Source organism: Afipia sp. GAS231, from assembly GCF_900103365.1.
In the GTDB taxonomy this organism is placed as follows: domain Bacteria; phylum Pseudomonadota; class Alphaproteobacteria; order Rhizobiales; family Xanthobacteraceae; genus Bradyrhizobium.
In genome coordinates this window covers 1,020,180-1,933,632 of sequence record NZ_LT629703.1, presented here as the reverse complement: position 1 = coordinate 1,933,632, position 913,453 = coordinate 1,020,180, and the positions used below count along the sequence as shown (strand labels likewise).

At 61.6% G+C, this 913,453-nt stretch carries 869 protein-coding genes, 1 tRNA gene, 12 pseudogenes and 1 riboswitch (1 of these 883 running past the window's edge); of the genes and pseudogenes, 523 read left to right on the top strand and 359 right to left on the bottom strand.

Annotated elements, in window-relative coordinates; translation table 11 throughout:
• Positions 1-21: the final stretch of a TetR/AcrR family transcriptional regulator gene (locus BLS26_RS09240; RefSeq protein ID WP_092510356.1), read on the top strand. It extends 666 nt beyond the left edge of the window; the window shows 21 of its 687 coding nt (coding positions 667-687); the start codon falls outside the window, past its left edge; its stop codon occupies positions 19-21.
• Between the two features lie 470 nt (positions 22-491).
• Complete coding sequence (locus BLS26_RS09235) at positions 492-2,201, top strand: sulfatase-like hydrolase/transferase (RefSeq protein ID WP_092510354.1); 1,710 nt, start codon at positions 492-494, stop codon at positions 2,199-2,201.
• Positions 2,202-2,361: 160 nt separating this feature from the next.
• Here the strand turns inward: BLS26_RS09235 and BLS26_RS09230 are convergent, their stop codons facing one another.
• A complete protein-coding gene (locus BLS26_RS09230) occupies positions 2,362-3,921 on the bottom strand; it encodes an ABC transporter permease/substrate-binding protein (RefSeq protein ID WP_092510352.1) in 1,560 nt (519 codons plus the stop codon).
• Complete coding sequence (locus BLS26_RS09225) at positions 3,918-4,703, bottom strand: ATP-binding cassette domain-containing protein (RefSeq protein ID WP_092510350.1); 786 nt, start codon at positions 4,701-4,703, stop codon at positions 3,918-3,920. Before BLS26_RS09225 ends, BLS26_RS09230 begins: the two co-directional genes overlap by 4 nt.
• A gap of 121 nt (positions 4,704-4,824) precedes the next feature.
• Between BLS26_RS09225 and BLS26_RS09220 the strand changes: the two genes are divergently transcribed.
• The 4 genes from BLS26_RS09220 (at position 4,825) to BLS26_RS09205 (ending at position 8,459) form a co-directional block, all read left to right on the top strand.
• Positions 4,825-5,637, top strand: coding sequence for an ABC transporter ATP-binding protein (locus tag BLS26_RS09220; RefSeq protein ID WP_244541893.1), 813 nt, complete (start codon positions 4,825-4,827; stop codon positions 5,635-5,637).
• Positions 5,638-5,668: 31 nt separating this feature from the next.
• Complete coding sequence (locus tag BLS26_RS09215) at positions 5,669-6,232, top strand: YbhB/YbcL family Raf kinase inhibitor-like protein (protein WP_092510348.1); 564 nt, start codon at positions 5,669-5,671, stop codon at positions 6,230-6,232.
• 33 nt (positions 6,233-6,265) lie between these two features.
• On the top strand, positions 6,266-7,054 hold the full coding sequence (locus tag BLS26_RS09210; RefSeq protein WP_092510346.1) for an ABC transporter permease: 789 nt from the start codon (positions 6,266-6,268) through the stop codon (positions 7,052-7,054).
• A gap of 85 nt (positions 7,055-7,139) precedes the next feature.
• A complete protein-coding gene (locus BLS26_RS09205; RefSeq protein ID WP_371360794.1) occupies positions 7,140-8,459 on the top strand; it encodes an MFS transporter in 1,320 nt (439 codons plus the stop codon).
• A 198-nt stretch (positions 8,460-8,657) separates the two neighbouring features.
• Here the strand turns inward: BLS26_RS09205 and BLS26_RS09200 are convergent, their stop codons facing one another.
• Positions 8,658-9,107 carry a cupin domain-containing protein gene (locus BLS26_RS09200; RefSeq protein ID WP_092510344.1) on the bottom strand — a complete coding sequence of 150 codons (450 nt, stop codon included), beginning with the start codon at positions 9,105-9,107 and terminating at the stop codon, positions 8,658-8,660.
• A gap of 230 nt (positions 9,108-9,337) precedes the next feature.
• Here BLS26_RS09200 and BLS26_RS09195 point away from each other — a divergent pair, with 230 nt between their 5' ends.
• The 7 genes from BLS26_RS09195 to BLS26_RS09165 all read left to right on the top strand — a co-directional run bounded on the left by BLS26_RS09195 (position 9,338) and on the right by BLS26_RS09165 (position 16,149).
• Positions 9,338-10,366, top strand: coding sequence for an ABC transporter substrate-binding protein (locus BLS26_RS09195; RefSeq protein ID WP_092517857.1), 1,029 nt, complete (start codon positions 9,338-9,340; stop codon positions 10,364-10,366).
• Positions 10,367-10,412: 46 nt separating this feature from the next.
• The gene (locus BLS26_RS09190) at positions 10,413-11,120 is read left to right on the top strand and encodes a hypothetical protein (RefSeq protein WP_092510342.1); all 708 of its coding nucleotides are present in this window, start codon (positions 10,413-10,415) and stop codon (positions 11,118-11,120) included.
• Between the two features lie 139 nt (positions 11,121-11,259).
• Complete coding sequence (locus tag BLS26_RS09185) at positions 11,260-12,573, top strand: ABC transporter substrate-binding protein (RefSeq protein WP_092510340.1); 1,314 nt, start codon at positions 11,260-11,262, stop codon at positions 12,571-12,573.
• Positions 12,574-12,621: 48 nt separating this feature from the next.
• Positions 12,622-13,389 carry an ABC transporter ATP-binding protein gene (locus BLS26_RS09180; protein ID WP_092510338.1) on the top strand — a complete coding sequence of 256 codons (768 nt, stop codon included), beginning with the start codon at positions 12,622-12,624 and terminating at the stop codon, positions 13,387-13,389.
• A gap of 2 nt (positions 13,390-13,391) precedes the next feature.
• Positions 13,392-14,096 (top strand): ABC transporter ATP-binding protein, encoded by a 705-nt coding sequence (locus tag BLS26_RS09175; protein ID WP_092510336.1) that lies wholly within the window; start codon positions 13,392-13,394, stop codon positions 14,094-14,096.
• Between the two features lie 215 nt (positions 14,097-14,311).
• Entirely contained in the window at positions 14,312-15,193 is an 882-nt protein-coding gene (locus BLS26_RS09170; RefSeq protein WP_092510334.1) for a branched-chain amino acid ABC transporter permease, read from the top strand.
• Positions 15,190-16,149 (top strand): branched-chain amino acid ABC transporter permease, encoded by a 960-nt coding sequence (locus BLS26_RS09165; protein ID WP_244541892.1) that lies wholly within the window; start codon positions 15,190-15,192, stop codon positions 16,147-16,149. Before BLS26_RS09170 ends, BLS26_RS09165 begins: the two co-directional genes overlap by 4 nt.
• A gap of 11 nt (positions 16,150-16,160) precedes the next feature.
• Here the strand turns inward: BLS26_RS09165 and BLS26_RS09160 are convergent, their stop codons facing one another.
• Both BLS26_RS09160 and BLS26_RS09155 read right to left on the bottom strand, forming a co-directional pair.
• The gene (locus tag BLS26_RS09160) at positions 16,161-16,556 is read right to left on the bottom strand and encodes a hypothetical protein (RefSeq protein WP_092510330.1); all 396 of its coding nucleotides are present in this window, start codon (positions 16,554-16,556) and stop codon (positions 16,161-16,163) included.
• Positions 16,553-17,590 carry a Tat pathway signal protein gene (locus BLS26_RS09155; RefSeq protein ID WP_092517856.1) on the bottom strand — a complete coding sequence of 346 codons (1,038 nt, stop codon included), beginning with the start codon at positions 17,588-17,590 and terminating at the stop codon, positions 16,553-16,555. The genes BLS26_RS09160 and BLS26_RS09155 overlap by 4 nt, the downstream gene beginning before the upstream one ends.
• 242 nt (positions 17,591-17,832) lie before the next feature.
• Here BLS26_RS09155 and BLS26_RS09150 point away from each other — a divergent pair, with 242 nt between their 5' ends.
• The 5 genes from BLS26_RS09150 to BLS26_RS09130 all read left to right on the top strand — a co-directional run bounded on the left by BLS26_RS09150 (position 17,833) and on the right by BLS26_RS09130 (position 25,596).
• Entirely contained in the window at positions 17,833-18,768 is a 936-nt protein-coding gene (locus BLS26_RS09150; protein WP_092510328.1) for a polyphosphate kinase 2 family protein, read from the top strand.
• A 273-nt stretch (positions 18,769-19,041) separates the two neighbouring features.
• Positions 19,042-19,965, top strand: coding sequence for a tripartite tricarboxylate transporter substrate binding protein (locus BLS26_RS09145; protein ID WP_172804574.1), 924 nt, complete (start codon positions 19,042-19,044; stop codon positions 19,963-19,965).
• Between the two features lie 11 nt (positions 19,966-19,976).
• Positions 19,977-22,214 (top strand): DUF3604 domain-containing protein, encoded by a 2,238-nt coding sequence (locus BLS26_RS09140; protein ID WP_092510324.1) that lies wholly within the window; start codon positions 19,977-19,979, stop codon positions 22,212-22,214.
• A 222-nt stretch (positions 22,215-22,436) separates the two neighbouring features.
• Positions 22,437-23,618, top strand: a complete 1,182-nt coding sequence (locus BLS26_RS09135) for an OpgC domain-containing protein (RefSeq protein ID WP_371360931.1) — start codon at positions 22,437-22,439, stop codon at positions 23,616-23,618.
• A 418-nt stretch (positions 23,619-24,036) separates the two neighbouring features.
• The gene (locus BLS26_RS09130) at positions 24,037-25,596 is read left to right on the top strand and encodes a 2-isopropylmalate synthase (protein WP_092510320.1); all 1,560 of its coding nucleotides are present in this window, start codon (positions 24,037-24,039) and stop codon (positions 25,594-25,596) included.
• Between the two features lie 74 nt (positions 25,597-25,670).
• Here the strand turns inward: BLS26_RS09130 and BLS26_RS09125 are convergent, their stop codons facing one another.
• Entirely contained in the window at positions 25,671-26,927 is a 1,257-nt protein-coding gene (locus tag BLS26_RS09125) for an FAD-binding oxidoreductase (RefSeq protein ID WP_092510318.1), read from the bottom strand.
• A 192-nt stretch (positions 26,928-27,119) separates the two neighbouring features.
• Here BLS26_RS09125 and BLS26_RS09120 point away from each other — a divergent pair, with 192 nt between their 5' ends.
• Positions 27,120-28,178, top strand: coding sequence for an acyltransferase (locus BLS26_RS09120; protein WP_092510316.1), 1,059 nt, complete (start codon positions 27,120-27,122; stop codon positions 28,176-28,178).
• Between the two features lie 165 nt (positions 28,179-28,343).
• On the top strand, positions 28,344-29,537 hold the full coding sequence (locus tag BLS26_RS09115; protein WP_092517855.1) for an NADH:flavin oxidoreductase/NADH oxidase: 1,194 nt from the start codon (positions 28,344-28,346) through the stop codon (positions 29,535-29,537).
• A 12-nt stretch (positions 29,538-29,549) separates the two neighbouring features.
• Here BLS26_RS09115 and BLS26_RS37185 read toward each other — a convergent pair whose 3' ends face one another.
• Positions 29,550-29,627: a hypothetical protein gene (locus BLS26_RS37185; RefSeq protein WP_371360929.1), complete on the bottom strand. Its 78-nt coding sequence runs from the start codon at positions 29,625-29,627 to the stop codon at positions 29,550-29,552.
• A 149-nt stretch (positions 29,628-29,776) separates the two neighbouring features.
• On the opposite strand from BLS26_RS37185, the gene BLS26_RS09110 reads away from it, so the two are divergent.
• The 5 genes and pseudogenes from BLS26_RS09110 (at position 29,777) to BLS26_RS09090 (ending at position 34,831) form a co-directional block, all read left to right on the top strand.
• Positions 29,777-30,775 (top strand): LysR family transcriptional regulator, encoded by a 999-nt coding sequence (locus BLS26_RS09110; protein ID WP_092510314.1) that lies wholly within the window; start codon positions 29,777-29,779, stop codon positions 30,773-30,775.
• Positions 30,776-30,859: 84 nt separating this feature from the next.
• Complete coding sequence (locus tag BLS26_RS09105) at positions 30,860-31,285, top strand: hypothetical protein (RefSeq protein ID WP_092510312.1); 426 nt, start codon at positions 30,860-30,862, stop codon at positions 31,283-31,285.
• Positions 31,286-31,384: 99 nt separating this feature from the next.
• Positions 31,385-32,482: an AraC family transcriptional regulator gene (locus tag BLS26_RS09100; protein ID WP_092510310.1), complete on the top strand. Its 1,098-nt coding sequence runs from the start codon at positions 31,385-31,387 to the stop codon at positions 32,480-32,482.
• Positions 32,483-32,594: 112 nt separating this feature from the next.
• A pseudogene (locus tag BLS26_RS36675) lies at positions 32,595-33,499 on the top strand (sterol desaturase family protein).
• A 150-nt stretch (positions 33,500-33,649) separates the two neighbouring features.
• Positions 33,650-34,831 (top strand): 2-methylaconitate cis-trans isomerase PrpF family protein, encoded by a 1,182-nt coding sequence (locus BLS26_RS09090; RefSeq protein WP_092510308.1) that lies wholly within the window; start codon positions 33,650-33,652, stop codon positions 34,829-34,831.
• On the opposite strand, the gene BLS26_RS09085 is transcribed toward BLS26_RS09090, so the two are convergent.
• A complete protein-coding gene (locus BLS26_RS09085; RefSeq protein WP_092510306.1) occupies positions 34,828-35,754 on the bottom strand; it encodes a LysR family transcriptional regulator in 927 nt (308 codons plus the stop codon). The two genes, BLS26_RS09090 and BLS26_RS09085, sit on opposite strands and share 4 nt — an antisense overlap.
• 106 nt (positions 35,755-35,860) lie before the next feature.
• Between BLS26_RS09085 and BLS26_RS09080 the strand changes: the two genes are divergently transcribed.
• From BLS26_RS09080 to BLS26_RS09065, 4 genes are read left to right on the top strand one after another with little or no spacing between them, the layout of a single operon-like run.
• Positions 35,861-37,480 (top strand): FAD-dependent monooxygenase, encoded by a 1,620-nt coding sequence (locus BLS26_RS09080; RefSeq protein ID WP_092510304.1) that lies wholly within the window; start codon positions 35,861-35,863, stop codon positions 37,478-37,480.
• Between the two features lie 11 nt (positions 37,481-37,491).
• A complete protein-coding gene (locus BLS26_RS09075; protein WP_092510302.1) occupies positions 37,492-38,268 on the top strand; it encodes an alpha/beta fold hydrolase in 777 nt (258 codons plus the stop codon).
• Positions 38,269-38,300: 32 nt separating this feature from the next.
• Entirely contained in the window at positions 38,301-39,710 is a 1,410-nt protein-coding gene (locus BLS26_RS09070; RefSeq protein ID WP_092510300.1) for an MFS transporter, read from the top strand.
• Positions 39,711-39,731: 21 nt separating this feature from the next.
• Positions 39,732-40,934 carry a Xaa-Pro peptidase family protein gene (locus BLS26_RS09065; protein WP_092517853.1) on the top strand — a complete coding sequence of 401 codons (1,203 nt, stop codon included), beginning with the start codon at positions 39,732-39,734 and terminating at the stop codon, positions 40,932-40,934.
• 71 nt (positions 40,935-41,005) lie between these two features.
• Here BLS26_RS09065 and BLS26_RS09060 read toward each other — a convergent pair whose 3' ends face one another.
• On the bottom strand, positions 41,006-41,212 hold the full coding sequence (locus tag BLS26_RS09060; protein ID WP_092517851.1) for a hypothetical protein: 207 nt from the start codon (positions 41,210-41,212) through the stop codon (positions 41,006-41,008).
• 318 nt (positions 41,213-41,530) lie between these two features.
• Between BLS26_RS09060 and BLS26_RS09055 the strand changes: the two genes are divergently transcribed.
• The 3 genes from BLS26_RS09055 (at position 41,531) to BLS26_RS09045 (ending at position 43,671) form a co-directional block, all read left to right on the top strand.
• On the top strand, positions 41,531-42,793 hold the full coding sequence (locus tag BLS26_RS09055; protein WP_092517849.1) for an MFS transporter: 1,263 nt from the start codon (positions 41,531-41,533) through the stop codon (positions 42,791-42,793).
• A 76-nt stretch (positions 42,794-42,869) separates the two neighbouring features.
• Complete coding sequence (locus BLS26_RS09050; RefSeq protein ID WP_092510298.1) at positions 42,870-43,232, top strand: hypothetical protein; 363 nt, start codon at positions 42,870-42,872, stop codon at positions 43,230-43,232.
• Between the two features lie 133 nt (positions 43,233-43,365).
• Positions 43,366-43,671 carry a hypothetical protein gene (locus tag BLS26_RS09045; protein ID WP_092510296.1) on the top strand — a complete coding sequence of 102 codons (306 nt, stop codon included), beginning with the start codon at positions 43,366-43,368 and terminating at the stop codon, positions 43,669-43,671.
• A gap of 74 nt (positions 43,672-43,745) precedes the next feature.
• On the opposite strand, the gene BLS26_RS09040 is transcribed toward BLS26_RS09045, so the two are convergent.
• From BLS26_RS09040 to BLS26_RS09015, 6 genes are all read right to left on the bottom strand, one after another.
• On the bottom strand, positions 43,746-44,429 hold the full coding sequence (locus tag BLS26_RS09040) for an orotate phosphoribosyltransferase (RefSeq protein ID WP_092510294.1): 684 nt from the start codon (positions 44,427-44,429) through the stop codon (positions 43,746-43,748).
• Between the two features lie 28 nt (positions 44,430-44,457).
• Positions 44,458-45,753, bottom strand: coding sequence for a Zn-dependent hydrolase (locus BLS26_RS09035; RefSeq protein WP_092510292.1), 1,296 nt, complete (start codon positions 45,751-45,753; stop codon positions 44,458-44,460).
• On the bottom strand, positions 45,750-46,697 hold the full coding sequence (locus BLS26_RS09030) for a dihydroorotate dehydrogenase (protein ID WP_092510290.1): 948 nt from the start codon (positions 46,695-46,697) through the stop codon (positions 45,750-45,752). Before BLS26_RS09030 ends, BLS26_RS09035 begins: the two co-directional genes overlap by 4 nt.
• Positions 46,694-47,563, bottom strand: coding sequence for a dihydroorotate dehydrogenase electron transfer subunit (locus tag BLS26_RS09025; RefSeq protein ID WP_092510288.1), 870 nt, complete (start codon positions 47,561-47,563; stop codon positions 46,694-46,696). Before BLS26_RS09025 ends, BLS26_RS09030 begins: the two co-directional genes overlap by 4 nt.
• A 35-nt stretch (positions 47,564-47,598) precedes the next feature.
• Positions 47,599-48,849, bottom strand: coding sequence for an MFS transporter (locus tag BLS26_RS09020; protein ID WP_244541889.1), 1,251 nt, complete (start codon positions 48,847-48,849; stop codon positions 47,599-47,601).
• 439 nt (positions 48,850-49,288) lie between these two features.
• Positions 49,289-50,386, bottom strand: a complete 1,098-nt coding sequence (locus BLS26_RS09015; protein WP_157676388.1) for a helix-turn-helix domain-containing protein — start codon at positions 50,384-50,386, stop codon at positions 49,289-49,291.
• Between the two features lie 961 nt (positions 50,387-51,347).
• Between BLS26_RS09015 and BLS26_RS09010 the strand changes: the two genes are divergently transcribed.
• The 6 genes from BLS26_RS09010 (at position 51,348) to BLS26_RS08985 (ending at position 56,122) form a co-directional block, all read left to right on the top strand.
• Positions 51,348-52,349 carry a TRAP transporter substrate-binding protein gene (locus BLS26_RS09010; protein ID WP_092510284.1) on the top strand — a complete coding sequence of 334 codons (1,002 nt, stop codon included), beginning with the start codon at positions 51,348-51,350 and terminating at the stop codon, positions 52,347-52,349.
• Between the two features lie 263 nt (positions 52,350-52,612).
• Positions 52,613-53,182, top strand: coding sequence for a TRAP transporter small permease (locus BLS26_RS09005; RefSeq protein WP_092510282.1), 570 nt, complete (start codon positions 52,613-52,615; stop codon positions 53,180-53,182).
• On the top strand, positions 53,182-54,465 hold the full coding sequence (locus BLS26_RS09000; protein ID WP_092510281.1) for a TRAP transporter large permease: 1,284 nt from the start codon (positions 53,182-53,184) through the stop codon (positions 54,463-54,465). The genes BLS26_RS09005 and BLS26_RS09000 overlap by 1 nt, the downstream gene beginning before the upstream one ends.
• A 145-nt stretch (positions 54,466-54,610) precedes the next feature.
• The gene (locus BLS26_RS08995; RefSeq protein ID WP_092510279.1) at positions 54,611-55,216 is read left to right on the top strand and encodes a Spy/CpxP family protein refolding chaperone; all 606 of its coding nucleotides are present in this window, start codon (positions 54,611-54,613) and stop codon (positions 55,214-55,216) included.
• Positions 55,217-55,390: 174 nt separating this feature from the next.
• Positions 55,391-55,466 (top strand) — tRNA-Lys (locus tag BLS26_RS08990).
• A 257-nt stretch (positions 55,467-55,723) separates the two neighbouring features.
• A complete protein-coding gene (locus BLS26_RS08985; protein ID WP_092510278.1) occupies positions 55,724-56,122 on the top strand; it encodes a hypothetical protein in 399 nt (132 codons plus the stop codon).
• Positions 56,123-56,485: 363 nt separating this feature from the next.
• Here BLS26_RS08985 and BLS26_RS08975 read toward each other — a convergent pair whose 3' ends face one another.
• Genes BLS26_RS08975 through BLS26_RS08965 form a run of 3 tightly spaced genes read right to left on the bottom strand, consistent with a single transcriptional unit; the run spans position 56,486 to position 58,505 of the window.
• Complete coding sequence (locus BLS26_RS08975; protein ID WP_092510274.1) at positions 56,486-57,100, bottom strand: hypothetical protein; 615 nt, start codon at positions 57,098-57,100, stop codon at positions 56,486-56,488.
• A gap of 5 nt (positions 57,101-57,105) precedes the next feature.
• Positions 57,106-57,738, bottom strand: coding sequence for a hypothetical protein (locus tag BLS26_RS08970; RefSeq protein ID WP_092510272.1), 633 nt, complete (start codon positions 57,736-57,738; stop codon positions 57,106-57,108).
• Complete coding sequence (locus tag BLS26_RS08965; protein WP_092510270.1) at positions 57,735-58,505, bottom strand: MotA/TolQ/ExbB proton channel family protein; 771 nt, start codon at positions 58,503-58,505, stop codon at positions 57,735-57,737. Before BLS26_RS08965 ends, BLS26_RS08970 begins: the two co-directional genes overlap by 4 nt.
• 285 nt (positions 58,506-58,790) lie before the next feature.
• Here BLS26_RS08965 and pqqA point away from each other — a divergent pair, with 285 nt between their 5' ends.
• The 3 genes from pqqA (at position 58,791) to BLS26_RS08950 (ending at position 60,415) form a co-directional block, all read left to right on the top strand.
• Complete coding sequence (gene pqqA / locus BLS26_RS08960; protein WP_092517845.1) at positions 58,791-58,871, top strand: pyrroloquinoline quinone precursor peptide PqqA; 81 nt, start codon at positions 58,791-58,793, stop codon at positions 58,869-58,871.
• A gap of 289 nt (positions 58,872-59,160) precedes the next feature.
• Complete coding sequence (locus BLS26_RS08955) at positions 59,161-60,030, top strand: hypothetical protein (RefSeq protein ID WP_092510268.1); 870 nt, start codon at positions 59,161-59,163, stop codon at positions 60,028-60,030.
• Between the two features lie 148 nt (positions 60,031-60,178).
• Positions 60,179-60,415 carry a hypothetical protein gene (locus BLS26_RS08950; RefSeq protein ID WP_092510266.1) on the top strand — a complete coding sequence of 79 codons (237 nt, stop codon included), beginning with the start codon at positions 60,179-60,181 and terminating at the stop codon, positions 60,413-60,415.
• 33 nt (positions 60,416-60,448) lie between these two features.
• On the opposite strand, the gene BLS26_RS08945 is transcribed toward BLS26_RS08950, so the two are convergent.
• A complete protein-coding gene (locus BLS26_RS08945) occupies positions 60,449-60,814 on the bottom strand; it encodes a hypothetical protein (protein ID WP_172804573.1) in 366 nt (121 codons plus the stop codon).
• A gap of 199 nt (positions 60,815-61,013) precedes the next feature.
• Between BLS26_RS08945 and BLS26_RS08940 the strand changes: the two genes are divergently transcribed.
• Positions 61,014-61,370, top strand: coding sequence for a hypothetical protein (locus tag BLS26_RS08940; RefSeq protein WP_244541888.1), 357 nt, complete (start codon positions 61,014-61,016; stop codon positions 61,368-61,370).
• 44 nt (positions 61,371-61,414) lie between these two features.
• Here BLS26_RS08940 and BLS26_RS08935 read toward each other — a convergent pair whose 3' ends face one another.
• Together BLS26_RS08935 and BLS26_RS08930 are read right to left on the bottom strand one after the other, a co-directional pair.
• Complete coding sequence (locus BLS26_RS08935; protein ID WP_092517825.1) at positions 61,415-62,239, bottom strand: quinoprotein dehydrogenase-associated SoxYZ-like carrier; 825 nt, start codon at positions 62,237-62,239, stop codon at positions 61,415-61,417.
• A 56-nt stretch (positions 62,240-62,295) separates the two neighbouring features.
• Positions 62,296-63,225 (bottom strand): quinoprotein relay system zinc metallohydrolase 2, encoded by a 930-nt coding sequence (locus BLS26_RS08930; protein ID WP_092510264.1) that lies wholly within the window; start codon positions 63,223-63,225, stop codon positions 62,296-62,298.
• A gap of 235 nt (positions 63,226-63,460) precedes the next feature.
• Here BLS26_RS08930 and BLS26_RS08925 point away from each other — a divergent pair, with 235 nt between their 5' ends.
• Both BLS26_RS08925 and BLS26_RS08920 read left to right on the top strand, forming a co-directional pair.
• Positions 63,461-64,360 carry a substrate-binding domain-containing protein gene (locus BLS26_RS08925; RefSeq protein ID WP_092517824.1) on the top strand — a complete coding sequence of 300 codons (900 nt, stop codon included), beginning with the start codon at positions 63,461-63,463 and terminating at the stop codon, positions 64,358-64,360.
• On the top strand, positions 64,357-64,932 hold the full coding sequence (locus BLS26_RS08920; protein WP_092510262.1) for a PQQ-dependent catabolism-associated CXXCW motif protein: 576 nt from the start codon (positions 64,357-64,359) through the stop codon (positions 64,930-64,932). Before BLS26_RS08925 ends, BLS26_RS08920 begins: the two co-directional genes overlap by 4 nt.
• 19 nt (positions 64,933-64,951) lie before the next feature.
• On the opposite strand, the gene BLS26_RS08915 is transcribed toward BLS26_RS08920, so the two are convergent.
• The 7 genes from BLS26_RS08915 to BLS26_RS08885 form a co-directional block, all read right to left on the bottom strand.
• The gene (locus tag BLS26_RS08915; protein ID WP_092517823.1) at positions 64,952-65,524 is read right to left on the bottom strand and encodes a hypothetical protein; all 573 of its coding nucleotides are present in this window, start codon (positions 65,522-65,524) and stop codon (positions 64,952-64,954) included.
• Between the two features lie 50 nt (positions 65,525-65,574).
• The gene (locus BLS26_RS08910) at positions 65,575-66,423 is read right to left on the bottom strand and encodes an ABC transporter permease (protein WP_092510260.1); all 849 of its coding nucleotides are present in this window, start codon (positions 66,421-66,423) and stop codon (positions 65,575-65,577) included.
• Positions 66,420-67,238, bottom strand: coding sequence for an ABC transporter ATP-binding protein (locus BLS26_RS08905; RefSeq protein ID WP_092517822.1), 819 nt, complete (start codon positions 67,236-67,238; stop codon positions 66,420-66,422). Before BLS26_RS08905 ends, BLS26_RS08910 begins: the two co-directional genes overlap by 4 nt.
• Positions 67,238-68,209 (bottom strand): YVTN family beta-propeller repeat protein, encoded by a 972-nt coding sequence (locus tag BLS26_RS08900; protein ID WP_244541886.1) that lies wholly within the window; start codon positions 68,207-68,209, stop codon positions 67,238-67,240. The genes BLS26_RS08905 and BLS26_RS08900 overlap by 1 nt, the downstream gene beginning before the upstream one ends.
• Before the next feature lie 32 nt (positions 68,210-68,241).
• Positions 68,242-69,423, bottom strand: coding sequence for an ABC transporter substrate-binding protein (locus BLS26_RS08895; RefSeq protein ID WP_092510256.1), 1,182 nt, complete (start codon positions 69,421-69,423; stop codon positions 68,242-68,244).
• Between the two features lie 166 nt (positions 69,424-69,589).
• On the bottom strand, positions 69,590-70,435 hold the full coding sequence (fghA, locus tag BLS26_RS08890) for an S-formylglutathione hydrolase (protein WP_092517821.1): 846 nt from the start codon (positions 70,433-70,435) through the stop codon (positions 69,590-69,592).
• A gap of 33 nt (positions 70,436-70,468) precedes the next feature.
• On the bottom strand, positions 70,469-71,089 hold the full coding sequence (locus tag BLS26_RS08885) for a response regulator transcription factor (RefSeq protein ID WP_092517820.1): 621 nt from the start codon (positions 71,087-71,089) through the stop codon (positions 70,469-70,471).
• Between the two features lie 223 nt (positions 71,090-71,312).
• On the opposite strand from BLS26_RS08885, the gene BLS26_RS08880 reads away from it, so the two are divergent.
• A complete protein-coding gene (locus tag BLS26_RS08880) occupies positions 71,313-72,683 on the top strand; it encodes a histidine kinase (protein WP_092510254.1) in 1,371 nt (456 codons plus the stop codon).
• Positions 72,684-72,856: 173 nt separating this feature from the next.
• Positions 72,857-75,319 (top strand): TonB-dependent receptor, encoded by a 2,463-nt coding sequence (locus BLS26_RS08875; protein ID WP_092510252.1) that lies wholly within the window; start codon positions 72,857-72,859, stop codon positions 75,317-75,319.
• Positions 75,320-75,360: 41 nt separating this feature from the next.
• Here BLS26_RS08875 and BLS26_RS08870 read toward each other — a convergent pair whose 3' ends face one another.
• Positions 75,361-76,329: a helix-turn-helix domain-containing protein gene (locus tag BLS26_RS08870; RefSeq protein WP_092510250.1), complete on the bottom strand. Its 969-nt coding sequence runs from the start codon at positions 76,327-76,329 to the stop codon at positions 75,361-75,363.
• Between the two features lie 436 nt (positions 76,330-76,765).
• On the opposite strand from BLS26_RS08870, the gene xoxF5 reads away from it, so the two are divergent.
• The 4 genes from xoxF5 to gfa all read left to right on the top strand — a co-directional run bounded on the left by xoxF5 (position 76,766) and on the right by gfa (position 80,937).
• Positions 76,766-78,571 (top strand): lanthanide-dependent methanol dehydrogenase XoxF5, encoded by a 1,806-nt coding sequence (xoxF5, locus tag BLS26_RS08860; protein WP_092510246.1) that lies wholly within the window; start codon positions 76,766-76,768, stop codon positions 78,569-78,571.
• 97 nt (positions 78,572-78,668) lie between these two features.
• Positions 78,669-79,166 (top strand): c-type cytochrome, methanol metabolism-related, encoded by a 498-nt coding sequence (locus tag BLS26_RS08855; protein ID WP_092510244.1) that lies wholly within the window; start codon positions 78,669-78,671, stop codon positions 79,164-79,166.
• Between the two features lie 65 nt (positions 79,167-79,231).
• Positions 79,232-80,341, top strand: coding sequence for an S-(hydroxymethyl)glutathione dehydrogenase/class III alcohol dehydrogenase (locus BLS26_RS08850; protein WP_092510242.1), 1,110 nt, complete (start codon positions 79,232-79,234; stop codon positions 80,339-80,341).
• A 32-nt stretch (positions 80,342-80,373) separates the two neighbouring features.
• Positions 80,374-80,937, top strand: coding sequence for an S-(hydroxymethyl)glutathione synthase (gene gfa / locus BLS26_RS08845; RefSeq protein WP_092510240.1), 564 nt, complete (start codon positions 80,374-80,376; stop codon positions 80,935-80,937).
• A gap of 104 nt (positions 80,938-81,041) precedes the next feature.
• Here the strand turns inward: gfa and BLS26_RS08840 are convergent, their stop codons facing one another.
• A complete protein-coding gene (locus tag BLS26_RS08840) occupies positions 81,042-81,560 on the bottom strand; it encodes a winged helix-turn-helix transcriptional regulator (RefSeq protein ID WP_092510238.1) in 519 nt (172 codons plus the stop codon).
• A gap of 79 nt (positions 81,561-81,639) precedes the next feature.
• Here BLS26_RS08840 and BLS26_RS08835 point away from each other — a divergent pair, with 79 nt between their 5' ends.
• The 9 genes from BLS26_RS08835 to BLS26_RS08795 all read left to right on the top strand — a co-directional run bounded on the left by BLS26_RS08835 (position 81,640) and on the right by BLS26_RS08795 (position 89,479).
• Positions 81,640-82,095, top strand: a complete 456-nt coding sequence (locus tag BLS26_RS08835; RefSeq protein WP_157676387.1) for a tautomerase — start codon at positions 81,640-81,642, stop codon at positions 82,093-82,095.
• A gap of 76 nt (positions 82,096-82,171) precedes the next feature.
• Positions 82,172-82,990 carry a dienelactone hydrolase family protein gene (locus BLS26_RS08830; RefSeq protein ID WP_092510234.1) on the top strand — a complete coding sequence of 273 codons (819 nt, stop codon included), beginning with the start codon at positions 82,172-82,174 and terminating at the stop codon, positions 82,988-82,990.
• Positions 82,991-83,184: 194 nt separating this feature from the next.
• The gene (locus BLS26_RS08825; protein ID WP_092510232.1) at positions 83,185-83,751 is read left to right on the top strand and encodes an isochorismatase family protein; all 567 of its coding nucleotides are present in this window, start codon (positions 83,185-83,187) and stop codon (positions 83,749-83,751) included.
• Positions 83,748-84,737, top strand: a complete 990-nt coding sequence (locus BLS26_RS08820) for a GlxA family transcriptional regulator (protein WP_092510230.1) — start codon at positions 83,748-83,750, stop codon at positions 84,735-84,737. The genes BLS26_RS08825 and BLS26_RS08820 overlap by 4 nt, the downstream gene beginning before the upstream one ends.
• 170 nt (positions 84,738-84,907) lie before the next feature.
• Entirely contained in the window at positions 84,908-85,159 is a 252-nt protein-coding gene (locus BLS26_RS08815; protein ID WP_092510228.1) for a hypothetical protein, read from the top strand.
• A 114-nt stretch (positions 85,160-85,273) separates the two neighbouring features.
• Positions 85,274-86,434, top strand: coding sequence for an epoxide hydrolase family protein (locus BLS26_RS08810; protein ID WP_172804571.1), 1,161 nt, complete (start codon positions 85,274-85,276; stop codon positions 86,432-86,434).
• Positions 86,435-86,902: 468 nt separating this feature from the next.
• Positions 86,903-87,853: an ABC transporter substrate-binding protein gene (locus BLS26_RS08805; RefSeq protein WP_092517816.1), complete on the top strand. Its 951-nt coding sequence runs from the start codon at positions 86,903-86,905 to the stop codon at positions 87,851-87,853.
• A gap of 11 nt (positions 87,854-87,864) precedes the next feature.
• Positions 87,865-88,707, top strand: a complete 843-nt coding sequence (locus BLS26_RS08800) for an ABC transporter permease (protein WP_371360926.1) — start codon at positions 87,865-87,867, stop codon at positions 88,705-88,707.
• The gene (locus BLS26_RS08795) at positions 88,700-89,479 is read left to right on the top strand and encodes an ABC transporter ATP-binding protein (RefSeq protein ID WP_092510226.1); all 780 of its coding nucleotides are present in this window, start codon (positions 88,700-88,702) and stop codon (positions 89,477-89,479) included. The genes BLS26_RS08800 and BLS26_RS08795 overlap by 8 nt, the downstream gene beginning before the upstream one ends.
• Positions 89,480-89,561: 82 nt before the next feature.
• Here BLS26_RS08795 and BLS26_RS08790 read toward each other — a convergent pair whose 3' ends face one another.
• The gene (locus BLS26_RS08790; protein WP_092510224.1) at positions 89,562-89,867 is read right to left on the bottom strand and encodes a hypothetical protein; all 306 of its coding nucleotides are present in this window, start codon (positions 89,865-89,867) and stop codon (positions 89,562-89,564) included.
• Between the two features lie 326 nt (positions 89,868-90,193).
• Between BLS26_RS08790 and BLS26_RS08785 the strand changes: the two genes are divergently transcribed.
• Genes BLS26_RS08785 through BLS26_RS08775 form a run of 3 tightly spaced genes read left to right on the top strand, consistent with a single transcriptional unit; the run spans position 90,194 to position 93,968 of the window.
• On the top strand, positions 90,194-90,988 hold the full coding sequence (locus BLS26_RS08785; protein WP_092510222.1) for a gluconate 2-dehydrogenase subunit 3 family protein: 795 nt from the start codon (positions 90,194-90,196) through the stop codon (positions 90,986-90,988).
• Positions 90,988-92,751: a GMC family oxidoreductase gene (locus tag BLS26_RS08780; RefSeq protein ID WP_092510220.1), complete on the top strand. Its 1,764-nt coding sequence runs from the start codon at positions 90,988-90,990 to the stop codon at positions 92,749-92,751. The genes BLS26_RS08785 and BLS26_RS08780 overlap by 1 nt, the downstream gene beginning before the upstream one ends.
• Before the next feature lie 8 nt (positions 92,752-92,759).
• Positions 92,760-93,968 (top strand): cytochrome c, encoded by a 1,209-nt coding sequence (locus BLS26_RS08775; protein ID WP_092517812.1) that lies wholly within the window; start codon positions 92,760-92,762, stop codon positions 93,966-93,968.
• Positions 93,969-94,016: 48 nt separating this feature from the next.
• On the opposite strand, the gene BLS26_RS08770 is transcribed toward BLS26_RS08775, so the two are convergent.
• The 3 genes from BLS26_RS08770 to BLS26_RS08760 form a co-directional block, all read right to left on the bottom strand.
• The gene (locus BLS26_RS08770) at positions 94,017-94,955 is read right to left on the bottom strand and encodes a GAF domain-containing protein (RefSeq protein ID WP_092510218.1); all 939 of its coding nucleotides are present in this window, start codon (positions 94,953-94,955) and stop codon (positions 94,017-94,019) included.
• Between the two features lie 131 nt (positions 94,956-95,086).
• Positions 95,087-95,881 carry a class II aldolase/adducin family protein gene (locus BLS26_RS08765; protein WP_092510217.1) on the bottom strand — a complete coding sequence of 265 codons (795 nt, stop codon included), beginning with the start codon at positions 95,879-95,881 and terminating at the stop codon, positions 95,087-95,089.
• 157 nt (positions 95,882-96,038) lie between these two features.
• On the bottom strand, positions 96,039-96,902 hold the full coding sequence (locus BLS26_RS08760) for an NmrA family NAD(P)-binding protein (RefSeq protein ID WP_092517810.1): 864 nt from the start codon (positions 96,900-96,902) through the stop codon (positions 96,039-96,041).
• 110 nt (positions 96,903-97,012) lie between these two features.
• Here BLS26_RS08760 and BLS26_RS08755 point away from each other — a divergent pair, with 110 nt between their 5' ends.
• From BLS26_RS08755 to BLS26_RS08740, 4 genes are all read left to right on the top strand, one after another.
• Entirely contained in the window at positions 97,013-97,912 is a 900-nt protein-coding gene (locus BLS26_RS08755) for a LysR family transcriptional regulator (protein WP_092510215.1), read from the top strand.
• Entirely contained in the window at positions 97,909-98,937 is a 1,029-nt protein-coding gene (locus BLS26_RS08750) for a glutathione S-transferase N-terminal domain-containing protein (protein WP_092510213.1), read from the top strand. The genes BLS26_RS08755 and BLS26_RS08750 overlap by 4 nt, the downstream gene beginning before the upstream one ends.
• Before the next feature lie 126 nt (positions 98,938-99,063).
• The gene (locus BLS26_RS08745) at positions 99,064-100,554 is read left to right on the top strand and encodes an amidohydrolase family protein (RefSeq protein WP_092510211.1); all 1,491 of its coding nucleotides are present in this window, start codon (positions 99,064-99,066) and stop codon (positions 100,552-100,554) included.
• A gap of 2 nt (positions 100,555-100,556) precedes the next feature.
• Entirely contained in the window at positions 100,557-101,486 is a 930-nt protein-coding gene (locus BLS26_RS08740; protein ID WP_092510209.1) for a GTP-binding protein, read from the top strand.
• Positions 101,487-101,648: 162 nt separating this feature from the next.
• On the opposite strand, the gene BLS26_RS08735 is transcribed toward BLS26_RS08740, so the two are convergent.
• Entirely contained in the window at positions 101,649-102,554 is a 906-nt protein-coding gene (locus BLS26_RS08735; RefSeq protein WP_092510207.1) for a LysR family transcriptional regulator, read from the bottom strand.
• Between the two features lie 143 nt (positions 102,555-102,697).
• Between BLS26_RS08735 and BLS26_RS08730 the strand changes: the two genes are divergently transcribed.
• The 4 genes from BLS26_RS08730 to pyk (BLS26_RS08715) all read left to right on the top strand — a co-directional run bounded on the left by BLS26_RS08730 (position 102,698) and on the right by pyk (BLS26_RS08715) (position 107,925).
• Positions 102,698-103,996, top strand: coding sequence for an MFS transporter (locus BLS26_RS08730; protein ID WP_092510205.1), 1,299 nt, complete (start codon positions 102,698-102,700; stop codon positions 103,994-103,996).
• A 42-nt stretch (positions 103,997-104,038) separates the two neighbouring features.
• The gene (locus tag BLS26_RS08725; protein ID WP_092510203.1) at positions 104,039-105,115 is read left to right on the top strand and encodes a tartrate dehydrogenase; all 1,077 of its coding nucleotides are present in this window, start codon (positions 104,039-104,041) and stop codon (positions 105,113-105,115) included.
• Positions 105,116-105,208: 93 nt separating this feature from the next.
• Entirely contained in the window at positions 105,209-106,471 is a 1,263-nt protein-coding gene (locus BLS26_RS08720) for a glycerate kinase (protein WP_092510201.1), read from the top strand.
• 38 nt (positions 106,472-106,509) lie between these two features.
• Positions 106,510-107,925 (top strand): pyruvate kinase, encoded by a 1,416-nt coding sequence (pyk, locus tag BLS26_RS08715; RefSeq protein WP_092510199.1) that lies wholly within the window; start codon positions 106,510-106,512, stop codon positions 107,923-107,925.
• A 49-nt stretch (positions 107,926-107,974) separates the two neighbouring features.
• Here pyk (BLS26_RS08715) and BLS26_RS08710 read toward each other — a convergent pair whose 3' ends face one another.
• From BLS26_RS08710 to BLS26_RS08685, 6 genes are all read right to left on the bottom strand, one after another.
• A complete protein-coding gene (locus BLS26_RS08710; RefSeq protein ID WP_092510197.1) occupies positions 107,975-108,271 on the bottom strand; it encodes a hypothetical protein in 297 nt (98 codons plus the stop codon).
• Between the two features lie 52 nt (positions 108,272-108,323).
• The gene (locus BLS26_RS08705) at positions 108,324-108,953 is read right to left on the bottom strand and encodes a 2-hydroxychromene-2-carboxylate isomerase (protein WP_092510195.1); all 630 of its coding nucleotides are present in this window, start codon (positions 108,951-108,953) and stop codon (positions 108,324-108,326) included.
• Between the two features lie 635 nt (positions 108,954-109,588).
• Positions 109,589-111,502 (bottom strand): NAD(P)/FAD-dependent oxidoreductase, encoded by a 1,914-nt coding sequence (locus BLS26_RS08700; RefSeq protein ID WP_092510193.1) that lies wholly within the window; start codon positions 111,500-111,502, stop codon positions 109,589-109,591.
• Positions 111,499-112,278, bottom strand: a complete 780-nt coding sequence (locus BLS26_RS08695; RefSeq protein ID WP_092510191.1) for an SDR family NAD(P)-dependent oxidoreductase — start codon at positions 112,276-112,278, stop codon at positions 111,499-111,501. The genes BLS26_RS08700 and BLS26_RS08695 overlap by 4 nt, the downstream gene beginning before the upstream one ends.
• Positions 112,268-112,927 (bottom strand): TetR/AcrR family transcriptional regulator, encoded by a 660-nt coding sequence (locus tag BLS26_RS08690; protein WP_092510189.1) that lies wholly within the window; start codon positions 112,925-112,927, stop codon positions 112,268-112,270. Before BLS26_RS08690 ends, BLS26_RS08695 begins: the two co-directional genes overlap by 11 nt.
• Positions 112,924-114,417, bottom strand: coding sequence for an AMP-binding protein (locus tag BLS26_RS08685; protein ID WP_092510187.1), 1,494 nt, complete (start codon positions 114,415-114,417; stop codon positions 112,924-112,926). Before BLS26_RS08685 ends, BLS26_RS08690 begins: the two co-directional genes overlap by 4 nt.
• 254 nt (positions 114,418-114,671) lie before the next feature.
• Between BLS26_RS08685 and BLS26_RS08680 the strand changes: the two genes are divergently transcribed.
• The 10 genes from BLS26_RS08680 (at position 114,672) to BLS26_RS08635 (ending at position 123,459) form a co-directional block, all read left to right on the top strand.
• Entirely contained in the window at positions 114,672-115,931 is a 1,260-nt protein-coding gene (locus tag BLS26_RS08680) for an ABC transporter substrate-binding protein (RefSeq protein ID WP_092510185.1), read from the top strand.
• Between the two features lie 101 nt (positions 115,932-116,032).
• Entirely contained in the window at positions 116,033-116,935 is a 903-nt protein-coding gene (locus tag BLS26_RS08675; RefSeq protein ID WP_092510183.1) for a branched-chain amino acid ABC transporter permease, read from the top strand.
• A complete protein-coding gene (locus tag BLS26_RS08670; RefSeq protein WP_092510181.1) occupies positions 116,932-117,951 on the top strand; it encodes a branched-chain amino acid ABC transporter permease in 1,020 nt (339 codons plus the stop codon). The genes BLS26_RS08675 and BLS26_RS08670 overlap by 4 nt, the downstream gene beginning before the upstream one ends.
• A gap of 2 nt (positions 117,952-117,953) precedes the next feature.
• Positions 117,954-118,712, top strand: coding sequence for an ABC transporter ATP-binding protein (locus tag BLS26_RS08665; RefSeq protein ID WP_092510179.1), 759 nt, complete (start codon positions 117,954-117,956; stop codon positions 118,710-118,712).
• A complete protein-coding gene (locus BLS26_RS08660) occupies positions 118,709-119,425 on the top strand; it encodes an ABC transporter ATP-binding protein (RefSeq protein ID WP_092510177.1) in 717 nt (238 codons plus the stop codon). The genes BLS26_RS08665 and BLS26_RS08660 overlap by 4 nt, the downstream gene beginning before the upstream one ends.
• 24 nt (positions 119,426-119,449) lie before the next feature.
• Positions 119,450-120,688, top strand: a complete 1,239-nt coding sequence (locus BLS26_RS08655; protein WP_092510175.1) for a CaiB/BaiF CoA-transferase family protein — start codon at positions 119,450-119,452, stop codon at positions 120,686-120,688.
• Positions 120,685-121,458, top strand: coding sequence for an enoyl-CoA hydratase/isomerase family protein (locus tag BLS26_RS08650; RefSeq protein ID WP_092510173.1), 774 nt, complete (start codon positions 120,685-120,687; stop codon positions 121,456-121,458). The genes BLS26_RS08655 and BLS26_RS08650 overlap by 4 nt, the downstream gene beginning before the upstream one ends.
• Positions 121,458-121,919, top strand: coding sequence for a MaoC family dehydratase (locus BLS26_RS08645; protein WP_092510171.1), 462 nt, complete (start codon positions 121,458-121,460; stop codon positions 121,917-121,919). Before BLS26_RS08650 ends, BLS26_RS08645 begins: the two co-directional genes overlap by 1 nt.
• Positions 121,919-122,776: a CoA ester lyase gene (locus tag BLS26_RS08640; protein WP_092510169.1), complete on the top strand. Its 858-nt coding sequence runs from the start codon at positions 121,919-121,921 to the stop codon at positions 122,774-122,776. The genes BLS26_RS08645 and BLS26_RS08640 overlap by 1 nt, the downstream gene beginning before the upstream one ends.
• A gap of 113 nt (positions 122,777-122,889) precedes the next feature.
• Positions 122,890-123,459, top strand: a complete 570-nt coding sequence (locus tag BLS26_RS08635; protein ID WP_092510167.1) for a carboxymuconolactone decarboxylase family protein — start codon at positions 122,890-122,892, stop codon at positions 123,457-123,459.
• A 772-nt stretch (positions 123,460-124,231) separates the two neighbouring features.
• On the opposite strand, the gene BLS26_RS08630 is transcribed toward BLS26_RS08635, so the two are convergent.
• The 6 genes from BLS26_RS08630 to BLS26_RS08605 all read right to left on the bottom strand — a co-directional run bounded on the left by BLS26_RS08630 (position 124,232) and on the right by BLS26_RS08605 (position 130,560).
• The gene (locus BLS26_RS08630; protein ID WP_092517808.1) at positions 124,232-125,386 is read right to left on the bottom strand and encodes a CaiB/BaiF CoA-transferase family protein; all 1,155 of its coding nucleotides are present in this window, start codon (positions 125,384-125,386) and stop codon (positions 124,232-124,234) included.
• Positions 125,387-125,467: 81 nt separating this feature from the next.
• Positions 125,468-126,511: a TRAP transporter substrate-binding protein DctP gene (gene dctP / locus BLS26_RS08625; protein WP_092510164.1), complete on the bottom strand. Its 1,044-nt coding sequence runs from the start codon at positions 126,509-126,511 to the stop codon at positions 125,468-125,470.
• A 42-nt stretch (positions 126,512-126,553) separates the two neighbouring features.
• Positions 126,554-127,843 carry a TRAP transporter large permease gene (locus tag BLS26_RS08620; RefSeq protein ID WP_092510162.1) on the bottom strand — a complete coding sequence of 430 codons (1,290 nt, stop codon included), beginning with the start codon at positions 127,841-127,843 and terminating at the stop codon, positions 126,554-126,556.
• On the bottom strand, positions 127,840-128,397 hold the full coding sequence (locus BLS26_RS08615) for a TRAP transporter small permease (protein ID WP_092510160.1): 558 nt from the start codon (positions 128,395-128,397) through the stop codon (positions 127,840-127,842). The genes BLS26_RS08620 and BLS26_RS08615 overlap by 4 nt, the downstream gene beginning before the upstream one ends.
• A 57-nt stretch (positions 128,398-128,454) precedes the next feature.
• Entirely contained in the window at positions 128,455-129,486 is a 1,032-nt protein-coding gene (gene dctP / locus BLS26_RS08610) for a TRAP transporter substrate-binding protein DctP (RefSeq protein WP_092510158.1), read from the bottom strand.
• A 144-nt stretch (positions 129,487-129,630) separates the two neighbouring features.
• Positions 129,631-130,560, bottom strand: a complete 930-nt coding sequence (locus BLS26_RS08605; protein WP_092510156.1) for a LysR family transcriptional regulator — start codon at positions 130,558-130,560, stop codon at positions 129,631-129,633.
• Positions 130,561-130,640: 80 nt separating this feature from the next.
• Here BLS26_RS08605 and BLS26_RS08600 point away from each other — a divergent pair, with 80 nt between their 5' ends.
• From BLS26_RS08600 to BLS26_RS08590, 3 genes are all read left to right on the top strand, one after another.
• Positions 130,641-131,870: a CaiB/BaiF CoA-transferase family protein gene (locus BLS26_RS08600; RefSeq protein ID WP_092510154.1), complete on the top strand. Its 1,230-nt coding sequence runs from the start codon at positions 130,641-130,643 to the stop codon at positions 131,868-131,870.
• A 9-nt stretch (positions 131,871-131,879) separates the two neighbouring features.
• Positions 131,880-132,827, top strand: coding sequence for a tripartite tricarboxylate transporter substrate binding protein (locus tag BLS26_RS08595; RefSeq protein WP_092510152.1), 948 nt, complete (start codon positions 131,880-131,882; stop codon positions 132,825-132,827).
• Between the two features lie 110 nt (positions 132,828-132,937).
• Positions 132,938-134,170, top strand: coding sequence for an acetyl-CoA C-acetyltransferase (locus BLS26_RS08590; protein WP_092510150.1), 1,233 nt, complete (start codon positions 132,938-132,940; stop codon positions 134,168-134,170).
• A 92-nt stretch (positions 134,171-134,262) separates the two neighbouring features.
• Here BLS26_RS08590 and BLS26_RS08585 read toward each other — a convergent pair whose 3' ends face one another.
• Genes BLS26_RS08585 through BLS26_RS08575 form a run of 3 tightly spaced genes read right to left on the bottom strand, consistent with a single transcriptional unit; the run spans position 134,263 to position 138,066 of the window.
• Complete coding sequence (locus tag BLS26_RS08585; RefSeq protein ID WP_092510148.1) at positions 134,263-135,855, bottom strand: ATP-binding protein; 1,593 nt, start codon at positions 135,853-135,855, stop codon at positions 134,263-134,265.
• Positions 135,852-136,550 carry a response regulator transcription factor gene (locus BLS26_RS08580; protein WP_092510146.1) on the bottom strand — a complete coding sequence of 233 codons (699 nt, stop codon included), beginning with the start codon at positions 136,548-136,550 and terminating at the stop codon, positions 135,852-135,854. The genes BLS26_RS08585 and BLS26_RS08580 overlap by 4 nt, the downstream gene beginning before the upstream one ends.
• A 25-nt stretch (positions 136,551-136,575) precedes the next feature.
• Positions 136,576-138,066, bottom strand: a complete 1,491-nt coding sequence (locus BLS26_RS08575; protein WP_244541883.1) for a DUF4173 domain-containing protein — start codon at positions 138,064-138,066, stop codon at positions 136,576-136,578.
• Positions 138,067-138,357: 291 nt separating this feature from the next.
• Between BLS26_RS08575 and BLS26_RS08570 the strand changes: the two genes are divergently transcribed.
• The 3 genes from BLS26_RS08570 to BLS26_RS35610 all read left to right on the top strand — a co-directional run bounded on the left by BLS26_RS08570 (position 138,358) and on the right by BLS26_RS35610 (position 141,137).
• Entirely contained in the window at positions 138,358-139,659 is a 1,302-nt protein-coding gene (locus tag BLS26_RS08570; RefSeq protein ID WP_092510144.1) for a glycoside hydrolase family 3 N-terminal domain-containing protein, read from the top strand.
• A 125-nt stretch (positions 139,660-139,784) separates the two neighbouring features.
• Complete coding sequence (locus BLS26_RS08565) at positions 139,785-140,813, top strand: LLM class flavin-dependent oxidoreductase (RefSeq protein ID WP_092510142.1); 1,029 nt, start codon at positions 139,785-139,787, stop codon at positions 140,811-140,813.
• Between the two features lie 12 nt (positions 140,814-140,825).
• Entirely contained in the window at positions 140,826-141,137 is a 312-nt protein-coding gene (locus BLS26_RS35610) for a hypothetical protein (protein ID WP_157676386.1), read from the top strand.
• Here the strand turns inward: BLS26_RS35610 and BLS26_RS08560 are convergent.
• The 3 genes from BLS26_RS08560 to BLS26_RS08550 all read right to left on the bottom strand — a co-directional run bounded on the left by BLS26_RS08560 (position 141,019) and on the right by BLS26_RS08550 (position 143,543).
• Complete coding sequence (locus tag BLS26_RS08560) at positions 141,019-142,311, bottom strand: OpgC domain-containing protein (RefSeq protein WP_092510140.1); 1,293 nt, start codon at positions 142,309-142,311, stop codon at positions 141,019-141,021. The genes BLS26_RS35610 and BLS26_RS08560 overlap by 119 nt on opposite strands.
• Positions 142,312-142,471: 160 nt before the next feature.
• On the bottom strand, positions 142,472-142,747 hold the full coding sequence (locus BLS26_RS08555) for a hypothetical protein (protein WP_092510138.1): 276 nt from the start codon (positions 142,745-142,747) through the stop codon (positions 142,472-142,474).
• A 157-nt stretch (positions 142,748-142,904) separates the two neighbouring features.
• Complete coding sequence (locus BLS26_RS08550; protein WP_092510136.1) at positions 142,905-143,543, bottom strand: S24 family peptidase; 639 nt, start codon at positions 143,541-143,543, stop codon at positions 142,905-142,907.
• 126 nt (positions 143,544-143,669) lie between these two features.
• Here BLS26_RS08550 and BLS26_RS08545 point away from each other — a divergent pair, with 126 nt between their 5' ends.
• The 3 genes from BLS26_RS08545 (at position 143,670) to BLS26_RS08535 (ending at position 145,364) form a co-directional block, all read left to right on the top strand.
• Entirely contained in the window at positions 143,670-144,209 is a 540-nt protein-coding gene (locus BLS26_RS08545) for a GcrA family cell cycle regulator (RefSeq protein WP_092510134.1), read from the top strand.
• Positions 144,210-144,263: 54 nt separating this feature from the next.
• The gene (locus tag BLS26_RS08540) at positions 144,264-144,815 is read left to right on the top strand and encodes a DUF6456 domain-containing protein (RefSeq protein ID WP_092510132.1); all 552 of its coding nucleotides are present in this window, start codon (positions 144,264-144,266) and stop codon (positions 144,813-144,815) included.
• Between the two features lie 78 nt (positions 144,816-144,893).
• The gene (locus BLS26_RS08535; RefSeq protein WP_244541882.1) at positions 144,894-145,364 is read left to right on the top strand and encodes a hypothetical protein; all 471 of its coding nucleotides are present in this window, start codon (positions 144,894-144,896) and stop codon (positions 145,362-145,364) included.
• Between the two features lie 24 nt (positions 145,365-145,388).
• On the opposite strand, the gene bamA is transcribed toward BLS26_RS08535, so the two are convergent.
• Positions 145,389-147,728 carry an outer membrane protein assembly factor BamA gene (gene bamA / locus BLS26_RS08530; RefSeq protein ID WP_244541881.1) on the bottom strand — a complete coding sequence of 780 codons (2,340 nt, stop codon included), beginning with the start codon at positions 147,726-147,728 and terminating at the stop codon, positions 145,389-145,391.
• 211 nt (positions 147,729-147,939) lie between these two features.
• Here bamA and BLS26_RS08525 point away from each other — a divergent pair, with 211 nt between their 5' ends.
• Positions 147,940-148,992 (top strand): hypothetical protein, encoded by a 1,053-nt coding sequence (locus BLS26_RS08525; protein WP_092510128.1) that lies wholly within the window; start codon positions 147,940-147,942, stop codon positions 148,990-148,992.
• Between the two features lie 87 nt (positions 148,993-149,079).
• Here the strand turns inward: BLS26_RS08525 and BLS26_RS08520 are convergent, their stop codons facing one another.
• Positions 149,080-149,370 carry a DUF3551 domain-containing protein gene (locus BLS26_RS08520; protein ID WP_092510126.1) on the bottom strand — a complete coding sequence of 97 codons (291 nt, stop codon included), beginning with the start codon at positions 149,368-149,370 and terminating at the stop codon, positions 149,080-149,082.
• Between the two features lie 210 nt (positions 149,371-149,580).
• Positions 149,581-151,152, bottom strand: coding sequence for a winged helix-turn-helix domain-containing tetratricopeptide repeat protein (locus BLS26_RS08515; protein ID WP_092510124.1), 1,572 nt, complete (start codon positions 151,150-151,152; stop codon positions 149,581-149,583).
• Between the two features lie 115 nt (positions 151,153-151,267).
• Here BLS26_RS08515 and mddA (BLS26_RS08510) point away from each other — a divergent pair, with 115 nt between their 5' ends.
• The 3 genes from mddA (BLS26_RS08510) to BLS26_RS08500 all read left to right on the top strand — a co-directional run bounded on the left by mddA (BLS26_RS08510) (position 151,268) and on the right by BLS26_RS08500 (position 154,158).
• Positions 151,268-152,044 (top strand): methanethiol S-methyltransferase, encoded by a 777-nt coding sequence (mddA, locus tag BLS26_RS08510; RefSeq protein ID WP_092510122.1) that lies wholly within the window; start codon positions 151,268-151,270, stop codon positions 152,042-152,044.
• Positions 152,045-152,080: 36 nt separating this feature from the next.
• Positions 152,081-152,503, top strand: coding sequence for a GFA family protein (locus BLS26_RS08505; protein ID WP_092517804.1), 423 nt, complete (start codon positions 152,081-152,083; stop codon positions 152,501-152,503).
• A 365-nt stretch (positions 152,504-152,868) separates the two neighbouring features.
• The gene (locus tag BLS26_RS08500; protein ID WP_092510120.1) at positions 152,869-154,158 is read left to right on the top strand and encodes a CaiB/BaiF CoA-transferase family protein; all 1,290 of its coding nucleotides are present in this window, start codon (positions 152,869-152,871) and stop codon (positions 154,156-154,158) included.
• A gap of 77 nt (positions 154,159-154,235) precedes the next feature.
• On the opposite strand, the gene BLS26_RS36260 is transcribed toward BLS26_RS08500, so the two are convergent.
• Positions 154,236-154,685, bottom strand: a complete 450-nt coding sequence (locus tag BLS26_RS36260) for a hypothetical protein (protein WP_172804570.1) — start codon at positions 154,683-154,685, stop codon at positions 154,236-154,238.
• On the opposite strand from BLS26_RS36260, the gene BLS26_RS08490 reads away from it, so the two are divergent.
• The 3 genes from BLS26_RS08490 (at position 154,684) to BLS26_RS08480 (ending at position 157,114) form a co-directional block, all read left to right on the top strand.
• Positions 154,684-155,817 carry an alpha-hydroxy acid oxidase gene (locus BLS26_RS08490; protein ID WP_092510118.1) on the top strand — a complete coding sequence of 378 codons (1,134 nt, stop codon included), beginning with the start codon at positions 154,684-154,686 and terminating at the stop codon, positions 155,815-155,817. The genes BLS26_RS36260 and BLS26_RS08490 overlap by 2 nt on opposite strands.
• Positions 155,818-155,995: 178 nt before the next feature.
• Positions 155,996-156,199, top strand: a complete 204-nt coding sequence (locus BLS26_RS08485) for a hypothetical protein (protein WP_092510115.1) — start codon at positions 155,996-155,998, stop codon at positions 156,197-156,199.
• Between the two features lie 561 nt (positions 156,200-156,760).
• Positions 156,761-157,114 carry a phasin gene (locus tag BLS26_RS08480; protein WP_092517802.1) on the top strand — a complete coding sequence of 118 codons (354 nt, stop codon included), beginning with the start codon at positions 156,761-156,763 and terminating at the stop codon, positions 157,112-157,114.
• Between the two features lie 3 nt (positions 157,115-157,117).
• Here BLS26_RS08480 and BLS26_RS08475 read toward each other — a convergent pair whose 3' ends face one another.
• Positions 157,118-157,339, bottom strand: a complete 222-nt coding sequence (locus BLS26_RS08475; RefSeq protein ID WP_092510113.1) for a hypothetical protein — start codon at positions 157,337-157,339, stop codon at positions 157,118-157,120.
• 218 nt (positions 157,340-157,557) lie between these two features.
• Between BLS26_RS08475 and BLS26_RS08470 the strand changes: the two genes are divergently transcribed.
• Positions 157,558-157,827: a hypothetical protein gene (locus tag BLS26_RS08470; RefSeq protein WP_092510111.1), complete on the top strand. Its 270-nt coding sequence runs from the start codon at positions 157,558-157,560 to the stop codon at positions 157,825-157,827.
• Between the two features lie 231 nt (positions 157,828-158,058).
• Here BLS26_RS08470 and BLS26_RS08465 read toward each other — a convergent pair whose 3' ends face one another.
• Both BLS26_RS08465 and BLS26_RS08460 read right to left on the bottom strand, forming a co-directional pair.
• Entirely contained in the window at positions 158,059-158,244 is a 186-nt protein-coding gene (locus tag BLS26_RS08465; protein WP_092510109.1) for a hypothetical protein, read from the bottom strand.
• 458 nt (positions 158,245-158,702) lie between these two features.
• Positions 158,703-160,295, bottom strand: a complete 1,593-nt coding sequence (locus tag BLS26_RS08460) for an NAD-dependent malic enzyme (protein WP_092517801.1) — start codon at positions 160,293-160,295, stop codon at positions 158,703-158,705.
• Positions 160,296-160,593: 298 nt separating this feature from the next.
• Between BLS26_RS08460 and BLS26_RS08455 the strand changes: the two genes are divergently transcribed.
• Positions 160,594-160,965, top strand: coding sequence for a hypothetical protein (locus tag BLS26_RS08455; RefSeq protein WP_371360793.1), 372 nt, complete (start codon positions 160,594-160,596; stop codon positions 160,963-160,965).
• Between the two features lie 7 nt (positions 160,966-160,972).
• On the opposite strand, the gene BLS26_RS08450 is transcribed toward BLS26_RS08455, so the two are convergent.
• On the bottom strand, positions 160,973-161,437 hold the full coding sequence (locus BLS26_RS08450) for a GNAT family N-acetyltransferase (protein WP_092510107.1): 465 nt from the start codon (positions 161,435-161,437) through the stop codon (positions 160,973-160,975).
• A gap of 76 nt (positions 161,438-161,513) precedes the next feature.
• On the opposite strand from BLS26_RS08450, the pseudogene BLS26_RS36665 reads away from it, so the two are divergent.
• The 9 genes and pseudogenes from BLS26_RS36665 to BLS26_RS08405 form a co-directional block, all read left to right on the top strand.
• A pseudogene (locus tag BLS26_RS36665) lies at positions 161,514-161,663 on the top strand (GNAT family N-acetyltransferase); the annotation flags it as partial.
• A 281-nt stretch (positions 161,664-161,944) separates the two neighbouring features.
• On the top strand, positions 161,945-163,333 hold the full coding sequence (gene leuC, locus BLS26_RS08440; protein ID WP_197681351.1) for a 3-isopropylmalate dehydratase large subunit: 1,389 nt from the start codon (positions 161,945-161,947) through the stop codon (positions 163,331-163,333).
• Position 163,334: 1 nt separating this feature from the next.
• On the top strand, positions 163,335-163,970 hold the full coding sequence (leuD, locus tag BLS26_RS08435; protein WP_092510103.1) for a 3-isopropylmalate dehydratase small subunit: 636 nt from the start codon (positions 163,335-163,337) through the stop codon (positions 163,968-163,970).
• On the top strand, positions 163,967-165,106 hold the full coding sequence (leuB, locus tag BLS26_RS08430; protein WP_172804569.1) for a 3-isopropylmalate dehydrogenase: 1,140 nt from the start codon (positions 163,967-163,969) through the stop codon (positions 165,104-165,106). Before leuD ends, leuB begins: the two co-directional genes overlap by 4 nt.
• Positions 165,106-166,152 carry an ABC transporter substrate-binding protein gene (locus tag BLS26_RS08425; protein ID WP_092510099.1) on the top strand — a complete coding sequence of 349 codons (1,047 nt, stop codon included), beginning with the start codon at positions 165,106-165,108 and terminating at the stop codon, positions 166,150-166,152. Before leuB ends, BLS26_RS08425 begins: the two co-directional genes overlap by 1 nt.
• Entirely contained in the window at positions 166,149-166,982 is an 834-nt protein-coding gene (locus BLS26_RS08420; RefSeq protein ID WP_092510097.1) for an ABC transporter ATP-binding protein, read from the top strand. Before BLS26_RS08425 ends, BLS26_RS08420 begins: the two co-directional genes overlap by 4 nt.
• Positions 166,979-167,854 (top strand): ABC transporter permease, encoded by an 876-nt coding sequence (locus BLS26_RS08415; RefSeq protein ID WP_092510095.1) that lies wholly within the window; start codon positions 166,979-166,981, stop codon positions 167,852-167,854. Before BLS26_RS08420 ends, BLS26_RS08415 begins: the two co-directional genes overlap by 4 nt.
• Before the next feature lie 101 nt (positions 167,855-167,955).
• Entirely contained in the window at positions 167,956-169,182 is a 1,227-nt protein-coding gene (locus BLS26_RS08410; RefSeq protein ID WP_092510093.1) for an acyl-CoA dehydrogenase family protein, read from the top strand.
• 10 nt (positions 169,183-169,192) lie between these two features.
• Positions 169,193-169,738: a flavin reductase family protein gene (locus BLS26_RS08405; protein ID WP_092510091.1), complete on the top strand. Its 546-nt coding sequence runs from the start codon at positions 169,193-169,195 to the stop codon at positions 169,736-169,738.
• Positions 169,739-169,773: 35 nt separating this feature from the next.
• Here BLS26_RS08405 and BLS26_RS08400 read toward each other — a convergent pair whose 3' ends face one another.
• Both BLS26_RS08400 and BLS26_RS08395 read right to left on the bottom strand, forming a co-directional pair.
• Positions 169,774-170,649: a polysaccharide deacetylase family protein gene (locus BLS26_RS08400; RefSeq protein WP_092510089.1), complete on the bottom strand. Its 876-nt coding sequence runs from the start codon at positions 170,647-170,649 to the stop codon at positions 169,774-169,776.
• Between the two features lie 24 nt (positions 170,650-170,673).
• Complete coding sequence (locus BLS26_RS08395; RefSeq protein WP_092510087.1) at positions 170,674-171,780, bottom strand: LLM class flavin-dependent oxidoreductase; 1,107 nt, start codon at positions 171,778-171,780, stop codon at positions 170,674-170,676.
• A gap of 172 nt (positions 171,781-171,952) precedes the next feature.
• Between BLS26_RS08395 and BLS26_RS08390 the strand changes: the two genes are divergently transcribed.
• The 3 genes from BLS26_RS08390 to BLS26_RS08380 are packed head-to-tail and all read left to right on the top strand — an operon-like array spanning position 171,953 to position 175,706.
• Entirely contained in the window at positions 171,953-172,834 is an 882-nt protein-coding gene (locus BLS26_RS08390) for a xanthine dehydrogenase family protein subunit M (RefSeq protein ID WP_092510085.1), read from the top strand.
• Positions 172,831-173,316 (top strand): (2Fe-2S)-binding protein, encoded by a 486-nt coding sequence (locus tag BLS26_RS08385; protein ID WP_092510083.1) that lies wholly within the window; start codon positions 172,831-172,833, stop codon positions 173,314-173,316. The genes BLS26_RS08390 and BLS26_RS08385 overlap by 4 nt, the downstream gene beginning before the upstream one ends.
• Positions 173,313-175,706 carry a xanthine dehydrogenase family protein molybdopterin-binding subunit gene (locus tag BLS26_RS08380; protein ID WP_092510081.1) on the top strand — a complete coding sequence of 798 codons (2,394 nt, stop codon included), beginning with the start codon at positions 173,313-173,315 and terminating at the stop codon, positions 175,704-175,706. The genes BLS26_RS08385 and BLS26_RS08380 overlap by 4 nt, the downstream gene beginning before the upstream one ends.
• Positions 175,707-175,721: 15 nt before the next feature.
• Here BLS26_RS08380 and BLS26_RS08375 read toward each other — a convergent pair whose 3' ends face one another.
• A complete protein-coding gene (locus BLS26_RS08375) occupies positions 175,722-176,876 on the bottom strand; it encodes a zinc-binding dehydrogenase (RefSeq protein WP_092510079.1) in 1,155 nt (384 codons plus the stop codon).
• Between the two features lie 189 nt (positions 176,877-177,065).
• On the opposite strand from BLS26_RS08375, the gene BLS26_RS08370 reads away from it, so the two are divergent.
• The 5 genes from BLS26_RS08370 (at position 177,066) to BLS26_RS08350 (ending at position 181,717) form a co-directional block, all read left to right on the top strand.
• The gene (locus BLS26_RS08370) at positions 177,066-178,073 is read left to right on the top strand and encodes an ABC transporter substrate-binding protein (RefSeq protein WP_092510077.1); all 1,008 of its coding nucleotides are present in this window, start codon (positions 177,066-177,068) and stop codon (positions 178,071-178,073) included.
• A 132-nt stretch (positions 178,074-178,205) separates the two neighbouring features.
• A complete protein-coding gene (locus BLS26_RS08365; RefSeq protein ID WP_092510075.1) occupies positions 178,206-179,021 on the top strand; it encodes an ABC transporter permease in 816 nt (271 codons plus the stop codon).
• A 4-nt stretch (positions 179,022-179,025) separates the two neighbouring features.
• Positions 179,026-179,811 carry an ABC transporter permease gene (locus tag BLS26_RS08360; RefSeq protein WP_092510073.1) on the top strand — a complete coding sequence of 262 codons (786 nt, stop codon included), beginning with the start codon at positions 179,026-179,028 and terminating at the stop codon, positions 179,809-179,811.
• Positions 179,808-180,869, top strand: a complete 1,062-nt coding sequence (locus tag BLS26_RS08355) for an ABC transporter ATP-binding protein (protein WP_092510071.1) — start codon at positions 179,808-179,810, stop codon at positions 180,867-180,869. The genes BLS26_RS08360 and BLS26_RS08355 overlap by 4 nt, the downstream gene beginning before the upstream one ends.
• A gap of 8 nt (positions 180,870-180,877) precedes the next feature.
• Entirely contained in the window at positions 180,878-181,717 is an 840-nt protein-coding gene (locus tag BLS26_RS08350; protein WP_092510069.1) for a phosphodiesterase, read from the top strand.
• A gap of 9 nt (positions 181,718-181,726) precedes the next feature.
• Here the strand turns inward: BLS26_RS08350 and BLS26_RS08345 are convergent, their stop codons facing one another.
• On the bottom strand, positions 181,727-182,815 hold the full coding sequence (locus BLS26_RS08345) for an amidohydrolase family protein (protein WP_092510067.1): 1,089 nt from the start codon (positions 182,813-182,815) through the stop codon (positions 181,727-181,729).
• A 168-nt stretch (positions 182,816-182,983) separates the two neighbouring features.
• On the opposite strand from BLS26_RS08345, the gene BLS26_RS08340 reads away from it, so the two are divergent.
• Positions 182,984-183,952, top strand: a complete 969-nt coding sequence (locus BLS26_RS08340) for a tripartite tricarboxylate transporter substrate binding protein (protein WP_197681325.1) — start codon at positions 182,984-182,986, stop codon at positions 183,950-183,952.
• Between the two features lie 58 nt (positions 183,953-184,010).
• Here BLS26_RS08340 and BLS26_RS08335 read toward each other — a convergent pair whose 3' ends face one another.
• Positions 184,011-184,298: a hypothetical protein gene (locus BLS26_RS08335; protein WP_157676385.1), complete on the bottom strand. Its 288-nt coding sequence runs from the start codon at positions 184,296-184,298 to the stop codon at positions 184,011-184,013.
• A 353-nt stretch (positions 184,299-184,651) separates the two neighbouring features.
• On the opposite strand from BLS26_RS08335, the gene BLS26_RS08330 reads away from it, so the two are divergent.
• From BLS26_RS08330 to BLS26_RS08320, 3 genes are all read left to right on the top strand, one after another.
• The gene (locus tag BLS26_RS08330) at positions 184,652-187,852 is read left to right on the top strand and encodes an AAA family ATPase (protein ID WP_092510063.1); all 3,201 of its coding nucleotides are present in this window, start codon (positions 184,652-184,654) and stop codon (positions 187,850-187,852) included.
• A 47-nt stretch (positions 187,853-187,899) separates the two neighbouring features.
• Positions 187,900-188,319 carry a hypothetical protein gene (locus tag BLS26_RS08325; protein WP_157676384.1) on the top strand — a complete coding sequence of 140 codons (420 nt, stop codon included), beginning with the start codon at positions 187,900-187,902 and terminating at the stop codon, positions 188,317-188,319.
• Between the two features lie 414 nt (positions 188,320-188,733).
• Entirely contained in the window at positions 188,734-189,468 is a 735-nt protein-coding gene (locus BLS26_RS08320; protein WP_092510059.1) for a Crp/Fnr family transcriptional regulator, read from the top strand.
• On the opposite strand, the gene BLS26_RS08315 is transcribed toward BLS26_RS08320, so the two are convergent.
• Positions 189,469-189,834, bottom strand: coding sequence for a RidA family protein (locus BLS26_RS08315; RefSeq protein ID WP_157676383.1), 366 nt, complete (start codon positions 189,832-189,834; stop codon positions 189,469-189,471). It lies immediately after the preceding gene.
• Between the two features lie 384 nt (positions 189,835-190,218).
• Between BLS26_RS08315 and BLS26_RS08310 the strand changes: the two are divergent.
• Positions 190,219-190,515: pseudogene (locus BLS26_RS08310) on the top strand (transposase); the annotation flags it as partial.
• Positions 190,516-190,550: 35 nt separating this feature from the next.
• On the opposite strand, the pseudogene BLS26_RS37180 reads toward BLS26_RS08310, so the two are convergent.
• The 7 genes and pseudogenes from BLS26_RS37180 to BLS26_RS08280 form a co-directional block, all read right to left on the bottom strand.
• Positions 190,551-190,697: pseudogene (locus BLS26_RS37180) on the bottom strand (IS5/IS1182 family transposase); the annotation flags it as partial.
• Position 190,698: 1 nt separating this feature from the next.
• Positions 190,699-190,890: pseudogene (locus BLS26_RS37175) on the bottom strand (transposase); the annotation flags it as partial.
• A 210-nt stretch (positions 190,891-191,100) separates the two neighbouring features.
• Positions 191,101-192,024: a complex I NDUFA9 subunit family protein gene (locus BLS26_RS08300; protein WP_092510055.1), complete on the bottom strand. Its 924-nt coding sequence runs from the start codon at positions 192,022-192,024 to the stop codon at positions 191,101-191,103.
• A gap of 64 nt (positions 192,025-192,088) precedes the next feature.
• Complete coding sequence (locus tag BLS26_RS08295) at positions 192,089-192,841, bottom strand: cupin domain-containing protein (protein WP_092510053.1); 753 nt, start codon at positions 192,839-192,841, stop codon at positions 192,089-192,091.
• An 82-nt stretch (positions 192,842-192,923) separates the two neighbouring features.
• Complete coding sequence (locus tag BLS26_RS08290) at positions 192,924-193,292, bottom strand: VOC family protein (protein WP_074829057.1); 369 nt, start codon at positions 193,290-193,292, stop codon at positions 192,924-192,926.
• Between the two features lie 828 nt (positions 193,293-194,120).
• Positions 194,121-194,366 (bottom strand): hypothetical protein, encoded by a 246-nt coding sequence (locus tag BLS26_RS08285; RefSeq protein ID WP_172804504.1) that lies wholly within the window; start codon positions 194,364-194,366, stop codon positions 194,121-194,123.
• 515 nt (positions 194,367-194,881) lie between these two features.
• Positions 194,882-195,238 (bottom strand): hypothetical protein, encoded by a 357-nt coding sequence (locus tag BLS26_RS08280; RefSeq protein ID WP_092510049.1) that lies wholly within the window; start codon positions 195,236-195,238, stop codon positions 194,882-194,884.
• A gap of 132 nt (positions 195,239-195,370) precedes the next feature.
• Here BLS26_RS08280 and BLS26_RS08275 point away from each other — a divergent pair, with 132 nt between their 5' ends.
• The 3 genes from BLS26_RS08275 (at position 195,371) to BLS26_RS08265 (ending at position 196,712) form a co-directional block, all read left to right on the top strand.
• A complete protein-coding gene (locus BLS26_RS08275) occupies positions 195,371-195,532 on the top strand; it encodes a hypothetical protein (RefSeq protein ID WP_157676382.1) in 162 nt (53 codons plus the stop codon).
• Positions 195,533-195,782: 250 nt separating this feature from the next.
• The gene (locus tag BLS26_RS08270; RefSeq protein WP_074829064.1) at positions 195,783-196,019 is read left to right on the top strand and encodes a hypothetical protein; all 237 of its coding nucleotides are present in this window, start codon (positions 195,783-195,785) and stop codon (positions 196,017-196,019) included.
• A 438-nt stretch (positions 196,020-196,457) separates the two neighbouring features.
• A complete protein-coding gene (locus BLS26_RS08265) occupies positions 196,458-196,712 on the top strand; it encodes a hypothetical protein (RefSeq protein ID WP_157676381.1) in 255 nt (84 codons plus the stop codon).
• 52 nt (positions 196,713-196,764) lie between these two features.
• Here the strand turns inward: BLS26_RS08265 and BLS26_RS08260 are convergent, their stop codons facing one another.
• The 9 genes from BLS26_RS08260 to BLS26_RS08220 form a co-directional block, all read right to left on the bottom strand.
• Positions 196,765-197,451 carry a cyclase family protein gene (locus BLS26_RS08260; protein ID WP_157676380.1) on the bottom strand — a complete coding sequence of 229 codons (687 nt, stop codon included), beginning with the start codon at positions 197,449-197,451 and terminating at the stop codon, positions 196,765-196,767.
• Positions 197,452-197,661: 210 nt separating this feature from the next.
• The gene (locus tag BLS26_RS08255) at positions 197,662-198,951 is read right to left on the bottom strand and encodes a TRAP transporter large permease (protein ID WP_092510041.1); all 1,290 of its coding nucleotides are present in this window, start codon (positions 198,949-198,951) and stop codon (positions 197,662-197,664) included.
• A 16-nt stretch (positions 198,952-198,967) separates the two neighbouring features.
• Positions 198,968-199,480 carry a TRAP transporter small permease gene (locus tag BLS26_RS08250; protein ID WP_092510039.1) on the bottom strand — a complete coding sequence of 171 codons (513 nt, stop codon included), beginning with the start codon at positions 199,478-199,480 and terminating at the stop codon, positions 198,968-198,970.
• A gap of 30 nt (positions 199,481-199,510) precedes the next feature.
• Positions 199,511-200,509, bottom strand: coding sequence for a TRAP transporter substrate-binding protein (locus BLS26_RS08245; protein WP_092510037.1), 999 nt, complete (start codon positions 200,507-200,509; stop codon positions 199,511-199,513).
• Positions 200,510-200,555: 46 nt separating this feature from the next.
• The gene (locus BLS26_RS08240) at positions 200,556-201,299 is read right to left on the bottom strand and encodes a GntR family transcriptional regulator (protein WP_092510035.1); all 744 of its coding nucleotides are present in this window, start codon (positions 201,297-201,299) and stop codon (positions 200,556-200,558) included.
• Positions 201,300-201,425: 126 nt separating this feature from the next.
• The gene (locus BLS26_RS08235; protein ID WP_092510033.1) at positions 201,426-202,133 is read right to left on the bottom strand and encodes a substrate-binding domain-containing protein; all 708 of its coding nucleotides are present in this window, start codon (positions 202,131-202,133) and stop codon (positions 201,426-201,428) included.
• Positions 202,130-204,268: a molybdopterin cofactor-binding domain-containing protein gene (locus tag BLS26_RS08230; protein WP_092510031.1), complete on the bottom strand. Its 2,139-nt coding sequence runs from the start codon at positions 204,266-204,268 to the stop codon at positions 202,130-202,132. The genes BLS26_RS08235 and BLS26_RS08230 overlap by 4 nt, the downstream gene beginning before the upstream one ends.
• On the bottom strand, positions 204,265-204,735 hold the full coding sequence (locus BLS26_RS08225) for a (2Fe-2S)-binding protein (protein ID WP_092510029.1): 471 nt from the start codon (positions 204,733-204,735) through the stop codon (positions 204,265-204,267). Before BLS26_RS08225 ends, BLS26_RS08230 begins: the two co-directional genes overlap by 4 nt.
• A gap of 27 nt (positions 204,736-204,762) precedes the next feature.
• Positions 204,763-205,740, bottom strand: a complete 978-nt coding sequence (locus tag BLS26_RS08220; RefSeq protein ID WP_092510027.1) for a tripartite tricarboxylate transporter substrate binding protein — start codon at positions 205,738-205,740, stop codon at positions 204,763-204,765.
• 330 nt (positions 205,741-206,070) lie between these two features.
• On the opposite strand from BLS26_RS08220, the gene BLS26_RS08215 reads away from it, so the two are divergent.
• From BLS26_RS08215 to BLS26_RS08185, 7 genes are all read left to right on the top strand, one after another.
• Complete coding sequence (locus BLS26_RS08215) at positions 206,071-207,159, top strand: hypothetical protein (RefSeq protein ID WP_092510025.1); 1,089 nt, start codon at positions 206,071-206,073, stop codon at positions 207,157-207,159.
• Between the two features lie 184 nt (positions 207,160-207,343).
• Positions 207,344-210,118 carry a xanthine dehydrogenase family protein molybdopterin-binding subunit gene (locus tag BLS26_RS08210; RefSeq protein WP_092510023.1) on the top strand — a complete coding sequence of 925 codons (2,775 nt, stop codon included), beginning with the start codon at positions 207,344-207,346 and terminating at the stop codon, positions 210,116-210,118.
• Positions 210,115-210,639: a (2Fe-2S)-binding protein gene (locus BLS26_RS08205; RefSeq protein ID WP_092510021.1), complete on the top strand. Its 525-nt coding sequence runs from the start codon at positions 210,115-210,117 to the stop codon at positions 210,637-210,639. Before BLS26_RS08210 ends, BLS26_RS08205 begins: the two co-directional genes overlap by 4 nt.
• A 22-nt stretch (positions 210,640-210,661) precedes the next feature.
• Entirely contained in the window at positions 210,662-211,279 is a 618-nt protein-coding gene (locus tag BLS26_RS08200) for an Isoquinoline 1-oxidoreductase subunit (protein WP_092510019.1), read from the top strand.
• A 145-nt stretch (positions 211,280-211,424) separates the two neighbouring features.
• On the top strand, positions 211,425-212,489 hold the full coding sequence (locus BLS26_RS08195; RefSeq protein WP_172804568.1) for an ABC transporter substrate-binding protein: 1,065 nt from the start codon (positions 211,425-211,427) through the stop codon (positions 212,487-212,489).
• Positions 212,490-212,494: 5 nt separating this feature from the next.
• Positions 212,495-213,868, top strand: a complete 1,374-nt coding sequence (locus BLS26_RS08190; RefSeq protein WP_092510017.1) for an MmgE/PrpD family protein — start codon at positions 212,495-212,497, stop codon at positions 213,866-213,868.
• 143 nt (positions 213,869-214,011) lie between these two features.
• Positions 214,012-214,764, top strand: a complete 753-nt coding sequence (locus BLS26_RS08185) for a 3-oxoacyl-ACP reductase family protein (RefSeq protein WP_092510015.1) — start codon at positions 214,012-214,014, stop codon at positions 214,762-214,764.
• A gap of 241 nt (positions 214,765-215,005) precedes the next feature.
• On the opposite strand, the gene BLS26_RS08180 is transcribed toward BLS26_RS08185, so the two are convergent.
• From BLS26_RS08180 to BLS26_RS08135, 10 genes are all read right to left on the bottom strand, one after another.
• Positions 215,006-215,842 carry a shikimate dehydrogenase gene (locus BLS26_RS08180; RefSeq protein WP_092510013.1) on the bottom strand — a complete coding sequence of 279 codons (837 nt, stop codon included), beginning with the start codon at positions 215,840-215,842 and terminating at the stop codon, positions 215,006-215,008.
• A gap of 59 nt (positions 215,843-215,901) precedes the next feature.
• Positions 215,902-216,354: a type II 3-dehydroquinate dehydratase gene (gene aroQ, locus BLS26_RS08175; RefSeq protein WP_092510011.1), complete on the bottom strand. Its 453-nt coding sequence runs from the start codon at positions 216,352-216,354 to the stop codon at positions 215,902-215,904.
• A gap of 84 nt (positions 216,355-216,438) precedes the next feature.
• Positions 216,439-217,521: an alpha/beta fold hydrolase gene (locus BLS26_RS08170; RefSeq protein ID WP_092510009.1), complete on the bottom strand. Its 1,083-nt coding sequence runs from the start codon at positions 217,519-217,521 to the stop codon at positions 216,439-216,441.
• Positions 217,518-218,960 (bottom strand): alpha/beta fold hydrolase, encoded by a 1,443-nt coding sequence (locus BLS26_RS08165; protein WP_157676379.1) that lies wholly within the window; start codon positions 218,958-218,960, stop codon positions 217,518-217,520. Before BLS26_RS08165 ends, BLS26_RS08170 begins: the two co-directional genes overlap by 4 nt.
• Before the next feature lie 50 nt (positions 218,961-219,010).
• Positions 219,011-220,645, bottom strand: a complete 1,635-nt coding sequence (locus BLS26_RS08160; RefSeq protein ID WP_092510006.1) for an AMP-binding protein — start codon at positions 220,643-220,645, stop codon at positions 219,011-219,013.
• A gap of 35 nt (positions 220,646-220,680) precedes the next feature.
• Positions 220,681-221,448: an SDR family NAD(P)-dependent oxidoreductase gene (locus BLS26_RS08155; RefSeq protein ID WP_092510004.1), complete on the bottom strand. Its 768-nt coding sequence runs from the start codon at positions 221,446-221,448 to the stop codon at positions 220,681-220,683.
• A gap of 31 nt (positions 221,449-221,479) precedes the next feature.
• Positions 221,480-221,956, bottom strand: coding sequence for a lipocalin-like domain-containing protein (locus BLS26_RS08150; protein ID WP_157676378.1), 477 nt, complete (start codon positions 221,954-221,956; stop codon positions 221,480-221,482).
• 47 nt (positions 221,957-222,003) lie between these two features.
• A complete protein-coding gene (gene pcaG / locus BLS26_RS08145) occupies positions 222,004-222,642 on the bottom strand; it encodes a protocatechuate 3,4-dioxygenase subunit alpha (protein ID WP_092510001.1) in 639 nt (212 codons plus the stop codon).
• A 1-nt stretch (position 222,643) separates the two neighbouring features.
• On the bottom strand, positions 222,644-223,369 hold the full coding sequence (pcaH, locus tag BLS26_RS08140) for a protocatechuate 3,4-dioxygenase subunit beta (RefSeq protein ID WP_092509999.1): 726 nt from the start codon (positions 223,367-223,369) through the stop codon (positions 222,644-222,646).
• Positions 223,370-223,510: 141 nt separating this feature from the next.
• Positions 223,511-224,914: an MFS transporter gene (locus tag BLS26_RS08135; RefSeq protein ID WP_092509997.1), complete on the bottom strand. Its 1,404-nt coding sequence runs from the start codon at positions 224,912-224,914 to the stop codon at positions 223,511-223,513.
• Between the two features lie 632 nt (positions 224,915-225,546).
• Between BLS26_RS08135 and BLS26_RS08130 the strand changes: the two genes are divergently transcribed.
• Both BLS26_RS08130 and BLS26_RS08125 read left to right on the top strand, forming a co-directional pair.
• Positions 225,547-226,485, top strand: coding sequence for a LysR family transcriptional regulator (locus BLS26_RS08130; RefSeq protein ID WP_092509995.1), 939 nt, complete (start codon positions 225,547-225,549; stop codon positions 226,483-226,485).
• A gap of 149 nt (positions 226,486-226,634) precedes the next feature.
• On the top strand, positions 226,635-228,506 hold the full coding sequence (locus tag BLS26_RS08125) for a bifunctional sugar phosphate isomerase/epimerase/4-hydroxyphenylpyruvate dioxygenase family protein (protein WP_092509993.1): 1,872 nt from the start codon (positions 226,635-226,637) through the stop codon (positions 228,504-228,506).
• Between the two features lie 696 nt (positions 228,507-229,202).
• Here the strand turns inward: BLS26_RS08125 and BLS26_RS08120 are convergent.
• From BLS26_RS08120 to BLS26_RS08110, 3 genes are all read right to left on the bottom strand, one after another.
• Positions 229,203-229,628 (bottom strand): Lrp/AsnC family transcriptional regulator, encoded by a 426-nt coding sequence (locus BLS26_RS08120; RefSeq protein WP_244541973.1) that lies wholly within the window; start codon positions 229,626-229,628, stop codon positions 229,203-229,205.
• Between the two features lie 285 nt (positions 229,629-229,913).
• The gene (gabT, locus tag BLS26_RS08115; protein WP_092509989.1) at positions 229,914-231,218 is read right to left on the bottom strand and encodes a 4-aminobutyrate--2-oxoglutarate transaminase; all 1,305 of its coding nucleotides are present in this window, start codon (positions 231,216-231,218) and stop codon (positions 229,914-229,916) included.
• A 189-nt stretch (positions 231,219-231,407) separates the two neighbouring features.
• Complete coding sequence (locus tag BLS26_RS08110; protein WP_092509987.1) at positions 231,408-231,752, bottom strand: tRNA-binding protein; 345 nt, start codon at positions 231,750-231,752, stop codon at positions 231,408-231,410.
• Between the two features lie 177 nt (positions 231,753-231,929).
• Between BLS26_RS08110 and BLS26_RS08105 the strand changes: the two genes are divergently transcribed.
• Positions 231,930-233,399 (top strand): NAD-dependent succinate-semialdehyde dehydrogenase, encoded by a 1,470-nt coding sequence (locus BLS26_RS08105; RefSeq protein ID WP_092517797.1) that lies wholly within the window; start codon positions 231,930-231,932, stop codon positions 233,397-233,399.
• Between the two features lie 23 nt (positions 233,400-233,422).
• Here BLS26_RS08105 and BLS26_RS08100 read toward each other — a convergent pair whose 3' ends face one another.
• The gene (locus tag BLS26_RS08100; protein ID WP_172804567.1) at positions 233,423-233,995 is read right to left on the bottom strand and encodes a PAS and helix-turn-helix domain-containing protein; all 573 of its coding nucleotides are present in this window, start codon (positions 233,993-233,995) and stop codon (positions 233,423-233,425) included.
• A gap of 202 nt (positions 233,996-234,197) precedes the next feature.
• Between BLS26_RS08100 and BLS26_RS08095 the strand changes: the two genes are divergently transcribed.
• From BLS26_RS08095 to BLS26_RS08065, 7 genes are all read left to right on the top strand, one after another.
• Positions 234,198-234,974, top strand: a complete 777-nt coding sequence (locus BLS26_RS08095) for an ABC transporter ATP-binding protein (protein WP_092509983.1) — start codon at positions 234,198-234,200, stop codon at positions 234,972-234,974.
• Entirely contained in the window at positions 234,971-235,705 is a 735-nt protein-coding gene (locus BLS26_RS08090) for an ABC transporter ATP-binding protein (RefSeq protein ID WP_092509981.1), read from the top strand. The genes BLS26_RS08095 and BLS26_RS08090 overlap by 4 nt, the downstream gene beginning before the upstream one ends.
• A 196-nt stretch (positions 235,706-235,901) precedes the next feature.
• Complete coding sequence (locus BLS26_RS08085) at positions 235,902-236,954, top strand: ABC transporter substrate-binding protein (protein WP_244541880.1); 1,053 nt, start codon at positions 235,902-235,904, stop codon at positions 236,952-236,954.
• A gap of 23 nt (positions 236,955-236,977) precedes the next feature.
• The gene (locus BLS26_RS08080; protein ID WP_092509976.1) at positions 236,978-237,865 is read left to right on the top strand and encodes a branched-chain amino acid ABC transporter permease; all 888 of its coding nucleotides are present in this window, start codon (positions 236,978-236,980) and stop codon (positions 237,863-237,865) included.
• Positions 237,862-238,818 (top strand): branched-chain amino acid ABC transporter permease, encoded by a 957-nt coding sequence (locus BLS26_RS08075; RefSeq protein ID WP_092509974.1) that lies wholly within the window; start codon positions 237,862-237,864, stop codon positions 238,816-238,818. Before BLS26_RS08080 ends, BLS26_RS08075 begins: the two co-directional genes overlap by 4 nt.
• Positions 238,808-240,385, top strand: a complete 1,578-nt coding sequence (locus BLS26_RS08070) for an amidohydrolase family protein (RefSeq protein WP_092509972.1) — start codon at positions 238,808-238,810, stop codon at positions 240,383-240,385. The genes BLS26_RS08075 and BLS26_RS08070 overlap by 11 nt, the downstream gene beginning before the upstream one ends.
• On the top strand, positions 240,382-241,398 hold the full coding sequence (locus BLS26_RS08065; protein ID WP_092509970.1) for a GTP-binding protein: 1,017 nt from the start codon (positions 240,382-240,384) through the stop codon (positions 241,396-241,398). The genes BLS26_RS08070 and BLS26_RS08065 overlap by 4 nt, the downstream gene beginning before the upstream one ends.
• Before the next feature lie 78 nt (positions 241,399-241,476).
• Here BLS26_RS08065 and BLS26_RS08060 read toward each other — a convergent pair whose 3' ends face one another.
• Positions 241,477-242,916 carry an FAD-binding oxidoreductase gene (locus BLS26_RS08060; RefSeq protein WP_092517795.1) on the bottom strand — a complete coding sequence of 480 codons (1,440 nt, stop codon included), beginning with the start codon at positions 242,914-242,916 and terminating at the stop codon, positions 241,477-241,479.
• A gap of 280 nt (positions 242,917-243,196) precedes the next feature.
• Between BLS26_RS08060 and BLS26_RS08055 the strand changes: the two genes are divergently transcribed.
• From BLS26_RS08055 to BLS26_RS08040, 4 genes are all read left to right on the top strand, one after another.
• The gene (locus BLS26_RS08055) at positions 243,197-243,922 is read left to right on the top strand and encodes a haloacid dehalogenase type II (RefSeq protein ID WP_092509968.1); all 726 of its coding nucleotides are present in this window, start codon (positions 243,197-243,199) and stop codon (positions 243,920-243,922) included.
• Between the two features lie 148 nt (positions 243,923-244,070).
• Positions 244,071-245,456: a transposase gene (locus BLS26_RS08050; RefSeq protein ID WP_092509966.1), complete on the top strand. Its 1,386-nt coding sequence runs from the start codon at positions 244,071-244,073 to the stop codon at positions 245,454-245,456.
• Positions 245,457-246,487: 1,031 nt separating this feature from the next.
• The gene (locus BLS26_RS08045) at positions 246,488-247,177 is read left to right on the top strand and encodes a hypothetical protein (protein ID WP_092509964.1); all 690 of its coding nucleotides are present in this window, start codon (positions 246,488-246,490) and stop codon (positions 247,175-247,177) included.
• 130 nt (positions 247,178-247,307) lie between these two features.
• Positions 247,308-247,559 (top strand): hypothetical protein, encoded by a 252-nt coding sequence (locus BLS26_RS08040; RefSeq protein WP_092509962.1) that lies wholly within the window; start codon positions 247,308-247,310, stop codon positions 247,557-247,559.
• Positions 247,560-247,564: 5 nt separating this feature from the next.
• Here the strand turns inward: BLS26_RS08040 and BLS26_RS08035 are convergent, their stop codons facing one another.
• Together BLS26_RS08035 and BLS26_RS08030 are read right to left on the bottom strand one after the other, a co-directional pair.
• Positions 247,565-247,909, bottom strand: a complete 345-nt coding sequence (locus BLS26_RS08035) for a hypothetical protein (protein WP_157676377.1) — start codon at positions 247,907-247,909, stop codon at positions 247,565-247,567.
• Between the two features lie 157 nt (positions 247,910-248,066).
• On the bottom strand, positions 248,067-248,540 hold the full coding sequence (locus BLS26_RS08030; protein ID WP_092509958.1) for a hypothetical protein: 474 nt from the start codon (positions 248,538-248,540) through the stop codon (positions 248,067-248,069).
• A 1,104-nt stretch (positions 248,541-249,644) separates the two neighbouring features.
• On the opposite strand from BLS26_RS08030, the gene BLS26_RS08025 reads away from it, so the two are divergent.
• Positions 249,645-250,838, top strand: a complete 1,194-nt coding sequence (locus BLS26_RS08025) for an aspartate kinase (protein ID WP_092509956.1) — start codon at positions 249,645-249,647, stop codon at positions 250,836-250,838.
• Positions 250,839-250,940: 102 nt separating this feature from the next.
• On the opposite strand, the gene BLS26_RS08020 is transcribed toward BLS26_RS08025, so the two are convergent.
• Positions 250,941-251,774, bottom strand: coding sequence for a glycosyltransferase family 2 protein (locus BLS26_RS08020; RefSeq protein WP_244541879.1), 834 nt, complete (start codon positions 251,772-251,774; stop codon positions 250,941-250,943).
• Positions 251,775-252,144: 370 nt separating this feature from the next.
• On the opposite strand from BLS26_RS08020, the gene BLS26_RS08015 reads away from it, so the two are divergent.
• Both BLS26_RS08015 and BLS26_RS08010 read left to right on the top strand, forming a co-directional pair.
• Positions 252,145-252,483, top strand: a complete 339-nt coding sequence (locus BLS26_RS08015) for a GcrA family cell cycle regulator (RefSeq protein WP_092509954.1) — start codon at positions 252,145-252,147, stop codon at positions 252,481-252,483.
• A gap of 358 nt (positions 252,484-252,841) precedes the next feature.
• Positions 252,842-253,966, top strand: coding sequence for a DUF2336 domain-containing protein (locus BLS26_RS08010; RefSeq protein WP_092517791.1), 1,125 nt, complete (start codon positions 252,842-252,844; stop codon positions 253,964-253,966).
• A 188-nt stretch (positions 253,967-254,154) separates the two neighbouring features.
• Here the strand turns inward: BLS26_RS08010 and BLS26_RS08005 are convergent, their stop codons facing one another.
• Positions 254,155-254,409: a hypothetical protein gene (locus tag BLS26_RS08005; RefSeq protein WP_092509952.1), complete on the bottom strand. Its 255-nt coding sequence runs from the start codon at positions 254,407-254,409 to the stop codon at positions 254,155-254,157.
• Between the two features lie 1,114 nt (positions 254,410-255,523).
• Between BLS26_RS08005 and BLS26_RS08000 the strand changes: the two genes are divergently transcribed.
• Positions 255,524-255,787 (top strand): PilZ domain-containing protein, encoded by a 264-nt coding sequence (locus BLS26_RS08000; RefSeq protein ID WP_092509950.1) that lies wholly within the window; start codon positions 255,524-255,526, stop codon positions 255,785-255,787.
• 395 nt (positions 255,788-256,182) lie between these two features.
• Here the strand turns inward: BLS26_RS08000 and BLS26_RS07995 are convergent.
• Positions 256,183-257,130, bottom strand: a pseudogene (locus BLS26_RS07995) (transposase); the annotation flags it as partial.
• Positions 257,131-257,672: 542 nt separating this feature from the next.
• Between BLS26_RS07995 and BLS26_RS07985 the strand changes: the two are divergent.
• From BLS26_RS07985 to BLS26_RS35605, 3 genes are all read left to right on the top strand, one after another.
• Complete coding sequence (locus BLS26_RS07985) at positions 257,673-257,894, top strand: hypothetical protein (RefSeq protein WP_092509948.1); 222 nt, start codon at positions 257,673-257,675, stop codon at positions 257,892-257,894.
• A 108-nt stretch (positions 257,895-258,002) separates the two neighbouring features.
• Positions 258,003-258,242, top strand: coding sequence for a PilZ domain-containing protein (locus BLS26_RS07980; RefSeq protein ID WP_092509946.1), 240 nt, complete (start codon positions 258,003-258,005; stop codon positions 258,240-258,242).
• A 14-nt stretch (positions 258,243-258,256) separates the two neighbouring features.
• Positions 258,257-258,565: a hypothetical protein gene (locus BLS26_RS35605; protein ID WP_157676376.1), complete on the top strand. Its 309-nt coding sequence runs from the start codon at positions 258,257-258,259 to the stop codon at positions 258,563-258,565.
• Positions 258,566-258,993: 428 nt separating this feature from the next.
• On the opposite strand, the gene BLS26_RS07975 is transcribed toward BLS26_RS35605, so the two are convergent.
• Positions 258,994-260,277: a cystathionine gamma-synthase family protein gene (locus tag BLS26_RS07975; RefSeq protein WP_092509944.1), complete on the bottom strand. Its 1,284-nt coding sequence runs from the start codon at positions 260,275-260,277 to the stop codon at positions 258,994-258,996.
• Between the two features lie 80 nt (positions 260,278-260,357).
• On the opposite strand from BLS26_RS07975, the gene BLS26_RS35600 reads away from it, so the two are divergent.
• A complete protein-coding gene (locus BLS26_RS35600; protein ID WP_157676375.1) occupies positions 260,358-260,660 on the top strand; it encodes a hypothetical protein in 303 nt (100 codons plus the stop codon).
• Between the two features lie 785 nt (positions 260,661-261,445).
• Here the strand turns inward: BLS26_RS35600 and BLS26_RS07970 are convergent.
• The gene (locus tag BLS26_RS07970) at positions 261,446-261,757 is read right to left on the bottom strand and encodes an integrase (protein WP_371360792.1); all 312 of its coding nucleotides are present in this window, start codon (positions 261,755-261,757) and stop codon (positions 261,446-261,448) included.
• A 218-nt stretch (positions 261,758-261,975) separates the two neighbouring features.
• Between BLS26_RS07970 and BLS26_RS07965 the strand changes: the two genes are divergently transcribed.
• Together BLS26_RS07965 and BLS26_RS07960 are read left to right on the top strand one after the other, a co-directional pair.
• Positions 261,976-265,350, top strand: coding sequence for an AAA family ATPase (locus BLS26_RS07965; protein WP_172804566.1), 3,375 nt, complete (start codon positions 261,976-261,978; stop codon positions 265,348-265,350).
• 195 nt (positions 265,351-265,545) lie between these two features.
• Positions 265,546-266,109 (top strand): adenylate/guanylate cyclase domain-containing protein, encoded by a 564-nt coding sequence (locus BLS26_RS07960; protein ID WP_244541878.1) that lies wholly within the window; start codon positions 265,546-265,548, stop codon positions 266,107-266,109.
• Positions 266,110-266,260: 151 nt separating this feature from the next.
• Here BLS26_RS07960 and BLS26_RS07955 read toward each other — a convergent pair whose 3' ends face one another.
• Genes BLS26_RS07955 through BLS26_RS07945 form a run of 3 tightly spaced genes read right to left on the bottom strand, consistent with a single transcriptional unit; the run spans position 266,261 to position 269,098 of the window.
• The gene (locus tag BLS26_RS07955) at positions 266,261-267,289 is read right to left on the bottom strand and encodes an SIS domain-containing protein (RefSeq protein ID WP_244541877.1); all 1,029 of its coding nucleotides are present in this window, start codon (positions 267,287-267,289) and stop codon (positions 266,261-266,263) included.
• Positions 267,276-268,169 (bottom strand): N-acetylmuramic acid 6-phosphate etherase, encoded by an 894-nt coding sequence (locus BLS26_RS07950; protein ID WP_092509938.1) that lies wholly within the window; start codon positions 268,167-268,169, stop codon positions 267,276-267,278. The genes BLS26_RS07955 and BLS26_RS07950 overlap by 14 nt, the downstream gene beginning before the upstream one ends.
• A complete protein-coding gene (locus BLS26_RS07945) occupies positions 268,163-269,098 on the bottom strand; it encodes a BadF/BadG/BcrA/BcrD ATPase family protein (protein ID WP_092509936.1) in 936 nt (311 codons plus the stop codon). The genes BLS26_RS07950 and BLS26_RS07945 overlap by 7 nt, the downstream gene beginning before the upstream one ends.
• A gap of 155 nt (positions 269,099-269,253) precedes the next feature.
• On the opposite strand from BLS26_RS07945, the gene nagA reads away from it, so the two are divergent.
• Complete coding sequence (gene nagA / locus BLS26_RS07940; RefSeq protein WP_092509934.1) at positions 269,254-270,441, top strand: N-acetylglucosamine-6-phosphate deacetylase; 1,188 nt, start codon at positions 269,254-269,256, stop codon at positions 270,439-270,441.
• A 1,083-nt stretch (positions 270,442-271,524) separates the two neighbouring features.
• Here nagA and BLS26_RS07935 read toward each other — a convergent pair.
• The 11 genes from BLS26_RS07935 to BLS26_RS07885 all read right to left on the bottom strand — a co-directional run bounded on the left by BLS26_RS07935 (position 271,525) and on the right by BLS26_RS07885 (position 283,659).
• The gene (locus BLS26_RS07935) at positions 271,525-273,006 is read right to left on the bottom strand and encodes an MFS transporter (RefSeq protein WP_157676374.1); all 1,482 of its coding nucleotides are present in this window, start codon (positions 273,004-273,006) and stop codon (positions 271,525-271,527) included.
• Between the two features lie 614 nt (positions 273,007-273,620).
• Positions 273,621-274,010, bottom strand: a complete 390-nt coding sequence (locus BLS26_RS07930) for a type II toxin-antitoxin system VapC family toxin (protein ID WP_092509930.1) — start codon at positions 274,008-274,010, stop codon at positions 273,621-273,623.
• A complete protein-coding gene (locus BLS26_RS07925) occupies positions 273,991-274,272 on the bottom strand; it encodes an AbrB/MazE/SpoVT family DNA-binding domain-containing protein (protein ID WP_092509928.1) in 282 nt (93 codons plus the stop codon). The genes BLS26_RS07930 and BLS26_RS07925 overlap by 20 nt, the downstream gene beginning before the upstream one ends.
• A gap of 221 nt (positions 274,273-274,493) precedes the next feature.
• Positions 274,494-275,165, bottom strand: a complete 672-nt coding sequence (locus BLS26_RS07920; protein WP_092509926.1) for an RES family NAD+ phosphorylase — start codon at positions 275,163-275,165, stop codon at positions 274,494-274,496.
• Entirely contained in the window at positions 275,162-275,689 is a 528-nt protein-coding gene (locus BLS26_RS07915; protein WP_092509924.1) for an MbcA/ParS/Xre antitoxin family protein, read from the bottom strand. The genes BLS26_RS07920 and BLS26_RS07915 overlap by 4 nt, the downstream gene beginning before the upstream one ends.
• Before the next feature lie 597 nt (positions 275,690-276,286).
• Positions 276,287-277,732 carry a pyruvate kinase gene (gene pyk / locus BLS26_RS07910; protein ID WP_092509922.1) on the bottom strand — a complete coding sequence of 482 codons (1,446 nt, stop codon included), beginning with the start codon at positions 277,730-277,732 and terminating at the stop codon, positions 276,287-276,289.
• Positions 277,733-277,734: 2 nt separating this feature from the next.
• Positions 277,735-279,006: a glycerate kinase gene (locus BLS26_RS07905; RefSeq protein WP_092509920.1), complete on the bottom strand. Its 1,272-nt coding sequence runs from the start codon at positions 279,004-279,006 to the stop codon at positions 277,735-277,737.
• 20 nt (positions 279,007-279,026) lie between these two features.
• Positions 279,027-279,914 (bottom strand): 2-hydroxy-3-oxopropionate reductase, encoded by an 888-nt coding sequence (gene glxR, locus BLS26_RS07900; RefSeq protein WP_092509918.1) that lies wholly within the window; start codon positions 279,912-279,914, stop codon positions 279,027-279,029.
• A 25-nt stretch (positions 279,915-279,939) separates the two neighbouring features.
• Positions 279,940-280,725, bottom strand: coding sequence for a hydroxypyruvate isomerase (hyi, locus tag BLS26_RS07895; protein WP_092509916.1), 786 nt, complete (start codon positions 280,723-280,725; stop codon positions 279,940-279,942).
• A gap of 56 nt (positions 280,726-280,781) precedes the next feature.
• On the bottom strand, positions 280,782-282,581 hold the full coding sequence (gcl, locus tag BLS26_RS07890) for a glyoxylate carboligase (RefSeq protein WP_092509914.1): 1,800 nt from the start codon (positions 282,579-282,581) through the stop codon (positions 280,782-280,784).
• Between the two features lie 229 nt (positions 282,582-282,810).
• Positions 282,811-283,659, bottom strand: a complete 849-nt coding sequence (locus BLS26_RS07885) for an IclR family transcriptional regulator (protein ID WP_092517787.1) — start codon at positions 283,657-283,659, stop codon at positions 282,811-282,813.
• A 279-nt stretch (positions 283,660-283,938) separates the two neighbouring features.
• Between BLS26_RS07885 and oxc the strand changes: the two genes are divergently transcribed.
• From oxc to BLS26_RS07840, 8 genes are all read left to right on the top strand, one after another.
• On the top strand, positions 283,939-285,681 hold the full coding sequence (gene oxc / locus BLS26_RS07880; RefSeq protein WP_092509912.1) for an oxalyl-CoA decarboxylase: 1,743 nt from the start codon (positions 283,939-283,941) through the stop codon (positions 285,679-285,681).
• A 72-nt stretch (positions 285,682-285,753) separates the two neighbouring features.
• Positions 285,754-287,049, top strand: coding sequence for a formyl-CoA transferase (gene frc / locus BLS26_RS07875; protein WP_092509910.1), 1,296 nt, complete (start codon positions 285,754-285,756; stop codon positions 287,047-287,049).
• A gap of 318 nt (positions 287,050-287,367) precedes the next feature.
• Positions 287,368-288,684 (top strand): oxalate/formate MFS antiporter, encoded by a 1,317-nt coding sequence (gene oxlT, locus BLS26_RS07870; RefSeq protein ID WP_092509908.1) that lies wholly within the window; start codon positions 287,368-287,370, stop codon positions 288,682-288,684.
• A gap of 97 nt (positions 288,685-288,781) precedes the next feature.
• Complete coding sequence (gene sucC, locus BLS26_RS07865) at positions 288,782-289,984, top strand: ADP-forming succinate--CoA ligase subunit beta (protein WP_092509906.1); 1,203 nt, start codon at positions 288,782-288,784, stop codon at positions 289,982-289,984.
• The gene (gene sucD, locus BLS26_RS07860) at positions 289,984-290,868 is read left to right on the top strand and encodes a succinate--CoA ligase subunit alpha (RefSeq protein ID WP_092509904.1); all 885 of its coding nucleotides are present in this window, start codon (positions 289,984-289,986) and stop codon (positions 290,866-290,868) included. The genes sucC and sucD overlap by 1 nt, the downstream gene beginning before the upstream one ends.
• 41 nt (positions 290,869-290,909) lie before the next feature.
• Complete coding sequence (locus tag BLS26_RS07855; protein WP_092509902.1) at positions 290,910-291,884, top strand: 2-dehydropantoate 2-reductase; 975 nt, start codon at positions 290,910-290,912, stop codon at positions 291,882-291,884.
• A gap of 73 nt (positions 291,885-291,957) precedes the next feature.
• Complete coding sequence (locus BLS26_RS07850; RefSeq protein WP_092517785.1) at positions 291,958-292,731, top strand: fumarylacetoacetate hydrolase family protein; 774 nt, start codon at positions 291,958-291,960, stop codon at positions 292,729-292,731.
• 900 nt (positions 292,732-293,631) lie between these two features.
• Positions 293,632-295,197: a porin gene (locus tag BLS26_RS07840; protein WP_092509898.1), complete on the top strand. Its 1,566-nt coding sequence runs from the start codon at positions 293,632-293,634 to the stop codon at positions 295,195-295,197.
• Between the two features lie 265 nt (positions 295,198-295,462).
• Here the strand turns inward: BLS26_RS07840 and BLS26_RS07835 are convergent, their stop codons facing one another.
• On the bottom strand, positions 295,463-296,572 hold the full coding sequence (locus BLS26_RS07835) for a substrate-binding domain-containing protein (protein ID WP_092509896.1): 1,110 nt from the start codon (positions 296,570-296,572) through the stop codon (positions 295,463-295,465).
• 118 nt (positions 296,573-296,690) lie between these two features.
• Between BLS26_RS07835 and BLS26_RS07830 the strand changes: the two genes are divergently transcribed.
• Entirely contained in the window at positions 296,691-298,178 is a 1,488-nt protein-coding gene (locus BLS26_RS07830) for an aldehyde dehydrogenase family protein (protein ID WP_172804782.1), read from the top strand.
• A gap of 278 nt (positions 298,179-298,456) precedes the next feature.
• Here the strand turns inward: BLS26_RS07830 and BLS26_RS07825 are convergent, their stop codons facing one another.
• The 5 genes from BLS26_RS07825 to BLS26_RS07805 form a co-directional block, all read right to left on the bottom strand.
• Positions 298,457-299,842: a tyrosine-type recombinase/integrase gene (locus tag BLS26_RS07825; RefSeq protein ID WP_092509892.1), complete on the bottom strand. Its 1,386-nt coding sequence runs from the start codon at positions 299,840-299,842 to the stop codon at positions 298,457-298,459.
• Between the two features lie 526 nt (positions 299,843-300,368).
• Positions 300,369-300,656 carry a cupin domain-containing protein gene (locus tag BLS26_RS37170; RefSeq protein ID WP_092509890.1) on the bottom strand — a complete coding sequence of 96 codons (288 nt, stop codon included), beginning with the start codon at positions 300,654-300,656 and terminating at the stop codon, positions 300,369-300,371.
• A 64-nt stretch (positions 300,657-300,720) separates the two neighbouring features.
• Positions 300,721-301,302: a DUF2939 domain-containing protein gene (locus tag BLS26_RS07815; RefSeq protein ID WP_092509888.1), complete on the bottom strand. Its 582-nt coding sequence runs from the start codon at positions 301,300-301,302 to the stop codon at positions 300,721-300,723.
• Positions 301,303-301,385: 83 nt separating this feature from the next.
• Positions 301,386-302,360, bottom strand: a complete 975-nt coding sequence (locus tag BLS26_RS07810; RefSeq protein ID WP_092509886.1) for an MBL fold metallo-hydrolase — start codon at positions 302,358-302,360, stop codon at positions 301,386-301,388.
• 83 nt (positions 302,361-302,443) lie between these two features.
• Positions 302,444-303,448 carry a pyridoxamine 5'-phosphate oxidase family protein gene (locus BLS26_RS07805; protein ID WP_092509884.1) on the bottom strand — a complete coding sequence of 335 codons (1,005 nt, stop codon included), beginning with the start codon at positions 303,446-303,448 and terminating at the stop codon, positions 302,444-302,446.
• 91 nt (positions 303,449-303,539) lie between these two features.
• Between BLS26_RS07805 and BLS26_RS07800 the strand changes: the two genes are divergently transcribed.
• The 4 genes from BLS26_RS07800 (at position 303,540) to BLS26_RS07785 (ending at position 308,232) form a co-directional block, all read left to right on the top strand.
• Positions 303,540-304,103, top strand: coding sequence for a TetR/AcrR family transcriptional regulator (locus BLS26_RS07800; protein ID WP_092509882.1), 564 nt, complete (start codon positions 303,540-303,542; stop codon positions 304,101-304,103).
• Positions 304,104-304,939: 836 nt separating this feature from the next.
• Positions 304,940-305,113, top strand: coding sequence for a hypothetical protein (locus BLS26_RS07795; protein WP_157676373.1), 174 nt, complete (start codon positions 304,940-304,942; stop codon positions 305,111-305,113).
• A gap of 24 nt (positions 305,114-305,137) precedes the next feature.
• On the top strand, positions 305,138-306,745 hold the full coding sequence (locus BLS26_RS07790) for a cation/acetate symporter ActP (protein WP_157676372.1): 1,608 nt from the start codon (positions 305,138-305,140) through the stop codon (positions 306,743-306,745).
• A 176-nt stretch (positions 306,746-306,921) separates the two neighbouring features.
• Positions 306,922-308,232 carry an NAD(P)/FAD-dependent oxidoreductase gene (locus BLS26_RS07785; protein ID WP_157676371.1) on the top strand — a complete coding sequence of 437 codons (1,311 nt, stop codon included), beginning with the start codon at positions 306,922-306,924 and terminating at the stop codon, positions 308,230-308,232.
• A gap of 62 nt (positions 308,233-308,294) precedes the next feature.
• Here the strand turns inward: BLS26_RS07785 and BLS26_RS07780 are convergent, their stop codons facing one another.
• Positions 308,295-308,936 (bottom strand): substrate-binding domain-containing protein, encoded by a 642-nt coding sequence (locus BLS26_RS07780; RefSeq protein ID WP_244541970.1) that lies wholly within the window; start codon positions 308,934-308,936, stop codon positions 308,295-308,297.
• A gap of 1,192 nt (positions 308,937-310,128) precedes the next feature.
• On the opposite strand from BLS26_RS07780, the gene BLS26_RS07775 reads away from it, so the two are divergent.
• The 10 genes from BLS26_RS07775 to BLS26_RS07730 all read left to right on the top strand — a co-directional run bounded on the left by BLS26_RS07775 (position 310,129) and on the right by BLS26_RS07730 (position 320,168).
• Positions 310,129-310,956 carry a helix-turn-helix domain-containing protein gene (locus BLS26_RS07775; protein WP_092509872.1) on the top strand — a complete coding sequence of 276 codons (828 nt, stop codon included), beginning with the start codon at positions 310,129-310,131 and terminating at the stop codon, positions 310,954-310,956.
• A 99-nt stretch (positions 310,957-311,055) separates the two neighbouring features.
• Entirely contained in the window at positions 311,056-311,670 is a 615-nt protein-coding gene (locus BLS26_RS07770; RefSeq protein ID WP_092517783.1) for a hypothetical protein, read from the top strand.
• 295 nt (positions 311,671-311,965) lie between these two features.
• A complete protein-coding gene (locus BLS26_RS07765; RefSeq protein WP_092509870.1) occupies positions 311,966-312,934 on the top strand; it encodes a LysR family transcriptional regulator in 969 nt (322 codons plus the stop codon).
• 214 nt (positions 312,935-313,148) lie between these two features.
• Positions 313,149-314,198, top strand: coding sequence for an NAD(P)H-dependent flavin oxidoreductase (locus BLS26_RS07760; protein WP_371360791.1), 1,050 nt, complete (start codon positions 313,149-313,151; stop codon positions 314,196-314,198).
• A gap of 374 nt (positions 314,199-314,572) precedes the next feature.
• Positions 314,573-315,460, top strand: coding sequence for a LysR family transcriptional regulator (locus BLS26_RS07755; RefSeq protein ID WP_092509868.1), 888 nt, complete (start codon positions 314,573-314,575; stop codon positions 315,458-315,460).
• Positions 315,461-315,738: 278 nt separating this feature from the next.
• The gene (locus BLS26_RS07750; protein WP_197681324.1) at positions 315,739-317,163 is read left to right on the top strand and encodes an MmgE/PrpD family protein; all 1,425 of its coding nucleotides are present in this window, start codon (positions 315,739-315,741) and stop codon (positions 317,161-317,163) included.
• 27 nt (positions 317,164-317,190) lie between these two features.
• Complete coding sequence (locus BLS26_RS07745; protein WP_092509866.1) at positions 317,191-317,421, top strand: tautomerase family protein; 231 nt, start codon at positions 317,191-317,193, stop codon at positions 317,419-317,421.
• 14 nt (positions 317,422-317,435) lie between these two features.
• Complete coding sequence (locus tag BLS26_RS07740) at positions 317,436-317,648, top strand: tautomerase family protein (protein ID WP_092509864.1); 213 nt, start codon at positions 317,436-317,438, stop codon at positions 317,646-317,648.
• A 223-nt stretch (positions 317,649-317,871) separates the two neighbouring features.
• Positions 317,872-318,924 carry an enolase C-terminal domain-like protein gene (locus BLS26_RS07735; protein WP_244541876.1) on the top strand — a complete coding sequence of 351 codons (1,053 nt, stop codon included), beginning with the start codon at positions 317,872-317,874 and terminating at the stop codon, positions 318,922-318,924.
• A gap of 737 nt (positions 318,925-319,661) precedes the next feature.
• Complete coding sequence (locus BLS26_RS07730; protein WP_092509862.1) at positions 319,662-320,168, top strand: ester cyclase; 507 nt, start codon at positions 319,662-319,664, stop codon at positions 320,166-320,168.
• A gap of 443 nt (positions 320,169-320,611) precedes the next feature.
• On the opposite strand, the gene BLS26_RS07725 is transcribed toward BLS26_RS07730, so the two are convergent.
• Together BLS26_RS07725 and BLS26_RS07720 are read right to left on the bottom strand one after the other, a co-directional pair.
• The gene (locus BLS26_RS07725) at positions 320,612-321,001 is read right to left on the bottom strand and encodes a tautomerase family protein (RefSeq protein WP_092509860.1); all 390 of its coding nucleotides are present in this window, start codon (positions 320,999-321,001) and stop codon (positions 320,612-320,614) included.
• Between the two features lie 150 nt (positions 321,002-321,151).
• Positions 321,152-322,693: a CoA-acylating methylmalonate-semialdehyde dehydrogenase gene (locus tag BLS26_RS07720; protein ID WP_157676369.1), complete on the bottom strand. Its 1,542-nt coding sequence runs from the start codon at positions 322,691-322,693 to the stop codon at positions 321,152-321,154.
• 98 nt (positions 322,694-322,791) lie between these two features.
• On the opposite strand from BLS26_RS07720, the gene BLS26_RS35590 reads away from it, so the two are divergent.
• Both BLS26_RS35590 and BLS26_RS07715 read left to right on the top strand, forming a co-directional pair.
• Entirely contained in the window at positions 322,792-323,031 is a 240-nt protein-coding gene (locus BLS26_RS35590; RefSeq protein ID WP_157676368.1) for a hypothetical protein, read from the top strand.
• Positions 323,032-323,042: 11 nt separating this feature from the next.
• Positions 323,043-324,119, top strand: a complete 1,077-nt coding sequence (locus tag BLS26_RS07715) for a mandelate racemase/muconate lactonizing enzyme family protein (RefSeq protein ID WP_092509858.1) — start codon at positions 323,043-323,045, stop codon at positions 324,117-324,119.
• A gap of 22 nt (positions 324,120-324,141) precedes the next feature.
• On the opposite strand, the gene BLS26_RS07710 is transcribed toward BLS26_RS07715, so the two are convergent.
• Positions 324,142-325,467 (bottom strand): adenylate/guanylate cyclase domain-containing protein, encoded by a 1,326-nt coding sequence (locus tag BLS26_RS07710; RefSeq protein ID WP_092509856.1) that lies wholly within the window; start codon positions 325,465-325,467, stop codon positions 324,142-324,144.
• A 351-nt stretch (positions 325,468-325,818) separates the two neighbouring features.
• On the opposite strand from BLS26_RS07710, the gene BLS26_RS07705 reads away from it, so the two are divergent.
• Positions 325,819-326,451 (top strand): glutathione S-transferase family protein, encoded by a 633-nt coding sequence (locus BLS26_RS07705; protein ID WP_197681323.1) that lies wholly within the window; start codon positions 325,819-325,821, stop codon positions 326,449-326,451.
• 50 nt (positions 326,452-326,501) lie between these two features.
• On the opposite strand, the gene BLS26_RS07700 is transcribed toward BLS26_RS07705, so the two are convergent.
• On the bottom strand, positions 326,502-327,464 hold the full coding sequence (locus tag BLS26_RS07700) for a GlxA family transcriptional regulator (protein ID WP_092509854.1): 963 nt from the start codon (positions 327,462-327,464) through the stop codon (positions 326,502-326,504).
• A 220-nt stretch (positions 327,465-327,684) separates the two neighbouring features.
• Here BLS26_RS07700 and BLS26_RS07695 point away from each other — a divergent pair, with 220 nt between their 5' ends.
• The 7 genes from BLS26_RS07695 to BLS26_RS07665 all read left to right on the top strand — a co-directional run bounded on the left by BLS26_RS07695 (position 327,685) and on the right by BLS26_RS07665 (position 335,041).
• Entirely contained in the window at positions 327,685-327,993 is a 309-nt protein-coding gene (locus tag BLS26_RS07695; RefSeq protein WP_092509852.1) for a putative quinol monooxygenase, read from the top strand.
• 131 nt (positions 327,994-328,124) lie between these two features.
• The gene (locus BLS26_RS07690; protein WP_092509850.1) at positions 328,125-328,892 is read left to right on the top strand and encodes an alpha/beta fold hydrolase; all 768 of its coding nucleotides are present in this window, start codon (positions 328,125-328,127) and stop codon (positions 328,890-328,892) included.
• A 247-nt stretch (positions 328,893-329,139) separates the two neighbouring features.
• Positions 329,140-330,024 (top strand): LysR family transcriptional regulator, encoded by an 885-nt coding sequence (locus BLS26_RS07685; protein WP_092509848.1) that lies wholly within the window; start codon positions 329,140-329,142, stop codon positions 330,022-330,024.
• 170 nt (positions 330,025-330,194) lie between these two features.
• The gene (locus BLS26_RS07680; RefSeq protein ID WP_092509846.1) at positions 330,195-330,905 is read left to right on the top strand and encodes an SDR family NAD(P)-dependent oxidoreductase; all 711 of its coding nucleotides are present in this window, start codon (positions 330,195-330,197) and stop codon (positions 330,903-330,905) included.
• Positions 330,906-331,170: 265 nt separating this feature from the next.
• Positions 331,171-332,430 (top strand): CaiB/BaiF CoA-transferase family protein, encoded by a 1,260-nt coding sequence (locus BLS26_RS07675; RefSeq protein WP_092509844.1) that lies wholly within the window; start codon positions 331,171-331,173, stop codon positions 332,428-332,430.
• A gap of 32 nt (positions 332,431-332,462) precedes the next feature.
• Positions 332,463-333,311: an enoyl-CoA hydratase gene (locus tag BLS26_RS07670; RefSeq protein ID WP_092509842.1), complete on the top strand. Its 849-nt coding sequence runs from the start codon at positions 332,463-332,465 to the stop codon at positions 333,309-333,311.
• Between the two features lie 92 nt (positions 333,312-333,403).
• Positions 333,404-335,041 (top strand): GMC family oxidoreductase, encoded by a 1,638-nt coding sequence (locus tag BLS26_RS07665; RefSeq protein ID WP_092517772.1) that lies wholly within the window; start codon positions 333,404-333,406, stop codon positions 335,039-335,041.
• 63 nt (positions 335,042-335,104) lie between these two features.
• On the opposite strand, the gene BLS26_RS07660 is transcribed toward BLS26_RS07665, so the two are convergent.
• A complete protein-coding gene (locus BLS26_RS07660) occupies positions 335,105-335,656 on the bottom strand; it encodes a TetR/AcrR family transcriptional regulator (RefSeq protein WP_244541875.1) in 552 nt (183 codons plus the stop codon).
• A 369-nt stretch (positions 335,657-336,025) separates the two neighbouring features.
• Between BLS26_RS07660 and BLS26_RS07655 the strand changes: the two genes are divergently transcribed.
• Entirely contained in the window at positions 336,026-336,907 is an 882-nt protein-coding gene (locus BLS26_RS07655) for an alpha/beta fold hydrolase (protein ID WP_092517770.1), read from the top strand.
• Between the two features lie 157 nt (positions 336,908-337,064).
• Here BLS26_RS07655 and BLS26_RS07650 read toward each other — a convergent pair whose 3' ends face one another.
• The 5 genes from BLS26_RS07650 to moaA all read right to left on the bottom strand — a co-directional run bounded on the left by BLS26_RS07650 (position 337,065) and on the right by moaA (position 342,159).
• The gene (locus BLS26_RS07650; RefSeq protein ID WP_092509838.1) at positions 337,065-337,439 is read right to left on the bottom strand and encodes a nuclear transport factor 2 family protein; all 375 of its coding nucleotides are present in this window, start codon (positions 337,437-337,439) and stop codon (positions 337,065-337,067) included.
• A gap of 286 nt (positions 337,440-337,725) precedes the next feature.
• Positions 337,726-339,192 (bottom strand): PLP-dependent aminotransferase family protein, encoded by a 1,467-nt coding sequence (locus BLS26_RS07645; RefSeq protein ID WP_157676367.1) that lies wholly within the window; start codon positions 339,190-339,192, stop codon positions 337,726-337,728.
• Between the two features lie 168 nt (positions 339,193-339,360).
• A complete protein-coding gene (locus BLS26_RS07640; protein ID WP_244541874.1) occupies positions 339,361-340,704 on the bottom strand; it encodes an FAD-dependent oxidoreductase in 1,344 nt (447 codons plus the stop codon).
• Positions 340,705-340,761: 57 nt separating this feature from the next.
• The gene (locus tag BLS26_RS07635; protein ID WP_244541873.1) at positions 340,762-340,974 is read right to left on the bottom strand and encodes a 4Fe-4S binding protein; all 213 of its coding nucleotides are present in this window, start codon (positions 340,972-340,974) and stop codon (positions 340,762-340,764) included.
• A 132-nt stretch (positions 340,975-341,106) separates the two neighbouring features.
• Positions 341,107-342,159, bottom strand: a complete 1,053-nt coding sequence (gene moaA / locus BLS26_RS07630) for a GTP 3',8-cyclase MoaA (RefSeq protein ID WP_197681322.1) — start codon at positions 342,157-342,159, stop codon at positions 341,107-341,109.
• 208 nt (positions 342,160-342,367) lie between these two features.
• Between moaA and BLS26_RS07625 the strand changes: the two genes are divergently transcribed.
• Both BLS26_RS07625 and BLS26_RS07620 read left to right on the top strand, forming a co-directional pair.
• Entirely contained in the window at positions 342,368-344,569 is a 2,202-nt protein-coding gene (locus BLS26_RS07625; protein WP_244541872.1) for a molybdopterin-dependent oxidoreductase, read from the top strand.
• A gap of 240 nt (positions 344,570-344,809) precedes the next feature.
• Entirely contained in the window at positions 344,810-345,283 is a 474-nt protein-coding gene (locus BLS26_RS07620) for a CoxG family protein (RefSeq protein WP_092509830.1), read from the top strand.
• A gap of 51 nt (positions 345,284-345,334) precedes the next feature.
• Here BLS26_RS07620 and yghU read toward each other — a convergent pair whose 3' ends face one another.
• The gene (gene yghU, locus BLS26_RS07615; protein ID WP_092509828.1) at positions 345,335-346,210 is read right to left on the bottom strand and encodes a glutathione-dependent disulfide-bond oxidoreductase; all 876 of its coding nucleotides are present in this window, start codon (positions 346,208-346,210) and stop codon (positions 345,335-345,337) included.
• A 552-nt stretch (positions 346,211-346,762) separates the two neighbouring features.
• On the opposite strand from yghU, the gene BLS26_RS07610 reads away from it, so the two are divergent.
• From BLS26_RS07610 to BLS26_RS07570, 9 genes are all read left to right on the top strand, one after another.
• On the top strand, positions 346,763-347,725 hold the full coding sequence (locus tag BLS26_RS07610; protein WP_092509826.1) for a ketopantoate reductase family protein: 963 nt from the start codon (positions 346,763-346,765) through the stop codon (positions 347,723-347,725).
• A 22-nt stretch (positions 347,726-347,747) separates the two neighbouring features.
• On the top strand, positions 347,748-348,848 hold the full coding sequence (locus tag BLS26_RS07605) for a mandelate racemase/muconate lactonizing enzyme family protein (protein ID WP_092509824.1): 1,101 nt from the start codon (positions 347,748-347,750) through the stop codon (positions 348,846-348,848).
• Positions 348,849-348,887: 39 nt separating this feature from the next.
• The gene (locus BLS26_RS07600) at positions 348,888-349,781 is read left to right on the top strand and encodes an N-acyl homoserine lactonase family protein (RefSeq protein ID WP_092509822.1); all 894 of its coding nucleotides are present in this window, start codon (positions 348,888-348,890) and stop codon (positions 349,779-349,781) included.
• 71 nt (positions 349,782-349,852) lie between these two features.
• Positions 349,853-350,275 carry a VOC family protein gene (locus BLS26_RS07595; protein WP_092509820.1) on the top strand — a complete coding sequence of 141 codons (423 nt, stop codon included), beginning with the start codon at positions 349,853-349,855 and terminating at the stop codon, positions 350,273-350,275.
• A gap of 339 nt (positions 350,276-350,614) precedes the next feature.
• The gene (locus BLS26_RS07590; RefSeq protein WP_092509818.1) at positions 350,615-351,100 is read left to right on the top strand and encodes a (2Fe-2S)-binding protein; all 486 of its coding nucleotides are present in this window, start codon (positions 350,615-350,617) and stop codon (positions 351,098-351,100) included.
• Between the two features lie 87 nt (positions 351,101-351,187).
• On the top strand, positions 351,188-353,527 hold the full coding sequence (locus tag BLS26_RS07585) for a xanthine dehydrogenase family protein molybdopterin-binding subunit (protein WP_092509816.1): 2,340 nt from the start codon (positions 351,188-351,190) through the stop codon (positions 353,525-353,527).
• A 14-nt stretch (positions 353,528-353,541) separates the two neighbouring features.
• Entirely contained in the window at positions 353,542-354,336 is a 795-nt protein-coding gene (locus BLS26_RS07580) for a xanthine dehydrogenase family protein subunit M (protein ID WP_092509814.1), read from the top strand.
• A 216-nt stretch (positions 354,337-354,552) separates the two neighbouring features.
• Complete coding sequence (locus BLS26_RS07575; RefSeq protein ID WP_092509812.1) at positions 354,553-355,671, top strand: acyl-CoA dehydrogenase family protein; 1,119 nt, start codon at positions 354,553-354,555, stop codon at positions 355,669-355,671.
• Positions 355,672-355,751: 80 nt separating this feature from the next.
• Positions 355,752-357,302, top strand: coding sequence for a class I adenylate-forming enzyme family protein (locus BLS26_RS07570; protein WP_092509810.1), 1,551 nt, complete (start codon positions 355,752-355,754; stop codon positions 357,300-357,302).
• A 108-nt stretch (positions 357,303-357,410) separates the two neighbouring features.
• Here BLS26_RS07570 and BLS26_RS07565 read toward each other — a convergent pair whose 3' ends face one another.
• Positions 357,411-358,307, bottom strand: a complete 897-nt coding sequence (locus BLS26_RS07565; RefSeq protein ID WP_244541871.1) for a LysR family transcriptional regulator — start codon at positions 358,305-358,307, stop codon at positions 357,411-357,413.
• A 261-nt stretch (positions 358,308-358,568) separates the two neighbouring features.
• Here BLS26_RS07565 and BLS26_RS07560 point away from each other — a divergent pair, with 261 nt between their 5' ends.
• From BLS26_RS07560 to BLS26_RS07465, 20 genes are all read left to right on the top strand, one after another.
• Positions 358,569-360,089: a M81 family metallopeptidase gene (locus tag BLS26_RS07560; protein WP_092509807.1), complete on the top strand. Its 1,521-nt coding sequence runs from the start codon at positions 358,569-358,571 to the stop codon at positions 360,087-360,089.
• Between the two features lie 131 nt (positions 360,090-360,220).
• Entirely contained in the window at positions 360,221-361,777 is a 1,557-nt protein-coding gene (locus BLS26_RS07555; protein ID WP_210186253.1) for an ABC transporter substrate-binding protein, read from the top strand.
• A gap of 7 nt (positions 361,778-361,784) precedes the next feature.
• Positions 361,785-362,726: an ABC transporter permease gene (locus tag BLS26_RS07550; protein WP_092509803.1), complete on the top strand. Its 942-nt coding sequence runs from the start codon at positions 361,785-361,787 to the stop codon at positions 362,724-362,726.
• Between the two features lie 10 nt (positions 362,727-362,736).
• Entirely contained in the window at positions 362,737-363,675 is a 939-nt protein-coding gene (locus tag BLS26_RS07545) for an ABC transporter permease (RefSeq protein ID WP_244541870.1), read from the top strand.
• 1 nt (position 363,676) lies between these two features.
• On the top strand, positions 363,677-365,344 hold the full coding sequence (locus BLS26_RS07540; RefSeq protein WP_092509799.1) for an ABC transporter ATP-binding protein: 1,668 nt from the start codon (positions 363,677-363,679) through the stop codon (positions 365,342-365,344).
• A gap of 111 nt (positions 365,345-365,455) precedes the next feature.
• Positions 365,456-366,490 (top strand): alpha/beta fold hydrolase, encoded by a 1,035-nt coding sequence (locus BLS26_RS07535; RefSeq protein WP_092509797.1) that lies wholly within the window; start codon positions 365,456-365,458, stop codon positions 366,488-366,490.
• 454 nt (positions 366,491-366,944) lie between these two features.
• The gene (locus tag BLS26_RS07530) at positions 366,945-369,119 is read left to right on the top strand and encodes a PQQ-dependent dehydrogenase, methanol/ethanol family (RefSeq protein ID WP_092509795.1); all 2,175 of its coding nucleotides are present in this window, start codon (positions 366,945-366,947) and stop codon (positions 369,117-369,119) included.
• A 108-nt stretch (positions 369,120-369,227) separates the two neighbouring features.
• The gene (locus BLS26_RS07525) at positions 369,228-370,064 is read left to right on the top strand and encodes an oxidoreductase (protein ID WP_092509793.1); all 837 of its coding nucleotides are present in this window, start codon (positions 369,228-369,230) and stop codon (positions 370,062-370,064) included.
• 70 nt (positions 370,065-370,134) lie between these two features.
• Positions 370,135-370,551 (top strand): organic hydroperoxide resistance protein, encoded by a 417-nt coding sequence (locus BLS26_RS07520; protein WP_092509791.1) that lies wholly within the window; start codon positions 370,135-370,137, stop codon positions 370,549-370,551.
• 216 nt (positions 370,552-370,767) lie between these two features.
• The gene (locus BLS26_RS07515; RefSeq protein ID WP_172804565.1) at positions 370,768-371,967 is read left to right on the top strand and encodes an adenylate/guanylate cyclase domain-containing protein; all 1,200 of its coding nucleotides are present in this window, start codon (positions 370,768-370,770) and stop codon (positions 371,965-371,967) included.
• Between the two features lie 201 nt (positions 371,968-372,168).
• A complete protein-coding gene (locus tag BLS26_RS07510; protein ID WP_244541869.1) occupies positions 372,169-372,771 on the top strand; it encodes a helix-turn-helix domain-containing protein in 603 nt (200 codons plus the stop codon).
• Between the two features lie 246 nt (positions 372,772-373,017).
• Positions 373,018-373,521: a TIM barrel protein gene (locus BLS26_RS37165; protein WP_371360790.1), complete on the top strand. Its 504-nt coding sequence runs from the start codon at positions 373,018-373,020 to the stop codon at positions 373,519-373,521.
• A complete protein-coding gene (locus tag BLS26_RS37160) occupies positions 373,503-373,877 on the top strand; it encodes a TIM barrel protein (protein ID WP_371360789.1) in 375 nt (124 codons plus the stop codon). The genes BLS26_RS37165 and BLS26_RS37160 overlap by 19 nt, the downstream gene beginning before the upstream one ends.
• A gap of 167 nt (positions 373,878-374,044) precedes the next feature.
• Positions 374,045-374,722: a GntR family transcriptional regulator gene (locus tag BLS26_RS07500; protein WP_172804564.1), complete on the top strand. Its 678-nt coding sequence runs from the start codon at positions 374,045-374,047 to the stop codon at positions 374,720-374,722.
• 87 nt (positions 374,723-374,809) lie between these two features.
• Entirely contained in the window at positions 374,810-375,802 is a 993-nt protein-coding gene (trxB, locus tag BLS26_RS07495) for a thioredoxin-disulfide reductase (protein ID WP_092509785.1), read from the top strand.
• Positions 375,803-375,899: 97 nt separating this feature from the next.
• Positions 375,900-377,258: a C4-dicarboxylate transporter DctA gene (gene dctA / locus BLS26_RS07490; protein WP_092509783.1), complete on the top strand. Its 1,359-nt coding sequence runs from the start codon at positions 375,900-375,902 to the stop codon at positions 377,256-377,258.
• Positions 377,259-377,349: 91 nt separating this feature from the next.
• Entirely contained in the window at positions 377,350-378,795 is a 1,446-nt protein-coding gene (locus tag BLS26_RS07485) for a thioredoxin family protein (RefSeq protein ID WP_244541868.1), read from the top strand.
• Positions 378,792-379,361 carry a hypothetical protein gene (locus BLS26_RS07480; protein WP_092509781.1) on the top strand — a complete coding sequence of 190 codons (570 nt, stop codon included), beginning with the start codon at positions 378,792-378,794 and terminating at the stop codon, positions 379,359-379,361. The genes BLS26_RS07485 and BLS26_RS07480 overlap by 4 nt, the downstream gene beginning before the upstream one ends.
• Positions 379,362-379,641: 280 nt before the next feature.
• Complete coding sequence (locus BLS26_RS07475) at positions 379,642-380,514, top strand: class I SAM-dependent methyltransferase (RefSeq protein WP_157676366.1); 873 nt, start codon at positions 379,642-379,644, stop codon at positions 380,512-380,514.
• A gap of 260 nt (positions 380,515-380,774) precedes the next feature.
• Positions 380,775-381,248 (top strand): nuclear transport factor 2 family protein, encoded by a 474-nt coding sequence (locus BLS26_RS07465; protein ID WP_092509775.1) that lies wholly within the window; start codon positions 380,775-380,777, stop codon positions 381,246-381,248.
• Positions 381,249-381,307: 59 nt separating this feature from the next.
• Here the strand turns inward: BLS26_RS07465 and BLS26_RS07460 are convergent, their stop codons facing one another.
• Complete coding sequence (locus BLS26_RS07460) at positions 381,308-381,958, bottom strand: DsbA family oxidoreductase (protein WP_092509773.1); 651 nt, start codon at positions 381,956-381,958, stop codon at positions 381,308-381,310.
• Positions 381,959-382,228: 270 nt separating this feature from the next.
• Positions 382,229-383,122 (bottom strand): LysR family transcriptional regulator, encoded by an 894-nt coding sequence (locus BLS26_RS07455; RefSeq protein WP_092509771.1) that lies wholly within the window; start codon positions 383,120-383,122, stop codon positions 382,229-382,231.
• Positions 383,123-383,261: 139 nt separating this feature from the next.
• On the opposite strand from BLS26_RS07455, the gene BLS26_RS07450 reads away from it, so the two are divergent.
• From BLS26_RS07450 to BLS26_RS36650, 4 genes and pseudogenes are all read left to right on the top strand, one after another.
• Positions 383,262-383,699 (top strand): organic hydroperoxide resistance protein, encoded by a 438-nt coding sequence (locus BLS26_RS07450; protein WP_092517760.1) that lies wholly within the window; start codon positions 383,262-383,264, stop codon positions 383,697-383,699.
• Between the two features lie 107 nt (positions 383,700-383,806).
• The gene (locus tag BLS26_RS07445; RefSeq protein ID WP_092509769.1) at positions 383,807-384,307 is read left to right on the top strand and encodes a carboxymuconolactone decarboxylase family protein; all 501 of its coding nucleotides are present in this window, start codon (positions 383,807-383,809) and stop codon (positions 384,305-384,307) included.
• Positions 384,308-384,327: 20 nt separating this feature from the next.
• Positions 384,328-385,047 carry an SDR family NAD(P)-dependent oxidoreductase gene (locus BLS26_RS07440; protein ID WP_092509767.1) on the top strand — a complete coding sequence of 240 codons (720 nt, stop codon included), beginning with the start codon at positions 384,328-384,330 and terminating at the stop codon, positions 385,045-385,047.
• A 136-nt stretch (positions 385,048-385,183) separates the two neighbouring features.
• A pseudogene (locus tag BLS26_RS36650) lies at positions 385,184-385,497 on the top strand (VIT1/CCC1 transporter family protein); the annotation flags it as partial.
• A 410-nt stretch (positions 385,498-385,907) separates the two neighbouring features.
• Here BLS26_RS36650 and BLS26_RS07430 read toward each other — a convergent pair.
• Complete coding sequence (locus BLS26_RS07430) at positions 385,908-387,095, bottom strand: enoyl-CoA hydratase-related protein (RefSeq protein WP_092509765.1); 1,188 nt, start codon at positions 387,093-387,095, stop codon at positions 385,908-385,910.
• Between the two features lie 210 nt (positions 387,096-387,305).
• Between BLS26_RS07430 and BLS26_RS07425 the strand changes: the two genes are divergently transcribed.
• Genes BLS26_RS07425 through BLS26_RS07400 form a run of 6 tightly spaced genes read left to right on the top strand, consistent with a single transcriptional unit; the run spans position 387,306 to position 392,767 of the window.
• Positions 387,306-388,565, top strand: coding sequence for a Rieske 2Fe-2S domain-containing protein (locus BLS26_RS07425; protein ID WP_092509763.1), 1,260 nt, complete (start codon positions 387,306-387,308; stop codon positions 388,563-388,565).
• Positions 388,565-389,059 carry an aromatic-ring-hydroxylating dioxygenase subunit beta gene (locus BLS26_RS07420; protein WP_092509761.1) on the top strand — a complete coding sequence of 165 codons (495 nt, stop codon included), beginning with the start codon at positions 388,565-388,567 and terminating at the stop codon, positions 389,057-389,059. The genes BLS26_RS07425 and BLS26_RS07420 overlap by 1 nt, the downstream gene beginning before the upstream one ends.
• Positions 389,060-389,077: 18 nt before the next feature.
• The gene (locus BLS26_RS07415) at positions 389,078-389,872 is read left to right on the top strand and encodes an enoyl-CoA hydratase/isomerase family protein (RefSeq protein ID WP_092509759.1); all 795 of its coding nucleotides are present in this window, start codon (positions 389,078-389,080) and stop codon (positions 389,870-389,872) included.
• Positions 389,873-389,875: 3 nt separating this feature from the next.
• A complete protein-coding gene (locus BLS26_RS07410) occupies positions 389,876-390,637 on the top strand; it encodes an SDR family NAD(P)-dependent oxidoreductase (RefSeq protein ID WP_244541867.1) in 762 nt (253 codons plus the stop codon).
• A gap of 1 nt (position 390,638) precedes the next feature.
• Positions 390,639-391,577 carry an alpha/beta hydrolase gene (locus BLS26_RS07405; RefSeq protein WP_092509755.1) on the top strand — a complete coding sequence of 313 codons (939 nt, stop codon included), beginning with the start codon at positions 390,639-390,641 and terminating at the stop codon, positions 391,575-391,577.
• Positions 391,574-392,767, top strand: a complete 1,194-nt coding sequence (locus BLS26_RS07400) for an acyl-CoA dehydrogenase family protein (protein WP_092509753.1) — start codon at positions 391,574-391,576, stop codon at positions 392,765-392,767. Before BLS26_RS07405 ends, BLS26_RS07400 begins: the two co-directional genes overlap by 4 nt.
• 41 nt (positions 392,768-392,808) lie before the next feature.
• On the opposite strand, the gene BLS26_RS07395 is transcribed toward BLS26_RS07400, so the two are convergent.
• The 10 genes from BLS26_RS07395 to BLS26_RS07350 form a co-directional block, all read right to left on the bottom strand.
• Entirely contained in the window at positions 392,809-393,969 is a 1,161-nt protein-coding gene (locus BLS26_RS07395; protein ID WP_092509751.1) for an ABC transporter substrate-binding protein, read from the bottom strand.
• Positions 393,970-394,000: 31 nt separating this feature from the next.
• Positions 394,001-395,047 (bottom strand): branched-chain amino acid ABC transporter permease, encoded by a 1,047-nt coding sequence (locus BLS26_RS07390; protein ID WP_092509749.1) that lies wholly within the window; start codon positions 395,045-395,047, stop codon positions 394,001-394,003.
• Entirely contained in the window at positions 395,047-395,919 is an 873-nt protein-coding gene (locus BLS26_RS07385; protein WP_092509747.1) for a branched-chain amino acid ABC transporter permease, read from the bottom strand. Before BLS26_RS07385 ends, BLS26_RS07390 begins: the two co-directional genes overlap by 1 nt.
• Complete coding sequence (locus BLS26_RS07380) at positions 395,919-397,853, bottom strand: long-chain fatty acid--CoA ligase (RefSeq protein ID WP_092509745.1); 1,935 nt, start codon at positions 397,851-397,853, stop codon at positions 395,919-395,921. The genes BLS26_RS07385 and BLS26_RS07380 overlap by 1 nt, the downstream gene beginning before the upstream one ends.
• Positions 397,853-398,647, bottom strand: coding sequence for an ABC transporter ATP-binding protein (locus tag BLS26_RS07375; protein ID WP_092517758.1), 795 nt, complete (start codon positions 398,645-398,647; stop codon positions 397,853-397,855). Before BLS26_RS07375 ends, BLS26_RS07380 begins: the two co-directional genes overlap by 1 nt.
• On the bottom strand, positions 398,644-399,498 hold the full coding sequence (locus BLS26_RS07370) for an ABC transporter ATP-binding protein (protein WP_172804563.1): 855 nt from the start codon (positions 399,496-399,498) through the stop codon (positions 398,644-398,646). The genes BLS26_RS07375 and BLS26_RS07370 overlap by 4 nt, the downstream gene beginning before the upstream one ends.
• A 5-nt stretch (positions 399,499-399,503) precedes the next feature.
• A complete protein-coding gene (locus BLS26_RS07365; protein WP_244541866.1) occupies positions 399,504-400,817 on the bottom strand; it encodes an NAD(P)/FAD-dependent oxidoreductase in 1,314 nt (437 codons plus the stop codon).
• Between the two features lie 146 nt (positions 400,818-400,963).
• Positions 400,964-401,743: an acyl-CoA thioesterase II gene (locus BLS26_RS07360; protein WP_092509741.1), complete on the bottom strand. Its 780-nt coding sequence runs from the start codon at positions 401,741-401,743 to the stop codon at positions 400,964-400,966.
• A 172-nt stretch (positions 401,744-401,915) separates the two neighbouring features.
• A complete protein-coding gene (locus BLS26_RS07355; protein WP_092509739.1) occupies positions 401,916-403,031 on the bottom strand; it encodes a hypothetical protein in 1,116 nt (371 codons plus the stop codon).
• A gap of 59 nt (positions 403,032-403,090) precedes the next feature.
• Positions 403,091-404,317, bottom strand: a complete 1,227-nt coding sequence (locus tag BLS26_RS07350; RefSeq protein WP_092509737.1) for an ABC transporter substrate-binding protein — start codon at positions 404,315-404,317, stop codon at positions 403,091-403,093.
• A 227-nt stretch (positions 404,318-404,544) separates the two neighbouring features.
• Here BLS26_RS07350 and BLS26_RS07345 point away from each other — a divergent pair, with 227 nt between their 5' ends.
• The 4 genes from BLS26_RS07345 to BLS26_RS07330 all read left to right on the top strand — a co-directional run bounded on the left by BLS26_RS07345 (position 404,545) and on the right by BLS26_RS07330 (position 408,534).
• Entirely contained in the window at positions 404,545-406,098 is a 1,554-nt protein-coding gene (locus tag BLS26_RS07345; protein ID WP_092509735.1) for a long-chain fatty acid--CoA ligase, read from the top strand.
• Entirely contained in the window at positions 406,068-407,177 is a 1,110-nt protein-coding gene (locus BLS26_RS07340; protein ID WP_157676365.1) for a phosphotransferase family protein, read from the top strand. Before BLS26_RS07345 ends, BLS26_RS07340 begins: the two co-directional genes overlap by 31 nt.
• Positions 407,174-407,665 carry a hypothetical protein gene (locus BLS26_RS07335; RefSeq protein WP_092509733.1) on the top strand — a complete coding sequence of 164 codons (492 nt, stop codon included), beginning with the start codon at positions 407,174-407,176 and terminating at the stop codon, positions 407,663-407,665. The genes BLS26_RS07340 and BLS26_RS07335 overlap by 4 nt, the downstream gene beginning before the upstream one ends.
• 230 nt (positions 407,666-407,895) lie before the next feature.
• A complete protein-coding gene (locus BLS26_RS07330) occupies positions 407,896-408,534 on the top strand; it encodes a TetR/AcrR family transcriptional regulator (RefSeq protein ID WP_092509731.1) in 639 nt (212 codons plus the stop codon).
• A gap of 760 nt (positions 408,535-409,294) precedes the next feature.
• On the opposite strand, the gene BLS26_RS07325 is transcribed toward BLS26_RS07330, so the two are convergent.
• A complete protein-coding gene (locus BLS26_RS07325; RefSeq protein WP_092509729.1) occupies positions 409,295-410,059 on the bottom strand; it encodes an outer membrane protein in 765 nt (254 codons plus the stop codon).
• Between the two features lie 1,291 nt (positions 410,060-411,350).
• On the opposite strand from BLS26_RS07325, the gene BLS26_RS35585 reads away from it, so the two are divergent.
• From BLS26_RS35585 to BLS26_RS07300, 4 genes are all read left to right on the top strand, one after another.
• A complete protein-coding gene (locus BLS26_RS35585; RefSeq protein WP_157676363.1) occupies positions 411,351-411,563 on the top strand; it encodes a hypothetical protein in 213 nt (70 codons plus the stop codon).
• Positions 411,564-412,586: 1,023 nt separating this feature from the next.
• Positions 412,587-414,677, top strand: coding sequence for a molybdopterin oxidoreductase family protein (locus BLS26_RS07310; RefSeq protein ID WP_092509725.1), 2,091 nt, complete (start codon positions 412,587-412,589; stop codon positions 414,675-414,677).
• Positions 414,678-414,788: 111 nt separating this feature from the next.
• On the top strand, positions 414,789-414,986 hold the full coding sequence (locus tag BLS26_RS07305) for a hypothetical protein (RefSeq protein WP_092509723.1): 198 nt from the start codon (positions 414,789-414,791) through the stop codon (positions 414,984-414,986).
• A 157-nt stretch (positions 414,987-415,143) separates the two neighbouring features.
• A complete protein-coding gene (locus BLS26_RS07300; protein WP_092509721.1) occupies positions 415,144-415,926 on the top strand; it encodes an enoyl-CoA hydratase/isomerase family protein in 783 nt (260 codons plus the stop codon).
• 55 nt (positions 415,927-415,981) lie between these two features.
• On the opposite strand, the gene BLS26_RS07295 is transcribed toward BLS26_RS07300, so the two are convergent.
• Together BLS26_RS07295 and BLS26_RS37045 are read right to left on the bottom strand one after the other, a co-directional pair.
• Positions 415,982-417,031 (bottom strand): hypothetical protein, encoded by a 1,050-nt coding sequence (locus tag BLS26_RS07295; protein WP_157676361.1) that lies wholly within the window; start codon positions 417,029-417,031, stop codon positions 415,982-415,984.
• 1,315 nt (positions 417,032-418,346) lie between these two features.
• Positions 418,347-418,481, bottom strand: coding sequence for a hypothetical protein (locus tag BLS26_RS37045; protein WP_256385915.1), 135 nt, complete (start codon positions 418,479-418,481; stop codon positions 418,347-418,349).
• Between the two features lie 253 nt (positions 418,482-418,734).
• Between BLS26_RS37045 and BLS26_RS07285 the strand changes: the two genes are divergently transcribed.
• From BLS26_RS07285 to BLS26_RS07250, 8 genes are all read left to right on the top strand, one after another.
• On the top strand, positions 418,735-419,679 hold the full coding sequence (locus tag BLS26_RS07285; protein WP_092509715.1) for an ArdC family protein: 945 nt from the start codon (positions 418,735-418,737) through the stop codon (positions 419,677-419,679).
• A gap of 116 nt (positions 419,680-419,795) precedes the next feature.
• Complete coding sequence (locus BLS26_RS07280) at positions 419,796-420,029, top strand: hypothetical protein (protein WP_092509714.1); 234 nt, start codon at positions 419,796-419,798, stop codon at positions 420,027-420,029.
• Positions 420,029-421,063: a toprim domain-containing protein gene (locus BLS26_RS07275; protein WP_092509712.1), complete on the top strand. Its 1,035-nt coding sequence runs from the start codon at positions 420,029-420,031 to the stop codon at positions 421,061-421,063. The genes BLS26_RS07280 and BLS26_RS07275 overlap by 1 nt, the downstream gene beginning before the upstream one ends.
• A gap of 338 nt (positions 421,064-421,401) precedes the next feature.
• Entirely contained in the window at positions 421,402-422,340 is a 939-nt protein-coding gene (locus BLS26_RS07270) for a DUF2493 domain-containing protein (protein WP_092509710.1), read from the top strand.
• A 777-nt stretch (positions 422,341-423,117) separates the two neighbouring features.
• Complete coding sequence (locus BLS26_RS07265; protein ID WP_197681320.1) at positions 423,118-423,300, top strand: hypothetical protein; 183 nt, start codon at positions 423,118-423,120, stop codon at positions 423,298-423,300.
• Position 423,301: 1 nt separating this feature from the next.
• Positions 423,302-423,625, top strand: a complete 324-nt coding sequence (locus tag BLS26_RS07260) for a DUF736 domain-containing protein (protein ID WP_092509708.1) — start codon at positions 423,302-423,304, stop codon at positions 423,623-423,625.
• A 778-nt stretch (positions 423,626-424,403) separates the two neighbouring features.
• Positions 424,404-424,739 carry a helix-turn-helix transcriptional regulator gene (locus tag BLS26_RS07255; protein WP_092509706.1) on the top strand — a complete coding sequence of 112 codons (336 nt, stop codon included), beginning with the start codon at positions 424,404-424,406 and terminating at the stop codon, positions 424,737-424,739.
• Entirely contained in the window at positions 424,729-426,009 is a 1,281-nt protein-coding gene (locus tag BLS26_RS07250) for a type II toxin-antitoxin system HipA family toxin (RefSeq protein ID WP_092509704.1), read from the top strand. Before BLS26_RS07255 ends, BLS26_RS07250 begins: the two co-directional genes overlap by 11 nt.
• A gap of 279 nt (positions 426,010-426,288) precedes the next feature.
• Here the strand turns inward: BLS26_RS07250 and BLS26_RS07245 are convergent, their stop codons facing one another.
• Positions 426,289-426,516, bottom strand: coding sequence for a helix-turn-helix domain-containing protein (locus BLS26_RS07245; protein ID WP_092509702.1), 228 nt, complete (start codon positions 426,514-426,516; stop codon positions 426,289-426,291).
• Positions 426,517-426,737: 221 nt separating this feature from the next.
• On the opposite strand from BLS26_RS07245, the gene BLS26_RS07240 reads away from it, so the two are divergent.
• The 7 genes from BLS26_RS07240 to BLS26_RS07210 all read left to right on the top strand — a co-directional run bounded on the left by BLS26_RS07240 (position 426,738) and on the right by BLS26_RS07210 (position 430,434).
• A complete protein-coding gene (locus BLS26_RS07240; RefSeq protein WP_092509700.1) occupies positions 426,738-427,010 on the top strand; it encodes a DUF2285 domain-containing protein in 273 nt (90 codons plus the stop codon).
• Positions 427,011-427,174: 164 nt separating this feature from the next.
• Positions 427,175-427,369, top strand: coding sequence for a transcriptional regulator domain-containing protein (locus BLS26_RS07235; protein ID WP_092509698.1), 195 nt, complete (start codon positions 427,175-427,177; stop codon positions 427,367-427,369).
• A 304-nt stretch (positions 427,370-427,673) separates the two neighbouring features.
• Positions 427,674-427,946 (top strand): DUF2285 domain-containing protein, encoded by a 273-nt coding sequence (locus tag BLS26_RS36640; protein ID WP_244541969.1) that lies wholly within the window; start codon positions 427,674-427,676, stop codon positions 427,944-427,946.
• Positions 427,947-428,079: 133 nt separating this feature from the next.
• A complete protein-coding gene (locus BLS26_RS07225; protein ID WP_092509696.1) occupies positions 428,080-428,361 on the top strand; it encodes an AlpA family transcriptional regulator in 282 nt (93 codons plus the stop codon).
• A 203-nt stretch (positions 428,362-428,564) separates the two neighbouring features.
• On the top strand, positions 428,565-429,029 hold the full coding sequence (locus BLS26_RS07220; RefSeq protein ID WP_092509694.1) for a DUF2840 domain-containing protein: 465 nt from the start codon (positions 428,565-428,567) through the stop codon (positions 429,027-429,029).
• Positions 429,026-429,538 (top strand): S26 family signal peptidase, encoded by a 513-nt coding sequence (locus tag BLS26_RS07215; RefSeq protein ID WP_092509692.1) that lies wholly within the window; start codon positions 429,026-429,028, stop codon positions 429,536-429,538. The genes BLS26_RS07220 and BLS26_RS07215 overlap by 4 nt, the downstream gene beginning before the upstream one ends.
• 257 nt (positions 429,539-429,795) lie before the next feature.
• Positions 429,796-430,434: a lytic transglycosylase domain-containing protein gene (locus tag BLS26_RS07210; protein WP_172804778.1), complete on the top strand. Its 639-nt coding sequence runs from the start codon at positions 429,796-429,798 to the stop codon at positions 430,432-430,434.
• A gap of 169 nt (positions 430,435-430,603) precedes the next feature.
• On the opposite strand, the gene BLS26_RS07205 is transcribed toward BLS26_RS07210, so the two are convergent.
• The 3 genes and pseudogenes from BLS26_RS07205 to BLS26_RS36635 all read right to left on the bottom strand — a co-directional run.
• Complete coding sequence (locus tag BLS26_RS07205) at positions 430,604-430,828, bottom strand: hypothetical protein (protein WP_092509690.1); 225 nt, start codon at positions 430,826-430,828, stop codon at positions 430,604-430,606.
• Between the two features lie 484 nt (positions 430,829-431,312).
• A pseudogene (locus tag BLS26_RS07200) lies at positions 431,313-431,516 on the bottom strand (transposase domain-containing protein); the annotation flags it as partial.
• A 125-nt stretch (positions 431,517-431,641) separates the two neighbouring features.
• A pseudogene (locus tag BLS26_RS36635) lies at positions 431,642-431,719 on the bottom strand (IS66 family insertion sequence element accessory protein TnpB); the annotation flags it as partial.
• Between the two features lie 822 nt (positions 431,720-432,541).
• On the opposite strand from BLS26_RS36635, the gene BLS26_RS07190 reads away from it, so the two are divergent.
• The 8 genes from BLS26_RS07190 to BLS26_RS07155 all read left to right on the top strand — a co-directional run bounded on the left by BLS26_RS07190 (position 432,542) and on the right by BLS26_RS07155 (position 443,230).
• Positions 432,542-434,305, top strand: a complete 1,764-nt coding sequence (locus BLS26_RS07190; protein WP_092509688.1) for a DUF3363 domain-containing protein — start codon at positions 432,542-432,544, stop codon at positions 434,303-434,305.
• Between the two features lie 36 nt (positions 434,306-434,341).
• Positions 434,342-436,330 (top strand): conjugal transfer protein TraG, encoded by a 1,989-nt coding sequence (locus BLS26_RS07185; protein WP_092509686.1) that lies wholly within the window; start codon positions 434,342-434,344, stop codon positions 436,328-436,330.
• 6 nt (positions 436,331-436,336) lie between these two features.
• Positions 436,337-436,765: a CopG family transcriptional regulator gene (locus BLS26_RS07180; RefSeq protein WP_092509684.1), complete on the top strand. Its 429-nt coding sequence runs from the start codon at positions 436,337-436,339 to the stop codon at positions 436,763-436,765.
• A gap of 241 nt (positions 436,766-437,006) precedes the next feature.
• A complete protein-coding gene (locus BLS26_RS35580) occupies positions 437,007-437,660 on the top strand; it encodes a hypothetical protein (protein WP_157676359.1) in 654 nt (217 codons plus the stop codon).
• Positions 437,661-437,673: 13 nt separating this feature from the next.
• Positions 437,674-438,990: a nitrate/nitrite transporter gene (locus BLS26_RS07170; RefSeq protein ID WP_092517738.1), complete on the top strand. Its 1,317-nt coding sequence runs from the start codon at positions 437,674-437,676 to the stop codon at positions 438,988-438,990.
• Between the two features lie 781 nt (positions 438,991-439,771).
• Complete coding sequence (locus BLS26_RS07165; RefSeq protein WP_092509680.1) at positions 439,772-440,887, top strand: Fic family protein; 1,116 nt, start codon at positions 439,772-439,774, stop codon at positions 440,885-440,887.
• Positions 440,888-440,933: 46 nt separating this feature from the next.
• Positions 440,934-441,944 carry a DUF3363 domain-containing protein gene (locus BLS26_RS07160; protein WP_092509678.1) on the top strand — a complete coding sequence of 337 codons (1,011 nt, stop codon included), beginning with the start codon at positions 440,934-440,936 and terminating at the stop codon, positions 441,942-441,944.
• A gap of 143 nt (positions 441,945-442,087) precedes the next feature.
• The gene (locus BLS26_RS07155; protein WP_092509676.1) at positions 442,088-443,230 is read left to right on the top strand and encodes a GSU2403 family nucleotidyltransferase fold protein; all 1,143 of its coding nucleotides are present in this window, start codon (positions 442,088-442,090) and stop codon (positions 443,228-443,230) included.
• 828 nt (positions 443,231-444,058) lie between these two features.
• On the opposite strand, the gene BLS26_RS07145 is transcribed toward BLS26_RS07155, so the two are convergent.
• Together BLS26_RS07145 and gspD are read right to left on the bottom strand one after the other, a co-directional pair.
• On the bottom strand, positions 444,059-444,475 hold the full coding sequence (locus BLS26_RS07145; RefSeq protein ID WP_371360788.1) for a tetratricopeptide repeat protein: 417 nt from the start codon (positions 444,473-444,475) through the stop codon (positions 444,059-444,061).
• A 130-nt stretch (positions 444,476-444,605) separates the two neighbouring features.
• Positions 444,606-446,930, bottom strand: coding sequence for a type II secretion system secretin GspD (gene gspD / locus BLS26_RS07140; protein ID WP_092509670.1), 2,325 nt, complete (start codon positions 446,928-446,930; stop codon positions 444,606-444,608).
• A gap of 269 nt (positions 446,931-447,199) precedes the next feature.
• Here gspD and BLS26_RS07135 point away from each other — a divergent pair, with 269 nt between their 5' ends.
• From BLS26_RS07135 to BLS26_RS07090, 10 genes are all read left to right on the top strand, one after another.
• Positions 447,200-448,918 carry a GspE/PulE family protein gene (locus tag BLS26_RS07135; RefSeq protein ID WP_092509668.1) on the top strand — a complete coding sequence of 573 codons (1,719 nt, stop codon included), beginning with the start codon at positions 447,200-447,202 and terminating at the stop codon, positions 448,916-448,918.
• Positions 448,919-448,921: 3 nt separating this feature from the next.
• Positions 448,922-450,133, top strand: a complete 1,212-nt coding sequence (locus BLS26_RS07130) for a type II secretion system F family protein (protein ID WP_092509666.1) — start codon at positions 448,922-448,924, stop codon at positions 450,131-450,133.
• 16 nt (positions 450,134-450,149) lie between these two features.
• The gene (gspG, locus tag BLS26_RS07125; RefSeq protein ID WP_092509664.1) at positions 450,150-450,641 is read left to right on the top strand and encodes a type II secretion system major pseudopilin GspG; all 492 of its coding nucleotides are present in this window, start codon (positions 450,150-450,152) and stop codon (positions 450,639-450,641) included.
• Positions 450,634-451,098, top strand: a complete 465-nt coding sequence (locus BLS26_RS07120) for a prepilin-type N-terminal cleavage/methylation domain-containing protein (protein ID WP_092509662.1) — start codon at positions 450,634-450,636, stop codon at positions 451,096-451,098. Before gspG ends, BLS26_RS07120 begins: the two co-directional genes overlap by 8 nt.
• Positions 451,073-451,483, top strand: coding sequence for a prepilin-type N-terminal cleavage/methylation domain-containing protein (locus BLS26_RS07115; protein WP_092509660.1), 411 nt, complete (start codon positions 451,073-451,075; stop codon positions 451,481-451,483). The genes BLS26_RS07120 and BLS26_RS07115 overlap by 26 nt, the downstream gene beginning before the upstream one ends.
• Complete coding sequence (locus BLS26_RS07110; protein ID WP_092509658.1) at positions 451,480-452,214, top strand: type II secretion system protein J; 735 nt, start codon at positions 451,480-451,482, stop codon at positions 452,212-452,214. The genes BLS26_RS07115 and BLS26_RS07110 overlap by 4 nt, the downstream gene beginning before the upstream one ends.
• Before the next feature lie 62 nt (positions 452,215-452,276).
• Positions 452,277-453,104 (top strand): general secretion pathway protein GspK, encoded by an 828-nt coding sequence (locus BLS26_RS07105; RefSeq protein WP_371360787.1) that lies wholly within the window; start codon positions 452,277-452,279, stop codon positions 453,102-453,104.
• Between the two features lie 142 nt (positions 453,105-453,246).
• Positions 453,247-454,212 carry a PilN domain-containing protein gene (locus BLS26_RS07100; RefSeq protein ID WP_244541864.1) on the top strand — a complete coding sequence of 322 codons (966 nt, stop codon included), beginning with the start codon at positions 453,247-453,249 and terminating at the stop codon, positions 454,210-454,212.
• Positions 454,209-454,769, top strand: coding sequence for a type II secretion system protein GspM (gene gspM / locus BLS26_RS07095; RefSeq protein WP_092509652.1), 561 nt, complete (start codon positions 454,209-454,211; stop codon positions 454,767-454,769). Before BLS26_RS07100 ends, gspM begins: the two co-directional genes overlap by 4 nt.
• Positions 454,770-454,810: 41 nt before the next feature.
• A complete protein-coding gene (locus BLS26_RS07090; protein ID WP_244541863.1) occupies positions 454,811-455,431 on the top strand; it encodes a hypothetical protein in 621 nt (206 codons plus the stop codon).
• On the opposite strand, the gene BLS26_RS07085 is transcribed toward BLS26_RS07090, so the two are convergent.
• Positions 455,428-455,898 carry an A24 family peptidase gene (locus tag BLS26_RS07085; RefSeq protein WP_092509650.1) on the bottom strand — a complete coding sequence of 157 codons (471 nt, stop codon included), beginning with the start codon at positions 455,896-455,898 and terminating at the stop codon, positions 455,428-455,430. The genes BLS26_RS07090 and BLS26_RS07085 overlap by 4 nt on opposite strands.
• Positions 455,899-456,525: 627 nt before the next feature.
• Between BLS26_RS07085 and BLS26_RS07080 the strand changes: the two genes are divergently transcribed.
• From BLS26_RS07080 to BLS26_RS07025, 12 genes are all read left to right on the top strand, one after another.
• A complete protein-coding gene (locus BLS26_RS07080) occupies positions 456,526-456,990 on the top strand; it encodes an HlyD family efflux transporter periplasmic adaptor subunit (protein WP_172804562.1) in 465 nt (154 codons plus the stop codon).
• Positions 456,991-457,128: 138 nt separating this feature from the next.
• Entirely contained in the window at positions 457,129-458,043 is a 915-nt protein-coding gene (gene trbB / locus BLS26_RS07075) for a P-type conjugative transfer ATPase TrbB (protein ID WP_172804777.1), read from the top strand.
• A 1-nt stretch (position 458,044) separates the two neighbouring features.
• Positions 458,045-458,371: a TrbC/VirB2 family protein gene (locus tag BLS26_RS07070; protein WP_092509648.1), complete on the top strand. Its 327-nt coding sequence runs from the start codon at positions 458,045-458,047 to the stop codon at positions 458,369-458,371.
• A complete protein-coding gene (locus BLS26_RS07065) occupies positions 458,371-458,634 on the top strand; it encodes a VirB3 family type IV secretion system protein (protein WP_092509647.1) in 264 nt (87 codons plus the stop codon). Before BLS26_RS07070 ends, BLS26_RS07065 begins: the two co-directional genes overlap by 1 nt.
• Before the next feature lie 11 nt (positions 458,635-458,645).
• Positions 458,646-461,087, top strand: coding sequence for a conjugal transfer protein TrbE (gene trbE / locus BLS26_RS07060; RefSeq protein WP_092509645.1), 2,442 nt, complete (start codon positions 458,646-458,648; stop codon positions 461,085-461,087).
• Complete coding sequence (trbJ, locus tag BLS26_RS07055; protein ID WP_092509643.1) at positions 461,084-461,815, top strand: P-type conjugative transfer protein TrbJ; 732 nt, start codon at positions 461,084-461,086, stop codon at positions 461,813-461,815. The genes trbE and trbJ overlap by 4 nt, the downstream gene beginning before the upstream one ends.
• A complete protein-coding gene (trbK-alt, locus tag BLS26_RS07050; RefSeq protein ID WP_092509641.1) occupies positions 461,815-462,186 on the top strand; it encodes a putative entry exclusion protein TrbK-alt in 372 nt (123 codons plus the stop codon). The genes trbJ and trbK-alt overlap by 1 nt, the downstream gene beginning before the upstream one ends.
• Positions 462,183-463,412 carry a P-type conjugative transfer protein TrbL gene (gene trbL, locus BLS26_RS07045; protein ID WP_092509639.1) on the top strand — a complete coding sequence of 410 codons (1,230 nt, stop codon included), beginning with the start codon at positions 462,183-462,185 and terminating at the stop codon, positions 463,410-463,412. Before trbK-alt ends, trbL begins: the two co-directional genes overlap by 4 nt.
• 106 nt (positions 463,413-463,518) lie before the next feature.
• Positions 463,519-464,202 (top strand): conjugal transfer protein TrbF, encoded by a 684-nt coding sequence (trbF, locus tag BLS26_RS07040; RefSeq protein WP_092509637.1) that lies wholly within the window; start codon positions 463,519-463,521, stop codon positions 464,200-464,202.
• Positions 464,199-465,224: a P-type conjugative transfer protein TrbG gene (trbG, locus tag BLS26_RS07035; protein ID WP_172804561.1), complete on the top strand. Its 1,026-nt coding sequence runs from the start codon at positions 464,199-464,201 to the stop codon at positions 465,222-465,224. Before trbF ends, trbG begins: the two co-directional genes overlap by 4 nt.
• Positions 465,221-466,435 (top strand): TrbI/VirB10 family protein, encoded by a 1,215-nt coding sequence (locus BLS26_RS07030; protein ID WP_092509635.1) that lies wholly within the window; start codon positions 465,221-465,223, stop codon positions 466,433-466,435. The genes trbG and BLS26_RS07030 overlap by 4 nt, the downstream gene beginning before the upstream one ends.
• A gap of 1 nt (position 466,436) precedes the next feature.
• On the top strand, positions 466,437-466,679 hold the full coding sequence (locus BLS26_RS07025; RefSeq protein ID WP_092509633.1) for a DUF2274 domain-containing protein: 243 nt from the start codon (positions 466,437-466,439) through the stop codon (positions 466,677-466,679).
• Here BLS26_RS07025 and BLS26_RS07020 read toward each other — a convergent pair.
• The 6 genes and pseudogenes from BLS26_RS07020 to BLS26_RS06995 all read right to left on the bottom strand — a co-directional run.
• Positions 466,652-467,590, bottom strand: a complete 939-nt coding sequence (locus BLS26_RS07020; RefSeq protein ID WP_092509631.1) for a LysR family transcriptional regulator — start codon at positions 467,588-467,590, stop codon at positions 466,652-466,654. The two genes, BLS26_RS07025 and BLS26_RS07020, sit on opposite strands and share 28 nt — an antisense overlap.
• Positions 467,591-467,679: 89 nt before the next feature.
• Positions 467,680-468,312 carry an acyl-homoserine-lactone synthase gene (locus BLS26_RS07015; protein ID WP_092517732.1) on the bottom strand — a complete coding sequence of 211 codons (633 nt, stop codon included), beginning with the start codon at positions 468,310-468,312 and terminating at the stop codon, positions 467,680-467,682.
• 85 nt (positions 468,313-468,397) lie between these two features.
• Entirely contained in the window at positions 468,398-469,126 is a 729-nt protein-coding gene (locus BLS26_RS07010) for a LuxR family transcriptional regulator (protein ID WP_092509629.1), read from the bottom strand.
• Between the two features lie 339 nt (positions 469,127-469,465).
• Complete coding sequence (locus BLS26_RS07005) at positions 469,466-470,689, bottom strand: LVIVD repeat-containing protein (RefSeq protein WP_244541862.1); 1,224 nt, start codon at positions 470,687-470,689, stop codon at positions 469,466-469,468.
• A 155-nt stretch (positions 470,690-470,844) separates the two neighbouring features.
• On the bottom strand, positions 470,845-471,621 hold the full coding sequence (locus BLS26_RS07000; protein WP_092509625.1) for a cyclase family protein: 777 nt from the start codon (positions 471,619-471,621) through the stop codon (positions 470,845-470,847).
• Between the two features lie 363 nt (positions 471,622-471,984).
• A pseudogene (locus tag BLS26_RS06995) lies at positions 471,985-472,311 on the bottom strand (LysR substrate-binding domain-containing protein); the annotation flags it as partial.
• Between BLS26_RS06995 and BLS26_RS06990 the strand changes: the two are divergent.
• Positions 472,306-472,725, top strand: a pseudogene (locus tag BLS26_RS06990) (long-chain fatty acid--CoA ligase); the annotation flags it as partial. The pseudogenes BLS26_RS06995 and BLS26_RS06990 sit on opposite strands and share 6 nt — an antisense overlap.
• A gap of 103 nt (positions 472,726-472,828) precedes the next feature.
• Here BLS26_RS06990 and BLS26_RS06985 read toward each other — a convergent pair.
• The gene (locus tag BLS26_RS06985) at positions 472,829-473,698 is read right to left on the bottom strand and encodes a LysR family transcriptional regulator (protein ID WP_244541966.1); all 870 of its coding nucleotides are present in this window, start codon (positions 473,696-473,698) and stop codon (positions 472,829-472,831) included.
• Positions 473,699-474,095: 397 nt separating this feature from the next.
• Here BLS26_RS06985 and BLS26_RS06980 point away from each other — a divergent pair, with 397 nt between their 5' ends.
• A complete protein-coding gene (locus tag BLS26_RS06980; RefSeq protein WP_092509622.1) occupies positions 474,096-475,901 on the top strand; it encodes an adenine deaminase C-terminal domain-containing protein in 1,806 nt (601 codons plus the stop codon).
• 702 nt (positions 475,902-476,603) lie between these two features.
• On the opposite strand, the gene BLS26_RS36250 is transcribed toward BLS26_RS06980, so the two are convergent.
• Positions 476,604-476,879, bottom strand: a complete 276-nt coding sequence (locus BLS26_RS36250; RefSeq protein ID WP_172804503.1) for a hypothetical protein — start codon at positions 476,877-476,879, stop codon at positions 476,604-476,606.
• Here BLS26_RS36250 and BLS26_RS06975 point away from each other — a divergent pair.
• The 4 genes from BLS26_RS06975 (at position 476,776) to BLS26_RS06960 (ending at position 480,232) form a co-directional block, all read left to right on the top strand.
• The gene (locus tag BLS26_RS06975; RefSeq protein ID WP_371360786.1) at positions 476,776-477,843 is read left to right on the top strand and encodes a hypothetical protein; all 1,068 of its coding nucleotides are present in this window, start codon (positions 476,776-476,778) and stop codon (positions 477,841-477,843) included. The two genes, BLS26_RS36250 and BLS26_RS06975, sit on opposite strands and share 104 nt — an antisense overlap.
• Before the next feature lie 81 nt (positions 477,844-477,924).
• Positions 477,925-479,019 (top strand): hypothetical protein, encoded by a 1,095-nt coding sequence (locus BLS26_RS06970; protein WP_092509621.1) that lies wholly within the window; start codon positions 477,925-477,927, stop codon positions 479,017-479,019.
• Positions 479,020-479,096: 77 nt separating this feature from the next.
• Positions 479,097-479,573: a diheme cytochrome c-553 gene (locus BLS26_RS06965; protein ID WP_197681319.1), complete on the top strand. Its 477-nt coding sequence runs from the start codon at positions 479,097-479,099 to the stop codon at positions 479,571-479,573.
• Positions 479,574-479,650: 77 nt separating this feature from the next.
• The gene (locus tag BLS26_RS06960) at positions 479,651-480,232 is read left to right on the top strand and encodes a diheme cytochrome c-553 (protein ID WP_197681318.1); all 582 of its coding nucleotides are present in this window, start codon (positions 479,651-479,653) and stop codon (positions 480,230-480,232) included.
• A 549-nt stretch (positions 480,233-480,781) separates the two neighbouring features.
• On the opposite strand, the gene BLS26_RS06950 is transcribed toward BLS26_RS06960, so the two are convergent.
• From BLS26_RS06950 to BLS26_RS06940, 3 genes are all read right to left on the bottom strand, one after another.
• Positions 480,782-481,210 (bottom strand): heme-binding protein, encoded by a 429-nt coding sequence (locus BLS26_RS06950; RefSeq protein ID WP_092509616.1) that lies wholly within the window; start codon positions 481,208-481,210, stop codon positions 480,782-480,784.
• Positions 481,203-484,187 carry an FAD-binding and (Fe-S)-binding domain-containing protein gene (locus tag BLS26_RS06945; protein ID WP_092509615.1) on the bottom strand — a complete coding sequence of 995 codons (2,985 nt, stop codon included), beginning with the start codon at positions 484,185-484,187 and terminating at the stop codon, positions 481,203-481,205. The genes BLS26_RS06950 and BLS26_RS06945 overlap by 8 nt, the downstream gene beginning before the upstream one ends.
• Positions 484,188-484,316: 129 nt before the next feature.
• The gene (locus BLS26_RS06940; protein ID WP_092509614.1) at positions 484,317-485,039 is read right to left on the bottom strand and encodes a GntR family transcriptional regulator; all 723 of its coding nucleotides are present in this window, start codon (positions 485,037-485,039) and stop codon (positions 484,317-484,319) included.
• A 119-nt stretch (positions 485,040-485,158) separates the two neighbouring features.
• Between BLS26_RS06940 and BLS26_RS06935 the strand changes: the two genes are divergently transcribed.
• From BLS26_RS06935 to BLS26_RS06915, 5 genes are all read left to right on the top strand, one after another.
• Positions 485,159-486,361 (top strand): alanine--glyoxylate aminotransferase family protein, encoded by a 1,203-nt coding sequence (locus tag BLS26_RS06935; protein WP_092509613.1) that lies wholly within the window; start codon positions 485,159-485,161, stop codon positions 486,359-486,361.
• 87 nt (positions 486,362-486,448) lie between these two features.
• Entirely contained in the window at positions 486,449-487,741 is a 1,293-nt protein-coding gene (locus BLS26_RS06930; protein ID WP_092509612.1) for an MFS transporter, read from the top strand.
• 108 nt (positions 487,742-487,849) lie between these two features.
• Complete coding sequence (locus BLS26_RS06925; RefSeq protein WP_092509610.1) at positions 487,850-488,923, top strand: hypothetical protein; 1,074 nt, start codon at positions 487,850-487,852, stop codon at positions 488,921-488,923.
• A gap of 258 nt (positions 488,924-489,181) precedes the next feature.
• Positions 489,182-490,381, top strand: coding sequence for an alanine--glyoxylate aminotransferase family protein (locus tag BLS26_RS06920; protein WP_092509608.1), 1,200 nt, complete (start codon positions 489,182-489,184; stop codon positions 490,379-490,381).
• A gap of 41 nt (positions 490,382-490,422) precedes the next feature.
• A complete protein-coding gene (locus BLS26_RS06915) occupies positions 490,423-491,220 on the top strand; it encodes an enoyl-CoA hydratase/isomerase family protein (protein WP_092509606.1) in 798 nt (265 codons plus the stop codon).
• A gap of 107 nt (positions 491,221-491,327) precedes the next feature.
• Here the strand turns inward: BLS26_RS06915 and rfbB are convergent, their stop codons facing one another.
• Together rfbB and rfbA are read right to left on the bottom strand one after the other, a co-directional pair.
• Positions 491,328-492,407 carry a dTDP-glucose 4,6-dehydratase gene (rfbB, locus tag BLS26_RS06910; RefSeq protein WP_092509604.1) on the bottom strand — a complete coding sequence of 360 codons (1,080 nt, stop codon included), beginning with the start codon at positions 492,405-492,407 and terminating at the stop codon, positions 491,328-491,330.
• Between the two features lie 21 nt (positions 492,408-492,428).
• Positions 492,429-493,304 (bottom strand): glucose-1-phosphate thymidylyltransferase RfbA, encoded by an 876-nt coding sequence (gene rfbA, locus BLS26_RS06905; protein WP_092517724.1) that lies wholly within the window; start codon positions 493,302-493,304, stop codon positions 492,429-492,431.
• Positions 493,305-493,855: 551 nt separating this feature from the next.
• Between rfbA and BLS26_RS35575 the strand changes: the two genes are divergently transcribed.
• The gene (locus BLS26_RS35575; RefSeq protein WP_157676357.1) at positions 493,856-494,026 is read left to right on the top strand and encodes a hypothetical protein; all 171 of its coding nucleotides are present in this window, start codon (positions 493,856-493,858) and stop codon (positions 494,024-494,026) included.
• Positions 494,027-494,033: 7 nt separating this feature from the next.
• Here BLS26_RS35575 and BLS26_RS35570 read toward each other — a convergent pair whose 3' ends face one another.
• Positions 494,034-494,195 (bottom strand): hypothetical protein, encoded by a 162-nt coding sequence (locus tag BLS26_RS35570; protein WP_157676355.1) that lies wholly within the window; start codon positions 494,193-494,195, stop codon positions 494,034-494,036.
• Between the two features lie 521 nt (positions 494,196-494,716).
• Between BLS26_RS35570 and BLS26_RS06900 the strand changes: the two genes are divergently transcribed.
• The gene (locus BLS26_RS06900; protein WP_371360916.1) at positions 494,717-495,664 is read left to right on the top strand and encodes a Bug family tripartite tricarboxylate transporter substrate binding protein; all 948 of its coding nucleotides are present in this window, start codon (positions 494,717-494,719) and stop codon (positions 495,662-495,664) included.
• Between the two features lie 34 nt (positions 495,665-495,698).
• Here the strand turns inward: BLS26_RS06900 and BLS26_RS06895 are convergent, their stop codons facing one another.
• On the bottom strand, positions 495,699-496,349 hold the full coding sequence (locus BLS26_RS06895; RefSeq protein WP_092509600.1) for a class II aldolase/adducin family protein: 651 nt from the start codon (positions 496,347-496,349) through the stop codon (positions 495,699-495,701).
• Between the two features lie 91 nt (positions 496,350-496,440).
• On the opposite strand from BLS26_RS06895, the gene BLS26_RS06890 reads away from it, so the two are divergent.
• The 5 genes from BLS26_RS06890 (at position 496,441) to BLS26_RS06870 (ending at position 502,402) form a co-directional block, all read left to right on the top strand.
• On the top strand, positions 496,441-497,328 hold the full coding sequence (locus tag BLS26_RS06890; RefSeq protein WP_092509598.1) for an S-methyl-5'-thioadenosine phosphorylase: 888 nt from the start codon (positions 496,441-496,443) through the stop codon (positions 497,326-497,328).
• Positions 497,325-498,419: an S-methyl-5-thioribose-1-phosphate isomerase gene (mtnA, locus tag BLS26_RS06885; protein ID WP_092509596.1), complete on the top strand. Its 1,095-nt coding sequence runs from the start codon at positions 497,325-497,327 to the stop codon at positions 498,417-498,419. Before BLS26_RS06890 ends, mtnA begins: the two co-directional genes overlap by 4 nt.
• Before the next feature lie 72 nt (positions 498,420-498,491).
• The gene (locus BLS26_RS06880; RefSeq protein WP_092509594.1) at positions 498,492-499,034 is read left to right on the top strand and encodes a tripartite tricarboxylate transporter TctB family protein; all 543 of its coding nucleotides are present in this window, start codon (positions 498,492-498,494) and stop codon (positions 499,032-499,034) included.
• 21 nt (positions 499,035-499,055) lie between these two features.
• Positions 499,056-500,567, top strand: a complete 1,512-nt coding sequence (locus BLS26_RS06875) for a tripartite tricarboxylate transporter permease (protein WP_092509592.1) — start codon at positions 499,056-499,058, stop codon at positions 500,565-500,567.
• 236 nt (positions 500,568-500,803) lie between these two features.
• Positions 500,804-502,402, top strand: a complete 1,599-nt coding sequence (locus tag BLS26_RS06870; RefSeq protein WP_092509590.1) for a glycosyltransferase family 39 protein — start codon at positions 500,804-500,806, stop codon at positions 502,400-502,402.
• 48 nt (positions 502,403-502,450) lie between these two features.
• Here BLS26_RS06870 and BLS26_RS35565 read toward each other — a convergent pair whose 3' ends face one another.
• Both BLS26_RS35565 and BLS26_RS06865 read right to left on the bottom strand, forming a co-directional pair.
• Positions 502,451-502,630, bottom strand: a complete 180-nt coding sequence (locus BLS26_RS35565) for a hypothetical protein (RefSeq protein WP_157676353.1) — start codon at positions 502,628-502,630, stop codon at positions 502,451-502,453.
• A gap of 44 nt (positions 502,631-502,674) precedes the next feature.
• Positions 502,675-503,868 carry a CaiB/BaiF CoA-transferase family protein gene (locus BLS26_RS06865; protein ID WP_092509588.1) on the bottom strand — a complete coding sequence of 398 codons (1,194 nt, stop codon included), beginning with the start codon at positions 503,866-503,868 and terminating at the stop codon, positions 502,675-502,677.
• A 392-nt stretch (positions 503,869-504,260) separates the two neighbouring features.
• Between BLS26_RS06865 and BLS26_RS35560 the strand changes: the two genes are divergently transcribed.
• From BLS26_RS35560 to BLS26_RS06855, 3 genes are all read left to right on the top strand, one after another.
• The gene (locus BLS26_RS35560) at positions 504,261-504,659 is read left to right on the top strand and encodes a hypothetical protein (protein WP_157676351.1); all 399 of its coding nucleotides are present in this window, start codon (positions 504,261-504,263) and stop codon (positions 504,657-504,659) included.
• A gap of 702 nt (positions 504,660-505,361) precedes the next feature.
• Positions 505,362-506,660 carry an O-antigen polymerase gene (locus BLS26_RS06860; protein ID WP_157676349.1) on the top strand — a complete coding sequence of 433 codons (1,299 nt, stop codon included), beginning with the start codon at positions 505,362-505,364 and terminating at the stop codon, positions 506,658-506,660.
• Between the two features lie 60 nt (positions 506,661-506,720).
• Positions 506,721-507,653, top strand: coding sequence for a hypothetical protein (locus BLS26_RS06855; RefSeq protein ID WP_092509584.1), 933 nt, complete (start codon positions 506,721-506,723; stop codon positions 507,651-507,653).
• Positions 507,654-507,722: 69 nt separating this feature from the next.
• Here the strand turns inward: BLS26_RS06855 and BLS26_RS06850 are convergent, their stop codons facing one another.
• From BLS26_RS06850 to pseB, 3 genes are read right to left on the bottom strand one after another with little or no spacing between them, the layout of a single operon-like run.
• Positions 507,723-509,144, bottom strand: coding sequence for a hypothetical protein (locus BLS26_RS06850; RefSeq protein WP_092509582.1), 1,422 nt, complete (start codon positions 509,142-509,144; stop codon positions 507,723-507,725).
• Between the two features lie 16 nt (positions 509,145-509,160).
• Complete coding sequence (gene pseC, locus BLS26_RS06845; RefSeq protein WP_092509580.1) at positions 509,161-510,312, bottom strand: UDP-4-amino-4,6-dideoxy-N-acetyl-beta-L-altrosamine transaminase; 1,152 nt, start codon at positions 510,310-510,312, stop codon at positions 509,161-509,163.
• Positions 510,305-511,297, bottom strand: coding sequence for a UDP-N-acetylglucosamine 4,6-dehydratase (inverting) (pseB, locus tag BLS26_RS06840; RefSeq protein WP_197681317.1), 993 nt, complete (start codon positions 511,295-511,297; stop codon positions 510,305-510,307). The genes pseC and pseB overlap by 8 nt, the downstream gene beginning before the upstream one ends.
• 232 nt (positions 511,298-511,529) lie before the next feature.
• Between pseB and gmd (BLS26_RS06835) the strand changes: the two genes are divergently transcribed.
• The gene (gene gmd / locus BLS26_RS06835; RefSeq protein WP_092509576.1) at positions 511,530-512,549 is read left to right on the top strand and encodes a GDP-mannose 4,6-dehydratase; all 1,020 of its coding nucleotides are present in this window, start codon (positions 511,530-511,532) and stop codon (positions 512,547-512,549) included.
• Between the two features lie 119 nt (positions 512,550-512,668).
• Positions 512,669-513,802, top strand: a complete 1,134-nt coding sequence (locus tag BLS26_RS06830; protein ID WP_172804560.1) for a glycosyltransferase — start codon at positions 512,669-512,671, stop codon at positions 513,800-513,802.
• Positions 513,803-513,850: 48 nt separating this feature from the next.
• Here BLS26_RS06830 and BLS26_RS06825 read toward each other — a convergent pair whose 3' ends face one another.
• The 7 genes from BLS26_RS06825 to BLS26_RS06795 form a co-directional block, all read right to left on the bottom strand.
• Positions 513,851-514,561, bottom strand: coding sequence for a cytidylyltransferase domain-containing protein (locus tag BLS26_RS06825; RefSeq protein ID WP_092509571.1), 711 nt, complete (start codon positions 514,559-514,561; stop codon positions 513,851-513,853).
• A 19-nt stretch (positions 514,562-514,580) separates the two neighbouring features.
• Positions 514,581-515,414 (bottom strand): aldo/keto reductase, encoded by an 834-nt coding sequence (locus tag BLS26_RS06820; protein ID WP_157676347.1) that lies wholly within the window; start codon positions 515,412-515,414, stop codon positions 514,581-514,583.
• Positions 515,415-515,487: 73 nt separating this feature from the next.
• Positions 515,488-516,777: an aminotransferase class III-fold pyridoxal phosphate-dependent enzyme gene (locus BLS26_RS06815; protein WP_092509567.1), complete on the bottom strand. Its 1,290-nt coding sequence runs from the start codon at positions 516,775-516,777 to the stop codon at positions 515,488-515,490.
• Positions 516,778-516,833: 56 nt separating this feature from the next.
• The gene (pseI, locus tag BLS26_RS06810; RefSeq protein ID WP_092509565.1) at positions 516,834-517,892 is read right to left on the bottom strand and encodes a pseudaminic acid synthase; all 1,059 of its coding nucleotides are present in this window, start codon (positions 517,890-517,892) and stop codon (positions 516,834-516,836) included.
• A 155-nt stretch (positions 517,893-518,047) separates the two neighbouring features.
• Positions 518,048-518,692 carry a formyltransferase family protein gene (locus BLS26_RS06805; RefSeq protein WP_092509563.1) on the bottom strand — a complete coding sequence of 215 codons (645 nt, stop codon included), beginning with the start codon at positions 518,690-518,692 and terminating at the stop codon, positions 518,048-518,050.
• 3 nt (positions 518,693-518,695) lie between these two features.
• A complete protein-coding gene (gene pseG / locus BLS26_RS06800; RefSeq protein ID WP_157676345.1) occupies positions 518,696-519,787 on the bottom strand; it encodes a UDP-2,4-diacetamido-2,4,6-trideoxy-beta-L-altropyranose hydrolase in 1,092 nt (363 codons plus the stop codon).
• A gap of 98 nt (positions 519,788-519,885) precedes the next feature.
• Entirely contained in the window at positions 519,886-520,905 is a 1,020-nt protein-coding gene (locus BLS26_RS06795) for an oligosaccharide flippase family protein (RefSeq protein ID WP_157676343.1), read from the bottom strand.
• 581 nt (positions 520,906-521,486) lie between these two features.
• On the opposite strand from BLS26_RS06795, the gene BLS26_RS06790 reads away from it, so the two are divergent.
• Together BLS26_RS06790 and BLS26_RS06785 are read left to right on the top strand one after the other, a co-directional pair.
• Positions 521,487-522,152 (top strand): class I SAM-dependent methyltransferase, encoded by a 666-nt coding sequence (locus BLS26_RS06790; RefSeq protein ID WP_157676341.1) that lies wholly within the window; start codon positions 521,487-521,489, stop codon positions 522,150-522,152.
• Positions 522,153-522,299: 147 nt separating this feature from the next.
• On the top strand, positions 522,300-523,214 hold the full coding sequence (locus tag BLS26_RS06785; RefSeq protein ID WP_092509555.1) for a phytanoyl-CoA dioxygenase family protein: 915 nt from the start codon (positions 522,300-522,302) through the stop codon (positions 523,212-523,214).
• On the opposite strand, the gene BLS26_RS06780 is transcribed toward BLS26_RS06785, so the two are convergent.
• The 4 genes from BLS26_RS06780 to BLS26_RS06765 all read right to left on the bottom strand — a co-directional run bounded on the left by BLS26_RS06780 (position 523,196) and on the right by BLS26_RS06765 (position 526,868).
• Positions 523,196-523,732, bottom strand: coding sequence for a DapH/DapD/GlmU-related protein (locus tag BLS26_RS06780; protein ID WP_172804558.1), 537 nt, complete (start codon positions 523,730-523,732; stop codon positions 523,196-523,198). The two genes, BLS26_RS06785 and BLS26_RS06780, sit on opposite strands and share 19 nt — an antisense overlap.
• 34 nt (positions 523,733-523,766) lie before the next feature.
• A complete protein-coding gene (locus BLS26_RS06775; protein WP_092509551.1) occupies positions 523,767-524,504 on the bottom strand; it encodes a class I SAM-dependent methyltransferase in 738 nt (245 codons plus the stop codon).
• 182 nt (positions 524,505-524,686) lie between these two features.
• Entirely contained in the window at positions 524,687-525,643 is a 957-nt protein-coding gene (locus tag BLS26_RS06770) for an NAD-dependent epimerase/dehydratase family protein (RefSeq protein ID WP_092509549.1), read from the bottom strand.
• Positions 525,644-525,659: 16 nt separating this feature from the next.
• On the bottom strand, positions 525,660-526,868 hold the full coding sequence (locus BLS26_RS06765) for a glycosyltransferase family 4 protein (RefSeq protein ID WP_092509547.1): 1,209 nt from the start codon (positions 526,866-526,868) through the stop codon (positions 525,660-525,662).
• Positions 526,869-527,235: 367 nt separating this feature from the next.
• Here BLS26_RS06765 and BLS26_RS06760 point away from each other — a divergent pair, with 367 nt between their 5' ends.
• Both BLS26_RS06760 and asnB read left to right on the top strand, forming a co-directional pair.
• Positions 527,236-528,789: a lipopolysaccharide biosynthesis protein gene (locus BLS26_RS06760; RefSeq protein WP_092509545.1), complete on the top strand. Its 1,554-nt coding sequence runs from the start codon at positions 527,236-527,238 to the stop codon at positions 528,787-528,789.
• A 2-nt stretch (positions 528,790-528,791) separates the two neighbouring features.
• Positions 528,792-530,630: an asparagine synthase (glutamine-hydrolyzing) gene (gene asnB / locus BLS26_RS06755; RefSeq protein ID WP_092509544.1), complete on the top strand. Its 1,839-nt coding sequence runs from the start codon at positions 528,792-528,794 to the stop codon at positions 530,628-530,630.
• Between the two features lie 37 nt (positions 530,631-530,667).
• On the opposite strand, the gene BLS26_RS06750 is transcribed toward asnB, so the two are convergent.
• Entirely contained in the window at positions 530,668-531,393 is a 726-nt protein-coding gene (locus tag BLS26_RS06750; RefSeq protein ID WP_092517722.1) for a bifunctional 2-polyprenyl-6-hydroxyphenol methylase/3-demethylubiquinol 3-O-methyltransferase UbiG, read from the bottom strand.
• A gap of 261 nt (positions 531,394-531,654) precedes the next feature.
• Here BLS26_RS06750 and BLS26_RS06745 point away from each other — a divergent pair, with 261 nt between their 5' ends.
• The 4 genes from BLS26_RS06745 (at position 531,655) to BLS26_RS06730 (ending at position 535,071) form a co-directional block, all read left to right on the top strand.
• Positions 531,655-532,743 (top strand): glycosyltransferase, encoded by a 1,089-nt coding sequence (locus BLS26_RS06745; RefSeq protein WP_092509543.1) that lies wholly within the window; start codon positions 531,655-531,657, stop codon positions 532,741-532,743.
• A gap of 81 nt (positions 532,744-532,824) precedes the next feature.
• Complete coding sequence (locus BLS26_RS06740; protein ID WP_092509541.1) at positions 532,825-533,664, top strand: methyltransferase domain-containing protein; 840 nt, start codon at positions 532,825-532,827, stop codon at positions 533,662-533,664.
• Entirely contained in the window at positions 533,661-534,230 is a 570-nt protein-coding gene (locus BLS26_RS06735) for a DapH/DapD/GlmU-related protein (RefSeq protein WP_092509539.1), read from the top strand. Before BLS26_RS06740 ends, BLS26_RS06735 begins: the two co-directional genes overlap by 4 nt.
• Positions 534,220-535,071 carry a class I SAM-dependent methyltransferase gene (locus BLS26_RS06730; RefSeq protein ID WP_092509537.1) on the top strand — a complete coding sequence of 284 codons (852 nt, stop codon included), beginning with the start codon at positions 534,220-534,222 and terminating at the stop codon, positions 535,069-535,071. Before BLS26_RS06735 ends, BLS26_RS06730 begins: the two co-directional genes overlap by 11 nt.
• A 21-nt stretch (positions 535,072-535,092) precedes the next feature.
• On the opposite strand, the gene BLS26_RS06725 is transcribed toward BLS26_RS06730, so the two are convergent.
• The 3 genes from BLS26_RS06725 to BLS26_RS06715 form a co-directional block, all read right to left on the bottom strand.
• The gene (locus BLS26_RS06725) at positions 535,093-536,298 is read right to left on the bottom strand and encodes a glycosyltransferase family 4 protein (protein ID WP_092509535.1); all 1,206 of its coding nucleotides are present in this window, start codon (positions 536,296-536,298) and stop codon (positions 535,093-535,095) included.
• Positions 536,295-537,245 carry an NAD(P)-dependent oxidoreductase gene (locus BLS26_RS06720; RefSeq protein WP_092509533.1) on the bottom strand — a complete coding sequence of 317 codons (951 nt, stop codon included), beginning with the start codon at positions 537,243-537,245 and terminating at the stop codon, positions 536,295-536,297. The genes BLS26_RS06725 and BLS26_RS06720 overlap by 4 nt, the downstream gene beginning before the upstream one ends.
• 939 nt (positions 537,246-538,184) lie before the next feature.
• The gene (locus tag BLS26_RS06715; RefSeq protein WP_092509531.1) at positions 538,185-539,525 is read right to left on the bottom strand and encodes a hypothetical protein; all 1,341 of its coding nucleotides are present in this window, start codon (positions 539,523-539,525) and stop codon (positions 538,185-538,187) included.
• 390 nt (positions 539,526-539,915) lie between these two features.
• On the opposite strand from BLS26_RS06715, the gene BLS26_RS06710 reads away from it, so the two are divergent.
• From BLS26_RS06710 to BLS26_RS06690, 5 genes are all read left to right on the top strand, one after another.
• On the top strand, positions 539,916-540,977 hold the full coding sequence (locus BLS26_RS06710) for a Gfo/Idh/MocA family protein (RefSeq protein WP_092509529.1): 1,062 nt from the start codon (positions 539,916-539,918) through the stop codon (positions 540,975-540,977).
• Positions 540,974-541,441, top strand: a complete 468-nt coding sequence (locus BLS26_RS06705; protein WP_092509527.1) for an acyltransferase — start codon at positions 540,974-540,976, stop codon at positions 541,439-541,441. Before BLS26_RS06710 ends, BLS26_RS06705 begins: the two co-directional genes overlap by 4 nt.
• A gap of 12 nt (positions 541,442-541,453) precedes the next feature.
• Complete coding sequence (locus tag BLS26_RS06700) at positions 541,454-542,551, top strand: DegT/DnrJ/EryC1/StrS aminotransferase family protein (RefSeq protein ID WP_092509525.1); 1,098 nt, start codon at positions 541,454-541,456, stop codon at positions 542,549-542,551.
• A 427-nt stretch (positions 542,552-542,978) separates the two neighbouring features.
• On the top strand, positions 542,979-544,064 hold the full coding sequence (gene gmd / locus BLS26_RS06695) for a GDP-mannose 4,6-dehydratase (RefSeq protein WP_092517720.1): 1,086 nt from the start codon (positions 542,979-542,981) through the stop codon (positions 544,062-544,064).
• Positions 544,045-544,989 carry a GDP-L-fucose synthase gene (locus tag BLS26_RS06690; RefSeq protein ID WP_092509523.1) on the top strand — a complete coding sequence of 315 codons (945 nt, stop codon included), beginning with the start codon at positions 544,045-544,047 and terminating at the stop codon, positions 544,987-544,989. The genes gmd (BLS26_RS06695) and BLS26_RS06690 overlap by 20 nt, the downstream gene beginning before the upstream one ends.
• A 24-nt stretch (positions 544,990-545,013) precedes the next feature.
• On the opposite strand, the gene BLS26_RS36485 is transcribed toward BLS26_RS06690, so the two are convergent.
• On the bottom strand, positions 545,014-547,677 hold the full coding sequence (locus BLS26_RS36485) for an NF038122 family metalloprotease (RefSeq protein ID WP_197681315.1): 2,664 nt from the start codon (positions 547,675-547,677) through the stop codon (positions 545,014-545,016).
• A 1,003-nt stretch (positions 547,678-548,680) separates the two neighbouring features.
• Positions 548,681-549,898, bottom strand: a complete 1,218-nt coding sequence (locus BLS26_RS06680) for a phenylacetate--CoA ligase family protein (RefSeq protein ID WP_092509521.1) — start codon at positions 549,896-549,898, stop codon at positions 548,681-548,683.
• A gap of 95 nt (positions 549,899-549,993) precedes the next feature.
• On the opposite strand from BLS26_RS06680, the gene BLS26_RS06675 reads away from it, so the two are divergent.
• The gene (locus BLS26_RS06675; RefSeq protein WP_092509519.1) at positions 549,994-551,145 is read left to right on the top strand and encodes an AGE family epimerase/isomerase; all 1,152 of its coding nucleotides are present in this window, start codon (positions 549,994-549,996) and stop codon (positions 551,143-551,145) included.
• 71 nt (positions 551,146-551,216) lie between these two features.
• Here the strand turns inward: BLS26_RS06675 and BLS26_RS06670 are convergent, their stop codons facing one another.
• The 6 genes from BLS26_RS06670 to BLS26_RS06645 all read right to left on the bottom strand — a co-directional run bounded on the left by BLS26_RS06670 (position 551,217) and on the right by BLS26_RS06645 (position 558,283).
• On the bottom strand, positions 551,217-552,059 hold the full coding sequence (locus BLS26_RS06670) for an ABC transporter ATP-binding protein (RefSeq protein WP_092509518.1): 843 nt from the start codon (positions 552,057-552,059) through the stop codon (positions 551,217-551,219).
• 165 nt (positions 552,060-552,224) lie between these two features.
• Positions 552,225-553,508 (bottom strand): ABC transporter substrate-binding protein, encoded by a 1,284-nt coding sequence (locus BLS26_RS06665; RefSeq protein ID WP_092509516.1) that lies wholly within the window; start codon positions 553,506-553,508, stop codon positions 552,225-552,227.
• Between the two features lie 55 nt (positions 553,509-553,563).
• On the bottom strand, positions 553,564-554,637 hold the full coding sequence (locus tag BLS26_RS06660; protein WP_092509514.1) for a branched-chain amino acid ABC transporter permease: 1,074 nt from the start codon (positions 554,635-554,637) through the stop codon (positions 553,564-553,566).
• A 3-nt stretch (positions 554,638-554,640) separates the two neighbouring features.
• Entirely contained in the window at positions 554,641-555,534 is an 894-nt protein-coding gene (locus tag BLS26_RS06655) for a branched-chain amino acid ABC transporter permease (protein WP_092509511.1), read from the bottom strand.
• Complete coding sequence (locus BLS26_RS06650) at positions 555,531-557,462, bottom strand: long-chain fatty acid--CoA ligase (RefSeq protein WP_092517718.1); 1,932 nt, start codon at positions 557,460-557,462, stop codon at positions 555,531-555,533. Before BLS26_RS06650 ends, BLS26_RS06655 begins: the two co-directional genes overlap by 4 nt.
• Complete coding sequence (locus BLS26_RS06645) at positions 557,459-558,283, bottom strand: ABC transporter ATP-binding protein (protein ID WP_092509509.1); 825 nt, start codon at positions 558,281-558,283, stop codon at positions 557,459-557,461. Before BLS26_RS06645 ends, BLS26_RS06650 begins: the two co-directional genes overlap by 4 nt.
• 339 nt (positions 558,284-558,622) lie before the next feature.
• Between BLS26_RS06645 and BLS26_RS06640 the strand changes: the two genes are divergently transcribed.
• A complete protein-coding gene (locus tag BLS26_RS06640; RefSeq protein WP_092509507.1) occupies positions 558,623-559,297 on the top strand; it encodes a Crp/Fnr family transcriptional regulator in 675 nt (224 codons plus the stop codon).
• 12 nt (positions 559,298-559,309) lie between these two features.
• On the opposite strand, the gene BLS26_RS06635 is transcribed toward BLS26_RS06640, so the two are convergent.
• Positions 559,310-560,158 carry a uroporphyrinogen-III synthase gene (locus BLS26_RS06635; protein WP_092509505.1) on the bottom strand — a complete coding sequence of 283 codons (849 nt, stop codon included), beginning with the start codon at positions 560,156-560,158 and terminating at the stop codon, positions 559,310-559,312.
• A gap of 137 nt (positions 560,159-560,295) precedes the next feature.
• On the opposite strand from BLS26_RS06635, the gene purU reads away from it, so the two are divergent.
• The gene (gene purU / locus BLS26_RS06630) at positions 560,296-561,159 is read left to right on the top strand and encodes a formyltetrahydrofolate deformylase (protein WP_092509503.1); all 864 of its coding nucleotides are present in this window, start codon (positions 560,296-560,298) and stop codon (positions 561,157-561,159) included.
• A 19-nt stretch (positions 561,160-561,178) separates the two neighbouring features.
• Here purU and BLS26_RS06625 read toward each other — a convergent pair whose 3' ends face one another.
• Both BLS26_RS06625 and BLS26_RS06620 read right to left on the bottom strand, forming a co-directional pair.
• Entirely contained in the window at positions 561,179-561,766 is a 588-nt protein-coding gene (locus BLS26_RS06625) for a DUF2939 domain-containing protein (RefSeq protein ID WP_092509501.1), read from the bottom strand.
• Between the two features lie 207 nt (positions 561,767-561,973).
• Positions 561,974-562,252 (bottom strand): hypothetical protein, encoded by a 279-nt coding sequence (locus BLS26_RS06620; RefSeq protein ID WP_092509499.1) that lies wholly within the window; start codon positions 562,250-562,252, stop codon positions 561,974-561,976.
• A gap of 370 nt (positions 562,253-562,622) precedes the next feature.
• Between BLS26_RS06620 and BLS26_RS06615 the strand changes: the two genes are divergently transcribed.
• The 7 genes from BLS26_RS06615 to BLS26_RS06585 all read left to right on the top strand — a co-directional run bounded on the left by BLS26_RS06615 (position 562,623) and on the right by BLS26_RS06585 (position 569,673).
• On the top strand, positions 562,623-563,795 hold the full coding sequence (locus tag BLS26_RS06615) for an ABC transporter substrate-binding protein (RefSeq protein ID WP_092509497.1): 1,173 nt from the start codon (positions 562,623-562,625) through the stop codon (positions 563,793-563,795).
• A gap of 178 nt (positions 563,796-563,973) precedes the next feature.
• Positions 563,974-564,843 (top strand): branched-chain amino acid ABC transporter permease, encoded by an 870-nt coding sequence (locus BLS26_RS06610; RefSeq protein WP_092509495.1) that lies wholly within the window; start codon positions 563,974-563,976, stop codon positions 564,841-564,843.
• An 8-nt stretch (positions 564,844-564,851) separates the two neighbouring features.
• Positions 564,852-565,883, top strand: a complete 1,032-nt coding sequence (locus BLS26_RS06605; RefSeq protein WP_092509493.1) for a branched-chain amino acid ABC transporter permease — start codon at positions 564,852-564,854, stop codon at positions 565,881-565,883.
• Entirely contained in the window at positions 565,880-566,632 is a 753-nt protein-coding gene (locus tag BLS26_RS06600) for an ABC transporter ATP-binding protein (protein ID WP_092509491.1), read from the top strand. Before BLS26_RS06605 ends, BLS26_RS06600 begins: the two co-directional genes overlap by 4 nt.
• Complete coding sequence (locus BLS26_RS06595) at positions 566,625-567,341, top strand: ABC transporter ATP-binding protein (RefSeq protein WP_092517716.1); 717 nt, start codon at positions 566,625-566,627, stop codon at positions 567,339-567,341. Before BLS26_RS06600 ends, BLS26_RS06595 begins: the two co-directional genes overlap by 8 nt.
• A gap of 24 nt (positions 567,342-567,365) precedes the next feature.
• Positions 567,366-568,484 (top strand): cobalamin-independent methionine synthase II family protein, encoded by a 1,119-nt coding sequence (locus BLS26_RS06590; protein WP_092509489.1) that lies wholly within the window; start codon positions 567,366-567,368, stop codon positions 568,482-568,484.
• Between the two features lie 52 nt (positions 568,485-568,536).
• Positions 568,537-569,673 (top strand): NAD(P)/FAD-dependent oxidoreductase, encoded by a 1,137-nt coding sequence (locus tag BLS26_RS06585; RefSeq protein ID WP_092509487.1) that lies wholly within the window; start codon positions 568,537-568,539, stop codon positions 569,671-569,673.
• Between the two features lie 12 nt (positions 569,674-569,685).
• On the opposite strand, the gene BLS26_RS06580 is transcribed toward BLS26_RS06585, so the two are convergent.
• Positions 569,686-571,392 (bottom strand): caspase family protein, encoded by a 1,707-nt coding sequence (locus BLS26_RS06580; RefSeq protein WP_092509485.1) that lies wholly within the window; start codon positions 571,390-571,392, stop codon positions 569,686-569,688.
• Between the two features lie 176 nt (positions 571,393-571,568).
• Between BLS26_RS06580 and BLS26_RS06575 the strand changes: the two genes are divergently transcribed.
• From BLS26_RS06575 to BLS26_RS06555, 6 genes are all read left to right on the top strand, one after another.
• Positions 571,569-572,924, top strand: coding sequence for a hypothetical protein (locus BLS26_RS06575; RefSeq protein WP_092509483.1), 1,356 nt, complete (start codon positions 571,569-571,571; stop codon positions 572,922-572,924).
• A 60-nt stretch (positions 572,925-572,984) separates the two neighbouring features.
• A complete protein-coding gene (gene metK, locus BLS26_RS06570; RefSeq protein ID WP_092509481.1) occupies positions 572,985-574,247 on the top strand; it encodes a methionine adenosyltransferase in 1,263 nt (420 codons plus the stop codon).
• A gap of 77 nt (positions 574,248-574,324) precedes the next feature.
• Complete coding sequence (ahcY, locus tag BLS26_RS06565; protein WP_092509479.1) at positions 574,325-575,755, top strand: adenosylhomocysteinase; 1,431 nt, start codon at positions 574,325-574,327, stop codon at positions 575,753-575,755.
• Positions 575,756-575,900: 145 nt separating this feature from the next.
• On the top strand, positions 575,901-577,358 hold the full coding sequence (locus BLS26_RS06560) for an NAD(P)/FAD-dependent oxidoreductase (RefSeq protein ID WP_092509477.1): 1,458 nt from the start codon (positions 575,901-575,903) through the stop codon (positions 577,356-577,358).
• 157 nt (positions 577,359-577,515) lie between these two features.
• Positions 577,516-577,668, top strand: coding sequence for a hypothetical protein (locus BLS26_RS36245; protein ID WP_172804557.1), 153 nt, complete (start codon positions 577,516-577,518; stop codon positions 577,666-577,668).
• A 359-nt stretch (positions 577,669-578,027) separates the two neighbouring features.
• Entirely contained in the window at positions 578,028-578,990 is a 963-nt protein-coding gene (locus tag BLS26_RS06555; RefSeq protein ID WP_092509475.1) for an IS110 family transposase, read from the top strand.
• A gap of 375 nt (positions 578,991-579,365) precedes the next feature.
• Here the strand turns inward: BLS26_RS06555 and BLS26_RS06550 are convergent, their stop codons facing one another.
• Positions 579,366-580,073, bottom strand: coding sequence for an adenylate/guanylate cyclase domain-containing protein (locus BLS26_RS06550; RefSeq protein ID WP_092509473.1), 708 nt, complete (start codon positions 580,071-580,073; stop codon positions 579,366-579,368).
• 216 nt (positions 580,074-580,289) lie between these two features.
• Positions 580,290-581,762 (bottom strand): hypothetical protein, encoded by a 1,473-nt coding sequence (locus BLS26_RS06545; RefSeq protein WP_157676339.1) that lies wholly within the window; start codon positions 581,760-581,762, stop codon positions 580,290-580,292.
• Positions 581,763-582,208: 446 nt separating this feature from the next.
• Here BLS26_RS06545 and BLS26_RS06535 point away from each other — a divergent pair, with 446 nt between their 5' ends.
• Entirely contained in the window at positions 582,209-584,164 is a 1,956-nt protein-coding gene (locus BLS26_RS06535) for a BTAD domain-containing putative transcriptional regulator (protein WP_157676337.1), read from the top strand.
• Here BLS26_RS06535 and BLS26_RS06530 read toward each other — a convergent pair.
• Positions 584,161-584,562, bottom strand: a complete 402-nt coding sequence (locus BLS26_RS06530; protein WP_092509465.1) for a hypothetical protein — start codon at positions 584,560-584,562, stop codon at positions 584,161-584,163. The genes BLS26_RS06535 and BLS26_RS06530 overlap by 4 nt on opposite strands.
• Before the next feature lie 314 nt (positions 584,563-584,876).
• Between BLS26_RS06530 and BLS26_RS06525 the strand changes: the two genes are divergently transcribed.
• A complete protein-coding gene (locus BLS26_RS06525; protein ID WP_210186252.1) occupies positions 584,877-585,989 on the top strand; it encodes a YcaO-like family protein in 1,113 nt (370 codons plus the stop codon).
• Between the two features lie 32 nt (positions 585,990-586,021).
• Here the strand turns inward: BLS26_RS06525 and BLS26_RS06520 are convergent, their stop codons facing one another.
• From BLS26_RS06520 to BLS26_RS06500, 5 genes are all read right to left on the bottom strand, one after another.
• Positions 586,022-586,927, bottom strand: coding sequence for a hypothetical protein (locus BLS26_RS06520; RefSeq protein ID WP_092509461.1), 906 nt, complete (start codon positions 586,925-586,927; stop codon positions 586,022-586,024).
• 194 nt (positions 586,928-587,121) lie between these two features.
• Positions 587,122-587,373, bottom strand: coding sequence for a hypothetical protein (locus BLS26_RS06515; protein ID WP_092509459.1), 252 nt, complete (start codon positions 587,371-587,373; stop codon positions 587,122-587,124).
• The gene (locus BLS26_RS06510) at positions 587,370-587,588 is read right to left on the bottom strand and encodes a DUF2158 domain-containing protein (protein ID WP_157676333.1); all 219 of its coding nucleotides are present in this window, start codon (positions 587,586-587,588) and stop codon (positions 587,370-587,372) included. Before BLS26_RS06510 ends, BLS26_RS06515 begins: the two co-directional genes overlap by 4 nt.
• Before the next feature lie 169 nt (positions 587,589-587,757).
• The gene (locus BLS26_RS06505) at positions 587,758-589,008 is read right to left on the bottom strand and encodes a YbfB/YjiJ family MFS transporter (protein ID WP_092509455.1); all 1,251 of its coding nucleotides are present in this window, start codon (positions 589,006-589,008) and stop codon (positions 587,758-587,760) included.
• A gap of 78 nt (positions 589,009-589,086) precedes the next feature.
• Positions 589,087-589,797 carry an SDR family NAD(P)-dependent oxidoreductase gene (locus tag BLS26_RS06500; protein ID WP_092509453.1) on the bottom strand — a complete coding sequence of 237 codons (711 nt, stop codon included), beginning with the start codon at positions 589,795-589,797 and terminating at the stop codon, positions 589,087-589,089.
• Positions 589,798-590,000: 203 nt separating this feature from the next.
• Here BLS26_RS06500 and BLS26_RS06495 point away from each other — a divergent pair, with 203 nt between their 5' ends.
• The 4 genes from BLS26_RS06495 (at position 590,001) to BLS26_RS06480 (ending at position 593,435) form a co-directional block, all read left to right on the top strand.
• Positions 590,001-590,930: a LysR family transcriptional regulator gene (locus BLS26_RS06495; RefSeq protein WP_092509451.1), complete on the top strand. Its 930-nt coding sequence runs from the start codon at positions 590,001-590,003 to the stop codon at positions 590,928-590,930.
• Between the two features lie 161 nt (positions 590,931-591,091).
• Complete coding sequence (locus BLS26_RS06490; protein WP_172804556.1) at positions 591,092-591,391, top strand: hypothetical protein; 300 nt, start codon at positions 591,092-591,094, stop codon at positions 591,389-591,391.
• Positions 591,392-591,581: 190 nt separating this feature from the next.
• The gene (locus BLS26_RS06485; protein WP_092509449.1) at positions 591,582-592,625 is read left to right on the top strand and encodes an alpha/beta fold hydrolase; all 1,044 of its coding nucleotides are present in this window, start codon (positions 591,582-591,584) and stop codon (positions 592,623-592,625) included.
• A gap of 156 nt (positions 592,626-592,781) precedes the next feature.
• Positions 592,782-593,435, top strand: a complete 654-nt coding sequence (locus BLS26_RS06480) for an RICIN domain-containing protein (RefSeq protein ID WP_092509447.1) — start codon at positions 592,782-592,784, stop codon at positions 593,433-593,435.
• A gap of 136 nt (positions 593,436-593,571) precedes the next feature.
• Here the strand turns inward: BLS26_RS06480 and BLS26_RS06475 are convergent, their stop codons facing one another.
• From BLS26_RS06475 to galE, 3 genes are all read right to left on the bottom strand, one after another.
• Complete coding sequence (locus BLS26_RS06475) at positions 593,572-594,273, bottom strand: fumarylacetoacetate hydrolase family protein (RefSeq protein WP_092509445.1); 702 nt, start codon at positions 594,271-594,273, stop codon at positions 593,572-593,574.
• A gap of 33 nt (positions 594,274-594,306) precedes the next feature.
• Positions 594,307-596,127 (bottom strand): ABC transporter ATP-binding protein, encoded by a 1,821-nt coding sequence (locus BLS26_RS06470; protein WP_092509443.1) that lies wholly within the window; start codon positions 596,125-596,127, stop codon positions 594,307-594,309.
• A gap of 107 nt (positions 596,128-596,234) precedes the next feature.
• A complete protein-coding gene (gene galE, locus BLS26_RS06465; RefSeq protein WP_092509441.1) occupies positions 596,235-597,248 on the bottom strand; it encodes a UDP-glucose 4-epimerase GalE in 1,014 nt (337 codons plus the stop codon).
• 181 nt (positions 597,249-597,429) lie between these two features.
• Between galE and BLS26_RS06460 the strand changes: the two genes are divergently transcribed.
• Both BLS26_RS06460 and BLS26_RS06455 read left to right on the top strand, forming a co-directional pair.
• Positions 597,430-598,473 (top strand): glycosyltransferase family 4 protein, encoded by a 1,044-nt coding sequence (locus tag BLS26_RS06460; RefSeq protein ID WP_172804555.1) that lies wholly within the window; start codon positions 597,430-597,432, stop codon positions 598,471-598,473.
• A gap of 58 nt (positions 598,474-598,531) precedes the next feature.
• A complete protein-coding gene (locus tag BLS26_RS06455) occupies positions 598,532-598,822 on the top strand; it encodes a hypothetical protein (RefSeq protein WP_092509439.1) in 291 nt (96 codons plus the stop codon).
• A gap of 78 nt (positions 598,823-598,900) precedes the next feature.
• Here the strand turns inward: BLS26_RS06455 and BLS26_RS06450 are convergent, their stop codons facing one another.
• Together BLS26_RS06450 and waaF are read right to left on the bottom strand one after the other, a co-directional pair.
• Positions 598,901-599,422, bottom strand: coding sequence for an HAD family hydrolase (locus BLS26_RS06450; protein WP_092509437.1), 522 nt, complete (start codon positions 599,420-599,422; stop codon positions 598,901-598,903).
• The gene (gene waaF, locus BLS26_RS06445; RefSeq protein WP_092509435.1) at positions 599,419-600,486 is read right to left on the bottom strand and encodes a lipopolysaccharide heptosyltransferase II; all 1,068 of its coding nucleotides are present in this window, start codon (positions 600,484-600,486) and stop codon (positions 599,419-599,421) included. Before waaF ends, BLS26_RS06450 begins: the two co-directional genes overlap by 4 nt.
• A gap of 162 nt (positions 600,487-600,648) precedes the next feature.
• On the opposite strand from waaF, the gene rfaD reads away from it, so the two are divergent.
• The 4 genes from rfaD (at position 600,649) to BLS26_RS06425 (ending at position 606,428) form a co-directional block, all read left to right on the top strand.
• Positions 600,649-601,626: an ADP-glyceromanno-heptose 6-epimerase gene (gene rfaD, locus BLS26_RS06440; protein ID WP_092509433.1), complete on the top strand. Its 978-nt coding sequence runs from the start codon at positions 600,649-600,651 to the stop codon at positions 601,624-601,626.
• 18 nt (positions 601,627-601,644) lie between these two features.
• A complete protein-coding gene (rfaE1, locus tag BLS26_RS06435) occupies positions 601,645-603,117 on the top strand; it encodes a D-glycero-beta-D-manno-heptose-7-phosphate kinase (protein ID WP_092509431.1) in 1,473 nt (490 codons plus the stop codon).
• A complete protein-coding gene (locus BLS26_RS06430) occupies positions 603,114-604,397 on the top strand; it encodes an O-antigen ligase (RefSeq protein WP_092509429.1) in 1,284 nt (427 codons plus the stop codon). The genes rfaE1 and BLS26_RS06430 overlap by 4 nt, the downstream gene beginning before the upstream one ends.
• Before the next feature lie 81 nt (positions 604,398-604,478).
• Entirely contained in the window at positions 604,479-606,428 is a 1,950-nt protein-coding gene (locus BLS26_RS06425; RefSeq protein WP_092509427.1) for an SDR family NAD(P)-dependent oxidoreductase, read from the top strand.
• 142 nt (positions 606,429-606,570) lie between these two features.
• Here the strand turns inward: BLS26_RS06425 and BLS26_RS06420 are convergent, their stop codons facing one another.
• Both BLS26_RS06420 and BLS26_RS06415 read right to left on the bottom strand, forming a co-directional pair.
• Complete coding sequence (locus BLS26_RS06420) at positions 606,571-607,581, bottom strand: glycosyl transferase (RefSeq protein WP_092509425.1); 1,011 nt, start codon at positions 607,579-607,581, stop codon at positions 606,571-606,573.
• Positions 607,582-607,599: 18 nt separating this feature from the next.
• Positions 607,600-608,559, bottom strand: coding sequence for a lysylphosphatidylglycerol synthase transmembrane domain-containing protein (locus BLS26_RS06415; RefSeq protein ID WP_092509423.1), 960 nt, complete (start codon positions 608,557-608,559; stop codon positions 607,600-607,602).
• Positions 608,560-608,763: 204 nt separating this feature from the next.
• Between BLS26_RS06415 and BLS26_RS06410 the strand changes: the two genes are divergently transcribed.
• From BLS26_RS06410 to BLS26_RS06380, 7 genes are all read left to right on the top strand, one after another.
• The gene (locus tag BLS26_RS06410; protein WP_092517711.1) at positions 608,764-609,753 is read left to right on the top strand and encodes an NAD-dependent epimerase; all 990 of its coding nucleotides are present in this window, start codon (positions 608,764-608,766) and stop codon (positions 609,751-609,753) included.
• 7 nt (positions 609,754-609,760) lie between these two features.
• Complete coding sequence (locus BLS26_RS06405; protein ID WP_172804554.1) at positions 609,761-611,173, top strand: mannose-1-phosphate guanylyltransferase/mannose-6-phosphate isomerase; 1,413 nt, start codon at positions 609,761-609,763, stop codon at positions 611,171-611,173.
• Positions 611,174-611,361: 188 nt separating this feature from the next.
• Positions 611,362-612,378 carry a Gfo/Idh/MocA family protein gene (locus BLS26_RS06400; protein ID WP_092509419.1) on the top strand — a complete coding sequence of 339 codons (1,017 nt, stop codon included), beginning with the start codon at positions 611,362-611,364 and terminating at the stop codon, positions 612,376-612,378.
• Positions 612,379-612,425: 47 nt separating this feature from the next.
• A complete protein-coding gene (locus BLS26_RS06395) occupies positions 612,426-613,577 on the top strand; it encodes a DegT/DnrJ/EryC1/StrS aminotransferase family protein (RefSeq protein ID WP_092509417.1) in 1,152 nt (383 codons plus the stop codon).
• A gap of 90 nt (positions 613,578-613,667) precedes the next feature.
• A complete protein-coding gene (murJ, locus tag BLS26_RS06390; RefSeq protein ID WP_092509415.1) occupies positions 613,668-615,218 on the top strand; it encodes a murein biosynthesis integral membrane protein MurJ in 1,551 nt (516 codons plus the stop codon).
• Positions 615,219-615,411: 193 nt separating this feature from the next.
• Complete coding sequence (locus tag BLS26_RS06385) at positions 615,412-617,721, top strand: xanthine dehydrogenase family protein molybdopterin-binding subunit (protein WP_092509413.1); 2,310 nt, start codon at positions 615,412-615,414, stop codon at positions 617,719-617,721.
• Positions 617,722-617,842: 121 nt separating this feature from the next.
• Entirely contained in the window at positions 617,843-618,292 is a 450-nt protein-coding gene (locus tag BLS26_RS06380; RefSeq protein ID WP_092517709.1) for a cytochrome c, read from the top strand.
• A gap of 97 nt (positions 618,293-618,389) precedes the next feature.
• On the opposite strand, the gene BLS26_RS06375 is transcribed toward BLS26_RS06380, so the two are convergent.
• Positions 618,390-618,809, bottom strand: a complete 420-nt coding sequence (locus tag BLS26_RS06375; RefSeq protein ID WP_092509411.1) for a CHRD domain-containing protein — start codon at positions 618,807-618,809, stop codon at positions 618,390-618,392.
• Positions 618,810-618,973: 164 nt separating this feature from the next.
• On the opposite strand from BLS26_RS06375, the gene BLS26_RS06370 reads away from it, so the two are divergent.
• On the top strand, positions 618,974-619,939 hold the full coding sequence (locus BLS26_RS06370) for a cytochrome c (protein WP_092509409.1): 966 nt from the start codon (positions 618,974-618,976) through the stop codon (positions 619,937-619,939).
• Between the two features lie 19 nt (positions 619,940-619,958).
• Here BLS26_RS06370 and BLS26_RS06365 read toward each other — a convergent pair whose 3' ends face one another.
• Complete coding sequence (locus tag BLS26_RS06365; protein ID WP_092509407.1) at positions 619,959-620,783, bottom strand: DnaJ domain-containing protein; 825 nt, start codon at positions 620,781-620,783, stop codon at positions 619,959-619,961.
• A 185-nt stretch (positions 620,784-620,968) separates the two neighbouring features.
• Positions 620,969-622,093: an ABC transporter substrate-binding protein gene (locus BLS26_RS06360; RefSeq protein WP_244541965.1), complete on the bottom strand. Its 1,125-nt coding sequence runs from the start codon at positions 622,091-622,093 to the stop codon at positions 620,969-620,971.
• Between the two features lie 318 nt (positions 622,094-622,411).
• Here BLS26_RS06360 and BLS26_RS06355 point away from each other — a divergent pair, with 318 nt between their 5' ends.
• Entirely contained in the window at positions 622,412-624,829 is a 2,418-nt protein-coding gene (locus tag BLS26_RS06355; RefSeq protein ID WP_092509405.1) for an EAL domain-containing protein, read from the top strand.
• A gap of 96 nt (positions 624,830-624,925) precedes the next feature.
• Here BLS26_RS06355 and BLS26_RS06350 read toward each other — a convergent pair whose 3' ends face one another.
• Both BLS26_RS06350 and BLS26_RS06345 read right to left on the bottom strand, forming a co-directional pair.
• Positions 624,926-625,999 (bottom strand): Ldh family oxidoreductase, encoded by a 1,074-nt coding sequence (locus BLS26_RS06350; RefSeq protein ID WP_092509403.1) that lies wholly within the window; start codon positions 625,997-625,999, stop codon positions 624,926-624,928.
• Positions 626,000-626,075: 76 nt separating this feature from the next.
• Positions 626,076-626,321, bottom strand: coding sequence for an Lrp/AsnC ligand binding domain-containing protein (locus tag BLS26_RS06345; RefSeq protein WP_027541873.1), 246 nt, complete (start codon positions 626,319-626,321; stop codon positions 626,076-626,078).
• A gap of 226 nt (positions 626,322-626,547) precedes the next feature.
• Between BLS26_RS06345 and thiD the strand changes: the two genes are divergently transcribed.
• The 4 genes from thiD (at position 626,548) to BLS26_RS06325 (ending at position 630,528) form a co-directional block, all read left to right on the top strand.
• Positions 626,548-627,348: a bifunctional hydroxymethylpyrimidine kinase/phosphomethylpyrimidine kinase gene (thiD, locus tag BLS26_RS06340; RefSeq protein ID WP_092509401.1), complete on the top strand. Its 801-nt coding sequence runs from the start codon at positions 626,548-626,550 to the stop codon at positions 627,346-627,348.
• 183 nt (positions 627,349-627,531) lie between these two features.
• Positions 627,532-628,344: a UDP-2,3-diacylglucosamine diphosphatase gene (locus BLS26_RS06335; RefSeq protein ID WP_092509399.1), complete on the top strand. Its 813-nt coding sequence runs from the start codon at positions 627,532-627,534 to the stop codon at positions 628,342-628,344.
• The gene (locus tag BLS26_RS06330) at positions 628,341-629,399 is read left to right on the top strand and encodes a glycosyltransferase family 1 protein (RefSeq protein ID WP_092509397.1); all 1,059 of its coding nucleotides are present in this window, start codon (positions 628,341-628,343) and stop codon (positions 629,397-629,399) included. Before BLS26_RS06335 ends, BLS26_RS06330 begins: the two co-directional genes overlap by 4 nt.
• 139 nt (positions 629,400-629,538) lie before the next feature.
• A complete protein-coding gene (locus BLS26_RS06325) occupies positions 629,539-630,528 on the top strand; it encodes a threonine/serine dehydratase (RefSeq protein WP_092517703.1) in 990 nt (329 codons plus the stop codon).
• A gap of 61 nt (positions 630,529-630,589) precedes the next feature.
• Here the strand turns inward: BLS26_RS06325 and BLS26_RS06320 are convergent, their stop codons facing one another.
• The 3 genes from BLS26_RS06320 to BLS26_RS06310 all read right to left on the bottom strand — a co-directional run bounded on the left by BLS26_RS06320 (position 630,590) and on the right by BLS26_RS06310 (position 634,527).
• Positions 630,590-632,113: a caspase domain-containing protein gene (locus BLS26_RS06320; protein WP_371360785.1), complete on the bottom strand. Its 1,524-nt coding sequence runs from the start codon at positions 632,111-632,113 to the stop codon at positions 630,590-630,592.
• A gap of 80 nt (positions 632,114-632,193) precedes the next feature.
• Positions 632,194-633,150, bottom strand: coding sequence for a diacylglycerol kinase family protein (locus BLS26_RS06315; protein WP_092509393.1), 957 nt, complete (start codon positions 633,148-633,150; stop codon positions 632,194-632,196).
• Positions 633,151-633,285: 135 nt separating this feature from the next.
• Positions 633,286-634,527, bottom strand: coding sequence for a hypothetical protein (locus tag BLS26_RS06310; RefSeq protein ID WP_092509391.1), 1,242 nt, complete (start codon positions 634,525-634,527; stop codon positions 633,286-633,288).
• A 75-nt stretch (positions 634,528-634,602) separates the two neighbouring features.
• On the opposite strand from BLS26_RS06310, the gene BLS26_RS06305 reads away from it, so the two are divergent.
• Positions 634,603-635,802 (top strand): MFS transporter, encoded by a 1,200-nt coding sequence (locus BLS26_RS06305; RefSeq protein ID WP_092509389.1) that lies wholly within the window; start codon positions 634,603-634,605, stop codon positions 635,800-635,802.
• Here BLS26_RS06305 and dgcA read toward each other — a convergent pair.
• Complete coding sequence (gene dgcA, locus BLS26_RS06300) at positions 635,772-636,779, bottom strand: N-acetyl-D-Glu racemase DgcA (protein WP_092509387.1); 1,008 nt, start codon at positions 636,777-636,779, stop codon at positions 635,772-635,774. The genes BLS26_RS06305 and dgcA overlap by 31 nt on opposite strands.
• A gap of 232 nt (positions 636,780-637,011) precedes the next feature.
• Here dgcA and BLS26_RS06295 point away from each other — a divergent pair, with 232 nt between their 5' ends.
• Genes BLS26_RS06295 through BLS26_RS06285 form a run of 3 tightly spaced genes read left to right on the top strand, consistent with a single transcriptional unit; the run spans position 637,012 to position 639,839 of the window.
• A complete protein-coding gene (locus BLS26_RS06295) occupies positions 637,012-638,145 on the top strand; it encodes an ABC transporter permease (RefSeq protein WP_092509385.1) in 1,134 nt (377 codons plus the stop codon).
• Between the two features lie 2 nt (positions 638,146-638,147).
• Positions 638,148-638,918, top strand: a complete 771-nt coding sequence (locus BLS26_RS06290; RefSeq protein ID WP_092509383.1) for an ABC transporter ATP-binding protein — start codon at positions 638,148-638,150, stop codon at positions 638,916-638,918.
• A gap of 9 nt (positions 638,919-638,927) precedes the next feature.
• A complete protein-coding gene (locus BLS26_RS06285) occupies positions 638,928-639,839 on the top strand; it encodes an MlaD family protein (RefSeq protein ID WP_092509381.1) in 912 nt (303 codons plus the stop codon).
• A 99-nt stretch (positions 639,840-639,938) separates the two neighbouring features.
• Here the strand turns inward: BLS26_RS06285 and BLS26_RS06280 are convergent, their stop codons facing one another.
• The 5 genes from BLS26_RS06280 to BLS26_RS06260 all read right to left on the bottom strand — a co-directional run bounded on the left by BLS26_RS06280 (position 639,939) and on the right by BLS26_RS06260 (position 649,467).
• The gene (locus tag BLS26_RS06280; RefSeq protein ID WP_092509379.1) at positions 639,939-641,345 is read right to left on the bottom strand and encodes a M20/M25/M40 family metallo-hydrolase; all 1,407 of its coding nucleotides are present in this window, start codon (positions 641,343-641,345) and stop codon (positions 639,939-639,941) included.
• A 3-nt stretch (positions 641,346-641,348) separates the two neighbouring features.
• On the bottom strand, positions 641,349-641,834 hold the full coding sequence (locus BLS26_RS06275; RefSeq protein WP_092509377.1) for a RidA family protein: 486 nt from the start codon (positions 641,832-641,834) through the stop codon (positions 641,349-641,351).
• A gap of 27 nt (positions 641,835-641,861) precedes the next feature.
• The gene (locus BLS26_RS06270; RefSeq protein ID WP_092509375.1) at positions 641,862-642,293 is read right to left on the bottom strand and encodes a cytochrome c; all 432 of its coding nucleotides are present in this window, start codon (positions 642,291-642,293) and stop codon (positions 641,862-641,864) included.
• Positions 642,294-642,297: 4 nt separating this feature from the next.
• Positions 642,298-643,893, bottom strand: a complete 1,596-nt coding sequence (locus BLS26_RS06265; RefSeq protein WP_092509373.1) for a flavin monoamine oxidase family protein — start codon at positions 643,891-643,893, stop codon at positions 642,298-642,300.
• A gap of 177 nt (positions 643,894-644,070) precedes the next feature.
• On the bottom strand, positions 644,071-649,467 hold the full coding sequence (locus BLS26_RS06260) for a negative regulator of septation ring formation (protein ID WP_092509371.1): 5,397 nt from the start codon (positions 649,465-649,467) through the stop codon (positions 644,071-644,073).
• A 399-nt stretch (positions 649,468-649,866) separates the two neighbouring features.
• On the opposite strand from BLS26_RS06260, the gene BLS26_RS06255 reads away from it, so the two are divergent.
• Positions 649,867-650,244, top strand: a complete 378-nt coding sequence (locus tag BLS26_RS06255) for an Hpt domain-containing protein (protein WP_092517701.1) — start codon at positions 649,867-649,869, stop codon at positions 650,242-650,244.
• Between the two features lie 139 nt (positions 650,245-650,383).
• Positions 650,384-650,704, top strand: coding sequence for a 2Fe-2S iron-sulfur cluster-binding protein (locus BLS26_RS06250; RefSeq protein ID WP_074274642.1), 321 nt, complete (start codon positions 650,384-650,386; stop codon positions 650,702-650,704).
• Positions 650,705-650,724: 20 nt separating this feature from the next.
• On the opposite strand, the gene BLS26_RS06245 is transcribed toward BLS26_RS06250, so the two are convergent.
• Together BLS26_RS06245 and BLS26_RS06240 are read right to left on the bottom strand one after the other, a co-directional pair.
• Positions 650,725-651,834 carry a S9 family peptidase gene (locus BLS26_RS06245; protein WP_092509369.1) on the bottom strand — a complete coding sequence of 370 codons (1,110 nt, stop codon included), beginning with the start codon at positions 651,832-651,834 and terminating at the stop codon, positions 650,725-650,727.
• Positions 651,831-652,286 carry a thioesterase family protein gene (locus BLS26_RS06240; RefSeq protein WP_092509367.1) on the bottom strand — a complete coding sequence of 152 codons (456 nt, stop codon included), beginning with the start codon at positions 652,284-652,286 and terminating at the stop codon, positions 651,831-651,833. The genes BLS26_RS06245 and BLS26_RS06240 overlap by 4 nt, the downstream gene beginning before the upstream one ends.
• 171 nt (positions 652,287-652,457) lie before the next feature.
• Between BLS26_RS06240 and BLS26_RS06235 the strand changes: the two genes are divergently transcribed.
• Positions 652,458-653,486 carry an NAD(P)/FAD-dependent oxidoreductase gene (locus BLS26_RS06235; protein ID WP_092509365.1) on the top strand — a complete coding sequence of 343 codons (1,029 nt, stop codon included), beginning with the start codon at positions 652,458-652,460 and terminating at the stop codon, positions 653,484-653,486.
• 146 nt (positions 653,487-653,632) lie between these two features.
• The gene (locus BLS26_RS06230) at positions 653,633-654,241 is read left to right on the top strand and encodes a DUF2147 domain-containing protein (RefSeq protein WP_092509362.1); all 609 of its coding nucleotides are present in this window, start codon (positions 653,633-653,635) and stop codon (positions 654,239-654,241) included.
• Between the two features lie 16 nt (positions 654,242-654,257).
• Here BLS26_RS06230 and BLS26_RS06225 read toward each other — a convergent pair whose 3' ends face one another.
• Both BLS26_RS06225 and BLS26_RS06220 read right to left on the bottom strand, forming a co-directional pair.
• Complete coding sequence (locus BLS26_RS06225) at positions 654,258-656,210, bottom strand: hypothetical protein (protein ID WP_092509360.1); 1,953 nt, start codon at positions 656,208-656,210, stop codon at positions 654,258-654,260.
• A 109-nt stretch (positions 656,211-656,319) separates the two neighbouring features.
• Positions 656,320-657,375: a YbhN family protein gene (locus BLS26_RS06220; RefSeq protein ID WP_092509358.1), complete on the bottom strand. Its 1,056-nt coding sequence runs from the start codon at positions 657,373-657,375 to the stop codon at positions 656,320-656,322.
• Positions 657,376-657,881: 506 nt separating this feature from the next.
• On the opposite strand from BLS26_RS06220, the gene BLS26_RS06215 reads away from it, so the two are divergent.
• A complete protein-coding gene (locus tag BLS26_RS06215; protein WP_092509356.1) occupies positions 657,882-659,345 on the top strand; it encodes an MFS transporter in 1,464 nt (487 codons plus the stop codon).
• 153 nt (positions 659,346-659,498) lie between these two features.
• Positions 659,499-661,901 carry an EAL domain-containing protein gene (locus BLS26_RS06210; protein ID WP_092509354.1) on the top strand — a complete coding sequence of 801 codons (2,403 nt, stop codon included), beginning with the start codon at positions 659,499-659,501 and terminating at the stop codon, positions 661,899-661,901.
• A 214-nt stretch (positions 661,902-662,115) separates the two neighbouring features.
• Here BLS26_RS06210 and BLS26_RS06205 read toward each other — a convergent pair whose 3' ends face one another.
• From BLS26_RS06205 to BLS26_RS06195, 3 genes are all read right to left on the bottom strand, one after another.
• Entirely contained in the window at positions 662,116-662,688 is a 573-nt protein-coding gene (locus tag BLS26_RS06205; RefSeq protein WP_157676331.1) for an invasion associated locus B family protein, read from the bottom strand.
• Between the two features lie 106 nt (positions 662,689-662,794).
• Entirely contained in the window at positions 662,795-663,682 is an 888-nt protein-coding gene (locus BLS26_RS06200; protein ID WP_074817029.1) for a dienelactone hydrolase family protein, read from the bottom strand.
• Between the two features lie 297 nt (positions 663,683-663,979).
• Positions 663,980-664,207 (bottom strand): hypothetical protein, encoded by a 228-nt coding sequence (locus BLS26_RS06195; RefSeq protein WP_074816401.1) that lies wholly within the window; start codon positions 664,205-664,207, stop codon positions 663,980-663,982.
• Between the two features lie 384 nt (positions 664,208-664,591).
• On the opposite strand from BLS26_RS06195, the gene BLS26_RS06190 reads away from it, so the two are divergent.
• Both BLS26_RS06190 and BLS26_RS06180 read left to right on the top strand, forming a co-directional pair.
• Entirely contained in the window at positions 664,592-664,879 is a 288-nt protein-coding gene (locus BLS26_RS06190; protein WP_244541859.1) for a hypothetical protein, read from the top strand.
• A 438-nt stretch (positions 664,880-665,317) separates the two neighbouring features.
• Positions 665,318-665,959: a trans-aconitate 2-methyltransferase gene (locus tag BLS26_RS06180; RefSeq protein WP_092509350.1), complete on the top strand. Its 642-nt coding sequence runs from the start codon at positions 665,318-665,320 to the stop codon at positions 665,957-665,959.
• Between the two features lie 299 nt (positions 665,960-666,258).
• Here BLS26_RS06180 and BLS26_RS06175 read toward each other — a convergent pair whose 3' ends face one another.
• Positions 666,259-666,465, bottom strand: a complete 207-nt coding sequence (locus tag BLS26_RS06175) for an ABC transporter substrate binding protein (RefSeq protein WP_092509348.1) — start codon at positions 666,463-666,465, stop codon at positions 666,259-666,261.
• 56 nt (positions 666,466-666,521) lie between these two features.
• Here BLS26_RS06175 and BLS26_RS06170 point away from each other — a divergent pair.
• A pseudogene (locus tag BLS26_RS06170) lies at positions 666,522-666,749 on the top strand (EAL domain-containing protein); the annotation flags it as partial.
• Between the two features lie 425 nt (positions 666,750-667,174).
• Here BLS26_RS06170 and BLS26_RS06165 read toward each other — a convergent pair.
• From BLS26_RS06165 to BLS26_RS06135, 7 genes are all read right to left on the bottom strand, one after another.
• The gene (locus BLS26_RS06165; RefSeq protein WP_157676329.1) at positions 667,175-667,453 is read right to left on the bottom strand and encodes a hypothetical protein; all 279 of its coding nucleotides are present in this window, start codon (positions 667,451-667,453) and stop codon (positions 667,175-667,177) included.
• A 194-nt stretch (positions 667,454-667,647) separates the two neighbouring features.
• Entirely contained in the window at positions 667,648-668,139 is a 492-nt protein-coding gene (locus tag BLS26_RS06160; RefSeq protein ID WP_157676327.1) for a hypothetical protein, read from the bottom strand.
• Positions 668,140-668,173: 34 nt separating this feature from the next.
• The gene (locus BLS26_RS06155; protein ID WP_092509340.1) at positions 668,174-668,734 is read right to left on the bottom strand and encodes a methylated-DNA--[protein]-cysteine S-methyltransferase; all 561 of its coding nucleotides are present in this window, start codon (positions 668,732-668,734) and stop codon (positions 668,174-668,176) included.
• Between the two features lie 150 nt (positions 668,735-668,884).
• Complete coding sequence (locus BLS26_RS06150; protein ID WP_092509338.1) at positions 668,885-669,127, bottom strand: hypothetical protein; 243 nt, start codon at positions 669,125-669,127, stop codon at positions 668,885-668,887.
• A gap of 10 nt (positions 669,128-669,137) precedes the next feature.
• Positions 669,138-670,250 carry a bifunctional DNA-binding transcriptional regulator/O6-methylguanine-DNA methyltransferase Ada gene (gene ada, locus BLS26_RS06145; protein WP_092517695.1) on the bottom strand — a complete coding sequence of 371 codons (1,113 nt, stop codon included), beginning with the start codon at positions 670,248-670,250 and terminating at the stop codon, positions 669,138-669,140.
• 199 nt (positions 670,251-670,449) lie between these two features.
• Positions 670,450-670,899 carry an ester cyclase gene (locus tag BLS26_RS06140; RefSeq protein ID WP_092509336.1) on the bottom strand — a complete coding sequence of 150 codons (450 nt, stop codon included), beginning with the start codon at positions 670,897-670,899 and terminating at the stop codon, positions 670,450-670,452.
• 256 nt (positions 670,900-671,155) lie between these two features.
• Complete coding sequence (locus BLS26_RS06135; RefSeq protein WP_092509334.1) at positions 671,156-671,590, bottom strand: hypothetical protein; 435 nt, start codon at positions 671,588-671,590, stop codon at positions 671,156-671,158.
• 69 nt (positions 671,591-671,659) lie between these two features.
• Between BLS26_RS06135 and BLS26_RS06130 the strand changes: the two genes are divergently transcribed.
• Positions 671,660-672,265 carry a hypothetical protein gene (locus BLS26_RS06130; protein WP_092509332.1) on the top strand — a complete coding sequence of 202 codons (606 nt, stop codon included), beginning with the start codon at positions 671,660-671,662 and terminating at the stop codon, positions 672,263-672,265.
• Between the two features lie 111 nt (positions 672,266-672,376).
• Positions 672,377-672,973, top strand: coding sequence for a YdcF family protein (locus BLS26_RS06125; protein ID WP_172804775.1), 597 nt, complete (start codon positions 672,377-672,379; stop codon positions 672,971-672,973).
• Between the two features lie 130 nt (positions 672,974-673,103).
• Here BLS26_RS06125 and BLS26_RS06120 read toward each other — a convergent pair whose 3' ends face one another.
• The gene (locus tag BLS26_RS06120; RefSeq protein WP_092509330.1) at positions 673,104-674,444 is read right to left on the bottom strand and encodes a PLP-dependent aminotransferase family protein; all 1,341 of its coding nucleotides are present in this window, start codon (positions 674,442-674,444) and stop codon (positions 673,104-673,106) included.
• A 205-nt stretch (positions 674,445-674,649) separates the two neighbouring features.
• Here BLS26_RS06120 and BLS26_RS06115 point away from each other — a divergent pair, with 205 nt between their 5' ends.
• Together BLS26_RS06115 and mddA (BLS26_RS06110) are read left to right on the top strand one after the other, a co-directional pair.
• Positions 674,650-674,886 carry a DUF1127 domain-containing protein gene (locus BLS26_RS06115; RefSeq protein ID WP_092509328.1) on the top strand — a complete coding sequence of 79 codons (237 nt, stop codon included), beginning with the start codon at positions 674,650-674,652 and terminating at the stop codon, positions 674,884-674,886.
• 88 nt (positions 674,887-674,974) lie between these two features.
• Positions 674,975-675,754 carry a methanethiol S-methyltransferase gene (mddA, locus tag BLS26_RS06110; protein ID WP_244541858.1) on the top strand — a complete coding sequence of 260 codons (780 nt, stop codon included), beginning with the start codon at positions 674,975-674,977 and terminating at the stop codon, positions 675,752-675,754.
• Between the two features lie 11 nt (positions 675,755-675,765).
• Here mddA (BLS26_RS06110) and BLS26_RS06105 read toward each other — a convergent pair whose 3' ends face one another.
• The 3 genes from BLS26_RS06105 to BLS26_RS06095 form a co-directional block, all read right to left on the bottom strand.
• On the bottom strand, positions 675,766-676,227 hold the full coding sequence (locus BLS26_RS06105) for a hypothetical protein (RefSeq protein ID WP_092509326.1): 462 nt from the start codon (positions 676,225-676,227) through the stop codon (positions 675,766-675,768).
• 80 nt (positions 676,228-676,307) lie between these two features.
• Positions 676,308-676,733 (bottom strand): universal stress protein, encoded by a 426-nt coding sequence (locus BLS26_RS06100; protein ID WP_092509324.1) that lies wholly within the window; start codon positions 676,731-676,733, stop codon positions 676,308-676,310.
• A 56-nt stretch (positions 676,734-676,789) separates the two neighbouring features.
• Positions 676,790-677,347, bottom strand: coding sequence for a histidine phosphatase family protein (locus BLS26_RS06095; protein ID WP_092509322.1), 558 nt, complete (start codon positions 677,345-677,347; stop codon positions 676,790-676,792).
• A gap of 94 nt (positions 677,348-677,441) precedes the next feature.
• On the opposite strand from BLS26_RS06095, the gene BLS26_RS06090 reads away from it, so the two are divergent.
• From BLS26_RS06090 to BLS26_RS06055, 8 genes are all read left to right on the top strand, one after another.
• Positions 677,442-678,944, top strand: a complete 1,503-nt coding sequence (locus BLS26_RS06090; protein WP_092509320.1) for an FAD-binding oxidoreductase — start codon at positions 677,442-677,444, stop codon at positions 678,942-678,944.
• A 64-nt stretch (positions 678,945-679,008) separates the two neighbouring features.
• Positions 679,009-679,509 carry a peptide-methionine (R)-S-oxide reductase MsrB gene (gene msrB, locus BLS26_RS06085; protein ID WP_172804553.1) on the top strand — a complete coding sequence of 167 codons (501 nt, stop codon included), beginning with the start codon at positions 679,009-679,011 and terminating at the stop codon, positions 679,507-679,509.
• A 290-nt stretch (positions 679,510-679,799) separates the two neighbouring features.
• Positions 679,800-681,662: a flagellar hook-basal body complex protein gene (locus BLS26_RS06080; RefSeq protein ID WP_092517687.1), complete on the top strand. Its 1,863-nt coding sequence runs from the start codon at positions 679,800-679,802 to the stop codon at positions 681,660-681,662.
• Positions 681,663-681,714: 52 nt separating this feature from the next.
• Entirely contained in the window at positions 681,715-683,589 is a 1,875-nt protein-coding gene (gene flgK / locus BLS26_RS06075) for a flagellar hook-associated protein FlgK (protein WP_092509318.1), read from the top strand.
• Between the two features lie 10 nt (positions 683,590-683,599).
• Positions 683,600-685,486 carry a flagellar protein gene (locus tag BLS26_RS06070; protein ID WP_092509316.1) on the top strand — a complete coding sequence of 629 codons (1,887 nt, stop codon included), beginning with the start codon at positions 683,600-683,602 and terminating at the stop codon, positions 685,484-685,486.
• Between the two features lie 194 nt (positions 685,487-685,680).
• On the top strand, positions 685,681-687,357 hold the full coding sequence (locus BLS26_RS06065) for a hypothetical protein (RefSeq protein WP_244541857.1): 1,677 nt from the start codon (positions 685,681-685,683) through the stop codon (positions 687,355-687,357).
• A 52-nt stretch (positions 687,358-687,409) separates the two neighbouring features.
• The gene (locus BLS26_RS06060; protein WP_092517683.1) at positions 687,410-688,600 is read left to right on the top strand and encodes a RimK family alpha-L-glutamate ligase; all 1,191 of its coding nucleotides are present in this window, start codon (positions 687,410-687,412) and stop codon (positions 688,598-688,600) included.
• A complete protein-coding gene (locus tag BLS26_RS06055; protein ID WP_092509314.1) occupies positions 688,597-690,108 on the top strand; it encodes an aspartate aminotransferase family protein in 1,512 nt (503 codons plus the stop codon). The genes BLS26_RS06060 and BLS26_RS06055 overlap by 4 nt, the downstream gene beginning before the upstream one ends.
• 45 nt (positions 690,109-690,153) lie before the next feature.
• Here the strand turns inward: BLS26_RS06055 and flbT are convergent, their stop codons facing one another.
• On the bottom strand, positions 690,154-690,585 hold the full coding sequence (gene flbT, locus BLS26_RS06050; RefSeq protein ID WP_092509312.1) for a flagellar biosynthesis repressor FlbT: 432 nt from the start codon (positions 690,583-690,585) through the stop codon (positions 690,154-690,156).
• A gap of 366 nt (positions 690,586-690,951) precedes the next feature.
• Here flbT and BLS26_RS06045 point away from each other — a divergent pair, with 366 nt between their 5' ends.
• The 4 genes from BLS26_RS06045 to BLS26_RS06030 all read left to right on the top strand — a co-directional run bounded on the left by BLS26_RS06045 (position 690,952) and on the right by BLS26_RS06030 (position 694,460).
• The gene (locus tag BLS26_RS06045) at positions 690,952-692,109 is read left to right on the top strand and encodes a flagellin (protein ID WP_371360784.1); all 1,158 of its coding nucleotides are present in this window, start codon (positions 690,952-690,954) and stop codon (positions 692,107-692,109) included.
• A 205-nt stretch (positions 692,110-692,314) separates the two neighbouring features.
• Positions 692,315-693,481: a flagellin gene (locus BLS26_RS06040; protein WP_092509308.1), complete on the top strand. Its 1,167-nt coding sequence runs from the start codon at positions 692,315-692,317 to the stop codon at positions 693,479-693,481.
• 213 nt (positions 693,482-693,694) lie between these two features.
• Positions 693,695-694,060, top strand: coding sequence for a flagellar biosynthesis regulator FlaF (gene flaF, locus BLS26_RS06035; protein ID WP_092509306.1), 366 nt, complete (start codon positions 693,695-693,697; stop codon positions 694,058-694,060).
• A gap of 28 nt (positions 694,061-694,088) precedes the next feature.
• The gene (locus BLS26_RS06030; protein ID WP_092509304.1) at positions 694,089-694,460 is read left to right on the top strand and encodes a hypothetical protein; all 372 of its coding nucleotides are present in this window, start codon (positions 694,089-694,091) and stop codon (positions 694,458-694,460) included.
• Positions 694,461-694,474: 14 nt separating this feature from the next.
• Here the strand turns inward: BLS26_RS06030 and BLS26_RS06025 are convergent, their stop codons facing one another.
• From BLS26_RS06025 to BLS26_RS06010, 4 genes are all read right to left on the bottom strand, one after another.
• Positions 694,475-694,840 (bottom strand): hypothetical protein, encoded by a 366-nt coding sequence (locus BLS26_RS06025; protein WP_092509302.1) that lies wholly within the window; start codon positions 694,838-694,840, stop codon positions 694,475-694,477.
• 177 nt (positions 694,841-695,017) lie between these two features.
• Positions 695,018-695,503: a hypothetical protein gene (locus BLS26_RS06020; protein WP_092509300.1), complete on the bottom strand. Its 486-nt coding sequence runs from the start codon at positions 695,501-695,503 to the stop codon at positions 695,018-695,020.
• 18 nt (positions 695,504-695,521) lie between these two features.
• On the bottom strand, positions 695,522-695,848 hold the full coding sequence (gene flgJ, locus BLS26_RS06015; protein ID WP_244541964.1) for a flagellar assembly peptidoglycan hydrolase FlgJ: 327 nt from the start codon (positions 695,846-695,848) through the stop codon (positions 695,522-695,524).
• 35 nt (positions 695,849-695,883) lie between these two features.
• Complete coding sequence (locus tag BLS26_RS06010) at positions 695,884-697,008, bottom strand: flagellar basal body P-ring protein FlgI (protein WP_092509296.1); 1,125 nt, start codon at positions 697,006-697,008, stop codon at positions 695,884-695,886.
• Between the two features lie 265 nt (positions 697,009-697,273).
• Between BLS26_RS06010 and BLS26_RS06005 the strand changes: the two genes are divergently transcribed.
• The gene (locus BLS26_RS06005; protein WP_092517681.1) at positions 697,274-697,687 is read left to right on the top strand and encodes a flagellar assembly protein FliX; all 414 of its coding nucleotides are present in this window, start codon (positions 697,274-697,276) and stop codon (positions 697,685-697,687) included.
• A 213-nt stretch (positions 697,688-697,900) separates the two neighbouring features.
• Here BLS26_RS06005 and BLS26_RS06000 read toward each other — a convergent pair whose 3' ends face one another.
• Complete coding sequence (locus BLS26_RS06000; protein ID WP_092509294.1) at positions 697,901-698,290, bottom strand: helix-turn-helix domain-containing protein; 390 nt, start codon at positions 698,288-698,290, stop codon at positions 697,901-697,903.
• 114 nt (positions 698,291-698,404) lie between these two features.
• Between BLS26_RS06000 and BLS26_RS05995 the strand changes: the two genes are divergently transcribed.
• From BLS26_RS05995 to BLS26_RS05980, 4 genes are all read left to right on the top strand, one after another.
• The gene (locus BLS26_RS05995; RefSeq protein WP_092509292.1) at positions 698,405-699,016 is read left to right on the top strand and encodes an NAD(P)-dependent oxidoreductase; all 612 of its coding nucleotides are present in this window, start codon (positions 698,405-698,407) and stop codon (positions 699,014-699,016) included.
• Between the two features lie 201 nt (positions 699,017-699,217).
• Positions 699,218-699,583, top strand: a complete 366-nt coding sequence (dksA, locus tag BLS26_RS05990; RefSeq protein ID WP_092509290.1) for an RNA polymerase-binding protein DksA — start codon at positions 699,218-699,220, stop codon at positions 699,581-699,583.
• 69 nt (positions 699,584-699,652) lie between these two features.
• Positions 699,653-700,438 (top strand): 2-keto-4-pentenoate hydratase, encoded by a 786-nt coding sequence (locus BLS26_RS05985; RefSeq protein WP_092509288.1) that lies wholly within the window; start codon positions 699,653-699,655, stop codon positions 700,436-700,438.
• A gap of 128 nt (positions 700,439-700,566) precedes the next feature.
• The gene (locus tag BLS26_RS05980; RefSeq protein ID WP_092509286.1) at positions 700,567-701,379 is read left to right on the top strand and encodes a hypothetical protein; all 813 of its coding nucleotides are present in this window, start codon (positions 700,567-700,569) and stop codon (positions 701,377-701,379) included.
• Positions 701,380-701,403: 24 nt separating this feature from the next.
• Here the strand turns inward: BLS26_RS05980 and BLS26_RS05975 are convergent, their stop codons facing one another.
• Positions 701,404-702,138: a carbonic anhydrase gene (locus BLS26_RS05975; protein ID WP_092509284.1), complete on the bottom strand. Its 735-nt coding sequence runs from the start codon at positions 702,136-702,138 to the stop codon at positions 701,404-701,406.
• Between the two features lie 259 nt (positions 702,139-702,397).
• Here BLS26_RS05975 and BLS26_RS05970 point away from each other — a divergent pair, with 259 nt between their 5' ends.
• Positions 702,398-702,655: a DUF3551 domain-containing protein gene (locus BLS26_RS05970; RefSeq protein ID WP_092509282.1), complete on the top strand. Its 258-nt coding sequence runs from the start codon at positions 702,398-702,400 to the stop codon at positions 702,653-702,655.
• 184 nt (positions 702,656-702,839) lie between these two features.
• Here the strand turns inward: BLS26_RS05970 and flgH are convergent, their stop codons facing one another.
• Genes flgH through flgF form a run of 4 tightly spaced genes read right to left on the bottom strand, consistent with a single transcriptional unit; the run spans position 702,840 to position 706,275 of the window.
• A complete protein-coding gene (flgH, locus tag BLS26_RS05965) occupies positions 702,840-703,592 on the bottom strand; it encodes a flagellar basal body L-ring protein FlgH (RefSeq protein ID WP_092509280.1) in 753 nt (250 codons plus the stop codon).
• A 5-nt stretch (positions 703,593-703,597) separates the two neighbouring features.
• Positions 703,598-704,695, bottom strand: coding sequence for a flagellar basal body P-ring formation chaperone FlgA (gene flgA / locus BLS26_RS05960; RefSeq protein WP_092509278.1), 1,098 nt, complete (start codon positions 704,693-704,695; stop codon positions 703,598-703,600).
• A gap of 9 nt (positions 704,696-704,704) precedes the next feature.
• Entirely contained in the window at positions 704,705-705,493 is a 789-nt protein-coding gene (gene flgG, locus BLS26_RS05955) for a flagellar basal-body rod protein FlgG (protein ID WP_092509276.1), read from the bottom strand.
• Positions 705,494-705,510: 17 nt separating this feature from the next.
• Positions 705,511-706,275, bottom strand: coding sequence for a flagellar basal-body rod protein FlgF (gene flgF, locus BLS26_RS05950; protein WP_092509274.1), 765 nt, complete (start codon positions 706,273-706,275; stop codon positions 705,511-705,513).
• A gap of 385 nt (positions 706,276-706,660) precedes the next feature.
• Between flgF and fliL the strand changes: the two genes are divergently transcribed.
• The 6 genes from fliL to lpxD all read left to right on the top strand — a co-directional run bounded on the left by fliL (position 706,661) and on the right by lpxD (position 714,855).
• Positions 706,661-707,152 (top strand): flagellar basal body-associated protein FliL, encoded by a 492-nt coding sequence (gene fliL, locus BLS26_RS05945; RefSeq protein ID WP_092509272.1) that lies wholly within the window; start codon positions 706,661-706,663, stop codon positions 707,150-707,152.
• Between the two features lie 18 nt (positions 707,153-707,170).
• Positions 707,171-708,373: a flagellar motor switch protein FliM gene (fliM, locus tag BLS26_RS05940; protein WP_092509270.1), complete on the top strand. Its 1,203-nt coding sequence runs from the start codon at positions 707,171-707,173 to the stop codon at positions 708,371-708,373.
• Positions 708,370-708,816, top strand: a complete 447-nt coding sequence (locus BLS26_RS05935; RefSeq protein WP_092509268.1) for a DUF6468 domain-containing protein — start codon at positions 708,370-708,372, stop codon at positions 708,814-708,816. Before fliM ends, BLS26_RS05935 begins: the two co-directional genes overlap by 4 nt.
• Positions 708,813-709,604, top strand: coding sequence for a MotE family protein (locus BLS26_RS05930; protein WP_092509266.1), 792 nt, complete (start codon positions 708,813-708,815; stop codon positions 709,602-709,604). Before BLS26_RS05935 ends, BLS26_RS05930 begins: the two co-directional genes overlap by 4 nt.
• 103 nt (positions 709,605-709,707) lie before the next feature.
• Entirely contained in the window at positions 709,708-713,565 is a 3,858-nt protein-coding gene (locus BLS26_RS05925) for a hypothetical protein (RefSeq protein ID WP_092509264.1), read from the top strand.
• Positions 713,566-713,796: 231 nt separating this feature from the next.
• Positions 713,797-714,855, top strand: a complete 1,059-nt coding sequence (gene lpxD / locus BLS26_RS05920) for a UDP-3-O-(3-hydroxymyristoyl)glucosamine N-acyltransferase (RefSeq protein ID WP_092509262.1) — start codon at positions 713,797-713,799, stop codon at positions 714,853-714,855.
• 81 nt (positions 714,856-714,936) lie between these two features.
• Here lpxD and BLS26_RS05915 read toward each other — a convergent pair whose 3' ends face one another.
• The 3 genes from BLS26_RS05915 to BLS26_RS05895 all read right to left on the bottom strand — a co-directional run bounded on the left by BLS26_RS05915 (position 714,937) and on the right by BLS26_RS05895 (position 717,048).
• The gene (locus tag BLS26_RS05915; RefSeq protein WP_244541856.1) at positions 714,937-715,143 is read right to left on the bottom strand and encodes a hypothetical protein; all 207 of its coding nucleotides are present in this window, start codon (positions 715,141-715,143) and stop codon (positions 714,937-714,939) included.
• Between the two features lie 54 nt (positions 715,144-715,197).
• Positions 715,198-715,395, bottom strand: coding sequence for a hypothetical protein (locus BLS26_RS05910; RefSeq protein WP_244541855.1), 198 nt, complete (start codon positions 715,393-715,395; stop codon positions 715,198-715,200).
• Positions 715,396-716,187: 792 nt separating this feature from the next.
• Positions 716,188-717,048, bottom strand: coding sequence for an IclR family transcriptional regulator (locus tag BLS26_RS05895; RefSeq protein ID WP_092517675.1), 861 nt, complete (start codon positions 717,046-717,048; stop codon positions 716,188-716,190).
• Between the two features lie 152 nt (positions 717,049-717,200).
• Between BLS26_RS05895 and BLS26_RS05890 the strand changes: the two genes are divergently transcribed.
• Genes BLS26_RS05890 through BLS26_RS05865 form a run of 6 tightly spaced genes read left to right on the top strand, consistent with a single transcriptional unit; the run spans position 717,201 to position 721,838 of the window.
• Entirely contained in the window at positions 717,201-718,403 is a 1,203-nt protein-coding gene (locus BLS26_RS05890; protein ID WP_092509256.1) for an ABC transporter substrate-binding protein, read from the top strand.
• Between the two features lie 50 nt (positions 718,404-718,453).
• The gene (locus BLS26_RS05885) at positions 718,454-719,803 is read left to right on the top strand and encodes an aromatic ring-hydroxylating dioxygenase subunit alpha (RefSeq protein ID WP_092517673.1); all 1,350 of its coding nucleotides are present in this window, start codon (positions 718,454-718,456) and stop codon (positions 719,801-719,803) included.
• A complete protein-coding gene (locus tag BLS26_RS05880) occupies positions 719,800-720,606 on the top strand; it encodes an SDR family NAD(P)-dependent oxidoreductase (protein WP_092509254.1) in 807 nt (268 codons plus the stop codon). Before BLS26_RS05885 ends, BLS26_RS05880 begins: the two co-directional genes overlap by 4 nt.
• Before the next feature lie 15 nt (positions 720,607-720,621).
• Positions 720,622-721,212, top strand: coding sequence for a 3-phenylpropionate/cinnamic acid dioxygenase subunit beta (locus tag BLS26_RS05875; protein WP_092509252.1), 591 nt, complete (start codon positions 720,622-720,624; stop codon positions 721,210-721,212).
• A gap of 19 nt (positions 721,213-721,231) precedes the next feature.
• On the top strand, positions 721,232-721,423 hold the full coding sequence (locus tag BLS26_RS05870; RefSeq protein ID WP_092509250.1) for a hypothetical protein: 192 nt from the start codon (positions 721,232-721,234) through the stop codon (positions 721,421-721,423).
• 19 nt (positions 721,424-721,442) lie between these two features.
• Complete coding sequence (locus tag BLS26_RS05865; protein WP_092509248.1) at positions 721,443-721,838, top strand: hypothetical protein; 396 nt, start codon at positions 721,443-721,445, stop codon at positions 721,836-721,838.
• 37 nt (positions 721,839-721,875) lie between these two features.
• Here the strand turns inward: BLS26_RS05865 and BLS26_RS05860 are convergent, their stop codons facing one another.
• Entirely contained in the window at positions 721,876-722,709 is an 834-nt protein-coding gene (locus tag BLS26_RS05860; protein ID WP_092509246.1) for an SDR family NAD(P)-dependent oxidoreductase, read from the bottom strand.
• Between the two features lie 366 nt (positions 722,710-723,075).
• Here BLS26_RS05860 and BLS26_RS05855 point away from each other — a divergent pair, with 366 nt between their 5' ends.
• Both BLS26_RS05855 and BLS26_RS05850 read left to right on the top strand, forming a co-directional pair.
• Positions 723,076-723,333: a DUF1488 family protein gene (locus tag BLS26_RS05855; protein WP_244541854.1), complete on the top strand. Its 258-nt coding sequence runs from the start codon at positions 723,076-723,078 to the stop codon at positions 723,331-723,333.
• Between the two features lie 127 nt (positions 723,334-723,460).
• Positions 723,461-723,694 (top strand): hypothetical protein, encoded by a 234-nt coding sequence (locus BLS26_RS05850; RefSeq protein WP_092509242.1) that lies wholly within the window; start codon positions 723,461-723,463, stop codon positions 723,692-723,694.
• A 126-nt stretch (positions 723,695-723,820) separates the two neighbouring features.
• Here the strand turns inward: BLS26_RS05850 and BLS26_RS05845 are convergent, their stop codons facing one another.
• Positions 723,821-724,894 carry a sensor histidine kinase gene (locus BLS26_RS05845; protein WP_244541853.1) on the bottom strand — a complete coding sequence of 358 codons (1,074 nt, stop codon included), beginning with the start codon at positions 724,892-724,894 and terminating at the stop codon, positions 723,821-723,823.
• A 620-nt stretch (positions 724,895-725,514) separates the two neighbouring features.
• Here BLS26_RS05845 and BLS26_RS05835 point away from each other — a divergent pair.
• Positions 725,515-725,781 carry a hypothetical protein gene (locus BLS26_RS05835; protein WP_157676325.1) on the top strand — a complete coding sequence of 89 codons (267 nt, stop codon included), beginning with the start codon at positions 725,515-725,517 and terminating at the stop codon, positions 725,779-725,781.
• A 276-nt stretch (positions 725,782-726,057) separates the two neighbouring features.
• Here the strand turns inward: BLS26_RS05835 and BLS26_RS05830 are convergent, their stop codons facing one another.
• Both BLS26_RS05830 and BLS26_RS05825 read right to left on the bottom strand, forming a co-directional pair.
• Positions 726,058-726,354 (bottom strand): copper-binding protein, encoded by a 297-nt coding sequence (locus BLS26_RS05830; protein ID WP_092509234.1) that lies wholly within the window; start codon positions 726,352-726,354, stop codon positions 726,058-726,060.
• Positions 726,355-726,429: 75 nt separating this feature from the next.
• On the bottom strand, positions 726,430-727,098 hold the full coding sequence (locus BLS26_RS05825; RefSeq protein WP_157676323.1) for a TetR/AcrR family transcriptional regulator: 669 nt from the start codon (positions 727,096-727,098) through the stop codon (positions 726,430-726,432).
• Positions 727,099-727,189: 91 nt separating this feature from the next.
• Between BLS26_RS05825 and BLS26_RS05820 the strand changes: the two genes are divergently transcribed.
• Positions 727,190-727,864 carry a hypothetical protein gene (locus BLS26_RS05820; protein ID WP_157676321.1) on the top strand — a complete coding sequence of 225 codons (675 nt, stop codon included), beginning with the start codon at positions 727,190-727,192 and terminating at the stop codon, positions 727,862-727,864.
• Positions 727,865-727,889: 25 nt separating this feature from the next.
• Complete coding sequence (locus tag BLS26_RS05815) at positions 727,890-728,288, top strand: DoxX family protein (RefSeq protein ID WP_092509228.1); 399 nt, start codon at positions 727,890-727,892, stop codon at positions 728,286-728,288.
• 18 nt (positions 728,289-728,306) lie between these two features.
• Here BLS26_RS05815 and BLS26_RS37040 read toward each other — a convergent pair whose 3' ends face one another.
• Positions 728,307-728,435 (bottom strand): hypothetical protein, encoded by a 129-nt coding sequence (locus BLS26_RS37040; protein ID WP_256385913.1) that lies wholly within the window; start codon positions 728,433-728,435, stop codon positions 728,307-728,309.
• A 360-nt stretch (positions 728,436-728,795) separates the two neighbouring features.
• Between BLS26_RS37040 and BLS26_RS05805 the strand changes: the two genes are divergently transcribed.
• Positions 728,796-729,824 carry a sensor domain-containing diguanylate cyclase gene (locus BLS26_RS05805; RefSeq protein WP_244541852.1) on the top strand — a complete coding sequence of 343 codons (1,029 nt, stop codon included), beginning with the start codon at positions 728,796-728,798 and terminating at the stop codon, positions 729,822-729,824.
• Here BLS26_RS05805 and BLS26_RS05800 read toward each other — a convergent pair.
• The 3 genes from BLS26_RS05800 to BLS26_RS05790 are packed head-to-tail and all read right to left on the bottom strand — an operon-like array spanning position 729,821 to position 732,690.
• Entirely contained in the window at positions 729,821-730,969 is a 1,149-nt protein-coding gene (locus BLS26_RS05800) for an aminotransferase class V-fold PLP-dependent enzyme (RefSeq protein ID WP_092509221.1), read from the bottom strand. The genes BLS26_RS05805 and BLS26_RS05800 overlap by 4 nt on opposite strands.
• Before the next feature lie 18 nt (positions 730,970-730,987).
• Complete coding sequence (gene fliP, locus BLS26_RS05795) at positions 730,988-731,746, bottom strand: flagellar type III secretion system pore protein FliP (RefSeq protein ID WP_092509219.1); 759 nt, start codon at positions 731,744-731,746, stop codon at positions 730,988-730,990.
• Positions 731,743-732,690 carry a flagellar biosynthetic protein FliO gene (locus BLS26_RS05790; RefSeq protein ID WP_092509217.1) on the bottom strand — a complete coding sequence of 316 codons (948 nt, stop codon included), beginning with the start codon at positions 732,688-732,690 and terminating at the stop codon, positions 731,743-731,745. The genes fliP and BLS26_RS05790 overlap by 4 nt, the downstream gene beginning before the upstream one ends.
• 392 nt (positions 732,691-733,082) lie before the next feature.
• Between BLS26_RS05790 and flgB the strand changes: the two genes are divergently transcribed.
• The 11 genes from flgB (at position 733,083) to BLS26_RS05735 (ending at position 743,429) form a co-directional block, all read left to right on the top strand.
• Complete coding sequence (gene flgB / locus BLS26_RS05785; protein WP_092509215.1) at positions 733,083-733,493, top strand: flagellar basal body rod protein FlgB; 411 nt, start codon at positions 733,083-733,085, stop codon at positions 733,491-733,493.
• A gap of 26 nt (positions 733,494-733,519) precedes the next feature.
• Positions 733,520-733,945: a flagellar basal body rod protein FlgC gene (flgC, locus tag BLS26_RS05780; protein ID WP_079587542.1), complete on the top strand. Its 426-nt coding sequence runs from the start codon at positions 733,520-733,522 to the stop codon at positions 733,943-733,945.
• Positions 733,946-733,961: 16 nt separating this feature from the next.
• Positions 733,962-734,279 carry a flagellar hook-basal body complex protein FliE gene (fliE, locus tag BLS26_RS05775; protein WP_092509213.1) on the top strand — a complete coding sequence of 106 codons (318 nt, stop codon included), beginning with the start codon at positions 733,962-733,964 and terminating at the stop codon, positions 734,277-734,279.
• A gap of 144 nt (positions 734,280-734,423) precedes the next feature.
• Positions 734,424-734,687, top strand: a complete 264-nt coding sequence (gene fliQ / locus BLS26_RS05770) for a flagellar biosynthesis protein FliQ (protein ID WP_027540419.1) — start codon at positions 734,424-734,426, stop codon at positions 734,685-734,687.
• A gap of 15 nt (positions 734,688-734,702) precedes the next feature.
• Entirely contained in the window at positions 734,703-735,473 is a 771-nt protein-coding gene (fliR, locus tag BLS26_RS05765; RefSeq protein WP_092509212.1) for a flagellar biosynthetic protein FliR, read from the top strand.
• 27 nt (positions 735,474-735,500) lie between these two features.
• The gene (flhB, locus tag BLS26_RS05760; protein ID WP_092509210.1) at positions 735,501-736,574 is read left to right on the top strand and encodes a flagellar biosynthesis protein FlhB; all 1,074 of its coding nucleotides are present in this window, start codon (positions 735,501-735,503) and stop codon (positions 736,572-736,574) included.
• A 180-nt stretch (positions 736,575-736,754) separates the two neighbouring features.
• Positions 736,755-739,304 carry a cell cycle histidine kinase CckA gene (gene cckA, locus BLS26_RS05755; protein WP_092509208.1) on the top strand — a complete coding sequence of 850 codons (2,550 nt, stop codon included), beginning with the start codon at positions 736,755-736,757 and terminating at the stop codon, positions 739,302-739,304.
• Between the two features lie 176 nt (positions 739,305-739,480).
• Positions 739,481-740,650, top strand: coding sequence for a hypothetical protein (locus BLS26_RS05750; RefSeq protein ID WP_092509206.1), 1,170 nt, complete (start codon positions 739,481-739,483; stop codon positions 740,648-740,650).
• A 158-nt stretch (positions 740,651-740,808) separates the two neighbouring features.
• Positions 740,809-741,792, top strand: a complete 984-nt coding sequence (locus BLS26_RS05745; protein ID WP_092509204.1) for a Tim44 domain-containing protein — start codon at positions 740,809-740,811, stop codon at positions 741,790-741,792.
• Positions 741,793-741,981: 189 nt separating this feature from the next.
• A complete protein-coding gene (locus BLS26_RS05740) occupies positions 741,982-742,677 on the top strand; it encodes a lectin (RefSeq protein ID WP_172804552.1) in 696 nt (231 codons plus the stop codon).
• Between the two features lie 368 nt (positions 742,678-743,045).
• Positions 743,046-743,429, top strand: a complete 384-nt coding sequence (locus BLS26_RS05735) for a hypothetical protein (RefSeq protein WP_092509202.1) — start codon at positions 743,046-743,048, stop codon at positions 743,427-743,429.
• Positions 743,430-743,528: 99 nt separating this feature from the next.
• Here the strand turns inward: BLS26_RS05735 and BLS26_RS05730 are convergent, their stop codons facing one another.
• A complete protein-coding gene (locus BLS26_RS05730; protein WP_092509200.1) occupies positions 743,529-743,963 on the bottom strand; it encodes a DUF3606 domain-containing protein in 435 nt (144 codons plus the stop codon).
• 202 nt (positions 743,964-744,165) lie between these two features.
• Between BLS26_RS05730 and BLS26_RS05725 the strand changes: the two genes are divergently transcribed.
• Positions 744,166-744,873 (top strand): glutathione S-transferase, encoded by a 708-nt coding sequence (locus tag BLS26_RS05725; RefSeq protein ID WP_092517669.1) that lies wholly within the window; start codon positions 744,166-744,168, stop codon positions 744,871-744,873.
• A gap of 132 nt (positions 744,874-745,005) precedes the next feature.
• On the opposite strand, the gene BLS26_RS05720 is transcribed toward BLS26_RS05725, so the two are convergent.
• The 5 genes from BLS26_RS05720 to BLS26_RS05705 form a co-directional block, all read right to left on the bottom strand.
• Entirely contained in the window at positions 745,006-745,365 is a 360-nt protein-coding gene (locus tag BLS26_RS05720; protein WP_092509198.1) for a GFA family protein, read from the bottom strand.
• 22 nt (positions 745,366-745,387) lie between these two features.
• On the bottom strand, positions 745,388-745,651 hold the full coding sequence (locus tag BLS26_RS37155; protein WP_371360783.1) for an isoprenylcysteine carboxylmethyltransferase family protein: 264 nt from the start codon (positions 745,649-745,651) through the stop codon (positions 745,388-745,390).
• Positions 745,652-745,690: 39 nt separating this feature from the next.
• Complete coding sequence (locus BLS26_RS37150) at positions 745,691-746,062, bottom strand: hypothetical protein (RefSeq protein WP_371360782.1); 372 nt, start codon at positions 746,060-746,062, stop codon at positions 745,691-745,693.
• A 103-nt stretch (positions 746,063-746,165) separates the two neighbouring features.
• Positions 746,166-746,354: a hypothetical protein gene (locus BLS26_RS05710; protein WP_157676320.1), complete on the bottom strand. Its 189-nt coding sequence runs from the start codon at positions 746,352-746,354 to the stop codon at positions 746,166-746,168.
• Positions 746,355-746,520: 166 nt separating this feature from the next.
• Positions 746,521-747,012 (bottom strand): hypothetical protein, encoded by a 492-nt coding sequence (locus BLS26_RS05705; RefSeq protein ID WP_371360781.1) that lies wholly within the window; start codon positions 747,010-747,012, stop codon positions 746,521-746,523.
• Positions 747,013-747,306: 294 nt separating this feature from the next.
• Here BLS26_RS05705 and BLS26_RS05700 point away from each other — a divergent pair, with 294 nt between their 5' ends.
• Positions 747,307-748,959, top strand: a complete 1,653-nt coding sequence (locus BLS26_RS05700) for a fumarate hydratase (protein ID WP_092509194.1) — start codon at positions 747,307-747,309, stop codon at positions 748,957-748,959.
• A gap of 198 nt (positions 748,960-749,157) precedes the next feature.
• On the opposite strand, the gene BLS26_RS05695 is transcribed toward BLS26_RS05700, so the two are convergent.
• On the bottom strand, positions 749,158-750,081 hold the full coding sequence (locus BLS26_RS05695) for a helix-turn-helix domain-containing protein (protein ID WP_092509192.1): 924 nt from the start codon (positions 750,079-750,081) through the stop codon (positions 749,158-749,160).
• A gap of 56 nt (positions 750,082-750,137) precedes the next feature.
• Here BLS26_RS05695 and BLS26_RS05690 point away from each other — a divergent pair, with 56 nt between their 5' ends.
• Positions 750,138-750,527, top strand: a complete 390-nt coding sequence (locus BLS26_RS05690) for a tautomerase family protein (RefSeq protein WP_172804551.1) — start codon at positions 750,138-750,140, stop codon at positions 750,525-750,527.
• A 3-nt stretch (positions 750,528-750,530) separates the two neighbouring features.
• Positions 750,531-751,760, top strand: a complete 1,230-nt coding sequence (locus BLS26_RS05685; RefSeq protein WP_244541851.1) for an ABC transporter substrate-binding protein — start codon at positions 750,531-750,533, stop codon at positions 751,758-751,760.
• A gap of 71 nt (positions 751,761-751,831) precedes the next feature.
• On the opposite strand, the gene BLS26_RS05680 is transcribed toward BLS26_RS05685, so the two are convergent.
• From BLS26_RS05680 to BLS26_RS05670, 3 genes are all read right to left on the bottom strand, one after another.
• Entirely contained in the window at positions 751,832-752,128 is a 297-nt protein-coding gene (locus tag BLS26_RS05680) for a hypothetical protein (RefSeq protein WP_092509188.1), read from the bottom strand.
• 112 nt (positions 752,129-752,240) lie between these two features.
• Positions 752,241-752,792 (bottom strand): inner membrane-spanning protein YciB, encoded by a 552-nt coding sequence (locus BLS26_RS05675; RefSeq protein WP_092509186.1) that lies wholly within the window; start codon positions 752,790-752,792, stop codon positions 752,241-752,243.
• 41 nt (positions 752,793-752,833) lie between these two features.
• Positions 752,834-753,412 (bottom strand): hypothetical protein, encoded by a 579-nt coding sequence (locus BLS26_RS05670; protein ID WP_092509184.1) that lies wholly within the window; start codon positions 753,410-753,412, stop codon positions 752,834-752,836.
• 276 nt (positions 753,413-753,688) lie between these two features.
• Here BLS26_RS05670 and BLS26_RS05665 point away from each other — a divergent pair, with 276 nt between their 5' ends.
• The 4 genes from BLS26_RS05665 (at position 753,689) to BLS26_RS05650 (ending at position 757,066) form a co-directional block, all read left to right on the top strand.
• Positions 753,689-754,363 (top strand): response regulator transcription factor, encoded by a 675-nt coding sequence (locus BLS26_RS05665; RefSeq protein ID WP_092509182.1) that lies wholly within the window; start codon positions 753,689-753,691, stop codon positions 754,361-754,363.
• Positions 754,360-755,724, top strand: a complete 1,365-nt coding sequence (locus BLS26_RS05660; RefSeq protein ID WP_092509180.1) for a HAMP domain-containing sensor histidine kinase — start codon at positions 754,360-754,362, stop codon at positions 755,722-755,724. The genes BLS26_RS05665 and BLS26_RS05660 overlap by 4 nt, the downstream gene beginning before the upstream one ends.
• Positions 755,725-755,867: 143 nt before the next feature.
• The gene (locus BLS26_RS05655) at positions 755,868-756,455 is read left to right on the top strand and encodes a class I SAM-dependent methyltransferase (protein WP_092509178.1); all 588 of its coding nucleotides are present in this window, start codon (positions 755,868-755,870) and stop codon (positions 756,453-756,455) included.
• A complete protein-coding gene (locus BLS26_RS05650) occupies positions 756,455-757,066 on the top strand; it encodes a DedA family protein (protein ID WP_092509176.1) in 612 nt (203 codons plus the stop codon). Before BLS26_RS05655 ends, BLS26_RS05650 begins: the two co-directional genes overlap by 1 nt.
• Here BLS26_RS05650 and BLS26_RS05645 read toward each other — a convergent pair.
• Positions 757,061-757,459, bottom strand: a complete 399-nt coding sequence (locus BLS26_RS05645) for an MAPEG family protein (RefSeq protein WP_157676316.1) — start codon at positions 757,457-757,459, stop codon at positions 757,061-757,063. The genes BLS26_RS05650 and BLS26_RS05645 overlap by 6 nt on opposite strands.
• Before the next feature lie 140 nt (positions 757,460-757,599).
• Positions 757,600-759,006 carry a carotenoid oxygenase family protein gene (locus BLS26_RS05640; protein WP_092509172.1) on the bottom strand — a complete coding sequence of 469 codons (1,407 nt, stop codon included), beginning with the start codon at positions 759,004-759,006 and terminating at the stop codon, positions 757,600-757,602.
• A gap of 112 nt (positions 759,007-759,118) precedes the next feature.
• Between BLS26_RS05640 and BLS26_RS05635 the strand changes: the two genes are divergently transcribed.
• A complete protein-coding gene (locus BLS26_RS05635; RefSeq protein ID WP_092509170.1) occupies positions 759,119-759,871 on the top strand; it encodes a TetR/AcrR family transcriptional regulator in 753 nt (250 codons plus the stop codon).
• A gap of 35 nt (positions 759,872-759,906) precedes the next feature.
• Positions 759,907-760,131 (top strand): hypothetical protein, encoded by a 225-nt coding sequence (locus tag BLS26_RS36480; protein WP_197681314.1) that lies wholly within the window; start codon positions 759,907-759,909, stop codon positions 760,129-760,131.
• A 7-nt stretch (positions 760,132-760,138) separates the two neighbouring features.
• Here BLS26_RS36480 and BLS26_RS05625 read toward each other — a convergent pair whose 3' ends face one another.
• Positions 760,139-760,726, bottom strand: coding sequence for a hypothetical protein (locus BLS26_RS05625; RefSeq protein WP_092509168.1), 588 nt, complete (start codon positions 760,724-760,726; stop codon positions 760,139-760,141).
• Between the two features lie 189 nt (positions 760,727-760,915).
• On the opposite strand from BLS26_RS05625, the gene BLS26_RS05620 reads away from it, so the two are divergent.
• Positions 760,916-761,587, top strand: coding sequence for an SET domain-containing protein (locus BLS26_RS05620; protein ID WP_092509166.1), 672 nt, complete (start codon positions 760,916-760,918; stop codon positions 761,585-761,587).
• Position 761,588: 1 nt separating this feature from the next.
• On the opposite strand, the gene BLS26_RS05615 is transcribed toward BLS26_RS05620, so the two are convergent.
• The 3 genes from BLS26_RS05615 to BLS26_RS05605 form a co-directional block, all read right to left on the bottom strand.
• Entirely contained in the window at positions 761,589-762,596 is a 1,008-nt protein-coding gene (locus BLS26_RS05615) for a phosphatase PAP2 family protein (RefSeq protein ID WP_092509164.1), read from the bottom strand.
• A gap of 305 nt (positions 762,597-762,901) precedes the next feature.
• A complete protein-coding gene (locus BLS26_RS05610) occupies positions 762,902-763,192 on the bottom strand; it encodes a DUF6522 family protein (RefSeq protein ID WP_092509162.1) in 291 nt (96 codons plus the stop codon).
• On the bottom strand, positions 763,189-763,623 hold the full coding sequence (locus tag BLS26_RS05605; RefSeq protein WP_092509160.1) for an Rrf2 family transcriptional regulator: 435 nt from the start codon (positions 763,621-763,623) through the stop codon (positions 763,189-763,191). Before BLS26_RS05605 ends, BLS26_RS05610 begins: the two co-directional genes overlap by 4 nt.
• A gap of 88 nt (positions 763,624-763,711) precedes the next feature.
• On the opposite strand from BLS26_RS05605, the gene BLS26_RS05600 reads away from it, so the two are divergent.
• Together BLS26_RS05600 and BLS26_RS37035 are read left to right on the top strand one after the other, a co-directional pair.
• Complete coding sequence (locus BLS26_RS05600; RefSeq protein ID WP_157676697.1) at positions 763,712-764,179, top strand: group III truncated hemoglobin; 468 nt, start codon at positions 763,712-763,714, stop codon at positions 764,177-764,179.
• On the top strand, positions 764,176-764,310 hold the full coding sequence (locus BLS26_RS37035) for a hypothetical protein (RefSeq protein WP_256385912.1): 135 nt from the start codon (positions 764,176-764,178) through the stop codon (positions 764,308-764,310). The genes BLS26_RS05600 and BLS26_RS37035 overlap by 4 nt, the downstream gene beginning before the upstream one ends.
• A 124-nt stretch (positions 764,311-764,434) precedes the next feature.
• Here the strand turns inward: BLS26_RS37035 and BLS26_RS05595 are convergent, their stop codons facing one another.
• Positions 764,435-764,833, bottom strand: a complete 399-nt coding sequence (locus tag BLS26_RS05595; protein ID WP_092509158.1) for a hypothetical protein — start codon at positions 764,831-764,833, stop codon at positions 764,435-764,437.
• Between the two features lie 58 nt (positions 764,834-764,891).
• Positions 764,892-765,113, bottom strand: coding sequence for a hypothetical protein (locus BLS26_RS05590; RefSeq protein WP_371360780.1), 222 nt, complete (start codon positions 765,111-765,113; stop codon positions 764,892-764,894).
• A gap of 99 nt (positions 765,114-765,212) precedes the next feature.
• On the opposite strand from BLS26_RS05590, the gene BLS26_RS05585 reads away from it, so the two are divergent.
• The 3 genes from BLS26_RS05585 (at position 765,213) to BLS26_RS05575 (ending at position 767,541) form a co-directional block, all read left to right on the top strand.
• Complete coding sequence (locus BLS26_RS05585) at positions 765,213-766,034, top strand: helix-turn-helix domain-containing protein (protein WP_092509154.1); 822 nt, start codon at positions 765,213-765,215, stop codon at positions 766,032-766,034.
• Positions 766,035-766,127: 93 nt separating this feature from the next.
• Complete coding sequence (locus BLS26_RS05580; protein ID WP_092509152.1) at positions 766,128-766,793, top strand: DsbA family protein; 666 nt, start codon at positions 766,128-766,130, stop codon at positions 766,791-766,793.
• Positions 766,794-766,902: 109 nt separating this feature from the next.
• On the top strand, positions 766,903-767,541 hold the full coding sequence (locus BLS26_RS05575) for an NIPSNAP family protein (RefSeq protein WP_092517661.1): 639 nt from the start codon (positions 766,903-766,905) through the stop codon (positions 767,539-767,541).
• A 13-nt stretch (positions 767,542-767,554) separates the two neighbouring features.
• Here the strand turns inward: BLS26_RS05575 and BLS26_RS05570 are convergent, their stop codons facing one another.
• The 3 genes from BLS26_RS05570 to BLS26_RS05560 all read right to left on the bottom strand — a co-directional run bounded on the left by BLS26_RS05570 (position 767,555) and on the right by BLS26_RS05560 (position 770,336).
• Positions 767,555-768,499, bottom strand: a complete 945-nt coding sequence (locus BLS26_RS05570; protein WP_092509150.1) for a cupin-like domain-containing protein — start codon at positions 768,497-768,499, stop codon at positions 767,555-767,557.
• Positions 768,496-769,704: a GNAT family N-acetyltransferase gene (locus BLS26_RS05565; RefSeq protein ID WP_092509148.1), complete on the bottom strand. Its 1,209-nt coding sequence runs from the start codon at positions 769,702-769,704 to the stop codon at positions 768,496-768,498. The genes BLS26_RS05570 and BLS26_RS05565 overlap by 4 nt, the downstream gene beginning before the upstream one ends.
• A 224-nt stretch (positions 769,705-769,928) precedes the next feature.
• On the bottom strand, positions 769,929-770,336 hold the full coding sequence (locus BLS26_RS05560; protein WP_092509146.1) for a hypothetical protein: 408 nt from the start codon (positions 770,334-770,336) through the stop codon (positions 769,929-769,931).
• 140 nt (positions 770,337-770,476) lie between these two features.
• Between BLS26_RS05560 and BLS26_RS05555 the strand changes: the two genes are divergently transcribed.
• From BLS26_RS05555 to BLS26_RS05540, 4 genes are all read left to right on the top strand, one after another.
• On the top strand, positions 770,477-770,704 hold the full coding sequence (locus BLS26_RS05555) for a hypothetical protein (RefSeq protein WP_092509144.1): 228 nt from the start codon (positions 770,477-770,479) through the stop codon (positions 770,702-770,704).
• Positions 770,705-770,849: 145 nt separating this feature from the next.
• Positions 770,850-772,295 carry a caspase family protein gene (locus BLS26_RS05550; RefSeq protein WP_092509142.1) on the top strand — a complete coding sequence of 482 codons (1,446 nt, stop codon included), beginning with the start codon at positions 770,850-770,852 and terminating at the stop codon, positions 772,293-772,295.
• Between the two features lie 50 nt (positions 772,296-772,345).
• Positions 772,346-774,373: a pyrroloquinoline quinone-dependent dehydrogenase gene (locus tag BLS26_RS05545; protein WP_092517659.1), complete on the top strand. Its 2,028-nt coding sequence runs from the start codon at positions 772,346-772,348 to the stop codon at positions 774,371-774,373.
• A 216-nt stretch (positions 774,374-774,589) separates the two neighbouring features.
• A complete protein-coding gene (locus tag BLS26_RS05540; protein ID WP_172804550.1) occupies positions 774,590-774,883 on the top strand; it encodes an HdeA/HdeB family chaperone in 294 nt (97 codons plus the stop codon).
• A gap of 15 nt (positions 774,884-774,898) precedes the next feature.
• Here the strand turns inward: BLS26_RS05540 and BLS26_RS05535 are convergent, their stop codons facing one another.
• Positions 774,899-775,360 carry a PaaI family thioesterase gene (locus tag BLS26_RS05535; protein WP_092517657.1) on the bottom strand — a complete coding sequence of 154 codons (462 nt, stop codon included), beginning with the start codon at positions 775,358-775,360 and terminating at the stop codon, positions 774,899-774,901.
• 360 nt (positions 775,361-775,720) lie between these two features.
• On the opposite strand from BLS26_RS05535, the gene BLS26_RS05525 reads away from it, so the two are divergent.
• Both BLS26_RS05525 and BLS26_RS05520 read left to right on the top strand, forming a co-directional pair.
• Positions 775,721-776,005, top strand: a complete 285-nt coding sequence (locus BLS26_RS05525; protein WP_172804549.1) for a hypothetical protein — start codon at positions 775,721-775,723, stop codon at positions 776,003-776,005.
• Positions 776,006-776,125: 120 nt separating this feature from the next.
• Positions 776,126-776,368, top strand: coding sequence for a hypothetical protein (locus tag BLS26_RS05520; RefSeq protein WP_092509136.1), 243 nt, complete (start codon positions 776,126-776,128; stop codon positions 776,366-776,368).
• A gap of 132 nt (positions 776,369-776,500) precedes the next feature.
• On the opposite strand, the gene BLS26_RS05515 is transcribed toward BLS26_RS05520, so the two are convergent.
• The 4 genes from BLS26_RS05515 to BLS26_RS36475 all read right to left on the bottom strand — a co-directional run bounded on the left by BLS26_RS05515 (position 776,501) and on the right by BLS26_RS36475 (position 778,509).
• On the bottom strand, positions 776,501-776,749 hold the full coding sequence (locus tag BLS26_RS05515) for a hypothetical protein (protein WP_092509134.1): 249 nt from the start codon (positions 776,747-776,749) through the stop codon (positions 776,501-776,503).
• A 226-nt stretch (positions 776,750-776,975) separates the two neighbouring features.
• A complete protein-coding gene (locus BLS26_RS05510) occupies positions 776,976-777,155 on the bottom strand; it encodes a hypothetical protein (protein WP_092509132.1) in 180 nt (59 codons plus the stop codon).
• A 728-nt stretch (positions 777,156-777,883) separates the two neighbouring features.
• Positions 777,884-778,207, bottom strand: coding sequence for a hypothetical protein (locus BLS26_RS05505; RefSeq protein ID WP_092509130.1), 324 nt, complete (start codon positions 778,205-778,207; stop codon positions 777,884-777,886).
• 104 nt (positions 778,208-778,311) lie between these two features.
• The gene (locus tag BLS26_RS36475) at positions 778,312-778,509 is read right to left on the bottom strand and encodes a hypothetical protein (RefSeq protein WP_197681313.1); all 198 of its coding nucleotides are present in this window, start codon (positions 778,507-778,509) and stop codon (positions 778,312-778,314) included.
• 54 nt (positions 778,510-778,563) lie between these two features.
• Between BLS26_RS36475 and BLS26_RS05495 the strand changes: the two genes are divergently transcribed.
• A complete protein-coding gene (locus BLS26_RS05495) occupies positions 778,564-778,767 on the top strand; it encodes a hypothetical protein (protein ID WP_157676314.1) in 204 nt (67 codons plus the stop codon).
• A gap of 88 nt (positions 778,768-778,855) precedes the next feature.
• Here the strand turns inward: BLS26_RS05495 and BLS26_RS05490 are convergent, their stop codons facing one another.
• The gene (locus BLS26_RS05490; RefSeq protein WP_092509126.1) at positions 778,856-779,056 is read right to left on the bottom strand and encodes a hypothetical protein; all 201 of its coding nucleotides are present in this window, start codon (positions 779,054-779,056) and stop codon (positions 778,856-778,858) included.
• 1,307 nt (positions 779,057-780,363) lie between these two features.
• Between BLS26_RS05490 and recA the strand changes: the two genes are divergently transcribed.
• The gene (gene recA, locus BLS26_RS05480) at positions 780,364-781,455 is read left to right on the top strand and encodes a recombinase RecA (RefSeq protein WP_092509123.1); all 1,092 of its coding nucleotides are present in this window, start codon (positions 780,364-780,366) and stop codon (positions 781,453-781,455) included.
• Positions 781,456-781,728: 273 nt separating this feature from the next.
• Here recA and gcvP read toward each other — a convergent pair whose 3' ends face one another.
• From gcvP to gcvT, 3 genes are read right to left on the bottom strand one after another with little or no spacing between them, the layout of a single operon-like run.
• Positions 781,729-784,599, bottom strand: a complete 2,871-nt coding sequence (gene gcvP, locus BLS26_RS05475; RefSeq protein WP_092509121.1) for an aminomethyl-transferring glycine dehydrogenase — start codon at positions 784,597-784,599, stop codon at positions 781,729-781,731.
• Positions 784,600-784,609: 10 nt separating this feature from the next.
• The gene (gene gcvH, locus BLS26_RS05470; protein WP_074815527.1) at positions 784,610-784,975 is read right to left on the bottom strand and encodes a glycine cleavage system protein GcvH; all 366 of its coding nucleotides are present in this window, start codon (positions 784,973-784,975) and stop codon (positions 784,610-784,612) included.
• Between the two features lie 11 nt (positions 784,976-784,986).
• Positions 784,987-786,132: a glycine cleavage system aminomethyltransferase GcvT gene (gene gcvT, locus BLS26_RS05465; RefSeq protein WP_092509119.1), complete on the bottom strand. Its 1,146-nt coding sequence runs from the start codon at positions 786,130-786,132 to the stop codon at positions 784,987-784,989.
• A gap of 138 nt (positions 786,133-786,270) precedes the next feature.
• A riboswitch (glycine riboswitch) is annotated at positions 786,271-786,361 on the bottom strand.
• A gap of 203 nt (positions 786,362-786,564) precedes the next feature.
• Here gcvT and alaS point away from each other — a divergent pair.
• The 3 genes from alaS (at position 786,565) to BLS26_RS05450 (ending at position 790,887) form a co-directional block, all read left to right on the top strand.
• On the top strand, positions 786,565-789,243 hold the full coding sequence (gene alaS / locus BLS26_RS05460) for an alanine--tRNA ligase (RefSeq protein WP_172804548.1): 2,679 nt from the start codon (positions 786,565-786,567) through the stop codon (positions 789,241-789,243).
• 15 nt (positions 789,244-789,258) lie between these two features.
• Positions 789,259-790,488, top strand: a complete 1,230-nt coding sequence (locus tag BLS26_RS05455; protein ID WP_092509115.1) for a cyclic nucleotide-gated ion channel — start codon at positions 789,259-789,261, stop codon at positions 790,486-790,488.
• Positions 790,489-790,671: 183 nt separating this feature from the next.
• Positions 790,672-790,887 carry a hypothetical protein gene (locus BLS26_RS05450; protein WP_092509113.1) on the top strand — a complete coding sequence of 72 codons (216 nt, stop codon included), beginning with the start codon at positions 790,672-790,674 and terminating at the stop codon, positions 790,885-790,887.
• An 11-nt stretch (positions 790,888-790,898) separates the two neighbouring features.
• On the opposite strand, the gene BLS26_RS05445 is transcribed toward BLS26_RS05450, so the two are convergent.
• The 3 genes from BLS26_RS05445 to BLS26_RS05435 all read right to left on the bottom strand — a co-directional run bounded on the left by BLS26_RS05445 (position 790,899) and on the right by BLS26_RS05435 (position 793,072).
• A complete protein-coding gene (locus tag BLS26_RS05445; protein WP_244541850.1) occupies positions 790,899-791,654 on the bottom strand; it encodes a haloacid dehalogenase type II in 756 nt (251 codons plus the stop codon).
• Positions 791,655-791,716: 62 nt separating this feature from the next.
• Complete coding sequence (locus BLS26_RS05440) at positions 791,717-792,004, bottom strand: DUF3303 domain-containing protein (protein ID WP_092509111.1); 288 nt, start codon at positions 792,002-792,004, stop codon at positions 791,717-791,719.
• 30 nt (positions 792,005-792,034) lie between these two features.
• Positions 792,035-793,072: a hypothetical protein gene (locus tag BLS26_RS05435; protein WP_092509109.1), complete on the bottom strand. Its 1,038-nt coding sequence runs from the start codon at positions 793,070-793,072 to the stop codon at positions 792,035-792,037.
• 357 nt (positions 793,073-793,429) lie between these two features.
• On the opposite strand from BLS26_RS05435, the gene BLS26_RS05430 reads away from it, so the two are divergent.
• Positions 793,430-795,751: a molybdopterin guanine dinucleotide-containing S/N-oxide reductase gene (locus BLS26_RS05430; RefSeq protein WP_092509107.1), complete on the top strand. Its 2,322-nt coding sequence runs from the start codon at positions 793,430-793,432 to the stop codon at positions 795,749-795,751.
• Positions 795,752-795,785: 34 nt separating this feature from the next.
• On the opposite strand, the gene BLS26_RS05425 is transcribed toward BLS26_RS05430, so the two are convergent.
• From BLS26_RS05425 to BLS26_RS05415, 3 genes are all read right to left on the bottom strand, one after another.
• Positions 795,786-796,292, bottom strand: a complete 507-nt coding sequence (locus tag BLS26_RS05425; protein ID WP_092509105.1) for a DUF3455 domain-containing protein — start codon at positions 796,290-796,292, stop codon at positions 795,786-795,788.
• A 66-nt stretch (positions 796,293-796,358) separates the two neighbouring features.
• A complete protein-coding gene (locus BLS26_RS05420) occupies positions 796,359-797,570 on the bottom strand; it encodes an NADP-dependent isocitrate dehydrogenase (RefSeq protein WP_092509103.1) in 1,212 nt (403 codons plus the stop codon).
• Between the two features lie 128 nt (positions 797,571-797,698).
• Complete coding sequence (locus tag BLS26_RS05415) at positions 797,699-799,429, bottom strand: S9 family peptidase (protein WP_244541849.1); 1,731 nt, start codon at positions 799,427-799,429, stop codon at positions 797,699-797,701.
• A gap of 289 nt (positions 799,430-799,718) precedes the next feature.
• Here BLS26_RS05415 and BLS26_RS05410 point away from each other — a divergent pair, with 289 nt between their 5' ends.
• Complete coding sequence (locus tag BLS26_RS05410; RefSeq protein WP_092509099.1) at positions 799,719-800,924, top strand: TrmJ/YjtD family RNA methyltransferase; 1,206 nt, start codon at positions 799,719-799,721, stop codon at positions 800,922-800,924.
• Here BLS26_RS05410 and BLS26_RS05405 read toward each other — a convergent pair.
• Together BLS26_RS05405 and BLS26_RS05400 are read right to left on the bottom strand one after the other, a co-directional pair.
• On the bottom strand, positions 800,921-802,825 hold the full coding sequence (locus BLS26_RS05405; RefSeq protein ID WP_092509097.1) for a bifunctional diguanylate cyclase/phosphodiesterase: 1,905 nt from the start codon (positions 802,823-802,825) through the stop codon (positions 800,921-800,923). The genes BLS26_RS05410 and BLS26_RS05405 overlap by 4 nt on opposite strands.
• Before the next feature lie 220 nt (positions 802,826-803,045).
• Positions 803,046-803,708 carry a TetR/AcrR family transcriptional regulator gene (locus BLS26_RS05400; RefSeq protein WP_092509095.1) on the bottom strand — a complete coding sequence of 221 codons (663 nt, stop codon included), beginning with the start codon at positions 803,706-803,708 and terminating at the stop codon, positions 803,046-803,048.
• Positions 803,709-803,936: 228 nt separating this feature from the next.
• Here BLS26_RS05400 and BLS26_RS05395 point away from each other — a divergent pair, with 228 nt between their 5' ends.
• From BLS26_RS05395 to cynS, 7 genes are all read left to right on the top strand, one after another.
• Positions 803,937-804,479 (top strand): OsmC family protein, encoded by a 543-nt coding sequence (locus BLS26_RS05395; protein WP_092517655.1) that lies wholly within the window; start codon positions 803,937-803,939, stop codon positions 804,477-804,479.
• A 48-nt stretch (positions 804,480-804,527) separates the two neighbouring features.
• Complete coding sequence (locus BLS26_RS05390; protein WP_092509093.1) at positions 804,528-805,652, top strand: acyl-CoA dehydrogenase family protein; 1,125 nt, start codon at positions 804,528-804,530, stop codon at positions 805,650-805,652.
• A gap of 51 nt (positions 805,653-805,703) precedes the next feature.
• Positions 805,704-806,582 (top strand): sulfurtransferase, encoded by an 879-nt coding sequence (locus BLS26_RS05385; protein WP_092509091.1) that lies wholly within the window; start codon positions 805,704-805,706, stop codon positions 806,580-806,582.
• A gap of 109 nt (positions 806,583-806,691) precedes the next feature.
• Positions 806,692-808,077, top strand: coding sequence for a CmpA/NrtA family ABC transporter substrate-binding protein (locus BLS26_RS05380; protein WP_092509089.1), 1,386 nt, complete (start codon positions 806,692-806,694; stop codon positions 808,075-808,077).
• A 166-nt stretch (positions 808,078-808,243) separates the two neighbouring features.
• Positions 808,244-809,083 carry a nitrate ABC transporter permease gene (gene ntrB, locus BLS26_RS05375; RefSeq protein ID WP_092509087.1) on the top strand — a complete coding sequence of 280 codons (840 nt, stop codon included), beginning with the start codon at positions 808,244-808,246 and terminating at the stop codon, positions 809,081-809,083.
• Between the two features lie 5 nt (positions 809,084-809,088).
• Positions 809,089-810,015: an ABC transporter ATP-binding protein gene (locus BLS26_RS05370; protein WP_092517654.1), complete on the top strand. Its 927-nt coding sequence runs from the start codon at positions 809,089-809,091 to the stop codon at positions 810,013-810,015.
• Positions 810,016-810,082: 67 nt separating this feature from the next.
• Positions 810,083-810,571 carry a cyanase gene (gene cynS / locus BLS26_RS05365; RefSeq protein WP_092509085.1) on the top strand — a complete coding sequence of 163 codons (489 nt, stop codon included), beginning with the start codon at positions 810,083-810,085 and terminating at the stop codon, positions 810,569-810,571.
• A 100-nt stretch (positions 810,572-810,671) separates the two neighbouring features.
• On the opposite strand, the gene BLS26_RS05360 is transcribed toward cynS, so the two are convergent.
• Entirely contained in the window at positions 810,672-811,484 is an 813-nt protein-coding gene (locus tag BLS26_RS05360; RefSeq protein ID WP_092509083.1) for an oxaloacetate decarboxylase, read from the bottom strand.
• 119 nt (positions 811,485-811,603) lie between these two features.
• Between BLS26_RS05360 and BLS26_RS05355 the strand changes: the two genes are divergently transcribed.
• Positions 811,604-812,557 (top strand): LysR family transcriptional regulator, encoded by a 954-nt coding sequence (locus tag BLS26_RS05355; RefSeq protein ID WP_092509081.1) that lies wholly within the window; start codon positions 811,604-811,606, stop codon positions 812,555-812,557.
• Between the two features lie 80 nt (positions 812,558-812,637).
• Here BLS26_RS05355 and BLS26_RS05350 read toward each other — a convergent pair whose 3' ends face one another.
• A complete protein-coding gene (locus tag BLS26_RS05350; RefSeq protein ID WP_092509079.1) occupies positions 812,638-812,961 on the bottom strand; it encodes a DUF1476 domain-containing protein in 324 nt (107 codons plus the stop codon).
• A 320-nt stretch (positions 812,962-813,281) separates the two neighbouring features.
• Between BLS26_RS05350 and purC the strand changes: the two genes are divergently transcribed.
• The 4 genes from purC (at position 813,282) to BLS26_RS05330 (ending at position 816,134) form a co-directional block, all read left to right on the top strand.
• Positions 813,282-814,049 (top strand): phosphoribosylaminoimidazolesuccinocarboxamide synthase, encoded by a 768-nt coding sequence (gene purC / locus BLS26_RS05345; RefSeq protein WP_172804547.1) that lies wholly within the window; start codon positions 813,282-813,284, stop codon positions 814,047-814,049.
• Between the two features lie 109 nt (positions 814,050-814,158).
• Positions 814,159-814,398 (top strand): phosphoribosylformylglycinamidine synthase subunit PurS, encoded by a 240-nt coding sequence (gene purS / locus BLS26_RS05340; protein ID WP_079587511.1) that lies wholly within the window; start codon positions 814,159-814,161, stop codon positions 814,396-814,398.
• Between the two features lie 10 nt (positions 814,399-814,408).
• Positions 814,409-815,110, top strand: a complete 702-nt coding sequence (gene purQ / locus BLS26_RS05335) for a phosphoribosylformylglycinamidine synthase subunit PurQ (RefSeq protein WP_092509077.1) — start codon at positions 814,409-814,411, stop codon at positions 815,108-815,110.
• Between the two features lie 40 nt (positions 815,111-815,150).
• Positions 815,151-816,134: a tripartite tricarboxylate transporter substrate-binding protein gene (locus BLS26_RS05330; RefSeq protein WP_092509075.1), complete on the top strand. Its 984-nt coding sequence runs from the start codon at positions 815,151-815,153 to the stop codon at positions 816,132-816,134.
• Positions 816,135-816,208: 74 nt separating this feature from the next.
• Here BLS26_RS05330 and BLS26_RS37030 read toward each other — a convergent pair whose 3' ends face one another.
• The 4 genes from BLS26_RS37030 to BLS26_RS05310 all read right to left on the bottom strand — a co-directional run bounded on the left by BLS26_RS37030 (position 816,209) and on the right by BLS26_RS05310 (position 818,599).
• Positions 816,209-816,340 carry a hypothetical protein gene (locus tag BLS26_RS37030; RefSeq protein ID WP_256385911.1) on the bottom strand — a complete coding sequence of 44 codons (132 nt, stop codon included), beginning with the start codon at positions 816,338-816,340 and terminating at the stop codon, positions 816,209-816,211.
• A gap of 263 nt (positions 816,341-816,603) precedes the next feature.
• Positions 816,604-817,149: a nitroreductase family protein gene (locus BLS26_RS05320; protein WP_157676312.1), complete on the bottom strand. Its 546-nt coding sequence runs from the start codon at positions 817,147-817,149 to the stop codon at positions 816,604-816,606.
• 39 nt (positions 817,150-817,188) lie between these two features.
• Positions 817,189-818,121 carry a DMT family transporter gene (locus BLS26_RS05315; protein WP_092509069.1) on the bottom strand — a complete coding sequence of 311 codons (933 nt, stop codon included), beginning with the start codon at positions 818,119-818,121 and terminating at the stop codon, positions 817,189-817,191.
• A complete protein-coding gene (locus tag BLS26_RS05310; RefSeq protein ID WP_092509067.1) occupies positions 818,111-818,599 on the bottom strand; it encodes a PaaI family thioesterase in 489 nt (162 codons plus the stop codon). The genes BLS26_RS05315 and BLS26_RS05310 overlap by 11 nt, the downstream gene beginning before the upstream one ends.
• A gap of 161 nt (positions 818,600-818,760) precedes the next feature.
• On the opposite strand from BLS26_RS05310, the gene purL reads away from it, so the two are divergent.
• Positions 818,761-820,965: a phosphoribosylformylglycinamidine synthase subunit PurL gene (gene purL / locus BLS26_RS05305; RefSeq protein ID WP_092509065.1), complete on the top strand. Its 2,205-nt coding sequence runs from the start codon at positions 818,761-818,763 to the stop codon at positions 820,963-820,965.
• Between the two features lie 40 nt (positions 820,966-821,005).
• Here the strand turns inward: purL and BLS26_RS05300 are convergent, their stop codons facing one another.
• From BLS26_RS05300 to BLS26_RS05290, 3 genes are all read right to left on the bottom strand, one after another.
• Positions 821,006-821,842: a shikimate dehydrogenase gene (locus tag BLS26_RS05300; protein WP_092509063.1), complete on the bottom strand. Its 837-nt coding sequence runs from the start codon at positions 821,840-821,842 to the stop codon at positions 821,006-821,008.
• A gap of 249 nt (positions 821,843-822,091) precedes the next feature.
• On the bottom strand, positions 822,092-823,276 hold the full coding sequence (locus BLS26_RS05295; RefSeq protein ID WP_092509061.1) for an acyltransferase: 1,185 nt from the start codon (positions 823,274-823,276) through the stop codon (positions 822,092-822,094).
• Between the two features lie 138 nt (positions 823,277-823,414).
• The gene (locus tag BLS26_RS05290) at positions 823,415-823,774 is read right to left on the bottom strand and encodes a DUF427 domain-containing protein (protein WP_092509060.1); all 360 of its coding nucleotides are present in this window, start codon (positions 823,772-823,774) and stop codon (positions 823,415-823,417) included.
• A gap of 204 nt (positions 823,775-823,978) precedes the next feature.
• On the opposite strand from BLS26_RS05290, the gene BLS26_RS05285 reads away from it, so the two are divergent.
• Positions 823,979-824,215, top strand: a complete 237-nt coding sequence (locus BLS26_RS05285) for a BolA family protein (RefSeq protein WP_074815459.1) — start codon at positions 823,979-823,981, stop codon at positions 824,213-824,215.
• A gap of 27 nt (positions 824,216-824,242) precedes the next feature.
• Positions 824,243-825,421: a low temperature requirement protein A gene (locus BLS26_RS05280; RefSeq protein WP_244541848.1), complete on the top strand. Its 1,179-nt coding sequence runs from the start codon at positions 824,243-824,245 to the stop codon at positions 825,419-825,421.
• Positions 825,422-825,429: 8 nt separating this feature from the next.
• Here the strand turns inward: BLS26_RS05280 and BLS26_RS05275 are convergent, their stop codons facing one another.
• Positions 825,430-825,627, bottom strand: coding sequence for a hypothetical protein (locus BLS26_RS05275; RefSeq protein WP_092509059.1), 198 nt, complete (start codon positions 825,625-825,627; stop codon positions 825,430-825,432).
• 275 nt (positions 825,628-825,902) lie between these two features.
• On the opposite strand from BLS26_RS05275, the gene BLS26_RS05270 reads away from it, so the two are divergent.
• On the top strand, positions 825,903-826,214 hold the full coding sequence (locus BLS26_RS05270) for a hypothetical protein (RefSeq protein ID WP_092509057.1): 312 nt from the start codon (positions 825,903-825,905) through the stop codon (positions 826,212-826,214).
• 27 nt (positions 826,215-826,241) lie between these two features.
• Here the strand turns inward: BLS26_RS05270 and egtD are convergent, their stop codons facing one another.
• Positions 826,242-827,225: an L-histidine N(alpha)-methyltransferase gene (egtD, locus tag BLS26_RS05265; RefSeq protein ID WP_092509055.1), complete on the bottom strand. Its 984-nt coding sequence runs from the start codon at positions 827,223-827,225 to the stop codon at positions 826,242-826,244.
• A gap of 47 nt (positions 827,226-827,272) precedes the next feature.
• Positions 827,273-828,526, bottom strand: a complete 1,254-nt coding sequence (gene egtB, locus BLS26_RS05260; RefSeq protein ID WP_092509053.1) for an ergothioneine biosynthesis protein EgtB — start codon at positions 828,524-828,526, stop codon at positions 827,273-827,275.
• Positions 828,527-828,819: 293 nt separating this feature from the next.
• Here egtB and grxD point away from each other — a divergent pair, with 293 nt between their 5' ends.
• From grxD to BLS26_RS05245, 3 genes are read left to right on the top strand one after another with little or no spacing between them, the layout of a single operon-like run.
• Positions 828,820-829,152 carry a Grx4 family monothiol glutaredoxin gene (gene grxD / locus BLS26_RS05255; RefSeq protein WP_092509051.1) on the top strand — a complete coding sequence of 111 codons (333 nt, stop codon included), beginning with the start codon at positions 828,820-828,822 and terminating at the stop codon, positions 829,150-829,152.
• Between the two features lie 2 nt (positions 829,153-829,154).
• Positions 829,155-829,709, top strand: coding sequence for an O-acetyl-ADP-ribose deacetylase (locus BLS26_RS05250; protein ID WP_092509049.1), 555 nt, complete (start codon positions 829,155-829,157; stop codon positions 829,707-829,709).
• 42 nt (positions 829,710-829,751) lie between these two features.
• Positions 829,752-831,032, top strand: coding sequence for a serine hydrolase (locus tag BLS26_RS05245; protein WP_092509047.1), 1,281 nt, complete (start codon positions 829,752-829,754; stop codon positions 831,030-831,032).
• Here BLS26_RS05245 and BLS26_RS05240 read toward each other — a convergent pair.
• Both BLS26_RS05240 and BLS26_RS05235 read right to left on the bottom strand, forming a co-directional pair.
• Positions 831,029-832,687 carry an acetolactate synthase large subunit gene (locus BLS26_RS05240; protein ID WP_092517652.1) on the bottom strand — a complete coding sequence of 553 codons (1,659 nt, stop codon included), beginning with the start codon at positions 832,685-832,687 and terminating at the stop codon, positions 831,029-831,031. The genes BLS26_RS05245 and BLS26_RS05240 overlap by 4 nt on opposite strands.
• A gap of 90 nt (positions 832,688-832,777) precedes the next feature.
• A complete protein-coding gene (locus BLS26_RS05235) occupies positions 832,778-833,845 on the bottom strand; it encodes a low specificity L-threonine aldolase (RefSeq protein ID WP_092509045.1) in 1,068 nt (355 codons plus the stop codon).
• 60 nt (positions 833,846-833,905) lie between these two features.
• On the opposite strand from BLS26_RS05235, the gene BLS26_RS05230 reads away from it, so the two are divergent.
• Positions 833,906-834,196: a type II toxin-antitoxin system RelE/ParE family toxin gene (locus BLS26_RS05230; protein WP_092509043.1), complete on the top strand. Its 291-nt coding sequence runs from the start codon at positions 833,906-833,908 to the stop codon at positions 834,194-834,196.
• An 11-nt stretch (positions 834,197-834,207) separates the two neighbouring features.
• Positions 834,208-834,510, top strand: coding sequence for an addiction module antidote protein (locus BLS26_RS05225; RefSeq protein ID WP_092517651.1), 303 nt, complete (start codon positions 834,208-834,210; stop codon positions 834,508-834,510).
• 77 nt (positions 834,511-834,587) lie between these two features.
• On the opposite strand, the gene rpsD is transcribed toward BLS26_RS05225, so the two are convergent.
• A complete protein-coding gene (gene rpsD, locus BLS26_RS05220; RefSeq protein ID WP_092509041.1) occupies positions 834,588-835,205 on the bottom strand; it encodes a 30S ribosomal protein S4 in 618 nt (205 codons plus the stop codon).
• Positions 835,206-835,463: 258 nt separating this feature from the next.
• Here rpsD and BLS26_RS05215 point away from each other — a divergent pair, with 258 nt between their 5' ends.
• A complete protein-coding gene (locus tag BLS26_RS05215; protein WP_157676310.1) occupies positions 835,464-836,240 on the top strand; it encodes an SDR family oxidoreductase in 777 nt (258 codons plus the stop codon).
• 94 nt (positions 836,241-836,334) lie between these two features.
• Here BLS26_RS05215 and BLS26_RS05210 read toward each other — a convergent pair whose 3' ends face one another.
• The 3 genes from BLS26_RS05210 to BLS26_RS05200 all read right to left on the bottom strand — a co-directional run bounded on the left by BLS26_RS05210 (position 836,335) and on the right by BLS26_RS05200 (position 838,479).
• Positions 836,335-837,111 carry an acyltransferase gene (locus BLS26_RS05210; RefSeq protein ID WP_092509037.1) on the bottom strand — a complete coding sequence of 259 codons (777 nt, stop codon included), beginning with the start codon at positions 837,109-837,111 and terminating at the stop codon, positions 836,335-836,337.
• 116 nt (positions 837,112-837,227) lie between these two features.
• On the bottom strand, positions 837,228-837,608 hold the full coding sequence (locus BLS26_RS05205) for a cupin domain-containing protein (RefSeq protein ID WP_092509035.1): 381 nt from the start codon (positions 837,606-837,608) through the stop codon (positions 837,228-837,230).
• Positions 837,609-837,699: 91 nt separating this feature from the next.
• Positions 837,700-838,479 carry an HpcH/HpaI aldolase/citrate lyase family protein gene (locus tag BLS26_RS05200; protein WP_244541847.1) on the bottom strand — a complete coding sequence of 260 codons (780 nt, stop codon included), beginning with the start codon at positions 838,477-838,479 and terminating at the stop codon, positions 837,700-837,702.
• A 159-nt stretch (positions 838,480-838,638) separates the two neighbouring features.
• Here BLS26_RS05200 and bla point away from each other — a divergent pair, with 159 nt between their 5' ends.
• Positions 838,639-839,508 (top strand): class A beta-lactamase, encoded by an 870-nt coding sequence (gene bla, locus BLS26_RS05195; protein WP_092517648.1) that lies wholly within the window; start codon positions 838,639-838,641, stop codon positions 839,506-839,508.
• 10 nt (positions 839,509-839,518) lie between these two features.
• On the opposite strand, the gene murI is transcribed toward bla, so the two are convergent.
• The gene (gene murI / locus BLS26_RS05190; RefSeq protein WP_092509033.1) at positions 839,519-840,316 is read right to left on the bottom strand and encodes a glutamate racemase; all 798 of its coding nucleotides are present in this window, start codon (positions 840,314-840,316) and stop codon (positions 839,519-839,521) included.
• A gap of 210 nt (positions 840,317-840,526) precedes the next feature.
• Here murI and BLS26_RS05185 point away from each other — a divergent pair, with 210 nt between their 5' ends.
• The 3 genes from BLS26_RS05185 (at position 840,527) to BLS26_RS05175 (ending at position 842,412) form a co-directional block, all read left to right on the top strand.
• Positions 840,527-841,078, top strand: coding sequence for a cytochrome b (locus tag BLS26_RS05185; protein ID WP_092509031.1), 552 nt, complete (start codon positions 840,527-840,529; stop codon positions 841,076-841,078).
• A gap of 137 nt (positions 841,079-841,215) precedes the next feature.
• Positions 841,216-841,575, top strand: a complete 360-nt coding sequence (locus BLS26_RS05180; protein WP_092509029.1) for a cupredoxin domain-containing protein — start codon at positions 841,216-841,218, stop codon at positions 841,573-841,575.
• A 9-nt stretch (positions 841,576-841,584) separates the two neighbouring features.
• Entirely contained in the window at positions 841,585-842,412 is an 828-nt protein-coding gene (locus tag BLS26_RS05175) for an FTR1 family protein (RefSeq protein WP_092509027.1), read from the top strand.
• 98 nt (positions 842,413-842,510) lie between these two features.
• Here BLS26_RS05175 and purB read toward each other — a convergent pair whose 3' ends face one another.
• Complete coding sequence (purB, locus tag BLS26_RS05170; protein ID WP_092509025.1) at positions 842,511-843,818, bottom strand: adenylosuccinate lyase; 1,308 nt, start codon at positions 843,816-843,818, stop codon at positions 842,511-842,513.
• A gap of 550 nt (positions 843,819-844,368) precedes the next feature.
• Between purB and BLS26_RS05165 the strand changes: the two genes are divergently transcribed.
• The 3 genes from BLS26_RS05165 to BLS26_RS05155 all read left to right on the top strand — a co-directional run bounded on the left by BLS26_RS05165 (position 844,369) and on the right by BLS26_RS05155 (position 847,368).
• Positions 844,369-844,965, top strand: a complete 597-nt coding sequence (locus BLS26_RS05165) for a TetR family transcriptional regulator (RefSeq protein WP_092509023.1) — start codon at positions 844,369-844,371, stop codon at positions 844,963-844,965.
• A 225-nt stretch (positions 844,966-845,190) separates the two neighbouring features.
• Positions 845,191-845,931 carry a metallophosphoesterase gene (locus BLS26_RS05160; RefSeq protein ID WP_092509021.1) on the top strand — a complete coding sequence of 247 codons (741 nt, stop codon included), beginning with the start codon at positions 845,191-845,193 and terminating at the stop codon, positions 845,929-845,931.
• Positions 845,932-845,934: 3 nt separating this feature from the next.
• A complete protein-coding gene (locus tag BLS26_RS05155; RefSeq protein WP_092509019.1) occupies positions 845,935-847,368 on the top strand; it encodes a bifunctional serine/threonine-protein kinase/universal stress protein in 1,434 nt (477 codons plus the stop codon).
• A 131-nt stretch (positions 847,369-847,499) separates the two neighbouring features.
• Here BLS26_RS05155 and BLS26_RS05150 read toward each other — a convergent pair whose 3' ends face one another.
• Entirely contained in the window at positions 847,500-847,883 is a 384-nt protein-coding gene (locus BLS26_RS05150) for a hypothetical protein (protein ID WP_092509017.1), read from the bottom strand.
• Positions 847,884-848,053: 170 nt separating this feature from the next.
• On the opposite strand from BLS26_RS05150, the gene BLS26_RS05145 reads away from it, so the two are divergent.
• The 5 genes from BLS26_RS05145 to BLS26_RS35550 all read left to right on the top strand — a co-directional run bounded on the left by BLS26_RS05145 (position 848,054) and on the right by BLS26_RS35550 (position 850,956).
• Entirely contained in the window at positions 848,054-848,710 is a 657-nt protein-coding gene (locus tag BLS26_RS05145) for a glutathione S-transferase family protein (protein WP_092509015.1), read from the top strand.
• Between the two features lie 525 nt (positions 848,711-849,235).
• Positions 849,236-849,625, top strand: a complete 390-nt coding sequence (locus tag BLS26_RS37145; RefSeq protein WP_092509013.1) for a DUF1330 domain-containing protein — start codon at positions 849,236-849,238, stop codon at positions 849,623-849,625.
• A gap of 101 nt (positions 849,626-849,726) precedes the next feature.
• Positions 849,727-850,137, top strand: a complete 411-nt coding sequence (locus BLS26_RS05135; protein WP_092509011.1) for a DUF1330 domain-containing protein — start codon at positions 849,727-849,729, stop codon at positions 850,135-850,137.
• Between the two features lie 71 nt (positions 850,138-850,208).
• The gene (locus BLS26_RS05130) at positions 850,209-850,529 is read left to right on the top strand and encodes a DUF3303 domain-containing protein (RefSeq protein ID WP_092509009.1); all 321 of its coding nucleotides are present in this window, start codon (positions 850,209-850,211) and stop codon (positions 850,527-850,529) included.
• Between the two features lie 283 nt (positions 850,530-850,812).
• The gene (locus tag BLS26_RS35550; protein ID WP_157676308.1) at positions 850,813-850,956 is read left to right on the top strand and encodes a hypothetical protein; all 144 of its coding nucleotides are present in this window, start codon (positions 850,813-850,815) and stop codon (positions 850,954-850,956) included.
• A 457-nt stretch (positions 850,957-851,413) separates the two neighbouring features.
• Here the strand turns inward: BLS26_RS35550 and rpe are convergent, their stop codons facing one another.
• On the bottom strand, positions 851,414-852,115 hold the full coding sequence (gene rpe, locus BLS26_RS05125; protein ID WP_092509007.1) for a ribulose-phosphate 3-epimerase: 702 nt from the start codon (positions 852,113-852,115) through the stop codon (positions 851,414-851,416).
• A gap of 261 nt (positions 852,116-852,376) precedes the next feature.
• On the opposite strand from rpe, the gene BLS26_RS05120 reads away from it, so the two are divergent.
• On the top strand, positions 852,377-853,156 hold the full coding sequence (locus tag BLS26_RS05120) for an EF-hand domain-containing protein (RefSeq protein ID WP_092509005.1): 780 nt from the start codon (positions 852,377-852,379) through the stop codon (positions 853,154-853,156).
• 37 nt (positions 853,157-853,193) lie between these two features.
• On the opposite strand, the gene BLS26_RS05115 is transcribed toward BLS26_RS05120, so the two are convergent.
• Together BLS26_RS05115 and BLS26_RS05110 are read right to left on the bottom strand one after the other, a co-directional pair.
• Positions 853,194-854,189 (bottom strand): P1 family peptidase, encoded by a 996-nt coding sequence (locus BLS26_RS05115; protein ID WP_092509003.1) that lies wholly within the window; start codon positions 854,187-854,189, stop codon positions 853,194-853,196.
• Between the two features lie 67 nt (positions 854,190-854,256).
• Positions 854,257-857,034 (bottom strand): PAS domain S-box protein, encoded by a 2,778-nt coding sequence (locus BLS26_RS05110; RefSeq protein ID WP_092509001.1) that lies wholly within the window; start codon positions 857,032-857,034, stop codon positions 854,257-854,259.
• 348 nt (positions 857,035-857,382) lie between these two features.
• On the opposite strand from BLS26_RS05110, the gene BLS26_RS05105 reads away from it, so the two are divergent.
• On the top strand, positions 857,383-857,769 hold the full coding sequence (locus BLS26_RS05105) for a response regulator (protein ID WP_092508999.1): 387 nt from the start codon (positions 857,383-857,385) through the stop codon (positions 857,767-857,769).
• A 71-nt stretch (positions 857,770-857,840) separates the two neighbouring features.
• Here BLS26_RS05105 and BLS26_RS05100 read toward each other — a convergent pair whose 3' ends face one another.
• From BLS26_RS05100 to BLS26_RS05070, 7 genes are all read right to left on the bottom strand, one after another.
• Positions 857,841-859,307, bottom strand: a complete 1,467-nt coding sequence (locus BLS26_RS05100) for an HWE histidine kinase domain-containing protein (protein WP_092517646.1) — start codon at positions 859,305-859,307, stop codon at positions 857,841-857,843.
• A gap of 16 nt (positions 859,308-859,323) precedes the next feature.
• Positions 859,324-865,608, bottom strand: a complete 6,285-nt coding sequence (locus BLS26_RS05095) for a HAMP domain-containing protein (RefSeq protein WP_092508997.1) — start codon at positions 865,606-865,608, stop codon at positions 859,324-859,326.
• A gap of 268 nt (positions 865,609-865,876) precedes the next feature.
• Positions 865,877-866,995 (bottom strand): branched-chain amino acid ABC transporter substrate-binding protein, encoded by a 1,119-nt coding sequence (locus BLS26_RS05090; protein WP_092508995.1) that lies wholly within the window; start codon positions 866,993-866,995, stop codon positions 865,877-865,879.
• A 165-nt stretch (positions 866,996-867,160) separates the two neighbouring features.
• Positions 867,161-867,907, bottom strand: coding sequence for an ABC transporter ATP-binding protein (locus tag BLS26_RS05085; protein WP_092508993.1), 747 nt, complete (start codon positions 867,905-867,907; stop codon positions 867,161-867,163).
• On the bottom strand, positions 867,904-868,746 hold the full coding sequence (locus BLS26_RS05080; protein WP_092508991.1) for an ABC transporter ATP-binding protein: 843 nt from the start codon (positions 868,744-868,746) through the stop codon (positions 867,904-867,906). The genes BLS26_RS05085 and BLS26_RS05080 overlap by 4 nt, the downstream gene beginning before the upstream one ends.
• On the bottom strand, positions 868,743-870,050 hold the full coding sequence (gene livM / locus BLS26_RS05075) for a high-affinity branched-chain amino acid ABC transporter permease LivM (RefSeq protein WP_092508989.1): 1,308 nt from the start codon (positions 870,048-870,050) through the stop codon (positions 868,743-868,745). Before livM ends, BLS26_RS05080 begins: the two co-directional genes overlap by 4 nt.
• Positions 870,051-870,094: 44 nt before the next feature.
• On the bottom strand, positions 870,095-871,012 hold the full coding sequence (locus tag BLS26_RS05070; RefSeq protein ID WP_092508987.1) for a branched-chain amino acid ABC transporter permease LivH: 918 nt from the start codon (positions 871,010-871,012) through the stop codon (positions 870,095-870,097).
• A 298-nt stretch (positions 871,013-871,310) separates the two neighbouring features.
• On the opposite strand from BLS26_RS05070, the gene BLS26_RS36235 reads away from it, so the two are divergent.
• Complete coding sequence (locus tag BLS26_RS36235; protein WP_172804545.1) at positions 871,311-871,475, top strand: hypothetical protein; 165 nt, start codon at positions 871,311-871,313, stop codon at positions 871,473-871,475.
• 349 nt (positions 871,476-871,824) lie between these two features.
• Here the strand turns inward: BLS26_RS36235 and BLS26_RS36555 are convergent, their stop codons facing one another.
• The 6 genes from BLS26_RS36555 to BLS26_RS05045 all read right to left on the bottom strand — a co-directional run bounded on the left by BLS26_RS36555 (position 871,825) and on the right by BLS26_RS05045 (position 876,616).
• Positions 871,825-872,058 (bottom strand): response regulator, encoded by a 234-nt coding sequence (locus BLS26_RS36555; protein ID WP_157676306.1) that lies wholly within the window; start codon positions 872,056-872,058, stop codon positions 871,825-871,827.
• Positions 872,059-872,362: 304 nt separating this feature from the next.
• On the bottom strand, positions 872,363-872,818 hold the full coding sequence (locus BLS26_RS05065) for a hypothetical protein (protein ID WP_092508985.1): 456 nt from the start codon (positions 872,816-872,818) through the stop codon (positions 872,363-872,365).
• A gap of 152 nt (positions 872,819-872,970) precedes the next feature.
• The gene (locus BLS26_RS05060; RefSeq protein ID WP_092508983.1) at positions 872,971-873,651 is read right to left on the bottom strand and encodes a Crp/Fnr family transcriptional regulator; all 681 of its coding nucleotides are present in this window, start codon (positions 873,649-873,651) and stop codon (positions 872,971-872,973) included.
• Positions 873,652-873,960: 309 nt separating this feature from the next.
• Complete coding sequence (locus tag BLS26_RS05055; protein WP_092508981.1) at positions 873,961-874,353, bottom strand: carboxymuconolactone decarboxylase family protein; 393 nt, start codon at positions 874,351-874,353, stop codon at positions 873,961-873,963.
• 106 nt (positions 874,354-874,459) lie between these two features.
• The gene (gene pcaD, locus BLS26_RS05050; protein WP_092508979.1) at positions 874,460-875,242 is read right to left on the bottom strand and encodes a 3-oxoadipate enol-lactonase; all 783 of its coding nucleotides are present in this window, start codon (positions 875,240-875,242) and stop codon (positions 874,460-874,462) included.
• Positions 875,243-875,260: 18 nt separating this feature from the next.
• Complete coding sequence (locus tag BLS26_RS05045) at positions 875,261-876,616, bottom strand: 3-carboxy-cis,cis-muconate cycloisomerase (RefSeq protein WP_092508977.1); 1,356 nt, start codon at positions 876,614-876,616, stop codon at positions 875,261-875,263.
• Positions 876,617-876,792: 176 nt separating this feature from the next.
• On the opposite strand from BLS26_RS05045, the gene BLS26_RS05040 reads away from it, so the two are divergent.
• From BLS26_RS05040 to BLS26_RS04990, 11 genes are all read left to right on the top strand, one after another.
• Positions 876,793-877,239: a carbon monoxide dehydrogenase subunit G gene (locus tag BLS26_RS05040; protein WP_027539662.1), complete on the top strand. Its 447-nt coding sequence runs from the start codon at positions 876,793-876,795 to the stop codon at positions 877,237-877,239.
• A gap of 177 nt (positions 877,240-877,416) precedes the next feature.
• A complete protein-coding gene (locus BLS26_RS05035; protein ID WP_074830873.1) occupies positions 877,417-877,902 on the top strand; it encodes a (2Fe-2S)-binding protein in 486 nt (161 codons plus the stop codon).
• Between the two features lie 35 nt (positions 877,903-877,937).
• Positions 877,938-878,741: a xanthine dehydrogenase family protein subunit M gene (locus tag BLS26_RS05030; RefSeq protein WP_092508975.1), complete on the top strand. Its 804-nt coding sequence runs from the start codon at positions 877,938-877,940 to the stop codon at positions 878,739-878,741.
• Between the two features lie 34 nt (positions 878,742-878,775).
• Positions 878,776-879,684 carry a MoxR family ATPase gene (locus BLS26_RS05025; RefSeq protein WP_092508973.1) on the top strand — a complete coding sequence of 303 codons (909 nt, stop codon included), beginning with the start codon at positions 878,776-878,778 and terminating at the stop codon, positions 879,682-879,684.
• 123 nt (positions 879,685-879,807) lie between these two features.
• Positions 879,808-881,013 carry a VWA domain-containing protein gene (locus BLS26_RS05020; RefSeq protein ID WP_172804544.1) on the top strand — a complete coding sequence of 402 codons (1,206 nt, stop codon included), beginning with the start codon at positions 879,808-879,810 and terminating at the stop codon, positions 881,011-881,013.
• Positions 881,014-881,025: 12 nt separating this feature from the next.
• Complete coding sequence (locus BLS26_RS05015; protein WP_092508969.1) at positions 881,026-881,355, top strand: XdhC family protein; 330 nt, start codon at positions 881,026-881,028, stop codon at positions 881,353-881,355.
• A complete protein-coding gene (locus BLS26_RS05010) occupies positions 881,352-882,056 on the top strand; it encodes an XdhC family protein (RefSeq protein ID WP_092508967.1) in 705 nt (234 codons plus the stop codon). The genes BLS26_RS05015 and BLS26_RS05010 overlap by 4 nt, the downstream gene beginning before the upstream one ends.
• On the top strand, positions 882,053-883,657 hold the full coding sequence (locus BLS26_RS05005) for an NTP transferase domain-containing protein (RefSeq protein WP_092508965.1): 1,605 nt from the start codon (positions 882,053-882,055) through the stop codon (positions 883,655-883,657). The genes BLS26_RS05010 and BLS26_RS05005 overlap by 4 nt, the downstream gene beginning before the upstream one ends.
• A 106-nt stretch (positions 883,658-883,763) precedes the next feature.
• Entirely contained in the window at positions 883,764-883,976 is a 213-nt protein-coding gene (locus BLS26_RS05000) for a photosystem reaction center subunit H (protein WP_092517644.1), read from the top strand.
• Between the two features lie 86 nt (positions 883,977-884,062).
• Entirely contained in the window at positions 884,063-884,380 is a 318-nt protein-coding gene (locus BLS26_RS04995; protein WP_092508963.1) for an HPF/RaiA family ribosome-associated protein, read from the top strand.
• Between the two features lie 206 nt (positions 884,381-884,586).
• A complete protein-coding gene (locus tag BLS26_RS04990) occupies positions 884,587-884,976 on the top strand; it encodes a DUF4189 domain-containing protein (RefSeq protein ID WP_172804774.1) in 390 nt (129 codons plus the stop codon).
• Position 884,977: 1 nt separating this feature from the next.
• Here the strand turns inward: BLS26_RS04990 and BLS26_RS04985 are convergent, their stop codons facing one another.
• Positions 884,978-885,946 carry a Dyp-type peroxidase gene (locus tag BLS26_RS04985; protein ID WP_092508959.1) on the bottom strand — a complete coding sequence of 323 codons (969 nt, stop codon included), beginning with the start codon at positions 885,944-885,946 and terminating at the stop codon, positions 884,978-884,980.
• Between the two features lie 240 nt (positions 885,947-886,186).
• On the opposite strand from BLS26_RS04985, the gene BLS26_RS04980 reads away from it, so the two are divergent.
• The 4 genes from BLS26_RS04980 to BLS26_RS35540 all read left to right on the top strand — a co-directional run bounded on the left by BLS26_RS04980 (position 886,187) and on the right by BLS26_RS35540 (position 888,287).
• Entirely contained in the window at positions 886,187-886,597 is a 411-nt protein-coding gene (locus BLS26_RS04980) for a DUF2000 family protein (protein WP_092508957.1), read from the top strand.
• Positions 886,598-886,862: 265 nt separating this feature from the next.
• Entirely contained in the window at positions 886,863-887,165 is a 303-nt protein-coding gene (locus BLS26_RS04975) for a hypothetical protein (RefSeq protein ID WP_092508955.1), read from the top strand.
• A 183-nt stretch (positions 887,166-887,348) separates the two neighbouring features.
• Positions 887,349-887,822: a Crp/Fnr family transcriptional regulator gene (locus BLS26_RS04970; protein ID WP_092508953.1), complete on the top strand. Its 474-nt coding sequence runs from the start codon at positions 887,349-887,351 to the stop codon at positions 887,820-887,822.
• Between the two features lie 213 nt (positions 887,823-888,035).
• Positions 888,036-888,287, top strand: coding sequence for a hypothetical protein (locus BLS26_RS35540; protein WP_157676304.1), 252 nt, complete (start codon positions 888,036-888,038; stop codon positions 888,285-888,287).
• A 124-nt stretch (positions 888,288-888,411) separates the two neighbouring features.
• On the opposite strand, the gene BLS26_RS04960 is transcribed toward BLS26_RS35540, so the two are convergent.
• Positions 888,412-889,251 carry an amidohydrolase gene (locus tag BLS26_RS04960; RefSeq protein ID WP_157676302.1) on the bottom strand — a complete coding sequence of 280 codons (840 nt, stop codon included), beginning with the start codon at positions 889,249-889,251 and terminating at the stop codon, positions 888,412-888,414.
• 172 nt (positions 889,252-889,423) lie between these two features.
• Positions 889,424-890,833 carry an IS110 family transposase gene (locus BLS26_RS04955; protein ID WP_244541846.1) on the bottom strand — a complete coding sequence of 470 codons (1,410 nt, stop codon included), beginning with the start codon at positions 890,831-890,833 and terminating at the stop codon, positions 889,424-889,426.
• A 49-nt stretch (positions 890,834-890,882) separates the two neighbouring features.
• Here BLS26_RS04955 and BLS26_RS04950 point away from each other — a divergent pair, with 49 nt between their 5' ends.
• The 6 genes from BLS26_RS04950 (at position 890,883) to BLS26_RS04925 (ending at position 896,896) form a co-directional block, all read left to right on the top strand.
• Positions 890,883-891,545: a TetR/AcrR family transcriptional regulator gene (locus BLS26_RS04950; RefSeq protein ID WP_092508947.1), complete on the top strand. Its 663-nt coding sequence runs from the start codon at positions 890,883-890,885 to the stop codon at positions 891,543-891,545.
• Positions 891,542-892,327, top strand: a complete 786-nt coding sequence (locus BLS26_RS04945; RefSeq protein WP_092508945.1) for an HlyD family secretion protein — start codon at positions 891,542-891,544, stop codon at positions 892,325-892,327. Before BLS26_RS04950 ends, BLS26_RS04945 begins: the two co-directional genes overlap by 4 nt.
• Complete coding sequence (locus BLS26_RS04940; RefSeq protein WP_092508943.1) at positions 892,324-893,274, top strand: ABC transporter ATP-binding protein; 951 nt, start codon at positions 892,324-892,326, stop codon at positions 893,272-893,274. The genes BLS26_RS04945 and BLS26_RS04940 overlap by 4 nt, the downstream gene beginning before the upstream one ends.
• Entirely contained in the window at positions 893,271-894,437 is a 1,167-nt protein-coding gene (locus BLS26_RS04935) for an ABC transporter permease (protein ID WP_092508941.1), read from the top strand. Before BLS26_RS04940 ends, BLS26_RS04935 begins: the two co-directional genes overlap by 4 nt.
• Before the next feature lie 106 nt (positions 894,438-894,543).
• Positions 894,544-895,851 carry an adenylate/guanylate cyclase domain-containing protein gene (locus BLS26_RS04930; RefSeq protein ID WP_092517640.1) on the top strand — a complete coding sequence of 436 codons (1,308 nt, stop codon included), beginning with the start codon at positions 894,544-894,546 and terminating at the stop codon, positions 895,849-895,851.
• A gap of 130 nt (positions 895,852-895,981) precedes the next feature.
• Positions 895,982-896,896 (top strand): PhzF family phenazine biosynthesis protein, encoded by a 915-nt coding sequence (locus BLS26_RS04925; RefSeq protein WP_092508940.1) that lies wholly within the window; start codon positions 895,982-895,984, stop codon positions 896,894-896,896.
• Between the two features lie 93 nt (positions 896,897-896,989).
• On the opposite strand, the gene BLS26_RS04920 is transcribed toward BLS26_RS04925, so the two are convergent.
• Positions 896,990-897,451, bottom strand: coding sequence for a DUF488 family protein (locus BLS26_RS04920; protein ID WP_092508938.1), 462 nt, complete (start codon positions 897,449-897,451; stop codon positions 896,990-896,992).
• A gap of 12 nt (positions 897,452-897,463) precedes the next feature.
• The gene (locus tag BLS26_RS04915; RefSeq protein WP_092508936.1) at positions 897,464-898,291 is read right to left on the bottom strand and encodes a DUF72 domain-containing protein; all 828 of its coding nucleotides are present in this window, start codon (positions 898,289-898,291) and stop codon (positions 897,464-897,466) included.
• Between the two features lie 210 nt (positions 898,292-898,501).
• Between BLS26_RS04915 and BLS26_RS04910 the strand changes: the two genes are divergently transcribed.
• The 7 genes from BLS26_RS04910 (at position 898,502) to BLS26_RS04880 (ending at position 907,184) form a co-directional block, all read left to right on the top strand.
• Positions 898,502-899,302, top strand: a complete 801-nt coding sequence (locus tag BLS26_RS04910; RefSeq protein WP_092508934.1) for a Crp/Fnr family transcriptional regulator — start codon at positions 898,502-898,504, stop codon at positions 899,300-899,302.
• A gap of 520 nt (positions 899,303-899,822) precedes the next feature.
• Positions 899,823-901,259: an ABC transporter substrate-binding protein gene (locus tag BLS26_RS04905; protein ID WP_092508932.1), complete on the top strand. Its 1,437-nt coding sequence runs from the start codon at positions 899,823-899,825 to the stop codon at positions 901,257-901,259.
• A gap of 9 nt (positions 901,260-901,268) precedes the next feature.
• Positions 901,269-902,258, top strand: a complete 990-nt coding sequence (locus BLS26_RS04900; protein ID WP_244541845.1) for an ABC transporter permease — start codon at positions 901,269-901,271, stop codon at positions 902,256-902,258.
• A gap of 2 nt (positions 902,259-902,260) precedes the next feature.
• Positions 902,261-903,133 (top strand): ABC transporter ATP-binding protein, encoded by an 873-nt coding sequence (locus tag BLS26_RS04895; protein ID WP_197681346.1) that lies wholly within the window; start codon positions 902,261-902,263, stop codon positions 903,131-903,133.
• Positions 903,134-903,258: 125 nt separating this feature from the next.
• Positions 903,259-904,626: an arylsulfatase gene (locus BLS26_RS04890; RefSeq protein WP_092508926.1), complete on the top strand. Its 1,368-nt coding sequence runs from the start codon at positions 903,259-903,261 to the stop codon at positions 904,624-904,626.
• Positions 904,627-904,760: 134 nt separating this feature from the next.
• Entirely contained in the window at positions 904,761-905,639 is an 879-nt protein-coding gene (locus BLS26_RS04885; RefSeq protein ID WP_092517638.1) for a formylglycine-generating enzyme family protein, read from the top strand.
• Positions 905,640-905,675: 36 nt separating this feature from the next.
• Entirely contained in the window at positions 905,676-907,184 is a 1,509-nt protein-coding gene (locus BLS26_RS04880; protein ID WP_092508924.1) for a SulP family inorganic anion transporter, read from the top strand.
• A 237-nt stretch (positions 907,185-907,421) separates the two neighbouring features.
• Here BLS26_RS04880 and BLS26_RS04875 read toward each other — a convergent pair whose 3' ends face one another.
• A complete protein-coding gene (locus tag BLS26_RS04875) occupies positions 907,422-908,066 on the bottom strand; it encodes a phasin family protein (RefSeq protein ID WP_244541844.1) in 645 nt (214 codons plus the stop codon).
• A 249-nt stretch (positions 908,067-908,315) separates the two neighbouring features.
• Here BLS26_RS04875 and BLS26_RS04870 point away from each other — a divergent pair, with 249 nt between their 5' ends.
• The 5 genes from BLS26_RS04870 (at position 908,316) to BLS26_RS04850 (ending at position 913,385) form a co-directional block, all read left to right on the top strand.
• Positions 908,316-908,675, top strand: coding sequence for a hypothetical protein (locus BLS26_RS04870; RefSeq protein ID WP_092508922.1), 360 nt, complete (start codon positions 908,316-908,318; stop codon positions 908,673-908,675).
• A gap of 81 nt (positions 908,676-908,756) precedes the next feature.
• Positions 908,757-908,960, top strand: coding sequence for a hypothetical protein (locus BLS26_RS04865; protein WP_092508920.1), 204 nt, complete (start codon positions 908,757-908,759; stop codon positions 908,958-908,960).
• 318 nt (positions 908,961-909,278) lie between these two features.
• Positions 909,279-910,412 (top strand): glycosyltransferase family 2 protein, encoded by a 1,134-nt coding sequence (locus BLS26_RS04860; RefSeq protein ID WP_092508918.1) that lies wholly within the window; start codon positions 909,279-909,281, stop codon positions 910,410-910,412.
• Between the two features lie 23 nt (positions 910,413-910,435).
• On the top strand, positions 910,436-911,929 hold the full coding sequence (locus BLS26_RS04855; protein ID WP_092508916.1) for a glycosyltransferase family 39 protein: 1,494 nt from the start codon (positions 910,436-910,438) through the stop codon (positions 911,927-911,929).
• 592 nt (positions 911,930-912,521) lie between these two features.
• Positions 912,522-913,385 carry a tlde1 domain-containing protein gene (locus BLS26_RS04850; protein WP_371360779.1) on the top strand — a complete coding sequence of 288 codons (864 nt, stop codon included), beginning with the start codon at positions 912,522-912,524 and terminating at the stop codon, positions 913,383-913,385.
• Positions 913,386-913,453: the final 68 nt, after the last annotated feature.

Here is a 913,453-nt window from a genome sequence, read left to right as displayed (position 1 = left end):
GGAATTGCGAAACGGGTGTAGCTCTCTCTCACCGTCATTCCGGGTTCGCTTCGCACCCCGGAGTGACAGCCGTTTGGGTTCACACCCTTAAATTGATAGAAGGTGGAACTTTCCCGCTCCGGGGGTGTTGTCCCGTTCCCTGAGGCAGCCATCATGACCATTCCCCGCAAGGTGAATAGCTACGCGCCATCAGCTCCGGAGCCGGTCACCCCGCCGTACTGTCGCTATTGCCGGGTGCGCATGGACCTGACCCGCATAAGTCCCGATATCGGTGGGCACGTTGTCAGATACTTCCTCTGTCCGAACTGTCACCTGACGGATTGCGTGAGGGTGTGAGCCGGCGCGCACGGTGCCCCGGCAAATTCATTGCGCGTTCATGACGATTCCACTACGTTTTTATGACACGACACAGGTTCCGGCTGGGTCGTGCGTCTCCTGGTCGTCGCCAGCCAAGACCCCAGTATTGCGCCGGGTCATGTTGTTTTCCGCCGATGGCGCCCGCGCCAAATCCAGGACCCTCCGTCACAACCGCCGCTGCCGGCATTGCCGGGATCGGCATCTGGCGGCTATCGGCCGTCGCCGCGCCGCATCTGGCGGCGCTGGCGATCATGTATCAGACCGAAACCGATTTCGGCGGGCGTATCGGCTTCGTGCTGTCCTGGGGCATCCTGAACTTCTTCTTCATTGCGCTGCTGCGTCGGCCGGCCCTGTCGGGCGCGCTGTCGCTGACGCTGGTCGTGGTGCTGGTGCTGCTGTCGCAGTTGAAGCACTCCGTGGTGCAGATGACCGCGAACTTCGTCGACCTGATGGTGATCGATCGCGACACCGCGGCCTTCCTGTTTACGATCTTTCCGAACCTGCGCTGGTCGGTGATATCAGCCGGCCTCGTCACTATTCCTTTGATGTATGCGCTGTGGTGGCTCGATCCATTCCGGATTCGCCGGTTGCCGGCGCTGGCCGGCATGCTGGCGTGTCTCGCGGCATTGGTCGGTTATGCCTTCGCCTGGCCGGATGAGGCCTGGCGCGGCTATTACGATGACGGCTATCTGTCGAAATTCTCCCGCTCCGGCGTCACCGCGGTTTCCGATTTCGTCCATTACGGTTTCATGGAATCGGCCGCTTCGGTCCCTGAGCGCCTCAAGGTGCCGCTGGTGGACTCCTGCCATCCGGCGGGCCGGCGGCCGAACATCATCATGATCCATGATGAGTCGAGTTTCGATATCCGCGCCGCCGACGGCATCAAGGTGCCGCCGGGCTATGGCAACCATTTCCAGTCCTTTGACGGCAAGGAGCGCAAGTTTCTCGCCGAGAGCAATGGCGGGCCGAGCTGGTTCACCGAATACAACGTGCTCGCCGGGCTTTCCTCGCGTTCGTTCGGCCGCTTTGCCTATTTCGTGACGCGCATCGCCTCGGGCCGGGTCGAGCGCGGCCTGCCGCTGGCGCTGCGCCGTTGCGGCTATTCCACGCTGTCGCTCTATCCGGCCTATGGCGCCTTCATGAGCGCGCGCAGTTTCCAGACCACGACCGGCATCCAGCGTTTCCTCGACGCCCGCGATCTCGGCGCCAGGGATGTCGAGCCCGACGGCTTCTTCTACGACAAGGCGCTGAAGTTGATGGCCGAACAGCCGGCCAATTCGCCGCTGTTCACCTTCGTCTATCTCGCCGCCAATCACTTCCCGTGGGAAACCAAATTCCGCCCCGACCTGATGCCGTCCTGGCGCAGCCCCGGCAACACCGCCTCGGTCGACGAATATCTGCGGCGGCAGGCGATGAGCGCGGGCGACTACGCTTCCTTCGTCGCGGCGCTGAAGAAGAAGTTTCCGGCACAGCCGTTCCTGATCGTGCGCTATGGCGACCACCAACCCGAATTCTCGCCGCAACTGCTCGATCCCGCGCTCGACGAAGCCGGCATCGGCAAGAAACTCGAGAGTTACGACCCGCGCTATTATGCGACCTATTACGCGATCGATGCTGTCAACTTCGAGCCGGTGAAGAGCCCTGTCGTGATGGACACGATCGACGCGGCCTATCTGCCGCTGGTGATCCAGGAAGCCGCCGGCATTCCGCTCGACCCGTCGTTCGAGGAGCAGAAGGCCATCATGCTCCGCTGCAACGGCGTGTTCTACGACTGCAAGGACGGAGCCGAGTCCCGCCGTCTCAACCGGCTCTTGATCGACGCGGGGATGATCAAGGGGCTGTGACCCTTGACGTCGTGGCCGGCTTCATCCCCGTCATTGCGAGCCAACGGGTCGGCGCGAAGCGCCGCCCGATGACAGGCTCCGCGAAGCAATCCATATTGCGGCATAACTGATGTATGGATTGCTTCGTCGCTTTGCTCTTCGCAATGACGGTGGGTCCGAGTTACTTCGTACCGATCTTTTCCCACAGCCACCTTGCCACCGCGTCCGGCGAACTCGTCGCATCGTTGCCGGCGGCGCGCAGATTGGCTTCGCGCATGGTGGCGATGTTGATCTTGCCGAGCAGCGGCTGCAGCGCATCGCGCAGCTTCTCGTCGCCGGCGCGCTTTGGCGCCAGCAGCACCATCGCGTCGTAAGGCGGGATCGCGTGCCTGATGTCGTCGAGCACCACCAGATCGTATTTGGCGATCAGCCCGTCGCTGGTGTAGCCCGCGATCACGTCAACCTCGCCGGATGCGACCGCCGCATACATGAAGTCCGGCTGCATCTGCCGCTGGGCGCGGAACGAGAGGCCGTAGGATTTTCGTAAACCCGCCCATTCCGGGCGCGAGAAAAATTCGTAGTCGGCGGCGATCGACATCCCGGGCGCGCGGGAGGCGAGGTCGGCGATGGTGCGGATGCCGAGCTGTTCGGCGCGCTTGCGCGGCATCACCAGCGCATAGGCGTTTTCGAAACCGAGCTGGCCGAGCAAGGTGATATTCTGAGCGGCGAGCGTGGTCTTCAACTCGGCGAGCAGCGCCTCGCGCGGCCTGATGTCGGTGTGATGGAATTGATTGGCCCACAGCGTGCCGGAATAGTCGATGTAGACGTCGATATCGTTGCCCGCCAGCGCGTCGAAGATCACGTTGGAGCCGAGGCCCTCGCGCGAGGTGGCGGCGAGCCCGGCCGCCTGCAGCCGCTGCTTGATCAACGCCGACAAGACATATTGCTCGGTAAAGGTCTTGGCGCCGACGACGTAGCTCGATTGCGAGCGGGTCATCGAAGGCACCAGCGTCGCCGCGACGAGGCCGGCGATGGCGACGCCGCCGAATGCGATCCGCAGCCGGCTGCGCAGGCGCACGCCGTCTTCGATCAGCGCCAGCAGCTGGTCCACCACCAGCGCCAGCACGGCGGCGGCGAGGCAGCCGAACAGCACGAACACCCAGTTCTGGGTCTGCAGGCCTGCGAAGATGTAGTTGCCGAGGCTGGTCTGGCCGATCGGTGTCGACAGCGTTGCGGTGCCGATCACCCAGACCGCCGCGGTGCGGATCCCCGCCATCATCACCGGCAGCGCCAGCGGCAACTCCACCGTGAACAGCGATTGCCGCGGCGTCATGCCGACGCCCTGCGCCGCCTCCAGGATCGCGGCATCGACGCCCTGCAGACCGGTGATGGTGTTGCGCAGCACCGGCAGCATCGAATAGAGCGCCAGCGCCAGCACCGCCGGGAGGAATCCGAAGGCGGAAAAGCCTGTCCCGAACCACGACAGCGACAATGCCGCCAGCGCCAGCAGCAGCGGATAGAACAGCGCCAGCAAAGCGAGCCCGGGCACCGTCTGTACGATGCTGGCGAGGCCCAGCAGTGCCGTGCGCAGCACCGGGCGGTGACGCGACAGGATAGCCAGCGGCAGGCTGACGAGAAGGCCGAGGGCGAGTGCGGTGACGCTGACGCGGACATGGTTGCCGAGATAGTCAGGCAGATGGCCCAGCGCCTCGCCCCAGCGCGGATCGGAGAAAAGATTCATGCCGCGCCATCCCGCGGCAGCAAGGCGCCCAGCCGCTCGGCCTGCCGCCGCGGCGTGCGCAGGAGTTCGCCGACATAGGCGTCGCCGCTGTTGGAAAGTTCAGCCGGCGTGCCCTCTGCTAGCAGGCGTCCCCCGCGCATGACCGCGACGCGGTCGGCCAGCAATATGGCTTCGGTCATGTCGTGGGTGATCATGACGGTGGTCAGGCCGAGTTTGCGGTGCAGCGCGCGATAGTCGTCGCCGAGCGCATCGCGGGTAAGGGGATCGAGCGCGCCGAACGGCTCGTCCATCAGTACGATACGCGGCCTGGCGGCGAGCGCCCGCGCCACGCCGACGCGCTGGCGCTGGCCGCCGGAGAGTTCATGCGGCAGCCGGTCGCGATATGGCGCGCGGTCGAGCCGCACCAGATCGAGCAGTTCGTCGACCCGGGCGGCGATTTCGTCGGCCGGCGTGCCCAGGAGCTTCGGCGTGATGCCGATATTGCCGGCGACGCTGATATGCGGAAACAGTCCGCCGCTTTGAAAGACATAGCCGATCCGCCGCCGCAGCCCGATCGGGTCGACGCTGCCGATATCTTCGCCCTCGACCGTGATGGTCCCGCGGTCGGCTTCGATCAGCCGGTTCGCCAGCCGCAGCAGCGTGGTCTTTCCCGAGCCCGAGCCGCCGACGATGGCCAGAAACTCACCCTCGGCGACGTCAAGCGAGACGCCGTCAACGGCGGCCACGCGGCCGCCGTCGAAGGTCTTCGCGACATCCTTGTAGGAGATCAGGGGCGGCGGCATTCGATCTCTACTCTTACCCTTCCCTGGAGGGGGAGGGTAAGGACCAACTACCACGTCATGACGCCGCGTTGAACTTATCCTTGTGAACCGCTAAGGCATCTGTCCAAACGGGGAGAACAGGGTGGATACGGCACAGCCAACGGCAATCGCGCTTGACGACGCGACGGTGGCATTCCGGCTGGCCGGAGACCGGGTCTACACCGCCGTGGAACAGGCCAATCTTTCGGTAGCCCATGGCGAGTTCGTCGCCATCGTCGGCCCCACCGGCTGCGGGAAATCGACGCTGCTCAACGTCGCGGCCGGGCTGCTGAAGCCGGCGGCGGGTTCGGTGAAAATCTTCGACCAGCCGCTGAACGGCCTGAACCGGGATGCCGGCTATCTGTTTCAGGCCGACGCGCTGTTCCCCTGGAAGACCGCGATCGACAATGTCGCCATCGGGCTTGAAGTCGCTGGCGCGCCGCGCGAGCAGGCGCTGCAGCGTGCACAGGGCTGGCTGACGTCGGTGGGGCTCGGTGCTTTCGGCAACCGCTATCCGCACATGCTGTCGGGCGGCCAGCGCAAGCGCGTCGGCCTCGCCCAGGTCCTGATCCGCGATCCCAAGATATTGCTGATGGATGAGCCGTTCGGGCCGCTCGATGCCCAGACCCGGCAGATCATGGGTAACCTGCTGCTGGAACTGTGGAACGCCGACCGCAAGGCCGTGTTGTTCGTCACCCACGATCTGGAAGAAGCGATCGCGCTGGCCGACCGTGTCGTCATCATGTCGGCGGGGCCGGGTGCGCGCATCATCGGCGACTGGCGGGTGTCGCTGCCGCGGCCGCGCGACATTTCCGAAATCCGCATGGAAAAGGAATTTCACTCACTGCACCGTGAAATATGGAGCCTTTTGAAGGACGAGGTGTTGAAGGGCTACGCGCAATCGGCCGTCGGGTGATTGCGCTAAAAACAAACAAGCAGGAGATGTCATGTTGGGACGTGGTTCGATTTTCGCTGCCGCCGTGGTGTTGGCAGCCTTCTGCGGCGCGCAGCAGGCGAGTGCACAGGGCGTGTTCACGCTGAGCTCGCCGAGCTTCAAGGACGGCGAGCGGCTGGCTGTCAAGAACGCCGGCAATAACAAGGCCAATCCAAATTGCGTCGGCGACAACATTTCGCCCGCGCTGAACTGGGCCAACCCGCCCGAGGGCACCAAGAGCTACGCGCTTTTGATGTTCGATCCGGAAGGGCGTCCGCCCGGCGGCGTCAGCCATTGGGTGGCCTATGGCATTCCGGCTTCCGTGACCGGCTTTGCCGAGGGCGAAGTCTCCAAGGCCAGCGACAAGTATATCGGCGGCCTGAGCACGCAGAAGGTCGGGTTCTACTCCGGCCCCTGCACGCCGGCCGGCCCGCCGCATCACTACACCTTCACGCTGATCGCGACCGACCTGGAGCCGGCGGCGCTCAAGGAAGGCATGACGCGCGAGGAACTGATCAAGGCGCTCGACGGCCACGCCAAGCAGGCGACCGGCCTGATCGGCATCTTCTCGAAGTAAGGGGCGGGTTGTCGCGATGAGAGGAGTTTGAGCGTGTCGAGGATCAGGCTCCTCTCATTGCAATTGCTGGTCGCCGTCGTCGCCCTGGGGCTGTGGCAGTTCTTCGCCACCGTGCCGGTGTTAGGCCGCATGATTTTGCCGCCGTTTTTCTTCTCCAATCCGGTCGACGTCTTTAGCCAGATCGTCCATTGGTTCGCGACCGGCACGATCTGGAAGCACCTGGTCATTACGCTGTGGGAATCGACCCTGGCGTTCGTGATCGGCTCGCTGGGCGGCGTCCTGGTCGGGTTCTGGTTTGCGCGGCAGCCGCGTGTCGCCGCGGTGTTCGATCCCTATGTGAAGATGTTTAACGCACTGCCGCGCGTGGTGCTGGCGCCGATCTTCACGCTGTGGCTGGGGCTCGGCATCTGGTCCAAGGTGGCGCTCGGCGTCACGCTGGTATTCTTCATCGTGTTCTTCAACGTCTATCAGGGCGTCAAGGAAGTCTCCAACACCGTGCTCGACAACGGCCGCATGCTCGGCATGAACGAGCGGCAGTTGACGCGGCATGTCTACTGGCCGTCGGCGTTGTCGTGGATGTTTTCCTCGCTGCACACCTCGGTCGGCTTTGCCGTGGTTGGCGCCGTGGTCGGCGAATATCTGGGATCGGCGGCAGGGCTCGGCTACCTCATCCAGCAGGCCGAAGGCGTGTTCGACGTGGCCGCCGTGTTCGCCGGCATGTTCGTGCTGTCCGCCTTCGTCATTTTGATCGATGTGGGTGTGACGATGGTGGAGCGTCGGCTGCTGGTCTGGCGGCCGACGGGTGCGGGTGGGCGCGATTGAGCTGCGCCGTCGGACGCCATCGTTTTGTTACAATATGGCTTTGTTACAATCTCCCGCTTAATCGTTATTCGCCTCGTGCTAGCCAATGGCGCATGATCGATCGGGCCGCACCACCGGCGGCTTCGATCCCAGCGCACCGGCCCGAAATCCGATGATCCCTGCACAGCGGACAGTCCCGTCTGACGAGGCGTCGCTTCGCTATGCCGGCTGGCGCGTTGTCTTCAGCTGTTTCCTGATGGCGCTGTTTCTGTTTGGCTTTGCGCTTTACGGTCATGGCATCTATCTCGCCGAGCTTCAGCGCCTCAACGGCTGGCCGGCCGCGCTTATTTCGGGTGCGAGCACGCTGTCGCTGCTGCTTGCCAACATTTTTGCGACCTTTACCAGCGAACTCGTGGCCCGGCTGGGTCCGAGGCGGCTCGTTTTGCTCGGACTGGCGGCGCTTGCTGCGTCGATGGTGTTGCTCGCCTTCGCGACCGCGCCATGGCAGCTCTACGTCGCGTTCGCCCTGATGTCGCTCGGATGGATCGGGATGGGGACGATCGTGAGCGCGACCATCGTGAGCCTTTGGTTCGTCCGCCGCCGCGGTCTCGCCATCAGCCTTGCGTTTACCGGCGCCAGTTGCAGCGGAATCGTCGTGACGCCTTCGCTGGTATATCTTGTCGAGCGCTTCGGCTTTACGACTGCGATGCTCGCCGGGACCGCGATCATGCTTGCCGTTCTCGTGCCCGTCACCATCGCCTGGATCGGCCCGCCGTCAGCCGAAGGCCATGCCGCCGCGCGGATCGATGATCCGCCGCAGGCCGAAACGCCTTCCGCTGCGAGCGATATTTCACGCGCGATGCTCGTGCGCCGCGCGGCGTTCTGGACCATCTCGATCCCGTTTGCGCTGGCTCTGGTGGCCCAAATTGGTTTCATCGTGCATCAGATCGCCTTGCTCGAGCCGAAGATCGGCCGCGTCAATGCGGGCTTTGCGGTGTCGGTCATGACGTTCATGGCGATCGCCGGCCGCATCGGTCTCGGCATGGTGGTCGACCGCTTCGATCCGCGGCGCGTCGCCGCTGTGTCGATTGTCAGTCAGGCCGCGGCGCTTCTGACCATCATGCAGTCCGATGCGGTTCCGGTCGTACTGGCTGCCTGCGGGGTGTTCGGTTTTTCGGTCGGAAATCTCATCACCTTGCCGCCGCTCATCATGCATCGCGAATTCAGCGCCGCGAGCTTTGTCGTCGTCATGGGGTTGTCGAACGCGGTCAGCGGAACCATTGGCGCGCTGGGGCCGGTGCTGGTCGGGCTCGTGCGAGGCTGGAGCGGCGATTACGACACGGCGCTTGCGCTCTGCATCGCGCTCGAGGTGATCGCGGCAGTGATCGTGGTTCAGCGCGGGTTGCCAGTCGGGGGGCGGGGGTAGCCGTCGTCATTGCCTGCAACAAACGCGAAGCGTTTGTGCAAGGGAGCGCCGCAACGACTTGTCCGCCGTAGCTCAACGAGCGAAGGCGGAAGCAATCCATTCTTCGTTGCACGGAGAGATGGATTGCGTCGCGGAGCCTGTCATCGGGCGCGCATCCGCGCGACCCGTTGGCTCGCAATGACGGTGGAATTGCCGCCGTCAGTTCAGCAGCTTGGTGTCGTCAGGCTTCTGCGGCGGCGTCTTGATCGCGATCGCCTTGATGGTGCGGCCATCGGGCTTGGTGCCGCCATGCGGCGTGCCCTTCGGGATGATGACGAGATCGCCCGGCTTGACCGCCACTTCCTTGTCGCCGAGCCAGATCGTGCCCTTGCCTTCGAGGATGTACTGAATCTCGTTGGCGTCGGCATGCAGGTGCTTGGGCGGGCTGCCGTCCTGGATCGAGATGGTGGCGCCGTCCACCGAGACGAAGGTCTTGTTGCGCATGCCGCCGGCGTTGGCGGGCGAGATCGCGTCGCCTTCCAGTTCGCCGGTATGGATGATCTGCGCCGAGATGACGTCGGCGGCGTAAGCCGGGCGCAACAGATGCGTAACGCCGCAGCCGGCGGCAAAGGCGGCAGCGATCGACAACGAGATGGCGATGCGATTCATGGGTAGTTCTCCCTGGAGCGTTTTTTGTGAGGCGGATGCTAGTTCGCGATTGCAATGTTGACCAGCGGATCGCGGCCTCCGTTCCGCTGAAAAGATTGTGCCGATACGGTGGAATAAAGCGCGGCGGACATGGCACCGCAGGGCGTTTTTGGCGACCTGCTTGGCACCAAAGTCGCCTTCTCAAGGTAGGTGCGCTGCACTATGTTGCCGGCAACCGAATGGAGGAAACCATGAAGAAACTGTTTGGCCGGCTGGCCGGGACTCTATTGGCGCTGGCGTTGACGTCGGGTTTTGCCGCAGCGCAAACCAAGATCACGGTCGCGGTCGGGGGCGGCGCCTGCTTGTGCTATCTGCCGACAGTGCTGGCCAAGCAGCTCGGCGAATTCGACAAGGCCGGCCTCAACGTCGAACTGGTCGACCTCAAGGGCGGTTCGGACGCGCTGAAGGCCGTGCTCGGCGGCAGCGCCGACGTGGTTTCCGGCTATTTCGACCATTGCGTCAACCTGGCCGCCAAGAAGCAGGAACTGGTGTCCTTCGTGGTCTATGACCGCTATCCCGGGCTGGTGCTGGTGGTGTCGCCCTCGCACAACGCCGAGATCAAATCGATCAAGGATCTCGCCGGCAAGAAGGTCGGCGTCAGCGCGCCGGGCTCCTCGACTGATTTCTTCCTGAAATTCCTGCTGAAGAAAAACGGCCTCGACCCGACCAGCGCCGCGGTCATCGGTGTCGGTCTTGGCGCCACCGCGGTGGCGGCGATGGAGCAGGGCCAGATCGATGCCGCCGTGATGCTCGACCCGTCGGTCACGGTGCTGCAGGGCAGTCACAAGGACCTCACGATTCTCGCCGATACCCGCACGCAGAAGGATACGCTGGCATTGTTCGGCGGCGAATATCCGGGCGGCGCGCTGTACTCGACGGCGGCCTGGATCGGCTCGCACGAAAAGGACGTGCAGGCCCTGACCACGGCCATCGTCAACACGCTGAGCTGGATTCATTCGCATTCGCCGGAAGAGATCATGGCGAAAATGCCGGAAGAGATCGTCGGCAAGAACAAGGAGCTCTATCTCGCCGCGCTGAAGAACACGATCCCGATGTATTCGGAGACCGGCAAGATGGATCCCAAGGGCGCCGACGCGGTGCTCGCGGTGTTCAGCGAGGGGTCGCCTGAAGTCGCCAAGGCCAATATCGACGTCACCAAGACCTGGACCAACAAGTTCGTCGATCAGGTCAAGAAGACCACGGGCATGAACGCCAAGTGATTTTCGAGTGATGCGCAAGTGAAATTGAAATGACGCGGTGAATGGCATGAGTAGGTTGGTTATTCATCGCGTCACCGCGCTCGACCTGCCGGTCGAAAACTGGCCATGGCCGTTCGCGCGGGAGTGCCGCGCGGAAATCGACGCGCACTTTGCGCGTCAAGTGCACGAAAATCCTGCGCTGTGGAACGGTCGCGTCCTGCTCGGACGCAATCCGGTATTTGCGGGCGAACGGCTCAGCGCCAGCTATTTCGAAACCGATTTCGCCAGTTTCCTGGCGTGGCGCGACTGGGGCTTTCCCGACAAAGGCGTGTTCAATGGCTTTGGCATGGGCGCGCTGCTCTCTAGCGACGGCGCGTTCGTGCTCGGCGAAATGGGCCAGCACACCGCCAATGCCGGGCGGATCTATTTTGCCTCGGGCACGCCCGATCTCGACGACGTCAGGGATGGCGCGGTCGATATATCGGGCAGCGTCGCGCGCGAATTGGAAGAGGAGACCGGTCTGGCGCCGGCCGATTACCAGGACGAAGCCCATTGGCACTGCGTCTTCACCGGACCAGCGGTAGCGATGATCAAGGTCCTGCGCGTCGACATGCCGGGCGAAGGGTTGCGTGCCCGCATTGTGGGCAATCTCGCTCTACAGCGATCACCGGAATTGTCGGATATTCATCTGGTGCGCGGCACCGCCGATCTCACTTCCGCAATGCCGGATTTCGTGGCCGCGTTTATCGAAGCCCAGCTGTCAACCCAACCCTGACGTGCAGGTGCACGCGCCGTGTGGGTTGCCTCGCGTCGTTGTGGCGCTGCAATGCGCTTGACATCGGTCCGCGCTATCAATGTGATGGGCGCTGCTAAAACAAAAAAGACGCAGTGCACAATCGTCCAGGGAGGATTTCATGCCGGTGCGCAATTTCGCACGCCTGCTTGTTGGGGTGTCGGCCGCTGTCGCGGTGCTGGGGATGGCGGTTTCCGCCGAGGCTCAGGAAAAGAAGCTCAAGATCGGCGTCATCTTCGACCTCACCGGCCCGCTCGCCGGCGGCGGCTCTGAGCTGCAATATACCGGCGTCAAGATCATGCTCGACCACTACGCCAAGACCGGCGTCGAGGGTTACAAGATCGAGACCGTTTACGCCGACGCCCAGAGCAAGCCCGACATCGCCATCAACGAGGCGGTGCGGCTGCTGGAGCAGGAAAAGGTCGACATGCTGATGGGCTTCTTCTCGTCGGCGCAGTGCGTGCCGGTGTCGGCCCGCGTCGACCAGATGAAGAAATTCATGTGGATCACCACCTGCATTTCCTCCGGGGTGTTCGACAGCAAGGGCTACAAATACGTGTTCCGCCCGCAGGCGGCCGGCGACCAGTACGGCATGATGACGACGGATTTCATCGCGCAGTATTCGAAGTCGAAGTTCGGCAAGGAGCCGAAGGATCTGCGGGTCGCCATCATTCACGAGGACGGCGCCTACGGCGTCGACGTGTCGAAGGGCAACGAGGCCGGCGTCAAGAAGGCCGGCTTCAACCTGGTGCTGAAGGAAGGCTATTCGGCCACTGCGCCCGATCTCTCCGCGCTGGTCACCAAGCTGAAGCGCGCCAAGCCCGACGTGATTTTCCACACCGGCTACAATCCTGACATCACGCTGCTGTTCCGGCAGGCGCGCGAGCAGGGTCTGAAGTTCGGCGCCATCGTCGGCCATGGCGCGGGCTATGGCGTGTACGAAAAGCTGAAGGAAGGTCTCGGCGCCGACGCCAACTACCTCTTCAACACCGACCCGATCTCGATCTGGCTCGCCAACCAGAAGACCATGGATCCGAAGCTGCCGGCCGTCATCAAGATGGTCGGCGAGGAGTTCGACAAACTGAAGCCGGGGGTCGCGATCCGCTCCGCGCATGTCGGCATCGGCGCCTCGAATGCCTATGTCTTCCTCGACGACGTGCTGCCGCGGGCGATCAAGAAGTATGGCGGCGTCGATCCGGAAGCGCTGCGCAAGGCTGCGCTCGACACGGATATTCCCGAAGGCGGCACCATGCTCGGCTTTGGCGTCAAATTCTTTGGCGAGGGTACCCAGATGGCCGGCCAGAACGAACGCTCGTTCCCGGTGGTGCTACAGTACATCGACGACAAATCCTATGTCGTGTGGCCGAAGAGCCAGATGCAGCGCGAGACCGTGCTGCCTTTGCCGAAGGGGACCACGTTCAGCGACCAGCAGTAGGCCAAAAAGCAGGTCTGACAAGGCAAGCGGGTTAGCGGAGGTTATGGGGTGCTTGTTGTAGACGGGTTGGTGAAGCGTTTCGGCGGCTTCACCGCTGTTAACAGCGTGTCGTTTCGGGTCGAGCAGGGCGAGATTCTCGGCCTGATCGGCCCCAACGGCTCCGGCAAGAGCACGATCTTCAACATGCTGTCGGGCACGCTGCTCCCGACGGCCGGTTCGATCATGTTCAACGGCACAGAGCTCGCAGGCCAGGCGCCGCACCGTATTATCAACGGCGGTATCGGCCGCACCTTCCAGATCCCGCGGCCGTTTCACCGGCTCACGATCTTTGAGAACGTGGCGCTGGCCGGCTTCTACGGCCAGGGCCGCCACAGCCGCGCCAAGGCCGACGAAGCTGCGGAAAAGGCGTTGCACATGGTCGGCCTGCCGACCGATCGCCATGCCAGCGTCGACGGGCTCGGCGCCGCCGGCCTGAAAAAGCTCGAACTGGCAAAAGCACTGGCGACCGGCCCGAAACTCCTGCTCGCCGATGAAAGCCTCGGCGGGCTGGACGAGACCGAGATGGATCAGGCCGCCGACATGCTGCGCAAGATCCGCGACGAACTCGGCATCACCATCATCTGGGTCGAGCACATCATGGGCGTTTTGATGCGGGTGGTCGATCGCGTGATGGTGCTCGATCACGGCGAGAAGATTTCCGAGGGCTTGCCAAGCCATGTGGCCGGCGATCCCAGGGTGATCGAGGTCTACCTCGGCACCGATGCCGATGAGAGCCAGGTCGCGGCCGCCGAAGCGCGCCGCCGGGCAGGGGTCTGATCATGCTCGATCTGAAATCGGTCGATGCAGGCTACGGCAGCTTCCAGGCGCTGTTCGACGTGTCGCTCGAGGTCAAAGCGGGCGAAGCGGTCGGCGTGATCGGCCCCAACGGGGCCGGCAAGACCACCCTGATGCGGGTGATCTCCGGGCTGATCCGGCCGACCAAAGGCGCGATTGCGATGGAGGGGACGGATGTGCTGGCGACGCCGGCGCACAAGATCGTCGATCTCGGCATCGCCCATGTGCCGGAAAACCGCCGGCTGTTTCCGCGGCTCTCGGTCGACGATAATCTGAAGATGGGCGCCTACATGCCGGGCGCGCGCGCCAGATATGCCGAGCGGCTGGAATTCGTGTTCGACCTGTTTCCGCGCATGAAGGAGCGGCGCAGCCAGATGGCCGGCACCATGTCGGGCGGCGAGCAGCAGATGTGCGCGATCGGCCGCGCGCTGATGTCGGATCCGAAACTGCTGCTGCTCGACGAGCCGTCGGCGGGTCTGGCGCCGGTCGTGGTGCAGCAGGTGTTCGAACTGGTCAAACGCATCCGCGCCGGCGGGCTGACGGTGCTGATCGTCGAGCAGAACGTGCAGCAGGTGCTGAAAGTGGTCGATCGCGCCTATCTGCTCGAAGCAGGTTCTATTCGCGCGTCGGGCACATCACAGGAAATGCTGTCGACCGACACGATCAAGCAGGCATATCTCGGGGTCTAGGGAATGAGTGGAATAGATCGAATAGCTTCCACGAAGAAGGTGCGTTCCCTCTCCCGCTTGCGGGGGAGGGTTGGGGTGGGGGTGTCGCCACACGTTGGAACGTTCGAGTGGAGAGAGCCCCCACCCGCATCGCATCTGTCGATGCGATGCGACCTAAGAGCGAGCTTCGCTCGTCTCGACCCCCGCAAGCGGGAGAGGTAAGCAAGAGGCACACCATGCAGGCGTTTCTGGACATCTTCGATATCTATCTGCTGGAGGCTGTGGTCAACGGCATCCTGCTCGGCGGCGTGCTGGCGCTGTTGGCGCTCGGGCTCAATCTGATCTTCGGCGTCATCGACGTGACCTGGATCTGCTACGCCGAACTCGTCATGATCGGGATGTACGGGATGTATTATCTCGTGCAGGTGTTCCACTTTCCCTACTGGGCGGCGGCGCCGCTGACCATCATGCTGGTCGCAGCACTCGGCGCCGCGCTGCATTACATCGTCATCGCGCCGCTGTTGACCGCGCCGCCGATCAACCAGTTGCTTGCCACCGGCGGCGTGCTGTTCATCCTGCAGAGCTTTGCCACCGTCGCCTTCGGTATCGACTTCCGCAATCTCGGCATCCGCCTGCCGGTACTGGCGTTCGGCGAGATGCATTTCAGCTACGCGCGGCTGTTGTCGTTCGGCGCCGCGCTGGTCGGCATGGTCGCGGTCTACCTGTTCATGAAGCGCACCTATACCGGCACGGCCATCCGCGCCATTGCGCAGGACCGCCAGATCATGGCGCTGATGGGCGTCGATACCAAGCGCATCTATCTCATCACCTCGGCGATCGGCGGCGGGCTCGCGGGCCTCGCCGCCTGCCTCCTGGTGCTGCAATACGACGTGCATCCGTTTGTCGGACTGTCGTTCGGGCCGATCACCTTCCTGATCTGCGTGCTCGGGGGGCTCGGCAATTTCATCGGCGGCTTCATCGCGGCCTTTGTCTTCGCCGAGATCATTTCGCTGGGCGGGCTGTTTTCGGACCTCGAATGGGGCTATGTGCTCGCCTTCGCCTTCTTCATCGTCATGATGTTCATCCGGCCCGCGGGCCTGTTTGCGAGGCGCTCGTGACTCTTCGCAACGCGGCTTGGGCTCTCGGATTGGCGGCGCTGATCGCGCTGCCCTTTGTCCATCGCGAGCCCTACCATCTGCACATCCTGGTGCTGATCCTGATCTGGTCGTTTGCCTATACGTCGTGGTCGATCATGGGCCGCTTCGGCCTGGTGTCGCTCGGCCATGGCGGCTTCATGGGCGTCGGCGCCTATGTGACGGCGCTGTTGTGGAACCATCTTGGCGTGTCGCCGTGGATCGGCATTCCCGTCGGCATGGCGGCGGCGGGCGTGCTGGCGCTGATCGTCGCCTATCCCTGCTTCCGCTTCCGCATCACCGGGCATTATTTCGTGCTGGTGACGCTGGCTTTGTCCGGCATCGTGCTGCAGGTCATCACCGCGACGCGCGACTACACCGGCGGCTCGCTCGGGCTGACGCCGAACCGCGCCAAAGGCAGCCACCTGCTGGCGCTGCAGTTCGACGACAAGATCACATGGTACTTTGTCGCGCTGTTCGTCTGGGTGGTCGGCCTCTTGATCTGGCGCTTGATCGACCGCAGCATGAGCCGCTACGCCATGGAGGCAATCTCGGAGGACGAGGACGCTGCCGCCGCGGCCGGCGTCAACGTCACCGCCGAAAAACTCAAGATCACGCTGATCTCGGCGCTGATGACCGCGCTCGCCGGCGCGCTCTATTGCCAGTACCAGATGTTCATCACCCCGGACACCGTCAGCGGCATTTCGGTGTCGCTGCAGATGGTGTTCGCCGTCATCGTCGGCGGGCTCTATGTCTCGCTCGGGCCGACCATCGGCGCGGTCATCACCATCATGCTCGCGGAAATCCTGCGCATCGGGTTTGGAACCAAGGCGGTCGGCTGGGACAATCTCGTCTACGGCGTGCTGCTGGTGGTGTTCATCATATTTCTTCCCAAGGGTATTCTTGGTAGCATCCTGGCGCGGTTCAAGTCGTCGCGCTGACGGCGCTCGCATCATCGGCTGGTTCGGTTGATCATCGCGGGCATCAGCGCAAACAGAGCCAGCAGCGCCGCGTAGATGGCGCCTTCCGGCGTCGCCAGCCGGGCGAATTGCTGCTGCGCGCTCAATCCGCGCAGCAGCATGCCTACCAGGAGGTCAGCAGCTTGTTGCAGGGCGAGCGCGCCGAGGCCGACGGCCAGCATCCCGGCAAGGGACGTCGTCAACCCTACCAGTCGCGGCGTCCAACGGGCGGCAACCACCATCGCAATCAGCAGCAGCGGCGCTTCGCAGAGAGTGGCCGCGACAGCGCCGATGCGCGGCTCCAGCAGCAGCACACGGATCGGTCCGAGCAGAAAGCCGGCCGAAAAAACCGCCAGGAAATAGATCGCGGCAACCGAGGCCAGCTTCACGCGTGCTGTCGCATGACTTGCTCCGGGGGACGACGGAGGGATCTCGGCAATTGCGGCCCGGTGCCAAACCGCAGCACGAGGTCGGGCCGCCGATCGCCGATCCCGAGATAGGAAGCGAACTGGCGGCGTAGCGCGGGTACTTCCACCGGCTGGTTGATGAAGGCATATTTCAGCCCGAGGGCCGTCGCCTGCAGGCCAAAGCGCTGACAGGCGCGTCCCGCCGCGATCCAATGCGACTTGTCGTTTGCCCCCGAGACGAAGACTGCAATCCCCGCCGAGCTTTCGATATGTTCGCGGTACTTCCGGTTTTCACCTCTCTCGTTGAAAAACAGCCCCATCAACGGTCTGGCGAGCCAGGCCGGCATGGCGGGAGTGCCGGACGCGGGCGCGAACAGCCCGTCCATCGTGGACACGGCGTCCGCCTCGCTAAAGCGGATCCAGCTCTTGAGCTCCGTCATGAAGGCGTCGTCGTGCATCTGCGACGCGTTACCCTGCTCGACATAATCGGCAATGTTCGACATCGCGCTGCGATCGGTGAAGATGATGACCGAAACACCCGGCTCGCGGCCGGCGGCCTCGAGGGAGCGGATCGTTTCGGAGGCGACCGGCCTGCCGTCATAGGCTGCGCGGGTGCATTGTCGAAGCGCGATCGCCTCGAACAGCGGCGAGCGCAGCGGCGGCGCCGGTTCGAGGCTGACGGCCAGCATACCGTCTGCAAGGCTTGGCGTCGCCTTGTATCCGATCGCCGCCGCGGCATGTGTGAGGTTCTCTGCTGCGCAACCCAGGCTGACATACAGGTGATGGTCGTCCGGGTCGACCGCGGGGCATCTTCGGCTGAAATCCGGGGCGATGGTGATTTCGTCGGCGTCGGCCGCGAAAATCCAGGGTTGGGTATTGTGGCTGTTGGCAGCGAGCGTCGCTGCGCGTACCAGTTCGCGGTCTCTCGGCGTCGGTTGCAGCGGCGCCCAGGTTTGACGCACTGCCTGTTCGTAGCTCATCGTCGCGGCTTGAGCCGGCGAGGAAAGTTGTACCATGCCAGCCCCGATTGCGAAGCCGAGCAAGCTGCGTCTGTTCAGCATTGCCGTTCCCTGACTACTGCGACCATCCTGGTTTGCGCCCGATCGGCGGGCTCGGCTTGAGGCATATCAAGTGTCCGGCAAGTCCGGCCTTGTGCAGCAATGCAGGGGTAAGGCGACAAACGATTCCCATTCGGGCGGTTTGTGGATAGCCTGCGCCAACCGCCCGCAGCGCGGAAGGAAAACCAACAGGTTACGCCATGAGCAAGAAGCCCGCGAAGGTCCTCGCCGACGAATTGAAGCCATTCGTCGCGCCGTTCCGCTTCGACGGAACCGGCCAGTTCCACCTGAAATCGCACAAGACCGACGAAAAGGGCGGCCTCGACAAGGACAAGGCGGCAAAAATTCTCGAGGCCAACCGCGAACGGTTGAACGATTTCCAGGAACGGCTCTATGCGCAGGACCGCTGGTCGCTGCTGGTGATTTTCCAGGGCATGGATGCGGCGGGCAAGGACTCGGCCATCAAGAGCATCTTCGATGGCGTCAATCCGCAGGGCTGTGCGGTCACCTCGTTCAAGCAGCCGACCTCGCACGAGCTCGATCATGATTTCCTCTGGCGCAGCACGATCGCGCTGCCGGAGCGCGGCCACATCGGCATCTTCAACCGCTCCTATTACGAGGAATGCCTGGTGACGCGGGTGCACCCGGACATCCTTGCCAAGGAGAAAATTCCACCGAAGCTGATCACCAAGAACATCTGGCGCGAGCGATTCGAGGATATTTCCGCGTTGGAGCGCTACCTCGCGCGCAACGGCACCGTGATCCTGAAATTCTTCCTCAACGTCTCCAAGGCGGAACAGCGTGAGCGCTTTCTGGAGCGGCTGGAGCAGCCTGCCAAGAACTGGAAGTTCTCGATGGGCGATATTACCGAGCGCGCGCTGTGGCGGCGCTACCAGGCGGTGTATCAGGACATCGTCCGCCACACCTCGACATCCCTGGCGCCGTGGTACGTGGTGCCGGCTGACCACAAATGGTTTGCCCGCGTCGTGATCGGTTCGACCATTGTCGCTGCGCTCGACAAGCTCGACCTGCATTTCCCGAAAGTCGACAAGGCCGAACGCAGCGAGTTCAAGCAGATCCGCGAGGCGCTGCTGAAAGAAGGCAAGGGCGGCGAAAAGAAGTCGACGCAGAAGTAGGCCAACCCGCCTCGCTGGCCCCTTCGGCATTCATATCCTCCAAGGCGACTCCAGCCAATCGGACCGGGATTAATCCGCGTGACATCGACCTGATCGACCGTCGGGCGATCCCAGCCCCCGTGAGCCAATTTGCGGGCTCGATCCGACAGCAAAGACTGGTCGGTCGAGCGCTGGTCCGCTACTGTCGACAATCGGAATGCACCTCGTCGTTTTCGCAGGGAGCGGACCATGATCACCAGACGCACGCTGACGCTGGCGGCACTTTCCCTCGGATTGGCCAAGATCGCTACCGCAAACGCCGCAGCATATCCCGCCAAACCCATCCGGTTCGTCGTGCCATTTCCGGCGGGCGGGTCGACGGATGTGGGCGCGCGCCTTATCGCCGAAAGCTTGTCGCGGACGTTCGGTCAGCAGGTCTATGTTGAGAACAAATCCGGGGCAAACGGTACCGTCGGGGTCGAGGAAGCTGCCAGGAGCCCGCCGGACGGCTACACCATTCTTTTTACCATTGACGCGGTGGCGAGCAATCCGCACGTGTTTCATACCAGGGTCGACCCCTCAAAGGACCTGTTGCCGATCATCCAGGTTTCACGTCAGCCGATTGTGCTGGCGGCCCATCCTTCGCTCGGCGTCAACTCGCTTGCCGAATTGATTGCGCTGGCAAAGAAGCAGCCGGGCCTTCCATATGCGACCGGGAGCGGGCTCGGTTCACCGCAGCATATGGCGGTGCAATGGTTCGCGCAGATTGCCGGCATCAAGCTGGAGCAGGTGCCGTATCGCGGCGGCGGGCCGGCGATCAATGATCTTCTCGGTGGTCACGTGAAACTCGGGGCGCTCGGATCGACGCCCCTGATATCGCACTACAGGGCAGGTACCTTGCGTCTGCTGGCGCAAACTTCGCAGGCGCGCTCGTCGAGTCTACCGGATGTGCCGACATTTGAAGAGCAGGGAATCAAGGGTCTCGTTCTCGATCAATGGCTTGGTGTATTCGCCCCGGTTGGTGTTGCGCCAGCCATCGTCGAGCTTCTCAACCGCGAGATCGGAAAGGCCCTTGCCGATCCGGCGGTGCGCAAGAGTTTCCTCGACTCGGCACAGGAGCCTGTCGGCGGAACGCCGGAAGCGTTCGCCGAGCTCGTTCGCGAGGATTACGCCAAGTTTGGACGACTGGTGAAGGACTTGAACATAAAGGCCGAGTAGCGGGAAAGATAATGCCATTTTCGACCTACCTTCCCGAACAGATGGGTTCAGCCAAGTTGACTCCCGCTGGTCCATTTGTCGCGGGCTCCTATGCGGAGCTGACCCTCACCTATGTCGCCGGCACCTTCGGCATCGATGACACCGGCATGGTGAAGATATCGTGGCGGACCACGTCCGACATGAGCAAGCCGCAGTTCGACAAGCCACAGGCGGCCAATTTTACAACCGTCGAGGCCAGCAACGGCGCCAGGCTTGAAGTGTGGTTCGACAGGCTTAACGTCCGGCCCTTTGCCAACACTCTCCTGATCCGGGTCGGCCGCGGCTATTTGCGCGCAGGGGACACGTTGACGGTACGTTTGGGCGATCGCCGAAAGGGATCGCCCGGTTTCCGGTTGCAGACCAACGCCGAGGCGAATGTCGAACTGAGGACCTCGGTTGACGCGTTTGCAGCGTACGAGTTCTGCGAACTGCCGGTACAGCCGGCTTTCGACCTCATACCGGGGCTGGCAGTGAGTTGGAAGGCGATCCTGCCGTCGCTTGCGGTTGTCGGTGAGCCGTTTCGCCTGGGTATCGTCGCCGAAGACAAATGGGGCAACCCCACGCCTGACGCCGATCAGAGTTTCGATCTCGTATCGTCGCATGGTCTGCAAGGAATGCCGGCCGGAATCGTGATCAAAAAAGGTGACGTTCCCTGTGCAATCGAAAACCTGGTTGCCGGCACGGAAGGCGATGTCGACCTGCGGCTGATGGCGGGAGGTGAAGAGCTGGCGCGCGCCAATCCGCTGCGCGTCGTGCAGCACACAACGCTGCGCCGCTATTGGGGTGACCTGCACGGACAGAGCGGTGAAACCATCGGGATGGGCACGGCCGACGCCTATTTCCGTTACGCGCGCGACGCCGCCTTCGTCGATATCGTCGGACATCAGGGCAACGATTTCCAGATTACCGACGCCTTCTGGAATGAACTCAACCGGCTGACGGCCGGGTTTGATGTTCCCGGCCGGTTTGTTTGCCTCCCGGGATACGAATGGTCGGGCAATACCGGCATGGGCGGTGATCGCAATGTCTTTTACCGCCGCGAAGGCAGCCCGATCCGGCGGTCGTCGCACATTCTGGTCCAGGGGCAGACCTCGACGGATGCCGTGTACACCGCCGACGCGCTGTTCCGTGAACTGGAAGGCACTGACACCGTTGTCATCGCGCATGTCGGTGGGCGTTACGCGGATCTGAAATATGCCCATGATGGCCGACTGGAGCGGGCCGTCGAGGTCCACTCGACATGGGGTACCTTCGAATGGCTTCTGCACGATGCGTTCGAGAAAGGCTATCGCGTAGGCGTTGTCTGTCACAGCGACGATCACAAGGGACGGCCCGGTGCGACCCGCCCGGGAGCGTCCAGCTTTGGCGCGATCGGCGGCCTTACCTGCTATTTCATGCCGGAACTGACGCGCGATGCTCTGTTCGAGGCGTTGCGGCGACGGCGGCATTATGGGACCACCGGGGTACGGATCTTCATGGATCTGCACGCCTCGTTCGATCTGCCGGTCACCGGCTTTTCTGAAGATCCACAGCTCGGGCCGGCCGGCGAATTCGCGGTTCAACAGGCCGTGATGGGAGACATCATTCGTCCGGGCCGCGTGCCGATGCATCTCGCCGCGGAAGTAATCGGAACCGCGCCGATCGAGCGGGTCGACGTCCTGCATGGAAGCTTCCTCGCAGAGACGTTTCGTCCGTTTGGCGCATCCGATCTCGGACGGCGCGTGCGCTTGCTGTGGCAAGGCGCCGAGTATCGGGGACGTGGCCGCGAGACCCTGTGGGAGGGCAGGCTGACCGTCACGGGCAATCGTATTGCACGGTTTGCGCCCGTCAATTTCCTCAACCCCGAGCGGGTGGTGCGAGAGACGGCACCGGGGAGCGCGTTGGCCTGGAGTTCGGTTACGACCGGCAATCTGGCAGGCATCGACCTTTGGCTTGACGAGGCGGACTCAGGCTCGCTCGACATCGAGACCAATGTGGTGTCGGGGATGGTGGATATGGATGCACTCGCCGATCGCACCGTCGCGTTCGAAGGCGGCGGTCTTGGCAGGCAACTGAGCATTTATCGTCTGCCTGAGGCTGACTTCAGCCGCCGTGTTACCCTTGACCACAAGGTAAGCTTTGCGGGCGGCCGCGACATGCCAATCTACCTGCGCGTGACACAGGCTGACGGTCATCAAGCCTGGTCGAGCCCGATTTATCTCATCGAGTGAGTTGGCGATGTGAGCCTAAGCGTGCCCCCCAGATCTGATGCGATCTGTCGATGCATGGTGGGCATGGCGCAAAAGCGCCTTTGCCCACCCTACGGTACTATCGCTTTGCCCACCGGCTACGCCTTCGTTGCGGTATACCATGCACGGTGCCGGATTCGCAGCAGGCTGCGCCAACGAATTGCCACCGGCTTCTACTAAACGGGGTCACTCGCCATGGACCAGATCATTTCCGCCAACCAGCAGGATCTATCCGCCCTGCGGCCGCCCGAACGCGACCTGCGGCTCGATCTGTTTCGTGGCATCGGGCAGTGGATGGTTTTTCTCGACCATATTCCGCACGACATCGTCAGCTGGCTGACACTGCGCAATTACGGCTTCAGCGATGCGGCCGAGTTCTTCGTGTTCATCTCCGGCTACCTCGCCGGCTTCATCTACGGTCCGGCGGTGCGTGGCGGCCATTTTCTGGCCGCCACCAAGCGGCTGATGAAGCGGGTCTGGCAATTGTACATCGCCCACATCTTCCTGTTCCTGCTCTTTACGGCGCAGGTCGCACGCACCGCCAGGCGTTCCGACAACCCGATGTACGAGAATGAATTCAACGTCTTCAACTTTCTGCAGCATCCCGACGTGATGATCGGGCAGGCGCTGTCGCTGAAGTACAAGCCGGTCAATTTCGACGTGTTGCCGCTCTATATGGCGCTATTGTTCGCATCGCCCTTGATCCTGTGGTGCCTGATAAGGCGTCCGGCGCTCGCGCTATCAGGTTCGGTCGTGCTGTACATCGCGGCGCGCTGGTTCGACTGGAACCTGCCGTCCTATCCGGCCGGGTCGAGCTGGTATTTCAATCCGTTTGCCTGGCAGATGCTGTTCGTGTTTGCCGCCTGGTGCGGTCTTGGCGGCATCGCCCATCTGCAATTTCTGATCCGCTCCCGCGCCGCGTTCGTGGTGGCCGTGGCCTGGCTTGTGTTTGCGTTTCTGATCGTGATGACCTGGCACAGTGATTTTTTGGGGTCGCTGGTGCCGAAGTGGCTGATCAAGGTGATCTATCCGATCGACAAGTCCGATCTCGACATGCTGCGCTTCACGCATTTCCTGGCGCTGGCTCTGGTGGTGGTCCGGTTCGTGCCGAAGAACTGGCCGCCGTTGACGTCGAAGTGGCTATGGCCGCTGATGGCCTGCGGCCGGCATTCGCTGCCGATATTCTGCCTCGGAATATTCCTGTCGTTTTCGGCGCACTGGCTCCTCACCCAGTATTCCAAGGGCATTGCCGAGCAGCTTTTCGTCAGCCTGGTCGGCATCGCGATCATGGTGGCGGCGGCCCGGCTGTTGGACTGGTACAAGAAAGTGCCTGACTTGTTCGAGGCGCCGCAGGCCGAGCCGAAAACCGAGCCTGCGCAGGCGTGATTGGGATACCGCGGCCCGTACCCGGATGGAGCCGGAGGCGATTAGGTCATCCCTGCTGACCATCTTTTGGCGTTGCGGACGGTCATATTTCTCGTCTAGAACGGCGGGGAAGTGAGGTCCCGGCAACGAACCGTCAACGGTTTTGGCCGAGGATTCCGGCTTCTCAAGGGTCTGGCAATGCTGATTCGCAGCGAAATGTTGGGAGTTCGGGGTGGAGCGGCCAAGGCTGCCCCCATGACTGCCCCCGCGATTCCGCCTGCGTCCTTGCCCACCCTCCTTCTCGGCGGGCTTCTGCTTCTTATCGGCCCCTGAGGGCCGTCTGGGCGGTTGCGCCTGGGCACTCAGGGGTTTTGAGCGAGATCACCAGACCCTTCAGCGCTCAAAAAATGCAGCGCACGACCCATAAGGAATGCTTCCAATGACCACCGCACCGAAGTCCGAGAAGGACCGCGTCATCGTATTCGACACCACCCTGCGTGACGGCGAGCAATGCCCCGGCGCCACCATGACGTTCGAGGAAAAGATCGAGATCGCCGAGATGCTCGACGACATGGGTGTCGACGTCATCGAGGCCGGCTTCCCGATCACCTCGGAAGGCGATTTCCAGGCCGTCAGCGAGATCGCCCGCCGCTCCAAGAACTCCGTGATCGCCGGCCTGTCGCGGGCCAACCCGAAGGATATCGACCGCTGCGCCGAAGCCGTGAAATTCGCCCGGCGCGGCCGCGTCCACACCGTGATCGCGACCTCGCCGTTGCACATGCGCGTCAAGCTCAACATGACGCCGGAGCAGGTGCTGGAGCTGTCGGTCGCCAACGTCACCCGCGCCCGCAATCAGATCGACGACGTCGAATGGTCGGCCGAAGACGCCACCCGCAGCGAGATGGACTATCTCTGCCGCATCGTCGAGGCCGTGATCAAGGCCGGCGCCACCACGGTCAACATTCCCGACACCGTCGGCTACACCACGCCGGAGGAATACACCCGCTTCATGCGCACGCTGATCGAGCGGGTGCCGAACTCTGACAAGGCGGTGTTCTCGGTGCACTGCCATAACGATCTCGGCATGGCGGTGGCGAACTCGCTGGCCGGCATCGCCGGCGGCGCGCGCCAGATCGAATGCACCGTCAACGGTATCGGCGAGCGCGCCGGCAATGCCGCGCTGGAAGAAGTCGTGATGGCGATGAACGTCCGCAACGACGTGTTTCCGTGGTGGAACAAGATCGACACCACCATGCTGACGCGGGCCTCGAAGCTGGTGTCGGCCGCGACCTCGTTCCCGGTACAGTACAACAAGGCGATCGTCGGCCGTAACGCCTTCGCGCATGAGAGCGGCATCCATCAGGACGGCGTGCTGAAGGACGCCTCGACCTACGAGATCATGCGCCCCGACATGATCGGCTTGAAGAAGTCGTCGCTGGTGCTCGGCAAGCATTCCGGCCGTCATGCCTTCGTGCACAAGCTGGAAGAGATGGGCTACAAGCTCGGCGCCAATCAGCTGGAAGACGCCTTCGTGCGGATGAAGGCGCTGGCCGACCGCAAGAAGGACATCTACGACGAGGACATCGAGGCGCTGGTCGACCAGGAGATCGCGGCCGCCCACGACCGCATCAAGCTGACCTCGCTGACCGTGATCGCGGGCACCCATGGCCCGCAGCGCGCCACCATGAAGCTCGACGTCGACGGCAAGATCAAGATCGAGGAAGCCGAAGGCAACGGCCCGGTCGATGCGGTCTTCAACTGCATCAAGGCGCTGGTGCCGCACGAGGCCAAGCTGGAACTGTACCAGGTTCACGCCGTCACCGAAGGCACCGACGCGCAGGCCGAAGTGTCGGTGCGGCTCGCCCATGAAGGCCGCTCGATGACCTCGAAGGCGTCCGATCCGGATACGCTGGTGGCTTCCGCCAAGGCCTATCTCGGTGCGCTCAACAAGATCGTCATGAAGCACCAGCGCGACGAGCCGGCGCAGGCGGCGAGTTGACGCCGCTAAGATAATCCCACCACAAAACGCGGCGCCCAAAGCGCCGCGTTTTTGCTATGGGATTCTGCTGCCGATCAAAGATACCGCCCCGGCGAAAACGGCGCGGCATCGAACGGCGGTTGCGTGCCGCTGATCATGGCCGCGATCGCGGCCCCGGTCGCGGGGCCGGTCGTGAAACCAATATGCTGATGGCCGAAGGCAAGCCACAGGCCGACGTGCCGTGGCGCGGGCCCGATCATCGGCAAACTGTCCGGCAGTGTCGGCCGCGCACCGCGCCAGGGTTCGCCGACGGCCTCGCCGAATTCGACCACGCTGCGGGCAAGCGGCACCACCATGTCGAGTTGGGCATAGGAGGAGGGTGCATCGCGTGCCGTCAGTTCGACGCCTGAGGTGACGCGAATGCCGTTCTCCATCGGCGACATCAGGAAGGCGCCGTCGGCGTCGTGGATCGGGCGCAGCAGCGAGCGCGCGGGGTTCGGCTTGAATTCGCGATGGTAGCCGCGTTCAAACGCCAGGGGAACGCGATAGCCGAGCGGCCGCAACAGGTCGGCGGACCACGGGCCAAGCGCCACGACGACGTGACGCGCGGGGATTTCGCCATCCGAAAGCACCGTGCGCCAACCGTCGCCGTCGGGCATGATCGACCTGATCTCCGCCTGACGGATCTCGCCGCCCAAACCCGCATACATGCGCGCATAGGCTTTCACCACATTGCCCGGTGAATCCACTGACGCCGTCTCGGAGTGCAGCAGCCCGACCGTGTAGACCGGCAGGATGTTGGGTTCGAGCGCCGATATTCCCTGGCGATCGAGTACTTCGCTGCGAACGCCGTATTCCGCCAGCAGCGCCTGTTCCGCCTTGGCCGCCGCGAGGCCGTCGCCGCGCCAGGCCTTGAGCCAGCCGGTCTCACGGATGCGCTCGGGCGCACCCGCCTTGACGATCCATTCCCGGTGCAGTTTTAGCGAGGCACCGGTCAGCGCACGCAACGCGGTCGCCCGCGGCTTGGTATGCGCCGGGGTCGCGTTGGCGAGAAACCGGACAACCCAATCGAGATTGCGCGCGGACCAGACCGGATTCCAGCGCAGTGCATGGTGCCGGTTGGTCAGATATTTCGGCAGGCTCTTCCAGAGTGACGGCTGGTTGAGCGGCAAGATCGAACCGCTGGATAGAATGCCGGCATTGCCGTAGGAGGTCTCGCTAGCCGGCTCACGCCGGTCTACCAGAATGACCGACAGGCCCCGCTGCCGCGCGACATAGGCCGCGGACACGCCGACCACGCCGGCGCCAAGCACGATGACGTCCGCCAGCTTGCCCGTTACCCCATCCGACATCGATCACTTCCCACAAAATTCCGCAGCACGGTCCAGCAGCCGCCCGTCAGGCACTATAGGTTCCGTGACTTTAAATGCCAACGACGGCAGGCGACGCCGCAGGGATGCGCCGCGTTTTTGCGTTGAGTTCAATCGGCTCACACCACGCGATTTCCCTTGGAGCCGCTGCTCGCCGCGCGTTAATGACAACGGATGCTCGTCCATATCCAGATTCTCCGGTTTATCGCGGCGGTTGCCGTCATCGCCTTTCATGCGCTGGGCGTCGCTCCTGACGGCCACAAGGTTCCCGAGAGCGCCATCTCCTTTGTGCTGTCCTACGGCGGCCGCGGCGTCGATCTGTTCTTCGTCATTTCCGGCTTCATCATTTTTTATGCGACCGATGGCAGAGGACTGACGCCGGCGGAGTTCCTGCGCCGCCGTGTCGAGCGGATCGTGCCGCCGTATTTTTTCGTGATCTTCGCCGTCACCGTGCTGGCGGTGACGCTGCCGGCCACCTTCGGCGCGACCGACTGGTATACGCCCCGCCACATCCTCAAATCGCTGGCCTTCGCCGCCTTCACCGATGGCGAAATGCCGGTCGTCTATGTCGGCTGGTCGCTCGAATATGAGATGTACTTCTACCTCGCGGTCGCGCTGCTGATGGCGGCAACGCGCGATCCCTGGCGTAACATCGTGTTGCTGTTTTCCGCGCTCGCCATCGTCGGGCGCATCCCGGGCGTCGAAGCCGCGCTCGGAAATTACGCGTTCTTCGTCGATCCCTTGATCCTCGAATTCGTGCTCGGCGTCATCGTCGGGCGCGTGTTCGTGACTGGCCGGGTCGATTGGCCGATGCCGGTTGCCGTAGCCTGTGCGATCGCGGCGGTGCTGGCGGCGGATCCCACCCAGCGCGTCATCATATCCGGCATTCCGTCAGCCTTGCTGGTAGCGGCGGCCGCCTTTGTCAGCCGTAAGCGCACGCATCCATCTTGGCCAGAGCGTGCGCTGGCGCGGCTGGGCGATGCCTCCTATTCGATTTATCTCGCGCAGGTGGAGACGGTCACGCTGGCAGGCACGACCGTCGCTGGCCTGATCCCACAGGTTCCGCCGCTGCTGCTCTTGGTCGTCACCAGTGCCATCGTCGTCGCGTTCGGCCTGCTGCTCAACGTCGCGGTGGAGCGGCCGTTGCTCAGGTTGAGCCGGCGCCTTGGCGCTCTGCGTCCGGCGCAGGCGGCTAAAGCGTTTTCGAGCGAAGTGGGCACCGGTTCGCGTTAAGAAAACACGTCAAAATAAGAAACCAGGGCCCGTTCCGATTCGATCGGAACGGGCCCTGGCTGAAACGGCGCATTGACGCGATCGCGCGGGGCATTTTTAATCGGCGGCCTCGGCCACCCGATCGGGCGGCGCAACCAATAACAACAATCCGCAAGGGAGCGAATGATGGACGGTTCGACCAACGGCAGCCAGGGACAATCGCCGATGCTGTTCCAGCCGCTCGCGATCCGCGGCCTGACGCTGAAAAATCGCCTCGTGGTGCCGCCGATGGTTCATTATCGAGCCGAGCCCGGCAACACCTGCGGTACCTTTCACGTCGTGCATCTCGGCCGCTATGCGCTCGGCGGTTTTGGTCTCGTCTTCGTCGAGGCAACCGGTGTCGAGGAGATCGGGCTGATCAACGAGCATGACCTCGGCATCTGGAACGATGCGCAGGTCGAGAGTTTCAAACCGCTGATCGCTTTCATGAAGCGGCAGGGCACCGCGATCGGCATTCAGCTGGCCCATGGCGGCCGCAAGTCCTCCTCGCAAACCGCGATGCAGGGCATGGGACCGCTGACGGAAGAAAACCTCAAAGCCGGCGACAAGATCTGGCAGCCGGTCGGGCCGACCGCCGAGCCGGTTGCCAAGGGCTGGCTGACGCCGCGGCAACTGACGACGGAAGAGTGCAGGGCGATGGTCGGCACCTGGGCCAAGGCGGCGCGGAATGCGGTGGCTGCGGGTTTCGACACCATCGAAATCCACACCGCGCACGGCTATCTCTTAGCCTCGTTCCTGTCGCCGGTCTCCAACACCCGCAACGACGAATATGGCGGCGACCGCGCCGGGCGCATGCGCTTGCCGCTGGAGATCGCCGAAGCGGTGCGCCGCGAAATGCCGGATACGATGCCGCTGTTCGTCCGCGTCTCGTCGGTCGACGGCACGCAGGAAGGCTGGAACATGGATGACACCGTCGTGTTCGCGCGCGAACTGAAAGCGCGCGGCGTCGACGTGATCGATTGCTCTTCCGGCGGCATCGCCGGTGCTGCGACCGCGGCGCAGGTGCCGCGCAGCCTCGGGTTCCAGGTTCCGTTTGCGGAACGCGTCCGCAACGAAGCCGATGTCACCACCATGGCGGTCGGCATCATTCTCGAGGCGCAGCAGGCCGAGGCGATCCTGCAGAACGGGCAGGCCGACCTGATCGCGATCGGCCGCCAGTCGCAGTTCAATCCCAACATCGCGCAGCATTGGGCGCACGATCTCGGGATCAACACGCGCTTCGAGGACTGGTCGCCCGAATATGGCTGGTGGCTCGAAAAGCGCATCCGGACGCTGGAGGGTTTTGCAACGCCGACCGGCGTGGTGACACGTCGCGGGTGAGTGCTCCAATCGTCATTGCGAGCGCAGCGAAGCAATCCATCCCACCGCGCAAAGAAAGAATGGATTGCTTCGTCGCTTCGCTCCTCGCAATGACGATGATGGAGTTGGAATGAAATTCGGCCATTCGGGCGCCGATTAGAATCATTTCCCACTCTCGCGACCCAGCGCTCACCTAATTGATATTTTCCGCTCCGTAGATGCTTGTAACGTCCCGACGTCCGCGAACCCCAGGACGTCCCATGTCGCTCGAAACCCTCGATCTTGCTGCTCCCCGTGACCGCACCATCGGGCTTTCCGAAGCCGCGCTGACGCGCCGGATCGATCTGACCACGCTGCGCCTGTTCATGGCCGTGTGCGAAGAGCAGAACCTGACGCGGGCGGCGCAGCGCGAGGGCATCGCAGCCTCGGCCGTCTCCAAGCGGATGAACGATTTTGAACTAGCCTTCGGCGTCACGCTGTTCCGGCGGTTGTCCAAGGGCATGGCGTTGACGCCGGCCGGCGAGGCGCTGCTGCACCATGCCCGCGTCACGCTGCTCAATGTCGAAAAGATCGCGGTCGAACTGTCGGAATATTCGCAAGGCGTCCGCGGCCATGTCCGCATGCTGGCGAACCTGTCGGCGATCGTGCAGTTCCTGCCCGAGGATCTCCAGGCGTTCTTCAGCGCGCATGAACTGCTGCGGGTCGACCTGCAGGAGCGGCCGAGCGGGCACGTGGTGCGCGGCATCGAGGAGGGCGCTGCCGAGATCGGCATCTGCTCGGGCGAGGCCGAGACGCGCGCGCTGGAGGCGTTTCACTATCGCTACGATCATCTCGCCGTGGTGGTGCGGTCGGATCATCCACTGAGCGCGCGCGCCGATATCCTGTTCGCGGACACGCTCGACTACGACCATATCGGGCTGCATGCCGCGAGTTCGATCTACCTGCGCTCGCAATATGCGGCGAGTCAGGCCGGCAAGTCGATGCGGCTGCGCATCAACGTGCCCGGCTTCGACGCGGTGTGCCGGATGGTGCAGGCCGACATGGGCATCGGGCTTATTCCGGATCGCGCCTTCGAGGTGATCGGCGCTGGCATGGGCCTGCGCGCGATCCCGCTGCGCGACGACTGGGCGAAGCGGGAACTGAAGATCGTGGTGCGCGAAGCAACACAACTTTCCGGCACCGGCCGGATGGTGCTGGATCATCTGCGCACCGCGGAGCAGTCGCAGGAACCGCGCCGGCGTGGACGCATTAACCAATAGTTAGGGTTATGTTTGCGGGTGCCGGAGGCCGGGCCTAGCGTTCCCGCAGGATTTTGCTCGGCCACCCAAAAACAGGTGCGTGCCATGACGTATGGAAGGTACGGAGCGCTGGTCGGGTCGCTTGCCGCTATTGCGCTGATGTTTGCTGGTAACGAGACGTCTGCGAGGTCGGGCGGCGCGCATGGTGGAGGCTTCACTTCGGCGCGCGCGATCCCCCATTCGCCATTCGGCCCGCGGCATCACCGACGAAACACCGATGTCACGTACTGGCCGGCGGGCTACTACGATGGGCCATCAAACGGCGAAGCCATCGCCGACGTTCCGCCGCCGCTCTCGAACGATATTCATTACCCTTCCACCTATGACGTTCCCTGGGATTGGGCGCATCGGTATCCGCCGAATGTCGTGCCGTCCGAGCGGGCCTATGTGACGCAGTGCCCCGCAGAGACCGTGACGGTCCCAGGCGCTGGCGGCAAGGATCACACCGTCAACATCGTGCGGTGTTACTAGCGGAATTCGCTGGACGGATCGTATCTCCGCTGCGGCTTGTTGACACCTGCGACAGAGTCAGTTTCTCTGTCTCGGCACGACAATCAACCGGCGCAACTCATGTCGACCCTTGAAGCCGCATTGCGAGGAGGGACGATTGCCATTCTCTTCCTTATCGTGTTTCTCGTCGCCCGCGACCTGCGAACCAGCCGGTTAAGCCGCTACTCCGCGCTGCTTTTCCTCGGCACAGCGGCGTTCGTGATCGATTCGGCGCCCGGCTTCTTGACGCTCGACATGCGTCTGAAAATCCCGATCCACATTCTTTGCATCGCAACGCCGGCGGTGTTCTGGATCATGGCGGCGGCGCTGTTCGATGATGACTTCAAGGCACGCTGGTATCACGCTCTCGCCTGGCTCTGGCTCGCCGGCCTCGCCTGGCGGGAAATGTATGGTTGGCCGCCAGCCGTCGTGGCCGTGCAGGAGGCTTCGTCGCTGCTGTTCGTCGCGCTCGGCGTCTGGCATGCGTTGGCCGGCCGGGCCGGGGATCTGGTGGAATGGCGGCGTCAGCTCCGCGTCGAGTTCGCGGTGATCACGGCGTTCTATATCGCCTCCATCATCGTGTCGCAGCGGATATGGCCGGGCACGCTGGGCAAGCCCCCTTACAGTCTCTTTAACGCGATCGGCCTGATGGCGTTCATCTTTGTGTATGCGTGGCTGCGACTATCTCTGTTGATCAGGCAACAACTCGCACCAGCGTCGCCACAAGACGGTTCGGCCCCGTCCGTCGGGGCCGAACCGCAGCAGGTGCGATCAGCTACCGGGCAGGACGCCGTCCTGCTTGCGCAGCTCGGCAGGCTGATGGTGGAGGGCAGGGCCTATCGCGACGACAGCCTGAGCATCACCTCGCTGTCACAAACCCTCGGCGTTCAGGAGTACCGGTTGCGTCGCCTGATTAATGGACAACTTGGCCACCGGAATTTTAGCGCCTTCGTCAACGGCTACCGGCTGGCCGAAGCGGAAGCCGCATTGGCCGACCCCAGCCAGGCCGAAGTGCCGATCCTGACGATCGCGCTCGACGCTGGCTTCGGTTCGATCGGGCCGTTCAATCGCGCGTTCAAGGTCCATACCGGGCTGACGCCGACCGAATATCGGCGCACCCGTTTCGGGGCTGAAGGCGCAGGCTCGTTGCCGATTCCGGAATCGGCCAGCCGTTCGTAGGATTCGGCCAGAAGCGGCTGGAAACCGGCGAGCCGAAAAGACCTCCCCATGTCACGTTGATCCCGAAGGCAGCGCGATCCCCTGATGGGCTGGCGCATTTGCCGGACAGGAGATGGCCGTGAAAGAGCTCATTACGATCCTCCAATTCTCCCTCCCGGTCTTTATCGCGATCGCGACACTCGAGGCGCTGTTTCTCGCCGTCGTGATGCGGCGGGATTACAACTGGCGGGCCTATTTTGCCTCGCTCGCCGATGGGCTCGGCCGGGAATACATCGTGTACATTTTCCTGTCGGCGAGCATCGCGTCGCCATTGATCCGTCTGGCCTGGGACCATCGCCTGTTCACCGTGCCGCTCAATACCGCGACCGCGGTGGTGGTGCTCGTGATTGGGCAGGATTTCTGCTATTACTGGCTCCATCGCGCCAGCCACCGTATCAGGTGGTTCTGGGCGACGCATGCGGTTCACCATTCATCCAACGAGCTCAATCTCGGCGCTTCGTACCGCTTTGGCTGGACCGGGCGGTTGACCGGCGCCGGGGCCTTCTTTGTGCCGATGATCTGGCTCGGCTTCGCACCGGGGCCGGTGTTCATCGCCGCCGGTTTTGGCCTGCTCTATCAGTTCTGGATTCATACCGAATGGATTCCGAAGCTTGGCTGGCTCGAATATATGCTGAACAGCCCTCGCATCATCGTGTGCACCACGCCGCCAATCCGGAATATCTCGATCGTAATTACGGCGGCATCTTCATCGTGTTCGATCGCCTGTTCGGAACTTTCGTCAGCGAGCGCGACGACGTGCCCTGCCGCTACGGCCTGGTGACGCCTTTGCTGTCCAACAACCCGCTGGTGATCGGTTTCCATGAATGGGCGGCGATGGCCCGCGATCTCTGGCAGGCCCGCACCTGGCGCGCACGGCTGATGCATGTCATCGGTCCGCCCGGCTGGCGCGCGGAAGAAGGCGAAGAGGTGAGCGAAGCGGTGATGCGGGAAGGTGAGGCGGCAGCGCGCAGTGCGTAGGGTGGGTTAGGCGAAGCCGTAACCCACCGCGAAACTACCCGCGCATGAAGACCTTGGTGGATTACGCTTCGCTAATCCACCCTACGAACCCTCATTGTTGACAGTTGACGACCCGGTTGCGATACACGTCGCAGCCGGGAGATCAGTTCAATGGTCCGTCAAATCAGATGTGTGCTGATGCGCGGAGGCACCAGCAAGGCCGTTTTCTTGAAGGAAAGCGATCTTCCGATCGACGAAGCCGAACGCAGCAGGACCATCCTTTCGATCTTCGGCTCGCCCGATCGCCGGCAGATCGATGGACTGGGCGGCGCCGATCCCCTTACCAGCAAGCTCGCGGTCATCGGCCCGGTCCGCACGGCGGAACCACGCGCGGCCGGGACGCATCTCACCTATACCTTCGGTCAGGTCGAGATTGCGCATCCCGAAATCGACTGGTTGAGCCTGTGCGGCAATATCAGTTCGGCGGTCGGGGCCTTCGCGGTGTACGAGGGATACGTGACGCCGCACGAGCCGATGACGCAGGTGCGCGTATTCAATACCAACCTGTCGCGCGTGCTGACGATCGAAGTTCCCGTCCGCGACGGGCGTCCCCTCGAACAGGGCGATTACTCGGTCCCCGGTGTGCCCGGAACGGGCGCGAAGATCCTCATCGATTTTTCCGACACCGCCGGCGCCGCCACCGGCGCATTGCTTCCCACGGGCCGGCCGGTCGATCGTCTCACAATTCCTGATGTCGGCGAAATCGATGTCTCGCTGGTCGATATCGGCAACGCCCACGTATTCGTGCGCGCCGGCGACCTGGGTCTGCGTGGCACGGAAAGCGCCGCGCAGCTCGATGCCGATCATGAACTACGCGCGCGGCTGGAGCGCATCCGCGGCGCCGCGGCCGAGCGCATGGGCATGATCGCCGCCGCCGCGCGGTCGCGCGAAGCGTCGCCCGCCACGCCCATTCTCGGCATCGTCAGCCCGCCGGCATCCTATCGCGACGAGAACGGTGGCGCTGTTGTGAACGATAACGAGGTCGATCTGGTTTCCCGGCTGATGTTCATGCAGCAGACCCACAAGACCTATGCCGGGACCAGTACCGTGTGCACCGGCGTCGCCAGCCGCCTGACGGGAACCCTCGTTCACGAGGTGACGCGGCTGCAAATGCGCCAGGCGGATACGGTGCGTATCGGACATCCCGCGGGCGTGATCGAGACCGAAACCCGGGTCGAGAAGAACGGCGCCGGTCAATACGTCGTTCGCCGCGCGACGCTGGGGCGTACCGCGCGTCGCATCATGGAAGGCTATGTCTTCGTACCTGATACGCCGCATCCGGCGGTAAGCTAGCGTGTCTCACGCATCGACAAATCGGTGACCGTTCTGCGTTGTGACACCGTCAGGATCTTGCCTTCGCGAACAAGATCCTTGCAGGCCTCCTTCAGGACGATGACCGCTTCCCGCGTTGCCCGGCTCACAGGACGCCCGCGCGGCAACGCCAACACGCGGTCGGCGCCCATCCAGGGCAGCAGGGCCGCCGACAGCGTACCCGCCGCCACCTCCTCATGAATGCCGGAAAATGGCAGCAGCCCGTAGCCAAGTCCGGACGCCACGATCCGCTTCAACGGGATGCTCGAGTCGACGCGCAATGAAAACGGCACCGTCGGCGGGAACGGGTTGCGGCTGAGTGGCAGGATGGCGGAGGGCAGGCTGTCGAACTCCTTTCGCGTCAACTTGCCGCGCTTGAGCAGGGGATCGCGCGGCGGCCCGATCAGAAACACCTGCTCGACCACCAGGACCTCGTAGTCGAGATGATCGTTGGGCTGCGGCGCAGTCACGATCGCGAGGTCGAGTTCGCCGCGCAGCACACGGTCGCTCATCCCTTCGGTCAGGCCCTCGCTCAATTCGAGCCGCACCCGCGGAAACCGTTTCACGAATAATTGGGCGAACGGCGCATACAGGATTTCGGCAAGGCTCGATGGCGCACCGAGCCGAACCGTGCCGCTGGGCTCGCGATTTTCCGTCCGGACCTCGGCCTTGATATCGTCGATGGTGCCGAGCAGCCAGCGGCCGCGCGCCAGCAGCACCTTGCCCGACTCGGTGACCGATACGCCGCGCGCCCCGCGTTCAAACAGCTTGCCGCCGAGTTCGTGCTCGAGCTCCTTGACGTGACGGCTGAGCGCCGACTGGGCAACGTTGAGCGTGCTCGCCGCGGCCGCGAAGCCGCCGCGTTCGGCGACCGCAATGAAGTAGCGAAGCTGTCGCAGGTCCATGTTTTTGCCTCCATCTCAAACCGAGATAGCAACCATATTAAACATATTCTTGTGAGATACAAAAATCGGCGCACTCTCCGGTCAAGGAAAACAGGGAGAGACGCGCATGGGCATCGCTGCGGAAGCAACGCGCCAGACATCAGTGTTCATTGCCGGCGGTGGCCCGGTCGGCCTCGCCATGTCGCTGTTGCTCGACCGCTTCGGCATCGACTGCGTCGTGGTCGAGAAGAGCTCGACCACGACAGATCATCCGAAGTCGCGCGGCTGCTGGGTCCGCACCATGGAGATCTTTCGGCAGTGGGGGATCGAGACCGCGGTCCGCGACCGCGGGCTGCAGGAAAATTCCGATATGTTCGTGTTCCTCGACAGCATCGCGGGACATGAATACGGCCGCACCCGCCCGGAGCCGAATGTCGGACATACCCCGGCCTGGAAGAGCCTGGTCGCGCAGGATGCGGTCGAGGAGGAGATCCTCCGCGTCGTCGAGAAGTCGAAGCACGCCACCGTTTTATTCAGCACCGAGTGTGAATCCTTCGAGGAAACCAACAGCGGCGTTCGCGTCAAGACGCGCTGCGAAAAGACCGGCGAAGTCACCGAGTGGAGCGCGACCTATCTCATCGCCGCCGACGGCGCCGGCAGCCGGACCCGCCGCAGCGCCGGCATCGAGATGGTCGGACCGTCGACGCTGGCGGTGATGTCGAACGAGTATTGGCGGGCCGATCTGTCTTCTCTACCGATCGCGCGCGAGGCCGCCGGCTTCATGGTCATTCCTGACAAGCCTGGCCTGCCGCGCGCGGGAATCCTCAACACCAACGGCCGGGATCGCTGGTTGACGGTGACGCAGATCGGGCAGACCAAGGACGATCGCGAGCGGCCGTGGACTGATCAGGAGTTCATCGAGATCGCGCGCGGGCATGTCGGCATTCCGGACCTCGATGTGACGCTGCTCAACCGCTCGATCTGGCGCGTCAGCATGCAGGTCGCGGAGACGTTCCGGAAGGGCCGGGTGTTCCTGGTTGGCGACTGCGCCCATCGTTTCCCGCCGACCGGTGGTTTTGGTCTGAACTCCGGCGTTCAGGATGCGCACAATCTCGCCTGGAAGCTCGCCTTCGTGCTGAAGGGTTTAGCCGACGACAAGCTGCTCGACAGCTATTCGAGCGAACGGCGTCCGGTGGCGCAGTCCAACGCCAATTTCAGCTTCGGCAACCGTCTGCGCATCGGCCTCACCGACGACGCGGTGCGATCGCGCAATCCGGACCGGATCAAGTTCTGGATCAACGATATGGACAACCACTTGCACAGCATCGGGCAAAATCTCGGACACAACTATGAAGAGGGCGCCGTCATTCCCGACGGCACCGTCGCGAAGGCGCTGAACTCCCGCTATTACACTCCGTCCGACCGCCCCGGCGCGCGCTTTCCGCATATGTGGCTGGATTCGCCGCGCAAGCATTCGACGCTGGACTGGTTCGACAAGGAATTCGCGATTGTCACCGGTCCGCTCGGCAACGAGTGGCTCGAAGCGGGCCGGCAGGTTTCCGAAAAAACCGGCGTGTCGCTCTCGCTGAAGCAGTTGCCGGCGGCCGACCCCGCCGAAGGGTTTCAACTCGGCATGCGCGGCGCGGTGCTGGTGCGGCCCGATGGCCATGTGGCGTGGCGGATGCCGTGGCTGCCGTCGGATCCGGCGAAGGAGCTCGCCGGCGCGCTCTCGACGCTGCTGCACTAGCGGAGGCTCCGATGCAATTCTTCGAAGCCAACGGCGTTGCGACCGCCTATCAGACTTCGGGCCGCGGCGCGCCGGTCGTTCTGCTGCATGGCGGCGAGGCCGATCACGCGATGTTCGACGGCCTGTCGCACGCACTGAACGGCCACTTCACGGTCATCGCTTATGACCAGCGCGACTCCGGTGCGACGAAAAATCCGCCGGCGTCCTATTCGCTCGCCGATCTTGCCGACGATGCCGCCGCTTTGATCCGTGGCCTCGGTCACGAGCGAGCGCACGTGTTCGGAACCTCGCTCGGCGGCCAGATCGCGCAGGCGCTGGCGGCGCGGCATCCCGACTGCATCGACCGGCTGATCCTCGGCAGCACCTGGAAGATCAACAAGAGCCCGCTGGAGGTCAATCCGGACGCGTTCCGCACGCTCGCTTCCTACCGCGCCGACACCGCCGGCAACGCGCCAAAAATCGCGGAATACTTCTTTCCGCCGGAGTGCCTGCGTGCGCGGCCCGGGTTGATCGACATCTTCCGCGGCAACAGCCGCGACGACGGACAAAAGGCGCGGCGCGGCGCGCTCCTCGCGCAACCGGTCGCGGCCGATCTTGCGACGTTCGATCGACCGACGCTGCTGCTGGCAGGCAGCGATGATCGCCTGATTCCGAACGTCGAGACATTTGCGATCGCGCAGGGTCTCAAGCGCGTCGAGACGCGCGTGATCGAACAGGTCGGCCATGTGTCGTCGATCCAGGCGCCGGAACGTGTGGCGGAGGCGGTGATCGCATTTCTGACTTCGTAAAAAGACGGACCGATAACACAGAGGGGGAAACCATGGCTGACCAGGCGAGCGCAGTGGCTTTCGACGAAGCGCCGGTAACGACGCGCTATTGGCTATCGATCATTCTGTTTGCCGTCACCGGCGTGGTCGATTTCTTCGATTTCTTCGTGGTTGGCTTTCTGGTGTCGGTGCTGGCGCCGAAATGGCATCTGACCTTCGGGCAGACCTCGATCATGCTGATGAGCGCCGGCATCGGCGCCATGCTGGGCGCGTTGGCCGCGGGCTTCCTCGCCGATCGTTTCGGGCGGAAGCCTTTAGCGGTTATTGGTGTGCTGATCTGCGGCTTCAGTTCCGGCGCGATTGCGCTGATCCCGGAAGACGGCTGGATCTTTTTCGCATGCCTGCGCTTCTTCGTCGGTTTTGGCCTCGCGGCGGGCGCCGCGGCCGCGGTACCCGCCATCGTCGAATTCGCGCCGACGCGGCATCGGACGCTGGTCACGAGTCTCGTGGTCGTTCCCGTCGCCTTTGGTGTGTTGTCGGCCTCGATCACGGCGAGTTTTCTGCTGCCGCTGGTCGGCTGGCGCGGGCTTGCCGCGGTCGGATTCCTGCCGATCATCCTTGCGGTCCTGACCATGATCATCATGCCGGAATCGCCGCGCTGGTTGATCAGCAAGGGCCGCATCCGGGAAGCGCAGACCAGCATCCGCAAACTCTACCGGGTCGGCGATCAGTCCTTTGCGCTGCCGACGCTTCCGGCGGCGAGCCCGGCGCGATTCGCCGATCTGTATGCCGAGCAGCGGCGCTTCTGGCTGACGGTGCTGATCTGGTTCGGCGCCAGCACGGCCAACTATGGCGTCTTCCTGTGGGGGCCGACCATCGTCGCGCTGTTGCTCGGCGTAGCACCCCAGGATGCGGCGAAGATGTTCATCTATGTCAGCCTTGCCGGCGTGCTCGGCCGCACCGGCTTTGCCTTTCTGGCCAATCGAGTTGGCCGCAAGCCGTGCGGCCAGTTGATGGGATATGGCACGGCGATTTCACTGGCGCTCGCGGCCTACTTCCACAACGATTTTGCCGGCTCGGTGCCGCTGTTCCTGGTTTTCCTGGTGATCGGCGCGCTGTTCTTCGACGGCGGGTTCGCAAACATCGGCCCATATCCGGCGGAGATTTTCCCGGTTCAGCTTAGTGGCCGTGCCGTTGGTCTGGCCCAATTCGCCAACGGCGTTGGCAAGATCGTAGGCCCCTTGTGCCTGGCGCTGATCGCGGGCGCGGACAATCTGGTGCAGCCGCACGCGACCGCATCGGCGGTGTTGCCGGCGTTTGTCTTTCTGGCCGGCACCGGCCTTCTGGTCGGTCTCGCCTTTACCTTCCTTGGTGTCGAGCCGCACGGGCGCGCGGTCTCGCTGTTCGGTAACCGGGCCGGCAGCGCGGCAGCGGAGCCAATGACGGCAAAAACGGCGGCGTGATGTAGGATGGGAGACGATGTCATGAATTATATGCCCGGCAAGACCGCAACCAAGGCGCCGTTCGACACCGACAAGCTCGATCGGCTGATGGAGGAGGCCGGTCTCGATGTCCTGATCGCGACCTCGCGTCACAACGTGCAATATCTGCTCGGCGGCTATCGCTTCTTTTTCTTCGACGTGATGGAAGCGATCGGCACCAGCCGCTATCTGCCGGCCTTCATCTATCAAAAAGGCCATCCCGAAAATGCCGCCTATATCGGCAACCGCATGGAAGGATTCGAGCGCGAACTCGGCAGCATCTGGACCCCCGTCGTCAAGACGGCGTCATGGGGAACGATCGATGCGATCGGGCTTGCCGTCGACCATGTGAGAAAGCTCGGTGGCAACGCCAAACGCGTCGGCATCGAGGCCGGCTTCATGCCGTCGGACGCCAAGGACGTGCTGGCCGGTCTCAACAGTTTCGAGCTGCGCGAGGCGCATTTTGTCTTGGAACGCCTGCGCGCCGTGAAATCGCCGAATGAAATCGAACTGATCCGGCAGGCCTCCGAACGCGTCGTCGATGCGATGGCAGCCACCTTCAAGGCTTGTGCGCCGGGCATGACCAAACACGATGTTGTGGCGCAGCTGAAGCACGAAGAGCACGAACGCGATCTGGTGTTCGAATATTGCCTGATCGCTGCCGGCACCAGCCACAACCGCGCGCCGTCGAACCAGCGGCTGGAGGAGGGCGATGTGATCTCGATCGACTCCGGCGGCAACTACAGGGGATATATCGGCGATCTCAGCCGGATGGGAATACTCGGCGAGCCGGACAACGAGCTCCGCGAATTACTGGCGGAAGTCGAAACCATCCAGCAGGCCGCCCGCCGCGTCATCAGGCCGGGCGCACTCGGCGGCGACATCATCGCGGCGGGAGAGGCCGCCGCAAAATCTTCAGTCCATCGCAAGGTGCTCGACTTCACCGCGCACGGCATCGGTCTCGTGAGCCACGAAGCCCCGCGCCTCACTGCGACCGGGCCGGTGCCGTATGCGCCCTACGATGCCGACCGCGCGCTCGAAACCGGCATGGTGATTTCGGTCGAAACCGCGCTGCTGCATCCCGCACGCGGCTACATCAAGCTCGAGGATACGTTGATCGTCCGCGACGGTGGTTGGGAAGCACCGGGCGACGGCTGCCGGGAATGGAACTCATCCCATTCAGCGATCCCAGCATCGGATACGTAATTTCATCGAATCCTTGTACCACGATGCCGGCCGGGCTGGCCGAAAGTCCGCCAGCCCGGCCGCTTGCGCTGTCAGTTCGCCGTGTTCGGCATGCAGGGCGGTACAGTATAGGGCGCTGTGGCGTACGCGCCGACATTGGGAGCCCGCACACAATCGCCGGCGGCGTTGGTCGTGGCCTCGTTGTGCCGCGGCGCGACGTTGCTGCGGGCAGCCGAAGCTTCGGTGGCGTAAGCGGCGGCGGCAACCAGTGCAGCGGCGACGAAAGTAAATTTGGTCATGGTCTTCTCCGCATCGTGTTCGAAGCCGAACAATCTCGGCTTCTGAGAACAAGTGCGGGAAACGCCCCAAAAAATTTCATCACGTGTGATCACCGACGCGCGAGCGCCCGAATCGATCGGGAGCGGACCGGCGCCGCGCCTCATGTTGCAATGCGCTGGAGCGACATTTCCGGGCATGCCGGCATGCAGCCGCTCGGGTTGACACAAGTGTCGCCTGCGCTACTTTGCTGCCCAACCGGGAAGCTTTCCCAAAAAGAACAATGAAAAGGGCAGGGCCGCCGTGAAACGCGTCATTGAGTCTTGAATGGACCTGGCGTCGTGAAGGGACCTGCGCGGACTTCCGCGCTCGCGCCATTCCGTATCCGCAACTACCGTTTTCAATGGCCTTCCGATCTGCTCACCTCCTGGGCGTTTGAGATCGAGACGCTTGTGCTCGGCTGGTACATCATGGTCGAGACCGGCTCGGTGCTGCTGCTGACCGTGCTCGCATCGTTGCAATATGTCGGAACGCTGATCGCGCCGGTACTCGGAATGGTCGGGGACCGGATGGGTCACCGCGATCTTCTGGCCGTGATGCGCTTTGTGTATACCGCGCTCTCCGCGACCACGATGACGCTGGCACTGACCGGATATCTGTCGCCATTCAACGTCATGATCATCGTTGCGATCATGGGCTTGATCCGTCCCTCGGACCTCGGCGTGCGCGGTGCGTTGCTGGCCGACATCATGCCACCAGGGCAACTGGTCGGAGCGATCAGCGTGGCACGCACGACGCAGGACAGCGCGCGCATTGCCGGCGCCTTGACCGGTGCCGGACTGTTCGCCGCTCTCGGCATCGGATTTTCCTATGTCGTCATCGCCTGTCTCTATTTCGTGGCAGCCGTCCTGATGATGTGTCTGACCCGGCCGCAACAATCCGTTGCCCCGATCGGTCATCCGTCGCATGGCTTGATCGGATCCTCGCTGCTGCGAGACCTGAAAGAAGGCATTGTCTATTCCTGGAGCGGTCCCGGCATGCGCGCGGCGCTCTGTGTCGCCTTCCTCGCCAATCTGACCGCGTTTCCGCTGACCAACGGACTGCTGCCTTACGTGGCGCGCGATATCTTCCACACCGACCAGACCGGTCTCGGCTATCTGTCGGCGAGTTTTGCCGTGGGTTCGCTGATCGGCTCGATCACGCTCAGTCTGGCAGGCGGCTTGCGCATCGCCCGGCTTTTGATCGGCGCCACGCTCGCCTGGTACGCGATGCTGCTGGTGTTCGTCGAGCTCAGAACCATGCCGGTGGCGATGGCTTGTCTGGTGCTCGCCGGCATCGCCCAGAGCATGTCGATGATCGCCGCCGCCGTGATCCTGATGCGCACCGCGAGCGCGCACCTCCGCGGCCGGGTGATGGGCGTGCGCATGATGGTGATCTACGGCCTGCCGATCGGCCTGTTGGCTGCCGGCAGCCTGATCGATCTGATCGGCTATTCGGCGACCGGCACGCTCTATGCGGTCTCGGGGTTGATCGCGATGATGGCGATCGCGCTGCATTGGCGCGCCGATCTCTGGCCGGTGCACGCACCGGCGAATGCGCGGTGAGGGCGTTCAGCCGCCAGTGTTGTCGTGCACTTATTTTTGAATCGCTTCCGAATATGCGGCCGTCTATGCTGAGCCGATGTCACGCCTCGTGTTTCTATTGATTGCTGTCGTTCTCTCGCTGCTGCCGGTCGTCGCGCCAGCTGCGCCGGCCCATAAACGACCAGCCCCGCGCTGGCATGGCTACGGCTTCCTGCCGGGCTATCAGCAACCCCTGAATAACGCGCTGCCGCTTTACGCCCAGAAAGCCGGGGTTGCGCGCTATGCGCGCCAGAACCGGCGGCCCTGGTATATCGACCGGACCCCGGAATATATCGGCTGGGATGACGAGTGGCACTATTTCGGCCGGCCCGGCTTCTACGGCGGCCGCTACAATGGCGGCAGCTTCGGCCCGTGCTGGACCCAGACGCCGATCGGGCCGGTCTGGAACTGCGGCCGATAAAGCCATGGCCTGACGTCCGCGCGCCCCCGGTTCCGGCCAAAAACTTGGAATTATCCAATTTTTTGTATTGCGTCGAGGATGCCGTTGGGCTAAAAACGGTTGCTTCTTCATGGTGTAGAAGGAGCATCCTGCTTTGACCGAACTAGTTGATTGGCTTGCAACCCAGCATCCCGGCCTTCGAACGTACAAGACGTTCCAGGAAAAGGCCCTCGAGCTTTTTGCCGCCGATGCCTCCCATAGAGCTCTTTACAGATTGTTAGCTGGCCTGGCTGGCCACTATGTCACGGTGTTCGACGAAGAACCCTTGCCAGTGGACGTCGCGCAAAAAGCCTATGACGTTTTCTTTCGTCTGGTGGAAGAAGGTGAAGGCTCCCTTCACGGTTCCACAGAGCAACAGCTGACAGTTCTGAACAGAATTGCCGCGGCGGAGCTGTTCTGATCCGGAAGCCTGCTTCCAGGATCAGCGAGGCAACAATCTCGGAGCGTCCGACATTGCACAACACCCGGTGCAGATCAGCGCTTGCGGGGAGGCAGGGCCGAACGTCCTCCGTGCCTGGTCGACCAGGCGACCGGATCGTCGAGAAAATCCAGGATATGCGCCCGGTCGCCGGCATTGAGCCGGCCGCTGAGGTCGATCCGCATGATATCGTCCCACGTCGCGAGCGGATGCAATGTTAGCCCCGTCTGTGCGAGACGTTCGCTCGCGCCGGGAAACGCCGAGTGGTAGAAAATGGTCAGCACGTCAGTCACATCAGCGCCGGCCTGACGCAATCCGGTTGCGAAAGAAACCTTGCTGGTTGCGTCGGTGGTGAGATCGTCGACGAGGAGCACGCGCAGCCCGTCGACCGGCCCGCCTTCCACCTGCGCGTTATGGCCGATTCCCAATGGTCGTTTGCGAACGTAGCGGAGCGGAACGTCCAGCGCATCCGCCAGCCAGGACGCAAACGGAATTCCCGCCGTTTCGGCGCCGGCCACCGCATCGAAGCCAACGGTTTCCCGCAATCGGCGGCCGGCCAGTGCCGCCAGCCGCACGGCCTCTCTGCGAAGCCGCGGTTCGCCGATCAACAGCCGGCAATCGACATAGACCGGACTGGCCCATCCCGCGGCCAGCACGTAAGGCCGATCCTGACTGATCTGGATGGCGCCAGCCTCGATCAGAAGCCGCGCGGTTGCCGCGCCGAGGTCTTCCACCGTCATGGCCTGACCTCTCCGATGGACCGGGGCGTCATGTGATTGCCTCCGCCAAAACCTTTCGCATCACCGCGACGCCCTTCATGAAGTCGTCGATTTTCATGGCCTCAAATGGATTATGGGAGCCGTTTTCGTTGCGGACAAATATCATGGCGCTCGGAATCCCGGCATTGGCGAAGACGGCTGCATCGTGCCCGGCGCCGCTGGGGATCGTTTCATCGGGCAACCCGAGCTCCCGGGCCGCGGTGCGCAACCGATCGACCCAACCGGGATCCATGGTGGCGGGCGACGATTGCAAGCGACGGTCGAGTTTGAACTCGACCCCGCGGTCGTCGCCGATGCTGGCACATTCCGATATGAAAAGGTCGTAAAACGCCTCCAGCGTCTCCTGACTCTGGCTGCGCGCCTCGAAACTGAACTTGACGCTGCCGGGAATGCGCGCGATCGCGTGTTCCGTACTGTCGGTTCCCATGACCCCGGATGTGATGACGAGGTCGCGGCCGCGTTCCAGCAGCGTGCGCCAGTGCCGGTCGAGATGCGTGATCAGTTCGGCCACTGCGAACACAGCGTCGCGTCTCAGCCAGCGCGGCACCGCGCCGGAGTGGCCGGCCTCGCCAACGCATTCGACGGTTCGATGCCTCACATTGCCGCGAATGCCGGTGACAATGCCGATCGGCAGGTCGCGTGCCACGAGGACCGGGCCTTGTTCGATGTGCAGTTCGATCCAGGCGGCGATGCGACGGCTGTCCAGCAGCGGCTCTCCCCGCGCAATGCGGTCGATATCAGCTCCGACGTCACCCATGCAGTCGCTGAGCGGGCGGCCGGAAACGGCATGTGGCGAAGCGAGATCGTCAGGCGTCAGGCGGCCGAACAAGGCGCTCGATCCCATATAGGCCTTGCCGAACCAGGCGCTTTCCTCGCCGCGAAGGCCGAACAGCTTGAGCGTTCGTCGGGGGACGAAGTTATCCCGCTTCAGGCCGGCCAGGATTGCGAGCCCTGCGATCACGCCGGCGCCGCCATCGAAGTTGCCACCTTGCGGAACCGAATCGAGATGCGATCCGCAGGCCACGAACGGCAACTCCGCATCAGTCCCCCGAAGCGTCACCACGAGATTGGCACCGGCGTCGCGCTCGGTTTCAAGGCCAGCCTCCCTCGCGGCACTTTCGACAATGTCGAGCGCCAGCGATTCGCCGGCCCCGAAACTTTCGCGGGTGATGCCGATGCCGTCGCTGGTGGCGTCGCGCAGCGCCGTAAAGAGGCTCTCGCATAACGCCTGGTCACGCTCGATGTTCGTCTCGGGAACGAGGCTCCGCTGGTTTGCCGCTGTCATGGGGTCGGCGCTAGCCACGCCAGTTCGGGTTCATCGGTTTCTTCGTTCAGAACGGCGCCGATCAGGTCGGCCACGCGCGAAGTATCCCGCCGCTCGCAGAACCTGGCCAGCCCGTCGATGATCGTCGTCATTGCTGCCGGCTGGACGAAGGTTGCCGTCCCGACCTGGACCGCGGTGGCGCCGGCCAGCATATATTCGATCGCGTCCTCGGTCGTCGAAATGCCGCCGCATCCGATCACCGGGATATTCACGGTGCGGGCGCACTGGTAGACCTGTCGCAGCACGATCGGCTTGATGGCCGGACCGGACAGGCCACCCATGACATTGCCGAGGCATGGCTTGAACGTCGTGAGGTCGATGGCCATTGCCAGGATCGTGTTGGCGACCACGACGGCATCTGCGCCGGCGGCTTCCGCGGCGCGTGCAACGTCGGGCAGATCACCGGTGTTCGGTGTCAGCTTGACCCACAGCGGCAGTGGCGTCGCCGCGCGCAAATGGCGCACGACGGTCTCGGTGGAACTCGCCCGCATCGCGAAGGCTTTGCCGTCTTCCTCGATGTTGGGGCAGGAGATATTGGCCTCGATCGCGGCCACGCCGGCACGCGTCAGCTCGGTGGCGAGCTGCGCGAAGTCCTCGGCGGTCGGCGCCGAGATGCTGACGACCAGCGGCGGCTTGTAGGGCGCATAGTGCGGCAACGTTTCGTTGATGAAGTAGGGCACGCCCTTCGAGGGAATCCCGATGGAGTTGATTAGTCCGCCGGCGCGCTCGACGACGCGGGGCAGCGGGTTGCCGGTCCGGAGCTCGCGCGTGATCGTCTTGGTGACGAATGCGCCGAGCCGATTGAAGTCGATCGCCTGGATCAGGCTTTCGGCAAACGTACCGGAGGCAGGCATGACGGGATTGGCCAGCGTCAGGCTGCCAATACGCACCGAAAGATCGATCATGGAAGCGCCTCCATCATATCGAACACGGGTCCATCCCAGCAGACCCTGCGATGCACGATCTCGCCGCCGACATTGAAATCGCGCACACAGCAGAAACAAAGACCGATGCCGCAAGCCATCTGCTGCTCCATCGCCACCTGGCCCGGGATATTGAATTCGCGCGCCAGCCGCTGCTGCACGCGCAACAGGCGACTGGAGCCACAGGTGTAGAATGCATCGGAGCGTTTTTCAGCGATCAGGCCACGCAGGATGCGTTCGATGTTCGACGGGCCGCTGGTGCTGTCGCTGTCGGTGACAGCGATCACCTCGGCGCCGTGGCGCTTGAACAGGTCGACCGAGACCAGCAGTTCGGGACGGCGGGCGCTGAAGATCGCCGTCACCTTGGTGCCATTGGCCTTCGCGGCTTTGGCAAGCGGAGCGAGCGTCGCCAGCCCGGCACCCCGCCCGATCGCCACGATGTGTCGCAGCGACGGGTCGATGGTGAAGCCGATGCCCAGCGGCCCCATGATGTCGATGGGGTCGCCGGGGTGCAGCGTCGCCAGCCCGCGGGTTCCGGCGCCGGCGATCTTGTAGAGAAACTCGACCTCGCGACGGATCGGGTCGGCGCCGTACAGGCTCATCGGCCGCCGCAGGAAGGGCTGAGCGCCATCGGTGTGCGGGCACAGCAACTGGAAGAACTGTCCCGGGACGGCGCTTGCCGCGACCGGACTGCATCGCACGACGAGATGGCGATATTCGAGGTTGACGGCATCATTCGCGACCACCTCGGCAACTTCGCCGACCACGGTAGGGCTCCAGGGTGCGGCGCCGTGCACGGCGCCGCCAGATTCCACGGTCGTGGCTTCAACAGGGGGCTGGACTGTCATCAGGGCCTCGCGATGAAATCGGGCGGGGAACGCGCTCAGGTCAGTTCGGCGCCGCGCCGGTCGGGAATGAGCAGCCAGAACGCCAGCATGTCGGCGATGTAGAGCAGCGCCAGCAGGGCGATGGCGGTTTCGAATCCCCACGATGCCGCGACGGCGCTGACGACCACAGGTCCAAGGCCGCCAACAGCCCGGCCGATGTTGAACAGCACGTTCTGCGCCGTGGCGCGCGCCGTTGTCGGATACAATTCGCTCATCAGCGCGCCGTATCCGCCGAGCATGCCGTTGACGAACAATCCCATGACGGCGCCACCGAACAGCAGCGCGGTCGGGTCGGTGAGCTTGGAATAGACCACCACCATGATCGCTGCGCCAAGCATGTAGGTGATGAAGGCGGGCCGGCGGCCGATCCGATCGGCGGCGTGACCGAACAGGAAGATACCGACCGCCATGCCTGCGATGGTGACCGCTGTCCATGTGGCCGACTGCGCAAGACCGAAGCCAAAGCGCGAAGAGAGATAGTTCGGCAGCCAGATCATGACGCCGTAATAGCCAAAATTCTGCACCGAACAGAGAATGACCATGCCGATGCTGATCTTGGTGGTCTCGGCATCCTTGACGAGCAGATTGATCGGAAGGCTTGCGGTCGGCGCTTTGGCGGTCCGCTCGACGAAGACGTCCGGCTCATGCAGCGAATGCCGGATGAAGTAGGCGGCGATCGCCGGCAGGATTCCGATCGCAAACATGCCGCGCCAGCCGATGACCGGAAGCAGCAACGGCGTGACGATCGCTGCCGTAAGCACGCCAAGTTGCCAACCGAGTCCGACATAGGACGAGACCCGCGCACGTTTCGAGGCAGGCCACGCTTCGGCGACCAGCGCCATGCCTATACCGAACTCGCCACCGAGCCCGATGCCGGCAATCGTGCGATAGATCAGCAGGTCCCAATAACTCTGCGCAAGCGCGCACATGCCTGTGAACACGGCGAACAGCACGATCGTCCAGGTCAGCACCCGGACCCTGCCAATGCGGTCCGACAGCATTCCGAAGACGACGCCACCGATCACCGCACCGATCAGCGTCGCTGTGACGAGCGAGGCTCCCTGCGCGGGGCCAAATCCGAGGTCGGCGGATATGATCCGCAGCATGAAGCCGAGGATGAGAAGGTCGAAACCATCCATCGCATAACCGAGTGCCGATCCCAACAGCGCCTTGCGCGCCTCGGTCTCCTTGGCCGGCGAGAATTCATCTGAGGTGATGCTGCCTGCGACGTCTTGAAAGTGGCTCACGCGAATCTCCCGTCGAAAATGCGTTGCGGCTGCGACCGCTTGCTGCGGTCTCAGCCATGAATCTTCAAATTCGCACGGCGCACGTTGACGAGGCGATCTTCCGCCCGCCATGGAGCGCGCAGCGAAGCGCGGAACATGGGTTGGCACTATCGAGGCTCGATCGTCCCGATCCCGATATGACAGTTCACATCGCCGTCGTATAAAAATCAAGATTATTCTATAAACATGGACAGCTTAGAAATTAGGCCGGCGATCGGATCGCCGGACAAAGGGCCGTCCCGTCATTGGTTGAGACATGCGGGCTGCGCCCACAAGCGGCTAACGCCCTGTTGAATCGATGATTTCTTCGGCAAGCCCTGTCAAGTGTCTGACGCAGGTAGCGGCGAGATTCCGATCTCGAGGGCCGGGCAGGAGCTCCTCTGACGGACGAAGGCCCGGCTCAGATCTGAGGCTCTTTCAGGCATTTGCGCAGCAGCGCCGCTCCGCTGACGCCCTTCGCGGCCCGCTCCCACATTTGACCGGCGAGCCGCTGGTAGAGATCGACGGCCTCGGGCGCTGCGGTCACGGTAGCGACACCCAACCGCACATTCGGCAGTTCGCCCAACCGAAACGGACTGACCGCGACCAAAACGGTGCCGTCCCGCGACCGGCAGATCTCGAAAGTCTGATTGGGAAGGGTGTCGTCGACAATCCCGATCTGGATGCCGACCGGCTCGTTCTCCATAATGTTGGCGATCCGCTCGACCTCTCGCCGCGCAGCCAGCCGTCGTTTGTCCCGCTCCGCCTTTGGCAGGTCGTAGGTCCCGATCAGGCCGGTTCGCAGCAGGCGCCGCACCTGGGTGGCGCCGACAATGCCGGCGAAACTCGGTCCGCCCTTGGATATGGTCGCCCGGCGCTCGCTCAAAATTCCGATCAGGCTCTCTATTTCAGCCTGGGCGCGGCGTCGGTTGGGCAGCTTTTCCGGAAGCCCTTCAAGCAGCATGTTTCGCAGGATCTGCGGATATTCGTCGGAGGTCAGCAGGAAGGTGACGGGCTCGTAATAGACGAGAACGCGCTCGGAGCTCGCTTCGATTTGCCGGAGCCGTTCGAAATAGGCCGTGGCGCTTGAAAAATACTCGGTGCCGACGCCGAGAAGGGAAGGTAGCGACGTCTTCAAAAAATCAGCTATCCGCTCCAGGATCTCGAGCTTTACCGGTCCCTCGCCCTTCTCATAATTGTAGAGCGCTGCGCGCGAGATATCGAGTTGCTCGGCCAATTGCTCGGGAGTTAGCCCGAGGCCCATGCGGTGCGCGCGCAGGCGTTGTCCGACCTGGAGATAATCAATTGCCATAATGATCCATATATCGTTCCCGCATAAAAATGAATATCGATTGCCGGCGATCCGTGACCGGCCGTTTTCTGACTGCCAACCTAACGGCCCGCGGAGGTCATGCGCAAGGTTAGCCTCCGCGCGCCAGGCACGGCTTCTGCCTCGTTGAGCAACGGCGGACGAGTCGCTTCGCGCGCAACCAGAAAATCTATCTTCATGGTGCGACAAAGTAGCCCGACGGGCAAATCACCAAAAACCTGTCCAGCCCTTCGGATAAAAATATTTCCGTTGAGCCGTCGGGCAAATCAGGAGTTTAACTCCGCCTGTCTCCCGCGATGAGAGGGGCGCTCGCGATCGTCACGAACGTGCGGTGAGATGCGGTGGACGCGAGGCTGCGACTGACGAGCGCGGCACTCGCGTACGGCGAAATCGTTTGGGTCCGACGCCCCGGTGCTGGCGTCAAGTTGGCAGAGGCGAAAGCTGACGTTGATGGTGGTGGCAAGAAAGCCGGTCACCAGGACGAAATCGTATAAGCCGTAAAGCCATTGCGTGGGGGAGGCCGGATGTTCTCCGCTGAACCTGTATGCTCATGTGCAACATTACTACTACGCATCGTACATGAGACCGCGGGTGCAGCGCGCATCCGGTCTTCCCCACGCCCTCTTCACTTCAAGAGGGCCAACGAAATGCAAAACTCCGGGCGCACCACGCCGCGAGAATGCGAAGGTGTATCTATCGTCCGTCATTGCGAGCGAAGCGAAGCAATCCATCGCGCCGCGGAAAGAAAGAATGGATTGCTTCGTCGCGGAGCCTGTCATCGGGCGCGCATTCGCGCGACCCGTTGGCTCCTCGCAATGACGTGGAGAGAGGTAGTAGGCGCCCCAAATTCCTCCCCTGACCACGAGATAAACATCCACCGTTCTGCTATCGCGAATCCAGCGTAAGCCAACCTCTACTGGACGCCGCGGCGGAACCCGGGCACAGCGCCCTGCATATGCGGTGGCCGATCGCAGCAGACGTTTGCTGTATGGACAGAATGTCGCATTTTGCGATGCAGCAAAAACGAAACATCAGCCCCTGCTAAAGGGGCAATGGCAATCCGGTCCGCTTCTCTGTATTGGTGCGGCCGGCATACAAAGTTCGGGGCCGGGTACTACCCCTGTCCCGCAAAAATAGCGCGGGAGGTTACATGCGTGGATTGATTTTGGTCGCGGCATCGGTCGCGGCTTTGGCTCTGGCCGGTCCGGCCGCCGCGCAGGCGCCGATCGTCATCAAGTTCAGCCACGTGGTGGCTTCCGACACACCGAAGGGCAAGGCGGCCGACAAGTTCAAGGAACTGGCCGAGAAATACACTGCCGGCAAGGTCAAGGTCGAAGTCTACCCGAACTCGACACTCTACAAGGACAAGGAAGAGCTGGAAGCGCTGCAGCTCGGCGCGGTGCAGATGCTGGCGCCGTCGAACTCGAAATTCGGCCCGATCGGGGTCAAGGAATTCGAGGTGTTCGATCTGCCCTACATCCTTCCCGACCTGACCACGCTGCGCAAGGTCACCGACGGCCCGCTCGGCGCCCGGCTGCTCAAGCTGCTCGATTCCAAGGGCATGACCGGCCTCGCTTACTGGGACAACGGCTTCAAGGAAATGAGCGCCAACAAGAAGCTCGTCGCCCCCGCCGACTACAAGGGTGTCAAGTTCCGCATCCAGTCGTCGAAGGTGCTGGAGGCGCAGTTCCGCGCGCTCGGTTCAATCCCGCAGGTGATGGCGTTCGGCGAAGTCTATCAGGCGCTGCAGACCGGCGTGGTCGACGGCCAGGAGAACACCTGGTCCAACATCTACACCCAGAAAATGCACGAGGTGCAGAAGTTCGCCACCGTCACCAACCACGGCTACATCGGCTACGTCGTGGTCGTGAACAAGAAGTTCTGGGACGGCCTGCCGGCCGACATCCGCGCCGAGCTCGACAAGGCGATGAAGGAAGCCACCGCTTTCGGCAACAGCCAGTCGGCGAAGGAAAACGAGGACGCGCTCGAGCTGATCAAAAAGAGCGGCAAGACCGAGATCGTCACGCTGACGCCGGAGCAGGACGCCGCGATGCGCAAGGCGGTGGAGCCGGTCTACAAGGATGTCGCGACCCGCGTCGGCCAGCCGCTGATCGACGAGTTCCTGAAAGAGACCGGGCAGGCGAGCCACTAAACGCGACGACTGGTGATACTCCCTCTCCCGCTTGCGGGGGAGGCACAGGCGGCCTATGGCCGCCGTTCTTGATGTGATAACGCCGATGCGGAGCATCGGCTATGGGTGGGGGTGCCGCAGCGAGTCATGCGGCCGAGAATGAATGATTTTCCGTCATGGCCGGGCTTGTCCCGGCCATCCACGTCCTCCTTGCAGCAACGCAAGGCGTGGATGCCCGGGACAAGCCCGGGCATGACGGTTGGATGGCTGGGGAAACATAGAAGATGCTTCGTATCCTTGATCGGCTCGAGGAAATCCTGATCAGCACGCTGATGGGCGCCGCGACCGTGCTGATCTTCGTTGCCGTCGTGCACCGCTTTGGTACCGGCATTCCGTTTCTCTATCCGTACCTGATCCAGATCCACATCGCCTGGACCCAGGAGCTGTGCATCTACATGTTCATCTGGATGGCCAAGTTCGGCGCCGCCTACGGCGTGCGCACCGGCATCCATGTCGGCGTCGACGTGCTGATCAACCGGCTCAATGATCGCTGGCGCAAGGTCACCATCCTGTTCGGCCTGATGGGCGGCGCGCTGTTCACGGCGATCGTCGGCACCATGGGCGCCAAATTCGTCATCGAATTGATGTCGACCGACCAGACATCGCCCGACCTCGAGATACCGAGCTGGATCGTGTACGCCTGCATTCCGCTGGGTTCGTATCTGATGTGCTTCCGCTTCCTTCAGGTGGTGTGGACCTACTGGCGGACCGATCAACTGCCGCATCATGACGCCACCCATGTTGATGGCGTCGAAACCAGCAAGACCGCGCCGATCGCGCTTGGAGAAGCGTGATGAGCGCCGCCATTATCTTCGGACTGCTGTTTGCGCTGATGCTGACGGGCATGCCGATCTCGATTTCGCTCGGCCTCACCGTGCTGACCTTCCTGTTCACGATGACGCAGGTGCCGATCGAAAGCGTCGGCCTGAAATTGTTCTCAGGGCTGGACAACTTCGGCATCATGGCGATCCCGTTCTTCATCCTGGCCGGTACCTTCCTGACCCGCGGCGGGGTGGCGCGACGGATGATCGCGTTCACGACCTCGCTGGTCGGGCATCTGCCGGGCGGGCTCGGTCTTGCCGGCGTCGCGGCCTGCGCGATGTTCGCTGCGATCTCGGGGTCGAGCGTGGCGACGGTGGTCGCGATCGGCTCGATCATGATGCCGGCCATGGTGCAGTACGGCTACCCGCGCCGGTTCGGCGTCGGCGTGATCGCGACCTCGGGCGCGCTTGGCATCCTGGTGCCGCCCTCGATCATCCTGGTGCTGTACGGAGTCTCCACCAACACCTCGATCGGCGCGCTGTTCATGGCCGGCATCGTGCCCGGCATCATTCTCGCGCTGATGCTCGCCGCCGTGACCTTCGTTGTCGCGCTGCGCAACGGCTATCCGAAGATGCCGAAGGCCACGCTCGGCCAGCAATGGACTGCGTTCCGCGAAAGCCTCTGGGGCCTGCTGCTGATCGGCATCGTGCTCGGCGGCATCTATGGCGGCATCTTCACGCCGACGGAAGCCGCGGCTGTAGCGGCGGTGTATGCCTTCTTCATCACGGTGTTCGTCTACAAGGAGCTGAAGCTCACGGAAGTGCCGAGGGTGCTGCTGCAGGCCGCGAGCATGAGCTCGATGCTGCTCTACATCATCACCAACGCGGTGCTGTTCTCGTTCCTGATGACATCGGAGCAGATCCCGCAGGAGATGGCGGCCTGGATCATCGACAAGAATTTCTCGATCTGGATGTTCCTGCTGGTCGTCAACATCATCCTGCTGCTGGCGGGCAACGTGATGGATCCGTCGTCGATCCTGCTGATCATGGCGCCGATCCTGTTTCCGCTGGCGACCAAGCTCGGCATCCACCCGGTTCATCTCGGCGTCCTGATGATCGTCAACACCGAGGTCGGTCTGTGCCATCCCCCGGTCGGACTCAATCTCTACATCGCCAGCAGTATCGCCAAAATGGGGATCAGCGAGATCACCATCGCGGTGCTGCCGTGGCTGTGCGCGATGCTGGTCTTCCTCGGGTTGATCACCTATGTGCCGGAAATATCGCTGTGGCTGCCGCGGTTGCTCGGGATGATTTAGATTTTGCCGCAGTTGGCGCAGCGTGCTGCGGTGCATCAGGCGGCGTCACATTACATCTTGGTAAGAGGGGGCACTCTTTCCAATCGGTAAGTTGAACCGCGTTCGATGTGGGCCCATCTTCAGGCAACCTTTACAGGAGGTTCGCATGAGAAAGTTCACCATCGCCGCCGTCGCCGTGCTCGCTATTGCCGGCTCGACCGCCGTCTACGCCCAGCACCGTCATTGGTCCTACGGACACATGCGGATGAACCCGGAGGATCGTGCGGCGTTTGCGGACGCGCGGATTGCCGCGGTTCACGCCGGCCTCCGGCTGACGCCGGATCAGGAAAAGCTGTGGCCGCCGGTGGAAGCTGCGGTGAAGGATTTCGTCAAACTGCGGATCGATCGCGCCAATGCGCGGATGAACGCGGAGAAGGATGACTCGAGCCCGCAGAAGCCGGACGATCCGGTCGCCCGCTTGCGCGAGCGCGCCGACAACATGGCAACCTCGGCAGCCGCCATGAAGAAAATCGCCGACGCCGCCGACCCGCTCTACAAGACGCTCGATGACGGCCAGAAGCGCCGCCTGGCCCTGCTGACCCATATGGACCACCGTTTCGGCGGTGGGGAAGGCTGGCGCCATCATGACGGGATGGGACCGGGCCGCGGCTTCGACCGTGACCGCGACGACGGCGGCCGGGGTCGCGATTTTGACCGGAATCGCTACGACCGCGACGGCGGCCCGGATCGGGGCGGCTCCGAACGGCTTTAAGGACCCCTTTCGGCGGGTCGATCCCGGTAACGGCGGAAGCCGCTGAAATCCAGCGGCTTTTTGCCGTTCCGGGGGCCCGCCAAAGGCCGGGAAAACTCGTTCCGGCTTGCTGGACATCGCGGAGTCGCTTTGCTAAACGACGCCCTCTTGCAGGGCTTCTCCGGACCAAGATCCGGGCGCATAGCTCAGTTGGTAGAGCAGATGACTCTTAATCATCGGGTCCCAGGTTCGAGCCCTGGTGCGCCCACCAAGCCTTTCAAGAACTTTTCTCTCTGAGAAACACCAGCCGCAGCTTTGCGCCGGGCCGCCGTCCGATGCTTCAAATCCGGCTGCAGCCGCAAACGACTGCGCCCCCGCGAGAGCGAACGCCGGCCGATGCTTTCGCCGGATGCGGGTGAGTCAGTATTTCTACGGTAAGCCATTCTTCTACCTCGATCTTTCAAGTTGTTCTTCGCGGCACGAAGCTTGCTTCGTTGATTCGGCCGGAACAACTTGAGGAGCCAGGGGATGAGATGGATCGTCCTTTGCCTGGGTATTTTCGGTTACCTGGGCGCAGGTGCGAGTACGAGTGCGCGCGATTTGGGACAGTGGGATGCCGTCGATCCCTCGCTCAAGCAATGGTATCAGGCCCTGATGCAGCCCGACGTTCCCAACGCGTCATGCTGCGGCGAAGCCGATGCCTATTGGGCGGATGAAATCCATGTCAGGGACGGCAAGACCTACGCGATCGTGACCGACGACCGGCCGGATGAGCCGCGTGGCCGGCCCCACATCGAGATCGGAACGGAAATTGAAATTCCCGACAACAAGCTCAAATGGGACAAATCGAATCCCACCGGGCACGGCATCGTATTCCTGAGCCGCACCCGGTACGTGTTCTGCTACGTTCAGCCCGGCGGCGTCTGACGTCACGTCGCGACCGCCGTTGCTGATCATCCGGTAGGGATATGCGCGCAGCTGGTTGGCCGCGGCCGCGTGCCTCGCTTGTCGACCGGGACGTTGCAGTTGTCGATCCGTTGCTCGTCCATCCATTTTCTGCCGAGCCGCTCCTTGCCGGTCAGCGATGGCGACGTGCTGGTCGGCGCGACCTGATCCGGACGCGCGTTTTGCGCCGGTGTGGCTGACGTCAACCCGACGACAAGGAACGCGCCAAGTATTGCTCCGTACAAAGCTCGCATGACGGCCTCGCAAACCAGCATTTGGAACACGGCTCCAGCAGCGGTGCGATTAAACGACATCGGCATTTGCGCGGCCACCCGAAACCCGAAATCAGGGTGGCGTGTCCTTGGGCGGAAGCACCGGCGGCGGCAGCGCCGAAAATTCGATGTTGCCGGATTCACCGGTCAGGAACGACAGATCGAGCAGTCCGCCGCCGGTCGGATCGCCGCCCGGCGCCGCGGCGGGGCGAAGCTTGGTGACGTCGGATGGGCCTTCGGGCGCGGCCTGTCCGGTGCCGGTACCGTAATCGGCCGCGCGACCGCCTTGCGGACGGCCTTTCATGATTTCATCGCGCGCGGCTTCCACTTTTGCGGCAAGCGTCGGCGACCAGGGCAGCCGATAGGCGCGTGGCTGACCGCTCGGAATATTGGCAGCGTCGAGTTCCTCGACCCAGACATGCACCGCGCCGGGATCGCGATCGAGCGGGTTCGGATCTACCACCCGTGCCCACAGCAGTTGGAACTGCGGCGGCAACGGTGCGGCCGCGGACCATCCGGGCAGGCCTTCGACGCGGAAGAACGCGATGCAGTAGAACATGCTGGTGATGACAACGGCGGCAGCCTTGAGCGGCCAGGGTGCGCGAACGCGCAAGGCGACCACAAGCAGCAGCGCCGCCAGCAGGACATAGGCGACCGACAGACCGACGATTTGCGACTGCAGTCCCATCCTCGTCAGCCTGCGTTGCGGCGTGGATTGCGCAGCGTCTGCAGCAGCGATTTTTCACGGCTGTTGACATCGGTAACCGTGCCGCTGGCATCGATCGCGAAGCGAACGGCGGTCCGCTCGGTCCCGGCGCTCTGCAGCATGATGGTGTCGTAATAGACCACTTGAACGGTCGGGTTGAGCTTCTCGACCTTCACCGAGACCGGAACGGCTTCATGGCCCATGGCAATGAAGTGGTAGACGTTGACGGTGTATTCGCCGGCGACGATGCCGCGAATGCTCACCGTTTCCTGCCGGATCGGCGACAGTACCTTGCGGCCGTTGACCAGAATGAAATCGTTGGCGCCGCCGCGATCGTCGCGGTCGAGCAGCATGAAACCGGCTTCGCGCCGGCGGTACCAGACCATATTGCCGATCGGATCCTGCACGAACATGTCGAAATCGTCCGGGTGCTGGTCGGGCCAGCTCATCGTCACCAGGAATTCGGCCTTGCTGTCGATCTTGCCGTCCTTGGCCTCGGGCGCAATCGCCAGCAGCGCGATGAAAAACAGGAACGCCAGCACCTGAAGCGCCTTGAACAGCATGACCGCGAACGGGTCGAACGGCTCCTCCTGCGGCATCAGTTCGAATTCGTCGATCATTCCGCTGCCTCAGGCCGGTCTTCGAGCACCGAGACGACGCGAACCTCGGTCAGACCGACGGCGTAGGCGAACAGTTTTGCGGTCGCGTCATCGAGCATGTAATACTGGATCCTGACCAGGATCGAGCCGACGAGGCCGGCGAGCGTGGTGTACATGGCGACCGCCATGCCGTCGCTCATCAGGTTCATCGACGACCTGATGGTGCTGCGATCGCCAGGGTCCATGCCTGCGATCGGCGCCAGCATCATGATGAATCCGATGATGGTGCCGAGCAGGCCGAGCTTCATCAGCGTATCGCTGGCGAAGGCGCCGAACTGGTTGGAGCCGCGCAGCCGTCCCGCAAGCCCGCGCAGCAACAGGGTCTGGTCGATACGCCGCGGTCCCTGCAGCCGTGCCTTGACCGCCAGATCATGGATATGTCCCGCGACGAGGCCGCGCGGGAGCTCGCCGGCGCCTTCGACGATAACGGCGTCGCCGTCGAGATGAAGCGGGCCCAATCCTGCCTCGATCAACGCTCCGCCGCGCCGTGCCGCATCGGCCTCGCGCGAGATCGCGATCGTGCGCCACAGGCAGTGCAGTGACGCAGCCACATAGAGCAAGCCGATGATGGAAGAGATGTAGGTGCGATCGCTTGCGACCATCTGCCGGATCAATCCGAAACGCCACAGCAGGATGAACGCAAACAGGCAGAGCCCGGTAAACACCAGCCATCGCAGCAGCGGGCCACGGTCACCGAAGGAATCAATATCCGCGTTCGTCGTTGGCATTCTTGCACCTCGACATCGGACAGGAGGCCGAGCGTTCCACATGCCGTCGAGGCAGGCAAACCGAATCCGCTGCAACATCCATTCAAAATGTTGTTGGGTGAAAGCACTTCAACGCGCCCCGCGTGCCTTTGTCGCGCGCAATTTTGCCCAAGAGAGAACTAAGTTTGTCCAAGAGAGAAATTTCGGTTGTTTGGGTGTCACTTGGCGTACTTGCGCGGCATCTGGGGTGGCCCTACGTTCGACGCCGGTGCGGACCTCGCGCCAAAACTACTTGGGAGACTCGCTATGACTTGGAAGACTCCGAAGGTTGTCGAAGTGTCGGTGGGCATGGAAATCAACATGTACGCCTGCGCAGCGCGCAAGTAGACAGCATCAAGGCGATCTGCCCGGCTCCGGCAGCAAGTTCGCTGTTTCGAGTCGGGCAGGCGTGCGCTTTCCTCACGCCGCTTCCCGCACCCAATGGTGCTGAGGCCCGTCGGACGTGCTTTAGAGAGCGTTGTTCGGCGCCGCCGTCTGATCCCAGAACCCGCCACGGAATGTCTTTCGCCAGATCGGCTCCGATCGGCGGCTGCGATGGCTCACGACCTTTCTCCGGATTATGCTAGGCTGCCTTACGGTCAGCGCTGCTGTCGCTTTCGTCCGCTCCAAGGTGTGAATGTCTAGTTGCGCAAAATCGATCCGGGCGATCATCGTGTGCTTTGCGGCGGTGGTTCCGGCTGCCGTTCAGGCCGCAGAGGGCATCGATACCGAGCATATCTTCGGCTTCATGATCGGCACCGATGTCGGCAATGTCGGCGAGCGCGAGTTTCAAACCGAGACGACCGGCCGGTTCGGCAAGAGCGGCGGAACGTACCGGGCGGGCGGCCAGCAAGTCGAACTGGAGTTCGTGCCCGTTAAAAATTTCCGAATCGAACTGGGAAGCACGTTTTCGGCGCAGGATATCAACGGCGTTCCGGGGTTCGATGATCGCCGCCAACTGGGATGGCAGGGCGTCTCGGTGGATTTCCGCTACCGGTTTCTCGACCGGGAAACAGCTCCGTTCGGCCTGACCGTCGCGGTCGAGCCGCATGCCGACCGCATCGATGAATCCACGGCCGCGGCGGTCCGCAAATACGGCACGGACCTCACCGTGGCATTCGATCGCGACATTGTTCCCAACGTCGCGGTTGCGGCGCTCAATCTGATCTATCAGCCGGAGTGGACACGCTTCGTCGGGACGGGAGCCGCGGAGCAGGAGTCGACGGTCGGCGCCGCATTCGCCGTGATGGCGCAGTTACGTCCGGGGTTTCTGCTCGGCGGTGAAGCGCGGTACTTACGGAAATATGAGGGCATAGGTCTGGAGGAGTTCTCCGGCCAGGCGCTGTTCATCGGCCCGACGGCGTATTTCCAGCTATCCGAACGTTCCCGGCTGACCGCAAGCTGGAGCGTCCAGGCCTGGGGACGTCCGGCCGGATCGGGAGCCACCCTCGATCTCGTCAATTTCGAGCGGCATCAGGCCCGGCTGGTGTTCGGCGTCAACTTCTAAGGCCTTGCAGGCTCTACCTGATTCAGGGTCGGGCTCTTCCCCCGCATTTTCACGGTGGTGTGAAACCTCGCTTCCTCGGGTACGTATTTGTGCGTGCTATGTTTTTGACGAATCAATCTGGGGCAAATCAATCCGAGGGATCTCAGGCATGAATCCGATCGACCTGATTGTGACCGTATGTGCGGTGCTGTCTCCAACCACCTGCGAGGACACCCATCTGGTGTTTTCCTACAGTGGTTCGCTGACGCAATGCGTCATGGCCGCGCCGCCGTACATCGCGCAATGGGTCGGCGACCATCCGAAGTGGACCGCGGTCAAATGGCGCTGCGAATATCCGCACACCAACGACAAAGCGGACGCCGGCAAGCCAACTCACGCAGGCTGAAGCGGATCGCCTCAGCCGGCGGTGTCGCACGGGCTATTTGTTGCAGTCCTTGAGATCCTTGTCCGCAATCGAAAACACCGCATCCGCCTTGATTTCAATGTCGCGCACCATGCATTGCCGTGAGTCCCGGTAGCTCACCTTGGCGTCGTAGCGGCCCGGTTCAACGCCCGTGATGCGCAGCCGTTCGTCGTGGTCGACTTCCCCGTCCTTGTCATTCAGGGTCTGGTTCGGCCCCCAGTCGGTCTTTCCGGCAGGCGAGAGCTGAAAACCTGAAATCGTCGCCGTGGTCAGGTTCCACAACCGGATGCCTTTTCCCTTGCTTTGCGCGGCGAGCTGGCTCGGCAACGAACTCGCCAAGGCGATCAGCGAGACAGTGACGATGGTCCACGCACGCAACATGGCAGCCTCCCCGGAGATTTGAACCGCTTCCGCGATCGCCTTCTTTTCAGAACGACGATCATAGCATAGCTTCCGGCCAACAGCGTTTTCAAGCGAAGCGGATTCCGGTTCGCGTAAAGAAAACGCGTCGAAGCAAGAGAGTGGAGCCCGGTTCTGATGCCATCAGAACCGATAAGGCTCCGGCAGTCGGAGAATGGACATGACGTTTGCTGGATCGATCGGACGTAGTGTCGGCGCACTGGCTGTGCTGCTGTCAGCGGTCGTTACGACGCACGCCGACGACAACGATTATCCGACCTCGGCCCGCTCCGAATATGTGTTCGGCTGCCTGAAGGCGAATGGCGAAACGCGACAGGCGATCGAGCAATGCTCCTGTTCGATCGATGTTGTCGCGTCGCTCGTGCCCTATGACCGCTATGTCACCGCGGAGACGGTGTTGAGCATGTCCCAGGTCAGGGGTAATTTGGGAGGCCAGTTCCGCACCTCCGAGCAGGCGACAAGCGCGCTCAATGATCTCCGGCGTGCTCAGGCCGAAGCCGAAGTCAGGTGTTTCTGAGGCGCAGCATCGCTAAAATCCGTCCGGCACCCGGTCGCTCGACGTCAAATGCCAGACGCGTCGACACTCCATTCGTGCTGGAACACGTGGCCTTCGCTATCCCGGGCCTCGGCGCGAAAGCGCTTGGCGCCGTTCGAGACATAGGTGAAGCGGATATTGGGATCTTCCGAAATCGAAATCCCGCCTTCCATCGTCAGTATCGGGCTGCCGTCCTGCCAGAGATGCAGTTCGTTGACGAAGAACGCCGGGATGTAGAGCTGCGTGACCTGGTCCATCTGCAGGCCGGAATTGTTGGGGTGGCCGATCATGATCTGGGCCTCGCGGGCGCCGCTGGTCGGACCTTCGCCGGATTTCGCGAATTGTCGGTAGCGCATCTGGCCCAGCCGGCTATTGGCTTCTTCGGCATTCTTGGCGGCAGGCGCGGAGCAGCCGCCGGACGCCTTGACGTAGGTCTTCGTCACGTAGAGCTTGCCGTCGCTGAGCTCGGCCACGGCATGAACGTCGGTATAATTATTGACGCGCACGCGCGTCGAAATTTCCGACACCCTTGCGTCCGGACCGAGCGCGAACTTCGCTGCCATCGGTGCGGGGTTCTGGTCGATGACCAGCGTAATGCTGACGACGCGACGGCTGTCGCCTGGCGAAAGCTTGGTTTTCAAGGTGACGGGAACGATCGCCGCGTCCTCGGCGCGGTAGGGCATTTCGATCGCAATCACGTCATTGCCATCGTTCATGGTGCGATTGCTGAAGATGTCCTGAACCAGGCCAGGCCACGGGTCATAAGCCTCCGGCGTTGCCGCAGGCGTCTGCTGCGCGCCGAGCACAAGCAGGCCGGCGATGCAGAGCAGGCGGAAATGAGCTTTGGGCATGGTCGCACCCTTCGCGAAGGTGGAAGCAACGACGCTAATATACCGCATTGCGTTGGCTATTCCCATTCAATTTCGGAGAATGCTGCGGTTGCGTTACGGGCATTGTAGTCGTCGAACAACTCCCACCGCGATCGCTCGGAAGCCGCGGCCGTATTGGCGGCAGCCGTGATCGGCTTGCCGCCGGCGACCAGCGCACGAACGTCCGACGCCAGCGTCCCGAGATAACGGCGCTCGTCGGCCAACGCTGCGGGCCATGCGCTCACAGCGCCGTGACCGGGAACCACGCGCTGCGCGGGCAGGGTGGCAAGTTCATCGATGACGGCGAGATACCCGCGAATGCTGCCGTCCATCACCGGGATATGGGTGAGGAACACCAGGTCGCCCGCGAACAGCGTTCCGGTCTGCTCGTCGAGCACGGTGAGGTCGCTGTCGCTGTGCGCCGTCGGCCACGCCTGCAGCAGCAGGGTTCGCGAACCCAGGTCGAGCCTGAGCGTGCCGTCGACCAGAAGCGTCGGGGAAACGATCCGCACCGGGTCGATCAATTCGTCGCCCATGATGCGGCGAAAAGCATCGATGTAAAACTGGCCACGCGTGGCCAGTGCCCGCGGCAGATTCTTGTGGCCTACAAATACGGTTCCATCGGCCACGAAGGCGGCATTGCCAAAAACGTGATCGGGATGGCCGTGGGTGTTGATGACGTATCGGATCGGCTTGTCGGTGCGCGCGCGGATGGCTGCGAGCAGCCGGTCGCCTTCGCGAACGCTGCCGCCGGTATCGATCACCGCGACCGCGTCCTGGCCGATGACAAATCCGATGTTGGCGATGTCGCCGCTGTTCTCGCGCGTCATCAGCGCGACCTGGCCGTCGTGCACGAATGCACCGGGAGCGATCTCGCTGACCGGCAACGGGGCGTGTTGCTGAGCCTGCGCCAGCGTCGATGTCCCGAGGATCGCGAACGCGACGACGATCAACACGCAGCGAGCCATGGTTTTGCCTCCGTGCCACCACGAAGCGATATTGATGATCCGTGTTCCGTCGCCATGGTTGGTTTGCGTCGCAACAGACGGAGTAGAATTTCGCGAGGATTATTCCTGTTGCACGCTCCGGTTCGGAAGCATAGCATTTTGATTGTCTGCGGCTCACGTGAACTTCGGTTCGTTGCGATCGCTGACGCCGATGGATGGTTCGCAACATGGTGGGCGCGACGTGCAACAGCTCTCGATGACACATGTCTTAACAAACGTTGCTGGACGACGTCGCTGGCTGTTGGTTTCCCTGGTTGTCGTTGCCGCACTCTTGCTCGGCCGCGGTGCGGCGGTCGCACAGATCAACGAAACCGGCGATCTGTCGATCGAGCTTGTCGATCCCAAGGTGTTGCGCGTCTGTGCCGATCCGCGCAACCTGCCGTTCTCGAACGAGAAGGGCGAGGGTTTCGAGAACAAGCTCGCCGAACTGTTTGCAGAAAAGCTGCAGAAGAAGCTCGACTATATGTACTTTCCGCAGGCGACCGGCTTCGTCCGGATGACGCTTGGCGCCCATCGTTGCGATGTCATCATGGGCTTTCCGCAGGGCGACGAACTGGTGCAAGGCACCAATCCCTACTACCGCACGGCCTATGCGCTGGTCGCCAAGCCGGGCAGCGGCCTCGACGAAGTCAACACGCTGGATGACGAGCGCCTGAAGGGCAAGCATATCGGCATCGTCGCCGGCACGCCGCCCGCCACCAACATGGCGGCCAACGGCCTGATGATCAATGCAAAGCCCTATCCGCTGATGATCGATACCCGGTTCGACTCGTCGGCTGAGGCGATGATCGGCGATCTGATGTCAGGTACGATCGATGCCGGGATTTTGTGGGGCCCGATGGCGGGCTTCTATGCCAAGCGCGCCAGCCCGCCGCTCCACGTCACACCGCTCGTCAAGGAAACGACGGGACCTCGATTGACCTTTCGCATTGGCATGGGGGTGCGAGGCGCGGACCAGAACTGGAAGCGCCTGCTCAATCGGCTGATCCAGGAAAATCAGCCGGCGATCAACAAGATACTGCTCGACTTCGGCGTTCCCTTGCTCGACGAGAACGACCGGCCGCTCGGTTCGGAGACCGCAACAAAACTGCCATGATCTGGAAGATCACGGGTCTGATCCTTACGATGATCGCATCGACGATCCCGGCTCCCGCGCAGCAGAGTCCGCCGGAGCCCGACCAATACCGCATGGAAAATTACCGCACGCCGGTGCCCGCGACGCTCACCGGCGGGCGCGTTCTCACTACGGCGGAGGCCGAGACGATCTGGCGCGCAAAGAGCGGCGTTTTCATCGATGTGCTGCCGCGCGCGCCCAAGCCGCAAAATCTTCCCGCCGGCACGATTTGGCGCGACAAGCCTCGGCTCAACATCCCCGGCAGTGTATGGCTGCCGGACACCGGTTACGGCAAGCTGTCGACCGCGACCGAGGACTATCTGAAGCAGGGGATCAAGCGCGTTTCCGGCGGCAACGACGCCATGCTGCTGGTGGTCTACTGCCAGGCCGATTGCTGGATGTCCTGGAATGCGGCGAAACGAATCCTGTCGTACGGCTACCGCGATGTGGCGTGGTACCCGGAAGGCACTGACGGCTGGGAATTCGCCGGCCTGCCGCTGGAGGAATCGCAGCCGGAGCCGCGCGCGGCGGAAGAGACGCTGGCGCCGCGATAATCTCCGCGGTGCGGCAGTGCTACTCCATCTCCTGCTGAATCGTGCGGCCCAGCGCAAACAACCGCTGGTCGATCGCGGTCGGTACCTCGCAGACGAATTTGACCACGCGCCGCCGGTCCTCGAAGATTCGGGTCTCCCAGACCAGTTGATTGCCGAACTCCTCGACCTTGGCCTGATCGGGCTTCGGCGCGTCCTGCAGCGCCTGCAACGCCAGCGTATCGGCGCGAATTTTATCCGCGGCCTCGCGCTGCTTGCGCATCACCCGCTCGAGACCGTTCATGACCGATGAACGCTGCGCGTTAAGGGTATCGAACAGGCCGGCGAACAGCAGTCTGCCCCGGGTCGCTTTGTCGGCCGCTGCGGCGGTCAAAAATTCTGCGACCGCCTTCTGGGCTTCTTCGAGCGGGAGCTTTCGTGCGGACAGCTTCGACACCAGTGCACTCACCTTGGCATCGTCCTTCCATTTGTCCCTGAGATCGTCGAGCGGCGGACCGGCCCACACCGCCGCCAGCGATATCTCCGGTACCTTGGCCTGGGCGCACGGCCAATCCGGGTAACGCGGATCGGCAGCCATGCAGAGGCCAGCCGACATCACCGTGGCAAGCAGCGTGGCGATCGCGACACCGACTGGAATTCGCCGTCTCATGTCTCGCCTCCGGCAGGTCCGCGGCGGATCAAGCCGCGCGATGGATCGTAGGCGTAGATCGCGCCCAACATGAAGACGGCGCTGCAGCCGCCCACCACCGCCAGCGAAATCCAGTTGGTCTGTCCGTACAACGCAAAGCGTATCAGTTCGACCGCATGGGTAAACGGATTGAACAGGCAGACATAGTAGAGCAGGGGGCTGCCTTCCTGAACCCGCCACAGCGGATAAAGCGCGGAGGAAGCAAAGAACATCGGAAAGATCACGAAGTTCATCACGCCGGCAAAGTTCTCCAACTGCTTGATGCCGGAAGAGATCAGCATGCCGAGTGCGCCCAGCATCAGGCCGGACAGGATCAACGCCGGCAGCACCGTGAGATAGCCCGTCGGCGGCGGGGCGATGTCCCAGAACCAGGCGATCAACAGGAAGGCGTAGACCTGCAGCAGCGAGACCGCGGTGCCGGCGAGCAGCTTGCAGAACAGAAGGTACCCGCGCGGCAGCGGGCTCACCAGCAAGGTGCGCATGTTGCCCATCTCGCGGTCGTAGACCATCGAGAGCGAGGACTGCATGCCGTTGAAGAGCTGGATCATCGCCATCAACCCGGGCGCGATATAGACCTCGTAGAGAATGTAGGTCTCGTATGGCGGGATGATGGAAATGCCGAGCACCTGGCGGAAGCCGGCCGCAAAGATGAACAGCCACACCAGCGGCCGCACCAGCGCGGAGATGAAACGCTCGCGCTGATGCAGGAAACGTAATGCCTCGCGCCACACGATGCCGTTCAGGCAAATGAGATATTCCGCGAATGAGAAGCCGCTCCGGGCAGGCCTGACGATCGTGGAGCTCATGGCGTGTCGCTCCCGATCCGTTCCGCGGCGCCGGTCAGGCGCATGAACGCGGAATTGACGTTATCGGCGCCGGCCTCGGCGACGACGCGCGCGACCGGTCCCTGCGCCAGGATTTTCCCCTGATGCAGCACGACGAGGTCGTCGCTGGCGGCGACCTCGTCGAACAGATGCGTGGCCCAGAGAACGCCGATGCCCTGCTCGGTGACGAGCTGCCGGACGTGGCTGAGGATATCGGCCCGGGCCTTGACGTCGAGCCCGACGGTGGCTTCATCGAGCAGCAACAGCCGCGGCCGGTGCAGCAGAGCGCGCGCGATTTCCAGCCGCCGCATCTGGCCACCGGAGAGATCGCGCACCTTGCTGCCGGCGCGATCGGCAAGCCCGATGCGGGTCAGCACCTCGCCGCTGCGCAAGCGCGCGTCACGCCGGCCGATGCCGTGCAGGGCTGCGTGATACAGCAGGTTTTGCGTCACCGAGAGATCGAGATCGAGCGTGCGCGGCTGGAACACGACGCCGAGCAGCCGTAGTGCCTCGCCCGGCGTAAGCCCGATGTCATGGCCGAAAATGCCGATGTGGCCGGCCTGGATTCCGAACAGCCGCGTCACCAAAGCGAACAGCGTGCTCTTGCCGGCGCCGTTGAGCCCGAGCAGCGCCGTGAAACTCGCCGGGGCGACGGTAAAGCTGATGTCGATGAGCGCGCGTCGCGGACCATAGCTATGGTTGACGCCGCTAATCGACAGCGCTTGCGTTCCGGCCGCGCAAGCGGGGGCAGGGACGTCCTGTGTATCCTGGCCGGCAGTGGGTGCGGCTGAAGTCATCATGGCTGCGCAATCGTGATGCCCCAGGGCAGCTCGCCGACCTGGATGGTCTTGATGACCTTTTGCGCGGCGACGTCGATCACCGAGACGTCGTTCGACACGCCATTGGTCACCAGCAGAAACTTTTCCTCCGGCGTGAACGCCATGTGCCAGACCCGCTGGCCGACCAGAAGATACTTTTTGACCGCGTGGCTCGTGCCGTCGACGACGGCGATGCGGTTGGCCGGGCCGAGCGCGATGAACGCGGTCTTGCCGTCTTTGGTCATGCCGATGCCGACAGGCTGGATCGCTTCGCGCCGCAGGCCTGGAATCTCGAAGGTGATCTTTCCGGTCACCGCGTGTTTGGCAGGGTCGATCACCGACACGGTGCCGCCGATCTCGGACGATACCCATAGTTCGGAGCCGTCACGCTTGAATTCGGCAAAGCGCGGCCGCGAGTCGACCAGCACATTGGCGACGACCTGGCGCGTCGCGGTGTCGATGAAATGCGCCATGTTGGTCGTTTCTGACGTGTTGATCAGCGTCTTGCCATCGGGACTGATCGCCATGCCTTCAGGCTCGACGCCGACCTGGATGTCGCCGAGGCGCACGCGCTTCTCGAGATCGATGATCGTTACCGTGTTGTCGTTCTCGTTGGCGACATAAAGCGTCTTGCCGGCGGCGTCCTGGGTGAACAGTTCCGGATCGGGGCCGGAGGGCAGGGAATCCACCACCTGTTGGGTCTTGGTGTCGATGACCTCGATCTTGTCGTCGTCGCCGACCGCGACCAGCACGAACTTGCCATCTCGCGTGAATTCGATGCCGCGCGGTCGCTGGCCGACCTTGATGGTTCTGGTGACCGTCCAGCTGTCGGTGTCGATGACCGAGACGGTATTGCTCTTCTCGTTTGACACGTAGGCCATGAAGGCGTGCGCGGGCGAGGCGGCCGCGAGCGATACCGCCATCACCGGGAGCAGACAACCACGCCACATGCGAAACCTCTCCGTCTTCAGTGCAGCTTGTTTTAGTGCAGCTTGCATTTGGTCTCCGGGCGATCGACGCCGAGCGTATCGAGTTCCGAGACCTGATGCAGAAAACCTTCCTGCGGCGAAACCGAGACGACCATGCGACCGTCGACCAGAAGGATCGGCTGGCGAAGCTGCAGATTCCAGTCGCGCAGTGTCAGCCGCTGTCCCTTGAAGGCCGCAACCGAAAAGTCGGGTCCTTTGACGAAATCGAACACCGTTTTGGGGTCGCCGGAGTTGGTGCGCGATGTCGCCTCGCCGAGCATGCGCACCGCGGTCCACGCCTGCATGTCCAGCGCGGTCATATGCCGTGAGTTCAGTTTCATGAACCGGTTCTGCATCTGCACCGCGCCCCATTGGTCCTGCGCTGCATCCCAACTGGCCGGCACCAACCCCGCCGAGCCCGCGACCGGGCGCGGATCCCAGGTGCGATAGGGCAGATAGGACGCGAACACCTCGCTTTCATCGGCGGCGACCAGAACGTCATAGGCCGGCGCAGCTTGCGTGAACACCGGCATTTGACGCTGGATCAGCGTCACGCCGCTGTCGGTGCGGCGGGCGCCGCCGGTGTCCTCGAACGTCCGCTCCTGGACGATCTTGGCGCCAAAGCGCGATGCGGCGCGTCGCAGCGCATCGGCATAGAGCTTGTCCTGGTCGTGTGAGCCCGCGACCAGCAGCCAGCGCTTCCACTGCTTCCACACCAGATACTGCGCGAGTGCGTCCGCGAGCATCGAGCGCGTCGGTGCGACATGGACGATGTTGGCGCGACAATCGGTTTCGCGCAACCGGTCGTCGATCGATCCGGCGTTCAGCAACACGGTTCCGCGCTCGCGCACCGCATCGGCGGCTTTCAGCAACTCATCCGCCGGCAGGTCGGCGATGATGAAGCCGTTGCGGCCGGCCAGTGTCGTCGCTGCCTTCGCGGCGTCGTCGCCGTCCTTGAGTCGAACCTCTTCCAGCGTAAAATGCTGATTGAGGAATTTTCCGGTGGTGTTGTTGTCCTCGATGGCGAGCCGCGCGCCCGCCACGCCGTCGTTCTCGGCCGGCTGTTCGACCAGCGACAGTTTTGCCTTGACGCCGGCGTGACCGAGATAGCCGATGCCGATCTCGAGCGGATCAGCCGCGAGCACAGGGGTAGCCACGACGCAAAAGCCGATCGCAGCAACCAACCATCGGATCATGGTTCCTCCCGATGCGCCTCATCGATTGACGGAGGACGCTTGACAGGAAACATGACCGAATTCTCGCAGCTTGCAACCCCACCTTGGTCGCCGTGCCACCGTCAGCGCGAGAGATCACTGTTTCGAGAGCGCCGGTCATCGCCATGGAATTAAGGCGCGACCGAATTCAGGCTTTCAGGCGCGTGGCGTGCCAGCGCAGGTGATCGGTCATGAAGGTGGAGATGAAGTAGTAGCTGTGATCGTAACCGGCCTGACGGCGCAAGGTGAGGGGAATGCCGGCCGTGTCGCAGGCGGCCTTCAGCAATTCGGGACGAAGCTGTTCGGTGAGAAACGGATCGGCGTCGCCGTAATCCACCAGCAGGTCTGCAAATTTGGCGCCGTCCTCGATCAGCGCCACCGCATCGTGCTGGCGCCATGGCTGCTTGTTGTCGCCGAGATAGCCGCCGAGCGCCTTGATACCCCAGGGCACGCGCGATGGTGCGACGATCGGCGCAAACGCGGTTGCGGCGCGGTAACGGTCGGGATGGCGCAGGGCTGCGGTGAGCGCGCCGTGGCCGCCCATGGAGTGGCCGAGGATGGACTGCCGTCTGGAATCGACCGGGAATTGCGCGGCGATCAGTTCCGGCAATTCGGCCGTGACATAGCTCCACATGCGGTAATGACGATCAAACGGCGCCTGCGTTGCATCGACATAGAAGCCGGCGCCGAGCCCGAAATCGTAGGCTTTGGCGGGATCGCCGGGCACGCCTTCGCCGCGCGGGCTGGTATCGGGCGCCACGAAGATCAAACCCAGTTCGGCGCAGGCGTTGCGGAATTCACCTTTTTCGGTGACGTTGGCGTGGGTGCAGGTCAGTCCCGACAGATACCAGATCACCGGAAGCTTCGCGCCCTCGGGGTGCGGCGGCACGTAAACCGAAAACACCATGTCGGTTCCGGTCTCGCGACTGGCGTGTTTGTAGACGCCTTGCGTGCCGCCATACGATCGGTTGAGCGAAACGGTCTGCATGGTCACGCCCATAAGTTCAAGCCTTCGACGTCATGCGCTTCAGGCGACGCCGCTCTCGATCGCAAACCGGACCAGTTCGACAGAGGTCCGCACGCCAAGCTTCTGGCGCATGATCGAGGAGGTGTTGGCGACCGTCTTGTAGGAGGAGTGAACGAGCCAGGCGACCTCGGAGAGACTCTTGCCGGCGCTCAGCAGGCGCAAGATCTCCATCTCGCGCGTCGTCAGTTTGGAAAGCGGGCTCTGGGCAAAGGCCGGGCCGGCGAACGCAATGCTTCGCGCCATCGCGGGCGGCAAATATTCTCCGCCCTTTCCGACCTCATGGATGGCCTCGACGAGGTCATGGGGATCGCCGGTCTTCGAGACGTAACCCTTGGCGCCGATCTCGATCGCGCGGGCGGCGAATACCGGATCGTCATTCATGCTGAACATGATGATGCGGGCGGAGGCGTCGCGGACGAGAATGCGTCGCGCCAGTTCGAATCCCGACACCGTCGGCAGGTTGATGTCGATCACGCAGATGTCGGGCCGCTCGGTGTTGAAGACCCGTTCGCCGCTCTCGGCGTCGCAGGCTTCCAGCAACACGACAGCGGGTTCGTCGGCGAGAACGGCGCGGCAGCCCGATGCCACGATCGGATGGTCATCTACGATCAGAATGCGCATGGCATTATCTCCGATGCGTCCCGTGATGTGTCCGCAACGCGTCGCGTTGCTGCACCGCATCAGTTGCATGCGCATCGGTATCAGACTCGCCTTCAACCGATTATGCAACGGAAGCGATGTTGCTGTACGCTTCCATTAGATGGCCGCCTCATCGTCTGTCAACGTTCCTCTTGGTGAGGAACCGGAAGCAACGCGGCCTCCGATGAACTTTTGGACAAACGTCATGTGGCAAAAATTATCCCTGCGGGCCCGGATCAATTTGCTTCTGGCCTTCGTCCTTGCGCTCGGTTTGGCCATCAACATTGCGCGGCTGGTGGTCGAGGCGACGCCCCGTGTCCAGGCCGAAGATCAGAGCGTCATCCGGCTGGCGCGCGAGTTTGTCGAAACGATCGTCGCCGGCCTGAATGAAGCGCCGGACCCCGAGGCGCGGCTGAACCAGATCGTGCGCGATCTGAGCCGGCTGCGTCACGTCAGTATTGCACGGCAGGACGATGCGGCCGAAATTTCCCGGCCATCCGCCCGCTCCGATGACGATGACAGCGCCCGTTCGCCGCCGGCGTGGTTCGTCGCCCTGGTTCACCCGGAGAAAACCTCGGTGAGCGTGCCGATCACGATCCGCGGCAGGCCGCAAGCGCTTGTAATCACGTCGCATCCCGATGACGAGATGGCGGAAATCTGGGATGGCATCGTGACCCAGCTCGAGGTCGGCTCGGCCATTGCCGCGGCGCTGCTTTTGATCACGATGACGGTCGTTGGCCGTGCGCTGGCGCCGCTCAAGGCGCTTTCGCAAGCGATGACCGACATCGAGTCCGGGCGTTACGGGACGCGCGTGACGCCGGGTGGCGCGCCCGAACTGGCGGCGATCTGTACCAGGTTGAACCACCTTGCGGCGACGCTGGGCGGCGCCGTCGAGGAAAATCGGCATCTCGCCGAGCGGACTGTCTCGGCCCAGGACGTTGAACGCAAGGAGATTGCGCGCGAGCTGCATGACGAGTTCGGACCTTATCTTTTTGCACTGCGCGCGCATGCCGGCGCGTTGATGCGGCTTTCGGACGTCGGCGCGCCGGACGCGAACGCGTTGCGAAGGCACGGCGGCGCGATCCTGGAGCAGGTCAATGCGCTGCAGCAGTTCAACCGCAGGATTCTGGAGCGGCTTCGGCCCGTGGGACTGGCGGAGCTCGGGCTTCGCGAGGCGCTCGGCGCCTTGCTGCGTCTTTGGGGTGAATCTCATCCCGACATGGCGATCGAAACGACGATCTCGTCCGCGCTTGGCGAGACCGGAGAAACCGCGGAGCTCACGATCTATCGCGTCATCCAGGAAGCGTTGACCAACGTCTTCCGCCATGCCGGCGCGACCTCCGTCAATGTCAGCGTCGAACCGGCGGAACAGCCGACAGGATTGCATGCCGACCGCAGCTTCGCGCGCGTGCGCGTCCGCGACAATGGCAGCGGCATGAAACCGGATCACAAGCTCGGCTTCGGTCTTACCGGGATGCGCGAGCGGATTTTGGCGTTGGGCGGCACGCTCACGATCGCGTCCGACGAGGGCGGCGTGACGGTGGAAGCGCTGGTTCCCAGCGGCGCGCGCGCCTGAATCGGTCCGGTAGATCCGGGTTGCGTCGCGTCGCTTCGGGAATTCTTCCCGCGACACGTCGGGAAAGATGGTGCATTCGAACCCGGACCTTTTGCAGGTAGCGCAATCCCGGCATCGCATTAGGATCGTTCACAACCCGACCGGCGGTTCATAACGTGACGGCGGGGAGTGGGATGACGTGGATGGGCGCCCGGCGGCTTGTAATAGTTTCGATGTCGGTGTGCCTGCTTCCCGGCACGGAACAGGCATATGCCCAAAGCGCCCCCGGCGAGGCCCAGACGTTGCCGCCGATCGTGGTGTCGGCACCGGCTTCGCGCGCCAAACGCGGCCCCACCCAGCAAGCTGCACGCACGGCACGGAAACCCTCCCGCGTCGTCTATGTGTACTCGACCACGCCCGCTGCGGGCTCCGGCTCCAGCATTGACGTCGACAAGATTCCGGCCAGCGTCAATTTCGTCGACGCCGCGCGCATCGCGCGCACGGGGTCAATGAATATTACCGACGCGCTGCTGCAACAGGTGCCGGGTGTCAGCATCAACGAGGTGGCCGGCAATCCGTTTCAGCCGAACGTCGAGTTCCGCGGCTTCGTAGCATCACCGGTAGCCGGGACGCCGCAGGGCCTTGCGGTCTACCAGAACGGAGTGCGCATTAACGAAGCCTTCGGCGACACCGTCAACTGGGACCTGATTCCGACCGCCGCGATCAAATCGGTCAGCGTCGTGACCAACAATCCCGCCTTCGGGCTCAATGCCCTCGGCGGGGCGGTCAACGTGCAGATGAAGGACGGTTTCAACTATCACGGCGCCGAGATCGACACGATGGGCGGCTCGTTCGGCCGGATCCAGAGTTCGGCGCAATGGGGCAAGCAGGTCGACGGCAATTTTGCCGTCTACGGCGCCCTCGAAGGACTGCACGACAACGGCTTTCGAAATTTTTCGGTCTCCGACGTGCGCCGCTTCTACGGCGATGTCGGCTACAAGAACGAAAACAGCGAGTTTCATCTCAATATGGGCGTTGCCGACAACAAGTTCGGCGCGACCGCCACCGTGCCGGTCGAATTGCTGCAGCAATATTGGGGCGCCACCTACACCTCGCCGCAGATCACCAATAACCGCGTTGGCTATGTTAATTTGACCGGAAAGGTCGAGGCGACGCCGACCTGGACGATCGAAGGCTCGGCCCATGTGCGGGTCTTCGACCAGAAGGCGGTCGACGCCAATCCGACCGGCACCCGGCCATGCGCGGCCGATGCGACCCTGCTTTGCTTCGGCAACGATACGACGCCGGCGAATGGCCTGAACGGCGCCCAGCTCGCCAATCCCTTCGACCCCGCCGCCGTCCTCGGCGAAACCGACCGAACGACGACCCGGTCGACGACTGGCGGCTTTTCGCTGCAGGCGACCAACAGCGATCAGCTGTTCGGGCACAACAACCATTTCGTGGTCGGAACCAGCTTCGATTACAGCGTGACCCGCTTCGGGGCCAGCGCCGAACTCGGCACCATCGGCACCAACTACGTGGTCAGCGGCAGCGGAATCTTTCTGGGGCAATCCGGCGACCCGGTGTCGATCGGCCCGGTTTCGCTGCGCACCACCAACCAGTACAACGGGCTTTACGCGCTCGATACGTTCGACGTCACCAATGCGTTCTCGCTGACCGGGGGCGGGCGGTTCAATTACGCGCGAATCGAATTGCAGGATCAGATCGGAACCGCGCTCAACGGCAACGAGACCTTCACCCGGTTCAATCCGATCATCGGCGGCACCTACAAGATCACGTCCAATGTAACTGCCTATGCCGGCTATTCCGAAGCCAACCGGGTACCGACGCCGCTGGAACTGGGGTGCGCCGATCCGGCCCGTCCCTGCATCATCGCGGCGTTTCTGGTCTCCGATCCGCCGTTGAAGCAGGTGGTGTCGCGCACGGTCGAAGCGGGCTTCCGCGGATCGCATGAGCTTAGTATCGGAACGCTGGGATGGAAGCTCGGTGCGTTCCGCGCCACCAATACCGACGACATCCTGGCGATCCCGAGCCCGGCCTTGCAGGGTTTCGGCTATTTCCAGAACGTCGGTTCAACCCGCCGGCAAGGCATCGAGGCCCAGGTCAGTCTGCAATCGAAGGCGTTGCAGCTCTACGCCAGCTACGCGCTCGTGGACGCGCGTTTCCTCGACTCGCTGCAGGTCGGTTCCAACAGCCCGTTCGCGGACACCAACGGCAACGTCCAGATTTCGCCCGGCAACCGGATTCCCGCGATCCCGCGCAACCGGATCAAGGCCGGCTTCGACTATTCGATCACCGACGCGCTCAAGGTCGGCGGCGATGCGTTGTTCGTCAGCGATCAGTATTTCGTCGGCGACGAGTCCAATCAGGCGCAGAGGGTGCCGTCCTACACGGTTTTCAATGCCCATGCCTCGTATCAGATCGACAAACGGTTCCAGATTTACGGGCGCGTCGACAACATTTTCGACAACCGCTATGCGACCTACGGCACCTTTTTCGATACCGGGGCGGTTCCCAATTTCACCGCTGGACCAACGACGAATTTCGCGAATGGAGGCGTATCGTTTACCGATGCGCGTTCGCTTAGCCCGGCGCGGCCGCGTGGGTTCTACGTCGGGTTAAAGGCGACCTTCTAGAGCCGGCCCGAACCGAAAATCCAGTTCTCAGGCCAAAAGGCTCAAGCAATGTCCGGGGAGGGGGCGCCGTGCTGCACCTTGTGGATGGCGGACGGCACGAACCCGAAATGCTTCCGGAACACGCGGCTGAAATGCGACGAACTCGAAAAGCCCCACGAGAACGCCACGTCGGTGATGGTCTTGCCGGCCTGGGTTTCGAGTTCCTGGCGGCAGTGCAGCAGCCTGGCCCGCCAGATGTGGTCGCTGACCGTCATGCCCTTGTCGCTGAACAGCATGTGCAGATAGCGCTTGGTGCAGCCGAGCTCGGCGGAGATCTGGTCGATGCTTAGATCCGGATCGCGCAAATGTTCGCGGATGAAGGCCTGGGCCCGGATGTACATCGCCTCGGGACCGACACGATCGAACATCGTATCGGCCTCGCGCAGCGGCAGCAGCAGCAGGTCGATCAGCGAATCGGCGACGCCGGTGGCGTTGTGGGGGGACAGGCTGTTGGCTTCATCGAAAGCGGCGAGCACAAAGTCGTGCGCGATGCGGCCGGTGCCGTTGCGGGCGGAAAGCTTGCACGGCGACATTTTCGTCGAGTAGAAGCCGCGTTCGCGAAGTAGCTCCTTCGGTACGATGACGACCTCGTGCCGCGTCAACGACGGGCTGACGATGGTGTGCGGACAGGAGACGTCGTAGGCGAAGCAATCGCCCGGCATGATGTCGATGCGGCGGCCGGCCTGTTCGAAATGCGAAATCCCGTAGGTCTGGAACAGGATCTTGACGAACGGATGCTCGCTCAATTTCGTGCGTGAAACCGTGTGGGCAATTCGGTGCTGGCTCGCCTCGATCTGGCAGAGCTTCAACTGCGAAACCGTGGTGTAGTTGATCCGGGCTTCGAACGACGAAGCCGCCATCGGGTCGATGTCGAATTGCCCGCAGAGATCAGTCAGGGCATCTGACCAAATCTGAACCTGCTTCTTCGGCGACAATCCGGCAGTGCTGAGTGAGCGGATTGTATCGGACATGATCCAGCCACCGTTTCGAGATCGAGACGCGACTTTCACCCCAAGTTCCGGTCGCGCGAATGCACTATCGGTCTAATTTAAGGCAGTCGTAGGGAAGCGCGCGCGGATTCTTCCCGATATCCCGTTGACAATCCTCCGACTTAGTTGCGACCGCGTCAAGGGGAACGTCAACCCAAGGTCGCCGCGGATGCAGCCGTCGGAAATCGGTTGTAGCGCGCGTCCGCCGATTGATGCTCCGCAACATAGGCCATCGATGGATGGGTCGGGCCCACCGCATGGTCGGAAAAAAAGTTTGCCGTGTTTCGCTTTTGAGCAAGGAACGGTTCGCTCTTGGGCAAGTTTCCCATTCCCGAACGGGATAGGGATAGGGATCAAGAAGGCAAAGAATGGGCCGTTCCAACGGAAACCCAAAACTCGTAATCTGGGAGGATCCACTATGCGCAAGGTGCTATTCGCGACCTGGGTTGGCGCCGTGGCGGCATTCGCCGCTGGGCCAGCCGCTGCCAACGACGAACTCAACAAGATGGCGCAAAACCCGAAGGACTGGGTGATGCCCGCTGGCGATTACGCCAATACGCGCTATTCGAAGCTCAATCAGATCACCGCGGCCAATGTCGGCAAGTTGCAGGTCGCGTGGACATTCTCGACCGGCGTGTTGCGCGGCCATGAAGGCGGACCGCTGATCATCGGCAACATGATGTACGTCCACACCCCGTTCCCGAACAAGGTCTATGCACTTGACCTGTCCAAGGACAACGAGATCGTCTGGAAGTACGAGCCCAAGCAAGACCCGAACGTCATTCCGGTGATGTGCTGCGATACGGTCAACCGCGGCGTCGCCTATGGCGACGGCAAGATCTTCCTGCATCAGGCCGACACCACGCTGGTCGCGCTGGATGCCAAGACCGGACAGGTCGCCTGGACGGTGAAGAACGGCGATCCGAGCAAGGGATCAACCGGCACTTCCGCCCCGCTCGTGGTCAAGGACAAGGTGCTGGTCGGCATCTCCGGCGGCGAATTCGGCGTGCAATGCCACGTCACCGCCTACGACACGAAGACCGGCAAGCAGGCCTGGCGCGCGTTCTCCGAAGGGCCGGACGACCAGATCATGTTCGACCCGGACAAGACCATGGCGCTCGGCAAGCCGGTCGGCAAGGATTCGAGCCTGGTGACCTGGCAGGGCGACCAATGGAAAATCGGCGGCGGCTGCACATGGGGCTGGATGTCCTATGATCCCGCGCTCAACACGGTCTATTACGGCTCGGGCAATCCCTCGACCTGGAATCCCAAGCAGCGTCCCGGGGACAACAAATGGTCGATGACCATCTTCGCACGCGACGCCGACACCGGAATGGCCAAGTGGGTCTACCAGATGACGCCCCATGACGAATGGGACTACGACGGCGTCAACGAAATGATCCTCAGCGACCAGACGATGAATGGTGCGCCCCGCAAGCTGCTGACGCATTTCGATCGTAACGGCCTCGGCTATACGCTCGATCGGGTCACCGGCGAATTGCTGGTCGCCGACAAGTTCGACCCCAAAGTCAACTGGACCTCTGGCGTCGACATGAACAAGAGCTCGCCGACCTACGGACGGCCGAAGGTTCTCGATCAGTATTCGACCGACAAGCAGGGCGAAGACCACAACAACAAGGGTATCTGCCCGGCCGCCCTCGGCTCCAAGGACGAGCAGCCCGGCGCCTACTCGCCGGATACGCAACTGTTCTACGTGCCGACCAACCACGTCTGCATGGACTACGAGCCGTTCAAGGTAAGCTACACCGCGGGCCAGCCCTATGTCGGCGCGACGCTCTCGATGTATCCGCCTCCCGGCGAGACCAACATGGGTAACTTCATTGCTTGGGACGGCAAGACGGGCAAGATCGTCTGGTCGAACAAGGAACAGTTCTCGGTCTGGTCAGGAGCGCTCGCTACCGCCGGCGGCGTGGTGTTCTACGGAACGCTCGAAGGCTACCTCAAGGCGGTCGACGCCAAGACGGGCAAGGAACTCTACAAGTTCAAGACCCCGTCCGGCATCATCGGCAACGTCACTACCTATGAGAACGGCGGCAGGCAGTACATCGCCGTGCTATCCGGCGTCGGCGGCTGGGCGGGTATCGGCCTTGCTGCCGGTCTGACGGATCCGACGGCCGGCCTCGGCGCCGTCGGTGGCTACGCTGCGCTGAGCAACTACACCGCGCTCGGCGGATCCCTGACGGTGTTCGCGCTGCCGCAGTGAGCTGACGTCAACCTCGTTCCGGTGCATGGCCTGGTCCATGCGCCGGTTCGACTGCCACCGAATGTTAGGGAAAACGCTCTTGCGTAAAATATGGGTTATGGTTGCCGCGATCGCCTTCGTGGCACCCGAGGGAATTGTCTGCGCCGAGGATGCGGCCGATCCAACCGCGGTGAAATCCGAGGACGGCAAGTATCTCGACAAGGACGGCAGCCCGACCTTCAAGGTCGCGGCCGACGGAACGGTCGACTGGTACACCTACTCCGGATACCGCCGTTATCATTCCGAATGCCATGTCTGCCACGGGCCGGACGGAATGGGCTCGACCTACGCGCCGGCGTTGAAGGATTCGCTGAAGACGATGAGCTATCCCGACTTCCTCGGCGTGGTCGCGAGCGGTCGCAAGAACGTCTCTACGGCACAGGAGAATGTCATGCCGGCATTCGGCGACAACCCGAACGTCGCCTGCTACATGGACGATCTCTACGTCTATCTCCGCGCCCGCGCCAACGATGCGGTCGGGCGCGTGCGGCCGGCGAAGCACGAAGACAAGACCGACGATTACACCAAGGCCGAAACCGGTTGCATGGGAAAGTGACGAACGCATGAATCCGCCGATGACAGCATGCCTGACGGTCGTGCGAAGCGAAACAGGAGTATGATATGAAGACGCGCGCCGCTGTCGCTTTCGCGGCCAAGAAGCCGCTTGAAATCGTCGAGCTCGATCTCGAGGGGCCAAAGGCCGGCGAGGTCCTTGTCGAGATCAAGGCGACCGGAATCTGTCACACCGATGCCTATACGCTCGACGGCTTCGACAGCGAGGGAATCTTTCCGTCGATTCTCGGCCACGAGGGCGCCGGCGTGGTGCGCGAGGTCGGCCCGGGTGTGACGTCGGTCAAGCCGGGCGATCATGTGATCCCGCTTTACACGCCGGAATGCCGCCAGTGCAAAAGCTGCCTGAGCCAGAAGACCAACCTGTGCACCGCGATTCGCGCCACGCAAGGCAAGGGCGTCATGCCCGACGGCACTTCGCGGTTCAGCTATCAGGGCAAGCCGATCTTCCACTACATGGGCTGCTCGACCTTTTCCAACTTCACCGTGCTGCCGGAAATCGCGGTAGCCAAGATCCGCGAAGACGCGCCCTTCGACAAGAGCTGCTACATCGGATGCGGCGTCACCACCGGCGTCGGAGCCGTGGTCAACACCGCCAAGGTAACGCCGGGTTCCAACGTGGTGGTGTTCGGGCTTGGCGGGATCGGGCTCAACGTCATCCAGGGCGCCAAGATGGTCGGCGCCGACAAGATCATTGGCGTCGATCTCAACGACTCCAAGGAAGACTGGGGCCGCCGCTTTGGCATGACCCACTTCGTCAACCCGACCAAGGTCGGCGGCGACATCGTCCAGCACCTGGTCGGACTGACCGACGGCGGCGCCGACTACACCTTCGACTGCACGGGCAATACCAATGTGATGCGCCAGGCGCTCGAAGCCTGCCATCGCGGCTGGGGCGTCTCCGTGATCATCGGGGTCGCGGAATCCGGCAAGGAAATCGCCACCCGGCCGTTCCAGCTGGTAACCGGCCGCGTCTGGAAAGGCACGGCGTTCGGCGGCGCGCGGGGCCGCACCGACGTTCCCAAAATCGTCGACTGGTACATGAACGGAAAGATCGAGATCGATCCGATGATCACCCATGTCCTCAAGCTCGAGGAGATCAACAAGGGATTCGATCTGATGCATGAAGGCAAATCGATTCGTTCGGTCGTCGTGTTCTAAATTGCAACCGCAAACATCAGGAGGAGAGGTCCATGACTGTTCATATCCACCCATCGATTGATGACGGCGTCAAAAAGGGTTCAGGCAATTTTGCCGGCGGCACCCTGGTCTGCAAATGCAAGGACAAGCCGGTCAAGGTTGTCATCAGGGGCGATGTCGCCCACAACCACGCCTGCGGCTGCACCAAATGCTGGAAGCCGGAGGGGGCGACCTTCTCCGTAGTCGCCGTGGTCCCGCGCGACAATGTCAAGGTGACCGAGAACGGCGACAAGCTTCATATCGTCGATGCATCGGCGGCGATCCAGCGCCATGCCTGCAAGGTTTGCGGCACGCATATGTACGGCCGCATCGAGAACAAGGGGCATCCGTTCTACGGTCTCGATTTCATCCACCCCGAACTGTTCCAGGAAGGTGGCTGGGCGGCGCCGGGGTTTGCGGCCTTCGTGTCGTCCGTGCTGGAGTCCGGCGTCAAGCCGGAAGAAATGGGCGCCATCAGGTCCAGGCTCAAGGAGCTTGGGCTTGAGCCCTATGATTGCCTGAACCCGCCGTTGATGGATGCGATCGCCTCCCACGTGGCGAAATCCAAGGCGGCTTGATTTTACCCCCTCGACCCCCGTGCTGACCTGGATCCGCTGGTAGCTCATCGCTACCGGCGGATTTTTTTTGCGCGCCGAAGGCGGCTTGTCGAGGCGCGTCAGGTTCAGGTGTCCGTTGCGCCGCCGGCTTTCTTGTTGGCCGTTTTGGCCTGCTGTCGCGGACCGAGCGTGATCACCGTTTCGACGTCGTCCTTGCGGGCCGGCTTGCCGCCTTCGTCGATCAGGGCAACCCTGAACCTTTGACCTGACGTCTTCGATCGCAGCGTCAGCGGCGACGTGCCGTTGCCGATCCAGTGGTCGCTCCATTCGGTCATGGCCATGAACGGCAGGCCGAGCGCGCGGCCCATTTCGGTCAGCGGGTATTCGATTCGCGCCCGCTGCCCGTCTTCGCGGTATTCGCGGCGCTCCATGATTCCGAGTTCGACCAGGGCGGCGAGGCGATGGCTCAGCACGCTGCGGGGGATCTCGAGTTCGACCTGGAAATCATCGAACCGCCGGACGCCATATAGCGCCGATCGCAGAATCACCAGGGTCCAGCGGTCGCCGATCAGGCCGAAGGCCCTCCACAGATTGCACTGGTCCGGGGGGACGGGGGAGCGGCGGACGAGGGGGGCGTCGGTCATGAGGTCATTTTATCTGAGTTGCAAATTTGGATCTAGGTGATTATGCTGAGTCCAACAAATGGACTCAATGGAGATTTTCGTGCCCTATATCACTGTCAAGGTTCCGGCCGGCGTCCTCGGCGACGAAGCAAAGGCTGCGCTTACCAACGGCATTTGCGCGTCCGCGGCGGAATGCGAGCAGGTTCCGGACGATCCGAAAATGCGCGCGCTGTGCGTGGTCACGATCGAGGAAATCGCCGCCGGCAGCCGGTCGTTCGGCGGTCGCGACCTGTCGCAAATGCTGGTGTCGTTTGATGCCGTCGTAAACATTCCCAAGGGAATCCTCGATGATCGAAGCCGCGCCCGCTTTGTCGAGCTGCTGCACCAAGCGGTGATCGATGCGCTTCCGGGCGAGAAGCGCCGGATCACCAGTTCGTTCATCGTCAACGAAATCGAGGACGGTACGTGGGGCGTGAGCGGCAGTCTGTGGAAACTGCCGGATTTTGCCGCCGCGTCCGGCTACCGGCACTTGCAACATCTTGTCGTAAATCGCTGACCCGAACAAGCCAGCCTCCGGCGCGGAAGCGCCGGTCCCGGCGCGCTCGTCTTTCACCACAGAGGAAACGTTTCGCATGCCCAATCGATCCATGAAGCAGGACGACGTGCTGGAGGATTTCGCGGTTCGCGAGATCGCGCTGAACGATGTCACCAAGCGGGTCTACATCGCCGGCCGCGGTCCCGCGGTCATCGTCATGACGGAAATGCCCGGGATCAGCCCTCACGTCGCCCGCTTCAGCCGTTGGGTGCGCGATGCCGGATTTACCGTCTACATGCCGTCGCTGTTCGGCCGCGACGGCGCCGTGCCCGGGGTCGAGGAAGGGGCGGCAATTTTCCAGCGCGCCTGCGTCAGCGCCGAGTTCCGGGCCTTCGCGGCCAACGAGACCAGTCCAGTGACGCAATGGCTGCGGGCGCTGGCGAAACTGGCGCATGGGGAATGTGGCGGTCCCGGTGTCGGCGCCATCGGCATGTGCTTCACCGGCAATTTCGCGCTATCGATGATGCTGGAGCCGTCGATGCTGGCACCGGTGCTGTCGCAGCCGTCGCTGCCGCTCAACGATCCCGCCGGCACCGGCATGGCGCCCGAGGAGCTTGCTGCCGTCAAGGCGCGCCTCGATCGCGACGATCTCACGGTGCTGGCCTATCGGTTCAGGGGCGACAAGTTCTGCCAGGCACAGCGCTTTGCGGCTTTCGCCGATGCGCTCGGCGATCGCTTCGTGCCCCGGGTGCTGGAAGACAGCGCGGCCAACGCCGACCTTCCACCGTTCTTCGCGCAGCATGTGACGACGCCGCACAGCGTGGTGACGGCCCACCTGATCGATGAGGCAGGCCAGCCGACCATCGCCGCGCGCGACGAGATATTGGCGTTCTTTGCCCGCCGTCTGGCCTCGTGAACATCGAGCTCCGGCCGTTGACGCTGGAATCGCACAGCGCCGCCGTCCTACATGCGGTGAGGGACTGGTAGCAGAACCTGCCGGTCCTGCGGCATCTCGATGTCTTTTTTTGTCCCTATCTTGTCCTCTGCGTGCCTTTCGCGCATATTTTGGCTGGAATATTATCGAGGCTTCCCGTTTCATGGAGGCATAAAATGTCCATCTCCGATACAGCTCTCATCGTCATCGACGTTCAGGAATCGTTTCGGCAACGCCCGTTCTGGAGCGATGCGGATGTGCCTGTTTTCATGGAGCGGCTGCAGAAGCTGGTCGACGGGGCCAAGGCCCAGAACATTCAGGTCGTCCAGGTGTTCCACGTCGCCGATTCCGGACCCTTTTCGGTCGGCTCGGGTTTCGTGCGGCCGCTTTCCCCGCTGTCAATTGCGCCGGATGCCGTGTTCCACAAGCGCAAACACAGCGCCCTGGTCGGGACCGGGCTCGATGTATGGCTCTTTCAGAACGGAATTCGTCGTATCGTTATCAGCGGCATCCGCACCGAGCAGTGCTGCGAGACAACGACGCGCCACGCGTCCGACATCGGCCATACCGTCGATTTCGTTTCCGAAGCGACGCTCACCTTCGCCATGACGGATGCGCGCGGGAAAACCTGGAGTGCCGATGAAATCAAATCCCGCTCCGAACTGGTTCTCGATCAGCGCTTTGCGCGTATCGCCACGGTCGAGCAGGCGCTGGCCGGGCCGGCAACGAAATTAGCGGCATGAGCGCGGCCGGGCGGCGCACGATTCCGGTCTATGTGGTGCTGGCGCCGCTAACTCTGCTGCTCGATGTGGCGGGACCGCTGGAAGTGCTCCGCAAGGCCAACGACGAACAGCGTGGCATCAGGTTCGAAACCAGGTTTGTCGGGCCGAAGCCTGTGGCGGTGAGTTCGGTCGGGCTCACGCTGTCAAATATCGAGCCGATGCCCGATGAATTGCCGGACAACGCGTTCATCATCTTGCCCGGCACCATCAATGCTTCCGATCCGGAGGGCGGGGCGGGGCCGTTCGGCGCCGCCGAACAGAAGATCGTCGCGTGGCTCGGAAAGCGGATCAGGCCTGGTCACACGCTGATCTCGATCTGCGCCGGTGCATTGCTTGCGGGACGCGCCGGCCTGCTTGATGATCATTTCTGTACGACCCATCACTCCTATTGCCGCGAGCTTTCGGAGCTGGCGCCGAAGGCGAAAGTCATCGAGAACCGTCTCTATGTCGAGGACGGCCGGTGCCTGACCAGCGCCGGGGTGACGGCGGGCATCGATCTGATGCTGCATCTGGTGAGCCGTTTGACCGATACGGCGTGTTCGGTGCGGATCGCGCGGACGCTTGTGATCTACCTCCGCCGCGCCGGTGCCGATCCGCAGTTGTCGCCCTGGCTGGAGGGCCGCAATCATCTTCATCCCGCCGTGCACCGCGTTCAGGACGCCATCGCCGCCAACCCTGCGCGCGACTGGAAGCTTGAGGACGCCGCAGACATCGCGCACATGAGTTCCCGCCATCTCTCGCGGCTGTTCAACGAACAGGCCGGCATGAGTCTGGCTGACTACACCAATCGTGTCCGGATTGCTCTTGCCGGCGAGTTGCTCCGGCAAACGCAGCTCGACATCGAGGGCGTCGCGGAACGGACGGGCTTCGCGTCGCCGCGCCAGTTCCGCCGTGCCTGGAGTCGCTATCATCCGCAGCCACCCAGTCAGGCCCGGATGACGGCATGATCCGAGCGGCGCCCGACGGAAAATTCCGATGCTTGTCTGGCGTCGATTGAGCTAACCGGCATCGACAGCAGTCTTCGGTGCAGCCGAAGGCTGCTTCGTTGATCCCAGATTGTGCAGGCGGAGCGGATGCGGGAGAATCGATCAAGTCGATTTTTGCAGGGCATCCCATTATGGCTGATCTCAAAACGGCTCCGCTTTGGCTCATTCGGTTCAACACGATTTTGCTCTGGCTCAATCCGGGCCTGAGCCTCGTCGCCGCGATTTTGGCATTGCTGGTGATCGCGGCGGCCGGCGAACGCTCTCCTGTTAATCGAATAAATAGCGGGCCGCAGGTCGTCCGCCTCGCGAAAGCGCCGCCGCCTGAGCTGTGCCCTCCGTCGACCCTTCCGCCGGAACTGCGGGACTTGTACCTCTACGACTGATGGCTTGTTGGCCGCCACGGCAATATTGATCGCCGATGGCTTGCCGAACCCCGTGGCTCCCGTGGTATCTATGCCTCGCGCCCTGATGATGCGCGCGCGAAGGCATCGAAAGAAATGGCCGTGAGTGCAGAGATAAAACCCTACCGCATTTCGGTCGGCGAAGAGGTGCTCGACGATCTGAAGTCGCGGTTGCGCAACACCCGCTGGCCGGAGGCCGAACTGGTCGGCGACTGGAGCCAGGGCGCCCCGCTGAAATGGATCAGGGATATCTGCCGCTACTGGGCCGAGGATTACGACTGGCGCGCGCGCGAGGCGCGGCTCAACCGCTTTGCGCAATTCACCACCGACATCGACGGGCTCGGTATTCACTTCCTGCATGTTCGCTCAAAGCATCCGGACGCGATGCCGCTGATCATTACCCATGGCTGGCCCGGTTCGGTGGTCGAATTCCACAAGGTGATCGAGCCGCTGACCGATCCGACTGCGCACGGCGGCAACGCGGCCGATGCGTTTCACGTCGTGTGCCCGTCGCTGCCCGGCTTCGGCTTTTCGGAGAAACCGGCGGGCACCGGCTGGGGCGTCGACCGGATCGCGTCAGCGTGGGCGGCGCTGATGGATCGGCTTGGATATGCGCGCTACGGCGCGCAAGGCGGCGACTGGGGATCGGCGGTGACGACGGCGCTCGGCGCGCAGGACCCCGATCATTGTGCCGGCATTCACATCACGCTGGCGATGGGCGCGCGTCCCAATGTCGAGGGCCAGCCGACGCCGGAGGAAGCGCGGGCGCTGCAGGGACTCACCTATTATGCCGACTGGGATTCCGGCTATTCCAAGCAGCAATCGACCCGACCGCAGACGCTTGCGTACGCGCTGACGGACTCGCCGAGCGGGCAGGCCGCCTGGATCCTGGAAAAGTTCTGGGCCTGGACGGATTGCGATGGGCACCCCGAAAACATTCTCGGCCGCGACGAGCTGCTCGACAATGTCATGCTGTACTGGGTGACCGCGACCGCCGCCTCGTCGGCGCGGCTTTATTGGGAAAGTTTCGGCCCGAAGCGCCGCACGCCCCACAAGGTCACGGTGCCGACCGGCGTCGCCGTCTTCCCCAAGGAGATCGTGACGCCGGTGCGCAAGTGGATGGAGCCCAGCTTCACCAACATCCAGCATTGGCATGAAATGCCGAAAGGCGGTCACTTCGCGGCTTTCGAACAGCCCGGCCTGTTCGTGCCGGAGGTCCGGGACTTCTTCCGGACCTTACGTAAACCCTCAGTATAAAGTCGGCTACCGCAGCATTCGACGAGCGGCTAGATTCGCCGCCATCAAGGCTCGCCCGGAGGGGGAAAAAGAAGCCACACCAGCCAGAGGGTGGTTTCAATGCTCGCCTTGATCGAAGGACATCCGAACGTCGATGTCATTATCTTCTATATTCTCGCGACCGCGATACTGACCGTCATCCTCTATCGCCATCACCGGAAGACAAGCTAGCCAGAGGACCAATCGATTTCGCGCCGGGCGGTTGGCGGAGCTTGGCTCGCCTCCCGGGTGAAGACGCTTCGGCTCGCCCATTTCGGCTCGTGATGGACCGAAAGCGGGATTTTGTGCGCCCGTTTCCTAAGGGCATGATTTCAGGCGCTATTGGCCCTGAAAACGTGATGGTGCCGGCAACAAAATCGTCTCCAAAACCGGCTCAGCGGCATGTTTGTTGCATTTCAAACAGGCAACAAGGGAGCCGCGTCCATGTCCATCATCCGCCGTCGTGAATTCATTGCCGGTCTCGGGGCCGGGCTTATCGCCGCCCCGGCCATCGTGCGGGCGGAGGGGCCGCCGATCGTCATTCGCGCCGGCGCGCTGAAGTTGATTCATTCGATCGCGCCTTACTTCTACGATCAATTCGTGCCGGCCGGCTACAAGGTCGAGGTGCTGCCGTTCGAGACCCCGACCGAATGCAAGAATGCGGTTGTCACCAAGTCGGTCGATTTCGGCGCGTTCGGCATTGCCGCCGCTCTGCTCGGCGCCGCTGCCGGCGAACCCGTCGTGGTGATCGCCTCGACCTGCAACCGCGGCATGGCCATCATTGCCAAAAAGGATGCAGGCATTGCCACCATCAAGGATCTCAAAGGCAAGCGCGTCGCGGTGTTCCCGGGCACCACGCAGGAAGTCTTTTTCCTCGAGCGACTGCGGATGGAAGGCATGACCATCAAGGACGTCGAACCGGTTCGGGTGTCCTTCAGCGAAATGCATATCGCGCTGTCGCGCGGTGACATCGACGCCTATGTCGGGGCAGAGCCTGGACCCGGCGTGTCGTTGTCCAGCGGCGTCGGCACGCTGGTGGAATATCCCTATTCGACCGCGATGGGATCGCTCAACATGGTGTTCGGCACCCACCGCGACGTCATCACCGAAAAGCCGGATCTGGTCAGAGTCATGCTCGGCATCCACCAGCGCGCGACCGATTTCGCCGCGACCAACAAGGACGCCCTGGTCGCGATGGCGTCGTCAAAGCTCGGCCAGAAAAAGGAGGCGATCGAGGCTTCGGTGCCGAACGTCGAACTGACCTGGCGGCTCGACGCCAAGCAGATCGAACAGTCGAAGATCTATGCCGACCACATGCTGGCGCTGAAGCAGATCAAGCGGTTGCCCGACTTCGCGACCTTCATCGACGCCAGCTTCGTCGATGCGATGAAGCCGACCTGACCGTGACCACGCTGGCGTCCGATACCGAGGAGGGGGCCGCACCGGCGCGAGCGGTGTCGCGTGCGGCGATCTGGTGGCCGCGTCTGCGGCCGGTGTTACTGGCGGTGACGTTTCCGCTGGCGATGTTGGCGTTCTGGCATTTCGCCACCGTCGGTCGACCGGGCAGTCTGATTCCGCCGCCTTACGAAGTCTGGCAGGAATTAAGGGATCTCGCTTTCGGCGGCATCAATGACGACGCCTACAGCAAAACCCTGCACATTCATCTCTTGGCCTCCGTCAGCCGCGTCTATGGCGGCTTTGCGCTGGCGCTGATCGTCGGATTGCCATTGGGCATGCTGATCGGTCGCATACCGATTATCAGGCAGATGCTCGATCCGACCATCCAGATCCTGCGGCCGGTGCCGGTCACGGCATGGCTGCCACTGGCGATGATCATCTTCGGGCTCGGGCCGCGCTCGGCGTTCTTTCTGGTGTTTCTCGGCGCGTTCTATCCGATCCTGGTCAACACCATTTTCGGCGTGCGCTCGGTCGAGCCGCGGTTGTTCGAGGCGGCTTCGATGCTCGGCTGCACCGGCCCGGCGCAGTTTTTCCGCGTCGTGTTGCCGGCGGCGTTGCCGTCGATCTTCACCGGTATGCGGCTCGGCTTGGGCTTCGCCTGGGTCGTGATCGTGGTCGGCGAGATGACCGGCGTGCAGACCGGGCTGGGGGCCATCATCATGGAAGCGCGGCAACTGTCGCGCACCGAAATCGTGATTTCCGGCATGATCGTCATCGGCGCGTTCGGCTTTCTGTCCGATCAGCTCGTGATGCTGATCGGGCGGCGACTGTTGGCCTGGAGTCCGTCGCATGGCTGAAGCCACCGTTCCAATTCTGGAAATGAAGAATGTCGGCAAGATCTATTCGCAGAATGGCCGCGCCATCGAGGCGCTGCGCGGCGCCAATCTGAAAGTGAAGAAGGGCGAATTCATCTGCCTGATCGGCGCCTCCGGTTGCGGCAAGTCGACCTTGCTGCGCATGGCCGCCGGCTTCGAGGCGGCGACCCACGGCGAGAACCTGATGTGGGGCATGCCGATCACGGGGCCGGGACCGAGCCGCGGCATGGTGTTTCAGGACTACGGGTTGTTTCCCTGGCTCAGCGTTCGCGACAATATCGGCTTCGGTCCGAAATCGCGCGGCCGTACCAAGGCCGAAATCCGCGAGACCTCGGATCATTTCATCGAACTCGTCGGCTTGCAGAATTTCGCCGACGTCTATCCGCACCAGCTTTCCGGCGGCATGAAGCAGCGCGTCGCCATCGCCCGCGTACTCGCCAACGATGCCGAGGTGGTGCTGATGGACGAGCCGTTCGGCGCATTGGACGCCATGACCCGCGAACGCTTGCAGGACGAACTGGTAGAGATCTGGTCCCGCACCGGGCTGACGGTGTTGTTCGTCACGCATGCGATCGAGGAAGCGATCTTTCTGGCCGACCGCGTGGTGGTGATGTCGCCCGGTCCCGGCCGGATCGACAACGAATACATCATCGACCTGCCGCGACCGCGCGATACCACCAGCAACGAGTTCAACGAATGGCGCCGCTTGCTGTCGTCGCAACTGCACAGCCATCACGGCCGCAAGGCCGGCTGATCCGCAGTCGCCGTGCGGTTGTCCGCGGCAAGAAAAAGCCCCGGCTGTCAAGATCAGCCGGGGCTTCATCGTCAGGCACGTCTCAGGAACAGACGTTCACGAGCTGGACACGCGGTCCGCGGAAGGTGTCGACGATCTGCTTCTGATAGCAACCGTCGTTTCCGCCGACATAGAACGACGAACCACCGAAGAAACGGCTGTGGCGATAGCCACCATGCCAGTATCCACCGTGATTGCCCCAGTTGCCTTTCTGATAGATCCCGCCATACGGGCCACCCATTTTTCCGCCGCCGTGCCCACCCATGCCGTGCGCAGAGGCGACGGTGGGAGCGAGCGCTGCGCTTAGCGAAGCAGCCGCAACAAGTGCGAGAGTCATTTTGCGAAACATCGTTTTTCTTCTTCCATGTGTTGTGGTGCTGTGCACCGTCCAAGTGTTGTTGTGACGCGGCCTGTATCGAGATGGTTCACTGCATTTTTCTGAATGGATGTTCAGGCAATCGTTTGAAAGTACGAAGATTTATCGAGCGCGCATTGACGGCGCACGTCGCGACAAAAAAGCATTCCGGCGTCAAGCCCGGTCTCGCGCCAACCACAGCGTTTTCGCGATGCGAGGCCTGCGTAAACTCCTCCTGACAAGATCAAAACAAAAGTGCAGACTGCCGATCAAAGCGAACATCGGGCATTGCAATAGTCCGAGGCTGGGGAGGCGCTGCGATGCGGACTGACCGTGATTTGCCGGAAACCGGACGCACAGCTCCGCAGTCTGCGAAATCGAAACATTCAGGCCGCCTCACGCGGCGGAGCCTGCTTGCCAGCGCCGCGCTTCTGATCATGACCTCGGGCGTCAGCGCGCGGGTGGTGACGAAAGTGCTGCCCTGGCAGCCGAATGAAGCCTATCCGGTGCCGCCGGTGATCCCCGGCGGCTACCTGTTCTTTACCCCCGCAGAAGCCGCCGCCGTCGACGCCATCGTCGATCGCCTGATTCCGACCGACGATCTCGGCCCCGGCGCCAAGGATTCCGGCGTTACCACCTTCATCGACCGGCAACTGACCGGCCCGTTTGGCGGGCACGACTGGCTCTATATGCAGGGGCCGTTTTCCTCGACACCGTTGCCGACACAGGGGCTGCAATCGCCGCTGGTGCCGCGCCAGCAATATCGCCTCGGGCTGGCGGCGTTGGAAGCCTACTGCAAGGCGAATTTCAACGGCAAAGCCTTCGCCCAGCTCAGTGGCGACGAGAAAGACAAGTTGCTCGGCGGCATGGAAAAGGGCGACGTCAAGTTCGACAATTTCTCGAGCCGGATGCTGTTCAACGCGATCTATGCCAACACCATGGAAGGCTTCTTCGCCGATCCGATCTATGGCGGCAACCGCGACATGGCGGGCTGGAAGCTGATCGGCTTCCCCGGCGTTCGCTATGATTTCCGTGACGTGATGGCGAAGCCAAACCAGGCCTACACGCTGCCGCCGGTGGCGATGCAGGGCCGTCCGGCGTGGGGAGAAAACTGATGGCCCGCCGTCTTCCCCCCAAGGATGTCGTCATCGTCGGTCTTGGCTGGACCGGATCGATCATGGCTCTCGAACTCGCCCGCACCGGCCTCGATGTGGTTGCGATCGAGCGGGGCCCGTGGCGCGATACCGCGTCCGATTTCAACATCGGCACCGCGCCCGATGAGCTGCGCTATGCCGTCCGCCACGACATCTTCCTGCGTCCGAAGCAGGAAACGCTGACGATGCGGAATAATCCGTCGCAGACCGCGCTGCCGATCCGAAAGTGGGGCAGCTTTCTGCCCGGCAACGGCGTCGGCGGTGCCGGCGTGCACTGGAATGGCCAGACCTGGCGGTTTCTCCCCGACGACTTTCGCATCCGCTCGCACATGATCGAGCGCTACGGCGAAGGCATCATGCCGGAGGGCCATCAGATCCAGGATTGGGGGGTCAGCTACGAAGACCTCGAGCCTTATTACGACAAGTTCGAATACGTCGCGGGCATCTCCGGCAAGGCCGGCAACATCAAGGGCGCCAAGCAGGCGGGCGGCAATCCCTTTGAAGGCGCACGCGAGCGGGAATACCCGACGCCGCCGATGACACAGGGCTATGCGCAGTCGCTGTTCACCAAGGCGGCCGGCGAGCTCGGCCTGCATCCGTTTCCGCGGCCTTCCGCCAACATTTCCGTGGCCTATACCAACCCCTACGGCTGCAGCATGGCGCCGTGCACCTATTGCGGTTTCTGCGAACGGTTCGGCTGCTCCAACTATTCCAAGGCCAGTCCGCAGACCTGCGTGCTGCCCGCGCTGGTACGCGAGCCGACCTTTGAGGCGCGCACCGAATGCGAGGTGACCAAGGTCAATCTCGCCAAGGACGGCAAGACCGCGACCGGTGTCACCTATGTTGATCTCAACGGCGAGGAATGGGAGCAGCCGGCCGACGTCGTGCTGGTTTGCGCCTACAGCCTCTTCAACGTTCGTCTGCTGCTGCTGTCCGGCATCGGCAAGCCCTACGATCCCGCCACCGGAGAGGGCGTGGTCGGGCGCAACTATGCCTATCAGACCGGTTCGGGCTCGACGGCGTTTTTCGAGGATGCCAAGTTCAATCCGTTTGCGGCGGCAGGTTCGCTGGGCGCGGCGCTCGACGACTACAACAGCGACAATTTCGATCACGGGCCGCATGGCTTTGTCGGCGGCGCCTCGATCACCAGTGCCCACACCAACGGGCGGCCGATCCAGTATCACCCGGTTCCGCGCGGCACGCCGGCCTGGGGCAGCCAGTGGAAGAAGGCGGTCAAGGAAACCTACCAGCGCGTCACCAATGTCGGCGCGCAGGGCAGCGTGATGAGCTATCGCAACAACTATCTCGACCTCGATCCGACCTACAAGGATCCGCTCGGCCGTCCCCTGATGCGGATGACGTTCGACTATCAGGACAACGAGAAGAAGATGGCGAACTGGATGGCCGATCGCTGCGATGAGATCGCGAAAGCGATGGGCGCCAAGACGACGCAGATCAACCGTCTCAATGTGCCCTGGAACGTGGTGCCGTATCAGTCGACCCACAACACCGGCGGCGCGATTATGGGCGCCGATCCCAGGACCAGCGTGCTCAACCGCTATTTGCAGTCGTGGGACGTCTCGAACGTGTTCGTGATGGGCGCGTCGGCGTTTCCGCAAAATGCCGGCTATAACCCGACTGGCACGGTGGGCGCGCTGACCTACTGGTCGCTCGACGCGATCAAGAAATATCTGAAGTCGCCCGGACCTTTGGTGCAGATATGAGGCGCGTGATGAGAAGTCTTATCGCGCTCGCCGTCTTGATCGCGGCCGGTCCGGCGCTGGCGGAGCAGGACAATTATATCGACTTCAATCGTGGCAAGGCGTTGGCCACGGCCGGCGATTGCATCGCCTGTCACACCGCGCCCGGCGGCCAGCCATTTGCCGGCGGCTTGGCGCTGCAAACGCCGTTCGGCGCGATCATGACGCCGAACCTGACGCCCGACGATGCGACCGGCATAGGCCGCTGGTCAAAGGACAATTTCGCGCGTGCGATGCATGAGGGCAGGCGGCCGGACGGGGTCTATCTCTATCCTGCATTTCCGTATCCGTATTACACCAAGGTGACGCGGCAGGACGTCGATGCGATCTATGATTATCTGCGGACCCTGGCGCCGGTGTCGAACGCCGTCAATCGCCGGACGCTGCCGTTTCCCTTTAATATCAGAACCTCGATGTGGGGCTGGAACGCGCTGTATTTCACGCCGGGTTATCTCGCTCCCGACTCCGAGCGCTCCGAGGAGTTCAACCGCGGCGGCTATCTGGTCGAAGGTCTCGGCCATTGCGGCGCCTGCCATACCCCGCTCAATGTGTTCGGCGCCAACAAGGCCGATCAGTACCTGAAGGGCAATCCGATCGACAACTGGATCGCGCCCAACATCACCAACGATCCGCAGGCCGGCCTCGGCCACTGGTCGGTTGACGACATCGTGCAATATCTCAAGAACGGCCAGAGCCGCACCAGTTTGGCCAGCGGACCGATGAAGGACGTCATCGAGAATTCGACGTCGAAGATGCCGGATGCCGATTTGAAGGCGATCGCGGTTTATCTGAAGGAACGTGGCGCTGCCGGCTCGCTGACACCGGCGCCGCTGCCGGCCAGCGATCCGCAAATGGTGGTCGGCCAGGCCATCTTCACCGATACCTGTTCGGCCTGCCACGCGCCCAACGGCGCCGGCGTCGAGCGATTGTTTCCGCGTCTGGCTGGCAATGCCGCCGTCAAGCAGGACGATGCCTCCTCGCTGGTCCACATCATCCTGACCGGTGCGCGGGCGACCGGCACCGAGGCGCGGCCGACGGCGCCGGCGATGCCGTCGCTCGGTTTCCGGCTCAACGACAGCCAGATCGCGGCCGTCGTCACTTACATTCGCAATAGCTGGGGCAATGCGGCGGCGCGGGTCGACGCGGATATGGTGAAGACGCTGCGCGGGCGTCTGAACTGAGTTATAGCGTTTTCGAGCGAACCGGGATCCACTTCGCTCGAAAACGCGTTAAAGGTACCACGCCAGCACGGCCTTGAGCAGGGCGTTCTCGATCACAGGCAGCACCACGATCTGGTTCATGCCGGCCGCGCGCGCGAGTTGCGAAGCGATGCATTCATCGGCCCTCAGGTGCTCGTTGATGGCTGGCATCCCGGTGGCCCAGGCGCCGCCGATGCTGCCTTCGCCTTTGCGGATGGTCTTTGACGCATAGAGCGTCGCCAGATCGGCGTCCTTGCTGCAATCGCCGGACTGAAACGTCAGCACGGTTCGCGACGCATCCGGCACCCAGATTTCAAAGCGCTTTGCAATCGGAGTCGCCTGCGCCGACAGGAACGTCATCACCCAGGTCTGATCGCCGATCCCATAGGGAATGCCGACGCCGCAATTGATGCCGATTTCGCTAGCTTCCTCCCAGCGCAGAAATCCCTTGGCGTTGTGCAGGTCCTTGATGATCAAGGGCATGCCGGCCTTCCAGGTGCGGCCGGGCAGGCCGAAGCCGCGCGGGAATTTGGTGTGGCGGGAGTTGAACTCGAACATGTCGGCCGTGCCGTAATAACCGTCGACCAGCCCCATCTCGTGCGATTTCTCGAGATCGTTGTGCCAAAGCTCGATGGCGCCGACGTGCTTTTCGTCGTCGCCGCAAAACAGCACCATCACCGCCATCAGGAATTCGCCGGCAAATACCGGCAGCGCGACGCCGCAGGTCAGTCCGGCCTCGACCGCTTCGTCGGTGCGCTTGAAATAGGAGTTGGCGAATTTCGTCAGGATCACCGGATGGCCGCTGGCCCATGCCTTGCCTGGCAGCCCCTCGTCATAGGCGAACAGCGCGTTTTCGCTGAGCGCCTTGAATTCCGAGTATTCCTCGCTAGCGAGGCAGCCGCCGAATTCCAGCCGGGTGCGGGTGCGATCGGGCACCCACAGTTCAACCACGCGAATAAACGTCTTCATCGGGGGACGCACCTGTCGCTACGCCGGCGCTTAAGCATCGGCGATTTGGCGACGGTGTGTGCGATCAAATTACAGGCAGAGCCCGCCCAAACTTCGTGCGGAGCCCAGGCAAGCCAAGCACGGGCGGAACTTCAATTCCGGTACGACGGATCGGTGCGGTCGAGCTTGCGCAGCAGCGCCGGCCAGGCGAGGTCGCCGTTGCGGGCCGGGCGGTCGACCCGCGGTCGCATCTTGTCGTAGGTTTCTTCCAGGATTTCCTTTGACGGATAGGTCAGCTTGGTGTTGCAGGACAACGCCATGATCTGTACCTGGCAGGCGCGCTCGAGACGGAACAGTACGTTGAAGGCCGCCGGCACCGTGCGGCCGACGACGAGCAGTCCGTGATTGCGCAGGATCATCGCCTCGTGGTCGCCGAGGTCGCGCACCAGCCGCGCCCGCTCGTCGACATCGTCGGCGATGCCTTCAAAGTCGTGATAGCCGATGTGGAGAAACCGCATCGAGGTCTGCGCCAGCGGCAACAGCCCGCATTCCATCGCCGAGACCGCCATGCCGGCCGGCGTATGCGTATGCGCCACGCAATCCATATCGTGCTTGGCCATGTGGATGGCGCTGTGAATCACGAAGCCGGCGACGTTGACGTTGTAGTCGGATTCATTGAGCAGGGTGTTGCCCTCGACATCGACCTTGATCAGGCAGGAGGCGTCGATTTCCTCATACAGCATGCCATAGGGGTTGATCAGGAACTGATCGGTCGTTCCCGGCACCCGGCAGGAGATGTGGTTGGCAACCATCTCGGTCATGCCGTAGATCGAGGTGAGGCGGTAGCAGGCCGCCAGATCGACCCGCGCCTGCCACTCCTCGGCGCTGACCTGTTCGCGCACCGATTTGACGACCTTGATGGCAGGTGAGCTGACGGGAGGATTCATGGCGCTTCTCCGGTGACAACGGCTATCGGGCCGGCGAGGGCCCTCATTTTCGGGAAGAATACAGGCAAAAATCACTGCGCCGCAAGGCGAGCCAAGCAGGCGTTATTGCAGGTCTGGCGGGTGAAATCCGAATGCGCCGGTTTCACCCAGAGCGCCGTCACCCCGCGCGCCGGACCAATTCCGCCGCCACGGTCTCGAACAGCGTCTCGCCAAGAACGTATTCCGTGCCGTCTCGCTCGAACGCGATCCAGCCTTCATTGAACCCGTCGAGCATTTGAATTCGCGGCGTCGGGTTCTTCATGCCTTGAGCGGCGAACAGGTCGTGCCAGGTTTCACGCGCGACGACTTCGGTGCGGACGTCGCGGCCGAGAATTCTGGTGAACGCCGCCGCCATCTCGATCGGCGTGACGCGGTGGCGGCTTTCCAGTTCCACGATGCGGCGGCCGGTCCAGTCCTCCTGCAGCAGTTTTGCGGCCAGCCTTCCGATATCGGCCGTGGCGATCATCGGCACGGCCTTCTCGACGGGCCGCAGAAAGCTCGGCATCGTACCGGCGCGGGCTGACGCGACATCCCACCGTGAATTCTCCATGAACCAGGCCGCGCGAAGGAACGCGATTGGGAAAGGCAGCGTCGAGAGGCCTTGTTCGACGAGGCCCAATTGGTTCAGCAAGTTCGGCTCGGTCGCCTGCGCACCGATCGTCGACAGACACACGATCTTCGGCGGCCGCGCTGTTTCAAGTGCCGTCCGTAATGTGCCGATAATCGCGCGCACTTCGGGAAAGCCCGGCGACGGATCGAACATCGGCGGGATCAGGATGAAGACGCCGTCGACACCGGTAAAGGCGCGCACCAGCGCCGCGCTGTCCGCGAAATCCGCCTGCGCGAGTTCGCAGCCCTTGGCCGCCCAGTCGCCGGCACGGTCTGGATTGCGGACCATCGCACGAACCTTTTGGTCCAGTTCGAGCAGGCTATTCGCGACCGCGCTTCCGACCTGACCGGTTATTCCTGTGACGGCATACATCGCGCTCTCCAGCCTGGCGTTGGGATCGCCCGCGGTATAGCCCCGCGCCATATTTGACTGAAGCGCGCTTCTGTCACATCATTGATGACTAAAAATCACGAGTAGGTCCGATGGCATTCGACGGGCGATTACTGGCGGGCGTGGGCGTGCTGGCGGCAGCGGTGGAGGGTGGCAGTTTCGTCCGCGCGGCCGAGGCCTTGGGCCTGTCCGCGTCGGGGGTCAGCCGCGCCATCGCCCGGCTGGAAGCGCGGCTTGGCATCCGCCTGTTCGACCGCACCACGCGATCCCTGAAGCTGACCGACGCCGGCGCGCGCTTCTATCGTGAGGTCGGGCCGTTGCTCGAAGGCATCGATGATGCGGCGGGCGCCGCTTCCGGATCTGCTGCCGTGGTGCGTGGCCGGCTCAGGATCAATGTCGATCCATTCTTTGCGCGGCTGATGCTGGCGCCGCGGCTGGCCGAATTGTCAAAGCGTTATCCGGAACTCGAGCTCGAATTGCTGACACGCGACGGGATCGGCGATCTCGTCGCCGAAGGTGTCGATCTCGCGCTCCGCTTCGGGCCGCCGCCCGGTGTGTCGCCGGTGGCGCGCCTGTTGTTGAAAACCCGCATCCTGACGGTCGCTTCGCCCGGCTATCTCAAGCGCCATGGCACGCCGAAAGAGCCGGCCGATCTCGTCGACCACGCCTGCATCCAGTTCCGCGATCCCCTGACCGGGCGACCATTTCCCTGGGAGTTTCACCGCAAGCGGAAAATCATCAAGGTCGACGTCAACGGCCCCTTCGTCATGACCGATGTCGGCACCATGCTGGAAGCCTGTGTTTCCGGCGCGGGCATTGCACAAGTGATGGAGTTCGGCGCGATGGATTATCTTTACCGCGGCCGGCTGGTCGAGCTATTTCCGGACTGGCCGGATGAGACCTTTCCGCTCTATGTATTTCACCCGTCCCGCCATCACGTGCCGGCCAAGGTGCGCGCCTTCATCGATTTCTGCAGTGAGATGATCAAGTGAGTGCCGAGAATACCAGGTCCGAAGCTCGCTACCGGCTGATCGGCTCGACCGCATCGCCTTATGCGCTGAAGCTGCGGGCGCTGTTGCGCTACCGCAGAATTCCGTTCGACTGGGTCATCATGACCAAGGCGCTGCGGAAGGCGACCGAGCATCTGCGCCCGAATCTGATTCCGGTGCTGCAATATCCCGATGGCACGTTTCGCGGCGAGACCACCGCGCTGGCGTATGACCTGGAAAGTCGTCACCGCGAACGGTCTGTCATCCCCCAAGACAAGGCGGTCGCCTTTGTCTGCGATCTCTTGGAAGATCTCGCCGACGAATGGGCGGTCAAGCCGCTGTTCCTGTATCGCTGGTGGGATCCGGAGGATCAGGCCTATGTCTCGCGCTGGGCCGGCGAGGAGTGGTCGGTGTCGGAGGCTGCGACCGGCAGCGCCGAGGAGATCGAGCAGTTCCGCCAGCGCCAGATTTCGCGCATGGTCATCCTGGGGGCAACAGCCGAGAACAGGCCGCTGCTGGAAGCGAGCTATCTCAGGACGCTTGCCGCATTCGAGCCGCATATCGGCATGAACAATTACCTGTTCGGCAGCCGGCCGTCGCTCGCCGACTTCGCCTGGTTCGGGCAGCTCAGCGAGATGGCGACCGATCCGACGCCGATGCGTATCATGCGCGCCAACGCGCCGTTCACCGATCACTGGGTGCGGCGGCTCGACGATGCCTCCGGCGTCGAAGGCGAATGGTATCCGCGCGAGCAGGCGCTCGGTGGCATGGCCGAAGCGTTGTTGAAAATTGCCGGCGAACTTTATCTGCCGTTTCTCGCCGCCAACGCCGAGGCTTTTCGAGAGGGCGTTGAACGGCTGGAGATCAATGTCTGGGGCCTGACTTATGCGCTGGCGCCGTTCAAGTATCAGGTAAAATGCCTGCAGCAGCTTCGCGACAAGTTCGCCGGCCTCGATGCGGAGGCCAAATCGGCGCTGCATCCGGTGCTGGAGCGTACCGGATGCTGGCGGCGTTTGATCGCCAGCTGACATGCGCCCAGAGGCAGTAGTTGCCGGTCCGAAAATCTGTATCTATGAGTGTCGCGACGGCCCGTGCACGGCCAGAGCCGGTCCCGGCTTTGGAAGCGCCGGCTTTCAGCATGCGGGAGTGACGAGATGGCTGGCTTGGTAATCACGGGTGGCCGGGTGGTAGATCCGGCCAGCGGGATGGACGCCGTCGGCGATGTGGCGGTGCTGGACGGCCGGATCGCCGCCGTCGGGACCGGGCTTGGCAGCGCCGAGCGGTCGATCGACGCGACCGGACTGGTCGTCGCTCCCGGCTTCATCGACTTGCACGCGCACGGCCAGTCGATACCGGCCGACCGCATGCAGGCGTTCGATGGGGTAACGACGACGCTCGACCTCGAGGCCGGAGTCTTGCCGGTCGCGTCCTGGTATCGGCGCCAGGCCACGCGGGGACGCGTGTTGAACTATGGTGCCGCCACCAACTGGGCGTTCGCGCGCATCGGCGCGATGACCGGCTCCAACACCGAAAGCTCGCTCGAGGCGTTCGGCAATGCCATGCGCGATCGCCGCTGGATCGATAACGTGGCCAGCGAAACCGAAGTGGCGGGCATCCTCGACCGCCTTGCAGGCGGGTTGAACGAGGGTGGCATCGGCATCGGCATCCTCAACGCCTATGCCCCAGGTGCCGGCGTGCAGGAGCTGACCGCGGTGTGTCAACTGGCGACGACGCATGCTGTGCCGACCTTCACCCACGTCGCCTACATGTCCCGCATCGACCCGGAGAGCGCCGCCGAGGCCTATATCCGCCTGATCGGCTATGCCGGCGCCACCGGCGCGCACATGCACATCTGCCATTTCAACTCTTCCAGCAAGACCGACGTGGAGCGCTGTGTTGCGCTGGTGGCCAAGGCGCAGGCGCAGGGGCTTCCGATCACACTCGAAGCCTATCCCTACGGCACCGGTTCGACGGTGCTGGCGGCGGCGTTCTTCAGCGATCCCGAATTCGAGGCGCGCAATGGCCTGGGCTACGATTCGGTGCAGCGGGTGACCGACGGGCGGCGTTTCCGCGACCGGGCGGAATTGCTTGCGGCCCAGGCCGCCGAACCCTCCACGTTGGTGTTGTGGCATATCCTGGATACCGAGAACAATTCGCACCATCGTAACCTGCTGGATATGTCGGTGCTGTATCCGGGCGGCGCGATCGCCTCCGATGCCATGCCCTGGACGCTGTCGGACGGCAGCGTTTACAAAGGCGACGCCTGGCCGCTGCCCGACGACGCGACGTCGCATCCGCGTTCGGCGGGTTGCTTCACGCGCTTCATTCGCGAATGGGTGCGTGAGCGCCGGGCGGTATCGCTCATGGAAGGCATCCGCAAGTGCGCGCTGATCCCGGCGGAGATTCTTAGCCCCAGTACGCCCGCGATGCGTGCCAAGGGCAGGCTGCAGCCGGGCGCGGATGCAGACATCGTGGTGTTCGATTTCGACACACTCACCGACCGGGCGACGTTCTCGGCGATGAATCGTCCGTCCGAGGGCGTGCGTCACCTCGTGGTCAGCGGCCAGCCGCTGATCACGGATGGCGTACTGGATCTGGCGGCAAGGCCCGGTCGGCCGGTGCGCCGGCCCGTTGCCGAGAGCTGAAGATGTCGGTCCCGGTTGTGCTCGTGGCCGGATTCCTCGGAGCGGGCAAGACCACGGTCGTGAACCACCTGCTGGCGCATGCCGGAGGAAGGCGGATTGCCGCCGTCGTCAACGATTTCGGCGCGATCAATATCGATGCGGAGCTGATCACGGGTGCCGATGGCGTGGTGAGCCTGAGCAATGGCTGTATCTGCTGCTCGCTCGAGGGCGATCTGCTGCGCACGCTGGCGCTCCTGCTGCGGCGTGATCCGAAGCCGGAGGTCATCGTGATCGAAACCAGCGGGGTAGCCGACCCGACCGATATCGTGCGCAACCTCATGGACCCGATGATCTGGCGGGAGGCGCCGTTGGAAACGGTGCTGTGCGTGGTGGACGCGACGGCTCCGGTGGCCAAGCTGGACGATGCGCTGTTGCGTTCTCAGATCCGGGCTGCCGATGTGATCGCGCTCAGTAAGGTCGACCTGGCGGACGCGGCCAACCACGCGCGGGTGCGCGACGCGGTCCGGGCGATGCGTCCGGCGTCGGTGCTGGTCGATGCGCCGCATGGCAAGATCCCGACAGCGCTTCTTTTCCCGGACGTGGATCGTGTGCCGGTCCCGCGCGAAGCAGGGCGACGAGGGCCGGCGGCAGATCGGTTTGAGACGCTGAGCTGGACGTCGGAACAGCCGGTGTCGTTGTCCCGGTTGCAGGAGGCTATCGGTCGGCTTGCTCCGAAGCTGGCGCGGGCGAAGGGTCTGTTCGACACCGTGGAGCAGCCCGGCCGCTTGATGGTATTTCAGTTTGCCGGCGGGCGGGCGACGTTGGCGCCAGGCGGGCCGCCGGCAGCAGGAAAACCGCGGACACGGATCGTGTTCGTAGCCGAGATCGGCGTCCTCTCACGCGCCGAGATCGACAGCATCATGCAAGGATGCATCGAAGCCGAGGCGACTTGAAAGCGCGCATTTCGTCCCTTTACCGGGCGCGCCACGCGCCTGACTTCCTTCGGCTGCGGTACCGGACTTATCGGTAGACGTACTCAACCCTTCGGAAAGTCTTTGCGCATCGCAATTTCGGCGGCGATGCAGGGTGACAGCACGTTGCCGTCGAAGGCCATTTCACGCATCTCGCTCGTAGCGCGATAGGTGAGCCCTGAGCATCTTCAGCATGTCGTCCCTGACGGGATCGCGTGTGCCGCGGGTCCAGGCCGCCGCCAGCGGCAACTTGTTCAAGTTGGACGTCGCAAGCCGGACGTAGCGAACACCACGGGCCGCCATGCGCGACGTCCATTTCGGGACGATCGCGACCCCCAGTTTAGCCGACACAAGATTGACGATGGTCTGCTTTTCATCCGCAATCTGGACGATGCGGGCCTCCAGCCCGGCTTCCGCAAACAGTTTCATGGTGAGATCGTGGCTGTGCGGTCGGGAACGACGTTCTGGCACGATCAGCGGCTGGTTTGCGAGGTCGGCAATCGTCACTCGCTTCTTTGCTGCAAGCGGATGATGGTCGGGAACGGCAACCACGGCGGTTTCATGAAAGAGAAACATGAATTCGAGCCGCTTGTCCGGCGTTTCGGAAGGACGGACGAAAGCAAGATCGATTCGGCCGGACAGAAGCCGGGGAATCAAGCGGATGGTTTTATCCTCGGCCAGTTGCACCGTGACGTCGGGCCGCTGCTCCCGGAAGTCGTGCAGCAGCATCGGCACCAGCCCGGCGGCGGCGCTATCGATCGCCCCGACGCGGATCGTGGCGGCCTGATTTCGGCCACGGGTCCGGAATTTGGCGGCGAGCGCCTCGGCTTGCGACAGCAGCGCGCGCGCCTCCTTGAGGAGAGCCGCACCGTCGTCGGTTAGCGCGACGCTGCGGGTGGTGCGGATCATCAGCCGGGTGCCGAGGTCTTCCTCGAGCAGCCTGATAAAGCGGCCAAGCGCCGAAGGCAGCATTTCCAGCCGCTGCGCGGCCCGGCCGAAATGCAGATCTTCGGCCGCAGCCACGAAGCATCGCAATTGGTGAAGATCCATCGGTTCTCTCCTGGATCTCGATTATATCATTTTTTTGTATAAACCGCAGCCAATTGAGTCCTGCCGGCCCTGGCCTCAGGGTGGACTTCAACGCGTCGGACGGCGCGGAAAATCAAAAGCAACAGACCAGGCGAGGAGCCCCCATGAGTGCCGAGCTGGAAAAGCGCGTGCTGCGAAAGATCAGCTTCCGCATCGTTCCCTTTATCATGCTGCTGTATTTCATCGCTTTCATCGACCGGGTGAACATCGGCTTCGCCGCGTTGACGATGAACAAGGACCTGGGGTTCTCGTCGTCGGTGTTCGGCGTCGGCGCCGGCATTTTCTTCCTTGGATATTTTCTGTTCGAGGTGCCCTCGAACCTGATCCTCGAAAAGGTCGGCGCGCGGCTCTGGATCGCCCGGGTGATGATCACCTGGGGGCTGGTTTCTGGTGCTTTTGCGTTTATTCAGGGGGAGAGGAGCTTCCTCACCTTGCGCTTTTTGCTCGGCGCGGCAGAGGCCGGCTTCTTCCCCGGCATCATTCTCTATCTCAGCTTCTGGTTCCCGGCGCGTTACCGCGCCGGCGTGGTTTCGTTGTTCATGGCGGCGGCGCCGATCTCGGTGGTTCTTGGTTCGCCGGTTTCAAGCGCGTTGCTGGAGATGGACGGTCTGCTCGGGCTCAAGGGCTGGCAGTGGATGTTCATCATGGAGGCGATCCCGGCGGTTCTCCTTGGCTTCGTCGTTCTCGGCTACCTGACCGACAAGCCGGCAAAGGCGAAGTGGCTGAAAGATGATGAGCGCGCCTGGCTTGTCAATGAAATGGACGCGGAACATGCCGCCAAGGCCGCGACCGCCAGCCACAGCATCTGGCGCGGTTTGGCCGACATTCGTGTGCTGGCGCTGTCGCTGATCTACTTCGGCACCTCGGCCGGACTTTATACCCTTGGCATCTGGGCGCCGCAGATCATCAAGGAGTTTGGCTTGTCGACCATGCAGGTTGGCCTGCTGAACGCCGTTCCGCCGACGGTTGCCGTGATTGCGATGGTGCTCTGGGCCCGCCATTCGGACAAGACCAACGAGCGTACCTGGCATGTCGTCGGCGCCTGCGTCGCCGCCGCGGCGGGTCTCATGCTCGCGGGATCCGCCGGATCGGTCGTCTCCGTCGTTGCGGCGCTCACGCTCGTCAATATCGGCATCAGTTCGGCAAAGCCGCCGCTGTGGGCGATGCCGACCATGTTCCTGTCCGGATCCGCGGCCGCTGCGGGCATCGCGACGATCAATTCGATCGGTAACCTCGGCGGTTTTGCCGGGCCCGCGATGATCGGCTGGATCAAGGATTCGACCGGCAGCTTTCTCGGCGGCCTGTACTTTGTCGCCGGCCTGCTTGTCCTGTCGGCCGTTCTCACACTCGTTCTATCACGCTCGAACCAGTCGACGGCGGCTCAACCGCACTTCGATCACTAACCGCCCAAAGCATCACGATCAGAAAACATACGGAGCAGAAAAATGCGTACTCACCGGATTGCCGCCATGGGCGGAGATGGAATCGGTCCCGAGGTTGTTGCGGCGGGCGTGCAGGCGCTCAAGGTTTGCGCCGAGCGCGACGGTCAATTCAAGCTGGATTTTCAGGATTTCGACTGGGGCTCGGATTACTACAGGAAGCACGGCGTCATGATGCCGGCCGATGGCGTGGATCAGCTCAGAAAGTTCGATGCCATTCTGTTTGGTTCCGTCGGTGCACCCGACATTCCCGACCACATCACCTTGTGGGGATTGCGCCTTGCGATCTGCCAGCCGCTCGACCAATACGCCAACGTGCGCCCGACCCGGGTGCTGCCGGGAATCACCAGCCCGCTCCGCGATGTTTCCGGTCCGGAACTGGATTGGGTGATCGTGCGCGAAAATTCGGAAGGCGAATATTCCGGCGTTGGTGGCCGGGTGCATCGCGGGCTGCCTGAAGAAGTCGCCACCGATGTCTCCATCATGACGCGAACCGGGGTCGCCCGTATCATTCGCTACGCGTTCAAGCTGGCGCAGTCCCGCCCGCGCAAGCTGCTGACCGTCGTCACCAAGAGCAACGCGCAGCGTCATGCGATGGTGATGTGGGACGAGATCGCCGCCGAAGTCGCGAAGGAATTTCCTGATGTCACCTGGGATAAAATGCTGGTCGACGCCATGACGATGCGGATGACCATGAAGCCGCAGACTTTGGATACGATCGTGGCAACCAACCTGCATGCCGACATTCTTTCGGATCTCGCGGCGGCTCTCGCAGGCTCCCTCGGCATTGCACCCACCGCCAATTTGAACCCCGAGCGGAATGCGCCGTCGATGTTCGAGCCGATCCACGGATCGGCCTTCGACATCACCGGCAAGGGTATCGCCAATCCGGTTGGGACCTTCTGGACGGCGGTCATGATGCTAGAGCATCTGGGCGAGAAGCCGGCGGCCGACCGGCTGATGAAAGCCATCGAGCGGGTGACCGCCGATCCGTCGCTGCACACCCCCGACCTTGGTGGCAAGGCCACCACCAAGCAAGTGACCGATGCGGTATGCGAAGAGTTGCGAAAGGCCAACGACTAATCGGTCCATTCTGCCGGCCCATCTCGCGGGCCGGCAGCCACTGAGTTCAATGCGACAGCGCCTCGCTCCGTGCGGTGCTGCAGGAAACGTCCAATGCTTGGCGAGCCGCGACAACTGCTCAAGGCGATGTTCGATGCGGCGATTGGCGCGGCTTCACCCAGGCTTCGCATTCCGGCGTTTCTTCCTCCGCCGCCCAAGGGGCGCACCGTGGTGATCGGCGCCGGAAAGGCGTCGGCCGCGATGGCAAAGGCCGTCGAAGATCTCTGGCCCGGCCCGCTGGAAGGACTTGTGGTGACGCGGTACGGCCACGCCGTACCCTGCGAACGCATTGAAATCGTCGAAGCTTCGCATCCGGTTCCCGATGAAAACGGTCATCGCGCGGCCCGGCGTATCATGGAAATGGTCCAGGGGTTGAGCCCCGACGACCTCGTTTTAGCGCTGATCTCGGGTGGCGGATCGTCTCTCCTGAGCCTGCCCGCGTTGGGCCTGACCCTGAAAGACAAGCAGGCCGTCAACGCAGCACTACTCCGGTCCGGTGCCTCGATCGGCGAGATGAATATCGTGCGCAAGCATCTCTCGGCGATCAAGGGAGGCCGGCTCGCGGCAGCGGCCCATCCGGCCAAACTCCTGACTCTCGTGATCTCGGACGTGCCGGGCGACGATCCGGCCGTGATCGCCTCAGGTCCGACCGTTCCCGACAGTTCGACTTTTGCCGAAGCCCGCGCCGTGATGGAAAAATACGGGATTACCGAACCGCGTTCCGCAATTGATCATCTGATCCGCGCTGCGGACGAAACCCCAAAGTCGGGTGCGCCCCGGCTCGCCAATTCCAGCACGGCCATCATCGCCACGCCTCAGCTTTCGCTGGAGGCGGCCGCGGACCTCGCCCGAAACAACGGAGTGACGCCTCTCATTCTCGGTGACGCTCTTGAGGGCGAAGCGCGCGAGGTCGGCCGGGTGATGGCAGGGATCGCGCGGCAGGCGGCGCTACGAGGCCAGCCGGCCGTACCACCCGTCGTGCTGTTGTCGGGAGGCGAAACGACCGTCACCGTCAAAGGGAAAGGGCGCGGAGGCCGCAACGTCGAATTTCTGCTTTCGCTGGCCGTCGAGCTCGACGGCCAACCCCGCGTGTTCGCGCTGGCTGGTGATACCGACGGCGTAGATGGCGCCGAAGAGATCGCCGGCGCCATCATAACTCCCGACACCCTCGCTCGGGCCGTCGACCGTGGAATCAATGCCAAGCAGCGCCTGGCCGATAATGACGGTCACTCCTTCTTCGAAGCTCTCGGCGATCAAATCATCACCGGGCCCACACTGACCAACGTCAACGATTTCCGCGCCATCCTCATCATCTAATCCCAGGAAAGGCCGGCCGGTTAGGGCCGCGACACAACATGCGCCGTTACCGCAACGCCAAGATCATAGCGACCCTGGGTCCCGCAAGCTCAAGTCCGGAAATTGTTCGTAGCCTCTTTGACGCCGGGGCGGACGTGTTCCGTTTGAACTTCAGCCACGGCACCCACGAGGATCACAAGAAGCGCTACGACATTATCCGCTCAATTGAGAAGGACGTGGGCAGGCCCATCGGGGTTCTCGTAGACTTGCAAGGGCCCAAGCTGAGGGTTGGCACATTCGCGGCAGGGCGGGTGATGCTGATCACCGGAGCCAGGTTTGATTTCGACCTTGGTGGCGGGCCGGGAGACGGCGCGCGGGTAGGCCTGCCGCATCCGGAGATCTTCCAGGCACTGTCTCCCGGTGTTCAGCTTCTGCTTGACGACGGCAAAGTCCGCCTGGAAGTCGAGTCGTGTGACGCGGGTAGGGCGACGACACGGGTTCTAGTGGGCGGCCCGTTGTCCGACCGCAAGGGAGTAAGTGTCGTCGGAGCCGTGCTACCGCTTTCAGCGCTGACGCCCAAAGATCGGATTGACCTGACGTACGGCCTTGAACTTGGCGCGGACTGGGTGGCGCTATCGTTCGTTCAACGGCCGGAGGATGTCGAAGAAGTCCGCAGCATCGTCGCCGGACGCGCAGGGGTGATGTCAAAGCTGGAAAAGCCTTCGGCGGTCGAACATCTCGATGCCATCGTCGCGCTTTCGGATGCGGTGATGGTCGCGCGTGGCGACCTCGGCGTCGAAATGGCTCCCGAACAGGTACCACCGATCCAGCGGCAAATCGTTCGTGCCTGCCGGCTCGCAGGAAAGCCCAGCGTGGTCGCGACGCAAATGCTGGAGTCGATGATCGAGGTTCCGACGCCCACCCGCGCCGAAGCTTCCGACGTGGCTTCGGCCATCTATCACGGCGCCGATGCGGTGATGCTTTCGGCGGAATCGGCATCCGGAAAGTTTCCGATCGAGGCGGTGACGATGATGGACCGCATCATCAAGGCCGCGGAGAACGATCGGGGGTATTACCGCCGGATGAGCGATGCGGCGCGTCCGGCGCCCGCCGCCACTATTCCGGACGCGATCAGTGCCAGCATGCGGCTGGCAACCGATCTGCTGCCCATCGCCGCGGTCGTCACCTACACCAGTTCCGGCTCGAGCAGTCTGCGCGCATCGCGTGAACGGCCGGCGACTTCCATTCTCAGCATGGCCGCGAGCGTGGAGACGGCGCGACGCCTGACGTTGGCCTGGGGGATTCATTCGGTGGAAGTGCCTGCGATTGGCTCGCTGGACGAGATGAGCTCGTTTGCTGGCGAGACCGCGCTCAGGGAGGGCTTCGCAAACAAGGGTGACACCATTGTCGTTGCGGCGGGAAGTCCGGTCGGGATATCCGGAACAACGAACATGTTGAAGATTGTGCAGGTCTGAACGGTCGCGGTGATCCGACTGCTGGCGTGCGGCTGGGCGCGTCCGCGTCCTAGCCCTTGGGGAAATCCTTGCGCATCGCGATTTCGGCGGCGATGCCGGGCGACAGCACGTTGCCATCGAAGGCCGGTTGGCGTTCGGTGACGATGTCGTAGAGCGAAATCTGCTTGATCGGCTTGGCCAGCAATTCCCGGATGCAGCCCGCCAGGGTGCCGTTGTAGACCATATACGGCGTCTTGCTGGTGACCCGCTGGTTGTTCAGCGAGGGCCACTTCTTCAGGTCGGCGGGTGCATCGTAGGCAATCGGGATGTTTTCCGCGAACGTGCCTGGTTCCGGTATCTCGAACATCCCTCAAGGCTACGTGAGGATGGTAAACAGATTTTAAACCGGAGGCCGGGGCTTATTTCCGGTGCCGGCTGCCCAGCGCCGTTGCGATCGACTCCGGGTTCTTGATGCGCTCGACTAGAAGGTCGATGCGGTCGCCGCCCCAGAACAGTTCGCCGTTGAAGACCATGGTCGGCACGCCGAACACGCCGAGCGCTTCGGCCTCGTCGATGATGCGGTCATGCTCCGCGCGGGCCGGGCCGTGAACATAGGCCTCGAAGTCTTTCGCCGAGCCACCGACCGAGGCGATCACGCCTGAAATGTCCGACAACTCGTCGATTTCGAGGTCGTGGTTCCAGAACCTTCGGAACACCGTGTCATGGTAGGGTCGGAACAGGCCGTGGCGTTGCGCGAACAGCATGCCGGCGCTGGAATAGAAGGCGTCATAGATGCGCCGCGGGCCTTTCATGGTGAGGCCTTGCGCGTTGGCGTAGCGCCGCGCGTCCATGTAGGCGTAACGTACCTTGCGCCAGAAATGCGGCGTGCGCGCTTCCACCGTTCCCATGAATTCGGCAACGCGCAGCGTGTAGGGCAGCCATTCCAGCTCGATGTTGTATTGCTGCTCGAGTTCGAACAGCCGCTTGTTGGCGACGAAGGCGTAGGGGCTCTTGTAGTCGGTGTAGACGCGTACGCGCGGCTTTTCCATCGCTGGTCCTTGGCGGGTCCTTGGCTGGTCCTTGTTCGGGCCATTATCCCCAGCCGAATAAAACACGGAACCATGCATTGGGTCACGTGCCCGAGCCGGCAACGCCGATCGCACGATGGAAATCCACACGATGGAAATCCAGACGGCTGAATTGGGTGATTCAAACGAGTGGGCCCCGGTGCATCTAAGGCATCGCGGGGCCCTGCATCTTCGTTTTAGCGAAGGATGGCTGGTATAAACCAGTATGATCTAAGGATCCGGAGAGCGCGTGGCCTTTGCGTTCCAGTCCCGTGGGGTATTCTCGATTTTAGACGGTGCAATGAGGCAAACAGCTGCTTTCACCTCAAGCGCGCCGGAACCTTGCGCTGAGCAAGGTCACCAGTCTGATCCGGTGGCGTCATGCTCCTCCTCAAGAGTTGGCCTACGAACTTGCGTCCGTCCCCGCTGCGAGCCGTCTCGATCACATGACCAGGCGTCAATTCCTGCGAAGCGGGGAGCCGCGCGCTCCGATACCCCGGCAGGTGCAGCGTCGGAAATGCTGCGGCAGATATCGGCATGTGTCAAGCGAAGTCGGTGCCGGTTCCACTGCGGCGTTCGGCCAAATGCTGCAGGAGTCCTGACCCACTGCAGCGCGATCAGATTTTGGTTTGCCGGTATTGCGTGAAATCCGGATCGTGCGTCATCGACCAGTAGTCGACAAAGCGCCACGGCATCGCCGAGAACACCCGGCCCTGGCCGTTGCGGTAGTAGGTGGTCATGCCGGGATGAGTCCAGATCAACTGCTCATGTTCGGCATCGACTTTTCGGATGTATTGATCGTGTGCGTTGGGATCGACATCGATCGCGGCGACGCCTTGCTCGATCATCGCGACGAGACACGACGAGATGTAGCGGCTCTGGCACTCGGACTGGAAGATCACACTGCCGCCATGCGCCGGGCCGGTATTCGGCCCGAGCATGACGAAGAAGTTTGGAAAGTCCGGTACGGTCAGGCCGAGATAAGCGGTCGGATTGTCGTTGGCCCAGGCCACCTTCAGATTCTTGCCGCCACGTCCGCTGATGTTGAGGCGCGCCGCCATCTCCGTGACCTTGAAGCCGGTCGAGATGACGATGATGTCGGCGGGCCGCAATTTTCCGTCTGACGTGACGATGCCGTCGGGCGCAAAGCGATCGATGCCGTCGGTCACCAGTTCGACATTCGGCCTGGTCAGCGTGCTGAACCAGCCATTGTCGAGCAGGATGCGCTTGCCGTAGGGCGGATAGGTCGGCACGCATTTCTCGATCAGGTCGGGACGGTCTTTCAGTTCGGAATGAATGAAGTTCGTCAGTTCCTCGCGATGGCGGTCATTGCCCTTGTTGACGGCGCGATCGGGATGCGGCCAGTCCGGATCCTTGCGCAGGAACGGCAGCAGGCCGTCGCCATACCGCCAGAACATGTTGAAGCGGTACCACTGCACATAGAACGGCAGATGCGCGAGCAGCCATTGCGCGCCGTCGGAGATAGGGTCGTTCAGTCCCTCGACCGGCCTGGCCCATTGCGCGGTACGCTGATAGACGGTGACCGATGCAACGCGGTCGGCGATCGCCGGCACCAGTTGCATCGCGGTCGCCCCGGTGCCGATCACGGCGACATGCTTGCCGTCAAACGCGATGTCGTCGGACCACAATGCCGAGTGCAGCGTCTCTCCCTCAAAGGTTTCTTCGCCCTTGAAATGCGCAGGCAAGGGATCGTTGAGCTGACCGATCGCGCTGACCAGCGTGGTCGATTCAAAGACCTCCTCGCCGTCAGCCGTCTTCAGCGTCGAAATCCAGCGGCGCTTGCTTTCGTCCCAACGTGACGACGTCAGTTCGGTATTGAGGCGCAGATGCTTCCGGATGTCGTATTCGAGCGCGACCTTCCTGAGGTAGTCGAGCAGCTCCTGGCGCTTGGCGAAATAGCGCGTCCAGGGATTGCGGGCGCCGAACGAGAACGAATAGGAATGGTTTGGCGTGTCGACGCCGCAGCCGGGGTAGCGGTTGACATACCAGGTGCCGCCGAGCTCGGCGTTCTTCTCGACGATGGTGTAGGGGATGCCGAGCCGGCCGAGCGTGACGGCGAGCGCGATGGCGCAGACGCCGGCGCCGACGATCAGCACGTGCTGCTGCGCCAGCTCTTCGTTTCCCGGCGGCTTGCTCCAGCGTACCTCGCGCGGCACAAATCCCATTTCTTCGCGCATCAGCGGCGCATATTCCGGCGCGACGTTCTCGCCACCGAGCGTCGCGCGCATCATGCGCAGCATCAGATCATTGTCGGGGTCGGCAATGGCGGGCTTGGGCTCACCGTTCTCGAACAGCTTCAGCACCGCGGCGCGGATTTCCGCCTGGATCTCCGGCGGCACGCCCGCTTGCGGATCGGGGATCAGGCGCACGTCGCGCTTCGGTTTGTACGGCGGCTCCAGCCAGCGCTCGTCGCCGGTCATGTGCACCAGCACCATCAGCAGCACGCGGATGTCGCCTTCGGCGATCGCCGAGGCGAGGTCGAGTTTCCTGCGCGGCAGTTCGACGTTCATGCTGACGCTCCCGGCGGTTTCGGCAGGCCGCCATAGGCGGCCCAGGTGGTGCCCGCGATGTAGCCGGCATCGACCGGCAGGTTGATCCCAGTGACGCCAGAGCTCAGCGGCGACAGCAGCCACGCGATCGCCTGCGCCACTTCAATCGGTTCGACCAGCCGGTTCATCGCGGTCGGGCTTTCAAGCAGTTCCCTGTTCAGCGCACCGGAGGCGATGCCGGCTTCGAGCGCGGCGGTGCGGGTGAAACCGGGCGACACCGCATTGACGCGAACGCCGGTGCGGCCCCATTCGGCGGCGAGCGTCTGCGTGATCTGGATGACGCCGGCCTTCGCCGCGGTATAGGCGTGGATCGGGCCGGAACTCATGCCGGCCACCGAGGCGACATTGACGATGGCGCCGTGGCGGCGTTCCGCCATTTTGACGCCGACGCTGCGGGCGACCAGAAACGTGCCGCGCAGGTCGATGTTGACCTCACGGTCCCATTGATCCATCCGCACCCGTTCGATCGGGTGCATCTTGCCGAACACGCCGGCGGCATTGACGAGACCGGTAATCGGGCCGTGCGCGGTCTCGATATCTGATATCCCCTGCACGACGGCGCTTTCGCTGCCGACATCGAACGACGCGGGCCACAGGATCGTCCTGGTTCCAGCCAGCGGTTCCGGCGCGATATCCGTGATCACGACTCGGCGGCCTTGCTCGGCGAGCAGCGCAGCTGTCGCAGCGCCAATGCCGCGGCTGCCGCCGGTGACGAGAACGATACCCTCAGCGGTCATGGCCGGTGCCTTTGTCGGATGTAGCGAACAGCCCGCGCGTCATCAGCTTTTGATAGGCCGAGATGACGTGGTCGGGGACGGCGGTGACTTTGCCGCCGGAATAGGAATAATGCTGGCTGAGATAGCCGCGCGCGCCCATCAGTATGTAGACGATGGCCTCGAATTCCTGGTCGCTGAAATCCTCGATCGCGCCGGCATCGCGCGCCCGCTGCAGAATCCGGACGTAGGCGATGACGATGTTATCGAGGTGTTTCTGGTAACCGGTCGGTGCGAAGAACTCGGCTTCGTTGAGGATGCGCAAAAATTCCGGCACCTCGCGGATGAAATCGAAGAACGCGCCGAAGCGCTCGATCTCCTGCCGCGCCGCCTGCGCCGTGCCGGTGCGGTCGCGGATGAAGCGCACCATGTCGATGCCGATCTTCGGCAGCAACTGATCGAGCAGTTCCTGGCGGTTTTCGAAATGATTGTAGAATGTGCCCTGGGCGACGCCGGCTTCTTCGGTGATGCGGGCGACCGAGGCTTCGGCATAGCCGTATTTGCCGACGATCTTGGTGGCGGCGTCGAAGATCTTGCGCTTGGTCCAGGCGTTGCGCTCGACGCGATTGAGCTTTGTGACTTTGCCCGATGCGGCTTGCGAGGTCGGCGTCATGTGTGGGCCTCCAGTTCGGCGCGCAGCACGCGCTTGAGCACCTTGCCGGACGGATTGCGCGGCAGGCTGTCGCGGATGATCAGTTGTTTCGGCACCTTGAAGCCGGCGAGGCGTGCGCGGCAGTGGTCGGCAAGGGCAGGCAGTTCCAGCGCCGCGCCGTCGCCGAGCACCACGATCGCGACCGGCTTTTCGCCCCAGCGCGGATCCGGCAGGCCGATGACGGCAACTTCGCGCACCTGCGGCATTTCGTAGATCACGCGTTCGACTTCGGAGGAGGCAATGTTCTCGCCGCCGGAGATGATCATGTCCTTCTTGCGGTCGGTCAGATAGAGAAAGCCGTCATCGTCGAGATAGCCGATGTCGCCGGTGCGAAACCAGTCGCCGAAAAACGCCGCCGCGGTTTTCTCCGGATCCTTCCAGTAGCCTTGCGTGACCTTCGGCCCGCGCAGGCAGATCTCGCCGTTCTCGCCGGCGGCCAAACGATGACCCGTGTCGTCGCGGATTTCGATCTCGACATGGGCGATGGCGCGTCCGGTCGAGCCGATCTTTTCGATCTCGCGGCCGGCGTCCATAAACGTGTCGCCGCCGCAGCTTTCGGTCAGGCCGTAGGCATCGATGTAGCGCGCGTTGGTGAAATATTCGGAGAAGGCGCGAATCCGCAGTTCCGGCGTTTTCTCGCCACCGCCGATCGCCCAGCGCAGGCTCGAGACGTCGTACGTGTCGCGGGCCGGGCAGGTGAGGAGCGCGGTGGTCATCACAGGCGCGAACCATGCCGCGTTCAGTTTCTCGGTTTCGATTGCCGCCAGCGCCGCTTCCGGCTCGAAATTGCGGTGAATCGAAAGCAAGCCGCCGTGCCAGAGCACGGCGATCCCCGGCAGATCGAGCGCGCCGACATGATAGAGCGGCCCGACCACCAAGAGCCGCGTGTCGGCGTTCAGTCCCAGCGCTAGCGTCTGATCGGCCGATTTCCAGTAAATGTTCTCGTAGGAAAGCATCACGCCTTTGGGCCGGTCCGTGGTGCCTGAGGTGTACATCAGCCGCATTAGGTCGCGCAGTTGGCGGACGTGAGCAGGCGCGGGCGCGATATCCGGGGCCAGCCGCGTAGCGGTTGCTTGCGCGGCTTCATCGAGCAGCACCACCGGGGCGCCCGCTGCGATATCCGCAAGCTCTTCATCCGCGATCAGAAGTTTCGCGCCGGAATTGCCGACGATGTAACCGACCTCGTCGGCCGACAGGCGGTAGTTGATTGGCAGAAACACCGCGCCGATATGGCTCGTCGCAAACACCAGTTCGAGAAACGCCGCGCTGTTCTTCATCAGCACCGCAACGACGTCGCCGGGGCCGATGCCGCGCGAGACCAGCCAGCCGCCGACGCTCCGGATGCGGGCATCGAGCGTGGCATAGGAAATCTCCTCGCCGCGGTATTTCAGCGCGGCGCGATCCGGCGTCCGCCGGGCGTGAAAGGCAATGAAGCTGGAGAGATTGATCATTATCCCACGCAACAGGCCGGTTTCCGGCTCATTCCTCCCTGAAGTCCGGTCCTGGCCGGACTTCCATTTTTGGTTTGACGCGTTTTCCTGGCGCGAACCGGTACCCACTTCGCTTGAAAACGCTGTCGATGAATTATGAGTCGTAATTCATCTTTGGCTTGACGTCACCCCCCTTGCTCTGAAATCTTGTGGTCACGGAGGCAACACGATCTCCGGCAGGGATTTGGGAACGCAAACCCGACAGGGAGGGAACAATGACGAGAACCCGCAAACCGGGCGTCAGCCGTCGCGCGACGCTCGCGATAATGGGCGCCGGTGCCGTGACCTTTGCTGCGCCATGGGTGGCGCGCGCACAGGCCAAGACCATCAAGATCGGCATGCCGACCATTCTGTCCGGGCGCGTAGCCCAGCTCGGCACCTCCTCGCGCAACGCCGTGATGCTGGAAGTCGAGAAGGTCAACGCCGCGGGCGGCCTGGCCGGCCGGCAGATCGAAATGGTGATCCGCGATTCCAAGGGGGCGCCGCAGGAAGCCGCCCGCGTCGCGCGCGAGCTGGTCAACACCGACGGCTGCGAACTGCTGATCGATGCCGAAGCGTCGTCCGGCGCATTCGCGGTGCATGAAGTCGCGCGCGATCTCGGCGTGTTCTGCATCCATACCAATTCGGAAACCTCGGCGCTGACCGCCGATCCCAAGCAGCACATTCCCAATGCGTTCCGCACCGCGCGCCAGGGCGTGCATGATTCAATCGTCGGCGGCCGTTATGCGGCGACGATTGCCAAAGCCAAGGGCCTGAAGAAGTGGGCGACCTGCGCGCCGGATTACGCCTATGGCCGCGACACCACCGGCGAGTTCACGACGTACCTGAAGCGCTTTGCGCCCGACGTCGAGATCATCAGCGAGTCCTGGCCAAAACTGTTCCAGCCCGACTACACCGAAGTCGTCACCAAGATCCTGCAGGCGAAACCGCAGGCGCTGTATTCCTGCCTGTGGGGCGGCGATCTCACCTCCTACATCGATCAGGCCAACATCTACGCGATGTTCAGCGCGATGGAGGTGTTCGCGGTCAATATGGCCGACTACACCGCGCTGACGGTGGTGAAGAACCTGCCGAAGGGCATCCACTCCGGCAACCGCTACATCAAGACCTATCCGGCGACCGCGGAGAACGCCGCCTGGGGCGATGCCTACAAGGCGAAATACAACGAGTATCCCACCAACTGGTCGTGGGAGAACGCCACCGCGATCATGCTGCTGGCCGAGGCGTCCAAAAAAGCCAATTCCGCCGACGGCAAGAAGATCGCCGAGGCGCTGCGCGGCCTCACCATCAAATGCCCGTTCGGCGCCGACGGCACCGTGACGATGCGGGCCGAAGACCAGACCCTGATCGGTTACGCCATCGGCTGGGGCACCACGATCCCGCAGGAGCCCTATGTGCCGCAGGTCGAAGCCGGTGACTGGAAGACCATTCTCGAACTCGAAGCCGAGTGGAAGAAGAGCAAGGGCTACACCTGATCGATCGTCGAAGAGCGGAGGCGGCATCGGCTGCCTCCGCGTTTCACACTTTGGTTTTTCGCGTAGCCGTCGATGGCAGCGCGCCGTAACGGATATTTGTCTTGGATCTCGACGCGCTCACCGGCTGTCTCGCCAGTTCCGCCTGCCTGGTGACGCAAACCACCAGCGGCTTCATCATCGGCATGTTGCTGTTCCTCGTCGCCGTCGGGCTGACGCTGATCTTCGGCGTGCTCAAGGTGGTGAACTTCAGCCACGGCGCCTTCTATATGTTCGGCGCCTATTTCGCGATGACCGCCTATCAGTTCACCGGCAGCTTTGCGCTGGCGATGCTGTGCGGCGCGGCCGGCACAGCCATCCTCGGCCTCGTGTTCGAACGCGTGTTCATGAGCAGGGTCTACGGCGCCGACGTGCTGATGCAGTTGCTGGTCTGTTACGCCTTCGTGCTGATCTTCGACGACGTCGTGCGGATGATCTGGGGTCCCGAGTTCAGGTCGATGGGCATGCCGGCGGCGTTCCAGGTGATGCCGCTGTTCATCGCCGGCGGCGTGGTGCCGCCATATTATCTGCTGCTGATCGGCGTCGCACTGGCGATGGCCCTGATCCTCGGCCTCGGCCTTGCCCGCACGAGGCTCGGCAAGGTGATTCGCGCCGCGGCGCATAATCCGGGCATGGTGTCGGCGCTCGGCATCAACACCGGGCTGATCTATGGCGGCGTGTTCGCGCTCGGCGGCATGCTGGCGGGCCTTGCCGGCGCGCTGGCAGCTCCCGTACGCTCGCTGACTCCCGGTATGGGATTTTCGGTGCTGATCGAATCCTTCATCGTTACGGTCATCGGCGGCATGGGCTCGATCCTGGGCGCGCTGATCGGCGCGCTCCTGATCGGCATGATCCGCTCGTTCGGCTCGCTCGGCTTTCCCTTGTTCACGGAAGGCCTGATGTACCTGTTCATGGTGATCGTGCTGGTTATCAGGCCCACCGGCCTGTTCGGCAAGGAGGTCGCATGACCGAATTGCAGGCCGAACAGGCCGCCGCCGTTCCGCGCATCGAGGTCAAGGCGCGACGCCTGCGCTATCTCGACGTGCTGATCGCGCTGATCGCCTTTGCCGTGCTGGCCAGCCTTCCGCTGTTCTTCGGCAGCAAGGCGTTGCTCGATTTCGTGATCCGCTGCTCCGCGTTCGGGTTGTTTGCGACCTCGCTCAACCTCTTGGTCGGCTATACCGGCATGATCTCGTTCGGCCACGGCATGTTCTTCGGCCTCGGCGCCTATGGTTTCGGCCTGATCATGCAGCGCACCGGCGTGCCGGTTCCGGTCGCCTTTGTCGGTACGCTCGTCATCACAACGATCATCGCCACCGTGATCGGCGCGATCTGCGTGCGGCTGAAGGAAATTTATTTTGCTTTCGTGACGCTGGCGTTTCAGATGCTGATCCACTCTACCATCCTGTCCTGGGCCTCGCTGACCGGCGGCGACCAGGGCTTGCGTGGCGGCATCAAGCGGCCGGTGTTTCTTGGCATCGATCTGTCGAACCACGTCCATCTCTATGTCACGAGTTGCGCGCTGCTGGTGATCGGCTTGCTCTTGATGCGGCAGATCGCGCAATCGCCGTTCGGCTATACCTTGCGCATGATCCGCGACAACGCCAACCGCGCGAGTTTCATCGGCATCGACGTCTGGCGCGCCAAGCTGACGATCTTCGTGCTGGCGGCGCTGTTTGCTTCCACCGGCGGCATCATCATGGCGCTGTTCGTCTCCGGCGCCTATCCTGAATTCGCCTACTGGACGATCTCGGGCGAAGGCATCTTCATCAACATGCTGGGCGGCGTCACCACGTTCCTGGGACCGATGGTCGGCACCGTGCTGCTCCTGATCCTCAACGACACCGTGACCCGGCTGACCGAATATTACGGCATCGTGCTCGGGATCGTGATCCTGTTCTTCGCCATCGGCCTTCGAAAAGGCCTGATGGATTTCGTGGTCGAGTGGGTCGCGCAGCGCCGCGAGCGGGCAGGGGATATCTAGCCATGCTGGAGATCCGCGGGCTTTCCAAATCGTTCGGCGGCGTCAAGGCGACGGATGACGTCTCGCTCGACTTCGCCGATGGGTCATTGACCGCGGTGATTGGCCCCAATGGCGCCGGCAAGAGCACGTTCTTCAACCTGATCACCGGCGCGCTGAAGCCCGACTCCGGACAGATCTTGTTGAATGGCGTCGAGTTGGCCGGCCGCACGCCGCCCGATATCGTGCGCCACGGCATCGGCCGGGCGTTCCAGGTCGCCAGCATCTTTCCGTCGCTGACGGTGCACGAGACCATGCTGGCGGCGGTCTGCGCCGACCAGCGCCGCGCCGCGGTGCTGCATCGTCGATTCCCGCTGGCCGAAACCCGTGACCGTGCCGAGCAGGCGATGGAATTGCTGGGGCTGTCCAACAAGCGGAACCGAACCGCGGCGACGCTGTCGCATGGCGACCAGAAACTGCTCGATATCGCGCTGGCGCTGGTGCTCGAACCCAAAGTGCTGCTGCTCGACGAGCCCACCGCCGGGATGGGCACCGAAGAGCGCTGGCGCATGATCGACAAGGTTCATGAGCTCTGGCAGAAGCAGAAAATCACAGTCGTCTTCATCGAGCACGACATGGATATCGTGTTCAAGATCGCGCCCGAGATCGTCGTGCTCTGTTACGGCCGGATTCTTGCCACCGGCACGCCGGATGCGATCCGGCGCAACGAAGCCGTGATCGAGGCCTATCTCGGCACCGAAGATCACGCCGAGGCCGCACTATGAGCGCGCAGGCGATCGTCCAGGTCGAGGATCTCGACGTCTACTATGGCACCAGCCAGATCCTGTTCGGCGTCGGCCTGTCGGTGCGGCAGGGCGAGACCATGGCGCTGCTCGGCCGCAACGGCGCCGGCAAGTCCACCACCATGAAGGCCATCATGGGGCTGGCGCCGGCCCGCCGCGGCAAGGTCACCCTGAGCGGCCGGGTGGTGTCCGGGCTGAAGCCGCACCACATCGCCCGCGCCGGCCTCGGTTTCGTGCCGGAGGATCGCCAGATTTTCCCCGAGCATACCGTCGAGGATAATCTCGTGATCGGCGCCAAGAAGGGCCCCAATGGCGAGGACGAATGGTCGATCCGGCGGGTTTATGAGGTGTTTCCGCTGCTGGAGCCGCTGCGATACCGCATTGCGGGGCGGCTGTCGGGCGGCGAACAGCAGATGCTGGCGATTGCACGTACACTGATGGGCAATCCGGCGTTGCTGTTGCTGGACGAACCGAGCGAGGGGCTGGCGCCGATCATCGTCCAGCGAATCGGCGAATTGCTGCGCCAGCTCCGCGGCACCGGTGCCACGGTGTTGATCGCCGAGCAGAACATGCATTTTTGCCTTGGCCTTGCGAGCCACGCGACGGTTATCGACAAGGGCCAGATCGTCTACACATCCGGGATCGAAGAGCTGAAAGCCAACGATAACATTCGTCAGCGCTACCTCGCGCTGTAGCTTTCAGCCCGCCCGGGAGAAGAAATGGCCAAGGAAAATAGGCGCGAAAGCAAGCTGTTGCCGACGCACGAGGCGCCGTATCGCGGCCTGCGTGTGCTGGATTTCGGCCAGGGTATCGCCTCGCCCTATTGCGCGATGCTGCTCGCCGTCTACGGCGCCGACGTCGTCAAGGTCGAGCCGCCGGAGGGCGACTGGTCGCGTTTCCTCGGCACCACCTATGGTAGCCAGACCACGCTGTCCGCGGTCTATAATCGCGGCAAGCGCAGCCTTTGCCTCGACATGAAGCAGAAGGAGGCCGTCGCCATCGCGCAACGGCTGGCGAAAGATTGCGACGTCCTGATCGAGGGCTTTCGGCCCGGCGTCGCCGCACGCCTCGGGATCGGCTACGAGGAACTGGCGCGCGACAATCCCGGCCTGATCTATCTCTCGGTCAGCGCCTTCGGCCAGAGTGGACCTTACTCCAAACGTCCCGGCTCGGATTCGGTGGCGCAGGCGTTTTCCGGCCTGGTGTCGGTCAATGTCGGCAATGACGGCACGCCCCACCGGGTCGGCGCCACGATCTCCGACGTCGTCACCGGCGTCTATGCCTTCCAGGCCATTGCGACCACGTTGTTCGCGCGCTCAACCGTCGGCACCGGGCGCTGGATCGATGTCAATCTCTGCGCCTCGACCTCGGCGTTGCTCGGCCACAAGGTCGCCGAGCATATTCTGGAGGGCGGCGCGCCGCGCGCGCTCAACGTCCCCGCGGGCTCCTATCAGACCAGCGACGGCTGGATGATGGTCACGCTGGTGAACGAGCCGCAATACAAGCGGCTGTGCGCGGCAATCGAACGCGACGATCTCGCCAGCGATCCGCGCTTTGCCGATTTCGCCGCTCGCGCGGATTCTGCCGACACATTGATCTCGCAACTCCGCGAGGTGTTCCTGACCCAGCCGACGGATGCCTGGCTTGCGCGGCTGCATGCCGCCGACCTGATCGCCGAGCGCATCCTCAATCCCGGCGAATGGCTGCGCAATGCTCATGTCGAGGCGACGAATGCCGCGGTCTGCCAGGATACGCCGGGTGTCGGCCCGGTCTATACGCCGCGCACGCCGGGCATCGCCAGCCTGTCCGAGGACCACTTGCGGCCGTCGCCGGATATCGGGCAGGACAGTTACGAGGTGTTGCTGCAGGCCGGTTTTGACCGGAATGCGATCGATGAGCTGGTCAAGGCCGGTGCGGTACGTCAAGCCAAGGATCAGGCCAAGGGAGCTGCAGCATGAGCGATCTCGTTCGTTATTCCGTCTCGGGCAACATTGCGGCGATCATGCTGGACCGGCCGCCGGTCAATGCGCTGAGCATGGAATTGATCGATGCGCTGCTGGCGGCGCTGGCCAAGGCGAGGGACGACGAAACCGTGCGCGCCATCGTCATTGGCAGCATGCACAAGGTGTTTTGCGCCGGGCTCGATCTCGACATCGTCAGGGGGCGGCCCGGGATCGAGACCAAGAAATTCCTCGAGCGGCTGTATTTCGCGCTCAACGACACCCAGTATCGGATGGGCAAGCCGACCATTGCCGCCATCGACGGCGCGGTGCGGGCCGGCGGCATGACGATCGCGATCTCCTGCGACATGATCGTCGCTGGCGACGGTTCGACCTTCGGCTATCCCGAAATCGACGTCGGCCTGATCCCGGCGATCCATTTCGTGCAGCTGCCGCGGCTGGTCGGCAAGCATCAGGCGTTTGGACCATTATTCCTCGGCGAGCCCTTCGACGCAGCGACCGCATTTCGGATGGGGCTGTTGAGCGAGGTCGTGCCCAAGGGCACCGCGCTGGAGCGCGCCCGCGAGATCGCGCGGAAACTGGCCGCCAAGTCGCCGATCGTGATGAAGATCGGCCGCGACGCGTTTATGCGCGCGGTGGATGCGGATTTCAGGAGATCGGTCGAGAACGCCGCCGAGAGCTTTGCGCTGGTGGCGACGACGGAAGATTGCCAGGAAGGCCTCAACGCGTTCGTCGAAAAGCGGACGCCCAACTACAAGGGACGATGATGGCGGGACTATATTTCGAGGAATTCGAGATCGGCCGGGAATTCCACCATGAATTCTCCCGGACAGTCACGGAAATGGACAACACGCTGTTCAGCCTGCTGACGATGAATCCGCAGCCGCTGCATATCGACGCGCATTTTTCCGAAAAAACCGAATTCGGCCAGCGGCTGTTCAATAGCCTCTATACGCTCGGCATCATGATCGGCATGAGCGTCTACGATACCACGCTCGGCACCACGATCGGCAATCTGGGCATGACCGACGTCAAGTTTCCAAAACCGGTGTTTCACGGCGATACGCTGAAGGCGCATACCAAAATCATCTCCAAGCGCGCCAGCAAGTCGCGGCCGACCCAGGGCATCGTCGAGTTCGAGCACACCATGACCAACCAACGCGGCGAGGTGGTGGCAAGCTGCCGCCGCACCGGGCTGATGCATTGCAAACCGAAGGCAGAAAGCTGATGCGTTCATTTCTGTTCGTTCCCGGCGACAGCCTGCGCAAGTTCGAGAACGCCAAGAAGACCGCGGCCGACGCGCTGATCCTCGACCTCGAGGATTCAATTGCGCCCGACGAGAAGATCGGCGCGCGCAGCACGGTGCGCGAGATGCTGGCTGCGCGCAATCCAGTCCAGAAGATCTATATCCGCATCAACGCGCTCGACACCGGCATGACGCTCGGCGACCTCGCTGCCGTGATCCCGGGCCGCCCCGACGGCGTGGTGCTGCCGAAATGCGCTGGCGCTGCCGACGTCAACAAGCTGTCGCTGTATCTCGATGCGTTTGAGGCGGCGGCCGGGATCGAGAACGGCGCCACGCGCATCGTCACCGTTGCGACCGAGTCCGCGCGGGCGGTGCTCAAGCTGATGGATTTCGAGAACATGAGTCCGCGGCTGTGGGGCATGATGTGGGGCGCGGAAGATCTGGCGGCGTCGCTCGGCGCGTCCAAGAACCGCACCGGCCGCCGCTACCACGGCCCGTTCCTGCTGGCCCGCGATCTCTGCCTGATCGCCGCCGCTGCTGCCGGCGTCGTCGCCATCGACACCATCGCCACCGACATCAACGACCTCGAGACGTTGCGTGAGGAAGCGATTGCCGCACGTCAGGACGGTTTCCTGGCCAAGGCCGTGATCCATCCCAAGCACGTCGACGTCGTCAACGCCGCCTTCCTGCCGACGGATGAGGAAATCGCCTGGTCGGAGAAAGTGGTGAAGGCCTTCAACGACAATCCGACGTCGGGGGTCGTCAAGATCGACGGCAAGATGATCGACAAACCGCATCTGCGCGCGGCGGAGAAGATTTTGGCGTTGCGAAGAACGTAGGGTGGGTTAGCGAAGCGTAACCCACCGAAAAGCCGACCGCGGCGCAAGACATTGGTGGGTTACGCCTTCGGCTAACCCACCCTACGAAACAAGAATAACTAGGAAACAACCTCATGCGATTGACGAAGCCCCGCATTCCACCCGTTCCATCAGAGAAATGGACCGAAGAACAGCGCGAACTCGTGGCGCCGATGCAGGCCCGCGGCCGCATCATCAATATCTTCCGCACCATGCTGACGCATCCGGCGGCGGCGAAAGCCTTTCTGACCTGGGGCGGCTATATCCTCAGCCGCAAATCGACCTTGCCGCCGCGTGAGCGCGAGATCGTCATCCTGCGCACCGGCTTTCTGTGCAAGTCCGGTTATGAATGGACCCAGCATGTGCCGATCGGACAGAAGGCCGGACTGACCGATGCGGAGATCGCGCGGATCAAATTGGGGGCCGATGCGCCCGGCTGGAGTGCCGCAGACGCAGCGCTGCTGAAGGCCGCCGACGATCTGCATCGCGATTATTTTATCAGCGAACCGGTCTGGGCCGAGCTGACAAAGCACTTCAACGAACAGCAGCGCATGGACGTCGTGTTCGCGGTCGGCCAGTACACCCAGGTCTCGATGCTGCTGAACACGTTTGGCGTTCAGCTTGACGAAGGCCAGACGCTGGACCCGGATCTGAAGGGATTTTGAACGCTGCCTTCCGTCATTGCGAGCGCAGCGAAGCAATCCAGTCTTTCTTTGTGCGGCAATGCTGGATTGCTTCGTCGCTTCGCTCCTCGCAATGACGCGGAGAGCTTGTAGGGTGGGTTAGCGAAGCGTAACCCACCAACTTCGTGCAGCGTGGTTGATACCGCGGTGGGTTACGGCTTCCGCCTTCGCTCTACGAAGCTGCGACAAATTGGCGCGACGGGCGAAATATCGCTTAACCCGTCGGGCAAAGCAGTCGTTGGACTGCCGCCATCCTGTCCCACCAGAGCGTAGGCCATCGTCGCAAACGAGGGACAGGGAGCGGTGGACGCGGCAGCACGCGAGACGAACGGGCTGCAGCGTACGGCGAAATCGTTTGGGTCCGACGCCCCGGTGCTGGCGTCAAGTTCGCGGAAGTGAAAACTGAAGCGGATGATGGTGGCAAGAAAGCCGGTCACCAGGACGAAATCGTATAAGCCGTAAAGCCATTGCGCAGGGAAGGCCGGAGGCTTCCGCCAAACCTGTATGCTCGTAGGCGCAATTTTTTATGCACATTGCCTGCGAGACCGCGGGTGCGGCGCGCACCCGGTCTTCCCTGCGCCCTCTGATTTCGAGGGCAAGGTTTTCTTGCAAAACTCCGGGCGCATCGCGCCGCGAGAATGCGAAGCTATATCCAGCCGTCATTGCGAGGGGCGAAGCGACGAAGCAATCCAGTACTTCGCGAGACAAAGAAAGTCTGGATTGCTTCGCTTCGCTCGCAATGACGATGAGAGATCTACGAAGCTGCCTCGATCATCCCACCCTCGGCAATCAACGCGCCGATCTCATCCTCCGAAAACCCGGCCTCGCGCAAGATCTCGCCGCCATGCTCGCCAAGTCCCGGCGGATGATGCCGGATCGAAGGCGGGGTCTTGCTCCAGGTCGCGGCGGGGCCGGCGATGCGGAGCGAGCCTTCGGTCGGGTGCTCCATCGTCTGGAACAATCCGACCGCGGCAAGATGCGGGTCGTCAATCAGGCTGTCGAGGTCGTGCAGCGGCGCATGTGGGATGTCGGCCTCGTTGAAGAACGTCATCCACTCGGCCGTGGTGCGGGTCTTCATCATCTGCGAGAACCAGTCGTAGACGAAGTCGTAATTGCGGGTGCGGGCGTCGATGCTGTTCAGGCGCGGGTCGCGGTCGGCTTCGTTGGCGAGGCCGATCAGGCGAAAGAATGCGGTCCACTGCTTGTCGGAATAGACCAGCGCGCAGACATAGCCGTCACTGGTCTGGTAGGGGCGCCGATCCGGCGACAGCAATCGCGAATAGCCTGCCGGGCCGATCGGCGGATCGAAGCTGCGGCCGGACATGTGATCGCCGAGTACGAATCCCGCCATGGTCTCGAACATCGGGATCTCGATGGCCTGGCCGTCTCCGGTCCGTTCGCGGTGAAACAGCGCGGCGAGGATGGCGTGCAGCGCATTCAGCCCGACGATTCGGTCGGCCATCGTCGCCGGCGAATAGCGCGGCTCGCCGGTGATCTTGCCGGTCAGCGCCGGCAGCGCCGTGAGGCCCTGGATCAGGTCGTCATAAGCGGGTCGTCCGGCATAGGGGCCGGTCTCGCCAAAGCCGTGCAGGCTGGCATAGACCAGCCGGGGGTTGATCGCGAGCAAATCATCCGCGCCGAGCTTGAGGCGAGCCATCGCCGCCGGCCGCACGTTGTGCACGAAGACGTCGGCGTTCGCCGCCAGCCGCAGCAGCGCTTCGCGGCCGCCTCTCTTCTTGAGGTCGAGCACGATCGAGCGCTTGTTGCGATTACCCTGCAGGTACATCGCGCCCATCTTGGGATGACGCATCGGCGCGGCGAAGCGCATGACGTCGCCGTCGGGGCTTTCGACCTTGATGACGTCGGCGCCGTAGTCGCCGAGGATCATGGTCGCGTAGGGACCCATCATCACGCTGGTGAGGTCGATGATCCTGACGCCGGCGAGCGGTCCCGCCGGTGCGGAAGTGTTGGATTTAGTCACGGCGCGCGATCAATGGCCGGCTGCCAGGGCGTCGGTGAAGGCCTTGAATGTCTCGGTGCCCGGCTTGCCGCGCTTGTCGAGATCCTTCACCCAGTCCTCGGCGACCGTCTTGAACGCTGCGTCGAACACCTTCTTGTCGTCGGGACCGAACTCGATGACCTTCATGCCCTGCGACTTGATCTTGTCGGTCGCGATCTTCTCGCCGTCCTCGAACCGCTTGCAGGATTCGCGGGTGGTCTGCTCGCCGGCTTCGACGAGGGCTTTGCGGACGTTCTCGGGCAGGCTCTTGAATTTGGTCTCGCCCATCGAATAGGTCAGGATGGCGGTGCCGAAGTTCTGGCCTTCGGTGCCGGATTTCAGCATCTTGCCGAACTCGTAGGACACCGAGCTCTGATACGAGAAGATCATGCCGTCGAGCGTGCCGCGGGTCAGCGACTCGTAGATTTCGGGCGCGGCCATGCGAACCGGGATGCCACCGATCGAGCGCATCATCAGGTCCATGGCGCCGCCGGTGGTGCGGACCTTGAGGCCTTCGAGATCCTTGGCCGACTTGATGACGCGGCCGGTGGCGAGCTGGATCTGGTAAGCCGGCAGCGCGATGGTGACCAGCGGCCGCAACTGGTTGGGCCCGAATTCCTTGGTCTCCAGAACCCCGCCATTGTGCGAGATCTTGTAGAAGGCGAGCGAACCCTGACATTCGGTCTCAAAAATGCCCGGCAGTTCGGCGACCGCGGTCAGCGGGAATTTGTCCGACGAATAGGACGGCACGATATAAGCGAGGTCCATCACGCCAAGCGCAGTGAGCTGCGCCATGTCCTTGGCCTTGCCGAGTTGCTCCGAGGGAAAGTGCTGGAAGGTCACTTGCCCGTTGGTGGCCTTGGTGACGAGCTCCATGAACGGCTTGGCGACCATTTCATGGATGACATGACCGGCCGGCAGACTGTCGGCGAGGCGCAGCACGATCTTCTCTTGCGCGAAGGAAGCCGACGCCGAGCCGGCGAGAAGAAGCGCCGCGAGGCCTACGCTCCAGGGCAAACGAGGTTCGATATTCATGTTGGATCTCCCAGGGATCGGCCGTTTATCTCGACGGCTTCTTCAGTGTTGCATGTGGTTCGGCAGCCAGAGGATGATGTCCGGGAATGCCACGAAAATAGCGATCGCGATCAGATGCGCGATGAAGTGCGGGAAAGTACCGTGGAATACTTCGCCGACGGGACGTCCGGCGTAGCGGGCCACGATAAAGCAGTTCAGCCCGATTGGCGGCGTGATCATGCCGACTTCGGCGGTGACGATCTTGATGACGCCGAACCAGATCGGGTCGAAGCCGAGCGATTTGATCAGCGGCAGCACGATCGGAACCGTGAGCACCAGGATCGCGATCTGGTCCATGAACGAGCCCAGCACGATATAGCCGCACAGGATCAGCGTGATGATCACCCAGCGCGACACGTCGAGCGCGCCGACCCATCCGACGATGTTCTGCGTGACCTGCGTAAGCGTAAAGAAGTAGCCGAAGATGTGCGCGCACATGATGATCAGCACGATCATGCAGGTGCCTTGCGCGGCATGCCGCAACGTCACGTACAGCGACGTCATGTTGATCTTGCGCTTCCAGCAGGCCAGGCAGAACGCCCCGAAGGCGCCGAATGCCGAGGCTTCGGTCGGCGTCGCGACGCCGAGATAGATGGTCCCGGTCACGATCGAAAACAGCACCACCATCGGGCTGACCTGCCAGAGCAGGCCGAATTTCTCCGACCACGGCACCGCCTTCACGGTCGGTGCGCGCGACGGATCGAGCCACACCAGCAGATAGATCGTCCCCATGATGATCATGGTCACGATAATCGCGGGGATGATGCCGCTGATCAGCAGCTTGCCGATGTTGACCTCGGCCAGCAGCCCGAAGATGACCAGCGCCACGCTGGTCGGCAGCAGCATCGCCAGCGTGCCGGAGATCGCGACGACGCCGGCCGCCATGCGCGGCTCGTAGCCCTGGCGGATCATCGCGGGCAGGCTGGTCGAGGACAGCGTCGCGGCGGAAGCGGTGCTGGTGCCGCAGATCGAACCGAAGCCGGCGCCGGCGAGCGCGGTTGCCATGCCGAGGCCGCCGGGGATGCGGCCGACCCAGGCCGCGGCGGTCTTGAACAGGTCGTCGGCGACACCCGACAGCAGCACCAGATCGGCCATCAACAGGAACATCGGGATCGTGATCAGCTCGTAGGACGTTACGGCCGAAAGCGGCGTCGTCTGCAACACCCCGAGCAGGATCGGCCAGCCGCCGACCAGGTAAAGGCCGAGCCCGCCGGAAAACGCCATCGCGAATGCGACCGGCACGCCGATCGCCAGCAGGAAGAACAGCAGTCCGAGGATGAAAGCGGAAATCATTCGAAGCCTGCCTTTTCAGCGCCATGTCCCGCGATCGCCGGCAGCGGCAACAGGTCTTCGCCGGTCAACAGGCTTGTAGTGTTGGCAATCAGATGGACGGCGAGCCGCAGCGCGAGAATGCCGGCCCCGATTGGGACCAACCCCGCAGACGCCCATGTCGGCCAGGGAATGGCGCCCGCCATCACGTCGCCGGAGGTGAAATTTTCGAGTGCGCGCTGATAGCCGAGCCAGGTGATCGGAATGAAGATCGCGAGCCCAACCAGGTTCGAGATGATGATGCACAGGCGCTGGATCGCGGCCGAAAAGCGCGGCAGCAGGATGTCGACGCTGATATGGCCGTTGACGGCATAGGTGCCGGACAGCGACAGGAAGAACACGCCGGCCATGATGTAGAGCGAAATCAGGTCGTAAGCCCAGGAGAACGGCCGGTTGAAGACGTAGCGCATCACGACGTCGCTGAAGACGATGATCATGATCGCAAACATGAAGCATGCGGCGATCGCCGATGTTACCTTTTCGATGGCGGTCAAAGCCCTCAGGCTTGCCTTGATCACGTTGGTCTCTGTTCTCTGCGCTCGGGAAGCGGTTTGAGGCTTCGGTATGGTCCGGGGTTATTTGGCGGGAATGGCGGCGATGGCTGCGTCGAATTCCTTCAGCGCATCGCTGCCGCGCTTGCTGCGCGCATCGAGCCCCTCGGACCAGGTCTTCGCCACGCCCTTCATCAGGTCCTTGAATTTGACGGTGACCTCGGGCGACAGAGTCTCGAAACGAGTGCCGGCGGCTTCGAGCGACTTCTTGGTCTCGTCGTCCGACTTCTGCACCGACTTGCAGGCCGACGGAATGATCTCGTCGGCGACGTCGGTCATCGCCTTCTGGATCTCCGGCGTCAACTTCTTCCAGGCGCTGTCGCTGATCGAATAGGAAACGATGAAGCTGCCGAAACCGACGCCGTCGGTGGCATATTTGACGAGCTTGTCGGCGCCATAGGCGACCACGCTCTCGAGCGGAAACAGCAGCCCGTCCATGGTGCCGCGCGACAGCGATTCATAGGCGTCGGGGGCGGCCATGCGCACGGGGACCGAGCCGATCGCGCGCAAGGTGAGGTCCTGCGCGCCGCCGGTGGAGCGCAATTTGAGGCCGGTGACGTCGCCGACGTCCTTCACCGGATGCTTGACGGTGAAGATGCGATATTGCGGCAGGCTCACCGCCAGCAGCAGGCGGATATTGTTGGCGGTATAATCCTGCTCCGCGATCACGCCGTTCCGCGCCAGCTTCCAGTAGGCGAGGGTGCCCTGGCAGGAATGCTCGAACGCCCCCGGCAGCATTGCGACTTCGGAGACCGGCATCTTGTCCGACGTATAGGCCGGCGCAACATAGCCGATGTCGGCGACGCCGGTCTGCGTCAGCTTCAGCATGTCGGTCGCCTTGCCGAGCTGCTGGGCCGGATAGTGCTCGAAGGTCACCGCGCCATTGGTGCGCTTGGTGACCTCTTCCATCCAGGGTTCGAGGATCAGCTTGACCAGATAGTGGCCCTTCGGAAACGAGTCGGCCACGCGCAGTTTCACCGGGTCCGCGGCCTGTGCCAGAACGGTTGTTGCAATCAGAAGGCCGGAACCGGCAAGGGCTCGCAGAAGCGCGACCATATCTCCTCCCAAGAATTCCTCCCAAGGGACATGTTGTTGTTTGAAATAGCTGCGCATAAAGGAAATTCGTCGTCAAGGATGGCGTCGCGGCTGAGAACGGTGGGCTTCACAACCGGTGGACGCAGGGCCGAAGGACTGTCCGCTTCAGCCGCTTGTGGACCGCTTGGAGCGCGCTGCCGGTTCGCGCCGCTGCAGCGCCAGTTTCCTGATCAGGCGCGTCACGATCTCGGCCGCCGCCGACAGCGGCCGGTGCGAACCGAACGACATCCAGGTGGTCTGCTCGATGGTCGGACGCACGATGCGCACGGCGCTGAATTCGCCGGAAGCGATTTCGCGGGCGAATACATGCGCGGGCGAGATGGTGGCGAGGTCGGAGGCGCGGATGGTCTCGCCGATCAGCGAGGTCGAACTGGCTTCCAGCCTGATATCGAGCTCGAAATGCTGGGTCGCGGCGAGCCCGGTCAGGAGATTGGTCAGGCTGTTCGGCCGCACCGGCAGAGCCAGCGGCACTTCGGCCAGCGCCCGCAACGCTACCTCGGCGCCCTTCGCGATCGGGTGGCTGCTGCGGATGATCAGGTGGGTGTCCGCGCGCATGATCGCCTCGGCATTGGCGACGCGGCCGCGGCGGTAGCGATTATAGACCGCGATATCGACCCGCTGCGCTGCGAGCCATTCCTCGACCTGGCCGCTATAGCCTTCGAGCACGCGCAGCCGGATCCCCGGATAGTCGTCGCGCAGCAGGGCAGTGAGGCCGGCGACGAATGTACGCGACGCGACCGGCACAAGTCCGAGCGTCACTTCGCCGGAAGGCCGGCCGCGCGGACTCTTGGCGGCCTGCTCGAAAGCCGCAGCGTCGGCGATCAGCGCGCGTCCCTGCGGCAGCACCCGTTCGCCGATCTCGGTCAACGCGACACCGCGCCCGGTGCGGTGAAACAGCCTCCCGCCGACCTCGCGCTCCAGCGCCGAGACCTGCCGGCTCATCGCGGACTGCGCGATGCCGAGCGCAGTCGCGGCGCGGGCGTAGCTGCCGTGCGTCGCGACTTCGACGAATGCCCTGAGGTGTCGCAGCTCCACTCTCGATATGCCGTTTCAGCAATTCTGAATTATCAGGCATGACCTTACAGCATGGATTGGGGCTCGGCTAGGATGCCGGCATGAAACCTTCACCCGCATCCTCCGCTTCTCCCGCTGCCACTGGCCCGCTGGTCGGCTTGCGCATCCTCGATATGTCGACCGTGGTGGCCGGCCCGTTCGCGGCGACCTTGCTGGCCGATCTCGGCGCCGACGTCATCAAGGTCGAATTGCCGGGCAAGGGCGATCCGCTTCGCGAACTGGCGCCGCACAAGAACGGCGTGCCGCTGTGGTGGAAAGTCACCAACCGCAACAAGAAGGGCATCTCGCTCGATCTGCGCAAACCCGACGGCATGGCGTTATTGGCGCGGTTGCTCGCCGATCGCGACGTGCTGATCGAGAACTTCCGTTCCGGCACACTCGATCAGTGGGGCATCACGCGGGAGTGGCTGCAGGCGATCAATCCGCGACTGACGATCCTCCGCGTCACCGGCTTCGGGCAGACCGGGCCCTATCGCGATCGTCCCGGCTTTGCGCGAATCTTCGAGGCGATGAGCGGCTTCACCCGCATGTGCGGCGAAGAAGGCGGCTCGCCGCTGCATTTGGGCTATCCGATTTCGGATGCCATTGGCGGCCTGTTCGGCGCGGTTGGCGTACTGTCGGCGCTCTACAGGCTGAAAGAAGAGCCGGCGGCGCGCGGCCAGGAAATCGACTGCTCGATGACGGAAGCGATGCTGCGCACGCTCGACTTCCTCGCCATCGAATATGACCAGCTCGGTGTTATCAGGACTGCCAGCGGCAATCGCAGCCAATATGCCGCGCCGGGGAATATCTATGCGACCGGCGACGGGAAATGGGCTTCGATCGCGGCCTCAACGCAAAGCATATTCGTCCGGCTATGCGCCGCGCTTGAATTGGAAGGGCTGCTGGCTGATCTGAGATTTCGCGACAATCCGTCGCGGGTGAAGAACCGCGACGTGCTGGACGCGATTGTCGGCGGCGCGATTGCAAAGCTGACGCTGGCAGAGCTGCGCGTGAAATTCGAGGCCCACGAAGTCGGCTTCTCGCCGATCTATGATGCCGCCGACATCTTTGCCGATCCGCACTTCATCGCGCGCGGGACCATCGTCAGCGTGGCTGATCCGGAGCTCGGCAATGTCCGCATGCAATGCGTGGTGCCGCGCTTCTCGGAAACGCCGGGCGCGGTGCGCAGCGCCGGGCCTTCGATCGGCCAGCACAATGACGAAATCTACACTGCGCTGGGTCTGACGCCGGAAGAGATCATCCGGCTGCGCGGCATCGGCATTATCTAGGGGGGATCCATGAAGCGCATCATGATTGCCGCGCTGGCGATCTTCCTTGCGGCAGGGGCGCAGGCAGCGGAAGTATCGCGCATCGTCGTCGGCTTTCCGCCGGGACAGGCGACGGATATCATCGCCCGTCTGATTGCCGAACGCATCGCTCCGATCCTGGGCGAGACATTTATTGTCGAGAACCGGCCAGGGCAGGGCGGCAGCATCGCGCTGGCGGCGCTTGCCAATACGCAAGGCGACGGCCGCACGATGGTGCTGGCGCCGCTGGCCTCGATGGTCGCCAATCCGCATCTCTATAAATCCGTCGGCTACGACACGTTGAAGGATTTCGCGCCGGTGGCGCTGATCTGCGACTTGCCGATGCTTCTGGTGGTCAATCCGTCCTTGCCGGTGAAGACCGTGCCGGAACTGATCGCTTATGCCAAGGCGCACCCGGACAAGTTCGTCTACGCGTCTTCCGGCAACGGCACGCTGTCGCATCTCGGCATGGAAGACTTCAAGCGGCGCGCAGGGATTACCATGCTGCATGTTCCCTATCGCGGCAGCGCGCCTGCCATGACGGACCTGATGGCGGGCGTGGTGAACAGCGCTATCGATACCGTGGCCGTGACCCAGCCTTTCATCCAGTCCGGGGGCCTGCGGCTGATCGCGAGCGGCTATTCGCAGCGCGTGCCGGCGTTTCCCGATACGCCGACCTTGGCCGAACAGGGCTTTCCGGGGTTCGGTCTGGCGGCCTGGCTCGGCTTCGTGGTTCCGGCGGCGACGCCGAGGGATCGGGTCGAGGCGCTCAGCGCCGCGATCATCAAGGTCGTCCAATCTGATGGCATCGGCGAGAAGTTCGCAACACTCGGCGTCATCCCGCGCACGGCCGGGCCGGAAGGGTTTGGCGCGTTCATCAAAAGCGAATATTCGCGTTGGGGTGAAATCGTCAAGGCGACCGGTGCCAGGGTTGATTGAACGGCATATCGGAGGTGTCCGGGTGCGGGGCAGGGTGAATTGACTTTGACGCTTGATCGGCTGCAAATGCGGCCAATCAACAGGGTCCAAGAAACCGCGAAGGAAACACCATGGTTGACGCGCTGATCATCGACGCATGCAGGACGCCGCGCGGCATTGGCAAGGCCGGCAAAGGCGCACTGGCCGGTATTCATCCGCAGCAACTCGGCGCAACGGTCTTGCGCGCGCTCGCCGATCGCACCGGTATCAACACCGCCGATGTCGATGACATCATCTGGGGCACCAGTTCCCAGCGCGGCCCGCAGAGCGGCGATCTCGGCCGGATGTCAGCGCTTGATGCCGGTTACGATGTCCGCGCCAGCGGCGTCACGCTGGATCGCTTCTGCGGTTCCGGCATCACCAGCGTCAACATGGCAGCCAACGCGATCATGTCCGGCTCCGAGGATCTCGTGATCGCCGGTGGCACCGAGATGATGTCGATGGAAGGCCGCCGCGGCGAGGGGCCGTTCATGATGGATAACGGCAATCTCCGACTGCGCGCCCGGCATCCGCAGTCGCATCAAGGCGTTTGCGCCGATGCGGTGGCGTCGCTCGAGGGCATCACGCGGCAGGACGTCGATGAGTTGGGCCTCGAAAGCCAGAAGCGGGCGGCAGCGGCGATCAAGGGTGGCTATTTCGACAAGAGCCTTGTGCCGGTTTCCCGCGAGGACGGCAGTCTCGCGCTCGACCGCGAGGAATATCCGCGTCCGCAGACCACCCTCGAAGGGTTGGCCGGACTGAAGCCGGCCTTTACCGCAATCGCCGACTATCCGCTGGATGATAAAGGCACCACCTACCGCAATCTCATCCTCGAAAAACATCCCGGCCTCGACATCACCTTCATGCATCACGCCGGCAATTCCTCTGGCGTCGTCGACGGCTCGGCCGCGATCCTGTTGGCCTCGCCAAGCTACGCCAAGGCGCACGGCCTGAAGCCGCGTGCCCGCGTCGTCGCGATGGCGAATATGGGGGACTCGCCGACCCTGATGCTGAATGCGCCGGTCCCGGCCGCCCGCAAAGTGCTGGCCAAGGCCGGCCTCACGATCGATGACATCGATCTGTTCGAAATCAACGAGGCCTTTGCGGTCGTCGCCGAGAAATTCATTCGCGACCTCAAGCTCGATCGCGACAAGGTCAACGTCAATGGCGGCTCGATTGCACTCGGCCACCCCATCGGCGCGACCGGTTCGATCCTGATCGGGACCGTGCTCGACGAACTGGAACGGCGCGATCTCAGGCGCGGATTGGTGACGATGTGCGCCGCCGGCGGCATGGCGCCGGCTATCATCATCGAGCGGATCTAGGACGCGGGTTGGATTTGATTTGACGCGTTTTCTTCACGCGAACCGGTAGCCACCCTCGGATCAAGTCCGAGGACATGCTTTGCTCGAAAACGCTAGGCGGCCGGAAACTGAAGCTCGAACGCGACGCCGGTGTCTGATGGCACCAGCCGGATCGACCCGCCGTGGCTGGTCATGACGGCCTGGACGATCGCGAGCCCCATTCCGGTGCCGCCGGTATCGCGGCGGGTGGTGAAGAAGGCGTCGAAGATCTTCTCCCGGTTCGGCTCGGAAATCGGATCGCCGTCATTGCTCACCGTCATCCTGACGGTGGCGTCGCCGTCGACGGCTTCCAGCCGCACATGTTTCGCATTGTGACGGATCGCATTGTCGGTCAGGTGCGACAGCACGATCAGCGCTTTCTCGCTGGACATGCCGATCGAGCGTTCGAGGCAACCGGTGGCCTCGATCGCGCGGGTCGGAAACCGGCTCTTCAGGCCTCCGATCACCTGTGCCAGTTCGGTATGCTCGCAGTGCGGCGCGGTTTCGGCACGCGCCAGTTCACGCAACCGCTGGGTCATGGCTTCGAGGCGCTCGGTATCGCCCAGAATATTCGAGACGAAATTCTTCTGCTCCATCCGGGTGAGATTGTCGGTCTTGCTCTGCAGCGAATCCAGCAGCAGCTCGGCCGCGCCCTTGATGGACGTCAGCGGCGATTTCAGTTCATGGGTGAGGTGCGACGAGAAAGTCGCGATGTAGTCTGACCGCCGCGACAATTGCTGCGCCATTTCGAGGAAGCTGTGCGAGAGCTGGGCAAACTCGCGCGTGCCGTAGTGGGCGAGCGGCCGGAATGCGTCGCGATCGCCGCGGCTGATGCGCGCGGCGCGATCGACCAGTTCGCGCATCGGCCGCGTGATAGTTCGGGAGAAGACCAGTCCGATGATGATGGTTCCCAGCATGACGGCGAGCCCGGCAAGAATGAACTTGCCGCGCTCCTGATAAAGGTGGTCGAAAATATTGCTCGGCGTCCTCGACGTATAGACGACGCCCGCGACCCGGTTGTTGACGATCACCGGCATCGCCGAAAACACGTGAACGCCGACGCCGCGGCTGATCGAATAGATCGGGGGCGGGATCTTGTCGGGCACACGAATCCGCAATGCCGCACGGTATTGTCCCTGCAAGGCGGTGGCCACTTCCTCGATATGGGCAAGCGATTGGCCGACCTCGTCGCGGCCGGCGATCACGACGCCGCGGGGGTCGAGGATCCGAAATCCCGCCAGCGTGACCTTCTGGGTATCCAGGATGATCGGCATCATCCGCTTGCCGATCTCGATATAGGCTTGCGATGCGGGAACGTTGGCGGCAAGCGCATCCGGCCGTCGTCGGAGCAGGTCGCCACGGGCGGCGAGATCCAGCGCCGGCCGGATCGGCGTCATCTGGTCCTGGCGATCGGTGCGCGCTTCGGGCGGGATTTCGGCACCGAGAATGATCCCGTCGTTGAGGCGGGCCTCGACTTCGCGCGCATAGACTGCAGCCAAAACTCGGCTTTGCGCGATCAATTCGGCCTGGGTCTGGTGAATGAGCTGATTGTCGTAGAGGCGGAAAAAGAACAGCCCGACCAGCGGCAGCGTGGCCACCGAGGCCAGCACGGTAAAAATGATCAGCCCCAGCGATGGCCGCCATTTCTCGCGCGCGCGTTCGGTCATGTCTGCGGCTCGCATCGTCCGAGCTTGAAACCGACACCGTGAATGGTTTCGATGACATTGTCGCAATTGGCCGCGGAAAGCTTGGCGCGGATGTTGCGAATATGGCTGTCGATGGTGCGGTCGGAGACCTGGATGTTGAGCTGATAGGCGGCGTTCATGATCTGCTCGCGGCTGAAAACCACCGTCGGCCTCGTCAGGAAGGTACGCAGGATTCCGAATTCGATGGCGGTCAGGCGCAGCGGCGTGCCGGCGAACTCAGCGACATGCTGTTCGGGGTCGACTGACAACCTGCCTTGGAAAAGCGCCGCCGCTTCCTTTGCGTCGGGGCCGCGGGCCATGCGGCGCAGAATGACATTGACGCGAGCGACGAGCTCGCGCGGACTGAAGGGCTTTGTGACGTAGTCGTCGCCGCCAATCTCGAGGCCCAGTACGCGGTCGATTTCATCGTCCCGCGCCGAAAGAAACAGGATCGGAACGTCGGAGGTCTTGCGAACTTCCCGGCAGACGTCCAGCCCGTCGAGTTCCGGCATGCCGATGTCCAGAATGATGAGATCGGGCCTGTCAGCCTCAAAACGCGTCAGCGCTTCGCGGCCGTCCTTCGCCTCGTTCACGGTCATGCCGGCCTTGCGGAGGGCGACACGAATGACCTCGCGGATGTGCAGGTCGTCGTCGACGATGAGGATGCGGTGCGTCAAACGTCTCTCTCCAGGAAGGCCGTTGTCAGCCGGTCGTCGAATTTTGTCTGGCGTCGAGTGTACGCTGGAGCCGCCAGCTCCGGAAACCCCAGGCACGCCAGGAAGCCATGTCTTTCTGCTGCTGTTCTACAAGGCGATCACGCACGGCAGCAAGATATGGGTCGCGTCCTCGAAGCACAAATGCCCTGTCGATGGCCGGCAGGGCCTGCGGCCCAAGCTGCCTGAGGTAGATCGTATCGAGCCAAACGCCCTTGCCTGAAACTTCGCGACTGTGGCTGATATTGTAGTCGGCGATTGCCGGCGTCAGATCGACCAGCGCACAAAGATAGAGCGTTGTGGTCAATACCATCAGATTCGCGCGGATCAGCCAACCGTTCGACCGGTTCAATACGATGCGCGCGACGATGAGCAGAAGCCCGATCACGACGAGGCCCATCCAGATGAAAGCCGCAATGCGCCACCAGGTGAGCAGATAGATCTGGACATAGAGATCGAGGCGCAGGATTGACGAAACCACCAGCAAGACATTCTGGGCCACCCAGAGATAGACCAGCGGCCGCATGATCTTTGATTGCCCAGCCGGGTCACCGGGTTTCATGGCTGCGAGAACGAATCCAGCGGCCAGCAGCGCCGTGACAATGAGAGGGTAAGCGCCTCTGTGCGCATAGGAAGCGTAACTGATGTCGGCAGGGAGTGTTGTATTTCCCCAGAGATAAATTGCATCGAGAACGGTTTGGACTGCAAACAGCAGATTGAACAGGATCAGCGAGCGCAGGATCGTCGCAGCGCTGAAAAAGTCAGTGCCATGAGGTCGCGTGTCTTGTTCCTGCGTGACGGCTTCGGCGAAGTCTACCACCACCCTGGATTTGTTGCGCCATCGCACATGAACGAAAGGCCAGACGATGGATAGCACCGCGAACCAAAACAGCGTCCGGCCGATGTTGATGTGAGAGGCGGCGTTGGCCGGAGTGATGATGAGGTTGATCCATTTCTCGATCACGGGATTGGCCGATGCGAACAGGAATATGAAGACACCGCCGAGAACGATGGGAATGAACCATACAGCAATGCCCGAGATTACGGTCGGTAGACTGATCGTGCCGGGGACGTCCCGGAGCATCCGGAACGGCGCGATCAGGTATAGTTCGCCGAGAGCCCTTGCGCGCTGGCCAAGGCGGCCGCGTTGACGATTGGTTGTGAGCTGGAGACAGATCCCCAACGACAGGATGATGAAGGCCAGCGAGATTGCGTTGAATTCCTCGAAGGCCGGCACGAGGCCTGCCGCGGCAAGGAGGCTCGCTAGCGATAGTTGCGTTCGGTCCATTGTCGCGAAATTGGCCAGCAGCGAACCGAGGATCAGGGCGATCGTGAAGATGACGGCGGATATTCCGACTGGTTGATCGCAGAACAACCAGTCTGCCAATGCCGCGAGCGCAATCGCAATCGCTGGTTTGACCGGGAACACGCCCTTTCGAGCAATAGTAGAATCGGATGCCGGCGTGGGGAAGTCAGTCATGTCTGCGCTACCCGGCTGGTGAGGGGGGCTGCAAGCCAGCGCCATCGTTGGGTGGTCGCATAGCCACCAACCGTCATTGGCTAATCGTGTGGGAATTGGCATTCGGTGATCGCCCCTGGTTGCAGCACCGACTATCGATCGCCGTTGTGCAATTGCAGGGAAGGCCATCTGCAAGACTTCAGGATTTTTATGCAGTTTCTGTGCAGGCCTGCTTATGCGCTCGCAACGACGCGTTCGGTTTGATACCGGCAGTGGTCGCCTTCGGCTGCACACAGGTTCTGGTCGTCGTTCATGCCCATCATCAAGCGTTTCGGCTGGCTCTTGATCTGGCCCGCCGGACTGGTTCTGGGTTTCATCGCCGCCAACAAGAACGATCCTTATCTGATCGCGCTGCGCGGTCCCGGAAATATTGCGCTCGCCGTCGGCAGCGTTGTTGTTGTCATAGTCTTGGTTCGCCGAGGCCGGTGGAGGCAGGGCGTCACCGGAAGATTTCTCGTGCTGTTGTGGTGTCTGCCCCTGCTCGCGGTGCTGTCCGCGCAGGCTTCATTCGAATGGCGCAAGCACGCCGTTCTGCAAACCGATGCCGCGCCAGCGCGCGTTCTGGGGCAACACTTCATCGTCGGCTATTCGTCATTCCCGGAAGTTGCGGCGCTGGCCGAAAAGGGTCTGATCGCGGGCATCTACATCACCAAGCACAATGTCACCGGAACGACCGCGGACACGCTGAAGGCGGAAATTGCCGATCTTCAGGACAGGCGGCGGGCCGCCGGCTTGCCGCCATTGGTCGTTGCCGCCGATCAGGAAGGCGGCATTGTCTCGCATCTCGCGCCGCCCTTGACCAAATTGCCGTCGCTATCGACGCTCGTCGATCTTGCTCTGGATAATCGATCCGCGACAGCAGAGACGTACGGGCGCGTTCATGGCCGGGAACTGGCGGCGCTGGGTGTCAATCTCAATCTGGCGCCGGTGCTGGACCTGCGGCCGGAGACGAAGCGCAACCGGTTCGATTTCAACACCCTGATCGGCTACCGCGCGATTTCCGATGACCCCGCCATCGTGGCCGGCATTGCCCAATCCTACGTTGACGGGCTTGCGGCGTCAGGCGTCGGTGCCGCCGTAAAACACTTTCCCGGGCTGGGCCGGGTTGGTGCCGACACCCATCATTTCAGCGCCAACCTGGATACTTCAGTGGAGCAACTGGAGGCCTCCGACTGGCGCCCGTTCCGGGATGTGCTGGCGGGTTCGAAGGCGCATCTGATGATCGGGCATGTAACGCTGACCGCGGTCGATCCGGATCGCCCCGCGTCGCATTCCCGGCTGGTCGTCGACGGAATCATTCGCAAGAAATGGAATTACCAGGGCGTCGTCATGACCGACGATCTGGTGATGGGCGCGATCTATCAGCACAATGTCTGCACCGCGGTGGTCGAGGCGCTGAACGCCGGGGTCGATCTATTGCTGGTCGCCTTCGACGGCGCGCAGTTCTATCGTATCTTCACCTGTGCCGCGGAAGCGTTTGCGCAAGGCAAGCTCGATGCGGCAACCTTGCGTAACAGCGAAACCCGGCTCACCGGTGCCGTTCTCGTGGATTAGCAGCTACAGTACCAGTATTGACGTGGTCGCGGATGGTCGTTTCACTTGGCTCTGAGGCGCTGGCGCCGGCGGGACGGAGATCCTGCTCCCACCGCCGCCGGGAAACGCTTTGGACGGGTGATGCGATGCAGTTCGGGATCTTCGATCAAAACGACCACGGGCCATATCCGCTCAGCGAGCAGTACGAAAACCGGCTGCAACTGATCGAATTCTACGACTCCGCCGGGTTCCGCACCTACCACATGAGCGAACACCATTCGACGCCGCTCAACCTGACGCCGTCGCCGAGCGTCTTTCTCGCAGCAGTCGCGCAACGCACCAAGCGCCTGCGCCTCGGTGCGCTGGTCTACGTGTTGCCGGCGCATCACCCACTGCGGCTGGCCGAAGAAATCTGCATGCTGGATCACTTGAGCCAGGGTCGGATCGAGGTCGGGATCGGCCGCGGTGCCTCGCCGCATGAGCTGCATTATTTCGGCGTCGATCCCGATCAGGCGCAGGCGATGTATGTCGAGGCCTATGGCGTCATCATGCAGGTGCTGACGAAAAACGAGGTGGATTTTCGCGGCAAGCACTATCGCTTCGAAAATGTGCCGATCGAGATTAAACCGGCGCAACTGCCGCATCCGCCGCTGTGGTACGCGGTCCCGGTGCCGGAAGGGGCGGCGTGGCCGGCGCAACATGCGATCAACATCGTCTGCGGTGGACCGCTGCCGCGGGTGCGCGAAATTACCGACCGCTATCGTGCCGAATGGGCGGCGGCGGGGAATTCGCTCGCGCAGTTGCCCTTGCTCGGGATCAACCGCTTTGTGATTGCGGCCGATACCGACCGCGAGGCGATGGAACTCGGGCGCCGGGCCTGGCCGCCGTTTTATGCGAGTTTCATGAAGCTCTGGAAGCAGCATGGTACGCAGCCGCGCTTTGCCCGCCTGCCTGAAGATTTCGAAACCATGGTGCAAAACGGCGGCGCAATCGCGGGATCGCCGGGCACGATCCGCGAGCAGGTACGCAGGATGGTCGAGGAGGCCGGCGCGAATTACTTCATCAGCCAGTTCTCGTTCGGGGATCTCAGACAGGACGAAGTGCTGCACTCCGCCGGCATCTTCGCGCGCGAGGTGCTGCCGGCCGCGCGCGAACGCGTTGCGCAGGTGGTTTAGGGGCACGAGCGCATGATCATCCGCATCATCGGGACAAGCCGCGCGATCGAGATTGACGATCCCAAAAACTTTAGGGCGTTCTCGGTTCGGATCGAAGGGACGATCGGTGCTGAAGTTCAGGCCGAATTGCTGCGTTGCGTGGCGGTGAGCAGCGACCACGCGCATGCCTGGATTTCCGAGCAGGCGCTGCGCGAATGGCCTTCGCTCAAATCCGAGGCATGGTGGCAGGAAGGTCTGTCGAACATGATGGCGGCCGTGCAGAAGTTTGGCTGGATCGATCAGGCCAGCCAATCGATCCGTGCTCATATTGAGTATGCGCCGTAGGAACCAGTGTAGCGGCTTCGTCAGGATTGCGCGCAGGCGCGGGCTTTTGGTCCTGCCGTCTGGACCACGACACGTAATAGGCAACGGCTGTCATGGCGGCCACTCCGGCGACGCTGACCAGGACCTGCATGGCAAGTGAATCCGGACCCGTGATCAGGATGAAATGTCCGGCAAACGACAGGAATACGCCGGCGCAGAACACGGGCAGCCATTCTTCGCCACACTTCAAGAGTGGTTGCAGGGCCGGCCATTGAAAACCGCGCCAGTCCCGCGGCACCAGGTAGCTGAAGAGGAAGGCCAGCGCCAGGAAGTGCAGCACCCGGTAGGGGGCGATGTTTTCCTTGTCGTTGGGAAGGAAAGTGTCGAGCAGAGGCTCAGGGATCATCGCGGCAAGCCGCGGGGATTTCCCGGCCATCGTCACGGTCAATGCGAACAGCAGATACAACACCGCTGCTACGCGCAGGATCGACAGGTTCTGCAGCGCGTGAACGGCGCGCATTGTCCTGGCGCCGCTTAAAGCAAGCCAGGCACCAAGCACGAAGAGCAGTTGCCAGCAGAACGGATTGAAATACCAGTGCCCGTCCGGATACGCCGACAGGTTCCAGTCGAGGTAGCGGGCCGCCCCGTAGACGCCGACCGAAGCGGCCAACGTCAGATTGGGGCGGCGCATCATTCCGAACAGCACGAACGGGAAGAATGCCATCAGCACGATGAAAAGCTGCAGCACATCGAGGTTGAGCGGCTTGGCCTGCAGCAACAGACCGTAAATCAGCGTCCGTATGGTGTGGTCGACGATCCCGGTAACGTTGAACTCGCCGATGATTTCGGGCGCCGCGGTTTTCCGCGCGACGTATCCGATCAGGTCGATGTAGATCACGAACAGGACGACATAGGCGGCATAGAGCTGCCACAGCCGCTTGAAGATGCGGGTCGCCGTCACGATGAAGCCGCGCTCCAGCATCATCTTTCCGTAGAGGATTGCGGCGGTGTAGCCGCCGACGAAAACGAACAGGTCGGTGGCACCGCTGAATCCAAAATTCCGCAGGGTCAGCAAACTGACCGCGTTGTGCGGAACGTGATCCACAAAGAGAAACCAGGCCGCGATTCCGAACAGGAGACAGAGCCGGAGATCGCCGTCGCGCGCGGCGATCTCGGCCTTCATGGAAGGATACATTGAGGTTTAAGAACTTTGCATGACGGAGGAATTGAGTCGCGAATCTAGCGCGACTGTCCGCCACGTTCGAATAGACTTTGCGTGAAGAACAATTAAGCCGGTTGTCGGCAATCAGCAATGGTGATGATCACAAATTTTTGAGAAAGAACGCAAGGCGCGCTCAAATCGTCTCATGCTTGCGCAGGTCGCGGACATGATCGAATTGGCCGGCCTGCAGATCGGAGCCCGTCGCGTCGATGTCGGGCAGGGCCGCTTCGCTCAGTATGTCGGCGGTGATGTCCTCGACCGAGCAATCCGCGACTTCATGAACAAAGCTGATATTCCTGTATTCGCCGGACGCGATCCGCGAAACGACCTCGCGCCGGGTGATTTCCGGGTCGACGACGGCCTCGCGGCCGCGCCGGCCGTAATCGATCATGACGACGAAATACTGCATGCCGGCGATCTGGCCCTCATCGGGAGATGGAATCGAACGGCTGCAGTATTTCGGAAAAACAGAAAAAAGTCCAGCGCAAAATTCGGAAGATCGGAAATGGGCGGCTCGAGCGGTTCTTTCCAGGCTCGCCGGGCAGAATCACCCTGCTGCCGGGCGGCTACTTCTCCGGCGTCCGTCCACCCGGCGCCTTGGTCGCCTTGCGCGTCCGCGCCAGCGCCTTGTTGCGCAGGCGTTCGATCTGGCCTCTCGGCAGAGTGACGCAGATCTCGCCGATCCATTCGAGCTTGACCCCGCTGATCGGCTTGGCATTGAAGCTCGTGAGATTGACCAGTGTGGCGGATTTTCCCCGCTCGATCGTCTTCAGATAGCGCTCGCCCGTCTTCAGGCGCACGGCGGCTTCCTCGCCGTAGAAGCTCGACAGCGGATGATGCTGGTCGCGAAAAACCACGATAATATCGCCGTTTTCGTACTTAGGCAGCATGGAATCGCCGGCGACCTCGAAGGCGATGGTCTCTTCGGCGATCGGGAAGGGTAGCTCGACATCGCCAAGGCCTTCGGGCGGCACCTGCTCGTGCTCGGGTTCGATCGAGGCGCCGGCGCCGACGCGGCCCATGATCGGCACCGAGTTCAGTTCGAGATATTCCATGATCGGCGCAATTTCCGACGCCTTGATCAAGCGAATCCCGGACAGGATCTCGGAAACCGCGCCCGGGCGAACGCCCATCGCGGTCGCGAGACCGCCCTTGGTCTTGCCCGGTTTTTCCAGTCCGCGTTCGATCAGCCTGATGTCCAGCATGGCTCATCCTTTCCGAATTTCAGAAATGATAGCAATTCCGATTATCAGAAATCAAGCTTGACTTTCATTTCGGAATATCAGAAATTAGGTAGACGGCGGCGGGCATGACGGGAAGAGGGGGGAATAATGGAGCAGACAAGCTGGCCGCCTGAGCATTCGGACGCGTTGCGCAAGTATCTCGCTGCGCGGCTGCCGTTTTCGGAGATCGTCAAGGCGATCAATCTGAAGTTCAAGACGGCCTATACGCGGAACGCCGCGATCGGCCGCGCCAGGCGAATGGGAGTTGCCGGCTCCGATCGTCCGCAACCCCTGCTGCAGGCCGTGCCACCGCGGCTGGAGCGAATTGTCAAAACCGCTCCGGTCGAACCCGGAGCGGCTGCGCTGCGCCGGCCGACGCCTCCCCTGAAGACGCAGGAACCGCCAAAGCTGCGCTGTGCCGAGGTCGAGCCGCGCCATCTTTCGCTGATCGAGCTCGAGCGCGGCGATTGCCACTATCCCTACGGCGGCGATGAAGAGGGCGAAGCCATCACCTTCTGCGGCCATCCGCGCCAGCCCGGTTCGAGCTATTTCGCGCCGCATTTTCAGTTGAGCCGTAATCCCGTCGCGTCGCCCGAGCGCGAAGCTATCGACAATGCCATCTGGTTGCGGATCGTCGAGACGGCGTAACCAAGATTTTCAGACCGTATTCGAATTGTCATTTTCGAAAGGAGACCGCCAGATATGCCCAGAGCCAAACGCAAAAAGCCCCACGATCCCGCCAAGGCGCATGACCGGCGGTCACGGGATCTGTTGCGCAACGCCGAAGTCGCGACGGTGGAGGTCGACAATCCGCTGGCGCTCGACCCCGGCGACAAGATCGTGGTGCTGCGTTCGACCCGCAACGATCCGCTGGGGCGGCTGCATTCGCATCACCAGATCGATGAAGCGCAATATCAGGCCGGACGCGCCTTCCAGAGCGATTGGGAAAAGGCCGAGCGGGGACCGCGCGCGGTGGACCCGACTCGCGAATATGTCGACGGCGGCCAGGCGCGCGAGCCGATCACCGAAGGACAGCGCAAGGCGGTGCTGCGGCTGAACCATGCCGAGCGCGAACTCGGTGCCGACGGTTCGGCGATCGTGCATGACGTTCTGGTTCACGGCATGACCATGAACCAGATCGGGCAACGACGGGGATTAACCACCCAGCGCTGGCGCGACTATTTCTCCCGCCGCTTCTGCGAATGCCTCGACTGTCTGGCACTGCTCTATGGGTTCGCGACGCAGAAGCGGTGATGGATAGAAATTCCGCCCTCGGAGAATGAACCAAAGCGTGTGTGGCGCCGTCAAAACGCGGTAAACCCGGGAGCCATCATGAAGGACGTCGTTGTCACCTGTTTTCTCGCCTGTATTGGCCTAGCGATGGCTGTCGCAGCGATCGCGGCCGATGCAAGCTATCTCGGGACCTGGAAGGTTACCGGCGCAACGGCGGCGCCGTGGGCCGATCCGAAGCAGAAGGCCGACGTTACCGAGCAGACGCGTCTGATCGGCAAGGCCGTCGTGTTCAAGACAAGGGAGATTGCCGGCCCCGAGCCCCTGGCGTGCAAGGCGGCGCACTACAAGGAAAAGAACTATAGCGCCGATATGATCTTCCAGGGCGCTTTCGAAGAGATGAAGTCAAAGGACAGGTCGGTCGACCCGAGCAAGATAGCCGCCTCGCTCGGCTTTACCGGCCATGGCATCAAGACGTTGGAAACCGGATGCGAGATCGACTTTCATTTCGTCGATGCAACGACGGCGGAGATCGGCCTGAACAACACGGTCTATACGCTGAAGAAGCAGTAGGGAGCGTGACCGGCCGCCTGCGGGCTAGAACCCGCCCGCGCTGAATCGCAGCGGCTGCACCACGTCGTAGGCGGCTTTCGTCAGCGGCACGGCGTAGTCGACGGTCAGGGCGCCGAACGGCGACGCCCAGGTCAGGCCGGCGCCGACCGAGGAGCGCACCACGCTCTTGTTGGCGACCTGCAGCGAGGAAGTCGATCCGCTGTAACGAAACACGCTGCCGGCGTCGACGAAGGCGCTTGCCTTGAGGCCGTACTCATCGGGCACGCCGGGGATTCCGCTTTGCAGTTCGGCGGTGGTCGCCCAGTACATGCTGCCGCCGACATTATCCATGGTGGTGCCGGGCGTCAGATCGCGCGGTCCAAAGCCGTTGGTTGCAAACCCGCGCACCATGGTCGGGCCGCCGAAGAAGTTGTTCATCAGCGGCACCTGCTGGCCGCCCCAGCCGGTGATATAGCCGCCTTGCGCGCGAACCATGCCGGTCAGGTCGCTGTTGATCGATTTGTAATAGCGCACGTCCTCCACGGTCCGCAGGAATTTGACGTCACCACCGAGGCCGGCCAGATCCTGGCTGAGCTGCGATTTGATCCCGTTGGTCGGGCTCTTGGTATTGTCGAGCGTAGAGTAAGTCGCGGTGCTGCCGACGGACGAAACCCAGGCGGGGCCTGCAGCGGCCGCCTGCTGGATCGGCAATGACGGCGTCAGGCCGGAGCTGTTCGGCACCAGCGTGATATTCTGGTTATAGATCGAGTAGCGCCACTGTACGCCGAGCTGCTCGTTGATCGGCGTCCCCAGTTGCAGCGTCGCGCCGTAGATGGTGCTGGCATAGGACTGGTAGCTGGTGGCATCGTTCTGTCGGCCGAACAGTTCGATCCCGGCCGCGACCTTGGTGCCGAGAAAATATGGCTCGGACACTGCCAGATCGACCCCGCGCGCATATTGCCCGTAAGTGAAGGTCGCCTGCACGTTCTTTCCGGAGCCATAGAGATTGCGCTCGCCGACCTTTAGCTCGACAAGGGCGCCGTCGGTGGTCGAGTAACCGCCGGCGATGTTGAAATCGCCGGTCGATTGATCGATGGCCTCGACGTCGAGCACGACACGATCGGGCGTCGAGCCGGGCTTGTTCGAGATCTTGACGGTCTTGAAATAGTTCAAATTCTTCAGATGCCGCTCGGCCCGATCGATCAGCGTCTTGTTGTAGGGATCGCCCTCGGCGATATCGAATTCTCGCCGGATCACGTAGTCGCGGGTGCGCGTATTGCCGTGGATATCGATGCGCTCGACATAGGTTCGCGGCCCCTGGTCGATCACGAAGGTGATGCCGACGCGTTGGGCGGCGGGTTCGCGGTCGAGGCGGGGTGTGGCTCGCGCAAAGGGATAGCCGAGCTTGGCCATCTCGATGGCGAGAACTTCGGAGGTCTTGTCCAGCGCGTTGCCGTCGAATACCGCGCCCGAGCGGGCGAGCGGCAGCCGGCGAAGCTTGTCGCAATCCAGTCCCGGAATGTCGCAGGTGACGCTGACGTCGCCGAAATGATAGAGCAGGCCTTCGTCGATCGCGAAAGTCAGCGCGAATCCCTTGATCGCCGGATCGTATTCGGCCCGGGCGGAAGTCACGGCGACGTCGGCGTAGCCCTTGCTGCGGTAGTAGAGCCGCAGTTGTTCCTGGTCCTGGGAGATACGATCGGGATCGTAAACGTCGCCGCCGGTCAGGAAACTCAGCATGTTTGTGGCCGACGTCTTGATGACGGCGTTGAGCTGCCGCTTGCCGAAAACATGGTTGCCGGTGAAGTTGATCTGCCGAACCGTGGTCTTTGCGCCCTCGGTGATGGCATAGACGAGATCGACGCGGCCGTTGCCGCGGTCGATGATATCAGGTTCCACCCGGACGTCGTCGCGTCCGACATGCCGGTAAGCCTCGATGATGCTGTTGACGTCGGCCTGCACGGTGGCGCGCTGCAGCGCGCCGCGCGGCTTGGACGCAATAGCAGCCTGAAGGTCAGCGTCCTTGACCTTCTTGTTGCCCTCGAACGCGACACGGTCGAGCACGGGTGCCTCGGACAGATGCACGACCAGCCGTTCGCCGGAACGATCGATCGAAACCTTGTCGAACAGGCCGGTTGCGATCAGGGCCTTTAATGCCGCGTCGCGCGCGGCATCGTCGAACTGGCCGTCCGGCGCGGCGTGAAAATATGACCGCACCGTTTCGGCATCGACGCGCCGGTTGCCCTCGACGACGATCAGGTCGCGGGACGGCTGCGCAGCGACAGCCGATGTCATGGGCAGCAACGCGACCGTACCAGCAACCCAGCACGCGGCGATGCGCAATCGCTGCGGCCGCTTCCATGGCGTGATGCGCGAGCTCTTCACGTCGTCTCCCATCTGCCCAATGCCGATCGAATTGCCTGCGCGGGGCGAAAAAATGTCTGACGCAAGGTGAGTTGCGGGCCAAGGTGCCACAATTTGAACGTCTTGATTAACCGGCCTGCTCTCAGAATTGTCGCAATGGCTGCATCATTCTTTGCGCTCGAAAGAGAAGGGGACGTTGGCGCGTGCGCCAGCCTTTCGTCAGGAGCATCACATGCGTTATGCAGCCCTCGTTGCAGCTTCGCTCATGCTGGTCCAACCCGCGCATGCAGAGAAGACGCCGGATGTTGATCCGCGCGCGTCACTCGCCGTGGTCCAGCAGTGGATCTATAATTATCGCGCCAAGCCGGACTATGCGCACGTCCCCGCCGCCGTGCGCGTGCTGTTTCATTCGCAGACCTTCAAGGAACCGGAAAACGCCGGCATCTATCTCGGCTTTATCGCGGGCGCGATCGGATCCAATCCGGTCAAGGCCGAGCAGCTCATCGCCGGCCTGTTTCCGGTTCCGCCGGAAGACGAATGGGTGATCGTCCGAGCCATCGCCTATTCGGGATTGCCGGACTGGAGAAACATATTGCGCCGGGTTGCACCGCGAATGCCGGCGCGGCGGGTGATGATCGACAGCTATCTTGCAGGCAAGCTGCCGATCTTGACCGAAATTCCGCTGGAAGAGGTGAAGCCTGGCATGCTCGACCGACTGAAGGGAACGTTCACGAAGAACCCCTTTGCCAAGGACGACAAGAAGCTGAACACGACGCTGACATTCGCCAGCAACCAGGATCTGCTGGATACCCTCTGGGGATATTACTTTGCGACCGGCTCGCACGCTCCGATCCAGCGGATCCTGCAGATGCTGCCGTGGAGCAAGAGCCGGGATACGGTCGACAAGCTGACGGTCGGAAGCATGGCGCGCTATACGCTGGCGAGTTACGCGATCCGCGATGCCGGCTTGCGCGAATATCTCCGCAGCGAATTGGTGAAGCAGCCGGCGGCGGTCAAGGCGCCGCTCGGCGAGGTGATCGAGGCCGCCGACACCGTACAGATCGCAGCGTTGCGCAAGGACGCGCTTGCGGCCGTGGATGAACTCAAGACCAAGGGCTCGGACAGCCGACGCAATCTCGACTTTTGGGGTCAGGTCGGCGTCGGCGCGGTCGCGCTCGGTTGCGTCTCGGCGGCGGCGCTGGGGCAGGTGGCGGTCGGCATTCCCTGCGTGATCGGAGGCTCGGCCTCGCAGGGGCTGCTGTCGTTCTGGGAAAAACAGCAGTGATATTGGCCTGACCATGAAGTCAGTTCAACGGTGGCCCGGAATTTCGGGCCACGGCTGATGCTTCGCGCCAGACGTCGACGGCCGCGCTTACTGAACGGGACGCCTGGTGTGATTCGACCCACCCCGCGGCTGCTGGGCGAAGGCGTTGTTGACGCTGGCTTCCGGCAGGAAAGGATCGCGCGCGCAAGTCCCGCCACGGCCCGCCGACATTTCCTGGCACTGCTCCAACGATGTGAAGCTACAGCTCCGCATCGCGGAGGTGACGTCGGTGCGGCAATACTCGTATTTGGCCGCAGCCGCTGGTGTGCTGAAGCCGGCCAAGGTCAGCGCCAGGAAGGCGGCAGCGGGCGCCGCGGTCAGTGTGAAAAGCTGTTTCATCTCGTTCTCTCTGTGTTGGCTGGACTCCTCACAGATCGACGTGGGGTGATAGGAAGCCGGCGGCCATGGGCCGTGAAAAAAAGCAAAAGAATTCCGCCATTTGCCTGGATGGCGCTGGAAATCCGGCGCAGAGCAATGCCTTTATGGAATGATATGCGTCATACTAAAGGCGAAGGCCTACGCCTGAGCATGCCAGCCGCCATGCAGCAGCTATTGCAGTCCCGCGCGGCGGAAACCTTCCAGATAATGCTCGCGATCGGCGTCGAGCTTCCACGGCAGTTGGGTCGCGATCCAGGCGAGCGAAATATTCGGTTGGCTCCGGCGCAATTCCGCTAACGCCGCCTTGGCGACGTCGATCTGGCCGGCCATGCCGGCGGCGACCGTCAGCACCCGGTAGGCTCCGGTGAGATCGCCACGTTGACGGGTCGCCTCGCGGGCCAGCGTTATCGCTTCACCATAGTTCTTGCCGACGAACTGGGCGTAGGCCGCAACGCCGTAGTAGATCGCCAGGGACGGATCGCGCGGGCTCTGACGAATGGCGCGTTGCGCAGCCGCGCAGGCATCCTGCCAGCGGCCGCTATAGCATAGCGCCAGAGCGTAGTAGCCCTGCGCCAGCGAAAAATTGGGGTTGAGCTGCAACGCCAGTTCAAACTCGGCCAGCGAAGCGTCGAGCCGTCGGGTCGAGAAATAGACGCTGGCGAGCGCGGTATGCGCCCAGGCGTCCTCGCTGTCGACCGAAACGGCCATCAACGCCGCGCGCTCGGCCATGGGGGCGGCGGATGCAATATCGGTCCAGCCCAGATGCACACCGAACATCTGGTTGGTCGCAATCAGGGACAGCGCCTGACCATAGTCCGGATCGATCGCGATTGCTTTTTCCAGCAGGGCCTGAGCGGCGGCGCTGTCCGTTCGCGTTACCCGCCAGTGATGCGACAGCGCCCGCATCACCAGGTCCCAGGCATCCACGTTGTTCGGGGGCTTGCGCCGGCTGCGAAAATTTTCCGCGGCATAGATCTGCGGCTCGATCGCCGTCACGATGGCGTCGGTGATCTCGTCCTGCACGGCGAACACGTCGGTCAGGTCGCGGTCGTAATGCTCCGCCCAGATGTGGCTGCCGGTCGCAGTATCGTTGAGCTGCGCGGTGATGCGCACCCGATCGCCGCTCTTTCGTACGCTGCCTTCGACGACGTAGCGTACGCCGAGTTCGGCGGCGACCTGCTTCAGGTGCACAGGCTTGCCCTTGTAAGTGAACGAGGAGTTGCGCGCGATTACGAAGAACCAGCGCAATTTGGACAGCGCGGTAATGATGTCTTCGCTGATGCCGTCGGAGAAATATTCCTGTTCTCGATCGCCGCTCATGTTGTCGAACGGCAGCACGGCGATCGCCGGCCGGTCCGGCAGCGCCAACGCCGGCTGCGGCCGTGCAGCGTCTCCCTGCAGTACGGCGGCCGGCGGACCGCCGTCCGAATGCTTGTTTACGGCGCCGACGAAGCGCAGGCCCTTGCGCGGAAAGGTCCGGATCAGCCTCTGGTCCTTGCCGTTGTCGCCGACGGCATTTCGAGCGGCATTGATGCGGCTGTCGAGCGTCGAATCCGACACGATCCGGCCGCCCCACACCAATGCAATGAGATCGTCCCTGCTGACGACCTGATCGCGGTGCTTCAAGAGATGGACCAGCAGATCGAACACCTGTGGCTGCGTCGCGACCAGCTCGGTGCCGCGCCGCAACTCGCGGCGGCTGGTATCGAGGGTGTGATTATCGAAGCTAAACACGTGCGTCATCGTATCTTTCTCAGGAAATAATCAAGTGCACCTCAAGCAACAGGCAAAGTCTTCCGGCCGTCTATCCCGCATATACCGGGAGTGCGATCCAATTGCCTGTAGCGGAGACATTTTTATGACCCAAATCCATGCCCTTGGTCCGGAGGCGCCGGGAAATCGAATGCTCAAATTGACCGCATTTCTGTTCGGCGCTGTGGCCTATCTCACATTTCTCTTCACGATTCTGTACGCCATCGGCTTCGTCGAGGGCCTTGTTGTTCCGAAAGATATCGATACCGGGGCGAAATCGCCCGTATTCGGGGCGCTCGCGATCAACCTCGCACTGATGTCGTTGTTTGCCATCCAGCACAGCGTGATGGCGCGCAACTCGTTTAAACAATGGTGGACGCGGTTTATTCCCAAGTCGGTCGAGCGCAGCACCTATGTGTTGCTCGCAAGCCTGGTGCTGCTCCTGCTGTTCTGGCAGTGGCGCCCGATGCCTGCGGTGATTTGGCACATCGAGGAGCCGGAAATAGCGGCGGTGATCACCGGAGTGTCGTTCGTCGGCTGGGTGATGGTCTTCACCAGCACCTTCCTGATCAATCATTTCGAACTGTTCGGATTGCATCAGGTTGCCAACCATCTCGTCGGACGGGAGATGTCGCCGCCGATTTTCCGGACGCCGCTCCTGTACAAATTCGTGCGGCATCCGATTTACCTCGGCTTCATCATCGCCTTTTGGGCGGCGCCGACGATGACCGCCGGACACCTGCTGTTTGCGGCGGTGACCACGGCCTACATCTTCGTCGGCATTCTGCTGGAAGAGCGCGATCTCACCGCGATGTTCGGTGACGACTATCGACGTTACCGGGAGCGGGTCTCGATGCTGCTGCCGTGGCGGAAACAGATGTGAAGGACTCTCAAATTGATCCTAAGGAGATATGAAATGATGAAACATACTGGAAGCTGCTTTTGTGGTGCGGTCGAAGTGCAGGCCTCCGGTTCACCGGAAGGCATGGGCTACTGCCACTGCCAGTCGTGCCGGTCGTGGTCCGGCGGCCCCGTGAACGCGTTCAGCCTGTGGAAGCCGGAAGCGGTGAAGGTTACATCCGGCGCGCAACACGTTGCGACGTTCGCGAAGACGCCGATGAGCGAGCGGAAGTACTGCGCGAAGTGCGGCGGTCATCTGATGACCAATCATCCGACGCTCGGGCTCGTCGACGTATTCGTGGCCACGCTTCCGACGCTTGCCTTCACGCCTGGCGTCCACGTCAATTATTCCGAGACGGTGCTGCCGATGCGCGACGGTCTGCCCAAACTGAAGGATTTTCCCGCGGAGCTCGGCGGCTCCGGGGAAATGGTCAGCGAGTAGATAGGCCGGTTCTCATGGCAACGGCGCGGCGAGCATAGCTCGCTGCATCGTTATCGACGATCCCCGCCGCCCGACGCCTGGACATAACCAGGGTCGGGCGGCGGTGTTTTGGGACGAACCTTCGAAGGTTTGGCTTCCCGGCATGCGAGGTCGGCGCTTACCTCGGGGAGACGCTCGGGCCGGCCGAGGGGCGGTGGGCCGCGCGGGCGCACTGCCCCGTTTCGAGAGCTATGTCAGCCGCAACTCCCGCCCTGCAAAATCGGGGTTTGGCGTTATCTGCAGGCTTCCGCTAAAAGGCCGGGAAGCCGTGCTTGCGGCGCTGGCCGCCAGTTTCGCCATACAAAACAATAAGAGGAAATGTCCGAATGACTGCAGGACCGCAATTGCCCGAGCGAACGCCGCGCGCAAAGGGCGAACCGACTGCCCTTGATGGTCTGCTGGTCGTTGACTTTACCCGCGTCGTTGCCGGTCCCGCCTGCACCCAAACTCTGGCGGATTTTGGCGCGGAGGTGATCAAGATCGAAAACCCGGATGGGGGCGACGATACCCGCCACTACGAGCACGCGGAAACCGGCGGCGAGAGCGCGGCCTTTATCAGTCTCAATCGCAACAAGCGCGGCATTGCGCTCGATTTCACCAACCCGGCAGCGCTGGAGCTTGCGCGCCAGCTGATCGCGAAAGCGGATGTGGTGGTGGAGAATTTCTCCGGCGGCGTGATGAAAAAATACGGGCTCGACTACGCCTCGGTCGTGGCGACCAACCCGCGCCTGATCTATTGCTCGATCTCGGCCTATGGCCGCAAAGGCGAGTTCGCGTTGCGTCCGGGCTTCGACCCGATCACGCAGGCCGAAAGCGGCTTCATGTCGCTCAATGGCTTTCCGGATGGTGAGCCGGTCCGTACCGGATCGCCGATCGTCGACATGGCGACCGGCATGTCGGCATGCAACGCGATCCTGCTGGCGTTGATTGCCCGCGATCGGCTCGGCCGCGGCCAGCAGGTCGAGGTGGCGCTGATCGATACCGCTGTGGCGTTGACCGGCTTTTACGGCATGGCGTATCTGATCAGCGGTCAGAATCCGGGCCGTTTCGGTAATTCGCCGAACGGTTCGCCCACCGTTGGCGTCTATCAGGCGTCCGACGGGCCGCTCTACATGGCCTGCGCCAATGATCGGCTTTACCGCCGTCTCGTGACGGATGTGCTCGACCGGCCCGACCTCGTCACCGATCCGGAATTCGCCCACCGGAAAAACCGAACCGCCAACAGGGAAAAGCTGCGGGGCATTATCGCCGCCGTGTTTGCCCGCGACACGCTCGAGAACTGGATGGCGAAGATGAAGAAGGCCAATATTCCGGTCGGCTATCTCCGCAACGTGGAACAAGGCTTCAACTCGCCGGAAGTGCGCGGCCGCGATCGCCTCAGCAAGATCCCGCATCCGACCGCGGGTTCGGTGCCGAACATCGAAACGCCACTGCATATGAGCCTGACGCCATCGATCGATCCCGTGGCAGCGCCGCTGCTTGGCGAGCATACCAAGGAAGTGCTGCGCAAGACGCTCGGCTACGACGACCGCAGCATCGCCGCGTTGGCCGAGGCTGGGGCTTTCGGCAAGGCAGGAAATACCGCACTGAGCGGAAGCGATTTGGAGGCGGATTAGGCGCAGGTTGGACTCCGTCCCACCTGCGCAACCCGATTTTCTCCTGTTGAACGGTGGCCGCGGTGCAGGACGCGCAGTCACGAAGTACCCTTGTGTTGGTCCTGAAAAAGCGCCGAACTCTGACGTTTTCGGCCACAATCGAGACTGACGCTGGCGTCATGAAAACGCTGGCTTTCATCTCGCTTCTTGCGCTGCTCACGATTTCCGGGGCGGCCTATACCGACCAGCTTTTCACGACCGATCAGCGCACGACACAAGGGGCGAATTGAATTCGCGCCTGAAGCACCTTGGGGACGACATTCATGCTTTCGATTGACCAATTTCTGCGGTTCATCAGCGTACCGGCCGTAATGGCGGCCTTCCTGATCGCTTCCCAGGTTTCGGGAGCGGGAATCTTCCACTCCTCGCCGATGCACTTCGCCAGCGAATAGCAGCCCTCCGTTCTCAGACCGGATTAACCCGTTCAAAGCAGTAGCTTTTCCCGTTTCTGCGGCTAATGTGCCGCCAAAACGGGAGAGAAACAGCATGAACGACGGGACCCCTATCCGGGCGGCGAGAAATGTCGAGCTCGGCGCCAGCGGCGAAGAATTCCAGAATCTCCACGAATTCGTCAACAAGGCCCGCGCCCGGCTGAACCAGAACGCCTGGGACTATATCGTCGGCGCCTCGGAGACCGAGACGACCATGCGGCGCAACCGTATGGCGCTGGACGAGATCGCGTTCCGGCCACGGGTTCTGCGCAACGTTGCCAAGGTCGAGGCCTCCACCGAGGTCTTTGGCCGCAAATTGCGCATCCCGGTCATGATTGCGCCGGTCGGCGCCCTCGAAATCTTCGATCCCGCCTCCGGCGCGGCGGTGGCGCGCGGTGCCGGTCATTTCGGCGCCGCCCATATGCTGAGTTCGGTGTCCGAGCCGGGGCTCGAAGCGACCGCCAAGGCTGCGCCCGACGCGCTGCGCATTTACCAGCTCTATGTCCGCGGCGATGATGCCTTTGTCGAGGACGTGGTCAGCCGCACGATCGAAAACGGCTATGCCGCGTTCTGCCTGACCGTTGATACCGCGCATTACAGCCGGCGCGAACGCGACATCGCCAAGCGCTATGTGCGCGCAAGCCGGATCCGCGCCACCGGCGGCGATTTCCAGAAGGGACTGGAATGGCGCACCGTCAAGCTGATCAAGGACAAGTACAAGATCCCGCTGGTGCTCAAGGGCATTGCCACCGCAGAGGACGCCAAGATCGCGCTCGATCACGGCGTGGACTGGATCTATGTGTCGAACCATGGCGGCCGCCAGCTCGACCACGGCCGTGGCTCGATGCATGTCCTGCCGGAAATCGTCGACGCCGTCGCCGGCCGCGCCAAGATCATGGTCGATGGCTCGATCTGCCGCGGCACCGACATTGTAAAGGCGATCGCCTCCGGCGCCGATCTGGTCGGCATCGGCCGCCTGCAATGCTGGGCGCTCGCTGCCGCCGGGGAGGCCGGCATCGTGCGAATGCTGGAACTGCTGGAAGATGAAATGATCCGCTGTCTCGGGTTGCTCGGTCTCACCAGCCTCGGCGAGCTGAACAAATCCTGCCTGCATGCGGCGGCGCCGACCAATCCGCCGAGCGTGTTCAGCGCCTTCCCGCTGCTGGATATCGAACCCTATCGGTATTGAAGGGGGCGAGTGCCGGGTAGATGACCGGATGGCGGCTTCGCGCGAAGCCGCCGCGTGGTCATAGCCTTATCGCGACGGCGAAAGCGGCCCGGTCACTCCCGCTGCATTATTATGTGCGTACCAGAAGACGCCGCAGCAAAGACAAAATCTGATCGAAATCTCCCAATAGCTGAAGCGAATGGTGGACAATCCCTTTGCTGAACTCAGCCTCGAGAGAGCTATCGGTCTTCGGTGGACGCTACGGGATATTCAGGCCCGCCGGCTGAGAATGTCGCCCGTCAGCGACGAGGACCTGCGCTTCCTGGCCGAACTCGGCATGATCGAGGTCCGTGATGAGGGGCCGGTGCTGACACAAGCCGGGACCGCGGTGCTGAACGGGTAACGGTCCCGTTCTAGAGCCTTATCGGTTCTGATTGAATCAGAACCGGGCTCTACTCTCTTGTTTTGACGCGTTTTCTTTACGCGAACCGGCATCCACTTCGCTCGAAAACGCTCTAGCGTGCTTTCAGAAAGCTTTCCCCGGAGTCGCAGGGCGCGCATCGATAGGTCAGCACGTCATAGGTTTGATCGCGCGGCTCGATCGTGGCCAGTCGCATCTGCGCCCCGCATTTGATGCACGGCATTTCTATGCTGGTCTGGAATCGCGTGCAGGTCGGTGTCGGCCGGAAAGTTTGCAGCATCCTATCCCCATGTCCCCAGGAGAGACGTATTTAGAGACGCAACGCCACCGACAGTTGAGCCCTAGCCCCGAATCACTATGCCACACTGTTGACTCGATTGGAATCGGTGGGGGCGCCCGTATCGTTACGGGTTATACAGGAAATTATTCCTTGCCTCCAAGGCCGGTCGGCGGCCTCATGGCAGGCCGCTTTGGCTCAATACGGCGGGAGACGCGGCCCGGAATTATGCTAGCCTCCTGGAGGCGACATTGGAGAAGGCGATCATGATCGAACCGAAAATCGAAGTTCCGGCCGAACTGCGCGATCTGGCCGAAAAAACCATTGATCAGGCAGAAAAGGCGTTCGGCATGTTCTTCGATGCCGCCGGCAAGTCGATGACCTCGATGCCGGGCGCGGGCTCGGAGATTTCCAAGCAGGCGCTGTCCTTCACCGAGCAGAACATGAAGGCCGCGTTCGAGCACGCCCGGAAGCTGGTCCATGCGACCGACCTCCAGGAAGCGATGCGGATCCAGTCGGAGTTCCTGCGGAGCCAGTTCACCAATGCCGGTGAGCATATGCGCCAGATCACGGGCGGCGTGATGTCGGCCGCAAAGGATGCGACGAAAATCAAGCTCTGAGTGCTAGCGCCTTCGCGCCACTGCCACACCGAGCAGGAAGGCGACGAACAAGCTCGCGAGCGGAGCTTCGCGGGTAATGGCGCTGACGGTGGAGAGCGGCTTTCCAGGTTGACGCGCCGTCGCGATCGCCTCGCCGAGACGATCGACTGCGGCCTGAAGCGCGGCGGAGAGTTCCGTGATCGTACGTGACACATCGGTCGCGGTGTCGATGGCGCGTTCCGCCATGCCGGGTTGCGATTGCCCTGATGATTCGATGGTCACGGTTTTCTGCTCGCTGAAATGGTTCGCATCTGCGGACGGCCGTCAAAATGGCGGCGTCATGCAGCAATGCGCGAGAGCGAATTTTGTTCCGCGATAGCGGCACCGCCCGACGCGGCCGGAAGCGGAACCTTCATCGTCGACGGGATTTGACTTCAGCAGAGGAAACAACCCTGGACGTCCAAATGACGAACGACCAATTGAGAGAAAATCATTCGATGCGAAGCGGCGGCAAGCCGCTGCTGGTCGCGATTGCGATTGCTGTTCTGGGTGTGCTCGGCATGCTGATCGTCGATCACAAGGTACAAACCGCCGCGATGGCTCACTACAGCACCACCGGTGAGGCCGCCCGCGCCGTCGGCGCGAACGTCATGCCGACCGAACCGAAGTCGCAACTGGAGCCCGATGCCCCCGGGCCAAAGCCCGTTCATCCGGCCAATCCGGAGACGCACTAAGCTTCCAGAATGCGCCGCCGGATCCGATGCCCGGAGGGCGGCATCCATTCTCATGTGAACGCGGCGCGCCGCCATATGGACCAGTTTGGTCCTGGTTCGGCCGGTCGTCGTCGGGTCACCGATCTGAAACCGCAAAAGGCGGGTCCGGGACTGGGCTCACCCTGCGCTTGACACGTCGGGCAAATCAGGGGCATAGCGGCATCATCACGAAAATTCGCGAGTGACGGTGCGTCAGCGAACGCTGACGAACGCGCCCCAGCATGCCGCCAGACCGGCACCTGTCAGCACGAGCAGCGGGTTGTCGCAGAACGGGCCGCCATACTGGCACATCGTGACACCCAGCGAGCCGATCTCATGATGGCTTGCCGCATAGAACAGGCCCGACAGGATTGCGAGCACGGTAGCAACGAAAAACATCGATAGCCTCCTTGCGCTCTGGTGGGCGTCCGATTTTCCAATCGGCATCCAATGATTTACGTAGATATCGGTGCGCCAAACCAAATCGCCATACCCAATCACTTATCGGTTGACGCGTCGGGCAAATCAGGGGCACACTGACATCATTGCAGAAATCGTAAAGCCCGCACCGGGAAACCGGCAGCGGGTTTTTCGTTCTGTGCAGAACAGTCGATCAAGGAAGTTTCAATTCGTCGAATTGATTTCGTTGCATTTTCTGCAATTTGTTGACGGCCCGAAAATAGTTGACACGTCGGGCAAATCAGGGGCAAAACGGCATCATCGCAGAAATCATCAGGCCCGCGCGGAGAAATCCGCCGCGGGCTTTTTCATGATATCGCCTTTCGCACCGCCGTGCCGGATATGGCTGGGGATCCGCGTGTCCGGTCGGACGACGTCGCGCGGAAGCCCCCGCACGCTCAATAATGCGGGTCGTACATCTTCGAATGGATGAACGCCGCCATGTCGTTCGGGGCATGTCCGGTCGCAAGACCATTATTGTAGGCAACGACGGCGACCGCTTCGGCGATGCGGGCGGAGACCTCACGGATCCGCGGCAGCGCCGGATAAAGGCTGCCTTGCGCGAGGTCTTCCTGACTGACGAGCTGGGCCAGCGCGTGAGCGGCAACCATGAACATTTCGTCGGTGACCAGCCTTGCCCCGCATGCTGTGGCACCGAGGCCGACGCCGGGGAAGATGTAGGAATTGTTGCCCTGGCGCGGCACGTAAGTCTTGCCGTCGAGGTTGACGGGATCGAACGGGCTGCCGCATGCGAACAGCGCGCGGCCGCCGGTGTGGCGATAGGCTTCCTCGGCGGAGCATTCCGCCTTCGAGGTCGGGTTGGAGAGCGCGAACACGATCGGCCGCTCGTTGAGCCCGGCCATGGTCTGCAGCACTTCAGGCGTGAACGCGCCGCCGACTGCGGCGACGCCGATGATCGCGGTGGGTTTCAGCGTATTGATGGCGGCGAGGAATTGTTCGATCGGTGCCTGGTCGTGCGCATAGCGAAGCTTGTGCTCGGTAAGGCCGGCGCGGTCCTTGACGACGAGGCCGCGCGAATCCACCAGCCAGTTGCGCCTGACGGCCTCGGCTTCGGTCAAGCCTTCGGCCATCATGGCCGAGACGATCAGGTCGGCGATCCCCGTTGCGGCTTCTCCGGCGCCGAGGAAGAGCACGGTCTGGTCCTTGAGCTTGCCGCCGGTGACACGTAACGCCGAGAATAGCCCGGCGAGCGCGACCGCCGCCGTTCCCTGAATGTCGTCGTTGAAGACGGGAATGATGTCGCGGTATTTGTGCAGCAGGCGGAAGGCCGAGTGATTGGCGAAATCCTCGAACTGGATCATGACGCCGGGGAAGGTCTCGCGCGCTGCGGTGACGAATTCGTCGACGAACTCGTCATAGGCCGCGCCGCTCAGGCGCCGCTGGCGCATGCCGATATAATAGGGATCGTTCAGCAACGCCTCGTTGTTGGTGCCGACATCCAGCACCACCGGCAGGCAGAGCTCCGGATGAATGCCGGCGCAGGCGCAATAGAGCGAAAGCTTGCCGACCGGAATGCCCATGCCATTGGCGCCGAGGTCGCCGAGGCCCAAAATGCGTTCGCCATCGGTGACGACGATGAGTTTGGTCGCATAGGGCCAGTTGGCCAGCAGCTCGGCAATGCGGCCGCGGTCGCAGGCTGCGATGAACAGGCCGCGCGGCCGCTGGAAGATATAGCCGAAGCGCTGGCAGGCGAGGCCGACCGTCGGGGTGTAGATCAGCGGCTGGATTTCATCGATGTTGTCGCACACGACGCGGAAGAACAGCGCCTCGTTGCGGTCGTGCAGCTCGTTCAGCGCCACGTATTTGGCGAGGTCGCTGGGCAATTCGCGCAAATTGGCCATCACGCGCTCGACCTGGGTCTGCATCGAAAATACATGCGCCGGCAGGAAGCCGCGCAATCCGAGCGCGTCGCGTTCCTGCTCGGTGAATGCCGTGCCCTTGTTCAGCAGCGGATCGCGCAGCAGTGCCAGGCCGTGCGGCATTTCAGAAGGTTGAAGACGCGGATTCGCGCGGGCAGGGACGTTCATCGTATTCCTCCAAAGCCGCGCTTGGGCCGGCTCGTATCGTTGGTCGTTCTAAAGCAGAGAACGCGTATCGGGATCAAGGCCGAAGAAAGAGCATATCTTCGCGCGAAGGCTTCGAACGACGTTTCGATCCTAGCACCTTTCGGACTCGCTGCGATGCCCGACATAACATTCATAGTGCACTGCAAAATCGAAATGCCGATGGATCGGTGCGCCTCTTTCTGATGGATGAAAATGGGTTGCCATGGCCAAATCCCTCTCCGAAATCCGCTCGCTGGCTTCGAGAAGTACAGCTTCGACAACGTCGCGAGGATCGCCCAGCGTTGACGCCGGCGAGATCAAAAGCATCCTTAGTGAGATCTTGGCGGAACAACGTGAAGGCCCCCTCGCAATCCTTGACGAAACGACAGTCAAGACCGTCGCGACCATTCTCACGTCGTTCGGTATCTATGACGAGGACCGCAAGGAAATCCGGGCTGATCTCCAACACCTGAGGTGTTGGCGCAAGGGCATGGAGCAGGCGCAGAATTACGCTTTCAAGGCGGCAATCGCTTTGATCGTCACGGGTTTCGTCGGGACTGTTTGGCTTGGCGCCAAGGCGATGCTTTGCAAATAGCCCTGCCTTAAACGAGAGTCTTTGACATCGGATAACCGGAGCGGGTGCCAAACTTGTGGCCTGCCGGTCCAGTCTCGGAATATCCTCTGGCGCGATAAAAGCGGTATGCCGTTTCGGTGCTTTCGAGTCGACATTTTGCGTTGCCAAATTCGATCGCGCGCATTTCAAGTTCTGCCAGAAGCGTCGTGCTCACGCCACGGAACCGCGCATCGGGTGAGACATAGTTGAGTGTTATCTCCCCATCGTCGGTAATGCAGCCGACGGCCAGGACGCGGTTGTGGTCGACGGCCACCAGAACTGAATTGCCGGGCCGGATCCATGACCGGAATATTTCCGGCGTCTTGTTGCTCAGCCATCGCCCGAGAATGACGGGGTCGTTGCCATGATCGGGAGCGCAGAGCTCTATGATGGAGCGCCGCATCACATCGCACGCGGCAAATGCGTCTTCCGGGACGGCATCACGAACTCTCATCTATGGCTCGTCATCTTATAGACTCAAGCAATAAGTGTCAGGTTCGTAGGAACTCATCCAATGTGCCGGATTCGTGAGATCCGTTGGCTGGTGTTTAGTCGTCTCGGATACAACCGACAATCTGCCATCAGCCAACAACTTTATCCGAGCGGGCTGCAGGTTGTACCAGCCGCAGCACCCGTGGGCGTGGCCTCATACATTGTACTGGCGTAAATTGATCGATTAACGGCCCATTTGAGCCGCACCTTAGCTTCTATCGTCCCGTTCGCCCGGTGCCGTGATGGCCGCCGGGCCTTTTTTGTTTTTGGGGTCTTGCTGTCGGCCGGGGCCTCGGTGCCGCTGCCCGGCCGCCTCTTTTGGTCGTGACCCTAGCCGAGGTGCGGGGGATTATGCTTTGATGTATGCGGGCTGATGCCTGAACAACAAGCCGTGCAAAACGGCGACCGGCGTTCAATTCCGCCGGCGGAAATCAAAGGGAGGCGTGCCTTGGCAAGCTCCGGCCGTACCATGCTGGCCAAGATCTGGGACCAGCATGTCATCGCACGACTAAGCGATGATACTGACCTGCTCCATATCGACCGTCATTTGTTGCACGATCTGGGTGGCTCGCGAGGGCTTCTGGATCTCAAGAGCCGGGATCTTTCCGTTCACAACCCGGAACTGACCTTTGCGACGCCCGATCACGCCATCTCGACGGCGCGTGGGCGTGCCGGCACCAGCAAGATCGGGCAGGAATTACTGGCCGCCCTGCGCGTCGAGACTTCGGCCAGCGGCATCCAGATGTTCGACATCGATGAGCCAGGGCAGGGTATCGTTCACGTCATCGGGCCCGAACTGGGGCTGAGCCTGCCGGGTTGCATCATTGTGTGTGGCGACAGTCATACCTGCACCCATGGCGGGCTGGGAGCGCTGGCATTTGGCATTGGCTCGAGCGAGCTCACGCATGTGTTGGCGACGCAGGCGCTGATTCAGCGCCGGCCGAAAACCATGCGCGTGAAGTTTGAGGGTAAGCTGCCGCTTGGCGTTACCGCCAAGGATTTGATCCTCGCCCTGATTGGTCACGTCGGCGCCGCGGGCGGTACCGGGTACGCCGTCGAATATGCCGGCAGCGCCATCCGTGAGATGCCGGTTGAGGGGCGGCTCACGATCTGCAATTTGTCGATCGAGCTTGGCGCCAAGATCGGCATGGTGGCGCCGGACGAGGAGACCTTTGAATATTTGCGTGGGCGTCGCTATGCGCCCGTGGGCGAGATGTGGGATCGGGCGGTCAAGGCCTGGGGCGAACTTCCGAGCGATGCCGACGCCAGTTTCGACCAGGAGGTCCTGATCGACGTCACTAAAATCATCCCGCAGGTGACCTGGGGCATCAGCCCGGAGCACGTTATCGGCGTCGATGGCCGCATTCCCGATCCGCAGGCGATTGACGATCCGGCGCGCCGCGCCGCGTATGAGGCCGCACTTGAGTATATGGGGTTACAAGCCGGTGCGGCGATTGCCGGCACGCCGGTCGACTGGGTCTTCATCGGCTCCTGCACCAATAGTCGCCTGAGCGACCTGCGGGCGGCCGCCGAGATCGCGCGGGGCCGAAAGGTCGCGCCGGGTGTGCGGGCGTGGATTGTGCCGGGCTCCGAGACGGTCAAGCGCGACGCAGTGGCTGAGGGCCTCGACAAGGTTTTCATTGATGCCGGCTTCGAATGGCGCGAGCCCGGGTGCTCGATGTGCCTTGCTGCCAATGGCGAGACGGTGGCACCGGGGCTGCGCTCGGTCTCCACGTCCAATCGCAATTTTGTCGGCCGTCAGGGGCCGCGCGCCAGAACCCATCTGGCGAGTCCGGCGACGGCCGCAGCTGCCGCGATTGCGGGGGCCATTGCCGACGTGCGGACGATGGAGCGCTGACATGCCAAAATCCTTCAACAAGCTGACGGCAATTGCAGCGCCGATCATGCGCAGCAACATCGATACCGATGTCATCATCCGGATCGAGCGGCTGGTCGGAAATGCCATCCGCGGAACGCTTGGTAAATGGGCGTTCGGCGCGCTGCGTTATCTGCCTGACGGTTCGGAAAACCCTGAATTCATTCTGAACCGGGAGCCCTACCGGCAGGCGGAAATTCTCGTCACCGGACCGAATTTCGGGTGCGGGTCCTCCCGCGAAGGGGCAGTGTGGTCCCTGCAGGAGATGGGGATCCGCGCCGTCATCGGCTCCAGCTTCGGCGATATCTTCTTCGCCAACTGCTTTCAGAACGGCATTCTGCCGATCATCGTCGACAAGGCAACCGTCGATAGCCTCGCGGCCGAGATTGAGCTTACGCAAGGCGCAGGGCGCGTCGGCATCGATCTCGAGGCGCAGACGATTATCTCGCCGACCGGCAAGCAACTCCGTTTCGAGATCGACCCTCGCCGGCGCGAAGGCCTGCTGCAGGGGCTCGATGAAGTTGCGTTGACGCTGCAGCGTGACGACGAAATCCGGGCCTTCCAGGCTTCCGACCGCGCCGCGCGGCCATGGATCCATTTTGCAAGGAAATCGGCATGAATACGCGTTCCAATATGGTGAAGGTCGCCGTGGTTGGCGGCGAGGGCATCGGCCCCGAGGTGACGGCACAGTCGCAGCGTATTCTCAACTGGTTTGCGGCCAAGCGTGGCGTTCCCATGACGCTGCGCGAGGCGCAGTATGGCATCATTCCCTATCTTGCGACCGGCAAGGTGCTACCCGACGATACGGTCGAGGCGATGGAAGAGGCCGACGCGATCGTTTGGGGCGCGACCGGCGGTCCTGAAACCAAAGAGGTGCCTGCGGCTGCGCGCAAGGCAGGCAGCTTATTGGGGCTACGAAGCAAATACGATCTCTACGCTAACTTGAGGCCGATCGTTGCCAACCCGGCGCTGGCCGATTCCGCGCCGCTGAAGGCGCATGTGCTGAAAGGGGTCGATTTCGTCATTATCCGCGAACTGACGAGCGGCATCTATTTCGGCGAACCGCGCGGCATCGAAACGCTGGCCGACGGCCAGCGCCGCGGCTTCAACACCGAGCAATATACCACCAACCAGGTCCGCCGCGTGGCGCGGTCGGCTTTCGAACTGGCACGGACGCGCAGGAACAAGGTCTGCTCGGTCGACAAGGCCAACGTGCTCGAGACCAGTGTGTTGTGGCGTGAGGAGGTAATCGCCCTGCACAAGGAGGAGTTCTCCGACGTCGAACTGACCCATCTCTACGTCGATAACGCCGCGATGCAGATCGTTCGCGAACCGGCGCAGTTCGACGTGATGGTGACCGGCAACATTTTCGGCGACATCCTGTCCGATTGCGCGGCCATGGCGTCGGGCTCGCTCGGCATGTTGCCGTCGGCGTCATTGGGGCCGGTCGACAAGTTCGGCCGCCGCAAGGCACTGTACGAGCCGGTCCACGGTAGCGCGCCCGACATTGCGGGCAAAGGCATCGCCAATCCGCTGGGCTCGATCCTCAGTGTCGCGATGATGCTGCGCATGACGTTGAATCGGCCCGAGGATGCCGATTTGCTCGAGCAAGCCGTGGATGCTGCTTTGGCGACAGGCGCCCGGACCGCAGATATCGCCGAGCCGGGCGCGAAAAAACTGTCCACGGCGGAGATGGGCGATGCCGTCCTCAGCGCCCTGGAGAAGGTCGCGGCGAAGGAGAAGGAGCGAGCGTAATGGCCTACCTCTCAAGACGTTCTGCGCTGACGATCATCGCGGGCGGCACCGCTGCCCTGGCTGCCGGGAGGGCGCAGGCCGAAGACAAGCCGGGACGCGTGATCTATCCCGTCGCGGTGCCGGTCTATCAGACACAGTTCATTGCCGATCGGATCGGGTACTTCAAGGAAGCAGGCCTCGACTGCAAGCTGGTTCAGGGCGGCAGCGGCGTCAAGACGCGGGAGATCATCGCGTCGTCGCAGGGCGACATCGGTATCGGCGACATCACCCACCCGATGCAGCTCAGCAACCACGGCCGCGCCGGACGCGTGCTGATGCCGGTCGATACCCGGTCCAGCTCGGTGATGTTCATCATTCGGAAGGATCTGTTCGATCAGGGAATCACTACGCTGGAAGCGCTGACCGCCTGGAAGCGGCCGGACGGCCGCAAGCCGATCGTTTCGGTCTCGTCTCTCGGAGGCACCAACCACGTCTGGGCTTCCTATTACATGGAGACGATGGGGCTCGACCAGAAGGTGACCTGGATCGGGACCGGCAATGTCGACACCATGCTGGGCTCGCTGAAGACCAAACAAGTCGACGTACTCGTGAGTTCGCTGTCGCTGTTGAACGATTCGAAGGAGCAGGGTTGGGGCGCTCTGTTGTTCGACGGAACGGACGAGACGATCTGGAACAAATATATCGGCGGCAAGGTGCCGGTGACGTCGCATTTTACGTTGCAATCGACGATCGACAAGGACCCGGCCAAAATGCAGGCCTTCGTTACCGCGATCTGGCGGGCGACGCAGTGGCTCAAGACGCACACGCCCGAGCAGGTCTACGATGCGATCGAACCCTATGTCGGCAGCACTTCGCGCGCGGCCAATATCCTTGAGATCACGGCGTTGCAAAAGGTTGCCGACTACGACGCCACGATCGACGCTCCCGGTTTCGCGCGGGGCGAAAAAGTCTGGTTCCGGGAAATGACCGGCATCAAGCCGCTCACGATTGCCGAAGTCGTCAGTCCAACCTTCGTTGAAGTGGCAAGAAAGGCCTATCCCGCTTGAACGCACCGACGCGATCGCCGACGCCGCCCGCCCGGACCAGCGACGCCGATCGCATCGACGTCAGGGGGCTGAGTAAATCGTTCCAGCTCGCAGGCACTGCGATCGAGGCGGTGCGCGACGTTTCCTTCAGTGTACGCCGCGGCGAGTTCGTGGCGCTGCTGGGGCCGTCGGGATCCGGCAAGAGCACGGTTCTCAACATGATCGCGACCCTGGCGAAGCCGAGTGGCGGCCAGATCCTGATCGACGGCAAGCCGGTGATCGCCGGCAAGGCGACGCCCGGTGTCGGCTACGTCTTCCAGCGCGATACGCTGTTTCCCTGGCGCACCGTCGCCGACAATATCGGCTATGGCTTGCAGCTTGCCGGCATCGGGGATGCGGAGCGCAAAGAGCGAGTCGCCACCTGCCTCGCGCAAGCCGGATTGCAGGGGTTCGGTGACGCCTACCCGTCGGCCTTGTCCGGCGGCATGCGGCAACGTGCAGCGTTGATGCGCACGCTGGTGGTCGAGCCGCAGATCCTGTTAATGGACGAGCCATTCGGCGCGCTCGATACCCACACCAAGATCGATATGCATGAAGTGCTGCTGCGGATCTGGGATCGCGAGCAGCAAACCGTCCTGTTCGTGACGCATGATCTCGGTGAAGCCTTGACCCTGGCCGACCGCATCATCCTGTTCTCGGCGCGTCCAGGCCAGATCAAGGACATGTTCGACGTGGATTTCGCGCGGCCGCGGGATGCGGTCAAGGTGCGTGAGACGCCGCGCTATGCCGAATTGTTCCAGCACATCTGGCATTCGCTCGGGGAAGAATTCATCAAAGGTCGCAGCCGATGAGAACGCCGAGGCACCGGGCAAGCACGCTTTCGTGGCAGATCGCGATCTGCGTTGCCGTGCTTTCTATCTGGCAGTGGGGATATGACCTGCATGCCCGGTTTCCATCGCTGGTTCCGGATTTGCTCGATCCTTATTTCGTTTCGAAACCGTCTGAAATCTTCGAGCACTTCCTGATCCTGAGCTGCCTGAAGTCCAAGATGGGCGTGTTCAACGGCTGGTTCAATGGTGACTTTGCCAAATGCATGGTCCGCAACGAGAACAATCTCTGGGTCGCCACCGCGATCACGCTGAAGAACACATTCTTTGGATTTGTCATCGGCGTATCATCTGGTTTCGCGGTCGGGTTGCTGCTGGGGCGGTCGGATCGGCTCAGCGACATTTTTCAACCCTTCATCACCGCCGTGAATTCCATACCCCGTATCGCGCTGGCGCCGATCATCGTACTAGCGTTCGGGATCGGCGACACGTCGAAGATCGTGACGTCCTGGATCGTGGTCGTATTCCTGGTGTTCTTCAATACGTTCGAAGGTGCACGTTCGATCGATGAAGGCTTCGTCAGCGCCGCGCGGCTATTGGGCGCCAGCGAGTGGCAGATCACGCGGACGGTGGTGATCCCCTCGACCATGGCATGGGTGTTTGCCTCGCTGTCGCCGGCGATTTCCTTTGCGCTGATAGGCGTCATCGTCGGTGAATTCATCGGTGCCGAGCGCGGCATCGGCCGGCTGATCATCGAGTCGGAAGCGCGAGCGGAAGCTTCCGGCATGATGGTTGCCGTTATCGTGCTGATGCTGGTTGGCGTTGCACTGTCGGCCATCATCTGGCGGTTGCAGGCATATCTGTTGCGCTGGCAGCAGCATAATATGGCGGAGTAGCCATGTTCGACGCATGCCTTGATCATTGGTGATCAGGCGATAGACTGGTCAGGCTCGACCGCATCAAAAGCGTACAACACGGAGCGAGCGAGGGAACCTCGATGGCGGGAGACAGCCGCACACCGGATGCTAGTTCGCCCGCGGCGCCGGGTTTGGATAGCCATGCCGCCATGGTCGCCCGCGCCAGGGCGTTGATTCCGGAGTTGCGCAATCGCGCCGCCAGGACCGAGGAGCTGCGGCGCCTTCCGCCGCAGACCGAACGCGATCTGCATGATGCCGGCCTGTTTCGGGTCGTGCAGCCCAAACGCGTTGGCGGGTCAGAACTCGACTATGTCGCGCTGATCGATTGCGCCGATGCATTGGGACAGGCCGACGCTTCCGTGGCGTGGAATTTCGCCAACCTCGCCAGCCACCACTGGATGCTGGGTATGTTTGACCCGCGCGCGCAGGCCGCCGTGTGGGACAAGGACGCCGACACGCTGATCGCATCGTCGTTCATTTTTCCGGCCGGTCGCGCCAGGAAAGTCGACGGCGGGTATGTGCTGAACGGCCACTGGCCATTCTCTTCAGGCGTCGAATCCTGCGACTGGAATATGCTTGCCAGCGTGGTCTCGTCAGACGACGAAGCCGACGGCATCGAATACCGGATATTTCTGCTCAACAGGCGGGACTACAAGATCAACGACACCTGGAACGCGACCGGCCTGTGCGGTACCGGGTCGAACGACGTCAGGGTCGTGGACGCTTTTGTTGCAGAGCAAATGACGGTTTCCGTGAGCGACCTGACCGGTGGACCGACGCCGGGGAGCGCGGTCAACCCAAACCCGCTCTATGCGCTGCCGGTGTTTTCGCTGTTTCCCTACGTCCTGTCCGGTGTCGGCCTCGGCAACGCGCAGGCCTGCCTGAACGACTATGTCGAATTCGCGCGGCACCGGGCTTCGACCTATAATCGCGCCAAGGTCAGCGATATGCAGACCACGCAAATCAAGATCGCGGAGGCCTCCGCCAAGATCGACGCCGCGCGCCTGGTCATGCGCACGAATTGCATTGACGCCATGGCGGATGCACGGCGCGGTCACGTGCCTGATATCGCGGCCAAGACACGGCTGCGGCGCGACGGCGCCTTTTCAGTGAACCTCTGCACCGACGCGGTGTCGCTGCTGTTTGCGGCAAGCGGCGCACGCAGCCTGTTCACGTCAGGTGCGTTGCAGCGGCAATTCCGCGATGCCCATGCGGTGAATTCGCACCTCGCCTTCAATTTCGATGCGGCGGGAACCAATTATGGACGCGTGGCGCTTGGCTTGCCGTCCGAAAACCTGACGCTTTGAGGCCAGGCGGATGTCCGACGCACCCAAACATCCGGCCGATCCGGCCAACGAATTCGCCACCGACAACTCGGCGATAGATCCCCGGGACTTTCGCAATGCGCTGGGTACATTCGCGACCGGCGTCACCATTGTTACGGCGATGGCGGCCGACGGAAAGCCTTACGGCGTGACCTGCAACTCGTTTGCCTCGGTGTCCCTGAATCCGCCGCTGGTGTTGTGGAGTCTCGGCATGTTCTCGCAAGGTCTGACCATCTTCCAGAATGCCAGTCATTTCACCGTCAATATTCTCGGCGCCTCCCAGCAGGCGCTGGCGTCGCGATTCGCAAAATCCTCCGGCGACAAATTCGCCGGCGTGAGCTGGGCGCCGGGGCTCGGCAACGCGCCGGTGCTGGCGGACAGTGTTGCCAATTTCCAATGCCGTGCCGCGAACCGTTACTATGGCGGCGACCACATCATCTTCCTCGGCGCGGTCGAGGCCTATGCCTACAACCGGCAGGAGCCGCTGCTGTTCGCGCGGGGCGGTTTCGGCCGGTTTACTGCTGACGAGAGCAAGTAGAGCCCGGTTCTGATTCAATCAGAACCGAAAAGGCTCTATACCTTCGCCATTTCGGCCCGGTACCAATCCCCGATCTCGCTGGCGGTCATCAGGGCGACGCCATCGTGGCCGATGACGTAGTCGAGCAGCGCTTCCAGATATTTGATCCGGTGCGGCACGCCCGTGATGTACGGATGTATGGAGATCGCCATGATCCGCGCGTTCGATGCGCCTTCGAGATAGAGCCGGTCGAACTGGTCGGTGCAGCGCTTCAGGAACTGCTCGGACGGCAGATGCTGCAAGGCGTGGATCACGATGTCGTTGGTTTCGACCGAATACGGGATCGTTGTGATGGTGCCGTGAGGCGTGGCGATATCCTGCGGCAGGTCGTCGATCACCCAGTCTGCCAGATATTCGATACCGTTGAGGCGCAGCAGATCGAGGGTCTCCTCGGTCTCGGTGAGGCCGGGGCTCTCCCATGACCGTGGCGGCTTTCCCGAAAATTTCGCGATGGTCTCGACCGCGCGCTTGATCGCGTCGGCCTGGTTGTCGAGCTTGTGCATCGGGCCCTGCATGAAACCGTGGCCCATGAATTCGAAGCCGGCTTCAAGCGCCGCAGACGCGACCCGAGGGTAGCTGTTGCAGACATTGCCGTTGATCGCCAGCGTCACCGGCATCTTGCGGTCAGTCAGCGCCTTGAACTGCCGCCAGAAGCCGGCGCGCATGCCGTATTCATGCCATGACCAGTTCGGCACGTCGGGCAACAACGGCTGGCCCATCGGCGGGCTCAGCACCGTACGCGGCATCGCATTCTCGATGCGCCACTCCTCGACATTCAGGATGACCCAGACCGCGAGCTTCTTGCCGCCGGGCAGGGCCAGCTTTGGCCGGTCGATTTGCGCCTGATAGGGGATGCGATCGCTGAGAGCCACGGTCGGTTTTCCTGGGTGAGTCGATTATTCGGCGGCTTTCGCACGGCTGGCCATGCCGGCATTGACCCGTGGCATGACCTTTTCGGCCATCAGGATCATCGACTGGCGTCCGAGCTCGCGATCCTTCCAGTCCTTGCCCGCATAGAGCAGCGTGCCGAACGGGCCGGTCTCTTCCTGAAAGGCCAAGATCTGATCTGCAACGCTCTCGGGCGTGCCGTGAATGATGAGCTTGTCGCAGATCTGTTCCAGCGTCACCTCGTCGTCCGGCTGGTCGCGGCGCGTCTTGAACAGCTCGAGGCGGCCGCCGCGTTTCAATTTGGTGAACAGCGAACGATAATAATAGACGTAGGGTCCGTTTGGATCGCTGGCATAGGCCTTTGCGGTCGCGGCATCCTTGGCGACGAACACGCTCTTGGCGACGCGCCAATTCGCTGCATCGGCAGGGCGGCCGGCACGTTCGCAACCTTCGACGTATTTCGGCCAGTGGCTCTTGACCCAGGCCGGCATCAGGAAGTTCGCCGAGATCGGCTCCCAGCCGCGTGCTGCGGCTTCCGTCACTCCCTTTGAGAACGGCGCCACCGCCGTCACCACGATCGGCGGATGCGGCCTTTGCAGCGGCCGCGGGATGAAACCCTGGCCGATATCTTCGATTAGGGTCTTTTGAACCGATACGTTCCAGTATTTGCCTTGTAGATTATACGGCGGCTCGCTCCCCCAGATCTGCAGGACCTGGTTGATGGCTTCCAGGAACATCGCGTTCCGGTCGGCTTCCAGATTCCCGAACACCTCTGCGTCCGACAGCAGGCCGCCGGGGCTGATTCCGAAGATCAGGCGGCCGTCGAGCATGTGGTCGAGCATCGCGATCGAGGCCGCAATCGCAGCCGGATGCGCGTTCGGCATATTGATGGTGCCGGTGCCGAGTTTGATCTGCTTCGTTGCGGCCGCAAGCCAGGCGATGAAGGCGATGCAGGAGGTGATGTTCTCGGCTTTGTCGGTGATGTGCTCGCCGACATAGGCCTCGGTGAAATCAAGTTCGTCGGCCAGCAGGAAGGCTTCGCGGTCCTCCTTCAGCGACAGCCGCCAATCCTTGTCGAGCGGATGGATCGGCATGGTAAAGAATCCGAGCTTCATCGTCTGCTGTTCCCAACGACAGGTTTTTGGTTGGCCGCGAACGTGCTTCGTCCGCGGCACCGTGACAAGTCCCAAGTCTAAAGAATCACTCCGGAAACCAACTTGACCTTTAGTAGGGGGCACCGTCTAATCCTGGCAAATATCAGCATTCGGCCGGGGAGGTCATGTCGAAATGAAGGCCTCGGCTTTCGCTTATGCCCGCGCGACCAGCGTCGAAAATGCGCTGGAATTGCTGGCCGATCAGGGCGACAGGGCCAAGGTCTTGTCGGGTGGCCAGAGCCTGATGCCGGCGATGAACTTGCGGCTGATCTCTCCCGAACTCGTTGTCGACATCGGCGGCCTTGCCGAGTTGCGCGGGATTGCGGTCAAGGAGGGGATCCTCACCATCGGAGCCCTGACCCGCCACGTCGATCTGCTGAAATCCACCGAAATCGCGGCCCACGCACCTCTGCTGGCGGATGCGATCATCCACGTAGCGCATCCGGCGATCCGCAATCGCGGCACGATCGGGGGAAGTCTGGCCCACGCCGACCCAGCCTCGGAACTGCCGGCCTGCATGCTCGCGCTGAGGGCCACCATCATCGTCCGCGGTCCCGGCGGTGAACGGCGAATTGCCGCAGCGGGATTCTTCACCGGAATATACGAGACAGTACTGTCGCCGCAGGAATTGCTGGTGGCGGTCGAACTGCCGGTCGCGCCAAGGGTATCCACCCATTTTTTCCATGAATTCGCCCGCCGGCATGGCGACTACGCCATTGTCGGTCTGGCGGCGCAAGCGGTCGTCTATGACGGCCGCTTTACCGATCTCCGCCTCGGCTTTTTTGCCGTCGGCGATCGGCCGCTGTTGGCTCGGGCCGCCGGCAAACTGATCAATGCTGCCGTCACGCCAGCCCTGTTGTCCGACGCCCTGTCCGCATTGGCTGACGAACTTGATCCTCAAGAGGATCATCAGGCAACACCTGCCATGCGCCGTCATCTGGCAAAGGTGTTGTTGACGCGGTGCGTGGCCGCGTTGCTTTCTCGCCCCGAGCTCGATGCGGGGGCGCTCATTTGACGGCTCCCATATCCATTTCGCTCGACGTCAATGGCGAGCGTGTCGATGCTTTCGTGTTCCCCAGACTCAATCTGGCGGATTTTCTGCGCGAGCATCTGAAATTGACCGGTACGCATGTCGGTTGCGAGCACGGGGTCTGCGGTGCGTGCACGGTGCGCGTCGATGGCGAGATCGTGCGCGCCTGCCTGATGCTCGCGGTACAAGCCAACAATGCGTCCGTCGAGACCATTGAGGGACTGTCCGACAGCGGCGAAATTGCCGATCTGCAGGCGGCGTTCCGCGACCGCAACGCGCTGCAGTGCGGTTTTTGCACGCCGGCGATGCTGATGGCGGCGCAGGATCTGCTCAAGCAAACTGCCACCCCCGATCGCGAGCAGATTCGCGAGCACCTTTCCGGCAACTATTGTCGTTGCACCGGCTATCAGGCGATTGTCGACGCCGTCGAGTCGACAGCGCGTGCGCGCGTCGGGCGCATCGCATGACGTCGGAATCTGACAAGCGAGACCCGCTCTCGGTACTCGACCGGCCGAATTCCTATATCGGCAGGATCGTGCCGCGGCCAAACCTCGATCGCCTGATGCAGGGGCGCGGGCTCTATGTCAGCGACATCGAACTGCCACGGATGGTGCACGTCGTGTTCCTGCGCTCGCCGTATGCGCATGCCAAGATCACAAGCATTGACGCGTCGGCGGCAAAACGTTTGCCTGGGGTGGTCGCCGTCGTGACCGGACAGGAACTTGCCGCCGTCATCACGCCGTGGGTTGGCGTGCTCTCGCATTTGAAGGGGCTGAAATCTGCTCCGCAAAGCGCGATCGCGATCGATCGCGTGTGCTGGCAGGGCGAAGCGGTCGCGGCCGTGGTGGCCAGCAGCCGCGCAGTTGCGGAGGACGCGGCCGAACACGTTTTGGTCGAGTATCAGGAACTCGACGTCGTCACGGACATGAGCACCGCGCTCGATCCCGCGACGCCCGTGATTCACGCTTCACTCGGCGACAACCTCGCCTTTGAGCGAAACCACGATGCCGGCGCCGTCGACCAAGCCTTTGCCGCTTCCGACGAGGTGGTAGAGGCGGAGTTCGTCTTTGGCAGGCACACTGGCGTGACGCTGGAGCCGCGGGCGGTGGTGGCCGACTGGAATGCTGCGGAAGCACGGTTGACCATCTATCAGGGCACCCAGGCGCCGCACATGGTGCAGAATATCGCCGCGCTGCATCTCGGCCTCAGGGAGGCGCAGGTTCGCGTGGTCTGCAAGGACGTCGGCGGCTCTTTCGGCATCAAGGTGCATATTTATGCCGATGAGATGGCGACCTATGCATTGTCGAAACTGCTGCGGCGGCCGGTCAAATTCGTCGCCGACCGGGTCGAGAGTTTCAACACCGACATCCATGCCCGCGACCACAGGTGCAAGGGAAAGATCGGCGTCCAGCGTGACGGCACCATCACCGCATTCGAGATCGACGATCTCACCGGCATCGGGCCGTATTCGATGTATCCGCGCACCAGCGCCATCGAGGCCAATCAAGTCGTCAATCTCGTCGGCGGTCCCTATGTGACCAGGAATTACCGCGCCCGTGCCCGCGTCGTGTTCCAGAATAAGAATGTGATGTGCCAGTACCGGGCGGTCGGTCACCCGATCGCCTGTTCGGTGACCGAAGGACTGGTCGATCTCGCAGCCATGAAGATCGGCATGGACCCGGTCGAAATCCGCCGGCGCAATTTGATTGCCGACGACGCCTATCCCTGCGCTTCGCCGTCAGGTTTGCGCTTTGAGCAGTTGTCGCACCACGCGGCGTTGGCCAAGTTGATCAAGATGATGAATTACGACGCGCTGCGCGCCGAGCAGGCCGCCTTGCGGCCTCGGAACATCCATCGCGGTATTGGCATCGCCAGCTTTATCGAAGTGACCAATCCAAGCGCGGCATTCTATGGTGTCGGCGGTGCGAAGATTTCATCGCAAGACGGTGTCGCTGTTCGACTTGATGCTCAAGGCTCGGTGATCTGCCAGACCAGCATCACCGAGCAGGGCCAGGGATCGGAATCGCTCACCGCGCAGATTGTCGGCAGCGTGCTCGGCGTTTCGATGGACCGTGTCCGCGTCATCCTGGGCGATACCGATAATACGCCCTATGGCGGCGGCACCTGGGCCTCGCGCGGCGCCGGCATCGGTGGCGAAGCAGCACTTCAGGCCGCGAAAGCGCTGCGCAAAAATATTCTCGATGTTGCCGCCGCCATCCTGCAGTCGACGGCCGGTGAACTCGACATCGTCAACGACAATGTCGTGAACACCGGCGATGGTACGACCCGCATCGAATTGAATGAGCTCGCGCGGATCGTCTATTTCCGTCCGGACACGCTGCCGCCGGGCATTCAGCCCGAGCTGATGGCGACGCGCCATTTTGTCCCGCGAGAATATCCCTTCGCCTTTACCAACGGCGTTCAGGGCTCGTGGCTGGAGGTCGATACCGATACCGGTTTCGTCAAGCTGTTGAAGCACTGGGTGGTCGAGGACTGCGGCACCATCATCAATCCGCAACTGGTCGATGAGCAGATCAGGGGCGGGGTGGTGCAGGGCCTTGGCGCCGCGCTGTTCGAAAAATGTATCTACGACGAGCGCGGTCAGCTCACCAACGCCAACATGGCCGATTATCTGGTTCCGATGTCCGGCGAAATGCCCGATATCGACGTCGGGCATGTGGTTTCGCCGACGCTGGAAACCGAGTTGGGTGCCAAGGGCGCGGGCGAGGCCGGCACGGCAGGTGCGGCAGCGGCCGTGACCAATGCTGTCAACGATGCGTTGCGGCCGTTCGGTGCCGTTATCACGGAGATTCCGTTGACGCCTCAGATCATCCTGACCGCCCTGGGAAAGATCTGACCTAACGCGCCACGCTTACCCGGCCGCAGCATTCGCTATTGCGCTGACCTGCCTGACGGTGACGACCACCTTGATCGCGTCTTCGACCCGTTCGCGCGCATATCGTAGCGCGGTCGGCAGATCGGCGAGCGGAAACGTGTGGGTGTGAATGCGGGTCGCATCGAAGCGCTTTTCGGCCATCAGCGCCATGGCGCGGCGGGTGGCGCTGCGGCCTTCGCCGCGGATGCCGTAGGCGTAGATATTGTTCTTCACGAGATGCGCGAGATCCATCGTCACCGGATCGTGCGGAAACGCGGCGAGGCAGATCTTTCCGCCGCGATTGGTCATGTGGATGGCCTGGTTGATGGTCGCCTCGGTGCCGGCGCATTCCACGACGTAATCGGCGCCGATGCCGCCGGTAAGCTGCCTGACGACCTCGACGGCGTCCTCGTCGTTGATATTGATGACGCGATCGGCGCCGAGTTCCTGGCCGATCGCGAGCCGCTTGTTGCGCGTCCCCGTCAGGATCACCGGGCTGGCGCCAAGCGCCTTGGCTACGGCCACCGCGAGCAGTCCGATCGGCCCAGGCCCGATCACCACGACGCTCTCGCCCGCGACTAATCCCCCCAACTCAGTCAAGCCATACATCGACGTGCCGGCGGTGACGACCAACGTCGCCTCCGCGTCGCTCATGCTGTCGGGCACCCGCGCCAGCGTGTTGATGTGATTGACGGCGTATTCGGCAAAGCCGCCGTCGGTGGTAAAGCCGTTGGCGCGATGGCCCTTCTCCGGCTTCCCGTAGTTCAGGCATGACGTGTACATGCCTTGCCGGCAGCGCTTGCACTGACCGCAGCCGGCGTGAATCTCCACGCTGATCCGCTCGCCGATCTTGAATTCGTCGACATCGGGCCCGAGCGCAGCAATCGTGCCCATATATTCATGGCCCGGCGTAAAGTTTTTGTTGAAGGGCAGGCCGCCCAAAATGCTCGCCGGCGAACCCGAGTGAATGATTTCGAGATCGGTCGCGCAGATCGCCACCGCGTCGATGCGGACCAGGACTTCGGCGCGCGCCGGAACCGGTACCGGCTTCTCGCGCAGCATGAGCTGATCCGGTTCGCCCAACACCCAGGCTTTCATGCGGTCCGGAATCGGAAAGTCGGGCGACGTTGTGACGCCGTCGGGCTGGTACATGGCGCGGATCCTCCCGCGTTCGAGCTTACCGGAAATCACAGGTTGACCAAATTAGTTGATGCCCTGCAGCAGTGTGCTCGTGCTTGCTGCAGGGCAACATGCCCCGTCGCAAAACCTTCATACGCGGCCTATACTTGCTCTTCGGTTGGTGCTGAAGTCCATAATCGCCACGCTAGACCGGGGTAATTCATGAAAACCGTCCGTTTTGTTCTCGCCTTGCTGGCGCTGTCGCTGATCGCGCCCTTGCAATCCGCCAAAGCGGCCGACGTCATTTGCTACAATTGTCCGCCGGAATGGGCCGACTGGGCCTCGATGCTCAAGGCGATCAAGGCCGACCTCAACTACGACATCCCGCACGACAACAAGAACTCCGGTCAGGCGCTGGCGCAGATCCTTGCCGAGAAGGCCAATCCGGTCGGTGATATCGGCTATTTCGGCGTCACCTTCGGCATGAAGGCCAAGGCGCAGGATGCGCTGGAGCCCTACAAGCCGGCGAATTGGGATCAGGTCCCCGCCGGGCTGAAGGATGCCGACGGTTACTGGACCACGATTCATTCCGGCACCCTCGGCCTGTTCGTGAACAAGGACGCGCTCGGCGGCAAGCCGGTGCCGGCCTGCTGGAAGGACCTGCTCAAGCCCGACTATAAAGGCATGGTGGGCTACCTCGACCCGTCGTCAGCGGCGGTAGGCTATGTCGGCGCGGTCGCGATCAATCTGGCGCTCGGTGGATCCGACAAGAATTTCGATCCCGCGATCAACTTCTTCAAGGAGCTGCGCAAGAACGATCCGATCGTCCCCAAGCAGACCTCCTACGCCCGCGTCGTGTCCGGCGAGATGCCGATCCTGCTGGATTATGATTTCAACGCCTATCGCGCCAAGTATTCCGAGAAGGGTAATTTCGAGTTCGTGATCCCCTGCGAAGGATCGGTGGTGTTCCCCTATGTTGTTGGCTTGGTCAAGAACGCGCCCGACAAGGACAAGGCCAAGAAGGTGATGGACTATCTCTTGTCCGACAAGGGGCAGGCGATCTGGACCAATGCCTATCTCCGCCCGGCGCGGCCGATCGAGCTACCTGAGGCTGTGAAGAGCAAGTTCCTGCCTGACAGCGATTACGCGCGCGCGAAGAGCGTCGACTGGGGCCAGATGGAAAACATGCAAAAAGGCTTTGTCGACCGCTATCTCGCCGAGGTCCGCTAAGGCAATATGGTCCCCAGTCATAGCGTTTTCGAGCGAAGTGGCTACCGGTTCGCGTGAAGAAAACGCGTCAAACATGAGATGGAGCTATGGTTCTGATTCATCAGAACCATAGCTCTGGGGCCACCATTCTTGATGTCACATAGATCATTTGTCTGGCTGTGCCTGCTGCCGCTGGTGGTGGTTACGGCGGCATTTTTCCTGCTGCCGATGGCCCGGCTGGTCGTGACCGGAGCGGAAGGTCCGCAAGGTCTTGCGGGCTATTTCGCGATCCTGACCGAGCCGCGTTATCGCGCGACCCTCATCAACACCGTGCTGCTGGCGGCGGCGACCACCGTCGCTACGCTCATCATCGCGACGATCGCCGGAATGTTTCTGCAACGGCATCGCTTTCCCGGCCGCGCCGTCTTGATTGCGATGCTGACCTTTCCGCTGGCGTTTCCCGGTGTGGTGATCGGCTTCCTGATCATTCTGCTCGCCGGTCGTCAGGGTCTCATTGGTGACCTCTCCAACCGCCTGTTTGGCGAAAAGCTGGTGTTTGCCTATTCGATCTACGGGCTGTTCCTCGGCTATCTCTATTTCTCGATTCCGCGGGTCATCCTCACCATCATGGCGGCGGTGCAGAAGCTCGATGTCGGTCTGGAAGAGGCGGCGCGGTCGCTCGGTGCAAGTCCATGGGCGGTGCAGCGCGATGTCGTGCTGCCGGCGCTGGCGCCGGCCTTCATCGCATCAGGTGCGATTGCGTTTGCGACCGCGATGGGCGCGTTCGGCACGGCGTTCACGCTGGCGACCAATATCGATGTGTTGCCGATGCTGATCTACACCGAGTTTACGTTGGCGGCCAATTTTTCGACCTCGGCCGCGTTATCGGTCGGGCTCGGCATTATCACCTGGTTCATTCTGGCGCTCGCCCGCTCCTTCAGCGGCAGCTCCGTCGCGGCGGCTGGATAAGACCATGCGCGACCGTCTGATTTTTACCGGTCAGTTCATCTTCACGCTGCTCGTCGCCGCGTTCCTGGTGGTGCCCGCGATCCTGTCGATTTCCGCCGGCGTCACAGTGAATTACTTTCGCGGTATCCAGTCCGGCGTGACCCTGCAATGGGTGGCGCAGGTGTGGGAGCTCTACGCCGGCACGATCCTGCTCTCGTTTGTGATCGCATTGGCGACCCTCGCCGTGACGCTCGCCGCGGGAGTGCCCGCCGCTTACGCCTTGCATGTGCGGGGAGGGCGGCTGGCGCGGATCGTCGAAGAAATCATCACGCTGCCGCTGGCGATCCCCGGGCTCGCGATTGCGCTGGCGTTGCTGTTGACCTACGGCAGTTTCGGCGATTTCCGCCGTTCCTGGCTCTTCATCCTCGTCGGCCATGTCATCTTCACCATGCCCTTCATGGTTCGCTCTGTGATGGCCGTGTTTGCGACCGTCGACATCAAGACGCTGGATGAAGGAGCGGCATCGCTCGGCGCATCGCCGTGGCGGCGCTTTCGCGATGTGATCGTGCCCAACGCGGTGCCTGGGATACTGGCGGGCAGCCTGATGGTGGTGACGCTGTCGCTCGGCGAGTTCAACCTCACCTGGATGCTGCACACCCCGCTGACCAAGACGCTGCCGATCGGGCTCGCCGACAGCTACGCCTCGATGCGGCTCGAGGTAGCCTCGGCCTATACGCTGATCTTCTTCGTGATGATCATCCCGCTTCTGGTCGCGATGCAGTTATTTGCCGAGAAGGAGCAGAAGCGATGAGTGCGCAGGCCGGACATGGCGCCTCGGTGCGTATCGAGGCCTGCGGCAAGACATTTGCCGACGGAACGCACGCGCTCGAACCCGCGACGCTCGATATCGCCCGCGGCGAAACGCTGGTGCTGCTCGGCCCCTCCGGCTGCGGCAAGACCACGATGCTGCGCATCATCGCCGGCCTCGAACTGCCCGACGCCGGCGGCAGGGTGCTGTTCGACGGCAAGGACATGACGCCGGTGCCGATCGAGCGGCGCAATGTCGGCATGGTGTTTCAGTCCTACGCGCTGTTCCCCAACATGAGCGTGGCCGACAATATCGGCTACGGCCTGAAGATCCGCGGCGTGCCCGACAAGGAGCGTGCGTCGCGCGTCGCCGAACTGGTTGATCTGACCAACATCTCCGGGCTGGAAAACCGCCGCATCGATCAGCTCTCCGGCGGCCAGCGCCAGCGGGTTGCGCTGGCGCGCGCGGTCGCGATCCGGCCGGGCATTCTGCTGCTCGACGAGCCGCTGACTGCGCTCGACGCGGCACTGCGCGACCGGTTGCGCGGTGAGCTCAACCGCCTGCTGCGCGCGCTCGGGATCACCACGATCTATGTGACGCACGACCAGGCCGAGGCGATGGAACTCGGTGACCGCGTGGTCGTGATGCGGAAGGGATCGATTGCCCAGATCGGCACGCCGCGCGAGATCTACTTCACGCCGAAAAACCGCTTCGTCGCCGAATTCATCGGCGCGGCGAATATCGTCGAGGCCGCGATCGAGGACGGTCATCTCGTATTGCCCGGAGGGCGCCAGCCGGTTGGCGGTGCGGCGGATATGCCGGCCGCGGTCGCCATGATCCGTCCCGAAACCATCCGCATCATGGAGGCGGGCACTGCGCCGCTTTCGGGCATCATCGACAGCGTCAGCTTCATCGGTGACCGGCAACGGCTGGTCGTCAGCGGTGCATCCGATAGACTGCTCACCGTCGATGCGCCGAATACGGTCCAGGTCCGTTCCGGGGACCGGGTCGGACTGTTGGTTTCGCCGGACGCCGTCCGCCTGCTGCCATCAGAGGAGTGAGAGGGCATATGTCGTCAAGGCCGGTTCGTATTGCCCAGATTTCCGACCTGCATATCAAGCCGCCGGGGTCGCTGGCCTATGGCCGGGTCGATACCGCCCAGGCGCTGGAACGCTGTGTCGCAGCGCTGAACGAATTCGACCCAGCGCCTGACTTCGTGGTGATCTCGGGCGACCTTGCCGACACGCCATCGGCGGAAGAATATCAATATCTCAAGCGGTTGCTGGCGCCGCTTAAACTGCCGTTCGCGGGCATTCCCGGCAATCACGACTCGCGTGAGCTGATGCGCGCGGCACTGCCGTCGGCGTCCTATGCCTTTGCCGCAGGCGCCCTCAACCAGAAGATCGAGGCCGATGGGCTCGATCTTGTCCTGCTGGACTCCAGCGTGAACGGCAAGCCGCATGGCCAGCTCGATGGGCCGACGTTGCAATGGCTCGAAGCGACGCTGGCGGCAACACCTGATCGTCCCGCGCTGCTGTTCCTGCACCATCCGCCGTTCAAGGCCGGCATCTGGCACATGGACCGCCAGAATCTCCTCAACGCGGCCGAGCTGGCGGCCGTCATCCGGCGTCATCCGCGCGTGCAACTGATTGCGACCGGCCATATCCACCGCGCCACGCTGACGATGTTTGCGGGTGTGCCAACCACGATCTGCCCGGCGCCGAACCACGCCGTCGATCTCGATCTGGCCAAATTGCGCGAGCCTTCCTTCAAGGTCGAGCCGCCGGCCTTCCACCTCCACACCTGGTTTCCCGGCGAAGGATTCGGCACCGTCGTCACCCATCACGTCCCGATCGGGACATTTGATGGGCCGCACCCGTTCTTCGGGGCAGACGGAAAGTTGCTCTGAGAAGGTGGCCTACGCCGACTTGATCCCGAACAACTTTGCAGCATTTCCACCCAGGATCGCGATCTTCTCTTTATCGCTCAGCGTCGTGGTCGCGAACACATGGTCGACGGGATGCTGCTCCCACGGGATCGGGTGATCGGTCCCGAGCATCACCTGGCTGGCGCCGACCTGCGCCACCAGATGCCGCAGACCCTCCGGCGTGAACACCATGGCGTCGAAATAGAGCTGGTTGAGATATTCCGACGGTTGCTTCTTCAGCGTGATGTTCACATTGCAGTTTTGCGGCGACACGAAGCAGGCATGGTCGCCGCGCGCGGCGTAGGAGCCGAGATAGCCGCCGCCGTGGGCCGCGATGATCTTCAGCCCGGGGAAGCGATCGAGCGTTCCTTCAAAGATCAGATGCTGCAGGGCGATCGTGGTGTCGAGCGGATTGCCGATGGTGTTCGACAGCCAGCCATTGCCCTTGAAGCGTTTTGCCAACTCGGGCGTGCTCTGCGGATGGATGAACAGAACCGCTCCCAACTCTTCCGCCTTGGCCCAGACAGGATGGAATTTCGGATCGGAGAAATCCTCGCCCAGCACGCTGGCGCCGACCGCAGCCCCACGCAGGCCCTGCTTTTTGACCGCGGTCTCCAGTTGCTGCACTGCAAGGTCGGGATGTTGCAGCGTCAATGAGGCGAAAGCCGCAAACCGCTCCGGCCGCGCGGCACAGAGCTCCGCCAGCTTCTCGTTCTGCAGCTTGACGATTTGCGCGGACGTTTCTCGGTCCTTGCCGTACCAGAACGGATTGATCGACAGCACCTCCATGTCGATCGCCATCGCGTCCATTTCCTTCAGGCGCTGCTCGATGACGATGAAGTGCTCGGGCACGCCCTTGACCGGCGGCAGCACCTTGTCGGCCCCGTCGCCCATCAGGTTGATGGCCTCCCGGAAATAGCAATGCGCATGCACATCCACCGTCAGCACGCGCTTGCCGTTGACCTTGACCGGCAGGCGAGCGGCTTTTGGCTGCGCATGAGCGGCATCCAGCATGCCGCAGCTACAAAAGGCGATGCCGCTTGCGGCCGCGCCTTTCAGGAAATTCCGGCGGGTGGTCATCGATAGCCTCCCTTGATTTTTTTGGTTGCGTTTCCCCGGCCGGACGCTTGTTACCCGGCTCATTCTTTAGTGTTGCATCCGCCACATTGCCAAGTTGGCTGCGGGAGGGCAATCATCCCTGTAAAGATCGGATACGAAGCCGCAATGGCCCACCGGGAGAAACGATAAATGCGCCTGTTCCACCTGTTGATTCCGGCGCTTGCGCTGCTCCCGGCTTCCCATGCCGTCGCGCAGGGCAGCTATCCCGACCGGCCCATCAAGATGATCGTGCCGCTGGCTGCCGCAAGCGCGGTCGATGTTGCAGCAAGGATCGTGACGCAAAAGATGGCCGACAACATGGGCCAGCAATTCGTGATCCTGAACCAGCCGGGCGCATCGGGTTTGATCGGCGCCGAGGCGGTCGCGCGCGCCGAGCCGGACGGCTACACGATCGGCGGCTTCAACGACAGCATCATGACCATGGTGCCTAACCTGCAAGCCAAGATGCGCTGGGACATTCTGAAGGACTTCGAGCCGGTATCGCTGGTTGCGACGGTGGAGTGGGGACTGATCGCCAACAATAACGCCAGCTTCAACAGCGCCGCGGATCTGATTGCCGCTGCGAAGGCCGCGCCCGGCAAGATCGATTACGGTTCGGGCGGCCCGGGGAGCCCGCAGCATCTCGCAATGGCGATGTTTGCCTCCGCCGCCGGCATCTCGCTGACCCACGTGCCCTACAAGGGCGCCACGCAAGCCGCGACCGATGTCGCCGCCGGTCAGATTCCGGTCGCCTTCCAGGGCCTCGGCACGGTCGCGGCGCTGGTGCGCGGCGGCCAGGTCAAGTTGATCGGAGTGACGACCGAAAAGAGGTTGGCGCAATTCCCTGACGTGCCGACCGTTTCGGAATCCGGCCTGCCGGGATTCCTGTTCAATTCGTGGTTTGCGATTCTGGCTCCCGCCGGTACGCCGAAGGAGATCATCGCCCGGCTGAATGCGGAAGCGTTGAAAGCGGTCGGTGACCCCGATGTTCGCCGCCGGCTGGAAGAGTTGGGTTTCGCGGTGCGCGGCAGTTCGCCGGAGGAACTGCGGATCCTGACGCGCGATCAACTCGCCAAGTACGCGCGCGTGATCAAGGAAATGGGTATCGCCAACGAATAGACCGCCGGCCGTGACGCGGACACATCAACGGCCAGCGGCAGGTCTTGTCAGTCCGTCATCAGTAGCAGGCGTAACGGCGGCCGCCGCGGCCGACATAGGATTCGGCGCCGATGGCACAGGGGCCGGCCGACCATGCGTAAGCTCCGCGAATTTCCCGGCGCAGCTGGTAATCGCCGGTGTAGGGGTTATTCGGTCCCTTGTTCTGGCAATTGGCGTTCGGGTAAAACTGTGCGCAGTAGCCGGGGTTGGAAATCACTTCCTGCGCCGTGGCCGGCACTGCGGCCGCGGCCGACAGGAGGGCTGCTACGCTCAGCAAGGCTATTCTCGTCAGGGCTATTCTCGTCATGGCTATTCTCCTCAACGGTGGATGACCGCGCGCTGGGCTGAAAATATTCGGCGCATGCGCGTGGACGTTCATTCACTGGCTCGGGCTATTGGTGCGGTGGATACAAGGAAAGGTTCACCCTGGTTGCGCCAGCGAACGGGCGGCATGGCAGGGCTGTTTTACATCTTTAAGGTGTGTGTCCTATTGTTTGCCATCCAATTCTCCGGTGTATTCATCCTGATCTGTCTTCCGATCCCCCCGATTCCAGAACCGGCGCGTCATGGATTGCCTGCCTGAACGCGCCAGCCCACCCAAATGCTTGTTCCGCCATGATCTTTCGCTAGTCTGATACAGGTGGATGGAGGAAGCCGAGGGTGCATTGCCTGGTCTGTTCATCGGCCCTGAGAGCCGGCGATTTGTTCTGCTCCGCCTGCGGAGCGGTGGTGCCGGGTCACCCGCTCAGCCCGCCCGCGCCCGAATCGCCAGGCCGTATTGCGGGCGAGCGGAAATACCTCACGGTCCTCTGTGCCGACCTGCAGCGTTCGACCGATCTGATTTCGGAGCTCGATCCCGAGGAGGCGATTTCACGGCTTGAACCGGCTCTGATCGCCATGCGCACGGCGGTTCGCCGCAACCGCGGCATTGTCAGCAAGGAGGGTGGCGATGGGCTGATCGCGCTGTTTGGTGCACCGCACGCGGACGACAATCACGCCGTCATGGCGTGTCATGCGGCCGTCGAACTGGTCCAGCGTATCAAGCTGCTGGAGGACCCCGGTCTTCACGTCCGGGTCGGCATTCACTCCGGCTACGTCGTCACCCATGTCATCGAAGCCGACTTCTCCTCGATCTACGAGGCTGGCGGACCGGCGGTCCATCTGGTCAAGCGGTTTGAGAGCGCGGCGCAGGCCGAACAGATCCTGGTGTCGGAGTCCTGTCAGAGCCTCTCGGCCGGCCTCGTGAACTTCAAGCCGCTGCCACCGAAGCGGATGGAGGGATTTCCGGCGCCGGTTCCCTGCTACGAGCTGATTCAGATCAGCGGGATGACCCGCTGGCGGGCGCGATCGACCAAGGGACTGTCGTCGTTTGTCGGCCGGGATGAGCAGATTTCGCAGCTACAGCGCGCGGCGCAGCAGGTCGGCGCTTGCGGACAGATCGCTGCGCTGGTGGGAACGGCCGGCATCGGCAAATCCCGTCTGGCCCACGAGTTCGTCGCGACCTTGCGCGAGGCGAACTGGCAGGTTCTGGAAGCCGAAGGCAATCCGCTCGAGCAGGCTGTGCCCTATGCATTGCTGAAGAAGCTGCTGCAAAGCGCGTTGCAGGTGGGACACATCGAGCCGGCGGACCAGACGGGTTCGGGCGAGGATGCGGCGCCCGCTTATGCCGACCTCTGGCCCGCGGCACTTGCGTCGGTGCTCGACCAGCCCATCGGCGACCCGCGCTGGCGCGATCTCGAACCCCTGCTGCGGCGGCGCGTGATTGTCGATGCCATCCGGGCCACGGTGGATCGGGTGATCTCGACGCGTCCTACGGTTCTGCTGCTGGAGGACCTGCACTGGATCGACGGGCAGAGCGAGACCGTCGTTGAAGCCCTGATGTCGCTCGCAACAAGCCGGCCGCTGCTGGTGCTGCTGACGTGGCGAACCGAACATTCGCCGGGGTGGCTGGGGGAGCTCGACGTCCGGCGAATCTGGCTTCGATCCCTCGACGCGAATGCGGCGAACACGCTCCTCGACGATCTGCTCGGCTCCGTCGCCGGCCTCGATGCGCTCAAGGCCCATATTCTTCGTCATACCGGTCAGATCCCGCTTTTCATCGAAGAAGTGGCGCGGCAGCTCATCAGCCGAGGCGTCGTCGATGCCGGTGGTGGAACGGTCTCCTGGGACGCGCTTGAGGTCCCGCCGACCGTGCAGGGCGTCATCGCCTCGCGCATCGATCGCTTGCCAAAGGAGGACAAGGCGCTCCTGCAACTCGCTTCGGTTATCGGACCGCAGGTGTCGTCGCACCTGCTCGGCACGGTTACCGGCATGCCGGCGGCGGAACTGCAAAGCCGCCTCTGGTCGCTGGAGATCCTGGATTTCCTGACCGCCGCCCGGTCGCCGGGATCGCCGGATTATGCTTTTGCCCACGATCTCATTCGCGAGGTCGCCTATGAATCGATCCTTCGCGCGCAGCGTGAGGTGCTGCATCGCCGGATACTGTCAGCTCTGGAGGCAAACTCGATCGGGCGTGAGGAAGATGTTTCGGAAGCGCTCTGCCATCACGCGACCCGGGCGCAGGACTGGGCAAAGGCCGATCGATACGCATACATGGCTGCCAAGAAGGCATTGACCAGATCGGCGTTTCGCGATGCGACGGGGTACTTCCAGACGGCGATGGACGCGGTCGAAAGGCTGCCGCCCTCGACCGGGCGGGAACAGCGCGCCATCGACCTGCGCATCGAAGCTCGATTGGCTTTCGCGCCGCTCGGAAGCATGGAGCAGTGGCTTGGACTCTGCAGCGATGCGGAGAGGCGCTCGGAAGCGATTGGCGATGAGCAGAGGAGACTTGCGTCGATCGTTGCCAAGGCCGTGGCCATGAACTTCTACGGGACTCCGTTTGAAGGTATCACTGTGTCGGAGCAAGCCGTAGCGCTCGCCAGCGCTTCTTCAGATCGTGCCTGGCTCAGCTACGCGGAGTACGTACTGGGTCAAGCCCACTTCATGGCGGGCCATTTCCGGGACGCCAAGGTGTATCTCGATCGATCCAGCGCTCGCCTCGCCAGTGAGCCTGACCGCGTTCCGCCGGGGACGACGGGATCGAGCATTTTCGTGCTCTGTCATATGATGCGAGCAATCGTTCACGCATGGTTGGGCGATTTCGATGAATCCCAGCGATGCTGCGACCTGGCCACCGATACGGCCGAACTCAACGACCGTCCTTACGATATCATCGCGGCCGACTACGGTCGCGGCCTGGTGCAGATGCTGCGTGGCAATCTCGATGAGGCGGAGATTTCTCTCAATCGGGCCTCTCTGCTTTCCCGCGAGAACGAGGTCAGGCTGTTTCTGCCGCTCGTGATGTGTGCGCTCGGAAACCTGTACTCCCAGCAGGGTGACCCGAAGCGTGCACGGGATATCCTGCTTCAGGCCAAAGACGAAGCCGCCGCCGCCGGCCACGCCACCAGCATCGTGGCGGTTTCGGCCTATCTGGGGGTGGCGTACTGCCAACTTGGCGAGGTCCAGCATGGGCTGTCTCTGGTTCGGGCCTGCCAGGCCAGCGCGAAACAGAAGGGTTACGGCGGTATCGAAGCCCTGGCCACTTTTGCTGAAGCCAATGTGCTTGCGTCACTGGGCTCGTCCATGACGGAGGAGGCGATCGGCAGCGCAAACAGGGTGATCGAAATTGCGGGCAGGCTGGAGGCGCAGCCTCTGCTCGGCGCCGCGAAGGGGACGCTGGCCCGTCTACTGGCAGCTTCGGGCAGGCGGATCGAGGCGCAAGATGAGCTGCTGCAAGCGATAGCGCTTTTCGATAGATCCAAAATGACTATACATCTGGAACGTGCTAAGTCGGCTCTCTCCAAGTTTTCGGATGTCTGACAGATTGCAGCTATCGCTTTATTCGTGGCCTATCATGGGAGAAAAACATGGCGTTTACATACGGTGGGAAATTCGAAAAGCACATTAACGAGTTGTATCGCCCGGAAAATATCGCGGATACCGCCCGGAAATTCAAAGAGTTTGAAAGCAAGAACGGGACGTATACCTTCGGCGACAATTTCACGAAAACGCTCGTCCCGAGGCCGGAAGACTGGGCCGACAATTCCGGATCGACCGGTGGATACAATACGTGGGAGAAGAATTCGGGCGGAATGCCGGAGTCGATCCGCAAGCAAATCACGGAAGTCATTTCCGCCAATCTAAGATCCGACCATCCGGTGCCGCTGGTGCTCAAAGTCGGCGAAAGTGTCGATGCGTCCCACGAATTGATCATCAAGGCGTTTGCGCATAAGGGCCGGATCTACATCGGTCTGCACATTCTGTGTCCTAATTCGGCGCTGACCTAGCGGCCAGACAGCCGACTACTAAGTCGAGAGGTCAGTGAGGCTGTGAGGTCTTGCTGGCCTGTTGCGATCGGTACCGAGCTATTTCCGTGTGGCGGGACTGGCTTACGGGTTCAGGCCGCCCATGCGGTGCTGCTTTCGCGGATCAGGGGGCGGGCCGGGCCGCCCGAAGCTGTTATCGTATTGATCCGGGAACGTATGTTGCTGCGGCAACCGGCGCTTGGGCTGGTCTACCGCACGTGCTGATCGCGGGTCCGGCGGTTACCGAAGCGTCAAAAACCGGGCATCATTTTTATGCATTAGTCGCCAAATCGACGCAGTCGCGTGCTTTCCGGTTGAAAAGCCGACCGGCGTTCATTACGGAAGGACTGCATCCGCTGCAGTTTTCCGGTGGAATTTCCTTGGAGCTTGACTGGCGTGCCTCAACAAAGGACAGGCGAAGCTCACGGATTCACGAGCAGCAAACTGTCGGTCCTGCGCAAGCATCCGATCTTTGCCGATCTCGAACCCGAAGCGTTCGACCAGCTCTGCCGCTACGCCAGGCACGTGACGCTGAAGCGGGGCGGCACGCTGTTCTCCAAGGGCGATCCCGGCAACAGCCTGTACGCGGTGATCTCGGGCACGGTGAAGATGAGCGTCTCTTCGCCCGACGGCCGCAATGCCATCCTCAACATCATCGGGCCCGGCGAGATTTTCGGCGAAATGGCGCTGCTGACCGGGCACGCGCGATCCGCCGACGCCATAGCCAACTCCAGTTGCGAGCTGTTTATCATCGACCGGCGCGAGTTCATCCCGTTCGTGAAAAGCCAGCCGACGCTGGCAATGAAGTTCATCGAACTGCTGTGCGAGCGGTTGCGCCAGACCAGCGATCAGGTCGAACAGATCATTCTGCAGAATTTGCCGGGACGACTGGCCAGCGCGCTGCTGCGCCTGACCGAGAAGCACAAGCTCGAACCGCAAGGTCGAACCATTGCGATTACCCAGCAGGAAATCAGCGAAATGGTCGGCATGACGCGGGAGAGCATCAACAAGCAGCTGCGCGCCTGGGCCGCGCGCGACTGGGTTCGCCTGGAGCACGGCGCCATCGTGGTGCTCAATGCCGAGACGCTTCGCGAACTGGCTGAAGCCGGTCCGGGCGGTGACGGCGGCTAGCTAGTTCTTCGTAGCTACAATTTCGATCTCTACCAGCATCGCCGGGTGCACCAAATCGCAAATGACGAGCGTGGACGCTGGGCGTACCTCGCCCATCACTTCCAGGAAAACGGCGCGATACGCGGAAACGTAATTTCGATCGACAACATAACCGGTGACCTTAACCACGTCGGTCAACGTCATTCCGGCCTCATTGAGCAGGACCTCGATTTGCGTCCAGGCCTTCCGCGCCTGGATTTCGAAGTCTCCGGTCACGTCGCCCTGACCGGCGACGTAGAGTGTGGGACCGGGAACCTCAACCAAGACCGCTTGACTGAAGTGTGCGAAGCGCCTGGCACCCTCCGGATCGAGCTTTCGTACCGCCACTGCACGCTCCTGTTTGCACACAAAAGGGCGCCCGCCGGCCATGTTTGGCTCGATCGCATCCCCGCAGACTAACGAATTACCTAGGGTAGGCTCAGTAGACAAGTCGAGACATTCTTGAACCCGCACTTGACATTTTTCATCGTCCCATTCGTTCGTCTGAGAGACCGGGGACATGCGCTATTCCAGATTGACCGTCGACGGGTCATGTTCTTACAGAATCAAGCCGCCGTTTCGACCTCCCTGCACGTTGGTCCGGGAAAATTCGGACTGCTACGTCGTCAAGGACACCAACGTGCGTAACCTTGGCGTGGCTTTATTGCCTCGACGACGCGCAGCGCTACAGTTTCGGCGTTGGCAAGCTTTCGTCGGATGAAGCGCGCCGGACTAGCCGCCACCATCAAGGCACGATGGATTTGCGAACAGGCGCATCAGCAGTTGAAAGAAAAACTCGGACTTGATCACTTCGAGGGACGATCCTGGCAAGGTCTTCATCGTCACGCATTGATGACCATGATCGCCTACGCCTTCCTGCAACATCGTCACCTCACACAAGTGGGGCGAAAAAAGAATCAACGGACCGCCGCCTCAGCCTAGCCTGCCGGCCGTACGCCACGCCATCGTCGATCTCATTCTTCGACCACTATCTCAGCAATGCCCACACTGCCGAAGACGAAGCCGTGAAAAACAGTGGCGTGGGTAAATCTGCCAAAGTAGTGCTAGGGCGTGGACTCATAAGCGCGTAGCCAAATCCGAATGGCTGCGAGCTTGATGAAGGCAAGGTAGTTTGCGGCGAGTTTGTCATACCGGGTAGCGACGCGCCGGCATTGCTTGATCCTGTTGAAGAAGCGCTCCACCAAATTGCGAAACGAACCGGTTGTAGCAGGTCGTGTAAGGCCCAAAGCTCTCCGGCAGATCGCGCCATGGTGCGCCTGACCGCAATATCCAGAAGATGCCGTTGAGGACACGTCGGTCGTTGACCCCCGGCACGCCGCGCGGCTTGTTCGGAAGGAACGGCCTGATGGCAGTCCACTCAAAGTCCGTGAGTTCGCATCTCATGATTCGAGGCCCCGGTTCGGGAGCTTGAATCACGCTTATCTCGGTGTTCGCACGCCGAATTGCAGGTCTGAGATGGGCCGGATAGCGGACATACTGCAGATATGTCAAAAACGACGCGAATGACCCACCTCGGACATCAGGTGGCTGACTGCGGGCGAATGTCACGCGCGAAGCGTCAGCCGTTGAAACGGATTAACCAAGGAGCCTCTTTCATCCACAATTCGACAGCATTTTCTGGAGTATTGCCTCGACCGTGTGCGGCCAAATCCCAAGTTCAACAAATCCAGGCATCTCAGGCGATGACACGGTGTCGATTTGCATCAGTTCCACTTGATTGCGCGTGAGGAGCGGGCTTGGGAACATTTCGGAGGCCCTTGCGAGTGCATTCCAAACGGCAAATGGAATTGGAATCAGTCGGGGCGCAAGTCCTGCCTGGTGCGCAACAACTCCAAGAAACTCTTCGTAAGAGTAGACGCGCGGGCCGCCGAACTCGAAGATCGTTGAAGGCGTCTCCGCTCGCTGCATGATCCGGCCAATCGCCTCCGCAACATCCTCCACATAGGCCGGCTGCAATCTGGTCAGGCCGCGGCCGAACATCGGATAGATCGGAAGCTGGCGAAGGAGCTTGAGGATGGTGGTGAGAAACGCGTCGTCCGGTCCGAACATCACCGCCGGGCGGACGAAAAGTGCATCGCCGAAGGCGGCCCGGACCGCCAGTTCGCCTTCTCCGCGCTTTCGGATGTACCGTGATTGTGAGGCGGCGTCGGCGCCGATTCCTGAAATGTGAATGAGACGATCGACACCGGCACGGAGTGCTTGAGCCGCTACCCGTTGGGCAGCCTCGACGTGAACGGAATGAAACGTCTCCTCTCCGTGCTCGACGTAAAGGCTAACCGCATTTACAACGCCGTAGGCGCCGGCAAGCGCATCCGCGACTGACCGTTCGTCGTGAATGTCGGCCCATACGGATTGGAGCTGCGGATCATCGGGACCAAACAGTCTGTGCTCCCGATCCGGATGCCTTGATGCGGTACGAACAGGAAATCCGTGAGAGCGCAAATACCGAACGATGCGGCGGCCGAGAAAGCCGGTTCCGCCGAACACGGTGACGGTGCGATCGTTCGTTGCCACCATGATTCAATTCGCCAATTCATGTGGAATCGAACGGTCCTCCGGATGCGGCGGCACCCGCCACTAGCTATTGATTCTTTGCCGGCGCGCCCGGAAGCACGGCTGCCACACCTTTCGGATTGATGTTGAAGGCCAGGAATATCAAGGGCTCGTTGCCTGGGTTTCCCCATTGGTGCACGAGGGCGTACGGTTCATAGATCAGGGAACCTGGTCCTCTTGCTTCCGTCTTGCCGTCGACCGTGTTCGCGCCGGTGCCGGAGATGATAAAGTATAGAGCTGCGCCTGACCGATGGTGCGGCGGGTTGGAGGGCATCTGTGCCGGAAATGTGACTCGTGTGAGATTGAGATCATAACCGCCTGGCTTCAGGTCGAGGATTGGAGTCGAAGTGCGATATAGCTCTCTCACTGCGGCAGGCGCCGTCTCGACAGGCCGACCCAAGTCCACTGCCGGGACAAGGAAGAAGTGGAGGAAAGTCGATGGCCCTCTGCTGCCTGCCGTCAGCGCCGCGGTCTTTCCGCCGGCGACGAACAGCCCCTCTCCGCCGTTGAGCATTTTGGCTTCGCCATCGAGCGCGACCTCGGTCGATCCGGACATCTGGTAGAGGATGCCGTTGGCCGCGGAGACGTCGCTCTTCTCGTCCGGCTGAAGAGTGACGCTCACCGCTTTGAAATGGAGCGGTACGTCGGTGACGGTCGGCAGTGTGGTTGCGGCGACCACTGTTCGTGTAATTGCCGGTGCAGCGGGGGTTGTTTGTGCGGTCGCCGAGGCGGGAAGCGCCATCGCGCCGAGCAACAGAAGTCCGGTTGTCCTGAAGTGCATGATTGCCTCCCAGGTTCAGCGGATAATCGGAGCACCATACACTCTCCAGGCGCCTCTTGGAATGGCAGGCCGCTCCGAGCTGCTACTGGACGGAAACCGGGAGCAAAGGCTGAGCGAAGCTGAGTTCGTGGCCGTCGGGGTCATTGAGGTGGAAGAAGCGCTCACCCCATTCGGCGTCGTGAGGCACGGTGGCTTGCTGATATCCCGCTGCGAGCGCACGGTCGTAAAGTGCGTCAACATCGGCGACGTAAAAAATTACCCGCCCCCACCAGGACCAGCGCCGCTCGGCAGGCTGGGCGATGAGATTGAGATAGCTCGTCCCTGCTTGAAAGCTGGTGAATGAAGACTCTTCGCCGCCATACAGGACCTCGAACCCTAGCGCGCGGTAGAACCGGACAGCTCGTGGCATTTCGTGGGTGCCGAGTGTGACCGCGCTGATCCCCTCGATCATGGGCAGAACTCTCCCGTTTCATTTTCCCCGCCGTTGCCAGGCCCCGGACTGGCAATTGGCGGCGGACGCTCACCGCATCGGGCGGGAGTTTCCGGTTTCGCAATTTCCGCGAGGCGCTTACCTTCCTTCCAAATATCTGCGAATTAACTCGCGTTTGAGACCCCAGGCGGCGCATAATTAAACAATCACCGCTCCGCCTCCTAGGCATTACCGGTGACAGAGAGTGTTGCGCTCCCGCCTGTTCGAGGGAAGCATCATGCCCCCATCTCAACGCCTGTCGTCCGTCATTCCATTCGCTGCAATTGAGCGCCCCGCTTGTCCGAAGTGCAAGGCCCATATGATGCTCGTCAGCATCGAGCCAGCACGCGCCCGGGGCGTCGACTTGCATACGTTTGAATGCGCTGTCTGCAATCAGGTACTTACGACCTTTGCCGCGTTTGAAGACCCCATGAAGTCCAAGGCCCTTGGACGCTGGCTTCAAGGCGATTTGCACCGACGGAATTAAGGCCCGCCGGCGTCAACCGGCGGGTCGGGCGGCGCGGGACTAGCTCGCGCCCTCGTTGTCAGATCTCCTCGGTTTCAGCCTCCGGCTGGCTGCGGTAGGCGTCTCGGAGCCACAGGCGATTGGGGAGACCGTCCGCGCTATACGCGCGCGAGCCGCCGGGCTACCCCAGCGGCTCAAGCGTTGCGTAGCGATGTGGTGCGACGCGCAGCGTCGCGTGGCGGAACGTTGCGATGCGCCGAAGCGCGTCGCGTTGCCTGCCGTGATGTCGATAAGTCCTACGCGTCTCATCGACGACTCCAACATGGTGCAGTCGCGAGGCGACTTCAAGACAGCGCTGCTGCCATAAACGCCATCTCTTTATGATGCCATCTTTTCATGACCGTGCCTAAGAAGGCCGCAACTGCCGCAACGAGATGTAAGTAACAAAACCATGCAATAGAGACGCGTCGTTTTTCGATTGCGATGCCTGCCTCGTCCGAGCCGGTCATCCTCATCAGCGCCGACCTATTCAAGGAGTGAAGAGCTTTCGCCTGCTGCCGGGAAGGGTGAACGCTCAACATCAGGAGCATCGGAACTTCCTGAAAGCAATTGAATGCGATGTCGTAGCCCAGCAAGCGTTGGTGTCGCGCGCAGTTGGTGGCGGCGTCGCGCCTAATTTGGACAGCGTTCCTAACAGGCTTACTGCGTGAGATAGTTGCCCAAGAGCGGTTGCAGCCTCTAAATAATCTGGATGACGGCGGGACGATCACACAAAAGACCCGGCTAGGCGCGAGAGGTGAACGGGCGATGCTGGGTTGGCTACGGAAAACGAAGGTCCCGCTTGGACCGCAACAGGTCAACTGAAGCCTCTAGCAACGCAAAAAGCCGGCGCTACGAAAATCGCAAAGGCATTGATTCGCACTCCGGGTGCGACAACAGTAAAAGCGCATATGCATATGTTGGACGTGTCGCTTAGCACGAGGGGTAACTGAAGGCAAAGGTCGCGATAATCAGCAGGTGGTCTGCCACATCTGAACTGAACGGCTTTCTTTTTGATTTGCCGGAACGAACCTCCGTATGCTCGGTTGTCATATGTTCCCGACCATTAAGGAGACGGGATGACAAACAGAATGATCCCAACAAGTATGGTCAGCAGAATCGACAGGGCGATTAATCCGCTAAGTCCGGCCAGAACCCGCATCAGACGCCTGGCCAACAGACGCAAAATCCAAACCAGAGCGGCTAGCAGAGCGGCGGCTAACAAAGAGATCCGCAACGCCAATGGAAACGAGATGCTCGCTTCGACGGGAATGGCATGAAAAGTCTCTTGTCTGTGCTCGGCGCAAAGGCTGACCGTATTTGCAACGCCGTAAGCGTAGGCAAGCCAGACGGCATCCCGGCCTGTGCCCGTCTTGATGACTGCTTGCCGCCCAACTAACCGCTTGAGCGATGTCAGTGCCATGCTGGTGACGGCTTCCCCAGCTTGTCGTCGTCTTCCTCGATCGTTCCGGCAGACAATACGTGCGCGACACTTCCTATTCTCCATTCTTAAGCGCACGATGCGCTTCGGTCCATGCCCTCAGAGGAGGTAGCTATGGAACATCAATTTTTCATTCGCCAGCAAAACCTTAAGCTCTATCGCAGTCTCGTGGCTGCATCGGAGGCGGCGGCAGCGAAAGCTGACGCGCGGCAGGAGAAGCTTTTAAAGCTACTGGCAGAGGAAGTAGCGAACGAACCGCTGCCCAGAAAGAACTAAGGCGCTTGATGTCGGCGTGAGTGGCTTAACCTGTCAAAAACAATTAGGAGCGGCTACGGCGAAAGATCCATCTCTAGTGGCGGCCTTTGGTTTGCGGTCTTTCTGGACTTCGGCAATTCGCGGCATTGCCGAACATACAGGAGTTGAAAAAGTCGAAAATTGAACGACCAGGAAAATCTCGCGAAAGGCGTTGCGCTTCTATCGAGGAGGGCAGTGATTAGATAGGGAGGGGACAACCCAAGGAGTTGCCATGAAAAAACCTCTGACGATACCGGACGAGCCGCAACCCCGCAACATCACACGCGCTGACCTTGTGATGACCGAGGGCTTTGGCTTGGAAGTCGATGGCCGGATGAAGACGGTATTTCCAACACTTGAAGCGGCGCAGAAAAGGGCGAGGGATCTCAAAGCCGAGTTTCCGATGCTCCAAGTCAAGGTGTACGACGCTGCGGAAAAGAAGTTGCTGGAATTGTCGCCGACTGAATGATGCTATAAGACCATAAAAATTCACCAGATTATCCGACCAGCGGAAGCGAACGTCGTCGGCTTTTAGCCTGCGCAACGGTGAGACGAGGCCGCGGCGATGACTGACAAGCATCCAAACGCCGTAGCGACATAATGCGATCCTCTCATTAGGTCGCCTCATTTGGCGGCCTCATTTCATTTCCAGCTAATCGCGCCATGCCTATTGGCACTTTCCGGACTCGAGGCGATGTCCGATTTGGGTCTGCAATACGCCGGATAGCGGACATGGGTCGAGCTTGCTCACGAACCTCGATTTATGATGGGTATACGCCCTAGCGAGGCGAGCGGCGCATCTCACAAGGCGGTAAAATTTTGAAGACGTGTGAAGCATTTCACACGGCTCATGCGCGCGGGGCTGTAAGGCAGGCTCCGGGGACCAATGCGTATGATGGAGGCGTCCATGCACGGCTCGTTCGACAAGCGGCCCCGCGACGGCCAGAGCGCTTATCGCAACTGGAATATGAAGCTGATTGCCCTGCCCATCCTTGGCGCGGTCGCGCTGATCGCGTTTGTCGTCAGCCACCCCGGAGCATCCAAATTGATATCGGACGCGGCCCAGGCCGAGTTTGTCGGCACAGAGTTCGTGCCGGATCTGCCGCCGCCGACGCAACTGGCCCAGCCGAGTAACCAGATTCGGACCGTCAAGGCTTATTGAGAGGTCGCAGACCGGCGCCGCGGTTGGTCGCGAACCCGGCGCCATTGTGCATCTACATATCGAACACCGCCACGGCGCGAATCGGCGAGGCGGTGCCGCCGCGCCACTTCATCGGCAGGCCGATGAAGGTGAACTGGCCCTTGCCGAGCAGTGCTTCGAGATTGCACAGGCTCTCGATATGGGTGATGTCGAGGTCGAGGCAGGCCTTGTGAACCAGCGCGTTGACGTCGCCTTCAGGGCCGGGCCGCATCGAATCGATGCCGAAATGCACGACACCTTGTCGGGCCAGCCATTCGGTGGCGGCGACGTTCACGCCCGAATTATCGCTGGAATATTCCTTGCGCGGGAAGGTGCGGGCGTGGTGGCCGGTGCAAAGCAGGACGGTGCCCCCTTTGGGCACCGGCACGCCGGCCTTGGTCACCGCCGCCTCGAGATCGGCGGGCGCAATCTCGGCGCGCGGCGCGATGTGACGCAGGTCAACGCAGATGCCCGGCACGATGCACTTTTCCAGCGGATACTGGTCGATCGAAATGCCTGACTTGCCGAAGTGAAGCGGCGCGTCGATGTGGGTGCCGGCATGGTCGACCATCGAGATGAACATCGACGCCAGCCCGTGCACGTTGCCGGACTCGACAAAGGAATCCTCGTGATTCTTCCAGACGCCGTGCATGACCGGTGGATGACCGGGGTAGCTCGGGGTGCGGTGGTATAGCTCTCGGCTGAGATCGACGATCTTCACGGCGGGGACCCTTTTCGAACAGATGCCCGTCATGCTGGCGTTTTTCTTGCCGCCCGGCAAGATAGAGCGTTTTCGAGCGAAGTGGACACCGGTTCGCATAGCAATCAAGCTTGCGCAGATTGCGTAGACTTATCTGCGGTAGAAAACGCGTCAAAACAGGAATCTAGAGCCCCGTTCCGATTCAATCGGAACGCAAAAGGCTCTAGCCGGTCAGCGCAAGACGTGTCGCGGTAGCCAGAGCGAGATTTCGGGAATGTAGGTGACTAGCATCAGCACCAGGAACATGACGCCGTAGAACGGCCAGATCTTCCGCATCACCTCCTCGATCGTGACCTTGCCGACCGCGCAGCCCACGAACAGGATCGCGCCGACCGGCGGGTGGCAGAGCCCGATGCCGAGGTTGAGCAGCATGATCATGCCGAAATGAACGGGGTCGACGCCGAAGTTCGCCATCACAGGCAGCAGGATCGGCGTCGCAATCAGGATCGACGGCGCCATGTCGACGAGGGTGCCGAGCACCAGGAGCAGGATGTTGATCAGGAACAGGATGACGTATTTATTGCTGGAGATCGACAGGAAGAACGCGGTCATCTTGGCCGGCATCTGCGTCAGCGCCATGATGTAGCCGACGCTGGAAGCACAGGCGATCAACGTCAGCACCATCGCCACGGTGCGCAGCGTCCGATGCAGAAGGACAGGCAGGTCACGCCAGCGATAGTCGCGGTAGACGAACATCGTGACGAAGAACGCCCAGATGCAGGCCACCGCGCCGGCTTCGATCGCCGTGAAGATGCCGCCCAGAATGCCGCCGAGGATGATGACCAGCGTGATGAGGCCCCAGGCGGCGTCGATGATGATCTTGATGGCGTCCTTTGCCGGCACGACCTGGCCGCGCGGATGGTCGTTGCGGTAGGCGATGACGAGACAGAGAATGATCAGCGAGAAACCGAGCAACAGTCCCGGAAAAACCCCGGCCATGAACAGGGCGCTGATCGAAATGGTGCCGCCGGTAGCCAGCGAATACAGCACGGCATTGTGGCTCGGCGGCACCAGCAGCGCCTGGACCGAGGCCGTGATCGTCAGGTTAGTGGCGAATACCCGGGGATAGCCGTTCTTCTCCATCTGCGGAATCATCACCGAGCCGATCGCCGAGGTGTCCGCTACCGCCGAGCCGGAAATGCCGCTCAGGAACGTCGTTGCCAGCACGTTGACGATGGACAGGCCGCCGCGCAGGCGTGTCAGACCGACCAGGACGTCGGCAAACGCGACCAGCCGGCGCGCCATGCCGCCCTCGGCCATGATGGCGCCCGCCAGCACGAAGAATGGAATGGTCAGCATCGCGACCTTGCTGACGCCGTCGGATATTTTCAGCATCACGGCTTCGAGCGGAATGCCGACCGACATTGCGCCGACGATCGCGGCCATCGCCAGCGAATAGGCGATCGGCATGCCGATCAGAAAGCACACCAGCATCGTCGTGAGGAGAATGAAGATGTCCATGGAGGTCCCCCCGCCGTCAGTCGATCGCGATTTCGTGGAGATGACCGATCGGGTCGGGCGGAACACCGAGGAAGATCCGCTCGACGATGAAAAGCAGCAGGCAGACACCGCCGATCGGTATAGGCAGGTAGGTGACGCCGACCGACAGGAACGGAAAATCGGCGATCGTGTTGTACCAGGTCACCTCGACCAGCCGGCCGCCCCAGACGATCATGAAAATCGCGATCAACGCCATCAAAAGCTGAACGACGAGTTCGAGCAGCTTGCGATAGGGATCCGGCAGCTTGTCGGCGAAGTAGCCGACGTTCATGTGCAGGTTGAGCCGGTAGGCGGCCGCAGCGCCAATGAAGGTCACCACGATCGTCAGCAGCACCGCAAGCGGTTCCGGCCAGGAGGCGGCGCTGTTGAGCACGTAGCGCGTGAACACCGCCCAGGGGATGATGGCCGAAATCAGCACCAGCGCCGTGCAGCCGACGACGACGCATGCGAGGTACAGGTAGTCCATCGCCCGGCGAAACGATCCGGCCATTGTTGAAGCCTCCCGGTTACCGGCGTTCGATCAGACCGCCTGGATGCGCTTGATCATGTCCGCGTATTTCGGGCCGTATTTTTCCCACACCGGCTTGACCGCATTCTGGAACGGCGCCTTGTCTGATATTTCGACGATCTCGCAGCCGGCCGCCTTGGCCTTTTCCATCGCCTGCTGTTCGTACTTGTTCCAGAGGTCGCGCTCCTCCAGTTGCGCTTCGCGGGCAAGCTTCTTCACCAGGTTCTGATCCTCAGCTGACAGCGCGGCCCAGCTACGCTTCGAAAACACCATGACCTCGGGAATGATCAGGTGTTCGGTCAGCGAATAATATTTTGCCGCCGTAAAGTGGTTGCTGAAGACATAGCTCGGCATGTTGTTTTCGGCGCCGTCGATGACGCCGGTCTGCAGGGCGCTGAACACCTGGTCGTACCCCATCGCGACGCCGTTGCCGCCGAGCGCATTCATCATGTCGACGAAGATCGGGTTGCCGATGACGCGGAATTTGAGTCCCTTGAGATCCGCGATCGACTTGATCGGGTGCTTGGTGTTGTAGAGGCTGCGCGATCCGGAATTCATCCAGCACAGCGCCACCAGGCCGGCATTGGCATTGGCGGTGATCTTGTCGAGCAGTTCCTGCCCGATCGGGCCGTCCATCATCCGTTCGGCCTGGGCCATGTTCTTGAACAGGAACGGCATGTTGACGACGTTGATCTCGTCGACGATCGGACCGACGGTTCCGGCACTGACGCGCAGGAGCTGGATGGCGCCGATCTGCGTCTGTTCGATGGTTTCCTTCTCGCCGCCCAGTTGCATCGACGGAAACATCTGCACCGAGAGCCGTCCGTTGGTGGCATCAGCGAGTTTCTTGCCCATGTTCTCGGTCGCAGCCACGGTCGGATAACCGGCCGGTTGCACGTCGGACGCCTTGAAAATCGATTTGGCCTGCGCGCGTGCGCCGGACAGCGGTGTTGCGGTCGCGACCGCAGCTCCAAATCCTGCACCGATCTTGATGAAATCGCGGCGTTTCATGTGTTTCCTCCCGATGTTGCTCGTTGTTTTGATTGCTTTTGGAGTTCTAGCGTCGTTCGTCGAAAAACTCCGGATTGATGTGCTGGGTAGCGGAGATGTTGTCGAGGAGACTCGCGAGATGGGCTTCCATCGCCCGCCGCGCGCGTTCGGGATCGTGGGCCTCGATCGCGGTCAGGACGGCCTCGTGTTCGGCGATCACCTTCGGGATCCGACCGGACTGCGGCAAGGTCAGCCGGCGATAGCGATCGACGTGCACCTTCACCTGCTGGATGAATTTCCAGATTCCGGGGTAGCCCGCGACATCCGCGACGGTGGCATGAAACAGTTCGTCGGCCTGATGGAATGTTTCGCTGTCGCCGGCCGCACTTGCCTCGCGTTGCCGCTCCAGCACCGACCGCAACGCCAGGATCTGGCTCGGTGTCGCCCGCTCCGCGGCCAGACGCGCGGTGGTTTCCTCCAGCGACTTGCGAATGATGATGGCTTCCGGCAATGCGTTGATCGGAATGCGCGAGACGAAGATGCCGGACTGGGGATAGATCTCCAGCAGCCCCTCATCAGACAATTTCAGGATTGCTTCGCGGACGGGCGTTCGGCTGACGCCGAATGAAAGCGCGATCTGGGCTTCGGAGATCGCCTCGCCGGGACGGCGCTGCAGCGACACCAGTTCGCTGCGAAGGTCCGAATAGATCCGTGCCGCCGCGGTGGCCGCGCGCGGCCTGCCGCTGCGGCGATTGCCGGCGGCCACTCGGCGCACCGTAGGCGCGGTCTTTTTCGACGTGGGCGCGGGCATGTCTGCTCTCTCAATTGATATATTAGTATATGAATTGGCTTTGGCAAACTCCAAATCGGCTCGCCGATGCTACTTTGCATGGGGTTGTTTTCGCGATTTTGGCTCCGGGCCTTCCGGATGCCGACGTCACTTCCGAGCGCTGATGAAGCCCGCGCGTTCGCGTTGTTCGCGTTGCCCGGCGCCGGTCAACAGGCCGATCAGGGCTGAGGCCTGCGACGGGTGGGCCGCCTTTGTGGTGACACCGGCCGTGTACATGGTCGCGAGTTCGCACCCCGGCGGCAATGATCCGGACAGGACGACGCCGTTGGTTACGATGATTTCGGTCGATTGCGTGCAGCCGATCGGACGCCGCGCGTCGGACGTTGCCAGTTCGCGCATCGCGGTCGCGCCGTTCGGAAAGATTTTTAGCCGCGCGGCGACGGTATCGGCGATACCAAGCCTGGCCAGCACCGAGGCGACGTGAATTCCCGCCGTCGAGGCCTTGGTGTCCGGCACGAAGATCGCGTCCGAAGCCAGGAGAGCCTCGCGCAGTCCGGCTTCATCCCGCGCCGCCACCTTGGGATCGCCGGCGCGGACGGCAAGCGCCGTCTCGACCAAGCCAACATCGGCAATTGAAGTGGCAACGACCAGCTTCTCCTTCGCCAGCGTGGCGAGGAGCGCTGCGGTCAGGATGACAATGTCGGTCGGTGTGCCCTTGCGCAACTTGTCGGCCATGGCGCCGACCGCGCCGAACTCGCCCGCAATGTCGAACCCGGTCTCGGCCTTGAAGGCCGGCATCAGGCTTCCGACCAGGCCTTGCGCCGCGCCGCCGCTCAGGATGTTCAGGTGGTTCATGATGTTGCTTCCATGGCGGCGATAAGGCTGTCGCGGGTGATCGGCAGATGGCGAACCCGCACGCCGAGCGCGTCGAACACGGCGTTGGCGATGGCCGCCGTGACCGGGCCATGCGCGGCTTCCCCGGCGCCGACCGGATCCATCTCCGCGCGCTGGATCAATTCGACGTCGACCTCCGGCACCTCGCTGAAGCGCAGGATCGGATAGTCGGTCCAGCTGGTACTGGTGATGCGTTGCCGGTCGAAGCGCACGCGCTCCTTCAGCACCCAGCTCGTTGCCTGAATGGCGCCGCCTTCGATCTGGTTGATCACCCCGTCGGGATTGATGGCCTCTCCGACATCGGCTGCCAGCGTCAGCTTCCTGACCCGGATATCTTCGCCGCTCTCGATCTCGGCGATCACGGCACAATAAGCGCCAGTGTTCTTGTAGCGGGCAAAGCCGACGCCATGGCCGATGCCGGTCTGTTTCACCGGCTCCCACTTCGCGCGCGCAGCGACAGCCCGAATCACATCCTTTGCGCGTTCATCGCGCAGATGCCGCAGCCGGAAGGCGATCGGGTCCTCGCCGCGCGCGGCGGCGATCTCGTCGAGAAAGCACTCGATCGCAAACACGTTGCCCTGCGCGCCCAGCGTTCTTAGTGCAGAAGTGCGGATCGGCATCGTCGTCAGGCGATGGCTTTCGATCAGCCAGGACGGAAAGTCATACAGCGGAACAGAGTTCCGGTCGGCGCCGCCGCCATTGGCCTGCGGCGGGTTGGTCGAGACCATGCGCGGAAACGGCGTTGCCAGTTCGAACGCCGCCAGCAAGGCAGGCTGAGCCGCGCGCCCCGGCCGCGCCGCATGACCGTTGCTCCAGATCGAATGGCGCCAGTCGACGACCTCGCCCGCGGCATCGAGATCAGCTTCGATTTCGATCGCCATCGCCGCGCCAAACGGCGCATCCGACATCTCGTCATCGCGCGACCACAACACCCGCACCGGCCGGCCGCCGGCGGCCTTGGCGAGCAATACGGCGTCGAGCGCCACGTCATCGGCGGCGTTGTGCCCATAGCAGCCGGCGCCTTCCATGTGTTCGACGGTGATGTTCTCGACCGGCAGTTTGAGCACCAGCGCCAGATCGGCACGCAGGAGATAGACGCCCTGGCTGTGGGTCCAGACATGGACACGGTCGCCGTTCCATTGCGCGATCGCGCAAGATGGCGCGATCGAGGCATGCGCGATATAGGGACGGCTGTATTGCCGCCGGATGGTTTTCGTAGTGGTTCCGCCTGCCGCGGCGGTTCGCTTGTCGATGACGGTCGATTCCGACGGTTGCGCCTTCAGGAACGCGGCCAGATCGTTTTCGTCAGGCAACGGCTCGCCATCCGACCATGTCGCGCTTTTGCGCAACGCCAGAAGCGCATTCTCCGCGCCGTGTTCGGTTTCGCTGACGACGCCGGCAAAACTGCCGTCGCGGACCACGGCGACGAGACCGGCGATCGCGCGGGTACTGTCATCCCCGAGTTCGAGGAGCTTTGCGCGCGCATTGTCCGGGCGCAGAACGCGGCCATGCAACATGCCCGGCAGGGACTGATCGTGGATGAAGCGCGGCCGGCCAAACACCTTGTCGGGAATGTCGATCCGCTGCACCGAATGGCCCGCCAGCGCGCGCTGCGTCGCGATCTTTGGCACAGCGCCCGGCGTGGCGTCGCGATCGAGCGAGACGTCCTCGGCCAATTCCCAATAGCTGGTCCTGATATTGCCGGGCCCCGAAATGGTGCCGTCCTCAACGTCGAGCGCGTCGACCCCGACACCGAGCCGTTCCGAAGCCAGTTGAAGAAAGATCTGGCGAACCTCTGCGCAGGCATGCCGCAGGGCGCGGCCGGACTGCTGGATCGAGAGACTGCCCGAAGTAACACCCTCGTTGGGGCTGGAAGCGGTCGATGCGCGAACCATCTGCACGCGCGATAAATCGATATCGAGTTCGTCGGCCGCGATCTGGGCGAGTGCCGTCACGATGCCCTGGCCGATCTCCACCTTGCCCGGCGAAACCGTCACCTGTCCGGTGCTGGAGAATTTCAGCCACGACGACAATTTCGGATTCGCCGCCAGGCTGACCGGCAGTTTGGGTGGCGGAGAGGGGGCCGGCTGGTTCATCTCGCTGCCATTTCGTCCGCCGCTCGCAACACCGCTCGCACGATACGGTTATGCGAGCCACAGCGGCAGAGGTTGCGGTCGAGTGCTTCCCGGACCTCGCGGCCGGTCGGCGATGGATTTCGCTTCAGCAGTGCGGCCGCACTCATCAGGATGCCGGAAATGCAATAGCCGCATTGCAGCGCCTGCTCGGCGATGAAGGCGCGCTGCAGCGGGTGTGGCTGTTCGGCGGTGCCAAGGCCCTCGATGGTGGTGACGTCCTTGTCCGCCACCGACCATAGCGGCATGTCGCAGGCCGACACCGCGCGGTCGCCAATGATGACGTTGCAGGCGCCGCATTCGCCGGCGCCGCAGCCGAAATGCGGGCCTGTGATGCCGAGCTGCCCGCGCAAGATATCCAGCAGCGATCGATCGGGATCAGCGTCGATCTCCGTCTCGGCGCCATTGAGGCGAAATCGAACGCTCGGCATCGCGGGTGGATCCTGGCTGGCGCCTTGTTATTGCGTCTTCTCGAATTTCTTGACCACTTCAGCCCACTTTACAATATCGCCGCGCAGGAACTTGTCGAACTCTTCGGGGGTCATCGACATCGGAACCGCGCCCTGCTGGGTCCAGAGCTTGACGATATCCGGCCGCTTCACCGCGGCGTTCACCGCCGTGTTGAGCTTGTCGATAACAGGCTTCGGTGTGCCGGCCGGCGCCATCAGGCCGAGCCAGATGGTGGCCTCGTAGCCGGGCACGCCCGCTTCGCTGGCGGTCGGCACATTCGCCAGCACAGCCGAGCGGGCCGAGCCGGTGGTAGCAAGCGCGCGCACTTGATTCTCCGCGATGTTGGGCGCCATCGCCGGAACCGCGTCGATCATCATCTGCACCTGGCCGCCGATCACACCGCTGCGCGCCTCGCCGCTGTTGCGATAGGGCACATGCAGGACATCGATGCCGGCCATGGCTTTAAACAGCTCGCCGGCCATGTGATACGGCGTACCCTGGCCGGACGAGGCGTAATTCAGTTTGCCGGGTTGCGTTTTGGCCAGCGCAATGAATTCCTGCAGCGTCTTTGCAGGCACGGCGGGGTGGACCACGATCACCAGATCCGAATAGTTGACCGATGCGATCGGCGCGAGATCGCGCATCAGCTCGTATTTGCGTTGCGGCACCAGCGATTCATTGGCGGTCTGGGTGTTCGACATCATCAGCAGCGTATAGCCGTCGGGTGGCGCCTTGGCGGCCTCCAGCGTGCCGATCACGCCGCCCGCGCCAGTGCGGTTCTCGACCACGAAGGGTTGGCCGAAACTTTCCTGCAGAATGCTGCCGATCTGGCGGGCGGTGACGTCGGCGGGGCCGCCGGCGCCAAAGGGAACGATCACCCGCACCGGCCGCGATGGATAGTCCTGCGCCAGACTGGACGAGGTGAGAACAACCTGACCTGCGAACAGACCCGTCGCCAGCGCGAATGCCAGCTTTAGCCGAACCATCTCAACCTCCCGAACCCGGCCTGTTTCTGTGTCGGCCGGTTTGCTGACCGACGCTGATGGCCGTGTCTGCTTCTCTGCCGCCGAGTGTAGCGATCCGCGGCACGACCGCTAGCCCCCTCGAATCAGACATTGGTCGTGCCGACGCCGCAATCGGCGGGCGATTTCGCTCATCTGGCAAACAGCTCTCGTCTTAATTTGATGGATTGCATCAAGCAGATTGCAATCATCGGCGTGAGCAGTTCGCGCTTGCCATGGCAACGGCGCGTAGAATCCTTCAGAGTGCAGGAGTGAGTCGAACAAGGATTTGGGCAAGGTCACGAGGAACGCGCCATGAAACTTTACCCCTGCCTGATTGCCGCCTCGATATTCGTCTCCGGCAGTGCTGCGACCCATGCCCAGTCCCTGCCATCGTACATGGCGCCGATTGCCGGCAAGACCGCTGCAACGTCCGCCGATATTGCGACCAAGGATATGTTGGCTCTCAATACCGGCATGTTCGAGCTCTACGGCGATGCCGCGAGGATCTTCCAGGGCAACATCCTCAGCAAGCATCCGGTGATCCTCGCTTTGTTCTCGGGGGCCGGCGGACGGATGATCCTTTACCGGCCGGGAATGGCGCCAATGGACGCGCCGCAGGTGCCGGTGGTCTATCAATTGTTGAAGTCGGTCGGCCACAGCACGATGGCGTTGGCGGAGGTCGTCGGCCCCTACGTCGATAATCCCGACGACAAGTCATGGCGCGGCGCGATGCTCGCCTACCGCAGCCGCATGCAGTCTGCCCTCGATGGGCTCGATGCGACGCCGATGGAGCCCGGATGGCGCGACAACAATCGCACCATCCTGCAAAACAATATCGCCTTCATGGACGAATGCGTCGCCAAGGGCGTGATTCCCTTCGCCACGCTCGAAGCCTTCGGCAAGAAGCAGGCGCCTTATCTGGCCAAGAACGTGGCCTGGGCGGCGCAGACCCAGGTCGCGCACTGGATGACGGTGCTGGCGGGCTGGAAAACCCAACTCGGCGCCGACTGGGACAAGACCTACGCCGCCAGCAACACGATCTATGTCGCCCGCCAGAACAATGTGCTGTTCAGCGTCCTGGCGCAGTTCTTCGGACCCGACGCGATCAACAGCCGCCTGTTGCTGATCGAAACCGTGTCCTTTACGACCACGCCTTCCGACATGCTGGAATCGCTGACCCGCATCATCGCGGATCGTTCGGTCGGCGCGCTGTTCTTCGGCAATTATCACCTGATGGACTACGAGCTGATGGGAGGCGACGCGCGCGCCGCCATCGTCGCGGAAGCCGGCAAGCGCGGCATGACCCCGTTCCTGCCGCCGGTTGTGCCGTTCGGCTCGAAGCAATGGCCGACGCTGGTTACGCCGGGTCCGGGCCCGGCATCGATCGCGGACCTGAAGTAGGTTCCGTCAAAAGGCGGCAGCCGGTCTGAGCCGGTTGCCATCATTCATTGTCAACGTTGGACGTTGTCCTATCTTTTTCCTCGCGAATCAATTTTCACTCTGCGGCGGTTCTGTGCGCGTCACGTGCGTATCGATGATTGCCGAGTCGAGACACTGACGGCAGCGCGGATCAACGGGTGAGAGCATGCGGCCTTCACGGCGCGAGTTTCTGAAATGGGTGTCGGCAAGCGGCATAGCGCTCAGCCTGTCACGCCTGGGGTCGGCGGAAGCCGCCGGCCTGCCGCCGCGCGCTTCTCTTCCGGGGCAGGGGAATTGGAACCCCGCAAGCGGTGGCGTCGGCCGGATTGACGGCGTTGCCAAGGTCACCGGCGCGAAACTCTACGCATCCGATTTCCGGGCGTCCGATCTACCGGGTTGGCCCGCGAAGACCTCGCACGCAATCCTGGTTCGCGCGCCGGATGCCACCCATGTCTATACCGGAATGGACCTTGCGCGGCTGAGCGGCGCGGCTAAACCCTCGGTCGTCGTGACCGCGGCCGATCTCGACAGGATCGGCACCCGTGTTCCCGAATTCTATACCGGCGACCTGTTCTGTCCGATCGGGAAGACGCCGATCTATATGGGGCAGCCGGTCGCGCTGCTGATCTTCGAGACGTTCGAAGCCTTCGACCAGGCGCGACTGGCGTTGCGCGACGGCACCTTCGTGAAATTCGGCGAGGAGACCGGTCCCGTCACGATCGCGGACTACGGCGCCTACCGTTTTACGCGCGTGGCCGGCGCAACCCCGGACGCGCCCGATGTTTATTCGCCGCTCCTGGCGGGTTGGGTCAGCCCTGGACGCTCCCAGAAATCGCCGCTGCCGGTGTGGTCTCCGGCTGCCAAGGACACGCAAGCTCCCTATGCCAAGGCCGCGGTCTACGGTGAGCAGATCCGCAGCGAACTGGCGGCGAAGAATCCCAACCTGCTGGTGCTGGATCGCGAGTTCGAGACACAGTCGGTCGACCCGATGTTCCTTGAGCCGGAATCCGGGCTCGCCTGGTACAACGGCAAGAGCGGAAGCCTCGAACTTGTGCTTGGCGTGCAGTCTCCGTACGAAGCGGCGGAATCGATCGCGCATCTGCTCGGCAAGGCGAAAGCCCCGTTCAAGCCGGCGCGGATCAACGCCCAGTTCACCTATGTCGGCGGCGGCTTCGGCGGACGCGACCATACGACGTTCGTGCTTTATGTGGCGCTGGCGGCGATGTTTTTCCCCGGCCATCCCGTTCGGCTGGCACATGATCGCCTTCAGCAATTTCAGGGCGGCATCAAGCGCCACGCCTTCAAGATGCGGTCGCGGATCGGGGTCGATCGGTCGACCGGAAAAATCCAGGCCTTTGCGGCAGACCATGTCCTCGACGGTGGTGGGCTCGCCAATTTTTCGGCGAACGTGGCGACGTGCGGCGCGACCGCCGCGATCGGAATCTACGATATCCCGAAGGTCGACGTGACCACCGTTGCGCTGCATTCGCGCGGTGTGACGGCGGGATCGATGCGCGGCTATGGCACGCTGCAGACGATGACGGCGCTGGAAGTGCTGGTCGACGAAGTTGCCGCTGCTCTGCCGCTCGATCCGATCGAATTCCGGCGGCGCAACGCGCTTCGGCCCAATGGCCGCACCATGACCGGCAATCCCTACATCGTCTCGGTCCGCACCACGGACATTCTCGACAAGCTCGAGAAGCATCCGATCTGGCAGCAGCGCGCGCAACGGAAATTGGATGCGCCGAACGGCACTCTCGTCGGCACCGGCGTTGCCTGCGTCACCAAGGATTATGGCACCGGTGGCGATTGCTCGCTGGGCCGGGTCGAACTGTCCCCGGAAGGCAAGGTCGTGATCTATTGCGATCACGTCGAAATGGGTAACGGCATCGGCACGGCGCTTGCGAACCGGGTGGCGATCCATCTTGGCGCGGTCGCCGACGAAGTTTCGGTGGCGCGGGTCGATAGCTATGACGCTCTCGGACTGGTCACATCAGGCGATTCCTACACGATCGACCAGAAGACGCAGGACGCCGCCGAGAAGAACCCGCGCTGGGTTCCAGCGATCAGCTCGGCGACCAGCGCCTCGATCGGCGCGCATGTCGGCACCCATTCGGCCGCTGAGGCGGCGCGCGTCATCTTTCGTTTCGGCCTGTGGCCGGCGGCGCTGGAGCTTTGGCGCATCGCGCCAGGTGATCCGCGCGCGAAGGATTCGAGCAAAGCGCAGTGGAAGGATGGGCAACTCGTCATGCCCGGCCTCGACCCGCTGCCATTTCCGGCGCTGGCTGCGAAAGCCCATGCGCGCAATCTCGTGACCGGTGCGGTGGCGCATAGTTTCTCCCGCTGGGCATGGTCGCGCGCGCGCTTTCCCCTCGGCGGCGAACAATATCGTGCCGAGATCGACGCGCTCGCCGTGCGCAAGGGCAATGGCAAGTTCGCCCGCATCAATCGGGTCAGCGTCAAGTTTCCGCCGACCGACAACAACCGTATCGGCACCGCCTATACTTCGATGTGCGGCACGGTGGTCCGCGTCGAAATCGAGCGGGCGACCGGTGCGCTGCGCATCGCCAAGGCGTACAGCGTTTTCGAATGCGGACAGGCGCTGGTGCCCGAGGTCGTGCTGGGCCAGGCCCAGGGCGGTTTCGCGATGGGTGTCGGCTATGCCCTGTTCGAGACGCTGCCGCTCTACGAAGGTGGGCCCGGCAACGGTCAGTGGAATCTCGGGCAGTACCTTGTCGCGCGCGGATCGGACCTGCCGTTGCATGATCTCGAGATCGAGATGCTGCCGCCACTGACGCCGGACGAACCGCCGAAGGGGATGGCCGAGGTCGTGATGGTTCCAGTCGTGCCGGCAATCCTTAACGCCATTTTCGATGCCACCGGCCGCCGCTTCCAGTCGTTGCCGGTGACGGCAAACCTGCTCAAGGGAGTGCTCGCGTGACCAGATTGAGCATCACCATCAACGGCCAGCCGCACGGCCCGACCGATGTGCGCGACGATCTCTCGATGAACGATTTCCTGCGCGAGTACCTCGGCATGACCGGTACCAAGTTCGGCTGCGGTGCTGCGCAGTGCCTGAGTTGCGCCGTCATCGTCGATAATCCTGACGGTACGAGCTACACCAGCCCGACCTGTGTCACCTCGGCGGTGAGTTTCGACGGCAAGGCGATCCGTACCGTCGAGGGCCATGCGAAGGATGGCGAGCTTTCCGCGCTCCAGAAGGCGTTTATCGCCCACTTTGCGTTCCAGTGCGGCTATTGCACGGCGGGGTTTTTGAACGAGGGCCAGGTTCTGCTGGAACGTTTGGCCAAGACGCCGGTCAACCGCGCCGAACTCGAGCAGACCGTCGCGGATGCGCTCGACGGTCACCTCTGCCGCTGCACTGGCTACGTCAAGTACCACGAGGCGGTGCGCGATGTGATCCTTGCCGATGCCAAGCGCTATCTCGTGGCGAACCAGTGAGCGGAGGCGAGGGGAACGCGACATGAAATCGGAACTGCGGTTTCAGCTTATGTTCTCCGTCGTCGTTGTCGCGACCAGCATGCTCGCGGGCTATGCCGTTTCCGAGACCGCACCGCCGTCGCTTGCGAGCCCCGACAGCTTTGCAGCGATATCGGATACGGATGCGCGCTCGGCCGCGATGTTCACCGAACTTGGCAAGGTGCTGACCCATCCGCGCTGCACCAACTGCCATCCGGCGGGTGATCGTCCGCGGCAGGGCGACGAGAGCCGGCTGCATCAGCCGCCGATTGTCCGCGGTGCCGATGGCCACGGCCTCCCGGCGATGCGTTGCTCGATTTGCCATGGCAATGCCAATTTCGAACCCGGCCACATGCCGGGCCACCCCGAATGGCATCTCGCCCCGCGTGAAATGGCGTGGGAGGGCAAAACGGTCGCCGAAATTTGCGAACAACTCAGGGATCCCGCACGCAACGGCGGCCGCAAGGTCGAGGATCTCATCCATCACATCGGCGAAGATACGCTGGTGGGCTGGGCCTGGGCGCCAGGCGCCGGACGCAGCCCCGCGCCCGGGACGCAAAAGCAGGCCGGCGCGCTGGTCGAAGCCTGGGTGAAAACCGGGGCGGCGTGCCCCGCGAAGTAATACCTGGGCACGGCTGCGACGGCGCAACGGGCGGTGGCTCCCGCAGTCGACCAAAGACTCGCTGTAAGCCATTGGAATAAAAGATAACGTGTGGGGTACCGGACCCATCAAGAACAAGCTTGATAACAAGCAGACGGAAACGCCCATGAAAAATTCGATGTCGCGACGCACCTTGCTCAAGGGCACGGGTGCGGTCCTCGCAAGTGCAGCATTTTCGACCCGCGTGATGGCGGATGCGCCGGCGGCGGAACCGGTGACGCCGGCGCTGATCGAGGCGGCGAGGAAGGAAGGCCAGGTGATCTACTACACCTCGACCGACCTGCCGGTCGCGGAGAAGCTGGCCAAGGCGTTCGAGGCAAAGTATTCAGGCATAGCGGTCCGCGTCGAGCGCACCGGCGCGGAACGCGTGTTCCAGCGCATCGGGCAGGAATATTCCAGCAACATCCACGCCGTCGATGTCGTGAATTCATCCGATGCCGCGCATTTCATCGTCTGGAAGCGCGACGGCATTCTGGCGCCCTATGTGCCGGAGGAGGTCGCAAAATTCTATCCGGCCGATCACCGGGATGCCGACGGCCAGTTCGCCAGCTTCCGCGTCTGGCTCAGCATCATTGCCTACAACACCAATCTGGTGAAGGCGGAGGATGCGCCGAAGAGTTTTGCCGACCTGCTTGATCCCAGGTGGAGGGGCAAGATCGTCAAGGCGCATCCGGGCTACAGCGGCACCATCATGACCGCGACCTACCAGATGCAGCGCGATCTCGGCTGGACGTTCTTCGAGCAGCTCGCCAAGCAGAACATCATGCAGGTGCAGTCGTCGGCCGATCCGCCGAAGAAGCTCGATCTCGGCGAGCGCGCCGTGATGGCCGACGGCAACGAGTACAACATCTTCCAGATGAGGGAGGCAGGCCGTCCGGTCGAGCCGGTCTATGCCTCGGAGGGATCGCCGCTGATCATCGGGCCGAACGGCATCTTCAAGGACGCGCCGCATCCGAACGCGGCAAAACTGTTCCAGTCGTTCAGCCTCGGCCGCGAGGCTCAGCAGATGATCATCGACGTCGGAGGGCTGCGCTCGGTGCATGCGCAGACGACAGAGAAGGCGGGACGCAAACCGCTCAAGGAGATCAGGACGATGAAGGACGATGCTGCGGCGGTGGAGAGAGAAGGCGAATCCATCAAGGCGCGCTACACCAAGATTTTCCGCGTCTGACCGATATGACCTCCGGATTGCTCAGGGTTTCGGTCGCGGAAACGCTGGCCGAAAAAATCGTCGCGTTGAAGCCGGGCACGCTCCCGGCCGCGACCACGCGCAAATGCGAGGATCTCTTGATCGACGTCGTCGGTCTCTGCGTCACCGCGCGCAACGAGGACTACATCAAGAGCGCATTGGCCGGCTGCGACGATGACGGTCCCTGCACGGCGATCGGACATCGGCGGACGCTGAACGCCGCGGGCGCGGCCTTCATCAACGGCACCGCCGCCCATGGCGAAGACTTTGACGACACGTTTGAAGGCGGTCCGGTCCACGCCGGCGCCGTGATCGTGCCAGCGGTGCTGGCGGCCTGCGAGCGGCACAATCCCGACGGGCGCATGGCGCTGATCGGGATCGCGGTCGGCACAGAGGTGCTCTGCCGTCTCAGCCTCGTGGTGCCGAAAGCCGTCCACAAGGCCGGCTTTCATCCGACCGCCGTGTTCGGCGCCATGGGCGCGGCTGCCGGTGTCGGGGCGGCCTTGGGCCTCAATGCGAAGCAAATCGTCGATGCGCTCGGCATCGCCGGCAGCATGGCCGGCGGCATCATCGAATATCTGGCCGAAGGCGCCTGGACCAAGCGGATGCATGCCGGATGGGCGGCTCAGTCCGGCATCCGCGCGGCGCTGCTGGCGCGGGGAGGGTTCGTCGGCCCCCGGACGGTGTTCGAGGGCGTCCACGGCCTGTTCCATGGTTTTGCGCATACCACGAAGGGTGACTACGAGGCGCTGCTAGGTGATTTCGGCAGCCGCTGGGTGACGGACACGCTGGCGTTCAAGCCCTATCCCTGCGGGACGATGGCGCAGCCCTATATCGATTGCGCGCGGCGGCTTCGCGCACGCGGCATCAAGCCCGAAGACGTCACCGAGATCGTCTGCGAAGTCGCCGAGGGCACGGTGCACCGGCTGTGGGAGCCGCTCGCCGACAAGCAGCGTCCGCCCAACGGCTATGCCGCCAAGTTCGCGACGCCTTATCTGCTCGCTACCGGCTTTGTGCATGGCGGCGTCGGGCTCGGCGCGTTTACAGAGTGTGCGATCAGCGATGCGCGCGTACTCGCGCTCGCCGCCAAGGTGAAATTCGTGATCGACCCGGACAATCCCTATCCGACCAACTACACCGGCCATATCCGCGCCACGCTCCGCGACGGCAGCGTGGTGGAAGATCGCCAGCCTCATATGCGTGGTGGCGCGCAGGAGCCGCTGACCCGCCAGGACGTGATCGACAAGTTTGCGCTCAACGCGCAGCATGGCGGCTGGAGCGCGGCGCAGGGCGATGCGGCGTTGAAGCTGATGGCGGGGTTGTATCGGGGGAAGATCGATCTCTCGTCGTTACGCGCATAACCACAACTGTCATGCCCCGCGAAGGCGGGGCATCCAGTAGCCGCAATTCTATCGAGAAGACCACAAGCGCCGGCGTTTACTGGATCGTCCGCCCCAGTGCGCAATCGCGCACAAGGCGGACGATGACAAGCCAAGGGGCAGACATGACCAAAGAACTCGCCGGCAAGGTCGCCATCGTCACGGGCGCAGGCCGCAACATCGGCCGCGCGATCGCGCTGACCTTGGCGGAAGGCGGCGCCTCCATTCTGGTCAACGCCCGCAGCAACCGCGCCGAGGCGGAAGCCGTCGCGCGCGAGATCGAGGCTGCCGGCGGCAAGGCGCTGGTTCATATCGGCGACGTCGCCGATGCCAAATCCGTACAGGCGATGGCGGACGCCGCCGTCAAGCAGTTCGGACGAATCGATATCCTCGTCAACAACGCGGCGCTGCGGCGTGAAAAGCCGTTCGCCGAGATGAGCTATGCCGAGTGGCGCGAGATCATGGACGTTACGCTCGACGGCACCTTCCACTGCGTCAAGGCCTGCCTGCCGGCATTGCGGCAATCTGGCGGAGGCACGATCGTTAATATCGGTGGGCTTAGCGCGCATACGGGCGCGAAAAATCGCGCGCATGTGGTCACGGCCAAGGCGGGTATTATCGGCTTCACCCGGGCGCTGGCCCACGACCTCGCCGATGACGGCATCACGGTGAATTGCGTGGTTCCCGGCCTGATCGGTACCCCGCGCCCCAAGGACAGACCGGAGCCGGCGCACCACCTGACCCACGGGACCATTACCGGCGAGCGGGGCCGGCCGGAAGACGTTGCGGCGGCCGTGCGATTCCTGTGCGGGTCGGGCGCGCGCTACATCAACGGGCAGGCGATCCATGCCAACGGCGGCGCCTATTTAGGCGCGTAATGCATGGTTTTCGATGCCATTTTCGCTGGGTCTTCCCTACGGAGTGCCAAAGATCAAAGAAAATCCAGCGACAATGCAAGCAGGCTGAACTGAACGTGCTGCGGTGTCAGTGGCGGACCGATGTTTCGAGTCAATTGCCGAGGATTAAACTCGCGGAATGAGCGATTATGGAATGGCAGCTTCTGGCGCGAAACCATCAGACAGCGCGGTCATAAAACGGGTATCCACGCGATAACCGACTTCAATAGCTGATCTGTGCAACCGCTCGCAGTTCGTCCGGCGTGGTTGTGCGGAAGCCGAAGAATTCCAGATAAGCGGGAATTTGCTCGAACAGCATGTCGGTGCCGATCTGGATTTCACAGCCGCGCGCCCTGGCCGCCGCCAAAAACGGCGTGATTTCCTGCTTCATGACGACTTCGCCGACGAAGGTCGAGGAGGCAATCCGGTCGACGTCCATCGGCAACGGGTCGCCTTGCTTCATTCCGAGAGGGGTCGCGTTGACGACGACATCGAACCCTGCCGGGTCCTTGGAGCCAACCTCAATCTTCAGCGCCGGATAATATGCGCGCAAACGCTCGGCCAGGCCGTTCATGCTCGCCGGATGGGCATCGAACAGGGCAAGCTCTGATACGCCGGCTTTGGCAAACGACGCCACAATGGCCGAGCCAACGCCGCCGCTTCCCACCACGAGCACGCGCGCACCAGTCAACTCCCGGCCTTTCCGCTGGATTCCGCGAACAAAGCCTTCGCCGTCGAACATGTCACCAACAAGGGTGCCACCCGGGCCGAGGCGGATTGCGTTGCACGCGCCCGCGACCTTCGCAGTGGTCATCACCTGGTCCAGCAACGGAATCGTGGTCACCTTGTGCGGCATGGTGACGAGCGCGCCATGGATGTTGGAAAGTTTGAACACAAGTTTGAGAAACGCGGCATAGTCTTCCGGCTTGCAACCCATCGGAACGACAACGGCGTCGATCTCGTATCGCTCGAAATAGGGGTTGTAGATCATCGGCGCCTTGAAGCTCTCGGTCGGATAGCCGAGATGGGCAATGAGCTTTGTGTGTCCGGTGATCGTCATTTAGGTATTCCTCTTCTTCACGATGGCTGTCCGAAGCGGGGACGGCGATTAATCCGAACTCATTTTGCGGTGGACTTATCGAGCAAATGCGCAAGACGGCGCAGGGCCAGCGTATAGCCCTGGGTTCCAAGCCCGGCGATCACGCTATCAGCGCGAAGCGATACGTAGGAGTGGTGGCGGAATTTCTCGCGCTTGTGGACGTTCGATATGTGGACTTCGAGAACCGCCCCTTCGAAGGTGTTCAACGCGTCGAGAATCGCAACCGACGTATGCGTAAAGGCGGCGGGGTTGATAACCATTCCTGACGCGATCTCTCGCGCTTCGTGGATCCAGTCGATGAGTTCGTATTCGCGGTTCGACTGGTGAAATCGCAGTTCAAGTCCGAGCTCTCCGGCGACCTTGAGGCAATCGGTTTCGACGTCAGCAAGCGTTTCGTGACCGTAAATGTGCGGTTGGCGCTTGCCGAGAAGATTGAGGTTTGGACCATTGAGGACGTAGACGACTCGACTCATGGTTGGCTCCAGATCGGTGTTAGGGGGGCGGAATTCGGCTTAGCCCGCGTCGGTCGCCGTGCGCAGTGGCTAAACGTGCTTCACTCATGTCGATCTCTTGCCCAGCCAGTGATCGAGTTTCAGCCATAGCCGCTTAATGGCGTTGGGACCGGCAACGAGGCTGACATGACCGCCCTTAAGCGCGATCTCTTCCTTGTCGGTCGAACCGACCTTGGTGATCAGATGTTTGGCGGCTTCATAGGGCACGATGTGGTCATGTGCGGCGACGGCATGCAGGATCGGCACCTTGATGCTGGCGATGTCGGCCTTGCGATCGCCGACCGTCATGGTCTCGTTGTAGAGCTTGTTGTCCCACATCAGGTCCTTGGTGATGGAGCGGAAATATTCGCCGGCCAGCGGCAGGATATCGTTGGCCCAGCGATCGAACATCCGATAAGACTTGACGAATTCGTCGTTCCAGATGTTTTCCCATAATTGCACCTGGCCGGTGACGCGAGAAGCGGGCCGCAGCATATCGAAGGACGAAAGTATCATTTCCGGCGGCATGTTTCCGACGGAGTCGACGAGGCGGTCGACGTCGAAGTAGCGCCGATCCGAAAAGTTCGAGAACAGCGTCATGCCGCGAAAATCGACCGGCGTGGTGAAGCAGACCAGATTCTTCATCGGCCCATCGTAGAAGATCGAGCCGTACAGCAGCGACAGCACGCCGCCGAAGCAGTAGCCGATCACCGTGACGTCCTTTTCGCCGGAATCCTGCTGCACCCGGCGGATGCAATCCGGAATGAAATCGAGGACGTAGTTCTCCATCCGCAACGATTTTTCCTCCGGCTTCGGAGCAGTCCAGTCCAGCATGTAGACGTCATAGCCGCGCTTCAGCAGGAACTCGATCAAGCTTTGCCCGGGCACCATGTCGAGGATGTAACCACGATTGGTGGTCGCCATCACGATCAAGATCGGCACGCGGTAGATCTCGGCCGCCATCGGACGGTAGTGATAGAGATTCATGGTGCCGCGAACGGCCAAAATATCCTTTGGCGTCGAGCCAAGCGCGGGCCCGGAAGATGCAAAATATTCGACGCCCTTGGTGCTGCGCTGGATCGCCCGCTGCACCTCCGACTGAATCCGCTCCGGCATCGCTGACAGGTCGAGGCCCGCCGGCGCGCTCAAGTTGGTTCTCCTTCCAACCGCGGTGCATCGACAGGGCCCGAGACGTCGAGCAATTCGATCCGGATGGTCCGCAACACCTGCGGCAGTGTAGCCATGGCAAGGGACAGCGACCATCCGGACGAGATGAAATGGGATTGAATGCCGGGCGGCATTTCGAGCGGTTGGGACGCATTGAGCACCACGATGTCGGACACCCGATCCCTGTGGGTTTCGCCGATTGCAGATCCGCGCTGAAATCCGGAAGCGGGTATTACCAGAACGGCCTTCCGGCCGATCCTTTGGGTGATGGCGTGTACCAAATCCGTAACCAATCGATCGCTGGCATTCGCGGACAGGCCGATCGTCAACGGGCGGTAGCCGAGCGCCTTGAGCCAGTTCGAGAGCGCCTGGAAGGGCAGGTGGCTGCTCATATCCGGGATGAGGAGAATTGGCTTTCCATCACCGAACTGGGCCTTGCCGCCGAAATAGATCGATTGCCGGGCGATCGCCATCGTATCGAACCCGACACCTGCCAGCATCCACGGCCAACTTGCAAAAAGCTCGGCCGCGGGGGTGAAAAAATTAACGAAATCGGCCAACCCGCTAGGCCCATGCTGCGAAACAGGCAAAGCCAGCTCGTCGCGTCGCCCTTCGGAAACACCCGTCAGGAATTTGTTGATGAACCCGACACACTCATCGGTGGCCTCCCACATCATCCGATGGCCGCAGCCGGGGATCACGATCAAGCTGGCGCCTGGAATGAGACTGGCGATGAATTTGGAGTTCTGCGGAGACACCAGTTCGTCGAGATCTCCGGTCAATACCAGGGTCGGGGCCTGGATGTTGGGCAGCGCCTTGGAGCAATCGAATTCCGCAAAGGCCTGATATTGCAGATCGGCTGCGTGCAAGGGGGTCGGGGCCGCGATCTCGCGTCGCATCTGATTTTCGGCCAGTTCCCGATGGTTCTCGAGATATCCCTGCGAATAGGTGACGGTCCAGATGCGCCGAGCGATCTGTTCCGGCTCCAATCCGTCGAGCTCCCGCATCACCCGGACAACGGAGGGGGATGCATAGACGGCACGCGGACCGCCGCACATCGTCGCACAAAGCGCCAGTGCCAAAACCCGGGAAGGGAATTGCCGAACGAATTCCTGCGCGACCGCTCCTCCCATCGAATATCCGAGGACGTTGGCTTGGGCGATCTCCAGATGGTCCAAAAGGCCGGCCACATCCCTGGCCATGTTCGAAATGTCATAGCCGAACGTGGGTTTGTCGCTATTGCCTGTCCCCCGATTGTCAAAGACGACCAAAGTAAACCGCTCCGCCAAGGACTCGATGAAGTCGAGCGGCCAGGCAAGCGAACTGAGACGATAACCCATAATGAGAACGAGAGGCGGCCCGGAGCCACGGACGCCATACGAGATCCTGATACCGTTGACATCGGCATACTGCATGGTCATGGCGGGTCCAGCCTGCGGGCGGCGTTCCTTCGCGATGTCGAAGCCAGCGCTCACAATGCGCCTGCCTGATCACGGAGCACGAATTTCTGTATCTTTCCGGTCGACGTCTTCGGCAGCGGGCCGTAGACAAAGGCCTTCGGTACCTTGAAACGCGCTAGACGCGCCTGGCAAAAGGCAATGAGCTCTTTGTCATCTGGCTTGGTCGCGCCAGGCTTGAGTTCGAGGAACGCGCAAGGCGTCTCGCCCCATTTCGGGTCGGGACGGGCGACGACGGCCGCTAGCATCACCGCTGGGTGCTGAGTAAGTACCTCCTCGACCTCAAGGCTCGAAATGTTTTCACCGCCGGAGATGATGATATCCTTGGAGCGATCCTTGATCTCGATTGCGCCGTCAGGATGCCAGACGGCGAGATCGCCGGAGAGGCACCAGTCGCCGACCAGGGTTTTCGCCGTTGCAGCTTCGTTTTTGAGGTAGCCCTTCATCACAGTGTTGCTGCGGACCATGATTTCGCCGACGGTCGCACCGTCCCGGGGGACCGGAACCATCGTCTCGGGATCAGCGACCGTGACGGCCTCGACCATGGGATAGGCGACACCTTGCCGCGCCATCCTTGCAAAACGCTCGTCATCGGGCAGCGCGTTCCACTCCGGCTGGAAGACGCAGGAAGTTGCCGGCCCGTAGGTTTCGGTGGCTCCATAAAGATGAGTAACCCGGAATCCGAGCGCTTCCATCGAGCGGAAGACGGAAGAGGGCGGCGCGGCGCCGCCAGTCGCGACGGTTACCGTGTGCTGGAACGGTACGCGTTGGTCGGCGGGCGCGTGTGCGAGCATATTCAGCACGATCGGCGCGCCGCACAGATGCGTGACCTGGTGTTCTGCGATCAGCCGGAAGATCTGCGCGGGCTCAACCTTGCGAAGACAGATCTGCGTCCCGCCGGCGGCCACAACGGCCCACGGATAAGACCAACCTGAACAATGGAACATCGGCAGCGTCCAAAGGTAAACACTGTCGAAGGTCAATCCGAAACTGAAGCCGTTACCGAGTGCCGAAAGATAGGCGCCGCGATGACTATAGACGACGCCCTTGGGGTCACCGGTGGTCCCTGAAGTGTACAGCAGGCACAGCGACTGCCATTCATCCGTGATGCCGGGCCAGTCAAAATTCGGGTCGCCGGCGGCGAGGAGCGCTTCGTAGGCATGGGTACCCAGCGGTGCGACCGATCCATCTGGGGACGGGATATCGATGACGACCATCTCCCGATCGACCAGTTCCAAGGCCTGCCGTACCAACGGCGCGTATTCCGCATCGACGATCAAAACGTCGGCACTGCCATGCATCAGCGAGAAGGCGATATTCGCGGCATCGAGCCGGGTATTGAGTGGATTGAGAACGGCACCGAGCATCGGTACGGCAAAATGCGCTTCGATCATCTCCGAAATATTCGATGCGATGATCGCGACCGTATCGAGCCGCTTGACGTCCAGCTTCGCCAGTCCGGATGCGAGCCTGGTACAGCGATCAAGCAGTTGCGAATACGTATAGCGCCGCTCGCCATCGATCACTGCCAGCTTTCCGCCGAAGGCGCTCGCTGCACGGGTCAGGAAGCTGACCGGCGACAGCGGAACGTAATTGGCCGGATGCCGATCCAGATTGAGTTCGAAAGGATGTGTGTCGTTTGCGTTCATTGGATCATCATCCTTCTTCACTGAAGCGGGTAAATTCAAAGGGTCGAAACAACGTGGCCGCCGTCGGCGACGATCACGCTTCCGGTCATGTATGAACCGGCGCCGGAGGCGAGCAACAGAAGCGGCCCCTCAAGCTCCCGCAATTCGCCGAGCCGGCGCTGGGGGATCCGCTTGATCAGCGCCTGGCCTGCGGCTTCCTGAAAAAAATCGTCGTTGAGTTCGGTTTCGAAGTAACCGGGCGCGAGGGCATTGACGCGAATCCCGTAGCGCGCCCATTCCAGCGCCAGCGCCTTGGTCATCTGCACGACACCGGCCTTGGAAACGGCATATGGCGCCACCGAACTTGCGACCCGCAGGCCGAGGATCGATGCCACGTTGACGATTGAACCCTTGACCTTATGCGCCACCATGCGTCGCCCGACGGCTTGTGCGACCAGCCAGACGCCCTTGAGATTTGTAACGATGACCTTGTCCCAGTCGGCCTCGTCCTGCTGCAGGGCAGGTCGTGTGGCAGTCACGCCGGCGTTGTTGATGACAATGTCAACCGGACCGAAGTGCGCCTCGGCGGCATCCAGTGCGGTCTCGATGCTCGCCACAACGGTGACGTCCATCACGACGCTCTGTGCCTGGCCCTTGGCATTGCCGATATCGTCGACAGTCTTTGCCAGCGCTTCCGCACGGCGCGCGCCCACAGTCACGCGCGCGCCTCGCGCCGCAAGACAGGTCGCAAAGAATCGTCCCAGGCCGCTCGAGCCACCCGTGACCAGCACATGCGCCCCTTCGATCCCAAATAGGTCGCTCATCGCAAATCTCCTGAGGCAGAAGGCCGGGGCATTACTTGATCTTGTTCCAGACAAGAATGGAGCGGCCCATCGTGCCATCCAGGTAGCTCTTGTAAGGCGCGGTCGTAATCGTCAGCGTATCCCCCTCGAGTACGAAGTGCCGGATCTGGTCAGTGCCGGTCCACGCCTGGTTCCAAGACGTGTCGATGTGGTGAACCACGACGTTCTCGCCCAGCGAGAAAGTTCCGGCGTAGGCGACCATCGTGCCGAGCAGTTCCACCCCCTCTTCGTCCGTAGGCACGACGTCTCGGGGTACGACGCGATCGTCGCGGGTGAAGATGGCATACATCCTCCCGTCCGCTGCATAGCCGATATAACCGACCGGCGCCTCGCCGAATTGATTGTGCCGTTGTCCGTCCGACAATCGTTCGCGGACATAGCTGCACAGCCGCCACGTTCCGATCACCGGGCAATCGGTGGGGGGCTTGCCGGGCCTGACCGATGCCAAGATTTCATTATCCGTTGCCACGTCGTGCTCCCTCTGTTTCAGTTGTTTGCAAGCATGTCTCGAAGTCATCAGACGTCGAAGAACACCGTTTCCCGTTGGCCCTGAAGATGAATGTCGAAGGTGTAAACCACCACGCCGTCCCGTTCCGATCGCGGCGCGATCAACGTCTTGCGACGCTCGGGCTGCTCGATGATGTTCAGGACGGGATCGTCGGTATTGGCGGCTTCCTCGTCGCCGAAATACATCCGCGTGGCGAGGCCGATATTGATGCCGCGGGAGGCCAGCCAAAAATTGACGTGAGGCGCCATCGCCTTGCGGCCCTTGCGGCCGACGACGCTGCCGGGTTTGATGGTGCGGATCGTGTAAAGCCCGGTAGTGAAGTCGGTCCCGGTCCGGGCCCAGCCGCGGAAGCCGTGATCGAGGGCTTTATTCTGCGTATCCGCCGGATGGTTGTAACGCCCGGCCGCGTTCGCCTGCCAGGTCTCGATCAGGACGTCCTTTGCCACATGACCGGCGCCATCGAAGATCCGGCCTTCGATGATGATGCGTTGACCCGCGACATCGGGAGTAGCGATATCGCCGCTGAAGTTGTTCGCGAAAATCTCAAAGCCAGCCTGCTCGGGCATGAGGCCGATATGCACATACGGACCGGCGGTCTGTGACGGCGTCTCCGGCAGATAGGAAGGAATGAATGGAGTCGGTGTCATGTCAGCTTCCCTGAAGCTTGTTTTCGAACAAGGTTTGTCGGCGTCCCCGCAACACGATGTCGAAGCGGTAGGCGAGGCACTCCAGCGGGCGCGATGCATTGAGGTCTAGTCGTGCCGTCAAACGATCTGCCGCCGATTTGTCGGGGACGGTCGCGATGATCGAATCGTGCGGAATGAGCGGATCGCCCTCGAAATACATCTGGGTAATCAGCCGCTGTGCGAATCCGGTTCCGAATACTGAGAAATGGATGTGGGCCGGTCGCCAGCTGTTGATGCGATTTCGGAACGGGTATGCGCCGGGCTTGATGGTGCGGAAGAAGTAATAGCCACGTTCATCGGTCAGCATCCGGCCGCAGCCACCAAAGTTCGGGTCGATCGGCGCGATATAGGTGTCGTTGCGGTGGCGGTAGCGTCCGCCGGCATTGGCTTGCCACACTTCGACGAGCGTGTTGGATACTGGCTGGCCATTGCCGTCGAGGACATAGCCGTGGACGATCGTCTGCTCGCCGATCGCTTCGCCTTGCTTGGCATAATTCAAGACAAGATCGTTATCGAGCGGACCGAGTTCTGCAGGCGAGAATATCGGGCCGGTCACCTCGGACAGCGAGTTTTGCAGGGACCAAAGCGGGATGCGTGGTGAGCGCAGCACGCTCGTCTTGTAAACCGGCGTGTGCGCCGGAGGATGAATATCGCGATCGCGTTGATGAAACTCGGCTTGGGATGTCATGCTACCGTAACCTCCTATGTCTGGTCAGATCGGGAGCCTTGCCGCCTTCGTTACGCTTTTCGAGGGCGGCAGCTTCGCATTTGGGCAAGACGCATCGCGCAACGAGATCGACATTGCGGCTCTTCGGGTCGCAGTCCGCCATCAAGTGGACGCGACGGCTGCCCCGGTTGCGGCTTGAGCCCGCAGTTTTTCGTAGTCGCCCTTCGGCATCGGAACGGCGTCGGGATTTCCGAGGTCGCTGATGTTGATCCGGTAGGTTTCCCGGGCCGTCACGGCCGCCAGCGCAGCGATCACGGTGATGCCGAAAGCGATTGCCCCGACGGTGAGCGGAATGTTGGCCGAGCCGGGAGGTGCCACGGTGGCAAACAGTGCGGGAAGCAGGGCTGTGATCGTCGTCCCGATATTCTGAGAGATTGCCATGGCCGAGACCCGGGTTCGCGTCGGGAACAGTTCCGGGTAGAAGCTCGGGAAGACGGCGTTGTAGCCCTGGTAGACAACCCCCCACATCAGCAGCGACATGAAGATCGCCAGCGGAACGTTATGGATGCTGATCGCGTAGAGATAGCCGAACGCCAGCAATCCGGAGGACAGGGCGCCGATAATGATCGGCGGTTTGCGGCCGACTTTGTCCGACAGGTTGCCGACGAACGGGATGACGAACACCGCCAGCATGTTACCGAGAACGGGGATCCACAGGTAGACGTCTTTTTCGAAGCCTATTCCGTATGCCGGTTGGACCGCATAGGCCGCTCCGAAGATGGTGGCGACAACAGGGATGACGTTCATCAACGCCATGCAGACGACACGGATCATGTCTTTCCAGCTCAGTTTGAAAGCCTGGACGATCGGCGCTTTCGGAACATTGCCCTGTTCGTCTTCCTTGGCAAAAGCAGGCGTCTCGTCGACTTCACGGCGGATAATGTAGCCGGCGACGATGACGAAGAAGCTGAGCAGGAAGGGTATCCGCCAGCCCCAGCTATTGAACGCCTCGGTCGGCATGTAGGCTGCCAGTGGCAGGAAGACCGCCGCGGCCAGAATCTGCCCGGCCTGGACGCCTTGCAGCGCAAAGCTCGCATAAAATCCGCGCCGGCCGAATGGGGCATGTTCCAAGATCATTGAACTGGCCCCGGAAATTTCCCCGGCAACAGCGAAGCCCTGGATCAGGCGCAAGATGACGAGAAGCACCGGCGCCAGCACGCCGACCTGTTGGTATGTCGGGAGGAGGCCGACGGCCATCGTCGAGATGCCCATCAGGAACATGCAGACGATCAATACGGTTTTTCGACCATGGGTGTCGCCCCAGTGCCCGAGAACGAACGCCCCGATCGGCCGGGCAACGTAGCCGACGCCGTATGTCGCCAGCGAAGCGACGATGGCGACGGTCGGATTATTCGAGGGGAAGAATATCTGCGGAAAGACCAGCGCTGCCGCCGTCGCATAAATGAAGAAGTCATAGTATTCGAGCGCTGATCCGATCCAGCCGCTGGCAGCGGCCTTTTTAGATTGACTCGCATGATGTTCGGTTTCAGCTAGTGAACTCGCCATGTTGGTTCCTCCCAATGTGTTTGCTGACAGTCCCTTTGCGGGCTTCTTTGAAAATTACAGGCAGCTAAGCGGGTCTTTTCGTCGCGTGCCCCACTTCAAATATCGGCGGCCGGACGTTTCACGATCGACCGGAGATTGCGTGTCGTTCGAAAGCAGCATCAGGATAGTTCATCGAGGATGTAACACAATTACCCTTTTATTCGCGAAACAGAACATTATGTTAATTTGCGAATTGGGCGGCAACGATCCGATGTTGCTCCTTCGGCGTTCGGCCGGCAGCTGCTCGCGTCCGAAAAACTAAGTCGCTGCGTTGCTGACGCAGCGACTATTTCTCAAGGACGGTTGAGGAGTGGTCGACCGCGGAGTGTCGACGAAGTCCGCAAACGTCGGAATGAGTGGACTGCGTTCGTCGTCGACGCAGGGTCCAAACCGAGTGCGGACGGCCCAATCCTTGGATGGTTCGGCCCGCGTTTCAAAGACTGCGCGTATCATTTGCCGATGGAGGCTTGTGGTCAATATCAATTGCAGGCAATTTTTGTGTTGGACGGATCAACTGACGGTCCAGCGTTTGGCGCGGAATGCGGGCCGGCGCGATTGATGCGGTGCCAGAGAAGTTTTGGAGTCTTGGGCAAATGATGACGCTGCGCCAGGTTGAAGTTATCCGGGCGGTGATGGTGACAGGCACCATTGGCGGCGCGGCCAAGCTTCTTAATGTTTCGGCACCAGGTATCAGCCGGCTGGTGAAATACACCGAAAAATCTCTCGGCATTCGTTTTTTTCAACGCCAGAACGGACGTTATTTTCCGACGCCTGAAGCGCAGAATATTTTCGAGCAGATCAACGGCGTCTACAAGAAAGTCGATGATCTCACCGAGATTATCTCCAAGATCGGGCAGGGTGCCTTGTCCGAGCTGCGCATCGGTTCGGTGCCGAGCATTTCCCAGGTGATGGTGCCTCGCGCAATCGAGCGCGTCCGACGCCGTTACCCCGACCTGCGAATTGACATCAACGTCCTCAAGATCGAAGAGGCCATCGATTTCTTGTTGCTTGGCCGGGGTGATTGCGTTGCGATGAGCTATCGCCTCGATCATTCCGGTCTCGATTTCCTGCCGCTTGCGTCGGGGGAATTGTTCTGCATCGTCCCGGTCGGTCACCCGCTCGCGGGCCGCAAGCAGATTTCCGCGGCGGAAATCGTCTGCTATCCGCTGATCGGCATTGACCCGACCGATCCCTACGGGCGCATCATGGCCGAGATCTTTGCGCGCAAGAAACTTAATTACGACGTTACCATCCGTGCGCGGTTTGGCGCGACCGTGTGTGCGTTGGTAAAGGCGGGACTCGGTATCGCCGTCATGGACCAATTCACTGTCGCGCATGACGGCTTTCCGGGTCTCGAACTGATCCCAATCATCGAACCGACCAAATTCGAAACCTACATCGCGGTAAAACGCGGCACGCCCCAGTCGCTTTACATCGAACATTTCATCCATTGTTTGCGGCTGGAGATGCAGGCCGGCGGCCTCGCTCGAGGTGGGTCTCCGAAGTCTGGCCTGCGCGGCTCCAGGAAATAACAAGCTGTTATCTTTTCCGAACATCCGGGTAATTGTGTTAGATCATTGTTGGTCTATATTGGTCGCCGCGCAGGCATCCGATGCGCTTACCGGGCAAAACGACTTGGCGTCACCGTCCGCCGCGGGACGCTGCCGCTGGAGCAACTCGCATGGCCAAATTTTCCATCGCCACCGTAGCGCTGAGCGGCTCGCTCGACGAAAAGCTGCGCGCCATCGCCGGTGCCGGCTTCGACACGGTCGAGATTTTCGAGAATGACCTGCTGACGTTCAATGGAAGCCCGCGCGACGTTGGCAAGCTCTGCCGGGATCTCGGTCTTTCCATCTGCGCGTTTCAACCGTTTCGCGATTTCGAGGGCATGCCCGAGCCGCAGCGCACGCGCAACTTTGCCCGCGCGCAGCACAAGTTCGACCTGATGCAGGAACTGCAAACGGATTTGCTGCTGATCTGCAGCAATGTTTCGCCGGCCTCGGTCGGAGGAATTGATCGCGCGGCAGCGGATTTCCACGCCTTAGGTGAACTCGCGGCTTCGCATGGCCTGCGCGTCGGTTTCGAGGCGCTGGCCTGGGGACGCCACGTCAACGACTACCGCGATGCATGGGAGATCGTGCGGCGCGCTAATCACAAATCAATTGGTATCATTCTCGACAGTTTTCACGCGCTGGCGCCGGCATTTCCCGTCAGCGCCATCCAATCGATTCCGGCGGACAAGATATTCCTTGTGCAGCTTGCAGACGCACCAAAGCTGGGTCTTGACGTGCTGTCCTGGAGCCGGCACTTCCGCTGTTTCCCGGGCCAGGGTGATCTGCCGGTGGGTGCCTTCATGGAAGCGGTGGCGGCGACAGGTTACACCGGTCCGCTCTCTTTGGAGATATTCAACGACCAGTTCCGGTCCGGCTCGGCGGTCCGCACTGCAACGGACGGTCTGCGTTCGCTGATCTTGCTGGAAGATCATGTGACGCAGAGCTCCATCAATGCGCCATCGCCGCGACTGCAGCCAAAAGCTCGGAGCCGCGGCGTCGGTTTCGTCGAATTTGCTGTCGATGAATCCAATGCCAAGAATTTATCGGTTTTGTTTGGCCAGCTTGGGTTCCGCAAGACCGGCTCCCACCGTACCAAGAATGTTGAACGCTGGTCGCAAGGCGATATCGAACTGGTGATCAATTGTGAGCCGGACGGCTTTGCCCATTCGCACTACATCACACATGGTCCGGGTGTCTGCGCCATCGCGATTGATATCGACGACGCTGGCAAGACTATGAAACGCGCAGAAGCGCTAAATGCGCATACCTTCTATCAGCCGGTCGGGCCCGGTGAGCTCGAAATTCCGGCCATACGTGGTGTCGGCGGCAGTCTCCTGTATTTTCTCGAGACCGCAGGGAAGAATTGGGACACCGACTTTGTCACGCTGCCAAGTGATGTTGTGACCGACCATCTTGACGCCGTCGATCATATCTCGCAGTCGATGCCTTACGACGAGATGTTGTCCTGGCTGTTGTTCTACACCGGCATACTTGACCTGCAACGCTTGCCGCAAATGGAGATCGCCGATCCACTCGGGCTGGTTCAGTCCCAGGCGCTGATCAGCGGCAATCAGGGCTTACGCATGATCCTGAACGGGTCATCGGCTACGCGAACGCTTTCGGCGCGTTTCATCAACGAATTCTTCGGGTCTGGCGTTCAACACATTGCCTTTTCATGCACGGATATTTTTGCGGCCGTCTCCGACATGCGCGCGCGCGGCGCGGACTTCCTCAAGATTCCGGATAATTACTACGACGATATCGAAGCAAAATACGATCTCGATGCGGCCACAATGACAGCGCTTCGCGACAATCAGATTTTGTACGACCGTGAAGGCGAGGGTGAGTTCTTCCAGGTCTATACCCACACGTTCGATGAGCGGTTTTTCTTTGAGATCGTGCAGCGCCGAAACTACGAGGGTTTTGGCGCCGCCAACGCTGCCGTTCGCCTCGCTGCCCAAACGCGAGAGTCGCGGCCGCTAACCATTCCGCGCGCGTGACGTAACCCGCGTGACGTTTGCGAACAAAATCCACGTTTCTTAAAATATGAATTCGCTTGTGGCACCGAGCGGACTTGTGACCTGGGTTTGGCGAGAGACTTCCAGCGGATTGTTTTTCCAGCCACGACGTATTCTTCGAAACGTCCGCCAAACTCACGCGCGAGAACCACGGTCGGCGCTCTGATTGGGGAGACACCGCAGAACATCCACGTACAGCGTTCCGCCCCAAATCACTGCGATTACTGTGGATTTCGAACGATGGCGAAAAGGGGGAACGGGGTAATGGCGGAAAGTACATCTGCCTCGACCTTCGGAGCGGATGACCGCTTCTGGCGGATACTGTTGAAAAAGTCGAAAATCGAACGACCCTCAAAATCTCGCAAAAGCTGATTTTCGGACAACTCCGCCGTCGGGATGGGCCGTAGCGCCGATACCAAGGGTGGTGGTCATTTTTCTGAGATGCGACGAGGTCCCTCACATCGTCGTGCACGAAACGCATCAGCGGCTCTAGAAAATTTCGGCTGCTGCCCACAAAAGACGTTTTCAACAGTATCGGCGCAAAGCAGTCATTGGCGCCGATGATGATGTCGGGTAATGCCAAATCCGGACTCGTATACTGCCGGGACGAGGGGGCAACTCGCTACAGACGACGCTTAGCCGCCTCGCTGGCGCTGCCACGCGAGTCGGCGTGGAGGTTCATTGCGGCGGATCAAGAAGCGTCTTCAGGGGAAGGACGTTTTTCACGATTGGGGATTTCAGCACAATGTAGCTAAAATACTTCTCTATCCCGATGTTACGCTCGAGCAGGTTTTCCATCCGCTCTTGATAATGGTTGACACTGCGGCTGACAAAGCGAAGCAGATAGTCGTATCCGCCACTGACGAGGTGACATTCCATTAGTTCCTCGACGTTACGCAGATTAGCCTCGAATCTTACGAAATCCTCCTTGCGATGGTCGACCAAAGTGATTTCGGTGAAGACCATTATGTTTTCGGTGAGCTTGGCGAGATTGATCTGAGCGCCGTACCCCGTTATGTATCCGGCCGATTCCAGGCGCTTGACGCGCTGCAGGCACGGGCTCGCCGAAAGGCCGACCGCATCCGCCAGATTGGCATTCGTCATCCTCCCGTCCTTCTGCAATTGGACGAGAATGTTCAAATCGATCCGATCAAGCTTCGGGCCGTTCAATTAGCGAACTCCATCATCCGGTCGGATCCATTAACGCCGGGCCGGTGACCAGCATCGAGCCGACGGCGTCACAAGTCCACAGGGCTCAAGCGGCGGGCGCGCCGCGGCGGTGGGGCCGTACCGGATAGGACGGCCCTCAAAGGGTTTCATTATAGGACACGCCGCTCGTCCGGGCGAAGGCCGAACACTTAAGTGTCCGGCGTTCGGGTTTCGATCCCGTTAGGCGACGGCCTGTACGCCTTCAGCAGACAACGCCGCGTCCGTGATTGCGAGCGCCTTGTCGAGGTCCTCGTCCGAGACGACCAGCGGCGCCAGGAAGCGGATAACGTTGCGGTGGACGCCGCACTTGATGACCAGTAGTCCGCGCTCCCGGGCGTGGTCGATCACGCGCTGGGCACAGTTGGGGTCGGGCATTTTGGACTTGCGGTCGGTAACCAGTTCGATCGCTTGCATGAATCCCAATCCGTGCACGTCTCCGATAAGCGCGTGCTTTTGTGCCAGTTTGCGAAGGCCCGCTTCGAGTCTCTTGCCGAGGTGTTCGGCGCGACCGAGCAGCCCGTCGTGTTGGAAGGCGTCCAGAACCGCGAGCGCGGCGGCGCAACCGATAGCGTTGCCGCCATAGGTACCGCCGAGGCCGCCGGGCAGCGGAGCGTCCATGATCTCAGCCCGCCCGACCACCCCGGACAGCGGAAACCCGCCCGCGAGACTTTTGGCCACGGTCACCAGATCAGGCTGGATCCCGGCGTGCTCGAAGGCGAAGAGCTTTCCGGTCCGTCCGAATCCCGTCTGGATCTCATCTGCGATGAGCACGATGCCATGCCGCTTGGTAATGTCGCGCAGCGCCCTGAGGAACTGGGGCGGGGCGGGGAGGAATCCACCGTCGCCCTGCACTGGCTCGATGATGATCGCGGCGACGCGTTCCGGAGCGATGTCGGTCGCGAAGACTTCCTCCAGCGCTTCAAGTGCGCGCTCTGTCGTCATGCCCCGATAAGCATCGGGAAACGCCGTATGATAGATCTCGGAGGCGAACGGGCCGAAGTTCTGCTTGTAAGGCTGGCTCATGCCGGTGAGGCTGACGCCAAGCATCGTTCGACCGTGGAAGCCTCCTCTGAACGCTATCACGGCGGAGCGGTTGGTGTAGGCACGGGCGATCTTGATCGCGTTCTCTACGGCCTCGGCTCCCGAGGTCAGGAAGATGCTCTTGTGGGCTTCGCCCTTGCCCACCAAGGCATTTAGCTTTTCGGCGAGTGCCAGATACGGTTGGTAGGCCGCGACCTGGAACGCCATGTGGGTCACGTCTTTGAGCTGCTTCTGCACGGCGGCCACGACCCGAGGATGGTTGTGACCGACGTTGAGAACGCCAATGCCGGCGACGAAGTCCAGATATTGCTTGCCCTCTACGTCCCAGACGAATGCGCCATCGGCGCGGGCGATTGTGATCGGGTGCGCTGTGAGGACGCCTCGCGCAATGTTGGCGTTGCGCAGTGCGGCGAGCTCGGCGGCGGTGCTGTGAGGGGCTGACATGGCTGGATCCCTTGATGATGTATCGGCCTCGCCAGCGGCGCCGGCCTTACTAGGATCCTATCCCCGTCCCCTCGTTCAAGTTGCTGAAGACGACGGCGGAACAGCATGCTCTATCGTCCTCCAAGCGCCAAACCGCAGGCGATGCCGATCGCGTTGGGAGAAGGAGAGCGCCAGCGCGCCGCTCCTGGGCTAGAAGATCGGCTCTCCGATCCCGACCCCGCTGCGGGGGCTGAGAACAATTACTTTTCCGGCGGCATCTTTTGCGCCGAGAATCAGCAGTTCGGACGTGAACCCCGCGATGTTCTTGGGAGCGAGATTGCAGACGCAGACGACCAGGGAGCCGACTAATGCCTCCGGTTCGTAGTTCGTGATTTGGGCGGTCGACCACATGATCCGATCGGCCCCGACGTCGACACCGACCTTGTAGGACGGGTTGCGCGCCCGGGGAAAAGGTTGGACTTCGACGACCTTGCCTATCCTGATGTCGAGACGGGCGAAGTCGTCGTAGGTAGCCAGGGATTTCAGCTGAGTCATGTCGAGGACCTCGGTCGATAACGGGCATGTTCTTCCGTGTCATTAGAACACTTGGGCGCAGCAGGACATTCCGTAAGATTGGCGGAGACGGCATTTTCATCGCCTCGAGCGGCATTCATTCGGCAGAGCCTGCCGGGCGAAGATGCGATGCTGAAGGCCTCATCTTCGGAGGCCTCCATGTCACTAAGCGAGCGTTTGAAAGATCCGCGCCTCTTCCGTCAGCAGGCATTCGTCGCTGGCGCATGGGTCGATGCTGACGACGGCGCCACCATCGCCGTTACAGATCCGGCGACCGGTGCCGAGATCGGGATCGTACCGGCGCTTGGTGCCGAAGAGACCAGACGCGCCGTCAAGGCGGCCGAGGAAGCTTGGCCGGCCTGGCGCTCCCTTCCGAGCAGCGAACGAGGTCGTCTGCTCGAGGAGTGGTGCCGGTTGATACTCGAAAACATCGACGATCTCTCCCTGATTATGACAATGGAGCAGGGCAAGCCGATCGCGGAATCAGTCGGGGAGATTCGCTATGGCGCGGGCTTCATCAAGTGGTTCGCGGAAGAGGCGCGCCGACTCTATGGCGATACCATCCCGGCGCCGACCGCGGACCGCCGTATCCTCGTTCTGAAGGAGCCCGTTGGGGTTTCTGCTGCGATAACTCCGTGGAATTTTCCGAACGCGATGATCACTCGGAAGGCAGGTCCGGCTCTCGCCGCAGGCTGCCCCATCATCGCCAAGCCCTCCGAACTTACCCCGTTCTCCGCCCTGGCGTTGGCTGTACTCGCCGAGCGGGCTGGTATTCCGAAGGGAGTGGTCTCGGTCGTGACCGGAATGCCGCAGGCGATCGGGGCGGAGCTCACGTCAAATCCCTCTGTCCGCAAGCTCTCGTTCACCGGATCCACTCGCGTCGGACAACTTCTGATGCAGCAGTCGGCCAGCACGATCAAGCGTGTGAGCTTCGAACTGGGAGGCAACGCTCCCTTCATCGTATTCGACGATGCCGACGTCGAGCTTGCCGTGGCTGGGTTGATGGTGAGCAAGTTTCGCAATGGTGGTCAAACCTGCGTCTGCGCAAACCGGGTGCTCGTGCAGGACGGAATCTACGAGAAGTTCGCCGACCGACTGCTGGCGGAGATTTCGAAGCTCGTGGTGGGCAGCGGGCTGCGCGAGGGCGTCACGATTGGCCCGCTAATCAACCGGGCCGCCGTAGACAAGGTGCGTCGTCACATCGATGATGCCCTGGCCAACGGAGCCGCGATAATGCTCGGCGGAAAGACTGGATCGAAAGATCAGTTCGTCGAGCCCACCGTGCTGTCGAACGCTACCGCGAGCATGCAGTTGGCAAACGAAGAAACCTTCGGTCCGGTTGCTCCCCTGTTCCGGTTCAAGCACGAGGAAGAGGCGATCCAGATCGCCAACGCGACACCCTACGGGCTGGCATCGTATTTCTACACGTCCAACCTCAACCGCTCTTGGCGCGTAGCGGAAAGACTTGAGTTCGGCATGGTCGGTCTGAACACTGGCTCGGTCTCGCTTGAGGTGGCGCCCTTCGGCGGCATCAAGCAGTCCGGGATCGGACGTGAAGGATCCAAGTTCGGCATCGAGGAATATTTGGAGATCAAGGCCTTTCACATCGGAGGACTGACCGCACGTTGAGGCATAATAATTCCGACTGCCGCCTAGCCGGTCAGAAGCCTTTGAACCAGGTCGGGTGTGTTCGTCACGCTGTACTTGCGCAGAAGGCGCGTTTTGTAGATGTCGACCGTTCTGGGACTTATGCCGAGCGCGAGGGCGGCTTCCTTTCCGGTCTTTCCCTCGATCAGCAGCGCCGCGATGTCGCGCTCCCGTGGCGTCAGCGATCCACGGATCGTGAGATTCTTCGGCTGTCGGCTGGAAAGTTCGGTGAACACCCACAGCGTATTACGGTGTGGATCCTTGGGCGTGTAAGTGAAGCCGCGCACATGAACCCAGAAAAGTTCACCATCGAGACGACGCATAACCCGATCGTCAGAGAAAACGCGATCCCTCGCGAGCATCGTCCCGACGCGCAAGCCGGCGCTTTCATAATGGGTATGCGTCGGATACAGCCGCTCGAAAGTCGTTCCAGTGAATTTGGCCGGCTTGCCGCGGAAAATATCGGCGAACGCCTTGTTGCAGGCTTTTATCACTCGGTTGCTCGCGATGGCTTGTCCCACCGGCGCATCCTGGAACGCGCGACGGTAGTCGATCTCTGCGGTAATGGCGTTTCTCATTAGCATTCCCCCGGTCTCGGGCGTCTCAGACACTTAAGTGTTCAGCACCTATAGCATTAAGTGTCTACGTCCTATTAACCTATGCCAATAGGTGGCGGGTGGAAACAGCAAAAATGACGCCGGGAAAAACCGGTGGGCGCGGCGTGACGATGGGCCGGGGCCCTTTCATCCGTCCGGTAGGACGTCATGGTGAGGTGGATCGATGCCAACGACAGCGGCATTGCTTGAGGTGAACGATATCAGGGCGAGCTTCGGTGGTGTCCGCGCCCTTGACGGTGCGAGCTTCTCCGTCAAACCCGGCATCATCACCGGCCTGATCGGTCCAAACGGCGCCGGCAAGACGACGGTTTTCAATTGCATCTCAGGTCTTGTCGACGGCTTCGAAGGTGCCGTGCGTTTCGACGGCCTCGACATTGCGCGCAAACGCCCTGAAATCGTCTCACGATCCGGTCTGGTTCGGTCGTTCCAGCTTGCGCGCGGCTGTCCGCGGATGACGGTTTTCGAGCATCTGATGCTGTACGGTCCGTGGCAGACCGGTGAGGGGGTCTTTCACGCGCTGATGCACCCCGGCCTAATCCGCCGTCAGGAGCAAGCGCTGCGCGAACGGGCGTACGAGGTCGCCAGGCGCCTGCGCCTCGACCACGTCCTCGACAATCTCGTCACCGACCTTTCGGGGGGCCAGAAGAAGCTGTTGGAGATCGGCCGGGTGCTTCTCGCGGATCCCAAGATGGTCCTGCTCGACGAGCCGATGGCAGGGGTGAATCCCACACTGGTTGGCGAGATCGCCGACCAGCTCGCGATGATCAGCGAATCCGGCGTGACCATCCTGCTCATCGAGCACGAGATGGAACTCATCGAGCGGCTCTGCGACGACGTCGTGGTCATGGCCGAAGGCAAATTTCTCATGAGGGGCAGTTTCGACGAGGTCACGGCCGACCGCCGCGTCCAGGAGTGCTATCTGGGAGTGCAGCTCTCATGACGACTCTCAATGCAAGCGGCGTCTGCGGCGGATATGCGACCGCCGAGTTGATCGTGAAGGGAGTGGATCTGACCGTGGGCCCGAAGGAGCTGGCGGTTATCATCGGCCCGAACGGCGCCGGCAAGTCGACGTTCTTAAAGCTGCTGGCCGGTCTACTTTCGAAGCGCACCGGCCAAGTCTCGGTCGACGATGCCGCGCTTCTGCCCGGAGACGCTCTTGCGGCCTGCGAGCGTGGCGTCAGTTTCGTCCCGCAAGAACGCAACGTCTTCGGCAGCCTCACGGTTCAGGAGAACCTGGAGATGGGCGGCTATCTGCTGCGATCGGGATTGAAGAGCCGGATCGAAGAGCAGCTTTCCCGCTTCCCCATTCTCCGTGGAAGGCTTCGTGAAAAGGCCGGCAATCTTTCGGGTGGACAACGCCAGGTTCTCGCAGTCGCGATCGCGCTGATGACCAATCCGAAAGTGCTTCTTCTTGACGAACCAACTGCGGGTCTCTCGCCCGCAGCCGCAAAGGAGATCTTCGTGCTGATTCGCGAACTGGCATCCAGCGGGCTTGCGATCCTCATGGTCGAGCAGAACGCGCTTTTGGCCTTGGAGTACGGAACGCGCGGCGTCGTTCTGGTGGCTGGAAAGAAGGTTCGCGACGATACAGCCGACACGGTCCTCCGGGACGACGAAATCCGGCACCTGTTTTTGGGACGCGCGGCGCCGGCGGCCGCACACCACGTTTGAACTGCAGCATTTGACCTAAATTGAGGAGTCGAACATGTCGAATATGGATAGAAGGAATTTCCTGCGGGCGGGCCTCGGAGCGAGCGGGCTCATGCTCTCGTCGAGTCTTTCACGGTCCTGGGCGCAGCAGGGCGATCCGATCCGGATCGGGCTCATCATTCCCCTGACGGGCGCAACCAGTCAGTTCGGCGCGACGATGGGGCAGGCGGCCAAGATCGCCGAGACCGAGATCAATTCCGCGGGCGGCGTACGGGGCCGGCCTGTTCAGATCGTCATCGAAGATGACCAGAGCAGTCCGGAGGCCGCCGTACGGGCTGCTCACAAACTGATCGACGTGGACAAAGTGGTCGCGATCGGTGGCTCTTACGCCTCGGCTGTGACTTCGGCGATCGCGCCGCTCTGCTGGGAAGGCAAGACGGTCCTGTTCACGTCCTCGGGGGCTGACAGCATCACCAAGCTACCGCATCAGGGCTACATTTTCAGGACCTCGCCGACCGTCACCTTGCAAGGCACCCGCGTTGGCAATTTCGCGGTCGAATTAGGCGCCAAGAAGATGTTCTTCCTCGGGCCTCAAACGCCATTCGCGCAAACGTACATCGAGATCATTTCCGGGATATTCAAGACGGCCGGCGGGGCGGGCAGCGGGCTGGTCTATGAGGACAAGAAGTCGAGTTACCGCTCCGAGGTCGATCAGGCGCTGAAGGAATCGCCGGACGTCATCGTGCTCGGCGGTTACGTGCCTGACACGTCGGTCGTGCTGAAGGATCTGTACCGTGCAGGGTTCACCGGCAAGAAGGTCGGCTTCTCGTTCGGGATCAACGATGCGCTCACGAAGGCGATTCCCGCGGAGGTTTCAGAAGGTGCTTATTCGCTTATTCCCTCCGCATCGGAGAATTCCGACGCCTACAAGCGGCTGATCGCTAAGATGAAGCGGACCTCCCTCGATAGCTATTCCTGCCAGGTCTACGATCACGTCGTGCTGGCCTCGCTGGCGCTCGCTCGCGCTTCGTCCAGTCAGGCAGATGGTACGGCGGTCCGCGACAATCTGCGTGCCATCTCCCAGGACAGTGAAGGCAAACAGACGAATGACGCGACCGAGGCATTGAAGCTGGTCGGCGGCGGTGGTCGCGTGAACTACGATGGACCGAGCGGTCCCCTTGAGTTCGCCGACAACGGCGACGTGAAGGGTGTGTTCTTCCGTTATGAGCAGGTTGAGGACGGCAAGCTCGTTGTCCGCAAGGTCGGTTGACGTAAGTAGCTGGAGGCGAAGCCATGCTGACCGACCTGCTGCAGTATCTCGTGAACGGACTGATCGTCGGCGCGCTCATCGCGTTGCCGGCGCTTGGGCTGACCTTGATCTTCAGCGTGCTGGGTTTCGTCAATTTCAGCATCGCTGCCCAATTGACGGCCGGCGCGTACGCGGGCTGGCTGGCAAATACGGCCCTGCATCTGCCACTGGTTCCGGTCTTGTTGGTCGCCTTTGTCGTCGCCGGCGCGCTGGGTGTCCTCACGGACCGCGTCGCACTCGCGCCGATCCGACGCAATCCGACCGCGCAGACGCCATTGATGGTGGCGGTGGTTTCGATCGCGTTGAATATGGCCTTGGAGAGCGCATATCGGTTCTCCTTCGGAAGCGGCCTAAACAGCTTCGACATGCCGATTGCGCGCGACATGAAGATTGCGGGCGTCCGTGTCGGTCTTCAGCAGTTGCACAACCTCGAGATAGCGGTCGGCTTGGCAGTCCTGCTTGCCTTGTTCTTTTCGCTGACCCGGCTCGGAAAGGCGATGAGGGCGGTTGCCGACAACGTCGATCTGGCGCGGCTGAAGGGGATCGAGCCCGTTCGTCTCGCCAATCTCGCCACCTTCATCGGAATGGGGCTAGCCGGCGTCGGCGGCGCGCTTCTCGCGATCGATACCAGCGTCGATCCTTCGACGGGATCCAGGTTGATCCTTTTGATCTTCGCCGGCAGCGTCGTCGGAGGCCTGACAAGCCTGGGAGGAGCGGTTGCCGGTGCTCTGCTGATGGGAGTGATCGGAGAGCTAGGCCTTCTGGTGCTACCGCCGGTCTACCAGTCCGTGACCGCCTTCGTTGCGATCCTTATTACCTTGCTTGCGCGGCCGGGCGGGATCTTCTCCGGTGCTTCGGGAGTGAGAAAATGATCTCGTATCTCATTTTCTCCGGCACGATCGCCGGGTTCTACGCTTTGCTATCCCTCGGCCTGGTCATGGCGTGGGGACAGGGGGGGCTGGTGAACCTCGGCCTTGTCGGGTTCGTGGGGCTGGGCGCCTACACATCGGCGCTGCTGTCGGGAGCGGGCTTTCCACTATGGCTTGACTGGATCGCGGCTGCCGCCGTGTCCGGGGCGGTAGGCGTGGCACTCTGTCTGGTCGTGCGAAATCTGCGTGGCGATTACCTCGCGATCGTAACCCTCGGATTTGCGGAGATTCTGCGGCTGGTGGAAACGAACGAAAAGTGGCTGACCAAGGGGAGCGACGGCATTTCCGGAATTGTCGCTCCGCTCAAAGGCTATCTTGGGGACTCCTTTCCGCTTTTTTATCTCATTCTAACTTGGGCGCTCGTCGGCCTCGCGGCCTTTCTGCTCAACTGGCTCCTGAGAAGCCCGTTCGGTCGGGCGTTGCGCGCCGTGCGGGACGACGAACAGGTCGCTGCAGTCGCAGGCAAGTCGGTGCTCCGTCTCAAACTTCAAGCGTTCGGAATGGGTGCAGCGCTCTCTGGACTGGCAGGGGCACTTTACGCGCACTTTACGAGTTTCATCGCTCCGGATGTCTTCATCGTCCAATTGACGATCTACATCTTTCTTGCAGTCACGGTCGGCGGTTACACGCGCCTCGCCGGCGCGGTGGTCGGCTCCATCGCACTGGTCGCCCTGCTGGAGGCAACCCGCTTCCTCGCCGCTGTGATCCCAGGACTCGACGCCGTGCAGATCGCATCCCTTCGCGAATTTGCCATCGCCGTTACCTTGGTCGTCATCATGCAACTGCGGCCTGAGGGTGCCTTCGGCATGACCAACGAGCACTCCGGTCTGCGCGGGCCGCGCCCGGTTCAAGATCCCTCTCACGGACAAAAAACGGTACTGGACGATGCAATCTGATTTGGAGAACGCAGGCGAGGAGTTCGCCAAGATGTTCGCCGCCGGAGGCCTGCCTCGGGTCGAGGCGGCGACTTCGCGGAGTCGCGGGCGGGGACCATTCAAACGCCTTGTGCTGCGCGGCGCGTCCATCATCGACGGGACGGGAGCCCCTCCGTGGGGCCCGGCCGACCTGGTCGTCGAAGGCGGTCGAATAACGGCACTCAAGAAGGTAGGTACGCCGAAGCTGCCGATCAATCCGGATCGGCGTCCGGGGCCCGGTGATTTCGAGATAGACTGCACCGGAAAATTCCTGACTCCCGGACTGGTGGACTGCCACGCCCACATCGGCGCACCGTTCCATGCCGAGAACGGACCCATGCCGAGCGCCGACTACGTCTACAAGCTTTGGCTGGCGCACGGCGTTACGACGGTCCGAGAAACCGGTTGCTTCAATGGCCTGGAGTGGACGCTGCAGCAGAAGCAGGCCGCCGCAGATCACCGGATCGATGCTCCCCGAATTCTGGCCTACGCCCCTTTTCCCGGTACCAACGACTACGTGAAGACGATCCATACTCCGGAGGACGCGCGCGCGTGGCTGCAGGCCGTCAAGGTGCGAGGAGCGGACGGCATCAAGTTCTTCGGCGCTCCACCGGCGATGATGAAAGCCGCATTGGAGCAATGCCGAAGCCTCGGCCTGCGCACATGTTGCCATCATGCACAACTGGCGGTCGGCCGCATGAACTCGTTGAGGACCGCCCAATGGGGACTATCGAGCACGGAACATTCCTACGGAATTCCCGAGGCGCTCCTGGACGGTCAGACCCTGCAGGTGTTCCCGCCGGAATATGACTATAACGACGAGTACCTCAGATTCTCTGCGGCAGGGCAGACATTCCTTCAGGCGGCCAAGCCAGGTTCGGAGAAGTGGAATGAGGTGCTTCATGCCTTCCTTGCGGCCGGTCACACCTTCGTGCCTACCTTCAACGTATACGACGGCAATCGCGATCTAATGCGAACGCGGCGCGCGGATTGGCACGAAAGGTTCACCGATCCGACCCTCTGGGCCTACTTCCAGCCGCAGCGCGGCGGGCACGGTGCCTATTGGTACCGCTGGTCCACGACCAACGAGGTCGAGTGGCGCGAGACGTTCAGGCTGTGGATGAGGTTCGTCAACGACTACAAGAACCTCGGCGGGCGCGTCTGCGTCGGTTCGGATTCCGGATTCATGTTCCAGACTTATGGGTTCGGCTTCGTGCGCGAGCTCGAGCTTCTGCAGGAGGCTGGCTTCACTCCCCTGGAGGTGTTGCGGGCCGCAACCGCATGGGGCGCGGAGCTCCTTGGTATCGAAGAGGACGTCGGAACGCTTGAGGTCGGGAAGCTGGCCGATATCCTCGTCCACGACGAGAATCCGCTCAACGACTTCAAGCTGCTCTACGGCACCGGCGCCATGCGCCTCGACGATCCGACCGCCTCGATAACATGGAAGCGTAGCATCTCGACCGTCATCAAGGAGGGCGCGGTGCTCGATCCCGCCGAATTGCTGCGCGACGTCGAGGAAATGGTCGAAGCTCGACGGAGGGCGGCGTGACCACGAATGGCGCACTCCGAGAAGCCGTCCCGGAATTCGTCCTCCTTACCGGAAGTCTCGGCAGCGGCAAGACAACGTTGCTGTGCGATTATCTTTCCCTGCCCGAGTCGGCCGACACCGGCGTGATCGTGAACGAAGCCGGCGAGATCAACGTCGACGGCGCGATAGTTTCTTCTGGTCGACGCGATCTGCCGATGACGCTGCTGGGCAACGGTTGTGTCTGCTGCTCGCTCGGCGACGACCTACATGCCGCTATCGACGAGTTGCTTGCGGTACGCCGTCGATCCGGCGCCGGCGGGTTCCGCCGCATCATCCTGGAGACAAGCGGGTTGGCGATGCCGGGCCCGATCCTGCGCTCGCTGATGCGCTACGACAGGACCGAATACCGGTTGCGCATCGTCTCGACACTGGATGTCCTGGACCCGATGACGGACGACGCGATGTTTCCGGTCCGGTCCGCGCAACTGATCGCAGCCAGGTCCATCGTCGTCACGAAGCTCGATCGGGCCCGGGCTGACCAAATCGGAGCCGCCGAACTCGTCGTGAAGCAGTTCAATCCGACGGCAGCCCGCATCACCCTGGTCAACCGACAGGCTCGCGCCCGGGCCGTCTTCGTTCCAGGTCAGGTCGACACGTCCGCAGTGTCGAGCCGGTTCCAGGCGATTGCGGCCACCGACCATTCACGGTTGGGAGTGTTTCTCGCAGAATGGTCCGCTGCCGTTCCCTGGGCCGATCTGAGGGATTGGCTCGAGGATCTTGCCGGTTGCTGTGGCGACAGATTGCTGCGCGTCAAAGGTCTCGTTTGGGTCGTTGGCGTGTCCCATTCCGTTCTGATTGACGGTGTGGGCACCACGTTCGCTGAGCCCCGCCGCATAGAGTCGAATCCATCGGTCAGACGAGGCCTTGTGATCATCGGGCGGGACATCAACTTGACTGACCTGACGGATTTCTCGGCCGGTTACTCCGCCCAAGTCAGGCCCGTCGTGAAGAAATCATCGAAGCGCGCAGCTTGACCTGGAGATCGCGCAAAGGGATGACAAGAAATGTTGCTTGGATCCGGTACATGGCCACTCGCGAATCCGCTCAACGGGTCAGCGGACAGATTCAGGCTCGAACAGGCTGACCACCGCCCCTGTGTTCATGATGTTCTCCGGATCGAAGGCAGTCTTGATGCGGCGCATTGCGGCGACGCGGCCGGCGTCTCCGTATTTCTCCAAAAGATGCCTCTTGAACCGGCCGACGCCATGCTCGGCGCTGAACGTGCCTCCGAGCACTGCGGCAGTGTCGTACAGGCGGAGCGACAGGCTGCCTTCGATAAGTCTCGTGAACTCGATCCGATCGGCACCCTGGGGAGCCAGCACATTGTAGTGCAGATTGCCGTCGCCCAAATGACCGTAGACGGAAAGTTCGAGGTCGGCGTCATAGTTCCGTACCTGCTCCCCGGCGACGTCCAGAAAGCGCTGAATGGAAGACAGCGGCACGGATATATCGTGCTTGACCGATCCGCCCCACCGCTTTTCGCCCTCCGGGATCGTCTCGCGCAGTTCCCACATGGCAGCACGCTGGGCTCCGCTCTGCGCGAGATAGGCGTCCTCGACCCATCCGGATTCGAACGCTTCGGAAAGGACGGCTTCCATCAGGTGGTCGAGATCGAGATGACGCGAGGAGGAGGCGAATTCGACGAGAATCGCGCCCCCGGGGCCAGCATCGACGGAAGGTGGGTTTGCCATGGCACCCGTCGCCAGCGCAATGGACCGGGCGGAGATGAATTCGAACGTCGTAAGCAGTTCGCCGGACTCGTGCCGCACCAGCGCGAGCAGTTCCGCGAGGGCCGCGTCTTTCGCGAGCTTCAGCCAGGCGGTCGCGCGTCGTACCGGCAAGGGGACGAGACGCAAGACCGCGCCGGTGACGATTCCGAGGGTTCCTTCGCTTCCCACGAAGCACTGTTTGACGTCGTAGCCGGTATTGTTTTTCCGCAACTTGCGCATATCGGAGACGATGGTGCCGTCCGGCAGAACGGCCTCGATGCCGAGGAGCAGATCGCGGGTCATTCCATACCTAACGACGGACAGTCCACCGGCGTTCGTCCCGATATTGCCGCCGATACGGCAACTTCCTTCCGCGCCGAGACTGAGCGGCAGCAACAGACCTGCGCTCGCGGCAGCGTCCTGCACGTTCTTCAGGATGGCGCCCGCGTCGACCGAGATGCTCATGGAGAGCGAATCAACCTCTCTGATCGTGTCCATGCGCTCGAGACTAACGATGGCCTGGCCACCCGACGCGTTCGGCGTCGCGCCGCCGCAATAACTCGTGTTGCCACCCTGAGGGACAAGCCCGACGCCCAGCCGAACCGCCAGCCGCACGACGTCGGCGACCTGCTTTGTCGTCGCCGGCTTCAGGACCGCGACCGTCGAGCCGGTGAAGAGCTGGCGTTGATCCGTTGTGTAGGTCGTGAGCCGCTGCTGGTCGTCGACGACGCCGGCGCCGCCCAGGAGGTCACGAAAGGCTTGAACGTGGTCCGACGGCAACATGATCTTGCTCCGCGTTGTCTTCCGATCATCTTCCTCCATTCGCGCGGCATTGCTTGCTGTTCGGCGCCAGTATCGAAGAAGCCAATGCCGAAATGCCGGAATGTTCGGCAGTTCCCACCGCTGCTGCTTTGTATTGATCGTCTTCGTCGCGGAGCGTCGCGGCAGATTGTGCCGACAAGAAACGCGGATTCGGTGAACTCTGCGTGCTGTGCCGTCTAAAGCCCTGCGACCCTATCGTCGGACGTGCATAGTCTGACCCAATAAACGAGGAGAAAGCGACATGTTGCTCACGGATTTCGACGCACTCACCTTCGACTGTTATGGCACGCTGATCGATTGGGAGACCGGGATGTTCGAGGCGCTGAAGGGCCTTAGCGATCGGGCGCAGCGACCGCTCACACGCGACCAGATACTGGAGGCGCACGCACGTCACGAGTCCAGCCAGCAGCGCTATACGCCGGCCAAGCGATATCGGGACTTGCTGCCGATCGTCTACAAGCGTCTCGCTGAGGAGTGGGGCGTCCACGTAACACACGAGGATTGCGTCGAATACGGTCGGTCGGTTGGAAACTGGCCTGCGTTTGAGGACACTCCTGGCGCGCTGCAGTATCTGAAGAAGTATTTCAAGCTCGTCATCCTTTCCAACGTGGACAACGAGACCTTCCAGGCGAGCAATCGCAGGCTGCAGGTCGAGTTCGACGCGATCTACACCGCGGAAGACGTCGGATCGTACAAGCCTTCAGCGCGCAATTTCGACTACATGATCGAGAAGATGGGAGAGATCGGCGTCCGTAAGGAGAAGATCCTGCACACGGCCGAAAGCATGTTTCACGATCACAAGCCGGCAAACGATCACGGACTGAAGTCGTGCTGGATCTATCGCCGGCACGACAAAGAGGGCTTCGGAGCGACCATGAATCCTGGCCAGATGCCGCACTTCGATTTCAAGTTCACCAGCATGCATGACCTAGTTAAGTCACATCAGGAGCAGTTGCGGCTTAAGTGAAGGCGTCTGTTGACCTATTTGACCGCTCGGAGACTATCTCTCGAGGGCGAACGACCGCTCCTGGCGGATATTGTTGATTTAGTCTGTCGTTGATCGGCATTGGCTGGCGTGATTCCATCCTCGTATTGATTTGCGGAGGAGCGGGACGATGATGGGGATGCAGACGGCGCCTGCGCAGCTGTTCTACGATTTCTGCCTCGACGACCATGTTCCCGAACATCACCTTCTCCGGCGCATTGACCGGTTCCTCGACCTCGAGAAGGTGCGCACGGAGCTGAAGCCGTTCTACAGCAACATCGGCCGCCCCTCGATTGATCCCGAACTGATGATACGGATGCTGATTGTCGGCTACTGCATGGGCATCCGGTCCGAACGGCGGCTGTGCGAGGAGATCCATCTCAACCTGGCCTATCGCTGGTTTTGTGACCTCGGGCTCGACGGCAGGGTTCCGGACCACTCCACATTCTCGCGCAACCGGCATGGTCGGTTCCGGCAGAGCGATATGCTGCGGCATTTGTTCGAGACCGTGGTGGAGCGGTGCCTTCGCGAGGGTCTTGTCGGTGGCGAAGGCTTTGCGGTGGACGCGAGCCTGATCGCTGCCGACGCCAACAAGCAGCGGTCCGTTCCCGGCGACCAGTGGCCGATCGCAAGTCTGGGCGCCGATGCCGGCAGGGCCGTTCGCGAGTATCTGGCAACGCTGGACGATGCTGCCTTCGGTGCGGCCAGCGAGGTGAAGCCGAAGTTCGTCTCACCGTCGGATCCGGCGGCGCAATGGACCGGCGCCCACAAGGGGCACGCCTTCTTCGCCTACGCCACCAACTATCTGATCGATACTGAGAATGCTGTCATTCTCGACGTCGAAGCCAGCCGAGCCATCCGCCAGGCGGAGGTCGGCGCCTCACGTACCATGATCGATCGAACCGCCAGACGCTTTGGCATAATGCCCCGGCACCTTGCCGCTGACAGCGCCTATGGCTCGGCCGCAAACCTGGCCTGGCTGGTCAAGGAGAGGCAGATCGAGCCGCATATTCCGGTGTTCGACAAGTCCAACCGGACCGACGGGACCTTCTCGCGATCCGACTTCGTGTTCGATGCTGAACGCAACCATTACACCTGCCCGCAGGGCAAGCTGCTGGTGCAGTTCCGGCGGACATTCGCGACGCCGCGCTCGGGCATCACCAAGGAAGGGACGCGGTTATACCGCTCAAGCAAGTCTGATTGCCAAGGCTGCGCCTTCAAGCCAAAGTGCTGTCCCAACACGCCACAACGTAAAGTGCCGCGTGATCTCGACGAAGATGCGCGGGATGTTGCCCGAAGCTTGGCAAACACGCCGGCCTATGAGCGTTCGCGACATCGCCGGAAGAAGGTCGAGATGTTGTTCGCCCATCTCAAGCGCATCCTTAGACTCGGTCGCCTTAGACTGCGCGGTCCGAGCGGTGCGCGAGACGAGTTCCTACTCGCGGCCACGGCGCAGAATCTGAGGAAGCTCGCAAAGCTTCGAGCGATGCCAGCCGCTTGCCCCGTGCCGGCGTGACGGCCCCAAAGAAATCGGCGCCGATGCCCGGCCCGATCCTGAGACAACACCCCAAAAAATAGACCATGACCCTGAAAACGGAGGAGTCCGAAACAAAGCGGCGACTAAATCAACAAAATCGGCGCAAGGCGGTCACTCTGCCGCTGGGCCGATAAACTAGAAATCCCGCGTCGCCCGGATGCGGGTCAGTCACTGGCCGATTTCTTCCATCATCTAGTTTCCGAATTCGGTCACCGACATTCCCGGTAGTACGCAAAGCCTTCGGGAGGTTCATTCTGGTTAAGGCTTCCCTTTTCTGCTCGGTTCGGTCAGCCGCGCTCAAGCTTAGTCTATTCGATGTCATGCAGCTGAAGCGGCCGAAGTTGAGATGGGCGAAAGCAGCGAAAAGATTACCAACGCCCTCCGTGCCGCAATGCCGCCGCTTTGTAGCCGGCGTTGTCGCACTGCGTTTCCAATTTTCGTCCAAGATTTGCCGGCCGACTCAAATCACTTGATCTGCGCGAACAAGCGACTGGAGGAAAGCTCAATCATTTAAATTGGAGTGTCGATATGGAATTAGCTCATTCGCCGCACAGGCAAAGCCGCCGCGTTGAACCCTCTCTTTGGACCAGCGAACCTGTCAACGATGCTTTCTCGCTGCTGGATAATGCCCTTCGAGGGGATGGGCGGGCACCTTGTGGTGACGTACATACCGATGAAGTCTATTCGCTGCGTGAGGAGAATACCCGGCTCCGAGAGCTCTTGGCCCAGCTATCAGAACTCGTCCGTATCAACGTCGGTCCCGCAAGGTAATGCGGATCAGGGCAGAACCGTCTCGATTTGTGGGTCCGCGTGGGCCGCGAAATGGTCCGGTTTGGCGGGCGCATGACGCCGTAGCCTCGGGGGCGCACGCGTCATCGCATAACCAGAAGCAAATACGCGACTTTTGCCAGTTCCTCGCACGTGAATGGGTGGGGAATCGTCATCATTCCTATGCCATTCCTTCTAGAGGAAAATTGTCGGCATGGTCCCGAGCTGTTGATGGCAAATGGATGGCAGTCGGTTTGGCCGATGCGGCATCGAAGTATGCCCGGAACGGGAAAAGCTTTTCTGAGAACAAGGCCGAGTCAGATCGTCTTGCTGCTGATCTACAATCCGCGATTTACCGAAATTCCAGCAAGGATGTCTGCTACATTTTGCGTGCGATAATGCACTGGGGTGGGGTCGACAATAAGCATCGACAGAAGCGGACATTTGAGTGGATCGAGCGTAACGCGGATGAGGTTTCCTACAAGCTTTCCAGCGCAGTCAATCTGATCAAGGATGAATGGGCGCCGCTGGATTCGTTTGATGGCGTAGATTTGATCATGAATTCGACGATGACAAAGATCGTGAGCTTGGCTGACCCGGAGCAGAAGCTTGTGATTTACGACGGTCGGATCGGTGGTGCGCTAGGCTTCTTCGTTGCCAGATTTGCGGAAGAACGGGAAATTCACCAGTATGATCTCGCCGATCAATTGCTGTTCGCCCGAGATCGAGAGACCAAGCGCTCTCCCGAGACGAAGCGCATTCATTTTCCGGTTTTGTTTGGCCAAGCCAGAGATCGCTGCCATGCCTTGATGGTGAGATGGGCATCGCAATTGATCTGGCAAGTTGCAAAAGAATGCCGAGCGAGTCCGCGAGAAATAGAGGCCGCCCTGTTCATGTGGGGATACAACGTTGCAGAAAAGCCAGACAAATAGCTTACGTGAATAGCAGACGTTCCGAGAGTAGCAGGTAAATAGACCTTAAATCGTCGGGCTTGCACTTGAAATTGGGCACTCGGGGGCTTCTGCGCTGGCTTTTAGCCAGCCGTAGCTCGGGTATGTATCGATGACAATAGACCCGGAAGAGTTCGTAACCCTTAGCAATCACGGCACTATGAAGCTGCGATCAGCGGTGGTGAGGGCGATGATTTTGCCACCTGAAGAACGCAAGCAAGCAACAATCGTTCGGGAAGGCGAGCCGACGATCCTCAAGTTCGAGCAGATCCGACACCTTGCCGCGCAATGGGAGTTCGTACCCTCCGAAATGAAGCTCGACCAATCTGGTTGGTCGGCGCTTACAATAGAGGAAGTGCGATGAGCGCCTTATTGAATCGTTTTTAGGCCCAGTAAGGCCTCTAATCGCTCAATTGATTTAGCGAGCTTCACGGTTTCCCGTTTCAAGCCCACAAAACCTTGTTGCGAACCTTGCTCGGCGATTTCGAGAATTTCTTGCCGGATGAAAGTCAGTCTCCTGCGCCAATTGTCTATTCGGATTCGGTCAGCGAGCTTGGACGCAAAGAAATCGTCGACGGGCTTTTCATCCTTGATCGGTTCAGGAGTGGATGTATTGGACTCATTTTGCGGCATCGCGTGCGCACCATCGTCCGATGATTCGACAGTAAGCTTCGCTGCTAAATGTGTCAAAGTTGGAGATTGGAACGAGGCCATGCCTGCTGGGATGGGATCACTTGCGTGGCTGTTGTCCGGCTTTTCGTTGGCCTTCGCAACGTAGTTCGGCTGCCAAATGTCCGCCGTGTGGCACGAACCGGACCAACCAGGCCGGTCCAGCGAAAGAGAAGAGACATTGTCGTCGCGGCTCGCCGAATCAAATCTCGCAGCCGGACAAGTCTAGGGCCTTACGCAGACCACCAAACGCGCTCAGCCGGCAAGGCATGGTGTCGGTGCCAACCTTTTGACGTTCGGTGATGGCAGCTCGCCCGATATTGGCGGTTCTTCGCCTCGACTTGGGTAGGGCAGCGGCATTGACCTTCGTCAATTTTGGAACAAGCGGATGGCGGTTGATTGGCCTCAAAGTCTCCGGTGCGTTGCTAGTGGCGGTCTGCGATGTAGAAATGCGGTCATCGACTTGAGGAGGCGGTGCCGGTGTGTCGGTGCTCGCATAGGTAACTTTAAGTCGATCAGTCTTCGCCAGCGCCCCAAGTGAATCGGAAATGGCGACTGTCTCGACACTGGGCTGACTGACCGCCGCTCCACGGCGCGGCGGGGTTCTGAGCTCCATTGCCGCCAAGACGCCTATACTCAACGGGATCAGCATGCCTAGCAAAACCATTCTCAACATGATGTCCTCCCGCGTAGGACCAGCGCCAGTTGATGAATTCTCCAATCCAGTGAGGCAGCTTCGCGGCGATGGGGCAAAAATCCCATGCACTCGCGTAAGGCTTTTGAGCAAGGTTAACGGAATAGCATTCTCGGTTCGGCGTGTATGGCTAGGGTGTGGCGATCAACCCGTTGGCCGTGGCGACGATCCAGCGGTTGCCCCAGCGCACGATCGATTCAATTTGGCCAACACCTGGCACGGTGTCACCAACCGTTGCTGACCGGATTCCATCCGGTCCCTCGAGGACGGCTGTTCCACCTCTAACGTCGCGAACTGTCCAGCCCGCGATCGTAGCCGGGCGGGTCTCCGGTGCCGGGTAAAGTGGTTCGCGGGAGGCAATCGAGCCGGTGGGCAGATCTAGGGGGAGAGAGGTAGCGGCCGTTCTGGAAGTCTGTCCATCAGAGCGGAGCACGGAGCCCGTCGATAAATTTGGAGCCTTGGGCGAACCCGTACCAAGCGCCGCCTGCTTCCGAGCGCCTTCAGGCTTGGGAGCCGACTTCATTTCGGTTCGAGGCGGAGACGTATTTGGTTGTGCTATAGAGGCGATGACGGTTGGAGTGCCGTACCAGCTCGAGCCGCTTGCCCATCCCAGCCCAAACCCCAGCGCAAGCGCGCCCGCCACCGCAAAGCAAAGAACATATACCGGGCCGGCGTTGGGCCTCAGAAGTTGCAACGTGTCTTCCCGAATAGGACTGAGGTAGTCCGACAAATCCACGTCCGCGGGGGGTGACGGCGGTTGACCGCCCGGCCCGTCTTCAAGCGAGCCGATATGTTCAAAACTGTTTGATGGCTGGACCTGCATGATCGCGACCCTCTGCGGTCATCGATGATCATGCCTAGGACTAAAGGAAATCTTAAGAAGTTTTGGCCGCTGGCGGACAATGGCGGGTCGACCGCCAGCGGCTATGCGGGCCATTGGCCGAGTCCTTCCATAACATCTGGTTTGCGAATCCTGGGCCGGCATCCCCAAAGCGGACTGTTTCCTGCTAAAGGCTTGCAGCCGCGCGTGTCGCAGTTTGTTCGCGCTGGCGCGCAAGGCTCTTCCGGGGTATTTCTGTAAGTAGTATGCGCAACAATCCTGTCATTGTGCAAAAATACGGCGGCGCCTGCCTTGAAACCCCGGAAAAAATCCGCGTGGTGGCGAGCAGTCTCGCCGACCTGCACAGGCGCGGTCATCGGGTTGTAGCGATCGTTTCAGCGATGGGTAAGACTACCGACGAACTTGTTAAGATGGCTTATCAAGTATGCCGGCATCCCAATCGCCGTGAACTCGACATGTTGCTAACCACCGGTGAGCGCATCAGTATGTCTTTAATGAGCATGGCGCTGTCCGATTTCGGCGTGCCTGCTATTAGTTTTACCGGCAGCCAAGCCGGAGTGATGACCGACGAATCCCACTCCTCCGCGCGCATTTTGGATGTGCGGCCCATTCGCGTGCGCGAAGAACTCGATCGCGGGCGCATCGTCGTTTTGGCCGGCTTTCAGGGCGTGAATCCGGTGACCAATGAAATCACCACGCTGGGTCGAGGTGGCAGCGACACCACTGCGGTCGCCATGGCCGCGGCGCTAAAAGCCGAGTACTGTGAGATCATCAAGGAGGTCGACGGTGTTTGCTCGGCCGATCCGCGCATCGTGGCGAATTCAAAACCCTTGCGTCAGCTGGATTTTGCATCGCTATCCGAAATGTGTTTTTGGGGCGCCAAGGTCCTGCATTTTCGCAGCGTGGAGCTGGCACAAAGCCAAAACGTTCCGTTGGTTTTAAAAAAGTTGGGCGGTGCTGAACACAGCACGCAAGTGAAGCGAGAGGTTATGGGGATGGAAAGCGGAAAAGTTTTGGCCGTCAACTCGATGGCTCGCATTGAGCATGTGGAGATCGATTCGGCAGATCTCAATCAAGGCTTTGAGAAATTCGCGCAGCATCTTAAACAAAACGGCTTATCTTGGCCGCAACTCCTCGCCTCGACTTTCACCGCCGGAAAAACCCGCATCATGATGACTTCCGATTCGGAATCGCTCGACACCTTGCTGCGCACGCTGGAGAGGAGCAAGGACTTGCGCAAACAGCGCGAGCCCCTGAGTTCGGTGAGCCTCACATGCTTCGGCGGCGTTTCTTCAGACTTGCCATTCAAGGCTATTCAGATTCTGCAAAGTCACGGGATCATCGCCGAAGAATATGTTTTGTCACCGCATTCGGTGAATCTGTTTGTTCCTGTCGGGAGGCGCGAGGCAGCGGTCAAGGCGTTGCATTCGCTGGTCTAGCTAACCGTTTCGCCCAAAAATATTGCGGCGCTCTGTGTGAGAAACTTGGCGTTAGCCTGTCAACCGAGCGGTCATATGGGCGCGGGGCGATTTTCGGACAGGTCACATCTCAACCGCATTCGCGAACAGCGTGTCACCCCACTCGTACAAGGGGCGCATGAAGTCAGATTGGGTGTGGATTGCTCGACCTTTGCGCTCGAGCCATTTTCGTCCGTAGGTATCGAACGGAAAGTGTCGTATGTAGTAGTCGCAGGTCTCTTCCCAATGGTCGACCGACAACGACTTACCATAGTGTTGGCAATAGAGACCGGTCCGCACGTGTTCTACGCCGGCCGGTTCTCGCTTCGCGAAGATGAACTCCAACCGGTTTCGCCACAACATCAGAATGTCTCGCCGTTCCGGGCCGAAGAAACGACGAAAACCCAATAGTTCGCGATCGGCTTGATAGGGTGCATGATCGCCAGGTGTCATATAGGCGTCGAACAATTGAATCCGCACGCCGTCGTAATCGCTGGAATGCGTCCCTTCCATGAATCCGCGTAGATCTCCGGTAACGCGCTCATCCGGGTCGAAGCAAAATATCCAGTCGAACTGCAGATGTTCGCGCGCCGTCTCAAGCAAAAGCCCGCGATGTCGCCCCTCGGCAATCCGGCGTGCCTCGATGTCCGCTTCCCACGACCGATTTGTCACAATCAGAGCGACTTTTGGGTGTTCGCGAAGAATCTCCAGCGTTCGATCCGTGCTGGCGTCATCATAGGCGACTATCGCATCGACGTGATTGCCGACGTAGTTCAGCGTGTCTCGGAGAATAGGCGCCTCATTGCGAACGCGGGTGATTCCGATCAAAAAGTGCTTTTGACCGAACAGGCTTGTATTGCAAGCAACGATTTGCTCGCCGTCGCGGAGCTGCCAACTACTCGTGCCCGGCATCGTCATCACCTGGTTCCGATAAAGAATTGGCACCATGATGGTGGGCGGCCGCAGCAACGGCAAGGATTAAGAATCGCAGGGCTAATGTTGCCGGCGGGAAGCCGCCAGCGAGAGGTTGCAGAAAAGTTACCCCGCGGCGCTGTCGGGCGAGGCGTCCGAAATATGGAATGTCGCCTGTGGCCCAAGGCGGCTCGTATGCCTCAGGCACCTCGCCATGGACGTGCCATGATAGATTCCCTGATCGATTCATTGTGTCGACCGACGAGATTATCGGCTGGCTGTAGCGGAGTGAGCAACCCACGCACCCCGGTGCTGTAGCTCCTGGCAACCCGAAAGACGGCTAGTCTGTGGTTGACAGTCGGCGTATAGTATCCCCATGGGCTGGGATGCGAAACATCTGGCACTGCTCAAAGAACTCTGGGCTGTGGGGCAGAGCGCGGCACAGATCGCGCGTCGTGTCGGATGCAGCCGCAACGCAGTCAGCGCCAAGCTAACTCGTTTGGGCCTGAAACGTAGTCACAAGCCGCCAACAGCAAAACCCAGGATAAGGCCGGTGCCGAAGCGAAGACTGGCGTTATTAGCCGCCTGTGCCCGCCCGGTGGCAAAGAAAGTGTCGCGGAGGGCTGTGGTGGGGCAGCCTGAGGAATTCAGCAGATCGCAGTTGAAGACAATTTTGGCTGAGGCCATCGCTAACACGGCGCGACTGCCTCGATGACGCATTCAACTCTTGCTGACTCTGAGCCATTGCGAGGGCCTGGCCGCGCAGGCGGTGGTGCGTAGGGGAGTTGTGGACTTCTCGGCCACTGGCCGATTTCTTCGATAACACCTAGTTTACCAATCCAAACCTGAACTCCGGCCGATGTTTTCCGGGCCGGGTGAGCCCAAGGCGGTCGTTGGCCCGTGTCACGTTTACCCAAGCGTTACTTTTGGCGGTCAAGATCCAGCATGAGATTGTGGTTGCACGGCTGCTTCGGCGGCTAATACGATTTTTGAAGCGATTATTTGCGGAAATTTCGTCGGCTGGCTCCTCCCTGAAATTGGAACGGCCGAAGCATTCTTGGATGCTGGGCCAAATGATTGAATCAGGGTCATTTCTGCAGGAGCTAGAGGAGGCCGTCTCGCGAGGATCGGCCGAGAGCCGGCTGCGAGCGCTTTGGCATGCTACCGATTTGCTGATAGCCGGCCGGTATACTGAGGACGAGATTTGGATTTTCGGCGAGGTCATCGGACGATTGGCAGACGAAATTGAAGTGGCCGCTCGAGCGCAGCTCGCCAAGCGACTGCTCCGCACCGACAATGCCTCCATAAACCTCGTCAAGAAACTTGCTTTTGACAATTCCATTGAAGTTGCTGGCCCGATGCTTCAGCACTCCACTCGGCTCGATGCCAAGACGTTGGTCTCAAATATCAGAACCAAAGGCCAGTCGCACCTTCTAGCAATCACCAAACGACATTCTCTTCCCGTCGTGGTAACGGACGAACTCGTAACGCGAGGCAACCGGGAGGTCGTGAATTCAGTTGCGACGAACGACGGTGCTCGGTTTTCTGATTTCGGCTTTTTGCATATGATCAAGCGCTCAGAGGCCGATTCAATTCTCGCCGAACAACTCGGCCTTCGGAAGGACATTCCGAGACATATTTTCCAGCAATTGATTGCAAAAGCATCGGACGATGTAAGGCGAAAACTTGAGTGGGAGCGTCCAGATCTATGGAGCCAAATTCAGACCTCGGTAATCGACGTCACCGGGGCGCTCCAGTCAAAGTTCGGCCCGGCTTCGATGAGTTACTTTAATGCAAAGAAGCTCGTAGCGGCCCGGCATGGACGTGGCGATTTGAATGAAAGCAGCATTCTGGAATATGCCCGTTTCCACAAATTCGAAGAAACCACAGTCGGACTTTCAATACTATGCTCTTTGCCGGTGGACGTGGTGGAGCGAGCGCTTCTTGATACTAGCCGAGAGATGATTATGATCCTCGGCAAAGCCCTCAACTTTGAGTGGGTGACGACGATGTCTCTTCTCTTTCTTGCTGCAAAAGATCATCGGATCTCTGCGCTAGACCTGGATCATATGCGAGAAGAGTTTTCACGCCTCAACACCGAGACGTCACGGACAGTCCTTCGTTTCTATAAATCGCGCAAGAACACGTCGGCGGCCGATTCGGAACAGCGCCATCTGCCTCAACTTCACACACACTGAGAAATCAAGCGCGACCTTTATTCGCACGCCATTTAGGTGACCAGCGTCACCTTCGTGACGCGTCGTCCGCCGTCCAGGGTGAGCCTTGCGATTGCCCGAGACCGACTTCCTGGTTCGCAAGTCGCCGCAGATTACGAAGTCCATCTTCAGTCCATTCGCGCTTAGCGGCTTTTGCAACTTTCGTTTCATCAATCGACCGGGCGATGCTTGGCTGTTTCCTTCCTTTTAGGCTTTGGTTTTGTTGCTGCTGCAGGCGGCGCGGCGGCCTCCCGTACCAAGCGCTCTGCCTTTAGCCGCTCGTGATTTTTAGCAAATGCGTTCTGCGCAGTATCGTGCTCATTCATTGCCGTTGTGGCATCGGCTTGACGAAACGCCTTGCGAGCTTCGCGTTCCTCTTTGGAGATCGATTTAATCGGTTCATGTTTGCCTGGCGTTTTCGCCATCGCAATTCTCGTCGTTAAGGTGTGGCCTGGTCAATCATTTCGACTGGTGTTCGATATTGGGTCCGACGCGTTCACCTTGAATTTCACCGCCAAGCAAAAGGGCCACGAGGGTAATCGCGCCCAAGGCGCAACAAGCTATAAAGATCCAGAAACCGCGACCTGGTGGAGGCGCACCCTTGCGCTCTTTCGGCATTACTGGTGACCTTCGCCTTCAGCCAGAGCCCGACAAGTCACTCCCATCGGTCCCCTACGCGCCGCGCTGGTTGGCTTAGTCTTCAACCTCAATCAATTTCGCTGACTTTTGTTCCCCCACGCGGCTGTTTGCCCGACGATCCGTGGCGAGCTCTTCGCGCGTCGGGCGCGCGTTGCTCTCAGCCGTGGGTTGAGGCCTTCGTTTTGACAGCTAGTGCTTAGCTCTCAAGTCGGCGGATAACCACATTGAGCTTGGGAAACGACGCGCTTTCATGGCTCTCGTCGGAGGCGGTATTGTATGGCCGCTGATCGCTAGCGCAATTGCAGTGCATGCCCAGACGCAAGGAAGGCGAGATATTTCTGAAAGGTTAGCTTTGCTCGATAAATATTGTGTCATGTGTGAAATGCCTCACACATCAGCGTAACGTGGTCTTGATAAAAGTTCAGCGGGGCGCGGAGGATCGCAGCTATGACCCAGAATCGCATTCCTGCCTGGCTCCAGACCGATCTCTTCATTGTCATTGTAGCCCTGGCGATGATTGGCGTGGGAGTTTGGATTGCCCCCTAGCCGATGCAAGCTAATCCTGGCGGGTCCCTAAGTAGCCATTCGAACGCGAAGGTTAGGGTTCAAGCTGGTTTGACCTGCACAAGAAATCAGGGCATCTCGGACGAGATTTGCTTCACCCTGCCTTCTTCCGAGTTTGGCACGAAACCGAAATAGCGGGTCGCGTAGGCATTATTGTTGTCAGGATAGAACGGTAGTCGGATTTCGGGGCCGTCAGGGCAACTTTTGACTCCGAACGGACTTGAGCAGGTACCCAGAGCGGGGATTTTGACGAGGCCCAGACGGGTTCCGGGGTTTCCAACCAAATGTAATAGTGCCGTTCAGCAAGTTTTGACGGTTTCGCGGCAGACTCGAACTATGGTCGAGCGCCGAACAATGCCGCGACATAGCGTAAAGCGGAACGCGACCATTGCGTTTGACGGCGGCGAGGTCAGTTGTACGATTCGAAATATTTCCGCCATTGGCGCGGCTTTGGACGTCTCAAGCGCCGCTTCAGTCCCCCACGAGATTACATTGCTGATGGCTAATGGTCATCTCAGCCAGCACTGCTACGTTGTTTGGCGCAAGCCAAGGTGTTTGGGCGTTACGTTCGATCGATTGAACGAGCCGAACGTCGCGTAGCCGAGTACTCGGCTCAACCGGCCGACCCCAACCAAAACTACCCGCCCGGCTTGGTCAACTTGCCGGGCGGCATGGCGATGTCCGCTCTGGGCGGACCGGAATTGGATGGCGAAGGCTCAATCCGACGCGATTGACCCCAACCGGACCTCAGCCTCGGCTGGTCGGTGCATATTTCCAACCATGACCGCTGTGGCGCGCGGGCGGCGACCTGGACCAAACCCAACATCAGAAAACCTCAGGCGTAGAGGCCCTGCGCGCGCTGGGCGAGACGAAGCGAGTTGTTCGCCCTTAGTGCTGTCGTAGTTTCGCAACACCCCGCGTGTTCCTCGCCCGGAACTTAACCTGAGACTCCGCAGTGGGAGATTTTCGGTTCAATCTTGGAAGTACCGGGCCCGGCAGCACTGCGGTTTGAGTGGGCATAGATCGCAGTCGAGCTTGCTGGCGCGATACAGAAGCGTCTTGCCCTCGTGCACGGTGCCGCTCGTTCCGAGCCGCTTTCCGCCCGGGCAGTGGTAGACGTCGCTGGTCGGATCGTATCGAAAGTCGCCGCGCGAGAAGGTGCCATCATCTCGCTTCGACTTGTCGAACACAGGGATATGTGGCGCGATACCCTTCTCCTCGACCAGCCAATTCAGCATCGGAGCCGCCCCGCAGGCGGTATCCCCGACAAGCCGCTCCGGCTTGAGACCAAAGCGCTCCTCCGTTCGCTCAATCATAGTCCTCGCCGCTCCGACCTCGGCCTGGCGAATGGAGCGGGAGGCCTCGACGTCAACGATGACGCCGAACTTCACGTCGATGAGATAGTTGTCGGAGTAAGCGAAGAATGCCGGCCCCTTGTGCGCTCCGGTCCACTGGGCCGCAGGGTCGGATGGCGAGACGAACTTCGGCACAACGTCGCTGGCGGCTCCCCACGCCGTATCGTCGAGGGTCGTCAGATACTCCCTCACCGCGCGGCTGGATCTCTTGGGATCGCGGTCCCTGCGCCAGTCCTGACCCGCAATCGAGCGCTGCTTGTTGGCATCTGCCTGGATCAGGCTCGCATCGACGGCAAAGCCTTCGCCGCCAACCAGACCGGCCGCGATGCACGCCTCGACGACCCGCTCAAACATCCCGCGGAAAACATCCCCTTCACGAAAACGCTCGTTGCAGGCGCGCGAAAATGCCGAATGATCCGGGATAGCGTCCTCGATACCGAGCTTGCAGAACCAGCGATAGGCCAAGTTCACCTGCACTTCACGGCAAATCAGCCGCTCCGAGCGGATCGCAAACACATACCCCACGACCAGCATCCGGATCATCAATTCCGGATCGATCGACGGGCGACCCATCGACGAATAGTGAGGTGCCCATCACCGAAACCGATCCCCAATCGCTATCGAAAATCGGCAGAATTAATTCACAAAGGAGAGCCCCCAAGCTTACGTTCGGGCTTCGACCAATCATTAACTGCCATTAGTTAGCCTATTGACTGATCGCGGTTCGACCCCAAGGTCCCGCGAGGGTATTACGTAAGGAAACCTGTCGCAGATCCGGTGTTTTCAATTCGGCGGTTCGTCGGCATGGAGCAGCGCAAGGCACGTCGGGTCGTATTTGAGAAGGGGATTACCGCCAACATGATGGCAATCGACGGTACCTGGCGACGCCCCTGTACAGTGCTGGATGTGTCGGATAAGCGGAAGTCGCCGTCGGCTAGCCGACTTCAGCTTTTGACCCCCAGAGCGGACATCGACCCGCCGGTGCCGGATGCGCAATTGAGCCAGAGCGGTCGGCCATTTCTTGTTGGCGAAGAGCGCTTTCTCCCGTGCAAACTAGTTACCTTCAGGGCTTCTTAACCGTTCGCCTACATAGTGGGATAAGTCATTTTTTTTGACGGCATCGATTCGTCATGCAACTTATTTCTTCTCGCACCTATCCATTTCTTGATACCAAAACGCTTGTAGAACAACAGGCGCGCGATACCCTTTTAAGGATCGGCGAGAACGAGTTTCTTCTGCACATGACGTCTGACGGCGGCGCCGAAGAAGAGCGGCTGGTTTGGTTCGATTGCAGGGCTGCTTTGCTTTGGATCAGTCAAAAGACCGAAGAATACGGAAGTGATTGGGAGTGATTGCTGGGGCCTTGAGCTGATCAGTTCATCAATCCCTCGCCAAATCTTCGACCCATTCAAGGACTGCTATTTCGAACAACAATTCTCGTACTCTTGAGAGCTATTCGAGTGGCCGAAACCAGGATTGCACCCCGTCACCGTGTGATGAAGCCTGCCAAGATCGAGTACGGCGGCGACAAAATTCCTTGTACGGTCCGCGACCTATCGATCACTGGCGCGGCAATCGAGGTCTCCGATCAAAGGGAGATCCCGGCGACATTTACATTAGCAATACCGGATCACGGATTGAAACTTCCTTGCCATGTGGTCTGGCGCAGAGATTTCCGGATCGGCGTCGCTTTCGATTAGGCCGGCGCCATTAGGTGACTAGCCTTCTCGAAAATATGCTTAAGAAAGATGCGGGCGAAATTTACGAAGCGACGACGGTGGGATGCAGCAAATCGGTCAATGGATCGATGAATAATCGCCGTGGAGCTGAGGGAAAAATGACTGACCAAACCCCTTATTTGACGCGCTATCTTGTAAGGAAAGGAACCACGCACTGGATGGTTTGGGACAGGCATGGCCGAGGCCCGGCAAGCTTGGAAGGCGGCCGACCAGCGGTAGGGTTCACCGAAGAACAGGCACGAGAAATCAAAGACGAACTGACCAAAAAATTACATCAAGTTTGAATTGAGAAGTTGCCTCCGGGCGGTTTTTTCTTTTTGACAGCCTGTTTATTTGAGCGAGTTGCGTCCACGATGTCCGAGTTTGGCACTTTTGCGAAGTGCCTACCGGCCCTGAACTTGTCTGCTTCCGGGGGTAGACCGGAGCGATAGGCGCATGGTCAGAATGTCGAGATTGACCCAGAGCTGCCTCAGTTACTTTGGCACGTGCCCCTTTATCGCATGCGCGCGTGCACCATAGGTGATGCGTCTCTCGGTGTCTGCGGGTAAGCGTGTTGGATAGTCGTTGACCGCGTACCAAGCAGGTACTGTTGAGGGAAGAGCAGACTAACCGCTGACGTCATATTTTGGCAGTTAATGGCACAGGGCAGACCTACACGTCCGCTTTCAAAGGCCGCAGTCGGTTCTTACACGGTTCTCAGCAAGGAGTGCAGCTATGCCTCGTTCAAAGCCTGCGTGATGTCCGCGATCAGATCGGACGGGTGTTCGATGCCGATCGACAGCCGGATCGTGGAGTTGAGAACACCTATTTTTTGGCGGATGTCAGCCGGAACGCCGGAGTGGGTCATGCTTGCGGGCAGGCTGGCAAGCGACTCGGTGCCGCCCAGGCTCACCGCCAGCTTGAAGATTTGCAGCGCGTTCAAGAATTTGAATGCGGCAGCTTGGCCGCCGACAATGTCGAACGAGAACGTGGAGCCCGCGCCGGTGCACTGCCTCGCGAACAGACGGCCGGCGGGGGAGGCCTCTTCGTGGTGAGCAAGGTAATGGACCTTCGCGACCTTGGCGTGGTCGCGCAGGTAATCCGCCACGAGCCGCGCGTTTCTGTCAGCTTTTTCCATGCGGATGCTCAGTGTTTCGAGCGACCGGCTGATCATCCAGCAGGAATGGGGGTCCAGTTGGGTGCCGATGGCGCCTCGCAACGCTTTGACGTCTTTCATGAGGGCTCTTGAGCCGAGCGCAGCGCCCGCGATCAAGTCGGAATGACCGCCGATATATTTGGTTAGCGAGTACAACGAAAGATCCGCGCCGTGTTCGATCGGCCGCTGAAACACCGGCCCGAGCAGCGTATTGTCGCAGGCGACGATCGGCGTGTGCCCCTGAGCCTGGCCGATCACCTCGGCGACGCGGCGGACCATCGCGATATCGACTAGGCCGTTGGTGGGATTTGCCGGGGTTTCGATGAAAATCATCGCTACCCGGCCTTTGCGCAGGGCGTCCTCCGCCGCCAGTCTGACTGCGGCTTCGTCGATGCCGCCGGCAAAGCCCACCGCTCCGATGGAGAGGCCCGCAAGCGTCTTTGCTAACAGAGTTTCCGTCCCGCCATAGAGCGGTTGAGAGTGCAGAATGACGTCGCCAGGGCGGGCGAACGCGAGGATCGTGGTCGCAATCGCCGCCATGCCGGACGAGAACAGCGCGCATTTCTCGGTGCGCTCGTAGACAGAGAGCCTGTCCTCGACGATCTCGCTGTTGGGATGATTGAACCGCGAATAAACCAGGCCCGCACCCATCCCCTCGGGAGGCTCGCGCCGACCCGAGACGAAATCGAAGTAATCCTGTCCGTCTTCGGCGGTCCTGAAGACGAAGGTTGAGGTCAGAAAGACCGGTGGTTTGACGGCTCCTTCCGACAATTGCGGATCGTAACCGTAGTTCAGCATGAGCGTTTCGGGATGCAGCATGTGGTTGCCGATGTGGGTCTTCGACGGAAACGGTTTCACCATGGCGTGCCTCGCTGTCTGGATTCGGAACGTAGCCCTGCGTTGGGGGTCTTCCGCAACGACGATGCGATCAGGAGCGGTGGATGCGACGGCATCCAACGGCTCCAGTCAAGGTTGCCAGGATCAGCGTAGCAACATCCGGGACTGATTTCACCGCGCCCGAGGCAGATTTCGCAGCGCTCATCCAGGCTGCTGGCTTCTGTCCTGGAAGATCAAGTTGGGACAGCGCCTGGTTCGCTCTCGGTACGTTTGAAAAATGCCAACCGGTTTCGAAGATGTCTGGTTATCCGGTGCCGGGTAAAGCCAATCGATCATCATCATGGCTGGTGATGACCTCAGTTGGAAAGCCGCCTTTCTCAGAGGGGCGGCTTTTCTATTTCCCCTAGCCGCCTGAGTGGCAGTAGTCGTACGGGGCCAATCTTCATTGTTCCGACCGGTTTCAGGTCCATCCTTTCAGGATGGCCGAACAGACCCGGGACGCCCGCGAGTGCGAGAACTGCCACGCCCACATGCAGCCATTGGGCAAACTGCCCGCTATTGGGGCCAAGCCTCTGATCAAGGTGTTCCGGTGCTACAAGTGCAACCGCGTTGAATGGGACGTTCCGTAAGGCCGCTGGCAAAACCATACGGCCCCTCGAAGCGTAGATAACTTATGAAAGCCTTTTTGGCTGCCGTTATTGCCGTAGTCGCTTTGTGGGTTGTGGATGCCAACTTCAACGGGGGGCACTACACGCTCGCGGCTGTGCGAATGGCTCGTCCTATCCTTGCGCAGCTCGGCATTCACATTTAGGCCGCCGCAGTTGGCGCGGGGCAACAAGTAGCGCACAGTCATCCCAGCCCCGTTGTCGCGCTCAACAAGCAAGATATCGCCAACCTTCATTCCGCTTCCATGGCGTCACAGCAGAAAGGCATCCCATGCGAGCAAAGGGTGCATATTTCCAACCATGACCGCTGTGGCGCGTGGACGACGGACCAAACCCAACATCAGAAAAACCTCAGACGTAGAGGCCCCTGTGCGCGCTTGGCGAGACGAAGCGAGTTGTTCGCCCTTAATGCTGTCGTAGTTTCGCAACACCCCGCGCGTTCCTCGCTCGGAACTAAACTTGAGACTCCACAGCGTGAGATTTTCGGTTCAGTCTTGGAAGTACCGGGGCTGGCGGGTCGAGCTTTTTCATATGAAAGCATTTTGAGCCCGGTAGGCCGCAGCGCGCAAATGCCTGGCTTTTTTATTTCCGGCGTCGTCCGCCCGTCTTCGGCCGTCGGCGACGTCCTCGACCCGGATGGCGACGACATCACAGCCGCGAAGCTTGCTGTCGATTGCCAAATTGAACATGGCCAGATCGCGAGCGCGGCCCTCGATCTGGAGTTTCGTCCGGATCGACCAGACGTGCTTAGGACGCAACGGTGGCTTCGCCCCGGTCAGCTTCGCCTTGTTCCAGGGCACTCGCTTGGGCGCTGGGACAGTATTCACCTGATCCTGCATGGTCATACTCCTCGGCTCGGTTACAGAGTGAGAAGCATGGGCCACCAGGTTAGGTTATGAAATTAGGTCTGTTTTCGGGCGAAAGCGGACTCCGAGGTCGGCTTGGCGGCAAGTCCGGTGTAGCGATTGACCCAAACCGGTCATTCAAAAAACGATACCCTAGACAGGCTGTCTCGCCTGGAGGATCATGCCGCGCAAGGCGAAGCCGGGGCGCTGTCATGGACGTCGGAGGTTGGCTGCGGAGGCTTGGCCTCGAACAATATGAGGCGGCATTCCGCGAGAATGAGATCGACGACACGGTCCTGCCAAGTTTGACGGCGGAGGATCTAAAGGACCTTGGTGTCGGATTTGTCGGGCATCGCCGTAAGCTGCTCGACGCAATCGCCGCGTTGCGCGCTGACGCGAGCGCACCAGCGCCGCTGTCCGAAGCTCCTCTGGCCACCGAAAAGGCCGCCAAGGACACTGCGGAACGCCGCCAGGTCACCGTGATGTTCGCGGACCTTGTCGGTTCGACGGCGCTCTCCGCGCGTATGGATCCTGAGGATTTGCGTGAGATCGTTTTCGCCTATCAGCAGAGCGTCGCCGAAACGGTACGTCGCTTCGCCGGTTTCGTGGCGAAATATATGGGCGATGGCGTGCTCATTTATTTTGGCTATCCACAGGCGCACGAGGATGATGCAGAGCGCGCGGTAAGGACCGGATTGGACCTGATTCAAGGGGTGGCTTCCCTCAAGGCCCCGGTTCTCCTGCAAGTGCGCGTCGGCATAGCCACCGGACTTGTGGTGGTGGGCGATCTGGTCGGGTCTGGCGAGGCGCAGGAGCGCGGCATTATCGGCGAGACTCCAAACCTTGCTGCCCGGTTACAAAGTATCGCAGCGCCCAACACGGTGGTGTTAGCCGAACACACACGCAGGCTTGTCGGAAATTTGTTCGAGCTGCAGGACCTTGGGGCCAAAGAGCTCAAGGGCATCACCGGGGCGGTGCACGCGTGGGCGGCGCTGCGACCAAGCTCGGTGGAAAGCCGCTTCGAGGCGTTGCATGAGGGGACTCTCACCGCCCTCGTCGGGCGGGAAGAAGAACTTGAATTGCTGCTTCGCCGGTGGTCGAGAGCAAAAAGCGGCGAAGGTCAGGTGGTGCTGCTTTCCGGTGAGGCGGGCATCGGCAAATCACGGCTCACGGCCGCGTTATTGGAAGAACTTGCACGCGAACCGCACACCCGTTTGCGCTATTTCTGCTCGCCGCAGCATACCGACAGCGCGCTCTTTCCCGTCATCAGCCACATGATGCGCGCCGCCGGCTTTGTGCACGATGACAGTCCGCAGGCAAGAATCGACAAGCTCGATGCGCTGCTGGCGCAAAGCTCGACGTCGTCTCAGGACGCGGCGCTGATTGCCGAAATGCTGTCGCTGCCCAACGATGGACGCTACCCTCAGCTTGAACTTGAGCCGCAGCTCCGCCGGCAGAAAACGCTGGAAGCGCTTGGTTCGCAGGTCGAGGCGCTGGCGCAGATCAATCCCGTGCTCATGATTTTTGAGGATGCGCATTGGACGGATCCGACGAGCCTGGAGCTGTTCAGCCGAGCGGTCGATCTGGCTGTGAGCCATCGGCTGCTGATACTTGTTACATTCAGACCCGAATTCAGCCCGCTCTGGATCGGGCGGCCGCACGTGACTGCCTTGACCCTCAATAGGCTGGCACGGCGCGAAATCGACTCTCTCATCGAGGGAGTCGTTGGGAACAAATTGCTGCCGGAGGGCATCCGGCAGGACATCATCGAGCGCACCGACGGCATTCCGCTGTTCGTTGAGGAGATGACCAAAGCGGTGCTGGACGCGGAAGGAGAGAGCGAAACGCAGCGAGTTGTGGCCGGGGCGCCAACACCTGCCCTCGCGGTTCCGGCAAGCTTGCAGGCTTCGCTGATGGCCCGGCTCGACCGGCTCGGCCCGGCGAAGGAAGTGGCGCAGATGGGCGCAGCGATCGGCCGGGAATTTAGCCACACGTTTCTGGCTGCGGTCGCGCGAAAGCCGGAGGCAGAATTGGACTCCGCGCTCGACCGGCTGATTGCTGCCGGTTTGCTGTTTCGACGGGGCACCCCGCCGCATGCGAGCTATCTGTTCAAACATGCGCTGGTACAGGACGCAGCCTACGGTACGCTGCTGCGGGAGCCGCGGCGCGCGCTGCATGCGCGCATCGCCGAAATCCTCGAAAGTCAGTTCGCGGAGACTGTCGAAAGCCAACCCGAGCTGCTGGCGCGTCACTACACAAAGGCCGACCTGATCGAGAAGTCGGCGCGCCTGTGGGGCAAAGCGGGGCAGCGGTCGCAGGAGCGCTCGGCGCTGGTCGAAGCCGCGGAACAACTTGGCCATGCTCTAGCGCAGATCGCGATCTTGCCCGGCACGCCCGACCTGCGTCGCGAGCAGATCACGCTGCAGGTCGCGCTCATGAACACGCTCATGCATGTCAAAGGGTATGCTGCGCCCGAAACCAGGGCCGCGGTGGAGCAGGTCAGGGCGTTGATCGAGCAGGCCGAAGGGTTCGGGGAGTCTCTCGACGACCCTTCGCTGCTGCTCTCCGCCCTCTTTGGCCAGTGGGTCGCCAATTTCATAGGTTTTAACGGCGACGTGGCACGAAGGCTTGCAGAGCAGTTTCTAGCTTTTGGGGAGAAGCAGGGCACTGCCGTGCCGCTCATGGTCGGGCACCGCATCAAGGCGAGTACGCTCATGTTTTTGGGGGACGTCGTTGGGGCCAGAGCTCACTATGATGAATCGCTCGCCCTTTACCGTCCCACAGAACACCGTCGGTTGAGTGGGCGATTTGCCGCGGACAGTCGGGTGACATGCTTGTCCTTTCGATCGATGGTCTTCTGGCTACTTGGCTATCCTGACGCTGCGCTCAACGACGCAAACTGCGCGCTGGTGGAGGCGCGACAGATGGGACAGGCTGCCACTTTGATGCTTGCCCTGAATTTTGCGATTATTGCGAATACCTACTGCGGGAACTACGACACTGCAAACGAACTTATTGAAGAATTTGTTGTCCTGGCGGAGGAGAAAGGCGCTCCGTTCCGAAGGGCGGAAGCGATATTTCGGCGCGCTTGTGTTCTGATCCTCAACAAGCAAACCGCTAACGCCGTGGGGATGATGACGTCCGGGATTGAGCTGTGGCGGTCCACCGGATCGACTTTGTTTACGCCGGAACACAAGTTCATGTGGGCGATCGCCTATGCAGATTCCGACCAATTCGATGACGCTTGGCGCTGTATTGGCGAGGCGACGACGGCGATGGAAGCAAGCGAGGAAAGGTGGTGCGAAGCCGAGGTTCATCGCATTGCCGCCGAAATCGCGCTCAGGTCGCCCCAGCGAGACGAGGCCAAGGCCCAAGCCTATTTTGAGCGTTCGCTGGCTGTCGCGCGAGCGCGGCAGATGAAGTCCTGGGAATTGCGCGCGGCGATGAGCATGGCGCGGCTGTTGAGTGATCGGGGAAAACGGCAAGGGGCACGTGATGTTCTCACGCCGGTCTACAATTGGTTCACCGAAGGCTTTGGAACGCGCGACCTGCGAGAGGCTAAGGTCTTGCTCGACGAGCTTTCTTGATAAAGCCCGTCGAGCGACTTCCGAAATTGGCACTTTTCGGACATGGCGCGATGGCAAACGAGAGTCCGCTTTCGGAACCAAAGCGGAAAGCATCTGCTCTGAGCGAGTATTTCGCCTTTTGACCCCAACTCGGACATCGCGGCGAACACTTAGTTTCTGGTATAGGTAGGTTCCCTCGCAACACGAGGCAGCGAGTTGGTTACTACTCAACACCATGTTGAGCGCAAACTTGCCGCGATTCTGGCAGCAGACGTCGTCGGTTATAGCCGACTAATGGGTTCCGATGAGCTTGGCACGCTTCAAGCTCTCAAGGCGCACCGGCGGGAACTCGTCGATCCGACAATCTCCGCTCACGGTGGGGTCATCGTCAAGACAACGGGCGACGGGCTATTGGTTAGCTTTGCGAGCGCGGTCGATGGCGTCGCTTGCGCCGTTGCAATTCAACGGGGAATGATCCAGCGCAACGTTGAGTTGGCTGAGGACCGACGGTTCTTGCTCCGGATCGGCATTAATGTCGGCGACATCATCCTTGACCAAAATGATATGTTTGGTGACGGCGTCAACATTGCCGCCCGATTGGAGACTTTGAGCGAGCCAGGCGGTCTTTGCATATCGCACACCGTTCGAGATCAGATTGGCGAAAAGCTGCCGCTTGCGTTCGTGGATTTAGGCGAGCAGATGGTCAAGAACATCGCAAAGCCCTTGCACATATTTACCCTGTCCTTGCTTCGGCGGTGTTTCTTCAGACCTGCCCTTTAAGGCAATTCAGATTCTGCAACATCACGGAATTATCGCCGACAAATATGTTTTGTCACCGCATTCGGTAAACCTATTTGTTCCTGTCGAGACTCGCGAAGCCGCGGTCAAGGCTTTGCATTCCCTGATCTAGCGTCGCCGCGATGGCCATCGATTACATTGTTTCTGTAATTTTGGTGAGATATGGCGGATTGTCTGGATCGAAACCGCGATCTCGTGCGGCCTGCTCTACGGTGGCATAGGCTGGCAGCAACATCGTAATTGCATCGCAAATCGGATCATCGTTTCCTATCCAGGGGAGTGTGCCGCCTGAATCCCCTACGGAAAAGACATTAAGGTTTCTGGCGCGAAGATCGGCGATTAAGGTATCCACCATCGCAGACGATCCGTCGTTCTGCCTTAGGACGAGAAATGGCGTCTCAACGGTAGCACAGGAGAGGGGACCGTGCCTCACCTCTGCTGCGCTATAGCTTAACGTCGGTAACCGCATGGTTTCGGCGACCTTAAGCCCGATCTCGCGCGCCGATCCTAATCCGAACCCGCGCCCAATTACAAACCCAGCACGTGCTGCCGCTAGGCTGCTGCTCCACACCGACCAATCGCAGGTAAGTGCGTCACTAAATCTTTGTGGGAGCTGTCTGATCTTGTCCATCAAATCATTATTGGAGGTAAGCGATGCAACGAGTTGCGCACCTATCATCATTGAAAGGACAACCGATTTTGTGGCTGCGACTGAACGCTCCAGGCCGGCGCCAATCGGCAGCGCCAATTCGCAGGCCAAGGCAACGGGGGAGGTCAAATCGTTCACAATTGCAATTGTCAGCGCTCCATTTGTTCTTGCCGATTGGGCCCCCATCACGAGATCCGGGCTTCGACCGGATTGTGATATGACGATGAAAACGGCGTTCCGCATGTCAATCGATTGTTCGTAGGTTGTCATAACCGACGGAGCTGAGGTGGAAACGAGTAAACCTGCCCGCGCTTCAAACAGGTAGCGAAGGAGTGTTCCAGCATTCCCGGAGCTCCCGCGGCCTGAAATCACAACGACGCGCGGATCGGCCTGTCTGATGCGATTTGCGACTGTTATGATTGAGGCCTGTTCTGCCAGAAGTCGCTCAGCCGTCGTCGGGATCTCACAGATCTCTCGAGCCATGGCCGTTTGGGAGCGGTCATCGTCGATCACGGGCTAGCTCGTCGATGGCGGCTCTCAGATTACCCTCGTGTTTGAGCAATGCTTCACGGGCGTCGGCCTGCTCCCATCCAAGACCGAGTAGTACTGCGACTTTAACGTCGCCCTCCGCGCGTTCAACGAACTTGGCAGCATCATTCTCGGCGCATCCCACAATCTGGTGAACAATGACCTCTGCGCGCCGAAGAAGCTTTGCATTGCTGGCGCGCATACTGACCATCAAACCCCGGTAAACCCGGCCGAGCTTGACCATTACGGCGGTAGAGAACAGATTGAGGACAATCTTTTGTGCCGTTCCCGCTTGCATCCGCGTTGAGCCAGCAAGCACCTCAGTGCCGGTCTCTATCAAGATACGATGGTGGGCTGGTTCGAAAAGGCGCGCTCCTCGGTTGTTCGCCACAGCAATACAGAGGGCTCCTCTCGCTCTTGCGGAACGTAGCGCGCCGATAGTGAACGGTGTGGTGCCGCTCGCAGCGACAGCTATGACAACGTCATTTTCATTAAGCTCAGCATTGGCGATTGCTTCAGCCCCTTTTGTTTCGTCGTCTTCGGCGCCCTCAACGCTCTCCAGTACCGCTTGCAGCCCTCCAGCCATTACGAAAACGATACGGTCGCTTGGCCAATCGTACGTTGGACCAAGCTCTGCGCCGTCCTGAATAGCAATACGGCCAGAAGTGCCAGCCCCTACATAAACCAGGCGACCACCACATTTCAGGGCCGGTACCGCGTCATCCACGGCGGCATTTATTGCCGGCAAAGCCGGTCTTACGGCTGCGCAAGCGGTGAGTTGCCCGTCATACATAGCTTCGATCATATCGCTCGTGGACCACGAATCGAGGTCGACGAAGCGCGGATTTATGTGCTCTGTCAGCATATCTGCGCACCTTTCCTCTGCCCGCTGGAATCGATTGAGACGGATCCTTTGCGCCGGGCCAAAAGCAGGGCCCCAGCTGCTGCATCAGCCTCGGGCGGGGACAGAAAGTGCGCGACCTCAGGTGAAAGCCACTGAACCATGCGCGATGCCAGACCCCCAAGCAGAGAGATGTGGGGCGCACCGAATTCCACCAAGGAACGAATGAGCACGCCAGCCTGCCGGGCGCCTTCGGCTACGATCTCCTCCGCAAACGGGTCACGTGCCTCTGCGTAGGTCAACGCAACCGGAGCCAAGCTCGCATAGTCTTTGGCTGTCGCCTGTTCGGCCCATGCGACCAACGCAACCGGATCAGACCCAAGCTTTTCGATCACTTCTAGCAAAAAGGGGCTCGGACTTATCTTGCCGTCATGTGCGCGAAGCGCGAGCCGCACGGCCTGAAGTCCGACATCGGCACCACTTCCCTCATCAGAGATTGGGAATCCGTATCCTCCGATACGGAGCTCGCGGCCTTTTACGCTAGCGAAACCAATACTGCCGGTACCCAGAACGACAATACCACCATCGCGACCACGATGTGCCCCTAAGCAAGCAACGTTCGCGTCACTTGCAAAGACCACGTCTTGGAACGGATGGATGACGCTCATAAGCGCTTCACGGGCTCCCTTACGGTCAATTCCGGCCAATCCCACTCCTGCTATCAAATGACCAAGGGCACTCGGCATAAGACTGGCATCCATTACTGCCGCCTCACTCGCCGTGCGCACCGCCTGCATAGAACTATCGACGCCAATCCGCGTTGTAGCGGGACCAGCGGTGCCTTGACCTAATACGTTACCCTCCGCGTCTTCGATGCGGGCACGGCAACTGGTTCCACCTCCATCGATACCGATATAGAGCTGAGTAGAGTTGGGTGAAACGGGGTTGCTCATCCAATTGCTCGTGAATTGTGTGGCGCTGACGCGCAAAAGCTCCGGCTGCCCTCTCCGGAACGTTTGCTGGCTCGTTGAGTTCCGCTACCATGGCTCCTGCGCACTGAGGCGGACAACACATCCCGACCAAGGATCGCCAGTGAGGAAGTGAGGCGATGGGTTCAGAGCAAGCCGAACCACCCCCGTTTGCAATTTCGGCGGACCGCATTTTCGATGGATACCGATGGCACAATCATGCGCTCATTTTGATCGCAGGTGGGATCGTTCAGTCTATCACGTCCCGTGACGAGAGTGCGAGTCGCTGGTCAACCGAAGTTATGCCGCCCGGAACGATACTCGCGCCTGGGTTCATCGACCTGCAAGTCAATGGCGGCGGTGGCATTCTTCTCAATGATCAGCCAACGCCGGACGCGATGCGTGCCATCGCCCAAGCGCATCGCCGGTACGGCACCACAAGCTGCTTGCCTACGTTGATAAGCGATGCCCGCGCGAAGGCCATCGTTGCAATTGCTGCAGCAAAATCCGTCGCAGGTGGTGACGGAATCCTGGGTCTTCATCTCGAAGGTCCTTTTATCAGTCCTCGACGTCCCGGGATTCATCGCGGCGATTACATCGCGACTGCGACAATGGAAGACCTTGATTGGCTAGGGGAGCTATCGGCAGTCGGCTCGTCCATGGTGACCCTGGCGCCAGAATGCGTACCTGCGAGATTTGTGAAGACCCTTGCTACGAGCGGGATTCGATGTTCAGTCGGTCATAGCGAGGCAACTGCCGACACCCTGACAGCTGCCGTTGACGAGGGGCTTAGTGGTGTTACACACCTCTTCAATGCAATGCCCGCCATGAGCGCCCGAGAACCCGGCATCGTTGGCGTGGCCCTTACAGACGACCGTCTCACAGCGGGCATTATTGTCGACGGCATCCATGTCGATCCTGTTGTCGTACGCGCCGCCTTCTCTGCAAAAAATCGCAATAATATTGCGCTTGTAAGTGACGCAATGCCCACTGTCGGCACTGAGCAAGATCATTTCGAACTCATGGGAAGGCAGATTCAACTGCGGGGCGGCCGATTAGTCTGCGAAAACGGCACGCTCGCCGGCGCCCACCTAAACCTGGCATCGGCTGTCAAAAATGCCGCAACATTCGGGGGAATGTTCCTCGACGAGGCGCTTCGCGCTGCATCGCTTGTGCCGGCACGGTTTTTGGGAATCGAAAGACATCGCGGTACGCTAGTTGCTGGGGCTCAAGGAGACATCGTCGCATTAACACCAAACCTCGAGGTCCTTACGACTTGGGTGGCCGGCAATCGCCCACAATCCGTCCCTAACCCCGAACGGGGGTAATCAGATCGGCAGCTGTCGCAACTTCGAACTGCAAAAGTCTCCAGGTCGAATTTGGCGCCAAATTGGCGGAAATTCTTTAGATATTTCAAAGGTCTTTTTTCAGGTGGGAATGTTGTGGTTCGATCCCTGCGTGGTCAGCCAGCCAGTCCCGCGTTCGGCCCGGCCTCCCACGAGCGGCGAGAACGGCCCGGAAATCCCGGCTTTTCGCGGATCCGTTTTTGTCTCTGGAGTCCTAGTTCGCCGATCTCAAGGCGGAAATCGGGGAAAGTCTCCGGCTCTGTCCGCGAATATTCCCGTTTTGCGGAGACTATCGGCAGAGACCGGTTAGATCAAAACTACCGCCTGGGGGTGACAGTGAGTTTGCGCCCTGTTTAGAAGGAATCCCTTGCTGAAAATCGGTTCGCGTGGGTCACGTCGCAAATCCGAGACCTTTCACCGAATTAGCGCCGGTGTGCATTCGGCCCAGGCCGTATAACACTGTACGAACTGCGTCACTGCTACGCGGCAGACGAGCTAACAAATGCAGATAAGCTTGGCCGAGGAGAACTTGCACGGCGCGGAGGTTTCGTCCGCCTCATCGAATGCGTGCCATAAGCAGCTCGCTCCAAGCCGATGCTTTCGACCCAACGGTCACCAGCCGGGTTGCTTAATTGATATGTGAGAACGACCATTTTTTTCGCGGACCGCGCGACCGGCCGTTTCTGGCGGATTGTGTTGAAAAACTCGAAAGTCGCGGTGCTCCGAAAATCTCGCAAATGTTACGCATTGGCGATTTCAGCCGCTGCAAGGCTCCGTAGGTTCGATACGAAGGTCAGCGATCATTTTGCGGCAATTGATGTGCTCCCTCACCTCGTAGCGAGAGAGACGCACCAGCGGTCCTGAGAATTTTCAATCATCGGCGAAAAAGGACTTTTTCAACAATATCGGCGCGAAGCGGACGGTGGCTAAAAATGCCGACGACAGTTAAGTGCCAGGAGTAGACTCATGCACCAGCAAGGGTGAGCGCAGCGCCTGCATCTTCGTGACTTTGGATCGGACCGGCTGCGGCGCCCTGTCCAGAAGGCGCCGCGGCCGGTGGGACGATCAGGTGGCCGGCTGCGCGACGCCTTTGATGACCTCGAGATCGGCCGTCAGCGTCTTGCCCTTAGTTTCCGGCCCGAGCAGCACGGAGATCACGACTAGGACCAGGAAGAATATCGTGCTGATCATCATCGGCATGGCGAAGCCGAAGTTCATCTGCACGGCCAGATAGGTCAGCACCGGCGCTACCAAGCCGCCCCAAATCGCCCCCTGATGAAAGATGAATCCGGACGCCGTCGCCCGCACCTCGGTCGGGAAGCGCTCGCACAGGTAGCTCGGCATTTGCCCGTAGATCGAGCCGCCGAACATGCCTTGCACGATGAACGCGCTGACGATGTAGATCGGATCCGTGGTCCACAGATAGAACGGCGTCAAGAAGATCGCAATCGTCGCCGGAACGATCATGCCCGGCCTGCGACCCCATATGTCCGAAACGAAACCCCACAGGCTATTGCCGGCAAAGACGACAATGTTGGCCCAGAACACCGGCGTGGCCACCATCAGCGGCGTCCAATTCAGTTCCTTCTGCAGGTATGCCGAGAACAAGGCCCAGATCGAATAGTAGACGCAGAAAGTGCTGGCGATCCAAAAGCAGGCCGTCAGCGTATTGAGCAACAAGCCGCGCTTGAAGATGGAAAGCAAAGGCGCCTTCACCTCGGCCTTGATTTCCCGCTGTTGGCGCCTGTTCGCGACCCAAACCTCCGGCTCGTTCACGTAGAACCGGATCCAGACCACGACGAGGGCCGGCAGTATCCCGATCCACAGCAGGCCTCGCCACCCGATCAGGTCGAACAGGAAGCCGTAGGCGAGCGCCGATAACGCGAAGCCAAGCCCCCACGAGCCCTGCAGCACGCCGCTCATGAAGCCGCGGGAGCGCGCCGGCCAGGATTCCATGGCAAGGGCCGCACCGGCCGGCCATTCAGCGCCCATCCCAATGCCAAGCAGCGCGCGAAAAAAGAACAAAAACGCAAAGGTTGGAGAAAAACCGGCGATGAAGTTGCAGAGCGAGTACCAAAGAATGGAAATCATCAGCGGGGTCTTTCGACCCATCCGGTCGGCCATCCAACCGGCGGCCGTCGCGCCCACTAGGCGCAGCCACAACGTGATGGTGAACACGACAGTGACCGCTGTTAAGGGAACGTCGAATTCCTTGGCGATCGGCACCATGATCAGCAGAAAGATCGTGAAATCGAACGCGTCGAGCGTCCAACCCAGCCAAGCCGCGATCCACGCCTTCCATTGCTCCTTGCTTGGCTCCTTCCACCAGGGGATTTCCGAAGAGGAATTAAGCGTGATTGACATGGCATGCTCCGTTTGTTGGCTTCCCGGTTGCTCAAACAGAGATTGCTGGCCGCTTGGAAAGCGGCACGCAAAGGTGGGAAGATGAACGTGAGTGGAGAGCCAAAAGAGACGGCAGTCTCCCGAGAGATGATGCCTGCCGACGGCAGCAACCCTGCCTAGCGCAATGAACGGGGATTTCGGCACGTCCCCGCCTAACAGAGGGTGGCCCTTAGACGAGTCGGCAGCTTATCTCTCACCAACGGGCGTGGCAAAGAGTAAGGATTGCTGTCACCTTTCCAACGCCGCAGCTCCATTGCCTCGTTTCACGATGTTTCTAGCAGGACAGCGGCTAGACCATGCGCCGCAACAAGCCGACGAGATGTGCCACGATCTTGGCGTTTGCCGCGTCTTCAAAGGGATAGCCGTGAACGACCCAGGAGCCCGCTGGCGGACTTGGGTCACATCCTGAGCTGCTCGAGATAGCAGTTCGCTAAGGCGGTTCGGACCGTCTACGGCAGCAATCTAGAGGCCGTTACCGGTTACGACGGTGCCCCCCTTGCACCACGTAAGAACGGGGCGTCGAGTTCGTCAGTCGAAGAATAGGTGATGCCCCAACCCATGTACTTGTCGACGCGCTTCTCCAGCTCCGGAAGTATTTCGGCCATTCGGAATTTCGTGTTGAAACATCGCGTCGGGTCAGCTGAAGGCAAGCCGCCGGTTGATGTTGTAGCGTCCCCGGCGGGTGTCCTCGGTTGATTGGCTTTCCGGCCCCGGGCAGGTACGCCCTCATAATCCTGTGTGCGCTCTGCGCGCCGGCGTCAGGGCGCGCGCACCTTGATGCCACCCAGGGCGTTGGCGGCTCTGGCGAAATCCTGGTCAAAGCTGATGAAGGCCTCGCAGCCTTCCGCCTTCGCCAGATGCAGACCATCCGCAAAGTCCACGCCCTGCCGCATCCAGCCCAACGCCTTCGCCGCGGCGGTAGAATCTTCCAGGCTCGCGTGCGGCAGCCCCGCGAAATTGGAGAGAGCCTTGGCGCACTGGGCAGCGGAAAACCTATAGACACTACGCAGCAGCCACTCGGTCTCTAGCAGGACTGTAGTGCAGACGAAGACGTCATTGTTGTCGATCAGCCTGCGTGCCCGGGCAGCCTGTCCGGGATCGTCGCCCACCAGATAGCAGACGAGAAGATTAGTATCGATTGCGAGCATGCCGCCGTTTCGTCTCGGCGGCGATCCCCGCTTCCATATCCGCGATCGACTTTGCCGGCCCCTTATAGGGTAGGGAGCCAAACACGTCTTTCGGCCGGGTGGGCGCAAAGGCGGGCTTCGCCTTCAGCAACACACCCTCGGGAGTATCCTCCACCACCAGTTCCGTTCCGGCGGGCCAGTGCCGCTGTTCCCGGATCGCCTTGGGCAATATCACCTGGCCCTTGGTCGAGACGGTGGTGGTCAGTTTTCCCTTGGCGGACATGGCAGCTTCATCCGGTAAGACAAAAGTAAGATAGTCAGGCTCAGGCCGGATAGTGAGGCCTATCTATGTCGGAACCTCGAGGTGCAATGCAGGCAATGTTCGATCCACTCGCTGATCGACCTCTCGGCGGTCAATGACGTGCGGCGGCGACCGAACACCCCGATCTGGAAGCTTCACGTCCCATGGCGTCATTCCACACGATAATCCGGATAGCCGTTTTATCACAGCGACAGTTTACGGACGTCGATCGTGCGCGATGTTGCCAGGACCGTAATTTCGAAATGATCTGTCTGTACGATGTCCGTAATGTTGCGCGGGCGGTGCGCGACAACGTTGACGCCGGTCCGGCGTCGCAGGCTGTCGTAGAGTAGGCCCGCGCCACCTGACGCGCGAACTTCCTCGCCAAACTTTTGCGAGGCGTCATAGCGGTTGCTCGCATAAACGTCCGTGCGCGTGGCCTGCTGGCCTCTGATGTCGAGATAGTCGCCTAACAGAGTTGCGGCATACGCCCTGTAGGTCCGGGTCATCGTGGTTACATTGCGCGCGACCGTCTCGCGCCGCAGGTGATGGCCGACCTCGGCAGCTGCAGTCCGGATATCGTCGGCTGCGTACCAGGCACCGAGCTCGGGACCGTTGAAACGCATCCCACCGGGAGCAACGTGCAGGAAAGCTGCCATGACGATGCTGGCATTGGGGACGCCATACACCCATTCTGTCTGCGGCAGCCGAGCGATACGATCGGTGACAAGCCGATCATTAGTCCAGCCGACCAGCTCCATTACGGCCGCAAGATCGGCTGCGGTCGCGACCGTATCGAACAGCCCGAGGGGAGGGAATTGCGACGGGATCAGACGATGGGCAGGTCGTGGCGAGGATGCGAGAGCATCCTTCACCGGAAGACAATTTCCGTATCGTCGTAAGGCTTGAACGCCTCGTCAATGGTGTTCGGCTGCATGTAGAGGCCGCCTCGCGCGCCGTCGAGGAAGCGGCGCACCGAGAGCAACCCATCCTGAGAGCCGCTAGTCACGAGGTCGAGCGGCGGTCGGCCGCCGAACACGACAGCGCTGTGCGGGGTTCGCAGCCACTCGACGCCAAGCTGCTCCGTCGGAAACAGAATCCCGAGACCCTGATGGATCCCGAGTACCGCCGAGATGCGCGTGAGGACATCAACGTCGAGCGTGAAAGCACCGTGCTCTCGAGCTTGCTTGCACCAGTTGTGGTACGTGGATCGAGAGGGATAACCGAGGATCAGGAGACGCTGCTCTTCCGTCAGCCCCCATAGATCCGCAATGGCGAGGAAAGTCCGCAAGGCAGGAGCGCTGAGCCGCCTTCGATTGGCCGGCGCAAAGCGTGATTTGTCGAGGCGCTGAGGCCCTTTTGCCGCTTCAGGAGGGCGCTTTTTCTGGGCGTTCCGCATGGTGTCCTACCTATCCCAGATATGGATATAGTCCAAATATGGACAAATTGCAATCCCCAATCAGCACCCGTCTTCGCCCTGGATTCCGGGGAGTAATCGAGCGCATCGATGCAACACATCTGCAACACGACGATCTTAAGTTATTGACATTGCTGAGCTAGAAGCGGTTTCCCAAACCGGAGGTCGCGTGTTTCGAGTCATGCCGAGATCGCCAATCAGTTATCCGACAAGACTGAGCGCTCGATTGTCCTGGTGGGTGGCGAGCGGCGGTTTATGGCGGCGCAAAGCAGCCGTTGCGCTCGACTTGAACCAATAATTCGAGCGGATTTGGGCAGATAGGCGGATAATCGGAGGAAATATCGCAGATTCGCGCCGTGTGGGACAAAGCGGTAGCGGTCTCTCGCTACCAAACTTCTACGATTTTGCTCGCCTTCCTCCGATCTTCCGCGATCCCTTGCGCTCAATGGTAGCGCTCGTCAGCGCGAACGGATGAATTCGCCGCATAGACTCAGGCGAAAGAAGGCGGGCGGTAGGCCGGTTTGTTGATGGCGTCCGACGAGGCGCTGTAGAGACCTTGCCCTCGCTTGAAGATGAAGTTCATTTTGGCGTAGCAATGGTGGGGCGGGGGGAAAGCGTCGCCACGCGCAGCAGATTGGTCGTTCCGGATACGCCGAACGGTATGCCGGCGATGATCACGATGTTATCGCCAGGCTTTCCAAAATCTCCCGCAAGCGCCAAATCGCAGGCAAGTTGAGTCATTGACGCTTCATCAGCGATTTCGGCTTCGACCACCACGGAATGTACACCCCATACCGGTGTCAACTGCCGCGCGGTTGCGATCGACGGCGTCAGACTGAGAATCGGCGCGAACGGCCGCTCGCGCGCCGCGCGCATGCTGGTGAAGCCGGATTTTGTGTAGGCAATGGTCGCTGTCGCCGAGACCAGTTCGGCGACGAGACGCAAGGCCGAACATATCGCATCAGCATGGTTTGCCCGAAACTCCACCGGTTTAGGGCTCGTCAGAGTTTGAGTGTGAGAATCATTTTCAACGCCGCGAATGATCGAATCCATCATGACAACTGATTCGACGGGGAAGCGCCCACTGGCGGATTCCGCTGACAGCATGACAGCATCGCTGCCTTCATAGACCGCCGCTGCAACGTCCGAGGCTTCTGCCCGGGTCGGAACCGGGGACGCAGTCATGGATTCAAGCATTTGTGTTGCCACCACGACGGGTTTCCCCTCTCGACGGCATGTGCGCACGATCCGGCGTTGGATCATTGGTACCTGCGCCGGCGGTAATTCAACACCGAGGTCGCCACGCGCAACCATGATGCCGTCCGCCAGTGCTACGATGGCATCAAGATTGTCGATGGCCGCCGGCTTCTCGAGCTTGGCCATGATCAACGCGCGCGATCCGATCAGGGTTCGTGCTTCGGCGATGTCTTCGGCCTTTTGCACGAACGAAAGTGCGACCCAGTCGGGTCCGTGTTCAAGTCCGAAGGTCAGGTCGCGACGGTCCTTTTCGCTGAAGGGCGACAGCGGCAGAATGACACCGGGAACATTGACGCCTTTGCGCTCCGACAATCTGCCACCGATCGTCACGCGCGTTTCGGCGTAGCGCGGACCACATTCCAGGACTTCGAGGCGCAGCTTGCCGTCATCGAGCAATAGATCGGTGCCGGGAGCCAGGGCTGCGAAAATCTCAGGGTGAGGCAGCGACACGCGCGTGCGATCGCCCGGCGTGTTTTCGAGATCGAGCCTGAGCCTGTCTCCGGAGTGAAGCTCGACAGGGCCGTCGGAGAAAGTACCGATGCGAAGCTTGGGGCCCTGTAGATCGATCATGATTCCGATGGGACGGCCGACGTCGCGTTCGACAGCCCTGATCGCCTCGAAGCGCTTCTTGTGGTCGTCGTGGGTTCCGTGGCTGAAATTCAACCGGAACATATCGACGCCGGCGTCGAACAGGGATCTGATCGTCGCCGGCGATGAACTGGAGGGTCCAAGCGTCGCAATGATTTTCGCGTTTCGTAAGCGGCGCAAAATCAATTCCTTTTGGTGATTAATATGGCTCTGAAGTCGTTGACGTTGGTGAGCGTAGGACCTGTCATGACAAGATCGTCCAGTGCCGCGAACACGGTGTAGGCATCGTTGTCTGCAAGCCGCGCCTTGACGTCGATATCGGCGAGCGTGGCGCGTTGCAGCGTGTCGGGCGTGAGAATCGCGCCTGCATTGTCTTGGCTGCCGTCAATGCCATCCGTGTCTGCGGCGAGCGCCCAAATGCCGTTCCTGCCATCGGCCGCGATCCCAAGACCCAGAAGAAATTCCGTATTGCGACCGCCACGACCCGTGCCACACACCGTTACGGTGGTCTCACCACCGGAGATGAGAACGCATGGAATTTCGAGCGGCTGGCCCCAATCGCCGCATTGCCGCGCAATGCCGGCATGAACCAGGCCGACGTCGCGAGCCTCACCCTCGATGGCGTTGCCCAGGATCACGGAAGCCAATCCGGCGTCCCGCGCGACCTTGAGTGCAGCCTCCAGGGATTTCTGGGGGCTCGCTACCAGACGAGTTGTGACATTTGCAAACCGCGGATCGTCCGCCGTCGGCGTTTCCGAAGCAGCGTCATTCAGGTGCGTCGCAACGCTGGCCGGAATCTCGATGCTGTATTTTGTCAGCACCGCAAGCGCCTCGGCGCGCGTGGATTTGTCCGGCACGGTGGGACCGGAAGCAATGACGGAGAGATCGTCGCCCGGCACATCTGATATCGCGAGCGTGACTACGCGCGCTGGTGCCGCTGCAATAGCGAGACGACCGCCTTTGATGGCGGATAGATGTTTACGCACCGTATTCATTTCGGTGATATCCGCGCCGCATTTCAGCAAGGCACGGTTGACGGCTTGCTTGTCGGCAAGCGTGACGCCATCTGCCGGCAAGGCGAGCAGGGCGGACCCACCACCCGAAATCAGGACCAGGACGAGATCGTCCGCCGTCAACCGTGAAACCTTGTCGAGAATTCGGCGAGCGGCCCTGGATCCCGCCTCATCGGGAACGGGGTGAGACGCCTCGATCACCTCGATATGTTTGCACGGTACGCCGTGGCCATAGCGCGTCACCACCAGCCCCTCGAGCGGTCCATGCCAGTGCGCCTCGACGGCCGCCGCCATCGCCGCTGCCGCCTTGCCGGCGCCGACAACGATGGTACGGCCCTGCGGCCGCGGCGGCAGTTGCGCCGGCACGCACCGGGCGGGCGCAGCGGCGTTCACTGCCGCCTGAAACATGTCGAGCAACAGACGGCGATAGTCGACGGTCATGATTGGCGTCCCGGCCGGCCTCAGGTCTTTGTGATTTCGTGGTTCGCCATCAGCTCCAGCGCCTTCACCATCGCAGAATGGTCCCAGGCCTTGCCGCCTTGCGCCGCGCAGGAATTGAAGAGCTGCTGCGCTGTCGCGGTATTCGGCAACGAAATCCCCAACGTCCGAGCGCCGTCCAGCGCGAGGTTGAGGTCCTTCTGGTGCAGCTCGATACGAAAGCCGGGTTCGAAATTCCGCTTCACCATGCGCTCGCCGTGCACCTCTAGAATTCGCGAGGAAGCGAAGCCTCCCATAAGGGCCTGCCGGACAAGGGCCGGATCGGCGCCAGCTTTTGATGCAAACAGCAGCGCTTCTCCCACCGCCTCGATCGTTAGCGCCACGATGATCTGGTTAGCGACTTTGGTGGTCTGGCCGTCGCCGTTGCCACCAACGAGGGTGACATTCTTGCCCATCTTCTCGAACAGCGGCTTCATGGTATTGAACGCCCGCTCCGGGCCACCCACCATGATCGTCAGCGATGCGGCCTTGGCGCCGACCTCGCCGCCCGACACCGGGGCATCGAGATAATCGGCGCCGAGTGCGTTGATCTTTCGCGCAAATTCCTTGGTGGCGAGCGGCGAGATCGAGCTCATGTCGACGACGATCTTGCCCTTTGAAACTCCTTCCGCGACGCCGCCTGCGCCGAACAGCACTGCTTCGACGTGCGGCGTATCCGGCACCATGACGATGACCACGTCGGATTCCTCGGCGACCTGCTTGCCGGATTTGCAGACGGCGCCGCCCGCGGCAACGAGCTCCGGCGCAACGGGCCCGACGTCGTGAAGAAATAGCCGATGCCCGGCAGCCTGGAGATGTCCTGCCATCGGACGTCCCATGATACCGAGGCCTATGAAGCCGACATCAATCATCTTGTTCTTCCCTTTGGGTGTTCGACTAGGTGTCCATTGTCAGCATCGCGTGCCATCCGAGGCCTTCGGTCGTGGAAGTCCTCGGCTTGTATTCGCAGCCGATCCAGCCGCGATATCCGATCTGGTCGAGATAACGGAACAGGAAAGGGTAGTTGATCTCGCCGGTGCCGGGCTCGTGGCGGCCGGGATTGTCGGCCAGCTGAACATGCCCGATACGCGGCAGATGTTTTTGCAGCGTTCGGGCGATATCGCCCTCCATCACCTGCATGTGGTAAATGTCGTATTGGACGAGCAGATTTTCCGATCGGACATCGGAGATGATCTGAACGGCCTGCTGGGTCCCGTTCAGGAAGAAGCCGGGGATATCGAGCGTGTTGATCGGCTCGATCAGCAGGCGAATACCTTCCGGCGCGAGCGCGCTGGCCGCGAACCGCAAATTTTTCACAAGGACTTCGTTCAACTCACGCATATCGGCATCGGCGGGCGCGACGCCGACCAGGCAATTGACCTGACGGCAATCGAGCGCTTTTGCATAATCGATGGCGCGCAGGACGCCATCGCGAAATTCATCGACCCGGTCCGGGAAAATGGCGATCCCGCGCTCGCCGGCGCCCCAATTGCCCGCCGGCAGATTGTGCAGGACCTGCGTCAGTCCATGCTGTTCCAGTTGTTCGCGCAACACGCTCTTTTCGAAATCATAGGGGAACAGATACTCCACGCCGCCAAAGCCGGCGGCCTTGGCCGCGGCAAACCGGTCGAGGAACGGCATTTCGTTGAAGAGCATGGTCAGATTGGCGGCAAATTTCGGCACGATCGGATGTCCTCGCGTGTTCGGCTAAGTGTTTTTCGATCCGGACGGATCTGCCTTTAGACGGGCAGCAGCTTCCCGCGCGCCGCTGCAGGCGGACTTGAGGGTGTATCGTCAATCGGCAGGTCGATAATTTCCTCGAACTCGACGATGTTGTCGATTTCGGTCCCCATCGCGATATTGGTGACCCGTTCGAGGATGAACTCGACCACGACGGGCACGCTGTATTGCGCCATCAACTCGCGTGCCGTCGCGAACGCGGCCTGCGCGTCCTTTGGATCGGTCACGCGGATCGCCTTGCAGCCGAGGCCCTGGGCGACCGCAACATGATCGACGCCATAGACGCCGAGTTCCGGCGCGTTGATATTCTCGAACGACAATTGCACGTGATAGTCCATGTCGAACCCGCGCTGCGCCTGGCGGATCAATCCGAGGTAGGAATTGTTCACCACGATGTGGATGTAGGGCAGCTTGAACTGCGCGCCGACCGCGAGCTCTTCGATCAGGAACTGGAAATCGTAGTCACCGGAGAGGGCCACGATCTCGCGATGCGGGTCGGCGGCGCGCACGCCGAGCGCCGCGGGCAACGTCCAGCCCAAGGGGCCGGCCTGGCCGGCATTGATCCAATTACGCGGACGGTAGACGCCGAGGAACTGGGCGCCCGCGATCTGCGACAGCCCGATCACGCTGACGTAGCAGGTATCGCGCCCGAACGCCTTGCTCATCTCCTCATAGACCCGCTGCGGCTTGATCGGCACGTTGTCGAAATGGCTCTTGCGGAGCATCGTGCGCTTGCGATCCTGGCACGCCGCCGGCCACGCCTGACGCTCCTTCAGCTTGCCGGATTTGCGCCGTTCCTTCGCAACCGCGACGAATAATTCGAGCGCGGCCTTGGCGTCGGATGCGATGCCGAGATCGGGATTGAAGACCCGTCCGATCTGGGTCGGCTCGATATCGACATGCACGAAAGTCCGCCCCTTGGTGTAGGTCTCGATCGACCCGGTGTGCCTGTTGGCCCAGCGGTTGCCGATACCGAGTACGAAGTCGGATTCCAGCATCGTCGCATTGCCGTAGCGATGGCTGGTCTGCAGCCCGACCATCCCTGCCATCAGCACGTGATCATCGGGGATAGCGCCCCAGCCCATCAGCGTCGGCACCACCGGAACGTTGACGAGTTCCGCGAACGCCACGAGGAGGTCGGATGCATCGGCATTGATGACGCCGCCGCCCGCCACAATCAGCGGACGCTCGGCGGCGTCGAGCATATCGAGGGCCTTCTCGATCTGTTTGCGGGTTGCCGACGGTTTGTAGACCGGCAGCGGCTCGTAGGTTTCGTCGTCGAATTCGATTTCAGCAAGTTGCACATCGAGCGGCAGATCGATCAGCACCGGACCGGGACGTCCCGAACGCATGATGTGGAATGCCTGGCTGAACACGCGGGGCACCAGCGCCGGCTCGCGCACGGTGACCGCCCACTTGGTCACGGGTTTGGCGATCGATTCGATATCGACGGCCTGGAAATCTTCCTTGTAGAGACGCGCGCGGGGCGCTTGTCCGGTGATGCAAAGGATCGGAATCGAATCGGCGATCGCAGAATAGAGACCGGTGATCATGTCGGTGCCGGCAGGGCCCGATGTCCCGATGCAGACGCCGATGTTTCTCGCCTTGGCGCGCGTATAGCCCTCGGCCATGTGCGACGCGCCCTCGACGTGCCGCGCCAGAATGTGGTTGATCGAACCGCGCTTTTTCAGCGCTGAATAGAGCGGGTTGATGGCCGCGCCCGGAACGCCGAACGCGCACACGACGCCTTCCTTTTCCAGAATACGTACGGCAGCATCGATTGCGCGCATCTTCGCCATTTCACACCCCGTTGATCTATTTTGGTTCGAGCCCGATCATCAGGGGAGGGCGGCGTCATCTCAATGAGATTGAATTTGTTTCCCATCATGCGGAATGGATCGCGAAGTCCGCGCGATATCAGGCGATTAGACGGATTCAAAAATGGAAGATGTCTGATATGAACGAACGCGGCCGACGCACGCGATAGCCGCTCGCGGGCGAGAACACCGCAACCCCGGAAATTCTCGCTCAGAGAGACTTTGCATCGGGCATGGTGCCGCCCAGCGCTTTGGTCAGTTCGGCTGCGACTTCCTGCACGAGTTTCCCGAGAACGGGCAGGCGGTCGTTCGGCACGCGCGAGGCCTTGCCCGATACGGAGATGGCAGCAAGAGGTTCGCTGCAATCGTCGTACACGACGGCGGAGACGCACCGCAAACCGATCAGGGCTTCCTCATCATCGATCGAATAGCCCTGCTGCCTGATGTCGTGAAGCGATTTGCAGAGCTCGCCGGCGCGCACGATCGATTTCGACGTCAGCCTGGGCATGCCCTCGCGCTGTATGATCGCGAAGACGTCCTGTTCGGAATAGGTCGAGAGCAGAGCCTTGCCGAGCCCCGAAGCGACCATGGGGACCCGGCCGCCGACTTTGGTGACCGATCGCATGATCTCCCGGCTCTCGACCCGGGTCAGAACAACCATCGCACCGTCGTCGACGACGGCAAGGTTCGCTGTTTCGCGTGTCTGGTCACGAAGCTTGCGAAGAAAGGGCAGGGCCTGGGTCACGAAATTTCGGCGTCGAACGAATGTCGAGCCGACGGCAAAACTTTGCGCCCCGATGTGCCACATGGATGCGTCACGATCGAACTGGACGAACCGCCGCTTCTCCAGCGTTGCCAGCAACCGGTGAACCGTCGAAGGCGACAAACCCGTGCGCACCGCGAGGTCGGTCAGCCGGTATCCCTCGTCATCCTCGGCAAGCGTTTCGATAATCAGGAGAGCGCGATCTACCGATTGTACGCCGCCGTCTCTGGGATCGGGGTCGTTATCCGCAGTGGATTTCAGCTCGACGGCCTTGCGGCGGATCACGTTTCTCTTCATCGCGACCTGCATTCATCCGTAGGTGTGAAGACGTGTTCGTTGCTCGATTTCAAATTCCGCTTTGTAAGGACCTGCGAGATTCTGCAGACAAGGGTTGGCATTTGGTATTCCAACGGGGTATTTTGTCAAGAGAATTCCACAAAAAGTGTAGATAGATTGGATAAATTCGTTTGACTTCTTGGTATCTGGCATGCCACCAATAACCTTGGTTTCGCTTTGGCGACGGCCGGGAAGACGACGGACTCGTCCACATCAGGGAACGACCAGGGAGAAAGTGGAATGTCGGTAGCGGCACTGCAGAGCATTGATGCAAATAAAGCCGAAGCCGGGCGCGAGCTGACGGATGGCTTTAACCTCATGATCGATGCGCTGAAGCTCAACGGCCTCACCACGATCTACGGCGTGCCCGGCATCCCGATCACCGACTTCGGCCGGATGGCACAGGCTGCGGGCATCCGCGTGATATCGTTCCGCCACGAGCAGAACGCCGGCAATGCGGCGTCGATCGCCGGCTTCCTGACCAAAAAACCCGGCGTCTGCCTCACGGTGTCGGCGCCCGGCTTTCTCAATGGCCTCACCGCGCTCGCCAACGCCACCACCAACTGCTTCCCGATGATTTTGATCTCGGGCTCGTCCGAGCGCGAGATCGTCGACCTGCAGCAGGGCGACTATGAGGAGATGGATCAGCTCGCGATTGCAAAACCGCTCTGCAAAGCGGCGTTCCGCGTGCTGCATGCCGCCGACATCGGCATCGGCCTGGCGCGCGCCATCCGCGCCGCTGTTTCTGGACGTCCGGGCGGCGTCTATCTCGATCTGCCCGCAAAACTGTTCGGTCAGGTGATCGATGCCGAGGCTGGCAAGAAATCGCTCGTGAAGGTCATCGATGCGGCGCCGGCGCAGATTCCGGCGCCGGATGCGGTCAAGCGCGCGCTCGATGTGCTCAAGAGCGCCAAACGTCCGCTGATCATCCTCGGCAAGGGTGCGGCCTACGCGCAGGCCGATGACACGATCCGCTCCTTCGTCGAGAAGAGCGGCGTTCCGTTCCTCCCCATGAGCATGGCCAAGGGATTGTTGTCCGACCTGCATCCGCAGTGCGCCGGTGCGGCACGTTCGACCGTGCTGAAGGATGCCGACGTCGTCATGCTGATCGGCGCCCGTCTCAACTGGTTGCTGTCGCACGGTAAGGGCAAGACCTGGGGGGACGCCCCCAAGAAGTTCATCCAGATCGACATCGAGCCGAAGGAAATGGATTCCAACGTCGAGATCGTGGCCCCTGTGGTCGGCGACATCGGTTCCTGCGTCCAGGCCTTGCTCTCGGGCATGGGCACGAACTGGACTGTCGCGCCGTCCGACTGGGTTAACGCCGTCAAGGCAAAGCGGGAAGAAAACATCGCCAAGATGGCGCCGCGGCTGATGAACAACAATTCGCCGATGGACTACCACGGCGCGCTCGGTGCCTTGCGCACAGTCATCAAGGAGCGGCCGGACGCCATCCTCGTCAACGAAGGTGCCAACACGCTTGATCTCGCGCGCGGCGTCATCGACATGTACAAGCCGCGCAAGCGTCTCGACGTCGGTACCTGGGGCGTCATGGGCATCGGCATGGGCTTTGCGATCGCGGCCGCCATCGAGACCGGCAAGCCCGTGCTGGCGATCGAAGGCGACAGCGCCTTTGGGTTCTGCGGCATGGAGATCGAGACGATCTGCCGCTACAACCTGCCGGTCTGCATCGTGATCTTCAACAATGATGGCATCTATCGCGGCACCGACGTCAATCCGACCGGTGGTCCGGATGTTGCGCCAACTGTTTTCGTCAAGGGCTCGCGTTACGACAAGATGATGGAGGCGTTCGATGGCGTCGGCATCAATGCGACCACACCCGACGAACTGAAGCGCGCCGTGAATGAGGCGATGGATTCCGGCAAGCCAACCCTGATCAACGCGGTGATCGATCCCGCGGCCGGCTCCGAGAGCGGTCGCATCGGCAACCTCAACCCACAAAGCATACTTCGCAAGAAGTGAGACTGGCAACCCATCGATGTCATTCGCCGCGCAGGCGGGGAATCCAGCAGATTTGATTTGAGGAGAGAGCTTATGACCAAGGCGCTCAAGGGTGTTCGCATTCTCGATTTCACCCACGTCCAGTCCGGGCCGACGTGCACGCAGCTATTGGCCTGGTTCGGCGCCGACGTGATCAAGGTCGAGCGCCCTGGCGTCGGCGATATCACCCGCGGTCAGCTGCAGGACATTCCGAACGTAGACAGCCTGTATTTCACCATGCTGAACCACAACAAGCGCTCGATCACGCTCGACACCAAGAACCCCAAGGGCAAGGAAGTCCTCACCGCGCTGATCAAGAGCTGCGACGTGCTGGTGGAGAATTTCGGACCCGGCGTGCTCGACCGCATGGGTTTTCCCTGGGAGAAGATCCAGAGCATCAATCCGAAGATGATCGTGGCCTCGATCAAGGGTTTTGGCCCCGGGCCGTACGAGGACTGCAAGGTCTATGAGAACGTCGCCCAATGCACCGGCGGTGCGGCGTCGACCACCGGCTTTCGCGACGGCCTGCCGCTGGTCACCGGCGCGCAGATCGGCGACAGCGGCACCGGGTTGCATCTCGCGCTCGGCATCGTCACCGCGCTCTATCAGCGCACCGTCACCGGCAAGGGCCAGAAGGTCACCGCGGCGATGCAGGACGGCGTGCTCAATCTCGCGCGCGTCAAACTGCGCGACCAGCAGCGCCTCGCCCATGGCCCGCTGAAGGAATACAGCCAGTTCGGCGAAGGCATTCCGTTCGGCGACGCGGTGCCGCGCGCCGGCAACGATTCCGGCGGCGGTCAGCCCGGCCGCATCCTGAAGTGCAAGGGCTGGGAGACCGATCCCAACGCCTACATCTACTTCATCACCCAGGCGCCGGTCTGGGAGAAGATCTGCGACGTAATCGGCGAGCCCGGCTGGAAGACCCATCCGGATTACGCCAAGCCGGCGGTGCGGCTGCCGCGCCTCAACGAGATCTTCGGACGCATCGAACAGTGGACGATGACCAAGACAAAATTCGAGGCGATGGACATCCTCAACAAGGACGACATCCCCTGCGGTCCGGTCCTGTCGATGAAAGAGTTGATCGAGGATCAGTCACTGCGCGCCACCGGTACCGTGGTCGAGGTGGATCATCCGACCCGCGGCAAGTATTTCTCGGTCGGCAATCCGATCAAGCTGTCGGACAGCCCGAGCGACGTGACGCGTTCGCCGCTGCTCGGCGAACACACCGACGAAATCCTGCGCCAGGTGCTCGGCTTTACCGCCCATCAGGTCGCCGAAATCCACGATTCCGGCGCGCTCGATCCGCCGCGGAAGGTGGTTCCAGCTTACGCAATGTTCGAGCATTAAAGGCTGGTATCTGGCATGCCTAAGCTACTGTCGATCACGAGAAATCTGACCTCGCGTCCATTCCAAAGAATCGCCGACGTCAAGTCCTAGATCGATTTCGCATTTTATGCAGTCGCGGCCTCACCATTTCTCCCCAACTTAGCCCCGAATTTCGGGGCTTTCTTTTTATGCAACAATGTTTCAGCGGCAACTGAAGGGACGCAACAAGCGCGACTTTTCTAGCCTTGCCACAAAATAATCACTTGCACTCTGGTATATTGCATACCAGAATGAAATGGGAAGACGCCATTCTTAAAACGAGCGCCCGGAGGGTCCAGGATGACAATCACGACACAGGCTGCTGCGTTACCGACGGTCGAAGGCAAGAACTACCGCTGGCTGCAACTCGCGATGGGTATTGCCTGCATGGCGATGATCGCAAACCTGCAATACGGCTGGACCCTGTTCGTCGATCCGATCGACGCAAAATTTCACTGGGGCCGCACAGCTATTCAGTTGGCTTTCACTCTCTTTGTGCTCACCGAAACCTGGCTGGTGCCGATCGAGGCATGGTTTGTCGACAAATATGGTCCCCGCATTGTCGTCATGTTCGGCGGAGTCATGATCGCCATCGCCTGGGTCTTAAATTCCTACGCCACTTCGCTGACGCTGCTTTACGTCGCGGCCGTGTGCGGCGGAATCGGTGCAGGCTCGGTCTACGGAACATGCGTCGGCAATGCCTTGAAGTGGTTTCCTGACCGGCGAGGTATTGCGGCCGGCGCGACTGCGGCCGGTTTCGGCGCCGGTGCCGCAATTACGGTAGTGCCGATCGCGCAGATGATCGCTTCCAGCGGATACCAAAACGCGTTCCTTACATTCGGCATCGGGCAGGGCCTGATCGTTTTTGTTCTGGCAATCTTCATCCGCAAGCCGTCGCAAGTGATGGCGGTGACAAAGAAACAGCTCAACCTGCCCCAAACCAAGATCGACTTCACGCCGCCTCAGGTGCTGCGCAGCCCAATATTCTGGGTAATGTATCTGGTGTTTGTGATGGTCGCCGCGGGCGGTCTCATGACGGCGGCCCAGATCGCACCGATCGCGCATGACTTCAAGATCGCGAACGAACCCGTAAGTCTTCTGGGCTTTCAGATGGCTGCATTGACCTTCGCAATATCGCTCGACCGGATTTTCGACGGCTTCGGCAGGCCATTCTTCGGTTGGGTCTCCGACACCATCGGGCGCGAACACACCATGTTCATCGCGTTCGGAACCGCGGCACTCATGTTGCTCACGCTTTCGGCCTATGGCCACATGCCGGTCGTCTTCGTGCTTGCGACCGCGGTATATTTCGGCGTGTTCGGCGAAATTTACAGCCTGTTCCCCGCGACCACTGGCGACACCTTCGGTGCCAAATATGCGACCACCAATAACGGCATGCTTTACACCGCCAAGGGGACAGCGGCGTTGCTGGTGCCGATTGCGAGCCTAGTCGCGACAAACTACGGCTGGCAGGCTGTCTTCGTCATGGCCGTCGGCCTGAACGCCACTGCGGCACTGCTTGCATTGTTCGTCATCAAGCCGATGCGGCGAGCTTTCATTCTGGGCAACGAAACCGCCCCGCTCGACGCAAATCCACAAACAGTGAGCACAGTCTGATCGTCACTGTTTGAAATTGAAGCGAGGTGGACCACGGTGCACCTTTCTTTTTTGTCTTCGAAATTCTGGCATACAAAATACAGCAACAGAGAACGACATGAACATTCACGAATATCAAGGCAAGGCCGTCCTTAAGAACTTCGGCGTGCTCGTCTCGGCAGGTCAGTCGGAACTCACGGTTGAAGAAGCAGTGACTGCCGCGAAGGCGCTCCCAGGCCCGGTATACGTAGTGAAATCACAAATCCATGCCGGTGGCCGCGGCAAGGGCAAATTCAAGGAACTGCCTGCCGATGCGAAAGGTGGCGTGCGGCTCGCGAAATCGATCGACGAAGTAGCGGCCTGTGCCCGGGAAATGCTCGGCAACACACTTGTCACCGCGCAGACCGGCCCCTCAGGCAAGCAGGTCAACCGGCTGTATATCGAGGATGGCTGCGACATCGAGAAGGAATTCTATCTATCGATGCTGGTTGATCGCGAGACTTCGCGTATCGCTTTTGTTGTCTCGACCGAAGGCGGAATGGACATCGAAAAGGTTGCACACGACACGCCCGACAAGATCGTGACCTTCTCGGTTGATCCCGCGACTGGCGTCATGGCGCATCACGGACGGGCGGTGGCCCGCGCGCTGGGCCTCAAGGGTCATCTCGCAAAGCAGGTAGAGACGCTGACGGCGCAGCTCTACGACGCCTTTGTCGGCACCGACATGGCGATGCTTGAGATCAATCCGCTGGTTGTCACCAAGCAGGGCGAGTTGCGATGCCTCGACGCCAAGGTCAGCTTCGATTCGAACGCGTTGTACCGGCACTCCGACTTGGTCGAGCTGCGCGATCTGACGGAGGAGGACGAGAAAGAGATCGAAGCGTCAAAGTACGATCTCAACTACATCGCGCTGGAGGGCACGATCGGCTGCATGGTCAACGGCGCCGGTCTGGCCATGGCCACCATGGATATCATCAAGCTTTACGGCGCGACGCCGGCAAACTTCCTCGACGTCGGTGGCGGGGCGACCAAGGAGAAGGTCGCGGCGGCATTCCGGATCATCACATCCGATCCGCATGTTGAGGGAATTCTGGTCAATATCTTCGGCGGCATCATGCGCTGCGATGTCGTTGCCGAAGGCGTGGTGGCGGCGGTGCGGGAAGCCGGCTTGACGGTGCCGCTGGTCGTGCGGCTCGAAGGCACCAATGTCGAGCTTGGCAAAAAAATCATCAAAGAGTCGGGTCTCAATGTCGTGTCGGCGAGCGACCTCGACGATGCCGCACAAAAGATCGTGAGAGCCACACGAAGGGAGGCCGCGTAATGGCTATTCTGATTGACGGCAATACCAAGGTCATTTGCCAAGGTTTCACGGGCAAAAATGGTACTTTCCACTCCGAGCAGGCCGTGCTTTACGGCACCAAAATGGTGGGGGGTACCTCGCCCGGCAAAGGAAGCACCAAGCATCTCGACTTGCCAGTGTTCGATACCGTGGCCGAAGCTCGCGAAAAGACCGGCGCGGATGCCAGCGTGATTTATGTCCCGCCGCCAGGCGCGGCGGACGCGATTTGCGAAGCAATCGATGCAGAGATTCCGCTCATTGTCTGTATCACAGAAGGCATTCCAGTGGCGGACATGATCAAGGTCGGCCGTGCGCTCGACGGTTCAAAGTCCCGGCTGATTGGCCCGAATTGCCCCGGCGTGATGACGGCGGGTGAGTGCAAGATCGGAATCATGCCCGGCAATATCTTCAAGAAGGGAAACGTCGGAATCGTTTCGCGCTCGGGAACGCTGACCTACGAGGCGGTATATCAGACCACCGCAGAGGGGCTGGGGCAGACCACCGCGGTCGGTATCGGCGGCGATCCGGTCAAGGGTACCGACTTCATCGCAATGCTTGAGCTATTCCTCGCCGATCCGGCGACGAAATCCATCGTCATGATCGGCGAGATCGGCGGCTCCTCGGAAGAAGACGCCGCACAATTCATCAAGGATGAGGCAAAGCGTGGCCGAAACAAGCCGATGGTCGGATTCATCGCAGGGCGTACCGCCCCTCCGGGCCGCCGCATGGGCCACGCCGGTGCGATCATCTCCGGCGGAAAGGGAGATGCGGAATCCAAGATCGCCGCGATGGAGGGCGCCGGCATCCGTGTGTCTCCTTCGCCGGCGCGTCTTGGGAAGACGCTGATCGACGTGCTGAAGGGATAAGCGGGTCCATGAACGATCAGTCTAGCGCTTTGGAGAACGGCATGAAAATCTGTATCTACGGCGCCGGCGCGATCGGTGGCTATCTCGGTGTGCAGCTGGCTCAAGCGGGAGCGGATGTCAGCCTCGTTGCGCGCGGCGCGCATCTAGCTGCGATGCGCGCCAACGGCCTCAAATTATTGATTGGCGATGAAGAGCGCGTGGTGCACCCCCGTTGCACCGACAACCCCGCCGAGCTGGGGCCGCAGGATTTTGTGATCATTTGCCTGAAGGCGCACTCGATCACCGGTGTTATCGAAGCAATCCAGCCGCTGCTTGGCGCGCACACACGGATCGTCACGGCAGTCAACGGGATTCCCTACTGGTATTTCTACAAGCACGGCAATGAGTGCGAGGGATCGACGCTTGAAAGCATCGATCCGGGCGGACGGCAGTGGCGCGAATTGGGTCCGGAGCGCGCTATCGGGTGCATCGTCTATCCCGCGACGGAGATCGAGGCGCCTGGCGTCATCCGTCATGTCTATGGCGATCGCTTTCCCCTCGGCGAAGCATCCGGCGAAAGAAGTGCGGATGTCGAACGGCTTGCCGCGATGTTCGTCAAGGCCGGATTGCAAGCGCCCATCCTCGATCGGATCCGCGACGAAATCTGGCTCAAGCTGTGGGGCAATGTCTGTTTCAATCCGATCAGCGCGCTGACGCACGCAACTCTGGACAAGATATGCACGGATCCGGCAACCCGCGCCCTGTCCAAGGCCATGATGCTGGAAACCCAGTGCATCGCGGAGACATTTGGCGTCAAATTCCGCGTCGACGTCGAGCGCCGGATCGAAGGCGCGCGCAAGGTCGGCGCGCACAAGACGTCAATGCTGCAAGATCTTGAGCGCGGACGCCCGATGGAGATCGATCCGCTGGTCACGGTGGTTCAGGAAATGGGGCGTCTCACGCAGATTCCAACCCCGACAATCGACGCGGTTCTGGCGCTCGTAACACAGCGCGCCAGAATCGCAGGTCTTTATTGAACGCTGCCATCACCGTGCGGCTGGTCCAAAGCCGGAGCGGAAACTTTGCTCTTGAATTTTGGAGATTTTCATCGTGACCTATTGGGTTCGCTTTCGACACAGTGACACGACCGGGTTTGGAACGATCTCGCAATCAGAAATCAGCATTTATGACGGCGAGATGTTCGGTAAATCACGGGCAAATGGCCGGCGCCTCGCTTTGTCTGATGTCGAACTCCTGGCTCCGACCGAACCTTCCAAGATCATCGCGCTGTGGAATAATTTTCATGCACTTGCCGCAAAATTGAAGGTCACTGAACCCGACGATCCGCTCTACCTTTTAAAGGCGCCGACGACATCAGCCGCGCCGAATGCAGTCGTCAAACGACCGGCCTCCTATGATGGTAAAGTCACATACGAGGGCGAACTCGGGATTGTCGTCGGCCGCAGATGCAGCGGCGTATCGGCCGATCAGGCCAATGACTATATTTTTGGTTATACCTGCGTCAACGATATCACTGCCGCTGATATTATCGGCAGAGATGCCACCTTTGCGCAATGGGCCCGCGCCAAGGGCTTCGATAGTTTTTGCCCGTTTGGACCTGTCATCGCATCCGGGATCGACTCGGTGAAGCTCGTTGTTCGGACGATTCTCAATGGCGAGGAGCGTCAGTCGTATCCGATTTCGGACATGATCTTCAGCGCACAACAGCTTGTCAGCAAGATCTCGCACGACATGACGTTGTTGCCGGGAGATCTGATCTGCTGCGGCACATCGTTGGGGGTCGGGTCAATGAAAGATCCGGTCAACCAGGTCACCATCGCGATCGACGGCATCGGCGAACTGACCAACGAATTCAGGCAGTAACACAGTCCCCTTCGTCAATCGCTGCCGATTGCAGACAAATTTTCGAAGATCATGCGGGGCGTGTAACGGTATGGGGGCGTTTTTTGACGGGGAATCCGGACCCCAAAGCTGATTGGGACGCAAAGGCCGATCGGGCCATAGAGATGGCGCGCAGCATGCCGCCGGGATCCGCCCGGCACGATGCGATGAAGAGAGCTGGCTTGTTGCGCTGGCTGGCCGCGTTGATGCAAGAAATAAAGAAGCGGGAAACGCCGATTCGCGGGAAGAAGCCAAAGAGGTGATCGGCGGATAGATCCAGCGAAGTTTGTCGAATGAGTTCTGTCTCAACGGAGCGGGCGACGTTTCGAGTTTAGACGTCGCATCACGTTAGCAGATGTCATCCGTCGCCGACGTGGCGACTCCGGCAGGTAACCGGGCGCGAAACCCGGCATGCAGACCAACTGAACTTCGGTCTGGCAGGCGCTGGGCATTTGAGGCGTTCGCAGCACGGCTGCAATCTCACTCGAATCTTACCCCGCAGCGCATCGTAACGAGATACTCAAAGCGGACGCATCCTTTCAGACGAAGCGCGTAGCGCACCGCGTGCCCCGTCGCTCTACCTCGATCGAGTTGGTGAGGACAAGTGCGCGCGGTGTTGGTAGCCTGCTGCCAACGCTGTACGCCGTCTTGTCGCGGTGCGGGAACATTTTCGTTCCCAATTTGCAACAGAAGTGCGTTCGCGGTGCGAAAGCATTTTCGTGATCGATTTATAACATCGACTCCAAATTTTTTTCTGCCAAGCGCCGGCTCTTACGCTGGTGTTTTGTATCCCATAGCGTTCGCTTGCTGGAAATTGAAACGAGCTTGAATTGGCGGGGTCCAGCCCGCGTCAACACATCATCAGACCTGGGGAGGGGCAACATGAAGAACGCATCGATGGCGGTTGCGTGCATTATTGGAATGGGAACGACGGTATCGGCATTTGCCGAAGGCAAGCCGGATACAGCGGCGCAAGAGGTGGAAATGCTTCGACAGGAGATGCAACAGATGAAGGCATCGCAGAAAGCCCTGCAGGCAAAATTGGACGCTCTCGCGGCGACATCCCACGCGAATGCGGCGTATCGGCGGAACGCCGAGTCACCGCCAGTGAAGGCGCCTCAGCCGGCTTGGCCGGTGGGCGTACAGATTCCAGCGCCTGCGGGCGCGGTTGCGCCGGATATCGCAGAAGTCCCGCAACTGGCTCGTACCTCGCAGACCGGAATTGTGCGGGGACCCGCTCCGGTGTTGGGTAACACGCTCAGTGCCCGAGTTTGGGGCGTCGATGCCGGCGTCTATGGTTTTCTGGATCTTTCCTTTGATCGCGCCCGCAACGGCGTCCAAACGATCAACCAGGTCTCAAGCAACGAATCGTTCGTGGGTATCGCAGGCGGCATAGATTTGGGTTCGCCCAATTGGCGCGCGATTTATCAGATCGAGACCATGGCGGAGATATCGGCGACACCGGGTGTCGCAAGCTCGATCGGATCACGCAATTCGTTTGCTGGTATCGCCACCCCATACGGCAAGTTCATGTTCGGTAAGGATGATACCCCTTACAAACGATCGACCGCTCTGATGAACCCCTTCAAGGGCAGCGTTGGAGATTACGTCTCGATCATGGGCAATTCCGCCGGCGAGGGCCGCACCGAATTCGACTATCGGATGCCGCATTCGTTTTTTTACGACTCCCCCGAGATCTATGGCTTTACTTTCAATGCTCTGTACTCGCCGGGTCAGAAGCTGGACGACCTCGCGGCCGCCGGCAACAACGCTTTTCCGACCGGAGAACTCGTATGTTCCGGCTCGCAGCAACCAAGCCTGAACGGTGCAACGCCCAATGCTCAGGGCACCCAGACGTTGTGCAATGATGGAGCGTTCAAGGACGCCTACAGCGCTGCGCTTAACTATTCGTACGGTCCATTGTACGTCACGGCCGCTTATGAGTTGCACAAGGACGTCAACCGACAGTCAGATAAGGGTGGCGTGATTGCTGACGAGGCTGCAGCCAAGATCGGGGTGTCGTATCACTTCCAATTCAACAACCAATTGTCGTTCGTCTACGAAGAGCTATACCGATATAACGTCCTTGCGGCGACAAACGAACGGCAGCGGCCCGGATTTTACGTCAGCGATGTCCAGGATTTAGGACACGGCTTCGACCTTATGGCGGGCTATGCGCATGCCGGACAAACCCCCGGCAGTCCGAAATTTCCCGGACTGGATGACCGGGTGGACATGTACTCGCTCGGACTCAAGTATCATTGGAACGAAAACACCAGTCTTTACCTTGTCGGCGCCTACCTCACGCAGGGGCCTGGTGCCCACTACGGACTCGGTGCCGGCGAAGGACACGGCGCTCCGGTGCTGTCGCCACGGGTCGCGACGGGCGGCCCGATGCCGGGCCAAACGATCAGTGCCGCATCGACCGGGATGCAAATCGCATTCTAACCAAAATACGGATGCCCCCGTATCCTGGCTCGGCAGATTGCCGAGCCTTTTTTCCGGGATCGTCAAAGCACATCAAGATCGGGGGCGCCGGTGGCGCTCATCCTTCGGATCAAGGAAAGATCCTGTCAACAAGGTCACCGTCGCGATCGACGGTATGGCGAATTGACCAAGCGCTCAGGCGGTGATCGCTTCTCTTTTGGTCCATACGCTGGATCGCTCGATACTTGCGTCGAACTGCCGTTGTAGTCGCTTGGCCCGGCTTTGCTCAGGTCTTTCTCTTCCGGGAAGTGACAGGCTTTGGGTATACGCTGTCCAGGAATTGCCGGACGGTGCTGACCGATCCGGTATTGACTGCGGCATAGCCCGGCAGGCGGGCGATGGCCTCGTGGAACGTGCTGCCCTTCATGACTTCAAGCAGGCGCTGCATCGGCTCTGTTTCAAGAAATGAGCGACGGCAGACGAAAAAATAGTCTTCCGTCAGAAGCCGGATGAAATCGAGCCCAAATTGCCGTGCCGCGGCTTCGACGCCAAAACTGACATCGGCCATATCGCTGGCTACATAGGCGGCGACTGCGGCGTGGGTAAATTCGATCTGCTGCGATCCGTTGATTCCGGCTTCGTCGATCTTGTGCAGCGCCAGCAGCTGGTCGAATAGTAGCCGCGTTCCGGAATCATGGTCGCGATTGACGAAACGCGCCCTTCGCTCGGCAAGGTCCTTGAGGGAGGTGATCGCAAGCGGATTGCCGCGCTTGACCATCAATCCCATCTCGCGGGTCACGAAACTGATGACGCGATATTCGAGTGGATCAAGCCATTCTTTGCAGGCCTCGATGCTTTGCTGCCGCAATTCGCCGCGCGGCAAATGAACCCCCGAAAGATCGCAGGCACCCTGCGCAAGCGACAGCAGTGAATTCTGATTGCTCACATAGCGCAGATCGATGCCGATGCCTGGTGTCTGGTCGAGGAGTTCGCGCAGTTTGGCAACGGCAAAACCGTGACTGGCGTGAACGCGAATGACGGACGGCCCATAGCGCAGAAAGGGCTTGATTTCGGTCGCGAGCTCCTGCGAAAGATTTTCGAGCTGCGGACCGAGGCGCGCCTGCATCCGCTGTCCCGCCCAGACCAGCTTTTCCCCGAACGGTGTGAGCGCAGTGCCTTTGCCGCGATGGCTCTCGACCAGCGGCACACCGAAGAATTCTGACCATTGCTCAAGCAGATTCCAGACGTGCCGATAGGAAAGCTGAGCGTGCTTTGCTGCGCTGGCGAGCTTTCCGGTTTGCCGGATATCGTTAAGGATTCCGAGCATGACCACAGCGGTCTGCGGGCTGTCGTCCTTGTGAAATCGCCAGATGGTTTCGATCTCGATATGTAGCATCGGTCATCCCAAGATATGAAATTGACTTCATATATGTGTGGAGCATAGGCAGATCATATCATATTTACAGAAGAGCGTTTCATCCCCAGTTTGGTGCACAATCACCGGAGGAAATATGATGTCGATTGCATATGACTATTCCCGTCAGACGACACCCCCAGTTTCGGCCTCCAGCCCCAAACTGTTACTGATTGGCGGGCAACACGTCCCGTCAGCCTCCGGGCGTACGTTCAAAACCCTGAATCCGGCCACCGAGCAGGTGATCGCGACCGTCGCGGAAGGCAACGAGGTCGACGTCGATCGCGCCGTTGCTGCCGCGCGCCGCGCCTTCGAAGGTCCTTGGCGCACGATGCGCGCCGCCGAGCGCGGCCATATCCTGCTCAGGCTTGTGGACCTGATGAAGAAACACGCGGACGAAATCGCCGCGCTGGAAAGTCTTGATGCCGGCAAGCCGATCTCGGGCGTGCTGCGTCAGGACCTCCCGGCCGCCATCGATACTCTGACTTACTACGCCGGCTGGGCGGACAAGATCAGCGGCGAAGTCGTCTCGACGCGGGACGACGCGCTCACCTACACGGTTCGTGAACCGGTCGGCGTGGTTGCGGTTATCGTACCGTGGAATTTCCCGCTGATGATCGGGATGTGGAAGCTGGCGCCTGCCTTGGCTTGCGGCTGCACGATCGTCATGAAGCCTGCCGAGCTGACGTCGCTGTCGGCGCTGCGCATCGGTGAATTGGCGCTCGAAGCGGGTCTGCCGCCGGGCGTGCTCAATATCGTCACCGGTCCGGGCCGGGTCGTCGGCGACGCCCTGGTCAATCATCCCGATGTAGACAAAGTCACCTTCACGGGATCGCCGGGTGTTGGACGCGGAATTCTGCGCGGCGCGGCGGGTAATTTCAAGCGCGTTTCGCTCGAGCTTGGCGGCAAGTCCGCCAACGTCATCTTTGACGACGCCGACATTGAGGCTGCGACCAAGGCCGCTGCGTCAGGAATCTTCTTCAATGCCGGGCAAGTATGCTCGGCAGGCTCGCGCGTGCTGGCGCACGAAAGGGTTTATGACGAGGTCGTCGAGCGGCTGACGCAACGCGCGAAGGCGATCCGGATGGGCGACCCGGGAGATCGTGCCACAGCGCTTGGCCCGGTAATCTCCGAGAAACAAATGAAAAGCATTCTCGATTACGTGGATATCGGCGAGAAGGAGGGCGCCGTGTTGACGACCGGCGGCAGGCGTGTCGGCGATCGTGGCTACTTCATCAGCCCCGCGGTGTTCGCCGACGTCGAGCACGAGATGCGCATCTCGCAGGAGGAAATCTTTGGTCCCGTGGTGAGTGTCATCAAGTTTCGCGACGAGGCCGATGCGCTGCGAATCGCCAACGGCACCGCCTACAGCCTCGCGGCTGGAGTATGGAGCCGCGACATCGGGCGCGTGCAGCGTTTCGCGAAGAAAGCGAATGCGGGCACTGTCTGGATCAATACCTATGGCTACACCGATGTGCGGTTGCCGTGGGGCGGCGTGCGCGATTCTGGCTTCGGCCGCGAACACGGCACCGCGGCGATCGACAATTTTACCGAACCGAAGGCGGTGTGGATGAATTTGAATAGCTGATGCCCGTCGGGCATACACATTATCACACGTAAATATCGACCATCAGCGAATGTCGGGATCGGTGGTTGTGCGTCCCCGATTTGAACCTGCACCTCGACAGTTTTTGCGATTTTCGGCGGACGATCGGAGGAAATATCGCAGATTTGTGTCGTGTCGAGAAAAGCGGTAGCGGTCTCTCGCTACCATCTTTCCCCACACTCCTCGAATGTTGTGGGGGTAACGCATGGGTACCGGCGCCATCAGACAAATGAATTCGATCAAGACGGCTGGATGATCCCTTACGCGCGTTTTCCCATCGGCACCACGTTTCCACCACTCCGCGGCACCAGGGACACGACTGCCGCCCTTGCCAGGTCTTCCAAGGCGGTCGCAATGTATTTCGCGTAGTGCCGTTCGATCATTTTGACTGAGGTATTGTGCAGTTTGGCGACCTGTTGGATGGGCAAGCCCTTTCGGAGACCGCGCACGATGCTCGAGTGCCGCAAAGCATAGGGAATCACCTCCGGCATACCGGCGCGCTCGCGAATGGCCTTCCACGGACGTGCAAGTTCGCCTCTTTTCCACGGACCGCGTTCAGACTTCTTCCACGCGATGCCCCCCGGCTCCTGTTCATGGAACCATCGCTCGAAAAGAAGTGCATCGCTTGGCCGCCCGTCGATTGCGGGCAAGAGCACCTCGATCACATCGTCGCCCACTGGGACCGGATCTGAGCCGCTATTGCCGCCGCGCCCCTTGTAGGAGCCCGGCACCATCAGGCGCCGCGCAGAAACCTGTGCGTCGCCCACGCGCATTCGCCTGACCTGGGCATACCGCGCGCCGGTCGCGGCCAGACATACGACGATCCGATATAGATCGCCGTCAAATCCTAGCTCCTGATCGACTTCACACGCAGCTTGAAGGATGGTGCCAACCTCCTCATCCGTGAGGATCTGGTTGTCCCGAGCAACCGAGGCATCATCATCATCATCGATCCGCTCGGCTTTGAAGCCGGCCTTCACAATGGCGAGGAACGCCGGGTTTAGTTGCTTCCGATCTGCCGAAAGCCGGGGCCACGCGGCATTTAGTGCGGCCTTGAGGTCATTCACGAACCGCTGCTTGGTCGTGACCTTCAAGTCCTCCGGCAAACCCTCACGCCACGTTATCAAGTCGTCTTCTCTCAAGGCATGCAGATGCACCGATGCGAGGGCAGCAGCTTCCGCAGCTTCCTGATTGCCGCGCTTTTCTTGACCAAGAACATAGCGCCGCAGCTTGGTACCGGCGTCGGATCGGACGTCGCGACCTGTTCGGCGTCTTTCTCGAGCGTCGCTCCCCCTAACGTAGGATTCAACGGCCGATCGCACGGTAGGAGCCGGGCCCGCCGCCTGCGACGCGGCTTCTGTTCTGGCTCGAGCTACGGCCTCCCGGGCCGTTCTCACGGCCTGTTCGAAGGTCAGAATCCCGGCGGCGGGCTTGTCATTGATGTCATTGGCGGCGCCGACTGGCACCTGCTTGTAGTTGCCGCCTTTGTGGTGATTACGCCAGCGGACAAACCAAACGCCGCCCTGTTTTCCTTTGCGATAGCCCAGATGCGCTTCCGCATCGAGGCGACGCCAATGCACGCCAGGTCCCAGCCTGGAGCGCGCATTAGCCGTCGTGACCTGAGCCTCGGTGAGTGTCTTCGACATAGCGTTCGCCGGCTTTACGTTGAATATCCGTCGAATATAAGTCCACGTACTTTGGCGAACAATAACGGATTATGGGCGTTGAACCTATTGAAATTATTGAACTTAGGCGGACGGTAGCGAACGGAGAAGGACTCATTATTTGGCTCTCTCAAGGCTGAAACAGGGGTTCGATTCCCCTAGGGAGCGCCAGCAAACTTTGTTTCTGCACCCTTCACACCAACGAGATACTGCGCACAGACCTATTGGTACAGGTCGACTACGTGTCCGTCGTAGATTGGGATACTGAGGCGAACAAATCGGACATCTGCGCGATCAGAGTGGTCACCATTTTGGTACGCGCCGGCAGACTCGAGCCTGCAACCGCGGTTAGCGCAGAAACAGGTGTGGCAAACGTTGGGCTACGGGTCGTCCTGCGAACTGATCGCTAAGAACGACACCAAAAGTCGACATCGTTGTGGGGTGAGAGGAAAGTGCATACTTTCACGCAACGACTACAAACCGCCCGGTGCGCCGCCAGAGGATGTAGCTATGCCAATGGAGCCGTGATCCGAGAGCAGACCCATAAGATCGTCGCAACTTCAGGGCCGGCTGATACGCATGCGTGCCCCATCGTGCTATCAAAATAGCGACTGTCGCCTTTTTCGGGTCTTAAGGGCAGATATTGATCGGTGTGAATTTCTATGTCGCCGGTCAACACGTAGAGGAACTCCTCGCGCTGATGCGACAACAATGCAGGGAATTCTGCGACGTCGTGAGCGCGCAGACGAGGCAGCAGCGGAATGAATTGCTTCTGCGCGATGTCAGCGCATAACATTTCGTAGTCATATTGCGGTGACCTATGTTGGATCCCTTGGCCGGCGCGGATGGTATCGGTGGGTTTATCCCTTCCCAGGCTTGGTTTCCTGCAGACCCATGGCGAGTTCTTCGACCGCTCTCGTTGGAAGATTAAGGCCTGAAAGTTTCCAGCCGTTTCCTTCGAAATGAAGACTGATAGCCCCAGCGCTTGCTTCATCGCCGAGCCGGACCGACAGCTCGACCGGCTTTACCAGGGACAACCGACCAAGCGATTCCAGCACCTTCGACGTATCGATGCCGGCGAGCGCAATCATCTGACTGTCGCCATCGGCGCCGAGCGATCCGTTTTGCAGAATGTTCGTGAGATTGTCGGCGGTGAGCATTTTCGCAACCAGCGCATCCGCAATCGTTGCCCCATAGGTGTTTGCCAGCAACCGTTCAATTGGCTTGATTGGGCGGTTCTGACCGGTCCTGACCAGGTACGCAGCCACAATCTGGTCGACCAGAGAACGTTTCAGCCGAGGCACGTCGGTTCGCGCCAAGATCTCCGCGCCGTTGCCTGCTTTCGCCGCCCCGACCAAACCGTTTAGAGAGACAATGGCAGACCCGGCATAAACTCCGGTCGCGACGACCGGAGCGACGATCGATGTCAAAAACCAGCGCATTTGATGAGCCCTTTGTTGGTGAATCCGGGAGATTGCGTCGAAAACGGCCACCGATGACGACGGCCGTTTCCGTGTACGTCGTGCTATGCCGCTGGCACGAAGGTGTAACCGGCGCCGTCCGTCACGATCTTGCCGACGGCCGGGAACGGGAAGTGGTAGCCGGTGACGAGCGCCTTGTCGGCCACGGCACGGTCGAACAGTTTGCGACGCGTCGCTTCGGCAAGCACAGGGTCGGCATCGATCACGCCGTGCCAGTCGGGGTGCTTCGCGAACAGGGCAGGCATGTTCGTCGTGTCACTCAGAACCATCAGCTGCTCGTTGCCTGACGCGACATGGAATGCGGTGTGGCCCGGCGTATGGCCCGGTGCTGCGATGGAGCGGATGCCCGGAATAACTTCGGTGTCCCACTCGTACTGTTTCAGCTTGTCTTTCAGGAGTGGGAACATCGCCTGAAGCCGTTTGGGCAGGCCATGCTGCTTTTCAGGGAGCTTGGTGAAGATGCTCTCGTCCATCCAGAACTTGAACTCGTTGCTCGGCACGTAAACCACGGCGTTCGGGAACACCGGTGTGTTGTCAGGGGCCTTGCTCATAAGCCCAAAAAAATGGTCCGGATGGAAATGCGAAACGATCACTCTCGTGATCTGTTCCGGCTTGACTCCGGCTGCCGCCATATTGGCGATCATCGCTCCGGCCGTAGGCTGAAACTGGCCGCCCGTGCCGGCGTCGAACAGAACCGTTTCGTTGCCGAACTTGACCAGGGTGACGTTGAACGGAATGGGCAGAACGTCGTTCGCGATCCCCGCGGCGGCCAGCGCCGCCTTGGTTTCCTCAACGGACGCGTTCTTGATAAACCCGAGATCATGAGGTTTCTCCCAGACGCCATCGTTCAGGATGAACCCCTGGACCTTGCCGAATTTGAACGGGCGGAAGCCCTTGCCAGCTTCCGGTCCCTTCTGGGCTAGTGCTGCCTCGATGAACGAGACGGGCTTCGGCAGGCCGAACGCCGCTCCTGCACATGCTGCCGTCAACAGAGCGTTGCGGCAGGTTAGGCTTAACATCGTTATCTCCTTGGTTTGTTTGCGAAGACGGTCATTGCGGTGCGCCGGTCGAAGGCGGCGTCTCGTAGGCGTTGGCAAATTTCTTATTGGGGAATGTTGGAATCCTGGCCCTCCGCCCCCAAGTGCGGCGAGTAGCTGACAAAGTCGAACGAATCCGGAAATGCATGATCGCGGTTCACCAGGCGCTCAATGTTAAAAAAGATGAGCCTTTCGACTCCGGCGGATCGCATCGTCTCCGGAACATCCCAGCAGATCCGGGCTCTACCGATGATGTGCAGCATCCGGCCGCTTTGGAAGTCGATGAACAGAAGCCCGGCGCGCGCGTCCACTTCCAGATTTCCGAGAGTGTTGAAGAGCAGATTCCCGCTATAATCCGGAAAGCAAAGTTCGCTTGGTGAAATCACCCGCACGAAGCCGGGACGCCCGCCGCGGTGGGAGACATCGAGACCTTGCGAGGAATCCTCCTGGTCGAGTTGCGCCGACCGGGACGCAATAAAGAACGTGTCTGCTTCGGCAACAAAGCTGACTTCGCTATCGCCGAGATGGGGAGCCGATCGGGATTCAGGCGCGGGCCTGAAACGGAGCTGTCGGCGCTCGCTGCGTGCCTGAATGTATTTCGGGCAGTTTCCAAAGCTCTGCTGAACCCTTATCGAGAAACCTTCACCGACGACGCAATTTTCGATGCGACCGTTGACCCGGTTCCGACGACGCGTTGAAAGCTCGATTCCCAGCGCACCGATTGGGGCGCCATCCCGAATACACGAATGCAAAGGGTCGTCCGGATCGAGCCATGCCTTGATGGCAAGTAGATTCTGTTCCGTCGAATTCATGAACCCTGGTGGGCCGGGCAGGGTGGTGGCCCAGGGATGGCCGTTCTGGTCCGCCAGTCCCACGACCATGAACGGTAGTGCCGCGAAGAAGGCCCGATGCTGCTCCGGCATGTAGTCCCGAATAACTGCGCGTCCTTTGCGCTCGATGCGATCGCGCACACCGGCGAGACTTTGGATCGTTTGCTCGCCGGTGTGAAAAGGAGACGTAGTCCCTGTCATGACAGTGCCGCGATCATGGACGCACGCCTTGAGAAACATGGCTGATATCCGTTAGTGGTGGTTGTCTGTACATACCAGTAGGTACAAAATACAATCACGTTTGGTTGATTCGAGGCGATCAGAGGATGTCATGAAGGCGAAGGGCGATCTGGTTAAGGCGGCCAAGAAATTGATGTGGGAGCGTGGCTACGAGGCCGTAAGCCCGCGCGACTTGCTGAAAGAAAGCGGTGCGGGGCAAGGCAGCCTCTATCACCACTTCAAGGGAAAGATGGACCTCGCGTCTGTCGCTCTGGGTGAGGTGTCCAATGAAATGTGCGAGCTCGCGCGCGAGACCGTTGGAACGGACGGTTCTGCCCTGGATCGTGTCTTCCGCTATCTCGACGTTTCTCGCGACGGCCTCAAAGGTTGCAGGATGGGCAGGTTTGCTTGCGAATCGTCCATCGCCGAGGCTTCGTTGAGGAAGCCCGTTGAACGCTATTTTCGCGAACTCCAGGAGCTCCTCGCCGGAGCTCTCCGCGAAGCTCAAGCCGACGGCGAAATCGCGAAACACCTCGACGCCAACGAGCTTGCGCTGATGCTTATAACCGTAGTGCAGGGCGGTTTCGTCGTTTCGCGGGTTTATCGCGATCGGAACGCCATCAATCGGGCGACGGAGACGGCCAGGTCGCTGCTCAAAACACTGCCACGCCGCTAGGCAGGACGAGGGAGTCTCCGCCGCAGATATTCGGGGAAATAGGCTTGTCTCCGATGAGGTATTGGTCTGCAAAAGTCCCGAAAGGCGGCTGGCATTCTCCTCATGGAACTGGCGTCTAGCGACCGGGCTTGGCCGAGCAATAATCAGCGTTGAGCTAAAAAAATTGCCGGGATCTCGAAAAAGATCCCGGCAAGTCTGGGAGAAACGCCTGAGGGCGACGCCTCCACTGCCATTCAAGAGCGGCCGGCTCCGTCGACGTCGAGTGGATTCGGCGCGACAAGCCTCAGCAATTCGACGACGGCTATCGGGCATGCCGCTGATCCTTCAACTCTGATCACTCAGGGTGCTTGAGCTCAGGATGACATCCATGGCGGCGGGCATGACCGGATGATGCTCTGAACAATTGAGTCGAGCGCAACTCGTTCCTGACGGTGTCTTTCAGTTCGACTTGCAGATCGACCTTATGAACGTGGAGTATCCACGCGAAGCGATTAGAACTGAACGCCGTATCTGTCGCAGCGATAAGACCGAGCGCCAAAACTCTGGCAGGTCAATCAGCCGCGTTGAATCGATCAGACGCTGCCATGCTACGCAATCAGCAGAACGCGAGAATGCGGAGCAGGAGGCCAATCAATCTCCGTAGAAGATATGGCTATCTGGAAAATGCGTTTGATGGCGACACCAGCCGCTGCCTAGCGTGAACCGGATTGATCACGAAATATTCAACATCGATCCACTATTGCAGGAGGGCGAGTTTGCACAGAGCCACTGAAGTTGTCGCCTTGCGCGTTACCGCCGGCAGATTGGGAGCCCTCCGATTCCGGTTGGCGCTCGCAATGATCGTCTCATACTTGGCGATGATGGCCTTTTTGATCTACAGCGCGCGACAGGCGACGCAATCAGCCGTTGCTGCGTCCGACTTCAGCCCGGCCATGGTCGCGTTGGGGGCGTGCATGGCCTTCAGCGTAATCATAACCGGCCTGTTCGTGCTCGTGCAGCATGGGGATTGAAAGATGCACATTCGGCGGAACTGCATGTTGCTCCTTATCGCTGCTTCATCCAATTTCGGTGCATGCGGCTCGGCATACTCTGCGCAGCCCGATTCCAAAATTCAGCAGGCAGAGTCGTCTACCATTGTATTTTTCGTAGTCTTCGCGGTACTTACGCTGCTCATCAGCTTCTGGGCGGCCCGTCGTGCAACAAGTTCGTCGGAATATCTTACAGCGGGAAGCTCGATCTCATCAGGCCAGAATGGGTTAGCTATTGCGGGCGACTATATGTCTGCCGGCGCCTTCCTTGGGCTGTCGGGGGCGATCTATGCATCCGGTTTGGATGGAATGTTCCTCGCCGCAAGTTATCTGGCTAGTTGGCCTATCGTTCTGTTTCTTGTCGCAGAACCGCTCCGCCGCCTGGGGAAGTATTCGTTCGCAGACGTGCTAACTCACAAATTGAGAGAGCGGCCGATTCGTATCCTGGCGGGTGCTTCCACCCTCGTCATCGTCAGCTTCTATCTCGTCGCACAAATGGTCGGCGCCGGAGAGCTCATTTCATTGCTCTTCGGAATTGGCTACGGGCCGGCCGTCATCATGGTCGGGCTGCTTATGATCGTGTTTTCGACCCTCGGCGGCATGCGCGCCGCCACATGGGTTCAGATCATCAAGGCCATTCTGATGATTGGTGGAAGCGCCATGATCGCTGCGTTGGTACTGGCAAGGTTCGATTTCAATATGTCCGATCTCTTCAGGACGGCAGTGACGAATCATCCAAACGGTAACAAGATCATGGATATTCGCGGCTTCGCTCAAGACCCAGTTGCAACTCTGTCTCTTGGTGTCGGAATCTTATTTGGTACCGCGGGGCTGCCGCACATCCTAATGCGATTTTTCACTGTTAGCGACGAGCGCGCGGCGCGCGTATCAGTCTTTTATGCGACCTGTCTCATTGGGATGTTCTTTGCGATGCTGTTCGTCATCGGATACGGCAGTATCGCAATCCTCCGTGGCGATGCCGCCTACGCCAACGCCAGCGGCGCGTTGTTTGGCGGAAATAATCTGGCTCCCATCCACTTGGCGAAGGCCGTCGGTGGAAGCATCATGGCAGGCTTCATCTCAGCGGTTGCGTTCGCGACGATCCTGGCTGTTGTCTCGGGATTGCTCATAGCAGGTGCCTCCTCGGCTGCTAACGATCTCGTTGTGGGCCTCTCCGGTCGGCAGCTTCATGAGCGCGCGCGACTCCGGATATCACGGATCGCTGCGATGGCACTGGGAGTACTCGGGATCCTGCTTGGACTGGCGTGCGAGGGGCAGAATGTCGCCTACCTCCTCGCGCTTGCCACGGCGATCGCAGCCAGCGCCAACTTTCCATTGCTGCTGCTGGCAATTTACTGGGACGGCTTGACGACGCGCGGTGCGGTCGTTGGCGGCACCTTCGGCCTGATCTCATCGGTGGTCTTGACGGCAATGGGGCCGACTATCTGGTCAAAAGTGCTGGGTCTTGGTCCTGCGATCTTTCCGTATGACTCGCCGGCACTGTTTACCGTGCCCCTCACGCTGTTGGTCTGCTGGCTGGTATCGATCGCTACGGCCGAATCCGAGAAGGATTGGCGATTGACGCAACCTTCCGTCGCTCAATCCGCGGAATAGTCAAAGACTTGATCCGTACAAGCACGCCCCCGCCCGTCTCACGGCCTGTAAGGATCAGCGATGCCGCTGACGATTTGATCCATTTGGCTTACTCCTTGCCTCAACGAACCATGACTTCATTGCCGGCGCCGCTTCCGAAACGACACCCCAGGCGCGTTCTGGTCCTGGGGGCGGGGATGAGCGGCCTGACGGCAGCTCTCGAACTTGAGCAGGCAGGCCACACTGTCATCGTCGTTGAGGCGCAGGCGCGGCCAGGCGGGCGCGTGCTCACGATGCGCGACCAAAGCGGATCGCCGATTGCCGAAGCGGGAGCCGGGCGCATTCCCGAAACGCACACATGGGCCATGAGCTATATCAATCGCATGGGATTGGAAACTGCCCCGCTCTATCCCGACCGCCGGAGCGCGGTGATATACGCTCAAGGCAAGCGCGTCGTTCTTGACCCTGGTGCCGATCCGGCGCGACATTTCGATCTGACTGACGCGGAAAAAGCGCTCGGTCTTGACGGGCTGGCCAGGACCCACATCTTCCCGGGCGTCGAATTGGTCAAAGCCAGCGGGACGATGAACGGGCCCAATTGGCCGGCCACGGACCTCATGAAGTTCGATGATCTGACGGCGCGTGATTACCTAGCTAGCAGGGGCCTTTCGAAGGCGGCGGTCAATCTTCTTACGCTGGGCGCGTTTCCGCAGACAATTTCGGCCTTGACGCTCTTTCGGGTTCTCGCGACCTACGATCGAACACGTCTGCGAAAAATTCGAGGCGGCAACGATCTTCTGCCGAGAGCAATGACAGCACGACTGAGAACGGCAATCGCCTACGGGTCGATCGTCCGAAGCATTCGCCAGGAACCTCAGCAGATCGAGGTGAGTGTCGAAAGCTTGACGGGTCAGCATCAGATTGTTGCAGACGCCGTCATTTGCACGATCCCGTTCTCGGTGTTGGGGAATGTTGAAATCGTCCCGGCCCTCGGCCTCGCCAAGCAGTCGATTCTCGCGCAGATGCGCTACACCACAGCCACCAAGGTCGCCTTCAAGACACGAAAACGACCGTGGGAGCGTGAAGGTCTGAGCGGGTTCGCCCAGCTGGACACCATGGCCGAAATCTGGAGTCCTCACGGCGACAATCGGGTGGAAAGGGGTGTCCTCCAACTCTATCAGCAGGGTGAGCTCGCAACTGCCATGGACGCGATGGCGGTGGCCGAGCGCCATGCGTTTGCCTTCGGTACGATCGAGCGCGTTTTTCCTGGCACTACAGCGATCATCGATGAGGTCTTCGAGTATTCGTGGCAACGCGACCCATGGGCCCGCGGTGCATACGGCATCGCAGCATCAGGGCAGCTCTACGCCTGGAAGGAGCATCTCGCCCGACCTGAGGGCCGCATCCACTTTGCCGGCGAGCATACCTCACTCGAATACGCTGCGTGGATAGAGGGCGCGGTCAGGTCCGGCTATCGTGCAGCTGAAGAGGTGAACGCAGGAATCTAGTTGACCAAGCGTCGATATCAAAGGGCCGTAGCGCGCATCGAGCCAGCGCGTGAGCCCTTGTGCTACGGCGGTATCATACCCTTCGCGCGGATCACTTCCGCGGCAGCGCTTGAGGTGGCATAGGCGATAAATCGTCTCGCCAGGTCAGTTGATTTGGATTCCGTGCTGACGGCGATCTTCAGTTCGGTACGATTTTGAAGATCGCCGGGGAACGGTCCAACCAGGTCGACGCCTTTGACGGGAAGAATCTCGCTGGTCAACTGCACCCCCAGCGTCGCCAATCCGTCGGCCACCGCCTCGATCTCCTTTGCCCCCGTCATGGGCAACAGCTTGTCCCTCAACGCCTCATCAAGATTTAACTGCTTCAGAACTCGTTGAAAATGCTGGCCGCTCGCCCCTTCCTTGGCGTATGAGATCTTGTCCGCGCTAAGCAACGTCTGAACGAACATCTCCCGCGTCGAAATGTCGGGTTTCGCGGCTCCGTGTTTGACCGCTACTGCAATCAGAGCGCTCGCGAACGTTGACTGGTCAGCCCCTGCTATTTTATTTGCGGCAGTCAGCACTGACATCACGGGTGACGTTAACACGGCGACATCGAAGCGCGCACCATCCTCCATCGCACGCTGCAACGCGGCGGCTGTATCGTATCTAAAACTGAGGACGACGCCGCTGGCGCGCTCAAATTGAGGTCCGAGTTCGTCCATCACGGATCGCGCTCCAACCGAGCTCATGACGACCAGTTCCGCGCCGAAAGCGCTGGACGTAATTATCATAGATACTACGGCTATGACGGAAATGGCACGGATGAACACGTTGAGCTTTTCGCCTATCTTCGACAGAAGTTGAGCATAGGCCTTGGCTCACCCACGGGTAATTGAAGTTTAGTGATAACTCCGATCACAAGCGGCGATATGTAGCCAACGAGTGCTCCTTATTGGACCCAATAGTTCGGAAGCCCGTGGCCTAGCGGTCTCACAAACTGCCCAATCGTTGTGGGAGTGTCGACCCGTTCAGCTCTGGGACCGTGAGTCTTCTCCAAGACACTCCCTAAACGGAGACCGCCGCCTGGGGCGATACATGGCTGAGTACGGAAATCCGCGTCCTACGCGGAGCCATCTGCGGAGGCGATTGCAGCGTGCAGCCTGTGTGATCGATCGGATCTTCGACGCTCGGCACCTCTAACTGTAACATGTTGATTGCACGCCGGATTTCCTCAATTCGAATAACTAACGCAACGGAATAAAAAGAAGAACGATCGGCCAACCTTCGCTAGGCACCGGATTGATCCACATTAGGACGTGCGCGCTGGATAATTTGTTCAGCGTCGCTGCATCTCAATTGTGAAGACGTGCGGTTTGACGACCTGAGGGAAAGTGTGGACCGGAGATTATTTACCAGCCGACAAACGCTCACCGAGGGCGCTGATGAAGTTGTCTTTGCCGCGATCATTTCCAGGAATCGGACGCGTTATTACACTTCATGTAATTGAAAGGCTGCCTTCCCGTGACGTAGAACCCGCCCAGAAACACCGAGTGCTGACAAAGACGTCGACACAGGGGTCCAAGCAACGAACAAGGATTGCGCAAATGGAACGATTTATCCTTCGTCATCTGAGTAGCCTTCCCGTCTCTACCTCACTTTGGATGGATCTTTCTCCGGCCAACCTCGTGGTCACAACGGTTGCAGTTATTACATTGCATGTAATTGAACTAGTGCGTTGTTCAGGCTTATTAGAAATGGTTGCTCGCAACACCAGTAAGGAAGGGCGGACGCGGCATGTAAGATGTCCATGCTGCTAGACTATGCAGTTTTGCGCGTTTGATCGATGTCGAGAAAGACAGCTGTGAGTCTCCTAACTGAAAATGTGCTTGACGTAATTCCAAAAGATCGAATCGCATGAAGTCAAAAAATCTGAAGACAAGAACGGCGAATGAGCTCGGCGCCTTGTTACGCCATTGGCGTGATCTGCGCGGGAAAAGCCAGTTCGACCTGTCGCTCGATACGGATGTGTCGCAGAAACAGATAAGTTTCGTCGAGAGCGGACGGAGTGTCCCCAATCGCCAGACCTTGATGGTCATTGCTCAAGCGCTCGACATCCCGCTGCGGGACCGCAACACGCTGCTGCTCGCGGGTGGTTATGCCCCGATCTATTCCGAGAGCGACTGGGACTCTATGGAAATGAAGAGTGTGACCGACGCGCTGAAGCGCATTCTACGCCAGCAAGAGCCGTTTCCGGCGATGGTGATGGACCGCTACTGGAACGTGCTCATGATGAACGAATGTGCGCCGCGTTTCTTCAATTGCTTCATCGATGTCGCCGCGCGAGAGGGCCCACAAAACATACTTCACCTCTTGTTCGATCCAAATGGAATGCGGCCGTTCGTCGCCAATTGGGAAGACGTCGCCAAGAGCCTGTTCGAGCGCGTTTACCGGGAATCCGTTGGGCGTGTGGTCGACGAAAAAACCAAGGCGTTGGTCGCGGCGTTGCTTGCCTATCCCGACGTCAAAAACGAATGGAAAAATCCCGTGGCCCTGAGTTTCATGCCGGTCATTCCAATTGGTTTCATTAAGGACGGTCTAGTCTTGAAATATTTTTCGATGGTCACAACCGTCGGAACGCCACAAACGGTCGCTGCCCAGGAGCTTCGCATCGAGTGCATGTTTCCGGCGGATGAGGCGACCGAGATCCACCATGCTTCGTTGATGGCGGACAGTCCTAACTAACAAACCGGCGAAACCCGATTGACCGTCAGGCGATCGCTCGACGGAAACCCAAGTAAGTTCCAATCATCTTCAACCCACCTGACCTCAATGGAGAATCTGATGTCAATTCGTAAGCACGCCTGCGTGATACTGGTTACGCTACTGTTTGCCGGCGTTGCCCTTGCCCAGGCCCCCGATGCTAAACCCGTGCGTATTCGGGGCGATATCGTATCGCTTCAGGGAGATATCCTGACGGTGCATCGTCGCAGCGGCGACACTGTCTCAATCGAAGTGAAGCCGGATGTCGGAGTGTCGGCTCTCAAAGCGATCAGTCTCTCTGACGTAAAGGCGGGATCCTATGTAGGAGCAGAAGCAACCGCGGGCAGTGACGGAAAGATGACTGCTGGTTCGCTGCTGGTCTTTCCGGATGGAGCCCGCGGTACAAACGAAGGGCACTTCCCCTATGATTTTGGTGCCAACAATACAATGACGAACGCGAACGTCGACACGATTGTCACAGCCAACAACGGTCGAGAGCTCAAGCTCTCCTACAAGGGCGGCACCAAGGTGGTGACAGTACCGGAAAGCGCTCCGGTCGTAACCTTTGCTCCGGCAACGCGAGCGGACCTGACGGCGGGCAAGAAGGTATTCGTGCTCACGACTCCGACCAAGGGCGGTGTCTTTGAGGCGCATGTGCTTCTGGTGGAAAAGGACGGCGTGGTTCCCCCGATCTGAAGGTTCGAAGGCGCGGCCGACTAAGCCCCGGTCGCGCTCGCTTCGCTGTGCTCTCCACGACAGCCGGGATCTTGGTCTCAGCTTTTCGGTGACGAGTCGTTCACACGAAGTGGAGTGCCGACAGGTCGGTCGACCGTATTCATTTTTAGGCGTTGTAATTGCGAAGCCCGTGCCGCAAGGACAAGTAACGATTAGTGCAGATACCCATATCAAAACCAATGATGCCTCCGCCCCATTGCCGCGTTCCGGACGATTGCCTACGTTGTTTTGAGATCAAATTTCAAGCGGTGAGGAAGTGGACCGAATCGACGCCATGAAAGTCTTCACCACCGCCCTCGAAGAGGGGGGCTTGAGGAAAGCAGGGCGTAAGTTGGGGCGATCTCCTGCTGCGATAAGCCGAGCGCTTGCCTTTCTCGAAGCTCATGTTGGCGTTACCCTCCTTCATCGCACGACACGTTCGTTCAAGTTGAGCGAAGCGGGCGAACGGTACGCGATCGTATGCCGCCGCGTCATTTCGGAGCTCGAAGAAGCTGACCTTGTTGCGGCGGGTGAACGATCGGCTCCGCGCGGCACATTGACCATAACGGCTCCAGTTGCGGCAGGCGAAGATGTCCTGCGTTCGATTGTGGACGCCTTCATGGATGCCTATCCTACCGTTTCGGTCAGATTGCTTCTGCTGGATCGGCCGGTTAGCCTTATCGATGAGGGCATCGACATTGCCTTGCGAATTGCCCATTTGACGGATTCCACGCACGTAGCGATCCGGTTGGGCGAGGTTCGACGTGTCATAGCGGCCTCGCCCCGCTATTTGTCCACGCATCCGAAAATCGAAGAGCCCGCTGATCTTGCAAAACACAAGATCATTGCGATGACTCACTTCGGTATCGATTCCTGGAGCTTTCCGCCGGGGAAGGGATCATCGATCCCTCGTTCGGTTCAATTCTCGCCTCGCTTTGTGGTGAATAGTGTTCGTGGCGCGGTTGCGTCAGCTGTGGAAGGACGAGGCATCACTCGACTTTTTTCCTATCACATTGCTGAGCAACTTTCGCAAGCTGCGCTGGAAATCCTTCTGGCGGAGGACGAGCACTCCGCAGTCCCCGTGCACCTGATCTCTCCGCAAGGTCGGCTTGCCGTTCCGAAGGTCCGCGCATTCGCGGATTTCGCCGTGCCTCGCCTCAAGGCGCACTTTTCCCGCCTTGCAATCGATGCTGCGAAGCAACAACGTGGCATTCAACCGCGTCGTGAAAAAGTGTCTTCCGACTAGCGGGGGTTGGCGATGTTACATCGTTGGACTACGCCATCTCGTCGGAGATAACGCGGCGACCGGGGAAATATCGAACAGCCAACGGCCGACGCAACGAATGTCCGAAGGGCAGAAAGCCATCGTTACTGGCGCGTCGCAGGGCATCGGTGCGGAAGAGTAGGGAACCTCGTTAGCGAAAACGGGGAGCCGAAGTTGCAGCAATAATTGAGAGAAGATGGTGATGATTAGCACGCGGTTGACAAAGTTCTTTGACATCGAACATCCAATCATTCTTGCACCAATGACGCCCGCCGCTGGCGCGGATTTATCAAGCGCGGTTGCAGCTGCTGGGGGGCTCGGCCTGCTTGGCGGCGGATACGGCGATCGTTCCTGGTTCGAGGCAGAGTCCGCGAAGATCATGCGCAACGACGTTGGGTGCGGCTTCATTACTTGGTCCGTCGCACAACAACCGGACTTGCTCGACTTCGCGATCGAGCATCATCCGCGCGCAATTATGTTGTCTTTTGCTGATCCTGCGCCTTTCGCGCCGCGCATCAAGAACGCCCGTGTGCCCCTCATCTGCCAGGTCCATACCATCGACCAAGCCCGACGAGCAGCCGATGTCGGGGCCGATGTTGTCGTTGCTCAAGGCACGGAAGCGGGCGGCCACGGCCAAACTGCCCGGTCAACGTTGCCGTTCGTGCCGACGGTGGTGGACGCTCTGAGCAAACATGCCCCTGACGTCATCGTTGTTGCTGCGGGCGGTATCGCAGACGGGCGCGGTCTTGCTGCTGCTCTCATGCTGGGCGCCGAGGGGGTCCTCATGGGCAGCCGCTTTTGGGCGACACAGGAGGCACTTATTCATCCCAACGCTAAGGCCAAGGTGGTGGCAGCTTCGGGCGACGAGACTATACGAACCAGCGTGTACGATATCGTAAGGCAAAAGGCGTGGCCGGAAGGATACACTGGACGCCTTCTGAGGAATGAATTCATCGACCAGTGGCATGGCCAAGAAGAGAAGCTAAAGGCCCTACGTGCTGACGAGCTGGCAAAGGTTGAGGCGGCGTCGCGCGTTGGTAATTACGATATAGCGAACGTGACAGTGGGAGAGTCCATTGGCATGATTCACGATCTTCCTCACGCCGGTGACGTCGTGCGCCGCGTCGTTGATGAGGCCGTGGAGAGGCTCGCCAAGTATGCACCAGGATCGGAGAGACTATCAAATACGCGAGTTTACGGCGCTCGACACTCTACATCGAACAACGGTGAAGCTCCTACGCTTTGATGCAGAGATGACCGGGAGGCTATCCACGGAGCCTTGAATCGATCTCATGCTGGTTCCGTTGGAAATGACTTTGTCGCCTCCTTCTGGGACTAACGACGTCGTGATGAGTTGTCGGTAGCTGCTGTCTGGCAGGATGTGAGAATCTTCAGAAATGAGGTCTTGTTACCCCGACCTGCCGCCTGCGCTGATATCTGTCTTGGCGATAGCGGTATCATTTCTATAGATACCCCGTTGTAGCGCATTGCCTCCCGCCGATCGAAATTGGACGGAAGAAACCTGGATTCAGCCTTGTAAAATGAGCACGTTGGATCATGATAATCACTCGTTCAAGCGCGTGAATGCCGAACCCCTCACTTTTGAAGATAGGGCATGTTATGGACGCAACCGATCTGAAAGTCTTTGAGGCAGTTGCCCGGCACGGCAGCATGAATCGGGCGGCGGCTGAGCTGAACACTGTGCAATCAAACGTCACGGCGCGAGTGAGGGCGTTGGAGCTCGAGCTTGGTGTTCTTCTATTCCAGCGGCATGCAAGGGGCGTGAAGATCACACCCGCTGGGCGCCGTATGCTGCCGTTTTCGGCGCGCATATCCAAGTTGCTTAGCGACGCCAAGGCCGCTGCAAGGGATGACGGGGTTCCGAGCGGTGTGCTGGAGATCGGCACCTTGGAAACGACTGCAGCGCTTCGGCTGCCGTCCGTGCTCGCAAGCTTTACGAAAGCCTACCCAAAGGTTCGGCCTGTAGTAACGACGGGAACGACCTGTAGTCTCATCGAGGACGTTGTTGAATGCAGACTTGAGGGCGCGTTTGTTGCGGGGCCGGTCGATCATCCGGATTTGCAACAGGAGAGCGTCTTTCGCGAAGAGCTCGTCCTGGTAACGCCTCGCTCAATTCGCGGTATTGAAGATCTCGCCTCGATAACTGATCTAAAAACCATCGTCTTCCGCGTTGGTTGCTCGTATCGAATAAAGCTGGACAGTCTGTTGAGCAAGGCTGGCGTACTCGTTGCACAGCCCCTGGAATTCGGTTCGATCGACGCGATTCTGGGCTGTGTGGCCGCGGGCGTCGGGATCACCTTGTTGCCCAAGGGTATCGTCGCCGCGGCTTGGCGAGACGGCCAGATCGCGGTGCACGAACTGGACCCGGAGTTTGCCGAAGTACAGACTGTGTTCATTCGGCGCACGGACGCCTATGTGTCGAGTGCGCTCTCGGCCTTCCTCCGGATTGTGCGACCGGACGCCGAATTGCATGTAGCGGCCGAATAGCCTGGTCCGTCCGGCCTCAGCCCTATTTGAGCGGCAACGATAATTGATCGCCCAATCGCGGGGATTGATGGCGCCGTCATCCTGGATGACGACACGTCGCTCGATATGTCACGAGATGTCTGTCCCATCATCATAAGAGTTGGACGCCAAGCCGAGCAATCTGCGGCACAGATTGCCCTCTCGAATCTATTCGTTTGATGATCGCAATTGACGGGGGCACGGTCCTTCGCGCGCCAAAAACAGATCAATCGCATTGGATTCGGCCCAAGGACGCTCACATGCTGATGAAGAATTCGACATCCCCCTCGACGGTGAATGCGATCGCGGCCTTTACCGACCGAGCTGTTTCAACATCGCTAAAGCCCGACGCGCGCAAGCTCTACAAACGAAACATTCTGGATAGCCTCGGGTGCGCGATATCTGCGCTTCCGGGAGCGCCGTTTAAGGCGTTGCGCGAACAGTTTGCGGAGTATCGGTCCGGCGGATCGTGCACGTTGATCGGTGGCGGCAAGACGGCGCCAGACCAGGCGGCGTTGTTCAACTCCGGGCTGGTTAGATACGTCGACCTGCTCGACAGCTATATGTCGCCAGGCGGACTGTGTCATCCCAGCGACAATTTCGGCGCCATCCTGGCTGCTGCGGAGCATGCAAAGGCGTCTGGCGAGGACTTCATGCTTGCCCTTGCGGTCGCCTATGAGATCCAGTGCCGGTTTACCGCCGTCGTGCCAGTGATGGCCAAGGGATTCAATCATGCCATTCAGCTCGCAATCTCTGCGGCCGCAGGAGCAGGAAAGCTGTTCGGACTGACCGACGAGCAGATCGCACATGCGATCTCGATCGCGACCGTCGACAACATTTCGCTCACCTGTGTCCACGTCGAGCCAGTATCGCAGTGGAAGGGCTTTTCTCCTGGAATGACGGGCATGCGGGCCGTCTATTCCGCATCGCTCGCCAAGCGGGGTTTCACCGGTCCGTCCGGACTTTTTGAGGGTCCAAACGGTTTGCTGCGGATGTTCGACCAAAAGATCGACATTGACTGGTCAGACGATTCTCTTGAGATCATCAAGAGTACGATCATGAAGAAGTTCTGCTCGCTGATTCACGGTCAGCCGGTTCTGGAGGCTGTGCTCAAGCTGAAGCGCGACAATGGCTTGGCAGCCGAGGACGTCGAGACCGTCCGCTGCGACATCTTCCAATCGGGATTCGATATTGCGGGCGGCGGTGCGTTCGGCCCAAAGGATAGGCCGCAGACAAAGGAACAAGCGGATTACAATCTGAAGTATCTGATTGCTGCGGCGCTTCTGGATGACGAGGTCGGACCGGCCCAGCTTGAGCAGTCGCGTGTCCAGGCCGCCGATGCTCAGGCTCTGCTGAGCAGGGTGGAGATTCGTCCGGACGATGCCTTCACCGCAAAATACCCGCACGAGCTAGGCACGCGTATCGCCATCAGGACCAAAGATGGCCGCACTTTCGATCGCGAGCAGGTTGGATACGAAGGTGGTCTCGGTAATCCATTATCGTGGGAACGCGCGGTCGAGAAGTTCAACTGGCTCAGCGAGCCCTTTGCGGATGCGGAGCTGCGCCACAACATCGTCGAAGCAGTCGTGAAAATAGACGAGCGACCCATCGCTGAATTGATGGGTCTCCTTGGGAAGGTTAATCCCAAGGCTGTCTACCCGGCATTTCATTCCGGAATTCAATAGTCATTCCGTCAACTCAGGAGGATCCCGATGTCAATGATTTCTTGCGACATGCGGTACGGACGCTCGGATGAGCAGAAGCGCGCGCTTTCAGCCGGACTGCTGCGCGTCGTCAGCGAGGCGACCGGCGAAACAGCGGACAACGTCTTTTTTGTCATCAGAGAAGGACGAGGCATCAACTTCGTGGAGCACGGGCAACATTTGCCTGAATTCGTCGAAGGCAACGCCAACGACAAAGATCTGATCGCCCGCTTGAAGTAATATCGGAGGTAACCATGCCCTATATCGAGTGTCACATCGCAGCCGGCCTCACGAAGGCCCGCAAGACGCAGCTGATCCGTGACATCGTCCAGGTCACACACGAGTCCATCGGATCGGATCCGAAGATCATCAATGTTCTCCTGTTTGAGCATCCGGCCGACAACATGAGCATTTCCGGTCGAATTCACGGCGAAGAAGCTGCGAAGCAGGTTGTGGAGAAGGCGTGAGCCTCTGAGCTTTTGGCATTAGTGGGCGCTCGGCGTAGGCAGCCTGAGCCAGATAGGCTGCGGATAGAATCGATCTGTCAGGTGGTGCACAGTGCGAGCGGCATCGCTGGATTTGTGCTACGGCACGTTCATCCGCCGGTTTCTGAAGGGTATTGAAAGGTCAAAAATGACCGATGGTCGGAGTGCGGGAGGGCAGCGAATTCGCTCGTTGACGACCCGCGGTATGATGGTTCCACTGAAGTTTACGCTAGGAACGAGTGCGGCGGTCATCAAGGCTGTGCCGCTGCTGCTTGTTGATTTGCTCAACGAAGACGGCGTAACGGGCAAAGCTTATGCGTTTTGCTACCGGCCTTCGGGTGCGGTTGCGATGTCGTCGCATCTCACTGAGGCAGTCGATCTCTTGAAGGGTAAGGATATAACGCCCTTTGATGCGATGCAGATCCTTTCGCGCCGGTTCGCCCTGCTTGGAGTGACCGGCGCTGTGCGGATGGCACTGTCGCTGTTGGACATAGCGATGTGGGACGCGATGGCGCAGAAACAACGTGTTCCTCTGTCCTCGTTACTTGGGTCCAGCCCGAAACCGGTCCGTGCATATGACAGTCGTGGGCTCGGGCTGATGGAACCGGATCGCCTCGCGAAAGAAGTTCAAACTCTTCTGGAAAGCGGTTTAAGGGCCATCAAGCTCCGGCTTGGATATTCGTCTCTTTCCGAGGACCTGGCCGCTTTGCGGGCAGTTCGTAAGAGCATTTCCGGCGGCGATGTTGCCATTATGGTGGACTACAATCAGGCGCTGACAAGCACGGAAGCCACTCTTCGCGGAAGGGCGCTGGAGAAGGAAGGAATTTATTGGCTCGAAGAGCCGATTGCTCACGAGGACTATGAGGCCAGCGCCGCCTTAGCGCGCGAACTGAAAGTCCCGGTCCAGATTGGCGAGAACTTTAACGGCCCGGAAGGCTTGCTCCGCGCCATTGTTGCCCGGGCGAGCGATTACGTGATGCCCGATGTTGCACGGATAGGCGGGGTAACCGGCTGGCTGCAGGCCGCCGGCATTGCCGCAGCTCACGGCATTGAAATGTCGTCGCATCTGATGCCTGAGGTCAGCGCGCATCTCCTTTGCGCAACGCCCACAGCCCATTGGCTTGAATACGTTGATTGGGCGGATGCCATTGTCGAGGAACCGCTCAAAATTCGCGACGGGATGGCTCTCACGTCCGAAAAGCCCGGCAGCGGGATCGCGTGGGACGAAGCCAAACTTAAGCGGCTTGATACGATCTGAGTTCGTCAAACACATAAGTTCCTTGCAGCTTTGCATCCAGTCGGACGCAATGAGGGAAGTTCAAGATATCGTCAACGCGGTCCTGTTTCCGGACAACGCCTCGTTTATCACTGAGCGAGATCTTGCACGTCGACGATGGCTAGTCGGTCATTGCCTGAATAGAGCGACGGCCTAGGTCACTGCTCGCCCAATCAACGATCAACAACAAAAGCCACCTGGAGACTTGGCTGCGGTCGAAAATGCCGGCGTGCAACGTACGGCGCGATCGGGTCCGTTGAAGGTGGCGAGAATGCCGTTACCGGTGTTCTTGATCAGGTTGCCGCGGTGTCTTTCAACCATTTGGCCTGCCAGTTGATCGTGACTGACAGCAACCGGCGCCAGTTCTGATCACCCATTTCGGCAGCGCTGCGAGTTGAGTCATCCTGTTTGCCCCCCCCATCGGCGTCAGGATGACATTCATTAGGCAATACGAGTGTCGAATCCGAGACACAATTCGAAGCCGAGACATAGCGCATTTGGACGAAGGCTGCGCAAGGCATGATTACCGTCTGAGTTTGTCAGCAGAGCGTAAGCAGTGAGATTCCAGCGATCGTTTTGACCGATACCAGCTCTCTGAAAGATTCGTCGGCCACAATAAAAAGTGGTTTAGCCCCAAGTGATATAGTTGCTAATCAACTCCCCGTTCCGCCTGTTCATTCGATGGCGGCGTCATGTGACGATCAGATTGGAGAATACCTATGGATAGAAGGAATCTTTTGAAGGCGGTTACGTTGGCGGGATCGGCTCTTGCGGTGCCGGCTCTTGTCGCGCCGGCCTTGGCGGACGACAAGAAGGCAACCGCACCCTGGATCGAAAAATTCGCGGCGACATTGAGCGCGCACGACCTCACGGCATTCGCAGCGCTGTTCTCGGAGAATTACGTCAACCATCAGGTCAGCGCAGCCGCGCCGCCGCCGCCACAGGGAAAGTCGCCGAAGCAGGGGACGGTGGCAGTTTTTACTGCACGGCTGGCTGGAATACCGGACCTCAAGGTGGAGATCGAGGCCACGGTCGTGTCGGGCAATATTGCGGCTGCAAGCTTCGTCTATAGCGGCACCCATAACGGCCCGCTCGCGGGAGTTGCGCCCACCGGTCGTGCGCTCCGATTCACTTCCTGCGATATTTTCAGGGTTCAAGACGGCCTGATTGTTGAGCATTGGGGCATGGGCGATCTCGCCGGGGTAGCGGCGCAGTTGAAGGCCTGACCGGCGAGCCGTTCAAGCCTTCGCCTCTGTATGGCAAGAGTCAAATCGCCTCGGGCGACTCCCGGTTAAAACGGACTGTGTCAACCGAGGGGATTGTCATGCAGCACACAGCTTCGCTAGTCCAAATCGCAGCATCGCGCAGGTCGCCGGCCCTCGTGGCCGGCGTGGGCCAAGCCTTCGTAGCTTCCGCCATTACACGTTCGGTGATGATGAGCGGTGCAGCACCCGCGACGGCTCCGCAGCAGGCCGCCGCTGAGTGCGAAAAAATACCAGCTTTGCTCGCTGGCCGAGGACAATCGGGCGCGCGATATAGTCGTCTTCGCGCAGCCGAATCGTACCGCCGGCCCCCGTGGTCGCGGCCAGCATCGCGGCGGCGGCAGCCGCTGCGACACCAAGAAATCTATCCCGAGTTCCTCCAGGTCTAAGCGTTGGGTGTCGATGAGCTAAAGCTCACCAGTGAGGAATTGAGCGCGTCCGAGTCCAAACGACCAATCTTCGTCCGTGTTCGTCACGAAAGTGACGACGACGTCGCTTGGTGCAATACCGCATGCAGCCTCCAACTTCTTCACCAACGAACTATAAAATGCTTGCTTCATAGCTCGGCTCCGAGGGCGGGTCGTGACTTGAAGGACCAGCATATTCGGCGTTCGCACGATACCGAGACCGGTATCCTCGATGATCATTCTGGATGGCGCGTGTTCTCTGACGATCTGATAGCGGTCGCGCTCTGGCACGGCAAATGATTGGATCAAGACCTCATGGGTCGCGTCCAATATCTTTTTGATCTGGTTTTCCGAACAACCCTGAATTAGATCGAAGCACAAAAGTGGCATTGTCATTCTCCGTGTAATCCAAAGGATCGCCTGTTGCGTTCGCCAGGCTGGGGCGACACCGAGGCCGGAAGTCGATTCGTTCAGAATCGACGGAGTTTTCGCCGCGAGCCGTGCCCGCTGCCTGGGTGCGCAGCGGGCCGGTCGTCGGTATCAAGACATGGTAGGCATTACGAATTCGGCACCGGCTCGGATGCCGGTTGGCCAGCGGCTCGTGATCGTTTTCAACCTCGTATAAAAGCGAACGCCTTCCGGGCCGTGCATGTAGTGGTCGCCGAAGATCGACGCTTTCCATCCACCGAAGGAGTGGAATGCCATCGGCACCGGGATCGGAACGTTGATTCCGACCATGCCAATCTTGATCTGGTGGGCGAATTCCCGCGCCGCATCGCCATCGCGCGTGAAGATCGATGTGCCGTTGCCGAATTCGTGCTCGTTGATCATCCGCGCGGCGGTTTCGTAGTCGGGAGCACGGACGACAGACAGCACGGGCCCAAAGATCTCTTCCTTGTAGATCTTCATGTTCGGCGTGACATGATCGAATAGCGAGCCGCCGATGAAGTAGCCGTCCTGGTAGCCCTGCATCTTGAAGCCGCGTCCATCGACGAGCAATTTTGCACCCTCCGCGATACCTGTGTCGATGTAGCCGCGGACCTTGTCCAGATGCTGCTTGGTGACGAGGGGCCCCATTTCGGCTTCCGGATCGGTGCCAGGTCCGATTTTGAGGCTGCGAATCTTCGGCGCCAGCGCCGAGATCAACCTGTTCGCGGTGGTTTCACCCACCGGAACCGCGACGGAAATCGCCATGCAACGTTCGCCGGCGGAACCATAAGCGGCGCCCATGAGAGCATCGACCGCCTGGTCCATGTCTGCATCGGGCATGATAATCATGTGGTTCTTGGCGCCGCCCAGCGCCTGGCAACGCTTTCCCGTCGTCGCGGCCGTTTCATAGATGTACCGCGCGATCGGGGTCGATCCCACGAAGCTGATCGCCGAGATGTCAGGATGATGCAGCAGTGCGTCGACGGTTTCCTTGTCGCCATGGACCACGCCAAATACGCCATCGGGAAGGCCTGCTTCCTTTAGCCACTCCGCGACGATCAGTGACGCCGACGGGTCTCTTTCAGACGGCTTCAGAATAAAGGCGTTCCCACAGGCAAGCGCGACAGGAAACATCCACATCGGGACCATCGCGGGGAAATTGAATGGGGTAATGCCGGCGACCACGCCGAGAGGCTGGCGCATGGAATAGCTGTCGACGCGAGTTCCGACGTTCTCGGTCAACTCACCCTTCAACAGCTGGGGAGCGGCGGTCGCGAATTCGACGACTTCCATTCCGCGCTGGATTTCGCCGACGGCGTCCGAATGAACCTTGCCGTGCTCTGCGACGATAACATCCGCGAGTTCGTCGATACGTTCCTCGAGAATCCGGAGGAATCGATTGAGTATCCTGGCTCGCCGCAGGGGCGTCGTCGCTGCCCAGCCCGGCGCAGCCTTTGTTGCTGCAGCGACGGCATCCGCGACATCCGCGGCGTTCGCGATCGGCACCGACCCCGTTTGCTCGCCGGTCGCGGGATTGAAGACGGACGACGTCCGCTCATTGCGACCAGAGACTTGCTTGCCGTTGATGTAATGCTTGACTTGCGTGACCACGACGACCTCCTTGTTTGCACACGTCCGATATGAAGCGTTCATGTCTGCACATCAACGAGAACTATCGCGGATTTGTTGTGCGGAAATTCAAGTCGATGGCTTGGCATATGTACGTTAATCGCGTCAGGCAGGTTCGTTAATTGTTTTCCGACTTCATCGGCGGGCCGGATGAAGAAGCAAGAAAGCATGGGACCGTTCGCGGTCGTCGTTTGCTACAGGAGCTTTTGAACCTTCGCGGCGAAAAGTCGACGGGTGGCACTACGTTCGATGAATATCTGATCAGCCCATTGACCTCGCTACCTGTCACGCTACCCTGGACTTCACCGCAGGCCGCACCGCACGACACTCCAGCCGCTTCCGCGACGGCACCCGGCATCTAGAGAGGAAGTCTATGAAGATCACGCGCCTGCGCACCCGGGTCGCCCACTTGCCTGTCGCAAAGCTGTTTTCAACGGGAAGGTACGACGTGCAGTCGATAGACTGTGTGTGCGTATTTCTGGAGACGGACGAAGGCCTCGTTGGCGAGGGGATGTGCTATGTGACGAACGGGCGTCGACTGAAGGTCCTGCGGGAAATGGTGGTGAGCCTCGAGCATCTTGTCATCGGTCTGCAACTCGGTCAGAGCGGCAGGTTTGTTCTCAACGCGTTCAATGACGTTCGCGCCTTTGGGCGACAAGGGATCTCGGCTCTGGCGATTTCTGCCGTCGAGGAGGCGCTTTGGGACCTGCGGGGCAAGCAATTTGGCGTCAATGTTGCTCATGTCTTGGGCGCCTGTCGAACCGCCGTGCCCAGCTACGTGAACGCGATGTGGCTATCGTCAACGATCGACGAACTTCATAAAGAAGCAGAAGGCCTTCTAAAGCAGGGCTTTCGCGCGATCAAAATGCACGTTGGATTGCCGGATCCCGACAAAGACGTGGAACGTGTTAAGGCGGTTCGGGAGATATTGGGTCCCGATGTCGTACTGCTGGCTGATGCAGCGCAATTGATTGCGTCGCCCAAGGCCTCCATCAGGCTCGCGCGCCGTATCGAGGAATTCGATATCGGTTGGTACGAGGAGCCTGTCATGGGGAGTAATCCGCAATCGGAAGCCGAGGTTGCCGCCGCTATCGATATCCCTGTCGCCACCGGTGAGTACACGTATAATCACCAAGGCATCTTTGAGCTGCTGAAACTCAAAGCTGCGGACATTCTGATGCCTGATCTGCAAAGGATGGGCGGGCCGACAGAGTTCTTGAAAGCCGCAGCCCTCTGCGAGGCATTCGATATCCCCGTGTCGTCCCATGTCTTCCCGCAAATGAGCCTCGCGCTCATGGCGTGCGTACACAACGCGAGTTATCATGAATATATCAATTGGTTTGACGCGCTCTACCAGGAGCCTGTGACTAGGGACGAAAGAGGCGCAAGCATTGTCTCCGGCCGGCCGGGTTGGGGCTTCGCCATCGACCCATCCGTATTGAAGGACTGACGTTCTAGGCGCCAAAATCCCTCTACGCACTCGCTGCAAACAAATCCCATCGACCGGGGAGGCCTTTGAATTCATATGCTCCCCGTTCGTCGAACTTCAGTCCCGCCCCCGCTACGAGATCCGAGACCACCCGGGATACGAGGACTTCCTCTGGCCGGGAACTTGCCATGACCCGGGCCGCCGCGTGGACCGCGATGCCACCGATATCGCGGCCCCTGACCTCGATTTCTCCGATATGCAGACCCGAACGTAGGGGCAAGCCAATCTGTTTGGCTGCGGCCGAAAATGTCAGCGCGCAACGTACGGCGCGACCGGGTCCATCGAAGGTGGCGAGAATGCCGTCACCGGTGTTCTTGATCAGGTTGCCGCGGTGCCTTTCAACTATTTGACGCGCCAGCTGATCGTGACTGTCCAGCAACCGGCGCCAGTTCTGATCACCCATTTCGGCCGCGCGGCGAGTTGAGTCGACGATGTCGGTGAACAGCACGGTTGCCAGGATCCGCTCTAGATCGGCCGATTCGGTTTCGCGCTGCCCGGTGATGAACTCTTCGATGTCGCCGAGCAAGGCCTCTACGTCGCCTGACCAGAATGCATGATCGCCACCGGGATATTCGATATATTTGGCACCGGGAATTTGCGCCGCGAAGTCGCGTCCCAACTGGACCGGGACCAGTGCGTCGGCTGCCCGGTGCAGCACGAGTGTCGGGATGCGCACGGTTGGGAGGATATCACCGACGTCGATCTGGAAGTTCAATAACTGGGCGGCCTTCATTGCACCGGGGCTGGCCGACAGGCGTTCAAGTTTGGCAAACTTCGCAACCGCGTTAGGATCGGAGGCCCTGCTGGCCATTACACCTTTCATCAGGGCGCCAGTCCCCCAATATTTCATTTGCTCATGAGCGACCACTTGCGGGTCAGCGGCCGGGAAAAGCTCAGCATAGCGGATAAACCCTCCAAACAGGACGAGGTGTGAAACGCGCTCCGGATAGGACGCGGCAAACATTGCGCTCATTGCGCAACCCTCGGAAAATCCGAGCAGGGCTGCACGCTGCGCGCCAACGGCGTCCAGAACAGCTCGAACGTCATCCATGCGCTCTTCGAGCGTGGGGGCGCCTGATATCGTGTCCGACAGTCCCTGGCCACGCTTGTCAAAGGTGATGACGCGGGCGAATTTTGAAAGACATCGCAAGAACGCCGTATACCCGGGCATTTCATGCAGGAACTCGACGTGCGAAACGGCTCCGGGGATGGCAATGATATTGACGGGGCCCTCTCCCATGATCTGATAAGCGACGCTTACGTCACCGCTCATCGCGTAACGCGTCAGTGGCAATTCTGAATAGTTCATTGGATGGCCGTCCCCGCTGGGCGTGCTTCTATCGGCTGCATGGTAACACCGCCCAAATTGCCATGCGAGTTCTGTTCGGGTCGTTCGCGTCGTTGTGAGGACGTCCGGTGTTGGCTGCCGGCAGGCACATTTGCAATCTTTCAACGTAAGTGGGTTTTCATTCTCGTGAATCGTCAGCGCAATGACGTTAATCGCGCCAGTGAGGTTCATTCACTGTTTCGCATTGTGGAACACTGATTACTGCGCGACGAACATTTATCAGGCGGTCCAGAGGGTCTAGACAGCCCGCAAATGACGGGTCTCGAGAGAGGCTATCTTCGGTCGTGCGAAATCCAAGCAAAAGGGAATAAAATGATGGGGATCGTCCTCTACGGTTTCGATGGCAGTACATATGTCCGGACAGTCCGGATGCTGCTCGCCGAGAAGGGCGCGCATTACGAACAGGTGCCGGTGAACGTGCTCAAGGGCGAGCCGCGCCAGCCCGATCACATTGCCCGCCATCCGTTCGGTAAGGTGCCGGTGCTCGACCACGATGGGTTCCGCATCATCGAAGCGGGCGCTATCGCTCCATACCTGGACGAGGTGCTGCCGGGCCCATCGTTCACACCGGATAGTTCAAAGGACCGTGCGCGTATGCGCATGGCGATGAGCATCGTTGATTCCTACGGTTATGGCGCTTTGATTGGAGTCGCCGGATATCACCTATTCCCCGACTTCATCGGTGGAGCGGATGAAGAAGCGAGAAAGCGTGCGATCGCTGGCAGCCGTCGTGTGCTGCAGGAGCTTATGAAACTTCGCGGCTGCAGTGCCTTTGTCGCGGGCGAACATCCCTCCCTCGGTGATTTCTACCTCGCCCCGATCTGCTTCCTCGTTTCACTTACCCCAGATGCCAACGAGGTCTTCGCGGTGGATGGTTTTGCCAGATGGTGGGAGCAGGTACAGGCAATGCCGAGCTACCAAGCGACAGCACCCCAGTTTACCTGAGATTAGGTATCTGCTGCCGGAGAATGTGATGGGACAGCTGGGCGCCGGCCTCAGTGGCTGCGGCGGATTTCGCGCACGCCGCGGCCGAGCCTACGGCGCAGCAGCGCTCGCAGCGTTACGCCTTCGGCATAACCGACTTCGGCGGCGATCTGATCGACGCCGGCTTGGCTCGTCTTGAGCAGGTACACGGCGCGCTCGATCCGCAGATCCTGGAGGTATTCGAGCGGCGATTTGCCCAGCACGCTCTGCATCCGGCGCGCCAGCGTGCGCTTGCTGGTGGCAAGCTCCGCCGCAGCCTGATCAAGCGAGAAGCCTTCGGTCAGACGTTGCCGCGCCCAGCGCTCGAACTTGTCCACCAGCGGATCGGCATGGACCAGGTGGCCGGGGATCGCATAAGCCGTCTGCGAGGTGCGCGCGTCGGCCACCAAATACTTTGCCGTGAGGCTGGCCAGTTCGGGGCTGGCGCGCCGGATCAGGGTCAGCGCCAAGTCCAGATGGCTAAGCGCCGCGCCGGCGGTGACCACCGAGTTGGACTGCACGATGATTCGCGACTCGTCCAGCCGCACACGCGGATAGCGTTGCCGGAACAGAGGTGCCAGCCACCAGGTGGTGGTGGCCTCTTCGCCGTCGAGCAGGGCCGCTTCCGCCAGCACGAACGTGCCAACGCAGGCGGCCGCGGTCAGCGCGCCGCGTCCCGACCATTTGCGCAGCACCGCGCCGGCTGCGCGTACCTCACCGCTGGCGAGCGCCTGTACCAGCGGCTCCGGCATGATACGGTTGATGGCAGGCATCACCACCGCATCCGGTGTCTGCGCGCGCGTTGCCGAAGTTACCGGCACGCTCAGGCCCTGCGCGGTTGTGACGGTCTTTCGCAGACCCACCAGCTTCGTCTGGAAGGGCAGCGAGGACGTGCCGCTCATTTCTGCCAACGCGTTGGCGGTGCTGAAGGCGTCGAGCACCGCGGCCAGGCCGGTGTCGAACACGCCATTGAGAGCAAGGATGTGGATACGCATGGCAAGAATGGTATCAGAATTGACATGTTTGCCAACACCGCGATCAGGGCTTCGGCTCTGCTAAGCGGATTCAGATTCCCGATGAATCTGCCGAAAATAGGAGTTGCCATGGCTGGATAGGTATCAAAATTGGCAATCCTGCCAATAGCTCCAAAGCGGTGTCTCTTATAGGTTTCCGCCGACTTTGGAGCCCTTAGTAATCATTGAGTGGAGAAGAAAAATGACGATCAAGTGCGGGCTATTGGTTCGGCTGGAAGCCAAGCTGGGCAAAGAGCAGGCGGTGGCGGACTTTCTTGCTGCCGGTGTTGAAATGACAAATCAGGAGGCGGGCACGCCGATCTGGTTCGCCCTCAAGCTTTCGCCGACGACGTTCGGTATCTTCGACGCCTTTACGAGCGAAGAGGATCGGCAGGCGCATCTTGCTGGCAACATGGCCAAGTCGCTGATGTCGCGGGTCGAAGAGATGTTGGCAAAGCCGCCGTCAGTCGAGTTTCTCGATATTCTCGGAATGAAAAATAAGCTGGCCTGATGTCTTGCGCCCGGCTCGCCGGGCGCAGATTCAACCTGCGCCAATCAAGATAGCCATCACCGGTGAATATCGCCCACCACCGGATGGTTGTGCACAGCAACGGGCAAAATAACCCCCTGGAGAATCATCTAATGTCTATTCTCGGAAAAACTTCCGCAATCGCGCTCATGCTTGCCATGAGTGGCACGGTGGCTCACGCTCAGACGAAAGCAAAGGACATTGTCATTGTCCATGGCGCACTGGCCGATGGCTCGGGCTGGCACGCTATCTATGACATTCTGAACAAGGACGGCTTCCATGTGACGATCGTTCAGGAGCCGCTCACCGGCCTCGCCGAAGACGTCGACGCCACCAAGCGCGTCATCGATGCGCAGACAGGCCCCGTCGTGCTGGTCGGTCACAGCTATGGCGGCTCGGTGATCACGGAAGCGGGCAATGACCCCAAGGTCAGCGCGCTCGTTTATGTGGCTGCTCTGCAGCCCGATAAGGGTGAGGCCAGCGGCCAGCTGATGGGGAAGTTCGCCGCGCCGAACGACGCCATGCGGGCGGCTACTACCAAGACCTCGCTGGATAAATATTTCTTCATCCCTGCGGACAAGTTCCGGGCAACCTATGCCGCTGATGTTCCGGAGGCGCAAGCCAAGTTCATGTCGGACTCGCAGCAGCAACTTGCCGAAAAGGCCATGGGCGCGCCGCTCTCCGAGGCGGCATGGCACAACAAGCCCAGCTTTGCCATCCTGACCACCAAGGATCGTGTCATAAGCCCTGAGCTTCAGCGTTGGATGTATCAACGCTCGGGCGCCAAGGTTACCGAATTGGCCGCAAGCCACGCTGTCTTTGTCTCTCAGCCGGCCGCGGTCGCTCGAGTGATCGAGGATGCCGCAAAACAGGCGAATTGACCGGCGGTCACCTCGAAGCGCGCATGTCGGCTTTGGGGCACGCCCCATTGCCGATTTCAGGTACCTGTCGCGGGATTGAAGACGGGCGACGTCTGCTCGTTGCGGCCGGAGACTTGCGTGCCATTGATGCAATGATTGACTTGCGGGAGCACAACGACTTCCTTGTTTCCGCAAGTCCGCCGTGAAATGTTAACGTCTGCACAGCAGCGAGAGCTATCGCAGACTTGTGGTGCAGAAATTGAAGTCGATGGATTGGGATCGTATCCGCATATTCCTGGAGGTCGCCCGCACCGGCCAAATTCTCGGTGCTGCCAGGCGTTTGGGCGTGAATCACGCGACCGTGGCGCGGCAGCTCACCGCCCTCGAGCAGGAATTGAAAACCCAGTTGGTCGAACGACGTACGACGGGCTGCGTCCTGACAAGTGCAGGCGAGGCCCTCGTTGCTGCAGCCGAGCGGGCTGAATCGGAATTCCTTCAGGTCGGCGCTCACCTTGGCAGATCGTCTGAGGCAATCTCAGGCACGGTTCGCGTCGGCGCTCCCGATGGGCTGGGGAACTACTTTCTTGCCAGCCAGCTCGGCGCGCTTGCCGCGCGGCACCCCGACTTGCTCATTCAACTCGTTCCCCTGCCGCGGACATTCTCGCTGTCGAGACGGGAGGCGGACATCGCGATCACGCTGGACCGTCCAAAGCAGGGCCGGCTTATTGTCAAAAAACTTACCGACTACACGCTCAGCGTCTATGGCGCTGAAAGCTATCTGAAGCGCCTGGGACCCATCAGGAAACAGGCCGATCTCGCCGGCCATCTCTTCGTCACGCATGTCGAGGATTACGTTTACAGCCGGGCGCTCGACTACGCGTCCGCACTCGGAAAATTCATGAACCGGCACTACGAGTGCGGAAGCGTGGTGGCACAGATGGAGGCGGTGAGGGGTGGCCACGGCGTGGGAATATTGCACGATTACGCCGCGCGACGATTTCCGGATCTTAAGCGGTTGCTGCCTGAGATCCGCTTCGTGCGAAACTACTGGCTGATTTCGCATCCCGACACCCATCATACGCGCAGGGTGTCGGAGGTGCATGCGCACATCGTGGCGAGCGTACGCTCGGCGCGTCGAGAATTCACGAGCTGACTGCAATTGACGTCTTCCGTTGCGCGACCGTGCACTGTTCCGATTTCAGAAACAGAAGCTGCCGGCCAACGGCCGTTCGACTGGGCGCGGATGGTGCTAAATGTGATCCACCAGACGTGGGCCGTCTCGCGGAAGTCAATCATGTCGTCCGCTGATCAATGAGAAATTCCATGGGAACAGAGCAGAAAGTCGCCGTCATCACCGGTGCATCACAGGGCTTCGGTGCAGGGCTTGTGAAGGCCTATCGCGATCGCAACTACCGGGTGATCGCCAATTCCCGGTCCATCAAGCCTAGCAAGGATTCGGACGTCCTGACCATCGCCGGAGACGTGGCCGATCCGAAGACAGCCGACCGGATCGTTCGGGAGGGCATGGCACGCTTTGGACGCATCGATACCCTGATCAACAACGCCGGTATCTTCATCGCGAAGCCCCTGGTTGATTACACCGAGGATGACTACGCTTCGGTCATGGCGATCAATCTGGGCGGCTTCTTCCGGGTTACCAAACGCGTCGCGGTCGAAATGCTAAAGCAGGGGTCGGGTCACATCGTGCAGATTACGACCAGCCTTATCGATCACGCCAACAGCAGCGTTCCGTCCGTCCTTGCCTCGATGACCAAAGGTGGGCTGAACGCGGCCACGAAATCCCTGGCGATTGAGTACGCAAAAAAGGGAGTTCGTGTTAACGCCGTTGCTCCCGGCGTTATGAAGACGCCGATGCACGCTCCGGAAACACATGATTTCAAAGCGAAGCTGCATCCAGTCGGACGAATGGGAGAAATTCAAGACATCGTCGACGCGATCATGTTTCTGGAAAACGCTCCCTTCGTCACCGGCGAGATCCTGCACGTCGACGGTGGTCAGAGCGCCGGTCATTGACCAGAAGGAGCGGCGGCCGGGAGGCGCGGCTCCTGCCGCGGTATACTTCGGGTCGATAAGGTCGTCGTACGACCTAATGCGACCCGAATGCCCCCTCTGGCTGTCCATTCATGGTCGAGCGCCGGTTGCAACAAGTCGCTTGCCACCGGATCGGCCAGTTTCGCGGACTCAGGTCTTTCAATCGAACCGGTACTTCACCAACCGAGAATTCGGGTTGAAGTATCGAGTTTCACCGAAATCGACCGGCACCTTGGGAGGAGTTATCATGCAGGGCATTCAGGCTCTGAAAAAGGGACCGCTCGAAGGCATTACGGTCCTCGATTTCTCACGGGTATTGGCCGGACCGTATTGCACGATGGTGTTGGCCGACCTCGGTGCGCGTGTAATCAAGATCGAGAAGCTTGGCAGCGGCGACGACACGCGGGCGTTCGGCCCGTTCGTCGACGGTGATTCAGCCTATTTCATGTGCTTCAACCGAGGCAAGGAGAGCATCGCTCTCGATATCAAGTCGCCGCGCGACAGGGAATTGCTCGAACGACTCCTGGACCGGGCCGATGTGGTCGTCGAGAACTTTCGTCCCGGCGTTATGGACCGTCTTGGTTACGGCGCGGAACGGCTGGCCAAAACGCATCCGCATATTGTCTACGCGTCGATTTCGGGATTTGGCCATACCGGACCATTCAGTGACCTGCCGGGCTACGACATGGTCGTGCAAGCCATGGGGGGCGTGATGAGCTTGACAGGATGGCCGGATGGTCCGCCTTCCCGCGTCGGGACCAGTTTTGGCGATCTCGGAGCTGCGCTTTTCGCCACCATTGGCATCGTCTCCGCCCTCTACAAGCGAGTGCAAAACGCACAGGGAACGCGCGTCGATATTGGCATGCTTGACTGCCAGGCGGCGCTGATGGAGACGGCGCTCGCGCGTTATGACGTGGAGGGCAAGATACCGGGTCGCACGGGCGACAGTCACCCTTCATTGGCTCCATTCGAAAGCTTCGCCGCGATGGACGGGCGCGTCATCATAGCCGCCGGCAACGATACGCTTTTCATGTTGATGGCGGATGCGCTCGGATCGCCTGAGTTGGCGCTCGATCCACGTTTCATGAGCAATGACCTGCGTTGCAGCAATCGCCCCGCAATGGTCACGGCTATTGAGGCAATTACGAAGCGAGAGCCTGTCGAGTGCTGGATTGCCAAGCTGAACGAGGCCGGCGTTCCTTGCTCTCCGATCAATACAATCGACAAACTATTCGACCATCCGCAACTCAAGGCCCGCAACATGATCGTGAAAGTGAAAGGTGAGGGGCCGCGTCATATCCGTACTGCAGGCAATCCTATCCGCCTTTCCGGGTATGCCGAGAACGATGTTGAAACGCCTGCCGTTTCGCCGGCGCTCAATCAACACCGCGAAGCAATTCTGAACGAGCTGATGGCTGCTCATGGCGCCTACTCCAACGCGGCGCCGGATGATGTCCTGCTCACCGAAATCGATGCCTCCGGCTCACTGCCGCGAGCGGCTGAATGATACGGGTATCTCCGAAACGAAGGAAACAGGCTATGAGCAATACCGTTGCAACAATCCGCAAAGACAGCCCGTCCCCTTCAGAACAGCCGGAGGCCGCTCCCGCGAATACCTCGCTGCGGACGATCATCGTCGAGCGCCGCGACCGTGTCGGCCTCATCACCTTGAATCGGCCAAAGAGCTTGAACGCCTTGAACGGCCAACTGGCGATCGAGACGCTCGCGGCGTTGAAGACATTCGACGCAGACGATCAGGTCGGGGCGATCGTGATCACGGGCAGTGCGCGCGCCTTCGCCGCCGGCGCAGATGTTGCGGAAATGGCCGAGAAGCCCTTCACTGACTTCTACATGAACGATTTTCTTGGCCCGTGGGACGAGGTCAAATCGATCTACAAACCTATCATAGCGGCAGTCGGCGGGTTTGCTCTTGGCGGTGGTTGCGAGCTCGCGATGCTCTGTGACTTCATTATTGCATCGGAAGACGCGCAATTCGGCCAACCCGAGGTCAAGCTGGGCATTCTACCCGGTATTGGAGGTTCACAACGGCTGACGCGTGCAATCGGAAAATCGCTTGCCATGGATCTCATCCTTACCGGTCGTACCATCGGTGCTGTGGAGGCGAAGGCCGTCGGTCTCGTTGCGCGCGTCGTACCGAGTACCGACCTTTTGCAGATTGCGTTGGAAGCTGCGCATACGATCGCCGGCTACAACGCACCAGCCGTGAGGATGGCGAAGGAAGCGGTCAATCGCGCATTCGAGGGACCGCTTTCAGAGGGTTTGCGCCATGAGCGTCTTCTGTTCCAGGCTGCGTTCGCAACCGAAGGGCAGAAGGAGGGTATGAACGCCTTCGTCAACAAACGGGCGCCGGTCTTCCGCCATCGCTGAACCGTTCAGTGTTCTGGACGACTGCTGCGACGTGATCCTCGACGCGTGGAAGTGCTCGCTACGCAAACAAACCCCAACAGTTGGAGAAAACGGTGGTTCCCAGAACTGAACTGGACGGCGACTATGACTATATTGTTGTGGGGGCCGGTTCCGCGGGTTGTGTCGTTGCGAATCGATTATCGACCGATCGCAACAACCGTGTTCTGGTTCTGGAAGCCGGTGGCAACGACAACTGGATCTGGTTTCACATTCCGGTCGGTTATCTTTTCGCTATAGGCAATCCGCGGTCCGACTGGATGTTCGCGACAGAGAGCGAAGCAGGCCTTAACGGCCGGTCGCTGAAATATCCGCGTGGCAAGGTGGTGGGCGGCTCCTCCGCGATCAATGCCATGATCTCCATGCGCGGCCAGGCGTCTGATTACGATCATTGGCGGCAACTTGGCCTTACCGGCTGGGGATGGGACGACGTGCGTCCGGTCTTCAAGCGCCTTGACGATCATTTTTTGGGTGAATCCGAACATCACGGTGTCGGCGGTGAGTGGCGCGTGGAGCCGCCGGGCGTGAGATGGGATGTCCTCGACAGCGTGACGAAAGCCGCCGTCGAAATGGGTATCCCGATGACGCCGGACTTCAATACCGGGGACAATACCGGCGTCGGCTACTTCCACGTCAATCAGAAGCGCGGCTTCCGCTGGTCGGCGGCACGCGGATTTCTGAAGCCGGTGCTGCATCGCGCCAACTTGCGTCTTGAAACTGGCGTTTTGGTCGACAAGGTGCTGTTCGACGGACAGCGTGCTGTGGGTGTTCGATATCGGCAGCACGGACGCACAGTCGAGGTCCGTGCGAAAGGCGAGGTTATACTGTCCGCCGGCTCCATCGGGTCACCCGAGATCCTCCAACGGTCCGGTGTGGGGCCAGCAGAATGGCTCGGCCAGTTTGGTATCGCCACCGTTGCCGACAGGCCTGGTGTCGGGCGCAATCTGCAAGACCACTTGCAGCAAAGAGCGATCTACCGGGTGCACGGCACCAAGACCCTCAACGAGACCTATCACTCGCTGGTAGGACGCGCGATGATGGGCCTTGAATATGCACTGTTCCGGCGGGGGCCTCTCACCATGGCGCCATCCCAGCTCGGAATTTTCACCACCTCGTCGCCAGACTTCGATCGCGCAAACATCCAGTTCCACGTCCAACCACTCTCGCTCGACAGGTTTGGGGATCCGTTGCACCGCTTCCCGGCGATCACGGTTTCGGCCTGCAATCTCCGGCCAACGTCCCGCGGCACTGTTCGCCTGCGCTCGGCGGATCCCTCGACAAAGCCGGTCATCGCACCGAACTATCTCTCGACCGACGAGGATCGCCGCGTCGCAGCCGATGCGATTCGGGTCACTCGCCGTTTAATGAAGCAGAAGGCGCTCAGCCGCTTTCGTCCAGAGGAGTACATCCCAGGGCCATCGATCGATGACAGCGAAGCTGCTCTTGCCAAGGCCGCCGGTGATATCGGAACAACGATTTTTCATCCTGTCGGCACGGCGAAAATGGGAATTGAAAACGACCCGCTGGCGGTCGTCGATCAGCACCTACGTGTGATCGGGCTCGATGGGCTGCGTGTCATTGATGCATCCGTAATGCCGACTATCACGTCGGGTAACACCAATACGCCCACAATCATGATCGCAGACAAAGGTGCACAGTACGTCTTGTCGGACGCTCAATATAGATTGGTTTAAGGTGAGATACCTGGACTGGAGAACCAATCGTCCGGCGCCGCGGCGCACGTCGCTCAAGCTTTTTCACTTTGTCCTTAGCAGCGCGAACAGTGGACGAACGACACCGGTGAGGAGCTCACGTTCCGAGGTCGTCCGCGCCAACACGCGGATGCCCAGTGTTGCGCCCAGGAAGAGGCGGGCCAGGTCGCCAGCCGGCAGTTTGGTTCGAATTGTCCCGCCTGACTGGCCGCTAGCGATGCAATCGCGCAGGTACTTCTCGATTTGGGCGAAGACGTTCGTAACGAGATCACGGAAGTCCGCGTCGTGCGGAGCGACTTCAAGCGCGGTGTTGACGACGAAGCATCCCTTCTGAAGGGCGTCGGCCAGCGCCTCCTCTATGAGCGCATCGAAGTACCGCTCCAATGCGCGCAGGGGTGGGTCATCGCCTCCGAAGGTCGCCGAGCAGGTTTCGAGCGCCAGACGGACATACCGATCGAGCACGAGACGGTAGATCGCTCTCTTATCACCGAACGCATTGTAGAGACTCGCCGTAGTTACCCCGGTGCTATCGGCGAGGTCCCGCATGGATGTCGCCGCATATCCCTTGCTCCAGAAGCGCTGCGTCGTCTGATCCAATACGGCTTGCTCATCGAATTCTCTCGGTCTCACCATCTTGTGTCATCCATTCCGATCGCGCGGGTCGTCGCACCGATGTTTTAACACGGTCGTCAAAAAAATCCATTGCATGTTTTAATACGACCGTTATAAAACGCGCAGAGCCGATGCCGCGCCCAGCCTCGACCACCGATAGTCGGAGATTCGATCCCGGCTTCGGCACGGCTCTTTGCGTACTTGCCGACCTCGATCCGCAGAGGAGAAATTCGCATGATCAAGCACCTCAACCCCTCTCGCCGCGACTTTCTGAGCGCGACCGCTATCGGTCTGGGCACGGTGGCCCAGTTCACACTCACGGGTGCGGCACGCGCCCAGACCAGGAGCAAACAGATGAGCGAACATGTCCAAGTAGATGGGATTTATCCCTTCCCGGCTGTAATGCAGACGCGGACGATCGAAACCAACGGTACATCCATCCATGTGCGGGTCGGCGGTCATGGCCCGGCAGTCGTCCTGCTGCACGGCTTTGGCACATCGGGCGACATGTGGGGACATCTGGCGAGCGCACTCATCGAAGACCACACCATTTTCGTGCCTGACCTGCGTGGGTCGGGCCTCTCGTCGAAGCCTGATGGCGGCTATGACAAGAAGAATCTGGCGGCGGACGTGGTGGGCGTCCTGGATGCTCTGGGTGTGCGTACGTTCGAATTGGTGACGCACGATATCGGGATCATGGTCGGCTACGCAGTTGCCGCCACCCACCCCGAGCGCGTAAGCCGATGGGTGGCAATCGATGCGCCGCTGCCCGGCATCGGACCCTGGGAAAAGATCCTGCAGGAGCCGGCTATGTGGCACTTTGGTTTCGGTGGTCATGACATGGAGCGCCTGGTCGCCGGCCGGGAGCGCATCTATCTCGACCGCTTCTGGAACGAACTTTCCCAGCACCCGGAGCGTTTTGATGAAGCGAAGCGCCAGCATTATGCGGCGCTCTATGCGCAACCCGGCGCAATGCGAGCGGGTTTTGCGCAGTTCCTGTCGTTTAGCCAGGATGCGATCGACAACAAGGCGTTCCTTGCGCAGGGCAAGCTCAAGATGCCGGTCTTGGCCCTGGGTGGTGAAGCTACATTCGGCCCGATGATCGGCGCGGTGGTTCGGTGTGTCGCCGATAATGTCGAAGACGTGATCATCCCCGATTGCGGGCACTGGATCACGGAAGAACAGCCTGCCGCGACGACTAAACTTGTCGTCGACTTCCTGCATCGTCGTTCGTGAGTTAGCTGGCGTTACGTGGTGCGGCGCCGTGGCTGGTCCAGCCGACGCCGCAGCCCCTCTACTGGTCTGGACGCCGGATGCGAAAAATGGAGAAAAATGGACCCGACCGAAGTCGGGTCCAGATGCAATTGGTGCCGTCTGAACGCCAACCTAAATATCAACTATGGAGATGGAAGACCTTGTTCATGATTTGCCACTTCCCATCCAGCTTCAGCAGCGTGAACATGTCAGTGAAGCGCGATCCCGTCCAGTCGTCGATTTCCAAACGCACGTTCGCGATCGTGCCGACGACGTCGATCTCCGAAATACGAGACTTGATTCCAGTGGCTGGACCATTCTTGTCGTTCCAATCGTAAAGCCCTTGGATAGGTCCAGCAAAGAGATCAGGTCCCACATATCCAAAAATCGTAGCGTCCTTGTGGAAGGCGGGCTTCATTTCGCTTCCCTTCCCCGATTTTGCGCCGTCCAGATAATGTTGAACGACCTTCGTGATGGCTTCATAGTCGCCCAAATTCGTAGCTGTGCCACTCATCTCTTACTCCCTTGTGGTATCTACCAGCGGCGCCATGACCGAAGTGGAAAACACCCGCCGGCGTCCCTAACTGCCGGCGCCGTCGCAGTAGGAGCTCGCCCGCAATTTCCAGGCATAACTTAGTAAGGCGGGAGTGCTCCTCACAGCGCCGGTGCAGGCAAAGCCGATGGTACCAGTTGTTGAGCTTGTGACATTTGGCGCGATAGAACCTGCCAAGGCCGGGTCGCGCAGTGTGCCCGGCTGAAGAGTCGGCAGTGTGGTCGGTCGTTTTTGCTGGATCAGATCTTCAAAGCGCCTTGGCGAGCCTCGAGATTCCCTCTTCGATCGCCGGTTCTGCCAGCGCTGCGAATCCCAACAGGAGGTACCGATCACAATTCTCCAGATAGTCCGCGTCTCCGATATTCTGGTCGCGCAACGTGTAGACGCCGATCTGCTGCTTCAGCATCAGCGTCTGCAATTTGACGGCGCTGGGAAAATCCGGCGGCAGCTCCCATACCAGATGTGTGCCACAATGCACCGGGTTTATCTGGACGGACCCGACATGTTTCTGAAGTGCCGCGACCAGGCAGTCGCGCCGTGCCATGTAGGTTTTGCGAATTTTTCTGAGGTGCTTTTCGAAGGCGCCGGTTTCGATGAAGTCATTCAGCACGGCCTGTTCGAGCCAAGGAACACCTGTGCACGGAAAGCCATGGTCGAGAAGTGATACCGCGTGAACGGCAAGGTTCACTAAATGGGGCGGCAGGACCATGTATCCCACCCTCAGCCCCGGGCCGATGGAGGCTGCAAACGAGCCGACGTAGACCACCCGTCCGAAGGTGTCGAGGCTCTTCAGGGGTGGTGGCGGTGATCCCTGATAGCGAATCTCAGTGTCGAAATCGATTTCGACAATGTGAGAGTCCGTTTGGTTCGCCCAATCCAGCAAGACTTCGCGTCGGGAAGCTGACAACATGACGCCCATCGGATATTGACGGACCGGAGTGACGAAGGCGAGGCTCATGCTGGATTGTGGCAAGTGCTTTACGACGATGCCACTCTGATCGACGGGAACCGGCGCTATATTCGCGCCGTAAGCCCGGAAAAGATCCGCTGTTGCGCTGCAACCAGGCGCTTCCATTGCCACCGTTGTCCCTGCGCGGACAAACAGATGAGCAGCGACGTTCAGCGCCTGCTGAACACCAGTGACGATCACTATTTGATCCGGACTGCATGAAATGCCGCGAGAAGCCCCCAGATAGCCGGCAAGAGTCTCTCGCAACTCCCGAAGCCCCTTCGGGGTACCGGAATACGTCAAGTTGAATTTCGAAGATTGCATTCGCCAATTGGTTAGTCGGCGCCATACGCTGCGCGGAAAGCAAGCGGGATCGGTGCTCTCAAGCGCAAAGTCGCAAACGATTTCATTGGGGAATGTGGATCGTTTCGCTTCCTCGGCGACAGGAACGAACAAGTGGATCGGTTTGGTGTGGGTGGCTCTGTTGGTAAAGGAGTCTGCAACCGATAACGAGCTATCGGGAAGCGTATTTGACACGTATGTTCCGGCACCTTCCCTCGACTCCAGATACCCTTCGGCCGTCAATGTCTCGTAAGCGAGAATGATTGTATTGCGCGACACCCCAAGCTGTTCGCTAAGAGCACGACTTCCGGGAAGGCGTGTACCGGGTCTCAGGCGGCCAGATACGATCAAGCCATGGATCTGCCTGAAAACCTGAGCTTGCAGTGACGCAGCGGAAAGATCAATTTCAAGAGCTAACTGCATCGGCTGCTCCAATCGTTCGACACTCGATAGTTCGCAAAAATTGCCAGGCCACTACTGCGTTGGCATCCCGATCTCGACACGATCGGAGAGGGGCTCATCAGCCCTGCAAGCGACCGTTGTTCCCAGAAGTCGCCATTGACTTTGACGATGCCGACAGAAAACCTACTGCTAGGCGTTACAGGCCGCAAGCATTTCGGAAATCCTCGTGAATTTCTCTCGTGGCTTGCCAACGGGAAGGCCACGCGCTTTCTCCGCTTGATCGATCGTTTCCCAATCATGGAAGGAGACTGACCGCACCGACCGTTGCGCCAACAAGGAGACCGACGCTTCGCGGCCAGTTTTGGGTTGAGAGCTGAAGGTCGGCAGATCTGCGAGAAGGGTCGCAACAGTTGCCATGCTGTCGGCTCGGTTCGTCCCGATGATTCCGGTCGGCCCGCGCTTGATCCAGCCAGTGACATAGACTGGAAATCCGTTCGACGATGTTATCGCCGCGCGGCCGTCCTTGTTGGGAACCGTGCCGAGCTTCTCATCAAATGGAACTCCTTCCAACGGAAGTCCGCTGTAGCCGACACTGCGAATCATCAGTCCGGTCCCGATAGATACCGTCTTCCCGGTGCCGATCGCCTCTTGACGACCGGCAGCGCCGACGAGCCGGGTTCGCTCAAGAACCAGTTCCTCGAGCCTATGCTCCCCACGTGCTTCTCGTGGACTCAGGAAGAAGTGGACGCGGCAGCATTTCGGCTTTTCCTGCCGACGGGAGGCGAAGGTCCGGAATATCTCGAAATTGCGTGCGCGGGCGGGCTCGCGAACGTCGTTCAGTTCGGACTTGCACGTTTCGCTCAGGAGCAAATCATCAGGGTCCACGAAAGGATCGCACTCAGACAGCTGACCGAGCTCGCGTAGCTCCTTGGTGGTGAATCGTGTCTGAGCCGGACCTCTGCGCCCGATGAGATGAATCTCGCGGATGCGGCTCTCGGCCAGGGCGTCCAGTGCGTGCGATGCGATATCGGTCTTTCGCAATTCATCGGTTGACTTCGCCAGGATCCGGCAGACGTCGACCGCGACGTTGCCCTGGCCGATGATGATGGCGGATTCACCTGATAAGTCGAATTTGAGATCTCGGTAGTCGGGATGACCGTTGTACCACCCCACAAATGAAGTAGCGGCGTGGCTTCCCTGAAGATCCTCGCCGGGGATGCCAAGCTTCCGGTCCGTTGCCGCGCCCGTGGCAAAGATCACCGCGTGATAACAATCCGCCAATTCTCTGAGGGTGAAATCCTTGCCGAATGACACGTTACCAATGAATGAAAAGCGAGGATGTTGAGCGATCGCTGCGTACGTATCTGCGACATCCTTTAACCGCGGGTGGTCGGGCGCGACACCATAGCGGACGAGGCCGTAAGGGACGGGGAGACGTTCGAGAATGTCGACCTCGGTCGTGTGTTCGGATTGCAGCAGTGCTTCAGCCGCGTAGAAGCCACTAGGGCCGCTTCCAACGATCGCAACCCGCAAGGGGTTATCGGCTGTTCCAATTCTGTTCACGGGTAAGGCCACTACGGTTTGATGCGTTCAGGAATAGCCCAGGGCGGCTCGTCGTTCCTCCGCACCCGCCAACGGCGTTTGCTTGCTCCGGATCACGGGTGTGGTGCTCGATCTATCAGCGTTAATCTGAATCCACATTACCTGGTCTTCCGAGAGATCCGCGCTTTCGCTGATAGCGTGAACCGGACAGGCCGGAATGCATGCCGCGCAATCGACGCATGCGATCGGATCGATGTACATTCGTTGATTGTCGCCATGGAAACACGCCACCGGACAAACGAGAACGCAATCCGTGAATCTACAGTCGCTACAGTTCCCGGTAACCACATGGGGCATTGTCGTTCCTCATTCGAACATCATGGTGGCAATCGACTAGCCGCCCGTCGCGGCCATGAGTCGCGAAATTTTATCAGGTTTTTCATTGAACTCGTGCCGCTCCGGTTTTAGGCTCATTGCTGACCGAAGTGCCTCCACTATCTCTTCGTCGCTGGCGCCGCGACGTAATAGTGGACCGAATGCCAGCTGCTCCCGCTGACCGAGACAGAGATACATTGTCCCGTCGGCTGCGAGCCGCACCCGATTGCAAGTGGCGCAAAAATGTTCTGAAAGCGGAGTGATGAAGCCGATGCTCAATCGCCCGTCTGGCGTTTTCAGATATCGCGCAGGCCCACCGCCGGGCACGTCGCCCGCGACTAGGCCGCGTTCTTGCTGCAAGCGCCGCCGGATCGGCTGGAGATCAAGGAATTGGGTATTTCGACCGGTTGCCCCCATCGGCATCGCTTCGATCAGGCGAAGAACAAATCCCTGCTCCATGCAGAAATCGACCATGTCATCGATTTCGTCGTCATTCACGCCATGCATCGCGACCATGTTGATCTTGATCGGTGCGAAACCGGCTTCCTTGGCGGCCGCCAGGCCAGCCAGAATTTTGTCGAGAACATCCCGGCCGCAGATCGCGGCGACGCGGTCTGCGCGAAGCGAGTCCAGGCTGACGTTGACGCGCCTCACGCCGGCCTCCTTCAACGGCGCCGCGAGTGCATGCAATCGGGTCGCGTTGGTGCTCAAGGATAGATCGTCGATGCCCGGTATTGCGGCAAGGCGCGCCGCAAGATTTGGCAAGTCTCGCCGCACCAGCGGCTCGCCACCTGTGAGGCGGACACGTTTCAGCCCACGAGGAGCCATAATGGAGATCAGGCGCTCGATTTCCTCGAACCGCAACCAGGAGGCCGGTTCCTGAAAGCCGCGAAATCCCTTTGGAATGCAGTAGGTGCAGCGTAAGTCGCAGCGGTCGGTCACCGAAAGCCGCAGATATTCAATTCGGCGCCCGAACGTATCCACGAGGAGGGGGGCATGCGATCTCATAGATGATGTTGCCGCCATGTTCTGTCGACATGCAAAGCGCACGACCAAGGATTGGTCGATCATCCATCCCGAGAGCCCGGTCAGTGAAGTACCGGTGCAAATAAAAGGCCTGAGTCCGGACAGACTGCAAAGCCAAGCCGGCACCACGAGATTCGCGGTAACCGGTACTCATTTCGATTGAGTCGTTGGATTTTACTGTGAGAGGCCGCTCTTGGTGACCGTAAGTCCCATGCGCAGAGTTCCCTAACCTGACGGTAGAAGGAATATGTCGATGCCGACCAGCACTTCAACGACGAAGGCGAATACGAGGGAATATTTTGGTGGTTGCCCCCACGACTGTCCCGACACCTGCGCAATGCTTTATACCGTGGAAGGCGACAAATTAGTCAACGTTCGTGGAAACCCGAAGCATCCGGTTACGCGTGGCGGACTATGCGTCAAACTCAACGATTACTCGGATCGCCACTACAACGCGGACCGCGTGTTGCACCCACTGAAGCGTAACGGGCCAAAGGGCAGCCGGCCCTTCGTGCGGATCAGCTGGGACCAGGCGCTGGCGGAAATCAAACAGCGCTGGACGAGAACTATTGCTGACCATGGCGCAGAAGCCATTCTTCCCGTCAGCTATCTCGGCAATGAAGGTCTTGTGCAGGGCCTTACGGTTGGCGACGCATTCTTCAACAAGCTCGGCGCCACCGTTTGCGAGAAGACCTATTGCGCTTCGGGCTCTTCCACAGCATGGCTCCTCACTGTCGGGCCCACTAACGCGCTGGACCCTGAGAGCTTCGCCTACTCGAAATATATCATTATCTGGGGCTGCAACTCTCTCAGCACCAACCTGCATCATTGGCCCTTCGTGACGGAGGCGCGCCAAAAGGGTGCAAAAGTCGTAGTGATCGATCCATATAGGTCGCGCACTGCCAAGCAGGCAGACTGGCACATCGCGCCCAAGCCGGGAACCGATGGCGCTCTTGCGATGGCCATGATCCAAACGCTGATCGCGGAAGACCTCGTCGATCGCGACTATGTCGACAAGTATGTCTTGGGTTTCCCGGAACTCAAGGAGCACGCGGCTGGCTGCACACCTGAATGGGCCGAGAAGATCACCGGTGTCCCCGCCGACGACATACGGAAGCTGGCTCGTGAATACGGTCAGTCGCGAAACGCATCGATTCGCATCGGCGTAGCGCTTGAGCGTACTGCGGGCGGAGCGCAGGCGATCCGCGCCGTCATCGCGCTTCCGGCCTTGACCGGCGCCTGGAAAGATGTGGCTGGCGGCATTTATCAGGCGCCGTTGTGGGAGTTCCCCGTGAACTTCGGGGCGATCTGCAGACCGGATTGGATTAAGCCCGGCACGCGTGTCGTAAATCTCCTCAAGTTGGGAGAGGCGCTATTGGGCGAGACAAAGCTTGATCCGCCGATCAAATCCATAATGGTCTACAATACAAATCCGGTGACCCAGGCGATGGATGTCGACAAGATCGTCAAGGGGCTTCAACGCGAAGATCTGTTCACCGTCGTCGCGGATCACTTCGTCAGCGATACCGCGGCTTATGCCGATATCATCTTGCCGGCAACGATGGCGGCCGAACACGATGACATGATGTTCTCCTGGGGGCATTTCTACCTTACGCTCAATCAAAAAGCGATCGAGCCGCCCGGCGAAGCTTGTTCGAACGCGGAAATTTTCCGGAGGCTGGCGAAAACGATGGGCTTCACCGATCCCGAGTTCATCAAATCGGACAAGGATCTGGCTGAAAGCACGATAGACTGGACTGCGCCCCAGGTGCAGGGCATCGATATGGACCTGCTTCGGGCGCAAGGCTACGCGAAGCTGAACTTGGGCGCGGCAGACACGCGGACGCCTCACGCCGAGGGGAACTTCAAGACGCCGTCCGGCAAGTGTGAAATCTTGCTCAACAACGCGACAAATTTCGTGGCACCTCCATTCCGTCAATTGTACAACGAGATGCAGAGTGGCGAGCCTATCGAACCGCTTCCCGGTTATACCAGACCATACGAGAGCGCGGCTGACGAGCCCGAGCTTGCCAAGCTCTATCCTCTGAGCATCGTAGCTCCGAAGAGCCACGCGTTCTTGAACACGAACTATGCCAACGAGCCCAAGAAACAGAGGCTGCAGGGTAACCAGTTTGTTCTCCTTAGCCCGCAAGATGCGGCTGAGCGAATGATCGGACATGGTGATGAGGTGAAAGTGTACAATCGGACCGGAGGCTTCCAAGGCGTCGCTCAGATAACCGACGACGTGCGGGCTGGTCTCGTCGTTACGACCGTCGGATATTGGCGGACCCACAACGAGGAGGGGACCGTCAATAGCGTGTCCGCGGCTCGGTTCGGTGGGATGGGAAATTGTCCCACCTTCTCGGACAATCTTGTTCAGGTGGAGCGGGTCGTAGGCAAGAATGCTGCGCGCAGCATGCATGAGCCAAAGCCGGTAGCGTTGGTGACAGCCTAAGTGCCGTTACGAGCTTGCGGACCTGCAGGAGAGTGCAGGTCCGCAAGTGTGCTGATATCGGTAGGCGGCCGCACAGGCCGTCCCGATCAGTTCTTGTTTCGGGGTGGATCCTTGCACCTGAAGGTATGGCACCATCAGATACAAGCTGACCGGTACTCGGGACATTCTGTTGGCCCACTACAGTGCAGCTCAAGAGTAGAGCCTGCCGATGTCTTCAGGCCAACATGGAATAGAAGCGCAATGGATCTAACGGGAAGCTATACGATTCCGGCGAAGCAAAGCGCCGTGTGGGCCGCACTCAATGACCCAGACATTCTCAAAGAGTGTATCCCGGGCTGTGAAACTCTCTCGATGCTTTCCGAGACTGAATTTGCTGCGACCATTGTCGCCAAGATAGGTCCATTGAAAGCGCGCTTCACCGGAAGAGTTGAGTTGAGCGAGATCGATCCGGATAACGGCTATCGCATTCGGGGCGAGGGTTCGGGGGGTGTCGCGGGTTTTGCCAAGGGTGGTGCTCGTGTCCATCTCCAGGGAGCAGGGGATGGCACCGTGCTAACGTATGAAATAGAGGCCCAGATAAGCGGAAAGCTCGCGCAGCTTGGGTCACGTCTGATCACAGGTGTGGTGAACAGCATGGCCGAGAAGTTTTTCACCACGCTGGTATCTAAAGTAACCCTGGGCGGTCCAACGGAAGATGGTAGCTCTAATGCGTGATCGACTCGATATCCGCGCCAAGCGCGCCGCACGCAACCAATGCGCGAGCTGCTATGTTCCGCTCGCCAGTTTGTCTTGCGTCTTGGTCTCAAAATCGCCGGCGTCATGCCGTTCATGCAGTTGACTTGAGGCTTCGCCATTGACGCGGTTGACCATTCGCCCGCGTCGGACGGCCGGCCGTTCGGCGATCGCGTCTATCCAGCGCGCAACGTTCTTGTATTCCTGTGTTTGAAGGAACTCGGCCGCTTCGTAGAGCCAGCCCCTTGATAAGCCAGCGTACCAGGGCCAGGCGGCGATATCGGCGATCGTGTAGTCGTTGCCAGCGATAAATTCTCTCGTTTCGAGGTGCCGGTCGAGCACGTCGAGCTGGCGTTTCGTCTCCATGGAGAAGCGATCTATGGCGTATTCGATCCTGGTCGGCGCGTAGGCATAAAAGTGGCCGAAGCCTCCGCCCACATATGGTGCGCTTCCCGCCTGCCAGAACAGCCACGACAGGCATTCGGCGCGTGCACCATGTCCGGTCGGCAGGAACGCGCCAAACTTCTCGGCCAAGTATATCAAGATAGCACCGGACTCGAAGACCCGGATCGGCATCGGTCCGCTTTGATCAACCAAGGCCGGGATCTTGGAGTTGGGGTTCAGCCCAACAAAGCCGCTCCCGAACTGATCGCCGCGGTCGATTCTGATCAGCCAGGCATCGTATTCCGCGCCACTATGGCCGAGCGCCAACAACTCCTCGAGCATCACGGCCACCTTCACGCCGTTCGGCGTTCCCTGGGAGTAGAGTTGGAGGGGATGGCGACCGACGGGGAGTTCCTTCTCGTGCGTCGGGCCGGCGATCGGTCGGTTGACGTTCGCGAACCGTCCGCCGTTCGGCTTGTCCCAACTCCAGACTTTCGGCGGCGCATAATCGAACGAGGTGGTCATTCTTGGAACTCCAGGTGTTGGGCGGTGGCATACGAGTTCAACGCAAGGTCGGATTAGATCGCATGTCGATTTACCTCTCATGCTCTGCCAACCGTCGGCGCGAGGCGAAATCGCATCCAGTATCTCAGTTTACGACTCGTTCGCACGAACGTGAACGTTCATTGTTCGGCGAACACTGTTCCGTTGTGCGGTTGAATGAGGGATCAATGTTGTATGAGTGGTAAGGCGGATCAACGCGCTATGGCAGGGCGGGTCTGGTCGCGCATGTCCAACGTCGCTTTGCCAGTGCAGGTCGGTTCGTCTCAGGTCGCTGACACGCAGGGGGTGCAGTTCGCAAGCTAGTCCTTACGGGCGATACCCCTCTGGTCTGCCCGCAATCTGTTGTCGAGATAGGTGTAATCTAAACTATTCGTTTTTCGGATTGACATAGTGCCCTTACGAAATAGAGCTGGGCTCTTTGCATAAAGAGCGGGCTGGATCGATGCAATAAACGCGGCTCGATTCCGTCGGTATTTCGACCATTCCCCCATTTGAATAAGTCAGGGGCTCACTATGCGCATAGCGATGATCGGTGCAGGAGGTTTCGGCGGCTACTTTGGCGCCCGCCTTGCTCAAGGCGGTGCAGATGTTTGCTTCCTTGCCCGGGGCTCTCACCTGGCGGCCATCCGCGCGAACGGACTGGTCGTCGAAGGCGGTCCTGAAAAGGTGTGCGTCAATCCCGTGAGAGCCTCAGACAATCCCACCGATCTCGGTGTGGCGGATTTCGTATTGCTGGCTGTCAAGCTGTGGGACACGGAGACGGTCCTCGAGCAGATCAAGCCGATGGTTGGACCGGACACGACTCTGATTTCGTTCCAAAATGGTGTGCTCAAGGACGACGCGTTACGAAACGCCTATGGCCCGACCCGGATCATGGGCGGGGTCGGCTACGTCGCGACCACGATCGATCGCCCTGGCGTTATCCGGCAGACGGGACCGATGCAACGATTGATCTTCGGCGAGTTCGATGGCCGCCGGTCGACGCGCGCTGAAGAGCTTTTGCAAGCCTGCAAGAATGGCGGCATCAACGCCGAACTGTCCACCAACGTTGTTCGGGAAATCTGGGAGAAGTACGTGTTTCTTGTCGGCTTGTCCGGCACCACTACCGCCATGCGAAGTGCGATCGGTCCAATCAGGGAGAACCGGCAGACGCGGGCGTTCCTGCTCGACGTCATGCGGGAGGTTGTCGCTGTTGCAAACGCCCATGGCGCGAAGCTCCAGGCGGATTACGCCGAGCGGCGCCTCGCGCTTGCCGACGACGTGGCGCCCGACATGACGTCATCGATGCATCATGACCTGCAACGCAGCAGGCAGTTGGAGATCCGGTGGTTATCCGGCGGAGTAGTCCAACTCGGGAGCGCTGTGGGGGTAGCGACGCCGCTTAACCGAGCCATCGCCGATGTCCTTGCACTGTACGAAGGCGGTGCGCCTGCCACGTTGGAGACGAGGGCATTGGAGAGTGCCGGTGCCACCTGACCAGGGAACTGCCGGCCGAGATATGAAGATCGCGATGATCGAAGTCTTCGTTGTCAGCATTCCGTTCGCAGGAGGCGGCAAGTCGGCTGCGTCAGCTTGGGGAAAGAAGAACGCAAGTAGCGCCGACTCCTTGCTGGTCAAGGTAACGACCGAGGGCGGGATTATCGGCTGGGGCGAGGCGTTCGGCTTCACCGCAATTCCCGCCGTCAAGGCTGCGATAGAAAAGGTTATCGCTCCGTTGTGTATCGGCGTTAGCGCGCTGAGCATCGGGTCGTTGATGCTCGATGTTCAGAAGCGCCTTCACATATTCGGGCGCGGCGGCGCCATCATGTTCGGGATTTCCGCGATCGATATTGCGTTATGGGACATCTTGGGAAAGGCAACTGGCCAGCCCGTACACCGACTGTTGGGTGGTACAGCAGTGTCGGAGCTGGCTTGCTATGCAAGTCTCGTTCGCTACACCGACCCGCAGCTTCTGGTCGAAAACGTCAATCGAGCTCTGGCCGATGGCTTCTCCCATCTGAAGCTCCATGAAATCACCGTGGATGCGGTCCGTGAGGCGCGAAGAGCTGCCGGCGATAACGTGGAGATCACGCTGGACGTCAACTGTCCATGGACTGTGCGAGAGGCCCTCGATATGAGCGCCAGGCTGCGACCGTTCAATCTGCGCTGGCTGGAAGAGCCCATTTGGCCTCCAGAGAACTTCGACGGCTTGGCCCGATTACGTCGTGAGGGTGAAGTACCCATTGCGGCAGGAGAAAATGCATCAACGCTGGTGGAGTTCCAACGGATGCTTTCTGCCGGCGCGGTCGACTTCGTCCAGCCCAGTCCGGCCAAAATGGGAGGTATATCCGAACTTCAGAAGGTATTCGCGCTTGCCGCGGCAAGTGCGACCGTGGTGATGGTCCATTCATTCTATGACGGCCCCGGCTTGCTCGCGAGTGTTCACGCAAGCGCCGCGCTAGGCTCGGAAGACGCCCTGGTCGAGTGGCGGTACTTTGACCTTGAGGCTCAACTGTACGGCGACGCAGTGCGGCCGAAGACCGGAATGATCGCTGTTCCCCAAGGACCCGGTTTGGGATTCGACCCAGATGCAGACGTGGTTCGAAACTTTCAAGTCTGAAGTTGAACTGCCTTTTCTCAACGATCGACGGATAGAAATATGATTCGCAAGCGTTATCTTGGCTCCGCATGTGGGCTGCTGCTTCTGTCACTACTGACGGGTACAGCGATTGCTTCTTCTCGAGAGTTGCCGAACCCAAGTAACGCCGGCTTCGCGGAGAAGCTGTACAGACTGGATTGCGGCCGCTCGATTGCCAACGATGAATCGATTTGGACTCCCGGCGAAAACCAGGGCCACAGCATAGAGTTTTCATCGACCTGCTGGCTGGTCAAGCGAGGAAACCAGTGGTTACTTTGGGACACGGGAGTGCCGGAGGCCACGGCTACCGATCCGAACGGTTGGTCGACTCTGCCCAAGCTGATCCTTTATCACCTGGACAAGACATTAACGGGTCAGCTTGCGGAAATCGGTCTCAAGCTGCCCGACGTCACCTACGTTGCCATTTCACACACTCACGGGGACCACATTGGCAATGTCACCCTGTTCCCCGATGCCGAGATTCTGATACAGCGAACAGAATACGAATGGATACATGGAGGCAATGGGCCAAACGAAAACGTTAATCAGCTGATGGCGTTGGCGCGCCGCCTCATGGGAAATCCTAGGAATTTACGTCTGACCGACGGAGACCTCGACGTATTCGGTGACGGAAGCGTTACGCTCATATCGACGCCGGGGCATACGCCCGGCAGCCAGTCGCTGCTCGTCCATCTCAAAAATTCTGGTTTCATCGTACTGTCGGGCGATGTTGTCCATCTGGAAGAGAACTTCGCTAAGAGCAGGGTTCCTTCGCTCAATACAGATAAACAAGCATCCATCGAATCGATGGAAAGAATCAGGCAGATCATCAAGACCTACAAAGCCATAATGTTCATCAATCACGACAAGAAGCAAACTGACGGCCTTAAGTTGCTGCCGGCATTTTATGACTGAGGCTAACCTTGCGGACCTCGGCCGCTTCCACCAAGTTATTGACAACGCGCGCGAGCGCAAGGAGATCAGCTATGCAGGATAATGTCCCGTTGACGGTCGGCGTCGATCACGTCGGACTTGCCGTGAAAGACCTTCCGCTCGCACGGAGCTTCTTTTGCGACTGCCTTGGCTGGAGGGTTGTTGGTGAGAACCAGAGTTATCCGGCGTCGTTCGTGTCGGACGGAAACGGTATCGTGACGCTCTGGCAGGTCGAGGATCCGGAGAAATGCGTGCCGTTCGACCGCCGTCGCAACATCGGTTTGCATCATCTTGCATTGAAGGTTGCGGATCGTAGCGCACTTGATGCATTGCACGCACGTGTAGCGGCATGGCCCGGCGCGTCGATTGAGTTTGCGCCGGAGCGATCGGGCAAGGGCCCCAAGGTACACTTTATGGTGCGGGAGCCGGGCGGCACCCGGATCGAGTTCGCCTGCGTTTCTCCTGCCGCCGGATGATGGAGGCGCTGGTTCTCCGGCGCCGGTAGTGGCGATCAGTACAGAAGCCTCTCGCTGGTGTTCGCATGGCTCGGAATCATCCAGCGCGCTGGTACCATCCGTTTTATTTTGACCGGTGCTATGACCGGCTTTTGTCGCTTGCTTAAGTAACAACAATGACTACGGCAGGAGATCCTGCAGCCGGTGGCAGGTCAGCGTGATCCCTCACTTTGGCTCGTTCAATGTTTCAACGGCAAAGCTGCGACAGCTTCGGTCGCCGTGGCGAGAACGGCGGATCCTGGTGGGCGCCACTGCTGATTTGGACAAAGTCTCTGGAAAAGAGAAACCGGGAGGTTGGATATGCCGACAGTCGAACTGAAGATCAATGGTAACGCCGTCTCGGTCGATGTCGAGGACCGGACCCTCCTCGTCCATCTCCTGCGCGAAAATCTCAACCTGACCGGCACCCATGTCGGCTGCGATACCAGCCAGTGCGGCGCCTGCGTCGTCCATATCGACGGCAAGGCGGTCAAATCCTGCACGGTGCTGGCCGGACAGGCCGCCGGCTCCAACGTCACCACGATCGAAGGCCTTTCGAAGGGCGACGAACTGCATCCGATGCAGGCGGCGTTCCGCGACAATCATGGCCTGCAGTGCGGCTATTGCACGCCCGGCATGATCATGTCGGCGGTCGATATCGTGCACCGCTACGGCGGCAAGCTGGACGAGGAAACCGTCCGCCATGAGCTGGAAGGCAATATCTGCCGCTGCACCGGCTACCACAACATCGTCAAATCGGTGCTCGATGCGGCCGGCCGCATGAAGGTCTCGCAGGCGGCCGAATAGCCTCCGCCGGCTACCAAACCTGCATTCAAGACCGCCACCTTTCGATGGAAAGGGCGGAAACAATAACTCCGGTTGGGAGGACAGAACATGGGCGTTGAAGGCATTGGCGCAAGCGTTGTGCGCAAGGAAGACCGCCGTTTCACGACTGGCAAGGGCCGCTACGTTGACGACATCAAGCTTCAGGGCATGACCCATGCCCATTTCATCCGCAGCCCGCACGCGCATGCCAAGGTCAAGGGTATCGATTCATCCGCGGCGATGAAGATGCCGGGCGTGGTCGGCGTGCTGACCGGCCAGCAGATCGTCGACGACAAGGTCGGCAACCTGATTTGCGGCTGGGCCATCACCTCCAAGGACGGCACGCCGATGAAGATGGGCGCATGGCCGGCGATGGCGCCGGAAACCGTGCGTTTCGTCGGCCAGGCGGTCGCGGTCGTGATCGCCGAGACCAAGAACCAGGCCAAGGACGCGGCCGAGGCCGTGGTGGTCGACTACGAGGAACTGCCCGTCGTCGCCGATATCCGCTCGGCGCTCAAACCGGGCGCACCGCAGTTGCATCCGGAAGCCCCGGGCAACGTGATCTATGACTGGCACATCGGTGACGAAGCCGCGGTCAAGGACGCCTTCGGCAAGGCCGCCAATGTGGTGACCCTGGAGTTGACCAATAATCGCCTGGTGCCGAACGCAATGGAGCCGCGCGCGGCGATCGCGGAATATGACGAGGCCGAAGAGCATTTTACACTGTACACGACGTCGCAGAACCCGCATGTCGCCCGCCTGGTGCTTTCGGCGTTCTACAACATCGCGCCGGAGCACAAGCTGCGGGTGATCGCGCCCGACGTCGGCGGCGGTTTCGGCTCCAAGATCTACATCTATCCCGAAGAAATGGTGGCGCTGTGGGCCTCCAAGAAGGTCTGTCGCCCGGTGAAGTGGACCGGCGACCGCACCGAAGCCTTTCTGACCGACGCCCATGGCCGCGACCATATCTCGAAGGCCGAGATGGCGTTCGACAAGGACAACAAGATCATCGGCTTGCGGGTAAAAACCCACGCCAATCTCGGCGCCTACATGTCGCTGTTCTCGTCGTCGGTGCCGACCTATCTCTACGCCACGCTGCTGTCGGGCCAGTACAACATCCCGGCGATCTATGCCGAGGTGATGACGGTCTATACCAACACCACGCCGGTCGACGCCTATCGCGGCGCGGGCCGCCCCGAAGCGAGCTACCTGGTCGAGCGGCTGATGGAAACAGCAGCCCGGCAGTTGAAGGTCGACCCGGCGGAATTGCGCCGCAAAAACTTCATCACCCAGTTCCCGCATCAGACGCCGGTGATCATGGCCTATGACATCGGCGACTTCGGCGCCTCGCTGGATGCGTCAATGAAGGCGATCGACTATGCCGGTTTCCCCGCGCGCAAGGCGAAGGCCAAAGCCGAGGGCAAACTGCGCGGCCTCGGCGTCTCCTGCTACATCGAGGCCTGCGGCATCGCGCCCTCGAAAGCGGTCGGCAGCCTCGGTGCCGGCGTCGGCCTGTGGGAGTCGGCTGAAATCCGCGTCAATCCGGTCGGCACCATCGAGGTCCTGACCGGATCGCACAGCCACGGTCAGGGCCATGAAACCACCTTTGCGCAGTTGATTTCGGAACGCCTGGGCGTGCCGATCAGCCAGGTGCAGATCGTCCATGGCGACACCGATAAAGTGCAGTTCGGCATGGGCACCTACGGCTCGCGCTCGCTTGCGGTCGGCGGCACCGCCATCATCAAGGCGATGGAAAAGGTCGAAGCCAAGGCGAAGAAGATCGCAGCCCATCAGCTCGAAGCGTCGGAGAACGACATCGTCATCGAGAACGGCGAGTTCAAGGTCACCGGCACCGACAAGTCGATCGCGCTGCCGATGGTGGCGCTCGCCGCCTACACCGCGCACAACCTGCCCGACGGCATGGAGCCCGGTCTGAAGGAAACCGCGTTCTACGATCCCACCAACTTCACCTTCCCGGCCGGCACCTATATCTGCGAGATCGAAGTCGATCCCGCGACCGGCAAGACCTCGTTCGTCAACTTCGTCGCGGCGGATGATTTCGGCCGGCTGATCAACCCGATGATCGTCGAAGGCCAGGTTCACGGCGGCCTTGCACAAGGCATCGGTCAGGCGCTGCTTGAACACGCGGTCTATGACAGCAACGGTCAGCCGATCACGGCCTCGTTCATGGATTACACCATGCCGCGCGCCGACGACCTGCCTTCGTTCAAGCTGTCGCATACGCCGACGCTCTGTCCGGGCAATCCGCTCGGCGTCAAGGGCTGCGGCGAAGCCGGCGCGATCGGCTCGTCGGCGGCCGTGATCAATGCGATCACGGACGCCATCGGTCACAACAAACTGGAAATGCCGGCGACGCCCGATCGCGTCTGGCATGCCATTCACGGTTAAGGGGAGAGAGCATCATGTACGAGACAATTTATCATCGCCCCTCCTCGGTCGACGAAGCCGCGGCACTGTTCGCCAAGGGTTCGGAATCGAAGTACCTCGCCGGCGGCCACACGCTGATCCCCGTGATGAAGCAGCGGCTGGCGTCGCCATCCGACGTGATCGATCTCGCCCGGATCAAGGAACTGGTCGGTATCGAACCATCGGGCGACGGGATCGTCATCAAGGCCGCCACGACGCATTACGACGTGGCCCAGAGCAGTATCGTGAAGAAAGCGATTCCCGCGCTGGCCTATCTCGCTTCGCTGATCGGCGATCCCGCCGTGCGGCATCGCGGCACCATCGGCGGATCGATCGCCAATAACGATCCGGCCGCGGATTATCCGGCGGCCCTGGTTGCGCTTGATGCCACCGTGAAAACCAACAAGCGCAACATCAAGGCCGGCGATTTCTTCAAGGGCCTGTTTACGACGGCGCTGGAAGACGGCGAGATCATCACCGCGGTCTCCTTCCCGGTGACCGGCAAGGCCGGGTATGCCAAATTTCCCCACCCGGCGTCGCGTTTCGCGCTGACCGGCGTGTTCGTGGCCAGGAGCCCGGGAGGCGACGTCCGGGTCGCCGCCACCGGGGCCTCGCAGAACGGCGTCATGCGGGTACCGGCGATCGAGGCGGCGCTGAAGGCCAACTGGTCGGCCAGTGCGCTCGACGGCGTCACCGTCTCCGCCGACGGCCTGATGAGCGATATCCATGGCTCGTCGGACTATCGCGCCAACCTGATCAAGGTGATGGCGCAGCGGGCGGTGACGGCTTGAATGGCATGTCGCCTGGTCATGGCGGAGCCGGCGTTTCGCACAAATCCCCACGTCGGTGGTGGGTTGACTTCTCCCGGTCGTCAGAATGGCGGCTCCTCCCCAACTTGTCGGGATATTCACGGCATCCCGGCGCACGTTTCGAGCAGGGTCGTCTTGTAATCGAACGACGAAAAGTCCGGCTCCGGACACGATCCAGTAGCTAAGTCTGGGAGAACAATGAGCATCATTACGATCGCCGATGAGTTCGCTCGCAATACAATTTTGTCGCGAGCCGCCGCTTGGGAAAAGTCGCGCTCGATGGCATCGACTGAGCTCCGGGAGGCTATCAATGTTGGAATTGGATCGCTCAAAATCGGCGCTGAGCACGGCGGCTTGGGTCTGGGCCACGTTTCCATGGGAAAGGTCCTCAAAATCCTAGCTTCGGCTGATTTTCCGTTTGCCTTCAGTCTCGCCGTTCACAACGCGGTTGGCGGCTCGATATCGGAATACGGCTCACCTTCTCAACTCGATCGATATGTTCGTCGGATACAAACAGGAGAACTAATTCTCTCCGTATGCATAACTGAGCCCTCCGCGGGTTCGGATGCGGCGGCTATGCAAACAAAGGCTACGCGCAGCCAAGGAGGCTGGCGAATAAATGGCTCCAAGGCGTGGATTACCAATGCCGTATCTGCGGATCTATTTTTGTTGTATGCGCAGACCGATGTGGATGCTGGACCAGCAGGTGTTGCCGCTTTCCTAATCGAGAGGGAGTGTCCGGGTCTCTCGATCACGGCGGCCTACGATCTCGTGGGGTGCCATTCCATGGGCCTGGCCGGGGTGGAACTCTCTGACTGCTTCGTGCCTGATGAGGCGCTGTTTGCCCGACCTGGTGAAGGCTTTAAGCGGGCGATGAGCGGAATTGATGTGGCGCGCACCTTGGTTAGCGCGATGTGCTGCGGAATGCTGGAATCAAGTCTGGCATACGCGCTGAAATCAACATCTGAGCGTTCCGCATTCGGCTCGAAAACGATCGATTTTCAAGGCCTTCAATGGATGTTGGCCGACATTGCAACGGATCTTTCAGCCTCGGAACTGCTGTTCACCGCTGCTGCATCGAAGCTTGACCGAGGAGAACGGGCCACAATTGAAGCTGCTCACGCGAAGAAGTTCACGACGAAGGCTGCGTTCAACGGTATCGCACAATGCATGCAGCTTGCAGGCGCGCGAGGTCTTTTGGCCGAAACGCCAATCTCGCGGCATTTGGCTTCCGCAAAAGCAGCTCAATACCTCGACGGTACGACAGAGATTCAGAATGTTGTTATCTCCCGCTTCCTGCAGGCGCGGGCAGTTTAGCTTCGGAACTTCGACGAAGTTGCATCGTCCGGCCTTGCTCCGGAGTGTGGGATGGAAAATTAACGGTGCCGAGGTGCAAAATGAACATTTCGATCAGTGTCGCGAACATTATTGCAGAGTTGCCGCGTCGTCTTCACGAAGTGGTGGATAAACAATCGTCTATTGCGCCGAAGCAGCCCGCCATTGTTGACCATGCGGCCTCGCTGACATTTGAGGAGTTGAGAGAGGCGACAATCCATGCCGCCTCACGGCTAGGCGAATTGGGCGCGCGCGCCGGTGATCGAGTGATGGTTGTCAGTGAAAACTGTGCCGCGGCCGCGATCGTCTTGTTGGCTATCAGCAGGCTTGATGCTTGGGCGATCATCGTCAACCCGCGACTTTCGCGGCGCGAGGTTGAGCAAATTCGGGAGCACAGCGGTGCGCGCCTAAAACTCTTCACCTCCGATGTGTCTCCTGAGGCTGCGACGCACGCTGCATTTTATAGCGCAAGATCCGCTGATATCGATGGCTTCCCCGGGATCCTCGCATCCGAAATCAACTCAGCTGCGGCTCCCGAGCCCGTCGAGAAAGAGCGGGACAAGCAGGTTGCCATTCTCATCTACACGTCGGGCACTACAGGGACTCCGAAAGGAGTTATGCTCACTCATCAAAATCTTCTCTTTAGCGCGCGGACCAATGCGTTGTATGAGTCTCAAGGAAGCGGCCATCAGCTTTATATCGTTCTTCCGATCTCCCACATTGCTGGGTTCACGTTTCTGCTAATGTCGCTGATGATGGGGGCAACCGCGCGCCTAGCTCGCAGATTTGAACCAGCACGTCTTGCGGAAGCGATTGCAAGTGGCGAGGCATCGATATTCGGCGGAGTTCCCGCGACGTATCAACGATTGCTGGAATATGAAGATGCCGTGGGCACAAAGCGCCGCCCTGGTCGTGGTATTCTTAAACACCTGATGGTGGCGGGCGCACCGTTAGACCTCACCCTGAAGGGGCGTGTCGAAGCAATGTACGAAATTCCACTTTTGAACTGTTACGGGATAACGGAGTGCTCACCAACAATTTCGAGCGTTTATCCCAAAGAGCCGAGAAGTGATCAGACCGTTGGATCTTTCGTGGCGGGAGTCGAAGGGCGCATTGTCAAATTGGATGGTTCTGTCGCGACGGCGGGGGAGGTCGGCGAGCTTCATGTCCGTGGACCGAACGTCATGTTGGGTTATTATCGTGCGCCTGATCTGACGGCCTCCGCAGTCGATCGTGAAGGTTGGTTTAAGACCGGTGACCTTGGCCGGATCGAGAACGCTTGCCTGTATATCGCGGGGCGAGCAAAAGAAATGATCATTAGATCGGGCTTCAATGTGTATCCCGCCGAAGTGGAGGCGGTTTTAAACTCCCATCCGGCGGTAGTTCAGTCGGCGGTTGTTGGAAAATCGGTGCCGGGCAACGAGGAAGTTATCGCGTTTGTACAGCTGCAAGCAAACTCTGAAACAAGCGTTGATGATTTGGTGGGCTACATCAAGCCTCTTCTTACCTCCTATAAGCGGCCGTCTCAAATTATCAGGCTTGAGCCGTTGCCAGCAACATCGACGGGAAAAATACTAAAGAGCAAGTTGGCAGCTTCGCTGCTGGATACCTGATACTTGGACGCAGGCAGCTGCCCGGTCATCCGAATCCCGTCGGCGTGCTCACGCTCGCGAGCTCCTCGCGTGCCGCCAACGTTCTGGCAAGAACAGGTCAGCTCTTCGTCAGGGAGACACACCGAACGATGCAAGCCGATTGCGCATATTGGCGAGCAAGCGAACTGCCGCCGGAGACAGCGGTCGGGCGCGGCGTGTAACGAGCCGAAGCTTTGCCTTTGCGCAGATGGCGTGATCGATATCCAGCATGACAACCTCGCCGCGCGCCACCTCGGCGGCCGCAGCGACGCCGGCGCCAAGGATCGCGACGCCATGTGTTGCTCTCACATATCGCCGCAAAGCGGCGACTGAACTGCTGATGAATGCCGGCCGGAATTTCACGTGCTCAGAATATTCGAGTGCCTCAACCAACTGGCTCACGCCGTAGCCCCGCGGCATTGACGCAAGCGGGAATTCTGCCAACTGGCTCACGGTAATCGGACGGCGGTGCCGCGTCAGGGGGTGGTCGACGCGAACCAATAGCCGGGCCGGAGCGGGTGCACTTGCGACGAATTGGATGCGAGGGTCCGCCTGCGGGTTGTAAGCCAATCCGATATGGGCGGCGTCTTCTCCAACCTGATTCATGATGTCGGAGACAGGCAATGCATCGATCGCAACCGACAATTTGGGATGCTGAGCGCAGAACGGACCTACGACGTGCTCGATCAGGTGATCTACGTAGCCTTCGCTGAGCACTATCCTGACATATCCTTCATCCAGCCGCTCGATAGCCTCCAGCCGCTCCGTAAGCTGCTGACGATGGGCCTGGCAACTGCGCCAATAATCCAGGACGTGCGCCGCGGCGTCGTTCAACTTCATCCCGCGCGCCTGCCTCTCGAACAATTTCAGGCCCAGTTCTTTCTCGAGCAGCACGATCTGTCGGGTGATGACCGACGGCGCGGTATTCAAACTGTCGGCGGCGCCGCGGATTGAACCGTGCCGGCAGACGGCCTCGAAGTATCTCAAGCGACTTTGACCTAGTTCTCGCATGGCCGGACCCTGTTGCTATTTGGGCAACGAAGTACAGCATAGATTGCTGTTGCTCGAACGCAGGTCAAGCCTATTCTCTCGCCGGTCTCCACCCGGTACGGACCCGGAGCGGCGACAGAGTAGGCCGGAAGTCCGGCCGTCCATCGAAATTGCGAACCAGAGCATTGGCAACCGCCCGCCGCCCCATGCGGCAGGCAGATCGCCTGCTCGTGCCGTCAACAACCAGAGGAAGCTCCGTTGAAAATACTTGTCGCCGGTTTTCAGCATGAGACCAATACGTTTGCGCCGTCGAAAGCCACGTATGAAAGCTTCGTGCGCGGAGAGGACTTCCCCAGTCTCGTGAGGGGGGACGACGTCTTCAGCCTGCTGGACGTAAACATCCCCATCGGCGGTTTCATCAGGAACGTCCGGGAGCGCGGGCACGAAGTGCTGCCGATCATCTGGGCAGGGGCCGGCGCCTCGGCTCACACCACAAAGGATGCCTACGAGCGTATCGCCGGCGAGATCGTCGAGGCGGTGAAGGGCAAGAACTACGATGCCATCTACCTCGACTTGCACGGCGCTCAGGTTGCCGAACATCTCGATGACGGCGAGGGCGAACTGCTCTCCCGGATCCGCGCCATCGTCGGGCGCGGCATGCGGATCGCCGTATCGCTCGACCTGCACGCCAATGTCACGGATCGAATGCTCGATCTCGCCGACGTGGTGGTTGCTTACCGCACCTATCCCCACGTCGATATGGCCGAAACGGGCGCCCGGGCGGCGCAACTGCTGCTTCATCTGGTTTCATCTCGCGAGACGATTCATCGCGCAGCGCGGCGCATCCCGTTCCTGATCCCGGTCAATGCCATGTCGACCATGCTGCAGCCGGCGCGCGGCGTCTATGACCTGCTGGAGAAGGAGGAAGGCGCGGTTCTTTCCCTGTCATTCGCACCAGGTTTCTCCGCTGCCGATTTCCCCGACTGCGGAGCAACTGTCTGGGGCTATGGCAGCGATCGTGAAGCTATCGAACGTGCCGTGATGCGAATCTACCAGCGGATTGTGGACACCGAGCCCGAGTGGAAGGTCGAATTCGAGGACGCCGACGATGCTGTCGCAAGAGCCATTGACATCGCGCGTACGGCAAAGCGTCCGGTCATCCTGGCCGATACGCAGGATAATCCGGGCGTCGGCGGAAATTCCAACACCACGGGATTGCTCAAGGCCCTGATCCGCCACCAGGCCAGGAATGCCGCGGTCGGTTTGATTTGCGATGCGCAGGCTGCTGCGGCTGCACACGCCGCCGGTGTCGGCGCTCAAATCTCGATCAATCTTGGTGGATGCGCCGAGGTTCCTGGGGATAGTCCCCTGAGTGCACGTTTCCATGTAGAGGCTCTCTCGGACGGAAAGCTCGTCTATGGCGGTCCCATGATGAATGGCAAGCAGGCCGATCTGGGCCCGACCGCATGCCTCAGAATCGACGACGTCCGTATTGTCGTGACATCCGCGAAAGCTCAATTGCTTGATCGCAACATGTATCGGGCCGTTGGTATCGACCCGGAAAAAATGAGCATCCTGGTCAACAAGAGCTCGGTCCATTTCCGCGCTGACTTTGCGGCTATCGCCGCGGAGATCATGGTCGTCAAATCGCCCGGCCCTTTCCTGGCGGACCCGACCGCATTGCCTTGGAAGAACCTCCGAGACGGCATCCGACTTGGGCCGAACGGTCCATCGTTCAAGGTCTCAACTCGCACTGCGGACACCAAAGTTTCGGCCTAGCCTGGATTCTTCCAGTCACTTTCCGCCGCGCGCTTGTGTCGAAGTCGAACTTATCGCCTAGGCCACACCAGCAGGACGTCCAATAAAGCAACAGGGAGGCTCAAATGACGAATAGGCGATCGTTCTTGTCAATGGCTGGCGGTCTCATGCTCGCTGCCGCGGCGCCGCGACACGGCCTTGGCGCGGAGCCGAAGGTCCTGCGCGTCGTACCGCAGTCCGATCTCAAGATACTCGATCCGATCTGGACGACCGCGATCATTACGCGAAATCACGGCTACGCCATCTACGACACGCTTTTCGGCGTGGACGCGGAGGGACACGTAAGGCCGCAAATGGTCTCCGACTACGACCAGAGCGACGATGGAAAGGTATGGACTTTCAGGCTTCGGAAAGCTCTCAAATTTCACGATGGAGCGCCGGTCACGTCGGCCGACGTCATCCAGTCGCTCAAACGCTGGGGCCAGCGCGACAATCTCGGGCAAAAGTTGCTTGCGGCAACCGCCTCTCTGGAGGCCAGGAGCGGTGACACATTCATTCTGACGCTCAAGCAGCGGTTTGGTCTGGTGCTGGAGGCGCTGTCAAAGCCGGCGTCTGTGCCTCCCTTCATCATGCCCAAACGGGTCGCCGAAACGCCCGCGGACCAGCAAATCACCAGCACGATAGGTTCGGGTCCGTTTGTATTCAAAGCGGATGAATATCGCCCGGGCGAACGCGTCGTCTATGTCAAGAACACCGACTATGTGCCGCGCGACGAGCCGGCCTCGGGAACTGCCGGCGGCAAGGTCGTCAACGTCGATCGAATGGAGTGGGTGATTCTGACCGACGGTCAAACCCAGACAAACGCCATCATCAACGGCGAGGTGGACCTGATTGAATGGGTCCCCGCCGACCAATACACGGCCTTGAAGGCCAGTCCCAAGGTCTCGTTTGCCAACCTCGTTCCCAAGGGATCCTTCGCGCTCCATCTCAATCATCTCTTTCCGCCTTTCAACAACGTCAAAGTGGCGCAGGCCGCGTTCATGGCGATCAGCCAGGACGCGCTCATGAAGGCGCAGATGGTTCACTCGGAATTGTACAATACCAATCCATCCGTCTATCCGACAGGCACGACCTATCATTCGGACAAGACGTCCTACTTCACCGGCAAGCCGCAATTCGCCCGGGCGCGCGAACTGTTGAAGGAGGCGGGCTATAACAACGAACCGGTCGTGCTGCTCTATCCGTCGAGCTTTGCGATCCTCAACAAGTTTCCGCCGGTGATGGCGGCCTTGCTGAAACAGGCCGGATTCAATGTCGACTTGCAGTCAATGGATTGGCCGACGCTCGTCGCGCGCCGTTCCTTGAAAGTCCCTCCTTCGCAGGGAGGATGGGGTGCCTTCATCACAGGCTGGAACGTTCCCGACAACATCAATCCGCTGTTCTACGCGCCTCTCACCGGCTCCGGGCAAATCGGCTGGTTCGGTTGGCCGACGGACGGGCAGGTCGAGACCCTCAAGGACGAGTTCCTGACGGCGACGACCGATGACGAACGCAGATTGTTGGCCGACAAGATCCAGGAGCGTGTCTTTGATGCCGCGATCGTCGCGCCCATCGGGGAGTACAAGACGATCACGGCGGTCCGCAAGGACGTGATCCGAGGCACGGTGACGGCGCCCGTCTGTGTGTTCTGGGGCATTGAGAAGGATTGATCATCCGATGTCGATGTTTTTCGCCAGGAGAATTCTTGCCACGATTCCGGTCCTGCTGATCGTGGCGATGATCATCTTTCTCATGACGCGCCTTGCGCCGGGCGATCCGGCCGCGGCGATCGTGGGCAATGATGCCAGCGCGGCCGCGCTCGATGCTGTTCGTACCCAGTTGGGACTGAAGGACCCGTTACCTCTGCAATTCGGTCGATGGTTGCTTGGTGTCCTGCATGGCGACCTCGGACAATCGTTCTTCATGAAGCAACCGGTTTCGAAACTGATCGGACAGCGTATCGAACCGACCGTCGCGCTATCCGCTGTCACGATCGTCGTCACGATCCTGGTTGCGGTGCCGCTCGGGGTACTGGCGGCGTGGCGGCATGGCGGCTGGCTCGATCGGGGATTGATGACGTTTTCGGCGCTCGGCTTCTCCGTGCCGGTGTTCGTGACCGGATACGTCCTGATCTGGATATTCGCGCTGCGATTTCAGCTGTTGCCCGTTCAGGGCTATCACCGGATCGCCGATGGCGCACTTCCCTGGTTGCGCAGCTTGATCCTGCCGGCGACGACCTTGTCCATTGTCTACCTGGCGCTCATTGCCAGGGTCACCCGGGCCTCGGTTGCGGAAGCCTTGACCGAGGACTTTATACGAACGGCCCGGGCAAAGGGCATATCGGAGCTGCGGGTCCTTGTTCACCATGCCTTGAGAAACGCGGCAATTCCCATCGTGACGGTCATCGGTATCGGCGTTGCGCTTCTGATCGGCGGCGTTGTTGTCACAGAGTCGGTCTTTGCAATTCCGGGATTGGGATCGCTCACGGTCGACGCAGTGCTGTCGAGAGATTTTCCCCTGATCCAGGGCATCACTTTGCTGTTCGCGGCGGTGTATGTCGGGATCAATCTCCTGGTCGATCTCAGCTATTTGCTGCTCGACCCTCGCATCCGCCAATGAGGAGGTTCGCGTGACCGAAGCTGCACTCGATACCCTTGCTGTCGATTCGTCATCGGCAAACGTTTTGCGTCGTCCGCGTCTCTGGACGCGCCTTCTCAACAACTGGTCGGTGCGCCTGTCGGGCGTCGTGCTCGCGACATTGATTCTGATGTCGATCCTGGCGCCCTGGCTGGGCACGATAGATCCGACGGCCATCGACCCGTCAATCAGCAATACGCTGCCCGGTACGCGGGCCGATTTCACCAGTCTTGACGGTAACGTCATTCCGCATTGGTTCGTCATGGGAACCGACAGCCTTGGGCGTGACATCTGGAGCAGGGCGCTCTATGGCGGCCGTGTTTCGATCGCCGTCGGGCTTTGCGTCGCGGCCTTGGCAGTCGCTATGGGCGTGGCACTTGGCTTGACGGCCGGCTACTTCAGGGTTTTCGATGGTATCGTCATGCGCGTCATGGACGGCGTCATGGCGATTCCGGGAATCCTGTTCGCTGTTACCTTGATTGCGCTGTTCGGCGGAACGCTGGCGAGCGTCATCACCGCTATCGCCTTGCCGGAGATGCCCCGTGTTGCCAGGCTCGTACGCTCACTTGTGCTGAGCATTCGTGAAGAAGCCTATGTCGAGGCCGCCGTCGCGCTGGCTACTCCCACCTGGAAAATCCTGCTTCGGCACATTCTTCCCAACGCCTTTGCGCCGCTCATCATTCAAGCGACCTATGTTTGCGCGTCGTCGATCCTGGTGGAGGCCATCCTGTCGTTCCTGGGCATCGGTCTGCCGGCAGACCTGCCGAGTTGGGGGAACATCATGGCGGAGGGGCGCTCTCAGTTCAATCAATACCCGCACAACGTGCTGTTTCCGGGAATCTTCCTCGCGCTCACCGTTCTCGCCGTCAACATGTTGGGGGACGGCCTGAGAGATACGCTGGACCCCAAGTTCAACAAGCGCGGAGAGTGATATGGCAGCGACGACAACCGTGTCGATCGACGGACCCGTACTTTCGGTCAGCGACCTGACGATTCAACTGCCCCCGAGAGCGGATCGCCCATACGCGGTCGAGGGCGTCTCCTTTCAGGTTTCTAAAGGCGAAACGGTCTGTCTTCTCGGCGAATCGGGCTCCGGCAAGTCGATGATTGCAAGTGCCATCATGGGACTGTTGCCATCCGGACTTCGGCCGTCCGTCGGATCAATCAAGCTTGAAGGACGTGAACTGGTCGGCTTGACCCAGAACGGGTTACGAACGCTGCGCGGTCCTTCCATGGCAATGGTTTTCCAGGAGCCGATGACGGCCCTCAATCCGGTGGTGACGTGCGGTGAACAGATCGACGAGATGCTGCGACAGCATGTGCGGATGAGCCCCAAGGCGCGCTATCGGACAATCATGGAGATGATGGCGCGCGTCAATCTTCCGGATCCGGAACGGCTCTATCGGTCATACCCGCATCAGCTCTCCGGAGGACAGCGCCAACGAATTGTCATCGCGATAGCGCTGGTTCTCAAGCCGGTTCTGCTGATCTGCGACGAGCCCACCACGGCGCTCGACGTGACGACACAGGCCGAGGTGCTGAAGCTCATCCGCGAGCTGCAGGCTGAAAATGGCACGGCCGTCCTGTTCATCACACATGATTTCGGCGTCGTTGCTGATATCGCCGACCGCGTCGTGGTCCTGCGCCTGGGGCAAATGGTCGAGTCTGGCCGCAAGGAGGACGTTCTCAAGCGTCCGCAGCATCCGTATACACGTTCGCTCATCGCGGCAGTCCCACCGCTCAGACCGAAGGTGCGCCCGGATCGGCCCGCCGCGGCCACCTTGCTGTCAGCCACGGAAGTTTCCAAGAGCTTCGTCCGTGGACACTGGCCCGCGCGCAAGACGAACGTGGCCGCCGTCAGGGAGGTATCCTTGTCGGTTGCCGCGGGAGAGACGGTCGGAATCGTCGGCGAGTCCGGTTCGGGGAAGTCGACATTTGCTCGTTGCCTCGCCCGGTTGGCCGAGCCGTCCGGCGGGACGATCGTTATCAACTCCCGCAACATCACCCATCTTCAACCCCGTCAGCTTGTGCCGGTCCGCCGTGACGTACAAGTCATCTTCCAGGATCCCTATCGCTCCCTCAACCCGCGCCAGACCGTCGGGGCGTCGATCGTGGAGGGGCCACTGAACTTCGGCGTGTCCAGCAGCGCCGCCTGGCAGCGGGCGGAAGAATTGATGAAGCTGGTGCGATTGCAGCCGGATGCGCTTCGCCGCTACCCCAACGAATTCTCTGGCGGGCAACGGCAGCGCATTGCGATCGCGCGTGCTCTTGCCTGTCAACCGCGCCTCATTATCGCTGACGAGCCGGTTTCTGCGCTCGATGTATCCGTTCAGGCGCAAATCCTTGAACTGCTTGAAGACATTCAGGCGCGGACTGGCGTCGGCATCCTGTTCATCACCCACGATCTGCGCGTAGCGAGCCAACTATGCGATCGCATCGCCGTGATGCGGCACGGGCAAGTCGTCGAGCAGGGAGCGACGGCCGACGTCTTCGGAAGCCCGAAAGATGATTACACCCGCCAACTTATTGAAGCAGCCCCCGGCCAAGGGTTCGCATTCGGCGGAGAGCCATCACCGAAGCAAGCCGCGGCCGTTTCGTAGGTCGCAGCATGTCGGAAACGTGAGCTTACCAAATCGGGAGAACCGGACACAGCCAAGATACATGCCGACGTCAAGAGTGTTTCGAATTCACAACCCCAATGGAGAGACCTTATGAAAGAGATCAATCGTCAGCGGCGCTTGCTCATTGCCGCCGCCGGTATGGCAGCTATTCCGTTCGCTCGAACCAGTTCCGCTCAGGCGGAGACTGCCTCTCAAGTCGTACCGGATACGATCCGCGGGACAAACACGTCGTTTGGCCCGCTCAAGCAGATCGATGCTGGCGATCTGAGTATCGGCTATGCCGAAGTCGGACCGGCCGGTGGCAAGCCTGTTCTGTTGCTGCACGGGTGGCCCTACGATATCCATTGCTACGTTGACGTTGCCCCTCAGCTCGCAAAAGCCGGCTATCGCGTCGTCGTCCCATTTGTGCGCGGTTACGGCACCACCAAATTCCTGTCCGGCGCCACAATGCGGAATGGCCAGCAAGGAGCAGTTGCATCCGATGTGATCGCCTTGATGGACGCGCTCAAGATCAGTACGGCGACTATCGCAGGCTGCGACTGGGGCGCGCGCTCGGCCAACATCGTCGCGGCGCTCTGGCCGGAGCGATGCAAGGCCTTGGTATCGGTCAGCGGCTACCTGATCGGCAGTCAGGCCCTGAACAAGGCGCCCCTGCCGCCGAAAGCCGAGTTGCTGTGGTGGTATCAATACTACTTTACGACCGAACGCGGGCAGGCCGGCTATCAGAAATACACCAAGGAGTTTGCACGCCTGATCTGGGAGCAGGCTTCGCCGAAATGGGCGTTCGACGACGCCACCTTCGAACGTTCGGCGGCCGCATTCTCCAATCCGGACCACGTCGCGATCTCCATTCATAACTACCGCTGGCGTCTCGGTTTGGCCGAGGGGGAATCCAGGTACGACGACATCGAAAAGAAACTCGCGACCTTTCCTGCCATAAACGTACCCTCGATTACCCTGGAAGGTGATGCGAACGGTGCTCCACATCCGGACCCGAGCGCTTATGCAAAGAAATTCGCCGCCAGGTATCTGCATCGAACGATCAGTGGGGGAATTGGCCACAACCTCCCTCAAGAGGCGCCGCAAGCGTTCGCGCAGGCTGTGATCGACGCCGGCAATCTCTGAGATGAGCGGAGGTTGATGCAGGACTCAACCTCCGGCTTGCCTCGGTAATGTCTGCTGGTGGCGGGTTTCGGGAGCGACGCGGCCGTTCAGGCCGCGATCGCCAATCTGCGTTTCGATAGCTGTTGATTGGCGGAGCCGATCTGCGCTGAAGGATTCCGAACAGGCGACATCGTGATCGAGAGCGGCAAGTTCGAGGTCACTGTGGAGGACACAGGCGACCGATCTCTTTCTCCGATAAGACTATCATGTTTATTCGTTTGACCCTCACGAACGTGGATGATCATTTTAAAGAGAACGTACCTATTAATACGATGTCGGGTAAACAGCGACGTGCGCCGGTTCTGCGAGTGTGACGTGATATTGGCGCAATGCCAATCGCCGCCGTTGAGAGCGTCGAGTTAAGCAGGCGTCGAAAATCAGGTTTCAAACCAGATCCGGCCACTGGGAGAAGATCATGAAACTCATGGCGCGCCACCACCGTTCTGCACAGCTCGTTACTCTCATCACGCGCAAGTTGGATGTTGCGGGCGTCGCCATCGCGATACTCGCCGCGATTTTCTGTGGAACAGTCGCGTCGGCGGAGGAGATCAGTGGTCAGCCGTTGTCGTCGCAACGCATCCAGTCGATTACGGCGGCAATCGACGGTGCGGCGATCATAGCAAACGCGAAAACGACCAATGACTGGTTGAGTTATGGACTCGACTATGCCGAGAGCCGCTACAGCAAGCTAAGCCAGATCAATACGGAGAGCGTAAAAAATCTTGGTCTTAAATGGACTTACAACCTCGAGTCGTTGCGAGGTGTCGAGGCGACGCCGCTCATCGTCGATGGAATTATGTATGTATCGGCGTCATGGAGCGTGGTCCATGCCATCGATGTGCGTACCGGAAAGCGCATTTGGACCTACGATCCCGAAGTGCCGCGGCAGGGCGGTTACAAGGGCTGCTGCGACGTCGTGAACCGCGGCGTTGCGCTCTACAAGGGCAAAGTCTTTGTCGGGTCCTACGATGGAAGGTTGGTGGCAATCGACGCGGCTACCGGGAAGAAGGTTTGGGAAAAAGACACCATCATCGATCGCAGCCATTCCTATACTGTTACAGGTGCGCCGCGCGTGGTGAAGGGAAAAGTGCTGATCGGCAATGGCGGGGCCGAGTACGGCGTGCGTGGTTATGTTACTGCCTACGATGCGGAGACTGGTGAGCAGGCCTGGCGATGGTTTGTCGTACCGGGTGATCCGAGCAAGCCTTACGAAGATGAGTCGATGGCAGCGGCGGCGAAGACCTGGGATCCCGCCGGAAAATACTGGATCAATGGCGGAGGCGGTACGCCGTGGGACACGATGGCGTACGACCCGGACTTGAATCTGGTTTACATCGGAACTGGCAATGGAGCTCCCTGGACCCGCAATCTGCGGAGCCCCGGCGGCGGCGATAATTTGTATCTTGCATCTATCGTCGCGCTGAACCCCGACACGGGAAAGTATGTCTGGCACTATCAGGAAACGCCGGGCGACAACTGGGATTACACGTCGACACAGCCGATGATCCTCGCGGATATCACGCTCCACGGTGAGGTGCACAAGGTTATCCTCCACGCACCGAAAAATGGCTTCTTCTTTGTTGTCGATCGTACCAACGGTCGCTTTATCTCGGCGAAGAACTACGTGGATGTAAACTGGGCGACCGGTTACGACGCGAGTGGAAGACCCATCGAAGTTCCGGAGGCCCGAGGCGACAAGTCGTTTGATTCTATCCCGGGTCCATACGGAGCTCATAACTGGCATCCGATGTCGTTCAATCCGCAAACCGGCCTGGTTTACATTCCGGCGCAGAATGTGCCGATGAATTTGACGGCTCAGAAGAACTGGACACACAACGCCAGCATTCCCGGCAATCCGATGAGCGGTTTGGGCTGGAACCTCGGCTACGATGTGAACATTACACCGCCGAAGAACCGGCCCTTCGGTCGTTTGATTGCATGGGATCCGGTGAAGCAGGAGCAGGTGTGGAAACAGGATTATGCGTCTCCGTGGAATGGAGGCACGCTGACAACAGCGGGTAATCTCGTGTTTCAGGGGACGGCTGATGGTCGCTTCATTGCCTACAATGCAAAAACGGGCGAGAAGCTCTGGGAGTCCCCGACGGGCACAGGGGTTGTCGCCGGGCCAGCGACCTATTTGGTCGATGGCACGCAATACGTGTCAGTGGCGGTTGGATGGGGTGGCGTCTACGGTGAAAGCCAGCGCGCGACCGACACGGAAGGTCCAGGTACGGTGTTCACCTTCGCCGTCGGTGGCAAAGCGCCACTTCCCGAGTTCGCAAAGTATCCGATTGGAAGCCTGCTGGAAGGCGTAAAGTACGATGCCGCGAATGTCGCTCCTGGTACGCAACTCTATGTCAGCCACTGCGGCTTCTGTCATGGCGTTCCGGGCGTCGACAAGGGTGGCAATATCAGGAATCTGGGCTATTCCGACAGCGCGACCATAGCGAACCTAAAAGACATCGTTTTCAAGGGCCCGTTCGTGTCTCTCGGCATGCCCGACTTTACGGGCAGATTGTCCGAGGACGATGTCGTGAAGATCCAGGCATTCATCCAGGGGACGGCAGACGCGGTTCGAGCGAAGAAATAGCGCCGTCTCGTGTCCACCGCTGCGCCTCCGTATCCCGGAGCCTAACGCGATGGCAGAGGCTTACGAGATCATCGAGTACAGCTACGCCGCCGGAGAAGATATATCGCGATGAGTGGGAAGAGGAATGTTCTGATCACGGGGGCTGGTTCCGGCTTCGGACGGGCTCTGGCGACGGAAGCACTCTCGTCTGGATATTCCGTGATCGGAACGGTGCGAAGCGAAGCGGCGCGACAGGAGTTCGGCGCGATGAACCCCACCCGCGCACGAGCAATCGTACTGGATGTCACGGATTTCGAGGCCATCGGCCCCGTGGTTGCACGGGCCGAAAGAGATGTTGGCCCGATAGACGTGCTCGTCAACAGTGCAGGATACGGCCATGAAGGGACCCTTGAGGAGAGTCCACTCGAAGAGATGCGGCGTCAATTCGACGTCAACGTTTTCGGAGCAGTCGCGATGATCAAGGCGGTGCTGCCATTCATGCGCGAGAGGCGTCGTGGGAATATCATCAACATTACTTCGATGGCGGGATATGTGGGATTACCGGGCATTCCCTATTACGCGGGCAGCAAATTCGCTCTTGAAGGCATATCCGAAGTGTTGGCGCATGAAGTGCGCGACTTCGGCATCAAGGTAACGGCAGTAGCTCCCGGCGCCTTCCGGACCGACTGGGCGGGGCGATCGATGATCCGTTCGCCGCGGAGTATTGCCGACTACGATGTGCTGTTTGACCCCATCCGACGGGCTCGATCGGAAAAGAGTGGCCAGCAGCCAGGTGATCCCGCCAAGGCCGCTCGTGCAATCCTGAAAGCGGTGGAAGCAAATGATCCGCCGGTGCATCTGCTGCTCGGCAGCGACGCGCTGAAATTGGTCCGAGACAAGTTGAATTCGCTAGGGAAGGAGATCGACACGTGGGAATCGGTCACGAGATCGACTGAGTACGTGTAGGAGCCGCCCCGACCGTGAGCCACCACCGTCCTGGCTTCCGGCCAGCAAATCGCGTCAACGGGAGTGCATCGTGAACCGACCGGAGAAAGTAATCTACACCGCCAAGGTCCACACCACCGGTGGGCGCGTTGGCTCGTCGCGTAGCGATGACGGCAAACTGGACGTCAAGTTGTCGAGGCCGGGCACCTCTGGCGAGGGCACCAATCCCGAGCAACTGTTCGCCGCAGGCTGGTCGGCCTGCTACCAGTCGGCGATGGAGCTCGTGGCCCGCAGGATCAAGGTCATGCTGCCGGCTGACTTCGCGGTCGATGCGGAAGTCGTCCTCGGACCGAACGGCGCCGGCTACGACGTCGCGGTCCGCCTGAACGTTAGCCTGCCCGGTATCGCGACGGATGTGGCGCTGAGCCTGATCGAGGCGACGCACAAGGTGTGCCCGTATTCCCGGGCAACGCACGGTAACATCGCGGTAGAGACGAATCTCGTGTGAACCGCTGTTGCAAGTCGAAAGCGCTTCGAATCACCAGAGGCGAGTCATTGGTTGAAAGGGAGGACGTTGCGCTAACGCTACGCCCTCCGGCGTCGGATGCGCGGCGATCCAAGGTCAACCCAATGCACGCGATCGCGGCGGTCTCCGTTGACACCGCCGAGCGGGGACATGACATATCCTGCATCATCGATCCAGGTCACTGCTCGGGAGCAAGATATGAACGCGCCTCCAACCGTCGATCTCGTTACCGCGCATTCTGACAGCGACGTTGTGCGCTGGCTGGTGAACGACACGCGCGATGAGCGATTCCTTGACAACATTTTCGGTGAAATGTGTATCCGGCTCCAGAGGGGCGGCATTCCGGTCACGCGGGCGACGCTTCACGTCCTGATCCACCATCCGCAATGGCTCGGCGGCCGTATCTTGTGGACCGACGGGATGCGCGAGGCTGAACTTACGAGAGTCGACTACGATGTCAGGGAGCGAGCCGAATACATCGGCAGCCCCGCCGACGAAATCCACGACGGCGCCACCGAGGTGCGCGAGAATCTCGAACGCGATCCCTCGCTCGGCCGCCAGCACGCCGTCTATAACGAGATGCGGGCAAAGGGCCTGACTGACTATGTGGCATGGCCGCTGTACCATACGCTCGGCAAGCGCCATATCGTGACCTTTGCGACCAATCGTCCCGGTGGTTTCGATGACGCGCACATCGCCTGCCTGCTGAACATGTTGCCGGTGCTGGCGCTGGTCAGCGAAATCCGTGTCAAGAATCGGCTGGCACGAACGCTACTCGAGACCTATGTCGGGTCGCATGCCAGCGAGCTCATTCTGGCCGGCGCCACCCGGCGCGGAACCGGGACGACGGTGAGCGCCGCCATCATGATCTGCGATCTGCGTGACTTTACAAAAATCTCCGACAACTGGCCGCGCGACAACGTCATCGATCTCCTGAACCGCTATTTCGACGCGATGTCGGAGCCGATCGTGCGACATGGCGGGGAAATATTGAAATTCATCGGCGACGGTCTGCTCGCCATTTTTCCGCTCAGGCAGCCGTCGGCCTGCGTAAATCTGCTGCATGCAGTATCCGAAGCACGTCAGGCCATGGTGGCGCTGAACGAAAAGGACAGTGAAACCGGTCGCGCGCCGCTCAATTACGGCATCGGCATTCACGTTGGCGACGTCATGTACGGCAATATCGGGTCGCGCGCCCGGCTCGACTTCACCGTCATCGGTCCGGCGGTCAACATGGCCTCGCGTCTTGAAACCCTCACCAAGCAATTAGGCCGAACAGTATTGCTGTCGCGCGCGTTCGCCGACTTCGTCAAGGACGACTTCGAACTCGAACGCGTCGGCGAACATCCGGTGCGCGGCTTCAACGACCCGATCGAGCTGTTTGCATATCACGGCTGAATGCCGATCTGCGCCAGGCGCCGAGCCGCCTCGTCGCGTTCACACGCCTTTTGCGGCCATTCCACCAGGGCAGATGCAGGCTCTGCTGAGACGGGCCCGATCTGACACTCGAGCGCGCCATACGGCCGTGGCGTCGCCAGAGATTCTATCTTATAAGACAGCGTTGGAAGCCACGACTCCCGGGAGACGGTTCGGTTCGGCATGGCCACGATGTTACGGCATTTCAGTCGGCAGATTCGCAAGACCGAACAGGGCGAGGGCCTAGGGGTCAATCTCCGTCGCCTGAGGCTTGAGAAGGATCTGACGCTGGATGCCCTGGCGCAACTGAGCGATGTAAGCCGCGCGATGATTTCGAGGATCGAGCGTGGCACTTCCGTGCCAACGGCCATGGTGTTGGGCAAACTGTCTCGCGCGCTCAACATAGGCCTTTCCCATCTCGTTGGCGGGTACCGCCACCGCGAGCCGACGCTCTTGTCGCCCTTTGAACAGCCCGTTTTTCGCGACCCGGAATCAGGCCTGGAACGGCGCTCGCTATCGCCCTTATTCCCTGACCGCATGGTGAATTTCGTCGTCAATACTCTTCCACTGCGCGCGTCGGTCGCGTTCCCACCGCACCAGCCGGGCATTGAAGAATATCTCTACGTCAGTCGCGGTCGAATAGCCGTGATGGTTGGCAATGAGCGCTTCGAGGTACCGGCTGGAAGTTCGCTTTTTTATCCCGGCAATGTTCAGCACGAATTCCACAACATCGGCAACGAGACCGCGGAGTTTTTTATCGTGATCGACGATAACGGCGCACGCTGAGGCGGCCCGACGACTGTTCCGGGAAAGGCCCTCGATCCCTGAAATGAGCGGAGAATAATCAAGGTCCACTTGCCCGGCGACGTCGCGGGTGAGGGACTTGGCAGGACTATTTCCTAGCCTCGCGGCATACCGATGCGGAGCCATAGGGCAATCGGTCACTCCGACCGGACGGATTCTACATGTTCCCATACCAGTTGCGGCGTTTTCCAAATTCTAGTATAGTAGAAATCGACGAAAGGTAGCCAAATGCCGAAATTTGCCGCCAACCTTCATTACCTGTTCAACGAGTATCCGTTTCTCGATCGATTTGCGGCCGCTGCAGATGCCGGCTTTCGAGGCGTGGAGGCCCAAGTGCCTTATCGCTGGTCGGCAACTGACGTAGCGAAGCGCCTCGAAGCGAACGGGCTTGAGATGGCGCTCATCGACACCGAACAGGGAAATTGGGACGCAGGAGAACGTGGATTAGCCGCGTTGCCGGGGCGCGAAGCCGAATTTCGCGACGCGGTCTCTCAGGCAGTCGAGTATGCGGGAGCGCTACGATGCCCGTGTGTCCACGTGATTGCAGGAACCGTTCCGGAGAATGCTGATCGCGATCGCATGAAGAAGACTTACTTTTCGAATTTGGCACATGCGGCAGAGACGTTGGGATCACATGGCATTGCCGCCGTTATCGAGCCGATCAACCCCCATATGGGAATCGTCGCCAACGGCGAGCTTTCACGACGTATGGCATGCGAGACTTCTATCTGACCTCAACGGCTCAAGCGATTGAAGCGATCGAGGCCGTCAATCATCCCAACCTGCATTTGCATTTGGACATCTATCACATCCAGATGACCGAAGGACGTATCGCCGAAACCCTGCGTGCCGCCGCAGGTCGCACCAGCGGTTCCGGGGAATTGAAGCATCTTCAGATCGCAAGCGTTCCTGGCCGTAACGAGCCGGATGGCGGCGAGATCAACTATCCATATTTGTTCGCTCTGATCGACGAGCTCAAATTTGAAGGTTGGGTCGGCTGCGAATATCGACCGCGCGCATCCACCCTGGAGGGACTTGGTTGGGCTGCCCCTTACGGTATCCAGAGCCGAAAGCCCGTGCGGCTCTGAACCTGACGATGCGCCTGCTTGTCCCGGGCTCGCGCCGCGGCCGGTCGCGTTCGGCCGCGGGAATAGTCGTCTCGGCATCACGGTCACGGTGCATAGGCTACCCCCCAATCGGACGTGAGTTCGTTGCTCAGGATAGGGGAATCTGGTATGCCAGCTTAATGGACCATATGGTAGATCTCAGCGCTCAGGCGGAGAGAACGATCCGCGAGTGTATCATTCGCGGCAAATTCGGATTCGGCGAGAAATTGTCGGATCGTGCTTTGGCGGCAACCTTGGGCATCAGCAGGACGCCGGTCCGCGAAGCTCTTGCCAGTCTCGCGCGTGAAGGACTGGTCGTGATCCGTCCTCAAAGCGGCACCTTTGTCATGGTGCTGGACGAGGCGTCGGTGCGGGCGCTTTGCGAGATGCGTACGGTTCTGGAGCTGGGCGCCCTTCGCCTTTTGGCCGATCATCCCGAACGGCTTGCAATCGCGGTTTCCAAGCAAATCGCAACGGGTGCGCTGGCGGTGGAAGCAAAGGACATTGAGCAGGCAGAACGGATGGACTCGGAGTTTCACCAGGCACTGGTCCATGCGGCCGAAAATCCTCTGCTGACGCAGGCCTATCAGGCTATTTCACACAAGCTGGACGCCATTCGCCATCGACTGCCCCCGGATCTTGAACGCATGCGCCGGGCGGTGGAGCAGCATCGCCGAATCGTGGATTTGACGGTTACCGGTCGTATCGATGAGGCAAATGCAGAACTCGTCGCTCATTTGAAGATCGTACAACAGCTCGCTGTGCCGATTGTCGGCAGCGAAGCGCAGGGGACGGCCGCCAGCCGTCGCGCTCGAGGCGCCGCTTAAGCGTCGTAATTTTCCAAACTGGAATTCCAGTTGACCGACATCCGAGGTTTGTCCTAAACTGGTATTCCAGTTTGGGAGGTGTCGCCTATGGCCGACGTTACGACAAAGGTCCTCATCATCGGTGCCGGGCCCGCCGGCTATACCGCCGCCATCTACGCGGCCCGGGCAAATCTGAAGCCGGTTCTTGTCACGGGGATTCAACCGGGCGGCCAGCTCACGACAACGACCGACGTCGAGAACTTTCCCGGATTTGGCGTGGCCGTCCAAGGGCCGGAGCTCATGGAGCAAATGCGGCAGCAGGCCGAGCACGTGGGCACAAGCATCGTCTATGACACGATCACCAGGGTGACTCTCTCGCAGCATCCCATCGTCGCCCACGGCGACTCGGGTGACGTGTACCTCGGCGATACGCTGATCATAGCCACCGGGGCTCAGGCAAAATGGCTCGGCAGTCCCGGCGAAGCTGAATATTCCGGCTACGGTATCTCGGCCTGCGCAGTGTGCGACGGGTTCTTCTATCGCGGCAAGGAAGTCGTCGTCATTGGCGGCGGCAACACTGCTGTAGAAGAAGCGCTTTACCTGACCAATCACGCCTCCAAAGTCACGCTCATTCATCGGCGTGGCTGCCTGCGCGCGGAACCAATCTTGCAGGATCGCCTCTTCGCACATCCCAAAATCGAAGTGATTTGGAACGCCGAGGTCGTGGCTTTCTTGGGCGAAAATCAGCCCTCGCCACGCCTGACTGGCGTCCGGCTGCATGACAGAACAACGGGATCCGAACACTCGATCACGGCCGATGGCGCGTTCGTGGCGATCGGTCACGACCCGGCAACTGCACTCTTCCGGGGACAGCTCGACATGACCGATGGCGGCTACATCAAGATCGCACCGTGGTCGACGGCGACGTCGCTAAACAATGTCTGGTCGGCCGGTGACGTGAGCGACGACCGCTACAAGCAGGCCGTCGTGGCGGCCGGCATGGGCTGCATGGCCGCCCTCGAAGCAGAAAAATTCCTGGCCGAGCGCGGATCATCCTTCGCGACCAAGCCGACGGCGAAGGTCATGGAGCCGGCGAAGTAATTCAAGGACGCAAACTGGAATTCCAGTTTGACATAAAGCCCATATTTGTATATATCTGGCATTCCAGTTTTTATCGACGCTCAGGGAGAACCCCCGAATGACGAGACCACTCCGAAAATTCTCAAAAAATCTGACCGCGCAAGTCGTCGTGGCACTTCTTCTGGGTGTGGCCGTGGGCACGCTCTGGCCCGCCGTCGGCGTCTCGATGCAGATGCTGAGCGATATCTTCATCAAGCTGATCAAAATGGTTATTCCGCCGATCGCTTTCCTGACGATCGTCATCGGCGTTGCCGAAGTTCGCGACTTGCGTCGGCTGGGACGCGTGGGCGGACAGGCACTGATCTACTTCGAAGTCGTTTCAACGATCGCACTAATTGTCGGGTTGATCGTGATGAACGTGTTGAAGCCAGGGGCCGGCTTTGACAGGGCTACCGTCGATAGCCAGGCAGTCGACGTGTCGAAGTACAAGGCGGCGCCAGTTGGCTCCTATTTGTCCGACTTCTTGTCCGGCATCGTCCCCGACAATGCGGTCGCCGCCTTCGCCAGGGGCGATCTCCTCCAAATTGTGTTCTTCGCAGTCTTGTTCGGGGGCGCGGCCGTCCTGGTCGGCGACCGTGCCAGGCCGTTCGTTCTGCTGGCCCAATCGGCGAACGATATTCTATTCAAGATTGTCGGGATGATTATGCGGCTTGCGCCTGTCGGGGCGTTTGGAGCGATGGCGTTCACTGTCGGCCGCTACGGCGTGGGCTCGATCCTTGTATTGGGCCATATGCTTCTCGCGGTCTATGCGACCTGCATCATCTTCGTGTTCGTTGTCTTGGGAGCAGTTGCCCGGTTAAACGGCTTCAGCCTCATCCGATTCCTCCGATACATGGGGGACGAGGTACTGATTGTTCTTGGTACCTGCTCGTCCGAAAGCGTGCTGCCGCGGCTGATGGACAAGCTTGCACACCTGGGATGCTCGCGATCGAGCGTCGGCCTCGTCCTCCCGATCGGCTATTCCTTCAATGCAGATGGTACCGCGATCTACCTGTCGATGGCAGCTCTGTTCATCGCGCAGGCTTATGGGATCGAAATGACATTGGCGCAGCAACTCGGACTTTTGCTGCTGCTCCTCATCACCTCGAAGGGATCCGGTTCGGTTGCGGGATCCGGCTTCGTTGTCCTTGCGGCGACTCTCTCTGCCACGCACGTGCTGCCCGTAGAAGGCCTGGCGCTGCTGATCGGCGTAGACCGCTTCATGTCGGAGGCGCGTTCGGTAACCAACATCATCGGAAATGGCCTTGCTACCGTCGTCGTCTCCAAATTGAGCGCAGAATTTGATCCGGTGCAGGCCGACGCCGCCTACGCGGAGAGATTTGGAGCCGGTGTGAAGTTCAACCTGAAGCCGGTCGTGGTTTCCGCCGGCGAGGATCCGGTCCCGGCGACCCCGATGATGTCACCTCAGCCGGACTAGCTACCCGAGCGGATTTGGCAACTGACCAGTGATCCCGCTTCGCGAAATCGCCCGGAGGTCAAGGATCTCTCAAAATATGGAGGCAATAACCGTGGATATCACCGAGCAGCACCAGGATGGCGTTTTGATCTTCGCCAAACGCGAATGCGAAACCTGTCAAATGGTAGAGCCAGTGTTCGGGCAGATTGCTGGCAAGCTTCCTACCGTCATCTATACCCAGGACGATCCAGCTTTCCCGTCGAATGTGGGGGCGGTTGACGACACATCACTCGAATCGTCATTTGCGTTCGATGTCGAAGCCGTGCCGACGCTCGTTCGTATCAAGGATGGCAAGGAGATTGCCCGTACCTACGGATGGAATCGCGATGATTGGGAGAAGCTGACCGGTCTCAAGGGGCTCGGAGAGGGCCTGCCGACAATGCGACCAGGATGCGGATCGAAGTCGCGCGAACCCGGCGTCTACGACGCGCTGCGCGCAAGGTATGGCAAACTTGATTTCAAATCGCGACAGATCAGGCTCGGAGAGTGGGACGACGAGATCGAAGCTTGCTTCGATCGAGGTTGGACCGATGGGCTGCCGGTCGTTCCCCCGACCGACGTTCGCATCCTGCGCATGCTTGAGGGGACAACTCGTAAGCCCGATGAAATCATCGGCGACGTTCCACCCAACCTGTCGCCGATCACCGTGGAGAAGGTGGCGATCAACGCCGTGATGGCCGGCTGCCGCCCCGAGTATTTGCCGGTTGTTCTCGCGGCGCTCGAGGCAGCACTGGATCCGCTCTTCACCATGCACGGCTTGTTGTGCACGACGTGCTTCTCAAGTCCCATCGTCGTTGTGAACGGACCCATTGCCCGAGAGATTGGCATGAACTCCGGCATCAACTGTCTCGGTCAGGGTAATCGCGCCAACGCGACCATCGGCCGAGCACTTCAATTGATCATCCGCAACGTGGGCGGCGGTCGCCCCGGGGAACTTGACCGCGCGGTGTTAGGGGGCCCCGGAAAATTCACCTTCTGCTTCGCAGAGGATGAATCGGACCCGACCTGGAGGCCTCTTTCAGTCGCACGCGGAATTGCAAGCGGCAAAAATGCCGTAACGCTTTTTCAGGGCGACGGCATCCAGGGGTTCATCGACCAGCGTTCGCGGACTCCCGAAGAACTCACGAAATCGCTGGCCATGTCCTTGCTCGCGGTCGGACATCACAAGCTCTGCGAATTTACCAACGCCATGCTGGTTCTGGTCCCCGAGCACTATGCCATCTTCCGCGAAGCCGGATGGGACCGCGCGCATATCACGGAAGAACTGCACAAGGCGCTGGTGCGTCGCGGCGAGGATGTGATCCAGGGCGCGCACGACGTCGCGGAAGGTGTCGACAAGAGCCGGCGCAACGAAATGGTCAACAAGTTCTGGCCCGAAGGCCTCCTGATCGTCCAGGCGGGCGGCCAGGCGGGCTTGTTCTCTGCGATTTGTGCCGGTTGGACTGGCGGCCGGTTTCGCAATGAATCAAAGCCGGTAACCAGGGAGATCCAGATATGAAGTATGGAATTAGCTTTCGCGATCCTACGGGCGAAACTGCGTCTACCTTGCGCGAAAGAGTGGCGCCGCTTGACAAGATCAGCGGCAAGACAATCGCCCTCATGGATATTGGAAAAATGCGCGGCGACGAATTCATCGATCGCCTCGAGCAACTCTGCACCGAGCGCGGAATCAAGACGCGCCGGTACAAGAAGCCCACCAACACGCGAGTGGCTCCGCGCGAGATGATCAAGGACATCGCTGAAAATTGCGATGCCGTGATTATCGCACTTTCGGATTGCGGATCGTGCACGTCATGCTCTACGCACGACCTCAACGACCTCGATAAGAAAGGTCTTGCCGGCGTTAGCGTACTGACCAGCGAGTTTCAGGAGGCTTTCGACTCCCAGAAAGGATCGATCGGTTTGGACGCCGCTGCGGTCTACGTACCTCATCCGCTCCAGAATAAAACGACAGCAGAACTTTATCAGTGGGCCGAAGGAGCCATCGTCGAGATTCTGCAGGCGATCACACACGACAGATCCGGTGTCAAAGGCATTGGAGATGGCCTGATAGGTGGGGTGTGACCTGGCATCAGCTATCGCGGTGATTCCAGCAATCATTTTGGCCGATACCGGCTCTCTGAAAGATTCGTCGACTACAGCGAAAAGTGGTTGGCCACCGCTTGCCGCAGATCATATCGCTAGTGGCGGTTCAGATAACAGGAAGCTAACTTCTTCCGTGCCTATGAATGGATTGACGGCTAGGGCGAATCGACATTCAGGATTCTCAAGCGGCTTGATCGCTGATTCATAGGGCCCCGTGTTTCGGCACGGAGCTGTGGCTATTGGGATCAAGCGATACGAGTTGAGCGAAACGCAGTGGGCGAAGATCGCGCCGTTGCTGCCCGGCAAGACGAGTGTTCTCGGGCGAACAGGATCGGATAGCGGAAAGATGGGTGTAGTTATGTCACGGCTAAAAATAGGAGTGGTACTTTCACGGCTGGTGTTGATCGGCGCTATTGGAGCCATCGGATGGGCCGCCGTCGTGACTGTCCTCGCCGCTGACGGTCCTGTTTCCGCCAATGTATCGGCGGCTGTCGCTGATTCAACTCGCCCCACCGGCGATGTGAAAACTGATTTAAATCGCAAGCCAGCGGAAACGCTCGCGTTTGCCGGTGTGAAGCCAGGCATGAGCGTCGGCGAGTTCTTTCCGGGCGGCGGCTATTTTACGCGCATGTTGAGTGGTGTGGTGGGCGTTAGCGGCCACGTCTACGCGCTCGAGAATGTAGACTGGACAGGGCGGCTCAAGGCGGTGATTGCCGAGGGGCGACTGACCAACGTTAGCGAGGAGGCGCTACCATTCGGGACCGTCAGTTTCCCTAAGCCTCTCGACCTAGTCTGGCTGACCCAGAACTATCATGATCTCAAGATCGCGCAATACGGCCAAGTCGACACAGCAGCCTTTAATCGTGAGGTTTTCGCAAGCCTAAAGCCGGGCGGCACCTATTTCGTACTCGATCACGAAGCGCCGGTTGGAACCGACCTCCCTACGATTGCGCGGCTGCATCGCATCGAGAAAGCGCAGGTGATCCGCGAGGTAACCGCGGCTGGATTCGAGCTAATTGCCGAAGGCAACTTTCTGCGGCGGCCGGACGATGACCATACCTTGCCCGTCAAAGACGAAAAGGTGCGGGGTCAGACTGACCAATACGCCTTGCGATTTGTGAAACCACGCTAACGTTGGTTGTGGGGGTCGTGGACCGGGTCATTGAGGTCCAGCGGTGAAGTGTCTGAATTTGGTACCTCTCATCGACAAAGACAATGCCGTCATCGGGCGGATCTGATCGCCATTAAACGTCGCTCGGATCGACAGCGCTCCCTGTATATCGTGGGGCGAGCAAAAGAAATGATCATTAGATTGGGCTTCAGCGTGTATCCCACTGAAGTGGATGCGGTTCTAGACCCCCACCCAGTCGAAATATAAACGAGGAAGTTAACGTGACTGAGATACGCCCCCCGTTGCCACCCTTTACCCGTGAGACTGCCGTGCAGAAGGTGCGAGGCGCCGAAGACGGTTGGAATTCCTGCGACCCTGAACGGGTCGCACTCGTCTACACTCCGGACAGTTACTGGCGAAACCGATCGGAGTTTATCCGCGGTCGTACAGAGATAGTTGCATTCCTTACGCGCAAATGGACGAAAGAACTCCAATACCGCCTGATTAAGGAGCTTTGGGCATTCACGGAGAATCGGATCGCTGTGCGGTTTGCCTACGAATGGCATGACGATAGCGAAAACTGGTTTCGTTCATACGGAAATGAAAACTGGGAGTTCGCCGTCAATGGATTGATGGAGAAACGCTTCGCTTGTATCAACGATCTCCCGATCACGGAATCTGAGCGTAGATTCCATTGGGATCGTTCACGACCACGCCCCACAGGCCACCCGGGGCTCTCAGAACTTGGGCTCTAAAGTTCGGACACAGGGGCGCCCTTGATGACCTATCCGGTCGATGGTCAGGGCGGCACCGGTCAGACAACTTCGGACACGGCCTTGCGGATGGCCTGCTCGAACGCCTCCGGCGGCTGGGCCCCTGTGATCAGATAGCGATCGTTGACCACGACGGCAGGAACGCTGCTTATCCCCGCTCGCTGCCATTTCTCTTCGGCGTCGCGCACCTCGTCGGCGTAGCACCCTGAGGTGAGCACGTCGCGCGCAGCGGCGCCATCAAGGCCAACAGATTCAGCAGCGGCCATGAGCACGCCGTGGTCACCTGGATTCTGCATGTTGGTGTGGTAGGCTGCGAGCAGCGCGCGCTTCAGCTCTTCTTGTCGCCCCTCGATCCGAGCCCAGTGCAGCAGGCGATGCGCGTCAAATGTGTTGTAGAACCGGCTTTCGTCGGTTGTCACCATGTCGAAGCCCACTTGCGCGGCCAGGGCACGCTGGCGCTCACGGTTCACGATCGCCTGCTCTCGCCCGACGCCGTATTTGCGTGCCACGTTGTCGAAGCGGCTCTCACCCTCCGGCGGGATGCCCGGATTGAGTTCGAAGGGCTGAAAACGAATGTCGGCTGCTAATCGACCTTCGAAGCGGTTCAGCGCAGCATCCAGGTTTCCCAACCCAATCACGCACCAAGGGCATGACACATCAGATATGAAGTCGATCTTGACTGTTTTTGTCATGGAAAGGCCGCTCGCTACTCGCTTGGTTACGTTTGGGCACGCCAGGCACCCCCTGAACTTGTTCGGTATATGGGACGACTTAACCGTCGGACGAACAGCCGCCAGCAGGAAGACACTCTTTCGTAGATCGGCACAATCTTGCGGCTTCGGCCGGACGCGATGAGCGGGTTGGGAGATCAGCCGGTGAGAACGGCCATCTGCAGCGGCGATGCGTCCGAGGCACGTAGATGAGCAGGGCGACGCCGCGCTCTCCACAGCCTCTTTTTGGTCTTAACCCCACGGTGGGCTTTTCCAAGCCCTCAGTGCTTCGAGAAATACATGGAGCCTTGAAGGAAGGAAGTCTCTTGTGGGGTAGACGGTATGGACGTCGAGTTCCTTGGAAGTCCAGCCAGGCAGCAACCTCAAGAGCTCACCTTTTCTGATCTTGTCGTTGCAATAGGTCGAAGGCAGAAAACCTACGCCGTGCCCTCTGTAAACAAACGTACTGACTGATTGGAAATCTCGGCTCGAAATGGGGCCTGAAACACGAATTCTGGCGCGTTTGCGTCCATTCAGTAATTCCCACTCCGCTTCGCTATTTTTGCCATTGAGCAAGACACACTGATGCAGTTTGAGGTCTTCGGGTTTGGTTGGAGGTTTCCGATCTCTCAAATATTCGGGAGAAGCGACAACATAACGGACTTGGCTGCCAAGCTTTTTTGCAATCAACGTTGAGTCTTTCAATTCGCCAAAGCGAATGCCAACATCCACATTTTCAGCGATCAAATCCAAAAACACGTTGGTGATGAAAAGATCGATATTGATGCGCGGATAGTTTTTCAGAAAATCAGAAATAAATTCGAGAAACGGGCCTTGCCCTAAAACCACGGGCACGGAGATTTTGAGTGACCCCTCCGGTTTCTTTTGGGTCTGTGTCAAAACCCGTTCCGCGTCGAACAGCAGGTTAAGCGGTTCGCTGCATTGATTGAAATAATTCCGACCTTGTGAAGTGAGCGCAAGCTTGCGCGTCGTCCTTTGCAGCAGCGTTACGCCCAGTTCCGCCTCAAGCGCTGCGACTTTCCGGCTGACCGTAGAAACGGGCATGCCAAGGGCGTGTGCTGCGCGACTGAAGCTTTCGAACTGCGCAACCCTCACGAAAACAGCGATATCATTCAAATCGGCCATTTGTAGATTATTCCATAAATGGAAAAGTGATTCCAGATATTTCCGGCTAATCAATCGGACCCTCTTCCCCCATTGTTACACCCATCGATGAAGAACATCGCCGATGGAGAACATCGCCGAAGATGAAGAGGAGTCAGTTATGCCGACCAAAGTCCTGTACCAAACCAACGCCAAGGCGACCGGCGGCCGTGTTGGCCACGCTGCCACTGCAGACGGAAACCTGACTGTCGACCTCACCAGACCCAAGGAACTGGGCGGCAATGGTGCCGCCGGTACTAATCCGGAGCAGTTGTTTGCTGCCGGTTATGCGGCCTGTTTCCTGAGCTCGATGCAGTACGTTGCCGCTCAAGGTGGCCCGAAAGTGACCGCCGACGCCAGCGTCACAGCAACAGTGGGGATCGGTCCGCGCGCCGATGGCGGTTTTGGCCTTGACGTCGCCCTCGCAATTTACGCGCCTGGGTTGACGAAGGCCGATGCCGAAACCCTGGTGCAAAAGGCTCATCACGTTTGCCCCTACTCGGATGCAACGCGCGGCAGCCTCAACGTGCGCCTGAACATCGTCGACGCAGCTCAGTGAAGTTGCCGTTCGATAAACGGTCCGGTCCCTCCCGGAAAAAGTAAACCACGATGAAATGCCTTGAACCCCAAACTGTCGAGTCAGCGCCCGCTGGCTCGAAGCAAGGTATGAAAGCCTTTCGGAAGAAGTTCGGGTTTATCTCGAATCTGATGGCGACCTTCGCTAATTCGCCATCGGTTCTGAATGGCTATCTTGCGCTTGATACGGCTTGGGAAAGCTCGTCGCTCTCTGCAACGGACAGGCAGATCATCCTCCTTACCGCTTCGGTTGAAAATAGGTGCCTCTACGGCACGGCGGCTCATGCCACGGTGCTGAAGGCAATGAAACTCGACGTCGCGGTCATCAAGGCAATTCGCTGCAGGAAATCGCTGCCCGATGAAAGGCTGGATGCGCTGGTTGCATTGACTCGAGAACTGGTCAAAGAGCGCGGCTTCGTCGCCGAAAGTGTCAAGGAGCGATTTTTTAAGGCGAGGTACAACGAAGCCACAATGATGGAGGTTCTAATCGGCGTCGCCCTTAAGACGATGAGTAATTACCTCGATCACCTGAATCCGATTTCGATCGATCCGGTGTTTCGAGCAGAAGCCAACGAATCTATCAGCAACTAACTTAAACAACGGAGAAGATCATGAGTAAGACAGTTATCGTAACGGGTGCTTCACAGGGTATCGGTGCAGGCGCTGTAAAGGCCTTTCTGGACAAGGGCTATAACGTCGTCGCAACGTCGCGTAGTGTTACCAAGTCGAAGGAATTGCCGGCGTCCCCCAAGCTCGCGTTGGTTGATGGCGACATCGGCGATGCATCTGTGGCCGCGAAGGTGGCCCAAACCGCGATCAGCAAGTTCGGTTCTATCGATGCGCTGGTCAACAATGCCGGCATCTTCTTTCCCAAGGCATTCACCGATTACACGGGTGAAGATCTGAAAAAGTTGTCGTCAACCAATCTGGAAGGCTATCTCTACGTCACGCAGTTTGCAGTGAAGCAGATGCTGGCCCAGAAGTCGGGTGGCAGTGTTGTCGGCGTCACGTCGTCGCTGGTTGAGAATCCTATCGCGGGCCTGAATGTTTCGGTGCCGATGATTACCAAGGGCGGCCTCGATGCCATGACCCGTAACCTGGCGGTCGAATACGCGAAGCAAGGTATCCGTTTCAACACGGTTGCGCCCGGCATGGTCGATACGCCATTGCATAAGGACGATCCGGCGGAATTCCTGAAAACTCTAGCGCCGCTGGGCACGATTTCCAGCGTCAAGGACATCGTCGATGCCATCGTCTATCTGACCGAAGCCCAGAACGTTACAGGGGAATCCCTGCACGTCGATGGCGGCGCGCATTCCGGCAGGTGGTAAGCACGAAAGTCAGCTTGCGGGAGTTGGATATCCGGCTCCCGCAGGCACATCTCGATGCCCTTTGTTTTACAATTGCCGATTGCATGGAAGGACACACTTGCACACCAAGCCGGCTGATTGCGGGATTGGTGGTTGGGCGGTGTCAATGGCGGCTGGCGACTATGTTACCGTCAGTTCGCAGTCGGACACCGAACAGGCTGGTCTTGCACGGGAGCGCAGGGAGTCGAACGAGAACCCCGCGTTTAACCTCGACGAACTAGCCGAAATTTACGTCAAGCGAGGTGTCGCCAAGCCTCTGGCGCGGCAGGCGGCCGAGCAGTTGATGGCGAAGAACGCGTTGACAGCTCACGCGTCGCGACGAATTCGGCATCGCGGAAATCACCACAGCGCGTCCCGTCCAGGCTGCGGTTATCTCGGCTGCATGTTTTGCTGGGCGCTGCCATGCCGTTGCCCGGACCAGTCCCCTTGGCAGGATCGTGTTTGGGCGGCGTTCACGATTCCAGTTCAAGCCTGCAGTAATGGCGCCCGCAACCTGGCTCCTGGTGATAGGAAATTGTCATAGTCAGACGCGCCTATGGATCGCGATGCCATGATGAACGAACGGCAGGTTGTGGTGCAAAGCTGCCGTTGGGATGTGCGACTTAGATTTCGTTGGCCTTCATTGGCTGGACCTAGCTCAAACTTCCCCATGATGGATTGGAACGAGAGTTCAATTTTTTCAATGTGTTAGAGGGCAGCGTGTGCACGATGTGTGCACCGAGAGATCCAAGAAAATCTGGCCACGTCCAACGTGAGCAAGCTCAACTGAGCGCACTGCAGCGCTAGCGGTGGCCCAATCTTGCTGTCGTCTGTTCTGGTCATTATCCGCCGCGGAATCTTGGGCGGCGTTTGGTGACAAAGGCGGCAATTCCCTCTTGAGCGTCATCTGTGCTGCTGGCGGCGACGATCGAATCCCTTTCGGCGTCGAGTTGATCGGACAGGCCTGTCTCGAACGATTGACGCAGCATGCGGCGGACGGCGCCGTAAGCCCGTGTCGGGCCTGCAGCGAGCGTTGCTGCGATAGTCGCTGCTTCGGCTTCCACGTCATCAGACGATGCGAGACGCGATATCAATCCGAACTCCAATGCCTCCTGCGCGGTCAAGCGGCGGTTGAGCAGAAAGAGTTGCTGCGCCCGCCGCATCCCGACCATGCGTGGCAAGAACCAGGTATTGCCGCCATCTGCGGTGAGACCCAACGCGCCATAGCCAAGGGCGAATCTCGAATCATCCGCCGCGACGACGATATCGGCGGCATAGAGCAGTCCAAGCCCGCCGCCACCGGCGCCACCGCGTACGGCCGCCACGACCGGCGCATCGATACTCGTCAGCCGCTCGATCGCCAGATGATAGCTGTCGATCATGCGGCGAAGCCGGTCCGGCAATTGCTCGCGCGCTGTGCCTGCAAACAGGCCGAGGTCGCCGCCGACCGTGAAATTGGGTCCGTTGCCCGCGATCAGCACGGCGCGAACATCAGGCCTTTCCGCGATCTGCGTCGCGGCCTCGGCGAGATCGCTGGCCATGGTGGTATCGATCGCGTTGCCCTTGTCCGGGCGGTTCAACCGTAATGTCGCGACACCGTCGGCGAAATCGAGCAGTATGGTCCGCAAAGGACCGGCCGCATCATGCCAGCGCGCGGTGTCGGTATATTGCTCCAGCACCTTGATGCGCTCCTGCTCGATCGTGATCAGGTGCGCGAACGCGGCATCGAGCGGCGCGCCGCTCTGCTTGCCGTGGCCGCGGTAACGGCCGGTCACCAGCAGGCGGCCGTCGGCGAGATCAAGAAAACGCTCCGGTTCGACCCGCGCCTCGAAGTGCCGGGCGATGGTTCCCCAGGCGTTGCGCCGCATTGTCGCCGGACTGTCATGATCACCGCCGATGCCGAACGGCATTCCCTCGGCCGTGCGGCCGGTGAATTCCGGATGGAGCAGGGCGTCGAGCTGGATGCGGTTGCCGTCCGCGAGCGCGGCATAGAACGCGCGTGCGAGGTCGGCAGAATTACGGCTTTCCATCCCTTTGGTCCTCTTCTACAGGCGCCGGTGTGAGAAACGGGCGCGATCGCACTAACCAGTTGCTCGGCGAAACGGGGACGTTCCCTTTGGAAAAGACCCTTGAAGCCCGAAAGCTCCGATGCTATTATTAGAACGGTCGGTCGGATTATTTTTAACGGATGCCGCAGGTCTCCGCAAGAGAGCCGTAGGGCAGCTATGGGAGGTGCAGCGATGAACGTCATGCCGCGCGCGTCGCAATGGGGGGAACTGATCCGGCCGGACCGGGTGCATGGCTCGCTCTATAGCGATCCCGCGATCTTCGAGGCCGAACTGCAGAACATCTGGTACCGCACCTGGGTCTATGTCGGGCACGAGAGCGAGGTTCCCAAAGCCAACGATTACATCGTCAAGTCGATCGGCCCGCAATCGGTCATCATGACGCGCGACGAGCAGGGCAAGGTCAACCTGCTGCTCAACCGCTGTTCGCACCGTGGCAATCAGGTCTGCTCCTACGACAAAGGCAATGCGCGATCCTTTACCTGCCCGTTCCATTCCTGGACCTTTGCCAATGACGGCCGTCTGGTCGGCTATGCCTTCCCGGACGGCTATGAAGGCCAGGACCGAACAAAGCTGGCGCTCGGCCGCGTCACGCGCGTGCAGTCCTATCGCGGCTTTGTATTTGGCTCGTTCGCTGCTGAAGGCCCGACGCTGGAAGAGCATCTCGGCGGCGCGGCCGAGACCATCGATCGCCTGGTCCGCACCTCGCCGGAAGGCGAGGTCGAGGTCACCGCGGGATTCCTGAAGCATCGCGTCAAGGCCAACTGGAAATTCATCCTGGAAAACGAATGCGACGGCTACCATCCGGCATTCGTGCATTCCTCGATCTTCGGCGTCGCCGACAGCGCGATCGGAAAACTCTACGGCGGCGCTTCCACCGCGTTGACGCGCGACTACGGCAACGGCCATACCGAAATCGATCTGCGCCCCGAGTTTCGCAAGCGCGATGTGCCGATGAGCTGGTTCGGCACCACGGAAGAGCGGCTGCCGGACTACACCGCGCGCATGAAGGCCGCCTATGGCGATCAGCAGGCGCGCGAGATCATGATCGACGGCACGCCGCATGTGATGATCTTTCCGAACCTGTTCATCGCGGAAATACAGATGTTCGTGATTCAGCCGCTTGCGGTCGCCGACAGCGTGCAGCATGTCACGGCATTGCAGTTCAAGGGCGTGCCCGACATGAACCGGCGTTTGCGCCAGCAGACCATGGGATCGGTGGGGCCGGCCGGATTGCTGCTGGCCGATGATTCCGAGATGTACGAGCGTTGCCATCGCGGCGTCCTGGCGCGCAGTCCCGAATGGATATTCCTGGGCCGTGGCGAAAAACGCGAACATCAGGATGAACTCGGCTTCAAGGTCGGCCATGTCACCGACGAGGTGCCTTCACGCGGCATCTGGCGCCATTATCGCAAGCTGATGGAGCCGGTGTAATGCTGTCGCGCGAGAGCAGTGCCACGCTGATGAGCGCGGTGACCGCCTTCATCTACAAGGAGGCGCGATTCCAGGACGAGCATCAATACGAGGCCTGGGAAGCATTATGGACGGATGACGGGGTCTATTGGGTGCCGGCCAACGGCGCCGATATCGATCCCGAGAAGGAAATGTCGATCATTTACGACAACCGCTCGCGCATCTCGCTGCGGGTCAAGCAATTGCTCACAGGTAAGCACCATACCCAGACGCCGCAGTCGCGGCTGCGGCGCCTGGTCTCCAATATCGAGCTGCTCGAGGACCAAGCGGACGGCGACATCGCAGTTGCCAGCAACAGCATGATCTTCGAATCGAGCCTGCGCGACGACACGATCTGGGCCGCCCGCAACGAATACCGGCTGCGCTATGTCGATGGCGAACTGCGGATGGCCTACAAGAAGGTGATCTTGGTCAACAACGAGAAGGCGCTGTTTACGCTTTCGTTCCTCATCTAGCCTTTGGGAAGTCTGGCAATGATCGACACGGGACCTGTTTTGCTCGATATCGCCGACGGCATCGCGCGGTTGCGGCTCAACCGGCCAGATGCGGCCAACGGCATGAGCGCAGAACTCTTGAGCGCGCTGTGCGACGCCATCATGGTCTGCCACGGCCAGCCGGATCTGCGCGTGTTGATCCTGAGCGGCGAGGGTGCGAATTTCTGTGCCGGCGGTGATGTCCGTGCTTTTGCGGCCAAGGGCGAAAAATTGCCGGCCTATATCCGCCAGGCCACCGCTTACCTGCAGAACGCGGTAACGGGGTTGTTACGGTTGGAAGCACCCGTGATCGCTTCGGTACATGGCTTTGCCGCGGGCGGCGGTGGCTTCGGTCTGGTTTGCGCCTCCGATATCGTGATCGCTGGCGCATCCGCCAAATTCCTGGCCGGTGCGACGCGGGTGGCGATGGCGCCGGATGCCGGCGTCTCCGTCACGCTGTCGCGGCTGGTCGGCTTGCGCCGCGCAATGTCGATTCTGTTGACCAATCCGGTCATATCAGCGCCCGAGGCGCTGGAGATGGGCATCGTCACCAAGGTCGTGGCTGACGAAGAACTAAGTGAGGCGTCACTGGCGCTTGCGCGGGAGCTGGCGGCCGGCGCGCCGAAGGCGCTGGCTGCGACCAAGCGACTGGTCTGGGCCGGGTCCGGCAGCAGTATCGAACAATGCCTGTCCGAGGAGGCGCGGACCGTCTCTGAACTTTCGGGCATGGCCGACGCGCGCGAGGGCCTTGCCGCCGTCATCGAACGGCGCAAGCCGAAGTTTACGGGGCGCTAGCAAGTGCCTTCTGGCAGCACCTTGTTGCCCTTCGGGCGGCTCGACGGCCGTCGCGCCTTCGTCTCGGGTGGCGCGCACGGTATCGGCGCGGCAATCGTGCGAAGCTTTGCGGGCGCCGGCGCAAAGGTCGTGATCGGTGATCTCGACATTACAACGGCATCGGAACTGGCAGGGCAGGTCGGCGCGGCCGCGGTCAAGCTCGATGTCAGCGACACCGGCATGGTGCAGCAGGCCATGGCACAGCAGGGGCCGTTCGATATCATCGTCAACAATGCCGGCCTCGATCAACACGCGTTTTTTACCGACACCACGCCGGAAGACTGGGTGAAGCTGCTTGCGGTCAATCTGGTTTCAGCTCTTGCATGCACCCATGCCGCGCTGCCGGCGATGCAGGCGGCCGGCTTTGGACGCATCATCAACATCACGTCGGAAGCGGCCCGGCTCGGCTCCAGGGGCGGCGCTGTCTATTCCGCCGCCAAGGGCGGTGTGATCGCCTTCACCAAAAGCATCGCGCGTGAAAATGCGCGCTTCGGCATCACCGCCAATTCAATTGCGCCGGGCCCGATCCGGACGCCAATGCTGGAAGCGGCCGTCGCAAAGGGCGGCGACAAGATCCTGCACGCCATGACCGATGCCACGCTGTTGCGGCGTCTCGGCGAGCCCGAGGAAGTCGCTGCCGCCGCGCGCTTCCTGGCGTCCGATCAAGCGGCCTATATCACCGGCGAAACCATCGGCGTATCGGGCGGCATGGGAGTGGGCGGCTGAGATGGCACGCGCGGCTCAAGACATCACGCCGGCTCCGATCGATCGGGCGATCGCGCGTATCCGCGCGGTGTACCGGAACTGGAACCGCGACACGACCGTGGCGCAGATGCGCAGCGACTGGGATGCTGCTTTCGGCGGTACGATGGCTCCAGTGAAGTGCGAGCAAGTTACTGCGGGCGGTGTTGACGGTGAATGGATATTGCCGGCCGACGCGCCGAAGGACAGGGCCATTCTTTACTTCCATGGCGGCGGCTTTCGGATCGGCTCGGTCACCTCGCACCGCGACCTGATCGCGCAGATCGCTTTGGCCAGCGGCTGTCGTGTGCTCGCCATCAATTATCGTCTGGCGCCGGAGCATCGATTCCCGGCTGCGCTTGATGATGCGCTCGCGGCCTACGACTGGATGCTGCAGCAGGGATTGAAGCCCGCCAATATCGCCTTTGCCGGAGATTCCGCCGGCGGCAATCTCGCGCTCGCCGCGATGCTGGCGTTGTGCGATAACAAGCGCCCGCTACCGGCGGCGGCTGCGCTGATGTCGCCCTGGACCGATCTGGCGGCGACCGGCGCGAGTTATCTAAGCCGAGCCGAGGCCGATCCGATCCATCAGCGTGCGATGATCCTGGCGCTGGCGAAGAATTATCTGGGCGGAGAGGGCGATCCTCGGGATCCTCTAGTCTCGCCGCTCTACGCCGATTTCGCGGGCTTGCCGCCGCTCTTGATCCAGGTCGGCGACCGCGAAACCGTCCTGGACGATTCCGTGATGTTGGCGGGCAAAGCGCGCGCCGCCGGTGTCACGGTTGATCTGCAGGTCTGGAATGGCATGATCCATGTCTTCCAGATGTTCGGTGGGGAACTTGCCGAGGCGCATCGGGCCGTCGCCGACATCGCCTTGTTTCTCGACCGGCACCTCCATCTCAAAGCCGAAAGGGCATCGCCATGAACGTCAAGCCAACCGATGTCCGCGCCCAGTCCGACAGTGAATTCCAATTCTCGGAGCAGCCGCAGTTATCCGAGGAGTTGCGGATGCTGCGCGAGCAGGTGCGGCGGTTCGTCGAGAAGGAAGTGGTGCCGCATGGCGAGCAGTGGGAGCGCGACGGCAAGATCCCGCGCGAGATCTACCGGCGCATGGGCGCGCTCGGTTTCCTCGGCATGCGGCATTCGGCCGAATACGGCGGCACCGATATGGGCGCGCTGGCGTCGATGGTGTGGGCCGAGGAACTCGGACGTTCGACCTTCGGCGGTTTCACCTCGTCGGTGCTGGTTCATACCGACATGTCGGCGGTCCACATCACGCTGCGCGGCACGCCTGAGCAGAAGCGGAAATATCTTCCTGCGATTATCCGCGGCGAGACGATCTGCTCGATCGCAGTGACCGAGCCCGATGCGGGTTCCGACGTCGCCGGGCTGAAGACGCGGGCACGCCGCGACGGCGATTGCTGGGTGATCAACGGCTCGAAGATGTTCATCACCAATGCGGTCTACGGCGATATCCTGATCGTCGCGGCGCGCACCGATCCTGCCGCCAAGGGCAGCCGCGGTATCTCGCTGTTCATCGTCGAGAGGACGACGCCCGGCATATCCGTGACAAAACTCGACAAGCACGGCTGGCTTTGCTCCGACACCGCCGAGATCGGGTTTCAGGAAGTGCGGATCCCCGCCGGAAACCTGCTGGGCGAGGAGAACCGCGGCTTCTACGGCATCATGGAAACCTTCGAGAACGAGCGCATCTGCATTGGCGGCATCTGCGCCGGCGAGTCCGCCAAGGCGATCGAGCTCACCACGAACTATGTGAAGAGCCGGCAGGCCTTCGGCGGCCCGCTGTGGAACCAGCAGGCGGTACGGCTCAAGCTCGCCTCGCTCGCCACCAAGGCCGCGGCCGCCCGGGCGCTCGCCTATCATGCTGCGGAGCTCGTCGAGGCCGGCAAGCCCTGTCCGCGCGAAGTGTCGATGGTGAAAGCGCTGTCGCCGGAAGTGCTGCACGAGGTCGTGCATGGCTGCCTGCAGCTGCATGGCGGCACCGGTTTCATGCGCGGCACGCCGATCGAGCGGATGGTGCGCGATGCGCGGGTGCTGACCATCGGCGGCGGCGCCACCGAGGTCATGCTGGAAGAGGTCGCCAAGCGGATGTGAGGGTTGACCGGCGCGAGGCGTGCCGGCCAGCGTCTCGTTGCTCAGTTCACCGGCTTGAAGCTCAGCGTTGCCGTTTCAGCCTGCATGATCTGCAGCCTCTGGTTCGAGAACCGGACGCCGGGGCCAAAGGTAATCGGCGCCATGACGCCGGTTTCGACGTTTTTGGTCTTTTCCAGTTCAGCGATGGTGCAGGCCCAGGTCGGGTCCTTGCCGCAACGCCCGATCGCCTCGATCAGTACTTTTGCGGCGGCATAGCCGGTCATGCTGTAGCGGTTGATGCCTTTCATCTCGGCTTCCGGAAGCAGGCCCTTGGCCTTTTCCAGAAACGCCTTGCCGGCAGTGCCCGCGAACGGTTCGACATAGTCGACGGCGTAGATGCCGTCGCCGGCCGGACCCATCAGCTTCAGCACCGGCTCGACCCGTCCGGGCCAGAAGATGCCCGTGACAGGCTTGATGTTGAGCTTCTCCAGTTCCTTCATCATCGCGATGTTCTCGCCGATGATGCCACCGGCCAAAAACACCTCGGCGCCGGAATCCTTCAGTTGCAGCATGTCGGACGAGAAATCCTGCTGGCCCTTCTTGTAGTTGCCGCTGTAGACCACGTTGAGCTTCTTGGCCCTGACCACGGTATCGAAGCCGTCGCGCACGGTGATGCCGTAATCGTCGTCCTGGGTGATCAGGCCCCATTTCTTGCCGGGGTTCCTGTCGGCGAGATAATTGACGAGGTGGATGATGCCTTCCTCGTAGGATTGCCCGACCACGAACACGTTCTTGCGCGGCGGTTCCCAGAGGAATTTGACCGGCGCCACGTCGATGACGGTGGGGATGCCCGCCTTTTCCAGCACCGGCATCACGGCGATGGATTGACCCGAGCCGGAGATACCGAGCATCGCAAACACCTTGTCGACATCGATCACCTTCTTGACGCCCTGGATAGTGCGGGCGGTGACGTAGCCGTCGTCTTCCAGCACATACTTGATCTTGCGGCCGTTGATGCCGCCGGCGACGTTGGCTTCCGCGATCGCGATTTTGTGGCCGATCGAAGCGGCCACGCCGAGCAGCGCCGGTGGGCCGGTGAGGGGCTCGACGTCGCCGATCAGGATTTCGGTATCGGTGATACCGGGATCGGCGGAAAGCGCAGGGCCGGCCGTGAGATACGCGCCCGCGAGCAGCAGCGACGCGCTCGCCAGATATTTGATCATTGTTTCCTCCTCCTGTTGGTTTGCTTTTTTGTCAGTAACGCAGCGGCCAGTTCACCCACATCCGCCGGATGTCGTGCCAGGCGCCGACCAGCCCGCGCGGCTGGAAGCGCAGGAACAGGATGATGACGAGACCGTAGAGCATGCTCTTGAGTTCCTGCGCGCCGGTCGTGAAGGTGGCGTCCATCTGCGCGCTGAACAGGCTGAACATCAGCCGCGTTGCTTCAGGCAGCAGAACGATCAGGATGGTGCCGAGCACGGCGCCGAGCGCTGAGCCGAGCCCGCCGACAATCAGGATTGCCAGTGCCTCGATCGAGAGCAGGAACGGAAAGCCTTCGACGCTGACGAACGACAGGTAGATGCCGTACAGCGCGCCTGCGAGGCCGGTGATGAAGGCGGAAGTGACGAAGGCGAACAGCTTGTAGGCGTGCAGGTTGATGCCCATCACGCGGGCGGCGGTGTCGTTATCGCGGATCGCGACGAATGCTCGCCCGACGCGGCTGCGGCGGATGTTGAGGGTGGCGAACAGCGTGAGCACGGCGAAGCCGAGGCAGAGATACGTGAACGCCGCGTCGCTATCGAAGCTGAGACCGAATATCTCCGGCCGCTGCACCGAGATGCCGCGTGCGCCGTTGGTAAGCCAGCGCGCCTCCAGGATCACGGTATTGATGATGAAGGAGAACGCCAGCGTGGTGATGGCCAGATAGAGCCCCTTCAGCCGCAGCGACGGCGCGCCGACGATGAGGCTGGCGAGCGCCGGCACCACGCCGGCGCCGAGGAAGCCGATCAGCGGATGCATGTGATATTTGGAGACCAACACCGCATAGGCGTAGGCGCCGGTGACGAGAAAACCGACATGGCCGAGCGAGATCAGGCCGGTATACCCGGTCAGGATATTTAGCCCCAGCGCGCCCACTGCGGTGATCAGGATGATCATCAGGAACGACAGTGCATAGGAGTTCAGCACAAAGGGTGCAGCGATCAGCGCCGTCACCAGCACGGCCGACCATGCCCATACCGGCGGCGAGTCCACCAGCGTGACGAGTTCACCATAGGTCTGTTTGAAATCACCGGTGCGCATCAGACCCTCTCGATGTCGCGTTCGCCAAAGATACCGAACGGGCGGATCATCAGCACCACGATGATCATGGCAAAGCCCGCGACTTCCTTCATGCCCGAGCCGACATAGCCGCCGGCGAGATTTTCGGTGATGCCTATCAGGAGGCCGCCGAGGCCGGATCCGAGCACGGCATCGAGGCCGCCCAGGATGGTGGCCGGAAACGACTTCAGCCCGAGCTGGAACATCGCCGGCGAGAGATCATAGGACAACGCAAAGAACACCCCGCCGATCCCGGCGATCACGGACGAGGCGGCCCAGGCCAGCGCATGGACGCGCGTCGCGCTGATGCCCATCAACAGCGCGGTGCGGTCGTCAGTGGCAACGGCGCGCATCGCGACGCCGATCTTGCTGTAGCGGAAGAATGCCCAGATCGCCGCGAGCAGTGCGAGAAGCGTGGCGATGACGGCGATCTGTCCGGTGCGGACGCCGACCCCGCCGATCCGCACGATGGTGCGGCCGAAGCCGACGTCGAGGCCGTGCGGGTAGGCGTCCCAGATGAAATTGATCGACGAGCGCAGGATCACGGCCAGACCAATCGTCACCATGACGGTGGCAAACACCGGCTCGCCGAGCATCGGCCGCATCACCAGCCGCTCGATCACGAGGCCGAGCGCGACGGCGGCGAGGATGGCGCCGAGCGCCACCACGACCACGTTGCCGCTGACCGTGGTCGAAATGGTCCAGGCGATGTAGGCGGTAATCATGGTCATTTCGCCCTGCGCGAAATTGACCAGTCCCGTAGACTTGTAGATCACGGCAAAGCCCATCGCGATCAGGCCGTAGATGGCGCCGATCGCAAGACCGGAGATCAGGAGCTGGATCAGGTACTGCATCAGCCCTCCGCCTGGTAGATGATGGCGAGTTCGCGCGCGAACTTCTTCTCGATCAGGGCGCGGCGGACCTTTTGGGTGGCAGTCAACTCGCCGTCGTCGTGATCGAGTTCCTTTTCTAGGATGGCGAAGCGGCGGATGTTCTCGACGCGCGCGAAACGCTTGTTGGTCTCGTTGACGACGCGCTCGACCAGCTCATGCACCTCGGCAAGCTGCGACAGCGACTTATAATTGGTGTAGGGCAGCGCCTTGTCGCGGGCCCAGCGGCCGACATTGTCGAAGTCGACCTGGATGATCGCACCGAGATATTTCTTGGCCTCGCCGACCACGATCGCTTCCTTGATGAATTCGGAATCCTTCAGCGCATTTTCGATCTCTGATGGCGCGATGTTCTTGCCGCCGGCGGTGATGATGATCGCCTTCTTGCGGTCGACCACCGTGATTTCCCCGTTATCAAGCACTTCGACGATATCGCCCGTGCGCAGCCATCCGCCCGGCTCGACCGAAGCCGTCGAAGCCTTTTCGTCGAGAAAATAGCCTTTGAAGACGCCGGGATTGCGCAGCAGGATTTCACCGTCACTGTCGAGCTTCCATTCGGTCGCAGGCAATGGCAGGCCGCAGCCGCCGAGCCGGTGATGGCTTTCGGTCTGAATGAAGGCGACGCCGCCGCTTTCGGTCAGCCCGTAGCCTTGCGAAACCGGGCGGCCGATGATGTCGAAGAAGCGCAAGGTCTCCGGCGAGATCGAGGCGCCGGCGCAGAGCCGGTGACGGCTGCGGGCAAAGCCGAGATGGCGCTGGATGTTGCGGAATAGCACGAGATACAGGAGCGCGTAGCTCAGACGGTCGAGCGTCGTCGCGGTCCCGGTCTGCCGCCGGTCCGAGAGTTTGCGGCCCCAGGCAAGGCAGGCTTTAACAAACCGTTGGCGGAACGCGCCGCTTTCGCCGAGCCGAAACAGAAAGCCCTGCTGCAGCTTTTCATAGATGCGGGGCACGCCGACAAAAAACGTCGGCGCGATCTCGCGGATATTGAGGGCGACGGTGTCGATCGATTCCGCAAAGCTGACGGTGCCGCCGAGCACCAGATGCGTGACCTCGCCGTAGCAGCGTTCGGCGACGTGGCACAGCGGCAGGTAGCTCACGGCTTCGAACGGCTTGTCGGCGATCCCGACCGCTTCGGCGTAGACATAGGCGGCGTAGACCAGGTTCCGATGCGTCAGCATCGCGCCCTTGGGCGGACCTGTCGTACCTGAGGTGTAGACAAGGATGGAGACGTCGTCAGGCGTGGCCTGTGAAATCAGGCGGTCGAGAGTCGCGTTGGCCTCGGGGTTTTCGGCCGCATAAGTCTTGCCGAGCTGGCACAGCGTCTCGAACGACATCAACTGCGACTGCCGGTATTGCCGGAGGCCCTTGGTGTCGACGCAGACGATGGCCTCAAGCGCCGGCAGGCCGTCGTTGTTGGCGAGTGCTTCCAGCACTTTGTCGGTCTGTTCCTGGTCGCCCGTGATGACGACCCGTGAGCCGGAGTGGCGGACGATGTATTGTAGTTCGACCCATGGATTGGTCGGATAGATGCCGACCGCGACCGCGCCGATCATCTGGACGCCGAGATCGGCATAAAACCATTCCGGCGTGTTCTCGCCGGCGATCGCGACGCGGTCACCCGGCTTGAGGCCGAGCGAGATCAGGCCGAGCGCGATCGCGCGTGCGGTCTGGTAGTAATGATCCCAGGAATAGGGATTCCAGATGCCGTATTCCTTTTCGCGCAGCGCCAGTTTGTCGCCATGCATCGACGCGCGCTGGCGCAGCAGTTGCGGAAGGGTGATTGCTGCGTTTCTCAGCGCGGCGTGCAGGGAATTAACGTCGGCGCCGGACGATGTCCACGCCGAACTGGATTGGAACGGCGGATGTTCGGTGCGCGGGCTTTCGAGAACCGACATCACGCGCTCACCTGTGCTGCGGCTTCTGCGCGATGGCCGCCGAGATAGGCTTCTCTCACGGCCGGGTCACTCCGGACTTCGGCCGGCGTGCCTTCGGCGATCTTGCGGCCGAAGTTCAGGACATGAACGCGGTCGGAGATATCCATCACGATCCGCATCTCGTGCTCGATCATCAGGACGGTGATGCCGAGTTCCTCCCGGATATCGAGCACAAAGCGGGCGATATCCTCGGTCTCCTCCTGGTTCATGCCCGAGACCATTTCATCGAGCAGCAGCAGCTTCGGCTCGCAGGCCAGCGCCCGCGCCAGTTCGACGCGCTTCTGCTGGCCGTAGGACAGGGTGCCGACGATGGCGTCACGGATGTGCTCGATCTCGAGAAATTCGATGATTTCCTCGACCCGTTGCCGGGCTTCGATTTCCTCGCGCCGGGTGCGGCCGAAGAAGATCACGGCATCGAGCACGTTGGAGCGCAGATGGGTGTGGCGGCCGGTCAGGATGTTCTCGACCACCGTGCCGTGCTTGAACAGGGCGAGGTTCTGGAAGGTTCGGCCGATTCCGATCGCGGCGAATCGGGACGGTGACACGTGGGCGAGGTCGATACCGTCGAACACCATGCTGCCGCCGCTCGGGCGCAGCACGCCGGAGATCATGTTGAACAGCGTGGTCTTGCCGGCGCCGTTCGGGCCGATCACGCTGAAGATTTCGCCTGCGCTCACCGCTAGGCTGACATCGGCGACGGCCTGCAGGCCGCCGAAGCGCTTGCTGAGATTTTCGATCCTGAGCAGAGAGGTCACGACAGCCACCGTTTGCGCCGTTTGTAGTGCTTGACGTCGCGCAGGCTCTTGCGCCCGGAATTGGAGACGCCAAGATAGAATTCCTGGACGTCCTCATTGGCGGCGAGTTTCTTCGCGGAGCCGTCGAGGACGACGCGGCCGGTCTCCAGGATGTAGCCGTAGTCGGAAATATCGAGCGCGCGCTGCGCGTTCTGCTCGACCAGCAGCACCGTCATCTTCATCTCATCGCGCAGCTTGGCGATCACTTCATAGATGCGGTCGATGATCAGCGGCGCGAGGCCGAGCGACGGCTCATCGAGCGCCAGCAGCACCGGATCGGTCATCAGGGCACGGCCGATCGCCAGCATCTGCTGCTCGCCGCCGGACATGTAGCCGGCGATCTGGCCGCGGCGCTCGAACAGCCGCGGGAACAATGCGAACACCGTCTCACGTCGCTCGCGCGCCTCGGCGGCGGTTTTGGTGTAGCCGCCCATCTGCAGGTTTTCGTCGATGGTCAGCGCCGGAAACACCCGGCGGCCCTCCGGCACCTGGACGATGCCGCGCCGTACCAGCTCATCGGGCGCGAGGTGATGCACGTCCTCGCCGCGGAAGCGGATCGTGCCGTTCTCGATTACGCCTTCCTCGGTGTAGAGAATTCCCGACATTGCCTTCAACAGCGTCGACTTGCCGGCGCCGTTGGAGCCGAGCAAGGCGACGATGCCGCCCTGGGGCACCGCAATGCTGACGTCCCGGATCGCCTCGATGGCATTGTCGTAGACGATGCGAATGTTGCGGAATTCGAGCAGGCACGGTGGGGCAGGCGTCGTCTGACCGCCGGTGTTGCCCGCTCGCGTTGCGATCTTCGCCGGCATCGATGCTAGACCCTGCCGGCCTGCGCAACGCGCGGCCGGCTGGCGAGGATCGCATCGGTGACGAGTTTTGCGGTTTCCGCACAGGCTTGCGTGCCGCCATTGCCATATTGCTTCACCGCGTCGCCGACGCACCACAGGCCTTCGATGCCGGTCTCCCGCGGCAGATCGTAGCCGGCGCAGCTGCGTTGTGCCGGCCAGTCATCCCGCATCACCCGGATCGAGAGGACTTTCGCCTGGCCGAAATTCGGAAACTGCTCACGCAGGTCGGTCAGCGCCAGCTCGACCTCGGCGTCGGAATCGAAATCGCCGAGCGCCGGGATCGGCACGGCGTAGGCGACATAAAGATGCCAGCCGGGCGGCGCCAGTTCGGGGCAGGTGGCGGTGAGATTGGCCATGTTGCAGAGACGGCGCGTCTTGCCGAAGGTCACGATGCCGGGGTGCGAAATCAGCGGCTCGCGGCTCGCGATATTGATGACGATATTGGCCGCGGGCTTGAGCCCGGTGCGAACCTTCTCGATGTAGGCAGAAGGGAACGCTGCTTCGCCCGCCAGCGCAACAGTCGCCTTGGGACCGGCGTTGCTGATGACGAGATCGGTGTCGATCCGGATCTGCTGGCCATCCCGGACCACCGTTACACCTTCAACGCGGCCGTCGGTCGTGTGAATTTGCAGCGCTGGCGTCGCGAGCCAGATCTCGCCGTTCCGTTTGATAGCGGTGCCGAGTGCGTTCCAGACCCCGATCGTGCCCTGCGGGCAAAATCCAAAGCGCTTGAACGCGCCCTTGCTGGTGAAATAGGTCAGGAAGGCGCGGGCCGGCAATTCATCGGCGTTGCAGGCGAAGATTGCCGCGCAGAGATTGCGGAACAGCGCGTGCACCGTGGCATTGCCGGTGTAGCTCTTGAGCCAGTCCTCGGTCGATTGCCGCCCGTCCGGAAGATTGCCGGAGCGCGCATCCGCGAATTTTTCCAGGATACGTGAGGCCTGTTTTGTCAGCTGCCCGAGCAGCAGCGACCAGCCGCCGCGGCCGACGTCGATCAACTTGCCGTCGATGAAAAAGGAGGAGGCCGGCTCCGGCGTGCGGATATCGAGGGGAACGCCGACGGTGTTGAAGGTCTCTTCGAACACACCGCCGAGTTCGATGGCGATGGCGCCGATGTTGACGGTAAAGCCTTCGATTTGTTCGGTCGAGGCCCGGCCGCCGAGCCGGCCCTTGTCGTCCACCACCAACGTATGCAGCCCGGCATGGGACAGCCGCGCGGCGACGCACAGCCCACCCGCGCCGGCTCCGATCACGACGGCATCCATCTTTTCACGCGCCACGAACAGCCTCCCTCGGTGAGCCGCCGGTTGGTCCCGCGCGTGCTGCTTGCCTTGCCTAAGATTAGGGGAGGATATTATAATCCGACTGACCGTTCAATTTATTTTTTGGTCAGATTGCGGGTAAGGGGGAGGCTGCTTGCTTCCGGTTACGCGCCCGAATGGACCATCAGCGTTTCCTGGGTCGCGGTCGCCAGCATCAGCCCGGCGCGATCATGGATGCGGGCGATCGACAGGCCGCGACCGCCGTCGGCGCAAGCGCTTTCGGATTCAAAGTGCATCCATTCGTCGGGGGAAAATGCGCGGTGGAACCAGATGCAGTGATTGAGGCTCGCGATGTAGAGCGGTGGCTGCGACTGCAGGTCGCGGAGGTGACTGCCGAGGCTGCTGAAATTGAGCCACCAGTCCGACAGATAGGCGAACACGGCCGCTTTCGCGCGAATATCACCGGCGAGCGGATGTTTGCCGCGCAACCAGAATCGCAACCGCGATTGCGCGGTTTTCGCCACAAGCTGGCGTTCGATGCCCGGAATACGAAAATCCATGCACGGCTTGACCAGATTCGAGTACGGCGCCAACGGACGCAAGCCCTCCATCAGCGCAGGTGGCAGAACAGTCAGTTCCGGCAAATCCTCTGGGTTCTCTTCCGGAGCGGACGAGGGTACGGCATGGCCGGGCGCCGATTGCGGAGTGCAAAATGTCGCTTGGGCGTTGAGGACGGCGCGTCCGTCCCCTTGGTAGCCGAAGACATGCCGCGACGAGAACCGCTTGCCGTCCTGAAGAATTCTGACCTCGAAGTCGATCCGATGGCCGGGATCGGCGCCGCGAAGAAACAGCAGTTGGAAGGTTGACGCCGGCCGGTCCTCGGGAACGCTCAGCGACGCCGCCATCATGGCCTGGCCAAGAACCTGGCCGCCATAGGCGTCCATTCAGATTGCCGTCGCCATAACGACTGCGGTAGCGGTGCGCGCCGACGGTCTCGAGCGAAACCAGCGCTTCAACGTCGATACCGTCCCAGACGTCGCAGGCCGATCCGATTGCAGGTGCGCAATCGAAGGATCCCTCTTTCATCGTCGTCGTCTCTGATGGAGAGAACGCTGGTCACAGCGCGGGGAATTTTTGCGGGCCTTCATAGAGCGGATATCCGGTGGCAACGCCGTATTCGCTGATGCCAAATCCGACATCGCCGGCGCTCTCCAGTTTGATGACGTGATCCGACAGCGTGCGCGCGACCTCCCGCGTTGCGGGATCGTCGAGATTCCAGACATCGTGCGCGGCATAATAGTCGCCGCGATCGTCGCCATGGGTCCATCCCTGCAGGCCGCCATACATGCCGGCTTTCAGATAAAAACGTGTCGGAAGCCCGTGCATCTTCACCTGGCGTGGTGCGCCTCGATCGAACTGGAAAGTCAGATCGCCGTTCGCGATCGTCTGTCCGAGCGGATCGTTGGCCCAGTCGATCCGGTGCTCGACCGCGACGACCTCGCGGTGCGATACCGATCCGTCGGATTCCCGCTTGAACTCGGTTCCGGACAGATAGTGCGGCTTGCCCGGAGAGCGCTCCTTCAGGAAGATCGACAGGGCCGAGGTTTCGAATTGAAACATCGACCAGGTCCAGAAGAAATTCCGGTGCGTCGCGACCGGCGGCCTGGTTTCGTCCGTCCGCATTTCCGAGCGCAAGCCCCAGGAACGGTCGCGCTGTCCCCACCACATCGCTGGTTCGACGTTGAAGCGCCGGCCATCGACGACGATCCAGCCGCGCCAGCGGCCGAACTGCGATACGCGCGCGAGGTCTTCCTCAACGAGGCCGTCGCGCTCGCGGTAGTTTTGTTTCTCCTGGGCCGAAGGAAAGCTGGCCTCGAATTCGAGCGAAAAGCTGATTCCGGAGGGGTTTTCCACCAACGTGAGCCGGTGCCGCTTCATTCCCTCGACGATCTCGATCCGAAAAGGCCCGACCGATGTTTCGAGGGGACGTCCGCCGAGTCGGCGCGAGGCGCGGAAATTATATTGCCGCCGGCCGATAGTCAGTCCGGCGAAGGCGTCCATCACGTCCTTGTTCGGATAGTAGCCGAGCCCGGCATCGAACAGCAGTTCGCTGCCGTCGATCGGATGGGCGGTGTACCAATAGCGTTCGGTGAAACGGGCGTCGCCGGCGCCCGACGTTGCAAACGGGGCGGGTGTTTGGTGGCCGATCAGGTCGTCTTGAGCGGTTAGCATTCTTGTTCTCCCCGGAAGCCAAAGGCCGTTGCAGGTCTCATACACGCGCTATCGCGCGGTCAGTCCTTGGCACCGGAATCGGCACCGATGACGTCGCCGAACAGCACCCAGGTCTTGCCGTCGAAGCGCGCAAACTGGCGCTGCGTGATGGCCGCATAATCTGCAGGATTTGACTGGATCGCTATGCCCGGGAGCAACATCGGCAACGCGACGCCCTTCAGGCTCGTGGCCTGCTTGAGCACGTTTTCCCGGGTGAGATTGTTGCCGCATCGTTCCAGAATGATCGCACCGAGGTGTGCGGTCGTGTACGCCGTGACCGCGATGACATCGTTGGGATCCTGCCCGGGCATATGTTTCGCCATGAACGTCAGATAGTCGATCATTCCCCTGTCCGCAGCCCATGTCGGATCGTTGGGGGTCTTGTAGGACGTCGTCGTCAGAATGTCGGTCGAGGCGTCGAGCCCGGCTGGCGCAAGAACGCCGGCGATCGAGTTCGCGGTCGAACCGAGGAATATCAACGGCTTCCATCCCAATTCATGGATCTTGCGGATCGCCATCGAAGCGAACTTGTTCTGTGCGGCAATCAGAATCGTATCGGCGCCCGATGCTTTCAGATTGACGATCTGCGAATCGATGGTCGGCTCGGTCGCTTGATAGCTGGCCTCCTTGACGATCATCGTATCCGACTTGGCGCCGAGCCCTTCTTTCAGGCCGGCAATGAAGTCCTTTCCGATGTCGTCGGCCTGCAGCAGGATGCCAACCTTGGCGTCCGGCTTGGTCTGCAGCAGGTAGCGCGCGATGATCTTGGATTCATTGACGTAGGTCGGCGAGTAGGGCGTGGTCCACGGATACTGCTTGGGGTCGTTCCATCGCGTGCCGCCGCTTTGCACCAGCAACTGTGGCACGCCGTTGGTGTTGAGGTATTTCTGGATCGCCGCGTTGGTCGGCGTCCCGAACGGCGCCATGATGGCCAGCACGTTGTCGTTTTCGACCAGTGACCGCGTCACCTCGACGGTCTTTGGCGGGCTATAGGCATCGTCACGGGTCAGCATATTGATCTGCCGACCGTTGATCCCGCCTTTCTCGTTCAACATCGCAAAATAGGCCAGCATCGTGCGCGGGAAGCTTGCATAGATCGATGCCGGGCCGCTGTAGGGGGCGTTCGTCCCAAGCTTGATTTCGTGGTCCGTTACGCCCGGTCCGTACGCGTTCTCGGCAAATGCTGTTCCCAACGTGCATCCGAGGGTCAACGTCCATACCGCCAACAAAGAACAGGCTCTTCGCATTGCTTCCCCCTGGGTTTGCCGCCGTCTTTGCGCGGCTTGGCTGATTGCTACGGACATCGCGGCGAAGGCTTTACCGGCAACGCTGCCCGTGCAATAATAGACCGTCTATCCGGATTATCAACTGATTTGTCCGGCCGGGCTCGGTCTGTTCGGATTCACGGAGAACCGGCGGGCTCTAGATCAAAGGCTCGACGGAAAGATCCGCGGCGCCGGCAAGGGAGGGAAATATGAAGTTGACGCAGGCGCTTACCTCGGCGGTCCAGCTGCGCAAGGACAATGTCGGCACCATTCATGTCGGCCGCTCGCGCACATGGAAGGAGATCGGCCACAGGGTTGCCGGTGCGGCAGGCGGATTTCGTCGGCTCGGCGTTAAGGGTGGCGATCGCATCGCGATCCTCGCCTTCAACAGCGATCTCTATATTGAAGCCTTTTATTCCATCGCTTGGGCCGGCGCGGTTGCGGTGCCGCTTAACACGCGCTGGGCGGCTGCGGAGAACGCCTATGTCCTGAGGGACTCCGAGCCGGTCGTTCTGCTGGTCGATGACGCCTTCGCGGCAATGGCCGTGGAATTGAGGGCGTCGCAGCCACTGGCTGCATTGGTTTACGTAGGTGAGGGACGCGCGCCGGAGGGCATGCTCAGCTACGCAGCGCTCGCCGAAGAGGATCCGGTCGAGGATATGTCGGGCGCCGACAACGAACTGGCCGGCATTTTCTATACCGGGGGCACCACGGGTTTCCCGAAAGGGGTGATGCTGTCCCACGCCAACATCATTTACGAGTCCCTAGTGTGGATCTACTCGCTCAATTTCAGGGAGGACACCCGCTATCTGCATTCGGCCGCGTTGTTTCATCTCGCCGGCACTTCCCCGATGGTCGCGTTGACGCTCGTCGGCGGCACGCACGTGACCATTTCCAGGTTCGAGCCGGAAGCCGCGATGAAAGCCATAGCTGCCCACAAGGTGGACTACTGTCTGTTCGTCCCGACCATGCTCAACATGATGCTGAACCATTCTTCGTTCGGGCAATATGATTTGAGCAGCGTCAAGGATTGCGAATACGGCGCCTCGCCGATGCCGGATGCCCTTCTCGTCAAGCTCATGAAGGTCCTTCCCGGCTGGCGCTTCCATCAGGGATATGGAATGACCGAATGCGCGGCGCTCGCGACCATCCTGCCGTGGAAGTACCACGCGCTCGAAGGGCCGGTCGCGGAGAAGCGAAAGTCCGCCGGGCGCGCGGCGCCGGGCGTCGAGCTTCGAATTGTCGATGATGCGGGCAAGGAATTGCCGCGCGGCAGCGTCGGCGAGATTGCCATCCGCGGCTCGGGCGTGATGCTCGGATACTGGCGCAAGCCGGAGGAGACAGCGCGCGCGTTGCGCGGCGGCTGGCTGCATACCGGCGACTGCGCGTGGATGGACGAGGATGGATTCGTCTACATTGTCGATCGTCTGAAGGATATGATCGTCTCCGGTGGGGAGAACGTCTATTCCGGCGAGGTCGAGAATGCGATCTTCCAGCACGAGAATGTGAGAGAGTGTGCAGTCATTGCCGTTCCTGACCCGCATTGGGGCGAGGCGGTCCACGCCATCGTGGTGCCGAAGGAAGGCCGGGCGCTGGTGCCGGAAATGGTCATTGCCCACTGCCGAACACTGATCGCCGGCTACAAGTGCCCGCGGTCGGTCGAGATTCGTCTCGATCCGCTGCCGCTGACGGGCTCCGGAAAGATCATGAAATCCGCGCTGCGCGAGGAGAAGTGGCGCGGTTATTCGCGTTCGGTCAACTGATGCAGGGGACCGCCGCACCATCCGACCGCGTGCCGCGCACGACCGCCGACCCGGTTTCGCTGCCGTCCAAGGTCGTGGATGACAGCGTCATCCGAACTGCGCTCGCTGTGCATCTCGGCCGCAAATTCGGCGGCGAGGTCGCAATTGCTGACTTCGCCCGCAAATCTTCCGGATTTTCCTGGATCACCTACAGCTTCGTCGCGCGGCGGCCATCAAGTCCCGACCGCAAGCTGATTCTGCGCGTCGGGCCGCCGAACGGATTGTTCGCTCCCTATTCGGTTCTGCCCCAGGTGAACGCGCTGCAATCCCTGGCCGGAACGGCGGTGCCGGTTCCCGCTCTCGTCAGCTTTGACGAGGAAGGCGCCGAAATCGGTTTTCCCTTCTTCGTGTGCGCGCATGTCGAGGGCGAAGTGCCGGCGCCCTGGGCCAGCAGTGGGCTCAGTCAAGATCACCGTCGCAACATCGCCGGGCAATTCGTCGCGATATTGGGCGAACTGCACAAGTTCGACTGGAGAGGGACATCGCTGGCTGCGTCAGATGTCGCCGGCGAAGCGAGAGGAGAGGTTCGCGCCATCAGGGTCTGGCGTGCATCGCTGGCGCGGCCGACGGCGCGATATTACCCGCTGCTGGATTGGGGAGGCCGCTGGCTTGAGGAGAACTGTCCGCCGCCGCCGCGCCGGACTGTCGTACATGGCGATTACAGGATCGGAAACTTCCTCGAGCAAGAACAGAAGATCACGGCCATTCTCGACTGGGAACTCACGCATTTCGGCGATCCTCACGAAGATCTTGCATGGGCCTTGATGCCGACGTTCAACGCTGGAAGCCGCAAGTTCTATGGTGTGGTCGAGCGCGACGAGGTGATCGATCTGTATCAACGCGTGTCCGGAATTCCGATATCCGGCAAAAGCCTGGCCTTTTACGAGGCCTTCGCCCTGTATCAGGCCGCCGCGATTCAGATGTGTGCGGTCCATGCCTTCGAGGTCGACCGGTTCAACGACATGCGGATGGCGGTGATGGCAAGCCAGATGGCTTCGATTGTGCGTGCCTTCGATCGCGCGCTGGAGGCCGCGGCATGACCAAATCCTTCGAAGTCGTCGTCGATGGCGTGATCGACGCGTTGCGCACGCATGTTCTGCCGAAGAGCGATGACGATTTCGTTCGCGGTCAGGTATTCTCGATCATTTTCGCCCTCAATGGCCTGAAACTCGCGGCCGACTGGAAGACCGGGCCCTTGCTGGAACAAATTCGGCTTCAGGATGCCGCATTCTCCGAGGTCGGGCGGCTGGCGGACAAGCTGCAACATCCGCGTATTCCCGCGACGCCCCGCGCGGGACCGGAGGTTGCCGACCCGGCGCAACTCGAAGCGCTGCGGGACGAGGGCGATCGCCAACTCGGCGGACTCCTGTTGTGGGCGACGAGCGAAAGCGCCCGGGCCAGCGCGCCGGTCGCGACCGATGAAATCGCGCGCACGCTTCGCGGCCTCATCCGCGACCAGCTCAAGGTCGAGATCGGGATGACGCCCAAATCCATGCTTCATCAGATAGCCACGGGTGACGAGCGGTAGAAACAGCGAGGCCGGTTACGCTTGCTCCGCCGCATGGAAGACCCTATTAATTAATCCGGCTGACCGGTTAATTGACCCAGATCAAAGCTGGTGATCCTGGGATGGAAGACGGTTGCGGTGGATGATCCTTGCGGCGGGAGGTCGCGGCCTTCGGCCGGCACCGATAGTATGATGAGATGCAAACGTCGTCCGGATTCGCGCCTGAGCAGCGAATGAACTGAGAGATTGCAATGGCGCGAACACGCTCCGAGAATTACGACGGAATCCATCAGGGCATCCTGACGACGGCCTGCGGCCTGTTCGCGAGGCAGGGCTATATGCGCAGCTCGATCGCCGAGCTTGCCGACGCCTGTAAGCTTTCCCGGGGTGCGCTGTATCACTATTTTGATTCCAAGGAAGCGATCCTGTTCGCGATTCTGGATGCTCATGTTCGTCAGATGATCGTCGACGTCGAAGCCGCGGTTGCAGGCGTGCCCACCGCGCTGGAGCAATTTCGTGCGGCGATCACGGCGATTGTCACCCTCAACGCGCGCTCGACCCACGAGCAGCGGCTGATCCTGAACGACCTTTCGTTTCTGAGCGAGGACGAGCAGAAAACGATCAAGGCGCTCGAGCGGCAGCTGGTGGACATGGTGTCCGATCTGCTGATCCGGCTCGACACGGAAGGCAAGATCGTCAAGCGCACCAAGAAGGTCTACACGATGATGCTGTTCGGCATCCTCAATTTCAGCCACACTTGGTACGACCCCACGGGCAGCATCGATCCCGAGGAATTCGCCGACATGGTCGTCGACCTGTTCTTGAAGGGCTTCACACCGGCTGAGGCCGCAAAAGCGACTGCGGCAGGCAGGCGCCAAAGAGTCGGCTAACGATGCGGATCCTCCAAACGTGTGCGCCTTTCGGCGGGAGCGGGCGACCGATAATACGCTAGCGAGGACGTCTCATTTGTGCGCCGGATATCGCGATGGTCTTGGCCGCTTTCGCCATCTTGAACAGTTTCAGCAAACTGACGAAAGCGCTGGTGCATTGACGGGAGCCCGATCCCCGACGTTCGACCATGTTTGTCAGGAGGGGTGATCCCAAGAGCAATGTTTCAGGTCCGGCCACCGCCATATTGCCAACAAAGACGCCTGAGCAACACAGTTGTCTCATGCTTCACTGCACGCGCTATCTATTCATCCGCCAGCCGCCGCGGTGATCAATTCGATCCGAGCGTACCTCGCCGAGTTCGGCATTGTCGCGCCAGTCGGACGCAAAGGGGACACGGAACTGCTGCGTGTTGTGGCCGAACGTGGGGGACCAGCGGGTGCTAGGGGTTGCCCACGCGTGACTTGCCGCGCTCGGGACTCAACTGGCCTCACCGGGATTGCAGTCGCAAAAAAAAGCGGCTCCGTTTCCGCAAGTCGGCGAATCTTTCAGACATATTCACCCAATAAAAAAGGCCGGCATTTCTGCCGGCCTAGTTTGCTGGAGAAATAGAAATTGGTCGAGGTCAGTATTTCGATACGACCGGCGGGGTACCCCAGCCAAAGTGATAGTTGATGCGCGCCGCGATCGTATTAACATCCGACCTGGTATTAGCGGTGACCGAGCCCTTATGATCGCCGAAGTCAAAAGTGGATTCAGTGATTAGTATCTGGCGGCAACCGGTGCGCCCCAGTTGAACAGGTAGTTTACCCCAACTTTCACCATCTGGATATTGCGGTTGTTGGAGGTGAACGTATCGCCGGCAAGGAGCGGGGCGGTGGCCGGAATCAACAAAGTCCGGTTGCCCAACCCGAGATAATCGTACTCGGCCTTCACCGTCCAATTGTTCGTGAACGCATATTCGAAGCCAGCGCCTACCAGCCAGCCGCCGGTGTTGTTGCCGCAGTTGGCGAAGTTACCGCAGGTCAGCGACACACCTGTCGTGACGTTGGTGACGGTCAGGTTGTTGTTACCGACCCAGCCGCCGCCAGCCTTGCCGTAGAACAGCCAGTGATCGACGGCAAGGCCGAAGCGGGCGGCCACCGTCGTGATCCAGCGATTGTTGTTGGTGACCACAATGGTCCCAACACCTGGAATGACGACCCCGGTGCCGCCGTTGTTGTTGCCGGCCCAGTCGAAGTCCCATTCGCCGCCGATGACGAAGTTACCGATCTGGTAATTGCCGCCGATCTGGCCGCCACCGATAAATCTGCCGTTGTTGTTGTTGTTGAAGTTCGTCAGGAAGAGCGTATCGGTCCAGTTGTTGTGGGCCCAGGCACCGCCAATGTTGGCGCCGATATAGAACCCGGTCCAACTGAACACGGGCAGCGGCGGTGGCGGCGGGGCTGCCTTAACCGCAAGGTCAGCGGCGACCGCAGGAGCAGCCATTGCAACTAGACCAAGCGTACCCAGGAAAAACTTCTTCATCGTATTTCCTCCAGCTCCGTCGCTTCTGATGTGAAGCGAAAATTGATCTGAGGGAAATCTTAAATGCTCGAGCCCGGAGCCCCTGTGCCATAATGGCAACACTCAAGGAAAAAGTGCGGCAGAGACTGTACTCATTGATTTACCTGAAATTCTTGACGAAACTAAAACATCGGAAAGACTGCGTTATGCTCGGTGGGGGCACGACCAATTGTTTGCGTTGGAGTTGTCTCCTTGCCGTTCAAGTAACACGCCCGAAATTCGCATCGAAAGCCTGACTATTTCCTTCGCGTTTCCCCAGCGTCGTTCGAAGATTTAGCTTCTTGTTCTTGCTCATCTTCGAGCCAACAAGCTATGCAGGTTGAGACAATTAATTTTCTCGGCGAGTGAGGATTAATAGTGCCGGCGTAAACCTTCAGGCCCTCCTCGAATTTCGCTCGCGCGAAGTTCTTGGCTTCCGCCTCAGTTTCAAACACTCTTGTTTCTCGAGGGCTTCGCTTTCTGGGCAATACCCCGCTCTTGAGCACCTCAAAAGTAACATACCAAGCATGAGTCATCTGTCGCTCGCACAAGGCCCAGCCACTGTGAAGCGCTGCCTTGGATGTTCAGCAGCCTTGTGACCGGTCGCTCCTTTTCTCCGCTTAAGGTTCATCTTTATCGCCACACAGAATTAGCGATGTTGACAGGTTTGGGTTCGACTCAGTTTTCGCGCGGTGGGGAGGTCAAGTATTCGATATCAGCTTGCGAACCTCCAAAGCGGCCCGATCGTGTGCTCTAAAGAGTATCGAAACGGATGCACCAGACTATGCAAAAACAGACGCCGCGATCGGAGTGCCAGCGAAATACGAGCGCGATCGCCTCGCCCGACCACTCGAGCACTGGGCCTCGGCGAACGCCTTGAGCACGTCGAAAGCGGACGTTCCCCAATCCCGACCCGCAAATCGAAAAGGGCCGCAAAGGAGAGAGTTGGGATTGCCTATCGCGCGCACCGTCACCGAAAATTACGGCGCTGCCATCTGGGCGGAGAATCCGCTGCCCGGCGCGGTGTTTTGCCTCACGCTGCCATTAGCCAGTGGGAACGGCTGACGGATGGACACTCGGATCAGGGATGCGGCACCGGTTTTAGGTGGCGTGTCCGTTTTCGCATAGACGGTAGCTCTTGTTCATTTAGTTTTGCCTCGATCCAAAGCGGGACGACATTATCTCCGCTTCGGGTGGGTCTTGCGCGTCACAGCACGTTAACAATATCGGCTGCTGGAATTCATTCGCCGTTTGCGCATGTAAAGGGCCAAAAATGACGGACAATGTGATTCACTTCAGAGGCGGTGGGCAAGCCGCCTTGTTAAAGCTTTATTTTCATCTGCTCAATGCCGCTCTCGACGAAAAGAAAGGATGCGCCTTCTTGCACGCGCCGAAGCCACTTAGAGAAGGCGAGCATCCGGACGACCGCCACCCGCAACACAGCCAGGTCCACTTCTTAAAATTCCGAGGCCGGCATACTCGCTGATGTGAACTGCCGACGGCCATCCCAATCGATCGAGCAATTTTCCGATAATTGGTAATCCAAGGCCGGGCGCTGGCTCGTCTGCAAATCACCGCCCCAATAGCCGCAATCGGCCCGTGGCTTTTCGGAATCGTTTGCCCACGATGGCATGTGTTCCTGAGCTGGGCAGGCTAGTGAGTACCGAACACGCGGCACTTCCTAACACATCCGCACTGTGTCGCAGCCCGAATCTGCATAGTCGGCCGCAGCGCAAGTGAGTAATTCTTGGGATGCTGCTTCCTGGCTTTCGCGGTGTTAGGCGCCGCGTCTATCTTCATGAACGCGCTAAGAACTGTCCATGAGGAGGGCGTCCGACTACACGGCGGAACAAGACAGCCAGGCACTAATGTGATTCCGTTGCGGCTTGAGGTTTTGATGGTCAGAGTGCTGCGCGTAATATTAGCAATAATATTGCAGAGCCCATGTTCCGCTTTGGATCGCTGAGCACTACCGCGCCAACGTGATCCGCCTCGCCGAAACGCTCGCCGAGCCGGAGTCCAATGGGGAGGCCTGCGAGGACATCCGCTCGCTCGTTGGCGAGGTGGTGATAACCCCCGGCGACAAGCGGGGCGAGAATCACGCCACCCTACGCGGCGACCTGGTGGCCGTTCTTGACCTTGCAGCCGGCCGTCGGAGGTCGCCTCGGCCAGAAGTTATAACAAACGCGCTTGCAGGTCCTCGATTTGAACCTATCGCCACCTAAATCTCCGTCCTGCCGATCTAGTCTGGTCGTGCACCGGCGACGTCTGACGCGTGCATTCATTGACACGATCTTCTTGGAGCTTACTTGCCGAAGTTAGCTCAAACTCGCCCATGCTGGATTGGGTCGATTGAGCGCGAAGTTTGCCAATCGTGAAAATACACATTGCGCTTCAATGCAACATTTAGAGGGTGAGAACTTATCTAACTTATTGATACAAAATGCATTTCACTCTTCCTTGAGAAAGTCCTTCGGCGGCAGAAACATTTGATGTTACCTATGGTGACATGAACCAGCACGCCAAGGTCGATATCCGCCATTCCACCTGTCCGCACGATTGCCCGTCGGCCTGCGCGCTCGACATCGAGGTGATCGAAGGCCGCAGCATCGGCCGGGTGCGGGGCTCGAAGCAGCAGACCTACACCGCCGGTGTCGTCTGCGCCAAGGTCGCGCGCTATGCCGAACGGATCCATCATCCTGACCGGCTGCTCTATCCGATGCGCCGCACCGGACCGAAGGGTTCAGGCCAGTTCGCGCGGATTTCCTGGGACGAGGCGCTGGACGAAATCGCCGCACGTTTCGATTTGGCCGAGCGCGAGTTCGGGGCTGAATCGGTCTGGCCGTATTATTACGCCGGCACCATGGGACTGGTGATGCGCGACGGCATCAACCGCCTCGCCAATGTGAAGAAATATTCGCGCTTCTACTCTACCATCTGCGCCAACATCGCACGCGTCGGGTTTGCCATTGGCACCGGCAAGATCGCCGGCGTCGATCCGCGCGAGATGGGCGTCTCCGACCTGATCGTGATCTGGGGCACCAATCCCGTCAACACCCAGGTCAACGTGATGACGCACGCGATGCGCGCCCGCAAGGAGCGCGGTGCGAAGATTGCGGCGATCGACGTCTACAACAACGAAACCATGAAGCAGGCCGATATCAAGATCCTGCTCAAGCCCGGCACCGACGGCGCCTTCGCCTGCGCCGTCATGCATGTGCTGTTCCGCGAGGGGTATGCCGACCGGGCCTATCTTGCTGAGTACACCGATTGTCCCGACGAACTCGAAGCGCATCTGGCGACCCGCACACCGGAATGGGCCTCGGCGATCTCTGGCGTGCCGGTCGAGGAGATCGAGGCGTTCGCGCGCGCGGTCGGCCAGACCCAGCGCACGTTCTTCCGCCTCGGTTATGGCTTTACCCGCAGCCGCAACGGCGCGGCGCAGATGCATGCGGCGTTGTGCATTCCGGCCGTGACCGGCGCTTGGCAATACGAGGGCGGCGGTGCGTTCTTCAACAATTTCGCGATCTGGAAGTTCAACGAATCTATTATCGAGGGCCATGACGCGCGCGACAACTCCGTCCGCGTACTCGATCAATCACGGATCGGACGCATCCTGACCGGCGATCCGGTGGCGCTGAAGAACGGGCCACCGGTCAAGGCGATGCTGATCCAGAACACCAATCCGATGACGGTGGCGCCGGAGCAGGCGCTGGTGCGTCAGGGCTTTGCGCGCGAAGACCTGTTCATGGTGGTGCACGAGCAATTCATGACCGAGACGGCCCAGATGGCCGACATCGTGCTGCCGGCCACCATGTTCATGGAGCACGACGACCTCTATTACGGCGGCGGCCATCAGCATATTTCGGTCGGCGCCAAGCTGATCGATCCGCCCGGCGAGTGCCGCTCCAACCACGAGGTTTTGCAGGGCCTCGGCCGCCGCCTCAACGTCGTGCATCCGGGCTTCGACATGACGCCGCGCGAATTGATCGATGCCACGCTCAAGCAGAGCGGCCACGGCGATATCGAAAGCCTGGAGAAGGATCTGTGGCGCGATATCCAGCCGGACTTCCGCGCCTCGCATTATCTCGATGGCTTCGGCCATGCCGACAAGAAGTTCCACTTCAAGGCCGACTGGGCGCATCCGCCCTGGGGCACGCCCGGGATGGGTCCGTGGGCGGAGATGCCGTCGTTGCCCGACCATTGGAGGATCATCGAGGAGGCGGATGAAGCGCATCCGTTCCGGCTCGCCACCAGTCCGTCGCGCAGCTTTCTCAACACCAGTTTCAATGAAACGCCGTCCTCGATTGCACGTGAGGGCAATCCATCGGTCATGATTCATCCTGCCGATGCTGCAGATCTCGGGATCGCCGACGGCGAGGCTGTGACGCTCGGCAACACGCGCGGCGAAACCACGCTGACCGCCAAATTGTTCGACGGCGTGCGCCGTGGCGTGCTGATCGCGGAATCCATTCAGCCCAACAAGGCCCATATCGGCGGCCGCGGCATCAATATGCTGACCGGGGCCGAGGAAGTGGCGCCGGTCGGCGGCGCCGCGTTCCACGACAACAAGGTCTGGGTGAAGAAGGCCGGGGCCTGAGCCTGGCCGATAGGGCCGGGTCGCATGTTGCACCGCAGCGGGCTGCGATTGGAACCAAAGCGCGGCGGTTTCCTTAGCTAAGCGATATGCGTCGCAGCAAGGGAAATCAAAATGTCACGTCATAATGAAATGCCGCCAGTGCCACCTGCCAATCGCAGCCAGAAGGGTACTGGCGACCATGCCGAGGTGAACAAGGATACGTCGAAGGGGCACGACGATATTCAGAATTCGGCAGAGCAGGGCGAGACCGCCAATATCAAGCAGAACACGACGAATGCCGGATTTTTCAAGGGACGACGCGTGAAATAACGCCGACCCGGATCGCGTCCCAAAGCTGACTGGGCCGAGGCGATCGGAAATAACAATCGCGAAGATAATCGATCACCCTGAACGTAAACGGCCTTGCAGTCCACCGCCTTCCTGCGGCAAATGTTCGCCAACCAATAGCGAACAGGTGAGTGGGACAATGACCGATACTAATAGTGTGATACGCGAAAAGCGCGGACAGGCGCTCTGGATCACCATCAACCGGCCGGACAAGCGCAACGCCATCAATGCCGACGTCGTCGCCGGCATTGCCCGCGGCTATCGCGAGGCGCATGACGACAAGGACATCCGCGTCATCGTGCTGACGGGAGCGGGCGACAAGGCGTTCTGCGCCGGCGCCGACCTGCAGAACAGCGGCGCCGCCTTTGCGATGGATTTTTCAAGGCCCAATGTCGACTACGCGGATCTGTTGCGGTTGTCGCAGAATGCCACCAAGCCCGCGATCGCGCGCGTCGGCGGCGTCTGCATGGCTGGCGGCATGGGCCTGCTGTGCATGACCGATATAGCGGTCGCAGCCGATCACGTCATCTTCGGACTGCCCGAGGTCAAGGTCGGCGTGTTCCCGATGCAGGTGCTGAGCCTGCTGCAGACGATCGCGCCAAAACGCCTCGTCAACGAATGGTCGCTGACCGGCGAGCCGTTCGACGCCCATATAGCCAAGGCTGCCGGACTTCTGAACTATGTGGTGCCCGCGGCCGAACTCGACGCCAAGGTCGACTGGCTGATCGGCCGCATCGTCGACAAATCGCCGACCGCGATCCGCCGTGGCAAATATGCCATGCGGGCCATCGCCTCGATGTCGTTCGACGAAAGCATCGCCTACACCGAAAGCCAGATCGCGTTGCTGGCGATGACCGAGGATGCAAAAGAAGGCCTGAAGGCATTCAGCGAAAAGCGAAAGCCTTCGTGGCCTGGCAAATAGCCCGGTTAACCAGGAGCTCGTGCCAGGTGAATTTGATCATTTTGGGCCAGAGGGGTCATTCTGACAGGCGATGGGGAGCATTTCGTCGCTCTTCACGGCGCTTCTTGGCGCCTGAGATCAGCTGTTTGCGTGTGCGCTTGGCATAAGTTGGTAGTTGGTGCGGAGATCGATGGCGGGCCGCAGCGCGTAACTCGGCATCCGTAAGATCGCTGTCCGCCCCTTCGGTAAAACCGCCGTGGCGGAAGGAAGTAAATGAGAGTTCGCTTCGTAGCCCAGCCGCTGCGACGATCTTCTTCACGACTGCTCGAAGGTAACGCAGATCCTTGCGTGCCGTAATCCAAGGAAGTTGTTCGCGTGACCGGCGATGCTCATGGTCACGCCGAAAGACTAGCCCCGAAATCATTGTTGCCTTAATGGCGTCGAGCTCCGCCATCAACTCGGGAAATAGGGAGGCACCGGTTTCGTCGAACAGAGGCCACCAGGCTTCTTCACCATTCTTCGGATGGACGATCTTCACACTATTCGGCCGCTCATTTGGCCGATAATGCGAGATTTCGAAGGCGCCGAATATGTGTTCTTGCCGCTGCAACCACTCCCAGGTCAACAACGCGGCCGTCGCGACCGAGCCGTATCCGAGCTTGTTTGCGGCTATCCTGAATGCAACCAGCTCATCCCAAGTCGCTGTTGGCGTCTGGCGCTCGGGCATAGCAAGCGTGCGGATTTTCAGGCCCATGCGCGAGAATGGATTGACCGCAGGGACATCCGCTTCGTGCGCGCGTTGACCAACAAACCAAGCGCGCCTGCAAGCAGTCATGGACGCATTTGCAGAGCGGCGACGCTCGCGCTTCACAACGTTTCCATCCCCGTCTTTTTCTTCCACAACGAGCAGCTTCGCGTAAATTGCGTCGACAAATCGCTTCGTGAAGTCGGAAATCTGCTTCGAGCCTGCGCGGCTACCATCCTTCAGCTTTTGGTTGGCAAACAGCGCCAAGCCATTTTCGTAGCTGCGCTGCGTTTTGTGATCTATCTCTTTCCATTTCTGATGTGCTTTGAAAACACTGACCAGCCAATCGAAAGTGCCGGGCACAGGAGTAGCTGGAACCATGTCGGTCAATCCTCTTGAACGCCAGCTGTCGAAGGCGGGCAGCAGAACATTCTCGACTCGGTCTAAGGCCGCCGCATAATCGTCCCCTAACGCTTCGGCCTGGACGTAGCAGGCCTGCTTACGGGCCCAAGTCGGTGGCTCAAAGAAATAGGCCCATCGACCACTCTTTAGTGACCTTCGCCGGCAGTAGCGGGGAAGCCTCAACGCGGTGTGGGGTAAATTCATACGAGAGAGGCCAAGTCTTGTCCCTCTAATCGATTCTGAATCATAGCCTTGCCTGGTGCCGTGACCTTATCGATAATCGCCTTCGACCAAACTGGCTCTCGAGTACGCCCAACTCCATGATAGCCGATTGGCTGCGGTGCCTCACCGCGGCCGACGGCGCGTGCGAGTTCACCTGTGTCGCGGTAATCCAGGTAAGCGGCGGCCATGTCCGCGCGCATGAGTGCGGGCCACCCGCTGATGGGCGGATAACGGGCAGGCAGGGCGATGCGACGTGTCATGACTGCCGGCTCGCGCGTCAATGGATCAGTCGTCCATATTGCGAATTCAGGCAACTGACGAAATCGCGCGATCTTTCCGAGCATCGTCGCCCGGTGCGCGACCTAAGAAATTGCAAATTCAAGTAACTCGGCTTGGCCGTTTCGTGCCTCATGCTTGCACACATCCTCACCTTTCTAGTCAACCGGGCCCTCTAGATAGAGAATGACAAGCTTTCGGAGAAAGGGGCCGCTAAGTGCTGGTGCGGGAATCGGGTGATTTGGAGTGCAAATAGGACGGAGGACCCCCGCATAAGGGAACGATCAGGGCTCGCATGTTCGGTCGCACGACAAATCCCGCTGGAATGCTCGCTGAAAGGTGGCGTCGGAGATCGCGCGCCGCGGTTGGGCTTCTAGGACCCGATCTGTCTGAACTGCACCTGCTCGAGATGACCGTCGTCGTGCACGACACGCAATCTCCTCGCGCCTCATGGGCTGCCGGCGGCGCAGGCCAACACCATCGCCATATCGCGCAGGCAGATCCATACTTCTCGCGCGGCTAGCGCTGGCATCAGCGACACGGCTCGTCGAATGTGCAGCGGCCGACCTTACGAGAGGCGAGGCGACTTGAAGCGCGCGGCGACACCCATCCACTTCCGCTTTGGATTGCACAAGCAGAACCATCGTGACGAAGCGGGGGGAGGCTCGAACCTGGGGCCCGATGATTAAGAGTCATCTGATTTGATCAGGCTATCAACAGTCAAGCCGACAAATCTGTCGCTCACCTAACATTACAGCCGTGACTAGTCCTCCCTTTGTCGGAACGACAGCCCTCGCTAGATGTCGGTGCTAAAACGAGGCGCCGGTGGCGTGCAATTCGTGCCGCTGATATAACTCGATTTGTACTTCAGCGCGTGCGGCGTGCGCCGCACCGGGCTCTCTTGAACCGAGCCGCGCGGCGTCTCGGCCATACGGCTTCGATCCCTCGCGCGCAATAAGGTGTCCCTCGCCGAACGCGCTCGGTCCGGGTTCCACGGCGCTTCGCGCCGACACTCACTGATCGCCTGCGCCTATCTTCCTTGGTCTTGCCGCCTGCGAGCGGATCGACCGACCAGCCCTTTGGGTTCTCGCAGCAGGACCGAAGAGTCAGAGGGACGGCCGGTTTTGCCGTGACGGGTTAGTGGCTACGAGAGAGGCTCGTGGCACCCGTCGCGGAGAACCGCGATGCCCAGACATGTTCGCAAGGCCCGAGTCGGTACCGACCGGACAAATTTCTATGAAGACATCACCAGCAAGATCATCGCCGAGTTGGAATCTGGGTGTGTGCCGTGGGTCCAGCCCTGGGCCGCGGCAAAGGTGCCGCTTGCAATACCGCATAACGCCGCGACCCGCCGGCGATATGCTGGCATCAACATCCTGATCCTGCTAGGTGCCGCCGTCGAGCGGGGCTTTTCGGGCCAGAGCTGGCTCACTTTCCGCCAAGCATTTTCGCTCGGGGGCCGCGTTCGTAAAGGCGAGCGCGGTACAACCGTTGTTTACGCCGACCGCTTCGTGCCCGCCGAGGAGATGAAGCGGGCGTGCACGGCGGGTGATGAAGCCCGAGCGATTCCGTTCCTGAAGCGATTTACAGTTTTTAATACCGAACAATGTGACGGCCTATCCGTCGATGCCTCTAGCATCGCACCGTCGTCTCATATGATTGAGCCGCAGGTCGAAGCGCTGATCCGTGCGACCAGGATCGACTTCCGTATTGGGGGCGACCGGGCCTTCTACTGTCCTCGCAACGACTACGTTCAGGTACCGCCTCCGGCTGCCTATTTCGAGCCGATCAACTGGCACCGGACCGCTCTGCATGAGTTGGCGCACGCCAGCGGTCATTCCTCCCGGCTCAATCGCGAGCTCTCGGGCGGCTACGGTAGCAAAAAATACGCCTTCGAGGAAATTGTCGCTGAGATTTCCTCCTCGTTTTGCTGTGCGTCGCTCGGCATTGTGCCCACCGTGCGGCACGCCGACTACATCGGCTCTTGGCTCGAGGTGCTGCGCGAGGATAATCGCGCGATTGTGCGGGCGGCTTCGCAAGCTAGCAAGGCCGCGGATTATCTCCTCGGATTCCTTCCCGATCTCGCCGTGGGCGCACCGACGTTGGTCGCCGATCACGAGGCGGCGTAATGCGTCGTCTCGGGAGCCTGCCGGGAGACCAAAAGAGTGAGAGGGCGGGTCAGTTTCTGTGACGGGTTGGAGGCCGAGAGAGGTGCTTTCGGCCGCCCGTCATGGGAGATTTGGAGATGACGAACGGTATCAGGAGAATCGCGTTGTCGCCCTCTGGCGAGGATCCTTTCAACAAGCTGGTGCCAAGCCAGTCGGCTATCCGGAGCGTAAACGCCAGGGTCTTGATCGAACGATTGCCCAAGAGCGTCACGGGCATGTTCTTACCCATTGACGCGGCCGGTATTGGCGTCTCCGCCGAGGTACCACAGCGTACCAGTATCGCGTGCATCAGCGAGCGGGAAGTCGGGTGATGCCGCGCGACGCTTCCGAACTGGTGCACCGTCTTGCGCGCGATGCCGAGGCGGTGTGTCGCCACTATCTTTCGAACGGAAGGCGCCAGGGGAGCTACTGGTTAGTCGGCGATGTCAGAAACACGCCGGGCCGCTCCATGTTCGTTCGGTTGAGGGAGTTGCCGAAACGACCAGCCGGCAAATGGACTGACGCCGCAACGGGCGAGCACGGCGATCTCCTCGACATCATTCGCGAAACCTGCGGTCTTCTCGACTTCCGCGACGTCGCCGACGAGGCACGCCGCTTCCTGGGTCTGCCGCGATCCGAACCCGGGCCGGACTGTCGGCGGCATCTGTCAACAGTACCGACCGGCTCACTGGAATCTGCGCGGCGGCTCTTCGCCATGTCGAGCCCGATTTCCGGCACCATAGTGGAGACCTATCTACGTCAACGCGGCATAATCAACTTGCATGGCATCGACAGCCTGCGGTTCCATCCGCGTTGCTACTACCGTCCCGAGGCAGGCACCACAGCCGAAATTTGGCCTGCGATGATCGCGGCTGTTACCGACCTCCAGGGACACATCACCGGCGTACACCGCACATGGCTCGATCCGTCTGGGTGTGACAAGGCACCAGTCGGAACTCCACGCCGGGCGATGGGCCATCTTCTCGGACATGCGGTTCGTTTCGGTCTATCTGGCGACGTGATGGCGGCGGGCGAGGGCATCGAGACCATGCTGTCGCTCCGCTGCGCTGTACCCAGCATGGCGATGGTCGCAGCGCTCTCGGCCGCGCATCTCGCAGCATTCCTGTTTCCAGCAACGTTGCGCCGAATCTATATCGTCCGTGATGACGATCGGGCGGGCGATGGCGCGGTGGCAGGACTGTTCGACCGGGCTCAGTCGGCCGGGATCGAGGCGATGGTGCTGTCGCCACAGGATGGAGATTTCAACGAGGATCTGCGGAACTCTGACATCTCCGCGCTGCGCGCGGCGTTGCGCATCCAGCTCACCCCGGAGGACGTTGGCCGGTTCTTGAGCACTGGGGCTTAGATGAGATGATCACGGAACGAGGTTGGGGGACTCCGCCCTGACCATGTGCCATCGACCACGGAGCTTCCATATTGGCGGAGAGGACCGCGCCCACGGCCTTCTTGAGAGGGCGACCCTGCGGCAAGCGGTCCGGCCACGCAATGGCGTCCGCCGACTATTTTCCGTCGCGTCCGCAAGGGCCGCTTTACATCGCGAAACAAAATAGCCGGCTCCTGCCATCCTCCGCTTCGCTGCGGCCGCTGTCGCTCCGCTCGGCGGTGCAGGTCCGGTCCGCCTGCCGCCTTTCGTCGCCATGAAGGCCGCGATGGGCGCGGCCGATCCGACAAAAGGACGCCATCATGACCATCGACCTCAAGGAACAGGCCTACGAGCCGCCACAGACAACATCCCCGACCGATCACATCCTTACCGAGCTTCAACTCCATGGCTATCGGCCCTTCCAGGATGAGCCCGACCCGCGATCGCTTCCCGAAGCCCGTACCATCGCCGGTGCCGTCGCCGATATCTTCGACGCACTCACCGCTACCTTGAGCGACACTCGCCTCGAACCTGATCTTGAGGACCTGCTGTGGTCGACGGTCAATCTCTTCCACCGCGCCGGCGAGCGGGTCGAACGTGAACTCGACGACAATGAGCAGGCGCAAAAGCGCAGCCAACGCGACCAGGATGGCTCCGAGATCCGCTCAGTCGAACTGGAGCGTCTCACCGCCGAGGGCATGAGTTTGATCGAACGCCGCGATGTCATGGAACTGTTCCGCGACCAAGCTGCCGAACACTTCGCCCGCCAAATCGGATCGCACTGGCACCCGCGCAGCGGCTCGAAGGTTAATCATCGTGCCCTGACTTCCGCCGTCATCGACAGCCGCGACTTCCTCGCCGCCAAGCGCCGGGCCAATACCGAGGTTATGTTGCCTCCCGGTCCGAAGATCGCCTTCACCGGCGGCCTCGACTGCAACGATCATCGTCTGATCTGGGACAAGCTCGATCAGGTCCATGCCAAGCATCCCGGCATGGTTCTCTTGCACGGCGGTTCGCCGAAGGGGGCTGAACTTATCGCCGCGCGCTGGGCCGACCACCGTAAAGTTCCGCAAATTTCTTTTAAGCCCGATTGGACCAAACACGCCAAGGCAGCACCGTTCAAGCGCAACGATCAGATGCTCGACGCGCTGCCGATCGGTGTCATCGCCTTCCCCGGCACCGGCATTCAGGAGAACCTGGCTGACAAGGCGCGGAAGCTTGGCATCCCCGTCTGGAACTTCGGCAACGGTGGTGCGTAAGCGCCACCGTATCTCCAGCTGCTATTCATCCAACCTGCAGAGCGGCATTGTCCGCTCTACACCGTAACCGTGAACGGGGCCGCGCGCGCTCGGGCCGCCTTTTGCGGCCCCGGTTGGCCAGCTCGGCTGCAAGGGATTCCAAACGCGCACGGGATCGGCTATTTCTAAGCCCGCGCTACAGTGGTGGAAAGGCGCAACACTGCAACCTTAGCCACGGAACCACCACCAAGCTCATTCTCGGCGACGTGCCCTTGCACGGCTCGATATTCCCTTGGAATGATGGCGGGAATCGTTCGCCGTGCTTGGCGCCATCGCTGTCGCGGGCACCGCTTGATCGAATGTGTCGATACAGACCGATATCGCTCTCAGACCAGGCGTTGCACTCAGGCTAGTCAGTCACCGAATGGGACGGCAACCCCCGGGCGGGTGACTATGCGCGTCTGTTGTCACCGGGTTGCCATAACGCAATCTAGTCGTCGTTGCTGATCGCCGCATCGCGGTCGTTTCGCTCGGCTCGATTGAACCGGATGAACTTTTTGGCCGACTGCACAGCCAGTGCTAGCCGGCATATGCGCTGACTTCCGTCTGCTCGTTAACAACGGGACGCCTTTCTGTACGCCAGGTTTTCTTTTCCTTGGCCGGGAAGGCGGGGTTCCTTGTGTGAGCCGATCGCGCGCTGGCACCTCTCCCAAATGCTGTTCAGCGCACGCGAGCACCTAGCCTCTCATTGGCTTGATCTGGCCGAAGGCCGGCTGCGCCTCGATCGCCTGAGCCGCAATGGCGGCGGTGAGACTTTCTTCCCCTGGGCTTCGCCCATTCCTCGCGGGTCAAGAAAGTCTCACCGCCGCCATCCTCCGCTGCGCTACGGCACCCGTGGGTGCGGCGTCGATCGCCTTCGGCTTTCAGATCGCCATCGAGGCCGCGGTGGTCGCGGAGCTCGAAAACAGCAAGGAGAAGTGACATGGCTAACATCGGCTCATTCAAGAAATCCGGCGAGGAATTCCACGGCGAAATCGTCACCCTGAGCCTTCAGACCAGGGGCGTCCGCATTATCCCCGAGACCGACCGGACCAACGACAACGCGCCGAGCCACCGGGTCTATGTCGGTCGTGCCGAGATCGGCGCCGCCTGGCCGAAGCGCTCCGCCGAGGGCCGCGATTATCTCTCGGTCAAGCTGGACGATCCGAGCTTCAACGCGCCGATCTACGCCAACCTCTTCGACGACGAAGACGCCGAGACCCTCAGCCTCATCTGGTCCCGCAGCCGCAGGCCGAATGGCGACTGAGGCTCATCGCGCCCCGCCCGAGTTCCTCGGGCGGGGCTTTTTTTGCTTCAAAAGCCCGCTCACGGCAGTCACAGCCTTGATGTGGATGCCGTGGCTTGGGCCCGCGCATCGCGTGCGATAGGCTTCAACCCGTCGGGGCCCCAAACGATGGTCTTCGTGAGGATTGTGCGAACGAGCTTACGCCCGTAATCGATGCGCAATTGTCCCCTGCCGGCATTCGCCGCGCACAAATTCTCAATGATGCATTCAAGTGATGGCGTTCCCGCCTTCAGCGTTGGGCGCGTCCGCTGACCGCGGACCGGGCTCTCGTAAACCGAGCCGCAAGGCGTCTCGGCCATCCGGCTTTGATCCCTCGCGCAATCATGGGTCGCTCGCCGGAGGCACTCGCCTTCGGGTCCCGCCGTCATTTCATTCCGGCGTCGCTATCACTGCCCCTCTGCGGGTGCCTTCTTAACCGGTCTCGCGACTGCAGTCGGTCCCGCGTCCCGCCGCGGTTCCCGCATCGGCGCTATGCTGACGCTCCTGCGGCTGCCTCTTTCTCCTGCCTGCGCTTCGCTTCGGGAAGATCCCTCCGGTCACCGGTGGGGACAAAAATTGGAGGCCAAATCGGAGACGCGGTTATCATCGTCGAACCGCATCGTTGAACAAAAATGATCTATAAATAGTCCATATCAATCTAAATGAGATATTTATAGTACAAACAGGTTGACCGTCAAAATCGAATGGGCTATAAAAGGACCGCAGAGCCAAATATGTGCTATTTATGGACCGTTCCTAAATGTCCAAAACCCAGCGCCCACTCTCTCCCTATGCCGCTGACGCGGCGGCCCTTCTTGGCCAGCTCATTCGCAAAGCGCGCATCGAACGAAAGCTCAAGGCCGTCGATGTGACCGACCGGGCAGGGATCTCGCGTGGTCTCCTGCGGCGCATCGAGACGGGTGATCCGGGATGCACGATCGGCGCGGTGTTCGAGGTCTCGACAATTGTCGGCGTGCGACTATTCGATGCCGATCAGACAGCGCTATCCAAGGCGGTCGAGACCAATCGCGAAATAATGGCACTGCTGCCGAAATCGGTTCGCAATCCGCGTATCGAGGCCGACGATGACTTCTGATGCCAACTACACCCAGGCTTTTGTCTGGGTCTGGCTTCCAGATCAAACGAAGCCCGTCGTCGCCGGCCTGCTATCGGCAAGTGGCAAGCAACTCGTATTCAACTACGGGCGAAGTTACCTCGCGCGCAAGGATGCCATTCCGCTCTACGAACCGGAATTGCCGCTGCGGAGCGGAATCTTGCCGCTCACGGCGGGGTTGAGCATGCCAAACTGTATTCGCGATGCGGCTCCCGACGCATGGGGCCGTCGCATTATCATCAATCGAAAATTCGGAGCGCGCAGCAGGAATGTCGATCCGGGCAGCGTCGATGAGTTCACCTATCTGTTGGAATCCGGCTCAGACCGCATCGGCGCACTGGATTTTCAGACGTCTTCCGCGAATTACCTGGCGCGCGAAGGACCTGAAGCCTCCCTCCATCAGCTTCTGGACGCCGCAGCGCTGGTTGAAAAGGGAGTTCCGCTCCCGGTTGAACTCGATCAGGCCCTTCTCCATGGAACCTCGATCGGTGGTGCACGCCCCAAGGCGATGATCACGTCGGGCAACAAGAAATTTGTAGCGAAGTTCTCATCGCAGAACGACCTCTACAGCGTCGTCAAGGCCGAGTACATCGCCATGCGTCTGGCCGCCGATGTCGGCTTGACCGTCGCCCCGGTAAGCCTAGAGCGCGCAGCAGGAAAGGACGTCCTCCTTATCGAACGCTTTGATCGCGTCAAGGTGGAAGGAGGTTGGAGCCGGAAAGCCATGGTTTCCGCCCTCACGCTGCTCGAGCTCGACGAACTCATGGCCCGCTATGCCAGCTACGAGCAACTTGCGACCATCATTCGTCACCGGTTTCAGACGCCAAGAGAGACGCTCAAAGAACTCTTTGCACGAATGCTGTTCAACATTCTCTGTGGAAATACCGATGACCATGCGCGCAATCACGCCGCTTTCTGGAACGGCAAGGAACTGTCCTTGACCCCGGCATATGACATCTGTCCGCAAAGTCGGACAGGCGGAGAAGCCACCCAAGCCATGCTGATCATGGGCCAGGAGCGCGCGAGCCAAATTGCTCTGTGCCTGAAGGCGGCGCCGCTGTTTCTGATGAACAATGCAGAGGCGGTCCTGCTCGCTACCAGACAGGTCAAAACGATCAAGCAGCGCTGGCCCGCGGTATGCGATGAGGCAAAGCTCAGCAAGGTAGATCGGAATTTCCTCTGGCGTCGCCAATTCTTGAATCCGTATGCCTTTCTGGAAGCACCGGAAGCCGTAACAAACCTGATGGATTAGGAGAGGATCTCCACCGCGGGTTACGCCAGACGCGAGTCGATGGTACAAAATCCAAGACCTCGAAAACTCGAAACCGTTCTGGGCGAGGAAAGTCTGAAGCCGAGATCACCTTTGATTTCGTGCAAGGGACTACGGCGTTGCCCGAACTAAATCGTATCGGGACGCGAGGCTTGAACTGGAAGGGGAAGGCGAAGCGCTTGATAGAGCGAAGCCGGTTTGGTAACGGCGACCCGTGCCCGCGTCCGGCGCTCGCCGAGCCTCCGGCCCGCCGCGCGAAGATCAGGATCGAATCTTAGACGCGTTTTCCTGGAGCAGATCTGCAGGCCGCACTTCTAGGGCTTGGGCAGTCTGCCAGATCGTGAGCAGTGTCGCGTTTTGCAGCCCCCTTTCCATGCTGCTTATGAAAGCCCTGTCGACACCCATGCGTTCCGCAACCGCCTCCTGGCTCAAGCCAAGGGCAAGCCGGAATCGGCGAGCGTTTCCTCCAAAGGCCTTGCGGATGTCCATCCGCAGGATAGAAGGCAATCGCGTATTTTGGCGCTACGTGTTATAATACGCGGACGTACCAGCGGCTTGTGTTCGCGGATGGAGGTTCGATTGCCGAAACGTAGAGAAAGAGCTCCCCGACGGTTCGCGGCGGCTTGCCATATGTTTCGCTCGCAAACCATGCGAGGTGGCAGTGCATACGCCTCAGTTTGCATTTCAATCGCTAGTGCAGCATAGGCCCAATGTCAAAACCACCGCTTGATCCTGATGTCGCGGATGCTGCGCCGACCGACCTGACAGTTACGGATTATGACCAGCAGCATGTGGTGACCTATACGCGCCTTCTGCAGGCGGAAAGCGAGGGGGCCGACTGGCGGGAAGTCGCACAAATTGTCTTGCATATCGATGCTGACGGCGAACCTGACCGTGCGCGGAATGCGTACGAGAGCCACCTGACGCGCGCGAAATGGGTTACCCAGCAGGGCCGTCTCTTGCGCGGTACTGGATCAAATTAGAAGAAATTTTCCGATCATCTCTCCTTTGAAGACAAATCTTTCCTCCGCGAATTGGTGGTTATCCCTGAGCACCACGTGGTGCCAAACTAGGGACTTCCTACAACCCAATCGTTCAGAATTATTGCGCCGCAATCCTCGTTAGCTGCGTGAATGGGGCGGAAGCAATGCCTGAATTCGACTGGCGGTCGCCAGAGACTTACCAGAGCCTACAGAATGCTGGCATCACTGACATCGCTTGGGAATGTCTGCGTCGCAATGTCGACTATCAACGCGACTACGAAGCGATGATCGTCAACAGTCCAGACGGTGAAGCAACGCCGGAATTCAGGAGGAGGTGGGGCATCTGCTTTCGCGCATGACCCACAAGGGTCCTGCAGCGAGCAGACCATCTTTTGGGCGCCCGAGGTTCTGCCGACTGTCGTTCCAATCGCAGCGACCACGTCGCTCCGTACCGGCGACGCGCCTCAGCCACTGCTCGATCTCACGGCCGGTCAGGTGCGGCGCGCCTCCGATGGATGGCACGCCATCTTCCGTCTCGGCGCTGTGGAGCATCGTGTCTGGCTGAAAGAGCCCCCAGCTATCGGCGCAAGGTATGTAGCCGAGTTGCCGTTTGACGGCGATTTTGATGCACGCGCGCACGCTGGCCGACGGTTGTGGCGGGCAATGAATGGGCGCGCCCCAGGGCCCCCTTTTTATGAACTATCCAAACAGCGGCGCGGGCGACTAGGCGCCGCCATTCGCGCGCTCGATGCTCGCAATTCTGGCGGCACTTACCGCTCAATAGCCGAGGCGCTGTTCGGCAAGAGGAAGATCCCGGATCGCGCCTGGAAAACGCACGATCTGCGGAATCGGACCATTCGCCTCGTACACAGCGGCTTCGAATTGATGCGCGGTGGCTATCGTGGACTTCTACGGCCGCGGCGCAAAAACAAGTAGTGCCTTCGATCTGGGGGTATCGAAAATCCAGCCTCCGATCACCGGCATCCCCCTGCGAGGGCATGCTCCTCCACGATGACCGCACACCCGCCGGCACCACCGCCGGTACAAATCGTCATCACAGAGTTTTCAAATGCCCGACCCAATAGCCAGCCTACCGCCACGCTTCCTGCGCACGCCCGAAGCTGCGCGATTCCTCGGTCTCTCCGGCCGCACCCTAGAAAAGCACCGCACCTACGGCACCGGACCGACCTATCGGAAGATTGGCGGCCGCGTCGTCTACGCACTGGATGATTTGAAGGCCTGGGCCGATCTGGGCACCAAAACGTCGACGTCTGATCCTGGGAAGGGGACTGTTCTGCCGGCCAAAAAGCATCCGGTGCTGCGCCCATATGCGGGCCAGGAACGCCGCTAGTCGCCAAGGATGCGGCGCAAACACTCATCCGAGCGCGACCAGCTTGAGCTGCGCGCTACTTGGCGATCTGCCCCCGTGTGACGCGCAGGATCTGATGGTTTGTCCCTCGCAAAGATCTAGCGCCTTTTGCTGATCAATTTCCGCGCCGTCGCAATCGCGATCCAGCCACGCAATCAGAAAGTCTCACAAGTTCGGAGCGTTTCATGAGCGATCTCACGGAAGTCGAACTCCTTTGGCTCGAGAAGCGCATCGAGAACCGCATTCGGTTCGGACGCGCTGTCGAGGAGAAGGTCCTGGATGGTCGCCGACGGGTGATGTTATTTGCGCCAGGCAGCATCTTTGCGTTCGTTCGCTGGACGTCGACCGACTTCGGAGCGGCAATCTCGCGAATCGACGTCCTACGCGCGGTCGCCCCGGGACGGCGTTGCTCGACTGTACCGTATGTGCAGCCTGGCGGTGAGATTCTCCTACGGCTTTCAGGTTGGTCCAAGGTTGAGCGGGTTCTTCAGCTGATCGACGTCGTCGAAGCACTGGACATCAATCCAGCGGACGCCGCACCGGACTATTGGCATCACGTCCACAACCGTCTTTCCGTCAACGAAAACCCACGCTCTTACACGAGAGCCCGTCACCAGGCGTGGCTTCATCGGCAGAGGATCATGCGATGACAGGACGGTCTAAGACGTTGATCGCGATGCTCGGCGGGGCAGCGGCTCTTATTGCACCAATCGTTCTGGAGATCACACCGCTCTATGTCTGGAATGCATCCGACAGCGTACCAATCGGGCTTTATCGTTTGCAGCCGGCCGACAACCTGTTCGTCACTGAACTCCTTGCCGTTCAGCCGCCGGAACCACTATCGACCTTTCTCGACCTGAACGGCTATCTACCAGCCGGGCTGCCGATGCTTAAACGTGTGCTGGCGTTTCCCGGGCAAACCGTCTGCAGAAGCGGGCTCACCGTTTCGATTGACGCCATCAAAATGGGCGAGGCCCGAGATCGCGATGGTCGCGGCCATCCGCTCCCGAAATGGCAGGGCTGCCGCGTCGTCGGTGAGGGCGAACTCTTCGTCATGAACTGGCGGTCCACCAACTCGCTGGATGGCCGCTATTTCGGGTTCCTGCCGGCATCGTCCGTCATTGGCCGCGCGCTTCCAGTGTGGACCTGGGAGGATTGATCGTGCGCGCATTAAGTTTCCGATCTGCCATTCCTCTGTTCGACCAAGAGCTGCGCTATTCCTCCGTCCCGGCCAACGACTGCAAATCTGTCGCGCGCAGCGGCGGTCCAGGGCGCCCGAAAGGCCGGCGCGAAGCAGCTTTACCCTGGACGGACGTAAGCACGGTGGCACGCTTGCGTTTGTTCGAGAGGAGCCTACGCGCTGTCGTACCGTTGTTCGTCGCGCTGACTGTGGGGAACGCTACTGCTGTAGCGGAGATGCGCCTCGCAGAGCCTGCAGCGAAGTCCCGAACTAGCGACCCGTTTGCGGATTTCGTGGAGGAGGCCTCGCACCGCTTCGGCGTCCCGGTGCATTGGATGCGCGCAGTCATAGATGTCGAAAGCGCCGGAGACGTGCGCGCGAGGTCACCGAAAGGTGCCATGGGCCTGATGCAGATTATGCCAGAGACGTGGGCAGAGCTACGTTTTCGGTACCACCTCGGTAACGATCCCTACGATCCCCATGACAACATTGTTGCGGGTACTGCGTACCTTCGCAAACTGTACGACCGGTACGGTGCGCCTGGCTTCCTTTCAGCCTACAACGCAGGACCTGCTCGCTACGAAGAGCATCTCGCCGGGCGTCCATTGCCAGCGGAGACCCAGGCCTATTTGCGGAGGTTGATGCCGATCATCGGCAGCGGCACTGCAGCTTCCAGCGCTGTCGCGAGTCCAGAGCCATCGGCAGCGGCGTTCTTCGTTGTGCGGTCTGAAAGCTCAAAGATGGCCGCCCGGCTGCAGCCAGGGCGCCCGCCGAACAGGGGTCCGACGGCCGCCTCCGTTCACGACACTTCGGCCCTCGTGCCACAGACAACAGGGTTGTTCGTCGCGAGATTTGATGCAAGAGGCCCGCGATGACTGAATGCGCAAGCTCGCATGCATTGGCGTGCGCTGGAGAAGAATGGACGGAAACACGAGGGCGGTGGGCGGTGGAGAAGCACGACGTATGCGTCCGGAGGCTGCACATGACGTCGGGTCTTGACGAGCCTAGCGGCCTCGGGTGGCAAAGCACCGGCTCGGGGAGCTCCTACTTTGTACGGGGCTCAGCTATGGCAGCTTCCGCTTTCGCGATCACCGCTTCAGCACGCTTTATCGCGGCACGGAGTTCATCGCTCTGCCATGTATCAACGGAATGGCCATCGTCGAACGATCGATCGTGGACTTCCTGCGCGCGCGAGACCAGCTCACTAAGCGCGGCAATGGCTTCGGAAAGCAGTCCTGCGTCTGCTGCGTTTCGGGAAGACTGCGTCACCTCTTTATCCCTGTCACATCGCAAAGATGAGCCATCTGGAGAGGCCTCAGCTATTGCAGCTTCCGTCTTCGCGATGTCCGATATTCAGCCCTCAGTGCCCAGTACCCTTCAGCATTTCGGTGAACCGCTTCTTAGTCAATTCCTTACTTTTCATGCCGCACTTGAAACAGATATTTTCGTGGTTTGGGCCGTACGGCCGAAGCTCATCCTCCTTTCCGCACAGCTCGCATTTGCCGAAGAAGTGAGAGATATCACTGCGATCTATGATACGTGCGTCCCCACGACGTTCGAACGACTTTGGTTGATGTCGTTTAGTGACCATTTGATAGCCTCGATATTGTTCGGGCGTTGTCGCCCGTATGGCCCGTCACGGCCGCTAGTGCCTCTAGGATGGCATTTCGCGCTATATTTGGCTAGTGCAGCTGATGCCCGTGGCCGTTGGCATGACGGGCAAGCTGGCAGATCCGTGCGGCGCAGGTTCAAATCACAAGGGCTCTGCGGATTTCCAGTTCCACGGCAGCAGTTCGTCGAGACGGTTCACGGGATGTCCGTCGACCATACGCTGCAACACGTCACGCAGGTAGGAGTAGGGTTCGACGTCGTTGAGCTTGCAGGTTTCGACCAGGGAACAGGCGACCGCCCAGCGATGCCCGCCGCCATCGCTGCCGGCGAACAGATGGTTCTTGCGACCATCATTCCTTCCGGCGGTTGCACAAGTTCACGCAGAAAGTGCGTTGCCGCCATGCCGTCGGCGAGCGCGACGGGCACAAGCTTCGCGCGCTTCTTCTGCGCCACGCCGAACTCTACTCGCCAGCGGAACAGCAGCCCCGCGACGATCGCATGCTTGCGGGCAACGCCGGAGATCGTCACACCCGGCTGCTCGGTTTCCATCACGATCGCCAGCTTCTGTTCGTCGCTGAAGAAGCGCCGGGCCAGCGTCGCTGAAGCGTCGTTCAAAGCGCCTGTCAAGCTGCTTTCGGAGGTCGATTCCTTAGCACTAGTGCTAACGACGGGGCGGGCGGAGGGGTGAAGATGCGCACGCCAGTCGATTTCGACCTCGCCGTCGTCGAGCCGGTCACGCCATTTGCGAAGCGCATAGGGCGACAGAGACAGCGCCGCAGCATATTCGCGTACGCCCATTCCGCTCCAGTTCATCGCCCAGAACGCTTGCAGGGCGCGATTGCGCACGTCCTTGCTCACGCCAAAGCGTCGTCGCAGCCCTTTTTCTCGCTGTTCAAGGCGCTTTTCACGGCGCAATTCCGCCTGATATTCCGTGAGCTTGCATGCAGCTTCCTCGCCAGCAAGCGCCTTGAGCCAACGCGCGAACGTCCCCTCGTCCAATCGATGTTGACGGCAATACGCCTTGCGCGAAACGCCGCTACGCTGCCAGGCCTCGATGTGAATCGACCACCATTCGCGCCTGGCTTTGTTCTGGAAATGTTTTGGACCCACCGGAGATTCTCCAATGCAGCAGAGAACTCGAAATGGAACGAGAACACACTATCGAAGAGTGGTGCAGGACTCGGACGCTTACAACACGACAGCTAATCAGCGAGATAAAAGAGGCTCGCCGGTCGAACCGCAAGCCATTGGCATCGCTTGGGTTCCACCGTGCCGGTCGATCGGGGCGCGTGCCGCGCCGTGCATTTTGAGCAGCGCGATCAATGAGATTTTCAGCACTGTAGGTGCCTTTACTCCCATCGGGGCCCGGCCATGACCGTGGGCGACAGCGACCTGCGTATTCGACCTGGGCGCATTCGGAGTACCCGCGCGCTGAAGTCGAAAAGCTTCATCAACCAGGTGCTACGCGCGGCGAAAAAAGCCGGACACACCTCGGGCCAGGCTGCGATTGGCAGGCGTTCTACGGCCTACGGGCGCTCGACCTTTGGCCGAGGCAGGCTCGCCTTTAGCCGCAGCCGGTTGTTCAGTCCCGCGCGGCGCGTCGTGGTGAAGGCGCGTGTTGTCCGCCACAAAGGACGAGCATTCCGCTCGGCGCCGCTGACAGCCCATCTTTCATACCTGAAGCGCGATGGCGTCACCCGGAGCGGCGAGCGGGCTGAGATGTTCGATGCCAGCAGCGACCGTGCCGATGGCGCGGCTTTCGCGGAACGCTGCAGGGACGACCGCCACCATTTTCGGTTCATCGTCTCGCCCGAGGACGCCGGCGAGATGACCGACCTGAAGGCTTTCACCCGCGACTTAGCCAAACAGATGGAGATCGACCTCGGCACGCGGCTTGACTGGGTGGCCGTCGATCACTGGAACACAGACAACCCTCACGTCCATCTTCTCGTTCGGGGCGTCGACGAAGAGGGCGCTGATCTCGTCATCTCCCGCGACTATATCAGCCGAGGCCTACGCTCACGCGCCGAGGATCTGGTTGCCATCGAACTGGGACCAAAACCGGAGCATGAAATCCGCAATTCCCTGGAAAGGGAGGTCGCGGCAGAGCGATGGACGGGGCTCGATCAGGAGATCCGGCTGGCAGCCGATGAAACAGGCTTCATCGATCTTCGACCTGTGAATCCGGGCAGCTCCGACCTCGAGATCCGGCGCCTGATGGTTGGTCGCCTCCAGCATCTGGAGAAGATGGGCCTCGCCGCATCTGCTGCTCCTGGGGAATGGATGGTCGGGCTCGAAGCCGAGCGTAACCTACGCGATCTCGGGATGCGAGGCGATATCATCAAGACGATGCACCGCGCCTTTACCGAGCGCGAGGAGGCGCGCGGCATTTCCGATTATATCATCGAAGGTGGACCGCCGACGTCCCAGATCGTCGGGCGGCTTGTCGATCGGGGATTACATGACGAACTGACTGGCGAGGCCTACGTGGTCATCGATGGAACAGACGGACGCGCCCACCACGTCCGCTTCCGAGGGATCGAGGCCTTCGAACATGCACCGCCGGTCGGTGGAATTGTCGAAGTACGACGCCGGGGTCAAGCCGGCGATCCGCGTCCCACCTTGGTGCTTGCGATCCGTTCCGACCTGGATATTGGGAAGCAGGTCACCGCCAAGGGGGCGACCTGGCTCGACCACCGACTGGTCGAACGGGACCCCATGCCGCTTGCCATGAGCGGATTTGGTCGCGAGGTCCGCGAAGCTATGGAGGCTCGCACCGAGCATCTGATCCAGGAAGGTCTGGCACGTCGGCAGGGCCAGCGCATTATCCTGCAGCGCGATCTCCTGAACACGTTGCGCCGACGCGAACTGGACGAGGTGGGGGCAAGAGTCTCGGCGGACACCGGGCTGCCTCACTTGAAGGCCGCCTCCGGTGAACACGTGGCGGGCACCTATCGCCAGCGCCTGACGCTCGCCTCGGGGCGCTTCGCCATGATCGATAACGGGCTGGGCTTCCAGCTCGTGCCCTGGTCGCGCGAGCTCGAACGAAAGCTCGGCCAGCACGTCACCGGCGTCGTGAAGGACGGCGGCGGCATTGAATGGGGTTTTGGTCGCAAGCGCGACCTAGGCCTCTAGCTATCTCGCCAATTCAATTGCGGAAGGACCTTCGGAATGTCCGGAACCAAAATCCTCTGGGGACAGGTGATCGTTGTTGGCCTGATCGTTTTGATCGCCATCTGGGGAGCAACCGAGTGGACGGCCTGGCGGCTCGCTTACCAGCCGGAGCTTGGACGTCCCTGGTTCCAGTTGTCGGGCTGGAAAGTCTATTACCCGCCGGTCTTCTTCTGGTGGTGGTTCGTCTACGATGCCTATGCCCCTCAGGTCTTTGTCGAGGGTGCCTTCATCGCGGCGTCGGGGACCTTCGTTTCGATTGCGGTGGCGATCGGCATGTCGGTCTGGCGGGCCCGCGAAGCCAAGAATGTCGAGACCTATGGCTCGGCGCGCTGGGCCGATGAACGGGAGGTTCAAGCGGCCGGACTTCTCGGTCTGGATGGCGTGGTGCTGGGCAAGCTCGACCGCAACTACCTTCGCCATGATGGACCGGAGCACGTGTTGTGTTTTGCTCCCACCCGGTCCGGTAAAGGTGTCGGCTTGGTTGTCCCCTCGCTGTTGACTTGGCCCGGCTCTGCCATCGTACACGACATCAAGGGCGAGAACTGGCAACTGACCGCCGGCTTCCGCTCCTGTCATGGCCGCGTCCTGCTGTTCGATCCGACCAACCCAAAGTCCTCAGCCTACAATCCGCTGCTCGAGGTTCGACGTGGGGAGTGGGAGGTGCGCGACGTCCAGAACGTCGCTGATGTCCTGGTTGACCCCGAAGGCTCGCTCGACAAACGGAACCATTGGGAAAAGACCGGTCATTCGCTTCTGGTCGGCGCCATCCTCCACGTCCTCTATGCCGAGGCGGACAAGACCCTGGCTGGTGTCGCTGCCTTCCTGTCCGACCCGAAGCGCCCGATCGAGGCGACGTTGAAGGCGATGATGACCACAGCGCACCTTGGCGAGCAAGGTGCGCATCCCGTGGTCGCTTCGACCGCGAGAGAACTTCTCAACAAGTCCGAGAATGAACGCTCCGGTGTCCTGTCCACCGCGATGTCGTTCCTCGGACTTTACCGCGATCCCGTCGTGGCCAAGGTGACGCGCCAGTGCGACTGGCGGATTGCAGATCTGATCGCCGATATCAGCCCGACGACGCTTTACCTCGTGGTGCCGCCTTCCGACATCTCGCGGACCAAGCCGCTTATCCGTCTGGTGCTTAATCAGATCGGCCGGCGCCTGACCGAAGACCTGCATGCCAGGGACCGCCGGCATCGTGTCCTGATGATGCTCGACGAGTTCCCGGCGCTCGGTCGCCTCGATTTCTTCGAGTCCGCGCTCGCCTTCATGGGGGGGTACGGCATTAAGAGTTTTTTGATCGCGCAATCGCTCAATCAGATCGAGAAGGCCTATGGGCCCAACAACGCAATCCTCGACAACTGCCACGTCCGGGTCAGCTTCGCGACCAATGATGAGCGGACCGCCAAGCGGGTGTCCGACGCGCTCGGTACGGCGACCGAAATGCGGGCGATGAAGAATTATGCCGGACACAGGTTGAACCCCTGGCTCGGGCACCTGATGATCTCGCGGCAGGAAACGGCGAGGCCACTCTTGACCCCAGGCGAGGTCATGCAGCTTCCTCCGCCGGACGAGATCGTCATGGTGGCGGGCACGCCGCCTATCAGGGCGAAGAAGGCGCGCTATTACGAGGATCGGCGGTTTACCGAGCGGGTCTTGCCGCCGCCCGATCCCGCGGCCTCTAGCCGGTCGTCGCGAGCGGACGGATGGTCGGCGGTTGAAGCGCTGAAGCCGGCGGCGGTTCCACCTGAAAAAGCCCATCAGCTTGTGGAAGACACGGCGAACAGTGGTCTTCGTCGAGAGCCCGAACTCCCCGATCACGTTGCGATCGTCAAGGAGACGACGGGGCCTACGCCGGCAGAAGAATTTTCCGTTGTTCTTGACGACGACGAGGACGCGGTCCGGCAGTCCCGGCTCATACGTCAGCAGATGCGTGGCGTTGTCCGCCAAGTCGCGCTTGATCCAAACGATGGCATGGAGCTGTGAGGAAGTATGCGTGACCGGATGAACGTGTATTTTCCGCCAGACCTTCTGAAGCAGATCACCGATCTTGCCGATCGCAAGAAGCTGTCTCGGTCTGCGATCGTGGAAGCGGCAGTCGCTTCGTTTCTGTCACCAGATGGAGCAGACAGACAGGAGGCCGCATTTGCCCGTCGACTGGACCGGGTGTCGCGCCAGATGCAGAGGCTAGAGCGTGACGTTGGTATGACGGCCGAAACCTTGGCTCTCTTCATTCGCTTCTGGCTGACAATCACGCCTCCGTTGCCCAACGATGCGCAGGGAGCCGCGCAGCTGAAGGGCCGCGAGCGCTTTGAAGGATTTGTCGAGGCGCTCGGGCGTCGATTGCAGAAGGGACAGAGCTTTCTGCGGGAAATTCCTGACGATATCATCCATACGAAGCTCGACGAATCCGGAGACTGAAGCGCTTTCTCATATCGAACGTTCCGTTTGAACTAAAAAGCGCGAGCATGCCCATACCTCGCCGTCTCTTTCCTTTTTCTACGACAATTCGCGAACCCGATGTTCACGCAGTTGCAGCCGTGGTCATTTCGTCGTTTTTCCCGATCGGGTGCACGTTTGGTCCTTCCTCTCAACTTCTTGTAACGGGCCCGAGAGCCACCTGCGGATCTGTATAGGCGTCGATAAATTAGGGAGATCGACAATGAAGGCGGGAGACGAATTCGATGGCCAGATCGGCTCTGATCAAGCTTGCCTTGATGGGGGGCGGGTGTCTCAAGAGTCTTTACGAACCAGAAAATTGACCGTTCATCTCTCCGAGACGATGTTTGAGCGCCTCAAAGCGGCGACCGATCGGCCGGGTGTCGGCAAGAGCATGGTAATAGAGACTGCCCTTGAGCGGTTTCTCGATCCGGCTCCGTCGGTTGAGGATCGTTTCCGAGAAGATTTTGATCGGATTGGCAGTCAGCTGGGACGCCTTCAAAGCGAGATTCGAATCGTTGCAGAGACGGCCGCGCTGCACGCTCGATATCATCTGACTGTCACCCCGCCCATGCCGCAATCCCTGCAGCGGGAGGCATGTGCTCTTGGTCGAGACCGGTTCAATGAACTCGCCGAGCAAGTTGACCGGCGCGTTCGTTCAAGCCGTCCCTTGATGCAGGAGACGATTGATCGCCTGGCTGATCGTCGAACTTCCCAGGTGAAGCCGGATAATATTTTGCCGGCAGCTTCTCGCGAACGGTCAGTTAATGCCGTTTCACAGCCAGATTTGGGCGGCGACTTAGACCGACCGATTGCTGCCGTCCGGGAGGACGGCAGCAATCCGAACTTTCGGCACCTTCCAAACGCGTTTTGCTGATGCAGTCCACGGCTTGCGGCTCATCGCATGTATTTTTCTTCCCTTCTCCTTGGGATACTACCTTGCGTATCTGTTTCGGACGATCAATGGTCTGATCGCCAGCCACCTCAATGCTGATGCGGGTCTTCGCATTGCTGACCTGGGGCTGCTTACCTCGGTCTATTTTCTCGTGTTCGCGTCTGCGCAGATTCCCATCGGCGTACTCTTGGACCGCTATGGTCCACGTCGTATCCAAAGCGCGCTGCTCTTGGTAGCCGCAGCAGGAGCCGGACTGTTCGCAATGTCGACGGATTTCCCAGCTTTGTTGCTTGGGCGAGCAATGATCGGGCTTGGTGTCGCGGCATCGCTGACGGCCGGGCTTAAGGCAATTGTACTCTGGTTTCCGAAAGAGCGTGTGGCTCTAATGAACGGCTACATGGTCATGTTGGGTTCGCTCGGAGCGGTGACCGCCACCGCTCCAGCTGAACAACTCCTCGCGTGGATTAGTTGGCGCCAGCTATTTGTCCTGTTAGCCGCGGTGACTGGCGCTACAGCCGCGCTTATCTATGTCCTGGTACCAGATCGGGCCATCGCGTTGCCGACCTCACCGAGCCACAGCACTCTAAAAGACGTGTTTAGGGATGGGCGCTTCTGGAGAATTGCTCCCTTGTCCGCGACCTGCATCGGTTCGGCTTGGTCCTTGCAGGGACTATGGGCGTCGTCGTGGTTGACGGAGGTTGAAGGGCTCGATCGTGCAAATCTCGTCCAACAGTTATTCATAATGTCGGTCGTGCTCAGCGGGGGGGCGTGGTTATTCGGTACCGGCCTGCATTTGATTCGACGAAGAAGGATAAGGGCGGAAACGGTATTGGTCGCGGCCGCGGTTCTGCTCATCGCAGCAGAGTTAGTTCTCATCCTGCGCGCACCCTTACCCTCCATTATGCCTTGGTCGACCATCGCCATTGTCGGAGCAGCAACCGTGGTCAGCTTCGCGGTCATATCTGATTACTTCCCAACAGAACTTGTCGGTCGTGCCAACGGCGCCTTGAACGTTTTGCACTTCGGTTGGGCATTTCAAGCTCAATACGTGACGGGGTTGATTCTGGAGCACTGGTCCACGAACGATGGTCAGAGGCCCGTCATGGCCTATCAAATCGCATTTGGCTTAAATGTCGCAGTGCAAATTGTTGCATTAGCGTGGTTCGCGCTACCTTGGATGCGATCACTCATCAGGTGGCCGGGGTCATCTCCCTTGTCTATGCCGGTTACAACCTTCGACGGAATCCAGCCGGAAATTATGAACAAGCAGACGGCTTTGCTAATGCCCGTCGATGACGATGCGCAGTGGTGAGCGCTGCCCAATACGACTTCGCTAACGGCGGTCATATGAAGTGACGGGGTGGTTGCGTACCGTAACCGCTAGTCGATGGTTCCGGTTAATTCTTGATCCTCGCCGAGGGTCATAGAAGCAGGATTCCGGCAGTTACTTTTGGGAGGCGTGAAAGTAGCACTCTGGAGTGCAGGAGAGGACGATACGATCCGCGCTTGGAACGTGGGCATGGACTAAAGGAGCGTGTCATTCGTTCTCCGCGCCCGTACAAAGGTATGAGTCTTCAGGACGTGAAGGGGCTTGCACGCGCGCGCAAGCAAGCAAGCAAGCAAGCAAGCAAGCAAGCAAGCAAGCAAGCATTGTCTTCTCTGGGAGCGATTGTCGACTAACTTCCGTTGGTTCGTCGAAATGGGTCGGTCGGAAATAGGAAACGCCGTTCGTTACGCATTTTCTCCGCCTGTTAGTCAGACAACCTGTCGAAATAGTCCGATCTTGGTGTGATACGGCGGGTTCAATCCTGTGAGAATGGCGCGAGATGCGAGCGTCGACGCTTGACAAGGAGTAGCGCTTGAGACGGCGCGCCTGAACTACACTTTTTCAAATTACGCCCACAATCCGGTCGAGGCGATCCTCAAGACCTCAAGTCGATCCAGTTCGTCATCTGAGATGATATGTTCCAGTTGCCAAAATTGCCGGTTCCTTTGCCGCTTCCTAATACCCCAATACCGTATGAGGCATGGAGGGTTTGTTATAGCTCATTTTTTCCCCATAATATGAGCTATAGGAAAGGTCGCTATTGCTCATGGGATGGAACTGGCAACAGCCGGATTGGCCGGGATTCAGATATGACATGGCGGTGCTGGAGCCGCTTGAGAAGCGTTTCCTGTTGCGTTCCGGCGAGCTCATCGGTGCGTTCAAGCATGTTAGCCAGGATGATCGCGACATGTTCAAGATCGAGATGATCAGCGACGAGGCGTTGAAAACTTCCGAGATTGAAGGCGAGATACTCAATCGCGACAACGTCCAGTCGTCCCTCCGGCGTCAGTTTGGCCTCGCAGGCGACAAGCGCCAGGTGCCTCCGGCCGAACAAGGCATCGCCCGGATGATGGTCAACCTCTACGAGACCTTTGCCGCTCCGCTGACCCATCAAACCACGTTCGCTTGGCATGACATGATCATGAGCGAACGTAACGACATTCACGTCATCGGTGGCTACAGAACGCACACCGAGCCGATGCAGGTGGTCTCCGGTAGTATCCACGATCCCAAAGTCCACTTCGAAGCGCCGCCGTCTCAGAGCATGCCGGTTGAAATGGATACCTTTGCTGCGTGGTTCAACCGCACAGCGCCCGGCGGCTCCCATCCCATGCCCTACCTTACGCGGGCGGGTATGGCCCACCTTTACTTCGTCAGCATCCACCCGTTCGAGGATGGCAACGGCCGCATTGGGCGCGCGCTCGCTGAAAAATCCCTGGCACAGAGCTTAGGACAACCAACGCTCATCGCATTAGCGTTCACTATCGAACGGGCCCGCAAGGCCTATTACGACATGCTAGAGCGCAGCAACAAGAACAACGAGATTACCGCGTGGCTGACATATTTTGCCGAAACGGTCCTGGAGGCGCAGGCCAATACGCTTAGGCGCCTGGAGTTCTATCTCGCCAAGGCGCGGCTGTACGACACTCTGCGTGGTGAGCTGAACGAACGCCAGGAGAAGGCGTTGGCACGCATGGCCCGTGAAGGCATTGACGGCTTCGAGGGAGGGCTTAGCGCCGAGAACTACGTCAGCATCACCAAGACGACGCGCGCCACGGCCACCAGGGACTTGCGGGATTTGGTGAAGAAGGGTGCGCTGCTAAGGACTGGACAGCTCAAACATACGCGTTACCACCTGAATATTCCTGAGCGGGGGCGGTAGGCTTCAATGTTGCGGACTTTCGAGAGGATCGATCGCCGAAAGAGGAATGCGATCCCTGGCTGCGGTGGGAATCCACCGTGCGGCCGGTGACCACGTGATCTTCGACGGGCAGGCCGGCGCCGCGCGGGTGATTGGGCGGCTGGTTGCCGAAGGGATCTCTGACGAGTTGCACGACCGCCGATATGTGATTGTGGACGGGATCGATGGGCGAACGCATTACGCCGATCTCGGAGTCCGGCAAGTGACCTCCGAACCCTTGATCCGAAATACCATCGTCGAGATTCGCGCGCGCGACGTCAGCCAGCGCGATGTCGACCGGACCGTCGCGGACGTCGCCCGCCGTAACCATGGGGTCTACAGCGCCGAACTGCATCGAGAGTTCGATCCGAAGGCTGCCGGGGAGTACATTCAGGCGCATGTCCGCCGGCTGGAAGCGATGCGGCGGCTAGACCTGGTCGAGCGCTCAAGTAACGGCGACTGGTCCGTTGGTGCGGACCATCTTGAACGCGCAGGTCAGTTCGAGGCCGCGCAGCGATCGCGCAACCCGGCGCGGATCACCGTGCTATCCTGGCAGAGCCTTGACGAACTGCCCGGCGCGTCCGGCGCGACCTGGCTCGACAAGCAACTCGTTGCCAGATCGTCGGAGATGATCGCTTCGTCAGGACTGGGGTCGGAATTCGAGGGCGCGCTTCGTTTGCGGCGGCAGTGGTTGCTGGAGCAAGGCCTTGCGCGCGAGCAGGGCGGACGGATCGCTTACGCGCGCAATCTGCTTCAAACGCTGGAGCGGCTGAAACTAGTTGAGGTCGGCTCGCGCATGACGCGCGAGACCGGCCTTGATTATGCCGAGACGAAACCGGGCGAGCGGATCACAGGCACCTATCGCCGCATGCTGACGCTTAACAGCGGCCGCTTTGCGCTGATCGAGCGCGCGCGCGACTTCAGTCTCGTGCCGTGGCGGACAGTGCATGAACGGGCCAAGGGGCGGGTGGTCACCGGCGTCGTCGGCGGTGAGGGGATTTCATGGTCGGTCGGACAAAAACGCGGCTTGGGCTTATAGTCCAGATTAGCGTCACGTTTACTATATAAGGTATTGATATATAAATAAGTTATACTATTTTAGCGATTCTAGTATAGCTGTGTTGCGCTTGAGTTCCCTTGGTTATACTATTCTCGCAAAAATAGTATAACGGATCATCTGCCATGGCTCCCGCCCAACGTCTCGATATCAGCTACCAGACGCTCTATTCCGAACTGGTCCAGCGCAGTCTCGACGAGAGCTTCACCTCCGAGTTCTCTTCGAACGGCAGATTCGTGGCCGTTGAGGTCAAGGGCAAGAAATACTGGTACTTCGACACGCCCAAGCCCGAGGGCGGCGCCCAGGATCGCCGCTACGTCGGTCCCGTTGACGATCCTGAAATCTCCAAGAGGGTCGAGGCGTTCAAGGATCTGAAAGCCGACCTGAAAGGACGCCGCCGTCTCGTTTCCACGCTGACGCGCGAGGCCTATCTGCCGCGCCCCCTGCCGATGACTGGCCAAGTGGTGGAACGACTGGCGAAGGCCGGCTTCTTCCGTTTGCGGGGAGTGCTCGTCGGTACTGTTGCCTACCAATGTTACCCCGCCGTGCTCGGTACACGCCTTGATGCGGTCGCCATGCAGACCGGCGACGCCGACTTTGCGCAATTCCACGAAATCTCGGTGGCTATCAAGGATTCCATGCCACCCATCCTGCAGGTGCTTCGACAGGTCGACCCGACCTTTCGTGAGGTTCCGAGCCAGGTCGACGGCAGGGTCTCCACCCAGTTCGTCTCGAGAGACAAATTCCAGGCGGAATTCCTGACGCCCAACCAGTGGTCCGACGACCAGGCAGGGAAGCCAGTCCCGATGCCAGCGCTGGGCGGAGCGGCGGCATTCCCGCTCCGCTTCCTCGACTACCTGATCTACGAGCCCATTCGTGCGGTGCTGCTGCATGGCGCCGGCGTGCTAGTCTTCATCCCATCACCGGAGCGATACGCCATCCACAAACTCATTGTCGGATCCCGCCGGAAGGAGGATCGCGACGCGACCGCAAAGAGTTCGAAGGACCGGCTTCAGGCCAGATCAATGATCGAAGCGATGATCGCCAACCGGCAGCACGCTGATCTTGCGTCTGCCTTTACGGAAGCCTGGGACCGCGGCGATCATTGGAAAGCAGCGATCCGCACAAGCATCGCGACCTATGACGACGATTTCCAGAATTCGTTCCGAACCGAGCTTGCCAAGGGCGTAACCGAACTCGGCTCCAACCCAGCCGCTTACGATCTTGCGGATAAGCCAACAGATGCCTCTACGATTCGCCCAGAATGACGGGCGGATTACGGGCTCTGCATCAGGAGGATGCCGAGTCGGCGCGTCCCGATCGAAATGCTTTGGTATCCATCGTCTGCCAGACGGAAGCCGGCAGCATGAGCCAACGTCGTCACGTTGCTCACATTTTATTGAGATGTTTCCTGACACGCGCGGGAATTGGCGCGCGCATGATCTCTTCAGTTCGCATTTGATCAACGCGGATTTCGTTGCGGAGCGCGATTTTTATTTCGATTGAATGTGCATCGTTCTCGCCCCCTTCATCGCGCCGTTCACGTCGCGCTGTGAATGGGGCAGGGAATGTTTCCGGTAAAGATCTACGTTGGCCAGATCACTTAGCTGTCACGACTGGACTATATTCGGATTCAAATCCTGTTTCCGCTTGGCAGCACGGCGCTCACCATGGTCGGGGTGAATATCGGTGCTGGCCAGATCCGGAGGGCGGAGCGCATCGCGTGGGTTGCTGCGTTGTTCGCGGCCGCCGCCACCGAGCTGCTGGGACTTGCCGTGATGATATCCGCCACGCCTGGTTGGCGTTGTTCCCGGAGGTTCTTGCCGCTGGTTCGATCTATTTCCGCTCCATGGCGCCTTTTTACGGAGTATCGGGTCTCGGGATGCTGCTTTATTTCGCCGGTCAGGGGGCAGGCCGCGTGATGTGGCCGGTTCTAGGCGGAACCGTCCGCGCCAAACGGTCTCAATATCTTCATTGTCGTCACCCTCTTCAGCCGGTGACATGACCGACCAGGGAAGATTTCGTTGCGCGTTGTTGCGTCGAGTTGACACGCAGATGACGTTTGCGCGGCGCCGCACAGCAATCGTTGTTGTGCGTTATCGCCATCCAGGCGCCCAGAGCATCGCAAGCCGTTGCCCTTCGGCAATTTGATCAGGCGACATCTTCGACGCCACGGCGTTGCGAAGGCGCAACGAATAGTCGCGATCGCGTTTCGGGGCGTGTGCCGCGGCGAGGTTCAGCCACTTGTAAGCCAGAACGAAATCCTGCGGTACGCCATGACCCTTGTCATACATCAGCCCGAGCATACGCTGAGCGAACGGATTGCCCCTGATTGCCGCCTGCATATAGAGTTTCGCGGCGGCGTCGTAGGCCTGTGGCGCGCCAAATCCGTTTTCATACATGAAGCCGAGAATAGCCTGCGCTTTGGGATTTCCCCGCAACGCAAGCGGCGCCAACGCGTTGACTGCTTTGACAAAATCGCCGCTTGTGTAAGCCGCGTTGGCGCGCGCCATCGCATCGGCGCGAGCGGGACCCACCTGCCACCAAAAACAGGCGATCACGACCAGGCTCGCAGCAACGACATGCAGCCGCGCACTCGCCAATGCCGCCACGGTCGCTCCGCGCCGCGTCTTCGCCACGGCGTCAGCGCACCGTCGGAACCCGCAGATCATCGGTGCTTGCTCCCACGCTGCCACGCAATTTCGACCGCAGTTCTTCGGCGACCTGATGGGCGTCTACGCCATCTCGGATGATCTGGGGACGGATGAAGATAATCAATTCGGTGCGGGTTCCCTTCTTGTCCTGATGCGAAAAACCGTCGCCCAGACCCGGAATTTGATCGAGCAGTGGAATGCCGTTGCGCTGCCCATTTTGCTGCTCGCTAATCAACCCGGCGAGCAAGACAGTCTGCCCGGTGGCGACCGAAACCGAACTTTTCACCCGCCGTTCTGACACCGTCGGCGTCAGACTGGCGGCAGTCGCCGGCGAAACATTGCTAATTTCCTGTTCCACCTCAAGCCTGACATTGCCGTTGACATTGATCCGCGGCGATACGCGCAGGATGATTCCGGTGTTGCGATAGTCAATGGTATTGACCACGGTATTGCTGGTAGTCAGCACGGTGGCGCTGCCGGTCGATACCGGTACTACGTCGCCGACCTGGAGCGTCGCCACCTGATTGTTGATCACGACCAGCGAGGGGTTTGACAGCACCTTGACGCTGGTCACGGAATGCAGCGCATCGAGAATTGCGCTCGGTTGCGCCTCGGATCCGATCAGGAAATTGAGGCCGGGAAAGGCGCGGTTGATAAACGCGTTGGTGACCGCTCCGGCGGCCGAGGCAGCGCCGGTCGCGCCGGGCGCGGATGTCGATTGGGTGTTGAGAATGGAGCCAGTGTCCGGTCGCAAACCGAGATTCCTGCTCGTTAGAAAAGACTGGACGCCATAGCTCAGCTCATTGTTAAGCGTGACCTCCGCAATTGTTGCGTCGATTGCCACCTGTAGCTGAGGCTGATCGACACGCTGCAGGGTCGCTTCGATAATCTTGTAATTTCCCTGATCGGCATAGATCAGCAGCGTGTTATTGACGGTATCTGGTGTGATCCGCACGTTCTGCAGGAGCGGCTGCCCGTTACCTCCAGTGCTTCGGCCGTCGAGTGCGCCGCCGCCGGATGGGCTGGCGGTCACCGGCTGGGGCTGACCAAACCCCGAGGGAGCGCCGCCGTTACTTGTTCCGGATTGTATGCGTGAGGCGAAGCTGCCTGTTGGCGAGGAGGAGTTGGAGTTCAGCGACAGCCGATCGGCACTGGATGACGCCGATGAGCCTGACCCAGGCGCCAACTGGCTGTCGGCGTTGTCCAGCGGGGCCGAGCCGCCGCCAATGAACATATCAGTAAGAACCCGCGCAATCTGACGGGCCTCGCCGTATTTTACCCGGTAAACATGGACGCTGTTGCGCGCGGTGTCCGCGTGATCGAGCCGCCTGATCCAGGTCGCGGCGGTTTGCAGCAGCGCCGGCTTGCGGCTAACCACCAGGATGGCGTTGAGCCGGCTCACCGGCTGGAACTTGATCACGCTCTGGCTGAGGCCGCTCTCGCCGGAATCCATGATCTTTTCTAATTCGGCGATGATCAGCTCCGGCGCGCTGTTGCTCACCGGAAAAATTCCGACCGACTGACCCCGCATCCAGTCGACATCGAAGCTCATTGCAGTGTCAACCGCGGTGCGGCGTTCGGCACCGGTGCCCTGGATCAGCAGCAGATTGCGCGTCGCGTCGGCGCGAACGCTACCTGGTTTGGTGGCAAACGAGTCCATTAACTTCAGGACGGTCGGCGCCGACACATATTGCAACGGCACTACCGACACGCCATAGCCGGGCTCGGGACTGGCTGCGGCAGAATCGACCCGGCCCGTGCCGACCGCGTCGCCAAGCGGCGTCAGGCGATAACCGGCGCTGTCGCGGACCAGCACCACGCCGCTTAGCCGCAGCGCGTTTTCGAGCACAAACACGATGTCGGACTTCGCCACTGGCCGTACCGAGACCAGGCTAACTGTACCCTGCACCCGCGGATCGATGGCGTAGCCGATGTTCAGAATGTCACCGAGCACGACCTTGGCAACGGTTGCGACAGGTGTGTTCTCAAAATTCAGGTCGTAGCCGTTGCCGTCGCCGTTGGCCGCCGGTTGCACCCGCGTTTCCGGAACGTCCGATATGACAGTCCCCTCAAACATCGCGGTGCGAGTTCGCTCGCCGACGTTCGGCTGTGCGGAGCTTACGGTCTGGGTCTGCCGGGGCAGAATATCCAGCGAACGTACCTTGTCGAGCACATCGATGTCAGCCGGCGCGGTGGTCCCGACCGTCGCAGAATTGCACGATATCAAAACGTTGGCGGCGCAAAACGCAAACGCGATGAGGCAAATGTTGTGCGCAACCGAGCCGGATCGGCCTTGATTGCCAACGCGCGCCATGCCTTTGCCGATCCAACTTTAAATACACTGCCTCGGATCGTGTACGAAAGCTGATCCGGGTTCGCATCCTTAGGCGGGAAATATGACAGTAATAATTAGCGGCTCTCCTTGATGAGTTGATGGCACGGTGATGTTGCCAACAAGCCTCAAGCGGCATCACCGTAGCTTCGCACGGGTGTCACAATCCAGATCAATAACTCCAGTCCCGGCGATCAGAAGCCAACGCGGCATCGCGCGCTCATTCAAAGCAGTACGACTGGAAAAGACGTATGCCCGGTCATCAGTCATTGCAGTTCGTCGAGCATCTTCGTCAGGCGCGGCACCTGAGGTTGAAGGACGGGCAGGAGCCGGCAGACCCAAGCGCCGCCGATCAGCCGCAAGGCGGCATGCCGACCAATCTACAGCCGATCTCCCACGCCAAGCTTTGGGAGCTTACCGATCTGTCGGCCAGCGAATTCGCCGATGAGGCGGCTCGCTTCTGTGATCTCGAGCGCGTGATGCTGCAGGAGCTGCTATCGGCCACGCCTATGATCGGATCATTCTCGCATCGTTTTCTCCGGGAAACCCTCGTATACCCTCATCAATCTGCCGACGGTATCGTCGTGCTGGCAATCGCGGACCCAACCGATCTGTCGGCGAGGCGTGCAGCCGAAATTGTGCTCGGGGCCGATATCCGCATCAAAATCGCGTCGCCGGACGATCTGGCAGTCGTGCTGAATCAGCGCCTGGCCGGTGATGGCGCCGAGCAACGCGACGACGCGGACGGATTTCGGCAGCTGCGCGACGACGACATTGAAAGTCTGCGCGATCTTGCCAGCGGCGCGCCGGTGGTGCGCGCGGTCAACGATTTGCTGGAAAAAGCTGTAGAACTGCGTGCAAGCGACATCCACATCGAGCCGTTTCTCACTGGTCTGGTTGTCCGCATGCGGATCGACGGGATGCTGCGACCGGTGGCGGCGCCGGCTGGGGTCCTGCCGCAAGCCGTCATCTCCCGTATCAAGATTGTCGCTAGCCTCAACATTGCGGAACGTCGTCTGCCGCAGGATGGCGCCGCGCGGCTGCGCGTCGGCCGCGCCGACATCGATATTCGCGTTGCCACCATGCCGACCCAACACGGCGAATCCGCGGTGATCCGCATCTTGCCCAAGGATCGTGGGCTGTTGGTGGTCGACAAGCTCGGCTTCGGGCCGTCCGACGACGTCAAGCTAAGGCGACTGCTGACTCTGCCGCATGGCATGATCGTCATCACGGGGCCGACCGGCAGCGGCAAGACCACCACGCTCGCCACGATCCTGTCGATTCTGAACGAGCCGATCCGGAAGATTCTGACGATCGAAGATCCGGTCGAATATGAAATTCCCGGTATCAATCAGTCACAGATAAAGCCGGCGATCGGATTGACGTTCGCGACCGCGCTTCGCTCGTTCGTGCGCCAGGACCCCGACGTCATCATGGTCGGTGAGGTCCGTGATTCCGAGACCGCGCATGTCGCGGTTCACGCCGCGCTAACCGGACATCTTGTGCTCACAACGCTGCACACCGAGACCGCTGCAGCGGCGGTGCCGCGTCTGCTCGATCTCGGCGTTGAAGGTTATTTGTTGCGCTCGACGCTGCGTGCGGTCATCGCGCAACGCCTGGTGCGTCAACTCTGCGAACGCTGCAAGTCGTCCAAGTTGCTGACGGAAGCCGATATCACTGGGGATCCACGGCTTGCTGTGCTCGGCTTTCAGGTCGGCGACAGCGTTCACCTGCCGTGCGGCTGCGAACGCTGTGGCGGCGCCGGCTACCGGGGGCGGCTCGGCGTCTTCGAGGTGCTCGAGCTCGACAACGAACTACGCGAATTGATCGGGGAGAAAACCGATGGGCTGAAGATCGATCAGGCCGCCATCCGTGGCGGCATGACGACGATGCTTGATGACGGTATCGCCAAGTGCCGCGCCGGGTTGACTTCGCCTGCGGAAATCTTCCGCGTCACTACGGTGAGGTAAATCGTGCCGAATTTTCGCTACCGGGCGCTAACGCAGAACGGCGAACTTGTGCATGGCACGCTCTCGGCGCCGACCGCGGCCGAGGTCGCGGTCCGCATTGAATATCTGCGCCTGCTGCCGATCGAAACTGTCGAGGAAAAGCGGGCCGCAGCTGGTCCCGGCGGCTGGGGTCCGTTCAACCAGCCGGGACGCGCGGAGGTGACAACGTTCACCCGCGACCTCGCGCTGCTGCTGAAGGCTGGCGCGCGGCTTGACGACGCGCTTGAACTGCTGGCGAGCGATGCCGACGTCGGCCGGTTGCGCCCGGTGGTCGCCAAATTGCGCGCAGCCCTCCTGAGCGGCGAGAGCTTTGCCGATGCCGTGGCCGCGACTCCGGCGTTGTTTTCGCCGATGTATGTGGCGCTGGTGCGAGTGGGGGAGGTTTCCGGCACGCTCGATCAGGTGCTGGAGATGCTCGGCGCCGAACGGGCGCGCTCTGAACAGATGCGCCGCAAGCTCACCGACGCGATGCAATATCCGGCCTTCGTGCTGATTGCGGCGATCGGCGTAATGCTGTTCTTCATTCTGTTCGTGTTGCCGCAGTTTTCCGCCGTGTTGCAGGATTTCGGCGGCAAGTCGGATTCGGCGCTCAGCGTTTTCATCCGGCTCTCTGATTTCATGCGCGCCAACAGCACTGCGCTGTTGCTTGCGGGCGCAGTCCTAATCGGTTCAATCTGGTGGTTGCTGCGGCGTCCGGGCATGCGAACGGCCGCGATCGGAACGCTGGCGCGCATGCCTGGCCTTGCTGATATCTTTCAATTCCACCGGACCGGTCTGTTCTGCCGCAATCTCGGCGTCCTGCTCGGCAGTGGCGTCAGCTTAACGGCGACCCTTCGGATCTTGGTCGACATCATGGCGGTCACCGGAAACGTGGAAAGCTGGACGGCGGCGGCCGATCGCGTGCGGCATGGCGGCAAGTTGTCCGAGGCGCTCTCGGCCTCGAGCAGCCTGCCGCCGATGGCATTGCGGATGCTGCGGCTCGGCGAGGAAACCGGGCAGCTCCCGGTGCTCGCGGGCCGGGTCGCCGAGTTCTACGAAGCTAAATTGCAGCGCAGCCTCGACCGCATCGTCGGCATTGTCGGACCGCTCGCCATCATTACCATCAGTGCGATGGTCGGCGGCCTGATCGTCTCCGTCATGACGGCGCTGCTGTCGGTCACGCAGCTCGTTGGATGACGCAAGGACCATCACCATGACAAAAAAACTCTCCGCCACGACTGCCGGTCGCCGCGCCCAGGAGGATAACGCGCGCCAGAGGGAGCAGGGCTTCACTCTAGTCGAAATGCTGGTGGTCATCACCATCATCGGACTGATCATGGGCTTAATCGGTCCGCGCGTGCTGAACTACCTGAGCGAGTCGAAAGTCAAGGCAGCCAAGATCCAGATGCAGAGTTTCGCCAGCGCGCTCGATCTGTTCAATCTCGATGTCGGCCGTTTCCCCTCGGCCGCTGAGGGCCTGACAGCACTGGTGCGCCAGATCCCTGGGTCCAGCGCCTGGAACGGGCCTTACCTGAAAGGCGCCGCCGTTCCCAACGATCCATGGAACCATCCCTACATCTATCGTGCGCCGGGTGAACGCGGGGCCTATGACATCATGTCGTATGGTTCCGACGGACAAGAGGGTGGCAGCGGTGCCGCCGCCGACATCTCGCTGAACACTATCACGAGCGCTAGGAATGACTAGGGAGCACCAACGCGGCTTCATGTTGCTGGAAATGGTGTGCGTCATCGCGCTGATCGCCATGCTTGCAACCGTGCTCCTGCCGATCTTGCCGCACCACACCTCGCGTTCGCGGCTGCAAGCCTATGCGCTGGAGACCGCGACATTGTTGAAGGCCGACCGCGATGCCGCGATCCGACGGAGTGCCGATGTTTCGACGCTGGTCGACGCGTCGTCGCGCGCAATCCACTCCGGTCTGACGACACAGACTGTCCGCATTCCGGACGACGTCCGCTTCGATGCGCTGCTGCCGCAAACCTGCCGGCGGCGCCCGGTACTGTCGCGCATCAGCTTTTTCGCTGACGGGACGTCGTGCGGCGGCACCATCGCGCTGGCGCGGCTCGATACGGCCTACGAAATTCGCGTCAACTGGCTGACCGGAAGGATCGAAATTGTTGCCCGCCCGACGCTCGCCAACTGATCGGCCCGATGCCGGCTTCACGATCCTTGAGGTACTGATCGCACTCGCGGTCGTCGCGGTCGTGATCGTCGCGATCGGATCGGTCATGTCGACCAATGCCCGCGGCGTGCAGGCGCTGGAGAACCATGTGGCACTGGCGCAAACCGCGCAGATGGTGATGGCGACCGCACTACCGCCGCGCAAGGAACTTGCGCCTGGCGTGCTTTCCGGCGAGGTCCGAGGCTTTCGCTGGCAGGTCGATATCGGTCCGCTGGATGGTGATGCGGCGGGCAACGACAGCAATGTCGCCTGGGTTCCCGAACTGGTCAAGATCCGTGTCCGTTCGCCCTCGGGTGCGGCTGTCGAACTCCAAACCATCCGATTGATGCGCAGGCCGCAGCGATGACGATCCCGCGCACTGGTGAACGGAGCGGCGAACAAGGTTTTACGCTGATTGAAACGCTTGTGGCGCTGGCGCTGACTGGCCTCGTGCTTTCGGCGCTGGCCACCATCACCGCACAGTGGCTTCCGAACTGGAATCGCGGGGTCGACCGTATCCAGCACAACGAACTCATCGGCATTGCGATGCAGAGAATCTCCGCCGATGTGGCTGCCGCGGAATATGTGCCGCCCAATCGCGAGCAGCGCAAGCCGCTGTTCGAGGGCTCGGCGCTGTCGGTCACATTCGTGCGCACGGCGCTCGGGCCCAATGTCGGTGTGGGTCTCGATATCGTACAGATCGGCGAGACTATCGATCAAGGCCGTCTCGTAACGGTGCGCTCGCGCGCACCATTCGGTCCGCTGGCCTCCGGTGCCTCGCTGTCGGAGCAGATGCACGTGTCCGACCCCGTGGTGCTGCTGCGGCCGCCGCTTCGTCTGTCGTTTGGCTATGCCGGTCCAGATCGGGTCTTTCGCGACAGCTGGCACGATCAAGACAAGCTGCCGGCCGCGATCATGCTCACGGTGCGGGATGCAGCGAGCGAGCGGGTATTGTCGGTCTCTTCGGTGACGCCAGTCCACGTCGATATGCCGGCCGGCGGCGGGAAATCCGATGATACGTCCAAGGACGATGCGAAGGACGGCCCAAAGGACGAAGGCAAGGACGCCGGCAACGCGCCGAAACGGGGCGGCTCTTGATGAGAGAACCAGTTCAGCGCAATGCAGGGTCACCCTCGGAGCAAGGCTTCGTCATTGTCGTCGTGCTGTGGATTCTCGCGGCTCTAGCCGCGCTGGCGACGATCTTTTCGCTCTATTTGTCAACTTCAGCCCGTGCGCTCGCTGTCAACGATAGCGCCTTGCAGGCGGAAGCGTTGACCGCGGCCTCTGTCGAACTTACGGCTTACCAACTGCAGCGTGCGGGAGAGGATGCCCGTCCGCCGCAAGGCTCGTTTCAAATACGCCTGAACGGCGCTGATCTTGCCGTCTCCTTTGTTTCGGAGGCGGCGCGGGTCGATCTCAACGCGGCGCCGAAGGAAATGCTGGCCGGTCTGCTATCCGTGCTAGGCGCGAGCGAAGATGATGCGCGACAGGACGCCGATCGCATTATTGCCTGGCGGACCCGACCACCGCAGGACGCCGCCGGGAATGAAGACGCACTGTATCGCGCTGGAGGCCGGTCCTATTCGCCTCGCCAGGCGCCGTTCGCCCATGTCAACGAACTTGCACTCGTGCTCGGCCTTCCGTCGGCGCTGGTCGAGCGCGCGTTACCGTTCGTCACTGTGTTTAGCGGCGTTTCAGGCGTCGACGTTCGGATCGCCGCGCTGGAGGTGATTGCGGCGTTGCCCGGCATGACACCGCTCACCCTGAAACAATTTCTGAACGATCGAACCTCGCTGCCGAACGACGGCGCCGCGATTGCGGCCGCGCTGGGCGGTGCTGCGGGGAGTGCGACCGCGCAAAAGAGCCGAGCCTATCGGATACTGATCCGAATTCGTCTTCCAAACGGCCGCGGGGCGGCTTCGGAAGTGGTGATAAGCCTTCGCGGCGGGGAAGACCCCTATCGGGTGTTGTCATGGAAGACGATGTGATCGTACAACGGCGAACGCCAAAGGAGCTGTGACCGCCATGATGTCGGAGCTGAAAGGCCTTTTCGGGGATTGGATCGCGGCCGTCGCCGTTGCGGTACATGTCGGTGCGGCGCGGATCGCGCCGCCGCGGCGCGTGCAATTCGTGGAAGGTGATGCCAACAGCTTCACCGCGCGCCTCACTTCGGGGCAAAAAGGTACGAGGCTTGCGGAGGCGTCGTTTCGACTTTTGCATGGCCAACCCGAGCCAGCTCTGACGCCGGGGTGGTTGGCAGCGTTGCGCGGCAGCCGCATCGAGGTGCTGATGAGACCTCAACAGGTGTTGTTTCGTGAAGTCGATTTTCCGAAGCAAGCCAGCGATTTTCTCGATGGCATGATCCGCGCCCAAATCGATCTCCTGACGCCGTGGACGGCGGGTGATGTGGTGTTCGGAATGACCCCAGCGGTGCCGATCGCGAACGGTCGGATCGCACTGACGCTTGCGGCAACGTCGCAGCAAAAGATTCAACCATTGCTCGAGCTTGCGGCGGACGTTGCTGCGGCATCCGCGGCAGGGCTGGTCGAGGTGCCCGAGGCTGGATCCGCGCCGAGACAGGTCAAATTGTTTGAAAGGTCGCTGACGCGCGCGCCCGGCTCTGCCATCGACGTGACACGTCTGTTGCGCCTGATGCTCGTCGGCGCCAGCGTAGCCGCGCCGTCATCGCTCGCGATCTCAGCCTATGTCGGCAACATGCTGAGCGCCGAGCAGCAGGAACTGCAGCACCAGATCGTGCAGCGCCGGGCAGCTTTGCGCGTCAACCAGTCCGGCGGATCGGCGGAAGCGCTGCTGGCGAAGCGCAAGCAGACCTCGCCTTCGAGCGTTATGGTGCTTGAGGCGATTTCGCGCGTGCTGCCCGACACCACCTACGTGACGGAGCTTAGGGTCGAAGGCGACAAGATGCAGGTCGTCGGGCTGACGCAAGACGCGCCGTCCCTGATCCGACTCATGGAGCAGTTGCCGCAGTTCACTCGCGCCACCTTCTTCGCGCCAACCACGCGCGCCCAGAGCGATCCGGGCGACCGGTTCCACATCGAGGCGCACATCACGCCATATTTCGGGTCAGGCTCATGAATCAGGCCGCGACTTTACGAAAGCTGCTGAGCAGGCCACTGGTGGCCGTGACGTCATATCTGGGCGTCATGATTCTGTTTTTATGCGTGATCGGAAGCTCGCTCAGCGACGTTCTAGGCCAACAAGCCGATGTCGCCGCTTCAACCGACGTATTGGCGCAGTTTCAGGGCCGCGGGAGCGTTGCCGCGCGCGGGCAAGCTACCGACATCGCCGCGCCATCCGGCTCGCCGCTCCTGGAAGGCGCAACCGTGACCATCGCCGGTGCAGCGTTGTTGCAGCGCGTGTCCGCGGCGGTGACAAAGCTCGGCGGCAACGTGCTGTCGTCCCAGGTTGAGTTGCAGGGCACCCAGTCCAACATCGGGTTTGTTACTATTATCGCAAGCTGCGAGATTGATCAGCCCGGCTTGCAGCGCTTGCTCTATGATCTTGAGGCCGGCATGCCGTTCCTGTTCGTCGACCAGCTCGTCGTGCAATCGGCGGCGAGTTCCGCTGGATCCGGCGAGGGCAGGCTGCGCATTCTGCTCGCGATCTCCGGACAATGGCAGGGTGCAAGATGATAGAGCGCATAACGATAGGAAGGCTTGCGAGGAGGCTCGCATTGCTGCTGTCAGCGCTCGGCGCTGCCGGCTCGACCTCGGCGCTGCCGACGGACGTCTCCGATATCGGCGCTGATGCCTCACGGCGCGGCAACGCGCCGTCTGTATCCTCGCCCTGGGATGCGCCGGCTGCTCCCGCGCAGGTGGTCGGGCTTCCTGCGGTACCCGAACGCGCCCCGAGCGCCAATCCGCTGTGGGGGATCCCGCTTGCGAGCCTGTCGGCCACGCGCGAGCGGCCGATCTTTTCGGTGTCGCGACGGCCGCCGCCGCCCGCTGTCGCCTCCGCATCGGTGACAAAAGCTCCGCCACCACCGCCGAAGCCGTTACCGATCGAGCGTCCGCAGCTTTCGCTGGTCGGGACCATCGCCAGCGGAGATCAAGGATTCGGCATCTTTGTCGACCAGACCACCAAGGCAGCGCTACGGTTGAGGATCGGCGACTATTATCAGGGCTGGAAGTTGCGTTCGGTTCGGGGCCGGGAGGTGACGCTGGAGCGCGATCAGGAAACTGCGATCCTGAGCCTGCCTCAGCCCGGGGCGGTCGGCCAGGTGCGCCTGCCGGCCGATAATGCGATCGCGCAAGGGTCTCCGGGCATGCCGCCGGAGCGCCGGGGCCGGCGCTAACCAACCCAGCCACCTTGTGCAAGCGCCAGCGTGATCACTAGTCCGAGCGCGAGAAACGGCCCGAACGGAAGCGACGACTGCCGCGTCATTGTCTGCCCTACGAGTTGCATGACGCCCGCTGCGGCAAGTGCGGTCAGCGAGGCGACCAGGAGCTGCAGCGGAGCGCCGGCGATGCCGAGCCAAATGCCGGAGGCTGCGAGCAGCTTCACGTCACCGAGGCCGAGACCTTGAAACTTCCGAAACATGAAATAGAGCCGGCGCAACAGCCAGACGGTTGCGCCGATCGCGATGCCCTCAAAGCCAGCGCCGAGCGCCGCCGACCAACCCTCAAGCGCCGCGGCCTTCGCAAGGCCAACGAACGCGATCGCCAGATTGAGCCAGTCCGGAATAATGCCGCGACGCAGGTCGATCCATGCGAGCAGGATACTGGCGAGACAGAGCGAGGCGAAAGAGACGGCTGCGATCATGCGAGTATGGAACGCGAGATTGGTTCGGTCATGCCAGGCGCCCGGGGTCTAGCCCGGGGCTTTTGTATTGGTCATTGCTGCTGATGTCCCCGTCAATCAGTGCCGATGATGATCGCGATCGTCGTCACCGGACGCCCAGACCACGGCACCGGTCGTTTCGTTGAGGGTCAGTTTGCGCGGCTCGTCTTCGTCACGAGGCACCAGTACCATTCTGCTTGAGCTACGTCACAGTCGGAAGAAAAAATTGTGACATCTCTTTGAATGCGAGGTAATTGTCGGATCGTTGGGGCGTCACCTTGCCGATCCCACCGCGGCGCTGAAGCCCTTCTTGACCGACGCGACCGGTTTGCCGTTGAACTCGACAAAGCAGTCGGCGATCAATTTTTGCTGAGCTGAGCTGAGCTGAGCTGAGCTGAGCTGAGCTGAGCTGAGCTGAGCTGAGCCGAGCCGCGCATATGGTCCAGTAGTCGTGGCGGCACCAGTGCCCGCGTCTGGCGCTTCTTCGTGGTGTGCTTGCCAGTGCAGTGAGCGGATTGTGCAGCAGCACAAGCTCGTTGAAGTGGAGGCAGTCCGTCAGGCGCTCGAGCAGCAGGTCGAGCAGACCAAGCTGGCTACGAACGCCAGGTCTTGAGCGGCTTGTCGGACGCGCGCGGTCAGGACCTCGTCAAGATTGAAAGAAAGTTGAGCGAGCAGATCCTGCGGTCGCCGATCGACGGAACGGTCCAACAGCTCGCAATACACACCGTCGGCGGCGTCGTCACCCCGGCGCAACAATTGGTGGTGGTGCCCGCCGACAGCAAGCTCGAAGCCGAGGCGATGATCTCGAATCGCGACATCGGGTTTGGGAGCGCGGGCCAGACCGCCGAGGTGACGATCGATACGTTCAATTTTGCGCGTTATGGCTTGCTGCAGGGCAGGGTCGTGAGCGTCTCTTCAGGATGCCATCGCATCACTCGACCGTTGTCTGCAAACAATGATGCTCGCCGAGAGAACTGCAGCGCATCCCGGAGCAAATTGATTCGATCGCGTGGACTTCAAACGTTAGCTCCCACAATCAGTCTTTCTTTTTCTACGCTGGACTGCGATCTCTGAAAGCGCTCGTTGCGCCAAGTCGACTGGTGGCCTTTCTATCATCCTCATCTGAGGACGTTGTTTGGACGTCCTCATTCGGTGGGGGCGGCGGTGGCAATCCATTCCTTTCAATCGGAGGCGAATTCGCGCGGTGCGCGAATGCTGCGTAGCGCACTTGGCACGGCGATTGCGGGCTACCTGGAAGACGATGCCATCATCGAGGTCATGCTCAATCCAGATGGACGGTTGTGGATTGATCGGCTGTCGAGTGGACTGGTTGATACCGGCGAAACATTATCAGCGGCGGACGGCGAGCGCATCGTTCGTCTTGTGGCACATCATGTAGGCGCAGAGGTGCATGCCGGCTCGCCACGCGTCTCTGCCGAACTACCTGGGTCCGGCGAGCGCTTCGAAGGGTTGTTACCTCCAGTCGTTGCGGCTCCTGCCTTCGCCATTCGCAAGCCTGCGGTCGCAGTCTTCACTCTTGACGACTATGTCGCCGCGGGAACGATGACATCGGATCAGGCCAGCGCCTTAAGTGCTGCTGTCGCCGCGCGGAAGAACATCCTCGTCGCTGGCGGCACGTCGACCGGCAAGACAACATTGACTAATGCGCTTCTGGCTGAGGTAGCAAAGACCTCCGATCGGGTCGTGCTGATCGAAGATACACGCGAACTTCAGTGTAAGGCACCCAATCTTGTCGCGCTGCGGACCAAGGACGGCGTAGCCACGCTATCGGACCTCGTTCGGTCCTCGTTGCGACTGCGCCCCGACCGTATCCCGATCGGCGAGGTTCGCGGCGCCGAAGCGCTCGACCTGCTCAAGGCTTGGGGCACCGGTCACCCCGGCGGCATCGGCACCATCCATGCCGGGACAGCGCTCGGTGCGCTACGGCGGCTCGAGCAGCTCATCCAAGAAGCCGTCATCACGGTTCCGCGCGCTCTGATCGCCGAGACCATTAACCTCATCGCCGTGCTTGCCGGTCGCGGTACCGATCGTCGCCTCGTCGAACTCGCCCTCGTGACGGGGCTTGGGTCCGCAGGCGACTACAGCCTTTCACCAGCAGGAGACTGATATGCGTCCGCAATTTCGTTTTCATCGAGATGCCGCATCGCTGAGCGCTTCCGGAACGTTTCTCTTGATGACCGCGCCAGCCTGGGCAGCTGGCTCGAACATGCCGTGGGAACAGCCACTCAATCAGATCCTGCAATCGGTTGAAGGTCCGGTCGCCAAGATCATCGCCGTCATCATCATCGTCGTTACCGGACTGACGCTAGCGTTCGGCGATTCGTCCGGTGGCTTCCGCAGGCTGATCCAAATCGTGTTTGGTCTGTCGATCGCGTTTGCGGCCTCGAGTTTCTTCCTGTCGTTCTTCTCCTTCGGCGGCGGCGTGGTGATCTGATGGACGGACCGGTCGCAGGTTTTGTCGTGCCCGTTCACCGCGCGCTCACCGAGCCCATCCTGATGGGCGGCGCGCCCCGGTCGGTTGCGATTGTCAACGGCACATTGGCGGCGGCCCTTGGACTTGGGCTGCGGTTGTGGATCGCGGGTCTTGTCCTCTGGTTCATCGGTCACATGGCCGCCGTTTGGGCCGCCAAACGCGATCCTGCCTTCGTCGATGTGGTGCGCCGACACCTGCGCATTCCCGGTCATCTCAACGTCTGAGGCTCTCGGTCATGATGAATCTCGCAGAATATCGCCATTCCAACGCTCGTCTTGCGGACTTCCTGCCTTGGGCGGCCCTGGTGGACGAGGGAATCATCCTGAACAAGGACGGTTCGTTCCAACGGACGGCAAAATTTCGGGGACCCGACCTCGACAGTGCGGTGCCGGCTGAACTTGTCGCCATCGCCGGTCGTCTGAACAACGCCTTGCGTCGCCTCGGATCAGGCTGGGCCGTATTCGTTGAGGCGCAGCGCCATTTTGCAGGTGCTTACCCTCCGAACACCTTTCCGGATGTCGCGTCCGCGCTGGTCGATGCCGAGCGCAGAGCACAATTCGAGGAGGCAGGTGCCCACTATGAGTCCAGCTATTTCCTGACCTTCCTCTATCTGCCACCGGAGGAGGGGGCCGCCAGGGCAGAGCGACTGCTCTATGAGGGGCGCGATCGAACCGTTGGAGCAGACGCTCGCGAGGTGCTGCGTGGGTTTATCGATCAAACCAACCGCGTGCTTCAACTCCTTGAAGGGTTCATGCCGGAATGCGGCTGGCTCGACGATCAGGACACGCTGACCTACCTGCACTCAACGATTTCGACAAAGCGTCATCGCGTTCGAGTGCCCGAAATTCCCATGTACATCGATGCGCTGTTGGCCGACCAGCCGCTTACCGGCGGGCTTGAGCCGATGTTGGGCTCAGCCAACGTGCGAGTTCTAACGATTGTGGGCTTCCCGGGCACGACGACCCCAGGAATTCTGGATGACTTGAATCGCCTTGCGTTTTCGTATCGTTGGTCGACCCGGGCGATTATGCTCGACAAGACCGATGCCACCAAGCTGCTGACCAAAATCCGCCGCCAGTGGTTCGCCAAGAGAAAATCGATTGGCGCCATTCTCAAGGAGGTCATGACCAACGAGGCGTCGACGCTGCTCGATACCGATGCCCACAACAAGGCGATCGATGCCGACGCCGCCCTGCAGGAACTGGGTTCGGATCAGATCGGACAAGCCTTTGTCACGGCAACTATCACGGTCTGGGACGGCGATCCCGGTGCGGCCGACGAAAAGCTGCGGCTGGTCGAGAAGGTCATTCAGGGCCGCGATTTCACCTGCATGATCGAGACGGTGAACGCCGTCGAAGCCTGGCTCGGCAGCCTGCCAGGACATGTCTATGCCAATGTGCGGCAGCCGCCGGTTTCGACCCTCAACCTCGCCCACATGATTCCAATGTCGGCCGTGTGGGCCGGCGAGGCGAGGGATCTGCACTTCAAGGGTCCGCCGCTCCTGTTCGGCAAGACCGAGGGTTCGACCCCGTTCCGATTCTCCCTCCACGTCGGCGATGTCGGCCATACCCTCGTGGTGGGGCCGACAGGTGCTGGCAAGTCGGTCCTGCTGGCCCTGATGGCGCTGCAGTTCCGCCGTTACCCGAACTCTCAGGTCTTTGCGTTCGATTTCGGTGGTTCGATCCGGGCGGCCGCGCTCGCCATGGGTGGCGACTGGCACGATCTCGGCGGTGCATTGTCTGACGGGGGCGAAAACCCCGTCGCCCTGCAACCGTTGGCCTGGATCGACGACGCTTCCGAGCGCGGATGGGCGACGGAATGGATCGGGGCGATCCTGGCGCGGGAAAAAATCGAGATCACCCCGGAGGTCAAGGATCATCTGTGGTCGGCGCTGACGTCTCTCGCTTCAGCGCCGATGCAGGAACGCACCCTGACGGGCCTGTCAGTTCTCCTGCAATCCAACTCCCTGAAACGCGCCTTGCAACCCTATTGCCTGGGCGGTCCCTCCGGCCGGCTGCTCGATGCCGAATTCGAGCGCCTTGGCGAGACCTCGGTCCAGGCGTTTGAGACCGAAGGATTGATCGGAACGAGCGCCGCGCCGTCCGTGCTGGCTTATCTCTTTCATCGCATCGGGGACCGTCTCGACGGCCGGCCCACGCTGCTTATTGTCGATGAAGGCTGGCTTGCTCTCGACGACGAGGATTTTGCCGGCCAACTCCGGGAGTGGCTCAAGACACTTCGGAAGAAGAATGCGTCCGTCATCTTCGCCACCCAATCGCTTTCAGACATCGACGGCTCCGCCATCGCGCCGGCGATCATCGAAAGCTGTCCGACGCGGCTGTTGTTGCCGAACGAGCGGGCGATCGAGCCGCAAATCACCGCGATCTACCGCCGCTTCGGCCTCAATGACCGCCAGATCGAGCTTCTGAGCCGAGCGACGCCGAAGCGTGACTATTATTGCCAGTCCCGCCGCGGCAACCGGATGTTCGAACTCGGCCTTGGCGAGGTTGCCCTCGCCTTTACGGCCGCCTCTTCCAAGACCGACCAGGCTGCCATCGAGCGGCTCCTAGCCGAACATGGACATGACGGCTTCGTGCCCGCCTGGCTCCAGCACCGTGGCGTCGCCTGGGCCACAGACCTGATCCCCAATCTCGGCAATCTGGAGAGATCGCTATGAGCCCTCTTAGCTCGTTGCTGGCTGCCGGCGCCGTCGCTGTCACGCTTGGCGTCACAGCGCCTACGCAGGCGCAGTGGATCGTCTTCGATCCCAACAACTACGTCCAAAACGTCCTGACCGCAGCGCGGGAGCTGCAGCAGATCAACAACCAGATCACTTCGTTGCAGAACGAGGCGCAGATGCTGATCAATCAGGCCAAGAATCTGGCAAACCTGCCGTACTCGTCGCTGCAGCAACTGCAAGCATCGATCCAACGGACACAGCAATTGCTGGCCCAGGCTCAGCGGATCGCCTACGACGTTCAGCAGATCGATCGCGCGTTCTCGACCAGCTATGCGCCGGCTACAGGCAGCCAGTCGAGCCAATTGCTGATTACAAACGCTCAATCGCGGTGGCAAAACTCTTATGCCGCAACGCAAGACGCGCTCCGGGTTCAAGCCGGCATCGTTGGCAACCTCGATACCAATCGCATCCAGACGTCCGCGCTTGTTACGTCAAGCCAAGGCGCCAGCGGCGCCTTGCAGGCAACGCAGGCTGGCAATCAGATTCTCGCGCTGAATGCGCAGCAGCTCGCCGACCTCACCGCTGTCGTGACGGCACAGGGCAGGGCGCAGAGCCTTGAAGCGGCGCAGCGCGCCGTGGCCCAAGACCAGGGCCGAGAACAGCTCCGACGGTTTCTGACGCCGGCACAGGGCTATCAATCCTCCAACGTACAGATGTTTCACTGATGGCTGATACAGGCCCATTCAAGGCGTTGTCGCTACTCACATCAATCGGGATACTGGTCGTCGCAGCCTGCACGATCCAGCTTCGTGGTGGAGAAAAAGCGTCTGCGCCGCCAAAAGCAGCGCAGGCCTCGGACGTTGACGGTTCCAATCTCGCCCGCTGCCGCACGGTCACTTCGGAGGATGCGGCAGATTATCAGCATTGCCAGAAAGTTTGGGCCGAAAACCGGCGTCGCTTCCTTGGCAGGAAGGATGGTGCCGCAGTTTCGGGCCACGCTAGTCCGGCCGCCGGCCTGACGCCCGCGCCAAAGGACGAGAGCCGAATGCCGCAAGGGTATCCATCCGTGGCGCTACCTGAAGCGAGCAGGCCATGACCGGTACCGGCATCATCGACCAGTTTCTGGAGACGTTTACCCGCTACATCGATAACGGTTTCGGGCTTTTGGGTAGTGACGTCGGATATCTCGCAACAACCCTTGCCGCGATCGACATCACGCTCGCCGCGCTGTTCTGGAGTTGGGGAACGGACGAAGACATCATCGCGCGCCTCGTCAAGAAGACGCTCTTTGTGGGCGTCTTTGCCTATCTCATCGGCAACTGGAACAATCTCGCGCGCATCGTATTCGAGAGTTTTGCCGGCCTTGGGCTGAAAGCGTCCGGCGCAAGCCTATCTGCATCCGATTTCCTGCGACCGGGAAAGGTCGCTCAAGTCGGACTCGACGCGGGCCGGCCGCTGCTCGACTCGATCTCGAACCTGATGGGCTACATCAGTTTCTTCGAAAATTTCGTCCAGATCGTCGTTCTCCTGTTCGCCTGGGTCGTGGTGCTGCTCGCCTTCTTCATTTTGGCGATCCAGATCTTCGTCACCCTGATTGAATTCAAACTGACGACGCTTGCTGGCTTCGTTCTCATTCCCTTTGGCTTGTTTGGCAAGACCGCCTTCGCCGCAGAGCGGGTCTTGGGCAACGTCATATCCTCCGGAATCAAGGTTTTGGTTCTGGCCGTCATCGTCGGCATCGGCTCGACCCTGTTCTCGCAGGTCACCTCTGGCTTCGGTGGCGACCAGCCGACCATCGAAGACGCGATGACGCTAGTCCTCGCGGCGCTCGCGTTGTTGGGCCTCGGTATCTTCGGTCCGGGAATCGCAAACGGCCTGGTCTCCGGCGGGCCGCAACTCGGCGCCGGCGCGGCCATCGGAACCGGCCTTGCCGCTGGCGGCGTCGTTGCAGCGGGCGCGGGCCTCGCTGCCGGTGGTGCTGGCCTTGCCGGTGGAACGCTCGCAGGCGCTGCGCGCGGTGGTGGGGCCATCTTGACCGGTGCGTCCGCAGCCTATCGAGGCGGCGGTCTTGCTGGCGCCGCTGAGGCCGGTGCCTCAGCCGTCATGAGCCCGTTACGTGGGGCGGCCGCCACATTGACCGGCAACGGGCAAGCGAGTGAACCGGCTGCGAGCGCTTCCGCGGATGGGCAACCGGATTGGGCACGGCGCATGAAACGTGCCGAGACCATTCGGCATGGCGCGTCGACAGCCGGCCACGCGGTCCGCTTCGGTGACCACGGCGGCAGCGGCTCCTCTGTCGATTTGTCCGAAGGAGAGCACTGATACGCAGCCACGCGCCGACTTAGCCACGTGCCGCGGGGAGCGACGTCTCAAATCATGAAACCGCAACGACTTCAAGCCGATCACTCGATGGAATGGGCAATCACCAATGTTCAGACGACCTTCCGTTCATTACGGGCGCATACCCGAACCTGTCACGCCCTACCAAAAGGCAGCGCAGGTTTGGGACGAGCGCATTGGATCCGCTCGCGTGCAGGCCAAAAATTGGCGCTTGATGGCCTTCGGCTGCCTCGTGCTATCGGCTGGCCTCGCCACCGGACTTGTCTGGCAATCGACACAAGGATCGATCACGCCCTGGGTAGTCGAAGTCGATCATCTCGGACAGGCCCAAAGGGTTGCGCCGGCCAGCATCGACTATCAGCCCACCGACGCTCAGATCGCCTACCATTTGGCGCGTTTTATCGAGGATGTCAGAGGCCTGCCGGCCGACGGCATCGTTCTGCGCCAGAATTGGCTTCGGGCCTATGACTTTACGACCGATCGCGGCGCGGCCGCGCTTAACGACTATGCACGTAGCAACGATCCGTTTGCCAAGCTGGGTAAAGCGCAGATCTCCGTCGATGTCTCGAGCGTCATCCGCGCTTCTTCAGAAAGCTTTCGGATCGCGTGGATCCAACGCATTTACGACAACGGCTCGTTGAGTTCGACCGAGCGCTGGACCGCGATTCTGACGATCGTCATCGAGACACCGCGCGATGCCGAACGGCTGCGCAAGAATCCCCTTGGCGTCTACGTCCGCGCCATCAACTGGTCGAAGGAGTTGGGTCAGTGACCAAGACGACGTCAGACGCTTACGCGAAGTCTTCCATTCCACATAGCAAGTTCAACGCTGGATTCGTGACATCGAAGCGAGCAGCCTTGTCCGCCCTACTGCTTTGTGCGGCGGCCGTCGGAGGTTGTACGACCTACATTCCACCGGAGATCAGCTATGACGCTGAAGTGCCTGCGTTGCCAGCGCCTCCAGTACCGGTCGACGACAGACAGCAGCCGCTTCACGTTCCTCCGCTTTGGAAACCAGTACTTGGCGGCAAGTCGGGAGGGAAGGAAGACGCCGAACCCGTGAGTCGGGTCGAGACAGCAAACAGTGCGGCGCGCGTCGAACCGCGCAAGCGGGGATACTTCAACGCGGCCCAGATCTACGCGTACAGCCCCGGGGCGCTCTACCAGGTTTACGCCGCACCTGGCCAGATCACGGATATTGCGCTGGAGGAGGGAGAGCAATTGACAGGATCGGGACCGATCGCGGCCGGCGACACAGTACGCTGGGTGGTTGGCGATACCGAGAGCGGGAATGGCGACACACGACGTGTCCACATCCTGGTGAAGCCGACCCGCGCGTCGATCGAAACCAACCTTGTCGTCAATACCGACCGGCGCACTTACCTGATCGAGCTCCGCTCCCGCGAACGCCCATATATGCCGTCCGTTGCCTGGTACTACCCGGAAACCGTTCGCGAGCGATCGCGAGCGGCCACGCTAAGACCTGTTCTTCCCGATCCGGCCCAGCGCGTCTTTCGTTACGCAATCGAAGGGGACAGCCCACCCTGGCGGCCGATTGCCGCGTATGATGATGGCCGCAAGGTCTATGTCGAATTCCCGCTAGGGATTGTCCAGGGCGAGATGCCGCCGCTCTTCGTCATCGGCCCCGACGGCAATACCCAACTCGTCAACTATCGCGCCTACGGCAATGTGTTGATCGTAGATCGGCTATTTGCAGCCGCAGAACTGCGGCTCGGTGGTGAGCACCAGCAGAAGGTCAGAATTGTCAGGACTGACGGGAGGCCGTCGTCATGAATACCCAGAACGGAAACGATCAAGAGCAGGCGATTCCGCCGCAAACACAGGATGAGCAGTCCAGGAACTTCCGATTAAGAGCAGAGCATCCGCGCGTGACACGGTTGTCGCGGAAGGTTCTGGCGGGAGGGAGCGCGGTTGCCTTGCTTGTCATCGGCGGAGCTGTGTTGTGGTCGCTGCAGAACAATCGCTCCCGAAACCAGGCGGCCGATGAACTGTACAGCACCGACCATCATAATGTTGCCGACGGCATCACGGCGCTGCCGAAGGACTACACAGATGTTCCACGCCAAGCCGTCCCGCAGCTTGGTCCACCACTCCCTGGAGACCTCGGTCGGCCGATCCTTGCCGCTCAGGGTCAGTCGCCGACGATCGGCGCCATAGCTCCAGATGCGGAACAGCAGCGCCGGGATCAGGAAACCGAAGCAGCCCGCCTAAGCCATTTGTTCGCTTCAACCAGTGGGAGAGAAGTGCATCCACCTGCTGCTGTGGCTCAGGGGGGCGACCGCAATGCTCCATCGATCCCGACTACCAATAGCGACGAAGGATCCGGGCCGAGTGGTCAGGACAGGAAGCTCGCCTTCGTCAACGCATCCGTGGATCGCCGTACAGTAAGCCCCGACCGGGTCACCAGGCCGGCTTCACCGTATATCGTGCAGGCTGGAACTGTCATTCCGGGCGCTCTGATCACCGGGATTCGATCGGACCTTCCAGGCCAGATCACCGCGCAGGTAACAGGAAACGTTTTCGATACGCCAACCGGGCGCCTTCTGCTCATCCCGCAAGGGGCGCGCTTGATCGGGGTCTATGACAGCCAGGTTGCGTTCGGTCAGTCACGCGTGTTGTTGGTCTGGACCCGCCTGATCATGCCGAACGGCCGTTCGATCGTTCTCGAGCGGCAGCCGGGTGCAGACGCGGCAGCATATGCCGGCCTCGAAGACGAAGTCGACAACCATTGGGGCGAATTGCTCAAAGCTGCTGCCCTGTCGACACTGCTTGCTGTCGGCACCGGCGCGGGCTCCGACACCAACAGCAACGACAGTGCCATTATCCAGGCTTTGCGGCACGGGGCAGGGGACTCGCTGAATCAAACCGGCCAGCAGGTTGTCCGTCGCAGCCTCAATATTCAGCCGACGCTGACCATCCGCCCGGGATTCTCGATGCGTGTGATCGTGAATCATGACCTCGTTCTCGAGCCATACAGAGGGTAAAATGACCAAGCTAAAGATTGGAGCACTTCCAGACGAAAGACCGGTAAAAATCAGTGTCGAATTGCCAGCTTCCGTGCATCGAGATCTACTTGCCTATGCGAAAGCAGTTGCAAGCGGATCCGGTCAACCCATTTGTGAACCGGGTAAGCTTATCGCGCCGATGGTCGCACGATTTATGGCTACTGATCGCGGCTTTGCAAAGCTCCGTCGCGTGGTTCAGTCGCAGGAGACCAGCAAAGGGTAGCGCTCAGTTAGGAGCTTGAGAAAGCTATCCAAGGCGGGATTGCCATTATCAGCGCGCCAATGCGCCGAAAAGGTAACGCGCGTCGGACCGGTTCGATCGCGCAATTCGCGATAGACCAACCCAGCGAGGCTTACGCCGATATCTGATTCCAGGACCAGGCTAATCCCGAGCTTCATGCTGACGAGACTCTTTATGATTCCGCGGCTGACGTCGTGTCGTTCGATCTGCGGTCGATCCGCACCAGAAGCAAGCTTTGATATCAATATATCTTCAAGCTCTTGTGGGGGATCATGCTGGCTTAGAAGGATCTTCTGGTCTCGCAAGGCAGTCCAACAGAAGGCAGTTTCCGCTGTTAGTGCGTGGTCTTCCGGCAGCGATACCAGGATGCGTTCGCTCCAAAGCGAGCGAACATTGCTGTCCGGCAGGAGCTTGTCACCAGTTACTATGAGAATGTCCGCGCTTCCATTGCGCAGCGCCGTTGCAAGACGCGTACGTGATTGCTCCACCGTCGCGAGTTCGATCGAAGGATTGCGGTGCTTGAATTCGGTCAGTGTCGCTCGCAGATTGCCGGTCGATATGGATGTGCAAAAGCCAATTGAAAGGCGGCCAGCGTCGCCCCGTCCATTCGATTGTGCTGTCGAAACAAGCACATCGACTTGCTCTAGAATTGCTTTGGCCATCCAGAGAACGCTTCGCCCAGCCGACGTTGGCGTTACCCCTCCACAAGAGCGCTCGAATACGGTGACGCCAATCCGATGCTCAAGAAGACGAATAGAGCGGCTCAGGATCGAGTGTCGCATGGACAGAACTTCGGCGGCTTGCCGAATGCTTCCATAATCTGCGGCCGCGACTGCAAACCGGAGCTGCTTCAAATCAATAGCGTGCATCCGGAGTATGCGTAGCTGGTCCATTCTCTCGTTCTCCGAGGCGGGCACATTGTGTCGCTCAGCAGACGCGCAATCTACCTAGAGCGACAGCAGGGTGCGTTGCGAGATTGACATTAGGCGACGGCGAGAACGACAGGTTCCCAAAGGACTGGTCCGGTGAACCCACCGGCGCTACGAATCGCCGCCAGGACCTCAGCGGAAATCTCGAGATATCCTGCAACGGCCATGGTGTTTCCAAGGCTGCGCGGGTTGCCTAAGCGTCGTAATGGCCAGCCGGCTCGGCGCAAGATTCGTTCCATTCGAGCGTCGGTTACTGTGACGATATCACTAAGTCGCCGCGAGAGGCCGAACTCGATCATACCAGCAAACAATTCATATGTTGCGCAAGCTATAGCGTGCTTCCCCTTAGGAGCATCCGCAGCCAAATCCAGCGCGAACCGACTGCTTTCCCATATGGAGCACGTGGACGGTGCACGTTGACCAGCTAGAAGTACCGGAAACGTTTCACTCAGCATGGTAGGTCCGACAGATGGAAGTAATCTAACGCAACCCTGTGGACGACCGTCTGTTGCTAGCTGCAAAAGATAAGCGGGATGGAGAGCGTCAAAACTATCGACTTCCATATCCCCACTGGTGTGCACGTCCCAGTCCAGCCTTTCTTTGAAAACCCGATAGCGGAGCCGGTGCATCGAGATAAGAGCTTCCGCAAATTCGCCATAGCATCGCTCAGTGATGAGCTGAATCATAATTTCCTCCATGCAGCGCACGTCATCCTTTGAAGCGCGCTTTATGATCGGAGGCATCACCCCTAGCTGCGGGGGCAGTCTCGCCTTAATTGTGCTCTTCTTGTTTTGCAGCCGAGAGTCGGGTTGCCGCTTGTACGATCGTACGTACCCCCAGCTTTTGCTTTGCATTATCAAGATAAGAAGCCACGGTGTGTCTTGAGATGCCAAGGATGCGTCCGATTTCCCAGGAACTTTTGCCCTGTGCAGCCCATTGGAGGCATTCACTCTCCCGAGGAGATAGAAGTATTCCGCCTATTTTAGGCTGGTCAGTAAGCTTACGGCGAACGTGAGCATGAAAATATATTGCCATAAGCTGAAGGACGCGTGCATGCGAGTTAATACAGGTTTCAAACGGCGCTTCTCGTTTGTTGGCGGCAAAGGTTAGTGCCGCAATCGGGCCACGTCCGTCATGAATCGGAACTGTGAAGCCAGTACGGATGCCAAACTGAGCAGCTTCATCCAAAAGCTGGTGATGCTTGGGCGAGTCGAACGGTGATCGCGATCCAATCCCCCACTGAAAAGGCTCTGGGGTTTGAAGTGCTTGCGCGATGACAGGGTCGATAAGCTCATACCGGCTCTTGAGGTAATGTGAGGTCCACTCCTCCGGGTATGTTGTTATCAAACGTGGTCTACCGCGCGATTGGCGGGGCAGCCCGAGATACGCAAAACAAGATAGATCGAGAGCTGCAGCTGTCACGGCCATTGCATCAGAAAATCCGGCCGAATCTTCAGCAGCCGACAAGAGATCAATGAACCTCTGAAAGATGCGATGCATTAGCGTCCGATCTCCCAAGGAGACTCACGTAGGTATGTTAGGTGAGACAATCCATGTAAGTTTGGGAAATGCGCTACATCGTGGAGTCCGGTACCGCGGCCGGTGACGCGATTTAAGTGGTTCGTCAGATTGGTTAGGCTCGGAGTGACTCGAAAGTTCGCTCGAAAAGGCCGGGATCTCGATTGAGATCCCGGCAAGTTCGGGAGGAACGCCTTAGGGGCGCTATCGCCGTTTGCCAGCCGACTGGGCTGGTCCCGCTAGCGACATGCGGATTACGATTTGTCCCAAAAGTCTTCGTCTTCTATTGCCTCATAGGGACGCTTCCGGATCGTGGCAACCTCACTTGCCGGTGTACCTCAGGATCCAAAGTCCCTGATTTTTGTGAGTCACATAGATGAAGCCGCGTGTATCGACGAGAACGTCTTCACTCTGAGCAACAAGCTTTCCCTTGGGATACGGACCATAACGGCGCGTCGGATCAGGAGGCAGGAAATATCCAGCTTCGCGGGGGGCGGTTGGCGTGCTCACATCGTAAATATGTAAACCGGCGTTGAAATAAGTCAGGTAGACTAGGTTGCTGGACTTCTGAACGAATGGATTGTGGAGCAGGGTATTCTGGTTGTGGGGCCCGAACCGGCCTCCGCGCTCACAAAAGCTTTTGATAGTCCAATTCGATGGCGGGAGCGGTAGCGGAAGCATTGCTATAAGCCGCGGCTTCGCTGGATCAGCGATATCGACGATCGAAGCATGATTGAGCGGTTCGTTGCAGTCTTCTTGAATGACTTCTGAGTTGATGTAAGCCAACCCGCGTTCCGGTACGGGAACGACCGTATGGACGCCAATGTTTGAGCCGAACGGTGGACTCATCGAGAGTCGGCCAACCTCCTTCGGGTGTGCGACGTCACTAATATCAAGAATGATCATGCCCGCGCCGCCATACGGCAGGTAGGCAAGGTTGCCGACAATAAATGCGGGTCCATGAAGCGAAGTGTCCGGCGGCATGACTTGGGATTCGCCGGTCTTCTGCCCCGGCACCCACCAGCGACCGGCTTCGACGGCATGCGCGGGATCGCTGATATCGACGATGATATAGATATTACCCTTGTAGCCCGGCACATAAGCCGGAAGGTGCATGTACTTGCCGCCGGGATAGCCAGCACGGTGAACACCAAGGAATCCAGTTTTGAACTGACCAAGCTTCTTCGGATTCAAAGGATCGCGAAGATCCCAAATCAACACGCCCTCATCAAAAGGTTTGCTGGGATCGCCGCCCCAGCCCGGAAAGATTTTGGCAATGGCCGTGATCATTTTTCCGTCGGCAATCTCCATTTGACCCGTATCAGTGTTGTCCGGACCCGGAATTTCCTTCACAATAGTCGGGTTCGCCGGATCGGTGACGTCCACGATATGCCAACCGCGATCCCAGAACTGACCAACATAAAGGTACCAGCGCTCGCCAGACTTCTGTATGGACATCTTGAAGCCTGGCTTGTCGTTCAAGTTGCTATAGCCGATCGCTTCCACGTTCAACGCGACCGCGCCGGACGGGATAGGATCAGCCATTGCCGATGTCCCATGCATTGAACCGATAAATGCTGCGGTTAGTACCCTCGCCCAACGTCCCATCTTCATATTATTCTCTCTTAAATGATTGGATATCGGTGCAGCGAATGCTTTCAGCTTGGACGGATCGGTGGGCTGGACGGCCCCGTAACTAGCTATTCGTCGATGATAGCCACCGCCCTGGTCCATCCTGCTGAAGCACGCTCGACTTTGACCGGAAAACACGACACTGTGAATCCAGTCGCGGGAAGTTGTTCGAGACCGTGCAGCTTTTCAATGTGGCAATAGCCGATATGTCGGCTGGCCTTGTGGCCCTCCCAAATTAGGCTGGCGTCCCTGGTTCGCGCATATTCCTTCGCGGTATGAATGAATGGCGCGTCCCAGCTCCAGCCATCAATGCCGGTTAGACGCACGCCGCGTTCGAGCAGATACATTGTTGCCTCGTAGCCCATGCCGCAGCCAGACGTCACATAATCGTGCTGGCCATATTTGGTGCCTGCGCTGGTGTTGACCACGACGATCTCCAACGGTGCTAACGTGTGACCAATGCGCTTGAGCTCTGTCTCGACATCAGCGGCAGTCGCCACATAGCCGTCGGCGAAATGACGGAAGTCCAGTTTCACGCCTGGTTGCAGACACCATTCGAGCGGCACCTCATCAATTGTCCACGAGCGCTCGCCGCGATTCATGCTAGGGTGGAAATGCCATGGGGCATCAAGATGGGTGCCGTTGTGCGTTGAGAGTTGAACGCGCTCGGCCGCCCAACCAAGAGCGTCAGGCAGGTCCTCCGCTTTCAGTCCCGGAAAGAAGCGCAAAATCGCCGGCAAGCCCTGCAGATGATCGGTGTATGCAATTTCAGGCCCGCCGCCCGGAGGATCGGCGGGAATGTCGCTTTGCAAAGCTACCGAGATATCGATCAGCTTGCGCCCCATAGCAGTTCCTCTAAGTTTTGCGTTCGAATTTTTGTGGATTGCCGACGCTCGATGGTCTTGGCGTCTGCGCCTGGACGTTGTGACGATCGAAGCTCCAATTGCGGCCCAGAGAACGTCTCCAATTTACCCGGTCTCAGAGCACCTGCTGTCCAGCATTGTAGAAATTGATTTCTGCTTCGCCTAGCGAGAAATCGGTAACGGGCTGTGTCGAAAAATGCAGCAGGTTACCATCAAGGCCTTCGGAGTGATTGTACCAAAGCCCGCCCGTCCGGTAGAATTTGAAGAAATGGCGTCGGCTGAACTCAGGTTAGATCGAAAGTCCCGGCGGGACCCGAGGATCGAGCCGTAATTCGCGATCAACCGCTATCCCCGAAGTATATCATGGTCTGCGCGGGCAGATGTCGTGACGAAGTCGATGACAGCCCGAATGGCAGGAACAGAAATAAGATCTGGATGCGCCAGCAACCATATATTTGAAAGTCCCGCGAGCTTAGTTGGAGCGACGCGGACGAGTTCCGCGTGCGCGTTGCCAACAAAGCATGACAGCACGGAGATGCCGATACCGGCCCTCACGGCTGCCAACATATCTGTCTGCGAGGAGCATCGCATTACAACCGACGCGTCGCGTGAAACCGCGTCGACCCAGCGTCCCAGCTCTGCGTTCGATGACTTGTCGGCAAAGCCAATTACCATGGAAACGCAGAGGCCCGAGCGGAAGCTAGTCGAGACGGGTTGGTCTCCGTCGGAGACGTCGGGTATCTCGATGAAGACGGATATCTGTTCATGTGTGATCGCAAACGCGACATGGTAATTTCCGGCGGCGTAAACATTTATCCGGCGGAGATTGAGAATGCTTTAATAGGTATGGACGGAGTTCGCGACTGCGCAGTGTTCGGCATTCCGGACGAGGAATTCGGCGAGCGTTTATGCGCTTGTATCGAGCCTGAAGATGGCGGGGTTCAATCGCCTTCCGCTGTACAGGACTATCTTAAGAAGCGGCTTGCGAATTTCAAGGTGCCCAAGGATATTCGCTTTGTTGGCGCGCTGCTGCGCGAAGATAGCGGCAAGATATTCAAAAGAAAGCTGCGCGATCCAAATTGGGAAGGGTATTCCGACAGAAAGCTGCAGGCCGCTGCAAAGGACCTGTCTCCGGCCAAACAAAAGTTCAATCCCAAAGATGAAATCGAATGACAAACCTGCGCCTTTTTTACGGGCGCCCTTGCCGCAGTTCAATTTCCGCGGCCGCAAGTTTCAAGAAGGCGTCCAAGGCTGGAGGGGGCGAGCGCCCGGCGCGCACGTAAACTCCCATCTCCCAAAAAAGTGTCTTTGCAGTTTTAAGCGGAACTTGAACTAACTTACCGGCCTCAGCCTCACGCCCTGTCCCAACTCGTGGACTGAATGCGATTCCCAGCCCAGCACCAGCCAACTTCCTCATCAGTTCGACCGAGCCTGTTTGTAGAACAACCTTTAGGGCATAGTCCTTGAGAGCTGGCTGCAGTATTCCATACAAAGACAGGTTGGGGGTGGGCAATATTAGAGGATAACGAGCGCACTCAGCGAAAGTCACAGCACGTTTTGATGCGAGCGGATGTTTAGGAGCCAGAATTGCCACAAACCCGAATCGGGCGACGACGGCTTGGCGTAATGCTGGATTACGGTGTGTAGTAAAGCCGATTCCCGCATCCGCATCCCCGTTAGCAACGGCGCTAAAAATTTCCGATGCGCTGCCGGCTGTAATTTTAAGTTCAATAAGAGGATACTTCGTCAACATCTGCGTCGCTAACGTCGACATCAACGTCAGCTGAAGCCCCTCGACTGCCATGATATTCAAGCTTCCACGCTGGAGACCGCGTAAACTATCAAGGTCACCTTTTAACCGTTGCGCATCCTGTAACACGTTGGTTACATGATCGGCGAATATTTCACCGGCCGCAGTCAATTTCAGTCCCGCGTTTAGTCTTTCGAACAGGGGCTCGCCCACCTCCATTTCTAGAGCAAGCAGTTGGCGATTTGCTGCAGATGCTGTGACGTTCAAATGGCGTGCAGCTCCGCGAATTGAGCCGCATCGTCGGATCATATCGAAATAGCTGATTGAGCGAGCGTGAATGCGCATCATAGTAGCCAAAGGGTAAGGAGCGTTTGCCGCCGTTTCAGTTTGCTCCCGATGGATTTAGGGTTGACCTCAATCCGCGTAGCCACCGGTTGCGTTCGTAATTGACGCTAACTGTTGCATATTTCGAAGCATCCGTCTGCATTTATATCGCTATGCGAGACGCAGGCCCATTCCTATAACGCACAGGATCGATTTCTAACGGCCGTTCTTTTGCGCAGCCGAATGATCTAACGGGCGACATTCGTGCTCCACCATAACTGGCAGCTGCGATCGAGTCAGCGTTAGTCGCTAGCTCCATCGCATTGATTCGCCAAGTTCGTTGCCGTCGCTCCGCAGGTCAACACAAGCAGGAAAATGGAAGATGAATTCTTTGGCCAGCTCATTCAGGTCTCTATTGGTCGCAATAGCGTCCACGATGTTAGCGTGTGATCCTGCTGCTCTGGCCGCGACGGATAAACCGACGGTCGAGTCGCTGAAGGCGGAATACAAAATCGTTCTGGATATTATCGACGGAAACGCGCCTGCCGATCTGCTAATCAAAAATATCAAGGTAGTGGACGTTTTTACCAATGGCGTTTACCCGGGCTCTCTATTGATACACGGCGAGAAAATCATCGCGGTAAACCCAAGCGAGAAAATAAGCGCGAAGGCAGTATTTGACGGGAGAGGGATGTACGCCATTCCCGGACTAATCGATGCGCACTTCCACATAGAGTCGCAAATGGCAACGCCCGCCACCATGCAGAGTATTTTGGCGCCACATGGCACGACCGCGGTTTATGCTGAAACGAACGATCTCGTAAGCGCGGCGCAGGAAGACGGCGTGGCAGCAGCCAAGGAAGTGTTCAAGGGGTACGAGCGATTCCCTTATCGACTTTACGCTTTTGCTCCAGGAAAAAAGGTCGATGCCGGGATAGCAATAAAATTGCTCGATTGGGCTCCCGTGATCGGGATGGGCGAGCTAAACCACAATCTTCTCCTCGCAGGCAATGAAGACGAATTTCTAAAACTGGCCACGACCAATTCGAGAAATATGCTGATTGATGGTCACGTTCAGACTAACCGATCGTCGGATCAACTTAATCTCTTCCCGGCGCTGGGCACGAGCAACAATCACAACGCTCTCACCTACGCAGATACGGTGGCGGACCTTCGCATCGGCCTACCGACGGTGGTGCGCGATATGCTGGGTTGTTTGGAAAGAATAATTCCGGGTGTGGTCAACAACCACCTGCCCACAGACAATCTCCTGCTCGGAACCGACAATATTGCGGTCGGTACACTGGTCCAGAGTGGACACATGGACAATATCGTTCAGAAGGTTATCGGAATGGGCGTCAATCCCATCGAAGCCATCAAGATGGCAAGCTATAACGTCGCCAGAAGTTTCAAGATGGAAGATAAGCTTGGCTCCCTCACTCCCGGGAGGTTTGCCGATATTGTTCTCATTCCACGAATGGACGAAATTAAGCCAGCATATGTCTTCAAGGGCGGAAAGCTTGTCGCTGAAAATGGAAAACTGACATCGGGCAGTGAAATCGAGGTCGACTATTCTGGCGTTATCATGAGTACAAAGCCAGGCCTCGGCGACTTAAAGCGGGAAGAACTTGAACTCAAACCGATAGAAGTGTCGCCCGATGGAGCTAGGGTTAAAGTATTCGTGTGGAGCCAGTCATTTGCTGACGGGGACGGGTTTGCTGAGCAATGGCTAAATGCGAAAGACGGAAAGATAATTCCGGAATTTAATGGTCAGAAACTTTCACGTATCTCGGTCATTGAGCGATATGCCAAGCACGGGAAACGAAACATTTTGAATGCTTACATTGTTGGTTACAACATCAAGAGTGGCGCTATTGGTATGAATATGGCTGCGCCATCTCAGCACATTGGAGTTATAGGCTCTTCCGTCGATGACCTTTTATTTGAGGCGAAGGAGCTCGATAAGCACACCGGCGCCTTCATGACGACCGGGTCGGGAGAAGTTAAAGCCGTGCTGGATCTGCCTATATACAGCATGATGACCCCCTTGCCGGCCAGTGAAATTATCAAAGCGCAAAGCCAGCTTGCTGCATCCGGAACGAGTATCGGATACGATGACGGCATGCCGTGGTTTCGAAAAATGAGCTATCTATTTTTCTCGTTGGATAGATACGGCAAGATTCATTGATCTGGCGGAAGGAGCGCGCCAAATGCCGCTCTAAGCACTCCGCCAGGAGAAGCTGAGGCAGTACTGTACGTAGAATGTTCGGTGACCCGAAAGGGTCACGCAGATGGGCTCCAAAGAGTTCAGCGGCGCGATTATTTCGTGTCATCTTCCAGTACGAGCAGGAGCGGTATGACCGTATTTGCTGCGCCGCGTTTATTCCAGGCATCCGCAGATCGATGGCGGAGCGCGAGACGTTTGTTTCGGTGGTGTCGTTTTGCGGGGTCGGTCTGCTGATGTCCCTCGAGTGTCTTCTTGCTCACCAAATACACCCCTGTGAATGGTCCTGAATGAGCAGCGATGCGCCGCATCGTGATTCTAGTGATGCGACGATGCGGCTATGTTCGATGGTACGAGAGCAGACGCATTTCATTCCGCATATGACAACACAATTGCCAGCAGTACCTTGATCGTGACCGCCTTCGCAGTGCTTAACGGCTGCTACACGGCTTCATTCGGTAAATGGCATGCCTTATGCCCGCTTAGGCACTGACACTAATCGAAGCTAATTGCGTGCTTCCAGCATTGCCCTTGGGTGGTGAAGTTTTCACGTCTTCCAACCCGAGCGCTTCGCTCGATGTCGCATCCGCAGCGACATTCGAAGCAGTCGACTCCAAGCCTTGGAATATTAGGCGCGTTCGTCAAAGAGATACGCCGCGCATTTCTCTAATTAGAAACTGCGCTTCGATAGCCGTTGCATTTTTGGATACGAGCAGCTGCATATTTGACGCTATGCGAAGCAGACGTGTCTTCGTAGCGTTTTTTACTGCTTAAACGGGGGGCGGTGTCGATAAATGCGTATTCCGCATATCGCACGCAGTCATTTTTGGGGGATTTAATGTCTTTAGGTTCGAGCAAGTCTCTACGTTCCAGCGTACTTTTGATGGCGGTGATTTCAATAGCTGCGCTCTCCGCGACTAGCGACGCCAACGCGGCTGACATGGCTGCGGATCAGCCGGTGAAGGCACTCGCGCCTGTCGCTGCTGTGCCGTTCTTTTATATCAACGATAACCTGCTGACCTATGCATACGAGCCCAGGGGCATCGAGCCAGGAACCCCGAACCAAGGAGTGACGGCAAGACAGGTTGTAGCTTTCACCCACTTCGATGCGTGGGCATATGGAACGAACTCGATCAACGTCGGCTATTACATGTCGGATCATAACAATCCGGAGGGCCCCTGCGGTTATCGGACTACCGGGTGTGGCGGCTCAAGCGAATTCTTCGGGTTGATTCGAAGCACATTCGGCTTCAACCAGATATTCAACACCACTGCCTTCTCCGTGGGCCCGTTGCGTAATGTGTCGTTCGAGGTTGGAGTCGATGGAAGTACGGAAAACACATTTGTCGGGACACGTAAACATGCAGCCGTCGCCGGCCTTCAGTTCGCCTTCGACCTTCCATATAGGGGCTTTTTCAACTTTGCGCCCTTGTACTACAAAGAAACCAGCCACAGTTCCTTCACCCAGTGCGGGCTCTTTGGTCCTGGCGTTCCAGGCGTGACCTGCCTCGCGGACGGCGACACGAATTACAACGGCACGTGGAGGCTTGAGGCCAATTACTACATGGATCTGGGATTTCTCCCTGAGAGCATTCGCTACTTTTCCGTTAGCGGTCGCGCCAGCCTGATCGGTCCAAAAGGCAACTCGAACGCTCCACTCGGGATCGCTGGTGGCGGAATCGCCACAGTGCCCGAACTCAATGCCGAGCCAATTCGCTTGACGTTCGACGTTAGTAAAGCGGTTTGGGGCCCAACCCGCTCGCATTTCGTCGACGTGTGGGTTGCCTATCATTACTGGCAGAACAAGTCCGGCTTGGACCATAATCTTAGCAGTGTCTGCAACGGAGTTTATGCGGGTAGCTGCACTGAATCGTCCGTCTACACCGGTGTCACCGTCAAGTTTTAGCTCTGAAAGCCTCCGGAAAGGGCGTCGCGATGCTCCCGCGGCGCCCGTCCGATTCTCTGCGCTGAATTCGGATTATTTCTCGTGCTCGACCTGATTTACCTGCCCCCGAAAATCCAGAATCGTGTTCGCGCGAGTGCCCTAAGGGTGGGAATCGCGGCTGCGTTGCTTTCTCCGCTGCTCGCCGTGGCGGGCGGCGAGCTCGACGATGCATTACCGCCGACGTTGCGCGATACCGGCCTCTATCAAGATTGGGATACGAAAACAATCGGCCCGGACAAGCTTGCGTACTCGCCCCAATATCCGCTTTGGTCCGACGGCGCCATCAAATCTCGCTGGATGCAATTGCCGCCGGGTGCATTCGTCGACGCTTCGCAACCGGACGCGTGGCAATTCCCGATTGGCACCAAGTTTTGGAAGGAATTCAAATTTTCCCGCCGTGCCGAAACCCGTTACATCGAGCGGACCGCGCAAGGCTGGAAATACGCGACTTATGTTTGGAATGACGACGAAACACAGGCTGTGCTCGCGCCGAAACAAGGTATTCGCAACAGCGTCCCAATTAACGACAAGGTGCGTCACGGCATTCCGTCGAGGTCGGACTGTCATTCTTGTCATGAGGGGAATCCAGTGCCGATCCTTGGCTTTGGTGCCCTACAGCTATCAGTCGATCGCGATCCCAACGCGCCGCACTCAGAGCCGCTTCCGGACGGAGATGTGACATTACTTACGCTGATCAAAAACGGGCAAGTGCGCGGTTTGCCCAGCTATTTGACCAACGGAGACCCACGTATTGCCGCGCGTAGTCCGACAGCACGCGCCGCGTTGGGCTATCTCCACGGAAACTGTGGAGGGTGCCACACCTTCAGCGGAGAACTCGGTAATCTCGACTTCTCGCTAAAGTATCCGGTCACTCTGCCTCCCCCCGATCGGCCCCCCGCCCTGGATACAACCTTGGGGCATATCAGCAAGTTCGTTCCGCCTTCGTGGGAAACTCCTGGGCAGCGCGTGCGCGCGGGGGATGCCGACCACAGCGTCCTGGCCGAGCGTATTGCGTCGAGAAACCCCTATATTCAAATGCCACCGCTCGGAACGCGTCTTGTAGACGATGAGGCGGTTACATTGATCCGCAAGTGGATTTCCGAGGAACCTCAGTCAAAGGACGAGCCACCAAAGTGAGAAATCAGCGACTAAGAGCCTTGGCCGCGACATCGCTTGTTTTCGCGTCCGTCTGTTTCAGTGCGAACGCGGAGCCAATGACGAAGGATGAGATGATCAAGCGCGGCAAATATTGGGTGGATGTCGTGGGTTGTGAAGACTGCCACACTCCTCACAAAGGTGAAGTATTAGGCGCGTCGCCCGAGGACATGCCGTTTTATCTGGCGGGTCACCCAGCCGACGTGAAAGTTGAACTGCCCGTCCGAAGTCAGCCTTGGATTCTTGTTACTTCAGTCGACCACACGGCCCATGCTGGGCCGTGGGGAATAAGCTTCTCAGCAAATCTTACGCCGGATCACGAAACGGGCCTGGGCACATGGACCGAGGAGCAGTTCATTAAAACGCTTCGCGAAGGCAAGGTAAGGGGGCGCGGCCGATCTCTGCTTCCACCAATGCCATGGCCGCACTTCGTGTATCTCAAGGACGAGGATTTGAAGTCAATTTTCGCATACTTACGCACGGTGAAGGCGGTCAAGAACAGGGTTCCAGAGCCGACGGCCCCAGCTGGACGTTGAGACTTCTGTCTCTAAGAGTGGCAGCGCGATCAATGCGTTCTGGTTCCCATAGGCTTCGGTCAAACAAAGCAATGCTCATGAAAGCGAGATTGATGATTCGAAACGCACGACTGAATGCAACCGTTTCGGCCGCAGCTGCAGTCATCTGGGTGTCGCTGTGTATCAGCGCTGATGCACAACAGGGGGCTGGGGAACAGATGATCAAGCGGGGCGAATACCTCGTGCACGTGATCGGCTGCGAAGGGTGTCATACGCCATACAGGGAGGTGGTCGATGGACCGCCCGAAATCGACATGTCGCGATACCTTTCAGGACATCCCTCAGAACTCAAGACTCCGGCTCTCGTCCCAACTCCTCCTTGGGTGATCGCCTCTTCAACGTATCACACGGCGCATGCGGGACCTTGGGGCGTGAGCTTCGCCGCTAATCTCACGCCCGACAACGAAACGGGTCTTGGCAAATGGACGGAGGAAGAGTTCATACAAACGCTCCGAGAAGGCAAACACCAGGGGCGAGGCCGCGCTTTGCTACCACCCATGCCATGGACGCATTTCAGGATGTTTTCGGGCGATGATTTAAAATCGATCTTTGCGTTTCTTCGTACCGTGAAGCCGATCAAGAACAAAGTGCCGGAACCGCTTGGATCCACAAATCGCTAATCGCGGTACGAGAGCAAATGAATTATGCCAGCGGTCGGCTTCGTGATCAGCGGGGTTGCAATGGTAATCCGGGTTCTTAAGCGCAATTTACGTTCGACGAGGGCGTCTGACTCTGTGGCCTATCGTCCTGATGGGGACGGCTGCAGCACGAATTCCGGCATTCCGGACCGTGTCGCGAATGGAAACTGGAAGCGCCAGCAACCCGTCACATACCTGGCATTCATGTGCAACTCAGCGGGTTTTCGGTTTGCCAGGCGAGCCGTCGCCGCCGATCGCATCGAGATACGGCTTGTACTTGGACGACAGCTTGCGGAGAGCTTCGACAATCTTTTTCTTCTTTTCGGGCGGAAGGTCCGGCTCGTCAGCTAAAGCTTTGCTTCAAGGCTTTCCCAAAAAGCCGGCCCGCCCTTCAGGATCCGAAGATTTTCCTGCTGATTCTCCATGAAGCTGATGCGAAAAGAGCTCGAGCGGCGAAAAAGACTTTTCTTCCGCCGCGGCGGCTGGTTCGGTTTCGCTGATCGCATTCTCCGATGTATTTCCTGTTCTGATTCAGCCGGCGTTGGCCTTCAGCCCCGCGGCTTCGATGCCGGCGAGGGCGCAGATCTCGTCGTTGTCAGAGGTGTCGCCGCTGACGCCGACCGCGCCGAGCAGGCCGCCATCGCCCATGATCAGCACGCCGCCGGGCACCGGTACCAGGCGGCCCTGCGCCATCGTGTTCACGGCATCGATGAAATAGGCCTGCTCCTGCGCGCGCTGGAACAGCGCCCGCGATCCCATTCCCATTGCCAGCGCGCCATAGGCCTTGCCGTGGGCGATCTCGGCCCGCATCAGGCTGGTGCCGTCCTGCGCCGCCGTGACTTTGACGCAGCCGCGGGCGTCGAGAATGGTGATGACCAGCGGCTTGAATTTCTTCTCGACGCCTTTGGCAAGCGCGGCATCGAGAATCTTGCGGGCAACGTCGAGAGTGAGTTCAGCCATCGGTCTGTTCCTTTGTGATCGGAGAGGGGGGTGAATGGGTTCTGGCGCTGTCGAGGCTCATCGCCAGCACCTGCGCGACATGAAGCGCAGCACGCTTCGTGCCATCCTTGATCTGATGCCGGCACGAGGTGCCGTCGGCGACGATCAGCACAGCCGCGTCGGCACCGCGTACCGCGGGGAGCAGCGAGAGTTCGGCCATGTCGATCGAAGCCTGGTAGGTGTCGGCGCCATAGCCGAACGCGCCGGCCATGCCGCAGCAACTAGACTCGATGATCTCGACGTTCAGCTCGGGAATGAGGCGCAGTATTTTTTCAACAGGCTTGAATGCACCGAATGATTTCTGGTGGCAATGGCCATGCACCAATGCTTTCTCGGCTATCGAGCCAAGCGGCAGTTTGAGCCGGCCGGCCTCCGCCTCGCGCACGAGAAATTCCTCGAACAACAGTGCATGCGCGCTGACGCTCTTGGCATCGTTGTCGGCGCGCAATGAGAGCAGTTCGTCGCGGAGGGTAAGCAGGCAGCTCGGCTCCAGGCCGACGATCGGCACGCCGCGCGCGGCGAACGGGGCGTAGGTCGCGACCAGCCGGTCTAGTTCACTGCGCGCCTGATCGACCAGCCCCGCTGAAAGGAAGGTACGTCCGCAGCAGAGCGGTCGGCCGCGATCGGTGGGCTTCGGAACGTGAACGCGGTATCCGCCTTCGACCAGCACCCGCAGCGCGGCGTCGAGATTTTCTCGCTCATAGGCGCGATTAAACGTGTCGGCGAACAGCACGACCTCGCGGCCGTCAACCGGGCCGAAGGTCTCGGCATCGGGCCCGAACACGTCGCGCCGGAATGCGGGCAAAGCGCGTTGCGCGCTGATGCCTGCGAACTTTTCGAACAGCGCGCGCAGCATCGGGCTGCGATTGCGCCAATTGGCGAGCGGGGCAAAGCGGGAAGCCAGACCGGCGTAACGCGGGAGGTAGCCGACCAGCCGGTCGCGCAGCGAAAGCCCGTGCCTGGCGGCGCGCGCGGCCAACACTTCGATCTTCATCTTGGCCATGTCGACGCCGGTCGGGCATTCGTGACGGCAGGCCTTGCAGGACACGCAGAGTTTCAGCGTGTCCATCATCTCGTCGGAGGCCAGCGCATCCGGGCCCAACTGGCCCGAGATCGCGAGCCGCAGCGTATTGGCGCGGCCTCGCGTCACATCCTTTTCGTTGCGGGTTGCGCGATAGGACGGACACATCACGCCGCCTTCGAGCTTCCGGCAGGCGCCGTTGTTGTTGCACATCTCGACGGCGCCCTGAAAGCCGCCGCCGGCGCCGGGATAGGCCGACCAGTCGAGCGCGGTCTTGAACTCCGTGATGCGATAGTCCGGCGGATAGCGAAACAGCGAACGATCGTCCATCTTGGGCGGATCGACGATCTTACCCGGGTTGAGCAAATTGTCCGGGTCGAAGCGGTGCTTGACCTCGCGGAAGTCGGCGACGATGCGCGAACCGAACATCGTCTCATGAAATTCGGAGCGGACCAGGCCGTCGCCATGCTCGCCGGAATGCGAGCCCTTGTATTCGCGCACCATCTCGAATGTCTCTTCGGCGATCGCCCGCATCGCCTTGACGTCTTTTTCGAGCTTCAGGTTGAGCACCGGGCGCACGTGCAGGCAGCCTTCGGAGGCGTGCGCATACATGGTGCCGCGAGTGCCGTGTTTGGCAAAGATGGCATTCAACCGTTCGGTATAGTCGGCGAGATGCGGCAGCGGCACCGCGCAATCCTCGACAAAGGAGACCGGTTTGCCCTCCTGCTTCATCGACATCATGACGTTGAGGCCGGCGGCGCGGAAATCGGCGATGCCGGCCTGCAGCGCGGGCTCTGATATCTCGACCACGCCGCCCCACTTGCGCTGCGGCTGGTCCCAGCCGAAGCCGAGATCGCCCATCAATTCACCGAGCTGCTTCAGGCGTCGTAGGTTTTCGGCCTGATCTTCCTCGGCGAATTCCACGATCAGCACCGCATCGGGATCGCCGCGCACGGCGGTACTGATAATGGGCTGGAACATCGCGATCTCGCGGCCGAGCGCGATCATGGTGCGGTCGACCAGTTCAACCGCAATCGGGCGCAGCTTCACCAGATGCTGTGCCGCATCCATCGCCTCGTAGAAGCTGCCGAAGTGACAGACGCCCAGCACCTTGTTGCGGATGACGGGCCAAAGCTTGAGTTCGACCTGCGTGGTGAAAGCCAGCGTGCCTTCGGAGCCGACCAATAGATGCGCCAGGTTGTTCGGCGCATTGCGCGGCACCAACGCATCGAGGTTGTAGCCGCCGACGCGGCGCTGCACCTTCGGAAACCGCTCGGCGATCTCGCCTGCTTCCCGCTCGCCGAGATCGAGCATGTCGCGGAACAAGTCGAGGCCGCTCTTGGAAGAATTCACCTGCGCGAGGTCGCGGGGGACCTCGCCGAAATGCAGTCGCGTACCGTCGGCGAGCGCCGCATCCATCGACAGCGTGTTGTCGCGCATGGTGCCGTAGCGCAGCGAGCGTCCGCCGCAGGAATTATTGCCGGCCATGCCGCCAATGGTGGCGCGCGAGGCGGTGGACACATCCACCGGAAACCACAGGCCGTGCTTTTTGAGCTGGCGGTTGAGATCATCCAGCACGATGCCGGGTTCGACCACGCAGGTCCGGTTGGCGACATCGAGCGAGAGAATGCGGTTCAGGTGTTTGGAAAAATCGATGACGATCCCTTCGTTGACGGTCTGGCCGCATTGCGAGGTGCCGCCACCGCGGGGGGTGACGATTCGGCCCTCATCCGCAGCGATGGCGAGCGTCCGCAGCGCCTCGTCCACGGTCCGGGGAACCACCACGCCGAGCGGCAGTATCTGGTAGAACGAGGCGTCGGTCGCATAGCGGCCGCGGTTGAAGGCATCGAAGAAAACGTCGCCCGTGATCTCGCGGGCCAGTTTGCTTTCTAGCTTCACTGAGCCTTCGTTGGACATTCCACCCCCGCTGCTACCGGCAAACATCGCTCGCTCGTACTTGGGTGGGAAAATAAATGCAATGATTTCGCACTTGATTCAGTTTTGAATTCAAAGCAGCCAAGGCTGTGTGAGCAGCGCCTGCCTGATCTAGGTGGCGACGCCGTCTTTCAGATGCTCGACGGCAGCAGTCCGCTTGTTGCGCAAATGTATAAACAGAATGTCGCTGAGTTCACTGCCGGCGCGGCGACGCAGCGCGTCCAGGATAGTTTCGTGTTCGCGCATGGCTTCCCCCCATCGCTCGCGCTTGCGGGCAAAATTGGCGGAGTAGCGGACCCGCCGAATACGGCCGGCGAAGTTGGCGTAAGTGTTTCGCAGCGTTGTGTTGCGCGAGGCTTCGACGATCTTGTGGTGGATCAACTGATTGACGCGGAAATAGCCGTGCATGTCGCGGTTCAGGTAGAAGCCGTACATCTCATAATGCAGCCGCTCGATCTCGGCGATTTCGGCGTCGGTGATGTTTTCGCAGGCGAGGCGGCCGGCCAGGCCTTCGAGGCCGCCCATGACGTCGAACAGTTCAGCGAGATCGTGCTCGCTCAATTGCCGGACGCGGGCGCCGCGGTTGGGTAGCAGTTCCACCAGCCCTTCGGACGCCAGTACCTTCAGGGCCTCGCGCAACGGCGTGCGCGAGATGCCCAGCATCTCGCAAAGCTGACGTTCCGGCACGCGGCCGCCGTCCGCGATGTTGCCTTCGACGATATGGTCGCGCAGCCGCGTCAGGATCTCGTCGTGCAGGGATTGGTCTTCGCGGCTGGCATCCGCAGCGGTTGCAAGGGCCGTCGAACCGGCGTCATGGGGAATCAGCGGCTTCATAAGCGTAACATAAGCTTTGAATCGGGAGCCGTCGATGTAATTTTGAACTCAAAGTTATGATTGATATTCCAAAAAATGAATGCAATACCTCTGGTGACTTCGGTCCAAACGAGGAATCCATGCCCCAAGGACGTCATTTCCTACAAATTCCCGGGCCAAGCCCGGTGCCCGATCGCGTGCTCCGCGCCATGGACATGCCGGTCATCGACCATCGGAGCTCCGAATTTGCCGAGCTCGGCAAGACGGTGTTCGACGGCTGCCAAAAAATCTTCAAAACCAACGGACCGGTCATTATTTTTCCGTCGTCGGGCACCGGGGCCTGGGAAGCGGCGATCGTCAACACGCTTTCGCCGGGCGATAAGGTCCTGATGGTCGAGACCGGCCATTTTGCCACGCTGTGGCGGCAGATGGCGGCGCGCTGGGGCATCGAGGTCGATTTTGTGCCGGGTGACTGGCGCCATGGCGCCGATCCCACGGCGATTGGAGTCGCGCTGGCGCAGGACATCGCGCATGCCATCAAGGCGGTGATGGTGGTGCATAACGAGACTTCCACCGGCGTCACCAGCCGGATCGGCGACATTCGCGCCGTCATGGACCAGGTGGGCCATCCGGCGCTACTGCTGGTGGATACGATTTCCTCGCTGGGCTCGGTCGATTACCGGCATGACGAGTGGAAAGTCGACGTCACCGTCAGCTGTTCGCAAAAGGGATTTATGCTGCCGCCGGGGCTCGGCTTCAACGCCATCTCCGAGAAAGCCCGCGCCGCTGCGAAGACCAACAGGATGCCGCGGTCGTATTGGGATTGGGAGGAGATGCTGAAGCCCAATGCTGCGGGATTTTTCCCCTACACGCCGGCGACCAACTTGCTGTACGGATTACGCGAAGCCATTGCGATGCTGCTTGAGGAAGGGCTGGACGCGGTGTTCGCTCGACACCAGCGCCTGGCGGCGGCTACCCGCGCTGCCGTCGCGCATTGGGGCCTTGAAGTGCTCTGTCTTGAGCCCGCCGAATATTCCCCGGTGCTGACGGCTGTGCTGATGCCGCCGGGGCACGACGCCGACAAGTTCCGCAAGACCGTGCTCGACACCTACAACATGTCGCTCGGCTCCGGTCTGAGCAAGCTCGCCGGCAAGGTGTTTCGCATTGGTCACCTCGGCGAGTGCAACGAACTGACGTTGATTGGGGCCCTGTCCGGCGTCGAGATGGGTCTCGCGGCTGCGGGCGTGCCGCATCGGGCCGGCGGCGTCGAAGCTGCGATGAAATCGCTGGAAGAGCAGACGCAGTCAAATTCTCCGGCGCACCTGAAGGTGGTCAAAACCTAACCGGGCCGCAGACCATCGGGACGGTTAGCGCCATCGGCTCGGCGCAGCCGTTGAAGCAATACAAAAAAAGCGAAACGGGAGAGAAATATGCGGCTTCGGTTCAAGGCCACCCATGTCGTGCTGGCGATGTTGTGTGTCATGTACTTCATCACCTATGTCGACCGGGTCAACATCGGCACGGCGGCCAGTGAAATCCAGAAGGAACTCCACCTCAGCAATACCCAGCTTGGGCTGGTGTTCTCGGCCTTTGCCTATCCCTATTTGCTGTTTCAGGTAATCGGCGGCTGGGTCGGAGACCGCTTCGGGCCGCGCAAGACCCTGTTCTGGTGCGGGCTGATCTGGGCGCTCGCCACCATCGCGACCGGCTTCGTGACCAGCCTGCTGACGCTGTTCATTGCCCGCGTCGCGCTTGGTTTCGGCGAAGGCGCGACCTTTCCGACGGCGACGCGCGCCATGCAGTATTGGACGCCCGCCAACCGGCGTGGCTTCGCCCAAGGCCTCACCCACGCATTCGCGCGGCTCGGAAACGCCGCGACGCCGCCGTTGATCGCAACGCTGATGGCCTGGCTGACCTGGCGTGGCTCCTTCGTCGCGCTGGGTCTGGTCAGCCTGGTGTGGGGCGTAGTGTGGGCGCTGTATTTCCGCAATGAACCGAAGGATCACCCCGGAATCACCGAGGCCGAACTGGCGTCGCTGCCGCCGCGCCCCCTAGACAAGCGACCGCAGGTGCCATGGGGACCGCTGTTGCGCCGGATGTGGCCGGTCACGCTCACCTACTTCTGTTACGGCTGGACGCTCTGGCTATATCTCAATTGGCTGCCGCTGTTCTTCAAGAACAACTACAGCTTGGATATCAAGAATTCGGCGCTGTTTGCTTCCGGCGTATTTTTTGCCGGCGTCGTCGGCGACAGCCTGGGCGGAATCCTCTCTGATCGCATTCTCAGGAACACCGGCAATGTTCGCCTTGCGCGGTTGAGCGTCACGGTCATCGGATTTGCCGGCGCCTTCCTGTCGCTGCTTCCGATCCTGTTCATTCACGACATCACGATCGTCGCGCTGTGCCTGTCCGGCGGCTTTTTCTTTGCCGAACTCGTGATCGGCCCGATGTGGTCGGTGCCGATGGATATTGCTGCAAAATATTCCGGTACGGCCGCCGGGCTGATGAATACCGGCTCGGCGCTGGCGGCGATCGTGTCGCCTTTGGTCGCCGGTTACGTGATCGACGTGACCGGCAACTGGTACTTGCCGTTCCTGATGTCGATGGGATTGCTCCTGCTTGGCGGGTTTTCGGCGTTTCTGATGCATCCTGAAAAGCCCTTTGAAGAACTTGCGGAAGTGAATCCGGTCAAGCCAGGTGTACTCGCTCAACAGCTAAAATGATCCCTTGACCTCGGCAGAGGCGGTCGAGGTCCTATCGGATCATTTTCAGATTCTGAGAGTGCTTGCACGTCGAGTCCTGCCGATATCCAATCAACACCGGAGCCAACTATGCCCAACTACAAGATTCTTATTCTCGGTGCGTCGTATGGTTCGCTTCTTGCGTCCAAAATGATGTTCGGCGGCCATAGCGTGAAACTTGTTTGTTTGCCGGCTGAGGCTGACCTCATCAATTCCGAAGGCTTTCGCGTGCGGATGCCGATCCGGGGCCGCAAAGAGCAGATCGAGATCGATTCCCGCAAGTTGCCGGGCAAGGTGTCTGCTTCCGGTCCGGCCGATATAAATCCCAAAGACTACGACCTGATCGGGCTGGCGATGCAGGAGCCGCAATACGGCTCGCCCGGTGTGCGCGAATTGCTCGATGCCGTGGCGAAGTCGCGTGTGCCGTGCATGTCGATTATGAACATGCCGCCGCTGCCTTACATGAAGCGTATCCGCAATGTGAATAGCGAACTGCTCGGGCCGGCATACACCATGCCTGCGGTATGGAACAGCTTCGATCCCGGCACATTGACATTGTGCAGCCCGGATCCGCAGGCGGTCCGGCCTCCGGAGGAGAAGGTCAACATCTTGCAAGTAACTTTGCCGACCAACTTCAAGGTTGCACGCTTTGACAACGAGAAGAGCAACGAGATCCTTCGCAACATCGAGAAGGATATCGATGCCGTTCGTTTCGATGCCCCGGAAGGCGAGATCGAACTGCCGGTAAAGTTGCGTGTTCACGACTCGCTTTTCGTGCCACTGGCCAAATGGGCGATGCTTCTGGCCGGCAACTACAGGTGCATCACCCAGGACGGCATGCGAACCGCACAGGAAGCGGTGCATGCCAATCTCGAAGAGTCTCGTTCGATATACGACTTTGTCGTTGACGTGTGCGTGAAGCTCGGTGCCTCGCGCGATGAGCTTGTACCATTCGAGAAATATGCTGCGGCTGCGGAAAGCCTGTCGCGTCCGGCTTCGGCTGCGCGCGCGCTCAACAATGGCGCGATCAATATCGAACGTGCCGACAAGCTCGTGCAACTCGTCGCCCAGCAACAAGGGATGAGTCATCCCCTGCTCGACGCCATTGTTATCCTGGTGGATGAAAGGATCGCTGCAAACCGCAGGAAGGCTGTTGCGGCCTGACAGATCAATGGTGGACCCGACCTGGTTTCGCTGGATATGGGGCACCTTGCCGAGGGGAGCCATCATGCCAAGGACCAAAATCCCGATGGCGTCAGCGCTGTGCTGCATCGGCTTGGGGGCCGAATATCGCGCTCATAAAAAGCTGTAGCGAGAGCTGGCTTTGGCCCTCTTGACGGCGCCCGCCGGGCAGGGGACAAGCTCGGCAAATAGTGATATTCGGGTGCCTGCGAAGCCAAGACAAGACCGGGAAGGACGCCTATGACCGTGCATACTGGAAGGCATTTTCTGCAGATTCCGGGGCCGACCAACGTGCCGGACCGGGTGCTGCGGGCCATGGACATGCCGACCATGGACCACCGGGGTCCCGAATTCGCCGAGATCGGTCATACGGTCCTGGGCGCCATGCAGCGGGTGTTCCGCACCAAGCAGCCGGTCATCATCTATCCGTCGTCCGGCACCGGCGCCTGGGAGGCAGCCATCGTCAACACGCTGCAGCCCGGCGACAAGGTGCTGATGGCGGAGACCGGGCAGTTCGCCGTGCTGTGGCGCGGCATTGCCGACAAGTTCAGGCTCGACGTCGATTTCCTGCCCGGCGACTGGCGCCACGGCGCCGACCTCGAACAGATCGAGGCCCGGCTGACGGCCGACAAGCAGCACAAGATCAAGGCCGTCATGATCGTGCATAACGAGACCTCGACCGGCTGCGTTACGCACCCGCTCGACGTCCGCAAGATCATGGATCGCGTCAAGCATCCGGCGCTGTTCATGGTTGACACCATCTCCGGTCTCGGCTCGCTGGAATATGAGCACGACGCCTGGGGTATCGACGTTTCGGTGGCAGGCTCCCAGAAGGGCCTGATGCTGCCGCCGGGCCTCGGCTTCAACGCGGTCTCCGAAAAGGCGCTTGCGATGGCGAAGGCCAATCCGGCGATGCGTTCCTATTGGGACTGGCAGGAAGTCATCGCGATCAACAAGGCCGGTACCTGGCCCTATACGCCCGCGACCAACCTGCTGTTCGGGTTGCGCGAAGCGGTCAAGATGCTCGAGGAAGAGGGACTGGACAACGTCTTCGCTCGCCACAAGCGCCACAGCGCCGCGACGCGCGCGGCCGCCAAGGTTTGGGGTCTGGAAACCCAGTGCCAGGAGCAGGGTGCGCATTCGCCCGCGCTGACCGGCGTGGTGATGCCGGAAGGCCATGACGCCGACGCGTTCCGCAAGGTCGTGCTGGAAAACTTCGACATGTCGCTCGGCACTGGCCTGAACAAGATCAAGGGCAAGGTGTTCCGGATCGGCCATATCGGTCACTTCAACGATCTGATGCTGATGGGAACGCTGTCGGGCGTCGAGATGGGCCTCGATCTCGCCAAGGTGCCGCATCGCGCCGGCGGCGTGCTGGCGGCGATGGACGTCCTGAAAGGCCGCGACGTCGTGCCGATGCCGAAGACTGCCGTCGCCTGAGTTCGGCCTCGACTTAAACAACAAGAACAGAAAGAATCGTGATGAACGCTCCGGTAGCTGCGACCGAGGACCTGCTCTATTCCGTCGAGGACGGCATCGCCCGGATGACGTTCAACCGTCCGCAGGCGCGCAACGCGCTGACCTTCGCCATGTACGAGCGCATGGCGGAAATCTGCACGGCCATCAACGACGACCGCTCGATCAAAGTGATGGTCCTGACCGGTACGGGCGACAAGGCATTCGCTTCCGGCACCGACATCTCGCAGTTCCGCGCCTTCAAGACCGCCGAAGACGCGCTCGAATATGAGGAGCGGATCGATCGCGTGCTCGGAACGCTGGAGCGGGTCCGGGTACCCGTGATTGCAGCCATTGCAGGTGCCTGCACCGGCGGCGGCGCGGGCATTGCCGCCTGTTGCGACATCCGGATCGGTACCGCTGCGACGCGCATCGGCTTTCCGATCGCGCGCACGCTGGGCAACTGTCTGTCGATGTCCAATATCAGTCGCGTCGTCGCGCTGGTCGGGCCGGCGCGGACCAAGGATCTAATCTTTACCGCGCGGCTGATCGAGGCGCCCGAGGCGCTGTCGCTCGGTCTGCTCAACGAAGTCGTGCCCGATGTTGAGACGCTGCAACGCCGCGCCGCCGAAACCGCCAAACTCGTTGCCGGCCATGCGCCGATCACGATGGAAACCGCCAAGGAAGCGGTGCTGCGTCTGCGGCGCACGCTCTCGCGCGAAGAAGGCCGGGATCTGATCCTGCGCGCCTACATGAGCGAGGATTTCCGCGAGGGCATGGATGCCTTCCTCAACAAGCGCACGCCGAACTGGAAAGGCCGGTAGCTCAAGCCTTGTTGCTTGCGCGCACCTCAGCCGGCAATCGCAGCAACAAACTTTGCTAAGTCACACCTTCCGCCGACTTGGGCCACGTCGTGCTCATTTCCGAGAACTTACTGGCTTACAAAGCTTAATCCTCGGCGGCTCCCGTTGTAGCCCCGCTTTAATACTGAACGCCACCATGGTTCATGGTCGATAAACCACTCCACCGTTTTTACAATTCCCTTTTCAAAGGTTTCTTCCGAGCGCCAACCCAACTCGCGCTCTAGCCTGGAGGCATCTATCGCATAGCGTTTGTCATGACCAGGACGATCGGCCACAAAAGTGATCAGGCGTCTGCGCGAGCCGGCTGCGCTTGGCGAAAGTTCATCCAGCAAATCACAAATAGTCTCTACCACATGCAGGTTGGTTCGTTCGTTGCCTCCGCCCACGTTGTAAGTCTCACCGAGCACGCCGCGTTCAAGCACAAGTGTCAGGGCCTTGGCATGGTCCTCGACATAAAGCCAGTCGCGAACGTTCTTGCCATCCCCGTAGATCGGCATAGATCTGTCTGCGAGCCCCTTGATGATCACGTGCGGAATCAATTTTTCCGGAAAGTGATAGGGTCCGTAATTATTCGAACAGTTAGTGACCAGGGTCGGTAGCTCGTAGGTCCTGCGCCAAGCCCGGACCAGATGGTCCGATGAGGCCTTGCTGGCGGAATAGGGTGAATTGGGAGCATAGGCGGTCGCTTCTGTAAAGTGCTCATGCGCGCCGGCTGAGCCGAATACTTCGTCCGTAGAAATGTGCAGGAAGCGGAAAGACGCCCGTTTTTCCCTGGAAAGCGAGCGCCAGTGGCGCAGGGCTTCCTGCAGCAGAGTAAACGTCCCCACGACGTTGGTCTGGATGAAATCGCTGGGGTTATCGATCGAGCGATCGACGTGGCTTTCGGCAGCAAGGTTCATCACTGCGTCGGGTTGATACTTCTCAAACAACTTACGCAGTGCCGGTCCATCACAGATGCATTGCTGCTCGAAGGAATAACGTGGATTGGTGACCGCACCGGGAAGCGAGTCTAAATTGGCGGCATAAGTCAATTTATCGATGTTTACGATCCGCGCGTGGGTATCGCGCAATAAATGCCGGACGACCGCCGAGCCGATGAAGCCTGCGCCGCCGGTAACGAAAACTGTGAAGTTCCTGAACCGTTTCACATCTTTCCCGGGAAGAGAGTTCTAGCTTTTGAATGACCGTGCAATGGACATCAAGTACTCGCCGTAGCTGCTCTTGGCGCTGCGTCGCGCTGCTTTCTCAAATGCTTCCAAAGAAATGAAACCTTGGCGCAGTGCGATCTCTTCTGGACAAGCGATGCGCAAGCCCTGTCGCTGCTCCAGAATCTGCACGAAGTGACTGGCCTCTACGAGCGAGGCATGGGTGCCGGTGTCTAGCCAGGCAAAGCCGCGTCCAAGGACTTCGACGAAGAGGGCGCCGCGTTGGAGATAGGAATTGTTGACGTCAGTGATCTCCAACTCGCCACGCTCGGATGGCTTGATGTTGGCAGCAATGTCGACCACATCATTGTCGTAGAAATAGAGCCCAGTCACTGCGACGTTGGACTTTGGGTGCTCGGGCTTCTCTTCGATCGACAACGCACGGCCCGAGGGGGCAAGCTCCACTACTCCGTATGCTTGCGGCTGATTAACAATGTAGCCGAACACCGTGGCTCCCCTGGTGCGCGAGGCAGCTTTGGCGAGTATTTCCTGAAGGCCATGGCCGTGGAAAATGTTATCTCCGAGTACCAACGCCACGCGGTCCTTTCCAATGAAGTCCCGACCAATGACAAAGGCATCCGCAAGTCCGCGAGGAGTTTCTTGGACCGCATAGGAGAACTTCAACCCGATCTCGGAGCCGTCGCCTAGCAGGCGGCGAAACAGGGGCTCGTCCTGAGGGGTGGAAATGACCAAAATATCTCGAATCCCGCCAAGCATCAGCGTAGATAGCGGATAGTAGATCATGGGCTTATCAAACACGGGCAGAAGCTGTTTGGAAACGACCGAAGTGACAGGATACAGGCGCATGCCAGTGCCGCCGGCTAGTATGATACCCTTCATAAACCCTCTTAGTTCCATCTTAAAACATAACAGAAGGCGGCCGACAAACAAAATTTCCTAGTACATTGCCGATTGACGTTTCTGACCGACGTGCTGTTAGCTCAGCGGTGGTTGTCGGCCCGACAGTCGTCCTGAGCACGTCTACAGTCCGCCTACATTGGGTCCTCCGCTTGAATCACTTTCTGAGCTGTCGGCGCTTCATGGAGATGCGGCCCTGGTTGTACGTGGGGCCCAGCATTTTGAATGACAGCCTCGACGTGCCACATCTGGCGGCCCAATTCGTCGTACGTTCTCAAGTATCAGCCCGCCTAAGCGCTCCACCCAGATAAATAAAGCAAGCAACAAAAAGATTTTCTTCTGTCGGAAGCGCCGACGCGCCGCCCAAAAATGTGCCGGCCAAGGGCGCCAAAACGCCAATTGTAGTGCAGGCCGTCGATATTCGATCAAGCGCGAGGGCGCGCAACTTGATTTGTGAGGGCAAGTCGGTTAGTTCCATTCAATCGCCATCGCGCCGGTCTGGCCTCGCCAGCTTTTGATGCTAGGATCGCGGAATGAAAAACCTCGCTCTGCTGGCAATCTGCGCTGCCCTAGTCGCGTTTGGCATTTTCACGATTGCCGTTTCGCATGGCTTTTTCACGCAACTCAGCGGAGCCGTGATAATGGCCCTCGGTGGTTCGGCGGGCTATCTGATCGGCTCCCATCGGAAGCCGGAAGGCGCGTAAGATCACCCTAGTTCGCGACCTGCTTCAGCCGCCATCGGGCGGGCCTCGCTTCCCCGACGATCTCCACGCCTTTTCCCTCATGGTTCTTGAGGCCGTGCTGTACGGCTAGGGCGATACTCTGAGCGTCAGCCTTGGCGGCCTCAATGCCTTCTGCCTTGAGGGACGGCATCGGCTATCTCCGCCGTTGTCATCGGCCCCGTGGCCGTCCGCAGCACGTCTACAGCCCGCCGATATAGAGTGCCCCGCTTGAACCACTTGTTGGGCTAGCGGCGCTTCACGGCAATGCGTCCCAGGTTGTAGCTGGGGTCCGGCATTTTGATGACGGCTTCAACGTGCCGCATCTGGTGGCTCAGTTCGTCGTACCGCTGCCGGTTCTCGAGTATCTGGCCGCCTAGCTCCATGTGAGCCGTTCAAGCGTGTTGATGGCCGGGCGAGTCTGGTGGTCGTTGGTTGGTCGTAACGGCATGGTCGTCTCCTTTGCCGGAGACGTAAGCGAGGCCGTTCAAATTGCTTGTGGCGTTTGCGCCATAATACCGCGAAAGTCATATAGGCCGATCGCGGGTTCGGCTTGAACTACTGCAACTAACCCAGCATTATCGCGAGACCTGCAACCCGTTCGCAAATCAAACAATTCGTATAGGGAAGACGCGCGTGGGACATATTCTGAAAGCCGCCGCCGCCTTGACGGCCATGATCGCCAGCGCGCCGGCTTTTGCCGCCTGGGAGCCGACCAAGCCGGTCGAAATCGTGGTCGCGGCGGGCGCCGGCGGCGCTTCCGACCAGATGGCGCGGATGATGCAAGCGGCGATCCAGAAGAACAATCTGATGAAGCAGCCGATGGTGGTGTCGCTGAAGGGTGGCGCGTCCGGCGCGGAGGCGCTGATGTACATGAAGTCCAGCGACGGCGACGCCAACAAGGTCCTGATCGCTTACTCCCTGATCTACATGCTGCCGCTGTCTGCGAAAATTCCGTTCAACTGGCGAGAGCTGACGCCGGTGTCGGTGATCGCGCTCGATCAATTCGTGTTATGGGACAACGCGGAGGGCCCGAAAAGCGTGAAGGAATTCATCGCGGCCGCGAAGGCTGCCAGCGCGCCGTTCAAGATGGGCGGCACCGGCTCCAAGCGCGAGGATCACGTGCTGACCGTATTCATGGAGCAGAAGACCGGGGCGAAATTCTCCTATCTGCCGTACAAGTCCGGCGGCGAGGCGGCGACGCAACTGGTCGGCAATCACACCGAATCCAACGTCAACAACCCCTCTGAAAACCTCGAGGTCTGGCGCGCCGGCCAGGTCCGCGCGCTCTGCGTGTTCGACAAGGAGCGCATCGCTTACAAGACCAAGGTCACCGAGACGCAATCCTGGAACGACATCCCGACCTGCAAGGAGGAAGGGCTCGACGTGCAGTACCTGATGCTGCGCGCGATGTTCCTGCCCGGCAAGGTGACGCCGGAACAGCAGGCGTTCTATGTCGAGCTGTTCCAGAAGGTGACGCAGACGTCCGAATACAGGGACTACATGGAGAAGCAGGCGCTGAAGCCGATCTTCCTGACCGGCAAGGATATGGTGCAATTCCTCGAGGACGACGACAAGCTCAATGCCTCGCTGATGAACGAAGCGGGTTTCGTCGCGAAGTAACGCCATCGGCAACGCCGGCCGATTTCCGGCCATGTTACTTATCGGCAGGACCGTATCCTGCGATCCTGCCGAGAACGTTCTGGATCTCCTGCTTTGGAAGCAGTCGCGGCGTGCCGATCTGCAGGCAGCCATGGTATTGCCGCGCCAGCGCCTCGACCTCGACCGCGAGCCACATCGCCTTCGACAGCGACGGCCCGACCGCGATCATGCCGTGATGTTCGAGCAGGCAGGCCTGTCTACCCTCGAGCGCGCGCACAGCGTGCTCCGACAGCTCCTGCGTGCCGAAGGTCGCATAGGGCGCGACGCGGATGGTGTCGCCGCCGGCGCAGGCGATCATGTAATGGATCGGCGGGATCTCGAGATTCATGATCGCCAGGATCGTCGAATAGGGCGGATGCGCGTGGACCACGGCGTTGACCTCGGGCCGGGCCCGCAGGATATCGAGGTGAAACCGCCACTCGCTCGACGGGCGCTGTGCGGGATCGTGCGAGCCGTCCAGAGCCATGAATACGATCTGCTCGGGCTGCATCGTCTCGTAGGGCACGCTGGTCGGCGTGATCAGCAGGCCGTTGTCATGGCGCAGGCTGATATTGCCCGAGGTGCCCTGATTGATTCCCAGCGCATTCAGGCTGCGGCAGGCGTCGACGATGGATTGGCGCTTTTCCCTGTCGTTTGTGGTCGGCATTTCAAGATCCCTTGTAGCCTGCGGAGAATGCTTGATTATTGCGTCGCAGTATAGTCGAACATCTGCTGTGACGAGTTGATCGGGAGTACCCATGACCAGTGCCGTTACCAATGCTGTTCTTGGCATCATCGGCGGATCCGGCATCTACGACCTGCCGGGGCTGGAAGACGTTCGTGACGAGGTCATCGAAAGCCCCTGGGGCGAACCATCCGCCGCGCTCACGCGCGGCGTGATCGCAGGCCTGCCGATCGCGTTCCTGCCGCGGCACGGCAAGGGACATGTGCTGTCGCCTTCCGACATCAACTACCGAGCCAATATCGACGTCCTGAAGCGGGCCGGGGTCACCGACCTGATTTCGCTCTCGGCCTGCGGCTCGTTCAGGGAGGAGCTGCCGCCCGGCACCTTCGTGCTGGTCGATCAATTCGTCGACCGCACCCACAAGCGCGAGAGCTCGTTCTTCGGCAGAGGCTGCGTCGCCCATGTCTCTATGGCTCATCCGGTATCGCCGCGGTTGCACGTGCATCTGGCGGCGGCAGCCAAAGCCGAAGGCATCGCGGCGGTGCACGGCGGCACCTACGTTTGCATGGAAGGTCCGCAGTTCTCCTCGCTCGCCGAGAGCCTGACCTACAAGGCGCAGGGCTATTCGGTGATCGGCATGACCAACATGCCCGAGGCGAAACTCGCCCGCGAGGCCGAGATCTGTTACGCCAGCGTGGCGATGGTCACCGATTTCGATTGCTGGCATCCCGATCATGACGCCGTCACCGTGCAGGATATCATTCGCGTGCTGAACTCAAATGCCGAGAGGGCGAGGGCGCTGGTGGCGCGCCTGGCCCGCGATTTCCCGCGCACGCATGAGCCGTGTCCCGTCGGTTCGGACCGGGCGCTCGATACGGCTCTGATCACGGCGCCGGATGCACGCGATCCGCAACTGCTGAGAAGGCTCGACGCGGTGGCCGGACGGGTGTTGCGGCTATGAAGGTCGACGGCCGGCATTTCCGCAGTATCTGGCTGGAGCCGGACGGCTGGTCGGTCGGCGCGATCGACCAGCGGCGTCTGCCGCATGAATTCGTCATTGCGCGTATCGAGACCGCGCAAGCAGCCGCAGACGCGATCCGCACCATGCTGGTGCGCGGCGCGCCGTTGATCGGTGCGACCGCCGCTTACGGCATGGCGCTGGCGGTCCGCGACGATCGTTCCGACGCCGGCATCAGTCGCGCCTACGAATTGCTGATCGCGACGCGGCCGACCGCGATCAATCTGAAATGGGCGCTTGATGAAATGGTGCATGCGATCAGGGCGCGGCCGCCCTCCGAGCGTGCACATGTCGCCTATGCCCGCGCCACCGAGATCGCCGAGGAGGATGTCGCGATCAACCGCGAGATCGGCCGGCACGGGCTGGCGCTGATCGAGGCGATCGCCGCGGCCAAGGCGCCGGGCGAGACGATCAACATCCTGACCCATTGCAACGCCGGATGGCTGGCGACGGTCGATTGGGGCACCGCGACGGCGCCGATCTATCTGGCGCATGATCGTGGCCTGAAGATTCACGTCTGGGTCGACGAAACCCGGCCGCGCAATCAAGGCGCTTCGCTCACGGCCTGGGAACTCGGCCACCACGGCGTTCCGCACACGGTGATCGCCGACAACACCGGCGGCCATCTGATGCAGCACGCCATGGTCGATCTCGCGATCGTCGGAACCGACCGGGTGACCGCCAATGGCGACGTCTGCAACAAGATTGGAACCTATCTGAAGGCGCTCGCAGCATACGACAATGGCGTCCCGTTCTATGTCGCGCTGCCGTCGCCGACCATCGACTTTAGTATCGATGATGGGATCAAGCAGATCCCAATCGAGCAGCGCGCCGCCGACGAGGTCGCTACCATGACCGGCCGCACCGCCGACGGGCGCATCGAAACCGTGCGCGTGGTGCCGGCGGGCTCGCCGGTCGCCAATTATGGCTTCGATGTCACGCCGGCCAGGCTGGTGACGGGCCTGATCACCGAGCGCGGCGTGTTGCGGCCCGATCGTGCTGCACTTGCGAGCGCGTTTCCGGAGCGCGCCTGACCTCATTGACGCTTGGTATACCAGCACGCTATCCCCTCTGCCGGAGCGAACCTGCCGGGATAAGCGTGATCCATGTCCAATACCGATATCGAAATTGTCGTCGACGACCCGACCGCACCGGAGGCGGATTCGCCGGCGGTGACGTCGACCGGCGTTGTCGATGTCGTGGTGTCGCTGTTGCTGCTCGCGCTGGCCGTGACGCTCGGATGGGACAACTGGCGCACCGGGGCGGCCTGGGATTCGACCGGTCCGCAGCCCGGTTATTTTCCGTTCTATCTCTCGGTGATCCTCGGCGGCGCCAGCCTCTACGGCCTCGCGACGGCTTTCCTGTCGCGCAAGGAAGCCGCGGAAGTTTTCGTCACCCGGGCGCAGCTTCGCCGCGTCATGGCCGTGTTCGTGCCGACCTTCCTGTTCTGCCTCGCCACGCAATATCTCGGGCTCTATGTCGCAAGCTTCCTCTTGATCGCAGGCTTCATGCGGATGGTCGGCAAGATCGCGCTGTGGAAGTCGCTGCTGACCGCCTTGATCTTCACTGCGGTGATGTTCGTGACCTTCGACATCGCCTTCGACGTCATCATGCCGAAGGGGCCGCTCGAAGCGGCCTTCGGCCACTAACAGATCGACGGGACCTGAATAATGGAAGCTTTCGGTCTGCTCGTGCACGGCTTTTCCGTTCTGCTGACTTGGAAGACGATGCTGCTGATGATGGTCGGGCTGGTGCTCGGCATTTTCGTCGGCGTGCTGCCGGGCCTCGGCGGCCCCAACGGCGTGGCGATCCTCTTGCCGCTGACCTTTACCATGGATCCGACCTCGGCGATCGTGATGCTGTCCTGCATCTACTGGGGCGCGCTGTTCGGTGGCGCCATCACCTCGATCCTGTTCAACATTCCCGGTGAAGCCTGGTCGGTCGCGACCACTTTCGACGGCTATCCGATGGCGCAACAGGGCAGGGCGGCGGAAGCGCTGACGGCGGCTTTCACCTCGTCCTTTATCGGCTCGCTGGTCGCGGTGCTCTTGATCACGTTTCTGGCGCCGATGATTTCGTCCTTCGCGCTGAAATTCGGACCGCCTGAATTCTTCGCGGTTTATCTGCTCACCTTCTGCTCCTTCGTCGGCCTCGGCCGCGAGGCCAAGCACAAGACCGTCATTTCGATGTCGCTCGGCCTGCTACTCGCCGGCATCGGCATGGACACCGTGTCCGGTCAGTTGCGCATGACCTTCGGCTCCACCGAACTGTTGCGCGGCATCAATTTCTTGGTCGCGGTCATCGGCCTGTTCGGCATCAGCGAAATCCTGCTGACGATGGAGGAGCGTCTGGCGCTGCGCGGCCACGCCGCCGGCATCTCCCTGCGCGTGGTGCTGGCGGTCTGGAAGGACCTGCCGAAATACTGGGTGACGCTGCTGCGCTCGTCCTTCATCGGCTGCTGGCTCGGCATCACGCCGGGCGGGGCCATTGCCGCCTCGTTCATGGGGTACAACCTTGCCAAGCGCTTCTCCAAGGACCCGGACAGCTTTGGCAAGGGCCGCATCGAGGGCGTGTTCGCGCCGGAAACCGCGGCGCATGCGTCGGGTACCGCAGCGCTGCTGCCGATGCTCGCGCTCGGCATTCCCGGCTCCGGCACCGCGGCGATTTTGTTGGGCGGCCTGATGGTGTGGGGCCTCAACCCGGGGCCGCTGCTGTTCGTCGAGCACAAGGATTTCGTCTGGGGCCTGATCGCCTCGATGTATCTCGGTAACGTGGTCGGCCTGGTGCTGGTGCTGACCACGGTACCGATCTTTGCCTCGATCCTGCGGGTACCGTTCGCTGCGGTCGCCCCGATGATCGTGGTGTCCTGCGCGATCGGCGCCTACGCGATCCAGAACGCGATGTTCGACATCTGGCTGATGCTCGGCTTCGGCGTCGTCGGTTACGTCTTCAAGAAGATCGGCATTCCGCTGGCGCCGCTTACGCTGGCGCTGGTGCTCGGCAACCGTGCCGAGGATGCGTTCCGGCTGTCGATGATCGGCTCCGGCGGCGCCATGAAGGTGTTCTGGTCGAACGGCTTGGTCGGATCGATCACGACGCTCGCGATCCTGCTGCTGTTCTGGCCCATCATCGACAGAACGTTCGGTGGCCTCACGCAAATGTTGCGGCCGACGAGGACATAGATGTTTTCATCTCATTTCAACGGAGCAATCGATCGGCGAGGCATAGCGGATGGATGACTGACTTATTCGATAGAGATTTTCGCAGAGAGCGCATTCGGCAAAGCCGTTGTCGACACGCACCCAAGGTACCGTCTTTCGGCCTGACCTCGCTCTAGTCTAGTGAAAATTGATGTTTCAAGGGATTCTTCCCGCCTGACCGATTCCACAGCAGCAAAAAACGCGCTACGCACGCTAGTATGTCGACTGCATCCCTTTTGCCCGCGGCCTCCCGCGGCAGGCGCTTTCCCTCGCTCCGGCGGCTCGGAGCATGGCTGGCCTCGCGCGCCATCGGTCCCAAGGCCAGCCTGTGGCTGGTGATCGGCTTTGCCGCGGTCCATGCCGCGCTGTGGACCCTGATTCTGGTCAACCTGAAGACCGGCCAGGACGTCCATATGGACGTGGCAGAGGCCTACGCCTGGGGCCAGAAGTTCCTGCTCGGCTATGGCAAGCACCCGCCGCTGTCGGGCTGGGTCGCCGGCGTCTGGTTCATGGTCTTTCCGGTCAAGGACTGGGCAACCTACGCGCTGGCGATGACGACGCTGGGGTGCGGGCTCGTGATCTGCTGGCTGCTGGCACTGCGCGTGGTCGACCACCGCCGCGCCTTCTTGGTCGTGGTGATGCTCGCGCTCTATCCGATCTTCAATTTCAAGGGCTTCAAATACAATCCGGATATCCTGCAGCTGGTGACGCTGCCGCTCTTGATGCTGGCCTATCTCGACGCGTTTGAAAAACGCAGCGCGAAATCGGGCATCTGGCTCGGGCTGGCCGGCGCGCTGGCGCTGATGACCAAATACTGGGTGCTGACCATGATCGGCGCCATTGGTCTGGCCGCGCTGATTCACCCGGCACGTTTGCAGTTCCTGCGTTCGCCGGCGCCGTGGGTCGCGATCGCCACGCTGGTGGTGGCGATGATCCCGCATTTCATATGGCTGAAGCAGGTGAATTTTATAGCACTGACCTATGCCGGCGACAGTTACACCATCACCGACCGCGCGCTGATCCATGATCTCGCGCTCGGCTATGTCGGCCATAACCTTGCGCTGGTGGTGGTGCCGGTGGTGCTGGCGGCGATTGCGCTGGCATGGCCGTCGCGCCGCTGGAAGCTCTTTCCGTTCTGGTCGCGCGGCGCAAACTCCGGCGTAGACCTTTCCCAGGCGCTCAACGTCTGGATCGTCCAGGTCATTGTGGCGCTCGGGCCGCCGATCGGCGCGGTGATATTCCATATCTACATTAAGACCGATTGGGGCATCCCGCTATTCTTCCTGGTGCCGCTGGCGCTGGTCGCGATACCCGCGGTGCGGGTGCGGCAGATCGCGCTGTCGAGCCTCACGGCGACCTGGCTGGTGATTTCGCTCGCGGTGCTCGCGGCCTCGCCGAAGATCGTCGCCTATGAACTGGATCAGAAGCGCAATGAAGGTGCGACCTATCGCGCGCGTTCCGAACTGGCTCGCGAACTGACCGACGTGTGGCAATCCCGGTTTCATTCGCGCTGGCCGGTCGTTGCGGCCTATACCGATACCGGCGAGCCCATCACCTTTTACAGCCCCGATCATCCGGCGCCGCTGACGCCGGACGAGCTGTGGTCGTCAGGCCTGACCTCGCTCGAGGAAGCCAAACATTCCGGCTTCATCGGGGTCTGCGAGACCGGCGACTGGAAGCTGGACAAATGTGAAGCCTGGATGAAGCTCCATGCCGCCAATGGCGAACGCATGGTGGTCACCACCCGTCGGTTTACGCTCGGTATCGCCGGTGCGGCGACGGCATGGAACGTCATCGTGGTGCCGCCGTCAAAATAAGAGCTATTGTGACGATCTTCGGTTGTCGATGCATAGTGAATCTGGCGTTCAAATAGGTACGCAAGGCCAATCAGGTGTCGATTGCTGGAAGGGCGTGGCGATCTCAACGCGCCCGCTGCAAATCGCGGCGGCGTTCTGACGAAAGACGGCAACTGCGGCGATCACCAGCTTGAACGGCGGCGAGGCATAGGATGGCTCCATCATCGGGAAGGCGACCAACTCGGCCAATCGGCGAACGCACCCAGTTGCGCTGGCCGGGCCGGCCGCTGCGATTACACTACCTTGCGCTGGCGCAGCTCCGCGATTTCGTCGTTGCCGAAGCCGAACTCGGCAAGCACTTCCTCTGTCTGCTCGCCGAATTCCGGCGGGCGCACGGCCATCGAACTCGGCGTGCGCGACAGCGTCACCGGCTGGCCGACAAGCTGGATCTGCCGGTTCTCGTCGTTGGGAACGTGTTGCGCGATGCCGAGATGCTTGACCTGGGCATCGTCGAACATCTGGTCGATCGAGTAGATCGGGCCGCAGGGCACGCCGGCGGCGTTGAGCTCGTTGACCCAGGTTTCCGTGGACTTCCTCTGCGTCAGTCTGTCGATCACGGCGTTCAGCGCGTCGCGGTTCTTCGAGCGTAACGGCGCCGTGGCGTAATCCGGATCGGTGACGAGTTCGGGCGCGCCGATCGCCTGCGCGCAGCGCTCCCAGATTCGCCCGCCTGTGGTGGCGATGTTGATGTAGCCGTCGGAGGTCTTGAACACGCCGGTCGGAATGCTGGTCGGGTGGTTGTTGCCGGCCTGCTTGGCGACTTCCTTTTCCATCAGCCAGCGCGAGGCCTGGAAGTCGAGCATGAAGATCTGGGCCTGCAGCAGCGAGGTCTGCACCCACTGGCCCTGGCCAGAGACGTCGCGTTCCAGCAGTGCCGTGAGGATGCCGATGGCACAGAACAGCCCGGCGGTGAGGTCGGCGACGGGGATGCCGACCCGCATCGGCCCTTCGCCCGGCGCGCCGGTGACCGACATCAGCCCGCCCATGCCCTGCGCGATCTGATCGAAGCCGGGCCGCTTGTGGTAGGGACCGTCCTGGCCGAAGCCGGAGATGCTGCCATAGACGATGCGCGTGTTGATCTGGCGCAGGCTCTCATAGTCGATCCCGAGCTTGGCCTTGACGTCGGGGCGGAAGTTCTCGACCACGACGTCGGCCTGTTCGGCGAGGCGCTTGAACACTTCGAGGCCCTTGGGGTCCTTCAGATTCAGTGTCATCGCCCGCTTGTTGCGGTGCAAATTCTGGAAGTCAGAACCCTGGCGCGGGCCGCCCGGCTGTTCCCCGGTCGCGTCTTCCAGCAGCGCATCGATCTTGATGACATTGGCGCCCCAATCCGCCAGTTGCCGCACGCAGGTGGGCCCGGAACGGACGCGGGTCAGATCGAGCACGGTGAAGCGGGTAAGGGCCTGCGAGGCGCGGGGGAAAGGCATTGAGAAACCTTCTTTTTCTGGGATTTCGCGGGGAAAGGGCAGCCGCCACCTGACTTAGACAATTTGGCCGGAAATTCCAACTGCCGGTTCCGGGTTTGGCCGGCCAGCCTGGTTGGCCTGCGCCAGGAATGCCCCTCGGGCCTGGCGCCGGCTTGTCCTTGGGGGATTCCATCGGAACCCGCGAAGGGTGTCACCTGGACCGAAGTGGATCGATTTGCGTTCCGATTCGATACGTCAAATTTCCGCGCCGGAAGCATGGTATGGAAAGCATGAACATTCGCGATTTGAGTAGTATGGTTCCGCAATGTCAATTCCCGGTGGTGCGGCATAAGGGGCGTTTGGCTGTCCGGGAAGAGACGGGTCCGATCCTTGTTTGGGACAAGTGCTAGGCGATGAAATCCAAATCCATCATGGATCTGCCGGGTCAACCCGACGCCACTTCAGACGCGGTGGAGGCGGAAGCCTTCAATTTCATTCCTGCTCCGGCCAGCCAAACCCCGCCCCCCAATCAGACCTCGACCACGGATCAGCCCCAGCTCAACGGCGCGCTTGAGCCCACCGAGGAATATACCGAAAGCGTCCAATCCGTTTCTGCCTCGACGGCCGGAACGACCGTTGCCGTAACAAGCGGCCTTGAGAATTTCCGCATGAGCAGCCTACGTGTAGGCAGTGTCTCTTCGGTGCTGGAGGGCAGGCGCAGCCGACGTATACAGGCAGTGGTGCGGGCGGCACGATCTCCCCGATCGGAAGCCCCAGCAATCCGACCGGTCAGCAATAATCTGACGGCTTGAATCACGCGATCATCGCCACCAGCTGGAAAAGGCAGGTGGCGATTTTTTAACTGAGCGATATTGGACCACCTTCATATGGTTGCTAATCAAACCGGGGATAGTCGTCCGAGTCCAAGTGTTGCTTATGATGCCGCGTAGAACGTGGGAGTGAGAGTCATACCAAAATAGGAATCGTCGAAATGACGCGGTTTCCCCGGGGTTTCGGCGGCGGCCTCCTATTGTTTGAGCGATTCGTTCGCTTTGCGCGGGTCGATCGCGTGGAGCCACGTCACGAAATCTCCCAACTATCTCCGTTTTCTTCACATGGGTTTCTCGGTAGCGGAGACGCCTCTTTTCGGGGTGATTTCGAGCGCCAATCGAAACTTGGCAACGGCACGAGGCGTGCGAATATTGGCCATCATCCCGGCCTCGACCAGCCAATGAATTTGATCTCGTTCCGATGGTCGCAGGTGAACGCGAAACGGAAACCCGAGAAATCATCGCAATCGGCTTGGTCGACTTTTGAAGTCAGCGCTCGGCCAATCGTTCGAGACTCGGTTTTTGTTCAGCTTGCGGAACAGGGACGACGAGATCGCGAGAATTCGACAAGGACAACTATGAGCCGTGGCTTGGCCACGTGGTGACATCGATCGCGATAGGATGTATCTGTCTCAATCCGCGCCGCTCTCGATTCTACGGTGCCGTCCTTCAAATAGCCTGAGCATGGAACAGTTCGTTTTCCATACCACCCGCGTAACTCCCGAACGCGCCCTATTCGGGGCATGGTCGTGCTGGCTTGTCTGCCTTCTGCTGATGCCAGTCTCGGTAGTGTTCTATGGCACGTTCGAGACGGTGACCTTGTTCATCTCTGCGAATGTCGCGCTTTGGCTCGGATTGTCGTTCGCGTCATCGTCGAAATCCGATCTTCGGATTCCAGCTCAACGCCTTGTTTTCGACGAACGTGACGTTCGCCTGATCCTGCTTTGTCTCATTGTCGCCGGAGCGGTGGCGATCGTCGCCAAGACGGTTGATCTGGTGGCCTATCGCGGCATTCTGCAAGCTACGTCCCTCGCCGACGCGCGCCTGAAAATGGAAGTCAACGGTTCGAATTTGTTCTCCGGGCTCTATTTTGGCTTGTCGCCGGCAATCCTGACGGGCGGAGTTGTGGCCGTGGTGCTGTTTCGGAGCGGGCGTTACAATGGGATGCTGGTCGCAGCCCTGATCCCGTTCTGCATCAATCCACTTTTCTCATTTGTCTATGGCGGCCGGTCGGTCCTGTTCCTCGTCGCCGGGCTGGCGATCATCAGCTGGCTGCTAACCGTTCCCACGGTTTCGCGGCGACACGTGCTCTGTGTTCTCGGCTTGGTGTCTGCTGTATTCGTGGTTACCATGTATCTCTTTGTGTCACGCGCCATCGAGAGCGTGGGCGTGCAGGTGGACAGGCTGGCGAGCATGTCCGGCTATACCAAGCTCGTTCCGCTCGACGCTGGTACTATCGCCACCATGAGAGACTTGCCCGATCTTGGACGATACGCCCTCTACTACGTGACGAGCGTCGGTCAATACACGCTGCACGGCGTGTTCGAGTTCTTTTATCTGGTCCAGGCCAAAGGTCCCGACGCGAGTTTGCTGTGGGGCAAATACCAATTCACGCTTTACGATCAGGTGCAGCGGGCGATTCTGGGTCCAGGCTCCGTTTCCGATCTGGAGACGCACAATCCGACTTCCGGACTGTTCAGCACGTTCTGGGGACCCGCCTATATCGACTTCGGGTATCTGATCGTCGTTTACGGTTTTGCGTTCGGGTACGTCACGGGGCGCATTCGCAGGCTCATCGAGCGCGGCGACTTGTTTGCGCTTCCTCTCTACACGCTTCTTATTTTCCAGATATTTCTGGTTCCGATCGTCAATGGCATCCTTTTGGCATCGTCGGTTATCCTCAATATTGGGTTTTTCGGGATTTGGCTGCTAACGAGATGGTATCTCGGAAGACGGACAGCCGCGGTCCAGGTGGTGGCGTGACTAGGGCGCATCGAAGTGAGAGCGCGTCGATCTGGCGGGTATGGTAGCGAGCCGTAACAGATGATGATGGATTCGAGTGAACGGAGATCTATCTGGATCGCGGGCACGGTCGGGCTCGCTGCAGCGCTCGCATATTATGCTGTCGGAATAATTCCGACCTACGAGTATCGGACCGACGTTTCCGTGGGCGAGTACGCAGTCGAAGATGGTTTTCAGACTTTCGAGCCGGTCGCATCGACGGAGCAATATGTTCGCGACAAGGTTCTTGTCGCGCCGGTGCCGGATGATCTCAAGAATTTGGGCGTAATACAGCTCAGGTTGGAAGCGATCGTCACAGTCGTCGACACGGGAAGAACCGTCCGAATTCTGTCGGTGGCGGAAGAGAGCCGCATCGAACGTATCACAGCTGTTCATCGTTTCATCGCGGATGGCATCCTCGATCGGATCAAGCCACGGTCCGAGCACACGAAAGTGCGGTTGAGAAACAAGCTTGCGGCAGAAGAAGAGGTGCTCAAGCTCGCTTCGAGTAGCATGCCCGTTTTCTCCGAAATCACGTCGGATGCGAAGAAGTCCGAAGTCAAGATCCAGGAGATGGCGCGCCACCTTGCCGATGAAATCGTGCGGCTTGACCAGATTGAAGGTTCGCCGTCTTCCGCCGGCGCCGGCGAAACGATGATCAATATGGGGATGGGTTTGAGCAGACGTGGCCAACTTGCCCTGTCTCAGAGGCTCGGCATGGTCGAGCTCCCACAATTGCGGGCCGACATCGCCCGGACCTATCTGAGCTTAGGCCAGACCGTGACGCAATCGCGGCGGACGATCGCGGATTTGACCGGTCAACTTGCAGTCTTGCGTGAACCGGCCGTGACGCAATTCGTGGTGCGGAGCGCTTCGTCGACCAAGCCTGGGCTGGTGGTGGTGCTCGTTGGTCTGGTGGCAGGCCTCGCAACCTACCTGATTGCGTTTGCCATTCGGAAAATGAGGCCGGACTAGTCTTTCGCTCTGCTTGTTGTGCGTTGAAGCAGCCGGCGCAGACAAGTCGGTCACGGCCACAACGGCGGGCTATCGTGAAAGTCGTTGCAGGAACTTCATTGTCGCATCCGCGACGTTGCGGATATTTTCCTGATTGATGACCGAGGGGACATTGGCGGGATCCGATATTATCCCCGGGAAGGACTGCGCGACACTCCAGGCCAGATAGTCTTCGATTCCGCCGTCGGTCGGCGATCCCATCATGGTGGCGGCTTCATCGACTATCCCCGCGAAGTCGCCGTGGCTGGCCTTAAACGGATTGAAGCCGTTGCGCAGCAGAACTTTGTCGAAGTACATCTCGGCGATCGTGATAGCCGGCTTGCCCAATAGCCCGGCTTCGAGGCACGCCGTTCCGGAAATCGATATGGTCAGTCCCGCGCGTGAAATCAGCCGATGGGTGTCGGCGAACGGATCGATCAGGCGTACCCCCGGCAATCGCCTGAGATTGCGGTAGTAAGCGAGCGTGCGATCGCCGATGGCGTTCGGATGCTCTTTCACCCACATTTCCCAGTCGAACGGAAGCAGCCGGGTCAGTGCCTGAATGATCTCGTATTGGTTCGTGAATGGCGCGCCGATGACGTCGACGGAAGACTCCGGCTGTTTCTGCAAGAGAAACAGCGCGAACGGCCGTTCAGCGGTTTCCGGGGGGATATCAAACGTACTAGGCCGTCTTACGAGTGTCTCGGATAGCACGGAAGCGAGCCGTCGCGCGATCCGCGTCTGCAACGAGGGCATGGTGTGATCGAAACGCGCGGCCGCCGGCCGCATGATGGCTTGCCGGGCTTCGTCGAGCCAGTGTTTGCGCAACCGGTTTTGATTCATGTTGAGCGCAAAGTAGTAGGGACGTTCGCCGCGCTCTCGTAAATTCTCGAGCGCCTGCCGCGCAATGGCCCGATGCTCTTCGCCCGGTTGCTCGCAAAAAACGTCGATGCGCTTCTGAAAGACACCGGGGAAGAATGCAAAACGCTCCGACGGAATCCGGATCGTATGAGGCGCGTGGAAGTGTCTGCCGTTGGCGCGCATCACCGCCGAGGTGATGATCTCCGGCGCCCAGGTGTCCTCGCCAAATGCAAAGCGAATGTCGTTGTCGAGAACGAAGCGCTCGATCTCCAGCGCGGTGACCTGTCCGTAGGCCTCGATGTCCCACCCTGGATTAAGGGCGAGTTCGCGGTCCATGATCAACGCATTCTTGAGCCCGATCTCGGCGCCCTGGTCGATGCGCTGTATGCGGGATTTTTGTTCCACGGTCGGCTTGAAGGGGGAGGTCCAGCGCGAACCCAGTCCTGACAGATCGAGGATGCTGGAGCGGTCCCAGCCCTGGCCCAGGAGATAATTGGTCCAGCGTTCGCCCGTGCTGATCCAGAAGATGTCGGCGCCGGCAGCTTCCATGCCGCGCGCCCACGGCGAATAAAACTCGGTCTTAAGCTGGTTCGTGACGAACAATGCGCGCACGTCGAGCCTCCTAGGGTCAGGAAAGGTTCCTGAGCTCGCTCACGGTCCCGACGACGTAATCCATCTCTGCATCGGTGATGGTAGGGAACATCGGCAATGTCAGGATTTCCTGATAAACCGCCTCGGCGCGAGGACACAGGCCAATCTGGTAGCCAAACCGCTCGCGATAGAAGCTGTGATGGTAGACCGGGGCGTAGTGCACGTTGGCGCCGATCCCGGACGCCCTGAGATGATCGAAGGCGCGGCGGCGGTCGATCTTCAGAGCCGAGAGGTCGAGGCGGATGACATACAGATGATAGGCGTTGGTACGGTCCGGATGCGTCACCAGCGGCCGCGCGAACGGCAGGCTGGCAAACATTTGGTCATACCGCGCAGCGATCGCCTGCCGCCTGACCAGCCACTGCGGCAAATGCTTCAGCTGCGAAATTCCCAGCGCGCATTGAATGTCCGGCAGCCGGTAATTGTAGCCGATCTCGACCATGTCGTAGGCGAAAGTGCCGGTTTTTTCCCGCGATCGATGGTCGGAATCGATGCCATGATTGCGGAAGCGCCGCATGTGCTGCGCCATCCCGGCATCCTCGGTCAGGATCATTCCGCCTTCGCAGGTCGTGAGATGTTTCACCGGATGAAACGAGAAGGCCGAGAGGTCGGCGATGGTTCCCACCTGGCGGCCCTTGTAGGTCGCGCCCGGTGCATGACAGGCATCGGACACGATCTTGATGCCGCGCTTGGCCGCCAGCGCGCGCAGGGCATCATAATCGGCGGGCTGTCCGCCATAGTCGACGGCAACGATCGCCTTGGTGCGTGGGGTAATCTTCGCTTCGACGTCGGCGGGATCGATCAGCAGCGTATCGGTCTCGATATCGGCGAAAACCGGCGTGCCGCCTTCATAGACAACTGCGTTGGAGGAGGCGGCGAATGTGATCGCGGGGACGATGACTTCGTCGCCGGCGCCGATCTTGAGGGCGCGCATCGCGGCGTGGAGTGCCGCGGTTCCGCTGTTGACCGCGACGCCTTCCGCGGCTCCGCAAAACTCTGCAAATGCACGTTCGAACTCGCCGACCCGGGGACCGGTGGTCAGCCATGCCGACCGTAAGGCTTCGTCTACCGCCGCGATGTCGTCGTGGTCGATAACCTGCTTGCCGTAGGGAATGGAAGGCTTAGCCATGAACGCTTGTCGGATTGTCGAGCATGACCTTCAGCGCATCAGCGTCGAGCCAGTCCGGATTGTTGTCGCTGGCGTATCGGAAATCCTCAGCGACCGCTTTGCCCTTGTCATCGTAGCCCTTGTAGCTCCACCATGCAAGCGCCGGCTGAACGATATAGCGGTCCGCCATCTCGACCGTGAAGCGTGCGTCGTCCTCGGTGATCATCACCTCGTGGAGCTTTTCGCCCGGCCGGATGCCAACGACCCGTTGCGGGATGCCGGGCGCCATGGCCTTCGCCAGATCGACGATAGACATCGATTTGATCTTCGGCACGAACAGCTCGCCGCCCTGCATCATCTCCGCGCTGTTGAGAACGAAATCGACGCCCTTGTCTAGCGTGATCCAGAAGCGGGTCATTCGCGGATCGGTGATCGGCAGATGGTCGGTGCCTTTGGCGATGAGATCGCGAAAAAACGGCACGACGGAGCCGCGCGATCCCACCACGTTGCCGTAGCGGACGACCGCAAACCTGGTTCCCGTGCTGCCCGACAGATTGTTCGACGCGACGAAGATCTTGTCCGAGGCGAGCTTGGTGGCGCCGTAAAGGTTCACCGGATTGCAGGCCTTGTCGGTGGACAGCGCGATGACCTTTGGAACGCGATTGCTCATCGCGGCCTGGACCACGTTTTCGGCACCGATGATGTTGGTCTTCACGCATTCCATAGGATTATATTCGGCGATCGGCACATGCTTCATCGCGGCCGCGTGAACCACCAAGTCGACCTCGCGCATCGCCATCGTCAACCGGGCGAGGTCGCGCACGTCACCGATGAAAAAGCGAAGTCGGCTGTCAGGCAATGATTGGGCCATCATCGCCTGTTTGTATTCGTCGCGCGAATAGATGATGATCTTCTTGAGATCGTGATCCCGCAGCAGAACCTTGACGAGTTCGGTACCAAACGAGCCGGTGCCGCCCGTGATCAGGATTGACTTCTGTTGAAGCATACGTTCCATTTCGGGGTTATTGAAAAATTCGCCCGGTAGTAGTCAGTTCGAGCCGATATTGCAAGGAAAAGAGGGCGCTTGGTGGTTGCGCGATGGTTCGAGGTTGCTTAAAGAGCGAGAATTATGACGACCTGCTCCATTGCGCAACTGCTGAACGAGGTCGGCCGTCGATTTGACGAATGCCTGCCCCGCGATTGGTTGCGGCCAGTAACACTCGTAGCGATCTGAGAGGATGACGCGGCGAGCGCTCATAACAGGTGTTACCGGACAGGATGGCGCGTATCTTGCGCGGCTTCTCCTGAGTAAGGGCTACGCCGTCGTCGGCGGATCGCGTCCAGCTGCCGCAAGGGATATCTGGCGACTGAGAGAGGTCGGTGTCGATCGTGACGTCAAGATCGCTGATCTTGAGTTGTTGGACTCATCGAACATTCTTTCGGTCATTGAACGCGAACGGCCGGACGAGATTTATAATCTGGCTGCGCAAAGCGTCGTGAGTTCGTCATTTCAAACGCCGGTCCTGACCGGCGACGCCGACGCGCTGGGCGCGGCCCGAATCCTCGAGGCGGTACGCAAGTTCAACCCGTTGATCCGGTTTTACCAGGCGTCGACATCGGAAATGTTCGGTGACGCCAACGAGTCGCCGCAGTCCGAAACCACTCCCTTCTGTCCGCGAAGTCCATACGGAGTGGCAAAGCTCTACGCACACTGGATGACGGTCAATTTCCGCAATGTCGACGGCGTGTTTGCCTGCAGCGGTATCCTGTTCAATCACGAAAGTCCGTTGCGCGGCCTTGAATTCGTCACGCGCAAGATAACCCACGGCTTCGCGGCAATTGCGCTGGGCAATCGTGATTGCATCGAACTCGGAAATCTGGACGCCCGCCGGGATTGGGGTTTTGCGGCTGACTACGTTGAGGGAATGTGGCGCATGCTGCAGAGCGAGAAGCCTAGCGACTACGTGCTTGCGACCGGCCGTTCGCATTCGGTGCGCGACTTCTGCGAGATCGTCGCCGAAACGGTTGGCCTCGATCTCGCGTGGCAGGGTGTCGGTATCGATGAGAGGGCGATCGATATCAAAACAGGCCGCACGATCGTCCGGATCAACAAGGACTTTTATCGTCCGAACGAACTAATGCCGCTGGTGGGAAATGCGACGAAAGCCCAGCGGGAACTTGGTTGGCGTCCCGCCATGACCTTTTCGGAACTGGCACGAACGATGGCCGAGCGAGACTTGAAACTCGCGCAGCGCTAACCTTCGGTAGAGGCCGGGCGACCTTGGTTGTATAGTCGGAACTAGCCGATTTTGATTGCGTCGAATTTGGAATCATGTGCATTAGACCGCATTTGCGATGCGAATGGTGTGCTTATCTCATGCGAATTCTTCACGCCTTCAAGGTTTATACGCCCGATCATCACGGGGGTATTGTGGAAGCAATCGCGCGCATTACGGCTGGAACTCCTGACGGCGATTCGTCTTCATTGCTGGTTTGCCGCTATTTCGGATTAGGGAACACGGTTGAGGTCGACGGTCTTCCGGTCGAGCGGACGACAACGCTGGCGCAATTCAGCTCGCTGCCCATCTCGCCGGGGTTTATTCCAGTGTTCCTGCGGCGCGTCAGAGACGCCGACGTCATCGCATTTCACGCGCCTTTTCCATTCGTCGATATCGGGCTGCTCGGGATCCCCGACAGCAAGGCTCTCGTGATCCACTGGCATGCGGAGATCACCGGCAGGAACCTCTTTCGTCCGATTTTTCATCCGCTGCTGAAAAAATCTGTCGAGCGGGCCGATTGCATCATCGTCTCCCATCCCTCGATCGTTGAGCAATCGGAGTATTTGGCGAACTACAGCAGCAAATGCGTGGTGGCGCCCTACGGCATCGACACGGATTTCTGGTGCAACCAGGCCCCGGAAGACGCCGCGCCAATCAGCGAGCTCAGGCAGAAGCATTCGCGCCTGATTGTCGCCTGCGGACGTCTGGTGCCGTACAAGGGCTTCGACGTCCTCCTGAAGGCGCTCAGGCATGTCGACGCACACCTCCTGATCGCTGGTACCGGCCCGCTCGAAGCCGAATTACGGGGCATCGCGACCGCATCCGGCGTGGCTGATCGCGTGACCTTTGCCGGATATCTGTCGCGGGCAGAGCAACGGCAGGCTTTCGGCGCCGCCGATCTGTTCGTCCTTCCGTCGGTCAACGAAGCCGAAGCATTCGGAATAGTCCAGTTGGAAGCTATGTGCAGCGGTATTCCCGTAGTGAATACGGAGCTGCCCACTGGAGTTCCCTGGGTTGCCCGGGACGGTCTGGAAGGTCTGACCGTCGCTCCGCGCGACGAAGCTGCACTGGCTGCCGCCATTTCACGGCTACTCGACGACCCCGACCTCGCAACGCGTCTGGGGGCGGCCGGCAAGGCGCGCGCCGTCAGCCTTTTTGGGTGGCGTAAATTCGCCTCCGACGTTGCCGAACAATATCACCAGGCATTTTCCCGGCGCAAAGCCCTGTCCTGAACAGCACGTCTTTGGAGCCAATATTCGCCTTAGGCGCGGGGAAGGGCATCAGGCCGGCGCGTTGATCGCGACGATTTCGGGATGCTGGTCGAGATACCCAAGCACGTCCTGCTGCAAGAAATTGTTGTTGAGGCCGGCCAGTCCTGCGAACACCTTCTCGACCATCTCGAAATCGGCCGGGGTATCCACCGTCCAGCGCAACAGGCCGAGATCCGGCGTCTGGGTCAGATGCGCCAGCCGGAACTTCTGGGGATTGTGGTAGATATACTGGGTCACATGCTCGCGATGGCCCGGTTCGGTCGCTTCGCGATGGGCGCGGTCGAGCGCCGAAAATGAAACCACCTCAACGTCGAGGCCATCGGGATATGTGCGATTGATGCCGTTGCCGGCGATGTCGGAGCCCTCGCGCTTCTGCAGGTCGACGGCGGCGTCGATGATGGTCCAGTCGATCAGCGGGCAGTCGCCGGTCAGCCGGATCACCTGCTCGGCCGGCCCGAACGCTTTCACGGCGCCGTGAAAGCGCGCCAGCACGTCATGCAGCGCGCCGCGATAACACGACACGCCATTGGCGTCGCAGAACGCCTGGATGGCATCGTCGGAAGCTTCCTCGCTCGTTGCCACCACCAGCCTGTCGATGGTCCTCGACCGCCGGATGCGCTCGATTTGCCAGCCCAGCATCGGACGGCCGAGGATCGGCCGCAGCACCTTGCCGGGCAACCGGGTGGAGGACATGCGGGCCTGGAGGATGGCGAGGATCATGGGCGTTCTCGTATTCGGGCTACCAGCGGGATGGGGTGAGGGTGATCGCGTCGTCGATCGCGCAGGCCGGCCAGTCGAACTCGGGAAGGTCTGCGGCTGCCGCGGTCACGATCTCCGATAGTTCGTCGCGTTTGGTGACGCCGACGACGGCGATATCGACCTCGCGGCGGGCAAGCGTAAATCCGATCGCCGCCGTCACCGGGGTGAGCCCAGCCTCCCCGATCCGGGCGCGGGTGGCCGCCAGCGCGGGGCCGGCGTGGGTCAGGCTGGCCGGGAGTTTTGCAGGATCCATCATCAGGAGCCCCTGCAGGAAGATCGAGCGGACGTGAATTTCGACGCCGAGCTCTTTCAGCGACGCCATCTCGCCGTTCTGCAGCAGGCGCTGATCGAGCAGGCTGAAGGGAATCTGCATGAGGTCGGGCCGGTATTGCCGCGCCAGTTGCAGCGGGCCATCGGCGAAGTAAGCGGAGATGCCGATCCGCCTGAACAGGCCTTCGTCGCGCAGCCGCTGCAGCATCGCCCAGAGGCGAGGTCCATCGGGCCCCAACAGGTCCTGGGCGGCGTGCACGAGAATGGCGTCGGCCGTTTTCGTGCCGAGAAATTCCAGCGAACGCCGCGCCCGGCTTTCGACCTGTTCGAGACCGTGGCTCAGCGGCAGCGTCTTGGTCACGATGGTAAAGCGATCACCGGGATGTAGCGCGCGCCCAAGAACCTCTTCCGCATTGCCATAGCTGGCGGCGGTGTCGAGCACCTTGATGCCGGCATCACCAGCGGTCACAAGAATGCCGGATACTTCGGACGGCGAAACCTGGCCGGCCGTATTGGAAACGCCGTAGTCGATTCCAAATTGCACCGTGCCCAGTCCAATTCTGGGCACGGAGGAGATTTTGGTATCGCGCTGCGCGATCATGCCGGGAGCGTTGCCGTCAGCGAACGCGGAACAGCGGCTCCAGCGGCTCGCATTTGAGGTATTGACGGATCGCGCGGTGATCGACGGCTTGCCGCAGGATGGGGAAGATGGCGTCGTAAGCCGCGACCAGCGCATCGACGTCCGCTTCGCTGTGGGCATAGCTGATATTGTGCGTGCCGACGGATAGGAGCCCGCGTTCCATCATCTCCTGCATCCAGAGCGTCTTGATCTCGAACGCGTTGGTTCCCTCCAAATCCCTGAACAACAGAAACGACCATGTGGGATCGCCGCTCGTTGAGGTGAAGTGACCGATGCCGTGCTTGTCGATCAGCTTCGTCACCTCGGTCAGGATGCGCGATCCGCGCTTGCGCATTGTTGCGATGACGGGCTCGCGCCGGAGTTTTGCGATCGTTGCCTTGGCGGCGGCCAGCGACAGGGTCTCGCCGCCCATGGTGAAGGAAAAGAACACCTCTTCCATTTCCTGCATCACGTCGCGGCGGCCGCATACGGCCGAGAGTGGAAAGCCGTTCGCAATGCCCTTGCCGAGAGTCGTGATATCGGGGGCAACGTTGAACAGTTCCTGCGCGCCACCGAGCGCGTAGCGAAAGCCCGTTATCGTCTCGTCGAACACCAGAAGCGCGCCTGCGGCGTGCGTGAGCGCCTTTACGCCTTCAAGGTACCCGGGCTCGGGCTGCGCCACGTTCATCGGCTCCATGATGACCGCGGCAACCCCGTCCTTGAACTGCGCGAGCATTTTCTCGAGGGCAGGCAGGTCGTTGTAGGGGAAGGCGTGCGTCAGGTCGCGGCTCGCCTGCGGCACGCCCTTGTTGCGGGCGGTCCCGCCAATGTACCAGTCCTGCCAGCCATGGTAGCCGCAGGTCAGCACGTGGTCGCGACCGGTGAAAGCGCGGGCGATGCGCACGGCGCCGGCGGTCGCATCGGATCCGTTCTTTCCGAAGCGAACCATCTCCGCGCTTGGAATGATCTCGCACAACAGCTCGGCGACTTCGGTTTCGAGCGGGTGAGAGAGCGAGTAGATCGTGCCGTCCTCAAGCTGGGTTGCCACGGCTGCGTTGACGTCCGCATCGGAATAGCCAAGCGTCACGGAACAGAGCCCATTGATGAAATCGATGTATTCGTTGCCATCGATGTCCCAAACCTTCGATCCTTTTCCGCGCGTAACGAAATACGGCGATACGCCGAACGGATACTGGGTAACGCTCTTCGAGAAGGTCTGCGCTCCCAGAGGTATCGAGTGCCGGGCGCGGGCAAGAAATTCTTCCGATTTGGCGTAGCGAATTGACATGTTGATCCACCGAAGACTACGAGGTCCGGACGAGTGCGGGAGTTACGTTGTTGTTATCAAGCGATCGCCGACCACGTTAGCGGTTCGCCATAGGCTATGTCACGGGCGGCCGTGCGTCCGATAATCTCAGGCAAATATTTTGGCGGAAGCCCGAATCCCGGTCTTATCGAACGAACGTTCTCGTTCGTCAGAAGTTGCCCCGCCTTGATCGGCTTGACCGCGTAGATCGACCGGCGAAATCGTGTGCTGCCTTTTTCGCTTTGGGTCAGACTGTAGCCGACCGTGCCGAGCGCAGACCAAGCGGACCTGCAATCATCGACAAGCCTCCTGAATTCGTGTGGCTCAAGTGAAAACGCAGCGTCCGGGCCGCCTTCGGCGCGTGAAATCGTAAAGTGTTTTTCGATGATGGAACCGCCCAGCACAATCGATGCGACACAAGCGGCCGACCCTGGTGCGTGATCGGAAAGCCCCGATACGGCGCCGAACGCCGCTCCGAGATGTGCGACAGTACGCACGTTGGCCTCTTCAATCGGCGCGGGATAGGCGCTTGTACAATGCAGCAGCGCAACCCCGCCGGCGCCATTGCTTCTCGCGGTTTCCACGGCTTCCTGGATCTCGCCGAGATCGGCCATGCCGGTTGAGATGATTATCGGCTTGCCATGCTTTGCCGCATACGCGATCAAGGGCAGATCGATGACTTCGAAGGAAGCGATCTTGTAGGCAGGCGCATCAAGGCCGGCGAGCAGATCGACTGCCGTCTCGTCAAACGGGGTCGAGAACAGCGTGATACCAAGCTGACGCGCCTTGGCAAACAAGGCCGCGTGCCACTCGTAAGGCGTTTCCGCTTCCTTGTAGAGATCGTAAAGCAGATATCCGTCCCATAGCCCTCCCTTGATACGAAAGTCGTCGCCTTCGTGAGGGATGGTGATGGTGTTGGCCGTGTAGGTTTGAATCTTGATCGCGTCGGCTCCGGTCGCAGCCGCAGCCTCCAGCAAGTCGAGAGCCTTCTCCAACTTTCCTTGGTGGTTCGCCGATATCTCTGCAATAATGTAGGGTGGGTAGTCTGGGCCTATCGGCCGTCCCGCTATCTCAAACGTCGCAGTTTTGGAAGCCATCGAGGATACCGCGTCATATCGATGACAACGCGACTCCCGGCAAACTCTACTCGCTTCGGTAGCTAGATTCCGGGTGCGCTGACATGGAGTTCATTTCATGTTCGGCACTTATACCTCTTTAGCCCGGAGACACCAACTGTTTTGAGGCGCTGGTCCTAGCTTCGCGGTCGTTTTCGTATCTCGATATCATACATTTGGCCATTCAGTTCAAAGAATGCGGGGAAGCGCAAAGGGTCACAAATTCTCAGTAGATCGAACTGTTCCCGAATGCTTCGATCCGGATCGATTTTGCTGTCGTTAGGCGTTCGTTTGCGATGGTAGGAGGGGGCTCGATCATCCTGCGGGACTGGAATGACGGTACGGAAATTGACGACTGCAAAGTTCATCAACTCGCATGTAATACCGAAAAGCTTTTCGTTGATCTCGTCGTATAGTTCATGATCTGCGATCTGAAAGTTCTGCTTCTTCCAGATTGCGCCGCTATCGATCTTTTCCGCAGCTTCGAGCAGCGTCACGGTGATTGATTTGGCACCCTGAATCACCTCCCAGACCATCGGCGACCATCCTCGTCCAATCGGAAGATCGGAGGCATGAACGATCAGTGTTTTTCCGTATCGAGAGCGGATATTGTCATCGATGATGAAAGGGCATGAAATCAGGAAGAGGATGTCGCCGCCTCGCGCATCCTCGGGCCGAAAGATCACGTCGACTTTGTTCGTCTCCTGATTTTCTTTCCAACGTAGAAGAGACGCTACGACCGGGTGTCCTTCTGCACAAAGTACGTGAACCCTCAGCGGCATTTCTTAGTCCCTTTCGGCGCGCGTGCGCTTGCGCTCATAGAGATCAAAAATGTATTCGGCAACGCGCTCGGCGCCGCGTCCATCGCATATTCCGGCCGCCGCAACACCCAGATCCAAGACTGCGGCGGGACTTCGTGCAAGCCCCGCCAGCACCGTCGGAAGATCGGCGCGAAAGGATTCACGCGAAGGCAGCAGAACCACGGCGCCGGCTGCCTCAAGGGCCGCTGCGATGGCTTGCTGGTTATCGGCAATCGAGACGAGAATTGTCGGTAAACCCAGGCAACAGCGTTCCCACGACGTCGTCCCGCCGGCACCGATCGCAATATCCGCCTGCGCCATGATAGCGGATGGATTCCTGGCGCCGACATGAACGTTGAAGCGCGCGTCGCCGTTTATGTGCCGGTGCAAGTCGGCAAGCTGATCCGATTGCGATCCGATCATGATGTCTGCGGTCTTGAAATCCGGCAGCTTGCTGCAAATCTCGCGAACGAGGTCGACAGTCTGGGCACACAGGCCGTCCGGATCCGTCAAGCCGAACGAAATCAGAATACGTTCGACTCTGCCGCTGCCGCGACGGGCGAGACTTTGCGGGCGAAGTGCCGAAAATTCCTCCCGGACCAGAGCGTACCGGACCCCCGCGAGTACGGATGCGTACCTTGGAAGCAGGCCGTCGTAAACGGAACCTGGCCGGTTCAGCGTCATATCGACCAGCAAATCGCAATCATGCGGCCGATCGGCCAAATCATCGATGACGACCAATACCCCAGCATTGGGGCGCAGGGCGCGCTCGAACCTTGCATCCAGTCCGTAGTGGTCGCAGATGAAGATATCGAATTTTCCGAACCGGCCATGGACCAGCTTGTCGTCGATCTGGCTGTCGCCAATGAGCTCGATTGCCGGTTCCTGCGGGATAAATCCAAGCGTCTCGGTATCCGAATAGAAGCTGCAGGACGCGCCAAATCTTGCGAGCGCCGAAGCCAGCGTCGTGCACCTCACGATGTGCCCGCCACCAATCTTGTTGCTGGCGCTGGCCCGAATACCGACCCGACTAGTTTGCAAACAAGACACCGTTGAGTTGCGAATGTTGTTGCCCAACCCCTGACCAGCGGGGCACGAAAGTACTATTGCCGATTTTCGCGCTTTGAAAGCTGAAATGTATCGATCCCGACTGGCTTCGTTGGAATTTAGTCAGCTCATTTTGCGGCAATCTGGGAGCTGAGTGCGATCACAACCGCACCAAACGCGAACACAATTGCTGAAAAAGGCATTTTTGCGCCGCGCCGCCACAGCGTCCAGAGTTGAACCGCGACGCCGCCCAGCATCTGCAAGGCAACCAGGAACGTGCAGAGCGTTAGCGTGAGCAGTCCCTGCGTGCCGAGACCGGCCAGTATCGCTGCAATCGCAAGCATGAGGGTGATGGTCTTTCGAGCAGCGGGTGACGACCGTCTGGTCCGCGCAAGCCGCATCTCAAGCGATGCCCAGGCTCCCCAGGCGTAGACCTGCAGCATTACAATCGGAAAAAGCTGGATCGCCGCGTTGATATTGTCCGTTCCGATCGAGCGGAAGCGAAAGGTGCCGACAACCAAGGGGAAGACCCCAATCATCGCAACGGCCACCAACGCGATGGCCGCGAGATAGTAACTCAGCAAGCGGTCGTATTGCCGCGACGGCATGCTGTAGAGACGTGCGAACAGGCCGGTCGCGATGACGCTGTGCACGATCAGCAGCGCGGAGGCGACACGGAAGTCGACGGAATAAACCGAGAGGTCCTCGGTTCCGAGGAATGCGCCGATATAGACGCGACCGCAGACGGAGGCCCAGATCGAAGAGAGCGTGAATGCCAGCAGCGGCAGTCCGATGCGGGCGGCGCTGCGCAGCCTGGTCGTCAGTTCGGTCTGCCGCAGCCGCGCGAACAGGGCCAACGCGCCGATCACGAAAACAACGGCGACCAGCGCCGACACGATGGCGAGCGGCAACAGGCCCGCAGTTCCAGTTAATGCGAGGCAAAGCGCGACGACGGCGATTCCGAAGATCGAAAGACCTTCGAACCATAGCGCCAGATTTCGATGCGAGAACGTTCGGCTATAGGAGCTCAGCGTTATCTGCGCGAGTGCGATGGTGCACGCACTCAGCACGACCGCTTGCGCTGGCGATTTGGCGACAAGCATGACAATCACCGCTGCCGTTGTCAGCAGCAGGCCGGGGCCGACCACGCAAAGCGCGAGTATGTCCGACACCGGAACAGGGCGCCGCAACAGCGAAAGCTGCGGTGTTGCGGCGGGTATCCCGAACGTTAGCAACGTAGCCACCAGCGCTGCCCACGACCACGCATATTCGATGATGCCATAGGACGAACTGTCGAGCCAGGCGGCCAGAATCAGCGGCGCCAAATAGGCGGCCGCCTTCGACAACCCGAAATTTGCAAAATATACCGCTATTCTGACGAGGGTATTCCCATCGGGCACGCCGCCAAGCTTGCCGGCAACGGTCCGGGCGGCCTCGTTCGACCTGTGGTCTGATCGGCCGTCTCCGTTCAAGAGCAGCGTCTCCTGGTCAAAGCATCGGTCTCAACTGGGACAGCCTTTGTCGGCGTCATTCGGTTGGCTCGCGGTACGAGGCTGGTGAGGCGGTCTGGACTTCATCGAAACCCGGTTTATGGGCAGCGTTGCGTGACCTATAGGTATTTCCGGCGCTTGGCAAAACATGACCCAAATGGCACAAGAATTTGGTCAGGTCGGGCTTGGAAACCGGTTTGCCGATCTTAACCCTTCGATTTGTTGAATTCGCGGAACGCATGACAGAGCGCAGCCAGAAGGACGTTTTTCTCAGCAGCGAGGGCGACGCTTGGTATGGGCGAAATCTGCAGCATCTGCGCGAACCGGGTCCGGACATCGTCCTCATCACGCTGGACGAAATGGGGGTTGCGCCAAAATCGGTCCTCGAGATCGGTTGCGCCAACGGATATCGGGTCGCCAGCATTTGCGAGCGGTTTGGCGCGACCGGATCTGGCGTCGAGCCCTCCGCCAGCGCCGTTGCCGACGGCCGTACCCGGTTTCCATCGCTGTCACTCGAAGTCGGGACCGCCGATGCGTTGCCGTTCTCGGACGGGCAGTTCGACCTAGTCGTGTTTGGCTTCTGTTTCTATCTGGTCGATCCACGCCTGCATCTGCGGTGTGTCGCCGAAGCCGACCGGGTGCTGGCGGAAGGTGGCCTGCTGCTCATCTACGACTTCATCGAACCGGTTCCCTATTACAACGACTATGCGCACCGGCCGGGAATACGGTCGTACAAGATGGAATTCTCGCGCTTCTTCCTTGCCAGTCCCGCCTATAGATTGCTGCGTCGCAACATGGCGCCGTCGGCGCATGGCGTGCCAAAGCCGGACCAGACCATCGGGGTCGATGTGCTCCGCAAGAGCGATGCCACGGCCTTTCCACCGAACCCTTATTTGTCGGTTTGATATGGCTCAAGGCGGGGTATCGGAGAGCGCGTGCTCTGGTTGTTGCGCCGCATTGACAGGCTCGGCGCGATCGTTGTTAAAGCGGCCAACCTGGGTTGATTGCTGGAAGATTCACTTCCCGGATTTTACTTTTCAAGGTGAGGCGGAATGCTGAAAGAAAAGCTCGCACGGGGTTTGAAAGTCCTGACCGACAAGCGCTATCGGCAGTTCTATGCGCAGCGGCAAATTCTCGGCGTGCCGTCGCGCGAACGCAAGGCCAACAGTCTCGCCAGCAGATTACCGGTCTTCGAAGCTAGGGGCACCGGGGAGACGTCGGCCCAGACGGCCATCCTGAAAGATCGCGGCTATCTGTTTCTGAACAATCTGATCAAGCCGGACCAGCTGCAGGCCATGCACGCCTTCTTTTCGGTCAACGAATGCGCCGACCCCTACCGGCCGGAGTTCGGCAAGTTTGTCGCGCCTGATAATGCGCCGCCGCAGACCCATGTCGCCTTTTTTTCGAACGAGGCCATCATTCGCGCGCCGCATGTACTGGATATCGCGAACGACCCGAACGTGCTGAGCATCGTTTCCGGATTTCTGGGTGCCAAACCCACGATCAGCCTGATCACCGCGTGGTGGTCGATGCCGCACAAGGACGGCAAAGCTGAAGAGGCCGAGCTGTTTCATCGCGACGTCGATGACATCCGCTTCGTCAAGTTGTTCTGCTATCTGACCGATGTCGACGAGGTTTCGGGTCCGCACATGTTCGTGCCGGGATCGCAGAGCATCGACAGGCTGACCAAGATCCGCCGCTATCAGGACAGTGAAATCCTGGATGCCTTCGGTGAAACCAGCGTCACCACGTTCACCGGCAAGGCGGGGACCGCGTTTCTCGAAAATACCTATGGTTTCCATCGCGGAGTTCCGCCGACGCGGAAGCCGCGCCTATTGTTCCAGGTGCTGTATTCGCTCCGCAACTCGATCTACGGACCGGACAAACCCGTCGGACGCATCGGTGCGAATGGCGTGCCCGCCGGCATCGATCCCTTCATCAACCGGGTCTATCTTTCGCCGCGGTGAGTGCGGCCTTCCTGCCGCGGCCACTGGTTGACGCCGGTGCCGGCAACAATCGTGTCAGCAGGAACGGAGCGGCTGACGACCGCGCCGGCGCCGACGATGCTGCGGGCGCCCACGGTGACGCCCGCCAGGATCACCGCGTGGGCGCCGATCCAGACTCCCTCTTCGATGAAGATCGGCCGGTGCACGTGCGGGTAGGGAGGATCTCTGGTAAAATCCAGTCCGGCGCTTTCGATCATGACTCCTTCCGAAAGCCGGACATGATCGCCGAGCGTAATTCCGCCGGTGGCACCGAGCGTGCATTTCGGTCCGATCACGACACCCTGTCCAAGCCGGATGTTTTCAGCGTTTTTCACGGTGACCGACCAGTGACAATACGGCAATTCGGCAGCATGCGGAAACAGCGCCGCGGTTTTCAGGACGCTCGCAGCGCGTAATGCCGCCCCGATCGCCCACATCGAAAGACGGACCAGGATTGTTACCGGCGCAAGGCGTACCAGCTTGCGGATTGCTTCCTTCAAACAAACCTCCCAACCGCCTCGCGTCCGGACGAAGTCAACGGGTGACGGGCGCCCAGATCGACCACTTGGAAAAAAGCAGGCCATTCAGTGGCGAAAGCAAACGCCATTTTGCGCCCGGCGTGACTCCACGGAACTGCGGCGAAAAGCCGTTGGCCAGGAAATAATATGCGTACTGTTCCTTCAGATATGCATTTTCGGCCACCCCCGATTGAACTTCTTTCGTCAGCAGCAGGCGCTTCAGCGCGTAGCTCGCGGAAATCGGCGCCAGATATTGCTCGCGGAAGGCCGCCACGGCGCCGCCGGGCGCCAGGATTCGCTTGCACTCCGAAAGCGTGAGCCACATGTTGCGCGAATGATGCAGCGATGCATCGAATACGACGATGTCGAACTGGCCGTCGCCGAACGGCAGCTTGTTGGACATGTCGCATTCGGCGAATTCGATATCGCCGCCGTCCACGCCGACGAGCCTGGCAGAGTTTTCAATCAACTGTTGCATCCGCGACATCGAAATGTCGACGCATGTGAATCTGGCCTTTGGATACATCTTTCGGAGCGAGAGTGACGTGAGGCAAGTCCCGGCGCCAATCTCGACAAAGCGGACGTTGCCGTTTTTGTGGGCGTAGAACTCGTCCAAACTATCCGCGATGGCGGCGATATACGATTGGACGATCTCGAGATGCTTTCCGATCTGCTGTACGTTTTCAGTATCGAAGTAATCTACCGCTCCGGCATAAAACTCTCGATCATCGGTACGAAGTTCGGGATTATCCATGGAGACAGACTCCGGAACCAACGATTTCTGAGGGATTTTAGAGGGTGCGCACTGATATCAACAGCCCGGCAAGTGGTCAATGCAGGCCGATTACGGCAATTGGCGGCAACTCACGCCCGGAGCTGCAGAATCCAAACTTTGACGTAATGTGACGGCCGTCCGCAGTTCTGGAGGGGGGAGAGTCAGGATTCGCAGGAACCGGGCTCTGAGCCTTCAACGGCGAACCGCAGGCCGTCGTCGAGCGCCACCTTCGGCGTCCACCCGGTTTTGCGCGCCGTTGTAATGTCGATCTCCATGGAGCCCAGCAGGCTGTCGCCGAACTCGGGCCGTCCTGTGATCTTGAAGAACAGACGGAGTACGGCATCGGGCAATGGAAACATGTAGGCCCGCCCGCCGCAGGCCTTCGCGATCCGGCGCGCGAATTCGGGTGTCGAAAGCTGCTCGTCGTCGGCTATCAGGAACACCTCGAACGATCTCCCGGGATGGGTAAGCCGGAGCGTGATGAACGACACCAGATTTTCGATGCCCACGAAAGCGCGGCGATTGCGAATGGCGGCGAGCGGCAGCGGCAGCCCGGCCTTGATGGCGCCGAACAACCGACGGAAATTGCCGAGCGCCGCCGGTCCGTAAACCAACGGTGGGCGAATGACTGTTATCTTCAGGTTTGTTGTCTGTGCGACGATCGCGAGACCTTTCTCGGCTTCGGCCTTCGAAATTGGATAGAGGCCCTTCGGTGCGGGAACATCATCCTCCCGGAACGGTCCTTGCCCGTCCGTCTTGCTGCCGTTCACAAGAATCGTGCTCATGTAGATGAAGTGACCGATGCCCGCCTTTGCCGCGGATTGAGCGAGCCTGACCGTCCCGTCCCGATTGAGCGAATGGTAAAGGCTGTGCTCGCCATCGGATTCGGGGTGATGGACACGGGCAGCCAGGTGCACCACGGCATCGACGTCGCGCAGTGCGGCGTCCCAGTTCGTCTCGCCGTCGATGGACGGGATCAGCGCGTCATCGGCGCCGAGTGGTGGCCTGCGTAAGGCGCTCCGAACGATCCAGCCTTGGCTTCTGAGCGCAGGTGCCAGATGACGACCGATAAAACCGCTGGCCCCCGTCAAAAGGACGACCGGCCGACCCTCTTTCACGATACCAATCCCCTGATCATACCGGCTTCTCTAGCAGCCGGTGCACGAGATTGCGATATCTTGTCATCGCTTGCTTAAAACTGTATTGCCCCGCGACTTCGACGGCGCGCATGCCCTTTGCCCGAGCCTGCCCCGAAGATGCGGCGGCCCTGATCGCTGCAGCCAGCGCTGCGGGATTGCCTGGTGGCACTACCCAGCCGATATCGTTGTCCCTAATTGTTACCGCGGCTTCAGCATTTGCCTCGGAAACGATCGCGACAGGGCGGCCGATCGCCAGCAGATTGTAAAATCGGCTCGGAACGGACACCCCGGCAGCGTTCTTGCGATATGGAATGATCCACAGGTCGGCGGACGCCAGAAACTCGGCCAGATCGGTCTCGGGGACGCGGCCCATCATCACGACATTTGGTAGCTTGGCCTCCGCTTGCAAGGCTTGCAGACTCTCAAAGCCCGTTCCCCAGCCGGACAGCAGAAAACCGATATCGTCCGCATCCAGAAGCATTCGGGCTGCCTCGAACACTACCAGCGGGTCGTGCGTAAATCCGAGGTTGCCGGAAAGGCCCACGATGAAGCCACGCTTGCACACTTGTCGGTAGCTGTTGTTCGATTCGATCGGCCGCAGACCGATGGGGAGGGTTGCCCAGTTCGGGATGAAACAGATCTTGTCCGGTGTCACGCCCTTGTATCGCTTGAGGAGCTGCGTGGTGTCGCGCCCGATAACAATGACCGCGCTGAGCGCACGGTACATCAGGGCGTTCGCTGCGTGAATGGCCGTCGCCGCGATCGAGCGCGGCCGCATCAGTCCGGCCATCACCAGGACGTCCGGGAACAGATCGTGCAGGATCAGCACGGACCGGGCGCGGCGCAGCCACGCCGCGGCGGCGACCGAATAGGGCAGCATGAACGGCGCCGTGACGGTAACGACGACGTCTCCCCGTTGCAGGCGCATCAGCAGGATAAAGAACACGCGGATGCTGAACCAGAGTTCGGCGGCTGCCCGTTTCACCAGCGCGGCCTTCGCCGGCATCCAGTTCCTAATTTCGATGATATGCGGACCACCCTGGCGCTGCGAAGCGGCGGCCGCGGACCCGCTCCAGCCGGAAAAAACCACGACAGGAGATTCAAGCGCCAGTTGCTCGGCAATGGCAGTCATGAATATCGCGGTTGTGTTTGGATCCGGCGCGTAGTGCTGGGTCACCACGACAATTCTTCTCGCGCGCTGCATCAACTCTTGCTTCCGAAAATCCGCCGGGCGATGAAAAGCTGCCTGTCTCGCGGACGGCAAACGGACATCGATCTAAGACGCATCAGACCCATAAAACAACTCGGCAGCCGGCACAACCGCCGTACCGGATCCGGGCCGGGCACCCGGCCTGTTTACAAGGGGCGCAGGCTTGCGTAGTCACAGGCTCCGGTTCCTGGGTCGCTTGACCCCGGCTTTTGGTCTATGAATGCTGTTGTGATCAGATCTTGCCTGCCTGGATACGGACGCATCGCGGATAGTCGCTCCGGCTTGCCCAACCGTATATTGCTGAGCTGGCCGCAGGTTGGCACCCCGGCCGATCAGACCGTAACAGGCTTGAAACGCTGAGATGACGGCACAAAAACGCAGTTATCATCTGTTGGGAAATTCGGCGTGGAACGCGACGGCGTTCCTCGTGAGCGTCGGATTGAATCTGATCATCCTTCCATTCGTCCTGTTGAGCCTGGGAGCGAACGTGTTCGGAATTGCCGGCCTGGTGACCGCCTGCATTGCGCCTGCCTTGGCCTTCAGCAATACGCTTGCATTGTCGACGACCCGCGAATTGGCCCAGCGGCTGGCGGCAAGCGAGCGCGATGATGCACGACGTTTCTTCGCGGCGGCATTGTTACTGGCGATCGCGACGGGCGGGGCGATCGTGATCCTGTTCGCGCTCGCCGGTCCGCCGCTCGCGCGTCTTGCGTTCCATCTGAACGGCATGGACGGCAGCGATCTCACGCTTGCCTTTGTTCTCGGTGCGCTCGGCTGGCTGTGTCAGTGTCTGTCCGCGGTCTTTCTGGCCCTGTTCACGGCCCGGCAGGATTACCGGCGCATCGCTTCGATCAACATCGTCAGTACGGTCATGGCGACGGGGGCCATGCTGGTGCTGATCCCCCGCTGGCCGCTGGCCTCGACATTTCTCGGCTGCCAGGCGTTGGGCTTTGCCGCGAGCCTGGTCGCAGCGTTCGCGCTGTCGCTCCGGACGATCCGTCAGTGGCTGGCGCCTCCCGCCTTTCATCGAGGTCCGCTGGGTCAGCTCGTCAGGCTGGGAGCCTGGCAGCTCGCCGCTCAAGGCGGCGGCCTCATTGCCGGGCAAGCCGATCGGTACCTGCTCGGAGCCTTGATGCCGCCGCAGTTCGTCGGGTTCTATACCGTCGCGCAGCGGCTGGAAGAGGCGATGTATGTCGGCATCCTGAAAGTCGGCGAAATCCTGTTCCCGCTCTTCAGTACGATGCAGAGGGAGTCCATCGATCGCAAGGCCGATCTGCTGTTCCGATCCTCCTGGATATTGAACCTGCTCGCCGCGAGCGCGCTCGGAGCACTGATCCCCGTCGCCGGGCCGCTGCTCGATGTATGGACCGGTCGCGAAGCGGCGACCGAAGCCCAGCAGGTACTGGTCGTGCTCGCCGTCGCCGGCATGATCGGATGCAGCGCCAATGTTTTCGCGTTCTATCTGCTGGCGCAGGGTCGGTCCCAGTCCAACGCCTTGATCTCGATGGTGACGGCCGTATTCACGCTTGCCACCAGCGCCGTGACCCTGCCCACTTTCGGATGGCAGGCGGCGGGCTGGAGCGCCTGCGTCGGCATGATCGCCCAGATGGTCACCACCGTCATCCTGCTGCGTCGAGGTTTTGGTCTCGCCGGCATGTGGTCGCGTGTTCTCCATTTTGTCTTGATGCCACTTGGGATCGGCATCGCGACGGCGCTGGTCTTGCGCTATATCGGCCGAGATGCCCTGTCCGACCATGCGCCGGCTTGGTGGTACGTGGGAGGAATCTATTTGCTGGCGGCCGGTATCATTTTTGTCGTCGTGGTCGCAGCATCGCGGATCGGCCCCTATGGCGACGCTTGCTGGCGGGATCTTCGTGTCATCGCCAGCCGCTTCCTGCCGATGAGGGCCTCCTAGCGATGTGTGGGATTGCGGGCATCTACAACATCATTGGCAAGCCGGTAGACCCGGTCGAAATTTCGCGGCTGACCGGACTGCTGGCCCATCGCGGCCCCGTTGGTGAGGGAAGCTGGTTCAGCGCCGATCGCGATCTGGCCCTTGGTCACCGCAGGCTGGCGATCATCGATCCCGGCGCAGGCGGCTATCAGCCGATGCATTCGGCCGATGGCCGTCATGTGATCGTGTTCAACGGCGAGATCTACAATTTCCTGGAGCTTCGGCGCGAACTTGAGGCGCGGGGCGCTGTGTTCCGCAGCCAGTCCGACACCGAAGTCATTCTTGCCGCCTGGCAGGCCTGGCGGGAAGGGATGTTGTCGCGCTTCAACGGAATGTGGGCGCTGGCGATCTTTGATACCCAAACGAGAGAGTTGTTCCTGGCCCGCGACCGCTTCGGCATCAAACCGCTGCTGTACGCGATGTCGCCGGAACGCTTCGTGTTCGCATCCGAACAGCGCGCAATGGTACGAAGCGGGCTGATCCAGACGTCGCTGGACGTCGACGTGGCGCGGCGGCTGCTACTCGATGCCTTCGGCGTCGAGGGAAGCGAGCGGACGCTTTGTCGGGAGGTGCGCCGCCTGCAGGCCGGCCACTACATGTGGCTGCGCGAGGGACGCGTGGCGATCACCCGCTGGTGGCGGACCGTGGATCATCTCCCGGCGATACCGGAGAGCGACGCCGAGCGCGTGGAACGCTTTCACGAACTGTTCGAGGATGCGGTGGCGCTGCGGATGCGCAGCGACGTGCCGATCGGAACCTGCCTGTCGGGCGGATTCGATTCATCCGCGGTGATCTGCACCATGTCCGCTCACGAAAAGGCCGGAATGGGACCGCGCGACAGTAGTTCATGGCGTCACGCCTTCGTCGCGACATTTCCCGGCGCCTTGAACGACGAGCGGCCGATGGCCGAGGAGGCGGCCGCCTGGGCGAACGTCGATCCAACGTTTCTCGAGATCGGCGAGAGCGACGCGTTGTCGGAACTCGACCGCATCCTTGACGACAATGACGACGTCTATATCGCGCTTCCCAGTGCGGTCTGGCTGATTTATCGGGAACTCCGCCGCCAGAACGTCACGGTGTCGCTGGACGGCCATGGCGCGGACGAACTGATGGGAGCTTATTTCCAGGAGGGACAATCGGGGGCGTTCCGGCTGCGCAATGCGCTGGCGGGGCTTTCTTCCAACTCGGCGCTGGCCAGACGCGGCGTCGATCTGTTGCGGGCGATGATGATCAAGCGGCAGCGCAATTATTTCCTCCGCGGCGGACTGCGCAACGTTCCCGCGCAGTTTGCGCTTGTCGGCGACGACGACGTGCTGCCGCGTAACTGGGGGCCGTTGAATCGGCGTCTCTATCGCATGTTTCACGGTACGGTGCTGCCAACGATTCTGCGGAATTTTGATCGCCTGTCGATGGCCCATGGCATCGAAGTGCGAATGCCGTTCATGGATTGGCGTCTCGTCACCTACACGATGGCGCTGCCGGACGAGATCAAGTCCTCGAACGGTTACACCAAGGTGATTGCGCGGCGGGCGATGGAAGGCCGGATGCCGGAGTCGATCCGGACGGGGCGTCGGAAAGTGGGTTTCAATTCGCCGATGCCGGAATGGCTGAACGGGCCGCTCTCCGGCTGGACTGTGGCGCTGCTCGATCGCAAGGTTCCGGCATTCGCCGAAATCGTCGACGAAGCCCGGCTGCGCGATGCGGTGCTGCGGCTTGACCGGACCAAGGCCTGGGACTGGGAAACGGTCGGGCGCATCTGGCCGTATCTTCATATGAAGTGGATGCTGGCGCGGTCGGCGTAGCAACGCCCGCGCAATCGTGGCCAGCGGTGCCGGCGGATTATTTGGCCAACACCATCAGCGACCAGCCTCCGAGCAGGCGCGACGCCAGATCAGGCGATAGGCGCGAGACCAGCCAGCGCGGCACGTTCATGAGGTTTGCCCTCAATCCCCGATTGGGAAGCTCCATCGTCAGCGCGGTCAGGTTACAATCGATGATGTCGTATCCGGCGTATTTGAGGGTCTCTATCGCGGTCTGCTTGGTGAAGTAGTGAAGATGTCCCACGCTCTTTCTGGCGTGGAGCAGCGCCTGATCCCTGAATACGGACTGCACCGAAAGATCCAGCGGAATATGAAATATCTTGTAGTCGGCCAATTTCTTCAGGGAACGAAGAAAGCCGATATAGTCGTCGACGTGCTCGAAGACGTCGATGCACAACAGCAGATCGAAACGAACGTCATCCTCGAAGATGCTCTTGTTGACAAAATGCACGCCGGGACGTTCGCGCTCAGACGCAAGCTTGAACGCCTGGCTCGACATCTCGTAGCCGACGAACGCGCTGTCGGGCAGCTTCGTCTTCAGTTGAACGAGAATTTCTCCGGCGCCGCAGCCGACCTCCGTGATCCGTGCGGGCTTGATCGAATTGCGGTCGAGAATCTCCCAAATCTTCGCGGCCTTCCAGGCCGAGTCTTCGACGTGCCAGGACGGGTTGTGGGCGAGGTATTCGGCATTGTCATAGATGGACGCATCATTTAGAGAGTGCTTCGCTTCTGCATCGTCGGTCATTTCCTGCTCCTTGATCGACGCTTCCGGCGCATGCAATCGGATGGCTGTCCTGGGGGCTGGCCGGGCCAATGTCTGGCAGGAGCGGCGCCTGGATGTCAATCATTGCAGATTCCCGCGCGATGGGGCATTTGGTGCGAACGGTTGCCCTCCATTCGCGATTGAACTGTCCGAAGCGGCGGGTGAGCAGGTTGTCGTCAAATTCCGGCTCGATCGCCTCGATCTGCCGCGGGTTCGAATTGCAAGGTCATCTCGGTCTCCAACATGCGCCTGTTCCAGAATAGCGGGATCTATCCCTCCTATTTGCATCATCTGAATCGTCTGGCAGCGCGCGCGACCTCCTTCGACGAGCGGCGCCGGGTCTTCCTGAGCGACCGGTTCGGTGCGCTGCATTTTCTGCAGCCGGTGCTTGGTGGCGAGCCAGATGCGTTCTTCACCAACGGAGATGACGAGGTTCTCCAGAAATACTGGGCGCACGAGAATGGCATGGCGGCGGCAAGCTCGCTCGAGCAGATCCTGCTGGCGCAGATCGAGCACCACGGAACGGAAGTATTCTACAATCTCGATCCGGTTCGATATCCGAGCCGCTTCGTCGGCAGTTTGCCGGGATGTGTGAAGAAGACAATCTGCTGGCGCGCCGCACCTTCCGGAGGCGCCGACCTCTCGGCATACGATCTGCTGGTGTGCAACTTTCCGTCGATATTGGCGGACTGGAAGGCCAAGGGATGCCGCGTCCAAACCTTCTTTCCGGCGATCGATCCGGTGATGGACGAGTATGGTGCCGACGAACGGCCGATCGATATTCTCTTTGTCGGCGGATATTCCCGTCATCATGCCACGCGCGCGAAGATCCTCGAGCGGATCGCCGGTCTTGGGGCGTCGCGGCAAGTCGTCTATTGCCTCGATGCTTCTCGTCTGACGCGCCTTGCGGAGAGCCCCTTCGGCCGTCTCTTGCCGCTCCGAAAACACCGCCGACCGGCCGCTGTTTCCCACCTGGCGCGGCCGCCGGTTTTCGGACGACAGCTCTATGAATTGATCGGACGATCGAAGATCGTGCTCAACGGCGCCATCGACATGGCGGGCAGGGACCGTGGCAACATGCGCTGCTTTGAGGCGATGGGCTGCGGGGCGCTGCTGGTATCCGACGCCGGCAGTTACCCACCGGGCATGGAACCTGATGTGACCATCAAGGTCTATGACTCCGCGGTCCATGCCGTGGAGCTTGTCGAAGCTTGCCTCGATCAAGCGGCAGAGCGGGCGGCGATGGCGGCCGAGGGACGGCGCCAAGTCTCCCAATTGTATTCCAAGTCATTGCAATGGAACGGATTTATCGATCTCGTCGCGCAGGCTTAGCTGTGCTAGAAGCCGTCGCCAACGACGATACGCCCAACATCGCAAGCCCGCCGGATGATCGGCGGACGATAGGTCCAGGTGATGCGCACTGACGAACTGATCTATCGATTCAAATGGTTGCTCGACAATGCCGCCGCGCCGGTATTCAAAATGCGCCGTCAGCCTTTCAGCCCGGGATATCAGGCCGCACGGGTAGAGCTCATCACCTCCGCGATCGATCAGGGCCTGCTTCGTGGCGAGCAGACTCTGCCGGCGGGCTACGGGATCGCCATGGACGAACGTGTCGTGGAATACCCATGGGTGTTCGCAAGATTGGGCGATGTCGGCAAAATGCTGGATGCGGGATCCACGTTCAACCACGATTTCCTGCTGCGACGGCCGCCGCTCAAAGGCGCCGATCTCACCATCATGACGCTAGCGCCCGAGAAGCGCTGCTATTGGCACGATGGCTATTCCTACGTGTTCGGCGACCTCAGAAAGACCATGTTTGCCGACCGGACCTTCGATACCGTCGTCAGCATTTCGACCATCGAGCACATCGGTCTGGACAATGCGATGCTCTACACCGGAAAATCCGCCGACGCCGAGAATGACGAGGGCGGCTTTGTTCCCGCTGTGCAGGAATTCAAGCGGATTCTTAAACCGGGCGGAAACTGCTTCATTTCGGTTCCGTTCGGCAAGCGCGATAATCTCGGCTGGTATCAGGTGTTCGATCTCGCCAAGGTGAACAGGATCGTCGAGGCGTTCGCTCCCGCATCCCACCGGATCGACTATTTCGGCTACCGCAGGGATGGATGGACGAGGGCGTCGGCGGACGAACTCGCGAACGCGACCGTCTACGACGTCCATTCCGGAAAGGGATGGGGCGAGGACCGGGCCGCATCTTCCCGCGCGATCGCGTGCCTGCAGTTGACGGCATGAACATCCACTACCTGATCCAGCGTCTCATTGGCCGCGCTACCTGCGTTATGCACGAGGATGCGGTTCTGGCCTGGTCGGCCAGAATCAGGAACATCCGGGGTGAAAGCCGTGCGATCGTGGTCGGCCGCCACACCCGCATTCGGGGTGAACTGCTGACGTTCGCCCACGGCGGCGAAATCACGATCGGCGAATGGTGCTATGTCGGCGAAGGGACGCGAATCTGGTCGGCGGCCTCGATCGCGATTGGCGACCGGGTTCTAATTTCGCACGCCGCCAATATTTTCGACAGTCTGACGCATCCGATCCGGGCCGCGGACCGTCACGAGCAGACCAGGGAGATCTATCAAAGCGGACATCCGCGCCAGATCTCCCTGGGCGAAAGTCCGGTCAGGATTTGCGACGACGCCTGGATCGGTGCGGGAGCGTTTGTGCTGCGCGGCGTGGTCGTTGGCGAAGGGGCCGTCGTGGCCGCCGGCGCCGTGGTCACCAAGGACGTGCCGCCATATACGATCGTGGCCGGGAACCCCGCGGTTGTCGTCAGGGAATTGACAGCCGATGAGCGCTGATCCGAAATTGCCGACGTGGGAAGATGCCGTGGTCTGGCTGCGCAACCACCCGGACCGGCGGCAGATGGTGATGGACGCGTTCTATGATGACCCGCTCACCGCCGCCGCCGAGCGCTACCACGGCTCGCCGGAATGGCACAGCATCGCGGCGCTGTTGCGGGGGCGATCTGGAACCGCCCTCGACGTCGGTGCCGGGCGCGGCATTACGAGCTTCGCGCTGGCGAAGGATGGTTTTGCGGTCACGGCACTCGAGCCGGATCCGAGCGCGATCGTCGGCGCCGCCGCCATCCGCTCGCTGGCACGGGAAGCATCGCTCCCGATCAATGTCGTGGAGGAGGTTTCCGAGCGACTGCCGTTCGCTGATGCGAGCTTCGACGTCGTCATTGCGCGTGCGGTCCTGCATCACACCCGCGACCTCAAAGGCGCCTGTCGCGAAATTCACCGGGTGCTGAAGCCCGGCGGGATATTTGTCGCCGCGCGAGAGCACGTGATCAGCAGGGAAGCCGATCTCGGGAGGTTCCTGGATCGCCACCCCCTGCATCATGTCTACGGCGGCGAGCATGCGTTTCTGCTCGACGAGTATTTGACCGCGCTGAAGGGCGCCGGCTTTTCGCTGGACGTTCTGACGCCGCTGCGCAGCCCGATCAATCTGCACCCTTATACGTTGGAAAGCTTGCGCGACGCCATCGTGACGTTGTTGTCGCGCAAGGTTCCTGTGCCGGGATGGCGGCTCGCCCTGAAATCCGATCTGATATTCTCGGCGCTGCTTGCTGGCGCTGAACGCTTCGACAACCGTCCCGGACGGCTCTATTCATTCGTTGGTCGCAAGGCCACAGCCTAAATTTGCCGATGGTTGCGATTTTCAGGGCTGGATGATCTCGCGGTAGATCGCGACGGCGAGTTCGGCGGATTTCTTCCAGTTGAAGGTTTCGATGGCGCGCGATCGTCCGGCCGCTCCCAGACGCGCGCGCATCGCGGCATCCGCGCAGGCCTTATCCAGGGCTTTGGCGAGGGCGTCCGGATCGCTCGGTTCGACCAGAAGGCCAGTCTCGGGAGTAACTTCAAAGGGAATGCCCCCGACCCGTGTCGAAACCACGGGCAGGCTGCTCACCATCGCCTCCAGGACCACGAGCGGCAGCGTATCTGCTCGCGACGGAAACACGAACAGGTCGACGCTCCGGTACAGCGCGCGCAGTTCATCCCTGGTGATGAAATCGGTAAATCGCAGGCGTGGATCGTCCGGCGTCAGGCCGCAACCGGCCAGCAGCCTCAGGTGCTCGTCCCTGGAGCGGATCTGGCCGGCGATCACGGCGACCGCGCCTTCGCGCATCAGCGGCAGGGCCTTTAATAGCGTGTCGATGCCCTTGTTGGGCGTATGATTGCCGACGAAGAACATCAAAGGCTTGCCGCTCGGCAGCGCAAAGCGCTGCACCAGGCGTTGCCGCTCGGCGTCCGGCAGTGCTTCCGAAAAATAGGGATCCACCCCGTTGGTGACAACCCGCAGCCGCTCGGCCGGCACCCCCATGGCCGACAGGATCGGCGCCTCGCATGGCGACAGCATCAATACGCGGGCGGCGCCTCGTGCGACTTCCACGACCGGTTGCCGAACCAGCCAACGCAGCAACGGCTTCTGCCAGTTTGGCGATTCGAACCCCCGGGAAAAATCGTTGAATTCGACGAAGCCGTGGGTCGAAATGACGTATGGAATCTTCAGCTTCGCGCAGATGCCGGCCACCTCGCGCAGCGCGCCGGGCGGGTGCGGATTGTGCAGGTGGACGACGTCGAAGTTTCCATCGCGCAGCAATTCCAGAAGGTCCGCGCGCCAGGCCATCGTCGTCGCCTGCCGGGGAAGAAACCGCTGGATCGGCAGCAGGATGTTCCTGGCCTTGCGCCGAACGATGCGAAGCCCATCCTCGATCTCGGTCCCGTCATTCTCCGCCATGACGAACAGCGTGGCATCGCAGATCCCAGCGATCTCCCTGGTGAGCTGGATTGCCGCCGACACCCCGCCGCTTGCCTTGAACGTTGGCGGCGTGATCGCGACCGCCGCGACACGAGGCTGTCTCATGCAAAGCCGTCCTGCACGCGGCTATTCCAGGCACGGCGCATACTTTGATCTAGCGTCATTGCCGGCGCCCAGTTCGTTATCTGCTTGAGCTTCTCGGTCGATGCCCGCAGCATCGGCCTGTCCACGGCGCGAACGCGCGCGGGATCCTGCAGGATGTCGAGCTTGACGCCGGCCGCCTCGGCGATCAGGCGGACGACATCGCCCACCGCGTGCGTGACGCCGGTTCCCAGGTTCGAGATCACGGGCCCACCGTCAAATGCGGCATGGTCCGCCAGGGCCCTGAATCCGCGTGCGACGTCCTGCACGTCGATGTAGTCGCGATGCGGGAAAAGATTGCCGAGCGAAATGCTGGTCTTTCCCCGCGCGAGCTGCCCGATGATTGCGGGCACCAGATGGGGATTGGTTTCGCCGGGCCCGACGACGTTGAACAGCCGCACGATGACGCCGCGAATCCTGTTCTGATCGTGAAAATACCGGACGAAGTGCTCGGCGTGAAGCTTGGTATGTCCGTAGATATCGACCGGACCCAGCGCTTCATCAAGCTCGACGTGCTCGCCGGAGAAGGGACGATATACCGCGGCCGTGGAGGCGAGAACAAACCGGGCCTTCGGCGGCGCCGCATTCAACAGATTGACCGTGCCCGATACGTTGATGCTGTTCGAACTGCCGGGATGCGCCTCGCAGGTCGGAATGAAATGAATCGCAGCCAGATGGTGGATGATTTCGGGAGCGACCTTTTTCATGACCGCGGACACCGCCTCGTCGTCGCGCACGTCGCAACGGTGCAGCACGAACTTGTCTCGATCCATGAAGTCGAGGCGCTGTTCGCCGCAGGCGAGACTGTCGAGGACGTGAATCTCGCCGTCTCCCGCCGTGACGAGCTGGTGGACGAGTTCGCGTCCCACATATCCAACTCCTCCGGTCACGAGAATTCGACGATCCTGCATCGGAAAGGCTCCTGTTCGCACATCCGGACTGACACGCCATGCTGCTACCCCTTACTAAATGCATTTGACGAGGGCAATCTTGGCGGCGGCGGACGCGGTTTCAGCTTCCAGATGCCCCAAACCGGGCCCCGCGTGGCCCCTTCAAATTCACAACTCGCTGAATAAAGGCAGCAACAACCGGGATACTGCAAGCGCCAAGCGGGCCTGCGCAGTTGCGAAGATCAAGACGGCATAAAATGGGTAAGGACAATTCGAGCGCCTTGGCGGCCGAGTTTTGCCCGATCGCAAATAGCCAACGCGAGTAAAACTGAGCAACTCAGGAGATAGGACGCAGCCCGTGAAAGCCCAGGACCAGCGGTTTCCCGCTCCAATAATCCCAATGGTCAATCACACTCCAACCCGTGACCGTCGTTACAACCAAGGCCAGAAACGTCGGTCCAAAACGAATGCAGGCCGAGCCAGGACAAGGTGGTCCAAGGTTGTTATGGATCGACAGGATGCATAAGTCGCCAGCGAAAGCAAAAGCGGCGCAATTTCCTTTGGCTCACTTGTTGATCCATTCTTGGCAAACGAGCGGCCGATCGCATAGCCACAATGAAGATTCCGACGATACGTCAGAAAACATAGCCGTGGTGATACGTCAGAAAACATAGCCGCGGTACTGAGTGAGAGAAAAAACCGCTGGCGAAAGTACTTTTTTTCCCGATGTTCCATTCAATCCAAAAAAACAGAACAAGGACTGATTGCAGTGAGACAAAAACGACGAGAAATGTGCCGAAAATTAATTCTCGTGTGCGAGTCGCAGACTCTGCTGGAATGCTCAAAAAGTTACCGGTGATGCATCTTCCACCTCAGGACAAGACCTTGCCTTGATCAAGAGCTACACAAGGAGCCTTATACTCTCATTAGTGAATTGGCTGGGCCGAAAGGGCGCTTCCCTTACGCGGTCGAGGTGCTCTTCGCTTTATCGACCGCACGACTTGCGAGAGGCTCGAACATGGTGCGTGGCGTGATGTACCAGAGCAAAAAGAGAAATGCGGCGCCGTGCGTCAGCAGCGTCACAGTCAGGGGAACGTTGAGCAGGATCTGTGGGAAGATCGCCGCAGATATGAAAACAAAGCGCGCTGGCAGGCCGGCGGACAGGCGGTTACCCATGGCGATTACCAGTCCGCAGGCGAAAACCGCAACGGGTGCCCACAGCGCACCAACTGATGCGATGCCCTCTGTCGCGAAAAGCGATGCGTTGAAGTTTCCTCCGATCCCGAAATCCTTGTAGATCGCCAGCCCGAGCTGTTCTCGATAGGGGCAGTCGATAAGCGGCTTCAACAGCCTTATCTGGCAAAAATGCGTTAGATCATTTCTGGAGAAAAAGTCATTGTAGTAGTCCATCGCCATGGAGGGGATGGTCAGCATTCGAAAATTGATAAGCCAAAAGTAAGGTATCGCGGCGTTTTCCGGTATGGCGCCGCCAAGATACAGGGCAGCGGCAACGATCCCGATCAGCAGCAGCACCAACAACGGCAGGACAACGGCGATTCTGATGCTGAGAATTCTTGAGAGCAGAGCCATGCCGGCGATCCAAGCCGAACTGAACAAGGCGAGCTTGTTCAAGGTTATCGGATAAAACAACAACAGGAGAATTAGGACAACGGCGGCGCGCCCCAAGCTTTTGCGTTCGATGAAGCAGGCGAATGCGAATGGCAACAGCGCGTTCGATGTTATCCCGAGGAGATAGTTCAGGGCTGTCGGGAAGTTCAGCATGCCGCGAAAGGCGTAGACGTCGTTGCCGAGCGCGACCGGCTTGAAGTTGTAGGTCGCACCGATGGCGACAGTCAGAGCGCCGACCAGAAGGATGAGATCGAGGAATCTGTCGAAGGTGCGCGGCGATGGTATCCAGACTTGCGGCAGTGGCGAACGGATGAACAGCGCGGGCACCAAAAACGAAATCGCCGATGCCGTAGCGGACAGCCCGGTCAGTCGATGGTCATAGTTGAATTCGGAGAACCAGTTCAGCCAAAGATAGCCAGTGACCATGATATAAAAATGAAAGCCGACCAAGTAGCCGAAGCTGAATTCGGCATACACAAAGACGACAGAGACCAGTGCAAACGCCGCGATTATCGCGACTAGGCCAGGCAGGCCGGCCGGTTGAAAGTGAATATGGTAGTCAGGATAGAATTTTGAAACGTAAATGAGGGAGACACAGCACGCTAGAATATGAATGCAGATCAGCAATTGCAATCCGGCGCGTGTCCGGATCAACTGAGATCGATCGGTCATAGTCTATTGTCATCCACCAGCGCCAGCGCGTTTGTATCCGAACCGACTGGTGCCCACAAGCCGGAATTCCGCCGGGTCTCTGCTGCCCGCAGCGAGATGCAACAGGTTCTGAATGCGATCCGAAAACAAATGTGATGGCGGATGGCGGATGGCGAAGGTCGCGGTCCCTGCGTCCAGGCGAAGTCGGATTTCTCGCGCCTGGGCAGCTCGGAGGTCAGAATTTCCGCCACAACCGACGCCCAAGTTGGGTTGGATGGGCGGAAACGCCTTGATTTGCATGGATTTTTGTTAATATAGGACAGCGGTATTTGCGTGCTTGTAGTCTTCGTTGGCCGTCCCGACGTTTTGGCCGCGATCGAGCAACGGTCAACCGGAACAGAGGTTCATCCCATGATCAGATTTGGTATCCTCGGGTGCGGGCGCATCTCCAAGCGTCATTCCGACCTGTTGGGTGGCAATCACGTGCAGGGAGCCAGCCTCGTCGCGGTGTGTGATCCCGTTCGCGCGCGCGCCGACGTGATCGCGTTGAAATTCGGCGTGCCCGCCCATTACGACATCGACGACTTTCTCGCACGCAGGGACATCGACGCCGTGGCGGTGCTGACGCCGAGCGGAATGCATCCCGCCCATGTTATCGCCTGCGCGAAGGCCGGAAAGCACGTCGTGGTCGAGAAGCCGATGGCCCTGCGGCTTCAGGACGCCGACGACATGATCCGCGCCTGCGACGAAGCCGGAGTGAAGCTCTTCATCGTCAAGCAGAACCGTTTCAACGTTCCGGTGGTCAAAGCGCGCGAGGCGCTGGAGGCTGGCCGGTTTGGCCGCCTCATTCTGGGCACGGTGCGGGTGCGATGGTGCCGCGATCAAGCCTATTATGATCAGGACGCTTGGCGAGGCACTTGGGCCTATGATGGCGGCGTTCTCACCAATCAGGCCAGCCATCACGTCGACATGCTGGAGTGGTTCTTTGGCGACGTCGTGAGCGTCCATGCCCGCGCGTTCACGGCGCTGGCCAGGATCGAAACCGAGGATACGGCGGTCGCGACGCTTAAGTTCCGCAACGGCGCGCTTGGGGTGATCGAGGCAACGACGGCGGCCCGGCCGACCGACCTCGAAGGTTCGCTCTCGATCCTGGGCGCCAACGGTACCGTCGAAATAGCAGGGTTCGCAGTCAACCAGATCAGGCACTGGCGGTTCGTCGATGAACTGCCTTCCGACAGGGATGTGATCGAAAAATTCTCCGTCAATCCGCCGAACGTCTACGGTTTCGGCCACTATGCCTATTACCAGCACGTGATCGATTGCCTCATCAACCAGCGCGCGGCGCTGGTTGATGGGCTTGAGGGTCGCAAAAGCCTAGAATTGATCTCCGCACTCTATGAATCGATCGAGACCGGCGCGGAAGTTTCACTTCGCTTCACCCCACGGTTGAGCCGGTTAGGTATCGCATCGTGAATCGGCCAGAAGTACATCAGGCCGGTGTGCGCGACGTCGAGTTCGGCCAGCGGGTCAAGATTGTTGAACCGTGCAACGTTTACGGTTGTAGGATCGGCGATGACTGTTTTGTCGGTCCGTTCACGGAGGTCCAGAAAGGTGCGGCGATAGGTGCGCGTACGCGGGTGCAATCGCATGCGTTCATTTGCGAGTTCGTCACGATCGGCGAAGATTGCTTCGTCGGTCATGGCGTGATGTTCGTCAACGACACGTTTGCGACCGGCGGGCCGGCCCGTGGCCGAAGAGAACTTTGGCGCAAGACGCTGATCGGCAACCGCGTCTCGATCGGTTCAAATGCTACGATTATGCCAGTCGAGATCGTTGATGACGTCGTGATCGGAGCGGGCTCGGTGGTGACCAAGGACATTACTTCGGCCGGAACCTATGCAGGCAATCCAGCACGACGGCTGTTGGCGGAAAAATAAGGAACACCAACGATGCCAGTACCCTTTGCCGATCTGCAGCTCCAATACCGGAACATAAAGCCGGAGATCGACGAAGCTATCGCCGCTGTGATTCGCGACAACGCGTTCATTCGCGGGTCCTATGTCGATGCTTTCGAACATGAATTTGCCGCCGCCGCCGAGGTCAAGTGTTGCGTGTCCTGCGCCAACGGCACCGATGCGCTCTATCTCGCCATGGCGGCGTTGAAGGTCGGTCCGGGCGACGAGGTCATCACCACGGCGCATTCCTGGATCAGCACGTCCGCGATGATTACCCACGCCGGCGCGGCCGTGGTGTTTTGCGACACCGACGGCCGCACATTCACGATCGATCCGAAGGCGATCGAGGCCGCGATCACGCCGCGCACCGTCGGCATCATTCCCGTGCACCTGTACGGACAGCCCGCAGAAATGGACGCGATCATGGCGATCGCACGCAAGCACCGGCTTTGGGTGATCGAGGATTGCGCGCAGGCGCATCTGGCGCGTTACAAGGGTCAGATGGTCGGGACGTTCGGCAGCGCGGCGACCTATTCGTTCTATCCGGGAAAAAATCTCGGTGCGATGGGCGACGCCGGGGCCGTCGTCACCAACGACGACGAACTGGCCGAGCATATGACCATACTGGCGCGCCACGGCGGCCTAGTAAAGCACCAGCATCGGATTGAGGGTATCAACAGCCGGCTCGACGGCATGCAGGCGGCGATCCTGTCGGCCAAACTGCCGCATCTCGTGGACTGGACCGCGGCGCGCCAGAAGGCCGCCGACGTCTACAATGCCGGCCTCAATCAGATCGAGGATGTAATCGTGCCGCAGGTCGCGCCGGACCGCACCCATGTCTATCATCTCTACACCATCAAGCATCCGCGCCGCGATGCGCTGGCAGCGTATTTGAACGCCAATGGCGTGCAGACTGCGATCAACTATCCGACCGCGTTGCCGTTCCTCGCCGCGTACCAGCGGCTTGGTCACCGTCTTGAGCAGTTTCCCAATGCATTCGGCGATCAGGGCCGAGTTCTCTCGCTGCCGATGTTTGCGGAGATCACGCGCAAGCAGCAGGACGAGGTTATCGATCGCGTCCATGCGTTTTAGCGCTCGTCTGATATCGCCTTGCCGTCATTGGGCAGTTAGCCGACAACGACCATTCGACCTAGCCCCTGAGCTTGATTGAGGCGCGGGCAGCGTTGCGGCGACGGCATGGTCTGCCTTGGCTCGAAAATGGTGGCGTGACCATTGTTGATCTGGAGCGATCGCCGCGGGTAGCCCTGGCCAAGCCGCCCCCGATCCGCGGGGGCAGCAATCGAGTGCTTGATCCGGAGTCTAAGGTTCTGATTTAAGATGACTTTGGGATTAGACTTCGTTTCGGCTGGGTGCTATGGCCTGCGCCGCCTGCAGAAGCTCCTTGGTACCCCCGATTAGGCTGGGAGAACGGGGAGGGACGGTACATTGGCCTGGCAAAGGCTCGTTTACCGCCCGGGGGCATCTTCCGGGGGCTTAGCCGCAGCAGTGTGGAGTGAAAATGGCGGTACAGGATCCAAAACGACGCGTTGCGCTGATTACTGGTGTCACTGGCCAGGACGGCGCATATCTCTCCGAATATTTGCTGGGCCTCGGTTATATCGTCCATGGCATCAAGCGGCGATCGTCGTCTTTCAACACTTCGCGGGTCGATCACCTTTACAGGGATCCCCATTCCGGCAACGTGCCGTTCTTGCTTCATTACGGCGACATGACAGATTCAACCAATTTGGTCCGGCTGGTGCAGCAGATCAGGCCGACCGAGATCTATAACCTCGCCGCGCAGAGCCACGTCGGTGTGAGTTTCGAGAGCCCGGAATATACCGCCAATGCCGACGCGATCGGCGTGCTGCGTCTGCTGGAAGCGATCCGAATTCTGGGCATGGAGAAGGAAACACGGTTCTATCAAGCCTCGACCTCTGAGCTGTACGGCCTTGTGCAGGAAGTCCCGCAGAAAGAAACGACCCCGTTCTATCCGCGGTCGCCCTACGGAGTCGCCAAGCTCTATGGCTACTGGATCACCGTAAACTATCGCGAAGCTTATGGCATTTATGCCTCGAACGGTATCCTATTCAATCACGAAAGCCCGATCCGCGGCGAGACTTTCGTGACGCGCAAGATCACGCGCGGCGTTGCCCGCATCGAAGCCGGACTAGAAGAGTCGCTTTACCTTGGAAATCTCGAGGCCAAGCGCGACTGGGGTCACGCCAGGGATTATGTCGAGGGTATGCATAAGATCCTGCAGGCAGAAGCGCCCGAAGATTTTGTGCTGGCAACCGGCGAGACCCACTCAGTGCGCGAATTCGTTGAACTGGCATTCGCCGAAGTCGGCCGCCGCATCGAGTGGCGCGGCAAGGGAGTCGAGGAAACCGGTGTCGAATGCAAGTCCGGCAAGACCCTTGTGCGGATTGATCCGACTTATTTTCGCCCGACCGAGGTCGATCTCTTGATCGGCGACGCCAGCAAGGCGCACCGCAAGCTCGGCTGGAAGCCTAAAACTACCTTTGCCGAACTTGTAAGGGAAATGGTGATAGCCGATATCGCAATGACCCAACGCGAGGTCGCCAATGGCAAGAATACCGTTTGATCTGGCCGGTAAGACTGTCTACGTCGCTGGCCATCGGGGCATGGTCGGATCCGCGCTCGTGCGACGGCTGGAGCGGGAGAATGTCGAGTTGTTGTCGGCAAAACGAACCGAAGTCGATCTGCGTGATCAATCGGCAGTAAATCGCTGGTTCGCTGATAATCGCCCGCAGGTGGTTTTCCTGGCGGCGGCCAAGGTCGGCGGGATAGCCGCAAACAACACGCTCCGTGGCGAGTTCATTTACGACAATCTGATCGTGGCGACCAATGTCATCCATGCAGCCCATGTCCATGGCACAGAGAAACTGATGTTTCTCGGTTCTTCCTGCATTTATCCTAAGCATGCACCACAGCCGTTGAGTGAGGATCGGCTGTTAACAGGACCGCTTGAGCCAACCAATGAGCCCTATGCGATTGCCAAGATCGCTGGTCTGAAACTGGCCGAAGCCTATCGCAGCCAATACGGCTCCGATTTCGTTTGCGTGATGCCGACAAATCTCTACGGGCAGGGAGACAACTATCATCCCGAATACAGCCACGTGGTCGCCGCGCTGATTCGCCGGTTTCATGATGCGAAGACTTCTGGCGCCAGCAACGTCGTGGTTTGGGGTACCGGTACCCCACGCCGGGAATTCCTCTTTGTTGATGATCTTGCGGACGCATGCATTCATTTGATGAAGATCTACTCCAGCCATGAGCTGGTCAATATCGGTACCGGTGAGGACATCACGATCGCTGAGTTCGCGCGAGTGGTTGCCGCCGCAGTTGGATATATCGGCGATATCAGTTTCGATTCATCGAGGCCCGATGGCACGCCACGCAAGTTGCTTGACGTCAGCCGCCTCGCCAAGCTTGGATGGCGCGCACAAACGACGCTCGAAGACGGAATCAAGCGGGCCTATCGGGCGTTCCTCTTAGAATCCAAATGATGCGCCGGCGTGCGCCGTCCAGTTTCACACAAAGATGTGGAATTCAGTGTAGTCGTGGCCCGAGAGGGCCTTGCCGTCGTAGGCGATTACGAAAAGATCGTCGTTGCTGCCTTGAGCCCCTGCGACAAACGTGGTCTGCGCGACCTGCGCGGCGGTCAGCATATGTACCGCTCCGGCGGACTGCACGATTCCGTTGACTACGAAGTGACCGCTGTTCGCCGCGGAGGTGTTGTCAAGAAGGTAATAGATTAGCGAGTCGCCGTCGGCGTCGGTCGCGCTGAACAGGCTGGATGCTGCAATGGACTGTCCCTGGGTTGCAGCGACATTGGTCGAGGGTACGGTCAGCACCGGGGCATGGTTCGGCGTCGCAGTTATGTTGAGAGTTGGATGGTTGGAGAAAGCCGTTCCATCGAAGGCTGTTAGGACGATGTTATCTGTCGTACCTGCGGTGCCTGCTACGAAAGAGGTCTGCGCGAGTTGTGCGGCGGTCACCATGTAATTGGTGCCGTCCGGAATCGTCGTTCCGTTCACTACGAAGTGGCCGCTGTTCGGACTCGTGTTACTGTCATAGAGATAAAAGGACAGCGTATCGCCGTCGAGGTCGGTCGCGCTGAACAGGCTGGTTGCGGCGATCGAATGCCCCTCGGTCACGGAGATATTCGGCGATGTGGCAGTCAACAGCGGTGCGTGGTTTGCTGCGACGTTGACGTGAAATTCGCTGTAGTTGCCTCCGTTGGAGTAGGCCTTGCCGTCGTAGGCGATCACGAGAAGATCGTCGGAGACGCCAGAAGTTCCGGCGACGAACGTGGTCTGCGCCAGTTGGGCAGCGGTGACCCCGTAAGGCGTTTCTGCCGACACAACAGCGCCATTGACGACGAAGTGGCCGCTGCTGGCGTCAGGGGTGTTGTCATAGAGGTAATAGGTCAGGGGGTCGCCGTCGGCGTCGGTCGCGCTGAACAGGCTTGAGGCCGCGATGGATTGTCCGGCCGTTGCAGCCACATTGGCCGACGCCACAGTCAACAGCGGTGCGTGGTTTGCTGCAACGTTGACGTGAAATTCGCTGTAGTTGCCTCCGTTGGAGTAGGCCTTGCCGTCGTAGGCGATCACGAGAAGATCGTCGGAGACGCCAGAAGTTCCGGCGACGAACGTGGTCTGCGCCAGTTGGGCGGCGGTGACCCCGTAAGGCGTTTCTGCCGACACAACAGCGCCATTGACGACGAAGTGGCCGCTGCTGGCGTCAGGGGTGTTGTCATAGAGGTAATAGGTCAGGGGGTCGCCGTCGGCGTCGGTCGCGCTGAACAGGCTTGAGGCCGCGATGGATTGTCCGGCCGTTGCAGCCACATTGGCCGACGCCACAGTCAACAGCGGTGCGTGGTTTGCTGCAACGTTGACGTGAAATTCGCTGTAGTTGCCTCCGTTGGAGTAGGCCTTGCCGTCGTAGGCGATCACGAGAAGATCGTCGGAGACGCCAGAAGTTCCGGCGACGAACGTGGTCTGCGCCAGTTGGGCAGCGGTGACCCCGTAAGGCGTTTCTGCCGACACAACAGCGCCATTGACGACGAAGTGGCCGCTGCTGGCGTCAGGGGTGTTGTCATAGAGGTAATAGGTCAGGGGGTCGCCGTCGGCGTCGGTCGCGCTGAACAGGCTTGAGGCCGCGATGGATTGTCCGGCCGTTGCAGCCACATTGGCCAATGTTATCGTCAGTACGGGGGCATGATTGACGACGGGCGCCGAAGTGCCGGACGATATGTGAAAGCCGAGCGCATCCATCTGCTTGAGGTCAATCGCGGAAAGTTGTTGAATGGTGCCAGACCCGTAATATTCATTGAAGGGATCGGTTGATCCCTGCACGCCGCTATTGAGGAAGTCGCTGGGATCGGAATTCTGACCGTAGTCGGCGATCTTTGTATTGCCGCCATCGACGGAGAAATAAGCGGCAGGAGCTGTGGATCCGCCCGAAATCAGTCGCGTCCCGGCGCCGGTAAAACGAAAGAGGTCGAAAATATCTGGTGAAGAACTTTGGGGCTGACCATATGGGACGCGGCCCAGCGCGTGTGTTAGTTCATGAAGGGCGACGCCGACCAGCAGGTTCGGATTGATATCGGTCGCGAAGGTAGCGCTGCCGTCGTCGGTGGTGGTGTCGTTGGCTCCGATCACCCCCCAAAGCTTTAGCTGTGCATTCCAGACCGCGACGTTGGACTGTCCCTGGATCGTTGTGCCACTGAGCAACGCGTTGAAGGTCGTATCTCCAGAAGTCGCGTTATTGACCAAGGCGGCTTTGACAGAAGAATAACTTTCGTAGACGCCATTATCTGGGCCAGCGGCCGCGCCGCCACCGGTGCCGCTATAATCAATCTTGATGTTTACGGTGATCTTGTCGGTGATCGAAGCGGTAATCAAGGCCGCCGCCTGCTCGATGCCCGCGCGGAAGCTTGCCGGAGCGGCCATAGCCGCGGCGTCGAATAAAAGATTGAACGTAATGCCCCCCGTTGTCACGGCGACCGAGGTAGTAGCTCCGGCTTGCGCGCCTGAGGATTGGACAGCTTCGCTGACCAATGGCGGCGTCGGCGCTAACGGTGTGCCAAGCGTGGTGGAGGGAAGGAAATTCGTATAGTCAGGGGGGGCCCAGCCAGCATTAAAAAAGCCGTCAGACGTATCTTGCAGACCGAGGAGGAAATTAGACTTCATCTCTTAGCCTTTGGCACCTCAGAAAGAACTCTCAGACCCCTTCCAGGCTCCTGCATGTTTCGGGCGCTAGGATGGTGTTTTGGGACTAACTCGACCATGAATGCCATCCGACCGACTTTAACGAACTGGCAGATTCGTACCTTAGCGTTAATTTGGCGTGAAGGCGCGCGGCGTCTTGAGCTGCAGCCGATTCGATATACACCCGGATAGCCGGCGCCTCGCATCGCATACTTCCACGCTGTGAAGTCGCGGTGGTGGCGCCACGTCCGAAAATCGGCGTCGATGCGGTTGGATAGAAAAGCCTCCACGCCTCTTCGAAAGAAGACGGGCAGTCTCGAACTTGGTGGCCGAGCCGTTGCTGTGCTCCCTAGGGTGACAGCCCGGATAGAAGCCACAGCGCAATTCTCAAGGATCTTCTCGTGCGGCTGGCCGACGCGGCGCGCGATCGTGCGCGACGTGCACATCACCATAGAAGACCTACCAGATGCCAGTGTTGCCGCGGGCGTCGCGCTCCTCGTTGGTTTCCAAGTTGCTTACCCTTCGCTCTCAGTCCGAGTTCGACAAGCCGGTGGATGGCTTCACTTCCGCTGCTATGGCTTCACTTCCGCTGCTTTGCAGCAATGGCTGCTTCCTTCAATTCAACCGCTAGGCGCTCTACGCGTGCTGGTCCGATCAAAGCAACGGGCCACAGCTTCGCCACCCCAAGTTTGATGATTACAGCCGTGCGAATGGATGGACATAGCAACGCGCCCCCCTGATCCCGTAAATGATTTCCCTGTTATTTTGAGGAGGTGATCGATACCGAGTCGCAAAAAAGCGCGCGGTTTTCCGCGTATGAGAAGTCGCTTAGAGGGCAATTTTTTAGAAATTCCCTTTAATTTTCCCTATTTGCAGGGAATTCGGCGTCGGAGATCGGTTTAGCCGGACGGCTTCCCCCACCCCATCGCTCGACCTGCGAGCACGCACGCCGCCCCAAAACCAATCGGCGAAGGCGGTCGCGGTTCTACCGCTCGTCGGATATCACCTTGCCGTCGTTCGGCAGTGAGGCGGCCGCGACCAGTTCGACATTGCCGCCGAGCTTGGTCACCGCACGTAATGTCGCCGATAGTTCGCTCTGAAGGGCTTCGGCCGGAGAGGCCGTTTCCGCTTTCAGCGTCATCAGGTCGGCTTCGCCGGAGCGCGTGACGACGAGTCGCAGCCGTCCGAGTTCGGGATGGCGTTTGCCGATCTCGGCAATTTGCTCCGGCCGCACGAACATGCCCTTGACCTTGGTGGTCTGGTCGGCGCGTCCCATCCAGCCTTTGATGCGCATGTTGGTGCGCCCGCACGGGCTGACGCCTGGCAGCGCCGCGGTGAGGTCGCCAAGCGCAAGCCTGATCCAGGGATGCTGCGGATCGAGCGAGGTGACGACGATCTCGCCGACGTCGCCGGGCACGACGGGATCGCCGGTGCCGGGCTTGACGATCTCCATGATCAGATCCTCGTTGACGGTCATGCCGTCGCGCGCCGGGGTCTCAAAAGCAATCATGCCGAGGTCGGCGGTGCCGAACGCCTGATAGGCATCGACGCCGCGCGCCTTGACCTCGTCCTGCAGTGATTTCGGAAATGCTGCACCTGAGACCAGCGCGCGCTTGATCGATGACACGTCGCGCCCGCCGGCGGCATCGAGCAGGATCTTCAAAAAATCCGGCGTGCCGCTATAGCAGACCGGGCGGTAGGCCTCGATCAGCTCGAACTGCTGCTCGGTATTACCGGGACCGGCCGGGATCACCGCGCAGCCCAGCGCCCGCGCCGAGGCGTCGAAAATGAAGCCGCCGGGCGTCAGATGATAGCTGAAGGTGTTCAGCACCACGTCGCCGGGCCGGAAGCCGGCAGCAAACAGCGCCCGCGCGCCCCGCCAGGGATCAGCGTGGGCGGACTCGGGCTCGAAGATCGGGCCCGGCGAAGTGAACAGGCGCCCGAACGAGCCCAGCGGCCCCGCCACGAAGCCGCCAAAAGGAGGTGATGCCTTGTGCAGGGCAGGCAGTTCCGACTTGCGCAGCACCGGCAGCCGCGCCAGCGCGGCCCAGTCGGTCACGGAAGCGGGATCGATGCCCTTCAGGCGCTCGGCATAGGCGGACGCCGCCATGGCCTTGCGGAGAATATCCGGGAGCTTGGCGAACAGCTCCGCCTCGCGCTTGGCCGGCTCGCGCGTTTCGAGGGCGTCGTAGTGGTCGGTCATGGCTGATCCGTCAGGTTAGGGCTCATTGCGCGCCGCCTGTGACGTGCTATCAGACGGCGGCTTCTATCGGTGTTGGAGTTGCCTCGGAGAACGCGATGGCTGATGCACAAACTGCTGCGGCGGAGGATTCGGTCGACGTCATCGCGCGGCTGAAGGGCCGCATGATCGACCATGCATTGCCGCTGTGGTCTGGCGAAGGCTGGGATCCGAAGACGGGCGGCTTTATCGACCGGCTCACGCCGGACGGACGTGCCGACGTCGCAGCGCCACGCCGTATTCTGGTGCAGGCCCGGCAGATCTACTGTTTCGCCAAGGCCGCACAGATGGGCTGGTATTCGCAAGGCCGCGAGGTGGCGCTGAAGGGGCTGGATTACCTGTTGACCAAGGCCAAAAGCCCCGACGGCAAGCCCGGCTTCGTCCATGTCCTGACGCCTGAAGGCGCCGTGCTCAAGCCGTTGCGCGATACCTATGACCACGCCTTCGTGCTGCTGGCGCTTGCGACGGTCTACGCGCTGGATCGCGACGCGCAGGTTCGCGCCGAGATCGACGCGCTCTGTTATTTCCTGGATACCCAGCTGCGCTCGCCGAACGGCGGCTTTCACGAAGGCTTGCCGGCGTCGATGCCGCGGCGGCAGAATCCGCAGATGCATCTGTTCGAGGCGATGATCGCGGTGTTCGACGCGACCCACGAGCCGGTGTTCCAGAACCGCGCCGGTGATTTCTTCGCGCTGTTTCTCGCCAACCTCTACGACAAGCAGAAGCAACTGCTCGGCGAATATTTTGAAGAGGACTGGTCGAGGATCGAGCCTGTCAGCATCGAGCCCGGACATCAGGCGGAATGGGCCTGGCTGCTGAAAGGATTCGAGCGCATCACAGGCTGTCCGACCGCACGTTTTCGCGGCGAGCTCTTGGCGTCGGCGCTGCGCTACCGTGACGAGGCGACGGGCTGTCTGGTCGACGAGGGCGACACCGCCGGCAACGTCAAGCGTCATACGCGACGGCTGTGGCCGCAGACCGAAATTGCCAAAGCGTGGATCGCGCAAGCGGAGGCAGGTGAGGCCGGTGCCGCCGACGAGGCGCTGATGGCGCTGGTGCGGCTGGAGCGGCATTACCTCTGCCATCCCGTGGCCGGCGGCTGGTACGATCAATTCGACCGCGACGGCAACTCGCTGGTCGCCACGATTCCCGCGTCGTCGTTCTATCACGTGCTCTGCGCGGTGACGGAGGCAGAGCAGGTGCTCGGGTAAACGCCTTTTGTTTTGACGCGTTTTCTTGACGCGAACCGGTTCCCACTTCGCTTGAAAACGCTCTGTAGCCTTCACAGCCACCGCTTCCGCCGTTTGAAGCTCTTCAGGTTTTTAAAACTCTTGCGCTGGTCGCCGGCGCCGCCGAGGTAGAACTCCTTGACGTCCTCGTTGTCGCGCAGTTCGTCGGCCGAGCCGTCGAGCACCACCTTGCCCTGTTCCATGATGTAGCCGTGGCTGGCGACCGAAAGTGCGGCGCGCGCGTTCTGCTCCACCAGCAGGATGGTGACCCCGAGGTCGCGGTTGATCTCCTTGATGATGGCGAACACTTCCTTGACCAGCAGCGGCGACAGCCCCATCGACGGCTCGTCCATCAGGATCATCTTGGGGCGCGCCATCAGCGCGCGGCCGATCGCCAGCATCTGCTGTTCGCCGCCGGAGAGATAGCCGGCGAGGCCGGTGCGTTCCTTCAGGCGCGGGAAATACTTGAAGACCATGTCGATGTCGTCGCCGACCTCATTGTCGCTGCGGGTAAAGGCGCCGAGCCGCAGGTTTTCCAGCGACGTCATGTCGGAGATGATGCGGCGGCCTTCCATCACCTGGAAGATGCCGCGGCGGACGATCTTGTCGGGATCGATGCCGTTGATGCGCTCGCCATCGAACACGATTTCACCGCGGGTGACTTCGCCGTCCTCGGTCTTGAGCAGGCCCGAGATCGCCTTCAGCGTCGTCGACTTGCCGGCGCCGTTGGCGCCCAGCAGCGCCACGATCGCGCCCTTGGGCACGTCGAGGCTCAGCCCGCGCAGCACCAGAATGACGTCGTCATACACCACCTCGATGTTGCGCACGCTGAGCAGCGGCGCGGGGGCGGTGGCGACGGCTGGCGCCGGGCGGGCGGTATCGACGGTTTCAATCATGTCCGTTCACTCTCGCTGTCGTCACCCGCGAAGGCGGGTGACCCAGTATTCCACTGACGTCTGAGTTATTCCGCGATGGCGCGGCGTACTGGATCCCCCGCTCCAGTGTGCAATTGCGTACGAGGCGGGGGATGACGTCCTGTGTTCGTGACGTTCAGTCTCAGCTTACCAGCCAAACCATTCCGGCTTGCGCGGCAGTTCGACGGTCTTGACCTTCTCGAGCTTGATGGTGCCCTTGGCCATGACGTCGTTGATGTCGCCATCGGTCGCGCCCGATACTTTCGAGCGATACAGATCGACCTTCGTGGTCGGGCGGTGATCCTTTTCGGTCCAGGTCGAGGGATTGCAGACCCCCTCCATGCCGGCCGGCACCCAATCCTTCTTCTGGTAGAAGCCCTTGGCGACGTTCTCGCCGGTGGCGCCGCCGTTCTTGGCGGCCCAGTCGAGCGCTTCCTTCAGATACAGCGCGCTGCAGACGCCGGCGATGTAGTGCACGGGACGATAGACCTTGCCTGAGGGGTCGGACATTTTCGAGATTTCGATCACGGTCTTCATGCCCGGCGCATTGCCGCCCCACGCTACGGCGGTCCGCAGCGGGAAGATGACGCCGTCGGCCGCATCGCCCGCGGTCTTGGCGGCATTCTCGTCCATACCCCAGACGTTGCTGAGGAACTGAACGTCGACGCCAGCGGTTTTGCAGGCCTTCATCACGGAGATATTGGAGGCGGCGGTATTGCCCAAATAAGCGTAATTGGCGCCGGCGCTCTTCAGGCTGAGGCACTGCGCGCTGTAGTCGCCCGGCGAAAGCGCGAACACCAGCGGCGGCAGCACCTCGAAGCCGAGTTCGGTGGCGAGCACCTCGCCGGCGGCCTTCGGGGCGTTCGGGTAGGGGTGGTTGGCGCCCATGTGGACGAACTTCGGCTTGCCGGGCTTGCCCTTGGCCTTCCAGTCCTCGGCCGCCCAGGTCAATTCGGCACGGAGCGCATCTGAATAGCTCGGGCCGTAGAAGAAATTATACGGCGCCGGCTTGGCCTTGCCGCTGGTGCCTTCCGGATCGGTCAGTGCGGCGGCGTAGGAGCCGGAGATGTCGGGGATCTTGTCCTGCGCGAGGAAGCCGGTGAGCGCCTCGGTATCCGCGGTGCCCCAGCCCATGATCGCGGCGACCTTGGCATCGGGTGCCGACCATTTCTTGTAGAGCGCGATCGCGCGCGGCACCTGGTAGCCGTAGTCGTTGCTGTCGACATTGAGCGGCTTGCCGCCGACGCCGCCGTTCTTGTTGACCCAAGCGAAGGTGTCCGCGACGCCCTGGCCGTAGGGGGTGCCGACGTCGGCGGTGCCGCCCGACAGATCCTGCAGATGGCCGATCGCAATTTGCGCCTGAGCGGTTGCGGAAGCGCCGCCGATCAGCAGCGCCAGTGAAACGGTGCTCAAAAGGGATTTCATCGTCATAGACATTTTCCTCCGGTCTTTTGTTGAGTTCGTTGTCGTCGCTCCAGTTCCCGCCTCAATGCGAGAACGGGTAGAGTTTCCAGTAGGTCTTGATCTGCCGCCAGCGATGCGCAAGCCCGTCCGGCTCAAACATCAGGAATCCGATGATGATCAGCCCGATCGTGATCTCGCGCAAAAAGGTGATGTTGTTGTTGAGCGACAGCGCCTTGTCGATCGCGCTGCCCTTCAGGCCGGAGCTGAGCCACTCCATCGATTCCGGCAGCAACACCACGAACGCGGTACCCATCAGCGTGCCCATCACCGATCCGGTACCGCCGATGATGATCATCGCCAGGAACAGGATCGAGCGCTCGATGCCGAAACCTTCATTGGAGACGACGAGCTGATAGTGCGCGTACAGCGCGCCGGCGATGCCGGCGAAGAAGGCGGCGAGCCCGAACGACAGCGTGCGGTATTTGGTAAGGTTGATGCCCATGATCTCGGCGGAGAGATAATGATCGCGGATCGCGACCAGCGCGCGGCCGTCGCGGGTGCGCATCAGGTTGGTCACCAGCAGAAAACTGATCACGAGATAGGCCAGCACCACGTAGAAATATTGTTTATCGCCGCGGAACGTATAGCCGAAGATCGAGAACGGATTGGCGCTGGCCGGCACCGAGCCGCCGGAGAACCAGTCGGCGCGCGAGAAGAAATCCAGCAGGATGTATTGCGCGGCGAGCGTTGCGATGACGAGATAAAGCCCCTTCAGCCGCGCCGCCGGCAGGCCGAAGATCAGCCCGACCAGCGCGGTGATGACACCCGCAAGCGGAATGGCGAAGAACACCGGGATCGGCACAGTGTTGGAGATGTAGGCCGAGGTGAAGGCTCCGAACAGGAAGAACGCGGCGTGGCCGATCGAGATCTGGCCGGTGAATCCAACCAGGATGTTGAGGCCGAGCGCCGCAATGGCAAAGATGCCGATCTGGATCGATATGCTGAGCCAGTAGTTGCTGAACACCAGCGGCGCGAAACAAACCAGGATGATGCCGGCAATCGCAAAGTTGCGACTGGTCGTGGTCGGAAAGATCGTGGTGTCCGCCGCATAGGTGGTGCGGAAGTCGCCGGACGGGATGAGGGAAGGGCCAGCCATGAATTACACCCGCTCGATGTCTTTGGTGCCGAACAGCCCATAGGGCTTGATCATCAGGATAATGATCAGCACGTAGAACGGCGCGATTTCGTAGAGATTGCCCCAGTGCAGATATTCGCTGTCGACATATTGCGCGACGTTTTCCAAGAGACCGATGATGATGCCGCCGACCACGGCGCCGCCGATCGAATCGAGGCCACCGAGGATCGCGGCCGGAAATACCTTGATGCCGTAAGCGGAGAGGCCGGAGGATACGCCGTTGACGACGGCGACCACGACGCCCGCGACCGCCGATACCATGGCCGAAATCGCCCAGGCCATCGCGAACACGTTTTTCACCGAGATACCCAGCGACTGCGCCACCTGCTGGTTGAAGGCGGTGGCACGCATCGCGAGGCCATATTTGGAGGCGCGGAAGAACCAGGCCATGCCGATCATCATCGCGACCGATACCACGAGGCTCATCACATAGACGGTCTGGATCTGCAGGCCGAGGAAACTGACGGACTGGCTCTCGAACACGCGCGGGAACGGCTGCGGGTTGACGCCGAACATCCACTTCAATGCGGCCTGGAACACGGTTGAGAGACCGATGGTGACCATGATGACGGAGATGATCGGCTCGCCGATCATCGGGCGCAGGATCAGGATCTGGATCGCGATCCCAAACACGAACATGAACACCAGCGTCAGCGGCATGCCGATCCAGAACGGCACCTGGTATTTCGCGAGCAGCGCCCAGCACACCCATGCGCCGATCAGCAGCAATTCGCCTTGCGCGAAATTCACCACCTGCGTCGCCTTGTAGATCAGCACGAACGACATCGCGACTACGCCATAGAGCGTGCCGACCACGAGGCCGTTGACCAGAAGCTGGATCAGGAAATGGATGTTCATTCCGCGGCCTCCGCGACCGGCATATCATGCGCGAGATCGACCACCCGCAGCGTGGTGCGGATGCGCTGGGTGGTGCCGTCCTGGAAGCGGATCACGGTATCGACCGGGATGTCGCGCTTGCCGCCGTAGATCGCATCGATAATCCCGGCGTATTTTTCATTGATGACGCTGCGGCGGACTTTCCGGGTGCGGGTCAGCTCGCCGTCGTCGGCGTCGAGTTCCTTGTAGAGCAGCAGGAAGCGCGAAATGCGTTGCGCCGGCGGCAGCGTGGCGTTGACGGTCTCGACTTCCTTGCGCACGAGATCATAGACCTCCGGGCGCGAGGCGAGGTCGGTATAGGTGGTAAACGAGATGCGGTTCTTCTCCGCCCATTTCGAGATGATCGAGTAGCGGATGCAGATCATCGCCGCCAGCGCATCGCGGCCGGCGCCCAGCACCACCGTCTCGGCGATGTAGGGCGAGAACTTCAGCTTGTTTTCCAGATATTGCGGCGAGAAGCGTTCGCCGCGCGAGGTCTCGGCGAGATCCTTGATGCGGTCGATGACGACGAGCTGCTTGTTGTCGTTGAAATAGCCGGCGTCGCCGGAATGCATCCAGCCGTCCTTCATGTCGGCGGCGGAGGCTTCCGGATTCTTGTAATAGCCGAGATACATGTTGGGATGGCGTACCACGATTTCACCAACCCCTGCGATGTCGGGCTTGTCGATCTTGATCTCGATATCGGCGGCCATCGGCACGCCGGTCGTGTCCGGATCGACCTTGCCGGCCGGGTGCAGCGTGTAAGCGCCCAGCAGTTCGGTCTGGCCGTAGAGCGTGCGCAGCGGCACGCCCATGGCCTGGAAGAACTTGAAGGTATCAGGCCCGAGCGCAGCACCTCCGGTCGCCGCTGAGCGCAGCCGCGTGAAGCCGAGGCGGTCGCGCAGCGCGCGGAACAGCACCTTGTCGGCCAGCATCGAGTGCTTGCCTTCGACAAGCGCCGAGAGGCCGGTCTTCATGCCGAGGTTGTAGAGCTTCTGTTTCAGAGGTGAGGAGTCCATCACGCCGGCGCGGACGTCGGCGGCGATCGATTCCCAGACCCTTGGTGCGAACAGCACGAAGGTCGGCGCGATCTCGCGGAAATCGTTCATCATGGTGTCGGGCTCTTCGACGAAGTTGACCTTCATCCGGCACAGCAGGCCTTTGCCGAGCACGTAGACCTGCTCCATGATCCACGGCAGCGGCAGCACCGAGACGTATTCGTCGTCCGGTCCCTTCGGATCGAACGAGAGATACGTCGCGCAATGTTTCAGCACACGACCGGCAGCGAGCATCGCGAGCTTCGGATTGGCCGTGGTGCCCGAAGTGGTGCAGAGGATCGCGACGTCCTCGCCCTTGGTTTGATCGACCAGGCGGTCGTAGAGCCCGGGCTCGCGTGCGGCGCGCTCGCGACCCATATCCGCCAGCTTCCCGGCTTCCATCAGCCGCGGATCTTCATACTTCCGCATGCCGCGCGGATCGGAATAGACGATGTGCTTGAGGTTCGGCACGCGCTCGGCCAGCGCCAGCAGCTTGTCGACCTGCTCTTCGTCCTCGGCAAATACCAGTTTGGCCTCGCCGTAACTGAGCAAATACGCCGCTTCCTCGTCGAGCACGTCGCGATAAAGGCCGAGGCTCATGGCGCCGATGGCGTGGGTTGCGATTTCGGCCGCGACCCAATCCGGCCGGTTGTCGCCGATCACGCCGATGACGTCGCCGCGCCCGAGGCCGAGTTCGACCATGCCGAGCGCGAAATCATGGACGCGTGTCTGATAATCGTTCCAGGTGAAGATGCGCCACAGCCCGAGATCTTTCTCGCGCAGCGCAATCTCGCCGCCGTGCTCCTTGGCGTTGAGGCGCAACATTTTCGGATAGGTGTCGGCTTGGGCGACACGGCCCGCGTAATCCATCATGCCGCGCACTCCGGAGCGGCGGCGGGCTTGTCGTCGGGATCGACGAGGACCTCGTCCTCTTCGCCGAGATAGGCGCGCTTGACATGGGGATCGGCCAGCACGGCAGCCGGATCGCCTTCGGCGATCTTGCGGCCAAAATCCAGCACCATGACGCGATGGGAGATATCCATGACTACGCCCATGTCGTGCTCGATCATCATCACGGTCATGCCGAACTCTTCGTTGAGATCGACGATGTAGCGCGCCATATCCTCTTTTTCTTCGAAGTTCATACCGGCCATGGGCTCGTCGAGCAGGATCAACTGCGGCTCCAGCGCCATCGCGCGGGCAAGCTCGACGCGCTTGCGCAGGCCGTAGGGCAGGGTGCCGGCGGTCGCCTTGCGGACCGACTGGAGGTCGAGGAAGTCGATGATTTCCTCCACCTTGCGGCGGTGCTCAAGCTCCTCGCGCCGCGCGCCGGTCAGCCAGTACAGCGATCCCGTGATGAAATTGTTCTTCAGCAGGTGGTGCCGCCCGACCATGATGTTGTCGAGCACGCTCATGTGGTGGAACAGCGCCAGATTCTGAAAGGTGCGGCCGATACCGAGCGACGGACGCGCGTTCGGGTTCAGGCCCGTAATGTCCTTGCCGCGATAGAACAACTGGCCTTCGGTCGGCTTGTAGCGGCCCGAGATGCAATTGACGATCGAGGTCTTGCCGGCGCCGTTCGGCCCGATGATCGAGAACAGCTCGCCATCATTGACGCCGAAACTGACTTCGGTCAGCGCACGGACGCCACCAAAGCGCAGTGACACCCCGCGCACTTCCAAAGAGTAAGCCAACCCATTCCTCCAGATACGGCGCTTTGCGCGCTCTTTATCTATGTTTGCACACGATGGTGCGATCCTACATCGGCGGCACCCGCGAGGCCATCCGACTATTGACGTCGGACCGAAGCCGCTGCGCGGTAACGCCGCACCCCGCATACCGGCCGTTCCCGTGCCATCAGACGGGACCATCGGCGAGCCGGCACGAGGTGGCCCTCAATAAGGGAAAGCGATACGTTGAAATGTCTTGTGGCTGACAATTGGCCAGCAAATTTCGTGAAGTCGGATGCGCGTACGGGTGATTGTTGCAGTGCAATATGAGAGTTGGGGCCACGGGCGACGGTCGATGAAGCAATGATTGCCCCGGATTATCTGAAGCGGATAGCGGCGTGGTCGCGCGAGCTCAGCGAGCGCGAGATCGAGATCGCGCGCGCCGGTATCGTCGAAAAATCCTACCGCGCCGATGAATTCATCTTCATGCGCGGCGATCAGTTCGACTACTGGACCGGCGTCGTCAGCGGTCTGGCGCGGATGGGCATCGTCTCCCGCGGCGGCAAGGCCGCGAGCTTTGCCGGTCTCACCGCCGGCGCATGGTTCGGCGAGGGCACCGTGCTGAAGAACGAGCCGCGGCGCTACGACGTGGTGGCGCTGCGCGATACCAGGATTGCGATGATGAACCGCAGCACGTTCCTGTGGCTGTTCGAGAACAGCGTCGGCTTCAATCGCTTCCTGGTCGGACAGCTCAACGAACGTCTCGGGCAGTTCATCGGGCTATTGGAATATGGCCGCACGCTCGATGCGACCGCGCGGCTGGCCCGCTCGATCGCCTCGCTGTTCAATCCGATTCTCTATCCGGACCTGACGCCGCATCTCGAAATCACGCAGGAAGAGATCGGGGCGCTCTCCGGCATCTCCCGGCAGAATGCCAACCAGTGCCTGAAGCGGCTGGAGCAGCAGGGGCTGCTGCGCTTGGAATATGGCGGCGTCACCGTCCTCGACCTCGAACGCTTGCGACACTACGGCGAGTAGGCTGCACGAGAGTCAGCGTGATCCGACAGCCCGCGGCGGATGTTTCGCCAGCGCGGTCGCCATCGCCGAGATCAGCGGCCGCATGAAGAAGGCGTCGTCGGCCGGATAGATATCGGTGCGCAAGCCCTGCGCCTTGAGTTCATCCGACACCGCCGGTCCGACCGAGGCGATCGGGGTTTGCCCAAGTCCTTGCCGCAAGCGGTCCTCGCAGCCGCGGGCGCGGGCGACTTCGACCAGGCGGCGGACCTGACCGAGGTTGGTCAACGCGATCGCATCGATCCGCCCCTCGGCCATTTCGTCGATGGCAACAACGATATTGGCGTCGGCGGCCTGCGCGTCATAGGCGTAGGGCAGCACAGTATCGATTTCAGACACGCCTTGGGCCTTGATGGCGCCGATCAGCACCCCGTGATCCTTGTCCGGATAGAGCTGCAGGCCGACGCGTCGGCCGCGCAAATCGTGGCGCGACAGCATTTCGGCAACGCCCTCAGAGGTCGGCTTTTCCGTCGTCACCTGCGGCTCCAGCCCGATTTCGCGTAGCGCCTTGCCGGGCTTCGGACCGCGAATGAATTTTCGAGCGCTTCCGAGCGCCGTGACGAAGGCCGGTTCGACGCCGATGCGCCGCACCACCTTCATCAGCCGGCGCAAGCCTTCGCCGGTCATCAGCACCATGTCGTCGCAGGGTTTTGCGATGAATCGCCCGATCCAGGCTTCGATCGGCGCCGGATCAGGCGCGTCGTGAATCGTGAACATCGGGCATTGCAAGACGTCGGCGCCCTGCTCGGTGAGCAGTCGCGAAAACTGCGCCTCTTCACGCGTTTCCAGGATCAGGATGCGGTACCCGTTCAGTCTGTCAGCCATGATCGAATCCTAACGCAAATCGTCCGCGATTTGTTCATCCTGACCCTCCTTTCGGGATTGGCGCAAGCGCGTCGGCGGTGATAGAGCAGGGCGCAAATTGCCGCTTCCTCTCTGCCTTAATTGTAATCAAATCAGCCATGCCCGATCATCAGTTCGTCCTGACCCTGTCCTGTCCGGATCGCCCCGGCATCGTTTCCGCGGTATCGACCTTTCTTGCGCATAACGGCCAGAACATCCTGGATGCCCAGCAGTTCGACGACGTCGAGACCAACAAGTTCTTCATGCGGGTGGTCTTTGCCGCTGCCGATCTCGCAGTGGAATTGCAGGCGTTGCAGACCGGCTTTACCGCCATTGCCGATCGTTTCAGCATGGACTGGCAGATGCGCGACCGCGCCAATAACCGCCGTGTGATGCTGCTGGTTTCCAAATCCGATCACTGCCTGGTCGACATTCTCTACCGCTGGCGCACCGGCGAACTTCAGATGATCCCGACCGCTGTTGTCTCCAACCATCCGCGTGAGGCCTATGGCTCGCTCGATTTCGGCGAAATTCCGTTTCACTATCTGCCGGTCACCAAGGAAACCAAGCGCGAGCAGGAACAGGCGATCCTGAAACTGGTTCAGGACAGCCATACCGATCTCGTGGTGCTGGCGCGCTACATGCAGATCCTGTCGGACGAGATGTCGGCAAGCCTGTCGGGACGCTGCATCAACATCCATCACTCATTTTTGCCGGGCTTCAAGGGCGCGCGTCCCTACCACCAGGCGCATGAGCGCGGCGTCAAGCTGATCGGCGCCACCGCGCATTACGTCACCCGCGATCTCGACGAAGGCCCGATCATCGACCAGGACGTCGAGCGCATCAGCCACCGCGACATGCCGGAAGACCTGTCGCGCAAGGGCCGCGACATCGAACGTCGCGTGCTGGCGCGTGCGATGCGCCACCACCTCGAGGACCGCGTCATCCTCAACGGCCGCAAGACCGTGGTGTTCATGGATTGATGCGAGTTGTGATCCGCGTCTATTTGACCGGCAGGCTCGCGGCGAGGGTGCGAACGATCGGCTTCGGCAATTCGATGCCGGAAAGCCGCCATTCGGTTCCCTCGAAGTGCAGGTTGATCGCGGCGTAGCTTTCCGGGTCGGACTTTTCGCTGACGCGGATGCCGAGCAGCACCGGCTGGATGAAATTGACCCGTCCGAGCAGCGCCAGCCAGTTTCCGGTGTGCAAATCGCCCAAGGCCGGCAGGCCGGCAAACGACGGCAGTCCCTGTGAAGCGTCGACCTTGCCGTTTTTCAATATCTGCGTGAGGTTGTCGGCCGTCAGCATCTTGGCCGCCATCGCATCCGCGATGGTCGCGCCATAGGTGTTGATCAGCATCTTTTCCATCGCGCCGACCTTGCGCGTGGCGCCGATGCGATCGAGATAGGCGTTGACGATCTGGTTGGTCAGCGATCGGCTGACCGCCTTGACGTCGGTCTTCTCGAGGATCTTCGTGATATCGCCGGCGCGTGCGGCCGACGCCAGCGTGGTGAGCGAGGACGCCGCCAGTCCGAGATAGATCGCAACGGCGACAATGAGAGCGGCAATCGTGCTGAGAAACCAGCGCATCGGAAAATCCTGTTCGCACAGCGTGCGGTGCCGTTACCGGCGGCGCAACGACGGTCGCCGTGCGAGACTGTTCTAATGTTGAAGAAATGCCGCAAAGGCGACGACGCGGTATTGCATGCGTGACGGCACGATGCCAGCGGCGATTTTGTGGTGTGTTCCCTGCTGGAACCAGTTCCCGGCGACGCTGCAATCAGTGCGATTTGAATGTCAGTGAATCGCATCATTCGAAGAGGAAACAGGCTTGGCCTCCTCCGGGCGTTCCGCTGCCGGCATCAGGCGCTTGCGCTCGCGCTCCTTCATGTACTCGTCGTATTTCGCGGTGCCCGGGCGCGGCGGTGCGTCCGCGGGCAGGCCACCGGCCCATGCCGGGATCGAGTCGCTCATGCCGGCGGCGAGTTTTTCGTTGATGGTCCCGCACCCGCTCAAGCCAAGGCATGCCAGGGCAACGGCAACGAGTGCGGCGATATGGCGGGCTCTGATCGGCATCGGCGGCAAATTACAACTTTGATCTTTACGGATGATGGACTGCGCGCCTTGGCGCCGGCCCAGACCCTGGCGTTTCCGTTGACAGGACCATTTTATTTGTACAATCGTACAAATGCCGGAGCGCTTATCCGGAAGCGACAGGCCGAGCAGGTGGTGGCTTCGATTGTATCATGATACCTAACACCTGCGTGTACCGTTACGGGCGAAAAGTCTGCCTTGCGGCAGGGGCACGCCCTTAGTCTGACTGGACAATACGCCGCCGGAGGACGTCATGTCGCGGCGCTACACGGCCGAAAAATCTGGGCTATGGTGAGGCAAGGGCCGGGGACTCGGTTCGAGGCACAAGACCGATCAGGGGGAGACCAATTTTATGTCCATTCGCAGTCAACTATTGCTGGCCGCAAGTGCCGTTGCCGGCATTCTGGCCCTTGCACCGGCGCAAGCCGAAGATGCGGTCAAGATCGGCCTGATTCTGCCGATGACCGGCGGCCAAGCCTCGACCGGCAAGCAGATCGACAACGCCGTCAAGCTCTACATGCAGCAGAACGGCGATACCGTCGCCGGCCGGAAGATCGAAGTCATCCTCAAGGACGACGCTGCGGTTCCCGACAATACCAAGCGCCTCGCGCAGGAACTGATCGTCAACGACAAGGTCAGCTTCATCGCCGGCTTCGGCGTGACGCCGGCAGCCCTTGCGGCGGCGCCGCTGGCAACCCAGGCCAAGGTTCCCGAAATCGTGATGGCGGCGGGCACCTCGATCATCACCGAGCGCTCGCCCTATATCGTGCGCACCAGCTTCACGCTGGCGCAGTCGTCGACCATCATCGGCGATTGGGCCGCCAAGAACGGCATCAAGAAGGTGGCGACGCTGACCTCCGACTATGCGCCGGGCAATGACGCGCTGACCTTCTTCAAGCAGAACTTTACCGCCGGCGGCGGCGAGATTGTCGAAGAGGTCAAGGTGCCCCTGGCCAATCCGGACTTCGCGCCGTTCCTGCAGCGCATGAAGGACTCCAAGCCGGACGCCGTGTTCGTGTTCGTGCCGGCAGGCCAGGGCGGCAACTTCATGAAGCAATATGCAGAGCGCGGGCTCGACAAATCGGGGATCAAGGTGATTGGCCCCGGCGACGTGATGGACGACGACCTGCTCAACGGCATGGGCGATGCGGCACTCGGCACCGTCACCGCGCATTTGTATTCCGCAGCACATCCGTCAGCCGCCAACAAGGAATTCGTCGCCGCCTACAAGAAGGCGTTCGGTTCGCGTCCGGGCTTCATGGCGGTGAGCGGCTATGACGGCATCCGCCTGATCTACGAGGCGCTGAAGAAGACCGGCGGCAAGACCGACGGCGATGCGCTAATCGAGGCGATGAAGGGCATGAAGTGGGAAAGCCCGCGCGGTCCGATTTCGATCGATCCGGAAACCCGCGACATCGTGCAGAACATCTATATCCGCAAGGTCGAGAAGGTCGACGGCGAACTCTACAACGTCGAATTCGCGACCTTCGAGGCGGTGAAGGATTCCGGCAAGACGAAGAAGTGACGACGAAGTCGTCTCTTCGGACGCGTTCTGGCTCGCCTCTCTCCACGTCATGCCCGGCCTTGTGCCGGGCATCCACGTCTTTCTCGCTGCCGAACGTCGGGAAGACGTGGATGGCCGAGACAAGCCCGGCCATGACGATCTATAGTTTTCGTATCGCCATGCAGGCCAAGCTGACTCGATGACAACCCTGTTCACCATCCTGTTCGACGGTGTTGCCTACGGCATGCTGCTGTTCGTGCTGGCCTGCGGGCTTGCCGTGACGCTCGGGCTGATGAACTTCGTCAACCTGGCCCATGGCGCCTTCGCCATGACCGGCGGCTATGTCTGTGCCGTTCTCGTCAACCAGTCCGGCTGGCCGTTCTTTGCGTCCCTGCCGTTGGCCTTTGTTGCAAGCGCGCTGATCGGGATCGTGCTGGAACGCGCGCTGTACCGCCATCTCTACACCCGCAGCCATCTCGACCAGGTGCTGTTCTCGGTCGGCCTCGTCTTCATGTCGGTGGCGGCGGTCGACTACATCATGGGATCGTCGCGGATCTTCATCAAGCTGCCGGCGGCCCTCGAAGGCCAGTTCGATTTCTTCGGCGTCGGCATCGGTCGCTACCGGCTGATGATCGTCGTGATCTGCGGCCTGCTCACGGTGGCACTGCAATTGATTTTGGCGCGCACGCGCTTCGGCAGCCGGCTCCGCGCGGCGGTCGATGACCCCCGTGCGGCATCGGGCCTCGGCATCAACGTGCCGCAGGTGTTTGCGTTCACGTTTGCCTTCGGTTGCGGCCTTGCGGGCCTCGGCGGCGCGCTCAGCGCCGAGATCCTCGGGCTCGATCCGTACTTCCCGCTGAAATTCATGATCTACTTTCTGATCGTGGTGACCGTCGGCGGCTCCTCCAGCATCACCGGGCCGTTCCTGGCCTCGCTGCTGCTCGGCATCGGCGACGTCGCGGGGAAATACTACGTTCCCAAGATGGGGCCGTTCGTGATCTACACCATGATGATCGTGATCCTGATCTGGCGTCCGAACGGCCTGTTCGGCCGCACCGCCGCGCGTTGAGCCCCGCGATGACCACGCTTCTCGACGTCTCATCCCATGCGATCGCCAGCGCGCGCTGGCGTCCGGCCGAGATCGCGTTCTGGATTCTCGCGGCTTCCTGCGCGTTCCTGTTTCCGTCACGTTATCTGATCATGACCGACATCGTCCGGCTGGCGCTGTTCGCGCTGTCGCTCGACCTGATCCTCGGTTATGCCGGCATCGTCTCATTGGGCCACGCCGCGTTCTTCGGCGTCGGCGCCTATTGCGCGGGATTGCTGGCGCTGCATGGCATCATCACCGAGCCGGTGCTGGCGCTGGTCGCGGCAGGTCTGGTCGCCATGGTGCTCGGCTTCCTCACCAGTTTTCTGGTGATCCGGGGCGTCGACCTGACCCGGCTGATGGTGACGCTCGGCATCGCGCTGCTGCTGGAAGCGCTGGCGGAACGCTTCTCCAACATCACCGGCGGTACCGACGGGCTGCAGGGCATCGAGATGGCGCCGATCCTCGGCCTGTTTGCCTTCGACATGTTCGGCAAGACCGGCTTCTTCTATTCGCTGATCGTGCTGTTTCTGATGTTCCTTTTGGCGCGCCGGATCGTGCACTCGCCGTTCGGGTTGTCGTTACGCGCCATCAAGAACAATCCGTTGCGGGCTTCTGCCATCGGCGTTCCGGTCAATCACCGCCTGATTGCGATCTATACGGTAGCGGCATTTTATGCCGGCATCGCCGGCGCGCTGTTCACCCAGACCACGGCGCTGGCCTCGCTCGACGTGTTTTCGTTCGAGCGCTCAGCCGACCTGATGCTGGTGCTGGTCATCGGCGGCACCGGCTATCTCTATGGCGGGCTGATCGGCGCCGTCGTGTTCAAGATGCTGCAGGAGTTCTTCTCGACTATCACGCCACAATACTGGCAGTTCTGGATCGGCCTCGTGCTGGTCGTGATCGTGCTGGTCGGCCGCGACCGCATCCATCGCGGGGCGCTGTGGTTGCCCAACCTCGTGATCCGGCAATTTGCCGGACGCAAGGCCGTCGTGGCCGTTCCCGAAAGCGATGCGTCATGACAACTGCGCTGGAAACAAAAGGATTGGAGAAGTCCTTCGGCGGGCTTCGCGTCACGCGTGACCTGTCGCTGCGGGTCGAGCAGGGCGCCCGCCATGCGCTGATCGGACCGAACGGCGCCGGCAAGACCACCGTGATCAACCTCCTCACCGGCGTGCTGAAGCCCAATGCGGGGCGAATTTTGCTGGAAGGTAACGACATCACCGATCTGCCGGTTCACACGCGGGTGCTGCGCGGGCTGTCGCGCACCTTTCAGATCAATCAGCTCTATGCCGACCTGACGCCGTTAGAGACCGTCGGGCTGGCGGTCTCGGAGCGGCTCGGTCGCGGCGGCGACTGGTGGCGACGGATGGGGACGCGCAGCGACGTCAATCAGGAGATCGCGGAAACGCTGGATCGTTTTCATCTGCTCGACGTCATGAACGAACGCACCGCGACGTTGCCTTACGGCAAGCAGCGCCTGCTCGAGATCGCGGTGGCGATTGCGACCAAACCGCGTGTGCTGCTGCTCGACGAGCCCGCCGCCGGCGTGCCTGCGAGCGAGCGCCACGACATCCTGGCTGCTGTTGCGGCTTTGCCGCGCGACGTTACAGTGCTGCTGATCGAGCACGACATGGATCTGGTGTTCTCGTTCGCCGACCGCATTTCGGTGCTGGTCAACGGCGCCATGCTGGTGGAAGGCCCGCCGGACGAAGTGGCGCGGGATCCCCAGGTCAAGGCGGTCTATCTCGGTGAGGCCGCCGATGTCTGATCTGCTCGCCATCGACAGCCTGCGCGCCGGCTACGGCGAAGCCGTGGTGTTGCCCTCGATGTCGCTGACGCTAGGCGAAGGCCAGGTGCTGGCACTGTTGGGACGCAATGGCACCGGCAAGACCACCCTGATCAACTCGATCGTCGGCGTCACCCGTCGCTTCGGCGGCACCGTGGCGCTGGCAGGGCTCGATATCACCACGATGCGGCCGGACCAGCGGGCGCGCGCCGGGATCGGCTGGGTGCCACAGGAGCGCAATATCTTCCGCTCGCTCACAGTTGAAGAGAACATGACTGCGGTGGCCCAGCCGGGACCCTGGACCGTCGAAAAGGTTTACGAGATGTTTCCGCGGCTGAGGGAACGCCGCGGCAATTTCGGCAACCAGTTGTCTGGCGGCGAGCAGCAGATGCTGGCGATCGGCCGGGCGCTGACCCTCAATCCAAAAGTACTGCTGCTGGACGAGCCGACCGAGGGGCTGGCGCCAATCATCGTCGAGGAGTTGCTGCGGGCGCTCGGCACCATCACCCGGGCCGGAGGCATCTGCTCCATCATCGTCGAGCAGAATGCCCAAAAGATTCTGGGGCTGGCCGATCGTGTTGTGATATTGGAACGCGGCGCGATCGTTCACGATGCGGCAAGTGCCGCGTTGAAGGCCGATCCGGCTGTGCTCGAGCGCTATCTCGGCGTTGCGGGTGCCGCAGCACATTGAATAAAATTCTCGGGAGTTGAGACCATGCAGAGAACCAAAGCCCCCTTCCGCGCCGACGAGGTCGGCAGCCTGTTGCGGCCGCCGCGCATCAAGGAAGCGCGGGCCAGACTGGAGAAGGGCGAGATCACGGCTGAAGATCTGCGCAAGGCCGAGGATATGGAGATCGAAAAGGTCGTGCACCGGCAGGCCTCGACTGGTCTGAAGCTAGCGACCGACGGCGAATTCCGCCGCTCCTGGTGGCATTTCGATTTCCTCAGCCATCTCACCGGTTGCGAACTGTACCACCCCGATCAGGGGATCCAGTTCGCCGGCGTGCAGACCCGGCATGATGCCATCCGCGTCATCGGCAAGCTCGACTTTCCCGACAACCATCCGATGCTGGATCATTTCAGGTTCCTGAAAAAGCATGCCGATACGGCGCATGTCACCGCCAAGATGACGATCCCGTCGCCCGCGGTGCTGCATTTCCGCGGTGGTCGCAAGGCGATCTCAAAGGACGTCTATCCCGATCTCGAATCGTTCTTCATGGATCTCGGCAAGACCTACCGCAAGGCGGTGAAGGCGTTCTACGACGCCGGCTGCCGCTATCTGCAGTTCGACGATACAGTCTGGGCCTATCTCTGCTCGCAGGAAGAATTGCACAAGGCCCGCGAGCGCGGCGATAACCCGGACGGCTTGCAGGAGATCTACGCGCGCGTCATCAACTACGCGCTGGCCGACAAGCCTGCCGACATGGTCGTCACCACCCATGTCTGCCGCGGCAATTTCCGCTCCACCTGGATTTCGTCCGGCGGCTACGAGCCGGTGGCCGAGACCATGCTGGCCGGTACCAACTACGACGGCTATTTCCTGGAATATGATTCCGACCGCGCCGGCGGATTCGAGCCGCTGCGCTATCTGCCCAAGGGCAACAAGATCGTCGTGGTCGGCGTCATCACCTCGAAATTCGGCGAGCTCGAGAAGAAGGACGACATCAAGCGCCGGCTCGAGGAAGCCGCCAAATTCGCTCCGCTCGACCAGCTCGCGGTATCCCCCCAATGCGGCTTTGCCTCGACCGAGGAAGGCAACATCCTGTCCGAAGAAGAGCAGTGGGCCAAGCTGCGGCTCGCGGTCGAAGTCGCGAACGAGGTGTGGGGGAAGTAGACTTTCCCTCGTTCCTTCCGGCTGTCGCGTTCGCGCGGGCAGGGTGGATAACATGAAGCTCGATCTCGATGCCATCATCGTCGGCGCAGGCCCCGCGGGGCTTGCTTGCGCGGCGACGATGCGAGCTGCGGGGTTGTCCGTCACGGTCTTCGAAAAAGCCGATAGCGTCGGCGCAGTCTGGCGGCGGCACTACGACCGGCTCCACCTCCACACCGACCGCGGCCATTCCGGCTTGCCGGGAATGCCGATGCCGTCAGACTATCCGGCCTATCCCTCCCGTGGGCAGATGGTCGCCTATCTCGAAAGCTATGCCGCTCGCTTCGATATCAGTCCGGTATTCGACACCGAGGTATCGCGGATTCACCGCGACGGCGCGCGATGGCACGCCGATACGGCTCAAGGCCCGATCAACGCGCGCGCGATGGTGATTGCGACAGGGATTGCGGACGCGCCGTATCGTCCGTCATGGCCCGGATCGGAGACCTTTGCTGGTCGCGTGATCCATAGCAGTGAATACCGCAATCCGGATTCCTTCGCGGGCAAGCGCGTATTGGTGGTCGGCTTCGGTAATTCCGGCGGCGAGATCGCGCTCGAGCTTGCCAATGCCGGCATCGACGTCGCGTTAGCGGTGCGGGGGCCCGTCCAGATTCTGCCGCGCGACCTGCTGGGATTTCCGATTCTGTCGTGGGCGATCCTGTATCGGCGGCTGCCGGCACGTCTGGTGGATTTCATCAACGCGCCGGTGCTGCGGCTGGCCGTGGGCGATTTCGAAAAACTCGGCCTCCGGCGTGCCGCGAAGGGACCGCGGCAGATGGTCGAAGAGGATGGGCGCGTACCGCTGATCGATATCGGCACGCTCGCCCGCATCAGCGACGGTTCGATCAGGATACGCGGCGGCATCGATCGCTTTACGGCTGATGGCGTCACGTTCACCGATGCGCGCGCCGAGCCGTTCGATGCCGTCATTCTGGCGACGGGTTTCCGGCCCGATCTGCGGCGATTAATCCCGGATGTGCAGGGCGTGTTCGATCAACACGGCATGCCGCTGTTGACGGGACAGGTCACCGCTGCGCCGGGCCTTTATTTTTGCGGTCAGATCACGGTGCCGACGGGCCAACTGCGCGAGATTGCGATCGAGGCGCAACGGATCGCCGGGAGCGTGAAGGCGTATGTGGCTCACGCGAGCTAGGTCGCGTGCGGCTTACTTCTCCACCAGATAAACCTCGCCGAGCAGCGACGAATTCGACCACGGCACCTGCTTCGATTTCGTCGCGGCGACGACTTCGGCGCGCACGCGGGTCAGCATCTGCTGCACCTCGAGCCCGGGCGTGCCGATGTGGCGCGATAGCGCTGCCGAGAACGGGCTGTTGGCGCCTTCGCCGTCGAGCGCGACCTGTCCGGGCGCGGTCGCAAACGCGATCAGGGTGCCTGCGCCGAGCGTGGAGCCGGCGCCGAGCGAGGTCGGCGCAGCGAGGCCTGAGCCTGCTTCGATGCCGCGGCTGGCGCCCGCAGAGACAACTTTCGGCGCCATCGGATTGTTGCGGCAGGCGTCGAGGATCAGGATGTTGGTGCGGACCTGGTCGTCGAGGCCGGCCAAGATCGTATCCATGTCCATCATGACAGCGGTCACGTCGGTGCCGCTCTGAAACTGGATGTCGACCGGCACCAGATAATTGCGGCCGTCGATCTGCACGCCGTGGCCGGCATAATAGACCACCGCAATTTGGGCCCGCGCCGCTTCACGCAGAAATTCGCGGGTCATGGTCTGCATCGCCGCGCGGTCGAGGTCGATACCCTCCGTCACCGAAAATCCGATGTCGCGCAGGCTCTTCGCGATCGCGCGTGCATCGTTGGAGGGGTTGGGCAAGGCTTTGACATGCGCATAGGAACCATTGCCGATCACGAGCGCCACGCGCCGGCTTGTCGCCACGCTTTGCACGGGCGCCGGAGACTCCGCCCGTTTTGCTGCCGAGCCAAACGGCGAGGGACCTGTGATCGCGTTCCGCGGTGGGGGAGGGGCCGGCGCCTCCGACAGCAGCGACAGGCGGACTTTCGCGGTCGCCTGGTTGGCCTTGCTGCCGGCATCCGAGGCGCGGCCTTCCAGCACTGCTGCGTAATCCTTTTTCGCGTTGTCGAAATCGCCCTTGGCCTCATAGGCGAGCGCACGCTGGGTGTAGGCCGAGATCAACACGCTGCCGGGCGGCGTCATGATGTTGACGGGGGCCTTGGCCCTGGCGAGCCGGATCGCCTCGGTGCCGTCGGCGATGGCGCGGTCGAGGTCGCCCTTGGCGCGCCAGACCACGGCGCGGTCGATCAGGCCGGAGGGCAGGGACGGATCGAGCCGGATCGCGTCGTTGATGTCGGCGAGCGCGCCGTCGAGATTGCCGAGCGCCTGCTTCGACAGGCCACGGTTCAGCAGGGAATAGGCATTCGGGCTGAGCTTGTTCGCCTGATCGTAATCGGCGATCGCCTTGGCATAGTCGCCCTTGCCGCGAAACGCGTTGCCGCGGTTGTGAAAGATGGTGCCGCTTGGCGGACCGCTCCGCAGCGCGTCGTTGTAGTCCGCAATCGCGATATCGTACTCGCCCTTGTCGAAATAGGCGGAGCCACGCAGATTATAGAGCGCCTGGTCGGGCTTGAGCCGCAGCGCCTCGGTGGTGTCAGCGATCACCTGCGGGTAGTTGCCCTTCTTGTTCCAGCCGACCGCGCGCCAGAAGTAGACCTGGGCGAGTTGGGCGCCGGAAAACGCCTTCAGCGCGATGATCTTGTTGCAGGCGTCAATCTGCTGATCGGCCGGCGTGGTCTCCGAGGTGCAGAGCGGCCCAAGCTGCGACCGCGACTGGGCGAGGGCGGGCATCGTCCACAGCGCCGACAGGGCCATGGTGAGGATCAGCATCAAACGGCGCATCTGGATGGCTTTGCTTCGCTCGCAATGACGGGAAGGGCGTCCGGGCTTTTGTTGCGCTCCGCGGTCCGCCGGTTCAAGCGCCGCCTTTCCCCCATTGGGCAGATGGTGGTAGGACAACCGGACGATCCGCCGCTGCCCACCCGGGCGTCCCAAGCCGGTCCTCGAATACCCGCCCGATGAAGAACGACCAGATCCTCAGCCTGATTTCCGATTTCTGCCGCCAGGCTGATATGGCGGAAACCACGTTCGGCCGCCGGGCCGTCAACGACGGCAAGCTGGTGCACCGGCTGCGCGAGGGCAAGCGCATTACCATCGACACGCTGGACCGCATCCAGGCCTATGTCGCCGCCTCCACGCCCGGCGGGCTGCCGCCGCCGCGGGGGTTGCAGGTGCCGCCCGAGAAGCGCGACCCGCGCGGCAATTTTCGCTTCTTCGAGAACCGGCAGAAATACCTGCTGTTCGTTCACACCTGCAGCGAGAAGCGGGTGATTGCGGAACGGGTGGCGCTGGAGCTTACCAGCCTGCATCCACGGCCGCCGGCGCTGCGGGTATTCGACGCCGGCGTCGGCGACGGTACGGTGCTGGCGCGGGTGATGCGCTCGATGCACGGCCGCTTTCCGCATATGCCGTTCTACATCGCCGGCAAGGAGCTCAGCCTGGAGGACGTCCGGCTGACGCTGGACAAGGTGCCGGACCGGATGTTCGAGCACCCGGCAACCGTGTTCGTGCTGACCAACATGTACTACGCCGAGGCGCCATGGCTGACGCCGGCCTCGCCCGCGGCGGCGGCCGGTATGATCTGGCATGAGGTCGCCCTGCGGGGGGCGTCGTCGGGTGAATTCGAGGCCCAGATCGGCGAATTGGGACCATTTCTGGAGCAGAATTGGCGCGCCAATATCAGCCCCCGGACCGGCATGCCGATCTATGAACGGCCGGTGGCGCTGGTGGTCTACCGGGAGGACCACCGATTCCTGCTTGATTCGATCATCCCAAGGGCGGGCCGGACCGAGGCCAATTTCGACCTTGTGATCGCTTCCCAGCCCTACCGGGCAAAATCCTCTGTGAATTTCCGCGCCAAGCGGATTATCGCCCCCTTGGCCCGGGCGCTGCGGGCAGGGGGGCGTTTGATTGGAATTCACTCCCACGGGCAGGATCCGGGCCTCGAAATCATCCAATCGGTCTGGCCGGGAGAAAATCCTTTCGCTGTGAGCCGTCATGAGCTACTCCGCGCGGTGAAATACGAGCTCGGGTCGGCCGGGCGGGACCTTAACTTTAATGCCTACGCCGATAACCGTTCTATCTTCCGTTATGATATGGAAGCGCTGCCCAACGAGGTGACCGGCTCGATCGGAACCTCGACGGCTTTTGCGGCGTGGAACGCGGCGGTGTATGTCGCCCAGATCGAAGACGATCGGTTGACGGAAATGACTGAAAACGGCCGGACCCTCGATGCCACCAGAGAGGTTCTGCGCAAGCATAATGGGCTTTGGTTTTACGACGAATCCTACGTCATATCGCGCCGTCGAGACTGACATTCCAGGATAGATCACACAGACAGCCGCCGACAGCAGGCGGCAACAAGGGGTTGGTTGATGCGCGCGTCCTATCTGTTCACCAGCGAGTCGGTTTCCGAGGGTCATCCGGACAAGGTTTCGGATCAAATCTCCGACGCGATCCTCGATGCCTTCCTCGAGAAGGACGTCAAACTCGGCATCGCCGACGACAGCGCGGTCAATACGCGCCTCGGCTGTGAGACGCTGTGCACCACCAACAAGATCGTGGTCGCCGGCGAAGGCCGCGGCCAGCTCTTCCGCGACATCCACGGCAAGTCGGTGGTGGATCGCGAACTGATCACCCAGATTGCGCGCGATGTCGTCAAGGACATCGGCTACGACCAGAACGGCTTCTCCTATCACGGCGCCGACGTCGAGGTGCTGCTGCACGGCCAGTCGTCCGACATCGCGATGGGCGTCGATGCCAAGAAAAAGAAGAGCGGCGAAGAAGAAGGCGCCGGCGATCAGGGCATGATGTTCGGCTACGCCTGCACCGAGAGCGAAGTCTACGAAAAGGGCTCCTACATGCCGGCGCCGATCTTCTTCGCGCACCGGATTTTGAAGGTGCTGTCGGACAAGCGCCGCAGCGGACAGATGTTCGACCTGCAGCCCGACTCCAAGAGCCAAGTCACGGTCAAGTATGTCGACGGCAAGCCGGTCGGCTGCGCCAAGGTCGTGGTCTCGACCCAGCACAACGAGAAGAGCCGCAACGGCAAGAAGTATTCGCCCGGCCTGATCAAGGACATGATCGGTCATGAGGTCGAGAAGGCCTTGCCGAAGGGCTGGATGCCGCAGAAGTCTTCGGACTTCCTGGTCAACCCGACCGGCAACTTCGTGATCGGCGGACCCGACGGGGATTGCGGTCTGACCGGCCGCAAGATCATCGTCGACACCTACGGCGGCTATGCGCCGCACGGCGGCGGCGCGTTCTCCGGCAAGGATCCGACCAAGGTCGACCGCTCGGCGGCCTATGCCGCGCGCTATCTTGCCAAGAACGTGGTGGCCGCGGGTCTGGCCGAACGCTGCACCATCCAGGTCGCTTACGCGATCGGCGTCGCCGATCCGATGTCGCTGCTGGTGGATACCCACGGGACCGGCAATGTCGACGAGAAGAAGCTCGAGAAGGTGCTGCCGGAATTGTTCCGCCTGACGCCGACCAACATTCGCCGCACGCTGAAGCTCAACCGTCCGATCTATCGCCGTACCGCGTCGTACGGTCATTTCGGCCGCGCCCCTGACAAGGACGGCGGCTTCTCCTGGGAAAAGACCGATCTGGCCGCCGCGCTGAAGAAGGCGTTCTGATTTTCTCCGTAATCGTCCTGCGTATTCCGGAAAGCCCCAGCGCTTTTCGGAATATGCTTTTCTAAGGGATCAACCACATGACCGCCGCCGCCAAGAAGCCCGCCTTCACCGACTACATCGTCAAGGACATTTCGCTCGCCGAATTCGGCCGCAAGGAACTCTCGCTGGCCGAGACCGAGATGCCCGGCCTGATGGCGACGCGCGAGGAATACGGCCCCAAACAACCTTTGAAGGGCGCGCGTATCGCCGGCTCGCTGCACATGACGATCCAGACCGGCGTGCTGATCGAGACGCTGGCCGCGCTCGGCGCCGACATCCGCTGGGTCTCCTGCAACATCTATTCGACGCAGGACCATGCGGCGGCGGCGATCGCAGCCGCCGGCATTCCGGTGTTCGCCGTCAAGGGCGAGACGCTCGCCGAATACTGGGATTACACCGCCAAGCTGTTCGACTGGCACGGTGGCGGCCACCCGAACATGATCCTCGACGACGGCGGCGACGCCACCATGTACGTCCATCTCGGTCTGCGCGCCGAGAACGGCGATACCAAGTTCCTGGACAAGCCGGGTTCGGAAGAAGAGGAAGTCTTCTTCGCGCTTCTCAAGAAGCAGCTCAAGGAAAGGCCCAAGGGCTACTTCGCCGAGATCGCCAAGAGCATCAAGGGCGTTTCCGAAGAGACCACCACGGGCGTGCATCGTCTCTATGACATGCAGAAGGCCGGCACGCTGCTTTGGCCGGCGATCAACGTCAACGACAGCGTCACCAAGTCGAAGTTCGACAACCTCTATGGCTGCCGTGAATCGCTGGTCGACGGCATCCGCCGCGGCACCGACGTCATGATGTCCGGCAAGGTCGCGATGGTTGCGGGTTTTGGCGACGTCGGCAAGGGTTCGGCGGCCTCGCTGCGCCAGGCCGGTTGCCGCGTCATGGTCTCCGAAATCGATCCGATCTGCGCGCTGCAGGCGGCGATGGAAGGCTACGAAGTCGTGACCATGGAAGACGCCGCTCCGCGCGCCGACATCTTCGTCACCGCGACCGGCAACAAGGACATCATCACCATCGAGCACATGCGCGCGATGAAGGACCGGGCCATCGTCTGCAACATCGGCCACTTCGACAACGAGATCCAGATCGCGGGTCTGCGTAACCTGAAGTGGACCAACATCAAGCCGCAGGTCGACGAGATCGAATTCCCGGACAAGCACCGCATCATCATGCTGTCGGAAGGCCGCCTGGTGAACCTCGGCAATGCGATGGGCCATCCGTCCTTCGTGATGTCGGCGTCGTTCACCAACCAGACGCTGGCGCAGATCGAACTCTGGGCCAACAACAAGGACGGGAAGTACAAGAAGGAAGTCTACGTGCTGCCGAAGTCGCTGGACGAGAAGGTGGCCCGGCTGCACCTCGCCAAGATCGGCGTCAAGCTGACCGAGCTGCGCAAGGACCAGGCCGACTATATCGGCGTCAAGCAGGAAGGCCCGTTCAAGAGCGATCATTACCGGTATTGATCGCGAACCTTCGCGTCTAGATTCTGCCAATTTCGGTCATGCCCGGGCTTGTCCCGGGCATCCACGTATTTAGAGTCGGTACGAGCGGAAGACGTGGATGGCCGGGACGAGCCCGGCCATGACGGCAGCGAAAGCAGGGGGCCATATGGCCGAACACTTCGACGTACTCATTGTCGGCGCCGGCCTGTCCGGTATCGGCGCGGGCTATCACTTGCAGCAGAAGTGCCCGGGCAAGAGCTACGCCATCCTCGAAGGGCGCGACTGCATCGGCGGCACCTGGGACCTGTTTCGCTATCCCGGCATCCGCTCCGATTCCGACATGTTCACGCTCGGCTATTCCTTCAAGCCGTGGACCGAGGCGAAGGCGATCGCCGACGGGCCGAACATTCTGAACTACGTCCGGCAGACCGCGACCGAGAACGGTATCGACAGCAAGATTCGTTTCAATCATCGCGTCAAACGGGCGTCGTGGTCCTCGCCGGAGGCGCGCTGGACTGTGGAAGCCGAGCGCAGCGCGGGCGAGGGCGCCACCGAGACGGTGCGCTTCACCTGCAATTTCCTGTTCATGTGCTCGGGCTATTACAAATACGAGGAAGGCTACACGCCGGAATTTCTGGGCACAGCCGACTTCGCCGGCCGTATCGTGCATCCGCAGAAATGGCCCGACGATCTCGACTATGCCGGCAAGCGCGTCGTCGTGATCGGCTCGGGCGCCACTGCCGTGACGCTGGTGCCCGAGATGGCCAAGACCGCCGCGCACGTCACCATGCTGCAGCGCTCGCCGACCTATGTGGTGGCGCGGCCGGCCGAGGATGCGCTGGCGAACAAGTTGCGGCGGAATCTGTCGGCCAAGCTCGCCTATCATCTGATCCGCTGGCGCAACGTGCTGTTCGGCATGTATTTCTTCCAGCTCTCGCGGCGCAAGCCGGAACGGGTCAAGCAACTGATCCTCGGCGGCGTCAAGATGGCGCTGGGACCGGACTACGACATCGCCACCCATTTCACGCCGCGCTACAATCCCTGGGATCAGCGGCTGTGCCTGGTGCCCGACGGCGACCTGTTCAAGTCGATCCGCGACAAGCAGGCCTCCGTCGTCACCAACGAGATCGATACCTTCACCAGGAACGGCATCAAGCTGAAGGACGGGAGCGAACTCGAGGCCGATGTCATCGTCACCGCGACCGGACTGGTGCTGCAGGTGCTCGGCGGGCTCGAAGTCAGCGTCGACGGCCGCCTGGTCGATTTTTCCAAGACGCTGAACTACAAGGGCATGATGTATTCGGACGTGCCGAACATGGCCTCGGCGTTCGGCTACACCAACGCGTCCTGGACGCTGAAATGCGACTTGACCTGCGAATATGTCTGCCGCCTGGTCAACTACATGGACCGGCACGGCTACAAGCAGTGCATGCCGCACAATATCGATCCCTCGATCTCGGAATTGCCGTCGCTGGATTTCTCCTCCGGCTACGTGCAGCGCTCGATCGCGAAAATGCCCAAGCAAGGCTCGAAGCGGCCGTGGCGGCTGTACCAGAACTACGCGCTCGACATCGTCACCTTGCGCTACGGCAAGGTCGATGACGGGGTGATGCAGTATTCGTGAGTTCCGCCGGACCAGGATGCGTCGGGTCGTCTCATGCGTTATTTCACGTATACGTAGGTGCTTCCGAATCGGCCTAGATGGCTGGACAGTTAACGCCGGATTAACCGGTGTGCCGCACGCTGGGTGGCTTGAGGCACCTGTCAGCACGAGGAAGCCCATGGACGCCCAGCGTATTGCCGTTGATGCCATTGTTGCGTTGACCGATTGCGATCGCGAGGCGGTCGTTGCCTTCATCCGCCGGCTCTACCTGGCCGGGGTCAAGGATCCCAAGCGCCTGACCTTCAAGGGCCTGCAAGCGATGCGGAGCTGAGGCAATCCCATCGTCATCGCCCGGCTTGCCGCCTCCGCTAAAGCTCCGGCGAGCCAACATACGGAAGCCTCGGCGTAGCCGGGACCGGGCGATCAAGTACAGCACGTTCGTCTCGTGCGCTGTCGCGTCCACCGCTCCCCGCCCCCTCGTTTGCGACGATGGCCTACGCCCCTTGTGTCCAAAAAATTTGGCAGAATGAGCGAACGGGCGGTTGCGGACCAACCGCCCGTTGCTGGAACTGAGCCCGTACGCCCCAAAGGCGACAGAGCCTGTACCAGAGCGAGGGACAGCTCCGGCGTCTTCCTCAACCCGAACAGTTGCAAGGGCTTCGAGCCCGTACCGAGCAAGGAAGGGAGTGGATGATGGCACAAGATGATCGCATTGTCGTGGGCATCGATGTGGCAAAGGACAAGGTGGATGCGTGCATTCGCTCGCTGTCATTGCGTCAGGTCTGTCCGAACACGGGACAAGGCCACCGCAAGCTGGTGGCCTGGCTTCGCAAGTACAAGGCAACCAGGGCTGTGATGGAGGCGAGCGGCGGTTACGAGCGTGACTGGGCCAAGCTACTGCGCCAGGCCGGTGTCGAGGTGCGGATCGTCGACCCCAAACGCGTCCGCAGCTTCGCGCTATCGGCCGGCCGGCTGGCAAAGAACGATGTGATCGACGCGGAGATGATCGCCTGGTTCGCCGAGATATTTACCGAGGCGCCGAGCCAGACCCACGATGCCGCACGCGAGGAGTTGCTGGCGCTGGTGAAAGCGCGCATCGGTCTGGGTGATCTCAAGACGCGCTTGCAAAGCCAAAACGAGCATGCTGCACCAGGACTGGTTCAGAAAACGCATGCCCGCGTCTTGAAGAATCTGGTCAGTGAAATTGCCAAGCTCGAGGCGGCAATTGCGGCCAAGATCAAGGCCTCGCCACACCTTGCCGAGCGTGCCGAGATCATCGAGAGCGTGCCGGGCCTCGCCGAAACGACCTCCGCCAACCTCATTGCGGGGATGCCGGAGCTTGGGCAGGTGAGCAACAAGATCGCCGGTGCGTTATTAGGCGCCGCCCCGTACGACGACGATAGCGGCCATCGGCGCGGTGAGCGTCATATCAAGGGTGGCCGCCGCTGGGTCCGCAACGCCATCTACATGCCCTGCCTCGGCGCAGCCACGCAGAACAACCCGGTGCTCAAGGCCTTCTACGACCGCCTGATTGCCAAGGGAAAGAAGCCGAAAGTGGTGCTTGTCGCCTGCATGCGCAAGCTCATCGTCATCCTCAACATCATGATCGCACGACGGCAGAAATGGGATCCCAGCCGTTACGCACTGAACTGAGCGAGCGCACCTCACCGCGCTCGGTCATCGACCGAGCGCATGCCAAGCCAACAGACCGGAGAGCGGACGGGGTCAAGGCCGTAAGCCGCCGAAGGCGGGGCGCGCCCCGCGCCAGCCTTGAGGCCCGGCCGATCGCCGGTTTACTTCAGCACAGTTGCTCTGGTGGGACAGGATGGCGGGAATTGAACGTCTGATTTGCCCGACGAGGCCAGCGAAATATTTTTGCGCGAAGGGCTCGACATACTTTCGGTGATTTGCCCGTCGTGCCAATTTGTCGCAGGCCTCGCAGGTTACGTCGTCGGGCGAATCAGGCCCCCGATATCAGATGGCGCCGCCAAACGGTCATTGGCGGCGCCACTTCGCGGAGTGGCCTGTCTAGGATTTCGCGGATCGCTTGCCTGCGTGCGGCTCGACGTCAGTGCCGCTATTCGGCAGAAGTTCGCTCGATCGGGTTTGAAGTTTCCAAACATGGATCGGGCTTGTTCGGCCGTGAACGTATAGCGGGCCGACATTCACAAACTGCTCCAGTTCGCACGCGTGCGAACTGGATTCCTGCCGCGCCCTTTGGATCACCTCGTTACCCACCACGACCTGTGCGTCGAGTTGTCGCGCCTGCTGCTCAAGCCTGGTCGCGACATTGACGGCGTCACCGATCAGGGTCGGGCCGAAGCGTCTCGAAATTCCGATCGTGCCGGCCCAGACCGGCCCGTATTGCAGGCCGATCGAGACGGAGGTCGGGTGACCGCTCAGGCTGACGTAGTACAGGCCGAGCGCTTCGATGTGTTCGAGGATCTCTCGTGCGCATCTCAGCGCGCGCGTCGCGCAATCGGTCCGGCCGGCCACGTCGCCAAAGATGGCCAATACGCCATCTCCCTGGTACGAGTTGAGTTCACCCTTGAAGCTCGCCACGGCGGCGGTCACGACGCGCTGAAAGCCGCCGATTAGGCTGAATACAGCTTCGGGCGGATCGTCGGTGCAGATCCGCATGAAATGATCCAGATCGACGAACATCGCCACCATATGCCCGTGGCGCAGCGGCGGCGCGTAGGGAACGGGATTGGACAACAACTCCATCGAGGTCATGACTCACTCCCTTCGATCGCGGTCCAAGATCGGACATGGGTCCGTTCAAACCGTCACCGATCGTGGGACATGTGCCGTGAAGGTGCTGTGAATCGGCCGCTAGCAGCCGGGCCTCCGAAAAACCGTGTTTCGGCAACATTTCGATCAGCCGGCGGCCCGGAAGTGATCGGATGAGGCCAACGGGGCCGGGATCGCGCCCGGCCGGGCTGAGTTTGCCTATTTTGTTCGCAAAACCTGCAGCAAGTCCTGGAGCGACTTGATCGCGAGGGCGCGGGAGCCGGAGCGGGACATGCCGGACGGGCTGTTGCGATTGAACGGGATTGACCAGATCGAGTCTGTTCTACGAGTCCCTTCGTGGCAGCCCATGCAGGTCAGTTGAAAGGAGCAATCGGGCTGGGCCTGAAAAAAAGTCTCCATGGTCGTATTCGCCGTGGCGCTCATATTGGGGCCGGCGCAGGAAGGAGTTGGAATGAGAGGGTTCGCAGTATGGTCAGGAGCCATTCCAATTTCCGTCCATTGGGCCATGACCAGCTTGTAGTTTTGCCAGACGCTCCCGAGCTCCTTGAGCTTCTCCTGCTGAACATGGTTCAAATCTGAAGCGTCGGCCGTGATGGGCTGCAACCGCTGGACCTGGTACGGCCTCGGAGGATCGCCGGGTCCGGCCGCTCCCACCGGCCTCGGAATCTTGAAATCGTCGTCCGGACCGTCCTTCATGGCCAGGCTGGAGCCATCATTGAACGTGTAGCTCCGGTTCGATTCAGGAAGCGGCTCCGGTACATTGTCGACATGCTCGAATGTCGACCATATCCACTGCGGTCGCGACGGCGATTTGTAGACGATGTGAAGACCGACGAGGCCCACATCCGCCATCCGGCACTCGTGGTCATCGGGATTTTGGACCCAGGCCCTTTTCCGGATATAAAATCGGGATGGATCGATCGGGTTCGGGCCCGGCAATTCGATCCATGCCGACTTTACGGTCAAGGCGCCGGCCGGTTGCCGGGTGGCTTCCGGGACTGGCACGCCATCCGGAGCATCCCCAACCCTTCCAACCGCGCTGCTGTCGTACAGCCGGCTGCCGGTGATCGTGTCGAACACCTTTTTGTTGAAGAAGGCCTGGTAGCGCACATAGGACCGATTTTGAGCGACCAGCATGTGCACGGATTTGCCGCCCAACTCGCCCTCGGCAATATCGCCAAACTCGTTGAAATTCGCGAGAACGAGCGCGCCGGGCTCGATGTTCGGATGGTTGTTGCAGGGATCGGCGGAGCCGGGAAAGGCGGTCCAGTCGGCGGGGATTTCGGCGTTCTGCCGAAAGATCTCCCAGTCGGCCTTGAGGCTTTCGAAGGTGGTCGGACCCGCGTCCGTTATCTTTTTGGCGGTATCGGGAATTCCACGCTGCGTCGACGCGGGCCAAACCAGAAATTTAAAAATCTGCCAGGAAAGGGCGTAGAAATCCGCCGCACTGTCTCCAGTGCCGCAGATATCGCTCGGTGGTTCCAGCGCCGGCGGATCACTCCACGAAAAATCGTGCTTGCAGGGGGCCGCGGCCTGCGCCATCGCGTCGTTCGAGGCCGCAATCCATGCCGTCAGACACAGTGCAACAGCGCAGCCTGTGAGGCCCGCACGAATTCCAGCAGCGAGTGTAAGCCTGGTGCTGGCAATGTGGCTTCCTGGATGGGTCATCATAGCTCAAGCCCGCCGGTTGACGTGTTGACTATGCGCTGCCGCATGCGGCTTGTTGGTCGCTCAGATAAATTGATCGCTCAAACGATGCTAACTTTTGGAGGCCCGTCGCGCCGCTCGACCAATGAGCGCGCATTCAATAAAATCAATCTTAAATTGCTGGCCGAATTGTGGAGCATGACCTCGATGCTGCAGCCAAATTATCGAGCGCTTGCGACCGACATGTCAAGCCGAGTGCCGGTCTCGACGCCGGCCGATTGCCGCGGTGAAAGCGCGCAAAGGCGGTGACGGGATAGGCAAACTGCGATATGCCTTGCCGTGCCCAGGAGAAAACGGAGTTACGCCCTTTGCTCCAGCTCTCGTTGTTCGGACCCCTGTCGCTCCGGCGTGACGGCCGCGAGATCCGGATCAAGAGCGCCAAACTACGGGCGATCTTCGGCTATATTGCGTTGAGCGAGCCGCTGCAGGAGACGCGCGAGCGGCTGGTCGGGCTGCTGTGGAGCGAGTCGGAGGAAACGCAGGCACGTGCCGTGCTGCGCCAGGTCATTCGCGAACTGCGTGACGTTTTTGTCGACGCCGGCTGCGACGGCCTGAACGTCACGGCCCATGACATCAGGTTCGAGCGGGACGCTATCGATGTGGATGCGTGGGCGGTGATCCACGCAGCCGAAGCAGGGGATGTGCATCCTTTGTTGCTGGAACGGCCATGTCTCACGGACGACCTGTTGGCCGGCCTCGACGATCTCGATTCTTCGTTCAGAGTCTGGCTGCAGGCCAAACGGCACACGATGTGCGATCGCCTGTTGCGCGCCCTGGAAAAGGGCTTGGCCCAGCCACGCGATCCGCAACAGGAAAGCCGGTTGGCGGAAGCCATCCTCAACCTTGATCCGACCCACGAGGACGCGTGCCGGCGATTGATGCACGTTCACGCGGCTGCCGGCCGCACGTCGCATGCCCTGCGCATCTACAAGTCGCTGTGGGATTTGCTGGACGAAGACTACGGTATGGAGCCCTCGGCTGCGACGCAGAAACTCATCGCCGAGATCAAAATGGGGGACTACGAACCCGCCGTGCTGACGCAGGATGCGGGCATCGAAACTCCGGCGAACCCGATCACGGCAATACCGCAGGCGGTGCTGTCGACGGCGATCAGTCCTGCGGCGAAGCCCGAAACGCGGATCCTGCTCTCGCTCCAGCCGGTCGACATTCAACAGGTCGATTCCGACAAGGCCCACCTCGTCGTCGGCTTTCGCCAGTTCCTGATTGCCTCCCTGGTCAAGTTCCGGGAATGGCACGTGACGGATGCGCCATTCCTGGAGCGGTCCGGCCCGGAACAGGAAAAAGCCGCGCGCTACGTCATCCAGATGTTTGCCTATCAGGCCGAACAGGCGATCCAGCTCACGCTGATGCTGAAGGAAGTGGACACCGGGTTCTATATCTGGAGCGACGGATTCGAACTGAGCCTCGACAACTGGTTTGCCTCGCAGCGGCGCGTCATTCGCCGCATCGCGATGGCGCTCAATGTGCACATGTCGGCCGAGCGCCTGCGCCGTCTTTCCGAGCAGCCCGATATCTCGCTCGGGGTTTACGACAGATGGCTGCGGTACCAGACGCTGGTCCGCACATTCGATCCGCAGCACTGGGATCGCCTGACAACACAATTCACCGAGATCATTGCCGCAGCCCCGCAATTCGTCCCGGCCTATTGCGGGTTCGCGGACATTCACACGATCGAGCATATTGCCCATCCGGGGGTGCTGCGTTCCCGTGAGCGCGAGCAAAAGGCGCTGCAACTCGCACGCAAGGCGGTCGAGCTCGATGCCGCCGACATCCACGCCCATCGTTGTCTTGCCTGGGCGCATGTGATGACGAAGCAATTCGGGCAGGCCGAGTTGCATATGCAGGTTGCCTGTGAATTGAATCCAAACGATTCCTGGACCGCGATCTCGGCGGCGCTGCTGTCCGCCTTCTGTGGCAACCCCAAGCGTGCATCGGAGCTCGGCCAGATTGCACTGGACACCACGGTTTCGCCCAGTCGAACGCACTGGGCCTATCAAACCGACATCGAATTCCTCAACGGAAATTATACCGCGGCGCTTGAGGCCGCGGATCAGGCCCAGGACGTGCTGTGGGGTGTGGCGGCCTGGCGCACGGCGGCGCTCGCCCAACTCGGGCGCAAGGCCGAGGCCGCGGCCGAAGGCGCGCGGTTTCTGTCCCGCGTCCGCGCCAACTGGTTCGGCGCCGAACCGGCAACCGACGAGGCGATCGTCGGCTGGCTGTTACATCTGTATCCGATACGTCGTCGCGCCGACTGGGAGCGCCTGCGCGACGGCCTGCAGGCCGCGGGCCTGCCGACCGGCGGGGCGGAATACGACGCCCCGGCCACGGCTGACGCCGAATATTAGCAGCACTCGTTGACGGAGTATTCGCCGATGCGCCGGAAGGCGAAATCGAGCGCTTCCTGTTGCGACAGGTTGACCCTGGGCGCCCCGCCGAAGGCGATGTCGTAAAACAGCGGCATTACATTATACGGACCGGGTTTGACGGTCGCCAGTCTGTCGTTCGCCATCTGCTTGTCGGGAAGCATGATCATCAGCGGGTCGTTGGGACCATTGATATAGCTCCGGATCTGCACCGGTCTGGTGTCGGCCCCCGCAACCGTCGCACAGACATTGTGCGCGTTCATTTGGTCCTTGAGCTCTTTGACAGTGGTGGGACGCTGGGTTGGGTCCGCGATCCAGATCTGGACGAGCGTACCCCAGTTCAACCAGTTCTGATTGTCATTTACAATCTCGACACGCATCGTAGCTTCTCCATCATATGGACCGGTCGATGTTGACCTCACTCTATTGACCCCCCGGGTGTGAATCGGGCGTGAATCGGAAGGTCGCGATGGGAGATCAGCAGCACCCGCTGGCGGCTCGCCTGGAGGCAGCCGCGGCTGCATTGGCCGCCCCCCCAGTTACCCATTCGGGCTCCGCAGAGTCCGGCCTGCTGCAGTATCTCGGTTATGACGATGGCGATGGCGCCCGCGCTGACGGCCGCGCCCGGATGCTGCGCGCCGCAGCCCGGTTTCGCCGGCTCTTCCTGCTTCCGGTTCCGGATGCGCCGGGCCTGGTGTTCTTCGGCGGCGAGGCCGATCCGGCGGCGCTGGGCAAGCAGCCGGAAGGCCTGCCGACCGCGAGCCTGGCGGGTTCGGGGCTGTCGCCGCAAAAGGCCTTCGAGTCCTGCGTCGGTGAAGGGATCGAGTATCTCAGCCAGTTTGTTCAAGCCGACGACCCGGTCGAGCGCGGCCCGTTCACCGCATACGGCGTGAGCCCTGACACGCAAGTCAGGGAATTCATCTCCGGGCTACTCGCATACGCCGGCATTGAGGCCGACCGCCCGATGGCGTGGGTGCCATCCAGCGGGCTGGCGGACGGCGCCCGAATGTGGTTTCCGCTGGACATTTGCTATCGCCGGCACGTCACCGAGCAGGATTTCAAGCCGCCGCTCAAGCTCAGTTCCGGATGCGCCGCGGGGGTCACGCGAGAGGAGGCCACCTTGCGTGCGCTGCTCGAACTGATCGAACGCGACGCGGTGGCGCTATGGTGGCGTGGCGGCCGCCGCGGAAGAGCGGTGGCGCCGGAAAGTGAAGCCGCATCCGGAGCGGCGGAATTGCTGGCGCAGGCAAGGCAAGGGCACGGGCATCGAACAAGCTGGCTGCTCGATATCACCACCGACGTCGCGATTCCGGTTATTGCGGCGATCTCGACAGGTCCGGATGGGTACGGCTTCGCGGTTGGCTTCGGCGCCCGCCTGACCGTCGCGGACGCGGCCCGCGCCGCCGTCTTCGAACTGTGCCAGGTTGAGCTCGGCCTGCATGTGGTAGCTGCCAAGCGACGGGAATCCGGCGACGAGGCCATGAATGAAAGCGACCGCCGGCAACTCAGGCGCGGCACGTTCGACACAAAGAAGTGCGCATTGTTGCAGCCGCAGACCGGGGATTTTGCAGAACCGTCGACTACTCCGGCTTCAAGCCTCCAGCATGTTCTGGACCGGCTGCAAGCCCGCGATATTGCCGTCTATGCGATCGACCTGACGCGTCCGCAGTTCCTTGTTCCGGTGGTTCGGGCGCTGGCGCCGGGGCTGCAGCTTGAGCCCTGCGAAATTGTCGGCGCGCGATTGGCCCGCGTGATTGCCGAGACCGGCGGCGGCGTCATGCAGCACGGCGGAATGCCGCTTCTCTGAAGCGGCGATCGCGCCAAGTGGCCGCATGCCGGTTACGGCGTGCGGATGCCCGTCTGCACGCTTGCCTGAGACGACCAGCTCACCGCCGCGGCTTCGGTGCGGTAGCGGGGAAGGTGATCGTCGAGCGTATAGACCACGCACAGCGCCAGACTGGCCCAGACCGCAGCGCTGAAATAGAGCGACATCCACGCGATCTCGCCCTTCCAGTGCTCGATGTCGTGGGTCACGACCCAGCGCGTGCTGACATCGCGAAGACCCTCGATAATTCCGAGCAGCCTGGAGCCTTCGGCAAGTCCGGCGCGCCAGCGGCTCAGGTACATCGGCACGTCGATGGTGACGAGAAACGCCAGATAGGCGGCGATGCCGACGATCGCAATGACGAGTGCCAGGCGAACCGGACCGTTGAATTCCGGCAGCAACCGGCAAAGGCCGATCGCGATGATGAAGAAGGCGACCGCCCATAGCGAATTTTCGATGGCGTTGAGCAGGAAGTTTTTGGTCAGCACCGCATACCACGAGAAGCATTCCGCGATGACGATCAAGGGCAAGATTGCCAGCGAGGCGTTCACGGTGGTGTCCGCTCCGGTCATCCGGCCCAACTGGTCCATGATGATGACCCACTGCGCCGCAAAGCAGACCTCGGCGATGGTAGCCACGGTCCGGCCGATCATAACGCTCGACAGCCAGGTGTTGAACAGGCAGATGCGTTGAACGTCCGCGCGCGGCAGCACCGAGCGGAAGGCGCAGCCAAAGACATAGGCGGCGCAGAGCAACAGCATCGATTGCGTGTCGGCGGGGCCGCTCGCGCCGCCCAGCGGGCTGTTCTGGAACTCGCGGTAAAGCATGAACCAGGCCGCGATATTCGCGCCGCTCACCAGGGTCAGGAAACCCCACCACCACGCCAGCGGATTCGACCGCCCCTGCCACACCAAATTCATCGCCGCTCCAAATTTAATTTTGCTGACATTTCGCTGTAGCAATTCTGTCACGAAATGTTGGCGGAGCACGACTCAAATATCTGTGGCCCGATGTCTTTCAGGACGATGTTTTATGGCAGTTATATGACAGAAGCTGTGTGAGCACCGTCAAAACGACGGCGCCTCATCGCGGCCGACCAAAATGGCCGGTCGCTCTAAAATACAGGATCCCGCTTCGGCGCCTGCGCCGCCATGCGTGCCAGCACGAGCGCTTCTTCGGCCTTGAACCGGATATCCCGCGCGTCTCTCAGAGGCCGCCGGATGTTGGGGTCTTCGGAGCTGCTGTCGAACGTAATCAATCTCATGCAATGCGTGCACTGGGTCTGATAGCCCGGCTTCATGCGCTGCGCCCGTTCGCTGAAGGATTTGCGGCAGTGGGAACAGATGATCTTGATACGGTCCGTCATGCGATCTCCGTAGCCATGTCCGCGGAATGCGCAGCTGTGCCGTCGTCAGGGCCAGGATCGGCAGCCACCAGCAACGAGGGCGGCACGTAGATGCCCAAATGGCGTTCGTCGTTCAGCGGCCGGCAGATCACGGATCCGACGCTGTCGGAACCGATGACTGTCATCGCTTCGCCGCCCGACAACAGCCGGACGACGTTGCCGCTTTTCCAGGACACGCTAGCTTCCATGAGGGGCAGGCTAGGTGCGATATGCTCCATTGGGGTGCACGGCGATTATCGGAATTGAATCGAATTGTTCGAATCTGGCTGAGATCGAAAAGATCGACATTGTCGCGTCGCAGCGGCGCCCTTTGTCCAGAACCTCTGCGGCGCGTTTTGCGCGTTGTCACGGCTTCCTGTCGTTCCGCTTCACCGTCAGCGCCATGACGAGATCGATGGCGAGCGCCAGCGCCGCGGCGCCACCACCGAGCTGAAACAGCAACAAATAGTCGCCGCCGGTGCGGGCGAACAGGAAGGAGAAGCCGTAGGCCGCCGCCGCCTGGAACAGGGCGAAGCTGGTGGTGGCGTGTCCCCAGGTGGCGCGCTGTTGTTCGGCGCTGTGCGGTACCAATTCGTGGATGCGTCCGAGCACCAGCGGCACGATGCCGGGCGTGAAACCGCCGACGATCACGCTCGACACGATCAGCGAGACTGGCGCCGTGCTGACGGCGGGCAACAGCACCGCGACGGCTTCGACGAGGAACGCTGCGCGCAACGCCGGACCGAATCCGGTGCGGTCGCCGAGATGGCCGGTCAGCAACGGACCGACGATGGCGCCGAGGCCATAGAGCACCCAGTAATGCGATCCGGCGGCGATACCCTGGCCAAGGCCGCGGGCGACGAAGTCGACGACGAAGACCATATGCGGCACCAGGGCTGCCGCATTGAGGCCGTACTGGATCAGCAAGGCGCGGACAGCGGGCGATTGACGGTGACGCTTCGGGTGCGAAGGGGAGGCCGCCGCGTACGGCGCCGGCGCCTGCTTCGGCCAATTGGTCCAACTGATCAGCGTCAGCACGCCGGACAGAACGCCGAGGCCGATCCATGCCTGCTGCAGCCCTTGCTGCAACAACAGCGGCACCAGCGTGCCTGACGCCGCGACGCCGAGGCCGACGCCGGCAAAAATCACGCCGCCGACAATGCCGCGCCTCGCCGGCGAGGTGTGCGGCAGGATCACGGTTGCGGCGAGCACCATGATGATGCCGCCGGTGAGGCCGGCGAGAAAGCGCCAGACGAAGAACCAGAGGAATGACACCGGCACCGAACTGGCAAGGCAGGAGAGGGTGGCCAGCAGCATCATCGTACGCAGCGCAGCGACCGCGCCGATGCGCGCCGCGGCCGGCCGCGCCAGTAGCGCGCCGGCGAGATAGCCCGCGAGATTGGCGGCGCCGAGATAGACCACATCGGACGCGCTGAACCATTTCGCGGAAATCAGCGCCGGGATCAGCGGGGTGTAGGCGAAACGCGCGAGGCCGAGCCCGACCAGCGAGGCGCACAATCCGGCGATCGCAAACCGCCAGGCCGATTCCGGCTGCTCGTCGCGTGTCGTGTGGCCGAGATGTCGGCCGCCTCCGATATTTGCGCTTAACTCCGTCATGTCATTCTCCTGTATCCTGGGCGCTTCAACCGCCGGCCGTGGTGCGTCGGCGTCGAAATTCCAGCTGCATCGGATGGCTCAGTGGCCGGCGCTCTGGCCCCCGTCGACGTGCAGGATTTCGCCGGTGACGAAGCCGGCGGATTCCAGATAGAGCACCGCGTCGGTGATGTCGGACATCTCGCCCATGTGGCCGACCGGATGCATGGCGCCGAGCGCCGCATGGGTTTCCACGGCATGCATCGGCGACTTGATGATGCCGGGCGACACCGCGTTCACGCGGATGCCGCGCTTGGCATATTCGATCGCCAGCGACTTGGTCGCGGCATTGAGGCCGCCCTTGGTCAGCGATGCCAGTACCGACGGCACGTTGGAATTGGCATGGTCCACCAGGCTGGTCGTGATCTGCACGACATGGCCCGAGCCCTGCTTTTCCATCTCAGCGATCGCAAGCTGCGTGATGCGGAAGAAGCCGGCGGTGTTGGTGCCAAGGGCCGCCTTGTAGTCGGCCTCGGTATATTGGGTGAACGGCTTTGCGAGGAAGATGCCGGCGTTGTTGACCAGCGTGTCGATGCGGCCGAACCGGGCGATGCCTTCTTTGATCACGCGCTCAGCGGTGTTCCAGTCGGCAATATCGCCGGCGACCGTGAGGACGTCGTCATCGCTCGACGGCTTGATCGAGCGAGCGGTGGCGACGACGCGGTAGTTGCGGTCGCGATAGGCCTTGACGAGGGCGGCGCCGATACCCTGCGATGCGCCGGTGATGACGGCGACTTTCTGTTCGATACCCATGGTGATCTCCTGTTGGTGTCCTGGGGTGAGGCGTGCCTCGCGGGCTTCCTGCACCGGTATCTGGGAGGTACGCTCGTTCGCAGCGCGAGCGAATACGCGCTATTCGACAGACACTCTTCCGCCAGGCGATTGAATGGGGGATGATGGGGCCATCGCGGGCGACGGCTGGCCTTGCCCAAGCCTGTCCCTGCCGAGGAGGAACGATGGACCGTATCGACGCGATGAAAGTCTTTGTCGCCGCGCTCGACGTCGGCAGTCTGGCCGGCGCGGGCCGCAAGCTCGGCCGTTCGCCGGCGGCGGTCAGCCGCGCGATCGCCTTCCTCGAGGCGCATGTCGGCACTGAACTGCTGCACCGGACGACACGGTCGATCGCGCTGAGCGAGGCCGGCGAGCGCTATGCGGCGGCGTGCCGCCGGGTGCTGGCCGAGCTCGATGAGGCCGACACCATCATCGGCGGCGAGAAATCGGCGCCGCGCGGGACGCTGACGCTGACGGCGCCCGTCACCTCAGGCGAAATCGTGCTGCGGCCGATCCTCGATGCTTTCCTCGACGCCTATCCGACCGTCTCGGCGCGGCTGTTGCTGCTCGACCGGCCGGTCAATCTGATCGACGAGGGCATCGACGTCGCGCTGCGCATCGCCCATCTCCCGGACTCCTCGATGGTTGCGACCAAGATCGGCGAGGTGCGCCGTCTGGTGGTGGCCGCGCCGCGCTATCTCAAGCAGCATCCGCGCATTGCCGAGCCCGGCGACCTGACCAAGCACCAGATCGTGACCATGGCGCATCTCGCCCAATCCTGGACCTTTCCGCCGTTGCCGGGCACCGCCGTGCCGCGAACCGTTCAGTTCGCGCCGCGGCTCGTCATCAACAGCATTCGCGGCGCGGTGGCCTCGGTCGTCGGCGGGCGCGGCGTCGGGCGGTTTTACTCCTATCAGGTTGCCGACCAGATCCGTGACGGCGAAGTCGAAATCGTGCTGACCGGCGACGAACATGCGCCGACGCCGGTGCATCTGATTTCGCCGCACGGCCGGTCTTCGGTGCCGAAGGTCCGCGCCTTCATGGACTTTGCGGTGCCGCGGCTGCGCAGTCATTTCGCGCGTCTCGCCAAGGATGCAGGCGTCGCGCGTTCGTGATGTTGTCGCCTTCGCCGCGGCAGATTTTTCCGACAAAAGCGATTTCGGCAATTTTTGCCGCGCAGGTAAACGCGATCGATTTCCGATAAAGCTGTTGTTTCAAAATGTTGCTGGATGGCACGAAGCTTGCTGGACAAAGCGCGTTTGATCCGGAGTGCATGATGTCAATTTCGTTTTCCGGCGCCATCGCGACGCCGGCCACCAGCGCGACGAAATCCACGCTGACGGCGAAGCCTGCCGAGACCGCCGAGCAGAAATTTCTCGAATGGGCGAAGATGACGCCGGCGGAGCGCATGCATGCCCAGATGCTGTCGCAACTGGGGATCACCGAGGACCAGTTCAAAGCGATGGATCCTGCCGCCCAGCAGAAGATCGAAGAAAAGATTCGCGACATGATCAAGAAGCAGGCCGAGAACGGCAACGACAAGCGCACCGGGCTGATCACCGACAAGTCGGCCTGAGCCGCCGGGCCGCGGCTTCGCAGACATTTCACGGACCTGGAAGGGGATTCCAGCGATCATTCGTTCGGGACACGAAACTGTGTCTGCCGCCTGCCGTGCATTCGCTTTAATCTCGATCATTCCTAAATTTGCAGCGCGCGGTACGCCTGTCGCCGCCTCCACAAAGCTCGCATTTTTGAGGAACGAGAACATGTCTGATCAGTTCAACCATCACCGCCGCCGCTTCCTGGGTGCCGCTGCCACGGCGGCTGCCGCCGTCCCGTTCCTGAGCGATTCCGCCTTGGCGCAAGCGGGCAAGCTAGCCGGCGTTCCCGCGATCAAGCCGGGTACCAACACGTCGTTTGCGTCGATCAAGCAGATCGATGCCGGTGTGCTCAACGTTGGCTATGCCGAGGCCGGCCCCTCCAATGGTCCGCCCGTCATTCTGCTGCACGGCTGGCCCTACGACATCCACAGCTATGTCGATGTCGCGCCGCTGCTGGCGCAGGCCGGCTACCGCGTGATCATCCCGCATCTGCGCGGCTACGGCACCACGCGCTTTCTTTCCGGTGACACCATGCGCAACGGCGAACCGGCGGCGCTCGCCATGGACATCATTGCCCTGATGGATGCGCTGAAAATCGAGAAGGCCGTGATCGGCGGCTATGACTGGGGCGCGCGGACCGCCAACATCATTGCGGCCGTGTGGCCGGAGCGCTGCAAGGCGATGGTCTCGGTCAGCGGCTACCTGATCAGCAGCCAGGACGCCGGCAAGGTGCCGCTGCCGCCGAAGTTCGAGCTGCAGTGGTGGTATCAATTCTATTTTGCCACCGAGCGCGGCCAGGCCGGTTACGCGAAGAACACGAAGGATTTTGCCAAACTGATCTGGCAACTCGCATCGCCGAAGTGGGATTTCGACGATGCCACCTTCAGCCGCAGCGGAGTGTCGCTCGAAAATCCTGACCATGTCGCGATCACGATTCACAATTATCGTTGGCGGCAAGGGCTCGCCGAAGGAGAGCCCAAATATCTCGAACTCGAAAAGAAGCTGGCCGCGCTTCCCGTCATTGCGGTACCGACGATTACCATGGAAGGCGATGCCAACGGCGCGCCACACCCGCCGGCCAGCGTCTATGCCAACAAGTTCACCGGCAAATATTCGCACCGGGAGCTCACCGGCGGCATCGGTCACAACCTGCCGCAGGAGGCGCCGCAGGCCTTTGCCGAAGCCATCGTCGAGGTCGCCGGAAGCTGATCGGCCCGCTGATCCCCTTTCGCGGATTCGAAAAAGTTCGAACGGGTGTGAATGGCTTCACAGCAGCCTTGCGTTGCAGAGCCTAGGCTGGTCCTTGCGGAAGGCTGAGACGACATTCCGTTCTCCAGACACTTCCGCAAGTGCTGGAGGACAACCATGCGGCACGATACCTTGATGGCTCGCTTCAAGCGCAGCTTTTGCCTCGGCGCTGCGCTTGCACTTCTCACGGCGGTGACGGCGGCGCCCGCCGCGGCCGACGAGTATTTCTACGCCGTCAATACCGCCACCAAGATGATGGCTGAGGTGTTCGCCCACAACACGAATATCGGCGCTCCCGTGGTGCTGTGGCCGCACTACGGTGGCGACAGCCAGCAGTTCTTTGTCTGGCACTTGAAGTCACTCGGGCTTTTTCCGGATGCAGACGGTGATCCGTGGTTTCTGCTGAAGGCGAAGCACTCAGGCCTGTGCCTCAAGACCAGCGGCTATCAATCGGGCGCTCCGATTGTGCAAGCCGAATGCGGCGGCGACGCCTCGCAGATGTGGAAGGTGCAGACGATTGCCATGACGCCGGCAGACTGCCCGAGCGGCCGGTGCTTCGGCGGCCAACGTCAGGTCCTGCAGAATTATTACGACAAGGGAAAACGATGCCTCGATGCTGCGAACGGCAAATTCCCGGCGCCGCCGTTGCAGGGGGCGGGCTTGCAGGCCTGGGACTGCATCGGGAAATTCGGCGCCGCCAACGCGGTCAATCAGGAGTGGGAGCTGGTCAACGTCAGGGATTGGAACGCGCCGGGGCCTGTGGTTCGCTAAGCGCATAGGGCGGATTAGCGAAGCGTAATCCGCCGTCTTTGCTGGTCGCGGTGGGTTACGCCTTCGCCTAACCCACCCTACGAAAAAAAGCCCCGGAGCTGATCCGGGGCTTTGCATGGTGGACTTCGCCCAGCTTCTATTCCGGCTTGCCGATCGCGACCTTCAGCGTGCCGACGCCGTCGACGCCGCACTCGATCTTGTCGCCGGGGTGAAGCTGCGACACGCCGGCCGGCGTGCCCGTCATGATGATGTCGCCGGCGGCGAGCTTCACCTGCTGCGAGAGCTGCCAGATGATCTCGGGCACGTTCCAGATCAGTTCGGTCAGATCGCCCTTCTGGGTTTCGGTGCCGTTGACGGTGAGCCAGATCTTGCCCTTGGCGGGATGGCCGATCTTCGATGCCGGCTGGATCGCGGAGCAGGGCGCGGAATAGTCAAAGGATTTTCCGACTTCCCACGGCCGCTCCTTCTTGCGCGAAGCGATCTGCAGGTCGCGGCGGGTAAGGTCGATGCCGACCGCGTAGCCGTAGACGTGGTCGAGCGCCTTGTCGGCGGGAATGTTGAGGCCGCCGCTCTTCATGGCGACGATCAGTTCGACCTCGTGGTGCAGGTCCTTGGTCAGCGGCGGGTAGGGAATCGTGGCGCCGTCGGGCACCAGCATGTCGGCATGCTTGGCGAAGAAGAACGGCGGCGCGCGCTCGTCATTGCCCATCTCGCGGATGTGCTCGAGATAGTTGCGCCCGACGCACCAGATGCGGCGCACGGGGTAGGAGCCGGTTTCGCCGACGACGGGGAGCGAAGCCTGCGGCGGAAGGGGAATGACGTAGGAAGCGGCGTTCATGAAGCGGTCTCGTTTTCGAGGGAGAAAAACAGTCTAGGCGGTTGCGCTCACCGGCGCCAGTGTCGACGGGCCGGCATCGAGGTGTTGCAGACGGAAGAACGAAGCATAGCGGCCGCCGCGGCGCAGCAGGTCGTCATGCCGCCCGCGCTCGACGATCTCGCCGCCCTCGACCACCAGGATCGCGTCGGCGTGCATGATGGTGTGCAGGCGGTGGGCGATGACGATGGTGGTGCGGTTCCGGCAGAGATGCTCGATCGCCTCCTGCACGGCTTTTTCGGATTCCGAATCCAGCGCCGCGGTTGCCTCGTCGAGCAGGATCACCGGCGCGTTCTTGATCAGCGCCCGCGCCACCGCGATGCGCTGGCGCTGGCCGCCGGAAAGCTGGGCGCCGTGCTCGCCGACCGGGGTGTCATAGCCAAGCGGGAAGCCCATGATGAAGTCGTGCGCGCAGGCGGCCTTGGCCGCGGCGACAATCTCGTCCTGGGTGGCGTTGTCTTTTCCAAACGCAATGTTGGCGCCGATGGTGTCGCGGAACAGATAGACGTCCTGGCCGACATAGGCGGTCTGCCGGCGCAGCGATTTGCGCGAGACCGATCCGATCGACTGCCCGTCGATCAGGATGTCGCCCTGTGTCACCTCGTGGAAGCGCAGCAGCAGCGCCAACACCGTCGACTTGCCGCCGCCGGAGGGGCCAACCAGCGCGGTGACCTTGCCGGGCTCGGCCACGAAATTCATGCGATTCAGCACGGGCTCGCCTGGCCGATAGGCGAAGCTGACGTCGCGGAGTTCGATCCGCGCGTCGGTCAGTTTCAGCGCCGGCTTGTCGTCGTCGGCGGGCTCGCTGGCCGGACTGTCGACGACTTCGAGCAGCATCCGCGCGCCGACCAGCTGACTGTTTAGGTCGATGTTGAGCCGCGCCAGCCGCTTGGCTGGCTCGGTCGCCAGCAGGAAGGCGGTCATGAACGAAAAGAACTGGCCCGGCGTGGCGCCGAGCGCCACCACGCTGTAGCCGCCATACAAGAGACAGCCGGCGACGGCGAAACCGCCAAGCGTTTCCATCAGCGGGTTGGCGCGGTTGGAGACCCGTGCCATCTTGTTGGCGTTGCGTTCGACGGCGGTGATGTCGTCGTCGATGCGCTTCTGCATCGCGTCTTCCAGCGTGAACGCCTTGACGGTGCGGATGCCCTGCAGCGATTCCTGCATCGTCTCCAGAATGTCGGCGGTGCCGGTGAACTGGCTGTAGGCAAGGCCCTTGATGCGCTTGATCATCTTGCGCAGGAACAGCATCGCCGGTGGCACCACCAGGAGGCCGATCAGCGACAACCACGGATCCTGCGCCACCATCACGCTGACCAGAGCGATCAGGGTCAGCAGGTCGCGTCCGATCGCGTTGATCAGCAGGTTCAGCACATCGGTGATGGACTTGGCGCCCGAGGTCAGCCGGGTCAGGAATTCGGACGAATGCCGGTCGGAAAAGAAGGCGATGCTTTCGCTCATCAGCTTGGCGAATAGCCGCCGCTGGTTGTTGGCGAGGATGGCGTTGCTGATCTTCGACAGGATGACGGTCTGGCCGTAAGTCGCGATCCCCTTGATGAACAGCAACAGCACGGTGACGCCGGACAGGATGGCGATGCCGGTGACGTTCTTGTCGACATAGGCCTGGTTGATCACCTGGCCCAGCACATAGGTAGAAGCGGCGGTGGCGGCCGCCGCGACCCCCATCAGTGTGAAGGCCAGCAAATAGCGCCGCCAGTAAGCGAGGCCTTGTTCGGCCACCAGGCGGCGGACCAGAATGGCCGCGCCATAGGGGTCGTCGGTGACTTTTCTGGTAATTTTTCTAGGAGACTCGGTCATCCGCGTTCCATCGACGATACGGGCGTCAGTTACCCGCATGTCAGGGCTGCTTTGATGACTCCTTGCCTGCTAAAGCCGAGATTTTCAAGCCAAATAAGCGGTTGATTTTACGCCGATTCCGCTTGCTGCGCGGGGCCGCCGCGGTCGCGGAACAGCTTCTCTTCCCAGCTCAGCGCGTGGGCGGCGATGGTTTCGAGATCGTCGTATTGCGGCGTCCAGTCCAGCGTGGAGCGGATGCGGCTGGTGTCGGCCACCATGGTCATGATGTCGCCGGGCCGGCGCGGCGCATATTGGACCGCGAAATTTCGGTTCGCGACGCGGCGCACCGCCTCGATGGTTTCCAGCACCGAATAGCCGCGGCCGTAGCCGCAGTTCAGCGTCACCGAGCTGCCGCCGTCACGCAGGTAGGACAAGGCGGCGCGATGGGCCTGGGCGAGGTCGCTGACATGGATGAAGTCGCGGATGGCGCTGCCGTCCGGTGTCGGATAATCGGTGCCGAAGACGTCGATCTTGGCGCGCTGGCCGGTGGCTGCCTCGACCGCCATCTTCAGCAGATGCGTTGCGCCGATGGTGGCAAGGCCGGTGCGGCCTGACGGGTCGGCGCCGGCGACGTTGAAATAGCGCAGCACGACGTAGCTCATGTCGTGGGCGGCGGCGACGTCGTGTAGCATGATTTCGGTCATCAGTTTCGACGAACCGTACGGCGACATCGGTCGCGTCGCGGCGTGTTCGGGCACCGGCATCTGGTCCGGATTGCCGTAGACGGCCGCCGTCGACGAGAAGATGAAGCGCTTGACGCCGCCCTTCACCGCGGCGTTGAGCAGGCTGCGGGTCGTCATGGTGTTGTTGCGGTAATAGCCGAGCGGATCGCGCATCGAATCCGGCACCACCACGGAGCCGGCGAGATGGATGATGCTCTCGACGCCATGCTGGGCGATCACACCCTCGACCAGATTCTCGTCGCCGGCATCGCCGATGAACAACGGCACGCCTTCGGGCAGGAAGTTGGAAAATCCGGTGGACAGGTTGTCGATCACGACGACGCTTTCGCCGGCTTCCGCCAGCGCGTGAACCATATGACTGCCGATATAGCCGGCGCCACCGGTGACAAGCACGGTCATGGGCACACCCTCTGCCGGCGCGTGATCCGCCAAAGTGTGAGCGGTTTGGCGAAAGAGATCATGCGCGCTTAAGTTAAGGGGCGATGCTATCGCCGGTACGGTGAAGAGTACCTTTCGGCGCCGCTGAACTGGCCACCATGCTTAATGTTGCGTATAGGAACTGCTCGAAACGGAGCCGGACGTGCCGATCGAGAACGTTTTCACACCTGATTTGCAGCTGATCGTGCCGAATCTGCACAGGCGCTATTCCGGCGTGACGGCGACCAACCGGATGGTGGCGCCGAAGCTTGCCGAGATGTATCGCGCCGCCTGGCTCGGTCCGCATGCCCCCGACGGCATCGCGCGGATGGGTTTTGGCGATCTCTTGAGGCTTTGGCGTCGCCGCACGCCATTGATCTGGCATGCGCGGCGCAACGACGAGATGATCGCAGGGCTGTTGCTGCGCGCGCTCGGCTGGCCGCTGAAGCTGGTGTTCACCTCGGCGGCGCAGCGCCATCACCAGCGGCTGACGCGCTGGCTGATCCGGCAGATGGATGCCGTGATCGCGACCTCGGACCTGTCGGCGTCCTATCTCAAGCGCGCGGCCACCGTGGTGATGCATGGCGTCGACACCGATCTCTACGCGCCGCCCGCCGACCGCGCGGCGGCGTTTGCCGAAGCCAAACTGCCCGGCCGTTATGCGATCGGTTGCTTCGGCCGGGTGCGCGCGCAAAAGGGCACCGACGTGTTCGTCGAAGCGATGTGCCGGCTGTTGCCGCGCTATCCCGATTTTACGGCGGTCATCGTCGGCGCCATCGTGCCGGAACAGCAGGGCTTTGCCAGCGGCTTGAAGCAGCAGATCGAAGCCGCCGGCCTTCAATCACGCATCGTTATGACAGGCGAATTGGCGAATGAGGAAGTGCAACGCTGGTACCAGCGGCTGACGATCTACGCCTTCACCTCGCGCAATGAGGGCTTTGGCCTGACCTTGATCGAGGCGATGGCGTCAGGTGCGGCGCTGGTGGCGGCGCGCGCGGGCGCCGCCGAATTCGTGGTCGAGGACGGCGTCACCGGCGTGCTGATCCCGCCTGGCGATGCCGACGCGCTGGCAGCAGTGCTGGAGCCGTTGATGCGCGATCCGGCCGTGGCGAAAGCGATGGGTGAGCGAGCGCGTGCGCGCGTGCTTGAAAAATTCAGCCTTGATGCCGAGGCCAACAAAATCGCAGCGGTTTACAAAACGCTATAGCGTTTCGAGCGACTGGACGCCGGTTCGCGTTTGAAGACGGAGAGCATGAGCAGCAATCATGAGCTATGCGCCAAGGGTCATTCTCCACCTGCCGCTATCGAACGAATCCTTATTGGATGAATTCGTCGAGAAGTGCCTTCGTGATAAAGTTGCTCTTATAGCAGTCGTCGGAGAGGGCGCCGCTCGCATAGAGGACATCATCGACGAACTGGTGGTCGGCGATGGTTCGGATCGCGAGCGCTTTGTTGCCACCACCTCGCACTCGAACGAGACGGTGGAAGAGGTTTTGGAATTTGCTGGTATCTGGACGGACGAGCAAAATCGGCCCGTCCAGATAGTAAGGTTATAGTCTGCGAAAATGTCAGGTATGGGTCCCACCAGCGGACATGCCCGGTCCGGCCATCGTGGTCTGGTGCTCGCCTTGAGATCAACCCCTGGTCTTCGCCATCACGTCGGCGACGAACGCATCGAGGTCGCCGCCGGCAAACAAAAATCCCGGCAGGCCCGCGGCTTGCGCGGCCTCGATATCGGTGTCGCGGTCGCCGATGACGAAGCTGCCGGCGTGCCGTACCGGCCAGTGCGCCATCAGATCGTGGATCATGCCGGGCGAGGGTTTTCGCCAGTGATGATCTTCGAGATAGCCGGCGACGGTGCCGGCGGGATGGTGCGGGCAATACCTGATGTCGTCGATGATGGCGCCCTGGGCGGCGAGTTCGGCGCGCATCCAGTCATGCAGCGTGTTGAGTTCGTCTTCGCTGAAGTAGCCGCGCGCGACGCCGGATTGATTGGTGAAGAAGAACACGAAATAGCCGGCCTCGTTGAGCCGGCGGATCGCCTTGGCCGCATTCGGCATCCAGCGAATCCGTTCGCTTGTGCCCATATAGCCGTCGTCGTGGTTGACGACGCCGTCGCGGTCGAGAAACGCCGCAGGCTTGAGGATCCCACTCATCGCGGCGCCGCCTCGTGCAGCACGCGCTGCGCGATGTCAGCCACATCGGTGGCGGAAATGTCGCGCATGCAGCGATGGTCGTTCATGGTGCAGACCGTGCGCTGGCAGGGCTGGCAGGAAAGTTTCGTGGTGGTCAGAACCGTCGCCGCGAGCCCGTTCAGCGGCGCCCAGAGATAGGGACTGGTCGGGCCGAAAATGCCCATCGTCGGCGTACCGATGGCGGCTGCGATATGCATCAGGCCCGAGTCGTTGGAAATGGCGACGCTGGCGGCCGCCATCGCCAGAACGCCGTTGCGCAGATCGTTGCCGGTGAGGTCGCGGACCTTGCCGCCGCCGGCGACGACGATTTCCTGCGCCAGCGCCTTTTCGCCGGGCCCGCCGACCACCCAGACGTCAAACCCCCGTTCGGCCAATAGCCGCGCGGCTTCCGGGTAATAGGTCCAGCGTTTCGACTCGCCGACGGAACCGGGGCCCAGCGCCACAGCGGGTCCGGTGCCGAGCCCGTTGGCCTGCCGCCAGCGCGCGGCTTCCTCGGGCGGGACCCGAAGTTGCGGCACCGGCCATTCCGGCGGCAGTTTGGCGCCGGCAGGCAGCGCCAAAGCGGCGTTCTTGTCGATAAAGCGGGGCAGGCGCTTCGATTTTTCGTCCCAGCGCATCCGGTTGATCAGCCCGAACCGGGCTTCGCCGAAGAACCCCACCCGTTCAGGGATCCGGGCCAGCGCCGGCGCGATGGCTGCCTTCCAGGTTCGGGGGAGGACCAGCGCAGTTCCATAGCCCTTGGCACGCAATTGAGCCGCCAGACCGGTCTGCTTGGCTACCGCAAGTCGGCCGCGCGGCAGGTCCCAGACGATGCCTGAGCGGACGCCCGGCATGTAGTCGACCAGGGGGGCGCAGAGCGAGGTCACCAGCAGGTCGACCGGCCGGTTCGGCCAGCGCTGTTTGAGGACACGCACCACCGTATGGCCGCGGACAAAGTCGCCGATCCACATATAGGGGATGATCAGGATCGGCCGGGTGTCGGCGGCATCCTCGATCTCGATCCCAATTGATGAATCTATATTCATACCTTAGAAGTCTGCTACCCGGCTGATTCCGGCTCCGTCGGTAACCGCTCTGCACCGGCAGGTAAAGTGATGCCCGGCGTCTTCACCACATCTCGTCGCCCAAGTTGCCTGCCGGACGGGAGTGAGGCAAAGCTGGCGCCGCATAATATGGCAGGGGACAGCATGTTACTGGTAACCGGGGGTGCCGGTTTTATCGGATCGAACGTCGTGGCTGCGTTGAACGACGCCGGCCGGGACGTGGCGGTGTGCGACGTGCTCGGCCATGACGGCAAGTGGCGCAATCTGGCCAAGCGCCAGCTCGCCGATTTCGTGCCGCCCGCCGAGCTGATGGATTGGCTGATGGGCCGCCGGCTCGACGCCATCATCCATCTTGGCGCCATTTCCGAAACCACCGCGACTGACGGCGACCTCGTCATCGAAACCAATTTCCGGCTGTCGCTGCGGCTCTTGGACTGGTGCACGACGAATGCCGTGCCGCTGATCTACGCCTCCTCGGCGGCAACCTACGGCGATGGCGATCAGGGGTTTGGCGACGACGGGTCGATCGATGCGCTGAAGAAGCTGCGGCCGATGAACCTGTACGGCTGGAGCAAGCATCTGTTCGACATGGCGGTCGCCGAGCGCGCCGCGCGCGGCGAGCGGCTGCCGCCGCAATGGGCCGGGTTGAAGTTCTTCAACGTGTTCGGGCCGAACGAATACCATAAAGGCACGATGATGAGCGTGCTGGCGCGGCGTTTCGACGACGTCAAGGCCGGTCGCCCGGTGCAACTGTTCAAGTCGCACCGCGAAGGCATCGCCGACGGCGACCAGCGCCGCGATTTCATCTATGTCGACGACGTCGTGCGCGTCATGATGTGGCTGTTGGCGACATCTTCGGTGAGCGGGCTGTTCAACGTCGGCACCGGCACCGCGCGCAGCTTTCGCGACCTGATGCTGTCGGCCTACGCCGCGCTCGGCACGAAACCGAACATCCAGTATATCGACATGCCCGAACAGATCCGTAACGCTTACCAATACTTCACCCAGAGCGAGGTCGATCGGTTGCAGCATGCCGGCTATAATGGCGGCTTCACCGCGCTCGAAGACGCGGTTGATTCCTACGTGAAGGGCTTTCTCAACTGTTCCGATCGCTTTCGCTGACGGGCCACAGGTAACAAGATGTTCGATTTTGACGCCCTCAGCCAAGCGATATCAGGCCGCACCGTGCTCTGCATCGGCGACCTCATGCTCGACGAATTCGTCTATGGCGAGGTGTCGCGTATTTCGCCGGAGGCGCCGGCGCCGGTCATCGCGGTCCAGCGCAGCGAGACAAATATCGGCGGCGCCGGCAATGTCGCGCGCAACATCAGTTCGCTCGGCGCGCACTGCATTTTCGTCGGCCTGGTCGGTGAGGACGAAGCGGGCGCAAAACTGAAAGCTGACCTTTCGAAGGAAAGCCGCATCGAGGCCGTGCTGGTTGCGGATTCCTCCCGCCCGACGACGCGCAAGGTACGCTTCGTCTCCGAGCATTTCTCCACCCACATGCTGCGCGCCGACTGGGAACTGGCGCTGCCGGCTGCAGCCAGCGTCGAGCAGAAGCTGATCGATGCCATCCTGCCGCTGATCGCACGCGCCGATATCGTGCTGCTGTCGGATTATGCCAAGGGCGTGCTGACCGCGCGCGTGATCCGCAACACCATCGATACCGCCAAAAAACTCGGCAAGCGGGTGATCGTCGATCCCAAGAGCGCCAATTTTGCGATCTACCGCGGCGCGACGGTGCTGACGCCGAACCGCAAGGAATTCGCGGAAGCTACCCGCAGCCGCGCCGATTCCGACAAGAGCATTGCCGACGCCGCCCAGGACGCGATGTATCTCGCCGACTGCGAAGCCATGCTGGTGACGCAGAGCGAACACGGCATGACGCTGGTGGTTCGCGGCGGGGCTTCGATCCATGTGCCGGCGCTACCGGTCAAGGTGCGCGACGTCTCCGGTGCCGGCGACACCGTCGCTGCCGCGCTGGCGCTGACGCTCGCCGCCAACGCCGACTGGGAGACGGCGCTGCGGATGGCGAATGCCGCCGCCGCCGTCGCGGTCGGCAAGAAAGGCACCGCCACCGTCACGCCGGCCGAGCTGCGGCGGAAAATCCTGCCGCATGCCTCGCTCGCCGCCGAGGAAAAGATCGTGGCCGCCGGTGGCGATCTCGATGTCCATCTTTCGGAGTGGCGGCGGCAGGATCTGCGCGTCGGCTTCACCAATGGCTGTTTTGACATTCTGCATCCCGGCCATGTGAAAGTGCTGACGGCTGCGCGCGGCGCCTGCGATCGGCTGATCGTCGGTCTCAACAGCGACGCCTCGGTGAAGCGGTTGAAGGGCGAGGGGCGGCCGGTACAGGACGAACGTGCCCGCGCCGAAGTGCTGGCGGCGCTGGAGGCGGTCGATCTCGTCGCGATATTCGAAGAGGGCACGCCGATCGAGCTGATCACGAAAATAAAGCCGAGCGTGCTGGTCAAGGGCGGCGACTATACCCGCGAGCAGGTCGTCGGCCACGAGATCGTCGAGGCCTGCGGCGGCGAGGTCGTGCTGATCGACATCCTGCCGGGCCACAGCACCACGTCTCTGGTCGACCGCGCGCGGGGAGGCAAGGCGTGAGCGTCACGGTAACTCTGCCTTCGCGTCTGGCGGCGTGGCGTGATCCTGCGTCGTGGTCGAAGGCGAGCGACATCGTCGCGGTGTTGTTGGCGCTGTCGCTGCCCTGGTCGACCTCGCTGGTCGGCATCTTCGGCGTGATCTTCGTGCTGACGGTGGCGCCGACGATCGAATGGCGGGCATTCATGGTCTCGCTGCGACGGCCGGTCAGCGCGCTGCCGATTGCGCTGTTCACGCTGGCGGTGGTTGGAACGTTGTGGTCGGATGCGCCATGGGGCGTGCGCAGCTATGCAATCGGCCCTCTCGCCAAGCTCCTAGTGCTGCCGCTGCTGGTCTATCATTTCGAGCGCTCGGCGCGGGGCATGTGGGTGTTCACGGCCTTCCTAATTTCCTGCGTGCTGATGATGCTGATGTCGTGGCTGGTGATGCTGTATCCCGGCTTTTCAATCAAGCGAGACGATGTTGAACGCGGTATCTTCGTCAAGAACTACATTGACCAAAGCCAGGAATTTGCGTTGTGCGCAGTTGTGCTGGCGTTTCCTATTGTCACGCTGTTGCGTGCAAAAAAAGCCTGGCAAGCACTTTCACTGATGGCTCTTTCGGTAAGCTTCGTCGCTAATATGGCATTTGTCATTGTGTCGCGCACTGCAATTGTCACGCTGCCGATGATGATGACGACATTCGCGCTGCTTCACCTAAAACGCCGAACTAGCGCGATGATAATCTGCATAATGGTTGGTGTCGCAGGATTGGTTTGGTTCGTCTCGCCCCAGTTGCGTCGGACGACTGATACGTTTGTTAGTGATTACCAGCTCTACAAGGAAAAAAATTTGCCGACGTCGATGGGAGTTAGACTTGAGTTCTGGCAGAAATCGCTCAGGTTTTTCGCTAATTCGCCCGTGATTGGTCACGGGACGGGGTCGACGCGGGGACTGTTCGAAGGGGCTGCAGTCGGAACTGTAGAACTCGCCAGCGGTCAAGTAATTGGTAATCCTCATAACCAGACATTGGCTATTGCGATACAGTGGGGCGCCATTGGAGTCATCGTCCTCTACACAATGTGGCTGCTACATCTTAGGCTGTTCCGCGGCGAGGGCCTCGTGACGTGGATCGGCCTGATGGTCGTGCTCCAGAACATCTTCTCGTCACTGTTCAACTCCCATTTGTTCGATTTCCACGAGGGATGGATGTATGTCCTGGGGGTAGGCGTCGCCGGAGGCATGGTGCTGCGTGCGAAATCGCCACAAGCGGTCGGGGAACCGGCCGGCGCCGTCAAGTCATGACTGCTGGCTTGCACGCAGAAGATGAGCTATCAGCGGCGCGGGATTCCCTGGGAATTGGCTGCGGTTTAGTCTGGTTGATATATGACCCCATTTTCGCGATTGACCCTGCGCAATTTCCTTATTGCGTCGCATGACGCGCTGGCGACGGCGTTTGCCCTGCTGGCGAGCTTTTATCTGCGGTTCGAGGGCGGCCAGGGCTTCTTCGTCCGGCTGCCGCGGCTGCTGCATGTGCTGCCTTTTTTCGTCGTTTTCAGTGTGGTGGTCTGCTACGTCTTCAACCTGACCACGACCAAGTGGCGGTTCATCTCGCTGCCGGACGCCTTGAACATCCTGCGGGTCGCCTCTGTGCTGACCGTAGCCCTGGTGGTGATCGACTACATCTTGATTTTCGTCGCGCCGAATATCCACGGCGGCCAGGTGTTTCTCGGCCGCATCACCATCGTGCTGTACTGGTTCATTGAGATATTTTCGCTGAGTGCCTTGCGCTTCGCCTATCGCTATTTCCGCTATTCGCGAACTCGCCACCATGCCCGCGCCGAGGATGCGCCGCGGACGCTGCTGGTCGGCCGTGCGGCCGACGCGGAGGTCGTGTTGCGCGGCATCGAGAACGGCGCCATCAAGGGGATCTGGCCGGTCGGGATGCTGTCGCCCTCGGCGGCGGACCGCGGCCAGTCGATCCGCAACATTCCGGTGCTCGGCGGCGTCGACGACATCGAGAGCGTGATTCGCGACTTTGCGAGCCGCGAGAAGCCGATCAAGCGCGTGGTGCTGACCCCCTCGGCGTTCGAGCCGGACGCGCATCCCGAAGCGGCACTGATGCGTGCCAAGCGGCTCGGCCTCATCGTCAGCCGCCTGCCGTCCCTGGAGAGCGGCGACGCGCCGCGGCTGACCAATGTCGCGGTCGAGGATCTCTTGCTGCGTCCGAGCGAGAAGATCGACTATGCTCGGCTCGAGGCGCTGGTGAAGGGCAAGGCGGTCATCGTGACTGGCGGCGGCGGCTCGATCGGCTCGGAGATTTGTGAACGCGTCGCGACCTTCGGCGCGGCGCGGCTGCTGGTGATCGAGAATTCGGAGCCGGCGCTCTACGCGGTGACCGAGGCGCTGGCTGCACGCACATCCGGCCCCGTCATCGAAGGGCGCATCGCCGATATCCGCGATCGCGAGCGGGTCATGCAGCTGATGAGCGAGTTCAAGCCGGATATCGTGTTCCATGCCGCAGCGCTGAAGCACGTGCCGATCCTCGAGCGCGACTGGAGCGAGGGCGTCAAGACCAACATCTTCGGATCGGTCAATGTCGCCGACGCGGCGCTGGCAGCGGGCGCCGACGCGATGGTGATGATCTCCACCGACAAGGCGATCGAGCCGGTCTCGATGCTCGGCCTGACCAAGCGTTTCGCCGAGATGTATTGCCAGGCGCTCGATCATGAGCTCGTGACGCAATCGGCGGGCAAGCCGCGGATGCGTCTGATCTCGGTGCGGTTCGGCAACGTGCTGGCCTCGAACGGATCGGTGGTGCCGAAGTTCAAGGCGCAGATCGAGGCCGGTGGCCCGGTCACGGTTACCCATCCGGACATGGTCCGGTATTTCATGACCATCCGCGAAGCCTGCGATCTGGTGATTACGGCCGCCACTCATGCGCTCGCGCCGACGCGACCGGACGTCTCGGTCTACGTCCTCGAGATGGGGCAACCGGTCAAGATCGTGGACCTTGCCGAGCGGATGATCCGTATGTCGGGTCTTGAACCAGGCCTCGATATCGAAGTGGTGTTCACCGGGATGCGGCCGGGCGAGCGGCTCAACGAGATCCTGTTTGCGAGCGAAGAACCGACTGTCGACATCGGGATATCAGGCATTATGGCGGCCAAGCCGAACGAACCGCCGATGCAGACATTGCGCAAATGGCTCGCGGATCTCGAAGCGGCGATCGCTGCAAATGACCGCTCCACCATCAAAGCGGTGCTGAAGGATGCGGTGCCCGAGTTCGGGCCGGCCGTGGGCGAGGGAAGCCCAGAGTCCTCGCCGGCGCAGTGAGCTGGAGCCTTATCGGTTCTGATTGAATCAGAACCGAGCTCCTCCCTTTTATTTGACGCGAACCGGTTTCCAGCCTCGGATCAAGTCCGAGGGCATGCTTAGCTTAAAAACGCTATAGGTCCCTGATCCGGCGCGGCGCCAGTTATTTCGAGCGCGAGAACCGATACAGTGTCAGGACAACGGCCAGCGCGCCGGCCGCGACGAGCGGGATCACGATCACTGGGGATTGCAGCCGGGTCGATGCAATCGCGAGCGCCGCCAGTACGACGTTGAGCGCGAAAACCTCGCGGACCACCTGCCACACCGAAAAGCCGTTATCGGTCGCTCGCTGGTAGTAGTGCGAGCGATGCGCCGCCCAGAACGGCTCGCGCCTGACCATGCGGCGGGTGAGCGTGACGGTGGTGTCGGTCAGGTAATACAGCGGCAACAGCACGCAAGCGGCGAGTTGCTGGTGCCAGGCGAGTTGCAGCAGGCACCAGCCGAGCAGCAGGCCGATCGGCAGGCTGCCGACGTCGCCGAGAAAGATCTTCGCCACCGGCCGGTTGAACGGCGCAAAGCCGAGCAGCGCGCCGCACAGCGCGGCAGCTGTGATCGTCGTCGATGCCGGCACCTCTCCGAGCCAGCCGAGCAGGGCGATGGCGGCGCTCATGGGCACGGCCTCGGCGGCCGTCATCAGGTCGAGTCCATCCATGAAATTGACGAGGTTCACGAACCAGAGCCCGGCCAGCAGCACGAGGCAGCGTTCGATCCAAAGCGGTAACGTGTCAACGATCCGCAAGCTCTCGGGCACCGTAAAGACGATGGCAGCGACCGCCGCCGCCTGCAGCAGCAGCCGCGGTACCACCGGAATGGAATGGACGTCATCGGCAAGGCCGACGGCTGCGATGAACAGCGTCGCGCCGAACACGATGGCGGGGATTTTCATCGCCGGCGTGGCGGCGAACGCCATGACGGCGATGGCCGCGATCAGCGTCGCCGCGATCACCGCGATGCCGGCGCCCTGCGGCGTCGGGATGCGATGGGAGGAGCGCGCGTTGGGTTCTGCCAGCGCATGCCGCAGCATCAGCGGGCGGATCGCCCAGGTGAGGACCGACGACAGCAGCACGGCCAGGATGGCGGCGGCAAACGAAAGATATGGTTCGGAATGGTTCATCTATGCCGGCGCGGACAATTATTTCGGAACTTCGATCGGCGCTTCGCCCTGGGCCGCCTTCTCGGGGCTGAAAATCCACACCAGCCCGCCGAAGATGCCGACCAGGAACGATACCGCACCGAACAGCAGCGACATGTTGACGCCTTCAGTGGCCATCAGCCCGGCATAGCCGAAGGCCAGCCCCATGGTGGCTTCGCGAACACCCCAGCCGGCAATCGAGATCGGCAGCATCGTGATCAGCATCACCGGCGGCATCAGTTGGAAGACCTGGCTGAACGACACGGGCGCCGCGATCGACTGCACCACGCACCAGGCGATCACGACGGCGAGCACGTGAACGAGCAGCGACAGGATCGCAATTTTTGGTCCGTGCTTCCGGCTGAAGATGACGCGGTTGGCGATCACCGCACAGGCGTGAATGTGATGCGTCGCCCACCAGGTCTTCAGCCACGGAAACGGCAGCACGCCGAGCAGCAGAAATCCGACACCGGCCGCCAGTGCGGCGAAATCGACCAGCAGCAGCGCGGACCGCCCGGCGGGATCGGTGATCAGGTGGTAGCTCCAGGGCAGGCTTGCAACGATGACGATCGCGAGCGCGATCAGGCCGATGGCGCGGTCGACGAAGATCGAATAGGTCGCCGCCCGCCAGCCGGCGCCGGCGCGCGCGACCAGCCACAGCCGCACCGCGTCGCCGCCGATCGAGGACGGCAGGGTCTGGTTGAAGAAGGTTCCGATCAAGTTGAAGCGCATCCCCTGTCTGACCTCGATCGGTGCGCCGCATTCCGAACTGATCTCGCGCCAGCGCAAGACGCCGATGAAGATCTGCAGAAACAGCACGGCGATCGCCAGCGCAATCCAGCCCACGCTCTCGACGTTAAGCCGCGCGGCGAGATCGTACAGGTTGACCTTGCGCAGTGAGAAATAGAGCAGGGCTGCGGAGATCAAAATCTTGATGGCTGAAAGCAGAATCCGGCGCATCTCGTTCGCGCTTGCCAGGTTTGAGAGGGATGTCAAAAAGGGTGCAAAATCGGCGTCCCATGCCGAAGTTCGGCGCCTTGGTATGGTTTTAAGCTCAATCTGGCAATAGCGGCGCGGGTAAGTATTGCGGGACCCTCGACGTGGCGGGTAAAGAGGCCCGGAACGGAACGGCAGGGGCGAACCGGCCGCTGCTTTAAGGATATGATGTCGGATCAGACAATATTGGTCACCGGGGCCGCCGGTTTCATCGGCTTCCATGTCGCCCGCCGGCTGCTGGCCGAAGGCTGCACCGTGGTCGGGCTGGATAATCTTAACGATTATTACGATCCGGAGCTGAAGACGGCCCGCCTGGACGTCCTGCGCGGCGAGCCGCGGTTTTCGTTCGAACGGACCGATCTTGCCGATCGCGCGGCGATGGCGCGGCTGTTCGCCAAACACCGGTTCGGGCGGGTGGTGCATCTCGCCGCGCAGGCCGGCGTGCGCTATTCGATCGACCATCCGCATGCCTATGTCGACGCCAATCTCGAGGGCTTCGTCAACGTGCTGGAGGGTTGCCGGCATCACGGCTGCCGCCACCTGGTCTATGCTTCCTCGTCGTCGGTCTACGGCGCCAACACCAAGCTGCCGTTTTCAGTCGACGACAAGACCGATCACCCCGTCAGTCTTTATGCGGCGACGAAAAAGGCCAACGAACTGATCGCGCATTCCTACAGCCATCTCTATCGGCTGCCGGTGACGGGTCTGCGGTTCTTTACCATCTACGGGCCGTGGGGACGGCCCGATATGGCCATCTTCCTGTTCACCCGGGCGATCCTCGAGGGCACCCCGATCAAGCTCTTCAACCATGGTAAAATGCGGCGCGATTTTACCTATATCGACGACGTCACCAGCGCGGTCATGCGGCTGGTCGACCAGGCCCCGCGCGATGCCGGCCAGGCCGCCGGTGCGCCGGCCCGGATTTACAATGTTGGCAACAATCATCCGGAAGAACTGACCCATGTGGTAGCGGTTCTGGAGCGGGAACTGGGCCGCGCCGCCGTCAGGGAGATGTTGCCGATGCAGCCAGGGGACGTCACCGAGACCTTCGCCGATGTCGCCGAGCTGATGCGCGACACCGGCTTCCGGCCGCAAACGTCGATCGAGGACGGGCTTCGCGAATTTGTCGCGTGGTATCGCGACCACTACAGGATTTGAGATGCCGATGAACCGACGAATTATCCCCCTCATCATGTGCGGCGGCGCCGGCACGCGGCTATGGCCGGCCTCGCGCGAAGTCCATCCCAAGCAATTCCTGCCGTTGTTCGGCGCGCGTTCGACGTTCCAGGATACGATCCTGCGGGTTTCCGACACCTCGCTGTTCGAGCGTCCGGTCGTCATCACCAACAATGCCTATCGCTTCATGGTGCTGGAGCAACTCGCCGAGATCGGCATCGAGGCCGATGTGCTGCTCGAGCCGATGCGGCGCGACTCCGGCCCCGCGATCGCGGCCGGCGCCGCCTTCGCGCAGGCGCGCGACAAGGACGCGATCGTGCTGGCACTGGCGGCCGACCACGTGGTGCGCGACACGCCCGCCTTTCTCGCCGCATGCCGCGAGGGGCTGGTCGCCGCGGAAACCGGAAATATCGTGACCTTCGGTGTGCAGCCCGAGCGTGCCGCGACCGAATATGGCTACATCAATCCCGGCGATGTCATTGCCGGCAAGGTTCGCGCGGTGGCGAAGTTCGTCGAGAAGCCGGATCCGGCGACGGCGGCCGGCTATATCAAGGCCGGCTATCTCTGGAACAGCGGCAACTTCATGTTTCGCGCCGCCGTGCTGCTCGACGAGTATCGCACCGTCGATGCCGATAGCATCGAGGCGGTCGGCCGTGCGGTTTCGAAGGCAAGCTCCGACCTCGGATTCGTCAAGCTCGACGAGGCCGCGTTCGGATCGGCGAAATCGATCTCGATCGACTATGCGGTGATGGAAAAAACCTCGCGTGCCGCGGTGGTGCCGGTGGCGTGCGGCTGGTCCGATGTCGGCTCGTGGCATGCGGTGTGGGAATTGTCCGAGAAGGACAAGGAGGGCAACGCGGCGCGGGGTGCCGCGGTGTTCGAGGACTCCCGCAACTGCAACGTGGTGACCGACCGTGCGCTGGTCGCGCTCGAAGGCGTCGACGATCTCGTCGTGGTCGCGACCCAGGATGCGGTGCTGGTATCGCGGCAAAAGGACGCCAACGGATTGAAGCGCCTGGTCGCGAAACTGAAGAGCGTGGCGCCGCAGGTCACCGAGGATCACATCCGGGTGCACCGGCCCTGGGGATCCTATCAATCGGTCGACAATGGCGACCGCCATCAGGTCAAGCGCATCATCGTCAAGCCGGGCGGGCGGCTGTCGCTGCAGAAGCACCACCATCGCTCCGAGCACTGGATCGTGGTGCGTGGAACGGCGCAGGTGACCGTCAACGAACTGGTCAAGACCGTGCACGAGAACGAATCGATCTATATTCCGATCGGCGCCGTGCACCGGCTGGAGAATCCCGGAAAGATCCAGCTCGAACTGATCGAGGTGCAGACCGGAAGCTATTTCGGCGAGGACGATATCATCCGTATCGAGGATGATTATCGGCGCACCTGAGCGACCGGGAACCGTCGCCATTTTGCGGGATTTTCAGCCCACGCCCCCGTCAGGGCGATGTAACTCTTTGAATCAAAACGTGTCCGGAAAAGGCTGATGGCATTCGCCACATTTGTGGCGGCGTGCTAGAGAACCGCCGGGGCGTTCGCGTGGGGCATTCACGTGACGAAATTGTTGGGGTCTACGACATGAGTTCTAAAGGGTCCGCATCGGACGCGAAGAGCGACGCGCGGCGCGAATTGCGCGTGGGCGTGGTCGGCGCGGGTGTGATGGGCAGCAACCATGCCCGCGTGCTGGCGGGTCTGCCGGATGTGACGCTGGTCGGCATCGTCGATCCGTTGCCCGAACACCGTGCGCGCGCCGTCGAGATGGTCGGCTGCCGCGCCTTCGCGAGCCTCGAAGAACTGTTCGACGAGGGCGTCGATGCGATCACGATCGCGGCGCCGACGCATCTCCATCACGAGATCGCGCTCGCCTGCATCACGCGCAACATCCATATTCTGGTCGAGAAGCCGGTCGCTTCCACGGTCGAGGAGGGCGAGGACATCGTCTCGGCGGCGCGCAGTGCCGGCGTGACGCTGATGGTCGGTCATGTCGAGCGTTTCAATCCCGCCGTCGTCGCGATCAAGCAGGCGATCTCGGGCGAGGACATCCTTTCCATCGGAATCACCCGTGTCGGACCGTTTCCGCCGCGGATGTCGAATGTCGGCGTCGTCATCGATCTCGCCGTGCACGATATCGACCTGATCCGGTATTTCACCGAGTCCGATATCGTCGAGGTGCAGCCGCAGCTTTCCAGTGCAATCGCCGAGCGCGAGGATATCGCGCTGCTGCAGTTCCGCACCGCCTCCGGCGTGCTCGCCCATATCAACACCAACTGGCTGACGCCGTTCAAGGCACGCAACGTCACGGTCGCGACCCGCGGCAAATATGTCATGGGCGATCTGTTGACGCGCCAGGTGACGGAATGCTTCGGCTTCAAGCCCGACGGCAGCTATTCGATGCGCCATCTGCCGGTCGGCCACGACGAACCGCTGCGCGCCGAGCTGATCGCGTTCCTCAGTGCGGTACGCACCGGCGAGGTGCCGGCGGTTTCCGGCGACGAGGGCGTCGCCAGTCTCGCCATCGCCATCCGCTGCCTCGAACAGCCCCCCAAACCCGCGGCGAACACCGTGCGCAAGGGCCCGCGCCGCATCGTCGGCTGATTTACCCTCATTTCGATCCTGCAAGGCTTGCTGAACCAGAAGGCACCATGAACCAGCACATGCGCCCAGAACCCGTTCCCTTCATCGATATCGCCGCGCAGCGCCGCCGGCTCGGCAAATCCATCGATGACGCCGTGTCCGGCGTGCTCAACCATTGCCAATTCATCAACGGCCCCGAAGTGACGGCGCTGGAAGCCGCGTTGGCGGAATTCTCCGGCGCGAAGCATGTGGTGAGCTGTGCCAGCGGCACCGATGCGCTGCTGATGGTGCTGATGGCGATGAATGTCGGCCCCGGCGACGCCGTGCTGTGTCCGTCGTTCACGTTTTGCGCGACCGGCGAGGCGGTGGCGCTGGCCGGCGCTACGCCTGTTTTCGTCGATGTCGACGAAGCAACGTTCAACATCGATCCGGCCTCGTTGACGCGCGGCATCGCCACGGCGCGGCAGCGCGGACTAAAACCCCGGGCGGTGATTCCCGTCGACCTGTTCGGGCAAAGCGCCGACCATGATGCGATCGGCGCGATTGCCGCGGCCGAAGGCCTGTTCGTGCTCGACGACGCCGCGCAAGGTTTCGGCGCCAGCTACAAAGGCCGTAAGCTCGGCACGTTCGGTCTCGCCACCGCGACCAGCTTCTTCCCGGCCAAACCGCTCGGCTGCTTCGGTGACGGCGGTGCGATCTTTACCGACGACGACGCGCTCGCCGAAACGCTGCGCAGCATTCGCGTCCACGGCCAGGGTTCTGACAAATACGACAACGTCCGGCTCGGTCTTACCGGCCGGCTCGATACCATGCAGGCGGCGGTACTGATCGAGAAGTTGAAAATCTTCGAGGATGAGATCGCCGCGCGCAATGCGGTGGCGGAGCGCTATGCGAGGGGCCTCGGCAATGTCGTGACCGTGCCGCGGCTCGCCGCCGGCTGCACTTCGGTATGGGCGCAATATACCATCCGCCTGCCCAAGGGGACCGACCGTGACGGCTTCGCCGCAGCGCTCAAGGCGCAGGGGATTCCGACCGCGATCTATTATACCAAGTCGATGCACCAGCAGACCGCCTACCGGGATTTTCCGGTCGCCGGCGGCGGCCTGCCGGCCAGCGAGAGCCTGTCGGACGACGTCATCAGCCTGCCGATGCATGCCTATCTCGATGAGCCCACGCAGGAACGGGTCATCAAGGCGGTGCGCGACGCACTTCAGGCTTGATCCCGAAAAATGGCAGCCGGTTTTCGGACAAGATCATGCCTGGATCGTTAAGGGGCTGATTTCGCCCGCCGCTTAGTATAGAAGCGGCGCATGCTCGGACGCATCTTCACCGTCGGCGGCTATACGCTTCTTTCGCGGCTCACCGGCTTTGCGAGCTCGATCATGCTGGCCGCGATCCTCGGCGCCGGCCCGATCGCGGACGCGTTCTTCGTGGCGCTGCGCCTGCCGAACAGCTTTCGCGCCATCTTTGCCGAGGGCGCCTTCAACACCGCCTTCATTCCGGCCTACGCGCATGTCCACGGCAAGGGCGGCGAGGCCTCGGCGCGATTGTTCGCCGACCGCATCTTTACGCTGCTGTTCCTGTCGCAGGTGGTTCTGCTCGCCGTGGCATGGCTGTTCATGCCGCAGGTGCTCGACATTCTGGCGCCGGGCTTCTCGAAAGATCCCGAGCAGCGGCGGCTGGCGATCGAGCTGACCCGCATCACCTTTCCCTATCTGCTGCTGATCACGCTGGTGACGCTCTATGGCGGCATGCTCAACGTGATGCACCGCTTCGCCAGCGCCGCGGCGGCCTCGATCTTTCTCAACATCTCGATGATGGCGGCGCTGGCGCTGGCCGCGTTGTTTCCGACCGCCGGCCACGCCGCGGCCTGGGGCGTGCTGGTCTCCGGCTTCCTGCAATATTTCCTGCTCGCCGGCGATCTCGCCCGCCACGGCGGTTTGCCGCGCTTTGCGTCGCTCAAGCTCGACGATGATGTCCGGGCGTTTTTTCGTGCCATCGGTCCGGCCACCCTGGGGTCGATGGGGTCACAGGTGGCGGTGTTCGCCGACACCATCATTGCGACCTTCCTGGCCACGGGCGCGCTGTCGGCGCTCTACTATGCCGAACGGCTTTATCAATTGCCGATCGGCGTCATCGGCATCGCGGTCGGCACCGTGCTGCTGCCGGAAATGTCGCGCCGGATTACCGCGGGCGACGACGCCGGCGCCGCCGCGTCGCAACGCCGCGCCTTTGAATTCACGCTGCTGGCCACCGTGCCGTTCGTCGCCGCATTCGTGACCGTGCCGGACGTGATCATGCGCGCCGTGTTTGCCCGCGGCGCGTTCACCAGCGCCGATGCCGCCGCCGCGGGGGCGACGCTGGCAGCCTATTCGATTGGCCTCATTCCATTCGTGACCATCCGCAGCGCGGTCTCGGCGTTCTATGCGCGCAAGGACACCGCCACGCCGGTGAAGGCCTCGCTGACCGGGCTTACCGTCAACGTGCTGCTGAAGTTCGCATTGATGGCTCCATTGGCCCAGATCGGCCTCGCGCTCGCCACCGCCGTCGGCGCCTGGATTAATCTGCTGCTGGTCCTGATCTTTTCAGTGCGGGCGGGCTATCTGGAGTTCGACCGCGGCTTCATCAAGTCGCTGGCCAAATTTGCCGCGGCCGGCCTCGTGCTCTCGGCCAGCCTGTGGGTCACCGCGCGATTCGCGGCGGTCTATTTCGCGCAGATGCGGGCGTTCCGCGACGAGACCGCGTTGCTGCTGCTGATCGTGACGGCTGCGTTCGTATACGGCTTTTCCATCCTGGTGCTGTTCGGCAGGGGGTGGATATTCTCACTTCTGCGCGACCGTCAGTCGCCTAAGTCCCAATAAGTAAAGAGAAAATCTCTATGCCGCGGCCTGATTCGCCGGCCGAAAGCCGTTTGCGCTGGCGCGCGAACCACTGCAATATGGAACAGTTCTAGCTTTTGTTTTGACGCGTTTTCTTCACGCGAACCGGTGTCCACCCTCGGATCAAGTCCGAGGGCATGCTTCGCTCGAAAACGCTACGGGAATTGGAGATACGATGGCTGCTCCCATCAAGTTCGGCGTCGGTCAAAGCGTGCGCCGCAAGGAAGACGACGCGCTGATCCGCGGCAAGGGCCGCTACACCGACGATCACGCGCCGTCCCCCGCCATGCACGCGCTGATGCTGCGCTCGCCGCATGCGCACGCGACATTCACCATCAACGTCACCAAGGCCCGCGGCATGCCGGGCGTCGGCGCGGTCCTGATCGCAGATGACGTCAAAGACCTCGGCGATTTGCCGTGCCTGTTCAATCTCGAAGTCGATCCGTTCACGGGCCCGCCCTATCCGATCCTTGCCAAAGATGAGGTCCGCCACGTCGGCGACTCCATCGCCTTTGTGGTCGCCGACACCATCGACCAGGCCCGCGACGCGATCGAGGCGATCGAGGTCAAATGGACATCGCTGCCGGCCGTGGTCGGCCTTGCCAATGCCGTCAAGCCGGGCGCGCCGCAGGTCTGGCCCAACCATCCCGGCAACGTGCTGTTCGACGTCGGGATCGGCGACAAGAAGGCGACCGAGGCGGCCTTCGCCAAGGCGCACGCGGTCGCCGAAGTGTCGATCGTCAATCCGCGCATCATCACCAATTTCATGGAAACGCGCGCCGCGGTTGCCGAATACGACGCCAAGCGCGATCACCTGACGCTGACCATCGGCAGCCAGGGCAGCCACCGCTTGCGCGAAATCATCGGCGGCATGGTGCTGAAGATGCCGCTGGAAAAGATGCGGGTGATCTGCCCCGATGTCGGCGGCGGCTTCGGCACCAAACTGTTTCCCTATCGCGAATACGCGTTGATCGCGGTGGCGGCGAAGAAACTGCGCAAGACCATCAAATGGACCGCCGATCGCGCCGATCACTTCATGGGTGACGCGCAGGGACGCGACAACGTCACCACGGCGAAGATGGCGCTGGCCGAGGACGGCAAGTTCCTGGGCATGGACGTCGATCTGATGGGCGACATGGGCGCCTATCTCTCGACCTTCGGTCCCTATATCCCGCACGGCGGCGCCGGCATGCTGCCCGGGCTCTATGATATCCAGGCATTCCATTGCCGCGTCCGCACCGTCTTCACCAACACGGTGCCGGTCGACGCCTATCGCGGCGCCGGGCGGCCCGAGGCGGCCTACGTGGTCGAGCGTCTGGTTGACGCCGCCGCGCGAAAACTTGGGCTGACGCCGGATGCGATCCGGCGCAAGAATTTCATTTCGCCGAAGGCGATGCCGTACAAGACCGCGACCGGGAAGATCTACGACTCCGGCGATTTCAACGCGCATCTGAAGCGCGCGATGGACGTCGCTAACTGGAAGGAGTTTCCCAAGCGCGCCAAGGCAGCGAAGAAGCTGGGCCTGGTGCGCGGCATCGGGCTCGCGAGCTATGTCGAGGTCTGCGGCACCATGGGCGAGGAGACCGCCAATGTCGCGCTCGATCCCAATGGCGACGTCACCGTCCTGATCGGCACCCAGTCGACCGGGCAGGGCCATCAGACCGCCTACGCGCAACTGATCGCCGAGCAGTTCGGGTTGCCGCCCGAGCGCGTCCACGTGCTGCAGGGCGACACCGACCGTATCGCCACCGGCCTCGGCACCGGCGGCTCGGCGTCGATTCCGACCGGCGGCGTCAGCGTCGAGCGCGCCACCCGCGATCTCGGCAACAAGTTGAAGGAGATCGCCGCCGAAGCACTTGAGACCAGTGCGCTCGATCTCGAACTCAGCGACGGCCGGGTCCGGATCGCCGGCACCGATCGCTCGATCAGTTTCGCCGACCTGGCGAAGCGTCCAGGCGTCGATCCGTCGAAGCTGAATGCGAGTGCGACCTTCGCGCAAGCCGACGGCACCTATCCGAACGGCACCCACCTTGCCGAGGTCGAGATCGATCCCGCCACCGGCATCATCAAGATCGTCAACTATGTCATCGTCGATGATTTCGGTGTGACGCTCAATCCGCTGCTGCTCGCCGGCCAGGTCCATGGCGGCGCGATGCAGGGGATCGGTCAGGCCTTGATGGAGCGGGCGGTCTATAGCGATGCCGACGGCCAGCTCGTCACCGGCACGTTCATGGACTACGCAATGCCGCGCGCCGCCGACGGCCCGTCATTCCATTTCGAAACCCACAACGTGCCGTGCACGACCAATCCGCTCGGCGTCAAGGGCGCCGGCGAGGCGGGGGCGATCGGCTCCTGTCCCGCGGTCGTCAACGCGATCGTCGAGGGGCTGTGGCGCGAATACAAGATCGATCACATCGACATGCCGGCAACCGCCGAGCGGGTGTGGATCGCGATCCGCGAGGCGCAGAAGCGGCATAATCTCTGAAATATTGTCGCAGGCGGGGAATAATGCTCCGCATGCGGGATTCGAACTGCAGACCGCCCGCGGCCGCAGCAGTGCGTTCGCGGTGTCTTTTGGAAACGCTAGCGAGATGGAGAATTGGCGGATGAAGCGGATCGTTGTTGCCGTAGGAGCCTTGTTGCTCGGTGCTGGCGCCGTTGTGGCGCAGCAGGATGTCGCCGTTCAGCAGCAAAATCTGATGAAGACGCAGGGAAAGAGCATGTACGGGGTCATGCTCAAGATGGTGAAGGGCGAGATCCCCTATGACCAGGCCGCGGTAACTGCCGCCATCACCGATCTCGAAGCGCAAGTCACCAAGATTCCCACAGTCTTCACGCCCAATCCCAAGGAAGACGTGGTGAACGCGACTTATGGGGCGAAGCAGGCTATCTGGCAGAACAAGGCTGATTTCGACTCGAAGGTCCCTCCCGTCAGCAAGACGATCGCTGAGGTCAAGGGGTCGGTGAAGGACGCCGCCAGCCTCAAGGTCGCGTTCGACGCCATTCAGGCCAAGTGCACCGACTGCCACGAGACGTTTCGTGTAAAGCTCAAGTGAGAACTTGCAAGTGAGAACCTGACTCGCTCAGACAAAGGAGCGGAGGCTTTGATGCCTCCGCTCCTTTTTTCGTTTCAGGAAATACCGTGAAACGGCGTTACTTGGTTACCTGGCCGCGGATTTCGCCGCCCGGATTGGCTGCGGTGTGAACGTTGACATAATACTTGCCGGACGTCAGGTCGGCCGCCTGCGCATCGGTCAGCGTGGCGCTGCCTTCGGCCGGGCTTGACGTGGCGTTCGGGATCGCGACCGCGACGCCGCCGTTCTTGCCGGCTTCGGCCGGACCATGGAAATGCGCTGCGGTGGCCGGGCCGGACAGGCCGGAATAGGTCAGCTTCCAGCTCAGCTTCTTGGTGGCCGGATCGTAGTCGATGTCGGCGGTGCCGGTACCTGTGCTGGCATTCGGCGGCACTTCGGCCTTGCCGTCGAGCGTCGCCTTCATCTTCTCGGCGAAGGCGGTACCGGAAAAGGCGAACGCAGCCCCCAATGCGAGCGTGGCAAGCATAATCTTCTTCATGATGTTCTCCCTGTGACAACAAACGATGGCGTCAGCCTCAAAACAACGCCCCTTCGGATTTATTCCCGAAACGGCGTTGAATGCCCAAAATTTCGTGGAAGCTTATGGTGCGAACTCCGGACATACTAGCGTTCGCTTCGGGGCCGCTGATGACGGATTGGTGAATGTTACGACGAATTCTCGGACGAACTCTCGGACGAACTCTCCTTGGCTTGGTTCTGGCCGGCATCGCCGGTCTTGGCATTGGTCTTGGCATTTTCTGGTGGCTGACGATCCCCGCGGTCGTCGCTTCAAGCTCGCTTCCTCCCCGTGCGCCTATCCTTGCCAACGGTCTCACAACGTTCAATGCCGGCGGATGTTCCTCCTGCCATGCGGTCCCCAACCAGCCCGACCGGCTGAAGCTCGGCGGCGGGCTTGCGATCACCTCGCCGTTCGGCACCTTCTATGTCCCCAACATCTCGCCCGATCCGAACGACGGCATCGGCCGCTGGTCCGAGGCCGACTTCGTCACCGCGGTGATGAAGGGGACCTCGCCGAAGGGGGCGCATTATTTCCCGGCCTTTCCCTACGCCTCCTACCAGCATGCCAGGGTCGAGGACATCAGAGACCTGTTCGCCTATCTGAAAACGCTGGCGCCGGTGTCCGGCAAGGTGCGAGATCATGACGTGCCGTTTCCGTTCAACGTTCGTCGCAATGTCGGGGTGTGGAAATTTCTGTTCACCGACGGCAAGACGTTCGTGCCGGATGCCGCGCATTCGGCGACATGGAATCGCGGCGCCTATCTCGTCAACGGTCTCGGCCATTGCGCCGAGTGCCACAGCCCACGCAATTTTCTCGGCGGCATCGTCGCGGCGCAACGCTTCGCCGGCGGACCGAATCCGGATGGCGAGGGCTGGGTGCCCAACATCACCCAGAAGGGTCTGGCCGAGTGGAGCGCCAAGGATATCGACTACTTCCTCGAAACCGGGCAGATGCCCGACGGTGACAGCGCCGGAGGATCGATGGCGCGCGTGATCCGCAACACCTCGCAACTGCCCGCGTCGGATCGTGCGATGATCGCGGAATATCTCAAGTCGCTGCCGCCGGTCGAGGGACCGCCGAAGCCGAAGAAGAAAACAAGCGGCAGTTAGGACACGCGACAGCGCGCCGTCACGGGGTGAGGGCGGCGATCATCGGCGCGCGTCGCGGTGGCAAGGGGACCCTGACCTCCGGCTCCCTGACCTCGGGGATCCGCACCGTCGATACCCTGCGCGACGCCGGCGCGGAAATCTTCGGCCGGCCGGAATCGGCGGCAGGCTTGACCTGCGCCATGCTGCCGAACGCGCGGTCGAGTTTGGATGCCCGATACAGGATGATGTCGCGATCGAGATAAGTCACGGCCAGGACCGGATCGCGCCGGGTCCACAAGTTGTCCAGCGTGAAGCGATGCGCCAGCTCGGTGCTGCGGCTTGCCGGTGCGCTGCTTCGGTTCAAGGCTGCCGTGACGATCATGGCATTGGCGGCTTCCGCATCCGCCGGTGAAGCGGGCCTGATGGTTTCGACGTCGGCTTCGGATGTCGCGGCCAGGGCGGTCTGGTCCGATTGACCTGCGGTCCTGCTGGTCAGGAATTCCGCAGCGCCGGGCGCGTCCGAAAAATGTCCGAACAGCGTGTACCCGGCAACCAGCAAGCCGGAAATGATCGTTGCCGCCATCGTGTTGGAGGCATATTTGCGCACGCGCTCGTAGACGTGTGTCGACTTCGCGGCGGCGGGCGGTTGCAGCGCAATGGCAAGCAGTTCGTCATACGTCGCGCGCTGGTCAGTATCGATCAGGATGTCATAGGCGCGCATCAGCTCGCGGAATCGCCTGGGGGCTTCCGGATCGTCGGCATTCATATCGGGATGGGTGGCCTTGGCGGCCCTGCGAAATGCAGCCCGCAACCCATCGGCATCATCGCCCGGAAGGGCTCCGAGCAGATCGTAGAGCGTCCCCATGGTGGTACTCGCGACTATTTCCCCCTCGGAAAATCCCTCACGCGGAGTTTCCGATCGACGACTGCGCAAGCTAACCGAAATTTTCAAGGCGGTAGAATGATCCTGATATGGCAAAATCTTGCCATATTGCCGCGACCGGACCGGCGGTCGCGAACATGGTTAATTTGAGCGGTGAGCCGCCGGCGTCACAGCCTGTCGACGGCCCGAAAGGAGCCGTCCTTCTGGATGACGGTGAGGAAGACTTTCGGCGGCGCGTCGAGCATTTGCGAGCCGAAGGTGATGACGCTGCCGCTGACGTCGAATTTGCCGACTTCATTGATGAGCTGCAGCAGGCCGGCGCGCGTCGGGTTCGGTCCGGCCATCTCGAGTGCTGCGGCGGCGAGACGTCCCGAGAGATATCCCTCCAGCGAGACGAAATCCGGCGTCAGGCCGGGGTCGAGCGCCCGCTGGGCCGCCTGATAATCGGCGACCACTTTCAGCGAGACGTCCCACGGAAACGGCACCACCTGGGAGACGACGACGCCTTCGCCGGCCGCGCCGAGCTCGCGCGCCAGCGCGTTGGCGCCGACGAACGAGATGTTGACGAAGGTCGGATGGAAGCCGGCCTTGTGCGCGAGCTTGATGAACTCGGCGCACGGTCCATAGGTTCCGACCATCACCACGGCCTGCGGCTCCGCGCGCTTGAGCACCCGCAGCGCTCCGCCGACCGCCCTGGTGTTGCGTTCGAAGGTGCCCTCGGCGCTCAGTTCCAGGCCGCGCTTTTCCAGCGCATGTTTGACGCCGGCCAGACCGTCGCGGCCGAAGGCATCGTCCTGGTAGAAGATTGCGATGTTGGTGAAGTGAAGATCCTCGGTCAGATGCTTGACCCAGGCCTCGGCCTCGGCGCTGTAGCTGGCGCGGATGTTGACGACGCTGGTAAGCGCCGGATTGCGCAAGAATTCGGCGCCGGTGAACGGACCGATATACGGCACGCCGCTCGCGTTCGAGATCGGAACGGTAGCGACCGCCGTCGGCGTGCCGACGGCGCCGATCAGCGCGAAGACGTTGTCTTCCTCGATCATCCTCTTGGTCTGCACGACCGCCCGGTCGGGATCGTAGCCGTCGTCGCGGCTGAGGAGACTGAGCTTGCGGCCGTGAATTCCGCCCTTTGCGTTGACCTCGTTGAACGCGGCAACGATGCCCTGCCGCATGCCCTGTCCGAGCGCCGAGGACGGGCCTTCGAGGGCCGCGACCTGGCCGAACAGGATGGTGTCGGCGCTTACGCCCGCCTCGTCGGCCACGGCATGCAACGGGCATGCTGCGGCGAACATGGCGACGATGCTTGCAACGATCTTAGGTGGCAATTGATTCATGGCGACATCTTGCGGAACGAAGAACACATTCTCCGCGCCGACGATATTTCCACGGCGTGAAGACCTCGCTAACTTCGGGCGCGCGTTCGCCCCCGTAGTATCCCGGAGAAATGTGCCGCCGCGCGTGCGTTGACGGCCGGATCGTTAACTAAGCCTGCCAAACCGGCCGGGGTATGGCGCGGGATTCTTGAGTTTTTAACGCAAGTCTATGTCCGATGTTCGTGGGCACCGGAACAGGAGTTTCGGTGAAGCGTGGGCCGGGCGAAACTGACGGATATGAGCCAGCGAGATTCAGAAGGCCGTCATGGGGATGACGTGCCGGGAAGGCGCCGGAGCCGGTTGATGCGGTCGGCGTTTGGACCGGCCGCGATCGCCATGGCCATCGGCGTCATGCTGTCATTGGCGGGAGCCTTTGCCGTTGCCCGCTGGGAGCAGCGCGTCGCCAACGTTGAGTTCGAGGGCGTCGCCGAAACCCAGGCGATCATCCTGCAGAACGGCATGAACGAGTATATCAGCCGGCTGGTGGCGCTGCGCACCCTGTTCGAATCCGCCAATGAGGAGGTTACCCGCAGCGAGTTCGAGACCTTCAGCGGACGACTGTTCGAACGTCATCCGGGCATGCTTCGGGTCGCCTGGCTGCCGCGGATCAACCGCAAGGAGCGCGCCGAATACGAGGCGGCAGCGATTGGCGATGGCGTCTCCGGCTATCGCATCAAATCCTTCCAGCAGGACGGCAACTACGTGACCGCGCCGCAGAAGGACGAATATTTTGCCGTTTTCTATTCCACCGAGCCGAAGACCTCGCCGGTCTACGGGTTGGATTATTCGGCCGACCCGGAGCGGCATGCCGCGCTGGAGCGCGCGCGGGACAACGATCAGATCACGGTGTTGCGCTCGCGGCTTTACCAGCCAAAAGAAGGCGTCCGGCCGATCGGCGTGTTTGTGAGCGTACCGATCTACGTCAAGGGAACATCGCGGACGACAACCGCCGACCGAAGGCGCAACCTCGCCGGCTTTGTCGTTGGCGTGTTCGATTTACCGCTGTTGCTGCAGTCGATCCGCGCCACGACTGCGGCAAGTCCGGCGGTTGCCGTCAGTGTCTACCCTGATGGAGCCACGACGGAAGATGCTCCGGATTTTTCCTCCGAGCGACTGACACCGGCTTCGAAGAAATATCTGGCGCAGGCGCCGCAATGGTTGGGCGCGCTCAATATCGGTGACGCCAGCTGGCAGGTGCGTGCCGCTCCCGCCGCCGGTGGTCCGTTGATCGCGTTCTGCTACCGCGCGCTGGCGGTGCTCGCTGCGGGCATCATCATCACTTTGTTCCTCGCCGCCTATCTGTGGCTGGCCAGCCGCAACTCGCTGCAGCTCGCGCGCGCCAACCGGCGCGTGCTGGAGCTGGCGCAGACCGACATCCTGACCGGACTGCCGAACCGGGCGTTCTTTCTCGAGCGGCTGAACGACATCAATTCATGCGAACGACAGCGCGGCGGGACGTTCTCGGTCTTGATGCTCGACCTCGATCGCTTCAAGAACGTCAACGACTCGCTCGGTCATGCCGCCGGCGACGAACTGCTGCGTCAGGTAGCGCATCGCCTGAAATCGACGCTGCGCTTTACCGACGTGCTGGCGCGGCTTGGCGGCGACGAATTTGCGGTAATCCAGGCGGCATGTGATGACCAGCGCTCCGGTTCGATCGAATTGGCGGCGCGAATTTCCAAACTCGTCACCGAGCCGTTCATGCTGCCGGGTCATCGCGTCGAAATCGGAACCAGCATCGGGATTGCGCTGGCGCCCGAGCACGGCGACGGCGACGGCGAGCTGCTGAAAAAGGCCGATCTGGCGCTATACCGTTCGAAATCGGCGGGCCGGGACTGCTACACGGTCTACGACGAGGCGATGTCGGCCGACCTCGAGGCCCGCAACACCCTCGAGGGCGACTTGCGCGACGCCATCGCGCGCTGTCAGTTCGAGGTGCACTACCAGCCGTTCTTCGACATGCAGACCGGCCAACGGCGGGGCGCGGAAGCGCTGGTGCGCTGGCGACATCCGACCCGTGGACTGGTCCCGCCCGACCAGTTCATTCCGCTGGCCGAGGAGACCGGCCTGATCATTCCGCTCGGCGAATGGGTGATCCGGCGCGCCTGCGACGACGCGATGACCTGGCCGGCGGACATCAAGGTCGCCGTCAACCTGTCGCCGGTCCAGTTCAAGCAGGCCGAACTGTTCGACATGATCAAGTCGGCGCTGAAGAATTCCGGCCTGCCGCCGGAGCGGCTGGAGATCGAGATCACCGAATCCGTGCTGCTGGAACGCGCGCTGGAAAACCATGCGTTCATCGAACGGCTGAGGGGCATCGGGATTTCGCTGGCGCTCGACGATTTCGGCACCGGATATTCATCGCTCGGCAGCCTGACCGCATTCCCGTTCAACAAGATCAAGATCGACAAGTCGTTCACTGCCGATCTGACGCGGAATCACAAAAGCACGGCGATCATCTGCTCGATCCTGACGCTGGCGCTCGGTCTTGACATGTCGGTGACGGTCGAAGGCGTGGAGACGCGGGAACAGTATGAGCGGCTGAAGGCGATGGGGGTCAACTTCGCGCAAGGCTATCTGATGGGCCGGCCGATGCCGATCGACGAACTGGAACGCCAGCCGCAGGTTTTTCGCTCGCGCCAGGACGCGGCGTAAGTTTGCGCCATAGCGTTTTTGAGCGAAGTGGAAACCGGTTCGCACAGCAATCAAGTTTACGCAGATTGCGTAGACTTATCTGCGGTAGAAAACGCGTCAAACAAAAGACGCCAGCCTTGCGATCCCGAGATCGTCGGCGACCTGATCCAGTCCGCGCATCAGGGCAGGGGCGACCGGGATTCCATCCCGCGTCCGCTTCACCCGCGTCTCAAAGCTGCGTTCGCCCGGCACCAGGATGCGCTGCACGCCCGGCATGCGCTCGCTGTTGCGGAAATCGAGCACCAGCGTGTCGACGCTTTTCTTGAAGGTGGCGACGTCGCCGAAGGCGGCGACGTTGATGGCGCAGATGGCCTGGCCGGTGTTGGTGACGCTGTCGTCGTCATGGTTGAAGTCGATCACGTCTTTACCCATCGCGGCACCGCCGAGGGTGCCCGCGAGCAGGCCGATGATCATGGCAAGGCCATAACCCTTGTAGCCGGCTTCCATGCCGCCGAGCGGCAGCAGCATGCCCTCGTCGGCGCGCTTCGGATCGGTCAGCGGCTTGCCGGCGCGATCGATCATCCACCCCTCCGGCATGGTCTCGCCGCGCAGCGCCTTGGTCTTGACCTTGCCGTAGGCGGCAACCGTGGTCGCCATGTCGAGCACGATCGGCTTCTCGTCGCCGGCGGGTATTGCAGCCGCGATCGGGTTGGTCGACAGCAGCATGTCGAGGCCGCCCCAGGGCGGCAGATGGTTGGCGTTGCCGACCGCGAAATAGAGCCCGACCATGTCATGGGCGAGCGGCATCGATGCGTAAAGCGAGGCGGGGCCGGCGTGGTTGGAGAATTGCGAGTTGACCCAGGCGATCCCGGTCGTGCGCGCTTTCTCGATCGCCATCTCGGCCGCGCGCTTCATCACCAGATGACCCATGCCGTTGTCGCCGTTCAAGACCGCGGTAGAGAGGTGATCGTGGACGACATGGATGTTCGGCCGGACGTTGAAGCCGCCGGCCTTGATGCGCCTGATATATTGCGGCAGCCGGGTCACGCCGTGTCCGTCCGAGCCCTGCAGGTCGGCCTCCGCCATCAGGCCGGCGACAACAGCGGCATCCTGTTGCGGCAGGCCCACCTTCGTCAGTGCTTCCTGAATGAACGCTGTGAGGCGGCTCAACGTGACGGTGGTTTCGGACATCAGAACTCCCGGTGGCCGCGGCGTTCAATGCGCCCGGCGCGAATTTTTTGACGGCAATGCGGTAGGCGGATTGACCCTAACCCGGGCCGAAGGCTTTGAAGGTAATGATGGTGTGGGTGTCCTGGATGCCGGGAATCACCTGTACCTTTTCGTTGACGAAATGGCCGATGTCGGTGTCGTTGTCGACGTAGAACTTGACCAGCAGATCATAGTCGCCGGCGGTGGAATAGATCTCCGAGGCGATCTCGGCTTCCGCGAGCGCATTGGCGACGGCATAGGACTGGCCGAGCTTGCATTTGAATTGGACGAAGAAGGGAACCATTGCGTGTCTCCGGAAATCGTTGGCCGCACTATAGCGTTTTCGAGCGAAGTGGACACCGGTTCGCGTCTAGAAAACGCGTCAAAACAAAAGACTAGAGCCGGGTCTAATGCAATCAGACCGGGCTCTAGCCAAAAACAGGGGCCAAAGGCAAGCCAACTTGCTGCCGATTGCCCGCCGCGCTAGGACAGCTTATGGCCCCGAACACACCATTTGCGCGAGCCCGGACATGACGACGCCGATCGCGCTGACAATTGCCGGCTCGGACTCCTCCGGCGGCGCCGGCATCCAGGCCGACCTGAAGACGTTTGCGGCCCTCGGCGTCTATGGCGCCTCCGTCATTACCGCGCTGACGGCGCAGAACACGCAAGGCGTCAGCGGCATCCATGCGGTGCCAGCCGAATTCGTCACCGCGCAGATCGACGCGGTGTTTTCCGATCTGGCGGTTGGCGCCGTCAAGATCGGCATGGTGGCGCAGCCTGCGGTGATGGACGCGATCGTCGCCGGGCTGACTCGCTGGTCGCCGAAACATGTCGTGCTCGATCCGGTGATGGTGGCAACCTCAGGCGACCGTTTGCTCGCCGCCGAGGCGGTCGAGGCGTTACGCAGCAAACTCATTCCGCTTGCGGCCGTGATCACACCGAACCTGCCGGAGGCCGCGGCGCTGCTGGATGAACCAATTGCGATGAGCGAAGCCGCGGTCGAAGATCAGGGCAGGCGATTGCTGGCGATGGGATGCAAGGCGGTGCTGATCAAGGGCGGCCACGGGCAGGGCAGTGAGAGCATCGACTATTTGATCGATGCAAAGGGTGTCATCGCGCTGGCGGCGCCGCGCGTCGCCACAAAAAATACCCATGGCACCGGTTGCTCGCTGTCGTCGGCGATCGCGGCAGGTCTTGCCAAGGGCGAAGCCATGGAAACCGCCGTTCGCAACGCCAAGGCCTTCGTCAGCGCCGCGATATCAGCGGCGGATCGCTTCAGCGTCGGCCATGGCCACGGCCCGATCCATCATTTCCAGAAGTTTTACTGACCGGTTCCCGGATCGGATCTCCGCAAAATCACGGTTCCACCGCGGTATGTCGCCTCACTGTCGCATCGCGCTGATATTCGCGATCAGCGGGGGCGCAAGACTGATTCTAGTGACGCGGTTAACGCCAAGGATCGTCGAGAATCGTCATCGCTCTGTCACAGGAATCCGATAGGTGCATGACGCATGGGTAGTGACTCCTTGAGTGAAGAAAGCCCCGAACGGCGCTTTCGCACTTTGTTTATCTCCGACGTCCATCTCGGAGCCCGCGGCTCGCAAGCCGACCGGTTGCTGGACTTTCTCAGAACCCACGACGCCGACACCATCTATCTGGTCGGCGACATCGTTGACGGCTGGGCGCTGAAGTCCGGCTGGTACTGGCCGCAATCGCACAACGACTTCGTGCAGAAGATGCTGCGCAAGGCGCGCAAGGGCGCCAAGGTCATCTATGTGCCGGGCAATCACGACGAGTTCCTGCGCAACTATTACGGCACGCATTTCGGCGGCATCGACGTGGTGGAAAACACCATTCATGAAGGCGTCGACGGCAAGCGCTATCTGGTGATCCACGGCGACATCTTCGATCTCGTGGTGCAGAACGCGCGCTGGCTCGCCCATCTCGGCGACAAGGCCTATGATTTCGCCATTCAGATGAACCGGCTGGTCAACTTCTTCCGGCGCATGTTCGGCGTGCCGTACTGGTCGCTGTCGCAATGGGCGAAGCTGAAGGTCAAGAACGCCGTCAACTATATCGGGGCGTTCGAGAAGACGCTGGCCGGCGAGGCACGGCGTCACGGCGCCGACGGCGTGATCTGCGGCCACATCCACTACGCCACCATCCGCGACGAGCACGGCATCCGCTACATGAACTGCGGCGACTGGGTCGAGAGCTGCACCGCGCTCGCCGAGCACGAGGATGGAAGGTTCGAAATCATCACCTGGACCGATCCGCTGCGCCGGGCAGCGCCGGTTCCCCGCGTGGCGGCGCGCGCCGCATGACGCATATCCTGGTCGCGACCGATGCGTGGCATCCCCAGGTAAACGGGGTGGTTCGGACGCTGACCATGATGGCGGAAGCGGCAAAAGGTTTCGGCGTCGACGTCAGCTTTCTGACGCCGCAATCGTTCCGGACGTTTGCGATGCCGAGCTATCCGGATTTGCGGCTCGCTTTGCCGAGCCCCTGGAAGATCGCCGAGCTGATCGACGCGGCAAAGCCCGACAGCATCCATATCGCAACCGAAGGCCCGATCGGGCTATTGGTGCGGCGCTATTGCCGCAAGCGCGGCCTGCCATTCACGACCAGCTTTCACACCCGTTTCCCCGAATACGTGTCGGCGCGGTCGCCGATCCCGGAATCCTGGGTCTGGCGCGTGCTGCGCGCCTTCCATCGGCCGAGCCAGGCGGTGATGGCGGCGACGCCGGCGCTGGCGGCCGAATTGCGCATGCGCGGCTTTCGCAACGTGGTGCTGTGGTCGCGCGGCGTCGACACCTCGCTGTTTCATCCGCGCGATATCGACCTCTGTTTGCCGACGCCGGTGTTCCTCAGCGTCGGCCGCGTCGCGGTCGAGAAAAATCTGGAAGCCTTCCTCGACCTCGATCTGCCCGGCACCAAGCTCGTCGTCGGCGACGGGCCGGCGCGCGCGGCGCTGGAGCGCAAATATCCGGACGCCGTCTTCCTCGGCGCGCGGCATGGCGAGGAACTGGCTGAAATCTACGCGGCCGCCGATATCTTCGTGTTCCCGAGCAAGACCGATACCTTCGGCCTGGTGCTGCTGGAGGCGCTTGCCAGCGGCCTGCCGGTGGCGGCGTTCCCGGTCACCGGTCCCCGCGACGTTATCGGGTCGGCGCCGGTTGGCGTCCTGAACGACGATCTGCACAAGGCCTGCCTCGACGCGTTGCATATTCCGCGCGAGACCTGCATCGAATTCGCCGCCGCCCACACCTGGCAGGCATCGGCGCGCGTCTTTGTCGACCATGCCCAAAATGTCGGCTCGGCTGACGCGGACGGCGATGCGGTCGAATTTGTGGCGGAAGACCCGCATTTCGCGGCTTAAGCTCACCGGCAAGCGGGATGATTCCATCCCGCTCGCAGGTTGTTGATTGAGCATGATCTTTTCCGAAAACCGGTTCCCACTTTTCGGGATCATGCTGAATGTAGCTTCCCCGCGGTCCGCCGGCGCGATACAACGGCGTATGACCGAAACAACCCCCATTGCAGCGGTCGGCGCTGCGGATATCGATGCGGCGGCGCGGGTGGTTGCGCCGTTTGCGGTGCGCACCCCATTGCTGTCGTTCCCCGTTCTCAACGAGCGCGCCGGGACCAGGGTGTTCCTGAAGCCCGAAATGCTGCAGCGGACCGGGTCGTTCAAGTTCCGCGGCGCCTTCAACAAGCTGTCGTCGATCCCGCAGGACAAGCGTAGCGGCGGCGTGGTCGCGTTCTCGTCCGGCAACCACGCCCAGGGCGTGGCCGCGGCGGCGCAGATCCTGAACATGCAGGCGACGATCGTGATGCCGCTCGATTCGCCCGTCACCAAGCGCGAGCGCACCAAGGGCTATGGCGCCGAGGTCGTGCTGTATGACCGCGACAAGGAAGACCGCGAGGCCATCGCCAACGGCATCGCCGCCAAGCGCGGCGCGACGCTGGTGCGCCCCTACGACGATCCGTTCGTGATCGCGGGGCAGGGTACCGCGGGCCGCGAAATCGCCGAGGATATGGCGGCAATGGGATTGTCGCCCGATATCGTGGTGGCGCCGGCGTCCGGCGGCGGCCTGATTGCGGGCGTGGCCACCGCCGTGAAGGCAAAGTTTCCGCAAGCCCAGATCATCGTCGCCGAGCCCAAGGACTATGACGACCACGGACTGTCGCTACGCGCCGGACATCGCGAGGCGCATCACGCCGCCGGCCGGACCATCTGCGACGCGCTGATGGCGCAGATCCCGGGCGAACTGACCTTCTCGATCAACAGCAAGCTACTGGCGAACGGCGTGACGGCTTCCGACGAGGAAGTCGGTGCTGCGGTTGCCTATGCCTATCGGGAATTGAAGCTGGTGGTCGAACCCGGCGGCGCCGTTGGCCTTGCCGCACTGCTGGCCGGCCGGATCGACGTCAAGGGCAAGAACGTCGTCATCGTGCTCTCGGGCGGCAATGTCGACGCGGATTTGTTCGCCAAACTGGTGGCGTGATCGAATCATCAAAATAAATTCGGGCGGAGCATGAACTCCGCCCTTTTTGTTCTTTGCAGACTCAATGCCTGCCGCCGTGACCGCCCAACGAATTGAATGAGTTGCGGGACGGCGAAGAGGCAAGGTGCGGGCCGGAACTGCCGCCGGTGCCGCCGCCGAACCTACGCGATGTGATCGTGCCTGCGGGCTTGTGGTTTTTCATCCGTATTGGATCGGCGTTCTTGTTCGGCAGGTTCGATATCTTGCCCGCGCCGTTATTGGCTCCAAGGTTCGACCCCTTGCCGCGCAGGGTGGTGATCTTCGATGCGCCTTGCATCGGCATATGATCCTTCGACAGGCCTGAATTTGTGACATTGATCGAGGGTGACCGCGTCAGCCGCGTAAATTGCATCAGCGGCATGGCCCTCGGCTGCGCCTGCAGCCTCAACGCGGATTGCGCATAGGGGCTGCTGGCGTAGCTGTCATGGAAGGCCTTGTAGACGACCGGTGAATTCGCCAGCACCGCCTTGTGCCACGCCGTTGCCTCCAGCCAGTTGCCGAGCAGATGGCGAATCCGGTCGCACAGGGGATCGCGCGGATAAAGGCGGATGAACTCCTCATAATAGTCGGGCGAGGCTTCCGACAGCACATAGTCATAGGCCTGACGCACCGAACGCGAGGGCAGGTTGGACGCAATCTGGATGATCGGACTGTGATCGGGCGTCCTGGCGGCGGCCATCGCAGTGTCGCCGAAGAAATAGAATTCGCTGGTCAGCGACGAGCTTTCCCACGGCGTCTGGCGACCCTCGGTGGCATCGTTGACGTCGAGGCGCACGCGCTTGAACAGTTGCTCGATCGGCAGATTGGGTTCGCGTGCGCGCTGCAGGAAGGCCCGCGTATACGGGCTGTGATTGCTGTCGCCGTCCTGGGCTTCCATGCCCGGCGCCGTCGAATAGCCGACGATCGAACCGTTCGGCGCATCGACGATCGCAAGGCCGCGGCCGGCATCGCTGACGCCGGGGAACGGGTTGTTGCGGCAAGCGTCGAGCACGACGATGCGCATCCGGCTCGGAATCGATTCCAGCGTCCCCATCACGTCGACCAGGCGAAGCGAATTGCCGTCGAGATCGGCGGGCGCGGAGATTTTTGCATCGACCGGAAGCAGGTAGTTTTCGCCCGCGAGCTGTACGCCGTGGCCGGCATAATAGATCATGGCGACCGTCTTCGGCCCGCGTGCGGTAATTTTGGCGGAGAAATCCTGCATGGCCTTGACCATGTCGTTGCGTGTCAGGTCGATTGCCTCGGTCACTTCGAAGCCCGCGGAGCTCAACAATTGCGCCATCGATTGGGCGTCGTGGCCGGGGTTGGCGAGTTTTGACGCGCTCTGGTAGTTCGAATTGCCGATAACAAGCGCGACCCGCGGCTCCCCGATCGACGACGACAAAGCGGTACCGCCGACCTCCGCGTTGGGCGCTTCAGCGAAAGCGGCACCCGTGGCAGCGAAGCCCAGCAGGCTGCCGAGCAAGCCGGCGCACACCAGCAAGGATTTGAAGCGGGACATATTCAAACAGGAGATATTCAAACAGGACATATTTAGCCAGGACATGGCGTCCTCCTTCCAATCTCGACGCGAGATCTTCGAAAGGAGACGCTAGGCCGGGGGTGCTTCGGTGTACGTGACGCCGGTCACCGTCCGGCTTCTGACGCGGAACGGTTGACCGCCACGGTCACGCGCAACGGCAGCAGCGCGACCGACATCGGCAACTGGCCGATGCTTTCGCCGTCGACGTCGGCCTGGACCATTTGATCGCTGTCGATCATGATCCGCGTCGCGTGGCGCCGTGTGACCTTGGGGTGAGCGAGATAGCTGCCGTCACCGAGACGAGGGACGATTTTCGTCAGGCTTTCCCATCGCCCCATGTCGCCGACCGTGATGAGGTCGAGTTTGCGGTCGCCCGGGTCGGCGCCGGGTGCGAGCATCAACCCTTCGCCCGCGCCGTCGAAGCTGCAAAGCAGCAGCGCCCACATCGGCAGCGTCTGTTCGGCTTCATCATCGACCCTGATGCGGTATGCGCGCGGGCTGTAGGTCAGCGAGGTAAACGCGGTCATCAGGACGTAGCTGACCGGGCCAAGCCGCTTCAGCAGCGGCACCCGCTGGGCCCGCCATGAGATCGTGGCGGCGGCGCCAACGATCGCGAGCAGGAAGCCGTAGCGGGTCACCTGCTCGCCCGCATAGCCCCTGGCCTCGGCGCGAAATACGTCGATCTCGCGCGTAGTTCCCGACGCGATGGCCCTGCTGGCATCGGTAAGCGAGATCTGGCCGAACGAACGGGATAACTCGTTCGAGGTTCCGCCGGGCAGTTGCGCCAGCACCAGATCGGGTGCGATCAGCCGATCATCCGCTATCACGCCGTTCAGGATTTCGCTGAGCGTGCCGTCGCCGCCGACCGAGATCAGGCGGCGGTAGCCGGCCGCAACGGCTTCACGCGCCAGCACCGTTCCATGATTGCGTTCGCGCGTCATCACGACGTCGTCGGCTGCGAGCGGGCCCAGATGGTTTTCCAGTTCGGCACGAATCTGGGGCCAGCGCTTGCCGCAATTGCCCTTGTTCGCCATCGGATTGACGATGACCCTGGTTTTCACCGCGATCTCCCCGCAGAAGACGATCCTGCCAGCTTGAGGCCGGCGGACGGCCGAAGCAACCGGAAAGCGAAGTGTTCGCAGGCGCACACAACGAGATGGGAATCTTGGGCGTAGGCGCTAAGCGCGCTCGGCCTCTTACGAGAAGAACGCGATCTTCTCGATCTGGCTCATGCGCCGGATCGGCGCCAGCGGATCGTTGGCCGGCTTGGCGGGCTTGCTGAACATGCCGCTGGCGAGAATGCTCGAGCCGAGCGACATCTCCACCGCAGGCGCGGCAACCGCTGCGGGCTGCGGCGGCATCTCAACCCGTGGTACGACGACGGCTGCGACCGGTTCTGCTACTTCCGCGATGATGGCTTGTTCGACCGGCACGGGCTCGGCGAAGTGCGCCGGTTCGGCCATCGCTGCTGCGATCTCGTCGTCATCGATCGGATCCGGCGCGCCCATCTCCATCGCGATCATGTCGAGGATCGCCTCGTCCTGGGCGTCGGCGGCCTCATCGGTGACGGCGGTATCGGTGACGTCAGTCACCTCAAGCGTTTCGTCCGATGCCAGCGCAACTTCGACGTCTGCGCTTTCGATGGCCGCCGCTTCCGCAAACGAAGTCTGCGTAGGCGCGGTCTCGGCGGCCACGGCCTCGGCGGGTTCAGCGAATGCCGTCGCGGAAGCCTCAGCCGCCTCCTGCACGGCGATGGTATCGACGGGCTCAGCCATCGCCGCGGTCGGCTCGTCTGCACGCCCATTGCTGCCGAATTCCGCGATCCGGTCCCCGATCACGGTGAAAGCGGCACCGAGCGCGGCCTTGGCCTCTTCGGTCGTGACTTCTTCCGAGGCCTTTTCGATCACCGCGACCTGCGAATCGATCAGGTCGCAGATTCGGCCGTCATTGCCGATTTCCCGCAACCGCCAGGCAATCTCCCGCAGCACCCGGGAGCCCTTGCGGACGGCGGCCTGGCGCTGCTCCAGCGCGAGGCCGTCGAGCGCCTCGGTGGCGGAGTTCTGTGCGGTCTCGACAACGGTGCGGATGGCCGCCAGCGCGGCTTTCAGGTGGTTGTCGGCGGCTTCAGCCGCGGCGGCCGCGGCTTTAGCGGCCGCCTGGGCGGTGGCGGCATCTGCAGCCTGCTGCTGGGCGGCAAGGCCTTCGCGCTGCGCGCTGAGGGTTTCTTCCTTCTGGGCAGCGAGGCTCTGCTCGATCCGCGCGACCGCGTCGAGCACCATGCGGGTGTCGGCATTGCGGTTGCGCTTGGCGTATTCGGTCAGGAACCAGCGGCCCCGCGAAGTCTCCATGAAGGCTTCGCTGATCGCGGCATAGTCCTCCTCACCCGGCAGCGCGGCGCGTGCTGAGATCGGTGAAAGGGCAAATGCTTCGTCGGCCATACAAATCTCTTCGCGCAAATCACGGCGCGTTACGATAACGAACATCACGATATCGGGCGAATCGCAATTGAATTGATGCCAAGCGAATCACAAATCCCCATCGCTTCTCAAGCTGCGTCGAAACGATTCGCTGGCCGGCTGGCGCTGTTCTACGGCGCCACCTTCGGAACGATGGGTACCCACCTGCCGTTTTTCACGGTCTGGCTGAAGGCGGTCGGCATCGATCCCTCGTGGATCGGCATCATTTCCGCGGTGCCGGCGACCACGCGCTTCACGGTGCTGCCGTTCGTGACCGGCGCTGCCGAGAAGCGCTATTCGCTGCGCGGGGCCCTGACGGTAGCTGCGTTTGCGACCGCGCTGGGCTTTGCCGTGATCGGCACGCAATATCTGCCGCTTGCGGTGTTGCTGGCCTACGCCGCCACCTGCGCGCTGTGGACGCCGATGCTGCCGCTGACGGACGCCTATGCGCTGCGCGGCGTGGCGCGCTACGGCCTGAACTACGGGCCGATGCGGCTGTGGGGCTCGGCGGCCTTCGTGGTCGGCGCGCTGATTTGCGGGCTGTTGGTCGATATCGTCGCGGCCAAACACCTGATCTGGGTGATCGCATCGATCGCGGCGCTCGGCGCCGTCGCCAGCCTTGGGCTGCAGCCGCTGGAGCGGCCGAGGCCCGCACAGGCGGCCGTCCAGGGCGCGAGCCCGCTGCTGCGCGATTGGGGTTTTGTCGCCATCATCGTCGCCTCGGCGCTGACCCAGGGCAGCCACGCGGCCTATTACGCGTTTGCGTCCATCGCCTGGCAGGGATTGGGGCTGGGTGGATTGACCATTGCCGGGCTGTGGGTGCTCGGCGTATTGGCCGAGATCGTGGTGTTCGCGCTGTCGCCGCGCTTTACGCTGCAACCTTCGACGCTGGTGGCGATCGGCGCACTCAGCGCGGTGGCGCGCTGGTCGATCACGGCGCAGGAGCCATCACTCGCGGTGCTCAGTGTGGTCCAGCTCGCGCACGGGCTGACCTACGGCATTACCCAGGTCGGCACCATGGGCCTCCTGGTGCGCCACGTGCCGATCCACCTGATGGCGCGCGGACAGGGCTATCTCGCCGCCTGTGGCGGCATTGTTAGCATGACGGCGTCAATCCTGTCGGGCATGGTCTATGCGCGCTACGGGGCTGGCGTCTATTATATGATGTCGGCGATGGCGCTGGCGGCCGCGGTCGTGATGTTCTGCGCGCGGCACAAATTATTGCATCAGCCCCAGAGTGCGGCTTCCGGCGGGTAGACCAGGCTGCCGTCGTAACGCAGTCCACCGTCGCGGTCACGCGCCAGCAGTAGCGGGCCGTCGAGGTCGACAAAGCGCGCCTGTGGCGCCAGCAGCATCGCCGGCGCCATGGCGAGCGACGTCGCGACCATGCAGCCGATCATGATCTCAAATCCAAGCGCCTGCGCGGCGTCGGCCATGACAAGCGCTTCGGTCAGGCCGCCGGTCTTGTCGAGCTTGATGTTGACCGCGTCATAGCGCCCGCGCAGGTCCGTCAGCGAGGCACGGTCGTGCACGCTCTCGTCGGCGCAGACCGCGATCGGCCGCTTGATGCGCGCCAGCGCCTCGTCCTTGCCGGCGGGAAGCGGCTGTTCCACCAGCGTCACGCCGGCGCCGGCGCAGGCCTTGAGGTTCTGCTCGAGATTATCCGGCGTCCACGCTTCGTTCGCATCCACGATCAGTTCGGATTCGGGCGCCGCCTTTCGCACCGCCGCGATCCGCGCGCCGTCGCCATCGCCGCCGAGCTTGATCTTGAGCAGCGGCCGGTGCGCGGCTTTCGCAGTTGCGGCAGCCATCGCGTCCGGCGTGCCCAGCGAGATCGTGAAAGCCGTGGTGCAGGACCGCGGCGCCGGCCGGCCGAGCAGGGTCCAGACCCGCTGGCCCGCGGTTTTGGCCTCGAGGTCCAGCAGGGCGCAGTCCAGCGCATTGCGGGCGGCGCCGGGGGGCATCGCGGCTTGCAGGGCCATTCGGTCCATTCCCCGCGACAACGGTTCCTGCATCGCCACAAGGGCGGCCAGCGTCGCTTCCGGGGTCTCGCCGTAGCGCGGGTAGGGCGTGCATTCGCCGCGCCCGGATCGCCCGTTCTGGCTGACTTCCGCGACCACGGTGACCGCCTCGGTTTTGGCGCCCCGGCTGATCGTGAAGGAACCCGCGATCGGCCAGCGTTCGATGGCTGCGGCAAGTTGTCGGGCAAGTGGTGGGGAAGGGGTGGAAGTCATTTTAAAATCTTGCAATTTCTGAACCGTAAGCTTGCCCGCCGCAACCAACTATGGCTGGTTAGAGCATGATCCGGAAAAGTGGACACCGGTTTTCCGAGCAGATCATGCTGAACCAAGAAGAACTAGATCATGATTCACCGGATCATGAACTAGTGTCAGATTCTACAAGGCAGTGCGGCGTGCCGGACCTTATCTTTTGCATCGACAGCGAGCCGGTCGGGGGGCGGGCATCGTGAACGGAGACCCGACACTGGAGCGGATCGCCAGCGGCAACGGGCTTGCCTTGTGCGCGGCGGGCTCGTGGACGGCCCGCTTTGCTCCGGTGCTGGAACGATTGGTGACCGACGCCGAGAAGCTCGGTGGCAGCCGGCCCAACATCTTCATCGACGTCAGCCAGGTATCGAAACTCGACACCTTCGGCGCCTGGCTGATCGAGCGGCTGCGCCGCAGCCTGACCGCGGGCGGTATCGAGGCCCAGATCGCGGGCCTGTCGGCCAACTATTCGAGCCTGGTCGACGAGGTCCGCCGGGTGAAGGCGCAGCCCGTCATCGACAGCCATACGGTGACGATATCAGGCATGCTGGAGCAGGTCGGCCGCAGCGTCGTCGGCGTCGGCGGCACTCTGGTCGGGCTGATCGACATGCTCGGCGCGGTGCTGGCCGCGGCCGGCAATGTCGTCATCCATCCCCGCGGTTTCCGTCTCACTTCCACCATCCATCACCTGGAGCAGGTGTGCTGGCGCGCGGTGCCGATCGTGGTGCTGATCACCTTCCTGATCGGCTGCATCATCGCGCAGCAGGGTATTTTCCATTTCCGTCAATTCGGCGCCGATATTTTCGTCGTCGACATGCTCGGCGTCTTGGTGCTGCGCGAGATCGGCGTGCTGCTGGTCGCGATCATGGTGGCGGGCCGTTCGGGCTCGGCCTACACCGCCGAACTCGGCTCGATGAAGATGCGCGAGGAGATCGACGCGCTGCGCACCATGGGCTTCGATCCGATCGAGGTCTTGATCCTGCCGCGGATGCTGGCGCTGGTGCTGGCGCTGCCGATCCTGGCCTTCCTCGGCGCCATGGCCGCGCTTTACGGCGGTGGCCTCGTGGCCTGGCTCTATGGTGGCGTCGATCCGGAAGCGTTCCTGCTGCGGTTGCGCGACGCCATCTCGATCAATCATTTCATCGTCGGCATCATCAAGGCGCCGGTGATGGCCGCGGTGATCGGCATCGTCGCCTGCGTCGAGGGCCTGGCGGTGCAGGGCAGCGCTGAATCGCTCGGCCAGCACACCACGTCCTCGGTGGTGAAGGGAATCTTCCTCGTCATCGTCATGGATGGCGTGTTCGCCATCTTCTTCGCATCGATCGGAATGTGAACATGGCAGGCGAAATCTCCGACGCCATCATCCGGGTTCGCGACATCACCGTTCAGTTCGGCACCACGCGGGTGCTCGACGGGCTCAACCTCGACGTCAAGCGCGGCGAAATTCTCGGCTTCGTCGGTCCGTCCGGCGCCGGCAAGTCGGTGCTGACCCGCACCATCATCGGCCTGGTGCCGAAACTCGCCGGCCGCATCGAAGTGTTCGGCGTCGACCTCGACAAGGCCAGCACCGCCGAGCGCAGAGGCGTCGAGCGCCGCTGGGGCATCCTGTTCCAGCAGGGCGCGCTGTTCTCCTCGCTGACCGTGCGGCAGAACATCCAGTTTCCGGTGCGCGAATATCTCAAGGTGTCGCAGCGGCTGCTCGACGAGATCATGGTGGCCAAGCTCGGCATGGTCGGCCTCAAGCCGGAGGTCGCCGACCGTTTTCCCTCCGAGCTCTCCGGCGGCATGGTCAAGCGCGTGGCGCTGGCGCGCGCGCTCGCGCTCGATCCGGAACTGGTGTTCCTGGACGAGCCGACCTCCGGGCTCGATCCGATCGGCGCCGGCGACTTCGACGAACTGGTGCGGACCCTGCAGCGAACTTTGGGCCTGACCGTTTTCATGGTAACCCACGACCTCGACAGCCTTTATACGGCCTGCGATCGCATCGCCGTTTTAGGGAACGGTAAGATCATTGCCGCAGGATCGATCGCCGACATGAAGGCCTCGAAGCATCCGTGGCTGAACCAGTATTTCAACGGCAAGCGCGCCCGCGCCGTTGTGGTCTAGGAGTAATTGATGGAAACGCGGGCGAATTACGTCCTGATCGGATCGTTCACGCTGGCGGTGATCGCGGCCGCCTTCGGCTTCGTGCTGTGGTTCCAGAGCCTGCACACCACCAAGGCGCGCAGCCCGATCCGTATCGTGTTCGAAGGCCCGGCGTCCGGCCTGCGCAACGGCGGCAGTGTCAACTTCAACGGTATCCGGATAGGGGAAGTCATTTCGGTTAAGCTCGATAACCCGCGTCGTGTGGTCGCACTGGCCATGGTCGAGAACAATGCCCCGATCCGCAAGGACACCCTGGTCGGCCTCGAATTTCAGGGCCTGACCGGTGTCGCCGCGATCTCGCTGAAGGGCGGCGAGGAAGCCGCCCCTACCGTGCCGCTCGACGAGGACGGCGTTCCGGTGCTGACCGCCGATCCCAACGCGCTGCAGGACGTCACCGAGGCGATCCGCGCCACCCTGCAGAACGTCAACCGCATCGTCGCCGACAACCAGGAATCGGTGAAGAGCTCGCTGAAGAACCTCGAGACCTTCACCTCCGCGCTGGCGCGCAACTCGGAGAAAATCGACAACGTCATGCTTAAGGTCGACGGCGTGATGGGCAAGGCGGACAGCCTGATGCTCGGGCTGAACACCATCGCGGGCGGCGCCGGCGGCGGCGAGTTGAACCTGATGGTGAAGTCGATCCGCGAACTGGCCGACGATTTCGACAAGCGCTCGGGCGCGCTGATCGCCGACGGCCGGCGTACGCTCGCCGATATCAGCCGCGCGGTGACCAATTTCGACCGCAACCCGAGCCGGGTGATCTTCGGCGGCAGCAACAACGCCGCGCCGGCGGCGGAAGCTGCGCCACCGCCGCCGAGGGCTGCAGCGCCCAAGCCGCCCGCGGCGGCAGCCGCAGCGCCGAGCGGGCAGAAGCGGCAGTAGCACCCCACGTCATTGCGAGGAGCGAAGCGACGAAGCAATCCATTCTTTCTTATCGCGGATAGATGGATTGCTTCGCTGGCAATGACGAACTCGCGCTGCTCACTTCCCGCCGGCAAACTCCTTCACCAGCCGGTACAGATACTCATTGCCGTTGAAGAACGATTTGACGAGCACCCGCTCGTCGCGGCCGTGGATGCGCGATTCATGGATGTCGCCGGCCATTCCGGAATGGCCGTAGGTCGGGATGCCGGCGTTGCGCAGGTAGCTGCCGTCGGTGGCGCCGGCGCTCATGATCGGCAGCACCACCGCGCCGGGAAAGAACTCGGCCGACAGTTTGGTGATCGGCCCGATGACCTGCTCGCTGAGCGCGGAAGGTTCGCTCGGGGTCGCCGTATCGATCTGGGTGACCGCGATCTGGTCGTCGCCGAGCACCTTCTCCAGCGTTGCCTTGACGCCGTCGATGGCCTCGCCGGGCATCACCCGGCAGTTGACCGTGGCGGTCGCCAGTTGCGGCAGCGCGTTGAAGGCGGTGCCGGCCTGCAGCAGCGTGGTGATGCAGGTGGTGCGCAGTTGCGCATTGTAGCCGACATTGTCGGACAGGCGCATCACCGCAGGCGAAGCCGGATCGGTCTGGCCTGACAGCACGGCGCGCAGATCGTCGGCCAGCTGGCCGCCTTCCATCTGCGCCGTGCGTTCGAAATAGGCGCGCGTGGTTTCGTTGAGAGCGATCGGGAAGCTGAACGCCGAAAGCCGGCCGAGGCCCGCCGCTAGCCGATAGATCGCATTGTCCTTGGTGGGAGCGGCGCTATGGCCGCCCTTGTTCTTGACACTTAACGCATAGGTCACCGAGACCTTTTCGCTGGTCTGGACGGAAACCCGCAGCGGCTTGCCGTCCTTGAGGCCCACCGGGCCGCCTTCGTTGAGGGCGAATTCGGCGTCGATCAGGTCGCGATGGTTTTTCAAGAGCCACTGGATGCCGAGCGCATCCTTGTCGAGAATTTCCTCGTCGGTCTCCAGCGCCAGGATGATGTCGCGGTCCGGTTTGTAGCCTTCCTGCTTGTAGCGGATGAGATTGGCGACAAAGGAAGCCGCCATGTATTTGTCGTCGCCGCTGCCGCGCGCATAGAAATAGCCGTCCTGCTCGACCAGCTTGAACGGATCGGTCGACCAGTCCTCGCGCGGCGCCGGAACGACGTCGATATGCGCCACCAGCAGGATCGGTTTGCGTGCGCCACTTCCCCGCAGCCGCGCGACGAGATTGCCCTTGTGCGGCGCCGGCGAGAAGGCGTGAACGTCGGCGTCGGGAATTCCGCCGGCGCGCAGCCGCGCGGCCATGGCCTCGGCGGCCCTTGCGGTGTCGCCGGTTGCCGTCGTCGTATCGATTTCGACCAACTCCTTGTAAATGTCGAACGCCCGCTGCTGGTTGGGGTTCAGGCCTTCAGCTACGGCCGGGCCTGCCAGGGCGGCGGACATCAACATGGCTGCAAACAGGCGCATCTTTTTCATTCCTTATTTCGAGTCCTTGGCGGCCGTCACTTCAATCTCGACCAGAAAGCCGGGATTGGCCAGCGCCGCGACGCCGATGACGGAGCGGACGGGGAGGTTGGGCTGAGCGCCGCCGAAGAATTGCGTGTAGCCTTCCATGAATGCCTTGAAGTCCATCGGTGCGCGCGCGTCGTGCACCAGAAACACCTGCATCTTGATGACGTCGGCCATGCCGAATCCCTGGCCTTCGAGAATTTGCTTGATCCGGTTGAGCACGCCGACGGTCTGGGTCTTGGTGTCGCCGTAAGCCTGCGGCGTGTTGGCTTCGACATCCTTGTTGAGCACGGGCGGCACCTGGCCGCTCACATACAAAGTGACGGCGTCGCCGGAGACCTTTACCGCCTGGGCGATCGGGAACGTCGAGTTCGGAATCGGATAGCGGACGACTTCGGCGTGGGCGGCGTTTGCGCCGAGCAATAACGCAGCCAACGTCAGCATTCCCTTTTTCATTTCCGTCTCCCCATGAAGTCGTTGATCTTATGGCCTGACACGTTTGACGTCTTCGGCCGTGATGGCGTCGCCATATTGGTTGCCGAAATGCGTCCGCAGATAGTTGACGATGGCGGCAACCTGGTCGTCGCTCATCATCGCGCCGACCGGCGGCATCGCCTTCTGGCCTCGGACGACGACGTAAACCGGATAACCGGCAGTTTCGAGATTGTTGTCCTTTGACAGCGAGGGATAGGTGCCGGCGCCGGTAGCGCCGTGGCCGTCAGGCATGTGGCACCCCTGACAGGCGCTGGCGAACAGATCTTCGCCGGTCTGCTCGGTGAACCGGAAGCCGGTGCTCAGCGGCGTGCGAGATCGCGACAGGGATTCTTCGTCTGCATGCACTGTGGACGATACGAGTGACATCCCTATCAGGCCTGCCGTCATCCATCCTGCTGGTCCGATCAGGCGAGACTTCATCGCATCACATCCTGACGACGCGTTCGTGCAGCCGCGTGATGGCGTCGAGCGACGACAGGATCGCGCCTTCCTGCCAGGCCGGAATGTAGGAGGTGTGCTCGCCGGCCAGCACGATCCGGCCGTCGATCTGGCACAGGTTGTCATAGTGTTCGGCCCGCGCCGTCTCGCTCCAGCTTCCCGCGCATCCTAGCGTGAAGGGGACACGATGCCAGGCCACAGCGATGCCGTTTTCGAACTCGGCGCGGTATTGCGGGTGAAGGCGGGAGCCGAACTCGACGGCGCGCGCGACGCGGTCCGCTGGCGACATCGAGGTGAATTCGTACGCGTTGGCGCCCTCATAGAGATAGGCACCCAGCAATACCCCGCGGCCGGTTCGGTTGAAGCCGCTGCTCGGATAGGAAATCTGCCGGATCGGCAAATCGGTGTAGCTGATGCCGCCATAGATCGCCTCGTCCTCTTCCCAGAACCGGCGCTTGAATTGCAGGCCGATCTTGACGGATGAGGAGTAGGGGACCGCATCGATCGCGGCCTTCATGCGCGGACCGACCTGGATGTCGATCTGGCTCAGGATCGACAACGGAATCGTGCACACGCACCAATCCGCCGTTGCCGTCTGCGGCGTCGACGGCGTTTTGGAATTCACGAAATTGACGGTGACGCCGCCATCGCTTTGCTGAATCTTCGTGACCTTTGCATCGTACTGAATGAGATCGCCGACTTCTCTCGCGAATGCCTTGCCGATCATGTCCATGCCGCCCACCGGCTGAAACATGGTGGTCTGAAATTCATGCAGCGAGAAATTCCGCAGGTAACCCCACAGCCTGGATTTCAGGATATCCTGGAGCTTGATGACCTCGCCGGCGACCGGCGCCGCACCGAGCCCGCCGCCGGGATCCTTGGCATAGCCGCGATAGGCGGATGAAATCAGATTGGCCTGGTAGGCATAGTTCTTGTCCAGTGCGCCCCAGGACCGCAACGCCTGCAGCAAAATTTCCTTGTCTTCGACCGTCACCGCCTCGTCGAGCTTGCCTTGCTGCGTCACCTTGGCGAGCAGCTCCGACACGTGGCCCTGAAAATCGGTCTTGATGTCGCGAATGCGCTGCGGCTTGCCGCCGAACGCCGTCGAGGCATGGAGCAGGGCGCTATGATTAAGCTGGATGAAGGGCTCGAGCGCGACGCCGAGCCGCTTGCAGTAATCGAGCAAGGCGCGGTGATGATACGGAATCCGCCACGGCCCCGGGTTGAGATAGAGCCCGTCCTCGAAGCCGCAGGTCTGCGTCGCGCCGCCGAGCTCGGTGAAACTGTCGCCGCCGCGCAGCGTCCAGTTGCGACCTCCGGGCCGGCTGTTGAACTCCAGCACCTGGACCTTGTAGCCGGCGGCGCGCAACTCCAGTGCTGCCGTCATGCCGGCGAGACCTGCGCCGAGGATCAATACCGATGCGCCCTTGGCATCGCCTGAGAGCTTGATCGGCCCTTTATAGTTGGTCTCCGAGGCGAAGCCGAGGCTGGTCATCGCCTGGTACATGGCCGCACTGCCGGCGACCGCCCCCACAAGCGACAGCAGATCGCGCCGGCTTACCGTCTCGCTCTCGTTCGGCATAAGCACCTGGTCTCGCCCGAAGCGCTTCCTGCGGGCGCTCCTTGGATTGAACAGATAGGGACTGGTTTTGGCCGGCGCAAACCGCAGAGCGAACGATTTCGGTAAGCGACGAAGTGGCCAGAAAACAAAACGGAGGCCGCGAGGCCTCCGTTTCCTATTCTGCCATCGGCCGCGGCCTTATCCCAGCCGTCCCGCCGCATGCGCGAGCAGGGTATAGACCAGGCCGGTTTCCGAGGTCAGGTGACCGCGCAGCGCCTGGGGCGCGCGGTCTTCCCGCGCGACCTCGTCGAGCAACCGCTCGAACTCGGCGATATAGCGGTCGACCGTCTGCTTGAAACCGCGGTCGGCGCGGTACTTGCGGGCGACTTCGTCGAACGCCTTCTGGCCGGCCGGAGTGTAGAGCCGCTTGGTGAAGGCCTTGCTCTCGCCGCGCTGGTAGCGATCCCACATTTCGGCGGCGAGGTTGCGGTCCATCAGCCGGCCGATGTCGAGCGACAGCGATTCCAGCGGATTGGCGGGTCCTTGGCCTTGACCGCCTTGCGCCGGGCGGCCACGGGGTGCCTGGCCGGCGGGCGCGCCTGCGTCGGTGCGGCTGAGGAGGTCGGACAGCCATCCGTCGCGTCCGCCTTCCTGGCTCGCGGGCGAGACCGGCGGCGCTTCGGTACGGCGCGACGGCATGCCGAGGTCCGGCGGCGGCAGGGTCGATGCGCTGCCAGTATCTCGGCTGGTATCGCGCATGCGGGTGTCGTTGCGGCCGCCGGCGACGGCCATCAGGGGCTCTTCCTGACGCTGCACGCTGGGACGGTTCTGGCTCACGACGTCGAGGCCGCGGCCGTGGTGGGCGACGATCCGGTTCAGTTCGGCGAGCGCCTCGATCTGGTCGACGATCACCTTGCGCATCTGCGCGGTGTTGTCGGCGGCCTCCTGAGGCATTTCGAGCACGCCGCGGCGCAGTTCGTTACGCGTGGCTTCGAGCTCGTTGTGCATCTCGGCGGCCATCGCCTTCATGGCCTGCACCATGGTGCCGAACTTCTCGGTCGACTGCTTGAACATCGCGTCGGTTTCGGCGGCGCTCTGCTGGTACAATTCGCCCATGGCGTCGAGGGTCTGATGCCGTTCGTTTTCGGCGGCAGCACGGACGGCCTCGAACTGCCGGCTGATCGCAGCCGATCCCGCGCCTGCGGTTTCGGCGACGACGCGAGCGATGTCGCGGGCGCGCTCTTCGGCGGCAGCCAGCGATTCGTCGAGCAGGCCGGTGAAGCGCGACAGCCGCTGATCGAGGTCGGTGGTGCGCAGGTCGATGGTGGTGACCAGCGATTCAAGCTGCGCCTTGCGTTCGGCAACGTTGGTCGTGGTGGTGCGGTTGGCCTGTTCGACCACGGCCGCGGCATCGACCAGCGCCTTGCCGTGATGATCGAACTCGCTCGACAGCATGCCGAGGTCTTCCAGCGCCTTGGCGGTCTTGGAGTTGAAGACCGTCAACTGGTCTTCCAGCGTCTGGGTGGCGACGCCGTTGCGCGAGGTGACGTCGTTCATGGCGGACACGAAGTCGGCCACGCGGGTCACCAGCGCACGCTCCAGCGAGTTGAGGTTGTCGTGGGCGCCGGTCAGCACTTCCTGCAGCAGGATGTTGCCTTCACGCAGCCGCTCGAACAGCGCCACCGTGTCGGTGCGCAGGATCTTGCTGGTCTCCTGCATTTCGGTGACGGCCGCGATCGAAACCTGGCGCGACTGGTCGATCGCCGAACGCGACGACTGCTCCAGATCCTTGAGCGACTTGGCTACCGCGCCGGTGGCGAGGTCGCCGGCCGACGTGATCGTGCGTGCGACTTCCGAGCCATTGGTCGCCATCGACTGCGAGAACGCGTTGCCGCGGGTCTCGATCGACTTCAGGGCGTCGGCGGTGACGCGGTCGATGTCGGTCGTGAGCTGCGTGGTCTTGGCGGCGAGCGCCTCGACCAGCGAACCACGGCGGCTGTCGACGATCTGTGCCAGACGATCGGTCTGCTGCTGAACGTAGGTGACGATTTCGTCGGTCTTGCCGGTCATCGTCGAGCCGAAATTGCTGCTGGCGGCGAGAACCGAACGCTCGAGATCAGCCGAGGTCGACTTGACCTTGGAACTGACTTCGTTCGAAGCGGCAATCAGCGCGCTCTGCGCGGTCTGCGCGGTGGTCTGGATATTGTCGGTGGTAGCAGCCGTGACGTTGCTCAGCGAACGCTCGATGTCGGCGGAAATCGCCTTGATCGTGCTCGCGGCTTCAGAGGAGGTGGCGGCGAACGAGCTCTGGGCTTCGCGCGCGCTGCCGAGGATCGAGGCCGCAGTGTCGGCACCCACTGCACTGAGGGTGCGTTCGACGTCGATCGCCAGCGACTTGACGTGGTTGGCGGCTTCGGCGGACGCCGTGACCAGCGTGTTCTGGGCTTCGCGGGCGCCTGTCGTGATCGCCTCGGCGGTGCCGTTGCCGGCCATCGAGAGCGAGCGCTGCATGTCGGCTGCCAGTGACTTGACCTGGCTTGCGGCGTCGGCGGATGCGGTGACGAGGGTGTTCTGGGCCTCGCGTGCGCCTGACGTGATCGACTCCGCGGTGGCGGTTCCGGCCAGCGACAGCGAACGCTGCACGTCGGCGGAAAGCGACTTGACCTGATCGGCCGCGATGGTCGAGGCCGTCATCAGCGTGTTCTGGGCGTCACGCGCACCGGCGGTGATGGCCTCGGCGGTGGCGGTGCCGGCAATCGAGAGCGAGCGCTCGACATCGGCGGCCAGCGACTTGACCTGGGTGGCGGCTTCGGATGACGCCGCGACCAGCGTGGACTGTGCCTGGCGTGCGCCGGCGGTGACCGCCTCGGCGGTGGCGGTGCCGGCGATCGAGAGCGAGCGCTCGACGTCGGCGGCGAGCGACTTGACCTGGCTTGCCGCGTCCGAGGACGCCGTGACCAGCGTGGTCTGGGCCTCGCGGGCCCCGGCGAGAACCGACGCTGCCGTGGCGCTGCCTGCGGCCGAGAGTGTGCGCTCGACGTCTTCGGCGAGCGACTTGATCTGGGAAGCGGCTTCGGAAGAGGCCGACACCAGCGTGGTCTGGGCTTCGCGGGAACTGGTCAGGATCGAGTTCGCAGCTCCGGTACCGACGGCGGTGAGGGAGGCTTCGACTTCCGCCGAGGTCAGCTTGAGCTGGGCGCCGACATCGGAGGAAACGGTCAGCAGCGCTTGCTGCGCGGCGCGCGCGCCGGTCTGGATGGTTTCCGACGTGTTGACCACAAGGTTGGTGAGCGAGCGTTCGGCGTCCTCGACATGGGACTTGATGCCCGAGGACAGCAATTCCGCGCGCGCCATCAGGTCGTCGCTGGCCTGACGGCCGCTGCTCTCGATACGGCCGGCGACGGCTTCGACGCGCGAACCCAGCAGGTCTTCGAACTGCGCAACGCGGGTGTCGATGTCGGTGGCGATGGCGCCGACCCGGGTCTCGATGCCCTGGTGGATTTCCTGGAACCGGGCCGAGATGGTGTCGGTCAGGTGGGTGCTGCGGCCATCGACGGTTTCGATGACGTTGGTGATGCGATGATCGACCGCGGCGAGCGCCTGCGCGGTGCCGTCGGTCAGCGTCGAGGTGAGCAGGCCAAGCCGCGAGTCGATCGACTGGATCGCCTGCGCCGCGCCTTCGGTCAGCGACGTCGACAGCGTGCCGAGGCGGCCGTCGATGGTTTCGGTGACGGACTTGGCGCGGGTGTCGAAGGTCTGCTCCAGCGCTTTCAGACGGCCGTCGATGGTCTCGTCGAACGACTTGATCTTGGTATCGAGCGAAATGTCGAGGTTGGTGACGCGGCTGCCGAGCGTGGTTTCGAACTGCAGCAGGCGCTGATCCAGCGAGGCGGTGATATCGCCGCCGTTGGAGGAGAGGCGGGTGTCGAAGGTGTCGACGTAGTTCTTCAGGTTGTCGCCGATCTCCTGCGTGCGCTGGCCCATCCGCTCGACGATCTCGCCGCCGAAGGTTTTGACGGTGCGATCGAACTCGGAGATGTGGCGGGTGATCAGCGCGCCGAGCGTGCCGCTGTCGCGAGCGAATCTCTCCGCCAGGTCGCCGCCCTGGTTCTTCACCAGTTCGTCGAACGCGCTCATCTGCAGCGAAAGTGAGTCGTGCGCGGTCTCGGTCTGGCTGATCACCTTGGCGACCAGGGTGTTGACCGTGACATCAAGCGCGTCGCTGGCCTTGTCGCCGGAGGACATGATCTGGGTCGCGAGGCGGTTGCCGGCGTCGTCGATCTTGCTGACGAGGTCGCCCGAGCGCAGCTCGAGTTCGAGCAGCAGCGAGTCGGAGGAGTTCTTCAGCGAGTCGTGGACCTGTTCGGTGCGGTCCGAAATGCCGTCGACAATGGTCGAGGAACGCTGCTCGAACTCGCCGGTGATGCGATCGATGCGCTCGTTCAGCATTTCGTGGACGCGGTCGGCCAGATCGACGAACTCGTCATGGACGTGGCCGGTCTTGAAGTTGAGGCTGGTGGTCAGGCGTTCCGAGGCGTCGAGCACGGCGCGCGTGGTCTCGGCGCTGGCTTCCTCGAGGCGGTCGAGCAGGTCGCCGCCGCGTTCGCCGAGCGCCAGGATCATGTTGTCGCCGGCATGGCTCAAGGCTGAGGTGATGTGCTGGCCGCGCTCTTCCAGCGCGCCGGTGATGCTTTTTGCGACTTCGTCGACGCGGGAGGCGATCGCATCCGAGATCAGCGCGATATCGTGGCGCAGGTCGATCTGCACGCCGGAAATGGCGCTGCGAACCTGCTCGGCCTGGCCGACCAGGTTGTCGCGCTGATGGGCGATGTCCTGCAGCAGCGCGCGGATGCGCACTTCGTTGTCGGTATAGGCGCGCTCGAGCGCCGAGACCTCGTTGGCGACCAGCGTTTCGAGTTCGCCGGCGCGCGCGATCGCGCGTTCGACGCCATCGCCCATCGCCGCGACCTCGCGGCGGATCGCCTGACCGACGGTCACCATGGAATCGGCGGCCGCATTTTCCGGCTCGGAGAAGCGGATCGCAACCTGCGCCATCGACTGCGCGATCATGCGCATTTCCTGGCCGCGCCAGGCCAGGCTGGCGAGGAAGTAGAACAGCAGCACCGGCGCAAAGAACAGCGCGGCAAGGCCGCCGAGCAGCAGCACGCCACCGCTCTGTCCGATCGCGGCCTGCAGCGAGGGCAGGAAGCTGACCGTCAGAAGCGCGCAGCCGACCAGCCAGACGGCGCCGAAGATGGTTGCGAGCGTATAGACGCTGCGGGCAGGGCGGCCCTTCTGGATCGCCTGCAGGATCTGTCCGATGGTTTCGCGATCGTCGTTGGCGGCGCGACGGGGACTGCGCGGCTCCTCGATCGGATCGAACACGGGACGGTCCGTGTTCTGGCGCATATCGCGCGTATCGTACGGCGTTTCGGAATAAGACGGTGCGGCGGAGGAAATGGTCGGCGGCTCGATGTCGTTGCCAACAGAATTTCGGTTGGTGTCGACGGTCGTATCGCTGATGTTCAACGCTTCCTGAATGGCGGAAAGCGCGACTTCAGTGGGATCTTTGACCTTCTTGGGAGTGTTCGCCATGTTCAGTCCGAGCCCTCTTACTTTTTACGCATCCGGCCGTTCTTGCTAACGTCCCCGCAAGAGTGAAGCCGGTGTCTTTTCCCCGCCGCGGAGCGCAAGCGCGCCCGTGCAAAAACCGGGGCCCGTTTGTCCGCTACATCCGCAAACATCCTATTGGGAGAGCGATACGAATGAAATGGCCGCGATTAAGACATTCTTAATCATCGTTAACAGCTTTGTTCGTTAAGGCCTTACGGATACACAAATTTCTTGCGGTCGTCGATCGATTGGGGCGACTCCCCGTCAAAAACAAGGCGAAGTTGCGGCAAATTCTTGCAACGTTCCGTTAACCAGTTCCATGATTGGCTGGCCGCAACGACCCTTCTGGCAACCGACGGCAGGGCGATCCGGACCCCGGCCATGTCGCTTCATCTCGAACGGATAGAATGGATGCCATCGCCGCCGCTCGCACCCGATGACGGTCCGATCGATTTCGCACATCTCCAACGCATGACGCTTGGCGACGCCGGCCTCGAGCAGGAAGTGCTGGCGATGTTCGCGGCCCAGTCGGCGAGCCTCCTCGGTACGCTCGCGACCATGCCTGCGGATGCACCTGCGCTGGCGCATACCCTTAAAGGCTCGGCCCGCGCCATCGGCGCGTTTGCCGTCGCCGATGCCGCCGCCCGTCTCGAGGCGGTGATATCGGGCGGAGTCGACCCGGCCGACCAGCTCACCGAACTTGCCGATGCGATCGCATTGGCGCGGACGGCGATCGAGGCGGTCCTGCGTCGTTCCTGAGCGAAACCCGGCTCCGGCAGGCCAAAGCCCCCGAAAAATGCCCTGTTAGGTTTTCCCCCCGAGCGCTGGCGCTGTGCGGATCGACCCGTTATAGGACTGCCGGGACCCTCCTTTTCGTATTCCGGCAGCACGAGCGATCATGGCCAAAATTCACTTTGTCGACCATTCCGGCGAGAAACGAACCATTGAAGTCGAAAACGGCGCGACCGTGATGGAAGCCGCGATCCGCAACGCCGTTCCAGGCATCGAAGCCGAATGCGGCGGCGCCTGCGCGTGCGCGACCTGCCATGTCTATGTCGACGAAGCCTGGCGCGAAAAGGTCGGCGCCCCGACGCCGATGGAAGAAGACATGCTGGATTTCGGCTTCGACGTGCGGCCGAATTCGCGGCTGTCGTGCCAGATCAAGGTCAGCGACGAACTCGACGGTCTCGTGGTGTCGACGCCGGAACGGCAGGCGTAACAGCCTTATCGGTTCTCTCTTCAGCGCAATCCGGCGCCGGTCTTGTCGGCCAGTTTGTCGTCGACCGCATAGAGCGTGCAATCCGGCGCAAAACCCGCACATGCCGCCAGCGCATCGTCGGCCGCTTCGCGGGCCGATCGGCGTCCGCCGCGGTAAGCGAAGGCGCCCCTCGGCGACACCGCAAAGGCGTTGTGCGGACTGGCGGACAGATAATCGGAAAATCCTGCGCGTCCCTTTTCGCCAAGTTGCGGCGGCTGCGCGAGTGCTGCCAGCGCCGGCACGGCTGCGAGATCGCGGGTGCCGAGATTCTGGTCGCGCAGGAAATTGTCGACCATCGGCGTCCACAGCGGGATCGCGGTCGAAAACAGGAAGTGGCCGTCGTCGCCGGTCGACGGCGCGTCGATGAACTGGGCGCGCCCGCCGGCGCCGGTAAATGCCGCGTGCAGGCGGTGCGCCAGTTCGGGCCAGAAGAACCTGTCGTTGCGCGCATAGACCCACAACATCGGAATTCGCGACGTCCGGCCGAGGACGCCGAATTCGCGGACCAGCGCATCCTGGTCGCAGACATCGTTGTCGGCGCGCGAACCGCGGCCACCGGCAAAACTAATGGCGGCTGCAAGTCCCGCCGGCGGATCTGATGTCAGCGCCACCGTGGCAAAACCTCCGGCCGAGACGCCGACCGCGATCATGCCGCTGGTCGACACGTCGGTTCGGCCCTTCATGGCGTCGATGGCCGCCCGCAAATCGCTGACCGAGGCGCGCGCCGCCAGTGAGTAGTCGCGTTGTCCACATGGACCGCTGTTCTCGGCATAGTCGCCGCCGGAATCGCCATAACCTCTGCGCATGACGACGAGGGCGGCGAAACCGCGCCGGGCAAATTCGAGCGCCTGCCGATAGGAACCATAGGGTGACATGCCGGCCCGCTCGGCCGCATCGCGCGGTGTGCCGTGGCTGATCAATGCGAGCGGATAGCGGCGCGTGCCCGAGGGACGCAACAACATCGCTTCAAGTCCGCGCGGGCCGGCAGCCGTCGCCGGAATCCGCAAATCCTCGCGGTAGAACGGGTCGGCGGCGGCAGGCTGCAGCGCGGCGCAGACGATCAGAACCGCCAGCCGCGCCGTGCGCATCATGCCGGATCGATCCCGCGGCGAATCCAGGGTTGGAAACTTTTCAGGATGTCAGATGTCAGCGCCGTCGGCTTGCGTGTCGCCTCGTCGAGCAGCACCGACACCGACTGCGCCGAGGCGACGCAGATGCCGCCGGAGAACACCACCTGATCGAAGGTCACGGAGGTCCGGCCGAACTTGACCACGCCGAGCCCCATTTCGATGCTGCCCGGCCAGCGCAGTTCGGCGCGAAAGTGCATGTCGAGCCGGACCATGATCCAGGTGACGCCATCAGGCATCAGCCCGTAGCTGCGGTCCTTCATCAGCGTAACGCGGCCGGTCTCGAAATAGGTCGCATAAACGGCATTGTTGACGTGCTGGTTGGGATCGAGGTCGGCAAAGCGCACATTGTCCGACAGGCGATAGGGGAAATCCTCCAGACGCGGGGTCGCGTCGGGGCGCAAGGAGCTATTCACGGGGGCGTTCACAGGGCCATCTCCGAATGTTTCACGCCGTTACAGCCCAGTTGTCGAATGACGGCAAGGGGTTGCCGCAGCCACGCACGCCATATTATGGCTTTCCTGTTCCGGCTGTGTTGGCTAGACAGACGCAGCCTTTCCGCCCAGTTCAACCGAAAAGAAGCTGACATGAGCGAAGCGATCAAAACCGATGTGCTGATTATTGGCGCGGGTCCGTGCGGCCTGTTCGCCGTGTTCGAACTGGGCCTTCTGGACATGAAGGTGCATCTGGTCGACATCCTCGACAAGATCGGCGGCCAGTGCGCCGAGCTCTATCCGGAAAAGCCGATCTACGACATTCCCGGTATTCCCTTCGTCACCGGCCATGGCCTCACCGAAGCGCTGATGGAGCAGATCAAGCCGTTCAACCCGACCTTCCATCTCAACGAGATGGTGGAGACGATCGAGAAGATCGGCGACCCCGGCTTCCGGGTCACCACCGATGCCGGCCAGGTGTTCGAGTGCAAGGTGGTGGTGATTTCCGCGGGCGGCGGCTCGTTCCAGCCGAAGCGTCCGCCGGTTCCGGGCATCGAGGCCTATGAGGGCGCGTCGGTGTTCTACGCCGTGCGCAAGATGGAGCAGTTCCGCGACAAGAGCATCCTGATCGTCGGCGGCGGCGATTCCGCACTGGACTGGACGCTCAATCTGCATCCGATCGCCAAGCGCGTGACGCTGCTGCACCGGCGCGACGATTTCCGCGCGGCGCCGCACAGCGTCGAGCAGATGCGTGCGCTGGTGGCGAGCGGAAAGATGGATCTCAGGATCGGTCAGGTGACCTCGCTGGAAGGCGAGGGCGGCAAGCTTTCGGGCGCCGTCATGAAGGGCAACGACAACGCGGTCTCGAAGGTCGACTGCGATACCATGCTGCCGTTCTTCGGGCTGACCATGAAGCTCGGTCCGGTCGCCAACTGGGGAGTTGCGCTGGAAAACAATCTGGTGCCAGTCGAGACCGCGGCGTTCGAGACCAACGTGCCTGGCATCTTCGCGATCGGCGACATCAACACCTATCCGGGCAAGCTGAAGCTGATCCTCTCCGGATTCCACGAGGGCGCGCTGATGGCGCAGAAGGCGCACCGCTACGTCTATCCGGACAAGCGGCTGGTGTTCCAGTACACGACCTCGTCGTCGAGCCTGCAGAAGAAGCTCGGGGTCAACTGATTCCAACCGTAATATGACCGGCAGAGCGTTTTCAGACCGCGGCGCGTTCGCCGCGGTCCGGCAATCGGTCGCGCCGGTACTGGAACCGTCCGCCAAATGGCCTTAGTCTGCAGCCATTCATTTGGTGAATTGATCAGGTGGCTAAAATGCGAAATGCACTATCTGGAATTCGACTGATATTGCCGATCGTGATGGCGCTCGCCTGTGCTTCCGAACTTGCAGCCCAGCCGGCGGAGCCGTCGGCGGCCGGGCTGTGGCAGAAGCTCGAGAACAACAAGCCGGTGGCCTGGTTTCTCGTGGTCGATCACAGCGGCATCTTCGAGGGCGTCATCGCCAAGACCTTTCCGCTTCCCGGCGAAGATCCGAACAAGGTTGATATCTGCTCGAAATGCACCGACGACCGCAAGAACGCGCCGGTGCTGGGTATCTCCCTCATCCGCGACATGAAGCGCGACGGTCTGAAATACGAGGACGGCAACGTACTCGATCCGCGCGACGGCAAGATCTACAAGGCGAAGATGAGCGTCAGCCCCGACGGCCAGAAATTGACGATGCGCGGTTTCCTCGGGATATCGCTGTTCGGCAAGGACGAGATCTGGGAGCGCCTTCCGGATACGAACTTGGCTCAGGTCGATCCCGCGATCATCGCCAAGTATCTGCCGGCGCAGGCGGCCGCGATCAAGCCTGGTCCGGCGCCCAAAGCAGCAGCTCCGGCGCCGAAGAAGGGCGCGCCTGCACCGGCGCCTGCACACTAGGAAAACGCGCTGATAATCAGCGCGTTTTCGCCGGCGGCGCGACCGGCGGTACCGGCTGCGAGATCACCTCGGGCACGGCCGCATCGAGCTGCAGCACGGCGGCTGCGGCCGGCAACGCTGCGTCCGCCATCGCGGCGTGGCCTTCGGCACTGGGATGCACGGCGCCGCCATAGACCGCCGACAACACCCCCCAGGTCGCATCGTGAATATCGTTGGGCTGCATCGAGGACGGCAGGCCCTGCGGATAGGTCATCGCGGCGAAATAGCTGTCGTTGGCGTCGCGGATCCAGCGCGCGCGCGGCAGATAGGCGCGGAATTCGCCGGCGCTGCGGCCGCACAGCATCGGCTGGCTGGCCGAGCTGACGATGTCAGGGTCGAAACTGTCGCCGGTGGCCGAGAAGCATTGCCGATCGAATTCCGGATCGCTCTCGGCGCGTGCGCAGAAACCGTGGTTGGCGAACGCGGCCTGGTGGCTGTCGACGAAGGTCATGCGATCGGCGCGCGGATTGCGGCACAGGATGCCGCCTTGGCACAGCGCCAGCGCCTTCAGCTGCGGCAGGAATTCGCTATCGACGAAGTTCGACACCGCGGCGAGCCGCTGCGGCTGGGCGTTGAAGGAGGGATGAATGTCGAAGCCCGCGCGTCCGCCCGGGCAGGGCGCGCCGCCTTGCGCCGTCGGGTTGGCATAGGAGGTGTAGATCACCCGCGACATGTCGCCGACCAGCGGCTTCAACGCTTCGCGCAGCTTGGCAAATCCCTGCGGCAGGTCGCGGGTCAACGCGCCGCGGGCGTCGTCCACAGAGGCCATCACGCCGCTGCGCCGGAACAGTGCGCGCTCGGTCGGGGTGTCGACGATGACGTCGGCGACCAGCCCCGAAAAATAGATGTCGTTGGCGCCGACCGACAGCAGCACCAGATCGAGCTTGCGATCGGGCTGCCGGCGTTTGGCGGCGGTGAGAGCCTCGCGCAGCTCGGCCAGTTGGCTGTTGACGGTGCCCTGGCACGCCGCAGTTTTCGATGGCGGGCAGTCGCGGGCGCGCTGCGTGCCGAGCAGCCCGTCGGCGATGGTGGCGCCGGTGCAGGCCAGCGGCAGATAGGTCACCGCGATGTGCGGATACTGGACCGCGAGCGCCAGCGCGGTGCGGGTCTGATAGCTGTAGAGCGAGCGGTGGCAGGCCGGGTTGAACCAGAGTGCGCTCTGCCGCTGCCATACCGGCAGCAGGTCCGGCGCTTCGCAGGCCCGTCCGCCCTTGTAGCCGGCGCGGCTCGGCCGGTAGTATTGCGCCGCCGCAGTGCCGAGATAGGAGCGGAAGCAGAAGCCTTCATCAGCCAGCGCGATCGGGCGGTCCGGGTTTCCCTCGCCGGAAGCAACGCTGTCGCCGAGACCGGCCACGAAGATATCGCGCACCGCGATCTCGGTGGAAACGCGCTGGCTGCCGTCAGAACTCGAGACGTCCACGCTTGCCACCGTGCTGCGGCCATAGCGGACCCTGAGATTGACCGGCTCGGCGCAGTCGAAGGTAGAAACCTGCGGGCCGTCGCCATCGTCGAACGACCAGGCGCAGGTGGCGCCGACCGGGACCGGCCCGGACAGCCGCACCACGATCGGGTGATCGATCGGCGTCAGGTAGCTTTCCTTGACGTTGTCGCGGCTGCAGGGCTCGCTGACGCGCCCGGTGAGATCGATGCAAAGCCGGTTGACGGTGTTGCGCGCCCAGCCGCGGCCGTCGCTCTGCACCTCCAGCGCCTGTTCGGCGGCCAGCACGCTGCGTCCGCGTCCGGCCTCGGTATGCAGCAGGAAATCCCGTTCCTCGCGGAACAGCCGGAAGCGGTTGCGGACCTCCCAGGAGATCTGCAAGGCGCCGTTGCCATCAGCGATCTGGGCTTCGGCTAATGACGTGGATAGTCCGACCAGCGCGCCGGCGAGCAGCGCGACAGACAGGATGGAGCGTGAGACAATTCCGGCCATGGCGCCTTTGACGTTAGCGGTAAGGCAGAAATAAGAGAACCGGCGAGAGCTAACCAAAAAGTCCTGACGGGACGGATAACGACGCTGTTACCGGCTCGGGATTCCGGTCTCAGGGTTGCCGGCTGTTGACCGGCTGCCGCACCCGCGCCTTTGCCGTGCAGGCGTCGGTGAGCCGGCGGCGTTCCTGCCAGGGCTGCACCACGTTGAGCCAGAGTTCGCGCGTCCCCATGATCGAAATCGAGATGCCGAAGGGGATCAGGAAGTAAAGGATCCGGAACACCACCAGCGTTGCTACCAGTTGTTCCTTGCCGAACTGCGGCAACGCCACCAGCATCGCCGCGTCGAACACGCCGAGACTGCCGGGTGCATGGCTGGCAAAGCCGAGCAGCGTCGCCAGGATGAACACCACCGCCAGCGAGACGAAATCGATATCTGGCTCGGTCGGCATCAGCAAATACATCGCCAGCGCGCAGAAGCCGAGATCGACCACCCCGATCAGCACCTGCAGCAGAGTCAGCCGGGCCGAGGGCAGCACCACTTTCCAGCCGTTCTGCCCGAGTTCGCGGCGCTGCTCGCCGGTCATCAGCCAGACAAAATAGGCGGCGATGCCGGCGAGGCAGCCGATCGCGATCAGCCGGTTCATCGACGCCGGCAGCAGGTCCATCGCCGATGCCGCCCAGGGATGCCAGGCCATGCCGAAACCCAGCACGAACAGATTGCCGAGCCAGAACGTCAGCCCGGAGAGAAAGCAGATCTTGGCGACATCGATCGCATTCAGGCCGTAGTCGGAATAAATCCGGAACCGGATCGCGCCGCCGGTAAAGACGGTGGCGCCGATATTGTGGCCGATGGTGTAGCTGGTGAAGCTCGACATCGCCGCGATGCGGTAGGGGATATGGGTCTTGCCGATGGTTCGCAAAGCGAAGAAATCATAGAAGGTCAGCGTGCAGAAGGCGCAGACCACGCACAGCGCGGCCAGCGCGATCCGGTGCGGCGCAATATCCGTCAGCGCGGTCAGGATGACCCCGGTGTCGACGCCCTTCAGCGTCCGGACCAGATGGGTAACCGCAAAGATGATGATGAGGAGACTCGCAGCGATCCCCAGCCGTTTCCAGCCGATCTTCTCCTTGAAGCCACGCCCGAGCGTGGTCAGCAGCCGATGCATTCATCCTCCCGGCGGGGTGACAACAAAACCCGTCGCAAAAGGCGACAGGTGACGGTCAGATTGCACCGTTCGCGTAGACACATAAGCTAAAACAGGGGCGTTGTGCAGTCCTTGACAAGCCCAGCTTCTGCGTTCGTGTGCCGCCTCCGTCATACGCCTTACATATGGCGGGACGTTAACGATTGTGAGTCGGCGCAGGCGCTGCGTTCCGTCGCTGTTTCCGTCCGTTCCATCGGGGTTTCCAAGGGAACGTCGCCGCTTTCGGTCGGGCCGCGAGCGGATCAGATACCCTTGGTGAGGCAAAACGCCGCGAGGGGCGTGGCCCCGCGCGGCGTTTCGCGCCACGGGCTCCGGTGAAGACGGACGGTCACGCCACGTCTCCAGCCAAAATCTCGAAAACAACCCCATGCAAAGTAGCGCGTGACAAGCATACTTCGATCGGTAGCGAAGCGTTCCATTGAACGGAGGCGGTAGTGACGCGTTGAATTCGCCAATGGAGGTGATCCATGCGAAGCGCTTCTCTCGGACTGCCGCCGGCATCGTCCAACGATACCGCCTATCGACCGGAAACCGGACCGGTTCCCTCGGGCTATGCGGCGGCGTTGACGCTTGCGGCCATGAGCCTCGGCTATGGCGTGGTTCAACTCGACGTCACCATCGTCAACACCGCCATTACGGCGATCGGAGGCTCGCTCGGTGGCGGGGTCTCCGAATTGCAGTGGGTGGTGAGTGCCTACACCATCGCGTTCGCCGCCTTCATTCTGACGGCAGGCGCGCTCGGCGACCGGATCGGTGCCAAGCGGATCTTCATGGCGGGCTTTGCGATCTTTACGGCGGCCTCCGCCGCCTGTGCACTGGCGCCCTCTGCCACGACTCTGATCGTCGCGCGCTGCGTTCAGGGATTGGCTGCTGCTATCCTGGTGCCGAATTCACTGGCGCTGCTCAGCCACACCTATGCCGACGAGAAGGCCCGCGGTCGCGCCGTGGCCGTCTGGGCCGCTGGCGCCAGCCTCGCATTGACAGCAGGTCCGTTTGTCGGCGGCGCGTTGATCACGCTGGTCGGCTGGCGTTCGATCTTCCTGGTCAATCTGCCGATCGGTCTTGCCGGTCTGTGGCTGACCTGGCGCTTTGCCGGCGAGACGTCCCGCTCGCCCGGGCGCGAGATCGACCTGCCGGGTCAGATCGCCGCGATCGCAGCGCTTGGTTCGCTCGCCGGCGCGATCATCGAGGGCGGCTCGCTCGGCTGGGACAATCCGTTCGTGCTTGCGGGCTTCGCAGCTTTCGCGGTGTTCGCGCTGCTGTTCGTCTGGCGAGAGGTACGCGCCGCGCAGCCGATGCTGCCGTTGTCGCTGTTCAAACATCGGATGTTCGCGCTGGCCTCGCTGGTCGGCCTGCTGGTCAATATCGCGCTCTACGGCTTGATCTTCGTGCTCAGCCTGTATTTCCAGCAGGTCAATGGATTGTCGGCGTTCGCGACCGGTCTCGCGTTCGTGCCGATGATGGGCGCGGTGCTGCCGGTGAATTTGATTGCCCCGCGCATCGCCGAGCGCATCGGCGCGCCCGCCACCATTGCGGCCGGTGCGGTGCTGTCGGCGGTAGGGTGTCTGGCGGCGCTCGGCATCGAAGCCGATACCAGCTACTGGGCGATCTGCGCGCAGTTGATCGCGATGAGCAGCGGGCTCGGATTATTGGTGCCGCCGTTGACGTCGACACTGCTTGGAAGCGTCGAGAAGTCCCGTTCGGGCATCGCCGCCGGCGTGCTCAATGCAACCCGGCAGACCGGCAGCGTGCTCGGCGTCGCCTTGTTCGGTTCGCTGGTCGGCCAGTCCGGCACCTTTATGTCGGGCCTGCACGCGTCGCTGATGATCGCGGCCGGCGTGCTGACGGCGGGCGCCGCGGCGATCTGGTTCGGACGGCCGCCGGCAGCGGGTCGCAACGATTTTGCCGCTCCCGGTCAAAGCCGGCGATGAACGGGGTACCGGGATCATTGCGGGAAACTGAACAGAATACCCGGCTGGCGCGATCTTTGAGCCTTTGTTCACCATCGGCGCAACCGAACCCGCGGGCGTTAACTGAAATACACCATTAGTGCCGTCATTACAGACCGGTAGCAGGGGTCTGTAATGTATCAAGTTCTGAACTGCCTGGTCACCGAGCATGATTGGCGACTGGTCGTCCTTGGTGGCGCAATTTGCTGGCTCGCCAGCGCGGTGGCGATCAGTTTGCTTCATCGCGCCAGGGCTTCGCAGGGGCGCACCCGCGCGATCTGGGTCGGCCTCGATGCGGCCGTGAGCGGCTGCGGAATTTGGGCGACCCACTTTGTTGCGATGCTGGCCTACGACCCCGGCGCGGCTGCCGGATACAACATTCCGGTCACTCTGATCTCGCTGGTCTTTGCCGTAGCAATCTCCGCCGTCGGCCTCGGCATTGCGTCGCTCAATAACCGCCGGTCGACGGTCGCGATGGGCGGTGCGGTCGTCGGCATGGGCGTTGCCGCGATGCACTACACCGGCATGATGGCCCTCGAGCTTCCGGCGCGCATCGTATGGTCGCCCGGCATTGTTCTCGCTTCGGTGCTGTTCGGAAGTGTTTTCGCAGCAATGGCGCTTGTTGTCGCCGTGCGGCGGGATGATCGCAGTCACACCCTGGCCGCCACGGCTCTTTTGACGGTCGCGATCGTTTCGCACCACTTCACGGCGATGGGGGCGGTCACGCTGGTTCCGGATCCCACCCTCGTCACCGACGAATTGACGATCGCTCCGGCCGCGCTTTCCTTTTTGACCGCGGTGGCGGCGTTCGCCATTCTCGGCATATCGCTGGTGGCTGCCATGCTCGATCGCCGTTCGAGCAGCGAGCTGCATCAGCAGAAGGTCCTGCTCGACTCCGCGATCGGAAATATGTCGCAGGGACTTTGCATGTTCGATGCGGAAGGCCGCATCCTGCTGTTCAACGAGCGTTACGCCGAGATGATGGACCGGACCGGCATGCCGCTGCAGGGCCGCATGTTGATCGACGTTCTGCAGGATCAGAAATCGAACGGGAAATGGGACGGCGATCCCGATGAGTTCTTCGACATGGTGGTGGCTGCGGCGAAAGCCGGCGAGACCTTGACCAGGGTCGTCACCCGCAACGGCCGTTCGATCCGCGTGGTCGATCAGCCGAAGAAGGGCGGCGGCTGGGTCGCGACATTCGAGGACATCACCGAATGGCAGCAGGCCCAGGAGCAAATTTCGCATATGGCGCGCCATGACGCGCTGACCAACCTGCCGAACCGGACGCTGTTCCGCGAGCAGCTTGAAAAGGCCTTGCGCCTCGCCAAGCGCAGCGACCAGCTCGCGGTATTTTGCCTCGATCTCGATCATTTCAAGGAAATCAACGACACGCTCGGCCATCCGGTCGGCGACGCCCTGCTGAAGGAAGTTGCCCGCCGGCTCGGCGAATGCGTCACCGAGCACGATACGGTAGCGCGGCTTGGCGGTGATGAATTCGCGGTCGTCCAGTTCTGCAGCGACTGCGATCCCTCGGCGGTGGCGTTGCTTGCCAGCCACATCGTGGAGCAGATCGGGGAGCCCTACGATATCGGCGGCCATCAGCTCGTCGTCGGCGTCAGCATCGGCATCTCGCTTGCGCCCGAGGACGGCAAGAACCCCGATGAACTATTGAAGAAGGCGGATCTCGCGCTTTATCGCGCCAAGGCGGACGGCCGCGGCACCTATCGTTACTTCGAGACCGGCATGGACGCCCGCGCCCAGGCGCGCCGCATTCTGGAACTGGATTTGCGCGCGGCGCTGCAGCGCCACGAGTTCGAAGTGTACTATCAGCCGATCCGCGACGTTGCCAGCGACGAGGTCGTCGCGTTCGAAGCCCTGGTTCGCTGGAACCATTCGTTGCGCGGCCTGATCTCTCCGGTCAACTTCATTCCGCTGGCGGAAGAAACCGGTCTGATCGTTCAACTCGGCGACTGGGTGCTTCGGCAGGCCTGCACGGACGCCGCCGGCTGGCCGAAGGATGTCGACGTCGCCGTCAATCTTTCGCCGGTGCAGTTCAAGAATCCGAACCTGGTGTCGCAGGTCAAGGCGGCGTTGCAGGCTTCAGGTCTTCCGGCGCATCGCCTCGAGCTGGAGATCACGGAATCGGTGCTGCTGCAGAACAGCGCGGCGACGCTTGCGGTTCTGCACGAGCTTCGCGGCTTTGGCGTCAGGATCTCGCTCGACGACTTCGGAACCGGCTATTCGTCCCTGAGCTACCTGCGCAGTTTCCCGTTCGACAAGATCAAGATCGACCGTTCCTTCGTCAGCGAGCTCGCCACGCGCGACGACTCCATGGCCATCGTTCGCGCCGTGACCGGCTTGGGCAAAAGCCTCGGGATCGTTACCACCGCGGAGGGCGTCGAGACCGAGGCGCAGTTCGAGCTGTTGCGCCGCGAGGGCTGTACGCAGGCGCAGGGCTATTTGTTCAGCCAGCCGCGTCCCGCTGCCGAGGTGAACACGATGCTGTCGCGGCCGCGTGCGCGCATCGTCGCTTAGGACGTGTGCTCACAAATCCAGTACGGGCATACGGGATGGCGATGCCCGCATTCCCCTCAAAAGCGGACATCGACCGTGCACAACGAATGTCCGCTTGGTGCCCACTTGCGGACTCTCGCGGCTACAGCCGCGCCTGTTGGATGTTCGGCTGGTGGATCGGTCGATCAAGCCGACGACTAAGCCGAAGCCCGGTGCAACTTGAACGTGGCACGCTTCATCGACCCAATTGCTCCCAATCTCCTTCAAGCCTCTGCTCAAACACTTGCGCCGGTGCTCCCTGGTGAACTTCGGCAAACTCCTTGAGAGGAAGCGAGGTGGTTACACCCACAACATTGGAATTAACGGTCTCTAAGACCAGCATCTGACCTGACTCCAGATCATGGATTAAGCCAGCATTTGCCACGCTTCCGGCTACGCAACCATTGGTGAGACAAATGACATAGGGAATTTGCAAGGGCGAACCCTGGTCAACAGTCAACTTGATGCCCGGCTGTAAGAAGGATCCAGGGGGCACGAACATCTGTAGACGAGCAACAGGATCGCCCTCTCGTTCGATCAGATCGACTCTGAGTGCGATCTGACCCGTGTCCCATTTACCGTTGATGGTCGTGCGACAAACCAATTTCGACCCGGCCTCTTGGGTGGCCTTGAAACACACCTTGCGCCACGGCGCGTACGTCAGCGGGCGATCCGGCTGTCGTCCCCGAGTAGCGATCTCTGCCTCAGAAAAATTCTCGATCGCCGGTACGTCGCCGAATGGCACCAGTTGTTGCGCGTCGAGCCTCATCACTGGGGTCGCCAGGAACACCACAAGTGATCCAGCTACCAGGAATCGATACCGGGCTGATCTTGCAGATGGGTACAGTGGCCGATTGCCCATAAACCAATGCCTTTCATCGATGTTTGGCTAGGAATTCGCTGACAAGAGGCGCCCAGAGTTGAACGGCCTCCGCCGAATCTATCAAAAAATGGCCGTCCTCTCCAAAATCGGATAACAGATGATATTCGACATTGCCGCCTGCGGCCCGAAACGCTTCCACCATCCGCTTTGAGAGATCGGGTCCAAAATAACTGTCGTTATGGGTGTAGATCCATAACATTGGAACGCGCGCCGTGCGGCCAAATTCGGCAACGGCATCGACTAGCTGATTAGGGGCGCAGTTGTTGTTAGGTTTGCCATTGAGATGACCACCGCGGCCGGCTGCAAAGCCGATGATCGCCCGCACCGACTCCGGATTTTGACTGCCAAGCGCAATCGACCCCCAACCACCCCCCGATTGGCCGACAATGATGACCTCATCGCGCTTGATAAATGACTGAGTTGACATGTAGTCGATGATCCACTTGTCAATCGACGCGACGGCAAGCCCCGCTTCACGAAACTCAGCATCCGAACATTTTCCCACGCCCGAGAAAAACAGTCCGAACAGACCTCGCTCGGGGATTTCGATCGCAGTAGCACCGTATCCAGGGCGTACAGGTGCGACCACCACGTAGCCCTGTCGCGCAAACCAAAGCGCGGCGTCACGAAATTCGATCACGGGAAAGTAGCTTCGCCCCGTCGCGTCAAGCGAAACTCCATGATTCATCACGACGAGTGGAAATGGACCGCCCCCAATGGGTCGCATCAAATAGGCGAGCATCGGGACAGGCGAGGAGGGAATCGCCCACATCTCCTCGTGAACCTGCGGCGCGATCGAGGGAACAGCCTGCTGCGCGAGCGCCGCGAGCGGCAAAGCCGCAATGCCAGCAATTATTGCAATGAGGTGCCGCCGTCGCATCGGTGCGTGCCCCTGCTGTGTATCACTACAGCGTAGAACCTTTAAGGGAGAGGTCCAAGCGTCGAATGTCCGCGTTGGGTGGCAAAAGCTGCCCTGACGGCCCCGAAGTCCGACTTCCGCTATACCCCCAAAGGCGGACTCAAGACGGACATCTGGCCATGTCTGTTTCGTGCCACAAAAGGACTCATATGCTGCGGTGTCGCCTTGTCGTCCTCCAAATCGAGTTCGCCGGGATGGATCGCACATCGCTGCAGTCGATGGTTGCTATGAGCCGTTCAATCTCACCGCAATCGCGGATCAGCCGCAGACTCGCACCCGGCGGACCCGCCAGCCACGGCCGTCCCAGAAACGCTGTTGCACCCATTCGCAACTGCCATAATCGTCGTATGGCCCGGGACCTGCTCCGTAAGGGGCAGGCTGATAATAGCGGCCCGGAGCCGCGACGCCAGGCTGCGCGCTTGCGGGCGTCGCGGCGAGCGAGCCAATCGTTGCGACCGCGACAAAGGCAGCAAATGTCTTCTTCATTCCAGGCCCTCCTGTGCGTGCATGGCGTGCGGCCACGGCACCGCCGCACCACCGACAAGCGTGATGAAATCGCGCCGCCTCACTGGATTCCTTTGTGCCGGAGCACACCCTAGCGCATCGTGGACGAGAACGGTGTTTCGCAGCACAGCAAAATAGGCCGCCTTATGTCCGAGAAGGGTCCAAAAGCTGCCCTGAGGGCCCCAACGTCCAACTTCCGCTTTGCCCCCCGATAGCGGACTCAAGTCGGACATCGCGCCATTTCCGAAAAGTGCCAAACAGCCGATCTTCGCAACGCGCCAGTTCAGGCTACTCGAAGGTGCCGAGTGTGGAACCAGGAAGCCGCCGCAAATCGCGCGCGGAGGGTTCCCGCATTTGAAATAAAAATTGATCGAATGGCTAAAAAAAGCGGGGATATTTCCCAAAAGCGGCTTGATTTTCCATTCTTCTTTTTGCCTGGGGCATTTGTTTGATGGGCAAGAACAGATGACTGATCAACAATTGGCACTTGAGGCGATTAACGAAGCGCAACACATACTGGAAGACTACCTTCGGCCGCGGCCGCACAACAATGAGCGCGTCCTCGACAGGTTGGTGGAAGTTCTCGAACGCCCTGATTTGGTAGTCGCTGTAAGCCGATTGCAGCAGCGCAGCAGTTTTTCAGAGGGCGAATGAGCAAACCGGCATCAATCGCGTTGGTCGCCGGGATTGCGGCGCTTCTGTGCGCCGAGATGCCGAATGCGCAGGCCAAGCAACCATGCAGCGCCGCGATGCCATCAAATCCCCACGGGCGCTGGTGGTCCTATCGTCTGATCGATGGACGAAAGTGCTGGTACGAAGGCAAGCCCATGCTTTCGAAATCGTTGCTGGAATGGCCCGGGGAGGCATCCGCGCAACCCGAGTCCAACGGACCAGTTACAGGCGCAGTCACTCGAAGGCCTGGCAATCCCTTAGACGCGCAAGTCCGGTCGATGAAGGACAGTGATACCTTCGAAGCGCGATGGCGGGAAAGGGTGGAAATGCAATAGGCGTTGCCGCCGAAGGAAGTCTCGAGCAACCGGTTGTTGACCACTCGCGAGCAGCGCTTGTTTTTAAAGCGGCGGAAACCGGCAAATGCGAACGGCTGCAGAATTCAATCTCTATTACGCGACCCCTGATCCCTGGCATATTTCCCAGGCGCGATTCAGGGACAAGGTCTTGCGCCGACGGCTGAAGCGGTTGATCCGGGGCAAATCCGTTCTTGAGCTCGGATGCGGCGAAGGCCACTTGACCGATGCCGTTTTTGACAAGGCACGATCCGTCGTTGGCATCGACATAAGCGACGTGGCAATTGCTCGCGCTAAATCGCTGAACCTGCCAAATGCCAGATTTGAATGCGCTGATTTTTTACAAAAATCATTCGAGGGTTACGACGTGATCACAGCCATCGAATGCGTCTACTATCTGTCCTTCCAGGAGCGAGAAGTTTTTCTGAAGAAAGTTGCCAAGGAGCATCCCGGCAAAATACTTCTGCTTTCGGGTCCGATCGTCGACTACAGAAGACACTTCAGTCATAGGCGATTGATGCTCGAGTTCACGGCGCTCGGGTTTTCTCCCCTTAAATTTTCCAACCTTTCCGTTTATTGGTATCCGCCTTCATTCAGAATTGTCGCTCACCTGATCAAGCTGCCACTTGGACATGCCTTCCTTGATTGGATACCGGAGTCGATGGTCTACCAAAGGCTATACGTACTTCGCGCACCGAAACCCCTCTGACGATATTCGATAGCCCTACAAAAGAGGCTTCGTGTGGCCTCGGCCGGAGCAAGCAATCCGACCATGCAAGCGACTGCAATGTCTCCCGTCAATGTGGTTTGCTTCAACGCAACCACCCTATGGCACCTCGATGCCGAAGAGTGGGCGCCGTCCACAGCATCAATCGCTACCGAATCGGACTTTCAGGCCATGCCCGGTCTTCCTTCGGAAGCGACCGGATTGCGGGCATCCCGGATTGGCTGCATTGTGCCACTTCCGGACTCATGCATCGCAGCATTGCGCGCTATTCCATCTCCGCCTCATTCGATCACCTCGTCGACGCGAGCAAGGATTGACGGTGGGATCGTAAGACCGAGCATCGCGGCGGTCTTGAGATTTAATCTCATCTCAAATTTGGTCGGCACCTGAACCGGAAGCTCTGCCGGGTTCGCGCCGCGGAGAATACGATCGACGTAGAGGGCGGCACCAAGAAACATGTCATCGTCGACGGGGCCATAGGAGAGCACAGCGACTGCGATCCCTCAGCGGTGTCCTTGCTTGCCAGCCACGTCGTCGAGCAGATCGGCTCGCCACCCGCGACGGTTCCATGGCCATCGTTCGCGCCGTGACCGGCTTGGGCAAAAGCCTCGGGATCGTTACCACTGCGGAGGGCGTCGAGACCGAGGCGCAGTTCGAGCTGTTGCGCCGCGAGGGCTGTACGCAGGCGCAGGGCTATCTGTTCAGCCAGCCGCGTCCCGCCGCCGAGGTCAATGCGATGCTGTCGCGGCCGCGTGCGCGCATCGTCGCCTAGGGCGGGGCGGACTCATCGAGGGGCATAGCGGATAGCGATGCCGGCATTTGCCGGGCGTGCTCGACAAGGCGATGAGCCCCAATTTGGAAGCAAGAACCGGAGTGCGAAAACGAGTGCGGCGGCGGAGGTTCTGGCAGCTGCATCGTGTCCGGGAGCATTTCATGAGGAGAGTCCTAGCGCTGGTGCTGTTCCTGTCGGGAGCAGTCTCAAGCAATGCCGCATCTCTGCTCGAAAGGCGTCAAGTGGCGCAAAGAGAAGTGTCCGCGGAGTGCGTCGCAAACTGCAATTCGACCAACTACACGTGCGCGATGAGTTGCGGCTTGTCGGGAGCATGCGTCGCCCAATGCACCGCTGAGGCAGCGGCGTGCAAGAGCCGTTGCGGCGAAAGAAAATAGATCCGTCCACCTCACATCGAACCAAACCTGCTATTCCTGTGCGGGATGCTTCTTGCCTCCCCGAATGGACCGGATAGCCAACGGTGCATTTGCCTCTACTTCCACGGAAATCGTGGCGTTCGACGGCACGGCTAGCCGCTCCGACGCCGGGTCAGGGCCTGCCTGAAGCAGGCCGTCGCCGCGAACCGTCAGTTCGGAAAACGGTAGTGCGGCGCTCCGGTCAAACAGTTCGCGTAGCTTGGGATGCAGTCCGTCGCCGCGCGCAGCGGCGAAAGCATCGAAGGCGTTTCGAGACGTCATGCACTTCACTCCGATATTCCTGTATTGCAAGGTTGGACGGTGAACGCTGCTCCGCCACTCCGTTTCATGCCTTCAAACCGGTGCTTTCCCGCGTCCCGTTGAATTCAAGGCGAGGAAGCGGAGCGCGGCTTCGTGACGGAACGGTAAGAGCCTGTGGTGGCGCAGCGGATCCGGTTCCTGCTTTCAAATTTGAAAACGAGGCGTCACCGTTTCGAAGACCCATCCCGGTTGGGGCGCGTGAAGCCGATGATGTGAGCCGTCTCTGGTGTGGCAGCCGAGTCCGCTTCAATCGCGTCCTGAGGCGGCATCACGAATTGCCGCTCCATGGCACGCCGCCCAGTCGGATCCCGTTCCTCGCGGGGCTTCATGTCCGTGATGTCGATGGCGACGATCGGATCGGAGGACTCGCCATGCAAGTTCCGATCGACAAGCGGTTGAATGACCAGGCCCGGATGGTCCGGGCAGGTTTCCGCGATGAGGGCAAGCCGCTTGAGTGGCCACTGCAAATGCGCCCAGTGCTTGATGATCGACGGCCAGTCACCACCATCCTTGAACGCGCCGTTCAAGAGACCGTTCGAGAGCGGATCGTACGGCGCAAAGACGCCCACGCTTTTCGCGATGTCGACGATATGCGGTCCATCGGAAAGGGTTACGACGAGCCCGATGACCTCATCCGTTATCCTGGCTAGTTTCATCACGTCCTGCTTTCTCGCCAAGCGGCCACGCGCCTCATGCTATGGCTTCCTTTTCGAGCAATTCGCGCTTGCGCTCGAGACCCCAGCGATAGCCGGCGAGTTCGCCGTCGGCGCGAATGACGCGATGACAGGGGATGACGAGCGCGAGCGGATTGGTCGCGCAGGCGTTCGCTACGATGCGGGCGGTGACTTGGGGATAGGCGGTGTTGATCAGGCGCGCCACCTGCATGTAGCTCTTGGTCTTGCCGGGCGGAATTGAACGAATCGCGTTCCAGACGCGGCGCTGGATCGGAGTGCCGCGCATATCGAGCGTGAGATCGAGCCCCTCGGAGGGCTTGTCGGCGTAGCGTGCCGTCTTCGCCAGGTCGTCGCGAACCATCGCCTCGTTCGGTACGAGCGTGGCGTGCGGGAAGCGTCTCGCCAGATCGTCTTCCAGTGCGCGAGCGTCATCACCGAGGAGGATGGCGCAAACCCCCTCCATGCTGCGGGCGATCAGAATCGTGCCGAACGCGCAATCGCCGGTCGCGTGGAAGAGAACGTTGGCGGAGGTGGTGGCTGGGTCTGCCGAGGGCTCGGCGTGTGTCACGAGATTCATGAATCGTCTCCTCATCTTTCCTCATGACCGAACGTACCCAGGAGCGCGCGACGCCAAACTCCGATGCTTGCTTTCAAATCGAGAAAGAGTTTCAGGCCGTTGACGGACAAAAATGCCGAAAGCACCGACCAAAGAGTGGCGTCTCACCGATCACGCAATGCGCGTGATCGTGGCCGGTCCAAGGAGGTACGTCTCGCCCGTCATCAGCCGCAGGCGGATGGTCCCGTCGTCCAGCGTTTGCCACTCGGCAAACCCGTCCGCGACGAGTTTGCGGATATGGCGCATCACTTTGACCTTGGCGGGATCGTGCTGCATCAGGGCAGCAATCGCATCGGACGTGGCGTCGACGCGCACAGGTTTATCGCGCTTGTTCGGTGCGGTGCGAGAGTCCATCGGCCGGATCTCAGAAGTTACGGGCGGGGATGTCGGTTTTCTGCGATGCCTCACGGTCGAGCAGGGCACGCTTTCGCTCGACGCCCCACGCATAACCTGAAACCGAACCATCCGTACGGATCACGCGGTGGCAGGGAATGGCGACAGCGAGCTTGTTTGCCGCGCAAGCGCTGGCGACCGCGCGCACGGACTTCGAAGCACCTATGCGCTGCGCGAGTTCGGCATAGGTGACAGTCGCGCCGACCGGAATTTCCTGGAGCGCCTGCCACACGCGCTGCTGGAAGGCGGTGCCTCGGACGTCGAGCGGCAGATCGAGGCCGAGTTCCGGAGCTTCCACGAAGCCGACAACGCGCGCGACCATCGCCTCGTATTCCTTGTCGGCGCCAATCAGGCAAGCCCTTGGGAAGCGGTCTTGCAGATTGCGGAGCAACGCCTGCGCATCATCGCCCAAAAGGATCGCGGCAACGCCCTTCGTGCTCGACGCGACAAGAATAGCGCCCAGGAAAGTCTGGCCCACCGCAAACCTGATCTCCTCATTGGCGCCACCGGCGCGGTATTGCGATGGCGTCATGCCGAGCATGCCGGTGGATTTTTCGTAGAAGCGGCCGCTTGAATTGAACCCGGCGTCGTAGATCGCCTCTGTGACGCTGTTTCCCGCGACGAGACTTTCGCGAACCTTGTTGGCGCGATAGCCCGTTGCATAGTCCTTGGGCGTCAGGCCGGTCGCTGCCTTGAACATGCGGTGGAAGTAGCTGGGGCTCAAGCTGACTGCGTCAGCCAACGCGTCGAGCGAGGGCTCTTCCTCGTTCCCTTCGATGAGACGGCATGCCTTGACGACAAGTGCGGCATTCTCAGCCTCGATCGATAGTCCGTCCGGATTGCAGCGTCGGCACGGCCGGAACCCGGTCGCCTTGGCGCTTTCCAGAGAGGCGTGCAACTGCACATTCTCGGGATTCGCGGCGCGTGACGGACATGAAGGCCGGCAGTAGACGCCGGTCGTTGCGACCGAATACCAGAAGTCGCCATCCGCTGTCCTGTCGCGAGCAAGAATCCGCGCCCATCGCGGATCGGCCGCGACGGAGAGCAGTGTCGTTTTGCCGGTCTTTTTGAGATTCACATCCATGATTGCATCGCGCCACAGGATCGCCAACGTTGCCACCCGATTTCCGAGGACGCACTCCGGTCCTTGCCTTCAAATCCGGACAGACCACGACGGGCCAAATCAGAGCCGGGGATCAATGCCCGGGCTGGTCCAGGCCGATCATACAAGCGAGGCCCGCACATCGGTGCGGGCCTCGCTGTGCGCTGGCAGTTCTCGCCGACTACGCAGCCTTCAGCAATTCGAGCTGTGTCAGCGCGGTGACGCCATCGTCGAGGCCGATTTCCTGGACGATCTTGCCGTTGATGACTTTCAGCACGGTGGTGCCGGTGAAGTGCATCTTGCGTCCGGTGGCGGCCGGCAGGCCGCCGATCAGGAAGTCCTTGAAAGCGGGCCCCGTGTGGGTGCCGCCGCCTTCCCACTGACCGACGACATAGTCGCCCTCGGCGATGAGATCGGTCGTCCCCCAGAAATTGAGGTCGGGAAATGCAGCCCGGAAATCGGTCATGAACGCCCGAATGTCGTCGCGTCCGCGGCGTGGCTCGTGCAGCGAATATTTCAACAGCATGTCGGGCGCGGCGATCTCGTCGATGACTCCGAGGTTGACGGTCTTGCCCCAGAATTCCGTGAACCAGCGGCCGACAACCGCCTTGTTATCTTCTTCCTTGCTCATTCGTATGGCTCCTTGATCAGACTCTTGGAAGGTCGCTGGCGTCGCCAGTGACCGAGGGAGCGTCTACGTCTGATCCTCGTCGGCCAAACTCCGCTTCTTGTCGTCGAATTCCAGGTCTGTTGCGGTCGCTGAAAGAGTGCCCCATGCCAGCTTTGAGTCATAAGCCGACATTCCCAGGCCGTCGCTGCGTGTCGACGCTCCTCGAAAGCGGGCAACCCGGTCTATAAGTCTCGGGCTCCGGGCCAGTGCCCCGGCTTCAAACCTTGCGCAGCGAGAAATGCGCGCCGCAGAACGCCATCACCGCGCCGAGGCACAGTGCCGCGAGGCCGGCGAGCACGCCGGATATGGTCGGGATCGGACTCGGCGCGGAAGCGGCCTGTCCGGCACCGGCCAGGATCAGCACGCCGACGGCGACCAGGAACTGCCGTATCCGCTGCGGAATTTGGCCGGATACCGCGCTGTCCATCAGGTTGGCGGTGAAATAGCCGCCGGAGAAACCGACGGTCGCGATCAGCCACCACGCGACGGCCGCGCCCGCGGGCATGAATTCGTGGGTGTCGGATCGCCACAGGCCGCCGAGGTCGAGGCCATAGCGCGCGCCCAGCATGTGTACGGCAAGCGCCAGCAACACGCCGGATATCATGGCGCCGGCCAGGATCAGGCGGCGCGGAAAATAGGTCGTCTCGGCCATGGCCCGCTTGTAAGGTAAAGCCGGCTCGCCGCGCAAGCGGGCCCGCGCGATCGCTACGGGGTTTTTATATTGCCAACCTCACTTCCGAACCGGACGGCAGCAGGCGAGGGCGCGCCCGAGACCCGCTATGCCTACAAGGCCTCGCTGATCGGATCGGCGCATGAATTCGAGCTGACCGATACCGGCCTGTCGTGGCGGGTCGGCGGCAGGTCCGGCGTCTGGCCCTATGGCGAAATCGCGTCGGTCCGTCTGTCGTTTCGGCCGGTGTCGATGCAGGCGCGCCGCTTCCGCGCCGATATCGAAAACGTCGGCGGCGGCAGGATCGCCATTCTCTCGACCACCTGGCAGACGGTCTCGCTGATGACGCCGCAGGACCACGGCTACCGCGCCTTCATCGTCGAATTGCACCGCCGCATGGACGATGCCGGCAGCAAGGCCAGGCTGATCGGCGGTATCGGGCCGAACACCTATGCCGTCGCGCTGGTGCTGCTGGCGTTGCTCGCGATCGCGATGATCGGACTCCTGGTCCGCGCGCTTGCGACCTTCGAATTCACCGGTGCGCTGTTTCTGGTCGGGTTCGCCGTGCTGTTCACCTGGCAGATCGGCGGCTTCGTCAGACGCAACCGGCCGCGCAGCTACTCGTTCGACGCGCTTCCCGACGCGCTGCTGCCGTAGCAAAGTGCGTGTCCGGGACAAGTGATATCAAGCGCAATGAAACGTGACTTCGCCGGCCGCGCGATGCGCGGCATCGTAGCCGCGCATTTTGCAGATACCAGACGAGCTGCCGTGGCCGACCGAAGCGGACGACTGCCGACCGACGACGAAATTGCCGCGATCAATGCGCGGCATCTAATCCACACCCCGTTGCAGCAGGCCGATCTGTTGTTCGTGTTCGGCACCCGCCTGGACGTCGACGAGCGCGTCGCGGAAGCCGCAAGACTCTGGCGCGGCGGTTATTTTCGCTGGGCCATCGTCAGCGGCGGGATTACGCCGGGGTCAAGACGTTCGGAATGCGAGATCATTACGGAAGCGATGATCGCGCGCGGCATTCCCGCCAACATCATTTTGCGAGAGGATTGCGCGATGAACACCGGCGAGAACGTCATCTTCTCGCTGCCGATCATCGATGCCGCGATCGGTTTGAAAAATATCCGCAATGTGATCTGTCTCGGCAATACCTGGACCGCGCGCCGTTATCCGATGACGCTGCATCGCCACTGGCCGGAGGTCGAGAAGATGCTTGTCATGGTCGACAGTTTTGCGACGCCGCGGTCGCTCTGGCACACCGATCCCGAATTCCGCCGCCGCATGCTCTCTGAGTGGGACAAGATCGAGCCTTACAAGGCCAGGGGTTTTATCGCGGAGTGGCCCCGGGGCCGATAAGCTTTAAGCGAGCGGATATCCCCTGTTCCGTCATTGCGAGCGAAGCGAAGCAATCCATCTTGCCGCGCAAAGAAAGAATGGATTGCTTCGTCGCTTCGCTCCTCGCAATGACGGGAGGCGCGCCGATGCTTCACTCAGTCGTGTCGAAATCTTCCTTCTCGGTCAGAAGTCCCCCCAGGGTGCGCAGCGCGCTATCGAGCTGTTCGCTAGAGGGGGCGCCGAGCGCCAGCCGAACGGCGTTCGGAGCATGCCCGGGCGCCACGGCGAAGGTGGTCGACGGCGTCAATGCGATGTCGCGGCGGGCGGCGGCCGCGACGAAGGTCTGCGAACGCCAGTGCGGCGGCAGGGTCAGCCACAGGTGATAGGACTGGATGTTGGCCTGGACTTCGAAACCGGCAAGATGCTTTGCCGCCATCTGCTGGCGTCGTGCCGCGTCGATCCGCTTCAGCCGGACCAGCTCGGAAACCGTGCCGTCGCCCATCATCCGTATTCCGGCCGTCAACGCAAAACCGGAAGCCGTCCATCCGCCTGACCGCACCGAGGCCATGATGCGTTCGCGCAACCGCGGCGGCGAAACGATGAAGCCGATCGCCAGTCCCGGCGCCACTTTCTTCGACAGGCTGTCGAGCACGATACAGCTATCGGGCGCCAGCGCGGCCAGCGGCGCATCGTCGCCGAGGAAGCTGTAGACGGTGTCCTCGATAACAGGCAGGCCGAGCTTCTCGACGACGCGCACCAGGTCGGCGCGACGGGCCGGCGGCATCGTCATGCCCAGCGGATTTTGTATCGTCGGCTGGATGTACAGCGCCGACAGATGCGCCTCGCGGTGGGCTTTCTGAATGGCGTCCGGTCGAACGCCTTCTTCATCCATCGCCAGCGGCACCAGCGTGACGCCGAGGCGGGCGGCAATGTCCTTGATGAAGGGATAGGTCAGCGCTTCGACGCCGCAGCGGCCGCCGCTCGGCACCACCGCCGCAAGGGCTGCGGCGATGCATTGCCGGCCGTTGGCGGTGAAGACGAACTGGTCGGCGCCCGGCGACCAGTCGCCGCGGGCGAGAAACTCGGCCGAAATGTTTCGCGCCGCCAGCGTGCCGGTAATGCTGGTCTGCCGGAGCGCGACATCGAGGGCTTCCGGCCGCTCCAGCCCTTCGAGCGATCGCGCGATCATCGCTGATTGCGTCGGCAGCAGCGGATAATTGACCTCGAGGTCGATGCGCTGGCCGCGCGGTTCGGTCAGCGAGGAGACGCCGCGGCGGGTTTCGCCGGACACGAAGGTGCCGCGCCCAACTTCGCCGACCACAAGCCCCCGGCGCAGCAGCTCGGTGTAGACCCGGCTCGCGGTCGAGACCGCGATCTTGCGCTGATAGGCGAAGCTGCGCTGCGGCGGCAGCCGGTCGCCGGGCTTGAGCGTGCCGGAGGCGATTTCGACGGCGACGGTATCGGCAAGCTTCAGATATTCGAACTTGGACATTATTGCACCGAGAGCAATGTTTTACTTGCACCGAGGAATGTATCGGATCATTTAAACACTATCAAGTCCATGATTGCACCGAGGGGGTGCGAACAATCGCACCGAGGGGGTGCGAGCAATCAGGCATCACAATAGGTGCAATCGCTGCTTGCAGCGGGGGCGCCGGCGGCAGCGCCTTGCCGCGCAGAAGCAACGGAGAAGACCCATGACCATGATTTCCTCAGCCGCAGGCCAACCTGCATCCCAGCGTTGGTCGGCCGGATTGGCCCGTCTGCTCGGAAGCTGGGCGAACGGCGTCGTGGTCTATTGGGCGCGTCGGGAAGCGGTCAAAACGCTGCGGCAAATGGACGACCGTGCGCTGCGCGATATCGGCATCGCGCGCAGCCAGATCGAGGCGGCCGTCCACGGCGTCGTCGATCCGACGTTCGGGTACAGCAGGTAGGCGAGGGCCAAAGATAGGCGAGGGCGCGGCGCGCTGCGCGTCGGCCCCGTCCGAATTCCCTTAAGTCCAAACCTGACTGGAAAATCACGTGACCATCACCGTCGACCATCGGTCATCAGGGACGCGTTGGCTGGCGCCGGGAAGTTTTGGACGGCTTCTCGGCATCGGCTACGGCGTCGTCGTCTATGCGATCTTTCTCGCCACGCTGCTTTATGCCGTCGGTTTCGTCAGCGGCGCCGTCGTTCCCAAGAATATCGACACCGGCACGGTGTGGCCGCCGTCGGTCGCGCTTTGCATCGACCTGCAATTGCTCGGCCTGTTCTTGGCGCAGCACAGCGGCATGGCGCGGCGCGGCTTAAAGCGCGTCCTGACGGGCCATGTGCCGCCGCTGGTCGAGCGGGCGACCTACGTGCTGTGCGCCAGCCTGGTTTTGATCCTGTTGTTTGCGGCGTGGCAGCCGTTGCCGGCATCGGTGTGGCAGGCGGCCGATCCGCGGGCGATCGCGGCGATCCGGTCGGTGTCGGCGCTCGGCTGGCTGATCGTGCTTGGCACCTTCCTGACCGGCCATTTCAAGCTGCTGGAGCGAAAGCAGAAGGTGCTGAACTTCGCCGGCCGCGTCACCTCAGTGGTCGCCTTCAAAACGCCCGGACTGTATCGCTTCGTCCGCCACCCGCTCTATCTCGGATTCATCCTCGCCTTCTGGGCGACACCTTCGATGACGGCGGGGCATCTGCTGTTCGCCGCCGTCATGACCTTCTATATCTGCGCCGGGATCTGGCTGGAGGAGCGCGATCTCCTGGCCTTCTTCGGCGATCGCTACCGGCAATACCGCGCGCGCGTCGCGATGTTTTTGCCGGGCCTGTTCTGAGTTCGGGCGGCTTACGCGGGCGCCAGCGCGCCCCACGCGATCGCACCGCCGTCGTTATCGGAGGCATCGGACAGCCGGCGCGGCTTCGAAGCTGCCGCGGTGCGCCGTTCGCGCAGTCTTGTGAAGGTCAGGGCCGGCAGGCGAACGGCGGCATTCAATGCGCGCAGCACCAGCCGGGCGAAGCGGGTCACCTGATTCAATATGGCCCTGACATGCATCACCCCGGCGGCAAGGCGGAGGGCGATCACGAATTCCAGATACGTCAGGATGTCGCCGGCAAACAGGATCGCCAGATCGAACGGCAGCGTCTGCGCGAACGCCATTACCAGTAGCGCGATGGCCACGAACTCGACGACCTTGCGGATGGTGAGGCGGTCGAGAAAGGCAGCGAACTGCACCACCAGCACTTCCCAAAGCGCATCGCCGATCGCGAGCGGGATCTCGTAACTCCACTTCTGCCACAACTTCTTCATCCACGATCTCCGCTACCAAAAGCGTCATCAGGCCAAGAGGATACCAGCTCCAACGAAGAAAGTGCATCGAACAGTTGAAGCTAATGCCGCACCACCAGCACCGAACACTTGGCGTAGCGCACCACATGGCCGGCATTGGAGCCGAGAAAATAGGTTCGCATCGCCGGCCGGTGCGACGTCATCACGATCAGGTCGGCCTTGACCGCCGCGGCTTCTTCGAGAATTTCGTGATAGATACCGCCCTGTCTTACGACATAGGAAATGCGCTGTGCCTCGATGCCGGATTCGCGGGCCACGATCGCGAGCGCATCTTCCGAGGTCAGGCGTTGCTGGGTTTCGAAATCGGCCGGCACGTATTCCGCCAGCATCACCGGCGTCATCTGCAGCACGTTCAATAGCCGCACCGCACCATTCCAGGTTTGCGACAATGTCGCGGCGGTCGCAATCGCGGGCTTGGCCAGATCGGTATCGGTCAGATCAATCGGCACCAGGATGGATTTGAACATCTGCGCCTCCTGCTGGAGGCAAGCCTAACACGGGTGTGGGAATATGTCCGCCGGCCTCACTCGTCCGACGCCTGTTTCAGCAATCTCGGACTGGTGAAGCGCACGAGTTTGCCGCCGCGAAACGCCACCTCGCTCCAGTCGTCGATCGCAAAGTCGAGGATCGCAAGACCCGCGGTCGGCAGGTTGTCCTGGAGCGCCTGCTTCGCCGCCGCATCGCCGCTGCCGGTCAGCATCAGCGCCAGCTCGTGCATACCGGGATTGTGGCCGACGACCAGCAAGTGGCGTGGATCGGTGACCTCGGTCATACGGACGATCTGTAACAACCGAGCCGGTTCGGCGCCGTAGATGTCGTCAAGGAATTCGACCTGCCATTTGGAAGCTGCCTGTTCCCGGTGCGCGTCCTTGATGGCTTGCCCGGCAATCTCCCAGGTCTGCCGCGCCCGCACCGCGGTCGAGACCAGAACCGCGCCGGGGAGGGGCGGATGCCGGCCGATCCAGGTGCCGATGGCGGCGGCGTCCAGCCGGCCGCGGTCGTCGAGTCGGCGGTCCTGGTCCTGGCCCGAGGGTGCGTCATGTTCGGTCTTGGCGTGACGCAACAGCATCAAACGGCGCATGGGCGCATTCTCGATTCGTTTTGGCCTGAATTAATCTACAAGCTCATGCTTAGGACAAGGTGACAAGCGCCGCAGCGGTCCTTAAGAAAACGCCATGGCTGAGACTTACACAAGTGCGACAGACGACCCCGACGACGACGCGCCCTTTCGCTCGCGCCTGACGTTCGACCTCGACGTCGATATCTGCATCGTCGGCGCCGGCCTTGCCGGCCTCACGGTAGCGCTGGAGGCGGCCCGCCTCGGCGCCAGCGTCGCCGTGCTCGAAGGCCGGTATATCGGCTGGAACGCGTCGGGCCATCAGCTTGGCACCGTGATGCCGGGCTATGGTCTGCCGATCGGCGAATTGATCGAGCGCGTCGGCCTCGAAGACGCCCGCGAGTTATGGGCGCTGTCGAAGGAGGGCGCCGACTATGTCCGCGCCGCCGCGACCGAAGAGGCGATGCCGGGTATCGCGCTCACCGAGGGCGCGCTGGAAGTTTCCAACGTCGATGCAGGCGACACGCTGATCAGCCGGCTGCAGGTGCTGAACGAGGATTTCGAGACCGAAGTCGAGGGCTGGCAGATCGATCGCGTTCGCGACCAGCTCGGCACCGGGCGCTATTTTCACGGCATCTACTATCCCAAGGCATTTCAGATCGACGGCCGCAAATACATCCAGGGCCTGGCCGGGCAGGCGAGGCGAGCAGGGGCGCGCATCTTCGAGGACACGCCGGTCGTCAGCATCGATCCATCAGGCATTCGCAAGCGCATCGTAACGCCGTCGGCGCGGCTGCGCGCCTCGCACATCGTGCTGGCCGGCAACATCCATCTCGGTGCGCCGCTGCGGCGACTGTCGGAGACGCTGCTGCCGGTCTGGCGTTATGGCGCGGTGACAGAGCCACTCGGCGCGCGCCTCGGCGAGGTCATCCAGTTCCGCGGCTCGGTCAGCGACAGCGACGGCGTTGATCATTTCCGGATCGTCGGCGGCGACCGGCTGATGTGGGCGAGCCCGGAAACCACCTGGGACGCGCGGCCGCGCCGTTTCGGTTCCGCGATTCAGCGCCGCATCGCCACGGTGTTTCCCAAGCTCGGCAAAGTTGCGATCTCGGACGTGTTCGGCGGCGCGGTCGGATTGACCGTGCATGGCATGCCGCAGATCGGGCAGTTGCGCAAAGGGCTGTGGGTGGCCTCGGGCTTCGGCCGTCAGGGGCTCAATACGTCGGCGATGGCGGGGCAACTGATCGCGCGCAGCATCCTGTGGGGCGACGAGCGCTGGCGGCTGTTTTCGCCGTTCGAACTGGTCTGGGCCGGTGGCGCGACGGGCCGGGTCGCCGGCCATCTGATCGGCATGTGGGGGCGAGGCAGTTCGGCGGCCGCCGGCGCCCTGGCACGTTATCGGGAAGGCGCGCGGGCGCGGGAACAGATCCGCGAGGCACGGCTGGCGCAAGCCAACCGGCAGGCCGGAACCCGGCCGCAGCAACCGCCGCGCCGCCGTCCGCCGCCCGGTGCGCCGCGGCCGGTGCGTCCGCAACCGCCGGCGCCGGTGGAAATGCAGGACGCGCCGCCGGTCGAGCTTGGCTCTCAGGAAAGTGAGAAGATTCGGGACGGATCGGTGTAACTTCGGCCCCAGCGGGCCGTATTTGATGGCGAACCACCTCATTCGGCTTCGCACGGAGACCCCCATGATCGACCGCCGTATCCTGCTCGCATCCGCAGCCGGCCTGTTTGGCCTTTTTGCGTTCCGCTGGCTGCGCGCCTCGCCGGCGCAAGCCGCCGAAAAATTCGAGATCGAAAAGACCGATGCCGAATGGCGTGCGCAACTGACGCCGCAGCAATATGAGATCCTGCGCAAGGAAGGCACCGAGCGGCCGGGCTCGAGTCCGCTGCTGAAAGAGCACCGCAAGGGCACCTTCGCCTGCGCCGGTTGCGACCTGCCGCTGTTCTCCTCGGAAACCAAGTTCGAGAGCGGCACCGGCTGGCCGAGTTTCTACCAGCCGCTGGAGAACGCCGTCGGCAAGACCGAGGACCGCACCTTCGGCATGCTGCGCACCGAAATTCACTGCCGCCGCTGCGGCGGCCATCTCGGCCACGTCTTCGACGACGGACCGAAGCCGACCGGTTTGCGCTACTGCATGGACGGTTTTGCGCTGGTGTTCCACCCGGCGACGCCGACGGCTTCCTAGCGCATGATCCGGAAAAGTGGTTCCGGTTTTCCGGCAAAGATCATGCGCAAAACATAACGATGGGCGGTGGGCCTGATTGAACCCCGTTCAAGCATGCCCGACGCTTTTCGCCCGGCAATTGTTGCCCCGCTCGGCAATTGTGCCCCGGTCCCTGGACCGGGGCTTTTTATTTAACCATCTGAAATGAAAGGACTTTCGGGTTTGGCATAGCCCTTGCGAATCTCTCCTGCGACTGCGGCCCCAGTTTTGCGGATCGGTTGGCCGCCCGGATCGAATTTGGAGACGATGTCATGGGTATTTTTGACGCACTGAACACTTCCGTCGGCGGTTTGCAGGCGCAATCCTTCGCGCTCCAGAACATCTCGGGCAACATCGCGAACGCCTCGACCACCGGCTACAAGGGCATCGGTACCAGCTTCGAGGATCTCATCCCGCAGTCGGCGACGCCGGACCGGCAGGTGGCCGGCGGCGTCACCGCCTTCGCGCAGGCGACCATCACGACGCAGGGCACGGTGACGTCGACGACGGTCGCGACCAACATGGCCATCAACGGCCAGGGCTTCTTCAACGTGCAAAAGCCGATCGGGATCACCGACAACTTGCCGGTGTTCGACGGCACCACCGACTACACGCGGCGCGGCGACTTCCAGCTCAATGCCAGCGGCAATCTCGTCAACGGCGCCGGCTACTACCTGATGGGCGTGACGGTCGACCCGAAGACCGGCAACCCGATCGGCAACGTACCGAAGGTGCTGCAATTCCAGAACAACTTCGTCCCGGCGCAGGCGACGACTGCCATTCAATATGCGGCCAACCTTCCGACCACGCCGTCGACCGCGGCCGCTTCCGGCGCCGCCGCCGGAACGCTGACGGCCGCGGGAGGCCTCAATCCGCTCGACTTCACTGTCAACCACAATCCGCTCGTGCTCGGCACGCCGCCGGCGCCATATTCCAATGCGACAATCACGGGAAGCCAGGTCAACAACAAGTTCGCTCCTCCCGGGCCCGTCAACGTCGCGACGCAACTCAATGGCGCCGCAAACACGACGGATTCGCTGTCAGCGAACTTCGTCGCGGGCGACACCATCGTCATCAACGGCAACACCATTGCTTTCAACAACAGCGGTACGGGCAACACCGGCTCGGCAACGCCCCCCAGCACCCTTTCTATCGACGTTACCAAAGCCACCAACACCGTCCAGACTCTTTTAACGGCGATCGACACTATCACCGGCACCAGCGTTCCCTCGACGGTTAGCTCGACCGGCGCCGTCACCCTGAGTACCGGCACGAGCTCGAACCTGAACATAGCAAGTAGCGCCGCGGGATGGGCTGCGCTCGGCTTCGGCGCCTCAGTGACGCAAAACAGGGCCGGCGGTGGAACGCCGGGTACCGGTATTGTCATCGGTAACGACATCTCGGTTTTCACGAAAGAATCCATCAGCGGCGGCGCGGTGACGGCCTACGATGCGACGGGAACGCCGGTGAACCTGCAGTTGCGATGGGCCAAGAGCGATAGCTCCGCGCTCGGCAGTCCGCACACCGATACCTGGAACCTGTTCTATCAGGCCAATCCGAATGCCACGGGAACCAATACCGCCTGGGTCAACGCCGGCACCAACTTCGTGTTCGGCGCGAACGGATCGCTGACCAGCCCGACGGGCTCGACCATCACCCTCAACAACGTGACGGTTGGCAACCAGTCGGTCGGAAATCTTTCCATGAATTTCGGCTCCGGTGGTCTCACGCAATATGCCTCGACCGGCGGCACCGCGACCATCAACCAGATCTCGCAAAACGGTTACGCGGCGGGGCAGTTGCAGTCGATCGCGGTCAACAACAACGGCCTCGTGGTCGGTACGTTCTCCAACGGCCAGAACCTCGATCTTGCGGCCGTCTCGGTGTCGCACTTCAACGGCACCAATTACCTGAAGGCACTGGATGGCGGCGCCTATGCCGTCACAAACCAGTCGGGCGTGGCGATCGCCGGTGCGACCGGAACCATCAGCGGCTCGTCGCTCGAAGGTTCGAACACCGACATCGCGGACGAGTTCACCAAGCTGATCGTGACCCAGCAGGCTTATTCCGCGAATACCAAGGTGATCACCACGGCCAACAGCATGGTTCAGGATCTCTTGAACGTTCTACGTTGATCGATTTCGGCAAGCGGCAAAGGTGAGCTTGGTCTGACCTGAGGCGGTAAACATGAGTTTGAGTTCATCTCTCGCCACGGCAATGACGGCGCTGCGTGCCAACCAGGCAGCGCTTTCGATCGTATCGTCGAATGTCGGCAACGCGCAGACGCCGGGTTACGTCGCCCGCAGCATCAACCAGGTTGCGGAATCCACCGGCGACGTCGGCTCCAGCGTCAGGGTCACCGGCGTCAACCGTTCGCTCGACCAGTTCGTGCAATCGCAACTGCGTTCCGAGACCTCCGGCGGCGCCTATGCCGACCAGATGTCGGGTGTGCTGACCCAGCTGCAATCGGTTTACGGAACGCCCGGCGCCGCCGGCTCGCTCGAAACCGCGTTCTCGAATTTCACGACGGCGCTGCAGTCGCTGTCGACGACATCGGGAAGCGCGTCGACGCAGATCTCGGCCGCGCGGTCCGCGCAGTCGCTGGCGCAGCAGCTCAACGCAACGACGCAGGGCATCCAGACGCTGCGTTCCAATATGGAGCAGGACCTCAATATTTCGGTCGGGCAGGCCAATACGGCGATGAACCAGATCGCGCAGCTCAACACCCAGCTGCAGAGCATGAGCGCGAACGATCCCACTGCCGCGAACCTGATGGATCAGCGCGACAGCGCGATCACCCAGCTTTCGCAACTAATGGACATTCGCGTTTCCACCAACGGCAGCAACCAGGCCACGGTCTATACGTCCAACGGCGTCGAACTCGTCGGCGTGCAGGCCTCGCAACTGAGCTTCAATTCGCAGGGCACGCTGAACGCGAATTCGCTGTGGAATTCCGATCCGACCAAGTCCTCGGCGGGCACGATCTCGTGCAAGCTGGCGAACGGTGCGTCGATCGACATGGTCGCGTCGAATTCATTCAAGTCCGGGCAGATCGCGGCCGACCTGACGCTGCGTGACACGACGCTGGTGCAGGCGCAGACGCAGGTCGACCAGTTGGCCGCCGCGATGGCGAGCGCGCTGTCGGATAAGACCACGGCCGGCGCCGCGGCGCCCGCAGCGCTGGCGCCCAAGGCCGGCTTCGACCTCGACCTGTCGAACATGCTGCCGGGCAACACCGTCAATCTCACTTATACGGACACCGCGACCAACACCCAGCATCAGGTCTCGATCGTTCGCGTCGACGATCCCTCCGTGCTTCCGCTGTCGAACGCCACCGGCGCCAATCCGATGCGGATCGGCATCAATTTTGCGAGTGGTATGGCGTCGATCGTGACCCAATTGAACGCCGCGCTCGGCGGCGCCAACCTTCAGTTCTCCAATCCGTCCGGGTCGACGCTGCGCGTCGTCGACAACGGTGCGTCGGCTGCGACCGTCAACGCGGCCTCGGTCACCAAGACGGCGACGTCGCTGGCGAACGGAAGCCCGCAACTGGCGTTGTTCACCGACGGCGCCTCGCTCTACAGCGGCGCGATCACCGCCGGCGGTTCGCAGTTCACCGGACTGGCGGGACGCATCACGGTGAACGCCGCCGTTCTCAGCGATCCTTCCAAGCTGTTGGTCTACAACACCTCGCCCGCGACCCAGGCCGGCGACACCACGCGTTCCGACTTTCTCTACAACCAGTTGACATCCGGAACCTTCAGCTACTCGTCCGCGACCGGACTGGGTACGGCGGCGGCGCCCTTGAAGGGAACGCTCAGCAGCTACATGCAGCAGTTCCTCAGTCTGCAGAGCAACGCTTCCACCACCGCGATCCAGCTTCAGCAGGGCCAGGATGTCGTCGTCAACACGTTGAAGCAGAAGATGCAGTCCACTTCCGGCGTCAACATCGACGCCGAGATGGCGAACCTGATCGCGCTGCAGAATTCCTATGCCGCCAATGCCCACGTGATGTCGGTGGTTCAGAGCATGATGAACAGCTTGCTGCAGGCGCAGGTATAAGGCGGACGATATGGCAATCAACTCCCTCAGTTACGCCGGCTCCCTGATCCTGAACCAGTCGGTTCAGACCCTGAAGAACCAGATGACGGTTCTGCAGTCCCAGCTCACGACCGGAGACAAGTCGACGACCTATGCGGGCATGGGCGTCAACGAAGGATTTGCCATGGCCGCGCGGTCGCAACTGTCGGGCATGTCCGCCTTCACCGATACGATGACCGTCATCAATTCCAGCATCGGTGTCGCCAACACCGTGCTGCAGGCGATGAACGATATCGGCAAGACGATCCAGAACAGCTCGAACAGTTCCTCGCAGGCGTTGAACACCGCCGGCCAGAGCATCGCCCAGCAAACCGCGACCTCGCAGCTTTCCTCGATGCTCGGAATTCTCAATACCCAGGCCGGAGACCGCTTCCTGTTTTCCGGTACGGCCGTCACCACCCCGTCGGTCGCGTCGATGGACGACATCCTGAACGGGACGACGACGCAGGCCGGATTGAAGCAGGTCATCGCCGAACGCAAGCAGGCCGATGTCGGCACCACCGGTCTCGGTCGTCTCGTCATTACGTCCCCGACCGCAACGTCGGTGAAGGTAGCGGAAGATGTCGCCGGTTCGCCGTTCGGCCTGAAGCTGAGTTCGGTCTCGTCGTCGCTGACCGGTGCGACGGTTACCGGCCCGTCCGGATCGCCCGCGGGTATTTCGATCGACCTCGGCGCCACCAACCCCAACAATGGCGACAAGGTCAGCTTCACGTTCAATCTGCCTGACGGGTCGACGGAATCGTTTGCGCTGACGGCCTCCACCGCGACGCCGCCGCCGGCCGGCAGTTTCGCCATCGGCGTCAGCACGACGGCGACGGCGGCCAATCTCAACGCGGCCTTGAATACGGCGATCGGCACGCTGGCCGATACGTCGCTGGTAGCGGCGTCGGCGGTGCAGGCCGGCAATGATTTTTTCAATACGACGGGAACGGCGACGGGTAGCGTGGTCAACAACCATGCGGCGATACCTGCGCCGATCACCGGCGCGACCTTGCTGTCCGGTGCGGCGGGCACCGACTCGCTGGGCACGAGCTTTGCGGCTGGCGACACCATCACCGTCAATGGTACGCCGATCACCTTTGTCGCTTCGGGTGCCACCGGAAACCAGCTCAACGTCACCGACAACGTCCAGACGCTGCTGACGAAAATCGATTCGATCACAGGCACTTCGACGCCATCGACCGTCAGCGGCGGCGTGATCTCGCTGCACACCGACAACGCTGCGAGCCTGTCGGTCTCCAGTTCGAATACGGCCGCGTTCGCTGCACTCGGCTTCGGCGCGACCGCGACCGCGACCGTGCCGCCGTTGCGGGTGGGCGGTTCGCCGCTGGGCTCGGCGACATCGCTGGTCAGCGGCACGCCGGCGAATACGGTCACCTGGTACACCGGAAATCCCGGGCCGACCGCTACCGCACGCGCGTCGGCAACAGCGCGGGTCGATGCCACGGTGAAGGTCGAATACGGAATCCAGGCCGACGAGCCGGCCATTCGTTCGCAGCTTCAGGCGCTGGCGGTGTTCGCCGCAGTGACGACCTCGACGACCAATCCGAATGGTGCCGCGCAAGTATCGGCGCTGAGCCAGCGGATCACGCAAGCTCTCACCGCGCAGCCGGGAAAGCAGACGATCCAGGATATCCAGACCGATCTGGCAATGGCGCAGACCACGATGAGCGACGCCACGGCGCGGCAAAAGCAGGCCAAGGTAATGTTGCAGAACGTCGTCGACCAGACCGAGACGATTTCTCCGGACCAGGTGGCGAGCCAGCTTCTGGCTCTTCAGACCAGCCTGCAGGCTTCCTACCAGACCACGTCGATGCTCTCCCAATTGAGCCTCGTGAAGTATCTGCCGGCGGGATAGTCCTGCGGGCCGGGCGTTAGGTTTTCGTTAACCACGCTTATTTACAGTTAGGTAAGGACTGCGGCTTGCGTCGGCCGCTTCGGAGCCGTTCATGACCGATCAAGTTCACCTGGTGGTAGCCGCGCCCTGCTTCGGCGGACGGGTTTCCGGCATCGATGCCAGTTCGCAATTTTCCGTGCCCGCGAGCGAGGCGGATGCTGCGTGAAAACATGTCGACGCTGAGCGCCTCGCTTCGGTTGCAGGCGGTCGAGGCGCCGATCTCTCAGGATCGATCCCGTTCGGCTGCCGCGATGGCCGATCTGTTCGGGCCGCTGGAGGGTCTGCTCCGCGGCGGCGGCGATCCGCGGCTCGACATCGACCCGACGAGCGGCACCAACGAATATGGCTGCCAGCCGTTTCCTTGTCCGGGCACGCTGAGTTTTGCCTCAAGCACGGCGACATCGATATCGGCCCGAGCCTATGGGCGTGCGGCGGAAGCGCGGGATTCCCTGATGCGGTCGGCGATCGCCATCGGTATCGACGGAGCATTCGAAGCCCGCGTCGAAGCCATGCGCGACGAATTGAAAGCTCATCTCGGAATATCCGGAACGCGGGCCGAAGTCATCTTCGCGCCGTCGGGCACCGACGCCCAGCTTCATGCGCTGTTTCTGACCCGGGCGCTGCGCGGTCCTGCGCTGACGACCGTCATCGTGGCTTCCGATCAAACCGGAAGCGGAACCGCAGACACCGCGCGGGGCCATCATTTCAGGGCCGCGACGGCGAACGGAGTTCGGGTTCGAAAGGGAGAGCCCATCGCCGGATTGGCGCATTCGGTCGCAAGCGTCGCACTGCCGCTGTTCGATGATGGCGGTGACTTCTGCCCGCACACCGAGACCGATTCACGGGTTCTCGCTGCGATCGAAAAGCTGGTTGCGAGCGGCAGCAACGTTCTTCTTCAAGTCATGGATTCGTCGAAGCTGGGCTGGCGCGCTCCAAGCGAGGCGTGTCTCGAGGAGATATCGATACGCTGGCCCCAACAGGTCCAGGTCGTCGTCGATGCCTGCCAAATGCGTCTCGGTCGTCCGCGGCTGCGAAAATATCTCGATCGTGGTTATCTGGTGATCGTTACCGGCTCCAAGTTTTTCACCGGCCCTGCCTTTAGCGGTGCACTGCTGGTGCCTGCCGTGCTCTCGAATGCGCTCGATGCGGTTCCCGGGATTGCATCGGGGCTCTGTGAATATAGCAGCCGCAGCGACTGGCCGATGCCGTGGTCGGCCCTCCGCGCGCGCTTTCCGGTCCGTACCAATTTCGGCCAATGGCTTCGCTGGGAGGCCGCACTCGAGGAAATCCGCGCCTACTACAGCGTGCCCGACGAGTTTCGCGTGCTGGCTCTCACGACGTTTCGCGCAGGCGTGGAACGGATCATCGCGTCATCGTCGTTTCTTCGCCCGTTGCCGCCGCAGCAAAAGCCGGAAGGCGCCAGCGCGGACGACGAGGAACTGGCTCAGACGACGATCTTTCCGTTTGCGATCAGGTGTGGCGATCGGCTTTTGTCTCCGTCTGATTGCAGGACGATATATCGTGGGCTTGCACGCGATGCGCAGGATGCAGTCGCGGCGAGTGGACGCGGGTGTGCGCCGGAAATCGCAGCGAAGCCTTGTCTTGTCGGCCAACCCGTCGCCTTGAACGACGTCGAGCAGGGTCCGGTCGCGGCGCTTCGCATCTCGGCAAGCGCACGCCTCGTCACCGAGACGTGGTCGCCCGACCTGGACACAGCTCATGATAATCTGCAGCGCGAACTCGGTCATGTCGGCGCAATCGTTTCAAAGATCGAGTGGCTGCTTGCGCATTTCGACGGCTTGAACTTGATGGAGATTCCAAATGCATCCTGATTTTCACGAACCGCTCGCCGTCGCCGAACCGGAATGCGCGGACAAGATCGGCATGGCCAAGCTGGCAAAGCTGGCATTCGACGGCGCGGACCTTCGCCCGATGTGGCGCGACCTGATCGCCAAGCTGATTGACGGCACAGCGGATGCAGGTGAGGGGCTTGACCTGTCGCTGATCGCGCAGTTGCTCGGCGACAAGCAGACGGGCCTTGCCATCCAGCAGGACGTGCTCAAATCCCAGCGGCTGTTTCGCTCGCCGTGCCTGGCGACCAAGCCTCGATTGAGGGTTCTTGCGCTCGCCGCAGCCACCGACATGGGCAGCAACACGCCGATCGAATTCCTGCTTGAACAGTCCGGCATCGATCTCATGACCCTGTACGTGATCCCGGAATTCGAACTGCCAGTACCGTTGCCCGATCATGACGTTGCGATTGTGATCGCTTCGGACTCGGAGGATTGCAGGGCCGCGCTCGACAAGATCGATCGGGCCGTGGCGCGCTGGCCGCGGCCGTTGCTCAATATCCCGCGGCAGGTCTGCATTCTGGACCGGGACAAGCTTCACCGTCTGCTTGCCGATATCGAAGGGCTGGTCATTCCGGCAACAATCGCTGTCACTCGCGGGCAACTGCAAGAAGTGTCGCGCTCGGCCGAGGTACTTGCCGCGATCGCAACCGAACTCGCCTTTCCCGTCGTCGTCAGGCCGCGGGGCTCGCATGCCGGGGTCGGGCTGGCCAAGCTCGACGATGGCGCCCAGATGGAACGCTATCTTGCAGAGAGGCAGGAGCAGGAATTCTTCATCTCGCGCTTTGTCGATTACTCCGGCGAGGATGGCCTGTTTCGGAAGTACCGGGTCGTGTTCGTCGATGGTCGAGCTTACGCGTGCCACATGGCGATCGCCGAGCGATGGGACATCTGGTATCTCAACGCGGGAATGACCGCGAGTGCAAGCAAGCGTCTCGAGGAAGAGACATTCATGCACACGTTCGATATCGGATTCGCCCGCCGCCACCAGACGGCACTTGCAGCGCTCGTCGAACGCGTCGGTCTCGAATATTTTATGATCGATTGTGCGGAGACCGGCGATGGATCGCTGCTGATCTTCGAGGCCGACAACACGGCTGTCGTGCACAACATGGATCCGCCCAGCGTGTTTCCGTACAAGTCGCCTCAGATGCACAAGATATTCGATGCATTCGCGGCGATGCTGGAGCGCCGCGCGCGACGTGGCCGGGAGCGGGCGGCGTGACCAAGGTGTTGCGCGACCGCAGCGTGGAGTCCGGGTCGAGCGAGACGCTCGATCCGAAAAACTGGGACGAGATCCGCGCGCAGGGTCATCGCATGCTCGATGACATGATCGACTATGCCGCCAATATTCGCGCGCGGCCGGTCTGGCAGCCGATACCGGATGAGGCTCGCGCCCGGTTTCGCGCCGAGCTTCCGCGTGAATCTTCCGATCTCGGTGATGTCTATCGGGAGTTCGCCGATTTCATACTTCCCTACGCGACGGGCAACGTTCATCCCGGCTTCATGGGATGGGTGCACGGCGGCGGCACGGCGGTGGGCATGCTGGCGGAGATGCTGGCGGCCGGACTGAACGCCAATCTCGGCGGGCGCGATCACATTCCGGTCGAGGTCGAGCGCCAGATCGTCGAATGGACGCGCCAGATGTTCGGCTTTCCGAATGGCGCGAGCGGCATTTTCGTCACCGGGACGTCGATGGCAAATCTGATGGCGGTGCTGGTGGCGCGAACAACGGCGCTCGGACGATCGGTCCGGCAGCGCGGCGTCCAAGGTGCGTCACTGACTGCCTATACCTCGGTCGCGGCGCACGGCTGCATCGCCAAGGCGATGGATATCGCCGGCTTCGGGAGCGATGCATTGCGCTGCATCAGGGTGGACCGGTCTCACCGCATCGACCTGGCAGGGCTGCGCGCCCAGATCGAATTGGACCGCGAGGCCGGTTTGAATCCATTCCTCGTCGTAGGCTCGGCGGGAACGGTGGATATCGGTGCCATCGACGATCTGGTGGCGCTCGCTTCGCTATGCCGGGAAGAGGGACTCTGGTTTCACGTCGACGGCGCCTATGGCGCACTCGGCATTCTGTCCCCGGTGCTCGCGCCGCGGCTGGCTGGAATTGAAAACGCGGATTCGATTGCGCTTGATTTTCACAAATGGGGGCAGGTGCCCTATGACGCGGGTTTCCTGATTGTTCGCGACGGCGAACAGCACCGGCAGACGTTCGCCGCTCCGGCGGCGTATCTGCGGCGCGAGACGCGCGGGCTCGCTGCCAACTCGCCCTGGCCTTGCGATCTCGGTCCGGATCTGTCGCGGGGCTTCAGGGCCCTCAAGACATGGTTCACCCTGAAGACCTACGGCACGGAGAAGCTCGGAGCCGTCATCACCCGAACCTGCGCGCTTGCGGGATATCTGGAAGCCCGGATCCTGGCGGAGCCCCGGCTCGAGTTGCTGGCCCCGGTGCAGCTCAATATCGTCTGCTTCCGCTATCGATGTGCCGACGCCAATCGCGTCAACGGCGATATCGTCATCGACGTCCAGGAGTCCGGCATCGCGGCTCCGTCGACGACGCTGCTGAACGGAGAACTCGCGATACGTGCGGCGATCGTCAACCATCGCACCGATACCTGCGACATCGACGCCCTGATCTCGGCGGTACTGGAGTTTGGCGCGAGCCGATCGTCTTGCGGAGACGAGCCGGTGCTCGACATCGAGCAATCGCCGCCCCTGGCGCTGTAGGCGATTGGGATTCCGACGGTCGCGCTACCTGGTCAGACGGGCGCGTTAAGCCGATTTGAGTTCGATGTTCGCATCGTCCGCCTGCAAGCTTTTCGCATCGGCGATGAGAGTCTCTTCGTGGCCGATCAGCTTCTTCGCTTCTTTCAGCGCATGATAGAGATCGCCGTTGAGGATGTGGTTGTTGATCCCCTCGATGAAGGACCATCCGCTCGGCATCGTGCTCATGATATCCCGCAACAGGCTGAAATAGGTCAGGTGATGGGCCACCGGATCCGGCGACAGATACATCAATTGCACGGCCAGATAGACCAGCTTGGCCGGCGTGTCGGCGGTCTCGGGCGTTAGGATATCTTTTTCACGCAGGATCGGGATCCTGTCGCCGTCGATCAAAAGCCGGGCGCGCTGATCGGTATTGGTGACGACGCAGGCGCCGATGATGATCCGTTCGTTCGGCTTGAGCTCGACTTTCAGGGCCATGTCTGTTCTCCGTTGCTGCCTCACGTGAGCGACCGTCACTGTGTATTCGAATGGATACCGGCTTGGGCCGCGCCACATACGCGCTGAGGCTTCTTCGGCCGGTGCGCCACAATCCTTTCTGATTACGGTTAACGCTTGGTAAACGAGGCAAGAGATCGTGTGAATGTGCAGTATTATCAATGTCGTGTGCAAATGACGCGATGACGAAAACCCAAGGCGGGCTGTCGCCGGCGTGACCGACAGATCAATAGTGCGGTATCGAATTCATATTTTCTTAGAGGCTAGGCTGCACGGTCGGCCGGTCACCCGATCAGAACAGGTCGGGAGTAGGCACGCACTCTAGTTTCACACCAGAAAGGTATGAACATGGCTATTGTTCTCTCGGCTTCGGTTCGCCAGAACCTCCTCTCCCTGCAGTCGACCGCGGAATTGCTCTCCACCACGCAGAACCGCCTTGCCACCGGCAACAAGGTCAACTCGGCTCTCGACAACCCGACCAACTTCTTCACCGCGCAGGGTCTCAACAACCGCGCCAGCGACATCACCAACCTGCTCGACAGCATCGGCAACGGCGTGCAGGTCCTGCAGGCTGCCAACACCGGCCTCACCTCGCTGCAGAAGCTGGTCGATACCGCGAAGTCGATCGCCAACCAGGTCCTGCAGGCGCCCACCGGCTATTCGGCCAAGTCGACGGTGAGTTCGGTTGCCGCCGTCGGTGGCACCGCCGCCAATCTGGTTGATGGCGTTACCATCAAATCCGGCGACGTTCTGGCCATCGCCGCCACTGGTGGCGGAACGGCGACCAGCATCACCCTAACCGCGAGCGAGTCCCTTGCCCAGTTGAACACCAGTTTGGCGGCCAACAACCTCACCGCCAGCCTCGACAGCAGCAACAAGCTCGTCTTCACCACGACGAACGACGCGGCCTCGTCGACCGTCGGCCTCGTCACCCTTACCGGCGCTGGTACGGCGACCTTCGCCGCTGCTGTCGCGCCGGTTGCAGATCCTGCTTCGCAGGCTATTCGCACCAGCCTGGTCAACCAGTACAACAGCATCATCACGCAGATCTCGACCACGTCGCAGGATGCTTCCTTCAACGGCATCAACCTGCTCAACGGCGACAACCTCAAGCTGACTTTCAACGAAACCGGCAAGTCCACGCTCAACATCACCGGTGTCACCTTCAACGCTGGGGGCCTTGGCCTTTCTTCGCTGGCCGCGGGAACGGACTTCCTCGACAACAGCTCTGCGAGCAAGGCGCTCGTCACGCTCAGCGCGGCCAGCACCTCGCTCCGCACCGAAGCGTCGGCGCTGGGTTCGAACCTGTCCGTCGTGCAGCTCCGCCAGGACTTCTCCAAGAGCCTGATCAACGTGCTGCAGACCGGCGCGTCCAACCTGACGCTGGCCGACACCAACGAGGAAGCGGCCAACAGCCAGGCGCTGTCGACCCGCCAGTCGATCGCGGTGTCCGCGCTGTCGCTGGCCAATACCTCGCAGCAGAGCGTGCTTCAGCTCCTGCGCTGATCTCGAAAGCGAGAAACAAGACCAAAACGGCGGGGGAAACCCCGCCGTTTTTTTTCGTTTTGGTGGTTCAACACGCCGAAGCCCGTCCGCAGGGCATAGCGGCGCGCTTTAAGAAAGCGTTAATCAAACAACTTAAGCCGGCATTAACTATAACTTAAAGGAGTTACCGTAGAACGGCGGGACGTAAACTAGGAAGGTTTGACACATGTCCGGTATTGTCCTTTCGGCATCGGTTCGCCAGAACCTGCTGTCGCTGCAGTCGACCGCCGAACTGCTAGCCACCACGCAGGGCCGCCTTTCGTCCGGCAAGAAGGTTAACTCGGCGCTCGACAACCCGACCAACTTCTTCACCGCGCAGGGTCTCGATAACCGCGCCAGCGACATCAACAATCTGCTCGATGGTATCGGCAACGGCGTGCAGGTGCTGCAGGCTGCCAACACCGGCCTCACCTCGCTGCAGAAGCTGGTCGATACCGCGAAGTCGATCGCCAGCCAGGTTCTGCAGACGACCACTGGTTATTCACCCAAGTCGACGGTGACTTCGGCTGCCGCCCTCGGTGGCACCCCGACCAATCTGGTTGATGGCGTTACCATCAAAGCCGGCGACGTTCTGGCAATCGCCGCGACCGGCGGCGGAACGGCGACCAGCATCACCTTCGGCGCCAACGAGTCCCTTGCCCAGTTGAACACCGCTTTGGCGGCCAACAACCTGACCGCCAGCCTCGACAGCGCCAACAAGCTTGTCATAACCACGTCGAACGACGCGGCTTCGTCCACCATCGGCGCCGTCACCTATACCGCGACGGGCGGTGGTACGGTGACCTTTGGCGCGGTTGCCCCGCCGGTTGCCGATTCGGCTTCGCAGACCATTCGCGCCAGCCTGGTCGCCCAGTACAACAACATCATCACGCAGATCACCACCACGGCGCAGGATGCTTCCTTCAACGGCATCAACCTGCTCAACGGCGACAACCTCAAACTGACTTTCAACGAAACCGGCAAGTCCACGCTCAACATCGCCGGCGTCACTTACAGCGCGGCTGGCCTCGGCCTGAGCCCGCTGGTCTCCGGTACCGACTTCCTCGACAACAGTTCGGCCAATGCGACGATCGCCAAGATCAGTGCCGCGTCGAGCGCGCTGCGGACGGAAGCCTCGTCTCTCGGCTCGAACCTCTCCGTCGTGCAGATCCGTCAGGATTTCTCGAAGAACCTGATCAACGTGCTGCAGACCGGCTCGGCCAACCTGACGGTGGCCGATACCAACGAGGAAGCGGCCAACAGCCAGGCGCTGTCGACCCGCCAGTCGATCGCGGTCTCCGCGCTGTCGCTGGCCAACCAGTCGCAGCAGAGCGTGCTGCAGCTCCTGCGCTGATCCCGACGGCAAGAAACAAGACCAAAACGGCGGGGGAAATCCCGCCGCTTTCTTGACCTGACCACCGTGCCGTGCCGTCGGTCATGACGGCCTTCTTTGCCCAACTCCGGACAAATACGGTAACAACTACTAACCATATTTTAAAGGCAGCGCCGTACAAGCGTTGGGCAGCTTTCGAATTGTCCCTGCGTAAAGCGTTCCCAGAGGTGATGGATGTCTCATGCCGCTCAAGCCTATGCCCGCACGTCACACACGACGGCATCCCCTCGGGAAATCGAGGCGCAGGCCCTGCTGAAGGCAGCAAGACAATTACAGGACGTCCAGGTCAACTGGACCGGCCCTGACAAGAGCCTGCATCAAGCGTTGCTGTTCAACCGCCGGCTGTGGTCGATCTTCATGAGCGCGGCGGAAACCAACGACAACCCGCAGTCGTTGGAGATCAGGCAGAACATCGCGAATATCGGCGTGTTCGTCATGAAGCAGACGATCGACATGCAGATCAATCCGGATCCGGCGAAGCTGAAATCGCTGATCGACATCAACTGCAACATCGCCGCGGGCCTGTCGGGTCAGGTCTGACGGTTTTTCGATCCGGCGGAGCGCGGCCATGGTCGACCTCACGAGCATCTTGTCAGCCGCCTACAAGTCCGTCGGATCGGCCGGGGTTCCGTCCAGGACCCAGTATGTCGCCGTCGATCCCACACTTTATCAGGGCACCTGGTCGGGCACCTACCAGGATAAGAAATCGTTCACGCTCACGGTCTCGAACGTCAACGGCTACCGCGCGCAGGTGAGTTACCACAGCGGCAGCACGATCAAACACCAGAGCGTCCTGATCAAGGACAACTCGTTCCGGGTTGGCGATACGAAGTTTACGTTGGCCGCGAAGGCCGGAACCGCGCAAATCAAAAACGTCGTCACCGATCCCGCGACCGGCGGAACCTTCCTCGACACCGCGGTTGCCACCCTGAGCCAGTAACCGGGCGAGCGGGCTCAGGCCTTGCGGTCGGTGGCAAGAGGACGCTCGAGCGCGCTCTTTGTGAGATCCAGCGCATGGAAATAGGCGCGACGGCGCAGGACGGCTTCATCGGGGAATTGCTGTACCACCAGGCTGGTTCTGTTGTCGACGACTTGATAGACGATCGAGCCCGCGGCGCGATCGATAAACGCCTGATGCGATACTGAATTGCTCCCGGTCTGCGGATCATTGCGTACGGCTGCGCCGGTGTCAGCCACGGTGACGCTCTTGCGCGCCGGCAGTTCAGTCGCGACCGCTTTGCCCGCTGCTTGGCTTGGGGCCTGCACAATAGGTGTAGCGGCCGGCGTCCCCACCGGCCTGATGCTGAAATCTGTACTCATGGCAGCCTCCTGGCTTGCTGCGAGTCAAATCCCAACCCCTCGTCATCCGCAACTTATCTCGTGACCTCTCAATATGGAGTTAGGGAACACGCTGAAGGAGGCTCTGACGCGGATGCGCTGATTTATTGAAAAATTGAATTGTTCCCGGCGCGCCAGGACCCGTGCATGGGGCAACATTCAGAGCGAACGACTGACCGAGAGCGGCGCGTGGTGGCGCGGGCCCGGCGTCGTGCGCGCGCCGGAAGCCGTATAGCTGTTCGGCATGCTGCGACGCTGCATCTCGCTGCTGACGCCGCGCACGATTCCTTCGGAGACCGCATGCGCGGTCGCGAGCACGGTGAGATTGATCTGCAGCATCGCGCGGAAGGTGTCGTGATGGCGCTTCAGAGTAGTCAGCAGTTCTGGCGAGACCTGCTCGAGATAGGCCTGCGAGTTCTTCAGGCTTTCGACCGCGAGGGCGTAGCGGCGCGAATGTTCACTCTTCTGCGGTTCTAGCTGCATGGCTTCGTGCAGCTTGCCGGCGCGGACCAGTTCGGTCTCGCGCTCGATGACGCCGAGCAATCCGCTCATCACGTCCATCAGGCTCTCGGCGAGCTTGCGGGCTTCGACCGGGGTGGAAATCGCCGCGGTCTGCGCGGGTCTTGCCTGAGGACGTTGGTTCATCTCGGGTTCCCCGTTGGATTAGGCGGCGCGGTTGGCTTGCTGCATGATCAGCGTGTGAAAGACGTCGTCCGATATTCCGACGCCGCCGGCCTTGGCGAAATTCTTCGAATATTGTTCGGTCAGCATCGAGCGCCAGACGCCGGTGCCGGGCGTGTCGCCGAACGGGCCGTCGCCTTTGACGCCGGTGGTCATCTGCGAAAACATCGAGTTGAGGAACATCGCTTCGAAGTCGGTTGCAGTGGCTTTCGCCTTGGCCTGCGCCTGCGGCGATACCTTTGCCAGCGCCTCGGTGAACGCCGGATCCGCGCGGCCCTTGAACAGCGGCATCATTGCCTTGGTGGGCATGCTGCCGGTGGTGCTGTTGATCAGGCTCTGCTGCATCACATCACCTCGATGTCGGCCTGGATCGCGCCGGCGGCCTTGATCGCCTGCAGGATGCCGATCAGGTCGCGCGGCCCGATGCCGAGGCCGTTGAGGCCGTCGACGAGCTGCTGCAGCGAGACGCCGTCCTTCACGACCGCGAATTTCTTGCCGTCCTCGGCGACGCTGACGCTCGAGCGCGGGGTGACGACGGTACGGCCGCGCGACAGCGGATTGGGCTGACTGACCTGCGGGCTTTCCGAAATCGTCACGGTGAGGTTGCCTTGCGCCACGGCCACGGTGGCGACGCGTACGTCGCGGCCCATCACGATGATCCCCGAGCGTTCGTCGATGACGATCTTGGCGGCGAGATCCGGCTCGACCTGCAATTGCTCGATCTCGGTGAGGAAGGCGACGACGTTGCCCTTGAACTCGGGGGGGATCGACAACTGCACCGTCGAGGGATCGATCGGCTCGGCGGTCTTGACGCCGAGGAAGTCGTTGACGGCGGCGGCGATGCGTTTGGCGGTGGTGAAGTCGGCGTTGCGCAGCGCCAGCCGCACATTGGGCAGGCGATTGAGCGCGAACTCGATCTCGCGTTCGATGATGGCGCCGTTGGCGATGCGGCCTACCGTCGGCACGCCGCGGGTGATGCTGGCGGCGGCGCCTTCGGCTGCGAATCCGGAGATCGCGAGCGAACCTTGCGCAACCGCGTAGACGTTGCCGTCGGCGCCGAGCAGGGGCGTGACCAGCAGCGTGCCGCCGGTCAGGTTCTTGGCGTCGCCGAGCGCGGAGACGGTGACGTCCATCCGCGTTCCCTGGGTGCCGAACGCCGGCAGGTTGCCGGTGACCATCACGGCGGCGACGTTGCCGGTGCGGATGGTGGCGCCTCGGATGTTGACGCCCATGCGCTCGAGCATCGCCTGCAGCGATTGCTTGGTGAAGGGGATGTTGTTCAGCGTATCGCCGGTGCCGTTGAGGCCGACGACGAGGCCATAGCCGATCAACTGGTTCTGCCGCACGCCTTCGATATTGGCGAGGTCCTTGATCCGCGAGGTCGCGCCTGCAGGAAGGGACGACAACGCCAGCGCCAGCAGCGCGGCGCAGGCCACCCAGATTACTCTTGCCGAACGGATGCCGGGCATCCTGTGCTCCCCTCGAGGTCTTCAACCGGATCGCAACGCCACTCCCATGACGGTGATCCGCCATTAACTATGCGAGATCGATGCCACCCGGCGCGATGCATGTAATGCATTGATATTGATAGGAATTGTTCGAGAGCCCGGTGCGGAAGCGGTGCCCGGGCGATGGCGAAACTGCCGCCGGCGGCAGAATTTGCCGGGTCGTTTACACATCGTTAACCACAGCGGAGCGATGCTGCGCTCACTTCTCCCGGACGAGATCACGACGATGCGCATCTACGGACCGAACGGCACCACGCTTGGAGCGCCCGCGAGCCAGACGCGGCGAACCAGCTCGACCGGCTTTTCGCTGCCGGAAACGCCGGCAGCCCCAGAGGAGCCGCGTTCCGCCTCGGCACCGAAGGCCGCCGGCAACATCGATGCGCTGCTCGCGATGCAGGGCGTCGAGGACCCGACCGAGCGCCGCAAGCGTTCGGTGGCAAGGGGCAGGGGCGCGCTCGACGTGCTAGACGATCTCAAGCTCGGGCTGCTGTCCGGCAATCTCGATGCCTCGACCGTCAACCGGCTGCGCGATGCCGCCGCCAACCTGAAGTCATCCTCCGGCGATCCCGGCCTCGATTCGGTTCTGTCCGAAATCGAGCTCCGCGTCGAAGTCGAGCTGGCCAAAGCTGGTCAGTTCTAATTTTCTCACCTCGTCATTGCCCGGCTTGCCGCCTCCGCTGTAGCTCCGACGAGCCCAGCTTATGTCTCTCCGCGTCATTGCCTGCAACAAACGCAAAGCGTTTGTGCAAGGGAGCGAAGCGACGCGGCAATCCATCTCGCCGCACGAAGAAAGACTGGTTTGCTTCGCTTCGCTCGCAGACGTGGAAAGAGCCGTTTTCGTGGGGCATGTGCATTACGCCGCGATCGGCTTCCGCTGCGCGTCGTAGCGGCGCTGCGCATTCAACACCTCCTTCAGATTGCTTTCGGCCCAGTCGCGCAGCGGATCGACCGCGTTCGCCAGCGTCGCGCCGAGCGGCGTGATCGAATACTCCACCGTAACAGGCACGGTGGCGATGGCGCGGCGTTTGATCAGCCCGTCGCGCTCGAGCGACTTCAACACCTGGCTCAACATCTTCTGCGAGATGCCTTCAATGGTGCGGCGTAACGCATTGAAGCGCATTGGTTCGTGCCGCACGAGAAGCAGGATGAGGACGGCCCATTTGTCGCCGATGCGATCCAGAATCTGGCGGGTCGGGCAGTCCGCGGAATAGGCGTTGGCGGTTTGGTTGTTGGTAGCTTTCACGGCGGTTACTCCGGCGTAATCAGGTGACCTCAAAGTGCTCTCTTAACACCTACAACCTTTTTGCTATCTAGTCACCATTGGATACCACATCCGCCCCGCCAATGGAGACCCTTTATGAAAATCGCCGTCATCGGTGCATCCGGCAACGCCGGCTCGCGCATATCAGCCGAACTCGCCCGCCGCGGCCATGCCGTCACCGCCATCGCCCGCAACCCCGGCAAGATCGCGAGCCAGGCCAATGTCACTGCCGTCGCGGGCGACGTGATGGACCAGGCGGGCCTTGCTGCCTTGCTGGCCGGCCACGACGCCGCGGTCAGTTCGGTGCACTTTCTCGACAGCGATCCGGTCCGGCTGATCGGCGCGGCCAGGGATTCGAACGTCGGCCGCTACCTCGTGGTCGGCGGCGCCGGCAGCCTCGAGGTGGCCCCCGGCGTCCGGCTGGTAACGACGTCAGGATTTCCCGTGGCATACAAGGCCGAGGCCGAGAAGGGGGCGGCCTTCCTCGACCTGCTCCGGGCCGAAAAGGAACTGAACTGGACCTTCCTGTCGCCCTCGGCCCTGTTTGCGGCCGGCGAGCGGACCGGCAAGTTCCGCCTGGGAACGGACCAGCTTTTGACCGCGGAAGACGGGAAAAGCTGGATTTCCTTTGAGGACTTCGCAGTTGCACTCGCCGACGAGATCGAGCGCCCGGCCCATATCCGGCGGCGTTTCACGGTTGGCTACTAAACAGGCTGGCCGCCCCGATAGTTTTGCCTGTGCAAGGCCTTGGGGGCGGCCCCTCCCTGGGGATGGACGATATTGTCTGTCACAACCCGCCGCTATATAAGGCCCGCGCGGACGGATACTTTTCCGTCCCGCCTTGCACGTGAAGATGGGCTGGCCTTGGAAAAGTTGAAGAACTATCGACCTACCGAAAAAGAGCCTTTCATGAACGACCGCCAGCGCGATTACTTTCGCGCGAAGCTGCTGGCGTGGAAGGACGAGATCCTGAGGGAATCGAAGATCACCCTGCAAACCCTCCAGGAAGAGAACGTCAATCATCCCGATCTGGCTGATCGCGCCTCTTCTGAAACCGACCGCGCCATCGAACTGCGCGCCCGCGATCGCCAGCGCAAGCTGATCTCCAAGATCGACGCCGCGTTGCAGCGTATCGAGGACAACACATACGGCTATTGCGAAGAGACCGGGGAGCCGATCTCGCTGAAGCGGCTCGAAGCCCGTCCGATCGCAACGCTGTCGGTGGAAGCGCAGGAACGGCACGAGAAGCGCGAGAAGGTTTATCGCGACGAATAGGGCAGTGCCCGAGGCCTGATCGCAGCATGCGGTCAGGCTTGTTGTCACGACAAGAGAAAGCCGCCGCCGATGGACAACATTCTCGCGGCCGCAAAGATCATCGCCACCGCCCGCCGTGGCCGCGCGCCGCTGGCGGCACTTCCGCCTGATATGACGCCCGGCGACGAGGCCGAAGGCTACCGGGTTCAGCGTGCGCTGCACGCTCTGCTGCTGCCGCAAGTGGGCCCCCTGGTCGGTTACAAGATCGGCTGCACCAGCCCCGTCATGCAGCAATATCTCGACATCCCGCATCCCTGCGCCGGCGGCGTGTTCGCCAAGGGGGTGCACGACAGCGGCGCCTCGTTGCGCTTCGGCGATTACGTGCGCGTCGGCGTCGAGTGCGAGATCGCGGTAAGGCTCGCGCGCCATCTCGCGCCGACCGAAGCGCCGTTCACGGCCGAATGGGTGATGGAGGCGATCGAGGCCTATCACCCCGCGATCGAGATCGTCGACGACCGCTACGTCAAATGGGAGACGGCGGGAGCGCCGACGCTGGTGGCGGACGATTTCTTCGCCGCCGGCTGCGTGCTCGGCGCGCCGGTCTCGCGATCGGCCGCGCCCGATCTGCTCAAGGTCACCGGCCGCGCCATGATCAACGGCAAGGAAGCCGGTCGCGGCACCGGCGCCGACGTGCTCGGACATCCGCATAACGCGCTGGCCTGGCTCGCCAATCATCTCGCCGCCGAAGGCAAGGGATTGCACGCGGGCCAGATCGTGCTGACCGGCAGTCTGGTCAAGACGGTGTGGCTCAATGCCGGCGATACCGTGGTGATGGAGCTGGATGGACTGGGCACGGTGACGGCGAATTTCAATTGAATCGTAGGGTGGGTTAGGCGAAGCCGTAACCCACCGATAAGCATCGAGAACTTGTGATGGGTATCGCTGCGCTCCACCCATCCTACGCACCGAATTTTTTTGTCCAATTTCCGAATTGAGTGAGCGTGATGGCCGAGAGCGTTGCATCGATCCTTGAGAGCGACGCCAAGGGCGAGACCGCCGAGATCTATGCCGATATCCGCAAGGTGCTCGGCACCAGCGTCGTCAACCTGATTTGGCGCAATCTCGCGACCATGCCGGGCGCGCTGCCTTGGACCTGGTCGACGGTGCGCCCGCTCTATCTCGGTGCCGCACCGCTGCATGCCGAAGCCGTCAGGCGCGGCATCGCGCTGCCCGAATGGCCGGATTTCTCCGCCGACACGCTGCTCGCCGCAGGGATCGACGAATCCGACCAGGGCATCATTCGCAACGTGCTCGACAGCTATCAGTATACCAACGCGCTGGCGCTGGTGGTGCTCTCCGCGCTGCTGGCGCATTACGAGCCGCGGCCGGCCGATGCCGTGACGCCGGCCGTCACCGCCCCGAAGCCATCGGGCACCAGGATTCCCGAACTGCCGCCGATGGACGCGCTGGATCCCGAAGTGGCCGCGCTGGTCGAGGAGTTGAACAGTTTCGGCGAGGACGCCGAACCGCAACTGATTGCAAGCATGTACCGGCATCTGGCGTATTGGCCGTCCTATCTGGCGCTGCTGCGCACCATGCTGGCGCCGCTGCAACGCGACGGGCGGCTTAATACGCTCACGCTTTCGACCCGCGCGCTCGGCCACGCCCATGGCGCGGTGCTCGCTTCGCACCTGAAGCCTTCGACGCCGCCTGACACGCTCAAGGGCGCGCTGGCGTCGTGCCGCCTGTTCGTCGAACATCCGATCGCCCGCATGACCGGGCTCTGCGCCTTGATCCGGCGCGCGACGCCGCAATAGCTCAATCATCCGGGCTATGAAGCTCTAGCCGACCATCTCGACCTTGCCGTCGCCGAGGCGGTAGACGCCGCCGACGATTTTCAGCTTTTTGTTGTCAACCGCAGCACTGAGGATCGGGGTTGCCGCCTTCAATTTTGCGATCGTGTCGATGACGTTTCGCCGCGTCGCGTTGGCGAGCTTGTCGCCGGGCTGGTCCGCGACCGCCTTCACCGCCGGCGCTAATGCTGCGACCAGCGAGGGCAGATGGCCGGGCAGGGTGGTGTTGTCCTTGAGCGACTTGATCGTCGCGTCGACCGCGCCGCAGCTTTCATGGCCGAGCACCAGGATCAGCGGCGAGCTGAGTACCGCGACCGAATATTCCAGGCTCGCGACCGTGTCGTCATTGGCGAAATTGCCGGCGACGCGGCAGACGAACAGATCGCCGCGGCCGCTGTCGAAGGCATATTCGGGCGCGATGCGGGAATCCGCGCAGCTCAGGATGCTGGCATATGGGTTTTGCCCGCCGGCCAGTGCCTCGCGCTCGTGTTTGAAATCGTGCCGGCGCGAGACGCCTTCGACATAGCGGCGGTTGCCTTTCATCAGCCGCTTCAGCGCCTCGTCCGGCGAAATCACGTTCTGCGGTTTTGGCGGCGGCTTGGTATCCTTGGCAAAGGCGCTGGGCGCAAAGGCCAGACCGGCGGCGATGCCGCCCGCGGCGGTCAGAAAGCGGCGGCGCGTTGGTTGGCTCGATTGAACGGTTTCATCGCAGAGGTGGCACATCGCTATTCTCCCGAAGACGAAAAATGATGGCACGGCGAGTTCAGGTTATGTCACCGGCTGCGCCGTGAAGCAATCCGGCTGAGCACTTCGATTCGCCGTTCGTTCAGCCGTCATTGCGAAGCGAAGCAATCCATCGCGCCGAAGTAAGAAAGATCACGCGATCACCTAACAGTGAGGCTGGTGATGTGAACTAGCTCACCCTGTAATGCCTGCACCGGACCTACCAACAGAGCGGGAGGCTTCAACGCAGGAGGGAAAAATGCGTACCGTATTTCTTGCTCTCGCGACTTCCGCGACGATTTTCGTCATTGGCTTGGCGCCTGCCGCAGCGCAGGATTATCAATATTGCATCCAGGGTGATGAATTCGCCGGCGGGGCCGGCGAGTGCACCTTCTCAAGCTACGCGCAGTGCCAGGCGAGTGCTTCGGGCCGAACGGCCACTTGTGCACCCAATCGTTACCTCAATGTCTACGCCCAGCTCGTTGATCGAACCCACCCGCGTCACCGTTCGCACTGACATCGCCGACGCGACGCGCCAAACCTGAAACGACCGCGGCCCTCGTCAGGGGAGCTGATGAGGGCCGCGTTGGAACACTTCGTCGCGCCTAGGTTCGCAACGAGGTGTGGGAGCTCTTGAAGACTCTTTTAGTGGGGCATGATCTTTTCCAAAGACCGGTTTCCACTTTTTGGGATCATGCCCATCAGAACGGCAGCAGCACGTCCATGACTTGTTGGCCGTAGCGGGGTTGCTGGATATCGCTGATCTGGCCGCGGCCGCCATAGGCGATGCGGGCCTGCGCGATCTTCGAGGAGTCGATGGTGTTGTCGCTCTGGATGTCTTCCGGGCGGACGATGCCGGCGACGATCAGTTCGCGGATTTCGAAGTTGACGCGGATCTCCTGCTTGCCTTCGACCACGAGGTTGCCGTTCGGCAGCACCTGCGTCACCACGGCGGCGACGTTGGTCTGCAACGCTTCCTGGCGGTTGACCGAACCCTTGCCGTCGCTCGAAGCGGTTGAGTCCGCGGTCAGGATGCGGCCGGGCAGGATCTTGTTCGCCTGTGTGATGGTCTGGGCGCCGATGAAGTTGGTGACGCCCGAATCTTCCTTGTTGGTGCGGCTGCGCTGGGTCTCGTTGGTGAGGTTGGCCTTGTCGGTGATGTTGACGGTCACCGTCAGGAGATCGCCGATGCGCGCGGCGCGCTGGTCCTTGAAGAAGGCGCGGGAGCCGTTCCGCCACAGCGAGTTCGCATTATACGACGCCTGCTCGGGTTTCGGCATCGGCATCTGCACCGGCTTGTAGCCGGGCTGCGTCGTCGGGTTTTCGATCTCCGTCAGCTTCGGCTTTTCGCCGATCTGGGAGAGACGGTCGATCGAGGAGCAACCGCTTGCAACGGCCGCCAGCGAAAGGAGCGCGCTGGTGAGTACGAGACGGTTGATACGGGAAACTGACATTTACATTACTCGGTTTTGGCAGCGACTGCACTGATGTTGGCGACGGCGACGGGAGCGGTGGACTTGGGTGTTTCGAGCGAGGAAGTGGCATCGCTGACCGGACTTGTGACAGGACTTGGAGCCGGGCGAGGCGTTGCGACCGTAATCGAGACCTGGCCGCGGCCGGTGACGACGCCGGAAATCGTGCGCTTCGATTGCAGGTTCATGACATTGACGACGTCACCCTCGGTGCCGCCCTCGATCGCCTTGCCACGAACGGTGAGGTAAAGCCCCGGTGACTCGTAGATCAGCGTGACGTTCTGGTCGCGCTGCACCAGATCGGGCTTGGCCAAATCAGCAACCTTGACGGCCTGGCCGGCGCGGAGCTGGCGGCGGGCCTGCATGCCGACCGCGCGGTCGCGGGTGGCGGCGTCGCCGCCCACCTCGGCCTTAGGGCGGCGCTCGACCATCACGTCGGAGGATTTCAAAACCTCGTTGCGCTCGACACTGCGCGCCAGCACCGCGGCCTCGACGGTCTCGACCGCCGTGCCGGTGAAGCGCAGCTTGGTCGCGCCGAGGCCGTTGTCATTGGCAATCTCGAAGGTGACGTCGAAGCGGCCGTTGCGGTTGTCGTAGCGTACCGAGGTGGGCTGCATCGCGCCGGTGAAGCCGGCATCCAGCCTGATATCGCCGGGATCGCGGTCGAAGGTGAGGCTGAGATTGACAGCGTCGCCGAGACCGTTCCTGCGCTCCAGCGCACGGCCGACCTGCGCCTCGATATCCTTGCCCTCGATCGAGCGGGCCAGTCGCGTCACCGAAATTTCCCTGAGGTCGCGGGTGTCGACGCCAATCACCTGATGCGCGCGCAGCGCATTGATCACCGCCGGCACCGGCAGCGAGCCGGTGGTGCCGAGATCCGGCGCGCGGTAGATCGCGATCTGCGCGGCCGAGCCGGCGTTGTCGATGAGGTCGCCGATCCGCACGATGTCGCTGGAGACCTGGACATTGGCGCGCAGCGCGGGGGCGGCGATGACGTCGGCCTGGTCCAGCGGGCTTTGCGCGACCGCGAAGGAAGCGGAGGCGGCGAGCAGGGCGGAAGCGAGGATGAGCGAGCGGGCAATCATGGCCAATCCTCAGCGGAACATGTTGGAGGTGGACTGCAGCATCTGATCGGCGGCGCTGACCACCTTGGCGTTCATCTCGTAGGCGCGCTGAGCGGCGATCAGGTCGGAGATTTCCGAAACCACCTCGACGTTGGCCTGTTCGAGGTTGGACTGCTGCATGTCGCCGAAACCGTCGGTATTGGCGATGCCGTCCTGCGGCGTGCCGGAGGCCGGCGTATCCGTGAACAGGTTGTCGCCGATCGGATTGAGGCCGGCCTTGTTGATAAAGCGAGTAAGGCCGATCTGGCCGACCGTGGTCGGCGTGGTCGAGCCGGGCAGGGTGACCGAGAGCTGGCCCTGCGCGTTGATGGTGATGCCGGAGGCGTTTTGGGGGATCGTGATCGTCGGCTGCACCGGATTGCCCTGCGCGTTGACGACGCGGCCCGTCGCGTCCATCTGGAACGAGCCGTCGCGGGTATAGGTGTAGGTGCCGTCGGGCATCTGGATCTTGAAGAAGCCTTCGCCGCGGATCGCGATGTCGAGGTCGTTGCCGGTCTGCGACAGCGTGCCCTGGCTCATCAGCCGCGGGGTGCCGACGGTCTTGACGCCGCCGCCGATGTCGACGCCGACCGGCAGGATGGTGCCCTGGTCGGACGCCTGGGCGCCGACGCGGCGCACATGGTCATAGATCAGGTCCTGGAACGCCGCGCGCTGCTTCTTGTAGCCGGTGGTGCGCAGGTTCGCGATGTTGTTGGAGATCACCTGAACGTTGAGTTCCTGTGCCGCCATGCCGGTCGCTGCTGTGTATAGGGCGCGCATCGATCAATGCCTTGCGGTTATGCCGGAACGTCGGCGAGTTTCTCGATTGCGGATTTGTGCAGGTCGCTCTGCTGCGACAACAGCGCCGAAATCTGGGTGTAGGTCCGCGTGATCTCGATCATGCGGCTCATCTCGGTCACAGAATTGACGTTCGACTTCTCGACGAAGCCCTGACGCACCCGCGAGACGCTGTCGGGCTGGGCGGCGGCGCCGGGACCGGCCGCGAACAGGTTGCTGCCGTCCTTGATCAGCTTCTGGGCGTCGGCGAACGAGGCGATCCGCAGCTTGCCGCGGACCGAGTCGAGATGGCTGGTGCCCTCGACCACGGTGATGTTGCCGTCGGGGGCAATGGAGATGTCATGGTCGGTCGGCTGGAACACGATCGGGCCGGAGGCACCGAGCACGGGGTTGCCGCCCGCGGTCACGAGCTGGCCCTGGTTGTTGATCTGCAGGCCGCCGTCCTTGGTGTAGCGCTCGCCGGCCGGGGTCTGCACCGTCAGGAAGCCGCCGCCGTCGATCGCGACGTCGAGCGGGTTCTTGGTCAGCTCGGTATTCCCTCCTGCGAAATCGTGGAAGGTGCCGCGGTCCTGCACAAAGGAGACCCGGCGGTCGGCGCGCGTAAAATTGTCTTCGTGCGCACCCGAGTTGAGGAATTCCTCGAACAGCGAGCGGTCGGCCTTGAAGCCGTTGGTGTTGATGTTGGCGACATTGTTGGCGACGACATCCATCTGCCGTTCCAGCGTCATCTGCCGTGATAGTCCGACGAGAAGCGTATTCTCCATCGGGAATCTCCCCTTTTGCTCGATCCTTGAAGCCTGCTCTCCCAAGCCGCCCGCCGGATCCCGTGAACCCTTGAGCTCTCCCAAGCCCGCCGGTTCGCAATCACCTCAGCGAAAGCCGTGCCAACTCGGAAAATTGCGGTTTGTGAAGGAGTTAGGTGTTTTGCAGGGGGGCGGCGCGGGCGGCAGAAAGGTCTTGTTGACCATGTTTGCCCGGCAGTTTTTTCCTAGTTGGCCCCAACCGGAAAGGTTCCGTTAACCATTGTTACCGTAGCGTTGCATTTATTGAGAGCGCGTGTGCGCTGGCGGCTTTTGTTTCGCGTTAGGGGCCTTTGTTGATCCCGGTCGGTGGCAACCGTGTTCGCATCCAGATGGATCGGGCGGGGCAATGGCTGATAGCGAACCGGCGGAAGGCGCAGATGGCGCAGACGCCATTCCGGCCAAAAAGGGCAAGCTGAAGCTGATCATTGCGCTGGTCGGGTTCGTCGCCATCCTCGGCGGCGGCGGCGGCTGGTTCTTCTTCATGCGCGGCCATGGCGAGGAGGCGCACGCCGAAGCGCCGCCGCCGAAGCCACCGTCCTTTGTCGAAGTGCCCGACATGATGGTCAACCTGGTCGGCGCGCCCGGCGAGCGCGTGCAATATCTCCGGGTCAAGATCGTGCTCGAGGTCAAGGAAGAGAAGCAGGTCGAGGCGATCAAGCCGAACCTGCCGCGCGTCACCGACCTGTTCCAGACCTATCTGCGCGAACTGCGCCCCTCCGACATCAACGGCTCGGCCGGTTTGTTCCGGCTGAAGGAAGAGCTGACCAAGCGCGTCAACAACGCGGTGGCGCCGCAAGTGGTCTCAGCCGTGTTGTTCAAGGAAATCGTGGTTCAGTGATGGAACAGGTCTAGCGCCATGGCCGTCAACAAAGACCAGATGGACCAGGACGCCATTGCCGCGCAATGGGAAGCTTCGCTCGACTCCGAAGATCCCGCGGCGGCAGCGGAAGAGGCCGCGGCCAACGAACTCTCCGAAAGCATGGCGCTGCAATGGGCCGCCATGGTCGAGGATGGCGGTCGCGAGTTCGGCAACAAGAATTCCGGCGAACGCGTTCTGTCGCAGGAGGAAATCGACAACCTGCTCGGTTTCACCGTCGGCGATGTCAATCTCGACGACCATTCCGGCATCCGCGCCATCATCGATTCCGCGATGGTGTCCTACGAGCGTCTGCCGATGCTCGAAATCGTGTTCGACCGCCTGGTGCGGTTGATGACGACGAGCTTGCGCAATTTCACCTCCGACAACGTCGAAGTCTCGCTCGACCGCATCACCTCGGTGCGCTTCGGCGATTACATGAACTCGATCCCGCTGCCGGCGGTGCTCTCGGTGTTCAAGGCCGAGGAGTGGGAAAATTTTGGCCTCGCCACGGTTGATTCCAGCCTGATCTACTCGATCATCGACGTGCTGCTCGGCGGCCGCCGCGGCCAGACCTCGCTGCGCATCGAGGGCCGGCCCTACACCACCATCGAAACCAACCTGGTGAAGCGGCTGGTCGAGGTCGTGCTGGCCGACGCCGAGCAGGCGTTCCGGCCGCTGTCGCCGGTGACGTTCTCGATCGACCGGCTGGAGACCAACCCGCGCTTTGCCGCGATTTCCCGGCCCGCCAACGCCGCGATCCTGGTGCGGCTGCGCATCGACATGGAAGACCGCGGCGGCAACATCGAATTGCTGCTGCCCTACGCGACCATCGAGCCGATCCGCCCGGTTCTGCTCCAGATGTTCATGGGCGAAAAGTTCGGCCGTGATCCGATCTGGGAAGGCCACTTTGCGACCGAAGTGGCGCAGGCCGAGATCTCCGTCGATGCGGTGCTGTATGAGGCCGACATTCCGCTCAAGCATCTGATGAAGCTGAAGGTCGGCGACACGCTGCCGCTGGAAATGCGCGCCGACGCGCTGGTGTCGGTGCGTTGCGGCAACGTCATCCTGACCGAAGGGCGGATGGGCCGGGTCGGCGACCGCGTCGCCATCCGCGTCACCAAGCCGCTGCGCAAGCCCAACACCACCTTCGCGATGTTCGAGAAGGCCGACGAGCAAACCAAGTTGATGGAGGCACAATGAATCATTCCCTCGGAATCGTGATCGAGAGTCTGGTGGCGGTGCTGCTGATGCTCACGATCGGTTACTGCATGGTGCTCAACAAGCGCCTGAAGCGGCTGAAGGCGGACGAACATTCGCTGAAAGCCACGATCGGCGAGTTGATCACCGCCACCGAAATCGCCGAGCGCGCGATCGGCGGCCTCAAGCACACCGTGCGCGACGTCAACGAACATCTCGGCAGCCAGATCACCGCCGCAACCCAGATGTCGATGCATCTGAAGAGCCAGCTCGCCGAAGGCGACGGCGTGATCCGCCGCCTGTCCAAGATCGCGGCCGCAGCCCGGCCGGCGACGCCTGAAGAGGCACTTGCTGCGGCCGCGCCGAAGGTTTCGGCGGCGAAAGCGGTTGCCGCGGCGGCGCAGGCGTTCACCGAGCGCCGAAGGACGGATGGCCTCGCTGCATGAAATCGTTCCGCGACGTCAGAGTCCTGCCCGTCGTTCTGGTTGCGATCTTCGGCCTTGCCGTGCTGAAGATCGCGGGCCTGGTGCTCGATGGCGGCTACGTGTTCGACTACCAGCCGAACAAGCCGGCCAAGATGTCGTGGGCGCAGGAAAACCTCGGCTTCCCCGGCGGGCAGAAGATCGATCCGGATGACATTACCGGCTCGACCCACGGCGCGCCCAAGGAAGAGAAGAAGGAAGAAGCGCCGAAGCCGTCGGCCCCCGGCACCGAGCCGCCGAAGCCCGATGGCGTCGTGGTGTTTCCCGATCAAGGCCCGCAGGCGGTGTCGCCGTCGGAGCGCGCCATTCTCGAGCGGCTGCAGACGCGCCGCCAGGAACTGGAACAGCGCGCGCGCGAGGTCGAAATTCGCGAGAGCCTGTTGAAGGCGGCCGAGAAGCGCATCGATGCGCGTGCCGAGGAGGCGAAGGCGGTCGAAGCGCGGATTTCCGGCGCTTCCGGCCAGAAGGCCGAGCAGGACGCCGCCCGCTTCAAGGGCATCATCACGATGTATGAAGGCATGAAGCCGAAGGACGCCGCAAAAGTGTTCGACCGGCTGGAGATGTCCGTGCTCTACGACATCGCCTCGCAGATCGCGCCGCGCAAGATGTCCGATATCCTGGGCCTGATGCAGCCGGAGGCCGCCGAGCGGCTGACGGTGGAGCTGGCCCGCCGCGCCAGCGGCGACAAATCGAATGCCACGGCCGAACTGCCGAAGATCGAAGGCAAGATGCTGCAGCAAAAGGCCAATTGAAACGGCATATTTAACAAAACCTTAAGCCGGCCAATTCAAGATTCAAACGAGCCGGCGAGGGCGCTTCGCCGCTTTAGGTATTCAAGGCCAAGAGATTTCCCGGATGGGGCGAAGGGCTGCCGCTGGAGTTTCGTTGCTCGGCCGCGCATTGGCGCGGACGGCCCGGCATTGCCTTGTCTTGGCGCCGCTCTTGGCCGGCCTGACATTCCCGCAAGCGGCGCATGCCGACGACCCGGTCAAGGGCGAGGCGACGTTTTCGGCTTCCGGCGGGTACGCGCGGCTGATGCTGAAGCTCGCCGAGGACGTCGAGTCCGACGTCACCACCGCCGGCTCGATCATCGTGATCCGCTTCAAGCGTCCGGTGGACATTCCCGTCGACAAGCTGTCGGACGCCGTGCCCGATTATGTCGGCTCGGCGCGCCGTGATCCCGACGGCACGGCGATCCGGCTGTCGCTGGCGCGGCGGGCCACCGTCAACACCATGACGGCGGGCGAGCGGATTTTCGTCGACTTCCTGCCCGATAGCTGGACCGGTCCGCCGCCGTCGCTGCCGGCCGAAGTCATTCGCGAACTGTCCGAGCGGGCGCGGCTTGCCGAACGCGCACTGCGGGCGCAGTTGGCGGTCAATGCCGCCAAGAAGAAACCGCCGGTTCGCGTCCGCGCCTCGGTGCAGCCGACCTTCGTGCGCTTCGTGTTCGAGATGCCTGATGGCGTCAACGTGTCGTCGGTGCTCAACGATCAAAAACTGACGTTGCAGTTCAACAACGTGCTGAACTTCGATCTCGCCGACGCCAAGGTGGCGGCTCCGCCGAATGTCGCCTCGATCACGCAGCGCACCGATACCGATTCTTCCGCGGTCGATATCCTCCTGATCGGCGAGGTCGACGTCCATTCGTTCCGCGAGGAAAAGAACTACGTCGTCGACGTCGCGTTCCAGCAGGCCGACAAGCCCACGGTGGCGGACGCGCTTGCGCCGCCCGCCGCGGCCGCGCGCGCCCCGGCTGCGGCGCATGCCCCGGCAGCGAAACATGGTCCGGCGCAGGTCAAGCCCGTGGCTCAGCTTCCCCGCGAAGCGCCGGCCAACGCGATGCCGCAAGAAGAGCCCGCGCCGCTGGCGCCGGTGACGTCGGAAGCGATTGCCGAGCAGGCCAATATCGAAATCAGGCCCGGCCAGCCCATGGCCGAGATGGCGTCGCCCGCGTCGGAGCACGCCGCACCCGCCGCCGAGATGGCGTCCGTCGCGCCTGAGAAAGTTGCGCAGCCGCTCGAGCCTGCGAAGGAAGCCGCCAAAGAAAGCATCAAGGAAACCGTCAAGCCGGCGGAGCCTGCGGCGGAAGCGGCAAAACCCGCGGCGACGAAGCCGGCCACGGAGCCGGTCAAGGCTGCCGCGGCTGAGGCTCCCAAGTCTGAAACTAACAAGTCTGAAACTAACAAGTCTGAAACCAACAAGGCCGAGGCTCCGAAGAAGATGGCTCCCGGGCCCGCGGCGCAAGCCGGCCCGAAAGCGGCAACCGTCGACGCACGGCGCGACAGCGACGGCCTGCGCGTGACCTTCACCTTTGCCTCGCCGACACCGGCTGCGATGTTCCGCCGCGCCGATACTGTATGGCTGGTGTTCGACAAGGCCGGGTTCGTCGATCTCGAGCCGTTCCGCGCCAAGGGCGGCGCCATCATCGGCGACGTCAGCCCGTTGCCGCTGGACAAGGGCCAGGCCATCCGCATTCGCCTGAACCGGCCGCAGATGCCGTCGCTGGAAAGCGATCCGCGCGGCGGCGGCATCGAGTGGACGCTGACTTTTGCCGATCGCGTGCAGGCGCCGCCGCTGCCGTTGATGGTGTTGCGCAACATCACCGATCCCGCGCTCGCCAATGTCAGCGTGCCACTGGCGAATCCCGGCCAGCTATACAAACTGGTCGATCCCGACGCCGGCGATACGCTGCTGGTGGTCACCGCGCCGCCGCCGGTCCGTGGCTTCATCAAGCGGCAGGATTTCGTCGAACTGTCGCTGCTGGAATCCGGTCACGGTGTGGTGGTGCATCCGAATTCCGACGACATCTCCGCCGAGGTCGGCTCCGACAAGGTGATGCTCGGCCGGCCGGGCGGGCTGACGCTGTCATCGGCCGACGTCGCCGCCGAACGCGCCACGGCGGCGGTGCGGCCGCTGTTCGACCCGATCGAATGGCGCAAGAACCAGGATGAAAATTTTCTGCCGCGGCTCGATGCGCTGATCAAGGCTGCGGCCACTGCCGAGCCCGAGCAGAAGACCCTGGCCCGGCTCGATCTCGCCAACTTCTACATGGCGCGCGCGATGTATCAGGAAGCGCGCGGGGTCACCAACCTGATCTATTCCGAGACCAAGCAGGGCAGCGAAGAGGCTGCCGTGATGATGGTGCATGCGGTGGCCTCTATCCTGATCGGCCATCCCGAGCGCGCGCTGAAGGATCTTGCCAATCCCGCGATCGGCAACGGCTATGATTCCCAATTGTGGAAGGGCTTTGCCTTTGCCCGCCAGGAAAAATGGGCCGATGCCCGCGAGAAGTTCAAGAATGCGGAATTCGCCATCGCCTCGCTGCCGCTGGATCTGCAGCGCATCGTGACCGCGGATGCGATGCGGGCTTCGCTCGAGGTCAAGGATTACGCCGGCGCCTCGCGCCGTCGCAGCGAGCTCGACGTGATCGGCGTTCCCGACGCGATGAAGCCGGAGATCGCGGTGCTGCGCGGCCGGCTCGCCGAAGCGCTCGGCTACGACAAGGATGCGCTCGACGCCTACAAGTTCGCCGCCAGCACCGATAACCGGCAGGCGGCGGCGGAAGGCCGGCAGCTCTGGGTGCTGCTGCGCCAGAAGCGCGGCGAGATGGGCCAGGCCGAAGTGTTGCGCGAACTGGAGACGCTGTCGGCGATCTGGCGCGGCGACGCCATCGAGGTCAAGACATTACAGAGAATGGCGCAGATCTATGCCGATACCGCGCGCTACTCGGATTCCTTTGCCGCCGTGAAGACCGCGACCCGGCTGCAGCCGAATGCGGAACTGTCGCGGCAGGCCCAGGACGCGGCGTCGGCGCTGTTCGCCCAGCTCTATCTCAGCCCCAAGGGCGAGGACATGAAGCCGATCGACGCGCTCGGCATGTTCTACGAGTACCGCGAATTGACGCCGATCGGCCGCCGCGGCGACGAGATGATCCGGCGTCTGGCCGAGCGGCTGGTTGCGGTCGACCTGCTCGACCAGGCGGCCGAGCTGTTGCAATACCAGGTCGACAAGCGGCTCGAGGGTGCCGCGCGGGCGCAGGTGGCGGCGCGGCTTGCCATGGTGTACCTCTCCAACCGCAAGCCGGACCGCGCCATTGCAGCATTGCGCTCGACGCGCATCGCCGATCTCTCGGGCGAACTGCGGCAGCAGCGGCTGCTCCTGGAATCGCGCGCGCAAAGCGACGTCGGGCGGCATGACCTCGCGCTCGACATCATCTCCAACATCACCGGCCGCGAGGCGATCAGGCTGCGCTCCGACATCTACTGGGCGTCGCGGCAGTGGCGCGAGGCCTCCGAACAGATCGAGCTGTATTACGCCGACCGCTGGCGCGACTTCAAACCGCTGAACGCGGCCGAGAAGGCCGACGTGATCCGCGCGGTGGTCGGCTACGCGCTGGCCGAGGACGCGATCGGGCTGGCGCGCTTCCGCGAGAAGTATGCGCCGCTGATGTCCGGCGATGCCGACCGGCAGGCGTTCGACATGGCCAGCAAGCCGGCGTCTTCCAGCAGCACCGAATTTGCCCTGATTGCGAAAATGGCCGCCAGCGTCGATACGCTCGACGGCTTCATCCGCGAAATGAAGATCCGCTTCCCCGACGCCACCGCGCGCGCGACATTGCCGCCGGAAGCAAAGGGTGAGCCGAAGAGCGAGCCCGCCCACACCGGCTCGTTGCCCGCGATCGTCGGCGTCAAGCGGGCCGAGGCGTCGCGGTAGGGGCGCTGCGCCTCAGCGCAGACGGCACAACGTCTCACCATTGAGCCCATCGCCGGGAGCCGCGAGGCGTTTGTGACGCAAGCAAGACGTGGCCGGGTCCGGATTGCGGCCCTTTGAGCGTCGCTGGAAACAAAATAAAGCACTATCCGGGCCGGCGATTTGCTAGGCTGACCGCACCCGATCCACAAGTTTGCATGGCGCTCTACCCACGCATTCAACGTAAAGAGCACCATGCCAGCACAGGCTTTGCCATTCTTCACTGCTCACCGCGTGTTGGCAGGTCGCGAAATTGCGCAGATTGCCGGTCTGTCCAGTCCGAATATCGACTTTATGATTTCGGCGGTAGCCCCTCTGGAATCGGCTTCCGCTGTCGACCTGTGCTATATGGACAACCGCAAATATCTCGATGACCTCAAGAACACCAAGGCGCGGGCATGCCTTGTGTCGCCGCGGTTCAGCGAGTTTGTTCCGGCCGGTACATTTCAATTCGTCACGCCGGATCCGTACCGGATCTACTGTCTGGTGCTGGCGTTGCTCTATCCCGGTGCGGCCAGTCCGAGGTCCACCTTTGGAATGACGGGCGTCTCTGAAAGAGCTGTTGTCCATGAGACGGCCATCCTCGGCGAGGGCGTCACCATCGATCCCGGCGCCATGATAGGGCCTGACGCACAAATCGGCGAATTCACCTGTATCGGACCGAACGCGGTGATCGGTCCTGGCGTCGTCATTGGGCGTTCGTGCTCGATCGGTGCCGGTTGCGCGATCACGCACGCTTCGGTCGGCGATCACGTCATCATCCACCCTGGCGTCGCGATCGGACAGGATGGCTTCGGCTTTTCGCTGGGCCGTGAAGGCCATTTGAAGGTGGCGCAAATCGGGGCCGTCATCGTTCACGACCTTGTCGAGATTGGCGCAAACACCACCATTGATCGCGGCTCGATACGCAACACGGTGATCGGGCAAGGCTGCAAGATCGACAACCTTGTTCAAATTGCCCACAACGTCGTTATCGGCCGAAATTGCGTCATCGCGGCGCAGGCCGGAATTGCAGGTTCAACCACTTTGGGAAATTTTGTCGCGGTCGGAGGGCAAAGCGGCATCGCGCCGCACCTGACGATTGGAGACGGTGCGCAGATCGCGGGCGCGAGCGGGGTGACGCGGGATATTCCGGCGGGCGAGCGCTGGGCAGGGTTTCCTGCGCGACCGACCAAGAAATTCTTCAGGCAGCACAGGATGGTCGAGTTGCTCGCCGAGCAACGGCTTCACATCAATGACGAGCCATTATCCTGATGGGCTGATCGGAAATAGCCGCCAGTGTCGATGCGTGCAGCGGGGTGACAAGGCGTCACCCCATCAATATTGCAGCCCGCTTTACGCCAACTGCGCCGACTTTGATGGCTGCGCCGTTTTCGGACGGTGGTCGTGCAGGTACGAAGCCAAATGGTTTCGAATGGTGACGTCGCCGACCACGGCGGTTTCGAAAAGGATCTCCTGCACGTCGCGAGGCAGGTCCGGCCACAGTGCGAGCGCGGCCTTTCCCAGCAAGCGTTCGAACTCGAGAGTCGAGTTGGTCATCATTTTTGGTCACTCGGTTTGGAGCGGGTTCTTGCAGGGCAATCCGACCTGCCGGTTTTATTGCGGCTCGCGGTGAACAAACTCGCGATGAATCTCCCTCCCGTTTTCGTTGACGACCAGTATCTCGAGGTCCTTGTCGTCCCGCAGGCTGTTGTCGCGGAAGTCCTGCGCGATCTCCTTGCAGTGACTGATCGCTTCAGCATTCGTGTTGAACTCGATCCCGATGCGGTCTCGCGTCGGGACGCCGTCTTTCATATCGAAAAAGAACTTTCGCATCGTCGATACCTGGTTACGAGGATGTCAGCCAATCTAATGTGTCCTCTTCGGAATCATGCGTCCGCGATCAATCTCGTGGGTGATGGTGTTTTCCCCGCGGCCTTTGATGGTGCGTCGCGGCTCCAGCCAGGCCTCCGTCACCAGACTTTCGATGATATGTCTCTCGACTCTTTTGCAGATGGGGCAACTAAACGTTCGCAAATCCTGGCCCGTACTGCTCGGCTCAATCGCCGAAAGCTTCATGGGAGAACCGCAAGCCGTGCATTGCGGGCCCTGGTTTTGTTTTTCGAGCATGGAAGTTACCTCAATGCGGTGCTCTGGGTTCGCCGGCCAGCCATCCGACTGCTTTCGACTGGAAGGGGTCCGATGCGATGACGCTTATCTCGACGTGATCGCATTTGGGGCATTGGAACAACCTGTGCTCGAAACCGGTGGGCCCCGGCGACACGCGTTCCAGCATCATCCGCGTCCGGCAATGGAGACAGCGACGGCGCTCAATAGCGCTCAGAAACTGCTGGGCTGAAGTCATGATGCTTCCCTGCATTGGGCGGGAGCGTTCCAGCACTCTCAGTCACCGGACGGATGCCGAAGCGGATCGGTGATGCAAGCAGATTGACCCTTCTGCTTTCCTTCGGTCTGTTCAATTTTGCTCACTTTCCAAAATTAATGGGTTGGAGCGCCTTCCAGCTGGCGAAAAGCCCCGCGTCGGTGCCGTCCTATTGTGCAAGCCTTGAAATGACGGATTCCGCACCGCTTCCAAGATTCAATCTGTCAAGGGTGGCGGTGAATCCGCGACGATGCGGCGTCCGTTGTCGCAGCCAGGTCGTTCTCCCCAAACCCCAGGACTGTCGAAATTTCCCGTCCGGCCTTGCGCGCCAGTTTTGAATATTCGAGCATCTTTGGCTCGTCGATGCGGGCGCTGGGGCCGTAGATGCCGACCGAGCCGACGACGTTGCCGCGATGATCGAAATAGGGCGCGGACACCGCCACCGCGCCGACGAAGATCTCGCCGCGGCTGGTCGCATAGCCCCGCTGTCGCGCCAGTTTGATTTCCTCTTCCAGCTTGGCGCGCTGTGCGCCTCTCGGAATTGTCGAGAGAATTTCCGCCTGGCGTTGCGGCTCCATGAACCCCAGCATGGCCCTGCCGGTCGAGCCCCTGGTGAGGCTCGAGCTATCGCCGACGCCGCGGCTGATCGAGAGCATGTGCCGGCTCTCGCATTCCAGGATGCAGATGCCGCGATCTTCCTGCAGTTTGAACAAGGCGGCGGTCTCGCCGGTGAGATCACGCAGGCCTTCGACGATCGACCGCGCCAATGCGACGACGTCGAGGCCCTTCAGCCACACATGCGACAGCTTCATCACGCCGTGCGAAAGCCGGAAGCGCTGCGGATCGCCTTCGGCAAGAATGAGATCGCGCTGCGCCAGCGTCTGCAGCAACCGGTAGAGGGTGGGGCGGCTCAGTCCGACACGCTTCTGGATTTCGATGACGCTCAGCGCCGGTTGATCCGGCGTGAAGCATTGCAGGATGGCAATGGCGCGATCGACGGCGCGCACCCCGGCCGCGCCGTTGTCCGCACTCGTTGCTTCCGTCTTCACCGTTTCCTTCACCGTTTCCTTGGGCTTCTTCGTCATCGACCACCAATTTTTGCAGGGCCGCCTGCGCACAAGGCGCTTGACCATCCGGTTGAGGGCCATAGTATATCGAAATATGATAATGATGTCCATCTAGTGGACACATCGCGGGAGGTAGGAAATTGCTTCGGTACAGCGGCACCCATGCGAGTATGGCGGCATCCTCGATCGCGGCCCTGACGCTCCTGTCGTCCGTGGCGCAGGCCGAACCGGATGGATCTGGTATCTCCGACGGTGTCGTGCGCATCGCGGTGCTGGGTGACTATGGCAGCGGGCGCGATCTCGGCGGTCCCGGCTCGGTGACGGCGGCGAAACTTGCGGCCGAGGATTTTCACAACACGGTGCTCGGCAAGCCGGTCGAGATCATTTCGGCGGACCATCAGAACAAGCCCGATATCGCCGTCGGAATTGCACGTCAGTGGTTCGACATCGGGCATGTCGATGCGGTGACCGATCTTGCCGTCAGTTCGGTCGGCCTTGCCGTCGCGGGGCTTGCCACGCAGAGCAATCGAACCGCTTTGGTCTCGGGCGCTGCAACGTCCGAACTGACCGGCGAAAAATGTTCTCCCGTCGTCACGCATTGGGCCGACGACACCTACGCGCTGTCAGCCGGCCTGGTCGGTGAGCTCAGCCGCCGGATCGGCAAGGACTGGTTCTTCGTCGCGGTCGACTACTCGTTCGGATCCGCGATGGTGAAGGATGCGTCCAAGGCGGTGACCGACGCCGGCGGCAAGGTGCTCGGCGTGGTGCGTTATCCCTTCAATACGTCAGACTTCTCGTCCTTTCTGCTGGCCGCACAGAATTCCAAGGCCAGCGTCGTGGCGCTCGCCGGCACCGGCGCCGACACTGTCAACGCGGTCAAGCAGACGCATGAATTCGGTCTTCAGCAATCCGGCCAGACCGTGGTCGGGATGCTGACCTTCATTTCGGACGTTCATTCGATCGGGCTGAGGGATGCCCAGGGCATGTACATCGCCGCCCAGTATTATTGGGACCAGGACGACGGCTCGCGGGCCTTCGCCAAGCGCTTCTTTGCGATCGAAAAGCGCGAGCCGACCAAATTGCAGGCCGCCACCTACGCCGCGGTGCGCCACTATCTGAAGGCTGTTCAGGCCGGCGGAACCGATGAAGCCAAAGCCGTCAATGCCGAGATGCGCAAGCTGCCGGTCGATTTCTTCGGCCGGCCTGCGCATGTCCGCAACGACGGCCGCGTCATCTACGATCTGTCGCTGTATCGGGTGAAGAAGCCCGAAGCGAGCCAATATCCCTGGGACTATTACGAGAAGATCTCCGTCATTCCCGGTGACAAGGCGTTTCGTCCCGAGGACGCCGGCGGCTGCAGACTGGACAAATAAGCGGCCACGGCCGCGTCGAGCGGCGTGGATTGGTGAACGTGGAGGAAGGCATGACCTTGCGGAACGATTTTGACCAACTCGTCGACGTCAACAACGGCTTCATCAGCCGCGAAATTTTCGTGGACGCGAACATCTACAAAGAAGAGCTGGACAAGGTGTTCACGCGGGCGTGGCTCTTGGTCGGTCACGAAAGCCTGGTTCCGAACCCCGGCGACTTCTACACGTCGCGGATGGGCGAAGAATCCGTCATCCTCTGCCGTGACAAGAAAAGCGAAATCCACGTCTTTCTCAATTCATGCCGGCATCGCGGCATGAAGGTGTGCCGTTACGAGCAAGGCAATACCTCGCTGTTCACCTGTCCCTATCATAGCTGGACCTACACCACCGACGGCAAGCTGCAAGGCGTTCCACTGCATCGGAACCTGTATGACGGGGTGCTCGACCGCGAGGCGAACTCGCTGGTCGCGGTGGCGAAGCTCCATAACTACAAGGGTTCGATCTGGGCGACCTGGGACAAGGACGCGCCCGATTTCATCACCTATCTCGGCAAGGCCAAAATTCATCTCGACCAGGCACTGGATTGCCGCGATGGCCGCGAGGGCGGCTCCGAGGTGATCGGTGTGCACAAATGGGTATTCCCCGCCAACTGGAAGTTTGCGGCGGAAAATTTCCTCGGCGATACCTATCACAATCCCAGTCACCGGTCGGTCGACCTGATCGGCATCGGTCCGAGTGCTGCGGCCGGCAAGAAGGGCCGGCGCGATGACGAACTGGAAAAGGCGCAGCATGTCTGGATCAGTTTTCCCGAAGGGCACGGCGTGCACTCGGCGATCCAGCCGGATGCCGACGAATATGTAGAATCGTTTCTCGACAATCCGATCCTGGAACAATACTTCCGGCATTGTTTCGAGGAACGAAAGCGACGGCTCGGCGAGCAGGCAAAACTGTTGCCGTTTGTCGGCACCATCTTCCCCAACACCTCCTATCACGGTCGGCAGCCGCGCGGTCTCTGCGCCTGGCATCCGCACAGCCCAACTTCGACTGAAGGCTGGCGCTTCTTCCTGGTCGACAAGGATGCGCCCAAGGAGGCCAAGGACTATCTGCGCCGCTACTACATGCGTTACTCCGGTCCCGCCGGGATGACCGAACAGGACGACATGGAAAACTGGTTGTATGCGACTGCGGCCAGCACCGGCACCGTCGCGCGCCGCTATCCCTTCAACTACCAGCAGTCGATGGGCGCCTACGTCACCGACCATCATTTGGGCGGGGAGGTGAGCACGCAGGTCACCGAGCAGATTGCGCGCGGTTTCTATCGTCGCTGGGCCACTTACATGAATAGTGGCGAATGGACTGAACTGCTGGGCACGCCCGCGGGCAACCGGCAGGCCGCAGAGTGAGCGTCTCGGCAAAAGTCGTCCTCGTCAGCGGCGGCACCTTTGGCATTGGCCGGGCAATTACGCTGGGCCTGGCGCAACGCGGCCATTCGGTCGTGGCTTTCGGGCTGGAAGCGCCCCAGGTTTCCAGTACGGCGCAGCATGCGATCCCCGGGCTCCGCGAAGAACTCGGGCGACGCGGCCTTGCCGCAGAACTGATGGAGGCTGACGTGTCGCTGTCGGCCGACGTCGCCAAGGTGGTTGAGCGGGCGCTCGCGCGCTTTGGCCGCATCGACGCAGTCGTCAACAATGCCGCGATCGGTCCGCTCGGCACCGTCCTCGACACCGATGAAGAGGTTTTCGACCGCATCATCGCCGTCAATCTCAAAGGGCCTTATCTGACCAGCCGCGCCGCCGTCCCGCACATGATCGCGCAGGGCGGGGGCTCGATCGTCAACATCGGGTCCGGCGCCGGCTGGGGCAAGCCGAACATGGCGGTCTACAGTGCGAGCAAGGGCGGCGTCGCCGCACTCAGCACGGCGATGGCCTACGACTTCTTTCATCAGCGTATTCGCGTCAACACCGTCATTCCCGGTGGCGGCGGCATTGTCAGCGGCATGAGTCTCGGCCGCGTCGGCGGCGATGCCGCGCGGTTCGGCAAAAGCGCGCCCGGCACCGCCGCAGGGCGTGTCGCCACCGGTGACGACATCGCCAACGTGGTTGCGTTCCTGCTGTCGCCGGAGGCGGAAACCCTGTCCGGCACCGTGATCGACGTCGGCTGCTTTGCGCAGCAGGGCGGCCCCATTCCCGCAAAATCAGCTCCGTAATTCTGGAGAAGTGCCATGACGGCGACCATTGAAGATCAGAAGCGGCTACCGGCCGCGAATTCCTCGATCGAAAGATCGGCGGCCTATTACCGGCTGAAGGCCGATGTCGAGGATTTCTATTACCAAGAGGCCGACTTGCTCGACGAGCGCCGCTTTCGGGAGTGGCTCGACCTGCTCGCCGAAGACATCTGCTATTTCATGCCGATCCGGCGCAATGTGAAGTTCGGCCAGCAGGCCGCGCGCGAGAACACCCGACAGGGCGAGGGCATCAGCTGGTTCGATGAAGACAAATGGACGCTCACCAAGCGCGTCGATCAGATCCTGACCGGCGTCCACTATGCCGAAGAGCCGCTGTCGCGGATCACCCACATGGTCAGCAACGTGCAGATCAAGGCTGCGCGGCCAGAGATCGGCGACGCGCGCGAACTCGATGTCACCTCGCGCTTTCTGGTCTACCAGAACCGGGTCGAATACGAGACCTACACCTTTGTCGGGCGCCGCCACGACACGTTGCGCCTCACTGACAAGGGCTGGAAGATCGCCAGACGCGAGATATTGCTTGAACAGAGCATTCTGCTGGCCAAAAATCTGACCACGTTTTTCTGAACGGGTCGGGGAAGCCGAAATGATCGATGTCACGGCTGTTGCGGTGGGAACGAGGCTGAAGCTGGGGGACGGCGTGGTCGCCGAAGTGACGGAGAACATGGCAGATGGCCAGTGGCTGCAGGTCCGCTATCTGGAGTCGCCCGGCCGCCCCGCGGAAGTCGGCGCCGTCGAGCTTTGCCATGCGCAGGACATCGTCAAGATACTGAGCTGACAACGGCGGGACAGTCGATATGCTGCGTTACGAGTACATGCCGAGCGATTTTCATCCGCTCTTTCTGTTTCTCGGTGAGGGCCCGGATCTGGCCGCGCTGGCGCGGCTGCTGCGGCGTTTCGCCGAAAACCCGATGCCTACAGCGGTGGCGGAGCGGATTCCCGGCGCTACGTCGCGCGACGCGCTGGTGCTCACGCCGGCCGACGACGGCTTCGGCATGCGCGATCTCGGCGGACGTTTCGCCTGGAAGCTGACGCCCTGGCAGGCCGAGCGGATCGCGGAGCGCATTGAGATTTTGTCGGAGCGAGACATCAAATCCGGCTCCGAAATTCTGGAGCTCGGCAGCGAGGGCGAAATCCCGGTCAGGGTGTCGCGCGGCGAGTTCACCGACGATTTTCTCGTCACCCGCCGGTAACGCCTGGGCGATGAGCGATTGCGGAAAATCTGCGGCGTCAGCGCTGCGATGTATTGGTCGGCTGCCGATCCAACAGAACATCCTTCATCCTGATTTCCAACGCGATTTTCACGTTCGGGTGCGGCAGAATATAGAAGCGCCCGTCCTTCACCGCGTCGATGGTGATCTTTGCGATGTCGGCGGCGGACAGCCTTCCTGATTTGATCGCCTGTCTGATGCGCTCCGAGTACCGTTCCGCTTCCGGATTGGAGTCCGCGAGTTCCGCGGGCCGGTTGCGTTCGGAGTTCGATATCCCGGTATCAACAAATGCGGGGCACAGCACGGAAACGCCGATAGGCGCATTCTGGCCGCGCAGCTCGTGGTGAAGGCATTCCGTGATCGCGACCACGGCGTGTTTGCTTGCGGCATAGACGCCGGAGCCCGGGGGCGCAAGCAGCCCCGCTGCGGAGGCTGTGTTGACGATGTAAGATTCTTCCTTTTGCGCCAGCATGCGCGGCACGAAGCTGCGCAACCCGTGAACCACGCCCATCACGTTGATACCCAACGTCCACTTCCAGTCGTCGAGCGTGGCCGTCCAGATCGGCCCCGCCGTTCCCACGCCCGCGTTGTTGAAGAGCAGGTGGCATGCGCCGAAGCGGTCGTATGTCGACCTTGCCAGATGCTCAATGCTGTCGGCACTGGAGACATCGCTGCCAGTCACGAGCGACTCTGTGCCAGGCTTGAGCAGCGCGACGGTGGTACCTAAGCCACCCGTATCGATATCTGTGAGAACAACCTTCATTCCTTCGTCGGCGCAACGGATCGCAAATTCACGACCAAATCCACTGGCCGCACCTGTAATCACCGCAACTTTTCCGTGAAGCTCTTGCATGGCGAGTCCTAGTCAGAAACATGTCGGGAAATACGGTTGCGTTTGTTTCTTGTAATGAAAGCGCGGCGAATGCGGAGAGTCTATGGGCTAAAACCGGGATGTGTCCATCGAGTTCGCAATGTCCGCTCGGGGTCAATCGCTACCGAATCGGACTTTCGGGCCATGTCCGGTCTTCCCTCGGTAGCGACGGGATTGCGGGCATCCCGGATTGACAGCTTATGAGCGCACGGATCTAAGCGACTGCCATCCGGTCGTTCCGCGGCCTGCTGGGCGAATGCGCGTCTTGTGCTATATCGGAACCGGGGCGACTGTTTTTCCGGCCGCATGAGAGCTTGCCGACCGATGCCGCTGATCCGGAACAAAATCGTGGGGTACGATGACGAGCGGCTGGCATTCAAGTTCACGATGCTGAGCGAGAACAACGGCGAGACGGTCGAGTGCCAGATCAGCGACGCCGCGATGGACGAACTGGCCGGCGTCAAGGGTACGGAGAGCATCGCCCGGCAGGCGCAGTTTCTGGCCCTGAGGGACGCCGTCGAGGGTATCGCCTCCGAGATCTATGACGAAGCGCCCCGCTTCAAAGGTTATGCGGTGCGGATTTTCACCAAGCACATCCACAAATAGCCAATATCGAAGCGGGTCCCGAGACTTTTCGCTGCGACGCGGCAGCGCATGCTTCGTCCCCTCGACAGATGCCGGGCAAACCGGCAACCTGAGGCTTTGCAGCATCTGAACGAAGCCCGGGGGAACCATGAGCAAGCCCGTCAAGTCTGAGGCCGAATTGATCGCGATGGCGCGGGCCGAACTCAAGGTCCACGCCGACTGTCCCGACGGCATCCAAATCTCTGTGATCCGCGACGGCGATAGCTGGGAATTCCGCGCCAGCGCCGATGCCGCCACCGTCGCAAAGCCCGGCTATCCTGAATGCGTCGCGATGCTGGTTCAGGTCGGCGACCACCTCAGCAAGCAATATGCGGTGGGGTGAGGCTGCGCTGACGGACGCCAATGCTGAGAGCCTTTTTCGTTCCGATGGAATCGGAACGGGGCTCTAGATTTTTGATTTGACGCGTTTTCCTGACGCGAACCGGTTTCCGCCTCGCTGGAAAACGCTCTAGTCTGCGGTCTCGATATTCTTGACCGGCGTCGTCAAGCGACAGCGCAGACCTGGCGGTTCATAGGAGAGTTCAACGGTCCCGTTGAAGTCGTCCTTCAGCACGCGGGTGATCAGCCGCGATCCAAACCCGGTGCCTGAGGGGGGCGATACCGCAGGACCGCCGGTCTCCTGCCAGGTGAAAACGAAATGGGGCTCGCCATCGAGGTCGGTGTTTTCCCATGTGATCGATATGCGTCCGGCGGGACCGCTCAGCGCACCGTATTTGATCGCATTGGTCGCAAGTTCGTGGATCGCCAGCGACAGCGAAAGCGCTTGGCGGGATCTGACGATGGTCGGCGGCCCCAAAATTTCGAAGCGGCCTTCGCCGGTCCGATACGGTGCCAGCGCGGTCCGGACCACCTCGTGCAGCGGCGCTTCAATCCAGTGCGAGGCGGTCAAGAGGTCGTGCGCCCGTCCGAATGCCGCGAGCCTTCCCTGATAGATTTCAAGTGCTGATTTGCTCGCGGCGTCGCGAAACGTCTGGGCCGCCACGGCGCTGAGAACCGCAAGGGTGTTTTTGACGCGGTGCTGCAGTTCGTGGTTGGCGAGGTCGAGCGCTTCCCGCGCCCGATGCTCCGAGGTGACATCGTTGCAGACGACGAGCACGCCGCCGACCTTGCCGTCGAGGTCGATCGGCCCGTAGCTGTAGGTCCACCACACATCCTCGCGGCGGCCGTGACGCGTGACCGGCACCAACTGGTCGACATGCCAGGTCGATCCCTTGCCGGTCATGACGTACTCGATCTGGGGACCGATGATGTCCCAGATCTCGTCCCAGCATTCCCGTCCGCGCGCGCCCAGCGCGCTCGGATGCCGCTCGGGACCCATCGTCGCGCGATAGGCGTCGTTGTAGAACTGGATCAGTTCCGGCCCCCACCAGATGAACATCGGGTGGCCCGAATTGAGGACGAGGCGCACCGTCACGCGGAGGCTTTGCGGCCATGTCTCAGGCGGACCAAGGGAGGTGCTTGACCAGTCGAATGCCCGCGTCAACGCGCCCATCTCGCCGCCGCCGGCCAAAAAGTCATTCACCGGTTCGACCCTGCCCATAGCCCACGCCCTTAACACGCAGCGGCATCACCGTACTACAGATGAACGTGCCAGGTAGAGCAGGGATTCGGTCGCCGCCGGGCGGGGTCTTTGAGCGCTCCGGCGCACTTCATGGCGTGAATATTCGCCACCGGTTCAAGCCGGTGCCGTTCCATCCCGCTGTTTTTCCGGTTCGACTGACACGATCTGGTTGCAGGTCTTGCACTTGTAGACGTGGACGAGAGGGCGCAATCCGATCCGGGGCAGCTTTCCCAGGCGGGCGGTGTCGCGTCCGCAGGTTTCGCAGCGCGGCGACAGGCTTTTTTCCTTGAGCGGTCGGGGCATCATGCGGAATCACTGACGCTGGCAAAGGAACATGCCGCGAAGATGCTGTCGGATTGCATCTTAATCATGGAAAAATAGTCCGTATGACTACGAGGTGCCGCCGCCGCGCCGCTCACATTGCGCCACCGCCCGCGCCATCTTTTGCCACCAAATCGGCCAGCCGCGGGCGTCCTCGCAACACACTGTGTGGGCCAAAGTCAAAACGCCAGCGCGCTACCCGGGAGACGGCCGACAGGATTCAATCCAGGCCGGATCTGCAATTTGTGAGGCGTGCGAAAATGGTTTCTACCGACGGTCGTGATAAATCGGGGCGTGGTGCGTTGACGGTTGCCAAGGAAGCTAACAAGGAAGCTAACAAGGAAACGAAAAAGGAAGCGAAGAAGGCTGCGGCATCGCGTCCTTCACCTGCCGAAAAATTCGATGTCGACCGCGACGAGCCTGCGATCCGCGCCGGAAGACTCCAGGTGCAAGCGCAACGGTCCCGGAAGCTGCACGAATATTACGACGAGGCGCTCGCGGAAATCCGCGCGTCGCTAGAACGGTAAGAAAAGATCACAATCATATACGTCGTCATGCCCGGCCTTGCCGCCTACGCTAAAGCTTCGGCGAGCCGCGACAGACAAAAGCCGCGGCGAAGCCTTGGCGGAGCCGGGTGCCGGGCATCCACGTCTTTGCAGCTCGCAGCGGGGAAAGGCGTGGATGGCCGGGCATAGGCGAGCGTAAGCGACGCCGTCCTTTGGACGGCTGTGCCCGGCCATGACGAACGATTTTCAGCGCCTCACTCGTTTCTCAACCGAGGTGGCAATATCAGCTATTCGGTGTCAGCGCCGCTCGAGCTTGGTAATGGTTTTGGTCGCGCCGGTACCGATCGTGGAAAAGTTGACCCTGTCACCGGCGTGCACGGTGTCCAACGATGCGGCGTTCTGGACCTTGAATTCTTCCGCCGCGCTGCCGCCTCCTGCGCCGACGGTGCCGCTTTGGGTCTGCTGAATAGCGACGGTGCCCTTGAGACGATCGATCCTGGTCACGGTTCCCGTCAGCGTCTCCTGCGCAAATGCGGATGAACTGATGATGCAGAGGGCAGCCGTACCGGCGATCATGATGGTGGCAAGCTTCATGGCACACTCCCGGCGTTGAGGTATTGGCGATAACTCGGGGTGCGCCGGATTGGTTCCGGCGGGAGATCAAGATCTTCAGGCGCGCTTTCCCGGCGATTTGGTCCTGGACGCCGGCTTTGGCGTGGAGGAGGGGGCGCCTGCGGCCGGTGGCGCCGATGCGATTAGCGCTTTCAGAAAGGTCATGATGATCTGGCCGCTGCGCTTTGGCTCGACATCGGCCGACAGCAGCGCGAGGCCACGGCCGAGCGCGATGAAGCTCGCCGCGATTTCGGCAGGCTCGCCCGGAACCGTCTTGCCGAACAGCTCGAACAGCGCGGTGACGAAGCCGCCCAAAGCGCGGCGGTGCTTGCGGTTCAGTTCGTTATAGGTTGCTGCGAAGCCCGGGCTGCGCAGCGCCTGGAGCTGCAGCTCGATCGCGAGCACGGCAAAGCCGGGATCGGAATTGACGGTGGTCGACCATTTTTCGATGCCCGCCATCGCGGAAGCGGCGTCGCCTTCCGCGCTCTTCAGCGCCGTCTCGATCCGGGCGCGTTCCTCGGTCTGGTGCTGCCGCACCAGTTCGAGCAGGATCGCCTCCTTGTCGGGAAAATTCGAGTAGAAGGCGCCTTGCGAAAACCCGGCTGCGTCGGCGATGTCGCGCACCGAGGCGAGGGCAAATCCCTTTTTGACGATCTCGCTGCGCGCGGCCGCGATCAGCAGCTCCCTTGTACGGGCCTGACTTTCCTCGCGATTCAACCTCGGCATGGGCGGACGTTCCTGAATTAAAGATATCACTTGATATTCAGATAGCATATGATATCTGAAATGGGAGGGCAGCAGAACAAGGACACATATCATGGAGACCCGTGCGCTGGACCGGACCCTGGCCATCCTGGCGGCGCTTGCCGCGCTGACGGTCGCGTTCATGGTGGCCGGCATTCTCACCACGCGCAGTTCGCAGGACTTCTTCCAGTCGGCGCGCGCGGTCGAAGCCTACAGCGCGCATCTGGCAGCCCCCCTTGCTGCATTCGGGCTGCGGCTCAATCTCGGCCTCGACAATCTCTTCATGGTTTTCTACGGGGCGTTTTTTGCGGTGCTGGCCGCCCGGCTGCGCGGCATGCTGGACCCGCGACTGCTCGGGGTCGCGCTCGCCGCGCTGATGCTGACAGTGCTGCTCGATTCGTTCGAGAACCATCACATCATGACCATGGTCCATTCGATAGAGGAAGGATTGCCGCTGTCGGCCGCCGAAGGCCAGCTGCAGATGATCGCTTCCGCCATCAAGTTTCACGCCAGCTATCTCGGTGTCCTGCTGTTCTCGTTCGGCTTCCTGCAATTCGGAAAACTCGGCCGCGCCATCGCGATCGCGCTGTGGGCCTACATTCCCTGCGGGGTGCTGATCTCGGTGATGCCGGTCGAGCAGGCCAAGGCGCTGGTGCTCGGACGAACGGTCTTCTTCGTGTTCGCCTTCATCCTGTCGGCAATCCTGTTCTTTTCGCAAGCCAACAAGTCAGCGCCAGCCGGGAACTAGAGCCCGGTCATCAGGGAGAACTGCCATGAGTGCCACCATCGTGACCATCGCCGGACGCAGCCTGCTGGCGCTGTTGTTCATTCTCGCAGGTGCGGCGAAGATCGCCGGCCCGCAGCCGTTCCTCGACCATATGGCCGAGCACCACATTCCGGGGCTGTTGCTGCCGCTGGTGATTTTGCTGGAATTGGGTGCCGGCGTCGCACTTCTGCTCGGCTGGCGGCTGCCGTTCTCGGCCGGAGCGCTGGCGTTGTTTTGTTTGGCAACCGCGTTCGGCTTTCACCTCAATCTGGCCGACAAGGCTGAGCGAACGCTGTTCATCAAGGACCTCGCGATCGCAGGTGCGCTGATGGTGATCGCGGCTCACGCCTCGGTCGCGTCAAAGGCAGCCGATCTCGGCGCCATCGCTGCGGCCGCAAACCGCTGAGACTGCTGAAGCGCGAAGTTACTTCGCCGTCTCGATCGGCAATTTGACCGGGACGTGCGGCGAGGTGCTGATGACCCTCGGGCTTCCGTCGTCATGGGTGCTGCGCTTGAGCGCCTCGAGCACTAAGAAGAATTTCTCGGCCAGCATGATCGAACTCCATCGTTGATCATTGCGCTCAGGTTGCCAGATCATGATTTCCGGATGTCTTCGCGGGCCGGCAAAAATGGTTTCTTCGTCCGCCCGGTCGGTTTCTTCGCCGCGGCCCGACGAAACCAGCTCACGCGGCCGTGACAAGCAGAGGCACCTGCAGTGCAGCAAGAGGCTTTGCGCCGGCGGCCGCGGGACGGCCGGCCAAGTCTTCAAATTTTACGGCTTGGTAACCGGTTATTCTAACGTGAATTCCACTTGTCCCCCCTACGTTCGTATCAGAAGGAAACGCCGCGACGGCAAAAGAGCTCACCAAGGGCCGGGGTCCATCGCCGATGTCACGAGCAAAAGGGGCCTGCCGTGCAACGGACCACGAAACCATCCGAGGTGGCGCAATCCTATGCCGTCCGGTTGATGCAGCATCTCGTCGTGCCGACCTTCGTGCTCAATCCGCAGCGCGAGGTCGTGGTCTGGAACCGGGCGTGCGAGCGTCTGACCGGCGTTGCCGCCGCCGACGTGATCGGCACCAAGAAGCACTGGCGTGCTTTCTATACAGAGAAACGGTTTTGCCTCGCCGACCTGGTGGCGAACGAGCGGTCTGATCTGCTCAGCAGCCTTTATCCGGAGTTCACGGTGTCCACGCATGGGCTCGGCCTAAGCGCCGAGAACTGGTGCGTGATGCCGAAGCTCGGCAATCAGCTTTATCTCGCGATCGACGCCGGTCCGATCCATGACGAAGACGGAAGGCTGATCGCGGTTGTCGAAACGCTGCGCGACATGACCGACCAGAAGCGCGCGGAATCGGCGCTGAAGGCGCTGGCCTCTAGTGACGGGCTGACCGGCCTCGCCAACCGGCGGTCGTTCGATCAGGCGCTTGCGATCGAATGGGCGCGCGCGCAACGGACGCGGTCGCCGCTGTCGCTGCTGCTGGTCGATGTCGACCATTTCAAGCTCTACAACGACCTGCACGGCCACCAGAAGGGCGACGACTGTCTGCGCGGGGTTGGCGCTGCGATGGCCGCCGGCTTCCGGCCCGCCGATGTCGCCGCCCGATATGGCGGCGAGGAATTTGCGGTGCTGATGCCCGACAGCGCGCATGGCATAGCCCTCGATGCGGCCGAGCGGCTGCGCGAGGCGATCTGCCGTTTGCGGCTGGCGCACGGTGCTGCAGCCGCGGGTTCCCATGTGACGCTCAGCATCGGCGTGGCCACCGAAGTGCCGGCGGAAGACATGAGTTCCGAGCTTCTGGTGGCAAGGGCCGACCAGGCGCTCTACGCGGCAAAACACTCGGGCCGCGACCGCGTGCTCTCGGCCGATAACGCCCTCGCAGCCTTCAGCTGCACGCCAGGCGTCGCACCTCGCGCGGCGCGCAAGGTTCGCACGCGTTAGCGTAGCCGCCGAGTCAGGGTGGTAACGAAACGCTCCGTGTCGGCTTCGTCGTTGAAGACGTGCGGCGAGACCCGCAGGCGGCCAAGGCGCGCCGCGACGTAGACGCCGTCATCGGCCAGTCCTTCGACCAGCCCTTTCGGCATTCCCTTTGCAAAGCCAAGGCACAGGATGTGCGGTGCCCGCAGCCGGCGCTCAAGAACACGGGCGCCGAGACTGCGCAATCGGTCCTCGATCCCACCGGTCAGCATGGCAAGGCGTTCTGAGATGGCGGCTGCGCCCCATTCGGCGACCATCTCCATGCCGATCGCGGCCATCTCCAGCGAAATGAAATGATCGCGCTCGCCCATGTCGAAGCGTCTGGCGTCGCCGACATAGGCGAGGTCGGTGAAATAGACCTCGTTCTCGGCGCGCACGTTGCGGCGGGCTGCGGCCGTTTGCTCCAGCGGGATGCCGCCCTGATGGCGTCGCGCGACATAGAGAAAGGCGCGGCCATAGGGGCCGATCAGCCATTTGTAGGTCGGGAACAGCACAAAATCCGGGTCGAGGCGTTTGACGTCCATCGGCAGCACGCCGGCGCTCTGCGTTGCGTCGATCAGGAACAGGGCGCCTTGCCGCCGCAATGCCGCGGTGACCTGTTCGAGGTCGATCAGCCCGCCGTCCGACCAGTGCACCGACGAGATCGATGCGAGGGCCACGGGCGGCGCGCCGGATCGTTCGATCACCGCGAGAACGGCCGCGGTCCAGTCGCCGTCGTCGGGCTGGCGCACGGTCTCGACAGTGAAGCCCTGGGCTTCGGCGCGATGATGCCATTCCAGCACCGGCGACGAATGATCATTTTCCAGCACGATGACGCGGCTGCCACGGGCAATCGTGACGAGCTTCGCGGCAGTCGCGACGCCGTAGCTGATCGAGGGGATCAAAGCGACGTCGGCGGGATCGGCGTTGATCAGGCGGGCGGCGGCGGTGCGGGCGCGCTCGTGCTGGCGACGCGCGAAATCAGCGTCGAGCGTCCAGGGCCTGCCCTTGCGGCCGACCGCGGCGCGACCGGCTTCCAGCGTTCGCAGCGGCAACGGGCTGTAGGAGGCCGAGTTGAGGTAGCAGATATCGCGCGGCACATCGAACCATTCGCGTTGCGACGCCAGCATGTCTGCCTCTATCCGCCTCTATCCGCCGCCGTAACTCTGCACCAGGCTCCCCGCCACCAGCGACCAGCCGTCGACCAGCACGAAGAAGATCAGCTTGAACGGCAGCGACACCACCACCGGCGGCAGCATCATCATGCCCATCGACATCAGCACGGAGGCGACCACGAGGTCGATGATCAGGAAGGGGAGGAACAGCAGGAAGCCGATTTCAAAGGCGCGCTTCAGTTCCGAGATCATGAAGGCGGGAACGAGAATGCGCAGCGACATATCTTCCGGTGTCGCCGGCGGCGGCTCGCCGGACAGGTCCATGAACAGTTTCAGGTCCTTTTCGCGGACGTTCTTCTGCATGAAGCCGCGCAGCGGCACTGAAGCCTTCTGCAACGCTTCCTCGACGCCGATCTGATTGGCGACCAGCGGCTTGATGCCGTCGTCATAGGACTTTTGCAGCACCGGGCCCATCACGAAGGCGGTCAAAAACATCGCCAGCGCAATGATCACGGAGTTCGGCGGCGCTGTCGCGGTGCCCAACGCTGTCCTTAGCAGCGACAGCACGACGACGATGCGCGTGAACGACGTCATCATGATCAGGATCGACGGCGCGATCGAGAGCACCGTCAACAGCGCGATCAACTGGATCGCGCGCTCGGTGACGCCGCCATTGCCCTGGCCGAGATTGATGCTGATATCCTGCGCCATCGCCGGATCGGCGAGCGATCCGGCGGCTATCAGGCTTACAACAAATAAAAATACTCTACGCGGGAAAGTCGCCGATCTCACGAAGGGGACTTCGGACGGCCCAGCAGTGATGCCATCTCGTCTTCCAGATTCTCAAAGCCGCTCTTCTGCGGCGCGGGGGCGGGCGCTTCGGGGCGCGCGGCCCGCACCGGCGGCGGCTCGGGGGCGACTGGCGGTGCCGGTTCGGCCGGCCGGCGCAAGGCAGCTTCGAGCCGCTGCGCCATCTCGGCGAGATTCTGGTCGGCGCTCGACTGCGCGGGGGCAGGCGCCGGCGGCGGAGGAGGCGGTGGTGCGATGGCGCGTTCGGGCGCGCGGACCGGCGGCGGCGCCTTGAAGGTTTCCTTGGGCGGCTCGCTGGCGCGTTGCGGGCGGGGCATCAGCGGTTCGGTGCGGGTCAGGCGCGGCGGCGTCGGCTCGGGCCGGGGTTCGGGACGGACGCCCATTGGCTCGGGCCCGAACCCTGCCAAAGGATCGGCGCGATCGCTGCGGCGCTCCGGCATCGGTGGCGGCGCCGGGCGGCGGACTTCGTCGGCAAACGGGGGGCGGGCGGGGCGCGGTGGCGGCTCCGGCATCTGCGGCTCGGCATGATGCTCGAAGGCATCGGCAGATCTCAGGTCGGATCTTGCGGCCTCTTCGTTCCAGTTGGCATCGGGCAGCGGCGCGATCCGCGGCGGCACATCGCCGGCGACTGCGGGGCGGGGCGCCATCTGGTCGCGGCCGGGAATGGCGCGGACGATATTGGGTTCGACCACGATGTCGCTCGGACCGCCGATCATCAAGAGATGCTCGACATTGTCACGCCGGACCAGCACCAGGCGGCGGCGGCCGTCCACGGCGGCAGCGTCGATCACGGCCAGCCGCGGCATCCGCCCGCGGTTGGTGTTGGCACCGAGGCGGTTGGTGGCGAAGCGGCGAACCAGCCAGGCGGCCACGCCAATCAGCGCCAGAACGGCGATGAACGCGAACAGGAATGTCAGTGTCTGCATACTTGTGTCCCCAGCCACGCGTCATTCTCACCATGTGAGCATGACGCCTGGAAATTTCCCGCTCATCGGGGTCGTGCCCCGAAGCGATCAATCCCGGCGAATCACGCCCGAGATCAGCCTTATTTCTTAATTCCCGACGGCAAGCGCTGCCGCTCGTTAATTAATAGACCAAGAATCGCTTGATCCAAAACGACTTCTGAATGCCCCGCCAGCGTTGGCTTTTGCTGGTTAACGCAGCTTTCGTGGCGAAAATGCGCTCGTTTTGTTGCCGGCCGCGGGCATCGCGCTTTGTCCCTACCGGGAATCGGCAATTTTAACCGACCGTTAACCATACACCGGGCAAATTCTGCCTACCTCGGGCGTGGCCAGAGGTTAACGGAGATCCGTCAGCCATGGCCATCAACGATCTTCCGATCCTGTCGGCGCTGCGCACCAAGATGCAGTGGCATCAGGAGCGCCAGCGGGTGCTCGCCGAAAACATTTCCAACGCCAATACCCCGAACTTCAAGCCGAGCGACCTGGTCGAGCCGAAATTCGACCGGGCCGGTTCCGCGGTCGGCGGGGGATTTGGGTCGCTGCCGATGATGCGCACCAGCGCAACCCATATCGGCGCCGCCGGCGGCGCACAGAGCTTCAACGGCGACGGCGGCAAGAGCGGTTTCCTGACCAAGCCCGCCGGCAATGCCGTCAATCTCGAAGACCAGATGCTGAAGGTCTCCGCCAACCAGATGGACTACGCGGCCGCCGCCTCGCTCTACACGCGCAGCCTCGGAATGCTCAAGACCGCGATCGGCAAGCGCTGACGCGCGACGCTTAGGGGAACCGGACCATGGCAGATGATGCAAGTGACTTCGCCCGCTCGATGAGCATCGCGACGTCAGGCCTGCGGGCGCAGGCCGGACGGATGCGGGTGATCTCGGAAAACATCGCGAACGCGGATTCCACCGCGCAGACCGCTTCGGGCGATCCCTACCGCCGCAAGGTGCCGACCTTCTCGTCCGCGCTCGATCGCACGCTGGACGCCAAGGTGGTGACGCTCGGCAAGGTGCGCCCGGACCAGTCGGCGTTTCGCGTCAAATACGAGCCGAGCAACCCGGCCGCCGACGCCCAGGGCAACGTCAAATATCCCAACGTCAATCCGCTGATCGAAATGACCGACATGCGCGAGGCGCAGCGGTCCTACGAAGCCAACCTCAACATCATCAGCGCCACGCGCCGCATGATCCAACGCACGCTCGACATCCTCAAGGCCTGAACAGGAACCATAGAAAATGGCTACACCGACAGTTGCCGCCAACGCCTACGCCGCGCTTTCGCGCATGATGGAATCCGGCGGCGCCGAGAAGGGTGCCCAGGCCGGTGGCGGCAGCGGCCCATCCTTTTCTGCGCTGCTCAAGGATGCGGTCGGCAGCGTGCTGGAATCCGGCAAGAAATCCGACGCCCAGACCATGGCGATGACCTCGGGCAAGGCCAACGTCATGGACGTGGTGACGGCGGTCGCCGAAACCGACGTCGCGGTCTCGACCCTGGTGTCGGTGCGCGACCGCGTGATCCAATCCTACGAAGACATCATGAAGATGCCGATCTGATTTTTTGGAACGTCATTCCGGGATGGTCCGAAGGACCAGACCGCAGATGCGCAATTGCGCATCGGGGAATCTCGAGATTTCGGGTCTGGTGCTTGCGCACCATCCCGGAATGACGGTGGTGAGTTTACAGGAAGCGAGACAGTTATGACCGGTGCTGAAACCCTCGACGTGGCGCGCGACGCGATCTGGACCATTGTGGTGGTGTCGTCGCCGCTGATGGTGGTCGGCCTCGTGGTTGGCGTCGTGGTGTCGCTGTTCCAGGCGCTGACGCAGATTCAGGAACAGACGCTGATCTTCGTGCCGAAGATTTTGGCGATCTTCGTCACATTATTGCTGGCGCTGCCGTTCATGGCGGATTCGCTGCACAGTCACATGATGCGGATATCGTCGCGAATCATAGGCGGTTGATGCATTGTCCTGTTCATGCGCATCGATGTTTCCCTGCTGCCGGCCCTCGCCGCCACCTTCATGCTGGTGTTCGCGCGGATTGGCGCGATGGTGATGCTGATGCCGGGGTTCGGCGAGAGCAACATCCCGGTTCGCGTCAAGCTCGCGATTGCGCTTCTGCTGACGCTGATCATCCTGCCGCTGCACCGCGCCGCCTATCACGTCGACATGACGTCGATGACCTCGCTGTTGGTCTTGATGCTGCACGAGATCGTCATCGGCATCGTGCTCGGCGCCACCGCGCGCGTGACGCTGTCGGCGCTGTCGGTCGCGGGTTCGGTGATCGCCCAGCAACTCGGTCTCGGCTTCGTCACTTCAGTCGATCCGACCCAGGGCCAGCAGGGCCTCCTGATCGGCAACTTCCTCACCATTCTCGGCTTGACGCTGCTGTTTGCGACCGACAGCCACCATCTCGTCATCGCGGCGCTGAACGAGAGTTACCGGATCTTCTCGCCGGGCGAGGTAATGTCGACCGGTGATGTCGCAGCCCTCGCCACCCGCGCCTTTGCCGCCGCCTTCAAGATCGGCATGCAGCTTTCGGCGCCGTTTCTGGTGTTCGGTCTTGTCTTCAACATCGGCCTTGGCGTGCTGGCGCGGCTGATGCCGCAGATGCAGGTCTATTTCGTCGGCGTGCCGCTCTCGATCATGGTCGGCTTCCTGATCTTCGCCCTCGTCATCACGGCGATGATGGGAACCTATCTGAATTACTTCGTCGGCGTCATGCACGATCTGACACCGCTGAGATAGAGCTCAAACAGAAACCAGAGCGCCGCAATGGCCGACGACAGCGACGATAAAACAGAAGACCCTACACAAAAACGTCTCGACGACGCGCATGCGCGCGGAGACGTTGCCAAAAGCCAGGAGGTCAATACCTGGTTCGTGATCGCGGGCGGCACGCTGGTGCTGTCGACCTTCTCGGGCTCGATGGGCGGCGGCATCCTTAACCCGCTGCGCAACGTCATCGCCAATGCCGGCCAGCTCCATGCCGACGGGGCGGCGCTGCTGTCGCTCGCCAACCTGCTCGGCACGGCGGTACTCGGTGCCGTCGGCGTGCCGTTCCTGATGCTGATGATTGCGGCGATCGCCGGCAACATGATCCAGCACCGGCTGGTGTGGTCGGCGGAATCGCTGTCGCCCAAGTTCAGCAAGGTGTCGCCCGGCGCCGGATTCAAGCGCATCTTCGGCAAGCAGGCGGCGGCGAATTTCGCCAAGGGCATTTTCAAGCTGATTGCGCTCGGCGCCGTCATGATGGCCGTGCTGTGGCCGGAGCGCCTGCGCCTGGAGTCGTTTCTGCGGTTCGACCCGGACGTCATCCTGAACGTGACCACCAGCCTGACGCTGCAGGTGTTGGGTGCCGTGGTGGCGATGCTGGCCGCGGTTGCGATCGCCGACTACTTCTTCCAGTACCGGCAGTGGTACGAGCGGCAGAAGATGTCGCTGCAGGAGATCAAGGACGAGTACAAGCAGTCCGAAGGCGACCCCCACATCAAGGGCCGGATCCGTCAGTTGCGGATGCAAAAGGCCAAGAAACGCATGATGGCCGCGGTTCCCAAGGCCAGCGTGATCATCACCAACCCGACCCACTATTCGATCGCGCTGTCCTACGACCGCGGCATGTCGGCGCCGATCTGCGTCGCCAAGGGCGTCGACAACATCGCGTTCAAGATCCGGGAAGTCGCCAAGGCGCACGACATTCCGATCGTGGAAAACGTGCCCTTGGCGCGCGCGCTCTATGCCACGGTGGAGATCGACGACGAAATCCCGGTCGAGCACTATCATGCGGTCGCCGAGATCATCGGCTACGTCATGGGCCTGAAGCGCGGGCTTTCCGGCCGCAGGCCGTAGGGGTAGGATCGGAATCGCGTTGAAATGCCGCTAAGCTGCAAAATAGCCGCCTGATGGACTTGCGCTGGCCGGGCCGATTCAGGCACTCAGGAGGGGCGTGCCGGGAGGATGCGGGGTTGTCCGTGTCCGGCCGACCCGGTGTGCGCGTCACCTCCATGCCGACGGGCTGCGTTTCCTGATATGACCGCCGAAACCGACAGCGATCCGTCATCCGAGCCTCTCGCGGCCCATGAGCCGGCGCGGCGGGGCGGCAGCATCGTGCTGGTGCTGCTGGTGGCCGCTGGCATTGTCGCGATCGCGGTGGCGATGATGACCATCGGCCGGGCCCAGGCCCAGCCCTATATTCTCGGCGTGCTGGCGCTGCTGGCGATGGTCGGCCTGTTCAACCTGTTCGCCTTTGCCGCCGGCATCATCCGCTTCACCGACCGCACCGCCGACGATCCCGTCATGGGGCGCATCGCCGACCATGCCTATGACGGACTGGCGGTGACCGACCCGCGCGGCCACGTCGTCTATTCCAACGCTGCCTATCTGGCGATCACCGGGGCCACATCCGCGCAGGACGTGCGGCCGGTCGAGCGCGTCTTCATCGGCAATCCCGACGTGTCCGAAGCGGTGTTCCGTCTGCTCAAGGCCGCACGCGAAGGCAAGCGGCAGCAGGAGGAAGTCCGGATCGCAGGACAGGACGGCGCGCAGGGCCGCTGGCTGCGGATGCGGGTTCGTCCGCTCGGCCAGGGCAAGCGCGAGGCCAAATATGCGGTGTGGTCGGTTGCCGACATCACGCGGGACCGCGAGCGCCAGGAAGACGTGTTCAAGGAACTGCAGCACGCGATCGAATATCTCGATCACGCGCCCTGCGGCTTCTTCTCGGTCAATCCGGCGGGCGACGTCGTCTATGTCAACGCCACGCTGGCGAACTGGCTCGATCATGACCTCGCCGAAATCGGTTCGGGCGGGCTGAAACTGACCGATATCGTCTCGGGTGACGGCGCCTCGCTGTTGACCTCGATCGTGGCGGTGCCGGGCGAAGTCAAAACCGAAGTGTTCGACATCGACCTGCGGATGCGCGGCGGCAAGACCATGCCGGTGCGGCTCTATCACAAGCTCGCCTTCGGCGCCGACGGCGTGCCCGGCTCCTCGCGCACGCTGGTGATCAGCCGCGCCCGCGACGAGCATTCCGATCCCGAACGCGCCGCCGAAGTCCGCTTCATGCGGTTCTTCGATCATACCCCGATGGCGATCGCGACCGTGGACCGCGGCGGCGCCGTGGTGCGCGCCAATGCCCGTTTCGCCAAGCTGGCGCAAAGCCTGAGCCCTGACGGTGCGGCCAACAAGTCGATCTTCCGCACCGTGAACGCGCGCGACCGCGGCCTGTTGATCGCGGCCATCAACCAGGCGGCCGAAGGCCAGGGCGATATCGCCCCGGTCGAGGCCATGCTCGACGGCGCCAAGGAGCGCTGGGGCCAGTTCTTCGTGACCTCGGTCGAGGAAAACGAGCGCGAGACCGAGGCCGGCATCGTCTATCTCCTGGAGACCACCGAGCGGCGCGCGCTGGAGAACCAGATCAACCAGTCGCAGAAGATGGACATGGTCGGCCAGCTCGCCGGCGGCATCGCGCACGACTTCAACAACGTGCTCTCGGCCATCATGATGGCGAACGACTTCCTGCTGAACGCCCACAAGCCGACCGATCCGTCGTTCCAGGACATCATGCAGATCAAGCAGAACGCGACCCGGGCTGCGACGCTGGTGCGGCAACTGCTGGCGTTCTCGCGCCGCCAGACCCTGCGGCCGCAGGTGCTGGACCTCGGCGACGCGCTGTCCGATCTCACCATGCTGCTGCGGCGGCTGATCGGCGAGAAGGTCAAGCTCGACCTCGTGCATGGCCGCGATCTCTGGCCGGTCAAGGTCGACGTCTCGCAGTTCGAACAGGTGATCGTCAATCTCGCCGTCAACGCCCGCGACGCGATGCCCGATGGCGGCAAGCTGACGGTGAAGACCGCCAATATGACGACGGAAGAAGCAGCCCAGCAGTCCTACAAGGGCATGCCGGCGGCGGACTACGTGCGCATCGATATTTCAGATACCGGCACCGGCATTCCCGCCGAGATCGTCGACAAGATCTTCGAGCCGTTCTTCTCGACCAAGGAAGTCGGCAAGGGCACCGGGCTCGGTCTTTCGACCGTCTACGGCATCGTCAAGCAGACCGGCGGTTTCGTCTATGTCGATTCCGAAGCCGGCAAGGGCACCTCGTTCCACATCTTCCTGCCGCGGCATCGCCCCGAACTGGAGGTTCAGCCGGAACCGCCGGCGACCAAGGACGCCGCCGCCGAGCCGCCGAAGCCGCGGGCCGATCTCACCGGGCAGGGCACGATCCTGCTGGTCGAAGACGAGGACGGCTTGCGCTCGCTCAATGCGCGCGGACTTCGTTCGCGCGGCTACAGCGTGATCGAGGCCTCGAACGGCATCGAGGCGATGGAAGCGCTGGAGGAAAAGGACGGCGCGGTCGATCTCGTCGTCTCCGACGTGGTGATGCCGGAAATGGACGGCCCGACGCTGCTGCGCGAGATGCGCAAGCGCAATCCCAATCTCAAGATCATCTTCGTCTCAGGCTATGCCGAAGAGGCCTTCGACAAGAGCCTGCCGGAGAACGAGCAGTTCGCCTTCCTGCCAAAACCCTTTGCGCTCTCGGCGCTGGTCGAAAAGGTCAAGGAGACCATGACGTCGTAGTGACATCGGCCGATGGCGCTTTCGACGTGGACGGGATAAAACGGTATCTCGGTCCCGGATTTCCGACCGGAATTGCAGCGACCAGCAGTTTATTGTTTGACGGACGGGCCGCCCGATGTTCTCGCCCTTGAACCGGAACATCCGCGCGATCATACATTTGCCGTTCTGAGCGAAATATGGTGTGCGCTCACGCCGACCGGCTGCGTGCGGCGATGGATGATGAGAAGGCAAGCGTGGTAACAGATCCCGCCATCGACACCCAGACGCCTGACGCCGCCGAAGCGGCGCATTTTCTGCGCCGTTTTGCCGATTTGATGTCCAACGGACACAACGCGAAATATCTGCTTCGGGCCGCCGAACTCCTCGAAACGCTGACGGCCCAGGTTTCCGCCGCTTCCGATGAGGAAAAGCTTTGGCGCTACAAGTACGAAACCCTGACCCAACATACCGATCAACTGGAAACGGAATGCGGGCGCCTTAAGGACGACATCGAAGGACATGTCAACGTCGCCGGCCTTATCCTGGCGGAACGGGACTCGCTCAAGGCCGCGCTGGAAAAGCGGGAAGCAGAACTGCTCGAACTCAGTCAGGAGCTACAGCGCGAACAGGACCAGTCAGCGACGGCCTCGGAGACGCACGATAGCGCCGTGACCGATCTTCGCGTGGCGTTCGACCAGGACCGTCTGGCGCTGATGGCGGCTGCAGACGTCAGTGCCAAGGAAGTCGATCAACAACGCCGTGTGTTCGAACGCGAACGGGCGGAGCTTGCGGCCGAACTGAAGCGGCGTGAAGACGAAGCCGCCGAACTACGGCTTGCCTTTGACCGTGAACGTGAAGCGCTGCAATCCCAGATCAAGTCACGCGAGCAGGCGCTGCTTGCATCTCGCGCCGATTCCGAACGCGAATCCGCAGCCCTTCGCGAACAGGTCGAGGCGCTCGAGGTCAAACGTGCCGAGCTGCGATTGAGCTTCGAGCGGATCAGCCAGTTGCGCGTCGAACCCGAACGCCACGGTGCCGATTCCGGCCGGGACGAATCGCAAGGCAATCCGGCTCCCATTCTCGCCGGTGATGCGAATTCGCTGGTCGATGAAGCGAGCGCCATCGTGTCGAAGGAAACGTTGCGTCAGGCCCGCGCCCAGTTCGAGTTCCTTGCCAAGGAATGTCTCCGCCGCGGCGACCTCGCCACGCAAGCGATGTGCGAACTCGGGGCGCATGCGATGCAACTCGCGCTCGCCGGAGACGAAAGCGCCGACGCTTCGCCGATCGGCCGGATGGCGTTGGACATCCTGTCGCTGTCCGATCCGGATACACCGGTAAGGGGAGAATCCGGGCGTTCAGCCGGCTAAATAACCGGCTTTCGGGTATCTCCCCAGCCCGATCTGTGCCACAGCGTGGAGCCGGTTCCGGCAAAATCGTCACATCCCCGCGACTGAGGGCCGCAGCCGCTCCCACCGATAGTGGCTTCACTTTTAGGCAGCTCTGCCCATGTTAGGGGCGGTTCCCCATGCCGGGGATTGAGGAAACAGATATGAATTTCACGCATATGCGCGGAATTGTTCGGGCCATCGCCGTCGTCCTGTCACTGGCGATTCCCCTGGTGATCGCGATCTCGTCGGCTGACGCCCGCATTGGCGGCGGCGGCAGTTCCGGTTCGCGGGGATCGCGGACTTTTTCGGCGCCCCCGAGCACGACCACCGCGCCGGGCACGGCAGCACCGATGAACCGTACCTTTACCCAGCCGGGCAGCCCCGGCGTGGGCGCACCGGCTGCGGCTGGCGCCAGGGGCGGGTTCTTCAACCGGCCCGGCCTGCTCGGCGGTCTCGCCGCGGGGTTCCTCGGCGCCGGCTTGCTCGGCATGCTGTTCGGCGGCGGGATGTTCTCCGGCCTCGGCGGCCTGTCGTCGATCCTCGGCCTGATCCTGCAGATCGGCCTGATCATCATCGTGGTGCGGCTGGCGATGTCCTGGTGGCAGCGCCGCCAGACCCCGGCGGCCGCCTATGCCGGTGGCCCCGACACCGGACCCGCCGCTGCGCAGTCCAGCTTCCGCTCCGGAATGGGGTTTGGACTGGGCTCGGGCAGCGCGCCGCTGGAGATCCTCCCCGCCGACTATGAAGCCTTCGAGCGCCTGCTCGGCGAGATCCAAGGGGCGTGGTCGGACGAGGATATCGCCAAGCTGAATACGCTCGCGACGCCCGAGATGGTGTCCTACTTCACCAAGGACCTCGAGCAGAACAAGGCCCAGAACGACGTCAACAAGACCTCCAACGTCAAGCTGCTGCAGGGCGACCTCGCGGAAGCCTGGCGCGAAGGCGAAACCGACTATGCGAGCGTCGCGATGCGGTTCTCGCTGGTCGACAAGACGCTGGAGCGCGGCACCGGCCGTCTGGTCGCCGGCAGCGACACGCCGATCGAGGCCACCGAAGTCTGGACCTTTGCACGCCGGCGCGGCGCCAACTGGGAACTCTCGGCGATCCAGCAGACCAGCTGACGGATTACCTGACGAAAGCGACGACGGCGCTGCGGTTCATTCCGCGGCGCCGTTTTCTTTTGACAGGACGTGTCACGCACCCACTTGAATGATTTAGCGCTTCGGTCATTTCGCCCGTCGCGCGGCCGGAATAATCGCTGTGGTTGCGGGTTCAATGACAGCGAACCAAAAACAAACCGGAGGAACCCGATGAGGAATTTTGCAGGGATCGTTGTGCCGGCCGTAGCCCTTGCTGCGATCTCGTTTGTCGCCGCGCAGCCGGTACAGGCGCAATCGGCCGCGACCAGCTTTTTCGTGACCAGCAATGGTATCGGCAATGGCGGCAATCTAGGTGGTCTCGCCGGCGCCGACAATTGGTGTCAGACCCTGGCGCAGGCCGCCGGCGCAGGCGCCAAAGCTTCTGGAGAAGTAAAGACCTGGCACGCCTATCTTTCAACCCAGGAGGCCTCCGGCACGCCGGCGGTGAATGCGCGCGACCGCATCGGCAAGGGTCCGTGGCAGAATGCCAAGGGCGTCGTGATCGCCAAGGACGTGGCCGAACTGCACGGTGCCAACGGCCTGACCAAGCAGACTGCGCTCAACGAGAAGGGCGAAGTCGTCAACGGCCGCGGCGACACGCCGAACCGCCACGATGCGCTGACGGGATCGCAGCCCGACGGCACGGCGTTTGCGGCCAGCGAGGATCGCACCTGCAAGAACTGGACGAGCTCGACGCAGGGGGCGGCCATGCTCGGCCATATCGACCGCATCGGTCTGCGCGATGACGACGCCTCGAAATCCTGGAATTCGTCGCATCCCTCGCGCGGCAACGACGGCGGCTGCTCGCAGGCCGATTTCAAGAGCACCGGCGGCGACGGGTTGATGTACTGCTTCGCGGCGAATTGAGAGACCGGGCATTCTCCTTTCGTCATGGCCGGGCAAAAGCGCGAAGCGCGTCTTCGCACTGGATGACCCGGCCATCCACGTCTTTCTTGATTGACGAAAGCAAGGACGTTGATGCCCGGTACCCGGCTCCGCCAAGGCTTCGCCGCGGCTTTTGTCTGTCGTGGCTCGCCGAAGCTTTAGCGTAGGCGGCAAGGCCGGGCATGACGGCCGAACGTGGGCCCCCGCGGCGTTTACGAATCATTAGCGATCTTCATCAAGGTAAATCTCCATCTCAGGTTGACGCGAGATGGTGCTCGGCTAGATCATTCGGCCAGACGGGGTTGCGTGCAACTTCGGTTTACGAATTTCTCAAGCCAGCAGGAATAATCATGTCTCGCGTTATTGCCGCCGCCTTTGCCACCGTGCTCGTCGCCGCCGCGATCCCGACCGCCGCCTCTGCCGGTTGCTATTCGTGCTACGCGCCGCCGCAGCCCTGCTGCGTGCAGCCGCAGTATGAGCAGCAGGTCGCGCCGGCGCAGTACCGGACCGTGCAGGAGACCGTGATGGTGTCGCCGGGCCGCGTCATCGCCCATCGCACGCCGGCGCAGTACCGTACCGTGATGGTGCCGCGGACGGTGATGGTTGCCCCAGAAGGCGTCGCCTACGAGCGCACCGCCCCGGAATACGCGACCCAGGAGCGCGTCGAAATGGTGGCGCCGGCCCGCACCTACTACGTTCCGGTCGCGCCGCGCTGCAGCACCTGCGGCTACTGATAGATAGGGCGGCGCAGCCGCCGTCGCTTAAGCCGTCGCCCTGGTCGACGACGTGCTGAAAGCGAATGGTCCTGAAGCCTGCCGAGAAAGGCCGCCTGTTCAGGCGGCCTTTTTCTTTGCGCTCTTCTTCGTGGCTTTCTTGACAGTCTTCTTGGCCGCTTTCTTGACGGTCTTCCGGGCGACCTTCTTGGTTGCCTTCTTGCCGGTGAGATACTCGCCGACCTTCTTCGAGGAATGTCCGACGGCGCCAACCGCGGCCTTCAGTCTGGCTGGCGTGACCTTGAATTTCTTCGACCAGTAGCGGACTTCATAGGGCTGGCTCAGCGCGATCAGCGCCCGGTCGGCGGCCTTGTGCTTCTGCTCCTTGATATAGGCTTCCACCTTTTTCGCGGAGTGCCCGACCTTCTTGACCGCGGCCTTCAGTTTGGCCGGCGTGATCTTCAGCTTCTTCGACCAGTAGGAAACCTCATAAGCTTCGCTCAATGCGATCAGCGCGCGATCCATGCCGCCGCGCTTTTTCTTGTTGTCCGCCATCCCGCTCTCCCGTCCTGTTGAGAAATTAGATGTTTGAGAACGGATAGCCTAACACGCGCGCTTGTCTTCGGACAGGTTGAGGCCTGTGGAGATTTTTTTGCGTTGCGAGCCGCGGTCCGGGCCTGCCTTTCGCGAAGGCGCGTGACGAACCAACCGCGGAATGATTTGTTATCCCCGTCAGACAGGCACGGAGGCGTCGTCGATGCACTATCAGCTCTACTACTGGCCGACCATTCAGGGCCGCGGCGAATATGTTCGGCTGGCACTGGAGGAGGCCGGTGCCGGATATACCGACGTGGCGCGCCGCGGCCACGGCATGGGCGCGATGAGCAAGATGTTGGAGGTGGAGAAGGGAACGCCTCCGTTCGCGCCGCCGTTCCTGAAAGCCGGAAAACTCGTGATCGGGCAGACCGCCAATATCCTGCTCTATCTCGGTTCACGCCACGGACTGGCGCCGAAGGCGGAGGCCGGCAAATTGTGGGTGCATCAATTGCAGCTCACGATATCAGACCTGGTGCTGGAGGTTCACGACACCCATCATCCACTCGGCCCTTCGCTGTATTACGAAGACCAAAAGGCCCCTGCCAAGAAACGCACGGAAGAGTTTTGGGATTCGCGCGTGCCGAAGTATCTCGGTTATTTCGAAGATTTGCTGGCGGCCAACGGCGGCAGCTATATTACCGGCCGCCGGCTCACTTATGTCGATCTGTCTCTATTCCAGATCGTGGAAGGGCTACGCTATGCATTTCCAAAACGCATGAAGGCGTTCGAGATGGAAATCCCGGGGCTGGTCGGCCTGCGCGACCGCATCGCGGCGCGGCCGAACATCAAGGCGTATCTGGCGAGCGATCGGCGGATCGCGTTCAACGAGGACGGAATTTTCAGAAGGTACAAGGCGCTGGATGGGTAGGGGCGCCTAACGCCTAATTCTCCGTCATGCCCGGGCTTGACCCGGGCATCCACGACTTACTTTTTTCGCAGCGCCAAAGACGTGGATGGCCGGGTCAAGCCCGGCCATTACGGCTGATGGTGTTGTCGCTGCTCACCTGTTCCTGCCGTCGAACGGCGTCATCGCCAGCTTCGACAGATCAATGCCGTCGATGCAGGAGACGTTCAGCGCCACCACGTCGGTGCCGTCGGGCTTCTTGCCGCGGGCGAAGACGTCGACGCCGCAATCGAGGCAGAGCTGATGGCGGATGGCGTGCTTGTTGAACAGGTATTCCCGCAGATTGTCCTCGCCGGCGCGCAGCTGAAAACTCTGCGGCGCCAGAAAGGTGAAGTGCAGGCCTTTCTTGGTGCAGATCGAGCAGTTGCACGCGGTCACCATGGCCATGTCGGTGGTGCATTCGAAGCGCACCTGGCCGCAATGGCAGCCGCCGGTATAGGTCTTGCTATCTGGCATATGTAACCGCCATCATGTGTCCTCACCAAATTCCGGGCAAGAGACGATAGCGCACGCGAGCGGCGTAGTCAGCATAGTCGGGCAGGTCGGCCACCAGCGCGCGCTCCTCGATCCCGGTGCGAATGGCAAATAGCACGGCAAATGCCGGTGCGATCAGCAGACCCCACCACGAGCCCAGCAGCAGTGGCACGCCAAAGAAGAACAGCATGATGCTGCCATACATGGGATGGCGGACGATCGCGTAGGGCCCGGTGGAGATGACATGGTGGCCGCGTTCGGCCTGCACCCGGACCACGGGGGCGGCAAAGGAGTTTTCCCGGAATACTCACATGATGAAACCCGTGCACAGCAGGTACATCACAAAGCCGATGACCTGCAGCGCCTGCGGCACATCAGAGGCGTGCGCACGCCGGTCCAGTCCGATGGCGATAAGCCAGGCAAGCGCCACAACAACGAATATCAGCATGAACGTCTTGTCGGCGGCGGGCTGGCCGGCCTGAAAGGTTGGCCGCATGCGCTCGGCGAGCAGCGCCGGATCGGCCCAGGCAAGCCATAGCCCGCAGGCAGGACCGATGATCGCGTTGGTAACCAGGAAAACCCATGCCGCCGGCCAGTTCAGCGAACCCGCCGTCACAAACAGCAGCGCGCCCAAGGCGACGATGAAGAGGGTGTTTTGCAGCAACAGCTTTGCGATCATGCGCGATCCCGTTCGCTCGCGGGCGGCCTGGTGGCGCGGTTTTTCGGCAAACTTGCGGCGCCGGGTTCCAGGCCGCAGGGCGCGCGCGGCTGGGTGTCGGAGGTTAGGCCAGCTGGTCGACCCGCGTGCCCTGTCCGGGCGGCAGGGCGGCCACCAGCGTCGGCTGCGGCGAGCGGGTACCGTCGGCGGCGGCGCCGTTCTGCACGTCGGGGGACTTCTGGGGCGCCTGGGGCGGTGCGCTTGAGACGGGCGGGGTGATCGCCACCGGTGCGGCGACAGCAGAGATACTCATCGGAAACATCCTTTTGGTTGCTTCCGACACTGGCCGGTTGAAACGAACGAGTGGTGAATCAGGCCGGTCAATCCCGCAGCATCGCCGCCAATCCCGTTCCATGGTGAACGAGAGGCGCGCGATTTCGCTACAAGTGTATGGATGGCCCGAGCGGGCGGGGAGCGGACTACTCGTCCTTGCCGCGGGTCACCACGATCGAGGCCTCGGTCTTGGTGCGCGAGCATTCCATGTTGAGCCGGCGAAAGCGCATCGAGACCTTGTCGCCGCGCAAAATCCCCATCCGCTTGATGCAGCGCGCGGTGCCGGTCGCGGTATCGTCCTTCGGCACCGTAAAGATGATGGCGGCCGCGGCGGCGACGAGATTGAAGAATTCCGGCTTGGGTTTGCGGTCGGTCTTGGCGTAGAGCTCGATCGAGAAATTCGCGCCGCGGCAGCCGAGCGACAGCTCCTTGGCCGCTGGGTGCGACAGGTAGATGTAGTTGGCGGCGGTGATACCCACCTTGAGGCCGTCGATGCCGCCGGCAAGCTGCTTGGCGGTATCGTCACAGCGGTCGGCCCGCGCCGGCGAGGCCGAAAATGCGGCCAGCAACATCAGCGCGGCAGCGAGACCGGCGGTCCGCAGGCCCGACACGGCGTGGTTGCGCAGTCTTTTTGTCATGAAACCCCCACAGCATTGAAACGCGCGCGGGGAGGTTCATGCAGGGTCTGCGCGGACACGTCAATACGTGAGCCGCGACCGCGCACGATCCGCGCGCTGTTGGATGGCTATGCCGCAGGGCGGGAAGGGATAGGGCGAGCAGCGTAATGGCGGCCTACAGCCCCACGTCGGGCATGACGGACCAGCTTTTGGCGGGGCCGCCAAAACCTTCCATTTGTCGCAAAAGTGCTTAGAACGGGTCTATTACGCGCAGCGCCCTGCGGACGCTGCCGGCTCCAACCCGAGATCACGCCCATGAACGCCCCCACCGCCTTTCCCGATCCAAAACCCGTTCCGCCCTACAAGCACACGCCGCTGTTTCCGCTGGGGGCAGACACCACGCCCTACAAGAAGGTCACGACTGAGGGCGTGCAGGTCGAGAAGGTGCTGGGCAAGGACATGCTGGTGGTGTCGCGCGAGGCGCTGCGGGCGCTTTCGGAGGCTGCCTTCGGCGACATCAATCACTATCTGCGGCCGGGGCATCTGAAGCAGCTGCGCAACATCCTGGACGACAAGGAAGCCAGCGACAACGACAAGTTCGTCGCCTTTGACTTCCTGAAGAACGCCAACATCGCGGCCGGCGGCGTGTTGCCGATGTGCCAAGACACCGGCACCGCGATCATCATGGGCAAGAAGGGCTGCAACGTCATCACCGATGGCGACGACGAGGCGGCGCTGTCGGAAGGCGCGCGCGACGCCTATCTGCGCCGTAACCTGCGCTATTCGCAGGTGGCGCCGCTGACGATGTATGAGGAAAAGAACACCGCCAACAACATGCCGGCGCAGTGCGAGATCTACGCCGAGGGCGATGACGCCTACAAGTTCATGTTCATGGCCAAGGGCGGCGGAAGCGCCAACAAGAGTTTTCTGTTCCAGGCCACGCCCTCCGTGTTGACGAAAGATCGCCTGCTGGCGTTCCTGAAGGAGAAGGTGCTGACGCTCGGCACCGCGGCGTGCCCGCCGTATCATCTGGCCATCGTGATCGGTGGCACCTCGGCCGAACTCTGCATGAAGACGGTGAAGCTGGCATCGGCGCGCTATCTCGATGCGCTGCCGACGCACGGCTCGCCTGATGGCAATGCCTTCCGCGACCTCGAGATGGAGCAGGAGATCCTCAAGATGACGCAGTCGCTCGGCGTCGGTGCGCAGTTCGGCGGAAAGTATTTCTGCCACGACGTGCGCGTGATCCGGATGCCGCGCCATGGCGCCTCGCTGCCGATCGGGCTCGGCGTGTCCTGTTCGGCGGACCGCCAGGTGCTCGGCAAGATTACCAAGGACGGCGTCTATCTCGAGGAGCTCGAGCACAACCCGGCGCAGTATCTGCCGGCGGTTGAACAGTCGCTCGGCGGCGAAGTGGTCAAGATCGACCTCAACCAGCCGATGAAGGACATTCTGGCGACGCTCGCCCAACATCCGATCAAGACCCGGGTGTCGATGTCGGGCACCATGATCGTGGCGCGCGATTCCGCGCATGCCAAGCTGCGCGAGCGGCTGGAGAAGGGCGAGCCGCTGCCGGATTATTTCAAGAACCATCCGGTGTACTACGCCGGTCCGGCCAAGACCCCGGACGGCTACGCCTCAGGCGCGTTCGGTCCGACCACCGCGGGACGGATGGATTCCTTCGTCGACCAGTTCCAGGCGGCGGGCGGATCGATGGTGATGGTGGCCAAGGGCAACCGTGCGGTCGCTGTGCGCGAGGCCTGCAAGAAGCACGGTGGCTTCTATCTCGGCTCGATCGGCGGTGCGGCGGCGAACCTCGCCGAGCACTGCATCAAGAAGGTCGAGGTGCTGGAATATCCCGAACTCGGCATGGAAGCGATCTGGCGCATCGAGGTCGAGGATTTCCCGGCCTTCATCATCATCGACGACAAGGGCAACGACTTCTTCAAGGAATTGAACCTGGGGTAAGGCGTTCCCCGGATGCTCCGCAGCATGAAATGATACGCTGCTGATCCGGGGTCTACGTTGCGCAGGAAGTGTGGGTCCCGGCTCTGCGGAGCAGCGCTACCGGACGATGCCACGCATCGCTTAGGCTGCGCCGCGTCCGGGACGCGCAGCGGCGGAGCGCCTCACGCCCGCGCCACTCCGTCAGGACTGCGCAGGGTCCTACGATAGAGAACTTCGGCGAAACTCCGTCGGCGTCAGTCCGAACTTCCGGCGGAATGCGGTCGCGAGATGCTGCGGTTGGCTGAATCCGCAGTCCAAAGATATCTCCGTCACGCTTCTTCCGCTTTGCCGCAGGTCTCGCGCAGCCCGTTCGAGTCGGATGTTCGTGAACATCTCGCTTGGCCCGGCGCCGGTGGCGGCGACGAAGGCCCGTCTCATTTGCCGCGGGCTGAGGTCCACCAGTCTTGCGATGTCTTGCAGAGTGAGGTCCGCTCCGACATTCGCCTCCATGAAATCGATCACTTTGGACAGGGCGCTCTTGCCGATCCGAGCATCGAGTCCCCGTGGCGCAGTCCCGTCCAGAGCCCTGTGCAGGATCACCAGGGCCTGGGTCGCCCAGGATTCCAGATACAAAGTCGATAGATCGTCGTTCCGGACCAGTTCCGGTCTCAGGCTGTTCATGGTCGACGCCATCGCAGAACTCTGGATACCGATACGGGACTCGAGCCGCCTTTGCGCAAGGCTTTCTTCCGCTCCGAGAAGACGATCCTTGTCGATGAAAGCGACCCAATAGATGCAGCGCCCAGGGACCTCGACTTCGGTCTCGACCGTGCTGCCGGCTTCGATGAAGGCCAGTTTGGATGTCCCGTTCAGCGAGCGGCTGATCCCTCTGCCGTCCAGCTCGCCGCGGCAAGCTACGATCCCCTGTTCGAAATAGAACAGAGCGTCGCGATCCTGCCTGTAGCGCCAATCCACCGCGCCGGTACCTCGGCGTTCGATCCACTCGATCGTCACGGCCGATCCGGACAATGTCTTTTGCCGGACGAGAGGTGCACCGACCTCCCGAAATAACCCGACCTTCGATGTCTGCTTCGCGAACGGACCGTCCCCTGCGCGAACGCGGTCCCGATGTAAGTCTGCCATGCTCGTTTCCTCCGCGCCTTTTGGCGGAAGTTTACAGGACCCATGGAGAACCACCAATGCCAATCATGGTCTGCGAGACGGCGCAGCGCCTCGATAAGCCGAAGCGGGCGGCGCTCGCCAAATCGATCACGCAATCCGTACATGAAGTCATCGGGTCTGACCTCGACCTGATCAGCGTCGTTTTCCACGAGCTCGAACAGGATCAGATCTGGCTCGCCGGCCAGCCTTCGCAGGACGCTCTGATCCTCTGCTACATCCGCGCCGGACGCCCCGTCGCGCTCAAGACGGAGTTGGCGCTGCGCGTTTCGGCCGCCTGGCATAAAGTAGCTGGAACTCCGGAAGACGCGATCGAGGTCGCAGTGATAGAGGCTCCGGCCGCGCAGACGGTCAGAGGCGGCAAGCGCCTCCCCGAGCCGCCTCATTCGACGGCCGCGGCGGCCGGCTGATCCATGGCTATTCGTCGTCACGTTCGAACCATGGCGGCTTGCGCCGCCGTCCTGGGGTTCATCGCGCCGGCTCGCGCCGATGACACGATTCGAATCGGTGTCCTGACCGACATGTCCGGTCCGTATTCCGACATCGCCGGTCGGGGGTCGGTCGCGGCCGCGCAACTGGCAATCGGCGAATTCGGCGGCAACGTGGGCGGCCGGCGGGTCGAGATCGTGGCGGCCGACCATCAGAACAAACCCGATATCGGCTCGGCGACCGCGCGGAAGTGGTTCGACAACGAGGGCGTCGACGTCATCGTCGACGTGATCACTTCGTCCGTGGCTTTGGCGGTCCAGCACATTGCACGCGACAAGAACAAGGTCGTCATCTTCTCCGGCGCGGGGGCCGACCAGCTAACCGGAGCCGCCTGCACTCAGAACAGCTTCGTCTGGAGTTGGGATACCTATGCTCTTGCGAACGTCGCCAGCAAGGCATTTGCGCGCGAGAACCTGAAGGACTGGTATCTGATCGAGGTGGACTACGCGTTAGGCCGCGCGCTCGAGCAGGGCGTTCGGGGCGCGCTGGATCGTGCCGGCGGCAAAGTCGTCGGCGTGTCGCGCCATCCGCTCGGCACGTCCGATTTCTCGTCCTATCTACTCCAGGGGCAGGGCTCGGGAGCTTCGGTCGTCGCGCTTCTGAATGGCGGCGCCGACGCGGTGAATTCGGTGAAGCAGGCGAGCGAGTTCCGCGTCAACGAGAAGCAGACGATCGCCTCGCTCGCAATGCTGATCAACGATGTGAAGGCCCTGGGATTGCGGGATGCACAGGGCCTTCGCATCACCGAGTCCTTTTACTGGGATCTCGACGACAGAACCCGCGCCTGGTCGGCGCGCTACGGCGCCAAAATGAACGGTGCGATGCCATCGATGATACAGGCGGGTACCTACAGTGCCGTGCGGCACTATCTTCGCGCGGTGCAGGAGGCGGGAACGAAGGACACCGATAGCGTCATCAAGGCAATGCGGGCGCTCCCGGTCGAAGACGCGACGGTGTCCGCCGGTGCGCATCTGCGCGGCGACGGGCGGCTCATGAGAGATTTCTATTCCTTTCGCGTAAAGCGACCGAGCGAGAGCAGGGCCGAATGGGATCTGTATGAGAAGATTGCGACCATCCCCGCGGCGGAAGCGGCGGTGCCGTCCGAACAATCAGCTTGTCCGCTGATGAAGCGATCGCAACCTCCGGCTCGGTGACGCTTGGCCGCGGCTGATCATACAGGCGAGCCGGCCCCTTCCACCCGCGATCCTGTTGGCAGTCGAGCTCCTTACGCCCGCGTTCCCGTGAACGGAAAGCTACCCATCGGGCCGATGCCCATTTCGCCGGACATGCTGTCGCCGGCAACCTTGCCGGTGAAGGCGAGCGTCAGCGGCATCGGGTTGGTGATGGAGATCTTCCAGGAGACGTCGTCGCCGGCGACGGTGCCGTCAAAAATTTCGCCGGAATTGCCGTCGGCGCCTTGCGTGCCCGTCAGCGTGCCGCCGGCGCTCGTCACGTTGAGCGTCGCCTTGCGCTCGCCCATCGGCGTGCTCATCGTGATATTCCAGTTTCCGTCCACGGCCATTTCGGTCTCCCCAACATGTCCCAGCCAACCGGAATGGTTCTGGGATCGCCAAGCTTGCGGCGCGGTATAACCTATCTCTCAGCCTATGCCCAACCGTCTTGTTTCGCGGCTATCAGGCTCGGGCGGCACGAATCCGGCTGCCGACGAGAAGCCGGAATGCGACATACTGGATGGCGAAGGCGGCGATCTTGGCGCCGACCAGCACGACCGTGACATAGAACGTCCACAGCTTCATGTCGCCGGTCATCGCGATGCCGATGGTGCCGGCGCCGAGCACGAACATCAGCGCGGCCCAGGCGTAGCCGGCCACGGTGACGTATTCCGGAATGGTTTCGGTCACGATCGCGGGCAGGTAGCGCAGCAGCCAGCCGCGCTTGAGCATGATGGCGCCGATCGCAAAATGCCCGATCGCGGGTTTCGCCAGCACGAAACGCGGGTCGTGGGTCAGGAGCGTCGCACTGCCGAGCACGATCACCAGCGCGAGACTGGCATAGGTCATGTAGCCGAGCGGCTTGCCCTTGATGCGCGCATAGATCACCTGGGCGATTGCGCCTGCGATCGCCACGCCGGTCGCGAGCAGGACGTTGTCGGTCGCGAGGTAAATCGCGAGGAACAGGATGGTGGAGAAAAAATCGGCGCCCAGTCTGGCGAATACGTCCTTCATCGTCCTGCTCTCTGTTGGAGGGTGTGTCTGTCTTATGGATCTCAGTTGGTTCCGGGCAGGGCGTTGGCCGGCGGCGTGCCGTACTTCACCCTGCGATATTCCGGATACCATCTGGTGAAATAGACCGCACTGTTGCGGGCGGCAAATGCAACCAGCAGGCTGGACCACAACGGCAGGCCGGGGACATAGATCAACGCAATATTGCCGACCATCATCAACAGCGCCGCACCGGTCCAGGCCCAGGTGATGACGTAGTTCGCACGCAGGAACCCGGGCAGCTTCGCGGTTTCGGCGTCGACCACTTCGCGGGCGTATTGCAGCGTGAACGGCGCGCGCATCACGATCGACCCCAGCGAGACCAGAAAGATACCGACATCGACGGCGAATTTGATCGCGGAATTGCTGAAGGCGGGATCGACCAGAGCGAGGTAGCCGCCGACCGCGGTGAACACGATCACCGAGCCGGCGCCGAGGATCTTGATCGAGCGCCCGCGCACGATATCGAACGCGATCACCGCGAGGCAGATCGCCGCCGCCGCAAACAGGCTCGTGGTCGCCGACGTCACCAGCATCAGCATGGCGTAGGCGCCGTAGGGGGCAAGGATCAGGAAGATTGTCATGGCAGCCTCTCGGGCTAATCTTTACATCGTAAAGATACCCTAGGGGCGCAGACGGGAGCCGTCAAGCGAAATCTTTACAGTGTCAAAATAAACAGTTTTGCCATAAAATATCAATTTTTACAGTATGTTGGATGGGCTGTCGGCGGCCGGGGATGAAGATGTTAAGCCAGGCCGTGGGGGCGTTCGATCTCGCGAAATGTCACGCCCGCCTGCAACCCTGCCGCAATGTTCGCGCAGTAGCGTCGGTTCGGGAAAAGCTGACGTTGAGGTGATGGATTGCGCGTGTTGCTGGTGGAAGACGAGCCGGAGATGGCGGCAGCGCTCGCAGCCGCCTTGAAGAACTACGATATGGTGGTGGACCATATCTCGACGCTGGCTGATGCCGAGGAAGCCGTTTCCCTCAATACCTACGCGGCCATCCTGCTCGACCGCCAACTGCCGGATGGCGACGGGCTGACGCTGATTCCCAAACTGCGAACCGCAGGGGTCGGTGTTCCCGTCATCGTGCTGACGGCGCGGGGCGAACTGACCGATCGCGTCGCGGGGCTGAACATCGGCGCGGATGATTATCTCGGCAAACCTTTTGCCGTCGAAGAATTGCTGGCACGGCTGCGCGCGGTGCTGCGCCGGCCGGCCGATCTGCCGTCGGAAATCATCCGGCTTGGCCGCCTGTCGTTCGACGCCGGCGATCGCGAAGCCAGCGTCGGCGGCCGGCCGCTCGATCTGCCGCGCCGCGAACTTCTGGTTCTGGAGACGTTGCTGCGACGCATGGGCCGCACCGTGGCGCGCGCGTCGCTGGAGGAAGCGGTCTACAGTATCGACGATGAGATCCAGTCGAACGCCCTCGATACCCACATTTCCCGGCTCCGCCGCAAATTGTCCGAGGCGCAGGCCGGGATCGAGATCCACGCCATTCGCGGCGTCGGCTATCTCTTGAAGTCCGCGACATGACGGACGCGCAGCCGCGTTCGCTGCGGTGGCGCCTGGTGCGCCGGCTGGCCGTGTTGCAGGCCACGATGCTGGCGCTGTTCGTTCTGGTCGTGATCGCGGTGCTGTGGGGCTCCGGAACTCTGAATACACTGGAGCCGGAAGACGACACGATCGACGCGCTGCGTGATGCGGTCGTCCGCGATGCGAATGGCGGGATATCGGTGCGCGAAACGCCCGCCGTCTCGAAGCGGCGGGATCAATCGCCCAATTTCTGGTTCGTGGTCCGCGACCGTGAAGGACATTCGGTTTCACAGGGCAGGGTGCCGCGGGAATATGCGGAGATCGGCGCTGCGCTGGATGGCATCGGTCAGGCCCGGCTCGGCTGGAATCTCGACGATGGGCCGCGCCCGACCGCCCGGATGAAGTGGATCGAAACATCCGCCGGCGACGTTCAGATCCTGACCGGCCCGGGCGGTACGGTATCGTGGCGACGGGTCGTCCTTGCGGCCTCGACACTGTTCCTGAGTGTGGTGCTGCCGATCATCGTTCTGATGAGTCTCGCAACGCTGATCGCAACGCCGATCGTAATTCGCCGGACCCTGGCCGGTCTCGGCCGCGCGGCCGCGCAAGCGGAGGAAATCGATATCGACAGGCGGGGGGCCCGGCTGCCGCTGCAAGACGTGCCATCGGAAGTCGTTCCGCTGGTCTCGGCCGTCAACGACGCCTTGCGCCGGCTCGATGAGGGATATGAAAGGCACAAGCGTTTCCTCGTCGATGCCGCGCACGAGCTTCGGACCCCGATCGCCATTCTTCAGACCCGGCTTGAATCGATCCCGCTCGGACCTCACGCGCCGCGCGTGCTCGAGGATGTCGCGCGGCTGTCCACTCTGGCCGATCAACTGCTGGATCTGCAGCGCGTCGATCAGGGGAGCGATGGACTCGTTGATATCGATATCGTCGTCATGGCGAGAAAGGTGACGGCCGACCTTGCGCCGCTGGCCATCGCCGCCAATTACGAGCTGTCGTTTGAGACCGCCGCCGAGCATGTCTATGTGCACGGCGACCAGGGCGCGCTGGAACGGGCGCTGACCAATCTGGTTCAGAACGCGATCGAGTATGGCGGCCGAAAGGGACTGATTGCGGTGAGGGTGGATCGTCCGGCCAGGATTTCGGTCACGGATGATGGCCCCGGCATTCCGCCGCCGCACCGCGAGCGCGTGTTCGAACCTTTCTACCGGCTGAACGGACGCAACCGCGGCGCCGGGCTTGGTCTCAATCTCGTTCAGGAGATTGTGCGGCGGCATGATGGCGTGGTCACCATTCGCGAAGCCAGCTCCGGCGGCGCCTGCGTCGAGATGACGTTCCGGCCGGCCAACGTTTGATCCGCCAACGCAGCGCATCCGGGCGATCGGTTTTTCTCTGCGCGCCGCGCCGCGTAATGTTCACACAACTTCCATCCTTCATATCGCATCGATCCCGACATCAGTCGGCGATGCGGTTTTGACTCGATGGGTTAATCATTCTCATGGCAACACAAAATGTCCTGCTGTTCTTTCGTGCGTTGGCGCTCAACCCCTTCAGGGTAGGAGCGATCGCGCCGTCGGGGGCTGATCTCGCAAGTCTGATCACAAGCGAGATCAGCCAGGCCTCCGGTCCGGTTCTCGAACTCGGTCCCGGCACCGGCGTCTTCACCGAAGCATTGCTGGCGCGGGGCGTCAGCGAGCGCGGTCTCACGCTGATCGAATACGGTTCGGATTTCATGCGGCTGCTGCAATCGCGCTTCCCCAAAGCGCGCGTGCTCTGGATGGATGCGGCCTGGATGGCTTCCTACGATCTGTTCGAAGAGCCGCTGGGTGCCGTGGTGAGCGGCCTGCCGCTGCTCAACTTTGCGCCCGGGAAAGTCAGCGCCATTCTCGCTGCCGCCTTCGGTGCGCTGCGCGAGGGCGGGGCGTTCTATCAGTTCACCTATGGCACCAAGTGCCCGGTATCGAAGTCCCTGCTGGATCAGCTCGGACTACAGGCGAATTGCATGGGACGCGTGCTGCTCAATATCCCGCCGGCCTCGGTGTACCGCATCACGCGAAGCAACTCGTGCAAGCTGGATCAAGCCTGATGCCGGCCGATCTCGACATCCCGGCTTGCATCGCCTTGCTCGCCGAATGGGGTCCTCTCGGAATTGCAGGCATCGCGCTCGCCGAAAAGCTGCTTCCGGTGGTGCCGTCGTATCTGGTTTTCGTGCTGCTCGGCACGGCGGCGTCGGGCCGAAGCGATCTGGCCGTCACCGTGGCCGCGGCGGCAGCCGGCTCCACGTTGGGCGCGCTTGGGTGGTACTGCGTCGGCCTCGGTCTGGGGCCAACACGGGTCGAGTCGCTGATTGAACGGTTCGGGCGCTACATACTGCTGAAGCCCGCCCTCTATTCCCGGATGACGGGCGCTTACCGGCGCAATCATTTCTGGGTCACGGTGGCAGGGCAGGCGATTCCGGCGGTACGGGTCTATCTTTCGATTCCGGCCGGAGTGCTCCATCTGGCAGTCGCGACCTTCCTGGCGGCAACGCTGATCGGCAGCCTGGTGTGGACCGGGCCGCTTCTCACGCTCGGATATTTCCTGCGTGAGCAAAATGTCGACGCCGCATCTGCGGGAGTGCTCGTCGTTGCGGCGCTGGCCGGCCTTGAACTTGTTGTACTGGTCGGCTGGCGTCTGGCGCGGGGCCGAGGCTCATAGCAGCCGCCACAGGATCGTCACGGCGCAGGCAATCAACAAAACGAAGGTGATCGTGGCGCCGCCGACCCGGCCGATGCGAAACTGCAGCGTGTTGGGCGCGGCGTACATGCCGAGCGGATGCAGCAGCCGCGACGCCAGCAGCGCGCCCATCAGCAGATGAACCCGCATCGCCGGCAGACCTGACATTTCGAGCATCGCAACCATCAGCGTGATGATCGGGACGTATTCGACGAAGTTGGCGTGAACCCGGATCGCGCAGCGAAGTTCGAGGCTTCCGTTGTCACCAAAGCTCGCCCGGTTGTTCTGCCGCAAGCGCGCGACTTGAATGGCGAGCGCCGCGTAGAGCAGCGCGAGAACGGCGAGGTAGATCGCGGTAATGGAGGGCAGATGCATGGGTGTCTCCGCCGTGACTTGTTTCTCCATGCAGTCATTCCGGGGCGCGACAAAGTCGCGAACCCGGAATCTGGAGATTAATTACCTCTAGATTCCGGGTTCGATGCTGCGCATCGCCCCGGAATGACGGCGGATGTTACTTACTCTGCACCCACCCAGTTGCCATGAAACCCATCGGGCACGCGATGGCCGAGATGCACCAGCGCGACCGGGCCGGATTCGACGTCCTTGGCGTTGAACACCGCGAGGTCGCTGCGGTTTTCCTGCGCTCGCCAGACCGCCGACAGCAGCCAGCCGTCGCCCTCGGTGGCGCCAGGACCGCGTTCGACGAACACCGGCTCCGAAATGGTGTCGCCGGCGGGCAGGAGATAGTTGCCGAGCCGCTTGCCGTTGCCGTCGACATGCACGAGGCCAGAGAGCGCGCCGAACATCGGCAAATCCGGATTGGCGCAGGCGTACCAGCCGTGGCTATTCTTGAGGCCGGCGCGGCGATCGTCGATGCGCGGGAATTCGCCGGTGAGGTCGTCGTCCAGATAGGTCTGGGTGAAGCGGTCGGTATTCCCTGCAAGGTCGAAGGTCCAGCGGCAGTACCGTGCGCGCGATTTATCCGGATCCGTCTTCGAGCCGTCGGGATGGGTGAACAGCGGCGCTTCCTCGAACTGCATCACGTCGGCGATGATGAGGTTGCCTTCCTCCCAGGCATTCATGACGTGGAACACGTAGCAGCTCTCGGCGCGGAACCAGACCAGGTCGTTGGCCGAGCCGTTGCGCTTCATGACGCCGACATAGGCGCCTTTCTCCGGCTCCCAGGCGTAAGGTGGCCGGCCGCGCATCGCGCGGTCCATGCTGCCGGTGATGGGCAGGATCGGAAACAGCAGATGATTTTCGGTGACGATGAAGTCGTGCACCATGCTGGCATAGGGCGCTTCGAAGCGATCGAACCGCGTCACCACGCCTGAAGCGTTGACGGTGCCGAACGAGAGGGCAGGGGTCAAAGGTCCCGCGGCGTTGTAGCCGAAGAACGCCATCTCGCCGGTGACCGGATCGATCTTGGGATGCGCGGTGAAGGGACCCTTGATGGCGCCCTTGTAGTCGCAATAGCCGAGACGGTTGAGCGTGCCCGGCTCGATCTCGGTCGGCAGATGACCCTCCTCCAGCGCCAGCAGCCGGCCGCCGTGAAAGATGATGTTGGTGTTGGCGACGCCGCCATCGTCGATGGTCGAGGGCGGCGCATCCGGCAGCTTGCGGCCGAAGCCGCCGAACAGGGCGCGGCCGGCGTCGTGTTCGGCCTGCCATTTCGGGGTGCGAACCCAGCGGTTGCGATAGCTGGCGCGGCCGTTCTCGAGACGGAAGGCGTGCAGCATGCCGTCGCCGACGAACCAGTGCGCGCCGGGTGCGTCGAATTGCGGGTTGGGACCGTTGCGATAGAGCGTGCCGTTGAGTTCGCGCGGCAATTCGCCGCTCACCTTGAGAAACGGCGCGTCACACTCCATCGGGATCGGCGCGAGGTTGGTGCGGGCCGCATTGGTCGAAACCTGGTCGAGCATCTCACGTTCCTCCGGTTATATCTTTACATCGTAAAGATGTCAGTAACGATGCCAGGGCCCGACGTCAAGCAAAATCTTTACAGTGTAAAAATAGCGTCATATAAGGATTCGCATGGCAAGATTATCCAGAGAAAACCGAACGAGTCGTCCGGCTGCGCGGCTGCGCAGGCCGGCCAAGGTCGCGGCTGAGCGGCCGGCCGTCCGGCGGCGCCGCGCGGCGGGCGACACGCCCTATCATCATGGCGATCTGCATGAAGCCTTGCTGCAGGCGGCCGAACGGGTGCTGGAGCGCGACGGTATCGCCGGGTTGACGCTGCGGGCGGTGGCGCGTGAGGCCGGCGTCTCGCATGCAGCACCGACCCACCATTTCGGCGACCTCACGGGTCTCCTGAGCGAACTCGCCGCCATCGGCTTCCGAAGGTTCAACACCGCCATGATCGCCGCCCGCGCCAGCGAAACCCATCCGCTGATGAAGGCGATGGCCAACGCCAAGGCCTATGTCGCCTATGCGCAGGCGTATCCCGGCATGTACAGCCTGATGTTCCGCACCGAGCGGCTCGACATGACGCGGCCCTCGTTGCACGAAGCCGCGACCGCTTCGTTTCAGGGGCTGGCGAACTCGGTCGCCGCCGGCCGCCAGGAGGGCGGCCTTCAGGCACCTCTCTCCGGCGAGGCGCTGGACGCTTTGTCGCTCGAACAGGCGGCCGCAATTGCGCGCAACTGGTCGCTGGTCCACGGCTTCACCATGTTGCTGCTCGATGGACGGCTGAAGGACATCCTGCACCGGCTGCCCGCGGGCACCACGCCCGAGCAGTTGCTGGACGCGATGATGCGTGCGGCGGTCGGCCGGCTGCCGGTGGCGTAGACGACCGACAATGCAAACCGGAGATCGGCACTGCCATGAGCCAGGTAATTCCGCAGCGTATGACAGCCCGCATCGATGGCGACTTTGTCGTGTTCCTGATCGGCATGCGCGTCAACAGGCCGTGGAAGATCTGGAAAATGGGCACCGGTCGCAAGCCAGATGCCGCGCATACTGACGGAGCTTGCCAGGCAGCCCGAGCTTGGGCTGTTGTACGCGCGAACGCATTTCGGCCTGCCGGAAGCGGGCGACTGACGGGTTAAACCGGGGCTAGCGCCTTGCGAGCCCCACGGCCCTGCCGTTTGCGCCGATCACTTTCACTTCGTCCTTGCCGCATTTGAAATCGCGGGCCAGTTCGTCCGCGGCCTTGCGGGCGAGTTCGTTCGCCTTGGGATTGGCCTGGGCATCGATGTAGGCGACGTGACAGACCCCGGGCGGCAGGCGGATGACGGCCAGCATCGGTTTGGCGATCGGCCGTCCGTTCTTGTCCTCATCGGCATTGTCGGCAATGTGCCAGCGCTGGATGATCGCGAACGGCTTGCCGTTCGCCGTCCGCCACTCGACCGTATGCTCGGTCGAATTGAACGGCCCGAACCAGACTTGGGCGGCGGGCTCCCTGGCCGCCGCCGCGCGGTTACGGCCGACCGAGACGGTTTCGCGCAGGTCGTCCTCAGTGATCACAACCACCAGACCGGCCTTGCCGGGGCAGGTCCGGATGGTGCTGTCGTCAACCTCGGTGCCGGCGCCGGTGACGCGGCAATCCTTCGGTGCCGTCGACGTGTAACGGCTGCCGAATGTTTGGGCGCTGGCGGGTGAAATAGGGTCCAATGCGGTACTGAGGAGCGCGGCGACCGCCATTCCGGTGAACTGCCAACAAGGGACGCGTCTCATCCGGCCACTCTTCGCTTGGGAACCCCATGATTTCAGACGTGTGCAACCTGGGGAAGGTTCACGGGAAGCGAGCGAAAGTCCTGACAGCGTCACGGAATCGTCCTAGAAGAGCGACTTCGCCATTCCTTGTCTCAGAAGCGTGTAGTCTTCAATCCCATGCCTGCCATTCCCAAGAACAAGCCCTATCGCGTCGGCCGCTCCGCCACTGGTCTCGGCCTCTTCGCCACCAAGCCGATCAAGAAGGGCAGCAAAATCATCCGCTATTTTGGCCCGCTGTTGGATTCGAAGAAGAAAAAAGACGACGCGATCGAGAACAAGTACCTGTTCGAGCTCAACAACCGCTGGACCATCGATGGCTCGGTGCGCAAGAACATCGCCCGCTACATCAACCATGCCTGCAAGCCGAACGCGGAATCCGACGTCAAGCCGCGCAAGCGCAAGGTGGTCATCCGCGCCATCAAGAACATCGAGCCGGGCGAAGAGATCAACTACGATTACGGCACCGACTATTTCAAAGCCTATCTGAAGCCGATCGGCTGCAAATGTGCAGCCTGCGAGAAGAAGCGCAAGAAGAAGCGCGCCGAGGCGCGGGCCGAGAAATTGCGGCTGAAGGCGAAGGCCGAGCGCAAGGCGCTGAAGGAGGCCGAGAAGCAGGCCGCGAAGGCGAAGAAGGCCAGAGAAAAGCTGAAGCAAAAGCGGGAGCTGAACGGCCATTCGAAGGTCGCCAAGGCCAACGGCAATAGCCGCGTCCGGGTGGCCAGCAAGAGGCCATCCGCCCCGAAGCCGCAGGCTGCCGCGGCTATTCCAGCACCGGCGCTTCAGGCCTAGATCACAGCCGCCGCAAATCCGGATCCAGGCGCGGCGATGAAGCGTATTCCATCGCGTCAGCCGTCGCCGCACGCGTCAATCGCGTTGCGACATAAATCGCAATCCCGGCTACCGCGGCGCCGCCGACGATATCGATGAAATAGTGCGCGCCCTGGATCGGCGTCGATGCGATGACGAACAGGTTCAGCATGATGGCGCCAACGCGCACTTGCTTGATCGGATAGAACCCCCACGCGAACAGAATGGCCCATACGGCATGGAAGCTCGGGAAGGTGATGAGCCCCTGCATCTGGCCGACCTCGGTCTGCCGGCCCGTCCGCAGCGCATCCAAAAGCAGCGTCTGATTGTGGGTCATGATCGGCGAGAGGTTCGCGAATTCGTCCGGCTGAATCTGCAGAAAGCTGTAGATGCCGCCTGCCGGCATGAAAGTGAAAACGGTGAGCGTGAGGCATAACGCCAGTCCGCTGGCCAGAACGTATTGCTGCAGTCGCACAATTCGTGACGCGGAGACGAGGACCAGGGCCAATACCGTGAACTGGAGCAGCATCGAGCGGTAGGCGAGCCAGGTCAAAACCGCCAGAGTCGGGCTTTCATTGATGAAGTGAAGATAGCTTCGCCAATCAAGCTGCATCCATCTATCGGCGGCATTCAGCAGGGCGTCGCAATACGGAAATCCGGCGGCCGCCAGTGGATAGGAAAGGGCGCTTCCCAGCGACAAAACAAGCGTGAGTTGAGCGCAGGCTTCCGTGCCGAAGCTGATCCAGGGATCGGGCCGCAGCCGGCTGTAGCAGCAGGACACGGCAAGGAAGATCAAAACGCACAACAGGATATTGATGTTGCTCAACCACTCGAATGAAAGGCCGGCAGCGCGATATGCAACGATGTTCGCAACCGACATCGCCGCGATCACGCGCCAGATGAGCCGGCTGTTGCGGGCTAATGACGCAACGTCCAGCCTCGAATCCGTGCGGTTTTGCAAGGACGAGACGTCGTTGGCGGCAGCCAGCATTTGGTTGGCGGGAGAGCTTGTCACGTAGTTTTCTTCTTGTTTCGGCGACGCAATTCCAAATTGCGGCCATTAGACCCCGCAGCCCTTAACAAAATCGGAATCGGGTTTATGGAGCGTTGAAATGCAACCTTTGAACCGGTTTACGTTTAACCAAATATGCCGTCCCAATTCGAACCATGGATCGGGAGCAAATTTCGTTTTTGGAAACCATTTCAAGCATCTGGACGAGAGATTCGGGACGAAACGTTCCCGTTGGGCGCAGATGTGCGGCACCTGAGCTGGCGATGCTGCGTGCGTCGCGGTTTTCATCCGCCGGGCTTGCGCACCGATTTCGGCAGCGATCCGGCACCAAAGTCGAGCGCCGAGCGCTGGATAACGGCGCCCGACGCGTCGATCACGACGCGGAACCGCCGGTGTTCGGAGAAGAAGGTGAGGCGATGGCGGCCCTGATCGGCATCGACGCCGCGCTCGGCAAGGCTGGTGATGCTGCCCGTGCGCATCCCTTGCTGGAGCAGGGCTAGCGTCACGCCGAGCCCATCGGCGACGATGGATGCATCGATCTCGACCTCGCCATTTTCGAATTCGATCGGTTTCATGATGCGGGCGCCGCGCTGCGTCCAGCCCGTGCGGGATAGGCGCATTCCTCAAGTGTCGTCGAGTCGAGTTCGCGCATAAAAGCTTCGCGCGCGGCGGCGAGTTTCGCCTTCAGGCGGCAGCGCGGCGTCAGCGCGCACGAACCACCATCGTCGCGAAAACATTCGACCAGCGCGTGCGGCCCTTCCAGCGCCCGCACGACCTGGCCAAGCGTGATCGACTGGGCGGAGCGTGCGAGCGAGAACCCGCCGCCGGCGCCGCGCTGGGTCGCGATGAAGCCGCCATCGGCGAGGTCGCGCACCACCTTGGCCAGATGGTTGCGGGAAATGCCGAACTCGGCCGCGATTTCGTTGGTCGCAAACGAGCGCGTCGGTTCGCCCGCCAGCCGCATCAGGGCGCGCAACGCAAAATCCGTGAACGATGTCAGGCGCATGGGATCCTCTCGCAAGTTTTGCTTGCAAATCTTCTATAGCGCCTTAAATAGGTATTTCAAATACCTATTTAAGCGATGTGCGAGGGAAATGATCGTGACGGGAGCCGAGCGGCGCGAACAGATCACAGCCGAGATCAGCGAACGGACAGGGATTACCGAGGCCATGATCGAGCGCCTGGTGCACGCCTTCTACGACAAGGTGCGCGCGGACGCGGTGCTGGCGCCGGTGTTCGATGCCCGTATTGCCGACTGGGAGCCTCATCTTGCGCAGATGTGCGCGTTCTGGTCATCGGTCGCGCTGATGTCTGGCCGTTATCACGGCACGCCGATGGTCAAGCATATGCCGCTGCCGGTCGATGCCGCGCATTTCGACCGCTGGCTCGATCTGTTCGAGGCGACGGCGCGCGAAATCTGTCCGCCCGCGGCCGCAGCCCATTTCGTCGAGCGGGCGCGGCGAATCGCGGCCAGCCTCGAACTCGGCATCGCCAACGGGCAGGGCGTCCTGCTCGGTGTCGGGGAACGGTTTCGGCGCATTGAAACAGGAGCCAGCCGATGAGCTTTCGGGCAGATCGCGTGACCGCCAAAGAGGCGGCCAATCCCTATGCCGGCAGCAGCCTGGTGCCGATGCTGATCATCGGGCTGGTGCTGACCTTTGCCGGAATGATCGCGGCGCTGGTGTTGAGCTGAGCTCCCTCGTCATTGCGAGGAGCGCAGCGACGAAGCAATCCATGCTTTCTTGCTGGTGATGGATTGCTTCGCGGAGCCTGTCATCGGGCGCGCATTCGCGCGACCCGTTGGCTCGCAATGACGGTTAAGCTGTCACCACACCGCCGCTCCTGCGCAAGCCGACATATTGCAGCTCGGCGAACACGCCGGTGGCGATCGCCTGCGCGACGACAACGATTTCACCGAGCAGGTTTGGCGAGACCGCACCCGAGAACAGCAGTGCGATGCTGGCAAGCGTCCACGCTGCGTTGCCCGCGACAACGATCAACACCAGCGCCTTCGGCACCGACGATCGCGTGCCCAGCCAACCCACCAGCGCGGCATAGGCGATCAGGAACAGCCCGGTCTCGCGCAGCAACGCTTCCGGCAGATTGAGGAACGGCGCGAGCAGGCCGGCGCCGAGCGTGAGGCCAGCGGCCGATACGCCGCTGAAGATGGCGTCGGCCAGCAGGGCGCGGCTCAGGAACGTGGAGGGGGTGATCATGACGGTATTCTCCTTCGGTTGCTTGGGTGGTTGGTGGGGAAGTGCGCCGCTGCCGGCGTCAGGAATGCAGCCACGCGCGGAGCCGGCGCAGCAGCCGGCGCGGGCAGAGCGACTTGCCGACCTTGTTCTCGAAGGTCTGCACGTGGGCGAATACGAAAACGCTGGTCTCGTGGACCACGGGTTCGGGCATGCAAAGCGATCGTGCCAGCGCCCAGGTGCCGAGCTTGAGCGTCCACGGGACCACGGCGGCGAGGGGACGGATGAGGGAAAGCATCAACATGGTCATCTCCTGTGATGCCCAAGATGTCCCGCCCAGCGACCCAATTCGATTACCTCCGACGTAATGGAAGCGAAGAAATCCGCGTGGTAGGTTTTCACCATGAACGCACATGCTTCCACGGCGCGAGCCGAACGATCCCACCCCGTCCATATCGGCGACCATCTGCGCGAATGGCGGCAGCGTCGTCATCTGAGCCAGCTCGATCTGGCCGGCGACGCCGAGATATCCGCGCGTCACCTGAGTTTTGTCGAAACCGGCCGCGCCGCGCCGTCACGTGAAATGGTGCTGAAGCTGGCCGAACGGCTGGAGGTTCCCTTGCGCGAACGCAATGTCCTGCTGGTTGCCGCCGGCTTTGCCCCGGCCTTTCCGCAACGCGCCCTCGATGACCCGGCGCTGAAATCGGCGCGGGCCGCGATCGATCTGGTGCTGAAGGCACATGAGCCGAACCCAGCGCTGGCCTATGACCGGCACTGGAATCTGGTCACCGCCAACCGCATGGTGGCGCCGTTGCTCGACGGCGTTGCGCCACATCTGCTCGGACAGCCCCTGAATATTCTCAGGCTTGCCTTTCATCCGGAGGCGCTCGCGCCGCGCACCGCCAATCTGGCCGAGTGGACCAGCCATTTGCTGGAGCGGCTGCACCGCCAATGCGAAGCGACCGCCGACCCTGAACTGCTCAAGTTGTATCAGGAGCTGAAGGCCTATCCGATCCCGGCGCGATCGGGGCCCTTGTCGTCTGACAATGTCGCGATCCCGTTCAAGCTGCGGCACGGCGGCGACGTGCTGAGCTTCATTTCCACCACCATGATCTTCGGCACGCCGGTCGACATCACGCTGTCGGAACTGGCGCTGGAGACCTTCTTTCCCGCCGACGACTTGACCGCGCGGCGGATGCGGGAGATGGCAGCGAATCTTAAATAGCGCCTTGCTCAAATAGCGCCTTGTCTGGCGGTAGTTTCGGCTTATTTTGCGGGCATCGTTTTGATGCTCCAATGAAAAAGCCGGGAGACGCTGATGAGCACCCTGAAGCCGCTGAAGATCGACATCGTCTCCGACGTGGTCTGCCCATGGTGCTACATCGGCAAGCGCCGGATCGAGAACGCGCTGGCGCTGGTGCCCGACGTCCCCGTGGAGGTGCGCTGGCGGCCGTTCTTTCTCAATAACTGGGTGCCGCGCGAGGGCATCAGCCGCGACGAATATCTCACCGCCAAGTTCGGCTCGGTCGAGGCCTATAAGGGCATTGCCGGCCGCGTCGTCACGGCCGCGGGCGAGGAGGGGTTGACCTACCGGCCCGAACTGGTGAAGCGCCAGCCCAACACCATCGATTGCCATCGCCTGATCCATTGGGCGGAAGCGCAGGGCAAATCAGCCGAGATGAAGCAGCGCCTGATGGAGCTGTACTTTCGCGACGGCGGCGATCTGACCGACGTCAACGTGCTGGTGCAGGCCGCGGCCGATGTCGGCCTCGATGCCGATGTCGTACGCAAGCGTCTTGCAACCGACGAGGACGTAGCCCTGATCTCCGGACAGGCGCAGGAAGCCGCCGATAAGGGCATCTCCGGCGTGCCGACCTTCGTGTTCGCGCAGAAATACGCGGTGTCCGGCGCCCAACCCGCCGACCAGCTCGCCCGCGCCATCCGCCAGGTCTCCAGCGAGATCAACGCGCAGGCGGCGGAATAGAGAAAAGCGGTTCTGCCATGGCTTGCTCCGTTTGACGGAGCAGGGTTGAGTGCGGCCGGGTTACAAAACCAACCACAACAACCAACAACAGAAGATTTCGGGAGGCATCATGCTCTATGAATTGCGAACCTACACCGTCAAGCCGGGTACGCTTGGCGATATCGTCAAGGCGGCCTCTACCGTGTCGCGCGATGTCCGCGGTGATAATTACGGCAAGCTCGAAGGCTACTGGTTCACCGAGATCGGGCCGCTCAACCAGGTCATGCACATGTGGAGCTACCCGAGCTACGACGAGCGCACCCGGCTGCGCGGCGAACTGGCCAAGAACCCGCGCTGGAACAACGAGTACATTCCGCTGATCCGCCCGATCATGGTGCGTCAGGACATCCGCCTGCTCAACGCCATCAGGCCCCCGGTGGCGCCTGCGACCTCAGGCAACATCTACGAATTGCGCAACTATCGCGCCAGGGCCGTCGGTCCGGTCAGGCAATGGCTGGAGGCCTTCACCGCGGTGCTGCCGGAACGCGAAAAGTATTCCAAGATCGTCGGCCTTTGGCAGACCGAGGCGGGGCAGCCCAATGAAGTTTGCCACATCTGGGCCTATCCCGACCTGAACGCCCGCGCCAAGGCCCGCGGCGACGCGATGAAGGACCCGGCCTGGCAGGAATTTCTCAGCAAGGGTCCGGGATTCCTCGAGGAGATGCACTCGACCATCATGCTGCCGGCGCCGCATTCGCCGTTGAAGTGAGGCTGTCGGGAGCTCAAGTGCCCTTCAGATAGTAGTTCGCCCGTTTACCCAGCGCGATCCGCCGCAGCACGCGGCGCATCGCCATCGAAGCGCGCAAGGGGCGGATCGCCATCGTCGCCGTGCGGTAGAAGGCGAGCTTGAGCGCGTCGCGCACCGGCTGCCGGCCGGGCGGCTGTTGCGGCAGGCCGATGCCGCGCAGCATCGAATTGAAGAAGTGCAGGTCGTTGAGACGGCGCACCTCGCGCGTCTTCCAGGTGATCGCCATCGAGATCGAGAAACTGTCTGATGTGCGCACCCAATGCGGCCACTGATACGGCACGTAGCAGCCGTCGCCGGCGAACAGATGAAATTCCTGGCCCTTCGACGCAAAGCTTTCGTCGTAGGTCAGGTTGCGATGCTTGGTCATCGAGCGTTCGATTTCGCCGTCGGAGACGATGGAGCGATCGCTATTGTCCATGATCGTGAAGAACTTTTCGCCGTGGACATGGACGAAGAAATTGTCCTCGCTGTCGAGATGGAACGGCGTGGTCGAATTCGGCGACGATACGAACAGGAAACCTTCGACCTGTTCGAAACCGGCGTCGAGCAGGCTGTTGAAGCCGCGCGCGCGGGCAACCGACAGCAGCGTGTCTTCCAGCAGCGCGCGGTATTCCGGCGAATTCTCCACGCGCTTGAGCACCATCCAGGCGCCGGCAGTCTCGATCCCTTTGACGATCTCGACCGGATCGAGATCGACCGAGGGAATGGCATCCGGGTCCTGGCTGATCGCGACCTTGCCGGAATTGTATTCGATCAGGTCACGCGGCAGTTCAGCGGCGAGCTGCGCGATGCGCGGCAGCATCAAGAGCGGATGCCCGGCCAGCCGGTGACGGATCGCGAACGGCTTGTGCGGAAAGTCGCGCCGGAGCGCGTCACGGTCGGCCGTGATCACGGGCGCGACGGAGGTACCGGTGTTCATGAGGATTTCTCCCGATGTTTCCGGATCAGGCGAACGAGGTGGCGCGCCGGCGCGCGGAGCGCCTTGCGCAAGCCAAGTGCGGCATGAATGAGTGCTACGACCGGATCGCGCCGCCGTAGCGGGATCAGCACGTCGCCGATCGCCAGACGCCCGCGCCAGATCGGGTCGATCATCGTATGGCCGGGGTTTGCGGTGGAATCGACCAGGCGAATGGAAGGGTCGGCGCAGAGATGCCGGGTCAGATCCAGCGTCAGTTGCACGCCCGGTGAAAATTTCGCGAAACGCTCGTCGACGCCGAGCTTGAAGTAGAAGGCGCGGTCCTGATGGCGCAGCACGATCGCCGATGCCACCGGCGTGTCGCCGGCGCGCAGCGTCACGATCTCGCATTGGCCGGTCTCCGCCAGGCCTTCGGTGGCGCGACGGATAAACGCCGCATCGCCGGCGTGCTGTCCGAGCGCAGTGCCGCGCTGGCCCTTCCAGCCGCTGGCTTCCAGTTTCAGGAAGGTCTCGAGCGCCGCTGCGACATCGTTTGGCTCGCATGCGACGTCGAACCTGATGGCGCCGTGCTCGGCGAGACGGTTGCGCTGGCGGCGCAAGTCCTTCAATTTCTTGGCTCCGAGCGCTTCCTGAAGCAGTTCATCGGCATCACGGCTGGCGTCGAGACAGGCGCGGACATGCGACTGCAGCACGATCGGCTGCATGCCGTCGCGCTGCAGAACACTTGCGAAGGATTTCATGGCGGCGCCGTCGAGCGAAATATCGCGCAGGATCAGTGCATGGGCGCCGTCTCGGCGCGCTTGCTGCAGCAGGCCCGCGGCCGCGTCTTCCGCCAGTTCGCGGTCGAGCGGCGGCGTCGACAGCGTGCCATAGGGATCGGCACTGACCAGCGCGGGCAGCGGAATCTTGCAGGCGCGCCACAGTGAGATCACCGGCATCAGCCCGATCAATTGGGACGCATCGCCCCATGCACTGAGCGCGGCGACGCCACCGCGGCCGCCGGCGGAAGCGTTCACTGCCAGTTCCCAGTCGGGCAAATAGTAGCCGTTGGGTTCGGCGGCGCGTTCGGACAGCGCACGCCATGACGGCAGGGGAATGTCGGCAAGGGGCGTCAGCGCGCCGCCGGTGTCTGCCGCCGACGCACGCGTTCGGGTGGCATCCCTAGTCGATGCACGACGGACCACTGCTGATTCAGCAATCTCGGCCACTTCCCCAAATCCCCGTTCGCGATTTATCGGCCTGCGGCACCGCAGCGCCGCTTGGTTGCATCGCGTTCACGGGCAAACGGTAAGCCAGAAAAATGGAAAATGCCGTTGGTGCGAAGCTCGAATTTGAGCGGTCGTGTTAACGGCTCGTTCAGCATGAGGCCGGTGGCAACCGGTCGTCGCTGATCATCCTCGAGCGGGAACGGGTTTTGCCCGGTAGCGCGATGCTAGATCAGTTCGTAATTCTCCGTCATGCAGGTGTCCTCGGCCTCGACCTGCCGGCGATCTGAAATCACGCCATCGGCGATGGTGATCCGGTAGGTCTGCGTACCCAGCGGCTTGCCGGTCACCGATACCAGCTCGGCCCTGACGCATGCCGTCCAGCCCGGGCCGCGCAGATTGTGTCGCGGCTCTGAGACGCGCACATGCGCCGGCTGCGACGCCGCCGTAAAGACCTGGTCCAGTCTTTCGCCCAGCATCCGCTTGACGTCGGGTGGCGCTTCCAGCGGGGCAGGTTCGGGGGCCTTGGCGCGCATGAATTCCGGCACCGGCGAGCGAACGTCGGCCATGCCGCACCCCGCCAGCCATAATGCCCCGCCCGCCATCAGCGCGATATGAACGATGTGCCGCCGCATCGGGGGCTTTTTACCCCGGACAGGGGCCGGCGGAACAGGCTATGCTTCATTACAAATACGATACAAATGCGAGCCCGGGATTGCCATCGTCCCGCGGCAAGGTAGATTTTCGAGCGAACAGGACGCCGGAGAGCAGCGCGATGAAGACTTTCACGATTGCGGCAGTCATGCTGGCGTTGCTCACGACGACGGCCGCAAACGCGCAGGCAAAACGGCCTCACGACGACCAAAAACAGAAGACGGAAGAAAAACCGAAGGTGGACGAGAAGGCCTACAAGGCCGCGCTGGAAAGAATTCCCGAGCCCAAGGAAAAATACGATCCCTGGGGCGTCGCGCGCCCGGCAGAACCCGCCAAGAAGCCGAAATAACGTCCCGCAATCGCAGCACGTTGCACCTGCGACACTCTCGCCGCTGAATTGAGCGCAACCGCCGCCTCACTTCGGGAGGCTTGCTTGAACCTTTCGCTTTCAGCGCATGACCTACGTCATGCCTGCATTGCCGGGAGGTGGTCTCATGTTCCGTCACACGCTTCTGAAACTGATGATATCGGCGTCGATGCTGCTGGGGGCGGGCTCCGCCTTCGCCGAAAACCGCGTCGCGCTGGTGATCGGCCAGTCCGCCTATCGTTCGGTTCCGGCGCTGCCCAATCCGGCCAATGACGCCAAGGCGGTCACGCAAATGCTGACCGATTCCGGCTTTGAGGTTTCGACGGCATCAGATCTTTCGCAGAACGAGCTGCGGCAACAGGTCAGCGAGTTTGCCGGAAAGGTCGCGGCCAAGGGCGCCGATACCGTAGCCCTGGTGTTTTATGCTGGCCACGGCCTGCAGATCGACGGCGAGAATTATCTGGTCCCCGTCGACGTCGATCCGAAGCGGGAAGCCGACATTCCGATCCAGGCGGTGCGCCTCAACGATATCCTGAATACGCTGACCTCGGTGCCGAGCAAGATGCGCATTCTGATGCTCGATGCCTGCCGCAACAATCCATTCCCTGACATCAGCAAGACCTCGGGCGGCGGCTTGGCCATCGTCGACGCCAAGATCGGCGCGCCCGGAACGTTTCTGTCATTCTCGACATCGCCGGGCGCCGTCGCCGAGGACGGCTCTGGCGCCAACAGCCCCTATACCAGCGCGCTGCTCAGCGCCGGCAAGGAACAGGGGATTCCGATCGAGGAAACCTTCAAGCGGGTGCGGCTGGCGGTGAACAAGGCAACCGACGGCCGGCAGACCCCGTGGGACAGCTCGTCGCTGACGGAAGATTTCCGGTTTTTGGGCCCGGCGGTCGCCGGTGCGAAGCCGGCTGCCATCAAGAAGAGCGTTGCCGAGTGGACGCGCGACCTCAAGGGCAAGCCGGTCGAGCAGGCCAACGAAATTATCGTGGCCGACGGTACCGACGAGGCCTATGAGGCCTTCGCCGGCCTGTACGCGCAGACGCCGCTCGGCGTGCTGGCGCGCGACTGGCTCAATCGTCATATTCGCATGGTGGCCTGGAATAACGCCGTCATCATCAACACCGCGGCCGGCTATCGCGGCTTCCTCGCCAAATTCCCCGATAGCGATCTCGCCGCGACGGCGCGCAAGCTGGAAGAGCGGCTGCGCAACCGCCCTGACATCGCCCCCGTCGTTGCCGGCGCAGGCGCGGCGCCGCAAAACGTCGCGCTGACCTGTCCCTGCAACATTCAGCCGGCGCCGCAGCCGCAGTTGAAGAAGGTCGACGCACCGGCCAAGAACACCGATCCTGTCCCGCCCAGGCGGGTCGATCGCAAGCCGCCGCGGCGTCTGCAGGAGCCCGGCGACGACGTCGTGGTCTATCGCCGTCCGCCGCCGCGCGAGGTGTACGAGCCGTCAGGACCGCCGGTTGGCATCGGCATCGGTATCGGCATTGGCGGCGGTGGTTACGGTGGCGGAGGCCGAGAGGGCGGATATGTCGGCCAGGGCCGCGGCCGGGGTGGATACTGAGGCGGTAATCGCGTAATCGGTTTCGCATGCGCTTCGCGTGCGGAGGCACCATGCGAAATCCGGTTCGGCTGTTTGGCTTTCTCGTCTGTCTTGGCTGGGTCTGCCTTTCGTCGCTCGCGTTCGCCTGGGAGCATTGGGGCGGCGATCGCGGCGGATCGCGCTTCTCTCCGCTCACCCAGATCACGCCTGATAATGTCGGCAATCTGGTTCGCGCCTGGGAGTTTCGTACCGGCGACCTCGACAGCCGTGCGCCCGAGGTGATGAAGCGGACCAAGTTTCAGGCCACGCCATTATTTGTCGAAGACAGCCTGATCTTCTGCTCGCCGTTCAACGAAGTCATCGCGCTCGATCCCGGCAGCGGCGCACCAAAGTGGCGCTACGATCCGAAGATCTCGACCAGCCAGCGCCCGGCCAATCGCTACAATTGCCGCGGCGTCGCTTATTGGGTCGACGACAAGGCGGCCGCGAATGCCGCCTGCCGCGCCCGGATCTTCATGGGCACCAACGATGTCCGCGTGATTGCGCTCGATGCGAAGACCGGCATTCCCTGCGACGACTTCGGCAAGAATGGCGAGATCAGGCTTGGCGTTCCGCCGCTGGAATGGCCCGGCGAATTCCAGATCACCTCGGCGCCCGTGATTATCAGCGGCGTCGTCATCGTTGGGTCGTCAATCGCGGACAACCGCCGCGTCGAGGCGCCGGCCGGCACGGTGCGCGCCTTCGATGCGCGGACCGGAGCTGAGCGCTGGAATTTCGATCCGCTGGTGCATAGCGGCGTCATCGCCGGCCACGCCAATGTCTGGGCCCCGATGTCGGTGGACGAGGATCGCGGCCTGGTCTTTCTGCCGACGTCGTCGCCGAGCCCGGACTTCTGGGGCGGCAAGCGGCCAGGCGACAACGATCACGCCGATTCCGTCGTGGCGCTTCGAGCGGCGACCGGGGAATTGGCCTGGTCGTTTCAAACCGTGCATCACGATGTCTGGGATTACGATCTGCCGGCGCAGCCGACGCTGGCGCGCATCGATACCGGTGAGGGGATGCGCGATGTCGTGATCCAGCCGACCAAGCAGGGCTTTGTGTTCGTGCTCGACCGCGACACCGGCAAGCCGGTATGGCCGGTGGAAGAGCGCGCCGTGCCGCAAGGCGGCGCGGAAGGCGAACAGCTCTCAGCCACGCAGCCGTTCCCGACCCATGTGCCTGCGCTGGTGCCGCAGCGCCTTTCAACCGACGATCTGTTCGGCCTCATTCCCTTGACCGATCGCGCCGCTTGCCGTGACCAACTTGCCCCGTTGCGCAACGATGGTCTCTTCACGCCGCCCTCGACGCAAGGCACGTTGATGTTTCCGATGACCGGTGGCGGCGTGAACTGGGGAGGCGTAGCATTCGACCCTGTCCATCAAATTCTCTACGCAAATACCTCGCAGGCGATCCACATCGTCAAGCTGCTGCCGCGCGCGGCGGCCCAAGGCTTCAACCCGCCGCCGGGCCATGATTTCGGACAACAAACAGGCGCGCCGTTCGCGATGACGCGCGCGGTCGCGATGTCGCCGCTCGGCCTGTTGTGCAACAAGCCGCCATGGGGCGAGATGGTCGCGGTCGATCTGAAGGCCGGGAAAATTCTGTGGCGGTCGCTGGTCGGCACCACGGAAGACCGTGCGCCGCTCGGCATCGCCTTCCACTGGGGCACGCCGCTGGTCAACGGCGTCGCCATTACCGCGGGCGGTCTTGCCTTTACCGGCGCGATGGACGCGTACCTGCGCGCCTTCGATGCCAGGTCGGGCGAAGAGCTCTGGCAGGGCCGGTTGCCGGTGCCGGGCGTCGCCAATCCCATGACCTATCTGTGGCAGGGCGAGCAATATGTCGCGATCGGCGCCGGCGGACATTCCGAGTCGGGCACGACGATCGGCGATAGCGTGGTGGCGTTTCGTCTGGCGCGGCCGGGCGGAGCGCCGTCGCTGTGGTCGCGTACCATCGACCGGCCCGGCGGGCGGTTTTTGGCCAAGGCGATTGCGCTTGGCTTGGTGGTGCTGCTGGTCATCGCTCTGTGGCGACGGCGGAGGCGCCGCGCAATGGCCTGACGCTGTGTTTGACGAGATGCCGTTGCGCTGCGTCCTTGTCGCAAATCGGAAACAATGTGGATGGCCGTTCATGGCGCGGCGAAGTTGCCAGCCACCAAATTCGCACACTTGCGCAGCCGTTCTGATTCCGTTTACGACAACGCCGGGGGAACTGCTGGCGCGGGTTTCCGGCATCACGTGCCTGTTTTTACATTTCACGCGCCAATGGAGATCATCATGAAGACGACCGTTTCGATCGCGCTTGCCGGAGCGCTCATGCTCTCGTCCGCAACGGCGAATGCCACCGTGCTCGATCTCTCGACCATGAACTGCAAGCAGTTCGTCGAGAGCGACAAGGACACGATCATGATGGTGCTGACCTGGATGGACGGCTGGTACAAGGGCGATTCCGACGAGGCGATCATCGATACCGACGTGTTCGTCGCGAACGCCAAGAAGTTCGGCGAATACTGCGGAAAGAATCCGACCATCAGCATCGTCAATGCGGCGGAAGAAATTCTCGGCAAGTAATCGGGAGTAACGCGTTTAAGCGTTCAACATCGCGAACGCGCTCGAGACCATCGCCACCGGCTTGTTGTCGGTGGCGGCCACGAGCGTGACGCGGCCGAAGCTCATGGTACGCCCGAGGCGAACCACGCGTGCGTCGGCCAGCACGTCGCCGGTGGCCGCGCGCATGAAATGCGTGGTCTGGTCGACCGTGGTCATCGGACGATAGCCGCGGTTGGCGGCGAGGTTGGCGATCACCATGGCGGTGTCGGCAAATGCCATCAGCGCTTGGCCGCTGACGACGCCGCCGTTGCGGCACAGCCGTTCCGAGAACGGCAGGCGCAGGATCGCGCCCGGCTGCCAGTCGGTTGCCTCGCCGGGCGGCGGGGTGAAATCAAAACCCTCGATCGACAGATTGAGATCCAGCACCCATGGCGCAAACACCTCGCCGAGTATGCGCCTTGCTTCACCGATACCGAATTCCGTGGCTTGCTGCTGCATGAACCCTTGTTTCCCGCCGGTATAATCGTTGGCGCATTGTAGGGGCCATTCGGCCGAAGGGAACAGCCGCTGCGGCTTGAAAATGCCGGACTTGCGGCCCATGATCTGCCCCTTGGGGGAGTGGGCCGTTATGTTGCGCCGCCTGATCTTGATCGTCAGCGTAATCGCCGCAGGCCTTGCGCTTTCAGGCTGCACCAAATGCGGTCCGATCTGGGACGACTGGACGCAATCGCCAAAATCCTGCAAGTCCGACCGCCTTTAGGCGCAGGTGCCCGAGTAGCCCTCGTGCTTGGCGGCACGGTTGGGGCGGTGATATATTCCATCGAAAACGCGAGGGCGAACGTCCCAATGGAGAGCGTCATGAGAATGCTGAGCGCGGTTGCGGTGATGGTGCTGTTGACAGTGCCGGCCTACGCGCAGACACCCAATATCAACCTGATGCCCGAATTCCAGTCCAAGACCCCGGAGGAGAAGGAAGCGGAAGCGACCAGGGACAAGGCCTACAAGGATTCCCTGAAGAAGATTCCCGACGCCAAGACGTCTTCCGATCCTTGGGGCACGGTGCGGAGTAACGACGCGCCGAAGGCTGCGGCGCCGGCCAAGCCGAAAACCAAGACCGGAAGCAGCGCGCAGCGCAGCCAGTAGCAACGGCCGGGGCGGGCGCTAGGATGAACCAATAGGATGAGCCAATAGGATTCTTGCGCCGCCATCCTATATTCAGCCGGTCGTCCTGTGTTCCGGAGTTACGACATCTGGAGTTGAGAGTTGGGCTTTCGTCCCCGCGATCTCGCGAGCCGGATGGCCGGCCGGCGCAAACCGAACCGCCGACCGGACGACGGCTACCTGCGCGAGACCTTCACTTTGCCGCGCGACAAGGCGCGGATGCGGGCGCGCGACTTCCTCAACCGCTATCCCAAGGCGGCCTATATGAGCTCGGTCGAAAGCTGGCGCGAACTCCCTGGCGGCGACATCGAATTTACGATGCGCCGGCTCAGTAGCGCCGACTAAGGCGTTTCCGATTCCAGCGGGAAGGGGGCTCTCGTTCCAGATCGGGAACCGTGCCAAGACGCCGACCCAATGAGAATAATTGGCTTTTAGAATAATTGGCTTTTCGATAACGATCGACCGGAAGGTTCGGGCTTAATCCGGCGGAGCTTGATCCAGCGTCTCGGCAACCAGGCGAATTCGAAACACGGGCTTTCTGGATTCATCCAGCAGCTCCATCTGCCATTCGGCATTTTCGATCAGCTTGCGGGAGACGCCGGCGACCATGTCGCCGCAGACCCCGGTCATTTCCTTCCATGCTGCGTTACGGTCTGGAAATTCCGCACCCTCGTCACAGACGCCCGCGTGTTCGCCATGGCGGACGCTGAAGAAGAAGATAGGCATGGCGCGTGACCCCTGAAGAGAGGCCGTCTTTGGCCTCCGGGCACCCGTTGGAACCTGCGGGACGGGCGGAGTGGATTCCCCGAGCGGGTAAAGATCAACTCCGGATATTTACGGGCTTAAGCGCGTTACCGAGCATTTGAGGTATGACCCGGTGAAACGGATAGCATGCTGTAATCGTGTGGAATTATGTGATGTGGGGCGTCGGAAAAAATCCGGGAAACGTCCCCTATTTGCCGGAGATCTTTTTCAACTCACGGTCGATCCGCAACTGGACACGCCGCATGGCGAGCAGCTGAAGTTTGGCCTCGGTCTTGCCGCTGACCACCCTGTCGCCGATCCTGAATTGCCATTTCCAGGTGCCCGGAGGGCCCGCCGTCACGGTGTATTCGACGCCCTTATGAATCATGCAAACGTTCCGTACCGATCAAAGTCCGCATTCAACCCGAATATCACCCAAGGTTGTGTAAATTTATTGCTACCCGCGCTAGCGGCGCGTGCTCGCAGGGGCTGAAGCGGGACTGGCAGGGCTGAAGACGCCGGCAGGTACTGCATCGGTCAGGATGTCAGTTGGTGGCCGGCATGCTTGAGCTCACGGTCGATCTTCAGCCGATCTTGTCAGCGAATATTCCACGCCTTTGTAATTCATCGGGTGGCCCGCATGCCGTCGGTATCAACAGAAGGGGAATCGAAAAGTTTCATCTGTTCAATAGTGCACATTGCGAGATTTGGTCCCCGCACGCCGCTGCGTTGGTTCGCAAATCCGGGGTGTGCGGGAAGGCTTCCGCCCAGAGCGGCCCTTGCAATAAAATGGCGCGCTTCCAGCGAACGCCTTCCAAAACGCACTGCGCCGCGCAAGCGGAATATGGTCGCTTGGCGGCGCAGGCTTATACCCCGAGTGATGCAATGTCCCAGGCAGGAATATGTCTGGATGGAATCCAAAAGGTTCAACGCCGGTCCCGGCAAAACGGTCAGGCGCAGGTCCGGCGCTGAAACGGGGGCTTGCGGCCTGCGTAGCTGTGTGGAGGGCGGGGTGGTCCTCCGGATTGTTCCCGGCTTTTCGCGCGACCTCGCCGCATGTCCCCATGCGGCGGGGGCGTCCGCCAGGTTGCCGCCAGCGACCGCCGCTTGGGATCGTTACATCCTCGCCATGCCAGCGAAGTGCCTGCCGCTGTAGGGCCCGACGTGAACGCCGGTCTGCAGACACTGGGCCTTTGCGGCCATGCACATCCGCAACCCGTCGGTCATATCAGCGGTATCGCGAATGCAGCTTGCCGCATAGGCGCTGCAGGTGTGCGGGATCGCGCGCCGAGCCATGACCCGGAGGTACCGCGCGGAACGGCCGCCGTCGGAAGACTGGCAGCACTTGCCGTTCATTTTTGTCGCGGAAGCTGGTGTCACCGCGGACGACAACGCAACCGCGGATAGCGCGAACGACAAGATGATGGCGATCGTCTTCATGCGTCCTCTCCCATGGGTGTGATTGCAGGGATATACAATCACGGGAATAGGAAGCCGTCGTCTAACATTTGGGCAATGTTGGGGGCCCGCCCAACGGGTCGCCCTTACTCGGGGCGCGGCGGGTGAGGCTGGCGCGGCGGCACCAGCGTTCGGGGCGGCGCCAGCGGCCGCACCGGCTCCGGCAGCCGCGCCGGCTCCGGCGCCCGGTTGAGCCGCAGCAGCCAGGCCGACAGATAGGCATAGCGCCGCCGCAGCGTCTGCAGCAGGGTCGCCTCGGCGGCATCGGTGAATTCTTGCTCCATACGGCAAGATATAACGCTGTCCCGTTGACGGAGGGTTTTGGTGGAACCACGACAATGCGTCAAATGATCAACAACGTGTTCACCATGACCGGGCCTCCCGGACAGGTTTCTGCTATCGTTGATGCCGCGGAGCAGGGAATGGCGATGCGCGACCATACGCTCAAGGAGAAGGCCCGGATCACCGCAGGCGCCGTGGCGGCGCTGGTGATCGTCGGCTGGCTCGCTGTGATCGCGGTGGCGCTGATGTCGGCCGGATGAGGTCGGCCACAACCGAACTTCAACGGGTCCACGGAGGATCGAAACGGGTCCGCACCTCTCAACGAAAGAGGCCGCCAACTGAGGCGGCTTATTTCGGTGGCTGTAACTCCGGCGAATTGACCCATTCGTCCAGATGAGATGCGCTATCGGCCTGACGGGCCCTGCGGAGCAGGTCGTCTTTCTCTGCGCCTGGTGGCAGGAGCACGGCCTTCTCGCGAATCTTTTTTGCGAATGAAGCAAGCCGGTCCTTGAGGGGCTCGGTCTGTTCGAAACGGCGGCGACGCTGCATGACACAACCTCATTTGCTTACGGGTCCTAACCGTAGGGTTTGCAAATTCCGATCCTAATATGCGGAATTTGCCCCGTCAGTTCCAAAGTGAACAATTCAAATTAGGACTGCCGCTAACCACAAACCGGGGCACGAGGGGTCAAATGCGGACAGTGCTCGCCGGTGGTGCTTTCCTGATTAGACACCCGGAAAGGAAGATTAGGACACTCGTGGTTCCGGTAGTGGAACACCGAACTTTTACGGACTCCACACAATTCGTGCGAAATTCTATCCTGCTCTTGCCGGGGCTGGTTTCATGTCGAATAAATTTTTCAATTCTACCGGCAGGGGGTCGCTGACGTGAGCGGCCCCTTTTGATTCAGGTGCGCCGCCCCACCTCAGAAATTAGGACGGCAGGGAAGACGCGTATTTATTTCTGTCGATGTCCAATTTTGACCATCACCAATCAGAGCAGCGTTCTGGATTTGCAGATGGATGGTGTTGGGGCGCCGCCGCTCCTGCATCGTCTCCTCCCAGACAGCCCCTGCGCGCGCCAGCCCCGCGCTGGGGCCGTTTGTTTGACACCCGCAACGGGGAATTAGGACAGCGCCTGTGTGGGCTGGTACTGGCCGAAATAGGCCACTCGCAGATTCAACCAGGCCAGTGATTTAAAACGGCTTCGGCAGTGAGGCGGGGGCAAGAGCTTCCAGGGCAAGCTTCAACGATTTGGCCGCGACCCCGACGCGGAATGAAAGAGGCCGCCAACTGAGGCGGCCTCTAGGAAATTGGAATTTTCAACCCTCTATCGGAACCGCTAAGCGGGCGATCAGAGCGACGATTTCATCAAAATTTTTGTTGTCTCGGTGCTCAATGAGCAGAGCCAGCCTCTGAACACACTCGTCATCGCTGAGGCTAAAGGCGATGGATGGAGCATCGTTTAGAACTGGAGTTCGATGGCGTCGCATATTGGCAGCCCCCAAGCTGTGGTTGATTCGCGGGACTATCTTATTTGATTGGGTTTCAATGGATATGACTGCCATCCCCGCAAAGTGCCGAGTTCAAAACAAGCCACTGCAAAAATAAAATTAGGCCACTGAGGTCGGAAACAGGCCAGTACCTTCGCCCGGCGCCATAAGGGGCCACTCCAAAAATCTAAAGGGACCACTAACCATCAGGCGGAATGGAAAGGGGCCAGCACCTCGGGCTCAAAAGAACATATTGCGAACATAGAACAAACATGGTACAAGGTTCCCATCAGCCGCCGATTCCCAAAGATTTCGTCGCCCGTTTGTCCCGCTAGCGAATCCCCGCCATAAGGAGCACGACCTATGTCCGCCACTGCCCTGCGTATCGTCGAAGGATCGTCCATGGATAAGACCAAGGCCCTGTCTGCCGCGCTCTCCCAGATCGAGCGCCAGTTCGGCAAGGGCTCGGTGATGAAGCTGGGCAAGAACGACCGTTCGATGGACATCGAGACGATTTCGTCGGGATCGCTCGGGCTGGACATCGCGCTCGGCGTCGGCGGGCTGCCGAAGGGACGGGTGGTTGAAATCTACGGGCCGGAATCCTCGGGCAAGACCACGCTGGCGCTGCACACGGTGGCGGAAGCCCAGAAGAAGGGCGGCATCTGCGCCTTCATTGACGCCGAACACGCGCTCGACCCGGTCTATGCGCGCAAGCTCGGCGTCAACATCGACGAACTGCTGATCTCGCAGCCCGACACCGGCGAACAGGCGCTGGAAATCTGCGACACGCTGGTGCGTTCCGGCGCGGTCGACGTGCTGGTGATCGACTCGGTCGCCGCCCTGGTGCCGAAGGCCGAACTCGAAGGCGAGATGGGCGATGCGCTGCCCGGCCTGCAGGCGCGGCTGATGAGCCAGGCGCTGCGCAAGCTCACCGCCTCGATCAACAAGTCCCACACCATGGTGATCTTCATCAACCAGATCCGCATGAAGATCGGTGTGATGTACGGTTCGCCGGAAACCACCACCGGCGGCAATGCGCTGAAGTTTTACGCTTCCGTCCGCCTCGACATCCGCCGCATCGGCGCCATCAAGGAACGCGACGAAGTGGTCGGCAACCAGACCCGCGTCAAGGTGGTGAAGAACAAGCTGGCGCCGCCGTTCAAGCAGGTCGAATTCGACATCATGTATGGCGAGGGCGTCTCCAAGATGGGTGAAATCCTCGACCTCGGCGTCAAGGCCGGCATCGTCGAGAAATCCGGCGCCTGGTTCTCCTATGACAGCCAGCGGCTCGGGCAGGGCCGCGAAAACTCAAAAGCCTTCCTCAAGGCCAACCCCGACATGACCGCCAAGATCGAAATGGCGATCCGCCAGAATTCCGGCCTGATCGCCGAGCAGATTCTGGCCGGCTCGCCCGAGCGCGATGCCGAGGGCGAGGATCCCGAGACCGAAGAGTGAGGTTTTCCGAAACCTGGTTCGCGTAACCTGAGTTTCGACATAACGGGTGCTGCGGACGTTGAGTTGCCGACGTCTTCAGCGCCCGTTTTTGTTTTTGGGCAGCGCCACCGTCATGCCCGGGAAAAGCGCGAAACGCGTCTTGGAGCGCAAGCAGTACGGGTGCTGTGACCCGGGTCCATTCTACTTTGCATGGGGTTGTTTTCGCGATTTTGTGTCTGGAAGACGTGGATGGCCGGGATAAACCCGGCCATGACGATGGGGCGTGTTATCGCGTCACTCCGCCGCCTGCGCGTAGTCCGTGATCGGCGGGCACGAGCACACCAGGTTGCGGTCGCCATAGACGTTGTCGACGCGGCCGACCGGGCACCAGTACTTGTCGGTGCGTGAGGTGCCGGCCGGAAAGCAGCCCTCGACGCGGCTATAGGCGCGCTGCCAGCCGTCGTCGGCGATGTCGTGCACGGTGTGCGGGGCGTGGCGCAGCGGCGAGGCCTCGATCTTCCAGCGGCCCTTTTCGACCTCGGTGATCTCGTTGCGGATCGCGATCATGGCGTCGCAGAACCGATCCAGCTCCGCCTTCGATTCCGATTCGGTCGGCTCGATCATCAGCGTGCCCGGCACCGGAAAGCTCATGGTCGGGGCATGGAACCCGTAATCGATCAGCCGCTTGGCGATGTCGTCGACGGTGACGCCGCTCGTCGCTTTGAGTGGCCGCGGATCGACGATGCACTCATGCGCGACCCGCCCCTTGGCGTTCTTGTAGAGCACCGGGAAATGCGGATCGAGTTTTGTCGCGATGTAGTTGGCGTTGAGGATCGCAAGCTCCGTGGCCCGCGTCAGCCCTTCGCCGCCCATCATCAGAATGTAGATGTAGGAGATGGTCAGGATCGACGCCGAGCCGAACGGTGCCGCCGACACCGGGCCGACAGGTGCCGCACCGTTGCTGAACGGGTGGCCGGGCAGATAGGGCGCGAGATGCGCTTTGACGCCGATCGGTCCCATGCCCGGGCCGCCGCCGCCATGCGGGATGCAGAACGTCTTGTGCAGGTTGAGATGGCTGACATCGGCGCCGTAATCGCCGGGCCTGGACAGGCCGACCTGCGCGTTCATGTTGGCGCCGTCGAGATAGACCTGGCCGCCATGGCCGTGAACGATGTCGCAGATCTCGCTGATGTGTTCCTCGAACACGCCATGCGTGGAGGGATAGGTGATCATGATCGCGGCGAGGTTTTTGCCATGCTGGTCGGCCTTGGCGCGGAGATCGTCGACATCGACGTCGCCGCGCCCATCGCACGCCACCACCACCACGTCCATGCCGACCATGCTTGCGGAAGCCGGGTTGGTGCCGTGCGCGGAGGAGGGGATCAGGCACACCTTGCGGTGCGGCTCGCCGCGCGCGGCGTGATAGCCGCGGATCGCGAGCAGGCCGGCATATTCGCCCTGCGCGCCGGAATTCGGCTGCAGCGAGATCGCGTCATAGCCGGTGATGTCGCACAGCCACTGTTCCAGCCGCGCAAACAGCGCGTGATAACCCTTGGCCTGCTCCGGAGGTGCGAACGGATGCAGATTGCCGAACTCCGGCCAGGTCAGCGGAATCATCTCCGAGGTCGCGTTCAGCTTCATGGTGCAGGAGCCGAGCGGGATCATCGCGCGGTCGAGCGCGAGATCGCGATCACTCAGCTTGCGCATATAGCGCAACAACTCGGTCTCGGAACGGTGGGCATGGAACACCGGATGGGTCAGGAATGCGCTGGTTCGTTTCAACTCGCCGGGAAGCGCCTCGCGCGCGCTGGCCTCGACGTCCGCGTAAGCCAGCTTGCCGCCGAACGCGCGCCACACCGCCTCGATCACTTCGGGTGTCGTGGTCTCGTCGACGGCGATGCCGAACGTCTCTTCGCCGATCCGCAGGTTGATCTGTTCAGCCAGCGCCCGCGCCACGATCTGGTCGCGCTTCGCGCCGGCGTCGACCGTGATCGTATCGAAGAAGTTTTGCGATTTCGGCGCAAAGCCGAGTTTGGCCAGCCCCGCCGCCAGTGCGGCGGCGCGCCGGTGCACGGTGCGGGCGATGTGCGTCAACCCTTCGGGGCCGTGATAGACCGCGTACATCGAGGCGATCACCGCCAGCAGCACCTGCGCGGTGCAGATGTTGGAGGTGGCCTTTTCGCGGCGGATATGCTGTTCGCGGGTCTGCAGCGCCAGCCGATAGGCCGGGGCGCCCCGCGAATCCACCGACAGGCCGACGATGCGGCCCGGCAGCGAACGCTTCAGCGCGTCGCGTACCGCCATATAGGCCGCGTGCGGCCCGCCATAGCCCATCGGCACGCCAAAACGCTGCGCCGATCCGATCGCGATATCGGCGCCGAGTTCGCCGGGCGAAGCCAAGAGCGTCAGCGCCAGGAGGTCCGCCGCGACGATCGCCAGCGCGCCCTTCGCGCGCAACGATGCGATGGCGGGCCGCAGGTCGCGAACCGCGCCTGACGTGCCGGGATATTGCAGCAGGGCACCAAGCACATCGGTCTTGTCGAGATCAGTCAGGGGATCGCCGACCACGAGGGTCCAGCCCAGGGGCTCGGCACGGGTACGCATCACCGCGAGCGTCTGGGGATGCACCTCCTTGTCGACGAAGAACGCCTTCGCCTTCACCTGCGAGTGGCGCTCGGCCAGCGCCATCGCTTCCGCCGCGGCGGTCGCTTCGTCGAGTAGCGAGGCGTTGGCGACGTCGAGCCCGGTCAGGTCGCAAATCATGGTCTGGAAGTTGAACAGCGCTTCCAGCCGGCCCTGGCTGATCTCCGGCTGGTACGGCGTATAGGCGGTGTACCAGGCCGGGTTCTCCAGAATGTTGCGCTGGATCACCGCGGGCAGGAGGGTGCCGGAATAGCCGGTGCCGATCAGCGAGGTGAATACCTGATTTTGCGAAGCCAGTTGGCGCATATGCGACAGCGCCTCGGTTTCGCTCAAGGCCCGCCCGAGATCGAGCGGCGCCTTCTGCCGGATCGACGACGGCAGCGTCTGGCCCATCAGTTCGCTGAGACTCTTCGCACCCGTCGTCTCCAGCATCGCCGCGACGTCGCGCGGCGAGGGGCCGATGTGACGGCGCACGAAATCGGTGGCGGCTTCGGTGGTGGTCGTCTTGAGCGGCGCGTTCATGGGTTCTTCCTCAGGCCGTGTGCTTGGCATAGGCGGCTTCGTCCATCAGGCCGCCGAGTTCGCTCTTGTCGGCGATCTTCAGCTTGAAAAACCAGGCCTTGCCGCCGGCATCCGAATTGACCAGCGCTGGCTCGGCGGCCAGCGCCTCGTTGACCTCGAGCACTTCGCCCGAGATCGGCGCGTAGACGTCGGAGGCGGCTTTGACCGATTCGACCACCGCGGCGGCCTCCGCCTTTTTCAGGGTGCGGCCGACCTTGGGCAGTTCGACGAATACGACGTCGCCGAGCTGCGACTGCGCATAATCAGTGACCCCGATGGTGGCGACATCGCCCTCGATGTGGAGCCATTCGTGGTCGGAGGTGAACAGCGTCGTCATGAAAACTTCCTCTAGCGTTTATAGGTGTTGGGAACGAACGGCATCGGCGCGACCTGAAGCGGCAGGCGTTGCCCGCGCACTTCGGCGAAAACTTGTGTGCCATTGGCGGCGAGGGATGTCGGCAGATAGCCCATCGCGACCGGTGCATTGAGGCTCGGGCCGAAGCCGCCCGATGTCACCTTGCCGACCGGCTCGCCGGCGGTCGCATCCGCAAACAGCAGGGCGCCTTCGCGCACCGGCGCGCGGCCCTCGGGACGCAGGCCGACGCGGCGACGCGATGCGCCTGTTTCGAACTGCGAGAGGATTTTCTCAGCGCCGGGAAAACCACCGGCGCGGGCGCCGCCGCTGCGGCGGCTTTTCTGCACCGACCATTCCAGTGCGCCCTCGACCGGCGTCGTCGTGGTGTCGATGTCATGGCCATACAGGCAAAGGCCCGCCTCAAGCCGCAGGCTGTCGCGCGCGCCAAGGCCGATCGGCAGCACGTCGGCATTCTCCAGCAGCGCCGTCACCAGTGCCTCGGCGTGATCGGCCGGCACCGAAATCTCGAAACCGTCCTCGCCGGTATAGCCGGAGCGCGACACAAAGGCGTCGATGCCATCAACTTTTCGCGGACCGGTATCCATGAAGCGCATCGCTGTCACGCCTGCACAAAGTTTCGCCAGTGCCGATTCGGCTTTCGGGCCCTGCAGCGCGACCAGCGCGCGGTCGACCAGCGAATCAATCACGCAAGTCTCGGACAGATGCGCACGCAGATGCGCCTCGTCCTCGGCCTTGCAGGCGGCGTTGACCACCAGAAACAGATGGTCGCCGAAATTCGCCACCATCAGATCGTCGAGAATGCCGCCATCGCCGCTGGTGAACTGCGCGTAGCGCTGCCGTCCCGGTGCAACCGCAACGATGTCCTGCGGCACCAGCCGTTCCAGCGCCAGGGCGGCGTCCGAAACCTTGCCGGACTTCGGGCGCAGCGCGAGCTGCCCCATATGCGAGACGTCGAACAGGCCGGCATGGGAGCGGGTATGCAGGTGTTCCCTGAGCACGCCGGCGGCGTATTGCACCGGCATTTCATAGCCCGCGAAGGGAACCAGCTTGCCGCCGCGCGCCACATGGAGCGCGTGCAAGGGGGTACGCAGTAAGGGAGATTCGTCGCGCGCGAGCATCCAGAGGCCCTCAAGGGGTCGCGGGGAGAAGTCCCCAAAACCCGAAAGAAAGCCCCATCTGTCGCTGTGCCTGAGAGTATTATCCCGTCGGCGGACGCGTCAGGGCCAAAACCCTTCGGCGTCTCTTTCCAGATGCTAGTCAGTCACGCGGTTCGTTTGCCTGAGAGTTTCCGGGGCGGTTGCTCCTTCGGCGCCGGCGCTTAAGCCGATCTCTCCCGACGTGACGTAGTCAACAGATAGGAGGGAAACACGACGCCGCCAAGTCTGTCAACGCGGCGCAGCCTTAATCAACCACTCTTGTGTGCTGCGGCAAGCCCCTGATCCGCCTGCACAGTTTCTGGACACCGCTGATGGCCTTGTCTAAAAGCATCTCGCCGGAGGAACAGGCTGTTTTGGGGGCCTGAACCGGGCCATTTTTCCGATTGGATGAACATGAGCGGCGTTAACGATATCAGGTCAAAATTTCTGGATTTCTTTGCCGAGAACGGCCACGAGATCGTGCCGTCGTCGCCGCTGGTTCCACGCAACGACCCGACCTTGATGTTCACCAATGCCGGCATGGTGCAGTTCAAGAACGTCTTCACCGGCGTCGAGAAGCGCGGCTATCAGCGCGCCACCACCTCGCAGAAATGCGTCCGCGCCGGCGGCAAGCACAACGACCTCGACAATGTCGGCTACACCGCGCGCCATCTCACCTTCTTCGAGATGCTCGGCAACTTCTCGTTCGGCGACTATTTCAAGGAGCGCGCGATCGAGCTCGCCTGGAAGCTGGTCACCAAGGAATTCGGGCTCAACAAGGACAAGCTGCTCGTCACGGTCTATCACACCGACGACGAGGCGTTCGATCTCTGGAAGAAGATCGCGGGCTTTTCCGACGATCGCATCATCCGGATCCCGACCTCGGATAATTTCTGGGCGATGGGCGACACCGGACCTTGCGGACCCTGTTCGGAGATTTTCATCGACCGTGGCGAGCATATCTGGGGCGGTCCGCCCGGCAGCCCGGAGGAAGACGGCGATCGCTTCCTCGAATTCTGGAATCTCGTCTTCATGCAATTCGAGCAGGTGACGAAGGAGGACCGCCAGCCGTTGCCGCGCCCCTCGATCGACACCGGCCTCGGGCTGGAACGCATGGCCTGCATCCTGCAGGGCGTCGACAGCGTGTTCGAGACCGATCTGTTCCGTAACCTGATCGATGCCACGGCTTCCGCGCTGGGGCACGCGCCGCAGGAGCAGACCGCCGCGTCGTTCCGGGTCATTTCCGACCATCTGCGCTCCTCGGCCTTCCTGATTGCCGACGGCGTGCTGCCGTCGAACGAGGGCCGAGGCTATGTGCTGCGCCGGATCATGCGCCGCGCCATGCGCCATGCGCAGCTGTTGGGCGCGCGCGAACCGCTGATGCATCGTCTGGTCTGGGCGCTGGTGCGCGAAATGGGCCAGGCCTATCCGGATCTGGTGCGCGCCGAGAATCTGATCGAGGAAACGCTGCGTCTGGAAGAGGCGCGCTTCCGCAAGACGCTGGAGCGTGGACTTTCGATCCTCGACGAGAAGAGCGCCGGCCTGAAGAAAGGCGACATGTTCGACGGCGACACCGCGTTCACGCTGTACGACACCTACGGCTTCCCGCTCGACCTGACGCAGGATGCGCTCAAATCGCGCGGCATCAGCGTCGATCAGGCCTCGTTTACCGATGCGATGGAAAAGCAGAAAGCCAAGGCACGCGAGTCCTGGAAGGGCTCCGGCGACATCGCCAGCGAGAACATCTGGTTCCCGCTGCGCGAAAAACTCGGCGCCACCGAATTCCTCGGTTACGACACCGAGATCGCCGAGGGCGTGGTGACGGCGCTGGTGAAGGACGGCAAGGATGCCGACAGCATCGCGACCGGCGAGAGCGGCGCGATCGTGCTGAACCAGACACCGTTTTACGCGGAGTCCGGCGGCCAGGTCGGCGACACCGGCCTGATGATCGGCGAGGGCGTCAAGTTCCGCGTGTCGGACACGCAGAAGAAGGCCGGCGATCTCTTCGTGCATGTCGGTACGGTGGAGCAGGGCACCTTGAAGCTCGGCACGCCGCTGCAACTCGAAGTCGATCACGCCAGGCGGTCCTCGATCCGCGCGCATCACTCGGCGACGCATCTGTTGCACGAGGCGCTGCGCCAGGTGCTCGGCGATCACATCGCCCAGCGCGGTTCGCTGGTGGCGCCGGATCGCCTGCGCTTCGACTTCGTGCACCAGAAGCCGATCACGCCGGAAGAACTCGCCCGTGTCGAGGACATCGCCAACGAGGTGGTGCTCGAAAACGACGAAGTCACCACGCGGTTGATGGCGGTGGATGAGGCCCGCGAGGCCGGCGCCCGCGCGCTGTTTGGCGAGAAATACGGCGACGAGGTCCGCGTCGTCTCGATGGGCAAGCAGTCCCGCGAGCACGGCCAGAACGCGCTCGGCTGGTCGGTCGAACTGTGCGGCGGCACCCATGTCAGGCGTACCGGCGATATCGGCCTGATCTCGGTGACCGGCGAAAGCGCGGTTTCGTCGGGCGTGCGGCGTATCGAAGCGTTGACCGGCCGTCATGCGCGCAAGCACGCCAACGACACGATGACGCTTGCAAAGAATGCAGCCGCCGAACTGCGCACCACGGTCGACGACATGCCGGCGCGCATCGCCGCCCTGATGGAAGAGCGCAAGAAGCTCGAGCGGGACCTGACCGACGCGCGCAAGAAGCTCGCGATGGGTGGCGGCGGTGCCGGCAATGGCGCTCAGGCCGCCGGCGGCGTCCGCGAAGCGGGCGGCGTCAAGCTGATGGCCCGCGCGGTCGAGGGTGTCGAGACCAAGGACCTCAAGAGCCTGGTCGACGACGGCAAGAAGCAGATCGGCTCTGGTGTGGTCGCCATCGTCGGCGTCACCGAGGACGGCAAAGCCGGCGTCGTGGTCGGCGTCACCGCCGATCTCACCTCGCGCTTCAGTGCGGTTGAACTGGTCAAGGTCGCGTCCGCGGCACTCGGCGGCAAGGGCGGCGGCGGACGGCCCGACATGGCGCAGGCCGGCGGGCCCGACGGCGCCAAGGCGGATGCGGCGCTTAAGGCGATCGAACAGGCGATGGCAAACGCCTGATCGAGGTATCCAGCGGTGACAACGGTTCCGGGCAAACGCGCGATCGGCGATCCGGATTTGCGGGACCGGCTGTACGAACTGCTCGAACACGATCATCCGCCGAATTCGGTCGGCTCGCGCTTCGTCCGGCTGATCGTCGTCATCATCGTGGTCGACGTGGTGGCGGCGATCCTGGCGTCGGTGCCGGAATACGAAGCCAAACTGCATCGGCTGTTTACGACCGTTGAAGTCGTCGCCGTCATGGCGTTTGCGCTGGAATATCTGGCGCGGATCTGGAGCGTCGTCGGCCATTCGCTGCGCGACATGACGCCGATGCGGGCGCGCCTCGAATATGCGCTGAGCGCGCTCGGCGTGATCGACCTGCTGGCGTTCCTGCCGTCGGCCGTCGCACTGATCCTGCGCGACCGCCACGCGCTGGTGCTGTTCGGCATGCTGCCATTCCTTAAATTGGTGCGCTATTCGCCGGCGCTGCGTTCGCTGCTGGCCGCACTGCATGCCGAGCGGCGCACGCTGTTCGGTTGTCTCGTGATCCTGACCGGCGCGGTGCTGCTGTTCGCCTCGCTGCTGTTTGCGATCGAGCACACGGTGCAGCCGGACAAGTTCGGCACCATTCCGCAGGCGATGTGGTGGGCGATCGTGACGCTGGGCACGGTCGGCTATGGCGACGTGGTGCCGGTGACGGCGCTCGGCAAGATCGTATCGGTGTTCACGATCGTGGTCGGCTTCGCGATGATCGCGCTGCCGGTGGCGATCATCTCGACCGCGTTTGCCGAGGAGGTGCGGCGGCGCGATTTCGTCGTTACCTGGGGCATGCTGGCGCGGGTGCCGCTGTTCTCGCATCTCGGCGCCTCCGAAATCGCCGACATCATGCGGCTGTTGCGGGCGCGGACCCTCGAATCCGGCGAAGTGCTGGTGCGGCGCGGCGACGTCGCGTCCTCGATGTATTTTATTACCGCGGGCGAGGTCGAGATCGACCTGCCGAGCCAGCGCATTCGATTATCGGATGGCACCTATTTCGGTGAAATCGCGCTGCTGCACCGGACCAAGCGCAGCGGCACGGTGACGGCAACCCGCAAGACCAAGCTATTGGCGCTCGATGCCCAGGATTTTCACGCGCTGATCGATCGGCTGCCGGCGCTCGCCGCCCATCTGAAGGAAACCGCCGCCGCCCGGATGGCCGATACCGCACAGGCGCTGAAGGGTGATATCGCCGCCGGCGAGATCGAGCAGGCGGAACGGGATTAGGTCGAGCGCGGCCGCATCGGCGAGCAACAAATGCAAACTTCCGAGATTGCCCCGCAACCGGACGTGCCGCTGGCATGCCAACATTGGCGCAGGTGACCCCCAGGAGCATCGGTTCGGCCCCGGGGCAACTGAACCGCCGCCGCGAGAGGTGCGACTAATCTCAAAAGTGGGTGGTACAGGTAGATGGCCAAGCTTCTCGGAGAGTTGCTGTTCGAACTGCTGGGCGCCTTCATTAGGGGCGCCGTCAGGTCGTTCTTGGAACAGACAATACTGGTAAAGTTTGGGACCTGGCTGGATACCAAGGTTCAAGGGCGGACCGTGAGGATCGTCCTGGGAATCCTGCTCGGCGTCGGCGCCTATTTCCTGATCCCGATCGCGCTTGGACTGCTTTCTCTCTGAAGCGGCGCGGGCTAGGTCCCAAGCGCTGTCGCCAGTTCCTGCAGCGACTGCACGTGCAGGTCGAACCAGGGTTCAGCCGAAGTGTCGGGGCTGGATTGCGGACCAAACTCCAAAGGTCTTGCCACGAACGCGGTTCGCATTCCAAACGCTCGTGCAGCTGCGAGGTCGTATTTGTGGCAGGCGACCATGAGAATCCGGGCGGGCTCAAATCCGAGATAGTCGACCGCGAGCTGATAGACGGCAGGTGCGGGCTTGTAACTTCTGCACAGCTCGGCCGTCAGCACCGCATCAAACGGCAAACCGGCATGTTTGCAGACCGATATGACCGCGGCCATGCCGGCGTTTGACAACGTCGCCGTCGTGAAGCGGCTTTGCATGCGCCTTAGCCCGTCGACGCTGTCCGGCCACGGGTCGAGCCGCGACCAGACCTCGCAGAAGCTGTCGCGCTCACCGGCGGTGAAAAGCGCGCTGACCTTTTCGCGATCGAGCAGCACGTCGAACGCCTGGCGATAAATCTGGTCTACTCTGATCCACGGCCTGGTCCCTGCGATCACGCCGTCCATTTCCGAGCGGTAAAGCTCGCGCCAAGCGCCGGACAGGCGCGACCAGTCGAGATTGATGTTCTTGGTAAGGTTCACGGCCTGTCCGGCTCGCATCAGCGGTTGATAGAAATCGACACAAGTGCCCTGAATATCGAAGGCGATTGCTCGAATGTCTGCCAGCGCTCCACGCTCATGCATCGTCATGTCGGCTTCGATCAAAGGCATTGATTGCGCGGAAGAGGGGTGACAGTGCGACCTCGTTGAAGGCCGGGTCGGCAGACGAAGACCTATTTCGAATCCAGGAACGGCGCAACGACTTCGCGCGTCTCCTTGCTGGGGACAACAGGCACGATCTCGAAGGTCATGCCGAGATCGCGGTTGTTCGCCAGCACCCACTCCTGCAACAGTCGCAGGTCGTCGCATTCCATCAACTGGAAGCAGCGGTCGAAATTGGGCTCGATCCAACTGCCGACATAGGTCAGGCCTTCCGGGAATTTGATCCCGGGATCGCGGACCCGCCGGTAGACCGGGATCGGGTCCTGATTCTTGAAGCGCTCGATCACCATGAACAGCATGGACAACTCCGTTGACGGTAGACCCGGAATTCAGGGCTTGGCCTGGAAGCCGGCGATAAATTTTCGTGTCTCGGCATCGATCCGTTTGCCTTTCTCGGCTGCGTCGTCATAGCCGACCCGGAACGTGTAGTTGAGATTAGCTCCATCTTTCCACGGATAGGAAGTTTTACACCAGCGCTCGTTTCCGGTCCCGCTGCACTCGAAGGTCAGGGGATGCTGATCCGTCGTCAACGTATCGCACTGCACGTATGCGGGTGCCCCCGGCCAGGTTTTCGGCTCTAGCGAATCCGCATAAGTCGAACGCGATCCGCCGAAATCACCGAGCCTGAATTCATCGGGCGCGAAGACATGAATATCAGTTGGGAATTCGACACTGTCATCCCGGCGTCCCGCTCCGTAAGCGGCGCAGTAGGTCGTGGCCCAATTGGCGACCGGAGCGGTGCAGATCGAGGGCAGGGATTCAATGAACTGACTTTGACCAAAGCGCAGCCAGATCAACGTCGCTTTGGTCGGTTTGCCGTGGTCGCTCAACGCGCAGAAGGCCCGCAAGGTAGGACTCATTCCGAAATAATAGGCGTCTGCGCCGGACGTCTTGCCGAGGTACACATTGAAAAAACCGGCCGCTGGAATGACGAAGGAGGCGTTGGCGACCTTGACGTTGAATGTGGCGTTCAAACAGGCCCGAGAGGGCGAGCGCAGCTTCCATTTTTGCCATGCATCGATGCCTTCGAGGGAGCCCGGAACGATCGCCGAGCCTAGAATGCAGATCGTGGCGCCATAGCGTATGGGAAGTCCTCTCGACCTCAGGATCAGGGTAATGGTGCGGACAACGACGCCCGCAAGGAAACCAAGCGTAACCAACCCAAAAAATAGCCGCCCCAGCGCTCCGCCCGCGCCTTCGTGATAGTCGGGATTCGACATCGCGATCCAATCCTGAATCCAGATTGCGGAGATAACGCCGCCAATGGTGAGCGTGACACCCAGCAACCAGCGCCACGTCGGCATCATGGCCGCAAAGGCGTAGGGGACCACGCACAGCGACACGAGGAAGAAGTAGAAGCCTGTCATGAACGCCTCTGCAGAAACCGGCCATCACGCGCGTCGCGACCGGCACCTTTGCGCCGATCGCCACGTTCGATCTACCAGTGACCTGAGCGCGCGTTTTAGGATTGTTTCTGCAGATTTTGCGCAGCGTATCCGGATTGCAGATTGCTGACCCGCATCACGATTCGATCGCGCGGCTCGGTGGACCCTCAGGAGGACTTTTGCGCTGAGGACTGTTTCGTTGCGGCGCTGCATCCCGAATTTGCCAGTGGCCAAATCGGCGGCAGGTTCTATCATCGGGGAAATGCTTCGCCAGCAAACGTATGATGGTCAGGATCGCCCGGGTTCCGCGTCCCGATCCGTCGAGAAGGGCAGGACTGAATGAGCGACAGTGTTGGTTATCCCGACCAGGGTCTCGACCTCACGGACGGTTTCAAGCCACACACCTCGCACTGGGGCGTGTTCTCGGCGCGTCAAAGCGATGATGGGCTGCAAGTCCGGCCATATGCCGGCGATCCCGATCCGAGCGGCATCATCGACAATTTCCCCGGCGCTTTGCGCCACCAGGTGCGCATTGCCCAACCGGCGATCCGTCGTGGCTGGCTCGAGCGTGGCCCCGGTCCCGACGATCGTCGCGGCCGCGATGAATATGTGTCGGTGAGCTGGGAGAAAGCGCTCGACCTTTTGGGTGACGAGCTGATGCGGATCCGAGACGTCAGCGGTCCCGGTGCGGTCTTTGGCGGCTCGTACGGCTGGTCCAGCGCGGGCCGATTTCATCACGCCCAGAGCCAGGTTCACCGCTTTCTGAACATCGCGTTGGGCGGCTACGTGCGTTCGGTCAACAGCTATTCGTCAGGCGCGTCTTCGGTGCTGCTCCCGCAGATACTCGCAGGCTATGAAGACATCACCAAGCACAATGTGACCTGGGAGCAGATCGCGGCCGAGACCGAGGTCGTGCTGGCATTCGGCGGCATGGCGCTGAAGAACTCCATGGTGGCGGGCGGCTCGATCAGCAAGCACGTCGAGCGCGGCGCGATGCGTGACGCACGCCGGCGCGGCTGCGAGTTCATCCTCGTCAGCCCGCTGCGCGAAGATCTGCCGGCGGAGGCCGGCGCGGAATGGATGACGTGCGTGCCCGGCACCGACACCGCGCTGATGCTTGGCATCGTCCACACGCTGGTCACCGAAGGTCTGCATGATCAGGCCTTCCTCGATCGCTACACGGAAGGCTGGCCAGTCTTCCTGCGCTATTTGACCGGCGAGAGCGATGGGCAACCCAAGCACGCCGAATGGGCCGCGGCGATCTGTGGCGTCGATGGTTCCGCGATACGAAAGCTGGCGCGTCGCCTTGCCGGGCGAAGGGCGCTCATCACCGTCTCGCATTCGTTGCAGCGTGCCGAACATGGCGAGCAGCCGGTGTGGATGGGGATGGTGCTGGCGGCGGCGCTTGGCCAGATCGGCCTGCCCGGCGGCGGCTATGCCTATTCGCTCGGCGCGATCGGGTATTACGGCCGACGCGTCAACGACGTGCCGGGGCCGACGCTAAGACAGGGCCGCAATGGCGTTTCGGATTTCATTCCGGTCGCGCGTATTGCGGATATGCTGCTCCATCCCGGCACCACCTATCGCTACAACGGCGAGACGCGGACCTATCCGGATATCCGTCTCGTCTACTGGGCGGGCGGCAATCCCTTCCATCACCACCAGGATATCAACCGGCTGCGCAAGGCCTTCGCGCAAGTCGATACGCTGGTGGTCCATGAACTGGCCTGGACCGCCACGGCCCGGCACGCCGACATCGTGCTGCCGGCGACGATGACGCTGGAGCGCGAGGACATCGGTTACTCCACCAACGATCCGCTGATGGTCGCCATGCACCGGATCGCCGAGCCGTTCGGGCTGGCGCGCGACGACTATGACATCTTTGCCGATCTTGCCGACCGGCTCGGCGCGCGCGAGCCCTTCACCGAAGGCATGACAGCGCGACAATGGCTGGAGCATCTGTACGAGCCGACCCGCGCCTCGCTCGAGGCGCGCGGCTTCGAGGCGCCGAGCTTCGAGACCTTCTGGGAGCGCGGCAGCCTGATCGTGCCGCAGCGGCCGGATGACGGTGGCAAGCTGCGCCGCTTCCGCGAGGATCCGCTCGCCCACGCGCTGCAGACGCCAAGCGGACGCATCGAGATTTTCTCGGCGAAGATCGCCGGTCATGGCGATGCCGATTGTCCCGGCCACCCCGTGTGGCTGGAAAAGACCGACGTGCCGAAGCCGGGTTCGCCGTGTTTCCTTGTCGCCAACCAGCCGGCGACGCGCTTGCACAGTCAGCTTGATTTTGGCGGACATTCGCTCGCCGCCAAACATCGCGGCCGCGAGGTTGCGCGTATCAATCCGCGAGACGCCGCCGCCCGCGGCATTGCGGACGGCGACATCATGCGGCTGTTCAACGAGCGCGGCGCCTGCCTCGCTGCGGCGCACGTCACCGACGCGATTGCGCCGGGGATCGTCCAGCTGCCGACCGGTGCCTGGTACGACCCTATGGATCCCAAGGAAGACGGATCGCTGTGCGTTCACGGCAATCCGAATGTGCTCACGCGCGATATCGGCACTTCGTCATTCGCGCAGGGATGCACCGGCCAATTGACGACGGTCCAGGTCGAACGCTTCAACGGCAATCTGCCGCCGATCCGCGCGTTCGATCCCGTGTAGGTCCGGCGATGGGCTCACGCGCCCAAGCCGTTCGTCAGCCCTTGCGCAGGAACACGTAGTCGGCGGAGTAGGGCGCGCTGCGGGTGGCGCCGGCCTTGTCGCAGGCGCCGTCGAGCTTGCCGCCCTGGGTGTTGATCCGCTGCACGGTCGTGATGCCAGTGAGGACGCCGGTGCCGCGTTGGGAAACCACTGACAGCTTCAGCCAGGGAATATCGTTGGCCGTTGCACCGGGAGCATTGCCGGCGGCTTTGCCGACCACGGCGCTGCCATCGCTGTATTCCCAGTTCGGTCCGGCATAGTGCCGGCCGACGGTCTTGCCGTCAGCCATCAAGGTCGCGATCGGTTCGCGGAACGCCCAACCGAGTTTGCCGTCGCTGCCGGCCTTGCAGTCGTAGACCTGAGCGCCTTCGGCATGCAGGGTCACGACGATGGCCTCTCCCGGCGCCGCGATGGCGTCGGGAACAGGCGTTTGGGCGGCTGCGCTCGCGAGCGAGCCTGACAGCAACAGAACTGCGAGCGCGGCGGACTTACATAGCGACATGGTCACACTTTCCTGAGTTAGGCCCCAAAGCAAACCCCAAGAACCAGTAACCCCGCCACCGGTCGTTTAAGCCATCGCCTTGGTCAGATTTTCCGCGACCTTGTCGAGGAAGCCTGTGGTGGACAGCCAGCGCTGGTCGGCGCCGACCAGGAGCGCGAGATCCTTGGTCATGTAGCCGGCTTCGACGGTATCGACGCAGACCTTCTCCAGGGTCTTGGCAAACTTCGCCAGTTCCTCGTTGTTGTCGAGCTTGGCGCGATGCGACAGGCCCTGTGTCCAGGCGAAGATCGAGGCGATCGAGTTGGTCGAGGTCTCCTTGCCCTTCTGGTGCTCGCGGTAGTGCCGGGTCACGGTGCCGTGAGCGGCTTCGGCTTCGACGGTCTTGCCGTCCGGCGTCATCAGCACCGAGGTCATCAGGCCGAGCGAACCGTAGCCCTGCGCTACGGTGTCGGACTGGACGTCGCCGTCATAGTTCTTGCAGGCCCAGACATAACCGCCGGACCATTTCAGCGCAGAGGCCACCATGTCGTCGATCAGGCGGTGTTCGTAGGTCAGACGCTTGGCTTCGAAGTCCTTCTTGAATTCCTTCTCGTAGATTTCCTCGAAGATGTCCTTGAAGCGGCCGTCATAGACTTTCATGATGGTGTTCTTGGTCGACAGATAGACCGGATAGCCGCGGTTGAGGCCGTAGGTCAGCGACGCGCGGGCGAAATCGCGGATCGAATCGTCGAGGTTGTACATGCTCATGGCGACGCCGGCGCCGGGCGACTTGAACACTTCGCGCTCGATCACGGCGCCGTCCTCGCCGACGAACTTCATCGTCAGCGTGCCCTTGCCCGGGAATTTGATGTCGGTGGCGCGGTACTGGTCGCCATAGGCGTGGCGGCCGATGATGATCGGCTTGGTCCAGCCGGGAACAAGGCGCGGCACGTTCTTGCAGATGATCGGTTCGCGGAAGATCACGCCGCCGAGGATGTTGCGGATGGTGCCGTTCGGCGACTTCCACATTTCCTTCAGGCCGAATTCCTTCACCCGGGCTTCGTCCGGGGTGATGGTGGCGCACTTGACGCCGACGCCGACCTTCTTGATGGCGTTGGCGGCGTCGATCGTGACCTGGTCATTGGTTTTGTCGCGGTATTCCATCCCCAGGTCGAAATACATCAGGTTGATATCGAGGAACGGGTTGATCAGCTTGTCCTTGATGTACTGCCAGATGATCCGGGTCATCTCGTCGCCATCGAGTTCGACGACGGGGTTGGTCACCTTGATTTTTGCCATGACGGAGGGGGCCTTTTTCTGGAAAAACGCGCGTTTCGGGCGTCAGTGGAGGATTATAGTCGGGCTATAGCACCGCAAACCGGGCTGCGGAAGCCAAGCCGTTATGCACTTTCAGCCGATCCTGCACGTTAGAACGCCGCCTGGGTGGCGGTCCCAGCCACCACGTACCAGGTGACGAACAGCCCGCAGATCAGGGCCCCCGGCAGGCTGGAGCCGGTCCGTCGCCAGGTGAAGGTCGCGATCACGGCGCAGATCGCCAGCAGTGGCACGAACTGGATCGCCACGATGGTGGACAGCGGGACGAAGCCGGGATCGGGCAGCGGGTTGAACAGCTTTCCCGTCAACCACAGCGTGCCGTATTGGGCGCCCAGGAGCGCGACGAAGCCCAGCGTCAGCGCGAGGATATTCGTCAGGTACAACGTGCCGCGGCCGGCGGCCATGGTCGAGAAATTCCGGTGCAGCACGTGCAGCGCGACCACGAAGAACGCAGTGAACGGCACGAGGTAGATCAGGAAGATCAGGAACTGCTTCGCGTTCATCAGTTTCAGCGCCACGATCCAGAACCGGAAGTCGATCGTGAAGGTGAGATCGGCCAGCCACAGCGCGGCATAGCCGATCGCGACGGTGGCCAGCGCGATCAGCACCGACTGGCCGACAAGGCCGCTACGACGCGCGCGTTTGGGCGCGAACCGCATCAGGGCCAGCGTGATCAGGCCATTGATGACGGCCCAGACCATGATCTGGTTGGTGATCCCCTGCGGCAGCCAGATCGAGGGTTTGACGAAGGTGCCGGCCAATGCAAACGCCGGGTAATAGGTCAATGCCGGAATCAAGGCCGACAGGATCAGGGCCACGGTCCAGCGGTGACCGCTGGCCGCCGAATGGGCCGGCATGGTGCCGTCCTCGACCACGGGCAACCGCAACGCTTTCGAAAACATCGACGCTTCCAGCAGGCCATCGAACGCCCCGATCAGGAGGGCGACGAAGCCAAGCAGCGCGATCAGCGTGCCAATCTCCTTGCGGAACCAGATCTGGCCGTCGGCCGGGCGGGGCGTGCCGCCCTGCAGGGTCTTGGCGAACCAGTCGAGGCTGTAGCCGATCGCTTCATGGGAGATGTGCTCGGCCGGATGGGTGATCGCGGGCGTGTAGAGCACCCGCGCCGTGCCCTGCGCGATGTCGCCATAAACCTTGCCCGGTTCGACCGCGCCCTGAGTGCCGAAAAACGCCCACAGCTTCGGGCTCTTGGTGACATCGCGCGCCTTTTCCTCGCCCCACATCAGCGCGGAGAATTCCTCATACTGGGCGAACACCAGCGCCACATTCCTCGGCCAACTGGGGGTGCCGTCGGCGGCGAACGGCTTGCCGGTGGACGACCCCTCCAGCACCATCGCCCGGTAGTCGTTGGGCATGGCGGTGGCGGCGGCGAGCACGGTCCAGCCGCCCATCGAGTGGCCCTCAAGACCGATATTGTTCTTGTCGACGATGTCGAGGCTGCGCAGATGCGCGAGGCCATCCGGGCCGCCAAAACCGTTGGCGAAGGCGGGCGGGTCGCTATAGCCATGGCCGGTCTGGTCGAGGGCGAGCACCACATAGCCGCGGCGGGCAAACTCGATGGCAAAGCCGTCCTGGGTTTCGCGCGAATTGATGTAGCCGTGAACCGCGAGAATACCGGGGGCGGGAGTCTGTGCCGTGGCGTTCGGGGGGACGTAGAGCAGGGCGCTCATGGTGTTGCCCTTGGCCCCCTTGAAGCGGATGTCGTGTATTTTGATGCCGCCCGAGGTCTGGGTCAGATGCGCGAGCAGGCCGCCCGCCACGATCAGGAACACGCCCAAAATAGCCAGTGACCATCGACTGCGCATGGACGTCTCTCCCGTGATCTCAGCCGTTGAACCGGCTTCGAGGGTTCGTTTGCAGCTTCGCTTTGGGTATGATTGTTAGCCTATCCGAAAGTGGTGCGTCCACAGGCGGCGCTTCGGGAGAAGCTTTATCCACGCTTTGATCGCGCGTTCGGAAACGCTACTAACCCTGTTATCGGGCTTGAGAATTCCGCGGTGCTTTGCGAAAGCGGCGGGATCATCAGGTTTTGAATCATTCGCTTCGCGCGTTGATTCAAAATCTTTGCTCGTTGAATCAGAAAGTGAAGTGAGAATGTCCGGTTCGGGCACCGATAAAACCAAGTCTGGTTTGGACTTAGCCGGACCTGTTGTGATTCTTGTCGAGCCGCAGCTCGGCGAGAATATCGGCATGGCCGCGCGCGCGATGGGCAACTTCGCACTCTCGCGTTTAAGAATAGTCAATCCTCGCGACGGCTGGCCGAACATCGCGGCGCAACGCGCGGCGGCCGGCGCCGACCAGATTCTGGAACAGGCCCAATTGTTCGACACGGTCGAGCAGGCGGTCGCCGATTTGACGCTGCTGTTTGCCACCACCGCCCGTGCCCACGACCAGGCCAAGCCGGTGGTAGCACCAGCGGAAGCGGCCGGCGAAATCGCCGTGCATGTCGCCGGCGGTGGCGGGGTCGGCATCCTCTTCGGCCGGGAGCGCTACGGACTCCAGAACGAGGAGGTTGCACTCGCCAACCGGATCATCACCTTTCCGGTCAATCCGGGCTTTGCGTCGCTGAACCTGGCGCAGGCGGTGCTCTTGATCGGCTATGAATGGTTCAAGCGCTCGACCGGCGGCGCCTTGCCGTTCGCGATGCCCGAACATTCCGAGCGCGCCTCCCAGCACCAGATGCAGGCCTTCTTCGATAATCTGGTCCGGGAACTCGACAAGGTCGAATTCCTGCGCCCGGCGGAAAAGCGCGAGACCATGCTGGTCAACCTGCGCAACATCTTCACCCGGATGGATCCGACCAAGCAGGACATGCATACTTTGCATGGGGTTGTTATGGCGATTGCCGAAGGCCGCAAGGGACCGGCCAAGGGCGGCGTCCTCGATGGCGAACAGGCGACCCGGCTTCGGGCGCTGCTGGCCGAACACGGGCAGGGTGCGACCGCACCGGGCGATAATAGCACGGTCCGCGGGCTGGCCCGGCTGTTGCGGCGGAACCCGACCGATGCCGAGCGGATCCTGTGGCAGGCGCTGACCCGCGATCGCCGGTTTGCCGGGCAGTTCAAACGGCAGACGCCGGTCGGCCGCCACATCCCCGATTTCGTCTCCTTCGTGCACCGGATCGCGATCGAGCTGGTCAACGCCAACGAGTCCGACGCCATCGTCGCCGACCGCGCCGGCCGCAGGGCCTGGCTGGAAGCGCGCGACTATCGGGTGGTCGAGATGGCGGTCGCCGACGTCGAGCGCGATCTCGACGCCGAGCTGGGGCGGCTCGAAGCGAGCCTGCGCGAGGAAAGCTAGCCGGTCTCCAGGTCGGCAAAGGGGGCGTCGAGGTACGCCGCGAGTTCTAATTCCGGCAACGGCGGCGAATAGTAGTAGCCCTGGACCTCGAAGCCCCCGAGGTGCAGCAGTGCCGCAAGTTCCTCTGATGTTTCGACACCTTCGATCACGCAGCCCAGTCCCATGTCCCGGCTCAGCGCGATCAGCGACTTGACGATCTTGTAGCTCGCCGGTCGTTCGTGCAATTGCGTCACGAAACTGCGGTCGATCTTGATCTTGGTCAGCGGCAAAGCATGAAGCTGGCTGAGGCTCGAATAGCCGGTCCCGAAATCGTCCAGCGAGATGCCGCAGCCGAACGTCTGGAGGCTGTTGATCGCCGAGCGCGCCTGCTCGAAATCGCGCATGATCGCGGTTTCGGTGATTTCGAAGTCGATACGTTTGGGATCGAAGCCGCTCTTGAGGATGATCCCGATGATCCGGATCACGCCTTCGGGCGAACTGATGTCGTGGTTCGAGAGGTTGAAGGACAGCCTGATGTCGTCGGGCCAACGTGCGGCCGCGGTCAGCGCCTTTTCCAAGAGAACGCGCGTCAGGCGGCTGACGATGCCGGCGCGCTCCGCAACCGGAATGAACTGGTCCGGCGGGACGCGGCCGAGCGTCGGGCTGTTCCAGCGCGCAAGGGCCTCGAAGCTGACCGTCTTTTCCGACCGGGCATCGACGATCGGCTGGAACACGACAGCAAGCTCGTTGCCGAGGTCGGCCGCGCGCAAGGCGCGCTCGATCTTGCCGTTGCGGTGGATCTCGGCCTCATGTGCGGTCGAGAACAGCACGGCATTGCCGCGGCTGGTTCGCTTGCCGTGATAGAGCGCGTAGTCGGCCTGCTCGAACAGGTCGGTCGCATTGGAAGCCAGTTCGGGAAAAACCGTGAAGCCGACCGATCCCGATATCTGCACGGTCGCTTCCGTCAATTCGAAGGTCTTGCGCAAGGCCGTGCAGATTATCTCACCTCGCTTCAGCAGCTCCTCGTCGTCGACCTGCTTTGCGATCAGCGCGAATTCGTCGCCGCCGAGACGCGCCACATGCGCATCGCCACAGGCCTCGGCCAGTCGTTGGCCGACGGCGATCAGCAACTTGTCGCCGACGGCGTGACCGTAGATGTCATTGACCGGCTTGAAGCCGTCGAGGTCGAGAACGCCGACGGCGAGCCGATAACCGTGTGCTTCGGCCGCCACGAATTCCTCATCGAGCCGGGCGAAGAACTGGCGCCGGTTTGGCAGGCCGGTGAGACTGTCGAGGTTAGCCAGATGAAAGTTCTCGTTGCTCAGAGCCTTCAGGCTGGTCCGGCCATCGACCATCCGGGCGAAATCCCGGTAGTTGGCCTGCAGGATAAACATCATGGCGATGGTGACGAGCAGGGCGTTCACCGCCATCGCCACGAACGTCAGGTTGCCCGACGATCCGAAGAACGCGATGAAAACGATGTTGGCGCAAATGGCGACCGTAAAGGCCGCCGGACGCAGATGCATCAGGCTGAAGATGCAGGCGATCACCGTGATCGCCATGTAGAATGCGACATGGGCGCGGGCGAGCGCGTCCCCGTAAGGGGACAGGCCGAGCGCCCAGGCGCTGAAGGCGATGGTGAGGATGCTGGTCAACCGGTTGGTTTGGGTCAGCGCGCGCAGCGCGATCTCGTGGGTCGGGACCACCGACCTTGATCGCCACCAGCCGATCACGCGAATCCCGCACAGCGCGGTGAAGAGCGCCGGGCAGTAGATCGTCAGCCAGACCGGTGCGTCGGAGTAGTGCGAAACCGCCAGCGCCCAGGTGTTGGTGAGCAGGATGAAGTACATCAGCGGCAGCTGACGCGAAAACGCCCGGTACTGCGCCTTTAGCAGTTCGGGGTTGTTCCGCGGCACCGACATGAAGTCGCGAATTTTCGTAAAAATGTCTTAGCCAAACATCACGCTGTCCCGGAACCGATCGATAAATCCGGGGCTACCATCGCGCTTTTCGACCCATGATCTCTTAAGCCGCGGGACAGTAAAAATACGGGATGCGTCGTTCTGGTTTCCGAGAGGTGTTCCGGAGCCTGCCGGCATTCGCTGGCGGCCGGCCGCTATCGCTCGCTATGGCTAACGATTCTCAAACGGCGACGAGTTGTGTGGCGCCGCTGCTGCGTTTCGGCTTACTTGCCTTCGAAGGCCCGAACAGGTTGCCGGCGGCAAGGCCCGCGATATCGGCGACGGTCGGATCGCGCGTCACCATTGCGGCGACGATGGCGCCGTCGATCAACAGCGCGAGTTGATGCGCCAGCATTTCCGGTTCGCTTGCGCCCATTTCACCGGCGAGTCGTTCGATGTGCGACAGCACGACCTTCTTGTGCTTCAGCGCGATGGCGCGGAATTGCTTGGCATCCTTGTCGTGCTCGCCGACCGCGTTGATGAAAGGGCAGCCATAGAAACGCTCTTCGGCGAACCATTGCTTCAACGCGGGGAAGATCCGCGCCAGTTTCGCCTGCGCGTCGCCGCCACCGGTCTCGATCGAGGCGATGAACCATTCGCGCCATTGCTTGCCTTCGCTCTCCAGCACGGCGTGCACCAGGTTGGTCTTCGATCCGAATAATTTGTAGAGCGTGGTCTTCGCGGTGCCGGCTTCGTTGATGATGGCGTCGATGCCGGTGGCGTTGATTCCGTACCGGCAGAACAGCCGCGTCGCCGCGTTGAGCAGCCGCCCGCGCGCTGATTCCTCGTCGCCTGCAGCGTGCGCCGCCGCGACCGGTTTCTTCTTCGCAACTGATTTGGCCATGCGCGCCAGTTAATCGAACCGCAGCGCAATCATCAAGCAGCATCTTTGCGCTCAAATTAATCGCGTTGCCGCGGCAATTGCATCGCGCTTGTGCAGCGCGGCGCTGATCGATTTTCGGGCAGCCGGCGCTAAGCGGCGAGAGGAATTCGGCTTTTGACAAAGTGAGGCTCTGGCACGCTTCATGCAGGAAACAGACCGTTCGGTATCCTACCCCTAGGGAGAGAAATGATGACCGCGGTCGCTCAAAAAACAGTACTCACAGGCTGCCTGGCTCCGATCGACAAAAACGGGCTGGAACAGCTGATTGCCAACGGCAAGGCCAATCCGAAGGTCATCAAGACCTTGAAGTGCAAGACGGTGGCGGAGGGCAAGTTCCGCCACGCCAACTACATCCGGAATCTCGCGCCCTATATCGTCGACGAGCCGCCGGGCCTGCTCGGCGACGACACCGCGCCCAATCCGTCGGAAGCCTCGCTCGCCGCGCTCGGCTCCTGCCTCGCGGTCGGCCTCCATGCCAACGCGGTTCACCGCGGCTGGACCGTCAACAAGCTCGAACTCGAGCTCGAAGGCGACCTCAACATCACAGCGGTCTGGGGTACCGGCGACGTCAGCGAGAAGCCGGTCGGCTTCACCGATGTCCGCGTCAAGGTCGACATGGAATGTGAGGGCGTTCCGAAGGCCGAGATCGATGCGCTGGTGGACCACGTCAAGAAGTGGTCGCCGGTCGCCAACACCTTTACGCGCCCGGTCAATCTCGAAGTCAGCGCTTAGGCCGTCACAACGGCCACCACAACAGGTCAACGGGGTGCGGAGGGTCTCATGGGTTCACTGGCGGTATCCAGGCTTGCGGTTGACGACGACCTGCCATCGGCATCGATCGCCGATCAGGTCGCCGTGATCGCGCGCAAGAACCTTGCACCCCAGGCGGCGGCGATCGATGAAGGCACGATCTATCCCGACGAGTTGCTGCGACGGCTCGGCGATGTCGGGGCCTGGGGCAGCCATCAACCCGAGGATGGCGCGGCCGATCTGCGTTGCGCCATTCAGTCGATGGCGGCGCTCGGCGAAGTCTGCGGCGCGACCGCCTTCATGGCGTGGTGCCAGAACACGCTGGTCTGGTACGCGTCGAACTCCGACAATCCCGCGCTCGTCGCCAAATTTACCGACAAGTTCGCTTCAGGGCAGATTCTCGGTGGCACCGGTCTCTCCAATCCGATGAAGAGCTTTTTCGGCATCGAGAAACTCAAACTCAAGGGCCGCAAGGTCGAGGGCGGATACATCGTCAAGGGCGCGCTGCCCTGGGTGTCCAATCTCGGGCCCGACCATTATTTCGGGACCATCTTCGAACGCGAGGATGAGCCGGGCGGCATCGTGATGTTCCTGGCCGATTGCTCCAATCCCGCGATCACCCTGCAGCCGTGCAAACCGTTCCTCGCGATGGATGGCACCGGCACGTATGGCGTCCAGTTCCGCGACGTCTTCGTGCCGGATGAGTTGATTTTGGCGGAGCCTGCCGGGCCGTTCGTCAAAAAAATCCGCGCCGGTTTCATCCTGCTGCAGGCCGGCATGGGGCTCGGCCTGATCAAGGATTGCATCCAGATCATGGACGAGGTCGACGCGCCGCTCGGCCACGTCAACCGCTATCTGCCGCAACAACCAGTCCAGTTTCGTGAGCTGCACGCCGAATTCGAGAAGGAGACGATGGCGCTGGCGCGCGATCCCTACAATGCCGACGACAGCTACTGGCGCCGTGTGGTGGCGCTGCGGCTTCGCCTCGGCGACGCCAGCGTCGCGGCCGCGCACGCGGCGATGCTCCATTGCGGCGCGCGCGGCTACCTGAAGAGCCATCGCGCCCAGCGCCGGCTGCGCGAAGCCTATTTCGTCGCCATCGTCACCCCCGCCACCAAGCAGCTTCGCAAGATGCTGGCAGGAGACGAACACTAGAGGATTTCGGATCCACCCCAACTAGCAACCCCAAAACAGGAGAGGCCTGCCATGACGGACGTGCTGATTTCTGCCGGTGAACTCGCCGAATTCTTGAAAAAAGAGCCGTGTGTCGTGATCGACACCCGTAATCCCGACGCCTACGGCGCCGGACATCTTCCCAACGCGGTCAACGTCCACGAAATCTTCACTTACCTTGCGACCTCGACGCCGGAAGGCATGGCCGAACTGAAGACGAAATTCGCCGATGCCTTCGGCGCCGCCGGATTGTCCGGCAAGGAGACCGCGGTCATCTACGAACAGTCGATGAATTCCGGCTTCGGCCAGTCCTGCCGCGGCTATTACCTGCTCATCATGCTCGGCTATCCCAAGGTCAAGGTACTGCACGGCGGCTACGACGCCTGGGCGGCCGCCGGACTGCCGGTGACGAAAGACGTGCCGTCGCCGGTAAAGGCGTCGTTCTCGATCGTGCCTGAGGCCGGCGACATCCTGATCGATGCCAAGACCATGCTGGCCGCCGTCGGCAAGCCCGGCATCGCGCTGCTCGACGTGCGCGATATCGACGAATGGATCGGCGAAAGCTCCTCGCCCTACGGCAAGGATTTCTGCCCGCGCAAGGGCCGCATCCCCGGCGCGGTCTGGCTCGAATGGTACCGCATGATGAAGCCGACCGCGGAAGGGCCGCGCTTCAAGTCCAGGAACGAGATCCTGGCGGAATGCGCCACAGTCGGGATCACGCCGAACACGCCGGTCTATCTCTACTGCTTCAAGGGCGCGCGTGCCTCCAACACCTTCCTCGCTTTGAAGAACGCCGGGGTGAAAGACGTCCGGATGTATTTCGGCTCCTGGAACGAATGGTCGCGCGATCCGTCGCTGCCGATCGAGGAAGGCCTGCCGACGGATGCCCGGATAACAGGCAGAGCGGCATAAAACGTGCATGTTTCCCACGGCCCGGCCAGCAAAGGCCGGGCCGTGATTCCACGACCGGATCGCGGCGGAACGGGACTTCCGCCGCGCCGGTGTGACAAAGGGGCGCAGCATGTCCACCTTCGATGATCCGTTCGACTCCGACCGCGAATTGTCGCGCGCCGGCTGCGTCTGCGGCCAGCATCGTTCCGCGGCCGAACATGAGCATGCGACGCTGGCGTTGCGTTGCGAGCCGGTGGAGAGCGAGGAGAAACGTTACGAAGGCGTGGTCGCCTCCGCCGTGGTGCGCGCGATGTTTCCCAGGGATGCCGCGCGCCGCGCCTTCCTGAAATCGGTCGGCGCCTCGACGGCGCTGGCCGCGATCTCGCAATTCTTTCCGATCAAGACCGCGACCGAGGCATTCGCCGAGGCGGGTGCGCCGGAGAAAAAGGATCTCAAGGTCGGCTTCATTCCGATCACCTGCGCCACGCCGATCATCATGGCGTCACCGCTCGGCTTCTATGCCAAGCAGGGCCTCAATGTCGAAGTGGTGAAGACCGCCGGCTGGGCCGTCATTCGCGACAAGACCATCAACAAGGAATACGACGCCTCGCACATGCTGGCGCCGATGCCGATCGCGATCTCGCTGGGGCTCGGCGCGCAGCCGATCCCGTTCGCGGTGCCGGCGATCGAGAACATCAACGGGCAGGGCATCACGCTCGCCATGAAGCACAAGGACAAGCGCGATCCCAAGGACTGGAAGGGCATGAAGTTCGCCATTCCGTTCGACTATTCCATGCACAACTACCTGCTGCGCTACTACCTCGCCGAGCACGGCCTCGATCCCGATACCGACGTGCAGCTCCGTTCGGTGCCGCCGCCGGAAATGGTCGCCAACCTGCGCGCCGACAACATCGACGGCTTCCTCGCGCCCGACAACATCTGCCAGCGCGCGATCTATGACGGCGTCGGTTTCCTGCACATCCTGTCGAAGGAAATCTGGGACGGCCATCCCTGCTGCAGCTTTGCGGCGAGCAAGGAATTCATCACGGGATCGCCGAACAGTTTTGCGGCGCTGACGCGCGCCATCGTCGACGCCACCGCCTATGCCTCGAAGGCCGAGAACCGCAAGCAGATCGCGGAGGCGATCGCGCCGGCCAATTATCTCAACGCCCCGGTCACCGTGCTGGAGCAGGTGCTCACCGGCACCTATGCCGATGGTCTCGGCGGCATCAAGACCGACGCCAAGCGCGTCGATTTCGATCCGTTCCCCTGGCAGTCGTTCGCGGTCTGGATGCTGACCCAGATGAAACGCTGGGGCCAGATCAAGGGCGATGTCGATTACAAGCAGGTCGCCGAGCAGGTCTATCTTGCGACCGACACCGGCAAGGTCATGACCGAGATGGGGCTGACGCCGCCGTCGTCGTCGTACAAATCGTTCTCGGTGATGGGCAAGACGTTCGACCCGACCAAGCCCGACGACTATCTCGCCGGCTTCAAGATCAGGAAGGTGACGTGAGGGCGGGGACGCAGCTACACTCTCCGCTGTCGTCCCGGCGAACGCCGGGACCCATACGCCGTGTTGCCTCTTTTGGGCATGATGTCAGAGGCCTTCCTTCACTACTAACGCTGCGGAGTATGGGTCCCGGCGTTCGCCGGGACGACTCGTTGAGAGGCCTTGGGCGATGACTTTCTCACTTCGCTTCCGCGCAGCCGTGGTGTCGATCGCGCTGTTGGCGGCGTTCCTCGGCATCTGGCACCTCGCCACGCGCTCGACGTCAGCCGTTGCCACCATGACGCCGGAATACGCCAAGCTGATGGGGCTGACGGCAACGCAGGGCAAATCGGCGATGCCGGGCCCGCTCGATGTCGGCGCCAAATTGTGGGAGCACCTGAAGCGGCCGTTTTACGACAACGGCCCGAACGATAAGGGTCTCGGTATCCAGCTCGGCTATTCGATCGCGCGTGTCGGCCTCGGCTATCTCTTGGCCGTGATCGTCGCGATCCCGCTCGGCTTCCTGATCGGCATGTCGCCCTTGATCAACAAGGCGCTCGATCCGTTCATCCAGGTGCTGAAACCGATCTCGCCGCTGGCCTGGATGCCGCTCGCGCTCTACACCATCAAGGATTCCAGTATCTCCGCGATCTTCGTGATCTTCATCTGCTCGGTGTGGCCGATGCTGCTCAACACCGCCTTCGGGGTCGCGGCGGTGCGCAAGGAGTGGATCAACGTCGCGCGCACGCTGGAGGTCGGTACCGTCAGGCGCGCCTTCACCGTGATCCTGCCGGCCGCGGCGCCGACGATCCTGACCGGCATGCGGATCTCGATCGGGATCGCGTGGCTCGTGATCGTCGCGGCCGAGATGCTGGTCGGCGGCACCGGCATCGGCTACTTCGTCTGGAACGAGTGGAACAACCTCTCGATCACCAACGTCATCATCGCCATCCTGCTGATCGGCGTCGTCGGCATGCTGCTCGACCAGGTGCTGGCGCGGTTCACGCGCATGGTTACGTTTCCGGAATGAATGCGATGTCCGACAAGTTCATTTCCATCGAAGCCATCGCGCGGCGCTATCCCGGCGTGGATGGGGCGACCACCACCATCTTCGAAAATCTGTGGCTGTCGATGGGCCGCGGCGAATTCGGCTGCGTGATCGGCCATTCCGGCTGCGGCAAGACCACGGTGCTGAACATCCTGGCCGGCCTCGACCAGCCGAGCGAGGGCACGGTCATTGTCGACGGGCAGGCGATCGAGGGCACCAGCCTGGACCGTGCCGTCATTTTCCAGAGCCACGCGCTGCTACCGTGGCGCACGGTGCTCGGCAACGTCGCCTATGCCGTGACCTCGAAATGGCGCAACTGGGACCGCGCCAAGGTGAAGGCGCATGCGCAGACCTTCATCGACCTGGTCGGGCTGACCGGCTCCGAGCACAAGCGTCCGTCGGAGCTGTCAGGCGGCATGAAGCAGCGCGTCGGTATTGCCCGCGCGCTCTCGATCACGCCAAAAATCATGCTGATGGACGAGCCGTTCTCGGCGCTCGACGCCCTGACGCGGGGCACGCTGCAGGACGAGGTGCGCCGCATTTGCCTGGAGACCGGCCAGACCGCCTTCATGATCACCCACGACGTCGATGAAGCGATCTATCTCGCCGACAAGATTTTCCTGATGACCAACGGCCCCGGCGCGGTGCTGGCCGAGATCGTGGAAAACCCGCTGCCCAAGGACCGTGGCCGCATCGATCTGCACCGACACCCCTATTACTATGCGCTGCGAAATCATATCGTCGATTTTCTGGTCAGCCGCAGCAAGACGTTCACCGCAACGGTCACCAGCCACGATCCGCGCAACGTGCCGATGGTGCGCCCGGGCCTGCCGGATTTGGCGATTGCGTCGGGATCGGATGATTCAAAACAGGCGTCATGGCCGGGCTTGTCCCGGCCATCCACGTCTTCTTGAATGAGTGAAAAGACGTGGATGCCCGGCACAAGGCCGGGCATGACGGGTTTTGTTAAGGGAGAGAGACATGAAACGCGAAGACCTCACCGAAAAGCTGCTCGACATCAAGCGCGAGAAGGGCTGGAGCTGGAAGCATATCTGCGAAAAGATCGGCGGCTATTCCGAGGTGCTGATAACAGGCGCCATTCTCGGCCAGATGAAACTGACAAAACCGCAGGCCGCCAATGCTGGCGAACTTTTCGGACTGTCGACGTCCGAGACCGCGATGCTGAACGAAGTGCCGATGCGCGGCACCGGCACGCCGATGCCGCCGACCGATCCCTTGATCTACCGTTTCTACGAAATGGTGATGGTCAACGGCCCGGCCTGGAAGGCGCTGATCGAGGAGGAATTCGGCGACGGCATCATGTCGGCGATCGACTTCGACATGGTGATGGAGCGCGTCGCCAATCCGAAGGGCGACCGGGTCAAGATCTCGATGTCCGGAAAATTCCTGCCGTACAAGTATTACGGCGCCAGTGGCAACGTGCCGGAGTATGGGTTCAAGGAAGAGTAGAGGCCCCTTCCGTCATTGCGAGGAGCGCAGCGGCGAAGCAATCCATCTTTCCCCGTGCGGAGATATGGATTGCTTCGCTGCGCTCGCAATGACGATCCAACTACTTGAACGCCGCCCGGACTTCCTTCACCGGCGCCATGTCGCGGACAAACGTGAAGGCGCCTTGCTCCTTCATCTCGTGCGCGCTTTTCAGGAAGGCGGCGAGCGCATGGCGCGCCATCGCGCCGCCGACGCTGATGCGCTTGACGCCAGCGGCCGAGAGCTGATCCACCGTCAGCGTCGGATCGGCGAACCCCATCACCAGATTGAACGGTTTTGTCACTGAGGAGACCACGGTACGAATGGTGCCGATGTCGTGCACGCCCGGCGAATACAGCACGTCGGCCCCGGCGGCCTCGAACGCCTGTAGCCGCTTGATGGTGTCGTCGAGGTCGTTGCGGCCCCACAGCAGGTTTTCGGCGCGCGCGGTCAGCGTGAACGGGAACGGCAACGCGCGCGCGGCGTCGACGGCGGCCTGCACGCGCTCGACCGCGAGCGAGAACTCGTAAATCGGCTTGTTGCGGTCGCCGGTGGAATCCTCGATCGAGCCGCCGACCGCGCCGGCCTCGGCGGCGCGCGCAATCGCTTTCGCCGCAGTCTTCGGATCGTCGGCGCCGCCATTTTCCAGGTCGGCGTTGACGGGCAGGTCGGTCGCCTCCGCGATCACCCGGCAATTGTCGATGATGGCATCGAGGCTGACAGTGCTGGTGCCGAGCATGTTGGCGAGGCCGAGGCTGGTGGTCGCGAGCGCCTCGAACCCCATCGCCGCGAGCAGTTTGGCGGTCCCGGCTTCCCAGGGATTGGGGATGATGAAGGCGCCGGGACGCGCGTGCAGCGCGCGAAAGGCTTCGGCTTTTTGCATCTGTGTTCGCATCGTTCTGCTCCGCTGAATTTCGTTGTCCGTTCTGACTGGCGGCGAAACTAGCGACCTTCCGGATATCAGCCAAATCTGTTATTTTTCTCGATATCATCAGCTTTTTGCATGGGTCTGACATGGACAGCGACGCGCTTGACACCTTTCTCACGGTGCACCGCCGCGGCGGAATCTCGAATGCCGCGAAAGCGCTGCACCGGTCGCAGCCGGCAATCTCGCGGCGCATCGCGCTATTGGAGCAGGAGCTCGGCGTGCCGCTGTTCGAGCGGATCGCGGGGCGTACGATGCTGAGCGACGCGGGCAGGGTGATGGTGCCCTACGCCGAGCGCGCGGTCGCCGCCGCCCAGGATGCCGAGAATGCGGTTCGCGCGCTGGCGCAGTCGAATTCGGGACCGGTCGCGCTCGCCGTAGTCGGCACGCTCGCCGGCGGCCGGCTGTCGGCGATTCTGAAACGTTTCGCGGCCGAGCATCCCGCGGTCGAACTGAGCTTGCGCACGGCAACCAGCGCGGAGGTCAGCGATCTGATCCGGCGCGGTGAGGCGACGATCGGCCTGCGCTACGATCGCGACCGTTCGCGCGATCTCGATTGCGATCTGCTGTTTGCCGAAAGGCTGCAGGTGGTGTGTGCGCTGGACCATCCGCGTGCCGGCCGCCGCGTCGCGAGGCTTGCCGATCTGCGCGCCGAACGCTGGATCGCTTTCCCGCTGGTGCCGGGGCGGCGCGAGATCACGGCGTCGCACGTCTTCGCGCTGTTCCAGACCCATGGCCTCGGCGAAGTGGACTGGACGCCGGTCGACAGTCTGACCGCGCAGAAGCGGCTGGTCGAAGCCGGCCTTGGCATCGCGCTGCTGTCGGAAAGCAACGCCGCCGAGGAGCTTCAGCATGGATCGATCGCGACCATCGGCGTCCGCGATCTCAAGGCAAGCCATGACGTCGTCACCGTGACCCGGCGCGGCGGCTTTCTCAGCGCAGCCTCGCGCCGGTTACTGGAGATCGTTCGTGGGGAATATGGCGCGGCTGAGACTTCGCCGTCATTGCGAGCGAAGCGAAGCAATCCAGACTTCCTTCGCTAAAAGCTGGATTGCTTCGTCGCTGCGCTCCCTTGCACAAGCGCTTCGCGTTTGTTGCAGGCAATGACGGATGAGGCGGCGCCTTACGTCCCCGCCTTCACCTGCGTGACCGCCACTGCCATCAGCTCATCCATCTTGAGGCGGATCTGCTGCTCCGTGAGAGCAACGCCCTTGGCCGTGAGATCGCCCATCACCTTGCGGAACACGTCGCCGTCGCCGGCTTCCTCGAAATCGGCGGCGACCACTTCCTTGGCGTAGGCGGTGGCGGCGTCGCCGGTAATTCCGAGCTTTTCGGCCACCCACTGTCCGAGCAGTTTGTTGCGGCGCGCCTCGGCCTTGAACTTCAGCTCCTCGTCGAGGGCGAACTTCTTCTCAAAACCCTCCTCGCGCTTGTCGAAAGTGGTCATTTTCTGCGGTTCCAATCCCGGCAAATGGTAAACGCGGTCGCGTTGCGGCGGCCCGCTCGCACACCTAGATAGAGGTGGCGAATCGGCAAAACAACGAGCCGTTAAGCCGCAGGGCAACCGGTATAAGTTGGGCCCAACCGGGCCTGATCGATTGTGCTGGATAGCCCAATCAGGTAGGTTGCCTCCAGGTCAGGTTCTCGTTCTGTTTCCGGCGCTTGTAGTCGAGTTCCCGGCCTTCACGGCAGCTCCGTCGTGGTCGTAACCCTTGTCATCCGGAGCACACCAAATTCATGGATTTCAACAAAACACGGTACATCCCAATGAGCCGTCGACGCCGCATTTATGAAGGCAAGGCCAAGGTCTTGTATGAAGGCCCGGAGCCGGGAACCCTGATCCAGCACTTCAAGGACGATGCGACCGCGTTCAATGCCAAGAAACACCAGGTGATCGAGGGCAAGGGCGTCCTCAACAACCGGATTTCGGAGTACCTGTTTCAGCACCTCAACGACATCGGGGTGCCGACCCATTTCATCCGCCGGCTCAACATGCGCGAGCAACTGATTCGCGAGGTCGAGATCGTGCCGCTGGAGGTGGTGGTGCGGAACGTGGCGGCGGGATCGCTGTCGCAGCGCCTCGGCATCGAGGAAGGCACTCAACTGCCGCGCTCGATCATCGAGTTCTATTACAAGAACGACCAGCTCAACGACCCGATGGTCTCGGAAGAGCACATCACCGCGTTCGGCTGGGCCACGCCGCAGGAAATCGACGACATCATGGCGCTGGCCATCCGCGTCAACGACTTCCTGACCGGATTGTTCTTGGGCATCGGCATCCGCCTCGTCGATTTCAAGATGGAATGCGGCCGCCTGTTCGAGAACGACATGATGCGGATCATCGTCGCCGACGAGATCTCGCCGGACTCCTGCCGGCTGTGGGACATCAAGTCGAACGAGAAGCTCGACAAGGATCGTTTCCGCCGGGATCTCGGCGGGCTCTTGGAGGCCTATACCGAGGTCGCCAAGCGTCTGGGCATTCTGATGGAGAACGAGCGCCCGGCCGGCACCGGTCCGGTGCTGGTGAAGAGCTAGAACGTCATTCCGGGGCGCGGGCGTAGACCGCGAGCCCGGCATCCAGAAGTTTTTGCGCGAGATTCCGGATCGACCCGCTGCGCGGTTCGTCCGGAATGACGGGGTTGATATGAAAGCACGCGTTACCGTTACGTTGAAGTCCGGCATTCTCGATCCGCAGGGCAAAGCCATCGAAGGCGCGCTGAAATCGCTCGGCGTCGACGGCGTCGCCAGCGTGCGTCAGGGCAAGGTGTTCGACATCGAACTCTCCGGCTCCGACAAGGCCAAGGCGGAGGCAGCGCTGAAAGCCGCCGCCGACAAGCTGCTGGCCAACACCGTGATCGAGAATTACCGAGTCGAACTTCTCTAGGCTGCCATCGATGAAATCTGCCGTTCTCGTTTTTCCCGGAATCAATCGCGAGCGCGACATGGCGCGCGCGCTCAAGCTGGCATCGGGCCATGAGTCCGCGATGGTCTGGCATGCCGAGACCGCGCTGCCCAAGGGTACCGACCTCGTCGTGGTGCCCGGCGGGTTTTCCTATGGCGACTATCTGCGCTGCGGCGCGATCGCCGCGCGCGCGCCCGTGATGGACGCGGTGCGGGCGTTTGCTGCCGAAGGCGGCCTCGTGCTCGGGGTCTGCAACGGTTTTCAGATCCTCTGCGAAGCCGGCCTGCTGCCCGGCGTGCTGATGCGCAACGCGCGGCTGAAATTCATCTGCAAGGACGTGCATCTGCGGGTCGAACGCTCCGACACGCCGTTCACGCGCGGCTACAATGCCGGCCAGGTCATCCGCGTGCCGGTCGCCCATGGCGAAGGCAACTACGAAGCGGATGAAGAAACGATCAAGCGGCTGGAAGGCGAGGGGCGGGTGCTCTACCGCTACTGCTCGCCGGAGGGCGTGGTCGACGAGGCCTCCAACATCAACGGCGCCGCGGATTCGATCGCCGGCATCGTCAACGAGCGCGGCAATGTGCTCGGCATGATGCCGCATCCGGAAAACCACGTCGAAGACATCATGGGCTGCACCGACGGCCGCGGCCTGTTTGCGGGCCTCGTCGCGCACCTGGAAAAAGCCGCGTGAACACCCGTAGCGTTTTCAAGCGAAGTGGGAACCGGTTCGCGTGAAGAAAACGCGTCAAAAAAATAAACTTCTCGCCAGACTGGCGGTCGCGCTTGCGGTGCTGTCGTTCGCGACCGCCGCGCATGCGCAGGATTTTCCAAAGCATCCCCTCACCATGATCGTGCCGTTCGCGGCCGGCGGCACCTCGGATGTGATCGCGCGCGCGGTCGCCGAGGAGATGGGCAAGGCGCTGGGGCAGCCGGTCGTGATCGAGAATGTCGCGGGCGCCGGCGGCTCGACCGCGCTGGCACGGGCTGCGCGCGCCGACGCGGACGGTTACACCATCGCGATCGGCAACGCCGGCACCAGTGCGGCGACCTATACGATCTATCCGAAACTGCCGTTTACGCCGGATTCGTTTGCGCCCATTGCCATGGTGGCAAAGACCTTCGGCGTCGTCGCGCTGCGCAAGGATTTTCCGGCCAAGAACCTGCAGGAATTCATCGCCTATGCGAAGAACAATCCCGGCAAGATCAATTTCGGCCACGCCGGTATCGGCTCGTCGAACTTCCTGATCTGCAAGAGTTTCGTGCAGGCCGCCGGCATCGACGTCACGCTGGTTGGCTATCGCGGCGCAGCACCTGCGCTGACGGATGCGATCGGCGGGCAGATCGACGGCGTCTGCGATGCGGCCGCCTCGGTGTCCCAGGCGATCGACGACAAACTGGTCAGGGGCCTCGTCGTCGGTTCGACCGTGCGGCTTGCGACCTTGCCCGATCTGCCGACGTCGGCGGAAGCGAGCCTGCCGGAATTCGAGGCGCAAGGCTGGAATGGCCTGTTCGCGCCAAAGGGAACGCCGCCGGCGATCATCGAGAAACTGAACGCGGCGGCGAAGACGGCGGTCGAAAGCGAGCCGGTGAAGAAACGCTTCTACGACCTCTCCACCGTCGCCCCCGACGCCAACGAGCACACGCCCGACGTGCTCGGGCAGTTGGTGACCCGAGACGTCGAGAAATACCGCAAGCTGCTGGAAGAGAAGAAATAGCTTCGACGGTTACGTCGTCGTCCGACAGAAAGAAGCCCCGCTTGTGCGGGGCTTCTTGTCGTTGGCTGGTGCTCTTAGCGTCCCGTGCCGTAACCACTTCCCGGGCCGATCGTCGATCCGCTCGGCGACGGGTTCATGTTTGTGGTGCCGGACGGATTGGCCCCGGCGTTTTGTGCCGCCGCGGCGCTGCCGGGCTGGTTACTCATGCCAACCGTCCCGCTCGTCGTTCCCGTGGAGGAACCCGTGGTGCTGGTCCCAGGTGTCGTCGACATGCCTGTCGAGCCCGTAGCGCTACCCGTGGCACCGCCCGTGCTGGTTGTTTGCGCCAGCGCGAGTGTGCTGGTCAGTGCCAGCGCTGCCGCGAGTGCCAATGTTGCTGTTCGCATGAATTACTCCCTTTCCTGGTGAGTAATTTCCAACCGCAAACATCGGCATCCGTTCCGGTCCCGCCAATGACGGTTCGTTCACGTTAATTCGCGTTTTCGACAACCCAGATGATACGGGGCGGTTCGCGTGGCACCGCGTCCGGAACCGCGACGGGATAACCGAGGCACAGCACCGCGACCGGTGTCAGTTCGGTGGGAATGCCGAGTTCGGCGCGCACCTCCGGTGTGCCGAGCCAGAGCATCGGTGAACCGACCCAGCATGTTCCCAATCCGCGCGCATGCGCCGACAGCATCAGGTTCTGACCGGCGCGGTGGCAATCTCCTACCGGTCCGGAAATGATGATGAGCGCCGGCGCATCCCAAAAAATCTTGAAACCGGGCCGGTCGATCCAGTCCCAGTGGCCTTCGCCCGGGCGATGACGCCGCGCGTGATCCATGGCGCGGTCGCCATAGGCTGCGATACGTTCGACGCCTGTAATGACGTTGAAAGCAACCGGATTCGAACCGCGGAACGGCGGCGGCGCCTGCGCCGCGTCTGAGATCACGCTTTCGATGAGATCGCGGTCGACTGCTCTGGAATCGTAGGACCGGACCGAACGCCGCCCGTGGATCGCTTCAATGGTGTCCATCACGTCCTCCGCCATCGCGTTGGCCGTGGGCACCATAGACTATTTGCCGCGCAACCGGCCGATCCACTTGCGGTAGCGAGCGGCCGGAATGGTCATGGCGGCGACGCCGGCCATGACCAGCACGAGGCCGAGCGCGAGATTGGGCGGCACGGTTTCGCCGAGCAGCAGCACCGAAAGGCCGACGCCGATCGGAATCCGCAAGTAGCCTTGCGCGTTGGTGGTCAGCGTGCCGAGCCGGCCGAGGCACATGTAGAACAGCATCAGTCCGAGCGCGCTGGAGAAGATGCCCATCGAGGTGACGGCGATCAGGGCCTCGCGCGTCGGGTGCAGGGTCCACGGGTGCTCGACGACGAGTGCGACCGGCAATAGCAGCGTGCCGCCGAACAGCAGCGATCCGGCCGCGACCACCATCGGATCGTAGTCCGACAGCCGCAATCCGAAGATGGTCGCGCAGGCGAACGAGACGGTGGCAAGCAGGATCACCATTTCGGCAAACAAATTGCTGGAGAGCCCGCCCAGCGCATCGAGACCGATGATCACGGCGGTGCCGGCAAGGCCCAGCATCGCACCGGTGAGTTTGAGCAACGTCGCCGGCTCGTGCCGTGTGATGCCCCAGGTGATCAGGAATGCGAAGATCGGCGTCGTCGAGGCCAGCACCACGGTGGGTGCCGCCGGCACATATTGCTGCGCCCAGGTGATCATCAGAAACGGAATCGTCGAATTGATGGTCTGCTGGAACGCGAACAGCTTCCACGCCCTGATGTCGGTCGGGATCCGCAAGCCGCGCGCGGACAGGATCGCGAGCAGGAAAGCTGCCGCGATCAGCGAACGCGCCGAGATGAAGGTGATCGGCGGGATCGAGCCGAGCCCGATTTTTGTCAGCGGATAGGTCGAACTCCAGCAGCACGCCAATGCGAGCAGCAGCGCGTAGTCGCGCCAGCCGCGATGGACCTGTGGCGCATCAGGTGGCAACGGCGCTGGCGTCCGTCCGCGGCTTCCGCTTCACCCGCTTGATGGTGCCGGAAAAGGTGAACAGGGAACGGTCGCCGGATTTCAGTGTCCCGCGCAAAAAGATCAGCGAGCCGCCGGCGCGGGTGACTTCGCCGTCACATTCGATCAATTCGCCCTCGCGGGCCGCATCGAGGAATTCGCAGGCAAAGCCGATCGTGACGCCGGGACCCTCGAGGTGGGACGAGGCGATCGCGAACAGGCAATAGTCGGCGAACGACATGAAGGCGCCGCCATGGACGTTGCGCATGCCGTTGAGGTGCTTCTGCTCGACCCGAAAGGCGCACTGCACCTTGCCGTTTTCGTCCATCCGGTGCCAGAACGGGCCGTTATGGGTCTCGAAACTGTCGCGGGTCCAGGTCCGCCAACCCTTGAATTCCCCCTCGGTTTCGGTGTGCAGATCGGGGCGTTGGCGGAATGCGTTTTTGGGGACTTCGTTCACTAAAAATGGCCCTTCAAATCGGTGTTTCAGCCCTTAAATCCGATCCGGGCGCGATGTGCAAACGCCGATCCCGCAAGGCTCCCCCCGCAAAGCTCTGGACAGGGCGGAAATGCGCCATAAAAGGCCTTTTCGCACCCCGTCGATCTACCTAATAAGGTCCCATGAACGAACCTCAGATCACCCCCGAACTCGTCGCCAGCCACGGTCTCAAGCCGGACGAGTATGAGCGCATCCTGAAACTGATCGGACGGGTGCCGACTTTCACCGAGCTCGGGATCTTCTCGGCGATGTGGAACGAGCACTGCTCGTACAAATCCTCGCGCATTCATCTGAAGGGGCTGCCGACCAAGGCGCCGTGGGTGATCCAGGGCCCGGGCGAGAACGCTGGCGTGATCGACATCGGCGACGGCCAGGCGGTCGTGTTCAAGATGGAGAGCCACAACCATCCGAGCTACATCGAGCCGTACCAGGGCGCGACCACCGGCGTCGGCGGTATTTTGCGCGACGTGTTCACGATGGGCGCGCGGCCGATCGCATGCCTCAACGCGCTCTCCTTTGGCGCGCCGGAACACCCGAAGACGCGCCATCTGGTGTCGGGCGTGGTCGCCGGTGTCGGCGGCTATGGCAATTCGTTTGGCGTGCCGACGGTCGGCGGGCAGGTGCGTTTCCACACCCGCTATGACGGCAACATCCTCGTCAACGCGATGGCGGTCGGCCTCGCCGATACCGACAAGATCTTTTATGCGGCGGCCTCCGGCGTGAACATGCCGATCGTCTATCTCGGCTCCAAGACCGGCCGCGACGGCATTCACGGTGCCTCGATGGCGTCGGCCGAGTTCGACGACGATTCCGCCGAGAAGCGCCCGACCGTGCAGGTCGGCGATCCCTTCGCGGAAAAGCTGTTGCTGGAAGCCTGCCTCGAAATCATGGAAGCCGATTGCGTGATCGCGATCCAGGACATGGGCGCGGCGGGCCTGACCTGTTCGGCGGTCGAGATGGGCGCCAAGGGCGATCTCGGCGTCGACCTCGATCTCGACGCGGTGCCGACGCGCGAGACCGGCATGAGCGCCTACGAGATGATGCTCTCGGAAAGCCAGGAGCGCATGCTCATGGTGCTCAAGCCCGAAAAGGAAAAAGAGGCCGAGGCGATCTTCAAGAAGTGGGGCCTGGATTTTGCGGTGGTCGGCTACACCACGCCGAGCAAGCGTTTCGTGGTCAAGCATGGCGGCGACGTCATGGCCGACCTGCCGATCAAGGAACTCGGCGACGAGGCGCCGCTCTATGACCGCCCGCATGTGGCATCGGCGTTGTTGCCGACGGTTCGCGCGCAGGACGTCAAGCCGCCGATCGGAATCATGCCGGCGCTGGAAAAGCTGATCGGCTCGCCGGAACTGTGTTCGCGGCGCTGGGTCTGGGAGCAGTACGACCACGTCATTCTCGGCAATACCGTGCAGCGCCCCGGTGGCGACGCCGCGGTGGTGCGCGTCGAGGACGGCCCGAAGGGGCTCGCGATCACCGTCGACGTGACGCCGCGCTATTGCGAAGCCGATCCGTATCAAGGCGGCATGCAGGCCGTCGCCGAGGCCTGGCGCAACATCACGGCTGTCGGCGGACGGCCGCTTGCCATCACCGACAACCTCAATTTCGGCAATCCGGAGCGGCCCGAAATCATGGGCCAGTTCGTCGGTTGCCTGAAGGGCATTTCGGAAGCCTGCCGCACGCTCGACTTCCCGGTCGTGTCCGGCAACGTCTCGCTCTACAACGAGACCAACGGCCGCGGGATTCTGCCGACGCCCTCGATCGGCGGTGTCGGCCTGCTCGACGATTTCACCAAGTCGGCGACGCTGGCCTTCAAGGCTGGTGGCGAAGCGATCCTGCTGATCGGCGACACCCAGGGCTGGCTCGGACAGTCGGTTTACCTGCGCGACGTCTGCGGTCGCGAAGAGGGCGCACCGCCACCGGTCGATCTCGCCGCCGAAAAGCGCAACGGCGATGTGGTGCGCGGCATGATCCACGCCGGTACTGCGACCGCGGTGCATGACATCTCTGACGGCGGGCTTCTGATCGCGCTGGCGGAGATGGCGATGGCTGGCGGAATCGGCGCGCAGTTGGTGGCGGCGCCGGGTTCGATCGTGCCGCATGCTTACTGGTTCGGCGAGGACCAGGCCCGCTACATCGTGACGGTGCCGGCCGCGGAAGCAGGCCTGGTGCTCGCCAAGATGAAGGGGGCCGGCGTGCCCTGCGTCCGCATCGGCACGACTGGAGGGGATTCAATTGCGGTCGCCGGCGAAACACCGGTTGCGGTGGCCTCGCTCAAGTCGGCGTTCGAGCACTGGCTGCCGGCCTATATGAACGGGAAGGGTTAGCGCGTCGTACCGGCATCATGCATCAGCATTTTAGCCGCTCTCAGTAGCTGATCCGCGCGACCGCCCGCAGTTCGTCCGGCGTGGTCGTGCGGAAGCCGAAGAATTCGAGATTTGCCGGTATCTGCTCGAACAGCATGTCCGTGCCGATCTGAATTTCGCAGCCACGCGCCCTTGCCGCCGCCAGAAACGGCGTGATTTCGCGCGTCATCACGACTTCGCCGACAAACGTTGAGGGTGCAATTTGCTCGACGTCGATCGGCAACGGGTCGCCGTCCTTCATGCCGAGCGGAGTCGCATTGACGACAATGTCGAATCCGGTTGGATCTTTCGAGCCAACTTCAATCTTCAGTGCCGGATGGTAGGCGCGCAAGCGTTCCGCCAGACCGTTCATGGTCGCAGCACAGGCATCGAACAGCGCAAGCTGTGCCGCGCCGGCCTTGGCCATCGACGCCACGATCGCAGAACCGACGCCGCCGCTTCCGACTACGAGCACGCGTGCACCGGCCAACGCTCGGCCCTTCCGCAGAATGCCGCGAACAAAACCCTCGCCGTCGAACATGTCGCCGACAAGGGTGCCGTCCGGGCCAAGACGGATTGCGTTGCACGCGCCCGCAACCTTTGCGGTGGTCATCGTCTCGTCCAGCAGCGGCACGGTGGTCACCTTGTGCGGCATGGTGACGAGCGCACCATGCATATTGGAGAGCCTGAATACGAGCTTCAGGAATGCGGCGTAGTCCTGTGGTTTGCAACCCATCGGCACGACAACGGCATCGATCCCGTATTTTTCGAAATAGGGATTGTAGATCATCGGGGCCTTGAAGCTCTCGGTCGGATAGCCGAGATGGGCAATGAGCTTCGTGCGTCCGCTGATCGTCATTGGCCTGTTCCTCGTTTCAAGGATGGCTGTCCCAAGCAGGGGACGGCGATTGATCCGAACTTGTTCTGACAACCAGATTTTATACGACCGTGAAGGCGAGGGTGAATTGTTCCAGATCTGCACCCGAGTGACGAGAAGCGATCGCGAGGCGAGGACGTCACGCGCATGGTGTCTGCAACGAAGCCAATTGCCAATTGGGCGAAGCGGCGGACCTGATTCAGCGCACCATCCTGGAATGACGTTGAGGTCTTAGAGTATCCGCTTCGCGCCGGGAATCCGCCGCAGCGCGGCCGTCACCCCCCAGCTCAGCACCACCGTGAGCACGAACGCGATCAGCGCTTTTACGATCGCGGGCAGATCGTAATCGAACAGCCAGTATTGCAGCCACAGCACGATCGGATAGTGGACCAGGAACATGCCGTAGGCGTCCGCCTGCATGGGATCGAGCATGCTCCAGCCGGATTGCTTGAATCTAAGGAAGTAGGCCAGGATCACAAACAGGATGGCCACGCTGAAGAGGGCGAAACAGAATCCATAGTCCGATTCGTACCATTCCGGCAGCCGCACCGGATTTCCCAGTATTTCGCGCTTGATGTAGATCAGCACCCACATCGCGCAATACGGAACGAGCGCCAGCAACACCCAGTTCCAGGTACGCTGAGCGAGCTTGCCGTCTGCCGCCAACAGCCCGCGATTCATATTCAGGACGCCGATGCCGGCGCCGAAAAAGAAATAGCTGGCATAGAGCAGCACGCGGCCATGCTGGACCGAGAACGGCCCGAACTCGAACCAGCTGCCGGCGCCAAAGTGAATTCGCCCGGGAACGTAGAGCGCGGCCGTGACGGCAAACATCACGACGAAGAATTCTCCGGGCCGCTCGTGACCGTTCAGCGACAGGCGGTTGATCGGCTCGAGCATAGTGGGTGACAGCCGAAACAGCAGGCATGCAACGAGGTCGAAGCCGAACAGGACCCAGAGGAACCAGACCGGCCCGCTCGGCCACGGGCCGACCGTAATCGTCTTCCACCAGAACTCGGCGAAACCGATCTCCGGATTCTGCCGCAGCGAGATGGCGTAGTAGGCGATCGGAATGATCGTGAACGCGCAGATCACGAACGGCAGGCCAAGCCGAAGCAGTCGGTCCTTCAAATGGTTCGCTGGCCCCTTCCGGGTAATGCTCGGCCACACAAACAGCCCGGAGAGGAAAAAGAACATCGCCATGAAGAAACTGTCGGTAGCGAGCACGATCATGTCGAAGCCAAAGAAAGACTTCGGATCGGTGTGGCCGAAATAGGTATAGGGGATGATCGCGTGGTGAAGCAGGACCACGAGCGTCAGGAAGGTGCGGGCGCGATCGATCGAGAAGTTGCGCGCTTTGGCTTTCGGCACGGCGTGAACGTCTGTGGTCGTTGCGGCTTGGGTAATCGATGACATGGCGCCCCCGGCAGGGTGATGGCGGCGAATGTTGCTACCGGGAACCCGATTCAGCAAGAGCCAATCGGAAAATCCGGAAAAACGTTGAGCCAGGATTTCGCAGTGCAGCCAGGCAGCGAACTTTAGCTAAATTCAACCCTACGCCACTTCCTCGATCGTCACCTTGTCCGGGTAGAACGCCAGGTAGCCGGCGATCTCCGTCATGGCCGGAAACGGCGTCTCATAGGTCCAGATCGAATTCTCGAGGCTCTTGCCGTTGGCGTTGATGCTGAAATAGCTGGCATCCCCCTTGTAGGGGCAATGCGTGGTCCGCTCGGTGCGGGCGAGCAGCGCCATATTGGCGTCTGCGCGCGGGAAATACTGCACCGCCGGATAGCTCGCTTCCTTCAGGGTCAGCGCATGGGTGGTATCGGCGACCACCATGCCGCCGGCGGTGACGCGGATGCGCTTCGGGTTGGCCGTAATCGTGATCGGATGGTCGGGACCGGGCAGTTTCATGGCTCACAGCCTCTTTTTCGGTCATTTCGCCGCGAGACGACGTGACCGGATATCACATATCCAACATGTCTGGACCAGGAATATAGTGCAGGAAAGGGTGACCTTGAAGAGCGTACGCGCTAGGTTCGGTTGTCACGGTCGCGCGACTAGGCCTTGATTCGAAGTATTTGCCCTGATTCGAAACATCTGACGGAGACATGCTGGATGCCGATGGACGCCCACGATATCGAATCGATGATCAAGGCAGCTATTCCCGATGCCGAGGTGACGATCCGCGATCTCGCAGGCGACGGCGACCATTACGCCGCGACCGTGATCTCGGAATCCTTCCGCGGCAAGTCGCGCGTTCAGCAACACCAGATCGTCTATCAGTCGCTCAAGGGACAGATGGGCGGCGTGTTGCATGCGCTGGCGCTGCAGACCGGAGTGCCGGGGGGCTAGGCCGCGGGCGGGCTATAGGGCGCACCGATGGCGGACAATCCACGCGGCGCGATGTGGCGCCCGATCATGCCGAACCAGCACAGCCGCGTTACCTATGCCGAGCTGTTCTTCGACCTCGTCTTCGTCTACGCCGTCACGCAGATTTCACACACACTGCTGGCCGACTTCACGCCACTGGGCGCCGTGCACGTCACGCTGCTGTTTCTCGCGGTGTGGTGGGTGTGGGTCTACACCTCCTGGATCACCAACTGGCTCGATCCCGAAAAGGCGCCGGTTCGGCTGCTGCTGTTTGCGCTGACGCTCGGTGGGCTGGTGCTCTCGACCTCGATCCCTTCGGCGTTCGACGGGCGCGGCCTGTGGTTCGCCATCGCCTATGCCGCGATGCAGGTCGGCAAAACGGTATTCTTGTGGATCGTGACGCCGTCTTCGCGACCGCCGGCGCGCTTGAATGCGATCCGCATTACCATCTGGCTGTCGGTGTCGGCGGTGTTCTGGATCGCCGGCGGGATGATGGAAGGCCATCCACGGCTGACGCTGTGGGCGATTGCGCTCGCGATCGAATATGTCTCGCCGGTGGTGCGGTTCTGGATTCCCCGCTACGGAGCGTCCTCGATCGCGGATTGGGTCGTCGAGGGCGGCCACATGGCCGAGCGCTGCGCCGGCTTCATCATCATCGCGCTCGGCGAATCCATCGTCGTGACGGGGGCGACTTTTGCCGACCTGACCTGGACCGACGAAAATGTCGTGGCGTTCGTATCGGCCTTTGTCGGCAGTCTTGCGATGTGGTGGATCTATTTCCACAAGGGCGCCGAAGCCGGCTCCGAGCAGATTTCCAGATCGAGCGAGCCGGGCAGGCTGGCGCGGCTTGCTTATACCTACCTGCACATGCCGATCGTGGCCGGCATCATCGTCACGGCGGTGGCCGATGAACTGGTGCTGAAGCACCCGGCCGGTTATTCCGATCTCAAGACGGTCGTCAGCGCGATCGGAGGCCCGCTGCTGTTCCTGTCCGGAACGATCCTGTTCAAGCACAGCTTTCGCGGCTTTCTTCAACTCTCGCACGGGGTCGGCATCATCGCCCTGTGCGTGCTGGCATGGTTCGCAGGCGGGCTGTCGCCGCTGATGCTGTCGATCATCACATCGGCGATCATGATCGTGGTCGCGGTGTGGGAATCGATCTCGCTGCGATCCAAGCCGGAAGAATAAGCCCGAAGCTATTTTTGCTCGACCACGTTTTTGAGGACGAGCCTCGAAAGCTGGACGACGAGCGCCCGCAGCCTGGCATTTTCCTCGAGCAGCGACTCCGTTTCGGTGCTGATTTCGGTATCCCAGCCATCGTCCTCGTCGTCATGGACGAAGGACTGGCCCGCTCGCCGCGCGGCATCGCCGGACACAAAATGCGCTTTACCCATACTTATACCCCCTGGCACGAACTCACCCCAGCCAAGCCGTAAGGGCAGGATTGGCTGAGTCGGAGTCAAAATTGGGACGTTTCGGAGGGGAAACTTCAGCAGGGATGCAGCGATTTGCTGGCGTATTCGATCATGGTCAACAATCGTTAACCATTCTCTGCCACATTCTCCCTGCATGGTGTCATCGCGCGCGGCGGCGCAGATACCATGCTTTCACTTTGACCAGCGCGGCCACCCTCAGCTCCCACGGATTCCGTGGCTGGGAATACGCGCCGATGAAACAAAGCGAAGCAAGAGTCCTGATTTTGCAGCAGTGGGACCGCTGGATTCTATCAAGGCCGGTAGATCCGGGCGGGCCCACCGGAAAAGACTCGCTGAAATTCTTCCACGAACTTCAGGACACAGGGTCGCCGCTGCTGGATTTCCAGGCCCGAGGGCAGGATAAGTGGCGGATCATTCACGCCTGGTTGCTGGATGCCGAGCGATTGTCCGACCACTGGATATCTCCCGCGCCGCGGATCGTGCCCGGCCGCAGACCGCGGCCGGCCCGTCACAAGTCCCGATCCTGTGGCGGTGGAATCGAGTGACGGCCACCGATCATGATGGCCGGGCCCTTAACCCTCGGCCACCAGCGCGTGGACGGAAAACATCCGTTCGTCGTCGGTCCAGGACGAGCGGACCGACCAGCTTGATTGGCGCGCCAGCGCGGTGAAGCGTTCGAGGCTGTATTTATAGCTCGACTCGGTGTGGATGCTTTCGCCGGGGCGGAACGAGAAATTCTGCCCGAGGATCCTCACCGACTGCGCCTTTTTGGCGATCAGGTGCATTTCGATGCGATGACGCTCGCGATTGTAGATCGAGCGATGCATGAAACCGGAAATGTCGAAATTTCCACCGAGCTCGCGGTTGATGCGGACCAGCACATTGAGATTGAAGCGGGCGGTGACGCCGGCGGCATCGTTGTAGGCATCGTAAAGCACGCGCTCGTTCTTTTCGAGATCGACGCCGATGACCATCTGTGCGCCTTGCCCAAGAATCTCGCGGGCGCTGCTCAGGAAGGCCTGGGCTTCATGCGGTTCGAAATTGCCGAGCGTCGATCCCGGAAAGAAGCCGACCTTCGGCATATCAGCGATCTCGGCCGGCAGCGCAAACGGTGCGGTGAAGTCGGCAGCGACCGGATAAACCGCGAGATCGGGAAAATCCTTGCGCAACGCATCGGCCTGACCCTTGAGGAAATCGCCGGAGATATCGACTGGGACATAGGCGCCGAACTCGCAGCGCTCCAGCAGCAGCCGGACCTTGGTCGTGGCACCTGCGCCGAATTCGACCAGCGCCGCGCCCTTCGGGATGATCGCGGCAATCTCGTCGCCACGGCTGCGTAAAATGCCGAGCTCGGTGCGGGTCGGATAATATTCGGGGAGTACCGTGATCTGCTCGAACAGTTCCGATCCCGTGGCGTCATAGAAGTATTTCGGCGACAGCCGCTTGGGATGCTGCGACAGGTTGCCGATCACGTCGCCGGCGAAGGCCGAGGTCGCTTCGTCGAACGGCTGCACTTGGGGCAACACTTGGGTCAAAGCGGTGGCATGCACATTCATGATACTCTCCTGAACGCGCTTTCCGGCGCGGCTCGATCTGCGGAAATTCAGACGTAGTCGGCGAGGCGTAACCCTGTAAATTGCCAGCGGTGGTGCGGATAAAAGAAGTTGCGATAGGTAATACGGCTGTGGCCGGCGGGTGTTACGGGCGACGAGCCACGCAGCACCAACTGGTTGACCATGAACTTGCCGTTGTATTCCCCGAGCGCGCCTTCGATGGCGCGGTAGCCGGGGTAGGGCGAGTAGGAGCTGCGGGTCCACTGCCAGACGATGCCGAAGGCATCGTTCAACTGGCCGGCGCGGGCGGCGACTTCCCATTCCATCTCGGTTGGCAGATGCTTGCCGGCCCAACGTGCGAACGCGTCGGCCTCGTAATAGCTGACATGGTTGACCGGGGCGGCCAGGTCGATCGGCTGCAGGCCGCCGAGCGTCATGATCCGCCATTCGCCGTCGATCTGGCGCCAGTGGCCGGGCGCCTCCCAGCCTTCGTTGTTGACCACCGCAAAGCCGTCCATCAGCCACAGCGTCGCCGTGCCGTAGCCGCCATCCTTCATGAAGGCGAGCCATTCGGCATTGGTGACGAGGTTGCGGGCAAGCCTGACCGGGCCGACCAGCGCGCGATGCGCCGGCTTTTCATTGTCGAAATGAAAGCTGTCGTCGGCGTGGCCGACGCTGTGAATGCCCTCGGTGAGGGCGACCCATTCCTCAACCGTTCGGTGCGATGCCGGGAAACGCCACGCCGGATCGTAGGCCGGCGGGATCGGGTTCTGCGCAAAGGCGTGCAGGATGTCGGTCAGCATCAATTCCTGATGCTGCTGTTCGTGATTGAGGCCGACTTCCACCAGGGGGGCCAGTTTCGAAAGCGTCTCCTGATCGGCGGTCTGGAAGAATTTCACCACCGCGGCGTCGACATGGCGGCGATAGGCGGTGACCTCGTCGGCACTCGGGCGGGTCAGATGGCCGCGCTGGTGGCGGGCGTGCCGCGGTCCGGCGCTGACGTAATAGGAGTTGAACAGGAAGGCGTAGTCGGGGTGAAACGGCTGGTAGCCCGGACAGTGCTCGCCGAGCAGGAACTGCTCGAAGAACCAGGTGGTATGGGCGCGGTGCCATTTCGCCGGGCTCGCGTCCGGCATCGACTGGATCAGCTGGTCTTCGGGGCTCAGGGGAGCCGCCCGGCGCTCGGTTTCGTCCCGGACGGCGAGATAAGCCTCGACCAGATTCTGGGCGAGGCTGCCGGAATCGGAGAAAAGTGACGGGGCTGATGTGGCCGACAAGGCCGCGGCGGATACTGATTTCGTCACTGGTGTCTCCGGTCGAGGGAGAGAACGTTTCTCTGGCGAACTGGTTCCTGGCGGACAGTCCGTCCTAGATAGGGGTTCCGGTCCGGGATAAAAGCCTCCCCGGGGCATGATATTGAGGCCGTCAGATGATGGCCGGTCCCGCCCGGGGCTGTGGACCGGGGCCCGCGCATGCCAGCTCCCCGCCATTTTACTTTGGATGCACAAAGGTTTGGGCTACATATATAGCCAGTAAGCGGGTTAAATCGGCCCATCAGGCTTAGCGGCAGGGGGCGGTGCCCCAAAAGGAAATGAAGATGAGCATCGAGCAATTCATCGACAATGAAGTGAAGTCGAACGACGTCGTGCTGTTCATGAAGGGTACGCCGCAGTTTCCGCAGTGCGGTTTCTCGGGCCAGGTGGTCCAGATCCTCGATCACGTCGGCGTCGGCTACAAGGGCCTGAACGTTCTTGAATCCGCCGACCTGCGCGATGGCATCAAGACCTATTCGAACTGGCCGACCATTCCGCAGCTTTACGTCAAGGGCGAGTTCGTCGGCGGCTGCGACATCATCCGCGAGATGTTCCAGGCCGGCGAATTGCAGCAGCTGTTCGCCGACAAGGGCGTCAGCGTCAACGCTGCGGCCTAAGCCTGAGCGGCACCGCGCGCCAGCTCGGCAAGGCGCGGCTGGAAGTCGTTGTTGCCGACATCACTACACTGCGCGTTGACGCCATCGTCAACGCGGCGAATTCGTCTCTGCTCGGCGGCGGCGGCGTCGATGGCGCGATCCATCGGGCCGCCGGGCCCGAACTGCTTGCCGAATGCCGCACGCTTGGTGGCTGTGCGACCGGTGATGCCAAGATCACCAACGGATACCGGCTGCAGGCCAAGCACGTGATTCATGCCGTCGGGCCGGTCTGGCACGGCGGTGGCGGCGGCGAGGATCAACTGCTTGCTTCCTGCTATCGCCGCGCGCTCGAACTGTGTCAGGCCAACGCGCTGTCGTCGGTAGCTTTCCCTGCAATCTCCACCGGCGTCTATCACTTCCCCGCCGATCGTGCGGCCGGCCTCGCGGTTGCCGCCGTCGCCGAGGCGCTGGCTGCAGCGCCTGATGTGACGCGCGTGGTGTTCTGCTGCTTTTCCCGCGACAGCGGCCGGCTGCATGAAGCGGCTTTGGCCGGGTTCGGCAGCCCTTGTGCCGACTGACACCGCCGCTACACTCTCCCGTGAGTTCCTGGGAGGGGTCCGATGAATTCTCGTCATATGTTGCGCGCGCTGGCCGCTGGCGCGCTGTTGCTGGCTGCGCCCGCGGTGTGTGCCGAAGGCACCTTCGATATTCCGCCCGGAGCGCATTTCAATCCGGAGAAGCTCGCGAAGGTCACGGAGTTCTTCAAGAACGAGGTCGCGACCGGCAAGATTTCCGGCGCCGACGTCCTGATCCAGCAGCGCGGCAAGCCGGTCTATCACGAGATCTTCGGCACGCAGGACACGGTGTCGAAGGCGCCGATCACGGACAAGACCATCTTCCGCCTGTCGTCGCTGACCAAGGCGATCACCTCGGTTGTCGCGATGGAGCTGATCCAGGACGGCAAGCTCAAGCTCGATGATCCCGTCGCAAAATACATTCCCTCGTTCGCCGACACCAAAGTCGGCGTCGAGAAGAAGGCCGAGGACGGCACCAAGACGCTCGAACTGGTGCCGCAAACCCGCCCGATGACGGTGCTCGACCTGATGCGGCACACATCGGGTATTACTTATGGCTTCTACGGCGATAGCCTGGTGCGCAAGGCCTACAAGGACGCCAACATCTACGCGGGCGATTTCGACCTCGCCGAATTCGCCGAACGAATCGCCAAGCTGCCGCTGCACAACCAGCCCGGCGCGCTCTGGCAATACGGCCATTCCACCGACATCCTTGCGCGGATCATGGAGATCGTATCCGGAAAATCGCTGTTCGAGATCGAGAAGGAAAAGCTGCTTACCCCGCTCGGCATGGTCGATACCGGCTTCTTCGTCACTGAACCGGAGCGGCTGGCGCGACTGGCCCAGCCGCTGCCGAACGACAGCGATTTCCGCGTCGGCCGCCAGTACCGGACCGAGGTGAAGCAGAAGTGGGAATCCGCCAGCGGCGGCATGGTGTCGACCATGGCGGACTTTTCGCGCTTTGCGCAGATGCTGCTCAACGGCGGCAGCTTCGAGGGCAAGATCTACCTCAACCCAAAGACATTTGAGATGATGGCGACCGACTATGCCGGCAAGGGCTCGGGTGTCGAGCGGGATTATTTCTATTTCCCCGGCGACGGTTTTGGCATGGGGTTGGGACTTGCGGTGCGAACCGATGCGGGTAACGCAAAACCGCCGCCGCCGGGCTCGCTCGGCGAGTTGAAATGGGACGGCGCCAGCGGCTGTTATATGGTGATCGACCGCAAGCAGGAGATGATGTTCGTGCTGCTGGAGCAGACGCCGACCGAACGGCAGCGCGTCCAGCGGACGCTCAAGCAACTGGTCTATGAGGCGATGGAGAACTAGTTCTTCGCCTCGTCAAGCCGCTTCACTTTCTCGCGGAGTTCATCGACCAGCACGCGGATGTTCTCGCTATAGTCGATCGGCATGACGACCAGGTGTACGCCGCCTCCGGCAAACGCACGCTCGAGCGTGGGGATGATCGCCTCCGTACTTTCGATCCTTGTACCTTTGGCGCCGTAACTCTCGGCGTACCGCACGAAGTCCGGATTTCCAAAGCTCAGGCCGAAATCGGGAAAATGATCGACCGCCTGCTTCCAGCGGATCATTCCGTAGGCGGAATCCTCCAGGACCAGCACCACCAGGTTCAGTTTGAGGCGGACCGCGGTTTCCATTTCCTGCGAGTTCATCATGAACCCGCCGTCGCCGCACACCGCAAGCACCCGGCGTTCCGGATAAAGCATCGCCGCCATCATCGCCGACGGCAACCCGGCCCCCATGGTCGCGAGCGCATTGTCGAGCAGCAGCGTGTTGGCGACCAGCGTACGGTAATTGCGCGCGAACCAGATCTTGTACATGCCGTTGTCGAGCGCAACGATGCCGTTCTCGGGCATCACCTGCCGCACGTCATGGACAATGCGTTGCGGTGTCGGCGGCCAACGGGCCTCCGTGGCCCGGTCAGCGATCTTGCTCAGAATGCCTTCGCGGAGATTCAACAACGCGCCGGCGTTGGGCAGACGGCCCTCGAGGCGGTCGGCCAGCAGTTCGAGACTCGGGCCGACATCGCCGACCACCTCGCATTGCGGAAAATAGACCTGCTCGACGTTGGCCGGCGTGTAATTGACGTGAACGACCTGTGGCCCGTCGGGGCCCATGATGAAGGGCGGCTTCTCGATCGTGTCGTGGCCGATGGCGATGATCAGGTCGGCGCGATCGATCGCTTCATGGACATAGTCGCGTTCGCTCAGCGCTGCCGTACCCATATACAATCTGGTGCCGCCGGGCGCGGTGCCTTTTCCCATCTGGGTGGTGAAGAAGGGAATCTGGGTGCGTCGAACAAATCCGGCAATTCCGGTCGTGCTTCGCGGCCGGGAAGCGGCGGCGCCCAGCATGATCAACGGCCGCTTGGCATTTAGAATCATCTCGGCGGCACGGTCGAGCGAAGCACGGTGGGCGACTGGAATTTCAATCGGATGCTGCGCGACCATTGCAACCGGTTCGGCTTCTTCGCCGGCGATGTCCTCCGGCAATTCCAGCAGGACGGGGCCGGGCCGTTCCTGCGTCGCAATCCGGAAGGCGTCGCGCACCAGGGTCGGAATCGTGCTGGTGCTGACGATCTGCAGCGAAAGCTTCGTCAGCGGCTTGAAGGTGCCGACCACGTCGACGATCTGGAACTTCGCCTGCCGGCTGCTCATGATGCCTTTCTGCCCGGTCAGCATCACCATCGGCATCGCGCCCAGCAGCGCGTAGGCAGCACCCGTCGTCAGATTGAGCGCGCCGGGGCCAAGCGTCGTGATGCAGACGCCGGGCTTTCCCGTCAGGCGGCCATAGGTGGCTGCCATGAAGGCCGCCGCCTGTTCGTGCCGGGTCAGGATCAGTTGAATCGACGATTTTCTCAGGCTTTCGACGACGTCGAGATTTTCTTCGCCGGGAACACCGAAGATGCGATCAACACCCTCGTTTTCGAGGGCGGCCACCAACAAGTCGGAGCCTTTGGGCATCGTAACCTCCGGCGATTTTTTCAACGGCGAACAACTGAATAACAGGATTCCGCCACAACCTGTACCTTCGGCGGCCCTGAGCGAAGGCAATTACGCGCCGCGCACGATCTCGCGCACCAGCCCGACGGTTTCCTCGATCATCTCGGCCGTAACGTCGAGATGGGTGCAGGCGCGGATGCGGCCGTCCATGACAGCCAGCAGCACGCCATGCTTGCGGAGCGCCTCGACCATCTTGTCGCCCCCGATCCCGGCTCCGTCCGGCTTGAAGAACACCAGGTTGGTCTCGGGCTGCTGCACTTCGACACCGTTGATCTGCGACAATCCCCGCGCCAGCGCTCGGGCGTTGGCGTGATCGTCGGCGAGGCGGTCGACGTGATGGTCGAGCGCGTAGACGCAGGCCGCGGCGCATATGCCGGCCTGCCGCATCGATCCCCCGAGCCGCTGCTTCCAGCGCCAGACATCGTCGATGAACTCGCGAGAGCCTGCGATCGCGCCGCCGACCGGCGCGCCGAGGCCCTTGGAAAAATCGATCCAGGCCGAATCCCAGCCCGCGGCCATGTCGCGGGCGCTGATGCCTGTGGCAACGCAGGCGTTCAGCAGCCGCGCGCCGTCCATATGGGTGGCCATTCCGTTGGCCTTGGCGATCTCGACGATTTCATCGAGCGCGGTCTTCTTCCAGATCGTGCCGCCGCCGATATTGGCGGTCTGCTCGACGCTGACCACGGTCTGCGGCGGCTGGTAGCGCGAGCGCGGATGCAGCGCGGCACGAAAGGTTTCAGGCGAAAACTGTCCGTCGTCGCCGCTTAGCGGCGTGATCTGGAATCCGCCAAGCGCGGCATGCGCGCCGCCTTCGCGGGCGATGATATGCGCGCTGACATGGGCGAGGATTTCATCGCCCGGCCGGCACCAGGCCAAGGTCGCCGCGACGTTGCACATGGTGCCCGACGGCATGAACACGGCAGCTTCCTTGCCAAGCAGGTCGGCCACGCGTTCGCACAACAGGTTGACCGTCGGGTCGTCGCCGATCTGCTCGTCGCCGACGTCAGCTTTTGCCATCGCCTTACGCATCGCCGGGGTCGGGCGCGTCTGCGTATCCGACAACAGGTTGATGCGGACGGGAGCAGCTTTGGGATCGCGCGGGGCAGGGGTGTAGTGCATGGGGCGGGTCTCGCTATGTGCAGTCATTGACTTGTTGTGTTTTGTATCCTATAAGATACAGTGTTCGAGGTTCTGAAGACCGATGAATTCGACAATTGGCTTTCCGCGCTCGCGGACCAACGGGCCGTTGCGAAGATCGCTTCTCGAATTGAGCGACTTGGCCTCGGTAACGCGGGAGACGTCAAGCCGGTCGGCGAAGGCATCAGCGAAATGCACCTGAGCTACGGTCCTGGGTACCGCATCTACTACAAGCAAACAGGCAAGACGATTGTGCTGATTTTGTGTGGCGGCGACAAATCCAGTCAAGCAAGCGACATCAAGCGGGCCAAGGAAATCGTAGCGCAGCTGTGAAGGCAACGAAGATGATCAAGACCTCAAAGTTCGACGCGGCCGATTACCTCAAGACCCCTGCCGCGATCGCGTATTATCTGACTGAAGCATTTGAGACGAACGATCCGGCCTTTATTTGCACGGCGCTCGATACGGTTGCGCGTGCCAAAGGCATTGCGGACGTTTCAAAGGCCACCGGACTGTCGCGCGAAAGCCTGTACAAAACCTTCAAGGAAACGGCCAAGCCGGAATTCGATACGGTCCGAAAGGTGATGCTATCGCTCGGCGTCAAGTTGGTGGCCGAACCGATCGACGAATCGCAGAAGGTTGCCTGAATAAAACCTCGTACTACCGCCAAACAAAAAAAGGCCCCGGAAAACCGGGGCCTTTGACGTCTCGAAAGCTGTATCGCTTAGCGCGAATAGAATTCGACGATCAGATGCGGCTCCATCTGCACGGCGAACGGCACGTCCGACAATGCGGGGATGCGGGTGAACTTCGCCGTCATCTTGGAGTGATCGGCTTCGATGAAGTCGGGCACGTCGCGCTCGCCGAGCTGGCTAGCTTCCAGCACGTGGGTGAGCTGCTTGGACGATTCCTTGATCTCGACGAGGTCGCCGGGCTTCAGCTTGTAGCTGGAGATGTTGACGCGGCGGCCGTTCACCTTGACATGGCCGTGGTTGATGAACTGGCGCGCGGCGAACATGGTGGCGACAAACTTGGCGCGATAGACCACCGTATCGAGACGGCGCTCGAGCAGGCCGATCAGGTTTTCGCCGGTGTCGCCCTTCATGCGGCCGGCTTCGACGTAGATGCCGTGGAACTGGCGCTCGGAAATATTGGCGTAGTAGCCCTTGAGCTTCTGCTTGGCGCGGAGCTGCACGCCGAAGTCGGAGAGCTTGCCCTTGCGGCGCTGGCCGTGCTGGCCGGGGCCGTATTCGCGGCGGTTGACGGGGCTCTTAGGGCGGCCCCAGATATTCTGGCCCATACGGCGATCGATCTTGTACTTCGCCTCACTGCGCTTAGTCATCGCGTCCTCTATTGAGTTTGAGTTTTGAGGAAACGCGCCCTCCTGTGCACCGGGTGATCCCGGGGCCGACAGGTCCGCCTCGAAAGCTCGGGGAGGACCACGGGTCGCGAAACGCAACGCGGGCCGAAAACGGCCCGCGAGCAGGCGGTTTCTAGGGATATTCGACCCCGCTGTCAAATCCTCTCCCGGCCCGGTATGACTTGTACGCGCGGGCCTCGCCAGGACAGTTTTAGGCGCAAAGGGACGGGTTTGGGAGCAATGCAGCCTGCAGTGGTCGTGACCGGCGCTTCCTCCGGACTTGGCGTGGAATTCGCCCGCTTGGCGGTCGCCGAAGGGTCCAAAACGGTCCTGATTGCGCGCAATATCGCCGATTTGCAGCGGTTGGTGACGGAAATCGACCCTTCCGGTCAATCCACGGTGGCGCTCGGAATTGACCTCGCCGCGCCGGATGCCGGCGAAACCGTCGCCCGTGAGCTCGAGGCGCGGGATCTCTATTGTCACACCCTGATCAACGATGCCGGTTTTGGCCTGTTTGGCCAGGCTGTGGAACTCGATCGTGCGCGCCAGCTCGGGATCATCGCGGTCAATATCCGGGCACCGACCGATCTCATGCTGCGATTCCTGCCCGACATGATCGAGCGCAAGGCCGGCCGCATCCTCAACGTGGCATCGGCGGCCGGTTTTGCGCCGGGACCGCGGATGGCGGTGTATTTTGCCAGCAAGGCCTATCTGGTTTCGCTCTCGCAGGCGCTCTTGCGCGAGGCGAGGGGTAGTGGCGTCACGGTGACCTGCCTGTGCCCGGGTCCGCTGCGCACACCGTTTCTGACCCGGGCTGGCGCGCCGCAGGTGCGGTTGTTCAAACTTTTGCGAAAGCTTCCCGTCGATGAAGTCGCCCGTAGCGGCTGGGAGGCCATGAAAGCAGGCCAGAGGCTTTGCATCCCCGGTATCGGCACCAGGGCGGCGATCGTCGTGACGCGCTTCGTCCCTCGCCGAGTGGTGCTTGCCGTGGTCACGAGGCTGCTGCGCAGGCGCTAGGAGTTTGGCGCGTTCTCTCTACGCGAACCGGTGCCTGCTTCGTTCGAAAATGATCGCGGCTGCGTCAATGAAACGGGCGGTTTTTTCGGGCGTATCAGGTGCCGACCGCGCGGACCGGCTTTGGTTCGTTTTGCTGGCGGTTGGCCCGCAATTCCTGGACGATTTCGGTGTTCAGGACCTGTTCCAGCCGGTTCAACACCTTGGCCACCAGGGCGGCGTCGGTAATCCGATGGTCCCAGCGCAGCACGACATCGATGGTATGGTCCGGCTTCTCAACCCCATAGCTCAGCACGAAAGGTCCCGGGCTCATCGCATGGAGTTCGCCAGCGCCATAGGCTGACACCGAGGTCACGCCGTAACTGCCGAAATAATTGGCGCGCTGACGGCCGAAATTCAGTCCGATCGCCCAGAACAGGCGGCGCAACGGCAATGGCAGCCTGGTCGCCCGCATCATCTTGCGAAACGCCGGCACTTCGTCGATCGGCGCGTCCTTGGCGTGCCGAATCAGGGCGTTGACCTCATCCAGCGGCATTTCATCGGGCGCCGTGATTCGTTGCGGCAGCACGCAGTCCTGGCCTTCCTCGACGCGTGCGATCGCCACCATCGCGACGCTGCGCGGCAGTTCGTAGAACGACGGCATCGGCCATTTGACGTAAAGCGTCCGCAGCACCGGCTCTTCCTTCGCCACCAGGGCGAATGCCTTGACGAAAATCGCGGCCCAGCCGGGCCGCGGGCCCTGCGTGCGGGCCTCCGACAACAGGCGGACGTCGAGCGGGCGGGCAAGCGATACAAAGGGGACGCGAATCGACGCGTGCATGAGATCGATGACGATGCGACGCGGCGTTGTGATTTTTCGAACCGTTCCGCGCATCGCTCCGCTCTAGTTCCCGCCACACGACCATCAGAAGGCCGGCGGACCCATATGCCCGGGCCGCCGACCCCTGATCTAGCACGAACCAGACGGTTTGACGCCAGTCGGTTCGCGTTTTACGGCGCCGGTTTGGCCAGCGGCTCGCCGGCCTTGACGACGTAGACCCCGAGCACTTTGAAGGGCTTGTCGCCGGCCTTGGCGTCGTGAACGGCGCCTTCCGGGATCTGGTAGGATTCGCCGGCCTTGATCTTCATCGGAGGCTTGCCATCGAGCACGAGTTCGAGCTCGCCCTCCAGCACATAGCCGGTTTCCATGCCGGGATGGGTATGGCGGCCGGCGGCGCCGCCTGCGGGAACTTCCGCGATGGCGGTGACGGTGTTGTAGCCGGCCGGGAAATCGAGCTTTTGCAGCGGGGTCCGCTTGATACCGGTTTGCTGGGCGAGAGCCACGCCGGCGAATGCGACGATGGATAGTCCGAGAAGCATTTTCTTGATCATGTGTTTTCTCCGTGTGGCAGAAAGTCTAGCAGCGCCTTCCGCGCGCGGAAAGCGCGCGGCCAGGGGCGCGTCGCCAGGACGCGCGATTTTTCTACCGCTTGATGCCCTCGAGGCTTGCCGCGATGCCGCGCTGGAACAGCGACCAGTCGAAGCCCAGCGCCAGCGCGACATAGCCGCGTTCGATCATCTGGTTGGCCTGCTCGGCGGTGCGGGCGACGCCGCCGATCGGCACGCCGCTTTTGAGGATGCCGGCTTCGGCCCGCGCCATCAGCGCCTGTACTTCGGGATCGTCAGGCAGGCCGCGCTTGTTGATGGAGGTGGCGAGATCGCCGGGGCCGATCACCGCGAGGTCGATGCCCGGTGTCGCCATGATCTCGTCGATGCGGTTGACGGCCTCGACATGCTCGATGGTGACCATGCAGATCATGTCGTCGTCCGCGGTCGCCATATACTCCGCCATCGACACGCCCCAGCGGAACGGCGCGTGAAACGGCCCCCACAGCCGGTCGCCCTTCGGCGGATAGCGCACGCTGCGCACGGCCTTCTCGGCGTCGGCGCCGCTGCAGATCATCGGAAAATTGATCCCGAGCGCGCCGAAGTCCATCGGCGCCTTGGCGAGCCAGGGCTCGTTGGCGGCGATCCGCACCAGCGGCACGCAGGGCGTGCCTGATGTCGCCGTGATCATGCCATGCGCCGTGCCGAGATCGATCGGGCCGTGCTCGAGGTCGACGATGATCCAGTCGATCCCGGAACGGGCCATGATCTGCACGGTCTGGATCGAGGGAATGGTCGCGATCGCGCCAAACGTCGGGCGTCCGTCCCGCCACAGCTGTTTGAGACGGTTGAGCGGCGCTGATGTTGCGGAGGTCAAGGCGGAAGCTCCGTGATCGTATTGTTGGTGAGCGGCATGATAGGGACAAATACGTAGCGTATCGAGCGGGATGTTTTTCGGCGGACGCGGTTGAAGCGCCATCATTCTGTCGCAAGAAACCAGCATCGCATGCGCAAGTTCGGCTTCAAGGATAACTTCGTGATGATCGACCGACGAACCTTTCTGGTAGCGGCCTCGGGTTTGGTGTTTTCGCCTGTCCTGGCAGAGGACGCCCCGCCTGTGCTGGCGGCATATGAGCGCGACACCGGCGGGCGGATCGGCGTCTATGCCGAAAATCTTTCCACCGGTGCGAAGATCGCATGGCGCGCCGAAGAGCGCTTCGTCATGTGCAGCACCTTCAAGGCTTCGCTGGCCGCCTTCGTGCTGGCGCGGGTCGACAATGCCGAGGATCGTCTTGAGGACATGGTCGCCTATGGGGCCAAGGATCTTCTCGATTATGCGCCGGTCGCGAAACAGAACCTGGCGCAAGGCGCCAAGGAAGCGGCCATGTCGGTTGCAGATATGTGCAAGGCGATCGTCGAACTCAGCGACAACACCTGTGCCAATCTGCTGCTGGCGCGGGTCGGCGGTCCTGCCGCCTTGACCGAGTTCTGGAGCCGAACCGGCGACGCGGTCTCGCGCCTCGACCACAACGAGCCCGAGCTCAATCGTTCGCCGCCGGGCGATCCCCGTGACACCACCACGCCATCGGCGATGGCGGGAAATCTGCGCCGCTTCCTGCTCGGCACGGTGCTGACGCCTTCCTCGCGCGAGCATCTGACGCAATGGATGGTGGACTGCAAGACCGGCAACAACCGTCTGCGCGGTGGCCTGCCGGCGGATTGGAAGATCGGCGACAAGACCGGCAATAACGGCAAGGACGCGTCCGGCGATATCGCGATCGCCTGGCCGAAGTCCGGCGGCCCGGTGCTGGTCACCGCCTACACGCAGGGTGGTTCGCCGACCCCGCCGCAATTGGAAACGGTCTTCAAGGAAATCGGCGCGATGGTCGCGCAGCGGCTCAGTTAGCGCCCAAAACTTACGCCGGGACGCGGCCGCCGAAGAACGGCATCAGGGCCTGGCTCAGCGTGTGCGGCCGCTTCGACGTGAAGATCATTTCGGCGCCGGCCTGATCGGATGGACCGTTGGCCGGGCCGAGCAGATCCGAGACGCGGCGGGCGATGGCGGGGGCGGGATCGATCCAGTCGACCGGCCATGGCGCGAGCAGCATCAGCCGGTCCAGCAACAGCGGATAGTGCGTGCAGGCCAGCACCACGGTGTCGGTGCGGTGGATATCGCTGGCGTCCTTGCCGACGAAACATGGCGCGAGTTCGGCCGCGATATCCTCATCGCTGACGTCGTTGCCGCTGAGCGCGGATTCGCAGAGCGAGGCGAGCTCCGCCGAGCCGACCAGTGTCACCTCGCAGCCTTGCGCAAAATCCTTGATCAGGCGCTTGGTGTATTCGCGTTTGACGGTGCCCTTGGTGCCGAGCACCGACACGCGCTTGGTCTTCGAGCTGGCGCAAGCCGGCTTGATCGCGGGCACGGTGCCGACAAACGGCACCTGATAGGCCTCGCGCAGGTGCGACATGACAAGCGTGGACGCGGTGTTGCAGGCGATCACCAGCAGATCGGGCGCATGGCTGGCGATCAGTTCGCCAATCAGCGGCACCACGCGCGCGATGATCTGCTCCTCACTGTGATGGCCGTAGGGAAAGAACGCGTCGTCGGCCACATAAACATAATGGGCATCGGGCCGGGCGCGGACGATCTCACGCAATACCGTGAGGCCGCCGAGGCCGGAATCGAAGACGAGGATCGTTGGGGGATAGGACACGCCGCTCTTTTAGCCGATCCACGGTTACCATTCAGTTGTTTTTGCGGCCGGTGGGGGTCCCGCGATCGATGGCCCAGGGAACGCGCACGCAGTTTTGAACGATTCAAGTCGCCTTCACGGGAATGGAAAGCTATCAGGGCAAGTCATTGCAGATATGGACAAAACCGCAAACGACCCACGGCATGTGAGAGGTCGGGAGGCCCAACAGAAATGCTACGCAATACGTCGTCGAGCTGGGGCCGCCTGTCGCGCGGGTTCCATTGGGGCCTCGGCCTGGTCATCATCAGCATGCTCGCCTTCGGCTGGTGGATGAACCACATTCCGGCCGGCCCGAACCGGTTCTTCTACCGCTCGATCCATGCCGATATCGGCTACCTCGTGCTGCTGCTGATGGTGCTCCGCCTGATCTGGCGCGGCTTCAATCCGACGCCGGCACTGCCTTCGGACACGCCGCGATGGCAGCGGATCGTGGCCAGCATCAGCCATTGGTCGCTCTATGCCGTTACCATTCTGGTGGCGATGCTGGGCTGGGCGCATTCCGGCGCGCGCACCCCTGATTATTCCAGCTTCTTCGGGCTGTTTCACGTTCCGCAGATTACCTCGCCCGACAAGGCCGCCGCTGCGGCCTATGAGGACCGTCACATCCTGTTTGCCTATGTGCTGCTGGCACTGATCGTGCTCCACATCGGCGCGGCGCTCTGGCATCACTTCATCAAACGCGATCGCGTCACATCGCGCATGGTCGACGGCGCGCCCGGCTGAGGCCGCGATTTAGCCCAAGATTCAGACCAAGATTTAGAAGCTCTCCAATCAAGAGCGGCTTTTTGTCTCTTCACGGCGTGGCTTGCAGCAGCGTATGCCATCTCGCCTGATCTTCAGCCATCATTGAAAGAGCCGACATGTCCCTCTCGCGAACGCTTTCGAAGGCCGTCATTTTTGCTGCCGTCACCGCGCTGCTGCCGATCGCCGCTACCAGCGCCGCCAACGCGCAGGCCGCGACCGAAATCCAGCTCAGCTACAAGGACAAGAAGTTCGAGCCCGCGGAAATCAGCGCGCCTGCCAACACGCCGATCGTGATCAAGCTGAAGAACCTGGATTCCAAGCCGATGGAATTCGAGAGCAAGGCCTTGAAGATCGAGAAGGTGGTTGCCGGCTCCAGCGACGCCACCATCAACGTTCGCGCCCAGAAGGCGGGCCGCTACGAATTCGTCGACGAATACAACGAGAAGGTCGCGCGCGGCGCGCTGGTCGTGAAGTAGGAAAGAACCGTGCTTGCTGCACTGATCATCGTTTTCCGCGAAGTCTTCGAGGCCGGTCTGATCATCGGCATCGTGCTCGCGGTCACGCGCACGGTGCCGCATCGCAACGCCTGGATCGGCGGCGGCGTGCTGGCCGGTGTGCTCGCCGCCTGCGTCGTCGCCGGCTTTGCCGGCGCGCTGTCGAACCTGTTTGCCGGCATGGGACAGGAACTGTTCAACGCCGCCATACTCGTGATCGCGGTCGTGATGCTGACCTGGCACAATGTCTGGATGGCGCGTCACGGCGCCGAGCTTGCCGGTGAACTGCGCGTCGCCGGGAAGGCGGTGGTGGAAGGATCGAAATCGCTGCTCGCGCTGGCGGTGGTGGTCGGCGTCGCGGTGCTGCGCGAGGGCAGCGAGGTCGTGCTGTTCCTCTACGGCGTGATTGCCACCGGCGGCGATACCGCTTGGGGCGTGACGCTCGGCGGCCTCGGCGGCCTCGCACTCGGTGTGATGGTCGGTCTTCTGACCTATTTCGGCCTGCTGCGTATTCCCGCGCGCGCGCTGTTTACGACCACGACGATCCTGATCGCCTTGCTCGCCGCCGGCATGGCGGCGCAGGCTGCGGCCTTCCTGGAGAAGGCCAACTGGCTGACCGCGATGGACAACGTGGTGTGGGACTCAGGCTGGCTGCTCTCCGATGCCAGCATTCCCGGCAAGGCGTTGCATACGCTGATCGGCTACACCGACCAGCCGACCGCGATGCAGCTCACGGTGTATCTCGCGATCCTCGCGGTCACCTTCGTGCTGATGCGGCTGTACGGCGCGCCGGCGAAGGCAAAGGCCGTGGCTGCCTAATTCCGTCATTGCGAGGAGCGAAGCGACGAAGCAATCCAGTCTTTCTTCAAGTGAAGAACTGGATTGCTTCGCTTCGCTCGCAATGACGGTTTGCTCATTCAGCTCTCGCCGAACACCCGCTTGAAGATGGTGTCGATGTGCTTGAAGTGATAGCCGAGGTCGAACTGTTCCTCGATCTCGGCATCCGTCATCAGCTTCTTGACGTCGGGGTCCTTCTTTAACAGCGTCAGGAAGTCGCCTTCGCCGCGCCACACCGGCATCGCGTTGCGTTGCACGAATTTGTAGGCGTCCTCGCGGCTGGCGCCCTTTTGCGTCAGCGCGATCAGGATCCGCTGCGAATGCACGAGGCCGCCGAGGCGGTCGAGATTCTTCTGCATGTTGGCGGGATAGATCAAAAGCTTCTCGATCAGGCCGGCAAGGCGATTAAGCGCGAAGTCGAGCGTGACCGTCGCATCAGGTCCGATCATGCGTTCGGCCGAGGAGTGCGAGATGTCGCGCTCGTGCCAGAGCACGACGTTCTCCATCGCCGGCATCGCATAGGCGCGCACCATGCGGGCAAGGCCGGTGAGATTTTCCGACAGCACCGGGTTGCGCTTGTGCGGCATCGCCGACGAGCCCTTCTGGCCTTCGGAGAAGAATTCCTCGGCTTCCAGCACTTCCGTTCTCTGCAAGTGCCGGATTTCGGTGGCGAGCCGCTCGACGGAGGAGGCGATCACGCCGAGCGTCGCAAAATACATCGCGTGGCGGTCGCGCGGGATCACCTGGGTGGAGACCGGCTCGGGCACCAGGCCCATCGCTTTCGCGACATGTTCTTCGACGCGCGGATCGATCTGCGCAAAGGTGCCGACGGCGCCCGAGATCGCGCAGGTCGCGACTTCCTTGCGTGCGGCGATCAGGCGCTCGCGGGCACGGCTGAACTCGGCATAGGCGTAAGCGAGCTTGAGCCCGAACGTCACCGGCTCGGCATGGATGCCGTGCGAGCGGCCGATGGTCGGCGTCATCTTGTGCTCGAAGGCGCGCTTCTTCAGCGCCGCCAGCACCTTGTCGATGTCGGCGATCAGAATATCGGCGGCGCGGGTGAGCTGGACGTTGAGGCAGGTGTCGAGCACGTCGGAGGAGGTCATGCCCTGGTGGACGAAGCGCGCCTCGGGGCCGACGATCTCGGCCAGATGAGTCAGGAAGGCGATGACGTCGTGCTTGGTTTCGCGCTCGATCTCGTCGATGCGGTCGACATTGAAGGTGGCGTTTTTGGCCTTGGCCCAGACGGTTTTGGCGGCCTCTTTCGGGATCACGCCGAGTTCTGCCTGCGCGTCCGCCGCATGTGCCTCGATCTCGAACCAGATCTTGAAGCGGGTCTGCGGCCCCCAGATGGAGGCCATTTCCGGGCGGGTGTAGCGGGGGATCATCGACGACTCCGGCGAATTGTTTTTTTACGCCGTGCTTTAACAGAGCCGCCCAAGCCAGACAAACGCTCAAGGCAACGGTTTTTCCGTCATGGCCGGGCTTGTCCCGGCCATCCACGTCTTTGTTGCGTGAAGACGTGGATGCCCGGCACAAGGCCGGGCATGACGACCGGGACGTAGGCGCGGGCAGGGTCGGCGGCAGCCGCGTCGGGGCCGGGAGCCGGCGGCTCATCCAGTCCCGCATCCGGCGCAGCCCTGCCATCCCCAAAGATTGAATGACAGATATTGAAATCTGTCAGCGAGACGTGCTATATCCCTTTTCGACGCCAATAGTGGGTGTCACCCCGGCCCGTTGGCCCTGGGCCCGGGGACTTCAAAAGGACTACGCCAATGACCATCGAACTCATTCATTTGACTGCACAAATTCAACTCTGGCTCAATCGTCAAGTTGCCCGCCATCTGGCGGCGCAGGCCGAACGCCTGGAACCGGTAAAGCATTAACCCGTTAGGGGGACTGAATGACCACCCGTCTCGTCGTCTCAAAGGTACGCCAATGAACGAAGTCGTGGTTCTGACCCCCGAACGTATTCTGGAGGTGACGGAAGACGTTTTACGCCGTTACGGGCTTGCGAAGGCGACCGTGGTCGATGTGGCCCGGGCGCTCGATGTCAGCCACGGCAGCGTCTACCGCCACTTTCCCAGCAAGGCCTCGCTGCGCGAGGCGGTCGCCAAACGATGGCTCGACCGGCTGAGTGCACCGCTTATGGAGATCGTTGAGGCGACGGGTCCGGCCCCGGAGCGGCTTGACTGTTGGCTGCGCACGATGTTTTCCATCAAGCACAAGCGGCTGGCCGACGACCCCGAGATGTTCGCGACCTACCTGACGCTGGCCCGCGAGGCGTGCAGGAGCGTCAAGGGTCACAAAGACTGCCTGGTCGACCAGATCGCGCGCATCCTGTCGGACGGCGTCAAAGAAGGCGCCTTCGAGGTCGCCGACGTGAAGGCCTCGGCCCGCGCTATCTTCGACGCCACCAGCCGCTTCCATCATCCCGCCCATGCCGACGAATGGAACGATCCGGATGCGCAGGCCCGGATCGACGCGCTGCTGGCGCTGCTGCTCCATGGACTGCAAGCGCCGAAGAAGCGCTGAGTCTTTTTCCCCCTGGTTTGAACAGGTGTTTCGTCATGGCCGGGCACAGCCGTCCTAAGGACGGCGTCGCTTCCGCTCGCCCATGCCCGGCCATCCACGTCTTCTCCTTCCGCGACACCGCTAAGACGTGGATGCCCGGGACAAGCTCGGGCATGACGGACTATTGTTTGATATCCATCAATCCACGCCAAACGCGCTAGCGCGATAGTCGAGGCGGAGGAACAATTGCGGCTCGCGGTCTTTGCCGACATCCATGCCAACCGGCAGGCATTCCAGGCCTGCCTTGATTCCGCGCGGGCGCGCGGCGCGGAACGAATCATTTGCCTCGGCGATATCGTCGGCTATGGCGCCGATCCGGAATGGGCGGTCGACACCGTGATGGACCTCGTCAAGGACGGGGCGATCGCTGTCACCGGAAATCATGATGCCGCCATCGGCACCGCATCCGAAACCATGAATGCCGAAGCCCAGGCCGCGATCGAGTGGACGCGGGGCAGGCTGAGCGCACCGCAACGGCGCTTCCTGGCGGAGTTGCCGTTCAAGCACCAGGACGGCGACCGCCTCTACGTGCATTCGGAGGCCTCTCACCCGGCGCAATGGCATTACGTGCGCAGCTCATCGGACGCCGCGCGCAGCATCGAGGCGACCGCTGCCCAAGTCACGTTCTGCGGACACATCCACAAGCCCGCGCTCTACTCGATGTCATCGGCAGCGAAGATGACGAGTTTCATCCCGACATCGGAAACACCGGTCCAGCTCCTGAGCGGCCGGCGCTGGCTTGCCGTGCTCGGCTCGGTCGGTCAGCCCCGCGACGGCAATCCGGCGGCGGCCTTCGCGATGCTCGATACCACGTCGCGCGAAATCACCTTTTGCCGCGTGCCCTATGATGTCATCGCGGCGGCCGACCGCATTCGCGCCAACGGCCTGCCGCACTGGCTCGCCGACCGCCTCGTGATCGGGAGGTGAGGGATGGCAAAACCTTCGATCGCCTTGGGCGCGCAACTCGACGGTTTCACGGTCGGGGAATGCGTCCATCGCGGCGGCATGGCGACGCTGTGGACCGTGACCCATCCTGGCATCACGGTGCCGCTGTTGATGAAGGTGCCGCGGGTTTCCGAAGGCGAGGATCCGGCGGCAATCGTCTCTTTCGAGATGGAGCAGATGATCCTGCCGCGGCTCGCCGGCCCGCATGTGCCCGGCTGCTTCGGCACCGGCGATTTTGCCAGGCAAGCCTATGTCGTTATCGAACGCATCGCAGGCCAGACGCTCTACAGCCGGATCGGCGAGCTGCCGATCTCCTATGAAGAGGCGCGCCTGATCGCCGGCAGGATCGCAACGGCGCTCGCCGACCTGCACCGGCAGAACGTCATTCATCACGACATCAAACCGAGCAGCATCATGTTTCGCCGCTCCGGCGAATGCGTGCTGATCGATTTCGGACTGTCGCATCACAACCTGTTGCCGGATCTGCTGCAGGAGGAATTCCGCCTGCCTTACGGCACCGCGCCCTATATGGCGCCGGAGCGTCTGCTCGGCGTGCGCGACGATCCGCGCAGCGACCTGTTTTCGCTCGGTGTGCTCTTGTACTTCTTCACCACAGGCGTGCGGCCGTTCGGCGAGAGCGAAACCCTTGGTGGCATGCGACGGAGGCTGTGGCGCGATCCGTATCCGCCGCGCCAGCTGAAGCCGGACTATCCGCCCTGGCTGCAGGAGATCGTGCTGCGCTGTCTCGAGATCGAGCCGGTCTGGCGTCACCCGACGGCGTCGCAACTGGCGTTCGATCTCGCCCACCCCGATCAGGTCAAGCTGACTGCGCGATCGGAACGGTTGAAGCGCGATCCGCTCTCTACGGTGTGGCGTCGCCGCTTCAATGGCGGAATGACCCAGCAGAGGCCGAAGTCGGACGTGGCCGTCCAGCTCGCATCGGGCCCGATCGTTGCCGTCGCGCTCGATACCGAGGAGGGTTCGGCGCCGCTCAACGAATCCCTGCGCATCACGGCGGCGCATTTGCTGGCGACACTTCCGTCGGCGCGACTGGCCTGCATCAATGTGTTGAAGCTCGGCCGCATCACCATCGACCGCACGCTCGACGAGCAGGGCAACAACAAGCACATCGACCGTCTGGTCGCGCTGCGGCATTGGGCATCGCCGCTGGGCCTCGACGAGAGCCGGCTGACCGTGCATGTGCTGGAGGCGGTCGATCCCGCGGCCGCGATCCTGGAATTTACCGGGATCAACCAGGTCGACCATATCGTGATCGGTGCGCGGCAGAACTCGATGCTGCGCACGCTGCTCGGAAGCGTATCCTCCAAGGTCGCGGCCGAAGCCGCCTGCACCGTGACGGTGGTGCGGCCGCCACGGCTGGCGGCAGCGATGCCGCAGGAAACTGCGAGCCCGGCGTAGCCCGGATGAGCGAAGCGACATCCGGGATAATACCTGACGCAGAGCACCCGCATATCGTGGAGCCTGTCATCGGGCGCGCATTCGCGCGATCCGTTGGCTCATGCGGGTTACGATCTGCCGGTTTGTGGTGTTCACTCCAGCGTCTGCACCGGCGGCGTCTTCGCCGCCGCCGGACGTGCAGCCGGGGCAGGGACTGTGCCTTCGCTCCGGGAACTCGCGATGCGCGGATTCGTTTCGCCGGCCGGGCTCGGCGCTTCCGCTCGCGCACCGCGCACGTTCTCGCTTGCGGCCTGCCTTCGCTGCCGCGAGGCGCGGGAGCGGTCGAGGCCCCACGAGCGCGCAATGGACGGCCCGGCGGAATAGCCGATGAATGCGCCGGCGACCGCGCCGATCGGTCCCAGCACCACGGCGCCGGACACCGCGCCGAGCGCGGCGTCGCCGGCGCGATGCTGCGCCGAAGCCGCTGAGGTTGCGATGACGAGCAGCACTGCTGCGGCGATGACGGCCTTGATCATGGTGCGGTTCCATCGATGAGAGGAGGTCAGGCTGATCCCGCTTTATGGCCGCAGCGTGAAGCTTTCGCGGTCCGGATGCGACGCAAATTCGGCGTGACGTATCGGGTATCGGGTGGTCGCCACGTCAACGAGGAGACAATTTCCGGCGCACCGATTGGAAGGAACCCAAGATGCGCCTCTACTATCACCCGCTCTCGTCAAACTCGCGCCGCGTCGTGTTGACCGCGCTCCATCTGAACGTAGACCTCGAACTGGTCGTGGTCGATCTCCTGAAAGGCGAACACAAGGCGCCGGAATATTTGCGTCAAAATCCGAACGGAAAAGTTCCGCTGCTGAATGACGACGGATTCATGCTGTGGGAGTCGCACGCCATCATGCAATATCTGGCGGATGGATCGCCGGGGCAGGACCTCTACCCCTTGGACGTCAAGGCACGCGCCGACGTCAACCGATGGCTGTTTTGGTCGGCCTATCACTTCACGCCGGCGGTCGGATTCATCACCCGGGAACGCGTCTCGAAGAAAATGGTCGGCGGTGCAGGCGGACCCGATCCGGTCGAAATCGCGCGCGGTGAAGCGTTGCTGTCAGCGGCGGCGCAGGTGCTCGATGATCACCTGGCGCGCAACGAATGGATTGCGCAGGACAAACTGACGCTGGCCGATTTCGCGATTGCCTCGCCGCTGATGCACACGGCCGCGGCCGAATTGCCGGTCACGGGTTACGCAAACCTGCAGGCGTGGTTTTCGCGGATACAAGCACTCGACGCCTGGAAGAAGGCAACGGTTGCGCCGCCGCCTTTGACCCGCATTCATCCGCCTTCTCGATGACGGGTTGCCTGTGCATGTCGAACAAGGCGATCACGTCGGATCGTTGGGGATCCAATCCTCCGCGGTTGAATCCCAATGGTGTGTATCGTCGAATTGTTTCCAGGGTGGCTTCGGGTTGCTTTCACCGCGCGTCCTTCGCAACACATTCAATGTTGGAAAGCCGACACAACCCAAAAGCGTCACCATCCAGTCGCGAGCGTTATGCTCGGAGTTTCGGTTGTTGATCGTTGTTAGCATCACGCGCCTCCTTAGAAGTAAGAAGCTGAGCTAATGTTACCCCCTCCAAAAGCAGACAAATGTGAGCGGCTTCACTATCTCAAAATGAACTTCTCCGGGCAGACCCCGTACCCTGGAGATCGATTTTAGGCTTGGCGCCGCTACAATTCCTCCAGCTTTTTGACGCGTCAGCACGCCTGACCCTTGAACCTTCGCATTGCCATTGTGACTCACGACTAGGGCAACGTCTGCCCGAATATGAGAGGAACCATCATCTTGAATTGAAACGCCACAATCGGAGGGACAGCCATGAGATCTAATTTTAAACTCGCAATGGTAATGCTCGCTGGCGTCGCAATTGGAGCTATCGCGGTCCAGGGCCTCCACGCGCAAGGAGCCAAGCTGAAAGCTTACTCGATCAGCGAATCTGAAATCCTCGATCCTGCAGCCCAAGCCGCATACCTCCCTACCGCCCGGAAGTTGATAGAGGCAGCCCATGGTCGAGCTTTACGCACCGCAGCCGGACGGGTTGTTCAAATAGAGGGTGGGTCGCCTCCCAAGAGTGCGGCCATCGTCGAATGGGACAGCTTGGATGACGGAGTGGCATTCTACAAGTCGAAAGCCTGGATGGACCTTGCACCCCAGCGTGACAAGGCAGTTAAGGTAATACGGCGGTACATCGTCGAAGCCGAAAAGTAGCCGCCTTCATCCCAGACCGCGGCTGCGGGCCGCCGACCAGACATCAGGTGCCGGTGCCGCACCGCGGCTAAATTGAACCCGCACAAACGGAGGGAATTGCCATGAGGTCCAGTTATCGGAGTGCAATGGTATTGCTCGCTGGCGTCGCGCTCGGCGGACTTGCGGTTCAAGGGCTTCGCGCCCAGGCCAAGCCGCCTGTCTACTACGTCTCGGAAATCGATGTGCACGATGCCGATGCTTATGCGAAGGAGTACGCTCCTAAGGCTCAAGCAGTCATCAAGGCAGCCGGAGGACGCTTCGTCGCCGTCGGCGGTGTTGCCGGCAACTTGGCTGGAAAGCTGACCACGTTTGAAGGCGGAGCACCAAAGCGTGTGACTATTCAAGTCTGGGACAGCTTGGAGAAGATCAAGGCGTGGCGGGACAGCAAGGAATTTGCCGAAATCCGGAAGGTCGGCGAAAAATACGCAACATTTACTCACGGCTTTGCAGTCGAAGGCGTGCCTGACCCTTGAACCTTCGCTTTGCCATTGTGACTCACGATTGGGGCGACGTGTGCCCGAATGTCAGAGGGAGGAGGGACTTCATGAAGTACATGATTGAATACGCCATCCGCTCGACCGGGCTCACCCACGACGAAGGTTTTGCGGGCTCGGAAGCTCTGCTGACCGCGTTCGGCAAGTGGAAGCCGGAAGACGGTTTGACGGTCCACGCGTTCGTCTCGAACCTGGCCGGTAACGGCGGTTACGTGCTGGCCGAGGCCGGCGACCCCAAGGTCATCGTCACGTTCGTCTCAAAGTACAATTTTTGGAACGACGTCAATGTCGTTCCCGTGGTCGACGTCGGCGAAGTGGTTCCGATAGCTGCGGCGTCCCTTGCTTGGGCGAGAAGCGCTTCGAAAAGCTGATTGAGGAAGTTGGTCGCTCTCGGGCCATAGCGGACTCTCGCGCGCCGTCTGCCCGGCGCTTTGGTTCACGGCTGCTGCTTCGCTTCCCCACAAGCGAAATCTTCGCGCAGCCCCTGCGACAAAGTAGCCCGACGGGCAAATCACCAAAATCCTGTCCAGCCCTTCGGATAAAAATATTTCGATTGAGCCGTCGGGCAAATCAGGCGTTTAACTCCGCCCGTCTCCCGCGATGAGAGGGGCGCTCGCGATCGTCACGAACGTGCGGTGAGATGCGGTGGACGCGATGGCTGCGAAGACGAACGCTGCCATTGCGTACGGCGAAATCGTTTGGGTCCGACGCCCCGGTGCTGGCGTCAAGTCGGCGGAAGCGAAAGCTGAAGCGGATGATGGTGGCAAGAAAGCCGGTCACCAGGACGATCTCGTATAAGCCGTAAAACCATTGCGTGGGGGAGGCCGGCGTGTTGTCAGCTGAACCTGTATGCTCGTGGGCAGCATATCCTTTTGCAACACGCCTGCGAGACCGCGGGTGCAGCGCGCACCCGGTCTTCCCCGCGCCCTCTTATTTCGAGGGCAAGGTTGATTGCAAAACTTCGGGCGCATCGCGCCGCGAGAATGCTCACTGCTGTCATCACCCGCCTTGTGCGCAATTGCGCACTGGAGCGGGTGATCCAGTATTCCAGAGGCGTCTGTGATTGAATTGATAGGCCGCAGCGTACTGGATCCCCCGCATGCGCGGGGGATGACAACCGATAGGCGCTTCGCCCGCAATGACGGCGTCAGCTTCGTAGGGTGGGCAAAGCGTAGCGTGCCCACCATTTGCATTACCGAAATAACTGGTGGGCACGGCGCTAGGCGCCTTTGCCCACCCTACAAGACTACAAAACTCAGATCGCTTCGCCGCGCGCGAGCGCGGCGGCGTTGCGGATCGCGGATATGTTGGCCTTGTAGGATTCCACCGTGCCGCCCTTGAACACGGCGGAGCCCGCGACGAACGCATTGGCGCCGGCGGCGGCGAGTTGGCCCGACACGTCGGGGCCAACGCCGCCATCCACCTCGATGTCGATCGGACGGCCTGCGGTCATTGCCCTGAGGTCGCCGACCTTGCCGACGGCGGACTTGATGAAGGCCTGGCCGCCGAAGCCGGGATTAACCGACATGACCAGCACGAGATCGATCAGGTCGATGACATATTCGATCGCGCTCACCGGCGTGCCGGGGTTGAGAACGACTCCGGCCTTCTTGCCGAGCGCGCGGATCGCCTGCAGCGAGCGGTGCAGATGCGGGCCGGCCTCGGCATGGACGGTGATCTGATCGCAGCCGGCCTTGGCGAAGGCTTCGAGGTAGGGATCGCACGGCGAGATCATCAGATGCGCGTCGAAGGTCTTCTTGGTGTGCGGGCGCATCGCCTTGATGACGTCGGGGCCGTAGGAAATGTTGGGAACGAAATGTCCGTCCATCACGTCGAGATGGATCCAGTCGGCGCCGGCTGCGTCCACGGCGCGGACCTCTTCGCCGAGCTTGGCGAAATCCGCCGCCAGAATCGACGGGGCGATGACGAGGGGACGTGACGCGAATGGTTGAGACATGTGCGTTTCCCGTAGCGCTTGAAGGAGAGGCAAAGGGGAGAATAGCTCCGCGTAACATGCAGGACGGCCGGGGGCAATGCAGCGGCAAACTGCGCCGGTGGGGCGGAAAAATCTGCCGCCCGCGGGCACCAATTGCCGATCCGGCGGGCGCCTGAAGCAGAAAAAAGCCCGGTTTCATTGGGTTTTTCGTCATGGCACAGGGCTTGCTGAGTTAATCCGCAGAACCTGGTCCGCGTGATGCGGTGTTGTCGGAGTTCCGTCATGTTGCCTGCCTTAACTGCTGCGTCCGCGGCGATCGATGCCCTCAAGTCGCTGACGTCGTCGAAGTCGTCAAAGTCGTCGTCCACGACATCGACGGGTTTCACGCAGCCCGCCGCCAATCCGTTCGATCAGTCAGGCAGCACCACCCCGGCTTCGAGCGCCACGGGCACGACGACCGGCGGCAGCGGCTTTACGCAGATATCGCCGCAGACCATGAGCGCGTTGCTCGACGCCCAGAGCCAGTCCGCGACGGCATCAACCACGGCTTCGCCGACCGACGCCTCCAGCGCGCTGAAGGACCTGTTCTCGAAGATCGACGCCAATGGCGACGGCAAGGTCACCAAATCCGAATTCGAGAACGCGCTCGGCGCCGGCGGCACCAATCTCAAGGCGGCCGATAACGTCTTCTCCAAGCTCGACAAGAACGGTGACGGCTCGGTCAGCCTCGACGAAATGTCCGCGGCGCTGAAGGGCGCCGGCGGCAAGGGCGGTCATCATCATCGCAGCGCCGGCGGTTCCGGAAGCTCCGATGGATCCAATACCGATCCGCTATTGGCGGCGCTGCAGGGCGCTTCCTCGACCTCCACCACCAACAGCGATGGCTCGACCACAACGTCGTTGACCTACGCCGACGGATCGAAGGTCACGATGACGTCGCCGGCCAGCAACAGCTCATCGAGTTCCGCAAGTTCGTCCTATAATTTCATCGAGCAGATGATCCAGCGCGCGGCCAGCTCGATTGCCTCTTCGGCGCAGTCATCGCTTTCGGTGAGCGTCTGAACTGAGATCCGGCGATGATCGTCGTTCGGCAAGCGACCTAGCCGAAGCGATCGCTCCACGCCGGTAGCGCGCCCAGAAAGGGCAGCGCGGTCGCCGCATGGACGCCACGCGCAATCGCGCGGGCGACCGTATTGGCGGCCACCATGCCGAGTTCGGTAAGACCGAACAGCGGATCGATCGGCTTTTGGCCGGTCGCCGCCGCGAACACCACGTCGCCGTCGAGCGGCGCGTGGACCGGATAGATTGCGCGCGCCATTCCGGTCTGCGCGATCATTGCCAACCGCCGGGCCTGCGGCTTGGTCAGCACGGCGTCGGTAACGACGACCACCAGCGTGGTGTTTTCCGCAGCCCTCGCGTCCGGACCGCCCTTGAGCCGCGCCTTCAACATCTCGGGATTGAAAGACGGCGGAAGTCCGCGTCCGCCGAACTCGTTGTTGGCCTCGAACGGCGCTGCCCAGAACCACGGCCCGTCGCCGACCGTGACGCTGCCGACGGCGTTGACCACCGCGAGTGCGGCGACCGCGATGCCGCTCCCGGTTTGCGCGGAAGCGGAGCCGAGGCCGCCCTTGAAATTGGCCGTGGTGGCGCCGAGACCGGCGCCGACGCTGCCCAGTGTGAAATCGGTGCTCGCAGCCTGGGCCGCGGCATAACCGAGATCGCGGTAGGGCGGGAAGCGTCCCCAGGCCTTGCTGCCGCCGTTCAGGAGATCGAAGCAGATCGCGCCCGGGACGATCGGAATGACGGCGTCGCGTATCCTTAAGCCGCGGCCCTGTTCGGCCAGCCAGGCCTGTACGCCGCCAGCGGCATCCAGGCCGAGCGCCGAGCCGCCGGAGAGCGTGATCGCGTCAATCGCGTCGACGGTACCTTCGAGATGAAGCACCGATTCCTCGCGGGTGCCCGGGCCGCCGCCGCGAACATCGATCGACGCCACCGCAGGAGCGTCAAAAATGATCGCGGTGACGCCGGAGGCGATCGCTGCATCGTCGGCGTGACCAACGCGAACGCCGGATATATCGGTGAGGAGATTTTTCAAGAGACCCTGTCCGCTGGCCCGTCCAGACGGGCCTTCCGCAACCGATATATCAGCCGTGCGGAATGCTTCAACTGGCAAGCGCCAGCCGCAGCATCCTGGCCAATTCGAACTTGCGATAGGGTTTGGCGAGCAACAGCACGCCGGAATCGAGGCGGCCATGATGGACGATGGCGTTCTCGGTATACCCTGACGTGTACAGGGTCTTGAGCGAAGGTTGCCGCTTTAACGCCTCCTCGACCAGTTGGCGGCCGTTCATGGTGCCCGGCATGATCACATCGGTGAACAGCAGATCGACCCGCGCGGTGTCGAGGATTTTCAGGGCGTCGGCGGCATTGGCCGCCTCGAGCGTGGTGTAGCCCAGGCTCTCGATCTGGGTCACTACATAGCGCCGCACCATCGAATCGTCCTCGACGACGAGGATTGCTTCGTGACCGCCCTCGACATTGGCCGAGATCAGCACCTCCGCGGCGGTCTGGTTCAATCCGGTCGCTCGCGGCAGGTACATCTTGACGGATGTGCCGTGGCCTTCCTCGCTGTAAATCTTGATGTGCCCGCCCGACTGTTTGACGAAGCCGAATACCATGCTGAGGCCAAGCCCGGTGCCCTTGCCGACTTCCTTGGTGGTGAAGAAGGGATCGAATACCCGCTCCAGCAGGGCCGCGGGAATGCCGGCGCCGGTGTCGCTGACGGCGACCATGACGTAGTTGCCCGGCGTCACCTCGCTGTGCATGCTCGCATAGTTTTCGTCGAGGTAGACGTTGCTGGTCTCGAGCGCGAGCTTGCCGCCCTGGGGCATCGCATCGCGGGCGTTGAGGGCCAGATTCAGCACCGCGGTGGTGAGCTGGCTCGGATCGACCAGCGCCGTCCAGGCGTCGTCGGCCAGCAGCGGCTTGATTTCGACATGCTCGCCGAGCGTCGGATGCAGCAGCTTGGCAGCCTCCAGCACCAGCGAATTGACGTCGATCTCGCGGGGCTGCAGCGGCTGCTTGCGGGCAAAGGCCAAGAGATGCTTGGTCAGGCTGGCCCCGCGTTCGGCGGCTTCGTCAATCAGCTTGGCGATCGAAACGAGCTCGGGCTTGTCGGCGACGGCTTCCTCCAGGATTCCGATGGTCCCGGTGATCACGGTCAGGATGTTGTTGAAGTCATGCGCGACACCGCCCGTCAGCTGGCCGATCGCGTCCATCTTCTGGACGTGCCGCAGCTGGGCCTCGGCAGCCTGCTTTTCCGTGAGATCGCGGCCGATGAAGAAGTGGCGCCTGACCGGTTCCGACCATGTCCCGCTCCAGTTCAGCGAAACCGCCTTGCCGTCCTTGCCGATGTAGCGGGTTTCGAAATTGCGCTTGCTCTGCCCCCGTCGCGCCGTTCGCATCTCGCGGCGGGTGTTTTCGAGATCGTCGGGGTGGATGAACTCCACCGCGCTGTGTCCGATCATCTCGGCCGGCGCGTAACCGAGAATGGTGGTGGCGCTCGGGCTGACCTGGATGAAATTTCCGGCGGTATCGGTCACCAGGATGAGGTCGTGCGAGGTTTCGAAGATTCGCTGGCGCTCTTCGACTTCGCCGGTGAGGGCTCGCAGTGTCCGGTTGCTTTCGGTGATGTCGCGCGCGGTCTTGGACGCACCGACGATGTCGCCGGAGGCAGACCGGATCGGAGAGACGCTCAGGGAAACTTCGACGCTGTGGCCGTCCTTGCGCACGCGCGAGGTTTCGTAGTGCTGAATCCGCTCGCCCTCGCCGACACGGTCGAGGATGTCGACGATTTCGGTGCGCCGGTCCGGCGGGACGATGATGTCGATGTGCCGGCCGACGGCCTCAGCAGAGGTGTAGCCGAACAGGCGTTCGGCGGCCCCGTTCCAGCCGGTGATGGTGCCGTCGAGCGCCTTGGTGATGATGGCATCGTTGGATGATTCCACGACCGCGCTGAAAATGCGGTCGCGCTCGTTGCGAAGATTTCGTTCGGAGGCGGCTTGATGACGCAGCTTTCCGAGCAGGCGGGCCAGTTGCGCCTGCAGGCTGACATTGTCGATCAACAGCACCGCGAGCACGAAACTGGCGGCACACAGCCCGTAGATCCGGCCGAGATAGAAGCCGAGATCGAACCGCGCCACATTGAGGATGGCCGACATGGCGATGTCGAACAACCAGGCGCAGAGCACGACCATCAGCCAGATGTCGAGGACGGAATGCGGCCTGCGAAACCAGAGCATGGCCAGCGCGGCGAGGCTGAGACACCATACGGTCGACACCACGCCGAGCATGACCGGCGTGTAATGTCCGTTTTTCAGCAGGATCGGCAGAAAGTCGTGGCCGCCGGTGACAAACGCGGTGAATGCGGCCATCGCCAACACCACCGCCGCAATGCTTATCAGGATCGCCCTGCCGGGCGAGGTCTGCATCCGCGTGCCGTTGTCGTGGGCCTTCAGCGTGGCATAGCCCAGCACCAGCAGCGGGAATCCGCCATGCCAGACCATGTAGAGCCAGACGGTGGTTTGCGGGCCCGCGCCGAGCAACCCGCCGGGGGCGAACAGGCCCGGAAAGGTGAGGGCGTGAACCACGGCCGCGATGGTCGTGAACAGATAACCGCTTGCCAGCAGCAGCAGCGCCCGCGAGCGCGAAACCCCGAACTGCGAAAACAGCAGGACCGCGGTGATCAGGTCGTTGATCGCGAGCGCGGATTGATAGCTCGCGACGAAGGCCGGGACCGGGGCAAGCGGCACGCCGGCAAAAGGCACGGCGCACGCGAACAGCAGCGCGGAGACGACGACGATCGATATAGCCGCCGTGCGGTCCCCGCCGGACGCGGGCATGGTCGAGAGAAAGATGCTGCGCTCGCTACCCGTCTGCATTGTCGTCTCCGGCAAACTGGCATCGTACGCGCCAAGAGATTCGCTCCGTCTACGCACCATAACCTATTCGCCGGGACCGGGAATCCAGTCGATAGGCGGATATCGACCGAAGGAAATCTGGTGCAGCCGGTCGTCAGCGCCAACCGGACGGGGCGCATCTGCGCGGGGTCGTACCTGCGTTACGCGGAATCAACTCAAGGTTAGATAGTACCTATTCGGTGCGGTGACGAAAAGGCGCCGGGGGCGAGTAACCGCCTCTTTACCACCAGACGGAATAATGGCCGCTCCGTTGCGGAGAAGGTCGAGAATTTCGCGGCAGGCTGTTGCACGATCGAGCCGGAGAACTTGATGCCCCGCGTCCTTGTCGTTGACGACCAATCCGATGTGCGCGCGATGATTTCCATCGTGCTGCGGATCAACCAGTTCGAGATCGTCGAAGCCGCCAGCGCGGTGGCGGCACTGAAGGCGTTCGAGGAGCAGGGCTTCGATCTCGCGATCGTCGACATCTTCCTGCAGGGCACCAATGGCTCCGAACTGATCGCCATGCTGCGCGAACGCATGCCCGATTTGCCCGTGGTCGCGATATCCGGAATGACGGCGCTGGACTTCCTGTCCGAATCGTCCAGTCTGTCGGATGTCATCTGCCTGCAAAAGCCGTTTCGGCCACATGACCTGATGCGCGCGGTCGATGCAGCCCGGGGATCGGTCCGGCCATCGGTCGCCACGGCGCGGTAATTCCTGACGGCCCGCCAACCTTGCTCAATTCATTTCGTTGCGCGCGCCCCTGGCCAGTCGCGTGATTGACATCAAATGGCGGCGGCTTCGCGCGGCGGCATTGGATCGGCAGCGAGCTGGCCTTGCGACAGCGGGACGGCGAGGCGGCAAACCAGGCCTTCGGGTCGCCAATCGAATTCCGCTTTGCCGCCCAGTTGCGACTCGATGCTCGCGATCACGCTTCGCGTTCCAAAACCCCGGGTTGCCGGTTTCTCGACGCGGGGCCCGCCCGTCTCAGCCCATGTTATTTTCAGAACTCCCGCCTGGTTCTCCCAACTGACCGATAGCCGGCCAGACTCCGCCGACAGGGCGCCGTATTTGGCCGAATTGGTCACGAGTTCGTGCAGGGCCAAGGCGACCGTTTGCGCCGTGGCGGGCAACAATTGAACCTCCGGGCCGAACAGCACGACTTGTTCGCCGATCACGTAGGGCGCGAGTTCCTCGTCGATCAGTTTCCTCGTTTCGGCGCCTTGCCAGCTCGACAGCGAAAGCACGGTATGCACCCGCGCGAGCGCATTGATCCGTCCCTCGACCGAGTGAATGTAGGATTTCACGTTTTCGCCGCGCGTCAGCCGGACGATCGACTGCGCCAGCGCCAACGCGTTCTTGGCGCGGTGATCGACTTCCCGGGCCAGCAGGTTCTGACGCTCCTCGGCCTGCTTGCGCTCGGTAATGTCAACGGTGACGCCGCTGACACGGATCACGCGGCCGTCCTTGTCGGTGCTGGCGGCGGCCGTTCCGGTGCACCAGCGCACCTCGCCAGTCGGCCGCACGATCCGGAACTCCGCCTCGTATGATTTCGCGCCCCTGGCGAAGCTCGCCCATGCCTCGCGCAATTGGTGAACGTCGTCCGGATGAAACACGGCCTGGATATTGCCCGGCGTCAGTTCGAAGCTGCCAGAATCGACGCCGAGAATTTGATACTGGCCCTCATCCCACAGGCAGTCGCCATTGACCCAGTCCCAATCCCAGGACCCCATCTTGCCGGCGGCGATCGCGAGACTCCGGCGCTGCTCGCTCTCCAGCAGACGGGTATGGGAATCCTCCAGCTCGGCGGTGCGGGCACGGACGCGGTCTTCGAGTTCGACGTTGAGCCGCTCCAGCTGGCGGGTCTTGCGGTAAAGCTCGGCGAAAACCTTGATCTTGGCGCGCAATACTTCGGGCACCACCGGCACCGGCACGTAATCGACCGCGCCCATTTCATAGCCGCGCAGGCGGTCGATATCGCTGACCTGGATCGCCGAGATGAAGATCATCGCCGTCTTCTGGAAGCGCGGATGTTCGCGGATCATGGCGGCCAGTTCGAAGCCGTCGAGCTCCGGCATGCAGACGTCGACCAGAATGATGGCCACGTCGTTCTTGAGCAGGAACTCGAGCGCATCGCGGCCGGACGAGACCGAGACCAGGTTCTCGCCGAGATCTTTCAGGATGACCTCATAGGCAAGCAGCTTCGCCGGCTGATCGTCGACCAGAAGAATGTTGACCTTCTCGTGTTCCATCATCTGCGTGCGCCGATCAGCGGTGTAGCCACATTCGAATGGCGAGCAGCAACTGCTCGGTGTTGACGGGCTTGGCGAGATAGTCGGATGCGCCGGCCTCGAGGCATTTTTCGCGGTCGCCCTTCATCGCCTTGGCGGTCAGCGCGATGATGGGAAGGCGACCAAACGACGGGTTCTGCCGGATCACACCCATGGTCTGATAGCCGTCCATCTGCGGCATCATGATGTCCATCAGCACGATCGCGATGTTGGGGGTCGATTCCACCAGCGCAATGGCTTCATGGCCGGTCGTCGCCGTCAGCACCTTCATGCCGCGCCGTTCCAGCACACTTGAGAGTGCGAAGATGTTGCGGGCGTCGTCATCAACCAATAGCGCAGTCTTGCCAACCAGATCCTCATCGGAACTATTGAGTTTCTCCAGCATCCTCTGCTTCTCGATCGGCAATTCCGTGATCACACGGTGCAGAAACAGCGACGTTTCGTCGAGCAGGCGTTCCGGCGACTCCACCCCTTTGACCACGATGCTCCGGGCCATGGTGTGAAGTTCCGCATCTTCCTCCGCCGAAAGTTCCCGCCCCGTGAACACGACGACCGGAACGTTCGACAGCGTTTCGTCGCCGCGGATCTGGTTGAGCACCTCGAAGCCGCTCATGTCGGGCAGCCGCAGGTCCAGCACGACGCAGTCGCACGGATTGTCGCGCAGCGTCGACAGCGCGCCGGCGCCGGTATCGGTGGTCAGGATCTCGATGTCGTCGTGATCGAGCAGGGCGCGGATGCTCAACTGCTCGGCCGCGTTGTCCTCCACGATCAGGAGGCGCTTGCGCCGAGGCCGCGCGTATTCCTTGATCTGGCTCAGCGCGGCGCTGACGCCTTCGGTCGTCGTCGGCTTGTTGACAAAGGAGAACGCGCCGCGCGCGAGCGCGTGCTGGCGGTCTTCGTCGAGCGTGATGATCTGGACCGGGATATGCCGGGTCAGCGGATTGTGCTTGAGCTGGCTCAGCACGGTCCAGCCCAGCATGTCCGGCAGGAACACGTCGAGCGAAACCGCCGACGGCTGGAACTGCTTGGCGAGTTCGAGCGCCTCGGCGCCGCGATTGGCGACCAGCACCTTGAAGCCCTTGTCGCGGGCCAGATCGATCAGCACCCGCGCATAATGCGGGTCGTCCTCGACGATCAGCAGGATGGTATCTCCCGGCTCGAGATTGAGCCGGTCATCCGCCAGTTGTTCGATCACCCGCTCTTGCGTTGCGGTGACCTGCAGCGTCGGCGCCGTGACGTAAGGCGAGGGCACGCGCGGTGCGATCGTGGGTCCGGAATATTTCAGCGGCAGATAGAGCACGAAGGTGCTGCCTTTGCCCGGCGCGCTGCGCAGGTGAATTTCGCCGCCGAGCAGGCTTGCGAGTTCGCGGCTGATAGCAAGTCCAAGGCCGGTGCCGCCGTATTTGCGGCTGGTACCGGCGTCGGCCTGCTGGAATGCCTCGAAGATCAGCTTCTGCTTTTCCACGGGGATACCGATGCCGGTGTCGGTCACCTCAAAGGCCACCACCGCGGGCGCGTGGTTCAGGATCGGGTGATCGATGCTCCAACCGCCGATGGCGGCCGACACGGTCAGCTTGACGCCGCCCTCGGCCGTAAACTTGAAGGCGTTCGACAACAGGTTCTTGAGCACCTGTTGAAGCCGTTTGGAATCCGTCACCATGCTGCGGCTCAGATTTTCGTCGACGCTGATGCCGAACGAGAGGTGGCGGTTCTCGGCTTCGTGCTTGAACGGCCGTCCGACGGTCTCCAGCAGGTTCTGGGTCAGGATTTCCTCGGCGTCGACGGTCACGGTGCCCGACTCGATCTTGGAGAGATCGAGAATGTCGCTGATCAGGTTCAGAAGATCGGTGCCGGCGCCGTGGATGGTGCGGGCGAACTCGACCTGCTTCGCCGACAGATTGCCGTCGGGGTTCTCGGTGAGCTGCTGGCCAAGGATCAAGATGCTGTTGAGCGGCGTGCGCAGCTCGTGCGACATGTTGGCCAGGAATTCCGATTTGTATTTCGAGGTCAGCGAGAGTTCGGTGGCCTTTTCCTCGAGCGCGCGCCGCGCCTGTTCGATTTCCTGGTTCTTTCTTTCGACCTCGACGTTGCGTTCGGCGAGCTGCTGCGCCTTCTGTTCGAGCTGTTCGTTGGTCTGCTGCAGTTCCTTCTGCTGGGTCTGCAATTCGCCGGCGAGCTGCTGGGATTGCGTCAGAAGGCCTTCAGTCTGCATCGTGGCCTCGATCGAATTCAGCACGATGCCGATGCTGTCGGTGAGCTGTTCGAGGAAGGTCATCTGCGAGGTCGTGAACGAGCTGACGGAGGAAAGCTCGATCACGGCTTTGACCTGGGTTTCGAACAGGATCGGAAGCACAACGAGGTTTTTCGGGACCACGCGCAGCAGTGCCGATTTGATCGGCACGGCGTCGGTCGGGATATCCGACACCAGCCGCTGGCGCTTGTCCATCGCGCACTGGCCGATCAGCCCGTCGCCGAATTGCACGACCGACGCATGCGGATACGCGCTGTCGCCGGCATAGGCCGAGAGCAGCCGCAGTTGCGGGCTTTCCGGATTCTCCACCTGGTAGATCACGCCCATATGGGCGTTGATCAGCGGCGCCAGCTCGGTCAGCAGCAGACGTCCCACGGTGGTGAGGTCGCGCTGTCCCTGCAGCATGTTGGTGAACTTGGCGAGGTTGGTCTTCAGCCAGTCCTGCTCGGTGTTCACCTGCGTCGTCAGACGCAGGTTGCCGATCATGGTGTTGATGTTGTCCTTGAGTTCGGCGACTTCGCCGCGGGCGTCGACCTGGATCGAGCGCGTCAGGTCGCCCTTGGTCACGGCGGTTGCGACCTCGGCGATCGCGCGCACCTGGGACGTGAGGTTGGCGGCAAGCAGGTTGACGTTGCCGGTGAGGTCCTTCCAGGTGCCGGCGGCGCCGGGCACGTTGGCCTGGCCGCCGAGCCGCCCTTCGACGCCGACTTCGCGCGCCACGCTGGTGACCTGGTCGGCAAACGTCGCCAGCGTCTCCGTCATGTTGTTGATGGTGTCGGCCAGCGCCGCGACTTCGCCCTTCGATTTCACCGTCAGGTTCTGCTTCAGGTCGCCGTTGGCAACCGCGGTCACCACCTTGACGATGCCGCGCACCTGCTCGGTCAGGTTGGCGGCCATGAAGTTCACGGTATCGGTGAGATCTTTCCAGGTGCCTGCGACGCCGGGCACCTGCGCCTGGCCGCCGAGCTTGCCTTCGGTGCCGACCTCGCGGGCCACGCGCGTCACTTCGCCGGCAAACGCGTTGAGCTGATCGACCATGGTGTTGATGGTGTTCTTTAGTTCGAGAATTTCGCCCTTCACGTCGACCGTGATCTTGCGGGAGAGATCGCCGCGCGCCACGGCGGTGGTGACTTCGGCGATGTTGCGGACTTGCGTGGTGAGGTTGGCCGCCAGCAGGTTGACGTTGTCGGTGAGGTCCTTGAACGTGCCGCCGACGCCGGGCACCACCGCCTGGCCGCCGAGCCGTCCTTCGGTGCCGACTTCGCGCGCCACGCGGGTCACTTCGGCCGCGAACGAGCGAAGCTGCTCGACCATCGTATTCAAGGTGTCCTTGAGCAGCAGGATTTCGCCGCGGACGTCGACCGTGATCTTCTTCGACAGGTCGCCGCCGGCAATGGCGGTGGCGACTTCGGCGATGTTGCGGACCTGCGCGGTCAGGTTCGACGCCATGAAGTTGACGTTGTCGGTCAGATCCTTCCAGGTGCCGGCGACTTCGGGCACTTCGGCCTGGCCGCCGAGCTTGCCTTCGGTGCCGACTTCGCGCGCCACGCGCGTCACTTCCGAGGCGAAGGCGTTGAGCTGGTCCACCATGGTGTTGACGGTATTCTTCAGCTCGAGAATTTCGCCCTTGACGTCGACCGTGATCTTCTTGGAGAGGTCGCCTTTGGCGACCGCGGTGGTGACTTCGGCGATGTTGCGGACCTGACCGGTCAGGTTACCGGCCATCGAGTTGACGTTGTCGGTGAGGTCCTTCCAGGTGCCGGCGACGCCGGGCACGTTGGCCTGACCGCCGAGGCGGCCTTCGGTGCCGACTTCGCGCGCCACGCGCGTCACCTCGCCAGCAAAGCGATTGAGCTGGTCGACCATCGTGTTGAGCGTTTCTTTCAACTGCAGAATCTCGCCGCGGACGTCCACCGTGATCTTGCGCGAGAGGTCGCCGCCGGCAATCGCGGTCGCGACCTCGGCGATGTTGCGGACCTGCGCCGTCAGGTTGCCGGCCATCGAGTTGACGCTGTCGGTGAGGTCCTTCCAGGTGCCGGCAACGCCGAGCACGTTGGCCTGGCCGCCGAGCTTGCCTTCGGTGCCGACCTCGCGTGCGACGCGCGTCACTTCGCCCGCGAAGGCGTTGAGCTGGTCAACCATGGTGTTGAGCGTTTCCTTCAACTGCAGGATTTCGCCGGACACGTTCACCGTGATCTTCTTCGACAGGTCGCCTTTGGCGACCGCGGTCGCAACTTCGGCGATGTTGCGGACCTGGCCGGTCAGGTTGGATGCCATCGAATTGACGCTGTCGGTCAAATCCTTCCAGGTGCCGGCGACGCCACGCACCAGCGCCTGGCCGCCGAGCTTGCCTTCGGTGCCGACTTCGCGCGCGACGCGCGTGACCTCGCCGGCGAAGGCGTTGAGCTGGTCGACCATCGTGTTGACGGTGTCCTTCAGCTCCAGAATTTCGCCGCGCACGTCGACCGTGATCTTCTTGGACAAATCGCCATTGGCGACCGCGGTCGTCACTTCGGCGATGTTGCGGACTTGCGCCGTCAGGTTCGATGCCATCGAGTTGACGCTTTCCGTCAAGTCCTTCCAGGTGCCGGCGACGCCGAGCACGTTGGCCTGACCGCCGAGCCGGCCTTCGGTACCGACCTCGCGCGCGACGCGCGTCACCTCGCCGGCGAAGGCGTTGAGCTGGTCAACCATCGTATTCAGCGTTTCCTTCAACTGCAGGATTTCGCCCGACACGTTGACGGTGATCTTCTTGGACAGGTCGCCGCCGGCGATGGCGGTGGCGACGTCGGCGATGTTGCGGACTTGCGCCGTCAGGTTGGAGGCCATGAAGTTGACGTTGTCGGTGAGATCCTTCCAGGTGCCGGCGACGCCGGGAACCTGGGCCTGGCCGCCGAGCTTGCCCTCGGTGCCGACTTCGCGCGCCACGCGCGTCACTTCGGAGGCGAACGAGTTGAGCTGGTCGACCATCGTGTTGATGGTGTCTTTCAGCTCGAGAATTTCGCCGCGGACGTCCACGGTGATCTTGCGCGAAAGGTCGCCGCGCGCGACCGCGGTGGTGACGTTGGCGATATTGCGGACCTGGGCGGTGAGGTTACCGCACATCGCGTTCACGGAGTCGGTGAGATCCTTCCAGGTGCCGGCGACGCCGGGCACGATGGCCTGGCCGCCGAGCTTGCCGTCGGTGCCGACTTCGCGGGCGACGCGCGTCACTTCCGAGGCAAAGGATCGAAGCTGGTCCACCATCGTGTTGATGGCTTCCTTGAGCTGCAGGATCTCGCCGCGAACGTCGACCGTGATCTTCTTCGACAAGTCGCCATTGGCGACCGCGATGGTGACTTCGGCGATGTTGCGGACCTGGCCGGTGAGGTTGTTGGCCATCGAGTTGACGCTCTCGGTCAAATCCTTCCAGACGCCGGTCACTTCCGGCACCTGGGCCTGACCGCCGAGTTTGCCCTCGGTGCCGACCTCGCGCGCCACGCGCGTCACTTCCGAAGTGAACACGCTGAGCTGCTTGATCATGGTATTGACGATGTTGGCCGACTGCAAAAATTCGCCGCCCAGCGGGCGGCCGTCGACATCGAGTTTCACGGTTTGCAGCAGGTCGCCTTGCGCGACCGCGGCGACGGCGCGGGTGACTTCACGGGTCGGCCACAACAGATCGTCGATCAGCGTGTTGACCGAGCCTTCCATGTCCGCCCACGATCCGCTTGTGAGGTCGAATTTGACGCGCTGCCGCGTCTTGCCTTCGCGGCCGACGACCTGTCCGACGCGCTCCAGTTGCTGCGCCATGCGCTGGTTGGCGGCTACGATCTCGTTGAAGGTGTCGGCAATCTTGCCCTCGATGCCGATGTGATCGCCGGTCATCCGCACCGAGAAATCGCCAGCGCGCATCGCCTGCAGCGCGTGCAACAGATCCTGCAGCGGATCGGGTTTGCCGTTGGGTTGGCCGGTTGGGGCTGGCTTGCGCCGGGAGCCGGGTGACGTTGCTCCGGGGGAAAGCTCACTCATGGTGTCTCCTCGAGTCCGGTTCGCGCGAATCGAGCAGCGTGTGCGATTCGACGTCATACAACTGCGAGCCCGGCTTGAGATCAAGCGGGAACGGTTGTTGTTAACGCTTTGAAATCAATGACATGGAACTCTGCCCGAAGTTCCAATTCGCGCGGGAATAATTGGTTCCACCGGTCGTGAAAAATATTGAGCCCCTGAAACAAAAACGCCCCGGCAAGCCGGGGCGTTTGAGGTTCCTGAGTAGGAACGTCGAAAATTTGGGGGCTTATCAGGAGCCCTTGGGATTGACCTCGGTGTAGTTGCCCTTGGCGTCCCATTTGTAGACGACGTAGTCGAGCTGCTTGATGTCGCCCTTGGCGTCGAACTCAAGCTTGCCGATCACCGTGTCCCAGGCTCCGGCCTTGATCGCGTCCATCACCTTCTTCGGGTCGGTGGTGCCGGCCTTCGTTGCGGCCTGCGACCAGACCTGCATCGCGGCGTAGGTATAAAGGGTGTAGCCTTCCGGATCGATGTTCTTGGCCTTGAAGCGCTCGACGATCGCCTTTGCGGTCGGCTTGTTGCGCGGGTCGGGGCCGAAGGTGAACAGCGTGCCTTCACCGGCGGGGCCGGTGATCGAAGCGAACTCCTTGTCGGCCAGCGCGTCGCCGGCCATCAGCACGGTCTTGAGGCCCTGATCGCGCATCTGTCGCACCAGCAAGCCGGACTCCTGATGGTAGCCGCCGACATAGACCAGATCGATGTTGTCACGCTTCAGGCGCGACACGATGGCGTTAAAGTCCTTGTCGCCCTTGTTGTAGGATTCGAACATCTTCTCGGTGAAGCCGGCCTTGTTCAGCGCCTTCTTGGTCTCGTCGGCGAGACCCTTGCCGTAGGTGGACTTGTCGTTGAGGATGGCGACGTTCTTGTCCTTGTAGTTCTTCAGGATGAACTCGGCGGCGACCAGGCCCTGCTGATCGTCGCGGCCGCAGACGCGCGCCACGTTCCAGAGCTTGCGTTCGGTGTAGAGCGGGTTGGTCGAGGCCGGCGTAATCTGCAGCACGTTGCCCTCGGCATAGGCCTCGGAGGCCGGGATCGACGACGACGAGCAGTAGTGACCCGCAACGAACGGGATCTTCGAAGAAGCGAACTTCTCGGCAATCGAGCGCGCCTGCTTGGGATCGCAGGCATCGTCGCCGACCTGCAGCGCCAGCTTCTTGCCGAGCACGCCGCCGGCGGTGTTGAGATCTTCCACCGCCTGTTCGGCACCGTTCTTCATTTGCCTGCCGAAGGCGGATTCGCCGCCCGTCATCGGGCCGGCCACACCGACGGTGATGTCCTGCGCCAGCGCGCTTGCCGTTAGCGCCAGCGATGTGCCCAAAGCCAGGCCGATGAGTTTCAGTGATTTCATGAGGTATCCTCGCGGGGTGGTCGATTTCGGGAGCACCCGGCGGGCCGGGTGCGAAAATCAGGTCCATTGTCGGCTGATTTTACCGCGAAGTCATCGGCAATTTTCAGGCAAATCCACGACCGTTTGCAGCATCTTGCCGCAGCGCCGGCCATCGACGGCCGCGGGTCAGCCCCGCCGGCCGCCTTCCAGATAGGCGGCGCGGATTTCCGGGCGTTGCAGCAATTCGGCACCGGTGCCCGACAGCGTGATCAGGCCGTTGACCATGACATAGCCGCGATGGGCGAGTTTCAGCGCGTGGTTGGCGTTCTGCTCGACGATCAGCACGGTCAGGCCGTCCTGCCGGTTAAGGGTCCGGATCGCGTCGAAGATCTGCCGTGCGATCAGGGGCGCCAGCCCGAGCGACGGTTCGTCCAGCATCAGCAGGCGCGGGCGGCTCATCAAGGCGCGGCCGATCGCCAGCATCTGCTGCTCGCCGCCGGACAGCGTGCCGCCGCGCTGGGTCATGCGCTCCTTGAGCCGCGGGAACAGCGCCAGGACGCGCTCCAGGCCAGAGGCGCGGTCGGCCTCGCTAGAGTCGGTCGCATCCGCGCCCATTTGCAGGTTTTCCGCCACGCTCATGCGCGGGAAAATCCGGCGGCCCTCGGGCGACTGGGCGATGCGCATCCGCGCGATCTCGTGCGTCGGCACTTCGGTGATATCGCGGCCGTCGAATTCGATGGCACCCGAGCGGGCACGCGGCCGGCCGAAGATCGTCATCATCAGCGTCGATTTGCCGGCGCCGTTGGCGCCGATCAGGGCCACAATCTCGCCGGCGTTGATCTCGATGTCGACGCCCTTCAGCGCCTCGATCTTGCCGTAGGACGCGCGCAGGGAGCGGACCGCGAGCAGGGGCGTTGTCGACGGCGCGGTCACGTGCCGCTCTCCATCACGGCGATGGCTTCTTCCTCGTCGGCGCCGAGATAGGCTGCGATCACCTTGGGATCGTCACGCACATGCTGCGGCGTGCCTTCGGCGATCTTGACGCCATAGTCCATCACGACGACGTGGTCGGAGATTTCCATCACCACCGACATGTCGTGCTCGATCAGCAGGATCGAGGTGCCCTGATCGGCGCGGATCGACAGCAGTAGTTCGCTCAAGGCGCCGCTCTCGCGTGCGTTCAGCCCGGCGGCGGGCTCATCGAGGCAGAGCAGCGCCGGTTCGGTGCACATCGCGCGCGCGATTTCCAGCCGCCGCTGGTCGCCATAGGGCAGATTGCCGGCGGCATCGTCGGCGCGGTCGAGCAAGCCAATACGATCGAGCCAGGTCCGCGCCAGGTCGATTGCGCTTTTCTCGGCGGCACGCCACGAGGGCGCGCCGATCAGGCCGAGAAATGTCAGCCCGGACGCGCGCATCAGCGCGTTGTGCTGCGCCACCATCAGGTTTTCCAGCGCCGTCATGCCGGGGAAGAGGCGGATGTTCTGGAACGTCCGTGCCACGCGGGCGATCTTCGAGATCCGGAAATCGTTCAGCCGTTCGAGCTGGATATGGCGGCCGTCATCATGCGTCAGCCGGATGCTGCCGCCGCTCGGTCTGTAGAAGCCGGTGATGCAGTTGAACACCGTGGTCTTGCCGGCGCCGTTCGGGCCGATCAGTGCGGTAATCTTTTTTCGCTCGGCGCCGAAGGAGAGGTCGTTGACGGCGACGATGCCGCCGAAACGCATCGACAGATGATCGACGGACAGGATGTGGTCGACGTGATCCTGGCTCATCCGTGTCCCTCCTTGACGAGGTCGGACGAGATCGCCTGGTTGCGCTCCAGGAACACCGTCGGCGCGCGGTGGCCGATCAGCCCGCGCGGGCGCCAGATCATCAACAGCACCATGGCGACGCCGAACACCAGCATGCGGTACTGGTCGAAACCACGAAACAGCTCGAAGCCGCCGATCATGGTGAGCGCCGCCAGCGCTACGCCGAGCTGCGAGCCCATGCCGCCGAGCACCACGATCGCCAGCACCAGCGCCGATTCCTGGAAGGTGAAGGATTCCGGGCTGATGAAACCCTGGCGCGTGGCAAAGAACGCGCCGGCAAAACCGCCGAACATCGCGCCGGTCGCAAACGCCGTCAGCTTGGTCGTGGTGGTGTTGATCCCGAGCGCGCGGCAGGCGACTTCATCCTCGCGCAGCGCTTCCCAGGCGCGGCCGATCGGCAGACGCCGGAGCCGGATCGTGACCCAGTTGGTCAACAGCGCCAGCGCCAGGATCAGATAGAACAGGAACACGATACGGTGCGTCGGCGAAAACTCGATGCCCAATCTCGCCGCCAATCCGTCTTCGCCGGGCGACAGCGGGATGCCGAACATGGTGGGGCGCGGAATGCCACTGATGCCGTTTGGCCCACCCGTCAGGCTCTGCCAGTTGATGATGACGAGGCGGATGATCTCGCCGAACGCCAGCGTCACGATCGCGAGATAATCGCCGCGCAGCCGCAGCACGGGAAAGCCGAGCATCATGCCCCAGAACGCGGCGAGGATGCCGGCCAGCGGCAGGCAGACCCAGAACGACAGCCCGAAGTTGGTCGCCAGCAGCGCATAGGAATAGGCGCCGACCGCATAGAACGCGACATAGCCGAGGTCGAGCAGGCCGGCGAGGCCGACCACCACGTTCAATCCCCATCCCAGCATCACATAGGTCAGCACGAGAATGCCGAGGTCGAGAATGTAGCGCTGGTCGTAGAAGATGACCGGCACGAGGAACGTGAACACCAGCAGCGCCGGCGCAACGAGACGTCCGGCAAACGACAGCGCCGACTGCACCGGTACCGGCACCACCCGGATGGTGCCGACCGGTCCCCACCATTGCCGCAGCAGTTCGACCACGATGCTGCCGCCGAACACGACGGCAACCATCGCGGCAAGATCGCCGAACCGGGTCCAATAGATCAGTTGTCCCTGCGGACCCGCTTCGGTGCGGATGCCGATCATCAGCGAGAACAGCACCAGCGCGACCAGGGCGCTGATCAGGGCTTTCTTGAAGATGAAGGCGACCCCCGGAGCGCGCGAGGCCTGTGTGGACAAGGCTGGTTTGGAAACGGCGGGGGGTGCGTTCACGCGGCCGCCCGTCAGACTTTTTCGACTTCGGGCCGGCCGAGCAGGCCGGTCGGAAGGAAGATCAGCACGATGATCAGGATCGAGAACGCGGCGACGTCCTTGTATTCGACCGAGAAGTAGGCCGACCACAGCGTCTCGATCAGGCCGATCAAAAGTCCGCCCAACATCGCGCCGGGCAGCGAGCCGATGCCGCCGAGCACGGCGGCGGTGAACGCCTTGATGCCGGCAACGAAGCCCATGAAGAAATCGACGAGGCCGTAATAGAGCAGGTACATCATGCCGGCGACGGCGGCGAGTGCTGCACCGATCACGAAGGTCATGGAGATGGTACGGTCGACATCGACGCCGAGCAGCGACGCCATGGTCTGATCCTGCTCGCAGGCGCGCATGTCGCGGCCGAGCCGGGTGCTCGACACCAGCCAGGTGAACAGTGCGAGCAGCACCACGGTGGTGATGACGACGACGATCTGGATGTTGGACAGTTGCACGGCAAAACCGCCGGCCCCCTCATGCAGCGTGTAGCCGCCGGTGATGATCGGCGGCACCGGCTTGACCCGCGCGCCCTGGGCGACCTGCGAATAATTGGTCAGCACGAATGACATGCCGATCGCCGAGAGCATCGGCGCCAGACGGAACGAGTGCCGCAGCGGCCGGTAGGCGATGCGCTCGATGGTCCAGCCGTAGAGCGCGGTGACCGCCATCGAAACCAGCAGCACGATCAGCAGGATCAGCGGGATCGCGGTCAGGCCGAACGACACCAGGATCAGGAAGGTGATCAGCGCGATGAAGCCGCCGATCATGAAAATATCGCCATGGGCGAAATTGATCATGCCGACGATGCCATAGACCATGGTGTAGCCGATGGCGATCAGGCCATAGATCGAGCCGAGCACGAGGCCGTTGATCAGTTGCTGGGCTAAATAATCCATGCGCTGCCGCGGTTAGAGAACAACAACGCGGCAAGAGCCCCGGCAGCCCAAGACAGCGCGTCGTGGCGTTTTCTAACAGTGGGAACCCGGGGCGGCAACAGCGCCGCCTGCGGGTTAAAGGGCTTGTACAGAGCTAGTTTTCCAGGAGCGGGGTTCCGCCGTCACAGTCCGGACACGGCTTTGCCGCGCAATGATCGTCAAGAAACCGACGAGGAACCGATGAGGAACCGCTGTTCCCATGCAACCAACGCCCGGGCACGCCGTTGAACCCGGCTTCGTTCAACAAGGGAGATCCTGAATGAGCAACCAGAACCAGAACCCGGGCCAACAGAACCAGAACCCGGGTCAGCAGAACCAGAACCCGGGTCAGAAGCCCGGCCAGCAGCAGGGCGGCGGCCACAAGCCGGGCCAGCAGCAGCAGGACCCGAACCGTCAGGGCCAGAAACCCAATCAGGACCGCTAGTCCGAATGGACGCGTGAGAAGGAAGGCCCCGCCGAAAGGTGGGGCTTTTCCTTGGCCGTCTTCTTGGCCGTTTCCTCGGCCGTCGCGGGCTCAGTAAAGGCTGATCGGAATTTCGCTCTGGACGATCGCATCCGACCCGATCGGCAGATCGACGCGGTAGCCGTCAAAACCGGCGGTCCAGCCGGACGTCGGCCGAACCTGCGAGACACCTTCAAAGAACAGCGGCTTGACAAACCACGCGGCGAACTGCGGGATGAAATGCGTAGAAGATTGCGACGTAGTCCCTGTGAACGGTCGACGTCGTCAAGGCATTTACCTCGCTGGCAGCCGTTTCGGCTGCGGGCTGAGGTTAGGTCGGGGGCCTTAGTTCGCCGAACAGCCAGCCGAGCACGTTGGAGCGGATCGGATCGGCCGCTTCGAGAACTTTCTCGACATGATTGCACTGAAGGCATTCGAAAGTTCGAGCGTTGATCCCGAGCCGCGCCGGCGTTATCCGGGCCGACACCATCGCTGCCGCGCACATTTTGCAGAGTCGGGGGTTGATCTTGCCGGTTGATATATCTCGTGAGTAGTGATGCTCCATCACCCTTCTCCTCGATCGTACCAACGTCAGCGCCAGTGAACGATGCTATGGCGTAACGCAACCGAAGGTAGGACCGATCTGATCAGGTGACTGGTCAATATTGCTCACTTTGGGAGATTCGATCGGGATTTTTTTGCAAACGAATTGCTTCCAGGCGATCGACGAATTTCGTCACCTTTAACTCAATTGCGTGCGCTCTCGTGCGGCAGACGCACGAATTCATACGTCGCATTATTGTCATCTTCTCCGTCGCAAAAAAAGCGACCCTTTCGGGCCGCCCTTTTGCCGTTTGGACGTAGCGCGCTTACTGGCAGAGATGCCGGCGACCGTCTTCGCCACGAAATACCGTTCCCGGCTCGCAGACGAATCCGTTGGGATTGTAGCCGCCGTATGAGCCGCCGTAAGCCACTGCCGGACCGGGATCATAGGCGTAGGAGTCGTCGTAGTAACCGGAATCGCCGTAGCCATAACCGTAGCCGCCCAGCGCGGCACCGGCGATGACGCCGGCTGCGATACCGGGTCCAAACCCGCCGTGCCGGAAGCCGCCGCCGCGATAATTACCGCCGCCGAACCGCGCGCCGCCGGACGCAACGCGTGCGCCGCCGATGCCGCCGCCGGCAAAGTGGGGCACCCCGCCGCCGCCGCCGCCGCTAAAGTGAGCGCCGCCGCCGTGTCCGCCACCGGGGCCGCGTGCGAGTGCCGGAGAAGCTGCAAGCGCGATCGCGACACAGGCCGCGCCAATAATCTTCAATTTGGTCATTCAATCCTCCATGAATTGCTGTGGAGGCAACAGGCGGCAGCCGCGAACGTTCCGCCGTTGACGGGAACGTGTCCAAAGCTTCATGTGCAAGGTTGGCGCGCGTCCTGGACTGTCGTGCGGCGATCAGGCGATGATCAATCAGCGCGCGCCGTCTACGGCTCGCGCTGGATTTCCGGCTTGTCGTACAGCACCGCGTTCAGGAGCGAGCTGTGGACCTCGATTTTTCCGTTGTAGCTGATGAAGCCGAGTTTGCGGAATTTGTTCATGAAGAAACTGACGCGGGAGCGGGTGGTCCCGATCATCTCGGCCAGGGTTTCCTGACTGATGTTCGGGCTGATCGGCTGCGGGCTGCCTTCCTTGCCGAAATTGGCCAGCAGAAGCAGCAGGCGCGCCAGCCGTTTCTCACTTGAATTGAACAGTTGATCGATCAGGTCCTCTTCGATCCGGCTGTTTCGGGTCAAAAGATGCGCCATGAACAGTTCGGAAAACTTGGGCTCGCTGTGAAGCGCGGCGAGCATCGCGATTTTGGCGATCGCGGTGACCAGGCATGCTTCCATCGCCGTGGTTGTCGCGATGCGCAGCGAATGACCGTTCAGGCAACCCTCGCCGAAGAACTGGCCGGGCTCGAGCATGCCCACAACCGCTTCCTTGCCCTGCTCGGAAATGACGACGACCTTCAACCGGCCCTTTTGAACATAATAAATCGTGTCGGCCGCGTCCCCCTGGGCGAACACGACCTCGTCCTTGCGATACTCGACAATGGTCTTTCCCTCGCCGACCATGGCGAGAAATTCCCTGGGGTCGAAAGCGACTTGATGAGGCTTGGCTGCCATATTCTGAGGAATCCCGGGTGGTGCCCATCATAGCCGTTGAGACGACAGGCGTCCGAACTAAAACCGGGGCAGGCGGATTTGGGTGTTAAAAACGGCGAAGCGAAGGGAGCCCCGCTTGGGGTGAGCGGGGCTCCCTCGTCAGCAGTCGAGCCGCGGCTAAAGCTCGCCTCCCGTTGACAATGCCGAGCCTGCCATTTTTCCGGGTGGACGGTCTGAGCAATATTGCTCACCTGCGCGGCTTTCCCACGCTAGGGCCGTTTCCGGGCCGGCTTCGGCCCGGACGGGACGGGCGGTCCGGCGCCCCTGCGGCTACCCCTTCAGCAATCCCAGTTCGGCGACGATCGCCGCGGCTTCCTTGACGGCGTGATTGGCCGCCGGCACGCCGCAATAGATCGCCTGCTGCAGCAAGATCTCCTTGATGTCGTTGGGGGTGAAACCGCCTTCGGTGAGCGCGGCGCGAACGTGCAGGCGGAATTCGTCCCACTGGCCGAGCGCGACCATGGTGCCGATCACCAGCACGCGGCGGGTGCGGTGGTCGAAGTGCGGCCGGGTCCAGATATCGCCCCAGGCATAACGCGTGATCAGGTCCTGAAAATCGGTATTGAACGCGTTGCGGTTGGCAAGCGATTTGTCGACCCATTCGTTGCCGAGCACTTTTCGGCGCTGGGTCATGCCGTCGTCGCGGCGCTGGTTGTCATCCATGAGTTTTTCCCTCCCGTCATTGCGAGCGGAGCGAAGCAATCCATTCATCCGCAAAGAAAGTCTGGATTGCTTCGTCGCTTCGCTCCTCGCAATGACGTTGTTTGAGTTAGCGTTGCGTCAGGAAACCGACCACCGCGTCGGTGAAGGCGTGCGGTTGCTCGACATTGGAAATATGCGCGGCGTCCAGGATCGTCATGCTGGCGCCGGGAATCTGGCTGCGAATGTATTCGGCGGCAGAAATCGGCGTTGACATGTCGTGGCGTCCGGCGATCACCAGCGTCGGGCTCTTGATATCAGGCAACGCCTCGCGCAGATCGAGCGTCGACAGCGCCTCGCAGCAGGCGATGTAGCCTTCGACCGGCGTGGTCAGCATCATCGCCTTCATGTTGGCGGCGATCTGCGGCTCGCGCTCGCGAAAATCTGAGGTCAGCCAGCCCGACATCACGGCGTCGGCAACGGCGGCGATGCCGCCTTCCTTCACCGCCTTGATGCGCTCGTGCCAGCGGGTCGGGTCCGGATAGTGGCAGGCGGTGTTGGCGAGAATGATCTTGCCGAACCGATCGGGTGCGTTCGCGCCCAGCCATTGCCCGACCATGCCGCCCATCGACAGGCCGCACCAATGCGTCTTGGCGATGTTGAGATCGTCGAGGATCGCCAGCACGTCGCGGCCGAAGCGCTCCATCGAATAGGGGCCGGGCGGCACGTTCGATTTGCCGTGGCCGCGCCGGTCGTAGCGGATGACGCGAAACACCTGGCCTAGCGCCTTCATCTGCGGCTCCCACATCGCCATGGTGGAGCCGAGCGAATTCGACAGCATCAGCGTCGGTCCGCCGTCGCGGCCTTCGACGGATACGTTGAGCAGGCACCCGTCGGCGTCGATCATCGGCATCTGAAATTCTCCGGTCTCTTATCTGTCGTCGATTGAAGCGAGCAGGCGGTCGATCAGGGCCTGCGAGGCGCCCTGATAGGCCATCGGCTCGAACAGTTTGGCAATGTGGTCGGCGCTTAGCAGCGCGGTGATTTTCGAATCCGCGGTCAGCACGTCGCGCAGATGTTTCTTGTCGGCGACCGCCTTCTTGCTGGCCCCCTCGATCAGATGATGCGCGTCGCTTTTGCCGATCTTCTCGGCCAGCGCCATCGTTACGGCCTCGGCCATGATCAGCCCATGGGTCGCATCGAGATTGACCCGCATCCTTGCGGCATCGACTTCCAGTCCTTCGCCGATATCGACGATCGCGGCCAGCGCGCCCGATGTGACCAGCATCAGCGTCGGCAAGGTCGGCCATTCCGCGTGCCACGGCCCCGCGCTGCGCTCGTGGTCCTGCACCTGCGCCGCAAAGATCGTCGCCGCGAGATTGGGTGCCATGGTCGCAGCACCAAGCGCGCTGGCTGCCGCAACCGGATTGCGCTTGTGCGGCATGGTGGACGAACCGCCGCGGCCTTCGCCCGAGGGTTCGAAGGCTTCACCGACGTCGGTCTGCATCATCAACGAGACGTCGCGGGCGATCTTGCCGCAGGTGCCGGCGAGGATCGCGAACACGGACGCCGCTTCCGCGATGCGGTCGCGGTGGGTGTGCCAGGGCGCGTCGGGCAGCGGCAAGTTCAGTTCCCGCGCCAGCCGTTCCGCGACCGGCAACCCCTTGTCGCCGAGCGCGGCGAGCGTGCCGGCCGCGCCGCCGAATTGCAGCGCCAGCGTCTCGCGGCGCAGCCGCTGCAGCCGCTTTCGCGAGCGGTGCAGCGCCGCGGCATATTCGGCGAGCTTCAATCCGAACGGCATCGGCAGCGCGTGCTGCAACCAGGTACGGGCGACGACCGGCGTATGACGATGCTTTTGCGCCAGTGCCGCAAAACCCGCGACGGCGCGGCCGGTGTCGGCGAGCAAGGCATCGATGCCGGCGCGCAGGCCGAGCATGGCACCGGTGTCGATGACGTCCTGGCTGGTCGCGCCCCAATGGACATAGCGGGCGGCATCAGCGTCGGTCTTCGCGACTGAAGCCGTTAACGCCTTGACGAGGGGGATTGCGAGATTGCCGGATCGCGTGGCGGCCTCGGCGAGGGCCGCGAGATCGAATGATTCGGCGCGGCAGGCGGCCGTGATCGGGCCGGCTGAGCTTGCCGGAATCACGCCTGTCGCGGCTTCCGCGCGCGCCAGGCCGGCCTCGAAATCCAGCATATTTTGCAGGCATGCGACGTCATCGCAGACCGCGCGCATCGCGGCACTCGACAGCATCGGCGCCAGCAAAGGGGAGAGGGACGTGCTCATATGCGCGCGACCTAACCATTCCCGACTGGCGCTGCCAATGCCCTCGTTGCGGTATCCTCGCCCGGCCGCCGCGCGTTGCGAATATGCATCGCTCTATGTCGGAACGCGGCCTTTCCTTTCGCCCCCACGTGGCTTACTTGGGGTCACAGACCAAGGCGATTTCAGGAGGCACCCCCATGGCCATGACGATGACCGGCGAAGTCCAGCTTGCGGCGCCGCGCGAGGCCGTGTGGGCCAAATTGAACGATCCGGAGGTGCTGAAGGCCTGCATTCCCGGCTGCGAGGAACTGGAAAAGACCGAAGACAACGGTTTCCGCGCCACCGCCAAAATGAAGGTCGGCCCGGTCTCGGCCCGCTTCAAGGGCAAGGTTACGCTGAGCGACCTCGACCCGCCGAACGGCTACAAGATCTCCGGCGAAGGCGAGGGCGGCGTCGCCGGTTTTGCCAAGGGCGGCGCCACCGTGGGCCTGGCCGAAAAGGACGGCGGCACGCTGTTGAGCTATAATGTCGAAGCGCAGATCGGCGGCAAGCTGGCCCAGCTCGGGCAGCGCCTGATCAACGGTTCGGCCAAGAAACTGGCCGACGAATTCTTCGCCAATTTCGCCAAAGCGGTACAGGGCTGATCCCCCAAGGGTGATCCGCAAAAGGCCGCCCGGACTGTCCCGCATACCATGTCAGGCCATGCCCCAAGCGGGGGGCTCCCGAGGTTGCTCATTGGCGGGATGGCCCATATTATGGCCTTGGAATGATTTTAAACGCCTGCGCGGCCGATATGCGGCCCGCAGCCCAAGAGAGTGCTGATGGCCAAGATTTCCCTGATCGTGAACGGCAATCCCGTAAACGCCAATATCGACCCCCGTACCCTCCTGGTTCAGCTTCTGCGGGAAAATCTCCGGCTGACGGGCACCCATGTCGGCTGCGACACCTCGCAATGCGGCGCGTGCGTCGTCCATCTCGACGGCAAGGCTGTCAAGTCCTGCACCACGCTTGCTGTCATGGCCGACGGCCATGAGGTCCGCACCATCGAGGGTCTGGCCGCCGACGGCGCGCCGCTGCATCCGATGCAGGAAGCTTTCCGCGAGCATCACGGTCTGCAGTGCGGCTTCTGCACCCCCGGCATGATCATGACCGCGGTCGATATGGTGCACCGCAAGGGCCATGACCTTTCGGACCACGTCATTCGCGAGGAGCTCGAAGGCAATCTGTGCCGCTGCACCGGCTATCAGAACATCGTTGAATCGATCGCCGCCGGCGCCAAGGCGATGGCGAAATCCGATCTCGCATAATCGAATTCATCGCGACCCGCGATCAGGAACTTCTCATGTACGAATTTAAATATCATCGCCCGGCGACCGTGCGGCAGGCCGCCAATCTGTTGCTGAAGAACGAAGACGCCAAGGTGATCGCAGGCGGCCACACGCTGGTGCCGGTCATGAAGCAGCGACTCGCCAGCCCGCCGCATCTGGTCGACCTCTCCCACATCGAAGGTCTCGATACCATCGAGATGAAGGGCCGTTCGCTGGTGATCGGCGCCACCGCCAAGCACGCGACTGTCGCAACGTCGGCGATCGTCGGCGAAGCCATTCCGGCGCTGGCCGAACTCGCAGGCCAGATCGGCGACCCCGCGGTGCGTCATAAAGGCACCATCGGCGGCTCGCTCGCCAACAACGATCCGACCGCGGATTATCCGGCCGCGGTGCTGGCGCTCGGCGCCACCATCGTCACCAACAAGCGCAAGCTGAAGGCCGAAGAGTTTTTCCAGGGCCTGTTCACCACGGCGCTCGAGAGCGACGAGATCATCACCAAGGTGATGTTCCCGCTGCCGAAGAAGGCGGCCTATATCAAGTTCCGCAACCAGGCCTCGCGCTACGCGCTGGTCGGCGTGTTCGTCGCCAAGCGTCCGTCGGACGTTCGCGTCGCCGTCACCGGCGCAGGCTCGGACGGCGTGTTCCGCGCCGAGGCGTTCGAGGAAGCCTTGAAGAAGCGTTTCTCGCACAAGGTGCTCGACGGCATTTCGGTTTCCGCCGATGGTTTGAACAGCGACCTGCACGGCAGCGCCGAATATCGCGCGCATCTGATCGGCGTGCTGACGCGCCGCGCCGTCGAAGCCGCGACGGCGAAGTGAAACCGCGTTCTATCGTATCAAGACTGGCCTGCTCATGAGTGCATCGGCGTCACCCAAATCCGTCGATGCGATGCTCGAACTCCTGACCTCGCGCGGCTATCTGGCCGAGCGGTCGCTGGCGACGGTAACTTTTCTGTCGCTGCGCATGGGCCGGCCGCTGTTCCTCGAAGGCGAGGCCGGGGTCGGCAAGACCGAAATTGCAAAAGTCTTGTCGGCGGCACTTGGGCGCAAGCTGATCCGGCTGCAATGCTATGAAGGGCTCGACGTCGCTTCCGCGGTCTACGAGTGGAACAGCGCGTCGCAGATGATCGCTATCCGGCTGGCCGAAGCCGCGGGGGATACCGACCGCGATCAGCTTTCATCGGACATCTTCGCCGAAAAATTCCTGATCAAGCGGCCGCTGCTGCAGGCGCTGGAGCCTGATGTCGCCGGCGCGCCGGTGCTATTGATCGACGAACTCGATCGCGCCGACGAGGCGTTCGAGGCTTATCTGCTGGAAATTCTCAGCGACTTCCAGGTCACGATTCCCGAGTTCGGCACCATCAAGGCACCGGAGCCGCCGATCGTCATCATCACCTCGAACCGCACCCGCGAAATTCACGACGCACTGAAGCGGCGCTGTCTCTATCACTGGGTCGATTATCCCGAGGCCGAGCGCGAGCTTGCGATCGTCAAGTCGCGGGTTCCCAACATTTCCGCCAAACTTTCGCAGCAGGTTGTCCGCTTCGTGCAGATGCTGCGCGACCAGGATTTCTACAAGTCGCCGGGCGTTGCCGAGACCATCGACTGGGCCACTGCGCTGACGGAGCTCGACGCCCGTTCGCTGACCCCGCAAGTGGTCGGCGACACGCTCGGCGCGCTCTTGAAATACCAGGACGACATCGCGCGGATGCAGGGCGACACGCTGCAGAAGGTTTTGAAGGAAGCGACGAGCGAGAGCTAGTTCTCGCGTCGTAACAAGTAGTCGTCATTCCGGGATGGTCCGAAGGGACCAGACCCGGAATCTCGAGATTCCGGGTTCGATGCTTCGCATCGCCCCGGAATGACGGCAGTGAGACCTGAACCGATGACCACCATCGATCACCTCAATCCCCCGACAGGGCAAATGGCCGACAACGTGGTCGGCTTTGCCCGCGCGTTGCGGGCGGCCGGGCTGCCGGTCGGGCCTGGGGCTGTCATCGATGCCTTGAACGCGCTGCAGGTGATCGAGATCGGCAACCGTTCCGACGTTTACACGACGCTTGAAGCGATCTTCGTCAAGCGTCATGAACACGCACTGATTTTCGAACAAGCCTTTGCACTGTTCTTCCGCGCCGCCGAAGAGTGGAAGAGCATGCTGGATTCGGTGCCGTTGCCGGACCACGCCAAAAAGAAGCCGCCGCCGGCCTCGCGCCGCGTCCAGGAGGCGCTGGCGCAGCCGTCGATGCGCGAGGAGACAGCGCAGGAGCAGCAGCAGGAGTTGCGGCTGTCGGTCTCCGACAAGGAGATCCTGCAGAAGAAAGACTTTGCGCAGATGAGTGCGGCGGAGATCGCCGACGTCACCCGCGCCATCGCCAATATGCGGCTGCCGCAGGCCGAGCTGCGCACCCGCCGTTACCAGCCCGATGCCAGGGGGATGCGGCTCGACATGCGCCGGACGCTGCGCAGCTCCTTGCGCACCGGCGGCGAGATCATCGATATCCGCAAACTCGGCCGGATCGACAAGCCGGCGCCGATCGTGGCGCTGCTCGATATCTCGGGATCAATGAGCGAATATACCCGCCTGTTCCTGCATTTCCTCCATGCCATCACCGATGCCCGCAAGCGGGTCTCGGTGTTTTTGTTCGGCACAAGACTGACCAATGTGACGCGGGCGTTGCGGGCGCGCGATCCGGACGAAGCGCTGGCGAGCTGCTCGTCCTCGGTCGAGGACTGGGCCGGGGGCACCCGGATCGCGACCTCGCTGCATTCGTTCAACAATCTGTGGGGGCGCCGCGTCCTCGGGCAGGGCGCCATCGTGCTCTTGATCTCCGACGGGCTGGAGCGCGAGGCCGACGACAAACTGGCGTTCGAGATGGACCGGCTGCACCGGTCCTGCCGCCGGCTGATCTGGCTCAACCCCTTGCTGCGGTACAGCGGCTTCGAGGCCAAGGCACAGGGCATCAAAATGATGCTTCCGCACGTTGACGAATTCCGCCCGGTACATAATTTGAGCTCGATGGGCGAGCTGATCACGGCGCTGTCGGCGCCGCCTCCGCCGCACCACCGCAGCCTGATCCGATCCGCAGCCTGAGAGAGGTCCGCCATGCTCAACCGCGACGAAGACATTCTGCAGGCGGCCGAGGCCTGGCAAAAGGCCGGTCATGGGGTCGCCCTGGCGACCGTGGTCGAAACCTGGGGCTCGGCGCCGCGTCCGGCCGGCTCCAGCCTCGTCATCAACGATGACGGCACCTTTTTGGGGTCGGTCTCCGGCGGCTGCGTCGAAGGCGCCGTCGTCACCGAGGCGCTGGACGTGATCGCCAGCGGCAAACCCAAAATGCTCGAATTCGGCGTCGCCGACGAGACCGCGTGGAATGTCGGGCTCTCCTGCGGCGGCACCATCCGCGTCTTCGTCGAGAAGGTGAGTCAATCGTGAAACTCCAGACCCTCACGGAAGTAAACGCCGAGCGCGCCGCGCGCCGGCCGGTGATCGTCGTCACCGATACCGCCAATGGCGAGCAGCGGCTGGTGAAAGCCAAGGATATCGCCACCGATCCGCTGCGCGCTGAATTGTCGAAACAGCTCCGCATGGGCAAGAGCGGCAACGTCGAGGTTGGCGGCAAAAAGCTGTTTCTCAATGTCTACGCGCCGACCGCGCGTCTCGTCATCGTCGGTGCCGTCCATATCAGTCAGGCGCTGGCGCCGCTGGCGCGGGCGCTCGACTACGACGTCACGGTGGTGGATCCGCGCACGGCGTTCGCGAGCCCCGAGCGTTTCCCCGACGTGCCGCTGGTCGCCGAATGGCCCGACGTCGCGCTGCCGCCGCTCAACATCGATCACTACACGGCCTTCGTCGCGGTCACGCATGATCCCAAGATCGACGATCCGGCGCTGCTGCATGCCTTTGCGCGCGACTGTTTCTATATCGGCGCGCTCGGTTCGCGAAAAACCCATGCCAAGCGCGGCGAGCGGCTGAAGGCGCAAGGCGCCTCCGATGCCGACATCGCGCGCATCCGCGCCCCGATCGGGCTCAACATCGGTGCGGTGTCGCCGGCGGAGATCGCAGTCTCGATCATGGCGGAGATCACCGCCGAACTGCGAATGCCAAAAGAAAACGTGAAAGAACAAGCGGCATGAAATTCGGTCCCGCCAGTCCGGCCGACGCGATTGGCGGCGTCACCGTGCACACCCTGCGCCAGGGTGCGCTGGTGCTGAAAAAAGGCACCACGATCGGGCCCGCCGAAGTCGAGGCGCTCACCAAGGCCGGTGTTGCGGAAATCGTCGTGGTGCGGCTGGAGGAGGGCGACGTCTCCGAAGACGTTGCCGCGGCCGGCATCGCGCAGGCGGTGGCGGGCGAAGGCGTCAATGTCGAGCGCGCCTTTACCGGCCGCGCCAATCTGTTCGCGGCGAAAGCCGGCGTGCTGGTGGTGGACCGCGCTGCGGTCGACCGCATCAACGGCGTCGACGAGGCCATCACGTTTGCGACGCTTGCCGCCTACAAGCCGGTAGTCGAAGGCGAGATGATCGCGACCGTGAAGCTGATTCCGTTCGGCGTCGAAGCCACCTTGCGCGATGCGGCCGTGGCGGTGGCAGGCAAGGGCGCTCTGAGGATCGCGCCTTACACCATCAAGCGTGTCGGCGTGGTCTCGACTTTGCTGCCGGGGCTGGCGCCGAAGGTGATCGAAAAAACGCTGCGCGTCACCGCGGAACGGCTGGCGCCGGCCAGCGCCACCATCATTGCCGAACGCCGCGTGCCGCATGACGAGACTGTGCTGGCTGCTTCGATCAAGGAACTGCTCGACCTTGGCGCCGAACTGGTGATCGTCTTCGGTGCGTCGGCGATTGCCGACCGCCGCGACGTGATCCCTGCCGCAATCACCGAAATCGGCGGCACGATCGAGCACTTTGGTATGCCGGTCGATCCCGGCAATCTCTTGCTGATCGGCAGCGCCGGTGGCGTGCCGGTGCTGGGCGCCCCGGGCTGCGCGCGCTCTCCGGTGGAAAACGGTTTTGACTGGGTGCTGATGCGCCTGCTCGCCGGCCTCAAGGTCACGCGCGCCGAACTCACCGGCATGGGCGTCGGCGGTCTCTTGATGGAAATCGTCACCCGGCCGCAGCCGCGCACCGTTGCCGAGATCGAGGCCAACCGCAACGTCGCCGCGATCGTGCTGGCCGCCGGCCGCTCGACGCGGATGGGCGGACCCAACAAGCTGCTCGCCGAACTCGACGGCAAGAAACTGGTGCGGACCGTCGCCGAACAGGCGCTGGCCTCGAAGGCATCGGAGGTGATCGTGGTCACCGGCCATCAGGCCGACCTGGTCGAGCAGGCCCTGGCCGGCCTCCAGGTCAGATTCATCCGCAACCCGGATTTCGCCGGCGGGCTTGCGTCTTCCGTGAAAGCAGGGATCGCGGCGGTATCGGACAAGGCCGACGGTGCCATCGTGTGCCTCGGCGACATGCCGCTGATCGATAGCAAACTGATCGACCACCTGATCGAGAGCTTTGCGCCCGACCGCGGCCAGTTGATCGTGGTGCCGGTCAGCGACGGCCGTCGTGGTAATCCGGTGCTGTGGTCGCGGCGTTTCTTCCGCGAATTGATGACGCTCGACGGCGACGTCGGCGCCCGTCATTTGATCGCCAAGCACGCCGAAGCCGTGGCTGAAGTCGCGGTCGAGGGCGTCAGCGCGTTTCTCGACATCGACACCCCGCAGGCGCTGGAAGCAGCACGGCGGGGGTAAAGCGGGGTTCCGCCGGAACACCTATTTGCCGCGCGGCGGCCACGACTTCCGCGTCATTGAGATGCAGACAGCGCTTTCGCTAAACGTCTCAATCCGGGGTTGTCAGATGCCAACTGTGATGGTCCGCGCGACCACGATCCTCGGCGAGTTCGAGCAGGTCCAGGCCGAACTTGTCGGCAAGGCCGTGATCCTTACCGATGGGAAGGCAGGGACGGTCGAAACGGTTTGGCTTGATGAATTGCATGGCCTGCGAATTTCAATCAGGGGCCACGACGGCAAGTGGCCGATCTCCACGATAAAGCTGGCGCAGACGCACTGAAACCGGCTTCCTGACGTTGGGGATGCAACCATTCAGCGTGGCCTGGATTGCCATAGGACGCCGACCCAACCGCTGGAAAGGGCCAAATGCAAATCGCGCCAGAGATCACCTTCGAAGGTTCAGAATCATCGGACGCTGCTCGATCCCAGATATTGAGCGAGATCGAGCGGCTGGAAACCCATAACCAGCGAATTACCGGTTGCCGCGTCAAGGTGATAGCACCCAGCCACAAGCATCGCCACGGTATCGGGTTTGAGGTCCACATCTGGTTGACGCTTCCGCCGCACGAAAACATCGTCGTGAACCAGTCAGGCTCAAATGACGCGCGGCATGAACATGCTCAAGTCGCCATCAGGGACGCCTTCGCGGCGCTTCGGCGCCAAGTCGATTCCCTTGCTGCGTAGGGCACAATAGCTCGCAGTTCGTAGGGTGGGCAAAGCGCAAGCGTGCCCACCATTTCTCACGCGGGCCGGGTTGGTGGGCACGGCTCAAGGATGCCTCTGCCCACTCTACGAGCTTCCGTCAGCCCCTTTTTCAACCCTCCGTTCACCAAGTTGAAACTCCCCACGGGCTAGATTCCGGCCGGGCCGCCTCGGGGGAGGGGATTTTGATTATTTCGACTGTCGCCGCGCAACGCCGTGCGTTGTTCATTCTGGCGCTGACCGTATTGCTGGGTGCATCGCGTTTCATCACCGAAACCTGGGCAGCGGGCGCGTTGGCGGTCGGCAAATGCGGTGCCTATGGCCAGGCCTATGACTATGCCGCCGAGGCGCCGGCGCGCGCCGCCGCGCTCAAACAATGCAAGGGCGACTGCACGGCCGTGACCATGAAGCGCGCCTGCGCTGCATTGGCGGTCGACATGGCTAACCCTTGCGGACCCCACGGTTATGCCGTGAAGCCGAAGATCTCGAGCTCGCTCAACGCCGCCACCAAGAAGTGCTACGAATTCGGCGGCAAGGAATGCGTGATCCGCGCCTGGGCCTGCGACGCCAAGGGCTGAACTACTTCTGCGCCGCTTCCATAATCACCTGCAGCATCGGGCGGGTCGGCGCAAAGAACGTCGTGCCGGTATGCGGCGTCGAGAAATCGAGCAGGCGGTCGTAGGCGCCCGGCGGATCGCCGATATACATCCGCTGCAGCATTTTTTCGATCACCCAGAGATAGCGGGTATAGCCGATAAAATAGGTGCCGAATTCCTGCTGTCCCGGCCGGCCGAACGGCATGTTGTCGCGCAGGATGTCGTATTCGTTACCGTCGGCGTCGGTGATGGTGTTCAGCGACTTGTGCGATTTGCGCGGCGCGTCGTCGTCGTCGATTTCGATATTATCAATCTTGGTGCGGCCGATGATCTCCTCCTGCAGATGCGTCGGGGTTTTTCCCCAGGCGTTGAGGTCGTGCAGATATTTCTGGACGACGACATAGCTGCCGCCGGCGAAGTCGGCGTCTTCATCACCGACCAGCGACGAGGCCGGCAGGTCGAGGCCGGTCGGATTGGCGGTGCCGTCGACAAAGCCGAGGAGATCGCGGGCATCGAAATACCGGAAGCCCGAAACCTCGTCGACCACCGTCACCGCGGCGCCGAGGTTGTCGAGCAGGATCCGTTCGAACTCGAAACACATGTCGGGTCGTTCGGACCGGATATGGAAGAGCAGGTCGCCCGGCGTCGATGGTGCCGCATGAACCGGTCCCTTGATCGGCGCAAACGGTTTCAGCTCCTTCGGCCGGCTTTTTGAATCGAGGCGATCCCAGAGATCGCGGCCGATTCCGGCGATGCACGACAGGCGGCCGTTAAGATCGCGAAATCCGACCGTCTTGACGAGATCATCGAGGTCGCCGAGGACAGACGCGGCCTTCGCGAGCGCAGCCGGTTCGCTTGCCACCGTGACCACCAGAAAAACCGCCGCCGTCGACAGCGGCGCATCGACGCTCTGGGCGTCGATCGGCACCCGGTCCCAATTCTTGCCTGACATCTTTGAAGTCTCTGCCTGCCCAAGGCAGAGTATCGCGATCGTAAGCGGACGCGCAACAGCGGAGGGAAGTGACGTTCTGGTCGGCAATCGGATATCGCCGGTGTCGCGGGATGATTTTTGCTATCGTCATTCCGGGGCGCGTCGAAGACGCGAACCTGGAAGTTCGAGATTGTCAGCTCGAGATTCCGGGTTCGATGCTTCGCATCGCCCCGGAATGACGTCGGTACATCGGGAGAAATCATGCAATTCGACACCAAGATCGCGGTCGTGATCCGGACCGATCTCGAACCGTGGCAGAAGCTCAACGTGGCTTCGTTCCTGGCCGGCGGCATTGCCGCGGCGTTTCCGGAATGCGTCGGCGAACCCTATGGCGACGGCTCCGGCACAAAATACCTGCCGCTGATCGGCCAGCCGATCCTGATCTACGGCGCCGATCGTCCGGCGCTGTCGCGCGCGCTGGAACGCGCGCTGGCCCGCAATGTCACGCCGGCGGTCTATACCGAAGACATGTTCAAGACCACGCATGACGCCGCCAACCGCGAGGTGGTCAAGGCCGTGATCCGCGCCGAACTCAACCTGGTCGGGCTCGCGATGCGCGCCGAGCGCAAGGTGATCGACAAGATCATCGACGGGTTGAAGTTTCACAGCTAGCGGGTGGATCGAATGCCGTATTGGTTGAGGCTACGATCTTGACCATCTTGCGCCAGGCACGGCGCCGAGCGCGTTAGCTCGGCCGCGGCGGGCAAGACCCCCACCAAAAATCCAAAGCTGACAGGTGAAAAAAGCCTGGCGCGTCCGTCCCTGGAGATGGCCGACATCGGCCAAACCGGCTTCGACGGACACCCCGGCGGAGCGGGAGACCTGAACCCGCGCCAATGCTGGAAGCGGCGGCGCATCAACGGAGGAGTAGAATCAAATGTTGCGCAAAATTGTCATTGGACTTGTCGCTGCGGCGTCGCTGAGTGCGATGGCGCTGGTTCCGACCGAGGCTTCCGCAAGAGCGTTTGGCGGCGGCTTTGGCCGGGGAGGCGGATTTGGCGGTCATCACTTCGCCGGTGGCGGATTTGGCGGACGTCACTTCGGCGGTGGATTCGGCGGACGTCACTTCGGCAGCGGCCTTGGCCTTGGTCTCGGTCTCGACCTGATCTCTGCCGGGATCTACAGCAGCGCATGCCGGTCGGCCGTCACGCCCAGCGGCCGCATCGTCACCATCTGCTAATGATCAAAAACGGCCTTGATACCGCAACTCCCCGGCCGCCCAGCGCGTCCGGGCTTTTTTTTGTGGCTTGTGGTCCTGATGCCGCCGGGCGGCCTGGCAGGTTGACACCCGCGCACGAATATTCGTGGTAGATGGGTTCCGTCGGGCTTGGCCCGCTTGCCACGGCCGAAGTATATTAGGTGGATGGCTGTCAGCTCGCCCGATTTGAAAGCGTTCTTGCTCGCCACACCGTTTTTCGGTGCCCTCTCGGTCGCAGGCCTCGATTTCCTGATCTCCATGCTGATCGAGCGCCGCTTCGACGCCGGCGCCACCGTGGTCGCGGAAGGCGAACCGGGGCGCTCGATGTTCATTGTTCACTCCGGCGAACTCGTGGTGAGCCAGCTCGGGTATTCGGGGCGCGTCATTCGTATGACGGGTCTCGCGCCGGGTGATTTTTTCGGCGAAATGACCTTGATCGAAATGCAGAACCGGTCGGCCACCGTCGTCGCGGAGAGCCCGACCGTGCTGTACGAGCTCACGGCGCAAAATCTCTACAGTTGCTACAAGGCCGACATTCACGCCTACGTGATGGTGATGCAGAATATCAACCGCGAGCTTTGCCGGCGTCTCCGCCGCGCCGACGGTCGCATTGCCGAGCTCGTTCGCGCGAGTGAATGACGCCGATCCGCGATGCTCGTGGAGCGCGCGGCGCTTGAGGGGATCGTCGACGGGTCGAAGTTTCACGGCTGGCGCGCGCAGGGCGTCGCTGGTCGCTGCATCGCAGCGAAGAGTCCGCGCTGGCGAATTGCGCGTACCTTTGTACGGTATTGGATAGACAGACGTCTCCTGTTGCCCAACAATAAAGGAGGGGGGGCGAGTGAGGAGACGGCGATGGGTACCATTGGAGCGGTTTTTCAGCCGGAGCTGATCGGATTGATGAAGGCAGTCCTCGACGATGCGGCCACGGCGCTTCCGGAATCCAGGCGTACGTCGACAATGATGGCCGACATGGCTTCGCAAATTCTTGCGCGCGCCGCCAAGGGTGAGCGTGACCCGGCAGCACTGAAAGAAGCTGCGTTGTCGGTCGCGGTCGAGTGTTCGCACTATTCGCACGACATCTCGCCGGAGCGACGCGCGGTATAGCGAGGAAGCTGGAGCGTTTTCCAGCGAAGTGGAAACCGGTTCGCGTCAAGAAAACGCGTCAAATCAAAAACCTAGAGCCCCGTTCCGATTCCATCGGAACGGAAGAGGCTCCAGGCGTTGCGCCTTACTTCTTCGGTGACCAGCCATAGGCCTTGGCGCAGGCGCCGCCCATCAGCATTGCCCGCTCGGTGGCGCTGAGCCGATCCGTCTTGAGGAACGGCACCACGGCCTGCTCGTAGTTGACGACGGCAAACGCGCGGGTCCAGTCGGTGCCCCAGAGGCAGCGATCGAAACCCCAGGCGTCGAACACGCGCGCCAGCGGATCCCAGATGTCGGGGAACGGGTAGGGCTGCCGCGACAGCGTGCAGGCGCCGCTGACCTTGATCACGGCGTTCGGGCGCTTGGCGAGTGCCAGCACCTTTGGCAAATCGGCCCAGGGTTCGAGCGGCGCCGGCGGTTGGCGTGGCTGCAGGATGCCGAGATGGTCGACGATGAAGCGGGTGTTGGGATGGCGATCGATCAGCGCCGTGCCTTCGTCCACATTGTCCCAGCACAGCAGGTTGACCGGAAAGTCGTAGCGGACGGCCGCGGCCGCGATCCGGTCGAGCCCGGGATGGTCATGCGTGCGGCGGTTCTCTCTCGTGAGCATGATGCGAATGCCGACTGCGCCCGGCGTCTTCTTCCACTCGGCGACGACATCGGCCACATCGGGGTTCTCAGGGTCGACGGGCTTGACGATCGCCATCCGGCCGGGATGGGCGCGTTGCACGTCCACGGCATAGCTGGCGTCGTAGCGGTACATCGAAAACGAGGAGATGAAGATCGCGCCGTCGACGCCGACCTTGTCCATCGCCGCCACCATCTCGTCGCCGGTGACGTGATCGGGCCAGTTCGGCACCGTGTGCCAGGGCCGCTTCGGCGTATTCGCCTCATAGGCATGGACCTGGGAATCGATAATGGCCATCGGCGCTTTCCTCCGTGCCGGGCGATTGTTGTGCCCGATGATTTCCGACATTGCAGCAGGTTCGCGCACCGAGGGCAACGCGCGCGGCGCATTGCTGCTGCCTGGATCGCGGGTAGGGGCATCGCGCCGCGAGATCGGAACACGTATTCGAGATTCGTAGCAACCATTAAAGCTAAGCATCTTTTTCGATCCACGGGGTACCGCGTTGAACGACGGTGTTGGCGTAGATCAGGAGCTTGCGGGCGCAGGCGATGAGTGCGGCGTTATGATGCTTTCCGGATGCTATTAGGCGTGCGTAGAGCATGGTGAGGGCCTTGTTCCACCGGAACACTGCTGGGAGGGCTGCCGCGAACAGGGAGCGCCGCAAGCGAGCTCGGCCGCCGGCGATGTGGCGTTGCCCTTTTTGCTGCCCGCTGTCGTTGTCGAAGGGAGCAAGTCCGGCGAGGGCTGCGGCTTCCTCCCGGCTCACGCGACCAAGCTCGGGCATACGGATAATGATTGCCAGTGCAGTCCGCTCACCGATTCCAGGAATACTGAGCACCAGATCAAAGCGAGCGGCGAGATCGGGGTGAGAGCGTAATTGCTTGGCAATGTAACGAACCTGGGCGAGCCGTCGCGCGTTCCATCGAGCAATTTCGCCAAGAACCATTCGCCGCAACCGAGGCTCGTGGATATGTTCCAGCCGGGTCTTGAAGCGCCTGAGATCCTCATCGATTTGATCGAGGAAAGTCAGATTTTCAGCCAATTCAGCCAGACGTGAATCTGGCGTAGTCTTCGGCGGATCGAGCGTTGCTGTGCAAGCCGCGATCAAGACCGCGTCGAGCGCATCGTTCTTGGCGCGGCACAGATGCACCCGGCCAAACGCCTTGACCTGGATCGGCTGCAGCACCAGCACGGTAAAGCCTGCCTCGCGTAAATGCTCCACCACACCACGTTCATACCCGCCGGTCGCCTCGATGCCGACGCGCGTCACGCCGGCCTTGGCTAGGTAACCGGCAAGGGCTCGCCAGCCAGGCAAGACGTTTGCGACCTGCCAACGCTCGGCACGATCGTGAACTGCGATGTCCAGTTTGGACTTGGACGTATCGATTCCAGCCGTCGTTATGATAATCTGTGTCATCTTCGTCGACCCTGCCTTGTGAAGCGAACCAAGTTGTTCCGGCAACCATCCGGGTCCGATGAAGGTGCTGACGACGATCTCGCTACGGAGCAGCCAAAAGTGGCTCTGGATGGGTACGATCCGATCGCCAGCGGCCTGCCGCGGATTGCCGTCCGTGGCAGGCCATTCCTTTCGGAACACACCGACAATAATCGATTTTGCTATTACAAGGATGGGTTGAGCACAGCGATACCCATCAACACTACCGGTGAAGCGATGGGTATCGCTGCGCTCCACCCATCCTACGGCGCCGTCATTGCGAACGGAGTGACGCAATCCATCTCTCCACGTGAAGAAAGAATGGATTGCTTCGCGGAGCCTGTCATCGGGCGGGCATTCGCCCGACCCGTTGGCTCGCAAATGACGGGATAAGTCTTTGGAACGATGTGAATGATCACCAATGACGCCGATGTGAAATTGCATTGAAACCCAGCTTCTTGACAATGACTGACCAGTCAGTCATATTTAAGCAATGACAAAAACAGCACCCAAAAAGGTCTCGCCAAAGCGCCCGGCCGCGCAGCCCGCTCCCAACCGCGCCGAGCGCGCGGCGGAGCGGCGGGGGGCGATCGTCGAGGCGGCGATGGAGGAATTCATCGCGCGCGGCTTTGCGGCGACGCGGCTCGACGACGTCGCCAAACGCGCCGGCGTAGCCAAGGGCACGATCTACCTGCACTTCAAGGACAAGGAATCGATGTTCGAGGAATTGATCCGCACCGCGATCGTGCCGCTGGTCATGAGCCTTGGCGCCACGCCGCCGCGGCCCGGCGCCACGGTGCGCGACATGGTGGAGGGCTTTGTCAGGACTTTCATCGAGCAGGTGGTGACGACGCGGCGCGGCGACATCGTGCGGCTGATCATGGCGGAGGGGCCGCGCTTTCCTGCGGTTGCCGACTTCTACTACCGCGAGGTGGTCTCGCGCGGCCTTGCCGGCATGCGCGCCATGATCGAACTCGGAATCGCGCGTGGCGAAATCTCGAACAAAAATCTCGCGCGCTTCCCGCAGATCCTGGTGGCGCCGGCAATGATCGCCGTAATCTGGCAAAGCCTCTTCAGTAAACACGCGCCACTGGATGCACTCGAGATGTTTCGCGTGCATCTCGACCTGATTTTTGGCGAACGGAGGACGGCATGACTTCGTCGCAAGCAAGAGCAGTCGCGACCGCGCTGGGGCTGGCCGCCATGCTGGCGGGCTGCAACGAGCGCAAGGATCCCGGCTTTCAGGGCTGGGTCGAGGCCGATATGATCTTCGTCAGCCCCGATGAATCCGGCCGCGTGACCAAACTCAACGTCCGCGAGGGCGACGAGGTCAAGCCCGGCGCGCCGCTCTACACCGTCGACGACGATCTGCAGCAGGCCGATCTCAACCAGAACAACGCCACGCTGGCCAATGCGCAGCAGAGCTATGACCGCGCCGCCTCGCTGAGCAAGACCGGCTCGGGCACGCAGGCCACCCTCGACTCCGCGGTCTCGGCGCTGCGCGTGGCGGAAGCCCGCGTCAATACCTCGCAGACCCGGTTGGCGCGGCGCAGCGGCTTTGCACCGATCGCCGGCACCATCCAGCAGATCTATTTCCGCGAAGGCGAGATGGTGGCGGCGCAACGGCCGGTGGTGTCGATCATGCCGCCCGGCAACATGAAGCTGCGCTTCTTCGTGCCCGAGACCGAGCTGCCGAAACTTGCGATCGGCGACGAGGTGAAGGTCACCTGCGACAACTGCGCAGCCGACCTCACCGCAAAGATCTACTTCATCGCGACCACGGCCGAATATACCCCGCCTGTCATCTACAGCCTCGATGAGCGCAACAAGCTGGTCTATCTGATCCAGGCGCGGCCGAGCCGGCCGGACAGTTTGCGCGTCGGCCAGCCGATCAGCGTATTCTTCAATGCCCGCACACCGGTGGCGGACAAGCGATGAGCTCAGCGCCGGCATCAGCGCCCGACATCGACATCGCCATCGATGTCGCGGGTCTTTCGAAATCGTTCAGCGGTCGCGAGGTCGTGCATGACCTGTCGATGCAGGTGAAGCGCGGCACCATCTACGGCTTCCTCGGCCCGAACGGCTCCGGCAAGACCACGACGATCCGCATGCTGTGCGGCCTGCTGACGCCGGATGCCGGCGATGGCACCTGCCTCGGCTACGACATCCGCCGCGACGCCGACAAGATCAAGCGCCAGGTCGGCTACATGACGCAGCGCTTTAGCCTGTATCAGGACCTCTCGGTGCGGGAGAACCTGGAATTCGTGGCGCGGCTCTACGGCATGCGCAATGCGAAAAGCGCCGCGCGCGAGATGATCAAGCGCATTGGTCTCACCGGCCGCGAGGAGCAGCTCGCCGGCGAGCTCTCCGGCGGCTGGAAGCAGCGATTGGCGCTCGGCGCCTGCACCTTGCCCAATCCGCAACTGCTGTTGCTGGACGAGCCGACCGCTGGCGTCGATCCCAAGGCGCGGCGCGATTTCTGGAACGAGATTCATGCGCTGGCCGCTGAAGGGCTGACGGTGCTGGTCTCCACCCATTACATGGACGAGGCCGAGCGCTGTCACGAGATCGCTTATATCGCCTATGGCCACCTGCTGGCGCACGGCACCGTGGAGGAGGTGATCGCGAAATCGGCGCTGTCGACCTACACCGTCACCGGCGACGATCTCAATGCGCTCTCCGCAGAACTCACCGGCAAGCCCGGCATCGACACGGTGGCGCCGTTCGGCACCAGCCTGCATGTCTCCGGCCGCGACAAATCCGCGCTCGAAGCGACCGTCGCGCGCTATCGTGACGGCAAGGGGTGGCACTTCCAGCCCAGCGAGCCCTCGCTGGAGGACGTGTTCATCGACCTGATGAGCCGCTCAAAGGACAATTTCCAATGAGTGCGAACGAAGCCTATCGCCAGAGCCACGACATCAAGGAGCCGCCGTTCGGCTTCTGGTGGCGCAGCTATGCGATGCTGGTCAAGGAATTCATCCAGCTTCGCCGCGACCGGGTCTCGTTCGCGATGATCGTGATGCTGCCGGTGATGCAGCTCGTCCTGTTCGGCTTTGCCATCAACACCACGCCGCGCAACCTGCCGACGGCGGTGTTGCTGCAGGAGGACAGCGATCTCGCGCGCTCTGTGCTGAAGGCGATCGAAAACACTGCCTATTTCCGCTTCACCCGCGAGGTTCACAGCGTCGCCGAGTTTGACGATCTCCTGCAGTCGGGCAAGGTGCTGTTCGGCGTCGAAATCCCGCGCGGCTTCGAGCGTTCGGTGCGGCGCGGCGACAAGCCGGCGCTATTGGTCGCGGCCGATGCGACCGATCCGGTGGCGGCGGGTTCGGCGCTCGGGACGCTCGGCGGCGTCGTGCAGACCGCGCTGGCGCACGATCTCCAGGCCGGTGATCCGCCGTCGATGCCGTTCGAGATCCGCGCCCACGCCCGCTATAACCCGGCGGGCTCGTCGCGGCTCAACATCGTGCCGGGCCTGGTCGGCACCATCCTGACCATGACCATGCTGATCTTCACCGCGCTGTCGGTGACGCGCGAGATCGAGCGCGGCACCATGGAAAGCCTGCTGTCGATGCCGATCAAGCCGGTCGAGGTGATGTTCGGCAAGATCGTGCCCTATGTGATCGTCGGATTCGTTCAGGCGACGCTGATCGTCGGGATCGGGGTGTTGTTGTTCGGGGTGCCGATCCTCGGCAGCCTGTTCACGCTGGCGCTGCTGTCGACGCTGTTCATCACCACGAATCTCGCGATCGGCTACACCTTCTCGACCATCGTGCAGAACCAGTTGCAGGCGATGCAGTTGTCGATGATGTTCTTCTTGCCGAGTATTTTGTTGTCCGGATTCATGTTTCCGTTCGCGGGCATGCCGGTCTGGGCGCAATATATCGGCGAGGGCCTGCCGCTGACACATTACGTTCGCATCGTCCGCGCCATCATGCTGAAGGGCGCCACCATCCAGAATTTGCAGTATGACACGATTGCACTTATGGCATTGATGCTACTGGCCATGACGATCGCCGTGACGCGCTTCCGTCGCACGCTGGATTGATGCAATATCGGTCAGTCATTCCGGGGCGATGCAAAGCATCGAACCCGGAAGTTCGAGATTTCGGGTTCGGCTCTTCGAGCCGCCCCGGAATGACCAGGGAATGAAAATGCTGGGGTTGTTGGGAAATAAGGCGCAGGACTCGGCGGTATCCGCCGAGTTTCAGCATGCCTTGATGCAGCAGGTGATGCGCACCGAGCTGATCCGGGTCAAGGCCCTGATCGGAACGACTGCGATTCTGGTGGCCTCGATTCTGATCCTTCATACCATCGACCCCTATGCGGTCGAACATCTCTGGCATGGCCGGCTCAAGCCGTCTGACCTTTACAGCATCCTGATCCCGTTCATCCTGTTCGAGCTCTGGGTCCACACTAGCATCAGCCGGTATCTGAGGCTGGACCGCGATTTGCCGGTCTATCGACGCTATCTCGGCGTACTGATCGAAACCTCGATGCCGACACTGGCGCTGGCGATGCACATCGACAGCATGGGACCGGTCGAGGCGCTCGGCTTCGTGGCGCCGCTGACCTATTTCATCTTCATCATTCTCTCGACGTTGCGGCTGGATTTCTGGCTCTCGACCTTTACCGGCTTCGTCGCGGCCGCCGAGCTGTTCTACATGGCGATGTTCTATCATCGTGCCGGCAGCGCCGATCCCGCGCCCGATCTCTACTATCACTCCGTGCGCAGCGTGATGGTGTTGATCTGCGGCATGCTGGCTGGCGCCGTGGCGGTGCAGTTGCGCCGGCAATTCGCCGCCAGCATCATGGCCTCGACCGCGCGCGACCGTGTCACCAACCTGTTCGGCCAGCACGTCTCGCCGCAGGTGGTCGCGCGGTTGATGGCGGAAGGTGCCGGCACCGGCAGCGACATCCGCCGCGTCGCTGTCATGTTCGTCGATTTCCGCAGCTTTACCGCCGGGGCGAGCTCACGTTCGCCGCAGGAGGTGGTGGACCGGCTCGATGGCGCATTCGCGGTGCTGGTCGATATTCTCGATCGCCACGGCGGCATCGTGAACAAGTTTCTCGGCGACGGATTCCTGGCGCTGTTCGGCGCGCCGTTGGAGGCGCACGACGCCGCGCATCAGGCGGTTGCCGCGGCGCGCGAGATGCTCGAGGCCAACGACCGCGTCAACAAGGCGACCAGTTGGCCACTGCGGATCGGCATCGGCGTTCATTTTGGCGAAGTGGTCGCCGGCAATATCGGCTCGCCGCGGCGCAAGGAATACACCGTGATCGGCGACACCGTGAACTTCGCCGCGCGGCTCGAAGCGCTCAACAAGGATTTCAATTCGCAGTTCCTGATCTCGCAAGCGGTTCATGACGCGCTCGGAGAGGAATGCCGCGATGCGGTTTCGCTCGGCGACGTTCCGGTGCGAGGCTATGACAAGCCGATGACGGTGTGGCGATTGGGGTAGCGCGTCCTGTTCGCGGCAACGAAAATATCCTCGCCGTGCGATGCCGGTTCGCTCAGAGCAATCGGCGCAATACTTTCGTTGACGGAGCGGCGCGAGGCATGTCTCTTCGGTGCCGAACTGGAGCTTCGACATGCAGCGCCGCTATATCACCTGCGACGTCTTCACCATCAGCGCCTTTGGCGGCAATCCGCTCGCGGTAGTGCTCGACGCCGGCGGGCTGTCGACCGCGCAGATGCAGGCGATTGCGCGCGAGTTCAACTATTCGGAGACGACCTTCGTGCTGCCGCCGGCCGATCCCGCGCATGACGCGCAGGTGCGCATCTTCACGGTGCGTTCGGAAATTCCGTTCGCCGGCCATCCCAATGTCGGCACCGCCTTCGTGCTGGCGACCTTGGCCGAAAAGCCGCCGGCGCGGCTGCTGTTCGAGGAAAAGGCCGGCCTGGTGCCGGTCGAGATATTGACCGAGCAGGGCAGGGTTGTGAGCACCGAGCTGACCGCGCCGCAGCCGCTGAAACGGCTGTCGCAGCTCAGCGCCGAGCAGGCGGCCAGCTGTCTATCGCTGTCGGCAGGCGATGTGAAGACGGACCGGCATGTGCCGCAGATCATCTCGGTCGGGCTGTCGTTCCTGGCGGTCGAACTCGCCTCGCGCGAGGCGCTGCGGCGGTCGAAGCCCGATGCCGCGGCGTTCGCAAAGACCTTTCCGTGCGACGGCAGCGACGCGATCTATCTCTATACGCGCGATGTGCCGGCCAGCGAAAAGTCCTGCGATCTGCAAGCACGGATGTTTCATCCCGGCGCCAGCGGATTGTCGGAAGACCCCGCCACCGGAAGCGCGACGGCGGCCGCCGCGGCGCTGCTCGCCGATCTCGATTCCATGCGGGATGGCGAGCTGAAACTGACGATCGGGCAGGGCGTCGACATGGGCCGGCCAAGCCTGCTGAAGACGCGCGTTCGTAAGCAGAACGGTGCGGTCGCCTCGATCCATGTCGGCGGCGCCTGTGTGCAGATGATGGAGGGGACGTTCCGGTTGCACGGCGACGGGTGATGTTCCCGCCGTCATTGCGAGCGAAGCGAAGCAATCCATCTGGCCGTAAAGGAAGAATGGATTGCTTCGTCGCTCCGCTCCTCGCAATGACGGTTACACCTGCGGCGCCACCAGATTCTCGATCTTCACGCCGTCGCGATCCTCCATGATCTCGGCGATCCATCGCCGGTGACAATGTGCGTGATCGCGCTCGTAGCAGAGAATGCAGACCGGACCTGACCGCTTCACCAGCGCGGAGAGTTCGTCGAGTTCTTCTCGCGCTTGCGGCGTCTTTAGATGCTTGGCGTAGATCTTGTGCAAGACATCGAACTGGCCACCGCGGGCGGCGATGCGGCCGTCCTTGGGAGTGCCGAGCCCGCGCAGATGCAGATACGATATGCCGCGCTCGTCGAGACCGGCCGCGAGTTGAGTCTTGGAAAAGCCCGGCCGGCGCGACGACGCCACCGCGCGCACGTCGACCAGCAGTTTCACGCCGGCGCCTTCGAGTTCGTCGAGCACGGCCTTTGCCGGCGTCTGCTCATAGCCGATGGTGAAAAGCTTCTTCGCTCTAGCCATGCGGCGCTCCGTTCATTTCACCCGCTCGATCAATTCCATCGCGCCCGCCGGCGCGCGGATCTTGCCTTCGTGGATGACGTAGGCGAACACGTCGCGCGGCGCCTTCTTCGGCTTGGTGGCGTCGACCCGCGGCAGATCGTCGGGCTCGCTGCCTGAGGCCCAGGCCTGAAACCGCTTGGCCCAGGCGTCGAGTTGCTTCGGCGGATAGCAGGTCTTGAGTTCGTCATTGCCCTTCTGCAGCCGCGCATAGACGAAATCGCTGGCGACGTCGGCGATGGCCGGATACTTGCCGTGTTCGGCGAACACCACCGGCGTCTCGAATTGCCGGATCAGCGCGATGAATTCAGGTACGCAAAAACTGTCGTGCCGGACTTCCACCACATGACGCAGCGCGCGGCCGTCGAGTTTGCGCGGCAGCAGTTCGAGAAACTTGCCGAAATCGGCCCCGTCGAATTTCTTGGTCGGCGCGAATTGCCACAGCACCGGACCGAGCCGGTCGCCGAGTTCGAGCACGCCGGAATCATAAAAGCGCTTCACGGAATCACCGGCCTCCGCCAGCACGCGACGATTGGTGGCGAAGCGCGGCCCCTTTAACGAAAACACGAAACCGTCGGGCACTTCGCGCGCCCATTTGCGAAAGCTCTCCGGCTTCTGCGACCCGTAGTAGGTGCCGTTGATCTCGATCGAGGTCAGCTTCGACGCGGCGTAGGACAATTCCTTCGCCTGCGTCAGCTTCTCCGGATAAAACACTCCGCGCCACGGCTCGAAAGTCCAGCCGCCGATGCCGATATAGATGTTGCCGCTGCTTGATTTCGGGGGCTTGCTCACGGAGGGGCTCATTGCGATCGAGAGGGGAACAGCGGACGATCTTAACCACATCGGCCGTGATTGGCCAGTTTGCCGCAGGCAGCGAAACCGATGGAAATGCCGTGTGATCTCCGTGCGATATGTGGACACTGACGCCGCTTCAGCCGACAATGAAACCGTTACTTGGCGCGCGGATTGCAAAGCGGATCAAGAACAGGGCTGGAATTGGCTTAGAGCGGTTCTATGATCGGTAAACATCACTCATCTCAAGCAAGTCCGAGCGACAAAAGCGAGGCACCGATCCAGTTCGGCGCGCTGCTGATGGCCGAGGGCGGGACGCAGCGGAGCGGGCCGCCTTATCTGTTCCAGGGATTGACCGAGGCCGAAATCGCGCAGGTGGTGGGTTCGGGGAAGCGCAAGGTGCTGTATCGCGGTGCCCGGCTGTTCAGCCAGGGCAGTCCACAGGACGGCATCTATCTGATCGAGACCGGGCGGATAAAAGTCTTCTACACGGCGCCGTCGGGCCGCGAGATCACGCTCGCGTATTGGCACTCCGGCAATTTCGTCGGCGGTCCCGAAGTGTTCAAGCAGGGACTGCACGTCTGGTCGGGGGAGGCCGCCGTCAACAGCTCGGTGCTGCATTTGCCGGGTGACATTCTGCGCCGGATGGTGATGACGATTCCTGCGCTGGCGATCGGCATCATCGAGGGCCTGAGTTTCAAGGGGCAGTGCTATTCAGCGCTCGCGCAAATGCTCGGCACCCGGTCGCCGACCGAACGGCTGGCGCAGCTGCTGCTGCACCTGATGAACCTGTACGGGGTCGAGGAAAAAGATGGCAGCTTGATCGCCGCCTCGTTCACGCATGCCGATCTGGCGCATATGACGGGCGTGACCCGGCAATCCGTCACCGTCAGCCTGAAACGATTTACCGAACTCGGAATCCTGCGCGCGCACGGCGCCAATCTCGTTATTCAGAACGCGGACCTGCTGAGCGGGATTCGCGACGGCAAGCTCGCCAAGGTTGCGGCATCGGAAGAGCACTAACACCGGTGGGTGCATCGCCTCGATCGACGTCACGATGTCAGCCCAATTGCCGGTACCACCGCCGCTGATAGTGATTCCCGCGCCGCGTATGGTTGAGTTGGCTAATTTCTAGCCACGCCGCCCATCTGTCGATCAGGATCGGCGATTTTATTGTCCATTAATTGAGCATCCCGATCTTTCTTCGCAATGCGTTGCCGGTTCGAAGCGTTCGTCGTTTCGGATTCAAGGTGGGCCGTTCAGAGTTTGCTTAACGGACGTCATCGTCCGGGTTGGAAGCAAGCGAGTTCACGGCAATGACGTCTACTCCTTTCATTGATTCAGCCCTCAGCAAGCCGGGCCACCACGAGCCGGGTCATGGGCATGCCGTCAAGGCCCCGGTGGCATGTCGCTTGCAACATCAGGAACATCACAGTCAGTCCGCTCATCGCCGAGTAACACCGCCGCCGTTCACCGTGGCCGGGGGCCTTGGCATGCGCATCGTACGGCACACAGCAGAGTTCGGTTCGAAAGGATTTGTCTCATGAGCGTCGGTCCAGCGTCCAAACTCTCCGGCTTGTTTCCCTTGCTGGTCGCAACGGCGATCGCCTTCGTACCCGGACAGGTAAGCGCGGAGACGCTCGAAATCGGCATCGGCACGCAGAATACGACGACCAACACCGTCACCGGGGGCGTCGTTCTCAAGGAGCTTGGCTTGCTGGAGAAGCATTTGCCGAAGACCGGCAAGTACAAGGACTTCGAATACAGACTGAGCTGGCAGAACGCCACGTCCGGCCCGCCGATCACCAACGGCATGATGGCCAACAATATCCAGATCGGCATGATGGGCGACTATCCGCTGATGGTGAATGGCGCCACCGGGCAGGCCACCAAGAACGAAACCCAGCTGGTCGCGATCATCGCCTACAACGCCGTCGGCGGTGGCAATGGCATCGTCGTTCACAAGGATTCGCCTTACTACGAGCTCGGCGATCTCAAGGGCAAGAACGTCTCGGTACCATTCGGCTCGGCTGCGCATGGCATGATGGTTCGGGCGCTGGAGAAGCGCGGACTGCCGCCGGATTACTGGAACCTGGTGTCGCAATCGCCGGAAGTCGGCAGCACCAATCTGCAGGAAAAGCGCATCGACGCTCATGGCGACTTCGTGCCGTTCGCCGAACTGCTGCCGTTCCGCGGTTTCGCCCGCAAGATCTATGACGGCGCCGAGACCAAGACGCCGACCTTCCACGGCGTGGTCGTGCGCAAGGACTTTGGCGAAAAGTATCCGGAGATCGTGGTCGCCTACATCGAAGCTCTGATGGAGGCCAACGACTGGATGCGCAAGAATCCAAAGCTCGCGGCCGAGAAGATCGAGGAGTGGACCAAGATCAACAAGGAAGTGGTCTACATCTTCTTGGGCCCCGGCGGCGTGCACACGCTCGATGCGACCATCAAACCAAAGTGGGTTGAGGCTGTCGGCGCGAACTACGCGATCCTGCAGAAGCTGAACATGATCAAGGAACTCAACATCGGCGCCTGGGTCAATGACAGCTATGTCCGGCAGGCCTACAAGGAGCTCGGGCTCGACTACGACAAGCAGCTCGCCTCGTTCGATACCTACAATGTGACGGGCACCGATCCGGTCTGCAATGCGCCGATCGACAATCCCGCGCAAACCGGTGAGATCTGGATCCAGGGCGGCGACATCGTGCCGTTCAGCTCCCCGGTCTGCACGCTGCTGGGCGTCAAGAAGTACACCTCCGACGGCAAGAAATTCAACGCGGTCTATCTGGTCGACCACGAGCTCGGCATCAAGGTGTTTGCCGACGCCGCCTTCTATTCGATCGGCGGACAGGATCCGAAGAAGCCGGATGTCGTGCCGTTCCTGCTCAAGAAGGATGCGGAAGCCTTTGCAGCCAAGAACGGCGGCAAGCTTGCGACCTATGCCGAAGTGCTCAGCGCGATCAATGTCGGACAATAGGGGCGGACCGTGGGCACCACAGCAAGCGCCAAAATCATAGCGATCCCGATCATGGAAAAGCCCCCCGAGCCGCCGACCCCGGTCGCCGCGGAAGCAACGGCAAAAGTAACCGCAAATGCTTCGCCGGCCACCCCGGATTTGCCGGTACCGGCCCCGGAGCCGATCCCGACGGTGTCGCTGCGCAAGGTCCTTAAAAGCCTGTCGGCGAAATTCACCCGCGAGCGCTTCATCACCGCGCTACTCGGCGGTATCTCGATCGCGGCGCTGTTCCTGTTCTGGTATTTCGGAACCAAATACCGGCTCGAATTCTACATCCGCTTCAAGAACGTTCCGACGCCTTACGAAGTGTATCAGCAACTGACGCAGGTCGGGCTGTCGAACAAGTACCTGTTCAATATTGCCATCAGCCTGCGGCGCATTCTGCTCGGCTTCGTGATCGCGATCGTGATCGGTGTTCCGCTGGGACTGGCGATCGGAAAATACGAGCGCGTGCGCGACCTGTTCATGCCGGTGATTGAAATCCTGCGGCCGATCCCGGCGATCGCCTGGGTTCCGATGTCGATCATGCTGTGGCCGAACAACGAGGCCGCGATCGTCTTCATCACCTTCATCGGCGCCTTCTTCCCGATCCTGCTCAACACCATCCATGGCGTTCATTCGCTGGATGGCGTGTTGATCCGGGCAGGGCGTTGCCTCGGCGCCAGCGAAGGCCGTCTGCTCCTGAACGTGATTTTGCCGGGCTCGTTGCCGCATATCTTCACCGGTCTTGCGGTCGGCATGGGCGTGGCCTGGGTGTCGCTGATCGCAGCCGAGATGATCTCGGGTCAGTTCGGTGTCGGCTACTTCACCTGGGAAGCCTATTCGCTGGTGAACTATCCGGCGATCGTGCTCGGCATGATCACGATCGGCGTCCTTGGATTGGCCTGCAGCGGCATCATCCGCCTGGTCGGCGTTCTCATGATGCCCTGGTTGGCATTTGCGCCTGGGAGCAAGCAATGACAATGGCAATGTCCAATACCGAAGTTCAAAAAGGCTTCATCGACGTTCGCGACATGGGCGTGACGTTCGGCGCCAACGACAACAAGGTGGTTGCCGTCGACAACGTCTCGCTCAACGTCCAGCCCGGCGAGTTCGTGTCGCTGATCGGGCCCTCCGGCTGCGGCAAGTCGACCCTGCTCTCGATCGTCGCCGGCTTCGTCAAGCCGACGCGCGGCGAAGCGACACTCGACGGCAAGGCGATCACCAAGCCGGGCTCGGATCGCGGCGTCGTGTTCCAGCAGTATTCACTGTTCCCGTGGCTGTCGGTTCGCAAGAACGTCGAGTTCGGCCTGAAGATGGCCGGCGTCGAGCAGAGTAAGCGAAACGTTACGGCGCGGTCATTGCTCGATCTCGCAGGCCTGCTCTCATTCGAAAATCACTATCCGGACCAGCTCTCCGGCGGCATGAAGCAGCGCATCGGCATCGTCCGTGCGCTGGCGACCAGTCCGCAGGTGCTCCTGATGGATGAGCCGTTCGGCGCGCTCGACACGCAGACGCGGGTCGTGATGCAGGAAATCCTGACCAACATCTGGCAGCAGTTCAAGATTTCGGTGCTGTTCATTACGCATGACATCGAGGAATCGATTTTCCTCTCCGACCGCATTTACGTCATGACCGCGCGGCCTGGCCGCATCAAGGCGGAAATCAAGGTGCCGCTGCCGCGTCCGCGGCGGGCGGAGATGACTGACACACCTGAATTCATGAGCCTGGTGCAAGAACTCAAGGGGCTGATCCGCGAGGAGTCACTCGCTGCGATGGGACCAGAGATCAAGGATCGAGGCCTTTCAGGCTTTGGAATGAAAGTGGGACCGAAAGGAGTGGGCGAAATCTTCTGACACAATTCTAGACGTCGCGGCCTGACAGGCGCGAACCAGCAATCAACGACTGCAACCAAAGGAAGGCGCAAAAGGGCAAGCGCGCCAACGATGCCGCGCGCCCGCGCCATAGATCGGAGAATTCAATGGCTAAGAAACCCAATATTCTATTTTTCCACGTCGACAATCTCGGCATGGGCGAACTCGGCTGCTACGGCGGCGGCATCCTGCGCGGTGCCGACACCAAGCGCATGGATACCTTTGCCAAGCAGGGCGTCAAGCTGACGCATTATGTCGTCGAGCCGCAGTGCACGCCGACCCGCTCGGCGCTGATGACCGGACGTTTTCCGATCCGCTCGGGCAACCACACCATCGCGCTCGGCGGCAATGGCGGCGGCCTCGTCACCTGGGAGCGCACCATCGGCGCGATCCTGTCGGAAGCCGGCTACGCCACCTCGATCTACGGCAAATGGCACATCGGCGCCGAGGACGGCCGCTTCCCGACCGATCACGGTTTCGACGAATGGTACGGACCGCTGCGTACCTATGACGAGTGCATGTGGCTGACCGATCCGCATTACGTGCCGGAGCGTGACGGCTTCTCGCACATGCATGAAGGCGTCAAGGGCAAGGGTGCCTGGCCGATCATGGAAGAACAGCTCACCATGGAGACCAAGAAGACCTGCGATCTGGAGTACCAGAAGCGCGCGCTCAAGTTCATGGAAAAGTCGGCCAAGGACGACAAGCCGTTCTACTGCTACTTCAACCACTCGCTGATGCACTTCCCGATGTCGCCGCGCGACGAATTCGTCGGCAAGAGCACCAATGGCGAGTGGGGCGACTGCCTGTTGATGCTGGATCACGATTTCGGCGTGCTGCTCGACAAACTCGATGAGCTCGGCGTCGCCGACAACACCATCGTCGTGATGTGCGGCGACAATGGCGCCGAGGACCATCTCGCCGGCCGCGGCACCGGCGGCTTCTTCGACGGCTCCTACTTCTCGTCGGCGGAAGGCGGCATCCGCACGCCGTTGCTGATCCGCTGGCCGGAGCACATTCCGGCAGGCATCGAAAGCAACGAAATGGTTCATGTCACCGACATGTTCACGACGCTGCTGTCGATGACCGGCTGCAAGGCGCCGGCCGACCGCCTGATCGACGGCGTCGACCAGAGCCCGTTCTTCCTCGGCAAGCAGCCGACCTCGAACCGGGAGTCGTGCATCGTCTGGCTGAAGGACGAACTGCACGCGGTGAAGTGGAAGGACTTCAAGATCAACTTCAAGCGGCAGCAGCATTTCCACGACCCGGAACTGCCGCTCGGCTTTGCCCGCATCACCCATCTGCAGGAAGACCCGAAGGAGCGTGAGGCCGTCAACCAGCGCTACGTGCGCTGGTGGGTGATGCAGCATGCCCAGCGCATCATCAGGGAGTTCGAGGACAGTGCGAAGAAGGAGGAGTTGATTCCGCCCGGCGCCGCGCTCGATTTCGTGCCCAAGCAATACGCCAAGGCGTGATGACCATGACTGCACCGACGAGAGCGGAAACGATCGCGAAGGGTGCAGCCGGCTTTCGCCGGGGAGCGGGCTGCTGCTCGCTCTCCGGTCAGTCAAACGCGGGCGCCAAGCTCGCCCCGGCCGACCGCGAGGACATGGTGTTCCTCGCGGGCGGCAATTTCCTGATGGGCTCCAACAGTTTCTATCGGGAAGAACGCCCGGTTAGACCGGCCCACGTCGACAGCTTCTGGATCGACATCTATCCCGTTACCAACGCCGAGTTCCGCAAATTCGTCGACGCGACCGGTTACGTCACTTACTCCGAACGCCCGCCGAATCCGGCGATGTATCCCGACGCCGACCCGGCGCTGCTGGTGCCGGGCTCGTTGGTGTTCAAAAAGCCCGATCGCCCCGTCAGCCTCCGCGATAACCTCGCCTGGTGGGAATACAGGGTAGGCGCCGACTGGCGACATCCCCAGGGGCCGCAGAGTTCGCTCGCCGGCCGCGACGATCATCCCGTCGTGCACATCGCCTATGAGGATGCGTTGGCCTATGCGGCATGGTGCGGCAAGGAATTGCCGTCCGAGGCCGAATGGGAATTCGCCGCCCGCGGCGGGCTGGAAGGCAAGGCCTATCCCTGGGGCGATGCCGCCAATCCCGAAGGCCGGTTTCTCGCCAACACCTGGCAGGGCCGCTTTCCCTACGAAAATCTCGCCGAAGACGGCTACGACGGCACCTCGCCGGTCGACGCGTTTCCTCCCAATGGTTACGGCCTGTTCGACATGGTCGGCAATGTCTGGGAGTGGACCGCGAGCCTCTATGACGCGGCGCCGGATCAACCGCAGCAATCCTGCTGTCATCCGGATTCCGGCGGCGACCGTTCCACGCGTCGCGTGGTGAAGGGCGGCTCGCATCTCTGCGCTCCGAACTACTGCCTGCGTTACCGGCCCTCGGCCCGTCAGGGCGAAACCGTCGACTCCTCCGCCTGCCACATCGGCTTCCGCTGCGTCGTGCGCCAACCGCCGGGCGCGTGATCACAGCAGCCGGCAACGATTTTTCGGAACCATCTCATGCACGTCGCCAACCCCGCCACCACTCAAAATCAGTTCGAGGACCAGCCGTCGATATCGGAAGTGCTTCGGGCACCTCACCTGTTCGTGCGGGAGTCGCTGGCCGGAATGGTAACCGCGCTGGCGCTGATTCCGGAGGTGATCTCGTTTTCATTCGTGTCGGGTGTCGATCCCAAGGTGGCACTGGTCGCCTCCATCGTGTTGTGTCTCGTGATGTCGGTGCTCGGCGGACGGCCGGCGATGGTCACCGCGGCTGCAGGCTCGATCGCGCTGGTGATCGGGCCGATGGTGAAGCTGCATGGCACAGGCTACATCCTGCCGACCATCATTCTCGCCGGTATCATCCAGATCGTCTTCGGTCTGGCCGGCCTGGCGCGGCTGATGCGCTTCGTGCCGCGGTCGGTGATGATCGGATTCGTCAATGCGCTCGGGATTCTTATTTTTGCGGCCCAGGTTCCCCATATCCTCAACGTTGCCTGGATCGTTTATCCCCTGTTTGCATTGACGATCGCCATCGTCCTGGTGATGCCGCGCTTGACCAACGCCGTGCCGGCGCCGTTGATCGCCATCATCGTGGTGACTGCGATCGTGATTCTCTGGCATCTCACTGTTCCCAATGTCGGCGGCAAGGGCGCGATGGCGCCGGGATTGCCTGGCATCACCGCGTTCACCGTTGCCCTTGACCTCGATACGTTTCGCATCATCTGGCCGACCGCGCTCAGTGTCGCCTTTGTCGGCCTGCTCGAGACGCTGCTGACGGCCAAGCTGGTCGACGACCTCACCGATACGCGCTCGCACAAGGGCAGGGAGTCCTGGGCGCTCGGCATCGCCAACATCGCCGCCGGCTTCTACGGCGGCATCGGCGGCTGCGCGATGATTGCCCAGACCGTGGTCAACGTCAAAATCGGCAACGGCCGCACCCGCATCTCGACGGCGGTCGCGGCGATCGTGCTGCTGGTGCTGGTGACAGGGCTGAGCGACCTGATGGCGCAGATCCCGATGGTGGCGCTGGCCGCCGTGATGATGATCGCGGCGCTCAAGACCATCAACTGGCACAGCGTGCAGCCGGCGACGCTGAAGCGAATGCCGATCCCGGAAACGCTGGTCATGGCCTTGACGGTCGTGGTCACGGTTGCCACCAGCAATCTCGCCTTCGGCATTGCCGTCGGCGTGTTGCTGGCGATGGTGCTGTTCGCGCGCCGGGTCGCACATGTCATTCGTGCCGAGCGCACGCCGAGCCCGGACGGCCTGTCGGTTCGCTATAGCGTTCACGGACCGCTGTTCTTCGGCAGCAGCAACGATCTGGTCGAGCGCTTTTCCTATGGCGAGGATCCCAAGCGCATCGCGATCGATCTCACCCATTCGCAGATCTGGGACGCTTCGAGCGTCGCAGCACTCGATGCCATCGAGACCAAATACCGCGAACACGGCGCCACCGTCACCTTCACCGGACTCGACCCGCGCAGCTCCTCGTTCCACGAGCGGCTGACGGGTCAGCTCGGCGCCTGACGAACCGCAGGACGAAAGGACCGTTCGATGGCCATTCTGCATTGGATATCGACCATGACCCAAGGGATCATGCGACGCTTCGCCGGCCGCTATCGGCCGGAGCGGCACTATATGCGCGGGGCGGGGCCGGCGACCAAACGAAGCCAGGGCCAGAGCGCCGGTTGACGCCATAAAAAAGGCTCCGGAAAACCGGAGCCTGTTGCTTCGAGCCGTCGCAGGCCATTCCGCCTCGGGTGTTCAGGATTTGCCGTGCGTCTCCGGCGGCTTGCCGACGAAGCCCCCGAACGGTTCGAGGGTTTGCCTGGCAAGCTTGCGGTGAAGTTCGCGGATTTTCTGCGACTCGGCCACCGAATTCTCGTAGGCCCGCTTCACGAATTCGGTTTGCACTTCCATCGCCTTGTCGAGCGAGCGCACGCCGCTGAGTTGCTCGAAAAACGACCCGAACTCCTCGAACGACTTCCGCGTGTAGTCGCGATAGGCATTCGCGATCGTCTGCAGGCTGACAGGCGAGGATTCGGCCGCGGCAGCTTCGGCCGGTGAGGGGGCATCGGCCTGCAGGGGTGCATCGGCCTGCAAGGGGGCATCGGCCGGCAAGGGGGCATCGGCCGGCAAGGGGGCGTCGGCCGGCAAAGGGGCGTCGGCCGGAACGGCGTCAGCCTCAGCGACCGTTTCCTCGGCGACCATGGCTTCAGCAACGACGGCCTCAAGCGGTTCGCTGACGACCGGCTCCGGATCCGCTTGAGGAACCTGCTCTTGTTCCGGGGTTTGCGCTTGAACCGGTGCCGGGCTCTCGGTTGAATTCGATTTCTGACGCCGCGCCTCCCCCTTGCGATTGCGTCGTCCGGACTTTGTCGCCGGCTTGTTCTCGTCTGTACTCGACATTTTGTTCCCCTATTCAATGTCAAACCAAAGGTTGAAGCTCCGCCACGTTTGCGCTGGAATCGCGGTTCTTGCTTGTCACTTGCAGGGCACTCGCGTGATGACATTTGGGAGAGCGGCATCCGCCGGACAGGATTGCACAAAAATATTGGTAGATTGCACCGGAAACGTTCAGAAGGGGCTTTGCAGTTATAAGATTTTGGCAGTCATAAGATTTTGGCAGTCATAAGATTGTTGCGAAGGGAGTCCGCTATGCGTGCGATCATTCTGGCCCTGACGATGGCGATGACGACATCGTCAGCGATGGCCGATGAGACCGATGACTCGCATCGCCTGGCGGTGTCGGGGCGTGACGATTACTGGAACTGCCTCGCCCGGGAATTCCCGCGCGAGAGCAACAAGGGCCTGTCGGAGCGGGATTTTGGCGCGCTGATCGCCGGTGCCTGTCCGTCCGAGCGGCAGAATTTCCGGGTCGCGCTGGTGGATTTTCTCGGGCTGCAGTTCCCGAACAATGAGGCGGGCGCCAACATGACCACCGCCAACAATGCCATTGCGCTGGCGCAAAAGGACATCGTGACGGCGTTTGCGCGGCGCAGGGCCGCGGCGAAATAACCATCGCAAGGCGGGGCCTATTCCTCCGCGCCGGTTTTCCGTGATATCAATCCCTGGGTAGAGCGTTGAGGATTGTCGGGTATGAACTCTCAGTCGGTAGCGGGTATTCTGGGCGCCATCATCGCGTCGATCGTGCTGGTGGTCGCAATCGCGTATGGGCCGATCGGGCAGTTCGGCAAGCCCGCCAAACCGGCTGCCGTTCAGCCGGGGCAGGCGGCCGCACCGGCGGTCCCCGCAGCGCCAGTTCCCCGCGGGCCGGTGATCCGGGAAGTGCCCAATCAATAGATACCGTCTGACCCTTTGCAGACCCCTTGCGGAACGCCCCAGGCGTCCCTATCTAGTTTCTAACGGCGACGTTGACGCTTCATAGCTCCGGCGCTGGGACGACCATGAATAGGCTGGCAGCGCCGGATGTACGCGCGCCCTCTGTTCGTGGTCGTTGGCATTTTCAGAGCGTTTTCAAGCGAAGTGGCGGCCGGTTCGCGTCAAGAAAACGCGTCAAACCAAAAAGACCGGCCTGTTTTAGTCCGTTTTCCCCCGATAAATGCTGGTCGCATAGCCTCCGCTTGGCATCAATGACGGCTGCGGATATACGCTGGCCCCATGAATGACGCCATCAAACCGGGCCCCGAAACCCCGTCGCAGGCCACCGGTTTGCCGCAGCTTTCGGTCGTCGTCCCCACCTTCAACGAGCGCGACAACGTCACGGTGCTGTACCGGCGGCTGGAAGCCACGCTGGCCGGCATCCCCTGGGAAGTCGTGTTCGTCGACGACAATTCGCCCGACGGCACCTGGGAAGTGGTCCGCGCGCTGGCGCGGCAGGATCCCCGCGTTCGCTGCATCCGCCGGGTCGGGCGCCGCGGGCTGTCCGGCGCCTGCATCGAAGGCATTCTGGCATCGAGCGCGCCCTATGCGGCCGTGATCGACGCCGATCTGCAGCACGACGAAACCCGACTGCCGAAGATGGTGGGGCTGCTGCAGAGCGGCGAGGCTGAGCTCGTGGTCGGCAGCCGTTATATCGAGGGCGGCAGCGCCGACAGTTTCAACAAGAGCCGGGCCGGCGCCAGCCAACTGGCGACCGAAGTCGCCAAGCGCGTGCTGAAGGTCGAGATCGCCGATCCCATGAGCGGCTTCTTCATGATCCGCCGCGACAAGTTCGAGCAACTGGCCCCGCAGCTTTCGACGCAAGGCTTCAAAATCCTGCTCGACATCGTGGCGACCGCGGAAGGCAAGCTGCGCACCGTCGAGGTACCCTTTACGTTCGGCTCGCGCCAGCATGGCGAGAGCAAGCTCGATTCCATGGTGGCGCTGGATTTCCTCGGCCTGGTGCTGGCGAAGCTGACCCACGACGTGGTGTCGCTGCGGTTCCTGTTGTTCGCGATGGTCGGCTCGATCGGCCTTGTCGTGCACCTGACCACGCTGTTCATCGCGCTCGAGATTTTCAACGTGCCGTTTCCGGAGGCGCAGGCCGCCGGCGCGCTGGTCGCCATGACCAGCAATTTCATCCTCAACAATTTCCTCACCTATCGCGACCAGCGCTTGAAGGGTTTTGCCATCCTGCGCGGCCTGTTGCTGTTCTATCTGGTCTGCAGCGTCGGGCTGTTCGCCAATGTCGGCGTCGCGTTCTCGGTCTACGACCAGGAGCCGATCTGGTGGCTTGCCGGTGCGGCCGGCGCGCTGATGGGCGTGGTCTGGAATTATGCCATGTCGGGACTGTTCGTCTGGCGCAAGAGATAATTTAAACAAGAGATAATCCAACTATGAATCCGAACGAGGCGCGGCTCGTCCTCAACACGGTTCTGATTGTTCTGGCGCTGGTGGCGCTGCGCGTGGTCGCCGCAGCGTTCACGCCGATCACATTCGACGAAGCCTATTACTGGATGTGGTCGAAGGCTCTCGCCGGCGGCTATTACGATCATCCGCCGATGGTCGCCCTGGTGATCCGGCTCGGCACGCTGATCGCGGGCGATACCGAACTCGGCGTGCGGCTGGTCTCGATCCTGCTGGCGCTGCCGATGAGCTGGGCGATCTACGAGACGACGTGGGTCCTGTTCGGCGGCAGGCGGGTGGCCGCGACCGCGGCGATCCTTCTCAACGTTACGCTGATGGCGGCGGTCGGCACCATGATCGTCACGCCGGACGCGCCGCTGTTGGTGGCGTCGAGTTTCGTGCTGCTGACGCTCGCCAAGGTGCTGCAGACCGGGCGCGGCGCCTGGTGGCTGGCGGTCGGCGTCGCCGCGGGCTGCGCGCTGCTCTCGAAATATACCGCGCTGTTCTTCGGGCCGGCGATCCTGATCTGGCTCATCGTCGTGCCGAAGCTGCGGCACTGGCTGATCTCGCCATGGCTCTATCTCGGCGGCCTCGTGGCGGTGCTGATGTTTGCGCCGGTCATTCTGTGGAATGCCGATCATCACTGGGTTTCCTTCATCAAGCAGATCGGCCGCGCGAGAATCGAGGATTTTCGCCCCGCCTTCATCGCCGAGCTGATCCCGACGCAGGTCGTGTTCGCGACCCCTGCGGTGTGGCTGCTCGGCACGATGGGACTCTATGCGCTGTATCAACGCCGCGCCGGCGCGCTGGCGGTGCGCGTGCTCGTCAACACCATGTTCTGGACCATCGTGGCCTATTTCGTCTGGCATTCGCTGCATGCCCGCGTCGAGGCCAACTGGTTTGCGCCGGTCTATCCGGCGTTTGCGATCGCAGCTGCGGTCGCCGCCCATCTCGTCGAGTGGGCGCCGCGCGAACAGCGCGTGGCCGACTTCTGCCGGCGCTGGGCCGCGCCAGGCGGTATCGTGATGTTCGCGCTGCTGGTGCTGCAGGCCAATACCGGCGTGCTGTCGGGTTATCGCCGCGATGCCACCGTGCGCAGCGTCGGTGTCGGCTGGCGCGAAACCGCCGCCGAGATCGAGGCGGTGCGGGCGCGCGTTGGCGCGACTTGCGTTCTGGCGCCGGATTACGGCACCACCGGCTGGCTCGCCTTCTATCTGCCGAAGGGCACCTGCGTGGCGCAGCAGAACCAGCGCATCCGCTGGGTCAACATGCCCGAGCCTTCGGCGGCGCAGCTCGCCGGCAAACTGCTCTATGTGCGCGATATCGATCAGGCCTCGTTGAAAGAGGCTTTCGCCCGCGTTGATAAAGTAGCGGACGTCCAGCGCAAACGTGGCCCGCTGCTGATCGAGACCTACGCACTCGATGTAATGGAGCGGCCGACGGATGAGGTGTTCGATCGCTCGCCGCCGCCGGAATTGAAGTAGGGGCGGGGCTGGGCGCGACGAAGCCGTGCGACATTTGCGACGGCCTGCGGCGCGGTTGTCGAATGTGGCCACATCGTGATCTGTCCCGCATTGATACGGGTAATTTCCGCAACAGTTCCATGCAGTTAACCTTGCCATGGAACCGCCCGCGTTTAATCCGCATTTAACTAAAACTCGCCTTAATGACGCTCCGCACCTCTGCGAAACGCTGCCCGGGATTTCCGGGCGCAACATCAAAGAGGGGCTTGGTGGAATTGTTCTGGGCGGCGTGTAAATGAGTATGAGTACCGGTGCGTATCGCCGTGCGGCTCCCAGCCGCAGGAAATCCTCCCGTAAAGTTATTCCTCAGCATCTTCTCGGCAGCGTCGCGGTCGCAGGCCTCGTGCTGGGCTGCGCGTGGACAATTTACAGCAACGTCCTGAGCGGCGGCATCTACCCGTCCATGAACACGGCGGCGGTCGATGCGCATGTGATCAAGCGATCGGTCGCAGCGTCCGCGCGACCCGCACGATCTCCCGCCAATAGTGCAATCGCTGCCCTATCCGATCCGGCGGCGCAAAGTTCGCGCGCCGAGACGATGGCACCTTCGATTATGTTTAACGAAAGGTTTGCAGCCGCAGAGGCGCAGGGCGTCGCACCGGCGCCGGTCGAAACGGTGAAGATTGCCGAAGCAACGCCGCCGAACGCGACGGCGGTGCCGGTTGCGAAGCCGGTCGAAGCACCGAAGCTCGCCGAGGCGCCGAAGAAAATCGAAGCGCCGAAACTCGCGGAAGCGCCGAAGTCGAAGGAAGCAGCCTCCGCCCAGGTCGCGCTCAACGTTCCGGCGAAGGAGGCGGAAGCCAAACCCGCCGCGAAATCGGCCGGAGCGTCGGTGCGCGACATGGCGCAACGCGCCAAGGCCGCGGTGATGTCGATTGCTTCCAACGACAAGCCGACCATGGTCGAAAAGCTGTGGGGCAAGCAGCCTTCGCACGGGTCGCTATTGTCCTACGCGTCCGCCGACGCCAGCGTCACCGGCAGCCTGCCGGATACCAGGGCGCAAAACCCGATGCTCGGCGGATCGCCGCCCTATGACAAGCAGACGGCGGTCTACGACATCTCGGCGCGCATGGTCTATCTGCCCGACGGCACCAGGCTGGAAGCGCATTCCGGCCTTGGCTCCAAGCTCGACGATGTCAGGTATTCGAACGTCCGCATGCAGGGCGTGACGCCGCCGCACATCTACGAACTGACGCCGCGCGAGGCGCTGTTCCACGGCGTACCGGCGCTGCGGCTCAACCCGATCGGCGGCGAAGACAAGATCTTCGGTCGCTCCGGATTGCTGGCGCACACCTACATGCTGGGTCCGAACGGCGACTCCAACGGCTGCGTATCGTTCAAGGATTACTACGCCTTCCTGCGCGCCTATCGCGAGCAGGGCATCAAGCGCCTCGCGGTGCTGGCGAAGGTGGAGTGAGCGGGCAAGGTCGACCCGGCTCACCCGAAGCCTGCATCGTTCACCGTCCCGCGCAATCACCTGGCTTC

Bases quoted from the DNA above. Each gene is read 5' to 3' on its own strand.
- BLS26_RS07675 (WP_092509844.1), top strand. From the start codon at position 331,171: ATGCAGGGCATTCAGGCTCTGAAAAAGGGACCGCTCGAAGGCATTACG.
- BLS26_RS08515 (WP_092510124.1), bottom strand. From the start codon at position 151,152: ATGACGCACGTGTTTAGCTTCGATAATCACACCCTCGATACCAGCCGC.
- murJ (WP_092509415.1), top strand. From the start codon at position 613,668: ATGCTCGGACGCATCTTCACCGTCGGCGGCTATACGCTTCTTTCGCGG.
- BLS26_RS09040 (WP_092510294.1), bottom strand. From the start codon at position 44,429: ATGACGGTGGAAGACCTCGGCGCGGCAACCGCGCGGCTTCTGATCGAG.
- trxB (WP_092509785.1), top strand. From the start codon at position 374,810: ATGGCCGACGTTACGACAAAGGTCCTCATCATCGGTGCCGGGCCCGCC.
- BLS26_RS05130 (WP_092509009.1), top strand. From the start codon at position 850,209: ATGAAGTACATGATTGAATACGCCATCCGCTCGACCGGGCTCACCCAC.
- BLS26_RS06245 (WP_092509369.1), bottom strand. From the start codon at position 651,834: ATGATGCGCACGGCGCGGCTGGCGGTTCTGATCGTCTGCGCCGCGCTG.
- BLS26_RS06310 (WP_092509391.1), bottom strand. From the start codon at position 634,527: ATGGCCGACGAAGCATTTGCCCTTTCACCGATCTCAGCACGCGCCGCG.
- BLS26_RS06470 (WP_092509443.1), bottom strand. From the start codon at position 596,127: ATGACCGAGTCTCCTAGAAAAATTACCAGAAAAGTCACCGACGACCCC.
- flbT (WP_092509312.1), bottom strand. From the start codon at position 690,585: ATGGCCCTGAAAGTCGAGCTCAAGCCGAACGAACGGATCATCATCGGC.
- BLS26_RS07780 (WP_244541970.1), bottom strand. From the start codon at position 308,936: ATGGACGAACTCGGACCTCAATTTGAGCGCGCCAGCGGCGTCGTCCTC.
- BLS26_RS37045 (WP_256385915.1), bottom strand. From the start codon at position 418,481: ATGGCCGAGACGCCGCGCGGCTCGGTTCAAGAGAGCCCGGTGCGGCGC.
- BLS26_RS06545 (WP_157676339.1), bottom strand. From the start codon at position 581,762: ATGATGACCCATCCAGGAAGCCACATTGCCAGCACCAGGCTTACACTC.
- BLS26_RS07455 (WP_092509771.1), bottom strand. From the start codon at position 383,122: ATGGCCGATTTGAATGATATCGCTGTTTTCGTGAGGGTTGCGCAGTTC.
- BLS26_RS05725 (WP_092517669.1), top strand. From the start codon at position 744,166: ATGCACTATCAGCTCTACTACTGGCCGACCATTCAGGGCCGCGGCGAA.
- BLS26_RS06700 (WP_092509525.1), top strand. From the start codon at position 541,454: ATGCCAGTACCCTTTGCCGATCTGCAGCTCCAATACCGGAACATAAAG.
- BLS26_RS09100 (WP_092510310.1), top strand. From the start codon at position 31,385: ATGTCGACCCTTGAAGCCGCATTGCGAGGAGGGACGATTGCCATTCTC.
- gcvH (WP_074815527.1), bottom strand. From the start codon at position 784,975: ATGACGACGCTGTTCACCTCCGACCACGAATGGCTCCACATCGAGGGC.
- BLS26_RS06745 (WP_092509543.1), top strand. From the start codon at position 531,655: ATGCGCCTGTTCCAGAATAGCGGGATCTATCCCTCCTATTTGCATCAT.
- BLS26_RS07015 (WP_092517732.1), bottom strand. From the start codon at position 468,312: ATGATTCAGCTCATCACTGAGCGATGCTATGGCGAATTTGCGGAAGCT.
- BLS26_RS08920 (WP_092510262.1), top strand. From the start codon at position 64,357: ATGATCTGGAAGATCACGGGTCTGATCCTTACGATGATCGCATCGACG.
- BLS26_RS09085 (WP_092510306.1), bottom strand. From the start codon at position 35,754: ATGGACCTGCGACAGCTTCGCTACTTCATTGCGGTCGCCGAACGCGGC.
- BLS26_RS09120 (WP_092510316.1), top strand. From the start codon at position 27,120: ATGCTCGTCCATATCCAGATTCTCCGGTTTATCGCGGCGGTTGCCGTC.
- BLS26_RS08380 (WP_092510081.1), top strand. From the start codon at position 173,313: ATGACGTCGGAATCTGACAAGCGAGACCCGCTCTCGGTACTCGACCGG.
- BLS26_RS08870 (WP_092510250.1), bottom strand. From the start codon at position 76,329: ATGTCCGATACAATCCGCTCACTCAGCACTGCCGGATTGTCGCCGAAG.
- BLS26_RS04870 (WP_092508922.1), top strand. From the start codon at position 908,316: ATGCGTGCGATCATTCTGGCCCTGACGATGGCGATGACGACATCGTCA.
- BLS26_RS07975 (WP_092509944.1), bottom strand. From the start codon at position 260,277: ATGGTGAAACCGTTTCCGTCGAAGACCCACATCGGCAACCACATGCTG.
- BLS26_RS07025 (WP_092509633.1), top strand. From the start codon at position 466,437: ATGACCAAGCTAAAGATTGGAGCACTTCCAGACGAAAGACCGGTAAAA.
- gcvP (WP_092509121.1), bottom strand. From the start codon at position 784,599: ATGAACGCGCCGCTCAAGACGACCACCACCGAAGCCGCCACCGATTTC.
- BLS26_RS07635 (WP_244541873.1), bottom strand. From the start codon at position 340,974: ATGTACATCGATCCGATCGCATGCGTCGATTGCGCGGCATGCATTCCG.
- BLS26_RS05285 (WP_074815459.1), top strand. From the start codon at position 823,979: ATGCCGATGGACGCCCACGATATCGAATCGATGATCAAGGCAGCTATT.
- BLS26_RS08010 (WP_092517791.1), top strand. From the start codon at position 252,842: ATGATTGAATCAGGGTCATTTCTGCAGGAGCTAGAGGAGGCCGTCTCG.
- BLS26_RS36245 (WP_172804557.1), top strand. From the start codon at position 577,516: ATGGACGCCCAGCGTATTGCCGTTGATGCCATTGTTGCGTTGACCGAT.
- BLS26_RS08620 (WP_092510162.1), bottom strand. From the start codon at position 127,843: ATGATTTCCGCTTTCATCCTCGGACTGCTGTTCTTCCTGCTGGCGATC.
- BLS26_RS07260 (WP_092509708.1), top strand. From the start codon at position 423,302: ATGGCTAACATCGGCTCATTCAAGAAATCCGGCGAGGAATTCCACGGC.
- BLS26_RS06195 (WP_074816401.1), bottom strand. From the start codon at position 664,207: ATGAAGAAGACATTTGCTGCCTTTGTCGCGGTCGCAACGATTGGCTCG.
- BLS26_RS08185 (WP_092510015.1), top strand. From the start codon at position 214,012: ATGACCAAAGAACTCGCCGGCAAGGTCGCCATCGTCACGGGCGCAGGC.
- BLS26_RS36475 (WP_197681313.1), bottom strand. From the start codon at position 778,509: ATGGAGCAAGAATTCACCGATGCCGCCGAGGCGACCCTGCTGCAGACG.
- BLS26_RS05025 (WP_092508973.1), top strand. From the start codon at position 878,776: ATGAGTGCATCGGCGTCACCCAAATCCGTCGATGCGATGCTCGAACTC.
- BLS26_RS06815 (WP_092509567.1), bottom strand. From the start codon at position 516,777: ATGTCAATTCGCTACGCCAAATCGGAAGAATTTCTTGCCCGCGCCCGG.
- BLS26_RS08020 (WP_244541879.1), bottom strand. From the start codon at position 251,774: ATGACGATGCCGGGCACGAGTAGTTGGCAGCTCCGCGACGGCGAGCAA.
- BLS26_RS07530 (WP_092509795.1), top strand. From the start codon at position 366,945: ATGAAACTCATGGCGCGCCACCACCGTTCTGCACAGCTCGTTACTCTC.
- BLS26_RS08655 (WP_092510175.1), top strand. From the start codon at position 119,450: ATGGCCAAGGAAAATAGGCGCGAAAGCAAGCTGTTGCCGACGCACGAG.
- BLS26_RS08810 (WP_172804571.1), top strand. From the start codon at position 85,274: ATGGCCGTGAGTGCAGAGATAAAACCCTACCGCATTTCGGTCGGCGAA.
- BLS26_RS08155 (WP_092510004.1), bottom strand. From the start codon at position 221,448: ATGAGCGACCTATTTGGGATCGAAGGGGCGCATGTGCTGGTCACGGGT.
- BLS26_RS08045 (WP_092509964.1), top strand. From the start codon at position 246,488: ATGGCAGTCGGTTTGGCCGATGCGGCATCGAAGTATGCCCGGAACGGG.
- BLS26_RS07685 (WP_092509848.1), top strand. From the start codon at position 329,140: ATGGATTGGGATCGTATCCGCATATTCCTGGAGGTCGCCCGCACCGGC.
- BLS26_RS06860 (WP_157676349.1), top strand. From the start codon at position 505,362: ATGGAACAGTTCGTTTTCCATACCACCCGCGTAACTCCCGAACGCGCC.
- BLS26_RS07270 (WP_092509710.1), top strand. From the start codon at position 421,402: ATGACCATCGACCTCAAGGAACAGGCCTACGAGCCGCCACAGACAACA.
- BLS26_RS08050 (WP_092509966.1), top strand. From the start codon at position 244,071: ATGATGGGGATGCAGACGGCGCCTGCGCAGCTGTTCTACGATTTCTGC.
- BLS26_RS37030 (WP_256385911.1), bottom strand. From the start codon at position 816,340: ATGAGTAACCAGCCCGGCAGCGCCGCGGCGGCACAAAACGCCGGGGCC.
- BLS26_RS05645 (WP_157676316.1), bottom strand. From the start codon at position 757,459: ATGCATCTGCCCTCCATTACCGCGATCTACCTCGCCGTTCTCGCGCTG.
- trbE (WP_092509645.1), top strand. From the start codon at position 458,646: ATGATGAATCTCGCAGAATATCGCCATTCCAACGCTCGTCTTGCGGAC.
- purC (WP_172804547.1), top strand. From the start codon at position 813,282: ATGAGCCGTCGACGCCGCATTTATGAAGGCAAGGCCAAGGTCTTGTAT.
- alaS (WP_172804548.1), top strand. From the start codon at position 786,565: ATGAGCGGCGTTAACGATATCAGGTCAAAATTTCTGGATTTCTTTGCC.
- BLS26_RS08360 (WP_092510073.1), top strand. From the start codon at position 179,026: ATGCGCGACCGTCTGATTTTTACCGGTCAGTTCATCTTCACGCTGCTC.
- BLS26_RS08480 (WP_092517802.1), top strand. From the start codon at position 156,761: ATGATCGAACCGAAAATCGAAGTTCCGGCCGAACTGCGCGATCTGGCC.
- pseB (WP_197681317.1), bottom strand. From the start codon at position 511,297: ATGCTTCAACAGAAGTCAATCCTGATCACGGGCGGCACCGGCTCGTTT.
- BLS26_RS06635 (WP_092509505.1), bottom strand. From the start codon at position 560,158: ATGGCTGACAGACTGAACGGGTACCGCATCCTGATCCTGGAAACGCGT.
- BLS26_RS08095 (WP_092509983.1), top strand. From the start codon at position 234,198: ATGCCAACGACAGCGGCATTGCTTGAGGTGAACGATATCAGGGCGAGC.
- BLS26_RS05120 (WP_092509005.1), top strand. From the start codon at position 852,377: ATGTTGCCTGCCTTAACTGCTGCGTCCGCGGCGATCGATGCCCTCAAG.
- BLS26_RS08110 (WP_092509987.1), bottom strand. From the start codon at position 231,752: ATGACTCAGCTGAAATCCCTGGCTACCTACGACGACTTCGCCCGTCTC.
- BLS26_RS07705 (WP_197681323.1), top strand. From the start codon at position 325,819: ATGATGGGGATCGTCCTCTACGGTTTCGATGGCAGTACATATGTCCGG.
- asnB (WP_092509544.1), top strand. From the start codon at position 528,792: ATGTGTGGGATTGCGGGCATCTACAACATCATTGGCAAGCCGGTAGAC.
- BLS26_RS09005 (WP_092510282.1), top strand. From the start codon at position 52,613: ATGCTTCGTATCCTTGATCGGCTCGAGGAAATCCTGATCAGCACGCTG.
- BLS26_RS05350 (WP_092509079.1), bottom strand. From the start codon at position 812,961: ATGACCACTTTCGACAAGCGCGAGGAGGGTTTTGAGAAGAAGTTCGCC.
- BLS26_RS09065 (WP_092517853.1), top strand. From the start codon at position 39,732: ATGAATTATATGCCCGGCAAGACCGCAACCAAGGCGCCGTTCGACACC.
- BLS26_RS07855 (WP_092509902.1), top strand. From the start codon at position 290,910: ATGAAAATCTGTATCTACGGCGCCGGCGCGATCGGTGGCTATCTCGGT.
- BLS26_RS05450 (WP_092509113.1), top strand. From the start codon at position 790,672: ATGGCCAAGCTTCTCGGAGAGTTGCTGTTCGAACTGCTGGGCGCCTTC.
- fliL (WP_092509272.1), top strand. From the start codon at position 706,661: ATGGCTGATAGCGAACCGGCGGAAGGCGCAGATGGCGCAGACGCCATT.
- BLS26_RS06255 (WP_092517701.1), top strand. From the start codon at position 649,867: ATGTCGCTTCATCTCGAACGGATAGAATGGATGCCATCGCCGCCGCTC.
- BLS26_RS07325 (WP_092509729.1), bottom strand. From the start codon at position 410,059: ATGAAGAAGTTTTTCCTGGGTACGCTTGGTCTAGTTGCAATGGCTGCT.
- BLS26_RS08100 (WP_172804567.1), bottom strand. From the start codon at position 233,995: ATGAGAAACGCCATTACCGCAGAGATCGACTACCGTCGCGCGTTCCAG.
- BLS26_RS07775 (WP_092509872.1), top strand. From the start codon at position 310,129: ATGAAGTCAAAAAATCTGAAGACAAGAACGGCGAATGAGCTCGGCGCC.
- BLS26_RS08395 (WP_092510087.1), bottom strand. From the start codon at position 171,780: ATGAAGCTCGGATTCTTTACCATGCCGATCCATCCGCTCGACAAGGAT.
- BLS26_RS07155 (WP_092509676.1), top strand. From the start codon at position 442,088: ATGGCTCCCGCCCAACGTCTCGATATCAGCTACCAGACGCTCTATTCC.
- BLS26_RS08230 (WP_092510031.1), bottom strand. From the start codon at position 204,268: ATGAACCAGCCGGCCCCCTCTCCGCCACCCAAACTGCCGGTCAGCCTG.
- BLS26_RS08825 (WP_092510232.1), top strand. From the start codon at position 83,185: ATGTCCATCTCCGATACAGCTCTCATCGTCATCGACGTTCAGGAATCG.
- BLS26_RS09115 (WP_092517855.1), top strand. From the start codon at position 28,344: ATGGACGGTTCGACCAACGGCAGCCAGGGACAATCGCCGATGCTGTTC.
- BLS26_RS04915 (WP_092508936.1), bottom strand. From the start codon at position 898,291: ATGAGCCCCTCCGTGAGCAAGCCCCCGAAATCAAGCAGCGGCAACATC.
- BLS26_RS08930 (WP_092510264.1), bottom strand. From the start codon at position 63,225: ATGGCTCGCTGCGTGTTGATCGTCGTCGCGTTCGCGATCCTCGGGACA.
- BLS26_RS04890 (WP_092508926.1), top strand. From the start codon at position 903,259: ATGGCTAAGAAACCCAATATTCTATTTTTCCACGTCGACAATCTCGGC.
- BLS26_RS06935 (WP_092509613.1), top strand. From the start codon at position 485,159: ATGCCCCAAGGACGTCATTTCCTACAAATTCCCGGGCCAAGCCCGGTG.
- BLS26_RS06120 (WP_092509330.1), bottom strand. From the start codon at position 674,444: ATGTCCAAGTTCGAATATCTGAAGCTTGCCGATACCGTCGCCGTCGAA.
- BLS26_RS06100 (WP_092509324.1), bottom strand. From the start codon at position 676,733: ATGTTCAAATCCATCCTGGTGCCGATTGATCTGACCGATACCGATCTG.
- BLS26_RS08545 (WP_092510134.1), top strand. From the start codon at position 143,670: ATGGAGCAGACAAGCTGGCCGCCTGAGCATTCGGACGCGTTGCGCAAG.
- BLS26_RS08700 (WP_092510193.1), bottom strand. From the start codon at position 111,502: ATGAACGTCGAACTGCCGCGCAGGAAACTCGACCTCGCCTCGGCGATC.
- flhB (WP_092509210.1), top strand. From the start codon at position 735,501: ATGGCCGACGACAGCGACGATAAAACAGAAGACCCTACACAAAAACGT.
- BLS26_RS06790 (WP_157676341.1), top strand. From the start codon at position 521,487: ATGACAGAGCGCAGCCAGAAGGACGTTTTTCTCAGCAGCGAGGGCGAC.
- BLS26_RS07440 (WP_092509767.1), top strand. From the start codon at position 384,328: ATGAGTAAGACAGTTATCGTAACGGGTGCTTCACAGGGTATCGGTGCA.
- flgG (WP_092509276.1), bottom strand. From the start codon at position 705,493: ATGCGCGCCCTATACACAGCAGCGACCGGCATGGCGGCACAGGAACTC.
- BLS26_RS06180 (WP_092509350.1), top strand. From the start codon at position 665,318: ATGCGAACGGCTGCAGAATTCAATCTCTATTACGCGACCCCTGATCCC.
- BLS26_RS06925 (WP_092509610.1), top strand. From the start codon at position 487,850: ATGCCCAACTACAAGATTCTTATTCTCGGTGCGTCGTATGGTTCGCTT.
- BLS26_RS04875 (WP_244541844.1), bottom strand. From the start codon at position 908,066: ATGTCGAGTACAGACGAGAACAAGCCGGCGACAAAGTCCGGACGACGC.
- BLS26_RS08485 (WP_092510115.1), top strand. From the start codon at position 155,996: ATGGTGGACAATCCCTTTGCTGAACTCAGCCTCGAGAGAGCTATCGGT.
- BLS26_RS07405 (WP_092509755.1), top strand. From the start codon at position 390,639: ATGGCACGCGCGGCTCAAGACATCACGCCGGCTCCGATCGATCGGGCG.
- BLS26_RS05695 (WP_092509192.1), bottom strand. From the start codon at position 750,081: ATGGCAGACTTACATCGGGACCGCGTTCGCGCAGGGGACGGTCCGTTC.
- BLS26_RS08505 (WP_092517804.1), top strand. From the start codon at position 152,081: ATGAAACATACTGGAAGCTGCTTTTGTGGTGCGGTCGAAGTGCAGGCC.
- pcaD (WP_092508979.1), bottom strand. From the start codon at position 875,242: ATGCCGATGATCGACGCCGACGGGTGCCTGCTCAACGTATCCGTCGAA.
- BLS26_RS07590 (WP_092509818.1), top strand. From the start codon at position 350,615: ATGCCGACAGTCGAACTGAAGATCAATGGTAACGCCGTCTCGGTCGAT.
- BLS26_RS36485 (WP_197681315.1), bottom strand. From the start codon at position 547,677: ATGAAGTCTAATTTCCTCCTCGGTCTGCAAGATACGTCTGACGGCTTT.
- BLS26_RS05150 (WP_092509017.1), bottom strand. From the start codon at position 847,883: ATGATCAAGGCCGTCATCGCCGCAGCAGTGCTGCTCGTCATCGCAACC.
- BLS26_RS06375 (WP_092509411.1), bottom strand. From the start codon at position 618,809: ATGAAGAAGATTATGCTTGCCACGCTCGCATTGGGGGCTGCGTTCGCC.
- BLS26_RS05930 (WP_092509266.1), top strand. From the start codon at position 708,813: ATGAAATCGTTCCGCGACGTCAGAGTCCTGCCCGTCGTTCTGGTTGCG.
- BLS26_RS06720 (WP_092509533.1), bottom strand. From the start codon at position 537,245: ATGCAGGATCGTCGAATTCTCGTGACCGGAGGAGTTGGATATGTGGGA.
- BLS26_RS05280 (WP_244541848.1), top strand. From the start codon at position 824,243: ATGGCGGACAATCCACGCGGCGCGATGTGGCGCCCGATCATGCCGAAC.
- BLS26_RS05875 (WP_092509252.1), top strand. From the start codon at position 720,622: ATGACGGCGACCATTGAAGATCAGAAGCGGCTACCGGCCGCGAATTCC.
- BLS26_RS04985 (WP_092508959.1), bottom strand. From the start codon at position 885,946: ATGTCAGGCAAGAATTGGGACCGGGTGCCGATCGACGCCCAGAGCGTC.
- BLS26_RS06980 (WP_092509622.1), top strand. From the start codon at position 474,096: ATGAATTCTTTGGCCAGCTCATTCAGGTCTCTATTGGTCGCAATAGCG.
- BLS26_RS07250 (WP_092509704.1), top strand. From the start codon at position 424,729: ATGACTTCTGATGCCAACTACACCCAGGCTTTTGTCTGGGTCTGGCTT.
- gmd (WP_092509576.1), top strand. From the start codon at position 511,530: ATGACGCGGCGAGCGCTCATAACAGGTGTTACCGGACAGGATGGCGCG.
- BLS26_RS07540 (WP_092509799.1), top strand. From the start codon at position 363,677: ATGGCAGCGACGACAACCGTGTCGATCGACGGACCCGTACTTTCGGTC.
- BLS26_RS07745 (WP_092509866.1), top strand. From the start codon at position 317,191: ATGTCAATGATTTCTTGCGACATGCGGTACGGACGCTCGGATGAGCAG.
- BLS26_RS08405 (WP_092510091.1), top strand. From the start codon at position 169,193: ATGTCCGACGCACCCAAACATCCGGCCGATCCGGCCAACGAATTCGCC.
- BLS26_RS06775 (WP_092509551.1), bottom strand. From the start codon at position 524,504: ATGGATAATCCCGAACTTCGTACCGATGATCGAGAGTTTTATGCCGGA.
- BLS26_RS08905 (WP_092517822.1), bottom strand. From the start codon at position 67,238: ATGACTTCAGCCGCACCCACTGCCGGCCAGGATACACAGGACGTCCCT.
- BLS26_RS08570 (WP_092510144.1), top strand. From the start codon at position 138,358: ATGCCCATCATCAAGCGTTTCGGCTGGCTCTTGATCTGGCCCGCCGGA.
- BLS26_RS06960 (WP_197681318.1), top strand. From the start codon at position 479,651: ATGAAAGCGAGATTGATGATTCGAAACGCACGACTGAATGCAACCGTT.
- BLS26_RS04930 (WP_092517640.1), top strand. From the start codon at position 894,544: ATGCTGGGGTTGTTGGGAAATAAGGCGCAGGACTCGGCGGTATCCGCC.
- BLS26_RS05210 (WP_092509037.1), bottom strand. From the start codon at position 837,111: ATGCGCGGAACGGTTCGAAAAATCACAACGCCGCGTCGCATCGTCATC.
- BLS26_RS05490 (WP_092509126.1), bottom strand. From the start codon at position 779,056: ATGCAGCGTCGCCGCCGTTTCGAACAGACCGAGCCCCTCAAGGACCGG.
- BLS26_RS36250 (WP_172804503.1), bottom strand. From the start codon at position 476,879: ATGTCAGCCGCGTTGGCGTCGCTAGTCGCGGAGAGCGCAGCTATTGAA.
- BLS26_RS08365 (WP_092510075.1), top strand. From the start codon at position 178,206: ATGTCACATAGATCATTTGTCTGGCTGTGCCTGCTGCCGCTGGTGGTG.
- BLS26_RS08465 (WP_092510109.1), bottom strand. From the start codon at position 158,244: ATGTTTTTCGTTGCTACCGTGCTCGCAATCCTGTCGGGCCTGTTCTAT.
- BLS26_RS05040 (WP_027539662.1), top strand. From the start codon at position 876,793: ATGGCCATGACGATGACCGGCGAAGTCCAGCTTGCGGCGCCGCGCGAG.
- BLS26_RS06025 (WP_092509302.1), bottom strand. From the start codon at position 694,840: ATGAGTACAGATTTCAGCATCAGGCCGGTGGGGACGCCGGCCGCTACA.
- BLS26_RS05060 (WP_092508983.1), bottom strand. From the start codon at position 873,651: ATGGCAGCCAAGCCTCATCAAGTCGCTTTCGACCCCAGGGAATTTCTC.
- BLS26_RS08690 (WP_092510189.1), bottom strand. From the start codon at position 112,927: ATGACGCCGACCTCGCAAGCCGCATCGGGCAAAGTCACAAAGCTCAAT.
- BLS26_RS09000 (WP_092510281.1), top strand. From the start codon at position 53,182: ATGAGCGCCGCCATTATCTTCGGACTGCTGTTTGCGCTGATGCTGACG.
- BLS26_RS06605 (WP_092509493.1), top strand. From the start codon at position 564,852: ATGACCACGCTTCTCGACGTCTCATCCCATGCGATCGCCAGCGCGCGC.
- BLS26_RS05750 (WP_092509206.1), top strand. From the start codon at position 739,481: ATGGTGTGCGCTCACGCCGACCGGCTGCGTGCGGCGATGGATGATGAG.
- BLS26_RS05640 (WP_092509172.1), bottom strand. From the start codon at position 759,006: ATGCTCGACCAGGTTTCGACCAATGCGGCCCGCACCAACCTCGCGCCG.
- BLS26_RS06205 (WP_157676331.1), bottom strand. From the start codon at position 662,688: ATGAGGCTCGACGCGCAACAACTGGTGCCATTCGGCGACGTACCGGCG.
- BLS26_RS06210 (WP_092509354.1), top strand. From the start codon at position 659,499: ATGTATCAAGTTCTGAACTGCCTGGTCACCGAGCATGATTGGCGACTG.
- BLS26_RS06275 (WP_092509377.1), bottom strand. From the start codon at position 641,834: ATGAAAAAGGGAATGCTGACGTTGGCTGCGTTATTGCTCGGCGCAAAC.
- BLS26_RS07915 (WP_092509924.1), bottom strand. From the start codon at position 275,689: ATGCGGAACGCCCAGAAAAAGCGCCCTCCTGAAGCGGCAAAAGGGCCT.
- BLS26_RS05660 (WP_092509180.1), top strand. From the start codon at position 754,360: ATGACGGACGCGCAGCCGCGTTCGCTGCGGTGGCGCCTGGTGCGCCGG.
- BLS26_RS05145 (WP_092509015.1), top strand. From the start codon at position 848,054: ATGCGCCTCTACTATCACCCGCTCTCGTCAAACTCGCGCCGCGTCGTG.
- BLS26_RS06405 (WP_172804554.1), top strand. From the start codon at position 609,761: ATGAACCGACGAATTATCCCCCTCATCATGTGCGGCGGCGCCGGCACG.
- BLS26_RS06265 (WP_092509373.1), bottom strand. From the start codon at position 643,893: ATGCCGAACGAGAGCGAGACGGTAAGCCGGCGCGATCTGCTGTCGCTT.
- purQ (WP_092509077.1), top strand. From the start codon at position 814,409: ATGAAATCTGCCGTTCTCGTTTTTCCCGGAATCAATCGCGAGCGCGAC.
- BLS26_RS07985 (WP_092509948.1), top strand. From the start codon at position 257,673: ATGCAACTTATTTCTTCTCGCACCTATCCATTTCTTGATACCAAAACG.
- BLS26_RS05155 (WP_092509019.1), top strand. From the start codon at position 845,935: ATGGCAAAACCTTCGATCGCCTTGGGCGCGCAACTCGACGGTTTCACG.
- BLS26_RS04925 (WP_092508940.1), top strand. From the start codon at position 895,982: ATGCAGCGCCGCTATATCACCTGCGACGTCTTCACCATCAGCGCCTTT.
- BLS26_RS05685 (WP_244541851.1), top strand. From the start codon at position 750,531: ATGGCTATTCGTCGTCACGTTCGAACCATGGCGGCTTGCGCCGCCGTC.
- BLS26_RS09125 (WP_092510318.1), bottom strand. From the start codon at position 26,927: ATGTCGGATGGGGTAACGGGCAAGCTGGCGGACGTCATCGTGCTTGGC.
- BLS26_RS06355 (WP_092509405.1), top strand. From the start codon at position 622,412: ATGAGCCAGCGAGATTCAGAAGGCCGTCATGGGGATGACGTGCCGGGA.
- BLS26_RS07065 (WP_092509647.1), top strand. From the start codon at position 458,371: ATGGACGGACCGGTCGCAGGTTTTGTCGTGCCCGTTCACCGCGCGCTC.
- BLS26_RS09175 (WP_092510336.1), top strand. From the start codon at position 13,392: ATGCTCGATCTGAAATCGGTCGATGCAGGCTACGGCAGCTTCCAGGCG.
- BLS26_RS05240 (WP_092517652.1), bottom strand. From the start codon at position 832,687: ATGCCCAAAGGCTCCGACTTGTTGGTGGCCGCCCTCGAAAACGAGGGT.
- BLS26_RS08270 (WP_074829064.1), top strand. From the start codon at position 195,783: ATGAAAAAACCTCTGACGATACCGGACGAGCCGCAACCCCGCAACATC.
- BLS26_RS08630 (WP_092517808.1), bottom strand. From the start codon at position 125,386: ATGATGGGTCCCTACGCGACCATGATCCTCGGCGACTACGGCGCCGAC.
- BLS26_RS05595 (WP_092509158.1), bottom strand. From the start codon at position 764,833: ATGATCACCCCCTCCACGTTCCTGAGCCGCGCCCTGCTGGCCGACGCC.
- BLS26_RS05495 (WP_157676314.1), top strand. From the start codon at position 778,564: ATGCGTCAAATGATCAACAACGTGTTCACCATGACCGGGCCTCCCGGA.
- rfbA (WP_092517724.1), bottom strand. From the start codon at position 493,304: ATGAAGGGTATCATACTAGCCGGCGGCACTGGCATGCGCCTGTATCCT.
- BLS26_RS07285 (WP_092509715.1), top strand. From the start codon at position 418,735: ATGCCCAGACATGTTCGCAAGGCCCGAGTCGGTACCGACCGGACAAAT.
- BLS26_RS06425 (WP_092509427.1), top strand. From the start codon at position 604,479: ATGACCCCATTTTCGCGATTGACCCTGCGCAATTTCCTTATTGCGTCG.
- BLS26_RS04975 (WP_092508955.1), top strand. From the start codon at position 886,863: ATGTTGCGCAAAATTGTCATTGGACTTGTCGCTGCGGCGTCGCTGAGT.
- BLS26_RS07190 (WP_092509688.1), top strand. From the start codon at position 432,542: ATGACCGTGGGCGACAGCGACCTGCGTATTCGACCTGGGCGCATTCGG.
- BLS26_RS05295 (WP_092509061.1), bottom strand. From the start codon at position 823,276: ATGTCATCGATTACCCAAGCCGCAACGACCACAGACGTTCACGCCGTG.
- BLS26_RS06115 (WP_092509328.1), top strand. From the start codon at position 674,650: ATGACCATGATTTCCTCAGCCGCAGGCCAACCTGCATCCCAGCGTTGG.
- BLS26_RS05910 (WP_244541855.1), bottom strand. From the start codon at position 715,395: ATGAAAGACGGCGTCCCGACGCGAGACCGCATCGGGATCGAGTTCAAC.
- BLS26_RS35610 (WP_157676386.1), top strand. From the start codon at position 140,826: ATGATCATCCGCATCATCGGGACAAGCCGCGCGATCGAGATTGACGAT.
- BLS26_RS08540 (WP_092510132.1), top strand. From the start codon at position 144,264: ATGCCCAGAGCCAAACGCAAAAAGCCCCACGATCCCGCCAAGGCGCAT.
- BLS26_RS05380 (WP_092509089.1), top strand. From the start codon at position 806,692: ATGTCCACCTTCGATGATCCGTTCGACTCCGACCGCGAATTGTCGCGC.
- BLS26_RS08555 (WP_092510138.1), bottom strand. From the start codon at position 142,747: ATGCAGTATTTCGTCGTCATGATCGATTACGGCCGGCGCGGCCGCGAG.
- BLS26_RS06915 (WP_092509606.1), top strand. From the start codon at position 490,423: ATGAACGCTCCGGTAGCTGCGACCGAGGACCTGCTCTATTCCGTCGAG.
- BLS26_RS05600 (WP_157676697.1), top strand. From the start codon at position 763,712: ATGATCGTGACGGGAGCCGAGCGGCGCGAACAGATCACAGCCGAGATC.
- BLS26_RS05980 (WP_092509286.1), top strand. From the start codon at position 700,567: ATGGCCGAGAGCGTTGCATCGATCCTTGAGAGCGACGCCAAGGGCGAG.
- BLS26_RS07795 (WP_157676373.1), top strand. From the start codon at position 304,940: ATGATCGTCTCATACTTGGCGATGATGGCCTTTTTGATCTACAGCGCG.
- BLS26_RS05515 (WP_092509134.1), bottom strand. From the start codon at position 776,749: ATGCCTATCTTCTTCTTCAGCGTCCGCCATGGCGAACACGCGGGCGTC.
- BLS26_RS09235 (WP_092510354.1), top strand. From the start codon at position 492: ATGGCGCCCGCGCCAAATCCAGGACCCTCCGTCACAACCGCCGCTGCC.
- BLS26_RS05925 (WP_092509264.1), top strand. From the start codon at position 709,708: ATGGGGCGAAGGGCTGCCGCTGGAGTTTCGTTGCTCGGCCGCGCATTG.
- BLS26_RS08090 (WP_092509981.1), top strand. From the start codon at position 234,971: ATGACGACTCTCAATGCAAGCGGCGTCTGCGGCGGATATGCGACCGCC.
- BLS26_RS06045 (WP_371360784.1), top strand. From the start codon at position 690,952: ATGGCTATTGTTCTCTCGGCTTCGGTTCGCCAGAACCTCCTCTCCCTG.
- BLS26_RS07165 (WP_092509680.1), top strand. From the start codon at position 439,772: ATGGGATGGAACTGGCAACAGCCGGATTGGCCGGGATTCAGATATGAC.
- BLS26_RS06030 (WP_092509304.1), top strand. From the start codon at position 694,089: ATGGTCGACCTCACGAGCATCTTGTCAGCCGCCTACAAGTCCGTCGGA.
- BLS26_RS07335 (WP_092509733.1), top strand. From the start codon at position 407,174: ATGACCAAATCCTTCGAAGTCGTCGTCGATGGCGTGATCGACGCGTTG.
- BLS26_RS05065 (WP_092508985.1), bottom strand. From the start codon at position 872,818: ATGACCAAATTGAAGATTATTGGCGCGGCCTGTGTCGCGATCGCGCTT.
- BLS26_RS06555 (WP_092509475.1), top strand. From the start codon at position 578,028: ATGATGGCACAAGATGATCGCATTGTCGTGGGCATCGATGTGGCAAAG.
- BLS26_RS08885 (WP_092517820.1), bottom strand. From the start codon at position 71,089: ATGCGCATTCTGATCGTAGATGACCATCCGATCGTGGCATCGGGCTGC.
- BLS26_RS07215 (WP_092509692.1), top strand. From the start codon at position 429,026: ATGACAGGACGGTCTAAGACGTTGATCGCGATGCTCGGCGGGGCAGCG.
- BLS26_RS06650 (WP_092517718.1), bottom strand. From the start codon at position 557,462: ATGATGGATTACGCGGGCCGTGTCGCCCAAGCCGACACCTATCCGAAA.
- BLS26_RS07535 (WP_092509797.1), top strand. From the start codon at position 365,456: ATGAAAGAGATCAATCGTCAGCGGCGCTTGCTCATTGCCGCCGCCGGT.
- trbL (WP_092509639.1), top strand. From the start codon at position 462,183: ATGACCGGTACCGGCATCATCGACCAGTTTCTGGAGACGTTTACCCGC.
- BLS26_RS04860 (WP_092508918.1), top strand. From the start codon at position 909,279: ATGAATGACGCCATCAAACCGGGCCCCGAAACCCCGTCGCAGGCCACC.
- fliR (WP_092509212.1), top strand. From the start codon at position 734,703: ATGCGCATCGATGTTTCCCTGCTGCCGGCCCTCGCCGCCACCTTCATG.
- BLS26_RS05370 (WP_092517654.1), top strand. From the start codon at position 809,089: ATGTCCGACAAGTTCATTTCCATCGAAGCCATCGCGCGGCGCTATCCC.
- BLS26_RS08830 (WP_092510234.1), top strand. From the start codon at position 82,172: ATGCCCAATCGATCCATGAAGCAGGACGACGTGCTGGAGGATTTCGCG.
- BLS26_RS07225 (WP_092509696.1), top strand. From the start codon at position 428,080: ATGCCCGACCCAATAGCCAGCCTACCGCCACGCTTCCTGCGCACGCCC.
- BLS26_RS08375 (WP_092510079.1), bottom strand. From the start codon at position 176,876: ATGTACCAGCCCGACGGCGTCACAACGTCGCCCGACTTTCCGATTCCG.
- BLS26_RS08370 (WP_092510077.1), top strand. From the start codon at position 177,066: ATGAAAACCGTCCGTTTTGTTCTCGCCTTGCTGGCGCTGTCGCTGATC.
- flgJ (WP_244541964.1), bottom strand. From the start codon at position 695,848: ATGCCCACCAAGGCAATGATGCCGCTGTTCAAGGGCCGCGCGGATCCG.
- BLS26_RS05720 (WP_092509198.1), bottom strand. From the start codon at position 745,365: ATGCCAGATAGCAAGACCTATACCGGCGGCTGCCATTGCGGCCAGGTG.
- BLS26_RS07550 (WP_092509803.1), top strand. From the start codon at position 361,785: ATGTCGATGTTTTTCGCCAGGAGAATTCTTGCCACGATTCCGGTCCTG.
- BLS26_RS08035 (WP_157676377.1), bottom strand. From the start codon at position 247,909: ATGGCCTCGTTCCAATCTCCAACTTTGACACATTTAGCAGCGAAGCTT.
- BLS26_RS09070 (WP_092510300.1), top strand. From the start codon at position 38,301: ATGGCTGACCAGGCGAGCGCAGTGGCTTTCGACGAAGCGCCGGTAACG.
- BLS26_RS08470 (WP_092510111.1), top strand. From the start codon at position 157,558: ATGACGAACGACCAATTGAGAGAAAATCATTCGATGCGAAGCGGCGGC.
- BLS26_RS36235 (WP_172804545.1), top strand. From the start codon at position 871,311: ATGAGCAACCAGAACCAGAACCCGGGCCAACAGAACCAGAACCCGGGT.
- BLS26_RS05670 (WP_092509184.1), bottom strand. From the start codon at position 753,412: ATGACAATCTTCCTGATCCTTGCCCCCTACGGCGCCTACGCCATGCTG.
- BLS26_RS05800 (WP_092509221.1), bottom strand. From the start codon at position 730,969: ATGCTGGCGTCGCAACGCGAATGGTTCGATGTGCCGCGCGATATCTGC.
- BLS26_RS05605 (WP_092509160.1), bottom strand. From the start codon at position 763,623: ATGCGCCTGACATCGTTCACGGATTTTGCGTTGCGCGCCCTGATGCGG.
- flaF (WP_092509306.1), top strand. From the start codon at position 693,695: ATGTCTCATGCCGCTCAAGCCTATGCCCGCACGTCACACACGACGGCA.
- BLS26_RS08600 (WP_092510154.1), top strand. From the start codon at position 130,641: ATGAAACCTTCACCCGCATCCTCCGCTTCTCCCGCTGCCACTGGCCCG.
- BLS26_RS05400 (WP_092509095.1), bottom strand. From the start codon at position 803,708: ATGGCCAAATCAGTTGCGAAGAAGAAACCGGTCGCGGCGGCGCACGCT.
- BLS26_RS08965 (WP_092510270.1), bottom strand. From the start codon at position 58,505: ATGCCAACGACGAACGCGGATATTGATTCCTTCGGTGACCGTGGCCCG.
- BLS26_RS08135 (WP_092509997.1), bottom strand. From the start codon at position 224,914: ATGGCGAGTTCACTAGCTGAAACCGAACATCATGCGAGTCAATCTAAA.
- BLS26_RS08345 (WP_092510067.1), bottom strand. From the start codon at position 182,815: ATGACCACCCGCCGGAATTTCCTGAAAGGCGCGGCCGCAAGCGGCATC.
- BLS26_RS07500 (WP_172804564.1), top strand. From the start codon at position 374,045: ATGGTAGATCTCAGCGCTCAGGCGGAGAGAACGATCCGCGAGTGTATC.
- BLS26_RS08015 (WP_092509954.1), top strand. From the start codon at position 252,145: ATGGGCTGGGATGCGAAACATCTGGCACTGCTCAAAGAACTCTGGGCT.
- BLS26_RS06560 (WP_092509477.1), top strand. From the start codon at position 575,901: ATGGCCGAACACTTCGACGTACTCATTGTCGGCGCCGGCCTGTCCGGT.
- BLS26_RS08915 (WP_092517823.1), bottom strand. From the start codon at position 65,524: ATGTCGGCTGGCCTCTGCATGGCTGCCGATCCGCGTTACCCGGATTGG.
- cynS (WP_092509085.1), top strand. From the start codon at position 810,083: ATGAAACGCGAAGACCTCACCGAAAAGCTGCTCGACATCAAGCGCGAG.
- BLS26_RS05440 (WP_092509111.1), bottom strand. From the start codon at position 792,004: ATGCTGTTCATGGTGATCGAGCGCTTCAAGAATCAGGACCCGATCCCG.
- BLS26_RS06490 (WP_172804556.1), top strand. From the start codon at position 591,092: ATGTCAATTTCGTTTTCCGGCGCCATCGCGACGCCGGCCACCAGCGCG.
- galE (WP_092509441.1), bottom strand. From the start codon at position 597,248: ATGACCGTGCTTGTCACCGGTGGCGCCGGCTATATCGGCAGTCATATG.
- BLS26_RS05535 (WP_092517657.1), bottom strand. From the start codon at position 775,360: ATGCAGCAGCAAGCCACGGAATTCGGTATCGGTGAAGCAAGGCGCATA.
- pcaG (WP_092510001.1), bottom strand. From the start codon at position 222,642: ATGACACCGACTCCATTCATTCCTTCCTATCTGCCGGAGACGCCGTCA.
- BLS26_RS06410 (WP_092517711.1), top strand. From the start codon at position 608,764: ATGTCGGATCAGACAATATTGGTCACCGGGGCCGCCGGTTTCATCGGC.
- BLS26_RS06290 (WP_092509383.1), top strand. From the start codon at position 638,148: ATGGCAGGCGAAATCTCCGACGCCATCATCCGGGTTCGCGACATCACC.
- BLS26_RS08995 (WP_092510279.1), top strand. From the start codon at position 54,611: ATGAGAAAGTTCACCATCGCCGCCGTCGCCGTGCTCGCTATTGCCGGC.
- BLS26_RS06945 (WP_092509615.1), bottom strand. From the start codon at position 484,187: ATGTCCAACGAAGGCTCAGTGAAGCTAGAAAGCAAACTGGCCCGCGAG.
- BLS26_RS07830 (WP_172804782.1), top strand. From the start codon at position 296,691: ATGTCGATTGCATATGACTATTCCCGTCAGACGACACCCCCAGTTTCG.
- gfa (WP_092510240.1), top strand. From the start codon at position 80,374: ATGACTGTTCATATCCACCCATCGATTGATGACGGCGTCAAAAAGGGT.
- egtD (WP_092509055.1), bottom strand. From the start codon at position 827,225: ATGAATGTGCATGCCACCGCTTTGACCCAAGTGTTGCCCCAAGTGCAG.
- BLS26_RS05275 (WP_092509059.1), bottom strand. From the start codon at position 825,627: ATGGGTAAAGCGCATTTTGTGTCCGGCGATGCCGCGCGGCGAGCGGGC.
- BLS26_RS07120 (WP_092509662.1), top strand. From the start codon at position 450,634: ATGACTAGGGAGCACCAACGCGGCTTCATGTTGCTGGAAATGGTGTGC.
- BLS26_RS06095 (WP_092509322.1), bottom strand. From the start codon at position 677,347: ATGCGCCGTTTGATGCTGTTGCGTCACGCCAAGACCGAACATGACGCA.
- BLS26_RS07370 (WP_172804563.1), bottom strand. From the start codon at position 399,498: ATGCCGGCGAAGATCGCAACGCGAGCGGGCAACACCGGCGGTCAGACG.
- BLS26_RS05860 (WP_092509246.1), bottom strand. From the start codon at position 722,709: ATGCAAGAGCTTCACGGAAAAGTTGCGGTGATTACAGGTGCGGCCAGT.
- BLS26_RS07240 (WP_092509700.1), top strand. From the start codon at position 426,738: ATGTCAAAACCACCGCTTGATCCTGATGTCGCGGATGCTGCGCCGACC.
- dctP (WP_092510164.1), bottom strand. From the start codon at position 126,511: ATGAATATCGAACCTCGTTTGCCCTGGAGCGTAGGCCTCGCGGCGCTT.
- BLS26_RS05045 (WP_092508977.1), bottom strand. From the start codon at position 876,616: ATGAGCACGTCCCTCTCCCCTTTGCTGGCGCCGATGCTGTCGAGTGCC.
- BLS26_RS07610 (WP_092509826.1), top strand. From the start codon at position 346,763: ATGCGCATAGCGATGATCGGTGCAGGAGGTTTCGGCGGCTACTTTGGC.
- BLS26_RS06880 (WP_092509594.1), top strand. From the start codon at position 498,492: ATGTCCAATACCGATATCGAAATTGTCGTCGACGACCCGACCGCACCG.
- BLS26_RS05135 (WP_092509011.1), top strand. From the start codon at position 849,727: ATGAGGTCCAGTTATCGGAGTGCAATGGTATTGCTCGCTGGCGTCGCG.
- BLS26_RS07710 (WP_092509856.1), bottom strand. From the start codon at position 325,467: ATGAACTATTCAGAATTGCCACTGACGCGTTACGCGATGAGCGGTGAC.
- BLS26_RS37145 (WP_092509013.1), top strand. From the start codon at position 849,236: ATGAGATCTAATTTTAAACTCGCAATGGTAATGCTCGCTGGCGTCGCA.
- BLS26_RS07085 (WP_092509650.1), bottom strand. From the start codon at position 455,898: ATGATCGCAGCCGTCTCTTTCGCCTCGCTCTGTCTCGCCAGTATCCTG.
- BLS26_RS06480 (WP_092509447.1), top strand. From the start codon at position 592,782: ATGCGGCACGATACCTTGATGGCTCGCTTCAAGCGCAGCTTTTGCCTC.
- BLS26_RS05090 (WP_092508995.1), bottom strand. From the start codon at position 866,995: ATGAAATCACTGAAACTCATCGGCCTGGCTTTGGGCACATCGCTGGCG.
- BLS26_RS35585 (WP_157676363.1), top strand. From the start codon at position 411,351: ATGACGGACAATGTGATTCACTTCAGAGGCGGTGGGCAAGCCGCCTTG.
- BLS26_RS06320 (WP_371360785.1), bottom strand. From the start codon at position 632,113: ATGTCCTGGCTAAATATGTCCTGTTTGAATATCTCCTGTTTGAATATG.
- BLS26_RS07220 (WP_092509694.1), top strand. From the start codon at position 428,565: ATGAGCGATCTCACGGAAGTCGAACTCCTTTGGCTCGAGAAGCGCATC.
- BLS26_RS05555 (WP_092509144.1), top strand. From the start codon at position 770,477: ATGAAGACTTTCACGATTGCGGCAGTCATGCTGGCGTTGCTCACGACG.
- pcaH (WP_092509999.1), bottom strand. From the start codon at position 223,369: ATGACATCCCAAGCCGAGTTTCATCAACGCGATCGCGATATTCATCCT.
- frc (WP_092509910.1), top strand. From the start codon at position 285,754: ATGACCAAGGCGCTCAAGGGTGTTCGCATTCTCGATTTCACCCACGTC.
- BLS26_RS04910 (WP_092508934.1), top strand. From the start codon at position 898,502: ATGATCGGTAAACATCACTCATCTCAAGCAAGTCCGAGCGACAAAAGC.
- BLS26_RS05915 (WP_244541856.1), bottom strand. From the start codon at position 715,143: ATGATGACCAACTCGACTCTCGAGTTCGAACGCTTGCTGGGAAAGGCC.
- BLS26_RS05215 (WP_157676310.1), top strand. From the start codon at position 835,464: ATGCAGCCTGCAGTGGTCGTGACCGGCGCTTCCTCCGGACTTGGCGTG.
- BLS26_RS05635 (WP_092509170.1), top strand. From the start codon at position 759,119: ATGGCAAGATTATCCAGAGAAAACCGAACGAGTCGTCCGGCTGCGCGG.
- rpsD (WP_092509041.1), bottom strand. From the start codon at position 835,205: ATGACTAAGCGCAGTGAGGCGAAGTACAAGATCGATCGCCGTATGGGC.
- BLS26_RS06260 (WP_092509371.1), bottom strand. From the start codon at position 649,467: ATGGCGAACACTCCCAAGAAGGTCAAAGATCCCACTGAAGTCGCGCTT.
- BLS26_RS08735 (WP_092510207.1), bottom strand. From the start codon at position 102,554: ATGGATCTTCACCAATTGCGATGCTTCGTGGCTGCGGCCGAAGATCTG.
- BLS26_RS06215 (WP_092509356.1), top strand. From the start codon at position 657,882: ATGCGAAGCGCTTCTCTCGGACTGCCGCCGGCATCGTCCAACGATACC.
- BLS26_RS05395 (WP_092517655.1), top strand. From the start codon at position 803,937: ATGACCGCGGTCGCTCAAAAAACAGTACTCACAGGCTGCCTGGCTCCG.
- BLS26_RS07445 (WP_092509769.1), top strand. From the start codon at position 383,807: ATGAAAGCCTTTCGGAAGAAGTTCGGGTTTATCTCGAATCTGATGGCG.
- BLS26_RS06235 (WP_092509365.1), top strand. From the start codon at position 652,458: ATGAGCGAAGCGATCAAAACCGATGTGCTGATTATTGGCGCGGGTCCG.
- fliM (WP_092509270.1), top strand. From the start codon at position 707,171: ATGGCCGTCAACAAAGACCAGATGGACCAGGACGCCATTGCCGCGCAA.
- dctA (WP_092509783.1), top strand. From the start codon at position 375,900: ATGACGAGACCACTCCGAAAATTCTCAAAAAATCTGACCGCGCAAGTC.
- BLS26_RS06900 (WP_371360916.1), top strand. From the start codon at position 494,717: ATGATCGCCAGCGCGCCGGCTTTTGCCGCCTGGGAGCCGACCAAGCCG.
- BLS26_RS06305 (WP_092509389.1), top strand. From the start codon at position 634,603: ATGCCAAGCGAATCACAAATCCCCATCGCTTCTCAAGCTGCGTCGAAA.
- BLS26_RS09090 (WP_092510308.1), top strand. From the start codon at position 33,650: ATGGTCCGTCAAATCAGATGTGTGCTGATGCGCGGAGGCACCAGCAAG.
- BLS26_RS08950 (WP_092510266.1), top strand. From the start codon at position 60,179: ATGAATCCGATCGACCTGATTGTGACCGTATGTGCGGTGCTGTCTCCA.
- cckA (WP_092509208.1), top strand. From the start codon at position 736,755: ATGACCGCCGAAACCGACAGCGATCCGTCATCCGAGCCTCTCGCGGCC.
- BLS26_RS07000 (WP_092509625.1), bottom strand. From the start codon at position 471,621: ATGGGGCGCAAGCTGATCGATATCTCGGTAGCTTTGCAAAGCGACATT.
- BLS26_RS05820 (WP_157676321.1), top strand. From the start codon at position 727,190: ATGGAGACCCGTGCGCTGGACCGGACCCTGGCCATCCTGGCGGCGCTT.
- BLS26_RS06455 (WP_092509439.1), top strand. From the start codon at position 598,532: ATGAGCTATGCGCCAAGGGTCATTCTCCACCTGCCGCTATCGAACGAA.
- BLS26_RS06975 (WP_371360786.1), top strand. From the start codon at position 476,776: ATGTCTTTAGGTTCGAGCAAGTCTCTACGTTCCAGCGTACTTTTGATG.
- BLS26_RS05610 (WP_092509162.1), bottom strand. From the start codon at position 763,192: ATGAAACCGATCGAATTCGAAAATGGCGAGGTCGAGATCGATGCATCC.
- BLS26_RS08295 (WP_092510053.1), bottom strand. From the start codon at position 192,841: ATGCACTTCAGGACAACCGGACTTCTGTTGCTCGGCGCGATGGCGCTT.
- trbK-alt (WP_092509641.1), top strand. From the start codon at position 461,815: ATGGCTGATACAGGCCCATTCAAGGCGTTGTCGCTACTCACATCAATC.
- BLS26_RS06825 (WP_092509571.1), bottom strand. From the start codon at position 514,561: ATGATCCTCGCCATCCTCCAGGCCCGCATGTCCTCCACCCGGTTGCCC.
- BLS26_RS09080 (WP_092510304.1), top strand. From the start codon at position 35,861: ATGGGCATCGCTGCGGAAGCAACGCGCCAGACATCAGTGTTCATTGCC.
- BLS26_RS09025 (WP_092510288.1), bottom strand. From the start codon at position 47,563: ATGACAGTCCAGCCCCCTGTTGAAGCCACGACCGTGGAATCTGGCGGC.
- BLS26_RS04960 (WP_157676302.1), bottom strand. From the start codon at position 889,251: ATGGCCATTATCGATTCCCAGGTCCATGCCTATGAGGCGAATACGCCG.
- BLS26_RS08410 (WP_092510093.1), top strand. From the start codon at position 167,956: ATGGCGGGAGACAGCCGCACACCGGATGCTAGTTCGCCCGCGGCGCCG.
- BLS26_RS07790 (WP_157676372.1), top strand. From the start codon at position 305,138: ATGTTGCTCCTTATCGCTGCTTCATCCAATTTCGGTGCATGCGGCTCG.
- BLS26_RS08685 (WP_092510187.1), bottom strand. From the start codon at position 114,417: ATGATCAATCTCTCCAGCTTCATTGCCTTTCACGCCCGGCGGACGCCG.
- oxc (WP_092509912.1), top strand. From the start codon at position 283,939: ATGTCGGTAGCGGCACTGCAGAGCATTGATGCAAATAAAGCCGAAGCC.
- BLS26_RS05415 (WP_244541849.1), bottom strand. From the start codon at position 799,429: ATGCGCAGTCGATGGTCACTGGCTATTTTGGGCGTGTTCCTGATCGTG.
- purB (WP_092509025.1), bottom strand. From the start codon at position 843,818: ATGATCCCCCGCTACACCCGCCCGGAAATGGCCTCCATCTGGGGGCCG.
- fliQ (WP_027540419.1), top strand. From the start codon at position 734,424: ATGACCGGTGCTGAAACCCTCGACGTGGCGCGCGACGCGATCTGGACC.
- BLS26_RS07695 (WP_092509852.1), top strand. From the start codon at position 327,685: ATGACGATCAAGTGCGGGCTATTGGTTCGGCTGGAAGCCAAGCTGGGC.
- BLS26_RS05420 (WP_092509103.1), bottom strand. From the start codon at position 797,570: ATGGCAAAAATCAAGGTGACCAACCCCGTCGTCGAACTCGATGGCGAC.
- BLS26_RS09075 (WP_092510302.1), top strand. From the start codon at position 37,492: ATGCAATTCTTCGAAGCCAACGGCGTTGCGACCGCCTATCAGACTTCG.
- BLS26_RS05675 (WP_092509186.1), bottom strand. From the start codon at position 752,792: ATGAAGGACGTATTCGCCAGACTGGGCGCCGATTTTTTCTCCACCATC.
- BLS26_RS04920 (WP_092508938.1), bottom strand. From the start codon at position 897,451: ATGGCTAGAGCGAAGAAGCTTTTCACCATCGGCTATGAGCAGACGCCG.
- BLS26_RS05585 (WP_092509154.1), top strand. From the start codon at position 765,213: ATGAACGCACATGCTTCCACGGCGCGAGCCGAACGATCCCACCCCGTC.
- BLS26_RS06515 (WP_092509459.1), bottom strand. From the start codon at position 587,373: ATGACGGACCGTATCAAGATCATCTGTTCCCACTGCCGCAAATCCTTC.
- BLS26_RS08475 (WP_092510113.1), bottom strand. From the start codon at position 157,339: ATGGCGGAACGCGCCATCGACACCGCGACCGATGTGTCACGTACGATC.
- BLS26_RS08770 (WP_092510218.1), bottom strand. From the start codon at position 94,955: ATGAAGACGTTTATTCGCGTGGTTGAACTGTGGGTGCCCGATCGCACC.
- BLS26_RS08790 (WP_092510224.1), bottom strand. From the start codon at position 89,867: ATGTTTCGCAAAATGACTCTCGCACTTGTTGCGGCTGCTTCGCTAAGC.
- BLS26_RS06895 (WP_092509600.1), bottom strand. From the start codon at position 496,349: ATGCCGACCACAAACGACAGGGAAAAGCGCCAATCCATCGTCGACGCC.
- BLS26_RS07835 (WP_092509896.1), bottom strand. From the start codon at position 296,572: ATGCTACATATCGAGATCGAAACCATCTGGCGATTTCACAAGGACGAC.
- BLS26_RS07305 (WP_092509723.1), top strand. From the start codon at position 414,789: ATGTCACGTCATAATGAAATGCCGCCAGTGCCACCTGCCAATCGCAGC.
- BLS26_RS08180 (WP_092510013.1), bottom strand. From the start codon at position 215,842: ATGACGATCACCGGACACACAAAGCTCATTGCCCATCTCGGCTATCCG.
- BLS26_RS08490 (WP_092510118.1), top strand. From the start codon at position 154,684: ATGAACGACGGGACCCCTATCCGGGCGGCGAGAAATGTCGAGCTCGGC.
- BLS26_RS06595 (WP_092517716.1), top strand. From the start codon at position 566,625: ATGTCTGATCTGCTCGCCATCGACAGCCTGCGCGCCGGCTACGGCGAA.
- ntrB (WP_092509087.1), top strand. From the start codon at position 808,244: ATGACTTTCTCACTTCGCTTCCGCGCAGCCGTGGTGTCGATCGCGCTG.
- lpxD (WP_092509262.1), top strand. From the start codon at position 713,797: ATGCCAGCACAGGCTTTGCCATTCTTCACTGCTCACCGCGTGTTGGCA.
- leuC (WP_197681351.1), top strand. From the start codon at position 161,945: ATGCTGGCCAAGATCTGGGACCAGCATGTCATCGCACGACTAAGCGAT.
- BLS26_RS05575 (WP_092517661.1), top strand. From the start codon at position 766,903: ATGCTCTATGAATTGCGAACCTACACCGTCAAGCCGGGTACGCTTGGC.
- BLS26_RS06285 (WP_092509381.1), top strand. From the start codon at position 638,928: ATGGAAACGCGGGCGAATTACGTCCTGATCGGATCGTTCACGCTGGCG.
- BLS26_RS06420 (WP_092509425.1), bottom strand. From the start codon at position 607,581: ATGAACCATTCCGAACCATATCTTTCGTTTGCCGCCGCCATCCTGGCC.
- BLS26_RS08850 (WP_092510242.1), top strand. From the start codon at position 79,232: ATGAAGACGCGCGCCGCTGTCGCTTTCGCGGCCAAGAAGCCGCTTGAA.
- BLS26_RS09010 (WP_092510284.1), top strand. From the start codon at position 51,348: ATGCGTGGATTGATTTTGGTCGCGGCATCGGTCGCGGCTTTGGCTCTG.
- BLS26_RS05000 (WP_092517644.1), top strand. From the start codon at position 883,764: ATGCCAACTGTGATGGTCCGCGCGACCACGATCCTCGGCGAGTTCGAG.
- BLS26_RS08240 (WP_092510035.1), bottom strand. From the start codon at position 201,299: ATGCCCGCGCCCACGTCGAAAAAGACCGCGCCTACGGTGCGCCGAGTG.
- oxlT (WP_092509908.1), top strand. From the start codon at position 287,368: ATGACAATCACGACACAGGCTGCTGCGTTACCGACGGTCGAAGGCAAG.
- BLS26_RS05985 (WP_092509288.1), top strand. From the start codon at position 699,653: ATGGACAACATTCTCGCGGCCGCAAAGATCATCGCCACCGCCCGCCGT.
- BLS26_RS04895 (WP_197681346.1), top strand. From the start codon at position 902,261: ATGGCAATGTCCAATACCGAAGTTCAAAAAGGCTTCATCGACGTTCGC.
- BLS26_RS06090 (WP_092509320.1), top strand. From the start codon at position 677,442: ATGGCTGAGACTTACACAAGTGCGACAGACGACCCCGACGACGACGCG.
- BLS26_RS09105 (WP_092510312.1), top strand. From the start codon at position 30,860: ATGACGTATGGAAGGTACGGAGCGCTGGTCGGGTCGCTTGCCGCTATT.
- BLS26_RS06330 (WP_092509397.1), top strand. From the start codon at position 628,341: ATGACGCATATCCTGGTCGCGACCGATGCGTGGCATCCCCAGGTAAAC.
- BLS26_RS07575 (WP_092509812.1), top strand. From the start codon at position 354,553: ATGAGCATCATTACGATCGCCGATGAGTTCGCTCGCAATACAATTTTG.
- BLS26_RS07580 (WP_092509814.1), top strand. From the start codon at position 353,542: ATGTACGAGACAATTTATCATCGCCCCTCCTCGGTCGACGAAGCCGCG.
- BLS26_RS07925 (WP_092509928.1), bottom strand. From the start codon at position 274,272: ATGTCCGCCAAGGGAAAACTGACCACCACCGTCTCGACCAAGGGCCAG.
- gcvT (WP_092509119.1), bottom strand. From the start codon at position 786,132: ATGCTCGCGCGCGACGAATCTCCCTTACTGCGTACCCCCTTGCACGCG.
- BLS26_RS06670 (WP_092509518.1), bottom strand. From the start codon at position 552,059: ATGATTGAAACCGTCGATACCGCCCGCCCGGCGCCAGCCGTCGCCACC.
- BLS26_RS08760 (WP_092517810.1), bottom strand. From the start codon at position 96,902: ATGTATGCCGTCACAGGAATAACCGGTCAGGTCGGAAGCGCGGTCGCG.
- BLS26_RS08235 (WP_092510033.1), bottom strand. From the start codon at position 202,133: ATGAACCACCTGAACATCCTGAGCGGCGGCGCGGCGCAAGGCCTGGTC.
- nagA (WP_092509934.1), top strand. From the start codon at position 269,254: ATGGGTTCAGAGCAAGCCGAACCACCCCCGTTTGCAATTTCGGCGGAC.
- BLS26_RS08005 (WP_092509952.1), bottom strand. From the start codon at position 254,409: ATGGCGAAAACGCCAGGCAAACATGAACCGATTAAATCGATCTCCAAA.
- BLS26_RS07650 (WP_092509838.1), bottom strand. From the start codon at position 337,439: ATGAGTGGCACAGCTACGAATTTGGGCGACTATGAAGCCATCACGAAG.
- BLS26_RS07255 (WP_092509706.1), top strand. From the start codon at position 424,404: ATGTCCAAAACCCAGCGCCCACTCTCTCCCTATGCCGCTGACGCGGCG.
- BLS26_RS05015 (WP_092508969.1), top strand. From the start codon at position 881,026: ATGCTCAACCGCGACGAAGACATTCTGCAGGCGGCCGAGGCCTGGCAA.
- BLS26_RS08130 (WP_092509995.1), top strand. From the start codon at position 225,547: ATGATGACGCTGCGCCAGGTTGAAGTTATCCGGGCGGTGATGGTGACA.
- BLS26_RS04880 (WP_092508924.1), top strand. From the start codon at position 905,676: ATGCACGTCGCCAACCCCGCCACCACTCAAAATCAGTTCGAGGACCAG.
- BLS26_RS04955 (WP_244541846.1), bottom strand. From the start codon at position 890,833: ATGCAATTTCACATCGGCGTCATTGGTGATCATTCACATCGTTCCAAA.
- BLS26_RS05055 (WP_092508981.1), bottom strand. From the start codon at position 874,353: ATGGATGACAACCAGCGCCGCGACGACGGCATGACCCAGCGCCGAAAA.
- BLS26_RS06675 (WP_092509519.1), top strand. From the start codon at position 549,994: ATGGCTGATGCACAAACTGCTGCGGCGGAGGATTCGGTCGACGTCATC.
- BLS26_RS07070 (WP_092509648.1), top strand. From the start codon at position 458,045: ATGCGTCCGCAATTTCGTTTTCATCGAGATGCCGCATCGCTGAGCGCT.
- BLS26_RS05360 (WP_092509083.1), bottom strand. From the start codon at position 811,484: ATGCGAACACAGATGCAAAAAGCCGAAGCCTTTCGCGCGCTGCACGCG.
- BLS26_RS04970 (WP_092508953.1), top strand. From the start codon at position 887,349: ATGGCTGTCAGCTCGCCCGATTTGAAAGCGTTCTTGCTCGCCACACCG.
- BLS26_RS05410 (WP_092509099.1), top strand. From the start codon at position 799,719: ATGTCCGGTTCGGGCACCGATAAAACCAAGTCTGGTTTGGACTTAGCC.
- dctP (WP_092510158.1), bottom strand. From the start codon at position 129,486: ATGGTCGCGCTTCTGCGAGCCCTTGCCGGTTCCGGCCTTCTGATTGCA.
- BLS26_RS06495 (WP_092509451.1), top strand. From the start codon at position 590,001: ATGGACCGTATCGACGCGATGAAAGTCTTTGTCGCCGCGCTCGACGTC.
- BLS26_RS07515 (WP_172804565.1), top strand. From the start codon at position 370,768: ATGAACGCGCCTCCAACCGTCGATCTCGTTACCGCGCATTCTGACAGC.
- BLS26_RS06370 (WP_092509409.1), top strand. From the start codon at position 618,974: ATGTTACGACGAATTCTCGGACGAACTCTCGGACGAACTCTCCTTGGC.
- BLS26_RS06350 (WP_092509403.1), bottom strand. From the start codon at position 625,999: ATGTCCGAAACCACCGTCACGTTGAGCCGCCTCACAGCGTTCATTCAG.
- BLS26_RS08840 (WP_092510238.1), bottom strand. From the start codon at position 81,560: ATGACCGACGCCCCCCTCGTCCGCCGCTCCCCCGTCCCCCCGGACCAG.
- BLS26_RS05030 (WP_092508975.1), top strand. From the start codon at position 877,938: ATGTACGAATTTAAATATCATCGCCCGGCGACCGTGCGGCAGGCCGCC.
- rfaD (WP_092509433.1), top strand. From the start codon at position 600,649: ATGTTACTGGTAACCGGGGGTGCCGGTTTTATCGGATCGAACGTCGTG.
- BLS26_RS05815 (WP_092509228.1), top strand. From the start codon at position 727,890: ATGAGTGCCACCATCGTGACCATCGCCGGACGCAGCCTGCTGGCGCTG.
- BLS26_RS08290 (WP_074829057.1), bottom strand. From the start codon at position 193,292: ATGATCGAGGGGATCAGCGCGGTCACACTCGGCACCCACGAAATGCCA.
- dgcA (WP_092509387.1), bottom strand. From the start codon at position 636,779: ATGACTTCCACCCCTTCCCCACCACTTGCCCGACAACTTGCCGCAGCC.
- BLS26_RS07275 (WP_092509712.1), top strand. From the start codon at position 420,029: ATGCCGCGCGACGCTTCCGAACTGGTGCACCGTCTTGCGCGCGATGCC.
- BLS26_RS07750 (WP_197681324.1), top strand. From the start codon at position 315,739: ATGCTGATGAAGAATTCGACATCCCCCTCGACGGTGAATGCGATCGCG.
- BLS26_RS06280 (WP_092509379.1), bottom strand. From the start codon at position 641,345: ATGAAAAAGATGCGCCTGTTTGCAGCCATGTTGATGTCCGCCGCCCTG.
- BLS26_RS08200 (WP_092510019.1), top strand. From the start codon at position 210,662: ATGAAATCGGAACTGCGGTTTCAGCTTATGTTCTCCGTCGTCGTTGTC.
- gmd (WP_092517720.1), top strand. From the start codon at position 542,979: ATGGCGGTACAGGATCCAAAACGACGCGTTGCGCTGATTACTGGTGTC.
- BLS26_RS04945 (WP_092508945.1), top strand. From the start codon at position 891,542: ATGACTTCGTCGCAAGCAAGAGCAGTCGCGACCGCGCTGGGGCTGGCC.
- BLS26_RS06105 (WP_092509326.1), bottom strand. From the start codon at position 676,227: ATGAAGAAGTTGTGGCAGAAGTGGAGTTACGAGATCCCGCTCGCGATC.
- BLS26_RS05580 (WP_092509152.1), top strand. From the start codon at position 766,128: ATGAGCACCCTGAAGCCGCTGAAGATCGACATCGTCTCCGACGTGGTC.
- BLS26_RS07760 (WP_371360791.1), top strand. From the start codon at position 313,149: ATGGTGATGATTAGCACGCGGTTGACAAAGTTCTTTGACATCGAACAT.
- BLS26_RS08520 (WP_092510126.1), bottom strand. From the start codon at position 149,370: ATGAAACAGCTTTTCACACTGACCGCGGCGCCCGCTGCCGCCTTCCTG.
- BLS26_RS07480 (WP_092509781.1), top strand. From the start codon at position 378,792: ATGAAGTATGGAATTAGCTTTCGCGATCCTACGGGCGAAACTGCGTCT.
- BLS26_RS05445 (WP_244541850.1), bottom strand. From the start codon at position 791,654: ATGCCTTTGATCGAAGCCGACATGACGATGCATGAGCGTGGAGCGCTG.
- BLS26_RS06160 (WP_157676327.1), bottom strand. From the start codon at position 668,139: ATGAAACTAGCCAGGATAACGGATGAGGTCATCGGGCTCGTCGTAACC.
- BLS26_RS06660 (WP_092509514.1), bottom strand. From the start codon at position 554,637: ATGGCTGGCCCTTCCCTCATCCCGTCCGGCGACTTCCGCACCACCTAT.
- BLS26_RS07815 (WP_092509888.1), bottom strand. From the start codon at position 301,302: ATGCGCTGGTTTTTGACATCGATCGTCGCTCCGGTCGTCGCGACCGGA.
- BLS26_RS06920 (WP_092509608.1), top strand. From the start codon at position 489,182: ATGACCGTGCATACTGGAAGGCATTTTCTGCAGATTCCGGGGCCGACC.
- BLS26_RS07180 (WP_092509684.1), top strand. From the start codon at position 436,337: ATGCGTGACCGGATGAACGTGTATTTTCCGCCAGACCTTCTGAAGCAG.
- flgF (WP_092509274.1), bottom strand. From the start codon at position 706,275: ATGGAGAATACGCTTCTCGTCGGACTATCACGGCAGATGACGCTGGAA.
- BLS26_RS08640 (WP_092510169.1), top strand. From the start codon at position 121,919: ATGCGTTCATTTCTGTTCGTTCCCGGCGACAGCCTGCGCAAGTTCGAG.
- leuD (WP_092510103.1), top strand. From the start codon at position 163,335: ATGCCAAAATCCTTCAACAAGCTGACGGCAATTGCAGCGCCGATCATG.
- BLS26_RS06040 (WP_092509308.1), top strand. From the start codon at position 692,315: ATGTCCGGTATTGTCCTTTCGGCATCGGTTCGCCAGAACCTGCTGTCG.
- BLS26_RS06325 (WP_092517703.1), top strand. From the start codon at position 629,539: ATGACCGAAACAACCCCCATTGCAGCGGTCGGCGCTGCGGATATCGAT.
- BLS26_RS07235 (WP_092509698.1), top strand. From the start codon at position 427,175: ATGCCTGAATTCGACTGGCGGTCGCCAGAGACTTACCAGAGCCTACAG.
- BLS26_RS08000 (WP_092509950.1), top strand. From the start codon at position 255,524: ATGGTCGAGCGCCGAACAATGCCGCGACATAGCGTAAAGCGGAACGCG.
- BLS26_RS08025 (WP_092509956.1), top strand. From the start codon at position 249,645: ATGCGCAACAATCCTGTCATTGTGCAAAAATACGGCGGCGCCTGCCTT.
- BLS26_RS05540 (WP_172804550.1), top strand. From the start codon at position 774,590: ATGAAGACGACCGTTTCGATCGCGCTTGCCGGAGCGCTCATGCTCTCG.
- BLS26_RS08955 (WP_092510268.1), top strand. From the start codon at position 59,161: ATGTCTAGTTGCGCAAAATCGATCCGGGCGATCATCGTGTGCTTTGCG.
- BLS26_RS09200 (WP_092510344.1), bottom strand. From the start codon at position 9,107: ATGAATCGCATCGCCATCTCGTTGTCGATCGCTGCCGCCTTTGCCGCC.
- BLS26_RS05235 (WP_092509045.1), bottom strand. From the start codon at position 833,845: ATGCACTACACCCCTGCCCCGCGCGATCCCAAAGCTGCTCCCGTCCGC.
- BLS26_RS07380 (WP_092509745.1), bottom strand. From the start codon at position 397,853: ATGTCGGTTCTCGAAAGCCCGCGCACCGAACATCCGCCGTTCCAATCC.
- BLS26_RS08455 (WP_371360793.1), top strand. From the start codon at position 160,594: ATGGCCAAATCCCTCTCCGAAATCCGCTCGCTGGCTTCGAGAAGTACA.
- BLS26_RS04905 (WP_092508932.1), top strand. From the start codon at position 899,823: ATGAGCGTCGGTCCAGCGTCCAAACTCTCCGGCTTGTTTCCCTTGCTG.
- flgK (WP_092509318.1), top strand. From the start codon at position 681,715: ATGAGTTTGAGTTCATCTCTCGCCACGGCAATGACGGCGCTGCGTGCC.
- BLS26_RS08285 (WP_172804504.1), bottom strand. From the start codon at position 194,366: ATGCTCCTGATGTTGAGCGTTCACCCTTCCCGGCAGCAGGCGAAAGCT.
- BLS26_RS07525 (WP_092509793.1), top strand. From the start codon at position 369,228: ATGAGTGGGAAGAGGAATGTTCTGATCACGGGGGCTGGTTCCGGCTTC.
- BLS26_RS09150 (WP_092510328.1), top strand. From the start codon at position 17,833: ATGAGCAAGAAGCCCGCGAAGGTCCTCGCCGACGAATTGAAGCCATTC.
- metK (WP_092509481.1), top strand. From the start codon at position 572,985: ATGCGCGCGTCCTATCTGTTCACCAGCGAGTCGGTTTCCGAGGGTCAT.
- BLS26_RS08590 (WP_092510150.1), top strand. From the start codon at position 132,938: ATGGTTGACGCGCTGATCATCGACGCATGCAGGACGCCGCGCGGCATT.
- trbJ (WP_092509643.1), top strand. From the start codon at position 461,084: ATGAGCCCTCTTAGCTCGTTGCTGGCTGCCGGCGCCGTCGCTGTCACG.
- BLS26_RS06865 (WP_092509588.1), bottom strand. From the start codon at position 503,868: ATGCCTTTCCCCCGCGCCTCGCAGGCCCTTACCCGCTTCACCGTGCTC.
- BLS26_RS05935 (WP_092509268.1), top strand. From the start codon at position 708,370: ATGAATCATTCCCTCGGAATCGTGATCGAGAGTCTGGTGGCGGTGCTG.
- BLS26_RS06585 (WP_092509487.1), top strand. From the start codon at position 568,537: ATGAAGCTCGATCTCGATGCCATCATCGTCGGCGCAGGCCCCGCGGGG.
- BLS26_RS05735 (WP_092509202.1), top strand. From the start codon at position 743,046: ATGTCTCGCGTTATTGCCGCCGCCTTTGCCACCGTGCTCGTCGCCGCC.
- BLS26_RS06855 (WP_092509584.1), top strand. From the start codon at position 506,721: ATGATGATGGATTCGAGTGAACGGAGATCTATCTGGATCGCGGGCACG.
- BLS26_RS06785 (WP_092509555.1), top strand. From the start codon at position 522,300: ATGCTGAAAGAAAAGCTCGCACGGGGTTTGAAAGTCCTGACCGACAAG.
- BLS26_RS06385 (WP_092509413.1), top strand. From the start codon at position 615,412: ATGGCTGCTCCCATCAAGTTCGGCGTCGGTCAAAGCGTGCGCCGCAAG.
- BLS26_RS07280 (WP_092509714.1), top strand. From the start codon at position 419,796: ATGACGAACGGTATCAGGAGAATCGCGTTGTCGCCCTCTGGCGAGGAT.
- BLS26_RS08635 (WP_092510167.1), top strand. From the start codon at position 122,890: ATGCGATTGACGAAGCCCCGCATTCCACCCGTTCCATCAGAGAAATGG.
- BLS26_RS05885 (WP_092517673.1), top strand. From the start codon at position 718,454: ATGACCTTGCGGAACGATTTTGACCAACTCGTCGACGTCAACAACGGC.
- BLS26_RS09035 (WP_092510292.1), bottom strand. From the start codon at position 45,753: ATGACAGCGGCAAACCAGCGGAGCCTCGTTCCCGAGACGAACATCGAG.
- BLS26_RS07595 (WP_092509820.1), top strand. From the start codon at position 349,853: ATGCAGGATAATGTCCCGTTGACGGTCGGCGTCGATCACGTCGGACTT.
- BLS26_RS07360 (WP_092509741.1), bottom strand. From the start codon at position 401,743: ATGGACGCCTATGGCGGCCAGGTTCTTGGCCAGGCCATGATGGCGGCG.
- BLS26_RS07885 (WP_092517787.1), bottom strand. From the start codon at position 283,659: ATGAAGAGAAACGTGATCCGCCGCAAGGCCGTCGAGCTGAAATCCACT.
- BLS26_RS06735 (WP_092509539.1), top strand. From the start codon at position 533,661: ATGAACATCCACTACCTGATCCAGCGTCTCATTGGCCGCGCTACCTGC.
- BLS26_RS06890 (WP_092509598.1), top strand. From the start codon at position 496,441: ATGACCAGTGCCGTTACCAATGCTGTTCTTGGCATCATCGGCGGATCC.
- BLS26_RS07110 (WP_092509658.1), top strand. From the start codon at position 451,480: ATGACGATCCCGCGCACTGGTGAACGGAGCGGCGAACAAGGTTTTACG.
- BLS26_RS07670 (WP_092509842.1), top strand. From the start codon at position 332,463: ATGAGCAATACCGTTGCAACAATCCGCAAAGACAGCCCGTCCCCTTCA.
- BLS26_RS07555 (WP_210186253.1), top strand. From the start codon at position 360,221: ATGGCTGGCGGTCTCATGCTCGCTGCCGCGGCGCCGCGACACGGCCTT.
- BLS26_RS07390 (WP_092509749.1), bottom strand. From the start codon at position 395,047: ATGCGCACCGGTGATTTCAAACAGACCTATGGTGAACTCGTCACGCTG.
- sucD (WP_092509904.1), top strand. From the start codon at position 289,984: ATGGCTATTCTGATTGACGGCAATACCAAGGTCATTTGCCAAGGTTTC.
- BLS26_RS06140 (WP_092509336.1), bottom strand. From the start codon at position 670,899: ATGAGCAAGGAAGAAGATAACAAGGCGGTTGTCGGCCGCTGGTTCACG.
- BLS26_RS06610 (WP_092509495.1), top strand. From the start codon at position 563,974: ATGACAACCCTGTTCACCATCCTGTTCGACGGTGTTGCCTACGGCATG.
- BLS26_RS08215 (WP_092510025.1), top strand. From the start codon at position 206,071: ATGAAACTTTACCCCTGCCTGATTGCCGCCTCGATATTCGTCTCCGGC.
- BLS26_RS08650 (WP_092510173.1), top strand. From the start codon at position 120,685: ATGAGCGATCTCGTTCGTTATTCCGTCTCGGGCAACATTGCGGCGATC.
- purL (WP_092509065.1), top strand. From the start codon at position 818,761: ATGAACGAACCTCAGATCACCCCCGAACTCGTCGCCAGCCACGGTCTC.
- BLS26_RS08645 (WP_092510171.1), top strand. From the start codon at position 121,458: ATGGCGGGACTATATTTCGAGGAATTCGAGATCGGCCGGGAATTCCAC.
- BLS26_RS08060 (WP_092517795.1), bottom strand. From the start codon at position 242,916: ATGTTGCCGTCGGACCACGTTCAAGCCTTTCGTGACCTCCTGGGCGGC.
- BLS26_RS05290 (WP_092509060.1), bottom strand. From the start codon at position 823,774: ATGAAACTGCCCGGTCCCGACCATCCGATCACGATTACGGCCAACCCG.
- BLS26_RS08275 (WP_157676382.1), top strand. From the start codon at position 195,371: ATGGAACATCAATTTTTCATTCGCCAGCAAAACCTTAAGCTCTATCGC.
- BLS26_RS08945 (WP_172804573.1), bottom strand. From the start codon at position 60,814: ATGTTGCGTGCGTGGACCATCGTCACTGTCTCGCTGATCGCCTTGGCG.
- BLS26_RS08080 (WP_092509976.1), top strand. From the start codon at position 236,978: ATGCTGACCGACCTGCTGCAGTATCTCGTGAACGGACTGATCGTCGGC.
- BLS26_RS37035 (WP_256385912.1), top strand. From the start codon at position 764,176: ATGAGCTTTCGGGCAGATCGCGTGACCGCCAAAGAGGCGGCCAATCCC.
- moaA (WP_197681322.1), bottom strand. From the start codon at position 342,159: ATGATCGACCAATCCTTGGTCGTGCGCTTTGCATGTCGACAGAACATG.
- yghU (WP_092509828.1), bottom strand. From the start codon at position 346,210: ATGACCACCTCGTTCGATTATGCGCCGCCGAAAGTCTGGAGTTGGGAC.
- BLS26_RS05710 (WP_157676320.1), bottom strand. From the start codon at position 746,354: ATGAGTATCTCTGCTGTCGCCGCACCGGTGGCGATCACCCCGCCCGTC.
- flgA (WP_092509278.1), bottom strand. From the start codon at position 704,695: ATGATTGCCCGCTCGCTCATCCTCGCTTCCGCCCTGCTCGCCGCCTCC.
- BLS26_RS07755 (WP_092509868.1), top strand. From the start codon at position 314,573: ATGGACGCAACCGATCTGAAAGTCTTTGAGGCAGTTGCCCGGCACGGC.
- BLS26_RS08940 (WP_244541888.1), top strand. From the start codon at position 61,014: ATGACGTTTGCTGGATCGATCGGACGTAGTGTCGGCGCACTGGCTGTG.
- flgC (WP_079587542.1), top strand. From the start codon at position 733,520: ATGGCAGATGATGCAAGTGACTTCGCCCGCTCGATGAGCATCGCGACG.
- BLS26_RS06220 (WP_092509358.1), bottom strand. From the start codon at position 657,375: ATGCATCGGCTGCTGACCACGCTCGGGCGTGGCTTCAAGGAGAAGATC.
- BLS26_RS08705 (WP_092510195.1), bottom strand. From the start codon at position 108,953: ATGGAAAAGCCGCGCGTACGCGTCTACACCGACTACAAGAGCCCCTAC.
- BLS26_RS04885 (WP_092517638.1), top strand. From the start codon at position 904,761: ATGGTGTTCCTCGCGGGCGGCAATTTCCTGATGGGCTCCAACAGTTTC.
- BLS26_RS08300 (WP_092510055.1), bottom strand. From the start codon at position 192,024: ATGGTGGCAACGAACGATCGCACCGTCACCGTGTTCGGCGGAACCGGC.
- BLS26_RS08985 (WP_092510278.1), top strand. From the start codon at position 55,724: ATGAGATGGATCGTCCTTTGCCTGGGTATTTTCGGTTACCTGGGCGCA.
- BLS26_RS08500 (WP_092510120.1), top strand. From the start codon at position 152,869: ATGACTGCAGGACCGCAATTGCCCGAGCGAACGCCGCGCGCAAAGGGC.
- gspM (WP_092509652.1), top strand. From the start codon at position 454,209: ATGAATCAGGCCGCGACTTTACGAAAGCTGCTGAGCAGGCCACTGGTG.
- BLS26_RS05830 (WP_092509234.1), bottom strand. From the start codon at position 726,354: ATGAAGCTTGCCACCATCATGATCGCCGGTACGGCTGCCCTCTGCATC.
- BLS26_RS07970 (WP_371360792.1), bottom strand. From the start codon at position 261,757: ATGCAGGATCAGGTGAATACTGTCCCAGCGCCCAAGCGAGTGCCCTGG.
- BLS26_RS08565 (WP_092510142.1), top strand. From the start codon at position 139,785: ATGCAGTTCGGGATCTTCGATCAAAACGACCACGGGCCATATCCGCTC.
- BLS26_RS04865 (WP_092508920.1), top strand. From the start codon at position 908,757: ATGAACTCTCAGTCGGTAGCGGGTATTCTGGGCGCCATCATCGCGTCG.
- BLS26_RS08875 (WP_092510252.1), top strand. From the start codon at position 72,857: ATGACGTGGATGGGCGCCCGGCGGCTTGTAATAGTTTCGATGTCGGTG.
- BLS26_RS35540 (WP_157676304.1), top strand. From the start codon at position 888,036: ATGGGTACCATTGGAGCGGTTTTTCAGCCGGAGCTGATCGGATTGATG.
- BLS26_RS06710 (WP_092509529.1), top strand. From the start codon at position 539,916: ATGATCAGATTTGGTATCCTCGGGTGCGGGCGCATCTCCAAGCGTCAT.
- BLS26_RS06655 (WP_092509511.1), bottom strand. From the start codon at position 555,534: ATGAACATCCATTTCCTGATCCAGCTTCTGGTCAACGGCCTCGTGGTC.
- BLS26_RS05570 (WP_092509150.1), bottom strand. From the start codon at position 768,499: ATGAACACCGGTACCTCCGTCGCGCCCGTGATCACGGCCGACCGTGAC.
- BLS26_RS07825 (WP_092509892.1), bottom strand. From the start codon at position 299,842: ATGTCGAAGACACTCACCGAGGCTCAGGTCACGACGGCTAATGCGCGC.
- BLS26_RS35550 (WP_157676308.1), top strand. From the start codon at position 850,813: ATGGCTGCGAAGACGAACGCTGCCATTGCGTACGGCGAAATCGTTTGG.
- BLS26_RS06575 (WP_092509483.1), top strand. From the start codon at position 571,569: ATGAAGAACGACCAGATCCTCAGCCTGATTTCCGATTTCTGCCGCCAG.
- BLS26_RS05245 (WP_092509047.1), top strand. From the start codon at position 829,752: ATGAATTCTCGTCATATGTTGCGCGCGCTGGCCGCTGGCGCGCTGTTG.
- BLS26_RS08585 (WP_092510148.1), bottom strand. From the start codon at position 135,855: ATGACCGAACGCGCGCGCGAGAAATGGCGGCCATCGCTGGGGCTGATC.
- BLS26_RS08560 (WP_092510140.1), bottom strand. From the start codon at position 142,311: ATGTATCCTTCCATGAAGGCCGAGATCGCCGCGCGCGACGGCGATCTC.
- BLS26_RS07160 (WP_092509678.1), top strand. From the start codon at position 440,934: ATGCGATCCCTGGCTGCGGTGGGAATCCACCGTGCGGCCGGTGACCAC.
- BLS26_RS08970 (WP_092510272.1), bottom strand. From the start codon at position 57,738: ATGATCGACGAATTCGAACTGATGCCGCAGGAGGAGCCGTTCGACCCG.
- BLS26_RS08040 (WP_092509962.1), top strand. From the start codon at position 247,308: ATGACAATAGACCCGGAAGAGTTCGTAACCCTTAGCAATCACGGCACT.
- BLS26_RS06625 (WP_092509501.1), bottom strand. From the start codon at position 561,766: ATGCGCTGGTTTCTCAGCACGATTGCCGCTCTCATTGTCGCCGTTGCG.
- dksA (WP_092509290.1), top strand. From the start codon at position 699,218: ATGAACGACCGCCAGCGCGATTACTTTCGCGCGAAGCTGCTGGCGTGG.
- BLS26_RS37160 (WP_371360789.1), top strand. From the start codon at position 373,503: ATGCGAGACTTCTATCTGACCTCAACGGCTCAAGCGATTGAAGCGATC.
- gspG (WP_092509664.1), top strand. From the start codon at position 450,150: ATGACAAAAAAACTCTCCGCCACGACTGCCGGTCGCCGCGCCCAGGAG.
- BLS26_RS08575 (WP_244541883.1), bottom strand. From the start codon at position 138,066: ATGACTGACTTCCCCACGCCGGCATCCGATTCTACTATTGCTCGAAAG.
- BLS26_RS36260 (WP_172804570.1), bottom strand. From the start codon at position 154,685: ATGCTGTTTCTCTCCCGTTTTGGCGGCACATTAGCCGCAGAAACGGGA.
- BLS26_RS08665 (WP_092510179.1), top strand. From the start codon at position 117,954: ATGCTGGAGATCCGCGGGCTTTCCAAATCGTTCGGCGGCGTCAAGGCG.
- BLS26_RS05970 (WP_092509282.1), top strand. From the start codon at position 702,398: ATGCGTACCGTATTTCTTGCTCTCGCGACTTCCGCGACGATTTTCGTC.
- gcl (WP_092509914.1), bottom strand. From the start codon at position 282,581: ATGGCGAAGATGCGCGCAATCGATGCTGCCGTACGTATTCTGGAAAAG.
- BLS26_RS05850 (WP_092509242.1), top strand. From the start codon at position 723,461: ATGAGCAAGCCCGTCAAGTCTGAGGCCGAATTGATCGCGATGGCGCGG.
- BLS26_RS07585 (WP_092509816.1), top strand. From the start codon at position 351,188: ATGGGCGTTGAAGGCATTGGCGCAAGCGTTGTGCGCAAGGAAGACCGC.
- BLS26_RS06505 (WP_092509455.1), bottom strand. From the start codon at position 589,008: ATGACGGAGTTAAGCGCAAATATCGGAGGCGGCCGACATCTCGGCCAC.
- BLS26_RS05390 (WP_092509093.1), top strand. From the start codon at position 804,528: ATGGGTTCACTGGCGGTATCCAGGCTTGCGGTTGACGACGACCTGCCA.
- ada (WP_092517695.1), bottom strand. From the start codon at position 670,250: ATGGATGTGAATCTCAAAAAGACCGGCAAAACGACACTGCTCTCCGTC.
- BLS26_RS06250 (WP_074274642.1), top strand. From the start codon at position 650,384: ATGGCCAAAATTCACTTTGTCGACCATTCCGGCGAGAAACGAACCATT.
- BLS26_RS08880 (WP_092510254.1), top strand. From the start codon at position 71,313: ATGTGGCAAAAATTATCCCTGCGGGCCCGGATCAATTTGCTTCTGGCC.
- BLS26_RS07570 (WP_092509810.1), top strand. From the start codon at position 355,752: ATGAACATTTCGATCAGTGTCGCGAACATTATTGCAGAGTTGCCGCGT.
- BLS26_RS05615 (WP_092509164.1), bottom strand. From the start codon at position 762,596: ATGCTGGCTGCCGCCAACGACGTCTCGTCCTTGCAAAACCGCACGGAT.
- BLS26_RS07395 (WP_092509751.1), bottom strand. From the start codon at position 393,969: ATGATCAAATATCTGGCGAGCGCGTCGCTGCTGCTCGCGGGCGCGTAT.
- BLS26_RS06135 (WP_092509334.1), bottom strand. From the start codon at position 671,590: ATGGCCGAGACGACCTATTTTCCGCGCCGCCTGATCCTGGCCGGCGCC.
- BLS26_RS05270 (WP_092509057.1), top strand. From the start codon at position 825,903: ATGAAACAAAGCGAAGCAAGAGTCCTGATTTTGCAGCAGTGGGACCGC.
- BLS26_RS07625 (WP_244541872.1), top strand. From the start codon at position 342,368: ATGCCGACCAGCACTTCAACGACGAAGGCGAATACGAGGGAATATTTT.
- gspD (WP_092509670.1), bottom strand. From the start codon at position 446,930: ATGGCGCGCGTTGGCAATCAAGGCCGATCCGGCTCGGTTGCGCACAAC.
- BLS26_RS05650 (WP_092509176.1), top strand. From the start codon at position 756,455: ATGCCGGCCGATCTCGACATCCCGGCTTGCATCGCCTTGCTCGCCGAA.
- flgB (WP_092509215.1), top strand. From the start codon at position 733,083: ATGGCCATCAACGATCTTCCGATCCTGTCGGCGCTGCGCACCAAGATG.
- BLS26_RS08355 (WP_092510071.1), top strand. From the start codon at position 179,808: ATGAGTGCGCAGGCCGGACATGGCGCCTCGGTGCGTATCGAGGCCTGC.
- BLS26_RS05705 (WP_371360781.1), bottom strand. From the start codon at position 747,012: ATGACAAAAAGACTGCGCAACCACGCCGTGTCGGGCCTGCGGACCGCC.
- BLS26_RS07300 (WP_092509721.1), top strand. From the start codon at position 415,144: ATGACCGATACTAATAGTGTGATACGCGAAAAGCGCGGACAGGCGCTC.
- BLS26_RS07295 (WP_157676361.1), bottom strand. From the start codon at position 417,031: ATGGTTCCAGCTACTCCTGTGCCCGGCACTTTCGATTGGCTGGTCAGT.
- BLS26_RS08855 (WP_092510244.1), top strand. From the start codon at position 78,669: ATGGTTGCCGCGATCGCCTTCGTGGCACCCGAGGGAATTGTCTGCGCC.
- BLS26_RS08550 (WP_092510136.1), bottom strand. From the start codon at position 143,543: ATGCTGGACATCAGGCTGATCGAACGCGGACTGGAAAAACCGGGCAAG.
- BLS26_RS05100 (WP_092517646.1), bottom strand. From the start codon at position 859,307: ATGGAACACGAGAAGGTCAACATTCTTCTGGTCGACGATCAGCCGGCG.
- BLS26_RS08265 (WP_157676381.1), top strand. From the start codon at position 196,458: ATGCACGGCTCGTTCGACAAGCGGCCCCGCGACGGCCAGAGCGCTTAT.
- BLS26_RS08165 (WP_157676379.1), bottom strand. From the start codon at position 218,960: ATGACCATGCAGTATGCCGATGTCAACGGTATCAGGATCTCGTATGGC.
- BLS26_RS07740 (WP_092509864.1), top strand. From the start codon at position 317,436: ATGCCCTATATCGAGTGTCACATCGCAGCCGGCCTCACGAAGGCCCGC.
- BLS26_RS08740 (WP_092510209.1), top strand. From the start codon at position 100,557: ATGTCGGTCCCGGTTGTGCTCGTGGCCGGATTCCTCGGAGCGGGCAAG.
- pseI (WP_092509565.1), bottom strand. From the start codon at position 517,892: ATGGCTTCCAAAACTGCGACGTTTGAGATAGCGGGACGGCCGATAGGC.
- BLS26_RS06520 (WP_092509461.1), bottom strand. From the start codon at position 586,927: ATGAATTTGGTGTGGCAGGGGCGGTCGAATCCGCTGGCGTGGTGGTGG.
- pseC (WP_092509580.1), bottom strand. From the start codon at position 510,312: ATGGCTAAGCCTTCCATTCCCTACGGCAAGCAGGTTATCGACCACGAC.
- BLS26_RS05320 (WP_157676312.1), bottom strand. From the start codon at position 817,149: ATGGACACCATTGAAGCGATCCACGGGCGGCGTTCGGTCCGGTCCTAC.
- BLS26_RS06760 (WP_092509545.1), top strand. From the start codon at position 527,236: ATGACGGCACAAAAACGCAGTTATCATCTGTTGGGAAATTCGGCGTGG.
- BLS26_RS05300 (WP_092509063.1), bottom strand. From the start codon at position 821,842: ATGACGATCAGCGGACGCACGAAGCTCATTGCCCATCTCGGCTATCCG.
- BLS26_RS05995 (WP_092509292.1), top strand. From the start codon at position 698,405: ATGAAAATCGCCGTCATCGGTGCATCCGGCAACGCCGGCTCGCGCATA.
- BLS26_RS35575 (WP_157676357.1), top strand. From the start codon at position 493,856: ATGAAAAACCTCGCTCTGCTGGCAATCTGCGCTGCCCTAGTCGCGTTT.
- BLS26_RS05020 (WP_172804544.1), top strand. From the start codon at position 879,808: ATGACCACCATCGATCACCTCAATCCCCCGACAGGGCAAATGGCCGAC.
- BLS26_RS08220 (WP_092510027.1), bottom strand. From the start codon at position 205,740: ATGGTTCGGCTAAAGCTGGCATTCGCGCTGGCGACGGGTCTGTTCGCA.
- BLS26_RS08340 (WP_197681325.1), top strand. From the start codon at position 182,984: ATGCGCCTGTTCCACCTGTTGATTCCGGCGCTTGCGCTGCTCCCGGCT.
- BLS26_RS06680 (WP_092509521.1), bottom strand. From the start codon at position 549,898: ATGACCGACCACTACGACGCCCTCGAAACGCGCGAGCCGGCCAAGCGC.
- BLS26_RS09140 (WP_092510324.1), top strand. From the start codon at position 19,977: ATGCCATTTTCGACCTACCTTCCCGAACAGATGGGTTCAGCCAAGTTG.
- rpe (WP_092509007.1), bottom strand. From the start codon at position 852,115: ATGTCTCAACCATTCGCGTCACGTCCCCTCGTCATCGCCCCGTCGATT.
- BLS26_RS08670 (WP_092510181.1), top strand. From the start codon at position 116,932: ATGACCGAATTGCAGGCCGAACAGGCCGCCGCCGTTCCGCGCATCGAG.
- BLS26_RS09060 (WP_092517851.1), bottom strand. From the start codon at position 41,212: ATGACCAAATTTACTTTCGTCGCCGCTGCACTGGTTGCCGCCGCCGCT.
- BLS26_RS05700 (WP_092509194.1), top strand. From the start codon at position 747,307: ATGAACGCCCCCACCGCCTTTCCCGATCCAAAACCCGTTCCGCCCTAC.
- BLS26_RS08755 (WP_092510215.1), top strand. From the start codon at position 97,013: ATGGCATTCGACGGGCGATTACTGGCGGGCGTGGGCGTGCTGGCGGCA.
- BLS26_RS04940 (WP_092508943.1), top strand. From the start codon at position 892,324: ATGAGCTCAGCGCCGGCATCAGCGCCCGACATCGACATCGCCATCGAT.
- BLS26_RS09050 (WP_092510298.1), top strand. From the start codon at position 42,870: ATGTCACGCCTCGTGTTTCTATTGATTGCTGTCGTTCTCTCGCTGCTG.
- BLS26_RS05560 (WP_092509146.1), bottom strand. From the start codon at position 770,336: ATGCGGCGGCACATCGTTCATATCGCGCTGATGGCGGGCGGGGCATTA.
- BLS26_RS37040 (WP_256385913.1), bottom strand. From the start codon at position 728,435: ATGCTGGCCGAGAAATTCTTCTTAGTGCTCGAGGCGCTCAAGCGCAGC.
- BLS26_RS04850 (WP_371360779.1), top strand. From the start codon at position 912,522: ATGTTTAACGAAAGGTTTGCAGCCGCAGAGGCGCAGGGCGTCGCACCG.
- BLS26_RS09205 (WP_371360794.1), top strand. From the start codon at position 7,140: ATGGCGCATGATCGATCGGGCCGCACCACCGGCGGCTTCGATCCCAGC.
- BLS26_RS06830 (WP_172804560.1), top strand. From the start codon at position 512,669: ATGCGAATTCTTCACGCCTTCAAGGTTTATACGCCCGATCATCACGGG.
- BLS26_RS08910 (WP_092510260.1), bottom strand. From the start codon at position 66,423: ATGAGCTCCACGATCGTCAGGCCTGCCCGGAGCGGCTTCTCATTCGCG.
- BLS26_RS08595 (WP_092510152.1), top strand. From the start codon at position 131,880: ATGAAGCGCATCATGATTGCCGCGCTGGCGATCTTCCTTGCGGCAGGG.
- BLS26_RS05895 (WP_092517675.1), bottom strand. From the start codon at position 717,048: ATGACGAAGAAGCCCAAGGAAACGGTGAAGGAAACGGTGAAGACGGAA.
- BLS26_RS06870 (WP_092509590.1), top strand. From the start codon at position 500,804: ATGTCGACTGCATCCCTTTTGCCCGCGGCCTCCCGCGGCAGGCGCTTT.
- BLS26_RS07330 (WP_092509731.1), top strand. From the start codon at position 407,896: ATGGCGCGAACACGCTCCGAGAATTACGACGGAATCCATCAGGGCATC.
- BLS26_RS06070 (WP_092509316.1), top strand. From the start codon at position 683,600: ATGGCAATCAACTCCCTCAGTTACGCCGGCTCCCTGATCCTGAACCAG.
- BLS26_RS06590 (WP_092509489.1), top strand. From the start codon at position 567,366: ATGCAGAGAACCAAAGCCCCCTTCCGCGCCGACGAGGTCGGCAGCCTG.
- msrB (WP_172804553.1), top strand. From the start codon at position 679,009: ATGATCGACCGCCGTATCCTGCTCGCATCCGCAGCCGGCCTGTTTGGC.
- thiD (WP_092509401.1), top strand. From the start codon at position 626,548: ATGACGACGCCGATCGCGCTGACAATTGCCGGCTCGGACTCCTCCGGC.
- waaF (WP_092509435.1), bottom strand. From the start codon at position 600,486: ATGAATATAGATTCATCAATTGGGATCGAGATCGAGGATGCCGCCGAC.
- recA (WP_092509123.1), top strand. From the start codon at position 780,364: ATGTCCGCCACTGCCCTGCGTATCGTCGAAGGATCGTCCATGGATAAG.
- BLS26_RS06360 (WP_244541965.1), bottom strand. From the start codon at position 622,093: ATGTTCGCCGCAGCATGCCCGTTGCATGCCGTGGCCGACGAGGCGGGC.
- trbF (WP_092509637.1), top strand. From the start codon at position 463,519: ATGTTCAGACGACCTTCCGTTCATTACGGGCGCATACCCGAACCTGTC.
- BLS26_RS05185 (WP_092509031.1), top strand. From the start codon at position 840,527: ATGCTACGCAATACGTCGTCGAGCTGGGGCCGCCTGTCGCGCGGGTTC.
- BLS26_RS04980 (WP_092508957.1), top strand. From the start codon at position 886,187: ATGCAATTCGACACCAAGATCGCGGTCGTGATCCGGACCGATCTCGAA.
- BLS26_RS08815 (WP_092510228.1), top strand. From the start codon at position 84,908: ATGGCTGATCTCAAAACGGCTCCGCTTTGGCTCATTCGGTTCAACACG.
- BLS26_RS08925 (WP_092517824.1), top strand. From the start codon at position 63,461: ATGACACATGTCTTAACAAACGTTGCTGGACGACGTCGCTGGCTGTTG.
- BLS26_RS08120 (WP_244541973.1), bottom strand. From the start codon at position 229,628: ATGACGAATGCCAATCTGGCGGATGCGGTCGGCCTTTCGGCGAGCCCG.
- BLS26_RS07135 (WP_092509668.1), top strand. From the start codon at position 447,200: ATGCCCGGTCATCAGTCATTGCAGTTCGTCGAGCATCTTCGTCAGGCG.
- BLS26_RS07425 (WP_092509763.1), top strand. From the start codon at position 387,306: ATGAACGTCATGCCGCGCGCGTCGCAATGGGGGGAACTGATCCGGCCG.
- BLS26_RS05825 (WP_157676323.1), bottom strand. From the start codon at position 727,098: ATGCCGAGGTTGAATCGCGAGGAAAGTCAGGCCCGTACAAGGGAGCTG.
- BLS26_RS06080 (WP_092517687.1), top strand. From the start codon at position 679,800: ATGGGTATTTTTGACGCACTGAACACTTCCGTCGGCGGTTTGCAGGCG.
- BLS26_RS06805 (WP_092509563.1), bottom strand. From the start codon at position 518,692: ATGCCGCTGAGGGTTCACGTACTTTGTGCAGAAGGACACCCGGTCGTA.
- BLS26_RS07355 (WP_092509739.1), bottom strand. From the start codon at position 403,031: ATGCTAACCGCTCAAGACGACCTGATCGGCCACCAAACACCCGCCCCG.
- BLS26_RS05425 (WP_092509105.1), bottom strand. From the start codon at position 796,292: ATGTCGCTATGTAAGTCCGCCGCGCTCGCAGTTCTGTTGCTGTCAGGC.
- BLS26_RS09130 (WP_092510320.1), top strand. From the start codon at position 24,037: ATGACCACCGCACCGAAGTCCGAGAAGGACCGCGTCATCGTATTCGAC.
- BLS26_RS36555 (WP_157676306.1), bottom strand. From the start codon at position 872,058: ATGGAGCATCACTACTCACGAGATATATCAACCGGCAAGATCAACCCC.
- BLS26_RS06940 (WP_092509614.1), bottom strand. From the start codon at position 485,039: ATGAAGCCGCTGATTCCCCATGACGCCGGTTCGACGGCCCTTGCAACC.
- BLS26_RS08225 (WP_092510029.1), bottom strand. From the start codon at position 204,735: ATGCCGAGCGTTCGATTTCGCCTCAATGGCGCCGAGACGGAGATCGAC.
- BLS26_RS06690 (WP_092509523.1), top strand. From the start codon at position 544,045: ATGGCAAGAATACCGTTTGATCTGGCCGGTAAGACTGTCTACGTCGCT.
- BLS26_RS37165 (WP_371360790.1), top strand. From the start codon at position 373,018: ATGCCGAAATTTGCCGCCAACCTTCATTACCTGTTCAACGAGTATCCG.
- BLS26_RS08210 (WP_092510023.1), top strand. From the start codon at position 207,344: ATGCGGCCTTCACGGCGCGAGTTTCTGAAATGGGTGTCGGCAAGCGGC.
- BLS26_RS07930 (WP_092509930.1), bottom strand. From the start codon at position 274,010: ATGCTCGCAATCGATACTAATCTTCTCGTCTGCTATCTGGTGGGCGAC.
- BLS26_RS05205 (WP_092509035.1), bottom strand. From the start codon at position 837,608: ATGATCAAGAAAATGCTTCTCGGACTATCCATCGTCGCATTCGCCGGC.
- BLS26_RS07805 (WP_092509884.1), bottom strand. From the start codon at position 303,448: ATGTTTCTCAAGGCGTGCGTCCATGATCGCGGCACTGTCATGACAGGG.
- BLS26_RS06415 (WP_092509423.1), bottom strand. From the start codon at position 608,559: ATGCGCCGGATTCTGCTTTCAGCCATCAAGATTTTGATCTCCGCAGCC.
- BLS26_RS06765 (WP_092509547.1), bottom strand. From the start codon at position 526,868: ATGCAGCGCGCGAGAAGAATTGTCGTGGTGACCCAGCACTACGCGCCG.
- BLS26_RS06475 (WP_092509445.1), bottom strand. From the start codon at position 594,273: ATGAACGCCGCTTCCTACGTCATTCCCCTTCCGCCGCAGGCTTCGCTC.
- BLS26_RS08085 (WP_244541880.1), top strand. From the start codon at position 235,902: ATGGGGCAGGCGGCCAAGATCGCCGAGACCGAGATCAATTCCGCGGGC.
- BLS26_RS08780 (WP_092510220.1), top strand. From the start codon at position 90,988: ATGGCCCGCCGTCTTCCCCCCAAGGATGTCGTCATCGTCGGTCTTGGC.
- aroQ (WP_092510011.1), bottom strand. From the start codon at position 216,354: ATGAGTCGAGTCGTCTACGTCCTCAATGGTCCAAACCTCAATCTTCTC.
- BLS26_RS35570 (WP_157676355.1), bottom strand. From the start codon at position 494,195: ATGCCGTCCCTCAAGGCAGAAGGCATTGAGGCCGCCAAGGCTGACGCT.
- BLS26_RS05590 (WP_371360780.1), bottom strand. From the start codon at position 765,113: ATGTTGATGCTTTCCCTCATCCGTCCCCTCGCCGCCGTGGTCCCGTGG.
- BLS26_RS08730 (WP_092510205.1), top strand. From the start codon at position 102,698: ATGAGTGCCGAGCTGGAAAAGCGCGTGCTGCGAAAGATCAGCTTCCGC.
- trbB (WP_172804777.1), top strand. From the start codon at position 457,129: ATGCTGCGTAGCGCACTTGGCACGGCGATTGCGGGCTACCTGGAAGAC.
- BLS26_RS36640 (WP_244541969.1), top strand. From the start codon at position 427,674: ATGAATGGGCGCGCCCCAGGGCCCCCTTTTTATGAACTATCCAAACAG.
- BLS26_RS05620 (WP_092509166.1), top strand. From the start codon at position 760,916: ATGCCTGCCATTCCCAAGAACAAGCCCTATCGCGTCGGCCGCTCCGCC.
- BLS26_RS07145 (WP_371360788.1), bottom strand. From the start codon at position 444,475: ATGGCGCGCGCCAACGCGGCTTACACAAGCGGCGATTTTGTCAAAGCA.
- glxR (WP_092509918.1), bottom strand. From the start codon at position 279,914: ATGATTGATGTCGGCTTCATAGGCCTCGGTATCATGGGACGTCCGATG.
- BLS26_RS05625 (WP_092509168.1), bottom strand. From the start codon at position 760,726: ATGGCGGTCGCCGCGCTCCTCAGTACCGCATTGGACCCTATTTCACCC.
- BLS26_RS05835 (WP_157676325.1), top strand. From the start codon at position 725,515: ATGGTTTCTACCGACGGTCGTGATAAATCGGGGCGTGGTGCGTTGACG.
- BLS26_RS08105 (WP_092517797.1), top strand. From the start codon at position 231,930: ATGTCACTAAGCGAGCGTTTGAAAGATCCGCGCCTCTTCCGTCAGCAG.
- BLS26_RS06715 (WP_092509531.1), bottom strand. From the start codon at position 539,525: ATGACCGATCGATCTCAGTTGATCCGGACACGCGCCGGATTGCAATTG.
- BLS26_RS07840 (WP_092509898.1), top strand. From the start codon at position 293,632: ATGAAGAACGCATCGATGGCGGTTGCGTGCATTATTGGAATGGGAACG.
- BLS26_RS04935 (WP_092508941.1), top strand. From the start codon at position 893,271: ATGAGTGCGAACGAAGCCTATCGCCAGAGCCACGACATCAAGGAGCCG.
- BLS26_RS06010 (WP_092509296.1), bottom strand. From the start codon at position 697,008: ATGCCCGGCATCCGTTCGGCAAGAGTAATCTGGGTGGCCTGCGCCGCG.
- BLS26_RS05525 (WP_172804549.1), top strand. From the start codon at position 775,721: ATGAGAATGCTGAGCGCGGTTGCGGTGATGGTGCTGTTGACAGTGCCG.
- BLS26_RS07345 (WP_092509735.1), top strand. From the start codon at position 404,545: ATGAAGTTGACGCAGGCGCTTACCTCGGCGGTCCAGCTGCGCAAGGAC.
- BLS26_RS05550 (WP_092509142.1), top strand. From the start codon at position 770,850: ATGTTCCGTCACACGCTTCTGAAACTGATGATATCGGCGTCGATGCTG.
- BLS26_RS08350 (WP_092510069.1), top strand. From the start codon at position 180,878: ATGTCGTCAAGGCCGGTTCGTATTGCCCAGATTTCCGACCTGCATATC.
- BLS26_RS07730 (WP_092509862.1), top strand. From the start codon at position 319,662: ATGGATAGAAGGAATCTTTTGAAGGCGGTTACGTTGGCGGGATCGGCT.
- purU (WP_092509503.1), top strand. From the start codon at position 560,296: ATGCCCGATCATCAGTTCGTCCTGACCCTGTCCTGTCCGGATCGCCCC.
- BLS26_RS08525 (WP_092510128.1), top strand. From the start codon at position 147,940: ATGCGTTATGCAGCCCTCGTTGCAGCTTCGCTCATGCTGGTCCAACCC.
- BLS26_RS07810 (WP_092509886.1), bottom strand. From the start codon at position 302,360: ATGTTAAGCCTAACCTGCCGCAACGCTCTGTTGACGGCAGCATGTGCA.
- BLS26_RS07770 (WP_092517783.1), top strand. From the start codon at position 311,056: ATGTCAATTCGTAAGCACGCCTGCGTGATACTGGTTACGCTACTGTTT.
- BLS26_RS09155 (WP_092517856.1), bottom strand. From the start codon at position 17,590: ATGGTACAACTTTCCTCGCCGGCTCAAGCCGCGACGATGAGCTACGAA.
- BLS26_RS06950 (WP_092509616.1), bottom strand. From the start codon at position 481,210: ATGGCTGAACTCACTCTCGACGTTGCCCGCAAGATTCTCGATGCCGCG.
- BLS26_RS08030 (WP_092509958.1), bottom strand. From the start codon at position 248,540: ATGTTGAGAATGGTTTTGCTAGGCATGCTGATCCCGTTGAGTATAGGC.
- BLS26_RS08335 (WP_157676385.1), bottom strand. From the start codon at position 184,298: ATGACGAGAATAGCCCTGACGAGAATAGCCTTGCTGAGCGTAGCAGCC.
- BLS26_RS06270 (WP_092509375.1), bottom strand. From the start codon at position 642,293: ATGAAGTCTCGCCTGATCGGACCAGCAGGATGGATGACGGCAGGCCTG.
- BLS26_RS06580 (WP_092509485.1), bottom strand. From the start codon at position 571,392: ATGCGCCGTTTGATGCTGATCCTCACCATGGCCCTGTCGGCGCTGTGG.
- BLS26_RS06550 (WP_092509473.1), bottom strand. From the start codon at position 580,073: ATGACCTCGATGGAGTTGTTGTCCAATCCCGTTCCCTACGCGCCGCCG.
- BLS26_RS06345 (WP_027541873.1), bottom strand. From the start codon at position 626,321: ATGGTTCCCTTCTTCGTCCAATTCAAATGCAAGCTCGGCCAGTCCTAT.
- BLS26_RS08745 (WP_092510211.1), top strand. From the start codon at position 99,064: ATGGCTGGCTTGGTAATCACGGGTGGCCGGGTGGTAGATCCGGCCAGC.
- BLS26_RS06985 (WP_244541966.1), bottom strand. From the start codon at position 473,698: ATGATCCGACGATGCGGCTCAATTCGCGGAGCTGCACGCCATTTGAAC.
- BLS26_RS04995 (WP_092508963.1), top strand. From the start codon at position 884,063: ATGCAAATCGCGCCAGAGATCACCTTCGAAGGTTCAGAATCATCGGAC.
- BLS26_RS08415 (WP_092510095.1), top strand. From the start codon at position 166,979: ATGAGAACGCCGAGGCACCGGGCAAGCACGCTTTCGTGGCAGATCGCG.
- BLS26_RS05545 (WP_092517659.1), top strand. From the start codon at position 772,346: ATGCGAAATCCGGTTCGGCTGTTTGGCTTTCTCGTCTGTCTTGGCTGG.
- BLS26_RS06740 (WP_092509541.1), top strand. From the start codon at position 532,825: ATGCGCACTGACGAACTGATCTATCGATTCAAATGGTTGCTCGACAAT.
- BLS26_RS08895 (WP_092510256.1), bottom strand. From the start codon at position 69,423: ATGATCCGATGGTTGGTTGCTGCGATCGGCTTTTGCGTCGTGGCTACC.
- BLS26_RS08390 (WP_092510085.1), top strand. From the start codon at position 171,953: ATGAAGGCCTCGGCTTTCGCTTATGCCCGCGCGACCAGCGTCGAAAAT.
- BLS26_RS07450 (WP_092517760.1), top strand. From the start codon at position 383,262: ATGCCGACCAAAGTCCTGTACCAAACCAACGCCAAGGCGACCGGCGGC.
- BLS26_RS06400 (WP_092509419.1), top strand. From the start codon at position 611,362: ATGAGTTCTAAAGGGTCCGCATCGGACGCGAAGAGCGACGCGCGGCGC.
- xoxF5 (WP_092510246.1), top strand. From the start codon at position 76,766: ATGCGCAAGGTGCTATTCGCGACCTGGGTTGGCGCCGTGGCGGCATTC.
- BLS26_RS07800 (WP_092509882.1), top strand. From the start codon at position 303,540: ATGAAGGCGAAGGGCGATCTGGTTAAGGCGGCCAAGAAATTGATGTGG.
- BLS26_RS08425 (WP_092510099.1), top strand. From the start codon at position 165,106: ATGGCCTACCTCTCAAGACGTTCTGCGCTGACGATCATCGCGGGCGGC.
- BLS26_RS05405 (WP_092509097.1), bottom strand. From the start codon at position 802,825: ATGTCGGTGCCGCGGAACAACCCCGAACTGCTAAAGGCGCAGTACCGG.
- mtnA (WP_092509596.1), top strand. From the start codon at position 497,325: ATGAAGGTCGACGGCCGGCATTTCCGCAGTATCTGGCTGGAGCCGGAC.
- BLS26_RS06065 (WP_244541857.1), top strand. From the start codon at position 685,681: ATGCTGCGTGAAAACATGTCGACGCTGAGCGCCTCGCTTCGGTTGCAG.
- leuB (WP_172804569.1), top strand. From the start codon at position 163,967: ATGAATACGCGTTCCAATATGGTGAAGGTCGCCGTGGTTGGCGGCGAG.
- BLS26_RS05890 (WP_092509256.1), top strand. From the start codon at position 717,201: ATGGCGGCATCCTCGATCGCGGCCCTGACGCTCCTGTCGTCCGTGGCG.
- BLS26_RS09190 (WP_092510342.1), top strand. From the start codon at position 10,413: ATGAGTAGGTTGGTTATTCATCGCGTCACCGCGCTCGACCTGCCGGTC.
- BLS26_RS06615 (WP_092509497.1), top strand. From the start codon at position 562,623: ATGTCCATTCGCAGTCAACTATTGCTGGCCGCAAGTGCCGTTGCCGGC.
- purS (WP_079587511.1), top strand. From the start codon at position 814,159: ATGAAAGCACGCGTTACCGTTACGTTGAAGTCCGGCATTCTCGATCCG.
- BLS26_RS05080 (WP_092508991.1), bottom strand. From the start codon at position 868,746: ATGAGCCAGGATCACGTCGACCACATCCTGTCCGTCGATCATCTGTCG.
- BLS26_RS07905 (WP_092509920.1), bottom strand. From the start codon at position 279,006: ATGACCGTCGACTATCGCCGTCTGTTGCTCGACATGTTTCAGGCGGCA.
- BLS26_RS35580 (WP_157676359.1), top strand. From the start codon at position 437,007: ATGAAGGCGGGAGACGAATTCGATGGCCAGATCGGCTCTGATCAAGCT.
- BLS26_RS07030 (WP_092509635.1), top strand. From the start codon at position 465,221: ATGAATACCCAGAACGGAAACGATCAAGAGCAGGCGATTCCGCCGCAA.
- BLS26_RS07430 (WP_092509765.1), bottom strand. From the start codon at position 387,095: ATGGAAAGCCGTAATTCTGCCGACCTCGCACGCGCGTTCTATGCCGCG.
- BLS26_RS06200 (WP_074817029.1), bottom strand. From the start codon at position 663,682: ATGCGACGGCGGCACCTCATTGCAATAATTGCTGGCATTGCGGCTTTG.
- BLS26_RS06730 (WP_092509537.1), top strand. From the start codon at position 534,220: ATGAGCGCTGATCCGAAATTGCCGACGTGGGAAGATGCCGTGGTCTGG.
- BLS26_RS06530 (WP_092509465.1), bottom strand. From the start codon at position 584,562: ATGCGTGTCGAGATTGTAAATGACAATCAGAACTGGTTGAACTGGGGT.
- BLS26_RS07005 (WP_244541862.1), bottom strand. From the start codon at position 470,689: ATGGCTGATCCTATCCCGTCCGGCGCGGTCGCGTTGAACGTGGAAGCG.
- mddA (WP_092510122.1), top strand. From the start codon at position 151,268: ATGACCCAAATCCATGCCCTTGGTCCGGAGGCGCCGGGAAATCGAATG.
- BLS26_RS07510 (WP_244541869.1), top strand. From the start codon at position 372,169: ATGGCCACGATGTTACGGCATTTCAGTCGGCAGATTCGCAAGACCGAA.
- BLS26_RS09030 (WP_092510290.1), bottom strand. From the start codon at position 46,697: ATGATCGATCTTTCGGTGCGTATTGGCAGCCTGACGCTGGCCAATCCC.
- BLS26_RS07690 (WP_092509850.1), top strand. From the start codon at position 328,125: ATGTCTATTCTCGGAAAAACTTCCGCAATCGCGCTCATGCTTGCCATG.
- BLS26_RS05355 (WP_092509081.1), top strand. From the start codon at position 811,604: ATGGACAGCGACGCGCTTGACACCTTTCTCACGGTGCACCGCCGCGGC.
- BLS26_RS08680 (WP_092510185.1), top strand. From the start codon at position 114,672: ATGACGAGAACCCGCAAACCGGGCGTCAGCCGTCGCGCGACGCTCGCG.
- BLS26_RS06225 (WP_092509360.1), bottom strand. From the start codon at position 656,210: ATGGCCGGAATTGTCTCACGCTCCATCCTGTCTGTCGCGCTGCTCGCC.
- flgH (WP_092509280.1), bottom strand. From the start codon at position 703,592: ATGTCAGTTTCCCGTATCAACCGTCTCGTACTCACCAGCGCGCTCCTT.
- BLS26_RS05975 (WP_092509284.1), bottom strand. From the start codon at position 702,138: ATGTGCCACCTCTGCGATGAAACCGTTCAATCGAGCCAACCAACGCGC.
- BLS26_RS07945 (WP_092509936.1), bottom strand. From the start codon at position 269,098: ATGAGCAACCCCGTTTCACCCAACTCTACTCAGCTCTATATCGGTATC.
- BLS26_RS07010 (WP_092509629.1), bottom strand. From the start codon at position 469,126: ATGCATCGCATCTTTCAGAGGTTCATTGATCTCTTGTCGGCTGCTGAA.
- BLS26_RS09195 (WP_092517857.1), top strand. From the start codon at position 9,338: ATGAAGAAACTGTTTGGCCGGCTGGCCGGGACTCTATTGGCGCTGGCG.
- BLS26_RS07725 (WP_092509860.1), bottom strand. From the start codon at position 321,001: ATGCCACTTTTGTGCTTCGATCTAATTCAGGGTTGTTCGGAAAACCAG.
- BLS26_RS05035 (WP_074830873.1), top strand. From the start codon at position 877,417: ATGGCCAAGATTTCCCTGATCGTGAACGGCAATCCCGTAAACGCCAAT.
- BLS26_RS08775 (WP_092517812.1), top strand. From the start codon at position 92,760: ATGAGAAGTCTTATCGCGCTCGCCGTCTTGATCGCGGCCGGTCCGGCG.
- BLS26_RS08160 (WP_092510006.1), bottom strand. From the start codon at position 220,645: ATGAACGCAAACGACACACATCCTTTCGAACTCAATCTGGATCGGCAT.
- BLS26_RS07310 (WP_092509725.1), top strand. From the start codon at position 412,587: ATGAACCAGCACGCCAAGGTCGATATCCGCCATTCCACCTGTCCGCAC.
- BLS26_RS06965 (WP_197681319.1), top strand. From the start codon at position 479,097: ATGACGAAGGATGAGATGATCAAGCGCGGCAAATATTGGGTGGATGTC.
- BLS26_RS05655 (WP_092509178.1), top strand. From the start codon at position 755,868: ATGGCAACACAAAATGTCCTGCTGTTCTTTCGTGCGTTGGCGCTCAAC.
- BLS26_RS07185 (WP_092509686.1), top strand. From the start codon at position 434,342: ATGTCCGGAACCAAAATCCTCTGGGGACAGGTGATCGTTGTTGGCCTG.
- BLS26_RS37150 (WP_371360782.1), bottom strand. From the start codon at position 746,062: ATGATCGCAAAGCTGTTGCTGCAAAACACCCTCTTCATCGTCGCCTTG.
- BLS26_RS08695 (WP_092510191.1), bottom strand. From the start codon at position 112,278: ATGACCGCTGAGGGTATCGTTCTCGTCACCGGCGGCAGCCGCGGCATT.
- BLS26_RS08190 (WP_092510017.1), top strand. From the start codon at position 212,495: ATGACCTCCGGATTGCTCAGGGTTTCGGTCGCGGAAACGCTGGCCGAA.
- BLS26_RS08785 (WP_092510222.1), top strand. From the start codon at position 90,194: ATGCGGACTGACCGTGATTTGCCGGAAACCGGACGCACAGCTCCGCAG.
- gabT (WP_092509989.1), bottom strand. From the start codon at position 231,218: ATGTCAGCCCCTCACAGCACCGCCGCCGAGCTCGCCGCACTGCGCAAC.
- BLS26_RS05505 (WP_092509130.1), bottom strand. From the start codon at position 778,207: ATGAAGACGATCGCCATCATCTTGTCGTTCGCGCTATCCGCGGTTGCG.
- BLS26_RS09170 (WP_092510334.1), top strand. From the start codon at position 14,312: ATGCAGGCGTTTCTGGACATCTTCGATATCTATCTGCTGGAGGCTGTG.
- BLS26_RS07420 (WP_092509761.1), top strand. From the start codon at position 388,565: ATGCTGTCGCGCGAGAGCAGTGCCACGCTGATGAGCGCGGTGACCGCC.
- BLS26_RS05070 (WP_092508987.1), bottom strand. From the start codon at position 871,012: ATGGATTATTTAGCCCAGCAACTGATCAACGGCCTCGTGCTCGGCTCG.
- BLS26_RS07600 (WP_092509822.1), top strand. From the start codon at position 348,888: ATGATTCGCAAGCGTTATCTTGGCTCCGCATGTGGGCTGCTGCTTCTG.
- BLS26_RS04950 (WP_092508947.1), top strand. From the start codon at position 890,883: ATGACAAAAACAGCACCCAAAAAGGTCTCGCCAAAGCGCCCGGCCGCG.
- BLS26_RS05745 (WP_092509204.1), top strand. From the start codon at position 740,809: ATGCCGGGGATTGAGGAAACAGATATGAATTTCACGCATATGCGCGGA.
- BLS26_RS06335 (WP_092509399.1), top strand. From the start codon at position 627,532: ATGGGTAGTGACTCCTTGAGTGAAGAAAGCCCCGAACGGCGCTTTCGC.
- BLS26_RS36480 (WP_197681314.1), top strand. From the start codon at position 759,907: ATGAGCCAGGTAATTCCGCAGCGTATGACAGCCCGCATCGATGGCGAC.
- BLS26_RS06875 (WP_092509592.1), top strand. From the start codon at position 499,056: ATGGAAGCTTTCGGTCTGCTCGTGCACGGCTTTTCCGTTCTGCTGACT.
- BLS26_RS07720 (WP_157676369.1), bottom strand. From the start codon at position 322,693: ATGAACGCTTCATATCGGACGTGTGCAAACAAGGAGGTCGTCGTGGTC.
- BLS26_RS08660 (WP_092510177.1), top strand. From the start codon at position 118,709: ATGAGCGCGCAGGCGATCGTCCAGGTCGAGGATCTCGACGTCTACTAT.
- BLS26_RS05730 (WP_092509200.1), bottom strand. From the start codon at position 743,963: ATGGCGGACAACAAGAAAAAGCGCGGCGGCATGGATCGCGCGCTGATC.
- pyk (WP_092510199.1), top strand. From the start codon at position 106,510: ATGCGCCGTTACCGCAACGCCAAGATCATAGCGACCCTGGGTCCCGCA.
- rfaE1 (WP_092509431.1), top strand. From the start codon at position 601,645: ATGTTCGATTTTGACGCCCTCAGCCAAGCGATATCAGGCCGCACCGTG.
- BLS26_RS05110 (WP_092509001.1), bottom strand. From the start codon at position 857,034: ATGCAGACGGGTAGCGAGCGCAGCATCTTTCTCTCGACCATGCCCGCG.
- BLS26_RS08125 (WP_092509993.1), top strand. From the start codon at position 226,635: ATGGCCAAATTTTCCATCGCCACCGTAGCGCTGAGCGGCTCGCTCGAC.
- BLS26_RS05740 (WP_172804552.1), top strand. From the start codon at position 741,982: ATGAGGAATTTTGCAGGGATCGTTGTGCCGGCCGTAGCCCTTGCTGCG.
- BLS26_RS07245 (WP_092509702.1), bottom strand. From the start codon at position 426,516: ATGGACATCCGCAAGGCCTTTGGAGGAAACGCTCGCCGATTCCGGCTT.
- BLS26_RS07415 (WP_092509759.1), top strand. From the start codon at position 389,078: ATGATCGACACGGGACCTGTTTTGCTCGATATCGCCGACGGCATCGCG.
- BLS26_RS08070 (WP_092509972.1), top strand. From the start codon at position 238,808: ATGCAATCTGATTTGGAGAACGCAGGCGAGGAGTTCGCCAAGATGTTC.
- BLS26_RS07645 (WP_157676367.1), bottom strand. From the start codon at position 339,192: ATGCAGTTAGCTCTTGAAATTGATCTTTCCGCTGCGTCACTGCAAGCT.
- BLS26_RS05225 (WP_092517651.1), top strand. From the start codon at position 834,208: ATGATCAAGACCTCAAAGTTCGACGCGGCCGATTACCTCAAGACCCCT.
- BLS26_RS08935 (WP_092517825.1), bottom strand. From the start codon at position 62,239: ATGCCCAAAGCTCATTTCCGCCTGCTCTGCATCGCCGGCCTGCTTGTG.
- BLS26_RS05095 (WP_092508997.1), bottom strand. From the start codon at position 865,608: ATGAGTGAGCTTTCCCCCGGAGCAACGTCACCCGGCTCCCGGCGCAAG.
- BLS26_RS08325 (WP_157676384.1), top strand. From the start codon at position 187,900: ATGGCGTTTACATACGGTGGGAAATTCGAAAAGCACATTAACGAGTTG.
- BLS26_RS08795 (WP_092510226.1), top strand. From the start codon at position 88,700: ATGGCTGAAGCCACCGTTCCAATTCTGGAAATGAAGAATGTCGGCAAG.
- BLS26_RS05680 (WP_092509188.1), bottom strand. From the start codon at position 752,128: ATGGCCGTGGACGGAAACTGGAATATCACGATGAGCACGCCGATGGGC.
- BLS26_RS07605 (WP_092509824.1), top strand. From the start codon at position 347,748: ATGAAGATCGCGATGATCGAAGTCTTCGTTGTCAGCATTCCGTTCGCA.
- BLS26_RS07965 (WP_172804566.1), top strand. From the start codon at position 261,976: ATGGACGTCGGAGGTTGGCTGCGGAGGCTTGGCCTCGAACAATATGAG.
- BLS26_RS04855 (WP_092508916.1), top strand. From the start codon at position 910,436: ATGAATCCGAACGAGGCGCGGCTCGTCCTCAACACGGTTCTGATTGTT.
- BLS26_RS07715 (WP_092509858.1), top strand. From the start codon at position 323,043: ATGAAGATCACGCGCCTGCGCACCCGGGTCGCCCACTTGCCTGTCGCA.
- BLS26_RS05790 (WP_092509217.1), bottom strand. From the start codon at position 732,690: ATGCAGACACTGACATTCCTGTTCGCGTTCATCGCCGTTCTGGCGCTG.
- BLS26_RS05690 (WP_172804551.1), top strand. From the start codon at position 750,138: ATGCCAATCATGGTCTGCGAGACGGCGCAGCGCCTCGATAAGCCGAAG.
- BLS26_RS08820 (WP_092510230.1), top strand. From the start codon at position 83,748: ATGAGCGCGGCCGGGCGGCGCACGATTCCGGTCTATGTGGTGCTGGCG.
- BLS26_RS08195 (WP_172804568.1), top strand. From the start codon at position 211,425: ATGAAAAATTCGATGTCGCGACGCACCTTGCTCAAGGGCACGGGTGCG.
- BLS26_RS07020 (WP_092509631.1), bottom strand. From the start codon at position 467,590: ATGGACCAGCTACGCATACTCCGGATGCACGCTATTGATTTGAAGCAG.
- BLS26_RS09110 (WP_092510314.1), top strand. From the start codon at position 29,777: ATGTCGCTCGAAACCCTCGATCTTGCTGCTCCCCGTGACCGCACCATC.
- BLS26_RS08725 (WP_092510203.1), top strand. From the start codon at position 104,039: ATGCGTACTCACCGGATTGCCGCCATGGGCGGAGATGGAATCGGTCCC.
- BLS26_RS08720 (WP_092510201.1), top strand. From the start codon at position 105,209: ATGCTTGGCGAGCCGCGACAACTGCTCAAGGCGATGTTCGATGCGGCG.
- BLS26_RS09225 (WP_092510350.1), bottom strand. From the start codon at position 4,703: ATGCCGCCGCCCCTGATCTCCTACAAGGATGTCGCGAAGACCTTCGAC.
- BLS26_RS06930 (WP_092509612.1), top strand. From the start codon at position 486,449: ATGCGGCTTCGGTTCAAGGCCACCCATGTCGTGCTGGCGATGTTGTGT.
- BLS26_RS06450 (WP_092509437.1), bottom strand. From the start codon at position 599,422: ATGAGTGGGATCCTCAAGCCTGCGGCGTTTCTCGACCGCGACGGCGTC.
- BLS26_RS07785 (WP_157676371.1), top strand. From the start codon at position 306,922: ATGAGCGGCCTGACGGCAGCTCTCGAACTTGAGCAGGCAGGCCACACT.
- BLS26_RS06725 (WP_092509535.1), bottom strand. From the start codon at position 536,298: ATGAGACAGCCTCGTGTCGCGGCGGTCGCGATCACGCCGCCAACGTTC.
- BLS26_RS06005 (WP_092517681.1), top strand. From the start codon at position 697,274: ATGCGCATCTACGGACCGAACGGCACCACGCTTGGAGCGCCCGCGAGC.
- BLS26_RS08765 (WP_092510217.1), bottom strand. From the start codon at position 95,881: ATGAATCCTCCCGTCAGCTCACCTGCCATCAAGGTCGTCAAATCGGTG.
- BLS26_RS08535 (WP_244541882.1), top strand. From the start codon at position 144,894: ATGAAGGACGTCGTTGTCACCTGTTTTCTCGCCTGTATTGGCCTAGCG.
- ahcY (WP_092509479.1), top strand. From the start codon at position 574,325: ATGACCGCCGCCGCCAAGAAGCCCGCCTTCACCGACTACATCGTCAAG.
- BLS26_RS08450 (WP_092510107.1), bottom strand. From the start codon at position 161,437: ATGAGAGTTCGTGATGCCGTCCCGGAAGACGCATTTGCCGCGTGCGAT.
- BLS26_RS08975 (WP_092510274.1), bottom strand. From the start codon at position 57,100: ATGGGACTGCAGTCGCAAATCGTCGGTCTGTCGGTCGCCTATGTCCTG.
- BLS26_RS08250 (WP_092510039.1), bottom strand. From the start codon at position 199,480: ATGGCCGGATCGTTTCGCCGGGCGATGGACTACCTGTACCTCGCATGC.
- BLS26_RS09215 (WP_092510348.1), top strand. From the start codon at position 5,669: ATGTTGGGACGTGGTTCGATTTTCGCTGCCGCCGTGGTGTTGGCAGCC.
- BLS26_RS07350 (WP_092509737.1), bottom strand. From the start codon at position 404,317: ATGCGAAGAGCCTGTTCTTTGTTGGCGGTATGGACGTTGACCCTCGGA.
- BLS26_RS08900 (WP_244541886.1), bottom strand. From the start codon at position 68,209: ATGTGGCGTGGTTGTCTGCTCCCGGTGATGGCGGTATCGCTCGCGGCC.
- BLS26_RS08710 (WP_092510197.1), bottom strand. From the start codon at position 108,271: ATGTTCGAGATACCGGAACCAGGCACGTTCGCGGAAAACATCCCGATT.
- BLS26_RS06365 (WP_092509407.1), bottom strand. From the start codon at position 620,783: ATGGGGACGCTCTACGATCTGCTCGGAGCCCTTCCGGGCGATGATGCC.
- BLS26_RS06155 (WP_092509340.1), bottom strand. From the start codon at position 668,734: ATGAATCTCGTGACACACGCCGAGCCCTCGGCAGACCCAGCCACCACC.
- BLS26_RS09185 (WP_092510340.1), top strand. From the start codon at position 11,260: ATGCCGGTGCGCAATTTCGCACGCCTGCTTGTTGGGGTGTCGGCCGCT.
- BLS26_RS06395 (WP_092509417.1), top strand. From the start codon at position 612,426: ATGAACCAGCACATGCGCCCAGAACCCGTTCCCTTCATCGATATCGCC.
- BLS26_RS05870 (WP_092509250.1), top strand. From the start codon at position 721,232: ATGATCGATGTCACGGCTGTTGCGGTGGGAACGAGGCTGAAGCTGGGG.
- BLS26_RS07655 (WP_092517770.1), top strand. From the start codon at position 336,026: ATGAGCGAACATGTCCAAGTAGATGGGATTTATCCCTTCCCGGCTGTA.
- BLS26_RS07210 (WP_172804778.1), top strand. From the start codon at position 429,796: ATGCGCCTCGCAGAGCCTGCAGCGAAGTCCCGAACTAGCGACCCGTTT.
- BLS26_RS06060 (WP_092517683.1), top strand. From the start codon at position 687,410: ATGGCCAAGCTGGCAAAGCTGGCATTCGACGGCGCGGACCTTCGCCCG.
- BLS26_RS07700 (WP_092509854.1), bottom strand. From the start codon at position 327,464: ATGCGTATCCACATCCTTGCTCTCAATGGCGTGTTCGACACCGGCCTG.
- BLS26_RS06380 (WP_092517709.1), top strand. From the start codon at position 617,843: ATGAAGCGGATCGTTGTTGCCGTAGGAGCCTTGTTGCTCGGTGCTGGC.
- BLS26_RS08055 (WP_092509968.1), top strand. From the start codon at position 243,197: ATGTTGCTCACGGATTTCGACGCACTCACCTTCGACTGTTATGGCACG.
- BLS26_RS07385 (WP_092509747.1), bottom strand. From the start codon at position 395,919: ATGCAGTACCTGATCCAGCTCCTGATCTCCGGTCTTGCGATCGGCGCC.
- BLS26_RS07735 (WP_244541876.1), top strand. From the start codon at position 317,872: ATGATGGTTCCACTGAAGTTTACGCTAGGAACGAGTGCGGCGGTCATC.
- BLS26_RS05865 (WP_092509248.1), top strand. From the start codon at position 721,443: ATGCTGCGTTACGAGTACATGCCGAGCGATTTTCATCCGCTCTTTCTG.
- BLS26_RS08075 (WP_092509974.1), top strand. From the start codon at position 237,862: ATGATCTCGTATCTCATTTTCTCCGGCACGATCGCCGGGTTCTACGCT.
- BLS26_RS06020 (WP_092509300.1), bottom strand. From the start codon at position 695,503: ATGAACCAACGTCCTCAGGCAAGACCCGCGCAGACCGCGGCGATTTCC.
- BLS26_RS07950 (WP_092509938.1), bottom strand. From the start codon at position 268,169: ATGCTGACAGAGCACATAAATCCGCGCTTCGTCGACCTCGATTCGTGG.
- BLS26_RS09230 (WP_092510352.1), bottom strand. From the start codon at position 3,921: ATGAATCTTTTCTCCGATCCGCGCTGGGGCGAGGCGCTGGGCCATCTG.
- BLS26_RS05105 (WP_092508999.1), top strand. From the start codon at position 857,383: ATGCCCCGCGTCCTTGTCGTTGACGACCAATCCGATGTGCGCGCGATG.
- BLS26_RS08280 (WP_092510049.1), bottom strand. From the start codon at position 195,238: ATGGCACTGACATCGCTCAAGCGGTTAGTTGGGCGGCAAGCAGTCATC.
- BLS26_RS05435 (WP_092509109.1), bottom strand. From the start codon at position 793,072: ATGACAGGCTTCTACTTCTTCCTCGTGTCGCTGTGCGTGGTCCCCTAC.
- BLS26_RS07620 (WP_092509830.1), top strand. From the start codon at position 344,810: ATGGATCTAACGGGAAGCTATACGATTCCGGCGAAGCAAAGCGCCGTG.
- BLS26_RS07460 (WP_092509773.1), bottom strand. From the start codon at position 381,958: ATGACAAAAACAGTCAAGATCGACTTCATATCTGATGTGTCATGCCCT.
- BLS26_RS35560 (WP_157676351.1), top strand. From the start codon at position 504,261: ATGAAATCCAAATCCATCATGGATCTGCCGGGTCAACCCGACGCCACT.
- BLS26_RS06150 (WP_092509338.1), bottom strand. From the start codon at position 669,127: ATGGACTCTCGCACCGCACCGAACAAGCGCGATAAACCTGTGCGCGTC.
- BLS26_RS06485 (WP_092509449.1), top strand. From the start codon at position 591,582: ATGTCTGATCAGTTCAACCATCACCGCCGCCGCTTCCTGGGTGCCGCT.
- BLS26_RS06750 (WP_092517722.1), bottom strand. From the start codon at position 531,393: ATGACCGACGATGCAGAAGCGAAGCACTCTCTAAATGATGCGTCCATC.
- BLS26_RS07400 (WP_092509753.1), top strand. From the start codon at position 391,574: ATGAACGTCAAGCCAACCGATGTCCGCGCCCAGTCCGACAGTGAATTC.
- BLS26_RS05385 (WP_092509091.1), top strand. From the start codon at position 805,704: ATGACGGACGTGCTGATTTCTGCCGGTGAACTCGCCGAATTCTTGAAA.
- BLS26_RS06500 (WP_092509453.1), bottom strand. From the start codon at position 589,797: ATGGGTATCGAACAGAAAGTCGCCGTCATCACCGGCGCATCGCAGGGT.
- BLS26_RS06230 (WP_092509362.1), top strand. From the start codon at position 653,633: ATGCGAAATGCACTATCTGGAATTCGACTGATATTGCCGATCGTGATG.
- BLS26_RS06640 (WP_092509507.1), top strand. From the start codon at position 558,623: ATGATTGCCCCGGATTATCTGAAGCGGATAGCGGCGTGGTCGCGCGAG.
- sucC (WP_092509906.1), top strand. From the start codon at position 288,782: ATGAACATTCACGAATATCAAGGCAAGGCCGTCCTTAAGAACTTCGGC.
- grxD (WP_092509051.1), top strand. From the start codon at position 828,820: ATGAGCATCGAGCAATTCATCGACAATGAAGTGAAGTCGAACGACGTC.
- BLS26_RS06665 (WP_092509516.1), bottom strand. From the start codon at position 553,508: ATGACGATGAAATCCCTTTTGAGCACCGTTTCACTGGCGCTGCTGATC.
- BLS26_RS35600 (WP_157676375.1), top strand. From the start codon at position 260,358: ATGCGACGGCATCCAACGGCTCCAGTCAAGGTTGCCAGGATCAGCGTA.
- BLS26_RS05165 (WP_092509023.1), top strand. From the start codon at position 844,369: ATGAACGAAGTCGTGGTTCTGACCCCCGAACGTATTCTGGAGGTGACG.
- fliE (WP_092509213.1), top strand. From the start codon at position 733,962: ATGGCTACACCGACAGTTGCCGCCAACGCCTACGCCGCGCTTTCGCGC.
- BLS26_RS06600 (WP_092509491.1), top strand. From the start codon at position 565,880: ATGACAACTGCGCTGGAAACAAAAGGATTGGAGAAGTCCTTCGGCGGG.
- BLS26_RS08255 (WP_092510041.1), bottom strand. From the start codon at position 198,951: ATGGACATCTTCATTCTCCTCACGACGATGCTGGTGTGCTTTCTGATC.
- BLS26_RS05510 (WP_092509132.1), bottom strand. From the start codon at position 777,155: ATGATTCATAAGGGCGTCGAATACACCGTGACGGCGGGCCCTCCGGGC.
- pqqA (WP_092517845.1), top strand. From the start codon at position 58,791: ATGACTTGGAAGACTCCGAAGGTTGTCGAAGTGTCGGTGGGCATGGAA.
- BLS26_RS37170 (WP_092509890.1), bottom strand. From the start codon at position 300,656: ATGTTATGCGCTGACATCGCGCAGAAGCAATTCATTCCGCTGCTGCCT.
- BLS26_RS05005 (WP_092508965.1), top strand. From the start codon at position 882,053: ATGAAATTCGGTCCCGCCAGTCCGGCCGACGCGATTGGCGGCGTCACC.
- BLS26_RS07680 (WP_092509846.1), top strand. From the start codon at position 330,195: ATGGGAACAGAGCAGAAAGTCGCCGTCATCACCGGTGCATCACAGGGC.
- BLS26_RS08245 (WP_092510037.1), bottom strand. From the start codon at position 200,509: ATGAAACGCCGCGATTTCATCAAGATCGGTGCAGGATTTGGAGCTGCG.
- BLS26_RS06620 (WP_092509499.1), bottom strand. From the start codon at position 562,252: ATGCCGATCAGAGCCCGCCATATCGCCGCACTCGTTGCCGTTGCCCTG.
- BLS26_RS05430 (WP_092509107.1), top strand. From the start codon at position 793,430: ATGAGCGACAGTGTTGGTTATCCCGACCAGGGTCTCGACCTCACGGAC.
- BLS26_RS05180 (WP_092509029.1), top strand. From the start codon at position 841,216: ATGTCCCTCTCGCGAACGCTTTCGAAGGCCGTCATTTTTGCTGCCGTC.
- BLS26_RS07265 (WP_197681320.1), top strand. From the start codon at position 423,118: ATGGCGGCGGTGAGACTTTCTTCCCCTGGGCTTCGCCCATTCCTCGCG.